We start from the raw sequence: 664,453 nt of genomic DNA, 5'->3' as shown, positions 1-664,453 counted from the left end.
AAGTCTAATAGTTGTCAGAATATTCCAAAAACACCCACTAATTTCGATTAATTCCAAAAGATTCCAGTAAAACTTAGAGAATTCCAACGCTCCAATCGACATCCGGATTGGAGCATTTTTATTTTGCAATATGTAGCAGACCGCATATTTACTTTAGAGTGATCTATATTTTACTACGTACATGGTACATTGCTTGTTTTTGAAACTTCAGTTAATGTTCTTTTTGTCATTGCCACAAAAAGAACCAAAAAGGTCTAGAACAATAGATCACTACCTCCCCGGCATCAGCGAACCCAAATGATGTATTAGAACTTCGTCATGAGAATTAAAAGTGCAATCAATCAAGAACTTGTTGAGATGAGGCATAGCACCAGCTATGGTGAATTGAAACAAGTTAGCTGGCGACTTGATTGGCAGCAATTTTAGTTCGTAATAGATTTTCTAATGCAGCTTTTGGGTTATCTTTCCGTCCGGCACACACTTCTTTCGCGCTAGGCCAACCGCACTACCACCTCAAGTGCACCCAGGAAAACTTCTCTCCAACGCTGGCCCCGGGGCTATTGTTCTGGCCTACCCTGCGGTTCATTAGCTGATAGTTTCTTATACAAATGGAAGATATCCTTAAGATGAAAGTTTTTGAATTTGGATTTTTAATATTGAAAACTTCTGTGTTTTACTTGAATGCATTTAATAAATTGGAAATCTTGTTTCTGTATAGGGGGAAATAACTTTATTCTTGTGATATTTTTGTTGCTTATGCAAGAACACATATGTTCTTTTTATCATTGCCATAAAAAGGACCAAAAAGGTCTAGAACAATAGATCACTACCTCCCCGGCATCAGCTTCCCTTTCCGTCCGGCACACACTTCTTTCGCGCTAGGCCAACCGCACTACCACCTCAAGTGCGCCCAGGAAAACTTCTCTCCAACGCCGGCCCCGGGGCTATTGTTCTGGCCAACCCTGCGGTTCATTAACTGATAGCTTTGTACATTAATAGAAGATATCCTTTAGATGAGAGTTCTTGAATATGATTTTTTATAATTGAGAACTTCTATGTTTTACTTGAATGCATTTATTAAATTGGAAATATTGTTTCTGTATAGAGAGGATAGATTGATTCTTTTAATACATACCTTGCTCTTGCTGCTTATGCATACGTCCTTTTTACTCGGGAAGGTTTAATCTTCAAAGGCCCTTATGATAACTTCGTCATTATCATTGCCATAAAAAGGACCAAAAAGGTCTAGAACAATAGATCAAAAGGTCTAATTTTAATGGATTTCGTGATTTCCGCTACTCTACAATTCTGTTCGTCAGAACCGGAATCGAAGATCGGCGGAGCCAATTTGCCGTCGGTATTTGCTGCGCTAATCGCTCACAAATAATCTTCACTCCCAAGGTCACCCTTGACGACTACGTTTTTGCAGTAGCAAAAAGTGTCACTTGCTAACGGTTCGGAGCGTTACCTCCGCCCGTGATGGGACTTTACGAATACAAATGTTTATATTAAAGAATTCGTGAACTTCGTTTCACCCTCTGGATATTAAATAATACTCCACATTCCGAGGTTTATTGAAGATAATTTGTATTTTCAAACTTTTTCAACAACTTCGGGTGTGGGTGTACTGCAGCACATGCAGGGCACACACACGCGGTATAAAAAATTGCCGGGATAGTAGGTTATTAAAGGGTTGTAGCCCGCTCCAACTTTTGTGTAACTTGATAGGGAATCGCCCGCAATCGGCAACATTTCATACCGCCACCGTTAGTGTGCCACGAAGCTGTGGTAATCGAGTAGGTGTAAATCCTACCTAAATAATTTGCTGTTCATTTAGAAGAGCTGCCGACAGTTAAGCCCGTGAGGGTCTTCGCTGAAGCTCGGTATGTTCAAATGACCAAGCCGTAATGCGCAAGCGTGAACCCGTGGTAGCTTCGAGAAGTGTATCAGTAGATGGGGAGAGTTTTGACGGTCTTCGAACCCTGTTACGTTGTATGAATTAACAGCAATTTGAAATACAACGGTCTACCGGAGTCATAGGGATGGCGTGGTTATAGATGGATTATTACGGAACGTGGGAGGACTCTTGTTTTAAAGTTTGGCAATCTTAAACAGGCTGATATAAGCATAGCGAAATTCAGCAAGGAAACAAGAGAAGTCGGAGGAGCCCATAGTACCACAGACTGTAGCGACAACAAAACGCTGCATAGGGAAGGGGCTCTACTTTAGAGAAGCTTATATGGAAAACAGAACGACCTATATTGACGCAAGTCTATTAGTAAGTCCATCGTCATTTCTGACCGATGAAAGAGTTCGTGAATTCCAAAGGAAGCTATACATTAGAGCCAAGCAAGACAAGGAATTTAAAGCTTATAGTTTAAGCGACAAGATGAGCTTAGACTATGTGATAGAGGAATCCTATCGTAGAGTAAAACAGAATTATTCCAAAGGCACAGGAGTTGACAAGATGTCGTTTGCAGATATTGAGAAATATGGTGTATCCAAATTCCTCAAGGAGTTGCAAACAGAACTTCGTACCAATACCTACCGAAGTCAGGCTGTTCGTCAGGTAGAAATCCCGAAGGAGAAGAAAGGTGAGTTTCGCATGTTGGGTATTCCCACCATAAAAGACAGAGTAGCACAAATGGCTGTTAAGATGCTGATTGAGCCACTTTGGGAAGCCGACTTTATTACAACTTCATATGGATTTAGACCCAAACGGGGGGCACAGGATGCAATCAAGCAAATCAAACAGAATATCTACGATGGACATCATTTCATCTATGATGCAGATTTATCGAAATACTTCGATACCATTCCTCACGATAAACTGTTTGTACTGCTTAAAGAACGCATCAGTGACAAAGGAATTCTGGATATTATCGAACAGTGGTTAACAGCCCCAAAACAATTAAAGAACGGAAAGTTGTTGTCGAGTACAGCAGGTACGCCGCAAGGGAGGGGTTATTAGTCCATTGTTATCGAATATTTACCTACATGCTTTTGACCGAATAGTCAATAATTCAAAGAGTAAATTCTCCAAAAGCAAACATACGAATTGTGCGTTATGCCGATGACTTTGTGCTTATGGGAACTTACTATTACAGCAGAGAAATATTAGCACATATCGATTCATTAATGACACGGATGGGGCTTACCATCAATAAGGAAAAGACAACTATTTTGCATGTGCATAAGAAAAGCCTATTCTTTTTGGGGTTTGAGTTCAGGGTAATCCGCTCCAAATTCGCTTGGAACAGGAAGAACTATACCAATGTCCGCCCGAGTATGAAATCAAGGAGTAAACTCTTTGCCAACATTCGTGAGCTTTTAGCAAAACGTAGGCATTGGAAGATTGAACCTTTGCTTTACAAGCTCAACTCATTATTAATAGGTTGGCTTAATTATTTCTCTATAAATAAGGTAACGCACATTTGGGAAACCATAAAGGTTATCATCAAACACTTGGATTATAAACTATTTAAATGGCTCAAAAGCAAAGGACGTAAAGCGCACAAGTCGCTTCGCCAGCGACCATACAGTACTTTTGTACAAAGCAAAAGGCTGTTAGACTTGGAAAAGTATGCACGCTTGAAAACCCTTGCGAATTGAAAATCATGAACACCATTACAAGAAAGTATATAGTGAATAAAGCTCAATGAAGAACTCTATCGGTAAGCCGTATGAGGGAAAACTTCACGTACGGTTTGATGAAGGGGGCGCTGATAGTTTACTTATTATTGCTACTTTTAGAAGTAATAATGGGAGTAAGCTATCAGGCTCTACTCTACTGCCCAATTATAAAGAGATACGAAATAGATAGAAATGGCTCATTTAATTATATCAGAAAACGAACTTGAAGCGTATTATAAACTGATTTTAAAAATTAGGGAGTGCGGTGTTAAAAGTTCAAGATATTTGGAATTACTTAATTGTTTAGTTTCAATAAATCATTCAGAGGATGGATTTAATGATTTTATTCAATTCAAAAATGAATTTATAAATACAGTTGGTAATACCGCAAAATTATCTTTTAAAAGAGCGGACAGAGTTTATCAACCGGGAATTGATTTAATGACCAAACCAAATTATTTTAACCGGATGAATTCTATCGAAGAACTATTCAAAGATGAAATAATTAAAATCGACCAAATAAGTAATGTAATTTTTGAGCTTGCAGATAAACCTAAACATAGTCTTTTGACATTTACAATTTTTAGACCTTCAGATTTAATTGCAAAAAAACGCCCTGGATTTGTTCCATGTCCAATTGCTGGTGATTTTAAATTTCGAAATAATGAATTACAACTAAATATGTTCTTTAGAACAAATGATGCATTAAATTTTTTCTACCCTGATGTTTATTACTTGAGGCAGCTACAACATTATGTTTTAGACCAAGCAAAAAAAATCACAAGACATAAAAAACTTCAAAACGGAAGCATTGGTTCTTTAAATTTACATTTTTCCAGAATCTTTTTGCCGTTACGAATGGAAATGAGAAAAAGAGAGTATATTAATGGGACTGAAATTGAGAGTATTATTTCTGCACTTATTGATAAGTTACAATTAAAACAAAATTAAATTGTTATGTCATCAAATATTCCAAATCAACTAACTGAATCAGAAATTCAAAGTTTAATTAATAACGATTCAAGTTATGCTGGCTTAAAAGCTGAAGTTCAAAGGAATTTAACTTCCTTATTTGAAAATGAATCCTTTAACAATAGCGAAGCTGCAATTCAAGAACGGTTGTATAATATGATTAATTATGCAATTGGACGATTTGATTATTACTCCGAACAGAAACACAAATTTTTAAATTTGGGATTGAGTTTTATTGGAGTAAGTGCAACGTTTTTAGGGATACTTTTAAGTAATAGTAATTCAATACCTGATTTTTTAAAACTCTGTGGTTATATTAACTCAATCGTACTTTTCATTACTGGTATTATTATGTTGATTATATATAATAACTACATGACGGCAAATTACCCATATAGAAAGATTATGGATATTCATAGTTGGTATTTCAAATATAAATTTAGTGATAAGTTGGATTATCGATTAAGCAAGAAAAAAAAGAAAGCTGATAAGCAGTTGCTTGAAGTAACAAAAAGTTATATGAGCAGTGTTTACAATTGGACAAATAAATCAAAAACGAAGAACTATTTTTTAAAAGAGGATATTGAACAAGTTGCAATCCTGCAATTACTTCAAAAATATAGCAGGGATTGTGTAAATAAAATGAAAAAGACAATGAATTGGGGAATAGCTATTTTTATCTCTGTTCCTGTTTTAATACTCATCAAGGATTTGTTATTATTACTCATTGATTATCTTCAAAAAAAATAACTGGGCATAACAAAATGTAAATGTAATGCGGGTTTCAGTGGGTAATTCAACTGTAGTTCTTCGTTGCAACACCGCCAATTCGTCTTTGTCGATTGGCGTAAAAAAGAAAATATGAATAAACGAATTGGCTCCGTGCGGTTTTGAAAGTTCATCACTTTTAATCCCGCACTCCACTTACATAAACCGTTAGTGTGCCACGAAGCTGTGGTAATCCAGTAGGTGTAAATCCTACCTAAATAATTTTGTTAAAAGATTATTGCTTCGCTCAGCATAGCCCAAGTAAACTTGGCTCTGCGTTCGCTTATGGCAATAATTGCTGTTCATTTAGAAGAGCTGCCGACAGTTAAGCCCGTGAGGGTCTTCGCTGAAGCTCGGTATGTTCAAATGACCAAGCCGTAATGCGCAAGCGTGAACCCGTGGTAGCTTCGAGAAGTGTATCAGTAGATGGGGAGAGTTTTGACGGTCTTCGAACCCTGTTACGTTGTATGAATTAACAGCAATTTGAAATACAACGGTCTACCGGAGTCATAGGGATGGCGTGGTTATAGATGGATTATTACGGAACGTGGGAGGACTCTTGTTTTAAAGTTTGGCAATCTTAAACAGGCTGATATAAGCATAGCGAAATTCAGCAAGGAAACAAGAGAAGTCGGAGGAGCCCATAGTACCACAGACTGTAGCGACAACAAAACGCTGCATAGGGAAGGGGCTCTACTTTAGAGAAGCTTATATGGAAAACAGAACGACCTATATTGACGCAAGTCTATTAGTAAGTCCATCGTCATTTCTGACCGATGAAAGAGTTCGTGAATTCCAAAGGAAGCTATACATTAGAGCCAAGCAAGACAAGGAATTTAAAGCTTATAGTTTAAGCGACAAGATGAGCTTAGACTATGTGATAGAGGAATCCTATCGTAGAGTAAAACAGAATTATTCCAAAGGCACAGGAGTTGACAAGATGTCGTTTGCAGATATTGAGAAATATGGTGTATCCAAATTCCTCAAGGAGTTGCAAACAGAACTTCGTACCAATACCTACCGAAGTCAGGCTGTTCGTCAGGTAGAAATCCCGAAGGAGAAGAAAGGTGAGTTTCGCATGTTGGGTATTCCCACCATAAAAGACAGAGTAGCACAAATGGCTGTTAAGATGCTGATTGAGCCACTTTGGGAAGCCGACTTTATTACTACTTCATATGGATTTAGACCCAAACGGGGGGCACAGGATGCAATCAAGCAAATCAAACAGAATATCTACGATGGACATCATTTCATCTATGATGCAGATTTATCGAAATACTTCGATACCATTCCTCACGATAAACTGTTTGTACTGCTTAAAGAACGCATCAGTGACAAAGGAATTCTGGATATTATCGAACAGTGGTTAACAGCCCCAAAACAATTAAAGAACGGAAAGTTGTTGTCGAGTACAGCAGGTACGCCGCAAGGAGGGGTTATTAGTCCATTGTTATCGAATATTTACCTACATGCTTTTGACCGAATAGTCAATAATTCAAAGAGTAAATTCTCCAAAGCAAACATACGAATTGTGCGTTATGCCGATGACTTTGTGCTTATGGGAACTTACTATTACAGCAGAGAAATATTAGCACATATCGATTCATTAATGACACGGATGGGGCTTACCATCAATAAGGAAAAGACAACTATTTTGCATGTGCATAAGAAAAGCCTATTCTTTTTGGGGTTTGAGTTCAGGGTAATCCGCTCCAAATTCGCTTGGAACAGGAAGAACTATACCAACGTCCGCCCGAGTATGAAATCAAGGAGTAAACTCTTTGCCAACATTCGTGAGCTTTTAGCAAAACGTAGGCATTGGAAGATTGAACCTTTGCTTTACAAGCTCAACTCATTATTAATAGGTTGGCTTAATTATTTCTCTATAAATAAGGTAACGCACATTTGGGAAACCATAAAGGTTATCATCAAACACTTGGATTATAAACTATTTAAATGGCTCAAAAGCAAAGGACGTAAAGCGCACAAGTCGCTTCGCCAGCGACCATACAGTACTTTTGTACAAAGCAAAAGGCTGTTAGACTTGGAAAAGTATGCACGCTTGAAAACCCTTGCGAATTGAAAATCATGAACACCATTACAAGAAAGTATATAGTGAATAAAGCTCAATGAAGAACTCTATCGGTAAGCCGTATGAGGGAAAACTTCACGTACGGTTTGATGAAGGGGGCGCTGATAGTTTACTTATTATTGCTACTTTTAGAAGTAATAATGGGAGTAAGCTATCAGGCTCTACTCTACTGCAAAATTAAACAGACGCATTTTGGTCAAAAGATAAATTATATGAAAAAGCTTATCAAATACGGAAATGAGAATTCTCAATATGGAGAACTATACTTGCACGATACAAATTGTATTGGCACAGTTTGTCTTTTTCATGGGGGATTTTGGACTATGCCACATGATTTACATCAATTTGATAATGTTGCTCATGAGCTATTAAACTTAGGTTTCTGCGTTTGGAATATTGAATATAGGAGGATTGGAGAAACAAATCATAAATGGAGAGATGTTTTCGATGACGCAACAAAAGCAATTAATGAGTTGAATAATATTAAGAATATTTATAATCATGTAAATATAAATAACGTATTTGTTGTAGGACATTCAGCAGGAGGACATTTAGCTATTTGGCTTAACTCCCAAGACTTGAAAATTGATGTGAAGAAATTTATAGGACTTTCCCCGATATTGGATTTGGAAATTGCCTATTACAAAAATGCTGGTGATGGTTCTGTGGAAAAGTTACTTCATGGGAATCCCAATGAATTTCCAGAACGTTATTTATTCGGTTCTCCCATCAAATTAAAAAGGAAAAATAGTTCCGAACTTATTATTCATGGGAACATGGATGACTACGTTCCAATAAAATGGTCAAAATTATATCATGAGAAAATTAGAAAATTTACAGATATATCACATTTGATTGAACTTGAGGCTTGTGGGCATATGGATTTTATTGATTCCAAATCAAATGTATTTGATGTATTGAAATCAAATATAAGATAGAATGAAAAAATAACTTTGCATAATCGAATTCTAAGACTTAAACAAACATTTTTAAAGAATTAATTTCTAACTTTATTCTTGCCGAACAGCGACCGATGGTGATTATTATACCGAAGATTTCTTTGCATTGAGGTATGCTTTATTTAAGGCATACCTTTTCCTTTTACACAGGCATCGAACCTGTATAAAAGGAGCCGAACAACTCCCTTAAGATCCTATTTTCCGAATATAATTAACCTGCCTGGCGTATTTTCACAAATGGAGTTCCTCTATTTATCACAGCAAAAACTCTAGTAATAAGCTTAAATTTAATCGCATTCATAATTACCCCATGCTCCTTACCATCCTTTGCTTTTCGATCATAATATATGCGTAATTCAGGATCATTCTGAACGGCAGAACGAGCTGCATTATTTAAGTTTGCCTTAATTCGCTTGTTAGCTATATGGCTCACTCGGGTCTTACCACGAATACTTGTTCCCGAAATATGCTCAAATGGTGCCACTCCTCCATAGCAAGCATATTTTCTTGCATCGGTAAAGCTCTGAAAATTGCATGTGTAAACAATAAACAAAATTGAATTTACCAGACCTATTCCGATTACACTTCTGACCAGTTCATAATTCTTAAAAACATTAGGTTCCGAGTTTATTACCTGTTCCATCTCCCGTTCAATACTACTTATATCCTTTGCAAGCAGGGCTATCCTACATTTTATCCTTTTAATTGTTCCTCTAGTATTGGTTTCCTTTAATTCATGAATCACAATCTTTTCGGATGTTTGCACTTTAACCAGTCGCTCTCGTTCATTAATCAATCCTCGTAATATTTGAATTGACTTTAATGGTAATACTGTTTGAGGTAATTCAGCCCTATGCAAATAGCAAAATCTTGAAATCTGAAAAGAATCAATCTTATCATTCTTACCCCTCACTATACCTAAAGAACGTTTAATGTGCAAAGGTGAAACCATTGAGTAACTACATTTATTTTTTTCTAGAAACACAGCAATTTTAATACTGTAAACGCCTGTATGTTCCATACAAAACAGCGCTTCCTTAGGATTAGCGCCTTGTTTTATTAACCATTTAATTATAGCACGATTTCCCTTATTGTCATTAGCTGATTGATAATGGAGGAGATTTATTACCATGATCTATTAAATACAAGGTAACACCTAAAGTTCTTTTTGAAACATCAATTCCGACAAACCATTTGTAATTCATAACGTTGTATTTAGGTGAGTAATAATAAACCGATACATTAAAAAAACTAACTCCTTTAATAAGCCTGAAAACTTAAGATTCTAACTGGTTCATTTCAATGAAAGAGTAAAAGACTAATTCGATTGATAGTCCTAAAAAACTGGAGTAGACCTTAGTTCACTTTTACTCTTTTCGGTTAATTCAAAACTAAGTTATTTTAATCTGATTGTCCAATACAAAGCTAAAGGAGTAGCCAGCCGCTAGGCACATAGCCTAGCGGAGAAGCTCTCACAGCACCGTACGTACAATGTCGTTAAGTTAAGGATTTCTTGATATTTTTAAGTATATTAGAAGTGTAATAAGGAAAAGAAAAGCAGAGGAGCTCTTTTTGTAGAAGGGCTTTTTTCTCACTCTCTAAAAGCTATTGATAATGAAGGTTTTATCAATGGAAGAAAATGTTCGGAAGAAGACTTTACTCGTAATCGAAAGTTGTCTTTTAAAGATTTATTAATATCCCTAATGTGTTTTAGCCGTCCAAGTGTTCAAACAGAATTAGATCGGTTTTTTAAAGCTCTTTCAAAATCTCCTGATTCATTTCAAACAATTTCAAAAAGTAAATTTATTTGCTAAATTTGGTGTAGTTAAACATATTAAAAAATAAAAAGCATTGTTTTTAGACCCCGTTATTGAACGTAAAAAAACCACTAAATAACGACATAAAATAAAAATAATGACAATTGGCTTAGTATATAACTTGGCAACAATGCAATAATATACATAATGAAGAATATTTTCATATTATTTTTTGTAATATGTTGGCATAACACAACATGTGCATCTAATCTATTGACTCGAAAAATGGAAGAAAAAAGCCTTATTGATAACGAGGTTACGAACGAGTCTTCAGTTATTTCTTTAGAATCAATAACCGGCTTATGGTTAAATAAAGAATGTAATATATCATTCCAAATTTCTGGGAGTATTAATGCTTTGACTTATGTTTTTACTTCTGAAAAGAGAAAATTGACAGGCTCTGTAGACATAAAGGAAGAAGGAACGAATGATGTTTATATTATTTTTAACGGAATTGAGTGGAGTGAGTATTTAGGAGAATTAGGGCCTGAATATTTTGAAGATATTCCAGATTCATTAGTTCACGAGAAGCCTGAACTTATCCTTCCCACCACAATAAGCGCTTTATATAGTTCTGAAGAATCAAATTTTGTAATTCAAAATTATGGAAACTCCATGAATTACTATGTTAAACTAAGTGAGGGGTGTGATAAATATATATACTTCAGTAAACAAGAAAACCTTCAAGCAGACACATTAGGTGTTCTAACAAATTTGATTTCTAAAACAATCAAAGATTATTCTGTGTTCTATTGGCAAAATGGAGATATAAACAATGATAAAATTGATGATTACATAGTGGTTATGCAGAGTGATATTTCTAATAGTGAATTGACTAGCTTGTCAGACACCTACGAGCGAAAAGTTGTGCTTTTAGAAACCATTGAAAACTTTCCGAATGTAAAAATTTCGGCAATAAATAGTAACTTAATCGATTGTTCTACATGTGGAGGTGCAGGTGTCGGAGATCCTTTTCAAGGAATTACTATTAAGAATAATTATTTTTCATTTGAGCAATTATATGGAGCGTGTGATAAATCTTTTGTAGTTACTACATTTAAATTTGATATTAATAGTGGCAAGTGGTATTTACATAGCATAGGTAGTGATAATTATTCTTGTAGAAATGTTGAATCAGGTAACGTAAATGTATCTCACACAAGTAAAAGAAAAAAGGATTTTGGGTTAATAGAATTTGAAAACTTTGAGAGGATTGATATATTCTAGTTTTAAACGTCTTGTTAATAGAAAGTACTGTTACTTGTCGAGTAGAAAAAGAGGAGATGCACCCCTAATCCTTTCATCATGACTTTTTACGCCACAAAAAGTACGTACGTTAACTTCGTTATTTCTCTTTATAAATTGAATATGATTTTAAGTCTTTCGAACGTAAAGGCTATAACGATATTTTTCATTCAATGAGTGATTCTCATATAAGTACCTAATTATCAAGAGGTAGACCGTATGTTGGGCCAGAACAATAGTCTCGGGGCCGGCGTTGGCGAGAAGTTTTTGACGAAAGAATATTGTTATAATAAGGTGCTACCGCACGAGGGAACTCGTGCGGTAGCGGTGCGTTCTAATGCATCATTGGGGTTTGAATGTTCCCTTTGTCCTTTTTTTTGAACCATTTTTCATGAAGGTGAAGGATATCCAAGAATTAATACTATCCTATTGTTATACATGTAGACCTATGTTAATAGTAGTCCCAGAAATCGTATTTTTCGCCGGTAAACTTATTATCATCGCCCAGTTCTTCTGCTTTTTCCTTCATTTCTTTTTGCATGGTTTTTACCAGATCAAAGTATTGAGGAAGAAAAGCAAGGTTGGTTGTTTCCCAAGGATCGTTTTTTATATTGAATAACAATGTTGTTCTAGATCCACGTGTTAGTTCCCCTAGTTTCCAATCTTTGTCTGGAGCTTTCACAAACTCTAATAACTTATAATCGCCTTTACGGTAAGCACGTTGATGTTGACGGTATGCGTTGTAGATATAATCTCTGACCTGTTTTTTTTCACCTTTAATCACCGGCATCATGCTTTTTCCGGTAACCGAAGCAGGTATTTCTATATTGGCCAAGTCGCAAAGGGTAGGATAGATGTCGTGGATATAGCAAAGGGCATCGTACCTTACTCCGCTTTCTTTGATAGCTCCTCCTGATATTACAAATGGAACATGAATTCCGTCTTCATTATATACACTTTGTTTACCCATTAAACCATGGCATCCCACAGCTAAGCCACTGTCTCCTGAAAATACAATGATGGTGTTATCATATTGGCCACTTTCTTTGAGTGCAGCGATCACTTTTCCTATTTGTGCGTCTAAATGAGTGATAATGGCATAGTAAGCTGCTAGATGTTCTTTGGCTACTTCTGGAGTTCGGGGCCAGGGAGCCAGTTCTTCATCACGTAAAAACATATGGCCATTATCAAATGGATGTTGGGGCATGTACGATTGTGGTAAATGGATACTCTCTATGGGATACATGTCTCGGTATTTTTTGGGCGCCTGACGAGGATCATGGGGGGCATGAAAAGCCAAGTACATACAAAAGGGCTTTTTATCATGATAGTTTTTAATATAGCTGGCGGCGTTTCGGGCAAATATCTCAGAGGAATGTGGAGCATCAGCCTCCGTTCCAGTGGGTCCTCTTTTATCGGTTTTGGCTACAGGACGTCGGACTTCATTACCTTGTTCGTCGTAGTATAATAAATAGGCATCTTTCTTGGGAAATGCGCCTGTTTTGTCCCAGTCCCACAAAGGCATGCGATAGTGATCTGTTAAGTATACACCTATTCCCATTACCGTTTGTCCATCATTGAAAGAACGGGTGAGTGAAGCTCTATCTTGATGCCATTTTCCTATCATATGAGTGTTGTAACCTGCTTTACTGAAGGCTTCGCCAAATGTGGTGTGTTCTACAGGAATATCATGCCCCTGTCCGTGTAATTTAAATAGTTGACGACCGGTGTTTAACATTGCACGGCTTGGCATACAAGTGGCACCTGAAAATGAACCCATTAAAAAGGCATTGTCGAATATGATACCGTTGTTGGCCAACTGGTCGATGTTGGGGGTACGCACAGCTTGTCCTCCAAGGGCATGTACGCCTGAGTACCTGTGGTCATCGGTGTAAATCACCAATACATTGGGTTTTTTGCTCTTTTTGGCATAGGAGCTGAGTGATAAAGTACACAGTAGTGCAACACAACTCCATTTGATGAATTTTTTTGTTGTCATTAGAATTTTATTTTTACATCCGAATATTAACTACAAGAGAAAAAGAATAGATAATATTGGTAATGCTTGTTTCATTATAAGGGGCGATTTACTGTTTTGCTTTCTCAGTCGTTGTCTCAATCACATCGTCCATCCAGATTTCATTTCTCTCATCTTTTGCACGATGGCTAAAGTGTAAGTTTTGTGTTTCTAGTTTTTCAATATGACGGGCAAACATGTTACTGGCTGGCAGTACACCAAAAAAACTAAATTCAGGATAACGTTTTTCATCCTCTGCAATTTGATTTTTAGCTTGTGCTTTGGTTCCACAGCCGGGTAATGAAATATCGATGTTGTGGAGTGTCACTTTACCTATTCTATGCTGTGGTGTACCCGTGATTAGAATGCCTGAGGGAGGATTTACCCTACATTCTGCGGTATCTCTTACGACAGCTTTGATGTTTCTTAGTACAATGTTGTTAATAGATCCGACTTTTTGTTTAGGTGCATTTCGGTAAGTACGGAGTCGTTCTCCCAGACGTATAAAGATGGGCATTTCCACACGATCCATTGTAATATTACTGATGGTGATACTATCAATATTGGCACCATCCATACTCAATATTTTGATTCCACCACCCCGGGTGTCTTGGATGGTACAGTTATCGACGGTAATATTTTTAAAGTCGCCCATTGATTCTGTACCGAATTTGATGGTTCCCCAATCACTTTTGAGGTGACAGTTACTAATCATTACATCTTGAGTGGGCATAGGAGATGTGCTTTTGATACAAATGGCATCGTCACCACTATCGATATGACAGTTGCGAATGATGGCATCCCTGCTGGAATCTAAATCAATACCGTCGTTATTTCTGTGTGCATGCGAATAGATGTCTATACCATCCACCAAAATATTCTTACATTGAAATATATGTAAGGTCCATGCCGCGGGCTGTCTTAATTGCACCCCCTGAATGTTTATGTTAGTTGATTTTACCAAGCGAATTAAAAATGGACGATTGTTGGCAAAATCGTTGAGTTTACTTCTGTCAACCCCTAAGTCTTTCATGGTTTTTAAAAGCGCTGGTTTTTTTAAGAGTTGACCGCGCCCAACGATGGTTCCTTCGCCTGTAATGGCAATGTTATGGGCATTTTCGGCTCCTACCAGACATTTGCCTCTTACTTGGTTCACTGCATCTGTGAATGGGTCAATGGTGATATAATCGTTGGGGTTTTTACTTCCCACCAACTGAGCTCCTTTTTCAAGATGAAGGGTCACGTTATCTTTCAATAGAACTGTTCCCGATATAAAAGCACCTCTTGGTATAATCACTGTACCTCCTCCTGCATCATTACACGCATCAATCGCTTTTTGAATGAAAGTGGAATTAATGGTTGTACTGTCAGCTATAGCTCCACAGTCAAGTATATTGACTTTCTTAGGATGCGTTTGGCATGAGAGAAAGAAGAGATATGGAATAAATATTAGATTATATAATTTTTTCATATGATTATAATTTATTTTCAATGGCTATATGAAACTTACCCGGGCTAATTAAACTTACAGGCATCGTTCGTTTTGTATATGCTGATTATTTATTTAGATTCTAATAGATGATTATTTAAGGTATTGAGCCATGTGGTGGCCAGGTTAGCCCAGTCGGGAGCATCTTTTCGGCTTATTCCCAGTCCAAATCCATGTCCTCCTGTTGGATAAATATGCATGGTGGTTTTTACTTTGTTTTTTACCAAGGCTTGATACATTTTAATAGAGTTTTCGATAGGTACAGCAGGATCGTCACCAGCATGTAAAATAAATGTGGGAGGCGTGTTTTCTGTCACCTGTAACTCATTGGAGAACGCTGTAATCAATTCCTCCGACGGAGTCTCTCCAAGCAAGTTTTTTCTTGATCCATAATGGGTAATTCCTTTTTTCATGCTGATGACAGGATAAATCAACATCATAAAATCGGGGCGAATCTTTTCCTTATCTATATCGTCTTTGGCATTGTAATATGCTTTTTTGTAGTGGGTACCCAGGGTAGATGCCAGGTGGCCTCCTGCTGAAAACCCAATAACTCCTATTTTATTTTTGTCGAGGTTAAACTCTTGGGCGTGATAACGAATATATCTAATAGCTCGTTGCGCATCCTGAATAGGGGCCTTGTAGGAGGTAAGCACCGATTCGGCCTGTGGCATCCGGTATTTTAATACAAAAGCTGCAATGCCTTTGCTGTTGAGCCATTTGGCTACATCTGTTCCTTCCCAGTCGTAAGACACTCCGCTATAACCACCTCCAGGACAAATTAAAACGGCCATCCCGTTAGCACTTTGTTTGGATGGTAAAAAGGCTTCTATTCCAGGTTGTTGTATGTTTTTGATAAAGATGATATCACGAGGCGGAATTGTTTCTTTACCCTTTGATTTTTGGAAGTTAGGAATCGCGTTTTTTTTCCATAGGGGCGTTGTATGCTGCGCAGGCATGAGTCCAAAATAGAATAAAAGAAGTAGAATGTTTACTAGCTTATACATGATGATTTATAATTTTATTTTTTTGCTGTTGATAAAAGAATTTGAGACTTTTCCGTTGATGACATCATCAAATATGATGGGTTTTCTGGCATCCTGTCCTTCAATAAACAAGTGAAAGTTACTCACAGTTACATTTTTCATATGACGTAAAAACATACCTGAAGCTGGCAGTGTACCTACGCGACTAAATTCAGGCCACCATCCTTCTAATACATCTAAGGAGTATTCGTTGAGGTCTTTTTTATGGGCATCTTCTTTTGTACCGCCACCAGCAATAAAAAATTGAATATCTTTTATTATGATATTTTCAATATGTTTACCAGGCATTCCTGTTAAGAAAAAGGCCGAGTTCTTGTCCAATTCGGTGTTGTCGGCAATGATATTTTGAAAGATAAAGTTTTTCATTTCTTTCATGGGATACATTTCATCGGGTGCATCAACGCAAGCTTTTTGTTGTGCGAACGTCATAAACACAGGCCGAGGAACATTTTTCATCACCAAATTGGAGAATACCATGTTTTTCATGCTTCCTCCTTCGTTCATTTGTATTTTTAGCCCGCTGTCTTGTATGTTTTTAAAGGTACAATTAGTGACCGTAACAGATTCAAAGTCGCCTCTGGAAAGCAGACCTATTCGCATTCCTCCCCATTTTGTTTCAAAGATGCAGTTGCTGATAACAATGTCTTTGCAGGGTTTGTCGGGTAAGGAGGCCTGTAAGCAAATACAATCGTCACTGTTATCGAATGAACTATTGGATACTCTTACGTTTGTACAGCCGTCAAAATCCAGTCCGTCGCCGTTTCCGTTGGCCCGGCTGTGAATGCGAATTCCATCCACCACTATTTCATTGCAATACAACCAGGCCGAAGTCCATGCTGCAGGGTTGATTAAAGTAATATTGCGCATATGTATCTTGTCGCAGTTTTTAAAGCGCATCATCATTGGGCGTCCTGTTTTTCTATTGAAATGTTGGGGGTGTCCGTTGCCATCTATTGTTCCGTAACCTTCAAAAGCAAAGGAGTGGGCGTTTTGGGCATAAATGAAGCATTTATTCATGTGGGGTTCATTTTTGTACATGTTTTTATGTGTACCTTCCGGATAGTCTGCTATGTTTGGACTGCCCTTTAGTATAGCTCCGTTTTCCAAATGCAAGGTGACAAAGCTTTTCATAAATAAGGTGCCACTCATCACTGTTTTTCCGGAAGGAATGATAACTGTGCCCCCATGGTTTTTATTGGCCGCATCTATGGCCGCCTGAACTGCTTTGGTGTCAATGGTGAAGCCATCGGCCTTAGCACCGTAATCAAGTACGTTAAAATAGGACTGTGCTGATATCTCAAAAGTAGAAATGAAAAGGAATATCAGGATTCCAATACAGTTTGCTTTCATCATAATTTTAGATTTTACCCAAATTTACATAAACCAGGGTTTTAAATTGGGTCAGCAAAGGGTTAAAAAGGGGGGTAAATCTAAAATGTACCTCCAATTCGTACGTAATTTTACCCTTTAACCTGAATGATACTCTAGAACTTCGTAATAGATTTTCTAAAATGCGTCGTTGGGTTTAAAGTGGTTGCAATCATCTATTGTTATGGTGGGCGCTTCGTTTAATGACTTGCTGTATCTATGGCTAAACGAAGTAAGGGTATTGAGTGCTTCTTGCTTTTGTTGTGTTTTAAGCAAGGACGAAATGAGGTACTTGTGGGCAAGCTCACTGAGGGGGGCTATATCGGTCCACAAACGACTGATGTTGATTACCTGAGAATACTGTTTGTTGGCGAAGAGGTTAAAGCAAGTGCTTTTAAAGCTTAGTATATACTTTTGTTCATAGATATGAATGAGACTATCAAAATTTTCGGTTCTGAGATGACGATTTAGCATTATGGATGCAGGAAGCTTTTGCAATGTGTTATCATTGAGTGCTTGGTCAAAGTGTTGAATATCAATAAAAAAATCAGCATCGTGTTTTAACTGCCATTCTTTGTTTTGGTATGTCAAGGTTACATGGTTAAACCGCTCTAATAGTTTACGTAATCGGTGTATATGTGTACTTCTGTTGTTTTTTTGTTGAGATGGATTATCTGTTTCCCATAATATATCAGATAGTTCGGAGGAAGTGATGTGTCGTTTTTTTAATAAAGGGAATAATACTACTAAGGAAAATAGTTTTATTAATGTAGGAGAGAATAACCTGGATATGTCATTGCCCTGGGCATCATATGCTCTAAAAATATGGGTGAGGTGAACGGAATTTATTGGAGACATTGATTTTATAGGTTCTCCAGAGAGATTGTTGTTTCGCTGTTTGTGATACCGAATGTATATCAGAGAAATGATAAGGGTTAATAGAAATATGCTACCCCCTATAAAGATCCATGAAGCAATGGGTGCATTTGTAGGTTGTATTGTCTCTAATTTACCATTGTAAACTTGTTTTATCTCACGAGATGTGAGTGCTCTGTTCCATATGGCTAGCTGGCTCATCTGACCTATGAATTGATTCTTCCATATACTTTGGCCAATGGTGAGTGTATTTTCATCGCCTGATTTACCTTCGATCAATTGTGTGTCGAAGTGTTTTCCATTGACATAGAAATCAACTTTATGATGGATGTTAACGGATATTGCCAAATGTGTCCAATCATCTATTCTTCCTTTTTGATAGGGTTTAGAATATTTGGAGTAAAGCAAGGGGACTGTAAAGACTAGTGTGCTTCTATGGGGATTGAATCTGAAAACCAGGTTGTTATTTCCAATAACCGACATTAATTTATGGGTAGCTTCTGGTTTTATCCAGCAGGTAAATGTTAACTGTTGGTCGTATTTAAAGCCTGCAATATCTATAAAACAACTGTCATTAACGAAATTAGCACATAGGCCATGTTGTTCGTCATCTGTGTAAAATATGTATTCGTCCTGAGGTTTAATTTTATTGTTTATCTTGTTTTTAGTGTTGCCATTGAGTGGAAAGTAGGCTTGTAATTTATGTTGTAAAGGGGCATCTATCAAGGTTTCAGTATAGAGTTTCTCAATTTGTTGTGCGTTTAAATGCCTATCGTAAATGTAAATATCATCAATAAGTCCATTGGCGTTTAGCTTGTATTTATCTGTGCCAATGTTTAAATTTTTTCTGATCAGATGCCAGTCTGCCTGTATTGAATCACTCTTTATACAATCGCCGTTGTAATAGATTTTTAGTGTACCATCTGCGTTTAATGTAAATGCGATGTGTTGCCACACATCTTTGCAGATAACCGGCTTTGTGTCAATATCTTTTTTGTTATAATGATTAAATTGTATTTGGCGGGTAGCTAAAACTCTAAAGTTTAAAATATCAAATTCAGACAGGTAGGTTGCTGATTTCTTTCCAACATTTTCTGGTTTGATCCAGCATGCAAATGTTAAAACGGAATCTTGTAGCGTGAGGTTTTTGTGCGATTTGTTTTTATTGGCAATAAAACGTCCTACCTTTCCTCTAACTATATCAAAATGTATATCCACATTTTCCAATACGTCATCAGAATGTGAAAAGTGATTTTTATATAACAGGCCATGCTCAAGCGTGTTGGTGAAAGCTTCTCCCACATGGAAGAGCAACATTAGTATGAAAATATATTTTGACAAATTTTATTTTCTTTGAGGTTATAGTGCAAATATAGAAAAGAATTTAGTGAATATTTTGTGTGTTATTTTTGGATGGCTTTTATGATCTTATCATCGCCCAACTGCCTAGCAATATCCATTGCCGACATTTGTTCTGTTTTTGTTTGTATAGACATGTCTGCACCTGCTTTTTTTAGCATTTTAATGATGCTTATAATCTCATCATGATTTTGGGATAAGAGCTCATGGTTATCATTAATGTAGATAAGCAAGAAGAGTAGGGGACTTACATGGTTGTTGAGAACATCGTCATTACGAGTTTGAAAGGGATTTGCTATTAGTTGGTTTACATGTGCCCCATTTTTTATCAATAGTTTTACCAATGAAGGATTTAATTTGAGTATGGCTGCAATAAGGGCTGTATAACCGCTTTTGTTGATTAGATTTATGTTTACACCAGCATCAATAAGCTCCTTTGTTAACTGATGTTTTTTATATTCATCAGAAATGATAGAGGCAATGAGTAGCGTATAATCTCCAGGGTCTGTAAATTGGTAGTAGGGAAAGTTCTGATAGGGAATGGTATCTGTTTCAAGAACCCGGCTGATTACTTTGTTCATCCATTGGGGGATGTCCTTGTCTCCTTTTTTGTATTTGTTGACCCAGTAGCTCATTTCTTCAATCTGAGGGTCTAAACCATTATCTAAACATTGCTTTATTTGTTTTACGTGGCCTTTTTCTGCTGCCCAACTGGCAGCCAAAGCGTACCGGGTGGGTATATTGGGGTTGGCTCCGTTTTTTAGTAGAAAGTCAACCATCACACTATCTCCTGAGCTACAAGCTACATGTAACAATGGCATTGTAAATTCTTCCGCATCGTATGTGTTTACGTCGTAATTATATTTTGTAATCGCTTGCCGTAGCTTTAAGGTGTCTCCTGACCGGACCAGGTTGGACATTGCATAGGGGTCAAATGGTTCTGTTTTAGTTTGACTTAAACTGTTGGTTAATAGGAGTGTTAAAAAACTAATGCTAATGATGTATTTTGTCATTTTTATGGTTTTTAGAAGGTACTTAGTTGTGTATTTAAACAAGAGTAGATGTTATTTATTCTTCTTGTTGTAGTTCTTATCTTTTATAAGGCACTGTAATTTCTAAAAAAGCTACATTCTTTGATAATCATTTGATAAAATTTAGTATTTGAGTAATGGTTTATTAGTTCGTCAAATGCTTTGTTTTCTGTTGTGTTACTTCCGTCGTAAAAACCCCATCCTTTATAAGTTTCGTTATAAAAAGTATTTAGTTCGCACTTGGCCATCATATATAAGCAACGGGCATTTAATTCCTTGTCGTTTGAGTTTTCTAGTACTTTCCGATAATGCAAATAAGCTGTTTGGGCGAGTTGGTGATAGGTTTTTTCATGATTTTTAATGCCTTTGAGGTTATATCCCATACTGTTTTGGATGAGTTCGTCAGCCATTTTATCGTTACTTCCGTAATACCTAAAAAAGTGGTGGTTTGAAAAGTGTTCTTTTTCAAATAGATACCCTCGGTAGTAACCTGTGTTTGAAACATTGAAATAATAATTGGCTATCAGATAATGTGCAAGTTTCTTCTTCCAGACTACTGTTCCTTTGCTAATGGAATCTAATTTTAATAGGTAAGTGGGTAATTCATGTAGTGAAAAGGAGGGTTTTATAAAGGCAAAGGGTGAAGCCAGGTAGACTGAATCAACCATGATTTCATTTTCATCGCATGAAAAGCATTCCGTGGTGTTGTTGCTAAATATTTTAGCTGGGATGATGATGGGGTCAAAATCTTTGGTTTTTAGATGTTTATGGGCATTGACTACATCTGCTGCTTGCAAGTAATATAAACCCTTAACCTGCTGAAGGTAGTCTGTTACTTGTGATGAAGTTTCTCCTCCTTTGCATCTTTCCAAGAGGTATTGCTCTAGTTGGTTTTTGTTTGGTTTTTGCGCAAAGGTCAGTAGTTTATCAATGAGTGTGTGTGATGAAAGTGCACTGATTTTTTTGATGTCGTTATGTATTAAAAAGGCTTTGGCTAATTTTCCGTTTTGGTAATATACATGGGCCACCTGATCCAATACCAGATGTTGCCAGTTAGTCTGATAGACCTTATAATGTCCAATGTCTTCACCAAAATTAGTAGCTAAAAATTGTTCTTTAGTAGTATCTATTTCTTTCCAACTAAACACAGTATAGACTTTTGATAGCAGTTCCTTTTGCTCAGAATAGGAGACTTTGTTTATTTGTTTAAGTGTTTGAATAGCATGGTTTTGATCTCCTGATAGAAAGTGAAGGTAGGATAAGGAAAGTAACCAGAATTGTTTGTGCTTTATCCGGGGATTTTCATAGCTTTTCAGTGCAAAAGCTTTTAAGACTTGCGTAGTTTGCGCATTGCTTTCATTCATGGAGGGGAGCGCAGTGGTATTCATTCCGCTTGCTTTGGGCCAAACTTTTCTCTCTAGGTTATTAATGGCACGCATAAAGAGTAACTCCATTTTTTCGTCATTGGGCGCTAAGTTGTATAGTTCGTTTAAGACACCTAGTTCGTCAGTGAAATTACGAATGCCTTTGAGTGTCAAATAGCTTACCTGATCTTTTGTTCCGTTGAAATACGCTTTCCCTTCGGCTCCCCGATATGTACAAAATACATAGCTGGTATAAGCCGTGGTTTTTTTATCCAGGCTGTGGGTGAAAACTTGTAAAAATAGATAAGCTGCTTTTTCGTAGTCCTTTATGTTATAGTAACAACCGGCAATATGATCTAAAATATAGTAATAGATTTCGTTAGGACTAAAGTTGTCTTTTATATGATGGTTAAAAAAATCGATAGCGGCTTGATTTTGCTTATCGTAATGCAGAATTCTGATGATTTGGTAGTAGTACCTAATTTTGAGTTGTTTGTTCGTTTCGCTACTAAGGGCGGTGTTGGCTTCTTCCAGTAGTGGTGCAATATCAATTTTTGTATTGGCTATCATCTCTTTATAGTCCCACGATTGTGTATTTCGGTAGGCAAATATATTACTACACTTGCGGGCAAAAAGCATATATTCTTTAATTTTCTTTTCTAAGGGAGAATTTTTGTTTGTCCATTGTTTTCTAAAACTTTCATGGTCTGTTGTTTGCAAGGCTGTTTGTATCTCATTGTAGCTCCATTGGGGCAATAGCTGTTTCCACAGTGTGAGATTACCAGAAGTAAAAGCATAGGGATTTTTTTCCTCTTCTTGATAAAAGGCACGGTCATCAGTACGCAAAAAGGGATAGTAGTCTTTAGCGGATATATTTTGTTGATTGAACAGGTTGTAGAAAAAATCGTACTCATCATAATATCCCCCTCCACAGGCAAAAGTGATGGTTGATGGGAGTAGTAATATTAGTAGTAAAAGCTGTTTTATTTGTGTGTAGTTGGTCTGCATTTTAAAGCTGTTAAAGTTCTTTAATGATACTGTTTATTGATTGTAAGTTGTTGTCGTCTAGGTGATAAAAAATGATGTTCTTGTGGTTTATCTGGCTTTGTTTTATGACATGATAGGCAGCTATGATTTGATCTTTATTAGAATGTTCTAATTTTATTGTATAGCCATTGCTTAGGTAAAAGCCTTTGTAAAGGGTGTCTTTTTTAACCTGATAAAGGTATGTATCTAGTGGTTTAAAATAAGCAGATGCTTCGTCCATCTCTTTTTTATGGGTGCCGTTGATGATTCGTACCTGGTTGTTATTATTTTTAATGACAGTTTGCGAGAACAGCGGTAAAGCAATGTCTAATTCCAGTGGGTATGAACTGGAGGAGTTAATATATTGTTTTACTATATCTGCTTCTAGTATTGAGTTCTGCTTTATGTTTTTTAAATCTCCTACATTATAGAGCATTAAAGTGCCCCGGGACACGGGAGGTATACCCGTTTTTTGCTGAAATTTTATTTGATGAAGCCTTATTGTAACATTTATTTCGTAGTGTTCTTGCAATTTTTCAATCAGTGAAAAATATTTGGCCCTTGTGCTTTGTGTCCAGTCGCAATCAATTTGTATGTTTTTGATTGTTTTGTTAAAATGGTGCTGACTGATTTGGTCAATTAACTGAGAAATTCTACTACTCAAAGTGTTAACATTGGCTTCTTGAATGGCTTTATTGGTAATAAAAACAACCGGAACAATGGTGTAGGATTTATATAGGGTATCTACTTTGCTGAGTACATAGGTGGGTCTGACATTGTTGTTATACATTTCTACATCAAAATAATGCATAAATATTGTGCTCGTGTGGTTTTGCTGCAGTGTAGTATGGATTACGTCGGAAGAATTGGCTTCTGATTTCCAATGATAAAAAGAGATGTTTTTGTTATTGGTTGGTTGGCAAGCGTATAAACCCAAGAGTATTAATAGGGAAGAAAGTTTAGTAATAGAATTCATATTTATCTGTTATTTTGGATGTGCAAAAGTAACTTATTGCGCTGGAGGGAACAAAACTATTTATATAAGAGTGTATTTACTTTATATGGGGAGTTGTTGTAGTTGTTTAAGTTCTGTAGTCGTTAAGATGGCGAGTTGAAAGGTTTGCTTAAGTCGAATTTGGTTTGTTTAAAACCTGAGATTGTATTATTTTTGTACTATAATGTTAATTATTAATCAAAATCTTAACCTAGTTAGTCAAACTTTACCTTAATATGTATAGAGTAAAACTAGTTGTAGACAGCTATGAACGCTGGCTTACAAGCGTGTACTACGAGTACTTTTGTCCCGTAGATATGGATCCGGAATACTATAAAAAGTATTTACAAAAGAATTTTCCTTTTGAACCTGCCGATACAAAAGATATGGCTCCATATAATCCCCGCACAATACCTACTGTTAATCCTACTTTTTTTGACAAAGAGCTTATTAGAGAAAGCTTGAGAGAAGCAGAATTTGCCGTTAAACATGGCGAATCAAACTTTTGTACCGAAAAATTTTCTTCATTTGGAGAGGATAAGTCATTAAAAGCCAAATACTATACTAAATTAGCTAAAGCACGTCAGCGTAATGGGCTCGATTACGGTATCGCTCCCAACTACTCCCGCAACTATGATAGTTATATTCGTCCGGTGCAACAAATAACAAAACGTACTGAGTATAACAAGTTTGGTGGCATATTTAATCTTTCATTAGATTCAAGCCAAGATGACGACTTTTTGTATGAATGGTTGTTACAGGGTGATATGAAACAAGGTAAGTTGGTATTTTTCGATGGCGACCTGGAACAGGCTTTTAAAATTGAGTTTTGGGATTGTTACTGTATTCGTGTTGGTGAGCAAATGACATCAACAGGTAGTAGTGCCATGCGAATGCATATACGTCTATCGCCAGCCATTACCCGTAACCGTGGTGAAGAGCACCAGAAGGTTTGGAAAGTTACTGATATCACTCCAAATGATAGGGCTTTTGGCCCAGGACCTGTAGAAGAGGAGCCTGTACAAGAACCCGAGTGGGTTGAGTGTTATATTACAGATATGCAGGGCAATCGCATTGACGATTACCAAATTGGCGATACTATTATCGTAGTATTTAAAACACGCCATTTAGTAGGCAAAAAGATAAGTCTGAATTTAAACGATAAGGATGCCGACTTTGAATACAATGGGAATAGGCTCGAAAACGATATTTTAAGTAATTACCTTGTGAATAATAATACCGAACAAGTAGAACTAACCGTTATAGAACAAGCATAATGACAACATTTACATTTTCATCAGAACATATATCAGGTACTATGACCACTGAGGCTAAATTAAGAGTATCAGAATGCCGTATTGAATTTGACACCTATAAAAGTGCAGGTGATAAAGCCAGAACAAAAGGAGAATTTGGTTTTGATTCGTTAACTAAGAAGTTGCGTCAGAATAGTACAGACCTAGAGAAACTAAAAAAAGAGTATACTCCATTTAATATTGCAGAGGAGGAGTATTATGTACCTTGGTTAAGCATCAGCCAAGGACAAACTGTTGAATTATCGGTGGATGTTAAGAAAAATAAAGATAAAGGCACTCTTGATTTAATTGAAGGTAACGATGGTAATGAATTCACTATTCTAACCAAGGATAAAAATGGTAATGAAAGTAAGGACTTAGCAGCCATGAAAAGCATTTCGATTAGCTGCAATGCCACAAAGCAAACACCAACTCAACTTCGCTTTAAATCGGGTAATAATATTATTGGTGGTATCAATGTATTTCATCCAAAACCAAAAAAAGTTGATTTACGATTGGTTATGGTGACTACAAAAGTAAATAAAGATGACAATGATGACGAGAAAAATGCTATATCTAACTCGTTTGGCATTTCGAAATATGCATCCTCAGCATTAACTCAAAAAATTAAAGACGATTTGCAACGTGCCTTTAATCCTGCTTTGCTCGATTTTAATATAGTAGGAAACACCATACACGAAGTGAATTTGGCCAACGATTTTGAGAAAAATTGGGCAAAATATTTTATGGATGCCAATTTACGTGTGCGCCGAAATCCTGTTAGTATTAGAACTGAACTTTTGAGCGATTTAACCGATTATAAATCAAATAATTTATTTCGTCCTTTTTCAGAAGAAGAGATTAAGAAGACGCTTGATTTAGAGATCAACCATGCAGGCTCATTAAAAATGGATCTATTACAAGAGGAAGGTAATGAGGACTTTTTAGGTATAGATCATTTATTGGATAGATTCTCTTCTTATAATTGGGGATACGATGCTATGGACAAAAAGAGCATCACACTATTCTTAACTAATTTTCAGTGTTATATTCCTGCCAAAACGCTCACAGGCGATGATACTAAAGCAGGTATTAATGGGTGTTCGAAAACAGGAAATAATCAAGCTCTTATGTTTTTAGGAAATAATGCGGAACACCTTAAAATACCTGTTACACCGAAAACAGAATTACCCCACGAACTAATGCATTGCTTGGGCTTACCGCATGTTTTTCTTCAGCCAAAGGATAATACCTATCTTCCATTTCATTACTTTAATAAAACATCTACCGATAATTATATGGATTATGGAAATACAGTTAAACACACTTTTCATTTTCAATGGGAAATGATGCACTTAAGTAAATTCAGTAAATAATACACATATATAAAAAGATAAAATGAAATACTTTATAAGCTATACACTCCTTAGTTTGTTATTGCTAACTTCCTGTGGCTTACAGCGAAAAACCAAAATGTACCTTGCAAATGATGATATCTGCTTTTGTGGTTTAGACTCTAGTTATACAGACCACATTGATATCAACGATTATGACATTGAAAAAATTAAAGAAATCATTGAGGATACCTTGATTAATGATAATAAAATTCTTTTAACAGTAGATGTTGATTCATGGACAATGGATAAAGACCTATTGCGCTTTATGCACATAAATTATAAAAGCAACATAATGACCCTTTCTAGATATTACACAAATAACGGCAATTTACAATCAAAGAAATATAGGTTTCACAATCTAAATGTTGGACAAACTTTTTGGGTTAATGAAAACGACACTACTTATAGAAGTTATAATTACATTGAGCCTGCAACAATAGATAAAGTAGATAGTATCGCTGCTAAATACCCAATCTGCTGGCAGGAAGCAATTAAACTGGTTCGTGCTAAAATAGGGCCTTTCAAATTAGAAGCGATTGGGAGATCCAATAGCCCTGTATTTGAAGATGAACCAGAACATTATTGGTTTATAGAGGCTAAAAGGTTTGACATTAACAAGCATCGTTGCTACCTAGTGAATGCCGAAACTGGTGAAATACAAAGCAAGTTAATTTATGGTACAGTTTCAGATGATGATATGCTTTATTAAATATTTATATACCTATATAAGATGAAATCTTTAATAATCTACCCCTTTCTTTGTTTAATGTTGCTATGTTCTTGTGGTTTGCATCTAAAACCAAACTATACCTCGCAAACGATGATATCTGTTTTTGTGATTTGGATACAAGCGCATATGTATACCACATTGACATTAAGGATTATGACATTGAAAAAATTAAAGAGACCATTGAGGATACCTTGATTTATGATAAAGAAACACTATCAACAGTATATGTTGATAAAAACATTTTGGGCTTTATGCACAAAAACTACAAAAGTAATATAGCTACGTTTACTGATTTTTTCTTAGACAGTGGCAATTTGCAATTGAAATACCAAACATTTAAAAGTCTAACTGTTGGATTTTTTTTTATAAATTATACAGCTAATAACCCTACCTATAGTATCTACAATTACATCGAGCTAACAACAATAGACAAAGTAGATAGTATTGCTGCTAAATACCCAATCTGCTGGCAGGAAGCAATTAAACTGGTTCGTGCTAAAATAGGGCCTTTCAAATTAGAAGCGATTGGGAGATCCAATAGCCCTGTATTTGAAGATGAACCAGAACATTATTGGTTTATAGAGGCTAAAAGGTTTGACATTAACAAGCATCGTTGCTACCTAGTGAATGCCGAAACTGGTGAAATACAGAGCAAGTTAATTTATGGTATAAAGATACCTTAAGTTTACAGTTGATTAGTCATAGGTAATTAATGCCTTGCAGCACCATAGCCAATGTATTTTTTGTCAATGGTGCTGCGGAGAATAAAGAATTTGGCACTAAATACACCCCCGAAGTAGAATTGCCACATAAGCTAATGCATTGCTTGGGCACACCGCATGTTTTTCTTATGTCAAAAGAGAACGCCTACTTTCAATATTATTACTTTAATAAAGAATCGACCGATAATTATATGGATTATGAAAATACGGTAAAACACACTTTTCATTTTCAATGGGAAATGATGCATTTGAGTAAATTTAGTAAATAATATACATATAAAAAGACAAAATGAAATACTTAATAATTTACACACTACTCTGTTTAATATTACTGTCCTCTTGTGGCTTACAGCGAAAAACCAAAATGTACCTTGCAAATGATGACATCTGCTTTTGTGGTTTAGACTCATGTTACAGAGACCAGTATAAGAAAGATTAAAATCCATTTGATAATATGTAAAATATACTTAACTTGCATTAAATAGGAAATTTCGTCTTTTTTATTGGGAGGTAAAAAGTATAAAAAATCAAAACTTCCGCATAGCCAACCAAAATTGTTGGATAAAAGTTCCGTATATAAACAAGTTGTGCGGCATACAACAACGATAGTACACGATAAAGAATTATGACAAAACTTAATTTCACCGATAACGATTTTAAAGAGGCTAGGGCAATTGCTGAATTGATAAAGAAAATTGACCAAATTGATGCAGACTATGTTAATTCTGTTTCAGACGAGATTTACAAACTGCAACCTTTCTATTTGACTGTTTTATTGGGTCATCGTCTAGATGTTTCGATGGAAGAATTAGAAGAAATTATGAAAATTTACTTCTTGGTTTGGGAATATTTTCGATTAAAGCCAAATCTTCAGCGAAAACAAGTGACAGAATCTCTTTATTCTAAAATTCAAAAAAGGAATCTTGAGATGTTAAAGTATAGTGAAGGAGAACTCAAAGATATAGATAAAAAAGAGGTTTATTCATACGATTTACAAAACCTGAAATCAAAATCATTATTGACTGCGATAATGTACAGGTTTAAAGAAAGAAGGATGCTTATAAACATGGATTTCGAAAAAAAAGGTGCAATAATGATTGGAATTAAGAGCTTTATCGAATGTTTTGAGATGTTATGACAATAATGAAAGTATACATGACTGACATTTTTACCCGTAAATATGGATTTATTGAAAATAATGAGGACAAGTAGTTCAAATGCCGATTTTACCCATTTGATATTTCTACTTGATAATGAGTTGACTGGTAGATATAAAAGCGAGCAAAAAGGATTATGATAATCACAATGAGATTGAGATAATTGACTCTGTGGTACTGATTTACGATAATGAAAATGTGATTGCCTGTGGATGCTTTAAGCGTTTCTATAATGACTCTGCTGAAATTAAACGAATGTTTGTGAAAGCAGATTATAGGTATCCGCCCGAGCAAATACTTATTCCTGAAGCAAACTTTTATCAATAAATTGCGGCAAAAGTTCTTTGAAATTTTCGGCGGGTGTAATGTGGATGTTTTCCATGACGTACTTTAGCCATTTTTGCGGATCAATGTCAAGTTTCTTGCAAGTTCCAAAGAAGCTGTAGAACATTGCGATATTTCTGGCAGCATCATGTGAACCGGCAAACAAATAGTTCTTACGTCCCAGAGCCAGAGGGCGAATAGAGTTCTCAACCAGATTGCTGTCTATCTCCAGCATTCCGTTGGTAAGATAGTTCTGCAGGCTTGTCCAGCGATTTTTGCAATATTCAAAAGCTTTGCCCAGAGGACTTCTTGGTATTACAGATCCTTTGTGCTTGTTAATGTATGCTCCAATTTCGTTAATTACAGGCAGAGCTTTTTCCAGCCGCAGAGCATGCCGTTGCTCATGGGATAGATTTTGTTCCCGTGCAATAGCCTCAATGGCATAGAGAAGCTGAATGAGGCTTAGCACATGCGAAGCTCGTTCCTGATCGTTCTTCAGTGCGGCATCAAAATACCGTCTGGCATGTGCCCAGCATGATAAATGAGTCAGTCCTGCTTTTTTTGCCAAAAAGGTATAGCCACTATAACCGTCGGTTTGAACAAATCCACGGAACGAACTCAAGTCGTCGATGGGGCCATTGGCCGATCGGCTCTTGTAGTACTCAAACAGCACGCTTTTTGACAATGGGGCATACCGAACCCACATGTACCCCTGATGATACGTTCCTTTTTTGTTGCGATCCTGCACTTTTATTGGTGATTCATCGATCATCTGATAAATTTCCCTGAAAACATGTAATGAGAACGGCAAAATAATTCCCATTGAAATAAACCCTCTTCGGTTTGGAGGTTGGTGCACTACTGCTGATTTATCTGGAATTGCAGTGGGGCTTAATTCTTACAAATACTATTTTGAAAACAGTCGGCCTGATTGGGATGCTATATACAAAGGAAAAGAAAATAAGCTGTTTAGCATCATCGTTTTAGATAATAATTCGGGTCTTAAGCCTACTGATATTGCCAGATTTGATTATGAAGCACTTGCTGCTGATTTTGAAAATCCTGTTTTGATTAGACCTTTGGATATTAACAAATATCCTCTTTTCGGTTTTGTTTTTGCAGAAACAAACGAAAATAACAAACAGGAATTATACAATATTCTCAGTTCCGATTTAAGAAAATATATCTCTGTCCTGGAATAATGACAAAGCCCATGAAACGGGCCGTAGTCAGGTTAATTCCTCTGGCGGTCGGTTTTTTGTTCCTTGCTGCGTGCAGGAAGCTTCATCTTTGGGTACTCTTTAATGTTAATGAGTAATTAATTTTATTGATTCCGTGGTAGCCAATAGGCTCACTCTCGATGCCCCTGAGCTTTCTGTTTAGTTGAATTATTTTTTTTATTTGGCCCTAAAGGCTATCTTGCGCCGCGTTTAAGTGATGTTTTTCTTTTAATTTTATTGCCCAGCAATACAAAATAACGTTTTGGAACCAGCGTGATCAATCTGGCTGCTCTCAAAAGAGATTGTATGCATTCCTGTCATGCAGGTTTTATCCGTTAATTAGTGGCTGCAAGAAAACTACTGTTTTTTCTGTCTTTGATAAGAAACGAACATGAATTTTAGCATTCTAAAATACACACAGAAGAATGATTAAAATTCATCGGGAGTTCCATATGACCATTAAGAAACAAATTATAAACATATGAAAGCTTCAAAGACAAGGCTTTCGATATTTTTGAAACCAAGGAGTTTACTGATTGTAAATGACTGTTTCAAAAATGAGAATAACGCAGTATTTGGAGTTTTCTTGCAAAGACTAAATAGGAATATGAGCGGTCTGCAAGACCCCGCGATTATTCTAGGTTGAACTACAACCCGGATTCTCACTGCCTACGTATTTTAAGAGTGTTTTTTGTTTTAGTAATAGCCTGTGTGACTGTTTTTAGAGTTTTAGCATATTTAGAAGCTAAGTTTAGGCGGTCTATTATTACAGCTGTATATGCTTTTCTACAGTTCAGACCATTGCAAATCTACAGTTTGGACACTAGTATTTTAACCTCATTAAAATGACGTTTTTTCCAATTGACTTTATGCACTTACACTAATTTAGACTTCAGTATTTTAACTAGGTTGTGTACCGGAAAACTAATCCTAGGTTGTGTAGCTATGCCTTACCTCCTGATACGAACGAAGCCCTTGGGCATCACATGTTGGCAAAAGCGTTTTAAAAACTCCACACCTGGCAGGCTTACGGTCTTGGGGCACCTTTTTTCCGGTAATCCTTTGCCCGGAACAATATTTTGTAATACAGCTTGTCGTTCCACAGGCATATTCGTTCCACCCCAGTTGTGCGGTGCGGGACGAAACAATGTTGTTAAATGCCCTGACCTGCATGGGCGAGAGTGGTCCTTGGGTCATTAACCGTCTGCCGAATTTGCGCACCACATCGGCCAGGTCGTATTTATCGCCTTCCATAAAGGGTATCTAATGGGCTGTGTGCCGTTAAAGAGCCACTGGCAAGGGTTTTCGGCGGCCATGTATTTTTTTAGGCCAATAGCCATGGTCGGGGAAAGAGGCACAATGCGGTCTTTTTTGTATTTGCTCTGTCTGATATGAATGGTTTGCCGCTCAAAATCAACATCTCCGATTTTGAGGTTTATGACCTCTTGCCCGCGCAGATCGACCTGGTTTTCAAGTTTCTTCAGCACCTTTTTTAACTCGGGCACATAGACAATGGCCTTTTCCAAAATTGTAAGTGATGTTTTCTTCTGCATAACAGTAAATTTTAAAATGATTAATAATTACTGTTATAACGCCATACCGAGAAGGAAGATTAATTGCATACGCGTTGATTGAAGCATCTTGTAAAATAATCAAGTGATCGTGAGAAATATTCTCACAATATTTCTATATTTGTAAAGAATGAGAATTTTTCTCACTAATAATTAGAAATAATGATTATTGAATTTACAGTTGGAAATTTTTTGTCTTTTAGTAATAAAAAAACTTTATCCTTAGAGGCTACAAATATTACAGAATATAAAGAATCAACATTCAAAGCAGGGAAATTTAATCTCTTGAAAAGTGCAGTTCTTTACGGGGCTAACTCAAGTGGAAAATCAAATTTCATTAAAGCAATGTCGACAATGAAAAGAATTGTAATGACATCTGTAGAAAAGACATCTGCATCGAAATTTGAAATTGTTCCTTTTTTACTTAATACTAGTACTGAAAATAAACCGACTTTTTTTGAATTAGTTTTCTTAATTGACAAAACAAGATATAGATATGGTTTTGAAATTGATAATAGTTCAATCCATGGAGAATGGTTATTTAAATTAGAAGGAGATAATGAAATTCCTCTATTTATCAGGGAAGAAAATGGAATTGGGGTAACTGATGACTTTAAAGAAGGTCATGGTCTTGAATTTAAAACTAGAGAAAATGCTCTGTTTCTTTCCGTTGTTGACCAATTTAATGGAGAAAACGCCGCAAAAATTATTAGCTGGTTTAATGATTTAGGAACTATTTCTGGATTAAGTCATGATAATTATAGAGGGCTTACTTTTTCATTGTTGGACAAAAAGAAATCAAAAGAAAAGCTACTGGATTTTTTAAAAGACTTAGATTTAGGATTTGAACAACTAAAATTCCGAAAAGAGAAATTTCAAGAAAGATTTTTACCAGATGACTTACCTGCAGAACTTCTTGATGATATAATCAATGATTTGCAAGGAAAAACTATTGCAAGGATTAACACAGTCCACAATAAATATGACGAAAGTGGTAAAAAAGTTGGTTTCAAGGATTTTGATTTACGTGGACAAGAATCATCAGGGACAAATAAAGTTTTTGATATTTCAGGACCAATTTTTGATACTCTAATTGGTGGTGGAGTATTGGTTATTGATGAATTAGATGCGAAACTTCATCCATTAATGACTGCTGCAATTACTAATTTATTTAATTCCCCTGAGTATAATACAAATAATGCACAATTAATCTTTGCAACTCATGATACGAATTTGTTATCATATGGCAGATTTAGAAGAGACCAAATTTATTTTCTAGAGAAAGACAAATTTGAGGCAAGTGATTTGTATTCCTTGATTGAATATAAAGAGGAAGGCTCCAGTAAAAAAATCAGAAAAGATAGGTCTTTTGAAAAAGACTACATCAATGGCAGATATGGAGCAATTCCATTTATTGGCAACTTCGAAGAACTTTTAAGCAATGGCTAATATTATTAAAATTGACAACGCCGTTCTTAAAAGACGAGCAAGAGAAGAAAAGAAACGTAAGACTGAGTTTAAATCAAAACGAAAGTTTTACCTAATTGTTTGTGAAGGTGAAAAGACTGAACCAAATTACTTTGAATCTTTAAAATATTCATTGCCCAAAGGTGTTTTAGAACTGACTAATATTGACATTGATGGCACTGGTAAAAATACTTTGTCAATAGTTGAAGAAGCGAAAAAATTAAGAACTAAGTATGAAGAAAAGTACTTACGGAAAATTGATAAGGTCTGGGCTGTTTTTGACAAGGATAGTTTTCCTGCAAAAAACTTTAACAATGCTATAAACAAAGGAGAAAACTCGAAGCCGAAAATTAATTGTGCTTGGACTAATGAGGCTTTTGAACTTTGGTATTTATTGCATTTTAATTATTACAACACAGGTATTTCACGAGTTCAATATCAAAAATTTATTGAAAAAGAAGTTAATAAAGCAGCAAATCGAACTGACTTCAAATATCAGAAGAATTCAAAAGAGATGTTTGCTATATTAAATGAATTTGGAAATCAAGAGAATGCAATAAAGAATGCTGAAAAGCTTGAAGGTTTATATTTTGACAGAAGTTTTTCAAATCATAATCCTTGTACTAAAGTTCATAAATTGATTAATGAGTTGATAGAATTAACTGAAAAGTACGCTGCCCAATAAATAGGAATATGAGCGGTCTGCAAGACCCCGCGATTATTCTAGGTTGAACTACAACCCGGATTCTCACTGCCTACGTATTTTAAGAGTGTTTTTTGTTTTAGTAATAGCCTGTGTGACTGTTTTTAGAGTTTTAGCATATTTAGAAGCTAAGTTTAGGCGGTCTATTATTACAGCTGTATATGCTTTTCTACAGTTCAGACCATTGCAAATCTACAGTTTGGACACTAGTATTTTAACCTCATTAAAATGACGTTTTTTCCAATTGACTTTATGCACTTACACTAATTTAGACTTCAGTATTTTAACTAGGTTGTGTACCGGAGACCTAATCCTAGGTTGTGTAGCTATGCCTTACCTCCTGATACGAACGGAGCCCTTGGCATCACATGTTGGCAAAAGCGTTTTAAAAACTCCACACCCGGCAGGCTTACGGTCTTGGCGGCACCTTTTTTCCGGTAATCCTTTGCTCGGAACCTGACATGCGTATCGTTTATATCTATGATCCTGTCGTTGGATATAGCTATGCGGTGCGTGTACCGCCCTAAATAACACACCACGTGTTCGCTGTCGGCCATCGAGGCCTGACTGTATACCACCCACCTGGAAGGATTCCGCATTCATAAAATGAACTTGCAGGAAGTCCAATTTGCAGCAAAACTTCGTTGTTGCAATCTCTCGTAAGCTCCTATATAATTAGTTGTTAGTCAAGTAGTGGCAAATTATAAAGGTTCGGCTATCGCCTATTCCAACCTGATATTAAAGATTAACCATACAATCGATTTGAAAGTTATTATAGTCAATAGTAAATCATAAAAGAATCTTGAATCCAAAAAATGAGAGAATTGTTTTTATTGCTTTATTGCTTCAGTTTGTACCTCTGTGAATATTGAATAAATATTTTCTCACAATATCGATTTCTTTAAAAAATATGATTAATAATAACTTCACCTACTTGCAACATTGTTGCATTTAGCATACATTTGCAACACTGTTGCATTTAAAAAGATTAGGCAGTTATGAAATCAATAGAGATATTAAATACATTTAAGATTAAAGGAACAGGATGCAGATTAGGTATTTTAGACCTAATGATATCGTCTGGAATTGCACTTTCTGAGAATGAAATACGCAAAAATCTTGAAGGCAAATACAACCGTACAACCTTTTATCGCTCATTTAAAACACTTGAAGAGCGTAGTGTAATTCATAAAATAGTAGTAGATAATCAGCTTGTAAAATATGAGTTGGACAATTCAGTTACAAGAAAAAAAGAACACGCTCATTTTTATTGCAATAAATGCAATACAGTTAAATGCCTTGATACGATAGAAATAGCAACACCAACAGTACCCAAGGATTATAAAATAACTGAGCAAGAATTGATACTAAAAGGGGAATGCAACATTTGTGCTATAAATAATCAGCAAGACAACTCATGAGCGATAAAACAATAATGCCTGTGACTATTATTACAGGCTTTTTAGGGGCGGGTAAAACAACCTTGTTAAACGAAATACTGGAACATAACAAAAACACCAATTTTCTTATTATTGAAAACGAAGCAGGCAATATTAATATTGACAGAGAACTGGTTAGAAATAATGATAATAACAATTTATTTGAACTAACCGGTGGCTGCATTTGCTGCTCTCTGAGCACCGAACTTGGAACTGTTTTAAATAGCGTTATACTATCGCAAGTAAAATATGATTATGTGTTGATAGAAGCTACTGGCATGGCAGATTCTGGTCAGGTTATTAATATGTTTTCAGGAGCACGTATCCAAAGGTATTTTAAGTTAGATAGCGTAGTTGCCTTGGTAGATGCCGGTTCATTTTTAAAGCGTCTTGCCAATTTTAGCGAAGTTCGCAGCCAGGTGGTACAATCTGATGTTATTATAATAAACAAATGTGATTTATTGGCTCCCGAACAAACCAAAGAGCTTGAGCAAAAGATAACTACGATTAACCCACTTGCAAGAATTGAGCAAACAACTTTTGGTAAAATTGAAGATATTCAGATATTAAATTGTGAAAGTTTTAGTCCTTGCAATATGGAAGAAAGCATTATTGATTATACCAATATAACCGTGGTAAGCCCTAGAAAAAACCATGGCCACTCCATACAAACGCTAAGCTATACCATAACCGGTGATTTTGATATGAAAAGAATGGCCATGTGGTTTGAAGACTTCCTTTTTATGAATAGAGATAAGGTACTCCGGGTTAAAGCCATTTTAAGCATTGACGATATGGCACATAAGATTATTCTCCAGTCGGTAGGGAATACTTACCATACAACACAAGGCTCTCAATGGCTTGAAAATAAAAACAGGGAAAGCAATATTGTAATTATTGGAACCGATTTAAAGGATGACGAAATCAAAACGAGTCTATACAAATTATTAGTAAAAACAACCGTATGATAAACTTATCAAATAGCAAATATTTATCTTCAGATAATATAGGAATGGCCAGTTCAACACTTTGCCTGGTTCATTGTATTCTCACGCCATTTATTTTTATTGCCCAAGCTTGTGCAGCCAGTTGCTGTGCCGAAGCGCCTGCTTGGTGGAGGGCTATCGACCTTATATTTCTGATTATCTCTTTCACAGCAGTATATTTCTCGGCAAAGTCAAGTTCAAAAGCATGGATAAAGGTGTCTTTATACATCACATTCATTGTGTTTTTTATTTTAATGGCCAATGAACACACCCATACTTTACCCATAACAAGGTACCCCATGTATATAGCTGCCGGAATATTGGCTGGCTTGCATTTTTATAATCGAAGGTTTTCAGCATGTCCGAACAACTGCTGTCCCAATTAAGATTAGAAATACAATGATTTTTACTGAATTTGAAACATACTAACAATTGCATTGAAATATTAATAGAAGCATTAATAAAAAATCATTGAATAATAAGTCCAGCATATACTCAATAAATTAATTTATGATTGAAGCAAAAAACTTACAATATCACTATAGTGAAAAGCATAAACTATCATTCTCCAATATTTTCATAAAAGAGAAAGAACAATGCTTGTTAAAAGGCATATCAGGAAGCGGTAAAACCACTTTAATCCATTTACTAAGCGGAATACTAACGCCCGATCAAGGAACTATTTCAATCAATAATGTATTGCTCAATAACCTTAACCAATTTGGTTTAGATAAGTTCCGGGCTAATAACATTGGTTTGATATTTCAAAAGCATCTGTTTGTGCAATCCTTAACGATGCTTCAGAATGTAGGCTTACCCAAAAGCTTTTCAGGCAAAAGCAGCGATAAAAATCGAATTTTTCAACTAATGAATGACCTTGGAATTACCCCATTGGCAGATAAAAAACCATTCGAACTCAGTCAAGGGGAATTACAGCGTTTCTCGGTTGCAAGGGCTTTGGTTAATAAACCAAAAGTTGTTATTGCCGACGAGCCTACTTCGAGCCTTGACGATAAGAATTGCGAGCGATTTATTGAACTTATTAAAAAGAATTGCGACCAGCACGGAGCAACCTTACTAATAGCAACTCATGATGCCCGCATAGAATCACATTTTAATCAGATAATCCGTTTAAACTAACACAGCATGACTATTCTAAGTTTATCCCTAGCTCAATTAAAGTCAAGGCCATTTAATTCAGCGCTTAGCATTTGTATGTTCGCTTTAGGAATGGGTATTATCTCGCTTTTATTGCATTTTGAACAATATACACAAAACCAAATAAGCGGTAATTTGGCTGGCATTGATTTGGTCGTTGGTGCTAAAGGCAGCCCCTTGCAACTCATGATGTCTTCGGTATTACATGCTGATAATCCAACCGGAAATATATCATTAGATGAGGCTAAAAAAATCACAAAAAATCCGCTAGTTAAACAAACAATACCCATTGCATTGGGCGATAATTATAAAGGATTCCGCATTGTTGGAACATCAAAAGAATATGTTACTTTATTTCAAGGCAAACTCCAAACTGGGGAATGGAATAAGCACACTATGGAAGTGTTGATAGGAAGTAGTGTTGCCAACAATACAGGACTAAAAATTGGTGATAAATTTGCCGGTGTTCACGGTTTTATGGAAGAGGGACACCACCATGATGAGCATAAATATGTGGTGTCAGGAATTTTAAAACCAACTGGCAAGGTGGCTGACAGGCTTATAATCACAAATGTAGAAAGTGTTTGGAAAGTTCATGAAGATAATCATCACGAGTGTGAACATAATGATGACGATTGTGAACACGTGCATGAACACGACCATACGAATCATGCCATGGAAAATATTCTTCATAAAGTTGAGCACCATGAAGAATTATCAGAACATGAAATAGAACAATACCATAAGCATAAAGGAGGTATTGAAATTGATAAAGAAAGTACAAGCAAAGAAATTACAGCTTTACTGGTGTTTTATAGAAACCCAATGGCTGCCATTACTTTGCCTCGCATGATAAACCAAAATACAACAATGCAAGCAGCCTCTCCTGCCATTGAGTTAAATCGATTAATGGCTTTATTGGGGTTTGGTTTTGATGCGCTACGTATCCTTGCATGGGTTGTTATATTATTCTCAGGCATTAATATTATGATTCATTTATTGAACAAGTTAAATCAGGAAATAAATGAAATTGCCCTGCTACGTTCTTTAGGGGTCGGGAAGTTCAAAATCCTACTTTTACTCTTTGCCCAAAGTATCGTTTTAGCGGTTTCGGGTTGGCTTACTAGTATGTTAATAGTTAGGGTAGCTATCCTAATTATTAATTCCACCTCAAGTGATTTATTGATATCAATGCCACTCCATTTTATTGGAAAAGAAGCCATAATACTTGCTTATGCCTTGGGAGTAGGCATAGCCAGTGCCATAATTCCAGCTATTCGTGCATACAGAACAGACATTCATTTTCTTCTAAATAAAATATGAAAAAGTTAATACTAATATTTGGATGGTGCTTTATAGTTTGGCCTATGGCAGTTTCAGGGCAAACTAGTCCCAACAAAAACGCATGGGAAACACTTTTGAATGATGTTAAAATAAAATATGTGTACAGTATAAAATATGGCACATATTTGCCCAAACCAAAATTTGGTAAGGATTTAGTGCAGCTTGAAGGAAAGGAAATTACCCTCAAAGGTTTTTTTCTTCCTGTTGATATTACTGGAAACATTAAGGTTATCTCTTACAAGCCTATGGAAATGTGTTTTTTTTGCACAGGATCAGGTATTGAAACGATTATAGAAATAAATACGAATGAGGACTACGATTACAGATTTAAGCGTTTAAAAACAGATGATTACATCCTAATAAAAGGTGTTTTAACGTTGAATAAAGATGATTATGAGCACTTGGTATATGTTCTAAATAATGTTGAATTAGTTAAAGTCATAAAATAATCATTGCCATTCTCTCCTTCAGTATCGGCGTTGTTTAATGTCAGGTACCTAAAACCAACCTTTGGTTTTGTTCGAAATGCATACGTATCGGTCGATTACCTATTAACTGCTTCTCAAAATAATATCGTACCCCCTGAAGAAAAAACGCCAGGCTACCAATTATTTAATATGGGCTTGGGGGGTGATGTGAGCATAAAAAATCAAGTATAGCGGTGCAAGTGCAAAACCTGCTTATTCAATAAAATTAAACAATAATTAAATGAAGTATAATCTAATAAATTTTAAAATGATGAAATCAAAACTAAGAACAGTTGTATTATTCTTAGCCGTAGGAACTATGGCAGTATTAACATCATGCCAAAATGACGATGATATAGATGACTTAAAGCCTGAAATAGACATAACTATTGAGGATGCTTTTCCCGCACATTGCAGTGATACAATCTATTTTGGAGAACCCTTTATATTAAAGGTGAGGTTTACTGATAATGAAGAATTAGGTTCTTTTAGTCTTGATATTCACCATAATTTCGACCACCACTCTCACAGTACCGAGTTTATGGAATGCGAGCTTGACCCTGAAAAAAATCCAGTAAACCCCTATACCATCATAGAAGAATATGATATACCCGAAGGATTAGAAGAATATGTTACTGATTTTCCCATTACCATTCCTTCTTCAGATGCCTCTGGTCTATTTGACGAAGGGGATTACCATTTTCACATTAGTTTAACCGATAAAAATGGGTGGTCAACACAAGTTGGGATAGGGATAAAAATGGCACATAGATAAATAAAACAAGGTGCGATAGCCTAAAAAGCAAGCGTTTGGAAGCCAAGGGATGGGCTAACATACGCTTGCTTTTAGAGGGTAGTTAAATAAATATCCTTTTTTCCTTTCCTGTTTAATGTGGTGCTTTACTGTCGTAACCATTTTTAATAGTTCTCATTGTAGTCGTGAATTGTGCCCAACTACACCATTGGTCATTATCGCCAAATTCTTTAACCCACATTGCAGCTAAATTGGCGGAGATTCTTGTTTTGTAGCCACTTGCGATTTTTTGATTTTCATTTTGTGTACTACAGATTTTTTTCGGCCTTTTCTGTGTTAAGCTTTTGTATTATAACTAATTGATCTGCATTCAAATCATCTAAGTATCCGGCATTGACCATGGTGCGGTGGCATACCCTACCGTCTTCGTTGAAAACGCTCAAAATGACCTAAGAACATTTGAAAGAAAGACTAACCCATACAAACGTATAATTGGATTAAGTAACAAATAAAAAAGCAGTTGCTTTAAAAGAAACAACTGCTTTCAATTATTTTGTTTAAGAAGTTCTACAAACCTTGTTGCATCAGCTTTTTCGAAATTTCATCTTTTTTATGAGCATCAATGGCATCGCAAATTTTAACATAGTGAGACATTATATCCATATTGTTTAGGCACAACTTTATTAATCTACCACTAGCCAAAGATGTTACACCCTCATTCTCAATATTCGATATAGTATTTTTACTAAATCCTAAAATTACACTTAGTGTTGATGCAGCAATATGGTATTTCGTTCTAAAACTAATTATTTCATCAGGAGCAGCAGCTCCTTTAGCAACTAGGTAAGCACTTTTTAAAGCTTTCAAATTACGAGTTGCTTGATTCTTTGTATAGTGCTTAACTTGTTTTTCTCTATTAATCATACCCGTATTTTCATCTACTTCATAATCTAAGTAGTACGCTTCTACGTATGATAACTCCAAGCCCTTGTAATTCTTTTTTACAGTCTCGTGTATTTCCTTAGTGGGCTTATTTTTTCTTGTTAAAACTTTTTTTGTTTCCATAATTTCTAAATGGCTGATTCATCGGAAAATCAGGAATGTGATTAGAAAAAATTAGTATTTGTAAACCGTCCTCCTCAAGACCGTATTTTAAATATATCTCAACATTATCTTTACCAACAAAAGCACGGAATGCGCACACATTAAAATCTGCATTGCCGGAAGGGTCTATGCCTCTATAATAGTTCTCCGGGGTCAAATTTAATATTGTATGTTCTACATCTCCAACAGTAATATCATACTCAAGCATTAACTCTTCCAATTCAGAATTAGCCTTTGCCGTAAATGTAATATCAACTCCATTGGATATTCTTTCTCTTGTTTCATTTATAAACTCTTGTACAAGTTCAATGTTATCAACCGTGTTCGGTAGTTCTATCGTATTGCAAATCTTTACTACAAAGATACTAATTATTTCCACCGTTCCCAATCATTGGGAATATGCTATTTTTATTTACGGGCATTCTGAAATGTGGTTTCTATTTTTACTATCTTCATATAGCTAATTGTCAAGGGTATAATAATAAGCATTATATCCAAAGCATTTCTCAATTCATTAAAATATCTCAAAGCAGTATTCAAAACCCCTCATACATCAGCAAGTTGGCTGCAATTATTGGTAAGCTTGATAAATCACATAAAAAGCTCTTTAAATTTTAACCAACATTCAAAAAAGCCCTTAGAATATTGTCTTAAAGTCCTCAAAAGTAGCCTCAATAAGCTAAAAAGTATTCAAAAGCCTTCAAGAGCAGTTGAATTATACTATACAAGACTGCCTTACTCAATATTTCAGGTGCGTTATCACTCATTCTTTAACCCAAATTCAACGCTATGATACTACGCAGAACCATATTAAAGCAAGATTTGGTGAAAAAACTTTATCCTGATAGTATTTCCATCAAATCAGCTATGCAGCAGCTGCGAAACGAAATTGATGTTTGCCCGGCACTCAAGCAACAAATTGAACTTGCAGGAAACACCAAGCGTCACTATTACAACAAACAACAACTCCTTTTAATCCTGGAACATTTTTGTATAACACTTGAAGAATTTGAAACGCTTTGAATTTTCACAAAAGCTTGTCTAGTGCTAGAGAATATTTAACCTGTTCGTAAAACCTTCAATAAATGAATTATAATAAATACATTTATTGAAGGTTTTTTTATTATTTTTGACATAAAGTGACAAGTCAAAAATACAGAAATGAATATACTTGGCAAGAAATTAAGGGAATTAAGAGAGGGAAAAGGTTTGTTATTACGACAGATTGCAGCCGATTTAGAGGTGGATACTGCTTTAATTAGCAAGCTTGAACGTGGTGAACGAAGAGCACAGCGTGAACATATCACACAACTTGCATCCATGCTAAAAGTTCAAGAAGATGAATTGGTAATTTTATGGTTGGCTGATAAGATTAAAGATGTAGTGCGAAATGAGCCTTTAGGACTTGAAGCATTAAGATTTGTTGAACAAGATATTACACAAAAATAATGGCAAAGAAGAACGGAAATGGAGCAAACGAATCGCTCGAAAAGAAGTTGTGGACTACCGCAGACAAATTGCGTAAAAATATAGATGCAGCCGAATATAAACATATTGTATTGGGCTTAATATTTTTAAAGTATATCTCCGATGCTTTTGAAGAGCATTACGCTAAGCTTGTTGCAGGAGAAGGTGAATATGCCGGAGCTGACCCCGAGGATAAAGACGAGTACGGAGCAGAAAACGTGTTCTTTGTACCGGAGAAGGCTCGTTGGGCTTATATTCAATCACAGGCTAAGATGCCTAACATCGGTAAGTTGATTGATGATGCAATGGACTTGATTGAAGCTGACAATACTACCCTTAAAGGCATACTTCCTAAAACATTTGGACGTTCAAACCTCGACCCACAAACTTTGGGAGGCTTGATTGATACTATTGGTACAATAGCCTTGGGTGATGAGAAAGCAAAATCTCAGGACGTACTAGGTCGGGTTTATGAGTATTTCTTAGGTCAGTTTGCATTGGCAGAAGGTCAAAAGGGAGGTCAATTCTACACACCAGAGAGTATTGTAAAGCTTTTGGTTGAAATGTTAGAGCCATATAAAGGACGTGTTTACGACCCATGCTGTGGTTCAGGTGGAATGTTTGTTCAATCTGAGAAGTTCATTGAAAGCCATCAGGGGCGATTGGATGATATTTCTGTTTACGGACAAGAAAGTAACCAAACCACTTACCGCCTATGTCGTATGAACTTGGCTATACGTGGTATTGATGGCTCAAATATTAAATGGAATACTGAGGGTTCATTCCTGAATAACGCACATAAAGACTTAAAAGCCGATTATATTATTGCCAATCCTCCATTTAATGTGAGTGATTGGAGTGGTGAGCTACTACGTGATGATGCACGTTGGCAATTTGGTGTACCACCAACAGGCAATGCCAACTTTGCATGGGTACAGCACTTTTTGTATCATTTAAAGCCCGATGGCGGACATGCGGGTTTTGTATTAGCTAATGGTTCATTAAGCTCAAATACAGGTGGTGAAGGTGCTATACGTCAAAAGCTAGTAGAAAACGATTTGGTAGAATGTATTGTAATGCTACCTAAAGCCCTGTTCTTTAATACAGGTATTCCTGCTTGTTTGTGGTTCTTACGCAGAGGCAAAAAGCAACGTAATGGAGAAACGCTGTTTATTGATGCTTCTGAGTTAGGCTACATGATTAACCGCAAAAACCGTGTGCTTGCCCCCGAAGATGTAAGTAAGGTTGCAGATACCTATCACAATTGGCTCAACCAAGAGGGAAAAGGTAAAAAGGAAAAAGTAAAAGGTGAAGATGACGCAAACCTTTTACCTTCTACCTCTAATCTTTTACCTTACTCGGATGTAAAAGGCTTCTGTAAATCGGCTACCATTGAAGATATACAAAAGTACAAGTTTATATTAACTCCCGGGCGTTATGTGGGTATTCCCGATGAAGAAGACGATGGCATTCCATTTCAAGAAAAAGTTGATACACTTACTTCAAAGCTTAGGGCACAGATGGATGAAGCACAGGTTTTAGACAAAGAGATTTCAGAGCAATTGGCAAAGATCGGGATAAAGCTTTGATAGGTAAAAGGTGAAAAGTAGAAAGTAAAAGGTTATGAAAAGTTTGATGCAAGATAAAAGTTATGCTTTTGCAGTTCGAATTGTGAAACTTAGTAAATATCTGAATGAAAATAAAGAGTTTGTGTTAAGTAAACAGTTATTGCGAAGTGGAACTGCTGTTGGTGCATTATTAAGAGAAGCTGAATTTGCTCAAAGCACAGCTGATTTTATAAGCAAACAAAGCATTGCATTAAAAGAAGCCAACGAAACCATCTATTGGCTCGATCTTTTACATGATACTGATTATTTGGAATCAAAACTTTTTGAAAGCATTGTGGCAGATTGTAAAGAATTGGTTGCCATGCTTATTTCAAGTATTAAAAAGCTAAAAAATAAAAAGTAATAAGTTTAAAATATATGACGGCAAGGAATATAAATAGGAAACAGATTAACCATGGTAAAACACTTTTTACCTTTAACCTATTACCTTTTACTTTAATTATGCAACTGGCTAAAATTGGGATTGCATTATGAGAGAGTGGAAAGAAACAGAGATTGGACAAATTCCTATAAATTGGGAAGTAGGTACAATTGATAATATTGCAGAAGTTGTGACGGATGGTGCGCATTCTTCCCCAAAATTATTTCTAGGTGGAAGATATATGGCATCAGTCAAAGATATGACTTATAATAGTTTCGATTTTTCCGAATGTAAAACTATTAGCGAATTAGACTTTGAAAACCTTAAAAGACAAGGCTGTTCTCCTAAACGAGGTGACATATTAATTTCTAAGGACGGAGAAAAATGTTTAGACCTGATTTTTGTTTATAATCAAGAGGAAGAAATAGTTTTACTTTCTTCAATAGCTATTGTCAGGCTTAAAAAAAATTACAATGTACATTTCTACAGATATTATCTTTTATCTTATGTTGCTCAGACTATCATGTATAAATGGTTTCGCTCAGGTTCAGCAATACCTCGTGTTGTTTTAAGGGATTTTAAGAAAGTACCTGTTCCAATAATAGGGAGAAAGGAACAAGACAATATAGCATCTATTTTATTAAATATAGATAAAAAAATCTCCCTCCTTCGCCAACAAAACCAAGACTTAGAAGAACTGGCACAAACCCTTTTTAAACGTTGGTTTGTAGAGTTTGAGTTTCCTAATGAAAATGGGGAGCCTTATAAAAGCTCCGGTGGTAAAATGGTTGAGAGTGAGTTGGGTGAAATTCCGGAGGGGTGGCGAGTTGGTAAATTGGAAGATATTACATCAAGAATTACAGATGGTTCACACTTTAGCCCCAGTAGCGTAGAGAATGGTTTACCAATGGCTTCTGTTAAGGACATGAATGATTGGAACTTTAATATTGATTCATGTAGGAAAATATCTAAAGAAGATTACGATGAACTTGTCCGAAATGATTGTAAACCTCTTAAAAATGACATTCTCATTGCTAAAGATGGAAGTTATTTGAAGCATGTATTTGTTGCACCTAAAGATTTAGATGTAGTGCTGCTATCTTCAATTGCGATGTTAAGACCAAATGGAGATTATCATCCTATACTATTATCTATTTTCTTGAAACTGAAATCAACCATAAGAGAAATGAAGAATATAGTATCAGGTGCAGTTATTGAACGAATAGTATTGAAGGACTTTAGGAAATTCAGTTTAATCATACCTTCTATTGATATACAGATGGAAGCAAGTTTGCAAATTGAGCCTTTAATTAAAAAGTGCTGGACTAATATTGATGAAATTCAAACCCTTACCCAATTACGCAATACTTTATTGCCAAAGTTAATGAGTGGGGAGTTGAGAGTTAAAAATTAAGATATAGATTATGCAAGTTAAATTTCTTAAAGCCGGAAAGGGGGATGCAATTCTTGTAAAAAGCAAGGGGAAAAATATGCTGATTGATGGTGGTGATGATACAACTTATCTTCTAAAAGAATTGGATGAAATCTTTAATAACAATGAGTGTATCGACATTCTTGTAATTACACATCATGACTCTGACCACATAAAAGGTATAATTGGCTTTTTAGTTGAACTCAAGAAAAAACGCTTTGGAGTGCCAAAAGATTTTGTAAAACAAGTCTACTTTAATTCTCCTCGGATTATAAAGGGTACATCAATTCCTAAAGAATCAAAATACCTTTCTTATCAACAGGCTTCGGAAATAGAAATACTTATAAACTTTTTGGGACTGAAATGGGATACTATCCTACTAGATTCTTCTCCAATAATTCAATTAGGTGATGTTAAATTTACATGTCTTTCCCCTACAGAAGATATTGTTGACGGATATGCGAATAATAGTGGAGCTTTTCTTTCTGCGGACGAAGGTTCGGATTGGAATAAAAGTTTAACTGACCTCGAAAGACATGTTGTGGATAAAAGTCTCGATACCCGAATGCCTAATCAGAGCAGTATTGTATTACAATTGGAATACAATAAAAAAAGGAGTTTATTAACTGGAGATGTAACACCCAGAAGATTAGAATCTATCTTATTAAAACTATATGAAGAAAATGATAATAAATTAATACCATTTGATTTTATTAAACTCCCTCACCATGGTAGTCATAGGAATATTACGAAAGACATTATTTCTAAAATAAGCTGTAATAAATATGTGATATGCACTGATGGAAATAATCACTTTCTTCCTGACAAAAAGACTTTGCTTAAAGTAATAAAATATCAAGAAGTTAAAGGAAATAAGGTTTCATTCTTATTTAATTATTCAGAGACATTGGAAAAGCTTCGGATAACCGACATTGAAAAAAGAAAATACAACATTGTTCTTGAACCCAATAACTCAACAAATGGATACAGTTTACCAGCAATATAAGAAATGTGGGGTGAAAGTAAAGATTGACGTAGGTGGTTCTGAACGTTGGTCTTCCGGCTTTTTATATGCTACTTCGCCCAAAAGTCAATATAATTACGTTATCACAGCAAAACATACATTTAAGCATAGCAGTGATGATAATGAAGTATATATTGAGGATATAGACTTTGTTGAAATACAATGTTATAAACAAACAGAATTTACTCATTACGATTATATCCCTAAAAAAGAAGTTGCTGATAAGATAATACTATTCGAAAGTGATTTGGTAATCATATTAGTTCGTAAGAATTCGAATTTTGAAATTCCGTATATTCAAGTGTCAGATATTGTTTCAGGGAATTGTAAGGCATGGGCAATAACCAATGCCAACAACAATAGATTGTTTCCGCTTGATTTTAAAGTAAGTGACTCTGAAGAAAAACTATATACAATTGAAAAATGGGACAACTCAAAACAACTACACGGTTGCTCTGGTTCTGGTATAATATCGGAAGATAGGCCAATATTAAATGGCTTTATTATGAAATATCCAACTGAAGAATTCCAAGGTGGTTTTATAGATGCTGTCGATATTTCTTTTGAGCAAATAAATAACAAACTCTATAATCAAAAGCTAGAAGTATTATCTACAATAGATAATAAGAAAAAACGTATTGTGGGAAATCAATTAGTCGTGGACATTAATGATGTTACGATTAATGGTGTTAAATTGGATTTACAACTTGCCAGAAACAGAGTTATTAGTGATACATATGATGATTGGTTTCACGACCCACTCAATTTTATAGATTTATCACATGAAGATTTTCTATTTGAATATTTCAGAGATTCCTTTAATAAAGAGTATAAAGTTTCAGAAGCAGAGGTTTTCTATTTGCCCAAAAAGTCCTTTACATTAAGAAAGGCTATGGTTATACCTTATGCAGATAGGATTTTTTATTCTGCATTAATTGAAGTCATTGGCAAACGTATGGATAACGCTCTTTCTCCATATGTTTTTTCAGCCAGATACAATAAACAAAAGCATAATGGTCTAATAATTTCCGGAGTTGAGCAATGGAAAAAAATGCAATACTTATTAAAAGACTATTCCCTTAAATATAAATATGTTATTGAAATTGATATTCTGAATTTCTATGATAACATTGATATTGAACTTTTAGGAAAGAAAATCTCAGCTGTTTGCCAAACTCACAATGAGAGGAAAGCTTCAAAAGAATTAGTAAAAGTTTTAAAAAAATTTGCAGACAATAAATCTAATGGCATTCCTCAAAACAATGACGTATCTTCTTTATTAGCGACTTTCTATTTGAATCAGGTTGATGCATATATGAGACATCATGTTCCAGCATATGTTAGATTCATGGATGATATACGAATTTTCTGTAACGATAAGTTTGAAGCAAGAAGATATTTAACATTAATTGAAAAGGAACTTAGAAGACTAAACCTTTCACTTAATGGGCAAAAAACTAAAATTATAAACCTTAACCCTAGATTAAAAAAGGAAAAGGAAGCGATAGCTGACTCATATCGTAAAGCTTTTGATTTAGATAAAAGTAAACTATCAAGATTTTCCAAATCTCGTAATGTCAGCATAATTAATGAAGCTTTTCATCTAGCAATAAAGGTTCTATTAGAAAATGTTAAAGAAAATCCTACTGGAAGTAATTCTAATGAACGAAAATTAAATCAGGCAATCACTACAATAAGACGGTGCGTTTCTAAAGGTGTTAATTTGGAGAAAGAGAATAACATTACTCAATTTATTGAAGAAGCTGGCATCTTAATGAAAGAACGCCCATGGATTACTCCCCAAGTCTGCACTATGATTGGAGTTCTTGATAAAAAATATATATCGAGAAAGTTTTGGTCTGAGGCAATTGAAATAGTATTGGACGCAAAATTTAATATTTATCCATGGCAAGGTTATCATCTTTGGTTATTGTTAGCCAAGCATAAAATAGATGATGTGAATTTGAGAAAATATGCTAGTAATTACCTTGACTCTAATGATGAAACGTCAAGACCCATAATTGCGGCTATGATGATATACATGGGTACAATTGATAGTGATTATCGACGAGTTATTCTTAGAAAATACAATGAGGGTTTTACCCATGGTAACTTTCAGGATAGAATAGCATTAATTGTTTTAAGGGCAATAGATTCCTCAGAGGTGTCATTTAATAATGACAAAATAAAGGCTATACATGAAAGTTTGAATTATTTTAAAGATAAAGATTTGGTCTATATCCCTGGTGAAAAGGATGATATTGATATTGATTTAGAGTTATTACAAATCTATTCATTATGAGAGAGTTTGTTGTTTTTTACATATATAATAAATGGTATTACCATAATATTTCAGAAAATAAAAACGGTGTTGTAACCAACCTAGTTTATAATATAACCTTTAATTCTAATGACTTATATTATTGTACTCAGGTCTCTGAATTTATTAAACAATACAGTGAATTTTCCACTTCTCAATTACCCATACTAATTGATATAGAATCTTATTCAAAGCAGTTTATTCAAAAATCCAAACCTTTAGAAAATCAAGATAAATGGAATTTATTTAAACTTCTTAAAGAAAGACAACTACTGCCAAATGGATTTCAAATAGCTGAGGATAATATATTTGAATACATCCAAAAAGTCTCTGAGTTCATACAAGAAATAACAGAGAATACAGCCTTCCTTGAAAAAGAAAGATTTGAAAATATTGAGATTCCTGTTAATAGAATAATATATGAACGTCAACGGGAAGGAATTGCTGTTGATGTCGAATCTGCTAAAGAAAGAATAGAATATTTAGAAGAAACTGTTTTTAATACTAAAATAAAGCTTCAACTAGACTTTAAGGTCTTTTCCCCTGAAAAAAAAGAGGTTCAACTAAATTGGCTTGAAAGAAATGGAATAGGAATTACAGGTTCAATTGAGCGTACATTTAAAAATTATAGCAAGTTAAATAAAGGGTGTCAATTATTCTATGATTTAATTAGAAACCAGAAAGACCTAGATAGCTTCTTAGATATTTTAGCTCGTAGAGGAGGTAATTCTCGTACATTTCCAAGTTTTCATGGATTTGGGACAATTACTTCAAGAATAACGTTAAGGGAACCTGCTTTACAAAATATTAGAAGAAATAATCGTAGAATTATCAAGCCAGATGAAGAATGTACTTTTTTATATATTGATTATTCACAATTTGAAGCTGGTATTCTTGCCTCTATAAGTAATGATGATAAACTATGCAAACTATATGATTCGGATATATATAGTGATATGATTTCAAATATAGGAGGTACAATAGAAACAAGAGATGATGCAAAAATTGAGTTTTACAAATTTATGTATGGTGCTTCCAATCTTTTGCCAGCTGTAAATAGATATTTTTCAAAGTTTAAGAAATTAAAGGCATATAAAAAGAAAATTGAAAAAGAAGCTACGGAGAATAAGATTATTGGTACTGAAATGGGGAACTATAGAAATGTCGAAGGGAATATCGAAATTTCATTAAGTCATGTAATTCAAGCAACAGCTTCATTAATATTTAAAAAAGCAATTATAAAGGTCAATAAAGAAATCCCGGAGGCTCAGTTTGTTTTGCCGATGCATGATGCAGCATTATATCAAGTTAACAACAAATATGATTTTGAAGAAATAACAAATAAAGTGAAAGCTATTTTTATTCATGAATTTGCAGAGCAATGTTCAGGGATAACACCTAGAGTAAATGATAGTGAGTTTTATTCTTAAAATTAAGATACAGAAGTTATGTTTTTATTTTTCGATACAGAAACAACAGGATTACCAAAAAATTGGAAAGCTCCGGTTACAGATTTGAATAACTGGCCAAGAATGGTTCAAATAGCATGGATATTGTGTGACACAAAAGGAAATCGCATTGAAGCTAATGATTATATAATAAAGCCCAATGGTTTTATTATTCCTAAAGATGCATCGAATGTACATAGGATTACTACTGATAAAGCCAATAAAGAAGGTGCAGAATTAGAGGATGTTCTATGTAATTTTAATTCCCTTGTAGATAAAGCAACTTACATAGTTGCTCACAATATTAGCTTTGATGAAAAAATTATTGGAGCTGAATTCTTGAGAAAAAAAATCAAAACAAACTTTTCAGGGAGGAAGAAATTATGTACGATGCAAGCTTCAACGAATTTTTGCAGAATTCCTGGTCCCTATGGATTCAAGTGGCCAAAGTTGTCAGAATTACATCAAAAACTTTTTGGAGCTGATTTTGAGGAAGCTCATGATGCATCAGCAGATATTAATGCAACCGAAAAATGCTTTTGGGAAATGAGACGATTGGGGTTGATTTAATTAGAAAGATGAATGCCACTTAGCATGAAAATAACTGAAAACGATATAGAACTTTGGGCAATTGAGGAACTTGCTTACCTTGGTTGGAACTATATTCATGGTGCTGTTATTGCGCCTGATGGAGAGGAACCAGAACGTAACTCTTTTAGTGATGTAATTTTGAAAGGTCGTATACAAGAAGCCATTGCCCGGAACAATTCTGAAATACCTAAGGAAGCCCAAGATGAAGCTTTAAAGTATATAGAACGGTTATCTTCTCCTGAACTTATGGTCAATAATCAAAACTTCCATGAGCTATTAACGGAAGGTGTACCTGTGGAATATCGTAAAGATGGTATTCAGCGTGGCGACCGGGTTCAGTTGGTCAATTTTAGTAATCCAAAGCAAAACGATTTCTTGGTGGTAAATCAATTTACCATCATTGAGAATAACAATAACAAACGTCCTGACCTGATTCTGTTTGTGAATGGTTTACCCCTGGTCATATTTGAATTAAAAAATGCTGTTGATGAAAATGCAACTTTGCATTCAGCATTTAAGCAGATTCAAACCTATAAAGACACCATACCAAGTCTATTTACATTCAATACTTTTTGTGTGCTGTCAGACGGAGCTGATGCAAAAGCAGGTTCATTATCGGCTGGATACTCTCGTTATCTAGCATGGAAAACAAGTGATGGACTTGAGGAAGCTTCTTCACTAACAAGCCAATTAGAGGTATTGATTAAAGGTTTAACTAATCCTGATACTTTATTAGATTATATACGTCACTTTATTGTTTTTGAAGAAGACAAACATATTGATGCCTTAGGGATTGCTACTATTAAGACGATAAAAAAAGTAGCTGCCTATCATCAATACTATGCAGTTAACAAAGCAATTGAATCCGTAAAGAAAGCGTCAGCTGACAATGGTGACCGAAAAGGTGGCGTTGTGTGGCATACACAAGGAAGTGGTAAGTCACTTTCAATGGTTTTCTTTAGCGGTAAATTGGTTTTACAACTTAATAATCCAACCATTTTAGTAATTACTGACCGTAACGATTTAGACGACCAATTGTTTGATACTTTCGGCTCATCAAAACAACTGTTGCGCCAGGTTCCCATACAAGCAGAAAGCAGAGAACATCTAAAAGAATTGTTAAAAGTAGCCTCCGGGGGAATTGTATTTGCAACTATTCAAAAATTCCAACCCGAAGATGGTTCAAATGTTTATGAGCAACTTTCTGACCGTACAAATATTGTAGTTGTAGCTGATGAAGCCCACCGAACACAATACGGTTTTAAACCAAAATCTATTGATGTGAAAGACGATAATGGTAATGTGGTTGGTCAGCGTTTGGTTTATGGTTTTGCCAAGTATATGCGCGATGCTTTGCCAAATGCAACCTATTTAGGTTTTACGGGTACTCCAGTTGAGTCCACCGATGCAAATACTCCTGCCGTTTTTGGTAACTACGTTGATATTTACGATATAGCACAAGCCGTTGAAGATGGTGCTACTGTTCCTATTTACTACGAAAGCCGATTGGTAAAAATCAACCTTTCAGAAGAGGGTAAACAACTTGTCGAAGAGCTTGATGAAGAATTAAACAGAGATGAACTAAGCGAAACTCAGAAAGCGAAAGCAAAATGGACAAAGGTAGAAGCCATTATAGGTAGTGAAGCTCGTTTAAAGAAAGTAGCCGAAGATATTGTATTTCATTACGAGGAACGTACCAATAGCGGTATTGAAGGTAAAGCTATGATTGTTACTATGAGCCGACAAATCGCTGCTGACTTGTATAAAGAAATCATTAAAATACGCCCACATTGGCATGATGATGATTTGGATAAAGGTGTGCTAAAAGTAGTGATGACTGCTTCTTCATCCGATGGTCCAGAGCTAATGAAACATCATACATCAAAAGACCAACGAAGAGCATTAGCCGACCGAATGAAAGATACCGCCGACCCGATGAAATTGGTAATTGTTCGGGATATGTGGTTGACCGGATTTGATGCACCAAGTATGCATACTTTATACATTGACAAACCAATGAAAGGTCACAACCTGATGCAAGCCATAGCAAGGGTTAACCGTGTATATAAAGATAAACCGGGCGGTTTGGTGGTCGATTATTTTGGTATTGCCTCTGATTTAAAGAAAGCCCTTTCGTTCTATTCCGATAGTGGTGGTAAAGGCGACCCGGCAGAAGCACAAGAAAAGGCGGTTCAATTAATGTTGGAAAAGCTTGAGGTGGTTTCGCAAATGTACTCAGAGAATTGTTCTGCTCAACATACTGATTATTCCATGGCAGCCGAGCCTAAAGTTCCTTACGGTGAAGGATTCGCCTATGAAAACTATTTCGATGCCCCAGTAAAGCAGAAGTTAGAACTCATTATTGCTGCGGTTGAGCATGTGCTTAGTTTAGCGGATGGTAAAAATCGTTACGTTAGAGAAGTGACAGCTCTCTCAAAAGCCTTTGCTATTGCTTTGCCTCACGATGAAGCTATGGATGTCAAAGACGAAATAGCATTCTTTCAGGCAGTCAAAGCCCGAATACAAAAGCTAGATATGGGAGAAGTTTCAGGTGGTAAAACCGATTATGAAATTGAAACCGCAATTAAACAAGTAATTGATGAAGCAATAGTTTCGGAACAGGTAGTTGATATTTTTGATGCAGCAGGAATTAAAAGACCGGAATTATCTGTATTGGATGATGATTTTCTTGAGGAAATGAAAGACATGAAGCATAAGAACCTTGCTTTGGAAGTCCTTAAGAAACTACTCAATGATGAAATAAAGGTAAGAGCCAAGCATAATATTGTTCAGAGCCGTACCTTAATGGAAATGTTAGAATCATCCATTAAACGCTATCAGAATAACTTAATCACCGCTGCCGAAATCATTCAGGAAATGATTGAACTGGCAAAAGAGATAAAGGAAGCTGATAAACGTGGCGAAAAAATGGGATTATCAAAAGATGAGCTTGCTTTTTACGATGCTGTATCATCAAACGAAAGTGCCAAAGATATGCTTGGTGATGAAGTGCTTCTAAAACTTGCAAGGGTGCTTGTTGAACGTGTTAAAGCCAATGCCACAATTGACTGGACGGTTAAGGAATCTGTAAAAAAGAAGCTGAAAGTAATCGTAAAAAGAACGCTTCGCCAATACGGTTATCCACCGGATTTACAAAAGTTGGCAATAGAAACAGTATTAAGTCAGGCGGAAGCTTTGGCTGAATTTTGGAGTGAGTAATAGTACAACAATAAAAAACATTTAGCTCATACAATTTAATTGATGGAAATTGATTGATTTTAACCGGATTGAATTAATATTAATGAATAGATATATAAAGCATTTGTGTGAATTAATAGTTCTCACTGTTATTGTAATTAATTTCGATAAAGCAATACAAGTGGTTTTAGACAAAACCATTGTGAAATTTTGGGATACATATTTAAATACAAACTTCTTCTTAGAGTATTTTGTAATTCTTTGTGCTGCAGTATGCATTATTAGATTGATTATAAAATTAAATAAAGGCTATGTTGTAAACGGTTCGTTAGCACGATTTGTCATATACTTAGCATTAGTATATTGTTATTATAGCTTTTACTCTGATGCATATGTATTTAATCACTTTGGTTTCTGTAACAATGTTTTTTTACTAGATATTATATTAGTCGTAGGGTTTTACTTTCTTGTTTTGCAGGGATATAAAGAGTGTAAGTTGCATTTTGTTACTTCGGATAGATTCAATAAAAATAGAGATATTCCATTAACAAGTAGTGAATTTGACACCCTTGACAGAAAATCCCATGCTCAAAATTTAGCAAGAGACTTACATAATATTGGGGATTATAATGTTGGAATAGTTGGTGCTTGGGGAGAAGGTAAAACCTCATTTGTAAATATGATACTAGATGAGCTTAATTCACTTGATAATATAGTAACAGTGAGATTTAATCCTTGGCAAAGCAAATCGCCGGATCATATAGCCAAGGATTATTTTAGGACTCTAAAGATATGCCTTAAACCCTATAGCGGAGAGATTTACCCAGAGTTAAACAAATACTTGGATATACTCTTAAATACAGAAAAGAATGCAGTAATTAAAGTAACAAGACAGTTGAGTTCTGTTATTACATTGGAACAACAAAAAGAGAAGTTTGTAAATGAAGCTCTCAAGAGAATAAATAAGAAAGTAGTTGTTTTCATAGATGATTTAGATCGATTGGACAGCAAAGAGGTACTTGAGGTTTTTAAACTTATTAGGAATACTGCTGATTTTACATCTGTTACTTATATTGGTGCATATGATAGAAATTACTTAATTAATTCAATCTCTAAGATAAATAGCTATAAACCAGAGGAATATTTAGCTAAAATATTTCAATCAGAGTATGTATTGGCCCAATATGATGAATTTAGGAGAGTTGAAGTTTTTATAGAATTGTTAAAGGAAAGATTTTTGGAAGGTAGTGAGGAGTATAAATTGGTTGAAGAGATACAAGGAGACTTTGTAAAAAGTAAGTCTAAGTGGGGATGGTTTATAAGGTTAATAACTAACATGAGAGATGTAAAACGGATGGTTGATAGTTTCTCATATGCTTTTCCAAAAGTATGGGCAGATGTGGATTTTTATGATTTTGTTAATTTATATTGTATTCGCACTAAGTACTTTTCCTTATATGAAATTCTGAAATCAAAAAAGCTTGTAAAAGTAATGTATGGTGGTGTTCATGTTTTTGATTCCAGTTTAGTTGAAGAAAAAAAGATTGATATTCCTGACGAAGTTAATGAATTGCTTAAAATTTTATTACCACAGCAAGAAACCAATTCATTTAGTTTATTTCATAAGGATGAATCAAGTAGTTTTTCTCTTGCTATAAATTTCGAAAGATATTTTTCTCCTGATTTCTATAAGAAAATGCCAAGAGCAACATTTTTAAAATATAAGAATTATGGTAATGAAAAACTTAAAGAAGAATTTGCTGAATGGTATATTAAAGGGTATTTACCTGAAATCTATAGTTATTTACAAATTGAAACACTAGATGAGCTTTGGGCTGTTCAAGAGTATGAAAATTACACACAATTATGGACTTTAACTATTGCAAAAGCAAGTGGATATAGTTACAAACCATTTTTTGATTTATTGACCTATATTGAATGTCAAAGTGTTGCAAATAAATTTTTCGGCAATGATTTAATTGCATTAAAGACTTTTTGGGAAAAACTGCTCAAAAGTATAATAGATTACAACTGTTTAAGAACTATATATTACTCTTTTATCATTGGTTATGACAAAGATCCTGATTATCGTAATCTCTTTTCAAAAAAAGAATTGCAGATACAGATATTGTATAAACTGAAATTATGCATCAACGAAATTACTTGTGAAGAGGAAAATACAAAAGAAGTTTTTAATAAGATTACAGCTTTGTACTATGGTTGTTTAGACTATATAAATAAAACTAATAACCATATAATGCTCTTAGCTGAAGTTAATAGATTAATGAAAGATTATATTTTAGCATTTCCAAAACAATATTTAGAACACTACATTAGGCCATCGGTAATACCGGACGATGGAATAGGTAGAGTTGGTGATCCATTTACAGAACAGATATTTGGCGATCCGAATATGAAACATAGGGATTACATTGCATACAGAAAAGAAGCACATGATATTATTAGCTTCATGGCCTATAGAAGCGAAGAAGACTATAGTCTTCTAAAAGAATTCATGGAAAAATATAGTATGAATAAATATGGGGCTATAAAATTTGAGAAGTACCCAAAGCAAAATTTCAGTAAAGAAAACTGATAATAAGATTAATCCTAAACTATATTCCAAGTAAAATAAAACAAAAGCTACAACTAAAAATTTCTTTAAATCTCAATATAAAAAAAATAGCCAATTCCAACCAATTCCAGCTTTCAATAGCCAAAATCAGCCAAATCCTCACTTACAGCGTAATATATGTTTGCTCCTATTATGGAAGCAGACACAAAAAAAATCTTAGGTACATTGTAAATATGCGGTCTGCTACATATTGCAAAGTAAAAAAATGCTCCAATCCAGATGTCGATTTGAGCGTTGGAATTCTCTAAGTTTTACTGGAATCTTTTGGAATTAATCGAAATTAGTGGGTGTTTTTTGGAATATTCTGACAACTATTAGACTTTTTCCAATTGACCAATTATTTAGGAACACCAATTTGTAATGCTGTTGTCAGCCATTTAGTAATGATTATATTTGTACACGGATTGAAAACGAACGTCATGGAAGTGATAATTATAGAGGATGAGATTTTGTTGGCCGAGGAGTTGAAAGAGGAGTTGGTGGTTCTAGATCCCTCCATTAAGGTAGTGCAGCAATTTAGCAGTGTGGCAGATAGTGTAAAGTGGCTAAGCAACCATGTGTGCGACCTTATTTTTTCAGACATTGAATTGAGTGATGGGCTTTCTTTTTCTATTTTTAAAACGCTGGATATCACCATACCGGTTGTTTTTACAACGGCTTATGATCAATATGCCATCAAAGCTTTTGAAACCAATAGTATTGGTTATATACTTAAGCCGGTGGAAACCAGTGATTTGAAAAAAGTATTGGATAAGTATTGGCAGAATCAATTCAATAATCAAAGATTGGATCAGTTGGTGGATCAGCTAACTGGTATTCAGGCGCAAGGTAAAGCTACTTCTTATTTAAGTCGTTTAATTTTGTCCATGGGAAATATTCAAAAGCCGGTGTCTGTTGATGAAATTGTATGTTTTATGGCCGATGATCGCTATTTATTTGCTTATACGCAGGAAGGAAAGAAGTATTATTATGATGCTACACTGGCTCAGTTAGAGAAGGAGTTAGATCCCGAATGTTTTTTTAGGGCGAATAGGAGGTATTTTATCAATAAGCAATTTGTCAATGAAATTAAGACCATGAGCCGTAGTCGTTTGGCGATAAAAATGACGGATGAGGTGAAAGATGAGATTGTGGTGAGTTATTCGCGGAGTAAGGAATTTAAAGCATGGATTGTTAGCTGATGTATAGGATTTTGTTTAATAGGTGGAATGTGGTTGCTTTTGTTTTATTGGTGGCTGTTTTTTTTATGGGTACGTATTGGATTCGAATGGAAATGCACCAACAATCCAATGAGGTAAGTCAGTCAATGGTTGTAGGAAGTGCCAGAGGATACCAAAAGTTTCTGGATCATTATTTTGAAAGTTATAGTCTTACATTGGCACAGTTACATCATTTAAAAAAAACGTCAAGTCACAGTGGGCAAGATAATTGGAGGCAGTTAAATTCGTTACTTCAAACCGACAGTACAATTGTGGCTGTGGGCATCAGGGAGGATCAGAAAGATTGGGCGTTTCAATCCGAGGATATGGAAGTGCCATTGGCAGAATTGTTTGAAGAGTGGAAAGCATATATGGGCCCAACAATAAATACCCTTATTCTGAAGGAGCGTTATTTGTTGATTAGAGGGCCAGAATCAGCCTATACGGAATGTATGCTTATTGATTTACATCGTTTGCATCAAAAGTTTATCTTGGATAATATATATACTTCGGTTTATCAAATTGTTTTAAATGATCGGGGAGAGTGTATTTATCATCCAGACATTGAGAAGGTAGGTAAAAAATATTTTTTGCCGGATTTTTTATTTACTGATGGACATTATAACAATCGTAATTTCGATACTTTACATATCACGCAATCTGCCTATTTGCAATTACCGGTTTATCGAAAATACAGTCCTTTACAATTCAACGGCGAAGAATGGCTTGTGTTAACTGTTGTACCCGGTTTTGAGATAAAAGATATGATTGCTGAACAGGAGCAGAGCATGATATTTTTATTTATATTATTCATCATCACCTTATTGGGAATATTGTTGTTCGGTATTATTCATTGGAAAAGGGAGTTTTTATTGAGATCTTCAGCCGAACAGAAAAATCTGAATCTATTGCTGAAACATGAAAAACAAAAAAGTGAGACTTTTTCTATTAAGTTGGAGCTGTTGAGATCGGGATTGAATTCCCATTTTATGTTTAATTCTTTGGGGACGGTAAAAGCCTTACTGAGTAAGCACGATAAGGTGGCGCGTGGTATGCTGACTGATTTGTCGCATTTGTACCGGTATCAGTTACGTATCGAAGGGGAATATATGGTTACTTTGCGCGAAGAACTCACCTTTACACAAACCTATGTAGATGTGATAAATTTAAGAATGAATTCATCCATCAAAGTAGAGATCATAAATCTGGCCGATTATCTGGATTACAAGGTGTTGCCCATATCTTTGCAGCTATTGGTAGAAAATTGTATCAAACACAATATTGCCTCCGAGCATAATCCCTTGGTTATTACGATTAAGGTTATGCATGATCGAATTTATGTGGTCAATGAGTTGCGTCCTAAAGCAGCCATCGTGGAAACCAGTGGAAAGGGGTTAAAGAACTTAAATGCCCGGTATGCTCTTATAACGAAGCAAGAGTGTACCTTTAAGCAGGGAAAAGGAAAGTTTATTGCTTCGATGCCTTTGATTCATTAAAAATATGGATCTTAGCTATACTTACACTTTATTTTATTCTTACCAAGCCTACTTTTCATATTATACTCACTGAATAGATTTACGTTTTCACTACATGTAATTGCCAGTTCACTGAATAGGCTTTGTTAAATACTTAAAAAGCAAGTATTCTTGTTCCCTACTTTTAACTCTTATATTTAATGAAGATTATTCAAGTTATCATATTTTGTTGGGTTGTTTTGGGGTCAATGGGAGTTTATGCCCAAATAAATTACCAATCCCCCATTCCTGAGAACCCCAAAGTTGAAGAGAATACATTGTCCAATGGATTAACTTATTATTTGCAGGAAAACGCAAAACCTGAGAACCAGGTTCAGGTGCGTATGATTATTAGAGCAGGTTCTATTCTTGAAACAGAGGAACAAAGAGGTTTTGCTCATTTTCTGGAGCATATGGTTTTTAATGGGAGCAAACATTTTCCTGATAACTCTTTAATAGATTACCTGCAGTCAATAGGCGTGGAGTTTGGTGCCGACGTAAATGCATACACAGGCTATGATGAAACCGTTTATATGCTTCCGCTACCCAATGCAAAAAAGGAAACCTTAGACAGTGCTTTTTTGTTTTTGGGTGATATATTATCGGGTTTAACATTAAGTACCGAGGCCATAGATAATGAACGTAATATAATATTGGAAGAGTGGCGAACTACCATTGGCTTAAATCAACGATTAAAAGACCAGATGTATCCTCTTTTGTATAAAGATTCGCGTTATTTACACCGTAGACCCATTGGTTTAATGGAGGTGGTTACTCAAAAAGGAAATGATGAGGAACTACGAAAATTTTATCGTTCATGGTACCGTCCCGAATTGACCAGTATTGTTGTGGTGGGTGATTTTGAGAAAGAAGAAATGGAAAAGCGTATCGTAGCCACCTTCGGTTCGATGGATAATGGTGATCATGCACCTGAGAGAGAATATTATACAGTGCCGATGCATGATGGCACGTTGGTGAAGATTATTAAAGACAAAGAAATTACCAGTACATCGGTAAAAATAATCAATAAATTTCCGCACCGCGAAGAAAAAACACTGGGAGATTTGAAGCGCAGTGTGGTTAATATCATATACACCTACCTGGTAAATCAACGATTAACAGATCTTACACAGCAAAAGGGAGCGCCTTATATGTATGCCCAATCATATGCAACCAGTGCGGCAGGTAAAACAGATCGTTATATGTCTTTAGCCACTACCAAAAGCGATCAGATTATTGAAGGTACTAAAGGTTTGATGCGAGAATTGTTGCGGATAAAGAAATATGGTTTCACGCAGGCAGAGTTGGATCGCAAAAAGGTCATTTTGCATAATGATTTTGAGCAAATGGCAAAAGAAGAGGGAAAACAAAGCTCAGCTCAAATTATGGATGCCATATCTAATCATGTGATCTATGGAGAAGAAAATACCAGTATCGCTTTTAAAAAGGAATTTGTACAAAAGGTGTTAAAGGAATTGACTTTGGAAGATGTTCAGGAATTAGTGAATCACTATATAAATTTATCAGAAGATAATCGGGTGATCATTGTCACGGCCCCTGAAAATACAGTAACACCATCAGAGGAGGAGCTGTTGGTGGCATTACGAAGCGTGGCCGACGAACAGATCTCACCCTACGTAGATTTAGATGTGGACGAACCTTTGATGCATGATTTGCCAAAGGGAGGGGGCATAAAAAATGAAACATTTTCTGCTGCGATGGGTATTACAACTATTGAATTTACCAATGGAGCAAGTATTGCTTTAAAACCAACAGACTTCAAAGGAGATGAAATCCGTTTTTCTTCTATGCGGGAGGGCGGTTACTCATTGGCTTCATTGGAGAATTTTGACAATGCCTCCATGGCTTCTGTTTTGGTATCGCAAGGAGGTCTGTCTAAGTTTAACGCTTTGCAGTTAGAGAGAATTCTTTCGGGGAAACAAGTGTATGTAGCACCGTATATTAACAGATATAATGAAGGGGTAACCGGATTTTCATCCAATAAAGACTTTGAGACGCTGTTACAGCTGACTCATTTAATTTATACGAAACCCCGTAAGGATGTGGATAAGTTTGAGCAATTCATCGAGAACAAAAAAGAATATAATCGAAATGCTCTAAATAGTCCAGATTCTTATTTTACCGATGAGGTGAACAAGGTGATGATGCAAAATAGTCCAAGAACGGCAACTTTGTTAACTCCAGAGAAGTTAGATAAGATAAACTTTGATGAGGCTTTTGCGTTTTATCAATCACGTTATAGCTCCGCATACGGAACCCGCTTTTTTATGGTAGGTAACTTTAATGTGGATTCAGTGAAACCTCTATTGACAAAATATTTGGGAAGCTTGCCCGGAAAGAAGATACCATCAAAATATATTGATCATGGTATTCGTCCTCCTAAAGGAGCACATAGGTACGATTTTCCAAGAAATATGGTGGATAAATCAAAAATGCTGATGCGTTTCACCGGTAAATACCCGGAGTCGCAGAAGGCACGAATTGAAATGGGGCTTTTAAGTGATATTTTAACCATTCGATTGAACCAGAAATTAAGAGAAGAGATTGGAGGCGTTTATTCGCCTTATGCATCTTCTACTATTTTACAGCGACCTTATAGTTGCTATAGAATGGACATATATTTTACCTGTGCGCCCGCCAATCTGGACACCTTGGTTAGAGCTACCTTACATGAGATTGATGCGATGAAGAAGGGTATATCTGCTGAGAATTTAGACAAGGTAAAAAAGGCATGGCTCAAGAATCGTAAGGGGTCGTTACAAACCAATGGTTACTGGCGAAGAGTCCTTGAAGATCAGTGGACAAGAGGAGAAGATGAACAGGATTTTGAAAAGTTTGAGCAGCAAATACAAGATGTAAGGGCGGAACAATTGAGCAAGTTGGCGCGGAAATATTTAAATAGAAAGAATCATCTTGAATTTGTGCTGAGTCCACAACATTAAGCAAGTATTTTAAAGATATTTCAAATGATGAATTTAATAATGAGACACATTAAAAAATACGTATCTCTTTTTACACTATTAGTGGGTTTATGGTGCTGTTGTAGTTTTTCAGCAGGAGCGCAAGAGATTAGAAAAGTTGAAGGTATCGTTACTGATGCGGAGACGGGAGAGACTCTGATTGGAGTGGCTGTAATTTTAAAAAATACCACATCAGGCGTAATCACCAATTACGAGGGACATTATAGTTTTGGAGGACTGGTTTCTGAAAGCGTATTGCAGTTTTCGTATGTTGGTTACGAGACCAAGGAAGTAAGGGTTGGAACCAGAGCTATTATTGATATTCAGTTAGAATCTGTTTCACACGATTTAGACGCAGTGGTGGTCTTCGGAGAGAATCAGAAGGATGTTCGTATGATTACCGGATCGGTTGGAAAAATTGATACCAAAGTATTTTCCGCGGGAACACCCGCCGGTTCTTTCGATCAATTGCTCCAGGGACAGGTGGCTGGCTTAGCTATTCAATCCAGCGGTGAGCCTGGAGAAAAGGCAACGATACGTATTCGAGGTAATAATTCGTTGGGGATCAGAGCAAAAGATGATGCTGAGTTGGTTTCGGCGAACAGAGCCAATGAACCATTGTATATTTTAAATGGATCGCCCATCACTTCAGATGTTTTTAGTACCATTAATCCAGATGATATTGTGGACATACGGGTGCTTAAGGATGGATTATCCACTGTTGAATATGGAACAAGGGGAGCCAACGGAGTGATTGAAATTAAAACCAAACGAGGTATTGTTGGGAAAACAGTTTATAATGTGCGTTATCAACATACGGTAAAACCGATCTCCGATTTGGGAGGAATCAGTTTAATGAAATCATCAGAAAAGCTGGCCTTGGAACGAGAGTTGGAAATTGTTTCGGGATTGGGATATATTTATTCACCAGCACCCGGTGATTCCGAAGAGGAGATTTTTATTAAGAATAAAAGATATCAGGAACTGGAATCTAATAATACCAACTGGTTGAAAGAATTGTCGCGTATAGCACAGGTAAAAGATTTGCAACTTAGTATTTCAGGTGGGGCAGATGATACGCGTTATTATTTGTCTACCAGTTATTATGATGAGCAAGGCGGCTATGATGCCTCATGGGCGAAGCGTTTTACCACACGTTTTAATTTAGATCATAACTTAAATGAGAATGTCTCTATTGGTTTTGATTCATCTGTAGGACGTAGTAAGCGCTCAAAATCAACGACATCACCCGCTAGTCTTATATATACCTTGCAGCCCTACGAAACAACAGCTACTACCGATTTTATTGCACGAAATCCAATTTCAATCAGTGGACAATACTTTGAGGATCCATTTGAGGAATTGAATGGACGTTATTCAGAACTGACTTCGTGGAGGGTGGATCTGAATACAAATTTGAATTGGGCCGTATGGGATGGTCTTAATTTGAATGCAAAAGTTGGAATTACCTATAATGATGGAGAAAATAATACGGTTACTTTGGCAAATAGACTGGTAGAGGAGGCCGGAAAGATCAAGGGCGCAGGAGCTTTTGGAAAGAATGAATCCAAGTCATTCATATCCAGGGTGAATTTGAGCTTTGATTATAACAAACATATAGGCGATCATTCTTTTTCTTTGAGTGGAGGATCGGAATATATTCATACCAATAGCTGGGGATTTGGTTTTAATAGTATTGGAATATCGGATAAGGTAGACCCTGAAATAGGGGTTAATCCGGATGCAACGGTTTCCACTTCAAAATTTTACGATGCCTTGCTGGGCTTCTATGCACGGGGTAATTACAATTTTAACTCTAAGTATAACCTGACCGGCTCTTTTCGTTATGATGGGTCTTCTATTCTTCCCGAAGATAAGCAGTTTGTTCCTGCTTGGGGGGTAGGTGCAGCCTGGAATGTGCAAAAGGAAACTTGGTTTGCTCCTCTGCACATCTTCGATCAATTTAAGCTACGAGCTTCATATGGTGTTAATTATAATTCTGGCGGTATTCGTCAAACATTGGGATTGCCATTTTATGATTTTACCAATAGTGATACTTATAGAGGTGAGCGTGTTATTAACCTGGTGGAGTTCTGGAATTCTGATTTGAAGTTCGAAAGAGCGAAACAATGGAGTTTAGCGCTGGACTTTGGCCTTCTTAATCATCGTATCTATGGAACCATAGAAGGATATATAAAAAATACGGATGATTTGTTGGCTACCGTTGATATACCGTCTTCTAATGGCTACTCTTCGCTATTACGTAATATTGGTAAGTTACGAAATAGAGGTATAGAGTTGCAGTTGAGTGCCGTGACCATTCGTACCGATGATTTTCGTTGGACCACCAGTGTGAATTTTGCTTATAATGACAATGAAATCACTGACTTATATTTACAGGACGAAATTAAAGTGGGTACTGAAGGTTATTTTAAAGTAGGAGAAGCCATTAATTCGGCTTACGTGAAACATTGGGCAGGAGTGAATCCTGTAAATGGAGTGCCCATATATTACGATGAGAACAAAAGGTTAGTCTCTAGTGGGGTTGCACCCCAGATGACAGGCTTTGGTACTTATACGCATCCGGTGAACGGGGGGCTTACGAATATTTTCAATTACGGCGACTTAGAGATTTCTACATTGTTTACATATGCTTGGGGAGGTGTGAATTATAACAACCTAAAAGCAAGAATGATTAGTAATGTGAAAAATGGGGAGATTCCTTATGATGGTTTTATGGATGATATTTGGTTGAATCCGGGTGATGAAAAACCCTTGCCTTATCCAAAGTTCTTCTCGGATACCAGTGTTAATTCTTTATTTGTTGAGAATGCTTCATACGTGCGATGGAAGAATATTATTGTTCGTTACAACCTGGGTGATCATCTTAATATCAAAGGAGTCTCGGCGTTTAATATTACAGCACAAGCAAATAACTTATTAACAATTACAGCCTATGAGGGTATTGATCCTGAAATTTCAGGTATAGGCCAACCTTTGCCTAAATCGTTTACTTTAGGATTGGATGTTACTTTTTAAATGAATAAGCACATGAGAAGAAATATAGTAATAGCACTTTGTTGTACAATGGTTTTTGCAAGTTGTGATTTGTTGGATATTACACCTAAACATGTGGTGTCAACAGAAAAAGCTTTTGATGATGTGGAATCATACAGGATGGCATTAAATAATGTTTACCTTACATTGACATCGTCTGTGATGAATATGCAAACCACTGATTATGCATCTGATGATTTTAAAAATGTGATTAGTGGGTATGCTGCCTCTAATTACTATGTTTATAATTGGGATTATCAGTCTCAACCACAGCCATATATATGGAGCTATCAGTACCAGTTGATTGCGCGTGAAAATGTATTGATAGATAATTATGGTATTGTTCCGGCTGAGAATGAGGCCAACCAGGATGAGATTGATCAGATATATGCCCAGGCCTTGGGTTTAAGAGCATGGTCTCTATTTAATATCGTTCAAATTTATGCACCACACTACGATGGAAGTAATGGAGGAGAGGAGGGGATTCCTTTAAAAGTACATCTGGAACTGGAGTATTTACCAAAGTCTGATCTGGAGGAGGTGTATAACCAGATATTTGGCGACCTGGAAAAAGCCGAGACCTTGCTCACAGAGAGTGCATATTCACCGTCATCATCAGATAAAAGTTACGAATTTGGTTTGGATGCGGTGAGAGCCCTGCGAGCCAGAGTCGCCCTTTTTATGGGCGATATGGAAACCGCACTGGAGGCTTCCTCCCATTTTATTGATACCGAATTATTGGATAAAGAGGATTATTGGATGTTATGGGAAGATCAATTTGGTTCGGCCAACAAGGAAATACTGTTTATGACCCATGATCTAAGCGATACGGATGATGCGGAATTGATTGATTATCATGAGATATATGAAAATAATGGCGTGCTTTTGAGTGATGAACTGGTCAATAGTTTTGGTGAGGATGATATACGAAAAGAGTCCTCTTATATCAATGCCAATCAAGTACCTTATAAATACATAGTGCCAGTAAATGAGAGAAATAGTCAAATAGATCGTAATTTACATTACAAGCATTTTCGTTTGGCTGAGCAGTACTTAATATACGCTGAAGCTGTGTTACAAAGTGATCCTGATGAAGCCATGCGTATTTTAAATGTACTAAGGGAAAAAAGGGGGGCTGAATTACTGACTACTAGACCTGATAAATTGGAAATACTTAAAGAGCGTAGAAGAGAGTTGTTTTGTGAAAGTCTTCGTTTTTATGATTTAAAACGTTTGTCCTCTGAATTAAACCTTGTGGTAGAAAGAGCAAACGGTAGTGTATTAACAGCTAATTCACCTCTTTATGTATGGGATGTTCCCAAAGAAGAGACGAATTCTAATCCGTATATCTTTTAAATAAGTAGATAGCACAGGTAAATTTCTTTTTTTAATAAAGAAGTTGTCAAGAAGCGCAACGTCTTTATGCGATGAATGAAGTATTTTGAGTATATGAAACGAACATGAATTTTAGCATTCTAAAATACACACAGAAGAATGATTAAAATTTATCGGGAGTTCCATATGACCATTGAAAGATAAATTTAAACATATGAAATGAGCCATGGAAATTGTTTCGCATATAAGGGGATGGTTAATCCTAGCGAGTTCAATATGGCCATTGAAAACAAATAGAAACATATGAAATACATATTGATATTATTATTGGGGATAGGGACTTTGGAGGCCTGTGAAAACCCATATGAGGAAGTGTCCAAATCAAAAACATATGCAGGGGATCCTTTTGTGAGTTTAAGCTCGGAGCAGGCCACTATTAAGTTGGGTGTCAGTGAAAGTAGTAATCATACCATGGAGGCAGGTGTGTTTAAAGATAGTTTGGTGTTGAGTCATGTGCTTGAGGATGATTTATATGTGGAACTGGAAATGGTAGAGGATGAATCATTGGGTGACCTGGATACACATTTTACTTTTCAGGAAATAGTATATATAGCGGCGGGAACCAACTACGGTTATTTTGATGTAAGTGGATTAGATATTCCTGAGGATGATATTAGTAAGTATAAATTGGCATTACGTATTAAAGAAGTAAATATTGAAGGCGTTATTGCCGGCTTGTATGGTATCAAAAAAGAAAATGAGGAACGTCAAAAACGTTTTAAGGCTTACTCATTTCAGAATTAAAAGTGATTAGTTTTTTATTAAAAGGGGAAACCCATATCTTAAATGTTACGATGATGAATAAATTTAATTGGTTATTTGCTCTTTTGATAGGAGCGTTGGTAAGTTTCACAGCATGTGATGATGATGATGAGTTAACTGCTGAAGAGCTAGAAGCAAAACAAACGGAAGAATTATTGGAAACAATTTCTGCTAATTTTGATGATATTGTATCCAAGCAATGGGCTTATAAAGAATTTGTGCCATCTGATGATATGTTGACTGCATCGCAAACCGAAGATGGATATGTGGCGCGAACAATTATCATAAAAGCAGAACAGGTTTCTAATTTTAATATGGTATTGTCCTTTACTAAAGATGCTGATGTGTATGCTACGGATGTTGCAGTGAATGTACCTGAAGCCGACCTGGTGGCAAAATTGATTGCCTATCAGGATGCTATCGCCGGTTTTGAGGCCGGATTCTTGTATGATACGCAAGAATACTATCTGTCGAGTATTCGTCGTGTGATTGCTGCTCCTTTTTCAGCAGATGACGATGCTATTGAAGATATCGTAGATGAAGAAACAGGAGAGTGTATTTTGGAAATCACCCCAGCAGACTTCTCTGCATTGGGATATGATGATTTAGTGTTGTCTCAGAAAAAATTGATCGCAGGTAACAGTGATAAAGTGTACTTGAATGAGGATGGAACCCTTACTGTTGAAGTGACCAGCGAAGACTATGGTGTTTCAAAATACATCTATAGTGAAGTAACAGAATAACAAAAGGTTATTATAAATGTGTCAGAAAAGAGGCTGTCTTAAACGTAAGACAGCCTCTTTGTTTTAGTGTGCCGTGTATGTTAACTAACTAGATGATGCAAGTTCATTATGGGGGTTTGTAAATCTCATTTAATAGGCTTGTTATCGTGAGGTCAAAACTGATAATGCTTTACATTGGATGATTGTTCCCCCCATTCTTTAAATTGTGCCAACGACCATTCTTTTCTACTCTCTCTTGTGTTCTCTTGTATAGTTTTAACCAGTACCCTACTTGTAAGACGCTTAAAATCACTCAATAGAACCTCTGATTTTAATCCATCCGTACTCCTAAATATTAAATACATATGATTACTCATGATACGCCAAGCATAAATCTCCATACCTTTATGTTTCTGACAATAGCCCCGGGGCCAGCGTTGGAGAGAAGCTTGATGGTGGCGAGTTGTTAAGTTATTGAAGTTGTTAGCTTGTTAGGTCGTTAGGTTGGCGAGTTGGTAAAGTCGTGGAGTTGTTGAAGTTGTATTTCTCATTTAATAGATATCTTCCATTCGTATATGGAACTATCAGTAAAAGATCGCAGGGCAGGCCAGAACAATAGCCGTGGCCGGCGGTGGCGAGAAGTTATAACCCGGAAAATACATTAGAAAATCTATTACACGTTGAAATGACTTCAAAAGAAGTCCCTTCGTTACTTTTCTTCAACTCACCATAGCTGGTGCTATGCCTCGTCTCAGAAAAGCCTTCTTTTATTGCCATTTCAACGCTCATAACGAAGTTCTAATACATCATCCGGGTTTCTGGGCGCACTTGAGGTGGTAGTGCGGTTGGCCTAGCGCGAAAGAAGTGTGTGCCGGCCGGAAAGATAACCCAAAAGCTGCATTAGAAAATCTATTACGAACTAAAATTGTTGCCAATCAAGTCGCCCGCTAACTTGTTTCAATTCACCATAGCAGGTACTATGCCTCATCTCAACAAGATATTGATTAATTGTATTTTAAGTATCATGACGAAGGTCTAATGCATCATTTGAATTTAATGTTTGTTTTTTTCGGTAAAAAGTTTAAATTTGGTTGACCAATCAAATGGTTGACTAATTGCAGGTGGGCACGAGTTTTGTTTTTAAATTTTTTATGAAGACAATTAGTAGGATTGATTACGCTTATTTAAATTTTTTTTTAACTGTGAAAGGAGCCATCATAAAGTATTTCACAAACACAGGTGAATAAGTAGTGTTGGCGAGTTTCATATGACCATTGAAAGATAAATTTAGACATATGAAATATCAACTACGAAAGAAACATCAACTACGAATTTGGATGCTTGTATTGTTTTGTGCCCATTTTAATTTCTCAAAAGCGCAAACGATTATTGAAACTTCTTTTGAAACTTCAGATTATTCAACGGGTTCACTTTCCGGACATAGCTGGAGTATGGACCAAGGCGGAATGGCAAATGTGGTAAGCACTGCCTCCTATGTGCATAGTGGAATGCAAGGACTTCGTTTGTATTCAACCTCTGAGGGGGTGGAGTTGAATCACGAAGCATACGACAAGCACACCACTGGTTTATCAGGAACAGTTTACCTAGATATGTGGGTCAAACTGCTTAGTTCCGCGAACAACGAAGTTTTACAAATAGCGGCATATGACTTATTACCCAATGGAAGTGGCAGGCGTTCGCTCCTTTTTGAGTTTAATACTTCGGATGTGCTTAGAGTTTATAATGGTAGTTCTAAAATCGAGGTATCTTCGGCTTATTATGTCATTGGAGAATGGACACGGCTTTCTGCTAAAATTGATTATTCCACCTTAACATGTGAAGCTGCTGTTAACGGGAATGTTATAGATGCTGCACTTAGTTTTAGAGATAGCTATGACGCATCTTCCATGGGACGTAGTGTTGATGTTAAGGAATACCATGCATTGAGGGTTAATTACGATACAGACACTAAAGATATTGCGATTGATGATGTATATGTAGGAACTACCGTTATTTCGGATATCCCTTTTTCTTCACCTTCCACAACCAGAACCGTTACCGTAAACCAACCCGAGTATGCAACCATTACTATTTCTCCGCAGAAAGATAGCTATGAAGTGGGTGATGAAGTAAGTGTTTCTATTGTGGTAGATGAACATTACCAATTTAGTGGGTGGACTGGAACTTTGTCCGGGAACTTAAATCCAACCTCTTTTACGGTAGATGTAAATGCAACTATTGGTGCAACTGTGGAAGTGGATCCTATTAATCCGCCCAATGAATTTACTATTGTAGTTAATCAAACTACCGGAGGAACAGTTAGCCTTTCTCCTTCAGTCGGACCTTATTACGAAGGGAGCACGGTCACCTTGGTTGCCGCTCCAGCGATTGGTTATGCTTTTAGCGCCTGGAATGGTATATCAGGAAGTAGTGCAGAACAAACTATTACGGTTGCAAGCGACCTGGAGGTGAGTGCTGTATTTACAGAGGTGACCAATGAAGGAAGAACGATTTCGGTGGCCAATGCTTCTCAGTTGGAAGATGCTTTGGATGATATGCAACCTGGTGATCATATATTGCTATCTGATGGTTTATATGAAGGGGTGAGTACTAGCTTAAATACCTTGGGTGGCACATCGGCTGCACCGGTAGTTATTGAAGCTGAAAATCAGGGAATGGCTATGATTACAGGAGATGCATATTTTTCTTTGAAAAATTGTGCATACATTACTTTTAAAGGTTTGTATTTTGATGTAGCAACTTATACTTTGTTTAAGTTGCAGGGGTGTAATCATATACGTATTTGTTATAATGTATTTAAGAATGTGGGAGATGGAGGTTCAAAACTTATTTTAATTGGCGATGGTTGGGATAATACGGAGTGTGTTAGTCATCATAATAGGATTGACCACAATTTGTTTGATGGAAAGTATGACCAGGGTGCGTGGGTGGTTATAGACGGTAGTCATGGAGGTACCCCTCAGGTTTCCCAATACGATCGTATTGATCATAATCACTTTAGGTTTAACCAAAACCGCGCTACCAATGAAAAAGAAACCATTCGTATTGGTATGAGTGATTTGTCGTTAAGCGCTGCTTTTTGTACGGTTGAGAATAACCTCTTTGAAGAGTGTGACGGTGATCCTGAAATTATTTCAGTGAAGTCATGTGATAACTATATTCGTAATAATACTTTTTTAAAATGTTTAGGGACTGTTTCGTTGCGTCATGGGGATAGAACAGAAGTGAGTGGTAATTTCTTCTTAGGACAAAATAAAACTGCTGAATTTGAAGGTAGTACCATTGGTTGTGGTGGTGTGCGTGTGTATGGTAAGGATCATAAAATCTTTAATAACTATTTTGAAGGATTAACCGGCTCACTGTGGGATGCGGCTTGTACATTGACTTGTGGAGATGCCTATAATGAAGGTGTTACCAATTCGTCGGACTTAACTAAGCATTATGTGGTTGAGAATTTAGAGTTTACGCATAACACCCTAGTCAATAACGCTTCTGATATTGAAATCGGTTATAGAGATGACTGGGGAAAAGCTCCTATCAACTGTTTGATAGCCAATAATATTATTGTTCAAAATTCTAATCAGGTGGTGACTGTTAAAACGTCAGGGAAGGAGTCGGATATTCACTTTGCGGATAATATTATTTACATTTCAGGTACAGGAATTTGGGGAGATATTGCATTTGCAGATAACGAAGCGAGTAACATCGATCCATTATTGGAACGTTCTGATTGTCGCGCTCCTGCCACTCATTGTGATGTTCTTTTGCCTACACAAATTTATAAGCTTACCAGTAATAGTCCTGCAATTAATGCCAGCACAGAAAATACTTTTGTTTATGTGACAGCGGATAGTGAAGGGCAGCCTAAGATAGGATTAAGAGATTTGGGTGCTGATGAATACAATGGTGTAGATGAAATAAGTAATGGTGTATTGGATGCCTCTTATGTTGGTCCCAATGCTGTGCCTTTTGTTGAATCAAATACGCTAACTGCTTTACCTTTTTTATATGAAGATGCTTTGGATTTAATGATATATCCAAATCCGTTTTCGGGCTCTGTTCATATCTGTTGCGATGGAAATGGGCTTGTTTGTATCTATAACTTAGCAGGACAATGTGTAGATCAGTTTGAAATAGCTGATTCTTATGAATGGACTGCACCAGAAAAAGGAGTGTATCTTGTTGTTGTAAATAGAAAAGGTAAAATCGATAGACTTAAAATATTGGCGCAATAATAGATTTAATTACTCAAGTGCTTTGCGTGCCCCTGTGAATAAAGTGTGAATGTATGATAAAAAGTGTTATTTTAAAGGAAGAGTCCTTGTTTCAATGGGGACCCCTTCTTTAAAATAAAAACTTATCACTATCTTGTAGCGTTAAAAAAATCCATCAACATAAAAGTAATATTAGTAATGAAGTATTTTTCAATGAAAGGTTGGGCTTGGGCTACACTCGCTGTTTTGGCAGGATGTACACCATCCACTAAAAAAGAAGAACTGCAGGTCCCAAATCTGTCTGCAGAACTATTAAACACAGAAGTTTCTCCAGGGGATGACTTTAATGCCTATGCCAATACCCACTGGAAAAAGGCAAACCCTATTCCGGATGATAAAAGTCGTTATGGAAAATTTGATGCGCTGGAGGAAGATAATAAAGAGCGGTTAAAAACGATCTTTGAAGAAGTAACACAAGCAGATAATCAACCTGGTTCCATCGCACAAAAAATTAGTGATTTTTATAAATCAGGAATGGATACTGCCAGTATAGAAAAGGAAGGGCTACAGAATATTTCTTTTTTATTGGATAAAATTAGTGCCATAAAAACAATAGATGACATCGTGCCGGTGGTGGCTTTTTTGCATAGCTATCAAATCTATCCGTTTTTTGCCATGTATAGTAGTGCAGATCCCAAAAATAGTAATATGACCATTGCTGATATTTATCAGACAGGATTGGGATTGCCAGATAGAGATTACTATTTTCAGGATGATGAGGCATCTAAAGAAATTCAGGATGCTTACAGAGCTTATATAGCCAAAATACTCGCATTTTCGGGTGTTGATGAAGTAAATGCCGAACTATATTCTACACAAATATTTGAATTGGAATATGCCATGGCCAAGCTTTTTTATTCCAGAACGGAAAATAGAGATCCTTTTTTGACATATAATAAAATAAAAGGAAATGAATTGGAAGCTAATTATCCTGGTTTTGATTGGAAGAGTTATTTCAGTGGTTTAGGAGTTGAGCGACCTCAAGAGCTGAATGTGAATCAGGTGAAATACCTTAAGAAATTGGGTGTGATTCTTAAAAATAATTCTCCAGAGACGATCTCTAACTATTTGAAAGTGCTTACCATCCGTTCTTTAAGTCCATATTTATCTTCATCATTTGTAAATGCTCGGTTTGAATTTTATGGTAAAGTAATTCAAGGAACACAAAGCATGGAAGCACGTTGGAAAAAAGTGCAGACTGCAACAAATGGAGCATTGGGTGAAGGAATAGGACAGCTATTTGTTCAAAAATTCTTTCCGGAAAAGGCAAAAAAAAGAATGGAAGTTTTGGTCGCTAACTTAAGACTTGGTTTTAAACAACGTATTGAGCAATCAGAATGGATGAGTGAAGACACAAAGGTGGCAGCAATAGAAAAATTAAATGCTATCCATGTCAAAATAGGATATCCTAGTAAATGGAGAGATTATAGCAAGCTGGAAATTAAACCAGATTCATATGTTCAAAATGTATTGGCTTCCAATCGATTTGACTTTGCCTACGATATGGATAAAATTGGAAAGCCCGTGGATAAAGATGAGTGGCATATGTTTCCCCAAACAGTGAATGCTTATTACAACCCATCGGTTAATGAAATTGTTTTCCCGGCAGCCATTCTTCAACCTCCATTCTTTTATATGGATGGTGACGATGCCGTAAATTATGGTGCTATCGGAGTTGTTATTGGTCATGAAATGACACACGGTTTCGACGATCAAGGATCTAAATATGATAAAGATGGAAATTTAAACAGCTGGTGGTCTCCTAAGGATTCGGCTAATTTTGCGACCCGTACTAAAGTGTTGGCTGAGCAGTTTAATCAATTTCCAGTGAAAGATACTTTGTTTGCCAATGGTGAATTTACTTTGGGTGAGAATATTGCCGATTTAGGGGGATTGAATATTTCTTATGCCGCCTACCTGAATGCCATAAAAGATAAAGAAGTGCCCATGATTGGCGGCCTCAATGATAAAGAACGTTTCTTTTTGTCGTATGCTAATATCTGGGCACAGAATATTAGAGAAAAGGAAATGATTCGAAGAACCAAAACAGATCCGCACTCATTGGGTAAATATAGGGTGAATGGACCATTGCCTAATATTCAGGCGTTTTATGATGCTTTTGATATTGATGAGCAGGCAAAAATGTTTATTCCTAAAGATGAAAGAGCCATTATTTGGTAAGAGCACAGATAAAATAGTATAGAAAAAGGGTTCGCCAAAACGGTCGAACCCTTTTTTCGCTTCAATACACTTTATGAAGTTTTCATTGTAATGCTAATTTAATTCATATCATTCTCCTCACTGATATATTGTCTTTTATAATCAGAAGGCGACACTCCTATTTCATTTTTAAAACAGGTCCTGAAGTATTTCAAATCAGAGAATCCTACCTCGTAGGTGACATCAGCTACCGAATATCTGCCAGTAGAAAGTAGTTGTGCTGCCCGTTTTAGGCGAATAGAACGGATAAATATTTTGGCCGTTTTTCCGGTTAAGGCCTTGAGTTTTCTGTTTAATACAACCTTTGATATTCCATATTCAGTAGCTAATTTTTCTACCGTAAGCTCAGAATCACCTATTTTTGATTCTATGATATGTAGTATCTTGCCCAAAAATTTCTCATCCATTGAAGTAGTAGCTATCTCGGAGGGACTTACTTCAATTTTTCTATGGAAGTTATTCTTTAGTTTTTCGCGTTTAGAAAGCAGGTTCTCTATTTGTGCTTTTAATACCTCCAAATCAAAGGGTTTTGAAACGTATGAATCTGCTCCCAGAGTGTAGCCCTTTATGGTATGTTCTCTGCTTGTTTTTGCAGTTAGTAATATTATGGGGGTATGACTGATGTTTACATCCTTTTTAATGGCCTTACACATTTCAAAACCATCCATTTGGGGCATCATCACGTCGCTTACGATTAACCCTGGGTTTTCGTTCCTGCATTTTTCTAATCCTGCTTCACCATTCTCGGCATCTATAATATGGTATAAATCGCTTAAGCTTTCTTTGATAAAACTTCTGAGTTCTTCATTGTCTTCAACAATTAACAAAGTTTCCTTTTCCTTGTTGGTATCCAGTTTACTATTTTTTTCTGGATGGCCAGTCTTATTTATGTTAAGCCAAATGGTATCTTCAATATGTTCAAAGCTTCCGTTCTCAACAATTTCTTTTTTGTTTAAATGGTCTTTACCTTTGGGGAGTTCAACGATAAACTGGGTTCCTTTGTTTTCTTCGCTTTGCACGACTATATGACCTTTGTGCATTTCAACCAAGCCTTTTGTATATGCTAATCCAATTCCTGTACTACCATACTTTTTGTTCTCAATTTTATCTGCCTGATAAAAGCGTTCGAATACCTGATTTTTCATTTGTGCGTCCATCCCCACACCGGTATCTGAAACAGAAATGTAAACCTGTTTATTATCTTCGTTTATGTCAATGCTTATTTTACCTCCTGAGGGAGTGAATTTGAAAGCATTGGATAGAAGATTATACATTATCTTTTCCAGTTTTTCCGGGTCAATCCAAACAAGTATTTTTTGGTTGGAGAATGATATTTCAAAATCAATTTGTTTTTGATCTGCGTAAATTTCAAATGAGGTGTAAATATCTTTTATAAACTTAACCAGGTTCGTTTCACTGGCTTTTAATCGCATTTTTCCTTGCTCAAACTTCCTAAAGTCCATTAGCTGGTTAATTAAACGTAGTAGTACATTGGCATTGCGATAGATCATGTTGTGGATATGCTTTATCTTATCGCTGGACATCTTGGATTGATCACGTATTAATTTTTCAATGGGGCCAATAATTAAGGTTAATGGAGTGCGGAATTCATGGGATATGTCGGTAAAGAATTTTAGTTTCATCTGAGAGAGTTCTTGCACTTTTTCTTTCTCAAAACGTTCCATCAGTAAATGGTTTTTTTGTTGCACACCTATCAAGGTGAAACGTCGGAAGAATATTAATAGTACAACAATGGTTACGATATAGGCAAATAAAGCATATTGAGAAAGCCACCAGGGTGCAATGACTGTTATATGGATGGTTTTTGGGGCAGTATTCCATACTCCATCGCTGTTAGAGGCAAGTACTTTCAGTGTGTAGTTTCCGGGTTTTAAATTTGTGTATTTGGCAAACCGGGCATCCGATGTGGTTAGAATCCACTCTTTATCGAAGCCTTCTAGCATATATTTATACAGACTTTTGCGTGGGGCTGCATAATGTAGGCCGGCGTAATATACTGTAAAGCTATTTTCTGCATATTTGAGCTGCAACTCCTGCATCTCATTAATGTCTTGGCTTAACAAGATACGGCCATTTACGGTCTGTCCAATTTCAATGGGTTGGTTTAATATATCTAGCTGGGTAAATACTATCTGGGTAGCTGAGGTGTCTCTACTAATTTGACCAGGAAAGAATGAATTGAACCCTTTTACACCACCAAAAATCATTTCTCCATTCCTTCTTTTGTAACAGGCTAATTCTGAAAATTCGTAGTCCTGAAGACCATCATCGATGTCGTAGTTAAAAAACTTTTTATTTTTTATGTTGAATTTGGTTAAACCACCATTGGACGAAATCCAAAGTTCCCCTTTATCATCTTCTAGGATGCCTTTTATAACATTATTAGGTAATCCATCCTGGCTTGTATAGGTTTCAAAATAACCTATTCCATCCGGTGTTTCTTTATATAGGTTGAGTCCTCCTCCCATGGTTCCAATCCAAATATCTCCTTCCGTGCTTTCAAATACAGGAAGTATATAATCATGACTCAGACTCTGGGGATCATTGATATTATTTTGATAGGTGAAAAATTTGGGCTCTTGGTTGTACTTATGTTTTTGTTTAATCTTAACCAAACCATTGGCTGTTCCTATCCAAATATTTCCTTTGGAATCTTCGATCAGACTTCTGATAAGATTGGAGGGTAAGGAATAATTTTTGTCTTCTTTTTGGAAGTTGTCATGTTTGAAATGACCTTTGCCATCAGGGACTACTCTCCATAGGCCATCATCATAGGTTCCTAACCATAGGCAGCCATTGCTGTCAATTAGTATACTAAATACCGATTTTTGAACTTTAAAACCCCATTGCGAAATATCTATTTCGTGCCCGTTTTGGGTTGAGAAAGCCATTATTTTGTTGGGAAAACTGGTCCCTACCCACATAATGTTGTTAGCCGTGTCTTCTGCCAGACTGTATCCATGACTTGAAAAGTTTTCGACGCTTAAATTTTTGTGAATATAGCCCTGTGAATAGTTTTGCTTCTTTGAATACGGAAGGTAGTTTAAAGCTCCTCCATCGGTTCCTATCCATAGTCCTCCATATTTATCTTCACGAATACTTCTGATTTTATTGTGGGATAAACTACTTTTTGTGCTGTTTTTTTTATAATGTTTAAATAATTTTCGTTTGGCATTATATACGTTGAGTCCTCCTCCAAAAGTTCCAACCCATATTAAACCAGATTGGTCAATATATAAATCATTTATAATGTTCTTGGTTAAACCTCCTTTTTCTTCTATACTTTTAAAAAACCTTTTTATCTTGTAGCGGAGAGGCGATTTCTTAACCTTGGTGGCTAATATCACTCCGTCGTTGGTGGCAATCCATATTTGACCGTCTTTGTCTATTTCAAAGGCTTTACCACCTGTGACATTGAGAATTGGTGTAAATATTTGGGTGCTTTTGTTAAATAACTGAACTCCTTTGCCATTTAATATGAGCAGATCATTATTCCAGTTTATTATTCTGGATGCTCCTCTTTGTCCTTGGGGACCAAAGTAGGACTTGACAATTTTATAAGTAAAGGGATCTATTTTTCTGATTCCCTGTGTGGTTCCTAACCAAACATCTCCTTTCTTATCAAAGCATATATCTTTTAAATAACTAGATTGGTTTGAAATATGCTGATGGTGTATTTCTTGAAAGGGTAGAGGAATTATTTCATTAGTCTGGGTATTGATTATATTGATCCCATTGTGACTAATTATCCATACCTTATCATTGTGATCGGCCTTTATTCTAACAATCCGATTTGAATATAATAAATTAGGATTCTCACTTGTGTTTGAATATGAAGTAAAAATATTGTTGGTGACATCAAATTTGCAAACGCCATTGTCACTTGTTCCAATCCATAGGTTACCATTATTGTCTTCGGTTAAGCATTGTATAATATTTCCTGAAAGGCCATTTTCTTGTCTGGGTTGTTTTCTAAATATTTTAAAACGATAACCATCGTATCGGTTTAATCCATCATTGGTACCAATCCAGATAAAACCCCTACTGTCCTGAAAAATGCAGTTTATATCGTTTTGAGATAATCCTTCAATTGTGGTAAGATGTCTGAATTCATTTGCGTTCAATTCAAGTGTTGTCAGATATATCAACAGTAAAAAGTAAATTTTTTTTGCCATGTTTAATCATCAGTTGTTTTTCTTTCTTACAATATTATATCAATTTGTGAGAATATTTATAGTTTTTTAAGCTTATTATGTGTTCTGAACAATTTGTACCCTACTTTTCGTATCGTTATTAACCGAGTGGTTTTATTTATTCGTGGCATATTTGGTGATGAAACGAGTCATGGTATTATTTCACATACGGGGGAATCATTAATTTGGACGCGTTATATATGACCTTTGAATAATAATTGTCATCTAAAAAATATATCATTCATTAAGCGGATTTGAGCTTAGTAAATATTTATATGTTAATAATCATGCTCTGTTATTTATAAACAAACTATGCAAATTTCTAACGTTATTTCAGCTGTGTGTTTGGTTATGCTTGTTAATTACGGCTGCCAGACAGTCACCCATAAAACTAAGTCCGGTGATTTCATCATTTCATACCGGTGATTTTTGGAGCCGTATATGGGGTAGAGTAAGTTGGCAGGATAGTACTTACTTAGATCCTAATCATGATCATTCTAAATATGCAACGTCATTTTGAGTGGAAATCTACATGGTTTTATAATCCTGTTAACAAGCCCAAAGATGCAGGTACCTTGGTGGATATGACCAGTAAAAATGGTCGTATGTTGCTTAATGTGCCTCCTAAAGCAGATGGTTCTTTTGCACCAGAAATAACCAAGGAGTTATATGCGATGGGTAAGTGGCTAACTATTAATGGCGAAGCTATCTGTAATACGAGGCCATGGGTGTTTTTTGGAGAAGGCCCGACTGAAGTGACTCATCCAGGTCATCATGGACAAGGGAAACAACGCGGGGAGTTAATTCCTAAATACACAGCACAGGATGTTCGTTTTACACAAAATGGGAGCAAACTAAACTTGGACTGAAAGTGAAAATGCCAAGCGTGAAACCTTGCGACTTTGCTTATGTGATTAGAATTGAACGTTACTGATTTATTATAACATTTTTTAATTATATGAGGTGGTGAAATTTTATACTTTTGTTCTTTTAATACAGAGCGATTATGGAAAGCAGGATGAAGCTCGCACGCTTAAGTTTCGATAAATACTATCATTCTTTCACCGAACTTAGCATAGAACAAAAAGTAAATTTTGATCTTAAATACAAGCATTCTTATAGAGTAGCTGATGTGTGTGGGCAGTTGGCTGATGCGTTGGGTATTGGATCAGAGAGAAGGTTTATAGCGCTTATAATTGGTTTGTTTCATGATATTGGTCGCTTTAAGCAATTGTTTGAATTCAATACATTTAATGATGCCGTGTCTGTTGATCATGCTAGGTATTCTGTAGAAGTTTTACAAGAAAATAAATTTCTGGATGACTTAAATGAAATGGATATTGTTTTGGATGCCATTCGCTATCATAACAAACTAAAGGTGCCGATAGGTCTTTCTTCCGAGAGTTTGTTTTTTGCTAAACTAATACGTGATGCAGATAAACTGGATATTTTAAAAGTCATTACCGATCATTATACGACGCCCGAAAAAGAAAGAAACCAGGCACTTACATGGGAAATGCCGCAAGGTGAAGAGGTGTCGTCCAAGGTATTGGCGCAAATATTGGCTCATGAACAAATAGCCAAGGAAAATCTTAGAAACCAGTTGGATATTAAAGTGATGCAGCTATCGTGGGTTTTTGATTTAAACTTTAAGCCTTCGCTTAAAATATTAAAGGAAAAGGGTTATATGGACATTATTTATCAAACAATGCCTCAAAATGAACTGTCTTACAGAATCTACCACGAGGTAACTGCATATCTGGAGCGTTTGATTTCTAATCGGTCGATCTAGGCAAATAGCATTTGAATATTCTAATATGTGGGGGTATTCGGTGATTATATGGGTTAAGAGCTTCATTTATTTTTAAAAGATTCCGAAATAGGGTTGATAAAGTAGTAATCAGACAAAAACATGCAGGATAAGTGCAAAAAAATATGATGGCTTTACTTTATTTTTGTGAATACATTAAATAATACTATACAAATGAAGTTACAAACTATATTATTGCTAGCCCTTGTTGCTACCCTTCCGCTAGTAAAAAGCGATGCTAAAAAAAGCAAAAGACCTAATATTATTTTCATTATGGCTGATGACCATACCTCACAGTCGATAGGCGCTTATGGTGGGCGTTTGGCAAGATTGAACCCAACACCCAACTTGGATAAGTTAGCTTCGGAAGGGATGCTTTTTGAGAACGCATTTTGTAATAATTCCATTTGCTCACCCAGTAGAGCTTCCATTATATCCGGACAGTATTCTCAAACCAATGGCGTACTTGACTTGGACCATCATTTAGATGTGGATAAGCAATATCTCCCCATAGAAATGAAAAAGCTGGGTTATTCAACAGCCATCATTGGTAAATGGCACTTGGGTAATGAACCTGTAAATTTTGATTATTATAAGGTATTGCCGGTACAGGGTAAGTATTTTAATCCGGTATTTAGAGAAAAAGGAAAAGGTACATGGCCCAACAACCTGGTAAAGACCGAAGGACATTCATCTGATGTAATAACGGACTTAAGTATTGACTATCTGGAAAAGTTGGATAAATCAAAACCTTTTTTCTTAATGCATCATTATAAGGCCCCTCATGATATGTTTGAATATGCTCCTCGTTATAAAGACTACTTGGCAGACGTTGAGATTCCTGAACCTGCAAGCCTGTATAATCAGCCTTTCTTTGGTTCGGAAGCTACTCGTGGACGCAATGATAGTCTTCGCCATGTTATTGGAACCTCTATCTCACCCCGTAATACACAGCATAACCGCCATAGTAGTTATACCAAATTATTTTATGGGACTGTTCAAGATAAACAAATGGGTACTCATTTAGCCTATCAAAAATATTTGAAAGATTACTTACGCTGTGTGAAAGGTGTTGATGATAATTTAGGACGTTTGTTTGCCTATCTGAAGAAAGAAGGTTTATGGGAAAATACTGTTATTATTTATACTGGTGATCAGGGAATGATGCTTGGAGAACACGATTTTGCAGATAAGAGGTGGATGTACGAAGAAACAATGCGTATGCCATTTATTGTGCATTATCCTGCACAGATTAAAAAGGAACAGAAGACAGCGTTGCTAATTAATAACACAGATTATGCCCCTACGATGATCGAGTTAGCTGGAGGAAAGGCTCCTGAATATATGCAAGGCAAAAGTTTTATAAGTACATTGATGGGTAAAGAGGAAACGGAGTGGCGAGAAGCAACTTATTATCGATATTGGATGCATATCATTCATCACTTTGTTCCAGCGCATTTTGGTATTCGGACTAAAGATTATAAGCTTATTTTTTATTATGGGAAGCATTATCTACCGAAGGAGGAATTTGAATCGCATTATTGGGCGGATCGCTATAATGGTGTAGGACGCACTACTCCTGCAGCTTGGGAATTTTATGATTTGAAAAATGATCCGCAAGAATTACATAATAGGTACAACGACCCTAAATACAAAGAACTGATTGCTAAGCTTAAGGTTGAACTAAAAAGACAACGGGAAGAACTGAACGAAACAGATGAAAAGTATCCTGAAATTCAAAAGATAATAGATAAACATTGGAATGACTAAGCATATATAAAATGTTGAGTTTATTCTTGTAACCTACGATATCATAAAATCCTCTATGTCTATGGACATAGAGGATTTGTTTATTTTGATAGTGCTTTAACCAACCATAAAATTAGATAAAGACCTAATCCTGTTCCAAAAGCTAAAACAGATACAACAAAAGCAATTCGTATATAAGTGACGTTCCAACCCAATTTGTCACTAAGCCATTGTGATACTCCTAAAATCATAATTTTTACCTTTATTATAAATATTTATTTATTCGCATTGTGTATGAATTCTTTGGAGTAAACCTCCAAAGAAAGAATTTTGTTTGCAAGAAAGATAATAAAATTATAAAAATATTTTGAATTTTGGTCCGACGAGCGGGACAAAAATAAGACTATCTATTCATAAACAAGTAAATAACCCAAAAACCCCCGTTTATATCTACCATTTCTCCATTAACATTTGTTAATATTTCATCACTTTTACCTATGATTTAAAATTATATTAAAAGATGAAATGAGCCATAGGAATTGTTTTTCACACAGGAGGATGATTCATCTAGGCGAGTTCCATATGACCATTAAAAAATAAATTATATACACATGAAATCTAGATTTGTTTTTTTTGTATGCATATTTACTGCATTCTGCTTGGGGGTGAAAGCCCAGTCGTATAGTGGTGGAAAAGGTACTGTGGAAGATCCTTTTCAAATTGCAAAGACAAGTGATTTGATTACTTTATCAAAAACGCCTGCGCATTGGACTGGTAAAAATTTTATACTAACGGATGATTTGGATATGACGGGTGAGCTTTTTACTCCTATTGGGTCTACAAGCGCTGTCTTTACTGGTAATTTTTTTGGTAATGCAAAAACTATTTCCAATTTAACGGTTACACCGGTTCCTGTTTATAGTGAGGCAGATAAGACGGAGGTGGTTAGAAATGGGACGGGTTTATTTGGAGCCTTTAATGGTACATTGGAAAAGTTGGGACTTATCAATGTAAGTATAGATGTTAGTGGATGGCCCAATAGCTCTAAAGTTGGAGCGTTGGTTGGACAATTGGATGGTGGTATGGTATCTAAATGTTATAGTTTGGGTGGTACGATCAAATGTAGTGGAGGATGGACAGGAGGAGTTGTTGGTGTTTTATGGGAAGGAGGTGATAATAAAACGGTAGAGGATTGTTATTGCACTGCCAGTATTACTGCCAGTTGGCGGAGTGCAGGTATTGTTGGATGTACGAGAGGAGCATATACGATTAATCGTACCGCCTTTTATGGAAGCATAAACACAGGAACTGCCATTGTTGATATTCATAGTGATAAAGGAGGTATTCCCCCCACCAATTCAGTTTATGCTGCAAGCTCAGGGGGTACAGATTCTAATGCCTCTTCGCTGGATGACAATGCGATGCTTGATATTTTAAGCTATCCTACTTTTGATTTTGGTAATACCTGGGAAATAAGTGGCTCGGATGGTTATGCCATTTTAAGGAAGGTATATCCGGAACCTGAACTGTCTTTTGGGGAGCGCATCAGAACACAGAGGGTTGAGTCAAGTGATATCGTAGAGTGGAAACAGTTTGGACCAGGTATGTCTGGTTATAATGAGGAGTTCTGGTGTCATCCTACAGACCCGCATGTAATGTTTATGGGGCCTGATATGCATGTGGCTTATGGTTCATGGGACAATGGAAAGTCATGGCAAACCATTAAGGATTGTGATGGGGATGGATTGGATTTGGAACGTGTAAATGATATGACATTTTCAAAACGTGATCCTGACTTTGGCGTCGCTATTGAACGTAGAGGCAAGGTTTTTGTGACCCATGATATGGGACGAACCTGGAAATTGGTTTATACTATTCCTCATGGGGCAGAGAGTCCATGGTACAATGCACACTCCCGTGTGGTCATTGATCCTGCAGATGATGATACTTGGTATATCGGAGCCGGTGGATTCTGGGATGTAAAAGGAAACTGGCGATCTGCAGCTAGTCCACAGGGAACTCACCGACCTATATATGCTTATGGTTATATATTGAAAACTAGTAATGGAGGTGTGTCATTTGATAAAATAGCAAGCGATATATCGGACGATTTGGATGTGGGAAGAATCATGGTGCATCCCGAAAATTCAGATCGAATTCTGATTGCTACAGGACAAGGTATGTTCTTGAGTAAAGACGCCGGAGTTACTTGGAAACCAAGTAATCAAGGATTACCCAATAATCTGCCTAAGGATGTGGCGGAATATTATAATCCAATGACTAAAGAGTATATATTGTATACGGTAGAACAATCTGTATATAAAGAGAGTGGGAATACCATTGCTACGGAAGGTGGCGTTTTTAAAAGTATGGATGGTGGTGAGTCATGGACTAGTATTACGGGTAATTTAGGATTGGATTTTACGCAAATAACGAACACTACTTTTCGAGATAATTTTAACAAATTGGTAGCCTATTGGCTGGGTAAAGATAAGGGTGTTATTGCAGCCAAAGATTATCCAACCCAAACCTTGCAGGTATTCCGTCGATTGGTTGTGAATCCTAAAAATAAAGATGAAATTTACTTGTTTGCCAATCAGCGCCATGATAAATCATTTGGCCCCGGAGATATTTGGAAGAGTGCAGATGGAGGGCAAACCTGGAAAATTGTCACTCGGCATGGTACTTATTGGCAGCAGGGAAGCGATCAATCATATTGGGAAAGTAAAGGAATGGTTACGACGCCCAATGTTGAGTTTGCTCATTTACAGGCTTCATTGGATGAATCATTAGAATCATATTCTGCTTGTAGACATCTGGCCATTAATGCTAACGGCGACGTATTTATTGGAATTAATCAGCAAACACAGCGGTCAACGGATGGAGGAATATCATGGAAACAGATTGATGATGATGAGACTTTTCCTGGAAGTAATGCTTGGATAGGAAGAGGTGATAGTGATTTGCCGGGACGTTTTATTCTTTCAAATACAGGTATACCAGACCGACTCTTGTTATGTAGTGGTGAACATGGTCTGTGGCAAACTACTGATAATGGCGAATGGGAAGATAAAGATGCAGTGGCTGTTACACAGATTGAAGGACAAGTACATGATATCAATGGTAATCATGGTGCTCATTCTGTTTCTACTGTAGCTGTGCATCCGAATGACCCAAATACGATTTTTATATTGGCATGGCGCCAGGAACATAGAGGTTGGTTACGTAAAACAACAGATGGAGGAAAGACCTGGAATAATGTGGTTCAGATTTTTGATTCCAATAATGGTTCTTGGGAAGCAACAGCTAGTCAGTATTGTTTGAAGATTGATCCGGTAAATCCCGATAATATGTACTTCACGGCTATCTATAAACCTATTTCGTGTGGTACGAACTCTGGACCGGGTGAAGATTTGACGAAGGGAGAATATGGTGTTTATCGCTCAACGGATGGTGGAAATACCTGGCATGTTAGTAATGATTGGATACCGGAAGGTGGCAGTGTAAACAGAATAATTTTACATCCAGATAATCCTGAAGTGCTTTTTGCTGCGCTTAACCAATGGAGTAATAGTGATCCTTACGGATTATATAAATCAACAGACAAGGCTGTGAGTTGGACTAAGATGACTATTCCTTCAGCTATTAAGTCGGTAAATAATGTGTTTATAGATCCGGTGACTAAATATATGTATATTTCATGTGGAGCACGTACAGGTGATTATGAAGCTGGAGGTGTTTACAGGAGCAAAGACGAAGGGGACACCTGGGAGTTGTTTTTTGAAGCTCCCTATGTGTGGCATGTGGAAACTTCTCCTGTTAATCCGAATATTGTATTGGTTAATGCTGCGGGTCAGGTAGGTGGAGCATTCAAAAATCCGGGTTTTTATTTGTCGCAAGATGATGGAGAAAGTTGGGTGAAGATTAATAAAGGTATCGGCCAACCTGATAAAATGGTTGATATTGAACTGGATCCATATAATGAGAATGTACTTTGGAGTGCTGCTTGGGGATCGGGGTGGTACAAAGGTATGATAAAGACGAATGAGGTTAAAGCAGTATGTGCTGATGTAACTGTAAATATGGGAGATGATGTTACATTGTATGCGCATGGTTCCATAGGTTCTCAGTTGAAGTATACATGGACCGTTCCCGATGAAGTGGAAAATGCACAGATAGATAAATATAAAATTTCGTTTATGGCTCCTCAGGTAGATGAGGATACTGTTTTAACCTTAGGATTAAAGGTGAGTAATGATTTACACAGTGATGATTTAGATGTAAAGGTACATGTGAAAAATATAAACACAGCGGTAAAATATCCTCAACGAGAAGGACTTGTATTATATCCTAATCCAACAGAATCTGTTTTGTTGGTGCATGGTGTGAGTGAAAAGGCTAACTATTCTGTTCTCTCATCATCAGGAGATACCTTGTTTACATCTGACAATGAGAGAATTAATGTGTCAGGACTAAGTGGTGGGTGTTATCTTTTGAAAATTGAAACTGACGATTTAATAACATATCATAAGTTTATAAAAAAATAGGTTCTCGCTGTCTATCACAATGATAAGCACATGATTCTCATAGAGAAGACTTTTTCTTCTTTATGGGAATTTTGTGTTTTATACATGTGTTGTAATTTTTCCAAAAATTACCACAGCTTAACTTTATGCAGGTTGTTTAAGCTGCATAATGGACTTAATTATTATTTTACGATTCAATCAATAATAGTGCATTTTTCACAAATGTGTACGTTAATACATGAAATTTCACAAATAAGACCTTCTTATTGCTGTACAGCCCTATTTTGTATCATTATTACCCATTTTTAGGTTTCGTCTATACCCTGTAAAACCTACCATTACCTTCTATTTTTAACATTGGATAACAATTAAACCCGGATGATGTATGAGAACTTTGGAATAGGTTTTCTAATGCATCTCCCGAAATAAATCTAAAAAGCGTGTTCATGTTTAATTGTAAATAATTAAAAACAGAATAATGAAGAAAAAAAATCTTAATCTAATGCGGGTCCGATCAGGAAAATGGCTATTGTTATTTGCTATAGGACTTGTCAGCATGAGAGCTATTGCTCAACCATTTAATGTAAATGGTGTAGTTACAGGTGCCGAGGATGGTATGCCTATCCCGGGAGTTAGTGTTGTAGTAAAGGGTACGGTCATTGGAACTATCACAGATATGGATGGAAAGTACCGCATTAAAGCAGAAAATGGGAATGTACTTGTTTTTAGCTTTATTGGTATGCAATCTCAGGAAGTGATTGTTTCAAAGCGTAAACATGATGTAAAATTAAAGATGGATCTTGTTAGTCTGGATGAGGTAGTGGCCATTGGTTATGGTACTCAGAAAAAAAAGGAGGTTTCAGGTGCTGTTGTTCAGGTTAAATCAGAAGACTTGGAAAAGATTTCTACTTCTGATTTAGGAACAGCTCTTCAGGGAGCTATTGCTGGGGTTAGTATACAGGCAAGTTCCGGGCAGCCAGGAGCTAACTCAAATATTCAGATTCGAGGAGTAAATTCTATTACAGGAGCCAATGCGCCACTTTTTGTGGTAGACGGTATTCCGCAAGAGGGAAATCCTCAATTAAGTAGTAGTGAGATTGCCAGTGTGGATGTATTAAAGGATGCTGCATCGTCGGCTATTTATGGTGTGCGTGGTGCCGGAGGTGTTGTTTTAATTACAACCAAAACAGGTAAGGCTGGCGAAATGAAAATTTCAGCAAATGCTTATTATGGTATCCAAAAAATTACTTCAGGTATTGATTTAATGAGTTTTGAAGATTATTGGTACCAGTTTATGGTCTTTCAGAATCAGTTAACACCAGGTTCCTATTCTGATTTAATTTGGACTTCCTTAGAAAATGGGCGTCAAAATTTCACCAACAATACAAGTATTGTAGATGTAATTGAACAAGATAATGCTAAAATTCAAAATTATAGCGTAAACATTTCGGGAGGTAAGAAAGATCTAACATATAATGTGGTGGGATCTTTTTTTGAACAAGATGGAACCTTGATTAATACAGGTTACGAACGTTTTAATGTACGTGCGAATACCTCCTATAAAAAGGGTAGATGGACCATTAAAACAAGTTTAGGTTTTAAAGTTGATGAGCAGCAATATGCCAGCGGCAATTTACTTTATGAAGCTTATAAATTTAAACCTTATCAAAGATCTGTGGATCCTGATGCCGTTTCTTTTTCTGATTCGGGAACTCAGACGGATCAACTACAAGTGGGTAATGTAATGGCCAAGCTTAAGCAAACAGATGTTCGAAATGGAGAAAGTTTTAATGGTAATGTGGACCTTAAGTTTGAATTAAGTAAAGGATTGTATTTGACAGGTAGAGCAGGCGTTAACTATGGAAATAATACCCGGGTGAAAATAAACCCTCTTTTTGAAGTATATGATACGGATGGGGAACTTGTTATCAACGCCAATACTCGTTCTGGAGTTAAAAATACAAGCGATAGAAGTGTGAGATCTACTTTCGAAGCAGGTGTTAACTACACGAAGAAATGGGGTGAGCATCAAATTAATTTTCTGGCAGTGGCATCCAGTGAGGAATTTGAATACACGACTTTTTATGGACAAGGAAAGGATATTACCAGTAATGAAGTCGCTGTGTTGGAACAAACAACAGCAGAGCCTTCTATAGGTTCGGGAAGTGATAAAACCAGAACTTTGGTTGGCTTATTGGGGCGCGTTCAGTACAATTATAAGGGAGGTCGCTATAACCTGAGTGTGAGCGCCCGCCGTGATGGCTCATCGAAGTTCGCTTCAGGTTACCAGTGGGAAATCTTTCCTTCTGTTTCCGCCAGTTGGAATGTGGCGGATGAACCTTTTTGGGAAGGTATGTCTAATACCATTAATGGATTTAAAATAAGGGCCTCGTTGGGTACTGTGGGTAATAATAATATTCCTGATTACCAGTACGCGGCAACCATAAGCTCTGGTTTTGATTATCCTTTTGGAGCTGATGCCAATCCGTATTTAGCATTGGGGCAAATACAAACTGGATATGCTAACCCTAATGTTTTTTGGGAAACCTCGAAACAAACCAATGTGGGTGTTGACTTAGGACTATTGGATAATAGATTGTCTTTTAATGCAGACTTTTATAATACAGAAAAGGTTGACTTATTATTTCCATTATTAGTGCCAACTGGGGCAGGTGCCGGTGAAAACCAAAATGTATATCTGAATATTGGAGATATGAATAATAAGGGGATAGAACTGGCAAGCAGTTTCCGTCAACATGGTAAGTTCAGTTGGAATGTGGGGGCTACTTTTACTAGAAATGTGAATGAAGTCAAGAAAATGCATAATTCAAATCCAATATCTTACTTTTCTAATGGTAATGTTATAAGTGTTAGTGGTAACAATGATAAGCTTACTGTGATAGCTGAAGGTTACGAAGCTGGTGCTTTTATGGTGATGGAAACAAATGGTATTATTAATACGGAAGAAAAATTAGCTGAATACCAAAAGATAGAGTCCGGAGCAAAAATGGGCGACTTAATTTATGTGGATCAGAATGGAGATAAGGTATTGGATGAAAGTGATCGTGTATACGGAGGAAGCGGTACTCCGGATTTTGAAGTTGGATTAAATATGGGGTGTGATTATAAGGGCTTCGATTTTTCTATGCAGTGGTTTGGTGCCTATGGACAAGAAGTGATAAACGGATCTAAAATTTATGCTTATACTACTGGTACTCATAAAGATTTATTGTATCAATGGTCAGATGACAACCCATTGGGCGTTATCCCATCAAACCGCAGTGGTAGTCATGATAATTATAGAGGATATGCTGATATATGGGTGGAAGATGGCTCTTTTATCCGTTTACGTAATGTGACATTAGGATATAGCTTACCTAAGCAAATTATTCATAAAATGGGAATCTCGAAATTGCGTTTATACGTGGCCACTGATAACCCTATTACATTAACAAAATATAGTGGTTACGATCCTGAAGTGGGAGGTGATGGCTTGGCAACAAGAGGCTTGGATAAAGGTAATTATCCGATTAGTTCTCAATACAGAGCCGGTATTCAAATGAATTTTTAAGGGAAAGTGGAGAGGAACAGTAACAAGTCATGTGAGAGTTTTTTATACACGATAATGATTAAGGTGGCGAGTTCCATATGGCCATTGAAAAATAAATTTAAAGAGATGAAAAGTAAATTAATAAGATATATAGCTGCAGCTTTAGTGGTAGTTTGCTATAGTAGTTGTGAGGATTTTCTTACTCAGGTAAATCCCAACGAAATGACTACTGACAGTTTTTGGAAAGATCTGAATGATACGGAAGGTGGTTTAACCGCTGTTTACAATCAATTTCGTAACATGGATGTGATGGGAAATAAGTATGAGATTCCCAGAAGTGATGAATGTTGGCCTGGATATGCACGCCCTAGCACCACCAATGAATATTATATGCAAACTTTTACGTCATCCAGCGATGGAGCTAATGAAAAGTGGGAAAATATATATAAAGGGGTATTTCGTACAAATCAGGTTATTAAAGGATTAAAAAGTATTGAGGATGGATTGACTACAGATGATGAAAAATTAGAGTGGCAATACCAAATGGGACAAGCACGTTTTTTTAGGGGTTTGTTTTATCATTATTTGCATAGTTCTTTCAATAATGGCAGCGTATTGTTATACAATTTTGTGCCGGAAACGGAGGAAGATTTTAATCAACCTCTGGTGTCGGCAGATACGATTCTGAAATTTATTCGGGATGATTTAGAGTACGCTCTTGGCCATCTGCCTGAAAAATGGATCGATTATAGTAGTAATGGAAGTCCTTCTAATAGTTCTGATCTGGGACGTGTTACCTCTGGTGCGGCTGCTGCTGTTATGGGAACCAGCTATCTGTATGAGAAAGATTATACTACTGCTGCAAGCTATTTTAAACAAATAATTGATGGTGGGGTGTATCGTTTAATGGATAATATCAATGATAATTTTACAGCTAATAATGAGTTTAATCAAGAGTCTATTCTTGAAATTGGATATAATCTGAATACCAAGGTAGACGAGTCAGCAAGTTCTGCAGAGGGAACCGCAAATACTTATAATATGTTGTATAGCCCCATTGGAGGTTATCGTTCAGTGTATCCAGCAAACTGGTTGATAATAAAATATATGAATGATCCTATAGATTCAGCTGATGCGCGTAATATTGTTTCTTATGAAGAAGAAGTTGATGGGGTAGTTGTTAAGAAACAGCGTATCCGAAAATATTCTTTACGAACATCGTATTCTATAGCACTGATTGATGATGTGGATATGACATATTATGGCTATGACCCTATTGCCGATGCGAATACTTTTAAAAACTTGGGTACTTCTTATTGGCGTAAGATGACTAACTGGGAAACAGTATCCAGTGAGAAAGATTTACTTCAAAAGTCAGGTATTAATTATAGGGTTATCCGTTATGCAGATATCTTACTGATGTATGCTGAATGCCTGATTAAAGGAGGTACTGATGAAGCAGGGGTTGAGGAGGCGTTGAAATATATCAATCGGGTTCGTTATCGTTCTGCTTTACAATTATTAGGTGCTGCTACCGCCGGTGAGTATGTGGGATCGACTTACGATGAAGTGGATTATTCTGCTCAGGATGTCATGGAACACCTAATGTATAAGGAGCGTCCATTGGAATTGTCTGCCGAAGGTTACGCAATCCGTCAGATTGATTTAAGACGCTGGGGTATTACAAAGGAACGTTTCGAAGACCTAGCGTCAAGAGTATATTGGGCTGATCAATATGTCTTTTTGAGTGCTGCAACTGGAAAAAATAAAACGAAATATTCGGCTATTTTAAAGGAAGAATATAATCCTGATTATACGAAAGATCTATCTGAATTTAAGCAAGCTGCAGTTAATTATAGGGAGGACGATCATGCTTATTGGCCTGTTCCAACAGGCGAGGTAACTGCCAATTCAATGATTGACTAACAAAAATGAAGAACATGAAACGAGCCATGAGAGTGATCTCTCACACAGGTGAATGATTATCACGGCGAGTTCCATATGACCATTAAGAAATAAATTATAAACATATGAAAGATATAAAGTTTTTATTCGTATTTTCTCTTATGGCAATGATGTTTGCTTGTGAGACGGATTATGAACCGTTAAATAAATTTTCGGATGCCGATTGGTATACAAGTGCTTTTGGCGCTCCTATGGTAATTTCTGTGGATGATTATATGTCTTTTTCTGATTTGTCTCAGGGAACCAAAAGCCATTCCTGGTCTTTCTCAAATACCAGCGGGTGTAAATTTTTAAAGGGAACAATTTTAAGTAGTGATAAGGATTTTTATCCATTTATAGATGAGCGTTTGGATACGATTTCGCTTGATAAAACAGTACATGTTTTATTTACTAAAGGTGGTATTCAGGGTATTCGTCTTCATAATGTTTTTGAATACTATGCTAGATTCGAAGGTAATGATACTTTGGAAACAGTATATCAAAATGGTGAATGGGTTCTGGATACAACTTTTATGGTGGATGTATATGATTCTATTCAACCGGCATTTAATGTATACCAAGATGGAGTTAAAGTGATCAGTGTTGCTTATAACGAAACTCCTTTGCTTGAAGAAAAGGATATGTGGAAGGAAGTGGATGTTGAGTTTGGTAAAACATTGACTTTTGTTGATCTTACTGAAAAAGGCCGTCCCGACACATATTTGTGGGAAGTTAAAGGGGGGACGCCTGAAGAAAGTGTTGATTCTGCGGCAGTTATTGCTTTTAATCAAATAGGAACCTTCACGGCTAAATTTACTGCTTCCAGAACAGATGAGAATATTCCGGCAGGTTCCAAATTAAAGAATGTACCTATCAAAATTCATGTAATACCATCCAGTGAGCCATTGGTTTTAGATGGTCATATCACTAAAGTAGATGATATGACCTTGCAGTTGCCTATTTCTAGGGGACTTGAAGCCTTTAGTGATAAAGAAGGTTTTTTTACGGTTCATGTGTCAAATACAAATGGTTTTGATCAGGATGTGGCTGTAGACTTAGCGAAAGTTAATGCGGATGATATTACTAAAATTGACTTGCTACTGGCAGCACCTATCTATGATAATGACGTGGTAACTGTTTCTTATGATGATGATGGCCAGATTAAATCTATTGATCAACGAGAGTTGGATTCTATTGAAGCTGTAGATGTGGTTAGTGCTGATGTGAATATGATGGGTATTGCAGGTGGGTTTGAAGATGCTCTGGGTGACGTATGGACTGAGAATCATAAAAAAGTGGGGGCAACGGCTGAATATTCTACAGAGCATGTAGCCAGCGGTATGTATAGTTTAAAGTTAGAAAATGAAGTAGGTGAACAAGCAAGAGTTTATAGTAATGCAGGTTCGTTGTTTTCATTAAAAGCAGGTGTAACATATATAGTTAGATATAAACGTTACTTAACGGCAAGTGCAGATTTAGCCGGGGGAGATAAACTATATATTGCTACTGGAACAAATGTTGCTGTCAAACAAATTAATAATGTTGAAAATTTATTGGATGATGTTAATTCAAATAAAATGTGTCATGTCTTTGCTGGTAAACCTGCCGAATCGTGGTATGCAATGGAATTTGAATTTACACCTGATGAAGATTATAACGATGCATATTTTAATCTACAAATAAATCCGAAGGTGGGAGTTTTCTATTATGATGATTTTTATATTGCAATAAAAGCATCCAAAAGACCTTAATTATTTTTATATACCCTGCTTTTAATGGGTAGGGTATGTTTTTTTTAACACATAAAATCTATGGGGTAGAGTATGGTTCATTTCGGTAAATTCCATATAACCACTAAAAATATATTATAAACATGAAAAATATGATGAAGTTATTTAGTCTGATTTTTATTTTTGTTACATTAGCTTGTGAACCAGATGGGTATGATGTTCCTGAAATAGACCTGGTTCCTGTATATTCGCTAAGTGAAACTGCAAACGAAGAGTTTTCTACAGTTCGCATATATCAGCAAAAAAATTTGCTTACAGTAAGTAACAAAGATGGCGGTATTGTTGCTTATCAAACGAAAGATTATGCAGATAGCTCTGATGATCTTAATTTTAATGTATCGGTGGTGGCTTTAGATAGTAAAATGCTTAGCGATGGAGAAGGTAATAATGAGAATGAAGTACAGATTACATACACTTATGTATTAAGCGCACCTGTTGAAACGGGTGAATGTGTATTAACAATTACTTCTTATGATGAAAATTCCCTTGTTACGGGTGTGCAGACTATTCAAGGAGTGTTGACTGACGACGAGATTTATAATTAATCTCATCATTTCTAAGAGTATTAAACGGAACATTTGATGCCAGTTTTATGGCATGTTATAGATTAGCAATATATTTTTCTAAGTTATCAGATCTTTCTAAGCCTATTTTTTTGCGAATTCTAGAACGAGAAATATGAACACTATGTGGCGCGATATTTAATATTCGTGCCATTTCCTTTGTTCCAAAGTTCAGTTTAATAAGAGCGCAGTGCTTCTGCTCTGTTGGACTTAATGCCGGGTGTTTATCATTTAGTCTGCTATAAAAAGCGGTATTAACTTCAGTAAAGCGCAAATTGAATTGATCCCATAGATCCTTTGATCCTTTCTGGTATTTTGCTTGAAGTGGTTTATAGCTTCGGGGAGCATCTTTTTTTATGGCTTCCAGTAATTCGTCAATTGCAGCATCTTTATCGATCATTTGTAGGGCGTAAGATGTGAGTTCTTTACTCTTTACTTCCATCTCAGCTGTATCCACCCCACCAAACCCATGTTTCCTGCCATTCCAATGACTGTTATTTTTGCCTCAAAAAATCATGAAACGCAGAAAATCCTTAAACCGAAGCATGTTTGAGCATGTGGTTCTACAGCAGGAAAGCGGCCAAACTATAGGAAGTTACGCCAAACAAATTGGAGTAACACGCTCGAAAATGCAATACTGGGTAGGTAAATACAAAGCCCTTGAAAAGACTCAAAAAACAGAAAGCGACACCAGCCTGAAATTTATTGACCTTAACTCATTCGGTCTTCAGAATGCACAGGTTGATTCTTTCGCCTCAACAGAATCTTCGGCAACAACGGCAGTTTCATCGCTACAGGATGAGCGATTGCCGCAAATGAGCCTTACTTTTCCGAACGGCATGAGCCTGAAAATTTACTAGCTCATGATTGGGCTGAGTGCAAACTTGCAGTACTATTTGTGCTGCAAGCCTGTTGATATGCGTAATGGCTTTGATGGACTGGCCGGAATCGTGCGCAATATATTGAAGCAGGATCCTGTCAGTGGTTCCGTTTTCATTTTTATAAATCGCACCGGAACACATATAAAGCTGTTATTTTGGGACGGAGATGGTTTTGCCTTGTTTTACAAACGTCTGGAGCGAGGTAGATATTTTCTAGAAGACCAGGATAAAACAACACCATCACGACTCATTACCCGGGAAGAGTTGATGATGATTTTGGAAGGTCTTTCCTTTAAAAATTTGAAACGAAAAAAGCGATTTAAAATCAGCTGATTTTTGTTATTAAATAACTGTAAAATATAGGTTTAAATATTTGTCAGTCAAATATTTAATATTATATTTGTGTATGAAAAAACAGCACATTTCACATAGCCAAAATACTGCTCAACTGGAGGCCAAAATATCGGCTCTGAAAGCGGATCTTTTGGAGAAAGAAGCTGTTATTTCAGAAAAAGACTCTTCCATACAAAAGCTTACGCAGGATGTAGAACATCTTGCTTTTCAGAATGATCAGATGCGTCGTTTAATATTCGGTTCCAAACGAGAACGCTTCATTCCTCAGGTTCATCCCGATCAACTTACATTGTCTTTCGAAGAGGAGGTTGCTGCTGTTTCCAAAGCTGTTAAAGAAGAGCAGGAAAAGATCCGTGTTGAGTATGAACGCAGGAAAGTCAGAAAAGAACATCCTGGCCGTATGCAACTGCCTGACCACTTGCCTGTTAATGAAATTATTTTAGAGCCGGAGCAAGACACTACAGGTATGATATGTATTGGTCAGGAAGTCACTGAGGAGCTGGATTATACACCTGCAAAATTGTTTAAGAACCATTACATCCGTTACAAGTTTATTACCAAAGAGGACGAGAAAGCCGATCAAAAGCAAGTAATTGCTCCTTTAAACAGACCTCTTCATAAATGCATCGCTAGTGCCAATCTGCTGGGAATGATCTTTACCAATAAATACCTCTACCACTTACCGATTTACCGCACCCGCCAGATGCTCATCCAAATGGGAGTTACCATTCCGGACTCCACGCTGGAATCATGGATAAAACTTGGAGCCAATTTATTGCGACCTTTATACGTGGTACATCGATTACATGTTTTCAGGGAAATTTATCAGATGATCGATGAATCACCAATAAAAGTGCAGGATCGCAACAAAAAAGGAACGTGTCATCAGGGGTACATGTGGGTTCGGTATGCCCCATTGTCAAAAAGCGTGCTGTTTGAGTACTACAAGAGCCGATCGGCCAATGGCCCCATCGACGACTTGAGTTCGTTCCGTGGATTTGTTCAAACCGACGGTTATAGTGGCTATACCTTTTTGGCAAAAAAAGCAGGACTGACTCATTTATCATGCTGGGCACATGCCAGACGGTATTTTGATGCCGCACTGAAGAACGATCAGGAACGGGCCTCGCACGTGCTAAGCCTCATTCAGCTTCTCTATGCCATTGAGGCCATTGCACGGGAACAAAATCTATCCCATGAGCAACGGCATGCTCTGCGTCTGGAAAAAGCTCTGCCTGTAATTAACGAAATTGGAGCATATATTAACAAGCACAAAGGATCTGTAATACCAAGAAGTCCTCTGGGCAAAGCTTTTGAATATTGCAAAAATCGCTGGACAAGCCTGCAAAACTATCTTACCAACGGAATGCTGGAGATAGACAGCAATCTGGTTGAGAACTCTATTCGCCCTTTGGCTCTGGGACGTAAGAACTATTTGTTTGCCGGTTCACATGATGCTGCCAGAAATATCGCAATGTTCTACAGCTTCTTTGGAACTTGCAAGAAACTTGACATTGATCCGCAAAAATGGCTAAAGTACGTCATGGAAAACATCCACATTACACCCGCCGAAAATTTCAAAGAACTTTTGCCGCAATTTATTGATAAAAGTTTGCTTCAGGAATAAGTATTTGCTCGGGCGGATACTCTCAGCTTTTATTTTTTCTTGTTCTAGTTTCGATTGTAGTTCTGTGTTTTTCTTTTCGAGTAATGTTTTATTGAGCTTTAAACGCATCCTTATTATAAGCACGGCAGTACCACCTAAAAGCAACGATAAAGCAAGGATGATAGAAAGTCTGTCCTGAATCTGCTTTTGGTACCTAAGCTCTTTTTTTTGTTGAGAAATAAATTCATCTTTCTTTTTCATTGCCTTTAGATAGGAGTCTTTAATTTCAAAAAGTTCGCTGTTGGAGTTTAGTTGTAATTGAAATAAGCTATCGCGTACGGCTTGTGATCTATAAAGCAATTTGTATGCAATGGTTTGTCTGTTTTTCTTTTTATATATTTCAGAGAGTTTTAAAAGTACATCAGGTAATATGGAATAATGAGGGTTTTGTTTATCAATGTGTTTTTTGCTTTGATTATAGAAAAAAATGGCGCTATCTGTCTTGTTCATTGCTTCATATAGTTCTCCTAAATAAAGGTAAATGTTTGCGCGATAAGTGATTTTTTTTCCTTCAGTTTGAAGGTTTGCCCTTTGCAGATAGCTAAGGGCTTCATTTAATCTACCCAGTTGTAATAGTACTTTTCCTCTCTCAGCATCTAAATAAGAAAAAGATATTTCATCATTTTTGTATTTGTTTTTTATGGTAAAGCATGTATCTAAATAACTTAAGGCTCTGTTGTAATTTCCTAGATTACGTTGGTGCATAGCTAAGTTCATATAGCTGCCAATGAGGTTAGATGCATAATCCGGATCGTTTTTAGAAACCCTTTTGGCAATGGATAGAGATTGCTCAAGGTGTTGGAGAGCTGCATCATTTAAATTGTAAATCTCATATAGTTTAGCAAGCCGTCTGATAATTTTTGTTTCCTGCGACAAATAATTTGATTTTTTTGAAAGATATAGAGCTTCCCATAGTAAGTCAAATGAACGACTGTATTTTCCGATATTCTTTTTCTTGTCTGACTGATTGATTAATGAAGAAATTATTTTCATGGTATCTCCACTATTGCGCAGCAGTCTTTTTTGCGTTTTTAAAAGTAGTTTGTGTTCAATGGTATCCTGGTTAAATTCATTCTCGTTAGATATGTTGTATTGTGTATATATGCTATCTGTGTTTTGTGTAGTTGCACAATTATGAATGGGGTATAAAAAGTGTAATGTGAGGGGTATAAAAAAAAGTATTTTTCTTGTTAAGTGTTTGTTATGTAGTATCATAGTGTCATGTAAGAATAGGGGCGTAAAGATATTAAAAATACACATGTTCGTTGAATATTATATATCAAAAAATGGCTTTGTATATAAAATGTATAGGGATATATGAGGGTAATGAAGGGCTAATGAGGTAAATTTGAGACGAAAGATAAATTTAAACATATCGTTAGTTTGTGGTACGTAAAATATTATTAGAAATGAATAAGAAATAATACCCTTATATTGGTTAAAAAGCTCCATCTGCTGCGTTAACTTTATTAAACAGATAGATTGAATCTAAGTTTCATATTAAGAACAGCAGATTATTGAGTAAAAGCCAGAGAGTATTTAGGGCAGAACCCACTATCACGATGTTAGCCACTCAATACGGAGCATAAAACAAAATGTTTATGCAAGTATATGGAATTGATTTATCAATGGAAAAGTTTGATGTAAACTTTATTGACAAGAATGGAAAAGAAAAGAAGAAACAAGTGAAGAACAGACTAAGTGCCATATCAAAGTTCTTAGAGAACGTATCAGAAGATGCCGTATTGTGTGTTGAGCATACAGGTTCCTATGGAGACTTATTGGTTTATTTATGCAACCAGTTAGGAATAGATATAGCCTTGATACCGGGTTATACCATAAAGCATAGCCTAGGTATGATAAAGGGAAAGTCTGATGATATAGATGCCGCTAGAATACGAGAATATGGAGAGCGATTCTTTGATAAGTTAAAATACAAGCAGTACGATTCAGAAGAGATAGTTGAATTGAAAAGTTTGTATACACTGCGTTCTCAATTAGTGAAGGCAAGAAAGGTTTTAAGAACAGGAGAGCACGGTCGTTCCAATGTGCCCATACAAAGCGTAAGTGCACATAAATATGCAGATAAAGCTATATTCAATTTAAACAAAGAGATAGAAGAAGTAGAAAGTGAAATAGAAGCTATAATAACGGCAAACAATGAACTGAACGACAATTATGAACTAGTTGTCAGCGTAAAAGGAATAGGGCCTGTTATAGCCACGGATTTGATTATTAAAACAGGGAACTTTCTTGTGATTGACACCGCTCGAAAGGCATCTTCATATGTGGGGATTTGCCCTTTCCCCAATGCGTCAGGAAAGATGGTCGGCAAAGCAAAAATAAGCCCGTTTGGAGATCGAAAACTAAAGGCTCTCCTTTATATGGGTGCTAAGTCTGCTGTCAAGCACAATAAAGAATATAGGCTGTATTACGAAAAGAAAAAGTTAGAGGGCAAACCTCATTATTTAATTATGAATAATGTGTCAAATAAAATGTTGAGAACAATTTATAGCGTTGTAAAAAATAAAACGCCTTACAGTCAAGATTACATATGTCTTGACCCGAGAGAGAAAAATATTAATAGCTCCACTGAAATAGTGGCTTAAAAATTTGTAATTAATTAGAGTATATGAAAACTTTGCGATTATTATGGGTGTTGGTAATTATATCTCTATCTGCATCATCTCAGGAATCACCGGTTTGCTTAAGCAGTGATAGGGAATGGAATATGAATGATTCGGACGCTATTCTTGTGGACATTATGGTTCCTGAACATGGGATGGCAGATCCGCATGCTTGGGTAGAAAATGATACCTTATGGTTTATATGTGGGCATGATATGAGTTGGGAGCCACAAGGATCTTTCCCCATGGATAGATGGGAGATTTGGTCATCTACAGATTTGCGTACTTTTAAATATCATCATAGTATCTTGCCTGAAAATACTTATATAGGTGATAAACCTAACTGTTGGGCAGGTGATATCACTAAACGAAATGGGAAGTATTATTGGTTTTTTTCAAATCGTAATATAGATACCGGAGTGCTTGTGGCTGATAGAATTGATGGAGACTATAAAGATCTATTGGGCAGACCTTTGCTTCCCAAGGGTATTGTTCCCGTACACCCTTATGATCCGGAAATATATGAGGAGAATGGTGTTTACTCTATCTGTTTTGGTGTGGGTAAATATTATATGGCAACCTTGGCCGAAGATATGATGAGTTTAACAACAGATCCAAAACAAATTCTAATACAAGACAAGAATGGTAGGCCTTATAATGCGGAGGATAAACCTACTCTTTTTAAGCGTAATAGTAAATACTATTTGGTGTTTGGATCTCGTTATGCGATGGCAGATAATTTATATGGTCCTTATACTTTTAAAGGTGCCTTTTTGAAAGGTGGACATACTAGTTTTTTTGATTGGCATGGACAAAAGTATGTATTACAAGAAAATCATGATATTAGTGCTTTCTATCGTGGGGCTAGTCTGAAGCCTGTTTTCTTTAATGATGATGGAACGATTCGTGTGCCCGTAAATGACCGGTGGTACCCAGGACCAGGTAGACCATTTAAGTTTAGTCGAAGTACCATGGGCTGGAAAGCGATAGCAGGAACGAGTATTTATTTTAATGATGGCGTGCTTACAGGTAATGTTACAGCAGTTAATGCGTTGGTTCAGAGTGCACCATGGCTGTATACGACCACCAATGGCTTATCTGAAATTACAATTACAATGAGAAATAGTAGTTATGCTGACCAGCTTAAAATCGCAATCTTCTCCAGAGATATGGGGCGAAATTTTTGGCAAGAATGTACAGAACCAGTTGATTGGGATAAAGAGGGATGGATTTCCATTCCGATATCTTCTAATGATACAGAGTTTAATACCTATACCATAAAATTGTCCAGTTTTAAAGAGGTAAATGAGAAATTGATGCAGATTGCTATACAACCAGCCGTAAATACAAATAAAGGAACATGGGAGATTGATGAAGTAATTGTTAAGTAAAGTGACTCTTATGAGGCGCATCAGAATACAGAAAATGCAATAACCATGTCTGTTTAATAGTAATTGTTGCTTATGATTTATAGAGGTACTTTTTGAATTTGTTTAATTTGTCTTTATTTTTGGACAAAATTATAGTTAACATTTTTTTTGACAATAATGAAGCACATAGTACCAATATTAGTAATTATTATATTATTATCAAGTTGCAAAAGTATTCAATTAACATCCCGATATTTCGATCAAGAAAACGATTATGATAGAGAGTTGTTATTAGGAAAAGTAAAGACATATACGACCTATAAAACGGATAAAACGGATGATTCTTCCATTGATGACCGTATGGATAAGAAAGTGATAAATAAAGAGTTTAATAACAAAGGTTTTATAACGCGATATGAATCTTTTAATGATGATGGAAGTTTAGATATTCGTATTGTTAAGACATATACTAACGATACAATTTTAAGGAAGGAAGTGAGAACCGTGGGCAATAACAATCAAGTCCAAATAACGTATTCTTTGGATTCAATAAAAGAGGATGATGAAATAGTTGGCTGGATTAAGAAGCAATATTCTGTTATCAACAAGGGTGGATATAATACAGAACATATAAAAGTCTTAGATAAAAATAATAGAGTAAAAAAATCTATTTTTATTCAACAAGGAGATACGATGAAAACTACCTTGTTTAGTATGGATTATGATGAGAATGATAAATTAATTAAGATATCAAATACTGAGGTAGGGGGTTACGCTGATGGTAATACTAGTGAAATCCATTATAAATATGACAAAAAAGGTAATTTACAGGAAATTACAAGTATTCCTGCACTTAGTTTCTCGAAAGTAATTTATCAATATGATAAAAAAAATCGTGTTAATAGAATGACCAATTATGGCATAAAAACTTCATATGGGGGATTAATGGTTGTTAATTCGTCTGAGCCGCAAGAAAGCATTATAACAGAAACATATTACGACTCTTTTTATAATCCAACTAGGGTGATTACTTATGCTAAGGATAGATCATTAATTAAGGCAGAAAGGATAAAATATAAATATGATGGAACAGGTAATTGGATTCTTAAAAAAGTATATGTAAAAGATATGGATCATAGAAAATGGAATTATTCATACCAATTAGCACGAAATATTAGCTACTATTTGTAGCGTTATTTGTGTTGCTGGGATGTAAGGGGAGTGTAGGCTGGGGGCGGTCCTGCTTGCAAGATTCAGCGACTATTTTAGATCGAATGATCATTCGTGTAAATGCCAGCCAAGTATTTTATTTTCTTGAATTTAGGTTTAGTCTTTATGGAGAAAGAACCGTTTCATTAAGTAAAATATGAGATATTATTGAAAAACAGATCAAAGTATAGTGAACTGATTATTTTATTTGAAATACATAATACATATGGATAGCAAAAAAGAAAGCCAACTAAGTCCTGGATTGTTTTTTACGCTTGGAATGTTCTTATATATAATTATGTATTTTGTATTTAGGAAACAGATGAGAGAAGACATCAATATGATTAGATAGACAAACACTGCCATTTTATAGTGTAATTAATTGATGCTTCTTTTCTCGAGAAGCATGTCTTTTGGACATTCTGGAGCATGTTGTCGCCTCCTTGGCAAATGTTGGTTGAACTCCAAAATTTAGTAGAGAATCTATTTCGGGGGTCTGAAACATCAATTGGGTTCACTGATGTGGGTTGATAGTGATCCATTGTTTTAGACCTTTTTAATAAGTTGTTAAGTTGGCGAGCTGGTAAAATCGTGGAGTTGTTGAAGTTGGTAAAGTTTTTAGCTTGTTAGCTTGTTAGGTTGGCGAGCCGGTAAAGTCGTGGAGTGGCTGAGTTGTATTTCTCATTTAATAGATATCTTCCATTCGTATATGAAACTATCAGTAAAAGACCGCAGGGCAGGCCAGAACAATAGCCCCGGGGCCGGCGCTGGCGAGAGGCTTCCCTGGGCGCACTTGAGGTGGTAGTGCGCTGGACGGAAAGGGAAGTTGATGTAGGGCTGATAGCGATCTATTGTTCTAGACCTTTTTGGTTCTTTTTGTGGCAATGACAAAAAGAACATATGGAGACAGTTCAATATTGAAAAGACTTCAAGTAAAATAAAAGTAGTTACAACTCATCCCTAACCAGATTCAACATTTCTCAACAAACGATAATTCTCACTTAAAAACCCAACAATCGGTAAAAAGACCGCAGGGTTGGCCAGAACAATAGCCCCGTGGCCGGCGTTGGCGAGAAGCTTGAAGTTGGCGAGTTGTTAAGTTGTTGAAGTTGTTAGCTTGTTAGGTTGGCGAGCCGGTAAAGTCGTGGAGTTGTTGAAGTTGTGTCTCTCAGGTATTGCAAGCCTTCTTTTTTAATAGAACTTCAAGTACAGCATAGAAGTTCTCAATTATAAAAATCTATGTTTAAGCTCTCTCATCCAAAGGATATCTTCTATTTATATACAAAATTATCAGTCAAAAGACCGCAGGGTAGGCCAGAACAATAGCCCCGTGGCCGGCGTTGGCGAGAAGCTTGAAGTTGGCGAGTTGTTAAGTTGTTGAAGTTGTTAGCTTGTTAGGTTGGCGAGCCGGTAAAGTCGTGGAGTTGTTGAAGTTGTGTCTCTCAGGTATTGCAAGCCTTCTTTTTTAATAGAACTTCAAGTACAGCATAGAAGTTCTCAATTATAAAAATCTATATTTAAGCTCTCTCATCCAAAGGATATCTTCTATTTATATACAAAATTATCAGTCAAAAGACCGCAGGGTAGGCCAGAACAATAGCCGTGGCCGGCGTTGGCGAGAGGCTTGAAGTTGGCGAGTTGTTAAGTTGTTGAAGTTGGCGAGTTGTTGAAGTTGGTAAAGATTTTAGCTTGTTAGATTGGCGAGCCGGTAAAGTCGTGGAGTGGCTGAGTTGTATTTCTCATTTAATAGATATCTTCCATTCGTATATGAAACTATCAGTAAAAGACCACAGGGCAGGCCAGAACAATAGCCTTGGGGCCGGCGCTGGCGAGAGGCTTCCCTGGGCGCACTTGAGGTGGTAGTGCGCTGGACGGAAAGATAACCCAAAAGCTGCATTAGAAAATCTATTACGCCTTAAAATGGCTTCAAAAGAAGTCACTTCGTCACTTTTCTTCAACTCACCATAGCTGGTGCTATGCCTCGTCTCAGAAAAGCCTTCTTTTATTGCCATTTTAACGCTCATAACGAAGTTCTAATACATCATTTGGGTTGGTTGATGCGGGCTGATAGTGATCTATTGTTCTAGACTTTTTTGGTTCCTTTTATGGTAATGACAATTCGGCGAAGCCTGATCATGAGGACCTTTAAAACAAACCTTCCCGAATAAAAAGGACATGTCGATAATTTCTAATCTTGAAAACAAATTCAAGTAAAACATAGAGGGTGACAACGTATCCATAACCATATTCAATAACTCTCAATGAATGAATAATCCCCATTTAGATACCCAACCTCCAACAAATCGACTGCAGGGTAGGCCAGAACAATAGCCCCGGGGCCGGCGCTGGCGAGAGACTTCCCTGGGCGCACTTGAGGTGGTAGTGCGCCGGACGAAAAGGGAAGTTGATGTAGGGCTGATAGTGATCTATTGTTCTAGACCTTTTTGGTTCTTTTTATGGCAATGATAAAAAGAACAAATATAGAAATTTAAGGAGCAAGATATATGTCATATAAGTAGAGATATTACTCTCGCTTTGTAAACTATAACTTCCCATTTATAGACATTATTCGATTAAAAAACAAGAAGTTACAGTTTAGTCATAACCATATTCAATAACTCTCAATAAATGAATAATCCCCATTTAAACACCCAACAATCAGTCAAAAGACCACAGGGCAGGCCAGAACAATAGCCTTGGGGCCGGCGCTGGCGAGAGGCTAAGAACCCGGAAAATGCAATATAAAATCTATTAGGCCTTTGTGTACTGGTTGTTTGACTGATTTGAAGAAACCATATTCAGTACGACATAAAAAAAGAATAAAAAAACATTTAGCTGTAAATACTTGACAATATATTGCTTAGGTATTACCTTTCAAGTTCGATTAAAAAAAAGAGAAGGGAAAGGTTAGGAATTACGAAATAAAGTCTCTTTCTTTGCACCCGCTTTGAACGAAAGGCGAGAGAAACAACTGAGATATTGAGGTAAAAGAAGGGATTAAAAAACATTGATAATAAGGTGTTTTAAGGACGGATGAGGAGTTAAAAAAGAGTCTGAAAAATATTTTTAAATTTTATTTTGTAGATTCAATAAAAACCTTTATCTTTGCAGCCGCTAAAACGGTAGCAAAAAAGGATAAAAAACTGATAAGAATGAAGTCTTTAAAACTGTTTAAATACAGGGGTTTGGAAAGGAATAAAGCGAAAAAATTAATTTTCAATTTTTCTCAAAAAACATTTGGAATTAAGGGAATAAAGTTGTTATCTTTGCATCCGCTTTTACAGCGATAAACTAACATCGGTTAGTTTTAACAAACAGATTGAACTTAGGTTTTAGACCTAAAAGATATAAAGACGATAAGGAGACTTATCGACGTTCTTTGAAAATATTGGAATGCACAAAAGGAAAAATAACAGAGTGATTCTTTGAGTAAGGCTCTTGTAAAGAATAACAGATATAGAAATAGTTTACTAGATCTATACAGATAATTTTTATACAACGAAGAGTTTGATCCTGGCTCAGGATGAACGCTAGCGACAGGCCTAACACATGCAAGTCGAGGGGTAACATTGTAGCTTGCTACAGATGACGACCGGCGCACGGGTGCGTAACGCGTATGAAACCTACCTTTTACAGGGGAATAGCCCGGAGAAATTTGGATTAATGCCCCATGGTTATATTTTACCGCATGGTAAATTATATAAAGCTTCGGCGGTAAAAGATGGTCATGCGTGACATTAGCTAGTTGGTAAGGTAACGGCTTACCAAGGCGACGATGTCTAGGGGTTCTGAGAGGAAGGTCCCCCACACTGGTACTGAGACACGGACCAGACTCCTACGGGAGGCAGCAGTGAGGAATATTGGTCAATGGCCGCAAGGCTGAACCAGCCATGTCGCGTGCAGGAAGACGGCCCTATGGGTTGTAAACTGCTTTTGTACGGGAAGAAACGTATCTACGAGTAGATATTTGCCGGTACCGTACGAATAAGCATCGGCTAACTCCGTGCCAGCAGCCGCGGTAATACGGAGGATGCGAGCGTTATCCGGATTTATTGGGTTTAAAGGGTGCGTAGGCGGACTAATAAGTCAGTGGTGAAATCTTGCGGCTCAACCGTAAAACTGCCATTGATACTGTTAGTCTTGAATTTAGTTGAGGTAGGCGGAATGTGTTGTGTAGCGGTGAAATGCATAGATATAACACAGAACACCGATTGCGAAGGCAGCTTACTAAGCTATAATTGACGCTGATGCACGAAAGCGTGGGTAGCGAACAGGATTAGATACCCTGGTAGTCCACGCCGTAAACGATGATTACTCGTTGTTGGCAATACATGGTCAGCGACTGAGCGAAAGCATTAAGTAATCCACCTGGGGAGTACGTTGGCAACAATGAAACTCAAAGGAATTGACGGGGGCCCGCACAAGCGGAGGAACATGTGGTTTAATTCGATGATACGCGAGGAACCTTACCTGGACTTAAATGTAGGCTGCATAGAGTAGAGATATTCTTTTCTTCGGACTGCTTACAAGGTGCTGCATGGTTGTCGTCAGCTCGTGCCGTGAGGTGTCGGGTTAAGTCCCATAACGAGCGCAACCCCTATTGTTAGTTACCAGCACGTAGAGGTGGGGACTCTAACAAGACTGCCGGTGTAAACCGCGAGGAAGGTGGGGATGACGTCAAATCAGCACGGCCCTTACGTCCAGGGCTACACACGTGTTACAATGGCCGGTACAAAGGGCAGCTACATGGCGACATGATGCTAATCCCTAAACCCGGTCTCAGTTCGGATCGGAGTCTGCAACTCGACTCCGTGAAGCTGGATTCGCTAGTAATCGCATATCAGCCATGATGCGGTGAATACGTTCCCGGGCCTTGTACACACCGCCCGTCAAACCATGGAAGCCGAGGGTACCTGAAGTCCGTTACCGCAAGGAGCGGCCTAGGGTAAAACTGGTAACTAGGGTTAAGTCGTAACAAGGTAGCCGTACCGGAAGGTGTGGCTGGAACACCTCCTTTCTGGAGAGAGACTTACAATTATTAAAGATGAACAGTTATCAAATTTTGTGTATTCCACGTTGTCCAAAACGGGACAAAACGTACATTGACATATTGGCAAAACAATCAAAATCATAAGTTGGCCTTAACGCAGATCGTTAAGGATCAACCAACAAGAAAGTAAGCAAGGGCGCACGGTGGATGCCTAGGCTTTCAGAGGCGACGAAAGACGTGATAAGCTGCGATAAGCCACGGGGAGAAGCAAATATTTGTTGATCCGTGGATTTCTGAATGGGGCAACCCGTCCGGTTGATGACCGGTCACTCCGCAAGGAGGGCAAACCCAGGGAACTGAAACATCTAAGTACCTGGAGGAGAAGAAAATAATAATGATTCCCCTAGTAGCGGCGAGCGAACGGGGATTAGCCCAAACCTACAATGTTTAGGCATTGTAGGGGTTATAGGACCACAACATGAATATAAAATAGAAGTAGAACGTTTTGGAAAGAACGACCAAAGAAGGTGATAGTCCAGTACACGTAATATTTTATAGGATAGTGGTATCCTGAGTAGGTCGGGACACGTGAAATCCTGTCTGAATTTGCCGGGCCCATCCGGTAAGGCTAAATACTCCTGAAAGACCGATAGTGAACCAGTACCGTGAGGGAAAGGTGAAAAGTACCCCTAACAGGGGAGTGAAATAGTACCTGAAACCGTGCGCTTACAAGCGGTCGGAGCTGATTAATCAGTGACGGCGTGCCTTTTGCATAATGAGCCTACGAGTTAGTCGTAGTTGGCAAGGTTAAGGGCCTCAGTCCCGGAGCCGAAGCGAAAGCGAGTCTTAATAGGGCGAATAAGTCAGCTGCGCTAGACGCGAAACCAGGTGATCTACCCATGGTCAGGTTGAAGTTCCGGTAACACGGAATGGAGGACCGAACCGCCAGACGTTGAAAAGTCTTCGGATGAACTGTGGGTAGGGGTGAAAGGCCAATCAAACCTGGAAATAGCTCGTACTCCCCGAAATGCATTTAGGTGCAGCCTTGTTTTAGTTATACAGAGGTAGAGCTACTGATTGGACGAGAGGGCTTCACCGCCTATCAACTCCTGATAAACTCCGAATGCTGTATAATGATGAACAGGAGTGAGGGCATGGGTGCTAAGGTCCGTGTCCGAAAGGGAAAGAACCCAGACCATCAGCTAAGGTCCCCAAATATATGCTAAGTTGAACAAACGCGGTTTGATTGCAGAGACAGCTAGGATGTTGGCTTGGAAGCAGCCATTCATTTAAAGAGTGCGTAACAGCTCACTAGTCGAGCGATCGAGCATGGATAATAATCGGGCATAAGCATATTACCGAAGCTATGGATTGTTAATTTATTAACAGTGGTAGGGGAGCATTCCAATGACGCAGAAGCCGGATGGCGATGTCCGGTGGAGTAATTGGAAAAGCAAATGTAGGCATAAGTAACGATAATGCGGGCGAGAAACCCGCACGCCGAAAGACTCAGGTTTCCTGATCAACGCTAATCGGATCAGGGTTAGTCGGGACCTAACGCGAACCCGAAAGGGGTAGTGGATGGATAGCAGGTTAATATTCCTGCACTTCCTGTACAATAAAAGTGACGTATTGTTGAGACTGCTAGGTACTGACGGAATAGTACGTAGAGCCTAGGCTTCGGCCGAAGCGAAGCAGAGCAAACGGTACCGAGAAAAGCGAGTACAGGGACCCGTACCGTAAACGGACACACGTAGTTGGGTTGAGTATACTGAGGCGCTCGAGTGATTCATGGCTAAGGAACTCGGCAAATTAGCCCCGTAACTTCGGGAAAAGGGGCGCCAGTTTAGGCTGGCCGCAGAGAAATGGCGCATGCGACTGTTTATCAAAAACACATGGCTTTGCAAATTCGAAAGAAGAGGTATAAGGCCTGACACCTGCCCGGTGCTGGAAGGTTAAGAGGAGATGTTAGTTTCGACGAAGCATTGAATTGAAGCCCCAGTAAACGGCGGCCGTAACTATAACGGTCCTAAGGTAGCGAAATTCCTTGTCGGGTAAGTTCCGACCTGCACGAATGGTGTAACGATGTGCGCACTGTCTCGGCCATGAGCTCGGTGAAATTGTAGTATCGGTGAAGATGCCGATTACCCGCAACGGGACGGAAAGACCCCGTGAACCTTTACTGCAACTTAACATTGGTTGTGGGTAAGTAATGTGTAGGATAGGACGGAGGCTTTGATGCTGCATCGCCAGGTGTAGTTTAGCCGCCCTTGAAATACGTCCCTTTGCTTATCTGTGGCCTAACGGATTAATCCGGACATTGTTTGGTGGGTAGTTTGACTGGGGTGGTCGCCTCCAAAAGAGTAACGGAGGCTTTCAAAGGTTTCCTCAGGACGATTGGTAACCGTCCGTGGAGTGTAATGGCACAAGGAAGCTTGACTGTGAGGCCGACAAGCCGACCAGGTACGAAAGTAGGACATAGTGATCCGGTGGTTCCGCATGGAAGGGCCATCGCTCAAAGGATAAAAGGTACTCCGGGGATAACAGGCTGATCGCTCCCAAGAGCTCATATCGACGGAGCGGTTTGGCACCTCGATGTCGGCTCGTCACATCCTGGGGCTGGAGAAGGTCCCAAGGGTTGGGCTGTTCGCCCATTAAAGTGGCACGCGAGCTGGGTTCAGAACGTCGTGAGACAGTTCGGTCCCTATCTGTTGTGGGCGTAGGATATTTGAGAAGACCTGACGTTAGTACGAGAGGACCGCGTTGGACATACCTCTGGTACACCAGTTGTTCCGCCAGGAGCATCGCTGGGTAGCTATGTGTGGAAGGGATAAGTGCTGAAAGCATCTAAGCACGAAGCCTGCTTCAAGATGAGATATCCTTATTAGGGACGTTGTAGACTACGACGTTGATAGGCCGTAGGTGTAAAGGTGGTAACACCAAAGCCGAGCGGTACTAATTGCCCGAAACTTTTAGTTGGAGCATTAAGCGCCGAAATGTGATTTTGATTGTAGCCGATGTGACAATAAAAAATATAAAGGAATATAACAATATTCAGGTGGTTATAGCGACGGGGCTCCACCTCTTCCCATTCCGAACAGAGAAGTTAAGCCCGTTAGCGCCGATGGTACTGCGTACAGTGGGAGAGTAGGTCGCCGCCCATCTTACAAGAGAGCAATTGGATTTTATCCAGTTGCTCTTTTTTTTTTGCTTTATGGGTGTTGCAAGGCGCAAGACGCATGAGGTGGCGAGTTGTTATAGTTGGCGAGCTGGTAAAGATGTTAGCTTGTTAGGTTGGTGAGCTGGTAAAGTTGCGGAGTTGTTAAAGTCGTGGAGTTGTTGAAGTTGTTATAGTTGTGTTTCTCATTTAATAAATATCTTCCATTAATGTACAAAGCTATCAATTAATGAACCGCAGGGCAGGCCAGAACAATAGCCCCGGGGCCGGCGCTGGCGAGAGGCTATGAACCCGGAAAATGCATTAGAAAATCTATTACGCCTTTAAATGGCTTCAAAAGAAGTCACTTCGTTACTTTTCTTCAACTCACCATAGCGGTGCTATGCCTCGTCTCAGAAAAGCCTTCTTTTTATTGCCATTTCAATGCTCATGACAAAGTTCTAATACATCATTTGGGTTCGCTGATGTAGGGGAGGTGGTGATCAATTATTCTAGACCTTTGGGATTCTTTTTGTGGCAATGACAATGACGCAGTTATCATGAGGACCTTTAAAACAAGCCTTCCCGAATAATTCGGCGAAGCCTGATCATGAGGGCCTTTGAAAATAAACCTTCCCGAATAAAAAGAACATATCAATAAGTTGCAAGAGCAAGGTGTGTATCAAAAGAATCAATCTATCCTCTCTATACAGAATCAATATTTCCAATTTAATAAATGCATTCAAGTAAAACATAGAAGTTCTCAATTATAAAAACCATATTCAATAACTCTCAATGATTGAATAATCCCCATTTAAATACCCAACCTCCAACAAATCGATTGCAGGGTTGGCCAGAACAATAGCCCCGGGGCCGGCGTTGGCGAGAAGTTTTCCTGGGCGCACTTGAGGTGGTAGTGCGGTTGGCCTAGTGCGAAAGAAGTGTGTGCCGGACGGAAAGGGAAGCTGATGCCGGGGAGGTAGTGATCTATTGTTCTAGACCTTTTTGGTCCTTTTTATGGCAATGATAAAAAGGACATATATGGAAATATTAAAAGCAAGCAATATACCAAGTACGAAGTAAAAAATAGTTCACTCTAAAACGATGATTATTTTTAAGTTACAAGCATATTGATATTCTCATCTTAGGCTCTGTTTGAAAATAGCAAATTTAAAACCATCAATTTTTCGTAACAGTAAACCATCATTCTACAATAAAAAATATATTAATCAACCCTCTGATTGTTGAGGGAGCTTAGCGACCGAGGCAATCAGAGGGTTGATTGCTGCTCGAAGATTGTTTTTCTGTTTTCCATTCTGTAACTTTTACCTTCGAGTTTTACAACTTCACATTTAAACAATAATCTATCTAACAAAGCAGTTGCCAAGACTTCATCATCGAGCATTTCTGCCCATTGCTGAGGGGATTTGTTTGTTGTGATTATTACAGACGTTTGTTCGTGCAGATGATTTATCAGGTTGAAAAATGCAACTGCTTCATGTTTCTTAATAGGAAAAAGCATTATATCGTCTATAGCCACTAAATGAGCCTTTAAAAGACGATTATAAGTGTTAAGCGCACCAGATATCATTTCTTTCATTTTTAACACCGTTATTAGTTCCTCCATTGTGATAAAGTAAGCTTTATGACCAGATTTTACAGCATCGTTAATCAGTCCTGCCGCCACATACGTTTTTCCTGTTCCGGAGGGGCCCATTAGTATCAGGTTATAATTTTGTTCCATCCATAATAATTCCCGTAATTGTTTCAGTTGAGGCACAGTCATACCACTTGCCATGTTAAAGTCATACTTGTCCAGGTTGTGATCTTTGGGTAATCGGGCTAATTTCATTCTCCTGTCAAGATCTGTTTTCTTTCTGTGCTGCACCTCTCTTTGCAAGAGCTGTAATGCAAATTCCTGATAAGATGGTTTATCTATCTGTGCCTGATGAAGCACTGCTTCTGGTTCGTTTTTCATCTTTGTTAGCCGTAAGATATCGGCATAGTTTTTAATTTGATCTAATAGCTTCATTTTCTAATTCATTATTGATTCATATTCATTGATATCACGTTTCTGAGGTTGCATATCAGCATTTTGTTGCTTATTCAGATTGCCGGTTTCTATACAAACATTGTGTTTTACATTCTTTAGAGCTTGCTCATTTTCAAAATAATTCAGAACTTCGGCGAAACGATTGGCATTTAGTATCTGATTTTCATAACAGTAAAGCAGGGCTAAGTTGATTATTTCCTGAGATGAACTTTCAATGTTCTTTTGTATAACTCGGAGATTATCATGAAAATACCGGGGTTTATCTTTCTCTATTGCTGCCAAATATTGTTCGGCTTGAGGAATATATCTTAAGCTTTCAAAAACCAGCTCATAGGTTTTTTGCAGAGTCTTTGACTTTTCCCTTGCATGGTCATTATTTTTTATAATCCGACCTGTATCTAAAGACAGCTCATGTGTGGCCAGCAACTGGTTATCAATCGTATAAAAGAAACGCTTCATTTCTTTTTCTTCCAGTAAAACATTGGCACCCCTGTCTTGATATGTACCCAAAGGCAAGCTGTAGTAATTACTTCGATAAAGTACCGTGTTATCTTTTCTCACAGGATATATCGGCAAGTTTAAAAATGGTTTTTCCGGTTTTCCACTATAAGTCAGCAGGTATTGCTTTTCTTTTTCCCACTCTTGCTTTGGAATACGCCTGGTTGTACCATGTATCTTCGCATTTCCAGTGCGATCAAGCCATTGTAAAACTTCTTTTTGCAACCTGTCAATATCTTGGAATACTCTTCCTTTCAGATAATTGTGTTTTACGTATTTTACTACATTTTCAACTTTTCCTTTGCTTTCAGGGTCAGCTTTTCTGCAAAATATTACCTCAAAGGGATGTGCATTTGTAAACTGCATAAATCCATCAGTAAGAAGAACATCGCCAAGATTTTCATCTTTTACAAAAACACGATCCTGATCGTAGATTATTCGACGGGGGATTCCCTCAAAATATTCGAATGCCAGTTCATGTGCATAATTTGCTGTCTCTGTAGTAAATGGTATTCGTTGACAGTAAACAAACTTTTGCCGGGAACGGGAAAGTACCATTGTAAAAAAGTAAATCTTAATTCTGCCACTTCCACTACTAAGCATTCGGTATGATCCAAAATCTACTTGTGCCTCTTCTCCATATTCTGTTTCGGGAAGCTTCTCGTATTGGCGTGGAAGTTTCTCTTTATGTTTGGGTATATTTTGTTCCTTTCTTACTGTTTGAACAAAATTATAGACTGTTTTACTACTTACATTCGGCAGATCAGAATAATGTTCTTTTAATCTATCTTCAATCTGAGCTGCTGATAAATAGGGGCCTCTCTCCAGTAATTCTTTGACAAAATTATAATACTCATTTAGTTTTTTGGCATTCGCCGTGGAGTACTAATCCATGCTAGAAATTGTGCTACGCTCATGGAAAGGTATTTACGTACAGTTCCCCTGTCGATACCCAACTCTAATTTGATTTGACTTTGGTTTAGTCCTTGTGATGATAATTCTTTAACTTTGTACCACATAAAAATTTTTTTGTTTTTATTCATAGCCTTCTTCGTTTCTGTTTTGCAACTTAAAGATGAAGGCTATTTTTGTCTTTACAAATGATGATTTTCAATTGCGAAAATTTGATGGTACAAAGTTTCTATTTACAACCATATTTCGTAATTCTCAATCAATAAGTAATCCCCATTTAAATACCCAACTATCAAAATAAAGACCGCAGGGTTGGCCAGAACAATAGCCCCGGGGCCGGCGTTGGCGAGAAGTTTTCCTGGGCGCACTTGAGGTGGTAGTGCGGTTGGCCTAGTGCGAAAGAAGTGTGTGCCGGACGGAAAGGGAAGCTGATGCCGGGGAGCTAGTGATCTATTGTTCTAGACCTTTTTGGTCCTTTTTATGGCAATGATAAAAAGGACATATATGGAAATATTAAAAGCAAGCAATATACCAAGTACTAAGTAAAAAATAGTTCACTCTAAAACGATGATTATTTTTAAGTTACAAGCATATTGATATTCTCATCTTAGGCTCTGTTATGCCTCGTCTCAGAAAAGCCTTCTTTTATTGCCATTTTAATGCTCATGACGAAGTTCTAATACATCATTTGGGTTGGTCGCTGTAGGGCAGGTAGTGATCTATTGTTCTAGACTTTTTGGGTCCTTTTTATGGCAATGACAATGACGCAGTTATCATGAGGACCTTTAAAACAAGCCTTCCCGAATAATTCGGCGAAGCCTGATCATGAGGGCCTTTGAAAATAAACCTTCCCGAGTAAAAAGAACATATCAATAAGCAGCAAGAGCAAGGTGTGTATCAAAAGAATCAATCTATCCTCTCTATACAGAATCAATATTTCCAATTTAATAAATGCATTCAAGTAAAACATAGAAGTTCTCAATTATAAAAACCATATTCAATAACTCTCAATGAATGGATAATTCCCATTTATATACCCAACCTCCAACAAATCGATTACAGGGTTGGCCAGAACAATAGCCGTGGCCGGCGCTGGCGAGAAGTTTTCCTGGGCGCACTTGAGGTGGTAGTGCGGTTGGCCTAGTGCGAAAGAAGTGTGTGCCGGACGGAATTATTACCCAAAAGCTGCATTAGAAAATCTATTACGAATTAAAATTGCTGCCAATCAAGTCGCCCGCTAACTTGTTTCAATTCACCATAGCTGGTGCTATGCCTCATCTCAACAAGTTCTTGATTGATTGCACTTTTAATTTTCATGACGAAGTTCTAATACATCATTTGGGTTCGCTGATGCCGGGGAGGTAGTGATCTATTGTTCTAGACCTTTTTGGTCCTTTTTATGGCAATGATAAAAAGGACATATATGGAAATATTAAAAGCAAGCAATATACCAAGTACGAAGTAAAAAATAGTTCACTCTAAAACGATGATTATTTTTAAGTTACAAGCATATTGATATTCTCATCTTAGGCTCTGTTATGCCTCGTCTCAGAAAAGCCTTCTTTTATTGCCATTTCAATGCTCATAACGAAGTTCTAATACATCATTTGGGTTGGTCGATGCGGGCAGATAGTGATCTATTATTCTAGACCTTTTGGGTCCTTTTTATGGCAATGACAATAACGAAGTTATCATGAGGACCTTTAAAAATATACCTTCCCGAGTAATTCGGCGAAGCCTGATCATGAGGGTCTTTGAAAACAAACCTCCCCGAATAATTCGGCGAAGCCTGATCATGAGGACCTTTTAAAATATACTTTCCCGAGTAAAAAGGACATTAACGGAAGTTTCAAAAGCAAAGAAAATAATCAAATAAGTTAGAAACATTGCTCTCAATTAGATAGTCTTTGCAAGAAAACTCCAAATACTGCGTTATTCTCATTTTTGAAACAGTTATTTACAATCAGTAAACTCCTTGGTTTCAAAAATATCGAAAGCCTTGTCTTTGAAGCTTTCTTATCAAAGACAGAAAAAACGGTCGTTTTCTTGCAGCCACTAGATTACGGAAGTACCTATGCTGCAGCAGAATCTTTCAATGCAAAAGTAAAGGATTTCAGAAGACAATTCAGAGGTGTTGTTGATGAAAAGTTCTTCTTGTTCAGATTAACAAAAATATTTGCATGACAACTATAAACAACATTTATTCCCAACTTTTGGCACTGCCCCGTATTATTCTCGCTTTGTAAACTATAATACCTCTGTATTATGGTTTTACTATATTTATTCTTAGCCCTTTGGAATGGGCACTGAACTCCGGTGCATACATACACTGCATAGTGGTTATTCCGTTAGAGAAGTATCCTGCATGTACAGCTCTTAAACTATATTCAAACACATAAACACCTTTACGCATATGGTCAATAAAGAAGTTTTGCGAGGCATCTTTAACGCTCTCGTAATAACCCAGGCCATCACGATATTTATATTGAGATACTGTGCTCATTGGCTCAAAACCAGAAGCCCGCATGTCCTTTAGATGTATATATTCATAGTCTCTATCGCTAAATATTTCTATTCTCACTACCACCTCGTCGCCTACTTTTATGGGTAAATCTGCTTGTATTTCCTTTAGTGATACACCTGTTTCTGCATATTCTTTTACGTAAAGTCTTTTGGTTATTTTTAGGTTTGTTTGGGCAGAAGTAATTTTGTCCAACTCTTCAAAATATTGCCAATAAGCAGCTCCCCATGCAACACCGTTATGGGTATTGTGTATTTTTAGCTTACCCATATCAGGTTTTATTTCATCGCCCGTAAAGCTTGTTTTCACATAGCCCGTACCTGCTTCTGCAAGTATATTTTTTAATTCCTCTAGTGGTTTTCCTCCCACAGTAAGCTGTAGAGGTGAGGTATTGTTCATTTGGTATTTATCTTGTAATATTAGTGCATAACAGGCGGCTACAGTTGCTTTTGTGGTTTTCCAGTCGGAGGTTTGTTTGTTGCGTAACAGCCATATTTTCATCTCCTCAATAGCAGTGGTATCATGACTTACTTCGTGAAAGGCTTCTATAAGCATAGCTTGTGTTTCAATGGGAGCCTGGTACCAATAGTAGCTATTGCGGTTATTACTCCAGTACATACCCATTTCTTTGGAGCGGATAGCCCTATTACTGAGTGATTTCACCACCTGTTGAGCAACTTTTTTGTCGTGGTTTCTCTCTAATGTAATGGCAATCATAGCTTGAGAATAGATATCTTTTGTAAGAGCATATTTTTTAGCCTGATGATAAAAATATTTGTAAGCTTCGCTTAGTGAAGGATTAGGTTCAACTGTGGAAAAGAAACTTTTACAATAAAGGTAATGTATGTGAATATTTGTTAGGTGATCATCATCCATCTTCAGTATTCCTTTTTTTTCTTGCTCTTGCAAGTGTTGGTAGTCCTCAATAATGCGTTCGTCCAGGTATTTTATTGCTTTGGATATTATATGGTTTACCTTTTGATTGTAGTTGGAACCAATGGCATGTAAGTGTTGTAGCTGAGCCAAACCCATGGTAATATGTTGGGTGATATATCTGTTGTCCGGCATTCCTTGGAACCATGCGAATCCACCATTGTTGGTTTGTTTGTCTTCTAATTTATGTAGTGCAGATTGCATCTGATGATGCATCTGATTTAGGTCGAAGAGCAGACTAAGACGTTTCTTACGTTCTGATTCATTTTGTGCATTTCGTAACCAGGGGGTTTCTTGAATGAGTAATTCTTTCAGCTCCTGGTTCTTCTCTAAATTAGAACTTAGGGCATCCGGTTGGATTGTTTCCCAGGTTTTAAAAACCTCACGAATACGAGGTGAGCTGTTGATGATTTTATAGGAGAGGGTGTTGGCAAAAAATCTGGAAAATACCTGTTCTGCGCACTCATAAGGATACTCCATAAGGTAGGGCATTGCTTGTATGGCATACCATGTGGGGTTAGAGGTGTATTCAATGGTGTACGATTCGTTGCGAAGAGTGCTGGAAGATTGATCTACCATTTTATCGAAGCGATAGCTAGCTATTTCATTGGGTCTCAACATAAAGGGCAGGCTTTCGGTAACTAACAGACTGTTGACCAATACCGGTAAAATATTTTCTTCGCCATCGCTGTGTTTATCAGCTTGTGCCATCACCTTGTAATGAACGGCTTGTATACCCGCTGGGATCACCAGCTTCCAGCGTACACCTTGACTTTGCTTTTTTGCTATGGAAAAGGGTATTTTTACATCAGATAGCAATAGAAGTGAATCGATTGCCTGATTGTTGATGGCATTATAAAGCTGTATATATGCCTTACCATTAATGGTGTTTTCACTAAGGTTATTTATTTTGGCAACAAAATAAAGCGTATCATTTTCCCGGAGGAATCTGGGCGTATTTACTTGTATAGATACATCTTTTTGGGTAATCAAAGATTGACTGATGCTACCGGTTTTAAAATCTTTGGTATGGGCAAAGCCCTTCATATTCCAGCGGCTTAAGGATTCTGGGATGGTAAAGTCTATACTCACTTCTCCTTTTTCATTGGTTTGTAAGTGAGGGTAAAAAAAGGCTGTTTCGTTGAAGTTCTTACGCGTCGCGATGGACGGAAGAAGAAGTTTATTTTCTTTTTTTTCCAGACTTATGGATGGTATGGTTTCTTCTTCGTCCAAAATCAAATTTTCCTCCATTTCTATATCATCGTCAACTATGGAGATTTCTTCAACCTGTTTTGCTGACACGGTACCTGCAAGTGCTTCTTTTCTTTGTTTCCTGAAGGCGATGGCACTGTGTTGGTAATGGGAATTGTAAGTTCCGTAGTAAGGATATCTTAAGTGCAGTGTCTCGTATACTTTAACTTGGTTGCGCAAAGTCAAGATGTTGGTTGAAATATAGTAAGTATTGGCTATTCGCTGTGTCAGATAAGCATTCCATTTGTGCCAGCTATGGTTTTTGATATTTATAAAATCGCTTTGCCATTTTAAAGGTGCAAATGCGTCTAAAGAGGCATCATAAAGAGTGGCCATCATTTCGGCGGTTTCTTTTTCACCGTTTTTGTTTTTGATGCTGAGTTTCCACTGTTCCTGTTCTCCGGGTAACAGTTTGTTTCTGAATGAAATAAAAGAAATGTCCAATTTTTTGTTGGTATAGGGAACGCTTACTTCTTGAAGTGATGTAAAAGCTTGTCCATGTGCTACTTGGGCAAATTGTACTGCGAAGCCACCCCGGTATTCTTCGGTAATAGGGATTTTTATTTTACTCACTTTTTTTCCAGGCCATAAATCTTTAGACACAATCACTTTGTCGCCATGTAATAATTCATAACGTATGGGGGCTTCGGTATTTAATGAAGCTACCCAAAATTCAGCTATATCACCTGGTTCACCACTTGTTTTAACAGGAATAATCCAATCTTTTAAACACAATGGCATTTGTGGTTTAGAGGAGATAACATGTATTATTTTTTGCCAATTAGCTTCCTGTTTATTACTGTCTTTAGCGCTTATTTTAACTAAGTAGTAGCCTTGATTAAGTTTAGAGAGTGCTTTTTGTAAGCCTTTGTTGTCGGCGTTACTTTTGTGGGAAGATGTAAAAACTGTTTTGCCCTGTTTCCAATTGTTAGGATCGTTTTCTTGTTTATAAACCCTGTTGGGGAAGAGACGCCTAAATTCTTCCTCCTCATATAAAAATTGATCGGGTGTTTCCCATGCACGATTAAACAATAGCTGCTGAGGGGCTATTAGTTGCGTGGTGGAAATACACATATCTGCATCTACCTTGCCTCCATTTATATTGTTGGTTTCTATTTGTAAAGCAGGTATAGCATAGTTAAAAATCACATCTGGTAAATTTGCCTTGATGAGCAAAGGAGATTGACTTACCCGTAAGATATGTGTGGCTGTTTTTGTTTCGCCACTGTCATCGGTTATATCAACTGTTAAATGATAGGCATATATTTGATTTCTGTCTTTAATATCATGGTCGGCCGTGAAATAGGCAACAGTGAAATCCCCGTCTTTATCGGTTGTTGTGTTTCCAACGGATATTACCTTGTCTTCTTGTTCAAAGTGATGATGATACCATTGCCAACGTGATTCTGTTTTTCGACTAATACGATAGGATATTTGGGCATGGCTGATGGGGTAGCCTGCATATGCTTTTGCAGAACCCTTTATTTTAACTGAGTCGTTAAAGCCATAAGTATGGGTGATAGGGCGATAGTTGATTTCAAATGTGGGACGTTTGTATTCTTCTACCCTAATTGTTTGGTAGGCGTAGTTACAGCGTAAGCTGAAACGACCATTTAAGAGTCCGGTTGGGATAGTAAAAGAGCCACTGAAGGTGCCATATTCATTGGTTTTTACTTGTAGGTTACCAAGTTCTTGTCCATTGGGATCGTGGAGGCTTACCTTATTTGACTTGTTAGCGATGATGCTGCATGTATCCCCATGCATATCCAGCATGAGTCCCTTAAAATATATGGTCTGTCCGGGACGGTAGATACTTCTGTCGGTATACAGAATCGCTTTACGATTTGCAGCACTGATGTGCGGTTTTCTATGGCTGTTGTAATCCCAGAGGATTAGCGTATCTCCTTGGTATGAAACAACCAAAGCTTTTCTCCTATAGTAGGAGCTGTTATCTCTATAATCAACATAACCATTGTTGTCGGTAAATAATTCGTCAGTCAGCGTATTTTTATACTTTCTATCTTTATTGTCGTATTCACTTTTATAAATCTGCAACTTTGCTTTTGTGGTGGGCATTCCTGTCTGTTTATTATATATAGAGTAACGTATTTTGTTGTCGTTAAGTGTTTTGCTTAGTAACAGTAGGTGGGTTGAATTATTGAGCGTAGCAATGGCGTTAATGCCTTGTTTTAGATCCTTATTATCTGAAGCGATGATGGTGTAGAAACCTTTTTCCAGCGATTTTATTGGAACTTCTATTTGATGTGTCCTATAATCATTTATAGGAGGTATTATTTGTGACCATTCTAAAATAGCTGTTTTTTGTTGGTAATAATCTAACTTGTTGAGTTGAGAAATACGGTTTTCTTTAAGATCATTTGACCACAGTTTATACACTTTAAAATAAACGGTGTCTAGGTTTTTGTAATTGATTTTTACCAGATTAGGAACATCAGGAGTTAATAGTTTTTCTGACTGGAGAGATAGTGATGGCTCTTCAATTTTTTGAAGTAATTGGGTAAATAGGGTGGCTTGTTTATGATGGGGGTATTGTTGAAGTACCTGCTTGCATATGCGGCTGGCTTTTTTATAATAATTGGTGGAACCTCCGGATTCCAGCGTATAAAAGAAGTAAGCCAGTTGGTACTGTACCCTTATTTTCATATCCGGGTTGGAGTTTTGTTCACTAAGTTTTAGTAAGGAGGTCTTGTAAAGTAAATCTTTTTGTTGGTGTGTGCTTTTGTTATAAACGAAGTTCAGGCGGTTTAATTCTAAATCAAGCAGTGCTTCATATGCTTTGTTTTTTAGGTGATAGTGTGTTAATTGTTGGAATATTTGCAAAGATTTAAAGATCAGGTTAAGAGAGTCATTACTTGTTAACTCCTGGGTAACAAAATCACTGGATAAACTAAACAAGCATGGATCACATACTGAAAATACATTGGCCGGAGATGTTAAACCGGTTTCATCATTAGCATAAAGAGTTAGGGCGCGATGGCTCAATAAATCAAGTACGGTGGGTCTGTATTTACGGGTAGTAGAATCTCCTTGTAATAAATATTTGAAAGTATCTATGGGGGTTTCATATAATCGGGAAGGATTTTCAAGGGAATAGTTTATTTCGAGAATGGTCTCACTGATGATTCTTTTTAGATCCCAAGTCTCCAGGTTATCTCCTGCATCTTTTTGTAGGGTAGTACGTTGGTGTATTCTCCATCGGTTTTGTTGATAATATTGCCAATATAGATTTCCTAGTATAGAATGAGCGATTTGGTTGACTGGAAAGTCCATGTTTTTTGTATCGCTTTTTAATTGATGAATAACCTTTACCAAGGCATTTTCTTCGTAATGGTATTGGTTTACCATACGGCTGTCTATGGCACGGAGTTGTTCGATATACTTTTTATCTTGTATAGCACGATCGAAAATCACATCGTAAACATTGGCTGCCTCCCGTGGGAGTCCTTCCTTTTCTAAAGAATCAGCTAACTCAAATTGCATATCGTACCAGCTGTCATGTTTTATGCTTGTGTTTTGTGTCAGGCAGTTCTGCGCTGACATGAGAATAATAAGGGCGAGTATTAAAAAATGGTTTAGCATAGTATGGTGCTTATGGTATAATGAAATACAATGATATAATTTATGTTGAACCCGGAAAATGCATTAGAAAATCTATTACAAATTAAAATTGCTGCCAATCAAGTCTCCTGTTAATTTGTTTCCTATGGTTCCATAAAAGTAAGGAATTATATTATGAATTTGTTTACCCTATTGTTGTATATGCTCAAGAAAATAAAAAGCAGCATAAATAGCTTAGTCGTCTTCTTGTTCAGTAAAAGTATAGCCGTTTTGAGAGGTTAGACAATTATTACCCACCTTTTTCTTCTAAAATGTCACCGTGTTTAGCATTGTATTTTATCAATTTTAGCATTGTTATTTTAAATCAGAAAAATGAAAAATCGAAAGTTAAAAATGAAAGCAGGAAATAGGATGCTGTGGTTTATCTTGAGCACCCTTCTCGTGTTTCAATCGTCGCATACTTATTCTCAGTTTTGGGATCAGTTGAAAAATGAACGCGTAGAATCAGGGAATACCATTGTTTGGGAGCAAGTATCACCAGGTAATTCCGGATTTGCCAACCTTTTACGTTACCATCCAACTATTCCGGGTAAGGTAGCTTTTTGTCAGGATATGTGGAATCACTACCAAAGTGATAATAATGGCGAACGTTGGTATAGTACAGTTGATCCCGATGGAGATGGTTCTTTCGGGCGTATGTTAGATATAGAGTACTCGATGAGTAATCCTAAGTTGGCTATAGCCATAGCTACATCGGAGTTATGGGTGTCAAATGATACGGGACGCACCTTTAGGGTGGTTCCCAATTGTTTGTGGTATAAGTTAGATACCGACGGAAGTGATAAAGAGGGGTGGAAAAGGAAAGTGGCAGCAGTCGCGATCGATCCTAATAATGCTGATGTATGGTTTGTGGCCGGAGGTACAAATGTACGTGGACAAGATTGGATGTCTTGCTATCAGGATGTGACGGCGGCAAATCCTCATGGTAAAAGTTCAGATTATGAGGGAAAACTTTATAAAACAACAGATGGTGGAGAAAGCTGGTCTTTAGTAAATAATGGTCTGGATCCTAAGGCCCAGATAGGTCGTATCATCGTTAACCCCAAAAATTCACAACAGGTTTTTGCATCTTCTAATTATGGGGTTTATAAATCTGATAATGGAGGATCCAGTTGGATACATATTTCGGATGGTAAGTTGGACAATGATATTATCATGGATATGGATTACTATTATGATGAAGTAAGTGGTAATTTTCTGTTATATGTCATCGATCAGGTTCAGTACTTGGCAAACGGCAATACGACTTTGTGTACCGGTGGTGTTTTCCGTTCTGAAGATGAAGGAGTAACGTGGATAAATATGAATGGGGACTTAGGTTTGGATATTAATCGTTTATCAGGAGGTGTACCAGCTAATTATTATAAGTATATAGCCATGTGGTTTGGCATTTCTGAAAGTGAAGCTAAATCTACCTATCCGGAATTGCCAACCAGTGCTCTGCAATATTTTAATATGCTCAGCACAGATCCTAGTCGTGAGGGTGCGGTGTATATTGGCTTTGCCGATCCCCAGGTGGCGAACTCTATTATGCCTGGTCGTGTATGGACAACAAGTAATAATGGAGCCAAGTGGATTAATACGGCTCGGTTATATGAAGATAGCTGGGAGAAAGATAAAGACTATTGGGAAGAACGAGGTAATCCTTGGAATGAGAATATGGAGGTTGGTCACGCATCCCCACATATGCGGTTTGGCAGTGATTATGCATTACGTTCCACTAGAGGCCTTGATGTGGGAGTGGATGGTAGTGTGATGATTATTTCTGACCACAGTACGATGTTAAGTACTGACCACGGTGCTACATGGAAACAGGTGGATGAAGATTATACTCCGTCAGGAGCTATTGTGGGGCATGGAAACAGTAATTTGCCAGCTTTGACTATTGCACAGGATCGACGATATGAAACAACGCTTTTGGGTTCAGGGGAACATAATTTGTGGATCCCGGTGGATGATAGTCCGGATGAACGACAGGCTATTAAATTTGTGAGTAGTACACAGCCTACAGTGAGTAATATTGCATTTGATCCTTACAATGCAAAAATAGTCTATGCCACCTCCAATAGACAAGAAAATAAGCAGAACATATTTAGGAGTATCGATGGCGGTGAGCATTGGGAAAACTATGGCGTTGCAACACCAGCAACCAATAAGTGGTTAGATGATTTTTATACCAATGGGCTTACTATTGACCCCATAGAAAACCAATTTATGTATTTGGGTATTACTAAAATAGTGGATGCCAATAAAAGTACAAAGGGAGGTTTCTTTTATTCTGATGATTACGGTAAAACTTTTCATCAAAGTAACAACGGTTTACCTTCTCCAGCTCGAATTAATGATATTAAATTTGATCCGCGCGATTATTCTATGGCATCTTTATTTGTAGCGGCAGAAAATTACGAGTTCACCTACGACCTGCCTCAAGCTGTAGGAGGCTTGTATCATTCATCCAATAGAGGAGTTAGTTGGACTAAGGTGAATACTCCACCAGAGGTGAAAGGTGTTCAATTTATTGAGATAGATCATACCAATCGTATGTATATTACAACAGGGTACAGAGGTGCCGGAGCTGGTGTTTGGTATACGGATGATTTTGGAGATAACTGGACGCAGATTTTTGAGTATCCGGGTACAGAATGTATTGATGTGTCGCCATTTGATCATAACCTGATTGTTGTAACTTGTAAGTTTATGTCAAAAAATCCAGGTGTGTATGTTAGTAGAGATCGGGGTAAAACTTGGGCTAAAAGCAATAAGAATATTGTGATACCTCAAGAAATTGAAGATGTGAAATTTGATATATTGAACCCAGGAAAAATGTGGTTAGCGACCTTAGGGACCGGTTTTTATCGTGGTACTATTGAGGATGGAGATGAAGTGCAAGTTGTTAAAATAGCTCCCTCAGTTGTTGATATAGGCGATAAAGCTCCAGTTCAGTTGAGTGCTTCTGTTATAAACGCTGACTTCAACGGAGAAACAATCATATGGAAGTCGGAGAATCCGGAAGTGGCCACCGTTGATGTAAACGGATTGGTGACACCGATAAAAAAAGGACATGTTAAAATTTGGGCTACAACAGCGGATGGACGGTATGCTGATTTTAGTGTGGTGACTATTCATCAAGATGTTGCAGTAAAGGAATATGGTGCAGATGAACTTTATGTCTATCCTAATCCTGTTAAATCTGAATTAAAAGTAAAAAATCTGAATATTTATTCTTATGCCGAAGTTATTAATATTGCGGGGCAGAGGGTGAAATTATTTGATTCTAATAAGGCATTTATTGTGGAAGATCTGCTACCAGGTATTTATGTGTTAAAAATTAATGGGAAAACACACATGCAGTCTTTTCGATTTTTAAAGATTTAAATCAAAGAATGCATTAGGAATTTATTGTGAATTAAAATTGCTTCCAATCAAGTATTTTTAATTCTCATTACAAAGTTCTAATACATCTATCCGGGTTTTAGTCTATCTTTTAAGTTAAAATAAGGGCACGATACTATGGTTGTATCGTGCTCTTATTTTAGTAAACACTTCTCCCAATGTTGAAGAATTTCTTCATCGCTGGCATCTTCTGGTAATCCTTTTTTCTTCAATCCTTTAAGCAGAAATAAATGAGAGCCTTGTTTTGCTTTAATTGTTGCTTGGGGCGATTCTTGCACTGTGTTATTTTCAATGCTTATCAGGGTGTTTTGTAGTTTTTTGCGTAGTTTTTTTAGTATATTTTGATAGTTTGGGTTGTTCGAAATATTATTTAATTCATTGGGGTCATTACTTAAATCATATAGCTCAAATTCGGGTCGGCTTTTTGCCATAAACTGGTTATATGGCGCTTTTAGTTCTCCATTTTTATCCATTATTTTATACAAAGTAAAGGCTGGATATTGTAGTTTCTTGTATGATGTGAGTTGCATATAAGGAAGCGCTGGCATACGATTCCATATTAATTTATAATGGCCGTTGCTAATGGAGCGAATATTGTCCACCGCATCTCCACAGCGTTGTCTAAAACCATATACATAGTTGCGTTTTTTTCCACCAAGGATGTCTTTTCCATGCATGTTTTTGGGGATATCAATACCTGCATATGCCAAAGAGCTGGCAGTAACATCTATCAGGCTAATCAAATCTTCTCTTTGGGTACCTGCTTTTGCCTTATGGGGATATCGGATTATTAGAGGAATTTGGAGGCCGCCTTCGTATAACCATTGTTTATCGCGAAGGTGTGGGCGGCCATGATCACCGAATAAAAAGATAATGGTATTATCTAATAAGTTTTCTTCTTTTAGTCGCTTGAGTATATAGCCTACTCTTTTATCGGCGGTTTGAACACTCTCTAAATACATGGCCCAATCGGCACGTAAGAGCGGATGGTTCGGGTAACACCCAGGTAATGTTAGGTTATCGGGGTTGACAGGGTTCTCTTGATCTCTCACAAAAGTACGATGCGGTTCATGTATCTGTATTTGTGCGAAAAATGGCTGACCTTGGGCACGTTGATTCCAGTCTGTGCCGTCAAAAAAATCGTGGCCTGCAAAGTTGTAGTCTTCTTTGCCTTTTTGATTCATGGCATGCGCCCATCCGTTTGTGCAAAAATAGCCTTCTCTTCTAAATATCTCCATCACCGGAAGGATACCATCGGGTAGGGGTTGTTTGTCTACTGTTCGATGATTTAAACAGTTGATGGTACTGGGGTACATGCCTGTTATTTGAGATGAGCGACTGGCTGAGCATACCGATGCATTGGAATAGGCATTTTTAAAGAGCACTCCCTCCTTAGCCAATTGATCCATGTTGGGAGTATATACATCAGGATTGCCATAACAAGTTAATTCACGACCCAGATCATCACAGTTTATCCAAAGTATATTTGGTTTCTTCTGTGCCGAAATATGCAAATCAATCCAAAGGATACTCAGAAGAATTATAATCATTTTTAGTTTCATGGGGGTTATTGTTTAGGGTATTCTTTTTTAATGATGATGGGAATTTGTATGTTAAACGATTGACGTACATAATTTTCATCATAGATGTCTGCCGCACAAATTAAAGCAATAGGTTTTCCGTCTTCGATCAATACCTGAGGACGTTCCAGATGATCGAATTGTTGAGTGGTACCATCCTGCCAGGTTACTGTACGATCAGAGATATGAAAGTTTTTTGCTTTTTTCCAATCGATACCGTTCGTTGAATCGTAATGCACGAGTGAAAAGATGCGTCTTTTACCTTGGTGTTGGATATATTTGACGATAGCACGATATTTGCCGTCAGCATACCAGATATAGGGATCTTCGGCTGGAAAACGCACCCCTTCTTCTAAAAATATTGGATTGGGATATTTGGTAAATGGACCAGTAGGATTGTCTGCAATAGCTACCATGTGAACCACAGGTCCTCCTTGAGGAAGAGAAAATTGTTTTCCTACGGCCTTATATATCATTAGTATTTTTCCATCCGGCATTTGGCACACAGAGGGGTTGGAAGTCATTAAAGCGTCATGGGCTGTTGAATCGTTGTGCGTGATATCCAGTACGGGGTTAGGAAAGCGTTTCCAAGGACCACTGGGATCATCAGCAACCGCCACACCAATACGTTGATTGTTTCGGTGTGTCCAGTTGATACGAGCTTTGCCGGGTACACTAACAATTTTTTTGTCGCCAACGTTTCCCATATAGTATAAATAATATTTCCCATTGAATTTATGTATCGTAGGGTTATGGGTGGCAGATCCATCCCAATAATCGGTGCTTCGTTCTGGTAAAGCTATTCCTACATGCTTATAGGGGCCAAAGGGTGATTTTGCAATTGCATGGGCGATCTCTGAGTAATTTACCCATTCCCAGCCAATTTTTTTAGGCCAGCGTGCGTATAGCATGTGGTAAAGCCCATCTTTTCCTTTAACCACTGATCCTCCCCAGTGACTAACGGTATCACCTCCACTAAATACTGCGTGTCTGGCTACTTTACCTAATTCTATCTTATAATCTGGAATTTGTTTTGTTTTTTCTTTATGAGTGGTGTTACATGCAATAAACAAAAAGGTTATTGTTATGATCATTAAGTTTTTCATAGCTTTATAATTTTCTTTTAAAGGCCATATGGAACTCACCAAAACTAATCATACTCCTGTGTGAGAAATACTTTAGTATGGCTCGTTTCATGCTTGTTTATTTTTGTTGATAATACTTTACATAGTCAACTTTCATGCTTGTACCATCTATGGCATCGGTCACCGGGCCAGACCAAGGGATAATTGCCAAGCTTAACCATATAGGTGTTTCGCTATAGCAGAAGGAGTTAACTTCTCTTCGGATTTCTTTTCCATCAAAATAAAAAATAATTTCTTTTTCATTCCATAATAAGCCATAGGTGTGAAATTCTTCTGCAAAATTGTAACTCTGGGTCACATCCAATTCTGTAATATCTATCCATTTACCATTTTTGAAGTACTGTAACTGATAATTACTCATTAGGCCGTGCCAATTATTATGTTTGTCTTGCCATCCATTTAAAAATTGAATACATCCGATTGTGATGTCTTCATCCCATTCAAATTGGACCCATTTTTCACCCATTTCTTGGGTGCTCCAAGCAGACTTGGGATTACCATCTGTCAGTTTATTTTCTGACTGATTGTTTTTATATGAACCGCTGGATGTGATTTTTACATTTTCTGCTGAAGCTAAATTTTTTAATCCGGCTATGTCTTTGTGGGCTGTGGGTGACATCACATCGGGGTACTTACCATCATTTACTCCATAAACGCGGAACTCGCCTATGTTAAACCGTGCATGGTTTCTGGATGTCAATCTGACTTTCTTGACAGATATGGGAATTTCCAGTTGAATAGAATAACCTGGTTTTGCCCCAAAAGGAAAACCTTTATGGTAGGAATAATGTGTTTTTTTTCCTTGCTTGTCAATGGTTATGTCGGACCATTGATGAATATTGGTATTTACCTCGTTGGGATAATGTCCTTCGTTTATATCGATTTCAAATCTTTTTCCTTCAGTAGGTTCATTACCTTTGGTCATTAACCAAAATGAATTATTGGTGGCTTCAGCTGCCGCATATTTGTAACGACATTCAAAATACCCGTATTTGAAGCGTTTTTTGGTCCAGATGTTTCCTGCAGTCCATTCCTGTCCCCCTCGTTTTTCTTTTCTGGCCTGAAGTTCAAGAACACCATTCTTTACAACAGCATTCTCTCTCCAGCGGCTACATAAAATATGCCCACTTGGTCCATTCTGACTTTCCCATTTATTATCTAATTGTGGATCTTCCTCATTGAAATCATCGCTCCACGAGAGGAACCAATTTTGCGTAGTATCAATTGAAGAGGGTAGTTGGGCATGGATGTTTAGGCCAATGACCTGTATGCCAATGATCAATATTAAACTTCTGTAAATATTTTTTTTCATGATTTATTATTTTAATGGGATTTGAACATTCCATGCATGTATTACCCCCTTTGAATCAATCGTATCAGCGGCACAGAGTAAGGCAATGGCTTGACCATTTTCTTTATATATTTGGGGGCGTTCCAAATGATTTAATTTTAAATGTTTACCGTTTTTCATATTTAGCTCAAGCTTTGAAACCAAAGGTTTAGAAGCCAATTTCCAGTGGAAACCGTCGTTTGACTCAAATAGCACCAATGCTTGGCCTGCACTGGTAAATGCGCCGTGCATATCTTTTACGATGGCTCTATATTTTCCATCCTGATACCAAATAGAAGGGTCTTCAGCCGGAAAGTCATGACCTTCGGCTGTAAATACCGGAAAATCATATTTTTTAAATGGTCCAGTAGGGTTATCGGAAGTAGCAACACAATGAACAACAGGTCCACCGGCTATTCCTTTCTTCTTTTTTCCAACCGCTTTATATACCATCAAGTAGGCTCCATCCGGACCTTGGGTAATGGAGGGATTGCTTACCAATAAAGCATCCATAGCTGTGCTGTCGGAGCTTACATCGATTAAGGGGGCATCAGAGCGTTTCCAGGGACCATTGGGATTATCAGCTACAGCTACGCCGATACGTTGATTATTACGGTGTTTCCAGTTGTACTTTAACTTACCTGGCACACAGGGATTTATTCCATCGCCCGTATTTCCCATATAGTATAGGTAATATTTTCCATCAAACTTATGAATAGTGGGATTATGAGTACACAAACCGTCCCAATATGTTGCACCTCGGGCTGGAAGCACAATGTCTTTATGTTTAAAAGGGCCAAAGGGAGATGCGGACACAGCGTGTGCAATCTCAGAATGGGTAACCCAAGCCCATCCCAAATTTTTTTTCCATCGAGCGTAGAACATGTGATAAAGACCATCTTCACCTTTTACCAATGAGCCTCCCCAATGGGTTATGGTATCGCCGCCGCTAAATATAGAATGTTGGGCAACCTTACCCAACTGTAGTTTAAATTCTTTTGATTTTTTTGAATGCGTCTGACACGAATTCATTGTCAGTAAGATAGCTATGATAGCAATTAAATATTTCATGATATATCTTTTAAATGTCATTATGAATCTTGCCTTTATTACAGGCGAATATAGTTCAGTGTTGATTCCTTAGGTATTTTTAGATTTACAAATAGGTATACATGATGGGGTATACTTGTTTGTTGAAATGCAATACAATCTACATACAAATGTAAAATAGTTATTAATGGACTTCCACTATCTCCGACCATTTGCTTTCTCCATTCTTTGTCATTCGCTTCATCTTAAAATAAACTTTTTCTTCTGCTTCTACATCTATCGATAGCATACCTCTTACGTTTGAGGTAAATATTTTATTCAGTTTTTTTTCGTCGTTTCCATATTTTATGGTGTATATTCCATCGTTAAAATCGCTGGAGTATCCAATGACCAATTTGTGATTACTTATAAAAGCATCCCAAATAATAGGAGGTAAGCTCTTTGTGGTTGTACTAGCTTTAACTGTTTTAGATGCTTTACTAATTCCTTTGTCATTTGTGGCATATAGTTGGAAGCTATATTCCTTGGTGTCTTCAAGGCCTTTAATATCTATATAACGATCAATTGTTTTGTAAGATTCTTTTTCTTCTTCATTATTAGCTGTATACTTAACGAAATATTCAGTAGCATTAGGTACATGATTGAATTGGATTCGCACTGCATTTTTTCCCGCAACGATATTTGATATTTCAGGTGTGATTGCTTGTCGGAAAGAGACTGTTTTATCAAAACGGGAATAGTTTGTGGGTGTTACCAGGCTGACCCTTAATTCCAATAGGTCGGAGGGTAATGCCTTCCATGAAATAGTACCTTGCCATTCTTTGTCCGCTGGTTTTATATCAGGCAGAAGAATATAGTTATCGAAAATTGTTTGACCTTTACTATTTTTAAATTGGTAGACTAATTTATAGTTACGCATGGTATGACTAGGGTAATCGCTGACGCTTCTTACAGGGATTCTTACATTGGCAGTGTTTTTCTCAAAGTCAATATTTGAGATTTCGATATCCTTTACCGGTGCATGTTCTTTTTTTATGCGTGGAAATAGCCTTCTTTTTTGTCTCCATGAGGTAATTACTCCCCACACCCTGTTTTCTTCAGCTGTTGTACCTGCATATCCGCTTCTGTAATCATTGAAAGTCCACATGGATGTTCCAATCACAAATTCGTTTTTATGTCTGAAATGGTTGATCCATTCCGAGAAAATTTCCTTATCAGCGTCCAAGGCTGTTGAGGGAAATGGGTCGAAACCAAACTCAGATATAAAAATAGGTTTGTCGGGCCATTTAGTTCTTAAGGTGGTTAATATCTCTTGCGGATCACCTTGCCAACGGTACATATTGTGCATGATTAAATCTACATGAGTATTTGCATCGGTTTGGGGAGTATATTCTTTTTTCCGTCCTGAATTACTTACACAGGTAAGTAGTCGATAGGGATCCAAATCTTTTTTTACATAATCAATAGCTGCTTTAGCATATTCATAATGGTTATTTAATTCGTTACCAACGCTCCAACCAATAATGCTGGGGTGATTTATGTCGCGTTCAATCATTCCTTTTAGCCAATATTTAGCAAGAAAGTAATTTTTTTCTTTTACAGATATGCCATGTTTATCGGTAAGTCTCACATAGGGTTCATCGAGCATTAAAATTTCCTCATTTTCGCTGTCAAGCTTACTGTTTGTTTCTTTTTCAAATTGAGCAAGTGGATAGTAGTTGGCCCTAAATTCATCATTATCCAGATCTCTTACATTGATTTCTTCAAAAATCATTATTCCTTTTTTATCGCATAAATCAATGAGTTTTTCGTTTTGTGTTCCGTGCATAATTCTCATAAAATTAGCGCCCGCTTCTTTCATTAGGTCCACATCCTTTTCCAGCACTTCTAATGGTTCCGAAGAACCCCAAAAACGGTGTTCACTTACTCGGTTAAATCCTGCCAAGCGAACCGGTTCTCCATTGAGTAACATTTGAGAATCTGTTAGCTCTATTTTTCGTATTCCAAAATAATCTTGTCGTTGATTTAAGATCGTTTTCCCTTCTGTAATACTTGTTTTTACCTGGTAAAGTTTAGGGTTGTCAAAATGCCATAATTCCACATCTTTTGATTTTAGCATTGTTTCTAAGTGAATGTCATTTGACGTATGAGGATCTATTTCGAGGCTGCCCTTTAAGGTTCCTATTCTTTTTTCGTTGAGAATTTGAGCGTTTACTTGTATTCTTCGTTTTTGCGAAGAATTATTCTCTACTTTTACCTTTAATTTTATCAGTGCGGTACCATTTTTTAGATTTGGTTCTGCATGGATGTACTGATAGTTAATTCTAATATCTTTGTTCCTTGTCAGTCTTACATCTCTGATGATTCCCCCCCAGTTCCAAGTAGCTCCTACGATGGCACTGTTATCGGCTTGAACAACAATGACATTCTTGCCTTCGAAGTTGAGGGCTTCGGTCACATCAAATTCAAATGGAGTAAAGCCACCTCTATTTATTCCCATAAATTTACCGTTCAGATAGACCCTGGAAAGATGATAAACACCGCCAAACTTTAAATAATATCTTTCATCAGAATTTTTAGTCCAGGACGCTGGAAGAACCAGTGTTTTTCGATACCAACCAATGCCGGTATAGTTTGAATATTCATTTAGCATTCCCCAATGTCCTGGTACCGTTAGCTGGTGCCAATCAGTGTCATCAAAATTACTTAGATACACTTGTTTAGGTTCTTCTTTTGCGCGTATATATTTTTCTTTTGATATTTCTCTGAACATGACTGCATCAGCAGCAACAGTGCCACTTACAATGGCAGTGAGCTCCACATAGTTTTTATGGGAAGTGTTAAATTCATATATACCTAGGCTATTCCATTCTCCACAGAATACTCTTTGACTTACATACTTGGTGGTGATGCCACCTGCATGGTTTATATTATATTGAGCTGTGAGGTGAGATGCAAATGGATATTTTGTAAAAACCTCGTAGTATCCAGACTTTGTGAAATGTGGGTAAAAACGGACATATGAACTATCTGAGTGACCACCTTTTTGTAGGTCAGTTAATGAAAAATAGTGCTGCCTATAGTCGGTACCATAAAATTGGGTGTCGCGCGCTCCTTTTTGAGAGGTCTGCCATTTACCTTGTACCTCAACATTAGGATCCTGGTTGTCTATCACAAGATCACTTGCTGTTTCTTGAATATTCATGTAATTAGAACCCTCGCCATAGATGGTATGAAACTTCCAGTTTCCGTTTAAAGATAATTGCTCTTTATTGGAACGATTTTGAGCGTTAATAGAGCTAAAAAGGGTTAGTATTACACATGTAATTTGTAGATATTTCATTTTTTAATTAATAGCATATTATTGATTCCAATTTTTGTAGATTTCTTTTAATTGCTGATAAGCAGTCTTGGGTTTTCGCTGTTCATCCACTACTCCCCATTCACGAAAGCCGGATTCCGGCGTTCCCTTATAGTTGCTCCGATAGTCGTTATAGCACCAGTAAGATATGCCAACCAAATAAGGATATGTTTTCATTTCATTCATATACCTTATCAGCCTATCCTGAAGCATTGCATCAGGAGCTGGTCCTATTTGATTCAGGCCTACTTCAGATAAGAAGATAGGTTTACCTGGAAAATTTTCATGCGTTGTACGTACTGCTTGGGGGGAGTTACCATATGAATTTAAGCAAATTAAGTCTACTTTATCAATGGGTTCATTACTGTAGTTTACACCTTCACTATAGCAGGTGAGACTGACGTAGGTTTTTAGACGTGTAGTGTCTAGGATATCGATATAATCAAGCATAGAAACAATATAATCGTGCTGAGCAGATGTTAAAAGTTTTTTCCCCCAGTTAGGTAGTGAATCTCTTAACTCATTGCCCACGCTCCAACCAACTACGCAAGGGTGGTTATAGTCTCTTTCAATCATTTCCTTTAGCCATTTTTCGGTAAGGGGATTGTCAGGAAATGATTGAGGATCATCATTACCCCAAACAGGAATCTCCTCGATGATTAGAAAACCGATACTGTCACATAGGTTTAATAAATTTTTAGATAAAGGAGCATGCATTAATCTGGCAAAATTGCAGCCCATTGACTTAATGTCGAGCATATCCTGTTTGACTAACTGATCGGGTTCCGTATTTCCATAGAGGGGGTGGTCGTGAATACGATTTATTCCGTTCATTCTGACTACTTTGTTGTTGAGGAATAATTGTTCTCCACGAGCCTCCAGTTTGCGAATGCCAAATTGATTGGAGAGAGAACCAAATACTTTTCCTTTTATTTCCAGTTTGCTGTTTAAGGTATATAACTTTGGGTTATCGAAATCCCATAATTCATAATCCGAAAGTTTATTTTCAAAAGTCACTTCTTCGGTTTTGGTCTGGTGACCATCCAAAGATATTTTTGTAATGATGGGGTCTGACTTATCTGAAGTTTTCGAGATAATACGTCCTTTGTAGTTTTTACAGGAGTTGTTTTCAAGTTTATATTTAAAGATAAACTTTACGCTGTTTGCATCAAAATCTGGGATAGCCGTAATATGCTGATAGATCATTCTAACATCATTGCTAACATTTAGGGAGACATCACGACTAATTCCTCCCCATGCCCACCAAGCTCCTCTTTTGTATGAATTATCAGCCATCACCAATACTGTATTAGGCTTGTCATAATTTACTATGTCCGAGATGTTATACTCAAAAGGAGTATAGCCTCCAATATGTTCTCCCAATTGTTTCCCATTAACCCAAACTTTTGAAGTTTGATATACAGCATCAAATTTAATATACACTTGCCTGCCTTTCCAAGAAACAGGCACTTCAAATTCTCTTTGGTAATATCCTTTTCCTACATATGTGGCATATTTGTCCATCACATCCCAGTTGCCTGGAACTGTAATGCGATCCCAATGGATTTGATAGTTAGCCAGAACTTCATATTCAGTTTGGGTGTTAGATGCAAAAAAATTCCATCTTCCATTTAACGAAATAGAAGGCTGTTGTGCTGTTGTGTATATGTGAATGCTGAATGCAATTATTATTAGATAGATGTATTTCATATGTTTATAATTTGTTTCTTAATGGTCATATGGAACTCGCCGTGATAATCATTCACCTGTGTGAGAGGTCACTCTCATGGCTCGTTTCATGTTTAAATTTATCTTTCAATTGCCATATGGAACTCTCGATGAATTTTAATCATTCTCCTGCGTGTATTTTAGAATGCTAAAATTCATGTTCGTTTCATATATTCTAATTATCTTTTATAAGGTGTTTCATGATATGGAGGCTTGTTCCGTATTTTGTTATCTACAAACCACTTCGAAAATTGAAGCAGGAACATGATTTGATGGGTGTTCAACTGCTATGTTTAGTTGCTTTGTTCTTATAGGGTTTTCTAATTTAATTTTATGTATCGTTTGATAATTTCCTTTTACTTCTTTTATCACATCCCCAGATAAAGTTTGGATAGTATAATTTCTAACACAAAAAGGAATTACATCTTCAGGATGTCCATATTGAACTGTTTCCATGGCGTGATCATAGTCAGTATCGAAAAACAGCCTAATCTCTGAAATTTCTTTTTCTTCATCCCATTGAATTTTCAGTGTAGGATTTTTATCGGTCAAATCAGCCACCCATGCATTGGCCATTTTCCATGGTCTTACATATCCATTTCCTATATTTTGGGCTTCAAAAGCCTTGATGGCAGGGGTTATTTTCATGGCAATATTTTTACCTTGTGGTCTGCGTTTGGGAATCCAGAATTCAAAGCTGTCTACTCCAATTCCTTCGGGTGGTGTTTGTTTTCCCTTATTGGATACTTTTTCGTTTTCCCCATTGAATACAGACATCACGCCACTATATAAATTTTCGCTTTCGCGGATGCTGACGTTTTCGTTGTGCATAAATGTGATAAAAGCATATGAATTTTCTTTGATGGTAGCATCAAATCCAAAGTCTATGACTTGCTCTCCTTGTTTTAAGGATATGTTTTTTGATTCAAGTATAATCTCCGGCGTGTAATTCGACGATGATTCAGATCGACGCAATTGTACTTCTAGTTTTGTTTCCTTCTCAGCCTTCACATGTATATTAAAGGAGTATTTTTGGTCAGCACTTAGAGGTAGCAACTGAGCTGCTGATACATCTAGTTTGAGCCATCCCGCATTGGCAGGTATTTCTGATAATACTAGGTTTGAAGTAGCTGATACATGGCCTTGGTTGATTAAATTGCAAGATGAGGCGATGGGCGTATTTAAAATACTTTGTCCTGCCAGATTCAGTTCGTTTTGGAGTTTTTTGATGTTTCCATTTTCAAGTATATGAGCAGGTAGCATTTTTTCCTCAGTACATATAGAAGCGGCCATTCCTACAGCTTGAGCTCCAAACCCGCAGGTTACCATCACACGGGTAGATCCAAAAGCGACATGAGAGGCGCTTATAATTCTTCCTGCAAGGAACAGGTTATCAATATCCTTGCTTACGAAACAACGGTAAGGAATATCATACACTCCTTTGGCGTGCCATTGCGTACATCCGGAGTGGGTACTATAGATTCCATCTGCCGGGTGAAGATCCAGGGCCCATCCGCCAAAAGCTACGGCATCATCAAAACAATGCTGCTTGATTACATCCTGTTGTTTCATCATATATAAACCTTCGAAACGGCGGCTTTCTCGTTTACCGGGAACATTACCGACCCATTCTAAAGTGAGGTTTTCAACATCTTCGAATTTTCCTGAGTTTTTAATGTAGTCCCATACGCCAAAAATCACTTTTGACAGCTCCCATTTTATTTCTTCAGTTTCATGAATAGTATCTAAGCGGCCACCATATTCGAACCACCAGAAATTACATCCTGTCATGTCTTTACGGATGATCTTATGACGAGGTATCTGGCTGATATCTTTTAAAGCATATGATGGCGCCACATATTTAACCGGATGGTCAAGCTCTTTGGTATAAAAAAACATAGAGTGTCCCAGCAACTGGCCGTAAGCTTCATCTGGAGCAAAGGACTCATTGAACTCATCTTTAGATTCTGCGCCTATACGGAAACTGGCTCCTGCCTGAAATGCAACGATTCCATCACCAGAAGCATCACAAAATAAGGGGGCAGAAATTGTATAATCAATAGAATTTTGACTGTTAAAAGCATATACACTTTTAATCTTTCTACTATCCGCTTTTTCAATACTTGAAACAGCTGTATTCAGAAGGAGGGTGATGTTCTCTTCGTTTTTTACTTTTTCTAACAAAACGGTATCAAAAATAACAGGATTTCCTTCTTTGTTACGATAAAGGTTTTCTACCATTATTTCATCAATCACACCACCTTCGCGACTCCAACGGTTGTTGTTGCCCATATGTGATGTTGCTCCCAAGGCCCATAAACGTATTTCGGATGAAGCATTTCCTCCAAGCACTGGTCTGTCTTGTACCAGTACTGTTTTTGTTCCTTTTCGTGCTGCAGTTATGGCTGCACAGACCCCCGATAAACCTCCACCTACCACTACAAAGTCGGCCAGTATCTGCACCTGTTTGTTATTTCGTTTTTCTGTTGTATATTTTTCTACTATCATTGTTTTATATTTTATAGTATTCTATGTAGTCTTTGCAAGAAAACTCCAAATTCTGCGTTATTCTTATTTTTGAAACAGTCATCTACAATCAGTAAACTACTTGGTTTCAGAAATATCGAAAGTCTTGTCTTTGAAATTTTCTTATCAAAGACAAAAAAAACAGTAGTTTTCTTGCAGCCACTCTGTAAGGAATATCAAGCTTCTTTTTTTTCTCTATTTTTATAAATAATCACAGAACCTATTATGCCAACAATAAGTCCCATGCTCCCTACTAATGTAGTTTCATTTTTAGCCAGAAAGGAAAGAAGTAGGATGATGGTTCCAGTGGTGGCAACACCGATTCCTATTACCCGGGCGCCCCTTTTGTTCCCTTCGGCAGCACCCAATTCCTCAGTGCTTTTAGCAGCCAGTCTTTTTTGGTATTCGAGATACTGTAAAGGTTTGGCTTGTTTTTGTATTAGTATGATTTCATAGATGGCCATCAGAAGAACAGGTAAGCCAACACCCAAGGTCATTTCCATGGCTCTACCTAATTCAATATTCAATAAGTCAGGAGCTAAAAACTTAAAGAAAGAATTTGTTGCCAATGAAATTAAAGTAACAGTGATTGCTGATTTTCCTGTTTGATTTTTAGAGAATAACGACCAAATAGGAGGTAGGAACATAGCGCCTCCTGTTAAAGCCGCCACACTCATGACCACTTCTACAATACCGCCAAAATAAGGTACCAATAGTGCTATGATGATGGTTAGAATGCCAAGTCCCACCGTTGACCACTTTCCGACCATTACCAATTGTTTGTCACTGGTCTCTGGTTTAAAATGTTTGTATACGTCGTTGGCCAGCACTCCGGCAGAAATATTTAAGGTAGTATTAACCGAACTGGAAGTGGCGAAGACCATACCACCCAGCATTAATCCTAACATTCCAACCGGAAGGACTTCTTTACACATTAAAAGGTAGGCGCCTTCATCTGCCAATCCGGTTAAATCTGGATTTAATACGCGGTAAATCATAGGAGGTAACATCCAAATCAAAGGACTTATAGCATATAATCCTCCAAATAGCCAGCCCACTTTCTTGGCATCTTTGGGTGAGGCAACACTGGTGTATCGTTGCACGTAGGCCCAATTGCCAGCAATAAAGAACAGATTATACAGTCCAAATGCTACCAAAAACGAAGGTGAATATTCTTCGTTTACAAAAGTAAAAAAGTGTTCAGGGGCCTGCGCAATAAAATGATCTATTCCTCCGATGGCATCAAACGACAAGGGAACAACAATTAGCACTGCAGCAGTTAGCACTACAAATTGCAATACATCGGTTACAATAACGGCCCATAATCCTCCAACGGCAGTATAAATTAATATTAACACACCCAGAAAAACGATGCTTGCATAGATGGGTATGCCTGTAGACACCTCAACAATTTTGGCCACAGGATATAGAAATGCTCCTGTGGAAAATATGGATATAAACAAAAATAAGTAGGTGTAAATCTTTTGTGTTTTATAACCTAATCGATCGGTTATATACTCAGCCGCAGTAAGAGCTTTGGTCTTTTGCCATTTAGGTGCAATTACAAAACCAATGATGAGTCCAGCTATACACATGGTCCATTGTATGGCGATGGCCACCCATCCGCTTTGATAGGCAATAGAGCCCCAAACAACAAATGTTCCTGCAGAAAAGAAACTCATAAAAAGAGAGAGTCCACTCATCCACCATGGCAGGGCCCCTCCTGCAGCAAAAAATGATTTCATATTCTTCCCGGAACGAGAGAAACTCATCCCACAGATAAAAACGAGTGCTGTAAAAACAAAGATGGCGATAATATCTATTTGTCCCATTTTTTGACTTTATTATTGATTTATTTTCTTAGTTATTCTCAATTTGAGTTTTTTCTCTCTTTTTCCTTAGTTTACCCAAGCCTTGCTTAAAATAAACTTCAGGTCTGTGCCAAACACCTGTACTTTTAAGTGAAGGTTCGTTGCAATCCAGACTTAAATCGCAGTCGAAACGAGCGATGATAGAATGTTGTTTATCGCGTGTTGTGGCAGCATTGATAAAGTGGCACATGCCCCATGTGATACCTCTGCCGTAATCTGTGCCTGTAAAAGCATCAGGGGTAAAAGCTCCTGCAGCTGTAGGGGTTAGTTCAACTGTTGCTGCAATGTTAAAATTAACACCATCTTTGGCATACTGTATGGTGTTTGCCTCGTTGCCATCTTTAATGGCTAAAGCCGCAATGCCTTCTTTAAAAGGGAAATAGGTTGTTTCATGTCCTGAATTTAGAACAGGATTTAAGGGGTGTTTTTTAAAAGGTCCCATTGGGTTATCAGCGATGGCTAAGCCGTGCGCTACTGCGTATTTATCACGTATGTCGGGCCATTTGTTATAGGCTGCTTTATAGTATAAGTATATTTTTCCTTTGTAGATGATTGGATGAGGATCTTGGGTCTGATCCTCATCCCACTCTCCTTTTTTACCAAAGGGAACCATCATTTTACCTACTCGTGTCCAAGGACCATCGGGTGAATCGGCATAGGCCATTGAAATAGGGCACCAATCACCCTTGGTACCACTTGGTTCGTTAAACGCTTGGAAATATAAATAGTATCTATCACCCACCCAAATAGGACGAGAAGGGTCACGTCGAGAGACTGTACCATCACCATTATTGTAATCGAGGCCTTTTAATCGCGTATATTTAAACTGCGTATAAAGCTCATTGTCCTGAGCACGTGGGGCTGGGGATTCAAACATTCGCTCAGCTGCTGCACTTAGAGGAAAATCAGGTTTTTCACTTGGCATTTTATGCGTTTACTTTTGTAGGAGTTTGTTTTGATTTTCGATACGTTCTCGTTGTAGGTTATTTAATCCTTGCTGAAAGTAAATATTCGGTGCTTGCCAGATACCTGTTGCTTTCATGGTTGGGTCATCAACATCAAGGCTTAGGTCGCAATCGAAACGAGCTAAAATAGAGTGCTGGTTCACACCATATTGTCCAGCATTTACAAAATGGCAAAGCCCCCAAGTAATTCCGCGTCCATCAGATGTATTGGTAAATGCATCGGGCACAAAGGGGCCTGTGGCAATGGGAACCATCTCGGTAATAGATGCAATCTCAAAATTTACCCAGTCCTTGGCATATTGTATCGTAAAGTGTTCATTCCCGTCTTTTGCAACGATGGCAGCTACACCTTCTTTAAATGGAAACAAAGTAACTTCATGACCTGAATTTAATACAGGATTTAGAGGATGTTTCTTGAATGGACCTAGTGGATGATCAGCAATCGCTAATCCACCAGCTACCCATACATTCCCAGGGCGGTTGAATGCTGATTTGTAATATAAGTATATTTTTCCGTTGTGTACCAAGGGGTAAGGGTCATGAATGGCATATTGATCCCAGGCACCCTCCGGACCATTGGGAATCACTATTTCGTTGGTTGGTGTCCAAGGGCCGTCTGGCGAATCAGCATAAGACACAGCTACAGGACAATAATCTCCTTTTAGACCACTGGCTTCCATGAAGCCTTGATAGTATAGGTAATATTTTCCTTTAAACTTTAATATGTCGGTGGTGGTAACAGAGCGCCAGCCCACAATGGGTTTAGGAGGTCGTGGTACTGCTACACCTTGCTCTTTCCATGTGAATCCATCTTTACTGGTAGCGTACCATATTTCCGATAGATCCCAATCTGTGGAAGGGATGGTGTCATTTGCTTTTTCTGCATTCTTTGCGCCGACAGGAATCACAGGCGTGTCTCGTTTAGTGTACCAGACGTAATATTGGCCGTTTTCAAAAATGATTTTTGAGGGGTCGCGTCGGGTGATGGTTCCATCGTGATTGTGGTAGTCCAGTCCCTTTAGAGGTGTATATTTAAACTGAGAATACAACTCGTTGTTTCTGGGGTGAATGGCACTGTAGTTTTTAAAGCTACGTTTCATGGCTACACTCATCTCTCTATCTCCCGTTTCTTGTGTGACGGTATAGGGAAAGGGCGTGTCGGGAATTTTTGCTTCTTTTTGACGAATGCAGGATGTGAAAAGTGTTAAAGAAAGTAAGATTAGTAGATATGATTTCATGATGTCTAAATTTTTTTTTTTGTTTTAAATACGGATTTCTAGCTTAAAGCTATTAATAAGATCAGAAATTTTTTCATATTCGCTTATTCTTTCCCGATACAAAGGGGTGAATAAGTTAAGTAATAGACAATCAATGTTCTATATGATTGGTTGTTTTTGTAAAATATAATAATGAACAAACGTGTCATCCATAAAATAATAAAACAGGTAGAGAAAAAGTTTAATCGCGGAAAGCGAGATACTTGGAAAAATAGAGATTTTGAAGACCTTAGTTTTATTGTCCATCAAGAAACGAAAGTCTTGATCAGTGTGGCTACCTTAAAAAGGATATTTGGAAAAGTAAAGACAGACAAAAATTATTCGCCACAGGAGAGTACCATGAAGGCGTTGGCTGATTTTTCGGGTTATAACTCTGATGAAGTTTCAATCAGAAAGCCCCATACACTTGTTCGCTTTGCCATATTTGCAGTCCTTGTGACAGTGCTGGGCATGGTTGTTTATCTGTGGAATGAGGAAACACAAAATTATAAGGGAGCGGTAGAAGGAAGAATAGAACTTATTAAAACTGAAGGAACTTGTCCTAAAACGGCTTATTTTCAATTGGATATATCCCAAATACAAGATCCCGTATTTGTTGATTTTGGTGATGATTCACAAAAACAGCTCGTGAATCATCAAACTATTTTATCGCATTTTTATGCTTATCCGGGTCAATTTGTGGCAACCTTGCAATGTGATGGGGAAATATTGGCTGAATCAAAAAAAATATTGGTGGCTACCGATAACTGGCAGGCATTTGCATATTATTATGCAGGAACCTATGATGCAGAAACAAAAATGCGCTATTATCCTATTCCTTTGGAAAAAGCTTTGCAACAAGGATATTTTCATGTTGCCCCACGTACCATTTCATCTTTAGGTATTGATACTACACAGATTGTGTCGGTACACCTGTCAAATTATAAACAAACCCATATAAGCGGAGATCGGTTTTTCTATCAAGTCACATTAAAAAATAGTATTTTTTGGCCTGCAATTAGATGTTATTCATCCATTATTACCATTGAAGGAGATCAAGGTAAAATACAGTTTAAACTGGTAAGTGAAGGATGTAGTTCCTATGCTAATTATGAAGTGGGAGAAGTGATGAAAACAGGTTTTCAATACGACTTAACCTATCTTACGCTGGATAGAAGCAAATGGCAAGATATTCATATTTTGAACCAGGAAAAAAATGTAAAGTTGGTGATGAATAGGGATACGGTGCTTGAAGTCTCCTATGAAAAATCGATCGGACAAATACTGGGAACTTCCATAGAGTTTCATGGAAGTGGTTCGGTGGATAATATATTATTGAAGGCCGATGGGGTTCCTGTGTTTGAAGGTGAAGGATTTTAGTAGCCTTATAATAAACGATCATAAAAAAGCCGGATGGATTCATATAAATAATTCAATAGTGTCAGAGTTTTAAAATATATTTGGCAAATATTTAGCAAAATAAATATTAGAGAAGATAATGTCGAAACTGCAGTCCTTGGCTATTGAATTATTTGGAGATACTGATTCAATTAGTTCGGAGAAATATTTTGTATCAATTACCTGTTTTGTATCTGCCATTTTTTTGGTGATTTTGTGTGTATTTCATTTGTTGATGGGATTTTCGATGCAGCCTGTTATTCTGGCAGGGGGGAGTTCTATTGTTATGTCTGGGATGTATTATCTGGTACATTTTAAGAACACAGTCTTTATACCCAAATTGGTTTTAACTGTATTTGGTCTAGTGATGCTGGATCTTACATGGTATGCTAAGTTTTTATCCAATGGTCCTGTTTTGTTTTACATTTTGATGTTTGGAGCTTTGGTGTTATGGGTTTGGGAAGGTAAGGCTTTGGTGGTTATTTTGGTTGGCTATTTTATTAACCTTCTATTATTATATTACATAGACTATCACGCTACTGCAGATATATTGAATTACTCAGATCATCACACCCGCAGTACCGATATATTTCTCAACCTGTTTTTTTATGCCCTCCTATTAATTTTCTTATTGTATGTGGTGAAGGTTGAGTTTTATAAACAAAGGCAGCGCGCCATAAGATCCGATCAACTCAAATCAGCATTCTTAGCCAATATGAGTCACGAAATAAGAACGCCTATGAATGGTATATTGGGTTTTCTTGAAATTCTTAAAGAACAGCAGCTTAGTAGTGATTTAAGGCGAGAATATATTGAACTAATAGAGAATAGTGGGCGGCGTATGCTGAATATTATCAACGATATTATTGACATTTCTAAGATTGAGGCGGGGTTGATGAAAATTCAGCTAGGGGAGACGGATATCAATGCGAATCTGAATTTTATTTATACTTTCTTTAAACCAGAGGCAGAGCTTAAGGGACTGGAGATGAAATTGGTAAACCATATTCCTGAAAGTAAAAATACAATGCACACGGATAAGGAAAAGCTCTATGCGGTGCTGGCTAATCTTGTAAAGAATGCCATAAAATATACCAACACAGGTTATGTTCATATTACTTCTGAATATGTGCAGGAATCAGATTGTTTTCGATTCTTAGTGGCCGATTCTGGAATAGGAATACCCAAAGAAAAGCAAAGGGAAATTTTTAAGCATTTTGTACAGGCAGATATAACCAATATAATGGCACATCAAGGTGCTGGCATCGGTTTAGCCATTACTAAAGCATATGTGGGTTTATTAGGCGGTAAAATTGAAGTGGAAAGCGAAGTTGATAAAGGTTCTGTTTTTTCTTTTACCATACCTTATCACTACGATCCTCCGGCGTTTATTGTTCATGATCAGGCGGCACTTTATGTAAAGAATAGAAATGTAAGTACACTTTAATCTGACCAATTAAAAAAACAGTGGTTTTCTTGCAGCTATTATCTATTGATTATGAACAAATGTTTGTATTTGTTGGTTGTTTATGCGAAATCTTCATCATTAATTCATTAAATTACTGCAAAAGTTATAAAGATACCCGATCATTGAAACAAGTTATATCCATACTAATAGTCATTGTTTTTTTGATGCCAAGCATCAGTAGGCTTTGTATTATGGTGGATTTTAATATACACCGTGATTATATAGCTCGGGTTCTCTGTATAAATAAGGATAAACCACAAAGTTCTTGCAATGGTAAGTGCCATTTAAAGAAACAATTGAAAAAAGTAAGTGAAAGTTCAGAAGAAGATAAGCCCAAGATTTTTAAGGAGGTGTCCGCTTTAAATTTGTTGATGCCTGAATGTAACTTGGTTCTAAAGTGCAATGCTTTGGTTCGCACAAAACAGAAGCTGAATTTTATCTCACCTTTTAAAATATCTTTTTTCGCACATAGGTTTTTCAGACCTCCTCAGTTCATATCGTGATGTATTGTTAGCTCAGTACATAGTCTTTGCAAGAAGACTTCAAATACTGCGTTATTCTCATTTTTGAAACAGTCATTTACAATCAGTAAACTCCTTGGTTTCAAAAATATCGAAAGCCTTGTCTTTGAAGCTTTCATATGATTATAATTTGTCTTTCAATGGTCATATGGAACTCCCGATGAATTTTAATCATTCTTCTGTGTGTATTTTAGAATGCTAAAATTCATGCTCGTTTCTTATCAAAGACAGAAAAAACAGTCGTTTTCTTGCAGCCACTACATAGGTTTTGAGTGTATTTGTGGGCGTGTACAATTGTATAGGCTGTAGAGTATTATGTTTACTATGTAAGTATAACCCATCTTAAAATCACCTTATGAATTTTAAAAGAATATTAGTCTATTGGTTGATGGCTATCTTGTTATTGACTAATATAATAGTTAGCTATGGGCAACAGCAGATTAGGTTGTTGGATGAGGAGAGTTTTCTACCCATAAAAGGAGCTACGTATACATATGGAACACAAGCAGGGATTTCTGATTCGAATGGAATAGTCGAATATGAGCGAAAGGATGGTATTGGTATGCAATTTTCTCATATTAACTATGGTGAGTGGATATGGACTGATCAACAGCTCCAGGTCCTGGCTAAAAAGGGATATGGATATCGAAAAAGTATATCGGTGCGTATTTTTCCGGTAACGATTTTGGCGGTTCGCTCCAAACAAACACCCTCGTTAGGTATCAAACTTGAATATCACGATCGAATGGCGCACGATGCCGCAGGTATTTTAAATCAAACACCCATGTTAAACAGTATTCGAAAAAGTGGGAACTATGGTTTTGATCCTGTTTTTAGAGGTTTTAAATATGATCAGCTTAATATTGTTTTAAATGGGGTGCAAAGTACCACGGCCGCTTGTCCCAATAGAATGGATCCTCCAACTAGCCAAATGGCTCCTAATATGATAGATAGGATAGAGGTGTTGAAAGGTCCGCATGCATTACGGTATGGAACAGGCTTCGGAGGAACCGTGAATTTGGTACCTTCTAAGCTTAGATTTACCCGACAAAATGATGCTTACGGGCGTTTGTCATCCGGTTATCAAAGTAATGGTTCTGTATTAACCAGTGAGGCGCAAATTGGCTTTAGAGGAGAAAGCTATGATATTAGTCTTTTTGGTGCCTGGACCCAAGGTGGTGATTACGAAACAGGAAATAATCAGACGGTTCAGTCAGACTTTGAAAGAGCTAGCTTTGGAACGAATATAGGGCTTAAGCTTGGTAATACTCAGGAATTGAACGTTTCTGCCATATACAATAGGGCCCGGGATGTGGATTTTCCCGCCTTGGGTATGGATCTTAGAAAGGATGATACCTGGATAATGAATGCGCGACATACGATTCGTATGGATAATACAAAGCTAAAGTCATGGAATACGACTGTCTTTGCCTCTTTTGTGGATCACCTGATGGATAATCTTCTTAAAAAAATTGAACCACGTATGATGAACGCAAGAACACCGGCTAGTACGTATAATTATGGTGCGCGTACAGAGGGAGTGTGGAGCTTTGCAAAAGGGAGTCTGTTTGCTGGTGCCGACTGGCGTGTAGAAGGAGCTGAAGGAACACGTACCCGTGAGTTTTTGATGGGATCCAATGCCGGAAAGTCATTTGAAGATAATGCCTGGCAGGATAGTTATATTGCAAAAAATGGTTTTTTTGGGGAGTATCACTTGCAGACAGGTCAATATCATTTTGTTTTCTCGGGAAGGATCGAGGTGAATAGTGCTAAAGTAAATGATGGTAGTGATGAATTTACTCAAGTATATGGCGATGTGAATCAGCTACAAGTGAATCCAAGCTTTAGTGTGGGCGCATCTCGAAAATTAAATCAGTCGACTACGGTTGGACTTTGGCTAGGTAGGGCACAGCGTAGTGGAGGACTGACTGAGCGTTTTATCAACTATTTTTCTGTGGGTCAAGATCCTTATGAGATGTTGGGTAACCCTCAGTTAGATGCGGAGGTGAATAATCAATTGGATATGACCGTGCAATGGCTCACTGGAAAATCTGTATTTAACTTGGATGTTTTTGCGTCGTATATGCAGGATTTTATTTCATCAGTTATTGATACTAATTTAACGGCACAATTAGCTACGAGTCCAGGTGTGCGTCGTTTTGTAAATATTGATAAGGCATTTAAAACCGGATTTGAAATTAACTGGACGCAGCGCCTTGGAGCTGGATTACAGCATCAGTTAGGTATTGCCTATACTTATGCCCAGGATTTAAAAAGAGAAGAGCCTTTGCCTGAAATAGCACCTCTTGATTTTAGGTATTTATTGCGAGGTGATTATTTTAGTGAAAAATTGCAACCAGAACTTAGTTTTCGTCACGTGATGGAGCAATCGCGTGTGTCTAATGAATTTGGAGAAACTAAAACACCTTCGTTTTCATTGCTAGACGTAAAACTTTCATATACGATTTCTCATTCTATTCAAGTGAGTGCGGGAGTGAATAACTTGTTTAATGAAAACTATTATGAACATTTAAGTCGTTCGGTACATGGAACATCTGGTCCTATTTTTGCTCCCGGTAGAAATGTGTTTGGTTTAATGAGTATCCGTTTTTAATGAAAGAACATTTTTATTCTTTGATGAGGTGTTTTTTTTATAGTGATTTTATGGTTGCCCCTGTTTTAATAGAGGGGGCTGCCTGAAAGTGGATAAAATTCAGTGTGGAGCCCGGTTAAAATTAACTATATTTGCTGTCAATAGTATCCAATAACAAAATATAGAAAAAATGAAGAATTATTTGTATCTATTCGGGTTGGGTGTTTTTTTGTTTTCTTGTCAGTGTCCTGAGGCTGAGGAAACCAAATATGCAGCATCTATCCCAAATGTAAAGGAGAAAGTGGAAGAGTTTGCTTCGTTTAAACTTACAGCTGACGTTTCTTCCTTATCTGTCAATCAAAAAAAATGTTACCTCTCTTGTTTGAAGCGGCTCAAGTTATGGATGATCTTTTCTGGCAACAAGCATGGGGAGATAAGCAAGCTTTGATGTCGAGGGTGGATGACCCGTATGTCAAAAAGTACCTGGAAATTAATTATGGTCCATGGGAACGGCTGAATGGAAATTCCTCTTTCATTGAAGGAATTGGTAAGAAGCCAGCGGGTGCGCAATTTTATCCACATGATATGACCAAGGAGGAATTTGAAGCTTTGGAAGATGAGGCAAAAAATAGTCAGTATACGATTATTGAAAGAGATGGTGAGGGAAAACTGAAAGTAATCCCCTATCACGTGGCCTATGCCGGAGCGTTGAAAAAAGCAGCAGACTTGCTTAAACAAGCAGCAGTCTTGGCTGAGGATGATGGTTTTAAAGATTATTTGGAGAAAAGAGCGAAAGCATTATTAAATAGCGAGTACTTTGAGAGTGATTTGGCTTGGATGAGTATGAAGAATAATCAGATAGACTTTGTGGTGGGGCCTATAGAAAACTATGAAGATGCTCTTTTGGGTGCAAAAACATCCTTTGAAGCATATATCTTGATTAAAGATATGGAATGGTCGGAAAAGCTGGCGCATTTTGCATCTTTATTGCCTAAGCTTCAAAAGGAACTGCCAGTGGATGCTAAATATAAAGCAGAAATTCCAGGATGTGATTCCGATTTAGGAGCTTATGATGTGGTTTATTATGGTGGCGATTGTAATGCAGGTAGTAAAACAATTGCCATTAATTTGCCTAACGATCCTAAAGTACATTTGCAAAAAGGAAGCCGTAAGATACAATTGAAGAACTCTATGAGAGCTAAGTTTGATAAGATCTTACTGCCCATTAGTGAGTTGCTGATTGTTGATGAACAACAAAATAACGTGACTTTTGACGCTTTTTTTGAGAATACCATGTTTCATGAGGTAGCGCACGGTTTGGGAATTAAGAATACCTTGAATGGTTCGGGTACTGTTCGTGAGGCCTTGAAAGAGACATCAACGGCCATTGAAGAAGGAAAAGCTGATATTTTAGGTTTGTATATGGTGGATATGTTGACACAAATGAACGAGCTGGGTGAAGATCAGGTGTTGATGGATAACTATGTGACATTTATGGCCGGTTTGTTCCGATCTATTCGTTTTGGAGCATCTAGTTCGCACGGAAAAGCCAATATGATCCGTTTTAATTATTTTAAAGATAAAGGAGCATTTACCAAGGATGAAGCCAGTGGAAAATACAAAGTGGATTTTGATAAGATGCGCATAGCGATGATTGAGCTCTCGAGAGAGATATTGGTGTTGCAAGGAGATGGTGATTATGCCAAAGCGCAAAAGATGATCCAGGAACTTGGTTTTATTCAACCTGAATTACAAGCAGATTTGGATAAGATTGCTGAAGCTGGTATACCACGTGATATTGTTTTTGAACAAGGTGTGAAAATGCTTCAGTGGTAGTGATTTGATGGGAGATGGGGAATATTTTACTTGAAAATATTTGATGTAGCATGCCTGTTCTTTAAGGTGGATAGCTTCGTTGTTGATGATTTTATATCATAAAATATAAGGCTGACTTGCGTAATGCAGGCCAGCCTTTTTTTGTAGTTGTAAGTTTTGCTTTTAATAATTTTATGGGTCAGCTATTTCGTCAGAGACCATCCTCCTTTTAAACCAAAGATAAAATAGGCTAAATATACGGCCCCAATTGCAAAAATAGTATCTCCAATAGCTCTAAGCCATCGCAAGGTTTCCATGGCAGGCGTACCTAAAAATTCGGCAGAGCGTGCATACCATAGGCCGTATTTTACACTAGCTACTGTTTGTGCCAAGCCAACCGGCAATACACTGATTAATACCATCAATAGTAGTCCGATATTCATTGCCCAAAAGGCTATTTTTATTGGTTTTTCTTTCCATTTTAATGTAATATCCATATCTCTCAGTACAAAAAGCATTAGACCAATGCCCAGGAACCCGTATACACCAAACATGGCCGTATGTCCATGAACAGGCGTTGTATTCAATCCTTGCATATAGTATAGTGCAATAGGAGGATTGATTAAGAACCCGAAGATACCGGCACCTAATAAATTCCAAAATGCTACTGCAATGAAAAAATAAATGGGCCATTTGTAGGCGCTTACCCATTCTTTTACACGACTGAGTTTTAAGTTGTGATAAGCTTCGAATCCCATAAATACCAGTGGAGCTACTTCTAATGCGCTAAATGTGGCACCCAATGCCAACACTGAAGTGGGGGTTCCTGAGAAATATAAATGATGAAACGTTCCGAGTATTCCACCTGACAAGAAAATAATGGTGGAGAAAAGTACACTTGATGTGGCTACGCTGGCTTTTAATAATTGCATACGTACAAATAAAAAGGCAATAGCTACAGTGGCAAAGACTTCAAAAAATCCTTCAACCCACAAATGTACTACCCACCAGCGCCAATATTCAGCAATAGCCAGGTGTGTTTGTTGTCCCCACATTAAACCAGCACCATAAAAAGCTGCAATGGCAATGGAAGCAATTAAAAACATCCATAGTAAATGACGGTTCTCATTGTGCTCTTTTAGTGCAGGTAACAATGCTCTTCCCATTAGAAAAAGCCAGATAAATAAACCCAGGAAAAGAAATATTTGCCAAAAACGACCTAAATCCACATACTCGTAGCCCTGATGACCAAACCAAAAATTTTCGGATAGACCTAATTTTTGCATAATTCCCATCCATTGTCCGGCTAATGAACCCAGTACAATCACCAATAGTGCGACAAATAGTATATCAACACCCAGCTTTTGAAATTTAGGTTCCTTACCCGATACGGCAGGAGCAATAAACAAACCAGTGGCCAACCATGAGGTAGCTATCCAGAATATGGCTAGTTGAATGTGCCATGTGCGTGAGATAGAGTAGGGGAGTATATCAGCCAGTGGTAATCCATAAAATCCGTTTCCTTCCACTCCATAATGCGCAGTAATGACCCCCATCATAATTTGCACAAGAATAAGAGCCGTTACTACCCAAAAATATTTCAGGGTGGCTTTCATGGATGGTGTTTGTTTGATGCCTGATAAAGGATTCACTGCAGGAACGTTTGCACCTTCTTCGTGTTCTTCTCTTCGGGTGGCATAATACCAAGCTAACAATCCTATGCCAAGTAATAAAATAATGACACTAAACCCTGTCCATAGATGTAAAGAACCTGTGGGTACATTACCAACTAGTTTTTCCGCCGGCCAATTATTGGTATAGGTAACTTCTTGTCCCGGACGTTCTGTTACCGTGGCCCACGTAGCCCAGAAAAAAAAAGTGTTCATTTTGAACATGCGATCTTTGTCTTTGATGCTATTGGCCGGAATAGCATAGGCCTCGCGCAAATCAGCAAGCTTTTCGTCATCCATAAATAAACCTGCATAATGACTGCTCACTGCTTTGATAGCCTCTGCCCGGAGTGCTGAGATGTGCAGGGTTTGGGTATGCTTATCGTAGCTATTGGTGCGCATTTCCTTTTGAAGTCTCACCTGTAGCATGGCTTGCTCTTCTTCATTTAAATCTTTATAGTCACAGGAGAACTCTATCTGAGCAAAGCGATTCAACAGATATACTGCTTCTTTATGTAACCAATCTGCGGTCCAGTCTGGAGCCTGGTATGCTCCATGCCCCCATATTGTGCCTACTTCTTGTCCTCCCATGGACTGCCAAATGTTTTGTCCATCTCTAATGTTTTGTCCGGTGAATAAAACGGTACCATTACTTGTCACTACTTTTTCGGGTATAGGAGGGGCTTGACGATAAATTTCCCTTCCATAATACCCTAATACTCCAAAGGAGATGACCATTACAAGTGTAAATCCAATCCAAAGTTTTTTTGTATTCATGACTTTTGTGTTTAGGTTATACCAGCCCATGTATTAGAAAATCTGTTCTACAATGAAATTGCATCTAATTAAAAAACGGCCTTGCTTTACTTTCATTCACCTAAAGGTGTCGCGCTTTATTTCCGTAAAGCTTTCTTTGTGCTATTTCAATACGCAAGAAGAGGTTTTAACATATGAGTTGGGTTGAATGCTGGCAAAGATATCATTTTTTATAAAAAGATATACATGTCCTTTTATAAAAAAATGATATCTTTGTAAAAAATAAAAGATGATATCATGAATGTAAATGAAAAAACAAGCGTTGGAGAAATTGTTAAAGCGAATTTTAAAACGGCTCAATTATTTGATAAAAATAATATTGATTTTTGCTGTGGAGGTGGCATTAGTTTGAAGGAAGCCTGTGAAAGATCAAAGGTAGATGTTAGTCAGCTGCTTCCTGAATTAGAAGCATTGATCGCACAAAAGGATCCTGATTCAGCGTATATCGACGGATTGGAATTGGATGTGCTCTGTGATTATATAGAGAAAAGACACCATGCCTATGTAACCGAGAATATTCCTTTTATTCAACAGAAGTTGCAGAAGCTATGTGATGTACATGGAGAAAGACATCCTGAGCTTTTTGAAATTAGAGAACTGTTTGATGCGACTGCGGTAAATTTAAGTGCCCATATGAAAAAAGAGGAACTTATTCTTTTTCCTTATATACGGAAAATGGTAAAATATAAAAAGGAAGGTATTAGTGGTGTAGTAGTTTTCGATAAAGGGAAAAGTGCCATTGAAGTGATGCAGGCAGAACATGAAAGTGAAGGGGAACGTTTTGAAAAGATTGCTAAACTAACATCTTCCTATACTTGTCCTGCAGATGGATGTAGTACATATAGGGTAAGTTATCAAACCTTGAAGGATTTTGAAAATGATTTACATCGACATATTCATTTAGAAAACAACATTCTATTTAAGAAAGCGTTAAATTTGGAGCGAGAATTAATAAACGAATAAGTTATGTTGTCGAAAAGTACCGAGTATGCCATCAGGGCTTTGGTTTTTGTGCAATTGAGAAATTGGGAAGAAAAAAGACCGGGAGTGGGAGAAATAGCAAAAGAGATTGAAGCTCCGGAAGCTTATACGGCTAAAATACTCCAAATACTTACAAAAAATAAGTTGATGGATTCCATGAAAGGTCGTGGTGGTGGATTCTTTTTTAATGATTATCAGTCGGATCTTACCTTGTATAAAGTAATACATGTGATTGAGGGTGATGCTAGTTTTCATAAGTGTGGATTTGGCTTAAAGGAATGTCATAATGATAATCCTTGTCCTTTGCATGATAAATACAAAGTTGTACGTGACGGATTTTTTGAGATTGCAAAAACAGAAACCATCAAATCGCTTTCTGAACAAATATTAAATGGAAAGGCCATATTAAACAGGATCAAATACTAATTTTTTGTAATGGATAAGTTATTGCAAGTGAGAGTGTTTAAATAGTTGTGTTAATTGAAAAGCGAATGAAAACAATTGGAATATTAGGAGGATTGGGACCAGAGGCTACCGTTGATTATTATAAGGAAATAATCAAAGCTTTTGATAAGATGAATGGTGATGGTAGTCTGAATTATCCTGAGATTGTGGTCTATAGTGTAACGATGGCAAAATTTATTGGCTTACTTCAGGATGAAAAATATACCGAAGCGTCCGAATATTTGATACAGTGTTTGCATAAAATTAAAAGTGCTGGAGCCAATTTTGCTGTGTTAAGTGCCAATACACCGCATCTGTTGTTTCAGGAAATTCAAGCTAAAGTTGATTTACCTTTGATTAGTATTGTGGAGGTATGCGCTGAGAAAGCACAAGCGATTGGAGCAAAACGTTGTGCTTTGTTGGGAACAAAATTTACGATGCAGAGTGACTTTTATAAGCAAAATTTCCTGCGACGAAACATTGAGATCATTGTTCCTGATAATGCACAAATAGAATGGATAAACTCCAAACTATTTAAGGAATTGGAACTGGGTGTTTTTAAAGATGAAACCAAAGATGAAATATTGGGGATCGTATCGGATTTAAAAGAGAAGCATAATATTGATGCAGTCATTTTAGGCTGTACCGAGTTTCCTTTGATGTTTAAGCACGAAAAGTATTTGGATCTTCCTTTTCTGAATACGACAAGGATTCATGTGGATGCCATTGTTAAGCGTTGTGTTAGTATTTGAGTTAATCCCGAAAAATGCATTAGAAAATCTATTGAGATGTTCTAATGTATCATTCGGGTTAAACGGGCAGAGGATATGATGACAGTGCAATAATGATCTTTTTTATCTTCCATTTTTACCTTAGTTTGGCGTAAATTAACCTTTCTTTTAGGTGTACAAACACCTACCTTCGTTAAAATTAAAATATTAAATTATGATGAAGATAGCGGTTACTGCAGCAAGCGGAAATTTAGGTGCTGCCATTGTTAAAAGATTAGTAGTTGAAATAGGAGCGGAGAATGTGATTGGTATAGCTCGTACGCCCGAGAAAGCAAGTACTTTGGGTGTTGAAATTAGGAAGGGTGATTATAACAATAAAGAAGATTTTTTGATGGCTCTTAAGGGGGTTGATGCTGTTTTGTTGGTGTCGGGCATGGATCATCCGGATAAACGAGTTGGTCAACATCGTAATGTGATTGAGGCTGCCAAGCAAAATGGTGTTAAAAAAATTGTTTATACCAGTATTATTGGTGCCGAGAAGGGGAATGCTTTTAGCCCCATTGTGGCTAGCAATCGCCAAACCGAGGAGGATGTGAAAAATTCAGGCATGCAATGGGCTATAGGAAGAAATGGAATTTATATAGAGCCCGACCTGGAATATGTGGATGTTTATAAAAAAAAGGGTGGAATAATTAATTGTGCAGCTGATGGTAAGTGTGGTTATACTTCAAGAGATGAACTTGCATACGCGTACTTTAAGCTTCTTACAAATGATGATTTGCTATCAGGAATCTATCATTTGTGTGGTGAATTGGTAAGCCAACAACAACTAACGGATGCTATCAATAAAGCATATCAACTGAATTTGTTTTATAAGAGTATTTCTGTGGAAGATTATATTGTAGAACGCAAAGCTGCATTGGGCGATTTTTTAGGAACCATTATTGGCGGTATTTATGAAGGCATAAGGACGGGTAAATATGAGCTTGAGTCGGACTTTGAAAAAGTGGCCAAGCGCAATCATAAATCTTTGGACGAAATTTGTCGTGAGAGTGCTTCTGAAACAGGAGAATAAGTAGGATGACGGGTTCGTGTAAGCAAATTAGATGGTATTGGAAGCTATTTTTGTGCGATTTTAGTTTGTTTTTTGGATGGACTTATAAATTATTGTTGTTAAATTTGCTTGCGCTAATCCTTTAGGGGGATTTCGTGAGCACTTATTTTTTGTTGGATTACTCATTTGCCCAGATGGTGAAATTGGTAGACACGTTGGCTTCAGGAGCCAATGCTCGTAAGGGTGTGCAGGTTCGAGTCCTGTTCTGGGCACTACATAATATAAAGATAAAAAGCACTTAGGATTAATATCTTGGGTGCTTTTTTTATGCCTGCTCTGTAAACGAACCTACGGATCCATTTTTCAATTTCATTTCATTTTTATACTTTCGTGCTCAGATAACGATTAACCAAACTAATGATATGCAAGCTCTATCTTCCTAATATCCTACTTTACAAGTGGCGTTTATATTGCAAAGTTGTTTTATGATACGCACAAATATTAATTTTCCTTGAATTTTAATGAAGGAATTCCCTTTTAACTTATCCCTAATTTAGTTTTTCATGAAGTGTAAAATATTACTGATTAGTTTATGTTTCTTAAGCTTATTTTCTTGTACTAAAGACGAATTAAGAACTCTACATGATCCAGACAGAATATATGTTAATGTAAGTTACAACAATGAACCCATCGAAGGTGCATATGTGTTTGTTGAACCGGAAAAGGAAGTTGTAACAACCAATAACCTTGGAATAGCCGTACTAAACGGATCTTTCGATTTAGCAGATACCGTGTATGCATACAATCCTTTATATGGAGGTGCCCAAGCAAAAGTTGAAAAAAATGATGGAACGAATTATCTAAACCTTCAATTACGCTCTTCTGTTCTTCCTGACAATGTTCCTGTAGTTCAGGTGGTTGAACCAAAAGATTGCGATGTTTTTTTACCTAGCGAGACGGTTAGTTTTAATATTGACGGAACCAATGTTGAAAACAATCAGGATTTAAAAATAAGCATCACGAGTAGTATTGATGGTGTTTTATTTGAAGGGACTTTGTCTGAAGAGGGAATGCTTGATATTAGTGAGAATGATTTGTCGCTTGGATTACATACCCTACAAATAAATGTGACTAATACAAATGGTATAAAGTATAGCAAGGTTCTTCGTATTCAATATGGAACTCCAGAAAAAATTCAATTGTTAAAAGCAGAACGAAGATATGGTTGCGTAGCGTTAAGCTGGGAGCCAAGTTTAAGTGATGATTTTAAATCGTATGATATATATATTAGTAGCGATTCTCAAGGCGAAATAGGATTAAAAAGAATTGCACAAATCGAGGATAGAAACTGTATTACGTATACAGATTTATTTCCTCCATTTAAAGATGAAGTATATTATTCTGTGCGGGTGAGAAATTATTTAGAGCTATACAGTATCAGTAATTTAATAAAAGTTGAACAACCTAACGGAGAGATAATTGATCTTGTTCCTGATGATGCTTTTGTTACAAAGAACCAAAAAGGATTGATACTTTGGGGTAAAAACGAAGGAAAATTATTGAAATATGATTTAGAAGAGTTGACAATAGAATTCGAAAAAGATCTTCCTTCTGATATTGTTGCTATAGACGTTGATCAGGAAGAGGATGGGAATATTTATGCAGTTGATGGTGTAGGAAAAATATATGTTTATTCAAGTCAAGACCTCTCGCTACTGAAGGAAATAAGCTATAATTTATCAACTTTCGATATTATGTATATGGGTAATGATAAGGTAATGCTGAACTCTAACTATTATAGCGTTTGGGGAGAAAGTAGCCATGTAGTTGATTTGACCAACGGTAATGTGGTAAGTAAAACTGGAGAAAATAGTAAGTTGGAATTTAGAAAGATTCCTGGTGAAAATGCGGCTATTTCTATAACAACCAATCTAATGCCCGCAGGCATGGCTTATTATGAATGGGATGACGATGGAGAAATAACTATTTCTAAAAATGATTCGCAGCATGGATCTTATCCATTAAGTTCCGAAATATTCGCTATTTCAGACCTTGGAAGTTACTGCATCACACATTATAATGGTGTTATTTATGCGGCTGATGATAAGATGACTTATTTGGGAGAGCTAAAAGATTATGGTAATTTATATTATAATTATGGTTCTTATTGCATTAAGGAAGCTAAAGATGCAATATATGGTATCACGTATGGATACGAAACAGGTTATGATGATATTAAGCTGGTGAAATACTCTCTAAGTAAAATGATTCAAGAAGAGGAGTATACGATGAAAGGTAGGCCTCAATATGTTTTATCGACGAAAGACAACATCGTGATTGTGTCGTTATTTCCTGAAAATTACCGGCAGGTATTAGTTGAGTTTAAAGAAATAAAATAGGATACTATTGGACTATAAAGTGCGCCATGAGAATTGTTTCACACACAAGGGAATGATTCATTTAGGCGAGTTCTATATGAGCATTGAAAGATAAAATTAAACATATGAAACGAGCCATGAGAGTGATCTCTCACACAGGAGAATGATTATCACGGCGAGTTCCATATGACCATTAAGAAACAAATTATAAACATATGAAAATAATGTATAAAAACTTACTGTTTCTGTCTTTAACTCTTGCATTGATTTCATGCACAGAAAAGGAAATTGATAGGTTGGAATTGCAAGTCAAAGTAAAAGGTAAAATAAATTTGTTTTCTCAATTTGGTGAAGTAATGAGCGACTATTCCAATGTGGCCATAACTTTTACCGACACAGATAAGGAATTTATGGCAGAGGTTGATTCAGTAGGAAATTATGAAATAACTGAATTCACAACAGGATCGTATAATATTTTTGTCACAGCACCAGGTTTTGTGACAAGAAAAATTGAAGGGGTACAGTTTTTAGGTGGAGATTTATGGCAACTAAGTAATTTTAGCTTGGCTCAACCTTCTACATCAATTGTTTCAGACCTGGCAATAACTAATAAAAATGGTAGCTTATATTTAAGTGGCCGAATTGTCAATGAACAAAGTCCAAATACCGAAAATTTTTATCGGCGTATTATTATATATTTTCATGATACATCTGCAGTATCTCCGGTAAACAATACTTCATCGTATGTTGTGTATGTTGCTATAAATGAGTATAATGAGTTTGAAACCGAATTGTATGGAAGTGCGCTCGACAGTTTTTACTGTGTGGTGTGCGGGGTTCCGGATTTTTATGACTTCTACTATGGTGGTATTGGTACACCTTCTAATGTAGTAGGTTATTCTAATAATTAAATGAAATTAAAATGAAAATAAAATTTATATATCAAATCCTCTCGTCTATTGTCTTGTTTTTTTCCATAGGGTGCACCAAAGAGATTAAAGAGGAGCAATTCGGAAACCTTCATGGTACGATTGTATCATTAGACAGCCAGTCGTATACTTTTGCCGCTTTGAATAAGGCCACCGTAAAGTTACAGGCAGGAAATTATAATGTTGAAACAACAACAGATTCAACCGGATTGTTTGAGTTCAATGATATTCCCATTGGTACCTATAATTTGTTTTATTCGAAAGAAGGTTACTCGACATTTATTGATTATGGGGTTCAGGTTTTTGGAGGGCTTATTCCGGTACAGTTAAACACTATAAGTCTTTATGAGCTTCTGAATGAAAAAATTGTTATCGGTGATATTAAAACAAATGGTGTAAAAGGTAATTATTCTTCTAACTTAAATATTGAAATAGAATATGAAAAAATAGAAGAGACGAATACAATGTGTTTATTGTTATTAAGTAAAAATGATAATATTGACTTGCAACATTACGAATATTCATTCTTCAAAAATATTTATTTTATATCTGATTATTTTCACTTAATAAGTGATTACGAGAAATTTCCTGAGAATTCAAAATGGTATATTAAATTATACACTGTTGCCTCTAAAGCTTATTATTTTGATCCTGAAACAGGTAAAAAAGTCTATTATACTGCTAACACAGATATGTCCTCAAAAGGCTCATTTACTATATCTGAGGCTGAAGAATACTAGTTTATTCATTCATTAGAAAAATTTTAAAATGCAAAAACTTATATATACATTATGCTTATTCTGTGGATTAGCAAGCTGTAGTAATGAAACGATAAAGCCTTCTCTTAGGGGAGAATTACTTGGATTTGTTGAATTGATAGACGTTTACGGTGATGAATATCACGATCTAGATAGTGTAAAGGTAACTGTTGGAGAATCCGACTTCTATGGGGTTACTGATGAAAATGGTAGATTCAGTATAAAAGATATTGAGCCAGGTACGTATAATATAGCTTTTCAGGATGATGGCTTTGGATTTAAAAAGATATATAGCATTCCTATTATAGGAGGTGATGTCCCTTACTTTTTTAATAATAAGATTACTATTTACGAACAACCCAAGATCGAAACTAAATTTGTTTCTGTGAGCAGAGAAGATGATATAGTCAATGTTGAGATGGTACTGGATACTTTTGTTTATGGAGAATGTAGTGTGTATTGGTCCGATTCTATGAATGTATCTACCAGTAGCTATATCTATCAATCTTCAGTTAATAAATCGTTTTACGAAAATTCTATATTCTTTAGCATTGATCTTCAAAAAGTACCCTATCCTCTTATGTCTGCTCAGAATATCTATTTTATAGTGACCATAAAAAATTCTTATGAGACGATGAGCTCTTACAATCAGGAAACCGAAAAGGAAGAATACCATTCTGAAGTAACCATATTAAACCCAATGAAAGTCGAATGAAAAGTATAAAAGTGTTTTGTGTCGGTACTATCTTGATATTGTGTTTGTTATATACTTCGTGCAAAAACAATCAGGATGATAATGATTATAATCCGCAAACCATCCATACCGAATTAAAACTTAAACTGGTATATGGGGATAGTCAAAATGGAGTGTTCAACGAAGAGCTAAAAGACAGTATCGTGTTTGAGGTGACAGATGGGAATAATGTACCTGTACCGCGAGTGAAAATTAAATATGAACCCATTAATGGTTCTGTTTTATACGACTATGGCTTAACCGACTCAATTGGTAGAACATATTGTTATTGGAAGGGGGATTGCGAAAGTGGGATATATAAAATGAATGTTTATTTGGTCGATAGTGAACATGTTTATAGAGACTCTTTAGTTGTTTCTTCTAATATATCATATCCTTCGAATTTTGGTTTAGCATGTTTTCCTTTAGGAAGGTATATCGAGGATATTGCTGTTGATCCAAAAGATGGAACCTTATATTTGGTTGCAGAAAATGATCCATGCGTATATGTTTCGTATGATCATGGGATCAGTTGGTCTGTGTTGTCGGAAGTTCCTTTTTCTAATGGTATTAAAGGAGTTGAAGTCCAGGAAGACGGTGACTTATTTGTTAGTACAACATATTCTGAGATATGGCGGTTCTCAGATAATTTGAAGTGGGAATATTTAAAGACAATTTCTGGCTCGTATATTAATCTGCAATCTGTTGATAATGACGTTTTATTCTATAGTGTTTATGGAGAGACGTATAGGTCGGTTAATAATGGAAACGACTGGCAATTGATAGAGCAAGGTTATTTTAACGATGTAGCTATTCATGAGCTTTATGCACATCCAGATGGAACCTTATATAAGTTGGACGGATGGGATGATATTCTATATTCCGAAGATAAGGGTGACTCTTGGGATTTTTTGTCTTATAAAAGACTATTTAGAATGGATGAATCAGGTATCATGTATAGTTCTAAAAGTATATCTAGTGAAAGAACCATTATGCGTTCAGTGAACAAAGGTGCTACCTGGAGTGATTATATTACTCTTCCCAATAATGAATTTTCAAATATTCAAATTATAGACTTTTGTGTACAAGGTAATGATCTATTTATTTATGCTAATGATCTAAGGGTATATAAGTATAGTATCAGCAATAATCTTTTGACCAGATCTGAAGAAGCTGAAAATTATTTTTACCTAAGGCATATGATGGTGACAAAAAATGGAACTGTATTATTATGGGATCAAAATGACTTGATTTATAATTTAACCTTTAGCGAAATGTAGAAGGTCCTGATGATGCCCCAAAAGATATTTAGTCTCGGCAAGAAAACTCATGTTTTCAAAAATAGGCGAGTAGAATATCGCCAAACGTGAACTTTATTTTTGTTGATGATGGTGATTTTAGGTGTCAAAGCTGAGTTTTATAGCAAAACAAGACCCTGCGCATAATATTTAGCCAATTTTGTTGACTATTGGGCATAATTCTTCCTTTTTTTTATGTATAAATAACACATATTCAGAATTTTACTAGGTTGCTATTTTGTTCTGTTCGCCTGTATTGGAACTACTCCGTGCTCGATGGATTAATTCGGCACCAATCTTTCTTAGATTGTAGGCGCTAATGGCCAAGCCAACATACCTTTTGAAGTTGTGGTATCCGTGATCCGGACAATGATCTAGTCCTCTGTTCTCCAGCTCGTTAATGTTTGATTCGATGGCACTGTGTTTGTTGCGCAGCTTCTTGAAAATGGTTTAACGCTCCTGCTCTGCTTCTTCTTGGTTACATTTGCCTTTCTTGGGAAGCACAAGGTTCTTAACCCACATTGCAGCTAAATTGGCGGAGATTCTTGTTTTGTATCAACTTGCGTTTTTTTGATTTTCATTTTGTGTACTACAGATTTTTTTCGGGTAAAGGGAGCATATTTGTATTTCAGAGCATCATATAATTGTTTTACTTTTTCGTTAGGCTCAGAGCAACGTCTTATTGAAATAGTTTGATCCTCTACGTTTTGAGCAGTTGTTGTAACCGCCTTTTGTGTATTCATTATGCGGACGATTTCTTTCCATCCATGGTTTATCCCTTTACTTTTTAGTTGATACCTGATTGTATTCACTACCCAATATGCCAACAACCCAAGGTGCAGATGAGCCATTGTACTTGAATCGGTTTTGTGATAAATTGGGCGTAAATCAAGATCGGTTTTTAAAACTCGAAAAGAAGCTTCAATCTCCCGGATGGTATTGTAAAAACTCCATAAAACATCTTCATCATAGTTTTCAAGTGAAGTGCGCAGAAAATATATCCCACTGCGAGCATTGATTTCAGTGTTTTCTTTTACAGACCATTCTATTGACGATGCGAGTGGATGCTTTTGTGTCTTCTTGCCCCTTGTACCTTTTTCTTCCGCAAGGGTATTGACTTCAATATTATAATATCTTTGTATCGATGGGTATTTCTGCTTTGACCGACCTATGCGTTCATGAACTTTACCCAAGCGTTTTACGCCTCCTTTTTTGCTCAGGCTTTCGTTAATTTTTCGAAGTCCTTCTTCGAACCTGGCTTGGAACTGCTCGTTCATCGAATGCTCCTTCAGCTTTTTTGCTTCGCTTTTTACTTTGAGGTAATAATCATTGTTTCTTTCTGATTTAACCCTGGAAATCATAATTGGTTTTGTTGACCTCGATAAGGAATTTAACAAAAAAGAGAATGGCAAATATGATCCTTTCTATTTTGTGTGTATGTCACATATAAATGAACAGGGTTTGAATTATATCGATATCAATTGTTAATCAATGAAAACTACCCAACTCCTAAAAATACTACCTGACGAGAACAAAAAGGAATTTATTAAAGACTACTATGTTCAGGTAAAGAAGGTTTGAAAGAATCCAATACAACAGCCTGGAAGTATTGTTTTTACTCCACGGAAGAAGCTGTTTCGGTATTAACATCCGAAAACATTGTTAAAAAAAGATTAGAAAAATGTTAATTAGTTGTCCAATGGATCATTTTTTTAAATAAATTTACTTAATTTGCAATTAACTTATAAGTGAAGTCAATTATAAACATAGAACTATTTGAAGAACACGAGTGTATCAATTTCTATACGCTCCGGTTTCAAGGAGAAGAAACTGAGGTAGATAAGTTTTTAGATCAGTTCCCCGAAGGTTGTAAATATGATGAAGACATTGACATTATCATTAAATGGATGGATAAAATTGGAAAAACAGGAGCGCTTGAGCGCTATTTCCGTCCTGAGTCCAGAGCAAATGACCAGATATGGGCTATTCCAATTGAAACCTCAAACCTTCGACTTTATGTAATAAGAATATCCGAAGAAATTTTAATCATTGGAAATGGAGGTGTAAAAACTACTCGTACCTATAACGAAGACCCAATACTTAGTACACATGTTGAACTTTTACAAAACATCGATCGTTTTATTAAAACAAGAGTAAGAGAAGGTAAACTAGCCATTTATCAAAAGCAGTTATTAGGTAATTTAAAATTCAATCTGTAATAACAGAAACTAGAATGCTAAAAAACAAACGACTAGAATCCAGAAGAAAAAAGATATCAAAAGACGTTGAATTATTTGTTGAACGTTCTTTCGATATTGTAGATAGAATCCACTTTATCCTACAAAAACAAGGTAAAGAGCAAAAGGATTTGGCCAAAGCCTTAGGGAAAACAGAAAGTGAAATTAGTAAATGGATGACCGGAACACATAATTTCACTATGAAAACACTAACAAAAATTGAAGCTGTTTTAGGAGAACCTATTTTGCAAACAGTTAAACAAGACAATGCAGAAGTAAAACAAAAGAAAATTGAAGTAACAGAATCAGTATTTTCTATGCCGTCTTCTGAAAAAAGAACTTCTCTACCAATGCAATTTCATACACTTTTTACGGGAGAGTGTGAACCGCGTTATTACGCCTAGTTTAAATAAGTAATATGAAAAATATATCTGTTACCATACAAGATATTAAAGAAACAGGATACTCCTATAAACCTTTGCCTCCAGATTTGGAGGTTAGTTTTGGGAAAAATCTTAAATTTGGAATGGGTTTCCAATTTAAAATTGATAATGAAAATGACATATTTAAGTTCAGTACAATCATTAATTATATGATTAATGGTTATGAAGGAGATTTTTTGAACTTTTCTAATACCATAACATTTAAAGTTACTAATCTATCAAATGCAATTATTGAAGAGGAAGGTGGATTTATGAAAATAAAAGATGATTTAATTGTATCTCTTGCTGCTGTATGTATTGGTACAACCAGAGGGCTTTTAGCAGCTAATACTAAAGGAACTGATTGGGCAAAATTTCCGGTTCCTATACTTGACCCCAAACAAGTTGTTGAAGAAATGAATAGGCTAAAAGATGAAAATAATGGTTAATTAACTTAAGGATAAAAGAAACAATTATAAGGATTCAGTAATTAAGCTTGAATCCTTTTTTTTATAGATTAGAATTATAAAAACAATACTAAAATTATTTTAATGGCTTACCTATATCAAACACTAACCCAAGATAATTCAGGTGCAACAATACACATAAAAGCGGATAAGCGATATTTTAAGTTAGTAGGTATGTTTTCTAATGAAATAAGTGTTACCGATTTAAAGGAGCTAAACTTAAACTTGAAAATATCGTCACTTAATAATGGGAGTTCATTTGAAGAACCTATTCCCATTGGAAATGCAAGTGTAGAAACACGGGGCTCTATAGAATATCTTCATATTGGATATGAGCCTTCAAATACTTTAGTCCACACGATTAAGTTAACTATTGATGAATTGTCTAATAAAGATATCTCTGTTGGATAAAGCGGTTCGTTTGTTTATAAGATAAACATTATAACTTATTGGAATTAAATAATAAATACCCTGAACTTGAAATTTCGCTTATGAAAAGAAACAATAAAAACTGGCTGCAACGTTTAGAATATAATTAATCACGATAAGCGTTATTTTATTTCTATTTATTGATTTCAAAGAAATTATTAAGGTTGTATAAATTTGCAGCCTTATATCCTAGGTAGTCTGTAAGCTTGTAATTCACTGGTATGGTTCTTAGATACTACACGTGCCTACGCAAGTCGAGCGATTTCTTGCAAACACGAGCATCCATTGATTATTTTTATATCAAATCTATTTTGATAAAAACGAGATAATGGTAGTAAGACTATTTTTTAATTCAATCAATTTCTCAATACTTAGTTGTCCATCTGATAACCGCGTAATCAATTTTTCAGGAATTAGAACAGCTTTCTCTCTTAGTTCCCTTCCTTTGCTCGATAGATTAACAATGACTTTCCGTTCGTCGTTCTTTGAACGGGTTCGATGAATCAAACCTAGTTGTTCCATTCGCTTGAGAAGTGGAGTAAGAGTATTTGTCTTAAGTATAAGCTTTTTAGCAATGTCATTAACAGAAATACTGTCTGTTTCCCATAACACCAATAGTACTAAATACTGAGGATAAGTTATGCCTAATTCGTCCAAATATGGCTGATACTCTCTAGTTATTAATCGCGATGTCGCATATACGGGAAAACATAATTGATTCTCTAATTTTAAACGCTCGTAATTCATATTATAAAAAGTTAAATCGCAGTGAATACTCTACAAAGTTAATAAAAGAAGATATAGTCGCCTGCGACTTAAACTCACTACTATGGTAATAGTTTTTGAATGTATTTTTTAATCTCTTTAGGTTTTGTTGTTGGCGCAAACCTTTTTAAGGGGTTTCCTTCTGTATCAATAAGGAATTTCGTAAAGTTCCATTTTATGGTATTAAGTAATGTACCTTTTAACTCTTTTTTTAGATACTTATAGAGAGGATGAGCGTTTTCACCATTTACATCTATCTTCGAGAACATCGGAAAGGTTACACCATAATTTATAAGACAACCTTCTGATATAGATTTCTCATCACCTGGCTCTTGGTTAGCAAATTGGTTGCATGGAAAACCTAATATTACAAGACCTTTATCTTTATAATTCTGATAAAGTTTCTCAAGTCCTTCGAATTGAGGAGTTAAGCCACATTTACTCGCTGTATTAACAATAAGAACTAATTTACCACGATAGTCATTCATGCTAATATTTTTCCCTTGAAGACTTTTAGCTTCAAACTGATAAAAATTCTGTTCCATTATAAGGATATTAAAAGATTATGATTTGTTACGATTCATAAAAGCTTTGAAGCCGCCAGTTGACCATAGAGCCCAAGCAACTAAAATCGGTTGAAAAAACAAGCGGATAAGTCTAGCCTGTTCCGTATCCAGACCAAAAGCATCCACTTGATTCACATACTGAGCAATATTTCCCGGGAATATTAATACAAAGAAAATAGCAGTAGTACAACCAACCAAGGCTTTCCATTTATTTAATGCTATTAATGATGCACCAAGTGTTATTTCTGCAATCCCTGAGAGGATAACTACCAAATCGGTGGAAAGAGGCACCCAATTGGGAACCTGAGCTACAAACTCCATACGGTTAAATGTTAAGTGGCTTATTCCTGCAAATAAAAGGGCCAGGCCAAGTAGTATTCGAGAAATTATCTGGAATAAATTTGTTTTTACCCCTAGACCCCATTGTAAATTGTCTAATAATTTCATTTATTGATAATTAAATTTAAAAATCAACTACACGATTATATCGTGTGCGATACAAAAGTATGATTATCTTATTGATTTGCAAGCGACTTATTCATTATTTTTAATATTCTTACATTTATTCTACAAGCCCATCGTACAATTGTTTCCAGTCGCTATGCTTATAGTCTAGCAAAGAAGTTCTTACGCCTCCTAACGTACGGGCAATGTCGTTAAGTTAAGGATTTCTTGATATTTTTAAGTATATTAGAAGTGTAATAAGGAAAAGAAAAGCAGAGGAGCTCTTTTTGTAGAAGGGCTTTTTTCTCACTCTCTAAAAACTATTGATAATGAAGGTTTTATCAATAGAAGTAAATGTTCGGAAGAAGACTTTACTCGTAATCGAAAGTTGTCTTTTAAAGATTTATTAATATCCCTAATGTGTTTTAGCCGTCCAAGTGTTCAAACAGAATTAGATCGGTTTTTTAAAGCTCTTTCAAAATCTCCTGATTCATTTCAAACAATCTCAAAAAGTGCATTTACCCAATCAAGAAGAAAGTTAAAACCTGAAGCTTTTATTGAGTTAAACAAGTCTAACCTGGAATATTTTAATGAGAATGCACCTTATAAAAAGGACTGGAAACAAAAGCGAGTTGTCGCTATTGATGGGACGAAGATTAATTTGCCAGCATCAGAGGAACTTAAAAACGACTTTGGCTATAGTAGAAATCAACATGATGAAACTATCATTGGAGCATTAGGATCATTTGCATATGATGTTTGCAATGAATTAGTGCTAGATGCCCAAATAATAAAACGAAAAGGAAGTGAACTAGATCTTGCTGTAAAACACCTAGAAATTCTTAGCTCTCAATCTGACATTTTAGTATTTGATAGAGGTTATCCAAGTCATTGGCTCATTGGATTATTAATGAAGGAAAATTATAAATTCTGTTTTCGGTTAAGTACGGCTTGGAAAGATGCTGTTGAATTAGTTAAAAGTAATAATAGTGATATTGATTTTACATTAAAAAGACGCTCTAATAGAGATTTAAGTAAAATTAGGGAATATGATATTCCCTTGGAGATTAAAGGACTTCGCTTGGTTTGCATTGAATTATCATCAGGAGAAAAGGAAGTTTTGCTAACAAATTTAACAAATAGAAAAAATTTCACATTAAATGACCTTAAGCAACTTTACCATATGAGATGGTCCGTTGAAGAAGGATTTAAATCTTTCAAAAAATCACTTCATTTAGAGCAATTTACTGGAAAAACAACTATTGCAATAAAACAGGATTTTTATGCAAAGGTTTTTATGCTAAATCTATCTTCGATGATAAGAACACAAGCTATAAATAGCAATATAAAGTCAACAAAAAATAGAAAATATAAGCAGCAAGCAAACAAAACACAATCATTAGCTAAACTAAAAGATTTCTTTTTAGATATCATATATTCAAGTACCCCCAAGGTTTTTATAACTAAATTAATTGAGATACTCTCAAAAAGATTAGAAATAATAAGACCCGGAAGGTCATTTAAAAGACCTGATACATCAATCAGGCGAAGACATAAAGGTTTAACATCTAAAGGGATATGACCTTAACTTAACGACATTGAACGTACGGGAGGGTTCTCTACATCATAGAGAACCGTGAATTTGAATTAGATAGATATACACTGTAAGTCTTCGGTCTTTCACATATTGCGACCTTCATGCTAGAGCCGTTTCTTTGATGGCAAAAAATGAGAATGACATTAACAACATTTTAAGGGGTTGTATAAGGATTACCAGGAATCAGGTTGGTACATAAAAGATTCCAGTAAAACTTAGAGAATTCCAATGCTCCAATCGACATCCGGATTGGAGCGTTTTTTGTCTATCGATGATGTCTTTGTTAAAATCTCATAAAGAAACCTTGTACGATAAGCGTTATTTTATTTCTATTTATTGATTTGAAAGATATTATTAAGGTTGTATAAATTTGCATCCTTAATCGTATGGATAGTTTGTAAGTTTGTAGTTCACAGGTGTTGCGCTTACGATACTGCATGTACCTATGTCTCGTTAGTTCACTTTGTGCCTTGAAATACTTTTTTTTCTTTTTTGTCACCCATTGTTGGTTTTGGGTTGTATTATATGAGTGTAGGATTCCGAATTTAGGTCTTTTATACGATTATAAACTCTTAGAATAAATCTAATGTGATTATGTAATAGGTTGACTAAGAGTGAAATATGTTTGAATTAAAGTTTAAAGATTAATACGTAACTAATAACTCGCTATAAAATGAAAAATACACTATTTTTTTTACTTATACTATTAAGTTTAGGCTCGTGTAACCAGAAAAAAAAGATATGGGCAAAGTCATTTATTCATCAAAAGGCACCAGAACTCATTGTAGAGGAGTGGCTTTCGGAAAAGCCTGATTTACAAGGTAAATTTGTTCTTGTTGATTTTTGGGCCACTTGGTGTGCTCCATGCAAAAAAGGCATACCCGAGTTGAATTCATTTCAAAATGAGTTTAAGGACGATTTAGTTGTAATAGGAATTACTGATGAATCTAAAGAAAAAGTCGGAAGGTATGTAGGTCCTGCAATAGAGTACTATAGTGCTATTGATACAAAAAAAAGGGTTATGGGCTTGTTAGAGGTAAGAGGAATTCCTCACTGTATCCTAATCGACCCCAAGGGTATTGTTCGTTGGGAAGGATTACCACAGCTAGAAGGCTTTGAACTAACGTCTGAGGTCATTCAGGATCTTATTAAAAAGTATAAATAAAATCGGTCAATGGCGCCATCGTTAAATATTTATTAGATGAGGGTCTTTGAGTGGAAAATAAGGCAATTACAAGTACTGTAATACTTATGATTTTTCACTTTGTCCTGTAGTTAAGTACGAGTCAGTTTGTTTTTTAATATTCTCTACATTTTACCGAATTCAACTAAGTTGGGTTCGTTTTTTTTGTCTTTGTCATTATTAATTTATTACAAACAAAACATTGTAGCTATTAAATTGAATGTAATAGCTCCTAATTTAATTTAATTTAATAGTAAAGGTGCAAAATATACATTAATTAATAGTAGTGTACATATAAAAATAGCTACATTTGTATCTAATAATTAACAATGTATTCCATCGATAAAAAAATAAAGCTTATAGCGGGAGGTAGTACTAAAGCATTTAAGGATTTTTATGACAGCTTTTTCCCTTCATTGGCCTTTTTTTCCATTCAATTGGTAAAAGATAAGGATGAAGCTAGTGATATTGTGCAAGAAGCATTTTTAACATACTGGAATAAGCGAAATGAGTTTGAAAATTTGGATGGAGTAAAAGCTTTTATGTACACTGTTATAAAAAATTCGGGGCTTAATTATCTTCGCTCTCAAAAGGTGCACGCCAAACATCTCGCCTATATTGAGCAAAATGAAAGGAATTATTTTAAAAATATAATTATAGAAGAAGAAACTATTTCAATGATTAAGGCGGCCCTTACAGATCTGCCTCCCCAAACAAAAAATATCGTAGAATTAAGCATGTTGGGTGCAAAAAATGTAGATATCGCTGAAACACTAGGTGTTTCAATTAATACCGTTAAAACACTTAAACTTCGTGCCTATAAGCTTTTGCGTGAAAAATTGAAAAATCACGTTTATGTATTGTTAATATTATCAGACATATTGCTTAAGTAAATATTTTGTACGCTTGTTGTATTTTCTATAACCTTATTTCATTTTCATTTTTATTAGTAAAGTAACATTTTCATCAATATTGTCTATTTGTTGGCTGCCGAACAGGCACAAATGAATATTCGCTCCTTTTTAAACTGGAGTGTGTTTATTTTATTGTTTGTGGGTACTATATGTAAATAAATGAATTTGTTAATAACACCCTTTGATCACTCCCGTTGCCAATTTTTTTAATACCTAAAAAGAATTCTTTGCATTTTTTTAGGTAAAACATACTGATTTATGTCACCCGTTTTTCACTTGAGCGTTTTTTATAAGAAAGTGAAACACATAAAGTTTTAGATTCAATGAAAACGTATATAAATATTAGCAAGCTTATTTTTGGCAAACTTGCTAATGATTTGACCATCGAAGAAAACAAAAAATTTGAAAAATGGCTTAAGGAAGATCCTGCCAATCAAATTCTTTTTGAAGATATTCGAAATAGAAAGGATAGGGACTTAAGAGACGCAAAAATTAGTTTACTGGATAAGGAGCTTATCTGGAAAAATATTCAAGATAAAATTGGTCTCCCAAAAACAAGGTCCATCTTTTCTTTTAAAGCAGTGATGAAGTATGCAGCTGCTATTTTAATACCTATAGCTGCGGTCTATGGAGGATGGAACTTGTATGGATATATTCAGGGCGAGATAAATAATCCTATTGCGCAAATAAAACCAGGAGCGCCCAAAGCCCAGTTAATCTACGGAGATAAGATCATCGAGCTTGGCGAAAGGGATACTATTCTTAACACTACCCATAATAGTGTTGCGGTTGAAATTAATTCTGGAGGAATTAAATACAAAAAGGATTTAAGCAATCCTAAGAGCATAGAATTTCATACCATTAGAATACCGAGGGGAGGTGAGTATTTTCTTACTCTTTCAGATGGAACAAAAGTGTGGTTAAATTCAGATACCGAAATCAAATATCCTTCTGTTTTTAACGAAAAGGAACGCTGCGTTTTTGTACAAGGAGAAGCTTATTTTGAAATAGCAAAAGATAGTATACACCCATTTGTTGTGCATGCAGCTGGGCTTGATATACAGGTATTAGGTACGAAATTTAATGTATCAGCCTATTCCGACGATGATTTTGCTCATGTTACTTTAGTTGAGGGGAAAGTATTTGCCATTGAACAAATAAGTGGTTTAAAGCAATCTGCCGTTTTGGAGCCCTCGCAGCAAGCATTGATTAGCAAAAATGGTAGTCAAGAATTAGTCATTCAAACAGTCGATACGGATGTCTATACATCCTGGACGAAGGGTAAATATATATTTCGTGCTGAACCTTTAGGTCAAATTCTTAAAAAATTGAGTCGCTGGTATAATGTGGAAGTTTTTTATGAAAATACCGCAGCAGAGCAATATACTTTTTCAGGAATCTTGCCGCGTTTTAAAAATTGCGAAACCTTTTTAAAGCTTATGGAAAAGACCAATAGTGTGAAGTTTGAATATACAGAAAATGTTTTGATAGTGAAAAATGTGAAATAGAAATAGGTAATGTGCTGTATCATTCAAGAAACAGTTTTTTTAAATGTAGAATTAATAAATTTTAATTATGAGAAGAAAATTAGGCAAACGCTTTCTTGTTTATTACTATGCTAAATCAAAAGAAATTTTAATCATGGGAAATTTATTTCTTTTTTTAGCATTTATAAACGTGCAGATTCAGGCCAGTTCGTTAGACTTGAAGTTGGTAAGTATGAGCTTGCAAAATGGCTCGCTATATGAAATGTTAAAATCCATTGAAGAGCAAACAGGATTTGGCTTTTTATATAGCGAGTCAGAAATTGATATTACGGAAAAAGTTTCTGTAAATGCTCAAAATATGCCATTAGATGTATTACTTGGCGAGGTGTTGCCTAAGTTAGGGGTCGATTTTGAAATTGACGAATTGGTCATTGTTTTAAAACCTCAAATGGAAAAAAAGGAAGCTCTTGGGGATCAGAGGTATGATAAAAAGATCGCTGTTAAAGGTCGCATTATAGATAAGGAAGGTCTTCCATTACCGGGTGCTACCATCATTGACTTGAAATCCAGAAGAGGCGTCATAACGGATAGTGATGGCAATTACACTATTCTTGTTGCTGATTCAAGTTCTGTTTTAAGAATCAGCTTTGTGGGTTTTAAAACCATTGAACTTACAGTGGGCTCTCAAACAATTATTGATGTTCAGCTACAATATTCTGATGATGAGATTGATGAGGTTGTTGTAACGGGTATTGTGCAAATAAGTAAGTCAAGCTTTACGGGTACAGCTACTATTGTTAAAGCCGAAGAATTGATTTCTATGGGTTCTGATAATGTAATTAAAAGCTTGACTTTATTAGATCCATCTTTGAATATATTAGATAACAATGTGTTTGGTTCTAATCCCAATGTTTTACCTGAGATTAGTTTACGAGGTGATGCTATTTTGAGTGTACCTAATACATCCATTGATAGAACAAGTTTAAGCGCAGATCCTAATCAACCTGTATTTATTATGGATGATTTTGAAACTACCCTTACAAAAGTAATTGATATGGATATGAACAGAATCGAGTCAGTTACTATTTTAAAGGATGCTGCCGCAACAGCAATGTACGGATCAAGAGCTGCCAATGGGGTGATTGTAATTACCACCAAACAACCTGAAGCAGGAAAATTACAAGTGAGTTATAATTTAAATACAGACTTTAGCTTTCCTGATCTTGGATCCTATGATATATTAAATGCCGAAGAATTATTTGGGCTACAAAAAGATCTAGGACTATATGATTATTTAATGGAGGCCGAGAATACTGGAGTACACAAGGTTACTGCCATTGAGAAATATGTAGCTCAAGGTGTGAATACCGACTGGCTTGCTCAACCTGTACGCAATGCTGTGGGGCAAAAACACTCTTTGAATTTGATGGGTGGAGATAAGTATATGAGGTATATGTTGGATGTGAATTATAGCGATAAGCCTGGAGTAATGAAAGAATCGGGGCGTAAAAATAGTGGTATTGCATTAACACTAAATTATAATATAAATGATCAACTTATTTTTAGAAATAGATTATCAGTTGATAAAAATAATGCAGAAAACTCACCCTATGGTTCATTTGATTATTATGCAAAAATGCCTTCTTTTTTACCCATAAATTATGCAAATGGACAGCCAATAGAGCGTTATGCTATTCCGATATACGATACGGGTTCAACGACTTACTTTCCTCAATATAATCCTGTGTATGAGGCAGGAGTTGGTAACTCCGACGAGTCAGAATATACGAATATAAACAATAACTTTTCATTGGAATGGAGAATGACATCAGCTTTAAAACTAAAAGCGAATCTTTCCTATACGTTTCAAAATAGTAAAAGCCATCAATTTAATTCTCCTGAATCCTATCTTTATTGGAGCGTAAGTGATCCTGAAAAAAGAGGATCTTATGCCTTTGATGACGTAAGTACAGAGTCTTATTATGGAAATGCGATATTTAATTATATGAAAGAAATGAATGGCCATTTCATTAATGCATCTTTAGGATATAATATTTCTAGTTCATCATCAGAATTACTCGGTTTTAAGGCAGTTGGGTTTGCAGCTAGCAACTTTGACAATCCTGCATTTGCAAGTAGTTATGCAACAGGAGAAGTTCCTGATGCATCTGAACAAACGGTTCGTTTAATTGGCGGATTGGCTAGTGTTAACTATTCGTATGATCGAAGATTTCTTGCGGATTTTACTTATCGACTGGACGGATCATCTCAATTTGGTTCAAATGATAAAACGGCTGGTTTTTATAGTGCCGGTTTAGGTTGGAACATTCATCATGAGAACTTTTTAAAAGGCAATAGTTTTATTAGTTTGTTTAAAATTAAAGGAACGTATGGAGAAACAGGCTCAGTAAACTTTTCTGCATATCAGGCTAAAGATGTATTACAGTACTATAAAAGTACTAGGTATCTAGGAGGATTAGGTACTTACCTGGCTGCTTTGGGTAATGAGAATCTTACTTGGCAAACCACCAGCACCCTGGATCTAGGAGCTGATTTTGGTTTCTTTTCCAATATAATATCTGGATCTTTTAACTACTACAATAAGAATACCAGTGATATGATTATGGATGTCACAACTCCACCTTCAATCGGATTCAATTCATTTAAAGAAAATCTTGGAGAGATGGAAAATAAAGGTTTTGAGTTTGCGCTTCGTGCTAAATTGATGAACAGAGATAAAATTAAATGGAATGTGTACTTGTCTGGTTATCAGAATAAATCAAAAATTCTTGGGATAGGTAATGCTTTAAAATCATATAATGAATTGAGTGATCAAGCCGGATTAACCGATGCTGAATTACAGGAATACGAAGAGAATAATGGTTCGTCAACTTCTTATATTAATGAAACATCTCATGATTTTTATGTAAGGTTTGAGGAGGGTGAATCCAATACAGCAATTTATGCGGTTAGATCATTAGGTATTGATCCTATGACAGGTAAAGAAATTTTCCTTACCAAGGATGGAGAGCCAACTTTTACTTGGAATGCCGAGGATAAAGTAATCGTAGGGGATACAGAAGCTACACTTAGAGGAAACTTTGGAACAAATGTAGCTTATGGTCCCTTGGAAATGAGCTTTACCTTTTCGTATAGCATGGGTGCTCAGCAATATAACTATACTTTGGTTGATAAAGTTGAAAACTCAAATAAGTATTACAATGTGGATAGAAGGGTATTGGAAGAAACCTGGATGGAACCTGGTGATGTAGTAAGGTTTAAAAGTAATGTACTTAACTGGGGTAATATGAGTTATACCCCCGCTAGTGATCGTTTTGTTCAGGACTATAGCTATATTAATTTAAGCTCGATGAATATAAATTATTACCTGCCAGAAAGATTCTACACAAAATTGGGTATGGAATCAATGCGTCTTTCGTTTAATATGAGTGACGTTTTTAATTGGTCAACTGTTAAGATGGAGCGTGGTACTTCGTATCCTTATGCTCGTTCTTTCTCTATGGGATTACGTGCTAACTTTTAAACTTAAGAAAGATGAAAAATAAAATATTTGTTTTAATAATCGTAATAAGCCAATCATTTTTTGCCTGTAGCGACTGGCTGGATGTATCACCTGCAACAGATATTGACCTGAAAGTTCAGGTAACATCAGCAGATGGTTTTAAAGAAATGCTCAATGGAGTTTATCTTTCAATGGCAGGTCAAAGTTTGTATGGCCATCAATTAATGTATGGCGCATTGGAACAAGCTGCACAAAGTCATATTGGTTCAGCAACATATTTTCCAATAGCAGATTTTAATTATGAATCATCAGCTGCCAGGTCCACTATTAGCTCTATTTGGAGTAACCTCTATAAAACTGTGGCCAATGATAATTTAATATTGGATAATATTGATGCCAAGGCTGAATTATTTCATCAAGATGATTTAAAATTGATGAAAGCTGAAGCATTTGCTATTAGGGCATTTATTCATTTTGATTTATTAAGAATGTTTGGTGATGCTTATGTAGATGGTACCAATGAAGATCCGCAAATTCCTTATGTAACAAAATATGAGAGGGCGAGGTATCCTCATCTTCCTATTGCCGGTGTTTATGAGAAAATTTTAGAAGACCTTGATGCTGCCCAGGTTTTACTTGAAGAAGTAGACCCAATAGTTGGTAGTTATGCTGGTATTTTATTTGATCCGAATGAACGCATGTACCACATGAATTATTATGCTGTTTTGGCACTCAAAGCAAGAGTCTATATCACAATGAATGATAAGCCAAATGCATTGCTGTATGCCGAAAAAGTAATTAATGAGTTTGATTGGGAATGGGTATCTCCTGAACGTTTAAATGGTAGTGATGACCAAAAGGATTTACTGTTCGTTAATGAGCTGGTAGCAGCATTGAATGTATCTAATTTAGATGATTATTATTCGTCAAACTTTGGTGAATATGAGTATCAATATCATACGGCAACATCAAGCGATAACTATGCAGATATTGTATTCGAAAAATTGGTGGCTCCTGCTGTATGGTATCAGGATCCTACGCCGGGACTGGGTGGAAATGACTGGAGATATCTAAATTTAATGAAAACTAACCAGTTAGGTCAAAGATCGGTATCTATAAAGTATGACCAAGATGTACCCATTCAGAAGTATTTTAGTGATTTGGGGTGGGTTACTTTTATGCAACATAGAACTGTGCCTTTAATTAGAATAACAGAGTTGATGTTAATTGCTGCAGAAGCCACCATTGAGTCAGATGTTGATAAAGCCATTGGGTATGTTAACACAATCAAGGAAAGAAGAGACGTGGAGTTGAGTGATATTACTGGCGATGTATTAGGTGCTATTGTTAAGGAGTTTCGTAAGGAAACCTACTTGGAGGGACAAACATTTTATATGTATAAAAGACTACAACTGCTAAATATACCTACCATGGGAACAAAATGGACACGTACAGTAACTCCAGAAAACTATATTTTTCCATTGCCTGATAATGAGTTGGAATTTGGTAATATTCCTAATTAATATTTGGCTAGAGAAATGATCAAAAAATATCATTTAAATAAAATAATATGAAAACTAAAAATATATCTATAATACTTATCTTTTGGGTATTTGTTCTTTCCTGTTCAAAAGACGAAGTGACCAAATATCGAGGTGTTGATTATGTTTATTATGAAGACGAAGTGAATGCGGAAGGTGAATATCCTTCAAAATATTTTACCTTCTTATTTGAGGATGAATCAACAGAGGAGAAGATTATTGAGATTCCCGTATTGGTGTCAGGTGAAATGTCTGATAAGGACCGAGTATTTTCGGTTGAAATTGTTGATACTCTGACAACGGCTGTAGAAGGTACACATTTTGTTATTGACCCAGATATACAGCTGATTACTAATCAATCTCCGGGAGGAAACCTAATCGTTAATATATTGAGAACTCCGGATATGAAAGATACAGAATACACTGTAGGATTAAAAATCACTTCAAATGATAATTTTACTTCGTCTTTTAGCCAGGTGTATACCTTGCGATTTAGTGACTTTTTAGCTCAACCTGATTGGTGGTATCCCTGGACTAAGTACGCAGGCGTTAGTGGTACTTATCCTTATATTGGGGAATTTACGGTAACCAAATGTTTGTTGTGGATGGAGTACAACGATGTAATGGATGGTACCAATCCAATTGGAGAACATATAAGTAGGTTTAATACTTATGTGGGCGAATGGCAGTATAATGATGCAACTGTATTTGCTATAATGTACGGCTTTGGAAAGTGGTTAGAGAGTCATCCGGATGCTCCAATATATGATGAGAATGGGGATTTAGTTGTAAATACACTTAACTAAAAATGAACAAAATGAAAATTGTAAATAGAATTATATATAGTTTATTAATAGGATCCGTTATGGTATCCTGTATAAAAGATGATGGTGATTACGATTACATTGAATTGAATGGAGTTGATTTTTCGAACCTACCAACAGAACAAAATGCAATTATTGGTAGTAATGTGGTTATTTATGGAGATATTATTACTGATATTCCAGAAGAAGATCGTTCTTATGCCTGGTATATACCAGCTTTAGGTTCAGGTGCTTGGGTGGCAGATACGATAAGTACAGATAAAGATTTGAATATGCTTACTTCGTTATCTCCCGGTTTGCAAAATTTAGTCTATTCTGTTTATGACACAAAACATGATGTTAGATATAATAAACCCATTGAATTATATGTTGTGACTCCATTTAGTCAGGGGTGGGCCATCCTAAAAGAAAAAGATGGTTTAGCCGAATTTGACTTTATTTCTGAAATTACGGAGGATCATGTTGTAGATGTTTTTGAGAATGTAGCCAAGGTAAGTCTAACTGGAACCCCTATTAATATTGGCTTTAACTGGAATACTTATCTTGGATGGAACCAAATGTTTATTTGTACGAGTGAAGGTGGTGCCTATTTCGATGGAATTTCTATGAAACTGGATACATATATCACAGATCGGTTCAATTCAACAAACAGTCTGGAATTCCCATTTACAGCATCTGGAATTAATGATAGGACGGATAGCTACGGTTGGCCTATGTTAGCAGGTGGAAAATTGTATGCTAAACCAGGTAGGTATCTTGAAGATGGATGGTGGGAATTTCCTGCAGAGGGTGATTATTATATAACTGATAAATTTGCTGCGTCGGCTGCGCATGTTGTGTATTTTGATGAAAAAAATAAACGATATGTGGTAAATGCAATGAATGGCTATTATATGGATTATTATAAGTTAATACCTACGGTGATGATTGATCCAGATAATGATCTTTTTGATCCAGGAAACTTAAATATGGATTGTATGTATATGGAGCAGGTACGTTCTACTTACCAGGTTATATCTGTTCTTAAGGATGATTCGGGAACTTACTACCTGCAAAGGTTTATGTCATCTTGGTATAATGGTTTTGAATCTTACGCAAACATAGAGCTTGCACCTGGTTTAGTGGATGATAATTCGCAATATGCTAATGATAACGTGTATGATTTTACCTATTTTTCTCAGGGAAATAAACTTCATCGCTACAATAGGGTGTCTGATGTTATTAATCAAGATTATCTTGTATTAACTGGGGATGTTAAAAAACTAGAGGTACATAAGGAAGGTGGTATTTTAGCTGTTGTATATGATAATGGTGCAGGATCAAAAATTGAAATACGCGACATGCTTGATGGCGGCGTTATTTTAGAAACCTACGAAATTGATTCTAAAGTTGTTGAAATAGAACATAAATTAGATGACTAATTGAATTTTTTAGATAATCTACTTAAGCTATAGGCATATATAGCTTGGGTAGATTATATGAAATGCTAGCCTGCTCTATTCATAAATGATCTAGACCGATCATTCCTGAATGACACGGGTTTGAATCAATCAATATCTTAAAGTTCATCAAGAGCTGTTGCCAATATAAAACACCCATATAAACATTAATTAGAGTATATGGAACGAGCCATGGAAATAGCTTCTTTCAACAGGGGTATGATTAATTTATATGGCCTTAAAAATAAATTTAAACGTATGAAGAAAGTATTATTTAGTTTAGTATTGGTTTTAAATCTGGTGGCCTGCATCAAAGAAACTCCGAAGTATGCCCTATTTACTGGTAAAATTGACAATATTGATAATAAAGAGGTATGGTTAATAAAAGCGGATAAGTCGTTTAGCAAGAAAATTTCGATTGATTCAAATGGTAATTTCGCCGATACAATCAATGCGAATCCTGGATTATATTTGCTAACTGCAGGTAAAAATAAGATGAGTGTATATTTAGACAATGGGAGTGCTATTAACATTACAGCAGATGCCAAGGATTTTCTTAATTCCCTAGATGTTTCAGGTATAGGGGCTGAAGCCACAAACTATCTTTTAGCTAAGAATAAAATGATAGCGGAACTAAAAGGTAAAGGCATGGATGTTTATAAGTTGGAAGAAGCTGATTTTGAAAATAAATTTAAGGGACTATGTAATACCTTAAATGCCCAATTAGATGCAGCCCAAGGAATGGCTCCTGCCTTTATAGCTTTAGAAAAACGCAATCTAAATTATGAGTATTTAAATGAATTATCACGTTACGCCGGTGGTTATCATAGGCAATGGGCTCAAAAGCGAGACTATAAACCTTCTAAAAGTTTGTTGGTAGGATTAAATGATGTAGATCTGAATAATGAGGTTGATTTTTACTTTTCGGGTGCCTATAAAGAAATAGTTAATCGTTTTTATAATAAAAAAATCAATCAATTAATTAAAAAAGACTCCATTGATTACGGTCTTATAAAGGTTACCATCTATTCAACCATTCCAAATCAAACCATAAAGAACGAACTGATTATCTCTGGAGCGGAAAGTACCATTTATAATACAGGAAAATTTGAGGAATTTTACAAAATATTTATGGCTGCTTCTACAAACGAAGAAAATAATGCTAAGATTACCAAAATTTACAATAGATTAATTGAACTAAATCAAGGTCGCCAGTCACCAAAGTTTGTTGATTATGAGAACAATGCAGGAGGAACGCTTTCGTTGGATGACCTAAAAGGGAAATATGTTTTTATAGATGTTTGGGCCACATGGTGTGGACCTTGTGTTGCTGAATTGCCGCATTTAAAGAAGTTAGAAAAAGCCTATCGCGGCAAGAATATTCGTTTTTTGAGTATTTCGGTTGATGATTCTAAAGATCATGATAAATGGAAAAAAATGATTGTAGATAAAAAACTGGGTGGTATTCAAGTGCTTGCAGATAGTTCCTTTAATTCTCAATTTGTACAAGATTATATAATTAGATCAATTCCTCGTTTTATATTATTGGACCCAGAAGGTGTAATTGTAACTCAGCATGCACCACGTCCTTCGAATCCGGAAATAATCGATTTATTTAACTCGTTAAATATTGGAGTCAAATAAAGATATAATCGACAAACCCGATTTTAAGATCTTAGAAGAAATAGCATGAGTTGTTATGTAGCTTGTTGTTTTGGGCAAGAAGGAATTAAACCCGAATAATGTATTAGAAAATTTATTGCGAATTAAAACTGTTGCCAAGCAAGTCGCCAGCTAACTTGTTTTTATTTTCCATAGCGGTGCTATGTCTCATTTAAACAGGTTCTTGATGGATGGCCCTTTTAATTCTCATGACGAAGTTCTAATACATTATCCGGATATAAAAATCAATTAAATTTTTCGAAGAATGAATAATGCATTAGTCAGAGTCGAAAACTTATCACACCGTTACAGCATACAGTGGGCAGTAAAAGATGTAAGTTTTGAGATTCCACAAAATGGGATATATGGTCTTTTGGGCTCCAATGGTGCTGGTAAATCGACTACAATGAATATTATGAGTGGGGTGTTAAGGCAATCTCAGGGTAATATTTATATCAAAGGAATAGATATGTCACGAGATCCTATTTCGGCAAAGAAATTAATTGGTTTTTTGCCACAAAAACCACCTTTATATCTGGATACTACAGTAGAGGAGTATTTAACCAACTGTGCGCAGCTAAGAAAAATTGGATCCAAGGATTTAAAAACTGCAGTGGAGGAGGTAATGGATATATGTTCCATCACCCATTTTAGAAAACGTTTAATTAAAAATCTTTCAGGTGGATATCAACAACGCGTGGGAATTGCACAAGCAATTATTCATAAGCCTGCATTAATTGTGTTAGATGAACCTACCAATGGATTGGACCCGAATCAAATTATAGGAATCCGTGGATTAATTAAAGAAATAGCGAAAGAATGTGCTGTACTATTGTCAACACATATGCTTACAGAGGTTCAGGCTATTTGTGATTATATTTTAATGATTGAGAGTGGAAAATTGGTTTTCTCTGGTAAAACAGAAGAGTTTGATAACTATTTGGCTCCCAATTCTATCAAAGTTAGGTTGCTTGAAATGCCATCAGTGGATGTGCTTATGAAAATTGATGGCGTTGAAAGTGTTGAAGAACTGGGAGGTCCTGATTATAGATTCAGATTTGACAACCTGAATGGTGCTGCCGAGCGAATTGTTAAGGAGAGTGTTAAACAGGATTGGCGCTTAGAGGAAATTAATTTAGAGAAAAATTCATTAAACGATGTTTTCTCGGCACTGTCTAAATAAAAAGGAATAATTATATGAAACGAGTCAAGTGAATTATTTCACATACTGTGGAATGATTAAATTCTGGCGAGTTCCATATGTCCATTGAAAGATAAAATTAAGCATATGAAAGAAATATTAGTAATAGCAAAAATGGAACTTCAGAAGATGTTCTTTTCACCAATCGCATGGTTGGTCTTGATCATTTTCTCTGTTCAATCAGGCTTTGAGATTGTGGACCAAATGAGTAGTTGGGTACATCGTTTTTCACTTGGATATGGTCAAAGTCCGGTTACTGCTCAATTATATGGGGGAGGACGTGGTTACTTTAGTGGAATACAAGAGTGGTTGTTTATTTTTCTTCCATTAGTAACGATGGGCTTAATGAGTAAGGAGTTTAGTTCTGGGTCCATTAAATTATTGTATTCATCACCCATATCGAACAAACAAATTGTATTAGGTAAATATTTAGCGGCTGTTGTATTTAGTTTTGCCATGTCCATTGTTGTTTTACTTGCCGGTCTGCTAGGATTTGCTGGTATCGATTTTTTTGACTTCGGACAGGTTATTACAGGTGTGTTAGGCTTGTTTCTGCTTATGTGTGCTTACTCGGCAATAGGTTTATTTGTATCGTCTATTACTTCTTACCAAATTGTAGCTGCCATTGGTACCATTTTCTTGCTTTTTTCTTTGGGGAAAATTGGAAATTTATGGCAGGATGTGGATTTTATTCGTGACATTACATATTGGCTATCTCTAAATGGCAGATCAAGAACCTTTATTGATGGACTGATTTGTACTGAAGATGTATTGTACTTTGTTTTTGTATCTGGACTGTTTATTACATTTTCTATTTTCCGTTTAAAAGGAATCAGAGAAAAGAGTTCTCGATATATATCAATAGGTAGATATGTATCGGCATTTTTGGTGGTTGCTTTATTGGGCTACGTTTCTACAGTCCCTTCCATGATGAAATATTATGATTCCACTCGTAATAATCTGAACACTTTAACTAAGTCAAGCCAGGAAGTAATGTCAAAGTTTGAGGGGAAGATTAAAATTACAACCTATGCTAATATTTATGGTCTTAATTTCCGGAGTGTTTCGCCTAGAAGCCAAAAAAGGGATCAAGCATTTTTTGAAAAATATTACCGATTCTATCCTAATATTGAGTTGGAGTATAAATATTACTATGCAACACCCATGTACGAAAAAGATTACCAGAGATTTATTAGAGCAAATTCTGGTAAGACTGAGCAGCAAATATTGGAGAAATATTGTAATGTCTATAATATGGATGTGGATAAAATTAAACCTGCATCCGCATTTAAAGACGAAATTAATCTCCAAGCTGAGTTAAATCGCTGTGTAAGAAAAATTGAAACAGAAGATGGTAAAATTGCCTTTTTACATTGGTATGATGATATGACTAGGAATCCTTCCGAAGCACAAATTACAGCTGCACTAAAAGGGTTAGTAGAAACTCTTCCTATGGTTGGTTTTGTGAATGGTCATGGTGAAAGGGATATAGATAATATGGGAACCAGAGGGTATTTTACAGTTGTTAAGGATAAGCAATTCAGAGAGAGTATGCTGAACAATGGTATTGATTTTACATCCTTGAATTTGCAGAAAACAGTTCCGTCTTATATAGATATATTAATAGTTGCAGAATCTAAAGAGCATTTTTCGGATATGGAAATGATGCATTTAAACGAGTATATCGATAGGGGTGGTAATTTAGTCATTGCAGCAGATATAAAACGTCAAGCGGTGATGAATCCCTTGGTTCAACAGTTTGATGTTAAATTTAATCCAGGTCAGGTTGTTGAATTTAACAAAGGATATACCATGGATTTTGTAACATCTGCTCCCCCCAATGGTTCACCCAACAAGAGAGTTGTGACTATGCCTGGAGCTTTGTCGCTTTCTTATGATGAAAAGTTGGGTCATGAAAAGTCGGGTTTTGTTTATACGCAAGAATTGGTTTCTGATGTTATAGGTAACTTACCTAGCGCTTCTGAAGTGGAAAGCTTAAGAGGTGATTATGTTGAGCCCGAAGAACCTGCCGGATTATCTGAAGATCAAAAACGTATGCTGGAAATGTTAAAAGGACGTGAAGCTAAACCTGCAGATAGAGGTAAGTTTCATGGAAGTTGGAATGAATTAGACGTGACAGATTTTATTGATGATTTTCCAATGTATAACCCTGTAGAAGGCGAATTAGGAGGTGCCTTAGTAACTGGGTTAACTTTGGCTAGAAATGTAGAGGGTAAAGAACAACGTATATTGATTTTAGGAGATGCGGATTGCTTTGCTAATGGTGAAATCTCAATTCGTAGAACTGGTATTGTATCCGGAAATTATGATTTTATCAGCCGTATGTTTTATTGGTTAACCCATGAGGAAAGCCCTGTAAATGTGCGTCGTCCTTTAAACCTAGATGATAATATGCTTTTGGAAAAAGATGAAATAGGTATGTATGAGTTTCTTTATAGACTTCTTATACCTGCTATGTTTGCTATGATTTTGTTATTCATCTGGTTAAGAAGGCGCGGAAGGTAATAAAGAGGAATAAACAAAGATCATCCTTTGATTTTTAGGCCCGTCATCCTGATGTATTTTCAGGATGACTGAGGCCTTGATGAAAGGAAGTCTTATACATATCAAAATATATGGTATTTAAAATAGATAAGCAAACCATTGGGGATTTGAAAATGGTTGGAGGTTATAAAGGGGATGATGTGTTTAGTTTTTATAACCGCACTAAAACCCGAGGTGGAGCCAATCTAATGCGAGATATGTTTCTTTATCCTCGTTCTAGCGAGGATGAGATTATGAATAGGGTGAACATGATCAAATTCTTTAAGGAAAAAGAACTGACATTTTCATTTAAAAAAGAAGCTTTTGATGTTGTAGAGGATTATTTAAAGAATATAGATGAACGAACCCGTTTATCAGCTCATCAAGATAATTTGCAACGGAAATTTAATTCTGCGATTGGTGCAGATTCAGGCTATCAACAATTGCAAAAGGGGGTGGTGAATACGCTTCAGTTTATCTTGGATTTGAAAAGCTTTTTGAATTCACTTGATGGCAATGGATCGACAGCAGAATTTGGTAAAACAATTGGAACAATCAATGAAATTCTAAATAAAAGGAACTTCTCCTTTGTTACAGAACTCCAAAAGATTAGTAAACCTAACTATACCAAAACAGCTGAGTTTGATCAATTGTTTCGTTTTACTGAAAGTAAAGAAGATATTTTAAAACTACTTTATTATGTCTATGAAATTGATGTGTATTTGGCATTGGCAGAGATTTCCATGCTTCATAATTTTTCTTTTGCTGAAATCGTAAACGATGAAGCTAATCTTATAGAAATGAAAGGAGTTTATCATCCTTTAGTACCCAATGCTATTTCTAATAATATTAAGATTACTGAAGATAATAATATGGTGTTTTTGACAGGTGCAAATATGGCTGGAAAATCCACTTTTATGAAAACGTTTAGTATTGCCATTTATTTATGTCATATGGGCTTTCCTGTTCCTGCAGAAAAGATTCGTTTCAGCATTCAAAATGGAATGTTTACTACCATTAATCTTGCCGATAATTTAAATATGGGATTTTCACATTTTTATGCAGAGGTTGCGCGTGTTAAAAAAGTGGCAGAAAGTTTACGAAATAATGACCGCATGATAGTTGTATTTGATGAGCTTTTTCGAGGAACAAATGTAAAAGATGCTTACGATGCAACGGTTGCTGTAATGGATGCTTTTGCCAGTAAACGTAAATGTACATTTGTTATTTCGACCCATATCATAGAAGCAGGCGAGGCGTTGAAAAAACTACGTGACAATATTATGTTTGTCTACCTTCCAACATTAATGAACGGCAAGGTTCCTAAATATACCTATCAGATTACGGAAGGCATTACAGAAGATAGACACGGAATGGTGATTATCAATAATGAAAAAATATTGGATATTTTAAAAAAATAAGAGAAATGGGATTTGTTACTGATAAACAAACATTAGATGACCTGAATATATTGGGGCGTTATAAAAATAACTCCATCTTTAGTTTGTTTAACCATACCATTACTTCTGGTGGTGGCAGACTGTTAGAGAAAATGTTTCAACATCCTTTTGATGATATCCTCTCTATAAATAAACGAAGAGATATTTTTGCACTATTTGAGAAAATAAATATTGCATTGCCGTTTACAGAAAAAGAGTTTGATATCGTTGAAAATTATTTACGAAATACAGAATCAAAAAATAGATTGCTCGCTGCTGTGAATATTGCAAAGATTAAGTTTTTAGACTTTGTGGCTGGAGATAAAGATTATTCGGCTTTTAGAGAGGGACTAGAGAAAACCATCGAAATATTTGCTAGGCTTAAAGACTTAATGGTGGGTGTTGAGCAAGCTGCTCGAAATACTGCTTATCATGCACAGGCTAAAAAAAACCTTGATTTATTAACTGATAAGCATTTTGATTTGGCTTATGCCTGCATTGAACAAAAACCTTTGTCGTTTAAAAATGTATTTAAACTGGATTATATTTTTAGGGCTTATTTGAACGATCGAATCACTGAATTGCTGAATGAAATTTATGAATTGGATATTTATATTGCAGTATCTAATTTGGCTAGAGAAAAGGGCTATCGCTATGCAAATGCAGTGGATAAATCAGAAAAATTTATTGATATAAAAGGAGTATACCATCCTGCAATACCCAATGCAATTGCCAATGATGTTTATATAGGTGAAAATAAGAATGTATTCTTTTTAACAGGTGCAAATATGGCCGGTAAATCAACATTTATGAAGTCATTTTCTATTGCAATTTATTTGGCACATATGGGGTTTCCAGTTGCAGCAAAAGAAATGAATTTTGCCTTGCATGATGGAATTTATACTTCTATTAATGTGCCTGATAATTTAGTAATGGGGTACTCACACTTTTATGCGGAAGTGTTAAGAGTAAAGTATATTGCACAAGAAGTAGCTTCTGATAAACAATTGGTAATTGTCTTTGATGAATTGTTTAAAGGAACTAATGTAAAAGATGCTTATGATGGTACTGTTTCTATTGTGGATGCTTTCTCAAAACGCAAAGGTGCATTCATCATCTCTACGCATATTATGGAGGCTGGACAAACATTGAAAGAAAGTAATGATCGTTTGTTCTTTAAATATTTACCAACCGTAATGAAAGGGAGTGTACCAACATATCCATACAAATTAGCGGATGGCATAACGGATGATAGGCATGGGATGATAATCATCGAAAATGAAGGTATTCTAGATATTATTCATGAATAGAAACCTGATTCTAGTCGTTAACAAGCTCTACTCCCTTCCAAAAAGCTACGCGATTCCTTATACTTTGGGCAAGTCCCGATGGAGTGGGGTAGTGCCAAAGGGTGTCGGTGTTTACTTTCCCATCCACTTGCAAATCATAATAGGAAGCTGTTCCCTTCCAGTGACAAACTGTTTGGGTCTCGCTTTCTTTTAAATATTCTTTTTATATTAACCTATTATTTAAGTTTAATTACTGCACTTTTAGGGCAGACTTCGTAGCAGTTTCCACAATGTAAACAATGTTCCTGTTTAATTTCAAATGGCGTTCCACTGTCTATACAATTTTGTGGGCATTTCTCTACGCACAATCCGCAGCCATGACAATTGTCGCTAATATAATAGCCGAATGTCTTTAGTTTTTGACCACCAAACGAAAAACTACCGCGTGTAATCGGTTTTGTTGACAAATCGAAATATTCCCCTTGACCTCTATACAAACAGAAAACCTCTAGGGCTGTGCGACTTTTAGCTGTGGGATAAATTTCTGACATGTACTTATTCTTTTCAAAAATGGCATCTAATTTATTGGAGCCAATATTTCGCACAGCACCAGAAATTGAAATGGCTTTTTTTCCCATTGAGCCTGTACTTGCTGTCATTCCACTTACCGACACATAAGATTTATACATTAATTGCTCATAAAAAGTTTTCCCTTTGGCTGTTAAAAAGTATATGCCTTCATTGTCAAAAAGCATCATGTCGATTACTCGTGTTGTTGGTAATCCGTTATTATCGCTTGTTGCGATAACAACGGAATGGATTTCATCTACTAAAATCTTAAAATATTCCTTTGTTTCCATGTGATAATTTTAGGCTACAAAATTCCTTGAAATGAAAATACCGCAAAAGGTAATTTTGCTCCTAAATACGATACATTTGCTCTTTTTTATACGAATAATGTTCGCAAAAAACGGTTCAATAGTAATGTGGTATGTTTTTTATAATAGCTCCCCATGGCTCTTCTATATGAAGATGATTCTGTCTTGAAGCTTCTTTATATTTCTCTATGCAGGATACATTCTCGCTTGCCTTTATTAATGAGTGCATTAATTGTTTATTTATTATTGTTACTTTTATTATCAACAAAAACGAAGAGCGTTATCAGGCCTTGCATTACTGTTTTACGCTCCTAAGAAAATGATAAGAAGTATGAATGACTTAAGTACACATGATTTTGAGCTATTGCATGCATTTATTAAACCGTTCAGTCAGATTTCACAAAAAACACTGGAAGAGATAGGCATTTACTTTACCAAGAACTTTTACAAAAAAGGAGAATCTATCCTAAAGATAGGAGAAGTTGAAACAAAGGCAAGTATCGTGTTGAAGGGAGTTGTGCATCAATATGTTTTTGACGAAGGAGAGTGCAAGACCATAAATATTACGCCTAAAGGCTTGGGTTTTAATAATCTTAAAAGTTATATTGACGGATCGCCATCTCTCGAAGTACATGAAGCTATCATCAATACAACCATCATTTCCATAGAAAAGAAAGATATAGAAACATTAGCCCAAAACAACCATGAATTTAGTTACCTCATGTTTAAAATATATGAAAGAATTCTACTCGATCGCGAAAATAGAATGGTTGTATTGCAAAATAGAAATCCTTCAAAACGCTTCTCTCTCTTTCATGAAATAGTAGAGCGGGCTGACTATATTCTGAAAGATACACAAGATAAGTATGTGGCTAGTTATTTAAATATGACACCGCAACAATATAGCAAGGAAAAGAAGTGTTTTTATAGAAGCAAAAAATAGTATAAGTTATCCTGAGGCAACTTTACTTCGTAAATCATTCTTTTATTTTGTGTTTGTACAAAAAATATAAGGATGAAAAGGCAGTATTTATTTTTGATTATTGGTTTATGTTTCTATTTGTTGACTTTTGGACAAAGAAAGTCCTCGAATTCGATTTCTTTATTACATCAGTATTCAGTTCAAGATATGCAAGGACAGCTTTATGAGTCAGAACATAGAGTTATTCAACGTAATTTAAGGCCAAAATACCTCTTTAAGGAGAAATTGGATAGTATTATTGTGTGTAGCTACGATGAAATGACCAGCGCTTGGGATAAACAATATATTAAAGAAGCGTTTGAATACGATGATAATTGTAATGAGATTGCTTGGGTTTATTCAGTATGGAGTGCTGGTGACAACAAGTGGCTAGATTGTATAAAGGAGGAATCGCAATACGACGAGTTAATAAGCGGTGTGGTGAATATTCAATTTGCATGGTCAAATGATCAGTGGAATAAAGAAAGAAAATGGGAGTGTATTTATAACGAAGACAAGGTTTTGATTCAAAAACTTTGCTATAAGTGGCGATATGATTTAGATGATTGGCAGTTGACAGAGAAATTAGATTGTAGTTATAATGCGCAAGGTCAACCTTTAACAGATAGTTTGTATGCGTGGTATGTCAATTCGCAGAAATGGCAATTGCAAGAGAAAATTGATTATGAGTATATAAATGATAATGAACTACATTATGTTTTTTATTCGTCTTGGGATAGTGTTGCTAATAAGTGTGTTGAGATACGAAAAGAATGGTATTTGTATGATTTGCAATGGCGCTTAATTACTTTGTCAAGCTATGAATGGGACAATGCAAGTGACGATCATTGGAGATTAACAAATAGAAAAGGGTATAGTTATGATGAAAATGATTATTTAAAAAGAAATGCAAATGTGTTTATAAAGCCTCCTGTGGAGGATGGTTCTATTCAGCATAATATTAGCTGGAAAACGTATGAATTTGACTTTTCGTTCTTTTGGGGTGATATTTTATTATCAAATTATTTAACACATCAGGAATTAAAGTTTCATCATAAGCTTTTAAATACAAGTCTTAGCAAATACAATCCTGAAACAAAACAAGAGGAAAGATATGGAGAAGTCGGATATTACTATTCTACTACAATTGAAACAGGAACCGATACTCAGTACCTTTTTTCGGAAGCTGTAAATGTTTATCCGAATCCGGCACGGGAAATTATTTACGTAAATTGCCCCAGCGAATATTTCTATGTATTGTTTGAATTATATAATATTGATGGAAACAAAATAATTTCGTCAACGATCAATAACGCTGAGAGCGTTGATATAAGTGCTTTGGAAAAAGGACTTTATATTTACTACATCAAGTACGATCAATATGTGAGTATAGGGAAATTAATTAAAGATTAAATAGCACCTTGATATCTATCTGCTTCCACTGGCCTTTAATTTACGCTGCAATCGAAGGGTTAAGTGCTAACATGTTGATATGTTATCAATATAAAATATTTATTCATTAAATAAGTAGAGGATTTATTGAATCTCAACCGCTCATCATAGATAATTGGAATAAAATTTGGAAATAACAAAGCAGTTGCTTAGATTTGTGCTGTTAATATTTGTCCCAATGGTTATTTAAAAGCTTTTGAGTGACCATTGACAGTTAAAGAAGGATGTTTTGTTTTGGTAAGTAGACATGTATAAAAAGAAATTATGGACATAAAAGTAGGACAGTTTGCGAAAGATTTTAGTGCTGTTGATTTGAATGGTAATACCATTCGTTTATCAGATTTTAAAGGAAGAAAAATTATACTTGGTTTTTACCGTAATGTTAATTGTCCTTTCTGTAACAGAAGAGTGCACCAGTTAATGATGCTTAAGCAAAAGTTAAAAAATGCAGGGGTGCAGATGTTAATGTTGTTTGAAAGTTCCAATGAAAAAATATCTTCCAGTTCATTTCATCGAGGAATTAGTGAATGGCCAGTTATTGGAGATCATGAAAAGCTGATTTATAAGCTTTATGGAGTTGAAAATTCAATGATGAAGATGGCCAATACTTTTTTACATAGTAACCCCTTAAAGGCAAAGCGTGAGGTGGCACACCTAAATTTGCCAGAAGACAAAGAGGCCAGTGGAACCCTTATTCCGGCTGATTTTTTTATAGATGAAAACTTTAAAGTGGTCATGGCAAAATATGGCAATCATCTTGACGACCATGTAGATATGGATATTTTAAAATCCTTTGCAGGAATACAGTCTGTATTTGCAAAATCATAACGAATAGCCTTCGTTCTCAGACTATAAAACGACCGTTTTTTCTGTCTTTGATAAGAAAACTTCAAAGACAAGGCTTTCGATATTTTTGAAACCAAGGAGTTTACTGATTGTAAATGACTGTTTCAAAAATGAGAATAACGCAGTATTTGGAGTTTTCTTGCAAAGACTATTTAAGGTGTGCTTTGAGAAATGCAAGATAGCATACATTATTGTAGAAATATATTACTAAGCAATTGCATAGAAAAACAATAATAATTAAAAATAAATTTTATGAGTACATTTAAAATTCACGATGTGTCTTCGGCACCGGAAAAAAGTCAGCCAATTTTACAGAATTCATTAAAAGCGTTTGGCAGCATACCGGGATTACATGGTGTGTTAGCAGCATCGCCAGAAACACTTGAGGCTTATCAGACCTTACATAAGTTATTTACCGAGACATCCTTTAACAACGATGAGTTAACGGTTGTTTGGCAGACGATTAATGTGGAACATGAGTGTCATTATTGTGTGCCAGCTCATACCGGAATTGCCAAGATGATGAAGGTAGATGATGCAATTACAGAAGCGCTGCGCAATGGAACAGCTATGCCTACCGAAAAGTTACAGGCGCTACATGAGTTTACCCTTGCCGTAGTTCAAAAAAGAGGTGCTGTTTCTGAAGATGAATTAAACGCATTTTTTGCGGCAGGTTATCAACAACAGCAAGTATTGGAAGTTATTTTGGGTTTATCACAAAAAGTAATCAGTAATTATACCAATCGTATTGCTGAAACACCTGTAGACGAAGGTTTCAAGAAATATGCATGGAGAAAATAACGGTTGTATCGGGTTTGGCATAACGGATATGGTGAAGGAGATGAGCTTTGGTGTATATGTTTAGACCCGAAATGACACCTTTGTAAAAAAAAGAAAAGCATGCAAAATGGAGAATAGAACGAAAGGTATGACCCTTTGCTTGTTAGGGGGTATTACCTTTTTGGCAAATGGCGATAACCTGGCTGCTGCAGCACTATTAAGCGATATAGCCAAAGATTTAGGCTTAAGTATTAGTACTGCAGCTTTTTCGGTTACGTCTTATATGATGGCTTTTGGCTTGTTTACCTTGTTGTTTGGTCCCTTGGCCGATAGGTATGGAAAGGCAAAGGTTGTTAATATGGCTGCTATTGGAACGGCTGTATTTAGTATGTTGGGTGCCTTGGCCTACGATTTGCCATCATTGGTTTTTCTGAGGGCTATGAATGGATTGTTTGGGGCGGGTATTATTCCTGTTTCGATAGCCCTAGTGGGAGAAATGTACAACGATAGTGAACGTCAGAAAGCTATAGGCAAGGTGTTGGGAATTGCTTTTTTAGGAGGAGCAATGGCAACCGCTATTGGAGGTGCTATTGCTTATTTTGGTTCCTGGCGTTTGGTTTACTTCGCATATGGAGTTGCTGAGTTTATTTTGGCAATGGTTATGTTGAAGGTGCTTAAGAAGGACAAATCAGTAACACGGCAGCTAAACATCTGGGGATCCTATAAATTGGCCCTTTCTAATAAACGTTTTTTGCGCAAAGTGAGTGTTATTTTTTTTATTGGATTTGCTATTTTAGGTAGTTTCACCTTTTCTGGGGTGAGCATCATGGAGCGAACTGGATTGAATGTATTTAACGTTGGATTGGTGCTGTCCTTGTATGGCGTAGGAACCGTATTGGGTGGACGCATTGCCCCATATCTAAGAAAAATATTAAAAAATGGTTTTTTAGTAAGTGCTGGTTTTTTAGGATTTATCGCGTTGAGCATACTTGCATACACCAATGTTTTAGGGTGGCAAGCTGTAGGATTATTGGGTTTTGGGATCACATTTATTTTTCTTCAGTCAACATTATTAGCTACCTTGCAGGAAGAATTGCGGCAAATGAAAGGGACAGTGATGTCTTTGGCTTCTTTTAATTTGTTTTTAGGAGCAGCAATGGGTACCCAGGTGAATGGGTATTTAATGGAGCGCTATGGTGCATCTAGTGTTTTTTCGTTGGCCTCTTACATCGTAATGGGGGTAGGAATTGGAGCCGCTATTCTTGTTGCAAGCTATGAAACAAGAAAAAAAGCAGCCCTGAAGAATCTGTAATAGAAAGTTATTGTCTCCTTCAAAAAAACACAAAGTAGAGTTTTTGTGTAATGTTACTGCTAATGTTATCCCATAAAACATTAATCACCCCCTAATTTTCAATATAAAATTCTCACTTAAAGTAAGGCTTCTTACTAATTTTGAATATCTCAAAATATTACTATTAGATATTTAAAATAAACACCATGAAACGTTTTCTAGTTTTGCTGCTTTTGGCAGTGCCTTTTTTAACAATTAATGCGATTAAAAAAAAAACAGTTCCTAATGTTTTAATTATTTTGTCCGACGACCAAGGTTGGGGAGATGTTGGTTTTAATGGAGCAAAGGATATTCCAACACCTAATTTAGATGCTTTAGCGAAGGATGGAATTATCTGTTCGCAGGGTTATGCTTCGCACCCATATTGTAGTCCTAGTAGGGCAGGGTTATTATCAGGGAGATACCAGCATCGTTTTGGTCACGAATGTAATTTACCTTACGATGATGCAGAAGCAGATGATGGATTGCCTTTGAATGAATTAATGCTGTCGGAGTTGTTTAAAAAGAATGATTTTCAGACTTGTGCGATTGGAAAATGGCATTTGGGCGATTCGACTGATTATTGGCCAAATAAACGTGGGTTTGATGATTGGTATGGTTTCTGGGGTGGAGGCCTTAGTTATTGGGGGGTGCCCAAAAAAGGAAGAGGAGCCATGGGAGGGATATTAAGAGATGGTAAACCTGTTCCCATGTCTGAAATAACTTATCTTACGGATAACTTCACAGAAGAGGCTGTGAATTATATCGATGAATATACACAAAAAGACAAACCTTTTTTTATGTATTTGGCCTATAATGCACCACATTCACCCGTGCATGCTACAAAACAATATACTGATAAGGTCAGTCATATCGAAGATGGATTCCGTGCAGCCTATGCGGCCATGGTTGTTGGTATGGATGAGGGTGTTGGTAAAGTAATTCAAAAGCTGAAAGATGCGGGTGAATATGAGAATACCATCATCTTTTATTATAGTGATAATGGAGGAGCTACGAATGGAGCCAGTAACTATCCTTACAGGGGGCATAAAGGAATGCTCTTTGAGGGAGGTATTCGTATACCGTTTTCGGTAACATGGAAAGGAAAAATACCAAGTGGACGGGTATATGAACATGCTGTTTCTGCTTTGGATATTTTTCCCACTGCCTTGGCTGCAACAAGAGTGAAGTGTCCTAAATCAAAAAATCTTGATGGAGTTAACTTACTTCCTTATTTTAAAGGAGAGATAAAGAGTGAGCCTCATCAAACTTTGTTTTGGAGATATTCTGATGGTGCAGGTTATGCTGTACGTCATGGTAAATACAAAATGGTAATGTCTGCCTATAAAAATCGATTTCTTTTATTTGATATGGAGAAAGATCCGTATGAGCATACTAATCTGGCAGCAGAGAAACCGGATGTTTTAAAGGAACTTCAGGGATTATATGCCCAGTGGAGGAAAGGAACTGTGCCTGGCTTATGGACTGATCCGCATGCCGAAAATATATCTAAGGAAGAGGCTAAAAGAGATGCTTATATTAAGAGAGCTACAAGTGGTGAAAAGAGGTAGTACATCGTATTGTTTCTGTTGTAATACAATTAAATGATTGATAATAAATATGCATTAAGGGCAGCCATTATTTGTAATGGGGGCCTATACGGATGCGTTTCAAGAGATTGTTGAAAATAAATTATAGACATATGAAACGAGCCACGATAAAGTACTTCTCACATACGAGAATGATTAACTTAGGCAAGTTTCATATGACCTTTGAAAGAAATATATAAACATATGAAATCTAAAATATCATTTTTTCTTATCCTTTGGGCTATGGTGGTTAATGCTCAGGAAAAATCTAATATTATATTTGTTTTAACCGATGATCAGCAATGCGGTTTATTAGGGTGTGAAGGAAATCCCATTGTTAAAACACCAAATATTGACAAGTTGGCTGATGATGGTGTGCGTTTCTCCAATGCCCATGTTACCAGTGCTATTTGTACTCCCAGCCGTGTTTCTATTTTGCTGGGACAGTTTGAACGTAAACATGGTGTGAATTTTAATTCAGGTACCAGTGTTTCCCCGGAGGCTTGGGACAAATCGTATCCAGTTGTTATGCGGAATAATGGTTATTATACAGGTTATATTGGTAAGAATCATTCACCTATTGGAGATGGTGGTTATCAGAGTGGATTAATGGAGAAGTCGTTTGATTATTGGTATGCTGGACACGGACATCTGTCATTCTACCCTAAAAAACGACATAAGATTTTTAAGAGTGCTAAACATGATACACAGGTGGAAATCATAAATGAAGGAGTGGACGATTTTTTCAGCAATGAACATAGGATGGAGGGAGCACTTCATTTTATTGATCAACGTCCCAAAGATAAGCCATTTTGTTTGAGTATATGTTTTAATCTTCCTCATGGGGCTAGTACAGGAAGCATGAAACAGTTAGCCACTGATTCTGTGATTTATCGTGATTTGTATCGCGATTTGGAGATACCCATGCCTGAAAATTATGTGGCCAAAGCAGATATAAAAGAGCCAAAATTGCCTGTTGAGATTCATAGGGCTTATGATCGTCAGGCAGGTTATAATTATGTGGATAATCCTAAGGATAATAGGGAACGTTTGATTCGGCAGATGCAAGCTATGACAGGAATTGACGGACTATTTGGAAATCTCAGAAAGACATTAAAAGAAAAAGGACTGGATAAAAATACCATTATCATTTATACTTCTGATCATGGTTTATTTATGGGACAACAAGGTTTGGGTGGCAAAGCTCTTTGTTATGAGGAAACAACCCATGTGCCTATGATTGTGTATAATCCTATGGATAAAAAGAAGGTGAGAGGTAGGGTGTGTGATGAGTTGGTGCAAACCATTGATATTACTTCTACAATGATAAGCTATGCAGGTATTGTGGAACCTAAGGAGTTTCAAGGTAAAGATCTATCGGCCTTGATAAGTGGCAAGCAGGAAAAGGTAAGAGATTATCTGTTTACGGAAAATCTTTGGTCAACACAATTTGGTAATCCTCGTTGCGAATCCATTCAAAATAAAGAGTGGAAATATATACGCTATTATAAAAATGAGAATCTCTCAGCTTCAGTTAAAATTGCCATCGCTAAAGATTTGGGCGTAAATATTAATAAAATGCTGTATTCGGTTCACGATCCTGATATTGCCCTGTATCGTACCTTTGTTGAAGGACCGTTAAATGGAGAGAAGCCTGTGTATGAGGAGTTATATAACCTAAAGGACGATCCGCATGAATTAAATAACCTGGTGCATAATAAAAAGCACAGTGAAATATTGAATACTTTACGTGAAGAGTGGAAAGTGGCTATTAAAGAGGCTAGAGGCTCTGGAAAACCTAAGGTGTTAAGATATACGGCCGATTCTATGATGGAGAAATATGGTTATGTAAAAAATGAATAAAATGCTTGAAAAATTGGGTTGAACGAAAATATCCCCTAAATACCTCCTGTTTTATTCTTTATACTGGGTGGTTTTTTTGGTAATATCGTACGAAATATAAAGCTTTAAATATAATGATGAACCAAAAAATCTTTAAACTTAGTTTTTTACTCGTGTTGCTTGCCTTGTCGGTTACAGCACAAACAAAAGAAATAACCGGCCTTGTTACTTCCTTTAACCGTTATGCCATGAAAGGAGTGCAAGTAAAGGCGAAAAAATCTAAGAAATTGGTAAAAACAGACTCCTTGGGGTATTTCAAAATCTTGTGTCATCCTAAGGATGTACTTATTGTTACAGCAGATGGATTCATGGCAGAAAGGTTTAGTGTGAAGGATAGATCTCACATAGAATGCAATATGATACTCCTCTCTAATTCATCGGCAAGGAAAAGTGCTGTTAAGAAAGGATATATGACCTTGGAAGAGATGGATTATGCTGTGGAGAATTTAATGGATGAGAACAATGATTTTTCAAAATTTCAAGATATCTGTGAGTTACTGCAAAATAAGTATCCAATGGCTAAGTGCGAAGAGGTAAATGGTGCCAATCGGGTTTTTCTGAGTTCACGACCTCAATCGATCAATGCAGGACAGTGGGCTTTGTGTGTGGTGGACGGTATTCCTACTGACGATATTTCATCCATTTCACCTATGCAGGTCTCTACTATTGAGGTGTTAGCGCCTGAAGATGCAGCCGAATGGGGGGTTAGAGCCGGAAATGGTGTACTGGTAATAAAACTGAAAAGTAAGTAGTTTATTCATTTGGGCTTCACTCCACAGATTAAAATAACAATCTGTGGAGTGAAGTTTATTAGTGTAGGATTACTCCAACTGGACAATGATCGGAGCCCATAACCTCATTCATGATAAAAGCGTCTTTAATGGATGGAAGAAAGCTTTCGCTGGCTAAAAAATAATCGATTCTCCAGCCTACATTTTTGCCTCTAGCTCCAGCACGGTAGCTCCACCACGAATATTTATCTTTTAAATCAGGGTAAAAATGACGGAAAGTATCTTTGAGTCCACCACGGGTATAACGATCCATGCCGTCAATTTCTTCCTGCATATAACCAGCCGCTTTATTGTAATTGGGTTTGGGGCGTGCTAGGTCTATGTCTGTGTGTGCCACATTAAAATCACCACAGGTTAATATCGGTTTCTCTTTTTCTAGTTTTTTTAGGTATTCAAAAAAAGCCTTGTCCCAATCCTGTCGATAACTTAAACGCTTTAGTTCGCTGCCTGAATTAGGTACATAAACATTTACCAGGTAAAATTTTTCATACTCCAATGTTAGAACCCTGCCTTCGGTATCGTGTTCAGGAATACCTATGTTCGTGGTGACTTTCAATGGTTTTTCTTTTGATAATACAGCCGTACCTGAATAACCTTTTTTCTCTGCCGAATTGGAATAAACATGATAACCTTCCAGTGTTTTTAATACTTCAGCTACCTGATCATCTTGTGCTTTGGTTTCTTGCAAACAAAAAATATCGGCATCTATATGCTTAAAATCTTCAAAGAAATTCTTTTTAGCAACAGCCCTTAGGCCGTTTACATTCCATGATATTATTTTCATTAGGTTGTTTTTTGTGAGGCAAGATAAAAAGATTTTTAGAGATAGTGTTTTTATTCCGCTATGAATAAATCAGGTTAATGATGACGCCAAAAATTTGTGGAGAACAATATTAGAACAGAAAATAACTCTAGACGTCCTAATAACATGAGTGCAGACAAGATCCATTTGCCAATAGCTGGTACGGCAAAGAAATTATGGATGGGTCCCACCGTTCCCAAACCAGGACCAATTCCACCCATAGAGGTGGCCACGGCTCCCGAAGCAGATTCTACATTCATACCTGTCAAGGTCAATGAAAATATTCCAATGGCACATATGGTTGCATATAGCATTAAAAAGGCCAGTACTTTGTATATCACTTCTACAGAAATTGATTTATTACCAATTTTTAGCGGTATAATGGCTTGTGGATGGGTCATTCTTTTAAATTCAATTTGAATGCTTTTAAAGAGTATCATATGGCGGAATAGTTTAATGCCACCGGATGTACTACCTACACAAGCACCACTAAACATGAGAATGAAAAAAATAAAGGTAATATAGGGATGCCATGAGGTATAATCGGCCGTTACAAATCCCGTACTTGTGATTATACTGGATACCTGAAAAAGCGAGGCCCTAAAAGACTCTTCTGCTGGGAAATGATCAAGAGAAATGAGTGTAATTGCTATAAAAACAGTGGTGATGAAAGTAATATATAGATACACTTTAAGTTCTGAGTTGGAAATGAACTTTTTCCAATTACCTCTGCCCAAGAAATAGAATAACGAAAAATTAGTTCCTGCAAAAAGCATAAAGACGATAATAACATATTGTATATATGGCGAGTACCCAGCAATACTGTCGTTTTTAGTGGAGAATCCACCCGAGGCAACAGTACTAAAACTATGGCAGAGTGCATCAAATAAAGGCATGCCTCCCAAGATTAGAAAAATAGTTTCAAGTGCTACTAGTAATACATAAATACCCCATAGACTCTTTGCGGTTCGGGTTATTTTGGGATGTAGTTTGTCATTCACCACCCCGGCGGCTTCGGCATTATATAACTGCATGCCTCCAAAGCCAAAATAAGGAAGGATGGCAACCGCAAGAACAATAATACCCATTCCACCTATCAGATGAGTGATGCTTCTCCAAAATAAAATTCCATGGGGTAATGCTTCAATATCGTTAATAACTGAAGCTCCTGTGGTTGTAAAGCCAGATATGGCTTCGAAGAAGGCATCTGTGAAATTATTAATGGCTCCACTTAACAGGTAGGGAAGGGCTCCAAATATTGACATAACAACCCATACTGTAGTGACAATAATAAAACTCTCTCGCTTGAGTTGTACTTTGTGGTTCGTTTTATTGAAAAACCAGCAAATTCCTCCTGTAAAAAAGGTAATGGCTGATGAGATCATCAGGGCTTGTAAATCTGTATCTCCATAAATAAGGGATACGACCGCACAGAGAATCATAAAAGCACTTTCGAACATAAGGGCGAGTCCGAAAGCGCTCAAGATAATTTTTTTGTCTAACATAGAAGTCTAATAACGAATATTAGCTAAAGCAGTGTCTGTAGGTAGAAGGTTAAAGCACCTCCTAAGTATCCAGCTAGTGCAATAACACTAACTTTTTTCATATACCACATAAAGTCTATCTTTTCAAGTCCCATAGCAGCAACGCCGGCTGCAGATCCGATAATGAGTATGCTGCCGCCTGTACCAGCACAGTAAGCTAAAAATGACCAAAAATTACCATCCTGTGCAAAGTTAGCTAAGTAGCCTACTGCTTCTGCACCAGATATGTTATACATACCCATGGATGCGGCTACCAAAGGAACATTATCAACAATAGAAGAAACTATACCAATGAGCATATTGATCACATAGATGTTTTTTACTTTTTCATCCATGACCTGAGCCATCAAGTCCAAATGACCTGCTGACTGCAGTGCCGATACTGCACTTAATATGCCTAGAAAAAACAGAATAGTTGGAATGTCAATGGATCTGATAACTGCTGTAACCGTTAATGTACGTTTGTCTTCTGCCGATCTGTTTTTTAAATAGCGGTCTGTCATGATCCATAGTACAGCTAAGCCCAACAGCATTCCTAAGTATGGAGGCAGGTGTGTGATGGTTTTAAATATAGGTACCGAAATTAAAGCTAGTGTTCCAACAACTAGCATAAAAACCCGCTCTTGATGTGTTGTAAATTCGCGTGTTTCGTTTTCGGATAATACAGGTCGGATGGTTTGCCCTTTTATTAGCAGAGAAAATAAGAAGGTGGATATGATGACATTCACCAAGCTGGGTAATATTACGGATGTGACAATGTGTCCTGCAGTTACCTGGCTTCCAATCCAAAGCATAATGGTGGTAACATCACCAATAGGTGACCATGCACCCCCTGCATTGGCTGATACCACAACCATACTGGCAAATATCCAACGGTTATCCTTTTGGGATAGTAATTTTCTTAATACGGTAAGTATTACAATTGTAGTGGTTAGGTTGTCCAGTACAGCCGACATAAAGAAGGTGAGTAAACTGATAATCCAAAGTAATTTAACGGCACTGGAACTATTTATCTTGCTGGTTATGATTCTAAAACCCTGGTACTTATCTACTAATTCAACAATGGTCATTGCTCCCATTAAAAAGAATAAGATAGAAGATATCTCAGATAAGTGATGGTATAACTCATGGTGTGTAATAAACTCTTTGATATTTGCTGAGCCATGTGCTGCTGCAGAAAAATTCTGCCATGCTGAACTAAAACCTAACTCTAAAATTCCAGAACCACCAATGGCATAGATTGCCCAGGTTAGTGAACCAATTAGTAATGCAATAGCTGCTTTATTGATGTGGTTGATGTGTTCGAATACGATAAATCCATATCCTATTATGAATACTGCAAGCATTAATAAAAACATTGATATAAGTATTATAATGTTAAGGTATGTCTACACAGCCCTCTCTTAGCCATGTAGGATTTTAATAAAAAAATAAGGAGCGCTTAGCTCTTTCTATGAAATATATAATGAGATGGGTGGAGAAGTGTCTGATTCAAACAGAATTGAACAGGAGAGGGTAGGGCTTGCTGCAAAGCATATGCAAAGGGGTACATGTTGCAGATAGCAAACATGAGAATCCTTATAAACAGGGTAAACTGCTTTGTGTTTCTTTTTGTCATTTAAATCAACCGGACTTGTAGAGTCTGATATTGAGTCAAACACAAAGTCGAAGTAGCAATCGGTACAATGATTTGCCGAGAAACCTTCATCTGGCAATTGATCCGACTGCCACAAACTAAAAAGGCAAATGAAAATATGTAACGTTAATGTGCTCATGGTTGATGAAAATCGCACAAATGTAATATAATCTAATTGCTGAGGTAAGTTGAATTTGTTAAAATCATCTTAATAAATCATAAAAGAAGCAAGAGAATTGATTTATGTGAGTGATAGTGGCTTTATTTATAGGTAATTAATGCTGCGTTTGTTTTGCCATACCAAGGGCTGTCATTATTTTGTATTGATCGAATAATTAATACCATGGTGAGTGGGAGGTTTTAGGGATTTCTCCGCTCACCATGGATAGTTTACTTTTAATTGGTAATCGTATTTCAATGCATTTCGACGATTGAACGCGCAATACTATTTATTAAACCATTCTGATAGTTCGAATGCATTTAGCCAAACACCTTTGTTACTTTGTCCGTCTTTAAACACAATTCTTACCGGATTAGTTCCGTCTGAAACAAGAATGGTTTCGGCTGTTGCCACCGGAGAAAATTGCATTTCTTTACCTTCTGTAGTTTGCACTCTGGATACTTCTTTGTCATCTGCCTGGATATATATTTCTTGGGCATATGGCAATTTATGGATTTGTAATTTTTTGAGTTTATCCACATTGGTATCCATCAAGTCGCTGTTGGTGCGGGGTGCGTGATGCCATGTTGTTAATTTATAAACACCCTTGGGTAAATGCATAAATTCAAGTGTCATGCCCTTTGGATCAATGCCCAGGACTCCTTCGCCATATGCAAATCCATATTTTCCAATAACATTCATTTCTCCAAGCCAACGCAAAACTCCGTTGTCGGAGTTGGTTTTAATGCTGGCATCAATACCTCCGAAGGCTTCCAGATGAATGGAGGATGGTTGGTTGTCTGTGGAGCTCCATGGTGTCCAACCAAATTGTATGAGTTGATCTTTTGCTCCCAGGTCAACTCTTAAACGTTCAAAATCATAGATGGCTTGTGCATTGGCCAGTATCATATCATTTTCTTTGGTAACCGATCTGAATGTGGCTGTTGCTGATTTTAATCCTTTGCTTTTGGCTCTTAGAGTTATTTTGCCAGGATTGGTTCCTGCCTGAATTAATATAGGGGCTTCTCCTGTTTCAATAAACATAGGGTTGGCATTTATGTTGGCATCATTACCATATATCTTTGCCGGACCAGTTATTGAGAAGCTTACCTCACCAACGGAATCTTTGACCCATGTTCCATTATTGTCTAATACTCTGGCGTATGCTACTAAAATATCTGAACCATCAGCTTCAAATTTACGACCAATGGTATCGATAATTAGTTGTAGTTTTTTTGCTTTACCGGGTGTGCGGATTGTTTGCGATACAAATTCTTTTCCATCTTTGTAGCCAACTGCTTTTAACTCTCCTGCTTCATAGTTGGATATTTGAAAATGATAAGGTGGATGGTCTAAGCCAATGTATACAGAATCACTTGATGGTGTTTGTCTTAAATAGGATTCTCCGTTGACAAATAGTTCAACTTCGTCTGCATTTGAATATACCTCAAGTATCTTGATATCTTTTTTCCAATCTTGTTCAATATGTAAAAAAGGTTCTTTTCTCATTTCTGAAGGATACCATAGAAGCCCTTTTTTAGGTTGGCGAAAAATAGTCATCGCTCCACTTCTGGTTCTGTCCTTCATGCTCTTGTATTTGGCGTGTGTAGGGTGGAAGGTGTAGTATGCGTGGGCTGTCCATGAGATGATTCCTGTCATTTTAGGATCTCGTTTATGAATTGCTACCTCTTGGGGACCTGAATGACCCTCCATGGCAAGCATGGGCTCTGAGCGATCCCAGATAAACGGACCGTAGAGCATATTGGCATTGATATCTGTTAGTCCGGATGCCTGCCATCCTGTCCAACGCGCACTTTGTGACGCCGTTAAACGATTGGGGTCTTCTTGTTTGATTGCGTAATGAATTTGTGGTACATAGCCACGGTGGTTGATTCCTGCTCCCCAGATCACGATAGAAGGATGGTTACGGTGATTACGAACCATTCTACGGGCTGCCGTTTCTAGATTAGCAAACCAGCGTTTGGTGTTGTTCATGGTTATCCAGGTAGGGGCTTCTTCGTATACCAGTATACCTAACTCATCACAAGCTTCCATAATGGCATTGTCTTGTGGATAGTGGGCTGTGCGCATTACATTAAATCCAAGTTGTTTGAATTGAAGCATGTCTTTGTAATGTAGTGAGTTGGGAAGTGCGTCGCCCAGATATCCATAGTGCTGATGACGATTAAAGCCAATGAGATCAATGGGTTTCTCATTCAGCATAAAGCCTTTTTTATTATCTAGTCTAAAAGTTCTGATACCAAGTCTATTCTCAAGGCAATCAGCACTTTTTCCGTCCACTCTCACTTCTGTGTTCACGCGATATAGATATGGATGATGGGTATCCCAAAGGTGAAGGTCATCCTCAATACCACCAATCTGGCTAAATTCTATATCGCTACCAGGGGCGATTTCTTGGCTTGAAACTAACTTGAGTACTACAACCCCTTGCTTATCAATAATTCTATTGATGACTTCACAGTTCTTGGGGGTGGTATTTTCGTTTCGAACAAATGTTTTAATATGAATGGTTGCATTCATATTTATGGGATCCACACTTGGTGTGGTGATGGTGATACCTGCGTTGGTTTTCTCCCAATTATAAGTAATGTGCACAGGGTCGGTTTCAACCAGGTACACATCGCGATAAAGGCCACTGAATTTTACATAGTCAAAGGGACCGGCATCTGGTGGTATGTTCTCGTTCCTTCGGTTGTCTACCATCAGAGTAATCAAGTTTTCTTTTCCTCTTTGCACATAATCTGAAATGTCAAAGTGAAAGGGAGTGTAACCTGTCACTGCAAACTGTCCCACATGTTTACCGTTCACCCATAAATCGGTTACCTGATGTGCTCCTTCAAATTCAAGAAATATTTTTTTGCGGGCTGTAGCACTTACTTGAATATATTTTCGGTACCAACCTACGCTGCGGTGAAAGGTTGGCTGATCCTTGGTGTCAGTGCTAAAATCCAGTGTTAATGAAGTGGGCTTTAGGGTGTGTGGTATACTGATGTTTTCCCATTTTGAATCATCGGTTTCTTTTTTGTAGTAATGAGCTTCTGGTTCCCCCAAGTGAAATTTCCAACCTGTGTTGATACATTCTTTTTTCCGATTAGAATCAGGATAGCCATACGGTAATTGCTTATTCTGTGAAAATGCATTGGTGACCAGAATAAGTAAGGCTAAAAGTAGATTTGTTTTAGACATTATATTATCAATTGAAGTTAATTTATGGCCACAATTTATGGCTATTTCATTTATTCTAGGGTTACAAATTAATGACAATGTGGGGGAGAATTGCTTCTGTAATAAGTTAGGTGTATTTAATTCTACTTTAACAGATTTATTGCTTTGAATAACAGAGGTCTATGTCACGCTGTCGCTTTTCATGTCGCTGCTGCAGTTTTTCCAGCATCCGTTCATCGGTCATTTCACGATAAAATTTGTATACCATAAAATCCATAATGTCTCTTGCCGACAACAATGGGACTTCGTCTTGATTCAATAGTTTTTCTTTCAGCATAAAGCTGCCCACCATTAAGTTGAGGGCTACTTGGTGATGCCATGACAGCCATTTGCGGGTTTGGAACTGATCCAAGCCTACTATCTGTTTTTGCTCTTTGAAGCTATGCTCAATGAAAAAGCGTTGTGCCTGCATGTATGCCAGCGCCTGATGCGTGTATTGAGCAAGTTCTGCGTTAGTGAACGAATATTTTATTTCTACTCCCTGCTTTGTCTTTCTTTTCGAAATGACCAGCAACCGTTTCTCAACAATGTTCTGAACCTTATCCCAAATGTAAACTGTCTTAAAATGGAACAATCCCTTCAGCTTTCCCTTGGCAGAATCACGAATGTCAAGCTTTTTCCAGTCCTTGTTTGTAAGCGTTTCTATATATTCGTTAGCGTTTACCGATGGGGTGCTTGCCTTCGGCCTTTTGGGTGGGCGCCCACGATTGCTCTTTCGCTCTGGAATATGTAGTTCTGGTTTTTCAAGGTGGATTTTTTGATCGCTATGAATGTCAAGCATGTACACCAAACCCATATCCTCAACCGAACGGGTAAACGCAAGGTCATTGCCATAAAGTCCATCCCCCCCAACGTAATCGAACTCGATACCCATTTCCAGTTGGTGCTTCACAATATCTGTAGCCAGCTCCGGTTTTGTCTTGAAAACCCTGTCCTCTTTGGGGATGCCAGCAGTTTCACACCTGGCGTTGTTAGTACACCATGACCTTGGAAGGTACAGTCTCGTGTCGACCAACGCTGCATATTTGTCCGTGCACAAGCAACCAAAAACTGCAACCTGCGAGTTTGCAGTCTTCCCAACGTTCCCGCAATACTGGTGATCAACACCAATGCTTTTGTCACCTTTTTTCACCCATCCGCTTTCGTCTATGAGTAATCCTTTTAATTTTTGGTTTGGGAGTGATTGGTCTACCTGATTTGCTATTTGGTCGATGACAGCTCTTGCATCCCAATTGGATTCGGTGATAAAATGCTGCATCTTATGGTAGTCTGCGTTTAATGTCTCAGTGATGCGTTCGATGTTTTTCAAATCGCTTAAAGCTAGACCTTCGACGTATTGAGTAGCTTTGTCGAAGTTGGATTTTGTTCTATTTTTAAAATGGTGCTGAAATTCAGATAAATACACTTCAAGTCGGTTGTTGACCGCTAGCAGTGTTTTACCATTATTCGTATATTTTTTTAAGTTTTTCGCCCGTTACCCATTGCAAACTTGAGTTTTGTTCTTTGTTTCAATTGCAATATACTAATTTACTGTTTATTACGAAAGAAAAACAATACTAAATTATCGTTTTTTCAGTGATCATTTTAATCTGTTAAAGTAGAATTAATGATTATTAAATTTGGTATATGTATCGGAATATCTTGTTGATTCAACCCGGAGGATGCATTAGAATCCTTGTAATAGATTTTATAATGCATTTTGTGGGTTCTCAGTTTTTTGCCAAGGGCAATGCGGATCCCGGGGCTAAAGTCCTGATCAACCCTGCGGCCTATTGACAGGTTGTTGGGTATTTTATTGGATGTATTGTTGAAATGTGTATATTGCGTATCTTTGGTATGTTTGGTGGTATATTTGGTTGAGGTAAATGTTTTCTTTGGGAAAGTTTAGTGTTGTTATATGTTTTTTAGCTTGTTGGAGTATTTGTTTGCATTCAACAATAGCGCAGTCTAGTACAGATTCTTTAACAAATGCTGGTTTGGTAAAAAATTTTATGCTTACGCCATATATTGCTCCTTCTTATTCTCCAGAATTGGAGTTGATGATGACAGCAGGTGCATTGATTTCGTTTAAAGTGCAAGCAGATAATCCTATTTTGGGAAGATCAAGTATTCCTTTTTCGTTGGGCTACAGTACCAATAATTCCATTTCTTTTTCGTGTTTTCCTTATTTATATGGTAAAGATGATAAGTATAGAATACTGGGACGTTTTTATTATAGGGATATGCCAGATAATTATTGGGGGGTAGGGTACGAAGCCGGTAATCGCAGTTCCAGTTCTAATCAAACTACGAATTATCATCGTCAATGGTGGTCTTTTGAAGGACAGGTTGTAAAAAAAATAACCAACAGTCTTTTCCTTGGTTTGAGCTATGATGTTAATAACACCAGTGCTACTCTGCTCAATGATTTTATGACTCAAGAAGTATATGTAAATCAGTATGGAACAGATATATCAAATGTAGGTTTGGGTTTTGTGATAGAGTACGATAGTCGTGATAATGTGCAAAATGCGCATGATGGTAGCTTGTTTAGTATCGCATTTTCTGAATATAACAAGATTATTAATCTCTCCGGACATCAATTTACTAAGTTAACCATAGATGCACGCAAGTATTTTTCATTGGCTTACAGAAAAACGCTGGCTATGCAGGCCAAAAGTATTTACGCAGACGGATCGGTGCCTTGGACTGAGTTACCGTATTTAGGAACAATGTTTGATCTACGTGGATATCAAATGGGTAGGTTTAGAGATAAGAGTATGTTTTTTGGAATCATGGAATACCGTCATATGTTCTCACGACGTACAAGCAATCGACAAGGAAATTATAACAGTTCTTGGGGTTTTGTGAGTTGGGTAGGCATTGGCTCGGTTGCTCCATCTTACAGCTATATGAATCAATGGCTGACTAATTTTGGGGTCGGGGTCAGATATGAAATCCAACCCCGATTGAATGTTCGCATGGATTATGGTTTTGGGAAAGATAATAGAGGTTTATACCTATCCATTAGCGAAGCTTTTTAGTTATTGGAGCCCATATTATTCTGTTTTAATCATGCACATATTTCCTATGAGAGCTTTGTTGTTATCAAAATTCATATTTTCGTTCTCTGGCTCAAAGCTGATTTTAAAGGTATTCTTACTTTTTTTCAATTGAACATCTATTATATTGGAATGGCCAATGTTGGCCCATTCATTTAAGCCTCGTTGCGCCATGATGATAGGTGCTACCTTGGTGTTGTTAATCCATAGTGTTCTGATGGCGCACTTGTTGTCTGTATTCCAAGGGCCATTGCCGTTGGCATATTCAAAATAAAGTTTGTAATGGCCTGGTTCCGTAATAGAAGTTGTCCACTCCAGCGTTCTGTTTTTTGTTTTGGAAACTTCAATGAAGTTTTTGGGAGATGCGTCTACAGTAAGGCCTTTGTCTTTGGTAAAGGGTTTAATATTCGTTCTAATTAATTCCGGACTGTATAAAACAGGTTCGCTTAAAAATGACATGTCACCTTGTTTATCGATGGCTCTGATTGTATATTCGGCATTTGTTATTAGCTGATCGATATAGTTTTCTTTGGAGGTTTCTAATGGTTGACCGTTTTTAAAGATCTCATATGCTTGTGCACCATCAATTTTGTTCCAAATGAGTGTGTTTTTTTGAATATGTGCTTGTGGGGTGTTTAAATGAAATTTGTTGTGCACCAGGTTTATGCGGCCTCCAATAGTCTTATTGGCCATTTCTATTTCTATCGTATGCTTTGCTTTTCCCACCAGTGACACCTCATGTAAAGCACTTTCTTTGCCATCTAATATAAATGTCTTTATTTGGTTTCCGTATCCGTTAATGGTAATGGTAAACTCCTTGTTTCTTATTTTTAAATTGCTTAACTGCATTTCACCACGATAGCTTTGGGGGATAAAAGGCGAAAAAGTAATTTTATTATCTGGCGTAAATTGAATACCAAACAATATTTTATATACCATACCCAAGTTGCCTGCAACACTCCATAATTGTCTGTCAGAGTTGAGTGCTGTTATGAAATCTCCGTTCTCAGCCACCATATTTTCTTTATTGGTCAAAAACATAGCAGATGCTCGGTATAAGGCGCTTAGTCCATGTTCTAAGGCTGTTTCGTTTGCTGCTTTGGCCGCAGACATATTCCAAAAGGATTGTACAAAAGGCCAGATTCCATTATTATGGTATGGTCGAATATCTGGTATCTGCGGATATACACAAGGAATACCCCAGGTAAGAACAGGGGTGTTTTCAATCACGGATGCCTTTCTGTCATCGGCAACATCAAATAGTACAGAGAAGCTCTCTCCAAGTGCTTCGGATTTTGGTGAATGGTATGTGAAGTTTCTGCCGTAAAGGTATTGGGAGTAATATCCTTTTTCTTCATTCCAAAAATGTTGGTTGATGGCTTCTTTTAGTTGGGCTGCCCATTGGGCATATTTTTCAGCTTGCACTGTTTGTTTCTGTAGTTCAGCCATTTTTGATAGGATGTGCAAGGTTCGGTAATGAACCAGGTTGGTACCCAGATTCATGGAACTATAGATATCTACATTGTCCATCCATCTTGGGTAGGTTTGAATACGCCAATCTAAAAATGATGACTCTCCTCGGTACAATCCATAGTCTGGGTTAAAAACCACTATCCTGTCGTCTTCTACGCTATTGCTGATCACCTGATAACAGTAATCTAACCACAATGGATCGCCTGATATTAAATATATCTCCCAAGCAGCCATAGCCCAGGTTGTTCTATCGGATGATACTGGCCATGCCCCTCCTGATCCTGTATCTTGAATAATCCTGTTTCTGTTTGTTTTCTTTAACAACGATTTTTTAGCTCTTTGAATATCAACCATGCCCATGCCTAAAACGATAGAATAACTTACATCCCTCGTCCAGACTCCAGACCATTTGGCACCTGTCCTAAAGGTCCCGTCTTGTTCGCTTAGTAATACAGTCTCTTCCAAAGCCATGTTGTACAATGCTTCTATTAACTGATGGTCGCTTTTTAATTGTGGATAGTTTGAAATATCCTTTGAAAGCTTCCATTGGGGCTTAACGTATCTATCGGGGTCAAAGGTGTTAATGTCTATAGTAAGTTCGTAAATGTGGTCGTTATTGCTGTCTTTTAACTGTACGTTTTCTTGTAGGTTTTCAAAATCAAAGTTGAGGGGCGTGATGTTACCAGCCAAAAAAACACCTTTAAAATCTTCCTTATAAATCTTATGCCCGTTCAAGTCTTGGTAATATCCATCTTTTTCAAAAGATTGGAATACAGGGTTCATATCTAATTTTACAGTCATGCTGATGTCGGACTCTAGGGCTTCATGTGTACCAGGCTCTTTATCAATGAATTGCTTCCCAAAAGTAATCAGGGGCGTGGTATATTGTCCATTTTTAGGTTTCACTACAATTTGATGGTTGGTGGCAAAGGGTAATTCGTTGTCTTTTTGGTTAATACTGAATTTGATTTCTATGGTTCTTTGGGGTGGTTGGTTGGAGGGACTTTTGTAATTGCTGGTAATGGAACCATCGGGTTGTACTTCTGCTACAAAAGGGCCTTGGGTTACCTTGTTAGGATAAATGGAAAAATCTGAGTTTTGGTATAAAGTTTTTGATTTGTTTTGACAGCTAATCAAGCTGGCTAAAACGATAATAAAAGTCAATATTTTCATCAGTGCGTTTGTTGAATTTTTTTTTAGTTATTTGAAAGGCAATTTCTTCTTTTTGCTTATAAAAAACAAAATATATAGATGCGTAAAGCTAAAGTGTTCATTAGATCAGTTAGATACCTGTTCTGTGCCTGGGAAAAATATAAATAGGGTTGTAGTAAAATAAAGCAAGACCATGAATGAAATTAATTTAGCATTGCGAATATTTACTCATTCAAATACTATAATATTACCTTTGGAGCATCTTAACTCGGCTTGGGTGTTGAGCTAGGTGATTATTGAATGTCTATTAATTTTATAATAATATGAACAATCATAAACTAAGGCCTATAATGTTTGTGGGCACATGTTCGGATGCGGGAAAGAGCTTGGTAAATGCAGGATTTTGTAGGGTCTTTAAGCAGGATGGTTTTAATCCGGCTCCCTTTAAGGCGCAAAATATGTCGCTCAATAGTTATGCAACTCCCGAAGGACTGGAGATAGGAAGGGCACAGGCTGTTCAGGCTGAAGCATGCCAGACGGCGCCCTCGGTCTATATGAATCCGGTGCTGTTGAAGCCAACGGGAGAGATGAAGTCTCAAATAGTGTTGCTGGGTAAGCCGGTTGGTGATCAGTCTGCCTATGCGTATTTTAAGGAGAATGACAGGGCCGAATTATTTGAAGCAGCAGTGGATTCTTTTCAAAAACTGAATGCTCAGTTTAATCCTATTGTTATGGAGGGAGCAGGAAGCATATCTGAGCTAAACCTAAAAAAGAGAGATATCACCAATATGCGTATTGCATTGAGAACTGGAGCAGATGTATATTTGGTGGCTGATATAGATCGTGGAGGCATTTTTGGAAGTGTGTATGGTACAATTGCCTTGCTGACACAGGAAGAGAAAGAGGCGGTGAAAGGGATTATTGTTAATAAATTCAGGGGGGATGCACGTTTGTTTGAGGAAGGAAAACAAATATTGGAGGAATTAACAGGAAAACCAGTTGTTGGTGTACTGCCTCATTTTGCCGATTTATATATAGAAGAAGAAGATTCAGTTAGTCTTACTAATAAGAATAAACACGCCATTGCGGGTAAGGTAAATATTGCAGTGGTTAGATTAGAGCAGCTCTCGAATTTTACCGACTTTAATGCTTTGTCCATGCATCCTTCGGTTCATCTTTATTATACCTTAGAAAAGGAAGAATTAAAAAATGCAGATATCATTATTCTTCCTGGCTCCAAGAACACGATCGCTGATTTAAATAGGCTCAAGTCCCTGGGAGTAGATCAGGAAATACAAAATGCATACAGGAATGGTAAAACAGTTATCGGTATTTGTGGTGGGTATCAAATGATGGGTGTTGCCATCAAAGATCCTGATGGTATCGAAGGTGCAGCATTGGAAACTGAGGGGCTGTGCTTGCTTCCGGTAGAAACCGTTCTGGAAAATTCTAAAGTTACAGAACAAGGTGATTTTTACTTTAAAGATCAGGATGAACTGTGTCATGGTTATGAAATACATATGGGTAAAACAAATCCTGTAAATGAAGCATATATGCCAGTGAACAAGTTGCCGGATGGAAGCGATGAGGGCTGTTGGGTAAATGAGAAATGTTGGGGATCCTATTTTCATGGTATACTGGATAATCAAGTTGTTATAAACGAACTGTTAGGTGAATTCGGTGTAGAAAATCATGACTTTGACTATGTAGAATATAAGGAGAAAAATTACGATCAGTTGGCGGATTATATACGTCAATATATGGACTTGGATTATATATATAAACTCCTGAAACGATAAATGACTTACAATTTAAAAGTGTTTTGTATACGAGTAGCTAGTGTAAGGGGTGAAGTCCTCTTTTTTATTGGTTTGTGACGCGCTTTTAATTTAAAAACTTAAAATGTTGTTAAAAGTCATAATTTAGATATTTTGAATTATATAATTTTGATTTTAAACAAACGCAATTTAAACGTATTACCATGGATGCAAAAATAAAAGAGTTTATAGATGGTGTTAGGATGAAAAATCCGGGAGAGGATGAATTTTTACAAGCTGTTGAAGAAGTTGTAGAAACAGTTTGGGACTTTTATCAAGAAAATCCACATTATCAAAAAGCTAAGATACTTGAGCGTATGACAGAGCCTGAGCGTGTTATCATGTTCAGAGTGCCATGGGTTGATGATAGCGGCGAAGTTCAGGTGAATAGGGGCTTTAGAGTAGAATTTAATAGCGCAATAGGTCCCTATAAAGGCGGTCTGCGATTTCACCCTAGTGTGACCCTGAGTGGCCTAAAGTTCTTAGGTTTTGAGCAAACATTTAAAAACAGTCTGACCAGTCTGCCTATGGGAGGCGGTAAAGGAGGATCTGATTTTAATCCGAAAGGAAAGTCTGATAATGAAATAATGCGTTTTTGTCAGGCCTTTATGAGTGAGTTGTTCCGTCATATTGGACCTAACACGGATGTTCCAGCTGGTGACATTGGTGTTGGCGGTCGTGAAATAGGTTATCTTTTTGGTCAGTATAAAAAATTACGTAATGAATTTACAGGAGTATTAACCGGAAAAGGGCAAGAGTTTGGAGGTAGCCTCATTCGTCCAGAAGCGACTGGTTTTGGTGCAATTTATTTTGTCCGTGAAATGTTGGCCGCCAAGGGAGAAACCTTGAAAGGAAAAACTGTGGCTTTATCCGGCTTTGGTAATGTGGCCTGGGGGGCAGCTCAAAAGGCCGTTGAATTGGGAGGTAAAGTGGTTACTTTATCAGGACCAGATGGATATATTTATGATCCGGAAGGAGTGTCAGGAGAAAAAATAGACTTTTTGTTAGAATTGCGCGCTTCAAATCAGGACGTGATTCAACCTTATGCCGAAAAATATGGTGTTGAATTTTTCGAAGGTAAAAAACCCTGGCAACAAAAAGTCGACGTGGCTATTCCTTGTGCAATTCAAAACGAATTAAATGAGGATGACTGTAAGATGTTAATTGAAAATGGTTGTCAGTTGATTGCAGAAGCTTCTAATATGGGATGTACTGCAGAAGCCGCATTTTTAGCTACAGAAAAAATTATTTTTGCACCTGGTAAGGCTGTTAATGCTGGTGGAGTTGCGGTTTCAGGACTAGAAATGAGTCAAAACAGCATGCGATTTAACTGGAATGAGGTAGAAGTAGATAAAAGGTTGAATGAAATTATGATTAACATCCATAAGGTGTGCGTTCAATATGGTACAGAATTGAATGGAAAAGTTAACTACATCAAAGGTGCCAATGTGGGTGGTTTTGTAAAAGTGGCAGATGCCATGATTGCTCAGGGAGTTGTATAAGAAAATGAGAAGAAGAAAATAATCATTAAAACCCTGAATGGATTGATTCTCTTCAGGGTTTTCTATTTGAGATATATGAATCACTTGCTTGGATATTCTGATTTTGCAGTGTGGACACTTAAAAATGTTTAAAAGAAGCAGAGATTCATGATATTAATAGGCTCAAATGATTATTTTTGGGAAATATTTTTTTAGGACGAAATACTTTATGTCGGTTATAGATACACATTCACACATATATTCTGAACAATTTGATGAGGATAGAGATGAAATGATTCAAAGGGCATTTGCTGCAGGAGTGGAGTATATTTTAATGCCCAACGTGGATTTGGATTCCATTGAACCCATGCTGCATATTCAGGATAAGTATCCTGATAAGTGTCTTTCAATGATGGGTTTGCACCCAACCTCAGTGGGCAGTGAATTTATGCAACAGTTAGCTGCCATGGAAGCATGGTTTCAAAAAAGAAAGTTTTGTGCTGTTGGTGAAATAGGAATCGACCTATACTGGGATAAAACTTATATTGCGGAGCAGGTAGCCGCTTTAAAAATTCAAATTGGTTGGGCAAAAAAATACCATTTACCCGTGGTTCTTCATGTTAGAGAAGCCTTTGATACCATTTTTGAGGTACTTGATAGTGTTAGCTTGGATGGAGTATGGGGTGTATGCCATAGTTTTACAGGAAATTTAGAACAGGCCAGAAAATTTTTAAGTTATGGATGTTTTAAGTTAGGAATTAATGGTGTATTAACATTTAAAAATTCAGGGCTTGGGGATGTAGTAAAACAGCTTAGCCTAGATGATCTGGTGTTGGAAACTGATGCACCATATCTGACGCCTGTGCCATATAGAGGTAAAAGAAATGAACCTTTGTATGTGCAGCATGTAAAAAATAAAGTGGCAGAATTGTTTGCTACTACCGAAGAAGAAGTTGATAGAATCACATCACAAAATGCAAGACGTCTTTTTGCTTTGTAATACCCATTGAGGATAAAAGCATGCCGTACAAAAAAATACCAGACTGTCATTTGTTTAAGATTAAATTATAATATAGGAGGATTGAATTGAAACGTAAAGTACTCATCATTTATACAGGGGGAACCATTGGTATGGCCAATGATCCGGAAACAAACTCCCTTATACCTTTTAATTTCTCTATGATAGAAGAAAAGGTGCCTGAATTAAAACGTTTCGATTTTAGTGTAGATAGCACTTCTTTTAATCCCATCGTGGATTCTTCTGATATGAATCCAGAGATATGGTTAAAAATAGGTACTATCATCGAAGAGAATTATTGTGCCTACGATGGATTTGTGGTTTTGCATGGCACCGATACCATGGCCTATACCGCCAGTGCTTTAAGTTTTATGTTGCAGAATTTAGGCAAGCCTGTGGTGTTTACCGGTAGTCAGTTACCCCTGAGTACCATACGTACCGATGGTAAGGAGAATCTGATTACAGCATTGGATATTGCTTCAACCTATCATGAAGGAGCAGCTATGGTACCTGAAGTATGTATATTTTTTCAGGATAAACTGTTCCGGGGAAACAGAACCACCAAGTATAATGCAGAGCATTTTCGTGCTTTTCGATCCGATAATTACCCGCCACTGGCCGAAGTGGGCATACACATAAAGTATAATCACCCGTATATTCAAAAAATAAAAGAGGGAGCTCCGTTTTCTGTGGCCAAAAAGATGGATAATAATGTAGGATTGTTAAAGTTGTTTCCAGGTATGAATGAGGCCTTTTTAGAAACCATATTACAAACGCCGGGACTGAAGGCGCTGGTGCTTGAGACATTTGGTTCAGGTAATGCGCCAACGGACAAACGTTTTTTAGGAATGGTTGAAAAAGCGGTGCAAAAAGGGCTCATTATTTTAAATGTTACGCAATGTTTAGCCGGAAGTGTAGCCATGGAAAGGTATGAAACAGGTTTACATTTGTTAGAAATGGGTGTTTTTAGTGGAGGAGACATCACAACCGAGGCTGCCATCACCAAGCTTATGTACCTGTTAGGTAATGCGATAAATATCGAAGAAGTGAAGATTGGTTTAAATAAATCATTAAAAGGGGAAATCTATATCTAAACAGTTTGTATTTCCTGATTTTTTTGTAATTTGCACACCCGAAAATCTAAGAATTTCATTTATTAACTTGTTTATTGCTTTAAAAAGGGAATTATTAGCAATTAAACTATAGTATTAACAAACTAATACAAATCAAAAATTTTTTACAGACTATGAAAAAGCTATTTGCGTTTTTTGCAGTTTTCGGGATGATGACTTTCGGAGCATCAACTATTTACGCTCAGGATGAAACTGGTGCAGAAGAAGTAGAAACTGTTGAGGAAGTTGCCACTGAAAATGTGGACGAAGCAGCCGTAGATGATATGGCCGCAATGGATGATGTAGAAGCCCCTAAGGGGATTCACAAACAAATTAAAGCAAAATTCATCGAAGGTGGAGCTATCTTTATGAGTTTCGTACTTTTATGTTTAATTTTTGGATTAGCATTAGCAATTGAAAGAATCATTTATTTGAATCTTGCTTCTACTAATACTAAAAAATTACTTCAAAGTATTGAAGATTCTTTGGCTGAAGGTGGTGTTGAAGCTGCAAAAGAAGTGTGTCGAAACACTAGAGGACCTGTTGCTTCTATTTTCTATCAAGGTTTAGACCGTATTGATGAGGGTGTTGAAGTAGTAGAGAAATCTGTTGTTTCATACGGATCAGTACAAATGGGTCTGTTAGAAAAAGGTTTAACATGGATTTCTTTATTTATCGCACTGGCTCCTATGCTTGGATTTATGGGAACAGTAATCGGTATGATTGAAGCCTTTGACAAGATTCAAGCAATGGGTGATATCTCAGCAACTGCTGTAGCAGGAGGTATTAAAGTAGCACTTATTACTACTGTATCTGGTTTGATCGTAGCTATCATTCTTCAGGTATTTTACAATTACATCGTTTCTAAAATTGATGGTATTGTAAATAGTATGGAAGATGCTTCTATTTCATTACTAGATATCTTGGTAAAATACAACTTGAAAAAATAATTAGAACATGGGTAAGCTTTCAAAAATATTAAGTTTTGTACTATATGCATTGATAGCTGTAACTGCCGTGTTAACGATTATGTTTTTTACAGGAGGTGAAGTTCCTGGAGAAACTTTTCTAACACCAGTTTACACTGATACGATTCTGAATTGGGCTAAGTTTTTAGTAGTAGGAGCTGCTGCTATTACCATCCTATTTGAAGTAATGCATGTAGTAATGAATCCGAAAAATGCTGTTAGAAGTTTAATTTCAATTGCAGTTTTGTTTGTGATTGGACTTGTGTCATACAGTATTGCTGACGGAACACCAATGGATTTAGGTGGCTATGAAGGACAGGATAATGTTCCTTCAATGCTTAAGTTAGCAGGTGCATTCCTTTATGGTACTTACGTACTTTTAGGTCTTGTGGTTGTTGCCATCTTTGGAGGTGAATTGTCAAGATTATTCAAATAATTAGGAGGTAATTATGGGAAAAAGAGAAATACCAGAAGTGAATGCCGGCTCTATGGCCGATATCGCATTCCTTCTGCTAATATTCTTCCTTGTAACTACTACCATGTCTACAGATACAGGTTTGGCTAGACGTTTGCCACCACCAGTACCTGATGAAATTGAAGATACTCCACCAATTAAAGATAGGAACGTTTTTACAGTTCTTTTGAACAGTAAAAATCAATTATTGGTGAAAGGTAAACCAATGAGGGTAGAAGAACTCAAGGATGCAGCTAAGAAATTTATATTGAATCCAGATAGAGATGCGAAATTGCCAGAATTCAAACAAGTTGAAGTGGAAAATTTCAGAATATGTGAGATATCAAAAGGTGTAATTTCTTTGCAGAATGATAACGGTACTCAATATCAAGCCTATTTGATGGTTCAAAATGAACTTCAAAGAGCTTATACTGAGGTAAGAAATGAATTTGCTCGGAAAGAATGGGGTAAAGATTACGAAGAATTGGATAGTGATGAACAAAAGATTGTTCGTACAATTTTTCCTCAACGTATTTCTGAGGCTGAACCTAAAAATATCGGTAAATAATTATGGCAAAGTTTAGAAAAAAAGGGGGTAAAGCTACTCCTGCTATTAGTACAGCTTCTTTGCCTGATATCGTATTTATGCTTTTATTCTTTTTCATGGTATCAACAACTATGAAAGAGGTGGATTTAAAAGTGAAGATTCAGGTTCCTGAAGCGACAGAGCTAGCTAAACTGGAGAAGAAAAGTTTGGTGACCTATATTTATGTGGGTCTTCCAACTAAAAAGTACCAAGGAATGTATGGTACTGAACCTCGAGTTCAGCTAAACGATGCCTTTGCTACTGTTTCTGACATTCAAAGTTATATTGCGCAAGAGCGTGATGCAATGAAAGAAAGTGATCGTCCTAAGATGACTACTTCAATCAAAGCTGATTTTGATTGTCCGATGGGTATTATTACCGAAATTAAGCAGGCATTGCGTAAAGCGCAAGCGCTAAAAATTAATTATTCGGCGCGTAAGAAAGCAGAGTATTAGAAAGTCTATATACTTTAGTAAAAAGAGAGGAATCGTTAGATTCCTCTTTTTTTATGTCTTCATGTGAAGTATGTGCCGATATCTTTAAGTTGCGAAGTTGGAGAGTTGCTATGTTGAGGCGTTGTTAAGTCGTTAAGTTGGCGAGTTGAAGGGTTTCTGGTATAAGGTTTAGAGTGTGAGCTTTGAGGGTCAATCTATGGAGCATCTTCAATTAAAATATAGAGGGTTACAATTTTTCTATAAGCATATTCGATAATTTTCAGCTAATGAGTAATTCCCATTTGAATACCCAATTACCAATAAAGAAACCGCAGGGCGGGTCAGAACAATAGCCCCGGGGCCAGTGTAGGCAAGAAGCTATGAACCCGGAAAATGCATTAGAAAATCTATTACGCCTTTAAATGGCTTCAAAAGAAGTCACTTCGTTACTTTTACATTTTTTAGGTTTTACCTGAAATCTTAATACTGTTTTTAATTTTTCTGGTGCAGTTTTTCTGGCATCCGACAAGTATATTTCCTTATGAATTTTTGAGTGTCGTTCCAAGTCGTGTTCTGTAGCATATGCTTCCATAAGCTTGAAACTCTCAGGTTCGTTATCATAGCTTCCTAAATGCAGCATCTGTATACAAGTTCCTTCTTCTATTGTTTCAAATTTTACAGAACTCAATAATTTATGTGGTTTTTTATCTTTTGTTTGTGCTATTATTTGCTGAACAAAGTCTGTGTCAACAAAATCAGGCTGCCTTATCATTAATTTATATATTAAATCGTCCTTATTTATGGTACCCGTAAAATTCTTTTTTGCTTCTTCATTAATGTCCCAGATACCTTCCAGAGGATAAACTGTATAATCAATATAGCCTTCAGGTTTACTTCCTTTTTTATAGCTCATTTTGATAGCATATGATAACGAGTATAAAACTCCAATGTATTCGGAGAAAGCCTGGTTGTTAGGGTTTCCTTGACCTTCAATTGTTAAGTATTTATAAGGAGGTACCTTTATTGTTTGAGGTTTGTTCTTGGGTAGATATATCTCTTTCTCTTTCTTTCTCCATTCATGTTTCATGTTTGTCGTTTTAATTAATGTAAAGCAAATTTTTATTGATTCTCGACGTAACTATATTTCTTTAAAATTATAAAATAATTTTGGTAGTTCATATATCTCAATGGAGGGCTTGATTCATCGTACCTTTAACTCTTGTAACCAAGTCCAATGTATCATGCGGATTTATTAGAACTTATAATTTTTATTGTATTCTTGAGAACAAAACTATTTATGTAACTTTACGGTACAAGTAAACGCTTACCATATTATTCGTTTAAGAGCCTATGGATTTCTCAAGTATATTTACCCAAACAGAGTTTAATAAATTAATGCAGAAGCGAATTCAATCCGTTCTGTTAATTTCCAGTAGTTATGATGCATTTCTGTTGGAAGAGGATGGAAGGATTGAAGAACAGATTTTTAATGAGTATGTGGCTTTGAACTTGCGTTATCCGCCTAGATTTATCCAGGTTACAACAGCAGAGGAAGCTTTTAAGGTATTACATAATGAACCTGTTGACTTAATCATATCTATGTTGAGTGTGGGAGGTATGGATCCTTTTAGTCTTTCGAAGAATGTGAAGGCTGACTATCCTAATATTCCCATTGTTGTTTTAACACCATTCTCTCGCGAGGTGAGTATTAAGTTGGGTAGGGAAGATACCAGTGCGATTGATTATGTTTTTTGTTGGTTGGGTAATGCCGATATATTGGTGGCTATTATAAAATTGATTGAAGATGAGATGAACGCTGAACTTGATATTTTATCGGTGGGTGTTCAGTGTATTATATTGGTGGAGGACTCTATTAGATATTATTCGAGTTATTTGCCTATTATTTATCGCATTGTTTTTAACCAGTCCAAGAAGTTTATGATGGAGGGTTTAAATGAACATCAGAAGATGATGCGTATGCGAGGGCGACCTAAGATTTTATTGGCACGAAATTATGAAGAAGCGATCGACACTTACCAGAAATATAAAAGTAATGTGTTAGGTGTTATTTCAGATGTGTCTTTCCAAAGGAATGGAGAAAAAATTGATAATGCAGGTATAGAACTAGCTAAAACGGTTAAGCGTGAAAATGCTTTTATGCCTTTTTTATTACAGTCATCAGATATATCTGTGGCTCAGGTGGCCAAAGAAATTCGCGTTGGTTTTCTATATAAATATTCCAAAAGTCTTTTGCAGGAATTGAAGCATTTTTTAAAGGTGAATTTGGCTTTTGGGGACTTTATTTTTATGGATCCTGAGTCGCATCAGGAAGTTGGAAGAGTGAGTAATCTTAAGGAGTTGCAAGAAAAGCTATTTGATTTACCAGATAGTTCTTTGCGTTATCATTTTGAGCGAGATCATGTGTCAAAATGGTTGAAGGCCAGAGCGCTGTTTCCCATTGCCGAAATGATCAGGAATTTTCGTATTGAGGATTTTGACAGTCTGGAGGCTTCCAAGCAATTTTTATATGACGCCATTATTAGCTTTAGAATATCCAAGAACAAAGGAGTGATTGCCACCTTTGATCCCAATAAGTACGATAAGTATGTGAAGTTTGCACGGATAGGTGAAGGTTCCATTGGAGGTAAAGCCAGAGGCTTGGCCTTTTTAAATAATATTATCACTAAAAATAGCAGTGAGTTACATTTTGAGCAGGTAGATATAACCATACCTAGAACAGTGGTTATTGGTACGGATATATTTGAGTTGTTTATGGAAATGAATAATTTGTATGAGGTTGCATTGTCTGATATGTCCGATGAGGACATACTTGAACATTTTGTGAATGCCAAGTTACCGCATAGATCTGATCATTATTTGCGTAAGTTTATTTCAGCTATTGACAATCCCATAGCTATTCGCTCTTCGAGTGTATTGGAAGATAGTCACTATCAACCGTTTGCGGGTATTTATTCTACATATATGGTTTCCAATACCGATGAAGTTGAGGTGGTGATGAAACAAATAGGGGATGCTGTAAAGTGTGTTTATGCATCTGTTTTTTTTAAGAGCAGTAAGGCTTATATGCAGGCTACCATGAATATTATTGACGAAGAAAGGATGGGTATTGTGCTTCAGGAAGTGGTTGGACAGCAGCATGGAAACCGTTTTTATCCGACTATTTCAGGCGTGGCACGATCGGTGAACTTTTATCCTATCGGTCCAGAAAAAGCAGAGGAGGGAATTGTGAATGTAGCTTTAGGGTTGGGAAAACAGATTGTAGAAGGGGGTGTTTCATTGCGTTTTTCACCCAGTTATCCCAAGAAGGCATTGCAATTGTCTTCTCCTGAAATGACCATAAGGGAGACACAAAAAAAGTTTTTTGCATTGGACTTGGACAATACCACATTTGTTCCTTCTGTCAACGATGCTGTAAATCTTCAATACCTTGATATTAAACAGGCTTTAGAGGATGGATCTTTAAGGTGGCTGGGTTCCGTTTATGATTATCAAAATAACATTATTCGTGATGGGGTAATGTCTAAGGGTATACCCTTGGTGACTTTCTCGAATATCCTGAAAAATGAAGTATTTCCATTGGCTCAGGTAGTGAAAAAGATACTGGAGATAGGGCAAAAAGAAATGAATCAGCCGGTTGAAGTAGAATTTGCGGTGGATCTGCAAAAAACCAATGAAAAACCTGTTTTTTATCCCTTGCAAATACGGCCAACTGTTGAAGGGGAGGAGGCTTTGAAGGAAAACCTCGAAGAACTTTGTCCGGAGGAACAGCTTGTTTATTCCAAATCGGCCCTGGGGAATGGGATTATTGATGATATTTGTGATTTTATATTTGTGAAGTCTGTAGGTTTTTCTCCTGCAAATATGATTAATATGGTAAGTAGAATTGAAAAATTGAATCATATTTTACTTTCGGATCATCGTAATTATATATTAATTGGACCAGGGAGGTGGGGGTCGCAGGATCCGAAATTAGGTATTCCTGTTAAATGGGCACAGATATCAGGTGCCAGAGTTATTATAGAGACTGCATTACATGGCTTTTGTGTGGACCCTAGTCAGGGAACACACTTCTTTCAAAATCTAACCTCGTTGAGGGTGGGGTATATGACTGTGAATACAGTAACGGGTAGCGGTTATTATAATGAAGAATATCTTATGTCAAAACCTGCTGTGTATGAAGATGAGTGGATGAAGCATGTTCGACTCCATCGAGCGGCCGTTGTAAAAATAGATGGTAAAAAGGGGATGGGTGTGATAGCCATCCCCGGGGAATAAGCTTCGAAATGTGAGCTCTGTAGTTTTAACTCAAATGGTGTTTTATTTTTTGAATTAAATCTTCTGGTTGAAATGGTTTACTAATGTAATCATCCATTCCGCTTACTATACACCTTTCCTTATCTTCAGGAAAAGCATTTGCAGTAACGGCTATAATCGGCGTGTGTGTATTGGTGCTTTTTTCTATTTCGCGTATTTTTTGTGTGGCTTTAAAACCATCCATTATGGGCATCTGAACATCCATAAGAATTAGGTCGTACTTTGCTTTGCCAAATTTATCTAAAGCTTCTTTCCCATTGTAGGCAACCTCTATTTTCTTTACTTCATTTTTGATATATAATATCATAATCTGTTGGTTACTAAAGTTGTCTTCTACCAATAATATATTGGCATCCTTTATGTCAACAGAAGCTTTGAAAAATGAGTCTGTGGTAGAAACTTTCTCTTTGATGTTCTGTACTGAATAGCTTTGGGTATTCTCAAAAAAGGTGATCCCAAATTCAAAAGTTGTCTTTTCCGGATCGGGACTAATGGAAAAGTTATGTCCATCCTGTTCTATTAATTTTTGGGTGAGACCAAGCTCTAAAAATTGAATGTGTTTTGATGTGTTAAGTCTTAATATATCATTGTTGTACAATGATTCGTCGGACTTGTATTCTTTAGGGAATGGTATAGATCCATAACTAGTGAGTTTGAAAAGTAATTCAATAGTACCAGGCATATTGTTGGATCGTGAAACTTCAATATTAATTTGCTTGTCTTCTGAAGTATTATATTTGGCAATGCCGTTTAAAATATTCAAAAATATTTGTTTGGTTTTAATGGCATTTCCTGTCATTGTGGACGGGATATCGGCAGAAAAAGATAGACTGAATTTTTGCTTATCGTTACTTTCAGAAAATAGTCTTATTGTATTGTTGAGCGTAGAATAAAGGTTAAAACTGATTTTTTCTTCCGGTATAGGGTTGAGTCCTGTTTTTTGTGTAGAAACCATGTTGGACACTACGTTTACCATATTGTTTGCTGAAGCATGGATGGTGTTGATGTAATCTCGTTGGTCATCCGTTAGTTCGGTTTTTCCTAAGATATCTAGGATGCCCGTAATATTACTTAAGGGGGTTCGAATTTGTCTGGATAGATTAGATATTTGCTCCTCTTGTGAGGTCTTGGAATTTTGAGAGTTGATCATCGCACGCTCTTTCGTAAGCATGACTTCAGCAAAGATAAATTTAAGTGTATAGGCAATAACAAATGAAAAAATAAAAAATATGGATGCGAAAATTTCAATGTTTAAGCTATACGTTTGAGCTTTGGGAATATAGGTGCTTAATACCAAGAAGTCTAATAATACAAATGCAAATAACGCCAGAGAGGCTATGGCTCCTTTATTTCGGCCAAATAAATTAATGGCTATAAAAGGAAAAGAACCTATCCAAAAAATATTTACCCCTGTGGATCCTCCGAAGATGGTGAAAAAGAGAAAGGTTAAAATAACAAATGTAAATAATATCTCTTTGTAATAAAGGGTGTTGGGTCTCCTTCCCATGTACAGGTAATTAAACGCAAATAGAACGCTTAAAAATAGTAAGGGACCGGCAAAGAATAGGCTCTCTTCTAAAAGAGATACAATACCCTCAATAAAGATAATGACAAAAAGAAAGAAATTTAAAACATTGGTTAAAAGCAACGTTGTTTTGGTTTCTACTTCCAGTTCTTCGTCCTGGTCGAATGAAAATAGTAATAAGAATTTGTTAATGAACTTCATGTTTTTAATGTCTATAAGGCAATGATCCAAATGTAACGAAATAATTTGAATGACTTATTTCTATCAATGAAATGTTGTTGTATTATCTTAACCTGACTTATATAAATTATCTATTACGAATCTAAACATCTTTGTTTTTAGATTCTTATTACTACAATTATTGAATAAATCAGATTTAATTTAATCAAACGAATGATAAAGATATTATAAAAAAGCATTACCAAATAAGAAAATCAAAATTTATCAGTCTTGATGAATGTGGTTGAGTGTGTAATTATGTTGAATTTATATGTTTGGAACTTAGTGAGACTTTACTGATCTGTGCAGATTTTAATCATTTATTTGTGTGTTTAATTATTTGCACTGCCCGTGCCAGTTTCGTATAATTATTTTTGTCTTGGCGGATAGAAGGTAACAATAATAGATTTTGCTCGTTATAAAGGTAGCAAAATCATTGTGCCGTGTAAAAAGGGCATTAAAATATCAAATCGTAATGGTCGCTTGTATTCCTTCGTTGGGTAACAAGTTGTTGGATCATAGACGAGGATGATCAGATTTATGGGAACAGTTCCATATGGCTGTTAAAAATTAATGAATAAATATTTTTACGATGAAGAAAATTGTTTTTAACCTATTATTGATGTTTGTGCTTACTTCTGTTGGTGCACAGGATCATTTACCTGTACCTCAGGACTACAAGGATTTTTTAAAAACCAAAACCCTGGTTGTGATGGATGAAAATCCCATGTCTGATTTTAACTTTATGATTAAAAAAGTGATGCCCAGTGTCTGGAATCTTACAGATTACGAGTTTATTTCACAGTCGGAGTTTGAAGAAAAACGTAGAGATGCGTCTTATTCGTTTATTGTTACATCAACGGTAACCTTCGATAGAGACAAGACCAAGGCCAGGTATACTTTTGTAAGTTTGTTGATGGGTAAAGATGTGTACTCTATTACTGACATGCCCGATTTGTGTTCGATTCCTCTATCTTACCTGAGGGTAGAAGATGATAGCTATGCCTATAAAATGGAAGGATTTATCCGTTTTATCCAGGATCATGTAAAATTAGTGAATAAGGATCCTAAAATAATCAGTAGAAATATGTTTAAATATTACAACAAAAACATAAAAAGTTTGAGTAATAAAAAATTACTGGTTGTTAAAGAGGATTTGGCTCCGGATGCCAATACTATTTCTAAAATCCAAAAGGTATATCCGTATACCGTTGAAATTGTTACGCAAGAAGAAGTTACCAAAGCCATTCAGGATAAAGATCCGGATGTGGTTTTTTTACATAAGGTAGGGCCTGAAGGTACACGTTATAAAGCGCGTTGTTATAAGATTATCATTGGTGCAGCCGATTCGCAATTTTATTATTTCGACTGGCACATGGTAAACCTGAAAAACCGCGATGGATTGCTGTTAAAGGACTTTAAAGCAATGGGTAAGAAGTAGTTTTTACCGGTATAATCATATAAAACCCTGTTGGCTATTGTCAGCAGGGTTTTTATATGATTGTTTCCTTATGAAACTTATTTGTGATAAATTTGGCGATCAATATAAATAACAACATATCAAAGCAATTATGTCTGACGATAAAAAGATTATTTTTTCAATGGTTGGGGTCAGTAAAGTGGTACCACCCCAAAAAAAAATATTAAATAATATTTACCTTTCCTTTTTTTATGGTGCTAAAATCGGTATCATTGGTTTAAATGGCTCGGGTAAGTCAACGTTGATGAAAATTATAGCCGGCATTGACCAGGACTATCAAGGAGAAGTGGTTTCTTCGCAAGGTTTCTCTGTGGGTTATCTGGAGCAAGAGCCTGTGTTAGACGATGAGAAAACCGTGAAGCAGGTGGTGGAAGAAGGTGTTCAGGAAGTAGTTGACGTATTAAACGCTTACAATCAGGTAAATGAAAAATTTGCCGATCCTGAAGTGTTGGAAGACCCTGATAAGATGGAGGCTTTAATGAAGGAGCAAACGATTTTACAGGAGAAGATAGATCAATATGATGCATGGAATCTGGATACCAAGCTTGAAAGAGCTATGGATGCACTGCGTTGTCCGGAAGAAGATAAACAGGTGAAGTTCCTCTCCGGTGGTGAAAGAAGACGGGTAGCTCTGTGTCGTTTGTTATTGAAAGAGCCCGATGTGTTGCTGTTGGATGAGCCTACTAACCATTTGGATGCAGAATCTGTTCAGTGGCTGGAGTTGCACCTACAACAATATAAGGGAACTGTTATTTCAATTACCCACGACCGTTATTTTCTAGATAATGTGGCCGGATGGATATTGGAATTGGATCGGGGAGAAGGTATTCCTTGGAAAGGTAACTATTCTTCATGGTTGGAGCAGAAAACCAATCGTATGGCGCAGGAAGAAAAGACTGCTTCTAAGAGAAGAAAAACGCTTGAAAGAGAATTGGACTGGGTTAGGATGGCTCCCAAAGCACGACATGCTAAGTCTAAAGCTCGTCTGTCGGCTTACGATAAATTGATGGATGAAGGCGTAAAGGAGAAGGAGGAGAAGCTGGAGATCTTTATTCCGAACGGACCCAGACTTGGGGATAAAGTGATTGAGGCACACCAGGTAGCCAAAGGGTTTGATGATAAGTTGTTGTTTGATAATTTAGATTTTGTACTTCCTAAAAACGGTATTGTTGGAGTAATTGGACCCAATGGAGCAGGTAAAACAACCCTCTTTAGAATGATTATGGGTAAGGAGAGGGTTGATAAAGGAAGCTTTGAAGTAGGAGAAACCGTTAAAATAGCTTATGTAGATCAAACGCACGAAGCCATTGATCCAGAAAAAAGTATCTTTCAGGTGATTGCGGATGGTCAGGAAACCATCAAAGTGGGGGGGCGTGAGCTTAATGCCAGGGCTTATATCAGCCGATTTAATTTTGCAGGCGGTGATCAGGAGAAAAAGTGTAAAGTGCTTTCCGGAGGTGAGAGAAATCGCTTACATCTTGCCATGACATTAAAGGAAGAAGCCAATGTATTGCTGTTGGATGAGCCTACCAATGATATTGATGTGAATACTTTAAGAGCGCTGGAAGAAGGTTTGGATGATTTTGCAGGATGTGCTGTGGTAATTTCACACGACAGGTGGTTTTTGGATAGAATTGCTACTCACATACTGGCATTTGAAGGAGATTCAGGGGTTTACTTTTTTGAAGGTTCGTTTAGTGAGTACGAAGAAAATAAAAAACGAAGATTGGGTGATGTAACGCCCAAAAGAATCAGATATAGAAAATTGATGGAATAAATTTATCGTCTTATATTTTATGATGGCTGTACTTTTTAAGTATGGCCATTTTTATGAGTTTTTTTGCTGAACAGCATAACCAATGCCTATGAGAAGTATGATCAGGTGTGCCCAAATGTTTGAGAAGTTGTATCAGATTTAGCGATTTGTCGCTATCTCTGATTTAAATGAGAATTTAATGGGAGGCGCAGTTGTATTGGGATGTAAACTATTTGGTTGAACCTTTGATTTTAAGTAATACATTTTTTTTATCCCAATGCCTTTTACCTGATTAGGTAAGCGCTCAATAAACCTATATTTATCGCGCGTAAGCATATATGTTTTGATGCCTACATTAATTTGGTTGGGATCGCATTTCTTTTCCATTCTCGAAGCCACATTGACCGTGTCGCCAAAAACATCAAACAAACAGTTGTTTGTGCCAAGTATACTCCCAATTACTTCACCGGAGTTAATACCAATTTTGGCATCCCATTTAACCGGATTTTCTATGTTTCGCTCTATTAAATAATCACGAATGTCTATGGCGGCCATTATGAGGTTCTCAGCATGATTTTTGTTGGGGGTTGGGATCCCTGAAACGGCCAGATAGCCATCGCCCATCGTTTTAATACGGGTACAATTATTTTTCTTAATGATTTGGTCAAAAGAAGAGAATATTTGCGATAACTCATCAATTAATATCTTGGGAGATAGTTTAGTTGATTTCTTTGTAAAGTCCACCATGTCAATAAATAAAACAGAGGCCTCTCTGTATTTTTTTGGTTTTGATTCTCCAAAAAGAGTGAGTTCGGTTACTATTTCGTTGGGAAGTAGACCAGATACGATTTCCTGTATTTTGTTTTGGCCTTCGCTTATAACACGCGCTTGTTTCTCTAGTTTCTTAATGGAGCTAGATAAGGTGAGTGCAGTACGTACACGTGCAAATAGCTCAACATTCTTAAATGGCTTTTGGATGAAATCTAAAGCGCCGGCAATTAATAGTTTTTTTATAATTGTTGGCTCTGTATTTTGAAGGCTAACTAAGACGGGTGTATCCCAGTTTTTGTTGGATCTTTTAATAAAATGAATTTTTTCCAATAGTTCGGCAGAAGGCTCCTCACAGTCTATTAAAATTAAGCTATAGTAGGTATGGTTTAATTCCGGAATTGCATCGTCGCAGGACTTGTTGATGATTAACCATTCCTCATCAAAGTCAAGTAGCTGTCTTTTTATTATTTGTAAGTTAATTACGTCGTTTCCAATAATCAGTATTCTAACTGTGTTCATCTATCCCTTCGTTAATTTTCTGTACAGAGATGCAGGATCTGTTCAATTCTTCTATCGGTTATATGTTTTTACCTTAAAACTTCTGATTGGTTTTGTTTAAGTGGTGAACTTTATGTTTTTGTTTGTTTGTTATTCCTTTTCTTAGACGAATATATTTGATTCATGCCAACTAGGTGTATTTTTGCAGCTATTGGGGCGGTGTCTATTTGTTTTATAATCGGAACTGATATAAGTTTAAAATAATTAAATAACTTTGCGTCTCAATAAAAAAAATAATTACAAGATGGCTCAAAAACCCACTATACCAAAAGGAACAAGAGATTTTTCACCGGTTGAAATGGCAAAAAGAAATTTTATTTTTGATACCATTAAATCGGTATTTTTAAAATATGGTTACCAGGCCATTGAGACACCAGCAATGGAGAATTTATCCACCCTCATGGGAAAATATGGTGAGGAAGGAGATAAGCTTCTTTTTAAGATACTGAATTCAGGTGATTTTTTAGCCAAGGCTGACCCACATTCTTTAAGCGAAAAAAACTCGGTAAAGATCACCTCTCAAATATCGGAGAAAGGACTTCGTTATGATTTAACGGTGCCTTTCGCACGTTTTGTAGTGCAGCACCAGAATGAGATTACCTTTCCGTTTAAGCGATATCAAATTCAACCAGTTTGGAGGGCGGATAGACCACAGAAAGGACGCTATAGGGAGTTTTTTCAGTGCGATGTAGATGTTGTGGGATCAAATTCCTTAATGAATGAGGTGGAGCTGATACAAATTGTGGATGATGTGTATCAGGCTTTAAATATTCAGGTGTTGGTTAAGATGAATAACCGTAAGATATTAAGTGGTATTGCCGAGATTATTGGAGCAGCGGATAAAATCGTAGATATTACTGTGGCTATTGATAAGTTGGATAAGATTGGTATTGAGAAGGTTAATGAGGAGTTGGAACAGAAAGGATTGCCTCGTGAAGCTGTAGATCAATTGCAACCAATCATCAATTTAACGGGAACAAATCAAGAAAAAATAGCTACCCTAAAAACTGTATTTGCGCATTCCGAAGTTGGTTTAAAAGGTGTTGAAGAAATAGAAACTGTTTTTGCATACCTGGCTTCTTTGGATATATCCACGGAGGTAGAGCTAGATTTGACCTTGGCCAGGGGTTTAAATTATTATACCGGAGCTATCTTCGAAGTGAAAGCCTTGGATGTGCAGATTGGCAGTATCACTGGTGGAGGTAGATATGATGATTTGACAGGTATCTTTGGCTTAAAAGATGTTTCTGGTGTGGGTATTTCTTTTGGAGCAGATCGTATTTATGATGTTATGAATCAGTTGGATCTTTATCCTAAAGAATCTATTGTTTCAACCCAGTTATTATTTGTGAATTTTGGAGAAAAAGAAGCCTTGTATTCATTAAAAAACTTGCAAAAAATTCGTAAGGCCGGCATCAATGCGGAGTTATATCCTGATGCAGCCAAAATGAAGAAACAGATGACTTATGCCAACAAAAAGGCTATTGCATTTGTGGCTATGGCAGGTGAAGATGAGATGAACCAAGGAAAACTTACCTTGAAAAATATGACCACAGGCGAACAGCAATTACTGACTGTGGAAGAGGTGATTAATGTCATCGCCTAAATGAAGTATTTTACTTAGTTTGCACGAGTCTTAAATGTTTGACTCGTGCTTATTATGGGTAGAATACTTAAAAATATTCGTCATCATCTTATTTCTTTTGGAGGTGATATCCGCTTTCCATGATTTCATTTTTTTGATTGTATTATTCCTTGTTGGATAGATTAGTATTTGTTATTCAAAAAATCAAAGAAAATGGAAAATAAGCATTATATAACACCTCAACCTCTGACATTTGAAAAGATAGACGAGCTACTGCACCAGAATATTGTGGTTGAGCTTTCGGAGGAGTCCAAAGAACTTATTCAATCATGCAAGAATTTTTTAGATGACTATTTAGATAAGCATGATGGTCCGGTATATGGTATCAATACCGGGTTTGGAGCTTTGCACAATAAACCCATCTCAAAAAAGGATTTGAGTAAATTGCAGAAAAACTTATTGATCAGTCATGCTTGTGGAGCCGGGAATGAAATACCTCGTGAAGTGGTGCGATCAATGCTTTTGTTAAAAGCACATGCATTAAGTATGGGGAAGTCTGGTGTTCAGCTTCAAACAGTACAGCGAATTCTGGATTTCTACAATCATCAAATTTATCCGGTGGTATTGGAACAGGGATCGCTTGGGGCATCGGGAGATTTAGCTCCACTGGCACATCTTTTTTTGCCATTGATAGGTTATGGTGAGGTTTTTTTCAAAGGGAAAACTATGAGTGCTGCTCAAATGTTAAAGATGCAAGGATGGAAGCCAATTACACTGGAGGCAAAAGAAGGATTGGCATTACTCAATGGTACGCAGTTTATGAGCGCTCATGCTGTCTATACCTTATTAAAAACTTTCCGTCTTTCGAAGTATGCCGATATTATTGCAGCCTTATCTATTGATGCTTTTAATGGCAGGATAGATCCCTTTAAAGAACAACTACATGTACTTAGACCTCATCCCGGCCAATTGGAAACGGCCAAAAATATCACTGCCTTATTGCAGGGCAGTGAAATATTAAATCAGGCCAATAAGCAAGTTCAAGATCCTTATTCATTTCGTTGTGTTCCTCAGGTGCACGGTGCTATTAAAGACGCTATCAATTACGTGGCTGGTGTTGTCTATACCGAAATTAATTCAGTGACCGATAATCCAATAGTCTTTCCTGATGAGGAAATGATTTTGTCAGGAGGTAACTTTCATGGTGAACCATTGGCTTTAGCCTTGGATTTCTTAAGTATTGCCATGGCTGAAATAGGCAGTATTTCGGAGCGAAGAACTTATCGCCTGATATCCGGAGAAAGAGACTTGCCCGAGTTTTTAGTGGCCAATCCAGGATTGAATTCTGGATTTATGATTCCTCAGTATGCAGCGGCATCCATTGTAAGTTTAAATAAACAAATGGCTACTCCTTCGTCGGTGGACTCCATACCGTCATCGAATGAACAAGAAGACCATGTGAGTATGGGAGGTAATGCGGCCACAAAGGCGCTTAAGATTGCTATTAATGTAGAACGTGTGTTGGCTGTGGAGTTATTAAATGCAGCTCAGGCTATTGAATTCAGAAGGCCGATGAAAACTTCACCTTATCTGGAGGGTTTTTTAGCCGCTTTTAGAGCGTATGTGCCTTTTGTGAAGGAGGATAAAATTATGTATAAGGAGATGGAAGCCGCCCTTGAATTTTTGAATCAGGGAGAATTCGATGAATTTCACTCTACTATTTTGTAACTTATTTTTTAAGTTTGGTTTGAATAATATTTTTAACAATAAATTAGTTTGAGTGTAGCGAGTTTGTGTTTCTTTGTTTCTGTCTCTTTTGTCTTTTGAATAAGGATATAGTGCGGTCTAATTTTATCAACCCAAAAATTTGATGTACTTTTGCACAAATTTTTTTTGACAACAGTGACACTGAAATTAATATAAAAATGGGATTACAATGTGGAATCGTAGGTTTACCCAATGTAGGTAAATCAACCTTGTTTAATTGTCTATCGAATGCTAAAGCGCAGTCGGCTAACTTTCCTTTTTGTACCATAGAACCGAACGTTGGGGTTATTACTGTACCCGATGAGCGGTTGGTTAAATTGGAAGAATTAGTTCAGCCACAAAGGGTGTTGCCTGCAACCGTTGAGATTGTTGATATTGCGGGATTAGTGAAAGGCGCAAGCAAGGGCGAAGGTTTAGGTAATAAATTCTTGTCCAACATACGTGAGACAGATGCTATCATTCATGTTTTACGTTGTTTCGATAACGATAATATTACCCATGTGGATGGTTCTGTAGATCCTGTTCGCGATAAGGAAGTGATTGATATGGAGCTTCAGTTAAAGGATTTGGAAACGGTTGAAGCCAGGCTACAGAAGTCGGAAAAAGCAGCCAAATCTTCCAAGGATCCTGAAATGAAGAAGTTGGTAGAAGTGCTTTATTTATATAAAGAAGCACTGGAATCAGGTAAGTCCGCTCGTTCTGTAGAGCTGACAGATACGCAGGAGAAAGTAGCTCATGATCTATGGTTATTGACAAATAAACCTATTCTTTATGTGTGCAATGTTGACGAGGCATCGGTTATTGATGGTAATAGTTATGTTGATGCCGTTAAAAATGCAGTTGCTGATGAAAATGCAGAAGTGTTAATTATTGCGGCGCAGACAGAAGCCGATATTGCAGAGTTGGATTCTTATGAAGAGCGTCAAATGTTTCTGGAAGATATAGGTCTGAAGGAATCGGGCGTTGCCAAGTTAATCCGCTCTGCATACAGACTGTTGAATTTAGAAACATATTTTACTGCGGGTGTGAAAGAAGTGCGTGCATGGACCTATCCTAAAGGCGCAGTTGCACCGCAGGCTGCGGGTGTTATTCACTCTGACTTTGAAAAAGGTTTTATTCGAGCCGAAGTAATCAAATACAGTGATTTTGTACAATATAAATCGGAGTTAGGTTGTAAGGAAGCCGGTAAGATGAGTATTGAAGGAAAAGAATATGTGGTGCAGGATGGAGATATTATGCATTTTAGATTTAATGTATAGTAGTAGGGAGTAGTATTACTATATTGATATTTTAACCGGTCTTTAAGTCGGAAAATGCATTAGAAAAGCAATTGCGAATTTAAGTTATTGTCAATCAGGATGTAAGTTGATTTGTTTTAATTCACCATTGCGGTGCTATGTTTCATTTCAACAAGTTCTGGATTGATTGTACTTTTAATTCTTACGACGAAGTTCTAATGCATCATCCGAGTTTGATAAGGCCGGTTTTTTTATGAAATGCTGGTGTTTAAAAAAAAAGACTTTACAAATGCAACCGATATTAAATGATTACGTTATTCAAATACACGTTGCAGGATATGTATATTATTCGTCATATTATATTGTTTTTGTTATTTGTCACTGTTTCGCAGCTTTATGGGCAATCGCAAGATTCTATTAAGGCTGTTGTCAATTATGTAGATAAAAAACTGATTGATGGAGATACCTTGCCTCATGTTGATATTGGGGAGATAAAGGTAGTTCCTCCTTGGAAATTCAAAAATAAACGTCAGCGCTACCGCTATAACCGTATGGTGGTAAATATAAAAAAGACACTACCCTACGCACGATTGGCTCAAAAACGATTGAATGAAATATCGGTTTCGCTTGATACTATTAAGGGTAAGAAGAAGCGAAAGGAATTTATAAAACATTCTGAAAAAGAGTTGTTTAATGAATTTGAGCAACCTTTAAAGAAGTTAACCTATTCCCAGGGTAGAATGTTGATAAAATTAATCGACAGGGAAACAGGTGATACCAGTTATCAGTTAATTAAAGATTTGAAAGGTGGGTTTTCTGCCTTTATGTGGCAATCCGTGGCTCGAATATTCGGATCAAATTTAAAATCCGAATTCGATGCACAGGGAGATGATGCTATGATTGAGCATATTATTCTAATGATTGATAATGGAATGTTATAATCTTAAATGTGATTATTGGCAAGTTTAGATAGTTCTTCGATCAACGGTTTTAAATTGGCCGAGGCCAAAGGGGTTTCTATATTAGATAATAGTATCAGGTTTTTCTCTTTGTCAATTTCGGTAATATAGTTTAAGTTTACAATGCAGGATCTATGTGTTCTAAAAAAATGATTTTGAGGTAAATTTTCTTCAATGCTTCCAATGGTTCTGGATACGTATAATGGGTCTCCGGATGTTTTAAATATTTTACAATAATTTCCGTCCGCAACAATGGCTTTTATTTCATTGTATGATACTATATGAACACCTTTTTGGTGGTTGACCAGGAGTTTACATGTGTTGTATGCTGCGTCGTTGTTTTGTGATTGTGAAGGGGAGGTGCTATTTTTCTTTAAATTAATTTTTAAAACGGCATCTACAATTTGTTTAGGTTTAATGGGTTTTAATAAGTAACCCGACGCACCTAGTCCAACAGCATCCACCGCATATTGTTGATGCGCGGTAATAAAAATCACATCAAAACTAATAGTATCAAAGTAGTTAAAGAGATCGAGCCCTGACTGATGGGGCATTGTTATGTCTAAAAATACAATATCCGGTGAATATTGTTTGATAAATGAAATTGCATCTGTTAAATTATCCCCCGAAGCTACTACTTCAATAACGTCATGGAGGTACATTTGTAATATCTTTTCAATACTTAATCTTGCAGAAATCTCATCGTCTATAATTACAGCCTTCAGCATATGAATTTACAAATAATATATTCAAAAAATCGGTATGATAAATTAAATAAAAATATATCTAAAAATATCACGTTTCTATGTTTTATTTGTAAAAATAGGTGTTTCGTTTGAAAAAGCATAGGTTTCATTAAGTGAATAATATTTTAATCGAAAAACTTATTTATTATAACAATCTTTGCATTGGAAACCATACTACTTTATTATTATGAACAAATTATCTTCTTTGGTTGTGTCAAGATATGGCATTGGCAAATGGGAATTTCCCAATCTGATTCTATTTTTTCAATGTGTTATTGTGATTGGTGTATTGGTTCTGTGGGTGGTCAATTAGTGTTCTATTTGAGAGAATAGTAATGCTGCATTTTATAGACTTCTTGTTGAAAACAAAGAAGTTTCCTGTTGCTATAGGGATGTTCTTTTAGCAATTGTATCATTTTTTATTTCTGTTTGTTGATGATTGTTGCTATTTCTCTCACTTTGTAAAACATAACATTCAATCTTAAGCACCAATTTAAGTAAGTTAAGAGAGCTTACAATTTAGCAATACCCTGATTAAACAATTTCTAATGAATGAATAATCCCCATTTAAACACACAACAATCAGTAAACTCCTTGGTTTTAAAAATATCGAAAGCCTTGTCTTTGAAGCTTTCTTATCAAAGACAAAAAAAACAGTAGTTTTCTTGCAGTCATTATCTACAGTTTAAACTTGAAAACTTATGCTAGAAAAACATAGAAGGTTACATTTATAAAAACCTATATTCAATAATTTTTAATAAGGAGATAGTTTCCCAAAGAATATCTTTTTTTATATGGAATAAAGTAGTATTGTTAAATAAAATGACCTTTAGAATTGAGAGTTCTTGATGCTATCGGTTTTGAAATTGCATGAAATAGCTGTTGGAAGGCATGCATTTGGAAAGATGATGCAGTTTAGACCGGGGGTAAAAAAAACATTTATATGGGGGGTGAATTTCATTTTTATTTCTCCAAGTATATGCAAATCGTCCAAAAATAGTGTGTATATGTATCATTAAGTTTTTTTAACTTGTAAAGCGTTTCTTTTTTTAATAGTTTTAAAAAGTTTGCTTCACTAAAAGGGCACAAAGTTTAGTGGAGTGTGTACTGGAAAAGTCAAGTTATTACTTAACAATATGAGTGTATGATTAAATAAAAAGCATGCATACATAATTGACTTACCTAAAATAATAAAAGAGAGTAATTTTCGGATTTATGAAACTAAAGTTTAAGGACATGTTTGGGAAAACGCAGGATAATACCATAAGGTTGAAGCGGAAAATATTTTGGTTTTTTGTAATTGAAGTATTATTGGTTATTGCGCTATTGGGATTTACTTTTTTCTTAATTACCGTGGTATTGAATTAATGGAGTATTAGACTCCTTTTACGTACAAGGATTTTTTATACAGCACTTTTCCGTCTAGCCAGGTGGTCAATGTCCATTCTCCTTTTTTGTTATGAATGGGTTCCCAAATGGTATCGCCGAGAAAGAATTCATAATCGTTTGAGTTGACAAAGTATTCACCTGTAAATGGTTCCGCAGGTGATCCTTGTTCGTCAAGAAAAGGTGGATGGTCAATTTTATATTGTATCCGTTTGCCTTTTGCTCCGCGTAATCGTATGACATATCCGAATTCAATATCCAGTTGTAATGGTATCTCATCCGTGATTTTTTTTAGCTTTGGTAGTTCTTTGGAGCTACGATCCCAGCTGGAATAGATACCGTAGCTATATAATTCTGAATCAATATTCTTTTTTGCCATGTTGTTCTCGGACTTATTCTTCCAGTAAATATTTTAATTGGTCTAACATCATTGGTATATCTTCTTTGGCAATGCCATTTTTCTGAAGAACAGGTATGTCTTCCTTGAATGTATCAAAAAAAACATCTTTATTTTTCATTTGTAAGATGGACTTTTGGTAATATTTTAAAGCCTCTTTACGATTGTTTTTGCACCATAGTACATGTCCTATATTCACTAAATCGTAGGTCCTGGAGTTTGTAGCGAGTAGTTTTTGGTAATATTTCTCGGCTTGGTCATAGTTTCCGGTTACAAAAGAGCACCATGCAATAGGACGCCATATCTTAGTGTTTTTCTGGTCAAGATATTCTACTTTAAAATAGTATTTGAGGGCTTGAGAATAATCTTTTAGGTCGAGGTGGCAGTTACCTATTGAAGCCTGGGTGTGCAAATCCTCAGGTTTAAGCCTTTCTGCGATGCGATAATACTCCAACGCCTTCTGTGGTTTTTTTAACAGTTTATACATTAAAGCAATTTTTTTTGTTGTCCAGAGTTGTTCTGGTTTTAATATATCTGCCTTTAAGTAGTTATTTAGTGCTTCATTGTATGTTTCTAATTGTTGATAACAATAAGCTAATTTTTGAATAACTTCAATGTTATCGATACTCTGTTGTGCTATTAAATAAAAGGCTTCGGAGGCTTCTTGGTAATATTCTTTTTTGAAGAAGAATTCTGCAATCTGTCTTAACTCATGAATGCCATCTGTTAATTGTTTAAAAAAACATTTATTATAAAAATCCATTCTCCAGGAAAATACGTCTTCAAACTGACCGTGTTGGGGGTGTAGCTTGTAAAAACGATAAAGATCCTGAATGTACCTGTTTGATATGATAGAGCTTTCTTTTCCGGCTTTTACCAACTTTTCATCTTTCTCTATTTCATCCATTTGTTCCAGCTGTTGTTCTAACATATTTCCCATCATATCTTTTTGAAATGACGGCATGTGCGGAATGCTCAAAAACAATGAATACTTGTCGGAATTACAAAGGAAACCGGAATTGGCCAGACTGTTTTGAATAGCCTTTGATGCAAATATATTTGAATCGTCCTTTAGTGTTGCTTTTAATTCTTCGTTTTCGAGATAAAAAGGAATGAGCCAGTTACTGATGCCGTTAAAGAAGCTAAAGTGTTTTAACATTTTAAAGGTATTTAAAAATACATCGGCACCTTCCATTTGCAATTCGGTGAGCTCTTCTAGTTTGTTCATCAACTCTGGCGAATCTTTGAAGAAATCTTCCCATTCTGGATTTTCTCCTTCGTTGAATTTCTCTCCTAGCATATTTTCTAAACCTAATTTATTTCTTAGGTTAGGCTGCATTTTAACTACCTCAGGAATAATCTCATCTGTTAGTTTTTTTGATATCTTTTCTGTTTCTCTGGTCCGAATTAACTGGGTGATGATGGTAATAAAATTATTAATTAAGTTTTCGTTACCTTCTATTAACTTTATTCTGGCTGATATCTCCGGAAAATACTTTAGTCTGTTGTCATATTTGTAAAGGTTTAGTATCAGTCCTGTGATGGCTCTTTGTTTTAGTTCGTTCTCGGGATGATCTATAAAATCGAACAATAAGAGCGTTTTATCTAAGCTAAATTCTTGTAGCAGTCCCATGGTTAGGGCCGAAATAAAAATACTTCGGTAGCTATAGTGGACAGAGGTGTCACGTATTAGCTGTCTTAGGTCGTCTATTTCTTCATTGGATAACTTTTCTGTTACCCATAATTTATTAAATATGAGAATGGCCGTTTCGTTGTTTGAACTGCTTTGAAGACCAGCTTGATCTGCTATTTTTTGTTGAGTAAGCTCGCCGTAAAGTAAATGAATCAACTCTTTTAAATCCTTCGATTCTTTTGCGAATAAATTCCTTTTTGTTTCGTAAAAGATGCCGCTGGAATGTGTGTAGTTGATGGAAGAAAAAAGTTGATCAGATAAGGTGTAACATGTTCTCAAGATATTGTCATAAACCTTTGAGCGTTCAGGGTCGTTTACTCCTTCCATTGTGTACCTGAGCATACTTTTGTATGTTAGTTCCAGGTTGTAGTGTTGATCCAGTAAATAGCCTTCAGGATGTGTTTTCATTAATGCGCCAAGCACAGACAAAGCGTCTTTGACTCTTTTTTGGGCAAGTGCGCTTTCTATTGTATCTTGTTGTATCTTGATGTTTGAAATGTCCATTCTAGTCCTTTATTAAATTTTCTGATTCAAATTTAGACATATTAAAGCAATTGCTTTGTATTTGAATAACAGTATATGTTATTTTTGTGAAGTCACAAAAAGTAAACCAATGTTACTTTTGATGTTGAAGTATGGCATTTTGTCAGTTTAGTATTTTGTAGTTTTTAGATAAATACATGTTTTAATGAGAATCATATATATCCATATTGTTGCGTTTCTTCTCTTTGTTTTTGCCATTGAAGCTGGCGCCCAGATGAACAAGATTGGTATTCCCGAGCTTGAGTATTTTGATAGGCGAGAATATAATGGAGCTACCCAAAATTGGGATATATCACAGGCTGAATCAGGTTTTATTTATTTTGCCAATAATGATGGATTGTTGGAATTTGATGGCGTAAATTGGAGTTTGTTAAATGATAAAAACTTTGGAATTATTAGAAGTGTTAAAGTGTTAGGCAAAAGGATATATATAGGTTCTTTTAATGAATTAGGGTATTACGAATACGATTCACTTCAAAATTTAAGGTATACTTCGTATGCACATTATCCAGAATTAAGTGAGATGGGCGAATTCTGGGATATTTATTCCTGGGATAATATGGTTGTTTTTAGGTCACCAAAGGGTTTGTGCTTATTTAAAGACGATGAGTTGGTTGGTGTGATACGATCTTCTTCCAGATTCATTTCTTCGTATATGGTAAATGGATTGTTGTTGGTGCAGGATAAAAAAAAGGGTTTGATGGAGTTGAGGGGACAAAATGTTTTTCCTGTTTCGGGAGGTAAAAAAATGATAAATTCGGAAATCGTGTCTATGTTACCTTTAGCCGAGGATAAAATAGTTATTGCGACCATGAAAAATGGTTTGTTTATATGGGATATGCAAGGTATTGAAAAATGGAATGTGGATGCGGATTCCTTTTTACAGCAAACTAATATTTTTTGCGGGATAAAATATTTGAACGATTTCTTGGTCTTTGGCACTATTCAAGGAGGACTGGTTATTACTTCGCTCAGTGGAGATGTTGTGATGCAGATTGATAAAGATAAGGGGCTTAAAAACAATACGGTTTTAAGCGTATCGTATGATCGGGAAGGAAATATATGGGGTGGTTTGGATAATGGTATAGTTCGTGTTAATTTTAATTCGAGTGTTACTTTTTTGCAAGGCTATTATAATGTGGGAACGGGCTATTGTGCAGAGAAGTACAATGGATACTATTATTTTGGAACGAATCAAGGTTTGTACAAAATACCAGAGGATGTTTTCTTTGATCCCTTGAAGAATAGGGCTGATTTTAAAAAGCTGAACGGGTCGGATGGTCAGGTGTGGGCGCTTTATGCGGAGGAGGATGTTTTGTTGTGTGGACATAATCTTGGTGCTTTTGAAATTGTAGGTGACAGGATTCGGCGGTTGACTACGGATGGGGTGAATGGTGTGTGGAATTTTAAAAAGGTAGAAGGAAATCCGAATTTGATCATTTCCGGTACCTATAATGGATTGTGTTTGTTCGAGAAAATTGGACGAAACTGGCATTATAAAAGCCGAATTCGTGGTTTTGATGAATCTTCCAGGTTTATTGAATGGGATGCTCAGGGTAATTTGTGGGTTTCTCATGGGTATAAGGGAGTGTATAGGTTACGGTTTAGTAAGGATTATACGACGGTTGTGCAGGTGCAGGCTTTTGAAAAGGATGATTTTCCTCAGAATGTATCTGACCTGGTTTTGTCGAAAATTAATGGGAGTTGTGTGTTTTCTGGAAAGGATGGAGTTTATGTTTTGCCTGCGGAAGGGCATTCATTTACTCGGGATAGTAGTTATAATGCTTATTTCAGAGATAAACATTTTCCTAACTATTTAAAAGAAGATAAGTTCAAGAATATCTGGTACTTTCACGATTATAGTGTTGGAGTATTGCGGTATTTAGAAGATGGAACATATAAGAAAATTGATTATCCCTTTATTTCGTTGGAACGTAAGCTGGTGAGTGGATTTGAATATGTTTTTGTTTTAGACAAAGAAAATGCGCTTTTTGGGGTGGAGGATGGTTTCGCCCATTATTCGTCAAAGGTGGTGAAAAACTACCAAAAGCCATTTAAAGTCCATATCAGATCATTTAAAGCGCTTTCGGACTCGGTTGTTTATGCTATGAATCATTTCGAGGAAGGGCGTGAGGAGCAAAAAATTGTACCGCAGTTTGCTTTTAAAAATAACTCTTTTGAGATAAGTTATTCCGCTTCGTTTATGGAAGGGAGCGAGATATTGTATGCTACCTACTTGCAAGGTTTAGATGATGGATATTCTAAGTGGAGTGGTACACGCGTCCGATCATTTTCAAACTTATATGAAGGAGTGTATACGTTTGAGGTTAAAGCATTGAATAGTTATGGGGTGGAGGCTGAACCTATGAAGTTTAGTTTTGAAGTGTTACCACCCTGGTATAGAACTATTTATGCAAAGGTGGGGTATCTGTTTTTTATTATACTCATTATGCTTGTCTTGTTTGTTGTGGTTAACCGAAGAGTTGAGTTAAGTAAGAAAAAAGAAAAGGAGAAACAGCTAGAGCGATTTAAGGCGAAGGAAGAGCAATTTAAAAATGCGGCTTTGCTATCGGAAAAGGAAATGATTAAAATGCGAAACGAAAGGTTGAAGAGTGAAATGGTTTTTAAGGAAAAAGAACTGGCTAACTCTACAATAAATTTGATACAGAAAAATGAACTTCTGTCTGAAATAAAGGCAGAACTAAAGAGACTGGGGCGTGTGCATGATTTTCGGGATGTGGATAAAAAGGTGAGTGCTCTGATTCGGAAAATAGATAAGGCTATTACCAATGAGAATAATTGGGAGGTGTTTGAAATGCATTTTGGACAGGTACACGAGGAGTTTTTGAAGAAACTAATTCGTTTACATCCGGATTTAACACAGCGAGAACAAAAATTGAGTGCCTTTATAAAGATGGGCATGTCGTCTAAAGAAATTGCTTCATTGATGAATATTACCACGCGGGCAGTAGAAAATAACAGGTATAAGCTACGTCAAAAGCTAGGTATTGAACAAGGTGAAAATCTTTCTGCATATATTGGAAAAATATAACTAATTTTTCCAATGTTAATCCAAAGTATGGGTACATGCTCTCTTGGTTGTGCTGCCTATTTTTGGTCTCTGAATTTACTATGCTCTTTTCTAAGGTGTCTTTTTTATGTTTTTAGTGTTAAAAAATGTTTTGTTAGGCAAAGTGTTAAAAAATACAAAGTGAAATGTTGTATGAACTGAATTGTGAATTTTGTATTTTTTAAATACCAGTAGATTAGTTGTTTGTGTAATTGAGTGTGAGTTTATTGTGAGGTTTTAATTTTTCTGTAATGAGTTTTTTGTGATGTGATTTGTTAGCTTATATTAACATTTGCATTCATTTTTGCTTTCGATAGTTAATTCTAAATCAAAAAGCAAATGAAGAATTTATTAGGAACGATTTTCCTGTTATTGTGTACAACCCTTATATGGGCACAAGAAACAACAGTTACAGGTAAAGTAACATCTGCGGAAGATGGAATGCCCATTCCCGGAGTGAGTGTAGTGGTAAAAGGTTCAACCAATGGTACCATTACTACTATTGATGGTGAGTTTTCACTAAATGCGAATATGGGAGAGACGCTTCTGTTCTCTTTTATAGGTATGCAAGCACAAGAGCATATCATTGATGGTACAACTTTAAATGTAACTTTGCAGACCGAGGTCTCTGATCTTGACGAGGTAGTTGTGGTTGGTTATGGTGTGCAGAAGAAGAGTGCTGTTACTGGTGCTATTTCTTCTATTAAATCTGAAGATATTCAGAAGATGCCTATCCAGCGTGCTGAGCAAGCCATACAAGGTCAGGTAGCTGGGGTGCAGGTGGCTGCTAACTCTGGTCAGCCGGGAGCTGGCATTTCTGTAAATATCCGTGGTGTTGGTACCACAGGTGATTCACAACCTTTGTTTATTGTGGATGGTAATCCGGTGGGTGACATTTCATATCTTGCTTCTACCGACATTGGTAGTATGGAAGTTTTAAAAGATGCTTCTGCTTCTGCTATTTATGGTGCCAGAGGTGCCAATGGGGTTGTGATTATTACCACCAAAAAAGGATCAGAAGGAGCCGCCAAGTTAACCTATGATGGTTATTATGGTGTGCAAAATGCCTGGAGAAACATGGATCTCTTGGATGCACGGGAATACCAAATGATTATCAATGAGTCTTTGCTTAATTCAGGATATGATAGTAGCTCTAAGAATTGGATTCAGGATAGTGAAGTGGCTGGTATTGGTGCTGGTACAGATTGGCAAAAGGAAATTTTTAGGGATAATGCCCCTATTCAAAGTCATACGTTGACTTTAAGTGGAGGTAACCAAAAAGTAGTTTACTCATCGGCTTTATCGTACTTTGAGCAGGAAGGTATTGTTTCAGAGGATAAATCCAGTTATGAGCGAATTAATTTTAGAGCCAATGCCGATTATACTTCATATGATGATAAATTAAAGATCGGGTCTTCCATGTTATATTCACGTTTTAAATCACAAGGCGTTGATCCCAATAGTGTTTATAACTCACCCTTGGCGCAAGCCATCAATATTGATCCGATTACATCGGTAAGAGATGAAGATGGTACGTTTAGTTGGCCCATCAGGAATATGCAGGAAATTGTGAATCCTGTTGCAAATATGTATTATTTGCATGATGAGTACAGAACCGACAAAATTGTGGGTAACTTATATGCTGAATATGAGTTTTTAAAAGATTTAAAAGTCAGATCTTCTTTAGGGATTGATTATGCATATCAATGGCAAGATACTTATAAACCTCTGTATGAGTTAAGTGAAATTACGAATAACACCAGTACGAAAGTCGATAAGAATATGAAGAACTGGTATACTTATAACTGGGAAACTACCCTTAATTATCATAAAGTATTCGGTGCGCATGAAGTGGATGCATTGGCAGGAACAACTTTGATGACCAGTACCTATGAAAACCTTTCAGGTAGTGCCAGTGATTTGTTGATTGAGGGAGTGGATTATGCCTATATTGATAACTCAGGTAATGATGAAAGTAAAACGGCAAGTGGTGGTTTTGAAGAAAATGCCTTGCGTTCTTATTTTGGTCGTGTAAACTATAGCTATGGTGATAAATATATGGCTTCTTTGACGGTTCGTCATGATGGTTCATCACGTTTTGGGTCAAACAATCGTTATGCTACTTTTCCTTCAATTTCAACGGGTTGGATTATTTCGGAAGAAAGTTTTTTGAAAGATAAACTGGGGCCTGTTAGTTTCTTGAAAATTAGAGCCAGTTGGGGACAAAATGGAAATGAGAACATTGGTAACTTTGCATATTTATCGCTGATTACTAATAATAACGAATATAATTTTAACGACGGCCTAACTGTAAAAGGATCTGCTCCAGAAAAGATAGCTAATCCTGATTTAAAATGGGAAACCTCAGAGCAAACAGATATAGGTTTCGATTTACGGGTTGGTTCTAAATTTTCTTTGAATTTCGATTACTACAATAAGGTAACAAAAGATTTATTGATTGATGCCGCTATTCCTGGTTATATTGGTAATGATGCTCCTACTGTTAATGGAGGAACGGTTGAGAATAAAGGAGTGGAATTGTTATTGGGATATAGAGATCAGATCAATGATTTTTCGTATGGTGCCACTTTAAATTTATCGGCTAATAAAAATGAAATGACCAAGATAAATAATGAGGAAGGCATTATGTATGGGGATGTAAGTGTTGGACCTTCAGGAATGGAGCAATTAACGATTGCTAAAGTGGGTGAACCGATTGGATTTTTCTGGGGCTATGAAACGGCAGGTGTTTTCCAAAATGAAGCAGAAGTTAATGCCCATAGTAAAGACGGTGTATTGATTCAGGAAAATGCCCAACCCGGTGATTTAATTTATGTGGATCAAAATGATGATGGAGTGCTTGACAATTCAGATAGAATTAATTTGGGTGATCCTTATCCCGATTTTACGGTTGGTCTGAATCTAAACATGGCTTATAAAAATATCGACTTTAGTATGTTTTGGTATGGAGTTGTGGGGAATCAAATGATTAATGCGACGCGTCGTTATGACTTACCTAATGTTAATTATCAGACCTCTATATTAAACAGATGGACGGGTGAAGGTACTTCTAATTCAGAACCTAGAGTGGTGTGGAACGATGTAAATAATAACCAAGGAACATTCTCTGATTACATGGTGGAAGATGCTGATTACTTGAGGTTAAAGAATATACAACTTGGTTTCACATTGCCTAAGTCGGTGTTGGATAAAGTAAATATTGAAAGAATACGCTTGTATGTATCTGGCGATAACTTATTGACCTTTACCAAGTATTCAGGCTTTGAGCCGGAAATTGGAAATAGCGATAATGTATTTTATACAGGGGTTGATCAAGGTATTTATCCTCAGGCAAGGGTAGTTTCAATAGGAGCCAATATTACTTTCTAAATAATTAATAAAAGTTATAAACGATATGAAACAAAGTTGGCCAGCGCAATTAATTGAACACGCAGGTGAATGATTGAAATTTGTACTGGCTAATGAAGTTTTACTAATTTTTAAGCAGATGAAAAGAATGATATATATGCTTTTCTTCGCTGTTGCTTTGATGGGATGTGAAGACTACCTTGAAAAGGAATCAGTGACGGGGCAAACAGATGAAAACTTTTATCAAACAGAAGATGATATGTATCGGGCATTGGTTGCTGTTTACGAACCATTGCAAAGGAATTGGGGAAGTGCTATTCAGCTGACGCTGGATATTGCTTCAGATGATTGTTATGGTGGAGGATCCAGTTCTACCGATGGGGTTGATTTGAAAAAAGTGAATAGAGGTAATACAACTGCATCAGAAGAAATGTGGAAATCAATTTGGGATGATCATTATGTCGGTATTTATCGGGCGAACTTGTTTCTTGAAAAATTAGATGGTGCTGATATTTCTGATGAACACAGAAAAGAGTATACTGGTGAGGTCTTGTTTTTGAGGGCTTATTATTATGCAAATTTGGTGCGAATGTTTGAAAATATTCCTTTGGTTACTCATGTATTAGAGCCAGATGAATATGTACAGACTCAGGCACCTGTTGATGATGTATATGCGCAAATTGCTTCAGATTTGATTTCAGCACAAGATAGTTTGGCAGGTGTTACTTATAGTGACGCAGAAAAAGGTAGGGTGACCGAGTGGGCTGCCCAAGCCTTGTTAGCCAGAATTTATTTGTTCTATGATGGCGTTTATGGAAGTGGTGATGGAACTTCAACCATGCCTGGTAATGTAACTGGTGCTAATGCATTGGCTTATCTAAACGATATTATTGACAATAGCGGAGCTGACCTCATTGATTTTGCCAGTCTTTGGGGACATTCAGAAGTGGATGATGCTTGGGTAGAAAATTCAGTGGAAGGTATATTTGAGATTCAGTTTTCGAACCAGGGAGAAAGCTGGCAATGGTCTAGTGTTTCCTATGATACCGGAAATAAAATGGTGGTGTTTGTTGGCCCCAGAGGTACGCCGGATGATTCTGAATATTATAGTTCATGGAGTTTTGCTACAGGAACACAACAGCTATATGATTCTTATGAAGATGGTGATATAAGAAGGAATTTAACCTTGATTGATGCCGACTTGGAGTTGGGCGAAGGTAATTATTCAATAGGTGATCAACATACGGGTTATTTTAACAAAAAATATGCTGGCTTAAAAAGTCAGGTGCCCGAAGTTGGTCAACCAGAATTGAATTTTCCCCAAAATTATATCTCCATACGTTTTGCGGATGTTTTATTAATGGCTGCAGAATTGGAAGCTAAGATAGGTACAAATGGCAATGCTGTGCAACATTACAATAGGGTAAGAGCTCGTGCCTTTGGAGATGCCTATTCTCCTGTGGGAGAGGTAAGTGTAGCGCAGATATTTGAGGAGAGAAAGCGGGAGTTTGCTTACGAAGGTATTCGTTACTGGGATTTGCTTAGACAAGGAATGGATGTGCTAACAGGAGCTATTGAGGCGACTAATCTTGGAGGCATTTATGATTCGGGGGTTAATACTGCAGCAAGAGGTTTCTGGCCTATTCCATCCAGTGAGATCGCATTATCTAATTATGCTTTGGTGCAAAACGATGGTTACTAACTTGATGTAAAAGTATGTAGATGGATGAGACGCTTTGTGTGAATCGACCATGTAAAATTTAAGTATAAACGCATGAAACGAGCCATAACATCACTGTTTAAGTACAGGGAAATGATGAAGACTGGCGACTTTCATGCAACAAATGAAAATATTAAACGCATGAAAAATTTAGTATATTTTATAGTGCTGTTGTTGGCGGTGACATCTTGTAGCCCTGATGAATATAGTGCACCAGCTAATTTGACAGCAGACCAGATTGACTGGGAAATAATACCAACGGAAACAATCAATGAATACCTGCTGGTTAATAATACGGCTGGAGTGACATCTAAGTGGGATCTTGGAAACGGGGTGACAATTATGAATGATACGGCCATTGCTCAATACACTTTTGCAGGTACTTACACGGTTAAGTTATTGGTGATTAATCAGGGAGGAACTGTTGAGCTGGAACAGGATATTGTTACTGATCAGGATAATATGGCATTCTTATCTGGTTATCCTTACGATCAGCTTGTAGGAGATGGCTCACAGGTATGGGCGGTCGATGCCTATTCTAAAGGGCATTTTGGTTTAGGACCAACCCTGGATAACCCTATTGAATGGTACGGTGCAAATGTAAATGATAAGGCCGAAAGAAATTTTTACGATGATAGATTTACTTTTTCTATCAATGAATCGGGTCTTGTGGTAAATCAGTTAACCAATGGTTATGTGTATGCCAATGCCAGTTGGGCTTCTGATTTAGGTACGCCCGAGGGTAACGAAGAGCCTGAAGGAAGTGATTATATCATGCCTTTTGATGGGGGTGATTATGTGTGTTCTTATTTGGACGGGGTTTTAACTGTTAATGGAGGAGGATTTCTTGGTTATTATGCTGGAGCTAACGAATACCAAATTGTGGAACTAAGCGATGATCTTTTGGAAGTGGCTTTTTGGGATAGTAAATCAAATTTTTACTGGTTCACAAGATTCAGACCTGTGGATCAATTAACACCAGAGCCTGAAGAAGAAATCAAGGATTTGTTAGCACTGGATATTATGGATGATTTTGAAGGCAATGGAAATATTGAGTGGTCTACTTCTGAAATAGACAGGTTTGATACCATAGAAAACTTTGCTCCTGTACCTGTTAATGAGTCTGAAAATATTGCTATTTATTCTAAGGGTGATGGTGAGTGGAGTAATGTGAAAGCTGTATTGAGTCATAAAATGGATTTGTCTGAACGAAATGTATTTACCATGAAGGTTTATATGCCTGGTTTTAATGATTATGAAACGGAATGCGATAATGGAGTATCTTCATGGATGTCTACCCATAATTTGATGCCACAAGTGGACGTGAAGTTGCAGAATAGTTCATTGGGAGGAGATGCATATACAACCCAAGAAGTGAGATCATTTACGGTTAGTGATGAAGATTTTGATCATTGGATTGAATTGACGTTTGATTTTAGTGATGTACCTGCTCGAACTGATTTTGATCAGATTGTGATCCAGTTTGGAAACGAAGGTCATTGTAATCATGGAATTTTCTATATGGACGATTTTATGCTTTTATAATTTTTTGTTGCCCTGGATGTGCTATGTCATGTCCAGGGCATTTTATTTGCTTTAAACTGATGGATATGTATTATTTTCTAAGGAGATTGGGTTACTTTAAAAAGCTTATTGTCTGTTTTCAAATTCTTTTATTTGTCTCCTGTTCAGGCAGTGATGATAATGAAAAGGATTATGTGGCTGATTTTGAGTTTGAAGTAAATGCCAATATTGTAAGCTTTACCAACGCCTCATCGGGAGATTATCTATATATAGAATGGGATTATGGAAATGGAGAAACTTCCGGAGCTCAGTCAAATAGGGATTACCAGGGGACGGCATACTATCCTTTAAAAGGAGATTATACGGTAACACTTACGGTATTTGGGCCATCCAATAAAAGTAGCGATGTTAAAACCGTCAGTAAAACCATCCAAATAATGGCCGATGATCCGGATTATAAGCCGGTTGAAGAAGGTTTGGTTTGGTCTGATGAGTTTGATCAGTCGGCTATCAATACTGAAAACTGGACTTTTGAAGTGGGTCATGGTGATTGGGGTTGGGGAAATAATGAGCTGCAATATTATACCGATGGTGATAATGCCAGGGTAGAGAACGGAAAGCTGATTATCACCGCCCAAAAGGTGGATGATAATACAACAACAGGTTCCTATACTTCAGCACGTATGGTAACCATGGGTAAGCAGGCGTTTACTTATGGTAAAGTTGAAATCCGTGCAAAACTTCCAGCAGGACGAGGTGTTTGGCCAGCAATATGGATGCTTGGGACGAATATAAATTCGGTTGGATGGCCGGCATGTGGCGAAATAGACATAATGGAATATGTGGGGTACACGCCCAACGTTGTACATTCAACGGTTCATACAACAGATGGATCTGGTAGCAATGGAAGTGGAAGCTCCATGGATTTAGAAACGGCAGAAGAAGATTTTCATATATACGGAATCAATTGGACAGAGGATGAGATTGTGTTTTATGTGGATTCTCTGGAAAATGTTGTGCATACCTATGCACCATCCATAAAAACTGCTAACAACTGGCCTTTTGATAAACCGCATTTTATCATTATTAATTTAGCTGTAGGTGGTACATGGGGTGGTGCTCAAGGAATAGATAATTCCATTTTTCCACAAACACTTGAAGTCGATTATGTGAGAGTTTATGAATAAACGTGCAAATATTACTATAAAATGAAACGAGCCAAGGGAATTAGATCATACTTATGAAGCAAATGATTCCCGGCGAGTTCCATATGACCATTAAGAAACAAATTATAAACATATGAAACAACTAGTTGCTTTAATATTATTATTGGTTAGTGTAAATGTTCTTGGAACAGATAATTTGTTGCAAAATACCTATTTGCGCAGTGGGTTTACTTTAAACGGTAAATGGAATTACATTGTGGATGTATATGAAACAGGTTATTATAATTATCGATGGGAACCCCATGATGGATCGACCAACCCAGGTGCAGGAGCCTTTTTCTTAAACGAGAAACCTAAGTCGAAGAAAGACCTAATTGAATATGATTTTGACAAAGCACCCACACTTTTGGTGCCAGGCGACTGGAATTCTCAAAAAGAAAAATTATTTTATTACGAAGGTACATTGTGGTATAAAAAATCATTTGATATTCCTGAATTTGATGAAGGTAAGCGATATTATATTCATTTTGGGGCTGTAAATTATAGAGCAGATGTATATGTAAATGGGAAAAAGTTAGGTATGCATAAAGGTGGTTTTACGCCCTTTAATTTTGAAATGACTGGCCTTGTTAAAGCAAAGGGTAATTTTGTGGTGGTGCGCGTAGACAATAAGAGAGCCGCTGATGAAGTGCCTACTTTAAATACCGACTGGTGGAATTATGGTGGAATTACGAGAGATGTAATGGTGTATGCGCTGAGTAAGACCTTTATTGAAGATTATAGTCTGCAGCTGGATAAGGAAAATAAGAAATTGTTAAATGGATATGTACAGCTGAATGGTGAAAGTAAAGCGAATACACGGGTCTCGTTAAATATACCCGAGCTTAAATTGAATAAAGAATATTTTACCGATGAGATGGGTAGGGTAAATTTTACTGTGCCGGTTAAAAAGTTGAGTTTATGGAGTGATTCAAACCCTAAACTTTATCAGGTGCGTTTTAGTGCCGGTGACGATGAAATCCAAGATAAAATAGGATTTCGACAAATAGCTACAAGAGGAGCTGATATTCTGTTGAATGATGAAGTTGTTTTTTTAAAAGGGATTTGTATTCATGAAGAAAATGCCATGCGTGGTGGACGCGCATATTCTATGGAAGATGCGAAAATGCTTTTGGGTTGGGCAAAGGAACTTGGTTGTAATTTTGTTCGTTTAGCCCATTATCCACATAATGAGAATATGGTACGCCTAGCGGATGAAATGGGTTTACTTGTCTGGTCCGAAAATCCAGTTTACTGGACTATACAATGGGAGAATCCTGAAACATATAAAAAAGCAGCGCAACAACTTAGTGAGTTAATTACCAGAGATAAGAACAGGGCATCGGTGATCATTTGGTCTATGGCCAACGAAACGCCACAATCGGATGCTCGTTTTACTTTTTTATCTAATCTAGCAGAAAAGGCACGTTCTCTTGATAATACGCGTTTAATCAGTGCGGCATTGGAGGTGCATAGTACCGTACCCGGAGGGAATACCATGGTTATCGGAGATAAGTTTGCTGATGTAGTGGATATACTGAGTTTTAATCAGTATTACGGATGGTATTGGGGAGATGTGGAAAATATAAAGAACATACGTTGGGAAATAGATATGGATAAGCCAGTTGTTATTTCTGAGTTTGGAGCAGGTGCATTGCAAGGGTATCATGCGGATAGCCTTACTGTTTGGAGCGAAGAGTTTCAAGATCTATTGTACAAAGAAACATTGCCTGTTTTATATAGAATTCCACAAATTAGTGGTATCGCTCCCTGGATATTGGCTGATTTTCGATCTCCCCGTAGAGTCTTGATTCCATATCAGGATGGATGGAACAGAAAAGGTTTGATCTCGGAAACCGGAAATCGAAAAAAAGCATTTTATACTTTACAAAAGTTTTATAGTGAAATAGAGGAATAAATCTCGTTTATGAGATATTCTTTCGTTAGGGTATATAAAATATATAAGAGTGTAAGGATTTGAGTTGAAGTTTATTAAGAGTAATGGGTAATAATGATACGACATATTTTAATATTGTTTAGTGTGGTTCTGCTATTTAGTAGTTGTAAGCAACAAAATAATTATAAGCTGGTTTGGAGTGACGAGTTTGATTATACGGGTTTACCTAATGAATTGAAATGGAACTATGATACGGTTGGTAATGCATGGGGGTGGGGTAACAATGAATTACAATACTATACTACGGGAAGAAAAGAAAATGCTTGGGTAGATAATGGAAAACTGCATATCACTGCTCGTAAAGAGAAAGGTTTTCCTAATGCGTATACTTCGGCCCGGCTAACAAGTAAGCACAAAGGCGATTGGTTATATGGTCGTTTTGAGGTGCGGGCAAAATTATGCCGTGGAATCGGTATTTGGCCGGCCATCTGGATGCTTCCAACCGAGAATAAATATGGTAATTGGCCACATAGTGGAGAGATTGATATGATGGAACATGTGGGCTATCATCCCGATACCGTTTATTTTACGGTGCATACAGGTGCATTTAATGGGATGCAACATACCCAAAAAGGAGGCACGGTTTACCTACCGAAAGCTGAAGATGCTTTTTATACCTATGCGTTGGAGTGGTCAGAAACAAAGTGTGACTTTTTTGTGGATGATAAAAAGGTATTTACGTTTAAGAAGGAATCCAATGATTCGGAGAAGTGGCCTTTTGATGATCCTTTTCATTTATTACTGAATGTTGCTGTAGGCGGTAACTGGGGAGGTATACATGGGGTGGATGATGCCATCTTTCCGCAAACCATGGAGGTGGATTATGTGCGGGTTTATCAAAAATAAATGTGGAGCGAATGATTGAACATGGATGGAAATGTAAATTTATCCTGTTTGATGTGTGATTGATTTTCAAATGCAGATATTGGTTTTATGGCAGTATCGAATATAAAATATAGTAACCGATTAAGTTCTCAAAATATGACAAAAAAAAGTGTATTGGGTTTCGCAATTTTAGCGATTTTTTTATTGCATGCTTGCTCCTTATCAGAGAAGCAGAGCGGAAAAATGAATGATTCTATCGATAAAAAGGTGGATGATCTGTTGGCAAAAATGACCATTGAAGAAAAAGTTGGACAAATGGTGCAATATAATGGTTTTTATGATGCAACAGGACCGGCTCCTACTGGAGGTAATGCTGAAAAAAAATATAAACATCTGAAAAGTGGACTCGTGGGCTCTTTTTTGAATGTAAAAGGGGTGGATCAGGTAAGGGCCTTACAGAAAGTAGCGGTGGAAGAAACCCGTTTGGGTATTCCTCTGATTTTTGGTTTGGATGTGATTCATGGACATAAAACATTAACACCTATTCCTCTGGGAGAATCGGCTAGTTGGGATTTGAAGGCGATTGAAAAGTCAGCTCGTATTGCAGCCATAGAGGCTTCTGCAAATGGCATTAACTGGACGTTTGCTCCTATGGTGGATATTTATAGGGATGCGCGTTGGGGACGTGTGATGGAAGGTGCCGGAGAGGATCCTTACTTGGGTGCTAAAATAGGTGTGGCTCGTATCAAAGGTTTTCAGGGAGATGATTTGTCTGCCAGTAATACGATTGCTGCTTGCGCTAAACATTTTGCAGCCTATGGTTTTGTGGAGGCAGGAAAAGATTATAATACCGTGGATATTGGTACTACAACCTTATATAACGTGGTATTCCCTCCTTTTAAAGCAGCGGTTGAAGCTGATGTGAAAACGGTGATGAATGCATTTAATATTGTAAATGAGGTACCTGCCACAGGTAATAAATTCTTACAAAGAGATATTTTAAAAGAAAAATGGGGCTTTAAAGGATTTGTGGTGTCTGATTGGGGTAGTGCCTTCGAAATGATTAGCCATGGATTTGCTGCCGACCTTAAAGAAGCCGCGATGCTTGCCGCTAACTCCGGATCCGATATGGATATGGAATCGAGTGCTTATGTTGATTATTTGGTGGAGCTTGTGAAAGAAGGAAAAGTAAAAGAAGCAGTCGTTGATGAGGCTGCAGGAAGAATTCTTCGCTTGAAGTATGAGTTGGGCTTATTCGAGGATCCTTATAAGTATTGTGATGCGTCGCGTGAAAAAGAACTATTGTATCACGATGATCATCAGGCGGCAGCGTTGGATATGGCACGTAAATCTATTGTATTGTTGAAGAATGAAGGTGCTATCTTACCTTTGTCTAAAAACCAGAAGAAAATAGCGGTAATAGGCGCCTTGGCCAATGATAAAACAAGTCCGTTGGGAAGTTGGCGTGTGGGATCTGATGATGGTACAGCTATCTCGGTGTTGGAAGGCTTAAATAAGTATACTTCTAATTACTCCTATGTCAAGGGTGCTGACGTGGTGACTGGTGATGTTAGTTTTGTCACAGAACTGAATATAAACAATACAGATAAAAGTGGATTTGCCGAAGCTATTCGCCTGGCCAAAAAATCGGAAGTGGTGTTAATGGTGTTAGGTGAGCATGGGTTTCATTCAGGAGAAGGCCGTAGTCGTGCTAATATAGACTTGCCGGGGGTTCAACAAGACTTGTTGGAAGCGGTATATGAAGTAAATAAAAATATAGTGTTGGTACTTACCAATGGACGTCCCTTGGCATTGCCCTGGGCAGCAGACCATATTCCTGCAATTGTTGAAGCTTGGCAGTTGGGTACGCAAGCAGGTAATGCTATTGCTGATGTGTTGTTTGGTGCTTATAATCCTTCTGGGAAATTGCCTATGAGTTTTCCTCGTAGCGTGGGACAATGTCCTATTTATTACAATAAATTTAACACTGGAAGGCCTTCTGGTAGTGAAAATAGTGTTTTTTGGTCACATTATACGGATGAGAAAAATAGCCCATTATTTCCTTTTGGCTATGGTTTAAGTTATTCGGAATTTACTTATAGTGACCTGGCTATTGATGATGCAGACCCGAAAGCAATGAAGGTGTCGGTAAAAGTAACCAACGTAAGTGATCGGGATGGGGAAGAAGTGGTGCAGTTGTACTTGCATGACGTGACTGCGGCGGTAGTTCGTCCCGTAAAAGAATTAAAAGGTTTTGAGAAAATAACACTGAAAGCGAAAGAATCTAAAACCGTAACTTTTCTTCTTACAGAAAATGAATTAGGATTTTATGATGGAGAAGGAAACTTTATGGTAGAACCTGGATGGTTTGACGTGATGGTGGGAACCAGCTCTCTGAATGGCCTGAAAGGAAGCTTTGAATTAAAATAAGTGAGCTAAGTGGTTCATATTAGCATTATAATAAAAGGCTGTTTCCATCTGTTGGAGACAGCCTTTTTTATATGTAATTTTTTTAGGACTGATAATTCCGTCCTGTACACAACCTTTCTCTTCAAAAACAAGCGCACAACCACCTCAAATGCAGCCTTAAACACGCGTGATGTATTAGACTTCACAATAGACCATCTAAGGCATTTTCTGGGTTCATTGCTTCTGGCTAAAGCCGGCTTTGAGGCTATTGGGGTGGCCTACCCTGTAGTCTATTAATGGATCTTTCGTATATAAATGGAAATTTTCTGTTTACTGAGAAATATAGAATAACATTTTTATAAAATATTGAAAAAAAAGGAAGCTTTGGATGAAATGAACAAAAACAAATCTTATTTTTGACTTTGTTGTTGTTAAAAATCAGTATTTTAATCATAATTTGCAATTGTTGTGCGAAACGAGCCAAGGGAAATGACTCTGGGGCGAGTGTTATCGGATCATTGAAAATTTAATTATTACATATAAACGATACGGGTGTAAAGCAAGTAATATATGGGTAAGCTAATCGTAAGAACGGATGCGAGCGTTGATGAAGTATTCGCAAATTATCCCGACTCTGTTCGGGATCAGATGCAATATTTGCGAACATTGGTTAAAGAAACGGCCGAGGAAATGGGAGATGTATTGGTTTTACAAGAGACATTGAAATGGGGGGAGCCTAGTTTTGTTACAAAAAATGGAAGTACTTTACGAATGGATTGGAAAGCAAAGTTACCAAAACAATATGCCATGTATTTTCAATGCTCAAGCAGATTGGTAGATACTTTTCGCTTGATTTTTGATCGTAAATTTCAATATGAGGGAAAGCGAGCCATTATTTTTCAGCTAAATCAGACTATTCCTGTGATGCAATTAAAAGAATGTATTAAAGCGTCTTTAAGGTATCACAATGTGAAAGACCAGATGACCTTAGGGATTTTTGAATAAGGAGGAAAGGTCAATAGTTAATCCATAGGGTGTTTGCCTGCTCGTAAAGAAATACATGCATGCCTGATTTTTTGTGTATGGTTCGTGTATGATAGAATCTCTATTAAATTTTAAGAATGAAAAAAAATATTTTTTTCGGGGTGCTGTTTGTATGTGCTCTATTATTTACGAAGTGTGCAGCACCTACCGACGAAGGAAAACCCAATGTTTTACTTATTTGCATTGATGACCTTCGTCCTGAATTGAACAGTTTTGGGGCTAGTTATATTTTTTCACCCAATATTGATCGACTCGCAGAAAATGGAGTTTCTTTTTTACAACATTTTGTGAATGCACCAAGTTGTGGACCATCGCGTTATACACTATTAACAGGTCAGTATGGACCAGCAAACAACAATGCACTTTTTTTGCGCGCAAGCAAAATAAAACAAGGAGTTCGTATTGATCCGAGCATGCCAGAATGGTTTAGAATGCATGGTTATACGACCGTTTCTGTAGGGAAAGTATCACATTATCCAGGAGGAAGAGGTGGCGATGATTGGAATGATAGTATGATCATTGAAATTCCTCAAGCATGGGATAAACACCTGATGCCCGTTGCAGAATGGAAGCACCCTCGTGGGATGATGCACGGGCTAGCAAACGGAGAAATAAGAAATAACCCTGGGGATATGGATGTTTTTCAATCGGTTGAGGGAGGTGATAACATATATCCGGATGGTGCAATAACTAACGAGGCTTTGAAACAATTAAAGGTACTTGCTGAAAATGAAGATAAACCTTTTTTTCTTGCTGTTGGGATTATTAAACCTCATTTACCTTTCGGCGCCCCGAAAGTTTATTGGGATATGTATGATGGTGTTCGGTTTCCTGAAATCAAATATCCACAGAAACCGGAAGGTAAGACCACTTGGCATAATTCTGCTGAATTTATGAATTATAACCGCTGGGGAAAAGACCCGAATAGTGATGCTGCCTTTGCTGACCGAGTCCGTCGTCATTATGCAGCCTGTGTTACTTATGCTGATGCGCAAGTAGGTGAAATTCTTGCGGAACTGAAACGGACTGGAGCATATAAAAATACCGTAGTTGTACTTTGGGGTGATCATGGTTGGCACTTGGGGGAACATGCCATTTGGGGAAAACATAGCCTGTTCGAGGAATCTTTGCTTTCTCCTATGATTATTCACTATCCTCGGATGAAATGTAAGGGAACCAAAACCAATGCCATCGTGGAATCATTGGATATCTTTCCTACCTTATGTGATTTGGTTGGGCTCGAAGTGCCTAAATTTGTACAAGGGGTATCGCTGAAGAAGATACTGGAAAAACCTGATGTGACAGGTCATCCTGCTATCGCTTATAAAAATAATGCTTGGACTTTAAGAACAACAACGCATCGGATAACCATTCATAAAGATGGTTTTGTCGAATTGTATGATCATATGTCAGCAGAGAAAGAAACTCAAAATGTAGCGAAGCAACATGCTGATTTAGTTGAAGAGTTAAAGAGTGTATTAAACGCTAAAATTCAGTAAAGGAGGGCGGGGACTCAAAACATTCAGGCCCTATTAAAAGAAGGTTGGTGTGTGCTATTTTACTTTGTTGAGAGTTGAATATAGTCTATCCTGTTTTATTATAGAACTTCGTACTAGATTTTCCAATGTATTTTTCGAATTAAAATAATGAAGAAGTAAAAAAAATATTTTTATAATGAGAATATTCTCACTATCTTTAGGGGAGCAAAGCAAATCAAATACTATTAAAATTAATTGTTAAACATTTTAAATTAATTAGTTATGCCACGATTTGACAAAACAGGACCAGAAGGTAAAGGTTCACAGACAGGTAGAGGAATGGGGAAATGTTCTTCATCCAATGACAGTAATGTAAGTACTTCGTCCGCTGATAATATGAGGGGAAGGGGACAAGGAAGAAGAAAAGGATTAGGTAGAGGTCTTGGTAAAGGTATGGGCAAAGGCAAGGCTTGATCTTTGAATATTGCTTGTTGTAGTGTGTGTAAACGCTTATAAAAGTAGTTGGGGAGGTGGTGGGAATGATTTAATGAATAAACAGATTATTTTATGCATAAAAAGATTATTGTTATTGGTGGGTCGGCAGCGGGTCCTAAAGCTGCTGCAAAAGCTCGCAGGGTGGATGAGTTCGCCGAGATAAGCTTATTTCAGAAAGGGGAAGATTTGTCCATGGCATCGTGTGGATATCCTTATTTTGTGGGCGGCTTTTTTGACGATAGAAATCAGTTGCTTTGTACTCCTACAGGGGTAGTTCGGGATCCAAATTTTTATTGGAATGCGAAAGGAATTGTGGCCAAGGTCAACACCGAAGTAACAAAAATAGATAGTGTACATAAGAGGGTGGAATTTGTTGATTTGAAAACAGGATCCCAAGGAGTCCAAGACTATGATAAGCTGATTATTGCAACAGGAGCAACAGCTAATATGCCTCCGGTTCCGGGAACAGAATTGGAAGGCATATGCACATTACAATCTATGCAGGATGCAGATTACCTTAGAAAGATAAAAGATGAAGGTAAAGTGAAAAAGGCGGTGGTGATTGGGGGAGGGTTGATTGGTATTGAAACGTTGGAGGCATTGCATCTTGCGGGTATTGAGCTTACCATGATTGAACTTTTACCTCAGTTGCTAACTTTTTTAGATTGGGAGATGGCCAAGTTGGTGGAGAATTATTTAAAGCAGAAGGCCAATGTTATCACCCAAAATGGTGTAGCGGAGTTCTTAGGTGAAAATGGAAAGTTAACGGGGGTGAAACTGCAAAATGGTATAGAGATTCCTTGTGAACAGGCGGTGGTAGCTATTGGTGTTAAACCCAATGTGAAATTAGCCAGGGAGGCAGGGATAAAAATAGGTGACTTGGGCGGTATTTGTGTAGATGAATTTATGCAAACATCCATAAAGGATATATATGCTGTTGGTGATTGCTGTGAGATAAAAAATATTATTACGGGTAAGAATGTGTTGGCTCCCTATGGTGATTTAGCTAATTTGGAAGGACGTGTGGCTGGAGAGAATGCTATGATTGGTAACAAGATTTCTTTTCCGGGAACGATTCAAACGGGTATTTGTAAATTATTTGACTATGGTATTGGTATCACCGGACTATCTGAAGCCAAGGCTCAGGAGGCCGGGTTCAATTATGTGAAGGTTATGAATGCCAGTTCGGATAAACCGGGTTTTATGGGGGGCGAATTATTGGTAACAAAATTATTGGCAGATAAGGAGACTGGTAAGATTCTGGGCGCACAATGTTTGGGACCTGGTGATGTAAGTAAGCAATTGGCCATTTGGGCAACGGCTATAAAAGGTCAGCTTAGGATTGAGGATATGGTGAATGCGGACTTGCCTTATGCCCCTCCTTTTTCTTTGGCCATAGATCACAGTATTGCTACTGCTCATATCATGCAAAATAAAATAAAAGGTGTTTTTAATGGTATCTCTGCTATGGTATTAAACAAAAAGCTAGCGGCTGGTGACCCGATGTTTATCTTGGATGTGCGTGGTGGTGATGAATATGAACAAACCCGTCTGGGTATTGGAGAGACATTGATTCCCTTGGGTGTTTTACGGAAGCGTTTAAGTGAACTACCCAATGATAAAAACAAAGAAATAATAACCTATTGTAAAATTTCATTGCGGGGCTACGAGGCGGCTGTTATTTTACAAGCGCATGGATATAAAAATGTGAAAGTGTTAGAAGGAGGAATAGCGGCTTGGCCATTTGCCAAAGAAAAATAGCCAAAGGGATGATTGTGTTTTTTGAGCAAAATTGTATTTCTCATTTAATGAATATCTTCCATTAGTATAAGAAACTATCGGCAAAAGACCGCAGGGTAGGCCAGAACAATAGCCCCGTGGCCAGCGCTGGCGAGAAAGCTTCTAGGGCGCACTTGAGGTGGTAGTGCGGTTGGCCTTGTGGGTAAGGTTTTGTGTGCCGGAAGGAATTGGAGCTTGATGTAGGGGAGGTAGTGATCTATTGTTCTAGACTTTTTTGGTCCTTTTTGTGGCAATGACAAAAAGGACATATGTGTTCTTGCATAAGCAACAAAAATATCACAAGAAGAAAGTTATCCTCTCCATATAGATATAAGGTTTTCAATTTTAAATATGCATTCAAGTAAAGCCTGGAAATTTACAATTTATCCATAATCATAATACGAAATTCTCAGACAATGAGTAATTCCCATTAAAAAACATCTATCAGGGTAAAGACCGTAGGGCAGGCCAGAACAATAGCCGTGGCCAGTGCTGGCGAGAAAGCTTCAAGGGCGCACTTGAGTTGATAGTGCGGTTGGCCTTGTGGGTATGGTTTTGTGTGCCGGAAGGAATTGGAGCTTGATGTAGGGGAGGTAGTGATCTATTGTTCTAGACTTTTTTGGTCCTTTTTGTGGCAATGACAAAAAGGACATATGTGTTCTTGCATAAGCAACAAAAATATCACAAGAAGAAAGTTATCCTCTCCATATAGATATAAGGTTTTCAATTTTAAATATGCATTCAAGTAAAGCCTGGAAATTTACAATCTATCCATAATCATAATGCGTAATTCTCAGACAATGAGTAATTCCCATTAAAAAACATCTATCAGGGTAAAGACCGTAGGGCAGGCCAGAACAATAGCCGTGGCCAGTGCTGGCGAGAAAGCTTCAAGGGCGCACTTGAGTTGATAGTGCGGTTGGCCTTGTGGGTATGGTTTTGTGTGCCGGAAGGAATTGGAGCTTGATGTAGGGGAGGTAGTGATCTATTGTTCTAGACTTCTTTGGTCCTTTTTGTGGCAATGACAAAAAGGACATATGTGTTCTTGCATAAGCAACAAAAATATCACAAGAAGAAAGTTATCCTCTCCATATAGATATAAGGTTTTCAATTTTAAATATGCATTCAAGTGAAGCCTGGAAATTTACAATTTATCCATAATCATAATACGTAATTCTCAGACAATGAGTAATTCCCATTAAAAAACATCTATCAGGGTAAAGACCGTAGGGTAGGCCAGAACAATAGCCGTGGCCAGTGCTGGCGAGAAAGCTTCAAGGGCGCACTTGAGGTGATAGTGCGGTTGGCCTTATGGGTATGGTTTTGTGTGCCGGAAGGAATTGGAGCTTGATGTAGGGGAGGTAGTGATCTATTGTTCTAGACTTTTTTGGTCCTTTTTGTGGCAATGACAAAAAGGACATATGTGTTCTTGCATAAGCAACAAAAATATCACAAGAAGAAAGTTACCCTCTCCATATAGATATAAGGTTTTCAATTTTAAATATGCATTCAAGTAAAGCCTGGAAATTTACAATTTATCCATAATCATAATACGAAATTCTCAGACAATGAGTAATTCCCATTAAAAAACATCTATCAGGGTAAAGACCGTAGGGCAGGCCAGAACAATAGCCGTGGCCAGTGCTGGCGAGAAAGCTTCAAGGGCGCACTTGAGGTGATAGTGCGTGGTTTGGAATGGGAAATTTTTCTTTGCAGATTGATAAATTTTTTGCTTGCTAAGCGAGTTATTCATGTAGATTCTATAATTATACCAGAATCAAATAAACACGGCACCTCCCCAAAGGAGATCCGTGTTTGATATATTGTATAATGAAAATTAATTTTCACCCAGGAATCTTTCAGCATCGATGGCAGCCTTACACCCAGAGCCAGCAGCAGTAACTGCTTGTCGGTACTGGTTATCCATTACATCACCGCAGGCAAATACACCATCAACGTTGGTTTTTGCGGTGTTTCCAATGGTTTGAATATACCCCACTTCGTCGGTCTCTAAATAATCTTTAAAAATGTCGGAATTAGGAGTGTGACCAATGGCCAGAAAGAATCCATCGATGGCAATATGAACTTCTTCTTGGTTTGCTTCGCCTTTGTTCACGTACAGATCTACACCTTCCACAACACCATCACCTGTTAATCCTTTTGTTTGATGCTTCCACAATACTTCAATGTTAGGTGCATCAAATACTCTTTGTTGCATTACTTTCGACGCTCTAAGTTCATCTCTTCGTACAATCATATATACCTTTTCAGCTAGCCCGGCAAGGTATAAGGCTTCTTCACAGGCAGTATCGCCACCGCCTACTACAGCTACTTTTTTGCCTCTGTAGAAAAAACCATCACAGGTTGCACACGCAGAAACCCCTGAGCCAGCATATTTCTGTTCATCTTCGATACCTAAATATTTAGCTGTTGCACCTGTGGCAATAATGACAGACTCTGCTTCAACTATTTTATTTCCATCAATCGTAATTTTAAAAGGTCGCTCAGATAAGTCGGCGGCAGTGGCATATCCGAAACGAATGTCAGCACCGAAACGAGCAGCTTGCTTTTTGAGATCTTCCATCATTGCTGTTCCCGTAGTTCCATCGGGATATCCAGGGTAATTTTCTACCTCAGTAGTGGTGGTTAATTGTCCGCCAGGCTGCATGCCTTCGTATAGAACAGGACTTAAGTTAGCTCTTGAAGCATAAATGGCTGCGGTATACCCGGCTGGTCCTGAACCTATAATCAATACTTTTACTTTTTCTGTTGCTGTTACTTCTTTTGAAGCTTTATTGTCAGATTCTAAATCCATTTTTTCAAACAATGCCATAACTATATATTAAATTTATTATTTGTACTCATTTATATATTTACATTTCTGTATCTCAAAATTAGTGCCTTTTTAGAATATAGCAAATTAATAAAAAAATGTCATTAAAATACTGACAAAAAAACAGGAGGTGTTAATTTATCACTATTGTACAGGTATCAACTGCCAATCCTGCAACGACACCAATTCCATTTTCAATATTGGTATATATATTAACGGGTTCAAAAATAGGATAATCTCTAAAGGCTTCTTCCTCTAATGATGTTCGTAAAAATTGATAATATTCGGGAGTTAAAGTGTATAAATAAATTATAAATTGGGTGTTTTGTTTTAAATATTCTTCTGGAATCAAGAAGTTAATTTTATTATTATTTCCGTTAAATAAATGGTCGGTGAAGGTGCCCAAAAAGTCAACATCGGTTAAAAGAACAGATTCGTCATCACGGATTAAAAATACCTTGTCTTCTTTTATGTAATCAATGGTATTGCTTACTTGTGGCGTAGAAGTAATATCTTCGATATGGTCTACCCGTATTTGATAGTAGTTATCTTCTGTATTAGGATCGTTAAGTTCTAGTGTACACCTTAACATATTCTCGTTGTCTCCTTCATCGTTTACATATGAGGTTTGGGCGGTATCCAGACTTAAAATGGAGACTGGTAAAGGAATGGTGGTGCTTCCTGAAATACTGGTGCCATCTTTTAACAGGTAAGTGATTTGGATAGTATCATTGGTCTTACTTCGGATTTCAGGGATATTTACCCATTCTGCTCCTTCGGGATATTGATCATTGATTTGTTCAATTCCATTTACAGAAACTGTATATTCAAGATCCTGGATTTCATCGTAATCGTTGGTGGATAATATTTGCGTAGAATAGCTGGCATGCAACTGTAGGATGCTGTCGGGCATGGGGAAAGCATACATTACAATTTGTGGTTCTTGATTGGTTATTTGGTATTCTAATTCTTTTTCACAACCCGTTAGTAGGAGTATGTGAAAGAATAGTGTTAGATGAATTGCTATGTGGTTATACTTTTTCATTCAAATTGGATTAAAATTTTAATGTATAACGAATATATGGAAGAGGAACAGGGAATATACTGAGTTGTTTCAGGTGTCGGGTTACTTCACCGGTATTTTCATCAATGTCGGTTGAGAAATAGATTGAAAATGCGTTTTGTTGACCATATGCGTTGTACAAGCCAAAACTCCATGTCCGGTGTCCTAATCTGTTTTCTTTTTTAAAATTGACACCAACATCTAAGCGATGAAATTTTGGCATTCTGTAGTTATTGATATTGTCAATATATTCAGAATAGGACGTGGTGGATTCGTCTAATGTACCCTGTGTGGGAAGGGTAGGGGTGTAGAATTTTTGTGATGGTAAGGTAACTGCATTGCCTGTGCCGAAAGACCAGGTGAGGGCAAGGTCAACCTGATCGTGAATCTTATAATTACTGAAAAGCCCGATACTATTGCCGCGGTCGTTGGCCGAAGGAAATTCTTTGCCGTTATTTATCTGCTGAAACTTTTGCCTTGATTTGGATAAGGAATAACCAATCCATCCGGTGAGTTTGCCTGTTTTTTTGTGTATAAGTAGTTCTATTCCTTTTGAATACCCATTGCCATATGTTAAATTGTTTAGTGCACTGGGGTTATTGTTTAGTATGGATCGGTTGTAAGTCGAAATTAACAGGTTTTTATAGTCTTTTGTATATCCTTCAACGGTTAAATCGAAGCCTTGTTGCCACTGCCATTTGATTCCAAGGGCTATTTGATTGGCGTGTTGGGGAGCAATATTGCTGGTAACTGGAATCCATAAATCGGTAGGTAGTGAAACGGATGAAGATCCTAATAAATGCATATATTGTGTCATCTTAGAATAGGCTGCTTTAATAGCAAACTTAGGGTCTAATAATAAGCGTGCGGATATCCTGGGTTGAACCGAGTAGTAGGTTTTGTTTTGAGTGTTGTATGTGGAGGTATGTATGCCTAGGTTCATTTTCAGACTTTGGCTTATGGCAAAGTCATCTTCTATATATAAAAACATTTCTTGTCCGAAGACCTTGTTGCCACCAATGGTTGAATCTAATACAGTAGTTGTATTTTGAGTTCGCCTTAGTACATCTGCTCCAGGATTAAAGCTGTGATTTGTATAAGAAGTGCCAAAGCGGATGTGATGTTTGGGGTTCATAAAATAATCGAAATTGGTTTTGAGCATCACATCCGAGATTCCGCTGTGGTATCTTTGTTCAAAATAATTCCATATGCCGGGTGAGATAGAGTGTTCTTCGTAGCCCACAAAATAGGAGTAGTTGCTAAATGATAATGATATATTGGAGAATAACTTTTCATTATATATTTGGTTCCAGCGTAGCGATCCTACTGCATTACCCCATCCGGAGTATCCCTGGTCGTTAATGTCCAGGGTGTGGTTTTCGTCGGCGGGTTGGTTGGGGTCGCGTACCTTGTTGTAGTTATATTTGGTGAAAAAGCGATCGCGTCCACCATAAAAACTTAGGTATAGTTTGCTCTTATTAGAAAGTTTATGTGTTATCTTACCATTGGTGTCGTAAAAGTAAAAGGCCGTACGGGTATTGCTTTGCGACTGGATGGGCATCGCGAATAAATCAAAATAGGATCTTCGAACGGATAAACTAAAGGTGGTCTTGTCCTTGTATAAAGGACCATCCAAAGCAAATTTGGAGGACATCATACCAATGCTTACGGTACCACCAATCTTTTCTTGGTTACCATCTTTCATTCGTATATCTATCACTGACGATAGTCTTCCTCCATAACGAGCCGGAAAACCTCCTTTGGTTACTGATATGTTATTCAATGCATCGGCATTAAATACCGAGAAAAAGCCGAATAGATGAGATATGTTGTAGACTGGAACATCATCGAGTAGGTATAGGTTTTGGTCTACGCCTCCGCCTCTGACAAAGAGTCCGCTGACACCTTCGCTACCACTATTTATACCTGGTAACAGTTGTAGGGTTTTGATGACATCTACCTCTCCCAAAAATGCTGGAAACTTTTGAATTTGCTCTATGGGTACGTTTATGGTACTGGTACGGGTGGTGTTGATGCCTTCTTTGACAATGAAACTGACGACGGGAATCTCTTCCAATTTGGTGTTATACAGTAGGTCAAAGTTTATAATGGTATCTTTGTCTAAGAAAAAAGAATGCTGTACAGAGTGATATCCAACAAATGAACAGTTAAGAATAATGTTACCTTTGGGTAAGGTTAAACTGTAAAAACCAAAATTATTGGATGTGGTTCCCTCCCATAATACTGCATCGTAAATAGACGATCCGATGAGTATTTCATCATTTTCAACATTTTTTACAAAGCCGCTTATGGTAAATTTTTCCGCTTGCTGAATTTCTTCGGGAAGAATCAAAATCTTTCTCTTCTTCTCTGTTACATCAATGGCACATGACGCAAAAACTTCATCAAGAAAGCCTTTGATGGTGTTTCTGTTGCTTGAAAGCTCTATGTAGTCACTGATACATACCTTATTGCTATAACTGAACGTTATGCTTGTTTCTATCTCTATGGCATTTAAAATTTCGGCGGTGGAACCTGATTTTATTTGGATAGTAACAAATTTATCGAGTATGGATTGTGCAAAAGAATTGACAATGCAACTAAGGCTTAGAAGCATGGTCAGAAGAATTAATTTTATTTTACGGGATTTGACCATTCAAATATGATTGAAATCCCGTAAAAATATGGATTTTTAATCAGAGACAGTTAAGGTTTTGCCGTCAAATATTAGTTTTTTATTGAAATGAATTTGTAACTCCTCTAAAATGTCTTTTAAGTTTTGGTTGTCAAAGGATGTAGTGACCCTGGTGCTTAGATCGTTGGTGTTAATTTTAACGGTTTTTATTTCTTCAAAGTTTTTTTGCAATTCTTTACAGATATCTATCAGGTTGGCTTGCTTGAATCGTAATTGATGCGAATACCAAAAAATATCATTTTCTGTTTCTCCATACTCTTCAATTAAAAGCCCATTGCTGCAAATAGCTCTTTTGCCTTTGGTTAATTTTAATTGTTTGTGTGGTGTGGAAACGTTTACCTTACCAGAGATAACTGAAACCGCAATATCTGAATTAATTTCTTGTATATTGAACTTTGTTCCTAATACCTGTACCATGACATCTCCGGTTTCTACCTTAAAAGGTGTTTTGTTATGGAAGACTTCAAAAAAGGCTTCTCCACTTAATGTTATATCACGGGATGCAGCGGTTGCTATGTTGTTAGGGTAGATGATTTTACTGTATTTGTTGAGCGTTACCTTGGAACCATCGGGTAAGGTAACTGATTGAATGACTGTGCTGCTTTTAAAAGCACTTAGTCTACCAAAACCGGGAACATTCCAATATAATAGACCCGATAATGCTATAAAAAGAATGGGAATAAAGACAGCGGCTATTTTTCTGACAGAGATACTAAATCTCTTGAGGGAATTATTAGGGTGCTTATTTTTGTTAATCTGTTTGTGAACGCATTTCCAGTCTTTTTCAATATCAATTTGTTGGAATACTTTAAGATTCTTACTTTTTAACCAAGCGGATTCATACTGCTCAAATTTCGCTTGGTTCTCAGGTGTAGATTTTTTCCAAACGTCCAGTTGTTTTAACTCATCGTCTGTTATATCATGGGTTAAAAAACCAATGATAAGCTGAATTATATTTTTGTTATCGTCTTTCACTCTCCCTGTAATTATAAAATATATACGGACAATAAATGATATTGGTTTAATGAAAATGCATCATTCCAAATATATTTTGTGTTTCAGTGTTTTCTTCTACTTCAACTATTTCACGGTCTTCAATAGTGTTAACTGTATTTTCAATTTCGTTTCCTTTAATTAGTTCTGCCAATAATTGAAGTAAAAATTCCATATTAATAGTGTTAAAGATGAATTTGTTTTAGTAAGACAATTGTTTGTTTGATTACACGTATGAAAATAATTGAATAGGGAGTTATTTAGAATAAATCTTAACCATAAGCAAAATTGCTCAGGAAGATACAGGAAAGAGAAATGATGGTTAAAGCCATGTGACTAAATAGTTTTGCTCTTATTTTTTTAAGCGCATTGCTGATTTGTGTTTCAACAGTTCTTTTTGATATTGATAATTCTTCTGCGATATCTGCATTTGATTTGCCGTCGAAACGACTCATTTCGAATATTTTTTGACACTGTTTAGGTAATGCGTGAATAATGTTGAAAATTTTGTTTTCTAATTCGGCTTCTTCCATTAAATCTAAAAATTCTTGATGACTTTCTTTTCTTTCCTCAAAAATTCTTGAATGGTGATTACGTATGGTTTGTTCTCTTTTTAAATAATTAAGACAACGGTTTCGAACTGATTGGTATAAATGAGCTTTTAGGGAAGTGTGAATTTCGATGTGATCTCGTTTTTCGTAAAAATGAACAATAACTTCTTGGACTAAATCTCTGGATTGATCAAGATCATATACCATCTTGTTGGCAAATACAACCAATTGTTGGTAATAGCGCATGAAAATCTCTTGAAAGGCACTTTCATCACCTAACGATAATCTTTGTAGTAATTCTTTTTCTTCCATGCTTTGCATTAAATCCGGTGCAAAATTATTAAAAAATGGCTTGCCTTGCGCAAAAAAAATATCAATAGTAAATTATTGGGGTTGAACATGGTTATTTTTATTATAAGACAGCAAAGTTTGTGAAAGGTTGCATGTTGGCTTAGTATCTTCGTTAAAATGAAAAACTGTATGTGTTTGATATGTAAGTGAATTGAATATTTATATGATAAAAAGTTTATTTTTTACCTTATAAGCTTTATTAAAAGCTGAAGATTTTTATATATTTGCACTCCCAATGCAAAAAATAGTGTTGGTTGTTTCGGGATGTGGCGCAGCCCGGTTAGCGCACTGGTCTGGGGGACCAGGGGTCGCAGGTTCAAATCCTGTCATCCCGACGAAGCAAATATTAGTTTGTATCAAAAGCTTGTAAATCTCACGAATTACAGGCTTTTTTGTTTTTAAGTAAATCAGTTTAAACGAATGTAAACCATATTTGAGGTGTGACTTGAGTGTGACCTCATTTTTATTTAGCTGTTAAATAGTCTTTGCAAAAAAACTCCAAATATTGCGTTATTCTCATTTTTGAAACAGTCATTTACCATCAGTAAACTCCTTGGTTTCAAAAATATAGAAAGCCTTGTCTTTGAAGCTTTCTTATCAAAGACAGAAAAAACAGAAGTTTCTACAATTATTTTGTTTGCTGATTTAGCTTTTTTAATGTTTATGAACATTATTTCTGTAAAGTTAAATGGGCACACAAATAAAACAAGAAACCAAATAAACTTACCCAAAGGATATTGGGAGAAATTAGAAAGACTTAGATATAGCGAGAGTACCATAAGAATTTATTCGAAATACATGAGAGATTTTTGTACTGCATTTAAGAATGATGATCTTTTAGAAATTGGTATTAACGAAATTAATGAATACTTACATCATCAAGCACAGATGTATTTTATCATTCATTTATTCTGCAGGTCTCAGACGTAGTGAACTTATTAATATGAAGGTGACTGATATAATTTCTGAACGCAATCAAATAAGAATATGCCAAGCTAAAGGCAACAAAGATCGTTACTCTATTTTGTCTCCACATTTACTTATTGAACTTCGCGAATAGTAAATCCTCTTGATGACTTATGGTATGGACGTAAAATAAAAAAGTGCACAATACTACCTTATAAAGTGCTATTTTTAAGTATATTGCATTCATGAACTATTTGATTCTTCGTCAATCCTTTCAAGTGATACTCTATAAGTCAACGATATAATAAATGTAGTCAACTAATTTTAATTCAAATATTGTTTTGTAGTTTTTACTGTCGAATAAAAATAATTCAATGCAGCTAAAAAGCTATTCTGAACCTCGCTTGCAATTACAAGCTGTCCATTAATTTCTAAATCCTTTGTTGCACAAGCATCACCAATAACTGTAATATTAAATCCAAAATCTTTAGCAGCCCTTGTAGTTGCATCAACACACATATGAGTCATCATTCCACAAATTACTAAATCTGTAATTTGTTTTTCTTTAAGGAAATCAAGCAAGTTTGTTTCTTTAAAACTATTAGGCAAATGTTTAATAATTACCCTTTCATTCTCCATCGGACGCACAGTTTCATGTATTTTGGCTCCTTTCGTATTCGGCAAAAAGAATGTCGCCAAAGGTCTTGTTGCAATATGCTGAATAAAAATCACAGGTAAATTTTTAGACCTAAATCTTTCCAAGAGAAGTTTTGCATTTTTACATGCATTGTCTGAATTTACAAGTGGCATTGTTCCCTTGTCAAAATAGTCATTCTGAATATCAATTATTATCAATCCTTCTTTCATACTTTCAAATTTAAATTAATGTTTCAATGTGGTTTCTCGGCATGACACAGTAGAGTAGAGCCTGATAGCTTACTTTTATCATTAGTTCCAAAGGTAACAAGCAAAACACGCTTAAAATACTGAGCAGGTATCAAATCAGGTGTAGTACAACGTGAACTCAACGCTGAGTCTTGCAGACCGCCTCATATTCCTATTTATTAGCCACTGGAGTTTATAATTTATTTTCTGCATATTATCTGAATAAATCTTTGCGAAGGTTTATTGTCAACATTCATTAATGGTTCCCTAATCTCTTCTGCTTTAATCAATCCATAATCCCCAAATTCATTTTTTACTGAATCCAAATCATAGAAAAACAAGTTAACCCCATATCCTGTCTTAAAAGTATCTTTACTAATTTCATCTCCACTTCCATAGCGAGCATCCAATTTTGAAATCGCTATAAAGACCATATATCCATTTGAATTAAGTTGATTATAACAATTATTAATCAGTTTTTCTCTTTCTGACTCATTTAGTAAATGAATCAAAGCGTAACAATAAATCCCGTCATATAAATATTGATCAAACGGCATTTCTGAAACAGAACCATGATGAATTTTCAAATTATCCCCGTAACGTTTTTGGGCCAAATTAATTGCAGTTTCTGAAATCTCAATACCAGTTACATCAAATCCTTGGTCAATGAATATTTTTGCATTTCTCCCATATCCAAATCCAGGTATTAATATTTTTTTTAATCCGATATTTTTAAACAGCTCTAAGGTTGCAATGGCAGAATCTGCAGGTTTAAAACCCCACATTTCTTTCTTATCCTTAAAACTTTCTTCCCAAAATTCTGTCATTAGTTTTTCGTTATCTGTTTGTTAGCTGAGCCCTGCTTGTGGCCTAGAGTAGAGCCTGATAGTCTACTCCTATCATTGGTTTCAAATGTAACAATAATAAGTAAACTATCAGCGCCTCCCGCTACCGCACGGTAAATGTCGTTAAGTTAAGGTCATATCCCTTTAGATGTTAAGTCTTTATGTCTTCGCCTGATTGATGTATCAGGTCTTTTAAATGATCTTCCGGGTCTTATTATTTCTAATCTTTTTGAGAGTATCTCAATTAATTTAGTTATAAAAACCTTTTCATTAAAATCCTATTTTATTGCAATAGTTGTTTTTCCAGTAAAGTGCTCTAAATGAAGTGATTTTTTGAAAGAGCTTTAAAAAACCGATCTAATTCTGTTTGAATACTTGGACGGGTAAAACACATGAGGGATATAAATAAATCTTTAAAAGACAACTTTCGATTACGAGTAAAGTCTTCTTCTGAACATTTACTTCTATTGGTAAAATATTCATTATCAATAGTTTTTAGAGAGTGAGAAAAAGCCCTTCTACAAAAATAGTTTCTCTGCGTTTCTTTTACTTATTACACTGCCAATATACTTAAAAATATCAAGAAATCCTTAACTTAACGACATTGTACGTACGGGAGCGGGGCACTTGAGGTGGTAGTGCGGTTAGCCTAGCGCGAAAGAAGTGTGTGCGGGACAGAATTATTACCCAAAAGCTGCATTAGAAAATCTATTACACCTTAAAATAGCTTCAAAAGAAGTCACTTCGTTACTTTTATTCAACTCACCATAGCTGGTGCTATGCTTCGTCTCAACAAGTTCTTGATTGATTGCACTTTTAATTCTCATGACGAAGTTCTAATATAACATTTAGGTTGGTCGCTGTAGGGCAGGTAGTGATCTATTGTTCTAGACCTTTTTGGTTCTTTTTGTGGCAATGACAATAACGAAGTTATCATGAGGACCTTTGAAAACAAGCCTTCCCGAGTAAATTTGCGAAGCTTATTCCTAACCAGATTCAAAATTTCTCAATGATAACAGAAGTATCAATGCTGCAGCAGAATCTTTCAATGCAAAAGTAAAGGATTTCAGAAGACAATTCAGAGGTGTTGTTGATGTAAAGGCCTTTTTTAATGGTTTTCAAAAGCCAATGCCATCAGTTCTTGTTCGTTCCTGGAAAGATTATGGAGCGTTGATAGTTGTCACCATCTTGCATACCAAGTAATGTCATAACAGATGCAAAATGGATACGTTTATCTTGTCCTACCCTGTCAAAACGTTTGGTTAAAAAGGTATGATTTTTACTTGAGAACTTTTTAATCATGGAAGGTGCCATTTGAATACCACACTGCAATGCTAAAACATGAGCCACCATTTCCCATCCTCCCATATCTATATCGTCATTTAAGCTTAGGAATTTAGTGATCCAAAGGTCTCCCTTTTTATCAAGGACACTGGCTTTTGGTCTTGCACCTCCTAACGAAGAACCCGATTGGATGAGTTTAACCAATCTTTATCATACTCGAAGGAAAAAACTTCGTGACCTCTGGTTTGTTCAATATTTAATGTTCCGAGGAAAGCAGACTTTTCTAACTTGTACCAATCTGCGAATACGTATATTTTTTTTGCTGCCATCACGAATTACGTTTAGGGTTCATTAATTTGGCCTCTTGAAGCTTACGTCCTAAGGTATCATCCTTTCCGACCTCCAAAAAATCATCTGCAAGTCCTAATACAACCAATACCTGTACATAACTACCAATAGCAACACTTTCCATACCTTGTTCTATAGACACTAAGGTTCGACGACTAATTCCTGCTCTGTCTGCGACTTGTTCTGCCGTGAGTTTCCGTCTTAAGCGTGCTAACTTGATATTTTCATCAAGGCTTAATAAGTCTTTTTTATGTTTTTTCAATAGTAAGCCCCCTAAATATAGGGGAATAGCGAGTTAAGGTATTTGTGTTTGTCTTTATCTTCTTTTATTACTAGGAGCCAACTCTTCTCTGGATTTTCAAGAAGTGAATATATATTAATATAATTCATTAGTTGCTTCCTCACTATGGACACCAAATTTGAAAATGCCAGCTGCGTTTAGCCTTACTTTTTACTAGAGTAATTAAGAGCTTGGCAAGCATCGCTGCCTATATTTGTATTTCGATTGCATTTTCATTGTCCCCTAAAAAATACTTTAAGGGGAAATTCTGTTTTAGCTGTTTAGATAACAGTTCTATTTGCCAACGCTTTTTATTAATAAGTGCAATCTATTCTGCAGTTAAATCGAAAGTGGCTGCTCTTTATCGGCCATCGTTTGGACGGTCTCTAGATGAAAGGCTGTATGGTTGTCAATGTCAATTGCAGTCAAACCTTTAATTTTAAGCCCCTATTTGGCACGATTGGGGCATTCAGACCAAAAATAACCAGCATCAGGTGTGTGCCTGATTTGCTGATGTACGAAGGATCAAATGCAATGACATATCGGCCACTTCCTTGGGAAAAGATTAATATAAGAATGGATTAATTCTTTGTTGAAAGTTAAAAACGCAAAAGGTTATTAAAATTGTTGTTTGTACCTTTGTCGCTTATGCTTACCAAAGCCCCCCAACTGTAGAAAGTTAATGTGCCTTTTTTTTATAAAAATAGGATAAGAGTCTCTGTCACAAACTCTTTTGTCCAATTGTTGATATTTGACATCTTTGATAATGTGCTCTATATGTGTGTCTTAAGGATATTGTTTCCCTTGATAGTCATTCTTAATGAAGTTGTTGAGCTTCTTTGTTAATGCGCTGATTGTAATGTGTTTGTGGTGAATGAACCATCTGTTTGTTTTGTTGATAATCAGTATTTCATATCATGCTTTAACTGACTGTTGATAGAAATAAAGACAATAACTAAGTATATACGTTGAACGAAAGCTCCTTCGTCGCTAATTAGAAAAGTGGTAACTTAAAGTATTATTCATTAATACTTTATAAGATGAAAAAAAAACATTACGCGCGCAGGTCATTCAAGAAATGCGCTTACGCGGTTACAGTGAGAGAACTGTAGATACTTATGTATCTATGCTCTCGATTTTGGCAAAGTATTACAGGAGGTCTCCGTCAACACTTAGTCATCAGGAAGTAAAAGATTTCTGCTATTATCTTCTTCAAGAAAAAAAGCTTTCGAACAGTACCATCAACCAAATGATTAGTGCCTGGAAAATATTTTGGGTGGATATACTTGGGAACAAGTGGGATGGCATTAAGATAAAGCGTCCAAGAGTAGCGAAGAAACTACCCACGGTTTTGTCTCAGTCAGATGCCTATCGTTTGGTGACAAGTTCATATAATGTCAAACATCGTACATTAATGATGTTGACTTATGCAACGGGCATGCGGTGCGAAGAAGCTCTAAGTTTGTTGCCTGAGCAAATAGATTCGGCACGTTTGGTTGTACGCATAAAGGGCAAGGGTAATAAAAGCCGAGAAGTACCACTTCCAGAGGATATATTAGTTCTACTTTAACAGATTAAAATGATCACTGAAAAAACGATAATTTAGTATTGTTTTTCTTTCGTAATAAACAGTAAATTAGTATATTGCAATTGAAACAAAGAACAAAACTCAAGTTTGCAATGGGTAACGGGCGAAAAACTTAAAAAATATACGAATAATGGTAAAACACTGCTAGCGGTCAACAACCGACTTGAAGTGTATTTATCTGAATTTCAGCACCATTTTAAAAATAGAACAAAATCCAACTTCGACAAAGCTACTCAATACGTCGAAGGTCTAGCTTTAAGCGATTTGAAAAACATCGAACGCATCACTGAGACATTAAACGCAGACTACCATAAGATGCAGCATTTTATCACCGAATCCAATTGGGATGCAAGAGCTGTCATCGACCAAATAGCAAATCAGGTAGACCAATCACTCCCAAACCAAAAATTAAAAGGATTACTCATAGACGAAAGCGGATGGGTGAAAAAAGGTGACAAAAGCATTGGTGTTGATCACCAGTATTGCGGGAACGTTGGGAAGACTGCAAACTCGCAGGTTGCAGTTTTTGGTTGCTTGTGCACGGACAAATATGCAGCGTTGGTCGACACGAGACTGTACCTTCCAAGGTCATGGTGTACTAACAACGCCAGGTGTGAAACTGCTGGCATCCCCAAAGAGGACAGGGTTTTCAAGACAAAACCGGAGCTGGCTACAGATATTGTGAAGCACCAACTGGAAATGGGTATCGAGTTCGATTACGTTGGGGGGGATGGACTTTATGGCAATGACCTTGCGTTTACCCGTTCGGTTGAGGATATGGGTTTGGTGTACATGCTTGACATTCATAGCGATCAAAAAATCCACCTTGAAAAACCAGAACTACATATTCCAGAGCGAAAGAGCAATCGTGGGCGCCCACCCAAAAGGCCGAAGGCAAGCACCCCATCGGTAAACGCTAACGAATATATAGAAACGCTTACAAACAAGGACTGGAAAAAGCTTGACATTCGTGGATTCTGCCAAGGGAAAGCTGAAGGGATTGTTCCATTTTAAGACAGTTTACATTTGGGATAAGGTTCAGAACATTGTTGAGAAACGGTTGCTGGTCATTTCGAAAAGAAAGACAAAGCAGGGAGTAGAAATAAAATATTCGTTCACTAACGCAGAACTTGCTCAATACACGCATCAGGCGCTGGCATACATGCAGGCACAACGCTTTTCATTGAGCATAGCTTCAAAGAGCAAAAACAGATAGTAGGCTTGGATCAGTTCCAAACCCGCAAATGGCTGTCATGGCATCACCAAGTAGCCCTCAACTTAATGGTGGGCAGCTTTATGCTGAAAGAAAAACTATTGAATCAAGACGAAGTCCCATTGTTGTCGGCAAGAGACATTATGGATTTTATGGTATACAAATTTTATCGTGAAATGACCGATGAACGGATGCTGGAAAAACTGCAGCAGCGACATGAAAAGCGACAGCGTGACATAGACCTCTGTTATTCAAAGCAATAAATCTGTTAAAGTAGAATTAGAACAACTCAGAATTTATTTTAAACAGTATCGTCCTTCGAAGTATCTTTTTGAGGGCTTTAAAAAAGGGAAGAAATATTCCGCAACAAGTTTTCGTAAGATAGTATCACGTGCTGCCTTATCAGTAGGTATAAATAAAGGCGTATCGCCTCATGTGTTACGACATTGTTTTGCTACTCATATGCTTGAAAGAGGTATCAATTTGAAACGGTTGCAGTTACTGATGGGACACAGTTCACTAAAAACAACCTCAGGTTATCTTCATTTGGCTCACCCTTACCTTGGCGAAGTTCCCAATTTGTTAATTCCAATAAAACAGGCACAGCCATGAGACACACCGAAAATAGTAAACAGAAAATAGAAGTGGCCGATGTTGTGAGGAGCTGTCAAGATGATATTGCTACCAAGTTAAGGTTGAACAAAGAACAACAAAAAGCTATTGAAGCTATAACAAGGTGCCGTACATCAGAAGCAGGCGGTCATATTGCGTATTGTAATAACAGCAGCTGTAGTTACAGTCAACTGTCCTATAACTCTTGTCGCAATAGACATTGCCCCAAGTGTCAGTATTTAAAGCAGCAGCAATGGGTCAATAAGCTCACTAGTCGATTAATGCCCGGACGCTACTTTCATATTGTATTTACCATACCAAGGGAGCTACATCCATTGTTTTACATCAACCAACAAGCATGTTATGACTTACTGTTTCGTTCTGCCTCCCAAGCTTTACAAAATGCAGGACGCAATCCTTCATTTTTAGGTGCTGATGTTGGAGCACTATGTGTACTGCATACCTGGGGGCAAACATTAATGTATCATCCCCATATTCATATGCTGGTTCCCGCTGGCGGCCTGTCTACGGATGGAATGGAATGGGTTGCTTCGCCCAAGAAGTTCTTTGTGCCCGTAAAGGCATTGTCTGGCATGTTTAGAGGTATACTAGTTAAGCAACTCGAAAAACTACTGATCAAGGAAAAACTGAGGTTACCTAAGGAGTTTGAAGGAGCTCAAATGTTGAAATCAGAACTGTACAGTAAACGATGGAATGTATACTGTAAAAAGGCGTTTGGGGGTATCAACAGTGTATTACAATACTTGGGCAGATACACCCATCGGGTAGCTATATCTAATAATAGGCTAACATCTTTATCGGACAAGCAAGTGAGCTTTACCTATAAAGATTACAGACAAAATAGCAAGCAAAAACAAATGACCTTAAATCAACTTGAATTTGTGAGGCGTTTTATACATCACGTCTTACCTAGCGGATTCTTTAAAATCAGATATGTTGGCATACTTGCAACGGTACATATACATGGTAAACGAGAACAGGTAATTGCACTAGTGGGTGAAAATATGTGGTTGTCAAACCTCGAAGGCCTTACCTCATATGAAGTGTTAAGAGCATTAATAGGAAAGGATCCTTGCATATGCCCCAAATGCAATAAAGGCATAATGGTTCGCACAAGGATATTGCACCAACTAGAATGACATTAAGCAGATAAAACGTTCTTTGTTTCATGGATGCAAATAAAACAACCGTTCATGTGGGTGTAACGGGATTGTTATGCCTTAAACCAAACGAAATTAACATGCTGATGAAAGAATGTTGTATAAATAACAGAGAAATATTAGGATCAGAGCGTTTACAAAGAAAAAGAACTAGATGAAATGTGCATAGGTTAGGCCGCCTTCGTTCAACGTAATTTTATCCTTCATGACTAATAAATATTAGCAATCATAATTTTGGATATTTATCAATGTTCAACTTTTTACTTATCTTGGTCGAACAAAGGATAAAATCCTTATAAGTTGGCGGTCATTGTGAAATATAAGAATAAGGAAACAATTCGAGTTCGGAAAAAATAACAAAATAATAATTAAATAATTGATGATGCTATTTTCTAAAAAAAACATTTACTATAACCCTTTACTTTCTTTAGTATTGCTTGTTATTATACTAACTCCTAAAACTATTTGTGCACAGGAATCAAATGAATCTTATCATAAACGTATGCAATGGTGGGATGAAGGGCGTTTAGGAATCTTTCTGCATTGGGGTGTTTATTCTACATTTGGAGGTGAATACAATGGAACAGATTATGGTAAGGAAATGGGACAAGCAAGTGCCGAATGGATTTACCTCACTTCGAATATGCCACAAAGTGATTATCAAGATGCTGCTCTAAACTGGAATCCTACTAAATATAATGCAGAAGAATGGGTTAAAATGGCTAAGGATGCTGGTATGACATATATGGTACTTACATCTAAACATCATGATGGTTATGCTCTTTTTAATACAGAGGCCTCTGATTGGAATAGTGTAGAATGCTCAGCAGCAAAGAGAGATTTAATAAAAGACTTTGTTTTGGCCTGTCATAAATACGATATGAAGGTTGGGTTTTATTACTCCCATGAAAAGGATTGGATAAATCATGTGCGAAAAAATGTAGACCAAGAACCTATTCCTAAAAATTATGAGAAGTATGTAAAAAAGCAAGTTACTGAATTATGTACAAATTATGGAAAAATTGATTTAATATGGTTTGATACCCCTGTTTATAACCATTTAGAATTCAATAAAATGTGTGCAGGAATAGTAAGAAAACTTCAGCCAGAATGTATCATAAATGGTCGTATAGGGAACGGATTAGGAGATTATAAAAATATTGGAGACCGTGCTATTATAAATCCTGGTATGGCGGGTTACATGGAGTCAATCATGACCATGCGTTTAAATTGGGGCTATGATAAAAATGATGATTATTGGAAATCTTCTGATGAGTTAATAAAAATGGTAAGTAAATGTGCTTGTCGTGGATCAAACTTTTTATTAAATATTGGTCCTACACCAGAAGGAACTTTTCCTTTACAAGACCAAGTAAGATTAGATAATTTAGGAAAATGGATGAAATTAAATGCCGAAGCTATTTACAAAACAAAAGGCAGTCCATTTTCAAAAGAACATAAATGGGGTTCTTTATCACAAAGCAAAACAAACAACATCATTTACCTTCATTTGTGGAACTGGTCAGGAGGTAACATAACAGTTAATGGTTTACTTTCTAAAGTGGAGAGTGCATCATTTTTGGATACTAAGAATAATTTAACTTTTATTCAGGATGAAAAATCTTCGGAATTAATAGTAGAATTACCAGAAATAAACACCAGTCAGAACCTAAGAATTGTTAAACTAATCGTCGATAAAAAAACTTTCGATATTACGAAAGGTCCAGACTTTGTTGCTCCAGTAGTTGCAAATAAAGAACATTTAAAACTAACTGGGACTATTGATAAAATCGATGGCATTAATTTCACAATTACTGGAAGACCTGTTGTTCGGGACAAAAGAGGTAAGGAGATATATAAAGATGAAATAACTACTCAATTTACACTAAACGATCAAGTACGTTTTAGAGTCAATAAAGATGGAGATATTCGTGAAGTACAAAGTCTTGATCTCAAAGAGGGTTCAAAATATCATATAGTGTACGGTTCTGATAAAAACAATCCAAAAGTGAAAATCGTGACTGAATTGAAATAAACGATAGTTAACAATTAAAAAACAACTTAATGCTAAAAGAGGCGCACTGACGGTTAAATCACCGCCAGTGCGCCTCTTTTAGCATGCCTTTTTGCGGCATGAAAAATACGCAGGGATAACTACGTTATTCTTCTTCACAAATGTAAAATACTATTATATTTTAGTCGGGCATATACGGCGGTTCTTTACGACCCTTCTTTGAGGCTAGAAAGGTTTGAGTCCTTTTACGGATCACGCACAAAAGTTGGGTCTGATAAAAAAAGAATGCAGCAAAGCAACCTATGGGAAAGGAATACAAAGGAGTGAATATCAATAATTAATAGAACAAAATAAGGAAAGGGTCAAACAGAACGAAAACTATTACAAACGAAGGTAAGCCAGAGTGGAACACCCATACGGCACCATTGAAAGAGGCAGTTCAGATGTGGGTTTTATTATGACAGCTTGCAATCTTAGAAGGATCATAAATGTTGAATAAGCTGTATATCTAACTTATACCGTTTTACTTCACCAAAATTTAGCTTTCACGACCGTAAATCAGCTCAAATGCCCCCATCAATTTTTATATCAAGAAAGGTTGAGTTTATTTCTTTTGATCCTTTAAATCCACTAATTTTAACAAAAAAAATCAGCTGCCTGAAAAGGTTTTTAGACAGACTGCCGTTAGTGGCAAGTTTGAGTGAAACGCGAGATAAATAATTAAGCAAAAAAATAGATTTTGAAAAGTTAGTAATGGAAGTTTGGAAATATATAGGAGAATATGACAGTATCATTTTTGGGACAGTAATTGGGATGGTCCTTCTAGTGATCATTATTCCATTGATTAGAAAGATTCGAGATAGAAAACTCCTAAAGACAGTTACATCATTAAATAGAGGAACACAATCAGAAAGAGATTTAGTTTTACAATTGTTGAAATATGGAATACCTGCCCAGACAATATTTCATGACTTATTTATTGAAAAAAACAATGGTGAGTTTTCTCAAATTGATGTTGTGGTTGCAACAACAGAAGGGATTATTGTATTTGAGGTAAAAGACTACAGTGGATGGATTTTTGGTAACGGTAATTATACACATTGGACCAAAGTTCTAGCTTACGGAAAAAATAAATATCGATTCTACAACCCAATTAAACAAAACCAAAACCATATTCAGACTTTACGAAAACAACTTAGACAATTTGAAAAGATTCCATTTTTTTCGATAATAGCTTTTTATGGTGATTGTGAATTGAAAGAAATTAATTTCGTTCCTGAAGGAACATTCCTTGTGAAATCTCCTCGAATATTTGAGGTTCTTAGACATATCAAAAAAGAAAATGAAGCAGCACCTTATATAAATAAGAACGAAATCGTGAGGTTATTAAAACAAGCTGTGCAGAACGGAGAAAGTATAAGCAAACAAAAAAAACATATTGAAAATATTAATGATATGTTGGGAAAGGACAGAATATTTGACTGAATAAAAATTATAGCCAGCCCCTAATCGAGTAGACGGCTGACGGTCAAATGACCGCCAGTGGTAAATATGCGGTCAGTTACATATTGCAAAAGTAAAAAAACGCTCCAATCCGGATGTCGATTTGAGCGTTGGAATTCTTTAAGTTTTACTGGAATCTTTTGGAATTAATCGAAATTAGCGGGTGTTTTTTCGAATATTCTGACAACTATTAGACTTTTTCCAATTGTGCGGCAAAAGATCAGCCAAGTCTAAATCATAATTACTGTTGTATAACGCAATCTTAGAAAATACATCCGTAAGCTATTCGCGAGGATTTACATCGCTCGCTTTGCAGCATGCCAGTAGTGAGTAAATAATTGCTGCATTTTCTGCGGAATCATGGTTACCGCAAAAGAAATAGCCTTTTCTTCCAACAGCTAACGGCCTAATTGCATTTTCAGCTCCGTTATCCAAACGTTTTGATAACGGAGCCGAAAACTCTATACGCCCATTAGCTCTGGGACGAAAAAATTACTTATTTGCCGGTTCACATGATGCGGCCAAAAACATAGCCATGTTTTATAGCTTTGTGGGGCATGTCAAAAGAACGACATAGATCCTCAAAAGTGGTTAAAGTACGTCATGGAAAATATAAACATTACATCTGCCAATAATTTCAAAGATCTTTTGTCGCAATTTATTGACAAAACTCTTCTTTAGATATATGCATTTGCTCAGGCGCATACTTTGCTGTCATTGTTTCTTTTGCTAAGACGTATGACCATAGACGCATGGCCGTGCATTTTTACCAGATGAGGCGCATCGCTGTGCGTCTCTATTTAAAATTATCATTATCCCAATTTTTAGGATTATCGTTAATGTATTTTACAATGCGATGATATTCGCCTGTATTACGAATAATATGATCGTGATAATTGGGTTGAAAAAAATGATTGTTCCTGTTATATTTTGGAATGTTCAAATTGTTATCATCAATAAAATCATCAATTTTTGAATTTACCGCCGATTTGAATCCTGCCATAAATGATGAAATTGATTTGGGTTGGCGCACCAATTTTTGTTTGTGGGGTTGTTGTTGTTGTTGTTGTTGTTGTTGTTGGGATGGTAGAGACGCACGGCCGTGCGTCTCTACGGCCGTGCGACCACCAACCGTGCGACCACCAACCGTGTGACCACCAACCGTGCATTCGCCATTTATATTATCATTTTTTAAAACAACAATGGCGTGGATATGATTTGGCATGATTACGTATTTATCCAAAAATAATTCATGGCGCATTTCAAATGATTTTATCCATTGATGATGTACAATTTCACCAAAATCCGATAAATTCATTTTACCATCCACAATTTCACCTAAATCACATGTCCTATGTTGTCTGACAATGGTTAGGTAATAGATGGCATCATTGGAATAATCCCAATTGGGTTTCCTATGCGATGTTGTACGGTATGTATTTTTGAATTTATCCATCTTCTTTTAAAGTTTCAATTTTAGTTGTTTGTGCATCGATTAAATCATTGGTACTGGATAAGCAATTGGCTATTTTTGTTGTTTATTTTTGAAGGTTTTGGTATGGTTGTATTATAAATAATCTCACTACTAATATTCTGCACAATACCACCAGTCGCAATTCTTTTATATTGTTTTTGCAAAATATCGGAATTTTGTAATTGAAGTAAATATGGTTTGTCAAAACATTCTTCATATTCACGTAAAACAAAACAACCATCTAAAATGTAGCCCTCTTATGAACTAAGTTTTCAGCTTCATGCCTCGTGGGCTTGCCCCGAGGTTGGTTGACTTCAAATGTGGTATTCGCTCCTTTAATAGGACGTTTAGTAAACAGATTAGGAACTCTTAAATTGCTAATTTTAGGTTTAGTCCCCTATGGCATATTAGGTGTAATAGGTGCATTTTGAGAATAGCAAATTATACATCAGCAATTTTTCGCAATAGTATTCCATCACTTATGATTAAAAAATATATTGCTAATCCCTTGCATGCAAAGAGAGCGTAGCGAACGAAGCATGCAAGGGATTAGTGTTCATGAGAAAAGATTGTTTTTCTGTTTTCCATCCGATAGCTTTTCCCTTCCAATTTCAAGACTTCACATCGATAAAGCAAGCGATCTAACAGTGCCGTGGCCAGGACTTCATCCTCGAGGGTTTCAGCCCATTGTTTAGGCGATTTATTTGTTGTAATAATCACAGAGGTCTGTTCATGTAGGTGATTTACAAGGTTGAAAAATGCCACAGCTTCATGTTTCTTAATAGGAAAAAGCATTATATCATCAATCGCAATTAAATGAGCTTTTGTCAGTCGGTTGTAAGCATTTAAAGCAGAAGATGTCATTTCTTTCATTTTTAATATGGTAACAAGTTCTTCCATTGTGATGAAATAAGATTTGTACCCGGCAACTACAGCATCATGCACAAGGCCCGCCGCAATATAGGTTTTACCGGTTCCGGATGGTCCCATTAAAACCAGATTGTAGTTTTGTTCCAGCCACATCAACTCACGCAGTTGTTTTAGTTGGGGTTTTGTAATACCGTTGGCAACATTAAAATCGTAGTTATCCAGCTGATGTTTCTTCGGTAATCTGGCTAGTTTGAGTCTTCGCTCCAGATCGGTATTTTGCCTGTGAAGGACTTCTTTTTTCAATAACTCCAGGGTGAATTCCGTATATGAAAGCTTATCTATTTGCGCCTGATGCAAGATTTCTTCTGGGGACTTCTTTGTCTGGGTAAGCCGCAACAATTCGGCATACTGCTTGATTTGTTCTATTTGCTTCATGATCTATCTCAATAATGTTTCATAAATTTCGATACTACTTTGGGCAGGAGCAATCGACTCCTTAGGGGGTTCCACATTCACTTTACTGATGTTTATTTTACTCGCCTCCGATATTTGTTTTTCTTCGTTTTGAAGATGGGCAAGTACCTCCGCAAATCGATACCCATTAAACACTTTGTTTTCGATGCAGAAGTTTAAAGTTTCCGTTTTTACCCGATCGTTCGCATTGTTTATAGCTTTTAAAATTTCCCTTATATTATCATGAAAATAACGCGGTTTGTCATTTTCCAGGTCAGCCAAATAGCTTTGTGATTCTGGTGTATTGCCAAAAGCGTTTAATAAAAGTTCATATCTCTGTTGTAGTGTCTTTGATTTTTCGCGGCAGTGATCCGTGTTGCGCACCAAAACACCCTTTCCCAGCGGAATCTTATGAGACGCAACAAGCGTATTTACATCAGATAACAAGTCCAGGGTATTCCCTTTGTCATCAAGAAGCACGGTTGTATCGGCATCTTTGTAAGTCCCTATTGGTAAACTGTAAAAATTTCCCTTGTAGGCAACGGTGTTGTCTTTTCGAACCTTGTAACCAGGCAGTAATATTAATGGTTTTTCAGGGGTGTCGCGGTAAGGTTCCAGATGTGATTGTTCAATCAACCATTGTTCATAAGGGACTTTCCTGGTGGTTCCGTGAAGCTTGGCATTTGCTGTACGTTTAAGCCATGCCAGGCAATCTTCCTGAAGGGTGTTTTGATCCTGAAATGTACGACCTTTCAGGAAGTTATATTTGACATATTTCACCACATTCTCAACCTTTCCCTTGGATTCAGGATCTGCTTTCCTGCAAAAAATAGTTTCAAAAGAGTATTGCTGGCAAAAACTTCGAAATCCTTCTGTTAATAAAACATCACCAAGATTTTCCCCCTTTATAAATACTTTATCCTGATCGTAAATGATCTTACTTGGTATACCGTTAAAGTAATTAAAAGCTAACTCGTGAGCATATACCGCAGTTTGGGTGGTAAAAGGGCAGCGTTGACAATAAACGTACTTGTAGCGAGAACGCGAAAGTACCATGGCGAAGAAATACACTTTGATACGATGACCTTCTCCACTCTGCATAGTAATCTCGCCAAAATCAACCTGAGCCTCGCTACCATAAGCTACCTCAGGCAGCTTTTGATATTGACGGGAACCCACTTCTTTGTACTTATTGATGGCATGCTTCTCCCGAATCGTTTTTACGAAGTTATAGACCGTTTTGCTATCTACTTTCGGTAAATCTTCAAATGATTCTTTTAAACGATCTTCTACCTGGGCGGCTGACAAGTAAGGCGTGCTTTCGAGAAGTGTTTTTACATATTTATAATAACCAGAGAGCTTTTTTGACAGGCGATGCTGCTTATTTATCCACAACATAAAAGTCTGTTCATCCATTGCTAAATATTTACGGACAGTGCCTCTATCTATCTATCTATCTATCTCAAGCTCTCTACTTATTTGACTCTTATTGAGTCCTTGTTTCCATAATTCATTAACTTTGTACCACATAAAAACTTTTTGGTTTTTATTCATAGCCTTTGTTTTTTTAGATTTCACAACCTAAAAATGGAGGCTATTTTTTATTTCTACAACTGGTGATGTTCTATTGCGAAATTTTGATGGTACTAATTTCCTATTTACAGATTGGAAAGGAAGTATGTATGCTTCGGAAGGAAAAGGAAGTTTGATGTAGGGATGAAGGGAATTTATTGCATGACGAGAGCCATATGAGTCGAGAGATTCATATATGCTTCTGATAGAAGTTTAGGAGAGAGACTGTTTTTATCTAGCGGTTGGCACCATTTGCATTCTCATTCACGAATTTTATCTAACAGACGATTTAATTCTTCAACTTCGTTTTGTGACAAGTTTTTAAGTAGGGTGTCTACTTTCAACTCATAGTTAAGCATGTTATCCAGTAACTCTAATCCCTTTTTAGTGATTTCAACTGATTTCTGACGCCTGTCATTTGGGTTTTCTATACGACTTACAAGTCTTTTTTTTAAAAGTCGATCTACAATACGGCTTACATCCGAGTTTTTATCCAGCATTCGCTCTTTAATAAAACCGATGGAAAGGGGGGCTTCAGCACGAAAGCCCCTCAGTATCCTTAAAACGTTATATTGCTGTTCTGCAAGTCCATGTGCTTTAAGCGATTGATTAAACGCATACTCTATTTGTTTGAATGTGTATCCTAAATTTATCGCACCCTTATGATATTCGTTTCGAAACCGTCCTTTTATTTCTTCTTCAATTTTCATACTTTAAAGAAATTAGGATTTCTTAAATACAAAACGATCCAAACTAATACAAGTATGACACTAGGCATCATTATACTCATGGCACTAGTCATATGAATAATGATAGCACCACCCATATATGAACTTAGTAATAAGCTTCCATATTTATTTGTTCTTGGAAATAAGAACAATAATGAAGAAGCTATTTCACCCAATGCGATTATTATTCGCCAATCGCCTAACTTCATTTGCTCCATTTGTTCTGGTTGTAAAAAAAGCTTTCCAGTCGCACTAAATAGAAAAAGCGCAGTCAATGAACTGGCTATTACCCAAGCCGCAATATTTTTTGTTTTTGAAATCATAATTGTAGTTTTAATTAAACGATTGTTGTAATATCTTCAAATAAACGGCGTGGCTTTCTTGGATAAAGTTGTTTCGAAGCATCAAAATAACCTAAGGAAATCACCATAACCAGATTTTCACTTTCTTTTAAACCAAACTCTTTTTGTATGCCTTCAAAATCAATACCACTCATGGGATGTGAATCAACTCCTTTGTTCTTTGCGGCAATCATTTGTGACATTGCAAGTAGACTAGCATTGCTTTCGGCGAATTTTACCTTTCGCTTTTCACTTGAACCATAAAGAAAGGCAGCGGCTTGCTTTGCTCCAGAAGCTATTTCGGTATTACCTCTTACACTTGTTAGCATTTCATCCCAAACAGGATTACTCTCTGCATACCATTTTTATCTCCAATGATGATTAAAGTAACTGGAGCATCGGAAATTTTTTCCTGATTGTTGGTAAGTCTTAAAAGTTTCATTTTGCTTGAATCCGATTTTACCGCAACAATCCTTCAAGGTTGAAGATTAAAGCCAGACGGTGCCAAAACTGCCATATCGATAATTTCTTTTAAAATTTTTTTGATCAATTGATTTGGTCTTAGCTATTCTTCTGTATAAGATTAATTTAGCTATCCTTTAGGTAATTGGAAAAGGCCCAAGGGTTTGCTTGTTTTTACCAATAATAAAATAGATGTAATTGTCTTATGGATAGTGGTTTGTGGATTTGTATTTATCGTTTTAAGTTACTCATTTGTTACATCAATTTTAGCGCTTGCTAATATATTATTTGAAGCTGTACCTACAAGTATTTCAAACTGACCTGGTTCTATATTCCAATCTTCAGTTTCTACATCCCAATATGCAAAATCTCTTTTGCTTAAAGTAAAATAAACGGTCTGTTTATCACCAGCTGCTATGCTCACTTTTTTAAAACCTTTCAACTCTTTTGTAGGCCGTTCAACCGATGAATCAAGATCACGAACATACACCTGAACAATTTCCTTACCGTCCATTGTACCCGTATTTTTTACATCAACTTTGATATTGAGGTTTTCTCCTGCTTTTATTGATTTGTTTTCTAATTGTAAATTACTGTATTCGTATTTTGTATATGATAAACCAAACCCAAAGGCATAAAGAGGCTCAATGGCTTTGTGCTCGTACCAACGATAACCCACAAAAATATCTTCTTCGTACTTTATGTCATTTATTGGGTCGATGATTCGATGATCTTGATCCCAACCTGTATATAATTCCTGACCTTCAGGTATGTAACCATATCCTGGGGAGTCTTCAAATTTTTTCTCTATCGTTATAGGCAATTTAGCCGATGGATTAGTAATGCCAGCAATTATTTCAGCAAAACCTTTAAAACCAATTTGACCAGGATACCAACTGTAAAGTAATCCAGCGATCTCATCATTCCATGCAGTCATATTCATTCCACTACCAGAGCTAACAGACACAATGGTATTCTTATTAAGGGAAGCAATATGTTTAATCTCAGTATTAATCTTCTCTGAAAAATCAAATGATTTATCCCATCCTTCAGAATCAAATGTTCCTGTACAGTAAATCACATGGCTGTAAGTTTTTATGTCTTCGTCAGTTGGATTTTCAATATAAGTCACTTTTTCTCCATAAATCTCTTTAAGCGCTGTTAACATGGTTACATGGTCGTATCCGGCAACCTCTGCAGCACCTCCTCCATGGGGTATTATATTGGAATATTCGCCTGTAAGTAAAATTGATATTTTTCCAGTTGTGTCAATAGGTAAAATATGATCATTCTTAAGAAGTACAATGCTTTCTCTTCCTGTCTGCAAGGCTACTTCTACGTGTTGGTCAAAGTTATCAAAATAAGTAGAATCTTTTATTGGGCGCTCTAGTAGTCCCATGGCAATTTCTGTTGTAAGAATATTAGTAACCATTCTGTTGATATCTTCCTCCTGTACTTTTCCTTCTTCGAGAAGTGGTTTTGCAGTAAAACGTAAAAAAAATTCTTCTTTCTTCATATATTCAGGGTATTCAGCCCTTGGTTCCCCAGGCATATCCAAGTCGAGTCCTGATTTTATTACTTTTTCGGCATCATATACCGACCACCAATCACTCATTACTAGCCATTTAAAACCTAAGTCATGGCGTAAAAGACCTGTTATCACATCTTTGTTTTGCCCAGCATATTCTCCATTTACTAAATTATAAGAAGTCATTACAGCCATAGCTCCTGCATCAATACCAGCTTCAAACGCTGGTAAATAAATTTCGTGTAATGTTCTTTTATCTACTACAGAATTTGATGTTCTTCTCTTATAGTCTGTATTGTTAGCTACAAAATGTTTTAAAGTAGCCATCGTACCCGTGCTTTGCATTCCTACCACATAATTTTCTATCATCCGAGCAACGAGGTATGGATCTTCGCCAAAATATTCAAAGTTTCTACCGTTTTGTGCTATGCGATAAATGTTCATTCCTGGTCCAAGCAATATTGCAATTTCACCAGCTCTACACTCTTCGCCAATTGATTTTGCATAATTACCTGCTAACTCCTTGTTCCAAGTACTTGCTAAGGCTATTGGGCTTGGGAAAGCAACTGATTTTTGAAGCTGATCGTCTAAATGAGAACGTATGTTAACTCCTTGTGTTGCATCAGAGAGATACATGGCCGGCACATTAAATTTTTCAAATCCTTTTGTGAAAAAGGTATTATAACCACCGATCATAGATATTCTTTCATCCATGGTCATCTGAGCAAGAATTTTTATAGCCTGTGCTCTAGCATCATTGTAGTTGATAGGAGGTTGAAAAGGTTGAAACGGGGTATCTGTCTTAAATTCTTGGTCATTAGACTGGCTACATGCACCTAATAAAATAAATGCGACAAGGAAAGGAGTTATTCTTTTCATAATTGGCAATATTAAAAAAATAATGACCTTCAATATATGAAAAATCTTAAAATAAAGGATATGGGAAGGAATTCAATTTATCATGATTTCCGCTATCCTCCAATTTTCCTACAGCGAAAAAAACAAAAAATACCGCTACTGATCTGAAAAGCTAAAAATATAATTAGTTCTAGAGGTGCTAAGTTGCTAAGTTGGCGAGTTGGGAATTGGTTATATTGCCATTTCAACGCTCATAACGAAGTTCTAATATATTATTCGTCTTTCTGAGGCACTTGATGTGGTGGTTGTGCGTTTGACGGAAAGATTACCCCAAAGATGCCTTAGAAAATCTATTACGCCTTGAAATGACTTAAAAGAAATCACTTCATTTCTTCAACTCAACATAGTGGTGCTGTGCTTCAAAACTCATTAAATACCTTTATTTGTAAAAGTCCGTTGTATCAATACCTAGTTTATCATTAAGCAGAAAGAAAGTTTTTGACATTAAAATCATAATTTTTAGGGATTCCTAATTCTCTTGCTAATACCTACTTTTGGCTTGGTAGAAGGAGGTTACTGTTTATGCCTCCGAAAGTACATAAATTTATATCCTTTATTTTTATATTGTTTGCAAGAAAAGAATTTGCTTTCAATGTAAAAATATAATAGATGGAAACAATACAATATTCTATGAACAAGAATTTACCCTTCACCTCTAAAACCAAAATGGCCGATGTCATTCACCGAGATTATACACTCATACCCATCATAGGTCGTTTTGGTATTGAGTTCGGTTTCGGAAACAAAACAGTGAGTGAGGTCTGTGACATATATAACATCAATGTGTGGTTTTTTTTGGAGATGGTTAATTCCTTTCATAACAAGGAGTATTTCCCTAAAAAACAACTGCAGAATTTTTCCGTGATGCATATAGTCCAGTATTTGTCAAATACCCACAAATATTATAGAGAGACAAAGGTGCCGGAAATACAAGGGTACATTGATGCCATGGAAAATGGGGTATTCCATAGTAATTTGAAGAATATTAAGCTTTTAAATGACTTCTTCAAAGAATATACAAATGAGTTGTTGCATCATTTAAAGAAAGAGGATGGAGAAGTATTTCCTTATGTCATTAATTTAGAAAAGTGTATTCAAAATAAAATAAGGGATGAAGAGATTTCTAGAGTTATAAAAGAAGAATCGATAGAAGAGTACGAGCGTGGACATGATAGTTTGGAAGTAAAATTAAGTGATTTAAAAAATTTGATTATTAAGTTTTTACCGTCAGTGCTATGTAAGGAGTTATGTCAAAAATTACTTACAGAGTTGTTTCGCTTAGAAAAAGATTTAGAGAATCACTCGAGGATTGAGGATAAAGTGCTAGTACCCAAAGTAAAAATGTTAGAACAAAAATACCTTGATATTCATGGAATTGCCAGATAAGAAAATACAAGTAGGTATTGTTGCCCGACAATTTCTGTATAGGTTAGGTATAAAAACGATATTAAGTGTCATTGGGATTGAACCGGAAATAAAAGAATTTAGTGGGACGAGACAATTAAAGTCTTTTTTAATGGGAAATTCCTGTTTGGATTATGCTTTACTTTCAGAGGATGTGTTTGATAAAGATGCAGCCATAGGAATACATGAGTTAAAGTCTTGTTGTCCCACTATAAAGTTAATGGTTATAGGTAAGGCTATTATACCCAACTGTCCGTGCAATAAGTTTATACTGCACGCGGATAACCAAAAAGAGGTTTTAGATAAACTGCAAGAATTCTTTTTTGAATCTGATGATGATGATAAACCGGAAGAGCAATCTGCTATTTTAAGCGAACGAGAGATCGATGTACTTAAAAATGTTGCCTTGGGTTTTTCCAATAAACAGATTGCAGATAATTTGTTTATCAGTGTTAATACAGTCATCACGCACCGGAAAAATATTACAGAAAAGTTAGGCATTAAAACCATTGCAGGTTTAACTGTTTATGCTATAATGAACGAAATTATTTATCCGGATGATGTGAAGTTTTAGTATTTTTTCTATTTGAGGGGATAGCCTGAGTTTTTAAATCATAACATATGGCTATTGCTCATTTTTTTTATCTTCTTACATGATGGCCAGAAAAGTCATGAATCAAAACAGTCTTTATTCGTGATCCTCCGCAATCCTTCATCACCCTTATGGAGGTCATCTTGCCAATACTTGAAAAACGTAGATTGCCAGAAAATAATGATGATACTTGGGGAGAGCATTCATATCTGCAAAAAAATAATAGCTATTTAACGTTACTCTCTTTTTTTATTTGTAATCTTGGGTGGAAATTTTAATACGGATAATGCATTGGAGAATCTATTAAGTATTAAAGCAACTGTCAATCAGGTCGCTAACTAATTTGTTTCCATTCGCCCTAGCGGTGCTTGTTTCATTTTAACAGGTTCTAGATGGATGGCATTTTTAATTTTTATGACGAAGTTCTTATGCAGCATTCGGGTTGAATGGAATGAAAGTATTGCTAAAATTATTCACATTAAACGAGTCATTGTAATTGTTTTATACATAGGTGTATGATTGGTTATGACGAGTTCCATATGGTCTTTGAAAATTAAATATAGAGTATATGAAACGTAGAGATTTTCTTAATACAGGGGTGTTTGCTGCACTGGGGGGTGCTTTAGCAACAACCGGATGCACACCCGTTGTGGATGCTAAAAAAGAACCATTTAAAGGCAAAGCCAAAAATATCATATTTTTGGTTAGTGACGGCATGAGTGTTGGGACGCCCACGATGGCTGATTTATTATTGCAACGAAAAGAAGGCAGAAGCAGTCAATGGATGGATTTATATCGACAAAACAAAGTGAGACATGCTTTGATGGATACAGCTTCGGCAGACTCATTGGTGACAGATTCTGCGGCAGCCAGTTCGTCATGGGGAGGAGGAGTACGTGTTAAAAATGGTTCTCTAAATGTGGGGAAAAATGGAGAAAACCATAAGCCTATCCTGCAAAAATTCAAAGCAGCAGGCAAAGCGGTTGGTTGCGTTACTACAGTACCTATTACGCATGCTACTCCTGCCGGTTTCTCGGTTAATATGAAACATCGTAATATGCAGGATAAGATTGCCGATAAATATCTAGAACTTGGTTTTGATGTAATGATGGGCGGAGGTTTAGAATATTTTAATGGAACCAAGAGAGATGATAAGAAAAATATATTGGGTGATTTTAAAGACAAGGGTTTTAACGTAGTACAGACGAAATCACAGATGACGGCCTTGCAAGCTGGAAAACCTACATTGGGTGTTTTTACAGAAGGAGGATTGCCCTATTCTGTGGATCAACATTCAGATGAAGAATTACAAAATAAGATTCCTTCCTTAGCCGATATGACCTCGAAGGCCATTGCATTAATGCAAAACAATAGTAATGGTTTTGTTTTACAAGTAGAAGGAGGTAGAGTAGATTGGGCAGCACATGGAAATGATGCCGGAGCATTGTTGTACGATCAGTTGGCCTTTGACCAGGCTGTAGAAGTGGCTATTAAGTTTGCTGAAAATAGAAATGATACTTTGGTGATTATAACAACCGATCATGGTAATTCAAATCCTGGTTTAATAAAAAGTACAAAAGTGGACCAAAAGTTCGATTTGTTACAAAGTTTCAAGCATAGTAATGAGTGGGTATTGCACAATATTAAAAAAACAGATTCGCCCGCTAATGTAGTTGAGCGAATAAATTATGCACATGGGTATACCATTTCAGAAGAGGAAGCTAAGACAATTTTAAAAGCATATTCAAAGTTTGATAACGGAGGCCTCTATAACTCCTATAAACTTCCTTTTAAGCAATTGGCTGAAATTCAGGAAAATTACATCTCTATTTTTTGGTCAGGAATGAACCATTCTGCCGATTTTGTTGAATTAGCTATGTATGGTGTCGAAACAGAAGCATTGCCTCCTCTGGTAAAAAATACCGACCTACATAATTATATGTTACAGGCGGCTGGAGTACGGGTTTAGTTTTGCGTTACCATATACGATTTGTAAAGCAGGTGTCGCACACCTGCTTTTTGTAAATCATCATTTTTAAGTATTGTACCCTATAAGATGTCAGGTTATTTTTAGAACCTTTAATGCTAATATATACAGTTGTTTGAATTGTATTTTTTAAATTTTAGGTTTTGATGAGGCACATTTTGAAAAGGGTTTCCCTATTGTTCTTTTTTTACTTTCTATTTCATAACTTTTTTGCACAGGATATTATTGTCGGGCATAAGCTTGATTTCCATTCCACTATACTCGATGAAAACAGGACCCTATGGGTGTCTTTACCCCAATCGTACCAAGATAGCTTGTGTGCACCGGCATTTTACCCGGTGATGTATCTATTGGATCCTGCCTTTCATTTTCATTCCATGATAGCGGTGCGTGAGGCTTTAACAGGAGGCTTGTACAATTATATGCCTGAGATGATTATTGTGGGTATTGTGAATAACGACCGTTCACGTGATATGACACCCACTAACAGCTCGGTTATTCATTCAGGTAAAAAGATACATGAAACCAGTGGAGGAGCAGCCCATTTTTTGCAGTTTATTGAAAAGGAATTGATTCCCTTCGTGGATCGAAGCTATAGAACCAATGGATACCGAATCTTGAATGGTCATTCGTTTGGAGGACTCTTTGCGCTGTATGCCTTGCAGGAGCGACCAACGTGTTTCAATAGCTATGTTGTTCATGATCCGAGTATTTGGTGGGATGATAGATCTATTTATAAATCAGCACTTTTGTTAAAAGATACGATCGATTTGCAAGGGAGGTGTTTATACCTATCTATGGCATACAATCAGACCAAAGAAAAAGATCGTTATCGTCATTCACAATCTATTTTAGCATATAAAAATGAAGTCCTGGAAGCATTTGCCAATAGAGGCTTACGTTATCATTTTGAATATCTATCTAAAGAAAATCATGGAACTATTTTTTTACCAGCCAGCTATAATTCCGTACGTTATATTTATGATGGTATTTGCTTGCCAGTAAAGGAAATACCCATTCGTCCGGCTTTGCTGATGGAACATTATCGGCAGGTAAGTGACAGTATTTGCTTCAAGATAGAACCACCAGAAGGTTTGGTGAAGAAAATAGCAGACTACTGTGTTTTACGCGAAGAACTTGCGAGTGCTGAAAAATTGCTATTACTTAACATTTATAACTATCCTAACAGCGCTTATTCTTATCAGGCCTTGGGAGAATTGTATATAAAAATGAACAAGTTGCAGTTAGCCAAAGAAAAATTTCAAGAGGCCAGATCACTTTATCCCCAAATAGATATACCTGAATTGTTGAAATAATAATAACTATAATATATTAATGATGATTTCTAAAGAATTGTGGACGAAGGTCCATTTATGGTTGGGCTTAATATCCGCTCCTCTGGTATTTTTTGTTTGTATTACAGGTACAATTTTTGTTTTTAGTGACGAAATAATTGATTTATCGGCAGGCGAAGCCAGATATGTAAATGAGGTAAAAGAAAGTAGGCTGTCTACCGAAAAACTGCTAGACATAGTCCGAGAGGCCTTTCCTAAGCGGATGCAACCCAGCTATATGGTTTGTTATAAGGATCCCCACCGGAGTATTAGGTTTAACAGTTATAGCAAAACAGAAGGCCTGCATATGGTTTATATTGACCAGTACACAGGTGAGATTTTAAAGGATGATGCGACCATTTATTTCTTTTATGTATTGGCACATCTACACCACTCTTTATTGTGGCATGATGGAGGACCTTGGATTATTGACATAGTAAGTATACTATTTCTGATTGCTTTAATATCGGGCATTGTGTTATGGTGGCCTCAAAAGTGGGATAAGAAGCATAAAAAAGCATCATTTACCATTAAATGGTCAGCCTCATTAAAGCGTATTAATCTCGATTTACATAAGGTTTATGGTTTTTATGGTGCAGGCATTGCCTTTATTTTAGTTATAACAGGTTTGTTGATTGCTTTTAAACCTTTTGCTGCTTTTACCAAAAACCTTTTTGGTGGTGATGCGGCCTTGGAAATGAAATCATTGATGGTGCAAGCACCCAAGGATACAATATCATCACAGGCTTCTATTGATGTTGCTATTCAAGATGCATTTGAGACCTATCCGCACAAAAATCAACTACAATTATTAACTTTTCGCATGGATCAGTGGGATTACTTGTTGATAAAAATGTCTAACAAGATAGGTATAAAAAGTGCAATGGATGGAGTGTATGTGGCCTATGATAAATATACAGGAGAAAAATTTGATTTGCCAAGAGCCTTTAGAATCAATAAAAAAGTTGAAGATGTATATTGGAGTCTTCATCTCGGTAATTATATGGGTTTGTTTGGGAAAATAGTTACCTTTTTAGGAGGTTTAATAGCATCTAGTTTACCAGTTACCGGTTTTATTATTTGGCTCAACAAAAGGAAAAAAATAAATAAGAACAAGCGTGTTTTTTCAGAATTGTAGATAAGCTACCTTATTCTCATGAGTGGTGCGACCATAGAAAATGCTTTCCTGGTTTGCGTCTTCTTTTGAATGACAGTCATTAAAAGTTGGGCTATTAAGGTAAGTCATACTGCGTGCGTATGATTGAGAAAGTTTTTGTCATGAATCTTAGCTGTTGTAACTTCTACAATCCTGCCAATTAATTGCACTATATCAATGAGCATATGTACTTTAAGCCCACCTTTCTTTTTTCTGTCTCCTTTAGTCCTTTAAGAGCATCACTAAATAAACGAATAGTTGTGGAATCAATCAAAAGCACCTTTTTGAAGGTAAGGCCATAAGTTCCGCTGAGCGACAAAATTTATTTCGTTATTTGGCTACATAAAAATAACTCCGATCGAATGGTATTACGATCGGAGTTATTGTGCATAATTTGGATGAGAAATATTTTTTCTATTTTAATTGATCTGATTTGTAAGCTTTCCTATGGCACTAACACCTTCGGCTATAACCTTTGCACCCTTGGTGGCTGTTGCTGTTTCCGGATGAATGGTGTATAAGTAATTTTCATTATCAGAGTTTACTACAGGAACAACCAATTGGTCATTGTCGGCATCAATAAATGGTTCTCCCACAAAAAACGGATCATCTTCAATACCTTTTGCAGTGGCGAAATTACTTACCCAAGTAAAGGTTTCAGAGGCTACGTTCACCACGGCAAAACGGTCTGCATCAATGCCAAATGTAGCCTTAGAGCCTATGCCCGGATACATGGACAATATAAAAGTGCTTCCTCCCATATAATAACTTCTGTATAGGTTATAGCCTCCAGAGGCTTCGGTGATATTGAAAAAATAATCTTCATCAAATGCAAAATGGCCGGCATTGATCTTAAGTATTCCAGAAGGCACCAGAATCGAATCTGCAACAACATAATTGGTTTGTCCGGAGGAGAATACATACAAGTCACCGTTTTCAATCACTTCCAGTCCTGTTAATCCTTGAGAGTATTTTTGTCCTGCCACAAATCCGGTTCTGCCCTCATCTTTTATGACTTGCTTCACCGAGTAATCGTTATTGAATACGACCACGTAGGTGTTATTCAGGTATTCGGAAGTGAAGCTTGAAGAGTTGATACTACGTGCACCGGCAATCATATAGCCTTCGTATTCTGCTATATCTGTAATATAACCAGCCTCACCATTTTCTAGCATATCATTGGTGGTAATGGTATATAATGTGGAAACATCTGTTTCTGGATCAATTTCGTAAAAGTATGCATTGTTCGCTACGGTTGTGTCTCTAAGTCTGTCAGAATAAGCTACAATAAGTTTGTCTCCTACAATTCCTTTGGTGTGTACCGAAACTTCTAAGCCTAATTCGTTACGTTGTTTAATATTACCATCACTGTTTAAAATATAAGACCCTGTTACACCCGCTTCGGTAGAATTGTATAGGAAACCATAAGCTACTTTGTTACCGACAAAGGACCAAAAGCTACTGCCCGCAGATTGCAACGCATCTGCTGAAGTTGCGTCAAAGATACTATCTGTTTCTACACTGGTTCCCGTCACCAGGTAGTCGTTCTCGCCTGATGACCCTACTACAATATATTTGCTTTCGTAGTTGTCATCTGGATCTATGATAGTATTGTCGTTGTCATCATCACAGGATGTGAATGAGAGTGCTGAAATTAGTACAGCAAAGAATAATTTAGAAAAAGAATGTTTTGTTTTCATAATCGTCTTATTTATTATTAATTAAATTTTCTTGAAAAAATACCTGAACTTGACAGAGAAATTACGACCAGGTTTTTGCAGACTGAAATTGTCGTATAACTTGGCATCCAATATGTTCTTACCATCTAAGGATAAATTGTATTTGCCTTTTTTCCAGGAATACACCATGCCGATACCATGACTCCACTGGGTAGGATTTTTGGCAGCCGACTCATACGTATTCCATTCGTTGAGAAATTCGTAAATAAATTGCAAATGATAGCGAATGGTCAATTTGCTATCTTTAAGCCATAAATCGTTTAAAAAATAACCTGCATCGGCGTTTCCAAAGAAGTTGGGTTCGTTGGGTACGAGTGCATTTATTTGAGTAGGATCGTTTTTAGGATCATACTTCATGGGTCTTTGATATGAAATATTGGTGCCGAAAGTAAACTGGTTGCCATGGGAATAGCGCAATTCAGCATCAATACCAGGCGTTCTAACCAATGAAATGTTTTCGTGAGATTCATCGGATGTAACAGTTACAACGCGTTTAATAAAATCGTTGGTTCTTCGGTAAAAAAGGTTGATGTCAGCACTAAAAAAGTTATTTTGTTTCAATGGTTTATTTAAGTGAATACCCAAGTTTAAGTTATTGCTGGATTCAGGTTTAAGACTAAAGTTAGTCGTGTAACTAGTAAATACCTGCCCAAATAGTTCCTGGCTCTCAGGCATTCGGCATGTCAACTCATAGTTGGCTTTTAGTTGAATATCAGGCTTTAAAAAATAGGTAAAAGTAAAACCATAACCCCATTTAGAATCGCTTAAAGATACCATCTGATAGTCTTCTACATCGGCATAATTGACATTTATATAGGCTGATGAATGATAAGAATATCGCTTGGCAAATAGGGAGGTACTCATCTTGTCTCCAAAGTCACTGCCCAGGCCTATACCCAGAATGTTTCGGTTGTTTTCTCTAGGATGTTGATTGGTTTTATCATCCGTATCCAGTATGTCATCACCTTTTCGCGAAAAGAGATTGGTCACATTATTAATGGTGATGCGTTGGCCCGAAATAGGTTCGTAATTGAAGCAGGCATTGATGGTTCCATTATGGTCGTTATAACGGTAGTCGGATGCGGAGACTTCTCCCTTAGAAGGAGATTCTCTGCGTTGTCCTAACCAATTATATTGCCAATACGCTGTGTCTAGGTTATGCCCTTCTCCAAAGTTGTAGTTAGCGGCAAGGTTTATATCAAGATGTTCGATTAATAGGTCATCTTTTGAATATAAAAATGACGGCATGATGGTGTTGGAGGTATACACCTTATCGCCATATACAGGGTTGATGTAAGCAGGATGTTGAATTTCTTTATATTCTTGTCCTAATGTAAAACCCAATAATAGCTGGTCTGCAAAAGGTTTATTTACGATCCCTGTTTTTAATATGACAGTTTCGTTGTGATAAGTATCATGAAAACGCTTTACTCTTTGTGGGGAGGTATATAGGTTGGTTTCAAAGTCAAGCACACTGACATCGTCTACATAATAACTGTTGTCGGAGTAGTTTTGGTAGGCATTGAGTTGTATGGTGAAACCATTTTCGGAGGTATGACCCGCATTAATATAACTTAAATGTGTATTGAATGAACCATAAGAATAAGAGGCATCGAGATAGGAGCCCGGTGTTTTTTTTGTAACAATATTGACAGCTCCTCCCAAAGCATCGGAACCAAAGTTAACGGGTACTACACCTTTATAAACTTCTATGCGTTCTGCCATATTTACAGGTAAGTTATTGATTTGGAATGAAGAACTCATGGCATCCATGGGCATGCCATCAATAAAGAAACGAACGTGGTTGCCACTGAGTCCGTTTATGGTGACATTGGTTTTAGAGCCCAGTCCACCCACTTGGTTTATCTTGACACCGGGAGTCTGGTTTAATAACTCTGTAAGATTGATGGCTGAATTATGGTAGGGCTTTGCGTCAATGGCCACTACATTAAAGCCAGTTTCTTCCACGAGTCGTATATTTGATTTTGCAATAACTACTGTTTCGTTTAGTGTCGTTGCTGGATCTGCTTCCAACACGACATCATATTTCAAAGGGCTATTGCTACTTGCTTCGATGATAATTTCCTTGGGCAGACATCCTACCATTGAATAAACAAGGGAGCTCTGCCTGGTGGTATTGACGGTTAACCTGTAATAGCCATTGTTGTTGGATGTGGTGGCATTATTCGTGTATTTTTGGTGTACTGTTGCGCCTGTTAAGGGCAATCCGCTTTCGTCGATAATGTTGCCTTGAATAGTGACTTGTTGACCATTGATGATGGAGCATGAAACGATAAATAGGAGTAAAGTGATTGTGAGCTTCATTTGTTTAATTAGAATAAATAAAAACTAACGGCAAATTTACTAAGGTCTTACTCCTTATCAATCCTTATATTTTATGATTTTAGGAATCGTCTTTACTGACTTTGTAGAGAATAAAAAGGTGTTGGTTTATTTTGAAAATGGCTAAATATTCAGTCCAACACCTTTTTTCCTTCATTACTATATATAAATGTCAAAGATTTATATTCTATGAATGACTTTTTGTGGAGTTCATGTGACAAAACAAAGCTTTGCTTTGAAGCTCTTTACGTTTTAAAAAACGTTCACATTGTTGCATGCGGTCGTAACCAAGCATAGTTCCTAATATAAAATCTTCTTCGTCGCTGAACTCATTAAGGTTTTTGTTTCCAAATGATTTTATAATACTTACACATTTACTGTCTCCAAAAAATACATTTATCTTACTAGAGCTAAGTGCCTGTGTAATAAAACTAATTCCTCTTCTTTTTAATAGTTCTTCTGTCTTGTATTGTTCTTTCATATGCATGGTATGCAACACTAAATTTCGCAAGCCTTTTTTGTATTCATATACATGATGCATTAGAATTTGCATTTCTGCACTTTTATATTCTGCACACGTAACCCTCATCCTATCAGAGTTGTCAATACCTAATTTTAAAGAAGTACTACGATTCATCTTTGTATGGTTTGAATGATGCTGTAAAGTAACTTTTAAACACGAGGTGTTGCAATAGCTATATGTTATGAATCTGAAAATAGTAAAGTGTTTATGACACTTTCTGGCGCAAGAGTGGTTACCCATCAAAGTATAAGGATATGCTGCTTCATTATTTTTGTTTAGCTATATGTTGGGATAGGTTTCTTTTGTTTTGATCGAATATAAAGGCTTTCTATTCGGATAACCTGTTACATATACGAGAATGGGATAAGTCATATTGCAGCATTTTTTTTGTGCAGAGGAATTTTTGATGTTGCTATTTCATTATTATTTATGATTGTTTTCGAAGCTATCGCGGAATACTTTTGTTGAAAAGTTCAACGAATGGGGTTAAAAGTAATACTAGGTGCTTTCTTGTTGTCGATGGTTCAATTTTTAACGGGTCAAATAATTATTAGGGGCTACGTGGAGGATTGTACTGTTCATGCACCTATTTCTTTTGCCAGTGTTTTATCACCCACTCTTCGTCAAGGAACGGCTACGGATACAGAAGGTTTTTTTCAGTTGAAAGCCAAGGTGGGAGATACGTTAGTGGTTCAGGTATCTAGTATTGGCTATTCATCCACTTCGGTTACTTATTTGGTGCAAGCGCAGGATAATCAGCTAAGCGTTTGCCTAGAGCCAGCCATGCAAAATATTGAAGAAATATCTGTGATAGCCGAGGAGAAGCAAAGTTTAGAAACAAGTTCTGTCATAAGTAAAGACGCTTTGACTCACCTACAGCCAACCAGTCTGGCAGATGTAATGGAGTTATTACCCGGGGGAACCTCGTCAGATATAGATCTCACAGGTATGCAGTTGATCGCATTACGTGAGGTAAAGGCCGCTATACAATCGATAGATACCCAGTATGATTATAATTCATCCTTTGGAACGTCTTTTATGGTGGATGGTCAGCTGGTTTCAAATGAAGCCCAGATGCAAAACATAACTGGTTATAGCGAGGGGACAGATCTGGATATTCATCAAACGAATACAACTGGTAAGGGTATTGATATGCGTATGTTATCCACTGATAATATTGAATCCATAGAGATTATCAGAGGCATCCCTTCGGTTCGTTATGGAGATTTGACCAGTGGAGTGGTTCTGATTAATAGAAATTATAAGGCAGGCGATTGGAAAGGCAGGTATAAAGCACAGCCTGGTTCAAAGCTTTTTGCCTTGGGTAAGGGTTTGCACTTGTTTAAAAGTCAGACTCTTAATCTTAATTTGGATTATCTGAATTATCAAAATGATCCCAGAGATGCAAAGAAGAACTATGCTCGCATGACAGGTTCGCTTCGGTACCAGAATCAGTTAAAGGGAGACAATCGCTTGGTGGTTATTCAGGGTAATATGGATTATACGGGTTCCTTTGATGAAAAAAGACTGGATCCTGAAATAGACCACGAAGAGACGGATTCTTATGAAGAAGACTATAACAAGCTACAAGGAGGAGGAAGGATTCATGCGCGTTTTTTTAATAGCTGGTTGAAAGAATTAGAATTTAGTGTTACCGGTAGTTATACACATACTGAAATGGAGGTGAGCAGAGCAGTAACCGGTAAGCTTCAACCAATAACTACGAGTCTTGAAGAGGGAGAATACTATGGAAGCTATTTGCCCGGGTCGTATGTGGCGAATTATAAAAACGAAGGTAAGCCCGTTCATTTTTCGACCTATGTAAATGGTCATATGGTTGCTTTTATCGGGGGTGTGGAACAACAGCTTCTAGTGGGAGCCAATTATGGTTATGACAAGAATTTTGGCGAAGGGGAGGTATATGATGCCACCCGTCCACTCTACGCAGGAACCGGTCGTACACGAGCACCCAAAGATGTACCGGCCATGCAAAAGTTGGCTGTATACATCGAAGATGAATTTGAAATTCCCATAAAAGGCCATCGTTTGGAGGTGAAGGCCGGGGTTCGTGCCTCCGCATCCTTGCATATGGATCAAGGCTATTACATTAATAATAAGGCATATTTCGATCCACGATTGAACGCGGCGTGGGTGTTTCCCGGTTTCCACTTATTTAATCAGGATGTTACCTTTAGCTTGAATGGTGGATTTGGATGGCAGACGAAATTTCCGGCTTTAACGCATCTGTACCCCCCCTTAAAATATATAGATAAGGTACAGCTTAATTATTATTCGCAAAATGAGAATCTGCGACAGATACAATACAAAACAGAGATTATTGATGTGGTGAATGACGATCTGCGGCCCAATAGAAATAGGAAGCAAGAGTTGGGATTTAGACTGAGTACGGACAAAATGAAGTTTCATGTGTTGGCATTCCATGAAGAATCCAACAAAGGATTTAAGTCACAGCGAGAAATAGCCATCATCGATTATAAGCTTTATGATGTGTCCAGTGGACCGGATCCAGCCACATTAAGTGCGCCCCCAACTGTTGATATGTTTGATTATGAAGAGCGACAAGTGTTTGAAAAGTATTCAAAGTATACCAATGGCGCAAGGGAAATAAAAAAAGGAATAGAGTACCAGCTAGATCTTGGTCGTATGGAGGCTATTCAGTCACGGGTATCCATAAATGGAGCCTATTTGTACAACAAGTATGAACTCAGCCAAGGGCGATACGTAGTTCCTCAGGTTGTGCTAGGAGATAAGGATTACCCTTATTATGGTTATTACTTGTGGGATGACGGCAAGACTTATAAACAATTTAATACCAACATACGCTTTGATACACAAATGGAAGAACTGGGCTTGATATTTTCTATCACAGTTCAAAACATGTGGTTTACCGACCGTAAATATAATGATTATGATGGTATGCCTGAATATTATTATAGCTACGACCAGGTTGCACATCCCTATCTGCCTGCCTATAAAGATGACCCCATATTGGGTTTTTTATATGATGAAGACAATACATTTAAAAATAACCGCATCCCCTATGAAGGGACGTTGAACTTAAAAGTCACCAAGTTAATTGGTAAGCGCATGAAACTAGCATTTTATGTGAATAGGCTATTGTATTATGCACCTGATTATTCACAAGCCGAAGGCTTTACTATCAGTCGTTATGCAAATCCTTATTTTGGAATGGAACTAAATATAAAACTATAAATAAATAATGATGAAAAAATTACTTTTTGGATTATCACTTTTGTTTTTGGGAATTTTTACTGCCTGTGAAGACGACAGTAAAGACATATCTGAGGTTGAGGTAACCATTACTTATCCAACAAATTTAGGAGATAAAAGTCCTGTATTTCAATCCGGTACTTTAACCCTTACAAATGTCAACTCTGGTTATGAGACAGTCTTGAACTTAACATCGATGGCGGTGCCTGCATTAAATTTAGAATACGGACTTTACCATATTGAATTAGAAGGGAATGTTTCTTACTCCACATTTGATGCGATGGGTGTAGAATCGAATCAGACCGCTCAGGTGCGTGCTTTAGAGGAGAATTATGAATTTGGAGGAGCCAATCAAACAGTCAATCTAGATTTGTTTTTGGTGATGCAAAGCTCTGGATTTGTCATCTCCGAAATCTTTTTTAGTGGGAGTTTAACACCAGAAGGTAAAAATTATTCAGAGGATGCTTATATAGAGATATATAACAACTCTTCAGAGGATTTATATGCGGATGGTCTGTGTATTGCTGAGTCTGGGTTTAAGACTTCTACGTTTGTGACTGGATTATCGCCAGATGAAACCTCAACACATGCAGTTGTTGGGCATATTTATAAAATACCAGGAAATGGTACAGAGCATCTTGTAAAACCGGGTGAGACTTTTTTATTGTGTGATTTAGCACTTGATCATACTAGTGAAAATGTTAATTCATTTGATTTATCGCATGCGGATTTCGAATGGTACGATGGACCCGATTATGACTCTGATGTACCTACTGTTCCCAATATGGTAAAGATGGCTTCTACATCAAAGTCTTCCTGGACAATGCACAACCGTGGATTTACCTCTTATTTTTTATTTAAAATGGACGACATAAGTCCTGAAACTTTTGTTGAGGAATATGATTATAGCTATGATTATCAGTTGATTGTTAATGATAATGTTTATGACAGAAGCGGTGCCTGTTGGAAGGTACCTAATGAGTATATTATTGATGCTGTTGAGTGCAGTACCCCTTCTAGTTTTGAATGGAAAATAATGAATCCTTCATTGGATATAAGTTGGACACATTGTGGAGATGGTGATGATGCACGTTATGGTAAGTCTGTTAAGCGTAAGGTGGATAGGGTAGAGAGTGACGGACGTAAGGTGTTGTTGGATACAAACGATTCTGCCTTTGACTTCATTCCCACAGCAGAACCTTCTCCTGGAACAATAGAAGATAAATAATGAATTTATAATGTAATATAGAGATGACTTGCTGTAGAAGGCAGGTCATCTACTTTTCTTTACCAGATAATGATGCGTATAACATTTCTTTTACTATCCATATTGATTGGTTCTTTTGCCATTGGCCAAAGTAGTGTCACTGGTCAGAACTATTTTACAAAAGAATTAAAGAGTTATATGGCATCCATGCTAAATAATCCTTCTTTTTATTTTTTTCATCCAGATAGCTCATTTTCTGATGTATCGTTACAATGGGAAAAAGATAAAGCAAAAGGCTTGTATCATATCCAAACAGGAAATGCACATACTACTTATTTGTTTCATGCCCAATCTTTATTAAAAAAGAAAAAAGAAGTTTTATGGGGTAGCGCAGCCTATAAAAATGAACAAATAGAAGGTATTAAGTGGAGCAATGTGGCAGATCCATTATTGGTATATCCATATATAGTTGCCGATACTATTGTTCGAACTTCTTATGGAGAGCATTACTATTTTAATGGTGGTTATGCTGTGCAATTCAATAAACTAAGTATTGGGGGTGAGGCTCACTATCGTTCCGGACTGGAATATCGAAAACTGGATCCGAGACCCAAATCTACTATATCAGATTTAAAAATTTCTATGGGAGCTACCTTGCCTGTTGGTAAGCAACGGTTAGGATTACATTTAAAGTATGGCGGTTATAAGCAAGAGCAAATTGTTGAGATCTATCGATCGGGTGGTGGAAGTAAGATGTTTTACATGAGAGGGTTAGGTGCACTTGATGATCGTTACTCCACAGTAATAACTGCCAATGATAGACCCCAAAATAAATATAAGATAGAGCAAGGTAGTTTAGGTATTCAATTATTTCCAGCTAATAATAAAGGATGGTTTGCAACTGCTGATTTCTGTTATTCAACGCTGAAGCAATTAGATACTTCAAATAATATTGTCAACCAACTTAATTCTCATCAATATCATTCTGAACTTGGATACCTATTATCGGATAACTTAAAGGATATAAGGTTAAAAATGTATGTGACACTAAAATCAAATAACGGAACTGAATATAATTATAATAATTCTGGTATATTAGTCAGCAATCTTAAAAAATATTCTTTAGATAATTATCAAGTTGGTCTATCTGGGATAATGATGTTTCAACCCCTTGAAAAAAGACAATGGTTCGTAGATATGGATGCTGGTTATATAAAATATGATGAGACGCACTTGATTTCTTTGGTTACAGCTCCTTCTTTTCAGAGATATAGCGTTATTCAAACGAAATTAAATGGTGGTTTTAATTATAGAATGAATACTTCTGGTTTAAGTGCTCAATTATCCACTATATTCTCGTATTATTTAGATAAGGATTTGGAAACAAGTACCTCTGTTGCACCAACAGCGAATGAAACTTTTGTGATACCTAATTATAAGTATCTAACAAGCAAAAAAATATTGTTATCACCAGAAATTCGCTATGATAAGGATTTAGATGGATCTAGCGGACTTTATATTAAAGCTATTTATTGTTACGAAATATATGATATTGATTTACCTTTTTCAGCATTTCATCTGGCTATTGGATTCACATTATAGAAAATATGCAAGCAATCGTACAATGTAAAAATCTAACTCACTATTACGGCAATCGCTGTATCTATGAGAACTTAAACTTTGAGATTCCACAAGGTCGTATATTAGGACTATTGGGAAAGAATGGCACTGGAAAAACAACTACTATTAATATATTAAACGGTTACCTGAAACCGCGCAGTGGAGAATGTCTTGTGTTTGGAGAAAACTCGGCTAACTTATCTCCAGCAACCAAACAAAAAGTTGGCTTGCTCATTGAAGGACATGTGCAGTACCCTTTTATGAATATTGCTGAAATAGAAAAATTTTATGCCGCCTTTTATCCCCAATGGAAAAAAGAAGCCTATTGGGAATTAATGAAGATGCTGAAAATTGACCATAAGCAGAAGCTCTCGCAAATGTCATGTGGACAGCGTTCTCAGGTGGCGTTGGGACTGATACTGGCGCAGGACGCAGAGCTCTTGATATTGGATGACTTTTCCATGGGACTTGATCCCGGGTATCGTGTGCTGTTCGTGGATTACCTCAGTGAATATGCCAGGGCTGAAAATAAAACCGTGTTTGTTACTTCGCATATTATTCAGGATATGGAACGTTTAATTGATGATTGTATGATCATGGATTACGGAGGTATTATATTGCAAAGGCCAGTGAAGGAATTGTTGTCGAACTTTAAACGTTATCGACTTAAATCGGTAGATGTGGAAAAACTAAATGGAGTGGATGGAATCTTTCATCCAGTTACCATTAAAGAAAATACAGAACTATATTCAATGTTAAAAAAAGAAGAACTCTTGGAAATGTTCTCTTCTAAAAATATTTTAGCAGATAATATGATAGAAGAAAACCTCACTTTAGAAGAGGCTTTTATTGGGCTAACGGGAAAATACTAGTTCATGAAAAAAGCACTCATATACAAGGAATGGAAAAAAACAAGGTTTATTTCCATGGGAATTTTATTAACCGGAGTTCTACTGATGATTTATATATTTATATCTGTTGGTCGTTCCTTTCGTTTTGCCGGAATGGAACACCTGTGGGATATTATTGTCAACCGGAAACAATTTTTATTTAGGGATATCAAATATTTTCCGGTAATCACAGGTATAGGTATGTCTGTAGCTCAGTTTGTACCCGAGATTATACAAAAACGAATTAAATTGACTTTGCACCTACCTCTAAAAGAATCCAGCATTATTAAACTAATGCTAGGGTATGGTTTAGGTGTTTTACTGCTTACATTTTTAGTACAATGCATCGCTTTGTATATTTTTTCCTGCTGTTATTTCCCAACTGAATTTGTGGTGTCGACATTTCAGACAGTAATACCTTGGTACTTGGCAGGTTTGGTATCGTACTTATTGGTTGCAGGTATTACTCTAGAACCAACATGGAAAATGCGAATAATATATTCAATAATGGGTTTTGCTACCATTCGTTTATATTTTCTTTCGTTTATGCCAGGGGCTATGGTACCCATGCTATGGCTTGTAGTATGTATTGCAATATTATTATTTCCTTTGAGTTTATTATCGGTTCATCGGTTTAAAAATGGTAATATAGATTAGGTTTATGCGTGAAACAAGTCATTTTATCACATATGAAATCGGCATGGATCAAGTAAATTGTCCGGCACATGTGATCGTGGATATAATTTGTACCGGTAATTGGGATTTTGCTAAATTAATTAGAGTGTATGAAAATTATTAAATATTCGATCATTGTATTGTGTACCATGCTGTTGGCTTGGTTTTTGCCATTGTTGTACCATATGGTAAGCGATCAGTCAGCTCGTAATGTTTTTACTTACTATAGCTCGGTAGAGAATGCTTTTTGTACCATGGACTATAATGATGGAGGTCAAGGTTTTTTTGGACGAAACTTAAAAACAGGAAAAGAATATTCTGAATCTGAATTTGATAGTATTTTACCATTGTTTTATGCGAAACAATTGTTTAAAGACAATAGGTTTCCGGATAGTATAAATGGTCAAGCAGTGACTGTGCAGGATATAAGTCGCGGAACGTTTTTTTTAAAATATAACCCGGTAGAAATTAGTACACCTGCTATTCCTATTTATACTTTGTTTGAATCATTTTCGGGAAGGGTAAAGCTGGAGATGCCTGGAGATGTTTTTCGTATTAAAAACAAAATAGAGTTTATAAATCCGGAAACGAATGAGATTAATATAAAAAAAAGTCAACTTTTTATGCAAGCATTTGAGGGTGTTGGCTTTGCTTTTCCGGCTAAAAAGCTTTTTGGTAATCCAACGCTTCGAAAATTATATGATGAAGGGTACTTTGTGTTGGATGCGAAGGATCGTATTTTTCACTTGAAGATGGTGAATGGAAAACCTTTTGTTAAAAATATAAATATACCTGCTGATATTCAGCCATTACATATTACAGTTCGTGAACCTCAGGATAAAAGTCATTATGGTTTTTTGTTTGATAAGAAAGACAGGGTTTATCTTATTACCACCAATAATTATGAACTCCAACTCATAAAAACCCCTGTTTTTAATGCCGAAAAGGATCGCTTAATTGTCATGGCTAATCCATTTTTCTGGATGACGAACGTGGTTTCAGACAAGGGGAAAGAATGTCTGGCACTTGAGGCCATATCCAAAAATGTAGTCGATAGTATCAGTCTACTTAGACCGCAGGAAACGGAAGTGGTTTTAAGTTACGTTTTTCCTTTTCAAATTACTTTTTTATCTGGGTATAGTGAGTTTGTAAAACCATGTATACAGTTTGCTGAATTGTGGGTGTTGGTCGTAAATTTTGTTTTAGCCTTCATTTTTTGGCTTTATTTTAGACAAAAGGATGCACAAAATTTGATGCCTTATTTGCTTTGGATAGGGGGCACCGGCGTTTTTGGTTTTATTGTTTGTTTGTTATTGAAGGAATAGACGGAGTATATAACACGTAGCTTTTTTAAGCCGTCTTCGAAAGTATGCTAGCTTGTCAAAGCGTAGGGTTTATTCTCCTTTTCTTTATATGAGAGAATAAACCCTTATATACAATGTTTTTTAGATGTTTTGATCGTTTTTTACGGCGCATAAATTGCCACACATGGTACAATGATCTTCTTCACTACTCTCCGATTCCATTTTTCTTTTTTGTGCCAGTTCAGGATCAAGTGCATTTTTAAATATGGTATCCCAGTCCAATTCCCTACGTGCTTTTGATATTGTGTAGTCACGTTGCTTGCTGCCATTGATATTGTTTACTATGTCAGCGCTGTGGGCTGCTATTTTACTTGCCATCACGCCTTCTTTTACATCATGCGCATTAGGAAGACATAGGTGCTCGGCAGGTGTAACATAGCATAAAAAATCTGCACCATGAATGGCAGCCATGGTACCTCCAATGGCACCAACGATATGATCATATCCAGGGGCGGAATCGGTAACTAAGGGGCCCAGAACATACAAGGGGGCCTCATGACAAATCTTCTTCATGAATCTCATGTTACTTTCAATCTGATCCATAGGCATATGACCAGGACCTTCCACCATTACTTGTACACCCTTTTCTCTGGCTCTATCCACTAATTTGCCGAGGGTCAATAATTCAGCTATTTGTCCTCTGTCTGAAGCATCTGCTCCGCAGCCCGGACGCAATCCATCACCTAAACTGATAGTTACATCATATTTACGGCATATCTCAAGAATCCTGTCGTACTGCTCATATAGAGGATTTTCTTTATTGTTATCAACCATCCATCGTTTTAGTAGTGCGCCACCCCGACTGACGATGCCGCATACTCTTTCGTCATTATCTAAAAATGAAAGAGAATATTGGGTTATTCCACAATGAAGTGTCATAAAATCAACACCCATCTGGGCTTGAAGTTCTATTTCTTGAAATAATTCTTCCGGATCAAGTTGGGCAATTTTCTTTCCTTCCGATAATAAACGGGTTGCCATACCATAAATAGGTACTGTACCTACCATTACCGTTGATTGTGAAATAATTTGTTTTAATATCTGATGGATATTACCTCCTGTAGATAAATCCATAATGGCATCGGCTCCATATTTTATGGCAATACCCATTTTTTCAAGCTCTTCATGCAATTGGCAATGCTTTTCGGATGTCCCTAGATTGGCATTTACCTTTGTGCTTAAGCCTTTTCCGATGGCCCGTACCGGAAAATCATGGTGCTTGTTTTTGGGAATAACAATGTGCCCGTATGCCACTTCATTTCTAATCCACTCAGTATCTACCTGTTCTTTTTGTGCCACTTCGTACATTTGCGGCGTTATAATACCTTCTTTGGCACTTTCTATTTGTGTTTTCATCTGCATATAGTTTAACAAAATTAAAAGGTAAGTGTAGTTTTGAATTTATTTGGGTCCCAGAGGTACAATTGAAAGTTCGATCCATGACCGTTTAATTTTGTTTATTTTAATAGTTTGTTTACATTTTCAATTTGTTCATCGAATTTTGTGCTTTGCATAAAGTGGCGAACCATAGCTATGTTTTTTGCGCCAGCTTTTGTCACCTGCTCTATGTTTTCTAGAAAAATACCACCTATGGCAACCACTGGTACGTTGGCAAAACGCAATACTTTTTGAAGTTGTTCTGTACCCACGGGGGGGATCAGGAATGGCCTTGGCGTTGGTTGGAAAAATTGGACCAAACCCGATGTAGTCAGGATGGTGTTTCAATGCTTCTTTAGCTTGCTCAATAGAATGGGTGGATATGCCTATTTTCATATTGCCCACAATACTTCGGGCATCATTAATAGGTATATCGTCTTGTCCTAAGTGTAGGAAGTCAGCATCGCAAATAGCGGCTATATCCGGTCTGTCGTTTATTACAAAATTGGTAGAGCTATTTTTTGTGATGCTTTTGATCTCCTTTCCAATCTTAATGAGTTCTTTGTCACTAAGGTGTTTTTCGCGTAACTGAAGCATTTTTACACCATGTAAAACACATTTTTCTGCAATGACGGAATAGGGTAGCTGAGGACGAGTTAAAATGATATAGGTTCCAAAATTCTCCATCCTATTTATTTAAGTTGTCGGCTATTAAATTGGCCACTTTTTTACCAGACAATAGCATTCCTCCAAAGATAGGCCCCATCCTAAAGCCTCCGCTAACCCCATTGGAAGCCATTCCTGATACATACAAACCGGGGTAAATTTCTTTGGTGTTTTCTATGGTAGTGCGTTCGGCTTCGTCGATCGATAAGGATCTTTCTCCTTCTACCTTACCCGATGCCGTGAGCAATTGAATGTTATTCTTTCGTTCAAGGATTCGGGCTATATCACAATCGTGACCGGTACCATCGATTACTGCTTTGGCCATAATTACCAAGGGGTCAACGTGCATTTTCTCACGGTGAACAGGTGCCCAATTAAGAACGACACCACTTACCTTATTATCAAGAAATACTACGTCTTCTACAGATGTGCAGTTAAAAAATGTTGCACCGGCTTGGGTGGCATGATAAATGAGTGCACTGGTGGCATGTACCGAATCAAGGGTGTAGTAATCTTTGTCGTAATGCTTGTATGAAATATTCAATTCGTCCAGAATAGGTAAGGCCTCTTTCTGTATTACAATTTCATTGAACATCATGGCACCTCCCCACATGCCGCCTCCGGGTGCCAGTTTACGTTCGTATACGCTTACTTTAAACCCTTGCCTGGCCAGATAATAAGCTGCTACCATGCCCGATGGTCCTCCGCCTACAATGGCAACATCTACGGTTAAATTTTCTTTGAGTTTTTTGAAATAGGAATCAACAATTCCTACTGATACAATTTGTTCCATTTTACTGTTTATTTAAATGAATATTACAAATAAACAGGGGAATATAACTTTGGATAGTTGATTCTCACTTTACTTTCCTACGCAGGCATTATCCTGTTCAGGTTAAAGGGTATAATCTCAGCCTTGAAGTTAGGCACCCCTAGTTTATTTTTTACAAATGTATGATAAAATATTTTAATACTGTTAAAAAAGAGATAATAAAAGAAACCTGGCGTAAATTTTATATATCACAAGCAATTGATACTGGTGGATTTTTCTTGTGACCATTGGAAATGAAAGATATGAAAATATTTGTTCTGTGAAACCCTTTTATTATATGAATAGGCGGCTTTGGGTACAGTGTGTAGCACGGTTTTTGTTTTATTGTAGGGGGGCTTTGTTGATGGGTTAGTGAGTCTAAAATATACTGCTTTAACCGGGTTTGATGAGGATGTAGACAACGGTACAATATTCAGGCGAGATCCTTCATAAAATAATGGTCGGATTTGTATAAACACCCGTTGCTTATGTGCTAGATATTGTTTCTAAAGACCACTATTTTTGTAGTAGATAATTAATAGAGGCTGTTTAGTCTATTTATATAAAAAAAGGCTAGGACGGCAATGTTAACTTGTAAGCTAAAAATTAAGAAAGATGAATTGTAAGCATGCTATCATTGCGTTTTTTATAGCGCTACCTTTAATGACTTTATCGGCACAAAAGAAGTATAAACCGGAGTGGGAATCACTGCTTAAGTATGAAACACCTGAGTGGTTTAAAGATGTTAAGTTTGGTATTTTTATACATTGGGGCCCCACCACTGTTCCAGCCAATAACTCGGAATGGTACGGCTATCATATGTGGAACGAAGGACAAGTGGATGCCTTGGGAAATCCAAGTCAAGAAGCATCGAATGCCTATAAAAACCATGTGAAAGATTTTGGAAAGCCAGAGGATTTTGGCTATACCAAGTTTATACCCATGTTTAAAGCAGAGAAGTTTGATGCCAAGGAGTGGGTTGATTTATTTGAGGAGGCCGGGGCTAAATATATTGTTCCTGTGGGGGAGCATTGTGACGGTTTTGCCATGTATGATTCTAAAATTACCCGTTGGAAAGCTACTGAAATGGGTCCTAAGAAAGATATTGTAGGGTTGATATTTGATGAAGCTAAAAAGCGAGGTTTAAAAGTGGGTATGTCATCACATTTTGCTTATGGATGGCACTGGTGGACCTATAAGGAAAAGTTTGAAACGATGAATCCAGAATTAAAGGATTTCTATTGGACTAAGCATGATAGATGGGAACCTGCATCAAAAGAGTGGGTAAAACATTGGTATGAACGTTCTATGGATATGATGACCCAATATAAACCTGATCTTTTTTGGTTCGATCTGGGTTTCAGTGAACCGGCCTATGAAGAGTATCGTAAAAAATTTATCGCTAATTATTACAATCAAGGTTTAAAAAATAATCAGGAAGTAGTTCTGAATTACAAAAATATTAAATGGCGACCTGTGCCGGATGGTGCTGCGGTTCTTGATATTGAAAGTGGTAAGTTAGATCGTATTCGTGAAGAAGCTTGGCAAACAGATATGTCATTGGGAGGATGGCGTTGGGGGTATACCGATGACTATCAAATGCGGGAAGCAGGAGCCTATATTAACGACTTGATTGATATCGTAAGTAAAAATGGTTGTTTGCTTTTGAATGTGGCTCCTAATAAGCATGGTGTTATTCCTGAAGATCAGCAGGCTATTCTAAGAGAAATAGGTGCCTGGTTAAAGATTAATGGAGAAGGCATTTACAAAACGCGTCCTTTTACGGTATTTGGACAAGGCCCTACCAATGCAGTTATGAAGTTACATGGTAACATGCACGACAAAGGTTTTACTTCTGATGATGTACGTTATACCCAAAAAGGGCAAAATATATATGCTTTTATTTTGAAACAAAAGGAAGGTCGTACTACCTTCAGTTTTGATGCCTTGGGGTCGGATGACAGAATAATTAATGATGCCATTAAAAAAGTGTCTATCATGGGGTATGATAAAGCGATTAATTGGATTCAGAAAAATGACGAGCTGGTCGTTGAATTACCTCTGACAAGCACTTTGAAAAATGCCATTGGATTTAAAATAGAGCTGGAAGAAGCTCCGGATGATATCTTAAAAACAAAGTAGTAGCCTTGTCGCTTATTTTGTTGGTGATGAAGAATGAATGAGTTTCTCTCTAAATTCTTTTGGCGTTAGACCGAATTGGGTTTTAAACAATTTTGAAAAATGAGAATGGGTATTGAACCCAATTTCGGTCATAACATCAGATACTCTAACCGTAGGATTTTTTTCAAATATTAGTTTAGCCTTTTTTAGTCTGTAATGCGTAATAAACTGACCCACCGACTCACCTGTGAGAGCCTTTATTTTTCGGTTAAACTGCATGTAGCTGTATGCTAATTCCTGGGCAACATCTTCAACTTTCAGGTTAGAATTAGCAATGTTTTCATCAATAAAATCCACAAATTTTTTCAGTAAGTTATCGTCATAAGATGTAGATTCAATATTGTCTGTTACAAGGGAGTATTTTTCCTTGTAAGTTTGCTGTAGTTTTTTTCGCGAATCAAGTAGGTTGTTTATCTGAGCTGTTAAATGGTCTGCTCTAAATGGCTTTGAAATATAAGCATCTGCCCCCTTGGATATTCCTTCTATTCTTTCTTCCAGTGTATCTTTGGCTGTTAACATGATCAAGGGTATATGACAAGTCTTCGAATCATCTTTGATACGCTTGCACAACTCATTTCCATCCATTTCAGGCATCATTATATCACTGATGATTATGTCTGGTATATGTTTTTGTGCCAATTCAAAACCTTTTATGCCATTGATGGCCGTAAGGATCTGAAAATGTTGTTGGAAGATATCACTGATGAAATCAATCATATCTAAGTTGTCTTCCACAATTAAAATGCTTTGTTGTTTATCTTCTGATAATTCTTTATCACTGTTTTCTATACAGTATGGAGCTTTTATGTGGCTGTTTTGATATATAGCAACATTCGTAAAGGGTGTATGATTTAGGGGAAGCGTAAAGACAAACTCTGAGTTTTCACCATATTTACCAATTTCTTTGATGGTTCCCTTATGAAGTTCAATAAATTCTTTGGTCATTGAAAGTCCAATGCCAGTGCCTGAAGATTTGTTTTTAAGTTGATAAAATCGATCAAATATTTGTAGTTTCTTTGATGGGGGAATGCCTTCTCCTTCATTTAAAATACTGAATACAAATTCATTTTTATCTATTAATGATTTAATTAGCACCTGGCTATTTTTTTTTGAGTATTTGCATACATTTGAAATGAGATTGTACAGTACCTTTTCTATTTTATCATAGTCAAACCAGCATTCTATTTTTTCTACTTTATTTATAAATTGTACTTTCAATTCTGCCTTTTTAAATGCATATTCATACGCTAATAAAACGTCTTGAATTAGTTCATTGATATCTGCCTTCTGTAGATTCGCCTGCATTTTTTTCTGTTCAAGTTTCCTGAAATCAAGCAATTGGTTTATCAATCGCTGTAGCCGTAGTGCATTTCGTAATACCAGTGATAGGTTTTTTGAATCGCTACTTTTAGAATTTTTCATCATGCTTTCTACAGGGCCAATAATTAAAGATAAAGGCGTTTTAAATTCATGGGATACATTTGTGAAAAACTGTTGTTTCATTTCAAACAACTCTTTGTCTTGTTGTTTAGCTAATCCTTCCAACTTTAAAGATTGTTTTAACTGAGAAATATTGTGAAGGTATTTGTATATGATAAATAGCAGGCAGCAAAATACGAGTCCAAAAGATAGTTTGGCCATCCATGTTAAATACCAAGGAGGCAATATACAAATGTGTAACTCTTTTATTTCTTGGTTCTCAACGTTGTCGGAATTGAGTGCTTTTAATTGAAATGTATAATTGCCGTGCGGTAATCTTGGATAGTTTACGGTATTCTGTAAAGCCGATGTGCGATGCCAATTGTTATCAATACCTTTTAGTCTATACTTTATAGAGTTGTTTTCAGGAGAAGAATAATGTAAGGTTGAAAACTCAATTGTAAAGTTATTACATTCGTGGGGTATAGTGATTTGATCCAGCACTTCTAGGGATGCCGGTAATATGATTGTATTGTGTATCTTTTCATTGACCTTAATAGGTTTGCCCAGTATTTGTAATCCGGTGAGTGCTACTTGTGCAGGAATGTCGTTTATTAATATTCTATCAGGATTGAATGCCACGATACCATTATTTCCACCAAATAATAATTGTCCATCTTTTGTTTTTGCACCAGCCTTTATGTTTAGTTTGCTGTTCCCGTCAGGCAAGGGGTATGCATATTGAATGTACGAATTGTGCTGGATATCATATTTTATGATTCCTTTTTGTGAGGCAATCCATAGGTTGTTTTTGTCATCGGTTTGTATGTCGAAGATGGAACTTACAGGTAAGTTTATGAGGTTTTTTCGATTATAAAAACCAATGATATTATTGTTTTTTAAATTAATTTTGTTTAATCCTCCATTGTAAGTTCCAACCCACAATTGGTGATTGTAATCCTTACAAATGGAGGTAACTCTGGAATGACTTAAAGACATCTCATTGTTGGGGTCGTAATAGTAGTGATTAAGATATAGTGTGTCTTTTTCTTCTGCAACAGTAAACAAACCATGATTCATTGCAATATAAGTTCCTAAACTATCCATGCAAAGGATCTGATTTACTCTTTCGTTTAATTCTACTCCGTTAAGCGTCTTAATGGGTACTTGGGAACAATTTCCAGTGATTACATTTTGGAAATTATTGTGATAGTCGACACATAATAATCCTTTTGCACCACCAATCCATAATCTATTTTTATGATCAACACCAAAATTAAAAATAGGATTGTTGCCTATCATATGATGTAACTTGCTGCCTGGAGGTAATGTTGTAAATTGTTCTGTATCTAAATTGTAAAAGAGTATGGTGGTGCCAGCGCCAATGATGACATAATTATTTAATTGGAACAAAGCATATCTCATAATATCCTTTTTATATATTAGTTCAAATTCAAATTCAGATATATGTGTTTCTGAGAAATGATTGATAGATCTATTGAGCTCTCCTTGTAATGTTCCGGCCCATAAATATCCTTTTGAATCAATTAAAATAGGGTTGATATAATCATGCGAAAGTGATTTTTTATCCATGGGATTATGCTTTAAGTTGAAAAAGGGCTTACGTTTTGTATCGATTTTTGTAATTCCTCCCTGGCCTTTCCCAATCCAAATTACGCCCGACTTGTCTTCAAATAGACAAAGCAGCGTATTCCATTTTAAGCTATTTTTGTTATCACTTTGCAGGTATCTTTTTATATGACCATCGTTGCTATTTATTTCAATTAAACCGTTTCCAACAGTTGATATGTAGATGTTTTTATTTGTAGATACTAATATGTCGGTAATGCTACTCATTTTTAAAGAAAATATTGGATGGGTTCCCGGCATCTTTAATGCTTTTATTTGGCCCGTTTTTGTTAGATTTATTCGGCTTATAAAAGTTTTAAATCCTATGTAGTAGGTAGAATCAGACTCTCGTTCAATTGTATTGAAGACTGCATTTCTATAGGAGTACGAGATTATTTTTAATATATTTTGCCTGTAATCATATTGCGCAACTCCAATACCTCCATTTTCTGCAGCGATAAAAAATAATGAATCCGTAGCATGAAAAATATTTTTTATTTTTTCTTGTTGAGGAAAAAATGCATGACCAGCTATTGCTACATCTTTTATTTCATTGTTTTTAGTTAAGCATAATATGCCCGTGGAGGAGGTGATAAGTGTGTTACTAGAATTTGTTTGACAAATTTTAGAATGGATACCGATTGTTTGATGGGGGATTTGTTGAAATCTGTCTTCATGCTGAAAATATTTACATAGTCCGCTTGTTGTAATGGCTAGAATGTCATTGTTTTTATCAACACTTAATTCAAATACCTTATCACAAGGTATTAAGTGGTCATCCTTATAAAAATGTTCATAAGCAACAGTGTGGATGCCATCGTACCTCACGAGTCCTTTATGGGTTGCTAACCACAAAAAGCCATTGTTGTCCTGTGTAATATCAAATATTCCATCTTGATGGATACCTGGTTGTTGTATCTGATCAAAAAAAACATTTTGACCAAAGATGGTAAAATGGGATGTATAAGTAGATATGAAGATAAGTATCCAAGCGAACTTATGGGTCATTTAGGAACTATTTAAATTCATTAAAATTGCGATCCTAAAATTATAAAATAATTTCATTCATTATTGAATGTATTAAATAATGATTCTTTTTTGTTGTATGTTAAGTTGCATATAGTCAAGGGTTTGTAAAAGTGTGTAAATGTATTGTTACAATAGTTGTAGCTTTTGTTAGAATCTAGGTAATGGTTTGATAACAGGACATGTAATATTGTAAAGCATTTATGAATGCGATAAGGTGAAGTAGTTATCTATTAAATACAATACAAAATGCAAAGATCTTTAATATCTTTTATATTCATTTTTTTTCTTTTATATGCTTGTAGGGCAAATCAACCTTCTTCTTTGCCTAATATTGTTTTTATTGTAGTGGATGATCTGGGTTATTCCGATGTGGGTTATATGAAACAAAAAAGCAAAATTCATACCCCTAATATTGATCTTTTGGTGAAAGAGGGAATGGTTTTTACCGATGCTTATGCTTCAGCGCCCGTATGCTCCCCCACAAGAGCAAGCCTAACGACTGGAAAATATCCTGCTACACTAAAATTGACTTGTCACATTCCGGGTATGGGAATGGAAAAATATTTGAATAAGCTTAATAAAGGAAAAAAATTGAAGGAAGCTTATTTTTTAGATCATTTGCCCACGGAGGAAGTTACTTTTGCCGAAGTACTTAAGGAGCATGGGTATGTAACAGGATATATTGGGAAGTGGCATCTGGGTGGTGAAGGTTCTATTTATACGAAGGATGGTATTGTAAATTCGGCTTATCATCCAGATAAGCAAGGGTTTGACGTTAATATTGGAGGATGTGCTTATGGACAACCTAAAAAATATTTTGACCCTTATCAGAATGGAACCATACAGGATAGAAAGGAAGGAGAATATTTAACAGATAGGTTAGGAGATGAAGCAGTTAATTTTATTGAAAGGAATAAACAAAAAACTTTCTTTTTAAATCTGGCAACTTATACTGTACATACTCCTTTGGCAGCTCCTAAAGAGAATGTGGATAAATACAATGGTAATAAATACTTTGCTATGATTGAAAAACTAGACCAAAACGTGGGGAAAGTGATGGCTAAGTTGAAAGAATTGGATTTATTAAAAAATACGATGGTAGTTTTTTATTCGGATAATGGGGGCTTGTGGGGTAATCCTCCTTTAAAAGGAAAAAAAGGAACCTTGTACGAAGGTGGCATAAGAGTACCTATGGTTGTGAATTATTATGGAAAAATAGAACCAGGAAGTAGCTGTCATGTACCAGTAACATCTGTTGATTTTTTTCCAACGTTTATTGAATTGGCAGGGTTCTCAGTATCAAATTATCCTCAAGTGGAAGGTCAAAGTTTACTTCCTCTGTTTTATCAAAAGGGTCATTTTCCCGACAGGGCTATTTACTGGCATTTTCCACACCACCGTAAAGAAGGACTTTCAATGGGGGCAGCTATTCGTGAGGGCGATTGGAAACTGATTAAGGAATTTGAAACCGAAGAGTTGTTTCTTTTTAATTTGCCACAAGACCTAGGTGAAAAGATTAATCTTTCAGCTAAGTATCCGGCAAAAAGTAGAGAACTGCTTAGGAAGCTAGAAAAGTGGCAACAAAAGGTGAATGCCGAAATGCCTGAAGTAAATGAAACATTTAATACGAATGATGCAATAGAACTTTGTGGTGAGATTAATGTGCCACTAAAATAGATTTTAGATATGAAAATTGTTAATTTTTGCATAATATTCTTAGTTATAGTATTGCCAACAACACTTGCTTCGTGTAATACAAAAAAGAATAATTATCAGTTAGTTGCTCCGGAAGGAAAGCTTTCTCTTCATATTCGTTTAATAGATAATAAGTTGAATTATCAAATTAGTCAGCAGGGAGAGGAGAAAATTGGTCTTTCTGTATTGGAAATAATGGCCGATGCAGCGGTAACAATTATTGATGCTGATGAAATGGAAAGTGATTCAACCTGGAAGCCTGTTTGGGGACAACAGAGTACCATACGTGATAATTATAGACAGCTTCAATTAAATATTGATATTGAGGGAGTTAAGGGTGTGTTTGTTGCCAGGGTTTATAACGAAGGAGTAGCCTTTCGGTTTGTGCTTGATGAAGGCGAAAAACCTGATGCAGTGACCTTAAAATGTGGTTATGCTTTTTCAAAACAGAGCAATTATTATTTTCCGAAAGGCGAAACGGAGCCTTTGGGCCCTTTGCATCATAAGGAGATAAACGATTTTTTACAACAGAAGAAAAATAAGATTAGCCTTCCTTTGGTCGTAGAATCAAATGAGTCGTTTATGGCTCTTTTGGAATCAGATTTATATGCGGCTTCTGGTATCAGTCCCATGCGGCTTTATGCTGAAGATGTTGAAGGTGAGATGGTTTCTGTGAATAGAGTAAAAGTAGACCATAAAAAATGGATGAGTCCTTGGCGTGTTATTTTATTTGGGGACACTGCCGGTGAGCTTGTTGTCAATACAGTTCCCATTAACCTGGCTACTCCTTGTCAACTTGAAAATACAGATTGGATAAAACCGGGTAAGACCTTATGGGATTGGCGTGTGCATGGATATACAGCACCAGATGGTTTTGTATATGGTATTGATAATGAGAGTTATTATAGATTTATAGATTTTGCAGCAGAAACAGGGGTTGATTATTTTCTTATTGATGATGCATGGTATAAGCATGTCACAAAAGGACATTTTGAATTATCGGATAAACTAGCTTTGCAAGCGGTCATTGATTATGCTGCAAAAAAAGATGTTCAACTCATGCTCTATTATGATAGAAGACATGGAGAGTATGGTGATGATGCTCTTTTTCCTTATTATCAGTCTTTAGGAATGAAAGGTATCAAATATGGATTTATGGGTAGTAAGGTTGGTTTTACCCGGGAAGCCATTCAAAAGAGTGCAGCAAGTCATCTTCTCATCGATTTTCATGATAGCCCGGTACCTTTTACCGGAATACGCCGTACTTATCCCAATGCTATTACTCGTGAATATTGCCATGCACAACAGGATTCACGAAGGGCTTTTACCCCAGAAACTTTTATAAAAATGGCTTTGATCAATGCCATAACTGGTCCGCTGGATATGAATAATGGAAATTTTGACTTAAATGGTATTAATGCGGGCTTGCGACAAAAGGGGCCGCGTAAACCCCACTCGTATTTGTCTACTGTATGTTCAGAAGCAGCTCGCACACTCGTTATTTTTAGTGGTTTGGTTTGTATTCCAGATGCACCAGAGGCCTACGCTGCAAAAGCCGATTTGTTTGAGTTTATTCAAAAAATGCCTGTGGGAAGATGGGATGAGAGTCATGTTCTTCATGCAAAAATTGGCGAGTACATTAGTACGGCACGACGACATGATCGGGAGTGGTTTATTGGTAGTGTTTATTGTCAAAAAGGAGGTGCACTGGATATTCACCTTGATTTCCTGGAAGAGGGACAAGATTATGAAATTACCTATTATGAAGATACGGAAGAAACTCACTGTAAGACTAATCCAGAAGCTTACAGAGTGCGAAAAGGAAAGGTGAAAAAGGGAGATGTTGTAAAGGCAATCATGGCACCTGGAGGTGGACATTGTATGTGGATTAAACCCAGAATATAAGGCGTGCTTTTAAAAATAATTATCATAAATAATAAAAATGAAATTAAAACTTGTTTTACTTGCACTTATTATAATAACTGCAGGTTTTAAAGAATAGAAAGCGAAAATATTAATTATAGGAGACTCAATTTCCATTGGATTATACTCCCTTTGTTCGGGAAGAATTAAAAGAAGAAGCTGATGTATTTCATAACCCCGGAAATGCGCAACATACAGGCAAAGGGCCGAAAAACGTGGAAGCATTGATTACAGCCAACGACTACGATATCATTCAGTTTAACTGGGGATTGTGGGATTTATGTTATCGACACCCTGCTTCTCAAGAGCAAGGAGAAACGGAAGGGAAATTTGGAAGAGCATATTTATGTGTTTGGAGGCGAAGAGCGATTCTGGCTTGGGCCTGAGGGAGGACAATTTGCTTTGTATTTTAAACCTGGCGACAAATTTGAATTTTCTAACTGGAAAACACCATCAGTTATTGATAATGAGGCGTATAGATTGGTGGAGCGTACGATGGCATCTGCTTCATTTGAGCATAGGGCAAGGCTTGTAAATTATAGTGGAACTGTATTTGAAATAGGGATTAAAAGAACCGTCAAGCTTTTGGATAAGGTGCTTGTTGAAAATATTTTAAATGAAGAATTCGCCGAAGGGGTTCTCTTTATGAAAGGAGATGGTATTTATCGTAGTAAAATTGGAATTAATGCCCTTCGATCATTGGGCGTAGCAGGAAGTTATGACGCCAAGGATAGAGTACTGACTGTAGTGACTTATAATGTGCAGGATGCACCTAATGGCTACGTGAACTCTATGTGGGAACATCAAAAAGAACCCTACAGTGGAGATGTCATTAATGCTTATAATGATGGGGCTCCTTCACCGGGAAAGAAACCAATGGGACCTTTTTATGAAATTGAATCTTCGTCTCCCGCTGCAGCATTGACTCCGGGAGAATTAATGCAACATGTTCAAAGAACTATACACCTACATGGAACGGAAGAAGAATTAAATCCGACTGCGCTTCGCCTATTGGGTGTTTCTTTTGAAGAAATTAAAGCAGGATTAGAAGATTAAGGAAGAAAAATGAAAAGCTGTTATTCAAGCTAGATCCATTGCGAATTTAATATAGTAGTAAATAAATAGAACAGATTATGACCCTTAAAAAACATATCATAAAAGGCATTGCTTTTATAGTATTGGCACTCATGAGTATTCGTTGTTCTTCGCAAAAAATAAAACATCCAAATTTTATCATCATTATTACGGATGATCAGGGTTATCAGGATCTTGGTTGTTTTGGTTCGCCTAACATCAAAACACCAAACATCGATAAAATGGCAGATGAAGGAATGAAGTTCACCAGCTTTTATGCGCAAACAGTTTGCGGACCATCCAGAGCTGCGTTAATGACGGGGTGCTATCCCATGCGAAATGCAAGAAATGATGATGGTGTGGCGCCTCATCCAAAATTATCTTTGAGTGAGGTCACTATTGCTGAGGTATTAAAGTCAGTAGGCTATTCCACTTGTATGCTTGGTAAGTGGGATCTTGCAGGGCATAATCCGGAAAAGTTTAATCCTGACTTATTACCTTATAACCAGGGTTTTGATTACTCATTCTTTACCCCAACCAGTAATGATAAAAGGGCGCATCTTATTCGAAATAAAGAATTGGTAGAATTAAATACTATATCTTATACCAAATGGCCACGACATATTGCACCCAAAGATCGGATATTATTTGACAATTGTGTTTTGTATGAATTATATTTCAGGGTATTTGTATAAACGACACAGACAGAATATGTCATATAATAGAACATTTGTGGGATTTTGAAATATTTACTATAGCAATTGAAAGAAACACAATAATCATATAGCGCATTTATATTTACTTTTAGCATAAAATTATCTATATGAATTTCATGAATAATAAAACTTTTACACACATTGTTATACTGCTATTTTTTCTTGCAGATTTATCGGCTTTTGGTCAATCTTTAATGCCGGCCAATATCTTTACTGACCATATGGTTTTGCAACGTGATAAAATAGTTCCTATTTGGGGAAAGGCTTCCCCTAAAGAAAAAATAAAGGTAGAATTTGCTGGACAAATAAAAACAACGAGAGCCGGAGCTGATGGAAAGTGGATTGTACGCTTAGATCCTTTGGTGGCATCTGCTGTGGGAAGAGATATGTCCATATCAGGAAAAAGTGAGGTGCTTATTAAAGATATACTCGTTGGTGAGGTTTGGATATGTTCAGGGCAATCGAATATGTTTATGTCGCCAGCCTCGATACCTGAAATTAGAGGTCTGGTTCCATTGGTTAAAAATATGCGTAGCTTTAATGTGAAAAATACAGTGGCCTTAAAAGAACAGGAAGAGATTCAAGGTAAATGGAAGGTAGGACATCCTAATAGTGCTGTGGCCTTTTCATTTGCTTATTTTTTGAATAACCTGGCGGAAGTACCTGTTGGGATCATTAAAACCGCTTGGGGTAGTTCGTCAATTGAAGCCTGGATGCCCAGAAGTATGACGCAGAAGCTACCGCTTTTTGATACCATCATGAACGATTTTGATGCAGATACACAGCGGGTAAAACGAATTGAGGAATTAATGAGCCGTCCGGATAAATGGACCAATAAAGAAAATATATTTCTAAGACGAAATCCTAATATTATTTACAATGCGATGATGCATCCGCTTATTCCTTTTGCATGTCGGGGATTGCTTTGGTATCAAGGCGAGCGAAATACTCGTTATATGTCAGGATTGCCCGATGTAGATGATATCAATTGGTTTCACCGCGTATGTGGGATTAAGGATTATGACCAAGCTCTTAAACAGTGGATACAAACTTATAGGGATCGTTGGAATGATGAGGAGATGCATTTTATGGTGGTTATGCTTCCTGGTTATGGAAAAGGGATCGAAAGCAAAAAGGTCATTGATCCGGAAAGTCCAACAGAACCGTCCTGGGCATGGATGCGTGAGTCGCAAGCGGCAGCACTTGACTTACCTTATGTTACATTAATAAATACGATCGACTTGGGCGATGTGAATAATATTCACCCCCATGATAAACTGCCTATTGGTCAAAGAGCTGCGCTTTTGGCAGCAAAAAATACGCTGGGTCAGGATGTGCAGGACATGGGGCCCACCCTTAAGAATGTTGAAATTCAGGGTAGTGAACTTGTGGTGTATTTTAACAATGCAGACGGACTCAAAACAACAAATCATAAGGCACCCTCTGGTTTCTGGATAGCTGATGAGTCTGGACAATGGACCAAGGCCAAGGCAAAAATAAAGGGGGAATGTGTCGTTTTAAGTTCCTCTGAAATAGAGAAACCTAAGTACGTTCGTTATGCATTTGCAGGTAAGCCTAATGTTAATTTGGTGAATGGTAGTGAGTTGCCTGCTTATCCGTTTAGAACGGATCCCTGGGAAAAATAAGAACAAGCAAAGAGATTTTTCGCTTAATAATTAACATAATTGTGATGAAAGGATATTTTAGTCTTCGAGTTTTATCTGTATTTATAACTTTGCTTTCTATATCACTGGTAAATCAAGCCCAAGTATCCTTTGGTAAGAGTTATTTATTAAACGATGGGTGGTATTTTACGTTGGATAATCCCGAAAGTGCACAGGATTTAGCTTATAAACATAAAGAATGGAGAAAACTTGATTTGCCCCATGATTGGAGTATTGAAGCCACTTTAAGTCCAACCTTGTCAAGTTGTACCGGTTATTTGCCAGGAGGAATTGGTTGGTACCGTAGAACGCTTGATTTTTCTAATTTGTCCTTAGAGCAAAAAGCCTATTTGTATTTCGAGGGTGTGTACAACCGAAGCGAAGTGTATATCAATGGCCAGCTTGTTGGGAAGCGTCCCAATGGGTATATCTCTTTTTGCTATGATATCACACCATATATCAACCGCTCAGGCCATAATGTTGTCGCTGTTAAGGTAGATCACAGTCGTCAAGCCGATTCTCGTTGGTACACTGGTTCTGGTATTTATCGCGATGTGTATTTAGTTACCTCCGGGAAAGTACATTTCAACCAATGGGGAGTGCATTATACGACTCCTCGTGTTAGTGCAAAAAAAGCAAGCGTGGAAGTGACCATGGAAGTGAAAAACGAAACCAATGACTTGCAGGAATTGAAATTAGTTAGCGTGTTGGTCGATACCCTTGGGAATGAAATAGCAACAGCCTCGAAAATTATCGAAGTAAGTGCACAATCCATTCTATCGGAAAGTGTAGAAATGATGGTGAATAAACCTGCACTTTGGGATTTGGATACTCCATATTTATATTCATTATACACTCGTATCGAAGTTGAGGGAAAAATTGTGGATGAGAGCCAGACCAAAGTGGGTATTCGTAGTATTCGTTTTGATGCCAATACTGGGTTTTATTTGAATGGAAGAGGGATGAAAATAAAGGGTGTTTGTATTCATCATGATGCCGGTTGTTTGGGGAGTGCTGTTCCCAAAGAGGTATGGAAAAGAAGGCTAGAGAACTTAAAATCGTTGGGGTGCAATGCTGTACGCATGAGCCATAATCCACAAGCTCCTGATGTTTATGATTTATGTGAAGAATTGGGCTTGCTGGTGAAGGACGAAGCCTTCGATGAGTGGGAGTTTTCAAAACGAAAATGGTTGGTTGGTTGGAATAAAGGTAAGCCGGGATACGAAGGTACTTACGATTTTTTTGAGGAATGGAGCAGTAGGGATGTGGCGGATATGGTTAGACGCGATCGCAACCATCCGTCTGTTATCATGTGGAGTATTGGTAATGAAGTGGATTATCCAAATGATCCCTATTCTCATCCTGTTTTAGATTCAGGAAGAATCCAACAAAAGGTGTATGGTGGTTATTTGCCAGAAGCGCCGCAGGCAGAGCGTTTGGGTAATATCGCAAAACGATTGTCCAACCAAGTGAGAACGCACGATCCTTCCCGTCCCGTAACTGCAGCTCTCGCGGGTGTTATTATGTCCAACCATACAGATTACCCTGGGACTTTGGATATTTGTGGGTATAATTATACCGAAAATCGCTATGATATTGACCACGTACTATATCCTGATCGTGTTATCTACGGAAGCGAAAATAGTCACACGATGGCAGCCTGGAATGCTGTGGTAGACCGTGATTTTATTTCGGGGCAGTTTCTTTGGACTGGAATCGACTATCTGGGAGAATCTGGACCATGGCCTGCCAGAGGTGGAAATGGAGGACTCTTAAATTATGCTGGTTTTGTGAAGCCGCGTGGTGAGTTTCGACGTGCCCTATGGAGCGATAAGCCGGTGGCTTATTTGGGAACAAGTAGTTCAACAGCAAGTATAAAGAACTTAATTCGGAATGCCTGGCCGGTATGGAACTATGAAAAAGGTGAGCTGGTTAAAGTATTGGCTTTTACAAATTCGAATAAGGCTCAGCTTATTTTGAATGGTAAAAAGGTGGGAAATGTGAAAAGTTATGATAATGAAACAGGCGTATTTCTGTGGGAAATACCATTTGAACCAGGTAAACTTCAAGTTATAGGTATGGATAACATGGGTAAAGAGGTAAGTAATTCATTTATTGAGACTTCTGACAGGCCGCATTCGATTGTTAGTCATCAAGATAAGAAGGTGATATCAGCAAATAAAGGGCTGGCTCAAATAGAAATTACTGTTGTAGATAATGAGGGAATACCCGTAATAATTTCTGATAATGAAATTTCATGTATCATAAAAGGTCCGGCAAAGTTACTCGGCCTTGAAGCAGGAAACGACCGGGATATGGGTGATTATCGTGATAATATGCAACGTGTTTACATGGGTAGAATGATCGCATACATACAGGCGACCGGTGAACAGGGTGATATAGAGGTAATATTTAGTTCTCCATGGTTAAGCAGTTCAAAATGTAAAATAAAAGCAGAATAATATATGAAACCGGCATGGCCAGGGCGAAAAATTGGTCACACAGGAGGATGATTAATCCTGATGAGTTCCATTATTGAAAATTTAATTATAAACATATGAAATTGAATAGGATATTAATATTAATAGGCTGTGTCATATTGGTCGCTTGTACTCAGAAAAAAGAAGAGAGAAAACCCAATATCATCTATATTTTGGCAGATGATATGGGCTATGGCGATTTGAGTTGCTATGGCCAAGAAAAATTCACGACCCCCCATATTGACCGTTTGGCGAGTGAAGGAATCCGTTTTGTAAACCATTATGCCGGCAGTACTGTTTGTGCACCATCAAGAGGTTCATTGATGACCGGAAAACATAGCGGACATTTGTACAATAGGGGCAATAAAGGTATAAAAGGGAAAGGCGATTTTCCTATGATAAAGGAGGAAGTAACGGTGCCCGAAGTGCTTAAGAAAGCAGGCTATGTTACCGGTATGTTCGGTAAATGGGGACTTGGGTACGCTGGTTCCGAAGGAGATCCTAATAATCAAGGATTCGACGAATTTTATGGTTATCTAAGTCAGGCTTTAGCGCATAATTATTACCCTTATTATTTATGGCATAATAGCGATTCTGTCGTGCTAGAACAAAATGCCGGTTTTGCCCAGGGACAATATGCACCAGAACTAATTCATCATGAAGCGATGCGTTTTTTGGAGGCAAATAAAGATACTACCTTTTTTCTGTATTACCCCTCTATTATTCCTCATGCAGAACTCTTTGCTCCTGAGAAATATTTAGCAAAACATAGAGGAAAATACCTGCCTGAAAAAGAATATAAAGGAGTTGATGATGGTAAGAAGTATCGTATGGGGCCTTATGGTTCGCAGAAAGATAGTCATGCAGCCTTTGCGGCCATGATTAATTTATTGGATGATCAGGTGGGTGAAATCGTTGAAAAAGTTAAAGAACTTGGTCTTGCCGACAATACTATCATCATTTTTACTTCTGATAATGGAGCTCATGTGGAAGGAGGAGCTGATCCTAAATATTTTAACAGCACAGGAGGACTAAGAGGTATCAAACGAGATTTGTACGAAGGTGGAGTTCGGGTTCCCATGATTGTTAAATGGCCAGGCAAGATAAAAGCCGGTCGTGAATCGGAGCATATATCTGCTTTCTGGGATGTTTTACCAACACTGGCCGAGATTGTGAATGTAGCTGCTCCTGATAGTATTGATGGCATATCGTTTTTGCCGGAGTTACTGGGGCAAGAGCAACAAAAGCATAGCCACTTGTATTGGGGTTTTTATGAAAGAGGAGGAAGGCAGGCTGTACGTAAGGGTAAATGGAAAGCTGTACGCTATAAGGTAGCCTACGATTATGAGCGGACACCTGTAGAATTGTATAACCTAGAAGAAGACCCCGCTGAAACGCATAATGTAGCCGAGCAATATCCTGAATTGGCAGCAGAGATGCTGACACTAATAAAAGATAGTCATAGACCTTCAGAAAATTTTGTGTTTGAAGTGAAAAAGAAAAGTCTCAAATGATTATATGATGCTCCTAGAAAAGAAGAATCAGGCTTTATTGGGCCATAAGCGACTATACCTATAATTCTTCGTTTATGGACACAAGCCAGTGATTTGCACGCAGGTTTTATTTATGCTTTTGATAATACAATATTTTATAAAATGGTGATGAATAAATTATTTAGAAATGTGTTTTTGTTTGTAGTTTTAGGATGCATTACTTTAGCTTCTTTAAGCTCATGTTCTCCTTTGCCATGGGAAGGTGAGTATTGAGTCGCTTTTAACCGAAATGGCAGACTGAGAGGCTGTGGCACGTTTCCCAGAGGAAAATTTTCGTTTAGAGCAGGAAAGTAATTATAACCGTGCTTCTGTAAGTCCTGAAGATTCTGTTGGTTTATAAATAAGGATTTTAATTCGAATGAAAACGATCGTAATTTTCTTCAATACGAAGAAAATAATGGGCATAAAGAATGGGCGTTGATGGATCATCAAGGGCCTGGCGTAATTGTTCGTACTTGGATGCCATATCGGAATGCCAATATATCGGGAACGCATAGTATTATCAAGTGTTATTTAGATGGATCACCAGAGCCTGTTTTGGAAGGCAATATGATGGGGCTTTTGAATGGGACGGGACTTTTCCCTTTTCCTTTGGCGCACCAATCATCAAGGTCTGCAGTGTTATTTTTTCCAATTCCTTATGCCAAAAGTTGTAAAATAACGGTAAGTGAAAGACCTTTTTTCTACCAATTTACTTACAGGGAGTACGCGCAAGGAAAAAAAAGTGCTGCTTCCACCGACTTCCATATTGGAATGGTAAAAAGTAAGATTAATTAAAAATGATATATAAGATGATTAGGAAAAGCAATGTATGGATGGGTATATCTTTATTTTTCTTGATATTTGTAACAGCCTGTAGTTCAAAAAGAAAAGTAGATGATAATTCAGAGGCAGTTAGTATGGATTCTGTAAGATTTACCTATTCTAAAGTAGACGGAATAGGTTTAGATTCTCTTTATAATAGACGAGATCCCAGCGATATTATAAAAGTTGGTGATACTTATTATATTTGGTATACTAGAATGGTAAGTCCTCAAAGATCAGGTTATTGGGGGGGATATTTGGTATGCAACATCTACAGATGAGGGACATAGCTGGGAGGAGCAAGGTTTAGCTTTGGCTGTTGGTGGGGAAGGAATGTTTGACAGCCATTCTGTGTTTACACCTAATATACTTGCATATAAGGGAAGATACTATATGTATTATACTGCCGTTCAACCTACACCCGGTCGTCCAGAAAAAATATTTGAAAATAATAGTATCAATGATTATACGGCTATAGGTCTGGCCATCGCTGATAGTCCTGATGGCCCTTTTATAAGGGCAAAGAACAATCCGATTTTAGAAATTTCGTCTGATTCGCTTGATTTTGATAGTTATCGTATTGATGATGCGGCTGTTTTAGTCAAAAGTAACAAGATATATTTGTATTATAAGGGACGTTCAAAGGTTTATGGTAGTAAAGGAGCTCGATTCACTAAAATGGGTGTAGCTATGGCTAATGAACCCGAAGGCCCTTTTGTGAAACATAGCGAACCTTTGATTGAAAAAGGACATGAAGTATTGATTTGGCAACAAAATGGCGGAGTAGCATCCCTGGCGTCTCTGAGTAAATCAATTTATTTTGCAAAAGATGGTCTTCATTTTGTTTCTGCTCAGGATAATTTAGTCAACTTTCCTATGGCTCCTGGTTTGTACCGACCACATTTGGAAGATGGGAATGTAGCCAATGAAGTTCCTGGGTGGGGTATTTCAATGGTGCAAGGGAAAGGTTTTGCGTATCTACTTCGTTATGAAATGAATTAATGGAATAGTACTATAAAGTATCTTTTGGTTGAAATGATTGTAAATGACTGTTTCAAAAATGAGAATAACGCAGTATTTGGAGTTTTCTTGCAAAGACTAACTAACTAGATGATGCAAGTTCATTTGGGGATTGATGAAAGGTGTTGCATTAGAACTTTGTAATCGATTTTGATCGCATTTTGTGGGTTTAATGCATATGTATCATGCAACATTTGACATACATTTAGGTATAATATCCATATTCTTCAATTGGCTCTTATATTACTTTAGTAAGCTGAACGGTTATGTTTTAAATGAGTCATTTTCATACCTGTTCTTGTCATTATTGCTTTGTTAAATCATATGAAACGAGCCATGGGAATGGATTCTTACACAGGGGTGTGATTATTTCTGGCGAGTTTCATATAGTCTTTGAAAGATAAATTTAGACATATGAAAAAACGAGTGTTAAAAAATCTATTCATTATTTTATTGTTTTATTGGTTTGTACCAATAAGCTTAATGGCCCAGTTTGTACATCCTGGTATTTGGCATAAAAAGTCGGATTTGGACCGTATGAAAAGCATGGTGGAAGCAAAAAAGGATCCATGGTATAGCTCTTATGTTAATTTAGCAAACAATGCGAAGTCCAGCTATGATTATGTGGTACGAAAAGATGCTGAAGATGATAGTCTCTCGCGTGAAAATCCTCGTCATCAGCGTTATGAGTATGAATCGGATGCCATAGCTGCCTATCAAAATTCGTTGATGTGGTATATTACGGGAGACGCACGTCATGCAGAAAAGGCCATTGAAATTCTTAATGCTTGGAGTTCATTGGTGAATTTTTATGGAGGGGGTACAGAACCGTTGTGTGCTGGATTATATGGAGCACCATTGATTAATGCTGCTGAGATAATAAAAAGCACTTATGACGGTTGGGATGAGGCCGAGATTCAGGCATTTAAAGATATGTTAGTTTATCCTGGATATTCAAGTACAACTGTACCACAGGATGATATAGATAATGATAATGTTACTTTTTATTGGAGAGTATACAATGGTGATCCAGGAAGGCATGGTAACCAAGGATTGTTGGCCTGGCGGACGGTCATGGCTATGGGTATCTTTTTAGATAATGAAGTGATGTACGATAGGGCTTTGCGACAGGTTCAAGGTTTACCCCATCGTTCTGATGATTTAGCATACCCTTCGGGTCCACCTATTGTTCAAACCACACCAAATTCTAATTCCAATGAATATTATAATGAATACACATTAATAAAACCTTATCGAGATACCGTCATTGAAGATTATGGGTATGATGATCAGATTGAGCATTATATTTATGATAATGGACAATGTCAAGAAAGTAGTAGAGACCAGGTTCACTCTTCATTGGGCCTATCTACAGTGGTTGAGATTATGGAAATGGCTTGGAATCAAGGAACTGATCTTTATAGTTTTTTAGATCATCGTATTGTGAAAGGTCTAGAATTTACATTGAAATATAACCTGTCTGAAATACAAAGTTATGAAGATCAGCTTAGTCCTTGGGAACCTGAAACTTTTTACCAATATACCACCAGAACAGGGCGTTGGAAGTCGCTTAAAATTAACCCTTGGGTGAGCAGTGATTTAGAACGAAACAGCCGCGGAGTTGAACCTGTTGTCAGGCCTGTGTTGGAAATGCCTGTGGCTCACTTTACAGTTCGTCAGGAGTTGGCCGATGAGGCCAAATGGACTGTTAGGTCAAGGGATTATGCGGCAACTAATTTTGGTTATGAACAAAATACAGGAACAGATGCACCAGGTTGGGGGGGATTGTCTTTTCGAAGACCTCCATGGTGTGCAGGTGATCCTATAAGTGGTTTTGAAAATGATCTTCCTGCTTTTGAGATGAATGTTTTGCCTGGTACAATTGAAGCTGAAAATTATGATTATTTTGTGGAGGGTGGTGAATCTCGTGTTTATCATGATACAGATGATTCTAACAGCGGAGAAAATTATCGTACCGATGAGGGTGTAGATATTGGACTCTGTTCTGAGGGTGGTTATGCACTTACTGATATGGACCAGGGTGAGTGGATGACTTACACTTGTGATGTCTCTGAACCGGGAATTTATAGTTTGGATGTTCGTTATGCTGCAGTGAATTCATCTGGTACCATATGTTTTAAAACTGAGGCATCAAATTTAACAGAAGAGGTAACACTGGTTTCAACTGGAGGCTTAACAAGTTGGGCAACGCAAACAATTTCTGATCAAATTGTCTTAGCACAGGGTGTACAAGCCATTCGTATTTATGTGGGAGGAGCAGATGACTCGTATACGATCAATAATTTTAGCTTTTCCTTAGTGCAGGCAAATACGGCGCCTGTTGTTTCTGTTTTAACACCTGCTCATCAAGATGTTTTTGTTGAAGGAGAAAGCCTTACCTTAAGTGCAGCGGCCAGTGATGCCGAAGGAGCAATTACAAAAGTACAATACTATGCAGGGGCGATATTATTAGGGGAGGTCAGTGAGGCTCCCTATTCTTTTACATGGAAATATCTTCCCAAAGGAACTTATTCTATTACTGCCGTTGCTATAGATAACGACCGTGCAATGACTACTTCTGAGGAAGTAAATATTACTGTTGAGTCTAACGGAAAAGAGCGAGTTTCTTTAGATTTAGAACCTATTGCAGATACATATGTGCATAGTGGCGAAATGACTACAAACTATGGTTCGGCTACTAGTATGGTTACTAAATCAGATGGATCAGGTGATGGTCGCTATATCTTTTTGAAGTTTGATCTGGGAGAAGTGAAGGGAGCTATTTCATCGGCTGAGTTAACACTCTACCGCAGAAGTGGTTCTTCTGAGAAGAGGGCTGCGCTTCAGGTATCTGACGATTCATGGACCGAAGAAGGTGTCATATGGACAAATCAACCAAGCCTCGGAGAAGTGATGGATGAAGTATTCGTGGTGAATAGCGGAACGTGGGATGTGTCTGATTTTGTAGCCATTGAAAATGGTACAGATAGCATCGTTACGATTTGTATTAGAGATTTAAATAATACGGGCAATGGAATCGATTTTTATGCCAAAGAAAATGAAAGTTCGCACCCTGTGCTGAAAATTAAAACAACAGCAGATATCGATGCTGGTGTGTACGATAAAACTTCTGGTAACGGGTTTTTTGTGTATCCCAATCCTGTTACGAATCAATTAAATATTAAAGTTAGCAATCTAAACTATTCTTCTTTGTCTATTCATGATTTGAGTGGTAGATTAATTGCAAAAAAGGAGGTCGATGCTGGCTTGAACGAGTATTGGATAGATATGAATGATTGTGAGAAAGGAATTTATGTTGTTGAATTAAAAGGGAATTATACAACAGAGGTTTTAAAAGTAGTTAAGAAATAATTAAATTTTAAGTTGAGATTAACATGTTTGATAAATCATTAGTGAGTCAGCGAAAAGTATTGTGTGTAGCTCTTATCATGATACTAGGTCTATATAAAATGAGTAGTGCGTATGCACAAAATAGCCAAGTTTTAGTGCGTTCATTGTCTGAATTGTTACCTTTTTTAGATGATGATAATATTGAATTAAAGATGGAGCCGGGTACTTATGTTATTACTCCGGATGATGTTAAAAAAGGAAGCTTTGGTATTACAGACTTTGAAGATAGAGCCAAGGTACTTTTGCTTTTTTCCGGGAATAATAGTAGCTATGACTTTACCGGGGTTACCTTACAAATAGAAACCGGAGTATTTAAAAGTTTTGGGAATTACAGAGTGCATGAACTTGTTGTTACAGGTAGTAATAATGTATTGAAAAATCTGACCATGGTTGATGTTGGTTCAGAATATGATAAGCCCAATAAAGGAGCATTAGGAGTGTGTATGGATGGAAGGGATAATCGTATTGAAGGTTTTCATATGACCGTAAAGGGGTCTTTCCCATATGGTTATGGAGATGCTTTTGGTAAAGGAAAACACAATGTGATCAGACATCAAAAACATTCCGCGTTTTTAATTCGGGGATTGAGAAATCATGCAAAAAACTGTACTATTATTCATCATTCGTACGGACATGCCATTTTTATGCAGGCTGCTAGTTATCCTACTATTGAAGGTTGCGTGGTTGAAGGCAGGATGAGGAAAACAGATGATATGTTAGCCGAAACTTCGGGACCTGCTTTTGATGTTGATTTTATGACTGCATGGGGGTATAAATTGCCTCCGGGTTACATGTTAAGTCTGGGTGAGGCTGGTATAAGGGCCTATGATGGAGGAACAACGATTGTGGATGGTGAAGTCTTTAAACGCGGTACGGATAATCCTACTATACTTAACTGTACTGTCAAGAATATGAGAACGGGTGTGACTATTGCCCATGCGAAGGGAAAGAAATATGTGGAAGGCTGTGTGGTCATTGGTTGTGAAAATGGATACTCTTTAGGTGCTGGTGAAGTGGTCAATTGTAAAGCCGATTGTGCATATGGACCTGTTTACGCAAGTACCTATGAAAGAGATAAAGGGTATCATGCGGATATCACGATCATACCAGCTGAGAATGGTTATTATAATGGTTCGGGAAGTGTTGCTTACATTGGTGGAACTGGCCATAAAATAACCTTGCGAGGGACACCAGAACTGGTGGAAGAAGGTTTGAAAATAAAGGTGGGTGGAGAAAAAGGAAATATTCGTTTAATGCATGGTAATTTTCCCCATCAAAACAACTTTAAAGCGTCTGATTTTGAGTTAAATAATTTAAGTGGTTTTCCGGTTGTATTATCTGAAAAAAGTGCCAATGTGCATGTTTATTCAGTGGGTGGAGTGGAGGATCATGGTGTTCGTAATATGGTAAAAAAAGCTAAATAGAATGAACTTAAGAACTTATTTATTATGCGTCGTTTGGGTAACTATTCATTTAGTAAATGCACAAGAAACCATAACGATACGTGCTGATAACAAAGGAGAAAAATTCGATCATTTTTGGAGTAAATGCGTGGGGGCGGGTCGTGCCAATGAAGCATTGCGTGCAGGCTGGCTAGAACAAATGGAAAAGGTTCATGAAAATTGCGGATTTGAATATGTTCGTTTTCATGGGCTTTTTCATGATGATATGTTTCCTGTGATAAGCCAAAATGGCAAGTTGGTTTATAATTGGCAGTATATAGATGATGTGTTTGATCGTTTATTGGATATGAATGTACGTCCCTTTGTGGAACTGGCTTTCTTTCCTAAACAGTTTGCAGCTGAGGAAACTAAAACCGTATTTTGGTGGAAGGCCAATGTTACCCCAGGTCCTGATTATTTAAGACAATGGCATGATTTGGTGAAAGCTTTTGCACAGCATGTTGTGGACCGTTATGGGATTGATGAAGTTCGTAAGTGGTATTTCGAGGTTTGGAACGAACCTAACCTGAGTAGAGCTTTTTTTGATGGAACAAAATCGCAGTATTTTGCTTTATATAAGTCATCTGTAAAAGCGATCCGCTCTGTGGATCAACAGTTGAGAGTGGGGGGACCCTCAACTAGTAACTTTGTGGCTGATAAACGCTATGAAGGTGAAAAGGAAGATACGAAGGGATTTACCAAAACATTTACAGCTGAAAATATTAATGACCTGGAATGGAGAGGTGTATGGATAGAAGATTTTCTTAAATACTGTGAGAATGAAAAATTACCTGTTGATTTTATTAGTACACATCCTTATCCTACTGATTATCCTTTCGATCCAAGAACAGGTAAAGGAAAAGATTTTTCTCGTTTTGTGAATTCTACTTTGATGGATATGCAGTGGTTAAACAAGGTAATTGCTAAAAGTGCGTATCCGGATGCTGAAATACATTTAACAGAATGGAATACAAGTCCTAATAGTAGGGATGCCATGCATGATTTTCTTCCGCCGGCAGCATATATTACCAAGGTTAACCTGGATTGTATTGGCTTAACCAACTCATTGGCCTTTTGGACATTTACAGATATTTTTGAAGAAAAAGGAGGAGGAGCGAGTATCTTTCATGGTGGCTTTGGAATGATTAACTATCAGGGATTGGTGAAGCCTTCTTATCATGCCTATAGATTGCTGAATCAGCTGGGAGATGAAAAGTTGTTTAAGAATGATTATTTATTCGTGAGTCGTAAATTAGGTAACGGGAAAGTGGTTGCTCTGGCTTATAATTATCCCGAAGATCATTATGATGCCGTTCCCGCAAGTATTAAGAAAATAGAAAAATATGAAGAGGGAAAAGCTCGTCAGCTTAATTTTACGATAACTGATTTGAGACCCGGAACTCAGTTTAAAATTGAAACATTGGATAAAGAGCATGGTAATATTTATAATTACTGGGAAAAGATGGGAAAACCAGAACCTCCAACTCGTGAGCAAATTAAAGTCATGAAAAAGTATGCAGATAACTTAAAAACGGAACTGCTAACTGTTAATATAAAAGGAGAACTAGTGATTGATCGCACATTGGACCCCTGGAGTTTGGTGCTGATTGAACAAATAAACTAGGGTGTGTAAAGATTATAGTAAAGTTAAACCAAAGCCTAAGCTGCAATTTAAAGCAGCTTAGGCTTGTTATCTCAATAATTAATTTTGGTTCAATGTACTACCTGTTTACTTGTATTTTATTTTTTGTAAGCTTGTTTATTTATGGACAAGAAAATATAGTTTTAAGTCGGCTTTATAATGAAAAGTTAAAAGGCTTGCCTGTTAAGCAACGCTTGTTTTTGCATTTGAATAAAACTAAATACAGGGATACAGATACTATTTGGTTTAAAGGATATAGTGTACAAGGACCTTTACAACAGGCCAGCGACATATCTCAAACGATGATTGTGGCCTTATTGAATAGTAAAAAGGAGGTAGTGAAATCCTCTCAGTTCCTAATATTTGATGGTACAGCAGAAGGACAAATTCCGATATCCTCGTCAGTTGGGGAAGGTAAATTTGAGTTGGTAGCGTATGGTTCTAATATGCTTAACCAACCTCTGGATTATATGTTTAGAACTTCAATAGAAGTGGTGGCAAGTAAAAAGAACAAGTATAATTTTTCATTTGGTTTTAATCGTGCTTTTTACAAGCCGGATGATCAGGTGGAAATGCAGGTGTTTACCTATGATAAGTATTATCAACCTTATCAAAATATGGACTTTAAATATTCTATTTTTGATGGAGATTATAAACTGGATGGAGGCAAAATGAAGTCGAATGATCAGGGACTTTCTTTTCTTCATTTTTCGTATCCATCTCAACAACGTAGTAATTTGCCTTTAACAATTCAATTCCAGACAATAAGTGCTGAAACACCTTATCGTGAAAATACTTATGCTTTGTCTCTTCAGCAGGCCATCGATGTCCAGTTGTTGCCCGAAGGAGGAGATCTAGTAGCTGGATTAATGCAAATTGTTGCATTTAGAAGTGTGGATGACCATGGTGTTCCTATTGATATCTCGGGTGATATTATTGATTCACAAGGTACTATCGTTACAAGTTTCAATACAGCACATCAAGGAATGGGGAAATTTATGATGATTCCCAATGTGGGAGAAAAGTACAGGATGCTGATCAAAAATCCGCTTGATTGTGCACAAAAAATTGAATTTCCAGTTGTGTTGGAAAAGGGTTTTGCATTGTCGTACTTAGGTTCACAAAACGAGAATGTTATTTTTAAAGTAGCAAAGAATTTTGATGGTGTAGTAGATGTAACTGCTGTTTGGCAGATGGATGGATTTGTTTTAGGTACACAAAGCATCAAGTTAGATAACGAAAAGATGTTCTCGTTCTCAAAAAAAGACTTACCCAATGGTATCGCAAAACTTACCTTATTTGATAAAGGAGGTGAACCGTTTGCAGAAAGATTGATTTTTATATCTCCTAAAAGCAATGCAAAAGTGGATCTTCATTTGAACGCTAAAACGATGGTAGCACGCGGCAAAGGTGTTGTGGATTTAAGGGTTATGTCGAAGGATAGTCTGCCTGTAAAGGCTAATCTATCGCTTGCTGTTACGCACATTAGCGAGGGTATCCATTCCTTTTTACCAATTCCAGATATACGAGACTATTGCATCTTTAGGTCAGAGTTGTCTTCTGCCGTCTATCATCCAGAGCAATATTTTGATGTAAAAGTAAATGAAAAACTCAATGAGTATAGAAGTGATTTGTTGATGCTTACCCATGGATGGCGAAAATTCAATTGGTATTATGAATTATGTCATAAACTGAAAGCTGATTATGCATACTATAATTACGATCTTTATCGAGGGATGGTTACCAAGGGGAAAAAAGGTGTGCCTTATGCTCCAATAGATGTATTAAGTTTGGGCCGAAGCATAACAATGAGTGAGTCTAAAACAGATGAGAATGGTCGGTTTTGGATTAAACCGGAGTTTTCAGAGAAGTTAAGTCCTTCCATTATTATTTCAGCAGAAAGAAATAATGAATTATCCAGAGTTAAGATTAGCATGGAGGATAAGGAGCTGGAAAAACGTGACAGTGTGGTGCAATTCTTTTATGATGAATTACTGCCACATGTGCACCGTCATAAGGTGGACTTATATGAAAAACCAGGAAAGACCGATTCTTTGTTCAAGCTTTGGGATACCAAATATATAGCAGAAATATTTGTTATGGGAAATAGATCGAGAAATAGATTAGAAGAAAGTCTTAGAAAATATAGTGCGGGAAGTACATACTTGTTGACAGAAGATGATTTGGGCGGTGAATTATTGGATATGGAAAGTTTGGTAAATCAGTTGGGTGCCGGTTTATATATTGAAAATGACAGGGTTATAAAACCTTCGGGAGGTAAGTATATTTCTATTCCTATTGTATTGAACGAAATTCAATTGAACGACGCTACTTTTAGTGAGATTGCATTTTTATCCAGCGATTTGATCGAAGGAATAGCTTACGTTAAAGGAGGTGTTGTATCTTCAGAATTGGATGGAGCTCAGGACGGAGCTTTAATGATATGGACAAAAAAAGGAAGTAATGTAAATGTGGAAGCGAAAGAAAAGAGAAATAAATTTACTTCTAATCGATATGGTAGAGTGTATAAGTATTATAGTCCTAAATATTCCATAAAGGACGAAATAAACAGTCCTGTTCCTGACAATCGAATTACTGTACTTTGGGAAAATAATCTAAAAACAGATTCTTGTGGCAGGGCCACTATTGAATTTTATAATGGAGATGTAAAAGGACGTTATTTGGTAAATGTGCAGGGAGTGTCTGATAAAGAGGGGCTTATATTTGAAGAGGCTAATTTTGTAGTTCGGTGAATGCATGTTTATATTAAAACTTCACATATGTAAAATGAAGATTAAAAATTAAATTTAAATACATGAAAAATTTGAAAGTGGCATTGGTATTATTTTTATTAGTGCTGGCAAACACTGTGACGGCTCAGGATGCAGACTGGGCTAATCTACATCGTTATCAGGAGGCAAATGTAAAACTTAAGGCACCTGATAAAAGGGAAGCAAGAGTGGTTTTTATGGGTAACTCCATCACCGAAAAGTGGGGGATCAGAGATTCATTGTTTTGGAAGGATAAACCCTATATTAACCGTGGTATTAGTGGTCAAGTGACTTCTCAAATGTTATTACGTTTTCGTTCTGATGTAATAAATCTTAGCCCTAAAGTGGTTGTTATTTTGGCTGGGACTAACGACATAGCACAAAACAAAGGGCCTATTACCATAGAGCAGATTGCCGGTAATATTTTTTCTATGATTGAGCTTGCACAAGCCCATCAAATTAAAGTGGTGTTGTGTTCTGTTCTACCTGCCGTACAATATAAGTGGCGAAAGGAAATCAAACCCGCAGAGAAAATTGTAGAGCTTAATAAATTATTGAAGGCATATGCAAAAAAGAATAAGATTACTTATATCGATTGTTATTCTCTGATGGTGAATGAAAATAAGGGATTAAAAAAAGAACTTTCACCAGATGGAGTTCACCCTAATTTTCAAGGTTATCAATTGATGGGGAAAATGTTTGATGATGCAATTGACAAAGCAATCAGTAAAAAAAGAAGAAAATGAGACGAATTATTATATTAAGTTGGATACTTTTTGTATTTGTTTGTTCTAAGGCAGCAAACATTGATACCTTGATGGTTTATAGTAAGAGTATGGGTAAAACCTTACCTAATTTGGTGATTACACCCGATGGTTATTCTAGTAAGCAAAAGGCTTATCCTGTGGTGTATTTATTACATGGTGCAGGAGGCGATTTTATGGCATGGCTAAAAAAAGTGCCTGATTTACCTAAGTATGCCGATCAGTATGACTTTATTTTGATATGTCCTGAAGGTGGAAAAACAAGTTGGTATTTTAATAGTCCCGTTGATAAGGAGATGCAATTTGAAACGTATATAACACAAGAAGTGGTGCCTGAAGTGGACAATAATTATCATACCGTAAAAAATAAAGAAGGGCGTGCCATTACCGGATTTAGTATGGGTGGGCATGGAGCCTTTTATCTTTCTTTTAGAAACTTGGACATATGGGGGGCGGCAGGAAGTACCAGTGGAGGATTGGATATCTTACCCTTTCCGAATAATTGGGATATTTCAAAACGTTTAGGAAGCTTGGCGGAAAATAAGTCTGTATGGGAAGAAAATACTGTGATTAACATGGTACACTTGTTACAAAGAAATAGTTTGAAATTGATTTTTGATTGTGGGGTGAGTGATTTTTTTTATGATGCCAATAAAAGAATGCATAAAAAGCTGTTGGAACGTAATATTCCTCATGATTATATTGAACGACCTGGAGGACATACAAATGCCTATTGGGCAAATTCCATAAAGTACCATCTGTATTTTTTTAACGATTTTTTTAAAAGGTAAGTCAAGGTTAAATGCTTCAAAAAAATAGCATTTGCTAATTCATAAATTATTACGAGATAATATGTATAAATTGAACATACTACTATTCATTGTTATCATTGCTATGGGTAGTTGTGCACCAAAACAAAAAGGGAAGGTTTATCCTTCTATTTATGCAACGCCTGAAGAGCAACATGCAATATTAGAAAAGATTGATTCACATGATTGGGCTAAAAGTTCATGGATTAATATGTTAGATGAGTTACAGCCTTATGTAGATCGTCATCAATCAGATCCGGAATGGATCGTTTCTCGTTTGGCTATGTATTGGGAAGAGGGAGCTCATTATACACAATGTTATATAAAAAAACAAGATTGGGATTACGGCGAAGGAAATGCTCCGGTACCTACCGTTCGTCTGCCCGGAATGCGTCGTTGGAATGATTATGTTAATGTACCTCTGGAAGACCGTATTCCATATAATAAATCCGGAGATATGCTTGGCATTAGTCGTTCAAGTGGAGATCCAACACCTGTCTTAGTACCCTACAAGAAGAGCGGTCATATGATTCGTCAAAACAATATGGAGATCCTTAAACTGGCCGAGAAAGCGGCTTTTGCCTATTATGTGACCAAGGACGAAAAATATGCAAAATTTTCTTCAGATATCTTATGGACGTGGTTGTTGGGAACCTATTATATGCAACCACCTTTGGATCCTGAAAAATCATCCAAAGGACCTGGAGGGTATGAACCGGGTGGTATTTTAGGTTATTACGATTATGAAGTGATTCATGACGATAGACAAGATGTGGCAGCATCGACCTATGATTTTTTGCATGATTATATGTGTGAAAATGAACACCCTCACCTCAAAGAAATTGGGAAGAATACCACTCAAATGGCAGGTGAGGTCTTTAAACGTTTTATAGAAATTGATTTGGTACGAGGTGGTAAAAAGGGCAATTGGAATGTGAATCGCTACCGTCACCTGATGAATAGTATATTGGTGTTAGAACCCAATGATTTCTATGAGGACGGGAAAGGGCGTGAGTATTATATCCCCTTTTATACCGAAATAGAAACGGATTACCTGGATCCTTTGCCTAATATCATGAGTGTATATGACTCTATTACAGGTCTGTGGCCGGAGTCGCCAGGTTATGCCTCCAGTATGATTCCTACTGTGATGCAAATGGGTATAAAGCTTTATAAAAATGGTGTAAATACCATGGCTGAGTATCCTATTATTCCTAAGGCCGCTATGGGGAACCTGGGATGGTTGGATGCACGAGGAAATCTGGTTGTTTTTGGAGATATGCGCGGTGGTCCGTCTAATATATCTGTTTTTGAAAATCTCTTGACTTATTATACACTTGAAGGGGATATGGACAATGCAAAAACGGTTTCTGCCGTCATCAGAAAGGCCGTCAACTCAGGACAGTATAGTAGGGAACACTTGGGGGTTGAGGGGCTTTGTCTTAATAAACCCTTGGTGGGTTCGTCTAGTGACCTCCCTTTTCATCGTGCCGCTTATTCGCCATTTCATCGCCATATTATTATGAAAAATAAAAATGACGAAGAGAAGGGCATGATGTTTACGCTATATGGGGGACGTAAAGGTTCTCATTTGTCCGACAATGGTTTGGCCTTGCAGTTTTATGGAAAGGGATGGGCTTTGGCACCAGATGGTGCTGCCTATGAATCCTATTGGACTCCTGATTTTAAATATTACCATGGTGCAACAGGAGCTAATACGATTGTACCTGGTTATACCAAGGGTCCTATTACTGTTGAGGCTATGGATCCGAAGGTAGATGATCATAGTTTTTATAACCGAGAAGAAACATCTCCAAATTGTTCATTTGCCGATGTGAGTGCCGCTGAAAAACGTAGGTTGGTGGCAATGGTTCGTACTTCTGAAACTTCGGGTTATTATGTGGATATTTTTCGTTCTGATCAGGATGATAACGATTATATACATCATAATTTAGGTAATACTGCTACTTTGTTGGATGCCGATGGTAAAGCTTTGAATCTTAAAAAGGTAAATGATTTAGGAACAGCATATAGCTCAATGTACGAATATTTTAAAAATCAAAGAAAAGTAGCATTCTCCAATGATTTTGTTGTTCAATGGCATATTGGAGATGTGTCTCCTGCTCTGTATACTGATATGTGGATGATGGGACAAGTTAACCGTCAAGTATATTTGGTGGATGCACCTCCTACAACTATTCGAGAGGATGTTACACCAGGACAGATGAATAAGGCGCCTCAGAATACACCAACTTTAATCGTACGACAGACAAATAATAATGCCAAAAATAGTCCGTTTGTGGCTGTTTTTGAAGCTTATAATGAAGGCGAGAAATCGATTTCTGAAATCCAAAAGGTTGTTCGTCAGGATTGTTTTGTTTGTGTTAAAGTAAGATCTAAAAATGGAAGTACCCAACACGTCTTTAATGCAATAGATGATCAAGTCTATAAAGCTTCCAAAGATCTTGAATTTCAAGGTTCTTTTGGTATATGTTCACAAAATAAGGAGCGCTTTGAATATTTGTATTTGGGTAGGGGTAAAAAAATAAAAATAGGTAACTATCAATTACAAGCTGTAGGGGCAACGGTTTCTGCAGAGCTTCGCGCTGTGGATGGAAAATTGTATTATTCGGCCGATGCGCCTGTACTTATTCAAAAGGACAACACGCAGGAAAAGGAATATCCTTCGGGGTATAATATTTTAATAGATTAGTTGTCCTTTATAGAGGATTTATACTTCGTGTTGTTTTAGTAGAAATTGATTAAAAAATGGTGTTTGTATGATAAACAGGTTTAAATTAGTAATATTCGTGTGCCTGGTGATTTCCTTGGGAGCATGCACAACAAACGAATATGAGATTTTTGTAGATCAGAAGGCGATAGTTTCCAATGAGAATAGTCCAACGAATATATTCAATGAGATGGAGGATGCATTGGTATATGCACGTAAATTGAAAAAGGAAAAGCAAGCAAAGGATATCATTATTTATGTGGAGCCGGGACAGTATTATTTAAAGTCGCATTTGGTTATTTCTCCGGCTTTAAATGGCTTAAGCATTATTGGAAGAGGAGCAGATAAGGTAAGCTTTAAGGGCTCAGTGCCTTTGTCATTGAACTGGGAAAAGTTTGATGAGCATATTTATGTGTCTACACTCACCGAGAAAATTTCATTTGATCAGTTGGTCGCCGATGGTAATACGCAAATCTTAGCGCGCTATCCGAACTATGATGAGTCAGCACATTATTGGCAGGGATATGCCGAAGATGCCCTTTCGAAGGAACGTGTAGCTTCCTGGAAGAACCCTCAAGGAGCATTGTTTCATGCCTTGCATAGTGGTCGTTGGGGTGGCTTTCACTGGCAAATAGAAGGAGTGAATGAGGATGGAACTCCTGTGTTGAAAGGAGGACATCAAAATAACAGAGGATCCAAACCACATAAAGAATACCGAATGGTTGAGAATGTGTTTGAAGAATTGGACAGCCCTGGTGAATGGTATCTGGATGAAAAGGAAAACAAACTTTATTACTGGCCGGCAACGAATATAAATATAAACACTGCTCACTTTGAGGCATCTGTACTAAAGGATTTGGTACAAATAGTTGGAACCTTGGATAATCCGGTGGTCGATGTTCGTATTTCAGGTATTAAATTTGAAGGTACGCAGCGTACCCTTTTTGAAGCATATGAGCCTTTATTGAGAAGTGACTGGACTATATACCGGGGGAGTGCATTGTTTTTTGAAGGTACTGAAGGGTGTGCTGTTGAAGATTGTGAATTTACCAAACTGGGAGGTAATGTAATAATGGCGAGCAAGTATAACAAAGGCCTGGAGATAAAAGGCAATCATATTCATGAGTGTGGAGCCAGTGCCATCTCTTTTGTGGGAGATGCTTCTGCTGTGCGTTCGCCATCATTTAATTATGGACAGTTTGTTGATTATGAAGATATGGATACCATTCATGGACCAAAGAATGAGCTTTATCCTCGTCAGTGTTTGGTATATGATAATCTGATTCACCGTATTGGCCGAATAGAAAAACAAAGTGCAGGGGTGCAAATATCTATGGCTATGGATATTACGGTTAGTCACAATAGTATATATGATGTGCCGCGTGCTGGAATTAATATTGGTGATGGTACCTGGGGTGGGCATGTTTTGGAATACAATGATGTGTTTAATACCGTATTGGAAACAAGTGACCATGGTTCGTTTAATTCTTGGGGCCGAGATCGTTTTTGGCATCCCAAAAGACATGTCATGGACAGTCTGACCTCAACTTATCCTAGTATGCCCAAGTGGGATGCTATCCATACAACCATTATTCGGAACAATCGTTTTCGTTGCGATCATGGCTGGGATATTGATTTGGATGATGGTTCATCCAATTACCATATTTATAATAATCTGTGTTTGAATAATGGTATCAAATTGCGGGAAGGATTTTATAGGGTGGTGGAGAATAATATTACCGTCAATAACTCATTACATCCACATGTTTGGTTTGCTTCCAGTGAAGATGTATTCCGGAAAAATATTGTGATGGATGCCTATCAGGACGTAGGTCTTTTGGGGTGGGGAAAGGAACTGGACCATAATTTGTTTCCCAATGAGGCAGCTATGTTGAAATCACAAATTTATGACCGTGATATACATAGCTCATATGGAGACCCTATGTTTAAAGATCCGGAAAACCTTGACTTTACAGTGGATGCGAATTCTCCAGCTATTAAGCTAGGTTTTGTTAATTTTCCTATGGATGTGTTTGGTGTGGAAAAACAGAAGTTTAAAGCGATGGCTAAAACTCCAGAAGTACCCCAACTTATAGCCCGTACGGAAAGTAACCAAGGAAAAAGTCCTGTGGTGTCATGGTTGCGAAATCAACTTAAAAGTGTAGATTCGGAACAGGAACAATCGGCCTATGGTTTAAATACTGCTGAGGGTGTTATTGTTTTAAGAACCTGGAAACATAGTCCTGCTGTAAAAAATAAGGGTTTAAAAAAGGGAGATGTGATTCTTGAAGTGGAAGGTGTTTCTGTGAATAATACAGTTGATTTTTTAAAGGAAAATAGGAAGTATCAAGAAAAGGGTGAAATGAATGTGGTGGTAATGAGGAATCAAAAAGAAAATTCTCTTTTGATTTATCTAAAATAACCTTTATTTCGAGGAACTAAAGTTTGTATGACCTGACTGTTCAACACTGGCATGTAATGGATCAGTAATTTACTCAAAAGGATGTTTAAAAATGGTGTGAGTTATATGGGGTGTTTGGAGTGAGTATTTGAAACCCTTTAAATTATGATAGAACTATTGTAAGAAAAATATAAAAGAATTATGAAGAGAGTTAGAAATTTAATGATACCCGTATTATTGTTTTTTTTATTCCATCAAGCCAAGGCACAAGACGTAAGTGCGCTTTATAGTAGTGCTAAAGCTTTGGTGGTAGCGCAAGACTATAACGGTGCACTGTTAAAATACAAGGCAGCTTTTGAAACAGGAGAGGGGGATTCTGCTCAGGTGGGCGAAGGATATGGTTATGCAGGGATCTGCTATGAAGAGATAGGTAATATTCAGGAGGCACTTGAACATTATACAAAAGCATTGAAATATAAGGTGCTGGAGTTATCTATTTATGACAAGGCGATAGCTTTGGCTAAAACAGCCAAGCAAAATGATTTACACGAATGGATGTTGTTGGAAAAAGGGAAGTATTTTCCTGAATTTGAGTGGGATGTAGAACGGAGTTTATGTACCCATTATTTAAGGACAAAACAATACGATAAGTTATTGGTGTCATCGGATAAGTTAATGCAGTGGTTTCCCGATTCGCCTAAGTATCCATATTATAAAGGACTAGGTTTTCAGAGTACTGGACAAATAGATAGTGCTGAAGAGGTTTATAAAGTAGCACTACAGAAGGATCCAGATTATACTTCGGCGAATATGCGTTTAGGTCAGATTCTTTTTGAAAAAGGAAATGCTGTATATGCTAAAAAGAAAAAGGCTTATGAGGCCATTGCCAAACCGTCCAGGGTTGATTATTCTAAATACATTAAATCATTGGAAGGAGCTAAAGTTATTTACAGAGAGGCAGAAACTTATCTTTCTAAAGCTTATGAGAAAAAACAAGATCCTAACCTTAAAAAGATGCTTTATGCGGTCTATACTCGTTTAGGAGAAAAAGAAAAGGCGCAAAAGTATAAATAATTGTAAATTAAGTGTATGTCTTTGTGTTTTAACGTACATGGTGTGTCGCATATTAGTGGCAGTGTAGGCCAAAATTATTGATTAACCCATTTAATGATGAATCAAAAAAATAAATTATTGATTGTTTTTTGTTTATGCTTCAGCATAAACACGATATGGTCTCAAGGATTAGAAAATACGCCATTTGTACTTGATATGGTGCATCATAATCCAGGTGAAGAACCTTATGTTTCTGCATATAATAATCCAGAGGTAATAAAAGAAATGGGTTATAATGGAAAAGTCTATTTTCTTTTTGAATCACCAGCTTTGGCTATTCATTGGGAGTCTGTGGATAAAGAAATTTTACCCAAAGGTTCTGCTGATCGGGAATGGGTTGATAAAAAGGCTGTACAAATTAAAGAAATGTATAAGGCTGCTAAAGCGCAAGGTATTGGTGTATATGCTATGTCGGATCTTGTCTTATTTCCGAAAAGGTTAATAGAAAAGTATGGTATGGAAGATACCTTTGGTAATCCCAATGATCCACTAACTGAAAAGTATATAAGAGCTGAAATTCGAGAAATATTTGATCAATTTCCTGAGATGGATGGCTTGGTAGTGCGCATTGGAGAAACTTATCTTCATGATGCGCCCTATCATAGGGGGGCTATTCAGAATAGACAAGACGCAGATAATACCATCATTCCTCTGATGAAAATATTGCGTGAAGAGATTTGTGTGCAAAGAGATAAGCAACTAATTTTTCGTACATGGCGATCTTTTGATGTTAATTTGAACACTTATTTGAAGGTGAATGCCGCGATTGAACCTCACCGGAACTTAACCATCAGTATTAAACATTGCGAGGGTGATTTTCATAGAGGCAATCCGTTTAGTAAGGTGATCGGACAGGGGCGTCATAAGCAAATAATAGAAGTACAGTGTGCTCGTGAGTACGAAGGTAAGGGAGCTTACCCTAATTACATAGCCAATGGAGTGATCAATGGTTTTGAAGAACATGAACGCATGCCTGAGGAAATGATAAATAGTCTTGCTGAATTTGTGGAGAAACGACCTGATTTATATGCTGGTATTTGGACGTGGACCAGAGGAGGGGGCTGGAATGGACCCTACATAAAAAATGAGATGTGGTGTGATGTAAATGCGTGGGTTATGGCACAATGGGCAAATGATACGAAACAAACAGAGGAACATATCTTAAATAGATATGCCACAGAACGTATTCATCTTAAAGGTGATGATGTGGCCAAATTTAGAAATCTTTGTTTGCTCTCGGCTGATGCGGTGGTACGTGGTCGAAATACTACTTATCGTGATATGGATACATGGTGGACAAGGGATCAGGGTATTTCTTGGCCGAAGACCCCTCAGAATGAAATAGCGCAAATGCGAAACCTGAAACAAAAGGATGAGTCGGTTGCTATGTGGAAGAAAATTGTGAAGCTGGCCAAAAGTATTCATTGGGAAAATGAAGAGTCACGTCAACATGCAATTGGTTCAGCTCTATATGGCTTAGAATTGTATGAAATTTATCGAACATTGGTATATATGTCCTATGCCGAAGCGACAGGTAATGACAAGGCGGTTGTGAAATGGATAAAGGCTTATGATAAAGCTTGGGCTAACTATAAAAAACTACCCTCAAGGTACGACTCCTTGGCTACTTTATACACACAAAATTTCAAAAGACATATTGCTCAAAATGCGCATGAGAAGGTAAATGAATTACGTAAAAAATACATGAGATAAGGTAAGTTATTAATTAGTCTTTGCAAGAAAACTCCAAATACTGCGTTATTCTCATTTTTGAAACAGTCATTTACAATCAGTAAACTCCTTGGTTTCAAAAATATCGAAAGCCTTGTCTTTGAAGCTTTCTTATCAAAGACAGAAAAAATGGTCGTTTTCTTGCAGCCACTAATTAAGCGTCTGTTGTGTGGTGTAATGGATCACGACAAAGCAATTAGTGTAAATATCCTTGCCACATTTACTAGCCTTATTTTTACTTAGTAAGAAAAAATCCCTGAGAAAAAAGCGTGTTCAATCGTTTCTCAGGGATTAAAATAGAAAAAAACTATAATGAAAAAAAAGTGATTCTAGCTTTACATGGCATTTTCATAAATTGCCATTGCATCTTCTAAAGATATTTCTTTGGGGTTTCCTCCGGTACAAACATCCGCCAGAGCATTTTTAGCCATTAATTCAAAATCTTCAGCTTTAGCCCCAAGTTCTTTAATGCCGGACGGTATTCCAACGTCTTTCGATAACTGTGAAATTGCGTCTAGTGCTGATTCAGCTGCTTCTTCGGTGCTCATTGTTGAGGTATCTACACCCATCGCTTTTGCTATTTTAGCAAATTTTTCAGGACAAGCAGAGAGGTTGAACCTTTCCACATGTGGCAATAAAACCGCATTGGCTACACCGTGAGGCGTATTGTATTGTCCTCCTAATTGGTGAGCAGCTGAGTGAACAAATCCTAGTCCGCAGTTAGAAAATGCCTGTCCGGCAATAAATTGTGCCCAAGCCATTTTGCTGCGAGCTTCCAGGTTTTTACCATCCTTTACAGCATCACGAAGGCTTTCTGCAATCAATTCAATGGCATACAAAGCCATATGATCAGACCATGGGAATGCTCCAACCGAGACATATGCTTCAATGGCGTGGGTTAAGGCATCCATGCCTGTTGCTGCAGTTAAAGGAGCTGGCTTATTGAGCATCAGTTCAGGATCATTAACGGCAATTGAAACCAAACAGTTTTTGTCCACCATTACCATTTTAACTTTACGTTCCTCGTCGGTAATCACATAGTTGATGGTTACCTCACTTGCTGTTCCTGCGGTTGTGTTAATGGCAGCCGTAGGAATTGCTTTTTTCTTTGAGATATTAATTCCTTCGTAGTCCTTAATCTCTCCACCGTTGGTGGCTAAAATACCCACTGCTTTACCACAATCTTGAGGAGAACCGCCTCCTATAGTAAGAATATAATCACAGCCGTTTTCTTTGAATACAGCTAAGGCATCATTTACATTGGCACAGGTAGGGTTGGGTTTAACTTCGTCAAAAATTACATAATTTACTTTCTGGGTGTCTAATAAATCAGTGACTTTTTTGACAACACCAAGTTCATTTAAGATCTTGTCGGTCACAATAAGTACTTTATGGCAATTTAAGTCCTTAATTTCTTCAGCCAAATCGGCGATTACACCTGGGCCTACCAAACTTAATGGTGGTAAATAGATTCTTCTTTTTTCTAACATGCTTGTTTATTTTGGAGTGCTAATCGTAAAAGAGCCTCCTTTTAATGAAGAGGCTCTTTAGTTTATTAAAAGAATGCTTTACGTAAATCGTCAATTTCATTTTCATTCATTGGGGCAAAAGCTCCTAATGATGTTCCCATTACCAGTGATTTAGCACTGAATTCAGCAACTTCTAAACGATCAAATGCTTGCAAAAGTGAATTACCGGTCATGAGTACGGAATCATTTTCTATGATTACTCCTGGATTAGCTGCAGATACTTTTTGAGGTATGGTATCGTTACTTAAAAAATGTGACCCGAAGGGTACATTTTCCATATCTTGTAAGAATATCCAGCTCTCGGGAATAGTTCTGACATCTACCTTTTTGTGAGCAACACCGTAAGCCATCAAATATTCTGGTTGAGTTAAGATGATCGCATTTATTTCCGGATTCATCTCATAAATTTTTTGGTGTAGCCATGTAGAACGACTGGGAACTTTGTTAGGTTCGCAGAGTCCACCTTTTACTTGTACAATATCGTTAGCTTGCAAATCCCATCTTGTGGCGTCGGTTGGTGTAATTAAAAAGTCATTTCCTTTCCAACGCACCGATATGGTTCCATAAGTACTCATCATCAATCCTTGATCACAAGCACGACGTACCATATCTTTTATTTGTTGGCGTAGTTCCTTTTCGTCCGACGTATGTGTGACGGTTTCCATTTTGGGATGATCTGTAGGTATCTGGTTGTTAAAACCAAATATTTGTTCCTCAGTTAGGAATTGGGGTTCACCAATAATCTTTGAATTGATCAGTGTTCTACATGCAAATTCCAGTGTTTCAAAGCGTTCGTAGGCTTTGATTACATTTTTTCCACCCACAACAGCACCATGGTTTTCCATGATGACAGAATCAAAACCCTTTTGGAATTGTTCTGAGATGGAATCTCCCAAATCACTACTTCCTGGAATGGCATATTTAGCGTATCCAATCGGGCCACAAACTTGCTTTACCTGTGGGATCACATTGGTATTGGGTATTTGTCGAACAATACTAAAGGCTACTAGGGCTGGTGGATGGGCATGTACTACTGATTTTATATCTGGACGTTCCGAATAGATAGCCTTATGAAAAGGATATTCCATGGAAGGTTTGTGTGGACCAACCATTGTTCCGTCTGCCTTTACACACATAATATCGCTGGGTTTCAATGAACCTTTGTCCACTCCCGAAGGTGTAACCCACATATCGCCGCTTTCATCCATAATGGAGATATTGCCTCCTGATGTTGTGGTTAAACCTTTTTGATATATCCTGTTGATGATCATAATAATTTGATCACGAGGATGTAATAAATTTAAATTTCTAACAGACATTGTCTTGTTTTTTAATGAATGATTTATTATTTATTTAATATTGTATAAGAGTACTTTCCGTATAATGCAATCACTACAAAGCACAATAAAGGCAAGATAAAGGATGCATTAACCGCAGGTAAGGGTCCAACCGTTTTTAAATCCATAATCATAGCTTGTAACATTGGCATAATAGCGCCTCCAACAATAGCCATCACAAGACCGGCAGATCCTAATGTGGTATCCTGACCAACGTTTCCCAATGCAATACCATAGATAGTAGGGAACATTAATGACATAAATATGGATGTGGCAACTAAGCAGTATAAGCCGGGTAAGCCAACTATTAAAATAGCACCTGCTGTAGTTGTTATGCCTCCAATGGCGAACCACATTAATAACTTACTGGCATTGACGTATTTTAAAATAAATGTACTGACTAAACGGCTGAGAATGAACATTCCCATGGCAACCATATTATGGTACTGCCCTGCTTCTTTGCTTAGTCCTAAATTCTCAGCATACTGAATGATAAATGTCCAGCACATGATTTGAGCAGCCACATAAGCTATTTGTGCAATTACGCCAGTTCTATATACCTTGTTTTTCATCAGTCTCTTCATGGACTGGAGTGGGTGTATTTGTTCGTGATGGGCAGTGTCGGGCATTTTAACCACAGCAATCACCACTAGCATGGCTAGTACTACTAGACCTAAGGCAACATAGGGATCTCTGATTACAGCTAAATCATGTAATCTATCCATTGCTTTTGTTGCTTCATTTAAGGTTGAGAATTCAATTTTATTATTTGCTTTATCAAAATGTTTATCTGCATTTAAGTTGGCCAAGACAAACCTGGCTGCCACAATCATCCCTAAAAAAGATCCCATAGGGTTAAAGGATTGAGCCAGATTTAAACGACGTGTAGCTGTTTCTTTGGCTCCCAAAGAAAGAATAAAAGGGTTACATGTTGTTTCTAGAAATGCAAGGCCAAATGTTAATATATACAATGATCCGACAAAAAAGCCAAACATTTGTAACTGGGCTGCCGGATAAAATAATAAAGCACCTGTGGCATATAAGCTTAAGCCCAGTAAGACACCCTTTTTATAGCTATATTTTTGTGCGAATAAGGCTGCAGGTATAGCCATCGTGGTGTATCCACCATAAAAAGCAAATTGTATCAGCGTTGCTTTGGTGTTCGTGAGCTCCATGACCGTTTTAAATGCGGCTACCATGGGGTTGGTAATATCATTGGCAAAACCCCACAAGGCAAACAAACTAGTAATAATGATAAAGGGAACGAGATATTTTTTTTCAACAACTTTAATTTGAGTTGACATGATTTAGATTGATTTTTTAAAGGTTAAATAGTTGCTATACAGTTGGTCGTATACTTTTCTGTTGTCGGAAGGGTAAATTACCTGAGGGTTGTAAGTGATGTTTTTACGTGCTTCTTCGGCAGATTTGAAAATGCCCGCTCCGGCAAATACAAACATAGATGCTCCCAATACTGTAGTTTCTTTTTGATCAATTAGTTGAATAGGGGTATTGCAAATGTCGGCTCGTAGTTGGTTCCATAACTTGTTCTTGGACCCACCGCCTACGCATATAATTCTTTCTGCTTTAAAGTTTCCGGCTGTTTCTAGTGCTTCAAGTCCTTCACGCAGCCTGAAGGCGAGGCTCTCCAGAAAAGCCCGGTATAGTTGTCCTCTTTTTGTACCGATGGTCAAGCCTGTGATGGTACCTGAATTTACGCTGGATCCATCATCGTAAAATGCAGGGTCTACTGTAATGCCTTGTGCTCCGGGAAGTTCTTGTTCTGCATCTTTGATCATTTTTTGGTATAGTTGATCTCCTGTTAATTCGGGATAGAAATTGCGAGAGAACCATTCCAGTACGCCAGAGCCTAACCAGTTTTGTCCAATGTTGTATACATCAGGTATTGAGTCTGCTTCGGTTGTTAAGTTGTTGGCTAGGTCGTGTTGTGATGCTGAGAAAGATTTACTTCGGGTCATCAATATTTCCCAAGTGCCCGAACTTAATACTGGTTGATTTAACTGCGCTCCGGATCCAAATATGGCAAACTGAGTGTCATGACCAGCTAAAAATGCAGGAGTGCCTTGGGGAATACCTGTAATTTGAGATGACTCCAGTGTTACTTCACCGGCTTTGTCACCCGGATTGGCAATGGGTCCAAATATCTCTTTATCTAGGTGTAATGTTTTTAATATTTTGTTAGAAAAATCTCGTTTTTTTAAATCAGCCATCATGGAGGTGCCCATCATGGTGGATTCGTTTAGTAACGATCCGGTTAATTTGTGGATTAATAATGAAGGTATAAATAAAAAACGATGCGCTTTTTCAATAATGTCCGGTCTGTTTTCTTTAAACCAGATCATTTTATTGATGGTGTTAAATGCATAAGGGTATACGCCACTGCACTTATATACCTCTTCCAGTGGTATATATTTATCGATGTGATTCATGATAGGTGCAGTACGTTGGCATTGCCATGAAATAACTGGATAAAGTATCTCACCCTTTTTGTCCGTAAAGGCTCCGTCTACTCCAAAAGTGGTGACGGTAGTACCAATAATACGTTCTGTATCAATTTCTCCGGTAACAATTTTTGCAGCTTTACATAGCTTGCTCCATAATTTTTCCAAATCCCATATTCTACCTCCCGGAAAATAAGGATCTTCATCAGTTTCGTTGGGCATGGCATGTGAGGCTAATATGTTGCCGGTCTTGTCCATTGCGATTACCCGAACGTTAGTGGCGCCACAGTCAAAAACTATTGCTATATCTTTTTTATGCATATCAGAGTATCTAAGCAGGACTTTCTTAAGCGCATTTGTCAATACTACGATTGGTTCATTATCAATTTTTTGCCCTGTATTTAAACTGGATAATGTTGCCTTAAGAAAGTCCGTGGTAGATTATTGGTTTTAAAATTAAAATTATTTCATGCCGTATAATGGCCCATAGGTGGCACAAGCTCTATAATCAGATCCTTCTTTATCCTCACCAAATGCAGACCATGCGCTAGGACGGAATATTTTGTCTTCCGACACATTGTGCATATTCACGGGTATGCGGAGCATGGAGGCCAAAGTAATCAGGTCGGCACCAATATGTCCGTAACTAATAGCTCCGTGATTTGCTCCCCAGTTAGCCATAACTGAATATACATCTTTAAAAGCACCTTCTCCATTGGTTCTGGGTACAAACCAGGTTGTTGGCCAGGTTGGGTCGGTTCTTTCGTTCAATACCTGATGGATGTCTTCTGGTAACTCAACGGTCCATCCCTCCGCAATCTGAAGCACAGGCCCTTGTCCTTTGACCATATTTAAACGACACATGGTAACAGGCATTTCTCCTTCCGTTTTAAATAAAGAAGAAAAACCGCCTCCTCTAAAATATCCCCGGTTAGCAGGGGGCCATACTGTATTATCTAAACATTTTTGTGCTTCTTCTTCTGTTATTTCCCAGAATGGTTTCATAACAGGATTGCCGTCTGCATCTCTTTGTTGTGCGGTTGCATCTAATGTGGTAGAACCAGAATTGATTAAGTGGATGATACCACCTTTTGCAAGTCCTGTTAGTTCTTTGCCGGTAACACGTTTTATGGCATCGGGGCTCCAGTATGTTCTAACATCAGAAAATATTTGAGCTGTATTACTCAGTAGGTGCCCAAATAACATAGATACACTGTTGAGACTATCGTTTTCAGTTGCAAAAACAAAGGCTTGACGTATACCATTCCAGTCGAAAGAAGAATTTAAAATCGCTTCAGTAAAGTCTGCATTTGGTTTATAATCAGTCCATTGGCGTTGTCCCTGGAAACCACCTAAAATGGCGTTTCTACCCAGTCCTTCTTCTCTATATCCTTTGTCAATTAGTTTTTGATTGCCAATCATCATATCCCGGCAAATCAAAGTCATTTTAATAACCAACTCCCATTCTACCTCTTTCTGTGCTTGATCTATTTGGTCTTCCGGATTATTTCTATCTTCCCCTTCTTTACAGTTTTCTTTTGTCCATGCCAGTGCTTTTTGGAACTCTTCTTCGTCATAGATTCCTTGGTCGATACGACGCAAAATTTCTACAGACTCAACGAATTCGGTACGGATACCTAAATAGTCCTGAAAAAAGTTACTATCTACCATTGATCCGGCAATGCCCATGGAGCTATACCCTAATGATAGATATGATTTACCGTTCATTTGTGCCACCGCAAGTGCTGATTTTACAAAGCGAAGTAGCTTATCCTGAACATCGGCAGGTATGGTGGTGTCACCTGCATCTTGCACATCGCGTCCATAGATACCAAAGGTAGGTAGTCCTTTTTGGGTGTAGCCAGCCAGTGCGGCAGCTAAATATACTGCTCCGGGGCGCTCGGTACCATTAAATCCCCAAACAGCCTTAGGCAATAAAGGATCTGTATCCATCACTTCGGTTCCATAGCACCAACAAGGAGTTACCGTAAGAGATACGCCTACGCCTTCTTTTTTGAATTTATTGGCACACATAGCTGCCTCGGCTACACCTCCAATACATGTGTCGGCAATTACACATTCTACTTTTTCACCACTAGGAAACCTTAGGTTTTCTTCGATAAACTGAGCAGCTGCTTTTGCGAGATCCATTACCTGTGTTTCTAAGGATTCACGTACTCCATTTTCTCTTCCGTCGATTACCGGTCTGATTCCTACTTTCGGTAAATCGCCAATTAATCTGTTTGCCATTTTTGTAGATATTATTTTAATGTGACTGATCGTATTATTTTACCTTACAAAAATGTGATCCTTTAGGTATTAAGTAAATGTTCAATTGTTGTATATTTGTATCTGTTTTAAACATTGTGCCCATGGATGCTTTAAAGAAAATACCAGATAAGGGTGATCCGTCTGATATAATACAGTTGTTTCCTCGTTATAATCTACAATTGCATTGTTGCCGGTATTGGTGGTTGCAGCATTGGGAATTTAAAGAGTTGTCATTTCCTTATTGGCGTATATATCATAATAGTTATCAGGGGGCTATGGTGATGTATGATGGTAAGGAATATGCATTAACGCCCGATAAGGTGGTGATGATTGCTCCCAATACAGCTTATGCTACCCGTATGTATGATCATAAAATTCCAGAAATAGGCTATTCTTTGAAGGGGGGGAGGGTGAGCGCTCGTTTGGCGGAAATGAAAGATTTGAGTGATCAGTATATATTGCATCTTTTTATCCATTTTAATATTGGGATGCCTTATGATAATATTTCACCAGGTATTTATATTTTCGACTTAACGGAGCATCTGAGGGAAAAATTGCAGATTATTAAAAGGCATCTGAATTACGAGAATGCACGTTTTAGTTTTTATTCAAGCTTGGCTATTCAATCCTTAATTGGTGATCTGCTGGCTGAGCTGCCCGAAGAAAGTTGGGATTTGGTAACCAAAAATCATCGAATATTGGAGGTGTTAAATTATGTGGAGATGAATGTGGGTAGAGAGTTAAATAATCAGATATTGGCCAATAGGGCGCGATTGGCAACCAATGCTTTTACTCGTTTGTTCACTGAAGAAATAGGTGTGTCTCCTCAAAAATATGTGAAAAGAAAAAGAATTGATAAGGCATGTATTCTATTGCATCACTCTAATATGTCAATCGATGAAGTGGCCGTAAAAACAGGGTTTGCCGATAGATATCATTTTTCCAGAATATTTAAACAGCTTACTAGTATAGCGCCGGCTAAATACCGAAAGGAGTACGGGATAAAATAAGGGTGCTTGGTGAGTAGCTCGGTCGAATTGGGATGGAATCAAAAAGTGCCGTATAAGCCGTAATCGGCTGTGTTACAATATACCTGGCTGTAAAAGAAAAAGCCTTCTTTATTGGTTTCCATTTTTCGGTCGAGCCTGAGTATTGGCTGTTCTGATTTAAGTCTGAAGTATTCTTGTAGTTTTTCGTCGGCTGAAATGGCCAATAGCTTTTGCTCTCCTCCGGTTACTTCAATTTGGTAGGCTTTGCGCATAATGCCAAATAGGGAGCGGTTTTCAAAATTTCTATTGGCAAAACGCGGGATGTTTATGTTGGGAATGAGTGTGATATCGTAGAAGACCGGATTGTTGTTGACAATGCGCAGACGTTCTAGTCGGTAGCAGCCTACTTCTTTTTCAATCGTTTGCAATGGAAAACCAAAAGCTTTATCTTCAAATTTTTCCAAATGTGGCTTAATGATTATTTTTGTCTGAAGATTCTCTTTCCCAATGGCTGAAGTTGTTCCTGAGAGTGATAAGATTCCTACGCCGTGCGGTTGTCCTTGTACAATGCTTCCTTTTCCTTGTTTTTTTCTAATGTAACCTTCGTGCACCAGCCTGTCTAACGCTTTACGTATCGTTGGTCGGGTTACTTCATGGGTGGTGCACAGTTCGTTTTCGGATGGGAGAATATCTCCTTTTTGATAGATGCCATCGGTAATGCGTTTGCGTAATATTTCATATACCACTTTGTATGGAGGTAATCCTTTTTTATTGATCATGTTTCTTCTTTATATCTCGATAAGAGTGCCAAAATTAATCATTCTTTTTGGGAAGCGTCAAAGTACTAAAATATTTCACTCATTCAGTTATTCTAAACAGTATCCTGTTTGTCATTTGATGCTCTTTTAACTGTTTGTTTTGTAAAGATAGGTTATTTTAAATGTATATACAAGTAACTTGTAAAATAGTTTAAACTATTGAATACGAAGAGTTAATGCTTTTTATTGATATTAACTTGTAAATACAAGTTGAGGTAATTAAATTTGATGTAAAATATTTTAAGAAATGGCTACAGTTGTTATAATGCCCCGACAAGGGCAGTCCGTTGAATCCTGCATATTTACCGAATGGTATAAAAAGGTAGGAGACGAAGTTAAAAAAGGCGATATGTTGTTTGCATATGAAACCGATAAGGCATCATTTGAAGAAGAGGCCACCGAAGAAGGTATTCTTTTAGCTGTATTTTGTGTCGAAGGGGATGAAGTTCCTGTTTTGCAAAATATTGCTGTAATAGGTATGGCTGGAGAAAGTATAGAGGAATATAAACCCGGAAATACTACTGTATTAAACGAGGGGGCAGTGGAGGAAATTCCTATTGATAATGAGGTGGTTGTTGAAGAGGTAAAGGAGTTTCAAAGTAAAGATGTTGTTGCAGGTGAAAAGGTGAAGATTTCTCCCCGTGCAAAAAAAATAGCAGATAAAGAGCTTGTTGCATATGAAGCAATTGTAGGAACAGGTCCGGAAGGCCGGGTGATAGAGAGGGATATACAAGCCTATTTGGCGTCTCGGACTAAAATGACACCGTTGGCAAAAGAAGTGGCTAGAGCGGAAGGTTTACAAGGGGAAAGGAACGGATCGGGGTTGGCCGGTACGGTGAAAGCGGTGGATTTGACTTCTACCAATCCTGTGTATGCCGAAGATTATGAGATTAGGAAATTACCACATATACGTAAGTTGATTGCAAAAGCCATGCATGCTTCCTTGCAAAATTCAGCGCAACTCACGCATCATTTAGGTGCAGATGCACGTCGCATTATGAAACTTAGACAACAAGTAAAAGCCAAGGAAGGGGCGCCTAATATTACCATTAATGATATGGTATGTCTGGCTGTTATCAAGGCTCTAAAGAAGTTTCCTGATGCCAACGCACATTTTTTAGGTGATAGTGTGAAGTATTTTAATAAAGTCCACTTGGGCTTGGCTGTAGATACAGATCGTGGATTGATGGTGCCGGTGATTAAGAATGCTGATGATTTATCTATTGCGGGTCTTTCGCGACAGTTTAAGGAAGTAGCAGAGTCCTGTCGACAGGGAAGTGTAGATCCATCATTATTGGCGTCTGAAGCTGCCTCGTTTACCGTTTCTAACTTAGGAAATTATGGAGTGGAAATGTTTACTCCGGTTATTAATCTGCCTCAAGTCGCGATACTGGGTGTTAATACTATCGTTCCACGACCTGCAGATTTAGGTGGAGGTGTTTATGGTTTTGTTCCTTACATTGGATTAAGTCTTACTTATGATCATCAAGCATTAGATGGAGGAATGGCTACTCGTTTTTTAAAACAAATAGCCATAGAAGTAGAGAAAATGGAAATAGATTTTTGATTCGTAAATAGTTTTTAGAAAGATGGGATTTCAGGATAGGGAGCTATAGACTCCTTATTCTATCCCTGCTTAATGACTGTAAAAATGAAATATATGTATGATTTAGCAATCATTGGTGGAGGGCCTGGTGGATATGTGGCTGCAGAGCGGGCCGGGGCCAAGGGATTAAAAGTAGTTTTAATAGAAAAGAAAGCGTTGGGTGGTGTCTGTTTAAATGAAGGGTGTATACCTACCAAAACATTGTTATATAGTGCCAAGCTTTATGATAATGCTTTTGGGGGAGTCAAATATGGCATTGAGGCCAAAGAGGTAGGCTTTGATTTTTCGAAAATGATGAGTCGAAAACAGAAAGTGGTGAATAAGTTGGTGGGGGGTGTTGGCGCCAAGATGAAAATGTTTAAGGTGAAAACCATTCATGACAAAGCTATTATCAAAGGTCGTACGCAACAGGGCATTGAAATTACTACTTCTCAAGAAGATATAATAGCTTCAAACTTGCTGATATGCACGGGATCGGAGGCTTTTATTCCCCCTATACCCGGATTGGATAACCTAAGTGATGTGATACTTACTAATCGTGAAATATTACAACTGAAACAGAGACCAGCATCTTTGGTGATTATTGGTGGTGGTGTTATTGGGATGGAGTTTGCCAGTTTTTTTAACAGTCTGGGAGCAAAAGTTACCGTGGTGGAGATGATGGATGAGATACTGGGAGGCATGGATGTAGAGTTGAGCGGAATGCTTAGGCAGATGTATGCTAAAAAGGGTATTGAGTTTAATCTACAATCTAAAGTAACTAAGGTAGATGGCAATCATGTCACTTTTCAGAAGGATGGAACTGTACATACTGTTTCTGCTGAAAAAATATTGGTGAGTGTTGGACGTAAACCAGTGATAGAAGGTTATGGTCTTGAAAATTTAAATATTGAATTGCATAAAGGAGGCATAAAGGTAGATGAGAAAATGAGAACGAATATACCCAATGTGTATGCGGCTGGTGACGTAACGGGATTTTCGTTATTAGCGCATACGGCCAGCCGAGAGGGAGAGGTTGTAGTAAATAATTTATGTGGGAGAAAAGACCAAATGCGTTATCATGCTATACCGGCAGTGGTGTATACCAATCCTGAAATTGCAGGAGTGGGTATTAGTGAAGAAGTGGCCAAGGCAAAGGGGATAGCGTATAAAATAGCTAAACTTCCCATGGCATACTCGGGACGTTTTTTGGCCGAAAATGAGGGTGGATCCGGTATGTGTAAGGTATTGGTTGGCCCAAAATATGGTGAGGTCTTAGGTGTGCATATGTTGGGTAATCCATCCAGTGAAATGATCTATGGTGCTTGTATGGCTATTGAGGCTGAACTTACGCTTAAAGAGTTGGAAGAGGTAGTGTTTCCACATCCTACCGTTTCTGAGATATTTAAGGAAACAGTGTTTGATTTTGGACACTAGCTCTTGTTGTAAAGTATATTATTGTTATTCGTTTAATAAATAGGGTAAGCTTTTTTTTATAAAAATATTCTTACCTCTTATCTAAATTATAAAGAAATGCCAAAGTCACAATTTATTGATCCTGTGCAGGTCAGAAAATCTGGAAAAATTATATTTAAAGATATTCCGGTAAATCAATATGATAAAACCATTGAAGAAGAAAAAGTAAATTATTCCAAAGAACAGTTAGTGGGTATTTACCACGATATGGCCTTGATCCGTCAGTTTGAAACCATGCTGAACCTTATTAAGATACGGGGTGAATATCATGGAATTGAGTATAACCATCCAGGACCCGCTCACCTTTCTATTGGGCAGGAATCAGCGGCTGTAGGAATGGCTTTCCATTTAGGGGCGAAGGATTTTATCTTTGGTTCTCATCGTTCGCACGGTGAGATATTAGCCAAGGGCATGTCTGCTATTTCTAAAATGTCGGATGATGACTTGATGGAAATGATGGAGAATTTCTTTGATGGTACCATACTCCGTATTGTATCTAAAAACCATACAGGTGATACCAAGTCGTTGGCTCGACGATTTTTGGTGTATGGGACATTGGCAGAGATATTTGCTCGCGAAACAGGTTTTAATAAAGGATTGGGTGGATCGATGCATGCTTTTTTTACTCCATTGGGGGTATATCCTAATAATGCCATTGTAGGAGGATCGGGCGATATAGCTGTAGGTGCTGCACTCTATAAAAAGGTAAATCAGAAAGAAGGAATTGTTGTGGCCAATATTGGGGATGCTGCCATGGCCTGTGGTCCGGTTTGGGAAGGCTTAGCTTTTGCTTCCATGGATCAGTTCCAGCAATTGTGGGAAGGGGCTTATAAGGGAGGACTGCCTATTATCTTTAATATTATGAATAACCAATATGGTATGGGTGGACAGACCTGCGGAGAAACCATGGGATACGATATGGCCGCTCGTATTGGGGCAGGTGTTAATCGTGATGGTTTGCACGCAGAACGGGTGGATGGCTATAACCCATTAGCAGTTATTGATGCCTATAAGCGTAAGATGAAAGTGCTGAAAGAGAAGAAGGGACCTGTGTTGTTGGATGTGTTGACCTATCGTTACAGTGGACATTCTCCATCCGATGCCTCTTCGTATCGTTCAAAAGAAGAAATTGAAGCCTGGGAAGCGCAGGACTGTATTGCTTCCTATGGTAAAGAATTAATAAAAGCCGGCATTGCCCAGCAGGAAGAACTGAATGCCATCGAGTTTGATATTGTGGAATTGATGAAATATTCTATGACGCTGGCTATCGATGAGGACGTTTCTCCTAGAATGGATTTGGTGAAGCATCCGGAATTAATCGGAGATATGATGTTTTCCAATGAAAGCATGGATAAGATGGAAGATCGCAAGGTGGAGGTGAATCATCCTATGGAAGAGAATCCTCGGGTGCAGCAGATTGCAAAAAAGGAAAGGTTTGCTTTTGATAAAGATGGTAAACCATTTTCAAAAATTAAGCAATACCAATTGCGAGATGGTTTGTTTGAAGCTATTATAGATCGTTTCTATAAGGATCCTACGCTAGTAGCTTATGGTGAAGAGAATCGTGATTGGGGAGGTGCTTTTGCCGTTTATCGTGGCTTAACAGAAGCCTTACCATATCAACGCTTGTTTAACTCGCCCATTTCAGAGGCTTCCATTATTGGCACTTCCATAGGGTATGCGATGTGTGGTGGAAGGGTGATTCCTGAAATTATGTATTGTGATTTCTTGGGGCGTTGTGGTGATGAAGTGTTTAATCAATTACCTAAGTGGCAGGCTATGTCAGGTAATGTGATTAAAATGCCTGTGGTTATTAGGGTATCGGTAGGTTCAAAGTATGGTGCACAGCACTCTCAAGATTGGTCATCGCTGGTGGCGCATATTCCAGGATTGAAAGTATGTTTTCCAGCTACACCCTATGATGCTAAGGGCCTGATGAATACAGCCCTTCAGGGAACTGACCCCGTCGTGTTTTTTGAAAGCCAAAGAATATATGATGTGGGAGAACAGTTTCATCAAGGAGGCGTTCCTGAGACATACTATGAGATTCCATTAGGTGAGCCGGATGTGAAAAAGAAAGGTGATGATGTTACCATATTATCGGTGGGTGCTACCTTATACCGAGCATTGGAAGCTGCTCATGAATTGGAAGAGAAATATGGTATGTCGGCTGAAGTAATCGATGCCAGGACAATTGTACCATTTGATTTTGAGCCGATAATTGCCTCCTTGAAAAAAACAGGACGCATTCTTTTAACCAGTGATGCCAATGAACGAGGATCGTTCTTGAAAGATATGGCTCAGAAAATTACAGAATTAGCCTTTGATGAACTGGATGCTCCTCCTGTAGTGGTGGGCTCTCGTAATTGGATTACACCGGCCTATGAGTTAGAAGAGTTCTTCTTTCCTTGCAAGGAATGGATGTTGGATGCTATACATGAAAAAATGGTTCCCTTAAAGGGACATGTAGTTAAAAATAATTTCACTAACGCCGAAATGATCCGCAGGGGTAAGTTGGGCGTTTAATCCCGAAGGTGCATTAGAAAATATATTCGTCATTAAATAATAAAACGGGCATGATTAGGTGTCGAAAGCGCTTGTTACCAGTAGTTAATTCAACGATGGTAAAGGATGTGCCCTTCAGAAATCTTATGTTATGTAATATCTGATACAAATTTTAAATCATGCAAAATCTATCTACACTACCCGAAAAATTGCAATTATTAGAATGGATTGGTAAGCAAAAGGATCGGTCTATATACAATGTGAATGCACATTTGCATACACCTTATTCCTTTAGTGCTTTTAAAGATATTTCTGAAATATTTCAATTGGCCAAAGAACAGGGGGTTCGTATATTGGGGATTAACGATTTTTATTCTACGGACGGATATGAAGAGTTTAGTTACCTGGCTCGTGTCAATAATATTTTTCCCTTGTTTAATATTGAGTTTATTGGTTTAAACCAAAAGGACAAGGAAAAGGGTTTGAGGTTGAACGATCCGGGAAATCCGGGACGTGTTTATTTATCTGGAAAAGGTTTGTTTTTTCCTCCAAAAATGGATGAGCCGTATGCGAGTCAAGTGAATGAGATTAAACAAGAAATAATTACTAGGGTGGGGCAGATGATGGATAAAACAAATGTCCTGCTCAAGGATATAGGGGCGGATATTGTGCTAAGTATGAGGGAGATATTCGAAAAGTACGCCGTCGACTTGGTGCGGGAAAGACATATTGCAAAAGCGCTTCGTATTCAGGTGTTTGAAAAATATTCATCACTTGATGATAGAGCCGTTTTTTTTGAAAAACTGTATGGTCAGGCTCCTAAGGTTTATATGGGAAATAACGCAGCTGTAGAAAACGAAATACGAAATATGCTTTTTAAAGCTGGGAAAAAAGCTTTTGTTGAAGAAAATACGAAGGCTTTCTTGCCTATTGATTTAATAAAAAAAATGATTCTTCATGCTGGTGGTATACCTACCTATCCTTTGTTAGCTGATAATCTGGAGGGTGAGTATACTGCATTTGAAAGAAATAAGGAAGCGCTGTTGGAGGAATTGAAAGCCAGAAACGTTCATTCTATTGAGTTTATTCCCAATAGAAATGACCTGAGATTATTAAAAGAGTATGCTGGTTTTTTTTGGAAAAATGAAGTCTTGGTGACCTTTGGAACAGAGCATAATAGTCCGGATATGATTCCCATGAAGGTGGAAACAAGAGGGCACATTGATTTAGATGATGAACTGAAAGAGCTGTCGTATAAAGGTGCTTGCGTGGTGGCGGCTCATCAGTATTTAAAGTCGAAAGGAGAAGAGGGCTATGTGAAAGAGAGCGGAGAAAGAAATGGCAATAGTCTGCAACCTTTTGTAGAGTTGGGACATGGGGTGATAAGTAAATATTTTGCAGAATAGAAATATAATAATTGAAATAATCATATGACATTTAGTGAAAAATTAACGGAAATACTTCCAGCACTTAGAATGCTACTATCTGAAGATAAAGTGAAGGTAGCAAAAATAAGTGTGCAGTCCGATTCTTCCGGAGCAGATCTAATATTGGAAGAAAAGGAGCTTGTAACGGAGATTATTACAGAGCTGATAGCTAAAATACAGGATTTTAAAGCAGCGCATCATTCCCTACCACAATTGGTTTATTTGAATGGTATGGGTATGGTAGCGGTTGCTGAAACAAGTTATAAAGTTGATTGTTTATTAAGAGGAATTGAACCGGAATCGCATCCTGAGCAGGAGGGACGAGCTGTTGGAAAAACTGTGCTTGTTACAGGTGGAGCCCAAGGTTTTGGAGGTGGTCTGGTTAAGCTTATGGTGCAAGATGGTGCCAACGTAGTTATTGCCGATTTAAACGAAGAGAAAGGGAAGGAGTATGCGGTGGAAATGAATAAGATGTGCCGTACTAACAAAGCTTTTTTTGTTAAGGTCGATGTCTCTAGTCCTCTTTCGGTTCAGAATCTAATTTACGAGGCGGTATCTGAGTTTGGTGGCTTTGATGTTTTTATATCTAATGCCGGAGTATTGCGCGCTGGTGGACTTGATGAGATGACCCCCGAGGATTTTGAATTTATGACCAAAGTAAACTATACAGGTTATTTTAATTGCGCAAAATATGCGGCCCCTGTCTTGAAATTACAAACAGCCTATCGTGACGGATATTTTGCTGATATTATTCAAATCAATTCTAAATCAGGATTGAAAGGGAGTAACCGTAATTTTGCCTACGCAGGAGGTAAGTTCGGAGGCATTGGTCTAACACAATCTTTTGCCTTAGAATTGATGCCCAACAGAATAAAAGTTAACTCCATCTGTCCGGGTAATTTCTTTGATGGACCCTTATGGAGTGATCCTGAAAAAGGACTCTTTGTACAATATCTGAATGCTGGTAAAGTAAAAGGAGCCAAAACCATTGAGGATGTAAAAGCCTTTTATGAAGCGCAGGTGCCTGCAGGTAGAGGATGCACAGTGTTGGATGTGATGCGTGCTGTATATTACATTATTGAACAAGAATATGAAACCGGTCAAGCTGTTCCAGTAACAGGTGGTCAAGCTATGTTAAATTAACTATATGGAGATTAAAGCTATCATATTTGATCTGGATGGAACCCTTTTTGATTCTATAGAGGATATTGTGGTAGAGAAAGTGTTATATAAAAATGAATGTAGGAAATGATGAAGACTAAAGCAGTACGATTATATGGAAAGGCAGATCTTCGTTTAGAAGAATTTGAATTGCCGGAGATAAAGGATAATGAGATATTGGCTAAGGTAGTGTGTGATAGCCTTTGTATGTCATCTTTTAAGGCGTCTAATCAAGGGGCTGATCACAAAAGAGTACCTCAAAATGTGGATCAGCATCCTGTGATTATAGGTCACGAATTTGCTGGAGAATTATTGGAGGTAGGAAGTAAATGGGCAGGACAATTTAAAGAAGGTGATAAATTTTCTATTCAGCCTGCCTTAAATTATAAAGAAGGGCCCGTTGGTATATTGAGTGCCCCAGGTTATTCTTATCATCATATTGGAGGAGATGCAACTTATGTGGTTATTCCCAATGAGGTGATGGAACTGGGGTGTTTGTTGCCTTACAAGGGGGAGGGTTTTTATCCGGCTTCCTTATCAGAACCCTTATCTTGTGTGATTGGCGCCATGCATGCCAATTATCATACAGTACCGGGTTCGTATGTGCATAACATGGAAATTGTGGATGGAGGAAAAATGGCTCTCTTGGCAGGTGTTGGACCTATGGGCTTGGCTGCTATTAATTATGTGTTGCATCGTAAAGATCGAAAACCATCCTTGTTGGTGGTGACCGATATAGACCAAGATCGTTTGGATAGAGCTGCCACATTGTATACGCCGGATTTTGCAGTATCTCAGGGAATAGAATTAAAGTATATAAACACAAGTAAGATGAAAGATCCTGAAAAAGAACTGAAAGAAATTTCTGGGAACGAGGGCTATAACGATGTGTTTGTATTTGCGCCTGTAGCTCCTGTAATTAAGCAAGCGGATGCAATCTTGGGCTTTGATGGTTGTTTGAATTTCTTTGCTGGTCCATCCAACCCAAACTTTGAAGCTTCATTGAATTTTTATAATGTACACTATGCATATACACATGTGGTAGGAACTAGCGGTGGTAACACCGATGATATGAAAGAGGCACTGGACGTGATGAGTAAAGGATTGGATCCGGCTGGATTGGTAACCCATATTGGTGGAATGAATGCTGTTATTGATGCAACCTTGAGCTTGCCCAATATACCTGGAGGTAAAAAATTGATCTATAATCATGTAGAAATGCCCCTGACAGCTATTTCAGATTTTAAGAAAATAGGTGAAAATAATGCCGTATATTGTTTGCTCGCTGAGGTATGTGAACGTAATAACGGACTGTGGAGTGTGGAAGCTGAGGAATTGTTGTTAGCAAATGCCAAAGCCTTAAATTATTAAATTCAGCAATAGAATTGGAGTCCAGGTAATTTGTTTGACGAATATGGGCTTTAATTTTAAGGTCTTTTATCTATAATTCAAAAGCATAAAAAAAGATGATTTATTTAGCAGACACAGCCAATATTGATGAACTAAAAGAATTGTTCAGCTATTTTCCTATAGAAGGCGTAACTACCAATCCAACTATTATCGCGATGGAGAAAAAGCCGATGTCGGTGATCATGCCGCAGTTGGTAGATTTGGTAGGAGAACGGATGTTGCACGTTCAAGTGATTAGTAATCAGGCAGAAGATATGGTGCGTGAAGCCATCGCCTATAAGGATAAATATCACTTGGGTGATAATTACTTTGCTAAAATACCAGTGACCAAGGAAGGTTATAAGGCTATGCCGCTTATCAAGAAGGAAGGTATTCATGTTACGGCAACAGCTATTTTTACCCAACAGCAAGCCTTGGTAGCGGCTAAGGCAGGTGCTGATTGGGTAGCTCCTTACGTGAATAGATTGGATAATATTTCTTCTCATGGTATTGAGGTAGTAGGTAATATTGTGGATAATATTGAGCGTTATGGATTAAAGACAGGTGTGTTAGCTGCAAGCTTTAAAACCGTTGATCAGGTGCATAGAGTGAGTATGATGGGAAGTCAGGCTGCTACCATCAGTTTTGAAATTCTAGAACGCCTTAGAAGTCACCCGATGACTGATATGAGTGTTGAGTGGTTTGAAAAGGATGCCAAAGGGTTATATGATATCGAGTTTTAGCCGATTTTACGAATGCACCCCCGGGAGAAGCTGTAGGGGGGTGTAATGGATCTTTTATGGATATATGCCTGAAATAGGTTTGTTTATTAGGGACTTATGGGTGATTAAAAAATTAAAATATGAAAAGAGCCATGAGAATTGTTGCACACACAGGAGTATGCTTCATGCTGGCGAGTTCCATATGACCATTGAAAGATAAATTTAAACATATGATGAAAACGCATATCAATTGGAAAAAACTGCAAAACGGATCAGACATTCGTGGCGTTGCCATGGATGGCATACCCGGTGAAGAAATTAACTTAACATGTCAAGTGGCAGAGAAACTGGGTCGCGCTTTTGCACATTGGTTACATCATAAAACAAATCTATCAACTTTAACTTTAACTGTGGCTGTGGGTACGGATTCTCGTTTGACAGGGCCATCTTTGAAAAAGGCCTTTGTACAAGGCTTGGTTCATGTTGGAGTTGATGTTTATGATTGTGGTATTGCTTCTACTCCAGCCATGTTTATGGCAACAGTGGACGAAGATTATTGCATTGATGCAGGCGTGATGCTTACTGCCAGTCATCTACCTTTTAATAGAAATGGATTCAAGTTTTTTACACCAGAAGGAGGAGCCAATAAAAGTGATATTACTGAAATATTACAATGGGCTGCCCGGGATCATTTAAACGCCATTAGCGAGTCGGGTGTAGTGAAAGAATTGGACTATATTTCTACCTATTCAAATCACCTAGTTCATAGAATACGCTCTGGTGTGCAATCCAAGGTGGATAAAGTACAGCCTTTAAAAGGACTAAAGATTATTGTGGACGCCGGTAATGGGGCTGGAGGCTTCTTTGCTAAGAAGGTTCTCGAGAAACTCGGTGCCGATACAAATGGTAGTCAGTTTTTAGATCCAGATGGAAACTTTCCCAATCATGTTCCCAACCCTGAAGATGAGGTGGCTATGAAATCCATCAGCGATGCAGTGATAAGAGAAAAAGCAGATCTGGGTATTATCTTTGATACGGATGTAGATCGCTCAGCGATTGTGGATAAACAAGGAAACTCCATCCATAGAAATGAACTCATTGCTTTGATATCAGCTATCGTGTTAGAAGAGCATCCGGGTAGTACTGTGGTTACAGATTCTATTACCTCAGACGGTTTGACTTGGTTTATTCAAACCCATTTGAAAGGAAAACATAAGCGTTTTAAACGTGGTTATAAAAATGTAATTAATGAGTCACTGCGTTTAAATACAGCCGGAGAAGAAAGCTGGCTGGCTATTGAAACAAGTGGGCATGCTGCCCTAAAAGAAAACTATTTTTTGGATGATGGAGCTTTTTTAGTGGCTAAACTTCTTATGAAAATGGCTGACTTGAGGTTGCATAATAAAGAGCTGTCTCAATTAATAAATGAGCTTCCTAAACCTATCGAGAGTAAAGAGTTTAGATTGAAAATAAAAACAAAAGATTTTATTTCGTATGGACAATCAGTTATTGCTGCCTTGGAGAATAATTTGAGCAGTGACTGGGAAAAAGTATCTGAAAATTACGAAGGTATCAGGGTGCAATGTAAACATGAGAGTGAGGATGGTTGGTTTTTATTGCGTTTATCGCTCCATGATCCAGTTATTCCTATTAACATAGAGTCTAATGTAAGAGGTGGTGTTGAAGTTATTGTTTCTAAATTAAAACATATACTTGAATTATATATCCATTTAGACTTGTCTCCACTAAATTAATATTTCCAATTACTTTCGCTGTGGTACGGAATTTTATATTGCAATGATCAATGGCTGATCGTTTTTACTCTTCTCTTAAAATGATATTAGAACACTATAGTGGGCAAGATACGCTATAATGAGATTTCTAAATTTATTAGTACTACACTTCTTAAATCTGCAGATACATTAGAACTTCGAATTAGATTATTTAATTTTCATAATATAAAGCATTGTCTTGTTTTTGAGCTGCGATATCAATGGTTGATTGAAATTAGTTATGAAATAGCAGGTTTTTGCCACTATTATAGATCATTTTGTGCACTTTGGGTAGATCAATTAATATGATTGCGTTAATAGATGAGTGTTATTGATTGTCTGTATGTGTTTGTTTAATAGTGTGTTTGTGGTGTTGTTTTACTAATAAAATAATAGGTGTACACTATTTTGCAACAATTAGAATACTATTTGAGACAAATGAAAAATCCATTATTTACTTGCTTAACTACATTTGTTAATGTAAACAAGTGTTAATATGTGTAAATCAATGTGGAGTTATGTGCGTTGTTTATGTGTGGTGTGTTAACTAAAGTTAATGTGAATTGAATCATAAAATTCATTTAGAACTCAAATATATTTTTTTATGAAAACCAAAAATCTAAGATTAAAAGCAAAAGGCTTTATTATGCTGTGCTTCTTTTTAGTTACTGCGTCTACCAGTATTTTTGCGCAGGAGAAAACAGTGACAGGGAAAGTAGTGGATAGTAATGGAGAAGCTATCCCGGGAATAAATGTGATCGTTAAAGGTACCACACAAGGAACGATTACTGACATAGATGGGAATTATTTAGTTTCCAATATTTCTAATGATAATATTTTGGTATTTTCATTTGTGGGTATGACAACCCAAGAAGTGGCTGTGGGATCTCAATCAACGATTAATGTTGTAATGCAAGATGATGCATTGGGACTTGAAGAAGTAGTTGTTGTTGGTTTTGGTACGCAAAAAAAGGCGACAATGACAGGAGCCGTTACTCAGGTGAAAGGCGAAGAAATGATTAAAGGTAAAGGTACCTCTAGTGCAGCTTTAGCCCTTCAAGGTGAGGTTCCAGGTTTAGTAGTAACCAGAGGTTCTTCAAGACCGGGTAATGAAGGAATGGATTTAAAGATTAGGGGAGATTTTTCGGTTAATGGTAGAGGTCCTTTAATTTTAGTAGATGGATTGGAAGTTCCCGAATGGCAATTGAATACGATGAACTCCAATGACATTGAAACCTATTCTGTAATAAAGGATGGTGCTGCTGCTATTTTTGGTACCAAAGCGGCCGGTGGTGTTATACTTATTACCACAAAAAAGGGGAAAAAAGGAAAAATGAAAGTGGATTATTCTGGAGAATATCAAGTGAATATTCCAGGTGAATTTCCCTTAATGGATCTGGATGAATATATTGATTTTTTGTATACTATTGGAAGTAACGATAATTTCCAGTATATCAATGGTACTACCGGTGAGTGGGAAGAAAGTGCATTTTCTACTACTTTCTTTACTAAAGATGAAATGGAACAATATATGGCAGGAACCTTTCCTTTGGCTCCAGATTCTTATTTTACACTTGGTCAAGAACATCGTTTTGCGAATGTTGATCAGTCGAAATTAGTATATGGAAATACAATTTCACAAAGACATAATATCGCCGTTTCAGGTGGTGGAGATAAGGCTACGTATCGAACTTCTTTGGGTTTTGCTAATGAACGTTCTCCCATTGAATTTGTATATGATGGTGCAAAAAAATATAATTTTCGTACCAATGTTACTTATGATGTCAATGATATGATTAGTACTGATTTTAATGTGTCGTACGATAATAGATTAATTGATGAGCCTTCGGAAGGTGTCGGAGAAGGACTTCAAAATCCTCCTATGTATCCGGTTTATAATGAGTTTGGTCAATATTATGGATTGTGGGAAGCAAATATGCTCGCAGAACTGGACGAAGGTGGCCGTACCAAAACAAATCAGGAAATTATTCGGTTGGGTGGTACTCTTAATTTGGATTTAGATAAATATATTCAAGGACTTTCTTTCACCTATAAGGCAAATATCCGCTCTCAGAGTAGTGATAAAACGATTCGTTATACCGGGGTTGATTATTATAAGTGGGATGGAAGTTTTGACCGAACCATTTATCATGATTCAAATAATTCTTCTGTAAATGTCAATCTTTCAAAAACTCTGTTTCAGAATCATGTGGTACAAACTAATTATAAGCGATCCTTTGGAGATCATAATTTGGGAGCCATGGTGGGTATGTCTGCAGAAGTGACTGATTATAGTCAATATAATATGTTTAGAGGTAATATGTTATCCGACGAATTAGATGATTTGAATACGGGAGATCCGGCAACGCAAACCAATGCAGGGACAAGTAATGATAATGATTATGATTCAGAAAGCTACGGAACAGGCCTAGTCTCTTATATTACTCGATTAAACTACGATTACAAGGGTATCTACTTGATGGAGTTGATGGGGCGTCGTGATGGTTCGTCTAAATTACATCCTGATGAACGATGGAAAAATTTTTACGGTGCATCTGTGGGTGTTCGATTATCTGAAATGGGCTTTTTGAAAGATGGTGTTTTTAATAATTTAAAACTCCGTTTTTCTTATGGTGAAACCGGTTCCACCAGTGGTATTAATAATTATGACTATGTATCCACTATTAATTCTTCGGGAGAGGCTTATTTCGGTAATAGTGCTACTATCTATCCTACTGCCTATATTAGTGCAATGACCTCTACAGATAGAACCTGGGAACGAATAGCGAATACCAATTTTGCTCTTGATTATGCGGTATTAAACGATCGTTTAAGTGGTAGTCTTGAATATTATATTCGTAAGAATGATGATATGTTGATTAGTATTACTTATCCTGAAGTATTAGGAGCTACAGCACCAAAAACTAATAGTGGAGCATTTGAAAATAAAGGATGGGAGATTTCGGCTAATTGGCGCGATAAAATAGGAGAGCTAAAGTATAATGTGGGTGTTGCAGTATGGGATAGTAAAAGTGAATTAACACGCATGGATGGCGCGACTACCATTGAGGGTGGAGTTAATAAAACTGTTGTAGGTAAGCCTCTATACTCAATCTATGCCTACGAAACAGATGGTTTGTTTCAAACTGAAGAAGAAATATTAGATTATTACGATAAATATGGTTTCGATCATACGACCGCTGAACCATATGATAATAAAGAAGGAACTAATTTATTACAGTACGCAAGTGACCAACGACTGATTCCTGGTTCTGCGAAGGTTGTTGATTCCAATGGAGATGGATATATCAATGAAGATGATTTGGTTTATCAAGGAGATACGAATCCTCACTATAGTTATTCTATTAATTTGGGATTGGCTTATAAGGGGTTTGATTTTAGTGCATTTTTCCAGGGAGTTGGAGAGCAACAGTATATTCGTGAAGGTCGTTTGGCCTATCCTAACTCGTCATGGTGGACCAATCAAAATAGTACTTTCATCGGAAAAACATGGACTACAACGAATACAGATGCCGATCTGCCTATCGTTAATGGAAGACGTAAGGGGGAATTAAAAGCCTGGAACTGGAGTAATATTAACGATTACCGAATTGTAAATGCGTCTTACTTGAGAGCAAAAATGATTACTGTAGGTTACAGTTTACCCCAATCTCTTCTTAGTAAAGTAGCTTTGGAAAGGGTGAGATTCTCAGTTACAGGTAATGATCTATTTACTTTCAGTAATGTAAAAGATGGATTAGATCCTGAAAATGGTTCCGAGGCATCACATGGTACTGTGCCATTTACTTCTTCAATTATTTTTGGTGTTGATGTTACTTTTTAATTGCTTAATTTGATGATCATTATGAATAAAATAAATTTAAATATGAAGACTATCTTGATGACATTACTCTCTGCAATGATTGTGTTGAGTAGTTGTGAAGATTATTTGGAGCAGGATCCAAAGGACGAACTTACAGAAGCGATCTATTTTACTAAACCTGAGCATTTCGAGTATGCTTCTTATAATCTTTATGGAGCTTTGGGATGGGATGATGGAGATGAAGCTTCTGATTTATGCAGTAACTTGGCTGATGATGATGTGGCACATGGATATAGTGTAGCTGCATTGGACGACGATGATTATTGGAAAAAACCGTATAGCAGATTACGTGCGGTAAATGAATTAATACAAAAGGCGGAAGAGTATACTGGCGATAAGGATGAAATTGCTGAATATCTTGGAGTTGGCTATTTCTTTAGGGCATGGAATCACTTTATCATGCTGAAACGGTACGGTGGTGTTCCTATTGTAACTCGCGTGCTGGATGTGGATTCGGAAGAGGTATATGGACCAAGGAATAGTCGGTATGAGGTGGTCTATCAGATTCTTACAGACCTGGATATGGCGATAGAAAGATTAAGGTTTGAAAGCGATATTAATGATGGTACTGAGACTGGTATGGTTTCTGTTGAAGCAGCTAAGGCTTTTAAAGCGCGTGTGTTGCTGTATGAAGCAACCTGGGAAAAGTATGTGTCGGACATAGAATATTTAGATGGAGATGGTATAGAAGCCGGAGCCGGAAGTAATAAACCTGAGGGATATCCATCTATAACAGATATGTTAACAGATGCGAAGCAAGCTGCTTTGGACGTGATGTCTAGTGGCGAGTTTGAACTATGGGACAAAAGAGCTCAATTAGAGGCTGCTGGAGCAGGCTATGGCGATCGCCACATATACTATATGTTTACATTGGAGGATGGTTCTAATCCAGCAGGGTTGTCGAAAAGTGATAATAAAGAGTTTGTTTTTCAAACAGTGTACGATTATACTTATAAGCAAATTCGCCAGAATCTTTCACATAGTATGAAGTTTACACCTTCTCGAAAGTTGATGGATATGTATTTATGTAAAGATGGTTTACCTGTTCAATATTCTAGTGAGTTTAAAGGCTATAGGAATATGACTGATGAGTTTGAAAACCGAGATCTACGTTTAGTTGGTTTAGTAAGCGAACCTGGTAAACAATATTGGGGTTATGGCGCTAGTGCTAGAGGAGGTGGTGCTCGTTATGATAAAACATTTGAAGAAGTCGAGTTGGAAACATCGTACGATTATACCTACTGGCCTCAATTATTGAATAATGCTGAAAGAGGGGTTGGTTATAGCGGACTTAAGTTTGTTACTGAAAATTATAACCGTGAAACGAATACTGAATCTTATAATTATCCACAAATTCGTTTGGCTGAAGTAATGTTGATATATGCAGAGGCTGCTTGTGAACTCGGTGGTGGTCAGCTGAATGTTTCGGGAGCTACTCCCATTTCTCAAGGTGATTTGGATATGACGATTAATAAAATAAGAGCACGAGCAGGTGTTGCACCTTTAACTTATGATTTAATTGCACCTTATCCTGAATTGACGATGTTGGGTGAAATTCGTCGTGAAAGGGCTATTGAACTGTATGGAGAAGGACATCGGTATGATGATCTAAAGCGTTGGGGAATAGCATATGATGAGCTTAGAAGGTCAACTTGTCTAAATTATATTCAATACGAAGGAACCAGTACAGAGTATGAAACAATGGTTCATCCCCAATATGAAGATGGACGTATGTTATTTGATGCTTCTGTATTTCCTAATGGTTTAACAAGCGGAGAATCGGCCACGTCTAGTTATGCCGGTATTGCACCTACTAAACCAGGTGCGCTGATTATAGATGATGCCAGTGTACGTAGTTTCCGGGTTGCAAATTATCTAGAGCCTATACCTAAAAATCAAATTGAATTAAATCCAGCTTTGGTACAAAACCCAGGTTGGTAGATAGTAACACATGATAATTGTTTCAGCCGGCAGTCCCAATAATCGGGTTCAGCCGGCTGTTTTTGGTTATGTGCAACATATAGCTCATTATTAGGGATTATTTTAAAATGTAAGAAGCTTTCATAACTATAATTTAGATGCGATATCTTGTACGCTTCAGTGCATTGGTAGATCATTTATTTATGAAACGAACCGTGGTAATATCTTTATAAACAGGTATCTGATTGGTGTCGGTGAGTATCATATGACCATTAAGAAACAAATTATAAACATATGAAAATGAAACAAGTATTGCTTTTTTGTGCCTTAGTGCTAGGAGGTGTTTTGAGTGCGCAATTGAAAACTTCTGTGGGAAAAAAGGATTTCTCAGATTGGTTGGGGGTGCAAGAGGTGAAAAATAATATTGGGATCATAGAGAGTGGAGATGTGATCTCTTTTCATTATCCTGAAAAAAAGGCCAGTTCCATAGGTTATCGGGATTTTTATGCCAATGCAAAGGATTGGAGTAAATATGCAGGATTGGCATTTAACATTTTTCAGAAAAAAGAATCTTCGGCCGAAATTGAAATTAAGTTTATGGTGGCCAAAGAGAGTATGCGGAAATTGCAAGGTGAGACGATGGCTCGTATACCGATAAAAGGAAAAGGGTGGCAACGCGTTTTTGTGCCTTGGGAAATGTTTAATCTGCCCCAAGGGCAGCGAGGAACTTTGCAAGGAGTTAGTAAAGTTGAGATGAAGTTTTTGTCTGAGAATAATCACAAAGTGCAGGTCAAAGATATTGTGTTAACAAAAGGACAAGTATTGTCCTTGGAAGCACCCATACAGGGAAAATCAGCTGCCGCAGGCGATAAAGTACAATATGAGATTATTTTGGGGAATACCAGTTCCAAGCACCAGCATGTTCAACTCGTCTTTCCTAAGGAAGGGTGGGAGTCAATGGTGGCTGTAGTCAAGCCTGATAGAGTAGAATTAGCTCCCAATGAAGTGAAAAAATGTAGGGTGCAGGTTCAACTGCCCGCTTCGTTGCCCCAGGGTGCTCGGGAGAAACAAGTGCTTAAAGCTATGGCCAATGGCGACGCGATTGCTAGTATCGAGTTTATTACTGCCGTGAGTGTTCCTTCTCCGTTTATAGTGCACACACTGGATAATTGGAATAAAGTAATAAAAAAAATAGAGAACTACGATTGGGCAAAAAAGGGCTTAGCAGAATATGTAAACAAAGCAGAAAAGTGGCAAGTGCCTGATTATGCCACAAAAGATGCAGCTATTGACGTTTTTCGCGGACCTTATCTTTTTCATAGTAATGAGGCAGGAAATATGATGAACTGTGCCATCGCTTACCGATTAACAGGAAAAAAAGAATACGCACAAAAGTGTGTTGAGTTTTTACGAAAACTTTCTGATGAAGAAAAAGGATATCCGGCTACATACCGTGTAAATCAAAATAATTTTGTGAAGGAAGGAGGAGTCTTTCAAGATGTTGCCCGAGCCTATGATATGGTAAAAGATTGTGGCCTGTTGACGGATGAAGATCATCGTCTGATAGAGCAAACATTTCGCTTGTATATTGAAACGGCTATGTTGGGAAATGATGACGGAGGAATTAATAATTGGGACCTGAGCGAGTTGGCTGGTGCTTTTTATTGTGCACTGGTTATCCAGGATTGGAATTTGGTTGACTGGACTTTGAATTCCCCATCGGGTATTTATCGTCAGTTTACACAAGGAGTAATGAGTGATGGGTGGTGGTATGAGTGTGCCGTAGGATATAACTTATGGTGCTCAACTATGTTCTCGGAAATAGCGATCGCTTTGCGGCCTTGGGGTGAAGATTTTATAGATGTAAAAAAGCCTATTGGTACTACACCCTATTATTCTTTGTTACCTGAACGTATGAAACCTGGTTTATATGGGATGAACTTTAATAAATGGGGAACCATCACTAAAAATAACGTAGGTATCAAAGATATGTGGGATGCTGCTATTCCCTTTCTGGATTATCGCGGGGTCATATTTGCGGTGAATGATGCCAAAGAAGATTTAGTGGTGGGAGAACCTTATGAATTAGCTTATTACCTGTATAGAGATCCTGAATATGCTGCGGTGATACAACGTGGTACTACCCGAAATCTGTTGTATGGTGTGCCAGAATTACCTCCCGTTAAATCGGAGAAAATAAAACAATCTGCCTATGCCGATAATATGGGTATTGTTCAGTTGCGTTCACAAACTAAAAACAGAGAACAGCGCGAGCAGATTCAAGCAGTGCTACATTATGGTACTTTTGGCGGATATCATGGTCACTTTGATCGAACGAATTTCTTGAGTATGATGAGGTACGGTCGTAGTTTTTATAATCCTGAGATGTATTGGTACGGCTATAAATCCTATTTGTATAAATTCCTGGTACAAACCTCTGTGAATAAAAATATGGTGGTGGTTGACCAGAAGATGCAGGAACCCCGGGAAAGCTTTAGAACCTTATACTATACGGGTGACATGATGCAGGCTACTGCTGTAGAAACCAAAGCACGTTGGAGCAATCCTCCTTATGGAGGTATGGTGTATGGTGATAAAAAGGATATGACTTTTGCTTATAAGGCCTGGGAAGAGGGCAGGTCGCTTCAAGTGCCTGAAGATATACCAGATTATGGGGAATTAACAGACTTTTCTGAACCTGTTTTACAACGACGACTGATGATCATGATGGATGATTATGTGGTGTTGGCCGATTACTTGCAAGCAGAACAGGAGCACACTTACGATTGGCTGTTTCAAATAAAAGGCTTTAAGCAATTATTGGCACATAAGGTGGAATGTATAAAGCATGATAAGCAGATGAGTCAAGATCCCCTTGGAAGTGCTCAATTTATTACGGATTGTAGCTGGTATAGTACCCAAGGTAGTGCTCGTGCTCAATTTGAAATGTGCTGGGGTGTAAATTGTGATAATGAAGGGGCTAGAATGCCATACAGCGAAGATGGACCTTTGAAAATAGATGTGATCACTGCTTGGCCTCAACAGAATAAAATTATGATTGGTACTGCACCCGAAAGCTTTGGGGTTAATAAACAACTGTGGTATGATATAAAAGCGGATGGTAAAACCTTATTGAATGATAGTACAGGTGCTTGGGTATTGGGAAGTAAAAATATTTCATTGGATATTGAAGGGAAAAATGAACTGGTACTAAGCACTCGCTTAGGGAATAAACCCAAAAACAATACTATTTTTTGGGGCAATGCAAAATTAATCCTTCAAGATGGTTCTGAGCTGTTCATCTCTTCTCTTCCTGTAAAGTATAATAATGTGATTCAAACGCAGACAGGACTTGATTATTATGGAGGACCGGTTAAGATTGGTGGAGAACCCATGCAATATTCACTACCTGCAATGCCTGCTAATCATCGTGCAGCTGGCGAAATAGTAATTGACCTATCGGGGTTAAGCGCAGTTGGTTTTAAGGCCGTTATAGGCGGCGATTTTCCTTTGGGAGATGAAGCGTCACGTCGCAAAACAATGGCGGTTCGTACGTTTGGAAAAGAAACCCGCTATTTATCTGTTATTGAACCCTACGAAAATGAATCAATGATAAAGGCTGTTAAAGCCAAAAGTGCCAATGAATTGCTCGTTGAATTAAAGGATGGCAGAGTGCAGGAAATTGTTATTTCAAATTTGGACGGAGATACTAAAAAGATGCGTGTGTCTGTGAAAGAGACAGTTGACGGAAAAATTGTACGTCAGGAATGTACCGAGCATTAAATTTATTTTTTTGGGGAGTTCCTTATGGCCATTGATAATTAAATTATAATCGCATGAAAAAAAATCTACTATTAAAAATGAATGGATTTATTGGGAATCCAAGATTATTATTGACTATGGTATTCGTTGTTGTGTGTTTCATTTCTCATTCACAAACAACTGTTTATTCATTAAATGAGCTACTACCGTATTTGGATGATGATGGTGTAGATGTTAAACTGGAACCTGGAACTTATTCTATCACAGCAGTAGATGTGGCATTAGGAAAGTTTGGAACGACTAATTTTCAGGATAATATCTCCTTATTGCTGTTTTCTGGAAATAATAGTACCTATGATTTTACCGACGTTACTTTAAATATTTCTACCGAAGTTTTTCAAAGTTTTGGTTCTGTTCAAATTTATGAAGTGCATGTAACGGGTAATAATAATGTATTAAAAAATCTTACCATGGTGGATGATGGTTCTGTGTATGATCAACCTAAAAAAAGTGCATTGGGTGTATGCATGGATGGTAAAGAAAATAGAATAGAGGGCTTTCATATGACCGTTAAAGGCTCTTTTCCTTATGGTTATGGTGATGCTTTTGGTAAAGGGGGTACTTATACGATTAAACACTATAAACATTCGGCCTTTTTAATTCGAGGGACTAAGAATCATGCAAAAAATTGTACCATAATTCATCGTTCTTATGGTCATGCCATGTTTATGCAAGGTGCCAGCTATCCTGTTATCGAAGGGTGTTATGTGGAGGGAGAAATGAGATCCACAGATGATATGCTGGCCGAAGTGGGTACGGGATCGCCTGCCGATGAAATCGATTTTATGACTGAGTGGGGATATAAGTTACCGCCAGGTTATATGTTGAGTACAGGTGAAGGGGGAATTCGTGCTTATAACTCGGGAACAACTTATATTGACGGAGAGATGATAACAAGAGGAACCGATAATCCCACTGTATTAAATTGTACCATCAAAAATATGAGAACAGGCGTTACCCTGGCACATGCCACAGGGACTAAATATGTGGAAGGATGTACAGTCATCGGGTGTGAGAATGGTTATTCGCTTGGATCGGGTGATGTGGTAAACTGTTATGCTGATTGTGCTTATGGACCAGTGTACTCATCGACCTATGAATCAGATAAGAATTTTAATGCTGATATTACTATTATAGCACCTGAAGATTCTTATTATAATGGCTCGCATAGTGTAGCTTATATTGGCGGAAGTAATCACAATATAACTTTACGTACTTCTACGTTTAATTTGGATGAGAACTTGTGTATTAAAGTGGGAGGTGATAAAAATAGTATTCGTCATATGTATGGGAATCTTCCGCATCAGAATAATTTTTCTTGTACTGGTTTTGAAATGAATAATTTTACTCATTTCCCTATTGTCTTGTCCGATAAAAGTTCAAATGTGTTGGGGCTATCGGGTGGTATGGTCAGTGATTATGGTACGGATAATAATATAGTCTTTTCGCCTGTTTCAGTGGTAACTATTCAAGCTGAAAATTATGCTGATATGGATGGGGTTGATACGGAGCTTTCATCTGATGTTGGCGCAGGTGAGAATGTAACTTCTGTTGATGTGGGTGATTGGTTGAGTTATGAAGTGGATATTCCGTATGACGGAATGTATAGTATGAATTATAGGCTTGCTAGTGAAACCAATATTGGTGAATTTAGCCTTCGTATTGATGGAGAAAATGTGGAAAATATATCTTTTTCAGCTACAGGATCTGCTCAGACATGGACAACCGTATCATCACCCAATGCATTTTATTTAAGCAAAGGGGTACATGTGGTGAATATATATGCTAATTCAGCTGCTTGGAATATTAATTGGTTGGATGTATTACTGGAGTGTGCAGAGGTGGAGATTGTTCCTAACATTGAAGTAAAAAATGTTTTCGGAACCTTGTTAAGTAGCCAGCAAACAACCGAAATATCTGTTTTTCGGGGCAATACTGTGTTATTTAAGCCAGAGCCGTTAATGGGAGGTAGCTGGATCTGGACAGGGCCCAATGGCTTTTCTTCAAACGAGAGAGCTGTTGAGTTAACTGATCTGCAACCAGAGTCGGAGGGTGATTATATGGCGACTTATACCAATGATTGTGGATTGGAGAGTACGAAAATCATACGTGTTACCCTGGAGGATTCTTTTACAATGGAAGCTGAGGATTACCTGGAAATGAATGGTCTTGAAACGGAAACCACCACTGATACCCAAGGCGAAAGAAATATAGCCTTCGCGAATATCAATGACTGGGCAAAATATGATGTTAATATTTCTCAGCCTGCATATTATAAATTGAATTATCGTTTGGCTAGTGAAGTGCCGGGTGATTTTATGATTAGTATTGATGGGTTAGAGTTCGAACAAGTTTCTTTTGAGGCAACAGGAGGTGCGTCAACCTGGTCTACAAAAAATAGCGATTCTTCGATTTATCTTGCGGAGGGTAGTCATAGTGTGGTGATATCTTCAAAATCATCAGGGTGGAAATTGAATTGGATTCAATTTTTGGCCCAGGATTATGTAACAAGGTGCTTATTACCTGTTTCCAATGATGGATTTACTGTGGGAAATACGTTAAAAGATTGGTCTTCAGGAATCTTTGATACTAGTTGTGTAGAGGCTGTTAATGTGCATGTTAGGGTAAATAGTGTAGGTTCGATGAGTCAGTCAGATTACTTGAAGATGTATTATCGTGTTGATGGTGGTGATATGATACCTATTGTTGAATATACCGGAGAAATAAGTGAAACGCTATATTCGGTCAATGAAATTTCCGGAACTACCATAGAGCTTATTATTCAGGCCAACAGTGAAAGTGAAAATACTTTCTATAGTGTATCAGACATTGATATTTTGGAAAGTGTAGATCCTTATGCGATTATTCAGGCCGAAGATTTTGATGACTATTATGGTTTATTGGTTCAAGCAACATCGGATGAGGGAGGTGGTAAGAATCTGAATAAATTAAATGATGGTGAATATGCCATGTATAAAAATTTAGATTTAACCAATGTGAATACTATAAATGCGCGGGTTGCTACTGAATATGAGGGAGGCTTCATTGAAGTTAGGTTAAATGCGGTAGATGGCGAATTAGTGGGAATTGTGGAAATTCCAAATACCGGGGATTGGCAAGCCTGGCAAACAGTAAGCTCTGCTATTGGTGTTGAAAGTGGAATATATGATGTGTATCTGGTTTTTAGAACAGAAAACGCTTATGTCGGAAATCTGAATTGGTTCCAGTTTGAAAATATTTCACGGGATCCCATGTCGCGTATGGAGGCGGAAGATTACGACAGTATGTACGGTGTCGAAAAAGAATCTACGAGCGATATAGATGGACAGTTTGATTTGGGCTGGATTCATAACGATGATTGGATCATGTTTAGAAATATAGACATGCAAGGTATTAAAAGTGTAGATATGCGCTTGGCGTCTCCTAATAAAGAGTGTTTTATAGAAATTAGATTGGACAAGCTTGACGGTACGCTTATTTCAACTATAAATGTTCCTCAAACAGGAGGATGGGGAGTATGGGATACTGTTAATGAAGAGGTGGTGGAAATAGAAGGTGTGCATGATGTTTATATTGTTTTTAAAGGGATGGATACCGGGTATTTGTGCAATATCAATTGGTTAAAATTTGATGCTACCTATATCGGTATAAATGATCCTACCAATACAGATGTTTTTATTTATCCTAACCCTGTAAAAGATGATTTATTCTTTCATGGTTTTATTGCTTCCTTAGTAAATGTTTATAACAGCAAAGGTAGACTGGTAAAGGTAAGTTCAGTGGATTATGACCAACAAAAAATAGATCTATCGGATTTGCTACCTGGAATTTATTTCTTAAAAATAGTTGATTGGGAGGGGAACGTAATGAGTAAAAAAATTGTCAAACAATAGTTATAATATAAACGATTTAAATTATGATAAAATTTGAAATTATTTCCATAGTACTCATGGTACTAATGATGGGATGTGAAACAAAAAATAATGGTCAGGCAAAGACTTCGAATAAAAAGCGGCCTAACATTATATTTATGATGTCAGATGATCATGCTTATCAGGCTATCAGTGCGTATAGTAATCATCTGATTGAAACACCCAATATCGACCGGATTGCAAAAGAGGGTATGAAGTTTACCAATGCTTGTGTTACTAATTCTATTTGTGGACCATCCAGGGCAACTATTTTAACGGGTAAACATTGTCATATTCATGGAAAAACAGATAATGTGTTTCCTTTTGATGAAGCGCAAGTAACTTTTCCGCAGTTGTTGAAAAAGGCTGGTTATCAAACAGCCATGTTTGGTAAGTTGCATTTTGGCAATAATCCCAAAGGAATTGATGAGTTTAAGATACTTCCAGGACAAGGATCGTATTATAATCCTGATTTTTATACCAATAATGGAAAGATTACTGTAGAGGGTTATGTGACTGATATCATCACAGATATGTCAATAGATTGGTTGGAGAAACGTAAAGATGAAGAGGATCCTTTTATCTTATTTTACCTGCATAAGGCACCACACAGGGAGTGGTTGCCAGCTCCCCGTCATTTTAAGGAGTTTACTAAAAAGAGCTTTGTTGAACCAGCCACTCTCTTTGATGATTATGAGGGGAGAGGTACTGCGGCAAAAACGGCCGAAATGAATTTGTTAAAGCATATGAACTGGGCCGGTGATTCTAAGCTTTACCCTGAGATGATGGCTGAACTGGGTCTAAAAGATGAATCAGGATGGGACTTGGAAGCTTTTGAAAGGGAGGTAGGACGTATGAATGAAGAACAGCGTGCTGTTTGGGATCAAACCTATAAGCCATTATTGGAAGCATTCAAAAAGAAGTATCCGGAAATGACGCAACGAGAGTTAATGAAGTGGCGTTACCAGCGGTATATGCAAGATTATTTGGGGTGTATTGCTTCGGTCGATGAAAATGTAGGACGTATGCTAAATTATTTGGATGATAATGGATTAAGTGATAATACAATTGTTGTGTATACTTCTGATCAGGGATTTTATCTGGGAGAACATGGTTGGTTTGATAAGCGCTTTGTGTATGATGAGTCGTTTAAAACTCCTCTGTTGGTTCGTTGGCCAGGGATTGTTGAACCAGGATCTACCAATACCCAAATGGTTCAGAATCTTGATTTTGCACAAACCCTGTTGGAGGCTGCTGGTGTTGAAGCTCCTGACGATATGCAAGGAGAAAGCTTAATGCCATTATTGACCGGGAATGATACGGAATGGACCAGAGACGCGGTTTATTATCATTACTATGAGTATCCTTCTATACATATGGTGAAACGTCATTATGCCATTATAACTCAGGAGTATAAGTTGGCTCATTTTTATTACGATGTGGATGAATGGGAACTTTATGATCGTAAAAAGGATGTGAATGAAATGCATAATGTGATTGATGACCCTGCGTATGCTGATGTGGTTGTAAAGTTGAAAAAACAATTGGTGGATTTGCGTAAAAAATATGGCGATAGTTCGGAGTTGGATCAACAACTAATTGATAAATATATTTATATGAAAGAGAATCCGGATGTGGAAAAAGTTCCTCTTCATTAATCTGTATCATTTTAGGACCTAAATAGTAGCTGAATATGAAATTAAGTAAAATATTCATTTGTATTTTTGTATGTGTTTCTTGCTTGGTTAATGCCAATGTAAGACTAAATGCTCTTTTTTCTAATGGCATGGTAGTCCAGCAAAAAACAAAAATTAATGTGTGGGGCTGGGCCGATCCGCAAGAAAAAATATCGCTCACTGCTAGTTGGGGTGCCAAAGCAGAAGTAGTGACCGCCAGCGATAGTACCTGGCGGTTGAAAATTAAAACACCAAAGGCAGGAGGTCCCTTTAAGATTACTATTTCAGGGCATAATACCATTGTTATTGATGATGTGCTTGCGGGAGAGGTTTGGCTTTGTTCTGGTCAGTCTAATATGGATTTTTCCTTGGGTAAGTTTTTAGCAGATGCCAGAGAAAAACAGTATCAGCCTTTGGTTGAATATATCAGAGAAGAAGTGGCTAGGGCTCATGACCCTTGGTTGAGGCATATTGAGGTTCCTCAAACTGCATCTATGCATGAGAGGAAGTATAATTTCTCGGGGAATTGGAGGTATGTTAATATGAAACAAACAGCTGCTATTTCGGCAATAGGTTATTTTTATGCCAAGGAAATTAGAAAACGGCTGAATGTTCCTGTGGGTATTGTAGAATGTGCCTGGGGTGGTTCTCGAATTCAACCATGGATATCAAAGGAGGCTTATGGGGAAGATGAGGAAATGAATGCTTACTTTGAAGAAGAAACGGTGTGTTTGAATAAGCTTATTGAAGAAATGGATAGTGAGCATTATATGGATACTGCATACCAACGAAAACTAAAAGAATATAGAGCAAATAAGGGAACTGTCAGAAAACCATGGCCGCAAGAGCATCCAGAAAAGAGTAAGCAAACTCCAGCAAGCTTATACAATGGAATGGTCTCTGCTATTGTACCTTATACAATAAAAGGAGCCTTATGGTATCAGGGGGAATCGAATTCTCATTATATGGAAGAACAGTATGAGAAATATTTTACGGCTCTAATCAATAGCTGGAGAAAAGAATGGGGACAAGGTGATTTTCCTTTTTATTGGGTACAATTGGCTTCCTATAAAGTGCCGGATCATCGCTCTGATATGGGTTGGGCAATGGTAAATGATCATTTGAGAAGAACCATGAAATTGCCTAATACGGGTATGGCGGTGTTGCACGATATAGGGGAAGCCAGTGATGTTCATCCTCATAATAAGATGGATGCGGGTAAACGCTTGGCATTATGGGCACTAAAGAAGGATTACCACCAGAAAGTGGCGGCAGTGAGTGGGCCGCTCTATAAACGGATGAAAGTGATAGATAATAAGGTGGTTGTGGAGTTTGAGCATGCAGAATCTGGTTTAATGGTAGCTAAAAAAAATCTATTGGATGAACCAATGGAGATCGATGAGCCTTTACAGTGGTTTGAAATAGCCGGAGAAAACGGAGTGTGGAAAAAAGCCAAGGCTCGAATTATTTCTAAAAATAAAATAGAGATGTTTAATGCTGATATCACTGATCCGGTAAAGGTTCGTTATGCCTGGTCCTCTAACCCTCAAGGAGCAAATTTGTATAATAGGGAAGGATTGCCTGCTGCTATTTTTTCCAGCGAGAAATGATTTTTTACCTTAATCCCCACATTATTGGCTGGTCTATTGTCTTCTAAGTAAAAAAAGATGATATGATATAAAAGGGTTATAGATATTTCTATAACCCTTTTATGTTGCCTAGTAGGGTGTAAATGGTTGTTTTTTAGGTATAAATTTCTTTTGTTTTTTAAATACAACCTATTCCCTATTTTTTGAGATTGGTGTCCTATTGATGTGTCTTAATACCAAATATCTTCGCTAGCATTAATAATTAGGCTTTGATGAAAACCATTTGATTCAGAAAGCATCAAGCCGCTTAACTTGAATAAAAAAATAACACTGAAAAACATGAAACGTGCCATAAGAACTTTGTCCTTACAAAGATAGATGATTAAGCTTGGTGAGTTTTATATGGCCTTTGAAAATTAAATTAGACTCATATGAAAATGTTAAAATGTTTGGTATATACTGCCTTTTTGATAGCAGTCATTACATTAAGTGCCTGTAGCATAAATAGGAAGCCTATAAATGAGCAAGAATTGATAAATTATTGTGTTGATAAAGTAAAGACCACAATGCTCAGTTTAAATGAAGCGGATAGTTTACCCCGGAATATTTATCCAAATCAAACAAAGTGGAATAAGGTAGGTATTCATGATTGGACCAGTGGATTTTGGCCCGGTTTACTATGGTATGCATATGAAACAAGTGGTGATCAGGAGATTCTTAATTATGCAGAAAAATTTACCGAACCTCTAAAAGGGGTGTTGGATGTCCCTGTCGATAATCACGATTTAGGTTTTATGTTATATTGTAGTTTTGGAAATGGTTACCGTCTTACTAAAAATAAAGATTATCATGACTTTTTGCTTGTGGCTGCGGATTCCTTAGCTACTTTATATAACCCTAAAGTGGGTACCATATTGTCATGGCCGGTTATGGTTGAAAAAATGAACTGGCCGCATAATACCATCATTGATAATATGATTAATCTGGAGTTGCTTTTTTGGGCTTCAAAAAATGGTGGGGGTCAACATTTATATGATATCGCTGATACGCATGCAAAGACATGTATGACTACGCTTATTCGTCCTGATTATACTACCTATCATGTAGCTGTTTTTGATACAACCGATGGGCACTTTATCAAAGGAGTAACACATCAAGGTTATGCAGATGATTCTCAGTGGGCCAGAGGTCAAGGCTGGGGTATTTATGGTTATGCGATGTGTTATAGAGAAACGGGTAATGAAGACTTTCTTACAACATCTCAAAAACTTGCAGACGTTTTATTAGAACGTTTACCGGAAGATGGTATTCCTTACTGGGATTTTGATGACCCGGAAATCCCTAATGCGCCTAAAGATGCTTCTGCAGCTGCTGTGGCTGCTTCTGGTATGTTGGAATTGTCGCAGTTGGTGAAATCTAAAGCCTTGCAGCAAAAATATTTTAACGCTGCCGTTGAAATGCTCACTAATCTTTCTAATGAGAATTATCTAAGCAGAGATATCAATCAAGCCATGCTTTTGCATTCTACAGGTCACAAGCCCAATAATTCTGAAATTGATGTTTCAATTATTTACGCCGATTATTATTATTTGGAAGCATTGTTGAGATTAAAGAAGATAAGGGAAGCCATGTAATTCAGGTTTGTTTTAGCGTGTTTAGATACTGCTTGAATGTGATGAAAGGATTTGAAAACCTACTACGAATTATAATTGCTGCCCATCAAGTGCTAAGCTAATTTGTTTCAATTCATCATGGTGGTGCGATGGTTCATTTTAGTACTTTTAATTCTGATAACGAAGTTATAATGCATCATCCGGAGTAAATCATCTTTTAATGAGATATGTTTATAGTCTAAAATCAATAGAGCACTTATTTTAGACTATAAACATTTTTTTGTAACAGCTAAACAATTAATTTTGTACTTAGTCTGACCACAATGGTATAATTTCATGTTTATATTTTGAGAAGGTAAACTGATTTATTAATCTTGTCATATTTGGATTCTGGAAGAAACTCCATAAAACAGATATATCAGTCGGGCGTAATTTGACTTAAAAAGAGTATAATACTGGGTATATGATCCGTAGGCAATTAAAGTTTTATTGTTGTTGGCTGTTATTCATTAACGCTATAGGTAGTGCGTGGGCCAATACAAATCAATCCTTTCAATTTAAACATTTCAAATATGATGATGGGCTTCTTTCCAATACGGTCAATGCTATCATTCAGGATGAAGATGAGTTCATGTGGTTTGGAACTTCAGAAGGTCTATGTCGTTTCGATGGTTATGGATTTCAAAACTTTACGCATATAGCTGGAGATAACAATTCTTTAAATGATAATTTCATCTCTTCAATTGCAGAGGATACCCTACGAAATTGTATTTGGGTGGTTAATTCTTTAGGCGTATCCCGACTGGATAAAACAACTTATAAGTTTCGTAATTACCCCATTTCAGATACCAGTAAGTTTCACTTTTCTCCGTTTTATAGAGGTACCGTTTGTGTGGATCATAGGGGAAACGTTTGGGTGGAAGGCTTTGGTAAGGAATATTCCGAAGGCTTGTTTAAATACATAGAAGATGAGGACTGGTTTGTAAATCTATCCAAACAGGAGGGTTCTGTTATGCAGGGACTTACTTGTATTTATGAAGACAGCAATAAGAAGCTGTGGTTTGGAACTGATCATGCTTTGTTTTCCTATAATCACAGTACTGAATCCTTCCATAAAATCAACTTTAGAAATCCACAAATTGATTCTCTTCATATTACCTGTTTGTTTCAAGGTAAGGATGATAAATTATGGATTGGAACCTATCATGATCATTCCATCTATGTGCTTGAGGATGATAGTATTTCATTGGCTTTCAAGTCTGCATATTCCAATGATGATTATAACTGGATTTCGTCTTTGGCTATTTACAATGACCAAGAATTGTTTGTGGCTATTAAAGATTTGGGTATTCAGGTGATTGATTTGAGTAGTGGGGCTAAAAGTTTGTTACAACCTGATATGTACAAGCCTTATGGGATTAAAAGTAAGACACCCACTGTTATTTATCCAGATAAATCTGGAAATATTTGGATTGGATCATACAATAATGGCGTAAATTTTTTAGATAAGCATAAAAAGAAATTTAATCTGTATCAGTTTAATTATACTGACTCTGGTCTTTTAAGTAATAATGTGCGTGCATTTTTTGAGGATTCTGATGGAGAACTTTGGGTAGGAACTAAAGAGGGTGGAGGAATTAGTAAATTTAATCCCGAGGACGGTACTTTTATTAACTACAAAGCAGACCGCTTTAATCCCAGTTGGTTGGATAATGATATTGTAATTTGTATCAGTGAGCTTGAAAAAGGGAAATTATTAGTGGGAACCTATGGAGGAGGAATCTATTTATTCAATAAAGCAAAAGAAACTTTCAGCAAGTTCGCTATGCCCAATGATGGAAAAAATTCCATTTCTAATAAATATGTGTATGCCTTATATAAAGATGAAGATGCTCGTATTTGGATTGGTTCCAATTCGACTGTTGATATTTATGATAAAAATACAAATACATTTTCTCATCTCCCAGGTGTCAATTATGCAAGGTGCTTTATGGATAATGGAGATGCCATATTGATTGGTACTTGGACGAAAGGTTTATATATATATGAGAAGTCAAAAAAGACAATAGAAAATTATCGCTTTAAACATCCGCAGCTTCAAAAAGATAAGAACGTTCGTATAAATGGCATGGCTCGTGACAATGAAGGATATGTTTGGATGGGAACCAATAAGGGACTGCTAAGATTTTCTGGCAAGGGTGAAGAAGAGCTGTTATTTACACAAAATGATGGATTGCCGAATAATTATATTTGTGCGGTGCAGGTGGATGATTATAATAATGTATGGGCCAGTACAAAAATTGGAATTATAAAATATAATTATAACAAGGAGTCAGTCAGGGTATACAACAAGTATGATGGTCTTCAATCCAATGTTTTTGAAGAGTTTGTTTCTTTAAAAACACGTGATGGTTACATTCTTTTCTCTGGATTAAATGGATTTAATATGTTTTATCCTGATTCCATTAAAGATAATACGAATCCTCCGGAGATACATTTGACCGATTTTAGAATATTAAATGAGAAGGTACAAATTGGAGGTGATAAATCACCTTTGAAAAAACACATTGACTTAACGGATCAGATTACCTTAAAGAATGCACAATCTTCTTTTAGTTTTGAGTTTGTGGCGGTAAATTATACATCACCTGAAAAGTCGCAGTATTTGTACATGCTCGAAGGTTATGATAAGGACTGGCAAAGAGCAGGCGTAACTAAAATAGCTAATTATACCAAGGTTCCGGCAGGTAAGTATAGTTTTAAAGTAAAAGCTTCCAATGGAGATGGTGTGTGGAGCGAAGATGTGAAAAATATTAAAGTAAAAGTCAAGCCTCCTTTTTCAAGGAGTATTCCTGCTTTTGTTCTGTATTTTGTTTTGTTGGTGATGTTTTTGGCTGCCTATAGGAGGTTTGTTAAAAATAGTACTACGCAAAAAAATAGATTGGCGGAAGAAATAAAAGAAAATAAAAGGCTAGAGGATTTGAGTAGAAAAAGAATTCGCTTTTTTACCAATATCTCACATGAATTACGTACGCCACTTACTTTGATAGCTTCTCCTCTTGAAAGGCTTGTAAATTATAATACCAATGATAAACAGTTAACTTCTTTAATTCATATCATGAACAGGAATGCCCAGAGATTGATGAGGATTGTTAATCAATTGATGGACTTTAGAAGAATTGAAGAAAATAGGATTCAATTAAAAGTGGTGGAGACTGATATTGTTAAATATGTAAAAGATGTACTGGCTAATTTTAATGATATCGCTAATAACCGGAGCTTGAAGCTTAATTTTCAGACCAATGTTCCCGAAGGGTATAAGGGATGGTTTGATGAAGGTATCATGGATAAGATATTGTTTAACCTTTTGTCGAATGCGGTAAAATTTTCACCTGTGAATGGCGAAATACTTATGGAGGTTAATGTTGAAAACGGAGAAGCTATATTCAAAGTTTCAGACAAGGGAATCGGAATTCCTGAATCAGATATAGAGAAAATTTTTGAACGATTTTATACCACCGATCATGCCGACCATCAATTTTCTGGCGCTGGCGTAGGACTTTCATTTACCAAGAGTTTAATCGATTTGCACAAGGGTAAAAAGCATGTTAGTAGTAAATTAGGAGAGGGTAGCTGTTTTGAAGTTACCATTCCAATAGTAAAGGAAGCATATCAGGAATCCGAATTGCAGGAACATGTGGATCAACCCTTACCTAATACTGTAATAGAAGATATTACTACTCATAATGATGGGCATAAGGAGGGTGATAAAGAAATGCATTCGGATGTAATCTTAATCGTTGAAGATTATGATGATTTGAGAGAATATCTGGCGCATAATTTAAGCAATTATAAAGTTTTAACTAGTGCAAATGGTAAAGAGGCACTTAAACTGGCCAATGAAAATATGCCAGACCTGATTCTTTCTGACATAATGATGCCAGAGATGGACGGTCTTGAATTGTGTAAGCATATAAAAACGAACATTATTACTTCTCATATCCCCGTGATTTTGCTAACTGCCCGAACTACAGCAGAACAAAAGCTGGAAGGTTTTGTGCATCATGCAGATGCATACATAGAGAAACCTTTTAGCATTGATTTGTTGACGATTCAAATTGCGAACTTGTTGCAGCTGAAGAAAAATATTTCCGCTAAGTACAATTCTGAAATAAAAGTTACTGCCAAAGGAGACGATGGTATGTTGCCTCTTGATAAAAAATTTCTGGCTAAGTCTAGAGAAATTATTGAGAATAGTATGAGTGATACAGAATTGTCTGTGGAGAGTTTGAGCTCAGAACTGGGAATGAGTAGAAGCCAGCTTTTTCGTAAATTTAAAGCCCTGACCAATACTACACCTAGTCAGTTTATTAAGGTGATCAGGTTGAAAAAAGCTGCTGAATTATTGGCTAGAAAAGAGTACAATGTGAATGAGGTTGCCTTTATGGTTGGTTTTGTAGATTCTTCTCATTTTATTTCTTCGTTTAAAAAATTCTATGGTAAAACACCTAAACAGTTTGCAGAAGGGGATACGTCTAAGTAGGGATCACGCACAAAAGTTGGGTTTGTTAAAAAAAAAGTATGTATTTAGCTGTTAAATAGGAACAGATAAAATAAATTGTGAAAGAAGTACTATCATCGGAGCTATTGGTTCTATTTTTACCAGAAGGAATATTAAGCTGGCGAGTTGTTGTAGTTGCTAAGTTGTTTAAGCTGTAGAGTTGCCATGTTGACGCGTTAAAAGGTTTAGAGAGTTCATTTTTAACCTTGAAATGACTTCAAGTAAAATACAAGTAGTTATAACTTATCCATAACTATATTCAATATTTCTCGACTAAAAAAATCCATATTAAAGATCTCTCATCTAAACAATATTTTCAATTTGATTAGCAATTTCAAGTATAACAAAAATTGGGACAATCCGTCCATATTCAATAACTTTCGATAAAAATCCGCATTTGAATACCCAACCACTAATAAAACAACCGCAGGGTTGGCCAGAACAATTGCTGTGGCCGGCGTTGGCGAGAGAGCTTTACGATGGCTGGTTATTATAGTTGAGTAGTCCTAGTTGTGTTTAGGATTTTGCTTTTTTGATGTGATCATTGTTCTATTTGATCTTTAAAAAACACAGATTGACAGCAGTTTTAATTCTCATGACAAAGTTTTAATGCATTTGAACTTCTGCTGTCCTATATTCAAAATGCTGTATTGCTTGCCAAATTTCTATTTTGGTTTGCCTGCTGCAATTTTATCATGTGCACGTATTGATTTTATATATGTTCTAATGCAAAGGATAAGTTTCTGCGTATGGGTTATACTAGTAAGTTTTTATCATATAGATTAAATGTTAAAAAATAACAATGAAATTTAAATATTAATTCCCTTATGGATGAAATTGTATTTGGTTGAATGTTAGTCTAATATAGGGTTTGTCTTTAACTTGTTCATTTCCATACAACATTTCTAATAGTATTTGAAACATATTCAATACTCACAATTGGTAAGCCTATATAAATTTGAAATGTTAAGATTTCGTAAATAGCCTAAATATTTATGTAAATCATTAAAAAAACTTAAAGACAATAAATCAAACAGTGCAATTTTGATTTGCCTGTAGCACTTAAATCTATTTATAATAAATATCATGAGAAAAATTCAAAATTTGTTTCTGATATGCATGTTTGGATTGCTTATTTCATCTGGAGGTTGTAGACCGGATGATGAGGAATTCGATCGGCCTACTACGCTTGCTGGGCCTGTATATCAGCAATTAGAGAGTATGGGTAATTTTAGTCATTACCTGCAATGTTTAGATAGAACAGAGTATGCTGAAGCCCTTAAAACAGGAGGTTCATGGACTTCGTTTGCGCCCACGGACGATGCTTTTGATGCTTACTTTCAGGCCAAAGGATATAGTTCCGTAGCAGATATGCCTCAGTACAAGGTTGAAGATATTGTTAAATATTCCTTAATCATAGATTCCTATAATATGACAACCTTAACTTTTTATAGTAATGGTTGGTATGCAGGGAATAGTTTTAGACGTTATACCTTATATACGGATTCCTTGGAGATAGTAAAGGGGAGTGATTATCCTTATTTACAGGAAGTACAGAACAAAGAATATTTGGTGGATAAAAGTAGAACGAGACGTAAGACTACAAACTACTTCTTAGATCTTTACATTGATTCTGAAAAAAATGCGATAGAACGAAGTGATTATACTTATATGTTTCCTGGAGAGAGAGAATTGGAAGAGGGAGAAATGCGAGTTTTCGATTCGGAGGTTACAGAAGCTGAGATCGTTGCTGAGAATGGTTTAATATATGCTTTGGATAAAGTACTGGAGCCCAAGCCAAATTTATATCAAAATTTAAGTTCCGAAGAGTATGGAGGTAAGTACAGTATGTTTAAAAATATGCTGGATCGTTTTGGGTATTTCCAATATATGGGTATGGAAGAAAATCCATATACTGGAGCCGAGGACTCTCTGTTTCAAATTCGTTACCAAACTGGAATTTCCAATAATTACCTGGCTTTTGATCCAAGTGACGAAATAATGCCTAAGTTAATTAATAATGTGGATCGTACAGAGGCTGATGCAACTGGTTTGTTGGTGCCAACAAATGAGGCTTTAATAGATTATTTACAACAAGATAACGAGCTGGCTAAAAACTACGATTCTTATGATGATATGCCTTTGGATGTATTGGCCATATTCTTGAATGTTAACTTTTTCACCCAGTTTTGGGAAGTATGTCCTAGTCAGTTTTCTGAAACCTATAATGTGGGTTTAGAGCCTGTACATATGACCGAGGCTGATGTGGTGGACACAAAATTTTGTAGTAACGGCCTATTTGTTGGGGTGAATAAAATTTATCCAACAACTAGCTTTGCAACCGTATATGGACCATTGGTACTTGATGAGGACTATTCTGTAATGCTAAGTGCTATTAAAGATATGGGCTTGGATAATACCTTAAAAGGTACGGGTATCGATTTTTCTATCTTGGGAATTAGAAATGACCAGTGGGTGAATATTCCTGACCCCAATAGTACTAGTAGAAAGATTACGATTGAGGGGTATACAGAGGATATGTCTGTAATATATATGTCGGTGACTGGTGATCCTGATGATTCTAATAACAGGGTATATCCGGACCCAACTAGTGCAACACCTAGTAGTACAGAAATGAGTTATGTTCAAGAGACTATCAATGATATTGTGCTAAATCAGATGATCGAAGCTAGTTTGGATCAACCTAATTATTACCAAACTAAAAAAGGTGAGTTTGTATATTTTGATGGTACCCGTGTGCAAGGCGGAGGAGATATCCTTAATGATGAGTATGTTGGATTTGATCAGATCACTGAGTTATCCAATGGTAAATTTTATGCTACCGATAAATTTGTAAATCCGCCATCGGATTTTACGTATGATGCTTTGGCAAATACATCTAACTTTTCTCAATTTTTAATGGCTATTGATGGAGCCGGTGCTAAATTGAGCCTCACTACTTATTCTGGAGCCAGCTTGATCAACTTCTTAGATCTTAGAAAAACATATACATTGTTTGCTCCCAATGACGATGCAGTTCTGAAAGCAGTTGAAGATGGTGTTATTCCAAATCCGGATCCCGCTTACCTAAATAGCCTTAGTGAACTTGATAGAGCAATTGCATCAGAGCAATTACTTAATTTTGTTAAGTTACATTTTGTCCAACATCCTATACCCACTGATGGTATTACTTCGGGTGAGTATAAAACACTTTATTACGCAGAGATAATTGATTTTGTTCCTGTTTATTCCACATTTGAAATTGAAAATGACTATGGAAATGAACAAATAACTATTAAGAACTCGGATACAAAAGAAATGGTGGCGCAGACTTCTGGAATTACCAATCTTTTCACGAAACGTGTAGTGGTACATGAAATAGACAGTTACTTAAAATAGTGCTGCAATACTATGAAACGAATAAATCCAATAAATATTAATCCAAAGTTTTGGAGTCGATGAATAATTATAGAAATATATTAAAGACAAATATAAGTCAGCCCAGTGCTACATATAACTGTCGACGGAAAAAAAGTAATTATTTGAAATTACTTATTGCGACAATAGTATTACTCGGAAATTTAGTAATGTTGACTGATGCGAATGCGCAGTCCGGTGTTACTATTACAGGAAAGGTTACTTCATCTGATAATGGAGAACCCTTGGTGGGAGTAACTGTTGCGGAGAAAAATAGTTCGAATCGTTTTATTAATGGTACCATTACCGATTTTAATGGTAACTACTCCATAACCATTAGAAGTACTGAAAATACTTTGTCATTTTCTTTTATAGGTTTAGATACTAAAGTGGTGGTACCTGGTAACAAAAAAGTGGTCAATGTGGAGCTTGATGAAACAGCTGTGCAAATTGATGAGTTTGTTGTAAGTGCCCGTAAAATGGTCAATGATGGTGAGTTTGCCATGGATCCCAAGCGGGTAGCTACGGCTGTTCAAACGATCGATATGAAGGATGTTACAGAAGTGTCTTCTACGTCTTTAAGTGACCAAATACAGGGACGGTTAAGTGGTGTTGAAATTGTTGCTCAATCTGGTGACCCTGGTGCAGGTATGTCCATACGTATTAGAGGTACTTCTTCGTTGAACACTTCTTCTGAGCCACTTATTGTAATCAATGGTATTCCTTTCGAAACACAATTTGATGATACTTTTGATTTTAGCGTGGCCGATGAACAAGAGTATGCGGCCTTAATAGGTGTGTCAGCTGACGATATTGCTGAAATATCAGTTTTAAAAGATGCGGCGGCAACCGCACAATATGGTTCTAAAGGTGCCAATGGTGTTTTAATGATTACTACCAAACGAGGTACACCAGGAAAGGCTGTTTTTTCTTATGGATTCCGAGGTTCTTTGAGTCAACAACCAGATGGTATCCCATTGCTTAATGGACATCAATATTCAACATTAATAAAAGAGGAAACTTTACAGTTAGGAAAAAACAAAGGAACGTATCCTCAAGTGGAGTATGATCCATCTTACGAATTGTATGATTATTATAACCATAACATAAATTGGTTAGATGAAATTACACAAATAGGTCATACTCAAGATCATAACTTCTCAGTTTCAGGTGGTGGAGAAAAGGCCATGTATCGAATTTCATCCAGTTATAAAAGTCAGAAAGGAACAACGATGGGTACGGCCAATGAGTTGTTCACCACAAGAGCTATTTTAGATTATTTAGTTTCTGACAAGTTACGAATTACTTCTGAGCTTTCTTTTAGTCATGGTTCCTTAGACAAGGCTTTTCAGTTGACGGATAAATCGGCTACTAGCATCAGGAATGTAGCATTGATAAAAATGCCTAATCAATCAATCTATGAGTTGGATGAATTTGGTAATTCAACAGGTGCTTATTTTACCCCGGAGGATGCTTTTCAAGGCAGTGGAATTACCTATTATAATCCAGTTGCTATGGCGAACCTAGCCACCTATAACGTGGAGAGTAATCGTATCTCTCCAACTTTTAGGGTGCGGTATGATGTGACACCTAGTATAAGGTACGATGGTATTATTTCCTTTGATGCCAATAACAATGAAACCCTTCATTTTGTACCAGAAGAAGCATTAGGTACTTATTGGTCAGGTTCCTACGCTAATAAAGCTTCACAAACGGATAGTGAGTTTTTTGTGGTTAGAACAGAAAATAGAGTAACATGGATGCCTAAGTTAAATGATGATCACTCTTTGTTTCTGAATGCCAAATTTATTACGTACGATAAGACTACGCAAACCTATAAGGTTTCAACCAGTAACAGTCCTAGTACCTTGTTGCAGTCGCCTATTATCGATACGCGTATCGAAGGATCAGGCAATAGTATTGAGTCAGGATATACACAATATCGCCAACTAACCTATAGTGCAGCTTTCAACTATATGTTTAAAAATAGATATATTATAGGTGGTGGTTTAAACTATGAGGGTAGTTCTCGTTTTGGGGATGATAATCGTTATGGCTTGTTTCCAAGTGTTAGTGCGAAATGGTTAATAAATGAAGAAAGCTTTCTTAAAACAGCTCATTGGATTGATGAACTTAGTGTGAGAGCAAGTTATGGTAAAAATGGTAATTCTCCGGGGTTTAATTATGGTCAATACAATGTGTATTCTACTTATGACTACAATTATATTGATGTGCGCCCTGCATACTCATCAAGTATTGAATTAGACGGACTGAAATGGGAAACTGTTACACAAGAAAACGTTGGTTTTAATGCGCGTATGTTCAGAGGTAGGTTAGATGCTGACTTTGATCTGTATTTGAAACGGACTGAAGATATGTTAAGTAAAAATACAAGTATTCCAACTACTTCTGGTTACTCATCTTTGGCTTATCTTAATATTGGTACCATTGAAAATAAAGGATGGGAATTTAATGTGATGAGTACGCTGGTGAAAAGAAAAAACTTTAAACTTGATTTTAATTTTAATATATCTCAAAATATCAATGAAATTGTTGAGATAACGGATGCCATGGATGTGGAAGAAGGAAATGCCCTCTCTACAGGTTCAGATGGTTATGTGCGTAGGATACAGGAAGATAATCCCATTGGTTCATTCTATGGATATAAGTATTTAGGTGTGTATAGTACTTCTGATGATTTGTATGCCAGAGATGCCAATGGAGATATTATCTACGATATGAATGGTGAAGCCAAAATGATGATGTTTAATAACACCAATCTTTTTGAAGCGGGTGATGCCAGATATGCAGATATTAATCATGATGGCAATATTAATGAACTGGATGTGGTTTATATTGGAAATGCTAACACAAAACTACATGGAGGGTTTGGTCCAAGAGTTACCTATAAGGATATTTCGTTAAATATATTCTTTAACTTTAGGTATAAGCAAGATGTGGTTAATTTGGCTCGTATGAATACCGAAAGTATGAGTGGTTACGACAATCAAAGTACGGCAACTTTGCGAAGATGGAGGTTTGAAGGAGACGAAACGGATATTCCTCGTGCTTATTATAATAGCCCAAAGAATAACTTGGGGTCTGATAGATATTTGGAAGATGCTTCTTTTTTACGCTTGAAATCTGTTACACTGAAGTATAATCTACCTAAGAGCTTGTTAAAAACGATTGGCTTCACCAGAGCCAATGTATATATCACAGGACAAAATTTATTGACATTCACCAAATATACTGGTCCTGATCCAGAAACAGGAGCAAGTAGCAATTGGAAAAATTTAGGTTTTGATAGCAATCAAACACCAAGGTCAAGACAAGTTACCTTAGGATTAAACTTATCATTTTAAATCGAATAAATTATGCGAAAATATATTTTAAAAATCGGAGTTTCACTGGGCATTATCATGATGCTTACTGCGAGCTGTGATGATTATTTGGAGTTGACTCCTAAGGATGATCTGGTTCAGGATGAGTTTTGGCAAAATAAAGAGCAGGTGAATTCGGCCGTGGCCGGTATTTATGCATCTATGAATGAGTCTGGTTTTACGGAACGTTTATTACTTTGGGGCGAAGCCAGAGCAGAGATGATGGTTTCGATTGATGCCAGTAACAATGCGCAAAATATGATGAAAAATTATCTAGTGCCAACCAATGGGTATGTGAGCTGGACTAACTTTTATAAAACTATTAACTATTGTAATATGGTGTTGGCTTTTGCCGATCAGGCAAAAGAAAACGATCCTACCTTTACTGAACTGGCTTTGAATAGATATAAGGCAGAGGCGCAAACCTTGCGTTCTTTGGTGTATTTTTTCCTGGTTAAAAACTATAAAGAAATACCACTGATTGCGGAAGCCACATTAAGTGATCAAGCTGATTTTTATCCAGCCAAAAGTAGTGAAGGTGAGGTGTTAAACCATATTACATCAGATATTCTTGCTGTTATTGATTATTTGCCTGTTTCATATGAAGAAGGCGTGAAATATGATAAAGGAAGACTAACCAAGGGGGCTGCTTATTCCATATTGGCCGATATTTATTTGTGGCAGGAAAAATATGACGATTGTATTGAGGCTTGCCAAAAAGTAATTGACTTGCAAAAGTATAGCTTGGTTGAAAAGAGTGAATGGTTTAATCAAATATTTTTTGAAGGAAACTCGTCTGAAGGAATTTTTGAATTGCAATTTGATGATCTTTTTTCAACTCTGAGAAGCTATTTTTATTATTTCGATCCGAAAGTGAAACCTTATGATGAAATACAAGATCTGTTTCCGGAAGAGGTGGAGGATGTGCGTGCCAATAGAGGAAGCTATGATCGTTCAACAGGCACCGTATTTAAATATGCAGGAGTTGATGCTAAGGCAGGAACCTTCCGTAGTTATACCGAATTTTATAATACATGGATCTTTTATAGGTATGCCGACGTCTTATTGATGCAAGCTGAGGCTTATTTGTTATCTGAAAATAATAAAGATGAGGCAAAGGCCTATGATTTAATCAATCAGGTTCATATGCGTGCTACGGGTATTCCGCTTGAAGCAGATAATTTATATTACGACCTGTTAAAGGAACGTCAAAAAGAATTTGCTTTTGAAGGTAAGCGCTGGTACGACTTACTTCGTTATGCAAGACGAAATAGCTTCCAAGATCAATATTTGATTACTGAATTGGTTGAAATAAAAGCTGGGGCTGATAATGCTGATATTATAGAAAGTTATTATTCGGATACGGCTTCTTACTTTTTGCCAATTTATCAGAATGAAATTAATTTGAATTCTAATTTGGAACAGAATCCATACTACATTAACTAATTGACAAATGAATAAATTAGACATATGAAACGAGCCATGGTAAAGTGTTTCTCAAACAGAGAAATGACTTTGTGGCGAGTTTTATGTGGCCTTAAAATTAAATTTAAACACATGAAAAGGCTAATAAAATTATCAGGTTTACTAGTGAGTTCAATACTTCTTATGTTAGTTGTTGGTGTTGGATGTGACGACGGTCTGGACGATAAAACTTTCTTGATCAGTGAAGAGTTAACTATTGCACAGACCTTGGATGCAAGTCCGGAGAAATTTTCAACTTTTGTCGAAATGCTTCACCTAACAGGGTTTTATACCTCCTTGCAGTCATACGGATCTTATACCTGTTTTGTACCTGTAAACGAAGTGTTGGATCCTTATATTAAGGAGCGATGGGGTGTTAATTCAGTAGGCGAGATCACCAATGAGGAGCACATTGAAGAGGTTAAAGAACTGGTAAAGTTTCATACCATGGCTAAGAGCGTAGGTGCCAGTGGATTAGTGGAGGGCAGAATGCCGGATACCACTTATACAGGCGATTTTTTAACCTCCTCGTACTTGCTTGGTGGCGGTATTGGAAATGTAACCATAAATAGAGAAGCAAAATTATTACAATATGATATCAGATCGGATAATGGATATATTCATAGCATAGACAATGTATTGACCCCTTATTCTGATCCAGTACCCGTAGTCATTGAAAAAGCCGGGAAGCACACAATATTTGTCGAGGCTTTAAAGAAAACTGGATTGTATGATGATTTTTCAGTTATTATTGGAGAAAGTGGAAATAAAATTAATTATACCATTTTTGCTGAAACAGACTCTGTTTTTGCCTTGTCTGGTATTAACTCCTTTGACGATTTAGCTGCTAAATATGCTGAGGATTCAGATTATGAGGATGTCAATAATGGTTTAAACCGTTTTGTAGCTTACCATGCCACAGCTTCTTTTTTATATACTATTGATATGCCTGAAGAAGGGTATCTGAGTACTGTTTTAGAAAAGAATGCCATTAAAGTGGATAAGCTGGATGATGTACTGAAAATTAATGAATCGGAAACAGGCCAGGAAATAGAAACTTGGGTATCATTGGTGAGCGATTATAGTAATTATCCGGCTAAAAATGGTGTTTATCACACCGTGGATACCTTAATGGATATTTTTATTCCTAAGGCTAAACATATTTTGTTTGATCCTGTATCGGAACAGCCTGAAGTGATATCTAAAACTGTTAGAAATAAAAATAAGGTTACGGCTGATGCATATCAGGATGTGGATTGGTATCCATCATCAAATACAAACCGTTTTTTGGCTGGTTCAAGCTACAAAAATTTGAATTGGAATATTTTCGACTTGGGTGGTTGCGTTTGGTACGAATTTAAAACGCCCATATTAGCTAAAGGTAAATACGAATTCTTGATTTGTGCTAATGGAGGTAACAATGCAAGGGGTAAGTTTCAGGTTTACTGGGATGATGAGCCCATTGGTTCTATTTATGATTTAACGACTAAAGGTGCTAATATTGGTTATCCCGACTCTATTGCTATGGAAGCAAATGGTTGGCGTATGGGATTGGAATCTATTACCAATAAAAATGGTGACAAACAGAGTGATCAAGCTAACACTTTAAGGCGCGTGGTAACCAGGGAGCTACTGTGTCCGGAGCAAAAACGCCATACCATTAAGTTGGTGGCTGTTAAAAGTGGAGGGATACCGCTCGACTATTTTGAATTTATACCAGTTGATTAAACTAAAACTTTAATGTTATATAACAAGCAGGTAAATATTACCGCATTGTAATGGCCTGCTTGTTTTCTCTATTTACCACGAATGGTCAAGTAACAGATGAAACAAGTCAAGGGAATTGCTTTACACAGGTAAATGAGTAATCTTGACGAGTTCCTTATGACAATTGAAAATTAAATTTAAACATATGAATAAAATAATATTACATAGTTTGCTTTCTCTGATGGTGATTCTTGCCTTGGGAGCTTGTGAGAATGAGCAATGGGACGACCATTATGAGCAAAGTGATAATAGGTTGGATACCGATTTGCTAGCCTTCATTGGAGCGGATCCAGAGTTAAGTACTTTTTATGATTTGATTATTCAAACTGGGTTTGATAAGCTTATAATGGATGATCAGGCTTATACGGTTTGGGCACCGGTCAACGAGGCCTTCAGTAGCGTACCTTCAGAAATACTAAATGATCCGGAAAGATTGATGGATTTGATAGGAAACCATATTAGTACCTTTTCTTTTGCTTCAACGAGTCAAATTGAAAATGGCTTGGTTAAGGTGCTTAATAATAAATATATCGAATATTTAAACGACGAAGAAACAGGTAGTTTTTCTGGTGTTGATGTGGTTTCTAATGATAATTTATGTAGCAATGGAATTATTCATAAAATTAGTGATGTGGCTCTAGTGCGAGAGAATATATGGAGCTATTTTACTAATTCAGATGATTTTACTGTAATGAATGAGTATTTAGCCCAGTATAATGTTACTTTGTTTGATACTTTAAATAGTGTAGTTGTAGGACAGAATAGTTTGGGGCAAACAGTTTACGATTCGGTTTTTGTAGAATCAAATAGTTACTTTAATCTTATTGGTGATTTGGACTCTGAAGAAGAACGTTATAGTCTGATCGCCTTAAGTGATGATGTGTACAATGATGCATATGGTCTTATCAGTCCTTATTTTACACACCCTGATGTAGAGGTGGTTAAAAACCGTACCAACGAAACAATATATAATAACCTTAATTTTCCATGGATCGATACCGACATACATACCAGTGGTTATCTCACCAATACCTATGGAAATAGCTTATTTGTTGATCAGTCTCTACTAGCGAATGAGGTGGTTTTAAGCAATGGAAATTTGTTTATGCCCGAAAGTTATTCTTTTGATCCTAAAGATTTGATTTATAAACCAGTGAGATATGAAGTGGAAAATACAGATCGTAGAGAGGTTGGTTCTCTTTCTGATTTGACTATCAATAAGGTATATGATGTTTCTGCTTCAGGACTTTTTACCAATAAAATTATATTTATTGGAGAATCTTTAAATGATGACAATAATTTCTTTGAAGTGTCATTTAGTAATGTTCTGGCAGCTAAATACGATCTATATATTAAGTATTCACCAGTGGGTGCAACCAAAGAAACCTTGTTAAAATTTAAAGTAAGTATTACAGGACCAGATGGAACTTCTGAATATGAAATAGTGCCGGAAGATCCCATTAATAACTATTTGGATGAACGAGTGAAAATTGGTGATACTTATGATATACCTGTGTACATAGATGATGAGGCATCCAATAATTACCATGTAAAAGTGAAAGTGATGATGGATGTGGAAGATGCTGCAGTTGTACTATACGATAGAATGGTCGGTATTGATTATATAGAGTTGGTTCCGGCAGAATAGATAAAAATAATAGATAATAGATATGAACAATATTTTTGTGATAAAGCTCAGACATATATACACTTTAGTGATATTTATGTTTTGCATCTCTCTTTTGGGGTTGGATGCACAAGAGGTAAATGTTCTTAAGGTAACAGGTAAGGTTATAGATGCAGCTTCCGGAGAACCGGTGGTTGGTGCAAATGTTTCTGTATCTGCCTTTTCATCGACTTTTACCGGAGAAGAAGGTGATTTTAGTATCGATGTTCCTAATTATACAGCTACGCTAATGGTTGAAGCTCCTTTTTATGGCTATCTCGAAGTAGCTTTGAAAGGAAGAATGGAATTAGAAATTTATTTGTACGAGGAAGGTTTTAAAACGAATTATGGAGAGGTTGTGATGCCTGTCGGTAAACAATCGAACACCTCTGTAACCAATGCCATCAGTACGGTATCTGGTGATGTGGAGAATAGTGCAAGAACGATGGCTAACTATATGAAAGGAGATGTGTCTGGTATGAGAATATTAGATCGTTCTGGTACGCCAGGTGTGGGGTCTAATATGTTTATTAGAGGATATAACTCCCTTTTAGCTTCTGGACAGCCGCTTATAATTATAGATGGAATGATTCTTGAAAATAATATTTTTTCAAGTTCTTTGATCCAGGGATATACATACGATCCTCTGGTAGATTTAAACCCCAAGGACATTGCAAATATTACAGTTATTAAAGATGCAACTTCACTCTACGGTTCAAAGGCTGCCAATGGGGTTATCATTATTGAAACCACCCGAGCAAAAGAGGTTACTACAAAGATTGATTTTTCGCTGCAAGGAGGTTTGAATATGTCACCTTCAAATATTCCTATGATGGAAGCCAGTGATTATAAAAATTACCTGGTCAATCAAATCAATGGTTCTGGAATGTATAGCGATAGTGAATTATCGCAATTACCTTATTTAAATGAAAATACTGCTTTCGAGGATTATCAGAGGTATCATAATAATACTGACTGGCAAAAAGAAGTTTTTGAGGATAGCTATACACAAGATTATTTCTTTCGAGTAACTGGAGGTGATGAAATAGCTAAGTATGGACTTTCTATTGGTTTTATGGACAATAGTGGTATTGTATCCAATACTTCATCGCAGCGCTTTTCAACTCGCTTTAACTCAGAGTCTACTGTTACTGAGAAATTCTCTATTCAAACAAATATGGCTGTGAGCTATCAAAAAAACAAGTTGTCGGATGATGGTATACTGGGACGTACTTCTCCCATATATACAGCACTTATAAAAGCTCCAATATTAGCTCCTACCGTTATAGGAAATGATGGTTTTGTTACAGACATCTATGAGGATGTGGATCCCATTTCAGGCTACACCAATCCGAGCGTATTAACCGAGGAAGTGGAAAATGAAAATACCAACTATAAATTGTATGGTAATTTTAAGTTGGGTTATGATTTTACAAATAGATTGAAGCTAAGCTCTATCATTGGATCTAATTATGTATATAATCGTGATGACGTTTTCTTTCCGAACAACGGTGTTACAACTGGAGAAAATACCTATGGAGATATATTATACCGATCCTCGGGAACGCGTGTTGAACGTTATTTTTCTATCTATAACGATTCGCGTTTAAGTTATAAGGTAAATGCCCTGAAGCATAAATTTGGTTTTAATTTGGGGGCCAGATATAATGTGAATAACTATGAAAATTCTTATTCTCAAAGTGGTAACTCCAGTGACGATGAGTTTACCTCTCTTCAAAGTGGAGATAAAGCCACTTATATTTCTTTAGGAAGTATTGGGAATTGGAAATATGCATCCTTATATTCTAATGTGAATTATGGATATCAGGGAAAATATTTTTTGAATGCCAGCATGTCTTATGAAGGTTCTTCTCGTTTCGGTAAAGGAGATAATGGTAATCGCTTTGGTTATTTTCCTAGTTTGGGTGCTGCCTGGTTGATCTCATCAGAAAACTTTATGAAAAATCTGGGTTTTCTAAATCAACTTAAATTACGCGCCAGCTATGGTCTTACCGGAAATGATGCAATTGGAAACTATAATGCCTACTCTTATTTTGTGTCGACACGTTATTCTGAAGGTACAGGCTTAATAAGTGGTAACTTGGCAAATACTTCATTGCAGTGGGAAAAAACAACGAAAGCGAATGTTGGATTGGATCTTGGTCTGTTTAACGAAAGACTTCATGTTAACGTGGATTTCTATAAAAATGTAACCGATAAACTGCTTAATTACACATCTGTTAATCCTGTTTATGGTTATGATGATTATTTAAGCAATGAAGGAGAAATGAACAATAAAGGTTTTGACCTTTCTTTGAATGCCAGACTGATCAATAATAAAGATTTTAAATGGGATGTAGGTGGAAATATTTCCAAATATAAAAATGAGATTGTTTCATTACCAGGTAACTCAAATGTGATTGATATTGATGGAGTTGGAGCAACAGTTATCAATAAGGAGGGAAGTCCTGTTGGTTTATTTTATGGATATAAAACAGCGGGTATTTATTCCACTCAAAATGAAGCCGACCAGAATGCTTTGTCGTGGGTAGATTATGAAGGTTTTAATCAACCATTTATGGCAGGAGATGTGAAGTTTATGGATGTAGATGGTAATAAGGTAATTGACGAGGCGGATATGCAGGTTATAGGAGATCCTAACCCTGATTTTACTGGTATGTTTTATAATACATTTACCTATAAAAATATATCATTATCGGCTGTGTTTACTTTTAGCCAAGGTAATGACATCTATAATGCTTTACGAAGAGAAACAGAATCCATGAGTAGCTTTGCCAATCAAAGCTTAGCAGTGGCCAACCGTTGGCAGGTTGAAGGACAACAAACTACCATTCCACGTGCGGAGTATGGTGATCCAACAGGTAATGCTCGCTTTTCTGATCGATGGATTGAGGATGGCTCATATATTCGCTTAAAAACATTGAGTGTTTCATATAGTCCAGATATTTTTAAGAGTTTTGCCAAAGATATTTCGTTTAGTGTAACAGCTAATAATCTGTTTACCATTACCGATTATTTAGGTTATGATCCGGAAGTGAGTATGTCTGGTGTTAGTTACCAACAAGGTATTGATGCTGGTTTAACCCCTCAGTTTACTTCTATATTTTTAGGAGTGAAAATTGGATTGTAATGTATAAATAACTTCAAATTTTTATGATAATGAAAAAATATATTTTAATATTATACGGCTTCCTTATTGCATCGTGTGCTTTGATTTCATGTGATGATATGTTGGATGTGGATCCAGAAGAGGTATTATTGACCGAGGATTACTTGGGTGATGATAAAATTGAAGCCCGTTCTGCTTTATTTGGTGTGTTGTCACAAATGCAGGATGCCGTGGAACAATATGTTGTTTTAGGTGAACTTCGTGCCGATTTGATGGATGTGGCCACAGGTGCAAAAGATGAATTGAGAAAAATTAATCTACATGATATTTCTGAAAATAATAGTTATGTGAATCCAACAAATTTATTCTCTATAGTGAATAACTGTAATTTTGCCCTGCAAGGTATGGATACGGTAGCTTATGAAAATGAGTTGTTGCCGTATTATGTTTCAATATTGCGTGTTCGTACTTGGGCCCAGTTTCAAATATTAACTAACTATGGCAAGTTACCTTATATGTTAGAACCTGTTGAGAGTACTGAGGATTTAAATGATGAATATCCTGTGTTGACTTTCAACCAAGGACTTGATAGTTTAATAAATAATTTGCTTCCTTATTCGAATATCGAAACTGTTTCTGATATCGGAGTGAGTGCAGAGATTCCCAAAAATGACCTTCTTCTGGGAGATTTGTATTTGTGGAGTGGTGATTATATCATGGCCGCAACCTATTACAAACAGTTCCTGGATTACTATGTGAATGCTGGTGGAGGATTGTATAATTTAACGCAGACTTACGGTATTGAATATAGTGGCAAAAATGGTAACTATTCAGTTTCTACCAATAATTGGATCAATATTTTTGAAGAGGAAACCCCTGGTTCTTATGAGTATATTTCATTGACCAAATATGATGATGATTATAGACAATATAACACGGCTTATGAGACCTTGGTCACCGAGGTAAAGGCGTCAATAGCAAGTGTGTCTAATTGGAGTGTGCAATATAAATATTATGAAGATTTAGCCTTTGAACAAGGTGATAATAGAGTATTAGGTTCTTATGATGAGGAAGGAGATGAGACATGGATCAAAAAATATCAGTATGATTATTTCATGTATACAAGGGCCGCTCATGTTTATTTAAAATATGCGGAGGCTATTAATGCTGCTGGATATCCTGCTCATGCCTTGGCTGTGATTAATAATGGTGTTTTTGATGACTCAGTGACTGTTGGGGCTACTAGATTTATAGGTAATGCACAGGATTTTCTGAATTTTGATCAAAGTAAATATGTAACAACTAGTTCTGGTGGTTTGCAAACTGGTGGTAATCTTGGTATTAGAGGACGTGTGGGAATGGCTCCTCGTGCTATTGAAGGTAATGGTTCATTAACTCTTGCGGATTCTATCAACCAAGTGCGGTCTATTATTCTTGAAGAGGCTGCGCTTGAAACAGCCTTTGAGGGAAATAGGTATGGCGACTTGGTGAGAGCTTCGCGCAATTTTAGTGATGCTAGTATTATTGCTAAAGCGGTAGCTTCAAAATTTACAGCCTCTGGTGATGCTGGAACAGCTGCAATGCTGGAACAAAAATTAAGTGATCCTGAAAATTGGTTCCTTCCTTTTAGTATTCCTGATAACTTTGTTCTTGTTACTCCGGATGCCGAAGAATAGATATGATAATTAACTGTAATTTGAATATATTTTAAATATATATTTAAATCTTAAAACCTGATGCATAAGTATTGTGTCAGGTTTTTTAGTTCTGTGTAATGATGGATTTTTTAGGCTGTGATTTATAGATTAAGTTGGCAACTTGATGGGCAGTAACTTTAATTCGTAATGCGTTTTGTTAGAATTGTTCGGGTTTAATCTAGTAAAGCTTACCGATATCCCATTATTGTCAGGTTAAATAATGAAGTTGTTGTATTTGAGGTTTACAACATTTATGATGAAATATGCAACGGTCTCCCTATTGTCTTTTTGGTTTAGATGATATTTTTATATTCTTAACTGATCATGATAGGTGAGCTGAAAAAACTTGGAGATTTAACTAAATAAAAAAAATAGGATGCGATTATTTGTTTTGATTGTATTTTTGGCTTGTGTGCAAATATTAACAGGCAAAGTTCATAAGAAAGTATCATTAAGCTCGCCCAATGAGATAAATGAAATATATATGATGCCTTTTAATGATGAAGGGCTAGGGTTTCAATTTCAAATTAAGTATAAAGGTGAAGTTATTATATCTCCTTCACAATTCAGTATTGTGTCTCCAGAACTTGATTTTAGTAAACCTTTCAAGATAATGGCTGTGGAGAAATCCAGTGAAGATAATTACTGGACATCCAGTTTTAGTGAGCGTTGCACGATTCCCAATAAATACAATGAGCTAAAGGTATATTTAGAGAGTGTATCAGCTAAATTGAATGTTATTTTACGAGCTTATAATGAGGGGATAGCGTTTGCTTATGAGATTCCTGAACAAGGAGGAGTGAGGGAAATCGGATTGGATGAGAAAATTAATTATACCTTTGAAGAGGATTATCCTGTATGGTCAACACCCGAGCGTGCACCTGGTGTATTGACAGCTCAAGGGGAATATAAAAAAATACCCTTGTCTCAATTGAAAAAGGGTTGTGAGCGTCCTTTACTTATTGAAATGGGTAGTCATGTAAAAGTAGCGTTGGCAGAGGCTGCTTTAGTAGATTATGCTCGTTTAAGTTTTAATAGAGGGGAGTCGGAATATAGCATATTGTCAACGCTTGATGGTAAAATGTTAGATCACAAGCAGGATACGATCACTGGCGCTATTTTGGCAGAGAGAAGTGAAGGGTCTAAGGTACATAAGAAGCTACCTTTTCAGTCGCCATGGAGAGTGATAATGACAGGTGATAGCTATGGAAAATTGTTAGAACAAAACTATATAATTCAAAATCTGAATTCTCCTTCTGCCTTAGCAGATGAATCTTGGATTGTACCAGGTAAAGTACTACGGGAGACTACATTGACAACTCAAGGCGCATACGCCGCTATTGATTTTGTGGCTTCTCATCATATGCAGTATATTATGTTTGATGCCGGTTGGTATGGAGACGAAATGAAAAACGAATCAGACGCAACTACGGTTACTTTAGATCCCAAAAGATCCAAGGGACCTTTAGATATGGAAGCGGTTACTGCATATGCTAAAAATAAGGATATTGGAGTTATTTTGTATGTGAACCGAAGAGCATTGGAAAAACAATTGGATGATATTTTGCCATTGTTTAAAAAATGGGGTGTCGCAGGTATTAAATTTGGCTTTGTAAGAGTGGGTGATCAGGACGCAACTGCTTGGTTGCATGAGGCTATTAAAAAGGCAGCGCAGTATCAATTAATTGTTGATGTTCATGACGAGTACCGTCCTACTGGGGTCTCACGTACGTATCCTAACCTTTTAACGCAAGAAGGAATTGCAGGTGATGAAACAACAGTTAGTAACGAACATACTTTAATATCTATGTTTACTCGCTTGTTGGCAGGTGCCGCGGATAACACTGTTTGCTATTATAATAAACGGGTGGAAAAAATGGGCTCTCATGCGTCTCAACTAGCTAAAACAGTTTGCATTTTCAGTCCTCTACAGTTTTTATATTGGTATGATAAGGCCCCTGCTGCTCCGGTTAAGAATGATGGATTATGGGGGGATACAAGAACCATTGGTAATGAACCTGAACTTGCATTTTTTAACAGTGTTCCCACCACATGGGATGAAACAAAAGTGATTGTGGGTGAGATAGGTAAGATAGCTGTGATTGCCCGAAGAAAAGGTAAAGATTGGTATATGGGAGGAATTAATGGAAACCAGGAAAGAGCGCTGTCTTTGGATTTTTCCTTTTTGGAAGATGGGACTAGCTATAGCGCTAAACTATATACGGATGATGAAAAAGCAGTAACTCGAACACAGGTGGCTATTAAAGAACTTGAATTACAGAGTATAGACTCTATGGAGCTGGAAATAAAAGCAAACAGTGGCTTTGCCATGCATATTGTTGAAAAATAAACGAAGGAACGAAAATTATAAGACGATGAATTCGTATAAATATCAAAATAATAAAAGTAAATTATTCATTATGAGAAAATTATTTGCATTACTAGTGATGGTAATGGTGCTGTCTGCTTGTGATTTTTTTGCACCTCAGCAAGCATCTACCAAAAAAGCTGCTACTAACCCGGATGGCACATATATTCAAAAAAAACATTTTAATAATGATCCATCGTCTCCGGTTGAATGGAAGGTATCCTTAAAGAAAAATGAAAAAGGCGAAGTTGTTAGACATGGTTTGAGTATTCGATATTCGAATGCTGGAAAGGTGTATGAAAAAATCAATTATGTGAATAATAAAAAGGAAGGTAAACGCTATACGTATCATTCCAATGGAAAAGTATGGAAAGAGCAGGAATACAAAAATGGCAGGCTGGATGGAACTTGCAAAAGGTATGATCGCAGCGGAAACATAACTGCCGAATATTTTTATAAGGGTGGTATGGTAGGAACAGGTTTAAAGGAGTATACTAATTTAGGAAAGCTCCGTGATCAACCCACTTTAAGAATTCAAAAGGTAGACGAAATTAGAAGTATTAATATGTACAGAATCAAGGCTTCTTTGGTGGGTGAAGGTGCAGATAGAGTAAAATCGGTTGAGTATTATGAAGGGAAATTAATTGAAGGAAAATTCTTTCATAAGAATTTGACTATTTGTAATGTGAATAAGAATAAAACGGGGGTGTTTAATTATGAGGTACCCAAAGGGGCTGTGTTGGATAAATCCTTTAATATTGTCGCAGTAGCAACTATGACCAGCGGTATGAAGCTGATTTTGCAAAGGAAGGTAAGTGTGTCCGTGAGAGGGGTGTAATTCCTTTTGTATCGATATACTTCTGGTTAAATATAAGTTAAAGCCTGTTCTGTTTTTATAGGGCAGGCTTTTCTATGCACTGGTATGTCAATATGTTTGAGAATCAGTGTGTAAATTAAGTATTAGCGCTGTTCAATATGGGTTCTTAATATTTACAGCATGCAACATTTTTTGCATTAAATGATATTTAAATGTCATCTTAAGGAGGTCTGTAAGCTTATTTTTGTGTGCAAAGCGATTATAACAAGTGGCATATTTTTATCATATCATTGTTTTTCTAATATATGAAACGAGCCATGGGAATGGATTCGCCCACAGAGTGATGGTTAATTCTGGAGAGTCCCATATGGCCTTAAAAATAAATTTTAACATATGAAACGAGCCATGAGAGTGATCTCTCACAGCGGTGAATGATTATCACGGCGAGTTCCATATGACCATTAAGAAACAAATTACAAACATATGAAAAGTATGAATTTAAGTTATCGGGTATTATTCTTGGTTCTGACGGTGATGTTGGGTGTGCCTTTTTCCAGCGCCCAAAAAGCAAGTATGGTTTATACAACGTCAGATGAAAGGTGGGTCGTACGGAAAAAGATATTAAAGACTTCGGAGCAAAAAATGGATATAACGGTTAATACGACGCAAGCGCTGCAGCCCATTGATGGTATTGGAGGTGCTTTTAATGAATTAGGCTGGACAGCTGTTAGCGTGCTTCCGAAAAAAGAAGCAGACCAAGTATTTGATGCCTTGTTTGCCGAGAGCGGTTGTAATTTTTCAATGTGTAGAACTCCCATTGGTGCCAGTGATTATGCCCTTAGTTATTATTCTTTGAATGATGTTCCTGAAGATTTTGTGATGCGGGATTTTAATATAGATCGTGATCGTTTTATTTTGATTCCCTATATCAAAGAAGCATTTAAACGAGATCCGAATTTTAAACTTTGGGGTTCTCCATGGACACCTCCTGCATGGATGAAAGTAAATGAACACTATACCTTGAGAGCTGGTGATATGGGAGGACGTACAGGTGGAAATGAAATGGATCCAGGAAAGACCATACGAATTAGCTCCACTGCTTTTAAAATGCAAAAAAGATACCTAGAAGCCTATGCTTTATATTTTTCAAAGTATGTAAAAGCTTATGAAGAGGCTGGAACGCCCGTTTTTATGATTATGCCTCAAAACGAAATTCTTTATGCACCTAATTGGCCAGCTTGTACTTGGCATACGGAGGATATGACATATTTTATTGGTGAGTTTTTGGGCCCTCAATTTAAAGAAGATGGTTTGGAAACCGAAATTTGGTTGGGTACTATCAATAGCCCTGATCCTCGTTATGTAAAATATGCCTTGGATGATAAAAATGCAAAGAAGTATATTAAGGGTGTTGGTTATCAGTGGAATGGGGAAAGATCTCTTCCTGAAGTCTATCAAAATTACCCAAATATTAAATTTATGCAGACAGAGAATAAGTGTGGTGAACATGAGAATGATTGGTCTTCGCTTAAAAGATCTTGGAAATCGATGGTGCATTATTTTAATCATGGTGCAGGTTCTTATATGTACTGGAATATGATATTGGATGAAACAGGAAAGAGTGCATGGGGGTGGCCTCAAAACTCAATGATCGTAATTGATTCTCAATCGAAACAGGTTACCTATACGGATGAGTTTTATTTATTCAAACATCTTTCGCATTTTGTACAACCAGGTGATCGTTTTCTTAAGTCAGAAGGTGAGAATCAATTGGCCTTTGGATTGAAGGACGGCAGAACTATTGTGATGGTTTATAACCCTGAAGAGCACGAAAAAAATGTAAATATAGCAATCGATAGCTTTAAAGTTAAGGCTGATTTAAAACCTAAATCCATCAATACTATTGTCATCTCAAAATAAAATGGGATACGTAAATATTATATTTGGTTGATCGAGGTTGGATTCTTTGAAAAATAAATTTATGCATATGAAACGAGCCATGAGAGTGATCTCTCACACAGGTGAATGATTATCACGGCGAGTTCCATATGACCATTAAGAAACAAATTATAAACATATGAAATTAAGTATTATATCAATTATATTTCTGTTTTTAGCATTTCATGTGGAGGCTAGAAAAGTAAAAAAAGTAGTGATAAATGATACACTAACTGTAAAAACAAAACTGATTGTAAGTGATGACTTTGAAGCTGGAATTGATCATTGGAGTGTAGAGCAAATGCCAGGAGGAAAAGTATTTCATAACAATGGTAAGCTTGAAATAGAAGATGCAAAAGGCTGCACGGTTTGGTATAAGTATAAACAAAAAGGACCTATCATGATTGAATACGATACTTATGTGATTAAAGAGGATGGGCCATTAGACCGGGCTTCTGATTTGAATTGTTTTTGGATGGCCAATGACCCGGAATATCCCAGTGATTTTTTTAAAAATGGCGAGCGAAGAGGGGGTAAGTTCTCTAATTATGATTATTTGTCGTTATATTACGTAGGTTTAGGTGGGCATTATAATACAAAAACACGGTTTAGGAGATATACGGGGACAGGAGAAAAACCTTTGTTGCCAGCCCATGACCTTACTGATCCAAAGTATTTAATTAAGCCAAATGAAGTAGCGAAAATAAGAATCATTGCTTGTGATGGCATCATTCAGTATTACCGTAATAACGAGTTGATTTTTGATTATTTCGACAGTGATCCTTATACCTCAGGTTATTTTGGTATTCGTACTGTTCATAATCATATGACAGTAGATAATTTTAAAATTTATAGATTGAAAGTTGTTAAGTGATTTTATTTAGAAAAATAGATAGGTAGTTTAATGAATTTTTGAACAATATATAATGATAAATACGATGAGAAAGATTCTTCAAATGGTTGTGTTTAGTGTATTCATCTTGAATATAGGGTGTGCACCTAAACAAAAGAAAAAGGAAAAGGCCCCGGAAAAGGCAAAACAAGTGGTATTATCCGATGATGAACGTATGGAATGGTGGCGTGATGCCCGGTTTGGTATGTTTATTCATTGGGGGCCTTATGCTGTGCCGGGAGGAGAACGCAATGGTGAAATATGCAAAGGTGGAGCTGAATGGATAATGGATAAATTGGATTATACCATTGAGGATTATGAAAAAGAGGTTACGGCGAAATTTAATCCTGTTGAGTTTGATGCTGATAAATGGGTGAAGATGGCCAAGGATGCCGGTATGAAATATATCGTTCTCACATCAAAGCATCATGATGGTTTTTGTATGTGGGATTCTGAGTTAACAGATTATGATGTAATGGATGCTAGTCCTTATAAAAAAGATATCGTTAAAGCACTTTCTGAGGCTTGTAGAAAGGCTGATATTCATTTTTGTTTATATCACTCTATTGTTGATTGGCATCAACCTCAGGCACAAGCTCCATTGTATCCAAACTATAATGCAGGTCAAAAAGACCAAACAGTAGTTAATCCTGAATTTCCTAAATATTATGAAAATTATCTGAAGCCGATGGTTGGAGAGTTGTTGACCAAGTATGATAATGTGGATGTGATTTGGTTTGATGGAGATTGGATTGCCGATTATACTACGGAGATGGGAAAGGATTTTTATTCGTATATCCGTGGAATAAAACCGAATGTTATTGTTAATAACCGTGTGGACAAAGGTAGAAATGGTATGGAAGGGATGGATAAGGAAGGTAATTTTGCTGGCGATTTTGGAACTCCAGAGCAGGAAATACCTGCAACGGGTATTGATTCTGATTGGGAGGCTTGTATGACCATGAACGGATCATGGGGATATAAACCTTCTGATACCAATTGGAAAAGTAGTGAAACATTGATTCAGCATTTAGTGGATATTGTTTCTAAAGGAGGTAACTTTTTGTTAAACATTGGCCCTGATGCTCAAGGCTTATTTCCTCCCGAGAGTGTAGAGCGCTTGGCTGAAATGGGAAAATGGACAAAGGCAAATGGCGAATCAATCTATGGTGCTAAAGCGAGTCCTTATGACCGACCTGATTGGGGAAGATATACCTCTAAAGAGGGTGTTGTCTATGCGCATGTCTTTGATTGGCCCAAAGATGGGGTACTTCATCTGAATCCCAATATGAAAATTAAAAGCGCAGGTCTCTTGGCTGATTTGAGTACTACTTTAGATGTAGTGGATCATAGTATTAAACTACCTGCTGAAGCACCGGATCAATATGTATCTGTGGTGAAGATTGTATTGCAATAGGTATTTAATCTGAGCTATTCATAAATGATCTATTACGAATAGATAGAGCTTTTCATTAGGTCAATTTGTGAATAAACCAGGTTAAATTATTAGATACAAGAACGGTTCTGTACAAGCTTCAAGGGTGTCAGAACCGTTTTTTTTTACTCTGTTAAAGCCGGATGATGCATTGAATGCTGTAATAGATGTAATGCAAAGGAGGTATTGGAAAAGTGATTGCGGTTCTTCATAAAAAATATATTTCAGACAGAAAATAATATCCAATGATCAAAAGAGGAAAAATGCTACTCTTCGGTTTGTTTGCGCTAGCCCTTATAGTGGGCAATGCACAAAATCCCATTTTAAAAAAAGGTGAACCAAACTTTTTGTATATCGCAGATCCTGCTGCCGAGGTTTATAATGGGAAAGTTTATTTGTATTGTTCTCACGATGTGGATACTGCTATCAATTATAGTACGATGCAGGATTATGTGGTGCTTGAAACAGAGGATATGGTGACCTGGAAGAACCATGGTGTTGTGCTCAAACCTCGTGAATTTTCTTGGGCACATGGTCAAATGAATGCTCCTGATGTGGCTTATAAGGATGGATGGTATTACTTCTATTTTCCTTTTAATAAAACACATATTGGAGTTGCCAAAAGTAGGCACCCGGAAGGGCCTTGGCAAGAGGCGGTCACGGATAAAATTACTTCGATCTTTGACCCTACGGTTTTTGTGGATGATGATGGACAAGCTTATATATATGGTAATGATGCAAAAATAGATATCGGAGACAAGGGAAAGCATATCATGGGTGCTTTACTTAAAGATAATATGATTGAGTTAGATGGTGAATGGCAACGTTTGAGCGAAGAAACTGTAAATGAAGCAGTGCACTGTTTTAAGCGAAATGGTAAGTATTATTTTATGGGACGAAAAGGATGGCGCACGGCATATTGGATGGCCGATTCTCCATTGCCCAATGAAAAGTACGCCGATTTTATGGGCTTTATTACTAAAACACAAAAGGATGCACCGACTCATATGTCTGCTATTGAATTTAACAAACAGTGGTATTTCTTTTATCAAAGGGGAGATGTAAACGATGGCACTTTTTTTCGTCGTTCAGCTTGTTTTGAAAAGATGTCGTTTTTTGAAGATGGAAGAATAAAACCCATAGAGTATACCTTGGACGAAGGTGTCGTGCTTAATGAACCTGTAACGCCTATTAAATAAAATATGTAATTATACCCATTAAAAATGAAACAGTTTTGTTTAACAATAGTAATGACTTGTACTATTGTTGTATTCTGCTCTGTATCCTGGAGCCAGGTCAAAAAAAACGATGATTTTACGTCTTTTCATCATCCACGTATCTTAAATAGCGATACCTCAAGAGATTCTTTTTTAAAGTCGCTCGAAAGCGTAGAATGGAAAAAGGAATATATTGAACGTAAAAAAAAGGACATGGAAAAATATTTGGATCGTTGTGAAAATGATCCGGAATGGTTGGTTTCACGTTTACAAATGAATTGGAAAACTAAACATACCAATGTTTATCTAAAAGGAGGTAATTTTTCTCATTCAGATGGCGAGGCACCGGTGCCTACAGTCCGTTTTTCTGGAACACGAGACTGGGCAACCGATTATCAAAAGTTGCGCTTAGAAGAAGTAAGTCCTTATTATGATGACGAACGAGGATATTATTTAAAACATAAAGAAACTGGTAAAAAAGAGTGGGTACATCCTTCTAAAGTCGGTCATATGATAGAGGGAATTAACAGAAGTATTCTTTCCATTGCGCAAGATGCTGCCTTTTTGTATTGGCTTACGGGCGATAAAAAATACGCAGAATTGGCTTCTCCTGTGTTCTTTACCTATACCGAAGGTATGTATTATCGTAATCCGCCTGAGGTGCTGGACGATTCTAACCAACGGTTTATATCCGGACTGGCTACTTTTGAGGTAATACATGAGCAGGCAGTGGTTTATTTGGCGTTGACTTACGATTATTTGTATCATTATTTTGTTCAGGAAAATAAAAGTTTGGACCATGCTCAGGCTGTTTTTCAAAAATGGGGAGACCAGATTATTCAGTTTGGTATACCGGATAATAATTGGAATTTGTTTCAAGCCAGATTCTTAATGTATATCGCCTTGGTGCTCGAAGGGGATGATCACTACGACAATGGTAAGGGGCAACAGTATTATTTAAAGTATACTTTTGACGAGTCAACACCCAGACAAATTGCCATTAAAGATGCACTGTTGGTTTATGATCAGCAAACTGGTATTTGGCCGGAGTCGCCTTCTTATTCAATGCATGTAAATACAACACTCCTTGAAATACTGACATTGCTCGACAATGTAACAAATGCCAATGAATTGGTAAATTATCCAATGATAGAGAAAGCGGCTCTGGCCTGTTTTCAATATTTGTTTCCCAGTGGTAATAATGTGGGCTTTGGAGATTCAGGTCATGGAACTATTCCTTTTGAAAATTTTGAGCTGTTGATTTCAAATTACCATAAATATGGAAGTATTAGCAAAGAAAAATTATTGAGCTCTTTATTGCAGCCATATATTCAAAATGGGCAGTACAAGAGGAAGGTGGATAATCTTTTTCAATTGAATTTTTATGTGGATGAGTTAGAGGATAGCACTGCTGTTCGTGATTTAGTTTACTCAGGCTTGATGACGCCTACTTTCTATGCGCCCAATGTAAGCATGTTTGTGCAACGTATGGGAAAAGGGGATCAGGCTACAATGGTCTCTACTGTTGGTTCTTATGGAAATCATGCGCATACCAATGGAATAGCAATGGAGCTGTATGCCAACAACTATGTGCTTGCTCCCGATATGGGTAGGGGTAGAAGTTACTGGAGCGCTGATTTTAAGGAATATTATGCAAAGATGCCGGCTCATAATACCGTGGTGGTGGATGGTAAATCTGATTATAGCAATATGCGTAGCTTTCATCCTTATAGTTTGGATAATCATTACCCCTTGTCCGGAGAATTACATCCTTCGTTTAATAAGGTGTCATTTTGTAAGGTTTCGTTTGTAGAACCCAAGACCAACGCTCATCAGCAAAGACTAATGGCTATAATCAATACGCCGATTGGTAAGCCTTATATTGTTGATTTATTCAGATCAAAAACGGAGAATGAAAATCAAAAGCATGAATATTTTTATCATAATCTGGGGCATTCATTTCAGCTTTTTAGTCAGTCAAACACCCCGCTGCTACTTAAGAAAAGTAATGATTTAACATCAAAGGGAGGTCAGTTGAAGGCTTATGATTATTTAACAGATAAGAAAAAGGTAGTGGTTGATGCCGATCTAAGCGCCATATTTACCATCCAAGAAGAAGATAAAGATGACAATTTGATGAAGTTATGGATCAAAGGAAGTAAGAGACAGACTGTTTTCTCCGTACAATCACCTCAAAGTAATGCTATCTCTAAAGGAACAGGGACGGCGCCCCAATCTTTACATGGAAAGAAAATGCCTACGCTTGTCTTGAGAAGAAATGAACAAGCATGGACCAATCCTTTTGTCGTGGTTTTTAATCCCTATTTTAAAAATGGATCTAACCCAATTCAAAATGTAATATTTTCACAGGAAACAAAATATGATCAGCAAATTCATATTCAACATACCGACGATAGTACTTCTGACAAGATAACGCTTGCCACATCCTCCAATGATGTGATAGGTGCACATGATCTTTACCAAAAAGGACTATTATCTATTGTAAGAGAAAAAGAGGGTCAGGATATACCCGAATTTATATTTGCTTCTGGTATCTACCAATTAAAATACAAGGAGTGGGAAATTACAGCGTTGAATATCCCTGCTACGGTTTCTATTGAAAAAACACAGGATGGCTTTGTGTTGAGTAACGATCAACCGATTGTTGTAAAAATTCCTCATTCGCAGGGTTTCAAACCTACAAGCATTCGCTTGTACAAGAATGATGGTAATTTCATTGAACGGCGCGGAAATATAAACAGGAACAATGCCCATCAGATGGAGTTTCGATTAGAACAGGCATATCATAAGATACTTGTTCTTTCTATGTAATGAGAATGTATTCATGCAACAAATTTTCTATAAATGGATATTTCTATTATATGACTTCCTGGTTTGTTTTATGGTTTGCTGTGCCCATGTTTGTAATTTTGGGTATTTCTGATAAGTGAAGCTTAATAAATATAAAATAGTAAACAGCATGATAAGGAAACTGAAAATATGGACCCTGTTTGTTTTAATGGCAGGTGGAATAAAAGCGCAGGAATATAGAATCATACCTCTGCCTGAAAACCTGGAACAGGCCTATCCTCGCTTGTATATAACACAGGATGAGAAAGGTGAGCTGGAATCAACCATTCAGCATGAGAAGTGGGCACAGGAGGTACTCGCAGGAATTCATCAACGAATAGATACTTATGTGCAACGTCATGTGGATGATCCTCAATGGATGCCCTCGCGTTTACAAATGTACTGGAAAACAAAGTCTACAAATGTTTATATCGAAGGAATATATTACTCTCACGCCGATGGAGAGGCGCCTGTTCCTACGGTGCGATTTGCCGGTTCAAGGGATTATACCACCAATTATATGATGCCCAAATTAGAAGATGTAAAACCTTATATGGATGATGAACGAGGTCTGTACCTTCCCAATAAAACCAAAGAAGGACAACCTTTTGAATGGGTGGAGATATCAAAAACGGGTGGTATTATTCATAAGCTTAATCAAAAAATCATTGGTTTGGCAAGGGATGCGGCTTTTATTTATTGGCTTGAAGGTGACGAACGGTATGCCAAATTTGCCTTCGATATCTTTAATACATATATGCAAGGTATGTACTATCGTAATGAACCCATTGACCTGTTGAATGGTCATATTCAAACCTTAGTTGGACTAAGTTGTTTCCAGGTTATTCATGAAAGTAATTTGAAGGATATTGCGGAATTGTACGATTTCCTACACCCCTATATTGAGGCCAAATACAATGAACAGGTGGAGAGATACGATGAGACAATTAAAAAATGGACGGACATAATAATCAAAAATGGCGTGCCTCAAAATAACTGGAACCTACATCAGGCTAATATCATTTTAAAAGCAGCCATGGTATTGCAGAACAATGAAAATTATGCCGATGGTAAAGGACGTGAATACTATATTAATCACATTCTTAATGTGACCAGTCCACGTCAGTGGTCAATGACCAAGTTGATGGATTATGGTTATGATGAAAATAATGGCGTTTGGGCCGAATGTCCGGGATATTCGCAAAGTGTCACCAAGGAGCTAATGAGCTTTATTCACGATTTTGATAATACCTTTGACCATAATATCCTTCCATACACGCCGGTGATGGATAAGGCGGTGAAAATGTTGCCTCAATACCTTTTCCCTAATGAGCAAATTGTTGGCTTTGGTGATAGCTATTATAGCTCGCTTTATACTGAGCCTATGGGTGATATGATACGATTGGCACAAAAATATGGCGATAAAGAAAGGGAGAAAGCATATACGGCTTTGTATCGTTTGTTTGAACCTGAAGCAGATATTGAATCCGATAACTTTAAGCCAAGAGCCAATGTGTCATCTTTTTTTGCAGCCAAACCTTTGCAGATTAATAAAGAGTATCCCAAGGGCAAATGGGATGATTATGTGACACAGACTTTTTATGCGCCTAATGTTAGTTGGCATGTACAGCGCATGGGACAAGGTAAAAATGGAATGATGATCTCTTTAAACGGGTCTTTAGGTAATCACATGCATGCCAATGGTATTAATATGGAATTGTATGGTAAAGGTCTTGTGCAGGGAGCTGATCCGGGTAAAGGTGCTGGCTATTTGCAGCCTATTTATTTGGAGTATTATTCGCAATTTCCTGCGCATAATACGGTCATGGTAGACGGGATCTCTTCTTATACTGAAATGCTGAGTTATCATGCTTTTGATTTAATGGGAGCTTATCCGAAATCTGAACAAAAGGAAGGTTTCTATGAAGATATTACTTATAGTGATGTTTACTTTCTGGAACCCGAGAGCCGTAGTGACCAAAATAGAACCGTGAGTATTGTGAGAACAAGTGAATCAACCGGGTATTACGTAGATATATTCCGCTCTAAAAAACAACGCAAAGGTGATAAGTTTCATGATTATTATTATCATAACTTGGGGCAAAGCATGAAACTTACAGATGTAAATGGCCAACTTTTAGATGTCCAACCCAGTGAGGAAATGGGTTTTGCTGGTGGTCACTTGTATGCCTTGGATTATATGTGGGATAAAAAGTCCATTAGAACCAGTGACGATTATCAGGCAGAATGGAAGATAGACAGACCGGAAGGCCAAGAAGACGTATTGATGAATCTTTGGATGAAAGGAACCCAAGGTAGAGAAGTCTTTACCATCAAGTCTCCTCCTTGTAAATCGTTCAAAGATAAAACAGGCATTCCCTATGATATTGACCATGCACCTTATTTAACTTTGGCTGCACGGCAGCACGGAGAAGCCTGGGAGCATCCATTTATTTCTGTTTATGAGCCTTTTACTTCTACTGAAGGAAAAAGCATTGTCTCGATACAAGGTTTTAATGATGAGAATGGGAATAAGGACTTTGCAGGTGTACATATCATCCATAAATCAGGAAGAAAAGATGATATATTTGCGTGTTACGGAGGAAAAATTGCCAGAAATAAAAATAACTCCACGGATGCTTCATTTGCTGTTTTAGGTCACGAGAAAAATGGAGATTGGGTGATGTTTATGGGTAATGGATCTCTTTTGAATAAGCATGATATATCCATTGTAGCCGACAAAAAAGGAAATGTTGTATTGAATAAAAAAGGGCATACTTATCTGTTGCACAATGAAGTGCCGGTAACCATAAAAATTGGCAAAAACAAAAAATATTTTAAAGCAGGTGAACTGAGGGAGGTTCTTGTTAAAAAGAAATAAACTTTTTGCCTGCAGAGAATGATTAAGCACATGCTGCTGTCCTCGTAATTTATAAGTTATGTCTCCTAAATTAAAATATGGCAAAATATAATTATTCTATTAGCCCGACTTATATCTATAGGTCGGGCTAATAGTTGATATATGTGTGGAAATGGCATGTAGAGATGATCATTAAAAGGAATAATATCGACTTAAATGATTGGAAGAAATACCTTGTATCTGATTATTTTTTAGCTTCTTTCTGTGTTCATATTTATTTTTTTTAAATTTAAAAAATGAATAAAGAGTTTAATCTGGAAAATATCATTGATGGACTGGCCAGAGATAATGAAAAATCATTAAGAGAGCTATTCAACTATTATTATCCCAGGTTATATAATTTCTCAAAATCATTTATTAAGATTGAAGATAGTATAGATGATATTCTTCAAGATGTTTTTATTAAAATATGGCAAAATAGAAAGCATATTACCCGTACAGATACTTTTAATGCCTATATTTTTACCATTACCAAAAATTTACTTCTTAACGAATTGCGCCGTTGTTTGAATCACAAACACTTGAAGGACGAGTTATATGAATTATCTACCGCTCATGAATATTCTTTTTTAGAGACTACAACCTACGCTGACCTTGAACTATTGGTGAATGAAGTGGTAGACGAATTACCGGATCGCCAGAAACAAATTTTCATAATGAGCCGTTCCAAGGGCATGTCGAATAAAGAAATTGCAAAGAAATTAAATATCTCCACCAAAACAGTAGAATATCATATCACACTGTCAATAAAGTATTTGAAGCAAAAAATGAGTGTTTTAGGATTCGGGTATCTACTTTTTTTTTATTTATTTTTATAATTTTTTCACATTTACACTAGGGGTCATGTGTTTTGGTGTGTATTATTAGTATCAATGCATATATGAAATGAGCCATGGAAATGTGCTTATGCACAAGGGGATGATTAGTTTAGGCGCGTTTCGTATGGCCTTTCAATATTTAATTATAACCACATGAAACACCTTTTAAAAAAATATTATAATTCTATTTTAAACCCTCAGGAATTTTCTGAGCTAATTTGTTTTTTAGAAAAAGAAGAGAATGATCCCAAGATTTCGAATTTGATGAAACCATTTTGGAATGAATCAGTAGAGGGTGACGACATTGAATTTCGCTCAAATACAGCACTCTTTGAGCGTATTAAAAATAAAATACTGATTGAAAAATGGAAACATGATTCTAAAAAAATGAATTTTTATATATGGGGGGTCCGAGTGGCATCACTTTTAATCATTTCACTTTTGATCAGTAATGTTTTTCTTTTTTATAGCAATGATTACTCCTTAAGTAAAAATGTTAAAAATCAAACTATTTCAACTCCTTATGGGGCCAAAACAAGTCTTACGCTGCCTGATGGTTCTTTGGTTTGGTTAAATTCCGGAACAACACTTACTTATCCTGTTAATTTTAAAAACTCCCGTCATGTAAAATTACTAGGGGAGGCATTTTTTCAGGTGGTGAAAGACGATAAACCCTTTGTTGTTTCTACAAGCTATGGAAATGTTGAAGTTAAAGGAACTTCATTCAATGTAAAAGCTTTTTCGGACGATTGTTCATTTGAAACTACTTTAGAAGAGGGAAGTGTGTTGTTAACCGATAAAAGAAATATGAATGCTATTACTCTCAAGCCAAATCAACAGGCAAAAAAAATGGCAAATGGATTTCGTGTAAAAACGGTAAATGCCAATTATTTCACTTCGTGGAAAGATGGAAAGTTGATGTTTAACCGAGAGCCTTTTCCTGATTTTGTGCGACAGCTAGAACGCTGGTATAATGTTCATATAGAATACTCTGATGAAAGTTTGGATACACTGTGGTATACAGGAACCATTGAAATGGAAAGTATTAGTGAAGTTATGGAAATGATTCGAAAATCTACTCCGATAAATTATACCTTTAATCATAAAACAAGGGTATTTACCATACAATCAAAGAAATAAAACAAGCGTAATTGAAGTAAACTTATTTATAAGTTTAAATATGATACCGCTATAATAAAGTATTTCTCATTTTGGAATATCATTTATTTTGGCGTTCCATGTGGCCATTGAAATTAAATTTAAATATATGAATAATAACTAAATACCCATGCCAATGAAATAATAGGATGTCCTCTTTTGAACTACGGGACTAAAATAAAGAAGCAAGAACTGGACCTTCTTGCTTCTTAGTGTAGTTTTAATAAAAAATGGTAGTCATTTAATTTAAAACATTCGAAATTATGGAAAAAAATCGGAGTATCCATGGATTGAATCCATGTGTACGAAAAACATTGTACGTTATGAACTTATTGGTTCTTATGTTAGCGGTCGGATTTACGACAGCTTTTGCTTCACAAAGCTATTCTCAAACGACTAAATTGTCGTTGAAAGTAGAAAAAATGAGTCTTGAGAAATTCTTGATTAAAATTGAGGAACAAAGTGAGTTTCGTTTTTTTTACACAGGAAATATTAATGTGGAGAAAAAGGTTACAGGAGACTTTAAAAATAGTAAAGTAATAGATATTCTGGATCAAATTAAAGAAGAGTTACAAATTAATTATGAAATCATGGGGCGTCAGATTATTCTGTCACCTGCAGTTCCATATCATTCTAAGGATATGCATAACAATGCTCAACAACAAAAGGTCATTTCAGGAAAGGTAACAGATAATTATGGAGGGCTTCTTCCTGGTGTTACAGTTCAAATAAAAGGAACTACTAGAGGTACGATAACGGATGCGGATGGAAATTATATCATTCAAAATGTAGGAAATGATGCTGTATTAATTTTTTCTTTCATCGGAATGGTTACTCGTGAAGTTGCAGTGGAAGGTCGCAGCATCATTCATATTACTATGACAGAAGAAGCTTTGGGATTGGATGAAGTAGTTGTGGTTGGTTATGGTACACAAAAAAAAGAAACATTAACTGGTTCGATTGTTAATGTGGCAGGGGCAGAGATACAGAAGAGTCCAAACCCGAATGTGTCAGCTAATTTACAAGGTAAACTTCCTGGCTTGGTTGCCAATCAGCGAACAGGGGAACCTGGTCGTGATGACCCAACCATTTATATAAGAGGTTTAGGTACGATGAATGATAATACCCCTCTTATTATTATTGATGGTGTTCCTCGTAGTAATATGAGTAGAATGAATGCTGAAGATATCGAAAGTGTTACCGTGTTAAAAGATGCTTCGGCTGCTATCTATGGCGCCCGTGCTGCTAATGGAGTTATTTTGGTGACTACCCGAAGTGGTAAGACAGGTAAGCCAGTCTTTAGTTTGTCTTACAACAGTGCTTTTTCTTCTCCTACTAAACTTCCTGATTTGTTGGATGCAGCAACTTATGCTGAAACATTTAATGAAGGAGAATGGTACGACTTAGGTAGACCGGATGATTATACTCCTTATTATTCAGATGAAGTTATTCAAAAATACAGAGATGGTTCTGATCCCATTTTATATCCTAATACTGATTGGGTAGATGAAGTATTGAAGGATAATGCCCTTCAACAAAGAGTAAGTCTATCAGTAACCGGAGGTACTGATAAAACAAGGTATTTTATGTCCTTTGCCTACCTTGATCAAGATGGGAATTTCAAAAATAATCCAACAAAGTATCAACAGTATAACATGCGTACTAAGATAGATGTGGATTTAACTGATCATTTAACCATAGGTGCTAATCTAAATGCATTAATTAATAAAAAGAAGTATTCATCCCAAGGAACCTGGACTAATTTTTATAATATAATACGTGCGCTACCAACTATTCCTGCCGTGTATCCCAATGGATTAATCGCTCCAGGACGTTTGGGAGAAAATCCTCTGTTGCTTAATAGGAGAGGATACAAGCGTGTTGATGAAACACCTATTTATACTACTTTTACTGCTACCTATAAGGTGCCATTTTTGAATGGTTTAAATATCGATGCTTCGTATAATTATGACCAAGATAATCATACAGATAAAACCTGGAATCTTCCGTATTCTTACGACGAATACAATGTAAATACAGGAGAATATGAAGTAGGTTCTGTGGGTATTACGACTCCTATGCTTACCGAACGTTATAGTAAATGGACTACTTCTGTGTTTAATTACCGGATATCTTATGAAAAGATGTTTGATAGCCATAAAATAACGGCCATGGTTGGCCAAGAACAGCAAACCAATACTTATTCATGGATTGAAGCCTATAGACAAAATTTTGTCAGTTCCGCTATAGACCAAATAAATGTGGGAAGCAGTGCCGCTGAAGATAAAGATAATGGAGGCTCGGCTTCGGAAAGTGCTTATAACAATTATTTTGGTCGATTGAATTACGATTATAAATCAAAATACCTAGCTGAATTTTTGTTCCGTTATGATGGTTCCCAGATCTTTCCTGAAGGAGAACGTTATGGTTTTTTTCCCGGTGTGTCATTGGGCTGGCGATTGTCTGAAGAGGAATTTGTTAAAAACTTGATACCTGATATTGACCAATTAAAATTGCGGTTTTCTACAGGAGAAATTGGTAATGATAGGGTTGGCCAATGGCAATATTTGCAGTCTTTCTCTTTTGGCCATAATTATGTATTCGGAACTTCGGATGTGCCAGGTATTTATGCTAATACAATGCCTAATCCTAATATCACTTGGGAAGTCAGTAAAAAGACAGATATTGGTTTAGATGCTTCTTATAAAAATAATTTATTAGGAATGGAATTTACTTTGTGGAAAGAAAATCGGTCGAATATATTGGCCTCAAGAGATCTTTCGATTCCTTATATCTTAGGCTTTTCTGGCTTACCGGATGAGAATATTGGAGAGGTTAATTCTCATGGTTTTGAGCTAATCTTACGTCATAGAAACAAAAGTAATGTATTTAGTTATCATATCGATGGAAATGTAGCTTATGCTGAAAGTGAGGTGGTGTTTATGGATGAAGTACCTAATACAGAATCGTATCAAGATCAAACCGGTAAACCCATAGGTGCATCATTATATTACGAAGCAGATGGTATTTTTAACACACAAGAAGAATTCGATGCCTATCCACATCATGCTAATTCTCAAGTGGGAGATATTAAAATAGTAGATAAGAACGATGATGGGGTTATTGATTCCAATGATAGATTTAGGTATGATAAAACAGACACTCCCAAATGGGTCTTTGGTGTAACAGCTACTATGGAGTATAAAAATTTTGACTTAAACTTGTTTTTCCAAGGTCAAGCTGGTGCTGTGAATTATTTTAGACGGGTAAAAGATCTTGGTACTACTGAGCCGGCCAACGCATATGCCTATAGAGCAGAAGATCGATGGACTGTTGATAACCCTGATGGAACGATGCCTCGGGCACGGCATAATCATATTGATAATTCTACCTTTTTTTTATATGATGCCACTTTTGTTCGATTAAAAAATGCTGAACTTGGATATACTCTACCTCAAAATTTAATAGCAAGAATTGGTTTAAATGAAACTCGTTTTTATGTGAGTGGATCAAACCTGCTTACGTGGGCTAAGGAGATTACATTTACTGATCCTGAGGTAAGTGGAGAGTCATTATACTATCCCCAATTGCGAGTGATTAATTTAGGTGTGAATTTAAAATTTTAAGGTGATGAGAAAAATATTAATAAGCTTTATAGCAATTATTTCGCTGTTTTCTTGTAGTGATACTAACTTAGACCTGGAACCGCAAGATCGTATCGCTGAAAACGCAGTATGGGTAGATGTAAATTTAATAAGAGCTTATCATAATGAATTGTATGCTGGAATTCAGGATGCAAAGGGACCTAATATGATGGCAAAAGCAACAGATGAAATGTGTTTTAATAATACTTCTCGTTATCCTGGACCAATTTTAAATGCAACTCTTAATTCCGATAATGTGAGTGATAGAGCTGAGTTCAGAGGGGGAGGGAGTGTATATACTTGGCGTAGAGATTATAGCTTGGTCCGAGAAATTATTATATTTCTGGAGAAAATGGAAAGTGACGTTGCATTGGATGACGATGAAAGGGCTGTTTTAGTTGCAGAAGCTAAAGTAATTCGCGCCTATATGTATTTCAGACTTATTGTTAGATTTGGAGGTGTACCTATTGTAACAGAAGCCTATGACCTGGATAGTGAATTTAATCTTTCTCGTAATACGATAGATGAGTGCGTGGCTTACATCGAAAAAGACTTGGAAGAGGCCATGCCTTACCTGCCCGAAACTATTTATGCAGATGATAGTAATTTTGGGAGGGTTAGCCAATCTGCGGCAAAGGCTATTCTTTCTCGCATGTACTTGTATATGGCTTCGCCTCTTTTTAATGAAGACAATGATCTAACAAAGTGGCAAAAGGCTGCTGATGCTGCTTTAGATTTGATAGATGATGGATATTTTTCACTTCATCCTGATTATACTTCTCTATTTAATGCTCCTAGTGGTTCTGTCAATAATGAAATAATTTGGGGAAGAAACTATACCACGTCTAATTATCATTCTCAGCCAATGTACATGCTTGGTCGTCGGTGGGGCGCCTATGGTGGTTGGGGTGGTGCTGGAGGTGTGTCTCAAAATCTTGTAGATGATTATGATATGATCAATGGAGAGCCTGCTTATGTTAAAGTAAATCATGTTAATACGACTGTGAATCCAGCTTCTGGCTACGATCCACAAAAACCATACTTAAATCGTGATCCTCGGTTTTATCAATCCATCAATTTTAATGGAACTGAATTTCGGGGAGTAACGCTTGAAAAATGGGTGGCATCTGACGGAACATCTTGGGGGTATGATTCTTACAAGGAAAGTGGAGATAATCCTCGAAGTAATTATACATTGCGAAAATTTATGCCCGGCCTTGATATCCAAAGTGAATTAACATGGGAAACTCCTTTTACCTCCCCATTTCATTTTTTTAGATTAGCGGAGATATACCTCAATTATGCAGAAGCGATGTTTGAACTTGGAGATGAGGATGTGTGTAGGGATTATATAAATTTGGTTAGAGCCAGGCCGACCGTTAATATGCCACCAATACCGGATATAATAGTAGGGGAAGAACTTCGAACAAGGTTATATAACGAAAGAAGGATTGAGTTGGCTTTTGAAGAACATAGGTATTTTGATGTTCGAAGATGGATGATTGCACCATATACCGAAGAGGTAGACCTGTACGGAATGGATGTTATTAAAGATGTGAATACGGAGCAATTGAGTTACGAACCTGTGATGTTGTTTGATAGAATGTGGGATGATAAGTTGTATTTTATTCCTATTGAGACTTCAGAGATTTTAAAAACAAATGGAAGTATTACACAAACGCCCGGTTATTAGTTAATAGTATAATTTTAAAGAATAGGCCACTGATTTTTCAGTGGCCTATTCTTTATTTAAACATTAAAATGCATTGATAGATGAAAAATGTACTTTTTTTTATTATAAAATTAACGTTGCTCTTATTTTTAGTTTTGCTGTTTTCGTGCACTGATAAAAAACAAAAACACGAAGAACAAAAAATAGTAGAAGTTTCAAAAAATCTAACACTATGGTATGCAAAGCCTGCAAGTATTTGGAATGAAGCCTTGCCTATAGGGAATGGTCGCCTGGGAGCAATGATTTATGGAGGGGTTGAACAAGAACATTTACAGTTAAATGAAGAAACCTTATGGGCCGGAGGTCCCCACTGTTATGATAATCCGAATGCATATGGATATCTTTCGAAAACACGAGAGCTTCTGGAGCAGGCTAAATATGCGGATGCAGAGACTATTGCTCAAAAAATGATGGGAATACCCCTTCACCAAATGGCCTATCAGCCCTTTTGTGATCTTTTTTTTAAATTTTCATATGACAGTATTTTCTTTGATTATCAACGTGAACTCAATTTACAAGATGCGGTGAGTACGGTCAGCTTTCGCATAGGAGATGCTCGTTTTACACGTAGGATTTTTGCTTCGTATCCCGATCAGGCCATCGTGGTGCGACTTGAATGTGATAAACCAGGCTTGCTTACCTTTGATATGTCTATGCTAAGTCCTCATAAGAATACATCCATTGTCGCACGTGATAATGGGATAGTCATGAAAGGTCAGCTTGGATCGCGGAAGGGGGTAGGGCTTACTGGAGCTTGGGAAGGAGAGGGAACCAAGTATGCTGCACAGGCAAAAGTAGTAGCTGAGGGAGGTAATATTCTTGCTCATGACGATTACTTGTCTGTAAGAGGTGCAGATGCTGTGACGGTTGTTTTTGTGGCGGCCACTAATTATGTAAACTATCAAGATTTGAGTGCTGATCCAGAGAGAAGGATAGATGACTATATGGTTGGGTTACATCAAAAAACATTTAGACAGTTAATGCAAAGACATATTACTGATTATAGTGAGCTTTTTGATCGTGTGAGTATTGATTTGGGAGGAAAGTCAACCTTTAATAACATGCCTACTGATGAGCGTATTAAAAAGGTTGCCATGGGGAATTTTGATCCGCTTTTAACTGAACAAGTATTTCAATACGGTAGGTATTTGATGATTGCTGGCTCCAGACCAGGTACACAACCTTTAAATTTACAGGGTATTTGGAATGATAAGATAACTCCACCCTGGTCTAGTAAATATACTATTAATATCAATATTGAAATGAATTATTGGGTGGCGGAGGTATGTAACTTGAGTGAGCTGCACGAACCATTATTGCGCATGGTAGAAGAATTGCAACAGCCTGGGCGAAATACGGCAAAGGTTCATTATAATGCCGGTGGTTGGGTTGCACATCATAATACAGATATTTGGAGAGGAACAGCACCAGTCGATGGTGCGCAGTGGGGAATGTGGCCCATGGGAGGTGCTTGGCTTTGCCAACATCTATGGGAGCACTTTCTCTATTCCTGTGATACTTTATCGCTGGAAAAATCATACCCTATAATGAAGGGAGCCGTTGCGTTTTTTCAGGATGTTTTGGTCGAAAATAAAAATGGTTATTTGATAACTTCTCCATCGCTTTCGCCCGAACATAGTCATGGCGGTACAACAAAGGATGGTCTTAGTATTGGTAGGAATGGTACTTCCTTGTGTGCAGGACCTACTATCGATATTCAAATTCTGAGAGACTTGTTTGATCATTGTATAGCTGCATCTAAAATTTTAAATGTGGATGATGATTTTAGTGCAAAAGTGGCTAGAATGCGTGCTCGTTTACAGCCTATGAAAATTGGACAATATGGTCAGCTTCAGGAATGGCAAGAAGATTGGGATAACCCGAAAGATCCTCACAGTCATGTGTCTCATCTTTACGGTTTGTTTCCGAGTTGTCAGATTAATAGATATGATACGCCTGCCTTGTTTGATGCTGCTAGAATTTCATTATTACACCGAGGTAACCATGGAGGATGGCCTGGTGCTTGGAGGATCTCATTGTGGGCTCGTTTGGGTAGTGGGCAGAGAGCTTTGAATAGCCTGACTCATTATGTAATACCTGAATTTACACCTAATTTATTGAATAGTAGTAAGTTTCAAATAGATGCTAATTTTGGAGCTACTGCAGGAATGGCTGAAATGCTTTTACAAAGCCATAACAAAGAAGTTCATCTCTTACCTGCTCTTCCCTCTGTATGGGTAAATGGTTCGGTGAAAGGGTTGCGAGCACGTGGTGGACTGGAAGTTGATATAGCATGGAGCGAAGGAAAGCTTGCAGAGGTTGTTATAAGGGCGGATAAAGAAGTAAGTTTTCGTTTGACAGTTCAGGGTAAACAAGGTGAAATGATTCGTCTTAAACCCGGAGAAAAGATGTGTTGGTCGGAGTTGTAACCAAATTATAATTTTGAAAAGGTGCTAAGTTTTATTGATGAGGTAAGTAATATTTATGCTTTGATATTGAAGTAAATAAATGATATAGAATGAAGAATTATGTATTTTTTTTACCTAAATATGCAACATATATTCTGTTTTGATGGAAGTTTTGCCGATTGTTGTTTGGAATACCTTGTTATCTTTGATTGTTATTTGTCGTTGTGATTTTATTGAGCACACAGGATGTGAAAGATGTCAATATTACATCGCTAAATGAAACGAGCCATGAGAAAAGTTTCCCACACAGGGTATGATTAATTCTGGCGAGTTCTATATGATCTTAAAAAAACAAATTATAAACATATGAAAACTATTTTAAGACCTTTTTTATTCCTACTATTTTCTGTTGCATTATTCTATGGATGTGCAAAAGAGAAAAAAAAGAAACCTAATTTTCTTTTTGTTTTAGTAGATGATCAATCTGCGTTTGATTTGAAGATGTATAATTCGAATTCAATTTTGGAAACTCCCAACATTGATAAGCTGGCTCAAGGGGGAATGGTTTTTGAAAATGCTCGTAATATGGGGTCTATGAACGGTGCGGTATGTACGCCTTCACGTCATATGATTATGAGTGGACGTACGGTATGGCATTTGCCACCAAGTGCTGAATTTCAAAAGCAAGTAGATCCACACCCCATTGATACGATGACGATCGGTGCAGTTTTTAATCGTGCAGGGTATAAAACCATGCGTACTTGTAAAAAAGGAAATTCTTATCCAGGAGCCAACAGGCAATTTACAGTTGTAAAAGACAAAACCAAACGAGGAGGTACGGAAGAAACGGGTAGTGCCTGGCATGCAAAGCAGGTGTTGGAGTATCTGGACACGAGGGAAAAGACCCAGGAATCGGATCCTTTTTTTATTTATTTTGGGTTTTCTCATCCTCATGATGTTCGTAATGGAACACCTGAATTGCTTGAGAAATACGGAGCTGTCAATCATATAGACAAAACAACACTGCCTCCTGCAAATCCTAAGCAACCGAACCTGCCTCTTAATTATTTGCCTGCACATCCTTTTTTTCATGGTCATCCTAATTTGAGAGATGAGGAACGCGTAAGTGGGGTGTGGAAAAATAGGGATGTGCAGACCATACGTAACGAACAAGGACGGGAGTTTGCTTGTTCTGAGAATATTGATATACAGATTGGTAAGGTTTTGAAAAGACTCGAAGCCATGGGCGAATTGGATAATACTTATGTTATTTATACTGCGGATCATGGTATTGCAATTGGTCGTCATGGGCTAATGGGAAAGCAGAATCTATATGAACATTGTTGGAGAGTTCCCTTTATCGTGAATGGTCCTGGAATTAAAGCAGGAACAAGGGTGGAAGGTAATATATATTTGCTGGATGTATTGCCTACCTTATGTGATTTAGCAGGTGTTGAAATTCCAGAGACTGTGGAAGGTAGAAGTTTTAAACCTATTTTGGAGGGAAAAACAAATAGTATTCGGGATATCATGTATGGAGTCTATTGCGGAGGAACAAAGCCAGGTATGCGTTCTGTAGTGAAAGGAGATTGGAAATTGATAAAGTATGATATGATGAACGGGGCTGTTCGTGAAACACAACTCTTCAATCTGGCAAAGAATCCTTATGAATTTCTTCCTGAGCATGGTAAAACAGAAGCAATGCAAACCGATTTGGCTGAAGATCCTAGATATGCTGATAAACTAAAAGAAATGGAAAAAGCACTTCTGGATCAGATGATCAGATATGAGGATCCTTATAGATTGTGGGATCAAAAAGAGATAAAGATGTACTGATCTTAAGGAGTGAAATTTTTAATGATTTAGTATTTGTTAAGAGGGTTTTATCCAATATTGTTGTAAATAAGTATAATTGTAAAATTATGAACACAAAATTTTTTGTATTCTTCTTATTGCTTAGCTTGATGCCTTTTCGCATTCAAGCGCAAAGACAAGAGCTAACGCCAGAGGACTTATATAATTGGCCATTCTACGGGCAAGGTACCAAGTTGGTGGAAAGTCACAATATGTTTTTTATGAAAGAGGCGAAAGAAAGTAATGGGGTCATGATTGTTAGTCCAAAGAGCTATGGTGACGATGTGGTGGTGAGATATGATGTAATGACTTTAACGCCCGCATCTGTTTTAGTGGCCATTTTGTCGGCTTCTAATCTTGGGAAAGATGCAGGCTTACGTATTCCTGAAGGGTATGATGGCTCTATGAAATTGTGGATTGAAGATGTAGAAAGCTATTTTTATGCTTTTAGAAATGGACCTCATAATTTTACACCGTTTATCCGAAAGTATCCGGTAGCGAAAGGGGAGGATCCTGCGCTTGTTTCATATGATAAGAATGTTATGCTTCCGGGTGTTTTTTATTCTATTGAGATAGGACGTAAAAAAAATGATTTGTGGTTGAAGGTAGATGGTGAAAAAATACTGGAGACAACAGATGAAAAAGCCTATGGAGGAGGACATATTGCCTTACGTCTTAGAGGTACGGCAGGAGAGTATGCGGCTTGTTTAGTAAGAAATATGGTAATTATACAGTAGGTAGTCTTTGCAAGAAGACTGCCAATACTGCGTTATTCTTATTTTTGAAACAGTCATTTACAATCAGTAAACACCTTGGTTTCAAAAATATTAGAAGCCTTGCATTTGAAGTTTTCTTATCTAAGACAGAAAAAGTAGATTTTTTGCAGCTACTAGGAAAACTATTGTAGCATCCGGGTTAAAACGAACCATTATTGGTTCGTTTTTTTTTGGTGTGGAGAATATGTTTCTATCTGAATGTTTAAAATAGATATAAAATAAATGAAATTAAACATTTTATTGGTTCTTCAGATTAAACAATTTTAACATCTTAAAATTATAATTATGAAATGTTATTTTTTATCTATTACTGTTTTGGTTTTTAGTATGTTATTTGGGTCTTGTAGCTCAGAAAATGCTTCTCAACCCAATATAGTTGTTATTTTATGTGATGATTTAGGCTATGGAGATTTGTCAAGTTTTGGACATCCGGTTATAAAAACGCCTAACCTTGATCAAATGGCCAATGATGGTATAAAATTTACCAACTGTTATTCTGCCGCGCCAGTCTGTTCACCTTCTCGAGCAGGATTGCTGACAGGAAGAAGTCCTAATAAGGCGGGTATTTATGATTTTATACCTGGGGTTAAGAAGAGTGAGGATTGTAGAGACATGGTTCATTTGCAAGAGCATGAAAAAACAATTCCTGCTATGCTGAAATCCGTTGGTTACACAACCTGTCTATCTGGTAAATGGCATTGTAGTTCCAGGTTTAATAGTGATCAACAACCTAAACCTGATTATTTTGGTTTCGACTATTGGTTTTCTACGCATAATAATGCAGCACCGAGTCATGAAAACCCCAATAATTTTGTGCGAAATGGAGAGAAAGTAGGGGTGCTGAAAGGATTTAGTTGTCAACTGGTAGTAGATGAAGCCATTCATTGGTTGAAGAATAAACAAAAGAATAAGCCTTTTTACTTGCAGGTTTGTTTTCATGAACCTCATGAACCTATCGCTTCGCCAAAGGATATGGTCGATAGTTATCTGCCTAAGTCAGAAAATGAGAACCAAGCACTGTACTTTGCCAATGTAGCTAACATGGATAAGGCTGTGGGACGATTGATTCAATATTTAAAAGATAGTGGTTGTGATGAAAATACGCTTATCTTTTTTACATCGGATAATGGACCGGAAACCTTGAATAGGTATGCCAAGGCCAAGAGATCTTATGGATCACCAGGTGATTTAAAAGGAATGAAACTGTGGACTAATGAAGCAGGATTTCGTGTGCCGGGTATATTATATTGGATGGGACAAAAAACTTATAAAGGCTCCAGTGATGCAGTTATTTCTTCTCTTGATCTATTACCCACCTTTGCCCAATTGAGTGGAGCAGAACTACCCAATAGAATATTAGATGGCGAATCTATCGTACCACTCATTAAAACGGGGGAGCAAAAAAGAACAAAGCCATTAATATGGGCTTTTTATAATGCTTTAAATGAACAGCAGGTGGCTATGCGCTCTGGCGATTGGAAAATTTTATGCAAATTAAAGAATGACACCAGCTATATTCCACGATTGAATAATATTTACAAGGGGAATGAAAAACTGGTGAAGGAAGCGCATATGGTTGATTTTGAGCTTTATAATATGAAAAACGATTGGGAAGAAAGTGAGAATGTGCTTACGCAGTATCCCGAGGTTTTTGAACGCTTGAAAGCACAGTTTGAGGATGAATATCGTAAATTGTTGGACGAGAGTTTTGTCTGGGTACGAAAGGAAGAATAGTTTTAAGGTATAATAACGAAAATTAGTTTTGACGGAGAAGCTTTGTCAATATTGTTTGAAAAAATAGCGGGATCACAAAAACTTATCTGAGCTTTTCATCTATTCTATTTGTCCATCTCCAGCAATATGCAACATGTGGAGTATTACTTTGGATGATCTCGCTATTATCAATACAGCTGGCAAATTACTTTTGTATTGTAAATAATTAAATATTAATAGCAATATGATGAAAGCATCGTTTATAGTCACAATTTCATTACTCTCGTTTTTATTTGTTGCATGCAATGAAAAAGAGATGGAAAAACCTAATGTTATTCTCATTATGGTTGATGATGTGGGATATGGTGACATTGGCGCCCTGGGAAACAAATGGATACAAACACCGAATATTGATGCGCTGCATGCAAATAGTACGAGGCTGACCGATTATCATGTAAGTCCTACTTGTGCGCCTACCAGAGCTGCTCTGATGACAGGACACCATAACTATCGTACAGGTGTGTTTTTTACAATAAAAGGACGTTCTTTACTCCTTGAAAAGGAAACAACCATGGCGGAGGTGTTCAAAGAAAATGGATATAGTACCGGAGCCTTTGGAAAATGGCACCTGGGTGATAATTATCCTTTTCGTCCAGAAGACAATGGTTTTGACGAAGTTGTAGTGCACAACGGTGGAGGTGTAGGACAAACAATGGATTATTGGTATAATAATTACTTTGACGACAAGTATATGCATAATGGCAAACTTGAGCAATATGAAGGTTATTGTACGGATGTGTGGTTTGAAAATGCCAAGAAGTTTATTGCTTCTAAAAAGGATGTGCCTTTCTTTTGTTATTTAGCTACCAATGCTGCACACTCGCCTTATTGGGTGGCCGACAAATATGCTGATCCTTACCGCGACAATGAAAATATACCCAATGCAGCCTTTTATGGTATGGTTGCTAATATTGATGAGAATATCGGAAAGTTAGTTAATTATCTTGAAAACACTGGTTTAATGGATAATACCATATTGATATTTACAGCTGATAATGGTACAGCGGCCGGTGCTAAAGTGGAAGGTCACCGTTTGGATGGTTTTGTGGTTAAAGGAAATAATGATGGTATGCGTGGTATCAAAGCCAGTATGTACGAGGGTGGACACCGTGTACCGTTTTTTATCCACTGGAAAGATGGTCAAATAAATGTAGGAAAGGATATTGATGCCTTAACGGCTCATTATGATATTTTTCCAACTTTGGTTGATTTGTGTGGCTTGAAACTTAAAAAAGATCTTCAATTCGACGGAAAAAGCCTGGTGCCATTGATGAATGGGAACAAAGAAGGTTTTGATGATCGAATTGTGTTTGTGAATACACAGTTTTCTACTGATCCGGAACCTTGGAAAAGAACAGCTTTAATGCACAAGAAGTGGCGATTGGTTGAGGGTACGGAATTATATGATCTAAGTACCGATCCGGAACAAAGAGTCAATGTAGCAGATAAATATCCGGAGAAAGTGAAAGCTTATAAAACTGCTTACGAAAAATGGTGGTCTGAGATATCTCCTACTTTTAAAGAAAAACCATATTTTATCATAGGTAATGAGGCTGAAAATCCAACTACTTTGCGTTGTCATGATTGGCATTCAAATCCCGAGTTTACTCCATGGGCGCAAAGACATATTCGGGCTGGATATATAAATAATGGTTTTTGGAGAGTGCGTGTTGATGAGGCTGGAGTGTATACCTTTAAGTTACGTCGTTGGCCTCAGGAAACTGGTCTGGCCTTAAATGCGAAAGCTCCTGTTATTCCAGCTTTGGAAGGAACAACTGTAACGGCAAGTAATGAAGGAAAAGCCCTGGATATTCAAAGTGCTCGTATTAAAATTCAGGGACAGGAAATGTCGAGTGAAGTAAATCCTGAAAATGAATATGTTGCGTTTAAGCTTGAACTTAAAAAAGGTGAAACGCAATTACAAACATGGTTTACCTTGGGTAATAGTGAAGAGTTAGGTGCTTACTATGTGGAAATTGAGAAACCATAGTTGAATTATTCATCAGCCGTATGAAACGAGCCATGAGAGTAATCTCTCACACAGGGGGATGATTATCCGGTGAGTTCCATATGGCAACTGAAAAACAAATTATAATCATATGAAAATATATAAGTTGCTTTTAGGTATATGTCTCATTATTGTTGTTGGGACAAATACCAGTTGTGCAAATAATAATAAAGAGACGGTATCATCACAAAAGCCTAATATCGTTATTATTTATACCGATGACCAAGGTTATGGCGATGTAAGTGCATTGAATCCCAATGCCAAATTTAAAACTCCCAATATTGATAAGATAGCCAATGAAGGACTTGTTTTTACAGATGGACATAGCAGTGATGCGGTATGTTCTCCTTCAAGGTATACATTGTTGACAGGTAGATATAGTTGGAGAACTTCGTTGAAAAAAGGGGTGCTGCTTGCAGATGGGCCTTGTTTAATTGAAAAGGATCGGATGACTATTGCCTCCATGCTTAAAGAGAAAGGTTATAATACCGCAATGGTGGGTAAATGGCATCTGCAAATGCAGTTTGAAGGAGAAAAGGGTAAAGGTAGAAACTGGAGCCTGCCTTTTCGCGAAGGTCCTGTAGAACATGGTTTTGATTACTATTTTGGTATAGCTGCATCTATGAATTTTGGCATATTGACCTACCTGGAAAATGATCGTGTACTGGATCCTCCTGTTTTATATACAAAAAAAAAGATGGATGTAACACCACGTACCTACCGTATGACCCCACCTTATAAAAAAGAAATCGCAAAAGGGCATGTGGAAGTAGCCCCTTCTTTTAATGATGAATTGGTGTTGGAAACACTGGCAGAAAAGGCGGTGGCGTATATTAATAAATCTGCTCAAGAGGCACAAAAAGGTAAGCCATTCTTTTTGTATCTGCCACTTACAAGTCCTCATTTACCGCATTGTACTCATCCTGATTTTCAGGGGCGGAGCAACTGTGGTAATTATGGAGACTTTATGGAAGAAACGGATTATAGAGTGGGTCAAGTGTTGGATGCCTTGCAGAAAAATGGATTGGAAGAGAATACCTTGGTAATATTTTCATCTGATAATGGGGCTGAATCTAATTATGTGTATCAACGCGATACTTTTCAGCATTTTAGCTGTATGAACTTTAAAGGAGGTAAACGCGATATCTACGAAGGTGGTCACCGGGTGCCTTTTTTGATGAGATGGCCTAAGGTAATTAAGGCAGGTAGTCAAGTACATATGCCTGTTTGTCAGTCGGATTATTTGGCTACAATAGCCGATATCGTGGGAGCTGTTATTCCTGATAATGCGGCGGAGGATAGTTATAGCTTGTACCCACTAATGAAGCATAATGATAAGGATTATAATGCCAATAGAGCTGTTATTCATCATTCTTTTACAGGACATTTGGCCATTCGTCAGGGAAAATGGAAGTTAAATATGCTGAGAGGTTCTGGAGGTTCCTTAGAACCTAAACTTATTGAACCAAAGCCAGGTGAGGCATTGTATGAACTTTATGATATTGAAAACGATCCTGGCGAAACAACAAATTTGTATTTTCAATATCCTGATGTGGTTAAAAAGTTAAAACAAAGAATAACAGAAATTATTAAAGAGGGGAGATCTACAGAAGGTGAACCTCAACAATTTGTAAAAGAAAATTGGAGTCAAATTAACTGGGTGAAATGGTAGTTTTACCTTTATATATGTACTGATAATGACAAGGAAATTAATTTTATGGGCCGCATTCATATTTGTATTTATTTCTGTTGCTGTTCAAGCTCAGGATGTAAGTGATCAATTAGCAAATATCGATAGAGATAGGCCTTTTAAACTAACCTATAAGACGGTAGATACAGTTAGTTTGGATTTAACATTCAGGTATCCAGCCGGGTTTAATAAGCATCGAAAATACCCAACCATGGTGTTCTTTTTTGGTGGAGGCTGGAATGGAGGATCTATTGACCAGTTTAAACCACAGGCAGAATACTTTGCTTCTCGTGGTATGATCACCGTGCTGGCTGATTATCGTGTGAAAAGCCGACATAAGACCACTCCTTATGAATCTGTTGCGGATGCTAAGTCGGCCATTCGCTTTTTACGTAAGAATGCGAAGGTGCTAAATATTAACCCTAAAAAAATTGCTGCTTCAGGAGGTTCTGCCGGAGGTCATCTTGCTGCAGCTTGTGGTAACTGCCCCGGACTGGATGAGCCTGAAGAGGATTTAAGTATTAGCTCAAAGGCAAATGCCTTGGTATTATTTAATCCTGTTTCAGATAATGGTCCGGATGGTTTTTGCTATGAGCGAATGGGGGAGCGGTGGAAAGAAATATCACCAGCACATAATATCAGAAAGAATGCACCTCCTACCATTATATTTCTTGGGAAGAAGGATCATTTAATTCCAGTTAGTATTGTGGAAAAATATCAAAATAAAATGAAAGAGGTAGGAAGCCGTTGCGACTTGTTTTTATATGATGGAGTGGGACATGGGTTCTTTAATAATACAAAACATAATGGAGAATTTTATACGAAAACAGTATATCAAAGTGACCTGTTTTTGAAATCCTTGAAGTTTTTGAAAGGTGAACCTACCTTGTAATGATTGAAAAATATTGAAGGACAAGTATATTAAAAATTAAATATATGAAAACCAAAAATCTATTTATATGGTGCCTTGCATTGCTATGTAATGTTATTCCTTTGTTGGCACAGTCTACATCAGTAAAACCTAATATTGTTTTTGTCATTACCGATGACCAAGGTATGGGCGATTTGGGATGTACAGGAAACCCTTATGTGAAGACACCTCACATTGATAAGTTCTATAACGATGCGGTTCGACTGACCAATTATCATGTGAGTACTACTTGTGCACCCACCAGAAGCTCCATAATGAGCGGTCGACATTGTAACAGGGTCAATGTTTTTCATACCATAGCAGGACGTTCTATTCTATTTGAGGATGAGATTATTCTTCCTCAGGTGTTGGCTCAAAATGGATATACAAATGGCATGTTCGGTAAGTGGCATTTGGGTGATAACTATCCATACCGACCCGAAGATCGAGGCTTTCATGAGGTGGTTAGACATGGGGCAGGTGGTATTGGCCAAGGACCGGATTTTTGGATGAATGATTATTTTGATGATACTTACGTGCATAATGGGGTGGAACAAAAATTTGAAGGGTATTGTACCGATATATTTTTTTCAAAGGCTTTGGATTTTATTGAGGAAAATAAAGATAAGCCATTCTTCTGTTATTTGTCTACCAATGCACCACACGCTCCCTATAATGTCGACCAAAGATATTTAGACCTATATAAAGGAAAGAAATTTGAAAAATTAGATCCTAGGCTTCGTCGCTTTTATGGAATGATCACCAATATAGATGATAATTTTAAAAAGTTGGAGAATAAATTGGATGAGTTGAACTTGACAGATAATACCATTCTTATTTTTACTACAGATAATGGAACATCAGCAGGACGTAGTACCTATAATGCCGGTTTAAAGGGCGGTAAAGGTAGTCAGTATGATGGAGGACATCGTGTTCCGTTTTTTATTCGCTGGCCCAATGGTGATTTAAGTGGTGGAAAAAATATAGATCAGCTTGTTGCTCATTATGACTTACTTCCCACCTTTGTGGATCTCTTGGGTGTTAAATTTAATCCGGTGAAACCATTGGATGGTAAAAGTCTTAAGCCTTTGCTAACAGAAGATAATCCGGCGTGGCCTAATCGTATTTTATACATGGATACGCAACGTGAGCAAAATCTGATAAAGTATAAAAAGTATACCGTAATGGATGAAACCTGGCGCTTGGTGGATGGCGATAAATTATATGATATTAAAAAAGATTTAGGACAGGAAAATAATGTGATAGATCAATACCCTGAAGTGGCCGCGCGATTAGCCGTAGGGTATAAAAATTGGTGGCAGTCCTTTCTTGATGATGGTGTGGATCAGCGTTATGCCTATATCAAAGTGGGAACTCCTTATGAAAATCCAAGTAAAATATGTTCTCATGATTTAATCATTGGTGCCTATAAAGGTGTCTGGCATCAAAATGGCGCTATTACTGGTGAACAGGCCGAAGGGATCTGGAAAATTGAATTTGTTACCGGAGGTGAGTACACCATCTCTTTGCGTCGATTTCCACGTGAAAGTGCATATGCTATCAATGCAACTTTTCCTGCGCAAAATAAAAGAGTGGAGCTGGATAAGACGGCGCCGGCTAGTGTGAAAAACGATTTTACTGAGGCGCATCTCTATGTGGCCGGACAAACAAAAGTGAGACCTATAGAAGAAGGACAAGAGGAAGTAACTTTTAAGCTCCATGTTCCTGCAGGAAAATATGATATGGAAGCACGTTTAATTGATGAAATGAAAAGGGTGCATCCAGCTTATTATGTTTATATAGAAAAGTTATAGCTTGATAAAACTGGCATGGTCCGGTTGTATGTTGTAAAAAGTGCCCAAAGTATTAAAAATTAAATGAGCGTATATGAAATGTATTCAAGTCGATAAATTAGGAATGCTTTTTCTTGTTTTTTTGGTGAGCGGAGTAATGAGCTACTCAGCGCCGAAAGAAAAACAAGAGGTGTTAGATATAGATGCCTATCTAAAAGCCGCAGATCCTCAATTGATATATCCAACAGCACTTCAAATTGAAATGCTCAAGAAAGTGGTGCCTCAGGAGGCTTTTCAGCCTGCGCCACCTATTTCTGACCGGAAGCATTGGGATAGGGTTGCTGATGGGGAAGAAGGTAAGGAATACCTGAAAGAAGCACTTGCCCAGTTAGACAAAGCACCGGAAGTACCAATAACGGACGAAATTTATCGTAGAGCCAATAAAGAAGGAAATAGAGGTATTTATAAGCCTCGTTATTATAGAACGATGGATAGACTGGAGCGTTATATTTTGGGTGAGTGTATCGAGAATAAAGGACGTTTTCTTCCTCAAATAGTCGTTTATGTGGACTCTATAGTCGCAATGAAATCATGGATGCATCCCAATCATGATGACCGGGAAAACAGTGTGCTGGAGGGAAAACGGGTTGCTATTGACCTGGGGGCTCGAAAATTTGGTTTAGTACTGGCTATGGCCAACTCTTTGTTAGAGGATAAATTGCCGGCAGCATTAAAAGCAAAAATAGATGAACAGCTACAGTGGCGTATAATGGATTCTTATCTCAGAAGCTGTAAAGGTGAAGATACGAAAAGCAATACCTGGATTCGTAGTACCAGTAACTGGAATTCGGTTTGTACCAGTGGTACTATTTTTACCACCATTGTTGCCTCTAAAAGTTATGATGAACGAATTGCCGCTATTGGTTGCGCTTTAAATAGCATGGTCTACTATTTATCAGGCTTTGGCGCAGATGGTTATTGCTCCGAGGGAACCGGTTATTGGAATTATGGTTTTGGTCATTATCTTTATTTAGCTGAAATTTTAGATGATTATACCAATGGTAAAGTTGACCTGATATCTTTTAACGATCCTCAGAAGTTAAATAATGTGGCCAATTTTCCCGAACGATTCCAAATTCATGAGGGTATGTATTCTCCTTTTGCAGATGGTGTAACCCGAATTAAGCCCGGTAGTGATAATTTTGCCTATGTAATGGCGGCTAAGCATTATGGTGCTAAAAAACCGCTTACCTTTGTGCCGGATGAAAGTGTTCAAAGCTTAATTGTATGGAAGGATGGTGATGATTATACGGCACCGTATACTAAAACAGTTTTACCTGCGTATACTTATTTTGATGATATGGGAATTGTTATTTCTCGTGGTTCGCAAAGAATACCATTCTCCATTTCAATGAAAGCTGGTCACAATGCCGAAAACCATAATCATATGGATGTAGGTAGCTACGTAGTTGTGTTGGGTGATGATTATATCTCGGGAGATATTGGTGCACCTTCTTATATAGCAGGTGCTTTCTCTGATCATAATCCGGCCCGCAGTTCTTGGGGACATCCTGTACCTAGAATTAATAATACTTTACAATCCAAAGGAAAGGAGCATAAAGGGATTATTACGAAAACCCGCTTTCAGAAAAATAAAGACATGGTAACTATGGATATCAAAGCTGCTTATGAAATTCCAGAGTTGAAGATCTTAAACAGAACCATGATCAACGATAGAAACGGAAATGGTACTATCACCGTTAGCGATGAATTTAAAACATCGTCTCCAGTTATTTTTGGTACTGCCGTTATGGTAAATGTAGATTATAAAGTGGTGGATGAAAAAACGATCGTTATTACTTCAGAAAACCAAAAAGTAAAAGCAGAAGTAAGTTCCAATGGAGCTGCGTTTAAAATTACAGATGAAGTAGTACCCGTGAAACACTTGCGTAGTGGTAAAAAATCATATCGCATTGGCATTGATTTTGTTGAACCTCTTACGTCAGGGTCCATTACTGTGCGTTATACGCCTATTGAGGAGTAAATTAGTTTGTAAATATGTTTGTGGTGACTGCGTGTGTATGCTTTGTATATGCCGCAGTACACTTTTCTGATACAGATTATTCTCTCATCTTACTCGTTGATTTCTTTGATTTTTGTATTTCAGCAAACCCTTCCTGCAGATAGGTGGGGAATATTATCGTCAAAAACTTGCCAACTATAACAACTCCAACAACTCGCCAACATTACTTGTAATTTACCCCACATTGCAGCTAAATTGGCGGAGATTCTTGTTTTGTAGCCACTTGCGTATTTTTTTATTTTCATTTTGTGTACTACAGATTTTTTTCGGGTAAAGGGAGGATATTTGTATTTCAGAGCATCATATAATTGTTTTACTTTTTCGTTAGGCTCATAGCAACGTCTTATTGAAATAGTTTGATTCTCTACGTTTTGAGCAGTTGCTGTAACCGCCTTTTGTGTATTCATTATGCGGACGAATTCTTTCCATCCATGGTTTATCCCTTTACTTTTTAGTTGATACCTGATTGTATTCACTACCCAATATGCCAACAACCCAAGGTGCAGATGAGCCATTGTACTTGAATCGGTTTTGTGATAAATTGGGCGTAAATCAAGATCGGTTTTTAAAACTCGAAAAGAAGCTTCAATCTCCCGGATGGTATTGTAAAAACTCCATAAAACATCTTCATCGTAATTTTCAAGTGAGGTGCGCAAAAAATAGACTGCACTACGCGCATTGATTTCTATGTTTTCTTTTACCGACCATTTTATTGATGATGCAACCGGATGCTTTTCTGTCTGGAGTTTCCTTGCAAAGACTATTTACGAGGCTATCGTCACTTTCTTGATAAGTGAACAAAGGGTTATTGCAGTTTTCGGCCTTTTCTGTGATAAGCTTTTGTATTACAACTAATTGATTTGCATTCAAATCATCTAAGTATCCGGCATTGACCATGGTGCGGTGGGATACCCTACCGTCTTCGTTGGGGTAGCTCTCAACCAATCGATAATAACCAGAGTAAACTCCAGATTCTGGATTTTTGCGCATGGATACTTTGAAATACATGCCCCAAAGAAACTATCTAATTTATTCAAAATCAATACGCCCCTGTGTACAATAAATGGATTTTCGAAAAAAGCTACAACAGATAACCAGCTACTTGCAAAATTAAACTGCCCCAAAACGACCGATTTTGCCTAAAAAAAAGCTGAAATTTGTTGAAAACGCTCTAGATAGGTCAAGAGAATACTATAAACAATATAAACCCAAATATTATTTATTTGAAGGTCAGAAAGGGGAACAATATAGTAGTTCGAGTGCACAAAGGGTATTAAAAAATGCCGTGAATAAAGTAGGATTAAAAAAGCATGTTGTATTACATACACTGAGGTATCGTTTTGCCACACATTTATTAGAGAATGGAACTGACATTAGATACATCCAAGAACTTTTGGGGCACAGTAGTCCAACGACAACTATGATTTACACTCATGTTACAGAGACCAGTATAAGAAAGATTAAAGATCCATTTGATAATATGTAAAACATACTTAACTTGCATTAAAGTGGGAATTCTCGTCTTTTTTACTGGGAAGTAAAAAGTATAAAAACATCAAAACCTCCGCATAGCCAACCAAAATTGTTGGATAAAAGGATAAAAGTTCCGTATATAAACAAGTTGAACGAAAGCTCCTTCGTCGCTAATTAGAAAAGTGGTAACTTAAAGTATTATTCATTAATACTTTATAAGATGAAAAAAAAACATTACGCGCGCAGGTCATTCAAGAAATGCGCTTACGCGGTTACAGTGAGAGAACTGTAGATACTTATGTATCTATGCTCTCGATTTTGGCAAAGTATTACAGGAGGTCTCCGTCAACACTTAGTCATCAGGAAGTAAAAGATTTCTGCTATTATCTTCTTCAAGAAAAAAAGCTTTCGAACAGTACCATCAACCAAATGATTAGTGCCTGGAAAATATTTTGGGTGGATATACTTGGGAACAAGTGGGATGGCATTAAGATAAAGCGTCCAAGAGTAGCGAAGAAACTACCCACGGTTTTGTCTCAGTCAGATGCCTATCGTTTGGTGACAAGTTCATATAATGTCAAACATCGTACATTAATGATGTTGACTTATGCAACGGGCATGCGGTGCGAAGAAGCTCTAAGTTTGTTGCCTGAGCAAATAGATTCGGCACGTTTGGTTGTACGCATAAAGGGCAAGGGTAATAAAAGCCGAGAAGTACCACTTCCAGAGGATATATTAGAACAACTCAGAATTTATTTTAAACAGTATCGTCCTTCGAAGTATCTTTTTGAGGGCTTTAAAAAAGGGAAGAAATATTCCGCAACAAGTTTTCGTAAGATAGTATCACGTGCTGCCTTATCAGTAGGTATAAATAAAGGCGTATCGCCTCATGTGTTACGACATTGTTTTGCTACTCATATGCTTGAAAGAGGTATCAATTTGAAACGGTTGCAGTTACTGATGGGACACAGTTCACTAAAAACAACCTCAGGTTATCTTCATTTGGCTCACCCTTACCTTGGCGAAGTTCCCAATTTGTTAATTCCAATAAAGCAGGCACAGCCATGAGTCACACCGAAAATAGTAAACAGAAAATAGAAGTGGCCGATGTTGTGAGGAGCTGTCAAGATGATATTGCTACCAAGTTAAGGTTGAACAAAGAACAACAAAAAGCTATTGAAGCTATAACAAGGTGCCGTACATCAGAAGCAGGCGGTCATATTGCGTATTGTAATAACAGCAGCTGTAGTTACAGTCAACAGTCCTATAACTCTTGTCGCAATAGACATTGCCCCAAGTGTCAGTATTTAAAGCAGCAGCAATGGGTCAATAAGCTCACTAGTCGATTAATGCCCGGACGCTACTTTCATATTGTATTTACCATACCAAGGGAGCTACATCCATTGTTTTACATCAACCAACAAGCGTGTTATGACTTACTGTTTCGTTCTGCCTCCCAAGCTTTACAAAATGCAGGACGCAATCCTTCATTTTTAGGTGCTGATGTTGGAGCACTATGTGTACTGCATACCTGGGGGCAAACATTAATGTATCATCCCCATATTCATATGCTGGTTCCCGCTGGCGGCCTGTCTACGGATGGTATGGAATGGGTTGCTTCGCCCAAGAAGTTCTTTGTGCCCGTAAAGGCATTGTCTGGCATGTTTAGAGGTATACTAGTTAAGCAACTCGAAAAACTACTGATCAAGGAAAAACTGAGGTTACCTAAGGAGTTTGAAGGAGCTCAAATGTTGAAATCAGAACTGTACAGTAAACGATGGAATGTATACTGTAAAAAGGCGTTTGGGGGTATCAACAGTGTATTACAATACTTGGGCAGATACACCCATCGGGTAGCTATATCTAATAATAGGCTAACATCTTTATCGGACAAGCAAGTGAGCTTTACCTATAAAGATTACAGACAAAATAGCAAGCAAAAACAAATGACCTTAAATCAACTTGAATTTGTGAGGCGTTTTATACATCACGTCTTACCTAGCGGATTCTTTAAAATCAGATATGTTGGCATACTTGCAACGGTACATATACATGGTAAACGAGAACAGGTAATTGCACTAGTGGGTGAAAATATGTGGTTGTCAAACCTCGAAGGCCTTACCTCATATGAAGTGTTAAGAGCATTAATAGGAAAGGATCCTTGCATATGCCCCAAATGCAATAAAGGCATAATGGTTCGCACAAGGATATTGCACCAACTAGAATGACATTAAGCAGATAAAACGTTCTTTGTTTCATGGATGCAAATAAAACAACCGTTCATGTGGGTGTAACGGGATTGTTATGCCTTAAACCAAACGAAATTAACATGCTGATGAAAGAATGTTGTATAAATAACAGAGAAATATTAGGATCAGAGCGTTTACAAAGAAAAAGAACTAGATGAAATGTGCATAGGTTAGGCCGCCTTCGTTCAACGTAATTTTATCCTTCATGACTAATAAATATTAGCAATCATAATTTTGGATATTTATCAATGTTCAACTTTTTACTTATCTTGGTCGAACAAAGGATAAAATCCTTATAAGTTGTACACAAGCATGACAGAGCATACCTCAGAAGAAATTAATTAGAAGTAAAAAAAATGAAAAAGAATAAGCCTTACCTTTTGAAAAATTGTATTCTAGTAATCACGTTTGGAATATTCCTTATTACTTCTTGTGGACCAAGTGAATACCCAAAAATTTCTTTAGACAAGCTAGACCCAAAACTTAAAAGTACAGGTAACAAGGTTGCAAAAGACATTATAACTTCAATGAATCATAAAGATGGTGTTAGGTTTCTAAAAGAGAAAGATTATATAACGCCTTTAGTTCATGGAAGAATTATGCGTGGGATGGAAATGTATAATGAATCGTTTCAAATGGCTTCAGTAGCAATTGGTAATGTAGAAAAGATTAGCCTATTTCAAGTAGTTGACAAGGGCGTAATTAAAACCATGAGATACAAGTTGAAAACTGACGATAAGAGTTTAAAGTTTATTGAATTAAAGATTGACGTAAATGTTAATTATAAACTTGCAGACTTTTACTTGTATTTGACTAGTCATGACGGATTCTTGAAGCGAGAAAATGTTTTCCCCAAAGCAGCTAAATAGTGCCAGTGTACAATTGAGTAGCCAGCCGATAGGCTATTAATTAGCCTATCGGAGAAGCTCTCACACCACCTAGCATACGGGTCTCGTACTGGGCTGTTCCTTACATCATGGGGAATCGAAGATCGGCGGAGCCAATTTGCCGTCGGTATTTGCTGCGCTAACCGCTCACAAATAATCTTCACAGCTGTCGTCACAAACAACCACTACGTTTTTACATTCGTAAAAAGTGTCACTTGCTAACGGTTCGAAGCGTTACCTTCTTCTGTGATAGGATTTTACGAATACAAATATTTATATGAAAGCATTCGTGAACTTCGTTTCACCCTCTGGATAAAATGCAACACAGCCCTTGGTTTATTGAAGATAATTTGTATTTTTAATTTTTTTCAACAACTTTGAGCCGTTACAAAACATTAAAAACAAGACGTATATTTAAGGATAATATTAAAGGTCAACCAAACTGAATATATGTATAAATTAAAATTAATAGTCGACAATAATGAACGTTGGCTAAATACGTTACACTATGAATATTTTTGTCCTGTAAAAGACAATAAAGATTCCTACAGAAAGTTCTTGCAATTGAATTTTCCTTTTGATACGGATGATGAAAACAAGCTATCAACTTATCATAATAGAAACGTGTCATCCATTAGATTAAGTCGTTTAGATAATGAATTAAAAAGAGAAGCATTAAAAGAGGCAGAAAGTAACCTTACTTCGCTCTATCATGATGATGCACCAAAAACGCCCAAAGAAAGGTATTATTCTGCGTTGACAAAATTACGTTATAGCAAAGGACTCGACCATGGTATTATCCCGAATATAGATCGGAAATACGATAGATATATACGTCCTCAGCAAGCCATATGTAAACCGGTTGAATACAATAAATTCGGAGGTATTTTCAATTTGGAGCTAGCATCTTCATCAGATGATGATTTTTGGTACGAATGGATGTTATCCTCTCAACTCAAAAATGGTAGAATAGAATTTTATGAAGGAGATGGCGACATGGCTTTTAAAATCCAATTTTGGGATTGCTTTTGTATAAGCATCGGAGAAAAGATGAGTTCGCATGGTAACTCAGCCATGATGATGCAAATGCGCTTATCGCCTGCCATCACACAAAATAGAAATATACAGCATGGAAAAGTGTGGAAGATTACCGATATTCATCAACCATGGAAACCTGCTACCGCTGCACCGGTTCAATCAACCGAAAAAAAGGCGTTATTGGTTAAGAAGCTTGAAGGACCGTTTACCGAAGACGGCAAAATAGTGGAGGAGTTGATAATGGGGAACAGTTATATTTACAAAGCCACCGAATACAACGATGGTGAGGGCTATAAGTTAAACAACACGCAGTGGAGCGTAGAACTAAATAATGATGGAAAGCTGAAAGAACTTACCATATCCAATGCTTTTGAGCAAGATGGCATAATCTGTTATAAATACACTCCCGAAGAAGCCGAAAACATTAGAGTTTATGCATGGTGCAACGAAGCCAGTAAGGATGTGAGTGTAGAAGTGCCTGTTGTTTGTTTTCCTTTTTGCGTGGATAGATTTAAAGTTCCAGGGTTAAATAGAGAAGGTACAAATATTGCGGAAGATTTAACCTATGGTAAAGGTATCGCAACTAAAACTCCAAATAATGTATATGATTCGGAATCTGTAGAGCGATTTAAAAAAGAATATATTGAAAGAGGTTTTGATATTAACAAACATGCAATTTTTGCAAATGTTGAAAACTTAAAAGAAAATCCATTCGACAAATCATTTAATCACTCTACACCGTCAGAAGGTTCAGATCATTTTGCTAATGTACAAAGAGAGATTGATGCTCAAAACAATGCAGAAATGATGAGAATAGCTGACGATTTTGATAAAGTTAACTATCCTAAAGCCATTTATTCTAAAGAACGAATTTATGATGCTAAAGCATGGCTCATTAAAGATTGGGTGTACGAAGATTCTGGAAAAGATATAAAGGATTATCATGAAGGTAATTTGCTATTCTGGGACACAAGTGATGAGAATATTTTTAAAGCATTTGAAGAGTGGGCAACACTATGTTTTTCCTATGGTGAAATGGAAGGCAATATTGAACGTATGATTGCAAAATTCAAACGTAACGAAGGAGGTATTTACGAAGATCCTATATTAACCAATGATATCGCAAATCATAAAGCTACCTTGGAATATTGTTCAAATTTGGAAGACTTTATTGCAGAAAAAATAAAAACAAGTAAAGGGAAATTGTCAGATATTATTGAAAAGCAAATTGATAAAAATTATGACGAAAGGGGTTATAGAGGGAAAACAACTGCGAAAGGAGCAAACTTTGCGAAGCCAACATTTGGTTCTCTTTTAGATACTATAAAAGGTGAAACGATTGCTTTAAATGATATTTGGGCAACAGAAGTGTATGTATCAGAAGTTCAGTTTGACAATGATAATTATAAAATAAGCTATGAGGTAACCTTATGGGATCATTTTGGACTTGATATTACAGATATTGAAGATATCCCTAATACTATTCCTGTAGCAAAGGAAGCCTTTGCTGCTTGGTTTGCATTACAACACCTAAGAGGATACAAGCCATTTGTTACCAAAATAACCTTCACAAAAGAGTTTGAAGGTAATATAAATAAAGGCAAAATGGAGCGCAATAATAAAAGAGAAGCTTTAAGAGCAGAAGAAACTAAAGAGAAAATTAATAATTTACCTGAATTCAAAAGTTTATAATTTTAATAATGAAGTATATTTTATTACTGTTCGTTTTAGGTGTGCTATTTTCCTGCATGCCTAATAAAGATAAGCCACCCAAGGTGTTTAGACTTGAGAATAAGACAGGAGTTTCCCAAGGAGGGGACTTAACTAAATTTACGCTCAGGGAATATCTTTTAATAGATAATTTGCCTAAGAATAAATTAATTGTTGATAGCTTAATTAGTGACTATTTATACACAAAAAGTTTTTTAGCAACAGACTCTATTATTTGCGAAAATTTTGATGTTAACCTATTTTTTATTTTATTTTTCGAAAAAACCACTTGCACTGAATATTACATTGAGCATAAGGAAGATAAAAAACATGAAATTTATGGAGATGGTTCTGGGCGAAATGGAGATTGTAGCAAAGATTGTTTAGCATTCTTTGCTTATTACCGTTCCGAAGATAATCCCAATATGTGGTATTGTAACCATCCGAAAGGCAGACAGGATACCATATGGACTTGTAATAAATAACGTTTTGTAACACGTGTTCATACATCATAGCTTTGTCGCAGGTGCAACACAAAGCTACGATGCATAGCATAACCGTTGGTGTGCCACGAAGCTGTGGTAATTCACTAGGTGCAAATCCTACCTAAATAATTTTTGTTAAGATTATTGCTTCATTCAGCATAATCCAAGTAAACTTGGTTTTACTTTCACTTATCGCAATAATTTGTTGTTCATTTAGAAGAACTGCTGACAGTTATATCCGTGAGGATTATCGCTGAAGCTCGGTATGTTCAAATGACCAAGCCGAATTATCAATCCCGAAGGAAAAGAAAGGCGAGTTTCGAAAGTTGGGAATTCCAACCATTAGAGATAGAGTTGCACAAATGGCAGTAAAGATGTTAATAGAGCCACTCTGGGAAGCCGACTTTGAAGAAACTTCGTATGGATTTAGACCAAAGCGTGGAGCACATAATGCGATCAAGCAAATCAAGAAGAACATTTATGAAGGGCATCATTTTATTTATGACACAGATTTGTCGAAATACTTTGATACCATCCCTCATGATAAGCTGTTTGTACTGCTCAAAGAGCGTATCAGTGACAACGGGATTTTGAATATTATTAAGCAATGGCTGAAAACACCCAAACAATTAAAGAACGGGAAGCTTCTGACATTCAGGGCAGACACTCCGCAAGGAGGAGTTATCAGTCCATTGCTGTCGAATATTTACCTGCATGCTTTTGACCGCATTGTTAATAGTCCAAATAGTAAGTTTGCCAAGGGCAACATTTGCATAGTCCGTTATGCTGATTATTTTGTACAGATGGGTACTTACTATTACAGTAGGGAAATACTGGCTTATATCAATTCCTTAATGACAAGGATGGGACTGACCATCAATAAGGAAAAGACAACTATTTTGCATGTGCATAAGAAAAGCCTATTCTTTTTGGGGTTTGAGTTCAGGGTAATCCGCTCCAAATTCGCTTGGAACAGGAAGAACTATACCAACGTCCGCCCGAGTATGAAATCAAGGAGTAAACTCTTTGCCAACATTCGTGAGCTTTTAGCAAAACGTAGGCATTGGAAGATTGAACCTTTGCTTTACAAGCTCAACTCATTATTAATAGGTTGGCTTAATTATTTCTCTATAAGTAAGGTAACGCACATTTGGGAAACCATAAAGGTTATCATCAAACACTTGGATTATAAACTATTTAAATGGCTCAAAAGCAAAGGACGTAAAGCGCACAAGTCGCTTCGCCAGCGACCATACAGTACTTTTGTACAAAGCAAAAGGCTGTTAGACTTGGAAAAGTATGCACGCTTGAAAACCCTTGCGAAAGCTCAATGAAGAACTCTATCGGTAAGCCGTATGAGGGAAAACTTCACGTACGGTTTGATGAAGGGGGCGCTGATAGTTTACTTATTATTGCTACTTTTAGAAGTAATAATGGGAGTAAGCTATCAGGCTCTACTCTACCCTGCAAGGCTAAGAGTGTTTACTGCTAAAATGAAAGGTGATGAAGTTGAAAATTTGGTTAGAGAAAAAATTAGCTTGTTTTTACCAGAAAGGTATTTAGTAAAACAAGGACATGTGGTGAATTCAGAAGGAAAAGTGGCTGACAACAATGATTTTGGAATAATGGGACGTTATGTGAAGATGTATACAATGAAGAAAAATCAATAAAGCCCGGCAGGTAATCCTATTTTAGGTACAACCATAACGGTGGAAAGACTCAGAAAACGAGGTTATATTCCTTTAGTTACAATGTACAATGAAATAACATCTTCTTTATCCACTAAATCTAACTCATTATTGGCTCCGCCGATCTTCGATTCCCCATGGTGTAAGGAACCGCCGTATATGCTCGAATAAATTAAAATAGTATTTTAATTTGTGAAGAGGAATAACGAAGTTACCCGTACGTACTTTTTAAGAAGTAAAAAGTCGTGCTGTGAGAGGCTCTCCGCTAGGCTAATGGCCTAGCGGCAGTCTACTCAATTAGCCTTTCGTTATTTTTCAATTCATTCTAAACTGTATTGGCCTCTAAAAACCGAGCACTTTTTTAGTTTTTTTCTATTTTTGTGTCGGACAAACTGGTCCGACGGTGATTTGTTATACCGAAGGATCTACGAAAGGGATATTTCCGCAAGTTTTACCCCTTTGCTTATTTTTTGTGTTTGATCCTTTTTTCGTGGTATCGAACCACTCAAAAGGAGGACAAACTGGCCCTCTGGCTCAATATTACCCGAAGTATCGGACTGGGCGTTCTTCAGCGCTTCTATATACATTCGTTTATACTCCATCGGGGAGTAATGGTTCAACCTGTGTAATATCCAATGTGTATTGTAATTGTCAATAAATTCAGCTATTTCCCGTTGAGCTTCCTCAATAGAATTAAAAGGCTTGATCTGTAGAAGTCTCTTCCTCCAGGGTACGGTGAAACCGCTCAATTATGCCATTGCATTCCGGCGACCTCACATACGCCTTCGACATTCCTAGGCCAAGAAACTTCATCTCATTCATAAAGTCTGCAGAGTCATATTGTGAACCGTGATCACTACGTAACTGCAGCTCCATACCTCTGCAAACATCTCTATTAACGGAGCCAAATTGTTTCCGAATAGCAGAACGTACTGGCTCCATAGCCGCAAAACGGTTACCAATCTTTGCTATATGCCATGCCAATATTTCGTCATTAAAATGGTCAATAACACCGAAAAACCAGTGCCACCCACTTCCATTAATCCAGAACTTTTTGCCATCAGTGGCCCACATTATATTTGGTTTGTCAGTTATAATGCGCCCCTTATGATCGTTCTTCTTAGTACTTCTGGATCTCCTGTTTGGACTCAGTAAATCATTCTCACGCATAAGCTTATTCACTCGCTCTTTCCCAGCCCTAATGGCATTGTTAGGCCTTCTTTGCATGCGCTTTTTAACCTTGAAATAGCCTTCAGATTTAAATACACTATTCTGAATTTCAACCTTGATCTCATGCAAGACGGTCTCATCACTATGAAGGGGTTTTCTACCTCGTTTACCTGTTTTTGCCACTGGTTTCTCATACCATGTGCTACTACTATAACCCACTACCTTAAATATAAGTCGCTTTGGATATGGTTTTTGCGTTATAGAGCAAACCTCTTTCATCAACAAGGCGATTATCTCCTTTTTAGTTTTGCTACCAATTCGTTCTTTTTTTTTGTGAGTTCCAACTCCATTTGCAGCTTACCAATCATACGTTCGGCCTCCTTTAGTCTAGAATCATCGGGCTTGCGCTTAAATCCATCAGCTCCATGCTTAACAAACTGATCACGCCAAAAACTCAGATCGGCGATCGTTACTCCATACTTACGGCTTGCAGCCTCCATGCTTTCTCCTCGAAGCAAGGACAGAACAATTTCTGTTTTGATTTTTGTCGTAAAACGTGTCTTTTTTTCCATAGCAGTACAAATTTAATTGTTTATTTTTCTGCTCGGTTTTATTACGGGCTAATATACAATTCATTCTAAACCGATTTTCTTATTCCTAGTATGTAACAACATGAATTTCATCACAATTTAATTTTCCAGATTGTAATCAAGGAACTTCTATAGTTAAGCTTTTACGAAGATTATTATTGCCAACCCAAATAACAGTCGTTCTTACAAAGATGAAAAACGAGAATAAACAGAGAAATGAAAGCCATATTGAATCAAATTCAATAAGAAAACAAAACATCAAACTAAAGCAAAAGACAATGCTTATGACCACGGATAGCAGTCCAATTGGTTTTAAGTTCTCAACATAAGTCTGATGCTTTTCGCTAAATCCTATTTTATCAATTGAAATAAAGATATTATTGTATCCAAATACAGCAAAATTAAGAATATTCACATATTCATATTCAATTTTTTTAATTTCACCATATTTAGGAGCAGTAGCCATACCTGGAACAACCATGCAAATTTTTTCATCATTCACTCTTGAAACAGGGTGGTAATTTTTACCTTGACCTTCAAAATTGACACTCCAAGCTCCTTTAGTTGAAATAATTTGATACGATTTGGTTTTAGTATCCTTAATTACTGCCCAAATAAGAATTAGAAATATTCCTATACCTAATGCCAAAATAAGCATACCCAAGCCCATTAAAAAACTCTCACTAAAAAACAGAATTGTTAAGTACCATAAAGCGATATCGCAAGCACCAAAAAAGATAAATGCTTCAATATGAAAAATACGTATATTTCGAGCACAACGCTCAATTATAAATTGTTCAATTGTATTTGGGTTTCTTGTATTCTTTATAGGTTCTTCTTGCATAAAAACTGAATTATTAGAAAAGGTCTTTCAAAACCTTGTAGCTGAAAATATTGTTTATTAAACACTTTTATTGCTATTTGTTCTTTGTTACCTTGAGTAATGAAGGCTAACGTGATTGCTATGAAGTCGTAGGCTTGTGTTGCGCCTGCGGCAAGCCTATGCTTTATTAGCTTTTGTGTGTGCCCTGCATGTGCTGCAGTACACCCACACCCGAAATTGTTGAAAAAGTTTGAAAATACAAATTATCTTCAATAAACCTCGGGCTGTGCTGTATTTTTATCCAGAGGGTGAAAGTCCCATCACGGGCGAAGGTAACGCTTCGAACCGTTAGCAAGTGGCAAGCTGGTATAGGGTGACCTATGCAGTGAAGGAAGCCAAACGGCAAACTCCGGTACTGACGGACAGAAACCGCATATGAGGCTTTATAAACCGGATGAGCAAACACATCATTGTGACGTCCAAACGCCAAGGAGGCGAGTGTTTATAAAGTAGATGCGGCAGGCATTGGAGGTTATTGGTGAGCGATTAGCGCAGCAAATATTATATACAGCTATTACCAGGGGAGATCTTGTCAACCACGTGTTGGTTATGGCAAGAAGTCAGCCGACGCCATAGTATTCAACAGTAACGAGCTGCAATAAGATATGCAGAGGACTCACAAGTTGAAGAAGGGCTGAACTTTACATCGCTATTGATCTTTGATGGAAGTTAAAGGATTAAAACCTTTCTAGCCCCAAAGAGATATAGCAGGGAATTAAGAAGAATAAGTATGAAAAGAAGAAAACGGGACACTAATCATTTAATTGAACGGGTACTTTACCCTGCAAACTTAACCATAGCTTGCAAGGAAGTGGTACGTAATAAAGGTGCAGGAGGTGTTGATGGTATGAAAGTTTCCGAACTTAAAGACCATCTCGACCAAAACCGTAACCAACTGGTAGAACAAATCATGAACGAAGCGTACTTACCACAACCAATACGTGGCAAGGAAATACCTAAAGGAGGTGGTAAAACCCGATTATTAGGTATTCCTACCGCTATTGACCGTATGCTGCAACAGGCAGTATCACGGGTGGTAATGATGTATTATGAGATAGATTTTTCTACCTATAGTTATGGATTTCGTCCTGAACGTAACACGCAACAAGCAACAGGAAAAGCACTGAGTTATATTAATTCAGGCTACCAGCATATTGTTGAAATAGACCTAAAAGAGTTTTTCGACAGGGTTGACCATACAATATTGTTACAGTTGCTGTACCGTAAAATTAAATGCAAACAAACCATGTGTTTGATACGTCGTTGGCTACGTGCTCCGCTTGAAAAAGACGGTAAACTCATCAAACGACGTATAGGTGTTCCGCAAGGCAGTCCTATTAGCCCATTGTTATCCAATATAATTCTTCATGAATTGGATTCAGAAATGGAACGACTAGGACTCCGCTTTGTACGTTATGCCGATGATTTTAGTATTTACTGCAAAACTAAGGCTGAAGCAAAGAAGGTAGGTAACACGATCTACTTATTTCTGCGGGACAAATTAAAACTTCCCATTAATAAAGAGAAAAGTGGTATTCGCCGACCTGTAAACTTTCAGATACTAGGCTTTGGTTTTGTACCTATTTACCGCAAAGGTATCAAGGGTAAATACCAATTGGTAGTCACTAAGAAACGATGGCAGAGCTTTAAAGCAAAGCTCAAAGAAGAGACCCGAAAAACGAATCCCAAGAGTTTCGATGAGCGCATAAAGAAGATTATTGAGATTCAACGTGGTTGGATCAATAACTTTAAATATGCCAATATCAAAACAAAACTGGAAGAGTTGGATGGCTGGCTCCGTAATCGTCTTAGATACTGCATTTGGCATCATTGAATTGGAGCAAAGCGGAAATCATGAACACAAAAAATGAACACTTGTGAATAAAAAAGCCTGACAAGAAAAGGAAAAACCTGATCCGATTAGGCATTGAAGCTGGTATGGCCTATGCTTGGAGCAGAAGCCGAATTGAGGAACGAAATCATGAATGCCTTAAAGCATATACATATATTATGAATAATGGGTGGTTGGGCTATCGCTCAATTGTAACGCAGTGTAAATCGCCAACGAAAATTAAATTAAACAGATTGTTGGCAAAGTCCTATTTTAGGAACAACCATTACGGTGCAACGACTTCAAAAGCGAGGCTATATCCCATTAGCTTCTATGTACAATGAAATAACAGCTACTTTACCTACTAAGACAAATTCGCTATTGGCTCCGCCGATCTTCGATTCCCCATGATGTAAGGAACCGCCGTATATGCTCGAATAAATTAAAATAGTATTTTAATTTGTGAAGAGGAATAACGAAGTTACCCGTACGTACTTTTTATGGAGTAAAAAGTCGTGCTGTGAAAGGTGCACTGGCAGGGCTACAATCCTGTCAGCCACCTATTCGATTAGGCGTAGTTATTATTCTTTTTTAGTCATTCCTATAATATTGGATTTAATCCAAAATGTTGATGTCCCAATAATTTTACCACTTCCTATTGGGTAAAACTTAAACATTATTGTATCATCTGTAATAAGAATAGAATTCTCTAATTCTTGATTTAAAAGTGCAGTGTCAATAAATATATTTTGAGCTTGCTCTCCCTTTAGTTTTTCAGGAATAGCTTGTGTAATATCGAGTTTAGAGGTTGGCATTTTTAATATACAATTATTATTTATCCAATTTAGAAGATCTTGATAAAAGGTTGTATCCAATACATATTGACTACCAGAGTAACCAACAAAGTCTTTTGATAATGCCTTAATCATAGATTTTATGCTGGATGTAAGTATGAACTTTTTCTCGAATCTTAGACCTTTTTCTCTGTGAAGTTCAAATATTCTAAGTAGCGATGTGAAATCTAATATGAAGCTGTTGTAGTTTAATAAATTAATATCTGGATATAGACGTGGAGAATATTGAATTATTCCTTTTTTATCATATTCCAAATTGTAATATGCACGGATGTAATTATTAGAGTATTCATTCACAACAAGTTCTGTAAACGAGATTTTACCAGCGTAATATTCATTTATAAATTCATCTGGTTTATGATCTTGTTTCCCTATGATTTCTTCAAAGAAATCTAAAATCCGACCTTCTTTAATGTGCTTTTCAGCGTTAAATGATTGCATAGGTATTTGACTAAACGGATTTTTATTATCAACTTCTAGAACAATTTGATCATGTAATGAAAGGTATTTGTTCATAATTCGCTTGATGATTATATCATGCGTACTATTCCCAAATTTACCGCTAAACGAGACCTTTTCATTTACCTTTTTATTTAATAAAACTTTAGTATTAGGATTTCCATCTGTCAATTCTATAAATGATGTAGTTCCATTATTTTCAAATTTCACAAAATGTCCAACTTCAACCTGCTCAAATTCTTTCAATATTCCCTTTGGGCATTTTACACAAGCCATGAAGTAATCAGTTCTTGCTGGTGAATTATTTTCATCAATTGCTTGCTTGTAAAATAATTCCAGACCTTCTAAATAAAATCCATTTTCAATGAGCGATTGTGCTACAGCACGAGCATTAGGATAACTAGAGAAGCTATTTTTTTCAATTAAAGAAATAATTTTTACAAATTGATTTTTTGAAGGATTGTCTATTTCATTCAGAGCTATAGCATAATTAGCAACAATAAATTCATTAAATTCTATGTGGGTTAAATACTGCTCACAAATATCTATTATTTCAGACCATTCAAATAACTGTCTTTTTAAATCTACTTCTAATTCTAAAATTTTAGGATGAAAAGAAAAATTCTCCCGCCAGAGTTTTAAGACCTTAAGTAGTTTTTTATTATTAGACTTTGAGAAATAAAGAGCTTGAATATATTTAAGAAGGTCTTCAGATTGAAGTTCAAAATTCAAAAAAGACTCATAGATATTAATTGCCTTTGGAAATTCTTTTAAAGTCAAGTATGCATTAGCTAAAGCAGATTGCATAAATGTTTCTATGACATTTTTAGATTCCCAAATCATATCAAGTTTTTTCAATGTTTGTGAATCATTCTCTCCTTTATAAACTTTCAGAACTTCGATCAATAAGTCTTTTGATTCTTCGTTAGGGAAGCGTTTCTCGATAATATATTCATCAATTGAAATATCAGATATTCTATTATTATCATTTAAGACAATAGGAATAATAAACAGATGTCCCAAATGATGGGTAATATCCGTCAATCCTTTTAAAAATTCCTTTGCAGTTGAAATATAGTTATCAATATCATCTAGTTTTTCAAAACAAACCAATTTTAAAGCGAGTATCTCAGATGTAGGATTTTCTGCCTCTGTAATTACTTCAACTGCACCTTTTATGTCACCAATTAATTGCAGGGAATTAGCTAAAATAAGAGAATTGTATGGTTGTTGTTTTGGGGATTGTGTATAGAAATCTTTCATAGTATATACAAAACCCTTCTTCCCGCTCATTAAAAACTGAACATATGAACTTAAAAACTTCAATGAACTTGTATCAGATGTTATCTCAGAGTTTTCTATTGCTTTAAGGTAACTATTTAGAAGTGCTAAAATGGGAGAAAAGAAATCCGCTGGCAACTGAATACGCTCATTAAAACTTATATATAAGCTCGCAATCTTAGAACTAGCACAATTAACTAAGTAAGCTCTTTCTCTAAAATTCTCAAATGTCGTTGGCTCCCCATTAAATTCTGTAATATCAATTAGTATATTATACGCCCTAAAAGCTTCTGCTAAATCAGCGTATGTTCCTTTTTCAATGCTACGGATATGAATTAGTGATTTAAATATTAAATCTTCGGTGACTATTTTGGGAACACTTTTTAAAACGTCACACAGTTTTTCGTTCTTCTTTATAAGACATTTTACCACCCATGCTTTTGAATTAAATTCGTCTAAACCTAATAATAAATCAGCAAGTTCTTCTGCTTTATCATCCTCATTCAACCTAAAATATGCGTAACATGCATTTTCTAAATTCTCCCTAGATTTCCCATTTAATTTATAAGCTCTTATATATGCTTTTTGCCATTCATTTTTTTTATCGAGCATATATTCTAAACACTGTCCTTTAAGTGTTTCTAGACTTGATTTCATAATATCAGTCGGGTTAAACTGATAGTTTTCAAAACTTTTTTCTAGAGCAATCAAATTTGAGAAAGCTGTTCTAGGTTTGAAGTTTTCCAAATTTGATTTGTACTGTTTGACCTGTCTCCTATATTCCTGTTCTAATTCTGATGAACTTGTATTCTTTAATTCCTCTTTTAATGTTTCTATAGCCGTTTGGAATTCTGATATTATTTCCAAATAACGTTTCTCGTCACGTATTTCTTTGAGGTATCTATAAGCTGATTCTTGTTTTACTAGCTTAGTTTCAAATATTGAGAAAAACCTTGCGTAATCACCTGAAATTTCGTCGTTACGTAAGTCTATGTTTGTCTGTTGAGATGCTTTTTGAAAAATATTTTGAATCTTTTGTCTCTCTTTCTCCCTAATATCCGGGTTTTTGCAATATTCCCTTAATGATTCTTCAAAAGCTTTGTTAATTTGTTTACGAACTTCTGTACTGATAAATAATTTTCTTGCTTCAATAACAATTCCAGCACCAATACTAATTCCAAAACTTGCTAAACCTTCCATCGGTGTCATATCGCCTATCTTATTTATAGATTATTGTACTAATATAATTGATTTCTAATGGGTGTGGTTCATAATTACGCCTAACGGTTGTGCTATGCAGCGTAGCTTTGTGTTGCGCCTGCGGCAAAGCTATGATGTATGAGCACGTGTTACAAAACGTTATTTCTTATGTCACCAATCAGGATTATCCTTAAAAAAATTAAAAGCTTCAAAATATGGCATTAACCAGTCGGGTCGGCTATCTATCCAAACCTTTTCATCAGCCTCTTCGTCAGATGAATGGAAAAACCATTTGTTATTTTGTGCATATCTATATTTGTATTCAAAGGCTTCACTAAAAATTAAATAATGACGTGTCGGTGCATGTTTGTATTTAAGAAATGTTTGACCAAGCGATAATTCATTGCGTTCCCCATCTCTATAAACAAGCTCAATACGGTAAAATCCTTTTTTCATTAGATATTCAGCTGCAGACAATATAGTCGTATCATTCGTAAGGTCATTTGTATTAGACAAAAGGAGCTTACGACTTGAGTATCCTTTATTGGCAGTAACAGTTGTATCAAAATGATTAAATAAAAACGATTTGATTCGTTCTAAAGCACCAGAATCATAAATATCTCTATAAATCATTCCGTAGTTCCCTCTATTTTCATAAATTTTATCGAATTTCATTTTTGTATATTGTGCATAAATACAAAACGAAACAATAAAAATTAAAATAACGATTAAAATTTTCTTACTTCTTTTCATCTCTGGTTATATTTATGGGTGACTCTCCATTTATAGTACCTGTAAAAGAATAAGTCAATGGAATATAGGTAATAAATGGTCGATATTCTCTTAGATGCTGAAGCATATACCAACTAACAAAATTCTCATTCTTTCTAAATTTATCAGCTAAAATATCAGTTGCATCTAATCCGAAATGGTCGAAAATATCAAGTTTGAATTGTCCTTTGTAACTATTTCCTTCACAAGTAAATGAAAGTAAAGATATATCATATGCTTGTGTACCATTTACCGAAATACCAAGACCGCTTAATTTATCAGAATATGCTAGACTGGGAAGATTTTGCAGACCAACTATACCCAAAACACTTGGGTCGCCACCCTTGGTTTCATCATATTCTTTGCGTATAAATTGGCTTTTAGTATCACTTACCCTTAGCTCCGATAAATTTGTAAGGCTACTGAGCGTTTCATGTAAGAGATTACTAAATCCTGCTATAAACCCTGTTGTTCTCTCATGATTTGCAATTGCATTTGTAAGTCTATCATCTGTATATTTAGCATTTGTTGTACTGTTAATTTTGAAAAAACCAATCATATCATGAAAATTGTCATCAAGTTCTCCCCAGGCGTACAAATCCAAATCTCCAAATTCTTCAAACAACTCATCGTCTGTTTTTTCATTTAATTCCTCAATAAAATCCAAAGCATATTTCACATACTCCTCTTTATCTTCCTCTTTATATTCTTCCCCATCTAAATTATCGTAACCTTGCTCTAAATCTTGTCGCAACCTTGCCACTTCTTGAGGGTAAGCAATATCTAAACACTTAATATCAGGCCTTGTTAGATCTTCACCTCCAGTGCTATTGCATATGCCTGCTCTGCGCACTGAACGCGCTATTACAAAAGGAAAACAAACAACAGACACTTCCACACTCACATCTTTACTTGCATCATTACACCAGGCATAAATTCTGATGGTTTCGGCTTCTTCCGGGGTGTACTTATAACAGATTGCCCCATCTTGCTCAAACGCATTGGACATGGTAAGTTCTTTCAGCTTTCCATCGTTATTCAGTTCTACGCTCCACTGCGTGTTGTTTAACTTATAACCATCACCATCGTTGTATTCGGTGGCTTTGTAAATATAACTGTTCCCCATTATCAGCTCCTCCACCTTTTTGCCGTCTTCGGTAAACGGACCTTCAAGCTTCTTAACCAATAACGTCTTTTTTTCGGTTGATTGAACCGGTGCAGCGGTAGCAGGTTTCCATGGTTGATGAATATCGGTAATCTTCCATACTTTTTGATGTTCCACACCACGATTACGGGTAATGGCGGGTGATAATCGCATTTGCATGGTCATTGCAGAATTGCCTATGGAAGTCATTTGTTCTCCAATGGTAATACAGAAACAATCCCAAAATTCTATTTTAAAAGCTTGATCTCCATCTCCATCAAAAAAGGAGAAACGCCCTTGATGCATCTGACTGGTAAGCATCCAGTCGTACCAAAATTCATCATTGGGTGTAGACTTAAGTTCGAGGTTAAATATTCCTCCAAATTTATTGTATTCTATATTTCTGCAATTTGATGGAATTGGCTTTATATATCTGTCATACAGATAATTAATATTTGGTATAATACCGTGGTCGAGGCCTTCATTATATCGCAAACGCATTAGCTCATCGTAGTAAATATCTTTTAGAGATTGTGTAGTGTTGTCAGAACGACCAAATGAGCTGAAAAATACGTGATTACTTTTAGTAGCGCTTTCATAGGCTTCACGTTGCAGTTCTTTATCCTTAGGTGTCAACTTAACCGTTGGTGGGTTATAGGTCTGGAAAGAGGCTAAATTTTCTGAATCTTCCATTTCGAAAGGGAAATTCTTAAACAGAAACTTTTTGTAATAGCCGTCGCTGACTAGGACAGGACAGAAATATTCATAGTCCATTTTTGTAAGCCAACGTTTGTTATCGTCAACTTCAAGTTGAATTTTATACATTGGGTGTGTGGTTTATAATGTTTTGTAACTTATAAGGATTTTATCCTTTGTTCGACCAAGATAAGTAAAAAGTTGAACATTGATAAATATCCAAAATTATGATTGCTAATATTTATTAGTCATGAAGGATAAAATTACGTTGAACGAAGGCGGCCTAACCTATGCACATTTCATCTAGTTCTTTTTCTTTGTAAACGCTCTGATCCTAATATTTCTCTGTTATTTATACAACATTCTTTCATCAGCATGTTAATTTCGTTTGGTTTAAGGCATAACAATCCCGTTACACCCACATGAACGGTTGTTTTATTTGCATCCATGAAACAAAGAACGTTTTATCTGCTTAATGTCATTCTAGTTGGTGCAATATCCTTGTGCGAACCATTATGCCTTTATTGCATTTGGGGCATATGCAAGGATCCTTTCCTATTAATGCTCTTAACACTTCATATGAGGTAAGGCCTTCGAGGTTTGACAACCACATATTTTCACCCACTAGTGCAATTACCTGTTCTCGTTTACCATGTATATGTACCGTTGCAAGTATGCCAACATATCTGATTTTAAAGAATCCGCTAGGTAAGACGTGATGTATAAAACGCCTCACAAATTCAAGTTGATTTAAGGTCATTTGTTTTTGCTTGCTATTTTGTCTGTAATCTTTATAGGTAAAGCTCACTTGCTTGTCCGATAAAGATGTTAGCCTATTATTAGATATAGCTACCCGATGGGTGTATCTGCCCAAGTATTGTAATACACTGTTGATACCCCCAAACGCCTTTTTACAGTATACATTCCATCGTTTACTGTACAGTTCTGATTTCAACATTTGAGCTCCTTCAAACTCCTTAGGTAACCTCAGTTTTCCTTGATCAGTAGTTTTTCGAGTTGCTTAACTAGTATACCTCTAAACATGCCAGACAATGCCTTTACGGGCACAAAGAACTTCTTGGGCGAAGCAACCCATTCCATACCATCCGTAGACAGGCCGCCAGCGGGAACCAGCATATGAATATGGGGATGATACATTAATGTTTGCCCCCAGGTATGCAGTACACATAGTGCTCCAACATCAGCACCTAAAAATGAAGGATTGCGTCCTGCATTTTGTAAAGCTTGGGAGGCAGAACGAAACAGTAAGTCATAACATGCTTGTTGGTTGATGTAAAACAATGGATGTAGCTCCCTTGGTATGGTAAATACAATATGAAAGTAGCGTCCGGGCATTAATCGACTAGTGAGCTTATTGACCCATTGCTGCTGCTTTAAATACTGACACTTGGGGCAATGTCTATTGCGGCAAGAGTTATAGGACTGTTGACTGTAACTACAGCTGCTGTTATTACAATACGCAATATGACCGCCTGCTTCTGATGTACGGCACCTTGTTATAGCTTCAATAGCTTTTTGTTGTTCTTTGTTCAACCTTAACTTGGTAGCAATATCATCTTGACAGCTCCTCACAACATCGGCCACTTCTATTTTCTGTTTACTATTTTCGGTGTGACTCATGGCTGTGCCTGTTTTATTGGAATTAACAAATTGGGAACTTCGCCAAGGTAAGGGTGAGCCAAATGAAGATAACCTGAGGTTGTTTTTAGTGAACTGTGTCCCATCAGTAACTGCAACCGTTTCAAATTGATACCTCTTTCAAGCATATGAGTAGCAAAACAATGTCGTAACACATGAGGCGATACGCCTTTATTTATACCTACTGATAAGGCAGCACGTGATACTATCTTACGAAAACTTGTTGCGGAATATTTCTTCCCTTTTTTAAAGCCCTCAAAAAGATACTTCGAAGGACGATACTGTTTAAAATAAATTCTGAGTTGTTCTAATATATCCTCTGGAAGTGGTACTTCTCGGCTTTTATTACCCTTGCCCTTTATGCGTACAACCAAACGTGCCGAATCTATTTGCTCAGGCAACAAACTTAGAGCTTCTTCGCACCGCATGCCCGTTGCATAAGTCAACATCATTAATGTACGATGTTTGACATTATATGAACTTGTCACCAAACGATAGGCATCTGACTGAGACAAAACCGTGGGTAGTTTCTTCGCTACTCTTGGACGCTTTATCTTAATGCCATCCCACTTGTTCCCAAGTATATCCACCCAAAATATTTTCCAGGCACTAATCATTTGGTTGATGGTACTGTTCGAAAGCTTTTTTTCTTGAAGAAGATAATAGCAGAAATCTTTTACTTCCTGATGACTAAGTGTTGACGGAGACCTCCTGTAATACTTTGCCAAAATCGAGAGCATAGATACATAAGTATCTACAGTTCTCTCACTGTAACCGCGTAAGCGCATTTCTTGAATGACCTGCGCGCGTAATGTTTTTTTTTCATCTTATAAAGTATTAATGAATAATACTTTAAGTTACCACTTTTCTAATTAGCGACGAAGGAGCTTTCGTTCAACGTATGTGTAAATGCATATTGTGTTTATATCTATTATGTCTATATTTGTTTAATTATCAGTTATTGAGTTATTTATGTTCTATAATTTGGTCTAAAGGGCTTTTTATATTTGCAAGAGATCGTTTGCTTACGTGTGTGTAAATTTCTGTTGTGGTACTCGATACATGACCTAAAAACGTTTGAATGTATCTAAGGTCGATACCATGTTCTAATAAATGAGTTGCAAATGAGTGGCGTAGCATATGTGGAGTCACCTTTTTGTTTATTTCTATTTTTACAACATCCATCTTCCGGTGTTGTGCTAAAGAGAGGATTATTTTGGGCTTTACAGGCATCAAATCATGTTTTTATATATACAAATATATAAAATCTGTTTATATGCAAGTGTTTGTAAATTCTATTTTTGTGGGGTGATGAAGTTAATCTCTGTCGTCAATTTGGAAAAAATGGTCTATACCCACCCAGTGAAAACGGCCATACCCGTTCACTTTTTTAAATCAGCTATGAATTTACAAAAAATTATTCATTCTGTTATTTACGCCTTGTATCTCCTTTAAGATCGAAGCGGTATGCGGTATGCACGATTCTATCTATAATGGCAAATTAATTAAACCTAAATCCAGAGGGTCAGCATGCTCCGTTTTTCGAAAAGCATTTGTTCGCGAGAGGGGTCAACATGCTCCAGAATATCCACCTGTGATGTAAATCCTCGCGAATGGCTTACGGATGTATTATCTAAGATTGCGTTATACAGAAGCAATTATGATTTAGACTTGGCTGATCTTTTGCCGCACAATTGGAAAAAGTCTAATAGTTGTCAGAATATTCCAAAAAACACCCACTAATTTCGATTAATTCCAGAAGATTCCAGTAAAACTTAGAGAATTCCAACGCTCCAATCGACATCCGGATTGGAGCATTTTTTTACTTTGCAATATGTAGCAGACCGCATATTTACTGAATATTAAACTATCAATAAAACGACCGCAGGGCAGGCCAGAACAATAGCCCCGGGGCCGGCGTTGGCGAGAGAGCTTCAAGGGCGCACTCGAGGTGGTAGTGTGGCTGGCCTAGCGCGAAAGAAGAGTGTGCAGGATGGAATTGGAGCTCGGTGCGGGTTGATAGCGATCTATTGTTCTAGACTTTTTTGGTCCTTTTTGTGGCAATGACAAAAAGGACATGACGATAATTTTCAATCAATGAGTGATTCTCATTTGAAAGCTCAACTATCAGGTTAACGAGCGCAGGGTTGGCCAGAACAATAGCCGTGGTCGGCGTTGGCGAGAAGCTTGAGGGTGGCGAGTTGTTGGAGTTGTTATAGTTGGCGAGTTGGTAAAGTTGTTAGATAGTTAGGTCGTTAGATTGTTAGCTTGTTAGGATGGCGAGTTGGTAAAGTCATGGAGTTGTTGAGTTGTGTTTTTCATTTAATCGACATCTTTCATTTGCATAAGAAACTATCAGTTAGTGTATTGCAGGGTTGGCCAGAACAATAGCCCCGGGGCCGGCGTTGGCGAGAGAGCTTCAAGGGCGCACTCGAGGTGGTAGTGTGGCTGGCCTAGCGCGAAGGAAGTGTGCGCCGGACGGAAAGGGAAGTTGATGCAGGGCAGATAATGATCTATTGTTCTAGACCTTTTTGGTCCTTTTTATGGCAATGATAATAACGAAGTTATCATGAGGACCTTTTAAAATATACCTTTCCGAGTAAAAAGGACATTAACGGAAGTTTCAAAAGCAAAGAAAATTATCATATAAGTTAGAAGCATTACTCTCAATTAGATAACGAAAGTACCAATGCTGCAACAGAATCTTTCGATACAAAAGTATAGGATCTCAGAAGATAATACAAAGGTGTTGTTGATGTAAAGTTCTTCTTGTTTAGATTAACAAAAATATTTGCATGACAACTATAAACAACATCTATACCCAACTTTTGGCACTGACCCGAGTTTTCTTGCAAAGACTAAGTAGTGTGAGTTATATATGACCCCTAAAACACAGAAGGACTATCCGTTGCCGAATAGTCCTTCTGTGTTTTAAAGCTGTATCTAATAGATAATTAAGCTTTGTTTGTGGAGCTGCAGGGTTTCGAACCCTGGTCCAGTCAAGGAAGCCATATGCTTTCTACATGCTTAGCTTTGACTTAATTTTCGAATAACAGCTGGATCAAAGCCACCGACTGCTACCTTATCTTCTTTATTTAAGCAATAATGCGAAGAAAACTATTGCCGGTTCCCGATTTTCCAGCATCTCTGATGTAAGCCGCCTCAGGAAGATAGCACTTACGAGATGTCTTGTTTCAGTATCTTATACCGAATAATGCTAATCTACTATACTTCGATTAAGCTGCAAGAGCGTAATTATTTTCGCCAATTAAAAAGTTGAAACCCGTGATTAAAGAGCCGGAATTCCTGTGCTCTGCATGCTTACATACCACTTTCACCTGCTGTCGAATCCAAGTCAGCCCCTTGTGGTATTAATATCTGCAAAAGTAATAAAAATAAAGGATAGTCAAAAAAGAAATGTAATTATCATCTGTTTATATTATATTGTTAATAATACTTTGATATTTGAAGATAATAGATTATATTAAGTTATCATTTTACGAACCAGTCAGAACCATATTGTAACATATGGTTATTATAAGATAGAAAATACATTTACATGATAACTGAATTTACCATTGGAATACTGAGGGAGACGCAACGAAATCCGGATACCAGGGTTGCTTTAGTTCCTCAAGGTGCACGTAGATTATTAAACGATTATAAAGGATTGTCCATTTTGGTACAACCTTCTAAATCAAGGGTTTTTTCCGATGAGGAGTATGTGGATGTAGGTTGTATAATCAGTGAAGATTTGTCGCCTTGTGATTTGCTTTTAGGAGTAAAAGAAGTGGATAAAAATACCTTGATGGAAGGTAAAACATATATGTTCTTTTCGCATACAGCAAAAAAGCAACAGCATAACCAAACATTGTTGCAAGCTATCATTCATAAAAATATTACTTTAATAGATTATGAATATTTATTTACATCCAAAAATGAACGTATTGCTGCCTTTGGATATTTTGCAGGTTTAGTAGGAGCCTATAACACCCTCAGAGCCTATGGTATTAAAAAAGATATTTTTTCTTTGGCACCTTTAACCGGAACGACTACGAAAGAAAAGTTATGGAAGGAGTTGAAAAAAGTTGTTGGGCGAAATGATAAGATTTTAATCACTGGTAAAGGAAAAGTTTCCCGTGGAGTTGAAGAAGTGATGCAGGCTTGTCATATTTATAAAGTGGATATTGATGGCTTCTTTAATAAGACTTATGATGATCCGGTCTATTTTATTGCAGACCCTTTACAATATGCGAAACACAAAAATTCAATTCCCTTTACGTTTAGTGATTTTAAAGCTCATCCCAGGGATTTTAAAAGTAATTTTTTACGTTTTGCCGAGGTGGCAAATATATATATGGCTACTCATTACTGGGATATTCGTTCGCCAAAGATGTTTTCGTTAGAAGATGTTAAATCACAGTTGTTTAAGATTGAAGTTATTGGAGATATAACCTGTGATATCGATGGTTCTGTACCTACCACCCAACGAGTGGGAAGCATAGATAGTCCCTATTATGATTATAATCCGTTTACTGGAGAAGAGGAGAAAGCTTTTTCTGGAGGGAAAAATATAACAGTGATGGCGGTGGATAAATTGCCCAGTATAATACCCAAGGAATCGTCGGAATATTTCTCAGATCAATTGGTAAACCATGTGTTGAGTTACTTTTGGATGGGAGACTATAATAAAGTACTCAAAAAAGCTACCATTGCTAAAAATGGTAAGATTAAAAAACGCTTTGCACATTTACGGAGCTTTGTTCAGGAACGATTGTAAGGACTGATAAGTGTTTTTTGGGGGTACAGTTTTCCTTTAGTAATTACTAATGTTATTGATTTTAAGATTGTTCTGTTTGGGTGTTGTTTTGTTCCTGTTCGGCATACTCTTTGGGCGAAATTCCATAGTATGATTTAAAGGTGGTAGAAAAATGAGAAAGGCTTGAGTATCCCAATGAATAAGCTACTTCGCTTACGTTGATCTTTTTATTAACAAGAATATATGCCGCTTGTTTCATTCTTACGTTTTTTATCAAGTCGCGGGCAGATTGATTGGTGATTTCTTTCAGCTTTCGATGCATATGTACGCGGCTGATTCCAACACCATCGGCCAACATCTCCACATTTAAGTCATTATTGGAAATATTATCACGAATAATGGTCATGACCTTTTGTATTAATATTTCATCGTGCGATTGAATATCTATGGGATCAAGCTCGTATTTTTCGTTTTTATTTTTCCACTTGTTAAATATTTTATTTCTGTTCTCCAGTAGGTTGACAATTGACTTTTTTAAGAAATTTGTGCTGAATGGCTTTATTAAGTACATGTCAGCTCCTGTTTCAATCCCTTCTGCCTTATCTTCTTCTTTAGAAAGGGCTGTTAGTAGAATAATGGGAATATGATTGGTTTCAATATGGTTTTTTACCTTTTTACAAAAGGTGATACCATCCATTTCGGGCATCATAATGTCGCTTAAAATTAAGTCGGGCATCTCTTTTAGTAAGCAAGAATGGGCTTGCTTACCATTTTCAAAGGCAATAACCTTATACAATGGTTTGAGTTCTTCCACCAAGTAATTTCTGATTTCCAGCTCATCTTCTACTACCATTATTTTATAGGTTGATTGGGGTTTAGAAGGAGTGTTCTGCAACTTAGAGGAGGTTGGAATATCTAAAAATGCTTGTGATGGGGCAGGCAACATATTTTCAGAAGTAATCAAATCTTCTTTAACTAGGTGTTTGTTGCCAAGTGGTATTTGAATGATAAATCTACTTCCTGTTATATTTTCACAGGGTTCTGCAAATAGTCTTCCTTTATGCAGCTCAACCAATGAACGTGATAAATGGAGACCAATTCCTGTGCCGGTAATATTTCTGGTTTCTTTGGAGTTTACTTGATAAAAACGATTGAATATCTTCTCGCTATCCGTTTTTTTGATGCCTATTCCGTTGTCTTCTACTATTATTTGTGCTGATCTTTTTAGTTCGGAGATGTATACAGTTATCTTTCCTCCTGTATTTGTAAATTTAAAAGCGTTGGACAATAAATTGGTGATCACTTTTTCAAAGTTCAAAGGGTCAATCCATGCTTTGATAGTGGACTTTTCTTTTATAACCTCTAAGGTAATTTCTTTGGAGGTAGCCAAATAATTGTAGGATTCTGCAATATTGCTGATAAAGCTACAAAGATCAGTCTCCTGAAATTTTACCAGCATTTTCCCCTTGTCTAATTTTCTAACATCCATTAATTGGTTGATTAATCTGAAAATGCGGTTCGCATTCTGGTGCATAATTCCAAATAGTCGTTGGTTTTCAGCGTTTGAGGGCAGGGAAATCAGTTTTTCCAGGGGATCGATAATTAAACTAAGCGGAGTACGAATTTCATGTGAAATATTAATGAAAAATTGCATTTTCTTTTCATTCATTTTTTCTACTTCAATTCGTCTGAAGGTTTGTTTATATAGCTGAAAGCCTGCAAAGGTGATCAGAAAGGCCAATAAACCTCCAAAGACCTTGGCGATATTGGTTTTGTACCATGGGGGGTGAATAATAATGGTAAGTTTTCGGGCTTGTGATACTTTATCCTTATCTATACCTCTCACTAAAAATTGGTATTCTCCGTGTGACAGATTGGTATAGGTGGCTGTTGGGTTAGTGGTTGAATTTTTATTCCATTTGCGGTCGAAGCCTTCCATCATGTACTCATAATTAATTTTCGATTGATTAGAAAGTTCTTTGGATGTGAAAGAAATGGAAAAAACATTGTCTTTTTCGAGCAGATGAATACTATCTGCTACTACAATCGACTTGTTGAGAATAGTGTATTTTCCTGTTTTTGTACCTATTTTAACTGAGGTATTAAACCGCATAAAATTTGTTAGCATTATGTCAGGTAATTCAGAAATAAACAGGTTGTAATCTTTGTTTATTTCTGTAACTCCATTGATCCCTCCAAAATATATGCTGTTATCCGCTGACTTATATACGGCATTGCGATAGAATTCATTAGACTGTAATCCGTCTGAGGCATAATAGTTCACAAAGGTATTATTCGAAGGGTTTAGGCGACTCAAGCCTGTGTGTGTGCTTATCCATAATTGGCCATACCTATCTTCTTGAATGGCACATATTACATTACCTGCTATTCCGTCTTCTTTGGTGTAGGCCGAAAATGACATATTTGCCGGATTAATTTTTACTAGCCCTTTGTATGTCCCCAACCAAATATTGTTTTTATTGTCAGGATGAATGCAATAAATAATATTACTAGGGAGAAAGTTATTGTTGGTGGAATAAAATGATAGACTCTTGTTTTGAGCGTTGAAATATACAAGACCTTGATAGGTAGCTAACCAGATATTTTCATGGTTATCTATATAAATGTCGTTGATGATTTTGGGTATTAAATTGTTTAAAGAATCAGCTATCTGGAATCCTTTACTGAACTTATTATTGTTCAAGTTTAAACTTATTAGCCCGTCACTATATGTTCCAATCCAAAGTTTATTTTCTGTGCCTTTTTGAATGCAACCGATGTTATCACTCGGTATACTGCCAGCATCTTGTGGATTATGCTTGTATGATAAAATGTTTCCTGTTTTTTTGTTGTATCTGATTAAACCATTGGAGTAGGTGCCTATCCATAAATATTTAGCATTGGAATCGTATAAACTAAAAATAGTATTATTGGCATCATCATTGGTTAGTTGGGCAAGGTTAATATGTGAAACAGCATTATTATCTTTACTGATACGGTATAGACCGTCTCCATCTGTTCCTATCCATAATCCAAGCGCGTCACCATCGAGTGCAGTTACACAGCTTGAACCAATGCTGGTAGGATCAAATGCACGATATCCATAGTGCTTAAATAGACTTGGAGTTTCAGGAAATAGATACAAACCCTTTTGAAAAATTCCGGTCCAGATGTTGCCATCATGATCTTCCAGGATGCAATGTATCTTACTTTTAGAAAAATCGAAAGTGGAGTTGGAAGGGAGGTATTCAATTAACTTGTCTGTTTGTTGGTTATAATGATAAAGACCAAGACCATCCGTACCAACCCATAAGCGATTTTGCGAATCAAACATTATTTTTTTTACAGGTAGCTGGTATTTATGATGCGTTGGTGAGAATACACGACTTACTTGCTTGCTCTGTGTATTTAATTTATAGAGCCCCTCTTTTAAACTTGCAATAAATATATTGCCTTTTTTATCTCCTGTAATGGAGGTAATGCTGGTGGCAGGTATTTGGAAATTTGCGGATTTAGTGTGGGTATAAGACTTTATTACTCCCGTTGCAGGGGCGTAGGTGCATATGCCGTTATCATCCGATCCTAACCATAAGGTACCGTTCTGATCCTCGTAAATAGTCCTTAAGAATAAACTGTTTAACTGGTTGTTCAGACTAGTGGAGTATCTTGAACGACCTATCTCTATGGGTATGCGAATGAGACCATGTCCGGAAGTGGCAATCCATATATCGCCATTCTTGCTTTCAATAATGCCAGTTACAAAGGGGTGTATTTCGGTGTTGGCAATGTAAATTTTTACGCTAGTAAACGTTTCTGTATCTGAGTTATATTTTTGTAAACCATTTATAAATCCTATCCATATGTTGTGATTGCTGTCTTCGGTTAGGGTGGTAACATAGTTGGCTTTCAATCCATGTTCCTCTTCGGTAAAGGTGGTGAATTTTATTCCATCAAATCTATTTAATCCATCTTCAGTTGCCACCCAAATAAAACCTAAATGATCTTGAAATACTTCATTAATGAGACTATTGGACAGTCCATTTTCATAATTGTAAAAGTGTTTGCTCTGGCTTATTATTCTGCCGAAAAATAGAAGCAAAATAAATACCAGAAGCTTTTTTATGGGGAATGACATGTTCGTGTTCGTTTGTTAAAATTCTAAAATATAAAAATTGATACAGTTTAAAGTTTAAAAAGCACAAAAAAATGGCCTGTTAGGCCAGATGTAACGCATTATAAAGAATATGTAACCTACAATAAAACGATGTAACGTATTTTAAAGTCTCTGTAACCTTTGTAGACGTCAGGTAATTAGACAAGGGATACATTTGTATAACAAGTTTTAACACTTGAAAATCAAATTTAAACAATGTCTGATATGGTTCATATTTTTAAACAGTACCTGTTACTAATTTTACTTATTGCACCATGGTTATTATCATGTAATCATAAAAAATACTGTGATACCTCTTTAAGTTTCGAAACGCGTGTTGATGATGTGTTGGCCCAAATGACGCTGGAAGAAAAAGTGTCGCAACTCGTATATAATTCACCTGCCATTGAACGTTTGGGTATTCCGGAATATAACTGGTGGAATGAATGTCTGCATGGAGTGGGTAGGGCCGGTATTTCCACCGTATTTCCACAAGCCATTGGTATGGCGGCTATGTGGGATGATAGTGCTATGTTTGATATCGCTACAATAGTTTCTGATGAAGCCCGTGCTAAACATCATGCTTTTGCAAAAAAAGGAAAAAGAGGTATTTATCAAGGACTAACTTATTGGACTCCTAATATTAATATTTTCAGAGATCCACGTTGGGGAAGAGGAATGGAAACCTATGGCGAAGATCCTTACTTGACAGGAAAATTGGGAGTGGCGTATATTAAAGGATTACAAGGAGATGATGATAAATATTTGAAATTGATTGCTACGGCCAAACATTTTGCCGTACATAGTGGTCCGGAAGTCTCACGTCATCGCTTTGATGTTGTTCCTAGTAAATATGACTTTCTGGAAACATATAGTCCGCAGTTTAAAATGGCCATCCATGAGGCTGGTGTGTACTCTGTGATGTGTGCTTACAACAGTTATAAAGGGAAACCTTGCTGTGGTAACTTGGAGTTATCTAATTTATTACGAAATGAATGGGGCTTTGAGGGTTATATTGTTTCTGATTGTTGGGCAGTAACTGATTTTTACGCTCAGAATGGACACGAAATAGTAAATACTAAGGCTGAAGCCGCTGCTATTGCTCTTAAAGCAGGAACAGATTTAAACTGTGGAGACTCTTATCCTGCATTGGTTGAAGCGGTTAAGGAAGGGTATCTGACTGAGGATGAGATTGATGTTTCTCTGAGGAGACTTATGTTGGCTCGAATGAAGTTAGGTATGTTTGATAAAGATGTTCCTTTTGAAAACATACCTTTGGATGTTGTAGATAGCGAGCAGCATCAGCAAGCAGCATTGGAAGCAGCACGAAAATCAATGGTATTACTTAAAAATGAGGATGATTGTCTGCCATTTTCAAAACAAGTGAAGCGCATAGCGGTGATTGGTCCCAATGCCAATAACACCGATGTGCTTTTGGGAAATTATCATGGATACCCAAGTAAAATAGTTACGCCATTTCTAGGAATAAAAAATAAGGTATCAACTGCTGATGTGGGTTATGCGTTAGGTTGTCACCTGGCTGATAGTTTACCTGTGCTTACAGCCATACCCCCAGAAGTTCTATTTACTGATAAAACGAAAAGTAGTCACGGACTAATCGGGGAGTATTTTAACAACCTTACTTTTGCTGGTAAGCCACAAACGTATAAAGTAAACCATAATATCGATTTTAAATGGTGGAACAATTCTCCTGATAAGACAATTAATCCAGATACTTTTAGTGTTCGTTGGTCAGGTGTCTTGGTTCCTGAGCTAACAGGTAAGTATGCCATTGGAACAGAATCTTTTCCAAAAGTAAAGTTATGGGTTAATGGAGAACTTTTGGTGGATTATAAGAGTGAGCACCATCCAGCAAAGGAATACGAATACCTGGACTTAGAGGCAGGAAAACCCTATAATTTAAAAATTGAGTACATACAGGAAAAAACCGAATACGCCAGAGCCAGTCTTTTGTGGGAAGCTCCTTCCAATGACTTGAAGAAAGAGGCCTTGGAATTGGCACAACAAGCTGATTTAGTAGTGTTGTGTATGGGATTAAGCCCACGGCTAGAGGGAGAAGAAATGAAAGTGAAAGTGGATGGTTTTTCTCATGGCGACAGAGATGATATTCAATTGCCTGCAGTACAGACTGACCTTATTAAAGCAATATATAATTTGGGTAAACCTACTGTTTTGGTTTTACTAAATGGAAGTGCCTTGGCTTTTAACTGGGAAGCTGAAAATATTCCAGCTATTCTCGAAGCCTGGTACCCAGGGCAAGCAGGAGGGACTGCCATTGCAGATATCATTTTTGGCGATTATAATCCTTCAGGAAGGTTGCCGCTCACTTTCTATCAATCCGTTGGTCAATTACCTGATTTTGACGATTATGATATGGCTGGTAGAACTTATCGTTATTTTGATGGAGAACCATTGTATGAATTTGGTTACGGACTAAGTTATACCAACTTCGAATATAGTAAGTTAAAGGTACCAACCAAGATTTGTGCTGGAGATGAGTTTACGGTGAATGTTACGGTCACAAATACCGGAAAAATGGATGGAGAAGAGGTTGTGCAGCTTTATATATCCCATCCTTATTCTAGTCTGCCGAAAGCCATTCGCAGCCTGAAAGGATTTAAAAGAGTAGCCCTAAAAGCAGGTGAAAGTATCGAGCTTGCCTTTAAATTAACACCGCAGGATATTGCCTTGTTAAATACTGATTATGAATATGTAATACAAGAAGGAGCAGTGGAGGTTTCTGTTGGTGGATCACAACCGAATGAGCAAAGGGTTAAAGATAAGAAGGTACTAGGTGCTACAGTTAAAATTGAAGTAAATGATGCAGCATATTACACTGTTTTGCAAGAGTAATGGGTAAAAAACACTATAAAATCAAATTCACAAAAATCTACAAAAACATGAAAGGAAAAAGAGAGACATAGAATTTAATGGAGAATTTAATAGTATTATTTAATAACCCAATTGCCAATAATTCGATCCTAAAAAAAAGAACATCGGATTGTTGACCTTAAAATCAAATTTTTATGAAGATAAAGATTCATTTATTAAGAACAGGATTTCTTATTCTTGTGCTAATGTGTATGCAATACTCTTTGTATGCCCAGAGTATGCAAGTTACAGGTTCTGTAGTGGATAGTAAAGGGGAGCCAATTCCTGGAGCTAATGTTTCCATTCCGGGAACAACGATCGGAACGATAACCAACATTAATGGTGCTTATACCATAAAAGTTGAAGCCACAGGTAAGTTGCAATATAGTTTTATTGGTTTTCAGCAGCAGATAATAGAAGTAAATAATCGTACAGAAATAAATATAACCTTAAATGAAGATCTACAAGATTTAGATGAGGTTGTTGTTGTTGGTTATGGAACCACCAAAGCACGAGATTTAACGGGGGCAGTTAGTTCAATTAAAGCAGATGAACTGGAAGATAAAGCATTTGTGGCCATTGATCAGGCACTTCAGGGTAAGGTCTCTGGTGTTACCATATCTCAGAATTCAGGTGCACCTGGTGGTGGTATATCAGTGCGTGTGCGTGGTATTACTTCGTTAACAGGAAGTAATGAGCCTCTTTATGTCGTAGATGGTGTGCCTATTGATGGTAACTCCAATAATGATAGTTTTAGTTTTGCAACCATGGGAGGAGAAAGTGGTCAAACCAAAGTGAGTGCCCTTTCTACGATTAATCCAAACGATATTGTTTCTATTGAGGTGTTAAAAGACGCTTCTGCTACTGCAATATATGGTTCTAGAGCCTCTAATGGTGTTATTTTAATTACTACCAAAAGTGGAGAGGCCGGGAAATCTAAAATCTCTTATGATGGGTATTATGGGGTTCAGGAAATAACAAAGTATTTGAAGGTGATGGATTTACCTCAGTACGCTGAATATTTAAACGAGGTACGTGTTCAGGACGGTCAGGATCCCAAAGACTCCTTCCTGGACCTAAGTTTGCTTGGGAAGGGAACGGATTGGCAAAAAGAAATTTTTAGAGTAGCCCCCATTACGAATCACCAACTTTCGGTTTCTGGAGGTACCGAAAAAACCAAGGTATATTCTTCTTTTAACTACTTTCAACAAGATGGTATTTTAATTAATACTGACTATGAACGTTTTGCCTTACGACTAAACCTTGATCATCAGGTGAATGACTGGCTGAAAATTGGAAATACAATAACAGCTAGTAACGGAAAAGAGAATATCGCTTATAACGATTCAGAGGATGGTGTTATAATGGGTGCCTTGAGACAATCGCCTGAAGTTCCTGTTTATTATTCAGATGGTAGTTGGGGAGGACCGGTCGGAGCTGATGGTGTTGGTTCTGGTGGAGGTGGAAACCCTGTTGCCTGGTCAACGATTCGTTCTTCTTATCTGGAAAGAAGTAAAGTGCTTGGAACTTTATATGCTGAACTTAGCTTGTTAAAAGACTTTAAGCTAAGAAGTGAATTGGGTTACGACTTTAACTTTAACCAAATGTCTTCCTTTAACCCTTCATACGAAATTGGCGATTTAAAGAACGAAACAGGTACTTCCTTTAAATATAATACCAATAGTTTTTATTGGATCATGAAAAACTTTTTGACCTACAGTAAAAAAATAGATAATCATAATATTACTGCTATGGTAGGCCATGAAGCGCAACATTCAGACTGGGAGCAAATTCAAGCCACCAGGGGAGGTTTCTTAACCAATGATTTAACAGCATTGGCTATTGGTGACTCAGAAACAGCAGGTGCAAATAGTATGCAAAACCAATGGGCAATGCAATCGGCTTTTGCCAGAGCTAATTATAGTTTTAATAATAAGTATTTGTTAACAGGAACTATACGTGCTGATGCTTCATCCAACTTTGGACCTAACAATAGATGGGGGTATTTTCCTTCGTTCTCGGCAGGTTGGGTTGTTAGTGAAGAACCCTTTATGGAACCTCTAAAAGGAACTTTGGATTGGGTGAAGATACGTGCCGGTTATGGTGAGGTGGGTAACCAAAATATTGGCGCTTATGCCTATGGACAATCCTTGGCTACTATTAATTCGGCTTATGGTTCGGCTTTTATACCAGGAAATATTGCAAATCCGGATGTTAAGTGGGAAACTACTACATCTACCAATTTGGGTGTGGAACTAGGGTTCTTTAATAATAGAATTAACATGGATGCTGATTTGTATATTAAAAAGTCGAAAGACTTTTTGTATCAGTTGCCTATGGCATATTACTATGGTCGGGAAGCGTTTTCTGCGCCCTATGTGAATTTAGGAGAGATGACCAATAAAGGATTCGATCTATCAATCAATACGGTGAATACCAACTCAACCAGTCCGTTAAAATGGAACTCGAGTATCGTATTCTCCATGTATCGCAATGAACTCACTGAGTTAGCAGATGAAAATTCTACAATTACGCAGGTTATTCAGTTTAACCAAACGGTTACTCAAACATCGGTGGGTAATCCCATAGGCCAATTTTATGGTTACGTTACGGATGGGTTATTTACTTCGATGGATCAGTTGAATAATGCACCTAGCCAAGGAATAATTGATGAAGATAATGGTGTTTGGCTGGGAGATTATAAGTTTAAGGATGTGCATGAGGATGGCGTAATTGATGATAAAGACAGAACGATCATTGGTAGCCCTCACCCGGATTTTACTTTTAGTGTTTCTAATAATTTATCATATAGAAATTGGGATTTTGCCCTTTCTATGTACGGATCTTATGGTAATGATATTATCAACTGGACAAGAAAAGTAACAGAAGGAATGACTGAACCATATGGAAACCAGTCTGTAAAAGTGGCGGATAGATATAGGTTGGGGAATACAGATACAGATATGCCTCGTTACGTTTCCGGAGATCCTAATTCAAATGCGCGTGTATCGGACCGTTATGTGGAAGATGGTTCTTTCTTGCGAATCCAGAATATTACTTTGGGTTACACTTTACCCAAGAGATGGCTCGATAAAACAGGTATTATTTCAAACCTAAGGGCTTACGCTACTGTTCAGAACCTACATACTTTTACGCATTATAGTGGATACGACCCTGATATTGGTGGACATAGTAATAATGCATTGCTGGCAGGTATTGATAATGGTAGATACCCTGTGCCGCGTACGTATTTATTTGGTTTAAAACTTGATTTTTAGTCGTCACATTAAAAAAGAAAAAGAGATATGAATAAATATAAGATATTAGGATTATGGATGTTATTGGTCTTTATGTCGGCCTGTTCAGAAGATTTTCTGGACATTGCTCCTGAAGATAAAATAACCGTGGATAATTATTATAATTCAGATGATCAATTGCTCACAGGAGGTGCAGCGCTTTATAACCGACCTTGGTTTGCTTTTAATGAAAAATTTATTCTTTGTCTGGATGTTTATGCCGGAAATGCTTCTGGTGATTATGTAGATATAGCACAGTTTAATAAGTTTGCGGTTTTTGCTGCCAATCAATTCTCAACTGAGGGATATCAATCATTATTTTCAGTGGTCGCATATGCAAATAATTTATTAGATATTGTTGAAAATAGAGCTGGTCAGAATATTTCAGAAGAGGTTAAAGAGTGGTCGCGAGGTGAGGGTTTGTTTATGCGTTCTGTGGCTTATTATTTCTTGGTAAGAACCTTTGGCCCGGTACCTATCTTAGAGGATATTGACCAATATGGCACCGACGCTGTTGTTTATAAAAATCGGGTTGAAGATATTTATACTTTAATTGAACGTGATTTAAAAGAAGCTGCCGAGTTATTGCCAATGGCATGGTCAGAAACCAATGCAGGAAGAGCCACCAAGGGTGCAGCCAATGGTATGTTGGCCGAAATGTATTTAACCTTAGGTGATTATGCCAATGCAAAACTTTATGCTGATAAAGTGATCGAGAGTGGAAAGTATTCGTTGATGCCCAATTATTACGATAACTTTCAACCTAAAAATGGGGTGAGTAGTGATAATAATAAGGAATCTATTTTTGAGCTGCAGTGGGTGTCTCCTCCGCAAGGTGAACACTGGTATTATACCAATACGCATCAGGCTTATTTAGCAGCCGCAGGTAAATTAACAGGTACAGGAGATGGATGGGCAACCTTTATTCCGTGTAACGACTTTATTGCAGCTTATGAAGAAGGTGATTTGAGACGGCATCCTACAATTATGGAGAAAGGAAACTTTTATCCAGAATTAGTAACTAAAGAAGGAGGGTATCTGGTCGAAAATTCATTGACGGCAAACTATGCTGGTTTTAGAAAGTATGTGGTTGGGTCTGCCGAAGAGTGGCCATCGGTTAATTTTATGAATACTGACGTTAATACGCATATTTTGCGTTATGCCGAAATTCTTTTAATTCGTGCAGAGGCTATCTTAGGAACTGCATCATCTACCACTGATGCAACTGCTTTGGCGGATATAAATGCGGTGCGTGAACGTGCCGGCTTAGAAGCATTAACCGAAATAACATTGGACGATATTCTTCATGAGAGAAGAATGGAATTGGTGATTGAAAGTGGAGACAGATGGTTTGACCTGGCTCGTATAAATCGTAATAAGGCCATCGATATTCTGTCGAATACGGATAGGGCATATTTGGCCGACCGTGAGGACCCTTCGCTGGGGACACAAGGAGGAGGAAGATTTATTGTACCGCAGGAAAGTGATTTCCTATTGCCCCTTCCGCAGGTGGAAACTGATATCAATCCTTTGCTTCTGGAAGCGCCTGTTGCTTATGAATTCAATTAACAATTAAAGTTATTAAAATGAAGAAAATATTAAGATTTAGTATCCTCACAGCTTTATTTGTTGGAATAATGGCTGTGGCTACTTCGTGCGAAGATGACGAAACATATAATCCGGAGATATCATTATTAAGGTCAACCAATAAAGATATTTCAACAAATGCTCAAGGCTTTCCTGGTGATTTAATTGTTGCTGAAGGGGTGGAGCTAAACAATATGAAAGCGATTGGTTTTGTTACCACAAAAGATACAGTAAATGTTGTGTTTAATCCAGTGTTAAATTCCCCTATGGCCGTGATGTTTAATATTCCTTTTGATGAAGACTTAGGAAGTGAACTTGGGATGCAGCAAATTTTGTTTGTGAATAAAAATGGAACTGAAGTGACAAAGGCCTTTGAAGTGCTTCAACCGGAACCGGAAATAAGCTCCTTTAGTCCTGCTCGCCCCAAAGCTGGTGAAAGTACTACTATTCAGGGAAAATGGTTTCAAAATCTCGAGAGTGTTAGCTTTGCAGGACAAGCTGTAGAATATACGCAATTTTCATCTACCGAAATATATATTGAAATTCCGGAAGGAGCAGAGCCTGATGATGTGGTTGTAACTACTTCTGTAGGAATGGTTAGTGAATATCTGGATGTTGATTTAGGTTACAATGTGTATTTGTATAATGATTTAGATGGGGGCGGTTTATTCGCTAATAATGAGTGGTGGAATAATGGTGATTTAACCGATCCGGTGGTCATTAGTACCGAAGGTGGCATTGATGGTAACTATGCCGAAATTACGTGGAGCGGATCGACTTCAAATGGATGGGGTAATGCAGAAACTTCATCCGGAGCAAATCCCGCAATACAGGAAACCAATCAGGAAGATGTACTTTTTGTTTTTGAAGTATTTTGTGTAAGTGGCGCTGGCTCATCTATGCAAATTCAAATTGATGATGGTGGCACTACATGGGCACATGATTATACCTTCTCTGAAGATGAAGTGGGTAAGTGGATAACCGTTGAAATGAGTACGTATGATTTCGGTAGAAGCTATGACCCAAGTAACCAAACACATGATATGGACTTGCAAGGTATAAGCAAAGTTAAAGTGGCTATCAATAGTTGGAGTGGTATCGTCCCAACCACAGTAAGAGTTGATAATCTGCGATTCCACGGTTATTATTGAAATATACCTGTGCATTAGAGGTTTATGCTGTGCGTATAAATGTGAAAAACGACTTAACATCGTTATGATCGCTTGAACCAAGAGACGAAAACATCCTGTTTTGAGACATTTTATTGTGTAATGGATCTTCTAATGCATGGAGCCGACTATAGTAATATTATCAATATGTTGACGGAACCTATTGATATCCTTGATCCATGAAAATCTGGAGGATGTTCATGAATAGTGAACATCCTCTATTTTTAAACTTAGCCTTGCTCGTAAGTACTGAGCATAGACTAGTAAATAGAAAATATTTCGATTATGTTTCGATTAAAAATAATAAGTATCCTTTTTGTAGGAATAATGATAATGCTAAGCTGTGGCGAGGATGGAGGTACTCAACCTCAATTATCTGCCCCATTGGCTTTAAATGCTGAAGATATATCGCAAAATAGTTTTACTGCCCAGTGGATAGGGGTTGCGGATGCTCAAGGATATATCTTGGATGTTTCAACCAATGTTGATTTTTCAACCTTTATTGCCGGGTATGAGGCAAAACAATTGAGCAAGCTCTCCGAGGTGGTTTCCGGTCTAGATGGCGCTACACAATATTATTATAGAGTGAGAGCATATAATAATAATGTAGAGTCTCCCAATTCTAATGTAATTAAACTAACAACAGCTGTTCCCTCCGATTTGGTTTTAAAGGATGCTGCATCTGATTTTTTTATTGGAACGATTGTACAGGCCAATAGATTAACAGGCCAATATGATGTTGTTATGCAACGAGAGTTTAGCAGTATCACTGCCGAATATCAAATGAAGATGGATATAATGTATCCTAATCAAGGTGTATATGACTGGACAGCTTCGGATGCAATAGTTAATTATGCCGTTGACAATGGTTTTAATCTTCATGGACATGCGCTCATATGGCATAATGCCACACCTGAATGGGTGAGAAATTTTTCAGGATCAGATACCGAATTTGAGGCAATGGTGAAGGATTATATCAAAACAGTGGTAGGTAGATATAAAGGAAAAGTTACATCCTGGGATGTGGTGAACGAGGCCTTCAATGATGGGTCAGGATCGTACCGTAATTCTGTTTTTTATCAACGCCTAGGCGAAGATTATATCAGTAAATGTTTCCAGTGGGCACGTGAGGCAGATCAGGATGTATTGCTTTTTTATAATGATTACAATATGTGTAATGACCAAACAAAACAAAATGCTGTATTTTCAATGATAGATGAGTTGATAAGTGATGGGGTGTCGGTGAATGGTGTTGGTTTTCAAATGCACATATCATATAATGGCCCTGCTAAAGAAAATATAATGGCAGCTAGCAACCGTATTGTTGAAAGAGGCTTGAAAGTGCACTTTGCTGAGTTGGATATTAGGGCAAACCCTGATAATAATATGAGTGAGTTAACTTCGGTAAGAGCATTGGCGCAAAAAGAAAAGTATAAAGAGGTAGCCGCTATTTATAATAGTTTACCTGCCAGTAATAAATATGCCCTTACCATTTGGGGATTGAAAGATGATGAAAGTTGGTTGCTGGATTTTTATGGTCACCAGGATTGGCCCCTGCTTTTTGATATGCATTTCAATAAAAAAGACGCTTACTATGGCGTACTTGAAGGACTTTTACAAAAATAGGAAATGCATAAGGTGTAGTAATAGTTAACATTTTTTTGATGAGACAGGAAGCTAAAGTAATTGCTTGCTCAGCTATGTGGCGTCTTATCATGACCAATAATATCCATCCAATAATTTAAGTTACTACGCATAAATATATTGAGTTATGAACAATAATATTCAAAAAATATCAGTCATCGAAAAAATAGGTTACAGCTTGGGAGACTTGGCTGCAAATTTGATTTTTCAAACCTTAATGACTTTTTTAGCATTCTTTTATACGGATGTATATAAAATTCCACCAGCAAGCGCCTCTGCTATTATCTTTTCAGGGGGTATGATAGGTGCGTTTTTTAACCCTATTATGGGCGCTATTGCCGATCGTACACAAACAAGATGGGGTAAATTTAGACCATGGATTTTGTGGACATCCATTCCTTTTGGTGTAATGGCATTGTTGGCTTTTAGTACTCCTCAATTTAGTCCAGGAGGAAAAATAGCCTACGCCATGATTACTTATGTTTTATTGGTGCTGGTTTATTCAGCGAATAATTTACCTTATTCAGCATTAAGCGGTGTTATTACTGGTGACATGGGTGAACGAAATAGTATTTCTTCTTTTCGCTTTGTGGCGGTTATGATAGCTCAATTTACAGTACAAGGCTTATTATTGCCTTTGGTGCTTATATTCGGAGATGGAGATAAAGCTGCTGGCTTCGAAAATGTAATGGGCGTGTTTGCTGTAGTAGGCGTCATCTTTCTGCTCATTACTTTTTTTACAACCAAAGAAAGAATTGTACCAACACAAGATCAAAAATCAACCTTAAAAGAGGACCTGGGTGATCTGTTTAAAAATAAACCCTGGATAGCCATGCTTTTGCTTACCATTTTGATATTTGTAACACTGGCCTTAAAAGGAGGTATGTATATTTATTATTTTGATAATTATTTGGATGAGAACGCCTTATCTCTGTTTTTAAACCGACTGGGTTTTGTCGATTTAATTGAATATTTAAAAATATCATTCACTGGTTTTGACTGGCCTGAAGATCCGGTGACATCTGCATTTAGCTTGTTTAATGCAGGAGGTATTATCTTTATGATTGTTGGTATTGGTTTTTCTAAACCCTTGGCCGATAAATTTGGAAAACGAGATGTTTTTGTGGTGGCATTAATCATATCTACACTTTGTGTTCTTGCTTTCTGGTTTTTTCCGGTTAATATGATTGGTGTTGTTTTCATAGCGCAGATATTACATGGATTCTTTTACGGGATCACTATTCCGCTGCTGTGGGCAATGATAGCTGATGTGGCTGATTATTCTGAATGGAAAAATAATCGACGTGCTACTGCTATTATTTTCTCTGCTATGATTTTTGGTTTAAAAGCCGGTTTAAGTATTGGGGGCGCTCTAGTGGCTGGTGTGCTTGCAACCTATGGTTATAATGAACAATTGACTATTCAATCACCTGAAACGGTGAATGGAATTAAACTTTCGGTAAGTGTTTATCCAAGTCTTACCTTTCTGGCAGGAGCTGCCTGTTTGCTTTTTTACGAGATTAACAAAAAAATGGAAGTGCAAATAGAACAAGCGCTGAAGGCGCGTAGACAATAGTGCAGCTTGAAGGGCTAAGTTAGAATAGTTCGGATTTTAATGAGTAAGTAATCAATAATATAGGTGCACTGAAACGAGCCTTGGTAATTATTTCACACACAGGAGGATGATTCATTTAGGCGAGTTCCATATGACCTTTGAAAGAAAAATATAAACATATGAAAAAAATTAAAATAACCCTGGGTATCGGAATTTTATCATTAGGTTTTTTAGCCTGTAACAATGTTTCACATCATAAACAAGAGGTAACTTCGCTGGCAAAAGCATTTGAAGGAAAGTTCTTGATAGGTGCGGCTTTGAACTCAGCTCAAATATTAGGTGAGGATACTGCAGCCTTAAAGTTGGTAGCCAGCCAGTTTAACTCTATTGTGGCAGAAAATAGTATGAAAAGTGAAGTTCTGCAACCGCAAGCAGGCGTATTTGACTTTACTGAGTCGGATAAATTGGTGGAGCTAGGTCAAAAAAACAAAGCTTTTGTTGTTGGACATAACTTGGTTTGGCATTCCCAGGCACCTGCTTGGTTTTTTGTGGATAAGGAAGGCAATGACGTGTCAAGAGATACCTTGATCGAAAGAATGAAAAATCATATACATGAAGTTGTAGGCAGATACCGGGGAAAAATAAAAGGGTGGGATGTTGTAAATGAAGCTTTAAATGAAGATGGAAGTTTAAGAAAAAGTAAATTTTATCATATTATTGGACCTGAATATATTGAGTTGGCTTTTCAATTTGCGCATGAGGCAGACCAAGATGCTGAGTTATATTATAATGACTACAATATGTACAAACCTGAAAAACGAAAGGGAGCTGTTCACTTAATAGAAAATTTAAAAGCCAAAGGTTTAAGAGTGGATGCAATTGGAATGCAGGCCCACTATGGTTTAAATAAGGATTTAACAAAGGAAATAGAAGAGAGTATTATGGCTTTTGCCAATACGGGTGTGAAAGTGATGATAACCGAATTGGATGTGTCGGTTTTACCTTTTCCTGCTGAAGAAATTACTGCCGAGGTAAGTCAATCTTATCAAAATAAACCTGAATATAATCCTTACGTGGAAGCTGTGCCTGATTCGATACAAAAGGCCTTGGCCGATTATTATGCAAATTTGTTTAAGGTCTACTTAAAGCATAATGATAAGATTAGCCGTATTACCTTTTGGGGTGTTAATGATAGTCAAACATGGCGTAATTATTGGCCCATTGAAGGACGTACAGATTATCCTTTGTTGTTCGATAGAAACAACCAGCCTAAACCGGTATATAACACGTTAATTTATTTAGCGAAAAACTAGAGCATACTTAAGCTGATTTATAAATAGCATAGCTTAAGTAAAGAATTTTTTTTACCAGACAATCGTAAAATGTAATAATAATGTAGACACAATAGCATACTTGATACATAGTGGCTGCAAGAAAACGACTGTTTTTTTTGTCTTTGATATGAAAGCTTCAAAGACAAGGCTTTCGATATTTTTGAAACCAAGGAGTTTGCTGATTGTAAATGACTGTTTCAAAAATGAGAATAACGCAGTATTTGGAGTTTTCTTGCAAAGACTACATATGACCATGATATGTGTGTAGTATAAAGGTGCCGATCTTTGTGCTTATATACTAGTGGTCATAGTTCACTTATCTATCTGCAACGTATTAAAAATACCATGAAAGAAGCAAAATATTTAGTAAAGGATTTATATACAGCAGACCCATCTGCTCATGTTTTTAATGATAAATTATATATTTATCCATCTCATGATTTTGAATCAGGAGTTCCGGAAAATGACAATGGAGATCACTTTAATATGCGTGATTATCATGTGTATTCGATGGATTCAATAGATGGAGATATCATTGATCATGGTGTCATCTTGGATGTGGATGAGGTGCCTTGGGCTAGTCGCCAAATGTGGGATTCAGATGTGGCAGAAAAAGATGGTAAGTATTATCTCTATTTCTCAGCCAAAGATTACAACGATATTTTTCATATTGGAGTCGCCGAAAGTGATACTCCCGAAGGCCCTTTTATTCCACTGGCGCATCCTATGCGAGGAAGTTATAGTATCGATCCTTGCGTTTTTAAGGATGATGATGGCGATTATTTTATTTATTTTGGAGGTATTTGGGGCGGTCAGTTACAGCGCTACCGAAATAATAAAGCCATTGAAGGTGGAGCAGAACCCGCCGATCAGGAACCGGCACTTAATCCGATTGTTGCAAAATTGAGTGATGATATGCTTGAGTTTGCGGAGGAACCAAAACAATTGTTGATTTTGGATGAGAAAGGAAATCCACTTTTAGCGGGTGATCATGATAGACGCTTTTTTGAAGCTTCATGGATGCATAAATATAAAGGCAAATATTATTTTTCTTATTCAACAGGAAATACACATTTATTGTGCTATGCTATAGGAGATAGCCCTTATGGTCCCTTTACTTATCAAGGTGTTATCTTAACGCCTGTGCTTGGGTGGACAACTCATCATTCTATTTGTGCGTTTAAAGGTAAATGGTATTTGTTTCATCACGACTGTGTTCCTTCTGGAGGTAAAACATGGTTGAGAAGTATGAAAGTGGTTGAATTAGCGTATAATGATGATGGCACCATAAAAACAATTGAAGGAACTAAATAGGAAAATATAATATGAAGAATAAAAATAAGAAAGTCATTTTTTATGGCTATTTTGCTTTGTCTTTATACTGGGGATTGCTGCACAAAACCAGCTGAGCACTCAGTGGAGTAGACTGCATCAGTATGCTGGTAGTTGGGTCAGTACGATCAATCCTCAGACAGACAGTATAGCACCTTTACCGCTGTTGAGGATGAAATGTATGGCTCCTTATAAATGCCAATCATTATTTGTTGAAGTACAGCAATTAGTGAATGATCAGTACAAAACTGTTTTAGTGGAAATGATTGCCTGCGATTCCCTGACCAATACAATTTTTGCATCCGGACAAAATGGAGAAGGAGTCGTTTTTGTTGGAAAAGGTAATTTTTTATCTCCACAGGATTGGGTCATGGAAGATGCTGATTTGTTGGGAAATAAAACAATGGATGTCCGTTTCCACTTTAATAGTTTAACGGATGTGTTGGTGGAAGGGTTTGATACAAGCGGCAATCGTTTATGGGGAACTCGTTACATAAAAAGAAATCCTAAAGATAAGAATTTAGGTGTTCAGCTGGTATCTGTGCATGATAATATGTTGGAGAATCCTTATGAAACACTTAAGCAATTGAATCGATTAGGCTTTAGTTATATAGAGACTTTTGTTTATGCTGATGGTACTTTCTATGGTATGAGTCCTGCTGTATTTAAAAATATGGTTGCGCTTGCCGGACTTAGGTTTGAAGGTTCTATGACTTTTTATGATTTGCCCACTGATGAAAAATGGGATGAGGCTATTTTATGGTGGAAAAAATGTATTCGAGATCATAAAGAAGCAGGTGTTTCCTATTTGTCAACTTCTAATCATGAACTGAAAACGGTAAAGAGTAAACATGAACTTCAAAGGTATTGCGATTATTATAATGCTATAGGAAAGTTATGTGCAGAAAATGGATTGCAGTTTGTATATCATAATCATGCGGATGCTTTAAATGTGGCGCAAATAGATTCTCTCAAGAAGTTTATTCGCAAAGGTGGTGGATTTGTGGGTATTCATGCAGCATCGGCCGCAAAAAAAAGAAATGCATGGTATGATGGTTTGATAGGTGGAGTGTTTACGAATCATCCAAAGTTACAGTCTGCTGTTTTGCAAGTTGAAGATGCTAGTTTTCCTGCTGTGATGCACTTGCCTCCTAAGTGGTTATGGAGTGATGAATGGTATAATTTCGATAAATTTGATGATCAAAAAGTGCATGTGGTATTAAAGGTGGATGAGAAAACTTATGATTATTCAGCTGGTTATGATCGTATTCCTTTGAAAGGAATGGGCGAAAATCATCCTATTGCGTGGTGTCATCATTACGATGGGGGGCGAATTTTTTCTACAGATTCGCGAAAAATATATGCCTGCACAGTTAAATCAAAATGAGATATAGATTTTAGATTGGATGTCTTTCTTGTTCTGGGTTTGCCGGAAAAATTGTGTGGATATCAGTTGAATATCAGATTGTAAATAGATCTTGATTAAAGCATTTAAACTTATGAACAATTAATTTGAAAATTGTAATTATTTATGTTCTGCTAAAATATTTCTGTTAAATAGCTCTCGAAAAAAATATTGTTTGTACGTTGCGACGGTTTTTGGATGAATGAAATGAGGTTTTACTAAATTAAAAATTATATGAAAAAATGTATTTTCATGATTATTCTTACGGTGTTGAGTATTCATATTTACGCCGAAGGATATCAGGTTAATGTACAAAGTCAAAAGAATACAGCGATGGGGCATACAGGAACAGGTCTTCTGTTGGGAACATCATCTATTCATTTTAATCCTGGAGCATTAGGGTTTATGCAAAAAGATTTTGAGTTCTCCTTTGGGGGGACAGCTGTATTCTCTAAAGTATCTTATTCGCAAAAAGGCTCCAATTACCAGTCTGAAACAGATAGTCCAATTGGTACTCCTTTTTATGCTTATGCAGCAAAAAAAATAAATGAAAAACTTGTTCTGGGTATTGGACTTACAACTCCTTATGGTAATTCATTGGCGTGGGAGGATGATTGGGCAGGACGTTATTTAATTCAAAATATATCATTAAGTGCCATAGTTGCTCAACCAACATTGTCTTATCGTTTAAGTGATAAATGGGGCATAGGAATTGGAGCAATGGTTGTTTTTGGTTCGGTTGATTTAAACAGGGCTTTACCTGTTGATGGTACTGTGCCAGGAAGTGTAAGTATGGAAGGTTCTACAACAGCCTTGGGCTTTAATGTGGGAGCTTTTTTTAAGGCTTCTCCGCAGTTATCCTTGGGCTTGAACTATCGTTCTAAGGTGACCATGGAGATGGAAGGTGGCGATGCTGACTTTACTGTGCCCTCTGCCTTACGTATATATTTCCCGTCTGGCAATAAATTTGATGCAGAATTGCCTCTTCCGGCCAATTTAACATTGGGTGTGGGCTATCAAATAAATGATAAAGTTACCTTAGCGGCTGACTTTCAATACGTATTTTGGGACGCCTATAAGGAACTGTATTTTGATTTCGAAACCAATACCAGCCTGTTGGCTGATTCGCCCAATCCAAGAAATTACGAGAACACACTTATTTATCGTTTGGGTGCAGAATACAAACAAAGTGAAAACTTAATACTCCGAGCGGGTATTTATTTTGATGAAACACCTGTTTCAGAAGATTATTTGAATCCGGAGACACCAGGTATGAATAAAATTGGGATGTCAACAGGAGCAAGCTATATGCTCAATGATAAGTTGACTGTTGATTTGTCGTTATTGTTTATTGTAGGACTCGATAGAGATGCCAGTTACTTGCCGGCCAATTTTAGTGGAACCTATGATAGTCAAGCCTTTTTGCCTGGTGTTGGATTAACTTATTCATTTTAATTTATACGCATGATAATGATATTTGATAATATAAAATATATGACCATATTATTGGTCGTTTTTCTTGCAGGTTGTGAATTACAACCCGATGATTTTAGCCCTTCTGCAGGAAGTGCTGATTTCTCTAATTATGTAGCGCTTGGCGACTCATATACGGCTGGCTATACCGATGGAGCCATGGGGGCGAGAGGACAAGAAAGTAGTTTCCCGAATATTATGGCAACTCAACTGGCGATGGTTGGTAATGGTGGTTTTCAACAACCTACGATTGAAGGTGGGGGAAGTGTTAGCGGCAGTGGAACCGGCTATTATTCACTTCAGGTGGTGGACGGAAATCTTAGTCCTGTGCCTGGAGAAGGTGATATGGATATTTTTTCTGATCGTTTATACAATGCCAGTGAGCCAACTCATAATCTAGGTGTACCTGGCGCTAAATCGTCTCATTTATTGGCAGATGGATACGCCAATTTGAATCCTTTCTTTGCCCGATTTGCGAGTAGTGAATCCACTAGCGTATTGACAGATGCCTTGGCACAAAATCCGACTTTTGTATCGCTTTGGATAGGGGGAAATGATGTTTTGTCTTATGCACTTGAAGGAGGAGAGGTCGATGAAATTACCTCGGCCACACATTTTGATTTTTATATGGGTGTTATTGCGGAAAGTTTATTTGCCGAATCTACCAAAGGTGTTATCGCCAACATACCGCATATTGAAGCCTTACCTTATTTTAATACCATTGCATATGATGCCTTGGTATTGGATCAAGCAACAGCAGACGCGCTAAACTCAGCATACGCACAGTATAATGCGGGTGCACTGGCCTTTGGTTTACCAAAAATTGAATTTGTGGAAGGTGCCAATGCGTTAGTAATCGAAGATGAAGATTATGCACATCCTGCCAAAATACGTCAAATTACAGCAGAAGAAAAGGTGCTTTTGCCTGCCTTAAGTAGTATACGCAATAAGGAAGTCGGCTGGGGATCTGCAAGCCCAATACCTGCAAATTATATTTTGGATGCAGAAGAAGTGTCGGACATAAGCGAGGCAATAGATGCGTTTAATATTACTATAAAAAATATAAGCGAACAGTATGACCTGGCCTTCGTTGATTTGGAGGCTTTAATGGAAAGAGCCATCTCTTCAGGTATTTTATTGGATGGAAATATATATACTTCTACATTTGTGTCTGGAGGGATTTTTTCTTTGGATGGCATTCACCCCACAGCTCGTGGAGCCGCTATTATATCCAATACTTTTGTAGAAGCTATCAATCTTAAATATGGCGCCCAAATACCCAAGGTGAATATTAATGATTATTCAACGGTAGTATATCCTTAAATAATATTAAGCAGATTATATTTTGTAAGGTTGTTTCTTTTGTAGAAACAATCTTTTTTTTGGTGTTTTATCAGGAAGGTTGAATCTGTTCATAAAGAAGTAATTATAATGAAAGATGAACGGTTGTATTTGTATTGAATGTTTAACAGATTCATTGGATTGTACTTTTTAAGTAAAAATCTGTTATTTTTGAAGATCAATAAAACCGCAGTTATGGCTAAAATTTCTAAAGAAGCTAAGGTTGGTTTAACCGTTGGGTTAGCAATTTTTATATTTGCTTGGGGTATTAATTTCCTGAAAGGAAAAGATATATTTACTCCAGGTTATAAGGTTCATGGTATATATTCCAGAATAGATGGACTCACGGAATCAAGTCCGATATATTATAAGGGTTTTCAAATAGGATCTGTTCGTAAGATATCTCTGCTGGCTGGAGGTAATAGTGATTTACTGGTTACAATGGCCATTGAAAAGGATATCGACTTTCCTAAAAATACTGTTGCGCAGATTTATAGTCTCGATTTGATGGGATCGAAAGGTATCCGTTTTGTGTATGGAAATAGCCCTGATCTAATTGAGGCTGGCGATACTTTAAGTACGTCAGTAACAGGTGATTTGGCAGACCAAGTGAGTCAGGAAGTACTTCCGTTAAAGGATAAAGTGGAGAATATGGTTGTTGGCCTGGATTCAATTTTAACCAACTTAAACCGATTTTTAAGTGAAGAAAATAAAAATAGTTTGTCAAGTGGTATGAATGATTTTTCCGGTATGATGAGGAATTTAAATCAAATTAGTGCTTCCATTAACTACAGTTTGAAAGAAAAAGGATCATTAGATAATACACTGGCTAATCTCGAAGCCGTAAGTTTGGTTTTAAAGGCAAATGGTGAAGCACTATCTGCTTTGATGAAGAATATGGAGTCTGCCTCAGGCCAATTGGCCGATGCTCATATTGATAGTCTGGCCCATAAGATGAGCAATACTTTTGTATCTGTTAATACGCTTTTAACATCCTTGAATCGAGGGGAAGGAACCGTAGGTAAACTTATGTCGGATGAACAACTGTATGACAATATGAATAATGTTTCTGTTAGTTTAGATAGGTTGTTGAATGATGTTAGGGAGCAGCCCAAACGTTATGTTAATTTTAGTGCTGTAAGTTTTGGAGGTGGAAAGGCCGAAAAGAAGAAAGACCAGAAGACTGTTTATAAACTTTTATTAAAAAAATCCAAAGCACCTTTGGATTTACGTGGCGTTGAGCTTGGGGAGGATAAGTATGTGAGAGAAGAACGTTCAGGTAAATTTTATCTGTATACCATAGGAGAGGAGCAGCGTAAGGAAGCTTTGCTGGGCTTAAAAAATGATATCAGTGATCGTTACCCTGATGCTCAAATAGTTACCTTTCGGGGTGGAAAAATGGTGAAAAAATAAACTTCTTCTTCATAAAACGACCAATTTACATTTTCAATTATAATATTAAGTAGTGCCTTAGGTAAAAAAAAAGCAAAAAAATGTCTGTTTAGCTCAAAGCCTTTGTTCTTAGTGCATATGGTGAGTCCATTTAACATTGAATAATGTGTTCAATTGAATGATTCATAGATGTTTATGTAGGAATGTGCATAAAGGGTTATAAATAAGATCAGTAGTGTACATTTTACAATGTCAAGTATTTTAACATTTTTTTTTCAAGATTTTTTTCACAAATTTTGTATTAGATAATACCTAGTATATAACATAAAACACTAAACAGAGGAAGCAAATAATGAAGCCCGGTTACGAAATTGTATGGAATAATTGTTTGAATGTAATTAAAGACAATATTCCACAAATAAGCTTTAAAACATGGTTCGAACCTATTGTGCCTCTTAAGATTGAAAGTGATGTATTAACCATTCAGGTTCCGAGTGCTTTTTTTTATGAGTATTTGGAAGAGCATTTTATCGATCTTTTGAGAAGTACCATTAGAAGAGAACTTGGGCATTCGGCTAAGTTGGAGTATAGTGTGGTTGTGGATAACCCTCATCAAAAGAATCAACAGCCATTAACCCAACGCTTGCCCTCGAATAACAGAACAGACTTACGAAACCGACCCGTATCCATGCAAATGAATTCGGAAAAGCCGGTGGTGAAAAACCCGTTTGTTATCCCAGGCATCAAAAAGTTGAATGTGGATCCTCAGCTTAATTCTGATTATACCTTTGAGAACCATATCGAAGGTGAATGTAATAGATTGGCTCGCTCAGCTGGTATGGCGGTAGCTAAGAATCCTGGTAAGACAGCCTTTAACCCATTGTTTTTGTATGGTAACTCCGGATTAGGAAAAACTCACTTGGCACAGGCAATAGGTATTGATGTAAAAAAGTATTTTCCTGAAAAAACCGTTTTATATGTAAACGCAAATAAGTTTCAAACGCAGTTTACCGAATCGGTTCGTAATAATACACAAAATGATTTTCTTAACTTTTATCAGATGATTGATGTTTTGATCATTGATGATGTGCAGGAGTTTGCAGGAAAAGAGAAAACACAAAATACGTTTTTCCATATTTTTAACCACCTTCATCAAATGGGTAAGCAGCTAATATTAACGGCCGATAAAGCACCTGTGGAAATGAAGGGGATGGAAGATAGATTGCTGTCACGTTTTAAATGGGGATTGTCTGCTGATGTACATATACCCGATTATGATACGCGTGTGGCTATTTTGAAGCATAAACTATATAAGGACGGAATCAATTCTATTGGTGGTGATGTGATAGAGTATATTGCTTCTAATATTTCGCAAAATATACGGGAGTTAGAGGGTGCTTTAATTTCATTATTGGCTCAGGCGACACTTAATAAAAAAGAGATCACAAGGGAAGTGGCCATGTCAATTGTCGATAAGTTGGTAAAGAAAACGCAAAAAGAGTTAAGTGTTGACTATATACAGCAGATTGTATGCGACTATTTTGGATTGGCAGTGGATTCTTTGCAGTCTAAAACACGAAAAAGAGAAATTGTGCAGGCTCGTCAGGTAGCTATGTATTTTTCTAAGAGCCTGACAAACTCGTCTTTGTCTGCCATTGGATCGAAAATTGGAAAGAAAGATCATGCAACTGTTTTACATGCTTGTAAAACAGTGAATAACCTAATAGAAACAGATAAAGATTTTAAAAACCAAATGCAGGAAATCGAAGCCCAAATAAAAATGTAAAATTAGATATTTAACGAATAGAAGAAGTTGTTGGAACAAATGTTGCAACAACTTTTTTGTTTATCCCAACTTGCTTTTGTTTTGGTGATACTCTTTTTATACTTTTGGAGGCACTATAATTCAGAACTGTAAACTCAATGATCAGAAAATCATTTATTAGCTATTGGATATTTGTTGCATTTATTTATGCTTCATTGCCTGTTATGGCACAAGATAACAGTGGTAAGAAAATTGCCGACAAAGTTATTGTTGATGGAAATACCTATTATTTACATATCGTAAAAAAAGGAGAGGGGTTTTATGGGATAGCCAAAAAATATGGCGTATCTCAAAAAGAAATCCACGAAGCAAATCCTGGTTCTATTTTCGGTTTAAAGCCTGGTGATATACTTCGTGTTCCTGTTATTGATGGTAGAAATAGCAATGCAAATGAAATTAAACAATCTGGTAAGTTTATTTATCATACCGTTGAGAAAGGACAAACGCTTTACTTTTTGTCTAGGAAGTATAAAGTGAGTATCGACGATATTAAAAAATATAACGCTGGTGCTAACGGCGATTTATTGGTGGGAACTATTTTTAAGATTCCTGTAGCTACCACCCAAAAACAAAATGAAGATTCTGGTAGCTCGTATATTTATCATGTGGTAAAACCTAAAGAGACCCTTTATGGTATTTCTATGAAATATCATACAAAGGTAGATTCTATTTTAAAGTATAACCAGGCTTTATTGGATGGTATCTTGTCGGTTGGTTCTACGGTTCGTATACCCAAGGTTGATTTGCCTTTGGTAAGCGAGGTTATAAGTGATCAGGCTATGCATTCGCCTATTGAAGATGATCAATATTTGTATCACAAAATAGAACAAGGTGAAACCATTTATTCGGTGAGTAAAATGTATCATGTTTCGCAACAAGACTTGGTGAGTACTAATCCTAGTTTAAATCCTGACAGTCTACCCTTGGGTTACCTGGTGAGAATACCTAAGGTAAAGGTTGAAAAGCCAGACGAGAATGGACATCGTCAGGAAAACGATTTTAAAAAGCATACTGTTCGACGTAAGGAAACTATTTATTCTATATCGCAGAAATATGGAGTGGAGATTGCCGATATTGAGGAGGCTAATCCAAACATGATATTGACCCATATTCGAAAAGGAACAAAAATTAATATTCCCACATCAACTTACCTTGCTCGTAAGAAGGAGGAACAGCGCATGGCGCAATTGGTGGTCGAAGATAAAGAAGAGCCTTATTTGGATACTGTTTCTGTGGATTGTGGAGCTTACGATTATTATGCAAGTAAAGAGATTCTTAAAGTAGCTTTGTTATTACCCTTTGATTTGGAGGCTACACGTAAGGAAAATATTGTGAGCAAAATAGAAGGTGATCAAGAGGTGCTAATGGAGAGGGAAAATCCGGTTGTTTCGTCTCGTTCACGTAGTTTTGTGGAGTTTTATGAAGGAGCCTTGATGGCGCTTGATTCTTTGAAAAAACAAGGTGTTAATGTGCAGCTTTATACCTTTGATACAGCACCTGATACAAATAAAGTGAAGCAAATTCTGAATCGGCCTGAGCTTCGATCGGTGGATCTGATTGTGGGACCTGCGTATGCGAGTAACTTAAAACTGGTCTCAGATTTTTCGGTTAGTCATCAAATAAAAATGGTTTATCCCTTGTCAAGTGTAAATCCTGTCCTGAATGAAAATCCATATTTGTTTCAAGTAAATACACCGGATAGTTTGTTGTTCGATCAATATTCGAATTATATTGTGAAACAACGTGAGAATATGCGTATTGTCGTGTTAAAATCTGCTGTTCCTAATGATGAGGAGGATAAGCTGGCTATGATGATTAAAAATAAGCTCTATCTTAAGTATCTTCCTCAGGGGAAAATACCAGATTTTATGGAAATAGCTTTTTCTGAACAAAATGTGCAAGGGGTGGAAGCATTGCTCAGTCATGACAAAGAGAATTTAGTCGTTATTCCTTCTCCCGATGAAGCAGATGTATCTAAGATTATAACTACTTTACACGGTGTATCAGAGTCTACAGACGTAAAGATAAAATTAATTGGTTTTGGGAGTTGGTTGAGATTTCAAACCATTGATGCAGAGGAAATACATGATTTGGATACAGAAATATTGACACCCTATGTGTTGGATCATCAGAATAGTGTGGTTCAAGATTTTTCTGCGAAATATAGAGCATGGTATTATACTGAACCATTGGCCGTTTCACCTTACTTTATTCGGTCAGGAAGAGATGCGAAATATTCTAGGTATGGTATATGGGGCTTTGATGTGATGTTTTATTTCTTAAGTGCCCAGGTTCAATATGGATCTCAGTTTGAGCACTGTATTCAGCATTACTCGGCAAAACAAGTGCAATTCAACTTTAACTTTAAGAGGTATGCTAACTGGGGAGGATTTTTTAATGATGGCTTGTATGTAATCAGGTTTAGTCCTTCTTTGGATATATATCGCAAACCCCTTAACTAAGATTGGGGCAGAGTCCTGGAAAATAAATGATCATTATAGTAATACAGTAATATTAATAAATGGTTTCGGTAAATCAGTTGTCGGTTGAGTTTGGAGGTTTTACCTTATTCAAAGATGTGTCTTTTCTAGTCAATCCTAAAGACAAAATTGGATTAGCAGGTAAAAATGGTGCTGGAAAATCAACATTACTTAAAATATTAGCAGGTGTTCAAACACCTACCAGTGGTACATTATCTTGTGCCAAAGATGTGAAAATTGGTTATCTGCCTCAGCATATGAAGCATGATGATACTGGTACCGTGTGGGATGAAGTGGAAAAAGCATTTGGTGAGCTTAAAACACTGGAAAAGGAAATAGATTATTTGAACGAGCAGTTGGGGAAACGGACGGATTATGAATCGCAATCATATCTGGATTTGATTCATCAGGTAAGTGATAAAAGCGAAAGATTAAATATGCTTGGTGGTGCAAACTACGCCTCAGGTATAGAGGTTACCTTGAAAGGACTTGGGTTTGAAAGAGATGATTTTACACGTTTGACTTCTGAGTTTTCTGGTGGATGGAGAATGCGTATCCAACTTGCAAAGATATTATTGCAAAAACCAGATGTGTTTTTATTGGATGAACCTACTAACCATTTGGATATAGAGTCGATACAATGGTTCGAAGAATTTCTGAAAAACTATAGTGGTGCAGTGGTCTTGGTTTCTCATGACCGTGCTTTTTTGGATAATATAACCAAACGAACTATTGAAATTCAAATGGGAAAGATATATGATTACAAAGCTTCTTATACCAGATACCTTGAGCTGAGAGAAGAGCGAAAGGAACAGCAAATGGCAGCTTATCGTAATCAGCAGAAACTAATTGAAGACACAGAGAAATTTATTGAACGTTTTCGATATCAGGCAACCAAAGCGGTTCAGGTTCAGTCGCGCATTAAGCAACTGGAGAAATTGGATCGAATCGAGGTTGATGAGTTTGATAAATCGGCATTGAGGATTAAGTTTCCCCCGGCGCCGCATGCGGGAAGTATTACACTGGAAGGTAAACATGTTTCAAAAAGCTATGGTGAACATGAGGTTTTGTCTGATGTTGATTTTACCATTGAAAGAGGTGAAAAGGTTGCCTTTATAGGAAGAAATGGGGAGGGTAAAACTACCATGGCTAGGATGATTATGAATGAGATTAGCTTCACAGGTAGCATAAAATTAGGTCACCAGGTGAAAATAGGCTATTTTGCTCAGAATCAAGCCGACCTACTGGATGAAAGTGTTTCTGTACTTGAAACAATTGATCGTGTGGCGGTTGGTGATGTGAGGTTAAAGATTCGTGATTTATTGGGTGCTTTTATGTTTAGTGGTGAAGCGGTGGATAAAAAAGTATCGGTTTTGTCAGGAGGGGAAAGAACCCGCTTGGCAATGGTTAAACTGCTGCTTGAACCAGTGAACTTACTTATCCTGGATGAGCCAACAAACCATTTGGATATTAGATCTAAAGAACTATTGAAACAAGCGGTTAAAGATTTTGAGGGAACGGTGGTCGTGGTTTCTCATGATCGTGAATTCCTCGATGGCCTGGTGGATAAGGTTTATGAATTCCGTCATAAAAAAATGAAGGAACACCTAGGCGGTATCTATGAATTTCTGGAAAGAAAGAAAATGGAATCCTTGAAGGAAATGGAGTTGCAGAAACCGAATGGTAAAGCGGTGAAAGCCAAAGATAATGGGGGGGAGAATCAGGGGGCAAAACTATCTTACGAACAAAGAAAGGAAATTAGTAGAAGGGTTAAAAAAGCCCAGCAGCAAGTGGAGAAATGCGAAAAGAAAATAGCTCAACTGGAAGAGAATATTGTGGAGTTAGATAGATTGATGCAGATACCCCAAAATGCAAGTGATCCTGAATTTGTGCGAAAATATCAGGAACTGAATGTTTTACTGGAGAAAGAAATGGAACAATGGGAGACTTGTCAACAGGAATTAGATGAGGCTGAGTTGGAAAAGAGAAAATTGGATTAAATAAGATTTTTATAAGATATTAGCTTGGTAGTGGTTGTTGCTGTTATCAAATTTAAAAAAAATATAATTATGGCAGGGAAAAGTGATTTTTTATTTGGTATCAGATCGGTTATAGAAGCCATCCGTTCGGGTAAAGAAATTGAAAAGGTATTGGTGAAGAAGGGCTTGCAGGGAGAACTCTATGAGGAGTTGATTGATACCATGAAAGAAGCAAAAATCGCCTGGCAAACTGTACCTGTTGAGCGAATTAATCGGGCTACAAGAAAAAATCACCAGGGCGTGATTGCTTTTGTTTCTGCTATTACTTATCATGACCTTGAAAATACGCTTATAGGTCTGTTTGAAGAAGGAAAAAACCCATTGGTACTTGTTCTCGATGGAATCACTGATATTCGAAATATGGGTGCCATAGCTCGTTCTGCTGAATGTGCAGGTGTTAATGCCATTGTGATACCAGAAAAAGGTGGAGCTCCTATTAATGCGGATGCTGTAAAAACTTCGGCAGGTGCACTGCTTAATATACCAGTGTCTAGGGTTAAAAACCTATATAAATCTTTGGAGTATTTGCAAAATTCAGGTCTAAAGTTAGTGGCAGCTACAGAAAAAGCCAGTGAAAATTATACGAAGGTTGATTTTTCAGGCCCTACTGCCATTGTCATGGGGGCTGAAGATAAAGGGGTGTCATCTCAAATACTTAAAATATGTGATGCCGCTGCAAAAATTCCTATTGTTGGTACCATAGGTTCTTTAAATGTGTCTGTTGCTGCTGGAATATTGGTTTACGAGGCAGTTCGACAACGAAATGAATAGTTATATATAGTCGTGTTTGTTATCTATTGTTAATCAACCCTTTAATTTGTTTAATTTGTTATTTTAAAAAATATTTATAAATTTAGCTGGGTTTTGTACAAAGAAACTTGTATTTAACAACAGCCTTAAAACATCATTTATGAACCACAAAGAAAGAGTCTTAAAAGCTCTGAACAACGATGTTCCGGATAGGGTTCCATTTTTTTATTGGGATGTTCCGGAATTTGGTGAGAAAATGATCTCCTTTTTTGGTTTTACTGACCGCGATCAACTTCTAGAGCATCTGGATGTTGATTTTAGATGGGTGGAACCAAAATATATAGGACCTCAGTTAGTTGATAGTAACAACAAGTGTAAAAAAGACATTTGGGGAGTAGGTTACTCTCGCATTAAAAAAGGTAAATTTAGCTATTGGCAAGCTACCGACTTTCCGCTGAAAGGGATTACTGATCCGGCCGCTTTGTCCGACTTCGATTGGCCATCAAATGCACTCTTCGATTTTAATTCCCTGAATGCCCAATTGGAAAAGTATAAGGATTATGCAATCATGACTGCGCCTGGATATTCCTCACCAGGTTTATTTCGTATTGTGCAACGTTTAATTGGACGGGATAGCTTTATGGAAGTCATGATGTCACATCCTAAATTTTTTAAAGCCCTTTGCGATAAGGTGATAGATTTTTATAGTAGCTTTATTGATGAATTTTTTGAAGTCGCCCAAAATCGGGTGGACTTTATTAGAGTGGCCGATGATTTCGGTTCGCAAACTGGTTTAACCATTGGACATGACCATTGGGATAATTACATTCGGCCATCTATAGATGCTTTTACAGCTAAACCCAAAGCGTTGGGTGTGCACTTTTATATGCATAGCTGTGGTGGGGTTCGTAAACTTTTGCCTAATTTTATTAGCGCAGGAGCTGAAGTGTTGGACCCTATACAAACCAGGGCAGCAGGTATGGATCCTGAGGGCTTGAAAAAAGATTATGGTAAGTTGATTACTTTTTGCGGTGCCGTGGATGAAGAACTGTTGCTACGAAAAGGTACGCCAAAACAAGTAAAAGAGGGTGTGAATAGTCTCTTGGATGTAATGGCGCCCGGAGGGCGATTTATCTTAGGGCCTAGTCATAAAATTAAGGTGGAAACACCTGTTGAAAATGTAATTGCAATGTATGAAGCTGCCAGAGATTGGCAACCTAAACATTCGTAAAATTTTATAAGTATAGTTTTAACCTGCTTAATTATTTAAGCAGGTTTTTTTTTGCTTTACCTGTGTGAGCTTGGGGGCAATCTATGGGGTATCTTCAATTAAAATATAGAGGGTTACAATTTTCCATAAGCATATTCGATAATTTTCAATTAATGAGTAATTCTCATTTAAATACCCAACCACCAATATAACGACCGCAGGGTTGGCCAGAACAATAACCCCGTGGCCGGCGTCGGCGAGAAACCTTCAAGGGTGCACTTGAGGTGGTAGTGCGGTTGGCCTAGCACGAAGGAAGTGTGCGCCGGAGGGAATTATTACCCAAAAGCTGCATTAGAAAATCTATTACGAAGTTCTAATACATCATTTGGGTTGGTCGCTGCAGGGGAGGTAGTGATCTATTGTTCTAGACTTTTTTGGTTCTTTTTGTGGCAATGACAATAACGAAGTTATCATGAGGACCTTTGGAAGTATGCCTCCCCGAGTAATTCGGCGAAGCCTGATCATGAGGACCTTTGGAAGTATGCCTCCCCGAGTAAAAAGAACATTAACCGAAGTTTCAAAAGCAAAGAAAATTATCACATAAGTTAGAAACATTGTTCTCAATTAGATATCGGAAGTACCAATGCTGCAGCAGAATCTTTCAATACAAAAGTAAAGGATTTCAGAAGACAATTCAGGAGGGGTATATTTTGTAAGCTTTGCCGTAGTTGTACAAGCTAATTTCAAAAATCGGCGACGGCAACGGGCGAATCACTTTAAAGATGGACGAAAATGCTGATATGGATGCCGTATGTTTTGAAGTGCCCACTCTGGTGGCAGGTATATACTGAGCTACCGTAAGGGGTATCTTAGCCCAGTGTACAGGTTTCCAGCCTTGAAGATGAAGAACGGGTAGAACAGTTGATGGTGTTGACCATGAACGGATCGGGCAGAAGATGGGAAAATGAAAACTTGTTTTTTTTATTTTGTTTACTTTTTTCTTTAATAAAATGAACAAATATTCAGGAGTGTTGTTTCTTTTTTGTGTGAAACGGGTTAACTTATTGGATGATTATATTTGAAACACAGTATAATTATGGTTTGAATGATTGCTATAGTTCTTTAGAAATAAAATTTTATTTAACACCTAAATGAATACTCAATGAAATATACGCACCCAAAGAAAGTACTTGTTATAGGAGCTGGATTTTCCGGACTGTCGGCAGCTAATTATTTAGCTAAGGAAGGGTTTGAGGTGAGTGTATATGAGAAACATGATATGAGTGGAGGGCGAGCCAGGCAATTTTCAGAAGGAGGTTTTAAATTTGATATGGGGCCCACTTGGTATTGGATGCCCGATGTTTTTGAGAAATTTTTCGCAGATTTTAATAAAAAAACAATCGACTATTATCGTTTACAAAGATTAGATCCGGGCTATAAAGTTTTTTTTGGAGAGGATGATTTTATGGATATCCCAGAAAAACTGGAGGACATTTATAACTTGTTTGAAAGAGAGGAGTCTGGAGGAGGTAAATTTTTGAAGCGATTTTTAAAGCATGCTGAGTATAATTATAAGGTGGCAATGGATAAGGTGGTATACATGCCTGGTAAGTCGCCGCTAGAATTGATAAGTGTAGCTACTGTTAGCAGGCTGGGACAATTTATTAGCTCTATTACACAAATGGTTCGCTCCGGCGTTAAAAGTGAGCGATTACGACAAATATTAGAATTTCCGGTATTGTTTTTAGGGGCAAAGCCTGAGCAAACACCTGCCTTTTATTGTTTTATGAATTATGCCGACATGGTATTGGGAACTTGGTATCCCCAAGGGGGTATGTATAGTGTTGTTTCTGCATTTGAGAAGTTAGCTGAGGAAAATGGTGTGAGTTTAAACTTCAATGCGAATGTGGAAAAAATTGTTTCACAAAATGGCATGGTAAAAGGAGTGGTGGTGAATGGTAAATTAGTAGAGGCGGATGCTGTTGTTTCGGGTGCTGATTATTATCATACAGAGACCTTATTGGATATAAAAGATAGAAATTATTCTGAGTCCTATTGGAATAAGAAAGTTTTTGCTCCGTCGGCTCTGTTGTTTTATGTGGGTTTTAATAAAAAACTAAAGAATTTGGCACATCATACCTTATTTTTTGATACGTCGTTTAAGCAGCACGCTATCAGTATTTATGATGATAAAGTATGGCCTGAAAATCCTCTGTTTTACGCTAGCTTTCCTAGTCTGACCGATCGCGATTGTTCTCCTTTGGGAAGTGAAGCGGCCATATTTTTAATTCCAATTGCAACAGGTCTGACAGATTCTTCTGATATGCGGAATAAGTATTTTGATGAAATAATGGATCGACTTGAAAAAATTACTCAACAATCTGTTAAAGATAATGTTGTATTAAAAAGATCTTATTGTGTCAATGATTTTAAAAGGGATTATAATGCCTATGGTGGAAACGCCTATGGATTGTCAAATATTTTAAAGCAAACAGCATTTTTAAAGCCCAAACTGCAAAATAAAAAATTAACAAACATGTTCTACACCGGCCAACTCACAGTTCCTGGTCCGGGTGTGCCTCCTGCAATTATATCGGGTAAAATAGTTTCTGGCTTAGTGACCCAATATTTGAATAAGAAGAGTTGATTATATGTAGTTAAAAGATGGCTTGATGGATAATAAAGAATATAATAATGTAATAGAACTAGTGGAGGTGTCTGATGATGTAGGCTCTGTTGCCGCGCTTAAGATAGCACATAAAAGAAAGATAGATAAAAATAATCAGGCAAAGCTCCTCTTTGACAGGGTAGGTTATGCGTGTAGTAAGATAGTAACAGAATCCTATAGTACCTCCTTTAGTATTGGTGTACGTTGTTTGAATCCCTCTATTCGTCAGGCTATTTATAGTATTTATGGTTTTGTTCGTTTTGCTGATGAGATCGTTGATTCTTTTCATCAATACAAAAAAGTAGAGCTGTTGGACGATTTTGAAAATGATTTATACAAATCACTGTCCGATGGAATTAGTTTAAATCCTATTTTAAATTCTTTTCAGCATACTGTAAAGAAATACGATATTCAGGAAGATTTGATACGCGCTTTTCTTAAGAGTATGCGTGCTGATTTATATAAGAAATCTTACAATGAGCAAGAGCTAAAGCAGTATATTTATGGTTCGGCTGATGTGGTGGGCTTGATGTGTTTAAAGGTTTTTGTGGATGGTGATCAGCGTATGTATAATGACTTAAAGTATAGTGCGTCTAAATTAGGTTCGGCTTTTCAAAAGGTCAATTTTTTGCGTGATGTAAAAGATGATACGGAAGAGTTACATCGTTCTTATTTTCCGCAATTGCGGTATTCTGTCTTGGAGGAGGATAGTAAACACGCCATTTTGACCGACATATACCAGGATTATAAAATAGCCTTAGAAGGAATTAAGAAACTGCCCAAAAAAGCACGCTTGGGTGTTTATATTGCTTATGTATATTATTTGGGTTTGACAAAAAAAATAGGGCAGACCAAAGCCAAGGATTTGAGAAGGAAGCGCTTAAGAATTTCTAATCTGCAAAAAATTATGTTATTGGCCAAGGCGTATTTTGTAATAAAGGTTGGCTTGTTTTAAATTATAATCATATACGTATGCAGCTCACTATTTATATACTTATTGTTATCGCGGCATTTGTTCTTATGGAAGGGGTCGCTTGGTTTGTACATAAATACGTGATGCATGGTTTTTTGTGGAATCTTCATGAAGATCATCATGTTCCTAAAGGATCTCATCAACATTCTTTTTTTGAAAAAAACGATTGGTTTTTTGTCATATTCGCTATACCATCAATGATTTGTTATATTTTAGGTAGTCTGTTGCCCAGTGGTGTTTTTTTTAGTGTGGCCATCGGAATTACTTTGTACGGGTTTGCATATTTTGTATTTCATGAGGTGGTTTTTCATCGAAGGTTTAAATGGTTAAAGGGTTGGAAACCAACTTATGTTCGATCTGTTATATTGGCTCACTCTATGCATCATAGACATCATAGCCCGATAGATGGAGAGTGTTTTGGATTGTTGATTTTTCCCATGAAATATTTTAAGAAGGAAAAATTGAAAAGGAAAAATATTACTAAAGAATAATAGATATGAGTTTGTACTTATGGGTGCTGATATGTTCTGGCCTTGTTCCTTTATTGTATAGTTTTCATGCCAAATTAAAGTTTTATAAGTATTGGCCTTCATTGTTCTCCGCTATTTTTTTAGTTGCCATACCATATCTGATTTGGGATTGGTATTTTACCGAAAAAGCCTATTGGGGCTTTAATGATGCCTATTTAATGGGCATTCGTTTTTGGAATCTTCCTTTGGAAGAAATTCTTTTTTTTGTTGTTATTCCTTATTGTTGTGTCTTCACCTTTTATTCTCTGAAATACTATTTTCCTGCATTAAGATTTTCAAAAAAGATGACTTTTTTATGGGCAGTATTGTTGCTTAGTATATCTATTGTTCTTTTGGTTAAGTATTGGGATTTGCCATACGCCTTAGTGAATTTTTTAAGTCTGATATTTGTGTTAACAACGGTGTTGCTATACGATTGGAAGTTGTTGAGCGTCTATTTCTGGATTTTTCCGATCATATTATTTCCTTTTTTTATGGTGAATGGGGTGTTGACTGGTTTGGGAATTGAAAATGAAATTGTTTGGTATAATCCGGATGTTTTAATGGGATGGAGGATAGCTACCATTCCGGTGGAAGATGTGTTTTATGCTTTTACGATGGTGTTATCCAATCTGTTTTTTATGAAAATACTGGAAAGTAAGTCTACGTGAGCAACTATTTCTAAAAGTAAAGCAGCTGCCATAAATGGTCAATGTGGTCAATGATATCTCTTTTTGTATTTCATACAAAAGATAGTCATGAAAAAATGTCATTATTTTTGTTTAAACCATGACAAAATGACTTGTGTTTCGTGGTGGCAAGTAATTTGCTACCCTGTGTCTGCTGAATTATTAAATGATGATACAATGAACACAAAAGAATATACTATCAAATCACAAGAGGCTATACAACAAGCTGTTGCAATAGCTTCAAGTATGAACCATCAGGCCATAGAGCCGGGGCATCTGTTAAAAGCCATGATTGAGGTGGATGATAATGTTATTCCCTATTTATTGAATAAATTGGAGGCTTCAAATTTTGATTCTCCATTGAAAGCAATTATTGACGGTTATCCTCGGGTTTCAGGTGGAGAGCCTTTTTTATCAAGAAGTACCAACGAAGTACTTTTAAAAGCAAAGGATTACCTTAAAATGTTTGAAGACCAGTATGTGAGTATTGAACATATTCTATTGGGCTTGTTGAAATCAAAGGATCCGGTAGCTAACTTATTAAAGGATGCAGGAATATCGGAAAAAGCCTTGATAATGTCTGTGAAAGAATTGAGAAATGGGGCAAAGGTAGATTCTCCTACAGCAGAGGATAGTTATAATGCTTTAAATCGTTATGCTGTAAATTTAATTGAAAGTGCCAGGTCTGGAAAACTTGACCCTGTGATTGGTAGGGATGAAGAGATTCGTAGGGTGCTGCAGATATTGTCTCGTCGTACAAAGAATAATCCAATTTTAATTGGAGAACCAGGTGTAGGGAAAACGGCTATTGGTGAAGGAATTGCCATGCGTATTGTGAACGGAGATGTTCCCGATAATCTAAAGTCCAAGTTGATTTATTCATTGGATATGGGTGCATTGATAGCTGGTGCTAAGTATAAGGGTGAGTTTGAGGAACGTTTAAAAGCAGTTGTAAAAGAGGTGGTTGCAAGCGATGGAGGTATAATCTTATTTATTGATGAGATTCATACCTTGGTTGGTGCCGGAAAAGGGGAGGGGGCAATGGATGCTGCCAATATATTAAAGCCGGCATTGGCCAGAGGCGACCTAAGGGCCGTTGGTGCTACAACTTTAAGCGAGTACCAAAAATATTTTGAAAAGGATAAAGCGCTTGAACGTCGTTTTCAACAGGTGATGGTGGATGAACCAGATGCTTCCAGTGCCATATCTATTTTGAGGGGACTAAAAGAGAGGTACGAAACACATCATAAGGTTAGAATCAAAGATGATGCGATTATTGCAGCTGTCACCTTATCTAAAAAATATATTACGGATCGTTTTTTGCCTGATAAAGCAATTGATTTGATTGATGAAGCAGCAGCTAAGTTGAGACTGGAAATTAATTCTGTTCCAGAAGAGCTGGATGAATTGGATCGTAAGGTTAAGCAATTGGAAATAGAACGAGAGGCTATTAAGCGTGAAAAGGATGAACGAAAGTTGGAACTGTTGAGCAAGGAACTTTCTGAATTAAAAGATGAAAGAAATAATCTCAGGGCAAAATGGCAAGAGGAGAAATCTATTGTGGATGAAATCCAGAAGTATAAATCGGATATTGAACAATATAAGTTTGATGCTGAAAAGGCCGAAAGAGAAGGATTGTTTGAGCAGGTGGCTGAGTTGCGTTACGGAAAAATGAAGGAGGCTGAGGAGCGTATTGAAGAACTGAAAAATAAACTGAAAGATAAGCAGTCGGAGAGTGCCATGATCAAGGAAGAGGTGGACTCGGAAGATGTGGCTGGAGTGGTGAGTCGGTGGACTGGTATTCCCGTGACAAAAATGCTTAAGAGTGAAAAAGAAAAACTGCTGAGCTTGGAGGATGAACTCCATAAGAGGGTGGTTGGACAGGAAGAAGCGATAGCGGCGGTTGCAGATGCCATTAGACGAAGCCGTGCTGGATTGCAGGATGAAAAAAGACCAGTTGGATCATTTATTTTTCTGGGTATGTCGGGAGTGGGAAAAACTGAATTGGCCAAAACACTTGCTTCGTTCTTGTTTGATGATGAAAATAAGATGACAAGAATTGATATGTCTGAATTTCAGGAGAGGCATTCTGTATCTCGTCTTATTGGAGCACCTCCGGGATATGTTGGCTACGATGAAGGAGGACAATTAACCGAAGCTGTGCGTAGAAAACCATACTCAGTAGTGTTGCTTGATGAAATAGAAAAAGCTCACCCAGACGTTTTTAATGTTTTGTTACAGGTGCTGGATGATGGTAGATTAACAGATAACAAAGGAAGACTGGTTGACTTTAAGAATACGATCATTATTATGACTTCCAATGCAGGAAGCCATGTCATTCAGCAGAATTATGAATCACTGAATGTCGGAAATGCATCGGAGATAATGGAAAAAACAAAGTCGGAAGTGTTTGATTTACTTCGTAAAACTATACGACCTGAGTTTTTGAACAGAATTGATGATATTGTGATGTTTGCGCCTCTGACTAAGAAGGAAATAGAAGAAATTGTGTTGTTACAATTTAATGCCATTAAAAAGGTGTTGGCATCTAAGCAGGTGCAAATAGAAATTTCGAAGGAAGCGATTCAATATATTGCTAATGCAGGTTTTGATCCACTTTTTGGAGCGCGACCCATTAAACGGGTTCTTCAAAAAGAGGTGCTCAATGAGTTATCAAAGCGTATACTGGCAGATACCATTGTAAAGGATAAAACCATATTGGTAGATTGTATAAATAATAAATTGGAATTTAGTAATTAGTTGAATGGCTAATGTTTGTTGTAAACCTCTTCAGAGTGTAGGCTTTGAAGAGGTTTTTATTCTTGTGCATTGGTGATTTTAGGTAAGCTTAGATTGAATTTTATAGCCAGTAAGCGAATAAGGATAATAGATAAGATGGTGGCAATCTGTGAAAAGTGCGTTTCTACTTCAAAATAATGCAATGCTAAATATATGGTACCACCAACAATACATGCAGTGGCGTATATTTCGCGATGAAAAATTAAGGGTACATCATTGCAAAAAGTATCACGCAGTACGCCTCCAACAACGGCAGATGACAACCCCATTACTAAGGAAATAGGAGGGGTTAAGCCAAAAATCAGGGCCTTTTCCATGCCAATAATAGTAAAAACCCCAATGCCAATGGTGTCAAATAGAAACAAGGTTTGCTTAAGTTTAATAATATACCTGTAAAAAATAAAGGTAAGGGCTATTGCACTTAGGATAATCACAAAGTAATGCCAACCCTGAATCCAGGTGACCGGCGTGTTACCCAATAGTAAATCCCGGATAGTTCCTCCTCCCACAGCAGTTACAAAACCGATAAATGTTGCACCAAACAAATCCAGCTTTTTTTCTGAAGCTGATAGGGTGCCACTGATAGCAAAAGCACCAGTTCCTGCATAATCCGCAAAACTCATTAAATCCATCTCCAAGAATTTTGCGCAAAAATAATTTATTTTATCAAGTAAACAAGCTATTTTATTCTTCGGCCGTTACTAATTTGTTTAAATTATTTGTGGAAAACTGGGCTATTAATACAATATATTTCACAATACTTTCTAACTCTTGCTGGTCGGGAGGGGTAAAAGGAATCACCTCTAAGGAACAGAAAGTTTGGAATTTATTAAGAAAACGAGCCCCTTCAAGAATGTCTTCATCGAGCTGATAAAACTCCTTTCCTTCTTGTAGCATGCCGGATAAAGAAGTGGAACTGGGTATGTAATCGTAACTTAAAAGCATGCCTAAAACCAAGCGTTCTCCCGCCAAAACAGCCAGGTTGTAAATAAACTCATTGTCGAAAGATTTTGGGTTTACGATTAGTTTCTTACACGTGTTTAAGTAGGATTTGCCTTCGTCAAAATAGAATTGCCAATCTTTGCGGACGTCTTGCCAGAACTTAGTTTTAGTTTCCATAATTTAATATTTTACAATAGTTAATTTGTAAATGACGGGGTGCATTGTAAAAGTATTAAATAATTACCATTATATCCCAATAATTGTGTTAAATGTAATCAATAAGCACAAATAAATATCAAATTGACATTTATAGTGCAATAATTCCTTTGATTTTATTGATCTCCGAGCTTACATCCACAATACTTTGTGCCGAAGGCATTTTAACTTTACAGGTGATGGAAACAAATTTGAGGTTTTTGGTGTGTTTGTATGAAATTTGACCGTTTTTAGGTAATAGAGAAACAACCTGTTTCACTTTACCGTCCTCATTGGGGGCAATAAACTTAAACATATAGAGTAAAGGCCAGTGTTTGTTTTCTCCGAGTTTTTCCAGTAATTTGTCGTATTCTTGTGATGCCATTGTTTAATTTTGGGAACAAAAATATATTTTTTTAGATGCTTTATTAAATTTGCATAAATTTATTTGTTCATCACTACTAAAAGATTCAGAATATATGTTAAAAATTAAGATTGTTTCAGTGTTTATTTTGTTGGGTGGAGTAATATTCGGCCAAACATTTAGAGCTCCATTAGCTAAAGGAGACAAACAGTTAAATATGGGCTTGGGCTTTAATACCAACGGACTGCCTTTATATGGTGGTGTGGATTTTGCTGTGCATGACGAAGTAACCATAGGGCCTCAGGTGAACCTTGTATTGGATGATGATGCTTATATGACCCTTGGATTTAGAGGTGATTATCATTTTAATCGCTTATTTGAGATGACCCGAGAATGGGATGTATATGCTGGTGCTAATGCTGGGATAGGAATTGGCACAGATGACGCTTTAGAGCTGGGACTTCAAATTGGAGGAAGGTATTATTGGAGCAATAAATGGGGTATCAATCTGGAGTTTGGTGGAGGAAATACATTTAGTACAAAGCTGGGTGTTTCTATGAAGTTTTAAATGAAATTTGCTTCTACACCCAAGCCCATTTTAAAACCAAGGATGGGCTTGGGTGTTTTATGGCAATAAGCATTTAGCCGTTATTGTATTCGTTTTTTTTGAATATTTTTTTCCAAAGCACTCTTAAGGGGGCAGTGAGGTGAAATAGCTAGGCCTTTTCTGTAATTCTCCAGAATTTTAACAGACTGTTGGGCAAGGGTGCGTCTGACGGTTCTTCTTTCTCCTTTGATGCGGGCAATGTTCATGTGGTCATACGCAGTGGTTTGATGGCGCATCCATGCAATCACAGCTCTAGAAGCTCTTTCGGAAATGGGAATCATTTGCGTGCGGGCTACGGTTCCGCTCCCTACGGGAATTGCATGTTGGGTAACTAAAATAGCCAGTGCTTTAGCAATGGAATGATAGAGGGGATGAAAGTTAAGAAATTTTTCCACTTCATGACTAAATTCTTCTTCGTAGGCTATTTGTTGCTTCTCCCTGCGTTGAGCATTGTATATCTTTTTCTTTTGATATTCATCCGTTGATCGGATTGATTCCATTTCTTTTTGGGCTGAAGATATGATGTGGCTTGGAGCCCATACGCCTTTTGACATAGTTCTACGCCCTTTCTTAAAAATGACGCGCCAAAATTCACCTCTGGCGGTTACTTTGCGTGTTATCCCCGCATCGCCTGCGGGTAAAAAACGCCAGTGTTTGGGTGGAGTAAGTGGGTAGCCTTCTTCGTCCTTTAGGTTACCGTATTGATCTGTGGTGACGGTTTTGCCTGATTGCTTCATGAATAAAAGCTGTTGCTAACTGTTTAGTAGTGATGTATTAACCTTGAATAAGAAAGATAGTGGGCTTTTTATGTAATTCAGGTAAATTGCCCTTCCACTGACCAACGGTCTTGGTTTTGATGAACTCGGTTTCTAAAGTGATGTCACAGGCTACACATACTTTCGTTTTTGATTGACAATTGGCTAATATGTCCTTTAAAAGATGGTTGTTGCGATAGGGGGCTTCAATAAATATTTGTGTTTGGTTTTCGCGAATAGACAAGCTCTCTAAATGTTTGATGGCTTTGGCTCTGTCTCCTGATTTGATGGGAATATAACCATGAAAGGCAAAACTCTGACCGTTCATACCCGAGGCCATTACCGATAAAAGGATTGAGGAAGGACCCACCAATGGTATTACTCTTATGTTTTGTTGATGTGCAGAGGCAACAATGTCAGCACCCGGGTCAGCAACCCCTGGACAACCTGCTTCGGAAATGATACCCATATGTTGTCCTTTTTTGGCTGCATTGAGAAAATTGCTCTTTTGTTGTGGCGTGGTATGTTTGTTTAGTTCGTAAAAAGTAAGGTCGTCAATATTGATTGATTTATCTACTTTTTTTAGATAGCGCCTGGTGGTGCGTATGTCTTCAACAATAAAATGTTTTATCTGTTTGATTAGTATGATCACATCAGCAGGTATAACACTGCTGATGGAAGAATCACCTAAGGTGGTAGGTATTAAATATAGTGTACCGTTCATAAGTTCAATTTTGGGCAAAAGTAGTAAAAAGCTTGTTGATTTGAATTGTGGCACGAAATTAGATTAATATAGAATTATTATAAATGTGGAAATATTTAATTAGCAGGGCTGTAAAAAAGCAAATAAGATGTATTTTTATACGCTTAGCCCATAGGGTAACTAATAATTAATGTATATCAGAAATCAGCACACCAGGGCAAATGAGAGGTAATATATGTTTGCAGTTGAAATTTGCACTGGTTAATGAAGTTTCGCTCATTTTTAAACACATGAAAACGAGTCATGATAAAGCATTTCTCATATAGATAAATGGCTTTGTGGCCAGTGCCATGTGACTATTAAAAGAAAAATTTAAGACATGAAAATTAAATCTATTATTGTATTGTGTATGCTTTTTGTTGGTGCAGTTGGAATAAATGCCCAATCATATCAACTAAGGTATAAGTTAAAAAATGGTCAGGAATATCGTTTTTATCAAGAAACAAAAATGAATATTACCCAGTCTTTGGGTATTATCGAACAGGAAATAAAAAATGAATTCAAGGGCATCACCCGTTTTATTCCCATCGGAAAAGAAGGTGAAAATATTATATTGAATGCTTCGTTTGAAACAATGATCATTCATATTGAGAGCATGATGTTCAATATTAATTATGATTCTTCTAAACCTGTTCAAGCGAATGATAAAGTGGCTAATATTTATAATGGGGTGATAGGAAAGGATTTTAAAATGGTGATTACTCCTCAAGGTGAAGTAATAAGGATTGATGGTATTGATAAACTGATTAATGATGCAGTTAATAATATGGGAGATCTTCAGCCGCAGGTAGCTTCGCAGATGAGAAAAACATTGAGTGGGCACTTTGGTGAGGAAGCGCTAAGCGGAAATATGGCTATGTTGCTTTCTATGTATCCCTCAGAAAACAAAAAAGTGGGTGATACCTGGAGCATGAATACAAAGTTGACCTCTGCTTTAAAGGCTACATTGAATAATGAATGGACTTTGGCGGATGCTGCTAATAATCAATGGAAGTTAAAAGGAAATGGTCGTATTACAACTTTAGGTGAAGAATCGGAAATGAACGGAATGAAGATGTCTTTTAACCTTAAGGGAAATCAGGATTCAGAATTTATCGTTAATCAAGAAGATGGCTGGTTTGTGAGTGGCAAACAAAGCCAACATATCGAAGGAACCATATCTATGAAAGGGAATTCACAAATGCCTCAAGGTATGGAAGTACCTATGAAAGTGGTTTCTTCTACTTATCTGGAGAAAAGATAAATAAGATTTGTTTTTATATAAAATCCCCATTACAAGATCTTTGTTGTAATGGGGATTTGTTGTAATAGAACCTTATTGTTGGGGTTAATTTTCCTTATGTACGTTGCCAGTCAGTATTAATTTTTCAGGCTCACCAGAATAGGTGACTTTTCCTCCGGTAGATGTTTTGGCTTCTAGTTTGTCTGTGGCTGTTACCCAGGCACTTCCTCCTGTGGAGGCTTTAACAAAGGTTTCTCTACTGCTAAGTTTGTCTGCAATATATTTACCTCCGGTATTCGTGGTCACATCCTGATATTCTGTTTGGCCCACCAATTCTATTTTTGAAGATGATAGGCTGGATGCAACAGTTTTAGTATCTATGTCTAAAATAATGGTGGATCCAGTACCTGCCTTTAAATCCAGATTCTCGGCATAAATGGTGTTGCTGGCATCCACAAAGCCTCCAGTACCGGTTTGAATGGCCTTAATGGATTTGTAGGTAACATAAACCTGAACAGCTACGTTCTTATAAATTTTTGTCTTCAGCTTTATCTCCAATCGTCTACCTTTTAAGTTGGTAATGACGTCAGTTAATTCCCCATTTTCTATTTCAACTTTTAAGCTTTCCTTTTTCCCTTCAATCAAGGTTACATTGATGCCTTTTCCTGCATATATTTCTGTAAAGGTACCTATGTTTCGGGTTTGTGTTTTCCTATCTTGTGCAAATAAGGCCGTAAAGGCTCCAAACAGAACCAAGGCGAGAAATAACTTTTTCATTCTAATATAATTTTAAATTGCATCATTAACTTCTATGTTGTTCTTCTCAAGCAAAATTCATACCATGTAAATGATTTTATAAAAGGCAGAATGAATACCCTTGTACAACGCTGTTGTAATTAATTGGTTTATTGTGCAAGGACTTTGTTTTGTATAGCTTGTGGAATACTGGTATTTGGAACTTATGAGAATAGTTCTTTTATTTCATTTTCATTCATGTTTTTAAATGGATTGTTTGAATTGATAAAGGTATCTGCTAATTTAGATTTGTGTTCTTGTAATTTCATTATTTTTTCTTCTATGGTATCCATCGATATAAAGCGATACACAAAAACATTTTTTGTTTGTCCAATTCTGTGTGCTCTATTGATGGCTTGTGCTTCGGCTGCTGGGTTCCACCATGGGTTGAGTAGGAATACATAGTCGGCACTAATCAGATTTAGTCCAACACCCCCTGCTTTTAAGGAGATTAAAAATACCTTATAATCTTCCTTGGCCTCAAAGTCGTCAACCACTTGCTGACGATTGCTGGTTTTTCCGGTTAATTTACTGTATTTAATTTTTCGCTGCTTTAATATATCTTCAATTAGCTCCAAATCTTTTACAAAGGAAGAGAATATAAGAATCTTATGTTTTTTGTTGGTAATGCTGTCAAGGTTGTCTACTATAATATTGAATTTGCCTGATTCACCCTTGAAGTCTGGATTTACTAACTTGGGATGGTTAGCTAACAGTCGTAGACGAGTGAGCCCTTGAAGAGCCAAAAATGTGGTCTTTTGCATTCCTCCATTTTCAAGGGTTTGAAGGAGTTCATTTCGGATACCGGATTTTTCTGATTCATATATTTTTCTTTGCTCTGCGGTCATATCGCAGTATAGTATTTGTTCATTAATAGGAGGTAACTCTTTGGCGACTTTTTCTTTGGTACGTCTCAGTACAAAGGGTTCTATGAGGTTTTGTAATTTTTCTTCTTGATCCTCATTATTGTCTTTTGAAATAGGGGTTATGAAATGACGTTTGAAAAAGTTGAGATTTCCTAGCAAACCCTTATTTACAAAGTTCATCTGTGCCCAAAGGTCTGTTAGTGAGTTTTCTATGGGAGTGCCTGTTATAGCCATCTTTTTATGACAGTCAATTTTTGAAATGGCCTCGTATATTTTTGAATTGGGATTTTTTATGTATTGACTCTCGTCTAAAATGAAATAATGAAACTTATAGTGCATTAGGTAGGCAATGTCGTTTCTAAGCACGCCATATGAAGTTAATACCACATGATAATGACGGATTATTTTACCTATTTCCTTTGATTTTAGTCTTTTGGTGCCCGAGTATATATAAACCTTTAAACTAGGCGCAAATTTTTGAAATTCGTTAAGCCAGTTGTGAATAAGAGAAGTTGGCATGGCAATTAAGCTGGTGGCAAGTCCACTGGTATTAAATCCTTCTATGGTGGAAGGTTCAAAGAGATTCATTTGAGCGGCTGCTTGTGGCTTGCTCTGCCTTAATCCTTGTGTCTCATATATTTTGAGTAGCAGTGTAATAGTCTGTAAGGTTTTTCCCAAACCCATGTCATCTGCTAAAATTCCGCCAAAATTGTTTTCGTGTAAATAATGCATCCAGTTAAACCCCTGCAACTGATAGGGGCGAAGTTGGGCATTGAGTGTGCTGGGCACCTTGGCAGCATTCTCAATTGAGATATTTTTTATCTTTTCATGACTACGGTTTGATGGAGTTTCCAACAGGCTGTAATGCATTTTGTTGAGTATTATTTTATCATCTTTTTCTTCTGCATATAACAATATATCGCCATATTGGGTGAACCACTCCTGCGGTATGATAAAAATATCTCCATTGGGTAATACATATTCATTTTTACCAATGATGATATGTTTCCTCATCTTAATGAAAGGTACTTGGAATTCTCCCACTTTCACTATCATTTTCAGGTCGAACCAATCTTCTCCTTGTTCATTTTTAAGTTCACAACTATATTGTCCAACAAAGTATTTATTTTCTAAAGTCTTTTGAATCACTTTAATATTGTGTTCCTGTAAAAAGGTTATGTTTTTATTTAACCAATCAATGAGTGTATAAATAGAATGTTGGGTGTTTTTGGTACGAACGGGTAAGAAGTTGGCGCCCATTTTTGCTTCCAGGCCAATGGAGCGAAGTATTTCAATAATGTTATTTTCCCATTCTATACTTCGTTTGTATTTGGTGAAAGTGTAAGTATTATTTTGGTTTTGAAGTTGTACTAGTGTACCTGACTGACTGTGAGCCAAATATTCTTTGTGTGCATATTTATATTTTAGCACCAGAACAGGCTGCTGACTAATGTCTCGTTCCAACGAAATGATCGCTGTTGGTTTTGTTTGGGCTTCCTTTATTTCAAAACCTGAAGCTACCACGTGATTGTTCTTTACGGCTTTTGAAACAAATGTATCCATATAGGTAGCTACACTTCTTGCTTGTACGTTGATGTATTGCTTATCAAAAAAAGGTAAGAATTTTTTACTGTCAGTACTCGGTATGCGATAAAGCTTTTCACGTATTAATAGGGTACATGGTGAGTCGGTAAGAACTAATGGCTTTTTATGTGTAATTGTAAGGTCTTCTCCCGAAAGTTTAAGTTTTAATGAGTAATCAATGCCTTCTTGTGTCAGGTTAAAATAAAATACGGGCTCTACTTCCTCTTCATACACCGATATTATATCACTTTTATAAAGATTACTGTATTTTTCACCTTTATAGTAAATGGGAATGTCGGGACTTTTGGCCAATTTGTTAAAACAGGCGTACATGTATTTTTCTATGTGTGGACGGATGTGATTTTTGAATTTTTTAGGGTCTATATTTTCGTAGAATAGCTTGATGTTTTTTTCACGGGAGAAAATTTTAAAGAGATATTTATCACTCAATTTTTTCATGATCTCTAATAATTCCAGTTCTCTGGTTGAAAAATTGTAATCATGAACCGAAGGATTCTCGGTATTTACCATTTCAGTTAAGCTAAGTGATGATGATCCCTGTTTATCCTCTGCAAAATAGGGAATAGTAAGCATTCCTAAATTTCTGTTGTGGCTTAATACTATAATTAATTTATCCATTCAATCAGCGCTCTAAATTTTCATGTTCACTAAAAATAAACCAGCAAAAATAATTTACTAGAATGAAATTGAAGCATGATACTTCTTTTTTTTTCAAAAAGGAGTAACTATAAGGTCCTTTAAAAACTTATTTTAAGTACGACTGTTACTTTCTTTATAACTAATAATCAATTTGAATGACACATTTAATAATATATGCACACCCTTCGGAGGATAGTTTTTCGCGACAGCTGGTAGATCGGATTAAACAATGCTCTGAACCCTTGAATACCGTTATTGTTAGAGATTTGTACGCCATGGATTTTAATGCTGTACTAAAAAAAGAAGAACTGAATAACCTTAAAAAAGGTATCATAGCTGAAGATGTGGATAAAGAGCAGGCCTTTGTAGAAGATGCAGATCTCATTTCGGTGGTTTATCCCCTATGGTGGGCTTCCTTTCCCGCCATCCTAAAGGGATATATCGACCGGGTGTTTTCTTATGGCTTTGCGTATCGCTCCGGTAAAAATGGTATGGAAGGTTTATTAACAGGTAGGGCCGTTGTAATGCATACTTCTATGGGTAATTCAGTTTCTGAAGATGACCAAGATAATTTGTTGCCTAACTTAACAGCTATTCATGGTCATGAGGTATTTGGTTTTTGTGATATGGATCTGATGCAACATTTTTTTTATCCGGAAATTATAAGCGCTACGGAGCTGGAAAAAGAGGCTTTTATAGAAAATACGGTGGCGTATTACAAGGAGCTCTTTATAAGTGAACGGAATTAGCAAATATTTTATATTTTTGCACATTGAAATTAAAAAATAGAAAGAATGTTTGATAATCTGTCGGAAAAACTGGAGCGTTCCTTTAAGCTTTTAAAAGGGCAAGGTAAAATTACCGAAATAAATATTGCCGAAACTTTAAAAGATGTGCGTAGAGCGCTTTTGAATGCTGATGTTAACTACAAGACAGCTAAGACTTTTACGGAAAATGTAAAAGCAAAAGCCTTAGGTTCTGATGTGCTAAACGCAGTGCAACCAGGACAGATGATGGTTAAAATAGTGCACGATGAGCTGGCACAATTAATGGGTGGAGAATCTGTTGATATTAATATGAACGGAAATCCGGCTGTTATTTTGATGGCAGGACTTCAAGGTTCTGGTAAAACAACCCATACGGGTAAATTGGCGAACCTCTTAAAAAATAAAAAAGGTAAAAAGCCTTTATTGGTCGCTGGTGATGTTTATCGTCCTGCCGCTATTAATCAGTTGCAGGTGTTGGGAGAGCAAATAGGTGTTGATGTTTATACAGAGGAAGGTAATAACGATCCTGTTAAACTGGCTAAAGACGGTGTAAAACACGCAAAGACCAATGGCTATGATGTTGTAATTGTGGATACAGCAGGACGTTTGGCCGTTGACGAGCAGATGATGAACGAAATTGCTGCTATCAAAAAAGCAGTTAGCCCCGATGAAATTTTGTTTGTGGTGGACTCCATGACTGGTCAGGATGCTGTTAATACAGCCAAAGAATTTAACGATCGCTTGAATTTTGACGGGGTAATACTAACCAAGCTGGATGGTGATACTCGTGGTGGTGCGGCCTTATCTATACGTAGTGTGGTTGAAAAACCGATTAAGTACGTGGGTATGGGCGAAAAGATGGATGCTCTTGATGTTTTCCATCCCAGTCGTATGGCTGATCGTATCCTGGGTATGGGTGATATTGTTTCGTTGGTTGAACGTGCACAAGAACAGTTTGATGCTGATGAAGCCCGCAAGCTCCAAAAGAAAATTGCTAAAAACCAGTTTAGCTTTAACGATTTTTTGAGCCAGATTCAGCAAATCAAAAAAATGGGTAACTTAAAAGACCTGGCTGGAATGATTCCTGGAATGGGTAAGGCTCTTAAAAATATGGATTTTGATGACGATGCTTTTAAAGGTATTGAAGCGATTATCTACTCCATGACACCAGATGAACGTGAAAATCCTCAAATGTTGAATGGTAGTCGTCGTAAACGTATAGCCAACGGTAGCGGTACCAATATTCAGGAAGTAAACAGACTGATTAAACAATTTGAAGATACTCGTAAGGTGATGCGCATGATGACCCAAGGGAAAAATATGGGACGTATGATGCAAAATATGCCTTTCGGAAGAAGATAGGTTCCCCGTGGTGAGAGCTTTATTTTTAATATGTATTTATTTTCAATATTATAACTTATTCAACAATGCAAATAATTGACGGAAAAGCAACCGCACAAACTGTGAAAGATGAAATTGCGGCAGAAGTAAGTCAGATAAAGAAAAATGGTGGTAAAGTGCCCCATCTGGCTGCCATCCTTGTAGGACATGATGGTGGTAGTGAGACTTATGTAGCCGCAAAAATAAAGGCTTGTGAATATGTGGGTTATAAGTCGTCGTTGGTGCGCTTTGATGAAGATGTAAGTGAGGAAGCGTTGTTGGCTAAAGTAGAAGAGTTAAATAGGGATGAAGATATTGATGGATTTATAGTTCAGCTTCCTTTACCTAAACATATCTCAGAAGAAAAAGTAACTGATGCTGTTGATTATCGTAAGGATGTGGATGGTTTTCATCCTCAGAATGTAGGTAGAATGAGCATTGGTTCACCGGCTTTTGTTTCGGCAACTCCACAGGGTATTATGGAGCTGATAAAACGATATGAAATTGAAACATCAGGGAAGCATGTGGTAGTGATAGGAAGAAGTAATATTGTGGGGCGCCCCATGAGTATCCTCCTTTCTCAAAAGGGATATCCTGGAGATGCTACCGTTACAGTATGTCATAGTCGTACAGCAAACCTTAAAGCGCTTTGTCTATCGGCCGATATCATTATTGCAGCCATTGGCTCACCTGAATTTGTTAAAGAAGATATGGTGAAGGAGGGTGCTGTAGTAATTGATGTGGGAACAACACGAGTGAAGAGTGATAAAACAAAATCGGGTTGGAAGTTGAAAGGAGATGTGGCCTTTGATGAGGTGGCATCGAAATGTAGCTGGATCACACCTGTTCCGGGGGGCGTGGGGCCTATGACCATCGCATCTCTATTGCAAAATACTTTAAAAGCTGCTAAGAAAGAGATTTATTAAATTGCACGAAATAAGTGAGCTCGCTCATCTATTAAAGAACTTTAATAGCCTTTATTACATAAAAACAAAAGCCTTTTTGAATCATTTTTTTCAGAAAGGCTTTTTTGTGTCTGTACTTGTAATGATTCTTGCTTCTATTTATTCAGATAACAATTTTTAGCATAATCATATTTTAAGACCCTTATATCTTTATTATATTTGTAAAAAAAATAAAATAGATAATGGATCCCAATAAAGGAAATATAAAGCTTATTAATAGGTTGAGCCCAGAGGCCTTGCAGGAAAAATTGGATAAGGAAACATTTAAACGTAAAACAGTATCGTTTTATCGCTATGTAATTGTTGAAAGCCCATTTGAATTACGAAACAAATTATTTGCGGCTTGGAATGAATTGGATTGCCTAGGAAGAATATATGTGGCAAAGGAAGGTATCAATGCACAAATGAATGTACCGGAACATTATTGGGAGAAATTTGTGGATTGCATACAGAATAATGAATATTTAAAGGATATTCCACTGAAGATAGCCGTGGAAGATGATGGTAAATCATTTTTAAAACTTCAAGTTAAAGTACGCAATAAAATAGTTGCTGACGGCCTCAATGATGATGAATTTGATGTAACCAATGTGGGTAAGCATTTGGATGCCAGGGAATGGAATAGAGCCATGGATCAGGGGGCTTTGGTGGTGGATATGCGAAATCATTATGAGAGTGAGGTGGGTAAATTTGAAGGAGCCATAACACCACAGGCGGAGAAATTTGCAGATGAGTTGCCCGAAGTGCTTGAAATTTTGAAAGGAAAAGAAGAGGAAAAAGTATTGCTGTATTGTACCGGAGGGGTGAGATGTGAAAAAACCAGTGCCTTTTTAAAACATCATGGTTTTAAGGATGTAAACCAGCTTTATGGAGGTATCATCGATTATAAAAGGCAAGTGGATCAAATTCAGGAGGAGAATAGGTTTAAAGGGGTTAATTTTGTGTTTGATAATCGTTTGGGAGAAAGAATCAGCAATGATGTTATCAGCCATTGTCATCAGTGTGGCAAACCTTGTGATACACATGTGAATTGTTCTAATGTAAGGTGTAATCTGCTTTTTATTCAGTGTGAAGAGTGTGCTTCCAGCTATGAGGGTACTTGTTCTGATGCGTGCAAAGAATATGTGATGGCAAGTCCTGAACGGAAACAGGAATTGGATAATATTCATCAGTATAGACCAGTGAAAAGATATTTTAAATCAAGGTGTTGAGCTGTTTTGTCTCAACAAAAGGATGTCTTTTTTGTTATCTATAATGACTTTTGAATATTAATTCTTAAAACTCAATTCTATGGAAAATCACAAGCCTTTTCACAGCCCGCTAAGCGATTCTATCCAACAACCGCTTATTACAAATTTTGATGCGTACAAAACAATGTACAAAGAAAGTATGGATGATACTGAAGGTTTTTGGAAACAGCAAGCGAAAAAGATATTGCGTTGGCAACATGATTTTGAAGAGGTATCTAATTGTGATTTTGAGGAGGGGATGATATCCTGGTTCTTGGGAGGTAAGTTGAATGCTTGTGAAAATTGTGTGGATCGTCATGCCAAAGAAAATGGTGATAAGATCGCTTTGATTTGGGAATCCAATGAGCCGGATGAGGGGAAACAGATTACTTATAAAGAGTTGTTGCGTGAAGTATCGCGGTTAGCCAATGTGCTTCGTCACCATGGAATTAGAAAAGGGGATCGGGTGGCACTTTATATGCCCATGATACCGGAAGCCGTTTATGCTATGCTCGCATGTGCAAGGATAGGGGCGGTTCACTCGGTTGTGTTTGCAGGGTTTAGTGCAGAGGCATTACGGGACAGAATCAATGACGCTCAATGCAAAGCCGTGATTACTGCCAATGAGGGTGTTCGTGGTAAACGTATTATTCCTCTGAAGAGAATTGTAGATGAAGCTGTGATTGCTTGTCCTACGGTTCAACATATTTTTGTGGCCAAACGAACCGATAGTAAAGTGCCTTTTTTTGAACCTCGGGATGTGTGGTTAAATGAGGCGATGGAAGCTGAAAGGCCCTATTGTCCTATTGAACATATGGATTCTGAAGATACCTTGTTTTTGCTCTATACATCAGGGAGCACAGGTAGACCCAAAGGATTGGCGCATACAACAGCCGGTTATTTGTTATATACTGCTTTAACTCATCAACATATTTTTGATTATCAACCGGGTGATGTTTATGCCTGCGTAGCAGACATAGGTTGGATAACAGGACATTCGTATGTTGTTTATGGACCTCTGGTAAATGGAGCCACCACTGTTATTTTTGAAAGTGTTCCCAATTATCCAGATGCAGGTCGTTATTGGGATATGGTGGAGCGTTTGAAAATTACACAGTTCTATACGGCTCCCACAGCTATTAGAGCTATTCAACGTGAAGGTGATCGTTTTGTGAAGAAATATGACCGGAGTAGTCTTCGAGTATTGGGTACTGTTGGGGAACCTATCAGTCCTGATACCTGGAAATGGTATGATGAGGTGGTGGGTGAGCAAAAATGTGCTATTGTGGATACCTGGTGGCAGACAGAGACAGGTGGTATTATGATATCGCCATTGCCTGATGCGATTGCCACAAAGCCAGGTTCTGCTACACTGCCATTTTTTGGGATTGAACCTGTATTGTTAACGCCCCAGGGCGAAGAGGTGCATGGCAATGATGTATCTGGTCTCTTGGCCATCAAAAGACCATGGCCTAGTATAGCACGAACCATTCAGGGAAACCATCAACGCTTCATGAAGACTTATCTAGATACATTTAAGGGGTATTACCTGACCGGAGATGGTGCCATGCGAGATAAGGATGGTTATTACTGGTTGACAGGACGTACTGATGATGTAATGAACGTTTCAGGCCATCGAATAGGGTCAGCCGAAATTGAAGGAGCCCTTGTGTCACACCCTTTTTGTGCAGAGGCGGCTGTTGTGGGGTTTCCGCACCAAATTAAAGGTGAAGGTATCTTTGCTTATGTGATCTTGAAAGAAGGGTATTCTTCCAATGGAGAGTTGGTGGGGGAACTGCGTAACGAAGTAAGACACCATATTGGTCCCATCGCTACGCCTGATCAAATATTAATTGCTCCTGGACTTCCTAAAACAAGATCTGGTAAGATTATGCGTAGAATACTGAGAAGGGTAGCCGCCAACCAAACCGAAGAATTTGGTGATATCTCCACATTGGCAGATCCCTCTATTGTAAATAAGTTGATTGAATTACGAAAGCAGTTATAGAAACATATTTAAACACATGAACAATAAAGTAACAGTAATAGACGTGCGCTCATCCATGGAGTTTGCCAGTGGAAAGGTTGAGGGATCTATCAATATTCCTTTGGATCAGATAGTGCAAAGAATGGAGGAAATAAAAGCCATTAAAGGATCCATTGTGCTTTGTTGTGCCGCAGGAATAAGAAGTTTTTCGGCGTGGCAGTTTCTTCAAGAAAATGGAATGACCAATGTACGCAATGGAGGCGCATGGTATGATGTGGCCGAAGCATTGGATAAAAATAAGTAATGACTTGAAATATTTAGTGTAAATTATAACATTATCCTGTTTAACACGTAAAGGTTATAAATTTGAGGGTTTGAGTATCTGAAATGAGTCATGTAAGAGTTGTACTCACATAGTGAACTGTGAGCACCGGAAGACTCTAAGTGATAGATGAAAATAAGTTTTAGACACACGAAAAAATATTATAACTGCAATATGATCTTAGGGATAAAACGCATGTCTAAATTACTATGCGCTAAATTTTTATCTATAGCCATGCTTTTTGTATATGTAAGTTCATATTATACTGTATATCCGTCCATTGGAAATACAATGTTAATAGTTTCAATAATACCAGTTTTGTTGACATATTGGGCGTTTAACTTATATTATGCTATAGGTGTACAACTGTTATTAATTGCACATCGCTTCGTTGCTATACATATCCTCGAAGTGGATTATGGAGTGATGATGTCTTTGTCTACAATTTTAGGGACTTGTCTTAATTTTGTTTTATTATTTACTGTTGACTACCTATATACATTAAACAAGAAGCTAAAGGCGGTGGAACGAAAATTGATTCAACAAAATACTGAATTGATTATTATCAAGAATAAGGCAGAAGAAAGCGACCGTTTAAAATCAACATTTATTGCTAATATTAGCCATGAAATTCGTACGCCCTTAAATGCGATTATTGGTTTCTCGCACCTCCTAGTGGAGCCCAATATAAAACAAGAAGAAAAGCAAGATTTCTTCAATAATATAAAGTATTCTGGAGATCGCCTAATGCAACAAATAGATAGCTATATTGAGATGTCGAATTTGATGGTAAGTCAGACTCCTTTGTTGGAGAGTGTTTTTTCGTTAGGGGAAGTAATGGAGGATTTGTATGCCAGTGCCATGGCTAGTATTAAAGTTAAGGACAAGGCATGTATTGATTTATTTATTCAGGGAGAATTGGAAAAGGATGAAGATAAGGTGATGGCCGATAGAAATAAATTAACCCAAATACTTAATGTGCTTATTGATAATGCAATAAAGTTTACCAACGATGGTTATGTGAAGATATGCTACAAGATTATTAATGAAACAGAGTTGATGTTTTCGGTAGAGGATACTGGTATAGGGATATCTCCTCAATATAAGGAAATCATATTTGATTGTTTTCGTCAAGGTGATGAAGGATGTTATTCAAGAAAATATGAAGGTAGTGGGCTCGGTTTGGCTATATCAAAAGCATCTGTAGAATTGCTGGGGGGTAAAATTTGGTTTACTTCAACGCCAGGTAAAGGGTCTACTTTTTTCTTTACGATTCCCTATAAGCCCGTTTTGCATAAAAAGAAAATATTGGATATGAAGTTCTTAACAACGAATTAATTATTCCATTACAAGGGCGTAGTGAACTTTAAATACAAGTGAGGTGGTGGTCATACACTGCTTGCATGGCACTAAACCTTTATTTGAACATGTCATACATTAGCTCGATGTAAGTTTTTTTATCGTGTAATGTATATGGTTTAAGGCAGTTGCATTTCTTGTTGAAAAAGAAAGTTTTCTATGCCAATAGCTCTTACTATCTTTAGAGCTTCATTTTTTTCATAGAAATAAAATATGTCTCTATCTGATTCGCAAGAATATATTGACCGAATAATCGGTATTAAGGCTTCTCCTCAAGTGATTGAGAGTGGTGTGCAAATTTATAACAATGGTGAGGTTGTGCTGAAATATGCCAATAACGCATCAGATACCTGGCACTTTCAGGTACAAGGAGCGCAGTTATATACGGTTAGCATAAAGGATTTAAACCGAAAGGATTTAAAAACAACATGTTCTTGTGCTACCACATGGGGGAGTATATGTGAACATTCAGTTGCTGCTTTAATGTATATAAAAGATGGGGGAGAACATAAACCTATAGAGAGCAGTCAGACTACCATCTCCTCATTGAGAACTGCCCATGGTTATTTGTATGAGAAGTTTCGTTTTATATCTATCGATGATATTGAAGACAATACTTCCGTTAGTGTGATCAATGATATTTTACATGGTTATAATAATCTTTTGTTGGAGGATGTCATATTTGGAGATGATGAAATAACATTTGAATATACCAGCTATTACGATAGACAGTATGCGACCATTAAGTTTATTAATGAGAGGGTTTATATTTCAAGTAGTAGCAAAAAACCTATACCTAAATTAAATAAGGTAGAGGCACATACCTTAGTGTTAATTGCTCGTTCGGCTAATCCTGATTTGCTGGATATTCTTTTTTCAGACAAACTTGAAGATAAGAAAAGAGAAACACTGGAAAACTATGGTTTGCCAGCAACCGAAGATTTTGGCAAGTTCTTTACATATGTTTTTCATCCCGATAGTGGTTTGGTCATTCAATTTCGCCCTGATCAAACAGGTCTGCTGCCCATTAACCCTCATGTTAAAACTAATTTTCGACTTTTGATTGATGAGATCAACAAAGACGATTTAATGTTGGAAGATATTCCTAGAAAAAATGAGGAGCGCTTGTTGGGTTTTATCCTTCAGTTTAACAAGGATGATTATGAAGAGTTTGATAGTGCGGCTAACTTTGCTGTGATTCCAGTGGTTGGTAAGCCAAATAAAGAAAGAACCCAATTAACCAGCCATATTGAACGATGGGATGAATATGAGGATGTTGATAAGGTAAAGGTCTCTAAAAATGCACAGGAAATTATTAAGTGCGTAGAAAAACTTGATAATACACGGTCTCCTAAAACGGAGTTTTCTATAAAACGACAAATGATACATTTGTTGGCCAAAGAAAAGATCGTTCATTACAGAACGGTGAGTGAGTTTAAGGTAAAAAAATCGGAGTTAAGTAATGTTGAGGTTTTGAAACAACCTGTTACAGCTAAATACCTGGCTTTTGAAGACGATACCTTTGTGGGTTTGAAGCTTGTGTTAAATATTGATGGAGAAGTGGTTGAGGCCGGAGAGGTGGATTTGTTTTTTCGTAAAGCACGTGCATTCTTGTATAAAGGGAAAATTGGTGTACCTGTGAATTATAATGTAGCCAGACATATAGAAGTGTGGCAACAGGATTTGAAAATGGTAAAATCACATAAACGCCATTTTTTTAACGAGATAGTGATGCCGCTTTCTAAAAACTTTGAGATTGATTTTGGTAACTCAGGTTTTGAGATAGATTCTGTAGAACTGGATTTTAGAAAAAAGCAAGTGTATCTTTCTGAATTACACGACTTTCTTATTATTACCCCTCAGGTGGAATATCATAACGGTGTTTCCGTCATGCTAAATCAGTCGGGGAATGTTCTGGTGGATGAAAACGGAGAAGTAACAGAATACAAAAGAAATATAGAGTTAGAAGAAGATTTTGTGAACAATATCGCTGAGCTTCATCCTTTTTTTAAAGAACAAGTTGAAGACAAACGTTTTTATCTTCATTATGATACATTTACCGAAGATATGTGGTTCTATCGTTTCTTTGAACACATGCAACATATGGAGGTGGAAGTATTTGGTTTGAAAGAACTGAAGAATTTTAAATATTCTCCCTTTGCAGGTAAAGTATCTACAACCATAAGTAGTGGTCAGGATTGGTTCGAAGTAGATGTGAAGGTTAGCTTTGGAGATACCCAGGTTAAGCTCTCCGATATAAAAAGAGCCGTACTGAACCAACAAAAATATATACAGTTAAAAGATGGTAGAGTAGGAATGCTGCCCAACGAGTGGCTGCACAAGCTTGAGAAGTTTTTTAGACATGGAGAAGTACGTGATGGAAAGCTTTCTGTTTCAAAGATGCGCTTTGCTATTATAGATGAGTTGTTCGAGGATATTGATGATGCGGATATTTTAAGTGATATCGCAGAAAAACGACAAAGACTCGCTAACTTTAAAGAGATATCCCATACACAAGTGCCTAAACAGATCAATGCTGTATTACGAGGCTACCAGAAAGAAGGTTTAAATTGGCTTAATTTTCTGGATGAAATGGGATGGGGTGGTATCTTGGCCGATGATATGGGACTGGGTAAAACACTGCAGATACTTACCTTTTTGCAGCATGTGGTTATCAAGGATCAAATACCTAATATTATCGTTGTTCCAACTACTTTGCTTTTTAACTGGGAAAATGAGCTTGCTAAGTTTGCTCCGGAACTGAAGGCATACTATCATTATGGAATTAATCGTACCAAAGATATCAATGATTTCAATGATTTTGATTTGATTTTTACAACCTATGGTGTTTTGCTCCGTGATATTGATATGCTGAGACAATTCAAGTTTAATTATGCTGTGTTGGATGAATCACAGGCCATTAAAAATCCTGCCTCACGACGCTTTAAAGCGGCTAACTTAATACAGGCTAATAATAGAATCGCACTTTCTGGTACTCCTATTGAAAATAGTACCTTTGATCTTTATGCACAAATGAGTTTTGTGAATAAGGGATTCTTTGGTGGAGCCACAGGCTTTAAGTCACAGTTCTCTAATGCCATTGATAAGGAAGGTGATGATAATATTGCAGCAGAGCTTCAGCGATTGATTAGACCCTTTATTCTTCGTAGAACCAAAGAAAAGGTTGCTTCTGAACTCCCGCAGAAAACAGAAGATGTGATCTATTGTGAAATGGAGAACGAACAAAGAAAAATATACGATGCTTATAGAAACGAATTTAAAGATAAATTACTTGAACAGGTTGAAAATAAAGGTATTGAAAAATCGAAATTAATGGTGCTGGAGGCCTTGACACGTATGCGACAGATATGTGACTCGCCGGCTTTGCTAAATGATGATAGCTTGGCCAGTACCGAGTCCATTAAAATTAAGGAGATTGTACAGCATATAACCGATAAAACGGCTCATCATAAAATATTGATATTTTCTCAGTTTGTTAAAATGTTAGGACTGATTAAAACTGAATTGAATAGACGAAATATCGATTATGAGTATCTGGATGGACAGAGTACTGCTGTGCAACGTGAGAAATCAGTTAATAATTTTCAGGAAAATGAGGACTTGCGGGTGTTCTTAATTAGCCTGAAAGCCGGAGGTACCGGATTAAATCTTACAGCGGCCGATTATGTTTATATCGTGGATCCATGGTGGAACCCTGCCGTGGAAAATCAAGCCATTGACCGCTGTTACAGAATTGGTCAGGATAAAAAGGTTTTTGCTTATCGCATGATATGTAAAGATACTGTTGAGGAAAAAATACTGCAGCTACAACGTAAAAAGAAAAAAATAGCAGGTGATATCGTTCAAACCGATGAAAATATTATGAAAACATTGCAAGCAGAAGATATTAAAGATTTGTTTTCGTAATATGAATTGTTGCTTATGTGTTTAACTATGGTATTTAAGGATATTGTAGGGCAGCATGTGAAGGTATAAATAGGCTGTTTAAAATTGATTTGTTCTTATTAAACAGCCTATAATTAGATGGAAAATTATTTAACCACGTATTCCCCTGATGCGTTGAATCCCAATTTAACTTTCTCTTCGTCTACCATTAGAATTACCATATAACTGGTTTTTCCTGTATTGGTGACAATTTTTTGGGCCTGTTTTAGCTCATATTCTTCGTAGCTTTCTTGTATGTATTTCACTGAAGCTTCTGGTAACTCTTCTTCATCAATTACTATAGCTGTTTTTAACCATTTTCCATCTGGCGAAAAGTAGGCCTGCTGTTTGGTGTCTTTTTTAAAGTGTACTTGAAAGTTTGTATTGGCTTTTTTCCAAACTGGATTTTCTGCACCCGGATATTTTTTGTCAAAAGCGGCTTTAACTACTTTGGGTACATTTACATTCTGTGCAAAGGCAAATGTAACTGCTAACATTAGCATAGAAATAAGTAATAATTGTTTTTTCATTGTTGTCTTTTTTTATTTTGTATATCCTTGAGACCATACTTTTTGATTTGGTCACCAGTATCATATGTATTCTCTCTATTGGTGACCTAAAACACCTTCTAAGTCTAAATATTAAAAGAAGATGTATGCCGCTAAAGAGAATTATTGTTCCAGTGAATTTAAGCAGAGAACCTAAGTTTATATTAGAATATGCATCGAATCTGGCATTGGTTTCTAATGCCAAATTAAGTTGTATATGCCATGGTGGTGAAGAATCGGGCAAAAGCATTCGTCATAGATCCGAAGCAATCAAAAAGGACGGTCATTTAATGTTGAGCTATGTGCGGACAATTAATGAGATACTCGTGGGAAAAAAAATAGCATACGAAGTTATTATAACTTCCAATGGGATATCCAAGAGCCTAAAAAATTACACCACCATGAGTACTCCTTATTTATTGGTTATTGAGCTTTCTGATATTGACCTGATTTATCCTCTGATTGTCCACTTGAATGCTCCTTCTGTATTATTTCATCGATAGACTTATCCTGCAATTTGTTGCTTTTTTATGTTTATTAGAATAATTTTGTTCTAATATTTAATAAAACAACCTAACACATATGTTTAAAGTTAAATTAGAGATGGAAGGCCTTGAACGATGGCTTACATCTTTGCATTATGAGTACTTCTGTCCTGTTTCTATCAATGAAAACAAATACCGCCAGTTCTTGAAAAAGAATTTCCCTTATGAGCCTTCAGATGCTTATGTTTATCAGTCGAATAAGAATTTGCCTTTTATAAGTCAGTTATTGCCAAAGGACATAATATTAGCAATAATGTGCATTCTGAGTTTATAAGGGTGAGAGGAAAAGATGCTGTTGCTGGAGTTAGAATGGTACGGGTTAGAAGTGAGAAAATTAAGAATCATAATCGGTGGTTTAACCGAAAGCAGGTGAAGCAACAAATTTTTAAGGAGAATAGGGAGAATAACAAAAAAGTAGATAATAATGTAATTAAGACTGCAGAATGTAATTTTTTTAAGAAAGAAATTTGGAAAGAGGACGGAGGGTTGGTTGATTCCTTAGAAGATTTTAATAGAAGTTGTAATAATGAGTTTTTTACTGATAATGCCGTCATTGATTCCAATGTCAGTGCGCAATTTTTAAGGTATTCAACAGAGGCCGTTTTGGACAGCAAAGCTGTATTGAATAAGGATAATGTAGATCTGAAAATTGGTGCTTGCGCATCTGTCTCAACCGATTTAGGACTGAAATGTAGTCGTGGAGAACGCCCAGAAGCGGTGGCGCAAGCGGGTGTTGAATTGTTCGCAGGTGCTAAAAGCAAAAAACGATAAAGCGCGTTGGAATTATGCTACTTGGCAAATGAAAGTGAATTTGATTTACGATATGCGAAAAGGTATCAGCGATTATGTGGATGATTATTCGGATGAGCAAAGGGGAGAAGCTGTTTTAACTGTTTTGAAAAGCGCGAGGAATAAGGACGAGTTTCGTAAAATTATAAAAGGATTGAAAACTCCCCAAATAGGTATGGATAGTATTAATATCACAGACTTAATGACAAAAGAACAAATATTAAAATATGAGGCTATTAAATTCTAAAAATATGAGAGTTCACAGTAATTAGAATTTTTAAGTGTAATAAAAATAGGGAAACATGAAAAAAGTCATGAAAATTAATTCTAGTATAGGAGTATGATTAGTTTTTGTGAGTTCTATGTGTCCATTAAAAATTGTGTTTAGACTTATGAAACGATCTAAGGGAATTGCTTCATATACAGGGATATGATTGATTCAGGCTAATTTCATGTAGTCATTAAAAATTTAATTATAATCATATGAAACGAGCCATGAGAGTGATCTCTCACACAGGTGAATGATTATCACGGCGAGTTCCATATGACCATAAGAAACAAATTATAAACATATGAAAACATCTATTATAGCAATATTTGTATATCTGTGCATACTATGCCAGTGTCAAAGTCAAATACGTCCTAATTATGATGATTCTACTGTTGAAGACCTTAGTACGTATTTATGGATAGAAACAAATCAGATTTGGGAAGGATCGTTTGAGTTAAGAATAAAAGAGTTAATAGAAAGGGGTGCTGAAATAGATTATATTTACAAAGGTAGAAACCCCACAAATACGCCCTTTTTAAATGCAGCAGGTGCTTTAGAGACATTGAAAAGACAAAGTCATTATACAGCAGAAGAGTTAGAAGCAGTAGAATGGGAGGCGGTGAAGATTGTTAAGTACTTGGTTGAAAAAGGAGCCAATATTCATGCAGTAAGTACCAGTCGTAAATTAAATGCTTTGCATTTGGCGGCCTGTGGGGGTCGTGAAAAGATGATACCCGTATTGGTAGATATGGGTTTGGATATTAATTCACGAGATAGTACTGAGGGCTTCGGTGTAACTGTTCTTTTACATGCCATGGCTGCAGGAGATCTGGCAACCGTAAAAGCAGTGGTAGCTGCAGGAGCAGATATTAATTTATGTGCATTGGATGGGAATAGTCCTTTGGATTATGCTATTGCTTATGCGCGCTCTGAAGATCATCAGGGCTGGATGCCCTACAAAGAACACGAAGCCATTGCTGCATACATGAAAAGTTTAGGCGCTCAACATGGTAAAAATGACTTTACGGGTTATTTGTATTTCGATGAAAGCAAAAAAGAAGCCGAGAAAGAAGATGTTGAGCCTGTAAAAGAGGAAGTACCAATACCAGATATAGACTATGATGTTACTTATGGTACCATGACTGACCAGGATGGTAATAGCTATAAAACCATAACCATAGGTACTCAAACCTGGATGGCAGAAAATTTGCGAAGTACCACTTATAACGATGGTACGGCTATTCCTTATGTGGCGGATGGTGCAGAATGGTCTAAGCTAGAAACAGGGGCTTACTGTATTTATAACAATAGTAAGGATGTTGATACTTTGGCGACTTACGGGTGTTTATATAATTGGTATGCAGTAAATAAAGGGATGTTAGCCCCCAAAGGTTGGCATATACCAACAGCTTCGGAATGGATGACTTTGTTTGAATATTTGGGAGGAGAGGAAATTGCTGGAGGCGTACTGAAGGAGAATGAATCAGCATATTGGGCAAGTCCTAATGTAGGGGCCACCAATAAAATTGGCTTTTCAGCTTTACCGGGAGGTCGTCGCGGTAATAATGGAAAATTTTATAAGAAGGGTGAAAGAGGTTTCTGGTGGAGTGTAACAGAGGAGTATTCACTTGTTGAAATTCTTGAAATATTTCATAATTATGGAGAAGCATTCATAACTAGTGCAGCCATGGAAATGGGTTTCTCTGTGCGCTGTGTAAAGGATTGATTTGTAATTTTCAAAATAATTTTTCCGGTTATTTGTATTTCGATGAAAGCAAAATAAAGCCAGCTATATGAAAGGCACTCCATAAGCTGGCTGAGTGGTGCATATACATGCTAAAAACAGGCCTGATACAAGGCGCGTTGGAAGTCTACTGCTCTTCAACTTCTTGCAAAAGGTGAAAGCGAAGGTTTGTTTTTGAACCTTTCTCCTTTATGGGAGGATTCTTTACCTTTTTCTTTTTAATTTCGCGTTTTATGGTTTTTGACATTTTATTAAATTAAATATCTCATGTTATAGAATCTTTTTTTATTATTTAGACTCTAGGGATGATAATAGGTCACATCTTTTACAGTATTTTTACATTATAATGAATACAACAAGGCACGCATTAACGATTGACCAGCAGTACAGGTTAGCGAACTTATTACCAGTGGGTTTCTTAGTTCTATCATTGGATGATCAAGTTATTTTTTATAATGAGGCTTTTCTTCATGTGATGGGGATGGAAGACCATAGTGATGAAAAAGTGAAGGAAAATGTATACTTAAACAGACTTGTGGAGGAAGTAAATACGCGCAAGTCGCAAAATGTAAAATCGTTTTCTTTTATTTTTGATATTTCGTCTGATGCTCACGTTAATATGCAGGTTAGTGTATCACATGAAGATATTATTCTTATTGCACAACCGTCAGGACCATCAGAAGATGTGGAAGTGGCTTCTGTTCAAGCGATACTTGAAGGACAAGAGAATGAAAGGAGAAGAATCGGAAGAGAGATTCATGATGGTTTAGGGCCTTTGGTGTCCTACGTTAAATTTAGTTTTGATACGATCGTTGAGCAGATTAGCAGTCAAAATTTTTCACAACCAGAGTTATTAAAGAGTATCAGCGAAACGATTGATATCGTATCGGATGATTTGCGATCGTTATCTCATCGTTTGGTTCCCAGAACATTGGATGAATTTGGTTTGTATTCAGCATTTAACAACCTTATTTCTAAGTTAAATGAAACTAAGAAGCTAAATATTGAGTTTTATACCAATATGAAAAGCGAATCGAGGTTTAATGATGAGATTGAACTAAATATTTTTAGGTGTGCACAAGAGGTAATTAATAATGCCATCAAGTATGCCAAAGCAAGTCATATTTTGGTGCAGATTATTCAACATAAGCACAGTATTATTCTAATGGTTGAAGATGATGGGGTTGGTTTTGTGAGGGCATCGTTAGGTTCTAGTCATCAGGGTATTGGCTTAACGAATGTTGAAACTCGGGTTAGATTACTGGAAGGTGAATTTAACCTTGATTCAGAAATAGGACGAGGTACAGTTGTTAGTATTGAAATTCCTATAAAATGTAATTTATAATGGAGAAACTGAAAATTTTACTAGCCGACGATCATAAAATATTTAGAGAAGGTATTAAATCTTTGCTGAGTAAAGAGAAAGGTATAGACTCTATTGTAGAGGCTTCTAATGGTAAGGAAGTTTTGAGCCTGAGCTCAACCAATCACTTTGATGTGATCATACTAGATATTGATATGGGGATACCGAATGGAATTGAAGTAACTGAAAAATTAACGCAGGCCAATCCCAATAGTAATATATTAATTTTGTCGATGTTAGGATTGCCCGAATTTATTATGCAAGCTTTTGAAGCTGGAGCGAATGGATACATTCTTAAAAATGCAGGTAAGGATGAGTTTTTAACTGCGATTAAATGTGTCGCCAAGGGTGATAGTTATTTTAGTAAAGAAGTGTCCATTAGTTTGATGAAACAAATTCAGAATCCTTTTAGTGAGAAAACGAAAAAATCAAATATTCCACTTTCAAAAAGGGAAGTTGAAATACTAAAATTGATCAGTCAGGAATATTCTAATCAAGAGATTGCTGCTAAGCTTTTTATTAGTACCCGTACGGTAGATACCCATAGAAGAAACCTGCTTGAGAAGCTTGGAATTAAGAATAATGTGGGATTGGTAAAGTATGCTATCAGCAAAGGACTTATAGACTAGACCGGGAGGGTTATTCCCTCCCGGCTATATAATAGGGCATTGTTAGAATAATTTGGTCGTCTACATGAAGTCCAAGGGCAAAGCATCCCTATGTATGTGATGAGCCGTTCTTTTATTTTTGTGGTATCTATCAATTAGATCTTGGGTTTGTGTTAGTATTCCGCTACCATTTTTGGAAATAACCCATACCTTGCATTGCTGCTTCTTTAGTTGTTGAATAAATGTGCCTGGTAAGACCATCGAAATAAAATCATGATAATCAAAAACCCACAAGTAGTTTTCTTTTAAGTAGTGAATCAGCGACAAATGGTTATTATTGGTTAAATTAATATGTACTTGCGTCCCTTCCTTTAGGGTCTTTGACTTTTCATGATCTAGTATAATAGCCGGATTTGCTTGTTTTAGTTTGTAAAAAAAATCGCTAAGTAATCCCTGTTTAGAATCAACATAGTTATATTCATTAATTGAGAATATATTATTTCTGGAAACAACTATAATATGTAACTCAACATTTAAGTTTTTAGCTAATTCAATTAGGATACGCAGCGATGTCTGTTTCGCATCTTCTAGATAAAAAGGGTATAGTATATTGGGTTTCATTTTATGGTTCGATATAAAAGTGTGGACATATGTTTTTATATGCTATATTGCACTATAGTAATACTTGCCAACTTTCTGTCTTGCTCTCATTAATCTCATTTTGATGGCACTCTTCGAAATTTTTAATTCTGTTTGAATATCTTGTACCGAATAATTATTGTGGTATTTTAATTCCAATAATTTTTTGTCTTGTTCGGGTATTTCGTCTAATGCTTTGTACAACTTTAACTCTTGTTCCTCTCTTTCTTTTTGTTCTTCTAAAGTGAATAAATCATTGTCGTCGGCATAATAAAATGTCATCAATTCAAAAGGTTCCGTTTTGCTCTTAAGCTGTTTTTTTTGCATGGTAACACAATGATTAAATGATATCGCATATAACCAGGTAGAAAATTTAGAATGCCCTTTGAAAGCATTCTTTTTGGTAAATGCTTTCATAAATATGTCTTGCGTTAAATCAAACGCATCATCGGCATTCTTTACAAAGGATAAGCACTTATTGAATACTTTTAAATAATATCGGTTATATAAAAGTTCAACACTATTGTTGTCTCCTGCATAATAAGCGAGCATTAATTCTTCATCTGATTTTTTTGATTGATCTAGCGTTTTCATTTTTCACATTATTAATCGTTAAAATTATAATGTGAATGTATGGGTATTGAATATTGTTGTAAAGAGACAATATCCGTAATTTTATTTCATTGTATCTCCTATTATATAAGAAATTTAGGAAAATAAAACTAAGAGAATCTCGTATGGTTTACTTCGTTGATAAGTAGGTAACATGCTGTTTATTTGTTGTTTATATCAAGTGAAGAATTGTGAATATTAAATCCATTTTCTTTTTTTGAAATAAATAATCATTATCAAAGCAACCACAATCATAGCCAGAAGCATCATTGGATAACCATAGGTTAGTTTTAGTTCTGGTATAAATTCAAAATTGGTTCCGTATATACTGGCAATAAAAGTAAGGGGAATAAAGATTACAGAGAAGATGGTTAAAAACTTCATAATATCATTCAACCTACTGCTTATTTGTGTATGATATATGTTTAGTTGATTGGCTAGTATTTCTTTGTAATTGTTCAATGAATCAACTGCATGGTTGATATTTCCCTGTAATTCTCTAAAAAATACAATGTTATCATCTTGTATATATTCAGATTCCAGTTTTTTTAGGTTAAAAACCATTTCTTTACAAGGAAAAATAGTTTTATGTAAATATATAAATTCGCTTTTATAGAAGCTTATTTCGGTTAATACAGATTGATCAGTTGAATGTAGTAATTTTTCGTCCAGATTTTCGACTTTTTCACCCATTCGACTAATAATGTAGGTGTAATTGTCAATAATAATGTCAATTAGTGTATACATTAAATAGTCAGAGCCCAATAGTCTTAATTTTTTTTTATTGTTTCTTAACCGTTCTCTAACAGGATTAAACACATCACCTTTTTTTTCTTGAAAGGTGATTAATTGTTTGTCTTTAAGTAGAAAAACAATATTTTCGGTATTTACCTTTTGGTCATCATTGATTTTAAGGCTTGCCATTTTGGCCGAAACATACAAACAATTGTCATATTCGATTACTCTTGGTCTGCTATGCGTATTTAAAACTTCAGAGATAATCACGGGGGCTATATGAAGGTATTTCGAGAAATTTGCCATAACACGTTCATCATGAAGTCCATATACGTTAATCCATGAATTGGCATTCTTTAAATCGTACTTATCTAAATTGGCTAAATCATCTATCTCTGTTTCTGTTAACGATCCTTCATCATACTTAAAAAGATGTATCAGCGTATCATCAATCTTTTTTTCTCCACGAAAAACAATACGATCGGGAGCCAGACCAATATGTTCTTTGTTACTTTTTAAAAAACGTGCCATATTATTAATGTTGAAAAATTACTATTCACTTATCCCACATATTTTAAGAAAGTTACGTACAATCAATAGTCCATCAGCTCCTGAAGCTTCGGGATGGGACTGAAAACCATAAATGGGTTTGTTTCTATGTTCAATTATTTCTGTTGAACAAGTTTCAGAAGTACCGAGATTCTCAATAGAATCGGGTAATTCCGAGACGTAAAAAGAATGTCTCTTTACCAATGATACATCTTTTTTATTCAGTCCTTCAAAAATAGGGTCAGAAGGTTTTGTGATGGTAATAAGTTCTTTTTTACCATGGTAATCTGCTAATTTTTTTATCCTGCCCCGATGGGCAACCGCTATTATCTCATGTCCTAAACAAAAGCCTAATATAGGCACATTAAAATTAAACATTGCAACAAAATTGGAGGTAAGGTTCAATGGTTCGTATGGATTGCCTTTACCTCCGGATAATATGATGCCTTTAATTTTACTTTTTGCTGACAGCGTAATAGGTTGATTATGGTCAAAAAACACATAGTCAAAATCTTGTTCTGATAAATATTGGCGTTTAAATTTTTTAATAAACGCACTTTGATTTAATTGTTTCGTTTTAATGAATATAGGTCTTTTCTTCTGTCAGCCATGTTCATCACGCTGCCATGGTTTCGCAGGTCACGTAATAAGTCCATGTCAACATCGGCAATAAGTATCATTTCGGTATTGGGTGTTGCTTCTGCTTTTATTCCATTGGTTGGAAATTGGAAGTCACATGGTGTAAAGACCATAGGCTGTGCATATTGAATGTCCATATTGTGAACATTGGGTAAGTTTCCTACACTGCCTGCAATAACTACATAGCATTCATTTTCTATGGCTCTGGCCTGAGCACAGTTTCTAATTCTTGAGTAGCCGTTTTGTGTATCTGTCAAAAAGGGAACAAATAATACATCCATTCCGTCGTCAGCTAATAAACGCGATAACTCAGGAAACTCCACATCGTAACAAATTAGAATGCCAATTTGGCTGCAATCGGTATTAAAAGTTTTTACTTCACTACCACCTTGTAATGCCCATACTTTTCTTTCGTCAGGAGTTACATGTAGTTTTTCAAACCGTTCAATGCTTCCATCTCTTTTGCAAAGATAGCCCACATTAAATAGGGTATTGTCAACCAATTCCGGCATGCTTCCGGTGATAATATTAATATTATAGCTAATAGCTAGGTTAGCCATGGCTTGCTTAATTTCTTCGGTGTATTTGGCCAGCTCTCTGATAGCATCTGATTCGCTCAGATGGTTGTAAGCTGCCATCAATGGGGCGTTGAAAAACTCAGGGAATAAGGCAAAGTCACTTTTGTAACCACTCAGTGCATCTACAAAATATTCTACTTGTTGCAATAGCTCCTGTGATGATTTATAGGACCGCATTTGCCATTGTACTACACCTATTCGTACGATTTTCTTAATGGAAGAAGCCTTGGTTTTCGGTTTTTCATAAAATACATTGTCCCACCTTAATAAAACTGCATATTCTTCTGATTCCACATCGCCTTTTAAGTAGTTTTTTAATATCCTTACGGGGTGAAAATCATTGGAAAGCTGAAAGTTTAATACTGGGTCGTTTATCTTTTTTGCTTTTACTTTTTCTATATATTGACGGGGGGATATGCTGTTGGAGTATTTGTGATAATTGGGAATTCTACCACCAAATAAAATACCTTTTAAATTAAGTCTTTCGCAAAGTTCCTTTCTATAATCATATAATCTTCTACCTAACCTAAGACCTCTGAATTCTGGTTTTACAAATACGTCAATGCCATACAAAAGATCGCCTTCATTTGTGTGGGTATCAAAGGTATAGTTACTAGTTATTTCACTATACGTATGATGTGAATCCAATTCTGATGAATTAACAACGATAGTGAGTGCACACCCTGCAATGTCATTATTGACTTTGATGACAACCTGACCCTCGGGGAAAATATGAATGAGCTTTTCAATTTTTTCTGATGCCCAATAGGCGTCGTCCAGTGCATGGTAAGAGCTAATCATTACCTGTTTTAGTTCAGAATAGTCATTAATATTTAGGTAACTAAGTTGAACATCGTTTATTTTTTTCTTCATTTTGTATATTCCAAGCGTATTATGTTTCTCTTTTTAGACTAAAAAAATAATTTGGGTAACACTTTATTTTATATTGCATTGTGTTTTCTATTCCATATTACATAAATGAGTATATTGTGTACTGTTTAACACTATTAAAAGAAGAGGTTTTGTACGGCTTATAACATACATGAATAGAGAGAGAGTGATGCACAGAAAGTTGCAATTTATTCTTTATATTATATTAATGATCCTAGAATTACCTGTGTTTGCCCAAAAGGCTTATCGCATTCATGATCTTAATTTTTCGGGGAATAATACACTGCAAAATGAGGAACTGTTGGAACAGTTTAATACCATACCACGCGATAAATTGAACCGCTTGTTATTTTGGAAAAAAAATCCTCCATTTTTGCAGGATGTCTTTAAAAATGATATACAACGCTTAAAAAGTTATTATATCCGAAATGGATTTTTGAACGCTCATATAAACTATGTTCTAGATACACTTAAGTCAAAAGATCAAATCAATATTCATGTGTTTATCGACGAAAAGGAGTTTGTAATGGTCGATTCTGTTAAATTTTATGGTTCTCTGGATAGTCTGTCATATGCAATGATTGATTCTGTGCAAAATGACATCCCATTAAAACCCAAACAACGTTTTAGGGATGAGGATGTTTTTAAAAGTGAAAATATATTGCTACAGTATTTTACCGATGCCGGTTATCCTTTTGTACAGTCTAATTACCTGCTATCTATCGATAGACAGAAAAAGAATGCTAGTATAAACTTTAAGGTAGATCCGGGTAAGAGAAGTTTTTTTGGAGCTATTACCATTAGAGGTGACAGTTTAATATCGGAGTCATTTATTGAAAAGCGTGTTTTGTTATCGAAATCCGACTTATATAGCCAACAAAGAATTAGTGCGACGCAGCAAAATATATTTGAAACCCAACTTTTTCAGTATGTGATAATCAATGCCCTAAAAGATAGTATAGTAGATAATAGAATTCCCATAGATGTCTTCGTTAAAGAGCTTCCGCGTTATACTTTTGAGGGAGGAGTGGGGTATGGTACTGAGGATAGGTTGAGATTATCGGGGCAGATGACACGCATCAGCTTTTTGGGTGGAGCTAGGAGATTGATATTAAAGGGTAAAACATCTTATTTTGTGCCGCTAAGCTTGGATGTTAATTTTATTCAGCCTGATTTATTTATCGATCATCTTGATTTTTCTTTTAACCCGTTTTTTGTGAGAGAAAGAGAAGAGAGTTATCAAATAGATCGTATTGGTGCTGGTATAAATTTTCTGTATCAGGTAAATAAGAAAACTAGTATTAATTTGAGTTATGCCATAGAACGTGATGACCTGACTGAATTGGACGACTTGCAGTTGGATAAAGATGAATTGGAGCATGATAAGTCAATTGTTAGCTTTGGGAGTGTGCACAATGCTACTAATAATAGATTTTATCCCACCAAAGGATATAGGTTGGATGGTTCAATATCTTATGCTGGCTTGGGCTTTAGTAATGATATTCAATATTATCAGTTCCAATTGTCGCTACGCAATTACTCTTTGTTAATGAAAAATTTGATCATGGCATTACGATTCAAGACAGGTATTATCCAAAATACGCAACTCTCTGCCCAAACACCCATCGAAGAAAGGTTTTATGCGGGAGGGGCTTCTTCATTGAGAGGGTGGATCAGACATGGTGTTTCTCCGCTTAATCAAGAAGGTTTTGCCATTGGAGGTAATACTTTAATGGAAGCAAGTGCAGAATTACGATTTCCTATCTACGATATCTTTGGAGGCGTTGTTTTTATGGATGCCGGTAATGTTTGCTCTGATTCGTATGCATATTCTTTAAAGTCATTGCATTATAACGCAGGTGTTGGTTTTCGGGTTAAATCGCCCATTGGTCCTATTCGCTTGGATATGGCCTCGCCAGTTCTGGGTAATTCGTTTGATTTTCAGTTTTTTATTTCTATTGGACAAACATTTTAGGTGCCTGTTATGATGAAGAGAGTAGTTCAAATATCATCATTTGTGTTGGGAAGTATAATCGGCCTGCTTCTTTTGTTGATTTTGTTGATCCGGTTGGGGTATGTAAATAGTATGTTGGTTCGTTTACTTTCGTATGAGGCAGGTAAGTATATGCAAGGTGAATTACATATTGAATCATTGCAAGGAAATATATTTTCAGATTTTGTGCTTCATCATATAAAGATAGTTCAAGGCGAGGATACCTTGATAACTTGTCGTGAGGTTTATGTTCATTATCGAATATGGAGCTTACTGAATAACAAAATAGAAGTGAATGAACTGAAAATAGACAGGTTGCATATGAACCTGAAACAGGATCAAGAGGCAGGGCTCAACCTGGTGCAGCTCATGTCTGTACCATCAGAAGAGGATTCTTCAATGGAGAAGCCTGCTATGGATTTGGAGATTAGGAGTTTATGTCTGGATCAATTCTCGTCTAGTATTTATATGTTTGAAAAGAATCATTTGGTTCCCAGCTATATTGAATCGAGCATGCAGGCTGCGCTATGGCTTTCTGGTGACCAGGTGGATGCTGTGCTGCAATCATTTAACATGACTACCCAAGAGCCTTCGCTTCATGTGTATGACCTTTCTGGTAGGGTTCGTAGTTCGTTGAATAAGATAAGTTGGGAGGGAGTGAGGCTTCAACTGGATAATTCCTTGGCTACGACCCAAGGAAGTCTGGAATTAAATAGTAAGGGCACGATGGAGGCCGGGATTCGTATGGATCCGCTGGATTTTTCTGATATCACTGGTTTGATGCCTGATCTAAAATTATATGGTCAACCAAGGATTTCTTTTGCTTTCTGGGGTGATTCAAGCAAATATAAAATGAAAGCAAATATGAGGCATGCAAAACAGTCAATACAGGTAAAAGGTGAACTGACCGGTATATATGCTGTGCCTAAATACACCAGCCAACTTGTAGTGGATGGCTTGGATGTAGGTTATTGGACTCGTGATTCTAGTTTGAACTCACATGTGTCTGGTTATTTGCAACTGAAGGGAGTGGGCTTGGATGTACGCCAGAACGAAATGGAGTTGGAAGGACGTTTTGAAGAGTTGGTGTATGGTAATTATAATTTTCAACAGTTAAATATTAAAAGTACTAAATACAAGGGGGATTTAAAGGGACAATTAATGATGCTTGCTTCCTTTGGCAATGTTGATTTGAATTATCGTTTGGGTGATGTTTTTGGTCAGCCTAAATATTATGTCAAAGCTCAATATCATCATCTAAACCTTCAGCATATACCTGGTATTGATGCTATCTATACTTCATTGAATGGCGATATATCTGTTTCGGGGAGTGGTTTGGCTTTGGATAGCTTGATGGCTGATGTGATCGTTCATTCCAATAATTCAAAGTTTCTGGATTATCCCATTGATGATTTTAAAATTCAAGCAGAATATAGGAGAGGGTATTATCGTTTTACAGGTTTGAATTTTGAAACACCGTACTTTAGTTTGTCGGCGCAAGGAAATGGTCATTGGAGTAAAAACAATCATATTAATTTTGGTTTCGAAGCCCGAGATATCAGTCCGTTGTTGACTGAATTTAAACTTCCAGGTATTGACTTTAAGGGGGCAATGGAGGGGCTGGTGGAAGGCAAAATAGATGATTTAAAGGCACAAGTAAGCATGGTATTGCATCATGCAAAATATGACACTTTGCAAGTAGGTGCAAGCAATGGACATTTGAGGGTCAATAGGGATGGCAAGGAATATCAGGGAGAACTGACATTGAAATCAACAAACCTGAATTATCTTCAGTATAAGCTAGATACCATAGATTTAAAAGCGGACTTTAGTGATGAACAAATAAATACCCAACTGAATCTCAGTGTGAATGATTCGTTAACGGCTTCATTTCAAGGTTTATTGGAGAATTATGAGAATCCTTTGCTCTGGATAAAACAATTGAGTTTTGACTATAAGGGAAGTAAGTGGAATAGCAAGCAGGATTCTACTTACATTGTTTTTGATCCTAAAGATATAGAGGTTCATCAGTTTAATTTAATGTCGGGAACACAAAGCATTGGTGTAGATGGAGTTTTTTCATTTGAAGGAACCAACGATCTGACGATAAATATGAAGGATATTGATTTGCGCCAAATTCCATTACAGGATTTTTTATCCCAGCAGATAAGTGGTCGCATGTCTTCATTGACATTTCTGATAGGAACAGCCCTTAAACCAATCATTAAAAATCATCTTTCATTGGAAGAATTTTATATTAATCACTATGCTGTGGATCATATGACAAGTCATCTAATTTATGAAGATGAACTGTTGACTCATCAAGGGGTGGTTAGTAACAAAACTGGATCACCTATGCATTTTTCACTTAATATACCAATGCATTTATCTTTTAACGATAGTATCTATTTATTAAAAGATTCTCCTTTGTTTTTGGCATCTCTGGTGCTTGATAGTCTGGATCTGAATGCGCTGCATCAAATATATCCATTGGAAGAGATAGAGATGCAAGGCTATTTAAGTACACGTATTAATGCTTCGAACACCATCAATGATCCACTAATTAATGGTCATCTGCTGCTTTCAAATGGTTTGCTTGAGAATGATGTTTTTGGCGTTTATTATAAGGATATAGGAATGGATGCCACTATCAATCAAAACCTGATTACCCTAAATAGTATGGCTGTGAGAACGAATAAAAAAGGTACGCTGGATATGAATGGTTTTATTAAGCTTGGCAAAAAACTTTATGAGGATTCGAGTAGTGTCCATATTGAATTGATGGCCAATAATTTTCAGGCCTTAAAGTCGGATAGGGTGGATATGAATATAAATGGAAATATGAAGATGTCGGGGTCTACTGTGTATCCTTTGTTAACTGGGCTAATTACTGTGAACCGCTCGCGAATCAATGCTGACTATTTTAATCATTTTTTTAGCCAAAAAAGCGATGATCCTAATCCTCCACTGCTTATGACAGCGATGGAGGGTGTCGAAGATTCACTGGACTTATCTGATAGCATTTTGGTAGATCCTCTTGTTTCTTCTTCGCTTATGTTTAAAAACCTTAGAGGAAAGGTTGAATTTAAGATTCCCTCTAACACCTGGGTGCGTGGAAAAACGATGAATTTTGAATTGAATGGCTCATTGCAATTCATTAAATCGAGTGAAGATGTTGATATTGTAGGGAATATAAAAGTGAAAAAAGGATCCTATAAAATGTATGGCCGGAATTTTAATATCAAAGAAGGCGAATTGATTTTTACAGGAGGAAAAGAACTAAACCCTTATGTGGATTTTATTGTGTTGCATAAATTTAGAGATGTCGAAAAAGAACTACGTACTTTACAGATTCATATTACCGGTAGAATGTTGCAACCAGAGATGGAATTTGTATTGGATGATGAAGCAATTGATGAAAAAGATGCCATTGCATATATTGTATTTAAAAAGAGTGCAGATCACTTAAGTGCCGGTCAAAAGAAAACGGTGTTTGGGGGTGAAGAATGGGCCATGGGGATTGTCCTGGATCAATTATCTTTTGTGGTGAAGGAGTCGTTGAAGCAAACAACTGGACTGGATGTAATTGAAATAAGCGGCGAAGATAACTGGAAAACAAGTAACGTGACCTTGGGTAAGTATATAACCAATAAGCTTTATTTAAGTTATGAACAGGCTTTTATATTGGATAAAAAGACAAAAGCTGTTAATACAGAAAAAATGATGCTCGAATATGAATTTATAAGAAACATAGTGTTAAAAGCTACCAACCAAAATAGTAATTCGGGCTTTGACTTGATTTTTAAACAAAAATGGAAATAGATAGCTTATTTTTTATTGGTGCTGTATTACATTTGGTTTTTTCTTAATACGATAGCAAATTAAAAACAATGATATGTTAGATTTTTTTGATAAAGATTTGTTGGCGGAACAAGCCATCAAAATACAAAAATGGCTCATTTTTGAATTACCTGTTATATTGATTCTTTTGATTGCTGTGATAGTGACTATTAAATTGATACGTCTGGCTATTAATAAGCTTAAAAAGACCATGATAAGGCGAGCAGAGAAAAATATACATGTGGATACGCAGGAAACTGAAAAACGAATTAATACCTTGATTGGGATTATTTATGGTATCATAAAAGTTGTGTTGATCATGATTGTGGTAATGATAATTCTTCAAAAGATTGGAGTGAATATTGCCCCCATATTGGCCAGTGCTGGAATTATTGGACTGGCTGTTGGCTTTGGCGCACAGGAGTTGGTGCGTGATGTGATATCCGGATTTTTTTTACTGCTTGAAAACCAAATTAGAACGGGAGATGTGGGTATTATCAATGGAACTGGTGGATTGGTGGAGAAGATAGAATTACGAACGCTGACTTTACGCGACTTTGCAGGTGTAGTTCATGTTTTTCAGAATGGTAAAATCAATACCTTATCTAATATGACCAAGGAATGGTCGGCCATGGTATTTGATATTGGAGTCGCCTATAAAGAAGATGTGAACCAGGTTATTGATATCATGCGACAAACGGGATTGGAATTACAGAACGACCCGGAATTTAAAGATAAGATTATAGAACCTATTGAAATCATGGGGCTGGATAACTTTGCGGATAGTGCTCTGGTTATTAAAGCAAGATTCAAAACAAAGCCTATTATGCAATGGGCGGTAGGTAGAGAATATCGAAAGCGCTTAAAAGTTGCTTTTGATAAAAATAATATCGAAATTCCATTTCCACATACCACTGTTTATTGGGGAGAAAAAATTGCACCACTTCATCTTCAGATGGATAAAGAAAATCAACAATAAGTTATATTCGTGGTTACTCGGCCGCATAGCTGTTTGGGTTTAATGGAAAGGAAAAGAATGATAATGGAGAGTGGGGCATGAAGGTTTATGACGAAAAACTTAGAATTTGTAATCGGGGTGTGGCTAGGTAGCTTTCCAGCGCCCTATTGTCAACGAATTATCTTTGGTACAGCCATACCTCTTTTTGCTCGAAAAATAACTTTGTAAGTTGACAGATTAACCCCATTTGTTCAGCTTGAGAAATAGATTGTAATTATTTCAAGGCATTCAGTCATAATGTAAAACGAGCTACCAAGATACTAAAATACCCAAGTTGAAAATAGCAAATTTAAAACCATCAATTTTTCGTAACAGTAAACCATCATTCTACAATAAAAAATATATTAATCAACCCTCTGATTGTTGAGGGAGCTTAGCGACCGAGGCAATCAGAGGGTTGATTGCTGCTCGAAGATTGTTTTTCTGTTTTCCATTCTGTAACTTTTACCTTCGAGTTTTACAACTTCACATTTAAACAATAATCTATCTAACAGTATCCGCCCGAGCAAATACTTATTCCTGAAGCAAACTTTTATCAATAAATTGCGGCAAAAGTTCTTTGAAATTTTCGGCGGGTGTAATGTGGATGTTTTCCATGACGTACTTTAGCCATTTTTGCGGATCAATGTCAAGTTTCTTGCAAGTTCCAAAGAAGCTGTAGAACATTGCGATATTTTTGGCAGCATCATGTGAACCGGCAAACAAATAGTTCTTACGTCCCAGAGCCAGAGGGCGAATAGAGTTCTCAACCAGATTGCTGTCTATCTCCAGTATTCCGTTGGTAAGATAGTTTTGCAGGCTTGTCCAGCGATTTTTGCAATATTCAAAAGCTTTGCCCAGAGGACTTCTTGGTATTACAGATCCTTTGTGCTTGTTAATATATGCTCCAATTTCGTTAATTACAGGCAGAGCTTTTTCCAGCCGCAGAGCATGCCGTTGCTCATGGGATAGATTTTGTTCCCGTGCAATGGCCTCAATGGCATAGAGAAGCTGAATGAGGCTTAGCACGTGCGAGGCCCGTTCCTGATCGTTCTTCAGTGCGGCATCAAAATACCGTCTGGCATGTGCCCAGCATGATAAATGAGTCAGTCCTGCTTTTTTTGCCAAAAAGGTATAGCCACTATAACCGTCGGTTTGAACAAATCCACGGAACGAACTCAAGTCGTCGATGGGGCCATTGGCCGATCGGCTCTTGTAGTACTCAAACAGCACGCTTTTTGACAATGGGGCATACCGAACCCACATGTACCCCTGATGACACGTTCCTTTTTTGTTGCGATCCTGCACTTTTATTGGTGATTCATCGATCATCTGATAAATTTCCCTGAAAACATGTAATCGATGTACCACGTATAAAGGTCGCAATAAATTGGCTCCAAGTTTTATCCATGATTCCAGCGTGGACTCCGGAATGGTAACTCCCATTTGGATGAGCATCTGGCGGGTGCGGTAAATCGGTAAGTGGTAGAGGTATTTATTGGTAAAGATCATTCCCAGTAGATTGGCACTAGCGATGCATTTATGAAGAGGTCTGTTTAAAGGAGCAATTACTTGCTTTTGATCGGCTTTCTCGTCCTCTTTGGTAATAAACTTGTAACGGATGTAATGGTTCTTAAACAATTTTGCAGGTGTATAATCCAGCTCCTCAGTGACTTCCTGACCAATACATATCATACCTGTAGTGTCTTGCTCCGGCTCTAAAACAATCTCATTAACAAGCAATTGATCAGGCAGTTGCATACGGCCAGGATGTTCTTTTCTGACTTTCCTGCGTTCATACTCAACACGGATCTTTTCCTGCTCTTCTTTAACAGCTTTGGAAACAGCAGCAACCTCCTCTTCGAAAGACAATGTAAGTTGATCGGGATGAACCTGAGGAATGAAGCGTTCTCGTTTGGAACCGAATATTAAACGACGCATCTGATCATTCTGAAAAGCAAGATGTTCTACATCCTGCGTAAGCTTTTGTATGGAAGAGTCTTTTTCTGAAATAACAGCTTCTTTCTTCAAAAGATCCGCTTTCAGAGCCGATATTTTGGCCTCCAGTTGAGCAGTATTTTGGCTATGTGAAATGTGCTGTTTTTTCATACACAAATATAATATTAAATATTTGACTGACAAATATTTAAACCTATATTTTACAGTTATTTAATAACAAAAATCAGCTGATTTTAAATCGCTTTTTTCGTTTCAAATTTTTTAAAGGAAAGACCTTCCAAAATCATCATCAACTCTTCCCGGGTAATGAGTCGTGATGGTGTTGTTTTATCCTGGTCTTCTAGAAAATATCTACCTCGCTCCAGACGTTTGTAAAACAAGGCAAAACCATCTCCGTCCCAAAATAACAGCTTTATATGTGTTCCGGTGCGATTTATAAAAATGAAAACGGAACCACTGACAGGATCCTGCTTCAATATATTGCGCACGATTCCGGCCAGTCCATCAAAGCCATTACGCATATCAACAGGCTTGCAGCACAAATAGTACTGCAAGTTTGCACTCAGCCCAATCATGAGCTAGTAAATTTTCAGGCTCATGCCGTTCGGAAAAGTAAGGCTCATTTGCGGCAATCGCTCATCCTGTAGCGATGAAACTGCCGTTGTTGCCGAAGATTCTGTTGAGGCGAAAGAATCAACCTGTGCATTCTGAAGACCGAATGAGTTAAGGTCAATAAATTTCAGGCTGGTGTCGCTTTCTGTTTTTTGAGTCTTTTCAAGGGCTTTGTATTTACCTACCCAGTATTGCATTTTCGAGCGTGTTACTCCAATTTGTTTGGCGTAACTTCCTATAGTTTGGCCGCTTTCCTGCTGTAGAACCACATGCTCAAACATGCTTCGGTTTAAGGATTTTCTGCGTTTCATGATTTTTTGAGGCAAAAATAACAGTCATTGGAATGGCAGGAAACATGGGGTTGGTGGGGTGGATACATCTAACAAAGCAGTTGCCAAGACTTCATCATCGAGCATTTCTGCCCATTGCTGAGGGGATTTGTTTGTTGTGATTATTACAGACGTTTGTTCGTGCAGATGATTTATCAGGTTGAAAAATGCAACTGCTTCATGTTTCTTAATAGGAAAAGCATTATATCGTCTATAGCCACTAAATGAGCCTTTAAAAGACGATTATAAGTGTTTAAGCGCACCAGATATCATTTCTTTCATTTTTAACACCGTTATTAGTTCCTCCATTGTGATAAAGTAAGCTTTATGACCAGATTTTACAGCATCGTTAATCAGTCCTGCCGCCACATACGTTTTTCCTGTTCCTGAGGGGCCCATTAGTATCAGGTTATAATTTTGTTCCATGCATAATAATTCCCGTAATTGTTTCAGTTGAGGCACAGTCATACCATTTGCCATGTTAAAGTCATACTTGTCCAGGTTGTGATCTTTGGGTAATCGGGCTAATTTCATTCTCCTGTCAAGATCTGTTTTCTTTCTGTGCTGCACCTCTCTTTGCAAGAGCTGTAATGCAAATTCCTGATAAGATGGTTTATCTATCTGTGCCTGATGAAGCACTGCTTCTGGTTCGTTTTTCATCCTTGTTAGCCGTAAAATATCGGCATAGTTTTTAATTTGATCTAATAGCTTCATTTTCTAATTCATTATTGATTCATATTCATTGATATCACTTTTCTGAGGTTGCATATCAGCATTTTGTTGCTTATTCAGATTGCCGGTTTCTATACAAACATTGTGTTTTACATTCTTTAGAGCTTGCTCATTTTCAAAATAATTCAGAACTTCGGCGAAACGATTGGCATTTAGTATCTGATTTTCATAACAGTAAAGCAGGGCTAAGTTGATTATTTCCTGAGATGAACTTTCAATGTTCTTTTGTATAACTCGGAGATTATCATGAAAATACCGGGGTTTATCTTTCTCTATTGCTGCCAAATATTGTTCGGCTTGAGGAATATATCTTAAGCTTTCAAAAACCAGCTCATAGGTTTTTTGCAGAGTCTTTGACTTTTCCCTTGCATGGTCATTATTTTTAATAATCCGACCTGTATCTAAAGACAGCTCATGTGTGGCCAGCAACTGGTTATCAATCGTATAAAAGAAAAGCTTCATTTCTTTTTCTTCCAGTAAAACATTGGCACCCCTGTCTTGATATGTACCCAAAGGCAAGCTGTAGTAATTACTTCGATAAAGTACCGTGTTATCTTTTCTCACAGGATATATCGGCAAGTTTAAAAATGGTTTTTCCGGTTTTCCACTATAAGTCAGCAGGTATTGCTTTTCTTTTTCCCACTCTTGCTTTGGAATACGCCTGGTTGTACCATGTATCTTCGCATTTCCAGTGCGATCAAGCCATTGTAAAACTTCTTTTTGCAACCTGTCAATATCTTGGAATACTCTTCCTTTCAGATAATTGTGTTTTACGTATTTTACTACATTTTCAACTTTTCCTTTGCTTTCAGGGTCAGCTTTTCTGCAAAATATTACCTTAAAGGGATGTGCATTTGTAAACTGCATAAATCCATCAGTAAGAAGAACATCGCCAAGATTTTCATCTTTTTACAAAAACACGATCCTGATCGTAGATTATTCGACGGGGGATTCCCTCAAAATATTCGAATGCCAGTTCATGTGCATAATTTGCTGTCTCTGTAGTAAATGGTATTCGTTGACAGTAAACAAACTTTTGTCGGGAACGGGAAAGTACCATTGTAAAAAAGTAAATCTTAATTCTGCCACTTCCACTACTAAGCATTCGGTATGATCCAAAATCTACTTGTGCCTCTTCTCCATATTCTGTTTCGGGAAGCTTCTCGTATTGGCGTGGAAGTTTCTCTTTATGTTTGGGTATATTTTGTTCCTTTCTTACTGTTTGAACAAAATTATAGACTGTTTTACTACTTACATTCGGCAGATCAGAATAATGTTCTTTTAATCTATCTTCAATCTGAGCTGCTGATAAATAGGGGCCTCTCTCCAGTAATTCTTTGACAAAATTATAATACTCATTTAGTTTTTTTGGCATTCGCCGTGGAGTACTAATCCATGCTAGAAATTGTGCTTCGCTCATGGAAAGGTATTTACGTACAGTTCCCCTGTCGATACCTAACTCTAATTTGATTTGACTTTGGTTTAGTCCTTGTGATGAAAATTCTTTAACTTTGTACCACATAAAAAATTTTTTGTTTTTATTCATAGCCTTCTTCGTTTCTGTTTTGCAACTTAAAGATGAAGGCTATTTTTGTCTTTACAAATGATGATTTTCAATTGCGAAAATTTGATGGTACAAAGTTTCTATTTACAAGGAGCAATGGCATCTATTGTACAGCTTTACCATCACAGTTTTGGTATGGTAGTAGATCAAAAGATAGCTGATGTGGGCCAATTGTTGGAGCAAATTGGCTTTATCTATGATGATTATCTACGCCAAATGGAACATATCGACGCTGAAAATGTAGATGTTTATGCATTGTTGGATATTCATGGGCAGTTCTTGAACAAGATACAAGAGTACAACAAAAAATCTTTTCTGTTGGTCGAAGAATTTGATGCTCAAAAACGTTTAAATCAGTTTTATGACGATCGTGATGCTTTGTTTTTATCACTATCGAAGAATATTTGGGATGACGAAAAGGAGGAAAACAGGCGAGCTCATAAAAATGAAGCTACATTTACTAAAATCATAAAAAGTTTCAAGCAGCTTCGGTTTAAGATCCAGATGCGCTTGGCCAAAAAAAACGCACCAGTTAGTATTAAGAAACGGATTCCATTGAGATATTATCTGGTTAATGAGTTGTATTTGAATGTTTTTCCAGATATTTGGCTGTTATATAAGCAAATCATTTTAATTGAAATTGAGTGGTTAATTTATTTTAAGCAATCTTTTTCGCAGCTTAATAATAATATCGGATTAAATCAAAACTTTGATTTGCAAGCCTGTAAGCTAATTATCAAGGAAGTAGTTGATAAATGTTCGGAGGCAAAATTGGATGTTCAGCGTTTTAAAGCGGAAAAAAGTAATACCATTGCGAAGATATGTGCTCTAACCATTAAGTCTATTGAAGATGAATACCATAAGTTGGGCACATATGAAGGTCGACATTTGAAATATATGCGCTGGTTCACAGACCGTAATCTGAAAAAAAGATCAACTCTGCAAAAAAGACAATTGTTGGCATGGGAAATTTCATTGTTTGGTATTTCGGAGGATTGGTGTTTTGATGGAGATCTTTATCATATCATCAACAAAACGCTTGCTGCATGTAGGTCAAAAAGTATAACCGTAAGTACAGATAGTATTGGCAAGGTTAGTGAACAATTGCAAGAAGTAAAAGAAAAGGTACATAGCATTTATCATTTTACAGGCAGTCAATTACAGACACAATCGAAGAATAAGAATTTTTTATTGCATCAGAGCCAACAAGTCTCGGATATATTATCGATGCAAAAACATTATTTATCAAAAGTTAATCACACACAAAGACTTTTATATGTGCTTAGTGAAATACAACAGTTGGTTATTTCGGAGGTGGATCGTACCAAAGATAAACGAATGATATTTAGTGGCGAAAAAGAATGGGATCAGATGCAACTTTCTCATTTAACGGATGTGTATTTGCGTGAGTTAATACAATTTGAAATTCTTCCCTCATTTTCTACCCAAATGGATGCATTCAAGCAAATAATTCTTTTGAAGATAGCCAGTTATGAAAATGAGATTCTCAACCTGATCCATATTTCTGCATATAATTTTGAAACAGTTTCTTCATTACTGGAGAATCCGGAAAAAGGCAGAGGAGGGGAAGATGTGGCTTCGCTGCTTAAAGATGGAGAAACAAAAGTATTAAACAAGCTTGATGAAATAATCAAACAGCTGGCGAGCTTGAAGGAAATGGTAGAGGAAGAGCTCCTTCAGGTAGTTGGTTTCTTTGGGGAGGCATTGTCTGAATTAACAGAAAATGAAAAGGTTGGGGAGTTGAATGTGAGACTGCTCAAGGCAAAAGCAATTCGTAAAACCACCCATTTTAAAGATCTAATTGTTGGTAAGTTTCAACAGCTTAGCGTCACCGGCCTTGCAAAATGGTCCGTATTAATATCAAAAGGATTTAAAATTACCAAACAGCTCACTAAAATTTATTCGCAAGAAGAAGTACAGGCCCAGATTAATAATGAGATATCTGTGTTTTTGAGTGAAATAGCCAATTCTACAGAAAAGTTACCTTTTTTGTATCAGAGGCTTTTTAAGCTAGATCCTATTGATGGAGGATATTTGTATTTTAAACGGTCGGCAGAAATTGGTGATTTTGAATATGTGTATCTGAATTGGCTCAAGGGTCGTTTTGCAACTTTAGCCATTACGGCCGAAAAGGGTGCAGGCATAACCTCGGTGCTCAATTTTGTTCTTAAGGGAAGAGATATACCCGCAACTATCATTAACTTTCAGGATTTCAATAAAATATACCGACAGGATGAGTTTATCTTTACTCTTTCTGAAATATTGGATTTAACCCCATTGAATGAAGTTGACTTATTTATTGAAGAGTTAAATAGTAAAAAAGGAATAATTGTACTAGAGGGACTGCAGTTTGCTTATCTCAAGAAAGTGGATGGATTTGAGACTTTAAAACTACTTTTTGAAATCATGTCGAAAACAAATAAGTCCATATTCTGGGTTTGTACGTGTACCATACATGCCTGGAATTACCTGAATAAGGCCATTTCTATTGAAGAATATTTTGGACATGTTATTACGTTAGGAGATTTTTCAAATGATGACATGGTGGACATCGTAAAGAAAAGGCATCAGGTGAGTGGATATGATTTGGTGTTTTTAAAGAGCAAAGCAGATGTCCAGAATAAAAAAATGTCAAAACTAAGTACCAGTGAAGTGCAGCTGGCCCTGGAAAAACAATACTTTGATGTGCTCAATTCTCTGGCAAAAGGAAACTTGAGTGTGGCATTGATTTTTTGGTTGCGCTCGATTAAACGTATAGAAAAAACACCTTGTTTATTAGCTCTATGAATGATTTTAATATCACTTTTATTAAAGAGTTAAGTCAGGAGAAGCTTTTTTGTTTGTACGCCATATTGTTGCATGATGGTTTAGATCAGGATGGTTTTTGTAAAGTGATGAGATATTCTCCAGAACAAGGTCGAATGAAGCTTTTTCAGATGGTGGATGATGGACTTTTATTGGAAGTGAAAAATAGATATGTAATCAATCTATTGCTTTATCGTCCAACTATTGAAGCATTAAAAGCAAGGAATTTATTACATTAAACATCATTGTTAATGAGAAATATCATAAATATTTTACTGTTTTTTGCCTTTGCATCTGCAATTGCTTCAGGAAATGATTCGATACCTCCTGTTGTGGATTTGTCGGTGGGAGAAGATTCTGTGCCAATACAAGAAAAAATGAGCGTTGAATCTAAAGACACCATTAGAATCAATTCACTGTAGGATCGAATGAATCAGTTGGGCGCACCACCTGTCAATAAAATTATTACTTCCGGAAAAATTGTGTGGTCTTTGATTATTATTCTCATAGGCTTTATTCTGTTAAAAATCATTGATATACTGCTGAATAAGATAGGCAGAAAAAGTGCCCAATATCGTATCTTAACAAAAAGAATTATTCCCATTGTGAAAATTATAGGTTGGGCAGTAGTCGTTTATATTATTGTTCAAGGTGTCATCAGACCGCCTTTGGCAACCGTTATAGCGTTTTTTACTTCAGTGGGCGTTGCTATTGGTTTTGCAGCTCAGGATTTGCTGAAGAATATATTTGGTGGTTTGATGATTCTGTTTGACCGCCCTTTTCAAATTGGAGATAAAATAGAGGCAGGGGAGGAGTACGGAGAAGTGGTTAAAATAGGATTGCGCTCAACACGTATTGTAACCGCTGATGATTCTGTGGTCACCATTCCTAATGCAGAGATGATGAATCATTCTATTTCCAATTCCAATAATGGAGAAACAAATTGTCAGGTGGTGGCCGAGTTTTATTTACCTTTGGATATTGATACGCAAAAGGTACGTCAAATTGCAGTGGAGTCAGCCATGGTGTCTAAATATATTTATTTAAATAAACCAGTTACCGTTTTGTTTTTTAATGAGATGAAAGATAAACGTAGTATCATTAAAATGAGGCTAAAGGCCTATGTTTCCGATTTACAAAATGAGTTTATTTTCAAAAGTGATATGACGGAGATAACCTTGAGGGAATTGGTTAAAGAAAAAGTTATTCGTGAGGACTATTTGTAATAAACGATAAAATGTCTTTTTACGAGCGTGGAGCTATATATGCTTGTTATTTTTACTATGTTCGGCATCGTTGCCCCGTTTTTATGCATGAGAAAACAAGTCGACCAAAAATGGCTTTAAACAAGATATTTAGTTGCTTTGTTTTAATTTGCTTTAAATGCCTCCTTATGGCCTTGGTTGCTACTATAGAGTTGCATACAGAGTTCTGATACATAAGCCTGTTTTAGGTAATCTTAATGAAAGATTTTAGTGCCGAACATAGTGATTTTACAACAAAATTAATATAAGCTGAATTTGAAGTGGGTTAAGATGCAAAATTATATTTGGTGTTCAGTATTTCGTCGATGACATCGGCATGTTGATCTTGAAAATTATTTTTGACCCACGAAATAAATTCATTTTGTTCTTCGGCTTTGAGCCAAGCTATTGATTTGATCAGTTCTTTACGAAATAGTTTTTTATCCTCATGTACTCCGTTTAAAACAATTTTACAGTATTCCAACATCATAATACTTAATTTTTTAAATCTGCTTGTTACACAAAGGTTATATAGACTAATTTATGAAAAATATCGGTCGTTTTTCATACCGCATCGTGTGCTAATACATTTTTGTTTTAGGCTGAGTTACTTTGTATATTTAACAACATAACTACTTAATTTATGTTTTATTTTTTTTAATAGTTTGTTGACTTTGCTTTTTTCGTTGTCCACCATCTCAACTACAGTTGATTGGCCGCTAATAGGAATTTCGCGATAACTTACATATTCTTCTTTTTTAGGAATATGAATGCTTAAAATACCATCTTTAAATTGGGCTTGTATTTTATTGCTGTCCATATCCCTGTATAGTCGAATGTTTTTTACAAAGTGTTTTTCTCTTATTTCACTTTCTTTGCTCCACCATCGTAACCTTCTGTTTTTATATGATCCCTCAATGGTAAGAAGGTCATCTTGGACTTTCATTTTTAAATCTTTCTTTCTAAATCCAGGGACAGAATAATTAAAAGTATAAGCTATAGGTGTTTGATAGATATCTTCACTTAGTTCATTCTTACATTGAATAATGGGATTCAATAGCTTATATTCAAATGGTTTATACCATGCCAATGTGTTGTTATATATTATTGTTTTCATATGTTTATAATTTGTTTCTTAATGGTCATATGGAACTCGCCGTGATAATCATTCACCTGTGTGAGAGATCACTCTCATGGCTCGTTTCATATGTGTTTTTCGAGTAAAAAGGGGGCAGTACTGTCTGCCCCGCATCAGTTACTGAATCTCAATTTGCTTCGCTGGTTTTGGCTTTACTTCTTCTCGTTTAGGAAGTGTTATGTGAAGAATGCCATTTTCATAGCTAGCCCTAATCTTTTCAGGATCAACAATGTTTTCAGGAACACTGAAGGACCGTTGGAATGATTGATAGTTGAATTCACGTCTGGTTACTTTCTCGCCATCTTTTTCTTCAACTTCACTTTTCTTTTCAGATGATATAATCAAAGATCCGTTGTCGAAGTTCACTTTGAAATCATCTTTTTTTAACCCCGGAGCAGCAACGTCAATTAAAAAATCATTGTCGTTTTCTTTTACATTTACTGCGGGTAATGTAGAATTTGTGCTGGAGAAATTAGATCTGTTCCAATCCATTAACTCACCATCAAAGAACCGATCAAAGACTGATGGAACTGATGGAAACCAGTTGTTTGATAATTTTGTAAGTGTCATAACTTAATCCTCCAAAATTTTAATTCAACAAATTAATTATTAACTCGGTCAGATATTTTCAAATTGAATGCCATTCTCACATCTAATTTTATGTATTAAAGTTTTACGCTTGAATGTCAATTGTTTAGTATTTTGAACCGTAAATTTAAAATAATTTGATTGTAATTTTGGCAGTGTTTGTTGTCTTAAGTATGTCATAATGACCATATTATGTGACATTTTTGTCATTTGTTGATGTCTGTAAGTATGAGAAAGTTTCTTGTATTTACATATAAATTAAATGTGGTTGAGTATACGGTGTGTAGGATGAAATAATAAATAGTGTTAAAATTATCATCTGTTTGAACTTTATATCAAAGCGATTGTTTAGTTTTGTAAAGTTGATACTTTGGTAGTTTCGAATTACGTCAGATTTAGCGTAAAAAGTAAATGGTTGTTGACTTGTATAGAAAGTGGAAATTTAGAACGGTTTTTTAATAGAAAGTAAAAATTTGTATAATGAGTAGAATAGGAAAAACAGTAGTATTTATCACCAGCATACTTATGGGATTAGTCTTGGTGAGATTTGCAATTTCAAAGTTAGCAGGATGGGAAATTTCTGTCAATGCTTTTATTGAAATGGCCCAACCGTTAGGTATAGATCCTACTTTTTTTAGGGTTTCTACAGGTTTTTTGATTTCAGCAGTGTTATTGGCATATTTTTCTAATGCCATTTATACTTTATTTCAGCATAAAGTGTTTTTTATTCGTAAATTAAACTATTATAGATTTAGTCTTTTTGCCAATAGCTTCGGATTGCTAACTATGGTTGGTGCTTTACTGGCTGAATTTTTCTTACGCGTTCAACCTAAATGGCCACTGGTATATATTGCCGTTGGTATTATTGTTTTTTCAATGATAAATATACTTATTATAATTAGAAAAGAGAATCAACAAGTGTTACCTACTCATTAAAATTTTATTCATTATGAAAATCATGAAAATTGTAAGCTTTTGTTTGTTATTAACGGCTGTATGGGCTTGTGATAATAAGAAGAGTAATCGATCAACCACCATAAAAGAGAATTCTATGGAAGAATCAAACAGTATGTTGCAAAGTGAGGCTTTAGAAGAGCGAAAAGTAAATTTTGGTAAAAAGGCCGATCAGCATATAAAAAAGATATACCAAGATGGTCTGGATGCCGTAAGAGAGAGTGGCGTGTTAAAATTGGCCAAAAACATTGGTGATATGGCACCAAATTTTACTTTAAAAAATGCAATGGGAACAGAAGTGTCCTTACAAGAGTATTTAAAAAAAGGTCCAGTTGTATTGGTTTGGTATCGAGGAGGTTGGTGTCCGTATTGTAATATTAATCTAAAATTTTTACAAGATGAACTACCTAATTTTAAAGCACAAGGTGCTAATTTGGTGGCTCTGACACCTGAATTACCGGATCAGTCTATTAGTACCAGTGAGAAACTTCATTTAGACTTTGAGGTTTTGAGTGATGTGGGAAATGTGGTGGGCCAACAATATGGAGTGGTGTTTAAACTAACCCAAGAAGTGGCAGATATTTACAATGAAAAATTTGGACTAAACGAACACAATGGAGACGACTCCAACGAGCTACCTTTAGCAGCGACTTATGTGATTGATACAGATGGTACCATTGTTTATGCCTTTTTAGACGCAGACTATAGAAAGAGAGCAGAGCCTGCTGATATAACAAATTTTTTAAAGACAATGAACAAATAATTTGTTATATTTTGTAATGTCTATTATTAAATATTTGTATTAGAATATCTTAAGTCATACACCTTACTTAATTATTTTGAGCAAGGTGTGTAATTTTTTAGCTTCAGGCATATATTCTAGGGTTAGAGGGGAAGGATGTTGCTTGATTGCTGTAGAGGGGGGGACTAAGTCCCCCTTTTTAAATTCTATAATTAAGTTAAGTTTTAAATGTCCATATGGAATTTGTCAGAATGAGTTATTCTTCTATGTGAGAATTCATTCCAGTGGTTCGTTTCCCGTGTTGTCTTTTTCGCTATAAAAGTAATAATTAGCAGGGCACTGATGGGTGAGGTGAAGCTTCATTATTTTTTTGCGTAAACGGATCAATCTCATGAGAAATTGGTTTCTCATTTAGTAACAGAGCCAGAAGTAACGCTTTATCTGTGATGCTACTTCTGAAAATATATTCAGCCCATTTATTATCATAACCACCCTGTAGGACCAAGCCCATCAATTTTAGCACAACTTTTAGTCACATTACAAATATCAGAAGAGCTCCACCTGTGTTCTTTTTGAATATTAACATCACTAAGTTTCGATAACTGTTTCAGTATATTAAAAATACGCTTACTTTCTTCCGATTCGGGCATGGGAAGTCTTGATACACCTCCTTGTATCTGGCTATTATACAATCTTAAATTCTTTTTGGTATTGCCAACCAATTTATGAATTTTTTTGTCCATGGCCTCATATTCTTCTTTATGGTTAAAACGAACACTTATTTTAGAAGAGCCATTGGCAAAACCTTTGAATATATTTGAATTAAAACTTGTATGATAAGGAGCCAGCACTACTTCGGGGTTATTTTTTGAGATATCAACAATAGAGGCCAATGTTTTATAAAAATGAGCAGATACTTTGGCCACATTTTCAGCTGTGTGATCCATTAATTTTATGTCGTAGGTGTAATTGGCACTTCCTGAGCGACTGGTAATAACACTACCTTCGTCGTTTCCTCCATGTAAGGCAATAATATGTTTGGCTTTTGCAGCTTTTGTATTTAATATTTGCTTTGAGAATTTGCCTCCAATGCTAGTGTCAGGAATAAGCATTATTGCCATTTTTATTTTTTTTAACTGACGGCTGAACTTTAATGCCTGCAAGGCAAGTATGGTAGTTACTATGCCCCCTTTGTTTTCCCATATTCCGGTACCGTATAATTTGTGCTCTGTTGCATAAAAAAACTCCTGGTTTTCTAACTTTTGCTGATCGTCCACCGACAATATTAAAAGCCAGTCGACCTCTTCATCATAGGTATTGGAGAAATATACCACATTACCAACCTCCAGATTTGGAAATACTTCTTGGGTAAAACCCATAGGTGATAATTCAGACTTGACAAAGTGAATTGCTTGGTGAATGCCACTAACATTGCGAACATATGTATTGATGTTAACCAGTTTTGCTAACAATGTTTCTGCCTGATCATTTCTACTTCTAATAAAAGTGCGGAGACGACTGTGTAAAGGGAGTTTAGGAGATGCTGTATTTTCGGTAAAGGGGCGTAAAATGTTGTAAACGCTCAATGATGTACATATTTCCATCTAATATGTGTACATTATGTCCCGCCTTTTCCAAGCTTTCTGCTACTCGCTTTACATTTTGTTCAGAATAAAATTCTTTATTCTGCATACCTAAGGTATTGAAGACTCCCGTTACGTCTTTGTTATAAATAATGGCAATTTTCATGCGTTTATGATTTTCGTATGTTTGAATTCTTTGTCCTGCTTGTCAATATGAATATCCATTTGAGGGAATGGTATTGTGATATTATTTTTCTTAAGCTTGGCATGAATAATACGTCTGATATCACTCTTTATCCGTTCTATTTCAAATATGTTTTCAGTGAAAAAAAGTACCTGAAAGTTTATAGAGGAAGAACCAAAGTCTACGAGTCGTGCTTCAATCAGGTTTTTGTTGTTGATGGCAGAATGCTCGTGGATACTTGATTCCAGAACTTGAATGACTTGTTCAATATCACTCTCGTAACTAACACCAATATTTATTCTAAAGCGTGTTTTCTTTGACTGGTGACTCCAGTTAATTACCTTATTGGTTGTAATTAGAGAGTTAGGTATAATGACAGTTATCTCATCGCGGTTTAAGCCTTTTGATGTCCTTAAACCAATTACTTGAACTTTTATTACATCACCATCTATCTCAAGAATGTCTCCTAATTTTATGGATCGTTCAGAAAGTAGTATAATGCCAGAGATAATGTCATTAAAGGTCTGTTGTAACCCTAGACCTACACCTACCAGAAGTGCAGCTGATCCAGCTATTAGTAAGGTGATTTTTACACCGATGGATTCTAAAAAGAAACCAATAGCAATTAACCAAACAATATATTTAATGATCTTGAAAATAGCATATGCTGTTCCTTCGTCGAGTCGACTAAATAAACGTTTTTGACCCAAAGCATTTTTAATGATGGTCAATAGTAGTTTGGTAATAAAAAAGATGGAAATTATAATAAATATGGTATATACTTTTAAATGAGTATCACCAATGTTAATGAGGCTAAATTCTAAAAACGATTTCATTTTTTCCATTGTTTATGCTTCGCATTTTATATGGCTGTTTACCATTGTTGTACACTTATGAACAGCGTTTATGTATATTAATCTTTTATATTTATGAGTCAAAGACTTAAAAAGAAGATATATGGTGATCGTAAATTGTACCATATATCATTATAGCTGCTATCCATCATTAAGTTCGTCTAAAATTCTGGCATTTCAAAATTTAGTGATATCCAATAGTTATTGATAACTGCTATATTTAAATAGGATAGCATAAAACAATATGTTGTTGGTAGATGGGTGTTTGGGATGGGTTAAGACGTTGTTACCAGATAAAACATGCCATGACCACATTATGCCTACATAGGTAGGTGATTTATTTTGGCCATCTCTATACGGCCTTTGAAAATTTAATCTTAATCATACGAATATATACTATCTGGTAGTTTAGACCACCACCTGCCAATTGGTAACGCATTTTTGTTATTTTTTTTGGGGGTGGGGGAAAGAGATGTGAGGATTAGGTTATAATGATCAATGGGAGTTGGAATCAGATTTTTTTGATGTTTACATTTCTTCCTCTTGGATAAGAAAAGGATTTTTTAATATCCTTTCAGATAAATCGTCAAATTTGTTGTGCCATTTGTCAGCAGCAATAATCATTTGTGCCTTTTTAACGCCATCACCAATGCGATATATAATAGAGTGGTACCGGTTGGTAATAAGGGTGTCGGCATCGTCCATTATAATCAGACTTATTTTGGTCATGGGAACACCATTTATATTAACCAACTCCGTGAGGCGTTTGGGTGTACAAATTAGCACATCCAACCCATCATAAATTTCATCTTTTTGATATTGGATGATACCTTTGTCAAAAGCAACAAAAGTTCTTAGTTTACATGCCTTACCAAGGAGTGCTATCTGTTCCTCTATTTCAAAAGCTTTTTCTTTGGTTGAGGTGATGATGATGGCGCGTGGAGCTTCTTCAAAAGGTCGTTTTAATTGTTGGATGGTTCCAATAACAAGAGCTGTTGTTTTGCCCGAGTCTTTGGGCGAAATCATGATTACGTCAACGCCGGATTTTATTTTAGGGATGGCGTTTGTTTGAATTTGTTTGGGCGTTTTGTCGTAGCCTGCATTTATTATTCCCGATACCAGCTCGGGTAGTAACTTTTTTAATTTCATTTGCTTCTTGCTATTTGAATGGAAGAAAGCGCAAAAGTAATAAAATTAGACTATTATTTTACAAAAGACAAAAATTGAGAAATAAAAGCCATCAAATGCATCTTCATATATCTTTCGAGTAATCTAAAGCCCTGGGCAGACAAATGAATGATGTTCTGATATTGAGAAACAATGAAGGCTTTTACTATTTTATGTGTCGTCTCCGAAAATTCATCAGGGTTAGCGATGACTTCTTCTTTATTTAAAAAACGATCCATATATTCTATTTCTTCTAGCTTTCTGTATTTGGGGTAATTTTTGTCTTTGTATAAGACCGATTCTGTAGCACTTAATATTTCACTGGCATATTGATCTATCATATCATTTAGAACATCTTTTTGTTTAAATCCTGGGTAATAATCTAAAACCACATCTATGATGACAGTATTGAATTGTTTTCTGAATTGTGCATAAAATTCATCAGTGCGATTAAATTCAGTATATAGTTCGTTTAATCTTTCTTCTTTATCAAAGGACATAACTAGGTCGTTTATCGTGTATGTTGTATTCCTTTAACGCAGAAATAGAGAAAAAGATTATTGAGGGTGTAAAAATCTCTACTTATTGAGCCATCTGGCCTATGTGCTATAAGGAGATTTGCTCCTCATTTACATCAACAACACCTCTGAATTGCCTTCTGAAATCCTTTACTTTTGCATTGAAAGATTCTGCTGCAGCATTGGTACTTCCGTTATCTAATCGAGAGCAATGTTTCTAACTTATATGATAATTTTCTTTGCTTTTGAAACTTGCGTTAATGTCCTTTTTACTCGGAAAGGTTTATTTCAAAGGTCCTCATGAATAAGCTTCGCTAATTTACTCGGAAAGGCTTGTTTTCAAAGGTCCTCATGATAACTTCGTTATTATCATTGCCATAAAAGGACCAAAAAGGTCTAGAACAATAGATCACTATCTGCCCTGCATCAACTTCCCTTTCCGTCCGGCGCACACTTCCTTCGCGCTAGGTCAACAGCACTACCACCTCAAGTGCGCCCAGGGAAGCTTTTCGGCAACGTCGGCCCCGGGGCTATTGTTCTGGCCAACCCTGCGGTTCATTAATTGATAGCTTTGTACATTAATAGAAGATATCCTTTAGATGAGAGTTCTTGAATATGGTTATGGATAAATTGTAAAGACTTTCGTTATACTTGAAATTATTATTAAAATAGAATATCAACACCCTTAACTTCAAATCCTTAGTTTAAAATATGCTTTCCGCTTGAAGATTTCCGATAGGATACGATCTGGAAATAATCTAATATTCCTGCTGGTAAAAATAGAGCCACCGATAGCTCCAATGATAGTTCTTCTTTCACAATTTATTTTATCCGTTTCTATTTAACAGATAAACAAATACTTATTTTTCAACAGACCCAACTTTTGTGCGTGATCCTCTTTGTGTAGAAATGACGAACAAATTCTAAAAAAAAAGCCATCCGATTTATATTAGATGGCTTTATTAGAGCGAAAGACGGGGATCAAACCCGCGACCCTCAGCTTGGAAGGCTGATGCTCTATCAGCTGAGCTACTTTCGCCTATTATTTTTTCTATATGTAATTCAATAACTATTAAATTACTCAAAGCATTTCATTAAAAATAGATCTTTAATCTATTTTTAGTGGGGAGAGCAGGATTCGAACCTGCGAAGTCGTAAGACAACGGAGTTACAGTCCGTCCCAGTTGGCCGCTTTGGTATCTCCCCTAATGCGGCTGCAAATGTAAAATTTATTTTTTTAAACTCCAACCCATATCTACCATTTTTATGGCAGTAATTGCACCCTCATCTCCTTTATTTCCATGCTTGCCACCCGCTCTGTCTTTGGCTTGCTGTAAGTTAAGTGTGGTAATTAGTCCAAAAATAAATGGGATTGGATAACTTAAATTTAGTTGGGTGATACCTTGTCTTACGCCATCACACACAAAATCAAAATGAGGGGTGTCTCCCTGTATAACACAACCTAAGCAAATAACTGCATCGACGTCGGTATAATCGGCCATATACTTGGCTCCTTTGGTTAGTTCAAAGCTGCCGGGGACATATTTTTTTATAATATTATCGGGATGTGCTCCATTTTCAATCAAAGTATCGTATGCACCTTGGTATAAAGCTTCGGTAATTTCCTTGTTCCATTCGGCTACCACAATGCCAAATTTCATTTTGGCTGCAGAAGGCATTTTGCTTTTATCGTAATCCGACAGATTTTTTAAACTTGTTGCCATAAAATCAATTTTAGAGTACAAAAATAAAAGAGGTTACCCACACAGGCAACCTCTTTTATCAATTATTTTTTGAAATGTTGAATTATTTGCTCGCTGAAATTTGAGCCCGAGTAATATACTTATCAATACTTCGGGCTTCTAGAGATGATTTAAAATCGTCCTTGATTCGTTGATAAACCTCTATTGCTTTATTGTATTCTTTTTGCTCTTCGTAAATCAATCCTAACTTTAAAAGATAAGCAGGAGCTACAATGCTATTGTCAACTTCTGTGGCTTTTTTATAATTAGAAATAGCCTCATCAATATTCCCTTTCTCCAAGTAAGCATCTGCAAGAGCTCCTTTGGCTGTGGCATCTAGCAATTCGTCGTCGCATGAAAAGCTGCTTAAATATTCAATGGCGTCATCAAACTGACCCAAATGTAAATAGGATACACCGGCATAATACTTAGCCAAGTTTCCTGGCTTGGTCATACCATAGTCATCGGCAATTTCCAAAAAACCAAGATTCATTCCGTCACCATTTAAAGCTAGGTTAAAACTATCTTTTTCAAAGTAGTTTTGAGCTTGAAACATTTCTGTTTGAGCTTGTTGTTCTTGTGGTGCAAAATATAGTTTTTTTGCGCCCCAATATCCACCGATAACAATAATAACGGCAAACATAATAATGGTAAGAACCTTTTGATTGTCCTCTATAAATTGTTCCGTTTTACTTAAAGCATGCTCAACGTTTTCCATGCTAGTTTCAGTAGCATATTCTTTTTCTTTATTCGACATGAATTATTTCTTTTTTTATTGCTACGCAAATGTAGTTGTTTTGTGAAAAAATCAAAATATGAAGTCGTATTTCTTTAGTTGTTTTGTTAAAAAAAAATCAGTTGAAGGATGATTCATAGATTTCTATTGTGTTTTTAGTGATTCAAAATACTTGTCAATGCTTTATTTCTTATAGAATAATTACATTTGTGGCCATAAATAAAGCCTTGTATGTATTTAAAACAATTACATCTGATTAATTTCAAAAATATTGAGCTTGCACAATTGCAATTGAACAAGGGCATTAATTGTTTTATAGGCCCCAATGGAGCCGGAAAAACCAATTTGTTAGATGCGATTTATTACATGTCGTTTTGTAAAAGTTTTTTTAATCCTGTGGATAGTCAGAATATTCAACATAAGCACGATTTTTTTGTGATCCAAGGAAAATACGATGTAAACAATGAAGAAGAACATATTTATTGTGGGCTTAAAAAAGGACAGAAAAAACAATTTAAGCGCAATAAAAAAGAGTATGATAAACTATCAAATCACATAGGACTACTTCCTTTGGTGATGATTTCACCTCAGGACGAACGTTTAATTGTAGAAGGGAGCGAACAGCGAAGAAAATATATTGATAGTGTTATTTCTCAATATGACAAAACTTACCTGGAGCATCTGATTAATTATAACAAGGTTATATCTCAGCGTAATATATATTTAAAAAAATTAAAAAACTTAAATGCCCAAGCACATGAGATGTTGGACATATGGGACTTTCAAATCATTGAACTGGGAAGAAAAATTTCGCATTCGCGAATGCAATTTCTTGAAGAGTTAAAACCTGTTTTTTTGGAGATGTATAATTTTATAGCTGCCCAAAAAGAAGTGGTTGAATTTGATTACAAGTCGAATCTTAATCAGCCAGACTTTGAGGGTAGCCTAAAGGAGAGTAGAGAGAAGGATATGATATTAGGTTATACGACCAAAGGTGTACATAAGGATGATGTTGAATTTCAAATAGGAGGGTATCCCATAAAAAAAATGGGTTCGCAAGGACAAAAAAAGACCTTTTTAATCGCCTTAAAACTGGGGCAATTCAAATTCTTATCGGAACATAAAAAGCGAAAGCCGCTTTTGTTGCTCGATGATATTTTTGATAAATTGGATAATGAACGTGGAGATCGCTTGATTGAATTAGTGGGGAGCGATTTTTTTAGTCAAATATTCATTACCGATACCCAGTTAAATAGAATCGAGCCGGTGTTGAATAAAATTCAGAAAGAAAGCAGTATTTTTATGGTAGATAATGGTAAGTTTAACAATTAAGCTTTAAAGTATGGAAAGGAAAGATGCACAGCATATTAAATCAATCATTAAAGAATACCTCAGTCAGAATAGAGATTTGGATCATAAAATGCTCGAAAATCGTGTTGTTAGATCCTGGGAAAAAGTAATAGGAAAAACAGTGGCTCGGGCAACAACCAATATTTATGTGTATCAGGGTACACTTTATTTAAGTATTAATTCCAGTGTCATGCGAAATGAGTTGTTGATGCTTAAAGATAAAATTATGCAAGCCCTTAACGAAGAGGTGGGACATCAAATCGTTACTGCCATCGTAATTCGTTGATTTTCCAATGGAAATTTTGTACACTTTTTTTAATTTGTTTTGTTGAAATTTTCACTAAATGAACTGTTGTGTATAGGATTGTTGAACCAGGGTTTATTGTAGTTATTTTCTTTAAATATGATTTTGTTTAAGAATAATCATCCCTAAAGACATTCTGTCTAAATAATTTGTCTATATTTGTTGAGGAAGCGTTATGCTTATGAACGCTTTTAGCAAAAATAGTTTACTCGCACGATCGAAAAAGATATTCCAAAAAAAATAGACTATTTGTACAATTTGTACGAATTAGTAATTTTTCCGATTTTATTATCTAATTACATTTACAGAGATTACTAAGCCGTTTGCAATTATTAACTTGGCGGCTTTAAAAATAATTTATTACTTATGACAAATAAACCACTGCATACTTTTCACATTCCTGTAATGGGAACAGGATACACGATCGAATCTCCTTTGAAAGTGGCAAAATATGGAATCCATTCGGTTATTCCATTGAGCGATCATCATATAATGAATCAATTAATAGAGATTCATAGTAAAGAAAATGGTCTGTCTTTCCAATTGTTAGATGCTTCAGATCCGAAGAATAGAGCATCTATTGTGTGTCAATATCTAAACTTAGTGCAAGACTTGGTTCAGGAACAGTTTGAAAACCTTAAAAAATCTCCTTTTGAAGAAGGAAGCGAAATAAGCAAGTACTTTAGTTTATTGCCACAAAATTCATCTCTCAAAATTCGGTACGACCAAATGATAGAGGCAGAAGGTGATCAAAAAACAAAGCTTCAGGAAGAATTACGCAGTCTAATGTTACCCGGTAGTATAGATGTTAATATTATGACTAAATTAGATGGTGTTAACTTTAATAAAGAAGGGGAGGCATATTCATCGGAGTATAATGATGCACATTCAGCACTAAAAGGTTTTGCAGATAGTAAATTAGAGGCTTCGCTTATTCTTTCGGCTGGGATGAATCCACGTTTATATGGTTATATGGCTACCTTCGATGATTTTTATCCCAATGAAGAGGGGTGGTTGAGAAAAAAGATTGTTCTAAAAGTGAGTGACTATCGTTCGGCCATGATTCAAGGAAGATTCCTCGCGAAAAAAGGGCTTTGGGTTTCTGAGTTTCGTATAGAGTCTGGATTAAATTGTGGAGGTCATGCATTCGCTTCAGACGGTTATTTATTAGGCCCTATTTTAAAGGAGTTTAAAGACAATAGGGAAAAGCTGGTAGATATGTTATATGCCGGATATTCTGATGTGCTAAAGAAGGAAAAGGGAATAGAATTACAACAAGCTTTACCTATTGCTTATACAGTACAAGGAGGTGTTGGTGATGCCCAAGAGCACCAAATGTTTATCGATTATTATGGAATAGAATCAGTTGGTTGGGGTTCTCCTTTTTTATTGGTGCCTGAGGCAACTACGGTTGATGAATTTACTCAGAAAGTTTTGCAAGAGGGAACAGAAGAGGACTTTTATTTGAGTGATATATCTCCATTGGGCGTTCCGTTCAATTCCATTAGAGGAAATTGGGCCGATATTGAAAAGCAAAAACGTATCGATGCCGGAAAACCTGGTGCGGCATGTCTAAAACAATTTTTACAGTTTAATACCGAATTTACCAAAAATCCTATTTGCACTGCTTCAGTGCAGTATCAGAGAACCAAAATTGAAGAGCTGAAGAAAACGATTTCCAACCCGGTAGAATTAAAAGCAAAAGTGGAAAAATTGGTAGAAAAAGCTTGTTTGTGTGTCGGCCTTGGTAATACTGTACTGGATTTTCATAAGGTGCCCCTCTCTAAGGGTAATCATGGTGTTGTGGTTTGTCCGGGACCTAACTTAGCATATTTTAATAAGATAAGCTCCCTAAAAGAAATGATAGGGCATATATATGGTAAAACCAGTAGTCTTTTTAATGAAGATAGACCCAATGTGTTTATCAAAGAATTAAAAATTTATATGGATTATCTTAAAAATAAAATTGAGGAATGTAAGGATGATTTTACACCTCCTCAGGTAAAGTATTTTAACCTGTTTAAAAATAACTTACAGGATGGTATCTCTTATTATAAAGAGATGTTCTCAATGGGTGATAGTTGTTTGAAAAATATGAAAGAAAAAGTGTTGACTGATTTGGCAGCTTATAAACAGGAATTGGAATTAATGTTTGTACCACAAGCTGTAGAGAAGGTATAAATATTTTTTGCTGATATAGCTGACTTAACCAGAAAAGCCTGCGTTCCATTAGGAGCGCAGGCTTTTCTGGTTAATGGCCATGTGGAATATGTTAGAGAATCACTGTTCTACGAGGATATATGCATGATGGATCTTATATGATTCTCTCATAATAGATATTCTAATGATACTTTGAGGAAATGCCTTTGAAGAACCCTTTTATTCATAACAAAGAAGTGCTTTTTTTTAAAAATAAGACCATATATAGTTGAAGTATAAAGTAATGTAACAAATTCTAAAATTTTGTATCTAAAATTTAAAATCATATGTCCCAAATCAAAAGTTATTATATACGGTCCTAGTTAAATTTGATTTTTGAGAATGAAAAATTATTGACTTAGAATAAACATTCATGAAAATCACATCGCTTATATTTATTTATTTATTATTTATCCCGCTTATTGCCGAATCGCAGTATGACGGTAGGGAGCTATGGTTTGCTCAAAATAAAATTCTGAAAGCAAATGTTCATTTAAAGCCAAATTTTGTAAATGCAATAGGGGAGGGTACAACTTTTGATTTGGCCAAAAAAGAATTGGTTAGTGGACTGGAAGGCTTGTTTGATTGTACTATAAATTATCAAAATGAGGTTCAACCTGGTAATATTGTAATTGCCTTAAAGAATAGTGGTTTTGTAGATGCGGCAATAAGCAATACCGAAATGACTTCTTTAGGAGAGGAGGGATTTATTATTAAATATATTGCCTCTAAGAAGCTTATTCTTTTAACAGGCAATACAGAGGTTTCTGTTTTGTACGCGGTCTATCATTATTTACGCTTACTTCAAACCAGCAAAATAAACTTATCATCATTAAATATTATTGAAGTTCCTAGCTATCAAAAAAGGGTTTTAAACCATTGGGATAATCTAGATGGGTCTGTTGAACGAGGATATGCAGGACGATCGATATGGAAATGGGATGACTTGCCTAATGTATTGAGTAAGAGATATATAAGTTATGCGAAGGCCAATGCATCTATCGGTATTAATGGTACTGTGTTGAATAATGTAAATGCGAGTCCTGATATTTTATTACCGGAGTATTTGTTAAAAGTAAAAGCCATTGCTTCGGTATTGCGTCCTTTTGGAATACAGGTTTATTTGTCTGTGAATTTTTCTTCACCGGCAATTTTAGATGGTTTAGCAACAGCTAATCCCAAAGACAAACACGTAGTTCTATGGTGGAAAAACAAAGTGGAGGAGATTTATCAGTTGATACCTGACTTTGGTGGTTTTTTAGTAAAAGCCAATTCCGAAGGGCAGCCCGGGCCTATGGATTTTGGTTGTACCCACGCCGAGGGGGCGAATATGTTAGCGGATATATTAGCGCCTTATGAAGGAGTTGTTATGTGGCGTGCATTTGTATATAATGCCAATGGTAATGATAGAGCTAAGCAAGCATATGAGGAGTTTATGCCATTAGATAATAAATTCCGAAAAAATGTACTTGTTCAGGTTAAAAATGGCCCCATAGATTTTCAGCCAAGAGAGCCTTTCAGCCCTTTGTTTGGCGCAATGAAGGGAACTTCTCTAATGCCTGAACTGCAGATTACGCAGGAGTATCTGGGATTCTCAAGCCATTTAGTTTATTTGGGTACCTTATATAAAGAGTTTTTGTGGAGTGATACTTATTCTAATGGAAGAGGATCTACTGTTGCTCAGGTAAGCAGTAATAAAAATAGTAAACGAATTAGTGGTATTGCAGGAGTTGCTAATATCGGATCCGACAATAATTGGTGCGGTCACCATTTTGCACAAAGCAATTGGTATGTATTTGGTCGTTTGGCCTGGAATCCATCATTAAATGTAAGACACATAGCCAAGGAGTGGATTCGTCTTACATTAACACAGGATGAGCATGCGGTTAAAGAGATTGCATCCATGATGATGAAGTCGCGCGAAGCAGTGGTTAATTATATGACACCGCTGGGCTTGCATCATCTGATGGGTTGGGATCATCATTATGGGCCGGAACCTTGGTGTGTGATCCCCAATGCGCGTGCGGATTGGCTCCCTTCTTATTATCATAAGGCGGATAGTTTAGGTATTGGTTTTAATCGTTCTTCATCAGGAACCAATGCGACTGAACAATATGCAGAACCACTAAGAGAGCTTTTTGATAATGAAGCGTCATGCCCTCTAGAATATTTACTTTGGTTTCATCATTTATCGTGGAATTATGAACTAAAGAATGGTAACTCCTTATGGGAAGAGTTGTGTTATCACTACCAGGATGGAGTTAATCAAGTACGAAGTTTCCGAAAAATATGGAAATCCTTAGAAGCTAATATCGCTACACAGCAATTTATTGAAGTGAATGAGAAATTGAAAATTCAAGAGAAAGAAGCTATTTGGTGGCGTGATGCATGCTTGCTTTATTTTCAAAGTTTTTCTAAACAAGCCCTTCCTTATGGGGTTGACAATCCTATTTATAAGTTGGAAGAACTGAAAAAACAAAAGTTTGATTTACAGCATCACAACTAACATATGCTTTATAATTAATTCATCTTATTAAACTAAATTTTTTATGAAAAAAAACGATGAAAAAAGTAGAAAACTCATTGTGCTGGGTTTGATAATATTTTTTTTGCCTGCTTTCATGTGGGCACAAAATATTAGTATAACTGGTATTGTGTCAGACAGTAGTGGAGAGCCTGTTCCTGGCGTAAGCATTGTTTTGGAAGGAACAACCATTGGAACAATATCTAATACGGATGGAGCCTATAGTTTGGAAGTTCCTGAGACCGGAAGACTGTTGTTTAGTTTTATTGGTTTCAAAAATCAAGCAATTCCGATTGATGGAAAAAATGTGGTGAATGTTGTATTGATTGAAGACACTGAAAATCTGGAGGAGATCGTTGTTGTTGGTTATGGTACCCAACGAAAAGAAGCTGTAACTGGTTCTGTGTCTTCTGTGCGTGGAGATATTGTTCGAGAAATGCCTTCAGCGAATGTGTCGCAGGCGTTACAAGGACGTGTGGCAGGTGTTCAGTTGGCCCAAACATCTACCAAACCAGGTGCCGATATGCAAATTCGTATTCGTGGAGTGCGTTCCTTGAATGCAAGTAATGACCCTTTGGTGGTATTAGACGGGATTCCTTTTGCTGGATCTATCGGTGATATCAGTCCTTCTAATATAAAAAGTATGGATATATTAAAGGATGCCTCTGCAACGGCTATTTACGGATCGCGTGGAGCCAATGGTGTTATTATGATAACAACAAATAAAGGAACCAAAGGGCAGGAGGCCCAAATCTCATACAATGGATATTATGGTGTGAAAACAGTTTTTGGTGAATATCCAATGATGAATGGAGCTGATTTTGCTAAACTTCGTGAGGCCGCAGGTATTTATGATAATACGCTAGATGAGTCTGATGATGTGAATACCGATTGGCAGGACTTATTGTATGCCAATGGTATGGTTACCAGTCATGATGTAGGTATTAATGGAGGAACTGAAAAATCAAGTTATAGCTTTGGTGTTGGTTATTATAAAGAAGAAGCTGTTCTTCCCGGTCAGGATTACAACCGCATTTCAATAAGAGGCTCAATAGACCAAGAAATTGGTGAATTTATAAAGGTTGGAATGACAACCAATAGTAACCATGCCATTAATAATGGAAGTAATTTAGGTGTATATGGAACACTAAATTCTTCACCTCTTGTGAATCCATATAACCAGGATGGTTCTATAAAACGAGTGTTTAGTATGCCTTTAGATGACCAATGGACTTATACTCGTAAAACAGTGAATGCCTTGGGGGATAGCTGGATTGATCAAACAAAGGCAACAAGTTCATATAATTCTATTTTTGCAGAAGTTAAAATACCTGGAGTAGAGGGACTTAAGTATCGTATGAATGTTGGTTTAAATTATCGTCAGAGTAATAGTGGTGATTATAATGGTAAGGGTGTATTTCAGGTAAACGAAGATACAAAATCTTCGGCTTCGGTAAGCCATTCAAATACCACAAGCTGGGCCGTTGAAAACGTCATATCATACGATAAGCATTTTGGAAGCCATTCGTTGAATGTTGTTGGTTTGTATTCGGCAGAAGAAGAATTGTATTCTAAATCGCATGTTTCAGCCACAGATATTCCGTCTGATGCTTTTCAATTTTATAACCTAGGACGTGCCAACGATCAACCAATAGTAGATCCATCTAAACAAGGCTATTATAAGAGTGGATTAAAATCATATATGGCACGTGTGATGTATGGTTACGATAATCGTTATATGGTATCGCTTAGCTATCGTACTGATGGATCATCAAGATTAGCTGAAGGACATAAATGGGTGTCATATCCTGCTGTATCGGTAGGGTGGAATATGGCAAACGAGTCATTTATGGATCAGTTAGATATTGTAAACTCTTTAAAGTTAAGAGTTGGTTATGGTGTGGCGTCTAACCAATCCGTAGATCCATATTCTACATTGGGGTTGTTGGATTCCAGGCCGTATAATTTTGGATCTGATTTCAGAACAGGTTTATATGTTAATGAGTTGCCAAATCCTGAGTTGGGATGGGAATATACGTCTACTATGAACTATGGAGTCGACTTTACAATGTTGAATGCTCGTTTGTCTGGTACCATTGAATACTATGTTGCGAAAACAAGCGACCTGCTTTTTAGAGTGGGATTACCCCAAACATCAGGTTCTGATAACTATATGGCGAACATAGGAGAGTCTGAAAATAAAGGTTTTGAATTATCGTTGGATGGCGTAATACTTGACAATTATAATGGTTGGACATGGAGTGTAGGGGTCAATTTATATGCCAATAGAAACAAACTTACCAAGCTTGCCTCAGGACAAACCGAAGACCGGGATAATTGGTGGTTTGTGGGAAAACCAATTGATGTGATCTACGATTATGAAGCCGTGGGTCTTTGGAATACAACAGATCCGGATTATCAGTATTTAGAGCAATATGAACCAGGTGGAAATGAAGGAATGATTAAAGTAAAATATACTGGTGAATATAATTCTGACGGTTCTCCCGTGCGTGCCATTGGGCCAGAAGATCGTCAGGTAATGAGTATGGAACCTGACTTTATGGGAGGGTTTAATACAAATGTAAGTTATAAGGGTTTTGATTTAAGTATGGTGGGAGCTTTTCAAAAAGGAGGCCTGCTGATCGCAACACCTTATGGCTCGAGAGGGTACTTGAATATATTAACCGGACGCAGAGGTAATATTGATGTGGATTATTGGACTGAAGACAATAAAAACGCTACGTTTCCTAAACCGGGTGGTATTGGAGGTGATTCACCAAGGTATTTAAACTCTCTTTCTTATTTTGATGCTTCATATTTGAAAGTTCGTACGATTACTCTTGGTTATACTTTTCAGCAGGATTTTATTAAAAAGATAGGTATCAATAAATTGCGCTTGTATGCTACTGCACAAAATCCGTTTGTGTTATTTTCTCCATTTAATGATGAGTCAGGTATGGATCCTGAAACCAATTCATATGCAAATGAGAATGCAGCGGTGGCTTTTGATGATAAGCAAAAACGACTACTAACGATTGGTACTAATACACCCACAACTAGAAATTACTTGTTCGGTATTAATGTAACATTTTAATGGCTTAAACAATGAATAGACTATATATTAAATCTTTAAGTGTAATTGCGTTAGTTGGAACGCTGTTGATGGGAGCTTGCTCAGATATATTAGAAGAGCAGCCCAGGAGTATTTATACACCAGATTATTTTAAAACAGAAAATGGTGTGATGGGAGGATTAACGGCATTATATGCCCATACCCGTTATTTTTTTGGAAGTGGATATTATTATGCTGGTATGCAGTCAGGTACGGATGAACAAACCTGGGGGCAGAATGTGAACAATGATTCAAAGAGAGCTGACTTTTCGGGCCAAGGTGAGATATCTGCTGAAAATAACCCCTATGGAGGAATATGGGGCGTGTTTTCTAATATCAATACAGCCAATGGTATCATCGAAAATGCTGAGGCAGTGGGCACTATATCTGAAGCTTATATAGCAGAAGCACGATTCTTTCGCGCATTTGATTACTTTTTACTGGTGCAAACATTTGGCGGAGTTCCTTTGGATTTGGGTGCAGGTGAATTGAAATTCAATACTTCAACCGTTAGAACTTCTGTTCGTAATACAGTACCTGAAGTGTATACTAAGTCTATTTTTCCGGATTTATTAAGGGCTGTAAATGATTTAAATGATGTACCTCGTTTAACAGGAGCGGTCAGTAAAACAGTAGCTCGTTTATACCTAGCCAAAGCTTATTTGACTTATGCATGGTGGCTCGAAAATCCGAATAATATTCCTACGTATCCAGAAACAAGCCGTGTAGATCCGGATGGTCATGATGCCAACTGGTATTATCAACAAGCCTATGATTTTGCTATTGAGGGAATTGATAATGCAGGTGATACTTATGGTTTACTGGACTATTTTTATGATGTAAACGAAGGTTCTAATGATCGGCACAAAGAAATGTTACTTTATGCGGATCATACTGAAGAAAGTAGTCTTTATAATGGAGTAACAGTGAATGGATGGGGGTCTGGAAGTTCTCCCGGAAATTTTGCTCCTTGGTTTCCAACTTGGAACTACACCGAATTAAGAAGTTCTAAATCAAGCTCAACATGGGATCCTGTTGTTTCTATTGGACGTGAAGCAGTACAGGCTCATGGTCGCCCTTGGGCTGGAGTGGCACCTATACAAGAAGCTATTATTAACACTTTTGCCGATAAAACAAATGACTCACGCTATGATGGCACCTTTACAACAGTTTACAGAGGTAATTGGCAACGTAATAATAATTCAGCGGAGGTGTTGTATAATGCCAATAGCTTACCTGTTGTGATGGAAGATCCAATTTTAACTTTTTTGGATTCTGATCCGGGCAATGTGGTTTATCCTACGGATGCAGGAGATAGTGGTGTAGGAGCCGGTGTGATGCCCGGAAGAGCTGATTGGGTGGTAACTCCAGAGGGAATCAGTAGACTAATGTATCCTGGGCTATGGAAACTGGGTCCTTATCGTACCGATAATGGAAACACGATGGGGCAAGCCAATGTGGCCTATACACGTCCTTTTCCTATTGCTAAATTTTCTGAATTGTATTTTGTAGCCGCAGAAGCCGCAGTTAAAGGGGCTTCGGGCTCTAGCAGTGCGTATGAATTAATCAATGTTATTCGTGCTCGTGCCGGAAAATGGAGATGGGATAATAATAACAGAGTAGAAAAGGTAGAGGACAAAAGTGCCGCTATGATGGCCGCTACTCCATTGAATATTACCATCGATTACATCCTGGATGAACGTTCGCGTGAATTCTTTGGAGAGGGACAGCGTTGGTTCGATTTGGCACGAACACAAACATGGGAATCAAGAGCTGGATCTTATACAATTTGTGGAACAGAAAAAGGTGATCATACGCCGGTTACTGTAATGCGTACTATTCCAAAATCAGCTTATTTGCGTCCTATTCCTTTAAGTCAGTTTGATTCCATGGATATGACTGAAGAAGAGAAGGCTGCTTATCAGAACCCTGGATATAATTAATATAGCCTATCAAGAAGGAGTTAATATTTAACTCCTTCTTTGTGATAGTGATGGCATTATTAATGATCTCTTTTCCATTTAAAATGAATTATAAGTCTTTGAAACCAGTTCTGTTGAAACAAATTATTGTGCACATGTGATCAGAGTTGTTATTGGAAATGAACCATGGGAATTGTTTCACACACTGAGGGATGATTGATTTTGGCAAGTTCCATATGACCTTTGAAAGAAAAATATATACATATGAAATATTTATTAAATAACATAATGCTTGTCACGGCTATTGTTGGATTATTAACAATAGCATGTCAAGAGCAAGGAGTAAAAAGTGAACCGTCTTTAAAACAGGCATTTGATGGCCAGTTTTTAATTGGAACAGCGATGGATGAAGCACAAATTTTAGGTGAAGACTCCAGTTCTGTTAAACTTATAAAAAAGCATTTTAATTCTGTGGTGACAGAAAATAGTATGAAGTGTGAAGAAATACATCCGCAAGAAGATGTTTTTAACTTTGATATTGCAGATAAGTTTGTTGCTTTTGGAGAAGCGAATAATATGTTTATAACAGGGCATACCCTTATTTGGCATTCACAATTAGCACCGTGGTTTTTTGTTGATGAGGATGGTGCAGATGTTTCTAGAGGAGTGCTTGTTGAACGTATGAGAAAGCATATTCAAACCATTGTTGGCCGATATAAAGGCCATATACGTGGGTGGGATGTGGTCAATGAAGCAATTGAAGGTGATGGTTCCTGGCGAAAAACAAAGTTTTATTCCATTATAGGTGAAGAGTATATCAAGTTAGCTTTTCAATTTGCGCATGAAGCTGATCCGGAAGCTGAGTTGTACTACAATGATTATTCAATGACCAGTCCTGCAAAAAGAGATGCAGTTGTTAAATTAGTTAAAGATTTAAAAGAGGAAGGACTTAGAATTGATGCGATCGGGATGCAAGGACACTGTTCGTTGAATAAGCCTACTGTGGATGACTTTGAGGAAAGCATAAAAATATATTCGGCAGCAGGTGTAAAAGTAATGATTACAGAATTGGATGTGACTACCATACCTAACCCTTTTGATATGCATGGTGCTGATGTGGCAAATAGATTTGAATATTCAAAAGAGATGGATCCATATAAAGAGGGTCTTCCTGAACAAGTTGATTCTGCGCTCCAAAAAAAATACCTCGATTTATTTATGGTCTTTTTAAAACATCAGGATAAAATTTCGAGAGTTACATTATGGGGACTCAATGATGCTCAGTCGTGGCGGAATAATTGGCCTATTCACGGAAGAACAGATTATCCTTTGTTGTTTGATCGAAAAAACAAAGCTAAACCGGTGGTGGAAGCAATTATTGAGGCTGCTGGAAATATGAGGTTACAAAATTAAATTGAAAGGTAATGAAGAAAGCGAGATATCTTATTGATAATATGTATACTGCAGATCCGGCAGTTCATGTCTTTAATGATAAATTATATATCTATCCATCACATGATATAGAATCAGGTATTCCGGAAAATGATAATGGTGATCATTTTGATATGCGGGATTATCATGTGTTTTCTATGGAGGATATTAATGGAAGTGTGACAGACCACGGTGTTGCTTTGGATATTGATGATGTGCATTGGGCAGGACGCCAGATGTGGGATACTGATGTGGCCGAAAAAAATGGTAAATATTATATGTATTTTCCGGTGAAAGACAAAAATGATATTTTTCGTATTGGTGTGGCTTTGAGTGATAAGCCTGAAGGACCTTTTATTCCTGAAAAATATCCAATGGTAGGCAGTTATAGCATTGATCCCTGTATATTTGATAATGGAAATGGTGACCACTATATGTATTTTGGTGGACTGTGGGGAGGTCAACTGCAAAGATATAGAAACAATAAAGCACAAGAATGTGGTAAGGAACCTGCTGATCATGAACCCTGCTTATGTCCTAAAGTAGCAAGACTGTCGGATGATATGTTGGCTTTTGCAGAGGATCCTAAAAATGTTCTCATTGTGGATGACAATGGAGAGCCTCTAAAAGCGGGAGATCATGATCGTAGATTTTTTGAGGCATCTTGGATGCATACTTATAATGGCAAATACTATTTTTCTTACTCCACAGGTAATACGCATTTGCTGTGTTATGCCATGGGTGATAGTCCTTACGGCCCTTTTACCTATGCAGGAGTCATTCTTACGCCTGTAGTTGGATGGACTACACATCATTCTATTGTTGAATTTAGAGGTAAATGGTACTTGTTTTATCACGATTGTGTTCCCTCAGGAGGCAAAACGTGGCTCAGAAGTATAAAGGTTGTGGAGCTGGAATATAAAAATGATGGTACAATAAAAACATTGGAGGGGAGTGTAAATATTTAAAGAAAAAAATGCAAAATTTTAAATGCATGAACCTAGTATGTACAGCGCACATAATTGAACACACAGGTGAATGTTTGAAACTTATACAACTTAGTGAAGTTTTGCTAATTTTTAAACAGAAAACGAGCCATGAGAATTTGTTTCATACACACAGGAAGATGATTAGTCTCGGCAAGTTTCATATGAAACTTGAATAATATAATTTGACATATGAATTTAAATACAAAAAAAATCTCTTTATTAGAGAAAGTTGGTTATAGTTTGGGCGATCTAGCGGCCAATCTGGTGTTTCAAACTCTCATAACCTATTTAGCCTATTTCTATACAGATATATACGGACTAAAGAATAACCATGCTTCTCTTATTATGCTGATTGTTGGCTTGGTAGCTGCCTTTTCATTTAATCCAATAATAGGAATTTTGGCAGATAGAACAAAGTCGAGGTGGGGGAAATTTAGACCATGGATTTTATTTACAGCTATACCATTGGGGGTTATGGCTCTTTTGGCCTTTTCTACACCAGATTTCTCTTATAAAGGAAAGCTTATTTATGCATCAGTAACATATACACTTTTATTACTTTTGTATGCTTGCAGTAATTTACCATATTCGGCACTTAGTGGTGTGCTTACTGGCGATATGGCGGAGCGAAATAGTATTTCTTCAATACGGTTTGTTGCGGTGTTGTTTGCTCAGTTTTTTGTGCAGGTGTTTATGTTGCCCATTATAGAATATCTGGGTAAAGGAAATAAAGCAGCAGGTATAGAACAGGTGCTTACATGGATGGCAGTGATGGGTACCATTATGTTATTAATAACCTTTGTTACAACAAAAGAAAGGGTAGTTCCAGCAGCCAACCAGACATCTTCACTAAAAAAAGATCTGGGAGACTTAGCGAAAAATAGACCATGGATGATTATGTTGGTGTTAACTATTTTAGTATTTGTAACCCTGGCTTTGAAAGGAGGTTCCTATGTTTATTATTTCAACTATTATATAGATGAAACAGCTTTAACAGCTTTTATTGAGCCGATACTTACTTTGTTGTCAGGTATAGGATTAAATTTTTTTGGATCAGATCCAGTATCAGCAGGTTTTGGGTTGTTTAATGCCGGAGGTATAATTTTTATGTTAGTTGGCATTGGCTTCTCGAAAAAGCTAGCGGATAAGTATGGTAAAAGGGATGTCTTTGGTGTAACCTTGCTTATTTCAACATTGTTTATATTGGTTTTTTTCTTTTTATCACCTAAGCATATTGCCTTTATTTTTGGATCACAAATATTTCACGGATTTTTCTATGGTATAACCACTCCCTTACTTTGGGCTATGATTGCAGATGTTGCAGATTATTCTGAATGGAAGAACAACCGAAGGGCTACTGCTATCATTTTTTCGGCTATGATGGTTGGTTTAAAAGCTGGCCTCTCTATTGGTGGAGCTTTGGTTGCCTGGATTTTAGGTTTGTATGGTTATGTGAATATGGGAGTGGTGGCTGAGGGACAGGTTATTATGCAGCCAGAATCAGTTAGTACTGGTGCCAAGATGTTAGTGAGTATATTTGCGGCCATTCCTTTTTTAATAGCAACCAGCTTGCTTTTCTTTTATTCAATCAATAAAAAAATGGAAATTAAAATAGAAAAGGAATTAGAGCAACGAAGAATATAATGTAAAATATTTTGTTTATTTTAGAATTTTTATAATAAAAAAACATCTTAGAGTCGGTATGATTTAGTCATATCTTTTTTGGGATAATTTACTTATTTTTCTAAGCAATAAGCAATTTTTTCAAACAGCAAAGCTATAAACTTTGCTGTCTTCGTGTTTTAAAGATAACGTCCATCTTTTGTTTTTTAAACAAATTATTATTGTAGAAATTCATAACGATTCCGTACTGTATTTGTGCTGATGTCCGTAATGCGTTATGATCAGACTGGGGGATGTTTTAAAAAGTAATGAACAATGCATTGTTTTCTAACTATAAGGAGTGTGATTTTGAAAGGGTGGATAATTGGTCTTATATTATTCATTAATTGCAATAGTATTTTTTCGATTGAAAATCCCAATGTCAAGTTTTTTAATTTAAATGATAAATTTGGAATTTCTATTAGAGAAACCAATAGTGTATGTAGTGATTTAAATGGATTTATATGGATTTCCTCAAAGATGGGAATTGTTAGGTATTCTAAGAATGATATACGTACTTACAAGCTACCCTATGAAAATGTCAATGTTATTACAACACGGCTTTCCTTTTTTAAGGGAAAGCTATATGCCTATACCAACAACGGACAAATATTTGATTATGATCCGATAAAAGATCAGTTTTTATTGCTCGTTGATATTGCAAAATCAGTAAGAAATCCTTACCTGTTTGTTTCTAAATTACTTGTTGATAATGGAGGGCGTTTATGGATTTCTTCTTCTTCTGGTTTGTTTCGTTACGACTCAAAAAATGGGTTAAAGTTATTCGCTCCCAAAGAGTATATAAATTATATGCAGAAGTATGGGGAGGATCATTTATTAATTTCTGTAGACAATAGCTTATATCTTTTAAATATAAATACGCACACAAATGAGGTGTTTTTTGTTTTTCCAGAAGGTACCATAAACTCTGTTTCATATATTAAAATTAATGAAAAGAAGAATGCTGTATGGATTGGTACTATGGAGGATGGTTTGTTTGTGTTAGAAATAGATGGAGCAAAAAAAGTATTAAAGAATGTGAAGGGTATTCCCAAACAGCCCATTTTAGCTATTGAAAATTTTAAACACTCCCAATTGTTAATTGGTATTGATGGTCAGGGTGTTTGGGGAATTGATAAAAACACGCTTGAACTTTTTACTGTTTTAAAGGAAAAAACAGATAATCCTAATTCCCTAAAAGGTAATGGGGTATATGATATTTTTTGTGATTCAAATAACCAGGTTTGGGTATGTACTTATACGGGTGGAGCGTCTTACATGGATGTTAATCAATCTGAGGTTACGAAAATTAGTCATATTACTAAAAATACCAATTCATTAATTAATGATCATGTTAATTCAACCTTGGAAGATTGCAATGGAAACCTTTGGTTTGCAACCAATAATGGAATTAGTAAGTTTATGCCGAAAAAGAATAAGTGGAAATCTTTTTATTACGATAATGCCAATGATGCACAGGTGTTTTTGTCATTGTGTGAAGATGAAAAAGGTAGGATATGGGCTGGAACCTATTCTTCGGGTGTATATGTGATAGATGCTGTTACAGACAAAGAAATCGCACATTTCTCAGAAAAAGAAAAAGGGAAAGATTTTATTTCTGATTTTGTATTTGATATCCATAAGGATTTAGACGGGGATGTGTGGATTGGTGGTATTAGAGGTAATTTAATTCACCATTCCAATGCAAGTGGAAAATTATCATCTTATGAAGATATTGTTGTAAGTGTAATGTTAAATTATGATGCCGAAAATATACTAATTGGAGCAGTTCATGGTTTATCTGTATTGAATAAACAAACAGGTATAATAAAAAAATTATTGGAAGGTTACTTAATTGTTGATATGTGCTTGGTGGATGATAATATATGGATTTGTACTACGGGGAATGGAGTCATTAAATATAACTATGCAAACAATAGTGTTTTGCATATTACAGAAGACGAAGGACTTCCCTCAAACTTTACCAATGGGATTATATATATTGATGGCTATTTTTGGATTGGAACCGAAAATGGAGTCTGTAAATTAAATGAAAGAAATTATAAGGTTAAAACATTTAATGATATTAGAGGATTGAGTAACATATCCTTTAACCGTAAAGCGCATTGCTTGATGAAAGATGGAAGTCTACTCTGGGGAACCAATAATGGTGCGGTTATGTTTAATCCTCTTAATCTGGAGTCAAAGAAACATACGGGTCAAATGTTTTTGCAGGAGATTAACATTAATGGTCATTCCATTAGAGAAATGGATAATCTGGAGATTAATACTCCTTTGGATAGCTTAACTTCTTTATCATTAAGCTATTATCAGAATAATATTAGTCTGGAATTAATTCCTATTCGAACATCAGTTCGAGAAGTGAAATTTTCATGGAAACTGGAGGGTTTGGATACTGAGTGGAGTAAACCCATTAACAGCAGAGTATTATCATATTCCAACATTCCCAGTGGTACTTATACCCTTAAAATTAGAATGTATGATTCTTCTATTTCAGAAATCATAGGAGAAAGAGAACTTTTATTAGATGTTACACCTCCCTATTGGCAAAGGTGGTGGTTTAAATTAATATTGTTATTGATTATTTTTGGTATCGGTATTGTTCTATTTCTTTTTCAGATACATCGTTTAAAAGAAAAACATTCAAAAGAAAAAATCAGATTTTTTGCTAATACTGCCCATGATATAAGAACCTCATTGACCTTGATAAATGGGCCGATTGAGGAGCTGAATAGTGAAGCAGGTTTAAGTTCGCAAGGTCTAAAATACCTACATTTAGCCATAGAGCAATCTCGCCGTCTTTCTAATGTGGTAACACGACTAATGGATTTCCAGAAAGTAGATGTGGGCAAGGAAAATTTATATTTAAAGTCGGTGGATATCGTTCAGTTTGTAGAGGCACGAATAAGAATGTTTGAAGCCGCTGCAAAAAGAAGAAACCTACAGCTTATTTATCATTCAAATTTAGAAACGTGTAACGCTTTTATTGATGAAATTATTATCGAAAAAGTTTTGGATAATTTACTTTCTAATGCAATAAAATATGCATTTGAAAATACGCCGGTAACGGTAAATCTTCAGTGCTTTGAAAAGAAATGGGTTTTGGAAGTTACTGATCAGGGAATTGGTATTTCTAAAGCAGCTCAAAAACATTTATTTAAAGAATATTATCGCGGTAAAAATGCGATTAACGCAAAGATTGTAGGATCGGGGATCGGATTGTTATTGGTTAAGAATTATGTTCTCTTACATGGTGGTTCCATAAAATGGGAAAGTCAAACGAATCAAGGTGCCCGTTTTTTTGTTACCATTCCCATAAAAAAGGATAGTAAAATTAAAACTTTTACCAATGCAGAAAGGACGAATAATAATTCTCAAATAAATAATTGTAATATAGATGTGGGCACTCATGAACCGAAGGATGAGCGGTGCAGAATGCGAGTTGTTATTGTGGAAGACAATGAATATTTGCAAGATTTTCTGTCATCGGCCTTACATGATTATTATGAAGTTTTTGTTGCAAAAGATGGAAGTGAAGGATGGAAAATTATTGCTGAAAAGTCTCCTGATTTAGTCGTTTCTGATATCATGATGCCAGGTATGGATGGGTTTGAACTTTGTCATAAAATAAAATCTACCTATGAAACATCTCATATCGCCGTTATACTGCTAACAGCGTTAGCAGATCAGGACAAGCAAATTAAAGGATTTGATTTGGGCGCAGATGATTATTTAACAAAACCATTCAATATAAAAATATTGAAGCAACGTATTAATTCTATTATACATAATCGAGAAATAATTAGAGACAAAGCATTAAAGATTATAAAGCATGATGAAAATAAAGAACGTTTGTTTGATAATGAGCTAAATGATGTTTTTTTAAAAAAAATGGTGGAAGTGGTAAAAGAGAATATTAATAATTCTTCCTTTTCAAAGGATGATTTTGCAGCTGCTATGAACGTGAGCTCTTCTTTGTTATACAAAAAGGTGAAATCATTAACTAACCTTTCGCCCAGTGAGTTTATCAAAAGTATTCGCTTAGATTTTTCTTTGGAGTTAATTCAAATGCAAAAGTATAGTGTTACCGAAGTGAGTGAATTAAGCGGCTTTTCAAGTGTTGCATATTTTAGTACTGTGTTTAGAAAACATTACGGAAAGTCTCCTACCCAAATTTTTTAACATGAATTATCATAATAGATAATGATTGAATAGTTCATTTTATATGAACCCATGTTGTAATGTGTTATACAAAAGAAGGTTGTCTCAAATGAGATGACCTTTTTTCTATCCCGAATATCTCAATTTATAAATCATATATCCAGAATCAAAAGCCTACAAGTGCCTTCTAACTTATATTTGAAAGGCCAAATAAATAGGCCTTAAGAATGAATCTATATAAAATATAGTCAAATGATGAATCAGGTAATTGAAAATATTAGTAGTCACCATTTATTATTAAAGAAAGTATCTATAGCAATATCAATTTTGCTTTTAATAATGTCTTGTACCCTGGTTTCTGAAGAGAAACCAAAGTTTGTCGCAGATCATTTAGTGGCTCATTTTGATTACTTCAGTTATAGTGGTAATGACGATTTTTATATTCATCATGCTCTTCCTGATAGTGATTATTACTATAATCCAATTTTACCGGGATGGTATTCTGACCCAAGTGTTGGTTCTGATGGAAAAAACTTTTTTATGGTAAATTCTACTTTTTCCTATTTTCCGGGAGTTCCTATTTTTCATAGTACTGACTTAATGAATTGGAAACAAATAGGGCATGTGTTAGACCGGCATGAACAATTACCTTTAGAAGGACAACGAACCAGTGAAGGTATTTTTGCACCTGCGATTTCTTATAATCCACATAATAAAACGTGGTATATGATTACCACTAATATTAAAAAAGGAAATTTCTTTGTTAAAACGAAAGATCCTTTTGGAGCATGGTCTAATCCAATATGGCTACCTGATGTGCATGGAATTGATCCTTCTTTCTTTTTTGATGATGATGGAAAGGCCTATATAGTGAATAATGATGTTCCTGATGGCGGCTCCTTGTATCAGGGACATAGAGCTATTAGAATTACGCAGTTTGATGCGGATAAGGATGTCACTTTGGGTACTAGCTTAATGCTGGTAAATGGCGGAGTTAACATAGCAGAAAAACCGATATGGATTGAAGGACCTCATATGTATAAAATTCATGGTAAATATTTTTTAATGTGCGCAGAGGGAGGTACTTCGGTAGATCATCGGGAAGTAATCTTTAAGTCAGATTCTCCGTGGGGAAATTTTATGCCTAAAAAAGAACCGATCTTAACCCAAAGGCACCTGGATAAAGATCGTGAGTATCCTATTACCTGTGCTGGTCATGCAGATTTAATTCAGAAAGTAAATGGTGAGTGGTGGGCGGTTTTTTTAGCGTGTCGCCCCCTTTTTAATAGGTTTGAAAATCTCGGTAGAGAAAGTTTTTTGATGCCGGTGAGATGGGGGAAAGATGGCTTTCCTTTTATTACCAAAGAAAATGAATTAATCCCACGAATTGTTCAAATGGAAAATATTCCAAGAGATTCGGTGGTTACATTCGGAAATGTTAATAAAGTGGACGAATTTGATGACCTTCATTTGGGTATGGAATGGATGTCATTAAGAGGAGATATCTCTCATTTATACTCTTTGGTTGAGAACCCCGGATTCTTAACATTAAAGTGTGCGAATGTTTCGTCTAAAGAACTTCAAAAACCTGCTTTTATAGCTCGTAGGTTACAGCATCATAAGTTTGAATGTGCTACTCAAATGTATTTTACCCCAAAATCAGAATCCGAATGTGCTGGTTTGTTATTGTATAAGGACGAAACGCATCAATATTTATGTGCCGTTACTTTAAAAAATAACACTCCTGTTATTCAATTGATAAAAGTGAAGGAAGATGGTGTGGATATTCTTGCGGAAAGGAAATTATTAAATATGAATGATGCAATCGACTTGAAAATTGTTTCTGATGGATTGGGTTTCAGTTTTCTTTATAAGCTATCGTCCTCTAGTCAATGGATTACAATGGCTTCCGAAATTGACGCTTACTATTTGTCAACAGCTCAGTCTTATGGCTTTACGGGAACCACAGTAGGTTTATACGCTTCAAAAAAAGGATATTAATAATTTGAGACAATTAACTGTTGTGAGGGATTGTCAGTTTAAAACGGAAAGGGTTAAAAAATAATCAAAAACGTAAATCTATGTTAAAAATCAAAAAAAATGAGTATTTGCAAAGTTCTGACCTTCTTTTTCAAATTCTCAAAAGAATCTATTACAAAAGGTTTAAGGGTTTTACTGAGGAAAAGTATTTCATATAAAGTGAAATGCAAACTCGCGTGCTAATTAAATTTTGAGAAAAAATGAGAAAAACAAATAATTTATTCAGCAAAAAGAAATCCTTACACAATAGTCTGAAACGAGCTATGAGAATGCTTATTTCATTCGAGAGAGTGATTCCTGTGGCATATATATGGCCTTTGAAAGATAACAATAATCATATAAATAAAATTTCAAGAACCATATTTCTTGTGATGTTTGTTGTTTATTCTGCATTTGCTTTTGGACAAGCATCCAGAACTTTAGGCGGTGAGGTAGTGGATAGTGATGGGACTCCAGTTGTTGGAGCAACCGTGATGTTAAAAGGATCAACAACGGTTGGTGTTATTACGGATTATGATGGTAAATTTTCCTTAATAATACCTTCTGGGGAACAATCTATTGTTGTATCTTTTATAGGAATGGAGACGCAAGAGATTGATGTTACCAATATGTCAACACTTAAAGTCTTGCTGGTTGATCAAGCAACACTGTTGGGTGAAACCATTGTTGTAGGTTATGGTCAGCAGAAGAAAGAAAGTGTGGTAGGTGCAATTACGCAAACAACAGGAAAAGTTTTAGAACGGTCTGCTGGTGTAAGCAATGTTGGTTCAGCTTTAACAGGAAATCTACCAGGTGTTACTACTATGGCCAGTTCAGGTATGCCTGGCGAGGAGGATCCCATGATCATTATTCGTTCTGCAAGCTCGTGGAATAACAGCGAACCATTGATATTGGTTGATGGTGTTCAACGGCCTATGAGTACTGTGGATGTGGGGTCTGTACAATCTATTTCTGTGTTAAAAGATGCTTCCGCTACAGCTGTTTATGGTGTACAAGGGGCTAATGGCGTTATTTTGATTACTACCAAACGAGGGAATGAAGGATCTGCTAGAATAGATGTTTCAGTCAATTCAACAATGAAAGTCCCCTCAAAATTACCAAACAAACTAGACGCATATGATGCTCTAATAGCTAGAAATATTGCTATTGAACATGAACTTGGGATTAGTCCTGATTCCTGGAATTATATTAGATCACAAGATTTTATTGATAACTATCGGAATCAGACCACACTGGAACAAAAGGAACGTTATCCCAATGTGGATTGGCAAGATGCGCTTTTTAAGGATTATGCAATGGCTTATAATGCCAATGTGAATGTTTCCGGGGGGTCAGAATCTGTTAAGTATTTTACTTCGGTCGATTTTACCCATGAAGGTGACTTGTTTAAGGTATACGATAATGGTAGAGGTTATGATGGAGGTTATGGTTATAACCGTTTAAATGTGCGAAGTAATCTGGACTTTCAATTAGCTGAGCATACTTTTTTTAGTATGAATCTGGCAGGTTCTACAGGGTACAAAAAAACACCATGGGATCAAACTTCATCCGAAGACTGGGGGGTAGCTCAGCAATGGGCTGGTGCTTATCGTATTGCACCTGATGTATTTCTACCAAAGTATGCCGATGGTTCGTGGGGCTTTTATCCAGATATATCGAATGTAAGTAATTCAGCGCAAACTTTGTCCATATCTGGAGCTATGCTAACTACAACCACTCGAATTAATACTGATTTTGTATTAAAACAGGATTTGGATTTTATAACCCATGGTTTGGGTGCAAAAGGTACTATCTCTTGGGATAATAATTTTGTGGAATACAAAAGAGGAGTGAATGATTTGTACAATGATTCTCAGTCAAAATATATTGATCCTCAAACGGGTCTTGTTACTTATAAACAAGCGTATGACCCAAATAACTTTTTTGATTTTGCACAACCTGTTTTATGGAAAACAGAAGGCGGAGAAGTGAGAAATTCAAATACTTTACGAAATATGGCTTATCAGCTTCAGCTGGACTGGAATCGAACTTTTGGGCAGCATAGCGTTACAGCAATGGGGCTTTTTAGTCGTAAAAAAAATGCAGTAGGTAGTATTGTTCCTATTTATAGAGAAGATTGGGCTTTCCGTACCACTTATAATTGGGCATCTAAATATTTCTTGGAATATAATGGTGCATATAATGGCTCAGAAAAGTTTGGGAAGGAATATCGATTTGGATTTTTTAATTCTGGAGCCATCGGTTGGATGGTTTCTGAGGAATCGTTTATGCAAGATCTCAGTTTTTTGGATATGCTTAAAGTAAGAGCTTCATATGGTGAAATTGGAGATGACTATGGCCCTCGATTTATGTATATGACTCAATGGGCATTAGGAGGCGGAGACCTTGGGCATACTCCAATGGGACTTGATCGTAGTCAGAGTTCGTATACCTGGTATAGAGAAACTGGTATTGGGAATCCGGATGTTTCCTGGGAAACAGTGAGAAAATTGAATGTTGGAGTCGACTATGCATTTTTAGGAGGGCTGGTTGCAGGTAACTTTGAATATTTTGAGGACAAACGGGTGGATATTTTAATTGATGGGAAGGACCGTGCTGTTCCTTCATATTTCGGTAACGAACCACCAACAGCAAATATGGGTGAGGTACATACACATGGATTTGAACTCGAACTTAGGATAAATAAAAAGTTTGTCAATGGTTTGCGTGTGTGGGCTGATATGAATATGACACAGGCTAAGAATAAGATTGTTGAAAGAGATGATGCTTATTTATTACCAGACTATCAAAAACAAGCTGGTTTTAGTATAGATCAATCTAGGCTATATGTGGATGATGGCTTTTTGAATAATTATGACCAGCTTTATGGTAGTCCGCAGCATAGTGTCAGTGATGATCAACGACTTCCGGGAGATTATTATATTATAGACTTTAATGGTGACGGTGTAATTGATATAAACGATCAGATTCCTTATGGTTATTCAAATGTTCCTCAAAATACCTACAATGGAACATTGGGGCTAGAGTGGAAGGGTTTTAGTGCTTTCGTTCAATTTTATGGGGTTAATAATGTTTCTCGGTCAATTCCATTGACTAGTTTCGGTAGTGGAATGAATACTGTCTACGATTTGGGTACATGGTGGTCTCAAGACCATACAGCGGCCGATATTACGGTTCCTCGCTATTATTCTAAGCCTAATTCTGCTTATAATCAAGGTACTCAATACTTATATGATGGTTCATATATACGTCTTAAAAATGCAGAAATAGCCTATACTTTCAGTCGTCTTAAGTTAAGTAAGGTAGGTTTAAGCAATATGAAAATTTACGTCAATGGAAATAATCTATGGGTAAGCTCAAAAATGCCCGATGACCGAGAATCTAATTTTGCTGGTAGTGGTGAGCAGGGAGCATATCCAACCATGAAACGTTATTGTTTAGGCGTTAGGTTTACTTTATAATTTTTAATCATATGAAACGAGCCATGTAAATATTTCACACACATGGAGATAGTGATTTTTGGCGTGTTCCATATGACCTTTGAAAATTTAATTATAATCATATGAAAAATATATATAAAACTTTTCTGTTTTGCGGCATACTAGCTTTAATGGCTGTATTGTATAGCTGTGAAGATTATCTGGATAGAGATCCTGAATCAATTATATCGGAAGAAGTAGCTTTTAAAAATTTTACAAATTTTCAGGGATTTATAGAAGAAATATATAATTGCATACCTTCTAAGCAAAAGTACTATTGGGTAACGTCGTATAATTGGGGTGATGATGAAATATTTAATGTTACTTCGGATGCCAATAGTATGATGTGTAATCAAATCGATCAAGGTAATTTTTGGGCATGGCAAAATTCAGAACATAGTTGGTTGGATGCTTCAAGAGCAGACCCAACTTCAAATGATAAGTTTGATCATCGTCTATGGTCACATGCATGGTATTGTATTCGAAAAGCCAATATGGGTTTAGAAAATCTGGATCGATTAACAGAAGCTACTGATGAAGAGAAGAAGCTGATTGAAGGACAATTGTACTTTTTTAGAGCTTGGTGGCATTTTGAATTAATGCAATTTTTTGGAGGTCTGCCATATGTTGATGAGGTATTATCATCTACAGCAAGCTTAGAATTACCAAGATTAAGTTTCCAAGAGTGTGCAGATAAAGCGGGTGCCGACTTTAAAAAAGCAGCTGATTTATTACCCATCGATTGGGATAAAACTTCGGCAGGAGCTAATTCTACTGGCAAAAATCAATTGCGAATTAATAAGATAATGGCCCTGGGCTATTTGGGAAAGAATTATTTGTGGGTAGGGAGTCCATTGGTGAAAAATGGTGCCCAAGTGGGAGGTGCTAACACTTATAATTATGATGTGGATTATTGTAGCAAAGCGGCAGATGCTTTGGGACAATTGCTGAATTTAGTGGAGAGTGCGCAAAGTCAATATGAACTGGCTGGTTTTGATTATGAAGATATCTATAATCATAAAAAAGCTGGTGATGGTTATTCTTATTCTGATATATTTTATACCAGAGGCCAAAGTTTCCTCATGCCCGGAGCAGCAGAAGCTATTTTTCGTGGCCCTGTATGGTCTAGTAATGGTTCGGCATGGAACTTTTTGAAAACATGGGGGCCTAAAGTAAATGGTTTGGTTGAACATGATAATATTATTCATCATCCCACAGCCAATTATGTACATAATTACGGTATGGCCAACGGTTTGCCTTTGGATGATCCGGAATCTGGTTATGATCCTAACTACCCTTTTAAAGATAGAGATCCTCGTTTTTATCATGATATCATAGTTGATGGATTCAAGTATGTGAATGCATCCATAAAACCAGAGGATGAACACTTACGATATGCCGGGTTGCATACCGGTGGTACCATGAGAGGGGTAAGTAATGGGAGTCGTACCGGATATTTTATGCAAAAATTTGCACCGCACGAATGTAACAAATATGACAATGCTTATAGTTGGGGAAATGGTATACAGACGTATTTACCATATATGCGATTGGGCGATGTGTATTTAATGTATGCCGAAGCTTGTGCTGCAACGGGAGGAGCCAGTGCCTCTTCTTCAACGTTTGATAAAACAGCTGAAGATGCAGTCAATACCCTACGTGATCGTGTTGGAGCAGGACATGTGAATCAGAGCTATCTGGGTGATAATAATAAGTTTATGGATGAAATAAGAAGAGAAAGAGCAGTTGAATTGGCAGGTGAAGGTTTTCGTTTTCATGATTTGCAACGTTGGTTATTATTGACTGAGTATCCTTATAATATTAAAACTTCTCAGGAATTCGATCGTGTTGAATCAGATGATTGGTATAAAACAAATGATTGTAAAGATGCCCAAGTAGCAAATTTTAGAGAAGAAACTATTTTGACACGTCAGTTTGGAGTTAAACATTATTGGTTTCCTTTTAAAGTATCCGATGTTTCTTTATATCCGGAATTTAAGCAGAATCCAGGGTGGTAATTTAATCTAAATATGATAATGTGAAATTTTAAACGAATAAAAAATGAAATATATACAAATAAGATTCATTTTACTAACATTGGTTGTTTGGGTTCCTTTATTGATGGTTGATGCCCAGGTAATTGTAGAAAATGAAGCTGATTCGTTAAATATAAATAAAAACCCTCTGGTGCAAGTTGCTTACGAAAAAGTGTCGCAAAATGACTTGCTTGGAGGTGTTTCCTTTATTAATATGGAAGAGTTAACAAAAGTAAATTATAATACTTATAGTTTAGATAACATGCAGGGATATGTTGCGGGATTTACGGGTAATTCTCTGTGGGGTATGGATGGTTACTTAGTAATGATTGATGGTGTGCCACGCGATGCTAGTGATGTTCAACCCTCCGAAATTGAAAATATTTCTTTTCTAAAGAGTGCTTCAGCAGTGATTTTATATGGTAGTAGAGCAGCTAAAGGTGTTGTTTATATATCCACAAAAAGAGGAAGGAAGGAGGGACTTCATATTTCAGTGCGTGCCAATACAGGTTGGCATGTTGCAAAGAGCTATCCTAAGTACCTTGGTTCTGCTGAGTATATGACACTTTATAATGAAGCTCTTGAAAATGATGGATTAAATGCCCAGTACAGCCAGGAAGATATCTATCATTATGGTTCAGGAATTAATCCTTACCGTTATCCTAATGTAGATTTTTATTCTTCAGATTATATTAGAGATGCATATAATAGAACTGATGTTAATACTGAGATAACAGGAGGTAATGAGCGTGCAAAATTTTATTCTAACATTGGTTTTTATTCAATGGGTGATCTTGTAAATTTTGGTGAAGCCAAAAATAATAATATAAATCGCTTAAATGTTCGAGGTAATATTGATCTGAAACTTAATGAAAACATAAAAGCCTATATCAATACCAATGCTACTTTTTATAATGCACGAAGTGCAAATGTGACAGATGGTAATGATGGTGATAATGTTACGGATGATTATTGGACGTATGCAACCCGATTGAGACCAAATCGTATTGCTCCATTGATTCCTACAAGTTACATAGATACCAATGATAAAGTGTCCTGGAATTTCGTAAATAATAGCGATAATATCATCGGTGATAAATACTTTTTGGCTGGCACACAAAGTGATATGACCAATGTTTTTGCTGATTCGTATGCCGCAGGCCATAAGAAGTGGACCAGTCGTAAGTTTCAATTTGATACGGGCTTGGATTTTGATCTTAAGAACTTATTGAGAGGTTTGTCATTTCAAACTCAATTTGCGGTTGATTATTCTACGTCGTACGTTACTTCTTATGACAATACTTATGCGGTTTATTTGCCCAGCTGGAGAGATTATAATGGAAGAGATTACGTGGAATTGTCTCAGAAGGTGAATACGGATAAGAAATCGGGTAATCAAAACATTTCTAATAGTTACAGTATGCAAACGATGCTGCTGTCCGGATGCTTGAACTATCAAACCAAAATAAATGAGAGGCATAGCTTTGATGCTAGGCTTTTGGCTTCGGGATGGCAGCAGAAGGAATCTGAAGAATATCATGCTATTGGGAATGCGAATTTAGGGTTACAATTGGAATATAATTATCGAGAAAAATATTATGCAGACTTTAGTGCTGCAGTGGTGCATTCGGCCAAGTTACCAGTGGGGAATAGAGATGCGTTATCTCCTTCTGCCACTATTGGTTGGCGAATAAGTGAAGAGAGCTTTATGGCCCATTCTTCTGTGGTGGACAATATGGTGTTGAGTATGTCAGGAAGTATTTTGCATTCCGATTTGGATATCGAAGATTATTATCTTTATACTGTTAGCTTTGATCAAGCAGAGGGTGCTTACTGGGGTTGGTTAGACGGAATTGCAGAGAGATCAACGAACTCTAAAAGAGGTGCCAACGATGAGCTTACCTACGTGAAAAGAAAAGAATTATCAGCCCACTTAGCAGCTTCATTATGGAACAAAAAAGTAGATATAAATACTTCATTTTTTGTTATTTCGACAGATGGAGGTATTATTGAGCCTTCAACTGTATATCCTAGTTATTTTTCTACCAGTTATCCGCAAGCATCCTTTAATAGTGCTATTATAAATTATAACCAGGATAAACGTATTGGATTTGATGTTGGTGTTAATTATAACAAACAAATTGGGGAGTTCGACTTATCATTGGGCATTGCAGCCTCCTATTATTCATCAGAAGCAAAACAAAGAGATGAGATGAATCAGTGGAAATACCAAAATAGAAAAGGAAAAGCTATTGATGGTATATGGGGGCTAGAGAGTTTGGGTTTATTTCAAAGCCAGCAAGAGATTGAAAATGCTCCTGAACAAAAGTTCGGAGGATCTTTACAACCCGGTGATATAAAATATGCTGATCAAAATAAGGACGGAATAATTGATAATCAGGATCAGGTATTTCTTGGGAAAGGGGGATGGTATGGTGCACCTCTCACCACTGGTATTCATTTAACAACAAAGTGGAAAAACGTAAGTCTATTTGCCTTGGGAACTGGGAGTTTTGGGGCATATGGAATGAAGAATAGTGCGTACTACTGGATTTCAGGAAATGATAAGTATTCAGAGGTGGTACGTGGACGTTGGTCTGAAGATAACAAGGAAAACGCTACTTTTCCCAGGTTAACAACGGAATCAGGTGATAATAACTTCCGTAATTCAGATTACTGGTTATATAAAAGCGATTATTTTAATTTAGCCAAGGTGCAAATTACATATAATATTCCCAAAAGCATTTTAAATCAAATTGTTTTTCAGCAAATATCAACTTATGTAAGTGGTTCAAACTTGTTAACAATTTCCAATGAACGCGAAGTTCTGGAGATGAGTGTTGGTCGTGCGCCCCAAACACGTTTCTATAACTTTGGTATCAAAGCTGTCTTTTAAAGAATTGATAAATTAAAAAATAGTTATGAAACGAACCGTAATTAAGTATCTCTTGCACAGAGATTTGATGGATTTTGGTGAGTTTTATATGATCATTGAAAATTAAATTTAATCATATGAAAAATATATTTAAATTTTTAGTTCTTATGTTGGTGATAACATCTTGTGATGATGTGTTTGAGCCTGCTATAGAGAATATTAGGGATTTGGATGCCATGGATAAAGAACCTGCCTATGCACAGGGAATATTGGCAAATGCTTATATCTTGCTTCCATATTCATCCAATCCGGGTAGTGACGTGGCTACGGATAATGCTGTATCAAATGATATCAATAATTATTATTTGGCAATGGCTACTGGATCATGGAGCTCGCAGAGCAATCCATTGTCACAATGGGAAGGAAGGCAAAATGCTATTCAATATATCAATTTGTTTTTAGAAAGAACCGATGAGGTTTTGTATAGTCAAAATGAGGCGATTAATACCATGTTTAATGATCGTCTCAAAGGAGAGGCTTATGCACTTCGCGCTTTGCATATGTATTATCTTTTATTGGCGCATGGTGGATGGTCAGATGATGGTCGCCTATTGGGAACAACAATTCGAACAGAGCCGGAAACTGCAGTCTCTAACTTTAATGTTCCTCGTAATACTTTTCAAGAGTGTGTGAATCAAATGTTTGCAGATATTGATATGGCTATTGATTTACTGCCTTTGGATTATGGAGATATTGGCGATAGTGAGATACCTGAAAAATATAAGAGTCTGGGAGTTACCAATGCAGGTGACTATAACAGAGCGAATGGTAATCATATAAGGGGTAGAATAAGTGGTCGTATTATAGAAGCTGTGAAAGCGCAAATAGCTTTGTTGGCTGCAAGTCCTGCATATCAGGCCGGAACAGATATTGGTTATGAAGATGCTGCCGGATATGCAGCTCTAGTCTTAAACCGAATCAATGGTGTGGCGGGGTTAGATATGAATGGTAATACATGGTATTCCAATGATGATATAGATAATTTGGATGCTGGGGTTGCGCCATCTGAGATTATTTGGAGAAGTACCATGGAGTCAAGTAATGAATTGGAGAAAGAGAACTTTCCACCATCTTTATTTGGTAATGGAAGGATTAATCCTACACAAAATTTGGTGGATGCTTTTCCTATGCGTAATGGCTATCCTATCTCAGACGTGAGTTACGATCCTGAAAATCCTTATTTCAACAGAGATCCTCGCTTGGAAAAATATATTGTGCTTAATGAAAGTGAGCAGGGTTCGGGTGATGAAGTTATCGTAACGGGCACATATAGCAACAATTCCAATGGACTTAATAAGGATAATGGATACTCGACGCGTACTGGTTATTATCTTCGAAAACTGTTACGATCAGATTGTAATCCAGACCCGGAATTTAATACGGAGCAAAAGCACTATACCGCCCGTATTCGATATACCGAAATATTTTTGGCTTACGCTGAAGCCGCCAACGAAGCATGGGGACCTACAGGCACAGGAGGTGCTAGTTCGTATTCTGCTTATGATGTGGTAAAGGCCATACGCCAAAGGGCTGGAATTGATAGTGATGATTTGTATCTGGAATCTATTAAAAGTGATCAGGATATGATGAGGGAACTCATTAGAAATGAAAGACGTATAGAGTTATGTTTCGAGAATCATCGCTTTTGGGATCTGCGGCGTTGGAAAGTGGCTGATTTAAATGAAACAGCCAGAGGTATGCAGATTGATAAGGTAGATGGTAAATTAATTTTTACACCCATAGATGTAGAAACCAGAAATTATAAACCTTATATGTATCATGGCCCCATCCCGTATGGTGAGATACAAAAATGGAGTGCATTGGAACAAAATGCAGGTTGGTGATTTTGAACCTTCATATAAATTTTAAACAGATCGTTAGTTTGTGGTACGTAAAATATTATTAGAAATGAATAAGAAATAATACCCTTATATTGGTTAAAAAGCTCCATCTGCTGCGTTAACTTTATTAAACAGATAGATTGAATCTAAGTTTCATATTAAGAACAGCAGATTATTGAGTAAAAGCCAGAGAGTATTTAGGGCAGAACCCACTATCACGATGTTAGCCACTCAATACGGAGCATAAAACAAAATGTTTATGCAAGTATATGGAATTGATTTATCAATGGAAAAGTTTGATGTAAACTTTATTGACAAGAATGGAAAAGAAAAGAAGAAACAAGTGAAGAACAGACTAAGTGCCATATCAAAGTTCTTAGAGAACGTATCAGAAGATGCCGTATTGTGTGTTGAGCATACAGGTTCCTATGGAGACTTATTGGTTTATTTATGCAACCAGTTAGGAATAGATATAGCCTTGATACCGGGTTATACCATAAAGCATAGCCTAGGTATGATAAAGGGAAAGTCTGATGATATAGATGCCGCTAGAATACGAGAATATGGAGAGCGATTCTTTGATAAGTTAAAATACAAGCAGTACGATTCAGAAGAGATAGTTGAATTGAAAAGTTTGTATACACTGCGTTCTCAATTAGTGAAGGCAAGAAAGGTTTTAAGAACAGGAGAGCACGGTCGTTCCAATGTGCCCATACAAAGCGTAAGTGCACATAAATATGCAGATAAAGCTATATTCAATTTAAACAAAGAGATAGAAGAAGTAGAAAGTGAAATAGAAGCTATAATAACGGCAAACAATGAACTGAACGACAATTATGAACTAGTTGTCAGCGTAAAAGGAATAGGGCCTGTTATAGCCACGGATTTGATTATTAAAACAGGGAACTTTCTTGTGATTGACACCGCTCGAAAGGCATCTTCATATGTGGGGATTTGCCCTTTCCCCAATGCGTCAGGAAAGATGGTCGGCAAAGCAAAAATAAGCCCGTTTGGAGATCGAAAACTAAAGGCTCTCCTTTATATGGGTGCTAAGTCTGCTGTCAAGCACAATAAAGAATATAGGCTGTATTACGAAAAGAAAAAGTTAGAGGGCAAACCTCATTATTTAATTATGAATAATGTGTCAAATAAAATGTTGAGAACAATTTATAGCGTTGTAAAAAATAAAACGCCTTACAGTCAAGATTACATATGTCTTGACCCGAGAGAGAAAAATATTAATAGCTCCACTGAAATAGTGGCTTAAAAATTTGTAATTAATTAGAGTATATGAAACGATATAATATTTTTTTAACGACGGCAGGTATACTATTCTCTTTACTGATTACTTCTTGTAGTAATCAAGAAGTTGATTTTAAAAACTACGACTACAGTACCGTGTATTTTGCCTATCAATATCCGGTAAGAACAATTGTTTTAGGAGATGATATAGTGGATAATAGTATGGATAATGCACATAAATGTAAGATTTATGCAACGATGGGAGGGGTTTATGCAAACCCTAAGAAAATTGATATTGATATTGAGGTTAATGAAGCATTATGTGACCACCTTTACTTTAAGGATGGAACTTCAGTACAAGCTATGCCTGCAGAGTACTATTCTTTAGCCAGTAATGTAATTTCTCTGGCTCATAGTTTTCAAGGGGGGGTAGAGGTAGAATTGAACGATGCTTTTTTTGCGGATGCCGATGCTATTCGAAATACTTATGTAATACCATTGGAAATGACAAAGGTTGTAAATGCTGATTCTATTCTCTCGGGAGAAGCAAAAATAAATGATGCTTCTAAATGTAATATCAGCGATTGGGAAGTGGCTCCTAAAGATTATGTTCTTTATTGTGTTAAATATATTAATCCATATCATGCGATTTATCTTAGAAGAGGAGTGGATGTGATTTTGCAAGATGGGGCAAGTACTACTTTAGAGCGCCGAGCTGATTATGTGGAGAATGATGAATTATGTGAGCTAACAACAGTTTCGCTGAATTCTGTTGAATTTCCCATTTCCATAAGCAATGTGAATGATGAAAATCAGAACTGTTCTTTGCTACTTACTTTTGATGACGAAAATAATTGTGTTGTTTCAACTTCTACCAGTGGTTTTACTATTACGGGTAACGGTAAGTTTGTGAATAATGGTGAGAAGAATAGCTGGGGTGATAAAGATAGAAATGCTATTTATCTTGATTATACTATTGAGGTGGCAGGTAAAACATATGCTACCCTAGATACTCTTGTGGTGCGAGATAGAGGAGTAGCTGCAGAAAACTTCAGTCCTTCATATATGAAAGAATAAATATATACATATTATATCGTGAATTAAAAAGTTAACACATAAAACAAGCCATCATATAGTCTTTTTACATCGTTAATAGCTATTGTGGTAAGTTCCATGTGACTGTTGAAATATAAAAATTAGACACATGAATTATTTTAATAATATATGTTTAGGAGTATTGGCTATTGTGCTAATATCTTCCTGTGCAGACGAAAGTTTGTTGGACTATGATGTCAAAAAGCCTGAACAAATTCAGAATTATGATTATCTCAAAGAGTATGATGTATTAAAAGAGTACGTCAGCCGTGAAAGCCACCCTGACTTTATTTTGGGAGCTGGTGTTTCTTTGCCTGATTTTAACAAGAAAGGATATCAGTATGCCCATATTGTTTCAAATTTTAACGAGATAACCGCTGGTTACAACATGAAGCATGGTGCAATTGTAACAAATAATGGTGATTTACAGTTAGCGGGTGTTGTGCAATTTGTAGAAACAGCAGAACAGGCAGGTATAACTATTTACGGACACACCTTATGCTGGCATTCTAATCAAAATGCAACTTACCTGAATAATATTATTGCACCTACTATTATTCCTCCAAGTGGGGGGTGAAATGGAGTCCAATAGCCGACCAGAATTTCGAGACAGATGAGGCTCCAAATTATGAGGGTAGTAGTGATGCTATCGTTTCATTGACAACGGATGGAGAAGGAGCCAATGGAGAAGGAAGAGCCATTAAGGTGACGAATACTGTTGTTCAGTCGGATGATTGGAAAACGCAGTTTTTTGTTGTTTTTGATGAACCAATGGAGTTAGGTGAGACCTATAGACTTACGATGGATGTGAAAGCTGATATGGAGGTCTCATGTAGTACTCAGGCACACATAACACCAGGTAATTATAAGCACTGGAGTTTTTTTGGTTCTATTTCTGCGACCACTAGCTGGACCACATTTACAAAAGAGATAGTGATAAGTGAAGATAATGAAGGTGCTGGGGCACTGGCCATAAATTTGGGTCTTTATGCAGGTAGTTATTATTTTGATAATATTACCATTGCCAAGTATAATCCAAATGCAGGACCATCATGGAATATAGTTTCAGGTGCCGATTTTGAAACAGAAGATGCTTCTAATTATCAGATAGATCTGACTAGTTCAATATCTTTTTCTAATGATGGTGAAGGAGCGGAGGGAAAAGGACGTGCATTAATAGTACGGAATCCTACGGTTAGAGATAACGATTGGGAATCTCAGTTTTTTCTTTCATTTTCTCCTGCTACAGAAGTCGGTGAAAAGTATATTCTCTCAATGGATGTGAAAGCCGATGAAGATGTCTCCTACAGCACTCAGGCACATATTACACCGGGAAATTATAAATATTGGAACTTTTTTGGTTCTATCAATGCCACCACTGAATGGAGTAATTTTACAAAAGAAATAACTATTTCAGATGAAGTTTCAGGTGTTGGTGCCATTGCTTTTAACCTTGGTAACATGGCAACGAATTATTACTTTGATAATATTCAATTGACAAAGCTTAGTGAAGGTAGTAGTGTCGAACAAATCATTGAAAAAACACCTGAAGAAAAAAGAGATACCGTTTCGTACGCTTTGGAAAAGTGGATTTCGGAAATGATGTTGGCTACTAAAAAATACGTGAAAGCTTGGGATGTGGTTAATGAACCAATGGATGATGGCAATCCTTATGAATTGAAATCTGGTATAGGTAAAGAAGTGGATTCTGATCATTTTTATTGGCAGGATTATTTAGGGAAAGATTATGCTGTCATGGCATTTAATCTTGCACGACAATATGGTAATACAGATGATGTTTTGTTTATTAATGATTATAACCTAGCGTATAATATTGATAAGTGTAAGGGCTTAATTGCATATGTGGATTATATTGAACAACAGGGAGTTTTTATTGATGGAATAGGAACTCAAATGCATATTAATGTAAATTCAGATAGGGATAAAATAATTCAAATGTTTGAATTGTTGGCCGAAACAGGAAAGTTAATAAAGGTTTCTGAATTAGATGTTGGTCTGGGTGATCATAAACAGACATCCCTTGCCACTGAAGCAGATTATATGTCTCAAGCAGATATGTATCAGTTTGTAGTCGAAAAATACTTTGAATTGATTCCTGCTAATCAGCGGTACGGTATTACAGTATGGAGTCCGATCGATAGTCCTGCTGAATCATCATGGAGAGCTGGCGAGCCTATTGGTTTATGGACTGAAGGGTATAGTCGTAAACATGCGTATGCGGGTTTCGCGGATGGATTATCGGAAAGTAATTAAATAGTATCGGTTATGAGGGTTAAAAATAGATTAAGTGTATTGGTCTTACTTATGTGTTGTGCGCTGTTTGCATGTCAATGTTCTCAACTTGAAACAGCAAGTACCCGAGAACGAATTTTATTCAATGAAGATTGGAAGTTTTATAAATACGAATCGGTAGAACAGGCCGATTCGTTGATTTATGATATACGTCCTGCAATAGGAGAGGTAATGGATAATAAAGATGCAGATTCCAGACCGACAGCTCCTGTTCAGATGGAAACCAAACAAATTGTATTGAAACCATGGGTTTTGCCAACAGCTAATAAATTTATTAAAGATGATGCAAATAAACATAGACGTCCACACGGAAATCCCGGAAGTGATTTTGCCTTTGTACAAGCTGACTTTGATGATTCCTCATGGGAGCGTGTAGATTTACCCCAGGATTGGGCTATAAAAGGGCCTTTTCAAGTGGGCTGGAATAGCGAAGTAGGTGGAGGTATGGGACGATTACCTTGCAATGGTGTAGCTTGGTATCGGAAAAAATTTTTAGTCCCTCAGAGTGATCATGGAAAGTCTATATTTTTAGATATAGATGGTGCGATGTCTTATGCAATGGTTTGGTTGAATGGTTCATTGATAGGTGGCTGGCCCTATGGCTATAATTCATGGCGTCTTGATTTAAGCGATTATTTAAGGTTTGGTGAAGAGAATCAGCTTGCTATTCGGGTAGATAATCCTAATCATTCGGCACGTTGGTATTCGGGAGGTGGAATATATCGAAATGTATGGTTAACTAAAACCAATAAGATTCATGTGGGGCAATGGGGTACTTATATTACTACTTCACAAGTTTCAGAAGAGAAAGCAAATGTACATGTTGAGGTAACCATTGATAATGACTTGTTAGAGAACGTGTCTGTAGCTTGTGTTACTGAGATTTATCCTGTGGATTGTAATAAACAGGAAGTGGTTCCCATTGGTTTGCTTTTGCAAAAAGTGAAAATTAAAGGTAAGCAAAGTGCTACAATTAAAGAATCTGTAATTATTGATCACCCCCAATTATGGAACCCCCTTCCTAAGGGGGAAGCGCATTTGTACCAGGCCATAACTACCGTGATGCAAAATGGAAAAATACTAGATGTTTATGAAACTAATTTTGGAATCAGGAAAATTGAGTTTGATGCGGATACTGGTGTGTTAATAAATGGTGAATATATCAAATTGAAAGGAGTCAATCAACACCACGACTTAGGTGCTTTGGGGGCTGCTTTCAATAGTCGTGCTGCCGAGCGTCAATTGGAAATATTGCGAGATATGGGGTGTAATGCTATCCGTATGGCGCATAATCCACCTGCTCCTGAATTGTTAGATTTAGCTGACCGAATGGGGTTTGTGGTCATTGATGAGATTTTTGATTCCTGGGAAAAGAAAAAAACACCTCATGATTTTCACCTTATTTTTCCCGAGTGGTCGGAGCCTGATGCTCGCTCTTTTATTCGAAGAGATAGAAATCATCCTTCAGTAATTATTTGGAGCTTTGGTAATGAAGTGGGGGAACAATATGATGGTAAAAAAGGTGCGAAAGTTGGAAAACGCTTATATGATATCTTGAAGGAAGAAGATCCTTCGCGACCTACGATTACAGCTATGAATTTTGCAAAGCCTTATATGGAGTTGCCAGCAGTGGCCGATTTTATAGGTCTGAACTATCAGGGTGAAGGAATTCGACAGGATACTTTTTTTAATGGGGTAGATCGCATTAGAACCAAACCTCAATATGATGCATTTCACCAAGAATTTCCCAATAAAGTTATTATAAGTACCGAAACGGCATCGGCTTTTAGTAGTAGGGGGGTGTATCTTTTTCCAGTTACCTCTAAAACAAGTTCTTATGTCCGAAATGGCATTGGTGGGGACACCAATAGGCAACAGGTCAGCTCTTATGAATTGTATGCGGTGGATTTTGGTTCTTCAGCGGATAAAGTATTTAAGTCATTGGAAACACATCCTTTTGTGGCAGGTGAATTTGTATGGACCGGCTTTGACTATTTGGGAGAACCAACACCTTATTATTTGTCACGTAGTTGTTATAGTGGAATTATTGATTTGGCTGGTTTTAAAAAGGATAGATACTATTTATACCAAGCACATTGGCGTGATAATTACCCTATGGTGCACATACTTCCCCATTGGGATTGGCCTGATAGAGTTGGTAAGATTACTCCTGTGCATGTGTTTACTTCAGGTGATGAGGTAGAGTTGTTTTTTAATGATAAGTCGCTCGGAAAAAAGAAGAAGAAAAAATATGAATATCGTTTGCGATGGGATAATATTATTTATGAACCGGGAGAAATTAAAGCTGTGGCCTACAAAAATGGTAAGGTATGGGCCGAAGAGAGAATGAAAACGACTGGTGAAGCTGCTCAATTGATGGCTGAAGTTGATCGAAAAGTAATAAAGGCTGATGGTAAGGATTTGGCGTTTATAAGTGTGAAGGTCTGTGATAAAAATGATTTGTTGAAAGTAAATGCGTTGCATCGAATATCATTTTCGATGGAGGGACCAGGGGAGATTGTTGCTACAGATAATGGAGATCCTACTGATATGGAGTCGTTTGCTTCAACTTCAAGAAAGGCTTTTAGTGGACGCTGCCTTGTGGTGGTGAAAGGGATAAAAGGTCAGGAAGGAACTATGGTTGTAAAAGCAGAATCTGATGGTTTAAAACCTGCAAGGATAATAGTGAGGACAGAAAAATGAGAATCGAGTTGTCTTGAATATTTTGATTTATAGGTTATTAAATCTAGATGTAAGCATTGCAATGTAATGCTTTGAAAAACACGCATAACAGTTAATTTACTGAATATGCACATTGTTAAAATAATATATTATGAAGATATTACTGAGTGTGTTATTTCTTATTGGATTAAGTAATATGATAGATGCACAAAATAAAAATAATTATATTTCTGAAATAGAAGCAGAAGGTTATTTTCCTATTAGGACTGCTAGAGGAGCCTCTCCATTATTGGTGAATTCATCTGATTATGCGGGAGTAATACGTGCTTTTAAAGATTTGCAGAAGGATATAAATAGGGTGTCTGGTTCAAAACCTGAATTATATATTAATGATATTGCAGCAACAAAAAATGTAATAATTGCAGGTACTTTAGGCAAAAGCGACCTGATTGATCGCCTGGTAAAGAATGAGGAAATAAATGTTAATGAGTTAAGAGGAAAGTGGGAGAAGTTTATTATTAAAACAGTAAATAATCCATTTCCTGGTATTGAAAGTGCTCTTGTTATTGCTGGTAGTGATAAAAGAGGAACTATTTATGGAATTTATGATATTTCTGAACGAATAGGAGTTTCTCCTTGGCATTGGTGGGCTGATGTTCCGGTGAAAAAGAAAGATGATATTTATGTTATACCTGGCACGTATACCGATGGTGAACCTGCTGTAAAATATCGGGGTATATTTATTAATGATGAATCTCCTGCTTTTAGGAATTGGGCTTTTGAGAAATTTGGAGGACAAAATCATCAGTGTTATGAAACAATTTTTGAATTACTTCTCAGAAATAAAGCCAATTATCTATGGCCTGCCATGTGGCTTCCTACTATTTTTAACGAAGATGATCCATTAAATCCTAAAATGGCTGACGAATATGGTATTGTGATGTCTACCAGCCATCATGAACCCATGATGCGTGCCCACAAGGAATGGTATAAATTTGATGGAGGGGATTGGAACTACGAAACGAATAAGAAAAAACTACAGGAGTTCTGGCGTGGAGGTATCGAACGGATGGGTGATTACGAGAGTGTGGTTACCGTAGGTATGCGTGGAGACGGAGATGATGCCATGTCTGAAGAGACCGCCGTGGATATGTTAAAACAAATTATAACAGACCAGCGAAATATAATTGCAGATGTAACAGGTAAACCAGCAGAAGAAACTCCTCAAGTGTGGGCTGTGTACAAAGAAGTTCAAGATTATTTTGACCAAGGTATGCGTGTTGATGATGATATAATTGTACTATTTTGTGATGATAATTGGGGTAATTTAAGAATTCTTCCAAAGAAGGAAGATTTGGATCACGCGGCCGGATATGGTATCTATTATCATTTTGATTATGTTGGTGCACCCGTTTCGTATAGGTGGTTAAATACTACCCAGATAGAACGGGTATGGGAGCAAATGAATCTGGCTTATGAACATGGAGTTAAAGATTTATGGCTGGTTAATGTAGGTGATATAAAACCCATGGAATTGCCCATCAGCTTTTTTTTAGATTATGCATGGAATCCAGATGCTATTCAAGCGGAAGATTTGCCTGAGTATTATATTTCCTGGGCCGAACAACAATTTGATGAGAAGTATGCCAAGGAGATTGCAGAATTGCTCGCATTGTATACGAAATATAATGCACGGCGTACTCCAGAAATGCTTTCTTATAAAACATATAGTGTAGAAAATTACCGCGAAGCTGAAAGAATTGTGAGAGATTATAAGACATTGTTGAAAAAGAGTTCGGCCATTTATCATCAACTCCCGGAAAATAATCGTTCAGCTTACTACCAACTAGTGCAATCGCCCATTGAACTGTGTGCTAACTTAAATGAAATGTATGTTGCTGCTGGTATGAATAGATACTATGCGCAACGAGGTGCTGGATCAGCGAATTATTATGCAGATAAGGTAAAAGAGCTATTTTATAAGGATGCCGAATTGACTCGTAATTTTCATCAAAAGCTTGAAAATGGTAAATGGAATCATATGATGTCGCAAACACATATCGGTTATACTAGTTGGACGCACCCTCCATTAAATACAATGCCTGCAGTTTCCTATGTGCAACTGAAAGAACAGGCAACCCTGGGCTATCTTTTAGAATACGGAAAGAAACCTTATTGGGGGTGGCTTGGCGTGGAAGGAGATTGGGGATTCAGTGAATCATTACCAACATTTGATCCGATGAATAATCAGAGTTATTATGTTGATATTATTAATAGAGGAAGGGAAATGTTGGTATATTCTATTAAAGCCAAAGAGAAGTGGATAAAGCTATCAAAAGACAATGGTAAAACACTGTATAATGAAAAGGTATATGTTAGTATCGATTGGGACAAAGCTCCCAAAGGAAACGCCTCGGGGGAGATATTGATTTCAAGTAAAGAATGTGAATATATTGTAAAGGTACCCATCAGTAATCATATGTCTGAGGTAGCGGGTTTTATTGAAAATAATGGTGTTGTGGCTTTTGATGCGGTTAATTTTTCTAAAAAAAAGGATTCAAACGAAATTCATTGGACTATCGTAAAAAATCTTGGACGAACAAGTTCATCCCTGATTGTGGAACCGGTTCATATTGAAAGACAAGTCCTAAGTGAAAAATCTCCCAGGGTTGAATATGAATTTACGGTTTTTGAAGCTGGAATGTATACTGTTGATGCTTATCTTTCACCAACACAGGATTTTAGAAAAGATGATGGGTTGCGATTTGCCATTTCTATCGATGATGAAAAACCACAAATAATAAATATGAACCAAGGAGAAGAGAAGCCGGATTGGCAATATGCCGATTGGTGGTCACAATCAGTGGGGAATCATATAAAAATTAAATCTTCAAAACATAGTATCTCCAAACCTGGCAGCCATACACTTAAAATATGGATGATAGATCCGGGAATCGTATTCCAAAAGTTTGAGATTGATAGGGGGAGAAAAAAGACTTCATATTTGGGGGCTCCGCAAAGCAAATATATACAAGTCAAGAACTGAAATCCTTATTTATAATAGAATAGAAAATAAATGATAAATAATCTAAAAATGAAACGAAATGTTTTTGTAACAGTACTCTTGTCTGTTCTAATAATACAAGCTTGTCATTCTCAAAATGAAAATGGAAAAATTGAAAAACCACGCGTGGTTATCCTTACAGATATTTCAACTTGGGAAACAGACGACAGTGAATCGTTGGTAAGACTGCTCGTGCATGCAGATATGCTTGAAATTGAGGGCTTAATTTATACAACAGGTTGGAGTCTCGAAGAAACACAGGATGATTTCTTTCAATTGATTCATGATGGCATAGATGCTTATGAAAAAGATTTGCCCCATTTGTTAAAACGTTCCAGGCAACTGAACTTTAATCAGGATGAATCGAAACAAAATATTGGGTATTGGCCCAGTCCTGAATATCTACGTGAAAGAACCATGTTTGGAAGTAGAAAGCGAGGAATAAATGCAATTGGTGAAGATAACGTTTCGGACGGAAGTAACTTGATTATAGAATTGGCTGATGAAGATGATGACCGCCCTTTATGGATATTAGTTTGGGGGGGAGGAAATACCTTGGCTCAGGCTATATGGCAAGTTCAGCAGGAAAGGAGTGGGGAGGAACTAAGAACATTTTTGCATAAAATACCTACTTATGCAATTACCGACCAAGATAGGTCGTATAAAGAAGGTACTCCATTTGATATTAGTTCTCACCAATGGATGCGTAGGGAATTTGAAACAGATTTGATGTTTCTTTGGGATGATTGTGCATGGAAATACCAAAATGGAACAGGAAAAAAGAACTGGGACGAGTATGCCAGAAATATACAAAATCATGGGAATTTAGGTGAGGTTTATCCTAAATACAAGTATGGTGTTGAGGGTGATACTCCATCGTTTTTGCATGTATTGCCCAATGGCTTAAACAACCCCCAAATACCTGGTCAGGTGAGTTGGGGTGGGTATTTTGAATGGGGAATAGGTCCTGATACAACCACCTATGCATATGTAAATCATCAAGGAAAAGCATGGCAAATATGTACGAAATACGAAAGGTATTTTTATCCGGCTACGTTCAATAATTTTGTGGCCCGAATGGATTGGGCTGCCACTGGTAAGGGAAATATAAATCCCCAGGTTATTGTCAATGGCAATGGAGGTGTCATACCCATAGAAATGGAGGGTGTAGAAGGAGAAACTATTACTCTTGATGCTTCTGAATCATATGATACTGATCAGGACTCATTGAGTTTCAAGTGGTGGGTATTATCAGAAATAGGTACATACGAACAGGAGATCTTGTTGTCCAATAATAACGCCGATATAACTACTGTTCAAATCCCTTCGGGATCTGCAGGAAAGAATTTTCATGTGATTTGCGAAGTGACCGACAATGGACATCCTCAATTAACAAGTTATAGAAGACTAATTATTACTATAAAAACAGATTAAGATATTGTGGGGTGTTGATGTAGGGAGCTTCAGCTTTTTCAAAGGCTTTGCCTTAATGGTTTTACTTATACATTTTTATGAATGAAAATCCTAGGTATTTCAGCATATTATCATGATTCAGCAGCAGCCTTAATTGAAAATGGTAAGGTTTTGTATGCAGCACAGGAAGAGCGATTCTCTAGAATTAAAAATGATCCTTCTTTTCCTATGGCTGCAATAAAGTTTTGCCTCGAAGAAGCAGGCCTTGAAATGAAAGATGTTGACATTGTTTCTTTTTATGATAAACCTTTTTTAAAATTTGAAAGAATACTAGAAACTCATTATGCATATGCACCAAAGGGATTTAGATCATTTGTGAAAGCCATGCCTATCTGGTTGAAAGAGAAACTCTTTATCAAACAAATGATACAAAAAAGAATGGAAGAGCTACATAAATCTAAGCTACATATTCCAATTTACTTTCCGGAGCATCATTTGTCGCATGCAGCCAGCGCTTTTTACACCTCGCCTTTTAAGCGCTGTGCCTACTTAACCATTGATGGAGTTGGTGAATGGTCAACAAGCTCTTATGGGATTGCATGTGGAGAAAAGGGAATTAAAGTACTTGGAGAAATTCGATTTCCGGATTCTCTGGGTCTTTTTTATTCTTCATTTACCTATTTTTTAGGATTTGAGGTAAATGGTGGAGAATATAAGATGATGGGATTGGCACCTTATGCGCATGAATACTCTAATCGTGTTCAGCACTTTACTCATTTAATAAAGGATAAACTAATAGATATAAAAAATGATGGTTCTTTTAGGTTAAATGACTATTATTTTGATTATCAGGTTGGTTTGCGAATGGTGAAGATTCATCATTGGGAAAGGCTCTTTGGTTTTTGTCGAAGAAAGCCCCAGGATTGTCTAGAACAAGTACATGCCGATTTAGCGCATGCAGCTCAAAGTGTGTTAGAGGAAGTTCTTATTCGATTGATTCAATTTGTGCAGCAAGAAACCAAGGAGGAGTATTTATGTTTGGCAGGTGGGGTAGCGCTTAATTGTGTTGCCAATTCGGTTATGTTTCATCAAAATAGGTTTAAGGATATATTTGTGCAACCTGCTGCTGGTGACGCTGGCGGAGCTTTGGGAGCTGCCCTGGCAATAGCTCATATACAAGGTAATATGTTATTTACAGGTTTAAAAAAACCTTTTGATGTTTATCTGGGTCCTAAGGCTACTACCTCGTCTATCGAACACGTTTTAAGAAAGTATTCATGTGATTATACTTATTATGCGCATGAGGATGATTTGCGGATTGCGACCGCAAAGTATATTGCAGCTAAAAAAGTAGTAGGGTGGTTTCGTGGACGTAGTGAATTCGGCCCAAGAGCCTTGGGGAACAGAAGCATTTTGGCCGATGCAACAGATCCGAAAATGCAATACATCTTAAATATGAAAATTAAATTCAGAGAAGGATTCAGACCATTTGCACCTGTTGTGTGTGAGGAGGATTATGCGCTTTATTTTGAGCCAGGAAAGCATTCTTATTATATGTTATTTACTAATCAAGTAAAAAAATCAATTAGAAAAATTGTACCGGATGATTTTTGGCGATGGAGTATAGACGAAAAACGTAAGTTCCCTAAGTCAGAGCTGCCAGCGATCACACATACTGATTTTTCGGCTAGAGTACAAGTTGTTGATAAGGATGTAAATTCATCATTCTGGGCTTTGATCCAAGCGTACAAAGAGATCACCGGAATTGGTGTTATCATTAATACTAGTTTTAATGTTAAGGATGAACCAATTGTGAATACGCCGCAAGAGGCATATCAATGCTTTATAAACTCGGGCATGGATGTATTGATTCTGGAAAACTATATAATTGTAAAATAAATGGAATTTTTAAAGGATCTCTTTCTTTTTCTGAAAGAACGAAAAAAATGGTGGCTAGTACCGTTAATTATGATATTCATGGCATTGGGCATATTGATATTTTTATCAAATGGATCTGCTTTAGCTCCATTTATATATACTTTATTTTAATGAGTAGAGAAAAGGCACAGGAAGCTACACTAGCATTGGTTCTTCTTATATTAATAGTCGTTATAAAATACGAGCAAAGCTGGTTATTATTTGTTGCAGTGGTACTAATCATTGTATCATTTGTATCTAAAAAGACTAGTTTTGTAATAGCAAAGGGGTGGTTCGGAATAGCTCATTTTATAGGCATCGTAATGAGCCATGTTGTTTTGTTTGTTATCTATTATTTTGTATTGTTTCCTTTGGCGGTATTGCAACGATTAACAGGTAGAAATCAACTTCGTAAAAAGGACTATGTGCATTCTTATTTTCATTGGCGTAATCATTTATACGATGAAGAAGATGTAAAGAAACCTTGGTGAAAGGTGTTATCTTTTGAGCTGATTATATTTGTTTGAATAATATTTTGCTTTGATACTATCATTCAGTTTTAGGCACATATCGCTAGCAAGCTTGTAAGGGTCTGATTGTTCGGGGTATTCTAATGTGAACGATTGTGCTACCCTAAGTGCTTTTTTGTATTCTTCATTTCTTTTGTATCTATCGTATGCTTCCAGCATGATTTCTCTCCAACTTTGTTTGTTGGTGTATAAATCTATCGCTTTTCTTAGTTCGTAAGGTGGGTTTCTATGGGAATAATAAACAGATAGTGGTTGTGTCCCTGACATACTTAAATCATAGGGCCATGATTTTTTTAAATCATCAATGACTAGTTTGCCTTTAATAGAATCAATTTCCGTTACCGGTATGTCATTGAAAGCTTCGTCATATGAGATGTAATTCTCCCAATGATGGATTAAACCTATTTCTTTTATTTTATTGTAAAAAGCATCTGCCATTATAAAATGCCCTTCAATATTGGGGTGCACGTGTTCGGTTAATAATTCATCACCGATAATACCCATGGGAGAATGATGGCTAAATATGGCTTCCATATCAACCATATGGCAATGATATTTTTGTGCCAGTTTAAAAATGATATCATTTATTTTTTGTGGAGCACGAAATCTCAATAAATCCAATTCTTTGGCCAACTGAAGGTATTTTTGGGAGGTGTCTTTTTGGTGTTGAAGATAGTATTGTCCCAGTGTATAGGCTGCTATGGCGTTTTTATGTGCCAAGTCAATGGCATTTAAAGTGTTTTGTTGTATTTCCTTAATAAATTGAGTGGAATCAATAGCGTGATCGCTTATAAAGGGTTTAATATCTTTGATGTTGGAAACCAATGTGGATATGATTATTGGAATATTTTCTTTTTGGTACTTTTGTAAAATTGTTTGAAGATTGTCTTTAAATTGTTTTAAACCTGCATGATATAAGGGTGAACCGAAGGGTATTTTTTGTTTTTTTACCATTATTTCCATAAGGGTGGTTTCTCCTATCTTAGGGCCATTATTCTTCCTTTTTTGGATGTGGGTATATGTATTGTTAAGCCATTGAAAGATCCGGAGTTTCATTAGGTAGAGATAGGATTTGATAATGGTAGGGTGTGAACCATAGGTGCTGGATGAAGCTAATCCTAAAGCACCATAATATTCATTGTGACCTGCATAAATAATTACAGCATCCGGCTTTTGTTGGATAATCTTATTTGTTTGATCTAACAAAGTATAAGAATTGATTGCGGTCATTCCTGTGTTAATAACCTCAATGTTTTTTTCTGGAAAAGTTTGTGCGAGTCGGTGTTTGAGCATTCTGGGAAAGGAGCCTGCACCGTAATAGGGGAAACCCACTACCGAAGAAGCGCCTTGTACAAAAATTCGAAGGGTGCTGTCTGATTTTGTTTTTAAAAAAATATCAGATTGGTTGTCGGAATGAAAGCTCTCATTATTGAAATATTTTCCTGCTATCTTCGAATTCATTACGAGATAATCCGTTTTATTATCTATTTTAATGGAATGAAAAAGCTGGTAATCATCACCATAAGCTACTAATCTCAATAGTACTTCGATGAAAAGCGCAAAAATGAACGGAAGTATAACTGCAATGACTTTATAGGTGGTTTCCTTTTTCATATTTGATATTATGGGTTCAAATGTAAAGGGGGTAGGCATGTGATTTCAAATCAAATCATAATAGGGCATGACCTGTGCTCATTCTCAGGTCATGCAGCATTATTTATGAATTGGTGTCGTAGAGTAGACTTTGCATCTATTGTTTATTAATCATTATCGTCGGTTCTGAATGGTACTGCCGGCAGACCTTCTTTATTGTATAAGTTAGCGTTGGCCGGGTTGTCTGCCCATGCATATCGCACAGCCCTGGGTTTTGATATTTGATCATTCCAAACAATGATTTTATTGCCTTTTATTTTTGCTTGTGCCCAAACATATTTACCATCTTCTCCGGCTATTGAAAAACCCAATAGTTTGTTTCCTGTCTGAATAACCATACCTGAACCCGTATTATTGAATCTGATTTCAATATACTTACCTTTTATTTTATACTTTTTAAAGGTAGGGCCTGAAGAAACAACCCGTCTATTGTTATAGGCTATTTTTTCAGCAGCTAAGGCCAGTCTATTTCCAACATCATCTTTATTCAGCGGATGAATATCATTCCATTCACCCAGGTCAATTGTACAGGCTAGAGCTGCATTAGGTACTGTTGTTGCGACCTTAAATTGTGCTGCCCGTAATTGTGCCCATTCACTTTTTGTTGGTTCACTTTTTTCTTCAAGAAAATTGGCTAGTTGAACAATCAAAAACGGAAAATCGTCCTGCTGCCATTCTTCTCGCCAGTTTTTGATCATGGCACTCAGTCTTTGTTCATAGGCTTTGGCTCTACCAACGTTCGATTCTCCTTGATACCAAATAGCTCCTTTGATGGTGAAATGATGGAGAGGGTGGATCATGGCATTGTATAATCCGCTCGGTTTCCATCGAATAAAGGTTTGACCTTGTAAGGGGGGCATTTGAGCGCCAATTTTATATTTCCAGTTACCTGATAATAAAATGGTATCTAATGAATTGGTGAGTTCATATTTTTTGTCGGGGACAAAACCTCCGTTTCCACTTTGAGAAATGACTTTAATGGTAATATTGTTTTTACCAACTTTTAATATTCCTGCTGGAACTTTGTAGATCCGGGGAGGATAACGATAGGTTGTGTTTCCAATAAATTGACCGTTGATAAAAACAGAGTCTGCATCAACAATACAACCTAATTCAAGTTTGGCCGGCTGAGCTAGCATGTCTTCAGTAATAGTAAAGTCTTTTCTGAACCATATCGTTCCATTTTGAAACTTCAAATCTTCTGTACTCCAAAAACCAGGAATAGCAAGGGTGCTCCAACTACTATCATTTAAGGATACATCATTCCACTTAATGGTGCCGTTTCTACCTTTATCTTTTATAGATAATTCCCGAAACCATTGTTGATTTCTTTGTTTATCATCGGCTCTTATTTGCTGTATCCATTCATCATTTTTATATTTTTGTTGTTCTTGCCAGGCATCTTTAAAGGGCTTCAGTTTTTCCTCACTAATCCAAGCTTCTACAGGAGATCCTCCCATACTTGAATTGATTAAACCAACAGGAACGTTTTGATTTTTTTGAATGTGTTTAGCAAAGAAATATGCTACAGCAGAAAAATCCATAATGTTTTCTGGAGTGGCAGGCTTCCATGCACCCTCACTGATATCTTCTCGTTGGTTATTAAAGTCATATTGGCGCGGTATCCAAAATTGACGGATAGTTTGCGTATTTATTAGTTTGATTTCCTCTCGGTAACGAGATTCTACGCGTCGCATTGGTAATTCCATATTTGATTGCCCGGAGCAAAGCCATACATCTCCGATATAGATGTCTTTTAAGAGTATTTCATTTTTACCTTTTAAAAGCATCGTATAAGGACCTCCTGCTTGTTGGGCAGGTAAGGTTAGCATCCAACTTCCTTCTGCGGAGGCTTCGCAACTATATTTTTGTTCTCTAAATGTGAGTGTTACATTTTCATTGGCAGAAGCCCATCCCCAAATATTAATCGTCTGGTTGCGTTGTAAAACCATTCCGTTGCTGACTAATTGGGGCAGACGTATCTGTGCATTGGTTATGCAACTGAGAAGAATACAGATTAAGCCTGTAAATAGTATTTTTTTCATAATCTCTAATTAAGTGAGTTTTAAATATAAGCTTCTAGTCCTGTCATTAATCCATCTATTTCAGCCAATCCTTTTAAACGTCCGATCAATGGGTATCCGGGGTTGTAATGGTGATTGTAATCATCTAAAATTTTTATTCCATGATCGGGTCGCACTGGCATCTTGTGGTCTGAACGTCCTTGTGCAATTCTTTTTTTCTGTTCTTTGAGTAATGCTGTTACTATGTGAACCATATTTTGGCTACCCAGCAAATGACCTGACTCATAAAAACTTCCATCTGCTTGTAACTGCGTATTGCGTAAATGAATAAAATGAATACGGTTGGCCGTGTGATCAATGATTTTTAATAAGTCATTTTCTTTGCGTGCAGATAATGAACCTGCACAAAAAGTGATACCATTATTAGGTGATTTGTTGGCCTTAAAGAGCCATTCGTAATCTTCTAGTTGTCCAATGATTCTCGGAAGACCGAGTACCGGAAATGGTGGATCGTCAGGATGAATAGCCAGACGAACCCCTGCTTTTTCAGCAATTGGAATGATGTCATCCAGAAATGCTTTTAGGTGTTGGCGCATTTCATCTTTTCCGAAGTTCTTGTAATTATCAATATATGCTAGAAACAAATTTTTATAATCAGGGATGCTACCATCAATAACTCCATCAATAAATCCTTGGGTAACAACAATAATATTGTGAGCTAGTATTTCAGCATCTTCCTCACTCATTTGTTCATATAGTACTCTTGCTTTTTCAACAATGATGCCTGGATAATCAGCTTGTGCATTGGGTCTTTTAAGTATGAACACATCAAATGCTACAAATGTTGGAAAATCAAAATACATTGATTCTCCTCCGTTCAAAAGTTTGTAATGCAGGTCTGTTCTTGCCCAGTCTAGTACTGGCATAAAATTATAACAAATGGTGTCTATACCGCATGCTCCCAAGTTACTAACCGATTCCTGATAATTTTTAATAAGGCGGGATCTATCCTCAGAACATATTTTAATACCTTCACTAACAGGTAGGCTTTCTACCACGCTCCATCTCATCCCGTGCGCTTCAATTGCATTTTTCACTTTTAAGATTTCTTCCATGGGCCAAACTGCCCCATTGGGAATATGATGTAGTGCTGTAATCACACCTTCAACACCCATTTGTTGAAGCATATCCAATGTGATATTGTCTTGCTCACCAAACCACCTCCATGTTTTTTCTAAAGCCATTTCTAAAGTTCTAATTGTTAAATACCACTATAAGAACTGAAACCTCCATCTACTGGTAAAATTACCCCCGTAATAAAAGTAGCTGCGTCAGAACATAAAAATTGAACTGCTCCATTGAGCTCTTTAATATCCCCAAATCGTTTCATAGGTGTACGTGCCAATACTTTTTTGCTTCGTTCTGTGTAAGAGCCATCTTCATTGATTAATACTTTCCTGTTTTGATCACCAATAAAAAAACCTGGAGCAATTGCATTGACACGTATTTTTTCACTAAACTTGGTTGCCATCTCCATAGCCATCCATTGTGTGAAAATATTGATGGCTGTTTTGGCGGTGGAATATCCTGGAACCCTGGTTATGGCAGAATAGGTAGCCATCGAAGAAATAGTAATAATACTTCCTTCTCCTTGTTGGGCCATTATCTCACCAAATGCAAGACAAGGGTAAACGGTACCATTCATGTTTAAATCGTTGACTTTATTAAAGTCTTCAATTTTCATGTCAAATATGGTTTGTTCCTCTGTTAAAGTAGCTCCTGGTAGGTTACCGCCGGCAGCATTTACAAGAATGTCCACTCGTCCCCAATGTGCTAATATTTTTTGACTGGTTCGTTTTAAGTCATCTATGTCTAGAACGCTAGATACAAACCCAATAGCCGCTCCGCCCTTTTGTGTAAGCTCTGCAACCCGCTTATTAACATTTTCTTCGCGGATGTCAAGGATGGCTACCTTAACTCCAGCTTCTATTAGACTATTGGCGATGCTACCGCCTAAAACTCCGCCGCCGCCTGTTACAACGGCTACTTTATCTTCGATTTTAAACATAATTACTTTGCGTTATATGTACGTTATTTATTTTGAGTAAATTTTTTTTAGGTTCTAAATTTGTATAAATAGGCTGGACGTTGTTGTCCGCCTTTCGTTTTTTCATCTAGCTTTTCTACGAGACCTTGACTAATTACTTTTTTCCTTAAATTCCTATTGTCTATGCTTGTTTGTAATATGGACTGGTATAAATCCTGCATTTGATTAAGTGGAAATTTATTGGGTAATAGATTCTTAAGAATTGGTTTTTGCCATATTTCTTCTTTTAGCCAATTTAATGACATCTGTATCATCTTATTGTGATCAAATGGCAAAGGGTGTAAATTCGTGATATTAAACCATCCTACTTCTTTAGCATGAGAACCTGCGATTAATTCTAATATTTCAGGTTTAACTAAAGCACAATATAAAATAGATACTACCCGATGTGATGGGTAACGATTTAACTCGTCAAATATGCCTACCTGCGATAAATAAACATCATGTATGCCTGTTAGCTCATTTAAAACGCGTCTGGCTGCAATATGAATTTTTTCATCCATATAAACATAGGAACCGGGTAATGACCATAGATTTAAACCTGGTTCTTTGTCTCTTTTAATCAATAGAATTTTTAACGCTCCATCTTCAAAGCCTAATATAGAACAGTCTACTGAAATATTATTGATTTTATTGTGCATTGAATATCTTAGCTTTATTTTACGTACAAAGTACGTAAAATATTATTATATAATCAATAGTAATTGTTATTCAGTGTATGTGTGTATATTTTATATATCTCTCATTGTGATAGGGATTATTATATTGGAAAAAATATAAATTTGCGTCGAATATTTTACCTGAGATAAGGAGGTGGATTTATAATTATATACAAAATGTTTTTAATGAGATGAAGGCAAGAAATTTACGTGATATTAGATATGCGGTGGGACGTTTGGTGTTAATGGTTCTTTTATTATTGCCAGCTGTAGCTTGGCGAGGTCAACTGCTTGGAATCAAAACTGATGGTACAGCATCGGAATTTTCAGAAATGAGATTATCGGTGTCTGATTGTAGCGAATATTTTAATAGTGTATCTGAGGTAAGGATGGTCAATAAACAGCAATTTCAGTTATTGAATGATAGGGGAGAGGGGATCGGTTATGCGTTGGCCTACAGAGGAGAGAAGGGATATGGAGGTCGGGTTCCTCTATATATTTTAACAAATGATCTAGGGGTGATTAATGGAATTATTTTGGGAAAGAATTACGAAAGTAAGGAATATTTGCGTGATGTGATCAATAGTGGATTACTAAATGATTGGAATGGTTTAAGGGTTGAAGATGCCATACAGAGAGACGTGGATGTTCATTCCGGGGCAACGATTACCAGTCAGGCTATTATATCAGGAGTACAAAGTGCACTGTCAGGAACAGCAATTAGAGTCCATGAGAAAATGGTAACCATAGAAAATATTGTTTCTTTTATTTTACTGCTTTTTCTTTCTTTTGCCTATTTCTATCCCAAAAAAATGATGAAATATCGTGCTGTTCTCCAGGTGTTTTCAGTGCTTGTTTTCGGATTTTGGTTAACCCAATTTTTATCACTGGCTCAAATAATGAGTTGGTTGTCTTTAGGCATAGCCTTGAGATTTCATTTGATAATTGGAATTATATTTGTTTGCAGTATTTTGCTGCCTGTTTTTTTTGGAAAGTCCTTTTATTGTGTCTGGGTGTGTCCATTTGGTGCAGCACAGGAACTTTGTGGAAAGATGAAACAAAAAAAGTTAGATATATCGGCTAAAATTTATAGATGGTTAAACTTTTTTAGGGAGTTTTTTTTCTGGACTATCCTCACTTTCTTATGGCTAGGATTTTTCTTTGATGTTAGTTATGTTGAACCATTTTCAGCATTTTCTATTCATCAGGCTAGTTATTTTACCTTAGGTTTGGCAGGTTTTTTTCTTGTAGTTTCCTTGTTTGTTCCCAAGGCATGGTGTCGTTTCTTTTGTCCTACAGGATATATATTACAATGGATTAGGAAGTAATATATCTTAGCCATATAGCCTTGTGACAGATATAATATTTTACCGTAAGCAGGGTATCAAAGTGTAATTGTATTGTGAAAGATTGTTTTATAATACATGAAGTGAAAAATATTTAGTTAAATAAGAAATAATCTCGTTAATTTTATATCATGAAAGCAAAAATTCTTAACTACATCTTGGCAACAGTTCTACTGATATTGGTTATAAAAATGGTGTACAAAGAAAAACCTGTTCATCAAATTGTAGTGAAGCAGGAGAAAGGAACTCAGAATGCAGATGATAAACAAACCTTTCAAGTAGAGACCACGCATCAGGCTTGGGTGTGGTTAACTGTTGCCGAAGGAAAAAGATTAATTGCCAAAGGCTTAAAAGAGTATCCTCCTATTAAGGAACGCTTGAAAAATGGTTATATATTGATCACCAAAGGAACAACAAATACTTATGTTGCTGAGGAGTTTCTGAATGATAGCATTATGAATGGTGATTTTGTGCTAGGCAGAATATTGCCTGCCGGACGAAATGTAAAGTTAAAACGTGGACAAAAACGTAAAGAAATAGTTTTTAAAAATGGTGCTGTTTTGGATACAGCCTACCAAGATATTTTGAATGATATGAAGGAAGGTGATATTGTGATGAAAGGAGCCAATATCATCAATTATAAAAAAAATCAAGCTGGCATCTTAATTGGTCATCCAACTGCAGGTACAACAGGAGTATTGGCTCCCATGGTAAAAGAACGTAAACTGCGTTTAATTATTCCGGTTGGATTGGAAAAAGAATCGAGTCAAGATATTGATATGTTAAGTCAATTCACCAAAATACCGCATGATGGCGTCGAGAAAAAAATGCCTTACATATGGAGTATTAAAGGTGAGCTATTTACGGAACTGGAAGCTATTCAGCAATTTGCTAATGTGCAAACAATGCATATTGCATCTGGAGGGATAGGTGGTGCAGAAGGGGCTGTGACCATCTGTATACGAGGAAGTAAAGAGGAGGTTGAGAAAGCATTGGCTGTGGTAAAGTCGGTTCAGGGTGAGCCTTCTTTTGTTCGATAAATTATTAATTTAATAAATAACGAGTTGTTAAAAAATGACTGATGGCTTTGGTCAGGAGGCATACTATCTCTGGTTAAATCAGAATCATATATTAGAAAATTGTAACAGTTTTTCCAATGCATTTTTCGGTTTAAAACCATCAGTCACTTATTAGGTATCTGTCTTTGGGAGATTATCATCTCCCAAAGGCATTTCTTTCCTGTTCAGCTAAATGAACCTTTGTTTACAAATTCTATTTTACTTCCAACCACCTCCCAATGCCAGATATAATTCAACAATTGCATTTAGTTGTTGAAATTTTGAATCAATGGTGCTAATCTCAGACGAAAGAGCATTGCTTCTGGCTGTTAGTACTTCCAAATAGGTGGTGTTTTGGTAGCCATTGTTGAGTAATTCTTCAGAATAGGATACGGCTTGGGTCAATGCCTGTAGTTCTTGCTTCTGAATTTCATATTTCTCTCTTTCTGTCTGGTAGCTATATAAGGCATCTGATACTTCTTTGCTGGCTCGGAGTACTGTATTTTTAAAATTATAACGTGCCTCGGCTTGCTGAGCCTTTGCTACTTCATACCTTGTTCGGATACTACGCTTGTTAAAAAGTGGTTGACTGATATTGGCAATTACATTACTAAATATAGATGTGCTATTAAACCAATTATCAAAAATGATACTTTCTAATCCGCCATTGGCACTTATGCTTAAACTAGGGTAGAAGTTACTTTTGGCCACATTGGTTAGTTCAAAGGCGTTCATCAAACCATATTCGGCAAACATAACATCAGGTCGGTTTCTCAGTAACTGACTGGGGAAACCGGTTTTTAATTCCGCCATAACCTTTTGGTCTTCAAGTTTTCCACGAACAATAGATCCCGAATGTTGGCCTAACAATAGAGAGATTGTATTCTCCAGTAGTTTTACATTCTTTTCCAGATTTAGCAGAAGAATTTGTGTACTATATAATTGAGCTTCTGTTTGTTTTACGGCAGCCTCGGTAACTTGACCTGCATTTTTTAGGCTTGTCATAGTTGCCAGGCCTTCAGTTCTATTGGAGACTGTTTTTTTGACCACCTCTACCTGTGCATCTAGAGCGATAAGTTGAAAGTAAGCAGACGTTAAATGAGCCACTAAAGCACTTTTTACCGCTCTTTGTGAAGCTTCACTTTGTAAGTATTTTGCCTGACTGGCTCTTTTACTGCTTCTTATTTTACCCCATATATCAGCTTCCCACGATATGGAGCCAGTGAGCTGATAGTTTTCGTAATTGAGCCCGTTGCCTCCGGATGCAACTCCAGTGGCACTGTTCTCCGATAGTTGATAGCTTCCACCGTTGACTCCTAATTGAAGACTGGGTAAGTAAGCCATTTTTCCTTGCTTATAATATGCTTCGGCTGCATTTACACGCTCTATAGCCATCAGGTAATCCAAGTTATTATCTAAGGCTTTATGAATTAAGTCTTGTAGATAGCTATCTGTAAATAATTGTTCCCATGGCATACTAGCTAAAGTGGTTGAATCATTGGTTGAAACATCACGATATTTATCGGCTATTTCAATCTGCGATTCCTGATATTTCTTTGCCACAAAGCAAGATTGAAGTCCGATTGCCAACACAATCAGACTAATAATGATATATTTATTTTTCATTTTTCTCTTCTTATTCTACAGTTTCCAATTCGTCATCATCAAGTTCAGGTGCTCGAGTGAATTTTTCCTGGATAGATTGAAAAATCACGAAAAACACAGGTATTACAAAAACACCAAACACGGTACCTATTAACATTCCCCCAACGGCACCTGTTCCAATTGAACGGTTACCAACGGCACCAGCTCCGTTAGCCAGCATCAGTGGAATAAGGCCCAAGATAAAGGCAAAAGAAGTCATTAATATGGGACGAAGACGAGCCTTGGCACCTGCCGCAGCAGCCTGAAGTAAGTCCATCCCATTTCGACGGCGTTGTAATGCAAATTCAACAATCAGAATGGCATTTTTGGCCAATAAACCGATAAGCATAATGAGGGCTACCTGAAAGTAAATATTATTTTCTAAGCCGATAATATTCACAAAAAATATAGCACCAAAAATCCCGATGGGGAGTGATAAAAGAATAGCAAATGGTAAGATGTAACTTTCGTATTGAGCTGCGAGTAAGAAATATACAAAAAGCAAACTCAGTAGAAATACTACCACAGCCTGACTTCCTGATTTTTGTTCCTCACGTGTCATTCCTGCAAATTCATATCCATAGCTAGCAGGCAAGGTTTCGGCTGCTACTTCCTGAATGGCTTTAATGGCATCACCAGTGCTGTATCCAGGGTTAACATTTCCATTGATTGTAGCAGCATTAAATAAATTAAAACGCTTTACCACATCTGGGCCGTTTATCTTTTTCATGCTAACGAATTGACTTACAGATACCAACTCATTGTGCGCATTGCGAACAAATACATTGTTCATTGATTCAATAGTTTCTCTATCTTCTGGTGCCGCTTGAATCATAACACGGTATTGTTTACCAAAACGGTTGAAATCAGCTGCATACCAACTACCATAATAACCCTGAAGGGTTGAAAATAGATGACTAACCGAAATGCCTGCCTCCTTTACTTTTTCAACATTTACTTCCATTTGGTATTGTGGAAATCCTGTGTTAAAGGAGGTAATGGCATATTTTATTTCCGGACGTTTATTGAGGGCACCAAGAAATAAATTGCTTTTTTCCATCAGATCGTTGAATTCACCGTTCGACTTGTCCTGTAAGCGCATTTCGAAACCATCGGAGTTACCAAAGCCGCGAACCGTAGGGCGAGAAAAGAACATAATACGCGCATCGTTGATACCTGCAGTCTTTTGAAATAACTGCCCTATTACTGCTTGCGCCTGTTGGTGATCTTCTTTTCGTTCATTCCAATGTTTTAGTTTGATAACACCAAGAGCTTTTGAACCACCACTGGAATTACTTAGTAAGCTAAATCCAACAATAAACATTCTTTCTTGCACCACATCCATATCTTCTACTATGGCACTTACTTTATCAGCTACTTCTTTGGTTCTGTCCAAAGTACTTCCTGGAGGAAGGGTGATGTCACAAAAAACAACGCCTTGATCTTCATTAGGAATAAATCCTGTTGGTGTTGACTGAAAGAGCCAGGCCGTTAGTAAACAGAATATAGCAAGAATAGCACCTGCCATCCATTTCTTACGAATCAGAAATCTTACAGAACCAGTATACCGATTGGTAACAGTATCAAAGCTGGTATTAAAGGCAGTGAAAAAACGACTTGTTAATCCTTTTTTATGTGCTTCGCTTGGTTTATGAGGTTTTAACAGTAAGGCGCTTAAGGCAGGACTCAAGGTTAATGCATTAACAGCGGAAATTAAAATAGCTATGGCAAGTGTAATAGCAAATTGTTGATAGAAGGCTCCTGTTGGTCCTGTTAAGAATGATACAGGAATAAATACAGCAGACATAACCAGAGTAATAGAAATGATAGCTCCTGAGATTTCACTCATGGCCGATATGATTGCCTTCTTAGAACTCTTTGCTCCATCATCAAGTTTGGCATGAACCGCCTCTACGACTACAATGGCATCATCCACCACAATACCAATGGCCAGAACTAAGGCAAATAGGGTTAACATGTTTACCGAAAATCCGAAAAGATTCAAGAAAAAGAAAGTACCAACAATGGAAACAGGAACAGCAATGGCTGGAATTAATGTAGACCTGAAGTCTTGGAGAAACAAGAAAACAACCAGGAATACCAGTAGAAAAGCTTCCAGTAAAGTGGTGATTACCTTACTAATTGAAGCTTCTAAGAAATCGTTGGTATTTAATGGGATAACATAATCCATTCCCTTGGGAAAATCTTTTTTAGCTTCCTCCAGTGTTTTTTCTATTTCTTTTATAATTTCTTGGGCATTAGAACCTGATGTCTGATAAATCCCAATGGCTGTAGATGGGTGACCGTTGGTGTTATTTTCGGTGGCATAGCTGAAGGCACCCAGTTCAATTTTTGCGACATCCTTCAATCTAAGGTAATCACTGTTTCCTTCGGAACGTAAAATGATATTTTCATATTCCACTTCTGTAGATAATTTTCCTTTGTAGCGAATAACATATTCAAACGATTGGGATGAGTTTTCTCCGAATTTCCCAGGAGAAGCCTCTAGGTTTTGTTCGTTCAATGCAACCACTACATCTTGGGGGGTTAGTCCATAAGCAGCCATCTTTTCTGGCTTTAACCAAATACGCATGGAGTAATCGCGTGCACCAAATACACGTGAATCACCCACTCCATTAATTCTTTTGATTTGTGGAATAAGGTTAATATGAGCGTAATTTTCAACAAATGTTGCGTCGTAATCTTCATTTTCCGAGAATAGGGATAGGAACATTAATACGCTATTTTGAACTTTTTGTGTGGTTACACCTGATTGAATTACCTGTTGTGGTAACTTACTGGTAACTGTTGCTACTTTATTCTGAACATTTACGGCTGCAATATCAGCATTGGTACCTAACTTAAAATAGATGCTGATGGTAGCAGAGCCATCGTTACTTGATGACGATTCCATGTAGGTCATGTTTTCAACACCATTGACCGCTTCTTCAATGGGAACAACTACACTTTTTAATAGCGTTTCTGCATTTGCTCCCGGGTAACGTGCGCTTATTTGCACCGTTGGAGGGGCAATCTCAGGAAACTGCTCTCTGGGTAAGGTGGATAGCCCAATTACTCCTAAAATTAAGATGAGTATGGATATTACAGTCGATAATACCGGCCGTTCAATAAATCTTTTTAACATGTCTTATTTCTTAATTGTGCTGAAATTATTTTTGAGAAAGTACGTTTTCACCCGCAGCCGATTGTGTGCCTTGCGCAACCATATCGTCAATAGGTTGAATCAACATTCCATCACGTAGCTTTATTAGGCCGTCTACCACAAAAGTCTCCCCTTCGTTTAAACCAGCTTTTACAATAAAATTATCTTTAAGCGCATCGCTAATGGATACTTCTTTTGCATGTACTTTATTCTCTTCGTTTACCAGATATACAAATTTCTTTCCTTGTAATTCATAAGTTGCCTTTTGAGGAATTAAAATTACTTCGTGTTGGGTAGATGGTAGTTTTACTTTACCACTAATTCCACTTCTTAATAGATAAGAGGGATTGGGAAATATGGCGCGGTAACGAATACTTCCTGTTCGTGGATTGACCATTCCGTTGATTGTCTCAATTTTTCCTTTGTGCTCGTATGTGGAACCGTCGGCAAGAATTAATTCTATTTCAGGTAATTGCTTAATTTTTTCAGCAATACTACTTCCGTTTAATTGACGATTAAACTGGAGTAATTGCTTTTCATTTAATGTAAAGTAAGCATATACATTGCTAATGTTCGATACGGTTGTGAGAGGCTGCGCTTCGCTACGACCTACTAAACTTCCTACCCGATAAGGAATACTTCCAACAATGCCATCTACCGGACTCTTGATGATGGTATATGCCAAATTTTCTTTGGCATTTAAATAACTGGCTTCAGCTGCCTTTAACTGCGCTTCTGCTGCGTTTAAGTTGCTTTCTGCAGTTTTCAATTGAATGGGACTGATAATGTTCTTCTGTACAAGCGGTTTTATTTTATCTACTTCTACTTGTGCTGCTTCTACTTGTGCCTTGATCACATTAACATTTGCCCTGGCGGCATTCACCTGTTGATTTAGCGTTTCGGCACTTAGTTTAAAAAGGAGTTGTCCTTTGCTGACTTGACTGCCTTCATCGATGTAAATTTTATCAACAAAACCATCTACTTTAGCGCGTATCTCAATATTTTGCTGCCCTTCAATATTGGCAGCATATTCACGGTGCACTGTTACGCTATTTTTTACTGCCGTATTCACAGGAAAAGATACCGGGCCCTGAGCCGATTTCTGATTTGAATCAGTGCTGCATGATGCAAGATTCAATAAGAGCAATGCAAAAACTGGTATTACAAAATTTGTTCTCATTATTATATTTTTTTTATTGTTTGCATAGTAATTGTGTATCTAACCCTATTGTTGATTTTTTTTCAAAAATGTGCTATTTAATATTGCGAAAACAGGTGTTCTCAACTAGGTGGATTAACTGTTCTAAATGATCGATGGTTTTGTCAATAAAGTCAAGGTAAGGCGTGTCTTGAACATTTTCATATACTCTTCTTTTGTGTACTTCATTGGATAAGACTCTGTATGCATTAACTTCTATTAATAGTTTTTGCTCCATGCGATACATTTTTAGGCTTTCTTTAATTCTGGAAAGAAAACCAGAGGATGATAGGGTAAAATATTTTTTCCGGTCGTTAGGTTTTGTATGGTAAGAAATCATCTCGGTGTCCCTTAAGTTTTTAAGGTTAGTAGAAATGGTGCTTTTGCTGGCTCCTAGAAAAACAACCAACTCATCAAAGGTGACGCCATTTTTTTTCTCAATTAACAAAACGGCATATATGCGTGCTGCTATTGGCGTTAAGTTTGCTTGTTTTTCCAAAAATAAACCGTATTCCTCTACTAATATTTTTTTTTGTTTCTCTATTTCCTGGATGCTTTTCATGTTTTACCATTTTAATCTGCGCAAAGATACGATTGGTTCGGTTGGTTCCGAACTAAAGAGTGTTAAAAAACTGGAAAATCTTCGAAAGTGACCTGTTTAATGGTTGAGTGTGAATTAGATTTTAAAAATAGAGAGGGGAAGGAGATATAAAAGGTAACTTTAATACGCAACAAAAATCTATAAAACAAAGAAAGGGAAGTATAAATACTTCCCTTTCTTGCGGTCTGGACGGGACTCGAACCCGCGACCTCCGGCGTGACAGGCCGGCATTCTAACCAGCTGAACTACCAGACCAGTAATTCATAATTTAATTGTTTTTTAACTAAGCGGTCTGGACGGGACTCGAACCCGCGACCTCCGGCGTGACAGGCCGGCATTCTAACCAGCTGAACTACCAGACCAGTTAAAAACAATTGTCAATACATTTAATTTTCGAGTAAATAACAATGAACTTTTTTCCTTGTTATTGCTTTCATTTAGCGGTCTGGACGGGACTCGAACCCGCGACCTCCGGCGTGACAGGCCGGCATTCTAACCAGCTGAACTACCAGACCAAATTGTATCATTTTTTCTGAAAGCGATGCAAAGATAGAGCTTCTTTTCCTTTATGCAATAGCTGAGGCGATTTTTTATGTAAATATTTTAAATTTAAGAATGCTGTATCCCAATAGTAGATTGCTTACCAGAAGGTTAAGGTGGGGGAGGATAATGTGATTTTTTTTTGGTTTTTTTTAGCTGCAGGTGTGTGATAAAAAAAATCATTCAATTTTAAGAAAAAAAATATTTCATTTCATAAAAGTATCTTCTTGACAGATGATAAAAAATACGAATATTTAGGGGCCTCCAAAAGAATAAGGAAGTCATTTAGCTGATGAGTTCAGTGTTTTTTGTTAAATGTTTTGTGGTGGATGCTCTTCTTTTTTTGACTTTAACGCGTCCTGCCCTTAAAACAAATTGGAATTGTATCAAAATATAGCCATTTAGCACTTCGTTTGAGATATCTATTACAAATACTGTATTCGTGTAAATGGAGTCTTATTTTGTTTGTTTTGATGCTTGCTGGGGAATTTTAACACCAATGATGTATTCGAACTTCGTAATAGATTTTCTAAAGCACATTTTCCGGGTTTAGTAATGGGCGAATGACTTCTATTATATTGGAGATGAAAATAGTATGCTTGTTATGACTGCGTTTAGGATGCAAAGAGCAAAAAAAAGGCTGCCCAGAAAGGACAGCCTCAAATATTCAATAACGAAAGGTAAATTATTTACCCATAATTTCTGTTGTTCTTTTCAAAAGATCTTCTACAGTAATAATTTCAAGGAAAGAAGTACCTCCACCAATACCAAAGCTACTACCTAGGTAAGCAACTTGATCTTGATCAGAAAGAATTTCTTTTCTTTTGAGCTTATTAAGTGTTTTGATCATAATTTCTTCTTTAGATCCACCTTGCTCCATTACACGAGGGAAAATACCATAAGAAAGATTAAGCTCTCTGGCAGTTCTTTTGTTGTAACATAAACCGTAAATAGGTGTTCTTCCTCGGAATGCAGCTAAATAACGAGCAGTTCTACCAGTAAAACTGTCGGTGATGATTGCCTTAATGTTCAAGTCATCAGAAGCTTTTACTGCAGTATCGGCCAAGTAAGTAGTTTTGCTTTTGGCAACGTTAGGTACTGGAATATCATTACGATTATCTTTTGCATCCTCAACTTCACGAGCAATTTCAGACATTGTTCTAACTGCTTCCACTCCATAGTTACCGTAAGCTGTTTCTCCACTTAGCATGATGGCATCAGTTCGGTAATAAATGGCATTGGCAACATCGGTAACCTCAGCTCTTGTAGGACGAGGATTTTTGATCATCGTGTGAAGCATTTGAGTAGCCACAATAACAGGCTTCTTGCGTTCAACACATTTTCTGATCAATTGACGTTGGATTCCAGGAATTTTTTCTTGTGCGATTTCAATACCCATATCACCACGGGCAATCATTACACCGTAAACACACTCAATGATTTCGTCGATATTATCAACTCCTTCTTGGTTTTCGATTTTAGCAATGATTTTAGCTGGACACTCTAAACGATCTAGTTCAGCCTGTACATCGGCAACGTCGGCAGCATTTCTAACGAAAGAGTGAGCGATGAAATCAACTTCTTGCTCTGCAGCATAACCGATAAATCGAATGTCTTTTTCTGTAAGTGAAGGTAAATTGATACGTACACCAGGAACATTTACACTTTTTTTACCGCCAATCTCACCATCATTCTCTACTCTACATACTAGATGGTCGTCGTTTTTCTCAATTACTTTAAGCGCTGTTTCTCCATCGTCAATTAAGATGTCTCCATCAACAGACATGTCTGCTACAAAACCTTCATAAGATACACAAATGCATTCTGCTGTAGATTTTGTGTCAGGAGAACCTTTTACCAATAAAGTATCGCCCTTAGCCACCAAAATTTTGTTTCCATCTTCGGTTGGTGTAGTACGAATCTCAGGACCTTTTGTATCTACTAAAGTAGCTACTTTGTCAGAAATAGAACGAACCGTTTTTACTACATTACAAAGACCTTCATAATCCATGTGTGCTGTGTTCAACCTCACAACATTAACGCCGCTTTTGATCAGCTTTCTTACGTATTCTTCGTCACACATCATGTCTGACACGGTAGCGACAATTTTTGTAAATTTTTTCATCAACTAAATATTTATTTCAAATTTTTACTGGGCAAAAAATATCTTAATTTTCATTTTTAATAAATGCTTCAATAGCCAATTTGTACGAGCTTAGACCAAAACCTGCAATTGTACCGATACAAACAGGCGATAAATAGGAGTGATGCCTAAATGATTCTCTCTTGTATATATTGGAAATGTGAACTTCAATAACCGGTGATGTTATGCCTGAGATAGCATCGGCTATTGCTACTGAAGTGTGCGTATAAGCACCTGCGTTAAAAACAATACCATCGAAACTAAAACCTACTTCCTGAATTTTATCCACCAAAGCTCCCTCGCTGTTGGACTGAAAATAGTATAGCTCAATGTGACTATATTCTTTTTTTAATTCAGTATAATAACTTTCAAATGTTTGATTCCCATAAATACTTACTTCCCTTTTGCCTAATAGGTTAAGGTTGGGGCCATTTAATATTAAAAGTTTCATTATTTAATTTCGATTGTAGTGTTTGTACTACTTATTCTATTAGTATTACTTTTAACAGGCCACAAATGTATTGAAAAGTTATTTGAAAATAAACTTAGATTTTGTATAAATCATCAAATTACAGGTTTTTATATTCATTCTAATCTGATTTGTATTTGATAATTTTTCAACTTAGAGGAGTATTGTCTACGTAAGTGGCATATATACAGTGATATGTATTTGTGATTAATGAATGAAAGCTATGATGGAACATTTAAAAACATTCACATTTTTTAACTTCTATAGAGTGTCAACTGTCATTACTGAATAAATGTGGACTTTATTTTTTATGGATTTTTGGTTTGCTTTTTGTTATAATTTTTTTTAATTAAAATTAGTTCGAGCCTTTTATTCATCGTTTTATTTTTCTGTATGTTTTTATAAAAATAAAAATTACAGAAAAACCATTCGTCAAAAAAAATCGTACAAAACTCATCAAATGATAAAATGAAAAATATTAAATATTTTTCCTGTTGTGAATAATATATTCTATATTGAACATGTGTTAAAGACATAAGTATCACTATTCTAGCAGTATGTCATTGTTTTTATATTCAAATCTTAAAATTAAGTTAATTATTAAATGCCTATTTAGGGCTTAGTTGGATTTACATAAAAAACTGATATTTTATTTGACTTGGTGGGTTTATATTTTTATATTTACTTAATAAAGCATTTAAATTAATTTAATTTTACAAGTATGATTTGGGAATCAGAAATTGAAGACTTCAGGGGGTATCTGAAAGTTGAAAAAGGTTTATCGGATAATTCGATACATGCCTATGTAACAGACCTTACAAAGTTGGTTCAGTTTTTAACTGATAAGGGGTATAAAGTAGGTCCGGAGGAAGTTACGCTGGCAAACTTAAAGGAAATGATGGAATGGGTGACGGAGAAAGGCATTAGCCCTCGAACGCAAGCCAGGATCATAAGTGGGATTAAATCTTTTTATAAATTTTTACTAATAGAAGAAAAGATTGATCGTGATCCAACAGCTTTGTTAGAGTCGCCAAAAATTGGAAGAAAATTACCGGAGATATTATCCGTGGAAGAGATTGACAGTATTATTAATGCTATTGACACGAAGAAGCCAGAAGGCCAAAGAAATAAAGCTATACTAGAAACTTTATATAGCTGTGGTCTACGTGTTTCTGAGCTAATCGAACTAAAAATTTCAAACCTATTCTTTGAATCTGGGTTTATTAAAATTGAAGGCAAAGGCAATAAGGAGCGTTTGGTTCCTATTAGCACCAAAGCTATCAAAGAAATTAATCTTTACTTGAGTGAATATCGTCGCAACCTTAAGATTCATGTGGATAGTGAAGATATTTTATTTTTGAACCGCCGAGGTAAAAAACTGTCTAGAGTAATGATTTTTACAATAATTAAAAACCTGGTGGCTAAGTTAGGATTTGAAAAGAATGTTAGTCCTCATACCTTCAGGCATTCATTTGCAACCCATCTTATTGATGGCGGTGCAAATTTACGCGCTGTTCAGGAGATGTTAGGCCATGAGTCTATAATCACAACTGAAATATATACGCATCTAGATAAAGAGTATCTGAAAAATACGATGATTCAGTTTCATCCTAGATCGTAATGAATCAATAATTAATATAAGAAGAGGAGTCTTGCAACCGCTCCTCTTTTTTTATGGTCTAAAAAAAGTAAAAATAACCTTTCCATTTTCTCTGTTCTCTATAAAGTTTGGATGACTCTCAAAAGAAACCAATCCTGAGTGTTCAAATATAAATATCCCACCTTCATTTAATAAATGATATTCCAAAATTAAATCGGGTAGTTTTTCTGCTCCTGCTAAATCGTATGGAGGATCTGCAAAAATAAGATCGAACTTCTCTGGCGTTTTTTCTACATATTTAAACGCATCTCCTCTGATTACTTTTACGCTGGATTCGAGATCTAGCTCAGAAACAGTTTTTTTTATATAACGAAAATGGCTGTATCTTTGCTCAACGCAGGTTACCTCATTACTTCCTCTGGAAGCAAACTCATAACTAATACTTCCTGTTCCACCAAATAAATCAAGCACCTTAATGGCTGTAAAATCAATCTTATTGTTCAAGACATTAAATAGGTTTTCTTTGGCAAAATCAGTGGTTGGTCTTGCGTTGAAACTTTTGGGAGGAGAAAATCGCCTCCCTTTTAAAGAACCGCTTACTATACGCATAAAGGAGTGTTAAATAAATTAAGGTAATTTTGTAGTGGCAGGTTTTTAAAAATACCCGAAAATTTAAAATGTTTGGTACTTGTTTCAATTTCAACCTGCTTGATGTATTTCTTAAGTATAATATAAATCTCGTTGCTTTTTTCAATATTACCTGTTAAAAATACTTTAGTGTGCCTGGTATCAAGTTTCATTTGGTCGAAAACAAATAAGACAAAATATAAAAATTCTTTATGATCGCGGTATTTAAACGCATTATGCAATTTTAAATTATTGCTTGAGGTTACGATGATATCGAAATAAGAGCTGGACGGTTGAACATGAATATGTACGTGGTTGTGACTCATGTCAATGGAAGTACTGAATAGAGCGGTCTCAATAAAAGGTGTTGCCTGACAAAAATATTTTACGTTCTTGTAGTATTTATCTATAATTTGAGTTAATGACTGGGGTACTTTAAAAGAACAAATAGAGTCTGCCATTTTAATTTTATTGGAAAAATATACTTCTTTTTCCTTGTCTATTCCTTCTGAAAAACAAAAATTTAAATAATCCGCATTTTTGTCGGAGCTATAAAGAGCTTGTGGAATAAGTGTGTAGTTTTGTGTATTGTATACCACAAAAACCTTTTGATAGGGGTAAACCAATAGCTCTCTGCTTGCTAGTTCAGCTTCAAGTACATCAAAAATTTGTTCGTTGAATTTTATGGGACGGTGCTCAAATTGAATATACTCGTTACTTACAGGGTCAAGTACACAAAAAGAAAATCCATCCAACTGAAGTTGGATGGATAAAAAATACGATGTGGTAATATTTCTATCGAAACTTGTGTCGATAACAGATATCTTATTCATACCAGAGGTATTATTCCCAGTTTCCGGCGTTATTGTTTGTTTCGGTTAAAGAACCAACTTTTAACCCAGGGTATCTTTCAAGCTTTAATGTTTTATCGCTTAAGTTGTCGATTTCTTGTTGCTCCAGACCATTCAAATAAACATTGTTATGAACCTTAGCTTCGAAAACCTTTACTTTTACACCAGAACCTGTTTCAACAACTCCGGCTCCCATGGCAAATTCCTCTTTGTTGGTAAAAGGGATATAGCGTAAAGAGTCAATTGGGTATTGCTTGCCAAATAAAGAATCAAGAACGCTAACTAAAATAGTATCTCGTTTGATCATACCAACTTTAAGCGCTTTTTCTTCTGTCCATCCAGCTTCAATTAAACTGTCTGAAAGACTACCTTCTTTTTTTACCAGTTTTAAAGAATCGTGCTTAACAAAATCGATTAATGTATCAAAACTCCCCGTAAATCTATCATTGATGGATTTGTACGCTATTTGAGCAGTTCTAATGTCTTTAAGATTATTGATCACTGCCTTACTGCGTAATTTATGCTCTTTGATAAATCTGATAGGCCTCTGGATACTATCCACACATAAATATGCCAATGCAATAATTGCAAGAACAAGTACAATTTGAATGACTGTTTTCATTATTTACAGATTTTTGTATTAGTTTGAATGCACAAATTTAAAAAAAAAATCAAATTTTGAATTTCCATTCGCTTATTTTATAAAAATAATGATAAATAAACATCTAATAGAGGTCATCAAACAGAGATTTAAGCATGTTCCGACTCCTTCGCAAGCGTCGACCATTGAAAAATTCGCCGATTTTTTAACGAGCGATCAGAATATGCCTATTCTTTTGATAAAGGGTTATGCCGGTACGGGTAAAACATCTTTGGTCAGTTCCTTCGTGGAAGCATTGTCCGAAATGAATTTTAAAATGGTTTTAATGGCTCCCACTGGTCGTGCAGCAAAAGTATTTTCTGCTTATGCCCATCATTCTGCTCATACAGTGCATAAAATTATTTACCGGCAAAAATCGGCCAATGATGGCTTCGGTTCCTTTGGCTTAAATAAAAATATGAAGCCTGAAACGATATTTTTCGTTGACGAAGCTTCTATGATTTCTGGTTATTCTGGTGAATATTCCGGGTTTGGAACAGGAAATTTGTTAGAGGATATGCTCAGTTTTGTGTTTGAAGGAACTAAGTGTAGGCTGGTTCTTATTGGCGATGCTGCCCAGTTACCTCCTGTGGGAAATTCAGAAAGTCCAGCTTTGGATAAAAATACCTTGGAGTCGTATTCTGCTAGTGTCGTTGAATGTTTCTTGTCTGATGTGGTGAGGCAGTCTGAAAATAGTGGTATTTTAATGTGTGCTTCTGATTTGCGATATGATATCGAATCTGGTGATACTTACAATGAATTACCTAAGCTAAATATTGAAGGTTTTACAGATGTAAAAAAATTATCGGGAGAGGAGCTTATTGAAGCCATTAATCATTCGTACGATACGGTGGGAATGGATGAAACCTTAATAGTGAATCGCTCGAATAAAAGAACCAATTTGTACAATAAAGGGATTCGAAGTAGTGTCTTGTACAAGGAGGAAGAACTAACGGCAGGGGATATGATTCTAGTGGTGAAAAATAATTATCACTGGTTAAAGGATAGTAAGGAGGTGGATTTTATTGCCAACGGAGATATTGCTGAGATTGTTCGTATAAGGGGATATGAAGAGCTTTATGGGCATAGGTTTGTGAATTGTGTAATTCGTTTAATCGATTATAAAGAACTAGAGGTGGATGTGAAATTGATGCTGGATGCACTTAGCCTTGATACACCAGGATTAACGCAAAAAGAACAGGAACAGTTTTTTTATGAGGTAATGGAGGATTATGCTGATCTGACACCCAAAAGAAAACAGTATGAAGCGGTTAAAAGTAATGATTATTATAATGCTTTGCAGGTGAAGTTTGCCTATGCTATGACTTGCCATAAAGCACAAGGGGGACAGTGGAAAACAGTATTTGTTGATCCTGGTTTTGTCCCGGATGAAAATGTGAACCGTGATTATTACCGTTGGTTATATACTGCCTTTACAAGGTGTACAGAAAATCTTTACTTAGTTAATTTTAAAGATGACTATTTTGAATAGTGGAGGCGATGAATGGGATGAAGAACCGTAGGAATACGGTTCTTACACAGGTAGTTAAATAAATATGGCTCGTTTTATGTGACTTTAATAATAAACACATGAAGCTGGCGTGGAGAAAGCAAATAAGTAGGTACACCGATGAATGATTGGAATTTGCATCGCTTAGTGACTCTTCGCTAATTTTTAAACATAAAAAAAGAGGCTAACCCAATGGAAAGCCTCTTTTTTTATACAGGTACAATGCTTTTGTTAGAGGATATTTAAATCCTTGGCAATGGTATCTATTTTTTGTTCTGCTGTTGCATCCGCCGAGTAATACTCGTCGCGATTGCTCATAATGCCACGTACTTCAAAGTAGAATTTGATCTTTGGTTCAGTACCAGAAGGACGAACGCTTACCTTAGAGCCATCTTCTGTGAAGAATTGAAGTACATTTGAGGTGGTTGGTAGGTCGATAGCACTGTCTGTGCCATCTATCTTATTAAAGGCCTTTAAAACTGCATAATCTTTAATAATGGATACTTTTGACCCAGCCAAGCTAAGCGGTGGATTCTCTCGCATATCTTTCATGATTTGCTGAATCTCATCTGCACCAGATTTACCTTTGCGAACGATATAGATCATTTTCTCCTTTGAAAAGCCATATTCTAGGTAGATATTTTGTAAAAGTTCAAACAAACTTACACCTTCGTCTTTGGCCCAGGCTGCGATTTCAGCAAACATGGCACATGAAGCAACGGCATCCTTGTCTCTTACGTAATCGCCAGGTAGAAATCCATAGCTTTCTTCTCCACCACAGATATATTTTTTTTCACCTTCAAAGCTTTTTATTTTATCGGCAATCCATTTGAATCCGGTATATACATCAAAATATTCAATGTTATTTTTTACGGCTATTTCTTTAAGTAGCTCACTGGTAACAATTGTTTTAACAATAAACTCCTTACCTGTCAGTAGGTTGTTCTCTTTCCATCGTTTAACCATATACCAGGTTAATAACAAGGCAGTTTGATTGCCATTGAGTAAAATGAACTCTCCTTTTTCATTTTTGCAGGCAATACCTAAACGGTCTGCATCAGGATCCGAAGCCATTACTAAATCAGCATCTATTTCAGTTGCTTTATCCACAGCCATTTTAAGCGCAGCAGGTTCTTCAGGATTTGGAGAAACAACTGTTGGAAAATCTCCGCTAACAACATCTTGCTCCGGAATATTGATGATATTTGTGAATCCGTACATCTTTAAAGCGGCCGGAATCAGCTTAACACCTGTTCCATGTATTGGAGTGTAAATTATTTTTAAATCTTTGTTTCTCTCAATGGCTCCTGTGTCAAGCGAAATAGATTTTACTTTTTCTAGGTACTTTTTGTCCATATCGGCACCTAAAACTTCTATTAAACTGTCGTTTCCCTGAAATTTTATTTCATCAACAGACTTAATTTTTTTTACCTCGTCAATAACATTGGTATCATGTGGTGCTATCATTTGTCCACCGTCGTTCCAATATGCTTTGTAACCATTGTACTCCTTTGGGTTATGTGATGCTGTGATGATAATTCCACTCTGACAACCCAATTCTCGGATAACAAAAGAAACTTCAGGAGTAGGTCTTAAGTCATCAAAAAGAAGGGCTTTAATGCCATTTGATGATAGTATTTTAGCCGAAATTTCTGCAAATTCCCTGCTGTTATTTCTGCAATCGTGACCAATACAAACCTTTATTTCATCCAAATCACTGAACTGTTGATTTAAATAGTTTGCTAGACCTTGGGTAGCAGCTCCCACAGTGTAAATATTCATTCGGTTTGAACCCGGTCCCATAATACCTCTGAGTCCTCCGGTACCGAACTCCAAATCCTTATAAAACGAATCGATTAACTCAGATTTATCATCTGCATTTAAAAGTGCAGTAATTTGTTTTTTTGTTTCTGCATCGTAATTTCCAGAAAGCCATTGGTTCGCTTTTTCGGTGACCAATGCCAAAACGTCTTGGTTTTCCATCTTATTTATAGTTTTAATTTTCCGTTTTTATTGCTTTAAGGCATTTTTCAAGACTGAATCTCCAATAAGGAATTTGAATCTTGTAAGTGTTTTTTATTTTGTTTTTATTGAAGGCACTGTATAATGGTCTGGGGGCAGCAGTCGGGTATTCTTTTAACTCAATGGGTACTACATGGCAATCAATATTCATTAGCTGATGAATGTTAATGGCAAAATCATACCAGCTACAAATTCCCTCATTGCTATAATGATAAATACCTGGAATAAAATGTTTATTTCCTGATTCTATCTGAGATATGATCTCAAGTATGGTTGATGCCAGATCAACAGCATATGTGGGCGATCCAACTTGATCAGCCACCACACGAAGTTCACTTTTTTCTCTTCCCAAACGTATCATTGTTTTTACAAAATTATGGGCAAATTGCGAATAAAGCCATGATGTTCTGAATATCATCGATGCCGGATGATTTTCCATGAGATACTTTTCTCCTAATAATTTTGTTTGTCCATAATAGGATGCTGGCACAGCAAAAGACGCTTCGGTATATGGTTTAAAAGTATTGCCATCAAAAACATAATCGGTAGAAATATGAATAACCCTAAAGTTATTTTCAGTTGCAGCAATGGCAATGTTCTTAACGGCTTCTGCATTTAATTTCTTGGCTAATACCTTTTCATGCTCTGCTTTGTCAACAGCTGTATATGCTGCGCAATTTATGAGGTAATCAATGTTGGCTGCTCGTGTATATTCTTTTAGCTGTTCTGATTGACTAATATCTAATTCGTCAATGTCGGAGAAATGAATATTCAGATTTTTATATTTATTAACAAGGGAGAGAATACTTTGTCCAAGCTGACCATTTCCTCCGGTTACCAATATTTTAGTCATTGAATGGTGCGTTAAAAATTATATGCTGCGTCTTTAAATAAAGGATGATTTTGGTCCTTGTCTGAAACAATGGCATCGGATTCTGGGACACGCCAATCAATACCTAAAAAGGGGTCATTGAAACGAATGCCTCGCTCTGCGTCTTTGTTATATAAATTGTCGCATTTGTATGAAAATAAAACCTCTTGGCTTAAAACTGAAAAACCATGGGCAAAACCACGTGGAATCATTAATTGAAGCCCATTTTCTTCAGAAAGCTCTATGCTGAAACTTTTACCAAAGCTCGGGGATTCTTTTCTCAGGTCTACCACAACGTCTATTATTTTTCCTTTAATGGCTTGAACCATTTTTGCTTGAGAATAAGGAGCTAACTGATAATGTAATCCTCTAATTACCCCATATTGGGAGGATGAAAAATTATCTTGTACAAAATCATAGTTCATCCCCTTACTTAAAAATCTTTCTTTGTTATATGATTCCAAAAAGAAACCACGGGCATCATTAAATTTTTTAGGTTTGATGATTAATAAATCCTGAATCTCAGTTTGAATTACTTCCATTGTTATTATTTCGCTATTTTTGGATGTTAACACAATATTGTACTGCAAAATTAACAAACTATTTGGCAATACGTTTTAGGTAAGCACCATATTCATTTTTCTCAAGCGGTTTGGCCAAGTCGAGTAATTGCTTTTTATCGATATATCCCATGTTAAAGGCGATTTCTTCAATACAAGCCACCATTAAACCCTGACGGTGTTCTATTGTGGCAATAAAATTAGAGGCCTCTAGCATGCTATCATGGGTGCCTGTGTCTAACCAAGCCATACCACGGCCCATCAATTCAACCCTTAACCTGTTTTCTTCAAGATAGACCTTATTAAGGTCAGTAATCTCCAGTTCTCCCCTGGGAGATGGCTTTAGCTTTTTAGCTTTTTCAATTACCGTGTTGTCGTAAAAATACAGACCTGTAACTGCATAATGAGACTTAGGTTTTTGGGGCTTTTCTTCCAAACTCATCACATTCATATCGTTGTCGAACTCTACTACACCATAACGATCCGGATCGGTAACGTAGTATCCAAATACTGTGGCACCTTCATTTAATTGAACAGTTGTTTTTAATTTGTGTGGAAGTTCGAAACCATAAAAAATATTATCTCCCAATATTAAACAAACATGGTCTTCTCCAATAAATTCTTCACCAATAATAAAAGCTTGTGCCAACCCGTCCGGACTAGCTTGTTCTGCATAACTAAGACTTAGGCCAAGTTGACTTCCATCACCGAACAAATTTTTGTATAAAGGTAAATCATGCGGGGTGGATATGATCAATATTTCTTTTATCCCTGAAAGCATCAATACGGATAAAGGGTAATAAATCATCGGCTTGTTGTAAACCGGAATGATTTGTTTAGAAATACTTTGGGTGATAGGATATAGTCTTGTCCCAGATCCTCCTGCTAATATAATTCCTTTATAAATTGCCATGACTTATTTTTAGTTAAAGGTAGCGTTTAGATGCTAATACTGCTTTAATATTTGATCAAAGTATTCAATGGTTTTTACCAATCCTTCTTTTAATTGAACCTTGGGTTCCCATCCGCCTAATTCTTTTTGGGCTAGTTCAATATTGGGTTTTCTTTGGGTTGGGTCATCGGCAGGTAAGGGTAAAAAACTAAGTTTAGATTTGGATCCGGTTAATTGAATAACCTCTTGAGCCAGTTCTAACATGGTAAATTCGTTAGGATTTCCAACATTTACAGGTCCTAAGAAGTCTTTTCTAGAGTTCATCATTCTAATCATCCCTTCCACCAAATCATCAACATATTGAAAGCTTCGTGTTTGTTTACCATCGCCAAAGATGGTGATGTCTTCGCCTTTTAGGGCTTGAACAATAAAATTGGATACTACACGACCATCGTTGGGGTTCATACGTGGACCATAGGTGTTAAATATCCGAATAACTTTAATTTCTACCTGGTTTTGAGAGTAGTAATTAAAAAATAAACTTTCTGCGCATCGCTTTCCTTCATCATAACAAGAGCGTATTCCAATTGGGTTTACATTTCCCCAATAGTCTTCTTTTTGTGGATGAATTTCAGGATCACCATATACCTCAGAAGTGGAGGCTTGTAATATTTTTGCTTTGATACGTTTGGCTAAGCCCAACATGTTAATTGCCCCCATTACTGAAGTCTTGATGGTCTTAATTGAATTCAGCTGGTAATGGATAGGTGAGGCAGGACAAGCCAGATTATAGATTTCGTCAACTTCAATAAAATAAGGATGTGTTACATCATGACGAATAAGTTCAAAATAAGGATTGTCTAACAGATGGAGTATGTTGGTTTTACTTCCGGTGAAATAATTGTCCAGACAAATTACCTCATTACCTTCTTTTAATAAACGTTCGCATAGATGTGACCCTATAAAACCGGCTCCGCCGGTAACTAATATCCTTTTCATTAATTTTTTTATTTGATGTTGACTTTTATAAATGCAAATGGGTCGTACATTTTATAAATGTACAGACCCTTTATTATTTTTAGGTTGACCAAATTAAGGATGCATGGCAGCTCTACCTATGCTGTAATACGAAAAACCATTTTCAAGAACTTCGGCAGGTTCGTAAATGTTTCGGCCATCAAATATAACTTTGTTTTTTAGGAGTTTTTCAATTACCTTAAAGTTCGGAATTCTAAACTCTGACCACTCTGTAATTACAATTAGAGCATCTGCATCGATGAGCACGTCGTAAGGATCAGCACCATATTCAATTTTATCTCCTAATATACGTTTGGCTTCTTCCATTGCTACCGGGTCGTATGCCTTAACTTTTGCGCCTAGCTTAATGAGTTCTTCAATAACTACTAAAGCAGGGGCCTCACGCATATCATCGGTTTTGGGTTTAAAGGACAATCCCCATAACGCAAATATCATATTGTTTAGATTTGTGCCAAACTGCTCCTTTATTTTCGATACCAATACATGTTTTTGATGGTTGTTTACTTCTTCAACAGCTTCTAGTAAACGTAATTTATATCCGTTTAGGTCGGCTGTTTTGATCACAGCTTTCACATCTTTGGGGAAACAAGATCCACCATACCCTGCACCAGCGTATATAAACTTATTTCCTATTCGTGCATCAGAACCAATACCTTTTCTTACCGAAGTGATGTCTGCGCCTACAATTTCACATAAATTTGCCATATCATTCATAAAGCTAATTTTTGTGGCCAACATTGAATTTGCAGCATATTTCGTCATCTCGGCTGAAGGGATATCCATGAAGATAATAGGATGACCATTCAATAAAAATGGCTTGTAAAGCCTGTTCATCATTTTTTGTGCCTTCTCTGATTCAGTCCCAACAACAATTCGGTCGGGCTTCAAAAAGTCCTGAATAGCATTTCCTTCTTTTAAGAATTCAGGATTTGAAGCAACATCAAAATCAACTTCAATACCTCTTTTTTCAATTTCATCAGTAATAGCTGCTTTTACCTTTTTGGCAGTTCCAATGGGCACAGTACTTTTAGTGACTATCACCATATAATGGTTGATATGTTTTCCAATTTGTCTGGCAACTTCTAGAACATATTTCAAATCTGCACTTCCATCTTCGTCAGGAGGCGTGCCAACAGCAATGAAAATTACATCGGCCTGTTCTAAAGAATCTTTTAGACTCGTAGAGAAAAATAACCTTCCCTTTTCAATGTTGCTATGAACCATGGTTTCCAATCCAGGCTCGTAAATTGGGATAACTCCTTTTTTTAGATTTTCAATTTTTTTTTCGTCGATATCCACACACGTAACGGTGATACCCACATCAGCAAAACAAGTTCCGGAAACTAATCCAACATATCCGGTTCCGACAATAGAAATTTTCATTATTCAAAAATTTAATTTTAAATACAGCAGGTTTTTACTGCAATATCGCAAAAAAATACGTTTTCAATGCTGTATTTTGTCAAGTATGGTAATAGATATTTATAGTAAGTTCAAATAAACCAAATACCTAGGGCTAATTTGAAACGGCAACGCTTTGCTTACTCTATCTAATAGAATTCAAATGTATATAAAATTAACAATTATCAAATAAAGCTACATTCATATTATTGTTATATGCTTGTCTAGAAATACGCAGATTGTTGTTTTTTTTAATAGTACGATTGTTTAATATAAAATAAGGGGTAGAAAGTGTTCATTGACACTCTTGTTGAGATATATTATATTATAAGAAAGTATTGTTTCTATCCTTACCAATGATTTTGATGGTGATTTTATTTGATAATCATGGGCTTTGAAAGCCGTGTTTTGTTGTGATTTTATAAAGCAGGTGTGGTATTTTTTGATAATTTATTCGTACTTTTGCAGCTGTTTTTATAAATATAATGTCTAACTACTAGTAATTAATTGATTTTTAGATGAGTGAAGTAAACGAAAATGCCCAGGAGCTTAACGAAACTCCTGAAGTTAAAAATGAGGTGGTAACTGCTACCGAAAATACTTCTGATGCCGCATTCGATTGGGATGAGTATGAGCAAGGAGAAGTATTTGGAAATTCAGGTTCAAAAGCGGACTTGGAAAAAATGTACGACGAAACCCTTTCTACAATTTCTGAAAAAGAGGTAATCGAAGGAGAAGTTATTGCATTAACCAAAAGAGAAGTTGTAATTAATATCGGTTTCAAATCGGATGGTATCATCTCAAGAAACGAATTTCGTTACAATCCAGAACTAGCTATTGGTGATACAGTAGAAGTATATGTAGAGAGTCAAGAGGACAAAAAAGGTCAATTGGTGCTTTCTCATAAAAAAGCGCGTGCTCTACGTTCTTGGGATCGTGTCAATGCGGCTTTAGAAAATGATGAAGTTATTAAAGGATACATTAAATGTCGTACTAAAGGTGGTATGATTGTAGATGTGTTCGGAATTGAGGCTTTCCTTCCCGGTTCACAAATTGATGTGAAACCTATTCGTGACTACGATATGTATGTTGGAAAAACAATGGAATTTAAAGTGGTTAAAATTAACCCTGAATTTAAAAACGTTGTAGTTTCTCACAAAGCACTTATTGAAGCAGAACTTGAGCAACAGAAAAAAGATATTATTTCTAAGCTTGAGAAAGGACAAGTTCTTGAGGGAACTGTTAAAAATATTACATCTTACGGTGTATTTATCGACTTAGGTGGTGTTGATGGATTAATCCATATCACAGACCTTTCTTGGGGTCGCGTAAGTCACCCAGAAGAAATCGTTCAGTTGGATCAAAAATTAAATGTTGTAATTCTTGATTTTGATGACGAGAAAAAACGTATTGCTTTAGGTTTAAAACAATTAACCGCTCATCCTTGGGATTCATTGGATGCAGAGCTTAAAGTAAGTGATGTAGTGAAAGGAAAAGTGGTTGTAATGGCTGACTATGGTGCATTTGTTGAAATTGCTCCAGGTGTTGAAGGTCTTATCCACGTTTCTGAAATGTCATGGTCGCAACACCTAAGAAGTGCGCAGGACTTTTTGAAAGTTGGCGACGAGGTGGAAGCTACTATTTTAACATTAGACCGCGAAGAGCGTAAAATGTCTCTTGGTATTAAGCAATTGAAAGCTGATCCTTGGGAAAAAATAGAAGAAGCCTACGCAGTTGGTTCTAAACATAAAGCGAAAGTAAGAAACTTCACTAATTTTGGTGTATTCGTTGAAATAGAAGAAGGAATCGACGGACTTATTCATATCTCTGATCTTTCTTGGACTAAGAAAATCAAACACCCTGCCGAATTTACTGCTATTGGTGAAGAAGTAGAAGTGGTTGTTCTTGAAATAGATAAAGAAAACAGAAGACTTAGCTTAGGTCACAAACAACTAGAGGAAAATCCTTGGGATGTGTTTGAAACATTGTTTACTGTTGATTCAGTACACGAAGGAACAATCATTGACCTATTCGATAAAGGAGCCGTTATTGCTCTTCCTTATGGTGTTGAAGGTTTTGCTACTCCACGTCACTTGGTGAAAGAGGATGGTAGTCAAGCTAAAGTTGATGAAAAACTTAATTTCAAAGTTATTGAGTTCAACAAAGCTTCTAAACGTATAATTCTTTCACATTCAAGAGTTTTTGAAGATGTTAAAAAAGCAGCTGATAATTCAGAAAAAGCTGAACAATCAAAAACTACCAAAAAAGGTGTGAAGAAGTTGAAAGATAACTTAGAAAAGACTACATTAGGTGATATTTCTAGCTTGCAAGCTCTAAAAGATCAAATGGAAGCTGACGAGAAAAATTAAATTACCTTAATGAATAGTATTCAATAAAAATCTTTTTAACCGATGGACTTTAAAATTGATAAATTAGATGATTTCACGCTTATTCAGATCTTAAAAGAGAAGCTGGACACTCATGTTGCACCTTCTTTGAAATCTGAACTTGTACTGTTATCCGGAAATGGGGAGAAAAACATTCTTCTCGATCTCGGAAAATCAAGTTATTGTGATTCGTCTGGATTGAGTGCTATTCTTGTAGCTAATAGGTTGTGTAAAAATGCTGATGGTACTTTTGTTTTATCAGGGTTACAACCAGCTGTCGAACGTCTTATTTCTGTTTCTCAGTTGGATTCTGTTTTAACAATTGCCGAAAATATGGATCAAGGGGTGGAATTAATGAGGAAAGCTATTGAAAAATAATGTCTAAATCATTTTCTATCACGATCCTGGGAAGTAGCTCGGCTTTGCCCACTTCTGAAAGATATCCAACCGCTCAGGTGCTCAATGCATCTGAGCGGTTTTTTTTAATCGATTGCGGGGAGGGTACGCAAAAACAACTGCGTGTGCATAAAATTAGGTTTACTAAAATTGAACATGTATTTATCTCTCATCTTCATGGAGACCATTGCTTTGGTTTGATTGGACTTATTTCTTCATTGGGTTTATTAGGCCGAAAAGCAGCATTACATATTCATTCGCATCCTGATCTTGAAAAAATACTTCAACCTCAACTGGATTTCTTTTGTAAGGAGTTGCCCTTTGAGGTAAAATTCGAGCCTTTTAATCCTAAGGAAAGTACTGTTATATATTCAGATAAGAATTTGGAGGTAGAAACAATTCCGTTGCGACATAGAGTGCCTACGGTTGGTTTTTTGTTTAAAGAAAAGCCGGAAGATCGAAAAGTAAAGAAAGAGTTTGTTTTTATTCACCAACCTTCTATTAGGGAAATTCTTGATATCAAAAAAGGAGCAGATTATCATACTAAAGATGGCATAAGGATTCCAAATGCGCAAATAACCAACAATCCTCCTCCTATCAGATCTTACGCGTTTTGTACTGATACCAAATATACCGAAGGCATTGTGGACCAAATTAAAAATGTGGATGTGCTTTATCATGAGGCAACCTTTAGTAAAGATATGGCTGCTTTGGCTAAAAAAACTTATCACTCAACAGCGGAACAGGCTGCAACCATTGCTCGTAAAGCGGAGGTAGGTGAACTATTGATTGGCCATTTTTCTTCACGTTATAAAGATTTAAATGTCCTGCTGAATGAAGCTAAAACAGTATTCTCAAATACTTCATTGGCAGAAGAAGGAAGAGTATTTAATATATTGTTAAAGTAGTGTGGCGCTTGTTAGAAAAGAATGATTGAAAATAATTTAATATTTTATTTAACCTCCTCCTGAAAGAGGGGGCAATCAATCGTATTAATACTAAATGAAAGGAGTGAATATTCCTTGTTAATACCTATCTTTGCGCAAAAATTATTGTTTTATAAACCCATTAAGCCTCTGTTTAATGCAAGAGAAAATAGTTATCCTTGATTTTGGGTCGCAATATACCCAGTTGATCGCCAGAAGGGTGAGAGAGTTAAATGTTTACTGTGAAATTCATCCGTATCATTCAATACCAGAAATGGACGAGGGGGTGAAGGGGGTAATCCTTTCAGGAAGTCCCTACAGTGTTAGGGACGAAAATGCGCCAGTGCCAGACTTGAGTCAGTTTAAAGGTAAGTTACCTCTGTTGGGCGTGTGCTATGGAGCCCAATTTTTGGCGCAAAAATTTGGTGGCGAAGTAAAACCATCTAATACGCGCGAGTATGGTCGTGCAAATTTGAGTTTTATAGATCGAAGTAATCATTTGATGACTGGTGTGCCTGAACAGTCACAAGTGTGGATGTCACATGGAGATACCATCGTTAATTTACCCCAAAATTACTCAGTGATAGCCAGTACTAATGATGTTAGTGTAGCGGCCTTTGAGGTGAAAGGTGAATCTACTTGGGGACTTCAATTTCACCCAGAGGTATTCCATTCAACAGATGGCAAAACTATTCTGTTTAATTATATCGTTTCTATTTGTGGTTGTAGTCAAAATTGGACACCGAACTCCTTTGTGGCTTCTACGGTAGCTGACTTAAAAAATAAATTAGGTGACGATAAAGTGGTTCTTGGACTGTCTGGCGGAGTGGATTCTACTGTGGCTGGAGTTCTTTTACATAAGGCGATTGGTGATAATCTAACATGTATCTTTGTGGATAATGGATTATTGCGTAAAAACGAATACCAAAATGTATTGGACTCATATGAACATATGGGTTTAAATGTGATTGGTGTAGATGCTAAAAAGGATTTCCTGGATGAACTGGCAGGAGTTTCTGATCCAGAAACAAAAAGGAAAATTATAGGCCGCGTTTTTATTGAGGTTTTTGATAGAGAAGCACAAAAAATCCAAAATGTTAAATGGCTCGCTCAGGGAACTATTTATCCGGATGTTATAGAGTCTGTTTCTGTAAATGGACCATCTGCTACCATTAAATCACATCATAATGTGGGTGGATTGCCTGAAAAGATGGACCTTAAGGTAGTGGAACCTCTTAATTTACTGTTTAAAGATGAAGTTCGACGCGTAGGTAAGGCTATGGGTATTTCTCCCGCTTTATTGGGACGTCACCCATTTCCAGGGCCCGGGTTAGCTATCCGTATTTTGGGAGATATTACTGAAGAAAAGGTCGAAATTCTTCAAGAGGTAGATCATATCTTTATTCAGGGTTTAAAAGATAATGACCTGTATGATGAAGTATGGCAAGCTGGTGTTATGTTATTGCCTGTTCAGTCGGTTGGTGTAATGGGAGATGAGCGTACTTATGAAAAAGTAGTGGCGCTTAGAGCTGTTTCGTCAACTGATGGTATGACTGCTGACTGGGTGCATTTGCCATATGATTTTTTGGCCAAGGTTTCTAATGATATTATTAATAAGGTAAAGGGAGTGAACCGTGTTGTTTACGATATAAGCTCCAAGCCACCTGCAACCATAGAGTGGGAATAAGTAGATTTACATATAAAAAGATCGGATTTTTCCGGTCTTTTTTTTGTAGAAGAATTATCAGATCTTCGTTTTGTTTCTATCTTTGCTGATCACACACACACAATATTTAACTCAACTTATTCGCATATAGTATGAAGAATTTTAAAGATGTTTTATCTAAATATATGAGTGCCTGCCTTTTGCTGGTTCTGCTAGGTACCTCGCTTAATGCACAAAAATTCGATAAGGATTTACAAAAACTTCAGTTGGCCTACAAACTCATTTCTACTTTTTATGTGGATAGTATTGATGATGGAAAATTAGTGGAGAATGCTATCTCTGGTATGTTGACCAAGTTAGATCCTCATTCGGTTTATATTTCAAAAGAGGAGGTGGCAAAGATGAACGAGCCATTGGATGGTAGTTTTGAAGGTATCGGAATTCAGTTTAATATTTTTAAGGATACCTTAATGGTCGTTTCTCCCATATCGGGTGGGCCATCTGAAAAGGTTGGTATTCAGGCGGGAGACAGAATATTGGTGATAGATGGAGAAAATGTAGCGGGTGTTGGATTGAAAAATACGGATGTGTTTTCAAAATTGAAAGGCAAAAAAGGAACGAAAGTTGAACTGCAAATTCAACGAAAAAATATTAAAAAATTAATTTCTTTTACGGTAACTCGTGATAAAATTCCTATTTATAGCGTTGAAGCTTCTTATATGGCCACTCCGGAAATTGGATATGTTAAAATCAATCAGTTTTCAGCAACAACACATTCTGAAGTAGAGAGTGCACTGAAAAAATTAAAGGAGCAGGGGATGCAGAATTTAATTTTAGACTTACGAGGAAATCCGGGAGGGTATCTAAAAGCTGCAATTGATGTTGCCGATGAATTGCTGCCTGAAAAAAAATTAATTGTTTATACCGAAGGATTAACGAATCCACGTCGCGAATACAATTCTACAAGTAAAGGTTTGTTTGAGAAGGGTAATGTAGTGGTGTTGATTAACGAAGGTTCTGCTTCTGCCAGCGAAATTGTTTCTGGCGCAATACAGGATTGGGATAGAGGGCTGATACTTGGAAGACGAAGTTATGGGAAAGGATTGGTTCAGCGACCATTAAACCTGCAGGATGGATCCATGATAAGGTTAACCATTGCAAAGTATTATACTCCATCGGGTAGATGTATACAAAAACCATATGATGATGGTATAGATGCCTACCAGGAGGAAATTTACCATAGATTTGATACTGGCGAAGTGCTGCATAAAGACAGTATACATCTGAATAAAAATGAAAAATATTACACAAAAATAAAGCAAAGACCTGTTTATGGTGGCGGAGGAATTATGCCCGATTTTTTTGTGCCTGCTGACACAAGTGGTTACTCAGATTATTACCGTGATTTAGTCGCTTATGGAATATTGAACCGTTTTGTTTTAAATTATGTAGATACACATCGAAAACAAATGGAGCGATCGTTCACTAGCTTTGAACAGTTTGAAAGTAAATTTGTGGTGGGTGATGAAATTATAGAAAAACTAATTCGTGAAGGAAAAAATGAGCAGTTAAAGTCCGATGTTCAAGCATTCAGAAAGGCATCGTTTCCGCTGGTGAAAGCACAAATAAAAGCACTAATTGCACGTAGTATGTGGACTTCAAGTGAATATTTTCAAACCATAAACCCTAGTTCCGAAGTCTATAATAAAGCAATTGATATACTTTCTTCTGAAAAGGAATATACAAATCTATTTCATTAATGGCGGATTATTTATTATCCTGGGGTGAGTGGTTCGGATTTATCACTGCCTTGGTATACCTGTATTTTTCAATAAATCAAAAGATTTGGCTATGGCCCATGGGCATATTAACCTCAGCATTTTATATGAGTGTTTTTTTTGATGCCCGCTTGTATGCTGATATGGTGTTGCAGATTTATTATTTGGTGGTTAGTATTTACGGATGGATCATTTGGAAAAATAGACAAAGTGATGAGCAGGTGGACAAAATTATGATCGTGAAGGTGAATAAAAGTATGTTGTTTAAGCTTCTTTTGGCATTTGGTGTATTATATGTAGCGTTGGCTTTTATTTTGATTGTAGTGCCTCCATTTATTGGTATTGCTGCGTCTGATTTGCCATTCTGGGATGCGTTTACCACTGCAGCTAGTTTTGTAGCTACTTGGATGTTGGCTAAAAAAATTATAGACCAATGGTTGGTGTGGATTGTGATTGATTTTGTATCAATGGGCATGTATTTTTATAAAGGATTATATGTTACTGGCTTTTTATTTTTTGTTTATACAGTCATGGCCATATGGGGATATTTTTCTTGGCTCCGCGATTATAAAAAATACCAGCATAGTATTGCTTAAAATGTTATAAAGATAGATCAAGAATGAAAATAGTTTTAACGGGGCCGGAATCTGTTGGTAAGTCAATGCTCTCTAAGCAATTGGCCTATATTTATCAAGGCGTGTATGTAGAGGAGTTTGCACGGAAATATATAGAGGAGTTGAAGAGTCCTTACACTTATCAAGATGTTGTTAATATCACTAAACAACAGTTAAAAGAGTATGATCACTTGCAAAAAAAAGATGGTTTTTGTTTTTTTGACACCTATCTTATTATTTCAAAAATATGGTTTTTGCACGTCTTTAATAAATTACCAGATTGGTTCGAGGATGAATTTGCGCAAAGACCTGTTGACTTGTATCTCTTATGTAAGGATGATCTAGATTGGAAACCTGATTTGGTAAGGGAGAATAGAGATATAAGAGGTTTGTTGTTTGAAAAGTACAAACAGCAACTGGAGGCGTATGGTTTTGCATATAAAATAATAGAAGGGTCTGGTGAACAAAGAGTACGTAATGCAGTTGATGCTATAGATAAAATGAGTTGAAGATTCGTCTTTTTCTCCAATGAAAATCATGAAGGTGATATGTGCCATGTGATCATGGAAGATTTAATGTAAATACTTAGAACCAATTTGATCGACGCAAATGATTGAGATACAAGATATATATTGTGAATCATGCGTAATATTTTAGGTTTGTATGGTTTTGAATGCGAAAAAAAATAAAAGAAATAAAATATGTCCACATTTAAATATCCGAGTGTTCTTCAAGAAACGATAAAAAAATTAGCCTGTGAAGAATCCTATAAAGCGGTTTGCCATACTCATTTCTTTGAGCACCCTATGCCTTCGGGAGAAAAATTGTCGGAAATAGTAAATTTAGCGAGAGAAGTTATATTTCCAGGGTATTTTGGTGATTCGCCCGTACGATCAGAGAGTATTTATTATTATTTAGGAGTGAATACTGAGCTTTTATTTAAATTGCTGAACGATCAAATTTTGGCAGGACTATGTTTTCAATGTAATAAGAATAACCCTGAGAAACTTCAGGATCATAAAGAAAAAGCTTTTGAAATAACTAAAAAGTTTGTGGCTTTACTCCCTGAGCTACGAAGAGTGCTATCTACTGATGTAGATGCTGCATTCGTAGGTGATCCTGCGGCCAAAAGCAAAGGAGAGGTTATTTTTTGTTATCCGGCCATTAGAGCTATTTCCAGCTATCGCATTGCGCATGCTTTGGTTAATTTAGGTGTTCCTATTATTCCCAGAATGATATCAGAGATGGCGCATTCAGAGACCGGTATCGATATTCATCCTAAAGCGAAGATCGGTGAGTCATTTACCATTGATCACGGAACAGGTGTGGTGATTGGTGCAACTTCTATCCTAGGTACAAATGTGAAGCTTTTTCAAGGTGTTACGCTGGGAGCCAAAAGTTTTCCATTGGATGAAAATGGCAATCCCATTAAAGGAATAGCCCGGCACCCGATTGTGGAAGATGATGTGGTTATTTATTCGCAAGCCACCATTTTAGGAAGGATAACCATAGGTAAAGGTTCTGTTATTGGAGGTAATGTTTGGGTTACTAATAATGTTCCACCACAATCAAAAATCGTGCAATTTAAACCCCGTGATTTTTTGTATACCGAAGGTGGTGGAATTTAGAGTGGGAGGATACATAGTTGATACTAAAATTACGGTTTAATGACCCTTGTAATTAAAATATTGGAAAAATTGACCTTCGATAGGTTTGTACAAGAGTCTATTTTTATATATTTGTGTTGAGCAATATTGAATAAAATGGCATTTAACATTAAGGAGTGGTATAACGAGAAATTGGAGGGAGAAGTTATTTTAAACTTCAATGGAAGCATCACTCCTGACCTAATAACCGAGGCGCTCGAAACGATTGAGAAAAGTCTTAACCTTAAGAACGAAAAAAACAAGGTTAGAAAAAAGGTATACAATGTTTTCGTTGAGTGCCTCCAAAATCTATATCATCATGTAGATAGACCTCCTGTGGATTTAGATCTGGTTCAAAAAGATAACTTTGGTGTGATTATTCTAAGCAAAGACAGCTCTTTTTATAGGATTTCAACAGGTAATTTTGTTGATAAAAACAAAATTAGTGTTATCAAAGATCGTATCGATCAGGTAAACTCTTTAACAGATAAAGAGATTCGTATGCTTTATTTGGATATCATGAGTAATGGCGAGTTTTCAGATAAAGGAGGAGGAGGATTGGGAATGCTTGATATTGTGCGTAAAACAGGCAATAAATTGGAGTACTATTTTTATAAGTACAGCGATAATCATATATTTTTTTCATTAGACGTTTATATTAGTTAAAATAACACCATATAGTTTGTAATATGGAAACAATAGTAAGAGAAGGAACCCCTAAAACCCCATATGTAAGGTTTGACGGAGAAAAAGGAATCATTGAAATTAAAGGTAGATCTATACCTGAAAATTCGATAGAGTTTTACAAGCCTCTAATTGACTGGCTTGAAGAGTATGGAGGAATTGGAAAAGAAGAAACGGCTGTAAATGTTCAGTTGGAGTATTTCAATGCCAGCTCGTCAAAGTGTATACTGGATATATTTAAGAAACTGGAGGTTTTGTTCAAAAAAGGACAAAAAGTAGAAGTGAACTGGTATTACGAAGAGGATGATGAAGATATGTTTGAGGCTGGTGAAGATTATCAGTCTATCATTAACATACCTTTCAAGATGATTGAAATGGAAGAATAATTTGCTATTTGGAATAATCGTATTTTAAGGAGTAATGATTGGGTGTATTTATTTACATGTTCATTACTCCTTTTTTATTCTACTGTAAAATTCTGAGAAATTGTACATGAGTTTTTTAAGTAAAGCCATTTGAAGTAGAATGAACAACAGGATATTAAAAAACCAAATGACAATGAGATTTGCCCATATAGTATCTATTTCAAAATCTCCAAGCTTTTTAAAAGGACTTAAAAAATGAGCTTTTAATAGCCTACTTTGAGGTTCTTTAAATATTGGGTCAATCTTTTGTACTAATTTTCCATTGTATTCAATGATCTTGCTGGAGAAAATATTACTGGTGTTTTTAACAAATTGTTCCAGTTCTTGATT

Annotated in this window: 452 protein-coding genes, 7 tRNA genes, 3 rRNA genes, 1 other RNA gene, 14 pseudogenes and 1 riboswitch (1 of these 478 only partly in view); of the genes and pseudogenes, 318 read left to right on the top strand and 159 right to left on the bottom strand. The window is 36.7% G+C overall.

The features are described from left to right. Positions 1–2,239: 2,239 nt before the first annotated feature. The 8 genes from CYTFE_RS31460 to CYTFE_RS0108895 all read left to right on the top strand — a co-directional run bounded on the left by CYTFE_RS31460 (position 2,240) and on the right by CYTFE_RS0108895 (position 8,403). On the top strand, positions 2,240–2,971 hold the full coding sequence (locus tag CYTFE_RS31460; protein WP_211238160.1) for a reverse transcriptase domain-containing protein: 732 nt from the start codon (positions 2,240–2,242) through the stop codon (positions 2,969–2,971). 47 nt (positions 2,972–3,018) lie between these two features. Continuing rightward, complete coding sequence (locus tag CYTFE_RS31455; protein WP_316929583.1) at positions 3,019–3,612, top strand: group II intron maturase-specific domain-containing protein; 594 nt, start codon at positions 3,019–3,021, stop codon at positions 3,610–3,612. A gap of 46 nt (positions 3,613–3,658) precedes the next feature. Beyond that, a complete protein-coding gene (locus CYTFE_RS29920; protein WP_154665643.1) occupies positions 3,659–3,823 on the top strand; it encodes a hypothetical protein in 165 nt (54 codons plus the stop codon). A 2-nt stretch (positions 3,824–3,825) separates the two neighbouring features. Beyond that, positions 3,826–4,584 carry a thymidylate synthase family protein gene (locus CYTFE_RS0108910; RefSeq protein WP_027471522.1) on the top strand — a complete coding sequence of 253 codons (759 nt, stop codon included), beginning with the start codon at positions 3,826–3,828 and terminating at the stop codon, positions 4,582–4,584. 6 nt (positions 4,585–4,590) lie between these two features. Further along, entirely contained in the window at positions 4,591–5,355 is a 765-nt protein-coding gene (locus CYTFE_RS0108905; RefSeq protein WP_027471521.1) for a hypothetical protein, read from the top strand. A 730-nt stretch (positions 5,356–6,085) separates the two neighbouring features. Next, positions 6,086–7,456 carry a group II intron reverse transcriptase/maturase gene (ltrA, locus tag CYTFE_RS0108900; RefSeq protein ID WP_027471520.1) on the top strand — a complete coding sequence of 457 codons (1,371 nt, stop codon included), beginning with the start codon at positions 6,086–6,088 and terminating at the stop codon, positions 7,454–7,456. Between the two features lie 46 nt (positions 7,457–7,502). Further along, positions 7,503–7,646 (top strand): hypothetical protein, encoded by a 144-nt coding sequence (locus CYTFE_RS30340; RefSeq protein ID WP_162150081.1) that lies wholly within the window; start codon positions 7,503–7,505, stop codon positions 7,644–7,646. A 31-nt stretch (positions 7,647–7,677) separates the two neighbouring features. Further along, positions 7,678–8,403: an alpha/beta hydrolase family protein gene (locus CYTFE_RS0108895; RefSeq protein ID WP_152541944.1), complete on the top strand. Its 726-nt coding sequence runs from the start codon at positions 7,678–7,680 to the stop codon at positions 8,401–8,403. Positions 8,404–8,635: 232 nt separating this feature from the next. On the opposite strand, the gene CYTFE_RS25755 is transcribed toward CYTFE_RS0108895, so the two are convergent. After that, positions 8,636–9,556, bottom strand: coding sequence for an IS110 family transposase (locus CYTFE_RS25755; RefSeq protein WP_052343101.1), 921 nt, complete (start codon positions 9,554–9,556; stop codon positions 8,636–8,638). A gap of 910 nt (positions 9,557–10,466) precedes the next feature. On the opposite strand from CYTFE_RS25755, the gene CYTFE_RS0108885 reads away from it, so the two are divergent. Next, positions 10,467–11,468: a hypothetical protein gene (locus CYTFE_RS0108885; protein ID WP_027471518.1), complete on the top strand. Its 1,002-nt coding sequence runs from the start codon at positions 10,467–10,469 to the stop codon at positions 11,466–11,468. 469 nt (positions 11,469–11,937) lie between these two features. On the opposite strand, the gene CYTFE_RS0108880 is transcribed toward CYTFE_RS0108885, so the two are convergent. The 8 genes from CYTFE_RS0108880 to CYTFE_RS0108845 all read right to left on the bottom strand — a co-directional run bounded on the left by CYTFE_RS0108880 (position 11,938) and on the right by CYTFE_RS0108845 (position 24,038). Beyond that, positions 11,938–13,485 carry a sulfatase-like hydrolase/transferase gene (locus tag CYTFE_RS0108880; protein WP_044214197.1) on the bottom strand — a complete coding sequence of 516 codons (1,548 nt, stop codon included), beginning with the start codon at positions 13,483–13,485 and terminating at the stop codon, positions 11,938–11,940. Between the two features lie 88 nt (positions 13,486–13,573). Next, positions 13,574–14,974 carry a glycoside hydrolase family 28 protein gene (locus tag CYTFE_RS25750; protein ID WP_044214196.1) on the bottom strand — a complete coding sequence of 467 codons (1,401 nt, stop codon included), beginning with the start codon at positions 14,972–14,974 and terminating at the stop codon, positions 13,574–13,576. An 89-nt stretch (positions 14,975–15,063) separates the two neighbouring features. After that, positions 15,064–15,999, bottom strand: coding sequence for an alpha/beta hydrolase (locus tag CYTFE_RS25745; protein WP_044214195.1), 936 nt, complete (start codon positions 15,997–15,999; stop codon positions 15,064–15,066). 6 nt (positions 16,000–16,005) lie between these two features. After that, positions 16,006–17,391 carry a glycoside hydrolase family 28 protein gene (locus CYTFE_RS0108865; RefSeq protein ID WP_044214194.1) on the bottom strand — a complete coding sequence of 462 codons (1,386 nt, stop codon included), beginning with the start codon at positions 17,389–17,391 and terminating at the stop codon, positions 16,006–16,008. Positions 17,392–17,544: 153 nt separating this feature from the next. Then, entirely contained in the window at positions 17,545–19,623 is a 2,079-nt protein-coding gene (locus CYTFE_RS0108860; protein ID WP_152541887.1) for a LamG-like jellyroll fold domain-containing protein, read from the bottom strand. 62 nt (positions 19,624–19,685) lie between these two features. Next, positions 19,686–20,654 carry an ankyrin repeat domain-containing protein gene (locus tag CYTFE_RS0108855; RefSeq protein WP_027471514.1) on the bottom strand — a complete coding sequence of 323 codons (969 nt, stop codon included), beginning with the start codon at positions 20,652–20,654 and terminating at the stop codon, positions 19,686–19,688. Between the two features lie 83 nt (positions 20,655–20,737). Next, positions 20,738–23,044, bottom strand: coding sequence for a hypothetical protein (locus CYTFE_RS0108850; protein WP_027471513.1), 2,307 nt, complete (start codon positions 23,042–23,044; stop codon positions 20,738–20,740). A gap of 10 nt (positions 23,045–23,054) precedes the next feature. Further along, positions 23,055–24,038 (bottom strand): hypothetical protein, encoded by a 984-nt coding sequence (locus tag CYTFE_RS0108845; protein WP_027471512.1) that lies wholly within the window; start codon positions 24,036–24,038, stop codon positions 23,055–23,057. A 254-nt stretch (positions 24,039–24,292) separates the two neighbouring features. On the opposite strand from CYTFE_RS0108845, the gene tssD reads away from it, so the two are divergent. The 6 genes from tssD (at position 24,293) to CYTFE_RS0108815 (ending at position 29,338) form a co-directional block, all read left to right on the top strand. Beyond that, positions 24,293–25,333, top strand: a complete 1,041-nt coding sequence (tssD, locus tag CYTFE_RS28600) for a type VI secretion system tube protein TssD (protein ID WP_154665642.1) — start codon at positions 24,293–24,295, stop codon at positions 25,331–25,333. Further along, positions 25,333–26,727: a hypothetical protein gene (locus CYTFE_RS30720; protein ID WP_200871455.1), complete on the top strand. Its 1,395-nt coding sequence runs from the start codon at positions 25,333–25,335 to the stop codon at positions 26,725–26,727. The genes tssD and CYTFE_RS30720 overlap by 1 nt, the downstream gene beginning before the upstream one ends. 22 nt (positions 26,728–26,749) lie before the next feature. Next, the gene (locus tag CYTFE_RS0108830) at positions 26,750–27,457 is read left to right on the top strand and encodes a hypothetical protein (RefSeq protein ID WP_044262694.1); all 708 of its coding nucleotides are present in this window, start codon (positions 26,750–26,752) and stop codon (positions 27,455–27,457) included. A gap of 131 nt (positions 27,458–27,588) precedes the next feature. Next, complete coding sequence (locus tag CYTFE_RS0108825) at positions 27,589–28,161, top strand: hypothetical protein (protein ID WP_162150080.1); 573 nt, start codon at positions 27,589–27,591, stop codon at positions 28,159–28,161. Positions 28,162–28,190: 29 nt separating this feature from the next. Next, a complete protein-coding gene (locus CYTFE_RS25730; protein WP_044214530.1) occupies positions 28,191–28,469 on the top strand; it encodes a hypothetical protein in 279 nt (92 codons plus the stop codon). Between the two features lie 356 nt (positions 28,470–28,825). Next, positions 28,826–29,338, top strand: coding sequence for a hypothetical protein (locus CYTFE_RS0108815; RefSeq protein WP_027471506.1), 513 nt, complete (start codon positions 28,826–28,828; stop codon positions 29,336–29,338). A gap of 317 nt (positions 29,339–29,655) precedes the next feature. On the opposite strand, the pseudogene tnpC (CYTFE_RS25725) reads toward CYTFE_RS0108815, so the two are convergent. Continuing rightward, positions 29,656–30,480 (bottom strand): annotated as a pseudogene (tnpC, locus tag CYTFE_RS25725) (IS66 family transposase); the annotation flags it as partial. 85 nt (positions 30,481–30,565) lie between these two features. On the opposite strand from tnpC (CYTFE_RS25725), the gene CYTFE_RS0108805 reads away from it, so the two are divergent. Beyond that, on the top strand, positions 30,566–30,883 hold the full coding sequence (locus tag CYTFE_RS0108805) for a hypothetical protein (protein ID WP_027471505.1): 318 nt from the start codon (positions 30,566–30,568) through the stop codon (positions 30,881–30,883). A gap of 971 nt (positions 30,884–31,854) precedes the next feature. On the opposite strand, the pseudogene CYTFE_RS31875 reads toward CYTFE_RS0108805, so the two are convergent. Next, positions 31,855–31,979 (bottom strand): annotated as a pseudogene (locus CYTFE_RS31875) (transposase); the annotation flags it as partial. A 118-nt stretch (positions 31,980–32,097) separates the two neighbouring features. Next, on the bottom strand, positions 32,098–32,454 hold the full coding sequence (locus tag CYTFE_RS28595) for a tyrosine-type recombinase/integrase (protein WP_027471504.1): 357 nt from the start codon (positions 32,452–32,454) through the stop codon (positions 32,098–32,100). A gap of 180 nt (positions 32,455–32,634) precedes the next feature. On the opposite strand from CYTFE_RS28595, the gene CYTFE_RS0108790 reads away from it, so the two are divergent. Together CYTFE_RS0108790 and CYTFE_RS0108785 are read left to right on the top strand one after the other, a co-directional pair. Beyond that, positions 32,635–33,921 (top strand): AAA family ATPase, encoded by a 1,287-nt coding sequence (locus CYTFE_RS0108790; RefSeq protein ID WP_027471503.1) that lies wholly within the window; start codon positions 32,635–32,637, stop codon positions 33,919–33,921. Then, positions 33,914–34,624: an RloB family protein gene (locus CYTFE_RS0108785; RefSeq protein WP_027471502.1), complete on the top strand. Its 711-nt coding sequence runs from the start codon at positions 33,914–33,916 to the stop codon at positions 34,622–34,624. Before CYTFE_RS0108790 ends, CYTFE_RS0108785 begins: the two co-directional genes overlap by 8 nt. Positions 34,625–34,968: 344 nt before the next feature. Here the strand turns inward: CYTFE_RS0108785 and CYTFE_RS31870 are convergent, their stop codons facing one another. Next, on the bottom strand, positions 34,969–35,199 hold the full coding sequence (locus CYTFE_RS31870; protein WP_044262690.1) for a transposase: 231 nt from the start codon (positions 35,197–35,199) through the stop codon (positions 34,969–34,971). Positions 35,200–35,640: 441 nt separating this feature from the next. On the opposite strand from CYTFE_RS31870, the gene CYTFE_RS25715 reads away from it, so the two are divergent. From CYTFE_RS25715 to CYTFE_RS0108745, 7 genes are all read left to right on the top strand, one after another. After that, positions 35,641–36,063, top strand: coding sequence for a Fur family transcriptional regulator (locus tag CYTFE_RS25715; RefSeq protein ID WP_044213135.1), 423 nt, complete (start codon positions 35,641–35,643; stop codon positions 36,061–36,063). Next, on the top strand, positions 36,060–37,049 hold the full coding sequence (locus CYTFE_RS0108770; RefSeq protein ID WP_027471500.1) for a CobW family GTP-binding protein: 990 nt from the start codon (positions 36,060–36,062) through the stop codon (positions 37,047–37,049). Before CYTFE_RS25715 ends, CYTFE_RS0108770 begins: the two co-directional genes overlap by 4 nt. Further along, positions 37,046–37,453: a MerC domain-containing protein gene (locus CYTFE_RS31865; RefSeq protein ID WP_081735955.1), complete on the top strand. Its 408-nt coding sequence runs from the start codon at positions 37,046–37,048 to the stop codon at positions 37,451–37,453. The genes CYTFE_RS0108770 and CYTFE_RS31865 overlap by 4 nt, the downstream gene beginning before the upstream one ends. Before the next feature lie 124 nt (positions 37,454–37,577). Continuing rightward, on the top strand, positions 37,578–38,207 hold the full coding sequence (locus CYTFE_RS0108760) for an ABC transporter ATP-binding protein (protein ID WP_027471498.1): 630 nt from the start codon (positions 37,578–37,580) through the stop codon (positions 38,205–38,207). Positions 38,208–38,213: 6 nt separating this feature from the next. Further along, on the top strand, positions 38,214–39,548 hold the full coding sequence (locus CYTFE_RS0108755) for an ABC transporter permease (RefSeq protein ID WP_027471497.1): 1,335 nt from the start codon (positions 38,214–38,216) through the stop codon (positions 39,546–39,548). Continuing rightward, positions 39,545–40,018: a hypothetical protein gene (locus CYTFE_RS0108750; protein ID WP_027471496.1), complete on the top strand. Its 474-nt coding sequence runs from the start codon at positions 39,545–39,547 to the stop codon at positions 40,016–40,018. The genes CYTFE_RS0108755 and CYTFE_RS0108750 overlap by 4 nt, the downstream gene beginning before the upstream one ends. Positions 40,019–40,277: 259 nt before the next feature. Beyond that, positions 40,278–40,811: a DUF4625 domain-containing protein gene (locus CYTFE_RS0108745; RefSeq protein ID WP_235208176.1), complete on the top strand. Its 534-nt coding sequence runs from the start codon at positions 40,278–40,280 to the stop codon at positions 40,809–40,811. A gap of 546 nt (positions 40,812–41,357) precedes the next feature. Here CYTFE_RS0108745 and CYTFE_RS0108735 read toward each other — a convergent pair. Then, entirely contained in the window at positions 41,358–41,855 is a 498-nt protein-coding gene (locus tag CYTFE_RS0108735) for a hypothetical protein (RefSeq protein ID WP_027471494.1), read from the bottom strand. Beyond that, positions 41,821–42,273, bottom strand: coding sequence for a hypothetical protein (locus CYTFE_RS0108730; protein ID WP_152541761.1), 453 nt, complete (start codon positions 42,271–42,273; stop codon positions 41,821–41,823). The genes CYTFE_RS0108735 and CYTFE_RS0108730 overlap by 35 nt, the downstream gene beginning before the upstream one ends. 410 nt (positions 42,274–42,683) lie before the next feature. Between CYTFE_RS0108730 and CYTFE_RS0108725 the strand changes: the two genes are divergently transcribed. The 18 genes from CYTFE_RS0108725 to CYTFE_RS0108635 all read left to right on the top strand — a co-directional run bounded on the left by CYTFE_RS0108725 (position 42,684) and on the right by CYTFE_RS0108635 (position 69,649). Beyond that, complete coding sequence (locus tag CYTFE_RS0108725) at positions 42,684–42,917, top strand: DUF4248 domain-containing protein (RefSeq protein ID WP_027471492.1); 234 nt, start codon at positions 42,684–42,686, stop codon at positions 42,915–42,917. Between the two features lie 138 nt (positions 42,918–43,055). Further along, positions 43,056–43,343, top strand: coding sequence for a helix-turn-helix domain-containing protein (locus tag CYTFE_RS0108720; RefSeq protein ID WP_027471491.1), 288 nt, complete (start codon positions 43,056–43,058; stop codon positions 43,341–43,343). Then, positions 43,343–44,950 (top strand): type I restriction-modification system subunit M, encoded by a 1,608-nt coding sequence (locus CYTFE_RS0108715; protein ID WP_027471490.1) that lies wholly within the window; start codon positions 43,343–43,345, stop codon positions 44,948–44,950. The genes CYTFE_RS0108720 and CYTFE_RS0108715 overlap by 1 nt, the downstream gene beginning before the upstream one ends. A gap of 34 nt (positions 44,951–44,984) precedes the next feature. After that, on the top strand, positions 44,985–45,332 hold the full coding sequence (locus CYTFE_RS0108710) for a four helix bundle protein (protein ID WP_027471489.1): 348 nt from the start codon (positions 44,985–44,987) through the stop codon (positions 45,330–45,332). Between the two features lie 127 nt (positions 45,333–45,459). Continuing rightward, the gene (locus tag CYTFE_RS25710; RefSeq protein WP_052343099.1) at positions 45,460–46,764 is read left to right on the top strand and encodes a restriction endonuclease subunit S; all 1,305 of its coding nucleotides are present in this window, start codon (positions 45,460–45,462) and stop codon (positions 46,762–46,764) included. A 10-nt stretch (positions 46,765–46,774) separates the two neighbouring features. Continuing rightward, a complete protein-coding gene (locus tag CYTFE_RS0108695) occupies positions 46,775–47,788 on the top strand; it encodes a ComEC/Rec2 family competence protein (RefSeq protein ID WP_027471488.1) in 1,014 nt (337 codons plus the stop codon). Continuing rightward, positions 47,763–50,108, top strand: coding sequence for an RNA-directed DNA polymerase (locus CYTFE_RS0108690; RefSeq protein ID WP_027471487.1), 2,346 nt, complete (start codon positions 47,763–47,765; stop codon positions 50,106–50,108). Before CYTFE_RS0108695 ends, CYTFE_RS0108690 begins: the two co-directional genes overlap by 26 nt. Next, positions 50,105–51,556, top strand: coding sequence for a DNA polymerase (locus CYTFE_RS0108685; RefSeq protein ID WP_027471486.1), 1,452 nt, complete (start codon positions 50,105–50,107; stop codon positions 51,554–51,556). Before CYTFE_RS0108690 ends, CYTFE_RS0108685 begins: the two co-directional genes overlap by 4 nt. An 18-nt stretch (positions 51,557–51,574) precedes the next feature. Continuing rightward, positions 51,575–52,144, top strand: coding sequence for a 3'-5' exonuclease (locus CYTFE_RS0108680; protein WP_027471485.1), 570 nt, complete (start codon positions 51,575–51,577; stop codon positions 52,142–52,144). Between the two features lie 24 nt (positions 52,145–52,168). Then, positions 52,169–55,384, top strand: a complete 3,216-nt coding sequence (locus CYTFE_RS0108675) for a type I restriction endonuclease subunit R (RefSeq protein ID WP_027471484.1) — start codon at positions 52,169–52,171, stop codon at positions 55,382–55,384. 82 nt (positions 55,385–55,466) lie between these two features. After that, on the top strand, positions 55,467–57,959 hold the full coding sequence (locus CYTFE_RS0108670) for a KAP family P-loop NTPase fold protein (protein ID WP_027471483.1): 2,493 nt from the start codon (positions 55,467–55,469) through the stop codon (positions 57,957–57,959). Between the two features lie 458 nt (positions 57,960–58,417). Then, positions 58,418–59,179 (top strand): LytR/AlgR family response regulator transcription factor, encoded by a 762-nt coding sequence (locus CYTFE_RS0108665; protein WP_027471482.1) that lies wholly within the window; start codon positions 58,418–58,420, stop codon positions 59,177–59,179. Next, positions 59,179–60,693, top strand: coding sequence for a sensor histidine kinase (locus tag CYTFE_RS0108660; RefSeq protein WP_027471481.1), 1,515 nt, complete (start codon positions 59,179–59,181; stop codon positions 60,691–60,693). The genes CYTFE_RS0108665 and CYTFE_RS0108660 overlap by 1 nt, the downstream gene beginning before the upstream one ends. A gap of 179 nt (positions 60,694–60,872) precedes the next feature. Continuing rightward, a complete protein-coding gene (locus CYTFE_RS0108655; RefSeq protein ID WP_027471480.1) occupies positions 60,873–63,674 on the top strand; it encodes a M16 family metallopeptidase in 2,802 nt (933 codons plus the stop codon). A gap of 24 nt (positions 63,675–63,698) precedes the next feature. Then, positions 63,699–66,731 (top strand): SusC/RagA family TonB-linked outer membrane protein, encoded by a 3,033-nt coding sequence (locus tag CYTFE_RS0108650; protein WP_044262686.1) that lies wholly within the window; start codon positions 63,699–63,701, stop codon positions 66,729–66,731. A 12-nt stretch (positions 66,732–66,743) separates the two neighbouring features. Continuing rightward, positions 66,744–68,105 carry a RagB/SusD family nutrient uptake outer membrane protein gene (locus CYTFE_RS0108645; protein ID WP_044262684.1) on the top strand — a complete coding sequence of 454 codons (1,362 nt, stop codon included), beginning with the start codon at positions 66,744–66,746 and terminating at the stop codon, positions 68,103–68,105. A gap of 282 nt (positions 68,106–68,387) precedes the next feature. Further along, positions 68,388–68,888, top strand: a complete 501-nt coding sequence (locus CYTFE_RS0108640; RefSeq protein WP_027471477.1) for a hypothetical protein — start codon at positions 68,388–68,390, stop codon at positions 68,886–68,888. Positions 68,889–68,938: 50 nt separating this feature from the next. Continuing rightward, positions 68,939–69,649, top strand: coding sequence for a hypothetical protein (locus CYTFE_RS0108635; RefSeq protein ID WP_027471476.1), 711 nt, complete (start codon positions 68,939–68,941; stop codon positions 69,647–69,649). 152 nt (positions 69,650–69,801) lie between these two features. On the opposite strand, the pseudogene CYTFE_RS25705 reads toward CYTFE_RS0108635, so the two are convergent. Both CYTFE_RS25705 and CYTFE_RS29910 read right to left on the bottom strand, forming a co-directional pair. Then, positions 69,802–70,080 (bottom strand): annotated as a pseudogene (locus CYTFE_RS25705) (transposase); the annotation flags it as partial. A 190-nt stretch (positions 70,081–70,270) separates the two neighbouring features. Then, complete coding sequence (locus tag CYTFE_RS29910; RefSeq protein WP_154665640.1) at positions 70,271–70,417, bottom strand: hypothetical protein; 147 nt, start codon at positions 70,415–70,417, stop codon at positions 70,271–70,273. A gap of 506 nt (positions 70,418–70,923) precedes the next feature. On the opposite strand from CYTFE_RS29910, the gene CYTFE_RS0108625 reads away from it, so the two are divergent. Both CYTFE_RS0108625 and CYTFE_RS0108620 read left to right on the top strand, forming a co-directional pair. Further along, complete coding sequence (locus tag CYTFE_RS0108625) at positions 70,924–73,884, top strand: chondroitinase-B domain-containing protein (RefSeq protein WP_027471475.1); 2,961 nt, start codon at positions 70,924–70,926, stop codon at positions 73,882–73,884. A 177-nt stretch (positions 73,885–74,061) separates the two neighbouring features. Beyond that, positions 74,062–76,104 (top strand): M13 family metallopeptidase, encoded by a 2,043-nt coding sequence (locus tag CYTFE_RS0108620; protein WP_027471474.1) that lies wholly within the window; start codon positions 74,062–74,064, stop codon positions 76,102–76,104. A 98-nt stretch (positions 76,105–76,202) separates the two neighbouring features. Here CYTFE_RS0108620 and CYTFE_RS0108615 read toward each other — a convergent pair whose 3' ends face one another. Further along, positions 76,203–80,339 (bottom strand): hybrid sensor histidine kinase/response regulator transcription factor, encoded by a 4,137-nt coding sequence (locus tag CYTFE_RS0108615; RefSeq protein WP_027471473.1) that lies wholly within the window; start codon positions 80,337–80,339, stop codon positions 76,203–76,205. Positions 80,340–80,860: 521 nt separating this feature from the next. On the opposite strand from CYTFE_RS0108615, the gene CYTFE_RS0108610 reads away from it, so the two are divergent. The 3 genes from CYTFE_RS0108610 (at position 80,861) to CYTFE_RS0108600 (ending at position 83,937) form a co-directional block, all read left to right on the top strand. Next, complete coding sequence (locus CYTFE_RS0108610) at positions 80,861–81,226, top strand: alpha-L-fucosidase (RefSeq protein WP_027471472.1); 366 nt, start codon at positions 80,861–80,863, stop codon at positions 81,224–81,226. A gap of 137 nt (positions 81,227–81,363) precedes the next feature. Beyond that, a complete protein-coding gene (locus CYTFE_RS25700) occupies positions 81,364–82,149 on the top strand; it encodes an HD domain-containing protein (protein WP_052343096.1) in 786 nt (261 codons plus the stop codon). A 192-nt stretch (positions 82,150–82,341) separates the two neighbouring features. Then, complete coding sequence (locus CYTFE_RS0108600; protein ID WP_027471471.1) at positions 82,342–83,937, top strand: sulfatase family protein; 1,596 nt, start codon at positions 82,342–82,344, stop codon at positions 83,935–83,937. 80 nt (positions 83,938–84,017) lie between these two features. Here the strand turns inward: CYTFE_RS0108600 and CYTFE_RS29390 are convergent, their stop codons facing one another. After that, entirely contained in the window at positions 84,018–84,167 is a 150-nt protein-coding gene (locus CYTFE_RS29390; RefSeq protein WP_081735952.1) for a PspC domain-containing protein, read from the bottom strand. Positions 84,168–84,527: 360 nt separating this feature from the next. Between CYTFE_RS29390 and CYTFE_RS29385 the strand changes: the two genes are divergently transcribed. The 5 genes from CYTFE_RS29385 to CYTFE_RS0108570 all read left to right on the top strand — a co-directional run bounded on the left by CYTFE_RS29385 (position 84,528) and on the right by CYTFE_RS0108570 (position 96,271). Then, positions 84,528–88,463 (top strand): T9SS type A sorting domain-containing protein, encoded by a 3,936-nt coding sequence (locus CYTFE_RS29385; RefSeq protein ID WP_081735951.1) that lies wholly within the window; start codon positions 84,528–84,530, stop codon positions 88,461–88,463. Positions 88,464–88,920: 457 nt separating this feature from the next. After that, a complete protein-coding gene (locus CYTFE_RS0108585; RefSeq protein ID WP_044213173.1) occupies positions 88,921–92,013 on the top strand; it encodes a SusC/RagA family TonB-linked outer membrane protein in 3,093 nt (1,030 codons plus the stop codon). A 105-nt stretch (positions 92,014–92,118) separates the two neighbouring features. Next, positions 92,119–93,918: a RagB/SusD family nutrient uptake outer membrane protein gene (locus CYTFE_RS0108580; protein ID WP_027471469.1), complete on the top strand. Its 1,800-nt coding sequence runs from the start codon at positions 92,119–92,121 to the stop codon at positions 93,916–93,918. A 104-nt stretch (positions 93,919–94,022) separates the two neighbouring features. After that, complete coding sequence (locus CYTFE_RS25690) at positions 94,023–95,687, top strand: hypothetical protein (protein WP_052343095.1); 1,665 nt, start codon at positions 94,023–94,025, stop codon at positions 95,685–95,687. A gap of 131 nt (positions 95,688–95,818) precedes the next feature. Beyond that, positions 95,819–96,271, top strand: coding sequence for a hypothetical protein (locus CYTFE_RS0108570; protein WP_154665639.1), 453 nt, complete (start codon positions 95,819–95,821; stop codon positions 96,269–96,271). Positions 96,272–96,326: 55 nt separating this feature from the next. Here the strand turns inward: CYTFE_RS0108570 and CYTFE_RS0108565 are convergent, their stop codons facing one another. Then, a complete protein-coding gene (locus CYTFE_RS0108565) occupies positions 96,327–96,731 on the bottom strand; it encodes a helix-turn-helix transcriptional regulator (RefSeq protein WP_027471467.1) in 405 nt (134 codons plus the stop codon). 73 nt (positions 96,732–96,804) lie between these two features. On the opposite strand from CYTFE_RS0108565, the gene tnpA (CYTFE_RS0108560) reads away from it, so the two are divergent. From tnpA (CYTFE_RS0108560) to tnpC (CYTFE_RS0108550), 3 genes are all read left to right on the top strand, one after another. After that, on the top strand, positions 96,805–97,149 hold the full coding sequence (gene tnpA, locus CYTFE_RS0108560) for an IS66 family insertion sequence element accessory protein TnpA (RefSeq protein ID WP_027471224.1): 345 nt from the start codon (positions 96,805–96,807) through the stop codon (positions 97,147–97,149). A gap of 3 nt (positions 97,150–97,152) precedes the next feature. Then, positions 97,153–97,503 carry an IS66 family insertion sequence element accessory protein TnpB gene (gene tnpB, locus CYTFE_RS0108555; RefSeq protein WP_027471466.1) on the top strand — a complete coding sequence of 117 codons (351 nt, stop codon included), beginning with the start codon at positions 97,153–97,155 and terminating at the stop codon, positions 97,501–97,503. Positions 97,504–97,576: 73 nt separating this feature from the next. Continuing rightward, positions 97,577–99,151, top strand: coding sequence for an IS66 family transposase (gene tnpC / locus CYTFE_RS0108550; protein ID WP_044262681.1), 1,575 nt, complete (start codon positions 97,577–97,579; stop codon positions 99,149–99,151). On the opposite strand, the gene CYTFE_RS30335 is transcribed toward tnpC (CYTFE_RS0108550), so the two are convergent. Beyond that, the gene (locus CYTFE_RS30335) at positions 99,056–99,907 is read right to left on the bottom strand and encodes a tetratricopeptide repeat protein (protein WP_162150077.1); all 852 of its coding nucleotides are present in this window, start codon (positions 99,905–99,907) and stop codon (positions 99,056–99,058) included. The genes tnpC (CYTFE_RS0108550) and CYTFE_RS30335 overlap by 96 nt on opposite strands. 884 nt (positions 99,908–100,791) lie before the next feature. Between CYTFE_RS30335 and CYTFE_RS0108540 the strand changes: the two genes are divergently transcribed. From CYTFE_RS0108540 to rrf, 6 genes are all read left to right on the top strand, one after another. Next, positions 100,792–101,799, top strand: a complete 1,008-nt coding sequence (locus tag CYTFE_RS0108540) for an IS110 family RNA-guided transposase (RefSeq protein WP_044262557.1) — start codon at positions 100,792–100,794, stop codon at positions 101,797–101,799. A 23-nt stretch (positions 101,800–101,822) separates the two neighbouring features. Then, a complete protein-coding gene (locus CYTFE_RS28590) occupies positions 101,823–103,208 on the top strand; it encodes a family 43 glycosylhydrolase (protein WP_052343094.1) in 1,386 nt (461 codons plus the stop codon). Positions 103,209–103,364: 156 nt separating this feature from the next. Next, positions 103,365–104,378 carry a hypothetical protein gene (locus tag CYTFE_RS0108530; protein ID WP_027471463.1) on the top strand — a complete coding sequence of 338 codons (1,014 nt, stop codon included), beginning with the start codon at positions 103,365–103,367 and terminating at the stop codon, positions 104,376–104,378. Positions 104,379–107,891: 3,513 nt separating this feature from the next. After that, positions 107,892–109,413: ribosomal RNA gene (locus tag CYTFE_RS0108520) — 16S ribosomal RNA — on the top strand. 153 nt (positions 109,414–109,566) lie between these two features. After that, positions 109,567–112,364 (top strand): 23S ribosomal RNA (locus CYTFE_RS0108515). Between the two features lie 76 nt (positions 112,365–112,440). Continuing rightward, positions 112,441–112,550 (top strand): 5S ribosomal RNA (rrf, locus tag CYTFE_RS0108510). The 16S, 23S and 5S rRNA genes sit together here, the layout of an rRNA operon. Positions 112,551–113,813: 1,263 nt before the next feature. On the opposite strand, the gene istB (CYTFE_RS0108505) is transcribed toward rrf, so the two are convergent. The 3 genes from istB (CYTFE_RS0108505) to CYTFE_RS28585 form a co-directional block, all read right to left on the bottom strand. After that, positions 113,814–114,575, bottom strand: coding sequence for an IS21-like element helper ATPase IstB (gene istB / locus CYTFE_RS0108505; RefSeq protein ID WP_027471462.1), 762 nt, complete (start codon positions 114,573–114,575; stop codon positions 113,814–113,816). A 3-nt stretch (positions 114,576–114,578) separates the two neighbouring features. Next, the gene (locus CYTFE_RS25675; RefSeq protein WP_052343093.1) at positions 114,579–115,652 is read right to left on the bottom strand and encodes a transposase; all 1,074 of its coding nucleotides are present in this window, start codon (positions 115,650–115,652) and stop codon (positions 114,579–114,581) included. 299 nt (positions 115,653–115,951) lie between these two features. Further along, positions 115,952–116,113 carry a hypothetical protein gene (locus CYTFE_RS28585; RefSeq protein ID WP_154665637.1) on the bottom strand — a complete coding sequence of 54 codons (162 nt, stop codon included), beginning with the start codon at positions 116,111–116,113 and terminating at the stop codon, positions 115,952–115,954. Positions 116,114–117,950: 1,837 nt separating this feature from the next. On the opposite strand from CYTFE_RS28585, the gene CYTFE_RS31860 reads away from it, so the two are divergent. Next, a complete protein-coding gene (locus CYTFE_RS31860) occupies positions 117,951–118,190 on the top strand; it encodes a hypothetical protein (RefSeq protein WP_244880317.1) in 240 nt (79 codons plus the stop codon). 79 nt (positions 118,191–118,269) lie between these two features. Here the strand turns inward: CYTFE_RS31860 and CYTFE_RS0108490 are convergent, their stop codons facing one another. Further along, positions 118,270–124,311, bottom strand: coding sequence for an alpha-2-macroglobulin family protein (locus CYTFE_RS0108490; RefSeq protein ID WP_081735948.1), 6,042 nt, complete (start codon positions 124,309–124,311; stop codon positions 118,270–118,272). A gap of 351 nt (positions 124,312–124,662) precedes the next feature. Here CYTFE_RS0108490 and CYTFE_RS0108485 point away from each other — a divergent pair, with 351 nt between their 5' ends. Continuing rightward, positions 124,663–127,725, top strand: coding sequence for a VPS10 domain-containing protein (locus CYTFE_RS0108485; protein WP_027471459.1), 3,063 nt, complete (start codon positions 124,663–124,665; stop codon positions 127,723–127,725). A 152-nt stretch (positions 127,726–127,877) separates the two neighbouring features. Here the strand turns inward: CYTFE_RS0108485 and CYTFE_RS0108480 are convergent, their stop codons facing one another. The 10 genes from CYTFE_RS0108480 to CYTFE_RS0108435 form a co-directional block, all read right to left on the bottom strand. Beyond that, positions 127,878–129,305, bottom strand: a complete 1,428-nt coding sequence (locus CYTFE_RS0108480; RefSeq protein ID WP_044214034.1) for a sulfatase family protein — start codon at positions 129,303–129,305, stop codon at positions 127,878–127,880. A 5-nt stretch (positions 129,306–129,310) separates the two neighbouring features. Continuing rightward, a complete protein-coding gene (locus CYTFE_RS0108475) occupies positions 129,311–130,429 on the bottom strand; it encodes a glycoside hydrolase family protein (RefSeq protein WP_027471457.1) in 1,119 nt (372 codons plus the stop codon). A gap of 97 nt (positions 130,430–130,526) precedes the next feature. Then, entirely contained in the window at positions 130,527–131,780 is a 1,254-nt protein-coding gene (locus CYTFE_RS0108470; RefSeq protein WP_052343091.1) for a family 16 glycosylhydrolase, read from the bottom strand. A 6-nt stretch (positions 131,781–131,786) separates the two neighbouring features. Further along, the gene (locus CYTFE_RS0108465; RefSeq protein ID WP_027471455.1) at positions 131,787–132,869 is read right to left on the bottom strand and encodes a glycoside hydrolase family protein; all 1,083 of its coding nucleotides are present in this window, start codon (positions 132,867–132,869) and stop codon (positions 131,787–131,789) included. A 163-nt stretch (positions 132,870–133,032) separates the two neighbouring features. After that, positions 133,033–136,191: a glycoside hydrolase family 2 gene (locus tag CYTFE_RS0108460; RefSeq protein WP_027471454.1), complete on the bottom strand. Its 3,159-nt coding sequence runs from the start codon at positions 136,189–136,191 to the stop codon at positions 133,033–133,035. 18 nt (positions 136,192–136,209) lie between these two features. Beyond that, positions 136,210–137,919 carry a glycoside hydrolase family 2 protein gene (locus CYTFE_RS0108455; protein WP_027471453.1) on the bottom strand — a complete coding sequence of 570 codons (1,710 nt, stop codon included), beginning with the start codon at positions 137,917–137,919 and terminating at the stop codon, positions 136,210–136,212. Between the two features lie 246 nt (positions 137,920–138,165). Further along, positions 138,166–140,445: an FAD-dependent oxidoreductase gene (locus CYTFE_RS0108450; RefSeq protein ID WP_027471452.1), complete on the bottom strand. Its 2,280-nt coding sequence runs from the start codon at positions 140,443–140,445 to the stop codon at positions 138,166–138,168. Between the two features lie 194 nt (positions 140,446–140,639). Then, complete coding sequence (locus CYTFE_RS0108445; protein ID WP_027471451.1) at positions 140,640–142,295, bottom strand: sodium:solute symporter family protein; 1,656 nt, start codon at positions 142,293–142,295, stop codon at positions 140,640–140,642. 28 nt (positions 142,296–142,323) lie between these two features. Continuing rightward, on the bottom strand, positions 142,324–143,259 hold the full coding sequence (locus CYTFE_RS25670) for a glycoside hydrolase family protein (protein ID WP_200871427.1): 936 nt from the start codon (positions 143,257–143,259) through the stop codon (positions 142,324–142,326). Positions 143,260–143,268: 9 nt separating this feature from the next. After that, positions 143,269–144,537: a glycoside hydrolase family 117 protein gene (locus CYTFE_RS0108435; RefSeq protein WP_027471450.1), complete on the bottom strand. Its 1,269-nt coding sequence runs from the start codon at positions 144,535–144,537 to the stop codon at positions 143,269–143,271. 171 nt (positions 144,538–144,708) lie between these two features. Between CYTFE_RS0108435 and CYTFE_RS0108430 the strand changes: the two genes are divergently transcribed. The 5 genes from CYTFE_RS0108430 to CYTFE_RS25655 all read left to right on the top strand — a co-directional run bounded on the left by CYTFE_RS0108430 (position 144,709) and on the right by CYTFE_RS25655 (position 152,371). After that, entirely contained in the window at positions 144,709–145,935 is a 1,227-nt protein-coding gene (locus tag CYTFE_RS0108430; protein WP_027471449.1) for a hypothetical protein, read from the top strand. A gap of 118 nt (positions 145,936–146,053) precedes the next feature. Beyond that, the gene (locus CYTFE_RS28580) at positions 146,054–147,400 is read left to right on the top strand and encodes a sensor histidine kinase (protein ID WP_052343090.1); all 1,347 of its coding nucleotides are present in this window, start codon (positions 146,054–146,056) and stop codon (positions 147,398–147,400) included. A gap of 897 nt (positions 147,401–148,297) precedes the next feature. Then, positions 148,298–150,556 carry a TonB-dependent receptor domain-containing protein gene (locus tag CYTFE_RS0108415; protein WP_027471448.1) on the top strand — a complete coding sequence of 753 codons (2,259 nt, stop codon included), beginning with the start codon at positions 148,298–148,300 and terminating at the stop codon, positions 150,554–150,556. Positions 150,557–150,725: 169 nt separating this feature from the next. Next, the gene (locus CYTFE_RS31070) at positions 150,726–150,983 is read left to right on the top strand and encodes a hypothetical protein (protein ID WP_235208342.1); all 258 of its coding nucleotides are present in this window, start codon (positions 150,726–150,728) and stop codon (positions 150,981–150,983) included. Continuing rightward, positions 150,935–152,371 carry a dipeptidyl-peptidase 3 family protein gene (locus tag CYTFE_RS25655; RefSeq protein WP_235208343.1) on the top strand — a complete coding sequence of 479 codons (1,437 nt, stop codon included), beginning with the start codon at positions 150,935–150,937 and terminating at the stop codon, positions 152,369–152,371. The genes CYTFE_RS31070 and CYTFE_RS25655 overlap by 49 nt, the downstream gene beginning before the upstream one ends. A gap of 182 nt (positions 152,372–152,553) precedes the next feature. Here the strand turns inward: CYTFE_RS25655 and CYTFE_RS0108400 are convergent, their stop codons facing one another. Beyond that, positions 152,554–154,797 (bottom strand): nitric-oxide reductase large subunit, encoded by a 2,244-nt coding sequence (locus CYTFE_RS0108400; RefSeq protein ID WP_027471447.1) that lies wholly within the window; start codon positions 154,795–154,797, stop codon positions 152,554–152,556. A 276-nt stretch (positions 154,798–155,073) separates the two neighbouring features. On the opposite strand from CYTFE_RS0108400, the gene ric reads away from it, so the two are divergent. From ric to CYTFE_RS0108350, 10 genes are all read left to right on the top strand, one after another. Continuing rightward, on the top strand, positions 155,074–155,799 hold the full coding sequence (gene ric, locus CYTFE_RS0108395; protein WP_027471446.1) for an iron-sulfur cluster repair di-iron protein: 726 nt from the start codon (positions 155,074–155,076) through the stop codon (positions 155,797–155,799). Positions 155,800–155,802: 3 nt separating this feature from the next. After that, positions 155,803–156,243, top strand: a complete 441-nt coding sequence (locus CYTFE_RS0108390) for an RrF2 family transcriptional regulator (RefSeq protein WP_027471445.1) — start codon at positions 155,803–155,805, stop codon at positions 156,241–156,243. 65 nt (positions 156,244–156,308) lie between these two features. Then, positions 156,309–157,013 (top strand): aspartate/glutamate racemase family protein, encoded by a 705-nt coding sequence (locus CYTFE_RS0108385; RefSeq protein ID WP_027471444.1) that lies wholly within the window; start codon positions 156,309–156,311, stop codon positions 157,011–157,013. 193 nt (positions 157,014–157,206) lie between these two features. Then, entirely contained in the window at positions 157,207–158,067 is an 861-nt protein-coding gene (locus tag CYTFE_RS0108380) for an NAD(P)H-binding protein (protein ID WP_200871456.1), read from the top strand. Positions 158,068–158,234: 167 nt separating this feature from the next. Then, positions 158,235–158,318: transfer RNA gene (locus tag CYTFE_RS0108375), tRNA-Leu, on the top strand. 291 nt (positions 158,319–158,609) lie between these two features. Then, entirely contained in the window at positions 158,610–160,445 is a 1,836-nt protein-coding gene (locus tag CYTFE_RS0108370) for a fibronectin type III domain-containing protein (RefSeq protein WP_027471442.1), read from the top strand. Between the two features lie 194 nt (positions 160,446–160,639). Beyond that, positions 160,640–161,335 carry a carboxypeptidase-like regulatory domain-containing protein gene (locus CYTFE_RS0108365; RefSeq protein WP_027471441.1) on the top strand — a complete coding sequence of 232 codons (696 nt, stop codon included), beginning with the start codon at positions 160,640–160,642 and terminating at the stop codon, positions 161,333–161,335. Positions 161,336–161,346: 11 nt separating this feature from the next. Then, positions 161,347–162,093 (top strand): carboxypeptidase-like regulatory domain-containing protein, encoded by a 747-nt coding sequence (locus CYTFE_RS0108360; RefSeq protein ID WP_027471440.1) that lies wholly within the window; start codon positions 161,347–161,349, stop codon positions 162,091–162,093. Positions 162,094–162,121: 28 nt separating this feature from the next. Beyond that, the gene (locus tag CYTFE_RS0108355; RefSeq protein ID WP_027471439.1) at positions 162,122–162,826 is read left to right on the top strand and encodes a peptidase associated/transthyretin-like domain-containing protein; all 705 of its coding nucleotides are present in this window, start codon (positions 162,122–162,124) and stop codon (positions 162,824–162,826) included. Continuing rightward, entirely contained in the window at positions 162,823–164,124 is a 1,302-nt protein-coding gene (locus tag CYTFE_RS0108350) for a beta propeller repeat protein (protein WP_027471438.1), read from the top strand. The genes CYTFE_RS0108355 and CYTFE_RS0108350 overlap by 4 nt, the downstream gene beginning before the upstream one ends. Before the next feature lie 545 nt (positions 164,125–164,669). Here the strand turns inward: CYTFE_RS0108350 and CYTFE_RS25650 are convergent. Next, a pseudogene (locus tag CYTFE_RS25650) lies at positions 164,670–165,500 on the bottom strand (IS1634 family transposase); the annotation flags it as partial. A gap of 390 nt (positions 165,501–165,890) precedes the next feature. On the opposite strand from CYTFE_RS25650, the gene CYTFE_RS25645 reads away from it, so the two are divergent. The 4 genes from CYTFE_RS25645 to CYTFE_RS0108320 all read left to right on the top strand — a co-directional run bounded on the left by CYTFE_RS25645 (position 165,891) and on the right by CYTFE_RS0108320 (position 167,679). Next, positions 165,891–166,361, top strand: coding sequence for a hypothetical protein (locus CYTFE_RS25645; protein ID WP_052343088.1), 471 nt, complete (start codon positions 165,891–165,893; stop codon positions 166,359–166,361). 14 nt (positions 166,362–166,375) lie between these two features. After that, positions 166,376–166,783 carry a helix-turn-helix domain-containing protein gene (locus CYTFE_RS29375; protein ID WP_081735947.1) on the top strand — a complete coding sequence of 136 codons (408 nt, stop codon included), beginning with the start codon at positions 166,376–166,378 and terminating at the stop codon, positions 166,781–166,783. 14 nt (positions 166,784–166,797) lie between these two features. Beyond that, a complete protein-coding gene (locus CYTFE_RS0108325; protein ID WP_027471437.1) occupies positions 166,798–167,250 on the top strand; it encodes a hypothetical protein in 453 nt (150 codons plus the stop codon). Positions 167,251–167,352: 102 nt separating this feature from the next. Next, positions 167,353–167,679, top strand: coding sequence for a hypothetical protein (locus CYTFE_RS0108320; protein WP_027471436.1), 327 nt, complete (start codon positions 167,353–167,355; stop codon positions 167,677–167,679). Between the two features lie 324 nt (positions 167,680–168,003). Here CYTFE_RS0108320 and CYTFE_RS0108315 read toward each other — a convergent pair whose 3' ends face one another. The 3 genes from CYTFE_RS0108315 to CYTFE_RS0108305 all read right to left on the bottom strand — a co-directional run bounded on the left by CYTFE_RS0108315 (position 168,004) and on the right by CYTFE_RS0108305 (position 169,475). Beyond that, the gene (locus CYTFE_RS0108315; RefSeq protein WP_244880316.1) at positions 168,004–168,354 is read right to left on the bottom strand and encodes a MarR family winged helix-turn-helix transcriptional regulator; all 351 of its coding nucleotides are present in this window, start codon (positions 168,352–168,354) and stop codon (positions 168,004–168,006) included. A 170-nt stretch (positions 168,355–168,524) separates the two neighbouring features. Beyond that, positions 168,525–169,007 (bottom strand): glutathione peroxidase, encoded by a 483-nt coding sequence (locus CYTFE_RS0108310; RefSeq protein ID WP_027471434.1) that lies wholly within the window; start codon positions 169,005–169,007, stop codon positions 168,525–168,527. Positions 169,008–169,025: 18 nt separating this feature from the next. Next, positions 169,026–169,475, bottom strand: a complete 450-nt coding sequence (locus CYTFE_RS0108305) for a DoxX family protein (RefSeq protein WP_044214409.1) — start codon at positions 169,473–169,475, stop codon at positions 169,026–169,028. A 319-nt stretch (positions 169,476–169,794) separates the two neighbouring features. On the opposite strand from CYTFE_RS0108305, the gene CYTFE_RS0108300 reads away from it, so the two are divergent. From CYTFE_RS0108300 to CYTFE_RS0108240, 13 genes are all read left to right on the top strand, one after another. Continuing rightward, entirely contained in the window at positions 169,795–171,054 is a 1,260-nt protein-coding gene (locus CYTFE_RS0108300; protein WP_154665636.1) for an IS4 family transposase, read from the top strand. A gap of 688 nt (positions 171,055–171,742) precedes the next feature. After that, complete coding sequence (locus CYTFE_RS0108295; RefSeq protein ID WP_027471431.1) at positions 171,743–172,234, top strand: TlpA family protein disulfide reductase; 492 nt, start codon at positions 171,743–171,745, stop codon at positions 172,232–172,234. Between the two features lie 347 nt (positions 172,235–172,581). After that, positions 172,582–173,145: an RNA polymerase sigma-70 factor gene (locus CYTFE_RS0108290; RefSeq protein WP_027471430.1), complete on the top strand. Its 564-nt coding sequence runs from the start codon at positions 172,582–172,584 to the stop codon at positions 173,143–173,145. Between the two features lie 344 nt (positions 173,146–173,489). Further along, positions 173,490–174,674: a FecR family protein gene (locus tag CYTFE_RS28575; protein ID WP_052343087.1), complete on the top strand. Its 1,185-nt coding sequence runs from the start codon at positions 173,490–173,492 to the stop codon at positions 174,672–174,674. A 67-nt stretch (positions 174,675–174,741) separates the two neighbouring features. Next, entirely contained in the window at positions 174,742–178,197 is a 3,456-nt protein-coding gene (locus CYTFE_RS25630; RefSeq protein ID WP_044214120.1) for a SusC/RagA family TonB-linked outer membrane protein, read from the top strand. Positions 178,198–178,208: 11 nt separating this feature from the next. Then, positions 178,209–179,699: a RagB/SusD family nutrient uptake outer membrane protein gene (locus CYTFE_RS0108275; protein WP_027471429.1), complete on the top strand. Its 1,491-nt coding sequence runs from the start codon at positions 178,209–178,211 to the stop codon at positions 179,697–179,699. A gap of 47 nt (positions 179,700–179,746) precedes the next feature. Continuing rightward, positions 179,747–180,523 carry a DUF4843 domain-containing protein gene (locus tag CYTFE_RS0108270; protein WP_027471428.1) on the top strand — a complete coding sequence of 259 codons (777 nt, stop codon included), beginning with the start codon at positions 179,747–179,749 and terminating at the stop codon, positions 180,521–180,523. Between the two features lie 11 nt (positions 180,524–180,534). Further along, entirely contained in the window at positions 180,535–181,962 is a 1,428-nt protein-coding gene (locus CYTFE_RS0108265; protein WP_161636316.1) for a PKD-like family lipoprotein, read from the top strand. Positions 181,963–182,238: 276 nt separating this feature from the next. Continuing rightward, positions 182,239–183,624: a TlpA family protein disulfide reductase gene (locus CYTFE_RS0108260; RefSeq protein ID WP_027471426.1), complete on the top strand. Its 1,386-nt coding sequence runs from the start codon at positions 182,239–182,241 to the stop codon at positions 183,622–183,624. Between the two features lie 283 nt (positions 183,625–183,907). Further along, entirely contained in the window at positions 183,908–184,825 is a 918-nt protein-coding gene (locus CYTFE_RS0108255; RefSeq protein WP_027471425.1) for an ABC transporter ATP-binding protein, read from the top strand. Positions 184,826–184,930: 105 nt separating this feature from the next. Beyond that, complete coding sequence (locus CYTFE_RS0108250) at positions 184,931–187,369, top strand: Gldg family protein (protein ID WP_027471424.1); 2,439 nt, start codon at positions 184,931–184,933, stop codon at positions 187,367–187,369. Positions 187,370–187,479: 110 nt separating this feature from the next. Continuing rightward, entirely contained in the window at positions 187,480–188,808 is a 1,329-nt protein-coding gene (locus tag CYTFE_RS0108245) for a MutS-related protein (protein ID WP_027471423.1), read from the top strand. A 5-nt stretch (positions 188,809–188,813) separates the two neighbouring features. Beyond that, positions 188,814–190,136: a MutS-related protein gene (locus CYTFE_RS0108240; RefSeq protein ID WP_027471422.1), complete on the top strand. Its 1,323-nt coding sequence runs from the start codon at positions 188,814–188,816 to the stop codon at positions 190,134–190,136. Positions 190,137–190,146: 10 nt separating this feature from the next. Here CYTFE_RS0108240 and CYTFE_RS29370 read toward each other — a convergent pair. The 3 genes and pseudogenes from CYTFE_RS29370 to CYTFE_RS31450 all read right to left on the bottom strand — a co-directional run. Continuing rightward, positions 190,147–190,323: pseudogene (locus CYTFE_RS29370) on the bottom strand (DUF427 domain-containing protein); the annotation flags it as partial. A gap of 28 nt (positions 190,324–190,351) precedes the next feature. Beyond that, the gene (locus CYTFE_RS0108235; protein ID WP_027471421.1) at positions 190,352–190,975 is read right to left on the bottom strand and encodes a 4Fe-4S binding protein; all 624 of its coding nucleotides are present in this window, start codon (positions 190,973–190,975) and stop codon (positions 190,352–190,354) included. Positions 190,976–191,090: 115 nt separating this feature from the next. Beyond that, positions 191,091–191,222: a hypothetical protein gene (locus CYTFE_RS31450; protein ID WP_262505178.1), complete on the bottom strand. Its 132-nt coding sequence runs from the start codon at positions 191,220–191,222 to the stop codon at positions 191,091–191,093. 102 nt (positions 191,223–191,324) lie between these two features. On the opposite strand from CYTFE_RS31450, the gene CYTFE_RS0108230 reads away from it, so the two are divergent. From CYTFE_RS0108230 to CYTFE_RS0108195, 8 genes are all read left to right on the top strand, one after another. Continuing rightward, the gene (locus CYTFE_RS0108230; protein WP_027471420.1) at positions 191,325–191,936 is read left to right on the top strand and encodes a Crp/Fnr family transcriptional regulator; all 612 of its coding nucleotides are present in this window, start codon (positions 191,325–191,327) and stop codon (positions 191,934–191,936) included. A gap of 72 nt (positions 191,937–192,008) precedes the next feature. After that, entirely contained in the window at positions 192,009–193,367 is a 1,359-nt protein-coding gene (locus CYTFE_RS0108225) for a T9SS type A sorting domain-containing protein (protein WP_027471419.1), read from the top strand. 303 nt (positions 193,368–193,670) lie between these two features. After that, entirely contained in the window at positions 193,671–194,234 is a 564-nt protein-coding gene (locus CYTFE_RS0108220) for a peroxiredoxin family protein (RefSeq protein ID WP_027471418.1), read from the top strand. Positions 194,235–194,504: 270 nt separating this feature from the next. Then, positions 194,505–195,053, top strand: coding sequence for a carboxymuconolactone decarboxylase family protein (locus CYTFE_RS0108215; protein WP_027471417.1), 549 nt, complete (start codon positions 194,505–194,507; stop codon positions 195,051–195,053). A 106-nt stretch (positions 195,054–195,159) separates the two neighbouring features. Continuing rightward, complete coding sequence (locus tag CYTFE_RS0108210) at positions 195,160–196,344, top strand: MFS transporter (protein ID WP_027471416.1); 1,185 nt, start codon at positions 195,160–195,162, stop codon at positions 196,342–196,344. Positions 196,345–196,529: 185 nt separating this feature from the next. Then, positions 196,530–197,933, top strand: coding sequence for a sulfatase family protein (locus CYTFE_RS0108205; protein ID WP_044214249.1), 1,404 nt, complete (start codon positions 196,530–196,532; stop codon positions 197,931–197,933). Between the two features lie 222 nt (positions 197,934–198,155). Then, on the top strand, positions 198,156–199,814 hold the full coding sequence (locus tag CYTFE_RS0108200) for a sulfatase-like hydrolase/transferase (RefSeq protein ID WP_027471414.1): 1,659 nt from the start codon (positions 198,156–198,158) through the stop codon (positions 199,812–199,814). Between the two features lie 113 nt (positions 199,815–199,927). Continuing rightward, positions 199,928–200,605: a hypothetical protein gene (locus CYTFE_RS0108195; RefSeq protein ID WP_027471413.1), complete on the top strand. Its 678-nt coding sequence runs from the start codon at positions 199,928–199,930 to the stop codon at positions 200,603–200,605. Positions 200,606–200,663: 58 nt separating this feature from the next. Here the strand turns inward: CYTFE_RS0108195 and CYTFE_RS0108190 are convergent, their stop codons facing one another. The 5 genes from CYTFE_RS0108190 to CYTFE_RS0108170 form a co-directional block, all read right to left on the bottom strand. Further along, the gene (locus CYTFE_RS0108190; protein ID WP_027471412.1) at positions 200,664–201,428 is read right to left on the bottom strand and encodes an exodeoxyribonuclease III; all 765 of its coding nucleotides are present in this window, start codon (positions 201,426–201,428) and stop codon (positions 200,664–200,666) included. Between the two features lie 74 nt (positions 201,429–201,502). After that, the gene (locus CYTFE_RS0108185) at positions 201,503–202,951 is read right to left on the bottom strand and encodes a TrkH family potassium uptake protein (RefSeq protein ID WP_027471411.1); all 1,449 of its coding nucleotides are present in this window, start codon (positions 202,949–202,951) and stop codon (positions 201,503–201,505) included. A 23-nt stretch (positions 202,952–202,974) separates the two neighbouring features. Next, positions 202,975–204,348, bottom strand: coding sequence for a sodium:proton antiporter NhaD (nhaD, locus tag CYTFE_RS0108180; RefSeq protein ID WP_027471410.1), 1,374 nt, complete (start codon positions 204,346–204,348; stop codon positions 202,975–202,977). A gap of 723 nt (positions 204,349–205,071) precedes the next feature. Then, on the bottom strand, positions 205,072–207,993 hold the full coding sequence (locus CYTFE_RS0108175) for a glycoside hydrolase family 2 protein (RefSeq protein ID WP_027471409.1): 2,922 nt from the start codon (positions 207,991–207,993) through the stop codon (positions 205,072–205,074). 136 nt (positions 207,994–208,129) lie between these two features. Continuing rightward, positions 208,130–209,437: an IS701 family transposase gene (locus tag CYTFE_RS0108170; protein WP_027470370.1), complete on the bottom strand. Its 1,308-nt coding sequence runs from the start codon at positions 209,435–209,437 to the stop codon at positions 208,130–208,132. A gap of 221 nt (positions 209,438–209,658) precedes the next feature. Here CYTFE_RS0108170 and CYTFE_RS29900 point away from each other — a divergent pair, with 221 nt between their 5' ends. Both CYTFE_RS29900 and CYTFE_RS0108160 read left to right on the top strand, forming a co-directional pair. Continuing rightward, complete coding sequence (locus CYTFE_RS29900; RefSeq protein ID WP_154665635.1) at positions 209,659–209,808, top strand: hypothetical protein; 150 nt, start codon at positions 209,659–209,661, stop codon at positions 209,806–209,808. 200 nt (positions 209,809–210,008) lie between these two features. Beyond that, on the top strand, positions 210,009–211,055 hold the full coding sequence (locus CYTFE_RS0108160; RefSeq protein ID WP_152541803.1) for a BamA/TamA family outer membrane protein: 1,047 nt from the start codon (positions 210,009–210,011) through the stop codon (positions 211,053–211,055). Positions 211,056–211,070: 15 nt separating this feature from the next. Here CYTFE_RS0108160 and CYTFE_RS0108155 read toward each other — a convergent pair whose 3' ends face one another. After that, positions 211,071–213,719, bottom strand: a complete 2,649-nt coding sequence (locus CYTFE_RS0108155; RefSeq protein ID WP_027471407.1) for an alpha-L-rhamnosidase-related protein — start codon at positions 213,717–213,719, stop codon at positions 211,071–211,073. A gap of 302 nt (positions 213,720–214,021) precedes the next feature. Between CYTFE_RS0108155 and CYTFE_RS0108150 the strand changes: the two genes are divergently transcribed. From CYTFE_RS0108150 to CYTFE_RS0108115, 8 genes are all read left to right on the top strand, one after another. Beyond that, complete coding sequence (locus CYTFE_RS0108150; protein ID WP_027471406.1) at positions 214,022–215,497, top strand: cobyric acid synthase; 1,476 nt, start codon at positions 214,022–214,024, stop codon at positions 215,495–215,497. Positions 215,498–215,679: 182 nt separating this feature from the next. Then, positions 215,680–217,017 carry an NADP-specific glutamate dehydrogenase gene (gdhA, locus tag CYTFE_RS0108145; protein ID WP_027471405.1) on the top strand — a complete coding sequence of 446 codons (1,338 nt, stop codon included), beginning with the start codon at positions 215,680–215,682 and terminating at the stop codon, positions 217,015–217,017. A 208-nt stretch (positions 217,018–217,225) separates the two neighbouring features. After that, the gene (locus CYTFE_RS0108140) at positions 217,226–217,996 is read left to right on the top strand and encodes a TatD family hydrolase (protein ID WP_027471404.1); all 771 of its coding nucleotides are present in this window, start codon (positions 217,226–217,228) and stop codon (positions 217,994–217,996) included. A gap of 86 nt (positions 217,997–218,082) precedes the next feature. After that, on the top strand, positions 218,083–219,108 hold the full coding sequence (locus CYTFE_RS0108135; protein ID WP_027471403.1) for an asparaginase: 1,026 nt from the start codon (positions 218,083–218,085) through the stop codon (positions 219,106–219,108). A gap of 152 nt (positions 219,109–219,260) precedes the next feature. Further along, positions 219,261–220,076: a MotA/TolQ/ExbB proton channel family protein gene (locus CYTFE_RS0108130; protein WP_027471402.1), complete on the top strand. Its 816-nt coding sequence runs from the start codon at positions 219,261–219,263 to the stop codon at positions 220,074–220,076. A gap of 7 nt (positions 220,077–220,083) precedes the next feature. After that, positions 220,084–220,530: a hypothetical protein gene (locus CYTFE_RS0108125; protein ID WP_027471401.1), complete on the top strand. Its 447-nt coding sequence runs from the start codon at positions 220,084–220,086 to the stop codon at positions 220,528–220,530. Between the two features lie 13 nt (positions 220,531–220,543). Continuing rightward, complete coding sequence (locus CYTFE_RS0108120; protein WP_027471400.1) at positions 220,544–221,116, top strand: ExbD/TolR family protein; 573 nt, start codon at positions 220,544–220,546, stop codon at positions 221,114–221,116. Between the two features lie 2 nt (positions 221,117–221,118). Continuing rightward, entirely contained in the window at positions 221,119–221,589 is a 471-nt protein-coding gene (locus CYTFE_RS0108115; protein ID WP_027471399.1) for an ExbD/TolR family protein, read from the top strand. 397 nt (positions 221,590–221,986) lie between these two features. On the opposite strand, the gene CYTFE_RS25625 is transcribed toward CYTFE_RS0108115, so the two are convergent. Then, entirely contained in the window at positions 221,987–222,655 is a 669-nt protein-coding gene (locus CYTFE_RS25625) for a GyrI-like domain-containing protein (RefSeq protein WP_044213544.1), read from the bottom strand. A 308-nt stretch (positions 222,656–222,963) separates the two neighbouring features. On the opposite strand from CYTFE_RS25625, the gene CYTFE_RS0108105 reads away from it, so the two are divergent. Then, positions 222,964–225,864, top strand: coding sequence for a PEP/pyruvate-binding domain-containing protein (locus CYTFE_RS0108105; RefSeq protein ID WP_235208237.1), 2,901 nt, complete (start codon positions 222,964–222,966; stop codon positions 225,862–225,864). A 25-nt stretch (positions 225,865–225,889) separates the two neighbouring features. On the opposite strand, the gene CYTFE_RS0108100 is transcribed toward CYTFE_RS0108105, so the two are convergent. Continuing rightward, the gene (locus tag CYTFE_RS0108100; RefSeq protein WP_044213547.1) at positions 225,890–227,629 is read right to left on the bottom strand and encodes a response regulator; all 1,740 of its coding nucleotides are present in this window, start codon (positions 227,627–227,629) and stop codon (positions 225,890–225,892) included. A gap of 610 nt (positions 227,630–228,239) precedes the next feature. On the opposite strand from CYTFE_RS0108100, the gene CYTFE_RS25620 reads away from it, so the two are divergent. Both CYTFE_RS25620 and ettA read left to right on the top strand, forming a co-directional pair. Then, positions 228,240–229,088, top strand: coding sequence for a hypothetical protein (locus CYTFE_RS25620; protein WP_044213549.1), 849 nt, complete (start codon positions 228,240–228,242; stop codon positions 229,086–229,088). 130 nt (positions 229,089–229,218) lie between these two features. Then, the gene (gene ettA, locus CYTFE_RS0108090; protein WP_027471396.1) at positions 229,219–230,904 is read left to right on the top strand and encodes an energy-dependent translational throttle protein EttA; all 1,686 of its coding nucleotides are present in this window, start codon (positions 229,219–229,221) and stop codon (positions 230,902–230,904) included. A 138-nt stretch (positions 230,905–231,042) separates the two neighbouring features. On the opposite strand, the gene CYTFE_RS25615 is transcribed toward ettA, so the two are convergent. After that, on the bottom strand, positions 231,043–232,173 hold the full coding sequence (locus CYTFE_RS25615) for an adenylate/guanylate cyclase domain-containing protein (RefSeq protein WP_052343085.1): 1,131 nt from the start codon (positions 232,171–232,173) through the stop codon (positions 231,043–231,045). Positions 232,174–232,456: 283 nt separating this feature from the next. On the opposite strand from CYTFE_RS25615, the gene hisS reads away from it, so the two are divergent. From hisS to CYTFE_RS0108065, 4 genes are all read left to right on the top strand, one after another. Further along, a complete protein-coding gene (gene hisS, locus CYTFE_RS0108080; protein ID WP_027471395.1) occupies positions 232,457–233,818 on the top strand; it encodes a histidine--tRNA ligase in 1,362 nt (453 codons plus the stop codon). 192 nt (positions 233,819–234,010) lie between these two features. After that, entirely contained in the window at positions 234,011–235,525 is a 1,515-nt protein-coding gene (hutH, locus tag CYTFE_RS0108075) for a histidine ammonia-lyase (RefSeq protein WP_027471394.1), read from the top strand. 197 nt (positions 235,526–235,722) lie between these two features. Beyond that, entirely contained in the window at positions 235,723–236,823 is a 1,101-nt protein-coding gene (gene ychF, locus CYTFE_RS0108070; protein WP_027471393.1) for a redox-regulated ATPase YchF, read from the top strand. Between the two features lie 284 nt (positions 236,824–237,107). Further along, entirely contained in the window at positions 237,108–237,743 is a 636-nt protein-coding gene (locus tag CYTFE_RS0108065) for a DUF4294 domain-containing protein (RefSeq protein WP_235208243.1), read from the top strand. Positions 237,744–237,745: 2 nt separating this feature from the next. Here CYTFE_RS0108065 and CYTFE_RS0108060 read toward each other — a convergent pair whose 3' ends face one another. From CYTFE_RS0108060 to CYTFE_RS0108035, 3 genes are all read right to left on the bottom strand, one after another. Then, positions 237,746–238,489, bottom strand: a complete 744-nt coding sequence (locus CYTFE_RS0108060) for a LytR/AlgR family response regulator transcription factor (RefSeq protein ID WP_027471391.1) — start codon at positions 238,487–238,489, stop codon at positions 237,746–237,748. Between the two features lie 1,393 nt (positions 238,490–239,882). Further along, complete coding sequence (locus CYTFE_RS0108040; RefSeq protein ID WP_027471390.1) at positions 239,883–240,272, bottom strand: DUF3859 domain-containing protein; 390 nt, start codon at positions 240,270–240,272, stop codon at positions 239,883–239,885. Between the two features lie 13 nt (positions 240,273–240,285). After that, positions 240,286–242,487 carry a tetratricopeptide repeat protein gene (locus tag CYTFE_RS0108035; protein WP_027471389.1) on the bottom strand — a complete coding sequence of 734 codons (2,202 nt, stop codon included), beginning with the start codon at positions 242,485–242,487 and terminating at the stop codon, positions 240,286–240,288. Positions 242,488–242,671: 184 nt separating this feature from the next. Between CYTFE_RS0108035 and CYTFE_RS0108030 the strand changes: the two genes are divergently transcribed. The 12 genes from CYTFE_RS0108030 (at position 242,672) to CYTFE_RS0107975 (ending at position 263,383) form a co-directional block, all read left to right on the top strand. Continuing rightward, entirely contained in the window at positions 242,672–245,578 is a 2,907-nt protein-coding gene (locus tag CYTFE_RS0108030) for a triple tyrosine motif-containing protein (RefSeq protein ID WP_027471388.1), read from the top strand. A 357-nt stretch (positions 245,579–245,935) separates the two neighbouring features. Beyond that, positions 245,936–248,986 carry a SusC/RagA family TonB-linked outer membrane protein gene (locus tag CYTFE_RS0108025; RefSeq protein WP_044213554.1) on the top strand — a complete coding sequence of 1,017 codons (3,051 nt, stop codon included), beginning with the start codon at positions 245,936–245,938 and terminating at the stop codon, positions 248,984–248,986. Between the two features lie 118 nt (positions 248,987–249,104). After that, complete coding sequence (locus tag CYTFE_RS0108020) at positions 249,105–250,667, top strand: RagB/SusD family nutrient uptake outer membrane protein (protein WP_027471386.1); 1,563 nt, start codon at positions 249,105–249,107, stop codon at positions 250,665–250,667. 72 nt (positions 250,668–250,739) lie between these two features. After that, the gene (locus CYTFE_RS0108015) at positions 250,740–252,230 is read left to right on the top strand and encodes a PKD domain-containing protein (protein WP_027471385.1); all 1,491 of its coding nucleotides are present in this window, start codon (positions 250,740–250,742) and stop codon (positions 252,228–252,230) included. A gap of 65 nt (positions 252,231–252,295) precedes the next feature. Beyond that, complete coding sequence (locus CYTFE_RS25610) at positions 252,296–253,396, top strand: family 16 glycosylhydrolase (RefSeq protein WP_161636285.1); 1,101 nt, start codon at positions 252,296–252,298, stop codon at positions 253,394–253,396. 112 nt (positions 253,397–253,508) lie between these two features. Further along, positions 253,509–255,332 carry a glycoside hydrolase family 2 protein gene (locus tag CYTFE_RS0108005; protein ID WP_027471383.1) on the top strand — a complete coding sequence of 608 codons (1,824 nt, stop codon included), beginning with the start codon at positions 253,509–253,511 and terminating at the stop codon, positions 255,330–255,332. A gap of 93 nt (positions 255,333–255,425) precedes the next feature. Beyond that, complete coding sequence (locus tag CYTFE_RS0108000) at positions 255,426–256,217, top strand: glycoside hydrolase family 16 protein (RefSeq protein WP_052343083.1); 792 nt, start codon at positions 255,426–255,428, stop codon at positions 256,215–256,217. A 135-nt stretch (positions 256,218–256,352) separates the two neighbouring features. Next, the gene (gene bglX / locus CYTFE_RS0107995; RefSeq protein WP_027471381.1) at positions 256,353–258,626 is read left to right on the top strand and encodes a beta-glucosidase BglX; all 2,274 of its coding nucleotides are present in this window, start codon (positions 256,353–256,355) and stop codon (positions 258,624–258,626) included. 549 nt (positions 258,627–259,175) lie between these two features. After that, positions 259,176–259,610, top strand: a complete 435-nt coding sequence (locus tag CYTFE_RS0107990; RefSeq protein ID WP_027471380.1) for a DUF1801 domain-containing protein — start codon at positions 259,176–259,178, stop codon at positions 259,608–259,610. A gap of 116 nt (positions 259,611–259,726) precedes the next feature. Beyond that, positions 259,727–261,148 carry a sulfatase gene (locus CYTFE_RS0107985; protein WP_027471379.1) on the top strand — a complete coding sequence of 474 codons (1,422 nt, stop codon included), beginning with the start codon at positions 259,727–259,729 and terminating at the stop codon, positions 261,146–261,148. A gap of 261 nt (positions 261,149–261,409) precedes the next feature. Then, positions 261,410–261,601 carry a DUF5320 domain-containing protein gene (locus CYTFE_RS0107980; protein WP_027471378.1) on the top strand — a complete coding sequence of 64 codons (192 nt, stop codon included), beginning with the start codon at positions 261,410–261,412 and terminating at the stop codon, positions 261,599–261,601. Between the two features lie 93 nt (positions 261,602–261,694). Then, positions 261,695–263,383: an FAD-dependent oxidoreductase gene (locus CYTFE_RS0107975; RefSeq protein WP_027471377.1), complete on the top strand. Its 1,689-nt coding sequence runs from the start codon at positions 261,695–261,697 to the stop codon at positions 263,381–263,383. A gap of 1,600 nt (positions 263,384–264,983) precedes the next feature. Here the strand turns inward: CYTFE_RS0107975 and CYTFE_RS29895 are convergent. The 7 genes from CYTFE_RS29895 to CYTFE_RS0107945 form a co-directional block, all read right to left on the bottom strand. Continuing rightward, positions 264,984–265,154, bottom strand: coding sequence for a hypothetical protein (locus CYTFE_RS29895; RefSeq protein ID WP_154665633.1), 171 nt, complete (start codon positions 265,152–265,154; stop codon positions 264,984–264,986). Between the two features lie 84 nt (positions 265,155–265,238). After that, positions 265,239–266,234, bottom strand: coding sequence for a thioredoxin-disulfide reductase (gene trxB / locus CYTFE_RS0107970; protein WP_081735945.1), 996 nt, complete (start codon positions 266,232–266,234; stop codon positions 265,239–265,241). A 133-nt stretch (positions 266,235–266,367) separates the two neighbouring features. Continuing rightward, on the bottom strand, positions 266,368–267,279 hold the full coding sequence (locus CYTFE_RS0107965; RefSeq protein WP_027471375.1) for a DUF4249 domain-containing protein: 912 nt from the start codon (positions 267,277–267,279) through the stop codon (positions 266,368–266,370). A 10-nt stretch (positions 267,280–267,289) separates the two neighbouring features. Next, the gene (locus CYTFE_RS0107960; protein WP_027471374.1) at positions 267,290–269,953 is read right to left on the bottom strand and encodes a TonB-dependent receptor; all 2,664 of its coding nucleotides are present in this window, start codon (positions 269,951–269,953) and stop codon (positions 267,290–267,292) included. Between the two features lie 36 nt (positions 269,954–269,989). Next, the gene (locus CYTFE_RS0107955) at positions 269,990–270,967 is read right to left on the bottom strand and encodes a FecR family protein (protein ID WP_027471373.1); all 978 of its coding nucleotides are present in this window, start codon (positions 270,965–270,967) and stop codon (positions 269,990–269,992) included. Positions 270,968–271,013: 46 nt separating this feature from the next. Next, positions 271,014–271,160: a hypothetical protein gene (locus CYTFE_RS29890; protein ID WP_154665632.1), complete on the bottom strand. Its 147-nt coding sequence runs from the start codon at positions 271,158–271,160 to the stop codon at positions 271,014–271,016. A 97-nt stretch (positions 271,161–271,257) separates the two neighbouring features. Next, a complete protein-coding gene (locus tag CYTFE_RS0107945; RefSeq protein ID WP_235208365.1) occupies positions 271,258–271,848 on the bottom strand; it encodes an RNA polymerase sigma-70 factor in 591 nt (196 codons plus the stop codon). A 299-nt stretch (positions 271,849–272,147) separates the two neighbouring features. Here CYTFE_RS0107945 and CYTFE_RS0107940 point away from each other — a divergent pair. Both CYTFE_RS0107940 and CYTFE_RS31855 read left to right on the top strand, forming a co-directional pair. Further along, positions 272,148–272,222 (top strand) — tRNA-Pro (locus CYTFE_RS0107940). A 527-nt stretch (positions 272,223–272,749) separates the two neighbouring features. Then, a complete protein-coding gene (locus CYTFE_RS31855) occupies positions 272,750–272,947 on the top strand; it encodes a tyrosine-type recombinase/integrase (protein ID WP_081735943.1) in 198 nt (65 codons plus the stop codon). 170 nt (positions 272,948–273,117) lie between these two features. Here CYTFE_RS31855 and CYTFE_RS0107930 read toward each other — a convergent pair whose 3' ends face one another. From CYTFE_RS0107930 to CYTFE_RS31850, 6 genes and pseudogenes are all read right to left on the bottom strand, one after another. Next, entirely contained in the window at positions 273,118–273,660 is a 543-nt protein-coding gene (locus CYTFE_RS0107930; protein WP_027471370.1) for a cysteine hydrolase family protein, read from the bottom strand. A 218-nt stretch (positions 273,661–273,878) separates the two neighbouring features. Then, the gene (locus CYTFE_RS0107925; protein ID WP_027471369.1) at positions 273,879–274,505 is read right to left on the bottom strand and encodes a class I SAM-dependent methyltransferase; all 627 of its coding nucleotides are present in this window, start codon (positions 274,503–274,505) and stop codon (positions 273,879–273,881) included. Between the two features lie 701 nt (positions 274,506–275,206). Continuing rightward, positions 275,207–275,350 (bottom strand): hypothetical protein, encoded by a 144-nt coding sequence (locus tag CYTFE_RS29885; protein ID WP_154665631.1) that lies wholly within the window; start codon positions 275,348–275,350, stop codon positions 275,207–275,209. A 307-nt stretch (positions 275,351–275,657) separates the two neighbouring features. Further along, entirely contained in the window at positions 275,658–276,011 is a 354-nt protein-coding gene (locus CYTFE_RS0107920) for a HipA domain-containing protein (protein WP_027471368.1), read from the bottom strand. A 124-nt stretch (positions 276,012–276,135) separates the two neighbouring features. After that, entirely contained in the window at positions 276,136–276,417 is a 282-nt protein-coding gene (locus CYTFE_RS0107915; RefSeq protein WP_152541905.1) for a helix-turn-helix domain-containing protein, read from the bottom strand. Positions 276,418–276,646: 229 nt separating this feature from the next. Beyond that, a pseudogene (locus tag CYTFE_RS31850) lies at positions 276,647–276,763 on the bottom strand (IS4 family transposase); the annotation flags it as partial. Positions 276,764–277,501: 738 nt separating this feature from the next. Between CYTFE_RS31850 and CYTFE_RS31445 the strand changes: the two are divergent. From CYTFE_RS31445 to CYTFE_RS29870, 8 genes and pseudogenes are all read left to right on the top strand, one after another. Next, positions 277,502–277,726 (top strand): annotated as a pseudogene (locus CYTFE_RS31445) (phage integrase N-terminal SAM-like domain-containing protein); the annotation flags it as partial. Next, positions 277,712–278,005 (top strand): tyrosine-type recombinase/integrase, encoded by a 294-nt coding sequence (locus CYTFE_RS31440; RefSeq protein ID WP_027472186.1) that lies wholly within the window; start codon positions 277,712–277,714, stop codon positions 278,003–278,005. The pseudogene CYTFE_RS31445 and the gene CYTFE_RS31440, both read left to right, overlap by 15 nt. Positions 278,006–278,110: 105 nt before the next feature. Beyond that, positions 278,111–279,499: pseudogene (locus CYTFE_RS28570) on the top strand (IS701 family transposase). Beyond that, complete coding sequence (locus CYTFE_RS31845; RefSeq protein ID WP_081735942.1) at positions 279,486–279,848, top strand: tyrosine-type recombinase/integrase; 363 nt, start codon at positions 279,486–279,488, stop codon at positions 279,846–279,848. Before CYTFE_RS28570 ends, CYTFE_RS31845 begins: the two are co-directional and overlap by 14 nt. Continuing rightward, on the top strand, positions 279,845–281,008 hold the full coding sequence (locus CYTFE_RS0107890; RefSeq protein ID WP_027471365.1) for an IS91 family transposase: 1,164 nt from the start codon (positions 279,845–279,847) through the stop codon (positions 281,006–281,008). The genes CYTFE_RS31845 and CYTFE_RS0107890 overlap by 4 nt, the downstream gene beginning before the upstream one ends. 400 nt (positions 281,009–281,408) lie before the next feature. Next, positions 281,409–283,064 carry an alpha-L-fucosidase gene (locus CYTFE_RS25595; protein WP_081735941.1) on the top strand — a complete coding sequence of 552 codons (1,656 nt, stop codon included), beginning with the start codon at positions 281,409–281,411 and terminating at the stop codon, positions 283,062–283,064. Between the two features lie 732 nt (positions 283,065–283,796). Next, entirely contained in the window at positions 283,797–284,528 is a 732-nt protein-coding gene (locus CYTFE_RS25590; RefSeq protein ID WP_052343080.1) for a nuclease-related domain-containing protein, read from the top strand. Positions 284,529–284,988: 460 nt separating this feature from the next. Further along, positions 284,989–285,227: pseudogene (locus CYTFE_RS29870) on the top strand (IS66 family transposase); the annotation flags it as partial. A gap of 115 nt (positions 285,228–285,342) precedes the next feature. On the opposite strand, the gene CYTFE_RS0107875 reads toward CYTFE_RS29870, so the two are convergent. The 7 genes from CYTFE_RS0107875 to CYTFE_RS0107845 form a co-directional block, all read right to left on the bottom strand. After that, complete coding sequence (locus tag CYTFE_RS0107875; protein WP_027471364.1) at positions 285,343–286,002, bottom strand: transposase; 660 nt, start codon at positions 286,000–286,002, stop codon at positions 285,343–285,345. 567 nt (positions 286,003–286,569) lie between these two features. Continuing rightward, entirely contained in the window at positions 286,570–287,325 is a 756-nt protein-coding gene (istB, locus tag CYTFE_RS0107870) for an IS21-like element helper ATPase IstB (protein WP_027471363.1), read from the bottom strand. 3 nt (positions 287,326–287,328) lie between these two features. Continuing rightward, positions 287,329–288,792, bottom strand: coding sequence for an IS21 family transposase (gene istA, locus CYTFE_RS25585; protein WP_262505579.1), 1,464 nt, complete (start codon positions 288,790–288,792; stop codon positions 287,329–287,331). A 383-nt stretch (positions 288,793–289,175) separates the two neighbouring features. Further along, complete coding sequence (locus CYTFE_RS0107860; RefSeq protein WP_027471362.1) at positions 289,176–289,625, bottom strand: MarR family winged helix-turn-helix transcriptional regulator; 450 nt, start codon at positions 289,623–289,625, stop codon at positions 289,176–289,178. Further along, a complete protein-coding gene (locus CYTFE_RS0107855) occupies positions 289,622–289,966 on the bottom strand; it encodes a DoxX family protein (protein ID WP_027471361.1) in 345 nt (114 codons plus the stop codon). The genes CYTFE_RS0107860 and CYTFE_RS0107855 overlap by 4 nt, the downstream gene beginning before the upstream one ends. Before the next feature lie 14 nt (positions 289,967–289,980). Beyond that, positions 289,981–290,313, bottom strand: a complete 333-nt coding sequence (locus CYTFE_RS28565) for a nitroreductase family protein (RefSeq protein ID WP_052343078.1) — start codon at positions 290,311–290,313, stop codon at positions 289,981–289,983. Between the two features lie 377 nt (positions 290,314–290,690). Beyond that, positions 290,691–292,886, bottom strand: coding sequence for a beta-glucosidase (locus tag CYTFE_RS0107845; protein ID WP_211238158.1), 2,196 nt, complete (start codon positions 292,884–292,886; stop codon positions 290,691–290,693). Between the two features lie 615 nt (positions 292,887–293,501). Between CYTFE_RS0107845 and CYTFE_RS0107840 the strand changes: the two genes are divergently transcribed. The 5 genes from CYTFE_RS0107840 to CYTFE_RS25570 all read left to right on the top strand — a co-directional run bounded on the left by CYTFE_RS0107840 (position 293,502) and on the right by CYTFE_RS25570 (position 299,347). Further along, positions 293,502–294,278, top strand: a complete 777-nt coding sequence (locus tag CYTFE_RS0107840; RefSeq protein WP_027471359.1) for a hemerythrin domain-containing protein — start codon at positions 293,502–293,504, stop codon at positions 294,276–294,278. Beyond that, positions 294,262–294,870, top strand: a complete 609-nt coding sequence (locus CYTFE_RS28560) for a response regulator transcription factor (RefSeq protein WP_052343077.1) — start codon at positions 294,262–294,264, stop codon at positions 294,868–294,870. Before CYTFE_RS0107840 ends, CYTFE_RS28560 begins: the two co-directional genes overlap by 17 nt. A gap of 586 nt (positions 294,871–295,456) precedes the next feature. Further along, positions 295,457–296,857 carry an alkaline phosphatase gene (locus CYTFE_RS0107830; protein WP_027471358.1) on the top strand — a complete coding sequence of 467 codons (1,401 nt, stop codon included), beginning with the start codon at positions 295,457–295,459 and terminating at the stop codon, positions 296,855–296,857. Positions 296,858–297,021: 164 nt separating this feature from the next. After that, positions 297,022–298,191 (top strand): alpha/beta hydrolase-fold protein, encoded by a 1,170-nt coding sequence (locus CYTFE_RS0107825; protein WP_027471357.1) that lies wholly within the window; start codon positions 297,022–297,024, stop codon positions 298,189–298,191. A 19-nt stretch (positions 298,192–298,210) separates the two neighbouring features. Then, complete coding sequence (locus CYTFE_RS25570; protein ID WP_052343076.1) at positions 298,211–299,347, top strand: PepSY-associated TM helix domain-containing protein; 1,137 nt, start codon at positions 298,211–298,213, stop codon at positions 299,345–299,347. Positions 299,348–299,784: 437 nt separating this feature from the next. Here the strand turns inward: CYTFE_RS25570 and CYTFE_RS0107815 are convergent, their stop codons facing one another. The 3 genes from CYTFE_RS0107815 to CYTFE_RS25565 all read right to left on the bottom strand — a co-directional run bounded on the left by CYTFE_RS0107815 (position 299,785) and on the right by CYTFE_RS25565 (position 304,084). Then, a complete protein-coding gene (locus tag CYTFE_RS0107815; RefSeq protein ID WP_027471356.1) occupies positions 299,785–301,065 on the bottom strand; it encodes a DUF4374 domain-containing protein in 1,281 nt (426 codons plus the stop codon). 21 nt (positions 301,066–301,086) lie between these two features. Beyond that, entirely contained in the window at positions 301,087–303,429 is a 2,343-nt protein-coding gene (locus CYTFE_RS0107810; RefSeq protein ID WP_052343075.1) for a TonB-dependent receptor plug domain-containing protein, read from the bottom strand. A gap of 205 nt (positions 303,430–303,634) precedes the next feature. Continuing rightward, positions 303,635–304,084, bottom strand: a complete 450-nt coding sequence (locus CYTFE_RS25565; RefSeq protein ID WP_200871201.1) for a DUF2023 family protein — start codon at positions 304,082–304,084, stop codon at positions 303,635–303,637. A gap of 366 nt (positions 304,085–304,450) precedes the next feature. Between CYTFE_RS25565 and CYTFE_RS0107800 the strand changes: the two genes are divergently transcribed. The 6 genes from CYTFE_RS0107800 (at position 304,451) to CYTFE_RS0107770 (ending at position 312,939) form a co-directional block, all read left to right on the top strand. Next, complete coding sequence (locus CYTFE_RS0107800; protein WP_027471354.1) at positions 304,451–307,204, top strand: TonB-dependent receptor; 2,754 nt, start codon at positions 304,451–304,453, stop codon at positions 307,202–307,204. Between the two features lie 7 nt (positions 307,205–307,211). Continuing rightward, positions 307,212–308,450 carry a DUF4876 domain-containing protein gene (locus tag CYTFE_RS0107795; protein ID WP_044262664.1) on the top strand — a complete coding sequence of 413 codons (1,239 nt, stop codon included), beginning with the start codon at positions 307,212–307,214 and terminating at the stop codon, positions 308,448–308,450. A 69-nt stretch (positions 308,451–308,519) separates the two neighbouring features. Further along, entirely contained in the window at positions 308,520–310,031 is a 1,512-nt protein-coding gene (locus CYTFE_RS0107790) for a DUF6850 family outer membrane beta-barrel protein (RefSeq protein ID WP_027471352.1), read from the top strand. A gap of 5 nt (positions 310,032–310,036) precedes the next feature. Further along, the gene (locus CYTFE_RS0107785) at positions 310,037–310,921 is read left to right on the top strand and encodes an ABC transporter ATP-binding protein (protein WP_027471351.1); all 885 of its coding nucleotides are present in this window, start codon (positions 310,037–310,039) and stop codon (positions 310,919–310,921) included. Between the two features lie 3 nt (positions 310,922–310,924). After that, positions 310,925–311,596, top strand: a complete 672-nt coding sequence (locus tag CYTFE_RS0107780) for a hypothetical protein (protein WP_027471350.1) — start codon at positions 310,925–310,927, stop codon at positions 311,594–311,596. Positions 311,597–311,724: 128 nt separating this feature from the next. Continuing rightward, a complete protein-coding gene (locus tag CYTFE_RS0107770) occupies positions 311,725–312,939 on the top strand; it encodes a DUF4857 domain-containing protein (protein WP_027471349.1) in 1,215 nt (404 codons plus the stop codon). A gap of 120 nt (positions 312,940–313,059) precedes the next feature. On the opposite strand, the gene thiC is transcribed toward CYTFE_RS0107770, so the two are convergent. From thiC to CYTFE_RS0107755, 3 genes and pseudogenes are all read right to left on the bottom strand, one after another. Continuing rightward, entirely contained in the window at positions 313,060–314,334 is a 1,275-nt protein-coding gene (gene thiC / locus CYTFE_RS0107765) for a phosphomethylpyrimidine synthase ThiC (protein ID WP_027471348.1), read from the bottom strand. 101 nt (positions 314,335–314,435) lie between these two features. Further along, positions 314,436–314,952 (bottom strand): annotated as a pseudogene (gene thiE / locus CYTFE_RS25560) (thiamine phosphate synthase). Between the two features lie 91 nt (positions 314,953–315,043). Beyond that, positions 315,044–315,814, bottom strand: coding sequence for a sulfide-dependent adenosine diphosphate thiazole synthase (locus CYTFE_RS0107755; protein WP_027471347.1), 771 nt, complete (start codon positions 315,812–315,814; stop codon positions 315,044–315,046). Positions 315,815–315,871: 57 nt separating this feature from the next. Further along, a riboswitch (TPP riboswitch) is annotated at positions 315,872–315,965 on the bottom strand. A gap of 482 nt (positions 315,966–316,447) precedes the next feature. Between CYTFE_RS0107755 and CYTFE_RS0107745 the strand changes: the two genes are divergently transcribed. After that, entirely contained in the window at positions 316,448–317,974 is a 1,527-nt protein-coding gene (locus tag CYTFE_RS0107745) for an alpha-L-fucosidase (protein WP_027471346.1), read from the top strand. A 12-nt stretch (positions 317,975–317,986) separates the two neighbouring features. Here CYTFE_RS0107745 and CYTFE_RS0107740 read toward each other — a convergent pair whose 3' ends face one another. Next, complete coding sequence (locus tag CYTFE_RS0107740) at positions 317,987–322,069, bottom strand: hybrid sensor histidine kinase/response regulator transcription factor (protein ID WP_027471345.1); 4,083 nt, start codon at positions 322,067–322,069, stop codon at positions 317,987–317,989. 267 nt (positions 322,070–322,336) lie between these two features. Here CYTFE_RS0107740 and CYTFE_RS25555 point away from each other — a divergent pair, with 267 nt between their 5' ends. From CYTFE_RS25555 to CYTFE_RS25520, 21 genes are all read left to right on the top strand, one after another. Continuing rightward, positions 322,337–323,767: a sulfatase gene (locus tag CYTFE_RS25555; RefSeq protein WP_044212100.1), complete on the top strand. Its 1,431-nt coding sequence runs from the start codon at positions 322,337–322,339 to the stop codon at positions 323,765–323,767. 9 nt (positions 323,768–323,776) lie between these two features. Next, entirely contained in the window at positions 323,777–325,690 is a 1,914-nt protein-coding gene (locus tag CYTFE_RS25550; protein WP_081735940.1) for a glycoside hydrolase family 97 protein, read from the top strand. A gap of 134 nt (positions 325,691–325,824) precedes the next feature. Further along, complete coding sequence (locus CYTFE_RS25545; protein WP_027471344.1) at positions 325,825–326,094, top strand: hypothetical protein; 270 nt, start codon at positions 325,825–325,827, stop codon at positions 326,092–326,094. After that, a complete protein-coding gene (locus CYTFE_RS25540) occupies positions 326,039–326,764 on the top strand; it encodes a DUF6786 family protein (RefSeq protein WP_152541655.1) in 726 nt (241 codons plus the stop codon). Before CYTFE_RS25545 ends, CYTFE_RS25540 begins: the two co-directional genes overlap by 56 nt. Before the next feature lie 77 nt (positions 326,765–326,841). Then, positions 326,842–327,477, top strand: coding sequence for a sulfatase-like hydrolase/transferase (locus tag CYTFE_RS25535; protein ID WP_027471343.1), 636 nt, complete (start codon positions 326,842–326,844; stop codon positions 327,475–327,477). 137 nt (positions 327,478–327,614) lie between these two features. Then, positions 327,615–329,144, top strand: a complete 1,530-nt coding sequence (locus tag CYTFE_RS0107705; protein ID WP_081735939.1) for a sialate O-acetylesterase — start codon at positions 327,615–327,617, stop codon at positions 329,142–329,144. A 44-nt stretch (positions 329,145–329,188) separates the two neighbouring features. Continuing rightward, positions 329,189–331,624: a sugar-binding domain-containing protein gene (locus tag CYTFE_RS0107700; protein WP_027471341.1), complete on the top strand. Its 2,436-nt coding sequence runs from the start codon at positions 329,189–329,191 to the stop codon at positions 331,622–331,624. Positions 331,625–331,719: 95 nt separating this feature from the next. Then, positions 331,720–333,156 (top strand): arylsulfatase, encoded by a 1,437-nt coding sequence (locus CYTFE_RS0107695; RefSeq protein ID WP_027471340.1) that lies wholly within the window; start codon positions 331,720–331,722, stop codon positions 333,154–333,156. A 459-nt stretch (positions 333,157–333,615) separates the two neighbouring features. Beyond that, positions 333,616–333,972, top strand: coding sequence for a hypothetical protein (locus tag CYTFE_RS0107690; protein ID WP_044212102.1), 357 nt, complete (start codon positions 333,616–333,618; stop codon positions 333,970–333,972). A gap of 14 nt (positions 333,973–333,986) precedes the next feature. After that, positions 333,987–334,280 (top strand): hypothetical protein, encoded by a 294-nt coding sequence (locus tag CYTFE_RS28555; RefSeq protein ID WP_152541657.1) that lies wholly within the window; start codon positions 333,987–333,989, stop codon positions 334,278–334,280. Positions 334,281–334,311: 31 nt separating this feature from the next. Continuing rightward, positions 334,312–335,001, top strand: coding sequence for a glycoside hydrolase family protein (locus CYTFE_RS28550; RefSeq protein WP_152541658.1), 690 nt, complete (start codon positions 334,312–334,314; stop codon positions 334,999–335,001). A 432-nt stretch (positions 335,002–335,433) separates the two neighbouring features. Then, a complete protein-coding gene (locus CYTFE_RS28545) occupies positions 335,434–338,391 on the top strand; it encodes a CBM96 family carbohydrate-binding protein (RefSeq protein ID WP_052343071.1) in 2,958 nt (985 codons plus the stop codon). Positions 338,392–338,414: 23 nt separating this feature from the next. Further along, the gene (locus tag CYTFE_RS0107675; RefSeq protein WP_044212104.1) at positions 338,415–339,854 is read left to right on the top strand and encodes a right-handed parallel beta-helix repeat-containing protein; all 1,440 of its coding nucleotides are present in this window, start codon (positions 338,415–338,417) and stop codon (positions 339,852–339,854) included. Position 339,855: 1 nt separating this feature from the next. After that, positions 339,856–341,496, top strand: coding sequence for a GH39 family glycosyl hydrolase (locus CYTFE_RS0107670; protein ID WP_052343070.1), 1,641 nt, complete (start codon positions 339,856–339,858; stop codon positions 341,494–341,496). A gap of 92 nt (positions 341,497–341,588) precedes the next feature. Continuing rightward, on the top strand, positions 341,589–344,267 hold the full coding sequence (locus CYTFE_RS0107665; protein WP_027471336.1) for a hypothetical protein: 2,679 nt from the start codon (positions 341,589–341,591) through the stop codon (positions 344,265–344,267). 62 nt (positions 344,268–344,329) lie between these two features. Beyond that, positions 344,330–345,031, top strand: a complete 702-nt coding sequence (locus CYTFE_RS0107660; RefSeq protein WP_027471335.1) for an SGNH/GDSL hydrolase family protein — start codon at positions 344,330–344,332, stop codon at positions 345,029–345,031. After that, the gene (locus CYTFE_RS0107655; RefSeq protein WP_027471334.1) at positions 345,028–345,840 is read left to right on the top strand and encodes an alpha/beta hydrolase; all 813 of its coding nucleotides are present in this window, start codon (positions 345,028–345,030) and stop codon (positions 345,838–345,840) included. Before CYTFE_RS0107660 ends, CYTFE_RS0107655 begins: the two co-directional genes overlap by 4 nt. A 61-nt stretch (positions 345,841–345,901) precedes the next feature. After that, positions 345,902–348,571, top strand: coding sequence for a hypothetical protein (locus CYTFE_RS0107650; RefSeq protein WP_027471333.1), 2,670 nt, complete (start codon positions 345,902–345,904; stop codon positions 348,569–348,571). A gap of 67 nt (positions 348,572–348,638) precedes the next feature. Continuing rightward, positions 348,639–351,011 carry a PDZ domain-containing protein gene (locus CYTFE_RS0107645; RefSeq protein WP_027471332.1) on the top strand — a complete coding sequence of 791 codons (2,373 nt, stop codon included), beginning with the start codon at positions 348,639–348,641 and terminating at the stop codon, positions 351,009–351,011. 180 nt (positions 351,012–351,191) lie between these two features. Continuing rightward, the gene (locus CYTFE_RS0107640) at positions 351,192–352,064 is read left to right on the top strand and encodes a tetratricopeptide repeat protein (protein WP_027471331.1); all 873 of its coding nucleotides are present in this window, start codon (positions 351,192–351,194) and stop codon (positions 352,062–352,064) included. Positions 352,065–352,157: 93 nt separating this feature from the next. Next, the gene (locus CYTFE_RS25520; protein ID WP_152541660.1) at positions 352,158–353,816 is read left to right on the top strand and encodes a hypothetical protein; all 1,659 of its coding nucleotides are present in this window, start codon (positions 352,158–352,160) and stop codon (positions 353,814–353,816) included. A 353-nt stretch (positions 353,817–354,169) separates the two neighbouring features. On the opposite strand, the gene CYTFE_RS0107625 is transcribed toward CYTFE_RS25520, so the two are convergent. From CYTFE_RS0107625 to CYTFE_RS0107605, 5 genes are all read right to left on the bottom strand, one after another. Next, positions 354,170–355,324 (bottom strand): iron-containing alcohol dehydrogenase, encoded by a 1,155-nt coding sequence (locus tag CYTFE_RS0107625; RefSeq protein WP_027471329.1) that lies wholly within the window; start codon positions 355,322–355,324, stop codon positions 354,170–354,172. 65 nt (positions 355,325–355,389) lie between these two features. Continuing rightward, complete coding sequence (locus CYTFE_RS0107620) at positions 355,390–356,682, bottom strand: class II aldolase/adducin family protein (protein ID WP_027471328.1); 1,293 nt, start codon at positions 356,680–356,682, stop codon at positions 355,390–355,392. Positions 356,683–356,708: 26 nt separating this feature from the next. After that, complete coding sequence (gene fucP, locus CYTFE_RS0107615; protein WP_027471327.1) at positions 356,709–358,004, bottom strand: L-fucose:H+ symporter permease; 1,296 nt, start codon at positions 358,002–358,004, stop codon at positions 356,709–356,711. Positions 358,005–358,007: 3 nt separating this feature from the next. Then, complete coding sequence (fucK, locus tag CYTFE_RS0107610) at positions 358,008–359,483, bottom strand: L-fuculokinase (protein ID WP_044262659.1); 1,476 nt, start codon at positions 359,481–359,483, stop codon at positions 358,008–358,010. 141 nt (positions 359,484–359,624) lie between these two features. Then, positions 359,625–361,412, bottom strand: a complete 1,788-nt coding sequence (locus tag CYTFE_RS0107605; protein WP_027471325.1) for an L-fucose isomerase — start codon at positions 361,410–361,412, stop codon at positions 359,625–359,627. A gap of 122 nt (positions 361,413–361,534) precedes the next feature. Here CYTFE_RS0107605 and CYTFE_RS0107600 point away from each other — a divergent pair, with 122 nt between their 5' ends. Beyond that, entirely contained in the window at positions 361,535–362,443 is a 909-nt protein-coding gene (locus CYTFE_RS0107600) for a helix-turn-helix domain-containing protein (protein WP_027471324.1), read from the top strand. 38 nt (positions 362,444–362,481) lie between these two features. On the opposite strand, the gene CYTFE_RS0107595 is transcribed toward CYTFE_RS0107600, so the two are convergent. Continuing rightward, on the bottom strand, positions 362,482–363,201 hold the full coding sequence (locus CYTFE_RS0107595) for a GntR family transcriptional regulator (protein ID WP_044212110.1): 720 nt from the start codon (positions 363,199–363,201) through the stop codon (positions 362,482–362,484). Between the two features lie 286 nt (positions 363,202–363,487). Here CYTFE_RS0107595 and CYTFE_RS0107590 point away from each other — a divergent pair, with 286 nt between their 5' ends. The 44 genes from CYTFE_RS0107590 to CYTFE_RS0107360 all read left to right on the top strand — a co-directional run bounded on the left by CYTFE_RS0107590 (position 363,488) and on the right by CYTFE_RS0107360 (position 451,821). Then, the gene (locus tag CYTFE_RS0107590; RefSeq protein ID WP_027471322.1) at positions 363,488–364,807 is read left to right on the top strand and encodes a dihydrolipoamide acetyltransferase family protein; all 1,320 of its coding nucleotides are present in this window, start codon (positions 363,488–363,490) and stop codon (positions 364,805–364,807) included. Positions 364,808–364,900: 93 nt separating this feature from the next. Continuing rightward, positions 364,901–366,262 (top strand): dihydrolipoyl dehydrogenase, encoded by a 1,362-nt coding sequence (gene lpdA / locus CYTFE_RS0107585; RefSeq protein WP_027471321.1) that lies wholly within the window; start codon positions 364,901–364,903, stop codon positions 366,260–366,262. Between the two features lie 96 nt (positions 366,263–366,358). Further along, on the top strand, positions 366,359–368,827 hold the full coding sequence (locus tag CYTFE_RS0107580; RefSeq protein ID WP_027471320.1) for an alpha-ketoacid dehydrogenase subunit alpha/beta: 2,469 nt from the start codon (positions 366,359–366,361) through the stop codon (positions 368,825–368,827). A gap of 158 nt (positions 368,828–368,985) precedes the next feature. After that, positions 368,986–370,212: a PHP domain-containing protein gene (locus CYTFE_RS0107575; protein WP_044212113.1), complete on the top strand. Its 1,227-nt coding sequence runs from the start codon at positions 368,986–368,988 to the stop codon at positions 370,210–370,212. Positions 370,213–370,236: 24 nt separating this feature from the next. After that, positions 370,237–371,376, top strand: coding sequence for an SDR family NAD(P)-dependent oxidoreductase (locus CYTFE_RS0107570; protein WP_027471318.1), 1,140 nt, complete (start codon positions 370,237–370,239; stop codon positions 371,374–371,376). Positions 371,377–371,481: 105 nt separating this feature from the next. Continuing rightward, positions 371,482–372,765, top strand: coding sequence for a zinc-binding dehydrogenase (locus tag CYTFE_RS0107560; protein WP_200871208.1), 1,284 nt, complete (start codon positions 371,482–371,484; stop codon positions 372,763–372,765). A gap of 95 nt (positions 372,766–372,860) precedes the next feature. After that, entirely contained in the window at positions 372,861–373,526 is a 666-nt protein-coding gene (locus CYTFE_RS0107555; RefSeq protein WP_027471316.1) for a transaldolase family protein, read from the top strand. Between the two features lie 209 nt (positions 373,527–373,735). Beyond that, positions 373,736–375,259 (top strand): phosphohexomutase domain-containing protein, encoded by a 1,524-nt coding sequence (locus CYTFE_RS0107550; RefSeq protein WP_152541661.1) that lies wholly within the window; start codon positions 373,736–373,738, stop codon positions 375,257–375,259. A gap of 622 nt (positions 375,260–375,881) precedes the next feature. Then, a complete protein-coding gene (locus CYTFE_RS0107545) occupies positions 375,882–379,121 on the top strand; it encodes a SusC/RagA family TonB-linked outer membrane protein (protein WP_081735937.1) in 3,240 nt (1,079 codons plus the stop codon). Positions 379,122–379,142: 21 nt separating this feature from the next. Next, a complete protein-coding gene (locus tag CYTFE_RS0107540) occupies positions 379,143–381,101 on the top strand; it encodes a RagB/SusD family nutrient uptake outer membrane protein (RefSeq protein ID WP_052343440.1) in 1,959 nt (652 codons plus the stop codon). Between the two features lie 273 nt (positions 381,102–381,374). Then, the gene (locus CYTFE_RS25515; RefSeq protein ID WP_052343067.1) at positions 381,375–384,863 is read left to right on the top strand and encodes an alginate lyase family protein; all 3,489 of its coding nucleotides are present in this window, start codon (positions 381,375–381,377) and stop codon (positions 384,861–384,863) included. A gap of 53 nt (positions 384,864–384,916) precedes the next feature. Next, positions 384,917–388,795 carry a carbohydrate-binding protein gene (locus tag CYTFE_RS0107530; RefSeq protein ID WP_027471312.1) on the top strand — a complete coding sequence of 1,293 codons (3,879 nt, stop codon included), beginning with the start codon at positions 384,917–384,919 and terminating at the stop codon, positions 388,793–388,795. Between the two features lie 23 nt (positions 388,796–388,818). Then, a complete protein-coding gene (locus CYTFE_RS0107525; RefSeq protein WP_027471311.1) occupies positions 388,819–390,471 on the top strand; it encodes a sulfatase family protein in 1,653 nt (550 codons plus the stop codon). Positions 390,472–390,506: 35 nt separating this feature from the next. Then, complete coding sequence (locus CYTFE_RS0107520) at positions 390,507–392,099, top strand: sialate O-acetylesterase (protein ID WP_044212116.1); 1,593 nt, start codon at positions 390,507–390,509, stop codon at positions 392,097–392,099. A gap of 410 nt (positions 392,100–392,509) precedes the next feature. Then, entirely contained in the window at positions 392,510–393,712 is a 1,203-nt protein-coding gene (locus CYTFE_RS0107510) for a glycoside hydrolase family 88 protein (protein WP_200871209.1), read from the top strand. A gap of 442 nt (positions 393,713–394,154) precedes the next feature. After that, the gene (locus CYTFE_RS0107505) at positions 394,155–398,234 is read left to right on the top strand and encodes a hybrid sensor histidine kinase/response regulator transcription factor (RefSeq protein WP_027471308.1); all 4,080 of its coding nucleotides are present in this window, start codon (positions 394,155–394,157) and stop codon (positions 398,232–398,234) included. A gap of 1,104 nt (positions 398,235–399,338) precedes the next feature. After that, positions 399,339–401,651 (top strand): fasciclin domain-containing protein, encoded by a 2,313-nt coding sequence (locus tag CYTFE_RS0107500; RefSeq protein WP_044262656.1) that lies wholly within the window; start codon positions 399,339–399,341, stop codon positions 401,649–401,651. A gap of 143 nt (positions 401,652–401,794) precedes the next feature. Continuing rightward, a complete protein-coding gene (locus CYTFE_RS0107495; RefSeq protein WP_027471306.1) occupies positions 401,795–405,034 on the top strand; it encodes a SusC/RagA family TonB-linked outer membrane protein in 3,240 nt (1,079 codons plus the stop codon). 12 nt (positions 405,035–405,046) lie between these two features. Further along, positions 405,047–406,498: a RagB/SusD family nutrient uptake outer membrane protein gene (locus tag CYTFE_RS0107490; protein WP_027471305.1), complete on the top strand. Its 1,452-nt coding sequence runs from the start codon at positions 405,047–405,049 to the stop codon at positions 406,496–406,498. Positions 406,499–406,609: 111 nt separating this feature from the next. Continuing rightward, the gene (locus tag CYTFE_RS0107485) at positions 406,610–408,244 is read left to right on the top strand and encodes a fasciclin domain-containing protein (RefSeq protein ID WP_161636213.1); all 1,635 of its coding nucleotides are present in this window, start codon (positions 406,610–406,612) and stop codon (positions 408,242–408,244) included. A 184-nt stretch (positions 408,245–408,428) separates the two neighbouring features. After that, the gene (locus CYTFE_RS0107480; RefSeq protein ID WP_027471303.1) at positions 408,429–409,931 is read left to right on the top strand and encodes a fasciclin domain-containing protein; all 1,503 of its coding nucleotides are present in this window, start codon (positions 408,429–408,431) and stop codon (positions 409,929–409,931) included. Positions 409,932–409,953: 22 nt separating this feature from the next. Continuing rightward, the gene (locus CYTFE_RS25510) at positions 409,954–413,100 is read left to right on the top strand and encodes a SusC/RagA family TonB-linked outer membrane protein (RefSeq protein WP_052343065.1); all 3,147 of its coding nucleotides are present in this window, start codon (positions 409,954–409,956) and stop codon (positions 413,098–413,100) included. A 29-nt stretch (positions 413,101–413,129) separates the two neighbouring features. After that, positions 413,130–414,755 carry a RagB/SusD family nutrient uptake outer membrane protein gene (locus tag CYTFE_RS0107470; protein ID WP_027471302.1) on the top strand — a complete coding sequence of 542 codons (1,626 nt, stop codon included), beginning with the start codon at positions 413,130–413,132 and terminating at the stop codon, positions 414,753–414,755. 397 nt (positions 414,756–415,152) lie between these two features. Then, the gene (locus tag CYTFE_RS25505; RefSeq protein WP_044212121.1) at positions 415,153–417,126 is read left to right on the top strand and encodes a glycoside hydrolase family 97 protein; all 1,974 of its coding nucleotides are present in this window, start codon (positions 415,153–415,155) and stop codon (positions 417,124–417,126) included. Positions 417,127–417,196: 70 nt separating this feature from the next. Then, on the top strand, positions 417,197–417,982 hold the full coding sequence (locus tag CYTFE_RS28540; RefSeq protein ID WP_161636214.1) for a toxin-antitoxin system YwqK family antitoxin: 786 nt from the start codon (positions 417,197–417,199) through the stop codon (positions 417,980–417,982). 462 nt (positions 417,983–418,444) lie between these two features. Beyond that, positions 418,445–419,881, top strand: coding sequence for a glycoside hydrolase family 30 protein (locus CYTFE_RS0107455; protein ID WP_081735935.1), 1,437 nt, complete (start codon positions 418,445–418,447; stop codon positions 419,879–419,881). Positions 419,882–420,038: 157 nt separating this feature from the next. Further along, complete coding sequence (locus tag CYTFE_RS25495; RefSeq protein WP_052343064.1) at positions 420,039–420,773, top strand: DUF6250 domain-containing protein; 735 nt, start codon at positions 420,039–420,041, stop codon at positions 420,771–420,773. Between the two features lie 64 nt (positions 420,774–420,837). Further along, positions 420,838–422,208 carry an alpha-L-fucosidase gene (locus CYTFE_RS0107445; protein WP_027471299.1) on the top strand — a complete coding sequence of 457 codons (1,371 nt, stop codon included), beginning with the start codon at positions 420,838–420,840 and terminating at the stop codon, positions 422,206–422,208. 263 nt (positions 422,209–422,471) lie between these two features. Then, complete coding sequence (locus CYTFE_RS28535; RefSeq protein ID WP_052343063.1) at positions 422,472–423,425, top strand: family 43 glycosylhydrolase; 954 nt, start codon at positions 422,472–422,474, stop codon at positions 423,423–423,425. Between the two features lie 24 nt (positions 423,426–423,449). Further along, positions 423,450–426,275, top strand: a complete 2,826-nt coding sequence (locus CYTFE_RS0107435; protein ID WP_211238157.1) for a heparinase II/III domain-containing protein — start codon at positions 423,450–423,452, stop codon at positions 426,273–426,275. Between the two features lie 148 nt (positions 426,276–426,423). Further along, positions 426,424–429,174, top strand: coding sequence for a hypothetical protein (locus CYTFE_RS0107425; protein ID WP_027471297.1), 2,751 nt, complete (start codon positions 426,424–426,426; stop codon positions 429,172–429,174). A gap of 275 nt (positions 429,175–429,449) precedes the next feature. After that, positions 429,450–430,031, top strand: coding sequence for an RNA polymerase sigma-70 factor (locus tag CYTFE_RS0107420; protein WP_027471296.1), 582 nt, complete (start codon positions 429,450–429,452; stop codon positions 430,029–430,031). A 153-nt stretch (positions 430,032–430,184) separates the two neighbouring features. After that, on the top strand, positions 430,185–431,171 hold the full coding sequence (locus CYTFE_RS0107415; protein ID WP_027471295.1) for a FecR family protein: 987 nt from the start codon (positions 430,185–430,187) through the stop codon (positions 431,169–431,171). 341 nt (positions 431,172–431,512) lie between these two features. Further along, on the top strand, positions 431,513–434,815 hold the full coding sequence (locus CYTFE_RS0107410; RefSeq protein ID WP_044212171.1) for a SusC/RagA family TonB-linked outer membrane protein: 3,303 nt from the start codon (positions 431,513–431,515) through the stop codon (positions 434,813–434,815). A gap of 4 nt (positions 434,816–434,819) precedes the next feature. Beyond that, positions 434,820–436,526 (top strand): RagB/SusD family nutrient uptake outer membrane protein, encoded by a 1,707-nt coding sequence (locus tag CYTFE_RS0107405; RefSeq protein WP_027471293.1) that lies wholly within the window; start codon positions 434,820–434,822, stop codon positions 436,524–436,526. An 80-nt stretch (positions 436,527–436,606) separates the two neighbouring features. Next, entirely contained in the window at positions 436,607–438,994 is a 2,388-nt protein-coding gene (locus tag CYTFE_RS25485; protein ID WP_052343062.1) for a glycoside hydrolase family 95 protein, read from the top strand. A 345-nt stretch (positions 438,995–439,339) separates the two neighbouring features. Next, on the top strand, positions 439,340–440,809 hold the full coding sequence (locus tag CYTFE_RS0107395) for a sulfatase-like hydrolase/transferase (RefSeq protein ID WP_027471292.1): 1,470 nt from the start codon (positions 439,340–439,342) through the stop codon (positions 440,807–440,809). A gap of 86 nt (positions 440,810–440,895) precedes the next feature. Continuing rightward, on the top strand, positions 440,896–441,564 hold the full coding sequence (locus CYTFE_RS0107390; protein WP_152541666.1) for a hypothetical protein: 669 nt from the start codon (positions 440,896–440,898) through the stop codon (positions 441,562–441,564). Between the two features lie 324 nt (positions 441,565–441,888). Continuing rightward, on the top strand, positions 441,889–443,337 hold the full coding sequence (locus tag CYTFE_RS0107385) for a sulfatase family protein (protein ID WP_027471290.1): 1,449 nt from the start codon (positions 441,889–441,891) through the stop codon (positions 443,335–443,337). 223 nt (positions 443,338–443,560) lie between these two features. Beyond that, positions 443,561–445,366 (top strand): arylsulfatase, encoded by a 1,806-nt coding sequence (locus CYTFE_RS0107380; protein ID WP_052343061.1) that lies wholly within the window; start codon positions 443,561–443,563, stop codon positions 445,364–445,366. A 109-nt stretch (positions 445,367–445,475) separates the two neighbouring features. Beyond that, a complete protein-coding gene (locus CYTFE_RS25480; RefSeq protein ID WP_044212130.1) occupies positions 445,476–447,056 on the top strand; it encodes a sulfatase-like hydrolase/transferase in 1,581 nt (526 codons plus the stop codon). Positions 447,057–447,081: 25 nt separating this feature from the next. Then, a complete protein-coding gene (locus tag CYTFE_RS0107370) occupies positions 447,082–447,966 on the top strand; it encodes an alpha/beta hydrolase (protein ID WP_044212132.1) in 885 nt (294 codons plus the stop codon). A 44-nt stretch (positions 447,967–448,010) separates the two neighbouring features. Further along, positions 448,011–449,798 carry an arylsulfatase gene (locus CYTFE_RS0107365; protein WP_027471287.1) on the top strand — a complete coding sequence of 596 codons (1,788 nt, stop codon included), beginning with the start codon at positions 448,011–448,013 and terminating at the stop codon, positions 449,796–449,798. A 73-nt stretch (positions 449,799–449,871) separates the two neighbouring features. Continuing rightward, positions 449,872–451,821 (top strand): heparinase II/III family protein, encoded by a 1,950-nt coding sequence (locus CYTFE_RS0107360; protein ID WP_027471286.1) that lies wholly within the window; start codon positions 449,872–449,874, stop codon positions 451,819–451,821. A 229-nt stretch (positions 451,822–452,050) separates the two neighbouring features. Here the strand turns inward: CYTFE_RS0107360 and CYTFE_RS32140 are convergent. After that, positions 452,051–452,612, bottom strand: a pseudogene (locus CYTFE_RS32140) (IS1634 family transposase); the annotation flags it as partial. Beyond that, complete coding sequence (locus CYTFE_RS0107350; protein ID WP_027471284.1) at positions 452,530–452,868, bottom strand: hypothetical protein; 339 nt, start codon at positions 452,866–452,868, stop codon at positions 452,530–452,532. The pseudogene CYTFE_RS32140 and the gene CYTFE_RS0107350, both read right to left, overlap by 83 nt. 127 nt (positions 452,869–452,995) lie before the next feature. Here CYTFE_RS0107350 and CYTFE_RS25470 point away from each other — a divergent pair, with 127 nt between their 5' ends. From CYTFE_RS25470 to CYTFE_RS0107310, 9 genes and pseudogenes are all read left to right on the top strand, one after another. Beyond that, complete coding sequence (locus CYTFE_RS25470) at positions 452,996–453,346, top strand: tyrosine-type recombinase/integrase (RefSeq protein WP_052343060.1); 351 nt, start codon at positions 452,996–452,998, stop codon at positions 453,344–453,346. A 233-nt stretch (positions 453,347–453,579) separates the two neighbouring features. Then, positions 453,580–453,801, top strand: a pseudogene (locus CYTFE_RS31435) (phage integrase N-terminal SAM-like domain-containing protein); the annotation flags it as partial. After that, positions 453,790–454,401: a tyrosine-type recombinase/integrase gene (locus tag CYTFE_RS25465; RefSeq protein WP_262505569.1), complete on the top strand. Its 612-nt coding sequence runs from the start codon at positions 453,790–453,792 to the stop codon at positions 454,399–454,401. The pseudogene CYTFE_RS31435 and the gene CYTFE_RS25465, both read left to right, overlap by 12 nt. Then, positions 454,398–455,561, top strand: a complete 1,164-nt coding sequence (locus CYTFE_RS0107335; RefSeq protein ID WP_027470237.1) for an IS91 family transposase — start codon at positions 454,398–454,400, stop codon at positions 455,559–455,561. Before CYTFE_RS25465 ends, CYTFE_RS0107335 begins: the two co-directional genes overlap by 4 nt. Before the next feature lie 377 nt (positions 455,562–455,938). Continuing rightward, positions 455,939–456,451, top strand: coding sequence for a hypothetical protein (locus CYTFE_RS0107330; RefSeq protein WP_027471283.1), 513 nt, complete (start codon positions 455,939–455,941; stop codon positions 456,449–456,451). Between the two features lie 468 nt (positions 456,452–456,919). Continuing rightward, complete coding sequence (locus CYTFE_RS0107325; RefSeq protein WP_027471282.1) at positions 456,920–459,199, top strand: DUF3289 family protein; 2,280 nt, start codon at positions 456,920–456,922, stop codon at positions 459,197–459,199. A gap of 8 nt (positions 459,200–459,207) precedes the next feature. Beyond that, complete coding sequence (locus CYTFE_RS0107320; protein WP_044262651.1) at positions 459,208–459,702, top strand: hypothetical protein; 495 nt, start codon at positions 459,208–459,210, stop codon at positions 459,700–459,702. A gap of 293 nt (positions 459,703–459,995) precedes the next feature. Then, positions 459,996–461,036: a reverse transcriptase domain-containing protein gene (locus tag CYTFE_RS25460; protein ID WP_262505578.1), complete on the top strand. Its 1,041-nt coding sequence runs from the start codon at positions 459,996–459,998 to the stop codon at positions 461,034–461,036. Positions 461,037–461,057: 21 nt separating this feature from the next. Further along, positions 461,058–461,372, top strand: a complete 315-nt coding sequence (locus CYTFE_RS0107310; protein WP_154665629.1) for a DUF6602 domain-containing protein — start codon at positions 461,058–461,060, stop codon at positions 461,370–461,372. A gap of 443 nt (positions 461,373–461,815) precedes the next feature. Here the strand turns inward: CYTFE_RS0107310 and CYTFE_RS31840 are convergent, their stop codons facing one another. The 4 genes from CYTFE_RS31840 to CYTFE_RS0107295 form a co-directional block, all read right to left on the bottom strand. Next, the gene (locus CYTFE_RS31840; protein ID WP_081735934.1) at positions 461,816–462,139 is read right to left on the bottom strand and encodes an IS3 family transposase; all 324 of its coding nucleotides are present in this window, start codon (positions 462,137–462,139) and stop codon (positions 461,816–461,818) included. Further along, complete coding sequence (locus CYTFE_RS25455; protein ID WP_052343059.1) at positions 462,084–462,839, bottom strand: DDE-type integrase/transposase/recombinase; 756 nt, start codon at positions 462,837–462,839, stop codon at positions 462,084–462,086. Before CYTFE_RS25455 ends, CYTFE_RS31840 begins: the two co-directional genes overlap by 56 nt. A gap of 11 nt (positions 462,840–462,850) precedes the next feature. Next, positions 462,851–463,132 (bottom strand): transposase, encoded by a 282-nt coding sequence (locus CYTFE_RS0107300; RefSeq protein ID WP_044262647.1) that lies wholly within the window; start codon positions 463,130–463,132, stop codon positions 462,851–462,853. Positions 463,133–463,268: 136 nt separating this feature from the next. Beyond that, the gene (locus CYTFE_RS0107295; RefSeq protein ID WP_027471278.1) at positions 463,269–463,994 is read right to left on the bottom strand and encodes a hypothetical protein; all 726 of its coding nucleotides are present in this window, start codon (positions 463,992–463,994) and stop codon (positions 463,269–463,271) included. 769 nt (positions 463,995–464,763) lie between these two features. Here CYTFE_RS0107295 and ltrA (CYTFE_RS25450) point away from each other — a divergent pair. Continuing rightward, complete coding sequence (gene ltrA, locus CYTFE_RS25450) at positions 464,764–465,867, top strand: group II intron reverse transcriptase/maturase (protein ID WP_244880315.1); 1,104 nt, start codon at positions 464,764–464,766, stop codon at positions 465,865–465,867. A 578-nt stretch (positions 465,868–466,445) separates the two neighbouring features. Here the strand turns inward: ltrA (CYTFE_RS25450) and CYTFE_RS0107285 are convergent. The 8 genes and pseudogenes from CYTFE_RS0107285 to ssrA form a co-directional block, all read right to left on the bottom strand. Continuing rightward, positions 466,446–469,667 (bottom strand): hypothetical protein, encoded by a 3,222-nt coding sequence (locus tag CYTFE_RS0107285; RefSeq protein WP_027471277.1) that lies wholly within the window; start codon positions 469,665–469,667, stop codon positions 466,446–466,448. Positions 469,668–469,829: 162 nt separating this feature from the next. Beyond that, positions 469,830–470,411 carry a hypothetical protein gene (locus CYTFE_RS0107280; protein ID WP_044214347.1) on the bottom strand — a complete coding sequence of 194 codons (582 nt, stop codon included), beginning with the start codon at positions 470,409–470,411 and terminating at the stop codon, positions 469,830–469,832. After that, on the bottom strand, positions 470,398–472,398 hold the full coding sequence (locus CYTFE_RS0107275) for a DUF3289 family protein (RefSeq protein ID WP_027471275.1): 2,001 nt from the start codon (positions 472,396–472,398) through the stop codon (positions 470,398–470,400). Before CYTFE_RS0107275 ends, CYTFE_RS0107280 begins: the two co-directional genes overlap by 14 nt. 349 nt (positions 472,399–472,747) lie before the next feature. Further along, positions 472,748–473,910 (bottom strand): annotated as a pseudogene (locus tag CYTFE_RS32135) (IS91 family transposase). Next, positions 473,907–474,518, bottom strand: a complete 612-nt coding sequence (locus CYTFE_RS25440; RefSeq protein ID WP_262505569.1) for a tyrosine-type recombinase/integrase — start codon at positions 474,516–474,518, stop codon at positions 473,907–473,909. Before CYTFE_RS25440 ends, CYTFE_RS32135 begins: the two are co-directional and overlap by 4 nt. Continuing rightward, positions 474,507–474,728 (bottom strand): annotated as a pseudogene (locus tag CYTFE_RS31420) (phage integrase N-terminal SAM-like domain-containing protein); the annotation flags it as partial. The gene CYTFE_RS25440 and the pseudogene CYTFE_RS31420, both read right to left, overlap by 12 nt. Before the next feature lie 166 nt (positions 474,729–474,894). Further along, on the bottom strand, positions 474,895–475,113 hold the full coding sequence (locus CYTFE_RS0107260) for a tyrosine-type recombinase/integrase (protein WP_262505499.1): 219 nt from the start codon (positions 475,111–475,113) through the stop codon (positions 474,895–474,897). 1,780 nt (positions 475,114–476,893) lie between these two features. Then, positions 476,894–477,291: a transfer-messenger RNA gene (ssrA, locus tag CYTFE_RS29340) on the bottom strand. A gap of 196 nt (positions 477,292–477,487) precedes the next feature. Between ssrA and CYTFE_RS0107255 the strand changes: the two genes are divergently transcribed. Beyond that, entirely contained in the window at positions 477,488–478,708 is a 1,221-nt protein-coding gene (locus CYTFE_RS0107255) for an NAD(P)-dependent oxidoreductase (protein ID WP_044212760.1), read from the top strand. A 61-nt stretch (positions 478,709–478,769) separates the two neighbouring features. Here CYTFE_RS0107255 and CYTFE_RS0107250 read toward each other — a convergent pair whose 3' ends face one another. Further along, on the bottom strand, positions 478,770–482,822 hold the full coding sequence (locus CYTFE_RS0107250; RefSeq protein WP_027471272.1) for a hybrid sensor histidine kinase/response regulator: 4,053 nt from the start codon (positions 482,820–482,822) through the stop codon (positions 478,770–478,772). Positions 482,823–483,065: 243 nt separating this feature from the next. Between CYTFE_RS0107250 and CYTFE_RS25435 the strand changes: the two genes are divergently transcribed. The 22 genes from CYTFE_RS25435 (at position 483,066) to clpB (ending at position 519,163) form a co-directional block, all read left to right on the top strand. After that, positions 483,066–485,714 carry a glycoside hydrolase family 3 C-terminal domain-containing protein gene (locus CYTFE_RS25435; protein WP_235208141.1) on the top strand — a complete coding sequence of 883 codons (2,649 nt, stop codon included), beginning with the start codon at positions 483,066–483,068 and terminating at the stop codon, positions 485,712–485,714. Between the two features lie 173 nt (positions 485,715–485,887). After that, positions 485,888–489,010, top strand: a complete 3,123-nt coding sequence (locus tag CYTFE_RS0107240) for a SusC/RagA family TonB-linked outer membrane protein (protein WP_044262643.1) — start codon at positions 485,888–485,890, stop codon at positions 489,008–489,010. Positions 489,011–489,037: 27 nt separating this feature from the next. Next, entirely contained in the window at positions 489,038–490,597 is a 1,560-nt protein-coding gene (locus tag CYTFE_RS0107235) for a RagB/SusD family nutrient uptake outer membrane protein (RefSeq protein ID WP_027471270.1), read from the top strand. A gap of 17 nt (positions 490,598–490,614) precedes the next feature. Next, the gene (locus CYTFE_RS0107230; RefSeq protein ID WP_027471269.1) at positions 490,615–491,766 is read left to right on the top strand and encodes a glycan-binding surface protein; all 1,152 of its coding nucleotides are present in this window, start codon (positions 490,615–490,617) and stop codon (positions 491,764–491,766) included. Between the two features lie 303 nt (positions 491,767–492,069). Continuing rightward, positions 492,070–493,410 (top strand): endo-1,4-beta-xylanase, encoded by a 1,341-nt coding sequence (locus CYTFE_RS0107225; RefSeq protein WP_044212766.1) that lies wholly within the window; start codon positions 492,070–492,072, stop codon positions 493,408–493,410. A 145-nt stretch (positions 493,411–493,555) separates the two neighbouring features. Then, positions 493,556–495,004, top strand: a complete 1,449-nt coding sequence (locus CYTFE_RS0107220; RefSeq protein WP_027471267.1) for an MFS transporter — start codon at positions 493,556–493,558, stop codon at positions 495,002–495,004. A gap of 158 nt (positions 495,005–495,162) precedes the next feature. Further along, the gene (locus CYTFE_RS0107215; protein ID WP_027471266.1) at positions 495,163–496,296 is read left to right on the top strand and encodes an endo-1,4-beta-xylanase; all 1,134 of its coding nucleotides are present in this window, start codon (positions 495,163–495,165) and stop codon (positions 496,294–496,296) included. Positions 496,297–496,662: 366 nt separating this feature from the next. Next, on the top strand, positions 496,663–497,631 hold the full coding sequence (locus tag CYTFE_RS0107210) for a glycoside hydrolase family 43 protein (RefSeq protein WP_027471265.1): 969 nt from the start codon (positions 496,663–496,665) through the stop codon (positions 497,629–497,631). 199 nt (positions 497,632–497,830) lie between these two features. Continuing rightward, the gene (locus CYTFE_RS28530; RefSeq protein WP_052343057.1) at positions 497,831–499,036 is read left to right on the top strand and encodes a ThuA domain-containing protein; all 1,206 of its coding nucleotides are present in this window, start codon (positions 497,831–497,833) and stop codon (positions 499,034–499,036) included. Between the two features lie 252 nt (positions 499,037–499,288). Next, positions 499,289–500,509: an OmpP1/FadL family transporter gene (locus CYTFE_RS0107195; protein WP_027471264.1), complete on the top strand. Its 1,221-nt coding sequence runs from the start codon at positions 499,289–499,291 to the stop codon at positions 500,507–500,509. A gap of 9 nt (positions 500,510–500,518) precedes the next feature. Beyond that, on the top strand, positions 500,519–501,850 hold the full coding sequence (locus CYTFE_RS0107190) for an SGNH/GDSL hydrolase family protein (RefSeq protein ID WP_052343056.1): 1,332 nt from the start codon (positions 500,519–500,521) through the stop codon (positions 501,848–501,850). 213 nt (positions 501,851–502,063) lie between these two features. Then, positions 502,064–503,281, top strand: a complete 1,218-nt coding sequence (locus tag CYTFE_RS0107185; protein ID WP_027471262.1) for an MlaD family protein — start codon at positions 502,064–502,066, stop codon at positions 503,279–503,281. A gap of 331 nt (positions 503,282–503,612) precedes the next feature. Further along, positions 503,613–505,046, top strand: coding sequence for a chromosomal replication initiator protein DnaA (dnaA, locus tag CYTFE_RS0107180; protein ID WP_027471261.1), 1,434 nt, complete (start codon positions 503,613–503,615; stop codon positions 505,044–505,046). Between the two features lie 137 nt (positions 505,047–505,183). Beyond that, a complete protein-coding gene (locus CYTFE_RS25420; protein WP_044212769.1) occupies positions 505,184–507,547 on the top strand; it encodes a LysM peptidoglycan-binding domain-containing protein in 2,364 nt (787 codons plus the stop codon). Positions 507,548–507,606: 59 nt separating this feature from the next. Continuing rightward, positions 507,607–509,565, top strand: a complete 1,959-nt coding sequence (locus tag CYTFE_RS0107170) for an ABC-F family ATP-binding cassette domain-containing protein (protein ID WP_027471260.1) — start codon at positions 507,607–507,609, stop codon at positions 509,563–509,565. A 69-nt stretch (positions 509,566–509,634) separates the two neighbouring features. Then, positions 509,635–510,375, top strand: coding sequence for a 23S rRNA (guanosine(2251)-2'-O)-methyltransferase RlmB (rlmB, locus tag CYTFE_RS0107165; protein WP_027471259.1), 741 nt, complete (start codon positions 509,635–509,637; stop codon positions 510,373–510,375). Positions 510,376–510,514: 139 nt separating this feature from the next. Next, positions 510,515–511,585: a uroporphyrinogen decarboxylase family protein gene (locus tag CYTFE_RS0107160; RefSeq protein ID WP_027471258.1), complete on the top strand. Its 1,071-nt coding sequence runs from the start codon at positions 510,515–510,517 to the stop codon at positions 511,583–511,585. 1,141 nt (positions 511,586–512,726) lie between these two features. Continuing rightward, entirely contained in the window at positions 512,727–514,211 is a 1,485-nt protein-coding gene (locus tag CYTFE_RS0107155) for a phytoene desaturase family protein (protein WP_027471257.1), read from the top strand. A 25-nt stretch (positions 514,212–514,236) separates the two neighbouring features. Then, the gene (locus CYTFE_RS0107150; protein ID WP_081735932.1) at positions 514,237–515,187 is read left to right on the top strand and encodes a phytoene/squalene synthase family protein; all 951 of its coding nucleotides are present in this window, start codon (positions 514,237–514,239) and stop codon (positions 515,185–515,187) included. A 17-nt stretch (positions 515,188–515,204) separates the two neighbouring features. After that, complete coding sequence (locus tag CYTFE_RS0107145; RefSeq protein WP_027471255.1) at positions 515,205–515,696, top strand: sterol desaturase family protein; 492 nt, start codon at positions 515,205–515,207, stop codon at positions 515,694–515,696. 5 nt (positions 515,697–515,701) lie between these two features. Next, positions 515,702–516,385, top strand: coding sequence for a lycopene cyclase domain-containing protein (locus CYTFE_RS0107140; RefSeq protein WP_044212772.1), 684 nt, complete (start codon positions 515,702–515,704; stop codon positions 516,383–516,385). Between the two features lie 195 nt (positions 516,386–516,580). Beyond that, a complete protein-coding gene (gene clpB, locus CYTFE_RS0107135) occupies positions 516,581–519,163 on the top strand; it encodes an ATP-dependent chaperone ClpB (protein WP_027471253.1) in 2,583 nt (860 codons plus the stop codon). Positions 519,164–519,219: 56 nt separating this feature from the next. Here clpB and CYTFE_RS0107130 read toward each other — a convergent pair whose 3' ends face one another. The 3 genes from CYTFE_RS0107130 to CYTFE_RS0107120 form a co-directional block, all read right to left on the bottom strand. Then, on the bottom strand, positions 519,220–519,834 hold the full coding sequence (locus CYTFE_RS0107130) for a trimeric intracellular cation channel family protein (RefSeq protein ID WP_044212775.1): 615 nt from the start codon (positions 519,832–519,834) through the stop codon (positions 519,220–519,222). A 52-nt stretch (positions 519,835–519,886) separates the two neighbouring features. After that, a complete protein-coding gene (locus CYTFE_RS0107125) occupies positions 519,887–520,321 on the bottom strand; it encodes a hypothetical protein (RefSeq protein WP_027471251.1) in 435 nt (144 codons plus the stop codon). A 130-nt stretch (positions 520,322–520,451) separates the two neighbouring features. Further along, entirely contained in the window at positions 520,452–520,724 is a 273-nt protein-coding gene (locus tag CYTFE_RS0107120; protein WP_027471250.1) for a DUF493 family protein, read from the bottom strand. Between the two features lie 94 nt (positions 520,725–520,818). Between CYTFE_RS0107120 and CYTFE_RS0107115 the strand changes: the two genes are divergently transcribed. After that, positions 520,819–521,271, top strand: coding sequence for a hypothetical protein (locus tag CYTFE_RS0107115; RefSeq protein ID WP_027471249.1), 453 nt, complete (start codon positions 520,819–520,821; stop codon positions 521,269–521,271). 80 nt (positions 521,272–521,351) lie between these two features. On the opposite strand, the gene CYTFE_RS0107110 is transcribed toward CYTFE_RS0107115, so the two are convergent. Both CYTFE_RS0107110 and CYTFE_RS0107105 read right to left on the bottom strand, forming a co-directional pair. Next, entirely contained in the window at positions 521,352–522,047 is a 696-nt protein-coding gene (locus tag CYTFE_RS0107110; RefSeq protein ID WP_027471248.1) for a DUF2293 domain-containing protein, read from the bottom strand. A gap of 37 nt (positions 522,048–522,084) precedes the next feature. Then, positions 522,085–522,789, bottom strand: a complete 705-nt coding sequence (locus tag CYTFE_RS0107105) for an SAM-dependent methyltransferase (RefSeq protein ID WP_027471247.1) — start codon at positions 522,787–522,789, stop codon at positions 522,085–522,087. 358 nt (positions 522,790–523,147) lie between these two features. Between CYTFE_RS0107105 and CYTFE_RS0107100 the strand changes: the two genes are divergently transcribed. Continuing rightward, positions 523,148–524,071, top strand: a complete 924-nt coding sequence (locus CYTFE_RS0107100; RefSeq protein WP_027471246.1) for a DUF6263 family protein — start codon at positions 523,148–523,150, stop codon at positions 524,069–524,071. A gap of 84 nt (positions 524,072–524,155) precedes the next feature. Here CYTFE_RS0107100 and CYTFE_RS0107095 read toward each other — a convergent pair whose 3' ends face one another. Together CYTFE_RS0107095 and CYTFE_RS0107090 are read right to left on the bottom strand one after the other, a co-directional pair. Next, positions 524,156–524,827 (bottom strand): head GIN domain-containing protein, encoded by a 672-nt coding sequence (locus tag CYTFE_RS0107095; protein ID WP_027471245.1) that lies wholly within the window; start codon positions 524,825–524,827, stop codon positions 524,156–524,158. A 182-nt stretch (positions 524,828–525,009) separates the two neighbouring features. Continuing rightward, on the bottom strand, positions 525,010–527,934 hold the full coding sequence (locus tag CYTFE_RS0107090; protein WP_027471244.1) for a DEAD/DEAH box helicase: 2,925 nt from the start codon (positions 527,932–527,934) through the stop codon (positions 525,010–525,012). A gap of 176 nt (positions 527,935–528,110) precedes the next feature. Between CYTFE_RS0107090 and CYTFE_RS0107085 the strand changes: the two genes are divergently transcribed. The 8 genes from CYTFE_RS0107085 (at position 528,111) to CYTFE_RS28525 (ending at position 539,891) form a co-directional block, all read left to right on the top strand. Next, complete coding sequence (locus tag CYTFE_RS0107085; protein ID WP_027471243.1) at positions 528,111–528,704, top strand: NAD(P)H-dependent oxidoreductase; 594 nt, start codon at positions 528,111–528,113, stop codon at positions 528,702–528,704. A 45-nt stretch (positions 528,705–528,749) separates the two neighbouring features. Continuing rightward, positions 528,750–530,084, top strand: coding sequence for a signal recognition particle protein (ffh, locus tag CYTFE_RS0107080; RefSeq protein WP_027471242.1), 1,335 nt, complete (start codon positions 528,750–528,752; stop codon positions 530,082–530,084). 65 nt (positions 530,085–530,149) lie between these two features. Continuing rightward, positions 530,150–531,028 (top strand): bifunctional methylenetetrahydrofolate dehydrogenase/methenyltetrahydrofolate cyclohydrolase FolD, encoded by an 879-nt coding sequence (gene folD / locus CYTFE_RS0107075; protein WP_027471241.1) that lies wholly within the window; start codon positions 530,150–530,152, stop codon positions 531,026–531,028. 221 nt (positions 531,029–531,249) lie between these two features. Then, complete coding sequence (gene trhO, locus CYTFE_RS25415; RefSeq protein ID WP_044262638.1) at positions 531,250–532,278, top strand: oxygen-dependent tRNA uridine(34) hydroxylase TrhO; 1,029 nt, start codon at positions 531,250–531,252, stop codon at positions 532,276–532,278. 79 nt (positions 532,279–532,357) lie between these two features. Continuing rightward, positions 532,358–534,304, top strand: a complete 1,947-nt coding sequence (gene acs / locus CYTFE_RS0107065) for an acetate--CoA ligase (RefSeq protein ID WP_027471240.1) — start codon at positions 532,358–532,360, stop codon at positions 534,302–534,304. A gap of 16 nt (positions 534,305–534,320) precedes the next feature. Beyond that, on the top strand, positions 534,321–534,587 hold the full coding sequence (locus tag CYTFE_RS0107060) for a rhodanese-like domain-containing protein (protein ID WP_044212782.1): 267 nt from the start codon (positions 534,321–534,323) through the stop codon (positions 534,585–534,587). A 213-nt stretch (positions 534,588–534,800) separates the two neighbouring features. Next, positions 534,801–535,943 (top strand): sensor histidine kinase, encoded by a 1,143-nt coding sequence (locus tag CYTFE_RS25410; protein WP_052343054.1) that lies wholly within the window; start codon positions 534,801–534,803, stop codon positions 535,941–535,943. 234 nt (positions 535,944–536,177) lie between these two features. Continuing rightward, positions 536,178–539,891 (top strand): DEAD/DEAH box helicase, encoded by a 3,714-nt coding sequence (locus CYTFE_RS28525; protein ID WP_052343053.1) that lies wholly within the window; start codon positions 536,178–536,180, stop codon positions 539,889–539,891. 125 nt (positions 539,892–540,016) lie between these two features. Here CYTFE_RS28525 and CYTFE_RS28520 read toward each other — a convergent pair whose 3' ends face one another. Beyond that, on the bottom strand, positions 540,017–540,439 hold the full coding sequence (locus CYTFE_RS28520) for a PepSY-like domain-containing protein (RefSeq protein ID WP_052343052.1): 423 nt from the start codon (positions 540,437–540,439) through the stop codon (positions 540,017–540,019). 125 nt (positions 540,440–540,564) lie between these two features. On the opposite strand from CYTFE_RS28520, the gene CYTFE_RS0107040 reads away from it, so the two are divergent. The 7 genes from CYTFE_RS0107040 to CYTFE_RS0107005 all read left to right on the top strand — a co-directional run bounded on the left by CYTFE_RS0107040 (position 540,565) and on the right by CYTFE_RS0107005 (position 545,798). Next, positions 540,565–540,960, top strand: coding sequence for a hypothetical protein (locus tag CYTFE_RS0107040; RefSeq protein ID WP_027471238.1), 396 nt, complete (start codon positions 540,565–540,567; stop codon positions 540,958–540,960). Positions 540,961–541,039: 79 nt separating this feature from the next. After that, the gene (locus tag CYTFE_RS0107035) at positions 541,040–541,276 is read left to right on the top strand and encodes a hypothetical protein (RefSeq protein ID WP_027471237.1); all 237 of its coding nucleotides are present in this window, start codon (positions 541,040–541,042) and stop codon (positions 541,274–541,276) included. Positions 541,277–541,278: 2 nt separating this feature from the next. After that, positions 541,279–541,773: a hypothetical protein gene (locus CYTFE_RS0107030; protein WP_027471236.1), complete on the top strand. Its 495-nt coding sequence runs from the start codon at positions 541,279–541,281 to the stop codon at positions 541,771–541,773. Continuing rightward, positions 541,751–542,038, top strand: a complete 288-nt coding sequence (locus CYTFE_RS0107025) for a hypothetical protein (protein ID WP_027471235.1) — start codon at positions 541,751–541,753, stop codon at positions 542,036–542,038. The genes CYTFE_RS0107030 and CYTFE_RS0107025 overlap by 23 nt, the downstream gene beginning before the upstream one ends. A gap of 325 nt (positions 542,039–542,363) precedes the next feature. After that, entirely contained in the window at positions 542,364–543,788 is a 1,425-nt protein-coding gene (locus CYTFE_RS28515; RefSeq protein ID WP_052343051.1) for an FISUMP domain-containing protein, read from the top strand. A gap of 364 nt (positions 543,789–544,152) precedes the next feature. Then, the gene (locus tag CYTFE_RS0107010; RefSeq protein WP_027471234.1) at positions 544,153–545,151 is read left to right on the top strand and encodes a sensor histidine kinase; all 999 of its coding nucleotides are present in this window, start codon (positions 544,153–544,155) and stop codon (positions 545,149–545,151) included. After that, positions 545,151–545,798 carry a response regulator transcription factor gene (locus tag CYTFE_RS0107005; RefSeq protein WP_027471233.1) on the top strand — a complete coding sequence of 216 codons (648 nt, stop codon included), beginning with the start codon at positions 545,151–545,153 and terminating at the stop codon, positions 545,796–545,798. Before CYTFE_RS0107010 ends, CYTFE_RS0107005 begins: the two co-directional genes overlap by 1 nt. Positions 545,799–545,858: 60 nt before the next feature. Here the strand turns inward: CYTFE_RS0107005 and CYTFE_RS0107000 are convergent, their stop codons facing one another. The 5 genes from CYTFE_RS0107000 to CYTFE_RS0106980 form a co-directional block, all read right to left on the bottom strand. After that, the gene (locus tag CYTFE_RS0107000; RefSeq protein ID WP_027471232.1) at positions 545,859–546,398 is read right to left on the bottom strand and encodes a hypothetical protein; all 540 of its coding nucleotides are present in this window, start codon (positions 546,396–546,398) and stop codon (positions 545,859–545,861) included. Between the two features lie 42 nt (positions 546,399–546,440). After that, positions 546,441–547,010 carry an RNA polymerase sigma factor gene (locus tag CYTFE_RS0106995; protein ID WP_027471231.1) on the bottom strand — a complete coding sequence of 190 codons (570 nt, stop codon included), beginning with the start codon at positions 547,008–547,010 and terminating at the stop codon, positions 546,441–546,443. 216 nt (positions 547,011–547,226) lie between these two features. Next, the gene (gene corA / locus CYTFE_RS0106990) at positions 547,227–548,294 is read right to left on the bottom strand and encodes a magnesium/cobalt transporter CorA (RefSeq protein WP_027471230.1); all 1,068 of its coding nucleotides are present in this window, start codon (positions 548,292–548,294) and stop codon (positions 547,227–547,229) included. 21 nt (positions 548,295–548,315) lie between these two features. After that, the gene (locus CYTFE_RS25390) at positions 548,316–548,861 is read right to left on the bottom strand and encodes a glutamine amidotransferase-related protein (protein WP_262504895.1); all 546 of its coding nucleotides are present in this window, start codon (positions 548,859–548,861) and stop codon (positions 548,316–548,318) included. A 14-nt stretch (positions 548,862–548,875) separates the two neighbouring features. Further along, the gene (locus tag CYTFE_RS0106980) at positions 548,876–550,402 is read right to left on the bottom strand and encodes a carbon-nitrogen hydrolase family protein (protein WP_027471229.1); all 1,527 of its coding nucleotides are present in this window, start codon (positions 550,400–550,402) and stop codon (positions 548,876–548,878) included. Positions 550,403–550,628: 226 nt separating this feature from the next. Here CYTFE_RS0106980 and CYTFE_RS0106975 point away from each other — a divergent pair, with 226 nt between their 5' ends. The 3 genes from CYTFE_RS0106975 to CYTFE_RS0106965 all read left to right on the top strand — a co-directional run bounded on the left by CYTFE_RS0106975 (position 550,629) and on the right by CYTFE_RS0106965 (position 557,232). Next, entirely contained in the window at positions 550,629–552,395 is a 1,767-nt protein-coding gene (locus CYTFE_RS0106975) for a BamA/OMP85 family outer membrane protein (RefSeq protein WP_162150075.1), read from the top strand. Between the two features lie 9 nt (positions 552,396–552,404). After that, positions 552,405–556,235 (top strand): translocation/assembly module TamB domain-containing protein, encoded by a 3,831-nt coding sequence (locus CYTFE_RS0106970; RefSeq protein WP_027471227.1) that lies wholly within the window; start codon positions 552,405–552,407, stop codon positions 556,233–556,235. Between the two features lie 73 nt (positions 556,236–556,308). Continuing rightward, on the top strand, positions 556,309–557,232 hold the full coding sequence (locus CYTFE_RS0106965; protein WP_044214360.1) for a mechanosensitive ion channel family protein: 924 nt from the start codon (positions 556,309–556,311) through the stop codon (positions 557,230–557,232). Between the two features lie 552 nt (positions 557,233–557,784). Here CYTFE_RS0106965 and tnpC (CYTFE_RS25385) read toward each other — a convergent pair. From tnpC (CYTFE_RS25385) to CYTFE_RS28505, 7 genes are all read right to left on the bottom strand, one after another. After that, the gene (gene tnpC / locus CYTFE_RS25385; protein WP_044262636.1) at positions 557,785–559,359 is read right to left on the bottom strand and encodes an IS66 family transposase; all 1,575 of its coding nucleotides are present in this window, start codon (positions 559,357–559,359) and stop codon (positions 557,785–557,787) included. 83 nt (positions 559,360–559,442) lie between these two features. Further along, complete coding sequence (tnpB, locus tag CYTFE_RS0106955) at positions 559,443–559,784, bottom strand: IS66 family insertion sequence element accessory protein TnpB (protein WP_027471225.1); 342 nt, start codon at positions 559,782–559,784, stop codon at positions 559,443–559,445. Positions 559,785–559,787: 3 nt separating this feature from the next. Next, complete coding sequence (gene tnpA, locus CYTFE_RS0106950; RefSeq protein WP_027471224.1) at positions 559,788–560,132, bottom strand: IS66 family insertion sequence element accessory protein TnpA; 345 nt, start codon at positions 560,130–560,132, stop codon at positions 559,788–559,790. Between the two features lie 24 nt (positions 560,133–560,156). Further along, the gene (locus CYTFE_RS31835; protein WP_211238206.1) at positions 560,157–560,342 is read right to left on the bottom strand and encodes an ATP-binding protein; all 186 of its coding nucleotides are present in this window, start codon (positions 560,340–560,342) and stop codon (positions 560,157–560,159) included. Positions 560,343–560,393: 51 nt separating this feature from the next. Continuing rightward, positions 560,394–560,864, bottom strand: a complete 471-nt coding sequence (locus CYTFE_RS25380) for an ATP-binding protein (protein WP_211238153.1) — start codon at positions 560,862–560,864, stop codon at positions 560,394–560,396. Between the two features lie 3 nt (positions 560,865–560,867). Further along, positions 560,868–561,749 carry a transposase gene (locus CYTFE_RS28510; RefSeq protein WP_052343049.1) on the bottom strand — a complete coding sequence of 294 codons (882 nt, stop codon included), beginning with the start codon at positions 561,747–561,749 and terminating at the stop codon, positions 560,868–560,870. 34 nt (positions 561,750–561,783) lie between these two features. After that, positions 561,784–562,404: a DDE-type integrase/transposase/recombinase gene (locus CYTFE_RS28505; RefSeq protein ID WP_154665627.1), complete on the bottom strand. Its 621-nt coding sequence runs from the start codon at positions 562,402–562,404 to the stop codon at positions 561,784–561,786. A 105-nt stretch (positions 562,405–562,509) separates the two neighbouring features. On the opposite strand from CYTFE_RS28505, the gene CYTFE_RS0106935 reads away from it, so the two are divergent. From CYTFE_RS0106935 to CYTFE_RS25370, 4 genes are read left to right on the top strand one after another with little or no spacing between them, the layout of a single operon-like run. After that, a complete protein-coding gene (locus tag CYTFE_RS0106935) occupies positions 562,510–565,254 on the top strand; it encodes a hypothetical protein (protein WP_154665626.1) in 2,745 nt (914 codons plus the stop codon). Beyond that, a complete protein-coding gene (locus tag CYTFE_RS0106930) occupies positions 565,251–565,511 on the top strand; it encodes a hypothetical protein (RefSeq protein WP_027471222.1) in 261 nt (86 codons plus the stop codon). Before CYTFE_RS0106935 ends, CYTFE_RS0106930 begins: the two co-directional genes overlap by 4 nt. A 12-nt stretch (positions 565,512–565,523) precedes the next feature. Continuing rightward, positions 565,524–565,694: a hypothetical protein gene (locus CYTFE_RS29865; RefSeq protein WP_154665625.1), complete on the top strand. Its 171-nt coding sequence runs from the start codon at positions 565,524–565,526 to the stop codon at positions 565,692–565,694. A gap of 6 nt (positions 565,695–565,700) precedes the next feature. Beyond that, positions 565,701–566,498 (top strand): mechanosensitive ion channel family protein, encoded by a 798-nt coding sequence (locus tag CYTFE_RS25370; RefSeq protein ID WP_044214277.1) that lies wholly within the window; start codon positions 565,701–565,703, stop codon positions 566,496–566,498. Between the two features lie 304 nt (positions 566,499–566,802). On the opposite strand, the gene CYTFE_RS0106915 is transcribed toward CYTFE_RS25370, so the two are convergent. From CYTFE_RS0106915 to CYTFE_RS0106905, 3 genes are all read right to left on the bottom strand, one after another. Continuing rightward, the gene (locus tag CYTFE_RS0106915; RefSeq protein WP_044214276.1) at positions 566,803–567,006 is read right to left on the bottom strand and encodes a hypothetical protein; all 204 of its coding nucleotides are present in this window, start codon (positions 567,004–567,006) and stop codon (positions 566,803–566,805) included. A gap of 117 nt (positions 567,007–567,123) precedes the next feature. Beyond that, positions 567,124–567,633 (bottom strand): Hsp20/alpha crystallin family protein, encoded by a 510-nt coding sequence (locus CYTFE_RS28500; RefSeq protein WP_052343047.1) that lies wholly within the window; start codon positions 567,631–567,633, stop codon positions 567,124–567,126. Positions 567,634–567,771: 138 nt separating this feature from the next. Further along, positions 567,772–568,224: an Hsp20/alpha crystallin family protein gene (locus CYTFE_RS0106905; protein ID WP_027471220.1), complete on the bottom strand. Its 453-nt coding sequence runs from the start codon at positions 568,222–568,224 to the stop codon at positions 567,772–567,774. A 498-nt stretch (positions 568,225–568,722) separates the two neighbouring features. Here CYTFE_RS0106905 and CYTFE_RS0106900 point away from each other — a divergent pair, with 498 nt between their 5' ends. Then, positions 568,723–569,178: a hypothetical protein gene (locus CYTFE_RS0106900; protein ID WP_027471219.1), complete on the top strand. Its 456-nt coding sequence runs from the start codon at positions 568,723–568,725 to the stop codon at positions 569,176–569,178. 13 nt (positions 569,179–569,191) lie between these two features. Further along, on the top strand, positions 569,192–569,959 hold the full coding sequence (locus CYTFE_RS0106895; protein ID WP_081735928.1) for a peroxiredoxin-like family protein: 768 nt from the start codon (positions 569,192–569,194) through the stop codon (positions 569,957–569,959). Between the two features lie 461 nt (positions 569,960–570,420). Here CYTFE_RS0106895 and CYTFE_RS0106890 read toward each other — a convergent pair whose 3' ends face one another. The 9 genes from CYTFE_RS0106890 to CYTFE_RS0106850 form a co-directional block, all read right to left on the bottom strand. Further along, on the bottom strand, positions 570,421–571,524 hold the full coding sequence (locus CYTFE_RS0106890; RefSeq protein ID WP_152541906.1) for a zinc-binding metallopeptidase family protein: 1,104 nt from the start codon (positions 571,522–571,524) through the stop codon (positions 570,421–570,423). Next, positions 571,472–571,687, bottom strand: coding sequence for a hypothetical protein (locus tag CYTFE_RS0106885; RefSeq protein WP_027471216.1), 216 nt, complete (start codon positions 571,685–571,687; stop codon positions 571,472–571,474). Before CYTFE_RS0106885 ends, CYTFE_RS0106890 begins: the two co-directional genes overlap by 53 nt. Then, on the bottom strand, positions 571,684–572,541 hold the full coding sequence (locus CYTFE_RS25360) for a mechanosensitive ion channel family protein (protein WP_200871472.1): 858 nt from the start codon (positions 572,539–572,541) through the stop codon (positions 571,684–571,686). Before CYTFE_RS25360 ends, CYTFE_RS0106885 begins: the two co-directional genes overlap by 4 nt. Before the next feature lie 546 nt (positions 572,542–573,087). Next, complete coding sequence (locus tag CYTFE_RS25355; protein WP_044262633.1) at positions 573,088–573,708, bottom strand: DEAD/DEAH box helicase; 621 nt, start codon at positions 573,706–573,708, stop codon at positions 573,088–573,090. Between the two features lie 53 nt (positions 573,709–573,761). Then, a complete protein-coding gene (locus CYTFE_RS0106870) occupies positions 573,762–574,226 on the bottom strand; it encodes a hypothetical protein (protein ID WP_027471215.1) in 465 nt (154 codons plus the stop codon). A gap of 984 nt (positions 574,227–575,210) precedes the next feature. Beyond that, a tRNA-Gly gene (locus CYTFE_RS0106865) sits at positions 575,211–575,283 on the bottom strand. Between the two features lie 84 nt (positions 575,284–575,367). Continuing rightward, positions 575,368–575,450, bottom strand: a tRNA-Tyr gene (locus CYTFE_RS0106860). A 23-nt stretch (positions 575,451–575,473) separates the two neighbouring features. Continuing rightward, positions 575,474–575,968 carry a 6,7-dimethyl-8-ribityllumazine synthase gene (ribH, locus tag CYTFE_RS0106855; protein ID WP_027471214.1) on the bottom strand — a complete coding sequence of 165 codons (495 nt, stop codon included), beginning with the start codon at positions 575,966–575,968 and terminating at the stop codon, positions 575,474–575,476. 82 nt (positions 575,969–576,050) lie between these two features. Continuing rightward, positions 576,051–576,743: a tetratricopeptide repeat protein gene (locus CYTFE_RS0106850; protein WP_027471213.1), complete on the bottom strand. Its 693-nt coding sequence runs from the start codon at positions 576,741–576,743 to the stop codon at positions 576,051–576,053. 210 nt (positions 576,744–576,953) lie between these two features. Between CYTFE_RS0106850 and recF the strand changes: the two genes are divergently transcribed. From recF to CYTFE_RS32130, 24 genes are all read left to right on the top strand, one after another. Next, on the top strand, positions 576,954–578,054 hold the full coding sequence (recF, locus tag CYTFE_RS0106845; RefSeq protein ID WP_027471212.1) for a DNA replication/repair protein RecF: 1,101 nt from the start codon (positions 576,954–576,956) through the stop codon (positions 578,052–578,054). Between the two features lie 10 nt (positions 578,055–578,064). Then, positions 578,065–578,358, top strand: coding sequence for a DUF721 domain-containing protein (locus CYTFE_RS0106840; protein WP_027471211.1), 294 nt, complete (start codon positions 578,065–578,067; stop codon positions 578,356–578,358). Positions 578,359–578,742: 384 nt separating this feature from the next. Further along, a complete protein-coding gene (locus CYTFE_RS0106835) occupies positions 578,743–580,557 on the top strand; it encodes a hypothetical protein (protein WP_027471210.1) in 1,815 nt (604 codons plus the stop codon). Positions 580,558–580,948: 391 nt separating this feature from the next. Continuing rightward, positions 580,949–583,081 carry an alpha-glucuronidase family glycosyl hydrolase gene (locus tag CYTFE_RS0106830; RefSeq protein WP_027471209.1) on the top strand — a complete coding sequence of 711 codons (2,133 nt, stop codon included), beginning with the start codon at positions 580,949–580,951 and terminating at the stop codon, positions 583,079–583,081. 43 nt (positions 583,082–583,124) lie between these two features. Further along, positions 583,125–586,193 (top strand): SusC/RagA family TonB-linked outer membrane protein, encoded by a 3,069-nt coding sequence (locus CYTFE_RS0106825; RefSeq protein ID WP_044213977.1) that lies wholly within the window; start codon positions 583,125–583,127, stop codon positions 586,191–586,193. Between the two features lie 11 nt (positions 586,194–586,204). Further along, on the top strand, positions 586,205–588,154 hold the full coding sequence (locus CYTFE_RS0106820; protein ID WP_027471207.1) for a RagB/SusD family nutrient uptake outer membrane protein: 1,950 nt from the start codon (positions 586,205–586,207) through the stop codon (positions 588,152–588,154). Positions 588,155–588,397: 243 nt separating this feature from the next. Next, positions 588,398–589,546, top strand: coding sequence for an endo-1,4-beta-xylanase (locus CYTFE_RS0106815; RefSeq protein WP_027471206.1), 1,149 nt, complete (start codon positions 588,398–588,400; stop codon positions 589,544–589,546). 11 nt (positions 589,547–589,557) lie between these two features. Further along, complete coding sequence (locus tag CYTFE_RS0106810; RefSeq protein WP_027471205.1) at positions 589,558–590,532, top strand: glycoside hydrolase family 43 protein; 975 nt, start codon at positions 589,558–589,560, stop codon at positions 590,530–590,532. Positions 590,533–590,742: 210 nt separating this feature from the next. After that, on the top strand, positions 590,743–592,197 hold the full coding sequence (locus CYTFE_RS0106800; RefSeq protein WP_027471204.1) for an MFS transporter: 1,455 nt from the start codon (positions 590,743–590,745) through the stop codon (positions 592,195–592,197). Between the two features lie 498 nt (positions 592,198–592,695). After that, positions 592,696–596,418, top strand: coding sequence for a hybrid sensor histidine kinase/response regulator transcription factor (locus tag CYTFE_RS0106795; RefSeq protein ID WP_162150074.1), 3,723 nt, complete (start codon positions 592,696–592,698; stop codon positions 596,416–596,418). 231 nt (positions 596,419–596,649) lie between these two features. Next, positions 596,650–598,398: a glycoside hydrolase family 43 protein gene (locus CYTFE_RS0106790; protein WP_027471202.1), complete on the top strand. Its 1,749-nt coding sequence runs from the start codon at positions 596,650–596,652 to the stop codon at positions 598,396–598,398. 239 nt (positions 598,399–598,637) lie between these two features. Then, positions 598,638–601,898 carry a SusC/RagA family TonB-linked outer membrane protein gene (locus tag CYTFE_RS0106785; RefSeq protein ID WP_235208300.1) on the top strand — a complete coding sequence of 1,087 codons (3,261 nt, stop codon included), beginning with the start codon at positions 598,638–598,640 and terminating at the stop codon, positions 601,896–601,898. Between the two features lie 101 nt (positions 601,899–601,999). Then, positions 602,000–603,934 (top strand): RagB/SusD family nutrient uptake outer membrane protein, encoded by a 1,935-nt coding sequence (locus CYTFE_RS0106780; RefSeq protein ID WP_027471200.1) that lies wholly within the window; start codon positions 602,000–602,002, stop codon positions 603,932–603,934. Between the two features lie 43 nt (positions 603,935–603,977). Next, positions 603,978–606,848: a SusC/RagA family TonB-linked outer membrane protein gene (locus CYTFE_RS0106775; RefSeq protein ID WP_027471199.1), complete on the top strand. Its 2,871-nt coding sequence runs from the start codon at positions 603,978–603,980 to the stop codon at positions 606,846–606,848. Between the two features lie 116 nt (positions 606,849–606,964). Further along, entirely contained in the window at positions 606,965–608,731 is a 1,767-nt protein-coding gene (locus tag CYTFE_RS0106770) for a RagB/SusD family nutrient uptake outer membrane protein (RefSeq protein ID WP_027471198.1), read from the top strand. A 256-nt stretch (positions 608,732–608,987) separates the two neighbouring features. After that, a complete protein-coding gene (locus CYTFE_RS0106765; RefSeq protein ID WP_044262557.1) occupies positions 608,988–609,995 on the top strand; it encodes an IS110 family RNA-guided transposase in 1,008 nt (335 codons plus the stop codon). Positions 609,996–610,018: 23 nt separating this feature from the next. Then, positions 610,019–611,047, top strand: coding sequence for a DUF5627 domain-containing protein (locus CYTFE_RS0106760; RefSeq protein WP_027471197.1), 1,029 nt, complete (start codon positions 610,019–610,021; stop codon positions 611,045–611,047). A gap of 127 nt (positions 611,048–611,174) precedes the next feature. After that, complete coding sequence (locus CYTFE_RS0106755) at positions 611,175–611,642, top strand: endo-1,4-beta-xylanase (protein ID WP_027471196.1); 468 nt, start codon at positions 611,175–611,177, stop codon at positions 611,640–611,642. Next, positions 611,639–613,339: an endo-1,4-beta-xylanase gene (locus CYTFE_RS28495; RefSeq protein WP_052343046.1), complete on the top strand. Its 1,701-nt coding sequence runs from the start codon at positions 611,639–611,641 to the stop codon at positions 613,337–613,339. Before CYTFE_RS0106755 ends, CYTFE_RS28495 begins: the two co-directional genes overlap by 4 nt. A gap of 12 nt (positions 613,340–613,351) precedes the next feature. Next, positions 613,352–616,081 carry a beta-galactosidase GalB gene (gene galB, locus CYTFE_RS0106745; RefSeq protein ID WP_027471195.1) on the top strand — a complete coding sequence of 910 codons (2,730 nt, stop codon included), beginning with the start codon at positions 613,352–613,354 and terminating at the stop codon, positions 616,079–616,081. Between the two features lie 130 nt (positions 616,082–616,211). Beyond that, complete coding sequence (locus CYTFE_RS0106740) at positions 616,212–619,106, top strand: glycosyl hydrolase 115 family protein (protein ID WP_027471194.1); 2,895 nt, start codon at positions 616,212–616,214, stop codon at positions 619,104–619,106. A 48-nt stretch (positions 619,107–619,154) separates the two neighbouring features. Beyond that, positions 619,155–620,558 (top strand): DUF1593 domain-containing protein, encoded by a 1,404-nt coding sequence (locus CYTFE_RS0106735; protein ID WP_027471193.1) that lies wholly within the window; start codon positions 619,155–619,157, stop codon positions 620,556–620,558. A gap of 81 nt (positions 620,559–620,639) precedes the next feature. Then, positions 620,640–622,436, top strand: a complete 1,797-nt coding sequence (locus CYTFE_RS0106730) for a carbamoyltransferase family protein (RefSeq protein ID WP_027471192.1) — start codon at positions 620,640–620,642, stop codon at positions 622,434–622,436. After that, positions 622,376–622,945: an SxtJ family membrane protein gene (locus tag CYTFE_RS32130; RefSeq protein WP_027471191.1), complete on the top strand. Its 570-nt coding sequence runs from the start codon at positions 622,376–622,378 to the stop codon at positions 622,943–622,945. Before CYTFE_RS0106730 ends, CYTFE_RS32130 begins: the two co-directional genes overlap by 61 nt. Positions 622,946–622,951: 6 nt before the next feature. Here CYTFE_RS32130 and CYTFE_RS25340 read toward each other — a convergent pair whose 3' ends face one another. The 5 genes from CYTFE_RS25340 to CYTFE_RS0106700 form a co-directional block, all read right to left on the bottom strand. Beyond that, on the bottom strand, positions 622,952–624,598 hold the full coding sequence (locus tag CYTFE_RS25340; protein ID WP_052522246.1) for an SGNH/GDSL hydrolase family protein: 1,647 nt from the start codon (positions 624,596–624,598) through the stop codon (positions 622,952–622,954). 146 nt (positions 624,599–624,744) lie between these two features. Continuing rightward, positions 624,745–626,682, bottom strand: a complete 1,938-nt coding sequence (locus CYTFE_RS0106715) for a sialate O-acetylesterase (RefSeq protein WP_027471190.1) — start codon at positions 626,680–626,682, stop codon at positions 624,745–624,747. A 20-nt stretch (positions 626,683–626,702) separates the two neighbouring features. Then, positions 626,703–627,905, bottom strand: a complete 1,203-nt coding sequence (gene uxuA, locus CYTFE_RS0106710; protein ID WP_027471189.1) for a mannonate dehydratase — start codon at positions 627,903–627,905, stop codon at positions 626,703–626,705. Positions 627,906–627,922: 17 nt separating this feature from the next. Beyond that, on the bottom strand, positions 627,923–628,729 hold the full coding sequence (locus tag CYTFE_RS0106705; protein WP_027471188.1) for an SDR family oxidoreductase: 807 nt from the start codon (positions 628,727–628,729) through the stop codon (positions 627,923–627,925). A 47-nt stretch (positions 628,730–628,776) separates the two neighbouring features. Then, positions 628,777–629,409 (bottom strand): NUDIX hydrolase, encoded by a 633-nt coding sequence (locus CYTFE_RS0106700; RefSeq protein ID WP_027471187.1) that lies wholly within the window; start codon positions 629,407–629,409, stop codon positions 628,777–628,779. Positions 629,410–629,618: 209 nt separating this feature from the next. On the opposite strand from CYTFE_RS0106700, the gene CYTFE_RS0106695 reads away from it, so the two are divergent. Continuing rightward, positions 629,619–630,755, top strand: a complete 1,137-nt coding sequence (locus tag CYTFE_RS0106695; protein ID WP_027471186.1) for an FMN-binding protein — start codon at positions 629,619–629,621, stop codon at positions 630,753–630,755. Positions 630,756–630,904: 149 nt separating this feature from the next. Beyond that, complete coding sequence (locus tag CYTFE_RS0106690) at positions 630,905–631,813, top strand: hypothetical protein (protein WP_027471185.1); 909 nt, start codon at positions 630,905–630,907, stop codon at positions 631,811–631,813. A gap of 237 nt (positions 631,814–632,050) precedes the next feature. On the opposite strand, the gene CYTFE_RS0106685 is transcribed toward CYTFE_RS0106690, so the two are convergent. The 9 genes from CYTFE_RS0106685 to aroQ form a co-directional block, all read right to left on the bottom strand. Further along, positions 632,051–633,457 carry an efflux transporter outer membrane subunit gene (locus tag CYTFE_RS0106685; protein ID WP_027471184.1) on the bottom strand — a complete coding sequence of 469 codons (1,407 nt, stop codon included), beginning with the start codon at positions 633,455–633,457 and terminating at the stop codon, positions 632,051–632,053. 10 nt (positions 633,458–633,467) lie between these two features. After that, positions 633,468–636,620 (bottom strand): efflux RND transporter permease subunit, encoded by a 3,153-nt coding sequence (locus CYTFE_RS0106680; RefSeq protein WP_027471183.1) that lies wholly within the window; start codon positions 636,618–636,620, stop codon positions 633,468–633,470. Positions 636,621–636,645: 25 nt separating this feature from the next. Beyond that, positions 636,646–637,818, bottom strand: a complete 1,173-nt coding sequence (locus tag CYTFE_RS25335) for an efflux RND transporter periplasmic adaptor subunit (RefSeq protein ID WP_044213463.1) — start codon at positions 637,816–637,818, stop codon at positions 636,646–636,648. 73 nt (positions 637,819–637,891) lie between these two features. Continuing rightward, positions 637,892–638,398, bottom strand: coding sequence for a GbsR/MarR family transcriptional regulator (locus CYTFE_RS0106670; protein ID WP_027471182.1), 507 nt, complete (start codon positions 638,396–638,398; stop codon positions 637,892–637,894). A gap of 220 nt (positions 638,399–638,618) precedes the next feature. Then, positions 638,619–638,692: transfer RNA gene (locus CYTFE_RS0106660), tRNA-Asp, on the bottom strand. A gap of 33 nt (positions 638,693–638,725) precedes the next feature. Continuing rightward, positions 638,726–638,799, bottom strand: a tRNA-Asp gene (locus CYTFE_RS0106655). A 79-nt stretch (positions 638,800–638,878) separates the two neighbouring features. Further along, a tRNA-Asp gene (locus CYTFE_RS0106650) sits at positions 638,879–638,952 on the bottom strand. Between the two features lie 710 nt (positions 638,953–639,662). Continuing rightward, positions 639,663–641,102: a pyruvate kinase gene (pyk, locus tag CYTFE_RS0106645; RefSeq protein WP_027471181.1), complete on the bottom strand. Its 1,440-nt coding sequence runs from the start codon at positions 641,100–641,102 to the stop codon at positions 639,663–639,665. A 43-nt stretch (positions 641,103–641,145) separates the two neighbouring features. Continuing rightward, a complete protein-coding gene (aroQ, locus tag CYTFE_RS0106640) occupies positions 641,146–641,571 on the bottom strand; it encodes a type II 3-dehydroquinate dehydratase (protein WP_200871361.1) in 426 nt (141 codons plus the stop codon). 739 nt (positions 641,572–642,310) lie between these two features. Between aroQ and xerD the strand changes: the two genes are divergently transcribed. Further along, entirely contained in the window at positions 642,311–643,210 is a 900-nt protein-coding gene (xerD, locus tag CYTFE_RS0106630; protein WP_027471178.1) for a site-specific tyrosine recombinase XerD, read from the top strand. Positions 643,211–643,261: 51 nt separating this feature from the next. Here xerD and CYTFE_RS0106625 read toward each other — a convergent pair whose 3' ends face one another. From CYTFE_RS0106625 to CYTFE_RS0106615, 3 genes are read right to left on the bottom strand one after another with little or no spacing between them, the layout of a single operon-like run. Further along, positions 643,262–643,798 (bottom strand): RsmD family RNA methyltransferase, encoded by a 537-nt coding sequence (locus CYTFE_RS0106625; RefSeq protein ID WP_027471177.1) that lies wholly within the window; start codon positions 643,796–643,798, stop codon positions 643,262–643,264. Continuing rightward, positions 643,789–644,649 (bottom strand): DUF3822 family protein, encoded by an 861-nt coding sequence (locus tag CYTFE_RS0106620; protein WP_044262628.1) that lies wholly within the window; start codon positions 644,647–644,649, stop codon positions 643,789–643,791. The genes CYTFE_RS0106625 and CYTFE_RS0106620 overlap by 10 nt, the downstream gene beginning before the upstream one ends. A 10-nt stretch (positions 644,650–644,659) precedes the next feature. Then, positions 644,660–645,289, bottom strand: coding sequence for a hypothetical protein (locus CYTFE_RS0106615; protein WP_027471175.1), 630 nt, complete (start codon positions 645,287–645,289; stop codon positions 644,660–644,662). Positions 645,290–645,377: 88 nt separating this feature from the next. Here CYTFE_RS0106615 and CYTFE_RS0106610 point away from each other — a divergent pair, with 88 nt between their 5' ends. Next, positions 645,378–646,799: an ATP-dependent DNA helicase gene (locus CYTFE_RS0106610; RefSeq protein ID WP_027471174.1), complete on the top strand. Its 1,422-nt coding sequence runs from the start codon at positions 645,378–645,380 to the stop codon at positions 646,797–646,799. A 249-nt stretch (positions 646,800–647,048) separates the two neighbouring features. On the opposite strand, the gene CYTFE_RS0106605 is transcribed toward CYTFE_RS0106610, so the two are convergent. The 6 genes from CYTFE_RS0106605 to CYTFE_RS0106580 form a co-directional block, all read right to left on the bottom strand. Then, the gene (locus tag CYTFE_RS0106605) at positions 647,049–648,800 is read right to left on the bottom strand and encodes a phospho-sugar mutase (protein WP_027471173.1); all 1,752 of its coding nucleotides are present in this window, start codon (positions 648,798–648,800) and stop codon (positions 647,049–647,051) included. A 13-nt stretch (positions 648,801–648,813) separates the two neighbouring features. Next, a complete protein-coding gene (gene rfbD / locus CYTFE_RS0106600) occupies positions 648,814–649,692 on the bottom strand; it encodes a dTDP-4-dehydrorhamnose reductase (protein WP_027471172.1) in 879 nt (292 codons plus the stop codon). 11 nt (positions 649,693–649,703) lie between these two features. After that, positions 649,704–650,252: a dTDP-4-dehydrorhamnose 3,5-epimerase gene (rfbC, locus tag CYTFE_RS0106595; protein ID WP_027471171.1), complete on the bottom strand. Its 549-nt coding sequence runs from the start codon at positions 650,250–650,252 to the stop codon at positions 649,704–649,706. A gap of 58 nt (positions 650,253–650,310) precedes the next feature. Further along, the gene (gene rfbA / locus CYTFE_RS0106590; RefSeq protein WP_027471170.1) at positions 650,311–651,183 is read right to left on the bottom strand and encodes a glucose-1-phosphate thymidylyltransferase RfbA; all 873 of its coding nucleotides are present in this window, start codon (positions 651,181–651,183) and stop codon (positions 650,311–650,313) included. Positions 651,184–651,216: 33 nt separating this feature from the next. Beyond that, a complete protein-coding gene (locus CYTFE_RS0106585) occupies positions 651,217–652,161 on the bottom strand; it encodes a UDP-glucuronic acid decarboxylase family protein (RefSeq protein ID WP_027471169.1) in 945 nt (314 codons plus the stop codon). A 93-nt stretch (positions 652,162–652,254) separates the two neighbouring features. After that, positions 652,255–653,583 carry a UDP-glucose dehydrogenase family protein gene (locus CYTFE_RS0106580; RefSeq protein ID WP_027471168.1) on the bottom strand — a complete coding sequence of 443 codons (1,329 nt, stop codon included), beginning with the start codon at positions 653,581–653,583 and terminating at the stop codon, positions 652,255–652,257. 536 nt (positions 653,584–654,119) lie between these two features. On the opposite strand from CYTFE_RS0106580, the gene rpsA reads away from it, so the two are divergent. The 10 genes from rpsA to CYTFE_RS0106530 all read left to right on the top strand — a co-directional run bounded on the left by rpsA (position 654,120) and on the right by CYTFE_RS0106530 (position 664,084). Further along, the gene (gene rpsA, locus CYTFE_RS25330; protein ID WP_081735926.1) at positions 654,120–655,970 is read left to right on the top strand and encodes a 30S ribosomal protein S1; all 1,851 of its coding nucleotides are present in this window, start codon (positions 654,120–654,122) and stop codon (positions 655,968–655,970) included. 42 nt (positions 655,971–656,012) lie between these two features. Beyond that, entirely contained in the window at positions 656,013–656,366 is a 354-nt protein-coding gene (locus CYTFE_RS0106570) for an STAS domain-containing protein (protein ID WP_027471167.1), read from the top strand. Continuing rightward, the gene (locus CYTFE_RS0106565; protein WP_044262626.1) at positions 656,366–657,292 is read left to right on the top strand and encodes a ribonuclease Z; all 927 of its coding nucleotides are present in this window, start codon (positions 656,366–656,368) and stop codon (positions 657,290–657,292) included. The genes CYTFE_RS0106570 and CYTFE_RS0106565 overlap by 1 nt, the downstream gene beginning before the upstream one ends. Positions 657,293–657,467: 175 nt before the next feature. Continuing rightward, positions 657,468–658,997 (top strand): glutamine-hydrolyzing GMP synthase, encoded by a 1,530-nt coding sequence (gene guaA, locus CYTFE_RS0106560; RefSeq protein WP_027471165.1) that lies wholly within the window; start codon positions 657,468–657,470, stop codon positions 658,995–658,997. Positions 658,998–659,128: 131 nt separating this feature from the next. Continuing rightward, the gene (locus CYTFE_RS0106555) at positions 659,129–660,736 is read left to right on the top strand and encodes a S41 family peptidase (RefSeq protein ID WP_044213468.1); all 1,608 of its coding nucleotides are present in this window, start codon (positions 659,129–659,131) and stop codon (positions 660,734–660,736) included. Next, positions 660,736–661,350: a nicotinamide riboside transporter PnuC gene (gene pnuC / locus CYTFE_RS0106550; RefSeq protein ID WP_027471163.1), complete on the top strand. Its 615-nt coding sequence runs from the start codon at positions 660,736–660,738 to the stop codon at positions 661,348–661,350. Before CYTFE_RS0106555 ends, pnuC begins: the two co-directional genes overlap by 1 nt. 23 nt (positions 661,351–661,373) lie before the next feature. After that, complete coding sequence (locus tag CYTFE_RS0106545; RefSeq protein ID WP_027471162.1) at positions 661,374–661,877, top strand: AAA family ATPase; 504 nt, start codon at positions 661,374–661,376, stop codon at positions 661,875–661,877. A gap of 192 nt (positions 661,878–662,069) precedes the next feature. Beyond that, on the top strand, positions 662,070–662,996 hold the full coding sequence (gene epsC, locus CYTFE_RS0106540) for a serine O-acetyltransferase EpsC (RefSeq protein WP_027471161.1): 927 nt from the start codon (positions 662,070–662,072) through the stop codon (positions 662,994–662,996). Between the two features lie 135 nt (positions 662,997–663,131). Continuing rightward, the gene (locus tag CYTFE_RS0106535; protein WP_027471160.1) at positions 663,132–663,680 is read left to right on the top strand and encodes a SiaB family protein kinase; all 549 of its coding nucleotides are present in this window, start codon (positions 663,132–663,134) and stop codon (positions 663,678–663,680) included. A gap of 23 nt (positions 663,681–663,703) precedes the next feature. Next, a complete protein-coding gene (locus CYTFE_RS0106530; protein ID WP_027471159.1) occupies positions 663,704–664,084 on the top strand; it encodes a DUF1987 domain-containing protein in 381 nt (126 codons plus the stop codon). Positions 664,085–664,147: 63 nt separating this feature from the next. Here the strand turns inward: CYTFE_RS0106530 and CYTFE_RS25325 are convergent, their stop codons facing one another. After that, positions 664,148–664,453, bottom strand: the 3' end of a protein-coding gene (locus CYTFE_RS25325) for an ABC transporter permease (RefSeq protein WP_262505575.1). It continues 1,074 nt past the right edge of the window; the window shows 306 of its 1,380 coding nt (coding positions 1,075–1,380); the start codon falls outside the window, past its right edge; it ends in the stop codon at positions 664,148–664,150.

Source organism: Saccharicrinis fermentans DSM 9555 = JCM 21142, from assembly GCF_000517085.1.
Classification (GTDB): Bacteria; Bacteroidota; Bacteroidia; order Bacteroidales; family Marinilabiliaceae; genus Saccharicrinis; species Saccharicrinis fermentans.
This window is presented reverse-complemented; position numbering and strand designations above follow the sequence as displayed.

What these genes read in the sequence shown, in the direction of transcription:
- CYTFE_RS0108450 (WP_027471452.1), bottom strand. Translation starts at nt 140,445, where the DNA reads ATGATAGTAGAAAAATATACAACAGAAAAACGAAATAACAAACAGGTG.
- CYTFE_RS0106785 (WP_235208300.1), top strand. Translation starts at nt 598,638, where the DNA reads ATGAGAAAAACAAATAATTTATTCAGCAAAAAGAAATCCTTACACAAT.
- CYTFE_RS31460 (WP_211238160.1), top strand. Translation starts at nt 2,240, where the DNA reads ATGGAAAACAGAACGACCTATATTGACGCAAGTCTATTAGTAAGTCCA.
- CYTFE_RS25615 (WP_052343085.1), bottom strand. Translation starts at nt 232,173, where the DNA reads ATGAACACAGTTAGAATACTGATTATTGGAAACGACGTAATTAACTTA.
- CYTFE_RS25690 (WP_052343095.1), top strand. Translation starts at nt 94,023, where the DNA reads ATGAAAGATATAAAGTTTTTATTCGTATTTTCTCTTATGGCAATGATG.
- CYTFE_RS0107520 (WP_044212116.1), top strand. Translation starts at nt 390,507, where the DNA reads ATGAAATTAAGTAAAATATTCATTTGTATTTTTGTATGTGTTTCTTGC.
- rfbC (WP_027471171.1), bottom strand. Translation starts at nt 650,252, where the DNA reads ATGGAAGTAATTCAAACTGAGATTCAGGATTTATTAATCATCAAACCT.
- CYTFE_RS0108015 (WP_027471385.1), top strand. Translation starts at nt 250,740, where the DNA reads ATGAAACGAGCCATAACATCACTGTTTAAGTACAGGGAAATGATGAAG.
- CYTFE_RS25370 (WP_044214277.1), top strand. Translation starts at nt 565,701, where the DNA reads ATGAATCAGTTGGGCGCACCACCTGTCAATAAAATTATTACTTCCGGA.
- CYTFE_RS0107505 (WP_027471308.1), top strand. Translation starts at nt 394,155, where the DNA reads ATGATCCGTAGGCAATTAAAGTTTTATTGTTGTTGGCTGTTATTCATT.
- CYTFE_RS25495 (WP_052343064.1), top strand. Translation starts at nt 420,039, where the DNA reads ATGAAATTAAGTATTATATCAATTATATTTCTGTTTTTAGCATTTCAT.
- fucK (WP_044262659.1), bottom strand. Translation starts at nt 359,483, where the DNA reads ATGCATAAAAAAGATATAGCAATAGTTTTTGACTGTGGCGCCACTAAC.
- ltrA (WP_027471520.1), top strand. Translation starts at nt 6,086, where the DNA reads ATGGAAAACAGAACGACCTATATTGACGCAAGTCTATTAGTAAGTCCA.
- CYTFE_RS25550 (WP_081735940.1), top strand. Translation starts at nt 323,777, where the DNA reads ATGAAAATTGTTAATTTTTGCATAATATTCTTAGTTATAGTATTGCCA.
- CYTFE_RS0106680 (WP_027471183.1), bottom strand. Translation starts at nt 636,620, where the DNA reads ATGTTAAAAAGATTTATTGAACGGCCGGTATTATCGACTGTAATATCC.
- CYTFE_RS28595 (WP_027471504.1), bottom strand. Translation starts at nt 32,454, where the DNA reads ATGCAGAAGAAAACATCACTTACAATTTTGGAAAAGGCCATTGTCTAT.
- CYTFE_RS29865 (WP_154665625.1), top strand. Translation starts at nt 565,524, where the DNA reads ATGAGAAATATCATAAATATTTTACTGTTTTTTGCCTTTGCATCTGCA.
- CYTFE_RS30720 (WP_200871455.1), top strand. Translation starts at nt 25,333, where the DNA reads ATGACAACATTTACATTTTCATCAGAACATATATCAGGTACTATGACC.
- CYTFE_RS0108355 (WP_027471439.1), top strand. Translation starts at nt 162,122, where the DNA reads ATGCAAAAACTTATATATACATTATGCTTATTCTGTGGATTAGCAAGC.
- tnpA (WP_027471224.1), top strand. Translation starts at nt 96,805, where the DNA reads ATGAAACGCAGAAAATCCTTAAACCGAAGCATGTTTGAGCATGTGGTT.
- CYTFE_RS0108295 (WP_027471431.1), top strand. Translation starts at nt 171,743, where the DNA reads ATGAAAAATACACTATTTTTTTTACTTATACTATTAAGTTTAGGCTCG.
- CYTFE_RS28585 (WP_154665637.1), bottom strand. Translation starts at nt 116,113, where the DNA reads ATGTGGTACAAAGTTAAAGAATTATCATCACAAGGACTAAACCAAAGT.
- CYTFE_RS25555 (WP_044212100.1), top strand. Translation starts at nt 322,337, where the DNA reads ATGCAAAGATCTTTAATATCTTTTATATTCATTTTTTTTCTTTTATAT.
- CYTFE_RS25520 (WP_152541660.1), top strand. Translation starts at nt 352,158, where the DNA reads ATGATGAATCAAAAAAATAAATTATTGATTGTTTTTTGTTTATGCTTC.
- CYTFE_RS0106610 (WP_027471174.1), top strand. Translation starts at nt 645,378, where the DNA reads ATGATAAATAAACATCTAATAGAGGTCATCAAACAGAGATTTAAGCAT.
- hutH (WP_027471394.1), top strand. Translation starts at nt 234,011, where the DNA reads ATGGAAAATAAGCATTATATAACACCTCAACCTCTGACATTTGAAAAG.
- CYTFE_RS0108225 (WP_027471419.1), top strand. Translation starts at nt 192,009, where the DNA reads ATGAAAAGGCAGTATTTATTTTTGATTATTGGTTTATGTTTCTATTTG.
- CYTFE_RS0108470 (WP_052343091.1), bottom strand. Translation starts at nt 131,780, where the DNA reads ATGAAAAAAAATATTTACAGAAGTTTAATATTGATCATTGGCATACAG.
- CYTFE_RS30335 (WP_162150077.1), bottom strand. Translation starts at nt 99,907, where the DNA reads ATGAACTTAGCTATGCACCAACGTAATCTAGGAAATTACAACAGAGCC.
- CYTFE_RS0106555 (WP_044213468.1), top strand. Translation starts at nt 659,129, where the DNA reads ATGAAGAATTTTAAAGATGTTTTATCTAAATATATGAGTGCCTGCCTT.
- CYTFE_RS0108625 (WP_027471475.1), top strand. Translation starts at nt 70,924, where the DNA reads ATGAAATATCAACTACGAAAGAAACATCAACTACGAATTTGGATGCTT.
- CYTFE_RS28590 (WP_052343094.1), top strand. Translation starts at nt 101,823, where the DNA reads ATGAAAACTTTGCGATTATTATGGGTGTTGGTAATTATATCTCTATCT.
- CYTFE_RS0108065 (WP_235208243.1), top strand. Translation starts at nt 237,108, where the DNA reads ATGATTACGTTATTCAAATACACGTTGCAGGATATGTATATTATTCGT.
- CYTFE_RS0106730 (WP_027471192.1), top strand. Translation starts at nt 620,640, where the DNA reads ATGAAAATCCTAGGTATTTCAGCATATTATCATGATTCAGCAGCAGCC.
- CYTFE_RS0107090 (WP_027471244.1), bottom strand. Translation starts at nt 527,934, where the DNA reads ATGGATAAATTAATTATAGTATTAAGCCACAACAGAAATTTAGGAATG.
- CYTFE_RS29920 (WP_154665643.1), top strand. Translation starts at nt 3,659, where the DNA reads ATGAAGAACTCTATCGGTAAGCCGTATGAGGGAAAACTTCACGTACGG.
- CYTFE_RS0108675 (WP_027471484.1), top strand. Translation starts at nt 52,169, where the DNA reads ATGAAAATAACTGAAAACGATATAGAACTTTGGGCAATTGAGGAACTT.
- CYTFE_RS0107705 (WP_081735939.1), top strand. Translation starts at nt 327,615, where the DNA reads ATGAATAATAAAACTTTTACACACATTGTTATACTGCTATTTTTTCTT.
- CYTFE_RS0108265 (WP_161636316.1), top strand. Translation starts at nt 180,535, where the DNA reads ATGAAAATTGTAAATAGAATTATATATAGTTTATTAATAGGATCCGTT.
- CYTFE_RS29895 (WP_154665633.1), bottom strand. Translation starts at nt 265,154, where the DNA reads ATGAATAACTCGCTTAGCAAGCAAAAAATTTATCAATCTGCAAAGAAA.
- tnpB (WP_027471225.1), bottom strand. Translation starts at nt 559,784, where the DNA reads ATGATTGGGCTGAGTGCAAACTTGCAGTACTATTTGTGCTGCAAGCCT.
- CYTFE_RS29910 (WP_154665640.1), bottom strand. Translation starts at nt 70,417, where the DNA reads ATGAGCGTTGAAATGGCAATAAAAGAAGGCTTTTCTGAGACGAGGCAT.
- CYTFE_RS25590 (WP_052343080.1), top strand. Translation starts at nt 283,797, where the DNA reads ATGGAAGTTTGGAAATATATAGGAGAATATGACAGTATCATTTTTGGG.
- CYTFE_RS0106625 (WP_027471177.1), bottom strand. Translation starts at nt 643,798, where the DNA reads ATGCGTATAGTAAGCGGTTCTTTAAAAGGGAGGCGATTTTCTCCTCCC.
- CYTFE_RS0108140 (WP_027471404.1), top strand. Translation starts at nt 217,226, where the DNA reads ATGTCGGTTATAGATACACATTCACACATATATTCTGAACAATTTGAT.
- CYTFE_RS0107700 (WP_027471341.1), top strand. Translation starts at nt 329,189, where the DNA reads ATGAAAGGATATTTTAGTCTTCGAGTTTTATCTGTATTTATAACTTTG.
- CYTFE_RS0107790 (WP_027471352.1), top strand. Translation starts at nt 308,520, where the DNA reads ATGATGCGTATAACATTTCTTTTACTATCCATATTGATTGGTTCTTTT.
- CYTFE_RS0108885 (WP_027471518.1), top strand. Translation starts at nt 10,467, where the DNA reads ATGGAAGAAAAAAGCCTTATTGATAACGAGGTTACGAACGAGTCTTCA.
- CYTFE_RS0106915 (WP_044214276.1), bottom strand. Translation starts at nt 567,006, where the DNA reads ATGATGTTGGAATACTGTAAAATTGTTTTAAACGGAGTACATGAGGAT.
- CYTFE_RS0108190 (WP_027471412.1), bottom strand. Translation starts at nt 201,428, where the DNA reads ATGAAAATAATATCATGGAATGTAAACGGCCTAAGGGCTGTTGCTAAA.
- CYTFE_RS0106765 (WP_044262557.1), top strand. Translation starts at nt 608,988, where the DNA reads ATGCAAGTATATGGAATTGATTTATCAATGGAAAAGTTTGATGTAAAC.
- CYTFE_RS0107425 (WP_027471297.1), top strand. Translation starts at nt 426,424, where the DNA reads ATGATAAGGAAACTGAAAATATGGACCCTGTTTGTTTTAATGGCAGGT.
- CYTFE_RS0107220 (WP_027471267.1), top strand. Translation starts at nt 493,556, where the DNA reads ATGAACAATAATATTCAAAAAATATCAGTCATCGAAAAAATAGGTTAC.
- uxuA (WP_027471189.1), bottom strand. Translation starts at nt 627,905, where the DNA reads ATGGCTTTAGAAAAAACATGGAGGTGGTTTGGTGAGCAAGACAATATC.
- CYTFE_RS0106995 (WP_027471231.1), bottom strand. Translation starts at nt 547,010, where the DNA reads ATGAAAACGCTAGATCAATCAAAAAAATCAGATGAAGAATTAATGCTC.
- CYTFE_RS0108235 (WP_027471421.1), bottom strand. Translation starts at nt 190,975, where the DNA reads ATGGAAACAAAGGAATATTTTAAGATTTTAGTAGATGAAATCCATTCC.
- CYTFE_RS25570 (WP_052343076.1), top strand. Translation starts at nt 298,211, where the DNA reads ATGATGATTTCTAAAGAATTGTGGACGAAGGTCCATTTATGGTTGGGC.
- CYTFE_RS0107140 (WP_044212772.1), top strand. Translation starts at nt 515,702, where the DNA reads ATGAGTTTGTACTTATGGGTGCTGATATGTTCTGGCCTTGTTCCTTTA.
- CYTFE_RS0107780 (WP_027471350.1), top strand. Translation starts at nt 310,925, where the DNA reads ATGAAAAAAGCACTCATATACAAGGAATGGAAAAAAACAAGGTTTATT.
- CYTFE_RS0108540 (WP_044262557.1), top strand. Translation starts at nt 100,792, where the DNA reads ATGCAAGTATATGGAATTGATTTATCAATGGAAAAGTTTGATGTAAAC.
- CYTFE_RS0107590 (WP_027471322.1), top strand. Translation starts at nt 363,488, where the DNA reads ATGGCTACAGTTGTTATAATGCCCCGACAAGGGCAGTCCGTTGAATCC.
- trxB (WP_081735945.1), bottom strand. Translation starts at nt 266,234, where the DNA reads ATGGCATTGTTTGAAAAAATGGATTTAGAATCTGACAATAAAGCTTCA.
- CYTFE_RS0106885 (WP_027471216.1), bottom strand. Translation starts at nt 571,687, where the DNA reads ATGAAAATTGCCATTATTTATAACAAAGACGTAACGGGAGTCTTCAAT.
- CYTFE_RS25730 (WP_044214530.1), top strand. Translation starts at nt 28,191, where the DNA reads ATGCCTTGCAGCACCATAGCCAATGTATTTTTTGTCAATGGTGCTGCG.
- CYTFE_RS0107230 (WP_027471269.1), top strand. Translation starts at nt 490,615, where the DNA reads ATGAAGAAAATATTAAGATTTAGTATCCTCACAGCTTTATTTGTTGGA.
- CYTFE_RS28580 (WP_052343090.1), top strand. Translation starts at nt 146,054, where the DNA reads ATGTCGAAACTGCAGTCCTTGGCTATTGAATTATTTGGAGATACTGAT.
- CYTFE_RS0107260 (WP_262505499.1), bottom strand. Translation starts at nt 475,113, where the DNA reads ATGGATGTTGTAAAAATAGAAATAAACAAAAAGGTGACTCCACATATG.
- CYTFE_RS0107660 (WP_027471335.1), top strand. Translation starts at nt 344,330, where the DNA reads ATGAAAAATTTGAAAGTGGCATTGGTATTATTTTTATTAGTGCTGGCA.
- CYTFE_RS0108030 (WP_027471388.1), top strand. Translation starts at nt 242,672, where the DNA reads ATGAGAATCATATATATCCATATTGTTGCGTTTCTTCTCTTTGTTTTT.
- CYTFE_RS0108260 (WP_027471426.1), top strand. Translation starts at nt 182,239, where the DNA reads ATGAAGAAAGTATTATTTAGTTTAGTATTGGTTTTAAATCTGGTGGCC.
- CYTFE_RS0107115 (WP_027471249.1), top strand. Translation starts at nt 520,819, where the DNA reads ATGTTAAAAATTAAGATTGTTTCAGTGTTTATTTTGTTGGGTGGAGTA.
- CYTFE_RS0107875 (WP_027471364.1), bottom strand. Translation starts at nt 286,002, where the DNA reads ATGGATAAATTCAAAAATACATACCGTACAACATCGCATAGGAAACCC.
- CYTFE_RS0107275 (WP_027471275.1), bottom strand. Translation starts at nt 472,398, where the DNA reads ATGTATAAAATTCAACTTGAAGTTGACGATAACAAACGTTGGCTTACA.
- CYTFE_RS28510 (WP_052343049.1), bottom strand. Translation starts at nt 561,749, where the DNA reads ATGCAGTTTACAAATGCACATCCCTTTAAGGTAATATTTTGCAGAAAA.
- CYTFE_RS0107620 (WP_027471328.1), bottom strand. Translation starts at nt 356,682, where the DNA reads ATGTCTGTTAGAAATTTAAATTTATTACATCCTCGTGATCAAATTATT.
- CYTFE_RS0108650 (WP_044262686.1), top strand. Translation starts at nt 63,699, where the DNA reads ATGATGAATTTAATAATGAGACACATTAAAAAATACGTATCTCTTTTT.
- CYTFE_RS0108665 (WP_027471482.1), top strand. Translation starts at nt 58,418, where the DNA reads ATGGAAGTGATAATTATAGAGGATGAGATTTTGTTGGCCGAGGAGTTG.
- CYTFE_RS0107975 (WP_027471377.1), top strand. Translation starts at nt 261,695, where the DNA reads ATGCATAAAAAGATTATTGTTATTGGTGGGTCGGCAGCGGGTCCTAAA.
- tnpA (WP_027471224.1), bottom strand. Translation starts at nt 560,132, where the DNA reads ATGAAACGCAGAAAATCCTTAAACCGAAGCATGTTTGAGCATGTGGTT.
- CYTFE_RS0106690 (WP_027471185.1), top strand. Translation starts at nt 630,905, where the DNA reads ATGAAAGCAAAAATTCTTAACTACATCTTGGCAACAGTTCTACTGATA.
- CYTFE_RS0107445 (WP_027471299.1), top strand. Translation starts at nt 420,838, where the DNA reads ATGAGAAAGATTCTTCAAATGGTTGTGTTTAGTGTATTCATCTTGAAT.
- CYTFE_RS0107185 (WP_027471262.1), top strand. Translation starts at nt 502,064, where the DNA reads ATGGCTAAAATTTCTAAAGAAGCTAAGGTTGGTTTAACCGTTGGGTTA.
- CYTFE_RS0107925 (WP_027471369.1), bottom strand. Translation starts at nt 274,505, where the DNA reads ATGACAGAATTTTGGGAAGAAAGTTTTAAGGATAAGAAAGAAATGTGG.
- CYTFE_RS0107105 (WP_027471247.1), bottom strand. Translation starts at nt 522,789, where the DNA reads ATGAACGGTACACTATATTTAATACCTACCACCTTAGGTGATTCTTCC.
- CYTFE_RS0107385 (WP_027471290.1), top strand. Translation starts at nt 441,889, where the DNA reads ATGAAATGTTATTTTTTATCTATTACTGTTTTGGTTTTTAGTATGTTA.
- CYTFE_RS0107625 (WP_027471329.1), bottom strand. Translation starts at nt 355,324, where the DNA reads ATGTTAGAAAAAAGAAGAATCTATTTACCACCATTAAGTTTGGTAGGC.
- CYTFE_RS0108245 (WP_027471423.1), top strand. Translation starts at nt 187,480, where the DNA reads ATGGTATTTAAAATAGATAAGCAAACCATTGGGGATTTGAAAATGGTT.
- CYTFE_RS29375 (WP_081735947.1), top strand. Translation starts at nt 166,376, where the DNA reads ATGCTAAAAAACAAACGACTAGAATCCAGAAGAAAAAAGATATCAAAA.
- CYTFE_RS0106840 (WP_027471211.1), top strand. Translation starts at nt 578,065, where the DNA reads ATGGAAAGGAAAGATGCACAGCATATTAAATCAATCATTAAAGAATAC.
- CYTFE_RS0108025 (WP_044213554.1), top strand. Translation starts at nt 245,936, where the DNA reads ATGAAGAATTTATTAGGAACGATTTTCCTGTTATTGTGTACAACCCTT.
- CYTFE_RS0107295 (WP_027471278.1), bottom strand. Translation starts at nt 463,994, where the DNA reads ATGCAAGAAGAACCTATAAAGAATACAAGAAACCCAAATACAATTGAA.
- CYTFE_RS0108640 (WP_027471477.1), top strand. Translation starts at nt 68,388, where the DNA reads ATGAAATACATATTGATATTATTATTGGGGATAGGGACTTTGGAGGCC.
- lpdA (WP_027471321.1), top strand. Translation starts at nt 364,901, where the DNA reads ATGTATGATTTAGCAATCATTGGTGGAGGGCCTGGTGGATATGTGGCT.
- rlmB (WP_027471259.1), top strand. Translation starts at nt 509,635, where the DNA reads ATGGCAGGGAAAAGTGATTTTTTATTTGGTATCAGATCGGTTATAGAA.
- CYTFE_RS0108655 (WP_027471480.1), top strand. Translation starts at nt 60,873, where the DNA reads ATGAAGATTATTCAAGTTATCATATTTTGTTGGGTTGTTTTGGGGTCA.
- CYTFE_RS0107550 (WP_152541661.1), top strand. Translation starts at nt 373,736, where the DNA reads ATGATGAAAACGCATATCAATTGGAAAAAACTGCAAAACGGATCAGAC.
- CYTFE_RS0108620 (WP_027471474.1), top strand. Translation starts at nt 74,062, where the DNA reads ATGAAGTATTTTTCAATGAAAGGTTGGGCTTGGGCTACACTCGCTGTT.
- CYTFE_RS0108865 (WP_044214194.1), bottom strand. Translation starts at nt 17,391, where the DNA reads ATGATGAAAGCAAACTGTATTGGAATCCTGATATTCCTTTTCATTTCT.
- CYTFE_RS0108855 (WP_027471514.1), bottom strand. Translation starts at nt 20,654, where the DNA reads ATGACAAAATACATCATTAGCATTAGTTTTTTAACACTCCTATTAACC.
- CYTFE_RS0106670 (WP_027471182.1), bottom strand. Translation starts at nt 638,398, where the DNA reads ATGAAAAGCATCCAGGAAATAGAGAAACAAAAAAAAATATTAGTAGAG.
- CYTFE_RS0107800 (WP_027471354.1), top strand. Translation starts at nt 304,451, where the DNA reads ATGGGGTTAAAAGTAATACTAGGTGCTTTCTTGTTGTCGATGGTTCAA.
- ychF (WP_027471393.1), top strand. Translation starts at nt 235,723, where the DNA reads ATGGGATTACAATGTGGAATCGTAGGTTTACCCAATGTAGGTAAATCA.
- CYTFE_RS0106770 (WP_027471198.1), top strand. Translation starts at nt 606,965, where the DNA reads ATGAAAAATATATTTAAATTTTTAGTTCTTATGTTGGTGATAACATCT.
- CYTFE_RS0108760 (WP_027471498.1), top strand. Translation starts at nt 37,578, where the DNA reads ATGATTGAAGCAAAAAACTTACAATATCACTATAGTGAAAAGCATAAA.
- CYTFE_RS0108660 (WP_027471481.1), top strand. Translation starts at nt 59,179, where the DNA reads ATGTATAGGATTTTGTTTAATAGGTGGAATGTGGTTGCTTTTGTTTTA.
- CYTFE_RS0108785 (WP_027471502.1), top strand. Translation starts at nt 33,914, where the DNA reads ATGGCTAATATTATTAAAATTGACAACGCCGTTCTTAAAAGACGAGCA.
- CYTFE_RS25455 (WP_052343059.1), bottom strand. Translation starts at nt 462,839, where the DNA reads ATGAAAGAGGTTTGCTCTATAACGCAAAAACCATATCCAAAGCGACTT.
- CYTFE_RS0106700 (WP_027471187.1), bottom strand. Translation starts at nt 629,409, where the DNA reads ATGCACAATAAAATCAATAATATTTCAGTAGACTGTTCTATATTAGGC.
- CYTFE_RS0108435 (WP_027471450.1), bottom strand. Translation starts at nt 144,537, where the DNA reads ATGAAATCATATCTACTAATCTTACTTTCTTTAACACTTTTCACATCC.
- CYTFE_RS0107240 (WP_044262643.1), top strand. Translation starts at nt 485,888, where the DNA reads ATGAAGATAAAGATTCATTTATTAAGAACAGGATTTCTTATTCTTGTG.
- CYTFE_RS0107365 (WP_027471287.1), top strand. Translation starts at nt 448,011, where the DNA reads ATGAAAACCAAAAATCTATTTATATGGTGCCTTGCATTGCTATGTAAT.
- CYTFE_RS0108275 (WP_027471429.1), top strand. Translation starts at nt 178,209, where the DNA reads ATGAAAAATAAAATATTTGTTTTAATAATCGTAATAAGCCAATCATTT.
- nhaD (WP_027471410.1), bottom strand. Translation starts at nt 204,348, where the DNA reads ATGTTTTTATTAATGCTTGCAGTATTCATAATAGGATATGGATTTATC.
- CYTFE_RS0107005 (WP_027471233.1), top strand. Translation starts at nt 545,151, where the DNA reads ATGGAGAAACTGAAAATTTTACTAGCCGACGATCATAAAATATTTAGA.
- rfbD (WP_027471172.1), bottom strand. Translation starts at nt 649,692, where the DNA reads ATGACTAAAATATTGGTAACCGGAGGAAATGGTCAGCTTGGACAAAGT.
- hisS (WP_027471395.1), top strand. Translation starts at nt 232,457, where the DNA reads ATGGCTCAAAAACCCACTATACCAAAAGGAACAAGAGATTTTTCACCG.
- CYTFE_RS0107695 (WP_027471340.1), top strand. Translation starts at nt 331,720, where the DNA reads ATGAAATTGAATAGGATATTAATATTAATAGGCTGTGTCATATTGGTC.
- CYTFE_RS0107085 (WP_027471243.1), top strand. Translation starts at nt 528,111, where the DNA reads ATGACACATTTAATAATATATGCACACCCTTCGGAGGATAGTTTTTCG.
- CYTFE_RS0106895 (WP_081735928.1), top strand. Translation starts at nt 569,192, where the DNA reads ATGAAAATCATGAAAATTGTAAGCTTTTGTTTGTTATTAACGGCTGTA.
- CYTFE_RS0107285 (WP_027471277.1), bottom strand. Translation starts at nt 469,667, where the DNA reads ATGACACCGATGGAAGGTTTAGCAAGTTTTGGAATTAGTATTGGTGCT.
- CYTFE_RS0106735 (WP_027471193.1), top strand. Translation starts at nt 619,155, where the DNA reads ATGAAACGAAATGTTTTTGTAACAGTACTCTTGTCTGTTCTAATAATA.
- CYTFE_RS0106795 (WP_162150074.1), top strand. Translation starts at nt 592,696, where the DNA reads ATGGGAATTGTTAGGTATTCTAAGAATGATATACGTACTTACAAGCTA.
- CYTFE_RS0107160 (WP_027471258.1), top strand. Translation starts at nt 510,515, where the DNA reads ATGAACCACAAAGAAAGAGTCTTAAAAGCTCTGAACAACGATGTTCCG.
- CYTFE_RS0107500 (WP_044262656.1), top strand. Translation starts at nt 399,339, where the DNA reads ATGAGAAAAATTCAAAATTTGTTTCTGATATGCATGTTTGGATTGCTT.
- CYTFE_RS0108365 (WP_027471441.1), top strand. Translation starts at nt 160,640, where the DNA reads ATGAAAATAATGTATAAAAACTTACTGTTTCTGTCTTTAACTCTTGCA.
- CYTFE_RS0108220 (WP_027471418.1), top strand. Translation starts at nt 193,671, where the DNA reads ATGGACATAAAAGTAGGACAGTTTGCGAAAGATTTTAGTGCTGTTGAT.
- CYTFE_RS0107650 (WP_027471333.1), top strand. Translation starts at nt 345,902, where the DNA reads ATGTATAAATTGAACATACTACTATTCATTGTTATCATTGCTATGGGT.
- CYTFE_RS25420 (WP_044212769.1), top strand. Translation starts at nt 505,184, where the DNA reads ATGATCAGAAAATCATTTATTAGCTATTGGATATTTGTTGCATTTATT.
- CYTFE_RS0108680 (WP_027471485.1), top strand. Translation starts at nt 51,575, where the DNA reads ATGTTTTTATTTTTCGATACAGAAACAACAGGATTACCAAAAAATTGG.
- CYTFE_RS0108615 (WP_027471473.1), bottom strand. Translation starts at nt 80,339, where the DNA reads ATGGCAAAAAAAATTTACTTTTTACTGTTGATATATCTGACAACACTT.
- CYTFE_RS0108040 (WP_027471390.1), bottom strand. Translation starts at nt 240,272, where the DNA reads ATGGCAAAAAAGAATATTGATTCAGAATTATATAGCTACGGTATCTAT.
- CYTFE_RS28520 (WP_052343052.1), bottom strand. Translation starts at nt 540,439, where the DNA reads ATGAAAAAACAATTATTACTTATTTCTATGCTAATGTTAGCAGTTACA.
- CYTFE_RS0107795 (WP_044262664.1), top strand. Translation starts at nt 307,212, where the DNA reads ATGATGAAAAAATTACTTTTTGGATTATCACTTTTGTTTTTGGGAATT.
- CYTFE_RS25480 (WP_044212130.1), top strand. Translation starts at nt 445,476, where the DNA reads ATGAAAATATATAAGTTGCTTTTAGGTATATGTCTCATTATTGTTGTT.
- CYTFE_RS28560 (WP_052343077.1), top strand. Translation starts at nt 294,262, where the DNA reads ATGGAATTGCCAGATAAGAAAATACAAGTAGGTATTGTTGCCCGACAA.
- CYTFE_RS0108320 (WP_027471436.1), top strand. Translation starts at nt 167,353, where the DNA reads ATGGCTTACCTATATCAAACACTAACCCAAGATAATTCAGGTGCAACA.
- CYTFE_RS0107150 (WP_081735932.1), top strand. Translation starts at nt 514,237, where the DNA reads ATGGATAATAAAGAATATAATAATGTAATAGAACTAGTGGAGGTGTCT.
- CYTFE_RS0108240 (WP_027471422.1), top strand. Translation starts at nt 188,814, where the DNA reads ATGGGATTTGTTACTGATAAACAAACATTAGATGACCTGAATATATTG.
- CYTFE_RS0107195 (WP_027471264.1), top strand. Translation starts at nt 499,289, where the DNA reads ATGAAAAAATGTATTTTCATGATTATTCTTACGGTGTTGAGTATTCAT.
- CYTFE_RS28575 (WP_052343087.1), top strand. Translation starts at nt 173,490, where the DNA reads ATGAAAACGTATATAAATATTAGCAAGCTTATTTTTGGCAAACTTGCT.
- CYTFE_RS0107280 (WP_044214347.1), bottom strand. Translation starts at nt 470,411, where the DNA reads ATGAAAAGAAGTAAGAAAATTTTAATCGTTATTTTAATTTTTATTGTT.
- CYTFE_RS0106695 (WP_027471186.1), top strand. Translation starts at nt 629,619, where the DNA reads ATGAAGGCAAGAAATTTACGTGATATTAGATATGCGGTGGGACGTTTG.
- CYTFE_RS0107110 (WP_027471248.1), bottom strand. Translation starts at nt 522,047, where the DNA reads ATGAAGCAATCAGGCAAAACCGTCACCACAGATCAATACGGTAACCTA.
- CYTFE_RS0108195 (WP_027471413.1), top strand. Translation starts at nt 199,928, where the DNA reads ATGATGAACCAAAAAATCTTTAAACTTAGTTTTTTACTCGTGTTGCTT.
- CYTFE_RS0107225 (WP_044212766.1), top strand. Translation starts at nt 492,070, where the DNA reads ATGTTTCGATTAAAAATAATAAGTATCCTTTTTGTAGGAATAATGATA.
- CYTFE_RS0107455 (WP_081735935.1), top strand. Translation starts at nt 418,445, where the DNA reads ATGAAAAGTATGAATTTAAGTTATCGGGTATTATTCTTGGTTCTGACG.
- CYTFE_RS0107255 (WP_044212760.1), top strand. Translation starts at nt 477,488, where the DNA reads ATGATAACTGAATTTACCATTGGAATACTGAGGGAGACGCAACGAAAT.
- CYTFE_RS0107985 (WP_027471379.1), top strand. Translation starts at nt 259,727, where the DNA reads ATGAAAAAAAATATTTTTTTCGGGGTGCTGTTTGTATGTGCTCTATTA.
- CYTFE_RS0108005 (WP_027471383.1), top strand. Translation starts at nt 253,509, where the DNA reads ATGAAACAACTAGTTGCTTTAATATTATTATTGGTTAGTGTAAATGTT.
- CYTFE_RS0108755 (WP_027471497.1), top strand. Translation starts at nt 38,214, where the DNA reads ATGACTATTCTAAGTTTATCCCTAGCTCAATTAAAGTCAAGGCCATTT.
- CYTFE_RS0108645 (WP_044262684.1), top strand. Translation starts at nt 66,744, where the DNA reads ATGAGAAGAAATATAGTAATAGCACTTTGTTGTACAATGGTTTTTGCA.
- CYTFE_RS0108230 (WP_027471420.1), top strand. Translation starts at nt 191,325, where the DNA reads ATGAATGACTTAAGTACACATGATTTTGAGCTATTGCATGCATTTATT.
- CYTFE_RS0107575 (WP_044212113.1), top strand. Translation starts at nt 368,986, where the DNA reads ATGCAAAATCTATCTACACTACCCGAAAAATTGCAATTATTAGAATGG.
- CYTFE_RS25360 (WP_200871472.1), bottom strand. Translation starts at nt 572,541, where the DNA reads ATGAAATCGTTTTTAGAATTTAGCCTCATTAACATTGGTGATACTCAT.
- CYTFE_RS28555 (WP_152541657.1), top strand. Translation starts at nt 333,987, where the DNA reads ATGATTAGGAAAAGCAATGTATGGATGGGTATATCTTTATTTTTCTTG.
- CYTFE_RS0106800 (WP_027471204.1), top strand. Translation starts at nt 590,743, where the DNA reads ATGAATTTAAATACAAAAAAAATCTCTTTATTAGAGAAAGTTGGTTAT.
- CYTFE_RS0107980 (WP_027471378.1), top strand. Translation starts at nt 261,410, where the DNA reads ATGCCACGATTTGACAAAACAGGACCAGAAGGTAAAGGTTCACAGACA.
- CYTFE_RS25625 (WP_044213544.1), bottom strand. Translation starts at nt 222,655, where the DNA reads ATGAAACATGAATGGAGAAAGAAAGAGAAAGAGATATATCTACCCAAG.
- CYTFE_RS0106775 (WP_027471199.1), top strand. Translation starts at nt 603,978, where the DNA reads ATGAAATATATACAAATAAGATTCATTTTACTAACATTGGTTGTTTGG.
- CYTFE_RS0107810 (WP_052343075.1), bottom strand. Translation starts at nt 303,429, where the DNA reads ATGAAGCTCACAATCACTTTACTCCTATTTATCGTTTCATGCTCCATC.
- thiC (WP_027471348.1), bottom strand. Translation starts at nt 314,334, where the DNA reads ATGAAAACACAAATAGAAAGTGCCAAAGAAGGTATTATAACGCCGCAA.
- CYTFE_RS25755 (WP_052343101.1), bottom strand. Translation starts at nt 9,556, where the DNA reads ATGGTAATAAATCTCCTCCATTATCAATCAGCTAATGACAATAAGGGA.
- CYTFE_RS0107415 (WP_027471295.1), top strand. Translation starts at nt 430,185, where the DNA reads ATGAAACACCTTTTAAAAAAATATTATAATTCTATTTTAAACCCTCAG.
- CYTFE_RS0108390 (WP_027471445.1), top strand. Translation starts at nt 155,803, where the DNA reads ATGTTGTCGAAAAGTACCGAGTATGCCATCAGGGCTTTGGTTTTTGTG.
- CYTFE_RS0108205 (WP_044214249.1), top strand. Translation starts at nt 196,530, where the DNA reads ATGAAACGTTTTCTAGTTTTGCTGCTTTTGGCAGTGCCTTTTTTAACA.
- CYTFE_RS0107370 (WP_044212132.1), top strand. Translation starts at nt 447,082, where the DNA reads ATGACAAGGAAATTAATTTTATGGGCCGCATTCATATTTGTATTTATT.
- CYTFE_RS0108310 (WP_027471434.1), bottom strand. Translation starts at nt 169,007, where the DNA reads ATGGAACAGAATTTTTATCAGTTTGAAGCTAAAAGTCTTCAAGGGAAA.
- CYTFE_RS0108175 (WP_027471409.1), bottom strand. Translation starts at nt 207,993, where the DNA reads ATGTCTAAAACAAATCTACTTTTAGCCTTACTTATTCTGGTCACCAAT.
- CYTFE_RS0107100 (WP_027471246.1), top strand. Translation starts at nt 523,148, where the DNA reads ATGAAAATTAAATCTATTATTGTATTGTGTATGCTTTTTGTTGGTGCA.
- CYTFE_RS0108695 (WP_027471488.1), top strand. Translation starts at nt 46,775, where the DNA reads ATGCAAGTTAAATTTCTTAAAGCCGGAAAGGGGGATGCAATTCTTGTA.
- istB (WP_027471363.1), bottom strand. Translation starts at nt 287,325, where the DNA reads ATGAAGCAAATAGAACAAATCAAGCAGTATGCCGAATTGTTGCGGCTT.
- CYTFE_RS28525 (WP_052343053.1), top strand. Translation starts at nt 536,178, where the DNA reads ATGTCTCTATCTGATTCGCAAGAATATATTGACCGAATAATCGGTATT.
- CYTFE_RS25715 (WP_044213135.1), top strand. Translation starts at nt 35,641, where the DNA reads ATGAAATCAATAGAGATATTAAATACATTTAAGATTAAAGGAACAGGA.
- CYTFE_RS29885 (WP_154665631.1), bottom strand. Translation starts at nt 275,350, where the DNA reads ATGAGAATTAAAAGTGCAATCAATCAAGAACTTGTTGAGACGAAGCAT.
- CYTFE_RS0107745 (WP_027471346.1), top strand. Translation starts at nt 316,448, where the DNA reads ATGAATTGTAAGCATGCTATCATTGCGTTTTTTATAGCGCTACCTTTA.
- CYTFE_RS0108255 (WP_027471425.1), top strand. Translation starts at nt 183,908, where the DNA reads ATGAATAATGCATTAGTCAGAGTCGAAAACTTATCACACCGTTACAGC.
- xerD (WP_027471178.1), top strand. Translation starts at nt 642,311, where the DNA reads ATGATTTGGGAATCAGAAATTGAAGACTTCAGGGGGTATCTGAAAGTT.
- CYTFE_RS0107010 (WP_027471234.1), top strand. Translation starts at nt 544,153, where the DNA reads ATGAATACAACAAGGCACGCATTAACGATTGACCAGCAGTACAGGTTA.
- CYTFE_RS0107350 (WP_027471284.1), bottom strand. Translation starts at nt 452,868, where the DNA reads ATGTATTTCAAAGTATCCATGCGCAAAAATCCAGAATCTGGAGTTTAC.
- CYTFE_RS0107405 (WP_027471293.1), top strand. Translation starts at nt 434,820, where the DNA reads ATGAGAAAAATATTAATAAGCTTTATAGCAATTATTTCGCTGTTTTCT.
- CYTFE_RS0107190 (WP_052343056.1), top strand. Translation starts at nt 500,519, where the DNA reads ATGATAATGATATTTGATAATATAAAATATATGACCATATTATTGGTC.
- CYTFE_RS0108690 (WP_027471487.1), top strand. Translation starts at nt 47,763, where the DNA reads ATGGATACAGTTTACCAGCAATATAAGAAATGTGGGGTGAAAGTAAAG.
- CYTFE_RS0108880 (WP_044214197.1), bottom strand. Translation starts at nt 13,485, where the DNA reads ATGACAACAAAAAAATTCATCAAATGGAGTTGTGTTGCACTACTGTGT.
- CYTFE_RS0108530 (WP_027471463.1), top strand. Translation starts at nt 103,365, where the DNA reads ATGAAGCACATAGTACCAATATTAGTAATTATTATATTATTATCAAGT.
- ric (WP_027471446.1), top strand. Translation starts at nt 155,074, where the DNA reads ATGAATGTAAATGAAAAAACAAGCGTTGGAGAAATTGTTAAAGCGAAT.
- CYTFE_RS0107145 (WP_027471255.1), top strand. Translation starts at nt 515,205, where the DNA reads ATGCAGCTCACTATTTATATACTTATTGTTATCGCGGCATTTGTTCTT.
- recF (WP_027471212.1), top strand. Translation starts at nt 576,954, where the DNA reads ATGTATTTAAAACAATTACATCTGATTAATTTCAAAAATATTGAGCTT.
- CYTFE_RS0107785 (WP_027471351.1), top strand. Translation starts at nt 310,037, where the DNA reads ATGCAAGCAATCGTACAATGTAAAAATCTAACTCACTATTACGGCAAT.
- CYTFE_RS0108685 (WP_027471486.1), top strand. Translation starts at nt 50,105, where the DNA reads ATGAGAGAGTTTGTTGTTTTTTACATATATAATAAATGGTATTACCAT.
- CYTFE_RS0106815 (WP_027471206.1), top strand. Translation starts at nt 588,398, where the DNA reads ATGAAATATTTATTAAATAACATAATGCTTGTCACGGCTATTGTTGGA.
- CYTFE_RS0106740 (WP_027471194.1), top strand. Translation starts at nt 616,212, where the DNA reads ATGAAGATATTACTGAGTGTGTTATTTCTTATTGGATTAAGTAATATG.
- CYTFE_RS0107380 (WP_052343061.1), top strand. Translation starts at nt 443,561, where the DNA reads ATGATGAAAGCATCGTTTATAGTCACAATTTCATTACTCTCGTTTTTA.
- epsC (WP_027471161.1), top strand. Translation starts at nt 662,070, where the DNA reads ATGTCCACATTTAAATATCCGAGTGTTCTTCAAGAAACGATAAAAAAA.
- CYTFE_RS0107990 (WP_027471380.1), top strand. Translation starts at nt 259,176, where the DNA reads ATGGGTAAGCTAATCGTAAGAACGGATGCGAGCGTTGATGAAGTATTC.
- CYTFE_RS31870 (WP_044262690.1), bottom strand. Translation starts at nt 35,199, where the DNA reads ATGGCCGACAGCGAACACGTGGTGTGTTATTTAGGGCGGTACACGCAC.
- CYTFE_RS0106580 (WP_027471168.1), bottom strand. Translation starts at nt 653,583, where the DNA reads ATGAAAATTTCTATTGTCGGAACCGGATATGTTGGATTAGTTTCCGGA.
- galB (WP_027471195.1), top strand. Translation starts at nt 613,352, where the DNA reads ATGAGGGTTAAAAATAGATTAAGTGTATTGGTCTTACTTATGTGTTGT.
- CYTFE_RS25620 (WP_044213549.1), top strand. Translation starts at nt 228,240, where the DNA reads ATGAAGAAAATTGTTTTTAACCTATTATTGATGTTTGTGCTTACTTCT.
- CYTFE_RS0107640 (WP_027471331.1), top strand. Translation starts at nt 351,192, where the DNA reads ATGAAGAGAGTTAGAAATTTAATGATACCCGTATTATTGTTTTTTTTA.
- CYTFE_RS0106615 (WP_027471175.1), bottom strand. Translation starts at nt 645,289, where the DNA reads ATGAAAACAGTCATTCAAATTGTACTTGTTCTTGCAATTATTGCATTG.
- CYTFE_RS25595 (WP_081735941.1), top strand. Translation starts at nt 281,409, where the DNA reads ATGATGCTATTTTCTAAAAAAAACATTTACTATAACCCTTTACTTTCT.
- CYTFE_RS0106870 (WP_027471215.1), bottom strand. Translation starts at nt 574,226, where the DNA reads ATGTCCTTTGATAAAGAAGAAAGATTAAACGAACTATATACTGAATTT.
- CYTFE_RS25410 (WP_052343054.1), top strand. Translation starts at nt 534,801, where the DNA reads ATGTCTAAATTACTATGCGCTAAATTTTTATCTATAGCCATGCTTTTT.
- CYTFE_RS0108790 (WP_027471503.1), top strand. Translation starts at nt 32,635, where the DNA reads ATGATTATTGAATTTACAGTTGGAAATTTTTTGTCTTTTAGTAATAAA.
- ribH (WP_027471214.1), bottom strand. Translation starts at nt 575,968, where the DNA reads ATGGCAACAAGTTTAAAAAATCTGTCGGATTACGATAAAAGCAAAATG.
- CYTFE_RS0106850 (WP_027471213.1), bottom strand. Translation starts at nt 576,743, where the DNA reads ATGTCGAATAAAGAAAAAGAATATGCTACTGAAACTAGCATGGAAAAC.
- CYTFE_RS0107120 (WP_027471250.1), bottom strand. Translation starts at nt 520,724, where the DNA reads ATGGCATCACAAGAATACGACAAATTACTGGAAAAACTCGGAGAAAAC.
- CYTFE_RS25700 (WP_052343096.1), top strand. Translation starts at nt 81,364, where the DNA reads ATGGAAAGCAGGATGAAGCTCGCACGCTTAAGTTTCGATAAATACTAT.
- CYTFE_RS0107435 (WP_211238157.1), top strand. Translation starts at nt 423,450, where the DNA reads ATGAAACAGTTTTGTTTAACAATAGTAATGACTTGTACTATTGTTGTA.
- CYTFE_RS0106980 (WP_027471229.1), bottom strand. Translation starts at nt 550,402, where the DNA reads ATGAAGAAAAAAATAAACGATGTTCAACTTAGTTACCTAAATATTAAT.
- CYTFE_RS0107605 (WP_027471325.1), bottom strand. Translation starts at nt 361,412, where the DNA reads ATGGCAAACAGATTAATTGGCGATTTACCGAAAGTAGGAATCAGACCG.
- ltrA (WP_244880315.1), top strand. Translation starts at nt 464,764, where the DNA reads ATGAAAAGAAGAAAACGGGACACTAATCATTTAATTGAACGGGTACTT.
- CYTFE_RS0107215 (WP_027471266.1), top strand. Translation starts at nt 495,163, where the DNA reads ATGAAAAAAATTAAAATAACCCTGGGTATCGGAATTTTATCATTAGGT.
- CYTFE_RS0106780 (WP_027471200.1), top strand. Translation starts at nt 602,000, where the DNA reads ATGAAAAATATATATAAAACTTTTCTGTTTTGCGGCATACTAGCTTTA.
- CYTFE_RS0106760 (WP_027471197.1), top strand. Translation starts at nt 610,019, where the DNA reads ATGAAACGATATAATATTTTTTTAACGACGGCAGGTATACTATTCTCT.
- CYTFE_RS0106970 (WP_027471227.1), top strand. Translation starts at nt 552,405, where the DNA reads ATGATGAAGAGAGTAGTTCAAATATCATCATTTGTGTTGGGAAGTATA.
- CYTFE_RS28515 (WP_052343051.1), top strand. Translation starts at nt 542,364, where the DNA reads ATGAAAACATCTATTATAGCAATATTTGTATATCTGTGCATACTATGC.
- CYTFE_RS0108905 (WP_027471521.1), top strand. Translation starts at nt 4,591, where the DNA reads ATGTCATCAAATATTCCAAATCAACTAACTGAATCAGAAATTCAAAGT.
- CYTFE_RS0108745 (WP_235208176.1), top strand. Translation starts at nt 40,278, where the DNA reads ATGAAGTATAATCTAATAAATTTTAAAATGATGAAATCAAAACTAAGA.
- CYTFE_RS0107690 (WP_044212102.1), top strand. Translation starts at nt 333,616, where the DNA reads ATGGATCATCAAGGGCCTGGCGTAATTGTTCGTACTTGGATGCCATAT.
- CYTFE_RS0107600 (WP_027471324.1), top strand. Translation starts at nt 361,535, where the DNA reads ATGGATGCTTTAAAGAAAATACCAGATAAGGGTGATCCGTCTGATATA.
- CYTFE_RS0106755 (WP_027471196.1), top strand. Translation starts at nt 611,175, where the DNA reads ATGAATTATTTTAATAATATATGTTTAGGAGTATTGGCTATTGTGCTA.
- tnpC (WP_044262681.1), top strand. Translation starts at nt 97,577, where the DNA reads ATGAAAAAACAGCACATTTCACATAGCCAAAATACTGCTCAACTGGAG.
- CYTFE_RS0106715 (WP_027471190.1), bottom strand. Translation starts at nt 626,682, where the DNA reads ATGAAAAAAATACTATTTACAGGCTTAATCTGTATTCTTCTCAGTTGC.
- trhO (WP_044262638.1), top strand. Translation starts at nt 531,250, where the DNA reads ATGGATCCCAATAAAGGAAATATAAAGCTTATTAATAGGTTGAGCCCA.
- CYTFE_RS0107335 (WP_027470237.1), top strand. Translation starts at nt 454,398, where the DNA reads ATGAGTCACACCGAAAATAGTAAACAGAAAATAGAAGTGGCCGATGTT.
- tnpB (WP_027471466.1), top strand. Translation starts at nt 97,153, where the DNA reads ATGATTGGGCTGAGTGCAAACTTGCAGTACTATTTGTGCTGCAAGCCT.
- CYTFE_RS0107560 (WP_200871208.1), top strand. Translation starts at nt 371,482, where the DNA reads ATGATGAAGACTAAAGCAGTACGATTATATGGAAAGGCAGATCTTCGT.
- CYTFE_RS0108430 (WP_027471449.1), top strand. Translation starts at nt 144,709, where the DNA reads ATGAACAAACGTGTCATCCATAAAATAATAAAACAGGTAGAGAAAAAG.
- CYTFE_RS0108250 (WP_027471424.1), top strand. Translation starts at nt 184,931, where the DNA reads ATGAAAGAAATATTAGTAATAGCAAAAATGGAACTTCAGAAGATGTTC.
- acs (WP_027471240.1), top strand. Translation starts at nt 532,358, where the DNA reads ATGGAAAATCACAAGCCTTTTCACAGCCCGCTAAGCGATTCTATCCAA.
- CYTFE_RS0107420 (WP_027471296.1), top strand. Translation starts at nt 429,450, where the DNA reads ATGAATAAAGAGTTTAATCTGGAAAATATCATTGATGGACTGGCCAGA.
- CYTFE_RS25630 (WP_044214120.1), top strand. Translation starts at nt 174,742, where the DNA reads ATGAGAAGAAAATTAGGCAAACGCTTTCTTGTTTATTACTATGCTAAA.
- CYTFE_RS0108150 (WP_027471406.1), top strand. Translation starts at nt 214,022, where the DNA reads ATGAACAATCATAAACTAAGGCCTATAATGTTTGTGGGCACATGTTCG.
- tnpC (WP_044262636.1), bottom strand. Translation starts at nt 559,359, where the DNA reads ATGAAAAAACAGCACATTTCACATAGCCAAAATACTGCTCAACTGGAG.
- CYTFE_RS0107360 (WP_027471286.1), top strand. Translation starts at nt 449,872, where the DNA reads ATGAAATGTATTCAAGTCGATAAATTAGGAATGCTTTTTCTTGTTTTT.
- CYTFE_RS0107670 (WP_052343070.1), top strand. Translation starts at nt 339,856, where the DNA reads ATGAACTTAAGAACTTATTTATTATGCGTCGTTTGGGTAACTATTCAT.
- CYTFE_RS0108060 (WP_027471391.1), bottom strand. Translation starts at nt 238,489, where the DNA reads ATGCTGAAGGCTGTAATTATAGACGATGAGATTTCTGCAAGATTAAGT.
- CYTFE_RS0107410 (WP_044212171.1), top strand. Translation starts at nt 431,513, where the DNA reads ATGAACTTATTGGTTCTTATGTTAGCGGTCGGATTTACGACAGCTTTT.
- CYTFE_RS0107035 (WP_027471237.1), top strand. Translation starts at nt 541,040, where the DNA reads ATGTTTAAAGTTAAATTAGAGATGGAAGGCCTTGAACGATGGCTTACA.
- CYTFE_RS25745 (WP_044214195.1), bottom strand. Translation starts at nt 15,999, where the DNA reads ATGTATAAGCTAGTAAACATTCTACTTCTTTTATTCTATTTTGGACTC.
- CYTFE_RS0108400 (WP_027471447.1), bottom strand. Translation starts at nt 154,797, where the DNA reads ATGAATACAAAAAAACTTTGGATTGGATTTACACTTGTAATGGTCATC.
- CYTFE_RS0106930 (WP_027471222.1), top strand. Translation starts at nt 565,251, where the DNA reads ATGAATGATTTTAATATCACTTTTATTAAAGAGTTAAGTCAGGAGAAG.
- CYTFE_RS0108565 (WP_027471467.1), bottom strand. Translation starts at nt 96,731, where the DNA reads ATGGAAGTAAAGAGTAAAGAACTCACATCTTACGCCCTACAAATGATC.
- CYTFE_RS0106565 (WP_044262626.1), top strand. Translation starts at nt 656,366, where the DNA reads ATGTCTAAATCATTTTCTATCACGATCCTGGGAAGTAGCTCGGCTTTG.
- CYTFE_RS25670 (WP_200871427.1), bottom strand. Translation starts at nt 143,259, where the DNA reads ATGCCAAGTGAAAAACCTGATTTTCCTCTAAGTGCAGCAGCTGAGCGA.
- aroQ (WP_200871361.1), bottom strand. Translation starts at nt 641,571, where the DNA reads ATGAAACTTTTAATATTAAATGGCCCCAACCTTAACCTATTAGGCAAA.
- CYTFE_RS0106535 (WP_027471160.1), top strand. Translation starts at nt 663,132, where the DNA reads ATGGCATTTAACATTAAGGAGTGGTATAACGAGAAATTGGAGGGAGAA.
- CYTFE_RS0108445 (WP_027471451.1), bottom strand. Translation starts at nt 142,295, where the DNA reads ATGGGACAAATAGATATTATCGCCATCTTTGTTTTTACAGCACTCGTT.
- CYTFE_RS0108725 (WP_027471492.1), top strand. Translation starts at nt 42,684, where the DNA reads ATGATACTACGCAGAACCATATTAAAGCAAGATTTGGTGAAAAAACTT.
- CYTFE_RS28565 (WP_052343078.1), bottom strand. Translation starts at nt 290,313, where the DNA reads ATGCTAACAAGTGTAAGAGGTAATACCGAAATAGCTTCTGGAGCAAAG.
- CYTFE_RS0107570 (WP_027471318.1), top strand. Translation starts at nt 370,237, where the DNA reads ATGACATTTAGTGAAAAATTAACGGAAATACTTCCAGCACTTAGAATG.
- CYTFE_RS0107945 (WP_235208365.1), bottom strand. Translation starts at nt 271,848, where the DNA reads ATGGAAGAAAAAGAATTACTACAAAGATTATCGTTAGGTGATGAAAGT.
- CYTFE_RS0108610 (WP_027471472.1), top strand. Translation starts at nt 80,861, where the DNA reads ATGCAACGTCATTTTGAGTGGAAATCTACATGGTTTTATAATCCTGTT.
- CYTFE_RS0106835 (WP_027471210.1), top strand. Translation starts at nt 578,743, where the DNA reads ATGACAAATAAACCACTGCATACTTTTCACATTCCTGTAATGGGAACA.
- CYTFE_RS30340 (WP_162150081.1), top strand. Translation starts at nt 7,503, where the DNA reads ATGAAGAACTCTATCGGTAAGCCGTATGAGGGAAAACTTCACGTACGG.
- CYTFE_RS0107960 (WP_027471374.1), bottom strand. Translation starts at nt 269,953, where the DNA reads ATGGTCAAATCCCGTAAAATAAAATTAATTCTTCTGACCATGCTTCTA.
- CYTFE_RS0107545 (WP_081735937.1), top strand. Translation starts at nt 375,882, where the DNA reads ATGAAAACCAAAAATCTAAGATTAAAAGCAAAAGGCTTTATTATGCTG.
- CYTFE_RS0107470 (WP_027471302.1), top strand. Translation starts at nt 413,130, where the DNA reads ATGAAAAAATATATTTTAATATTATACGGCTTCCTTATTGCATCGTGT.
- gdhA (WP_027471405.1), top strand. Translation starts at nt 215,680, where the DNA reads ATGGATGCAAAAATAAAAGAGTTTATAGATGGTGTTAGGATGAAAAAT.
- CYTFE_RS31865 (WP_081735955.1), top strand. Translation starts at nt 37,046, where the DNA reads ATGATAAACTTATCAAATAGCAAATATTTATCTTCAGATAATATAGGA.
- CYTFE_RS28505 (WP_154665627.1), bottom strand. Translation starts at nt 562,404, where the DNA reads ATGTGGTACAAAGTTAAAGAATTTTCATCACAAGGACTAAACCAAAGT.
- pnuC (WP_027471163.1), top strand. Translation starts at nt 660,736, where the DNA reads ATGGCGGATTATTTATTATCCTGGGGTGAGTGGTTCGGATTTATCACT.
- CYTFE_RS0106820 (WP_027471207.1), top strand. Translation starts at nt 586,205, where the DNA reads ATGAATAGACTATATATTAAATCTTTAAGTGTAATTGCGTTAGTTGGA.
- CYTFE_RS0107675 (WP_044212104.1), top strand. Translation starts at nt 338,415, where the DNA reads ATGTTTGATAAATCATTAGTGAGTCAGCGAAAAGTATTGTGTGTAGCT.
- CYTFE_RS0108580 (WP_027471469.1), top strand. Translation starts at nt 92,119, where the DNA reads ATGAAAAGTAAATTAATAAGATATATAGCTGCAGCTTTAGTGGTAGTT.
- CYTFE_RS0108670 (WP_027471483.1), top strand. Translation starts at nt 55,467, where the DNA reads ATGAATAGATATATAAAGCATTTGTGTGAATTAATAGTTCTCACTGTT.
- CYTFE_RS0107310 (WP_154665629.1), top strand. Translation starts at nt 461,058, where the DNA reads ATGAGGGAAAACTTCACGTACGGTTTGATGAAGGGGGCGCTGATAGTT.
- CYTFE_RS0107855 (WP_027471361.1), bottom strand. Translation starts at nt 289,966, where the DNA reads ATGATTTCAAAAACAAAAAATATTGCGGCTTGGGTAATAGCCAGTTCA.
- CYTFE_RS28535 (WP_052343063.1), top strand. Translation starts at nt 422,472, where the DNA reads ATGATCAAAAGAGGAAAAATGCTACTCTTCGGTTTGTTTGCGCTAGCC.
- CYTFE_RS0106790 (WP_027471202.1), top strand. Translation starts at nt 596,650, where the DNA reads ATGATGAATCAGGTAATTGAAAATATTAGTAGTCACCATTTATTATTA.
- CYTFE_RS0108200 (WP_027471414.1), top strand. Translation starts at nt 198,156, where the DNA reads ATGAAATCTAAAATATCATTTTTTCTTATCCTTTGGGCTATGGTGGTT.
- corA (WP_027471230.1), bottom strand. Translation starts at nt 548,294, where the DNA reads ATGGCACGTTTTTTAAAAAGTAACAAAGAACATATTGGTCTGGCTCCC.
- CYTFE_RS25510 (WP_052343065.1), top strand. Translation starts at nt 409,954, where the DNA reads ATGAACAATATTTTTGTGATAAAGCTCAGACATATATACACTTTAGTG.
- CYTFE_RS0106905 (WP_027471220.1), bottom strand. Translation starts at nt 568,224, where the DNA reads ATGACACTTACAAAATTATCAAACAACTGGTTTCCATCAGTTCCATCA.
- CYTFE_RS0108035 (WP_027471389.1), bottom strand. Translation starts at nt 242,487, where the DNA reads ATGGACATTTCAAACATCAAGATACAACAAGATACAATAGAAAGCGCA.
- guaA (WP_027471165.1), top strand. Translation starts at nt 657,468, where the DNA reads ATGCAAGAGAAAATAGTTATCCTTGATTTTGGGTCGCAATATACCCAG.
- CYTFE_RS29890 (WP_154665632.1), bottom strand. Translation starts at nt 271,160, where the DNA reads ATGGAATTTTTACTTCAATTATTGGCAGAACTAATTAAAGGAAACGAA.
- CYTFE_RS0107040 (WP_027471238.1), top strand. Translation starts at nt 540,565, where the DNA reads ATGCCGCTAAAGAGAATTATTGTTCCAGTGAATTTAAGCAGAGAACCT.
- CYTFE_RS25355 (WP_044262633.1), bottom strand. Translation starts at nt 573,708, where the DNA reads ATGAAATTAAAAAAGTTACTACCCGAGCTGGTATCGGGAATAATAAAT.
- CYTFE_RS0108490 (WP_081735948.1), bottom strand. Translation starts at nt 124,311, where the DNA reads ATGCTAAACCATTTTTTAATACTCGCCCTTATTATTCTCATGTCAGCG.
- CYTFE_RS28530 (WP_052343057.1), top strand. Translation starts at nt 497,831, where the DNA reads ATGGCTCCTTATAAATGCCAATCATTATTTGTTGAAGTACAGCAATTA.
- CYTFE_RS0106825 (WP_044213977.1), top strand. Translation starts at nt 583,125, where the DNA reads ATGAAAAAAAACGATGAAAAAAGTAGAAAACTCATTGTGCTGGGTTTG.
- CYTFE_RS0107095 (WP_027471245.1), bottom strand. Translation starts at nt 524,827, where the DNA reads ATGAAAAAGTTATTTCTCGCCTTGGTTCTGTTTGGAGCCTTTACGGCC.
- CYTFE_RS0107235 (WP_027471270.1), top strand. Translation starts at nt 489,038, where the DNA reads ATGAATAAATATAAGATATTAGGATTATGGATGTTATTGGTCTTTATG.
- CYTFE_RS0106810 (WP_027471205.1), top strand. Translation starts at nt 589,558, where the DNA reads ATGAAGAAAGCGAGATATCTTATTGATAATATGTATACTGCAGATCCG.
- CYTFE_RS0108715 (WP_027471490.1), top strand. Translation starts at nt 43,343, where the DNA reads ATGGCAAAGAAGAACGGAAATGGAGCAAACGAATCGCTCGAAAAGAAG.
- CYTFE_RS0107530 (WP_027471312.1), top strand. Translation starts at nt 384,917, where the DNA reads ATGAAAAAAAATCTACTATTAAAAATGAATGGATTTATTGGGAATCCA.
- CYTFE_RS0108370 (WP_027471442.1), top strand. Translation starts at nt 158,610, where the DNA reads ATGAAGTGTAAAATATTACTGATTAGTTTATGTTTCTTAAGCTTATTT.
- CYTFE_RS0107555 (WP_027471316.1), top strand. Translation starts at nt 372,861, where the DNA reads ATGATTTATTTAGCAGACACAGCCAATATTGATGAACTAAAAGAATTG.
- ettA (WP_027471396.1), top strand. Translation starts at nt 229,219, where the DNA reads ATGTCTGACGATAAAAAGATTATTTTTTCAATGGTTGGGGTCAGTAAA.
- CYTFE_RS0106605 (WP_027471173.1), bottom strand. Translation starts at nt 648,800, where the DNA reads ATGGAAAACCAAGACGTTTTGGCATTGGTCACCGAAAAAGCGAACCAA.
- fucP (WP_027471327.1), bottom strand. Translation starts at nt 358,004, where the DNA reads ATGTCAACTCAAATTAAAGTTGTTGAAAAAAAATATCTCGTTCCCTTT.
- CYTFE_RS0108215 (WP_027471417.1), top strand. Translation starts at nt 194,505, where the DNA reads ATGAGTACATTTAAAATTCACGATGTGTCTTCGGCACCGGAAAAAAGT.
- CYTFE_RS25710 (WP_052343099.1), top strand. Translation starts at nt 45,460, where the DNA reads ATGAGAGAGTGGAAAGAAACAGAGATTGGACAAATTCCTATAAATTGG.
- CYTFE_RS0108100 (WP_044213547.1), bottom strand. Translation starts at nt 227,629, where the DNA reads ATGAAGTTCATTAACAAATTCTTATTACTATTTTCATTCGACCAGGAC.
- CYTFE_RS0108830 (WP_044262694.1), top strand. Translation starts at nt 26,750, where the DNA reads ATGAAATACTTTATAAGCTATACACTCCTTAGTTTGTTATTGCTAACT.
- CYTFE_RS0107815 (WP_027471356.1), bottom strand. Translation starts at nt 301,065, where the DNA reads ATGAAAACAAAACATTCTTTTTCTAAATTATTCTTTGCTGTACTAATT.
- CYTFE_RS0107325 (WP_027471282.1), top strand. Translation starts at nt 456,920, where the DNA reads ATGTATAAATTAAAATTAATAGTCGACAATAATGAACGTTGGCTAAAT.
- CYTFE_RS0108850 (WP_027471513.1), bottom strand. Translation starts at nt 23,044, where the DNA reads ATGCAGACCAACTACACACAAATAAAACAGCTTTTACTACTAATATTA.
- CYTFE_RS0108290 (WP_027471430.1), top strand. Translation starts at nt 172,582, where the DNA reads ATGTATTCCATCGATAAAAAAATAAAGCTTATAGCGGGAGGTAGTACT.
- CYTFE_RS0108155 (WP_027471407.1), bottom strand. Translation starts at nt 213,719, where the DNA reads ATGAAAATATTGACTTTTATTATCGTTTTAGCCAGCTTGATTAGCTGT.
- CYTFE_RS0107155 (WP_027471257.1), top strand. Translation starts at nt 512,727, where the DNA reads ATGAAATATACGCACCCAAAGAAAGTACTTGTTATAGGAGCTGGATTT.
- CYTFE_RS0106830 (WP_027471209.1), top strand. Translation starts at nt 580,949, where the DNA reads ATGAAAATCACATCGCTTATATTTATTTATTTATTATTTATCCCGCTT.
- CYTFE_RS0106620 (WP_044262628.1), bottom strand. Translation starts at nt 644,649, where the DNA reads ATGAATAAGATATCTGTTATCGACACAAGTTTCGATAGAAATATTACC.
- CYTFE_RS0108895 (WP_152541944.1), top strand. Translation starts at nt 7,678, where the DNA reads ATGAAAAAGCTTATCAAATACGGAAATGAGAATTCTCAATATGGAGAA.
- CYTFE_RS29390 (WP_081735952.1), bottom strand. Translation starts at nt 84,167, where the DNA reads ATGATTTTAGGAGTATCACAATGGCTTAGTGACAAATTGGGTTGGAAC.
- dnaA (WP_027471261.1), top strand. Translation starts at nt 503,613, where the DNA reads ATGAAGCCCGGTTACGAAATTGTATGGAATAATTGTTTGAATGTAATT.
- CYTFE_RS0107665 (WP_027471336.1), top strand. Translation starts at nt 341,589, where the DNA reads ATGTACTACCTGTTTACTTGTATTTTATTTTTTGTAAGCTTGTTTATT.
- CYTFE_RS25505 (WP_044212121.1), top strand. Translation starts at nt 415,153, where the DNA reads ATGCGATTATTTGTTTTGATTGTATTTTTGGCTTGTGTGCAAATATTA.
- CYTFE_RS0108770 (WP_027471500.1), top strand. Translation starts at nt 36,060, where the DNA reads ATGAGCGATAAAACAATAATGCCTGTGACTATTATTACAGGCTTTTTA.
- CYTFE_RS0107170 (WP_027471260.1), top strand. Translation starts at nt 507,607, where the DNA reads ATGGTTTCGGTAAATCAGTTGTCGGTTGAGTTTGGAGGTTTTACCTTA.
- CYTFE_RS0108415 (WP_027471448.1), top strand. Translation starts at nt 148,298, where the DNA reads ATGAATTTTAAAAGAATATTAGTCTATTGGTTGATGGCTATCTTGTTA.
- CYTFE_RS25610 (WP_161636285.1), top strand. Translation starts at nt 252,296, where the DNA reads ATGTATTATTTTCTAAGGAGATTGGGTTACTTTAAAAAGCTTATTGTC.
- CYTFE_RS0107320 (WP_044262651.1), top strand. Translation starts at nt 459,208, where the DNA reads ATGAAGTATATTTTATTACTGTTCGTTTTAGGTGTGCTATTTTCCTGC.
- CYTFE_RS25565 (WP_200871201.1), bottom strand. Translation starts at nt 304,084, where the DNA reads ATGAATCGTAGTACTTCTTTAAAATTAGGTATTGACAACTCTGATAGG.
- CYTFE_RS0107580 (WP_027471320.1), top strand. Translation starts at nt 366,359, where the DNA reads ATGCCAAAGTCACAATTTATTGATCCTGTGCAGGTCAGAAAATCTGGA.
- CYTFE_RS0107655 (WP_027471334.1), top strand. Translation starts at nt 345,028, where the DNA reads ATGAGACGAATTATTATATTAAGTTGGATACTTTTTGTATTTGTTTGT.
- CYTFE_RS25485 (WP_052343062.1), top strand. Translation starts at nt 436,607, where the DNA reads ATGAAAAATGTACTTTTTTTTATTATAAAATTAACGTTGCTCTTATTT.
- CYTFE_RS25675 (WP_052343093.1), bottom strand. Translation starts at nt 115,652, where the DNA reads ATGGTACTTTCCCGTTCCCGGCAAAAGTTTGTTTACTGTCAACGAATA.
- CYTFE_RS0108020 (WP_027471386.1), top strand. Translation starts at nt 249,105, where the DNA reads ATGAAAAGAATGATATATATGCTTTTCTTCGCTGTTGCTTTGATGGGA.
- CYTFE_RS0107755 (WP_027471347.1), bottom strand. Translation starts at nt 315,814, where the DNA reads ATGGAACAAATTGTATCAGTAGGAATTGTTGATTCCTATTTCAAAAAA.
- CYTFE_RS0108385 (WP_027471444.1), top strand. Translation starts at nt 156,309, where the DNA reads ATGAAAACAATTGGAATATTAGGAGGATTGGGACCAGAGGCTACCGTT.
- CYTFE_RS32130 (WP_027471191.1), top strand. Translation starts at nt 622,376, where the DNA reads ATGCTTTATAAACTCGGGCATGGATGTATTGATTCTGGAAAACTATAT.
- CYTFE_RS0108000 (WP_052343083.1), top strand. Translation starts at nt 255,426, where the DNA reads ATGATACGACATATTTTAATATTGTTTAGTGTGGTTCTGCTATTTAGT.
- CYTFE_RS0108115 (WP_027471399.1), top strand. Translation starts at nt 221,119, where the DNA reads ATGGCAAAGTTTAGAAAAAAAGGGGGTAAAGCTACTCCTGCTATTAGT.
- CYTFE_RS0107645 (WP_027471332.1), top strand. Translation starts at nt 348,639, where the DNA reads ATGATAAACAGGTTTAAATTAGTAATATTCGTGTGCCTGGTGATTTCC.
- CYTFE_RS0108815 (WP_027471506.1), top strand. Translation starts at nt 28,826, where the DNA reads ATGACAAAACTTAATTTCACCGATAACGATTTTAAAGAGGCTAGGGCA.
- pyk (WP_027471181.1), bottom strand. Translation starts at nt 641,102, where the DNA reads ATGAAAAAATTTACAAAAATTGTCGCTACCGTGTCAGACATGATGTGT.
- CYTFE_RS0106965 (WP_044214360.1), top strand. Translation starts at nt 556,309, where the DNA reads ATGTTAGATTTTTTTGATAAAGATTTGTTGGCGGAACAAGCCATCAAA.
- CYTFE_RS0108305 (WP_044214409.1), bottom strand. Translation starts at nt 169,475, where the DNA reads ATGAAATTATTAGACAATTTACAATGGGGTCTAGGGGTAAAAACAAAT.
- CYTFE_RS0107930 (WP_027471370.1), bottom strand. Translation starts at nt 273,660, where the DNA reads ATGAAAGAAGGATTGATAATAATTGATATTCAGAATGACTATTTTGAC.
- CYTFE_RS0107125 (WP_027471251.1), bottom strand. Translation starts at nt 520,321, where the DNA reads ATGGAAACTAAAACTAAGTTCTGGCAAGACGTCCGCAAAGATTGGCAA.
- CYTFE_RS0108600 (WP_027471471.1), top strand. Translation starts at nt 82,342, where the DNA reads ATGAAGTTACAAACTATATTATTGCTAGCCCTTGTTGCTACCCTTCCG.
- CYTFE_RS0108120 (WP_027471400.1), top strand. Translation starts at nt 220,544, where the DNA reads ATGGGAAAAAGAGAAATACCAGAAGTGAATGCCGGCTCTATGGCCGAT.
- CYTFE_RS25380 (WP_211238153.1), bottom strand. Translation starts at nt 560,864, where the DNA reads ATGAAGCTATTAGATCAAATTAAAAACTATGCCGATATTTTACGGCTA.
- CYTFE_RS0108125 (WP_027471401.1), top strand. Translation starts at nt 220,084, where the DNA reads ATGGGTAAGCTTTCAAAAATATTAAGTTTTGTACTATATGCATTGATA.
- rpsA (WP_081735926.1), top strand. Translation starts at nt 654,120, where the DNA reads ATGAGTGAAGTAAACGAAAATGCCCAGGAGCTTAACGAAACTCCTGAA.
- CYTFE_RS0107210 (WP_027471265.1), top strand. Translation starts at nt 496,663, where the DNA reads ATGAAAGAAGCAAAATATTTAGTAAAGGATTTATATACAGCAGACCCA.
- tssD (WP_154665642.1), top strand. Translation starts at nt 24,293, where the DNA reads ATGTATAGAGTAAAACTAGTTGTAGACAGCTATGAACGCTGGCTTACA.
- CYTFE_RS0108720 (WP_027471491.1), top strand. Translation starts at nt 43,056, where the DNA reads ATGAATATACTTGGCAAGAAATTAAGGGAATTAAGAGAGGGAAAAGGT.
- CYTFE_RS28500 (WP_052343047.1), bottom strand. Translation starts at nt 567,633, where the DNA reads ATGAAAACAATAATATATAACAACACATTGGCATGGTATAAACCATTT.
- CYTFE_RS0108635 (WP_027471476.1), top strand. Translation starts at nt 68,939, where the DNA reads ATGATGAATAAATTTAATTGGTTATTTGCTCTTTTGATAGGAGCGTTG.
- CYTFE_RS0107830 (WP_027471358.1), top strand. Translation starts at nt 295,457, where the DNA reads ATGAAACGTAGAGATTTTCTTAATACAGGGGTGTTTGCTGCACTGGGG.
- CYTFE_RS25435 (WP_235208141.1), top strand. Translation starts at nt 483,066, where the DNA reads ATGGTTCATATTTTTAAACAGTACCTGTTACTAATTTTACTTATTGCA.
- CYTFE_RS0107595 (WP_044212110.1), bottom strand. Translation starts at nt 363,201, where the DNA reads ATGATCAATAAAAAAGGATTACCTCCATACAAAGTGGTATATGAAATA.
- CYTFE_RS0106900 (WP_027471219.1), top strand. Translation starts at nt 568,723, where the DNA reads ATGAGTAGAATAGGAAAAACAGTAGTATTTATCACCAGCATACTTATG.
- CYTFE_RS0108130 (WP_027471402.1), top strand. Translation starts at nt 219,261, where the DNA reads ATGAAAAAGCTATTTGCGTTTTTTGCAGTTTTCGGGATGATGACTTTC.
- CYTFE_RS0108845 (WP_027471512.1), bottom strand. Translation starts at nt 24,038, where the DNA reads ATGAATTCTATTACTAAACTTTCTTCCCTATTAATACTCTTGGGTTTA.
- CYTFE_RS25750 (WP_044214196.1), bottom strand. Translation starts at nt 14,974, where the DNA reads ATGAAAAAATTATATAATCTAATATTTATTCCATATCTCTTCTTTCTC.
- CYTFE_RS0108585 (WP_044213173.1), top strand. Translation starts at nt 88,921, where the DNA reads ATGAAGAAAAAAAATCTTAATCTAATGCGGGTCCGATCAGGAAAATGG.
- folD (WP_027471241.1), top strand. Translation starts at nt 530,150, where the DNA reads ATGCAAATAATTGACGGAAAAGCAACCGCACAAACTGTGAAAGATGAA.
- CYTFE_RS0106545 (WP_027471162.1), top strand. Translation starts at nt 661,374, where the DNA reads ATGAAAATAGTTTTAACGGGGCCGGAATCTGTTGGTAAGTCAATGCTC.
- CYTFE_RS0108380 (WP_200871456.1), top strand. Translation starts at nt 157,207, where the DNA reads ATGATGAAGATAGCGGTTACTGCAGCAAGCGGAAATTTAGGTGCTGCC.
- CYTFE_RS0108185 (WP_027471411.1), bottom strand. Translation starts at nt 202,951, where the DNA reads ATGTTAGACAAAAAAATTATCTTGAGCGCTTTCGGACTCGCCCTTATG.
- CYTFE_RS0107965 (WP_027471375.1), bottom strand. Translation starts at nt 267,279, where the DNA reads ATGAAAAAGTATAACCACATAGCAATTCATCTAACACTATTCTTTCAC.
- CYTFE_RS0106530 (WP_027471159.1), top strand. Translation starts at nt 663,704, where the DNA reads ATGGAAACAATAGTAAGAGAAGGAACCCCTAAAACCCCATATGTAAGG.
- CYTFE_RS28545 (WP_052343071.1), top strand. Translation starts at nt 335,434, where the DNA reads ATGAAAAAACGAGTGTTAAAAAATCTATTCATTATTTTATTGTTTTAT.
- CYTFE_RS0108105 (WP_235208237.1), top strand. Translation starts at nt 222,964, where the DNA reads ATGCAGAAGCGAATTCAATCCGTTCTGTTAATTTCCAGTAGTTATGAT.
- CYTFE_RS0107510 (WP_200871209.1), top strand. Translation starts at nt 392,510, where the DNA reads ATGAAAATGTTAAAATGTTTGGTATATACTGCCTTTTTGATAGCAGTC.
- CYTFE_RS0107840 (WP_027471359.1), top strand. Translation starts at nt 293,502, where the DNA reads ATGGAAACAATACAATATTCTATGAACAAGAATTTACCCTTCACCTCT.
- CYTFE_RS0107060 (WP_044212782.1), top strand. Translation starts at nt 534,321, where the DNA reads ATGAACAATAAAGTAACAGTAATAGACGTGCGCTCATCCATGGAGTTT.
- CYTFE_RS31450 (WP_262505178.1), bottom strand. Translation starts at nt 191,222, where the DNA reads ATGCACTCATTAATAAAGGCAAGCGAGAATGTATCCTGCATAGAGAAA.
- CYTFE_RS0106570 (WP_027471167.1), top strand. Translation starts at nt 656,013, where the DNA reads ATGGACTTTAAAATTGATAAATTAGATGATTTCACGCTTATTCAGATC.
- CYTFE_RS0107300 (WP_044262647.1), bottom strand. Translation starts at nt 463,132, where the DNA reads ATGGAAAAAAAGACACGTTTTACGACAAAAATCAAAACAGAAATTGTT.
- CYTFE_RS0107860 (WP_027471362.1), bottom strand. Translation starts at nt 289,625, where the DNA reads ATGAAAATTGAAGAAGAAATAAAAGGACGGTTTCGAAACGAATATCAT.
- CYTFE_RS0108455 (WP_027471453.1), bottom strand. Translation starts at nt 137,919, where the DNA reads ATGAAATACATCTATCTAATAATAATTGCATTCAGCATTCACATATAC.
- CYTFE_RS0106685 (WP_027471184.1), bottom strand. Translation starts at nt 633,457, where the DNA reads ATGAAAAATAAATATATCATTATTAGTCTGATTGTGTTGGCAATCGGA.
- CYTFE_RS0108465 (WP_027471455.1), bottom strand. Translation starts at nt 132,869, where the DNA reads ATGAAATATTTAATTGCTATCATAGCTATCTTACTGACAATGAATTCG.
- CYTFE_RS0108460 (WP_027471454.1), bottom strand. Translation starts at nt 136,191, where the DNA reads ATGAAATATCTACAAATTACATGTGTAATACTAACCCTTTTTAGCTCT.
- CYTFE_RS25535 (WP_027471343.1), top strand. Translation starts at nt 326,842, where the DNA reads ATGACCCTTAAAAAACATATCATAAAAGGCATTGCTTTTATAGTATTG.
- CYTFE_RS0108360 (WP_027471440.1), top strand. Translation starts at nt 161,347, where the DNA reads ATGAAAATAAAATTTATATATCAAATCCTCTCGTCTATTGTCTTGTTT.
- CYTFE_RS0108480 (WP_044214034.1), bottom strand. Translation starts at nt 129,305, where the DNA reads ATGAAACTAAAAATGATTATAATTCTTCTGAGTATCCTTTGGATTGAT.
- CYTFE_RS0107770 (WP_027471349.1), top strand. Translation starts at nt 311,725, where the DNA reads ATGAAAATTATTAAATATTCGATCATTGTATTGTGTACCATGCTGTTG.
- CYTFE_RS0108735 (WP_027471494.1), bottom strand. Translation starts at nt 41,855, where the DNA reads ATGGAAACAAAAAAAGTTTTAACAAGAAAAAATAAGCCCACTAAGGAA.
- clpB (WP_027471253.1), top strand. Translation starts at nt 516,581, where the DNA reads ATGAACACAAAAGAATATACTATCAAATCACAAGAGGCTATACAACAA.
- CYTFE_RS0108350 (WP_027471438.1), top strand. Translation starts at nt 162,823, where the DNA reads ATGAAAAGTATAAAAGTGTTTTGTGTCGGTACTATCTTGATATTGTGT.
- CYTFE_RS0108750 (WP_027471496.1), top strand. Translation starts at nt 39,545, where the DNA reads ATGAAAAAGTTAATACTAATATTTGGATGGTGCTTTATAGTTTGGCCT.
- CYTFE_RS0107485 (WP_161636213.1), top strand. Translation starts at nt 406,610, where the DNA reads ATGAAAAGGCTAATAAAATTATCAGGTTTACTAGTGAGTTCAATACTT.
- CYTFE_RS29900 (WP_154665635.1), top strand. Translation starts at nt 209,659, where the DNA reads ATGTATCGGAATATCTTGTTGATTCAACCCGGAGGATGCATTAGAATC.
- CYTFE_RS0107490 (WP_027471305.1), top strand. Translation starts at nt 405,047, where the DNA reads ATGCGAAAATATATTTTAAAAATCGGAGTTTCACTGGGCATTATCATG.
- CYTFE_RS25655 (WP_235208343.1), top strand. Translation starts at nt 150,935, where the DNA reads ATGGATGATCTTTTCTGGCAACAAGCATGGGGAGATAAGCAAGCTTTG.
- bglX (WP_027471381.1), top strand. Translation starts at nt 256,353, where the DNA reads ATGACAAAAAAAAGTGTATTGGGTTTCGCAATTTTAGCGATTTTTTTA.
- CYTFE_RS25340 (WP_052522246.1), bottom strand. Translation starts at nt 624,598, where the DNA reads ATGAAAAAGGAAACCACCTATAAAGTCATTGCAGTTATACTTCCGTTC.
- CYTFE_RS0107825 (WP_027471357.1), top strand. Translation starts at nt 297,022, where the DNA reads ATGAGGCACATTTTGAAAAGGGTTTCCCTATTGTTCTTTTTTTACTTT.
- CYTFE_RS0107000 (WP_027471232.1), bottom strand. Translation starts at nt 546,398, where the DNA reads ATGAAACCCAATATACTATACCCTTTTTATCTAGAAGATGCGAAACAG.
- rfbA (WP_027471170.1), bottom strand. Translation starts at nt 651,183, where the DNA reads ATGGCAATTTATAAAGGAATTATATTAGCAGGAGGATCTGGGACAAGA.
- CYTFE_RS0107740 (WP_027471345.1), bottom strand. Translation starts at nt 322,069, where the DNA reads ATGACCCATAAGTTCGCTTGGATACTTATCTTCATATCTACTTATACA.
- CYTFE_RS0107250 (WP_027471272.1), bottom strand. Translation starts at nt 482,822, where the DNA reads ATGTCATTCCCCATAAAAAAGCTTCTGGTATTTATTTTGCTTCTATTT.
- ffh (WP_027471242.1), top strand. Translation starts at nt 528,750, where the DNA reads ATGTTTGATAATCTGTCGGAAAAACTGGAGCGTTCCTTTAAGCTTTTA.
- CYTFE_RS0107390 (WP_152541666.1), top strand. Translation starts at nt 440,896, where the DNA reads ATGAACACAAAATTTTTTGTATTCTTCTTATTGCTTAGCTTGATGCCT.
- CYTFE_RS0108570 (WP_154665639.1), top strand. Translation starts at nt 95,819, where the DNA reads ATGATGAAGTTATTTAGTCTGATTTTTATTTTTGTTACATTAGCTTGT.
- CYTFE_RS0108475 (WP_027471457.1), bottom strand. Translation starts at nt 130,429, where the DNA reads ATGAAAAACTTAATGATCATAACAATAACCTTTTTGTTTATTGCATGT.
- CYTFE_RS0107330 (WP_027471283.1), top strand. Translation starts at nt 455,939, where the DNA reads ATGAAAAAGAATAAGCCTTACCTTTTGAAAAATTGTATTCTAGTAATC.
- CYTFE_RS0108485 (WP_027471459.1), top strand. Translation starts at nt 124,663, where the DNA reads ATGAAAAATCGAAAGTTAAAAATGAAAGCAGGAAATAGGATGCTGTGG.
- CYTFE_RS0108710 (WP_027471489.1), top strand. Translation starts at nt 44,985, where the DNA reads ATGAAAAGTTTGATGCAAGATAAAAGTTATGCTTTTGCAGTTCGAATT.
- CYTFE_RS0108325 (WP_027471437.1), top strand. Translation starts at nt 166,798, where the DNA reads ATGAAAAATATATCTGTTACCATACAAGATATTAAAGAAACAGGATAC.
- CYTFE_RS25335 (WP_044213463.1), bottom strand. Translation starts at nt 637,818, where the DNA reads ATGAGAACAAATTTTGTAATACCAGTTTTTGCATTGCTCTTATTGAAT.
- CYTFE_RS31070 (WP_235208342.1), top strand. Translation starts at nt 150,726, where the DNA reads ATGAAGAATTATTTGTATCTATTCGGGTTGGGTGTTTTTTTGTTTTCT.
- CYTFE_RS0107130 (WP_044212775.1), bottom strand. Translation starts at nt 519,834, where the DNA reads ATGGATTTAATGAGTTTTGCGGATTATGCAGGAACTGGTGCTTTTGCT.
- CYTFE_RS29385 (WP_081735951.1), top strand. Translation starts at nt 84,528, where the DNA reads ATGAAATCTAGATTTGTTTTTTTTGTATGCATATTTACTGCATTCTGC.
- istB (WP_027471462.1), bottom strand. Translation starts at nt 114,575, where the DNA reads ATGAAGCTATTAGATCAAATTAAAAACTATGCCGATATCTTACGGCTA.
- CYTFE_RS0107890 (WP_027471365.1), top strand. Translation starts at nt 279,845, where the DNA reads ATGAGACACACCGAAAATAGTAAACAGAAAATAGAAGTGGCCGATGTT.
- CYTFE_RS0107540 (WP_052343440.1), top strand. Translation starts at nt 379,143, where the DNA reads ATGAATAAAATAAATTTAAATATGAAGACTATCTTGATGACATTACTC.
- CYTFE_RS0108270 (WP_027471428.1), top strand. Translation starts at nt 179,747, where the DNA reads ATGAAAACTAAAAATATATCTATAATACTTATCTTTTGGGTATTTGTT.
- CYTFE_RS0106585 (WP_027471169.1), bottom strand. Translation starts at nt 652,161, where the DNA reads ATGAAAAGGATATTAGTTACCGGCGGAGCCGGTTTTATAGGGTCACAT.
- CYTFE_RS0106975 (WP_162150075.1), top strand. Translation starts at nt 550,629, where the DNA reads ATGATCCTAGAATTACCTGTGTTTGCCCAAAAGGCTTATCGCATTCAT.
- CYTFE_RS31855 (WP_081735943.1), top strand. Translation starts at nt 272,750, where the DNA reads ATGAATACTTACATCATCAAGCACAGATGTATTTTATCATTCATTTAT.
- CYTFE_RS0108910 (WP_027471522.1), top strand. Translation starts at nt 3,826, where the DNA reads ATGGCTCATTTAATTATATCAGAAAACGAACTTGAAGCGTATTATAAA.
- CYTFE_RS0107525 (WP_027471311.1), top strand. Translation starts at nt 388,819, where the DNA reads ATGATAAAATTTGAAATTATTTCCATAGTACTCATGGTACTAATGATG.
- CYTFE_RS0107395 (WP_027471292.1), top strand. Translation starts at nt 439,340, where the DNA reads ATGAAAACTATTTTAAGACCTTTTTTATTCCTACTATTTTCTGTTGCA.
- CYTFE_RS0107480 (WP_027471303.1), top strand. Translation starts at nt 408,429, where the DNA reads ATGAATAAAATAATATTACATAGTTTGCTTTCTCTGATGGTGATTCTT.
- CYTFE_RS25515 (WP_052343067.1), top strand. Translation starts at nt 381,375, where the DNA reads ATGAAAATGAAACAAGTATTGCTTTTTTGTGCCTTAGTGCTAGGAGGT.
- CYTFE_RS0106705 (WP_027471188.1), bottom strand. Translation starts at nt 628,729, where the DNA reads ATGTTTAAAATCGAAGATAAAGTAGCCGTTGTAACAGGCGGCGGCGGA.
- CYTFE_RS28540 (WP_161636214.1), top strand. Translation starts at nt 417,197, where the DNA reads ATGAGAAAATTATTTGCATTACTAGTGATGGTAATGGTGCTGTCTGCT.
- CYTFE_RS0108210 (WP_027471416.1), top strand. Translation starts at nt 195,160, where the DNA reads ATGGAGAATAGAACGAAAGGTATGACCCTTTGCTTGTTAGGGGGTATT.